The sequence below is a fragment of the Tunicatimonas pelagia genome, from assembly GCF_030506325.1.
In the GTDB taxonomy this organism is placed as follows: Bacteria; Bacteroidota; Bacteroidia; order Cytophagales; family Cyclobacteriaceae; genus Tunicatimonas; species Tunicatimonas pelagia.
Genome location: NZ_CP120683.1, coordinates 3,405,686 through 4,328,431 on the forward strand (window position 1 = coordinate 3,405,686; position 922,746 = coordinate 4,328,431).

General features: G+C 44.2%; 801 protein-coding genes, 1 tRNA gene and 4 pseudogenes (2 of these 806 only partly in view). 402 read left to right on the top strand and 404 right to left on the bottom strand.

The genetic code is table 11. From position 1 onward, the window contains the following. Positions 1-166: the final stretch of a phosphogluconate dehydrogenase C-terminal domain-containing protein gene (locus tag P0M28_RS14580; RefSeq protein ID WP_302210657.1), read on the top strand. The gene continues 665 nt to the left of window position 1, outside the view; 166 of the gene's 831 nt are visible here — the last part of the coding sequence; its start codon lies off the left edge, out of view; the stop codon is at positions 164-166. A 280-nt stretch (positions 167-446) separates the two neighbouring features. Here the strand turns inward: P0M28_RS14580 and P0M28_RS14585 are convergent, their stop codons facing one another. The 10 genes from P0M28_RS14585 to P0M28_RS14630 form a co-directional block, all read right to left on the bottom strand. Continuing rightward, positions 447-3,761 (bottom strand): VPS10 domain-containing protein, encoded by a 3,315-nt coding sequence (locus tag P0M28_RS14585; RefSeq protein WP_302210658.1) that lies wholly within the window; start codon positions 3,759-3,761, stop codon positions 447-449. Positions 3,762-4,145: 384 nt separating this feature from the next. Next, complete coding sequence (locus tag P0M28_RS14590; RefSeq protein ID WP_302210659.1) at positions 4,146-6,152, bottom strand: retaining alpha-galactosidase; 2,007 nt, start codon at positions 6,150-6,152, stop codon at positions 4,146-4,148. A 117-nt stretch (positions 6,153-6,269) separates the two neighbouring features. Next, positions 6,270-7,580 carry an efflux transporter outer membrane subunit gene (locus P0M28_RS14595; protein ID WP_302210660.1) on the bottom strand — a complete coding sequence of 437 codons (1,311 nt, stop codon included), beginning with the start codon at positions 7,578-7,580 and terminating at the stop codon, positions 6,270-6,272. A gap of 111 nt (positions 7,581-7,691) precedes the next feature. Beyond that, the gene (locus P0M28_RS14600) at positions 7,692-10,874 is read right to left on the bottom strand and encodes an efflux RND transporter permease subunit (RefSeq protein WP_302210661.1); all 3,183 of its coding nucleotides are present in this window, start codon (positions 10,872-10,874) and stop codon (positions 7,692-7,694) included. A 128-nt stretch (positions 10,875-11,002) separates the two neighbouring features. Beyond that, entirely contained in the window at positions 11,003-12,154 is a 1,152-nt protein-coding gene (locus P0M28_RS14605; protein WP_302210662.1) for an efflux RND transporter periplasmic adaptor subunit, read from the bottom strand. A 545-nt stretch (positions 12,155-12,699) separates the two neighbouring features. Further along, positions 12,700-13,068 carry a hypothetical protein gene (locus P0M28_RS14610; RefSeq protein WP_302210663.1) on the bottom strand — a complete coding sequence of 123 codons (369 nt, stop codon included), beginning with the start codon at positions 13,066-13,068 and terminating at the stop codon, positions 12,700-12,702. Beyond that, entirely contained in the window at positions 13,065-13,721 is a 657-nt protein-coding gene (locus P0M28_RS14615) for an alpha/beta fold hydrolase (RefSeq protein WP_302210664.1), read from the bottom strand. The genes P0M28_RS14610 and P0M28_RS14615 overlap by 4 nt, the downstream gene beginning before the upstream one ends. Before the next feature lie 30 nt (positions 13,722-13,751). After that, complete coding sequence (locus P0M28_RS14620) at positions 13,752-14,567, bottom strand: DNA alkylation repair protein (RefSeq protein ID WP_302210665.1); 816 nt, start codon at positions 14,565-14,567, stop codon at positions 13,752-13,754. Positions 14,568-14,628: 61 nt separating this feature from the next. Further along, positions 14,629-14,952 carry a type II toxin-antitoxin system PemK/MazF family toxin gene (locus P0M28_RS14625; RefSeq protein WP_302210666.1) on the bottom strand — a complete coding sequence of 108 codons (324 nt, stop codon included), beginning with the start codon at positions 14,950-14,952 and terminating at the stop codon, positions 14,629-14,631. After that, entirely contained in the window at positions 14,952-15,188 is a 237-nt protein-coding gene (locus tag P0M28_RS14630; protein ID WP_302210667.1) for an AbrB/MazE/SpoVT family DNA-binding domain-containing protein, read from the bottom strand. The genes P0M28_RS14625 and P0M28_RS14630 overlap by 1 nt, the downstream gene beginning before the upstream one ends. 599 nt (positions 15,189-15,787) lie before the next feature. Here P0M28_RS14630 and P0M28_RS14635 point away from each other — a divergent pair. From P0M28_RS14635 to P0M28_RS14665, 7 genes are all read left to right on the top strand, one after another. Continuing rightward, complete coding sequence (locus tag P0M28_RS14635; RefSeq protein WP_302210668.1) at positions 15,788-16,156, top strand: single-stranded DNA-binding protein; 369 nt, start codon at positions 15,788-15,790, stop codon at positions 16,154-16,156. 165 nt (positions 16,157-16,321) lie between these two features. Continuing rightward, positions 16,322-17,026, top strand: a complete 705-nt coding sequence (locus P0M28_RS14640) for a hypothetical protein (protein ID WP_302210669.1) — start codon at positions 16,322-16,324, stop codon at positions 17,024-17,026. Positions 17,027-17,113: 87 nt separating this feature from the next. Then, entirely contained in the window at positions 17,114-17,689 is a 576-nt protein-coding gene (locus P0M28_RS14645; RefSeq protein WP_302210670.1) for a Crp/Fnr family transcriptional regulator, read from the top strand. A gap of 162 nt (positions 17,690-17,851) precedes the next feature. After that, positions 17,852-18,673, top strand: a complete 822-nt coding sequence (locus tag P0M28_RS14650; RefSeq protein WP_302210671.1) for an SDR family oxidoreductase — start codon at positions 17,852-17,854, stop codon at positions 18,671-18,673. Between the two features lie 262 nt (positions 18,674-18,935). Next, positions 18,936-21,824: an excinuclease ABC subunit UvrA gene (gene uvrA / locus P0M28_RS14655; RefSeq protein WP_302210673.1), complete on the top strand. Its 2,889-nt coding sequence runs from the start codon at positions 18,936-18,938 to the stop codon at positions 21,822-21,824. Between the two features lie 609 nt (positions 21,825-22,433). Beyond that, positions 22,434-23,264, top strand: coding sequence for a porin family protein (locus tag P0M28_RS14660; RefSeq protein WP_302210675.1), 831 nt, complete (start codon positions 22,434-22,436; stop codon positions 23,262-23,264). Between the two features lie 49 nt (positions 23,265-23,313). Next, the gene (locus tag P0M28_RS14665; protein WP_302210677.1) at positions 23,314-25,197 is read left to right on the top strand and encodes a hypothetical protein; all 1,884 of its coding nucleotides are present in this window, start codon (positions 23,314-23,316) and stop codon (positions 25,195-25,197) included. 173 nt (positions 25,198-25,370) lie between these two features. Here P0M28_RS14665 and P0M28_RS14670 read toward each other — a convergent pair whose 3' ends face one another. After that, positions 25,371-26,291: an Rpn family recombination-promoting nuclease/putative transposase gene (locus P0M28_RS14670; RefSeq protein ID WP_302210679.1), complete on the bottom strand. Its 921-nt coding sequence runs from the start codon at positions 26,289-26,291 to the stop codon at positions 25,371-25,373. A 250-nt stretch (positions 26,292-26,541) separates the two neighbouring features. Here P0M28_RS14670 and P0M28_RS14675 point away from each other — a divergent pair, with 250 nt between their 5' ends. Further along, positions 26,542-27,975 (top strand): NAD(P)/FAD-dependent oxidoreductase, encoded by a 1,434-nt coding sequence (locus P0M28_RS14675; RefSeq protein ID WP_302210680.1) that lies wholly within the window; start codon positions 26,542-26,544, stop codon positions 27,973-27,975. Here P0M28_RS14675 and P0M28_RS14680 read toward each other — a convergent pair whose 3' ends face one another. From P0M28_RS14680 to hemW, 3 genes are all read right to left on the bottom strand, one after another. Next, a complete protein-coding gene (locus tag P0M28_RS14680; RefSeq protein WP_302210682.1) occupies positions 27,976-28,527 on the bottom strand; it encodes an outer membrane beta-barrel protein in 552 nt (183 codons plus the stop codon). Positions 28,528-28,639: 112 nt separating this feature from the next. Further along, entirely contained in the window at positions 28,640-29,209 is a 570-nt protein-coding gene (locus P0M28_RS14685; RefSeq protein ID WP_302210683.1) for an outer membrane beta-barrel protein, read from the bottom strand. A 149-nt stretch (positions 29,210-29,358) separates the two neighbouring features. After that, the gene (hemW, locus tag P0M28_RS14690; RefSeq protein WP_302210684.1) at positions 29,359-30,492 is read right to left on the bottom strand and encodes a radical SAM family heme chaperone HemW; all 1,134 of its coding nucleotides are present in this window, start codon (positions 30,490-30,492) and stop codon (positions 29,359-29,361) included. 116 nt (positions 30,493-30,608) lie between these two features. Between hemW and mog the strand changes: the two genes are divergently transcribed. Next, on the top strand, positions 30,609-31,136 hold the full coding sequence (gene mog / locus P0M28_RS14695; protein ID WP_302210685.1) for a molybdopterin adenylyltransferase: 528 nt from the start codon (positions 30,609-30,611) through the stop codon (positions 31,134-31,136). A gap of 144 nt (positions 31,137-31,280) precedes the next feature. Next, the gene (locus P0M28_RS14700) at positions 31,281-32,546 is read left to right on the top strand and encodes a serine hydrolase domain-containing protein (RefSeq protein WP_302210687.1); all 1,266 of its coding nucleotides are present in this window, start codon (positions 31,281-31,283) and stop codon (positions 32,544-32,546) included. A 79-nt stretch (positions 32,547-32,625) separates the two neighbouring features. On the opposite strand, the gene P0M28_RS14705 is transcribed toward P0M28_RS14700, so the two are convergent. Together P0M28_RS14705 and P0M28_RS14710 are read right to left on the bottom strand one after the other, a co-directional pair. Next, positions 32,626-33,387: a hypothetical protein gene (locus tag P0M28_RS14705; RefSeq protein ID WP_302210689.1), complete on the bottom strand. Its 762-nt coding sequence runs from the start codon at positions 33,385-33,387 to the stop codon at positions 32,626-32,628. Positions 33,388-33,451: 64 nt separating this feature from the next. After that, the gene (locus P0M28_RS14710; protein WP_302210691.1) at positions 33,452-33,778 is read right to left on the bottom strand and encodes a Dabb family protein; all 327 of its coding nucleotides are present in this window, start codon (positions 33,776-33,778) and stop codon (positions 33,452-33,454) included. A gap of 300 nt (positions 33,779-34,078) precedes the next feature. On the opposite strand from P0M28_RS14710, the gene P0M28_RS14715 reads away from it, so the two are divergent. Both P0M28_RS14715 and P0M28_RS14720 read left to right on the top strand, forming a co-directional pair. Then, the gene (locus P0M28_RS14715; RefSeq protein ID WP_436841390.1) at positions 34,079-35,731 is read left to right on the top strand and encodes an amidohydrolase; all 1,653 of its coding nucleotides are present in this window, start codon (positions 34,079-34,081) and stop codon (positions 35,729-35,731) included. Between the two features lie 34 nt (positions 35,732-35,765). Next, complete coding sequence (locus tag P0M28_RS14720; protein ID WP_302210693.1) at positions 35,766-36,236, top strand: hypothetical protein; 471 nt, start codon at positions 35,766-35,768, stop codon at positions 36,234-36,236. A gap of 51 nt (positions 36,237-36,287) precedes the next feature. Here the strand turns inward: P0M28_RS14720 and P0M28_RS14725 are convergent, their stop codons facing one another. Together P0M28_RS14725 and P0M28_RS14730 are read right to left on the bottom strand one after the other, a co-directional pair. Further along, a complete protein-coding gene (locus P0M28_RS14725; RefSeq protein WP_302210694.1) occupies positions 36,288-37,496 on the bottom strand; it encodes a molybdopterin molybdotransferase MoeA in 1,209 nt (402 codons plus the stop codon). Positions 37,497-37,588: 92 nt separating this feature from the next. Next, positions 37,589-38,230 (bottom strand): porin family protein, encoded by a 642-nt coding sequence (locus P0M28_RS14730; RefSeq protein ID WP_302210696.1) that lies wholly within the window; start codon positions 38,228-38,230, stop codon positions 37,589-37,591. Between the two features lie 298 nt (positions 38,231-38,528). Here P0M28_RS14730 and P0M28_RS14735 point away from each other — a divergent pair, with 298 nt between their 5' ends. The 3 genes from P0M28_RS14735 (at position 38,529) to P0M28_RS14745 (ending at position 40,471) form a co-directional block, all read left to right on the top strand. Continuing rightward, positions 38,529-39,236: a YiaD family glycine zipper/OmpA-like lipoprotein gene (locus P0M28_RS14735; RefSeq protein ID WP_302210698.1), complete on the top strand. Its 708-nt coding sequence runs from the start codon at positions 38,529-38,531 to the stop codon at positions 39,234-39,236. 134 nt (positions 39,237-39,370) lie between these two features. After that, the gene (gene moaC, locus P0M28_RS14740; protein ID WP_302210699.1) at positions 39,371-39,868 is read left to right on the top strand and encodes a cyclic pyranopterin monophosphate synthase MoaC; all 498 of its coding nucleotides are present in this window, start codon (positions 39,371-39,373) and stop codon (positions 39,866-39,868) included. Positions 39,869-40,078: 210 nt separating this feature from the next. Further along, positions 40,079-40,471 carry a response regulator gene (locus tag P0M28_RS14745; protein WP_302210700.1) on the top strand — a complete coding sequence of 131 codons (393 nt, stop codon included), beginning with the start codon at positions 40,079-40,081 and terminating at the stop codon, positions 40,469-40,471. Here the strand turns inward: P0M28_RS14745 and P0M28_RS14750 are convergent. The 4 genes from P0M28_RS14750 to moaD all read right to left on the bottom strand — a co-directional run bounded on the left by P0M28_RS14750 (position 40,468) and on the right by moaD (position 42,892). Continuing rightward, the gene (locus tag P0M28_RS14750) at positions 40,468-41,373 is read right to left on the bottom strand and encodes an aminotransferase class IV (RefSeq protein WP_302210701.1); all 906 of its coding nucleotides are present in this window, start codon (positions 41,371-41,373) and stop codon (positions 40,468-40,470) included. The genes P0M28_RS14745 and P0M28_RS14750 overlap by 4 nt on opposite strands. Before the next feature lies 1 nt (position 41,374). After that, entirely contained in the window at positions 41,375-42,094 is a 720-nt protein-coding gene (locus P0M28_RS14755; RefSeq protein ID WP_302210702.1) for a sulfotransferase-like domain-containing protein, read from the bottom strand. A gap of 6 nt (positions 42,095-42,100) precedes the next feature. Further along, positions 42,101-42,532: a molybdenum cofactor biosynthesis protein MoaE gene (locus P0M28_RS14760; RefSeq protein ID WP_302210704.1), complete on the bottom strand. Its 432-nt coding sequence runs from the start codon at positions 42,530-42,532 to the stop codon at positions 42,101-42,103. A gap of 117 nt (positions 42,533-42,649) precedes the next feature. Further along, on the bottom strand, positions 42,650-42,892 hold the full coding sequence (moaD, locus tag P0M28_RS14765; RefSeq protein ID WP_302210706.1) for a molybdopterin converting factor subunit 1: 243 nt from the start codon (positions 42,890-42,892) through the stop codon (positions 42,650-42,652). Between the two features lie 139 nt (positions 42,893-43,031). Between moaD and moaA the strand changes: the two genes are divergently transcribed. The 4 genes from moaA (at position 43,032) to P0M28_RS14785 (ending at position 49,910) form a co-directional block, all read left to right on the top strand. Then, a complete protein-coding gene (gene moaA, locus P0M28_RS14770; protein WP_302210708.1) occupies positions 43,032-44,021 on the top strand; it encodes a GTP 3',8-cyclase MoaA in 990 nt (329 codons plus the stop codon). A 55-nt stretch (positions 44,022-44,076) separates the two neighbouring features. Next, a complete protein-coding gene (locus P0M28_RS14775; RefSeq protein ID WP_302210710.1) occupies positions 44,077-45,450 on the top strand; it encodes a porin in 1,374 nt (457 codons plus the stop codon). A gap of 250 nt (positions 45,451-45,700) precedes the next feature. Then, entirely contained in the window at positions 45,701-48,076 is a 2,376-nt protein-coding gene (locus P0M28_RS14780) for a PKD domain-containing protein (RefSeq protein WP_302210712.1), read from the top strand. 118 nt (positions 48,077-48,194) lie between these two features. Then, entirely contained in the window at positions 48,195-49,910 is a 1,716-nt protein-coding gene (locus tag P0M28_RS14785; protein WP_302210714.1) for a hypothetical protein, read from the top strand. A 2-nt stretch (positions 49,911-49,912) separates the two neighbouring features. Here P0M28_RS14785 and P0M28_RS14790 read toward each other — a convergent pair whose 3' ends face one another. From P0M28_RS14790 to P0M28_RS14800, 3 genes are all read right to left on the bottom strand, one after another. Beyond that, positions 49,913-51,832, bottom strand: a complete 1,920-nt coding sequence (locus P0M28_RS14790) for a sugar-binding protein (RefSeq protein ID WP_302210716.1) — start codon at positions 51,830-51,832, stop codon at positions 49,913-49,915. A gap of 398 nt (positions 51,833-52,230) precedes the next feature. Next, positions 52,231-52,794, bottom strand: coding sequence for a DUF3109 family protein (locus tag P0M28_RS14795; RefSeq protein ID WP_302210717.1), 564 nt, complete (start codon positions 52,792-52,794; stop codon positions 52,231-52,233). Between the two features lie 63 nt (positions 52,795-52,857). Continuing rightward, on the bottom strand, positions 52,858-54,546 hold the full coding sequence (locus P0M28_RS14800; RefSeq protein WP_302210718.1) for an N-acyl-D-amino-acid deacylase family protein: 1,689 nt from the start codon (positions 54,544-54,546) through the stop codon (positions 52,858-52,860). A gap of 166 nt (positions 54,547-54,712) precedes the next feature. Here P0M28_RS14800 and tnpA (P0M28_RS14805) point away from each other — a divergent pair, with 166 nt between their 5' ends. The 4 genes from tnpA (P0M28_RS14805) to tnpC are packed head-to-tail and all read left to right on the top strand — an operon-like array spanning position 54,713 to position 57,148. Continuing rightward, complete coding sequence (gene tnpA / locus P0M28_RS14805) at positions 54,713-54,976, top strand: IS66 family insertion sequence element accessory protein TnpA (protein ID WP_302210720.1); 264 nt, start codon at positions 54,713-54,715, stop codon at positions 54,974-54,976. A 12-nt stretch (positions 54,977-54,988) separates the two neighbouring features. Further along, positions 54,989-55,282 carry an IS66 family insertion sequence element accessory protein TnpA gene (tnpA, locus tag P0M28_RS14810; protein WP_302205096.1) on the top strand — a complete coding sequence of 98 codons (294 nt, stop codon included), beginning with the start codon at positions 54,989-54,991 and terminating at the stop codon, positions 55,280-55,282. Further along, positions 55,283-55,627 carry an IS66 family insertion sequence element accessory protein TnpB gene (gene tnpB, locus P0M28_RS14815; RefSeq protein ID WP_302209318.1) on the top strand — a complete coding sequence of 115 codons (345 nt, stop codon included), beginning with the start codon at positions 55,283-55,285 and terminating at the stop codon, positions 55,625-55,627. A gap of 39 nt (positions 55,628-55,666) precedes the next feature. Beyond that, entirely contained in the window at positions 55,667-57,148 is a 1,482-nt protein-coding gene (gene tnpC, locus P0M28_RS14820) for an IS66 family transposase (RefSeq protein ID WP_302209317.1), read from the top strand. Here tnpC and P0M28_RS14825 read toward each other — a convergent pair. The 4 genes from P0M28_RS14825 to darT are packed head-to-tail and all read right to left on the bottom strand — an operon-like array spanning position 57,128 to position 59,509. Then, on the bottom strand, positions 57,128-57,487 hold the full coding sequence (locus P0M28_RS14825) for a PIN domain-containing protein (RefSeq protein ID WP_367281917.1): 360 nt from the start codon (positions 57,485-57,487) through the stop codon (positions 57,128-57,130). The genes tnpC and P0M28_RS14825 overlap by 21 nt on opposite strands. A 32-nt stretch (positions 57,488-57,519) precedes the next feature. Next, positions 57,520-57,762 (bottom strand): DUF8507 family protein, encoded by a 243-nt coding sequence (locus P0M28_RS14830; RefSeq protein WP_302210721.1) that lies wholly within the window; start codon positions 57,760-57,762, stop codon positions 57,520-57,522. A gap of 59 nt (positions 57,763-57,821) precedes the next feature. Continuing rightward, positions 57,822-58,871, bottom strand: a complete 1,050-nt coding sequence (gene darG, locus P0M28_RS14835) for a type II toxin-antitoxin system antitoxin DNA ADP-ribosyl glycohydrolase DarG (RefSeq protein ID WP_302210723.1) — start codon at positions 58,869-58,871, stop codon at positions 57,822-57,824. After that, on the bottom strand, positions 58,868-59,509 hold the full coding sequence (darT, locus tag P0M28_RS14840; RefSeq protein WP_302210725.1) for a type II toxin-antitoxin system toxin DNA ADP-ribosyl transferase DarT: 642 nt from the start codon (positions 59,507-59,509) through the stop codon (positions 58,868-58,870). Before darT ends, darG begins: the two co-directional genes overlap by 4 nt. 386 nt (positions 59,510-59,895) lie before the next feature. Between darT and P0M28_RS14845 the strand changes: the two genes are divergently transcribed. After that, positions 59,896-60,540, top strand: coding sequence for a PQLLE family protein (locus P0M28_RS14845; protein WP_302210726.1), 645 nt, complete (start codon positions 59,896-59,898; stop codon positions 60,538-60,540). A 222-nt stretch (positions 60,541-60,762) separates the two neighbouring features. Here the strand turns inward: P0M28_RS14845 and P0M28_RS14850 are convergent, their stop codons facing one another. From P0M28_RS14850 to P0M28_RS14865, 4 genes are all read right to left on the bottom strand, one after another. Next, on the bottom strand, positions 60,763-61,722 hold the full coding sequence (locus P0M28_RS14850) for a sugar phosphate isomerase/epimerase family protein (protein WP_302210728.1): 960 nt from the start codon (positions 61,720-61,722) through the stop codon (positions 60,763-60,765). 278 nt (positions 61,723-62,000) lie between these two features. Continuing rightward, on the bottom strand, positions 62,001-62,546 hold the full coding sequence (locus P0M28_RS14855) for a cupin domain-containing protein (protein ID WP_302210729.1): 546 nt from the start codon (positions 62,544-62,546) through the stop codon (positions 62,001-62,003). Positions 62,547-62,593: 47 nt separating this feature from the next. Continuing rightward, positions 62,594-63,862, bottom strand: a complete 1,269-nt coding sequence (locus P0M28_RS14860) for an MFS transporter (RefSeq protein WP_302210730.1) — start codon at positions 63,860-63,862, stop codon at positions 62,594-62,596. A 1-nt stretch (position 63,863) separates the two neighbouring features. Then, positions 63,864-64,499, bottom strand: coding sequence for a GntR family transcriptional regulator (locus tag P0M28_RS14865; RefSeq protein ID WP_302210731.1), 636 nt, complete (start codon positions 64,497-64,499; stop codon positions 63,864-63,866). 173 nt (positions 64,500-64,672) lie between these two features. Between P0M28_RS14865 and P0M28_RS14870 the strand changes: the two genes are divergently transcribed. Both P0M28_RS14870 and P0M28_RS14875 read left to right on the top strand, forming a co-directional pair. Then, positions 64,673-66,154 (top strand): M28 family peptidase, encoded by a 1,482-nt coding sequence (locus tag P0M28_RS14870; RefSeq protein ID WP_302210733.1) that lies wholly within the window; start codon positions 64,673-64,675, stop codon positions 66,152-66,154. A gap of 135 nt (positions 66,155-66,289) precedes the next feature. Continuing rightward, entirely contained in the window at positions 66,290-67,246 is a 957-nt protein-coding gene (locus P0M28_RS14875) for a hypothetical protein (protein WP_302210734.1), read from the top strand. Positions 67,247-67,303: 57 nt separating this feature from the next. Here the strand turns inward: P0M28_RS14875 and P0M28_RS14880 are convergent, their stop codons facing one another. The 6 genes from P0M28_RS14880 to P0M28_RS14905 all read right to left on the bottom strand — a co-directional run bounded on the left by P0M28_RS14880 (position 67,304) and on the right by P0M28_RS14905 (position 76,554). Continuing rightward, complete coding sequence (locus P0M28_RS14880) at positions 67,304-70,624, bottom strand: TonB-dependent receptor (RefSeq protein ID WP_302210735.1); 3,321 nt, start codon at positions 70,622-70,624, stop codon at positions 67,304-67,306. A 193-nt stretch (positions 70,625-70,817) separates the two neighbouring features. Next, positions 70,818-71,897 carry a purine nucleoside permease gene (locus tag P0M28_RS14885; protein WP_302210736.1) on the bottom strand — a complete coding sequence of 360 codons (1,080 nt, stop codon included), beginning with the start codon at positions 71,895-71,897 and terminating at the stop codon, positions 70,818-70,820. 100 nt (positions 71,898-71,997) lie between these two features. Beyond that, the gene (locus P0M28_RS14890; RefSeq protein ID WP_302210737.1) at positions 71,998-72,597 is read right to left on the bottom strand and encodes a DUF6624 domain-containing protein; all 600 of its coding nucleotides are present in this window, start codon (positions 72,595-72,597) and stop codon (positions 71,998-72,000) included. A 1-nt stretch (position 72,598) separates the two neighbouring features. Beyond that, a complete protein-coding gene (locus tag P0M28_RS14895; RefSeq protein ID WP_302210739.1) occupies positions 72,599-74,173 on the bottom strand; it encodes a hypothetical protein in 1,575 nt (524 codons plus the stop codon). Between the two features lie 131 nt (positions 74,174-74,304). Continuing rightward, positions 74,305-75,195: a serine hydrolase gene (locus P0M28_RS14900; RefSeq protein WP_302210741.1), complete on the bottom strand. Its 891-nt coding sequence runs from the start codon at positions 75,193-75,195 to the stop codon at positions 74,305-74,307. Between the two features lie 93 nt (positions 75,196-75,288). After that, positions 75,289-76,554 (bottom strand): serpin family protein, encoded by a 1,266-nt coding sequence (locus tag P0M28_RS14905; RefSeq protein WP_302210743.1) that lies wholly within the window; start codon positions 76,552-76,554, stop codon positions 75,289-75,291. 258 nt (positions 76,555-76,812) lie between these two features. Here P0M28_RS14905 and P0M28_RS14910 point away from each other — a divergent pair, with 258 nt between their 5' ends. From P0M28_RS14910 to P0M28_RS14940, 8 genes are all read left to right on the top strand, one after another. Continuing rightward, the gene (locus P0M28_RS14910) at positions 76,813-78,036 is read left to right on the top strand and encodes an efflux RND transporter periplasmic adaptor subunit (RefSeq protein ID WP_302210745.1); all 1,224 of its coding nucleotides are present in this window, start codon (positions 76,813-76,815) and stop codon (positions 78,034-78,036) included. Beyond that, a complete protein-coding gene (locus tag P0M28_RS14915) occupies positions 78,033-81,245 on the top strand; it encodes an efflux RND transporter permease subunit (RefSeq protein ID WP_302210746.1) in 3,213 nt (1,070 codons plus the stop codon). The genes P0M28_RS14910 and P0M28_RS14915 overlap by 4 nt, the downstream gene beginning before the upstream one ends. 54 nt (positions 81,246-81,299) lie before the next feature. Continuing rightward, a complete protein-coding gene (locus P0M28_RS14920; RefSeq protein WP_302210747.1) occupies positions 81,300-81,512 on the top strand; it encodes a hypothetical protein in 213 nt (70 codons plus the stop codon). 16 nt (positions 81,513-81,528) lie between these two features. Beyond that, positions 81,529-82,875 (top strand): TolC family protein, encoded by a 1,347-nt coding sequence (locus tag P0M28_RS14925; protein ID WP_302210748.1) that lies wholly within the window; start codon positions 81,529-81,531, stop codon positions 82,873-82,875. Between the two features lie 78 nt (positions 82,876-82,953). Continuing rightward, positions 82,954-83,643: a hypothetical protein gene (locus P0M28_RS14930; protein WP_302210749.1), complete on the top strand. Its 690-nt coding sequence runs from the start codon at positions 82,954-82,956 to the stop codon at positions 83,641-83,643. Positions 83,644-83,687: 44 nt separating this feature from the next. Next, positions 83,688-83,831, top strand: coding sequence for a hypothetical protein (locus tag P0M28_RS14935; RefSeq protein ID WP_302210751.1), 144 nt, complete (start codon positions 83,688-83,690; stop codon positions 83,829-83,831). Beyond that, on the top strand, positions 83,832-83,918 hold the full coding sequence (locus tag P0M28_RS31095; protein WP_367281918.1) for a PLDc N-terminal domain-containing protein: 87 nt from the start codon (positions 83,832-83,834) through the stop codon (positions 83,916-83,918). Positions 83,919-83,921: 3 nt separating this feature from the next. Beyond that, complete coding sequence (locus P0M28_RS14940; RefSeq protein ID WP_302210753.1) at positions 83,922-84,335, top strand: DoxX family protein; 414 nt, start codon at positions 83,922-83,924, stop codon at positions 84,333-84,335. A gap of 233 nt (positions 84,336-84,568) precedes the next feature. On the opposite strand, the gene P0M28_RS14945 is transcribed toward P0M28_RS14940, so the two are convergent. Next, positions 84,569-84,784, bottom strand: coding sequence for a DUF6444 domain-containing protein (locus tag P0M28_RS14945; RefSeq protein WP_302210754.1), 216 nt, complete (start codon positions 84,782-84,784; stop codon positions 84,569-84,571). A gap of 97 nt (positions 84,785-84,881) precedes the next feature. Between P0M28_RS14945 and P0M28_RS14950 the strand changes: the two genes are divergently transcribed. After that, a complete protein-coding gene (locus P0M28_RS14950; RefSeq protein WP_302210755.1) occupies positions 84,882-85,394 on the top strand; it encodes an RNA polymerase sigma factor in 513 nt (170 codons plus the stop codon). Beyond that, on the top strand, positions 85,366-85,977 hold the full coding sequence (locus P0M28_RS14955) for a hypothetical protein (RefSeq protein ID WP_302210756.1): 612 nt from the start codon (positions 85,366-85,368) through the stop codon (positions 85,975-85,977). Before P0M28_RS14950 ends, P0M28_RS14955 begins: the two co-directional genes overlap by 29 nt. 31 nt (positions 85,978-86,008) lie before the next feature. Here the strand turns inward: P0M28_RS14955 and P0M28_RS14960 are convergent, their stop codons facing one another. Further along, positions 86,009-87,112 (bottom strand): ISAs1 family transposase, encoded by a 1,104-nt coding sequence (locus P0M28_RS14960; RefSeq protein ID WP_302208162.1) that lies wholly within the window; start codon positions 87,110-87,112, stop codon positions 86,009-86,011. A 128-nt stretch (positions 87,113-87,240) separates the two neighbouring features. Here P0M28_RS14960 and P0M28_RS14965 point away from each other — a divergent pair, with 128 nt between their 5' ends. Both P0M28_RS14965 and thrC read left to right on the top strand, forming a co-directional pair. Then, on the top strand, positions 87,241-88,212 hold the full coding sequence (locus P0M28_RS14965; protein ID WP_302210758.1) for a homoserine kinase: 972 nt from the start codon (positions 87,241-87,243) through the stop codon (positions 88,210-88,212). Positions 88,213-88,328: 116 nt separating this feature from the next. Next, on the top strand, positions 88,329-89,678 hold the full coding sequence (thrC, locus tag P0M28_RS14970; RefSeq protein ID WP_302210759.1) for a threonine synthase: 1,350 nt from the start codon (positions 88,329-88,331) through the stop codon (positions 89,676-89,678). A 14-nt stretch (positions 89,679-89,692) separates the two neighbouring features. Here thrC and P0M28_RS14975 read toward each other — a convergent pair whose 3' ends face one another. Next, the gene (locus P0M28_RS14975) at positions 89,693-90,319 is read right to left on the bottom strand and encodes a carbonic anhydrase (RefSeq protein WP_302210760.1); all 627 of its coding nucleotides are present in this window, start codon (positions 90,317-90,319) and stop codon (positions 89,693-89,695) included. 258 nt (positions 90,320-90,577) lie between these two features. Here P0M28_RS14975 and P0M28_RS14980 point away from each other — a divergent pair, with 258 nt between their 5' ends. After that, positions 90,578-93,319, top strand: coding sequence for a phosphoenolpyruvate carboxylase (locus P0M28_RS14980; RefSeq protein ID WP_302210761.1), 2,742 nt, complete (start codon positions 90,578-90,580; stop codon positions 93,317-93,319). A gap of 47 nt (positions 93,320-93,366) precedes the next feature. Here P0M28_RS14980 and P0M28_RS14985 read toward each other — a convergent pair whose 3' ends face one another. Next, positions 93,367-94,137: a hypothetical protein gene (locus tag P0M28_RS14985; protein WP_302210762.1), complete on the bottom strand. Its 771-nt coding sequence runs from the start codon at positions 94,135-94,137 to the stop codon at positions 93,367-93,369. A 114-nt stretch (positions 94,138-94,251) separates the two neighbouring features. On the opposite strand from P0M28_RS14985, the gene P0M28_RS14990 reads away from it, so the two are divergent. Next, positions 94,252-94,821, top strand: a complete 570-nt coding sequence (locus P0M28_RS14990) for a Uma2 family endonuclease (RefSeq protein WP_302210763.1) — start codon at positions 94,252-94,254, stop codon at positions 94,819-94,821. Between the two features lie 43 nt (positions 94,822-94,864). Here P0M28_RS14990 and fbaA read toward each other — a convergent pair whose 3' ends face one another. Together fbaA and P0M28_RS15000 are read right to left on the bottom strand one after the other, a co-directional pair. Next, the gene (gene fbaA / locus P0M28_RS14995; RefSeq protein ID WP_302210764.1) at positions 94,865-95,932 is read right to left on the bottom strand and encodes a class II fructose-bisphosphate aldolase; all 1,068 of its coding nucleotides are present in this window, start codon (positions 95,930-95,932) and stop codon (positions 94,865-94,867) included. A gap of 46 nt (positions 95,933-95,978) precedes the next feature. Continuing rightward, positions 95,979-96,986, bottom strand: a complete 1,008-nt coding sequence (locus P0M28_RS15000) for a LacI family DNA-binding transcriptional regulator (RefSeq protein WP_302210765.1) — start codon at positions 96,984-96,986, stop codon at positions 95,979-95,981. 355 nt (positions 96,987-97,341) lie between these two features. On the opposite strand from P0M28_RS15000, the gene P0M28_RS15005 reads away from it, so the two are divergent. The 10 genes from P0M28_RS15005 to P0M28_RS15050 all read left to right on the top strand — a co-directional run bounded on the left by P0M28_RS15005 (position 97,342) and on the right by P0M28_RS15050 (position 111,633). Further along, a complete protein-coding gene (locus P0M28_RS15005; RefSeq protein WP_302210766.1) occupies positions 97,342-99,177 on the top strand; it encodes a DUF5060 domain-containing protein in 1,836 nt (611 codons plus the stop codon). 24 nt (positions 99,178-99,201) lie between these two features. Then, complete coding sequence (locus P0M28_RS15010; protein WP_302210768.1) at positions 99,202-99,705, top strand: GNAT family N-acetyltransferase; 504 nt, start codon at positions 99,202-99,204, stop codon at positions 99,703-99,705. A 37-nt stretch (positions 99,706-99,742) separates the two neighbouring features. Next, positions 99,743-100,498 (top strand): hypothetical protein, encoded by a 756-nt coding sequence (locus P0M28_RS15015; protein WP_302210770.1) that lies wholly within the window; start codon positions 99,743-99,745, stop codon positions 100,496-100,498. A gap of 18 nt (positions 100,499-100,516) precedes the next feature. Continuing rightward, positions 100,517-101,569, top strand: coding sequence for a tartrate dehydrogenase (locus P0M28_RS15020; RefSeq protein ID WP_302210772.1), 1,053 nt, complete (start codon positions 100,517-100,519; stop codon positions 101,567-101,569). A gap of 48 nt (positions 101,570-101,617) precedes the next feature. Then, on the top strand, positions 101,618-102,250 hold the full coding sequence (locus tag P0M28_RS15025) for a cyclase family protein (protein ID WP_302210774.1): 633 nt from the start codon (positions 101,618-101,620) through the stop codon (positions 102,248-102,250). Between the two features lie 39 nt (positions 102,251-102,289). Then, complete coding sequence (locus P0M28_RS15030; protein WP_302210776.1) at positions 102,290-103,621, top strand: serine hydrolase domain-containing protein; 1,332 nt, start codon at positions 102,290-102,292, stop codon at positions 103,619-103,621. 2 nt (positions 103,622-103,623) lie between these two features. Continuing rightward, entirely contained in the window at positions 103,624-105,024 is a 1,401-nt protein-coding gene (locus tag P0M28_RS15035; RefSeq protein WP_302210778.1) for a four-carbon acid sugar kinase family protein, read from the top strand. After that, positions 105,024-106,274, top strand: a complete 1,251-nt coding sequence (locus tag P0M28_RS15040; RefSeq protein ID WP_302210779.1) for an MFS transporter — start codon at positions 105,024-105,026, stop codon at positions 106,272-106,274. The genes P0M28_RS15035 and P0M28_RS15040 overlap by 1 nt, the downstream gene beginning before the upstream one ends. A 462-nt stretch (positions 106,275-106,736) precedes the next feature. Then, positions 106,737-109,130, top strand: coding sequence for an ABC transporter permease (locus P0M28_RS15045; protein ID WP_302210780.1), 2,394 nt, complete (start codon positions 106,737-106,739; stop codon positions 109,128-109,130). Between the two features lie 109 nt (positions 109,131-109,239). Further along, the gene (locus tag P0M28_RS15050) at positions 109,240-111,633 is read left to right on the top strand and encodes an ABC transporter permease (protein ID WP_302210782.1); all 2,394 of its coding nucleotides are present in this window, start codon (positions 109,240-109,242) and stop codon (positions 111,631-111,633) included. A 43-nt stretch (positions 111,634-111,676) separates the two neighbouring features. On the opposite strand, the gene P0M28_RS15055 is transcribed toward P0M28_RS15050, so the two are convergent. Beyond that, the gene (locus P0M28_RS15055) at positions 111,677-112,096 is read right to left on the bottom strand and encodes a hypothetical protein (protein WP_302210784.1); all 420 of its coding nucleotides are present in this window, start codon (positions 112,094-112,096) and stop codon (positions 111,677-111,679) included. Between the two features lie 340 nt (positions 112,097-112,436). After that, on the bottom strand, positions 112,437-113,213 hold the full coding sequence (locus P0M28_RS15060; protein WP_302210785.1) for a TspO-related membrane protein: 777 nt from the start codon (positions 113,211-113,213) through the stop codon (positions 112,437-112,439). Between the two features lie 186 nt (positions 113,214-113,399). On the opposite strand from P0M28_RS15060, the gene P0M28_RS15065 reads away from it, so the two are divergent. The 5 genes from P0M28_RS15065 (at position 113,400) to dnaE (ending at position 122,871) form a co-directional block, all read left to right on the top strand. Further along, positions 113,400-115,223 carry a peptidase MATCAP family protein gene (locus P0M28_RS15065; RefSeq protein WP_302210787.1) on the top strand — a complete coding sequence of 608 codons (1,824 nt, stop codon included), beginning with the start codon at positions 113,400-113,402 and terminating at the stop codon, positions 115,221-115,223. A gap of 59 nt (positions 115,224-115,282) precedes the next feature. Next, a complete protein-coding gene (locus P0M28_RS15070) occupies positions 115,283-115,510 on the top strand; it encodes a putative signal transducing protein (RefSeq protein WP_302210789.1) in 228 nt (75 codons plus the stop codon). A gap of 148 nt (positions 115,511-115,658) precedes the next feature. Next, positions 115,659-116,738: a glutathione synthetase gene (locus P0M28_RS15075; RefSeq protein ID WP_302210790.1), complete on the top strand. Its 1,080-nt coding sequence runs from the start codon at positions 115,659-115,661 to the stop codon at positions 116,736-116,738. 13 nt (positions 116,739-116,751) lie between these two features. Beyond that, the gene (locus P0M28_RS15080) at positions 116,752-117,228 is read left to right on the top strand and encodes a GNAT family N-acetyltransferase (protein WP_302210792.1); all 477 of its coding nucleotides are present in this window, start codon (positions 116,752-116,754) and stop codon (positions 117,226-117,228) included. A gap of 183 nt (positions 117,229-117,411) precedes the next feature. Further along, positions 117,412-122,871 carry a DNA polymerase III subunit alpha gene (gene dnaE, locus P0M28_RS15085; RefSeq protein WP_436841391.1) on the top strand — a complete coding sequence of 1,820 codons (5,460 nt, stop codon included), beginning with the start codon at positions 117,412-117,414 and terminating at the stop codon, positions 122,869-122,871. Between the two features lie 617 nt (positions 122,872-123,488). Here dnaE and P0M28_RS15095 read toward each other — a convergent pair. Then, positions 123,489-123,866 (bottom strand): peptidylprolyl isomerase, encoded by a 378-nt coding sequence (locus P0M28_RS15095; RefSeq protein ID WP_302210793.1) that lies wholly within the window; start codon positions 123,864-123,866, stop codon positions 123,489-123,491. Positions 123,867-124,098: 232 nt separating this feature from the next. On the opposite strand from P0M28_RS15095, the gene P0M28_RS15100 reads away from it, so the two are divergent. From P0M28_RS15100 to P0M28_RS15115, 4 genes are all read left to right on the top strand, one after another. Beyond that, the gene (locus tag P0M28_RS15100) at positions 124,099-124,662 is read left to right on the top strand and encodes an RNA polymerase sigma factor (RefSeq protein ID WP_302210794.1); all 564 of its coding nucleotides are present in this window, start codon (positions 124,099-124,101) and stop codon (positions 124,660-124,662) included. Between the two features lie 95 nt (positions 124,663-124,757). Next, positions 124,758-125,690: a FecR family protein gene (locus tag P0M28_RS15105; protein WP_302210796.1), complete on the top strand. Its 933-nt coding sequence runs from the start codon at positions 124,758-124,760 to the stop codon at positions 125,688-125,690. 29 nt (positions 125,691-125,719) lie between these two features. Then, positions 125,720-129,229 (top strand): SusC/RagA family TonB-linked outer membrane protein, encoded by a 3,510-nt coding sequence (locus P0M28_RS15110; RefSeq protein WP_302210798.1) that lies wholly within the window; start codon positions 125,720-125,722, stop codon positions 129,227-129,229. An 11-nt stretch (positions 129,230-129,240) separates the two neighbouring features. After that, the gene (locus tag P0M28_RS15115) at positions 129,241-130,623 is read left to right on the top strand and encodes a RagB/SusD family nutrient uptake outer membrane protein (RefSeq protein ID WP_302210799.1); all 1,383 of its coding nucleotides are present in this window, start codon (positions 129,241-129,243) and stop codon (positions 130,621-130,623) included. 418 nt (positions 130,624-131,041) lie between these two features. Here P0M28_RS15115 and P0M28_RS15120 read toward each other — a convergent pair whose 3' ends face one another. Next, positions 131,042-131,956, bottom strand: coding sequence for an AraC family transcriptional regulator (locus tag P0M28_RS15120; RefSeq protein WP_302210800.1), 915 nt, complete (start codon positions 131,954-131,956; stop codon positions 131,042-131,044). A gap of 231 nt (positions 131,957-132,187) precedes the next feature. Between P0M28_RS15120 and exaC the strand changes: the two genes are divergently transcribed. Then, the gene (exaC, locus tag P0M28_RS15125) at positions 132,188-133,711 is read left to right on the top strand and encodes an acetaldehyde dehydrogenase ExaC (RefSeq protein WP_302210801.1); all 1,524 of its coding nucleotides are present in this window, start codon (positions 132,188-132,190) and stop codon (positions 133,709-133,711) included. Positions 133,712-133,793: 82 nt separating this feature from the next. Further along, the gene (locus P0M28_RS15130) at positions 133,794-134,168 is read left to right on the top strand and encodes a DUF779 domain-containing protein (RefSeq protein ID WP_302210802.1); all 375 of its coding nucleotides are present in this window, start codon (positions 133,794-133,796) and stop codon (positions 134,166-134,168) included. Positions 134,169-134,481: 313 nt separating this feature from the next. On the opposite strand, the gene P0M28_RS15135 is transcribed toward P0M28_RS15130, so the two are convergent. The 5 genes from P0M28_RS15135 to P0M28_RS15155 form a co-directional block, all read right to left on the bottom strand. Further along, on the bottom strand, positions 134,482-135,012 hold the full coding sequence (locus tag P0M28_RS15135; protein ID WP_302210804.1) for a hypothetical protein: 531 nt from the start codon (positions 135,010-135,012) through the stop codon (positions 134,482-134,484). Between the two features lie 15 nt (positions 135,013-135,027). After that, on the bottom strand, positions 135,028-136,941 hold the full coding sequence (locus P0M28_RS15140; protein ID WP_302210805.1) for a T9SS type A sorting domain-containing protein: 1,914 nt from the start codon (positions 136,939-136,941) through the stop codon (positions 135,028-135,030). 568 nt (positions 136,942-137,509) lie between these two features. Continuing rightward, entirely contained in the window at positions 137,510-138,238 is a 729-nt protein-coding gene (locus P0M28_RS15145) for a DUF3891 family protein (RefSeq protein WP_302210807.1), read from the bottom strand. Further along, positions 138,235-139,623, bottom strand: coding sequence for a mercuric reductase (locus P0M28_RS15150; RefSeq protein ID WP_302210808.1), 1,389 nt, complete (start codon positions 139,621-139,623; stop codon positions 138,235-138,237). Before P0M28_RS15150 ends, P0M28_RS15145 begins: the two co-directional genes overlap by 4 nt. Positions 139,624-139,810: 187 nt before the next feature. Further along, positions 139,811-141,013 (bottom strand): tetratricopeptide repeat protein, encoded by a 1,203-nt coding sequence (locus tag P0M28_RS15155; RefSeq protein ID WP_302210810.1) that lies wholly within the window; start codon positions 141,011-141,013, stop codon positions 139,811-139,813. Between the two features lie 210 nt (positions 141,014-141,223). On the opposite strand from P0M28_RS15155, the gene P0M28_RS15160 reads away from it, so the two are divergent. The 9 genes from P0M28_RS15160 (at position 141,224) to accC (ending at position 147,769) form a co-directional block, all read left to right on the top strand. Then, complete coding sequence (locus tag P0M28_RS15160) at positions 141,224-141,763, top strand: YceD family protein (RefSeq protein ID WP_302210812.1); 540 nt, start codon at positions 141,224-141,226, stop codon at positions 141,761-141,763. A gap of 24 nt (positions 141,764-141,787) precedes the next feature. Further along, positions 141,788-141,979 carry a 50S ribosomal protein L32 gene (rpmF, locus tag P0M28_RS15165; protein WP_302210814.1) on the top strand — a complete coding sequence of 64 codons (192 nt, stop codon included), beginning with the start codon at positions 141,788-141,790 and terminating at the stop codon, positions 141,977-141,979. A 3-nt stretch (positions 141,980-141,982) separates the two neighbouring features. After that, on the top strand, positions 141,983-142,942 hold the full coding sequence (gene plsX, locus P0M28_RS15170) for a phosphate acyltransferase PlsX (RefSeq protein WP_302210816.1): 960 nt from the start codon (positions 141,983-141,985) through the stop codon (positions 142,940-142,942). 3 nt (positions 142,943-142,945) lie between these two features. Next, a complete protein-coding gene (locus P0M28_RS15175; protein ID WP_302210818.1) occupies positions 142,946-143,944 on the top strand; it encodes a beta-ketoacyl-ACP synthase III in 999 nt (332 codons plus the stop codon). Positions 143,945-144,006: 62 nt separating this feature from the next. Next, a complete protein-coding gene (gene efp, locus P0M28_RS15180; RefSeq protein WP_302210820.1) occupies positions 144,007-144,570 on the top strand; it encodes an elongation factor P in 564 nt (187 codons plus the stop codon). A gap of 5 nt (positions 144,571-144,575) precedes the next feature. Beyond that, positions 144,576-145,103 (top strand): acetyl-CoA carboxylase biotin carboxyl carrier protein, encoded by a 528-nt coding sequence (gene accB / locus P0M28_RS15185; protein WP_302210822.1) that lies wholly within the window; start codon positions 144,576-144,578, stop codon positions 145,101-145,103. A gap of 180 nt (positions 145,104-145,283) precedes the next feature. Beyond that, positions 145,284-145,688: a helix-turn-helix domain-containing protein gene (locus tag P0M28_RS15190; RefSeq protein WP_302207802.1), complete on the top strand. Its 405-nt coding sequence runs from the start codon at positions 145,284-145,286 to the stop codon at positions 145,686-145,688. Further along, complete coding sequence (locus P0M28_RS15195) at positions 145,685-146,350, top strand: IS630 family transposase (RefSeq protein ID WP_302210902.1); 666 nt, start codon at positions 145,685-145,687, stop codon at positions 146,348-146,350. The genes P0M28_RS15190 and P0M28_RS15195 overlap by 4 nt, the downstream gene beginning before the upstream one ends. Before the next feature lie 57 nt (positions 146,351-146,407). Continuing rightward, on the top strand, positions 146,408-147,769 hold the full coding sequence (gene accC / locus P0M28_RS15200) for an acetyl-CoA carboxylase biotin carboxylase subunit (RefSeq protein ID WP_302210824.1): 1,362 nt from the start codon (positions 146,408-146,410) through the stop codon (positions 147,767-147,769). Between the two features lie 50 nt (positions 147,770-147,819). Here accC and P0M28_RS15205 read toward each other — a convergent pair whose 3' ends face one another. Continuing rightward, complete coding sequence (locus tag P0M28_RS15205) at positions 147,820-148,419, bottom strand: 3'-5' exonuclease (RefSeq protein ID WP_302210826.1); 600 nt, start codon at positions 148,417-148,419, stop codon at positions 147,820-147,822. Continuing rightward, positions 148,416-149,887 (bottom strand): annotated as a pseudogene (gene nhaC, locus P0M28_RS15210) (Na+/H+ antiporter NhaC). Before nhaC ends, P0M28_RS15205 begins: the two are co-directional and overlap by 4 nt. A 276-nt stretch (positions 149,888-150,163) precedes the next feature. Between nhaC and P0M28_RS15215 the strand changes: the two are divergent. The 6 genes from P0M28_RS15215 to P0M28_RS15240 all read left to right on the top strand — a co-directional run bounded on the left by P0M28_RS15215 (position 150,164) and on the right by P0M28_RS15240 (position 154,631). Beyond that, positions 150,164-150,376 carry a hypothetical protein gene (locus P0M28_RS15215; protein ID WP_302210827.1) on the top strand — a complete coding sequence of 71 codons (213 nt, stop codon included), beginning with the start codon at positions 150,164-150,166 and terminating at the stop codon, positions 150,374-150,376. Positions 150,377-150,651: 275 nt separating this feature from the next. Further along, positions 150,652-150,900: a UPF0175 family protein gene (locus tag P0M28_RS15220; RefSeq protein WP_302210828.1), complete on the top strand. Its 249-nt coding sequence runs from the start codon at positions 150,652-150,654 to the stop codon at positions 150,898-150,900. After that, positions 150,897-151,382 carry a PIN domain-containing protein gene (locus P0M28_RS15225; RefSeq protein ID WP_302210829.1) on the top strand — a complete coding sequence of 162 codons (486 nt, stop codon included), beginning with the start codon at positions 150,897-150,899 and terminating at the stop codon, positions 151,380-151,382. The genes P0M28_RS15220 and P0M28_RS15225 overlap by 4 nt, the downstream gene beginning before the upstream one ends. Positions 151,383-151,485: 103 nt before the next feature. Beyond that, positions 151,486-152,598, top strand: a complete 1,113-nt coding sequence (locus P0M28_RS15230; protein ID WP_302210830.1) for a GAF domain-containing protein — start codon at positions 151,486-151,488, stop codon at positions 152,596-152,598. Between the two features lie 193 nt (positions 152,599-152,791). Further along, entirely contained in the window at positions 152,792-153,619 is an 828-nt protein-coding gene (locus P0M28_RS15235) for a hypothetical protein (RefSeq protein WP_302210832.1), read from the top strand. Between the two features lie 370 nt (positions 153,620-153,989). After that, on the top strand, positions 153,990-154,631 hold the full coding sequence (locus P0M28_RS15240) for a putative polyvalent protein kinase domain-containing protein (RefSeq protein ID WP_302210833.1): 642 nt from the start codon (positions 153,990-153,992) through the stop codon (positions 154,629-154,631). Between the two features lie 54 nt (positions 154,632-154,685). Here the strand turns inward: P0M28_RS15240 and P0M28_RS15245 are convergent, their stop codons facing one another. Then, on the bottom strand, positions 154,686-155,957 hold the full coding sequence (locus tag P0M28_RS15245; protein ID WP_302210834.1) for a lamin tail domain-containing protein: 1,272 nt from the start codon (positions 155,955-155,957) through the stop codon (positions 154,686-154,688). A 281-nt stretch (positions 155,958-156,238) separates the two neighbouring features. Between P0M28_RS15245 and P0M28_RS15250 the strand changes: the two genes are divergently transcribed. Then, a complete protein-coding gene (locus P0M28_RS15250; RefSeq protein ID WP_302210835.1) occupies positions 156,239-157,177 on the top strand; it encodes a cupin domain-containing protein in 939 nt (312 codons plus the stop codon). Positions 157,178-157,240: 63 nt separating this feature from the next. After that, the gene (locus tag P0M28_RS15255) at positions 157,241-158,731 is read left to right on the top strand and encodes an aminopeptidase P family protein (RefSeq protein WP_302210837.1); all 1,491 of its coding nucleotides are present in this window, start codon (positions 157,241-157,243) and stop codon (positions 158,729-158,731) included. Between the two features lies 1 nt (position 158,732). Here the strand turns inward: P0M28_RS15255 and P0M28_RS15260 are convergent, their stop codons facing one another. From P0M28_RS15260 to gpmI, 6 genes are all read right to left on the bottom strand, one after another. Next, positions 158,733-159,383: a hypothetical protein gene (locus tag P0M28_RS15260; RefSeq protein ID WP_302210839.1), complete on the bottom strand. Its 651-nt coding sequence runs from the start codon at positions 159,381-159,383 to the stop codon at positions 158,733-158,735. After that, complete coding sequence (locus P0M28_RS15265) at positions 159,346-160,518, bottom strand: DUF4097 family beta strand repeat-containing protein (RefSeq protein WP_302210841.1); 1,173 nt, start codon at positions 160,516-160,518, stop codon at positions 159,346-159,348. The genes P0M28_RS15260 and P0M28_RS15265 overlap by 38 nt, the downstream gene beginning before the upstream one ends. After that, the gene (locus P0M28_RS15270; protein ID WP_302210842.1) at positions 160,518-161,129 is read right to left on the bottom strand and encodes a hypothetical protein; all 612 of its coding nucleotides are present in this window, start codon (positions 161,127-161,129) and stop codon (positions 160,518-160,520) included. Before P0M28_RS15270 ends, P0M28_RS15265 begins: the two co-directional genes overlap by 1 nt. After that, on the bottom strand, positions 161,126-161,641 hold the full coding sequence (locus P0M28_RS15275) for an RNA polymerase sigma factor (RefSeq protein WP_302210843.1): 516 nt from the start codon (positions 161,639-161,641) through the stop codon (positions 161,126-161,128). Before P0M28_RS15275 ends, P0M28_RS15270 begins: the two co-directional genes overlap by 4 nt. 133 nt (positions 161,642-161,774) lie before the next feature. Further along, positions 161,775-162,338 carry a WbuC family cupin fold metalloprotein gene (locus P0M28_RS15280; RefSeq protein WP_302210844.1) on the bottom strand — a complete coding sequence of 188 codons (564 nt, stop codon included), beginning with the start codon at positions 162,336-162,338 and terminating at the stop codon, positions 161,775-161,777. Positions 162,339-162,414: 76 nt separating this feature from the next. Then, entirely contained in the window at positions 162,415-163,938 is a 1,524-nt protein-coding gene (gpmI, locus tag P0M28_RS15285) for a 2,3-bisphosphoglycerate-independent phosphoglycerate mutase (protein ID WP_302210845.1), read from the bottom strand. A gap of 106 nt (positions 163,939-164,044) precedes the next feature. On the opposite strand from gpmI, the gene P0M28_RS15290 reads away from it, so the two are divergent. After that, positions 164,045-164,863, top strand: coding sequence for an MOSC domain-containing protein (locus tag P0M28_RS15290; RefSeq protein WP_302210846.1), 819 nt, complete (start codon positions 164,045-164,047; stop codon positions 164,861-164,863). 464 nt (positions 164,864-165,327) lie between these two features. Here the strand turns inward: P0M28_RS15290 and P0M28_RS15295 are convergent, their stop codons facing one another. Further along, complete coding sequence (locus tag P0M28_RS15295; RefSeq protein ID WP_302210847.1) at positions 165,328-165,471, bottom strand: hypothetical protein; 144 nt, start codon at positions 165,469-165,471, stop codon at positions 165,328-165,330. Between the two features lie 479 nt (positions 165,472-165,950). Between P0M28_RS15295 and P0M28_RS15300 the strand changes: the two genes are divergently transcribed. The 4 genes from P0M28_RS15300 to P0M28_RS15315 all read left to right on the top strand — a co-directional run bounded on the left by P0M28_RS15300 (position 165,951) and on the right by P0M28_RS15315 (position 184,633). Beyond that, positions 165,951-178,841 (top strand): T9SS type A sorting domain-containing protein, encoded by a 12,891-nt coding sequence (locus tag P0M28_RS15300; protein WP_302210848.1) that lies wholly within the window; start codon positions 165,951-165,953, stop codon positions 178,839-178,841. 200 nt (positions 178,842-179,041) lie between these two features. After that, positions 179,042-179,494 (top strand): hypothetical protein, encoded by a 453-nt coding sequence (locus P0M28_RS15305; RefSeq protein ID WP_302210850.1) that lies wholly within the window; start codon positions 179,042-179,044, stop codon positions 179,492-179,494. Positions 179,495-179,689: 195 nt separating this feature from the next. Further along, positions 179,690-182,800 carry a SusC/RagA family TonB-linked outer membrane protein gene (locus P0M28_RS15310; RefSeq protein WP_302210852.1) on the top strand — a complete coding sequence of 1,037 codons (3,111 nt, stop codon included), beginning with the start codon at positions 179,690-179,692 and terminating at the stop codon, positions 182,798-182,800. A gap of 183 nt (positions 182,801-182,983) precedes the next feature. Then, complete coding sequence (locus tag P0M28_RS15315) at positions 182,984-184,633, top strand: RagB/SusD family nutrient uptake outer membrane protein (RefSeq protein ID WP_302203252.1); 1,650 nt, start codon at positions 182,984-182,986, stop codon at positions 184,631-184,633. A 188-nt stretch (positions 184,634-184,821) separates the two neighbouring features. On the opposite strand, the gene P0M28_RS15320 is transcribed toward P0M28_RS15315, so the two are convergent. Next, positions 184,822-185,607 carry an Fpg/Nei family DNA glycosylase gene (locus P0M28_RS15320; RefSeq protein WP_302203254.1) on the bottom strand — a complete coding sequence of 262 codons (786 nt, stop codon included), beginning with the start codon at positions 185,605-185,607 and terminating at the stop codon, positions 184,822-184,824. 126 nt (positions 185,608-185,733) lie between these two features. Continuing rightward, entirely contained in the window at positions 185,734-187,632 is a 1,899-nt protein-coding gene (locus P0M28_RS15325) for a M1 family metallopeptidase (RefSeq protein WP_302203256.1), read from the bottom strand. A gap of 132 nt (positions 187,633-187,764) precedes the next feature. Here P0M28_RS15325 and P0M28_RS15330 point away from each other — a divergent pair, with 132 nt between their 5' ends. From P0M28_RS15330 to P0M28_RS15345, 4 genes are read left to right on the top strand one after another with little or no spacing between them, the layout of a single operon-like run. Next, positions 187,765-188,343, top strand: a complete 579-nt coding sequence (locus P0M28_RS15330) for a biliverdin-producing heme oxygenase (RefSeq protein ID WP_302203258.1) — start codon at positions 187,765-187,767, stop codon at positions 188,341-188,343. 25 nt (positions 188,344-188,368) lie between these two features. Further along, the gene (locus P0M28_RS15335) at positions 188,369-190,717 is read left to right on the top strand and encodes an ATP-binding protein (RefSeq protein ID WP_302203260.1); all 2,349 of its coding nucleotides are present in this window, start codon (positions 188,369-188,371) and stop codon (positions 190,715-190,717) included. A 4-nt stretch (positions 190,718-190,721) separates the two neighbouring features. Further along, complete coding sequence (locus P0M28_RS15340) at positions 190,722-191,153, top strand: response regulator (protein WP_302203262.1); 432 nt, start codon at positions 190,722-190,724, stop codon at positions 191,151-191,153. 12 nt (positions 191,154-191,165) lie between these two features. Further along, positions 191,166-192,281, top strand: a complete 1,116-nt coding sequence (locus P0M28_RS15345; protein WP_302203263.1) for a sensor histidine kinase — start codon at positions 191,166-191,168, stop codon at positions 192,279-192,281. 51 nt (positions 192,282-192,332) lie between these two features. Here P0M28_RS15345 and P0M28_RS15350 read toward each other — a convergent pair whose 3' ends face one another. Continuing rightward, positions 192,333-193,304: a polyprenyl synthetase family protein gene (locus P0M28_RS15350; protein ID WP_302203265.1), complete on the bottom strand. Its 972-nt coding sequence runs from the start codon at positions 193,302-193,304 to the stop codon at positions 192,333-192,335. A 238-nt stretch (positions 193,305-193,542) separates the two neighbouring features. On the opposite strand from P0M28_RS15350, the gene P0M28_RS15355 reads away from it, so the two are divergent. Next, positions 193,543-194,292 carry a DUF6503 family protein gene (locus tag P0M28_RS15355; RefSeq protein ID WP_302203267.1) on the top strand — a complete coding sequence of 250 codons (750 nt, stop codon included), beginning with the start codon at positions 193,543-193,545 and terminating at the stop codon, positions 194,290-194,292. Between the two features lie 55 nt (positions 194,293-194,347). Here the strand turns inward: P0M28_RS15355 and porU2 are convergent, their stop codons facing one another. The 5 genes from porU2 to P0M28_RS15380 all read right to left on the bottom strand — a co-directional run bounded on the left by porU2 (position 194,348) and on the right by P0M28_RS15380 (position 202,951). Beyond that, positions 194,348-199,453, bottom strand: a complete 5,106-nt coding sequence (porU2, locus tag P0M28_RS15360) for a putative type IX secretion system sortase PorU2 (RefSeq protein WP_302203268.1) — start codon at positions 199,451-199,453, stop codon at positions 194,348-194,350. Further along, a complete protein-coding gene (locus tag P0M28_RS15365; protein ID WP_302203270.1) occupies positions 199,446-200,537 on the bottom strand; it encodes a putative type IX sorting system protein PorV2 in 1,092 nt (363 codons plus the stop codon). Before P0M28_RS15365 ends, porU2 begins: the two co-directional genes overlap by 8 nt. Before the next feature lie 417 nt (positions 200,538-200,954). After that, positions 200,955-201,785 (bottom strand): glutamate racemase, encoded by an 831-nt coding sequence (murI, locus tag P0M28_RS15370; RefSeq protein WP_302203271.1) that lies wholly within the window; start codon positions 201,783-201,785, stop codon positions 200,955-200,957. 82 nt (positions 201,786-201,867) lie between these two features. Next, positions 201,868-202,413 carry a hypothetical protein gene (locus tag P0M28_RS15375; RefSeq protein ID WP_302203272.1) on the bottom strand — a complete coding sequence of 182 codons (546 nt, stop codon included), beginning with the start codon at positions 202,411-202,413 and terminating at the stop codon, positions 201,868-201,870. A gap of 10 nt (positions 202,414-202,423) precedes the next feature. Next, positions 202,424-202,951, bottom strand: coding sequence for a hypothetical protein (locus tag P0M28_RS15380; RefSeq protein WP_302203274.1), 528 nt, complete (start codon positions 202,949-202,951; stop codon positions 202,424-202,426). 285 nt (positions 202,952-203,236) lie between these two features. Here P0M28_RS15380 and P0M28_RS15385 point away from each other — a divergent pair, with 285 nt between their 5' ends. Then, entirely contained in the window at positions 203,237-203,833 is a 597-nt protein-coding gene (locus P0M28_RS15385) for a 3-keto-disaccharide hydrolase (protein WP_302203276.1), read from the top strand. 7 nt (positions 203,834-203,840) lie between these two features. Here P0M28_RS15385 and P0M28_RS15390 read toward each other — a convergent pair whose 3' ends face one another. Further along, positions 203,841-204,473: an NAD(P)-dependent oxidoreductase gene (locus P0M28_RS15390; protein ID WP_302203277.1), complete on the bottom strand. Its 633-nt coding sequence runs from the start codon at positions 204,471-204,473 to the stop codon at positions 203,841-203,843. 14 nt (positions 204,474-204,487) lie between these two features. Next, positions 204,488-205,120 carry a DsbA family protein gene (locus P0M28_RS15395; protein ID WP_302203278.1) on the bottom strand — a complete coding sequence of 211 codons (633 nt, stop codon included), beginning with the start codon at positions 205,118-205,120 and terminating at the stop codon, positions 204,488-204,490. Positions 205,121-205,209: 89 nt separating this feature from the next. On the opposite strand from P0M28_RS15395, the gene P0M28_RS15400 reads away from it, so the two are divergent. Beyond that, positions 205,210-205,533, top strand: coding sequence for a winged helix-turn-helix transcriptional regulator (locus P0M28_RS15400; protein ID WP_302203279.1), 324 nt, complete (start codon positions 205,210-205,212; stop codon positions 205,531-205,533). Continuing rightward, entirely contained in the window at positions 205,533-206,381 is an 849-nt protein-coding gene (locus P0M28_RS15405) for a sialate O-acetylesterase (RefSeq protein ID WP_302203281.1), read from the top strand. Before P0M28_RS15400 ends, P0M28_RS15405 begins: the two co-directional genes overlap by 1 nt. On the opposite strand, the gene nhaD is transcribed toward P0M28_RS15405, so the two are convergent. Next, positions 206,371-207,702, bottom strand: coding sequence for a sodium:proton antiporter NhaD (gene nhaD, locus P0M28_RS15410; RefSeq protein ID WP_367281863.1), 1,332 nt, complete (start codon positions 207,700-207,702; stop codon positions 206,371-206,373). The two genes, P0M28_RS15405 and nhaD, sit on opposite strands and share 11 nt — an antisense overlap. A gap of 491 nt (positions 207,703-208,193) precedes the next feature. Between nhaD and P0M28_RS15415 the strand changes: the two genes are divergently transcribed. From P0M28_RS15415 to P0M28_RS15485, 15 genes are all read left to right on the top strand, one after another. Continuing rightward, a complete protein-coding gene (locus P0M28_RS15415; protein ID WP_302203283.1) occupies positions 208,194-208,943 on the top strand; it encodes a polysaccharide biosynthesis/export family protein in 750 nt (249 codons plus the stop codon). Between the two features lie 2 nt (positions 208,944-208,945). Then, positions 208,946-211,321 carry a GumC family protein gene (locus P0M28_RS15420; protein ID WP_302203285.1) on the top strand — a complete coding sequence of 792 codons (2,376 nt, stop codon included), beginning with the start codon at positions 208,946-208,948 and terminating at the stop codon, positions 211,319-211,321. Between the two features lie 48 nt (positions 211,322-211,369). After that, a complete protein-coding gene (locus P0M28_RS15425; RefSeq protein WP_302203287.1) occupies positions 211,370-212,827 on the top strand; it encodes a lipopolysaccharide biosynthesis protein in 1,458 nt (485 codons plus the stop codon). A 106-nt stretch (positions 212,828-212,933) separates the two neighbouring features. Next, entirely contained in the window at positions 212,934-214,025 is a 1,092-nt protein-coding gene (locus P0M28_RS15430) for a nitroreductase family protein (protein ID WP_302203289.1), read from the top strand. A gap of 189 nt (positions 214,026-214,214) precedes the next feature. After that, complete coding sequence (locus tag P0M28_RS15435) at positions 214,215-215,603, top strand: Coenzyme F420 hydrogenase/dehydrogenase, beta subunit C-terminal domain (RefSeq protein ID WP_302203291.1); 1,389 nt, start codon at positions 214,215-214,217, stop codon at positions 215,601-215,603. A gap of 83 nt (positions 215,604-215,686) precedes the next feature. Then, a complete protein-coding gene (locus P0M28_RS15440) occupies positions 215,687-216,874 on the top strand; it encodes a polysaccharide pyruvyl transferase family protein (RefSeq protein ID WP_302203293.1) in 1,188 nt (395 codons plus the stop codon). A gap of 105 nt (positions 216,875-216,979) precedes the next feature. Further along, a complete protein-coding gene (locus tag P0M28_RS15445; RefSeq protein WP_302203295.1) occupies positions 216,980-218,083 on the top strand; it encodes a hypothetical protein in 1,104 nt (367 codons plus the stop codon). Between the two features lie 49 nt (positions 218,084-218,132). Beyond that, a complete protein-coding gene (locus tag P0M28_RS15450) occupies positions 218,133-219,311 on the top strand; it encodes a glycosyltransferase (protein WP_302203296.1) in 1,179 nt (392 codons plus the stop codon). A 45-nt stretch (positions 219,312-219,356) separates the two neighbouring features. After that, the gene (locus P0M28_RS15455) at positions 219,357-220,616 is read left to right on the top strand and encodes an O-antigen ligase family protein (protein WP_302203297.1); all 1,260 of its coding nucleotides are present in this window, start codon (positions 219,357-219,359) and stop codon (positions 220,614-220,616) included. A gap of 4 nt (positions 220,617-220,620) precedes the next feature. Next, positions 220,621-221,520 carry a glycosyltransferase family protein gene (locus P0M28_RS15460; protein ID WP_302203298.1) on the top strand — a complete coding sequence of 300 codons (900 nt, stop codon included), beginning with the start codon at positions 220,621-220,623 and terminating at the stop codon, positions 221,518-221,520. A 296-nt stretch (positions 221,521-221,816) separates the two neighbouring features. Beyond that, positions 221,817-222,746: a glycosyltransferase family 4 protein gene (locus P0M28_RS15465; protein WP_302203299.1), complete on the top strand. Its 930-nt coding sequence runs from the start codon at positions 221,817-221,819 to the stop codon at positions 222,744-222,746. Positions 222,747-222,760: 14 nt separating this feature from the next. Beyond that, the gene (locus tag P0M28_RS15470) at positions 222,761-223,933 is read left to right on the top strand and encodes a glycosyltransferase family 4 protein (RefSeq protein WP_302203301.1); all 1,173 of its coding nucleotides are present in this window, start codon (positions 222,761-222,763) and stop codon (positions 223,931-223,933) included. 14 nt (positions 223,934-223,947) lie between these two features. Beyond that, positions 223,948-225,147, top strand: coding sequence for a glycosyltransferase family 4 protein (locus tag P0M28_RS15475; protein WP_302203303.1), 1,200 nt, complete (start codon positions 223,948-223,950; stop codon positions 225,145-225,147). Between the two features lie 41 nt (positions 225,148-225,188). Next, a complete protein-coding gene (locus P0M28_RS15480; protein WP_302203305.1) occupies positions 225,189-226,304 on the top strand; it encodes a glycosyltransferase family 4 protein in 1,116 nt (371 codons plus the stop codon). Positions 226,305-226,616: 312 nt separating this feature from the next. Beyond that, positions 226,617-227,252, top strand: coding sequence for a class I SAM-dependent methyltransferase (locus tag P0M28_RS15485; protein WP_302203306.1), 636 nt, complete (start codon positions 226,617-226,619; stop codon positions 227,250-227,252). A 286-nt stretch (positions 227,253-227,538) separates the two neighbouring features. On the opposite strand, the gene P0M28_RS15490 is transcribed toward P0M28_RS15485, so the two are convergent. From P0M28_RS15490 to P0M28_RS15520, 7 genes are all read right to left on the bottom strand, one after another. Continuing rightward, a complete protein-coding gene (locus tag P0M28_RS15490) occupies positions 227,539-228,336 on the bottom strand; it encodes a WecB/TagA/CpsF family glycosyltransferase (RefSeq protein WP_302203308.1) in 798 nt (265 codons plus the stop codon). Between the two features lie 44 nt (positions 228,337-228,380). Beyond that, positions 228,381-229,127 carry a hypothetical protein gene (locus P0M28_RS15495; protein ID WP_302203309.1) on the bottom strand — a complete coding sequence of 249 codons (747 nt, stop codon included), beginning with the start codon at positions 229,125-229,127 and terminating at the stop codon, positions 228,381-228,383. Positions 229,128-229,645: 518 nt separating this feature from the next. After that, on the bottom strand, positions 229,646-230,425 hold the full coding sequence (locus tag P0M28_RS15500; RefSeq protein WP_302203310.1) for a hypothetical protein: 780 nt from the start codon (positions 230,423-230,425) through the stop codon (positions 229,646-229,648). Positions 230,426-230,521: 96 nt separating this feature from the next. After that, entirely contained in the window at positions 230,522-231,646 is a 1,125-nt protein-coding gene (locus P0M28_RS15505; RefSeq protein WP_302203312.1) for an AMP-binding protein, read from the bottom strand. Continuing rightward, complete coding sequence (locus P0M28_RS15510) at positions 231,646-233,811, bottom strand: NADH-quinone oxidoreductase subunit 5 family protein (RefSeq protein WP_302203313.1); 2,166 nt, start codon at positions 233,809-233,811, stop codon at positions 231,646-231,648. The genes P0M28_RS15505 and P0M28_RS15510 overlap by 1 nt, the downstream gene beginning before the upstream one ends. Before the next feature lie 118 nt (positions 233,812-233,929). Then, positions 233,930-235,129 (bottom strand): pyridoxal phosphate-dependent aminotransferase, encoded by a 1,200-nt coding sequence (locus P0M28_RS15515; RefSeq protein ID WP_302203315.1) that lies wholly within the window; start codon positions 235,127-235,129, stop codon positions 233,930-233,932. A gap of 119 nt (positions 235,130-235,248) precedes the next feature. Continuing rightward, positions 235,249-235,746, bottom strand: coding sequence for a GNAT family N-acetyltransferase (locus P0M28_RS15520; protein ID WP_302203317.1), 498 nt, complete (start codon positions 235,744-235,746; stop codon positions 235,249-235,251). Positions 235,747-235,824: 78 nt separating this feature from the next. On the opposite strand from P0M28_RS15520, the gene asnB reads away from it, so the two are divergent. Both asnB and P0M28_RS15530 read left to right on the top strand, forming a co-directional pair. After that, complete coding sequence (gene asnB / locus P0M28_RS15525) at positions 235,825-237,702, top strand: asparagine synthase (glutamine-hydrolyzing) (RefSeq protein ID WP_302203320.1); 1,878 nt, start codon at positions 235,825-235,827, stop codon at positions 237,700-237,702. A 170-nt stretch (positions 237,703-237,872) separates the two neighbouring features. Further along, a complete protein-coding gene (locus P0M28_RS15530) occupies positions 237,873-239,093 on the top strand; it encodes a glycosyltransferase family 4 protein (protein ID WP_302203322.1) in 1,221 nt (406 codons plus the stop codon). On the opposite strand, the gene gldB is transcribed toward P0M28_RS15530, so the two are convergent. Continuing rightward, on the bottom strand, positions 239,068-240,060 hold the full coding sequence (gldB, locus tag P0M28_RS15535) for a gliding motility lipoprotein GldB (protein WP_302203324.1): 993 nt from the start codon (positions 240,058-240,060) through the stop codon (positions 239,068-239,070). The two genes, P0M28_RS15530 and gldB, sit on opposite strands and share 26 nt — an antisense overlap. A gap of 50 nt (positions 240,061-240,110) precedes the next feature. Here gldB and P0M28_RS15540 point away from each other — a divergent pair, with 50 nt between their 5' ends. The 3 genes from P0M28_RS15540 (at position 240,111) to P0M28_RS15550 (ending at position 245,828) form a co-directional block, all read left to right on the top strand. After that, positions 240,111-240,734 (top strand): porin family protein, encoded by a 624-nt coding sequence (locus P0M28_RS15540; protein WP_302203325.1) that lies wholly within the window; start codon positions 240,111-240,113, stop codon positions 240,732-240,734. Between the two features lie 154 nt (positions 240,735-240,888). Continuing rightward, complete coding sequence (locus P0M28_RS15545; RefSeq protein WP_302203327.1) at positions 240,889-245,022, top strand: choice-of-anchor I family protein; 4,134 nt, start codon at positions 240,889-240,891, stop codon at positions 245,020-245,022. Between the two features lie 308 nt (positions 245,023-245,330). Then, positions 245,331-245,828 (top strand): DUF4112 domain-containing protein, encoded by a 498-nt coding sequence (locus P0M28_RS15550; protein ID WP_302203329.1) that lies wholly within the window; start codon positions 245,331-245,333, stop codon positions 245,826-245,828. Positions 245,829-245,896: 68 nt separating this feature from the next. On the opposite strand, the gene P0M28_RS15555 is transcribed toward P0M28_RS15550, so the two are convergent. The 3 genes from P0M28_RS15555 to P0M28_RS15565 form a co-directional block, all read right to left on the bottom strand. Beyond that, complete coding sequence (locus tag P0M28_RS15555; RefSeq protein WP_302203331.1) at positions 245,897-246,427, bottom strand: hypothetical protein; 531 nt, start codon at positions 246,425-246,427, stop codon at positions 245,897-245,899. Between the two features lie 2 nt (positions 246,428-246,429). Then, entirely contained in the window at positions 246,430-249,615 is a 3,186-nt protein-coding gene (locus tag P0M28_RS15560) for a cadherin-like domain-containing protein (protein WP_302203333.1), read from the bottom strand. 393 nt (positions 249,616-250,008) lie between these two features. Further along, positions 250,009-251,148 (bottom strand): cystathionine gamma-synthase, encoded by a 1,140-nt coding sequence (locus P0M28_RS15565; protein WP_302203335.1) that lies wholly within the window; start codon positions 251,146-251,148, stop codon positions 250,009-250,011. 117 nt (positions 251,149-251,265) lie between these two features. Here P0M28_RS15565 and P0M28_RS15570 point away from each other — a divergent pair, with 117 nt between their 5' ends. The 5 genes from P0M28_RS15570 (at position 251,266) to P0M28_RS15590 (ending at position 254,093) form a co-directional block, all read left to right on the top strand. Further along, entirely contained in the window at positions 251,266-251,991 is a 726-nt protein-coding gene (locus tag P0M28_RS15570; protein WP_302203337.1) for a TVP38/TMEM64 family protein, read from the top strand. Positions 251,992-252,119: 128 nt separating this feature from the next. After that, entirely contained in the window at positions 252,120-252,659 is a 540-nt protein-coding gene (locus P0M28_RS15575; RefSeq protein WP_302203339.1) for an RNA polymerase sigma factor, read from the top strand. After that, positions 252,640-252,909, top strand: a complete 270-nt coding sequence (locus P0M28_RS15580; protein WP_302203341.1) for a hypothetical protein — start codon at positions 252,640-252,642, stop codon at positions 252,907-252,909. The genes P0M28_RS15575 and P0M28_RS15580 overlap by 20 nt, the downstream gene beginning before the upstream one ends. A gap of 5 nt (positions 252,910-252,914) precedes the next feature. Then, on the top strand, positions 252,915-253,583 hold the full coding sequence (locus tag P0M28_RS15585) for a ClpP family protease (protein WP_302203342.1): 669 nt from the start codon (positions 252,915-252,917) through the stop codon (positions 253,581-253,583). A gap of 129 nt (positions 253,584-253,712) precedes the next feature. After that, positions 253,713-254,093 carry a hypothetical protein gene (locus P0M28_RS15590; protein ID WP_302203344.1) on the top strand — a complete coding sequence of 127 codons (381 nt, stop codon included), beginning with the start codon at positions 253,713-253,715 and terminating at the stop codon, positions 254,091-254,093. On the opposite strand, the gene P0M28_RS15595 is transcribed toward P0M28_RS15590, so the two are convergent. From P0M28_RS15595 to ileS, 3 genes are all read right to left on the bottom strand, one after another. Continuing rightward, positions 254,077-254,724: a lipoprotein signal peptidase gene (locus P0M28_RS15595; protein WP_302203346.1), complete on the bottom strand. Its 648-nt coding sequence runs from the start codon at positions 254,722-254,724 to the stop codon at positions 254,077-254,079. The two genes, P0M28_RS15590 and P0M28_RS15595, sit on opposite strands and share 17 nt — an antisense overlap. A 74-nt stretch (positions 254,725-254,798) precedes the next feature. Beyond that, positions 254,799-255,197, bottom strand: a complete 399-nt coding sequence (locus P0M28_RS15600) for a hypothetical protein (RefSeq protein ID WP_302203348.1) — start codon at positions 255,195-255,197, stop codon at positions 254,799-254,801. Positions 255,198-255,286: 89 nt separating this feature from the next. Beyond that, positions 255,287-258,652, bottom strand: coding sequence for an isoleucine--tRNA ligase (ileS, locus tag P0M28_RS15605; RefSeq protein ID WP_302203350.1), 3,366 nt, complete (start codon positions 258,650-258,652; stop codon positions 255,287-255,289). A 173-nt stretch (positions 258,653-258,825) separates the two neighbouring features. On the opposite strand from ileS, the gene P0M28_RS15610 reads away from it, so the two are divergent. The 3 genes from P0M28_RS15610 (at position 258,826) to P0M28_RS15620 (ending at position 260,024) form a co-directional block, all read left to right on the top strand. Next, positions 258,826-259,035 carry a type II toxin-antitoxin system HicB family antitoxin gene (locus P0M28_RS15610; protein WP_302203352.1) on the top strand — a complete coding sequence of 70 codons (210 nt, stop codon included), beginning with the start codon at positions 258,826-258,828 and terminating at the stop codon, positions 259,033-259,035. Positions 259,036-259,452: 417 nt separating this feature from the next. Beyond that, a complete protein-coding gene (locus P0M28_RS15615) occupies positions 259,453-259,686 on the top strand; it encodes a DUF433 domain-containing protein (protein WP_302203353.1) in 234 nt (77 codons plus the stop codon). Then, positions 259,683-260,024: a DUF5615 family PIN-like protein gene (locus tag P0M28_RS15620; protein WP_302203355.1), complete on the top strand. Its 342-nt coding sequence runs from the start codon at positions 259,683-259,685 to the stop codon at positions 260,022-260,024. The genes P0M28_RS15615 and P0M28_RS15620 overlap by 4 nt, the downstream gene beginning before the upstream one ends. Before the next feature lie 68 nt (positions 260,025-260,092). Here the strand turns inward: P0M28_RS15620 and P0M28_RS15625 are convergent, their stop codons facing one another. The 4 genes from P0M28_RS15625 to lysS all read right to left on the bottom strand — a co-directional run bounded on the left by P0M28_RS15625 (position 260,093) and on the right by lysS (position 262,983). Continuing rightward, a complete protein-coding gene (locus P0M28_RS15625; RefSeq protein ID WP_302203357.1) occupies positions 260,093-260,434 on the bottom strand; it encodes a hypothetical protein in 342 nt (113 codons plus the stop codon). Positions 260,435-260,470: 36 nt separating this feature from the next. Then, positions 260,471-260,617: a hypothetical protein gene (locus P0M28_RS15630; protein ID WP_302203359.1), complete on the bottom strand. Its 147-nt coding sequence runs from the start codon at positions 260,615-260,617 to the stop codon at positions 260,471-260,473. 94 nt (positions 260,618-260,711) lie between these two features. Continuing rightward, positions 260,712-261,206 carry a DUF4240 domain-containing protein gene (locus P0M28_RS15635; protein WP_302203360.1) on the bottom strand — a complete coding sequence of 165 codons (495 nt, stop codon included), beginning with the start codon at positions 261,204-261,206 and terminating at the stop codon, positions 260,712-260,714. A gap of 40 nt (positions 261,207-261,246) precedes the next feature. Beyond that, the gene (gene lysS / locus P0M28_RS15640) at positions 261,247-262,983 is read right to left on the bottom strand and encodes a lysine--tRNA ligase (RefSeq protein WP_302210903.1); all 1,737 of its coding nucleotides are present in this window, start codon (positions 262,981-262,983) and stop codon (positions 261,247-261,249) included. A 584-nt stretch (positions 262,984-263,567) separates the two neighbouring features. On the opposite strand from lysS, the gene P0M28_RS15645 reads away from it, so the two are divergent. Further along, the gene (locus P0M28_RS15645; RefSeq protein ID WP_302203361.1) at positions 263,568-263,753 is read left to right on the top strand and encodes a hypothetical protein; all 186 of its coding nucleotides are present in this window, start codon (positions 263,568-263,570) and stop codon (positions 263,751-263,753) included. A gap of 130 nt (positions 263,754-263,883) precedes the next feature. On the opposite strand, the gene P0M28_RS15650 is transcribed toward P0M28_RS15645, so the two are convergent. The 4 genes from P0M28_RS15650 to P0M28_RS15665 all read right to left on the bottom strand — a co-directional run bounded on the left by P0M28_RS15650 (position 263,884) and on the right by P0M28_RS15665 (position 268,331). After that, complete coding sequence (locus tag P0M28_RS15650) at positions 263,884-264,261, bottom strand: co-chaperone GroES (RefSeq protein ID WP_302203362.1); 378 nt, start codon at positions 264,259-264,261, stop codon at positions 263,884-263,886. Positions 264,262-264,317: 56 nt separating this feature from the next. Further along, positions 264,318-264,497 (bottom strand): hypothetical protein, encoded by a 180-nt coding sequence (locus tag P0M28_RS15655; RefSeq protein WP_302203363.1) that lies wholly within the window; start codon positions 264,495-264,497, stop codon positions 264,318-264,320. 174 nt (positions 264,498-264,671) lie between these two features. After that, positions 264,672-266,741 carry a methionine--tRNA ligase gene (gene metG / locus P0M28_RS15660; protein ID WP_302203365.1) on the bottom strand — a complete coding sequence of 690 codons (2,070 nt, stop codon included), beginning with the start codon at positions 266,739-266,741 and terminating at the stop codon, positions 264,672-264,674. A gap of 114 nt (positions 266,742-266,855) precedes the next feature. Beyond that, positions 266,856-268,331 (bottom strand): BamA/TamA family outer membrane protein, encoded by a 1,476-nt coding sequence (locus tag P0M28_RS15665; RefSeq protein WP_302203367.1) that lies wholly within the window; start codon positions 268,329-268,331, stop codon positions 266,856-266,858. A 253-nt stretch (positions 268,332-268,584) separates the two neighbouring features. Here P0M28_RS15665 and P0M28_RS15670 point away from each other — a divergent pair, with 253 nt between their 5' ends. The 4 genes from P0M28_RS15670 to P0M28_RS15685 all read left to right on the top strand — a co-directional run bounded on the left by P0M28_RS15670 (position 268,585) and on the right by P0M28_RS15685 (position 271,089). Then, positions 268,585-269,481, top strand: coding sequence for a cupin-like domain-containing protein (locus tag P0M28_RS15670; protein WP_302203369.1), 897 nt, complete (start codon positions 268,585-268,587; stop codon positions 269,479-269,481). A gap of 10 nt (positions 269,482-269,491) precedes the next feature. Then, positions 269,492-269,857: a hypothetical protein gene (locus tag P0M28_RS15675; RefSeq protein ID WP_302203371.1), complete on the top strand. Its 366-nt coding sequence runs from the start codon at positions 269,492-269,494 to the stop codon at positions 269,855-269,857. A 162-nt stretch (positions 269,858-270,019) separates the two neighbouring features. Then, positions 270,020-270,235 (top strand): hypothetical protein, encoded by a 216-nt coding sequence (locus P0M28_RS15680; RefSeq protein ID WP_302203372.1) that lies wholly within the window; start codon positions 270,020-270,022, stop codon positions 270,233-270,235. A 116-nt stretch (positions 270,236-270,351) separates the two neighbouring features. Continuing rightward, complete coding sequence (locus tag P0M28_RS15685) at positions 270,352-271,089, top strand: hypothetical protein (protein WP_302203373.1); 738 nt, start codon at positions 270,352-270,354, stop codon at positions 271,087-271,089. Positions 271,090-271,116: 27 nt separating this feature from the next. On the opposite strand, the gene P0M28_RS15690 is transcribed toward P0M28_RS15685, so the two are convergent. Continuing rightward, positions 271,117-272,499, bottom strand: coding sequence for a hypothetical protein (locus P0M28_RS15690; RefSeq protein ID WP_302203374.1), 1,383 nt, complete (start codon positions 272,497-272,499; stop codon positions 271,117-271,119). A gap of 249 nt (positions 272,500-272,748) precedes the next feature. Between P0M28_RS15690 and P0M28_RS15695 the strand changes: the two genes are divergently transcribed. Further along, positions 272,749-273,597, top strand: coding sequence for a DUF350 domain-containing protein (locus tag P0M28_RS15695; protein ID WP_302203376.1), 849 nt, complete (start codon positions 272,749-272,751; stop codon positions 273,595-273,597). A gap of 17 nt (positions 273,598-273,614) precedes the next feature. Here the strand turns inward: P0M28_RS15695 and P0M28_RS15700 are convergent, their stop codons facing one another. Next, complete coding sequence (locus tag P0M28_RS15700; protein WP_302203378.1) at positions 273,615-274,166, bottom strand: hypothetical protein; 552 nt, start codon at positions 274,164-274,166, stop codon at positions 273,615-273,617. Positions 274,167-274,358: 192 nt separating this feature from the next. Between P0M28_RS15700 and P0M28_RS15705 the strand changes: the two genes are divergently transcribed. Next, positions 274,359-275,954, top strand: a complete 1,596-nt coding sequence (locus tag P0M28_RS15705) for a polyamine aminopropyltransferase (RefSeq protein WP_302203380.1) — start codon at positions 274,359-274,361, stop codon at positions 275,952-275,954. 79 nt (positions 275,955-276,033) lie between these two features. Here P0M28_RS15705 and P0M28_RS15710 read toward each other — a convergent pair whose 3' ends face one another. Beyond that, positions 276,034-277,194, bottom strand: coding sequence for a baeRF3 domain-containing protein (locus tag P0M28_RS15710; RefSeq protein ID WP_302203381.1), 1,161 nt, complete (start codon positions 277,192-277,194; stop codon positions 276,034-276,036). A 112-nt stretch (positions 277,195-277,306) separates the two neighbouring features. On the opposite strand from P0M28_RS15710, the gene P0M28_RS15715 reads away from it, so the two are divergent. The 4 genes from P0M28_RS15715 to P0M28_RS15730 all read left to right on the top strand — a co-directional run bounded on the left by P0M28_RS15715 (position 277,307) and on the right by P0M28_RS15730 (position 280,224). Further along, positions 277,307-277,927 carry a low molecular weight phosphatase family protein gene (locus P0M28_RS15715; protein ID WP_302203382.1) on the top strand — a complete coding sequence of 207 codons (621 nt, stop codon included), beginning with the start codon at positions 277,307-277,309 and terminating at the stop codon, positions 277,925-277,927. Positions 277,928-278,072: 145 nt separating this feature from the next. Continuing rightward, positions 278,073-279,167, top strand: a complete 1,095-nt coding sequence (locus P0M28_RS15720; RefSeq protein WP_302210904.1) for a complex I subunit 1/NuoH family protein — start codon at positions 278,073-278,075, stop codon at positions 279,165-279,167. Position 279,168: 1 nt separating this feature from the next. After that, positions 279,169-280,002 carry a DMT family transporter gene (locus tag P0M28_RS15725; RefSeq protein ID WP_302203383.1) on the top strand — a complete coding sequence of 278 codons (834 nt, stop codon included), beginning with the start codon at positions 279,169-279,171 and terminating at the stop codon, positions 280,000-280,002. 78 nt (positions 280,003-280,080) lie between these two features. Beyond that, on the top strand, positions 280,081-280,224 hold the full coding sequence (locus P0M28_RS15730; RefSeq protein ID WP_302203385.1) for a hypothetical protein: 144 nt from the start codon (positions 280,081-280,083) through the stop codon (positions 280,222-280,224). A 198-nt stretch (positions 280,225-280,422) separates the two neighbouring features. Here P0M28_RS15730 and P0M28_RS15735 read toward each other — a convergent pair whose 3' ends face one another. Continuing rightward, complete coding sequence (locus P0M28_RS15735; RefSeq protein ID WP_302203387.1) at positions 280,423-281,436, bottom strand: glutamine synthetase beta-grasp domain-containing protein; 1,014 nt, start codon at positions 281,434-281,436, stop codon at positions 280,423-280,425. Between the two features lie 378 nt (positions 281,437-281,814). Here P0M28_RS15735 and mtaB point away from each other — a divergent pair, with 378 nt between their 5' ends. Further along, the gene (mtaB, locus tag P0M28_RS15740) at positions 281,815-283,140 is read left to right on the top strand and encodes a tRNA (N(6)-L-threonylcarbamoyladenosine(37)-C(2))-methylthiotransferase MtaB (protein WP_302203389.1); all 1,326 of its coding nucleotides are present in this window, start codon (positions 281,815-281,817) and stop codon (positions 283,138-283,140) included. A 19-nt stretch (positions 283,141-283,159) separates the two neighbouring features. On the opposite strand, the gene P0M28_RS15745 is transcribed toward mtaB, so the two are convergent. From P0M28_RS15745 to P0M28_RS15760, 4 genes are all read right to left on the bottom strand, one after another. Continuing rightward, positions 283,160-283,798 carry a Riean_0653 family protein gene (locus P0M28_RS15745; protein ID WP_302203390.1) on the bottom strand — a complete coding sequence of 213 codons (639 nt, stop codon included), beginning with the start codon at positions 283,796-283,798 and terminating at the stop codon, positions 283,160-283,162. 90 nt (positions 283,799-283,888) lie between these two features. Then, positions 283,889-284,485, bottom strand: a complete 597-nt coding sequence (locus P0M28_RS15750) for a Riean_0653 family protein (protein ID WP_302203391.1) — start codon at positions 284,483-284,485, stop codon at positions 283,889-283,891. Beyond that, positions 284,482-285,114, bottom strand: coding sequence for an outer membrane beta-barrel protein (locus tag P0M28_RS15755; protein ID WP_302203392.1), 633 nt, complete (start codon positions 285,112-285,114; stop codon positions 284,482-284,484). Before P0M28_RS15755 ends, P0M28_RS15750 begins: the two co-directional genes overlap by 4 nt. Positions 285,115-285,181: 67 nt before the next feature. Next, positions 285,182-286,891, bottom strand: coding sequence for a DEAD/DEAH box helicase (locus P0M28_RS15760; protein ID WP_302203393.1), 1,710 nt, complete (start codon positions 286,889-286,891; stop codon positions 285,182-285,184). A 274-nt stretch (positions 286,892-287,165) separates the two neighbouring features. Between P0M28_RS15760 and P0M28_RS15765 the strand changes: the two genes are divergently transcribed. Together P0M28_RS15765 and P0M28_RS15770 are read left to right on the top strand one after the other, a co-directional pair. Then, the gene (locus tag P0M28_RS15765) at positions 287,166-288,140 is read left to right on the top strand and encodes an aminodeoxychorismate synthase component I (RefSeq protein WP_302203395.1); all 975 of its coding nucleotides are present in this window, start codon (positions 287,166-287,168) and stop codon (positions 288,138-288,140) included. Beyond that, positions 288,124-288,723 carry an aminotransferase class IV gene (locus tag P0M28_RS15770; protein ID WP_302203396.1) on the top strand — a complete coding sequence of 200 codons (600 nt, stop codon included), beginning with the start codon at positions 288,124-288,126 and terminating at the stop codon, positions 288,721-288,723. Before P0M28_RS15765 ends, P0M28_RS15770 begins: the two co-directional genes overlap by 17 nt. A 128-nt stretch (positions 288,724-288,851) precedes the next feature. Here P0M28_RS15770 and P0M28_RS15775 read toward each other — a convergent pair whose 3' ends face one another. Beyond that, positions 288,852-289,268: an Lrp/AsnC family transcriptional regulator gene (locus P0M28_RS15775; protein ID WP_302203397.1), complete on the bottom strand. Its 417-nt coding sequence runs from the start codon at positions 289,266-289,268 to the stop codon at positions 288,852-288,854. Between the two features lie 285 nt (positions 289,269-289,553). On the opposite strand from P0M28_RS15775, the gene hppD reads away from it, so the two are divergent. The 8 genes from hppD to P0M28_RS15815 all read left to right on the top strand — a co-directional run bounded on the left by hppD (position 289,554) and on the right by P0M28_RS15815 (position 297,240). Next, on the top strand, positions 289,554-290,681 hold the full coding sequence (gene hppD, locus P0M28_RS15780; RefSeq protein WP_302203398.1) for a 4-hydroxyphenylpyruvate dioxygenase: 1,128 nt from the start codon (positions 289,554-289,556) through the stop codon (positions 290,679-290,681). A gap of 41 nt (positions 290,682-290,722) precedes the next feature. After that, a complete protein-coding gene (locus tag P0M28_RS15785) occupies positions 290,723-291,088 on the top strand; it encodes a four helix bundle protein (RefSeq protein WP_302203399.1) in 366 nt (121 codons plus the stop codon). Then, positions 291,081-291,437: a hypothetical protein gene (locus P0M28_RS15790; RefSeq protein WP_302203401.1), complete on the top strand. Its 357-nt coding sequence runs from the start codon at positions 291,081-291,083 to the stop codon at positions 291,435-291,437. Before P0M28_RS15785 ends, P0M28_RS15790 begins: the two co-directional genes overlap by 8 nt. A 164-nt stretch (positions 291,438-291,601) precedes the next feature. Continuing rightward, positions 291,602-292,759, top strand: coding sequence for a homogentisate 1,2-dioxygenase (locus tag P0M28_RS15795; protein WP_302203403.1), 1,158 nt, complete (start codon positions 291,602-291,604; stop codon positions 292,757-292,759). A 93-nt stretch (positions 292,760-292,852) separates the two neighbouring features. After that, positions 292,853-294,148 carry a Glu/Leu/Phe/Val dehydrogenase dimerization domain-containing protein gene (locus P0M28_RS15800; protein ID WP_302203405.1) on the top strand — a complete coding sequence of 432 codons (1,296 nt, stop codon included), beginning with the start codon at positions 292,853-292,855 and terminating at the stop codon, positions 294,146-294,148. Between the two features lie 71 nt (positions 294,149-294,219). Continuing rightward, positions 294,220-295,503: a fumarylacetoacetase gene (gene fahA / locus P0M28_RS15805; protein ID WP_302203406.1), complete on the top strand. Its 1,284-nt coding sequence runs from the start codon at positions 294,220-294,222 to the stop codon at positions 295,501-295,503. Next, positions 295,500-296,429 carry a flavin reductase family protein gene (locus P0M28_RS15810; protein WP_302203407.1) on the top strand — a complete coding sequence of 310 codons (930 nt, stop codon included), beginning with the start codon at positions 295,500-295,502 and terminating at the stop codon, positions 296,427-296,429. Before fahA ends, P0M28_RS15810 begins: the two co-directional genes overlap by 4 nt. Before the next feature lie 13 nt (positions 296,430-296,442). Continuing rightward, positions 296,443-297,240, top strand: a complete 798-nt coding sequence (locus P0M28_RS15815; protein ID WP_302210905.1) for a phenylalanine 4-monooxygenase — start codon at positions 296,443-296,445, stop codon at positions 297,238-297,240. 11 nt (positions 297,241-297,251) lie between these two features. On the opposite strand, the gene P0M28_RS15820 is transcribed toward P0M28_RS15815, so the two are convergent. Beyond that, positions 297,252-298,577: a sulfatase family protein gene (locus P0M28_RS15820; RefSeq protein WP_302203409.1), complete on the bottom strand. Its 1,326-nt coding sequence runs from the start codon at positions 298,575-298,577 to the stop codon at positions 297,252-297,254. A 123-nt stretch (positions 298,578-298,700) separates the two neighbouring features. On the opposite strand from P0M28_RS15820, the gene hisH reads away from it, so the two are divergent. Continuing rightward, positions 298,701-299,282: an imidazole glycerol phosphate synthase subunit HisH gene (hisH, locus tag P0M28_RS15825; protein WP_302203410.1), complete on the top strand. Its 582-nt coding sequence runs from the start codon at positions 298,701-298,703 to the stop codon at positions 299,280-299,282. Here the strand turns inward: hisH and P0M28_RS15830 are convergent, their stop codons facing one another. Next, complete coding sequence (locus tag P0M28_RS15830) at positions 299,283-299,867, bottom strand: Uma2 family endonuclease (protein WP_302203411.1); 585 nt, start codon at positions 299,865-299,867, stop codon at positions 299,283-299,285. A 39-nt stretch (positions 299,868-299,906) separates the two neighbouring features. Next, on the bottom strand, positions 299,907-300,989 hold the full coding sequence (locus P0M28_RS15835) for an ion channel (protein WP_302203413.1): 1,083 nt from the start codon (positions 300,987-300,989) through the stop codon (positions 299,907-299,909). Between the two features lie 184 nt (positions 300,990-301,173). On the opposite strand from P0M28_RS15835, the gene hisA reads away from it, so the two are divergent. The 4 genes from hisA (at position 301,174) to P0M28_RS15855 (ending at position 303,830) form a co-directional block, all read left to right on the top strand. Beyond that, on the top strand, positions 301,174-301,896 hold the full coding sequence (hisA, locus tag P0M28_RS15840; RefSeq protein WP_302203415.1) for a 1-(5-phosphoribosyl)-5-[(5-phosphoribosylamino)methylideneamino]imidazole-4-carboxamide isomerase: 723 nt from the start codon (positions 301,174-301,176) through the stop codon (positions 301,894-301,896). Between the two features lie 41 nt (positions 301,897-301,937). After that, the gene (hisF, locus tag P0M28_RS15845; protein WP_302203417.1) at positions 301,938-302,696 is read left to right on the top strand and encodes an imidazole glycerol phosphate synthase subunit HisF; all 759 of its coding nucleotides are present in this window, start codon (positions 301,938-301,940) and stop codon (positions 302,694-302,696) included. A gap of 94 nt (positions 302,697-302,790) precedes the next feature. Further along, positions 302,791-303,096, top strand: coding sequence for a phosphoribosyl-ATP diphosphatase (gene hisE, locus P0M28_RS15850; protein ID WP_436841320.1), 306 nt, complete (start codon positions 302,791-302,793; stop codon positions 303,094-303,096). Positions 303,097-303,107: 11 nt separating this feature from the next. After that, positions 303,108-303,830 carry a class I SAM-dependent methyltransferase gene (locus tag P0M28_RS15855; protein WP_302203419.1) on the top strand — a complete coding sequence of 241 codons (723 nt, stop codon included), beginning with the start codon at positions 303,108-303,110 and terminating at the stop codon, positions 303,828-303,830. Positions 303,831-303,846: 16 nt separating this feature from the next. Here P0M28_RS15855 and P0M28_RS31100 read toward each other — a convergent pair whose 3' ends face one another. Next, entirely contained in the window at positions 303,847-304,068 is a 222-nt protein-coding gene (locus tag P0M28_RS31100) for a hypothetical protein (protein WP_367281864.1), read from the bottom strand. Positions 304,069-304,468: 400 nt separating this feature from the next. Here P0M28_RS31100 and P0M28_RS15865 point away from each other — a divergent pair, with 400 nt between their 5' ends. Together P0M28_RS15865 and P0M28_RS15870 are read left to right on the top strand one after the other, a co-directional pair. After that, entirely contained in the window at positions 304,469-305,005 is a 537-nt protein-coding gene (locus P0M28_RS15865) for a HEAT-like fold family protein (protein ID WP_302203420.1), read from the top strand. Positions 305,006-305,007: 2 nt separating this feature from the next. Further along, positions 305,008-305,694 (top strand): potassium channel family protein, encoded by a 687-nt coding sequence (locus tag P0M28_RS15870; RefSeq protein ID WP_302203422.1) that lies wholly within the window; start codon positions 305,008-305,010, stop codon positions 305,692-305,694. Between the two features lie 99 nt (positions 305,695-305,793). Here P0M28_RS15870 and P0M28_RS15875 read toward each other — a convergent pair whose 3' ends face one another. The 10 genes from P0M28_RS15875 to P0M28_RS15920 form a co-directional block, all read right to left on the bottom strand. Beyond that, on the bottom strand, positions 305,794-306,141 hold the full coding sequence (locus P0M28_RS15875) for a hypothetical protein (RefSeq protein WP_302203424.1): 348 nt from the start codon (positions 306,139-306,141) through the stop codon (positions 305,794-305,796). Positions 306,142-306,182: 41 nt separating this feature from the next. After that, positions 306,183-307,883: a gliding motility-associated ABC transporter substrate-binding protein GldG gene (gene gldG, locus P0M28_RS15880; RefSeq protein ID WP_302203426.1), complete on the bottom strand. Its 1,701-nt coding sequence runs from the start codon at positions 307,881-307,883 to the stop codon at positions 306,183-306,185. 271 nt (positions 307,884-308,154) lie between these two features. Further along, a complete protein-coding gene (gene gldF, locus P0M28_RS15885) occupies positions 308,155-308,883 on the bottom strand; it encodes a gliding motility-associated ABC transporter permease subunit GldF (RefSeq protein ID WP_302203427.1) in 729 nt (242 codons plus the stop codon). 4 nt (positions 308,884-308,887) lie between these two features. Next, positions 308,888-309,856 carry a gliding motility-associated ABC transporter ATP-binding subunit GldA gene (gldA, locus tag P0M28_RS15890; protein WP_302203428.1) on the bottom strand — a complete coding sequence of 323 codons (969 nt, stop codon included), beginning with the start codon at positions 309,854-309,856 and terminating at the stop codon, positions 308,888-308,890. 52 nt (positions 309,857-309,908) lie between these two features. Further along, entirely contained in the window at positions 309,909-310,262 is a 354-nt protein-coding gene (locus tag P0M28_RS15895; RefSeq protein WP_302203429.1) for a DUF5615 family PIN-like protein, read from the bottom strand. Next, entirely contained in the window at positions 310,259-310,498 is a 240-nt protein-coding gene (locus tag P0M28_RS15900; RefSeq protein ID WP_302203431.1) for a DUF433 domain-containing protein, read from the bottom strand. The genes P0M28_RS15895 and P0M28_RS15900 overlap by 4 nt, the downstream gene beginning before the upstream one ends. Before the next feature lie 166 nt (positions 310,499-310,664). Next, positions 310,665-311,030, bottom strand: coding sequence for a hypothetical protein (locus P0M28_RS15905; RefSeq protein WP_302203433.1), 366 nt, complete (start codon positions 311,028-311,030; stop codon positions 310,665-310,667). 159 nt (positions 311,031-311,189) lie between these two features. Then, positions 311,190-312,065, bottom strand: coding sequence for a hypothetical protein (locus P0M28_RS15910; RefSeq protein ID WP_302203434.1), 876 nt, complete (start codon positions 312,063-312,065; stop codon positions 311,190-311,192). Between the two features lie 251 nt (positions 312,066-312,316). Then, positions 312,317-312,778, bottom strand: a complete 462-nt coding sequence (locus P0M28_RS15915) for a phage holin family protein (protein WP_302203435.1) — start codon at positions 312,776-312,778, stop codon at positions 312,317-312,319. Between the two features lie 75 nt (positions 312,779-312,853). Further along, entirely contained in the window at positions 312,854-314,467 is a 1,614-nt protein-coding gene (locus P0M28_RS15920; protein WP_302203436.1) for a SulP family inorganic anion transporter, read from the bottom strand. Between the two features lie 338 nt (positions 314,468-314,805). Between P0M28_RS15920 and lhgO the strand changes: the two genes are divergently transcribed. Together lhgO and moeB are read left to right on the top strand one after the other, a co-directional pair. Beyond that, positions 314,806-316,029: an L-2-hydroxyglutarate oxidase gene (gene lhgO / locus P0M28_RS15925; protein ID WP_302203437.1), complete on the top strand. Its 1,224-nt coding sequence runs from the start codon at positions 314,806-314,808 to the stop codon at positions 316,027-316,029. 28 nt (positions 316,030-316,057) lie between these two features. After that, positions 316,058-317,221 (top strand): molybdopterin-synthase adenylyltransferase MoeB, encoded by a 1,164-nt coding sequence (gene moeB / locus P0M28_RS15930; RefSeq protein ID WP_367281865.1) that lies wholly within the window; start codon positions 316,058-316,060, stop codon positions 317,219-317,221. Positions 317,222-317,258: 37 nt separating this feature from the next. Here the strand turns inward: moeB and folK are convergent, their stop codons facing one another. After that, entirely contained in the window at positions 317,259-317,795 is a 537-nt protein-coding gene (gene folK, locus P0M28_RS15935; protein ID WP_302203439.1) for a 2-amino-4-hydroxy-6-hydroxymethyldihydropteridine diphosphokinase, read from the bottom strand. A 93-nt stretch (positions 317,796-317,888) separates the two neighbouring features. On the opposite strand from folK, the gene sppA reads away from it, so the two are divergent. The 4 genes from sppA to P0M28_RS15955 all read left to right on the top strand — a co-directional run bounded on the left by sppA (position 317,889) and on the right by P0M28_RS15955 (position 321,460). After that, positions 317,889-319,667 (top strand): signal peptide peptidase SppA, encoded by a 1,779-nt coding sequence (gene sppA, locus P0M28_RS15940; protein WP_302203440.1) that lies wholly within the window; start codon positions 317,889-317,891, stop codon positions 319,665-319,667. Positions 319,668-320,012: 345 nt separating this feature from the next. After that, positions 320,013-320,219, top strand: a complete 207-nt coding sequence (locus tag P0M28_RS15945) for a hypothetical protein (RefSeq protein WP_302203442.1) — start codon at positions 320,013-320,015, stop codon at positions 320,217-320,219. A gap of 23 nt (positions 320,220-320,242) precedes the next feature. Beyond that, on the top strand, positions 320,243-320,632 hold the full coding sequence (locus tag P0M28_RS15950) for a hypothetical protein (protein WP_302203443.1): 390 nt from the start codon (positions 320,243-320,245) through the stop codon (positions 320,630-320,632). Between the two features lie 222 nt (positions 320,633-320,854). Further along, positions 320,855-321,460: a transposase gene (locus P0M28_RS15955; RefSeq protein ID WP_302203444.1), complete on the top strand. Its 606-nt coding sequence runs from the start codon at positions 320,855-320,857 to the stop codon at positions 321,458-321,460. Here the strand turns inward: P0M28_RS15955 and P0M28_RS15960 are convergent. Further along, positions 321,389-323,362, bottom strand: coding sequence for a sialate O-acetylesterase (locus tag P0M28_RS15960; RefSeq protein WP_302203446.1), 1,974 nt, complete (start codon positions 323,360-323,362; stop codon positions 321,389-321,391). The genes P0M28_RS15955 and P0M28_RS15960 overlap by 72 nt on opposite strands. A 99-nt stretch (positions 323,363-323,461) precedes the next feature. Here P0M28_RS15960 and P0M28_RS31105 point away from each other — a divergent pair, with 99 nt between their 5' ends. The 3 genes from P0M28_RS31105 (at position 323,462) to P0M28_RS15975 (ending at position 326,306) form a co-directional block, all read left to right on the top strand. Continuing rightward, a complete protein-coding gene (locus P0M28_RS31105) occupies positions 323,462-324,508 on the top strand; it encodes a LemA family protein (protein ID WP_367281866.1) in 1,047 nt (348 codons plus the stop codon). Between the two features lie 75 nt (positions 324,509-324,583). Beyond that, positions 324,584-325,222, top strand: a complete 639-nt coding sequence (locus tag P0M28_RS15970; RefSeq protein WP_302203448.1) for a TPM domain-containing protein — start codon at positions 324,584-324,586, stop codon at positions 325,220-325,222. Then, positions 325,200-326,306 carry a TPM domain-containing protein gene (locus tag P0M28_RS15975; RefSeq protein ID WP_302203450.1) on the top strand — a complete coding sequence of 369 codons (1,107 nt, stop codon included), beginning with the start codon at positions 325,200-325,202 and terminating at the stop codon, positions 326,304-326,306. Before P0M28_RS15970 ends, P0M28_RS15975 begins: the two co-directional genes overlap by 23 nt. A 737-nt stretch (positions 326,307-327,043) precedes the next feature. On the opposite strand, the gene P0M28_RS15980 is transcribed toward P0M28_RS15975, so the two are convergent. The 5 genes from P0M28_RS15980 to P0M28_RS16000 all read right to left on the bottom strand — a co-directional run bounded on the left by P0M28_RS15980 (position 327,044) and on the right by P0M28_RS16000 (position 330,565). Further along, the gene (locus P0M28_RS15980) at positions 327,044-327,415 is read right to left on the bottom strand and encodes a hypothetical protein (RefSeq protein ID WP_302203451.1); all 372 of its coding nucleotides are present in this window, start codon (positions 327,413-327,415) and stop codon (positions 327,044-327,046) included. 246 nt (positions 327,416-327,661) lie between these two features. Beyond that, positions 327,662-328,309, bottom strand: coding sequence for a response regulator (locus tag P0M28_RS15985; RefSeq protein WP_302203453.1), 648 nt, complete (start codon positions 328,307-328,309; stop codon positions 327,662-327,664). Continuing rightward, entirely contained in the window at positions 328,306-329,820 is a 1,515-nt protein-coding gene (locus tag P0M28_RS15990) for a histidine kinase (protein WP_302203455.1), read from the bottom strand. The genes P0M28_RS15985 and P0M28_RS15990 overlap by 4 nt, the downstream gene beginning before the upstream one ends. A 70-nt stretch (positions 329,821-329,890) precedes the next feature. Further along, the gene (locus tag P0M28_RS15995; RefSeq protein ID WP_302203456.1) at positions 329,891-330,364 is read right to left on the bottom strand and encodes a DUF2452 domain-containing protein; all 474 of its coding nucleotides are present in this window, start codon (positions 330,362-330,364) and stop codon (positions 329,891-329,893) included. 36 nt (positions 330,365-330,400) lie between these two features. Next, on the bottom strand, positions 330,401-330,565 hold the full coding sequence (locus P0M28_RS16000; protein WP_302203457.1) for a hypothetical protein: 165 nt from the start codon (positions 330,563-330,565) through the stop codon (positions 330,401-330,403). A 145-nt stretch (positions 330,566-330,710) separates the two neighbouring features. Here P0M28_RS16000 and dinB point away from each other — a divergent pair, with 145 nt between their 5' ends. From dinB to P0M28_RS16015, 3 genes are all read left to right on the top strand, one after another. After that, positions 330,711-331,790: a DNA polymerase IV gene (dinB, locus tag P0M28_RS16005; protein WP_302203458.1), complete on the top strand. Its 1,080-nt coding sequence runs from the start codon at positions 330,711-330,713 to the stop codon at positions 331,788-331,790. A gap of 351 nt (positions 331,791-332,141) precedes the next feature. Further along, positions 332,142-336,305, top strand: coding sequence for a PKD domain-containing protein (locus P0M28_RS16010; RefSeq protein ID WP_302203459.1), 4,164 nt, complete (start codon positions 332,142-332,144; stop codon positions 336,303-336,305). Positions 336,306-336,318: 13 nt separating this feature from the next. Then, positions 336,319-337,374 carry a PorP/SprF family type IX secretion system membrane protein gene (locus P0M28_RS16015; protein ID WP_302203460.1) on the top strand — a complete coding sequence of 352 codons (1,056 nt, stop codon included), beginning with the start codon at positions 336,319-336,321 and terminating at the stop codon, positions 337,372-337,374. On the opposite strand, the gene P0M28_RS16020 is transcribed toward P0M28_RS16015, so the two are convergent. Genes P0M28_RS16020 through P0M28_RS16030 form a run of 3 tightly spaced genes read right to left on the bottom strand, consistent with a single transcriptional unit; the run spans position 337,371 to position 339,762 of the window. Then, positions 337,371-338,447 (bottom strand): hypothetical protein, encoded by a 1,077-nt coding sequence (locus tag P0M28_RS16020; RefSeq protein ID WP_302203461.1) that lies wholly within the window; start codon positions 338,445-338,447, stop codon positions 337,371-337,373. The genes P0M28_RS16015 and P0M28_RS16020 overlap by 4 nt on opposite strands. Positions 338,448-338,488: 41 nt before the next feature. After that, positions 338,489-339,193: a hypothetical protein gene (locus tag P0M28_RS16025; protein WP_302203462.1), complete on the bottom strand. Its 705-nt coding sequence runs from the start codon at positions 339,191-339,193 to the stop codon at positions 338,489-338,491. A 2-nt stretch (positions 339,194-339,195) separates the two neighbouring features. After that, entirely contained in the window at positions 339,196-339,762 is a 567-nt protein-coding gene (locus P0M28_RS16030) for an RNA polymerase sigma factor (RefSeq protein WP_302203463.1), read from the bottom strand. A gap of 186 nt (positions 339,763-339,948) precedes the next feature. Here P0M28_RS16030 and P0M28_RS16035 point away from each other — a divergent pair, with 186 nt between their 5' ends. Continuing rightward, positions 339,949-340,974: a threonine aldolase family protein gene (locus tag P0M28_RS16035; protein WP_302203464.1), complete on the top strand. Its 1,026-nt coding sequence runs from the start codon at positions 339,949-339,951 to the stop codon at positions 340,972-340,974. Between the two features lie 245 nt (positions 340,975-341,219). Beyond that, positions 341,220-341,747, top strand: coding sequence for a DinB family protein (locus tag P0M28_RS16040; protein WP_302203465.1), 528 nt, complete (start codon positions 341,220-341,222; stop codon positions 341,745-341,747). A gap of 34 nt (positions 341,748-341,781) precedes the next feature. Here the strand turns inward: P0M28_RS16040 and P0M28_RS16045 are convergent, their stop codons facing one another. Continuing rightward, positions 341,782-342,690 carry an SMP-30/gluconolactonase/LRE family protein gene (locus P0M28_RS16045; RefSeq protein WP_302203466.1) on the bottom strand — a complete coding sequence of 303 codons (909 nt, stop codon included), beginning with the start codon at positions 342,688-342,690 and terminating at the stop codon, positions 341,782-341,784. A gap of 227 nt (positions 342,691-342,917) precedes the next feature. On the opposite strand from P0M28_RS16045, the gene P0M28_RS16050 reads away from it, so the two are divergent. The 4 genes from P0M28_RS16050 (at position 342,918) to P0M28_RS16065 (ending at position 349,574) form a co-directional block, all read left to right on the top strand. Further along, positions 342,918-345,248, top strand: a complete 2,331-nt coding sequence (locus tag P0M28_RS16050; protein ID WP_302203467.1) for a TonB-dependent receptor — start codon at positions 342,918-342,920, stop codon at positions 345,246-345,248. Positions 345,249-345,466: 218 nt separating this feature from the next. Next, complete coding sequence (locus P0M28_RS16055) at positions 345,467-347,923, top strand: zinc-dependent metalloprotease (RefSeq protein WP_302203468.1); 2,457 nt, start codon at positions 345,467-345,469, stop codon at positions 347,921-347,923. A 182-nt stretch (positions 347,924-348,105) separates the two neighbouring features. After that, positions 348,106-348,906, top strand: coding sequence for a hypothetical protein (locus P0M28_RS16060; RefSeq protein ID WP_302203469.1), 801 nt, complete (start codon positions 348,106-348,108; stop codon positions 348,904-348,906). Continuing rightward, the gene (locus tag P0M28_RS16065; protein WP_302203470.1) at positions 348,903-349,574 is read left to right on the top strand and encodes a class I SAM-dependent methyltransferase; all 672 of its coding nucleotides are present in this window, start codon (positions 348,903-348,905) and stop codon (positions 349,572-349,574) included. The genes P0M28_RS16060 and P0M28_RS16065 overlap by 4 nt, the downstream gene beginning before the upstream one ends. Here the strand turns inward: P0M28_RS16065 and P0M28_RS16070 are convergent. Continuing rightward, entirely contained in the window at positions 349,550-350,038 is a 489-nt protein-coding gene (locus tag P0M28_RS16070) for a low molecular weight protein-tyrosine-phosphatase (protein WP_302203471.1), read from the bottom strand. The genes P0M28_RS16065 and P0M28_RS16070 overlap by 25 nt on opposite strands. Positions 350,039-350,596: 558 nt before the next feature. Between P0M28_RS16070 and P0M28_RS16075 the strand changes: the two genes are divergently transcribed. Next, complete coding sequence (locus tag P0M28_RS16075) at positions 350,597-351,613, top strand: AraC family transcriptional regulator (protein WP_302203473.1); 1,017 nt, start codon at positions 350,597-350,599, stop codon at positions 351,611-351,613. Between the two features lie 258 nt (positions 351,614-351,871). After that, the gene (locus P0M28_RS16080; RefSeq protein ID WP_302203474.1) at positions 351,872-352,636 is read left to right on the top strand and encodes a cupin domain-containing protein; all 765 of its coding nucleotides are present in this window, start codon (positions 351,872-351,874) and stop codon (positions 352,634-352,636) included. 52 nt (positions 352,637-352,688) lie between these two features. On the opposite strand, the gene P0M28_RS16085 is transcribed toward P0M28_RS16080, so the two are convergent. The 10 genes from P0M28_RS16085 to P0M28_RS16130 form a co-directional block, all read right to left on the bottom strand. After that, positions 352,689-353,654: a serine hydrolase domain-containing protein gene (locus tag P0M28_RS16085; protein WP_302203476.1), complete on the bottom strand. Its 966-nt coding sequence runs from the start codon at positions 353,652-353,654 to the stop codon at positions 352,689-352,691. A 38-nt stretch (positions 353,655-353,692) separates the two neighbouring features. Further along, positions 353,693-354,697 (bottom strand): S41 family peptidase, encoded by a 1,005-nt coding sequence (locus P0M28_RS16090; RefSeq protein ID WP_302203478.1) that lies wholly within the window; start codon positions 354,695-354,697, stop codon positions 353,693-353,695. 1 nt (position 354,698) lies between these two features. Further along, positions 354,699-355,574, bottom strand: a complete 876-nt coding sequence (locus P0M28_RS16095) for a hypothetical protein (RefSeq protein WP_302203480.1) — start codon at positions 355,572-355,574, stop codon at positions 354,699-354,701. A gap of 131 nt (positions 355,575-355,705) precedes the next feature. Then, on the bottom strand, positions 355,706-356,281 hold the full coding sequence (locus P0M28_RS16100; protein ID WP_302203481.1) for a hypothetical protein: 576 nt from the start codon (positions 356,279-356,281) through the stop codon (positions 355,706-355,708). A 170-nt stretch (positions 356,282-356,451) separates the two neighbouring features. Further along, the gene (locus P0M28_RS16105; RefSeq protein ID WP_302203482.1) at positions 356,452-358,035 is read right to left on the bottom strand and encodes a T9SS type A sorting domain-containing protein; all 1,584 of its coding nucleotides are present in this window, start codon (positions 358,033-358,035) and stop codon (positions 356,452-356,454) included. Positions 358,036-358,181: 146 nt separating this feature from the next. Then, positions 358,182-359,096, bottom strand: a complete 915-nt coding sequence (locus P0M28_RS16110) for a helix-turn-helix transcriptional regulator (RefSeq protein ID WP_302203483.1) — start codon at positions 359,094-359,096, stop codon at positions 358,182-358,184. Positions 359,097-359,162: 66 nt separating this feature from the next. Then, positions 359,163-359,381: a hypothetical protein gene (locus P0M28_RS16115; RefSeq protein ID WP_302203484.1), complete on the bottom strand. Its 219-nt coding sequence runs from the start codon at positions 359,379-359,381 to the stop codon at positions 359,163-359,165. A 151-nt stretch (positions 359,382-359,532) separates the two neighbouring features. Next, the gene (locus P0M28_RS16120) at positions 359,533-360,117 is read right to left on the bottom strand and encodes an NAD(P)H-dependent oxidoreductase (RefSeq protein ID WP_302203485.1); all 585 of its coding nucleotides are present in this window, start codon (positions 360,115-360,117) and stop codon (positions 359,533-359,535) included. A 56-nt stretch (positions 360,118-360,173) separates the two neighbouring features. Further along, positions 360,174-360,752, bottom strand: a complete 579-nt coding sequence (locus P0M28_RS16125; protein WP_302203487.1) for a Crp/Fnr family transcriptional regulator — start codon at positions 360,750-360,752, stop codon at positions 360,174-360,176. A 232-nt stretch (positions 360,753-360,984) separates the two neighbouring features. Then, complete coding sequence (locus tag P0M28_RS16130; protein WP_302203489.1) at positions 360,985-362,781, bottom strand: acyl-CoA dehydrogenase FadE; 1,797 nt, start codon at positions 362,779-362,781, stop codon at positions 360,985-360,987. A 370-nt stretch (positions 362,782-363,151) separates the two neighbouring features. Between P0M28_RS16130 and P0M28_RS16135 the strand changes: the two genes are divergently transcribed. The 5 genes from P0M28_RS16135 (at position 363,152) to P0M28_RS16155 (ending at position 371,003) form a co-directional block, all read left to right on the top strand. Further along, the gene (locus P0M28_RS16135) at positions 363,152-367,690 is read left to right on the top strand and encodes a cache domain-containing protein (RefSeq protein WP_302203490.1); all 4,539 of its coding nucleotides are present in this window, start codon (positions 363,152-363,154) and stop codon (positions 367,688-367,690) included. Between the two features lie 579 nt (positions 367,691-368,269). Next, on the top strand, positions 368,270-368,467 hold the full coding sequence (locus tag P0M28_RS16140; protein ID WP_302203491.1) for a hypothetical protein: 198 nt from the start codon (positions 368,270-368,272) through the stop codon (positions 368,465-368,467). A 218-nt stretch (positions 368,468-368,685) separates the two neighbouring features. After that, the gene (locus P0M28_RS16145) at positions 368,686-368,991 is read left to right on the top strand and encodes a helix-turn-helix domain-containing protein (protein ID WP_302203492.1); all 306 of its coding nucleotides are present in this window, start codon (positions 368,686-368,688) and stop codon (positions 368,989-368,991) included. After that, positions 368,984-369,964 carry a DNA cytosine methyltransferase gene (locus P0M28_RS16150; RefSeq protein WP_302203493.1) on the top strand — a complete coding sequence of 327 codons (981 nt, stop codon included), beginning with the start codon at positions 368,984-368,986 and terminating at the stop codon, positions 369,962-369,964. Before P0M28_RS16145 ends, P0M28_RS16150 begins: the two co-directional genes overlap by 8 nt. Continuing rightward, positions 369,945-371,003, top strand: a complete 1,059-nt coding sequence (locus P0M28_RS16155; protein ID WP_302203494.1) for a HaeII family restriction endonuclease — start codon at positions 369,945-369,947, stop codon at positions 371,001-371,003. Before P0M28_RS16150 ends, P0M28_RS16155 begins: the two co-directional genes overlap by 20 nt. Positions 371,004-371,102: 99 nt before the next feature. On the opposite strand, the gene P0M28_RS16160 is transcribed toward P0M28_RS16155, so the two are convergent. Further along, positions 371,103-372,596, bottom strand: a complete 1,494-nt coding sequence (locus P0M28_RS16160) for a cryptochrome/photolyase family protein (protein ID WP_302203496.1) — start codon at positions 372,594-372,596, stop codon at positions 371,103-371,105. Positions 372,597-372,788: 192 nt separating this feature from the next. On the opposite strand from P0M28_RS16160, the gene P0M28_RS16165 reads away from it, so the two are divergent. The 8 genes from P0M28_RS16165 (at position 372,789) to P0M28_RS16200 (ending at position 378,683) form a co-directional block, all read left to right on the top strand. Further along, positions 372,789-373,346, top strand: a complete 558-nt coding sequence (locus P0M28_RS16165) for a Dps family protein (protein ID WP_302203498.1) — start codon at positions 372,789-372,791, stop codon at positions 373,344-373,346. 520 nt (positions 373,347-373,866) lie between these two features. Next, complete coding sequence (locus P0M28_RS16170) at positions 373,867-374,751, top strand: hypothetical protein (protein ID WP_302203500.1); 885 nt, start codon at positions 373,867-373,869, stop codon at positions 374,749-374,751. Positions 374,752-374,924: 173 nt separating this feature from the next. Beyond that, positions 374,925-375,212 (top strand): transposase, encoded by a 288-nt coding sequence (locus P0M28_RS16175; RefSeq protein WP_302203502.1) that lies wholly within the window; start codon positions 374,925-374,927, stop codon positions 375,210-375,212. Positions 375,213-375,601: 389 nt separating this feature from the next. Next, positions 375,602-375,859, top strand: a complete 258-nt coding sequence (locus P0M28_RS16180) for a hypothetical protein (RefSeq protein ID WP_302203504.1) — start codon at positions 375,602-375,604, stop codon at positions 375,857-375,859. Between the two features lie 23 nt (positions 375,860-375,882). Continuing rightward, on the top strand, positions 375,883-376,023 hold the full coding sequence (locus P0M28_RS16185) for an IS3 family transposase (RefSeq protein WP_302210911.1): 141 nt from the start codon (positions 375,883-375,885) through the stop codon (positions 376,021-376,023). Between the two features lie 341 nt (positions 376,024-376,364). Further along, positions 376,365-376,802, top strand: coding sequence for an ATP-dependent zinc protease family protein (locus P0M28_RS16190; protein WP_302203506.1), 438 nt, complete (start codon positions 376,365-376,367; stop codon positions 376,800-376,802). Next, positions 376,799-377,707 (top strand): 30S ribosomal protein S6--L-glutamate ligase, encoded by a 909-nt coding sequence (gene rimK / locus P0M28_RS16195; protein WP_302203508.1) that lies wholly within the window; start codon positions 376,799-376,801, stop codon positions 377,705-377,707. The genes P0M28_RS16190 and rimK overlap by 4 nt, the downstream gene beginning before the upstream one ends. 13 nt (positions 377,708-377,720) lie before the next feature. Then, on the top strand, positions 377,721-378,683 hold the full coding sequence (locus P0M28_RS16200) for a succinylglutamate desuccinylase/aspartoacylase family protein (protein ID WP_302203510.1): 963 nt from the start codon (positions 377,721-377,723) through the stop codon (positions 378,681-378,683). An 814-nt stretch (positions 378,684-379,497) separates the two neighbouring features. On the opposite strand, the gene rimM is transcribed toward P0M28_RS16200, so the two are convergent. Next, positions 379,498-380,031 carry a ribosome maturation factor RimM gene (gene rimM, locus P0M28_RS16205; RefSeq protein WP_302203512.1) on the bottom strand — a complete coding sequence of 178 codons (534 nt, stop codon included), beginning with the start codon at positions 380,029-380,031 and terminating at the stop codon, positions 379,498-379,500. Positions 380,032-380,037: 6 nt separating this feature from the next. Beyond that, complete coding sequence (gene rpsP, locus P0M28_RS31110; protein WP_367281867.1) at positions 380,038-381,099, bottom strand: 30S ribosomal protein S16; 1,062 nt, start codon at positions 381,097-381,099, stop codon at positions 380,038-380,040. A gap of 286 nt (positions 381,100-381,385) precedes the next feature. Between rpsP and P0M28_RS16215 the strand changes: the two genes are divergently transcribed. Next, complete coding sequence (locus tag P0M28_RS16215) at positions 381,386-382,513, top strand: TRAP transporter substrate-binding protein (RefSeq protein ID WP_302203514.1); 1,128 nt, start codon at positions 381,386-381,388, stop codon at positions 382,511-382,513. Here P0M28_RS16215 and P0M28_RS16220 read toward each other — a convergent pair. The 4 genes from P0M28_RS16220 to apaG all read right to left on the bottom strand — a co-directional run bounded on the left by P0M28_RS16220 (position 382,510) and on the right by apaG (position 385,797). Then, a complete protein-coding gene (locus tag P0M28_RS16220; protein WP_302203515.1) occupies positions 382,510-382,980 on the bottom strand; it encodes a DUF2227 family putative metal-binding protein in 471 nt (156 codons plus the stop codon). The two genes, P0M28_RS16215 and P0M28_RS16220, sit on opposite strands and share 4 nt — an antisense overlap. Before the next feature lie 180 nt (positions 382,981-383,160). Then, the gene (locus P0M28_RS16225) at positions 383,161-384,522 is read right to left on the bottom strand and encodes a DUF2254 domain-containing protein (RefSeq protein ID WP_302203517.1); all 1,362 of its coding nucleotides are present in this window, start codon (positions 384,520-384,522) and stop codon (positions 383,161-383,163) included. A gap of 81 nt (positions 384,523-384,603) precedes the next feature. Then, positions 384,604-385,401 (bottom strand): O-methyltransferase, encoded by a 798-nt coding sequence (locus P0M28_RS16230; protein WP_302203519.1) that lies wholly within the window; start codon positions 385,399-385,401, stop codon positions 384,604-384,606. A gap of 9 nt (positions 385,402-385,410) precedes the next feature. Beyond that, the gene (apaG, locus tag P0M28_RS16235) at positions 385,411-385,797 is read right to left on the bottom strand and encodes a Co2+/Mg2+ efflux facilitator ApaG/CorD (RefSeq protein WP_302203520.1); all 387 of its coding nucleotides are present in this window, start codon (positions 385,795-385,797) and stop codon (positions 385,411-385,413) included. Between the two features lie 60 nt (positions 385,798-385,857). Between apaG and ung the strand changes: the two genes are divergently transcribed. Continuing rightward, complete coding sequence (gene ung / locus P0M28_RS16240) at positions 385,858-386,520, top strand: uracil-DNA glycosylase (RefSeq protein ID WP_302203522.1); 663 nt, start codon at positions 385,858-385,860, stop codon at positions 386,518-386,520. Positions 386,521-386,595: 75 nt separating this feature from the next. On the opposite strand, the gene lepB is transcribed toward ung, so the two are convergent. The 5 genes from lepB to P0M28_RS16265 form a co-directional block, all read right to left on the bottom strand. After that, on the bottom strand, positions 386,596-387,711 hold the full coding sequence (gene lepB / locus P0M28_RS16245) for a signal peptidase I (protein ID WP_302203524.1): 1,116 nt from the start codon (positions 387,709-387,711) through the stop codon (positions 386,596-386,598). A gap of 134 nt (positions 387,712-387,845) precedes the next feature. After that, a complete protein-coding gene (gene dapB / locus P0M28_RS16250) occupies positions 387,846-388,571 on the bottom strand; it encodes a 4-hydroxy-tetrahydrodipicolinate reductase (RefSeq protein ID WP_302203526.1) in 726 nt (241 codons plus the stop codon). A gap of 4 nt (positions 388,572-388,575) precedes the next feature. Beyond that, positions 388,576-389,262 carry a DUF5683 domain-containing protein gene (locus tag P0M28_RS16255; protein WP_302203527.1) on the bottom strand — a complete coding sequence of 229 codons (687 nt, stop codon included), beginning with the start codon at positions 389,260-389,262 and terminating at the stop codon, positions 388,576-388,578. Next, positions 389,259-390,170, bottom strand: coding sequence for a ParB/RepB/Spo0J family partition protein (locus P0M28_RS16260; protein WP_302203529.1), 912 nt, complete (start codon positions 390,168-390,170; stop codon positions 389,259-389,261). Before P0M28_RS16260 ends, P0M28_RS16255 begins: the two co-directional genes overlap by 4 nt. A 54-nt stretch (positions 390,171-390,224) precedes the next feature. Next, complete coding sequence (locus P0M28_RS16265) at positions 390,225-391,001, bottom strand: ParA family protein (protein WP_302203530.1); 777 nt, start codon at positions 390,999-391,001, stop codon at positions 390,225-390,227. A gap of 230 nt (positions 391,002-391,231) precedes the next feature. Here P0M28_RS16265 and P0M28_RS16270 point away from each other — a divergent pair, with 230 nt between their 5' ends. From P0M28_RS16270 to P0M28_RS16320, 11 genes are all read left to right on the top strand, one after another. Then, positions 391,232-392,395 (top strand): GNAT family N-acetyltransferase, encoded by a 1,164-nt coding sequence (locus P0M28_RS16270; protein WP_302203531.1) that lies wholly within the window; start codon positions 391,232-391,234, stop codon positions 392,393-392,395. A 75-nt stretch (positions 392,396-392,470) separates the two neighbouring features. Beyond that, positions 392,471-393,397 (top strand): PfkB family carbohydrate kinase, encoded by a 927-nt coding sequence (locus tag P0M28_RS16275; protein WP_302203533.1) that lies wholly within the window; start codon positions 392,471-392,473, stop codon positions 393,395-393,397. Between the two features lie 203 nt (positions 393,398-393,600). Then, complete coding sequence (gene egtB, locus P0M28_RS16280) at positions 393,601-394,905, top strand: ergothioneine biosynthesis protein EgtB (RefSeq protein ID WP_302203534.1); 1,305 nt, start codon at positions 393,601-393,603, stop codon at positions 394,903-394,905. After that, positions 394,906-395,940 (top strand): L-histidine N(alpha)-methyltransferase, encoded by a 1,035-nt coding sequence (locus P0M28_RS16285; RefSeq protein ID WP_302203536.1) that lies wholly within the window; start codon positions 394,906-394,908, stop codon positions 395,938-395,940. A 467-nt stretch (positions 395,941-396,407) separates the two neighbouring features. Then, on the top strand, positions 396,408-398,441 hold the full coding sequence (locus tag P0M28_RS16290) for a peptidylprolyl isomerase (protein WP_302203538.1): 2,034 nt from the start codon (positions 396,408-396,410) through the stop codon (positions 398,439-398,441). Further along, positions 398,404-399,390, top strand: a complete 987-nt coding sequence (locus P0M28_RS16295; protein ID WP_302203539.1) for a peptidyl-prolyl cis-trans isomerase — start codon at positions 398,404-398,406, stop codon at positions 399,388-399,390. The genes P0M28_RS16290 and P0M28_RS16295 overlap by 38 nt, the downstream gene beginning before the upstream one ends. Positions 399,391-399,433: 43 nt before the next feature. Next, positions 399,434-400,720, top strand: a complete 1,287-nt coding sequence (locus tag P0M28_RS16300) for a peptidylprolyl isomerase (RefSeq protein WP_302203540.1) — start codon at positions 399,434-399,436, stop codon at positions 400,718-400,720. A gap of 89 nt (positions 400,721-400,809) precedes the next feature. Next, entirely contained in the window at positions 400,810-401,775 is a 966-nt protein-coding gene (locus tag P0M28_RS16305) for an AAA family ATPase (protein WP_302203541.1), read from the top strand. A 22-nt stretch (positions 401,776-401,797) separates the two neighbouring features. Further along, positions 401,798-402,640, top strand: coding sequence for a hypothetical protein (locus tag P0M28_RS16310; RefSeq protein ID WP_302203542.1), 843 nt, complete (start codon positions 401,798-401,800; stop codon positions 402,638-402,640). Between the two features lie 78 nt (positions 402,641-402,718). Further along, positions 402,719-404,188 (top strand): SLC13 family permease, encoded by a 1,470-nt coding sequence (locus tag P0M28_RS16315; RefSeq protein ID WP_302203543.1) that lies wholly within the window; start codon positions 402,719-402,721, stop codon positions 404,186-404,188. Positions 404,189-404,211: 23 nt separating this feature from the next. Beyond that, positions 404,212-404,877 (top strand): hypothetical protein, encoded by a 666-nt coding sequence (locus P0M28_RS16320; protein WP_302203544.1) that lies wholly within the window; start codon positions 404,212-404,214, stop codon positions 404,875-404,877. A gap of 38 nt (positions 404,878-404,915) precedes the next feature. Here P0M28_RS16320 and P0M28_RS16325 read toward each other — a convergent pair whose 3' ends face one another. The 12 genes from P0M28_RS16325 to P0M28_RS16380 all read right to left on the bottom strand — a co-directional run bounded on the left by P0M28_RS16325 (position 404,916) and on the right by P0M28_RS16380 (position 414,993). Further along, positions 404,916-405,410 (bottom strand): GNAT family N-acetyltransferase, encoded by a 495-nt coding sequence (locus P0M28_RS16325; protein ID WP_302203545.1) that lies wholly within the window; start codon positions 405,408-405,410, stop codon positions 404,916-404,918. After that, entirely contained in the window at positions 405,397-406,008 is a 612-nt protein-coding gene (locus tag P0M28_RS16330; protein ID WP_302203546.1) for a superoxide dismutase, read from the bottom strand. Before P0M28_RS16330 ends, P0M28_RS16325 begins: the two co-directional genes overlap by 14 nt. A gap of 109 nt (positions 406,009-406,117) precedes the next feature. Further along, positions 406,118-407,047, bottom strand: coding sequence for a DUF5996 family protein (locus tag P0M28_RS16335; protein ID WP_302203547.1), 930 nt, complete (start codon positions 407,045-407,047; stop codon positions 406,118-406,120). Positions 407,048-407,105: 58 nt separating this feature from the next. Then, positions 407,106-407,498 carry a lysozyme inhibitor LprI family protein gene (locus P0M28_RS16340; RefSeq protein ID WP_302203548.1) on the bottom strand — a complete coding sequence of 131 codons (393 nt, stop codon included), beginning with the start codon at positions 407,496-407,498 and terminating at the stop codon, positions 407,106-407,108. A 140-nt stretch (positions 407,499-407,638) separates the two neighbouring features. Continuing rightward, entirely contained in the window at positions 407,639-408,406 is a 768-nt protein-coding gene (locus P0M28_RS16345) for a YwqG family protein (RefSeq protein ID WP_302203550.1), read from the bottom strand. Positions 408,407-408,549: 143 nt separating this feature from the next. Continuing rightward, on the bottom strand, positions 408,550-409,263 hold the full coding sequence (locus tag P0M28_RS16350; RefSeq protein ID WP_302203551.1) for a pirin family protein: 714 nt from the start codon (positions 409,261-409,263) through the stop codon (positions 408,550-408,552). Between the two features lie 141 nt (positions 409,264-409,404). Next, positions 409,405-410,340 (bottom strand): hypothetical protein, encoded by a 936-nt coding sequence (locus P0M28_RS16355; RefSeq protein WP_302203552.1) that lies wholly within the window; start codon positions 410,338-410,340, stop codon positions 409,405-409,407. 172 nt (positions 410,341-410,512) lie between these two features. Then, complete coding sequence (locus P0M28_RS16360; protein WP_302203553.1) at positions 410,513-411,385, bottom strand: helix-turn-helix domain-containing protein; 873 nt, start codon at positions 411,383-411,385, stop codon at positions 410,513-410,515. Between the two features lie 2 nt (positions 411,386-411,387). Next, positions 411,388-412,011 carry a DUF4241 domain-containing protein gene (locus P0M28_RS16365; protein ID WP_302203554.1) on the bottom strand — a complete coding sequence of 208 codons (624 nt, stop codon included), beginning with the start codon at positions 412,009-412,011 and terminating at the stop codon, positions 411,388-411,390. A gap of 113 nt (positions 412,012-412,124) precedes the next feature. Further along, positions 412,125-413,051, bottom strand: coding sequence for a nucleoside hydrolase (locus P0M28_RS16370; protein WP_302203555.1), 927 nt, complete (start codon positions 413,049-413,051; stop codon positions 412,125-412,127). A 167-nt stretch (positions 413,052-413,218) separates the two neighbouring features. Beyond that, positions 413,219-413,986: an SDR family NAD(P)-dependent oxidoreductase gene (locus P0M28_RS16375; protein ID WP_302203557.1), complete on the bottom strand. Its 768-nt coding sequence runs from the start codon at positions 413,984-413,986 to the stop codon at positions 413,219-413,221. A 101-nt stretch (positions 413,987-414,087) separates the two neighbouring features. Next, the gene (locus P0M28_RS16380) at positions 414,088-414,993 is read right to left on the bottom strand and encodes a helix-turn-helix domain-containing protein (RefSeq protein ID WP_302203559.1); all 906 of its coding nucleotides are present in this window, start codon (positions 414,991-414,993) and stop codon (positions 414,088-414,090) included. A gap of 366 nt (positions 414,994-415,359) precedes the next feature. Between P0M28_RS16380 and P0M28_RS16385 the strand changes: the two genes are divergently transcribed. Next, positions 415,360-416,280, top strand: a complete 921-nt coding sequence (locus P0M28_RS16385; protein ID WP_302203561.1) for an NAD(P)/FAD-dependent oxidoreductase — start codon at positions 415,360-415,362, stop codon at positions 416,278-416,280. 197 nt (positions 416,281-416,477) lie between these two features. Here P0M28_RS16385 and P0M28_RS16390 read toward each other — a convergent pair whose 3' ends face one another. The 5 genes from P0M28_RS16390 to P0M28_RS16410 all read right to left on the bottom strand — a co-directional run bounded on the left by P0M28_RS16390 (position 416,478) and on the right by P0M28_RS16410 (position 420,358). Beyond that, positions 416,478-416,981 (bottom strand): hypothetical protein, encoded by a 504-nt coding sequence (locus P0M28_RS16390; protein WP_302203562.1) that lies wholly within the window; start codon positions 416,979-416,981, stop codon positions 416,478-416,480. A 48-nt stretch (positions 416,982-417,029) separates the two neighbouring features. Beyond that, positions 417,030-417,677, bottom strand: a complete 648-nt coding sequence (gene nth, locus P0M28_RS16395; RefSeq protein ID WP_302203563.1) for an endonuclease III — start codon at positions 417,675-417,677, stop codon at positions 417,030-417,032. Between the two features lie 12 nt (positions 417,678-417,689). Continuing rightward, on the bottom strand, positions 417,690-417,935 hold the full coding sequence (locus tag P0M28_RS16400; protein ID WP_302203565.1) for a hypothetical protein: 246 nt from the start codon (positions 417,933-417,935) through the stop codon (positions 417,690-417,692). Beyond that, positions 417,910-418,509: an RNA polymerase sigma factor gene (locus P0M28_RS16405; RefSeq protein ID WP_302203567.1), complete on the bottom strand. Its 600-nt coding sequence runs from the start codon at positions 418,507-418,509 to the stop codon at positions 417,910-417,912. Before P0M28_RS16405 ends, P0M28_RS16400 begins: the two co-directional genes overlap by 26 nt. 337 nt (positions 418,510-418,846) lie before the next feature. Beyond that, positions 418,847-420,358 carry a hypothetical protein gene (locus P0M28_RS16410; protein WP_302203568.1) on the bottom strand — a complete coding sequence of 504 codons (1,512 nt, stop codon included), beginning with the start codon at positions 420,356-420,358 and terminating at the stop codon, positions 418,847-418,849. 290 nt (positions 420,359-420,648) lie between these two features. Here P0M28_RS16410 and uvrA (P0M28_RS16415) point away from each other — a divergent pair, with 290 nt between their 5' ends. The 3 genes from uvrA (P0M28_RS16415) to P0M28_RS16425 all read left to right on the top strand — a co-directional run bounded on the left by uvrA (P0M28_RS16415) (position 420,649) and on the right by P0M28_RS16425 (position 425,464). After that, positions 420,649-423,480, top strand: coding sequence for an excinuclease ABC subunit UvrA (gene uvrA, locus P0M28_RS16415; protein ID WP_302203569.1), 2,832 nt, complete (start codon positions 420,649-420,651; stop codon positions 423,478-423,480). 239 nt (positions 423,481-423,719) lie between these two features. Continuing rightward, positions 423,720-424,808 carry an AAA family ATPase gene (locus P0M28_RS16420; protein WP_302203570.1) on the top strand — a complete coding sequence of 363 codons (1,089 nt, stop codon included), beginning with the start codon at positions 423,720-423,722 and terminating at the stop codon, positions 424,806-424,808. Continuing rightward, positions 424,808-425,464, top strand: a complete 657-nt coding sequence (locus tag P0M28_RS16425) for a DUF4276 family protein (RefSeq protein WP_302203571.1) — start codon at positions 424,808-424,810, stop codon at positions 425,462-425,464. Before P0M28_RS16420 ends, P0M28_RS16425 begins: the two co-directional genes overlap by 1 nt. Before the next feature lie 33 nt (positions 425,465-425,497). Here P0M28_RS16425 and P0M28_RS16430 read toward each other — a convergent pair whose 3' ends face one another. Then, complete coding sequence (locus P0M28_RS16430; protein WP_302203573.1) at positions 425,498-426,928, bottom strand: PQQ-dependent sugar dehydrogenase; 1,431 nt, start codon at positions 426,926-426,928, stop codon at positions 425,498-425,500. 253 nt (positions 426,929-427,181) lie between these two features. Continuing rightward, a complete protein-coding gene (locus P0M28_RS16435) occupies positions 427,182-427,874 on the bottom strand; it encodes a hypothetical protein (RefSeq protein WP_302203575.1) in 693 nt (230 codons plus the stop codon). Between the two features lie 177 nt (positions 427,875-428,051). Here P0M28_RS16435 and P0M28_RS16440 point away from each other — a divergent pair, with 177 nt between their 5' ends. From P0M28_RS16440 to P0M28_RS16450, 3 genes are all read left to right on the top strand, one after another. Further along, positions 428,052-428,540, top strand: a complete 489-nt coding sequence (locus P0M28_RS16440; RefSeq protein WP_302203576.1) for an MOSC domain-containing protein — start codon at positions 428,052-428,054, stop codon at positions 428,538-428,540. 177 nt (positions 428,541-428,717) lie between these two features. Continuing rightward, complete coding sequence (gene eat / locus P0M28_RS16445) at positions 428,718-430,055, top strand: ethanolamine permease (protein ID WP_302203577.1); 1,338 nt, start codon at positions 428,718-428,720, stop codon at positions 430,053-430,055. 2 nt (positions 430,056-430,057) lie between these two features. Continuing rightward, on the top strand, positions 430,058-430,858 hold the full coding sequence (locus tag P0M28_RS16450) for a PIG-L deacetylase family protein (RefSeq protein WP_302203578.1): 801 nt from the start codon (positions 430,058-430,060) through the stop codon (positions 430,856-430,858). 1 nt (position 430,859) lies between these two features. Here P0M28_RS16450 and P0M28_RS16455 read toward each other — a convergent pair whose 3' ends face one another. The 4 genes from P0M28_RS16455 to mntA all read right to left on the bottom strand — a co-directional run bounded on the left by P0M28_RS16455 (position 430,860) and on the right by mntA (position 433,311). After that, positions 430,860-431,306 (bottom strand): bifunctional diaminohydroxyphosphoribosylaminopyrimidine deaminase/5-amino-6-(5-phosphoribosylamino)uracil reductase RibD, encoded by a 447-nt coding sequence (locus P0M28_RS16455; RefSeq protein WP_302203580.1) that lies wholly within the window; start codon positions 431,304-431,306, stop codon positions 430,860-430,862. Positions 431,307-431,392: 86 nt separating this feature from the next. Continuing rightward, entirely contained in the window at positions 431,393-432,358 is a 966-nt protein-coding gene (locus tag P0M28_RS16460) for a ThuA domain-containing protein (protein ID WP_302203582.1), read from the bottom strand. A 193-nt stretch (positions 432,359-432,551) separates the two neighbouring features. Then, entirely contained in the window at positions 432,552-432,917 is a 366-nt protein-coding gene (gene hepT, locus P0M28_RS16465) for a type VII toxin-antitoxin system HepT family RNase toxin (RefSeq protein ID WP_302203583.1), read from the bottom strand. Beyond that, a complete protein-coding gene (gene mntA, locus P0M28_RS16470; protein ID WP_302203585.1) occupies positions 432,907-433,311 on the bottom strand; it encodes a type VII toxin-antitoxin system MntA family adenylyltransferase antitoxin in 405 nt (134 codons plus the stop codon). Before mntA ends, hepT begins: the two co-directional genes overlap by 11 nt. Before the next feature lie 63 nt (positions 433,312-433,374). Between mntA and P0M28_RS16475 the strand changes: the two genes are divergently transcribed. From P0M28_RS16475 to P0M28_RS16490, 4 genes are all read left to right on the top strand, one after another. Continuing rightward, a complete protein-coding gene (locus P0M28_RS16475) occupies positions 433,375-433,965 on the top strand; it encodes a penicillin-binding protein activator LpoB (RefSeq protein WP_302203586.1) in 591 nt (196 codons plus the stop codon). A 60-nt stretch (positions 433,966-434,025) separates the two neighbouring features. Then, entirely contained in the window at positions 434,026-435,450 is a 1,425-nt protein-coding gene (locus P0M28_RS16480) for a COG3014 family protein (RefSeq protein WP_302203587.1), read from the top strand. A gap of 168 nt (positions 435,451-435,618) precedes the next feature. Continuing rightward, the gene (locus P0M28_RS16485) at positions 435,619-436,383 is read left to right on the top strand and encodes a hypothetical protein (protein ID WP_302203588.1); all 765 of its coding nucleotides are present in this window, start codon (positions 435,619-435,621) and stop codon (positions 436,381-436,383) included. A 116-nt stretch (positions 436,384-436,499) separates the two neighbouring features. Beyond that, complete coding sequence (locus P0M28_RS16490; RefSeq protein WP_302203590.1) at positions 436,500-437,384, top strand: zinc-dependent peptidase; 885 nt, start codon at positions 436,500-436,502, stop codon at positions 437,382-437,384. 191 nt (positions 437,385-437,575) lie between these two features. On the opposite strand, the gene P0M28_RS16495 is transcribed toward P0M28_RS16490, so the two are convergent. Continuing rightward, positions 437,576-437,764: a hypothetical protein gene (locus tag P0M28_RS16495; RefSeq protein WP_302203592.1), complete on the bottom strand. Its 189-nt coding sequence runs from the start codon at positions 437,762-437,764 to the stop codon at positions 437,576-437,578. Positions 437,765-437,978: 214 nt separating this feature from the next. On the opposite strand from P0M28_RS16495, the gene P0M28_RS16500 reads away from it, so the two are divergent. The 4 genes from P0M28_RS16500 to P0M28_RS16515 all read left to right on the top strand — a co-directional run bounded on the left by P0M28_RS16500 (position 437,979) and on the right by P0M28_RS16515 (position 443,437). Further along, positions 437,979-438,647 (top strand): hypothetical protein, encoded by a 669-nt coding sequence (locus tag P0M28_RS16500; RefSeq protein WP_302203594.1) that lies wholly within the window; start codon positions 437,979-437,981, stop codon positions 438,645-438,647. A gap of 318 nt (positions 438,648-438,965) precedes the next feature. Continuing rightward, positions 438,966-439,736 carry a hypothetical protein gene (locus P0M28_RS16505; protein ID WP_302203595.1) on the top strand — a complete coding sequence of 257 codons (771 nt, stop codon included), beginning with the start codon at positions 438,966-438,968 and terminating at the stop codon, positions 439,734-439,736. 131 nt (positions 439,737-439,867) lie between these two features. Beyond that, a complete protein-coding gene (locus P0M28_RS16510; RefSeq protein WP_302203596.1) occupies positions 439,868-440,323 on the top strand; it encodes a DMT family transporter in 456 nt (151 codons plus the stop codon). Between the two features lie 141 nt (positions 440,324-440,464). Further along, positions 440,465-443,437: an FAD-binding and (Fe-S)-binding domain-containing protein gene (locus P0M28_RS16515; RefSeq protein WP_302203597.1), complete on the top strand. Its 2,973-nt coding sequence runs from the start codon at positions 440,465-440,467 to the stop codon at positions 443,435-443,437. 18 nt (positions 443,438-443,455) lie between these two features. Here P0M28_RS16515 and P0M28_RS16520 read toward each other — a convergent pair whose 3' ends face one another. The 4 genes from P0M28_RS16520 to aspS form a co-directional block, all read right to left on the bottom strand. Next, the gene (locus P0M28_RS16520; protein ID WP_302203599.1) at positions 443,456-443,944 is read right to left on the bottom strand and encodes a DUF427 domain-containing protein; all 489 of its coding nucleotides are present in this window, start codon (positions 443,942-443,944) and stop codon (positions 443,456-443,458) included. Next, positions 443,931-444,602 (bottom strand): DUF3226 domain-containing protein, encoded by a 672-nt coding sequence (locus P0M28_RS16525; protein ID WP_302203601.1) that lies wholly within the window; start codon positions 444,600-444,602, stop codon positions 443,931-443,933. Before P0M28_RS16525 ends, P0M28_RS16520 begins: the two co-directional genes overlap by 14 nt. Further along, a complete protein-coding gene (locus P0M28_RS16530) occupies positions 444,602-445,753 on the bottom strand; it encodes an AAA family ATPase (protein ID WP_302203603.1) in 1,152 nt (383 codons plus the stop codon). The genes P0M28_RS16525 and P0M28_RS16530 overlap by 1 nt, the downstream gene beginning before the upstream one ends. Positions 445,754-445,828: 75 nt before the next feature. Beyond that, a complete protein-coding gene (aspS, locus tag P0M28_RS16535; RefSeq protein ID WP_302203605.1) occupies positions 445,829-447,589 on the bottom strand; it encodes an aspartate--tRNA ligase in 1,761 nt (586 codons plus the stop codon). A 325-nt stretch (positions 447,590-447,914) separates the two neighbouring features. Here aspS and P0M28_RS16540 point away from each other — a divergent pair, with 325 nt between their 5' ends. From P0M28_RS16540 to P0M28_RS16550, 3 genes are all read left to right on the top strand, one after another. Further along, positions 447,915-449,255: an energy transducer TonB gene (locus P0M28_RS16540; RefSeq protein ID WP_302203606.1), complete on the top strand. Its 1,341-nt coding sequence runs from the start codon at positions 447,915-447,917 to the stop codon at positions 449,253-449,255. Beyond that, the gene (locus P0M28_RS16545) at positions 449,252-450,517 is read left to right on the top strand and encodes a lipoprotein N-acyltransferase Lnb domain-containing protein (RefSeq protein ID WP_302203607.1); all 1,266 of its coding nucleotides are present in this window, start codon (positions 449,252-449,254) and stop codon (positions 450,515-450,517) included. Before P0M28_RS16540 ends, P0M28_RS16545 begins: the two co-directional genes overlap by 4 nt. 61 nt (positions 450,518-450,578) lie before the next feature. Beyond that, complete coding sequence (locus P0M28_RS16550; RefSeq protein WP_302203608.1) at positions 450,579-452,174, top strand: serine hydrolase domain-containing protein; 1,596 nt, start codon at positions 450,579-450,581, stop codon at positions 452,172-452,174. Positions 452,175-452,191: 17 nt separating this feature from the next. Here P0M28_RS16550 and P0M28_RS16555 read toward each other — a convergent pair whose 3' ends face one another. The 3 genes from P0M28_RS16555 to P0M28_RS16565 all read right to left on the bottom strand — a co-directional run bounded on the left by P0M28_RS16555 (position 452,192) and on the right by P0M28_RS16565 (position 456,187). Then, a complete protein-coding gene (locus P0M28_RS16555; protein ID WP_302203610.1) occupies positions 452,192-452,872 on the bottom strand; it encodes a response regulator transcription factor in 681 nt (226 codons plus the stop codon). After that, positions 452,853-454,478 (bottom strand): sensor histidine kinase, encoded by a 1,626-nt coding sequence (locus tag P0M28_RS16560; protein ID WP_302203611.1) that lies wholly within the window; start codon positions 454,476-454,478, stop codon positions 452,853-452,855. The genes P0M28_RS16555 and P0M28_RS16560 overlap by 20 nt, the downstream gene beginning before the upstream one ends. 104 nt (positions 454,479-454,582) lie before the next feature. After that, the gene (locus tag P0M28_RS16565; protein ID WP_302203612.1) at positions 454,583-456,187 is read right to left on the bottom strand and encodes a TlpA family protein disulfide reductase; all 1,605 of its coding nucleotides are present in this window, start codon (positions 456,185-456,187) and stop codon (positions 454,583-454,585) included. Positions 456,188-456,456: 269 nt separating this feature from the next. On the opposite strand from P0M28_RS16565, the gene P0M28_RS16570 reads away from it, so the two are divergent. From P0M28_RS16570 to P0M28_RS16605, 8 genes are all read left to right on the top strand, one after another. Then, positions 456,457-457,599: a serine hydrolase domain-containing protein gene (locus P0M28_RS16570; protein ID WP_302203614.1), complete on the top strand. Its 1,143-nt coding sequence runs from the start codon at positions 456,457-456,459 to the stop codon at positions 457,597-457,599. 119 nt (positions 457,600-457,718) lie between these two features. Further along, positions 457,719-458,372, top strand: coding sequence for a DinB family protein (locus P0M28_RS16575; protein WP_302203615.1), 654 nt, complete (start codon positions 457,719-457,721; stop codon positions 458,370-458,372). 123 nt (positions 458,373-458,495) lie between these two features. Further along, the gene (locus tag P0M28_RS16580) at positions 458,496-460,949 is read left to right on the top strand and encodes an FtsX-like permease family protein (protein ID WP_302203616.1); all 2,454 of its coding nucleotides are present in this window, start codon (positions 458,496-458,498) and stop codon (positions 460,947-460,949) included. Positions 460,950-461,110: 161 nt separating this feature from the next. Further along, positions 461,111-461,998, top strand: coding sequence for a DUF808 domain-containing protein (locus P0M28_RS16585; RefSeq protein ID WP_302203618.1), 888 nt, complete (start codon positions 461,111-461,113; stop codon positions 461,996-461,998). A gap of 208 nt (positions 461,999-462,206) precedes the next feature. Next, entirely contained in the window at positions 462,207-463,142 is a 936-nt protein-coding gene (locus P0M28_RS16590; protein WP_302203620.1) for an ADP-ribosylglycohydrolase family protein, read from the top strand. A 131-nt stretch (positions 463,143-463,273) separates the two neighbouring features. After that, the gene (locus P0M28_RS16595; RefSeq protein WP_302203622.1) at positions 463,274-463,723 is read left to right on the top strand and encodes a hypothetical protein; all 450 of its coding nucleotides are present in this window, start codon (positions 463,274-463,276) and stop codon (positions 463,721-463,723) included. Between the two features lie 74 nt (positions 463,724-463,797). Then, positions 463,798-464,046, top strand: a complete 249-nt coding sequence (locus tag P0M28_RS16600) for a carbonic anhydrase (protein WP_302203623.1) — start codon at positions 463,798-463,800, stop codon at positions 464,044-464,046. 9 nt (positions 464,047-464,055) lie between these two features. Further along, complete coding sequence (locus tag P0M28_RS16605) at positions 464,056-464,688, top strand: 3-keto-disaccharide hydrolase (protein ID WP_302203625.1); 633 nt, start codon at positions 464,056-464,058, stop codon at positions 464,686-464,688. A gap of 165 nt (positions 464,689-464,853) precedes the next feature. Here the strand turns inward: P0M28_RS16605 and P0M28_RS16610 are convergent, their stop codons facing one another. From P0M28_RS16610 to P0M28_RS16620, 3 genes are all read right to left on the bottom strand, one after another. Beyond that, complete coding sequence (locus P0M28_RS16610) at positions 464,854-466,929, bottom strand: tetratricopeptide repeat protein (protein WP_302203626.1); 2,076 nt, start codon at positions 466,927-466,929, stop codon at positions 464,854-464,856. A 255-nt stretch (positions 466,930-467,184) separates the two neighbouring features. Further along, entirely contained in the window at positions 467,185-468,087 is a 903-nt protein-coding gene (locus tag P0M28_RS16615; RefSeq protein ID WP_302203627.1) for a succinylglutamate desuccinylase/aspartoacylase family protein, read from the bottom strand. Then, the gene (locus P0M28_RS16620; protein ID WP_302203628.1) at positions 468,077-470,002 is read right to left on the bottom strand and encodes a CBS domain-containing protein; all 1,926 of its coding nucleotides are present in this window, start codon (positions 470,000-470,002) and stop codon (positions 468,077-468,079) included. Before P0M28_RS16620 ends, P0M28_RS16615 begins: the two co-directional genes overlap by 11 nt. A gap of 213 nt (positions 470,003-470,215) precedes the next feature. On the opposite strand from P0M28_RS16620, the gene P0M28_RS16625 reads away from it, so the two are divergent. The 3 genes from P0M28_RS16625 (at position 470,216) to P0M28_RS16635 (ending at position 474,790) form a co-directional block, all read left to right on the top strand. Beyond that, the gene (locus P0M28_RS16625) at positions 470,216-472,258 is read left to right on the top strand and encodes a PAS domain S-box protein (RefSeq protein ID WP_302203630.1); all 2,043 of its coding nucleotides are present in this window, start codon (positions 470,216-470,218) and stop codon (positions 472,256-472,258) included. A 32-nt stretch (positions 472,259-472,290) separates the two neighbouring features. After that, positions 472,291-472,686 (top strand): PAS domain-containing protein, encoded by a 396-nt coding sequence (locus tag P0M28_RS16630; RefSeq protein WP_302203631.1) that lies wholly within the window; start codon positions 472,291-472,293, stop codon positions 472,684-472,686. A gap of 214 nt (positions 472,687-472,900) precedes the next feature. Continuing rightward, entirely contained in the window at positions 472,901-474,790 is a 1,890-nt protein-coding gene (locus tag P0M28_RS16635; protein ID WP_302203632.1) for a transthyretin-like family protein, read from the top strand. A 4-nt stretch (positions 474,791-474,794) separates the two neighbouring features. Here P0M28_RS16635 and P0M28_RS16640 read toward each other — a convergent pair whose 3' ends face one another. The 4 genes from P0M28_RS16640 to P0M28_RS16655 all read right to left on the bottom strand — a co-directional run bounded on the left by P0M28_RS16640 (position 474,795) and on the right by P0M28_RS16655 (position 476,985). Continuing rightward, positions 474,795-475,319, bottom strand: coding sequence for a DinB family protein (locus P0M28_RS16640; RefSeq protein WP_302203633.1), 525 nt, complete (start codon positions 475,317-475,319; stop codon positions 474,795-474,797). A gap of 78 nt (positions 475,320-475,397) precedes the next feature. Further along, a complete protein-coding gene (locus P0M28_RS16645) occupies positions 475,398-475,853 on the bottom strand; it encodes a DinB family protein (protein ID WP_302203634.1) in 456 nt (151 codons plus the stop codon). Then, positions 475,834-476,412 (bottom strand): GNAT family N-acetyltransferase, encoded by a 579-nt coding sequence (locus P0M28_RS16650; protein ID WP_302203635.1) that lies wholly within the window; start codon positions 476,410-476,412, stop codon positions 475,834-475,836. The genes P0M28_RS16645 and P0M28_RS16650 overlap by 20 nt, the downstream gene beginning before the upstream one ends. Positions 476,413-476,649: 237 nt before the next feature. Continuing rightward, positions 476,650-476,985, bottom strand: a complete 336-nt coding sequence (locus tag P0M28_RS16655; RefSeq protein ID WP_302203637.1) for a helix-turn-helix domain-containing protein — start codon at positions 476,983-476,985, stop codon at positions 476,650-476,652. 484 nt (positions 476,986-477,469) lie between these two features. Between P0M28_RS16655 and P0M28_RS16660 the strand changes: the two genes are divergently transcribed. Continuing rightward, entirely contained in the window at positions 477,470-478,423 is a 954-nt protein-coding gene (locus P0M28_RS16660; protein ID WP_302203638.1) for a polysaccharide deacetylase family protein, read from the top strand. A 39-nt stretch (positions 478,424-478,462) separates the two neighbouring features. Here P0M28_RS16660 and P0M28_RS16665 read toward each other — a convergent pair whose 3' ends face one another. Next, entirely contained in the window at positions 478,463-479,506 is a 1,044-nt protein-coding gene (locus P0M28_RS16665; RefSeq protein ID WP_302203639.1) for an SMP-30/gluconolactonase/LRE family protein, read from the bottom strand. A gap of 157 nt (positions 479,507-479,663) precedes the next feature. On the opposite strand from P0M28_RS16665, the gene P0M28_RS16670 reads away from it, so the two are divergent. The 6 genes from P0M28_RS16670 (at position 479,664) to P0M28_RS16695 (ending at position 485,289) form a co-directional block, all read left to right on the top strand. Beyond that, complete coding sequence (locus P0M28_RS16670; protein WP_302203640.1) at positions 479,664-481,151, top strand: SDR family oxidoreductase; 1,488 nt, start codon at positions 479,664-479,666, stop codon at positions 481,149-481,151. A gap of 113 nt (positions 481,152-481,264) precedes the next feature. Beyond that, positions 481,265-482,380, top strand: a complete 1,116-nt coding sequence (locus P0M28_RS16675; RefSeq protein WP_302203642.1) for an NAD(P)/FAD-dependent oxidoreductase — start codon at positions 481,265-481,267, stop codon at positions 482,378-482,380. Positions 482,381-482,510: 130 nt separating this feature from the next. After that, the gene (locus P0M28_RS16680; protein WP_302203644.1) at positions 482,511-483,881 is read left to right on the top strand and encodes a glycoside hydrolase family 140 protein; all 1,371 of its coding nucleotides are present in this window, start codon (positions 482,511-482,513) and stop codon (positions 483,879-483,881) included. Between the two features lie 51 nt (positions 483,882-483,932). Continuing rightward, entirely contained in the window at positions 483,933-484,196 is a 264-nt protein-coding gene (locus P0M28_RS16685; protein ID WP_302203646.1) for a DUF6364 family protein, read from the top strand. 10 nt (positions 484,197-484,206) lie between these two features. Next, entirely contained in the window at positions 484,207-484,557 is a 351-nt protein-coding gene (locus tag P0M28_RS16690; RefSeq protein ID WP_367281919.1) for a PIN domain-containing protein, read from the top strand. A gap of 411 nt (positions 484,558-484,968) precedes the next feature. Next, complete coding sequence (locus P0M28_RS16695) at positions 484,969-485,289, top strand: hypothetical protein (RefSeq protein ID WP_302203650.1); 321 nt, start codon at positions 484,969-484,971, stop codon at positions 485,287-485,289. A 20-nt stretch (positions 485,290-485,309) separates the two neighbouring features. Here the strand turns inward: P0M28_RS16695 and P0M28_RS16700 are convergent, their stop codons facing one another. After that, positions 485,310-486,506, bottom strand: a complete 1,197-nt coding sequence (locus P0M28_RS16700; RefSeq protein ID WP_302203654.1) for a transposase — start codon at positions 486,504-486,506, stop codon at positions 485,310-485,312. A gap of 101 nt (positions 486,507-486,607) precedes the next feature. On the opposite strand from P0M28_RS16700, the gene P0M28_RS16705 reads away from it, so the two are divergent. Next, positions 486,608-487,123 carry a hypothetical protein gene (locus P0M28_RS16705; protein WP_302203656.1) on the top strand — a complete coding sequence of 172 codons (516 nt, stop codon included), beginning with the start codon at positions 486,608-486,610 and terminating at the stop codon, positions 487,121-487,123. A gap of 137 nt (positions 487,124-487,260) precedes the next feature. Here P0M28_RS16705 and P0M28_RS16710 read toward each other — a convergent pair whose 3' ends face one another. Both P0M28_RS16710 and P0M28_RS16715 read right to left on the bottom strand, forming a co-directional pair. Further along, the gene (locus P0M28_RS16710; RefSeq protein ID WP_302203658.1) at positions 487,261-489,456 is read right to left on the bottom strand and encodes a xanthine dehydrogenase family protein molybdopterin-binding subunit; all 2,196 of its coding nucleotides are present in this window, start codon (positions 489,454-489,456) and stop codon (positions 487,261-487,263) included. 82 nt (positions 489,457-489,538) lie between these two features. Then, complete coding sequence (locus tag P0M28_RS16715) at positions 489,539-490,000, bottom strand: (2Fe-2S)-binding protein (protein WP_302203659.1); 462 nt, start codon at positions 489,998-490,000, stop codon at positions 489,539-489,541. 416 nt (positions 490,001-490,416) lie between these two features. Here P0M28_RS16715 and katG point away from each other — a divergent pair, with 416 nt between their 5' ends. Then, positions 490,417-492,690: a catalase/peroxidase HPI gene (gene katG, locus P0M28_RS16720; RefSeq protein ID WP_302203661.1), complete on the top strand. Its 2,274-nt coding sequence runs from the start codon at positions 490,417-490,419 to the stop codon at positions 492,688-492,690. A gap of 113 nt (positions 492,691-492,803) precedes the next feature. Here katG and P0M28_RS16725 read toward each other — a convergent pair. After that, positions 492,804-493,081, bottom strand: a pseudogene (locus tag P0M28_RS16725) (integrase core domain-containing protein); the annotation flags it as partial. A 292-nt stretch (positions 493,082-493,373) separates the two neighbouring features. On the opposite strand from P0M28_RS16725, the gene P0M28_RS16730 reads away from it, so the two are divergent. The 4 genes from P0M28_RS16730 (at position 493,374) to gloA2 (ending at position 499,671) form a co-directional block, all read left to right on the top strand. After that, a complete protein-coding gene (locus P0M28_RS16730) occupies positions 493,374-493,712 on the top strand; it encodes a PadR family transcriptional regulator (protein WP_302203662.1) in 339 nt (112 codons plus the stop codon). A gap of 46 nt (positions 493,713-493,758) precedes the next feature. Beyond that, the gene (locus P0M28_RS16735; RefSeq protein WP_302203663.1) at positions 493,759-496,428 is read left to right on the top strand and encodes an ABC transporter permease; all 2,670 of its coding nucleotides are present in this window, start codon (positions 493,759-493,761) and stop codon (positions 496,426-496,428) included. A gap of 74 nt (positions 496,429-496,502) precedes the next feature. Continuing rightward, complete coding sequence (locus P0M28_RS16740) at positions 496,503-499,175, top strand: ABC transporter permease (RefSeq protein WP_302203665.1); 2,673 nt, start codon at positions 496,503-496,505, stop codon at positions 499,173-499,175. Between the two features lie 106 nt (positions 499,176-499,281). Next, the gene (gloA2, locus tag P0M28_RS16745; protein ID WP_302203667.1) at positions 499,282-499,671 is read left to right on the top strand and encodes an SMU1112c/YaeR family gloxylase I-like metalloprotein; all 390 of its coding nucleotides are present in this window, start codon (positions 499,282-499,284) and stop codon (positions 499,669-499,671) included. A 55-nt stretch (positions 499,672-499,726) separates the two neighbouring features. Here gloA2 and P0M28_RS16750 read toward each other — a convergent pair whose 3' ends face one another. Further along, positions 499,727-500,554: a phosphopeptide-binding protein gene (locus P0M28_RS16750; protein WP_302203669.1), complete on the bottom strand. Its 828-nt coding sequence runs from the start codon at positions 500,552-500,554 to the stop codon at positions 499,727-499,729. A gap of 98 nt (positions 500,555-500,652) precedes the next feature. On the opposite strand from P0M28_RS16750, the gene P0M28_RS16755 reads away from it, so the two are divergent. Then, the gene (locus P0M28_RS16755; RefSeq protein WP_302203670.1) at positions 500,653-501,624 is read left to right on the top strand and encodes an isopenicillin N synthase family dioxygenase; all 972 of its coding nucleotides are present in this window, start codon (positions 500,653-500,655) and stop codon (positions 501,622-501,624) included. Between the two features lie 16 nt (positions 501,625-501,640). After that, the gene (chrA, locus tag P0M28_RS16760; RefSeq protein WP_302203671.1) at positions 501,641-502,864 is read left to right on the top strand and encodes a chromate efflux transporter; all 1,224 of its coding nucleotides are present in this window, start codon (positions 501,641-501,643) and stop codon (positions 502,862-502,864) included. A 287-nt stretch (positions 502,865-503,151) separates the two neighbouring features. Here chrA and P0M28_RS16765 read toward each other — a convergent pair whose 3' ends face one another. The 15 genes from P0M28_RS16765 to P0M28_RS16835 form a co-directional block, all read right to left on the bottom strand. Next, complete coding sequence (locus P0M28_RS16765; protein WP_302203672.1) at positions 503,152-504,498, bottom strand: undecaprenyl-phosphate glucose phosphotransferase; 1,347 nt, start codon at positions 504,496-504,498, stop codon at positions 503,152-503,154. A 308-nt stretch (positions 504,499-504,806) separates the two neighbouring features. Then, entirely contained in the window at positions 504,807-506,366 is a 1,560-nt protein-coding gene (locus P0M28_RS16770) for a capsule assembly Wzi family protein (protein WP_302203673.1), read from the bottom strand. After that, entirely contained in the window at positions 506,344-507,108 is a 765-nt protein-coding gene (locus P0M28_RS16775) for a WecB/TagA/CpsF family glycosyltransferase (protein WP_302203674.1), read from the bottom strand. The genes P0M28_RS16770 and P0M28_RS16775 overlap by 23 nt, the downstream gene beginning before the upstream one ends. Positions 507,109-507,190: 82 nt before the next feature. Then, on the bottom strand, positions 507,191-507,448 hold the full coding sequence (locus P0M28_RS16780) for a hypothetical protein (RefSeq protein ID WP_302203676.1): 258 nt from the start codon (positions 507,446-507,448) through the stop codon (positions 507,191-507,193). Positions 507,449-507,756: 308 nt separating this feature from the next. Beyond that, complete coding sequence (locus P0M28_RS16785; RefSeq protein WP_302203678.1) at positions 507,757-508,449, bottom strand: PKD domain-containing protein; 693 nt, start codon at positions 508,447-508,449, stop codon at positions 507,757-507,759. 65 nt (positions 508,450-508,514) lie between these two features. Next, entirely contained in the window at positions 508,515-510,683 is a 2,169-nt protein-coding gene (locus tag P0M28_RS16790) for a T9SS type A sorting domain-containing protein (RefSeq protein WP_302203680.1), read from the bottom strand. A gap of 2 nt (positions 510,684-510,685) precedes the next feature. Next, positions 510,686-511,165, bottom strand: coding sequence for a hypothetical protein (locus P0M28_RS16795; protein WP_302203681.1), 480 nt, complete (start codon positions 511,163-511,165; stop codon positions 510,686-510,688). 230 nt (positions 511,166-511,395) lie between these two features. After that, positions 511,396-511,803, bottom strand: a complete 408-nt coding sequence (locus tag P0M28_RS16800) for a hypothetical protein (RefSeq protein WP_302203682.1) — start codon at positions 511,801-511,803, stop codon at positions 511,396-511,398. A 138-nt stretch (positions 511,804-511,941) separates the two neighbouring features. Further along, positions 511,942-512,166, bottom strand: a complete 225-nt coding sequence (locus P0M28_RS16805) for a hypothetical protein (RefSeq protein ID WP_302203684.1) — start codon at positions 512,164-512,166, stop codon at positions 511,942-511,944. 170 nt (positions 512,167-512,336) lie between these two features. Continuing rightward, on the bottom strand, positions 512,337-513,119 hold the full coding sequence (locus P0M28_RS16810; RefSeq protein WP_302203686.1) for a hypothetical protein: 783 nt from the start codon (positions 513,117-513,119) through the stop codon (positions 512,337-512,339). Between the two features lie 350 nt (positions 513,120-513,469). Then, the gene (locus P0M28_RS16815) at positions 513,470-515,218 is read right to left on the bottom strand and encodes a right-handed parallel beta-helix repeat-containing protein (RefSeq protein WP_302203688.1); all 1,749 of its coding nucleotides are present in this window, start codon (positions 515,216-515,218) and stop codon (positions 513,470-513,472) included. Positions 515,219-515,388: 170 nt separating this feature from the next. Further along, positions 515,389-516,483: a glycosyltransferase family 4 protein gene (locus P0M28_RS16820; protein ID WP_302203690.1), complete on the bottom strand. Its 1,095-nt coding sequence runs from the start codon at positions 516,481-516,483 to the stop codon at positions 515,389-515,391. Beyond that, positions 516,480-517,406 (bottom strand): glycosyltransferase family 2 protein, encoded by a 927-nt coding sequence (locus P0M28_RS16825; protein ID WP_302203691.1) that lies wholly within the window; start codon positions 517,404-517,406, stop codon positions 516,480-516,482. Before P0M28_RS16825 ends, P0M28_RS16820 begins: the two co-directional genes overlap by 4 nt. Continuing rightward, positions 517,403-518,227: a hypothetical protein gene (locus P0M28_RS16830; protein WP_302203693.1), complete on the bottom strand. Its 825-nt coding sequence runs from the start codon at positions 518,225-518,227 to the stop codon at positions 517,403-517,405. Before P0M28_RS16830 ends, P0M28_RS16825 begins: the two co-directional genes overlap by 4 nt. Positions 518,228-518,861: 634 nt before the next feature. Continuing rightward, positions 518,862-519,947 (bottom strand): YyaL domain-containing protein, encoded by a 1,086-nt coding sequence (locus tag P0M28_RS16835; protein WP_302203695.1) that lies wholly within the window; start codon positions 519,945-519,947, stop codon positions 518,862-518,864. Between the two features lie 272 nt (positions 519,948-520,219). On the opposite strand from P0M28_RS16835, the gene P0M28_RS16840 reads away from it, so the two are divergent. From P0M28_RS16840 to P0M28_RS16850, 3 genes are read left to right on the top strand one after another with little or no spacing between them, the layout of a single operon-like run. Continuing rightward, positions 520,220-522,082 carry a glycosyl hydrolase family 28-related protein gene (locus tag P0M28_RS16840; protein ID WP_302203696.1) on the top strand — a complete coding sequence of 621 codons (1,863 nt, stop codon included), beginning with the start codon at positions 520,220-520,222 and terminating at the stop codon, positions 522,080-522,082. Next, entirely contained in the window at positions 522,079-523,191 is a 1,113-nt protein-coding gene (locus tag P0M28_RS16845; protein WP_302203697.1) for a glycoside hydrolase family 88 protein, read from the top strand. Before P0M28_RS16840 ends, P0M28_RS16845 begins: the two co-directional genes overlap by 4 nt. After that, complete coding sequence (locus P0M28_RS16850; RefSeq protein WP_302203698.1) at positions 523,184-524,101, top strand: glycosyltransferase family 2 protein; 918 nt, start codon at positions 523,184-523,186, stop codon at positions 524,099-524,101. The genes P0M28_RS16845 and P0M28_RS16850 overlap by 8 nt, the downstream gene beginning before the upstream one ends. Position 524,102: 1 nt before the next feature. Here P0M28_RS16850 and P0M28_RS16855 read toward each other — a convergent pair whose 3' ends face one another. The 19 genes from P0M28_RS16855 to P0M28_RS16945 form a co-directional block, all read right to left on the bottom strand. After that, a complete protein-coding gene (locus P0M28_RS16855) occupies positions 524,103-525,125 on the bottom strand; it encodes a glycosyltransferase family protein (RefSeq protein ID WP_302203699.1) in 1,023 nt (340 codons plus the stop codon). An 11-nt stretch (positions 525,126-525,136) separates the two neighbouring features. Beyond that, positions 525,137-526,015 carry a glycosyltransferase family 2 protein gene (locus tag P0M28_RS16860; protein ID WP_302203701.1) on the bottom strand — a complete coding sequence of 293 codons (879 nt, stop codon included), beginning with the start codon at positions 526,013-526,015 and terminating at the stop codon, positions 525,137-525,139. Next, positions 526,012-526,917: a class I SAM-dependent methyltransferase gene (locus tag P0M28_RS16865; protein ID WP_302203703.1), complete on the bottom strand. Its 906-nt coding sequence runs from the start codon at positions 526,915-526,917 to the stop codon at positions 526,012-526,014. The genes P0M28_RS16860 and P0M28_RS16865 overlap by 4 nt, the downstream gene beginning before the upstream one ends. Positions 526,918-526,958: 41 nt before the next feature. After that, positions 526,959-527,897 (bottom strand): hypothetical protein, encoded by a 939-nt coding sequence (locus tag P0M28_RS16870; RefSeq protein WP_302203705.1) that lies wholly within the window; start codon positions 527,895-527,897, stop codon positions 526,959-526,961. Positions 527,898-527,965: 68 nt separating this feature from the next. After that, on the bottom strand, positions 527,966-528,157 hold the full coding sequence (locus P0M28_RS16875; protein ID WP_302203706.1) for a hypothetical protein: 192 nt from the start codon (positions 528,155-528,157) through the stop codon (positions 527,966-527,968). A 45-nt stretch (positions 528,158-528,202) separates the two neighbouring features. Beyond that, positions 528,203-529,417 carry a glycosyltransferase gene (locus P0M28_RS16880; RefSeq protein WP_302203708.1) on the bottom strand — a complete coding sequence of 405 codons (1,215 nt, stop codon included), beginning with the start codon at positions 529,415-529,417 and terminating at the stop codon, positions 528,203-528,205. 112 nt (positions 529,418-529,529) lie between these two features. Further along, positions 529,530-530,576, bottom strand: a complete 1,047-nt coding sequence (locus P0M28_RS16885) for a glycosyltransferase family 61 protein (protein ID WP_302203710.1) — start codon at positions 530,574-530,576, stop codon at positions 529,530-529,532. A 36-nt stretch (positions 530,577-530,612) separates the two neighbouring features. Then, positions 530,613-531,521, bottom strand: coding sequence for a class I SAM-dependent methyltransferase (locus P0M28_RS16890; RefSeq protein WP_302203712.1), 909 nt, complete (start codon positions 531,519-531,521; stop codon positions 530,613-530,615). Next, the gene (locus P0M28_RS16895; RefSeq protein WP_302203714.1) at positions 531,512-532,438 is read right to left on the bottom strand and encodes a glycosyltransferase family 2 protein; all 927 of its coding nucleotides are present in this window, start codon (positions 532,436-532,438) and stop codon (positions 531,512-531,514) included. The genes P0M28_RS16890 and P0M28_RS16895 overlap by 10 nt, the downstream gene beginning before the upstream one ends. 78 nt (positions 532,439-532,516) lie before the next feature. Then, complete coding sequence (locus tag P0M28_RS16900) at positions 532,517-533,434, bottom strand: glycosyltransferase family 2 protein (RefSeq protein ID WP_302203716.1); 918 nt, start codon at positions 533,432-533,434, stop codon at positions 532,517-532,519. A 22-nt stretch (positions 533,435-533,456) separates the two neighbouring features. Next, positions 533,457-534,554, bottom strand: a complete 1,098-nt coding sequence (locus tag P0M28_RS16905) for a glycosyltransferase (protein ID WP_302203717.1) — start codon at positions 534,552-534,554, stop codon at positions 533,457-533,459. After that, positions 534,551-535,441, bottom strand: coding sequence for an alpha-1,2-fucosyltransferase (locus P0M28_RS16910; RefSeq protein ID WP_302203718.1), 891 nt, complete (start codon positions 535,439-535,441; stop codon positions 534,551-534,553). Before P0M28_RS16910 ends, P0M28_RS16905 begins: the two co-directional genes overlap by 4 nt. A gap of 47 nt (positions 535,442-535,488) precedes the next feature. Continuing rightward, positions 535,489-536,934, bottom strand: a complete 1,446-nt coding sequence (locus P0M28_RS16915; protein WP_302203719.1) for an FkbM family methyltransferase — start codon at positions 536,932-536,934, stop codon at positions 535,489-535,491. A 7-nt stretch (positions 536,935-536,941) separates the two neighbouring features. Next, positions 536,942-538,159 (bottom strand): ABC transporter ATP-binding protein, encoded by a 1,218-nt coding sequence (locus P0M28_RS16920; RefSeq protein WP_302203720.1) that lies wholly within the window; start codon positions 538,157-538,159, stop codon positions 536,942-536,944. Positions 538,160-538,161: 2 nt separating this feature from the next. Then, positions 538,162-538,989 (bottom strand): ABC transporter permease, encoded by an 828-nt coding sequence (locus P0M28_RS16925; RefSeq protein WP_302203721.1) that lies wholly within the window; start codon positions 538,987-538,989, stop codon positions 538,162-538,164. A 3-nt stretch (positions 538,990-538,992) separates the two neighbouring features. Continuing rightward, positions 538,993-540,009 (bottom strand): NAD-dependent epimerase, encoded by a 1,017-nt coding sequence (locus P0M28_RS16930; RefSeq protein ID WP_302203722.1) that lies wholly within the window; start codon positions 540,007-540,009, stop codon positions 538,993-538,995. Between the two features lie 2 nt (positions 540,010-540,011). Further along, a complete protein-coding gene (gene tviB, locus P0M28_RS16935) occupies positions 540,012-541,280 on the bottom strand; it encodes a Vi polysaccharide biosynthesis UDP-N-acetylglucosamine C-6 dehydrogenase TviB (protein WP_302203723.1) in 1,269 nt (422 codons plus the stop codon). Positions 541,281-541,286: 6 nt separating this feature from the next. Next, a complete protein-coding gene (locus tag P0M28_RS16940; protein ID WP_302203724.1) occupies positions 541,287-542,546 on the bottom strand; it encodes a Wzz/FepE/Etk N-terminal domain-containing protein in 1,260 nt (419 codons plus the stop codon). Between the two features lie 5 nt (positions 542,547-542,551). Further along, complete coding sequence (locus tag P0M28_RS16945) at positions 542,552-545,221, bottom strand: SLBB domain-containing protein (protein ID WP_302203725.1); 2,670 nt, start codon at positions 545,219-545,221, stop codon at positions 542,552-542,554. A 510-nt stretch (positions 545,222-545,731) separates the two neighbouring features. Between P0M28_RS16945 and polA the strand changes: the two genes are divergently transcribed. After that, positions 545,732-548,512: a DNA polymerase I gene (gene polA, locus P0M28_RS16950; RefSeq protein WP_302203726.1), complete on the top strand. Its 2,781-nt coding sequence runs from the start codon at positions 545,732-545,734 to the stop codon at positions 548,510-548,512. A 165-nt stretch (positions 548,513-548,677) separates the two neighbouring features. Here the strand turns inward: polA and P0M28_RS16955 are convergent, their stop codons facing one another. Then, positions 548,678-551,014, bottom strand: a complete 2,337-nt coding sequence (locus tag P0M28_RS16955) for a S9 family peptidase (RefSeq protein WP_367281868.1) — start codon at positions 551,012-551,014, stop codon at positions 548,678-548,680. A gap of 155 nt (positions 551,015-551,169) precedes the next feature. Here P0M28_RS16955 and trxA point away from each other — a divergent pair, with 155 nt between their 5' ends. Further along, complete coding sequence (trxA, locus tag P0M28_RS16960) at positions 551,170-551,490, top strand: thioredoxin (protein WP_302203727.1); 321 nt, start codon at positions 551,170-551,172, stop codon at positions 551,488-551,490. A gap of 100 nt (positions 551,491-551,590) precedes the next feature. After that, positions 551,591-552,856: a fasciclin domain-containing protein gene (locus P0M28_RS16965; RefSeq protein ID WP_302203728.1), complete on the top strand. Its 1,266-nt coding sequence runs from the start codon at positions 551,591-551,593 to the stop codon at positions 552,854-552,856. 53 nt (positions 552,857-552,909) lie between these two features. Here the strand turns inward: P0M28_RS16965 and P0M28_RS16970 are convergent, their stop codons facing one another. After that, positions 552,910-553,305, bottom strand: coding sequence for a helix-turn-helix domain-containing protein (locus P0M28_RS16970; protein WP_302203729.1), 396 nt, complete (start codon positions 553,303-553,305; stop codon positions 552,910-552,912). A gap of 161 nt (positions 553,306-553,466) precedes the next feature. Here P0M28_RS16970 and P0M28_RS16975 point away from each other — a divergent pair, with 161 nt between their 5' ends. From P0M28_RS16975 to P0M28_RS16995, 5 genes and pseudogenes are all read left to right on the top strand, one after another. Next, the gene (locus tag P0M28_RS16975; protein ID WP_302203730.1) at positions 553,467-554,219 is read left to right on the top strand and encodes a hypothetical protein; all 753 of its coding nucleotides are present in this window, start codon (positions 553,467-553,469) and stop codon (positions 554,217-554,219) included. A 426-nt stretch (positions 554,220-554,645) separates the two neighbouring features. Then, the gene (locus P0M28_RS16980) at positions 554,646-554,867 is read left to right on the top strand and encodes a hypothetical protein (protein WP_302203731.1); all 222 of its coding nucleotides are present in this window, start codon (positions 554,646-554,648) and stop codon (positions 554,865-554,867) included. 83 nt (positions 554,868-554,950) lie between these two features. Next, positions 554,951-555,169, top strand: a complete 219-nt coding sequence (locus P0M28_RS16985; protein ID WP_302203732.1) for a type II toxin-antitoxin system RelE/ParE family toxin — start codon at positions 554,951-554,953, stop codon at positions 555,167-555,169. 268 nt (positions 555,170-555,437) lie between these two features. Beyond that, complete coding sequence (locus P0M28_RS16990) at positions 555,438-555,842, top strand: helix-turn-helix domain-containing protein (RefSeq protein ID WP_302203733.1); 405 nt, start codon at positions 555,438-555,440, stop codon at positions 555,840-555,842. 46 nt (positions 555,843-555,888) lie between these two features. Continuing rightward, positions 555,889-556,479, top strand: a pseudogene (locus P0M28_RS16995) (IS630 family transposase); the annotation flags it as partial. A 14-nt stretch (positions 556,480-556,493) separates the two neighbouring features. Here the strand turns inward: P0M28_RS16995 and P0M28_RS17000 are convergent. Both P0M28_RS17000 and P0M28_RS17005 read right to left on the bottom strand, forming a co-directional pair. Further along, entirely contained in the window at positions 556,494-556,775 is a 282-nt protein-coding gene (locus P0M28_RS17000; protein ID WP_302203734.1) for a PIN domain-containing protein, read from the bottom strand. Positions 556,776-556,785: 10 nt separating this feature from the next. Beyond that, positions 556,786-557,019: a ribbon-helix-helix domain-containing protein gene (locus P0M28_RS17005; RefSeq protein WP_302203735.1), complete on the bottom strand. Its 234-nt coding sequence runs from the start codon at positions 557,017-557,019 to the stop codon at positions 556,786-556,788. Positions 557,020-557,227: 208 nt separating this feature from the next. Here P0M28_RS17005 and P0M28_RS17010 point away from each other — a divergent pair, with 208 nt between their 5' ends. From P0M28_RS17010 to P0M28_RS17035, 6 genes are all read left to right on the top strand, one after another. Beyond that, positions 557,228-557,458 carry a hypothetical protein gene (locus P0M28_RS17010; RefSeq protein WP_302203736.1) on the top strand — a complete coding sequence of 77 codons (231 nt, stop codon included), beginning with the start codon at positions 557,228-557,230 and terminating at the stop codon, positions 557,456-557,458. Continuing rightward, positions 557,430-557,759 carry a type II toxin-antitoxin system RelE/ParE family toxin gene (locus P0M28_RS17015; RefSeq protein WP_302203737.1) on the top strand — a complete coding sequence of 110 codons (330 nt, stop codon included), beginning with the start codon at positions 557,430-557,432 and terminating at the stop codon, positions 557,757-557,759. Before P0M28_RS17010 ends, P0M28_RS17015 begins: the two co-directional genes overlap by 29 nt. A 172-nt stretch (positions 557,760-557,931) precedes the next feature. After that, entirely contained in the window at positions 557,932-558,183 is a 252-nt protein-coding gene (locus tag P0M28_RS17020; RefSeq protein ID WP_302203738.1) for a hypothetical protein, read from the top strand. Next, positions 558,180-558,491, top strand: coding sequence for a type II toxin-antitoxin system RelE/ParE family toxin (locus P0M28_RS17025; RefSeq protein WP_302203739.1), 312 nt, complete (start codon positions 558,180-558,182; stop codon positions 558,489-558,491). Before P0M28_RS17020 ends, P0M28_RS17025 begins: the two co-directional genes overlap by 4 nt. Positions 558,492-558,647: 156 nt before the next feature. Beyond that, positions 558,648-558,878: a hypothetical protein gene (locus P0M28_RS17030; protein WP_302203740.1), complete on the top strand. Its 231-nt coding sequence runs from the start codon at positions 558,648-558,650 to the stop codon at positions 558,876-558,878. Beyond that, positions 558,879-559,247: a type II toxin-antitoxin system VapC family toxin gene (locus tag P0M28_RS17035; RefSeq protein ID WP_302203741.1), complete on the top strand. Its 369-nt coding sequence runs from the start codon at positions 558,879-558,881 to the stop codon at positions 559,245-559,247. Between the two features lie 41 nt (positions 559,248-559,288). On the opposite strand, the gene P0M28_RS17040 is transcribed toward P0M28_RS17035, so the two are convergent. The 8 genes from P0M28_RS17040 to P0M28_RS17070 all read right to left on the bottom strand — a co-directional run bounded on the left by P0M28_RS17040 (position 559,289) and on the right by P0M28_RS17070 (position 564,474). Next, on the bottom strand, positions 559,289-559,696 hold the full coding sequence (locus tag P0M28_RS17040) for a type II toxin-antitoxin system VapC family toxin (protein ID WP_302203742.1): 408 nt from the start codon (positions 559,694-559,696) through the stop codon (positions 559,289-559,291). Then, positions 559,693-559,941, bottom strand: a complete 249-nt coding sequence (locus tag P0M28_RS17045) for a DUF6364 family protein (protein WP_302203743.1) — start codon at positions 559,939-559,941, stop codon at positions 559,693-559,695. The genes P0M28_RS17040 and P0M28_RS17045 overlap by 4 nt, the downstream gene beginning before the upstream one ends. A gap of 291 nt (positions 559,942-560,232) precedes the next feature. Beyond that, on the bottom strand, positions 560,233-561,327 hold the full coding sequence (locus P0M28_RS17050; RefSeq protein ID WP_302203744.1) for a serine hydrolase domain-containing protein: 1,095 nt from the start codon (positions 561,325-561,327) through the stop codon (positions 560,233-560,235). 104 nt (positions 561,328-561,431) lie between these two features. Further along, positions 561,432-562,307, bottom strand: coding sequence for an IS3 family transposase (locus P0M28_RS17055; RefSeq protein ID WP_436841399.1), 876 nt, complete (start codon positions 562,305-562,307; stop codon positions 561,432-561,434). A gap of 7 nt (positions 562,308-562,314) precedes the next feature. After that, positions 562,315-562,620: a transposase gene (locus tag P0M28_RS31260; RefSeq protein ID WP_436841326.1), complete on the bottom strand. Its 306-nt coding sequence runs from the start codon at positions 562,618-562,620 to the stop codon at positions 562,315-562,317. 72 nt (positions 562,621-562,692) lie between these two features. After that, positions 562,693-563,229: a dihydrofolate reductase family protein gene (locus P0M28_RS17060; RefSeq protein ID WP_302203745.1), complete on the bottom strand. Its 537-nt coding sequence runs from the start codon at positions 563,227-563,229 to the stop codon at positions 562,693-562,695. Between the two features lie 74 nt (positions 563,230-563,303). Then, positions 563,304-564,119, bottom strand: coding sequence for a helix-turn-helix domain-containing protein (locus tag P0M28_RS17065; RefSeq protein ID WP_367281869.1), 816 nt, complete (start codon positions 564,117-564,119; stop codon positions 563,304-563,306). A 115-nt stretch (positions 564,120-564,234) separates the two neighbouring features. Beyond that, positions 564,235-564,474, bottom strand: a complete 240-nt coding sequence (locus P0M28_RS17070) for a DUF433 domain-containing protein (protein WP_302203747.1) — start codon at positions 564,472-564,474, stop codon at positions 564,235-564,237. A gap of 181 nt (positions 564,475-564,655) precedes the next feature. On the opposite strand from P0M28_RS17070, the gene P0M28_RS17075 reads away from it, so the two are divergent. Next, entirely contained in the window at positions 564,656-567,133 is a 2,478-nt protein-coding gene (locus tag P0M28_RS17075; RefSeq protein ID WP_302203748.1) for an efflux RND transporter permease subunit, read from the top strand. Here P0M28_RS17075 and P0M28_RS17080 read toward each other — a convergent pair whose 3' ends face one another. Together P0M28_RS17080 and P0M28_RS17085 are read right to left on the bottom strand one after the other, a co-directional pair. Beyond that, a complete protein-coding gene (locus tag P0M28_RS17080) occupies positions 567,134-567,547 on the bottom strand; it encodes a hypothetical protein (RefSeq protein WP_302203750.1) in 414 nt (137 codons plus the stop codon). Between the two features lie 222 nt (positions 567,548-567,769). Beyond that, complete coding sequence (locus P0M28_RS17085) at positions 567,770-569,668, bottom strand: sulfatase-like hydrolase/transferase (RefSeq protein ID WP_302203752.1); 1,899 nt, start codon at positions 569,666-569,668, stop codon at positions 567,770-567,772. Between the two features lie 65 nt (positions 569,669-569,733). Between P0M28_RS17085 and P0M28_RS17090 the strand changes: the two genes are divergently transcribed. From P0M28_RS17090 to P0M28_RS17100, 3 genes are all read left to right on the top strand, one after another. Then, entirely contained in the window at positions 569,734-572,457 is a 2,724-nt protein-coding gene (locus P0M28_RS17090; RefSeq protein ID WP_302203754.1) for an alpha-L-rhamnosidase, read from the top strand. 86 nt (positions 572,458-572,543) lie between these two features. Then, complete coding sequence (locus tag P0M28_RS17095; protein ID WP_302203756.1) at positions 572,544-573,290, top strand: 3-keto-disaccharide hydrolase; 747 nt, start codon at positions 572,544-572,546, stop codon at positions 573,288-573,290. A gap of 47 nt (positions 573,291-573,337) precedes the next feature. Then, entirely contained in the window at positions 573,338-573,898 is a 561-nt protein-coding gene (locus P0M28_RS17100) for a Uma2 family endonuclease (RefSeq protein WP_302203758.1), read from the top strand. On the opposite strand, the gene P0M28_RS17105 is transcribed toward P0M28_RS17100, so the two are convergent. From P0M28_RS17105 to priA, 6 genes are all read right to left on the bottom strand, one after another. Beyond that, positions 573,848-574,540, bottom strand: coding sequence for a hypothetical protein (locus tag P0M28_RS17105; protein WP_302203761.1), 693 nt, complete (start codon positions 574,538-574,540; stop codon positions 573,848-573,850). The two genes, P0M28_RS17100 and P0M28_RS17105, sit on opposite strands and share 51 nt — an antisense overlap. A gap of 19 nt (positions 574,541-574,559) precedes the next feature. Continuing rightward, a complete protein-coding gene (locus tag P0M28_RS17110) occupies positions 574,560-575,894 on the bottom strand; it encodes a serine hydrolase domain-containing protein (protein WP_302203763.1) in 1,335 nt (444 codons plus the stop codon). A gap of 81 nt (positions 575,895-575,975) precedes the next feature. Beyond that, positions 575,976-576,464, bottom strand: a complete 489-nt coding sequence (locus P0M28_RS17115) for a hypothetical protein (RefSeq protein WP_302203764.1) — start codon at positions 576,462-576,464, stop codon at positions 575,976-575,978. 74 nt (positions 576,465-576,538) lie between these two features. Next, positions 576,539-577,453: an Rpn family recombination-promoting nuclease/putative transposase gene (locus P0M28_RS17120; protein ID WP_302203765.1), complete on the bottom strand. Its 915-nt coding sequence runs from the start codon at positions 577,451-577,453 to the stop codon at positions 576,539-576,541. Positions 577,454-577,511: 58 nt separating this feature from the next. Next, positions 577,512-577,754: a UPF0175 family protein gene (locus P0M28_RS17125; RefSeq protein ID WP_302203766.1), complete on the bottom strand. Its 243-nt coding sequence runs from the start codon at positions 577,752-577,754 to the stop codon at positions 577,512-577,514. A 48-nt stretch (positions 577,755-577,802) separates the two neighbouring features. Further along, a complete protein-coding gene (gene priA / locus P0M28_RS17130) occupies positions 577,803-580,340 on the bottom strand; it encodes a replication restart helicase PriA (protein WP_302203767.1) in 2,538 nt (845 codons plus the stop codon). Between the two features lie 294 nt (positions 580,341-580,634). Between priA and P0M28_RS17135 the strand changes: the two genes are divergently transcribed. Genes P0M28_RS17135 through P0M28_RS17145 form a run of 3 tightly spaced genes read left to right on the top strand, consistent with a single transcriptional unit; the run spans position 580,635 to position 588,062 of the window. Beyond that, positions 580,635-583,022: an ABC transporter permease gene (locus P0M28_RS17135; protein WP_302203768.1), complete on the top strand. Its 2,388-nt coding sequence runs from the start codon at positions 580,635-580,637 to the stop codon at positions 583,020-583,022. Positions 583,023-583,034: 12 nt separating this feature from the next. Further along, positions 583,035-585,596, top strand: coding sequence for an ABC transporter permease (locus P0M28_RS17140; RefSeq protein ID WP_302203769.1), 2,562 nt, complete (start codon positions 583,035-583,037; stop codon positions 585,594-585,596). 18 nt (positions 585,597-585,614) lie between these two features. Beyond that, entirely contained in the window at positions 585,615-588,062 is a 2,448-nt protein-coding gene (locus P0M28_RS17145; RefSeq protein ID WP_302203771.1) for an ABC transporter permease, read from the top strand. Between the two features lie 22 nt (positions 588,063-588,084). Here the strand turns inward: P0M28_RS17145 and P0M28_RS17150 are convergent, their stop codons facing one another. From P0M28_RS17150 to P0M28_RS17160, 3 genes are all read right to left on the bottom strand, one after another. Next, entirely contained in the window at positions 588,085-588,513 is a 429-nt protein-coding gene (locus P0M28_RS17150; protein ID WP_302203772.1) for an SRPBCC domain-containing protein, read from the bottom strand. Positions 588,514-588,653: 140 nt separating this feature from the next. Then, complete coding sequence (locus P0M28_RS17155; RefSeq protein ID WP_302203773.1) at positions 588,654-589,229, bottom strand: Crp/Fnr family transcriptional regulator; 576 nt, start codon at positions 589,227-589,229, stop codon at positions 588,654-588,656. Between the two features lies 1 nt (position 589,230). Beyond that, on the bottom strand, positions 589,231-589,614 hold the full coding sequence (locus tag P0M28_RS17160) for a nuclear transport factor 2 family protein (protein WP_302203775.1): 384 nt from the start codon (positions 589,612-589,614) through the stop codon (positions 589,231-589,233). A gap of 315 nt (positions 589,615-589,929) precedes the next feature. On the opposite strand from P0M28_RS17160, the gene P0M28_RS17165 reads away from it, so the two are divergent. From P0M28_RS17165 to P0M28_RS17175, 3 genes are all read left to right on the top strand, one after another. Then, positions 589,930-591,399: a Gfo/Idh/MocA family protein gene (locus P0M28_RS17165; protein WP_302203777.1), complete on the top strand. Its 1,470-nt coding sequence runs from the start codon at positions 589,930-589,932 to the stop codon at positions 591,397-591,399. 71 nt (positions 591,400-591,470) lie between these two features. Then, the gene (locus P0M28_RS17170; protein WP_302203779.1) at positions 591,471-592,433 is read left to right on the top strand and encodes a hypothetical protein; all 963 of its coding nucleotides are present in this window, start codon (positions 591,471-591,473) and stop codon (positions 592,431-592,433) included. Between the two features lie 209 nt (positions 592,434-592,642). Next, on the top strand, positions 592,643-594,985 hold the full coding sequence (locus tag P0M28_RS17175; protein ID WP_302203780.1) for a M1 family metallopeptidase: 2,343 nt from the start codon (positions 592,643-592,645) through the stop codon (positions 594,983-594,985). Positions 594,986-595,051: 66 nt separating this feature from the next. Here the strand turns inward: P0M28_RS17175 and P0M28_RS17180 are convergent, their stop codons facing one another. The 5 genes from P0M28_RS17180 to P0M28_RS17200 form a co-directional block, all read right to left on the bottom strand. Further along, positions 595,052-595,570, bottom strand: coding sequence for a DUF3347 domain-containing protein (locus tag P0M28_RS17180; RefSeq protein ID WP_302203782.1), 519 nt, complete (start codon positions 595,568-595,570; stop codon positions 595,052-595,054). Between the two features lie 112 nt (positions 595,571-595,682). Continuing rightward, positions 595,683-596,738 (bottom strand): exo-alpha-sialidase, encoded by a 1,056-nt coding sequence (locus P0M28_RS17185; protein ID WP_302203783.1) that lies wholly within the window; start codon positions 596,736-596,738, stop codon positions 595,683-595,685. Beyond that, positions 596,735-597,256: a TlpA family protein disulfide reductase gene (locus P0M28_RS17190; protein WP_302203784.1), complete on the bottom strand. Its 522-nt coding sequence runs from the start codon at positions 597,254-597,256 to the stop codon at positions 596,735-596,737. Before P0M28_RS17190 ends, P0M28_RS17185 begins: the two co-directional genes overlap by 4 nt. Positions 597,257-597,525: 269 nt before the next feature. Beyond that, positions 597,526-598,587 (bottom strand): glycoside hydrolase family 113, encoded by a 1,062-nt coding sequence (locus tag P0M28_RS17195; protein WP_302203785.1) that lies wholly within the window; start codon positions 598,585-598,587, stop codon positions 597,526-597,528. A 126-nt stretch (positions 598,588-598,713) separates the two neighbouring features. After that, complete coding sequence (locus tag P0M28_RS17200) at positions 598,714-599,658, bottom strand: mechanosensitive ion channel family protein (protein ID WP_302203786.1); 945 nt, start codon at positions 599,656-599,658, stop codon at positions 598,714-598,716. 261 nt (positions 599,659-599,919) lie between these two features. Between P0M28_RS17200 and P0M28_RS17205 the strand changes: the two genes are divergently transcribed. Then, positions 599,920-601,257, top strand: coding sequence for a sulfatase-like hydrolase/transferase (locus P0M28_RS17205; protein ID WP_302203787.1), 1,338 nt, complete (start codon positions 599,920-599,922; stop codon positions 601,255-601,257). Positions 601,258-601,277: 20 nt separating this feature from the next. Next, positions 601,278-603,782, top strand: coding sequence for a TonB-dependent receptor plug domain-containing protein (locus P0M28_RS17210; protein ID WP_302203788.1), 2,505 nt, complete (start codon positions 601,278-601,280; stop codon positions 603,780-603,782). Positions 603,783-603,925: 143 nt separating this feature from the next. On the opposite strand, the gene P0M28_RS17215 is transcribed toward P0M28_RS17210, so the two are convergent. Further along, the gene (locus P0M28_RS17215; RefSeq protein WP_302203789.1) at positions 603,926-605,230 is read right to left on the bottom strand and encodes a cryptochrome/photolyase family protein; all 1,305 of its coding nucleotides are present in this window, start codon (positions 605,228-605,230) and stop codon (positions 603,926-603,928) included. Between the two features lie 642 nt (positions 605,231-605,872). On the opposite strand from P0M28_RS17215, the gene P0M28_RS17220 reads away from it, so the two are divergent. The 6 genes from P0M28_RS17220 (at position 605,873) to P0M28_RS17245 (ending at position 619,317) form a co-directional block, all read left to right on the top strand. After that, the gene (locus tag P0M28_RS17220) at positions 605,873-607,228 is read left to right on the top strand and encodes a vanadium-dependent haloperoxidase (RefSeq protein ID WP_302203790.1); all 1,356 of its coding nucleotides are present in this window, start codon (positions 605,873-605,875) and stop codon (positions 607,226-607,228) included. A 329-nt stretch (positions 607,229-607,557) separates the two neighbouring features. Then, positions 607,558-610,566 (top strand): SusC/RagA family TonB-linked outer membrane protein, encoded by a 3,009-nt coding sequence (locus P0M28_RS17225; RefSeq protein ID WP_302203791.1) that lies wholly within the window; start codon positions 607,558-607,560, stop codon positions 610,564-610,566. A gap of 18 nt (positions 610,567-610,584) precedes the next feature. Continuing rightward, complete coding sequence (locus P0M28_RS17230; protein ID WP_302203792.1) at positions 610,585-612,177, top strand: RagB/SusD family nutrient uptake outer membrane protein; 1,593 nt, start codon at positions 610,585-610,587, stop codon at positions 612,175-612,177. 73 nt (positions 612,178-612,250) lie between these two features. Then, positions 612,251-615,649 carry a VCBS repeat-containing protein gene (locus tag P0M28_RS17235; RefSeq protein ID WP_302203793.1) on the top strand — a complete coding sequence of 1,133 codons (3,399 nt, stop codon included), beginning with the start codon at positions 612,251-612,253 and terminating at the stop codon, positions 615,647-615,649. Then, positions 615,588-618,944: a VCBS repeat-containing protein gene (locus P0M28_RS17240; RefSeq protein WP_302203795.1), complete on the top strand. Its 3,357-nt coding sequence runs from the start codon at positions 615,588-615,590 to the stop codon at positions 618,942-618,944. The genes P0M28_RS17235 and P0M28_RS17240 overlap by 62 nt, the downstream gene beginning before the upstream one ends. A gap of 4 nt (positions 618,945-618,948) precedes the next feature. Beyond that, entirely contained in the window at positions 618,949-619,317 is a 369-nt protein-coding gene (locus tag P0M28_RS17245; protein WP_302203796.1) for a hypothetical protein, read from the top strand. A gap of 181 nt (positions 619,318-619,498) precedes the next feature. Here P0M28_RS17245 and P0M28_RS17250 read toward each other — a convergent pair whose 3' ends face one another. The 10 genes from P0M28_RS17250 to P0M28_RS17295 form a co-directional block, all read right to left on the bottom strand. Continuing rightward, the gene (locus tag P0M28_RS17250; RefSeq protein ID WP_302203798.1) at positions 619,499-622,084 is read right to left on the bottom strand and encodes a heme lyase CcmF/NrfE family subunit; all 2,586 of its coding nucleotides are present in this window, start codon (positions 622,082-622,084) and stop codon (positions 619,499-619,501) included. A gap of 195 nt (positions 622,085-622,279) precedes the next feature. Beyond that, the gene (locus tag P0M28_RS17255) at positions 622,280-622,534 is read right to left on the bottom strand and encodes a type II toxin-antitoxin system RelE family toxin (RefSeq protein WP_302203800.1); all 255 of its coding nucleotides are present in this window, start codon (positions 622,532-622,534) and stop codon (positions 622,280-622,282) included. Continuing rightward, positions 622,527-622,724, bottom strand: coding sequence for a hypothetical protein (locus P0M28_RS17260; protein ID WP_302203802.1), 198 nt, complete (start codon positions 622,722-622,724; stop codon positions 622,527-622,529). The genes P0M28_RS17255 and P0M28_RS17260 overlap by 8 nt, the downstream gene beginning before the upstream one ends. A gap of 23 nt (positions 622,725-622,747) precedes the next feature. Beyond that, the gene (locus P0M28_RS17265) at positions 622,748-623,149 is read right to left on the bottom strand and encodes a cytochrome c maturation protein CcmE domain-containing protein (RefSeq protein WP_302210913.1); all 402 of its coding nucleotides are present in this window, start codon (positions 623,147-623,149) and stop codon (positions 622,748-622,750) included. A 95-nt stretch (positions 623,150-623,244) separates the two neighbouring features. Then, positions 623,245-623,391 (bottom strand): CcmD family protein, encoded by a 147-nt coding sequence (locus P0M28_RS31115; RefSeq protein ID WP_367281870.1) that lies wholly within the window; start codon positions 623,389-623,391, stop codon positions 623,245-623,247. A gap of 40 nt (positions 623,392-623,431) precedes the next feature. Then, complete coding sequence (ccsA, locus tag P0M28_RS17275) at positions 623,432-624,145, bottom strand: cytochrome c biogenesis protein CcsA (RefSeq protein WP_302203804.1); 714 nt, start codon at positions 624,143-624,145, stop codon at positions 623,432-623,434. 69 nt (positions 624,146-624,214) lie between these two features. Continuing rightward, the gene (locus P0M28_RS17280; RefSeq protein WP_302203806.1) at positions 624,215-624,454 is read right to left on the bottom strand and encodes a hypothetical protein; all 240 of its coding nucleotides are present in this window, start codon (positions 624,452-624,454) and stop codon (positions 624,215-624,217) included. 21 nt (positions 624,455-624,475) lie between these two features. Further along, the gene (locus P0M28_RS17285) at positions 624,476-625,036 is read right to left on the bottom strand and encodes a Uma2 family endonuclease (RefSeq protein WP_302203808.1); all 561 of its coding nucleotides are present in this window, start codon (positions 625,034-625,036) and stop codon (positions 624,476-624,478) included. A gap of 109 nt (positions 625,037-625,145) precedes the next feature. Further along, the gene (locus tag P0M28_RS17290; protein WP_302203809.1) at positions 625,146-626,336 is read right to left on the bottom strand and encodes a glycoside hydrolase family 18 protein; all 1,191 of its coding nucleotides are present in this window, start codon (positions 626,334-626,336) and stop codon (positions 625,146-625,148) included. A 100-nt stretch (positions 626,337-626,436) separates the two neighbouring features. Continuing rightward, positions 626,437-627,105 (bottom strand): heme exporter protein CcmB, encoded by a 669-nt coding sequence (locus P0M28_RS17295; protein ID WP_302203810.1) that lies wholly within the window; start codon positions 627,103-627,105, stop codon positions 626,437-626,439. A gap of 123 nt (positions 627,106-627,228) precedes the next feature. Between P0M28_RS17295 and rfbA the strand changes: the two genes are divergently transcribed. After that, positions 627,229-628,101, top strand: coding sequence for a glucose-1-phosphate thymidylyltransferase RfbA (gene rfbA, locus P0M28_RS17300; protein ID WP_302203811.1), 873 nt, complete (start codon positions 627,229-627,231; stop codon positions 628,099-628,101). A gap of 92 nt (positions 628,102-628,193) precedes the next feature. Here the strand turns inward: rfbA and P0M28_RS17305 are convergent, their stop codons facing one another. Then, positions 628,194-633,527, bottom strand: a complete 5,334-nt coding sequence (locus P0M28_RS17305; RefSeq protein WP_302203812.1) for a CheR family methyltransferase — start codon at positions 633,525-633,527, stop codon at positions 628,194-628,196. Positions 633,528-633,746: 219 nt separating this feature from the next. Between P0M28_RS17305 and P0M28_RS17310 the strand changes: the two genes are divergently transcribed. After that, complete coding sequence (locus P0M28_RS17310; RefSeq protein WP_302203814.1) at positions 633,747-634,193, top strand: hypothetical protein; 447 nt, start codon at positions 633,747-633,749, stop codon at positions 634,191-634,193. Positions 634,194-634,607: 414 nt separating this feature from the next. Here the strand turns inward: P0M28_RS17310 and P0M28_RS17315 are convergent, their stop codons facing one another. The 12 genes from P0M28_RS17315 to P0M28_RS17370 form a co-directional block, all read right to left on the bottom strand. After that, the gene (locus P0M28_RS17315) at positions 634,608-635,228 is read right to left on the bottom strand and encodes a hypothetical protein (protein ID WP_302203815.1); all 621 of its coding nucleotides are present in this window, start codon (positions 635,226-635,228) and stop codon (positions 634,608-634,610) included. Between the two features lie 79 nt (positions 635,229-635,307). Next, complete coding sequence (locus P0M28_RS17320) at positions 635,308-635,883, bottom strand: Crp/Fnr family transcriptional regulator (RefSeq protein ID WP_302203817.1); 576 nt, start codon at positions 635,881-635,883, stop codon at positions 635,308-635,310. A gap of 56 nt (positions 635,884-635,939) precedes the next feature. Beyond that, complete coding sequence (locus P0M28_RS17325) at positions 635,940-636,359, bottom strand: PIN domain-containing protein (RefSeq protein ID WP_302203819.1); 420 nt, start codon at positions 636,357-636,359, stop codon at positions 635,940-635,942. Further along, entirely contained in the window at positions 636,356-636,613 is a 258-nt protein-coding gene (locus P0M28_RS17330; protein WP_302203821.1) for a DUF6364 family protein, read from the bottom strand. Before P0M28_RS17330 ends, P0M28_RS17325 begins: the two co-directional genes overlap by 4 nt. 88 nt (positions 636,614-636,701) lie before the next feature. Continuing rightward, positions 636,702-637,112 (bottom strand): CBS domain-containing protein, encoded by a 411-nt coding sequence (locus P0M28_RS17335; RefSeq protein WP_302203822.1) that lies wholly within the window; start codon positions 637,110-637,112, stop codon positions 636,702-636,704. Between the two features lie 10 nt (positions 637,113-637,122). Then, positions 637,123-637,467, bottom strand: a complete 345-nt coding sequence (locus tag P0M28_RS17340; RefSeq protein WP_302203825.1) for a P-II family nitrogen regulator — start codon at positions 637,465-637,467, stop codon at positions 637,123-637,125. A 4-nt stretch (positions 637,468-637,471) separates the two neighbouring features. Beyond that, complete coding sequence (locus P0M28_RS17345) at positions 637,472-638,242, bottom strand: DUF1538 domain-containing protein (protein WP_302203827.1); 771 nt, start codon at positions 638,240-638,242, stop codon at positions 637,472-637,474. Positions 638,243-638,252: 10 nt separating this feature from the next. Next, complete coding sequence (locus P0M28_RS17350; protein WP_302203829.1) at positions 638,253-638,987, bottom strand: DUF1538 domain-containing protein; 735 nt, start codon at positions 638,985-638,987, stop codon at positions 638,253-638,255. 189 nt (positions 638,988-639,176) lie between these two features. Further along, on the bottom strand, positions 639,177-639,377 hold the full coding sequence (locus P0M28_RS17355) for a DUF8507 family protein (protein ID WP_302203830.1): 201 nt from the start codon (positions 639,375-639,377) through the stop codon (positions 639,177-639,179). Positions 639,378-639,500: 123 nt separating this feature from the next. Beyond that, complete coding sequence (locus P0M28_RS17360; protein ID WP_302203831.1) at positions 639,501-639,809, bottom strand: nucleotidyltransferase family protein; 309 nt, start codon at positions 639,807-639,809, stop codon at positions 639,501-639,503. A gap of 114 nt (positions 639,810-639,923) precedes the next feature. Further along, positions 639,924-640,751, bottom strand: a complete 828-nt coding sequence (locus P0M28_RS17365) for a HigA family addiction module antitoxin (protein WP_302203834.1) — start codon at positions 640,749-640,751, stop codon at positions 639,924-639,926. A gap of 64 nt (positions 640,752-640,815) precedes the next feature. Beyond that, entirely contained in the window at positions 640,816-641,082 is a 267-nt protein-coding gene (locus P0M28_RS17370; protein ID WP_302203835.1) for a UPF0175 family protein, read from the bottom strand. A 226-nt stretch (positions 641,083-641,308) separates the two neighbouring features. Between P0M28_RS17370 and P0M28_RS17375 the strand changes: the two genes are divergently transcribed. The 9 genes from P0M28_RS17375 to P0M28_RS17415 all read left to right on the top strand — a co-directional run bounded on the left by P0M28_RS17375 (position 641,309) and on the right by P0M28_RS17415 (position 650,808). Then, complete coding sequence (locus P0M28_RS17375; RefSeq protein WP_302203836.1) at positions 641,309-643,198, top strand: CocE/NonD family hydrolase; 1,890 nt, start codon at positions 641,309-641,311, stop codon at positions 643,196-643,198. Positions 643,199-643,400: 202 nt separating this feature from the next. Further along, entirely contained in the window at positions 643,401-643,850 is a 450-nt protein-coding gene (locus tag P0M28_RS17380; RefSeq protein WP_302203837.1) for a hypothetical protein, read from the top strand. A gap of 11 nt (positions 643,851-643,861) precedes the next feature. Continuing rightward, positions 643,862-644,821, top strand: coding sequence for a nitrilase family protein (locus P0M28_RS17385; RefSeq protein ID WP_302203839.1), 960 nt, complete (start codon positions 643,862-643,864; stop codon positions 644,819-644,821). Positions 644,822-644,938: 117 nt separating this feature from the next. After that, positions 644,939-646,432, top strand: coding sequence for a xylulokinase (locus P0M28_RS17390; protein ID WP_302203840.1), 1,494 nt, complete (start codon positions 644,939-644,941; stop codon positions 646,430-646,432). Between the two features lie 17 nt (positions 646,433-646,449). After that, a complete protein-coding gene (locus P0M28_RS17395) occupies positions 646,450-647,001 on the top strand; it encodes a hypothetical protein (RefSeq protein ID WP_302203841.1) in 552 nt (183 codons plus the stop codon). A gap of 27 nt (positions 647,002-647,028) precedes the next feature. Further along, positions 647,029-647,802: a hypothetical protein gene (locus P0M28_RS17400; RefSeq protein ID WP_302203842.1), complete on the top strand. Its 774-nt coding sequence runs from the start codon at positions 647,029-647,031 to the stop codon at positions 647,800-647,802. Between the two features lie 52 nt (positions 647,803-647,854). Next, positions 647,855-649,171, top strand: coding sequence for a xylose isomerase (gene xylA, locus P0M28_RS17405; RefSeq protein WP_302203843.1), 1,317 nt, complete (start codon positions 647,855-647,857; stop codon positions 649,169-649,171). Between the two features lie 160 nt (positions 649,172-649,331). Continuing rightward, a complete protein-coding gene (gene mscL, locus P0M28_RS17410) occupies positions 649,332-649,742 on the top strand; it encodes a large-conductance mechanosensitive channel protein MscL (RefSeq protein ID WP_302203844.1) in 411 nt (136 codons plus the stop codon). A gap of 82 nt (positions 649,743-649,824) precedes the next feature. After that, positions 649,825-650,808: an ROK family protein gene (locus P0M28_RS17415; protein ID WP_302203845.1), complete on the top strand. Its 984-nt coding sequence runs from the start codon at positions 649,825-649,827 to the stop codon at positions 650,806-650,808. Positions 650,809-650,996: 188 nt separating this feature from the next. On the opposite strand, the gene P0M28_RS17420 is transcribed toward P0M28_RS17415, so the two are convergent. Then, complete coding sequence (locus P0M28_RS17420) at positions 650,997-652,244, bottom strand: hypothetical protein (protein WP_302203846.1); 1,248 nt, start codon at positions 652,242-652,244, stop codon at positions 650,997-650,999. A gap of 447 nt (positions 652,245-652,691) precedes the next feature. On the opposite strand from P0M28_RS17420, the gene P0M28_RS17425 reads away from it, so the two are divergent. Then, positions 652,692-653,171, top strand: coding sequence for a Cif family virulence factor (locus tag P0M28_RS17425; protein WP_302203847.1), 480 nt, complete (start codon positions 652,692-652,694; stop codon positions 653,169-653,171). 111 nt (positions 653,172-653,282) lie between these two features. Here the strand turns inward: P0M28_RS17425 and P0M28_RS17430 are convergent, their stop codons facing one another. The 4 genes from P0M28_RS17430 to P0M28_RS17445 form a co-directional block, all read right to left on the bottom strand. Further along, positions 653,283-656,246, bottom strand: a complete 2,964-nt coding sequence (locus P0M28_RS17430; RefSeq protein ID WP_302203848.1) for a DEAD/DEAH box helicase — start codon at positions 656,244-656,246, stop codon at positions 653,283-653,285. 71 nt (positions 656,247-656,317) lie between these two features. Next, complete coding sequence (locus P0M28_RS17435; RefSeq protein WP_302203849.1) at positions 656,318-657,556, bottom strand: FtsX-like permease family protein; 1,239 nt, start codon at positions 657,554-657,556, stop codon at positions 656,318-656,320. An 82-nt stretch (positions 657,557-657,638) separates the two neighbouring features. Further along, the gene (gene rbfA, locus P0M28_RS17440; protein WP_367281871.1) at positions 657,639-658,109 is read right to left on the bottom strand and encodes a 30S ribosome-binding factor RbfA; all 471 of its coding nucleotides are present in this window, start codon (positions 658,107-658,109) and stop codon (positions 657,639-657,641) included. After that, a complete protein-coding gene (locus P0M28_RS17445) occupies positions 658,075-658,581 on the bottom strand; it encodes a GNAT family N-acetyltransferase (RefSeq protein WP_302203851.1) in 507 nt (168 codons plus the stop codon). Before P0M28_RS17445 ends, rbfA begins: the two co-directional genes overlap by 35 nt. 151 nt (positions 658,582-658,732) lie before the next feature. On the opposite strand from P0M28_RS17445, the gene P0M28_RS17450 reads away from it, so the two are divergent. Then, the gene (locus tag P0M28_RS17450) at positions 658,733-660,160 is read left to right on the top strand and encodes a hypothetical protein (RefSeq protein WP_302203853.1); all 1,428 of its coding nucleotides are present in this window, start codon (positions 658,733-658,735) and stop codon (positions 660,158-660,160) included. Here P0M28_RS17450 and tatC read toward each other — a convergent pair. Together tatC and glyA are read right to left on the bottom strand one after the other, a co-directional pair. Then, positions 660,157-661,062, bottom strand: coding sequence for a twin-arginine translocase subunit TatC (gene tatC, locus P0M28_RS17455; protein ID WP_367281872.1), 906 nt, complete (start codon positions 661,060-661,062; stop codon positions 660,157-660,159). The two genes, P0M28_RS17450 and tatC, sit on opposite strands and share 4 nt — an antisense overlap. A 6-nt stretch (positions 661,063-661,068) precedes the next feature. Next, positions 661,069-662,370, bottom strand: a complete 1,302-nt coding sequence (glyA, locus tag P0M28_RS17460) for a serine hydroxymethyltransferase (protein ID WP_302203854.1) — start codon at positions 662,368-662,370, stop codon at positions 661,069-661,071. A 320-nt stretch (positions 662,371-662,690) separates the two neighbouring features. Between glyA and P0M28_RS17465 the strand changes: the two genes are divergently transcribed. The 3 genes from P0M28_RS17465 to hemH all read left to right on the top strand — a co-directional run bounded on the left by P0M28_RS17465 (position 662,691) and on the right by hemH (position 665,233). Next, on the top strand, positions 662,691-662,855 hold the full coding sequence (locus tag P0M28_RS17465) for a hypothetical protein (protein WP_302203856.1): 165 nt from the start codon (positions 662,691-662,693) through the stop codon (positions 662,853-662,855). A gap of 120 nt (positions 662,856-662,975) precedes the next feature. Continuing rightward, positions 662,976-664,058, top strand: coding sequence for a prephenate dehydratase (pheA, locus tag P0M28_RS17470; protein ID WP_302203858.1), 1,083 nt, complete (start codon positions 662,976-662,978; stop codon positions 664,056-664,058). 59 nt (positions 664,059-664,117) lie between these two features. After that, positions 664,118-665,233 (top strand): ferrochelatase, encoded by a 1,116-nt coding sequence (hemH, locus tag P0M28_RS17475; RefSeq protein WP_302203860.1) that lies wholly within the window; start codon positions 664,118-664,120, stop codon positions 665,231-665,233. A 13-nt stretch (positions 665,234-665,246) separates the two neighbouring features. Here the strand turns inward: hemH and P0M28_RS17480 are convergent, their stop codons facing one another. Together P0M28_RS17480 and P0M28_RS17485 are read right to left on the bottom strand one after the other, a co-directional pair. After that, a complete protein-coding gene (locus P0M28_RS17480) occupies positions 665,247-666,779 on the bottom strand; it encodes a glycosyltransferase family 39 protein (protein ID WP_302203862.1) in 1,533 nt (510 codons plus the stop codon). Further along, positions 666,776-667,192, bottom strand: coding sequence for a GtrA family protein (locus P0M28_RS17485; protein ID WP_302203863.1), 417 nt, complete (start codon positions 667,190-667,192; stop codon positions 666,776-666,778). The genes P0M28_RS17480 and P0M28_RS17485 overlap by 4 nt, the downstream gene beginning before the upstream one ends. Before the next feature lie 115 nt (positions 667,193-667,307). Between P0M28_RS17485 and P0M28_RS17490 the strand changes: the two genes are divergently transcribed. Further along, complete coding sequence (locus P0M28_RS17490) at positions 667,308-667,613, top strand: DUF4286 family protein (protein WP_302203864.1); 306 nt, start codon at positions 667,308-667,310, stop codon at positions 667,611-667,613. Between the two features lie 326 nt (positions 667,614-667,939). Next, a complete protein-coding gene (locus tag P0M28_RS17495) occupies positions 667,940-668,779 on the top strand; it encodes a metallophosphoesterase (protein ID WP_302203866.1) in 840 nt (279 codons plus the stop codon). Positions 668,780-668,837: 58 nt separating this feature from the next. Here the strand turns inward: P0M28_RS17495 and P0M28_RS17500 are convergent, their stop codons facing one another. The 5 genes from P0M28_RS17500 to P0M28_RS17520 form a co-directional block, all read right to left on the bottom strand. After that, positions 668,838-669,314 carry a GNAT family N-acetyltransferase gene (locus P0M28_RS17500; RefSeq protein ID WP_302203867.1) on the bottom strand — a complete coding sequence of 159 codons (477 nt, stop codon included), beginning with the start codon at positions 669,312-669,314 and terminating at the stop codon, positions 668,838-668,840. A gap of 77 nt (positions 669,315-669,391) precedes the next feature. Beyond that, the gene (locus P0M28_RS17505; RefSeq protein WP_302203868.1) at positions 669,392-669,916 is read right to left on the bottom strand and encodes a hypothetical protein; all 525 of its coding nucleotides are present in this window, start codon (positions 669,914-669,916) and stop codon (positions 669,392-669,394) included. 28 nt (positions 669,917-669,944) lie between these two features. Next, on the bottom strand, positions 669,945-670,265 hold the full coding sequence (locus tag P0M28_RS17510; RefSeq protein WP_302203870.1) for a DUF2442 domain-containing protein: 321 nt from the start codon (positions 670,263-670,265) through the stop codon (positions 669,945-669,947). Further along, complete coding sequence (locus tag P0M28_RS17515; RefSeq protein ID WP_302203872.1) at positions 670,249-670,485, bottom strand: DUF4160 domain-containing protein; 237 nt, start codon at positions 670,483-670,485, stop codon at positions 670,249-670,251. Before P0M28_RS17515 ends, P0M28_RS17510 begins: the two co-directional genes overlap by 17 nt. A gap of 86 nt (positions 670,486-670,571) precedes the next feature. Continuing rightward, entirely contained in the window at positions 670,572-672,710 is a 2,139-nt protein-coding gene (locus P0M28_RS17520; protein WP_302203874.1) for a prolyl oligopeptidase family serine peptidase, read from the bottom strand. A 144-nt stretch (positions 672,711-672,854) separates the two neighbouring features. Between P0M28_RS17520 and P0M28_RS17525 the strand changes: the two genes are divergently transcribed. Then, positions 672,855-673,460, top strand: coding sequence for a hypothetical protein (locus tag P0M28_RS17525; protein ID WP_302203875.1), 606 nt, complete (start codon positions 672,855-672,857; stop codon positions 673,458-673,460). A gap of 20 nt (positions 673,461-673,480) precedes the next feature. Here P0M28_RS17525 and P0M28_RS17530 read toward each other — a convergent pair whose 3' ends face one another. Further along, entirely contained in the window at positions 673,481-674,773 is a 1,293-nt protein-coding gene (locus P0M28_RS17530; RefSeq protein ID WP_302203876.1) for an N-acetylmuramoyl-L-alanine amidase, read from the bottom strand. Between the two features lie 167 nt (positions 674,774-674,940). Here P0M28_RS17530 and P0M28_RS17535 point away from each other — a divergent pair, with 167 nt between their 5' ends. The 7 genes from P0M28_RS17535 (at position 674,941) to P0M28_RS17565 (ending at position 678,789) form a co-directional block, all read left to right on the top strand. Next, positions 674,941-675,327, top strand: coding sequence for a carboxypeptidase regulatory-like domain-containing protein (locus P0M28_RS17535; RefSeq protein WP_302203877.1), 387 nt, complete (start codon positions 674,941-674,943; stop codon positions 675,325-675,327). Continuing rightward, positions 675,327-675,758 carry an acyl-CoA thioesterase gene (locus P0M28_RS17540; RefSeq protein WP_302203878.1) on the top strand — a complete coding sequence of 144 codons (432 nt, stop codon included), beginning with the start codon at positions 675,327-675,329 and terminating at the stop codon, positions 675,756-675,758. Before P0M28_RS17535 ends, P0M28_RS17540 begins: the two co-directional genes overlap by 1 nt. Next, positions 675,739-676,206 carry an LEA type 2 family protein gene (locus P0M28_RS17545; protein WP_302203879.1) on the top strand — a complete coding sequence of 156 codons (468 nt, stop codon included), beginning with the start codon at positions 675,739-675,741 and terminating at the stop codon, positions 676,204-676,206. The genes P0M28_RS17540 and P0M28_RS17545 overlap by 20 nt, the downstream gene beginning before the upstream one ends. 254 nt (positions 676,207-676,460) lie before the next feature. Beyond that, the gene (locus P0M28_RS17550) at positions 676,461-676,901 is read left to right on the top strand and encodes a hypothetical protein (protein WP_302203880.1); all 441 of its coding nucleotides are present in this window, start codon (positions 676,461-676,463) and stop codon (positions 676,899-676,901) included. Between the two features lie 44 nt (positions 676,902-676,945). Then, a complete protein-coding gene (locus P0M28_RS17555; protein WP_302203881.1) occupies positions 676,946-677,539 on the top strand; it encodes a Crp/Fnr family transcriptional regulator in 594 nt (197 codons plus the stop codon). 61 nt (positions 677,540-677,600) lie between these two features. Next, on the top strand, positions 677,601-678,047 hold the full coding sequence (locus P0M28_RS17560; protein WP_302203883.1) for a DMT family transporter: 447 nt from the start codon (positions 677,601-677,603) through the stop codon (positions 678,045-678,047). Positions 678,048-678,060: 13 nt separating this feature from the next. Beyond that, positions 678,061-678,789 (top strand): GNAT family N-acetyltransferase, encoded by a 729-nt coding sequence (locus tag P0M28_RS17565; protein WP_302203885.1) that lies wholly within the window; start codon positions 678,061-678,063, stop codon positions 678,787-678,789. Positions 678,790-678,891: 102 nt separating this feature from the next. Here P0M28_RS17565 and P0M28_RS17570 read toward each other — a convergent pair whose 3' ends face one another. After that, entirely contained in the window at positions 678,892-679,938 is a 1,047-nt protein-coding gene (locus P0M28_RS17570; protein WP_302203886.1) for an IS630 family transposase, read from the bottom strand. A 133-nt stretch (positions 679,939-680,071) separates the two neighbouring features. Between P0M28_RS17570 and P0M28_RS17575 the strand changes: the two genes are divergently transcribed. Further along, the gene (locus P0M28_RS17575; protein WP_302203888.1) at positions 680,072-681,490 is read left to right on the top strand and encodes a Gfo/Idh/MocA family protein; all 1,419 of its coding nucleotides are present in this window, start codon (positions 680,072-680,074) and stop codon (positions 681,488-681,490) included. A gap of 41 nt (positions 681,491-681,531) precedes the next feature. On the opposite strand, the gene P0M28_RS17580 is transcribed toward P0M28_RS17575, so the two are convergent. The 8 genes from P0M28_RS17580 to ruvA all read right to left on the bottom strand — a co-directional run bounded on the left by P0M28_RS17580 (position 681,532) and on the right by ruvA (position 693,561). Further along, a complete protein-coding gene (locus P0M28_RS17580; RefSeq protein ID WP_302203889.1) occupies positions 681,532-682,824 on the bottom strand; it encodes a Gfo/Idh/MocA family protein in 1,293 nt (430 codons plus the stop codon). A gap of 69 nt (positions 682,825-682,893) precedes the next feature. Then, positions 682,894-683,112: a hypothetical protein gene (locus P0M28_RS17585; protein ID WP_302203891.1), complete on the bottom strand. Its 219-nt coding sequence runs from the start codon at positions 683,110-683,112 to the stop codon at positions 682,894-682,896. 268 nt (positions 683,113-683,380) lie between these two features. Then, the gene (locus P0M28_RS17590; protein ID WP_302203893.1) at positions 683,381-683,881 is read right to left on the bottom strand and encodes a hypothetical protein; all 501 of its coding nucleotides are present in this window, start codon (positions 683,879-683,881) and stop codon (positions 683,381-683,383) included. 32 nt (positions 683,882-683,913) lie between these two features. After that, positions 683,914-684,588, bottom strand: a complete 675-nt coding sequence (locus P0M28_RS17595) for an energy transducer TonB (RefSeq protein ID WP_302203895.1) — start codon at positions 684,586-684,588, stop codon at positions 683,914-683,916. A gap of 103 nt (positions 684,589-684,691) precedes the next feature. Further along, on the bottom strand, positions 684,692-685,060 hold the full coding sequence (locus P0M28_RS17600; protein WP_302203897.1) for a VanZ family protein: 369 nt from the start codon (positions 685,058-685,060) through the stop codon (positions 684,692-684,694). Between the two features lie 24 nt (positions 685,061-685,084). Then, positions 685,085-685,465 carry a glycine cleavage system protein GcvH gene (gene gcvH, locus P0M28_RS17605; protein ID WP_302203898.1) on the bottom strand — a complete coding sequence of 127 codons (381 nt, stop codon included), beginning with the start codon at positions 685,463-685,465 and terminating at the stop codon, positions 685,085-685,087. A 212-nt stretch (positions 685,466-685,677) separates the two neighbouring features. Next, the gene (sov, locus tag P0M28_RS17610) at positions 685,678-692,886 is read right to left on the bottom strand and encodes a T9SS outer membrane translocon Sov/SprA (RefSeq protein WP_302203900.1); all 7,209 of its coding nucleotides are present in this window, start codon (positions 692,884-692,886) and stop codon (positions 685,678-685,680) included. 54 nt (positions 692,887-692,940) lie between these two features. Beyond that, entirely contained in the window at positions 692,941-693,561 is a 621-nt protein-coding gene (gene ruvA / locus P0M28_RS17615) for a Holliday junction branch migration protein RuvA (protein ID WP_302203901.1), read from the bottom strand. Between the two features lie 196 nt (positions 693,562-693,757). Between ruvA and P0M28_RS17620 the strand changes: the two genes are divergently transcribed. After that, positions 693,758-694,288, top strand: a complete 531-nt coding sequence (locus P0M28_RS17620) for a hypothetical protein (protein WP_302203903.1) — start codon at positions 693,758-693,760, stop codon at positions 694,286-694,288. Positions 694,289-694,310: 22 nt separating this feature from the next. Further along, a complete protein-coding gene (locus tag P0M28_RS17625; RefSeq protein WP_302203905.1) occupies positions 694,311-696,623 on the top strand; it encodes a SpoIIE family protein phosphatase in 2,313 nt (770 codons plus the stop codon). Positions 696,624-696,686: 63 nt separating this feature from the next. On the opposite strand, the gene clpB is transcribed toward P0M28_RS17625, so the two are convergent. Beyond that, the gene (gene clpB, locus P0M28_RS17630; protein WP_302203906.1) at positions 696,687-699,299 is read right to left on the bottom strand and encodes an ATP-dependent chaperone ClpB; all 2,613 of its coding nucleotides are present in this window, start codon (positions 699,297-699,299) and stop codon (positions 696,687-696,689) included. 398 nt (positions 699,300-699,697) lie between these two features. On the opposite strand from clpB, the gene P0M28_RS17635 reads away from it, so the two are divergent. Both P0M28_RS17635 and P0M28_RS17640 read left to right on the top strand, forming a co-directional pair. Further along, on the top strand, positions 699,698-701,182 hold the full coding sequence (locus tag P0M28_RS17635) for a lipopolysaccharide biosynthesis protein (RefSeq protein ID WP_302203907.1): 1,485 nt from the start codon (positions 699,698-699,700) through the stop codon (positions 701,180-701,182). Between the two features lie 282 nt (positions 701,183-701,464). After that, positions 701,465-701,998 (top strand): fasciclin domain-containing protein, encoded by a 534-nt coding sequence (locus tag P0M28_RS17640; protein WP_302203908.1) that lies wholly within the window; start codon positions 701,465-701,467, stop codon positions 701,996-701,998. A 117-nt stretch (positions 701,999-702,115) separates the two neighbouring features. Here P0M28_RS17640 and P0M28_RS17645 read toward each other — a convergent pair whose 3' ends face one another. The 13 genes from P0M28_RS17645 to P0M28_RS17705 all read right to left on the bottom strand — a co-directional run bounded on the left by P0M28_RS17645 (position 702,116) and on the right by P0M28_RS17705 (position 722,472). Continuing rightward, the gene (locus tag P0M28_RS17645) at positions 702,116-703,009 is read right to left on the bottom strand and encodes a glycosyltransferase family 2 protein (RefSeq protein WP_302203909.1); all 894 of its coding nucleotides are present in this window, start codon (positions 703,007-703,009) and stop codon (positions 702,116-702,118) included. A gap of 10 nt (positions 703,010-703,019) precedes the next feature. Continuing rightward, the gene (locus tag P0M28_RS17650; protein WP_302203911.1) at positions 703,020-704,000 is read right to left on the bottom strand and encodes a glycosyltransferase family 2 protein; all 981 of its coding nucleotides are present in this window, start codon (positions 703,998-704,000) and stop codon (positions 703,020-703,022) included. Further along, positions 703,993-705,237, bottom strand: a complete 1,245-nt coding sequence (locus P0M28_RS17655; RefSeq protein WP_302203913.1) for an O-antigen ligase family protein — start codon at positions 705,235-705,237, stop codon at positions 703,993-703,995. Before P0M28_RS17655 ends, P0M28_RS17650 begins: the two co-directional genes overlap by 8 nt. A gap of 5 nt (positions 705,238-705,242) precedes the next feature. Further along, positions 705,243-706,379 (bottom strand): polysaccharide pyruvyl transferase family protein, encoded by a 1,137-nt coding sequence (locus tag P0M28_RS17660; protein ID WP_302203914.1) that lies wholly within the window; start codon positions 706,377-706,379, stop codon positions 705,243-705,245. Between the two features lie 11 nt (positions 706,380-706,390). Further along, the gene (locus tag P0M28_RS17665) at positions 706,391-708,106 is read right to left on the bottom strand and encodes a glycosyltransferase (protein ID WP_302203915.1); all 1,716 of its coding nucleotides are present in this window, start codon (positions 708,104-708,106) and stop codon (positions 706,391-706,393) included. 354 nt (positions 708,107-708,460) lie between these two features. Further along, positions 708,461-710,908: a GumC family protein gene (locus P0M28_RS17670; protein WP_302203917.1), complete on the bottom strand. Its 2,448-nt coding sequence runs from the start codon at positions 710,906-710,908 to the stop codon at positions 708,461-708,463. A gap of 73 nt (positions 710,909-710,981) precedes the next feature. Beyond that, complete coding sequence (locus P0M28_RS17675) at positions 710,982-711,737, bottom strand: polysaccharide biosynthesis/export family protein (protein ID WP_302203919.1); 756 nt, start codon at positions 711,735-711,737, stop codon at positions 710,982-710,984. 258 nt (positions 711,738-711,995) lie between these two features. Then, positions 711,996-714,215, bottom strand: a complete 2,220-nt coding sequence (purL, locus tag P0M28_RS17680; RefSeq protein WP_302203920.1) for a phosphoribosylformylglycinamidine synthase subunit PurL — start codon at positions 714,213-714,215, stop codon at positions 711,996-711,998. A 92-nt stretch (positions 714,216-714,307) separates the two neighbouring features. After that, entirely contained in the window at positions 714,308-715,279 is a 972-nt protein-coding gene (gene hemB, locus P0M28_RS17685) for a porphobilinogen synthase (protein WP_302203921.1), read from the bottom strand. Positions 715,280-716,117: 838 nt separating this feature from the next. Further along, positions 716,118-716,423 (bottom strand): hypothetical protein, encoded by a 306-nt coding sequence (locus P0M28_RS17690; protein WP_302203922.1) that lies wholly within the window; start codon positions 716,421-716,423, stop codon positions 716,118-716,120. Positions 716,424-716,434: 11 nt separating this feature from the next. After that, positions 716,435-717,505 (bottom strand): IS4 family transposase, encoded by a 1,071-nt coding sequence (locus P0M28_RS17695; protein WP_302203923.1) that lies wholly within the window; start codon positions 717,503-717,505, stop codon positions 716,435-716,437. A 218-nt stretch (positions 717,506-717,723) separates the two neighbouring features. Continuing rightward, entirely contained in the window at positions 717,724-719,190 is a 1,467-nt protein-coding gene (locus P0M28_RS17700; protein ID WP_302203925.1) for a DUF1501 domain-containing protein, read from the bottom strand. A 15-nt stretch (positions 719,191-719,205) separates the two neighbouring features. Then, complete coding sequence (locus P0M28_RS17705; protein WP_302203927.1) at positions 719,206-722,472, bottom strand: DUF1553 domain-containing protein; 3,267 nt, start codon at positions 722,470-722,472, stop codon at positions 719,206-719,208. A gap of 209 nt (positions 722,473-722,681) precedes the next feature. Between P0M28_RS17705 and P0M28_RS17710 the strand changes: the two genes are divergently transcribed. Next, complete coding sequence (locus P0M28_RS17710) at positions 722,682-724,784, top strand: polysaccharide lyase 8 family protein (RefSeq protein ID WP_302203928.1); 2,103 nt, start codon at positions 722,682-722,684, stop codon at positions 724,782-724,784. Between the two features lie 19 nt (positions 724,785-724,803). On the opposite strand, the gene pth is transcribed toward P0M28_RS17710, so the two are convergent. The 4 genes from pth to P0M28_RS17730 all read right to left on the bottom strand — a co-directional run bounded on the left by pth (position 724,804) and on the right by P0M28_RS17730 (position 727,133). Next, the gene (gene pth / locus P0M28_RS17715; RefSeq protein WP_302203929.1) at positions 724,804-725,364 is read right to left on the bottom strand and encodes an aminoacyl-tRNA hydrolase; all 561 of its coding nucleotides are present in this window, start codon (positions 725,362-725,364) and stop codon (positions 724,804-724,806) included. Between the two features lie 60 nt (positions 725,365-725,424). Next, a complete protein-coding gene (locus tag P0M28_RS17720) occupies positions 725,425-726,039 on the bottom strand; it encodes a 50S ribosomal protein L25/general stress protein Ctc (protein WP_302203930.1) in 615 nt (204 codons plus the stop codon). Between the two features lie 11 nt (positions 726,040-726,050). Beyond that, positions 726,051-726,992 carry a ribose-phosphate pyrophosphokinase gene (locus P0M28_RS17725; RefSeq protein ID WP_302203931.1) on the bottom strand — a complete coding sequence of 314 codons (942 nt, stop codon included), beginning with the start codon at positions 726,990-726,992 and terminating at the stop codon, positions 726,051-726,053. A gap of 70 nt (positions 726,993-727,062) precedes the next feature. Further along, a tRNA-Gln gene (locus P0M28_RS17730) sits at positions 727,063-727,133 on the bottom strand. A 341-nt stretch (positions 727,134-727,474) separates the two neighbouring features. Here P0M28_RS17730 and P0M28_RS17735 point away from each other — a divergent pair. The 4 genes from P0M28_RS17735 to P0M28_RS17750 all read left to right on the top strand — a co-directional run bounded on the left by P0M28_RS17735 (position 727,475) and on the right by P0M28_RS17750 (position 732,466). Then, complete coding sequence (locus P0M28_RS17735; RefSeq protein ID WP_302203933.1) at positions 727,475-728,887, top strand: undecaprenyl-phosphate glucose phosphotransferase; 1,413 nt, start codon at positions 727,475-727,477, stop codon at positions 728,885-728,887. 62 nt (positions 728,888-728,949) lie between these two features. Continuing rightward, positions 728,950-730,260, top strand: coding sequence for a nucleotide sugar dehydrogenase (locus P0M28_RS17740; RefSeq protein WP_302203934.1), 1,311 nt, complete (start codon positions 728,950-728,952; stop codon positions 730,258-730,260). Further along, positions 730,241-731,458, top strand: coding sequence for a glycosyltransferase family 4 protein (locus P0M28_RS17745; RefSeq protein ID WP_302203935.1), 1,218 nt, complete (start codon positions 730,241-730,243; stop codon positions 731,456-731,458). The genes P0M28_RS17740 and P0M28_RS17745 overlap by 20 nt, the downstream gene beginning before the upstream one ends. Before the next feature lie 201 nt (positions 731,459-731,659). Next, entirely contained in the window at positions 731,660-732,466 is an 807-nt protein-coding gene (locus P0M28_RS17750; protein WP_302203937.1) for a M48 family metallopeptidase, read from the top strand. A 75-nt stretch (positions 732,467-732,541) separates the two neighbouring features. On the opposite strand, the gene P0M28_RS17755 is transcribed toward P0M28_RS17750, so the two are convergent. After that, entirely contained in the window at positions 732,542-733,138 is a 597-nt protein-coding gene (locus P0M28_RS17755) for a tetratricopeptide repeat protein (RefSeq protein ID WP_302203939.1), read from the bottom strand. A 110-nt stretch (positions 733,139-733,248) separates the two neighbouring features. On the opposite strand from P0M28_RS17755, the gene P0M28_RS17760 reads away from it, so the two are divergent. The 7 genes from P0M28_RS17760 (at position 733,249) to P0M28_RS17790 (ending at position 739,077) form a co-directional block, all read left to right on the top strand. Next, on the top strand, positions 733,249-733,638 hold the full coding sequence (locus P0M28_RS17760) for a phosphoribosyl-AMP cyclohydrolase (protein WP_302203940.1): 390 nt from the start codon (positions 733,249-733,251) through the stop codon (positions 733,636-733,638). A gap of 74 nt (positions 733,639-733,712) precedes the next feature. Further along, positions 733,713-735,227 (top strand): cysteine--tRNA ligase, encoded by a 1,515-nt coding sequence (cysS, locus tag P0M28_RS17765; RefSeq protein ID WP_302203942.1) that lies wholly within the window; start codon positions 733,713-733,715, stop codon positions 735,225-735,227. A 139-nt stretch (positions 735,228-735,366) separates the two neighbouring features. Further along, positions 735,367-735,882, top strand: coding sequence for a dCTP deaminase (gene dcd / locus P0M28_RS17770; protein WP_302203944.1), 516 nt, complete (start codon positions 735,367-735,369; stop codon positions 735,880-735,882). Between the two features lie 7 nt (positions 735,883-735,889). After that, positions 735,890-736,126: a membrane protein insertion efficiency factor YidD gene (gene yidD, locus P0M28_RS17775; protein WP_302203946.1), complete on the top strand. Its 237-nt coding sequence runs from the start codon at positions 735,890-735,892 to the stop codon at positions 736,124-736,126. A 75-nt stretch (positions 736,127-736,201) separates the two neighbouring features. Then, complete coding sequence (gene ribD, locus P0M28_RS17780) at positions 736,202-736,675, top strand: bifunctional diaminohydroxyphosphoribosylaminopyrimidine deaminase/5-amino-6-(5-phosphoribosylamino)uracil reductase RibD (protein ID WP_367281873.1); 474 nt, start codon at positions 736,202-736,204, stop codon at positions 736,673-736,675. A 60-nt stretch (positions 736,676-736,735) separates the two neighbouring features. Continuing rightward, entirely contained in the window at positions 736,736-737,770 is a 1,035-nt protein-coding gene (gene trhO, locus P0M28_RS17785) for an oxygen-dependent tRNA uridine(34) hydroxylase TrhO (RefSeq protein WP_302203947.1), read from the top strand. 335 nt (positions 737,771-738,105) lie between these two features. Further along, positions 738,106-739,077 (top strand): M23 family metallopeptidase, encoded by a 972-nt coding sequence (locus tag P0M28_RS17790; protein ID WP_302203948.1) that lies wholly within the window; start codon positions 738,106-738,108, stop codon positions 739,075-739,077. Positions 739,078-739,271: 194 nt separating this feature from the next. Here the strand turns inward: P0M28_RS17790 and P0M28_RS17795 are convergent, their stop codons facing one another. The 6 genes from P0M28_RS17795 to P0M28_RS17820 all read right to left on the bottom strand — a co-directional run bounded on the left by P0M28_RS17795 (position 739,272) and on the right by P0M28_RS17820 (position 747,006). Continuing rightward, complete coding sequence (locus P0M28_RS17795) at positions 739,272-740,204, bottom strand: DMT family transporter (RefSeq protein ID WP_302203949.1); 933 nt, start codon at positions 740,202-740,204, stop codon at positions 739,272-739,274. After that, positions 740,204-741,280 (bottom strand): LptF/LptG family permease, encoded by a 1,077-nt coding sequence (locus P0M28_RS17800; protein WP_302203950.1) that lies wholly within the window; start codon positions 741,278-741,280, stop codon positions 740,204-740,206. Before P0M28_RS17800 ends, P0M28_RS17795 begins: the two co-directional genes overlap by 1 nt. Before the next feature lie 23 nt (positions 741,281-741,303). Next, positions 741,304-742,434, bottom strand: a complete 1,131-nt coding sequence (gene tgt / locus P0M28_RS17805) for a tRNA guanosine(34) transglycosylase Tgt (RefSeq protein ID WP_302203951.1) — start codon at positions 742,432-742,434, stop codon at positions 741,304-741,306. Positions 742,435-742,540: 106 nt separating this feature from the next. Then, a complete protein-coding gene (locus P0M28_RS17810; protein WP_302203953.1) occupies positions 742,541-743,416 on the bottom strand; it encodes a DMT family transporter in 876 nt (291 codons plus the stop codon). A gap of 70 nt (positions 743,417-743,486) precedes the next feature. Next, a complete protein-coding gene (locus tag P0M28_RS17815; RefSeq protein WP_302203954.1) occupies positions 743,487-745,469 on the bottom strand; it encodes a sensor histidine kinase in 1,983 nt (660 codons plus the stop codon). 115 nt (positions 745,470-745,584) lie between these two features. Further along, positions 745,585-747,006: a sigma-54-dependent transcriptional regulator gene (locus P0M28_RS17820; protein ID WP_302203955.1), complete on the bottom strand. Its 1,422-nt coding sequence runs from the start codon at positions 747,004-747,006 to the stop codon at positions 745,585-745,587. 191 nt (positions 747,007-747,197) lie between these two features. Between P0M28_RS17820 and P0M28_RS17825 the strand changes: the two genes are divergently transcribed. Both P0M28_RS17825 and P0M28_RS17830 read left to right on the top strand, forming a co-directional pair. Next, positions 747,198-747,653: a peroxiredoxin gene (locus P0M28_RS17825; protein WP_302203956.1), complete on the top strand. Its 456-nt coding sequence runs from the start codon at positions 747,198-747,200 to the stop codon at positions 747,651-747,653. Positions 747,654-747,830: 177 nt separating this feature from the next. Further along, the gene (locus P0M28_RS17830) at positions 747,831-750,281 is read left to right on the top strand and encodes an ABC transporter permease (RefSeq protein WP_302203957.1); all 2,451 of its coding nucleotides are present in this window, start codon (positions 747,831-747,833) and stop codon (positions 750,279-750,281) included. Between the two features lie 106 nt (positions 750,282-750,387). Here the strand turns inward: P0M28_RS17830 and P0M28_RS17835 are convergent, their stop codons facing one another. The 7 genes from P0M28_RS17835 to proB form a co-directional block, all read right to left on the bottom strand. Beyond that, the gene (locus tag P0M28_RS17835) at positions 750,388-750,945 is read right to left on the bottom strand and encodes a hypothetical protein (RefSeq protein WP_302203959.1); all 558 of its coding nucleotides are present in this window, start codon (positions 750,943-750,945) and stop codon (positions 750,388-750,390) included. Positions 750,946-750,967: 22 nt separating this feature from the next. Further along, positions 750,968-752,101, bottom strand: a complete 1,134-nt coding sequence (locus P0M28_RS17840) for an outer membrane beta-barrel protein (protein ID WP_302203961.1) — start codon at positions 752,099-752,101, stop codon at positions 750,968-750,970. Between the two features lie 155 nt (positions 752,102-752,256). Then, positions 752,257-753,546 carry an ammonium transporter gene (locus P0M28_RS17845; protein ID WP_302203963.1) on the bottom strand — a complete coding sequence of 430 codons (1,290 nt, stop codon included), beginning with the start codon at positions 753,544-753,546 and terminating at the stop codon, positions 752,257-752,259. A 319-nt stretch (positions 753,547-753,865) separates the two neighbouring features. Then, positions 753,866-754,495, bottom strand: coding sequence for a response regulator (locus P0M28_RS17850; RefSeq protein ID WP_302203965.1), 630 nt, complete (start codon positions 754,493-754,495; stop codon positions 753,866-753,868). Further along, positions 754,473-756,329: a PAS domain-containing sensor histidine kinase gene (locus P0M28_RS17855; RefSeq protein WP_302203967.1), complete on the bottom strand. Its 1,857-nt coding sequence runs from the start codon at positions 756,327-756,329 to the stop codon at positions 754,473-754,475. The genes P0M28_RS17850 and P0M28_RS17855 overlap by 23 nt, the downstream gene beginning before the upstream one ends. A 107-nt stretch (positions 756,330-756,436) precedes the next feature. Next, positions 756,437-756,988, bottom strand: coding sequence for a hypothetical protein (locus P0M28_RS17860; RefSeq protein WP_302203969.1), 552 nt, complete (start codon positions 756,986-756,988; stop codon positions 756,437-756,439). A gap of 154 nt (positions 756,989-757,142) precedes the next feature. Continuing rightward, complete coding sequence (proB, locus tag P0M28_RS17865; protein WP_302203970.1) at positions 757,143-758,216, bottom strand: glutamate 5-kinase; 1,074 nt, start codon at positions 758,214-758,216, stop codon at positions 757,143-757,145. Positions 758,217-758,626: 410 nt separating this feature from the next. Between proB and P0M28_RS17870 the strand changes: the two genes are divergently transcribed. The 5 genes from P0M28_RS17870 to P0M28_RS17890 all read left to right on the top strand — a co-directional run bounded on the left by P0M28_RS17870 (position 758,627) and on the right by P0M28_RS17890 (position 761,811). Next, the gene (locus P0M28_RS17870; protein WP_302203972.1) at positions 758,627-759,178 is read left to right on the top strand and encodes a TetR/AcrR family transcriptional regulator; all 552 of its coding nucleotides are present in this window, start codon (positions 758,627-758,629) and stop codon (positions 759,176-759,178) included. A gap of 50 nt (positions 759,179-759,228) precedes the next feature. Next, positions 759,229-759,660, top strand: coding sequence for a hypothetical protein (locus tag P0M28_RS17875; protein WP_302203973.1), 432 nt, complete (start codon positions 759,229-759,231; stop codon positions 759,658-759,660). Between the two features lie 182 nt (positions 759,661-759,842). Continuing rightward, the gene (locus tag P0M28_RS17880; RefSeq protein WP_302203975.1) at positions 759,843-760,325 is read left to right on the top strand and encodes a GNAT family N-acetyltransferase; all 483 of its coding nucleotides are present in this window, start codon (positions 759,843-759,845) and stop codon (positions 760,323-760,325) included. Positions 760,326-760,438: 113 nt separating this feature from the next. After that, a complete protein-coding gene (accD, locus tag P0M28_RS17885; protein ID WP_302203977.1) occupies positions 760,439-761,278 on the top strand; it encodes an acetyl-CoA carboxylase, carboxyltransferase subunit beta in 840 nt (279 codons plus the stop codon). 92 nt (positions 761,279-761,370) lie between these two features. Beyond that, entirely contained in the window at positions 761,371-761,811 is a 441-nt protein-coding gene (locus tag P0M28_RS17890; RefSeq protein WP_302203979.1) for a tellurite resistance TerB family protein, read from the top strand. Between the two features lie 83 nt (positions 761,812-761,894). Here the strand turns inward: P0M28_RS17890 and P0M28_RS17895 are convergent, their stop codons facing one another. From P0M28_RS17895 to P0M28_RS17920, 6 genes are read right to left on the bottom strand one after another with little or no spacing between them, the layout of a single operon-like run. After that, positions 761,895-762,812 carry a YARHG domain-containing protein gene (locus P0M28_RS17895; protein ID WP_302203980.1) on the bottom strand — a complete coding sequence of 306 codons (918 nt, stop codon included), beginning with the start codon at positions 762,810-762,812 and terminating at the stop codon, positions 761,895-761,897. A 19-nt stretch (positions 762,813-762,831) separates the two neighbouring features. Then, a complete protein-coding gene (locus tag P0M28_RS17900; protein ID WP_302203982.1) occupies positions 762,832-763,971 on the bottom strand; it encodes a vWA domain-containing protein in 1,140 nt (379 codons plus the stop codon). Next, entirely contained in the window at positions 763,964-766,192 is a 2,229-nt protein-coding gene (locus P0M28_RS17905) for a DUF5682 family protein (RefSeq protein WP_302203983.1), read from the bottom strand. Before P0M28_RS17905 ends, P0M28_RS17900 begins: the two co-directional genes overlap by 8 nt. A 10-nt stretch (positions 766,193-766,202) precedes the next feature. Further along, a complete protein-coding gene (locus P0M28_RS17910; RefSeq protein WP_302203985.1) occupies positions 766,203-767,282 on the bottom strand; it encodes an ATP-binding protein in 1,080 nt (359 codons plus the stop codon). Positions 767,283-767,293: 11 nt separating this feature from the next. Continuing rightward, the gene (locus P0M28_RS17915; RefSeq protein WP_302203986.1) at positions 767,294-768,829 is read right to left on the bottom strand and encodes a DUF5691 domain-containing protein; all 1,536 of its coding nucleotides are present in this window, start codon (positions 768,827-768,829) and stop codon (positions 767,294-767,296) included. Between the two features lies 1 nt (position 768,830). Continuing rightward, positions 768,831-770,126 (bottom strand): SWIM zinc finger family protein, encoded by a 1,296-nt coding sequence (locus P0M28_RS17920; protein ID WP_302203988.1) that lies wholly within the window; start codon positions 770,124-770,126, stop codon positions 768,831-768,833. A 232-nt stretch (positions 770,127-770,358) separates the two neighbouring features. On the opposite strand from P0M28_RS17920, the gene P0M28_RS17925 reads away from it, so the two are divergent. Next, positions 770,359-772,662, top strand: a complete 2,304-nt coding sequence (locus P0M28_RS17925; protein WP_302203990.1) for an NADP-dependent malic enzyme — start codon at positions 770,359-770,361, stop codon at positions 772,660-772,662. Positions 772,663-773,004: 342 nt separating this feature from the next. Here P0M28_RS17925 and P0M28_RS17930 read toward each other — a convergent pair whose 3' ends face one another. The 5 genes from P0M28_RS17930 to truA form a co-directional block, all read right to left on the bottom strand. After that, complete coding sequence (locus tag P0M28_RS17930) at positions 773,005-773,370, bottom strand: cupredoxin domain-containing protein (protein ID WP_302203992.1); 366 nt, start codon at positions 773,368-773,370, stop codon at positions 773,005-773,007. A gap of 50 nt (positions 773,371-773,420) precedes the next feature. Further along, positions 773,421-773,975, bottom strand: coding sequence for a carboxymuconolactone decarboxylase family protein (locus P0M28_RS17935; protein ID WP_302203993.1), 555 nt, complete (start codon positions 773,973-773,975; stop codon positions 773,421-773,423). Between the two features lie 138 nt (positions 773,976-774,113). Beyond that, positions 774,114-774,953, bottom strand: a complete 840-nt coding sequence (locus P0M28_RS17940; RefSeq protein ID WP_302203994.1) for a helix-turn-helix domain-containing protein — start codon at positions 774,951-774,953, stop codon at positions 774,114-774,116. 98 nt (positions 774,954-775,051) lie between these two features. Then, a complete protein-coding gene (locus P0M28_RS17945; RefSeq protein ID WP_302203995.1) occupies positions 775,052-776,815 on the bottom strand; it encodes an ABC transporter ATP-binding protein in 1,764 nt (587 codons plus the stop codon). A gap of 8 nt (positions 776,816-776,823) precedes the next feature. Next, a complete protein-coding gene (gene truA, locus P0M28_RS17950; RefSeq protein WP_367281874.1) occupies positions 776,824-777,621 on the bottom strand; it encodes a tRNA pseudouridine(38-40) synthase TruA in 798 nt (265 codons plus the stop codon). Positions 777,622-777,852: 231 nt separating this feature from the next. Here truA and P0M28_RS17955 point away from each other — a divergent pair, with 231 nt between their 5' ends. From P0M28_RS17955 to P0M28_RS17985, 7 genes are all read left to right on the top strand, one after another. Further along, positions 777,853-778,992 (top strand): Na/Pi symporter, encoded by a 1,140-nt coding sequence (locus P0M28_RS17955; protein ID WP_302203997.1) that lies wholly within the window; start codon positions 777,853-777,855, stop codon positions 778,990-778,992. Positions 778,993-779,110: 118 nt separating this feature from the next. Then, entirely contained in the window at positions 779,111-779,437 is a 327-nt protein-coding gene (locus tag P0M28_RS17960; RefSeq protein WP_302203998.1) for a hypothetical protein, read from the top strand. 18 nt (positions 779,438-779,455) lie between these two features. Beyond that, positions 779,456-780,217, top strand: a complete 762-nt coding sequence (locus P0M28_RS17965) for a geranylgeranylglyceryl/heptaprenylglyceryl phosphate synthase (protein ID WP_302203999.1) — start codon at positions 779,456-779,458, stop codon at positions 780,215-780,217. A gap of 179 nt (positions 780,218-780,396) precedes the next feature. Next, positions 780,397-780,948 (top strand): RNA polymerase sigma factor, encoded by a 552-nt coding sequence (locus P0M28_RS17970; protein ID WP_302204000.1) that lies wholly within the window; start codon positions 780,397-780,399, stop codon positions 780,946-780,948. Beyond that, positions 780,945-781,733, top strand: a complete 789-nt coding sequence (locus tag P0M28_RS17975) for a HEAT repeat domain-containing protein (protein ID WP_302204002.1) — start codon at positions 780,945-780,947, stop codon at positions 781,731-781,733. The genes P0M28_RS17970 and P0M28_RS17975 overlap by 4 nt, the downstream gene beginning before the upstream one ends. Positions 781,734-781,762: 29 nt before the next feature. Then, on the top strand, positions 781,763-782,644 hold the full coding sequence (locus P0M28_RS17980) for a DUF4097 family beta strand repeat-containing protein (RefSeq protein WP_302204003.1): 882 nt from the start codon (positions 781,763-781,765) through the stop codon (positions 782,642-782,644). A 101-nt stretch (positions 782,645-782,745) separates the two neighbouring features. Next, complete coding sequence (locus P0M28_RS17985; protein ID WP_302204004.1) at positions 782,746-783,588, top strand: DUF4097 family beta strand repeat-containing protein; 843 nt, start codon at positions 782,746-782,748, stop codon at positions 783,586-783,588. Between the two features lie 22 nt (positions 783,589-783,610). Here P0M28_RS17985 and P0M28_RS17990 read toward each other — a convergent pair whose 3' ends face one another. Next, positions 783,611-784,306, bottom strand: a complete 696-nt coding sequence (locus tag P0M28_RS17990; protein WP_302204005.1) for a hypothetical protein — start codon at positions 784,304-784,306, stop codon at positions 783,611-783,613. A 312-nt stretch (positions 784,307-784,618) separates the two neighbouring features. Then, positions 784,619-785,236: a bifunctional nicotinamidase/pyrazinamidase gene (gene pncA / locus P0M28_RS17995; RefSeq protein WP_302204006.1), complete on the bottom strand. Its 618-nt coding sequence runs from the start codon at positions 785,234-785,236 to the stop codon at positions 784,619-784,621. Between the two features lie 135 nt (positions 785,237-785,371). Here pncA and P0M28_RS18000 point away from each other — a divergent pair, with 135 nt between their 5' ends. The 5 genes from P0M28_RS18000 (at position 785,372) to P0M28_RS18020 (ending at position 791,591) form a co-directional block, all read left to right on the top strand. After that, the gene (locus P0M28_RS18000; protein WP_302204007.1) at positions 785,372-788,590 is read left to right on the top strand and encodes an FG-GAP-like repeat-containing protein; all 3,219 of its coding nucleotides are present in this window, start codon (positions 785,372-785,374) and stop codon (positions 788,588-788,590) included. A 241-nt stretch (positions 788,591-788,831) separates the two neighbouring features. Next, the gene (locus P0M28_RS18005) at positions 788,832-789,350 is read left to right on the top strand and encodes a sigma-70 family RNA polymerase sigma factor (RefSeq protein WP_302204008.1); all 519 of its coding nucleotides are present in this window, start codon (positions 788,832-788,834) and stop codon (positions 789,348-789,350) included. Between the two features lie 297 nt (positions 789,351-789,647). After that, positions 789,648-790,550, top strand: a complete 903-nt coding sequence (locus P0M28_RS18010; protein WP_302204009.1) for a histone deacetylase family protein — start codon at positions 789,648-789,650, stop codon at positions 790,548-790,550. Positions 790,551-790,561: 11 nt separating this feature from the next. Beyond that, positions 790,562-790,804, top strand: coding sequence for a hypothetical protein (locus tag P0M28_RS18015; RefSeq protein WP_436841335.1), 243 nt, complete (start codon positions 790,562-790,564; stop codon positions 790,802-790,804). Continuing rightward, a complete protein-coding gene (locus P0M28_RS18020; RefSeq protein WP_302204011.1) occupies positions 790,791-791,591 on the top strand; it encodes a rhomboid family intramembrane serine protease in 801 nt (266 codons plus the stop codon). Before P0M28_RS18015 ends, P0M28_RS18020 begins: the two co-directional genes overlap by 14 nt. Here P0M28_RS18020 and P0M28_RS18025 read toward each other — a convergent pair. From P0M28_RS18025 to P0M28_RS18055, 7 genes are all read right to left on the bottom strand, one after another. Next, positions 791,572-791,943: a T9SS type A sorting domain-containing protein gene (locus tag P0M28_RS18025; RefSeq protein ID WP_302204013.1), complete on the bottom strand. Its 372-nt coding sequence runs from the start codon at positions 791,941-791,943 to the stop codon at positions 791,572-791,574. The genes P0M28_RS18020 and P0M28_RS18025 overlap by 20 nt on opposite strands. Before the next feature lie 179 nt (positions 791,944-792,122). Further along, the gene (locus P0M28_RS18030) at positions 792,123-792,506 is read right to left on the bottom strand and encodes a sll1863 family stress response protein (protein ID WP_302204014.1); all 384 of its coding nucleotides are present in this window, start codon (positions 792,504-792,506) and stop codon (positions 792,123-792,125) included. A gap of 192 nt (positions 792,507-792,698) precedes the next feature. Next, on the bottom strand, positions 792,699-793,064 hold the full coding sequence (locus tag P0M28_RS18035; RefSeq protein ID WP_302204015.1) for a response regulator: 366 nt from the start codon (positions 793,062-793,064) through the stop codon (positions 792,699-792,701). 321 nt (positions 793,065-793,385) lie between these two features. Then, positions 793,386-794,324: a hypothetical protein gene (locus tag P0M28_RS18040; protein ID WP_302204017.1), complete on the bottom strand. Its 939-nt coding sequence runs from the start codon at positions 794,322-794,324 to the stop codon at positions 793,386-793,388. 17 nt (positions 794,325-794,341) lie between these two features. Continuing rightward, a complete protein-coding gene (locus P0M28_RS18045; RefSeq protein WP_302204019.1) occupies positions 794,342-796,021 on the bottom strand; it encodes an FAD-dependent oxidoreductase in 1,680 nt (559 codons plus the stop codon). 59 nt (positions 796,022-796,080) lie between these two features. After that, positions 796,081-797,088, bottom strand: coding sequence for a hypothetical protein (locus P0M28_RS18050; protein WP_302210972.1), 1,008 nt, complete (start codon positions 797,086-797,088; stop codon positions 796,081-796,083). Beyond that, positions 797,040-798,236, bottom strand: a complete 1,197-nt coding sequence (locus tag P0M28_RS18055; RefSeq protein WP_302204021.1) for an aspartate aminotransferase family protein — start codon at positions 798,234-798,236, stop codon at positions 797,040-797,042. The genes P0M28_RS18050 and P0M28_RS18055 overlap by 49 nt, the downstream gene beginning before the upstream one ends. 284 nt (positions 798,237-798,520) lie before the next feature. Here P0M28_RS18055 and P0M28_RS18060 point away from each other — a divergent pair, with 284 nt between their 5' ends. Then, positions 798,521-799,786 (top strand): sensor histidine kinase, encoded by a 1,266-nt coding sequence (locus tag P0M28_RS18060; RefSeq protein WP_302204023.1) that lies wholly within the window; start codon positions 798,521-798,523, stop codon positions 799,784-799,786. A gap of 4 nt (positions 799,787-799,790) precedes the next feature. Here P0M28_RS18060 and P0M28_RS18065 read toward each other — a convergent pair whose 3' ends face one another. From P0M28_RS18065 to P0M28_RS18100, 8 genes are all read right to left on the bottom strand, one after another. Beyond that, positions 799,791-800,591, bottom strand: coding sequence for a J domain-containing protein (locus P0M28_RS18065; protein WP_302204025.1), 801 nt, complete (start codon positions 800,589-800,591; stop codon positions 799,791-799,793). Positions 800,592-800,644: 53 nt separating this feature from the next. Next, the gene (vapC, locus tag P0M28_RS18070) at positions 800,645-801,046 is read right to left on the bottom strand and encodes a type II toxin-antitoxin system tRNA(fMet)-specific endonuclease VapC (protein ID WP_302204026.1); all 402 of its coding nucleotides are present in this window, start codon (positions 801,044-801,046) and stop codon (positions 800,645-800,647) included. Next, the gene (locus tag P0M28_RS18075; protein ID WP_302204028.1) at positions 801,046-801,282 is read right to left on the bottom strand and encodes an antitoxin; all 237 of its coding nucleotides are present in this window, start codon (positions 801,280-801,282) and stop codon (positions 801,046-801,048) included. The genes vapC and P0M28_RS18075 overlap by 1 nt, the downstream gene beginning before the upstream one ends. A gap of 78 nt (positions 801,283-801,360) precedes the next feature. Beyond that, on the bottom strand, positions 801,361-801,606 hold the full coding sequence (locus P0M28_RS18080; protein WP_302204029.1) for a hypothetical protein: 246 nt from the start codon (positions 801,604-801,606) through the stop codon (positions 801,361-801,363). 90 nt (positions 801,607-801,696) lie between these two features. Then, the gene (locus tag P0M28_RS18085) at positions 801,697-802,551 is read right to left on the bottom strand and encodes a transglutaminase-like domain-containing protein (protein ID WP_302204031.1); all 855 of its coding nucleotides are present in this window, start codon (positions 802,549-802,551) and stop codon (positions 801,697-801,699) included. Positions 802,552-802,553: 2 nt separating this feature from the next. Continuing rightward, positions 802,554-803,504: an alpha-E domain-containing protein gene (locus P0M28_RS18090; protein WP_302204032.1), complete on the bottom strand. Its 951-nt coding sequence runs from the start codon at positions 803,502-803,504 to the stop codon at positions 802,554-802,556. Between the two features lie 92 nt (positions 803,505-803,596). Further along, positions 803,597-805,084: a circularly permuted type 2 ATP-grasp protein gene (locus P0M28_RS18095; protein WP_302204033.1), complete on the bottom strand. Its 1,488-nt coding sequence runs from the start codon at positions 805,082-805,084 to the stop codon at positions 803,597-803,599. Positions 805,085-805,307: 223 nt separating this feature from the next. Further along, positions 805,308-807,737 (bottom strand): ABC transporter permease, encoded by a 2,430-nt coding sequence (locus tag P0M28_RS18100; RefSeq protein ID WP_302204034.1) that lies wholly within the window; start codon positions 807,735-807,737, stop codon positions 805,308-805,310. A gap of 350 nt (positions 807,738-808,087) precedes the next feature. Here P0M28_RS18100 and P0M28_RS18105 point away from each other — a divergent pair, with 350 nt between their 5' ends. Beyond that, a complete protein-coding gene (locus P0M28_RS18105) occupies positions 808,088-808,351 on the top strand; it encodes a hypothetical protein (protein ID WP_302204035.1) in 264 nt (87 codons plus the stop codon). A gap of 79 nt (positions 808,352-808,430) precedes the next feature. Here the strand turns inward: P0M28_RS18105 and P0M28_RS18110 are convergent, their stop codons facing one another. Beyond that, a complete protein-coding gene (locus tag P0M28_RS18110) occupies positions 808,431-808,898 on the bottom strand; it encodes a TonB-dependent receptor plug domain-containing protein (protein ID WP_302204036.1) in 468 nt (155 codons plus the stop codon). A 344-nt stretch (positions 808,899-809,242) separates the two neighbouring features. On the opposite strand from P0M28_RS18110, the gene P0M28_RS18115 reads away from it, so the two are divergent. Both P0M28_RS18115 and P0M28_RS18120 read left to right on the top strand, forming a co-directional pair. Then, entirely contained in the window at positions 809,243-809,926 is a 684-nt protein-coding gene (locus P0M28_RS18115; RefSeq protein WP_367281875.1) for a hypothetical protein, read from the top strand. 56 nt (positions 809,927-809,982) lie between these two features. Beyond that, complete coding sequence (locus P0M28_RS18120) at positions 809,983-810,444, top strand: hypothetical protein (protein ID WP_302204039.1); 462 nt, start codon at positions 809,983-809,985, stop codon at positions 810,442-810,444. Here P0M28_RS18120 and P0M28_RS18125 read toward each other — a convergent pair. Beyond that, positions 810,419-811,624: an ISAs1 family transposase gene (locus tag P0M28_RS18125; RefSeq protein ID WP_302204040.1), complete on the bottom strand. Its 1,206-nt coding sequence runs from the start codon at positions 811,622-811,624 to the stop codon at positions 810,419-810,421. The genes P0M28_RS18120 and P0M28_RS18125 overlap by 26 nt on opposite strands. Positions 811,625-811,698: 74 nt before the next feature. Between P0M28_RS18125 and P0M28_RS31265 the strand changes: the two are divergent. From P0M28_RS31265 to P0M28_RS18175, 9 genes and pseudogenes are all read left to right on the top strand, one after another. Beyond that, positions 811,699-812,554: pseudogene (locus P0M28_RS31265) on the top strand (Rpn family recombination-promoting nuclease/putative transposase). A 120-nt stretch (positions 812,555-812,674) separates the two neighbouring features. Then, entirely contained in the window at positions 812,675-813,196 is a 522-nt protein-coding gene (locus P0M28_RS18140; RefSeq protein WP_302204043.1) for a GFO_1088 family ECF-type sigma factor, read from the top strand. After that, the gene (locus P0M28_RS18145; protein WP_302204044.1) at positions 813,174-813,671 is read left to right on the top strand and encodes a PG0215 family putative anti-sigma factor; all 498 of its coding nucleotides are present in this window, start codon (positions 813,174-813,176) and stop codon (positions 813,669-813,671) included. Before P0M28_RS18140 ends, P0M28_RS18145 begins: the two co-directional genes overlap by 23 nt. Then, positions 813,668-814,204, top strand: coding sequence for a DUF4252 domain-containing protein (locus tag P0M28_RS18150; protein WP_302204045.1), 537 nt, complete (start codon positions 813,668-813,670; stop codon positions 814,202-814,204). Before P0M28_RS18145 ends, P0M28_RS18150 begins: the two co-directional genes overlap by 4 nt. Beyond that, positions 814,191-814,754, top strand: a complete 564-nt coding sequence (locus P0M28_RS18155) for a DUF4252 domain-containing protein (RefSeq protein ID WP_302204047.1) — start codon at positions 814,191-814,193, stop codon at positions 814,752-814,754. The genes P0M28_RS18150 and P0M28_RS18155 overlap by 14 nt, the downstream gene beginning before the upstream one ends. Positions 814,755-815,048: 294 nt before the next feature. Next, on the top strand, positions 815,049-816,425 hold the full coding sequence (locus P0M28_RS18160; protein WP_302204048.1) for a serine hydrolase domain-containing protein: 1,377 nt from the start codon (positions 815,049-815,051) through the stop codon (positions 816,423-816,425). Between the two features lie 121 nt (positions 816,426-816,546). Continuing rightward, a complete protein-coding gene (locus tag P0M28_RS18165; protein WP_302204049.1) occupies positions 816,547-817,494 on the top strand; it encodes an ATP-binding cassette domain-containing protein in 948 nt (315 codons plus the stop codon). Then, positions 817,487-818,305: an ABC transporter permease gene (locus P0M28_RS18170; protein WP_302204050.1), complete on the top strand. Its 819-nt coding sequence runs from the start codon at positions 817,487-817,489 to the stop codon at positions 818,303-818,305. The genes P0M28_RS18165 and P0M28_RS18170 overlap by 8 nt, the downstream gene beginning before the upstream one ends. 13 nt (positions 818,306-818,318) lie before the next feature. Further along, the gene (locus P0M28_RS18175) at positions 818,319-819,341 is read left to right on the top strand and encodes an NAD(P)-dependent alcohol dehydrogenase (RefSeq protein WP_302204051.1); all 1,023 of its coding nucleotides are present in this window, start codon (positions 818,319-818,321) and stop codon (positions 819,339-819,341) included. 36 nt (positions 819,342-819,377) lie between these two features. Here P0M28_RS18175 and P0M28_RS18180 read toward each other — a convergent pair whose 3' ends face one another. Next, entirely contained in the window at positions 819,378-819,968 is a 591-nt protein-coding gene (locus P0M28_RS18180) for a DUF4136 domain-containing protein (RefSeq protein ID WP_302204052.1), read from the bottom strand. Between the two features lie 233 nt (positions 819,969-820,201). Next, a complete protein-coding gene (locus P0M28_RS18185) occupies positions 820,202-820,936 on the bottom strand; it encodes a TIGR04283 family arsenosugar biosynthesis glycosyltransferase (RefSeq protein ID WP_302204053.1) in 735 nt (244 codons plus the stop codon). A 119-nt stretch (positions 820,937-821,055) separates the two neighbouring features. On the opposite strand from P0M28_RS18185, the gene P0M28_RS18190 reads away from it, so the two are divergent. The 18 genes from P0M28_RS18190 (at position 821,056) to P0M28_RS18275 (ending at position 839,616) form a co-directional block, all read left to right on the top strand. After that, on the top strand, positions 821,056-821,874 hold the full coding sequence (locus P0M28_RS18190; RefSeq protein WP_302204054.1) for a DUF547 domain-containing protein: 819 nt from the start codon (positions 821,056-821,058) through the stop codon (positions 821,872-821,874). 305 nt (positions 821,875-822,179) lie between these two features. Further along, positions 822,180-822,986, top strand: coding sequence for an SDR family NAD(P)-dependent oxidoreductase (locus tag P0M28_RS18195; RefSeq protein WP_302204055.1), 807 nt, complete (start codon positions 822,180-822,182; stop codon positions 822,984-822,986). Between the two features lie 87 nt (positions 822,987-823,073). Beyond that, positions 823,074-823,451: a DoxX-related protein gene (locus P0M28_RS18200; protein ID WP_302204057.1), complete on the top strand. Its 378-nt coding sequence runs from the start codon at positions 823,074-823,076 to the stop codon at positions 823,449-823,451. Positions 823,452-823,638: 187 nt separating this feature from the next. Further along, entirely contained in the window at positions 823,639-824,469 is an 831-nt protein-coding gene (locus tag P0M28_RS18205) for an RNA polymerase sigma factor (protein ID WP_302204058.1), read from the top strand. A 62-nt stretch (positions 824,470-824,531) separates the two neighbouring features. After that, on the top strand, positions 824,532-825,938 hold the full coding sequence (locus P0M28_RS18210; protein ID WP_302204059.1) for a sulfatase-like hydrolase/transferase: 1,407 nt from the start codon (positions 824,532-824,534) through the stop codon (positions 825,936-825,938). 276 nt (positions 825,939-826,214) lie between these two features. Next, positions 826,215-826,622 (top strand): STAS/SEC14 domain-containing protein, encoded by a 408-nt coding sequence (locus tag P0M28_RS18215; RefSeq protein ID WP_302204060.1) that lies wholly within the window; start codon positions 826,215-826,217, stop codon positions 826,620-826,622. A gap of 424 nt (positions 826,623-827,046) precedes the next feature. Further along, positions 827,047-828,741, top strand: a complete 1,695-nt coding sequence (locus tag P0M28_RS18220) for a porin family protein (protein ID WP_302204061.1) — start codon at positions 827,047-827,049, stop codon at positions 828,739-828,741. Positions 828,742-828,887: 146 nt separating this feature from the next. Next, positions 828,888-829,541 (top strand): SPOR domain-containing protein, encoded by a 654-nt coding sequence (locus P0M28_RS18225; protein WP_302204063.1) that lies wholly within the window; start codon positions 828,888-828,890, stop codon positions 829,539-829,541. Between the two features lies 1 nt (position 829,542). Next, positions 829,543-830,229 (top strand): MotA/TolQ/ExbB proton channel family protein, encoded by a 687-nt coding sequence (locus P0M28_RS18230; RefSeq protein ID WP_302204065.1) that lies wholly within the window; start codon positions 829,543-829,545, stop codon positions 830,227-830,229. A gap of 92 nt (positions 830,230-830,321) precedes the next feature. Then, on the top strand, positions 830,322-830,720 hold the full coding sequence (locus tag P0M28_RS18235; protein WP_302204067.1) for an ExbD/TolR family protein: 399 nt from the start codon (positions 830,322-830,324) through the stop codon (positions 830,718-830,720). 71 nt (positions 830,721-830,791) lie between these two features. Continuing rightward, entirely contained in the window at positions 830,792-831,607 is an 816-nt protein-coding gene (locus P0M28_RS18240) for a hypothetical protein (protein WP_302204068.1), read from the top strand. 120 nt (positions 831,608-831,727) lie between these two features. Further along, positions 831,728-832,381, top strand: a complete 654-nt coding sequence (locus tag P0M28_RS18245) for a response regulator (RefSeq protein ID WP_302204070.1) — start codon at positions 831,728-831,730, stop codon at positions 832,379-832,381. A 153-nt stretch (positions 832,382-832,534) separates the two neighbouring features. Next, the gene (locus tag P0M28_RS18250; protein ID WP_302204072.1) at positions 832,535-833,761 is read left to right on the top strand and encodes a DUF2851 family protein; all 1,227 of its coding nucleotides are present in this window, start codon (positions 832,535-832,537) and stop codon (positions 833,759-833,761) included. A 105-nt stretch (positions 833,762-833,866) separates the two neighbouring features. Next, positions 833,867-835,021, top strand: a complete 1,155-nt coding sequence (locus P0M28_RS18255; protein WP_302204073.1) for a hypothetical protein — start codon at positions 833,867-833,869, stop codon at positions 835,019-835,021. 260 nt (positions 835,022-835,281) lie between these two features. Continuing rightward, positions 835,282-835,641, top strand: a complete 360-nt coding sequence (locus P0M28_RS18260; protein ID WP_302204074.1) for a hypothetical protein — start codon at positions 835,282-835,284, stop codon at positions 835,639-835,641. 427 nt (positions 835,642-836,068) lie between these two features. After that, a complete protein-coding gene (locus tag P0M28_RS18265; RefSeq protein ID WP_302204075.1) occupies positions 836,069-837,151 on the top strand; it encodes a glycosyltransferase family 4 protein in 1,083 nt (360 codons plus the stop codon). Between the two features lie 83 nt (positions 837,152-837,234). After that, complete coding sequence (locus P0M28_RS18270; RefSeq protein ID WP_302204077.1) at positions 837,235-838,461, top strand: phenylacetate--CoA ligase family protein; 1,227 nt, start codon at positions 837,235-837,237, stop codon at positions 838,459-838,461. Between the two features lie 150 nt (positions 838,462-838,611). Further along, entirely contained in the window at positions 838,612-839,616 is a 1,005-nt protein-coding gene (locus tag P0M28_RS18275; RefSeq protein ID WP_302204078.1) for a glycosyltransferase, read from the top strand. Between the two features lie 288 nt (positions 839,617-839,904). Here the strand turns inward: P0M28_RS18275 and P0M28_RS18280 are convergent, their stop codons facing one another. Next, the gene (locus P0M28_RS18280; RefSeq protein ID WP_302204079.1) at positions 839,905-841,566 is read right to left on the bottom strand and encodes a heparin lyase I family protein; all 1,662 of its coding nucleotides are present in this window, start codon (positions 841,564-841,566) and stop codon (positions 839,905-839,907) included. 446 nt (positions 841,567-842,012) lie between these two features. Between P0M28_RS18280 and P0M28_RS18285 the strand changes: the two genes are divergently transcribed. After that, positions 842,013-843,947 carry an alginate lyase family protein gene (locus P0M28_RS18285; RefSeq protein WP_302204081.1) on the top strand — a complete coding sequence of 645 codons (1,935 nt, stop codon included), beginning with the start codon at positions 842,013-842,015 and terminating at the stop codon, positions 843,945-843,947. Positions 843,948-844,049: 102 nt separating this feature from the next. Here P0M28_RS18285 and P0M28_RS18290 read toward each other — a convergent pair whose 3' ends face one another. Further along, positions 844,050-846,275: a heparinase II/III domain-containing protein gene (locus P0M28_RS18290; RefSeq protein ID WP_302204083.1), complete on the bottom strand. Its 2,226-nt coding sequence runs from the start codon at positions 846,273-846,275 to the stop codon at positions 844,050-844,052. A gap of 640 nt (positions 846,276-846,915) precedes the next feature. Here P0M28_RS18290 and P0M28_RS18295 point away from each other — a divergent pair. Beyond that, positions 846,916-848,220 (top strand): cation:proton antiporter domain-containing protein, encoded by a 1,305-nt coding sequence (locus tag P0M28_RS18295; RefSeq protein ID WP_302204085.1) that lies wholly within the window; start codon positions 846,916-846,918, stop codon positions 848,218-848,220. A 49-nt stretch (positions 848,221-848,269) separates the two neighbouring features. Here the strand turns inward: P0M28_RS18295 and serA are convergent, their stop codons facing one another. Together serA and P0M28_RS18305 are read right to left on the bottom strand one after the other, a co-directional pair. Next, on the bottom strand, positions 848,270-850,177 hold the full coding sequence (gene serA, locus P0M28_RS18300) for a phosphoglycerate dehydrogenase (protein ID WP_302204087.1): 1,908 nt from the start codon (positions 850,175-850,177) through the stop codon (positions 848,270-848,272). After that, on the bottom strand, positions 850,149-851,084 hold the full coding sequence (locus P0M28_RS18305) for a mechanosensitive ion channel family protein (protein ID WP_302204089.1): 936 nt from the start codon (positions 851,082-851,084) through the stop codon (positions 850,149-850,151). The genes serA and P0M28_RS18305 overlap by 29 nt, the downstream gene beginning before the upstream one ends. A gap of 152 nt (positions 851,085-851,236) precedes the next feature. Here P0M28_RS18305 and P0M28_RS18310 point away from each other — a divergent pair, with 152 nt between their 5' ends. Further along, complete coding sequence (locus tag P0M28_RS18310; protein WP_302204090.1) at positions 851,237-852,679, top strand: DASH family cryptochrome; 1,443 nt, start codon at positions 851,237-851,239, stop codon at positions 852,677-852,679. A 75-nt stretch (positions 852,680-852,754) separates the two neighbouring features. Here P0M28_RS18310 and P0M28_RS18315 read toward each other — a convergent pair whose 3' ends face one another. The 4 genes from P0M28_RS18315 to P0M28_RS18330 form a co-directional block, all read right to left on the bottom strand. Next, positions 852,755-853,207 (bottom strand): cytochrome B, encoded by a 453-nt coding sequence (locus P0M28_RS18315; protein WP_302204091.1) that lies wholly within the window; start codon positions 853,205-853,207, stop codon positions 852,755-852,757. An 83-nt stretch (positions 853,208-853,290) separates the two neighbouring features. After that, positions 853,291-853,452, bottom strand: coding sequence for a hypothetical protein (locus tag P0M28_RS18320; RefSeq protein WP_302204092.1), 162 nt, complete (start codon positions 853,450-853,452; stop codon positions 853,291-853,293). A 56-nt stretch (positions 853,453-853,508) separates the two neighbouring features. Continuing rightward, positions 853,509-854,471, bottom strand: a complete 963-nt coding sequence (locus tag P0M28_RS18325; protein WP_302204095.1) for a YihY/virulence factor BrkB family protein — start codon at positions 854,469-854,471, stop codon at positions 853,509-853,511. Positions 854,472-854,611: 140 nt separating this feature from the next. After that, complete coding sequence (locus P0M28_RS18330; RefSeq protein ID WP_302204096.1) at positions 854,612-857,881, bottom strand: PA14 domain-containing protein; 3,270 nt, start codon at positions 857,879-857,881, stop codon at positions 854,612-854,614. 567 nt (positions 857,882-858,448) lie between these two features. Between P0M28_RS18330 and P0M28_RS18335 the strand changes: the two genes are divergently transcribed. Next, positions 858,449-858,841, top strand: a complete 393-nt coding sequence (locus P0M28_RS18335; RefSeq protein WP_302204098.1) for an acyl-CoA thioesterase — start codon at positions 858,449-858,451, stop codon at positions 858,839-858,841. A gap of 240 nt (positions 858,842-859,081) precedes the next feature. Then, positions 859,082-859,606: a 3-hydroxyanthranilate 3,4-dioxygenase gene (locus P0M28_RS18340; RefSeq protein WP_302204099.1), complete on the top strand. Its 525-nt coding sequence runs from the start codon at positions 859,082-859,084 to the stop codon at positions 859,604-859,606. Between the two features lie 60 nt (positions 859,607-859,666). Here the strand turns inward: P0M28_RS18340 and P0M28_RS18345 are convergent, their stop codons facing one another. Both P0M28_RS18345 and P0M28_RS18350 read right to left on the bottom strand, forming a co-directional pair. Then, complete coding sequence (locus P0M28_RS18345) at positions 859,667-860,380, bottom strand: DUF547 domain-containing protein (protein ID WP_302204100.1); 714 nt, start codon at positions 860,378-860,380, stop codon at positions 859,667-859,669. A gap of 174 nt (positions 860,381-860,554) precedes the next feature. Continuing rightward, positions 860,555-861,262: a DUF547 domain-containing protein gene (locus P0M28_RS18350; RefSeq protein WP_302204102.1), complete on the bottom strand. Its 708-nt coding sequence runs from the start codon at positions 861,260-861,262 to the stop codon at positions 860,555-860,557. Positions 861,263-861,521: 259 nt separating this feature from the next. Here P0M28_RS18350 and P0M28_RS18355 point away from each other — a divergent pair, with 259 nt between their 5' ends. From P0M28_RS18355 to P0M28_RS18365, 3 genes are all read left to right on the top strand, one after another. Then, positions 861,522-862,385: a transporter gene (locus tag P0M28_RS18355; RefSeq protein ID WP_302204103.1), complete on the top strand. Its 864-nt coding sequence runs from the start codon at positions 861,522-861,524 to the stop codon at positions 862,383-862,385. Between the two features lie 200 nt (positions 862,386-862,585). After that, complete coding sequence (locus tag P0M28_RS18360; RefSeq protein ID WP_302204104.1) at positions 862,586-863,929, top strand: NAD(P)/FAD-dependent oxidoreductase; 1,344 nt, start codon at positions 862,586-862,588, stop codon at positions 863,927-863,929. An 11-nt stretch (positions 863,930-863,940) separates the two neighbouring features. Further along, positions 863,941-865,836 carry a 4Fe-4S binding protein gene (locus tag P0M28_RS18365; protein WP_302204106.1) on the top strand — a complete coding sequence of 632 codons (1,896 nt, stop codon included), beginning with the start codon at positions 863,941-863,943 and terminating at the stop codon, positions 865,834-865,836. A gap of 48 nt (positions 865,837-865,884) precedes the next feature. On the opposite strand, the gene P0M28_RS18370 is transcribed toward P0M28_RS18365, so the two are convergent. From P0M28_RS18370 to P0M28_RS18405, 8 genes are all read right to left on the bottom strand, one after another. Beyond that, a complete protein-coding gene (locus P0M28_RS18370) occupies positions 865,885-866,271 on the bottom strand; it encodes a YccF domain-containing protein (RefSeq protein WP_302204108.1) in 387 nt (128 codons plus the stop codon). A gap of 117 nt (positions 866,272-866,388) precedes the next feature. Next, on the bottom strand, positions 866,389-867,867 hold the full coding sequence (locus P0M28_RS18375; RefSeq protein WP_302204110.1) for a hypothetical protein: 1,479 nt from the start codon (positions 867,865-867,867) through the stop codon (positions 866,389-866,391). A gap of 20 nt (positions 867,868-867,887) precedes the next feature. Then, entirely contained in the window at positions 867,888-868,295 is a 408-nt protein-coding gene (locus tag P0M28_RS18380) for a hypothetical protein (protein ID WP_302204111.1), read from the bottom strand. Between the two features lie 136 nt (positions 868,296-868,431). Then, positions 868,432-869,553: an alkaline phosphatase gene (locus P0M28_RS18385; protein WP_302204112.1), complete on the bottom strand. Its 1,122-nt coding sequence runs from the start codon at positions 869,551-869,553 to the stop codon at positions 868,432-868,434. Between the two features lie 209 nt (positions 869,554-869,762). Then, positions 869,763-872,186: an ABC transporter permease gene (locus P0M28_RS18390; RefSeq protein WP_302204114.1), complete on the bottom strand. Its 2,424-nt coding sequence runs from the start codon at positions 872,184-872,186 to the stop codon at positions 869,763-869,765. 103 nt (positions 872,187-872,289) lie between these two features. Further along, complete coding sequence (locus P0M28_RS18395; protein WP_302204116.1) at positions 872,290-874,731, bottom strand: ABC transporter permease; 2,442 nt, start codon at positions 874,729-874,731, stop codon at positions 872,290-872,292. Between the two features lie 97 nt (positions 874,732-874,828). Continuing rightward, positions 874,829-877,270, bottom strand: coding sequence for an ABC transporter permease (locus P0M28_RS18400; protein WP_302204117.1), 2,442 nt, complete (start codon positions 877,268-877,270; stop codon positions 874,829-874,831). A gap of 255 nt (positions 877,271-877,525) precedes the next feature. Next, positions 877,526-878,146, bottom strand: a complete 621-nt coding sequence (locus P0M28_RS18405; protein WP_302204118.1) for a T9SS type A sorting domain-containing protein — start codon at positions 878,144-878,146, stop codon at positions 877,526-877,528. A gap of 465 nt (positions 878,147-878,611) precedes the next feature. Between P0M28_RS18405 and P0M28_RS18410 the strand changes: the two genes are divergently transcribed. From P0M28_RS18410 to P0M28_RS18450, 9 genes are all read left to right on the top strand, one after another. Next, complete coding sequence (locus P0M28_RS18410) at positions 878,612-880,996, top strand: alpha-L-rhamnosidase-related protein (RefSeq protein WP_302204120.1); 2,385 nt, start codon at positions 878,612-878,614, stop codon at positions 880,994-880,996. Positions 880,997-881,130: 134 nt separating this feature from the next. Further along, the gene (locus P0M28_RS18415; protein WP_302204121.1) at positions 881,131-882,846 is read left to right on the top strand and encodes an amidohydrolase; all 1,716 of its coding nucleotides are present in this window, start codon (positions 881,131-881,133) and stop codon (positions 882,844-882,846) included. 95 nt (positions 882,847-882,941) lie between these two features. Then, positions 882,942-884,282: an erythromycin esterase family protein gene (locus tag P0M28_RS18420; protein ID WP_302204123.1), complete on the top strand. Its 1,341-nt coding sequence runs from the start codon at positions 882,942-882,944 to the stop codon at positions 884,280-884,282. A 166-nt stretch (positions 884,283-884,448) separates the two neighbouring features. Next, positions 884,449-885,315, top strand: coding sequence for a hypothetical protein (locus P0M28_RS18425; protein WP_302204125.1), 867 nt, complete (start codon positions 884,449-884,451; stop codon positions 885,313-885,315). A 100-nt stretch (positions 885,316-885,415) separates the two neighbouring features. Beyond that, positions 885,416-886,108 carry a hypothetical protein gene (locus P0M28_RS18430; protein ID WP_302204126.1) on the top strand — a complete coding sequence of 231 codons (693 nt, stop codon included), beginning with the start codon at positions 885,416-885,418 and terminating at the stop codon, positions 886,106-886,108. Between the two features lie 11 nt (positions 886,109-886,119). Then, positions 886,120-886,779, top strand: a complete 660-nt coding sequence (locus P0M28_RS18435) for a DUF2306 domain-containing protein (RefSeq protein ID WP_302204127.1) — start codon at positions 886,120-886,122, stop codon at positions 886,777-886,779. A gap of 19 nt (positions 886,780-886,798) precedes the next feature. Continuing rightward, on the top strand, positions 886,799-887,422 hold the full coding sequence (locus P0M28_RS18440; protein WP_302204128.1) for a hypothetical protein: 624 nt from the start codon (positions 886,799-886,801) through the stop codon (positions 887,420-887,422). Between the two features lie 116 nt (positions 887,423-887,538). Beyond that, complete coding sequence (locus P0M28_RS18445; protein ID WP_302204129.1) at positions 887,539-888,564, top strand: sensor histidine kinase; 1,026 nt, start codon at positions 887,539-887,541, stop codon at positions 888,562-888,564. Beyond that, positions 888,561-889,328 (top strand): LytR/AlgR family response regulator transcription factor, encoded by a 768-nt coding sequence (locus P0M28_RS18450; RefSeq protein ID WP_302204130.1) that lies wholly within the window; start codon positions 888,561-888,563, stop codon positions 889,326-889,328. The genes P0M28_RS18445 and P0M28_RS18450 overlap by 4 nt, the downstream gene beginning before the upstream one ends. A gap of 542 nt (positions 889,329-889,870) precedes the next feature. On the opposite strand, the gene P0M28_RS18455 is transcribed toward P0M28_RS18450, so the two are convergent. Beyond that, positions 889,871-890,581, bottom strand: coding sequence for a YebC/PmpR family DNA-binding transcriptional regulator (locus tag P0M28_RS18455; protein ID WP_302204131.1), 711 nt, complete (start codon positions 890,579-890,581; stop codon positions 889,871-889,873). Positions 890,582-890,749: 168 nt separating this feature from the next. On the opposite strand from P0M28_RS18455, the gene P0M28_RS18460 reads away from it, so the two are divergent. Beyond that, entirely contained in the window at positions 890,750-891,997 is a 1,248-nt protein-coding gene (locus P0M28_RS18460) for an outer membrane protein assembly factor BamB family protein (RefSeq protein ID WP_302204133.1), read from the top strand. Positions 891,998-892,067: 70 nt separating this feature from the next. Continuing rightward, positions 892,068-892,625, top strand: coding sequence for a nucleoside hydrolase (locus tag P0M28_RS18465; RefSeq protein WP_302204135.1), 558 nt, complete (start codon positions 892,068-892,070; stop codon positions 892,623-892,625). Positions 892,626-892,674: 49 nt separating this feature from the next. Here the strand turns inward: P0M28_RS18465 and P0M28_RS18470 are convergent, their stop codons facing one another. Continuing rightward, positions 892,675-893,598, bottom strand: a complete 924-nt coding sequence (locus P0M28_RS18470; protein WP_302204136.1) for a class I SAM-dependent methyltransferase — start codon at positions 893,596-893,598, stop codon at positions 892,675-892,677. Between the two features lie 10 nt (positions 893,599-893,608). Then, entirely contained in the window at positions 893,609-893,794 is a 186-nt protein-coding gene (locus tag P0M28_RS18475; RefSeq protein ID WP_302204137.1) for a hypothetical protein, read from the bottom strand. 431 nt (positions 893,795-894,225) lie between these two features. Between P0M28_RS18475 and P0M28_RS18480 the strand changes: the two genes are divergently transcribed. Beyond that, entirely contained in the window at positions 894,226-895,257 is a 1,032-nt protein-coding gene (locus P0M28_RS18480; RefSeq protein WP_302204139.1) for an agmatine deiminase family protein, read from the top strand. 65 nt (positions 895,258-895,322) lie between these two features. Continuing rightward, on the top strand, positions 895,323-896,198 hold the full coding sequence (locus P0M28_RS18485; RefSeq protein ID WP_302204140.1) for a carbon-nitrogen hydrolase: 876 nt from the start codon (positions 895,323-895,325) through the stop codon (positions 896,196-896,198). 1 nt (position 896,199) lies between these two features. Here P0M28_RS18485 and P0M28_RS18490 read toward each other — a convergent pair whose 3' ends face one another. After that, entirely contained in the window at positions 896,200-896,748 is a 549-nt protein-coding gene (locus P0M28_RS18490; protein WP_302204141.1) for a hypothetical protein, read from the bottom strand. Positions 896,749-896,900: 152 nt separating this feature from the next. On the opposite strand from P0M28_RS18490, the gene P0M28_RS18495 reads away from it, so the two are divergent. The 5 genes from P0M28_RS18495 to P0M28_RS18515 are packed head-to-tail and all read left to right on the top strand — an operon-like array spanning position 896,901 to position 899,903. Further along, on the top strand, positions 896,901-897,893 hold the full coding sequence (locus P0M28_RS18495) for an NAD-dependent epimerase/dehydratase family protein (protein ID WP_302204142.1): 993 nt from the start codon (positions 896,901-896,903) through the stop codon (positions 897,891-897,893). Positions 897,894-897,945: 52 nt separating this feature from the next. Beyond that, positions 897,946-898,629, top strand: a complete 684-nt coding sequence (locus tag P0M28_RS18500; protein WP_302204143.1) for a cysteine hydrolase family protein — start codon at positions 897,946-897,948, stop codon at positions 898,627-898,629. 56 nt (positions 898,630-898,685) lie between these two features. Further along, positions 898,686-898,892, top strand: coding sequence for a hypothetical protein (locus tag P0M28_RS18505; RefSeq protein WP_302204144.1), 207 nt, complete (start codon positions 898,686-898,688; stop codon positions 898,890-898,892). 1 nt (position 898,893) lies between these two features. Next, entirely contained in the window at positions 898,894-899,250 is a 357-nt protein-coding gene (locus P0M28_RS18510) for a hypothetical protein (protein WP_302204145.1), read from the top strand. A gap of 14 nt (positions 899,251-899,264) precedes the next feature. Then, the gene (locus P0M28_RS18515) at positions 899,265-899,903 is read left to right on the top strand and encodes a SprT-like domain-containing protein (RefSeq protein WP_302204146.1); all 639 of its coding nucleotides are present in this window, start codon (positions 899,265-899,267) and stop codon (positions 899,901-899,903) included. On the opposite strand, the gene P0M28_RS18520 is transcribed toward P0M28_RS18515, so the two are convergent. From P0M28_RS18520 to P0M28_RS18530, 3 genes are all read right to left on the bottom strand, one after another. After that, positions 899,898-900,473, bottom strand: a complete 576-nt coding sequence (locus P0M28_RS18520) for a hypothetical protein (RefSeq protein WP_302204148.1) — start codon at positions 900,471-900,473, stop codon at positions 899,898-899,900. The two genes, P0M28_RS18515 and P0M28_RS18520, sit on opposite strands and share 6 nt — an antisense overlap. A 3-nt stretch (positions 900,474-900,476) precedes the next feature. After that, a complete protein-coding gene (gene murQ / locus P0M28_RS18525) occupies positions 900,477-901,334 on the bottom strand; it encodes an N-acetylmuramic acid 6-phosphate etherase (RefSeq protein WP_302210919.1) in 858 nt (285 codons plus the stop codon). An 80-nt stretch (positions 901,335-901,414) separates the two neighbouring features. Further along, entirely contained in the window at positions 901,415-902,254 is an 840-nt protein-coding gene (locus P0M28_RS18530) for a BadF/BadG/BcrA/BcrD ATPase family protein (protein WP_302204150.1), read from the bottom strand. Between the two features lie 57 nt (positions 902,255-902,311). On the opposite strand from P0M28_RS18530, the gene P0M28_RS18535 reads away from it, so the two are divergent. Further along, complete coding sequence (locus P0M28_RS18535; RefSeq protein ID WP_302210920.1) at positions 902,312-903,331, top strand: SPASM domain-containing protein; 1,020 nt, start codon at positions 902,312-902,314, stop codon at positions 903,329-903,331. A 292-nt stretch (positions 903,332-903,623) separates the two neighbouring features. On the opposite strand, the gene P0M28_RS18540 is transcribed toward P0M28_RS18535, so the two are convergent. Then, positions 903,624-904,859 carry a 3-phosphoshikimate 1-carboxyvinyltransferase gene (locus tag P0M28_RS18540; RefSeq protein ID WP_302204152.1) on the bottom strand — a complete coding sequence of 412 codons (1,236 nt, stop codon included), beginning with the start codon at positions 904,857-904,859 and terminating at the stop codon, positions 903,624-903,626. 148 nt (positions 904,860-905,007) lie between these two features. On the opposite strand from P0M28_RS18540, the gene P0M28_RS18545 reads away from it, so the two are divergent. Next, positions 905,008-905,253 (top strand): YtxH domain-containing protein, encoded by a 246-nt coding sequence (locus P0M28_RS18545; protein ID WP_302204153.1) that lies wholly within the window; start codon positions 905,008-905,010, stop codon positions 905,251-905,253. A 75-nt stretch (positions 905,254-905,328) separates the two neighbouring features. On the opposite strand, the gene rplS is transcribed toward P0M28_RS18545, so the two are convergent. Beyond that, entirely contained in the window at positions 905,329-905,700 is a 372-nt protein-coding gene (gene rplS, locus P0M28_RS18550) for a 50S ribosomal protein L19 (protein WP_302204154.1), read from the bottom strand. Between the two features lie 281 nt (positions 905,701-905,981). Here rplS and P0M28_RS18555 point away from each other — a divergent pair, with 281 nt between their 5' ends. Both P0M28_RS18555 and P0M28_RS18560 read left to right on the top strand, forming a co-directional pair. Beyond that, positions 905,982-906,443 (top strand): DUF1801 domain-containing protein, encoded by a 462-nt coding sequence (locus tag P0M28_RS18555; protein ID WP_302204155.1) that lies wholly within the window; start codon positions 905,982-905,984, stop codon positions 906,441-906,443. Positions 906,444-907,131: 688 nt separating this feature from the next. Then, a complete protein-coding gene (locus P0M28_RS18560; RefSeq protein WP_302204157.1) occupies positions 907,132-907,596 on the top strand; it encodes a PA2169 family four-helix-bundle protein in 465 nt (154 codons plus the stop codon). 32 nt (positions 907,597-907,628) lie between these two features. Here the strand turns inward: P0M28_RS18560 and P0M28_RS18565 are convergent, their stop codons facing one another. The 4 genes from P0M28_RS18565 to P0M28_RS18580 all read right to left on the bottom strand — a co-directional run bounded on the left by P0M28_RS18565 (position 907,629) and on the right by P0M28_RS18580 (position 912,610). Beyond that, the gene (locus tag P0M28_RS18565) at positions 907,629-908,255 is read right to left on the bottom strand and encodes a hypothetical protein (RefSeq protein WP_302204158.1); all 627 of its coding nucleotides are present in this window, start codon (positions 908,253-908,255) and stop codon (positions 907,629-907,631) included. Between the two features lie 56 nt (positions 908,256-908,311). After that, a complete protein-coding gene (locus tag P0M28_RS18570; RefSeq protein WP_302204159.1) occupies positions 908,312-910,051 on the bottom strand; it encodes a site-specific DNA-methyltransferase in 1,740 nt (579 codons plus the stop codon). A gap of 193 nt (positions 910,052-910,244) precedes the next feature. After that, complete coding sequence (locus tag P0M28_RS18575) at positions 910,245-911,615, bottom strand: hypothetical protein (RefSeq protein ID WP_302204160.1); 1,371 nt, start codon at positions 911,613-911,615, stop codon at positions 910,245-910,247. Between the two features lie 260 nt (positions 911,616-911,875). Then, positions 911,876-912,610, bottom strand: coding sequence for a DUF6261 family protein (locus P0M28_RS18580; protein ID WP_302204161.1), 735 nt, complete (start codon positions 912,608-912,610; stop codon positions 911,876-911,878). Between the two features lie 125 nt (positions 912,611-912,735). On the opposite strand from P0M28_RS18580, the gene P0M28_RS18585 reads away from it, so the two are divergent. The 3 genes from P0M28_RS18585 to P0M28_RS18595 all read left to right on the top strand — a co-directional run bounded on the left by P0M28_RS18585 (position 912,736) and on the right by P0M28_RS18595 (position 919,023). After that, the gene (locus P0M28_RS18585; protein WP_302204162.1) at positions 912,736-912,975 is read left to right on the top strand and encodes a hypothetical protein; all 240 of its coding nucleotides are present in this window, start codon (positions 912,736-912,738) and stop codon (positions 912,973-912,975) included. Positions 912,976-913,277: 302 nt separating this feature from the next. Further along, positions 913,278-916,424 carry a T9SS type A sorting domain-containing protein gene (locus P0M28_RS18590; protein ID WP_302204163.1) on the top strand — a complete coding sequence of 1,049 codons (3,147 nt, stop codon included), beginning with the start codon at positions 913,278-913,280 and terminating at the stop codon, positions 916,422-916,424. Positions 916,425-916,629: 205 nt separating this feature from the next. Further along, positions 916,630-919,023, top strand: a complete 2,394-nt coding sequence (locus P0M28_RS18595; protein WP_302204165.1) for an ABC transporter permease — start codon at positions 916,630-916,632, stop codon at positions 919,021-919,023. Here the strand turns inward: P0M28_RS18595 and P0M28_RS18600 are convergent. Then, positions 919,001-921,256, bottom strand: a complete 2,256-nt coding sequence (locus tag P0M28_RS18600) for a SulP family inorganic anion transporter (RefSeq protein ID WP_302204167.1) — start codon at positions 921,254-921,256, stop codon at positions 919,001-919,003. The two genes, P0M28_RS18595 and P0M28_RS18600, sit on opposite strands and share 23 nt — an antisense overlap. 206 nt (positions 921,257-921,462) lie before the next feature. On the opposite strand from P0M28_RS18600, the gene P0M28_RS18605 reads away from it, so the two are divergent. Further along, positions 921,463-922,746 carry the start of a glycoside hydrolase family 2 protein gene (locus P0M28_RS18605; protein ID WP_302204169.1) on the top strand. The gene runs 1,533 nt beyond the window's last position, so 1,284 of the gene's 2,817 nt are visible here — the first part of the coding sequence; the start codon lies at positions 921,463-921,465; its stop codon lies off the right edge, out of view.

Sequence of the window (922,746 nt, forward strand, 5' to 3'; positions counted from 1 at the left end):
CATCAATATCGAGTTGGCACTGCTATTTGATCAATTACCCGGTGGGGTATTCTCCGATGCTGCTCAGAAAGCTATCATCTACGGAATTCCGCGCATTTTTAAAGATGATTGGAAAGATGTATTTGAGTGGGAAAATGTAATGGATCAGATCAAGGCGATTACCTAGATACTTCGGAAGTTTACCTTCACCAGCCGCCCGATCATCGGTAGACAATTGCCCAGGAGCTATTGCATCTGATTAAATCCAATGCCGAAACTGCTCGTCTGCCTAGTTAATCACCCGCTCAACTTCGGAAAGCTGAGAGGGCTTCTCGTTCTTACGAAGAAGTTGTTCAGAAATACGAAGAGAACCTTGGTTGAACAAAGTGAGTACCGGGGTCTCTTACATATAAGAAAAGAGACCCCGGAATTTGCGCTGCTCATCCGGGGATAATTTAGTTGTTAACTTACCTGTTCGGACCAATAGGTGGAACAGGCTCGCCTTCTACCCAGGGGGCACCCGCTTCCATCAGAGCTTTGGCTATTTCAGACATCTCGTTCTGGGTAGACTCCAGTTCGGTATGAATCTCCTGAACCTGATTTTTCACAATAGCTAGTGTTTTTTGGTGGGTTTCGGTAGGGCCGTAAGTAGAGTGGCCGATGCCAATTTCTAGTGAGAACAGCCGCTGCCCTACGGTTGGTTTGGTCTTCTCACCTACCGCGAGCTTAGCAGGATTGCCACTTAGCGTTTCTTCCATTCCCAATAGGTTCTGCTTTACTTTGTATAATCGCTGATCTAGCGCCCCGGGAACTACCGGAGCTTGGGCTAAAGCGGTTTGCATTCGGTCAGCTTTGGTTAAAGCGTTATTTAACGAAACTTCTAGAGCGGTAGCCGAACGTAAAGCATCCTCATAAGATCGCCAGAACTGAGCCGTCTCCTGAGCCGTAGCTCCTTCCAATGCTCCGTCGCGCAGTGGTACTACTTCAAAGCTGACTGACTCAGAGAGCTTGGTTACCTCACCATCTACCTGCTTGTACAGCGTAGCGGTATAAGTGCCAGGTGTGACCATAAAACCCTGCGGAAGTTCATCCTCAGCAGGTTCTTTGTCTAAATGAATAGGATAGGGTGATGGATAGCGTAAATCCCAGGCAATGCGATGAAAACCACTTTCGGTAGAACCATCTACTCGGCGGATGGCGTTACCCTGATTGTCTTTAACTGCAATCCAGATTTTCGGCTCCGCCTGAGTCATTTCGGTAGCTAATTTATCCCAACCGGGGAAAGGTACATTTTGATTCTGGGCGGTCAAGGTTTCTTCCTGCTTCATGCGCTGCTCTTCCTGAGTCGTCAGCCCGTCTTTCAGGTAGTAAGTAAAAACAGCACCAAAGGGAGGATTGGGTGCTACGAAATGAGAAGCACCCTGCGAACCTTTTTCATCGTCAAAACTTAAATGCGAGCGAGGCACGTACCAATCAGCATCTTGAGGTTCGAATAATGTAGCTTCGGCTAGTAGTTGCTCTTCGGATAAGTTTCGTAATGCACTGTAATCATCCAAAATGAAGATTCCACGACCGAAAGAAGCTACCACCAGGTCATCTTCCCGCTTCTGAATCGCCAAATCGCGGAAAGAAATAGTAGGCAAGCCTCCGGTCAGTTCTGTCCACTGCGCCCCACTATCATTAGTGAAGTAAATTCCGAATTCCGTCGCCAGAAACATGAGGTTTTTATCTACGTGATCTTGCACAATACGCCATAGCAGCGTGCGGTCAGGAAGGTCACTGGCCATCGGCTGCCAGGTACGTCCTCGGTCAGTACTCTTCACCAAATACGGTTGAAAATCGCCGTATTTATGATTATCCAGTACTATGTAAACGGTATTAGCATCGTGTAAGTCAGCTTTAATATCGTTTACAAAAGCAGTGGCCGGAACGCTGGGCATACTGCCTACGTCAATCTTGCGCCAGTTGGCACCTCCATCTTCGGTTACCTGCACAATACCATCGTCGGTTCCGGCGTAGATCAACCCTTCCTGCTGCGGTGATTCCGCTAAAGAAGTGATGGTATTATAGTTAGACATAGCACCCACATCCCAGGCTCCATCGTAGCTTTGCACTCGTTCCATAATCGGTAATGTAAAGCGATCTTGATTTTTGGTTAGATCACCGGAAATAGCCGTCCAGGCATCGCCCCGGTTATCAGACTGCCAGACCCGCTGAGAAGCAAAATAAATTTTAGTTGGGTTGTGCGGGCTTACCAGAATAGGTGAGTCCCAGTTGAAGCGTTCGTAGTCTTCGTCGGCATCGGGCTGAGGTTGAATATCTACTACTTCACCGGTAGTCATATCAATGCGCGATAGTGTTCCTTCTTGCCGTTCCGCGTACACAATGTCAGGGTTACCGGGTTCGGTAGCAGGTTGGTGCCCGTCCCAATTGAGTACCACTCGCCAGTCCGAATTCTGAATGCCGTGTACGTTGTCGGTTTGAGATGGTCCGCCTTGCGTACTGTTGTCCTGCGTACCGCCGTAGATATTGTAAAATGGTTCCGCATCGTCCAACGCAATTTTGTAGTACTGCGTAACTGGTAAATTTTCCATAAATCGCCAGTTGGCTCCCAGATCAAAACTTTCGTATAGTCCACCGTCGGTACCGACTAATAAGTATTCCGGATCATCTTCTCGAAAGGCAACGGCGTGGTTATCACCGTGCTTGTGGGCATTGTTCAGTCGCTTAAAGGTCTTTCCGCCGTCTTCTGAGTATTGCATGTGAGAATCAACCAAGTAGAGTCGTTCAAATTGATGAGGCGAAGCGTACAATTCTTGGTAGTAATGAGGCCCAGTAGCCCCAGCTACGGCATCAGATCGTTTTTCCCAGGTGCCACCTCGATCAGCCGAACGATACACGCCCCCGGTACGACGGTCTAATTCAATTGCCGCATACACAATATCGGGCTGCTGAGGTGAGATTGCTAAACCAATTTTACCCATATTACCTTCAGGTAAGCCGGTAGTTAGTTCTTCCCAAGTTTCCCCACCATCCTGACTGCGGTGAATACCCGAACCCGGACCACCACCCAGGTAATTGGCTACGTTCCGGTGGCGCTGCCAGGTAGCGGCGTACATCCAATCGGGGTTACGCGGATCAACCATAATATCGGTTACACCAATCCACTCATCGTCACCCAGGGTTTTATTCCAGTTTTTACCGCCATCGGTAGATTTGTAGAGCCCTCGCTCGCCACCTTTGTTCCAGAGCGGTCCCTGAGCTGCTACCCAGATTACATCCGAGTTTTCAGGGTGAACAATGATTTTAGAGATGTGCTCTGACGCTTGTAGCCCCATATTCTTCCAGGTCTGACCACCGTCGGCACTACGATAAATTCCATCGCCGTAACCTACGTGACGGCCTCCCACATTCTCGCCAGTCCCTACCCAAACAACGTGCGGGTTCATTGGATCAACGGTTACACAGCCGATGGAGTAAGAGCTCTGATCGTCAAAAATAGGCTTAAAAGTGACCCCAGCGTTAGTCGTTTTCCAGACACCTCCCGAGCCAACAGCCACATACCAGGTGTTCTGATCTTCGGGGTGAATGGCTACATCGGCGATTCGCCCCGACATAAAACCCGGACCAAGACTGCGGAATGCAAGTCCGGCAAAAGTAGAATCAGCCATCGTACTGGATGGGCTGTTTTCGCTACTGCGGTTTCTTCTTTGAGCGTAATTATCGTAGATAATCACCAGCAATAGTCCGATTGCTAGAAGGGAAGGGAAAAATCTTTTCATAACAAGGTTTGTAGTGTTTGTGAAAATTATATCAGGATCAACTGAGTTTTGCGAGCCTGATCAGGATAAGGCTATTTTGATTACGGAAGGTCAGTGTAACAAGAAATGGTAACTATGAATTTGTATTACATTTACTTTTGAGTAGTAATGTAAAGATAAGATATTATTCGGTTCTTAAAAGATATACCCAAACTCGCAATGACATTTAAAATGTATAATTATAGTTTGTTGAGCTAGCAGTTTCCAACCACTTTTTATCTTCTCCTTCTTCGTTAAGAGACTCTCTAATTATCGCTCAGTCGTTAATGTCTATCATTTGAATTTGTTATTTTCTTAAATCCTCCCAACCCCCTTTAAAAAAGAGGGAGACAGAAAACATGAATTTTATTCCTGATAAATTCGGGCTACGTAGCCACCGCCGGGTGCCATTTTTGCAGTAATCTGGTGATTTTTGGGTACTTCTGTAGATACTTTTCGGTAATCCTGAGCGGTTTTGTGGGCGTTGATGCCATCTTGAAAGACTTCTGCCTGATACTTTCCATCAGCTAGAAAAGATAAGTCTAGCGTTATTTCGCGGGCATCCCAGTCGGTTAAAACACCTAAGTACCATTCATCTCCGCTACGACGGGCAATGGCTACGTAGTCACCTACTTTTCCATCCAATACTATGGTTTCGTCCCAGATAGTAGGTACCGTGGCAATAAAATCAGTGCATTCCGATTCTTCTTCGTAGGCAGTAGGGTCGTCGCAGAGCATGTTGAAGGGGGACTCAAAAATTACGTACTGAGCCAACTGCCGGCAGCGGGTACCTTGGCTCATGGGTTCGGTAAACGCCGGATAGTAATTTTCTTTAATGGCATTACGCATGGCTCCCTGAGTGTAGTCCATTGAGCCAGCGACCATGCGAATGAAGGGAATTTCTACATCGTAGGTTACTTGGTCTACATCGGGAGTGTCCCACTTCATTTGCTCCAGTCCGTGTACTCCTTCAAAGTTGAGCACATTGGGATAGGTTCGATTCAAGCCAGTGGGTTTGTACGCTCCGTGAAAATCCAGAAAGAGTTGGTGCTTGGCAGCTAACTCAGCAGCCCGGTAGTAAAAATTCACCGCTTCTTGGTCGTCCCGATCCATAAAGTCTACCTTGAAACCCTTTACTCCCATATTAGAATAGTGTTTACAGACATTTTCCATATCGCGCTCAAAAGCGTGGTAACCAGCCCACAGTACAATATCTACTCCTTTCTGCTGGCCGTAGTTTACCAATTCGGGCAGATCGATTTCGGGAATAACTTGCATTAGGTCGGCCTCGCTATTGACGGACCAGCCTTCATCCAGAATAACGTACTCAATGCCCTGCTCGGCAGCAAAATCAATGTAGTACTTGTAGGTTTCATTATTAATTCCTGCTTCAAAGTCTACTCCGTACAGGTTCCAGGCATTCCACCAGTCCCAGGCCACTTTGCCAGGCTTGATCCAAGAAATATCCTCTACCCGCGAGGGTGAAGCCAATAAATACACCAGATCACTATCGGCCAGTTGCTTATCTTCCTCTGAGATCACCATCACCCGCCAGGGAAAAGCGCGACGACCTGGTACGCGGGCGATATAGTCTTTCCGTTCGGTTACGCGCATCTGCAAGTTATTATGCCCACCCTGTTCTTCTCGTTTAGGATAAGCAGCGAATACGGCATCTAGTGACTTTTCTTCGCCACCGGAGTTGAGGTACATACCCGGATAGTCTTCCAAATCGGACTCGGTGATGCACACCTTTTTTCCATTGCCCACATCTACTAGCGCCGGAAGAATAATCAGTCGCTTATCGTCCAATTGGGAGATGAGGGCTTTGTCGTAGGTATTCTCGAAGGAACTCTCAAACTGCGGTTCGTAGCTGGTATGGTCATCTACGTTGGCATAGGGTGCCCAGACCGGGGCGTCTTGAGCGAAGTTAAAAGCTGCATTTTCATTCATCACCGTCAGGCTGTCTCGGCGGTCGGTCGCAAAGCGGTAGGCCACTCCTTCATTGTACGCCCGGAAGATAAGGTGGTAGTTACCTCGAAAGTTCAATCGTAACTCGTTGTAGTGGTCGCGAATCTCGCTACGCTTATAAAATGGTGATTCAATAGTTTGATCTACCTCGTCAGTCTTTTTGTTTCTCAAGTGGGAATTAGCTCCTAGCGTTTCATCATTTGCCAGCTCCATAGAAATTGGGGAAGGCGCAATTATCGGATCGGACTCATGGTTTACTGCAAAAGTAATCTGATTGTTAAGGGTAATTTCTACCTGAATTTTTCCATCTGGCGAAGTAACGGTATGAGTAGATTGGGCTAGTGCTTGACTTGTAAAAAGCACAGCTACCGCTAACGAGAATAGCCTAGTTAATAGTAGTTTCATAGGGAAAGGTTAAGTACGCTGAGCAAGATACTTCCCTTTCCTAAAGATGTGAAATCAGGGCAGGTAAATATAAATTTGATACTAAAATTATAGCCAACTTAAAGAGTGTAAACGACATTACTGCCAGCCACCACCCAAGGATTGATAGAGAGAGGTAAGGGCAAGGAATATCTCTTTACGAGTGTTAATCATGCCCAGTTCAGCTTCTAACACCCGTTCCTGGGCGGTAATTACTTCTAGGTAGGTAGCGTAACCGGCAGCAAATAAGTCACTAGAGGTGCTTACAGCAGCGAGTAACACATCGGCTTCTTGCTGTCGCAGCTCGTAGGCTTGCCGGAAATTTTCTACTCGTTGCAGGCTGGTTAGCACTTCCTGATAACCGCTAAGAATAGATTGTTGGTAGTCGTAAAACGACTGCCAGTTTTGAGCAACCATTTGCGCGTATTCGGCCTCAAGCCGATTTTGCTGAAAGATTGGTGCAGTGATTCCATTGAGCAAACCTAGTACTAGCGACTCTGGGGTGGTAAATAGTGACGGAAGGTTATCCGATTGAAATCCCATGTAGGGAGTGAAAGTAAGTGAGGGAAGAAAGGCTGCTTTGGCGGCGGCTACATCAGCTTTGGCCGCGATCAAGACCAGCTCAGCCTGTTGTACATCGGGACGGCGACGGAGTAGGTCGGATGGTACTCCCGCATCTATAAATTCCGGTAGTTGTTGAGCAGCTAAGGAATCGCCTCGCTCAATTGGTTGAGGGTAGCGTCCCAATAGTAAATTAAGTTGGTTTTCAACTTCTACCATTCGCTGCCGCCGTTCGTACTCTAAACTACGGGTACGTAACAGTTGCGCTTGAAATTGTTGAACCGCCAACTCTGTAGCCCGTCCCCCAATCTTCTGAATTTGAATTACTTCCTGCCCCACTTCCTGTAATTCAATGTTTCGTCGGATAGCATTTAGTTCGTAATCCAACCCGAGCAATTCGTAGTACAAGCGAGCTACTTCGGCAACTATAGAAGTTGTTACTAGATGCACTCCTCGTTCGGTGGCTAGGAAGCGGGCATAAGATGCCTCTCGCTTACTTCTAAGTTTTCCCCAGAGGTCAGCCTCCCAGGTGCTTTGCAGGCCAACAAACCACTGAGCTGTTTGCGCGTCTACATTATCATCACCATTAATTGTACCCCGAAGGGCATTGTTGCGAATGTTTCCCGAACGTAAGCGATAACGACCGTCTAACGAAGGGAGCAAGGCACCCCGGCGTATGTCGTAGTTGGCCCGAGCAATTTCAATGCGCTGTACTGCTGAGAGTAAATTTAGGTTACGATTAATTCCGGTATCGATGAGTGCTACTAGCTTAGGGTCAGCAAAGAAATCTCGCCAGACTATATCGCCAATACTCACCGAGTCGCCTTCGCCTTCAAAGGCAGTAGGCATGAGAGCCAATGCAGGAATTTGAGGTTCAGTAATTTTACAACTAGCTACTAAAGTTAAAAGGCATATTACACAAACAGAGTGATACAGTAATGATCTAAAAGGCATAAAATTTTAATTGCTGGATAGAGTCATATCCATCTCAGGCTCAGGCTGAGATTTAGACTCCGGTTGGTGAGTTTTCTCTTTCTTCTTGTCAGAAATAAATGAAGCAAACAGTACGTAGAGACCGGGGATAATAAATACGCCAAAAATTGTACCGATCAGCATACCTCCGGCCGCAGCGGTACCAATAGAGCGGTTGCCTAATGCACCGGCACCTGTAGCCAAACAGAGCGGAATCAGACCACAGATAAAGGCAAATGAGGTCATCAGAATGGGGCGTAAACGCGCTACAGAACCTTCTACGGCGGCTCGTAGTACTGAGTATCCGGCATCACGACGCTGGATAGCAAATTCAATAATTAGAATAGCATTTTTGCCCAGCAGGCCGATTAGCATAATAAGGGCTACTTGAGCGTAGATATTGTTTTGCAAGTCAAGCAAATAGAGCGAAATAAATGCTCCGAAAACACCCAGAGGCAATGATAAGATCACGGGTAGCGGTAGCAAAAAGCTCTCGTACTGAGCTGCTAGTAGCAGGTAGACAAAGAGTAAACAAATGGCAAAGATATACAGTGATTGATCGCCAGCTCCTACTTCCTCCCGGGTCATGCCGTACCAGTCGTGCACATAACCCCTGGGTAGTTCTTCAGCGGCTATCCGATTAATAGCGGCAACCACATCGCCGCTACTGTAGCCGGGTGCAGCCCCGCCCTTTACGGTAGCTGAAGTATACATGTTGAAGCGAGTAAGTTGCTCGGGCCCGTACACTCTTTCCATAGAAATGAATGTAGAGTAGGGTACCATCTCCCCCTTATTATTCTTGATGTTGAGCTTCAGTAAGTCCTCCGGCTTAGTTCGGTATTCGGGTGAAGCCTGAATCATCACATCATACATTTGCCCGAAGCGCACAAAGTCCGAAACATAGATTCCACCAATAAGTGTCTGCATGGTTCGCATGGCTCGGTCAATGGTAATTCCTTTCTTGGCAGCCATATCCTGATCTACTCGCACCAGATACTGAGGAAAGTTAGGGTCAAAATCAGTATAGGCATTCGCAATTTCTGGGGCAGCAATTAGTTTATCAATGAAGCTTAGCGTGACCTGCTCCATACGGGGTAAGTTTCCCCCACCCGTGCGGTCCAGTACCTTCATCTGAAATCCGCTGGAGTTACCAAAGCCCGGTACCGTAGGTGGAAGAAAGAAATCAACCTTGGCATCGGTGATGAATTTGGTTTTTTCTTCTAGTTGCGCTACTATTTCCTGAATGGTTTCTTCCCGCTCTTCCCAAGATTTTAGGTTGACCATTCCCATTCCGTAGGAAGCTCCCGATAGGCCGTTGGTGAGACTGTAGCCAGCCAGCGTAGATACAGAACTTATGGCACTGATGCTGTTAGCGGTGTGCTGTACATCTTCCAGCACGGTTTTCGTACGTTCTACGGTAGCTCCGGCTGGGGTGGTTACGTTTACGTAGATCATACTCTGATCTTCAGTCGGAATGAAACCCGTAGGTAGTACTTTACTCACTCCCCAGGTAGCAGCAAAAAAGCCGAGCATCACCACTACAGTAATCATCCGTCGTCCGGCCAGAAAAGTTATACTGTTTCGGTAGCCATTGGCAAAGGAGTTGTAGCCCTTATTAAACTTTCGGAAAAACCACTGTATTGGCCCCTTCTTCACCTTGCCATGATTATTTCTGAGCATAATTGCACAGAGTGCCGGGGTTAGGGTGACTGCATTGATACCGGAAATTACGATAGCAATAGCCAGTGTAAGTGAAAACTGACGATAGAAAATACCTACTGGTCCCGACATAAAAGCAACTGGCACAAACACTGCCGACATTACGAGTGTAATGGAAATGATAGCCCCACTAATTTCTTTCATAGCCGCGAAGGTAGCTTCGCGCGGCCCCATATCTTCCTCCTCCATTTTAGCGTGAACCGCCTCTACCACCACAATAGCATTATCCACCACAATACCGATAGCCAGCACTAGGGCGAACAGTGTTAGCAGATTAATAGAGAAGCCTAGCTGTTCAATAAAGAAAAGTGTTCCGATTAGTGCTACTGGCACAGCCAGAGCTGGAATTAGCGTAGAGCGAAAATCTTGAAGGAAGATAAACACCACTAAGAATACCAGAATAAATGCTTCTACCAGCGTACGAACTACCTCGTTAATGGATGCATCCAGGAAGCGAGATACGTCGTAGGTAATTTTATACTTCATCCCTGGCGGGAATGTGCTACCCTCAAGGCTGGCTAGCTTGTCTTTTACCAATTGAATAACCTCGCGCGCGTTAGAACCCGGCTGCTGAATAATCATAATAGAGGCGGAGGGCTGACCATCGGTACGAGCAATTCTGCCGTAATTTAGATTTCCGAGCTCTACATCGGCTACATCTTTCAGACGCAGAATGGAACCATCGTCTCCCGCGCGGATTACAAGTTGCTCATACTGCTTAGGTTCTGAGAACTTTCCGGTATAGCGCAGTACGTACTGGAGCACTTGCGGAGCTTTATCATTACTAATTCCAGTGAGGCCGGGGGCTGCTTCAATATTTTGGCTCTGAATAGCGGTAACAATTTCTTCGGTAGATACTTCGTAGGCCGTCATCCGGTCAGGTTTCAGCCAGATACGCATGGAGTAATCCTTCGTACTCATAATCTCGGCAAAGCCTACTCCTTCTACCCGCCTTAGCTCTTGCAGTACATTCAGGTCGGCAAAGTTGTAGATAAACTTTTCATCTAGCGTCTCATCATCACTCAAAATATTGATGTACATTAGGAGGCCTTCTACTGACTTCTCGGTAGTAACTCCAGCTTTGATTACATCATCGGGCAAGTCGTTTACCACAGTAGATACCCGATTTTGTACCTCTACGGCGGCCAAGTCAGGATCAATACCTTCCTCAAAGAATATTTTAACGATGTTGGTGCCTCGATTACTGGAAACGGAGGTCATATAGGTCATGCCCGGCACTCCATTAATTACTTTCTCTAGCGGAGTAGCCACGGTGTTGGAAACCACTTCAGCATTGGCTCCCCGAAACTTAGCCCGTACCTTCACTGAAGGTGGCGCAATTTCAGGAAAAAGTTCAACCGGTAGGGTGAAAAATGAGAGAGCTCCCAATAAGGTAATGAACAGAGAGATAACCAGTGAGAGTACCGGCCGACGAATGAAGATGTTGAACATATGATAGAGTACCTAGTGTTTTGGTGTTAGAGTGTTATTGCGCTAGGTGAGTGTTACAGTATGATTTTCTAAACTAGCATATAGGTTACTATAACACCTTAGTATACAAACACTATAACACTTTTGAATTATAATACTTCTGCTTCTTGTCGGGTCATGGCAATAATGCTATCCAGCCCAACGTGCTGGGGTTCAATTTGCATGCCCTCCTGTAAATTTTGAATGCCTTCAAACACAATCCGGTCACCCGGCTTCAACCCTGATTCCACAATGTAGTAGTGAGAAAACCGCGTCTTAGGAACGAAGTTTTTCATTTTTACCTGATTGAGTGAATCTACTAAAAACACGTAATTTTTATCCTGAATCTCGAAGACTGATTTTTGCGGAACGATTACTGCATTTTCAATGGTGCTGGAAAGACTAATACGTCCGGTAGCTCGGTGCTTCAGAATTTTTTCAGGATTAGGGAAGCGCGCCCGGAACGCAATAGAACCTGTGCTGGCTTTAAACTCTCCTTCCATTGTTTCTATTTTTCCCATGTGCGGATAGGGTGATCCGTCGGCCAAAATGAGATGTACTTCGTTAGAGTTAGCTTCAGCATTACCGCGCATTTTCATATACTGGAGGTACTCACTCTCCGATACGTAAAAGTAAGCAAACACATTACTAATATCTGATGCCGTAGTGAGCAGTGTGCCGTGTTCGATTAAGCTCCCCGTTTTGAGTGGTATGCGGTCAATAATGCCGTCGAAGGGTGCCCGAATACTGGTGTAGGATACTCGCATGGTAGCGTTAGTTTCGGCTGAGCGAGCCTCGGCAATACGCGCATTTACGGCTTCTAGCCGAGCCTGAGCCACATCAAGTTCGGTTTTAGAGATTACATTTTTATCAACTAACACACGTAGCCGATCAACTTCTAGCTCTACGGCTTTGGCTTCAGCAATGGTATTTTGCATGTTCGCCTTCGCCTTCGCCAGCTCAGCTTTGTACTCTTCATCATTAATTTTAAAAAGTAATTGCCCTTTCTTCACCTCTTGCCCTTCATCTACGTAGATTCTTTCTAAAAATCCGGGAACTCGCGCTCGTAGCTCAACATTCTGAATAGCTTGGATATCAGCTACGTACTCCCGATGTAGCGTAGTATCTCGCATCAAAATTTGGGTGACAGGCAGATTTTGAATCTCTTCAGTCGTGATGATTTGAGCTTTTTCGGTACAGCTAGTAGAAGCTAGCGCAACTGATACTACCGCAATTAGCAGACCCTGGATGGATTTTCTCATAAAACGGAAAAATAAGATTAAGTGCATGATATTTTTGCGGATAAACTCTACTAAGAATAAAACTTAAAAATATATTAACTATTGTGTGTTTATTTACATTTTTGGTATGTCTTAAATAATGTGCGTTAGTCATGCTATTGAAACAGATAGCACAGAGTAACCTGTAAATTGTACACCAGCATTTACGAAAATCGTCTGCTGAAAATGGAGGGAGGAGTTGAAAAAGCTCATTCCCTTACTTGAATGTGGGTTAGCGACAGTCCCACTTTATTATAACAACGTTGTAGAAGCTGAAATTAATTCCAGTAGATGGTACTATTTCTGTACTTTTTCCAGAAAAGAAGCACGCTCATTCAATAAACATGAATAATCACACCACTAAATTATTTTTCTCCTAATTTAGTACTATTTCTTTAAAAAATAAAATAAAATTGTGCAATTAAAAATACTCTTAAGTCTTACATTTATAAATGTAGCTAAAAAACAGACAATTAGAGTCATTAACAATCAACTAATTTCTGGATAATGGCGTTACTCAAATCCTCTCAATTTATATATTCTTCTTTCTTCACTAGTGTGAAATACTTTTCGTCGGAGATGATGTATCCCTGATCGTAGCAGAAGTAGTAGGTAGTGCCACTTTTAGTTTGGTAGATATTGGTATAGTAATTAAAATTGAATCCTTTTCGAGCTAGCACATCGCGACGAACCCGGGCTTTTCCGTTAGGATTAAGTTCAGCCAGAATCCGACGATTTTTCCGCAACGCATTGTTAATATTTCGCATCAGTTTGTTGGCATCGCTATTTTGGCGATTGTGGTAGCTATTCCGGCACTGGTCGGTGCAAAATTTCTGATCCATTCGGCCTCGTAATAGAGTTTCACACTCTAGGCAGTGTCTTTCTTCGGTACTCATATCAACGCTGGTTTTACGTACTTTTGCAGTAGTTGGCTTATCGGTTTGGCATGGGTAACAATCATAAAATGTCCGCCCCTCTTTACGGGCACATAATTGTGCAAGTGCCTTACTGGGAAAATACGGTCGTGGGTGCCGTGCAAATGAATTACTGGTCGTTCGACCGAACTGCCTTTCCAAAGCATAATCGCTTCAATGGCCCACTCAGCGAAGGTGTCATCAGTTTCATCAATAGTAACTTTAAGCAACGCCCGGTGACGATCCGATAGCGCGCTGAACCAGTAAGGAGCTACTTTACTAAACACTGGCTTTACCCAGCGGAAGGGAAACAAGCGATAGAGACGCGTACTCCGAATAAAGCGTAATACCGGACTTAGCTCCTCAGGTTGCTTCACACTAGAAATCAAAATCAGTCGTTCGCAGTGGATCATACTGGCTAATTCTTGAGCTACAATACCACCAAATGATAAACCAATTAACGTGACGGGCTGAGTGGTATCAATTTGATCTAATAAACGAGTAGTATACTCTTTGAGTGTTTCTCTTTTCTGAGGAGGTATCCAACGGATAAATCGCTTCTCTACATTCGGCAGCTTAATATACCGGAATGCCTGCTCGTCGGCTCCTAGTCCACTAATGAAATATACGATCATATTAGCTTCTTGTGGCTACGTAAAGCGTGCTTACTTCTTGTCAATGGTTCTTCTGGCTCGCTTTATAATTTTCTGCGTTGCCTGAGTAGGCGATTCTGCCTTCCATCGGTCGCAAAGCTGGGCGACAAATGCGGGCCTCGATTTACTGGCATCGTTCAGCCAATTGCCTACGCTATCTTGCACATACTTAGCCGGGTCAGATTTTAATGGTTCCAGAATCGGTAATCCTTGCTTGTGGTTTTCTTTTAAGCTCTCAATATGCTTGCACCAAACTCCCCGAGGACGAGTTGCTTCCGAAGTAAACCTTCTCACATTTTCGTCTCCACTACTCGTCCAACCACTCAGCACTTGGATAGATTTCGCTAACTCCTGGTCTACAAAAGGCCGAGCTGCTATCCACACCACTTCTCTCACCCCAAAGTGCTTATCAGCCACCAGCGGTTTTATTCGCTTGAGTTTTTCTTCTATCGAGTAAGCATTGTTCAGCGTGATTAAGTAGGGAGCGTAACAGCGCACGGTGTCGGATGGGTGCTGCAATAAATTTTGGAAGATCACTTCGGTCTGATTGGTCTTAGCAGATACCTCGTATACCTCTTCCCCAACTAGTTTCACCGAATTCATGGTAGAGGGCTTTTTCTGACGAGCTAATTTTTCTTGTAACGGTTGCACCATTTCTTCCAGTCCTATCGAGGGAAATGTTTCAGTAATAAGCGCAACTTGGTCAATCGCTAGCCATTCCGTCAGGTTCGCGGTTTCTATTTCACCTTTATTCAGTAGCTCTAACACCTCATCAGGAATGTCATCTACCTTTCTAGCTCCTTTTCGGTTTGGGATTTCTGGGTTCATTTAGTATGGAATGGGGCTCGGAAAGGTACTGCTAATCTTTAGTGATTGTATTTTTCCTCTATTAATCAACAAACATCTCTCGAATGACTTCTTTTACTTTGGCGATCTCAGCATCACTCAGCTTACCTACGGCTCGAGTGATGCTGCTTTTGTCTATAGTTCGTATCTGATCAATCACTACCCAGTTTGGCTTATTTCGGATAGTTACCTCCACCCGGGTTGGGTAAGCTTTAGATTGAGGAGTAATAGGAGCAATCGTTATTGTTTTTAAATGCTTATTCATTTCATCGGGTGAAATGATGACACAAGGTCGTGTCTTCTTAATTTCACTGCCAACAGTAGGATCCAGATTGACAATAGCGATACGATATTGCTCAAACTTCATTAATCCCAGATATCGTCTTCAAACATATCGTCAATGAGCAGTTCGTCATCCCCCGCTTCATGCATTTCCTGAAAAGCTGCTTCCCAATTCTGCCGAGGTTTTTGAACAGGCCTAATTACAATGTGATCATCCTTTAACTCTAATTCCACTTTATCCTGAAACTGATACTTTTCCAAAATCAATTTATTGAGCCGCAAGCCCCTCGAGTTGCCTATTTTTATGATAGAAGTTTCCATGATATTTCCCTCTTTTGTAGTTACAACGTAATTACTTTTATCCAGGTTTCTGCATAGTTTTGTAGTAATGTTTATCTTTTCCTTTTTTCAAATCCCTCTAAGACCTAATTTATCCGTCTGCTTCTCAACCCCATATTTTCTAAATTATTAACGAAGTCTACAAATCTCTCCTCAAATTCATGCTGCTATTTTCATCACTAATCCAAATTTCCCAAAGATCGCTAGAACCACCGAATAACTCATTTGTTAAAAGCCTTTAAACTTTTTATCATCTCTGTTAATTGTGACAGAAAGAATATTGGTCAAGGTTTGATTGAAGCTATCAAAACCCGTTTTAAACGGAGTTTCCTTTAGCCTGGACACGCTTTCCTCAAGAATGCGTACTTTCTAATCCAAGAAATCAAATTCAGTATTGTTTGGTCTGTATAAATTTACTTCTCGCGTCGTATAATTGATAAATCTACCCAATTTCTTATCCATTTACAAACGGTTACAAACATTTACATACGAAAGTAAACGGGTAACTCCCGACTGTTGCGCTCACCTCGCCGTTACTTTGCTGACATCAATTCAATGTTCAACGCAAAATATTACGAGTTATGAACGCACTTAAAAATCACGTACAACTTATTGGTAACTTAGGTCAAGATCCTGAAATTAAAGAACTAGAAAGTGGTAAGAAATTAGCTAAATTCTCTATTGCCACTACTGAATCGTACAAAAATAAAAATGGTGAAATTGTAAACGACACCCAGTGGCACTCAATTGTAGCTTGGGATAGTTTAGCCGGAATTGCCGAGAAATACTTGCACAAAGGTAAGCAAGTAGCCCTCGCCGGAAAACTCACTCACCGTAACTACGAAGACAAAGACGGTATTAAACGTTACGTAACCGAGATTGTGGCCAATGATCTACTGATGCTCGGCAAGCGGGAAACCGCCACAGCGGGAGATGAATTACCATTTTAATCTATCTTATTCTCAGACATCCGAAGTTTTTCGAAACTTCGGATGTCTTTCTAAAAAGCAGCTTCTTAACCTCATTCCCACATACGTATTATTTCCACAAGAATAGATCAGCATTCAGCTACATGAGATGGTATCATTGCAGTTTAAACCAAAAATCTGAATGCTATGAAGCGTGCATGGTACTTTATTTCCTTTATTATTATTGCTCTATTTTCGGCTTGCTCAGAAGATGACGCTGCTGAAGAACCATCTCCATCTCCTTTTACATTGACATTGGAAGAAAATGTAGTCGAGGCAGATTATTTCTCCTTTAACTTACAAGTCACAGAGGAAGCTAGTGGTGGAATTATTTATTATAGTTTAGCTGATGAATCTGATTCTGTTCCCACTACTAGTGCTTTAAAGAATGCCCCTGGTACTCAAAGTGTAGCTTCATCTGGTGTTGACCCTGTATCTGAAACATTTCGTGAGTTATCTCCTAACACCACCTACACTGTATACGCTTTTATAGAAGTAGATGGAGCAGAAGGGGAATTAGTTAGCTTACAAGTCACAACAAAAAATTCTTTTTTAACTTTGGAAGAACGAGTAGTTCAACCTACTCTCGTTTCATTAAGCCTTCGCATTAAAGAAGAAGCTGGGGAGGGAATGGTTTACTTTAGCATTTTTGACCCTTCTGACCCAGTTCCCGCTGCTGCTGAGTTAAAGAGTTCTCAAACCTCGCAGAGTGTGGCTATGAAGGGTGGTGGGTTCACATTCGGAAACTTTCAAGGACTAACCCCTAACACTAGCTATATAGTATATGGCTTTATGGAAATAGATGGTGTGGAAAGTGGAGCGATTTCCCTAGCAGTTACTACTGATAATTAATAATCCCGACTGATCCTCTAGAAACAAATAGTAGCGCATTTTGTCAAAATAAATAACTATTTAGGCTGTTAAAAAGATGCGCTACTTATGAACCTCAGCAACTTCAAAATACAAATACGGAAGGTCACTGATTTTAGCGAAGACGAGTGTAATCAGTTCATTCCGCACCTCAATCGCCGTACTATTGCTAAGAACAGTTATTTTCTAGAACCGGGACAGTTGGTAAGCGAAATCGGGTTTGTGCAAACAGGAGTACTACGACTATTTTATCTTCAAGACGGTAAGGAAATCAATAACCACTTTTTTCTGGAAAATGACTATGCCGTATCCTACCTAGATTTTCTTAAACAGCGGGCCAGCCGCTACTACATTCAAGCACTGGAAGATTGTGAGCTATTAACCTTTAGTGCCAGGGCCCTTCAACACGCTTACGATCAGTCTAAAAACTGGGAACGCTTCGGGCGACTGATTTCCGAAAGCGTATACGCCACCGCTACCAACCGATTTGAGTCCTTCCTCTTCCTATCTGCCAAAGAGCGGTACTTGCAGATGCTAGACGATTACCCTCGCTTTATTCAACGCATTCCGCTTTACCACTTGGCCTCTTACCTTGGCATCGAGCGTGAAAGCCTCAGCCGCATCCGCAAAGAATTAGCCCGATAGCCTCGGAGAAGGGAGGATGGAAAAAGAAAAATATATTCCGTTCTCCCTCCTCCGTTTTCCCTTTTCCGGTCTCCGTTTAATGTAACATACATCAATTTTTAGGAGAATTGAGCGCACTACCTTTGAAGTGTTGATTAATTATTCACTTTAAAGCACACTATCATGAAAAGCAAGGTATTAGTTCTCGGCAGCACTGGTCTTATTGGTCGTATCGTCACTCAGCAGTTAGTTACGGATGATTTTTTGGTAAAAGTCTTGGCTCGTAATCCAGCGAAAGCTGAAAAGATGTTTGGCAACCAAGTTGAAATTATTTCGGGTGATGCTATTAACCGTGAGAACCTGAAAGCAGCACTGACAGATTGCGAGCAGGTTCACATCAGTTTGAGCCAACCGGCGGAGCTAGTTGCTGTGCGGCACGTAGTTTCGCTAACAACCGAACTTTCACTGCAAAAAATATCCTACGTATCGGGCTCTACCGTTTCGGAAGAAAATAACTTTTTCCCTATGATAAAGGATAAGCTTGAGGCGGAGCAGTTAATTCAAGGTTCGGGAGTGCCCTATCAGATTTTTAAACCTACTATTTTTCGGGAAGCACTGGCTAATTTTGTGAATAACGGACGGGCTTCCGTTTTGGGAAAACAAACTCGGCCCTATCATTTAGTTTCGGGACAAGAGTTTGCCCGACTAGTTTCGCAGGAGCTTTTGAAAGAAGAGAATTTTTACCAGAAGATTTTTGGTAAGCAATCGGTCACCTTAAATAAGGCTCTAGAAGAATATTGTACTCAGCACCATCCGCAGATTAAAAAGGTAACAAATTTGCCCTACGGCATAGCAAAGTTTATTGCTTGGCTTACCCGAACCCCAACTCTTAAAGAAGCTGCTAATTTTTTTGCTTATTTAGAAAAGGTGGGTGAGGGTTATCCGGAAGAAAAACAGAGTACGATTTCTAAACAGTCAGGGCGGTTAGGATTAGTAGCTGCCTGAGGTATTTTTCCCTCTCTGCATTTGGGCATTTGTATGTTTGAGAAAACTACGCGGGCATAAATGCCTGAATGCAGCCTACCACCCCGCTCAAGCATAGTAAAATTTCATTTCTGCCGCTTGTAATCCTAGCACTGTTTTTTGTACCTTCGGAACCCTTTCTCTTTAATACTTATTCTAAGTAGTAGAAAGAAAATTGCTGTTCGGTTTCCGGTCGTCTTTTTCCGGTTTCCGCCCACAGCTTCGCTTAATTCCGATTGAATTTATGGCTACCGAAAACCTAACCGTAGAAAGAACCGATACTGCCGCAGATTTGGCGATAGTACCCCCTGAGTACGACCAAGAAACCATCGAGATCTTTGGGGCACGCGAGCATAACCTTAAAACTATTGATGTAACGCTACCGCGCAATAAGCTCATTGTAATTACCGGAATTAGCGGTAGCGGAAAATCATCCTTAGCTTTTGATACTATCTACGCCGAAGGGCAGCGCCGCTACATGGAGAGCTTTTCGGCCTACGCCCGTTCCTTTATCGGTAACTTACAACGGCCTGAAGTGGATAAAATTAATGGACTGAGTCCCGTTATCTCCATTGAGCAGAAGACTACTTCTAAAAATCCGCGCTCTACCGTAGGCACCGTTACTGAAATCTACGATTTTATGCGACTGCTCTACGCCCGGGCATCAGAAGCCTACTCTTACGAAACGGGTAAGAAAATGGAGCGACAGAGCGAGGAGCAGATTATTGACCGGATTATGGATGATTTTGCGGGGAGCAAGCTCATTATTCTGGCTCCCATTGTGAAAGGTCGCAAAGGCCACTACCGTGAACTCTTTCAGCAGGTGCGGAAAATGGGTTTCGCTAAGGTGCGGGTTGACGGTGCAATTGTGGATTTGACACCTAAAATGCAGGTAGACCGCTACAAAACTCACGATATTGAGATTGTGGTTGATCGGGTGATCGTGCGCGACGATGATCGCTACCGCATTGCCGAATCAATCAAGACCGCGCTGATGCACGGGAAAGGAATTATTATGATCGACGATACTAAGGGTAATGTACAGCACCTTTCTAAGTATCTGATGGACCCAGAAACCGGGCTAGCTTATGACGAACCTGCCCCCAATACGTTCTCCTTCAACTCGCCCTACGGCATGTGCCCCACCTGTAGTGGAATAGGAGCTATTCAAAAATTTTCGGAAGAGGCTATTTTCCCCAACGAAAAACTTAGCATTCGCCAGGGAGGGATTGCTCCATTAGGAGAGTACCGCGACATCTGGATTTTTAAGAAATTAGAAGCAGTACTGAAGCGACATAAAGTAAAACTAACCACTAAAATTGAAGAATTACCGGAGAAAGTTCGGGAGATCATTATGCACGGCGATACTAAACCGGTTTCGGTTAAATCAGTCAAGTACGCAGGTTCTACGTACGACACTGTGTTTGAAGGTATCACGGGCTATCTGGAAAAGCAGGAGGAAACCGGAACCGATAAAACGCAAAAGTGGGTCAAACAATTTATGACTAGCACCACCTGCCCTGATTGTGAAGGCACCCGATTAAAGAAAGAATCTCGCTACTTTAAAATTGCTGGTAAAAATATCGCTGAGCTAGCCCAGCTAAATATTGACGATCTGCAAGCTTGGTTTGAAAACCTGGAAGAACGCTTAACCGATCGGCAGCGGCTCATTGGGGGCGAAGTACTGAAAGAAATCCGGAAGCGTATTGGCTTTTTGGTTGACGTAGGCTTAACCTATCTTATGCTAGATCGGCCACTGCGAACGCTCTCGGGCGGAGAAGCCCAGCGCATTCGGCTAGCTACGCAAATTGGAACCCAACTCGTAGGCGTACTTTATATTCTGGACGAACCTAGCATTGGCCTGCACCAGCGCGATAATGTGAAACTGATTAAGGCTCTGCAAGATTTGCGCGACTTGGGTAACACGGTCATTGTCGTAGAGCACGACAAAGATATGATGCTGCAAGCTGACTACATCATCGATATTGGCCCCGGGGCCGGGCGGCACGGTGGTCGGGTAATTGCGGCGGGTAGTCCCGAAGAATTCTTGAAGCAAGGCGGTATCACTGCTGATTATTTGAAAGGCAGCCGCGCCATTGAAACTCCTGCCACACGGCGAAAGGGAAGTGGAAAGAAGCTGGTACTAACCGGAGCGAGAGGTCATAATCTAAAAAAGGTAAAGCTTACGTTGCCCCTAGGAAAAATGATCTGCGTAACCGGAGTATCCGGCAGTGGAAAATCCACTCTGATTCACGAAACCTTGTTCCCGTTGCTGAGCAAGCACTTCTACCGCTCTTACGCTGAGCCTTGTCCCTTCAATACCATTAAAGGAGTAGAACATCTGGATAAAGTGATTGAAGTAGACCAAGCTCCTATTGGGCGTACCCCGCGTTCTAACCCGGCTACTTACACCGGAGTATTTACGGATATTCGGGCGTTATTTTCTGAACTACCGGAAGCAAAAATTCGGGGTTATAAACCGGGGCGGTTTTCCTTTAATGTGAAAGGGGGGCGCTGCGAAACCTGCCAGGGCGGAGGGATGCAACTTATTGAGATGGACTTTCTGCCGGATGTACATGTGCCCTGCCCTACCTGTAAAAGCCGTCGCTATAACCGGGAAACCTTAGAAATTCGTTTTAAAGGAAAGTCTATTTCGGATGTGCTGGATATGACGGTAGAGCAAGCGGTAGAGTTTTTTGAAAACCAACCCCGCATTCTGCGGAAAATTCAAACCCTGCAAGATGTTGGCCTAGGGTACATCACGCTGGGGCAGCATGCCACCACTCTTTCGGGCGGGGAAGCACAACGGGTGAAACTAGCCACTGAACTCTCTAAGAAAGACACTGGGCAAACGCTCTACATTCTGGATGAGCCCACCACCGGCTTACATTTTCAGGATATTCAGCATTTGCTAGATGTACTCAATAAGCTAGTGGATAAGGGCAATACTGTACTTATTATTGAGCATAACCTAGATGTGGTGAAAGTAGCCGATCATGTTATCGATCTTGGCCCCGAAGGCGGCAGCAATGGCGGTCAGATTATTTGCGAGGGTACCCCCGAAGTGGTGGCTAAATGTGCAACTGGATATACCGCTCAATTTTTACGAGAAGAATTAGCTCCGTCAAGCTGACCAAAAGCTCTACCAAATAAGCAAAGTACTTATTCGTTCCTGAAAGTATTGTCTATTAGAAAAGTAATACGTTTCTAAAAATAATTTTATTAAATAGTCTGATTATTCTCGATAGTCGTTTTGGTAAAAATTTACCTGAAAAAGTAACTTTGTGCGATTATACCACTAACACAGTAGGTTTTTTCGAAAAATGGCCAAAATAATAAAGAATACTACATCTATTAAATCTTGAATAATCTGAATAATTCGACTAATTGATTGAATAATACCTTTCTTGAATTAACGTAAAAAAATACTAAAATATCAGTTGAATTATAATTATATCTAGATTATAGAGAATAATAATCCGCTATTGTGGTAATCTAGTGATCTCTTCTTCTCGCCAAAATTTCACTTTACTGAGCATTTTTTTTCAAAATTAGTGAAAAAACCGGGCTTTCGCCCCATCTGCTACGCAAGTAGTGAATCAGCATTTTTAGGGGTTTTGATTACGTAATAAAGCTGTTGTTTTGTGACAAGCCGCGAAAGAAAAGGATTTAACTGTCAACGTGCATCTTCACCTTTCCGGATTCAAGTGCTAAAGTAGTAACCCTTTAAACCCAAAAATGTATGACGAAACTTATCAACCAAACACGGCGTAAGGTGCGCCGGATGATGTTAGTACTCCCTCTGGCAGTTTGCTTTATCGCATCTCCTGTTTTCGCACAAGATGAAAGCAGCAGCACCAGTTCTGACGGTAGTTCAGAGTCTGGCTCGAGCTTTAGCCTCCCTCTGGAATATGGGCCTAAGATTGGTCTTACCTCCAGTGGATTTTACCAAGGCTTTATGACCGGACGCGAACATACCGGCAGTGTCACTGGAGTTGCTATTGGTGGTTTTGCCACCTACTCGTTACTAGACTTTTTGGATGTATCCGCTGAGCTGCTGTACATGCAACAGGGAGGTACCCGAGTAGAATTGAAAGAGTCCATTGTAGACGAATCTAGTTCTAATATTGCTATTACGGGCAACGTGAAGTTGCATAATATAGAATTTCCGGTACTGCTGCGTGCTAGTCTGCCTAATCCGGTAATGGGTATTCGCCCACAGTTGATCGTGGGGCCTTCTATTGGATTCAATTTTGCTGCGACCCAGTCGCAAGATATTACCTACTTTATAGAGGATGGAGTAATTAGCGACGACCGTACTGGGCGGGCTCAGTTTTCCGTAACCGATAGTGGCTCGGAGGATGTGCGTTCGGAGTACCGATCAATGCAATACGGACTCAATATTGGATTGGGAGCCGAAATCCCAACTGGATCTAGTACTTTCTTATTTGATGTGCGTTACCGTTATGGTCTCAATCCAATTAACAACGGATTTGACCCGAACGATCTACTGCGCGACGCTACGGACTTACGCTCCAATAGCTTTATATTCTCAGTAGGATTGACCCTTTAATCAAAGTAATAACAAATTCTATTATTTAACTTTAAATCAAACCCAAAAGATGAACACTAAGAATTGGTTCACCACCCTGCTAGGAGCTGGCGTTGTTGTCAGTGGACTAGCCCTCTCATCGTGTGAGGATGAATTTACCGAAGCCGACGCCATTGCCGCTCAGGACTCAACCCTGACTGCCCTAAAGCGTTTGGAAAATGAGCAAGCATTAGCTGAAAATCTGCAACAGGACTCATTAGACCGAGTTGGAGCAATCATCAACTACAATGTAACTGTAATAAATGGCGGTAGTGATAATACCCGAGCCCGAACTGAAGGCGAGAGCTTTGCTAGCGGGGTAACGGTTACTTTAGTGCAAGGTGGAGAACCTATTGAGGTGACCACGAATGAGTCAGGCGTAGCTGCTTTTACTAATCTAAAAGAAGGTGAAGTGGCAGTAACGATTGAAGCTGCCGATCATACTACAGCGACGTATACAACAAGACTTCAAGATTTTACAGGAGATCTAGAGAGTACTGTTGGAACTACTGTCCCTATCTTTCCTACTACTGTAGCGGCTGGGGCTTCTGAAATCAGTGGCAAAGTATGGGCTGAGACTGATTTGACTAATGATACTCGTGAAGCTGCCACTGGAGCTGTAGTGAGAGCAACACTCAACGTACAATCAGTTATGAGCCTGTATGGCAATCTTAATCGGGGTCTAGCCGATGTACAGACCCTCACTTACTCTAATTTCGTTATTACAGATACCGTTGACGCGGAGGGTAATTATACACTAGTAGTTCCCAATGGTAATGCTACGGATGGTAATGGGTTGCTTGGTAGTGCTCTTACTCTAGACTTTTTGCCCTTTACTGCTAATCAAACTCTGGTAGTGGAGCAAGGCGACTCACTAGCCGTAGTAACTCGTGAAGCTATTTTTGGCGATGGAACAGCCTTCGATGTTGATTTTCTTCCTAGTGTATCAGTAGATATTGCTGCCCCAGTGAACAGTGCTAGTGGCTTTGAGTTAGGTACTAAAGCGAATCGTACTTTACTATCAAGTTTCTCAGCGGTAGCTTTGCTTAATGGTGGTCAAGATTATGCTTCAGGTGATATTCTCTACTTTGGAGAGGATGCTGACGGAAATAAAGCTGGCTTTACTGTAGGTAGTGTAGACGCCAATGGAAGTATAATAACTCTTAATGGAATTGATAATGATGTTGATGCAACTGGTACTAACGCTACATATAGTACTGAGCCAGGTTTTGATGGCACAGATGGTAGTGGTACGGGTGCAGTCTTTGATCTTCGCTTTCAAACCACTTACAATATATTTGTGACTAATCGGGGAGAAGGGTACTTCACTACTCCAATTGTGACTGCATCAGCGATGGATTATAACGGCTCCACTCTGGTAAACGTGGCGGACGCGGATATGGCTTCTGGCTCTAATCCAATAGCCTCTTTAGCTGGAAGAACAATTGTAGTTGATAACAGAATTGTGCCGTCTAACAGCAATGCTGATACAATTGCTACTACTGGTGCTTTAGCTAGTGCTCCTACATTAACTGTAATGGCACCCGAAGTACGCAAGGCAGTAATTGATGTAACTGGTATTGGTATCAACAACAATGGTGAGATTACCAGCATTAGCTTTGATGATAATGGTGCTGGATACACCTCGGCTCCTACAGTAACCATTAATGCCTTAGGTGGAATGGGTACTGGTGCAACTGGTATCGCAACTATTGATGCTAGTGGCGAAGTAAGCGGAATCGTAATCACTAACGGTGGTTCTGGTTATGTTGAGAATATCAATGATATAGATGGCCCATCTGGTTCTGCTAGTCAGAATGCTAGTGATTCAGGTGTACCTTCGGTAGCTAACGTTAAGCCAGGCTCAGCCGGCATTAACAAAAACTTCAACTATGGCACTGGTAAGCGTGACTAACTAGTTAATTGACGATTAATCAGTACTTAGAAACAAAAAGCCTTCCTTCGGGAGGGCTTTTTTTATTCGAGTTAACATTTGATAAGTTTCTGCCGAATAAAGATAAAAGCTATCTAATAGTATCAAAACTAACGAAGTCTCCCCAACTTTCTAAACATGGCTGGTTTAGCTCTTTATCTTCTGTTTTCATATTTCTCTTTTAATGCCTGTAACTCAATTTTAGTAAGCCCCGTCGTAGATAATATGATTTCGTCCGAAACGTGCTGGTTTAGCAAGCCTATCGCTACTTTTTCTATTCCTTGCTCTATTCCCTTTTCTATTCCTTGCTCTATTCCCTTCTCTATTCCTTCTTTTTTACCTTCTTCAAATGCAGTATTCAGTGAGTTTTTCAAGTCTCGGTATGATTTTAAACTGTCCTCGTAGGCTTGCACCTCTTGGGGACTGAATTTAGCGATTTCAGCTACTTCAAATAATCTCTCAAAAATACTTTCTCTCAACTCATCGGGGATTCTATCTAATTTGTTCAGATTACGGATTACGTACATCCACTTATCAAACCGGGTTTTCAACTCTGCTGTGGTCTTACTGAACTTAGGCATCTCCAGGTAAACAAACGTAAGTTTATCGTAGAACACTTGGAAAGTGTCTATATCAGTTAACTTTACATCGTACCTAAACTTATCAGGCTCACTCTTATCCTCATCGAAGATAAAATCCAAAATAGCGATAGTATACACGGCATTTAGCTCAAAAGTCCAATCACTCCCGCGTTGGGCTTGTTCCCGGATAGGAAAGGTTGAATAATAAACCGTGCGGTCTTTGAAAAATTTTTGTTTTGTTTTTTGTAACTCCACTATGAATTTTTCACCTCGTTCGTTTTCACAGTACAGATCGAAAACGGCTTTACGGTCATCTTCACTGCTGCCTAATTTATCCGATTTTAAATAAGTAAGCTCTGTAATTCTGCCTTGTTCTTCTTTAAGAAGCTCGTTGAGAAAATCTAGCAGTAAGTCATTATTGGGTTCCTCGCCAAACAGCCGTTTAAAACCATAATCTGTGAAGGGGTTGATATACTTTTCTCTTGGCTCTTCCATAGGTTGTCTTTTGATCAAAGGTACAAATTTGCTAGTTCAATAGGCTCAGATCCAATAACGTTTGTACAACACGAGAAAAACCTTCTTTCAGGAGAAGTTTCTTCGTTTTCATCACTGTAATTTTCAAAAATATAGAGTCAAGTTAAAAACCGATCGGATGAAAAACTTCTGAAGCCTTTTTAACTTTTTAAACATGGTTTGTTAGCTTACGTTACTTCAATAGTAATAGAAAAACTAATTTTTTACGCTTATGGCTATTGTTAAACATCCAACTGATTATACTATTTCTCAACGCAACTTAACTGAGCAATTACCCGATATTGGTAAGCCACGGGTTATCATCATTGGGGGTGGCTTCGCGGGCATTCAAATGGTGAAGCATTTACGCATGAAGGATGTACAAGTAGTGATGCTCGATCGGCACAATTACCATACTTTTCAGCCACTGTTGTATCAGGTAGCTACGGCGGGGTTAGAGCCTGATTCTATTGCTGGTCCTCTACGTAAAGTATTTGACAACGAAAAGAATTTCTTCTTTCGTATGGCGCGGGTAGAACGTATTGATCCAGAACGGCAGCAAGTACATACAAACATCGGCGAAATTCACTACGATTATCTGGTAGTAGCCGCTGGTACGCAAACAAACTACTTTGGTAATGAGAAAATTCAGAAACTAGCCTTTCCATTAAAGCAGGTACCGCAGGCCCTGAACTTACGTAGCCACATCTTACAAAACTTTGAAAAAGCAGTTACTTCCAATTCAGAAGAAGAAATTGATCGGCTCACCAACTTCGTGATTGTGGGCGGTGGCCCTACTGGGGTAGAGCTAGCTGGGGCATTAGGTGAATTAAAAAAATACGTACTGCCCCGCGACTATCCCGAACTCGACTTTAAAATAATGAAGGTGTACTTAGTGGAGGGAGTTGACCGATTATTACCTTCCATGTCGGAGAAAGCGGGTCAGCGAGCCGAACGAGACCTAACGCAGCGCTTTGAAACCATTGTGAAGCTGGAAACGATGGTAAAAGACTACAGTGGTTACGAAGTGACCCTCAGCACTGGCGAAAAACTGATTAGTGAGACACTCATTTGGGCGGCAGGAGTGCAGGGAGTTATTATTCCGGGATTGGATAAAGCTACGGTGGAAAAAGGCCGCTACGAGGTAAATGAAATAAACCGGGTGAAGGGCTACGACAATGTGTTCGCTGTCGGCGATGTATCGGTTATGTATACTGATGAGGATTATCCCAAAGGGCACCCGCAGGTAGCTCCGGTTGCTATGCAACAGGGTGAACAATTGGGCAAAAACCTAAACCGATTGTTAAAGGGAAAAGAAACCAAACCATTTTCGTATTTTGATAAAGGCTCAATGGCAACCATTGGTCGTAACCGAGCCGTAGCCGATTTACCGGGAAATATTAAAATGAGTGGCCTTTTAGCCTGGCTTTCCTGGATGTTCGTTCATTTAATGTTCCTAGTGAGTTTTCGGCAAAAGCTTATTACGCTAGGTAACTGGGTTTGGAACTACTTTACCTACGATCGGGGAACCCGGCTTATTATTCGCCCCTTCAATTATCGTAGAACTGTAAACGAACAAAAAGAAGAATTAGAAGAACACCGAAACGACGAACAAAAGGAAACGCACGCAGTGTCGCAGGAAGACGAAGGTACAGTGACCAGTTAGTTATTGTCCAAAAGTGTAGAATACCCCGAGGTTAAATACTAAGTAAGCAGCATTACGAAATAGCAAACCAGTTAGAGCATCGTTACTATCGGCGAAGGTTAGGTGATAGCGCATGTTCAGATCAAAGCGAATCTGTTCGCTGCTACGATACTGAAGACCAACAATAGGCGAAACACCAAAATAAGAATCAGTGACTCGAAATCCCTGTGGGCCAGACGATACCCGGTTTACCCCTACTCCAAACCCTAAGTAAGGCTGAGCTTCGGCAGTACCTAAGGCGTACAGTAAAGAAAGCGTGATGGGGGTAAAATTAAAGCGAGTGTCGCCACCATTTTGTAACCTGAAAGAGTGGTAGCCAATACTGGCACTAGTCATTAAGGGTTTGTCAACTCCAAACCGCCCTTCTACGTCAAACCCAAACCCGCTCTGCGTTCGGTTGCTGAAATCGCCTATCGGGAAGAGAGCGTTTACATGTCCGCCTAGGGCAAACTGAGCCGAGGCTGACGTACTCACCACTATTACCAGTATTACTAAAAGAAGAATAGATTTCATAACGTACCGTCTTTACTCAAAGATACAGTAAACCCCCAACCTTCAAAACAAAAAGCTGTCCGACTCATACGAACAGCTTTTCTTCCGTTATAACAGCTACCTAACTAAAGTTTTATTGCCCCAGTTTAAACGAGATACCAATGTTGATGGGTACAAAATTGATGTTTTCGCTTAACGAAATTTCAGTGAGAGGGATTGACTCATTGACGAACAGCGTATGGTACTCTACATTAGCGTGTATATCGATGAATTTACTAATTGGAACCAGCACTCCGGCGGTAGGAGCGAAGCCAAAGTAGGTTCGGGAAACATTGATAAGTGAACCGATGCCTACTCGCGTATCGTAAATGCCCCCTTTAATTCCTACGTAAGGCGTAATACCTTCGGTCATGGGAGTAAATGCTACTGAAGCGGTAATTGGATTGATTGTGAAGTCAACTCCGGGAATATTGATGCCTAATGCGTTGGCATCATAAGAGAATCGCTGAAAACCTAATCCGGCCATTACGTTGGGACTAATTTGGTAGCGAGCATCAATGCCTAAGCCAAAACCATTGTCAATGAAGTTAGATGAATTTCCGGTAGAAAGAGCTGGCCCCCCGGTTACTCCCAATGAAAATTGAGCTTGAGAAACCGAGTGCAACGTAACCAGTGCGAGTATAGTGAATAATATCTTTTTCATACGATTGGTTGATATAGTGGTCAATAATAATTACAACCTTACGTAGGCAATTTCTGTGCAGAAAATGAATGGTAAATAAAAAAATGCATGATTTTTGCTATGAGGAAATTATAATAGTCTGAATATTAGAATGTTAAGCTAGATAATTTCTATTCTGAACCTACAAAAAGCGCAGCAGTAATACCATCAGCGAGTAATTTTCCGGCTCGAGTAAGCACTAATTGCTGATTTTCTAACGTGGCTTTCTTCTCATGAATTAGGTGCTCAATATAACTTCCTTGTGTTGCCAGCAGGTCGTAGTCCAGCTTTTGTTTGAGCCAAGCCAGGTCGCATCCCCATTTGGTACGCAGCCCAGTCATCAGATACTCATTAATCCGATCAGCTTTATTTAATTCTTCCTGCTCATAGGGTACTTGATCTTTAGCTAATGCCCGTAGATACTTGCCATTATTAGCTACGTTATACTGCCGCGAATTTCCGTTAAACGAATGAGCGCCTGGTCCCACTCCTAAGTAGCGTACATCCTTCCAGTAGTTGCTGTTATGTTTAGATTCCCAGCTGGGTTGGCAGAAGCTGGAAACCTCGTACTGTTCGTATCCGTTGGCCGTCAACGTATCAACTAGCTGCCCAAATTGCTCAGCTGCAAAAGTTTCATCAATCGGTGGAATTTTCTGATGGCGCAACCACTGGCCAAATACGGTTTTTTCTTCAATGGTCAGACAGTAGGCCGAAATATGCTCGGGGTTCAACGCAACTACGTTAGCTAAATCAGCTTGCCAAACTGAATGATCCGGGTGTGGAACAGCGTAGATCAGATCAATACTTAAATTATTAAAGCCAGCCTCTTGCGCCTGTTGCACACATTGCTCTGCTTCTTTTGCCGAATGTACCCGGTTCAGGTAACGAAGGTGTGGCTCGTGAAACGACTGAATTCCAATGCTGAGACGATTGAAACCTAACTGCTTTAGTATTTTTAATTTTTCCGGTGAGAGGTCGTCCGGATTAGCTTCTAGCGTAATCTCTGGGTCGGAAGAAATTGGATAGAGTTTATAAACCGTGTTTAATAACATTTGTAACTCAGCCTCATCCAACAGAGAAGGTGTACCACCGCCAAAATAAATAGAAGTGATGATTTGTTCGGTAAGATACGGTTGCTGTAACTCCAGTTCCCGAGCAATAGCCCGAACCATATCGGTCTTGCGCTGCTGATTGGTGCTAAAGTGAAAATCACAATAGTGGCACGCTTGCTTACAAAAAGGAATATGAATATAGATACCGGCCAAGTCTTCAGTAGTTAGCTCGTAGATAACAGGGGGGGATAGTGTTATGGTTCGTAGTGTTTGAGTGTTATAGTATTAGTGAATAACTTTAACACCCTAACACCCTAACACCCTAACACATGATAAAAATAGGCATTATCAACGTATCAGATCGAGCCAGCCAAGGAATCTACGAAGATATTCCGGGCAAAGCGATTGTTGAAACGTTAACTGAATATCTAACTTCCTCCTGGGAAAAAGTATACGCCGTCATTCCTGATGAGCAAGACCAACTAGAAGCTACTATGAAAAAGATGGCCGATGAAGATGGTTGTTGCTTAATTGTAACTTCGGGGGGCACTGGTCCGGCTCCGCGTGATGTAACTCCCGAAGCGACGGAAGCCGTTTGCCACAAAATGATGCCGGGTTTTGGTGAACTTATGCGGCAAACGAGTTTACAATACGTACCTACCGCTATTTTATCCCGACAAACGGCCGGTACTCGCCACCAAACGTTAATTGTTAACCTGCCGGGTAAGCCCCGGGCTATTCGACAGTGTTTGGATGCGGTATTTCCGGCAATTCCCTACTGTATTGACTTAATCGGCGGGCCATTTCTGGAGTGTGATGAATCTATCATCAAGCCATTCCGTCCGAAAAGCACTTAACCCGTAGCAATATAAAGCTATCATTACCAGTTAATTATAGTAATGAGCACTGAGGTTGGGTTTGATTTAACCGTAGAAGAAAATGCCGCTCGGATGAATGCAATATTTGACCCCGACGAAGAACTACCGCAGTAAATAGTAGGTATGCAACCTAAAAAATTAATTCTACGCCTAACCAAATTTTTATCACGCTACGGAAGATATTATTTTCTGGGGTCGTTATTGCTAGTTATAGCCTGTTTTCCCGTATGGCAATCGCCAGAACTTACCTCTGAAGAAACTGCCCAACAGTACAATCCTTACGAGCAACAGTTTATTGAAGCGCTGGAAGATACTTTGCAATACTTGATTGATGACAGTCGGGTGCCAGGAGTAGGTATCGCGGTAGTGAAAGACAGTACTCCTATTCTGGTGAAAGGCTATGGACTTCGGAACATCAAGGAGGAAGATTCGGTAGATATTCATACGGTGTTTCGCTTGGCTTCGGTTTCTAAGGGATTTGCTTCGGGCTTGGCCGCTACGCTAGTGAGAGATACGCTGTTGGCGTGGAGCGACCCGGTGATAGATTATCTGCCCTCTTTTGCCCTTATCTCGCCTGAGCAGACTCAGGAAGTAACTGTAAAACATGTTTTATCACATACCACTGGGCTTCCCTACCATGCGTACACCAATTTAGTAGAGGCGGGACAGTTGCGCGATGATATGATTGCATTACTTTCTGGAGTAAACCTGATTGGTAAAGCCGGAGAGTGGTACAGCTATCAGAATGTGGCCTACGGAATTATTGAACCAGTAGTGGAAGCTGCTACCGTAGAATCGTACCAAAGACTGCTACAAGAGCGAATTCTGGAACCTTTACAGATGAGTGATGCTTCGGTCTGGTACCAAGATATGATGGAAACAACTAACAAAGCTCTGCCCCATGTGCCTACCGGACGCGGTTGGGCAACTGTTCCCATTTCTGAGAACTACTACAATGTGCCCTCAGCAGGGGGAGTAAACGCCAGCTCGCTTGATATGGCGCAGTGGCTGATTGCCCTGCTGGGAAATCGCCCTCACGTTCTTCCGTCCGAAGTGCTAGATAGCCTGTTTACCCCTCAAATTAAGACCCCGATTGAGAATCGCTACTTCAGCCGATGGGAGCAGCTCGAGGCAGCTTACTACGGATTGGGTTGGCGAATTGTGCATCAGGCCGGAGATACAGTAGCTTTTCACGGAGGTTACGCTAATGGCTACCGCACGGCAATTGCACTAGACCGGAACAAGAAAGTAGGAATCTGTATTTTGGCCAACGGCTCCTCCAGCCTCGTGAGTCGGGTTGTACCACTATTTTTAGACCTATATCGGCAGCATGAAGCAGATATTCTCACTTGGGAAGAGCAAATGTCTGTAGAAGAAATATCCAATTGATAGTGGGGCAGTATCTAACAACAATCAACCGTCTGATCTGGTGGGACAAACCTCCTTCACACTATTTTCAAAATGAGCTTTATTGGGTACGAAACTCTTGCTCAAGCCAGAGGTTAATCCAATTATCTTCACTAACTCCCATCATCGTAAATCGGTAGTTTTGGTTGGGGGTAAGCGCGGGCATTGCGTTAGGGTCGGTGATGTTTAGCACCACATTTTCAAGATCGTAGAAGGTAAAATTTCGCTCAAACGTGTAGGTGCCTGAGATTAGGTTGTCTTCCAGATCGGAAACGATTTGAAAGTAGATTGCGTTGTCCGGAATTTGCCCATCAGCCCAGGAAAAAGTAGGATTTACTCCTTGTTCCTCAATAGTTAATAAAGCTTCATTAACCTCAGTGGGAGTAGTATTGAATTTCAAGCGAATGGGATTGCAAACGTGTAGCTTCCCCGGCGTTTTGTAAGTGACGATGCCTACTCGATTTCCTTCAAAAATCGGATTCTCAAACTGGCGCAAGTACCCATTAAGTATGGGACTATCGGGAAGCTCTTTGGCTCGGTAATGACTGAAGTTGAGAATATCATCAACCTGCTCCGACTCAAAGTACCGAAAGTCATACGCCCCTTCAATAGGATAGAAAAATACGGAAATGTAAGAAGCAGTATCTCCTAGTAAGCCTTCGGGCCTGCCTCCGGCACAGGCAATAAGGTCAGTACGATCTAACGCTCGGTTGAGTTGAATGTAATCAGCTAAAATGCTTTCGTCTAGCGTCGCTACCTCTTGTTGTTCGCACCCCAGAAAGGTTAAAGCCAGCAGGGACAGAACGAGTATTTTCGTACGCATACTGAAAGGTAAGCGATACGCCGAACATAAATAGTCCGGTTGCCGACTAATTCTCAAACAGAGGCTACGCATTGCTTAGCAAACTGGCATCCGAATCGTACACCTGCACTTTTTCCCACAGATGCGCGCAGTCATCAACAAATTTTAGATGAATTGGGTCGCCTTGGTACGTGGTCTGATCTTCCAGATTATCAAACATCAACATTAGATGATAGGAGTAGGTATTGTCAATTACCGCCCGGTCAGTGGGAGCGGGTTTTCCCAGATGAGCATCGCGAACGGTGGCTATTGAAAAAAGAGTGCGGATGCCCGCTTTCAGTGCCTGAGCTTCGTCAGCATCAGTTGGGTTCTTCAGCCAGAAAAATACATTATGGATAAACCGGGTCGGCATGGTAGTGTTAGTAAGTGGTAGAAAAGCCTAAAGATACTGATTTCGGTACAGCAAATTCCAGAGGGTGAGCTGGATGAAGATTATTATCGTAGCTAGCGTTCCAAATTCCTAATAACGTTAACTTATGGCTCATTGGTAAATGAGTTAATGTAATATTTTGTACTTTGCCGAAAAAGAAGAATTTAATTTTGTTAACGCAACACTGTTGATATTATTCCTCTTTAAGGCAGGAAATAGTCAACAAGCTAGCCCAGCTAGAAAGTCGCTCTCTATACTTCCATTACCTAACTGATCACAATCATGAATCTGTCTCTTCGCTCTTACCCTTTATCTAAAAGTTATTTCAACCTTCTCGTTCTGACTATTTGCTTTTTGTTTTACGTTGAAGCAGTTGCCCAGAAAAAAATGTCGGGTAAGCAAATTGAGAAACTGAAGGAGGAGGCAGCATTGGCAGTAGAAAAAAATAGTAAGCTGACCCAGGTAATGGTCGATAAGATATTTAGCTTTAGTGAGCTAGGCTTTCAGGAAGTTGAAACCTCAAAATACATCACCGGTATTTTGGAAGAAAATGGCTTTACCATAGAACGGGGAATATCAGGAGTGCCTACCGCCTGGACGGCCACCTGGGGTTCAGGTAAACCGGTGATTGCTATCGGTAGCGATCTGGATTGCATTCCCAAAGCTTCCCAAAAGCCGGGTGTGGCCTATCACGATCCTATTATTGAAGGTGCCCCCGGCCACGGTGAAGGACACAATTCTGGGCAGGCCGTGAATGTAACTGCCGTATTGGCGGTAAAAGAAATTATGGAAAGAGAAGGTTTTTCGGGAACATTGATGCTGTGGCCGGGAGTAGCTGAAGAACAAGTGGCCACCAAAGCCTTCTTCGTACGCGATGGTTACTTCGACGATGTGGACGCTTGCATATTCACCCACGTGGGTAATAATTTGGAAACCTCCTACGGTAGTCCCCGTGGGAACGGGATGATTTCAGTAGAATTTACTTTCGATGGCGAAGCCGCCCACGGAGCTGGGTCACCCTGGCGCGGAAGAAGCTCACTAGATGCCGTGGAGCTGATGAACGTAGGCTGGAACTTCCGCCGGGAGCACTTGCAACCTACCCAACGCTCCCACTACGTAATTACCGATGGGGGCGACCAACCCAACGTAGTTCCCGCTAAAGCTTCGGTTTGGTACTACCTGCGCGATAGGACGTACGCCGATATTAAAAAGATGTACGACATTGCCATCAATATCGCGAAAGGGGCGGCACTGATGACCGATACTGAGATGAGCTACCGCTACCTAGGAAGTGCCTGGCCCGGACACTTTAATAAAGTAATTGCTGAAACAGCGCACAGAAATATTGAGAAAGTCGGCTTGCCCGAGTGGTCAGAGAAAGACCAAACCCTGGCCAAAGCTGTGCAAGAAGAAGTAGGCTCTGATCCTGAGGGATTAGCAACTGAACTGGAAGAGCTAGGGCTACCCGTGAAGTTCTCATTAGGCGGTGGTTCTGACGATATTGCGGACATATCGTGGGCGGTACCGACCATCGTTTTGCGCTTTCCTTCTAACATGCCGGGTTTGCAAGGCCACCACTGGTCGAATGCTATTACGATGGCCACTCCCATCGCGCACAAAGGAGCTACTGCCGGAGCCAAAGCTGAGGCTATGACATTGCTCGATTTGTTTCTCAACCCCGAACTTATTGAGCAGGCCTGGGATTACTATAAAAATGAGCAGACCAAAAATGTAGCGTATGAGCCATTGCTCAACCCGGACGATAAACCTGCCATCGAGCTTAATACTGAGATTATGAGTACCTTCCGACCTGAGTTGGAGAAATACTACTTTGACGAAACCAAGTACGATAACTACTTAGAGCAATTAGGCATTACCTACCCTACTCTTAGGTCAGATGCAGCGTCAGTAGGTTCAGAATCAGGGGGGAAATAGAACAATACCATCTTCTGCCTAAAAGAAAAAGCTCATGAGAACTATAGTCACTATTTTCGCATTGATCGTAGCATTAAGCGAGCCTTCTCACGCTCAAGAAGAAAGCCCCAAATATTCCAATGATAATGTTTGGAACACGCTGTCTAAGGTGATTTACAGGAGCACGGAAGATGAATTCGGTATGATTAATCTCCCTATTTTTTCCAGCGAAATTGAAGAGATGGAAGGTACTGAGATTACTGTTCCCGGCTATATTATTCCGGCGGGAGGGTTGGATGCCGTATTTGAGCCTGATCATTTCGTTTTATCTTCACTACCGCTGGCAGCCTGTTTTTTCTGTGGTATGGGTGGTCCTGAAACGGTAGTCGAAGTTTATCTAAAGGAACCTATGAAATACACCGACACACCCATCAAGATAAAAGGTACGCTAACACTAAATACCCACGATACTTACCAGCTCATGTACATATTAGAAGATGCTACGCTGGTTGGAGAGGTGAACTAATACTAGCTGAAAATGGATGTGCAAAAGTTCTGTCTATCAATTATCCGACTATCATGTAAAAGGAATGAATGGAAACACCTCGCCCTGCCGGAAGTGAGAGCGGTCAGCAGGAAGTTCTAAAAATCCGTTGCACCGCAGCAAATTAGCAAAGTCACCGGAGCCATGGCCTTCTATCGGTTCAGCTAAAAATTGCCCATCGTTGTTAGTTTGAGCAAGTACGGTAGGAAAATAAATAAGTTCCGGCTCAAATTTTATGTGATTGCTTAACATGGCCCAACGGATAGGCTTTTCCGGTAATCCTAAGCTTTGTTCCAGCCAGGGTACAAAGTAGCGGTGAAAACACATAAACGTAGAAACCGGATTGCCGGGCAGGGCGAACACTGCATTCTGATTATCTTTCATCCCAAACCAAAACGGCTTGCCTGGTCGCTGCTTTACTCTATGGAATAGCTTTTTGACACCCAATGCTTTCAAAGCGTCTGGCACATAGTCGCGCTTCCCGCGAGAAACCCCACCACTTAAAATAATGACTGAGTGCTTTTCCATTATTTCAGCCATTCCGGCAGTCGTCTTTTCCAGAGAATCGGACAGATGATAGAAGCTAGCTGATACCTGATGATTAGCGAGAGCAGCTCGTAGTGCATAATTATTAGATTGCCGAATCTGATAAGGTTCAAGTTGTTGGTCAACATCTACCAGTTCATCACCCGTAGAAACAATTGCTACGTTTGGCGACTGGGTTACTTGAACCTTCGCTCTTCCCACGGAGGCAGCTACCGCAATTTGGGTTGCACCTAAGTAGGTTCCAGCACTTATTAGCCCATCGTTTTGGGAGCGGTCATAGCCTTGAGGGTGTACATTCTTTCCCTTTTCACTAGGGAGCTTTTTTAGCGTAGCGATTGTCTCTCCCGACTCTTTCTGTATATCGATATCTTCGTAGGGAGTCACTGTGTTAGTGCCTTGGGGCAGCACTGAGCCAGTCATAACTTCAAAACCTTGGTTTGGTTGAGACAGAATCTTTTGAGGCTCTCCGGCCAACTGCATACCTTCTATTACTACTGTAGGATTATCGCCTTGAAGCTGATTGAAATCGTACGCAATTCCGTCCATTGTTACACGATGAAAAGGCGGGAAGTCCCGGTCAGCCTGTATAGTTTCTTGTAATATTTTCCCCTGAGCTTCGGCTAGATTAACGGTTTCGGTAGGAAATGAGCAAAGATGGTTGTTAATAATCTGGGTGGCTTCCTGAGAACTTATCATAGGGTTAGGATAAGTCAGCATGTTACGAAAGACCAGGCAAAAAAAAAAGGTGCCGAAAGCACCCTTTGTTTAATAGTCGATAGTTATATCTTTTAATTAGTAAGATTGAAGGTCATGTAAATTTGAGCCAGTGAATTTCTGGCATCACCCAGAATAGCTTCGGCAGCATCTGAATCAGCTACTTGATTAAGACCATAATTATATCGGGTTCCGACAGATATTGCATTGAAGTTTAGCTGAAATCCAGCACTTAGTCCATAATCAATAGTAGAAAAATTGTCGCGGTCTAAGTTAGCACTTTCATCAATTGACCCTTCAGAGGAGATATTAGCGTTAGTCAGATAACTTACGTAGGGTCCAATATGAATCTCGGCTGATTCGCCTAACCGAAAAGTAGCTAATATGGGTACATCAACGTAGTTAAGATTAAAACTATACTCACCTTCCAAGTCAATAAGGTCATCATTGTAAGTAGCACTTGCTCCTTTGGTAGAGTACATTATCTCAGGTTGAATAGCAAAAAATTCGCTGACCGGCAATTGAGTAAATACGCCAATATGAAAGCCAGGACGAAGATTTTCATCCGAAACATTATCGATGTATAGATTACTCACGTTAAACCCACCCTTAATTCCAGTGCGGGCATCTTGAGCCATTAAACTGATGGGAATAACCAACGCGCAAAGCAGTAGGGCAATAAATCCAATAATAATTTTCTTGTATCTCGGTTTCATAAGTTCAAAAAGTTTGTGAAACATATTCGGATACAAAAAGCGAAAAATCCATGCCACATCATCCGCTATCACCCAATAGTGCCTGTAAACGGCATTTTTCCAGTTTTAGCAGTGATTTAACTCTTCCGGGAGTGTGGAAAAAATTACATAGACTGTAGAATTATAAAGTAAATTATTTGTGTACTTTTCCATTTATTTTACAAGTATAGTAAAGGTAAATATGATTTAAGTCTATTTACTTGAGTGGTATCACTTTTGCCTATTAATCAAATATTTAATCAATCCTAATCTAAAGAACATGAAGAATTTAACGTATAAACGACCATACAAACTTACCCAGTGGGTAATTATTATTGGTGTTTTAACAAACATGCAGCTACTGAGTGGTTGCACCTCCATGAATAATACTACCAAAGGAGGAGCCATTGGGGCTGGGGCTGGAGGAGCAGCCGGGGCAATTATCGGTAATGCTTCGGGCAACACGGCGGTAGGAGCCATTATCGGGGCTACAGTAGGGGGAGCAGCCGGGGCGGTTATTGGCCGACAGATGGACAAGCAAGCTGAAGAACTAGAGAAAGATCTAGAGGGAGCAACTGTAGAGCGAGTAGGCGAAGGAATCAAGATTACGTTCGACTCTGGTTTGCTATTTGATATTGACTCAGATCAGCTACGACCCAATACTAAAGAAGATTTATCGGAAATGGCTGAAACTTTAGAAAAATATAATGATACCAATATCTTGATTGAGGGGCATACTGATGCCACAGGTTCTGATGATTATAATCAAGATTTATCAGAAGAGCGAGCCTCTTCGGTAGCTAGTTATCTGCAAACTATTGGAGTAGATAGTGGGCGTCTGATTACCGAAGGGTACGGTGAAGAACAGCCTATTGCTGAGAACGATACTGAAGCCGGACGTCAGCAAAATCGTCGGGTGGAAGTAGCTATTTATGCTAACGATAAAATGGTAAAAGCTGCCGAACGCGGCGACCTTGAGGCAGGATAGTATTGTGCATCTACACGCAAAAAACGTAAAGCTCGGAATACTCCGGGCTTTTTTGTTTTTAGCAGTTTCAGGCAAGACTCTTTACGCTGAAAAAAGTATCTTGAGTAAATTTACATTGCAACCCCTCCCCTGTTATGAAAGAAAACAAGCTCTCTCACGTAGATGATCAGAATAATCCCACAATGGTAGATGTTAGCCAGAAAACTGTGACCCAGCGAACGGCTACCGCCCAAAGTGTGGTGGGGCTGAATAATGCCCTGTGGAAGCAACTTGGCTTAGAGAACGCAGCTAGTACCGATATCTATACTAAGAAAGGTCCAGTATTTCATACCGCAATTATTGCTGGAACTATGGCGGTTAAAAAGACTAGTGACCTTATTCCCTTCTGTCATCCATTGGCTATTGAGAAGTGTAACTTTCGCATTCAGCCCAAAGAAAATTACGAAATACATATTGAATGTACAGTTACCGTAAGCGGTAAAACCGGCGTGGAGATGGAGGCTCTCACCGGAGCCAGTGTAGCGGCTCTCACGGTATACGATATGTGCAAAGCTCTCTCCCCTACAATTATTATTAAAAACACTTGCCTAAAAAGCAAGACTGGCGGGAAAACTGACTTTAGTGCAGATTAAACATAAATTTACTTGCAAACTATCAGAAAACAATCTATCATTGGAGGTGTAGCTTACAATAGATTAAAATACAGCGTAATCCTTTTTCGCTTTTGCTTTCATCTGTAACTAAACTGAGCTTTAGCTACTAATTAGAAAGGTTTTACGTCTAAAAAATAATTCAGCGGTAAATTATTTTCTGCATATATTAACGTAACCACTTACTACCGTATGATGATATGTTGGCTTATTGATGACAACGAGATTGACTTGCTTATTACCCGTAAACTGATGCAAACTTGGGAGCCCTCTCTATCCATTGAGGAATTTACTGATGGAAGAGAAGTCCTTACCCGACTAAATCAGCCTGGAGTAGAACCGCCTCATTTTATTTTTCTGGATTTGTTTATGCCCAAGTTTAGCGGATGGAAATTCTTGGAAGAGTACCAAACAATTGACAACAAGGGAGCTCTTATTTATGTGCTATCTTCTTCAGTGGATCAATTCGATATTGATCGGGTGCGAGGATACCAAGGAGTACAAGGGTATATTTCCAAACCAGTGACAGAGGAGAGTGTAAGACGAGCAATAGCAGCTTACCAGCAGCAACTAATTGAGAATTAGAACGGCAGTGGCTCAATCAACTCTTTATTAAGTTGTCGAAATCTTTCTGCAATTTTAAGTAGAAGTTGATGCTGAGAGTTATTCGCTATCTCCCGACCATCAATTTCTTTTACCGAGGTTAATTCTCCCATGGTACCCGTGGCAAAGACTTCATCAGCGGTGTAAAATTCGGTGAGCGAGAGGTTTTTCTCCTGAGCGGGAATATTTAATTCGTTAGCAATTTCTAGTACCAAGCCTCGAGTAATACCGGGCAAACAAGCATCGGTATGTGGGGTGAATAATTTTCCTTCTTTCACCATAAATAAATTGGTATCGTTTAGCTCCGCCACAAAACCGTAGGCATCTAGCATTACTGCGGCATCTACTCCTGCCACGTTCGCCTGAATCTTAGCCAGAATGTTGTTGAGTAAATTATTATGATGAATTTTAGAATCCAGGTGTTGAGGAGAGTTGCGGGCGATGCTCGATGTGATAACCCGAATTCCCCGGTCATTATCGTATACCGGAGGTTTCCACTCGGCTAAAACAATTAGGCAGCATCCTGCCTGATTGAGTCGGGGATCCATCCCTGAAGTAATTTTCTCCCCTCGGGTTAGGGTGAGCCGAATGTGGGTATCACTCCGCATTTTGTTGGCTTCTAGCGTTTTAAATATTGCTTGCTTGACAAAATCTTTCGTAGGTATTTTTGCAAAACAAAGAGCTTTTGCTGAGTCTATTAATCGTTGTAAATGCCGATCCAGACAAAATATTCCACCTTCGTATACCCGTAACCCTTCCCACACGGCATCGCCTCCTTGTACCGAACTATCAAAAACCGATACTTTAGCCTCGGCTCGTGGATAGAGACGATCGCCGACATAAACGTGAATGTCTTGATTGTGAGGATTAAATTTCTGTAGCATATCAGGCTTGAATAGTGTTTTCGTATAGTTTATTATAAAAGGGAAGGGCTGCTTCGTACAGTTCTTCCAGATGAGTAGGTAAAGGCCTACTGCTGGTTGGCTGACGGGAAAATCCGGTAGATTGATGAATATTGCGATACCAATATTTTGCCCAGATGCCATCTTCCGGCAAAGGTTTGGCTTCCCATGATAGCATTTGTTCTTCAAAGGGAACGTCCAGCTTTTCACACAACTTTCTTAGCACTCCAGGCGGATCTTTCAATAGCTCACCCGAATCTAACACTACGGCAGGGAGCCTCAAATCTCGCAAGAATTGGTAAAGCTTATACTGCTGATAGCAGCCAATATCGTCCATAGTAGGAGTTGGTATTTGCTGGGCAATAGAGCTGATCAGCTGTTTGGGGTTACGAATGAGAAAAAGGTTCGTGAGTTGAATGATGAATTGGTGATCTAACTCCACAAAATGGTGCGCCATATTCTTGATAAATAACACCGAGCGGTCGTAGTCGCTAAATATTACTTTATCTAAAACTTCCTGAGCGTTAGTATCCATACTAGAAAGTATCTGCTCTTTTCCCGGATGATCTACCTCCGGTCTTTGAGTTAGATAGTGACCGTAGAAAGGTTCATCAACCACGCGGGTATCTAATCGCTGAGCGAAGGAATACATTAGCGCGGTAGACAAATTGCGCGGGTTGGAAATTAGGTGAACTCGTTTCATAGCAAATTAGGGATGAGCCGACACCCATACTTCACCATCATCGAAAATTTCTTTTTTCCAGATGGGAACCGTTTGTTTTAGGGTATCAATTGTAAATTTGCAAGCTTCAAAGGCTGCTTGGCGGTGAGGAGTAGCCACGGCAATAATCACCGCAATATCGCCAATGTATAACGTGCCTTTACGATGATGAATCGCGATTTTCTCCACCGGCCACTGCTCACAAGCCCGTTGAGCTAACTTTTCCATTTCCTTTGCCGCCATCGGGTCATAGGCCTCAAAATCTAATCGCTTAACTGTTCGCTGCTGCGTATTATTACGCACCGTGCCGATAAACACATCTACCGCCCCTGCCCCATCCGACTGTACTAAACTTAGTACCTTATCAACCTGAAGTGGATCATCTGTCAGTGAAATTGAAATTTTTTGGCTCAAGTTCATAGGCTCATTTATCGGGAACCGGAATCAGGAAGCTGGCGTCCGGAGTTTATCTTTATAAAGATCATATCTATTCTGCACTATCCAGTTTCCCTTCTCCTTGTTTCCGGTCTCCGTATATCACCCTCCGCTTACCGGAGGAATAAGGGCAACCTCATCGCTTTCGTGTAATGTTTGATCTTCCTGTCCGTATTCATTATTCACGGCTATCATTACCGAATTTAAATCGTGCAGTTTAGGGTAGCTTTTCTTCAAATGCGCTACTAAATCAGGTACGGTAGCCCCTTCGGGCAGTTCGTAACGAAGCTTCTGTTGCCCCACAATATCTTTCGTGATTCCGAAAAGCAAAATATTCAGTTCCATAGTGGGCAAGATAGGTATTTCAGTGGGTAATGGGCAATTAAAATACGAAAGCTGAAATCAGAAAACATATAAAGTGTGAACTCCGGTTTCCGATAAAACCTTTGTATCTTTGTTATCCCCCAAGGTAAAATTGCAGCCAATGCCTTTGTTTGATAATCATGGTCGGCCTATCAACTATCTGCGTCTGGCGGTGACAGATCGCTGTAATCTGCGCTGTTTTTATTGTATGCCCGCTGAAGGCATATCGTACGTGCCTAAAAAAGAGCTATTGTCCTACGAGGAAATGATCCGATTGGTACGCGTTCTGGCTGAAATGGGTATCAATAAAGTTCGGATCACCGGGGGCGAGCCCTTCGTCCGGCGCGATTTAGTCAGTTTCCTCCGAAAGTTGACTGATATTTCCGGAATAGAAGAAGTCCATATTACAACAAATGGTGTACTCACCACCCCCTATGTTGCCGAACTCAAGGCAATGGGAGTAGCCTCAGTGAACCTGAGTTTAGATACCTTTGACCGCCAGCGTTTTCGAGAAATTACCCGGCGCGATGAATTCGACCGGGTACTAAACTGCTTTCACTCCTTACTGGAACATGACATTTCTACCAAAATCAATGCGGTAGTAATGGAAGGAAAGAATACCCAAGATATTATTCCGTTGACTGAGCTTACTCGGCAGTATCCGGTATCGGTACGGTTTATTGAAGAAATGCCCTTTAACGGGGAAGGTAGTCATTATCCGATACTAGTCTGGACACATCGTAAAATTCTGGAGGTACTCAAGCAGCACTACCCAGCCATAGAAAAAATTCCTGATTCGCCCACGTCCACTTCCTACAACTATCAGGTTCCAGGTCACCAAGGCACAGTAGGGATCATCGCAGCGTTCAGCCGCACCTTCTGCGGTACGTGCAATCGTATTCGTCTCACCGCTCAGGGAACACTAAAAACGTGTTTGTACGATCAAGGTGTGCTGGATATTAAACAAATAATTCGCAAGGGAGCTTCGGATAAAACGGTTCGTCAGACATTTGCTCAGGCCTTTCGTAATCGGGCGAAAGATGGTTTTGAAGCTGAGCAGCAGCATCGACAGCACTCAGTAAGTGAATCAATGTCTACTATCGGCGGATGATTTTTGCTAATTGTTTGGTGCAAAGATATTTATATCTTGCGCTAAATTTTAGCATATGATTAGATTTCTACTTATTTTTCTTTCTCTTTACTTATTCCATTTTTGTGTTTTTTCTCAAGGGTCTGATATTTATCGGGGCGGTATCCGTATTCCGGTCGGGCACGATAGTAGCAAGTACATTCGTATTGCCTTGGTGCAACAGTTTTGGCTACGTTCTATTGAAAATAATCCGGGTACGATAGACGCGAGCGGTGATCTGGCAGAACGTTCGTCAGATATTGGTAGTCGCCGGACGCGAGTGACCATGTATTCGCAGATTTCGCCCCGCTTTTTAGTATTTGCTCAGTTTGGTATCAACAACCAGACATTTATTAACGGTGGTGCTCCCGGACAAGGTGCTAAGAAACCCCAGCTCTTTTTTCATGATGCCTGGACCGAGTTTACGGTAGTGCCCGAACGGAATTATTCAACGAACAAAGCCAACTTGTTTTCTCTATCATTAGGAGCAGGCTTACATTTCTGGAATGGTGTTTCCCGCTTGGGATCACCCAGCATCGGCAGTTTTCTAACGTTAGATTTACCAGTGTTTAATTTCGTTAATGTAGAACGTACCGATCAGTTTGGCCGTCAGTACGGGATTTATGCGAAAGGTATGGCCGGACCCATCCATTATCGCTTGCATTTGAATAAGCCGTTTGTCGACCAGCGTTTGGGGGAAATCACTACCGAGCGAGCCAGTAACGTGGCTACGGAAAACTGGTCAGTAGGTGGATACGCTGCTCACCAATTTCTGGAAAAGGAAGGAATACTATCGCCCTTCCGCATAGGTTCTTATCTGGGTACTAAACGCGTATTTAACATCGGGGCGGGATTTTATCACCACCCCAAAGCCAGTGGCACGTTGGGTAACCCTGGTTCTATCACTGATTTTAATCGCCACAACCAGACAGTTTGGGCCGTTGATGCCTTTCTAGATCATCCGCTCGGTGAGCAAGGGATGGCAGTGACCGCTTACTCGGTACTATTCAATTACGATTATGGGCCTAACTACTTTCGCACCGTAGGCATTATGAACCTGGATAGCCGTCCGGCCGACCCGTCAGTTTCTTTAGCCGGATACGGCAATACTGAACCTCTGCTCGGAACAGGGCAAATTTGGATGAGCCAGCTTGGCTTGCTGTTGCCCGCAAATTGGTTAGCCACCTTAGGAAGATTTCAACCTTTTGTGCAGACCGAGTACAAAAACCTGGACTACCTAGATGATACTTTCACTAACCTAGATGCCGGCTTCAACTGGTTTATTGAGGGGCAAGTCGCTAAACTCACACTGCAATATGGTACTCGCCCCATTTTTATTGAACAAAACGATCAGCGTACTCAAACCGACACCAAGGGCCAGTGGACTCTACAGGTACAGATTGCTATTTGAAATAGTACTCAATCCAGCATTTGTTCCTTCCATAACCAACCTCTCGATACTTATCAGGTTTTTACACTAATTTCGTGTAAAATTTTGACGGTAAGTGTCTTATTTTAAAGTAATTTCTTACTTTAGTCAAAATAATGGTGCTCCCAAAGCAGAAGTATTATAACCATGCGCCATTTCCCTGCCACGTGCTAAGTAGTTAATCATTATTTAGGTGTACTCTCTATGGTACCACCTGCAATTTACCTAACTTATGTCGCTTATCTCAATAAAGGCCCTATTGCGGCTCTTCACTATTATTTTCTGGCTCGGAAATAGCCTTGCGTATGCTCAGGGAGTCTTGACTCCTAAGCCAAGACAGCCCTATGTGAAGGGTGAAACGGCGATATTTGGCTATTATGAATATTTACCGCTCGGATATGCCCAAGATAGCACTGCTAATTTCCCTTTATTGGTTTACTTGTCGGGGTTAGAGTCTAGAGGCGATGGAGTAGACAACCTAAATATTATACTGCAAGAGGGCATAGCTAAACAATTAAACCAAGGGACTGATTTGCCTTTCTTAATAATGAGTCCTCAATCGTGGAGTGGTTGGTGGAGAAGCGTCGATCTGGATGACTACATCAAGTTTATTATAAAGAATTACCGAGTAGATACGAACAAGATTTACATCACAGGATTTAGTTCTGGAGGAATAGGAGCTTACGAATATGCCGTAAATTATCCAGAAAATACTACCGCAATAATTCCTATTTCAAGTAGAGGAGATCATCTTGATTTGTGCAATATGAATGGCGTGCCTGTTTGGGCTTTTGCTAATAAAAACGATCAAGTAGTTAATTCTCAATATTCAATAAGCACCGTTAAAACGCTAAATGCGTGTGGTTCAGAGTATAAGGCAAAAATTACGGTATATCCTGAAGGGGGGCATGATGCCTGGACAAAAACGTACGATAGTAGTGGTATGGGTACCGAAAATCCAGCTTACGATGCTTTTGACAGCAATATTTACGATTGGTTGCTCCAGTTTACAAAAGATAAAATAACCGTTGATGCGGGAAAAGACAGAGTGATTTTCCAACCGCAGGCTTCATTGGAAATCGAAGCCTCCGCCACCTCGGGCTACGAGCACCACACTTACTTTTGGAAGAAGGTAGATGGAGCAGAGGTTGAGCTACAAAATTCTACCTCTGCAACCCTGTTTGTAAAAGATATGCCAGAGGGGCGGTACACCTTTACTGTTACAGCAGAAAACGATATTAAGGAAACGGCTACCGATACTGTAAAAGTTTGGGTGAGACCTCCGAATGAAGCTCCCTTCATAAATGCGGTCAGCGACAGAATAGTAGTTCTACCGGTTGATAGAGTTACATTAGTTGGAGCGATAAATGACCCGGAAGGAGATGCGTTTTCTATAAGTTGGAAACAACAGAAAGGTCCGGAAGGTGCAGTATTGCAATTCAGCAGCGTTCAGTCAGATAGTGCTCGAGTAGTAGTGAAAAATCTAAGTGAAGGAGAATATATCCTCGAACTAAGTGCCACTGATGAGTACGATAGCACAGGCGCTCAATCTATAAATCTTACGGTAATATCGAAGTCTTCAGAGGTTATACAAAATATACCGTACAATGACAGCTTTGAAGAAGCTAATGAAATATTTTGGCAAGGTTACGGTACTGATAACTCTTGGGCACAAGGTCAACCAACTGGTAGTGTAATTGATGAAGCTTCGGACGAAAATCAGGTCTGGGCTACAAACCTAACTGGAGAATATCAAGCTGAGGAGTCTTCGTTCTTACTAAGTCCGGTGTTTGATTTTAGTAAATTAGACAATGACCCAACGGTTCGCTATGATGTGTGGGCAGATATTTCTCCCGACGATAGCATCTATTTAAGTGTTACTACCGATCAAGGCATCACCTGGAAGTCATACGATCTTACTGATGAAAATTCTACCAATGGTTGGGTAAGCGTTTCACAAGTTTTAGAAGGAGCCGCTGGTCAAGAGTCGGTGCTACTTAGAGTAGGTATAGAATCTAGTAGTACCGAAGGTTATGAAGGGATTGCGATTGATAACATAGTAATCTGTAGTGCTGGAAGTGTAATTTCACTTGCCGATACAACAGTAGTAGAAGGCGAGTCGCTAGAAATTCCTATTGAACTAGATAACTCAGATATTAGAAGCGCTACTTATGAAGCAACCTCCAACAACCAAGATGTTATATCAAATGAAAATGTATCTGTCTCAGAGGGTATTTTGAAAATTACATCACTACCACAGACCGAAGGAAGCACAGAAATTACGATATCATCCCCGAATGCTTGTCTCGGTGAGACCTCCTTTAAATTGACTGTGGCTCGAGTTACAGCATTAGATAATCCTAAACAAGAAACACGAGTATTGCTTTATCCGAACCCGAGCACAGGTTACTATCAAGTGAAAAGCAAAGAGACGATAAGAGAAGTGCGAGTATACAATCTGGAAGGGCAATTACTAGAGAAGTATTTAGCGACAGCTTCGCTTAGTAAAGAACTTTCGTTTAATATTTACGGTCGATCCAACGGTATTTATTATCTCCAGGTAGAAACAGCGGAAAGTGTTCTCACTCAAAAGATAATTAAGTATTAGGCTTAATTAGCAAGGTGTTTTTTTGTTTTTGTAGTAATCAATGACTTGCGAAGCGGTCAGGCTTTGTCTATTTTGAAGATTGTTTCCCCACTACATGCTACAATAACCTGCGTCGCTAATGAAAAGAAGATCGTTTCTATGCCATTTAGGAGCCACTGCTAGTTCACTTCCCTTTTTACCATATCCTGCTCTTACGCTCGCTCATCCACCTTATGAAGAGATAGCCTTACTACTAAAAGCATTCTCTAATGGAAATGATGTAAGTATAAAAAGCTTGCTTGAGCGACAGGAAAAAGATACCAAACATCCGGAGTACGGAGGAATCGTTAATGGCTACGGAATTCATAATCCACAGAATACTAGCAGCTTTCTTCAGCGGCTGAGCGGTGGGCTAGTATCCGAATATTCAGAATTTTATCAAGATGAATCCTTACTCGAACCAATGCTTCGGGCCAGCGAATATTTACTGCAAGCGCAGCACCCCGATGGTACTATTGATCTGCACACCACCAACTTTCACTCTACGCCCGATCTGGCATTTTCGGTAGAACCCGCTAGTTTAGCCTACACATTGCTCCATACCTACGTCCCTTCATCTACTCAAGCTATTCAAGATAATTTACAGACGTACCTAGAAAGTGCCGGACAAGCGCTTAGTATCGGGGGTATCCACACTCCTAACCATCGCTGGGTAGTCTGTATGGCATTGGCTCGAGTTCATCATTTATTTCCCGACCCAGCTTATGAAGCCCGGATTAACGAATGGCTCCGGGAGAAAATTGATATTGATGAAGATGGGCAGTATACCGAGCAAAGCACGCTGGTCTACAGTCCCATTGTTAATCGTTCATTGATTACTATAGCTCGTCTTGCGAATAAGCCAGAATTACTTGATCCGGTGCGAAGAAATCTGGAGATGAGCTTATATTACATTCACGCGAATGGCGAGGGCGTAACCGAAGGCTCGGGGCGACAAGATAAATACCAGAAAGGGACATTGCATCGCTACTACTATTCTTACCGTTACCTCGCACTGCACGATCGGAACCCTCGTTTTGCGGCGATGGCTCAGTTTCTAGAAAATCAGGATATTAACCTACTGAATTATAATTTAGCGTATCTGCTGGAAGATACTGATCTAAAAAGTCCACTGCCTTCAGCCTCTTCACTTCCAACTAACTACACCAAAATATTTACCGGATCAGATTTGGTACGGATTCGGCGGGGCGAACGGGATGCGACCATTTTGGCGAAGAACCCCGTATTCTTTACCTTTTTCAATGGCGAAGCTGCTCTGGAAGGAATACGATTGGCCTCAGCCTTCTTCGGAAAAGGGCAATTTGAAGGAGAGTCGCTGGAGCAAGATGGTGATAAATTTGTCGTTCGTCAGTGGCTGGAAGGCCCCTACTATCAGCCGTTCGCTAAAGAAGAACTAAAAACTACTGATGGTGACTGGGAAAAGCTCCCTCGCGACGAACGTCCGCAAAGCGAAATCCAGAAATTACTCACCGAAGTACGCATTCGCGAAACGGAAAAAGGTTTTCAGATAGATGTGAGCGTACTAGGGACTGATCGGGTACCTGTAGCTCTGGAATTAGCCTTTCGCTCCGGTGGAACATTAGAAAAAGCACAGCCAGTAGAAAACATCCCGGAAGCTTACTTACTGACAGAAGGCTTTGGTACGTTTCAAAGCGGAAAGCAAAAAATACGTTTTGGCCCCGGGCGAGCCGAACATCAGTGGACGCAGCTTCGGGGAGCGTTGGATAAATTAGATGCTCAGAGTGTGTATCTCACTGGTTTTACTCCCTTTGAGCATCAGCTTACAATAGAATAAAACTATTGATCCTCTTCTTCGCTCGTAGCGGCTACATCCACTGATTTACGGAAGGTACCGGAACCTACGTAGTTTTCCTTGCCTCGCCAGTCAGGTTTCCAAAATAGCGTGGTTTGATGCTGACCGTCGTTATCAAAATCGCGCACTCCAACATTCACCCGAAGGCTTTCCCAGTTGCCACTTTGTAATTCATTCAGATAAGAAACAGGAACCGTGAACTCTGCTACGTATCCTTCATCAGTTCGCTTAGCAGTAGCTTGAGTACCTTCTGGCAGACGGTCGGCAAGAAATAGCTTACTGCTATCAGCTTCTTCCAACGGACTAATGCCCAGATACAGCACTTCGCGGAATATTTGCTCACCCGTTTCCAGAGCACTAATATTTTCTGAGCGGGCGTCAATCAATAGGCTGATTCCGTCCTGATCAAAAGGGTTTTTGCCCGGAGTCGTCTCTAGCTGATCGTCGGTTACTGCTGCTGCCACGTACAGATACTCATCATCGTAAGTGACGTCAAATTGAAATGAGGCATCACCTTCGCCTTGGTGGGAAAACGGGTCACTATCTACGTAGCCATTTTCACCAACTGAATAGGTAAACTCTGACCATTCATCCAGCGAGCCATCGAGCTGAACTACTGACTCGGTAGGTGAGATTACCGCCACTTTTTCGGGACGAAGACGGTAGGTAGACTCAAAGGACACCTCTGGCATATCTTCACTCTGGTAAGCAATAGTACTGTTCAAGACCAAAGGTGAAATACTATCCAGCGCAACTGGTTCGGTAGCTTGCAAGCCTAGTTTAACTACCTCCACTGAATTAGGGCTAATTTCACGGGAGAGTGCACCGAAGCTAGTAATCAATTTAGGATTTGCTTGTACCGTCAAGTCAATCTGCATTGGCACATCACTATTGTTGGTCAGCTTAAGTTCGGTTTCGTAAGCTTCAAACGTATTATCCTGTACTAGCAACGGCTCTATGCTAATAGCTTGCGATTGCAACAGAGGTTGCATTAGTTGGGCGGTTTCTTCGGTAAATACCTCATCGCTCCAGATGCCATCCAGGGCTAAGTTGGCAATAATTGGCCCTTCGTTGGTCATGGTAATCCAGGCTACGTGGTCAAACTCACCCAATTCAGGGCCTCGCAGCGGGCTACCTCCCCCAGTAGTTGCCAAGATGTAGTAATTGCCATTGTTGCGTTCGTACTTTACGTAGCGGTGCCGGTGACCAACAAATACTGAATGCTCCCGGTCAGCCAGCAGAGTTTCTACATCCGCCCAGCGTTTAGGGTCTTCTTCTTGATCCCACAGCGGCTGGTGCATAAATACCAGTGTCCACTTTACATCGGCATTTTCTTCCAAGGTTTGTTTGATGTATTCGTATTGCTCATCGTCAATGGTTCCTCGCCCCGCCCCTCGGGCATTATCTTCGCTATTCAGGCACAGAAAGAGCACGTCGTTGTACTGAAAGTGATAGTAATCTTTACCAAAGCGTTCTTGCCATTCTTCAGCCAACACTTCGTTGGTATAGTCGTGGTTGCCGGGTACGTAGAAGAAAGGAACAGTCAACTCATCAATAAATCCGTTGAATTCCGTCCACTGTCGATCAATTTCTGCTTTATCGGTAGTATAGCCTTCAATCAGGTCACCTACGCTCATGACAAACTCAGGCTGAAGCAGGTTCAGCTTACGAACCCCATCCAGAAATATACCCGGTCGGTGCCCTCCGGTTCGGTCGCTCACAATAGCAAACTGAAAGTTTTTCGCGCCATTGTTTACCTCCAAACTGGTGAAAGGTTTAGCCCCCTCAATAGATTCTATAACAATCTTGGGCGAGTTATTCTCTTGGGCTTGGGCGATGGATAAAGCTACAACCCAGAAAAGAACAGTCAGGTAGGTAAATGTTCGCATAGTATAGGTTTTCATGAAAGGTAGGGAGATATTATCAGAGCTAGGTTACCTGAGTGTTAAGTTTTTGACCGGGATGAATAGAACGAAATCAGATGGTCAGGATTAACTTAGGAACGATAACACAATAAAGTACCTATTTGTACTTGTTCTTTCGGCGCGGTACTTCGTCACGAAAAGCCTCTCATAGCTCGGCTATGCTCGGTTTCCGTTCCTCGTCCCGCACCAAAATCCCGGCGTTTAACTTAGATACTTTATTATCTCATCGTTCCTTATAGAAAGGCTTAATTAAGAAAATGACGAAAATATTAAATAAGCAGCTCACTTGTTAAAGCGTATTTACTATGTACTAATTTTCATCAATACCGTACCTATTAAAAACTTACACTTTTGTGGAAAATGTAGGGGGAATACTATTATCCCCGCTCAATCTTATCTACCAGTTCATCGTACCAGTCTTCGCCGTATTTGCGGATGAGGGGTTCTTTCAGGAAACGGTAGAGCGGAACGCCTAGTTCTCGGCCTAGATCGCAGGCGGGGTGACAGATGTGCCAGCGGTGGTAATTAACCGCGTCATAATTATCGTAGGTATCAATCCGGAGGGGGTAGAGGTGACAAGAAATAGGCTTGTGGAATGAAGTTTTCCCGGCCTGATAGGCTTGTTCAATCCCGCACTTGAGCGTGCCCTTTTTGTCGCGGATAGCGTACACGCACTCGCGACCGTTGATGATTGGCGTTACGTAGTCGTTATCGCGGTCGGTAGTGTATTTCCCCTGCTTTTCTATTTGGCGAATTCCTTCTTTGGTGAGAAAAGGTTTTACGTCATCGTAGATTTTATCCAGTATCGCCAGTTCCTCTTTCTCTAGGGGTGCGCCCGCATCGCCCTCCACGCAGCAAGCTCCCTGGCATTTCTTTAGATTGCACACGAAGAATTGCTCCTTCACATCATCGCTTAGCACGGCATCTCCAACAATAATCATAATCTCGTATTCTGCTTGACTTTAGAACAGGCTAAATAAATGAATAATTCAGCGTAAACCTGCTTAGATAGCCTCTTTTTCTTGGTACCCCGGCCCCTTCACAAACATACCGGGAGTGGCTCCGGTATGTTCGCTATTCTTGAGTACCGGAGTACCGTTTACGATGGCGTGTACCATCCCTTCGGAGTACTGATGGGGTTCTTCAAAAGTGGCTTTGTCCTGGATGGTAGCTGGATTGAAGATAACAACATCGGCGTAGAAGCCGGGAGCTAGTTTTCCCCGTTCCTGAATGTTAAGTTTCTGAGCAGATAACCCGGTGAGCCGATGGATGGCTTCTTCTAGCGAGATCACCTGTTCTTCGCGAACGTATTTGCCTAGCAGTCGGGCGAAGTTGCCGTAGGTTCGGGGATGAGTGCTGCTTTCCAGATTCTTGCCTTCGGCAGCAATAGAGCGGGCATCGGAACCGAAGGTCATGTAGGGCAGTTTAATCTGCTTTTTCACATTGTCTTCGTTCATCAGGAAGTAGACGGTGCCAATGTCGCCTTCGTTTTGCACCACCAGATCGATGATCGTTTCGGCGGGGGACATGCCACGTTTCTTGGCAATCTCAGCTACGGTTTGCCCAACATACTGCTTGAGTGAATTCTGATCAAACTCTACTAGTAAGATGTTATCAGCATCTCCGGCCAGTTGCAAAAAGTTCTCCCATTCGTTGGTATCCGATTCCATCTCAGCAATTACCTGCTGGCGGATGGTCGGTTCTTGCAGTCGTTCTACCCAGGCCTGGGTGCCGCCTTCCTGCACCCAGGGTGGCATGGTGGCGTCTAGTCCGGTAGAGGCGGCTACGTAGTTGTACATATTAGTGCTGATGCCCATTCCGGCCTGGCGGGCTGAATCAATCTTAGCCAATACCCGATCCAGCTTAGGCCAGTTGCGCTCTCCGGCAGCCTTGAGGTGGTAGATTTCGGCGGCGATGTCAGCTTCCTGAGCGATAGTGAATAATTCGTTTACAGCTTGCTCAAAATTATCGCCCTCGCTACGCAGGTGCGAGATGTATTTGCCGTCGTACTCGGCAGCTACTTTCGCCAGGGCAATCAATTCCTCAGTGCTGGCGTAGAAAGCTGGGGCGTAAATAAGGGATGATCCTAAACCCAGTGCTCCTTCTTCCATTGCCTGACGTACTAACTCCTGCATCCGCGTCAATTCGGTTTCATTTGGTGCCCGGTCTTCGTAGCCTAATTCGTGCACCCGAATGGTGGTCGCCCCTACGAAGGAAGCTACGTTGGTAGCCACTCCCTGATCGACCAGATGTTGTAGCCCTTCGCCGAAGGTAGTCCAGGCGATGGTATCCCCGTCTTCCAAAGCTCGCTCCTTAGCCGCCTCACTGACCGGGCCGAGCGATGAGCCTTCGCCGAATACTTCCAGCGTAACGCCCTGTTTGATGCCGCTCATAGACCGACCGTCTTCCAGCAGCGGATACGCCGCCCAACTGAGCATATTGATGAAGCCGGGGGCTACCGCCAGCCCACTGGCATCAATTACCGTTGCCGCTTCGGCTTGGGATAGGTCACCAACGGTATCAATCCGCCGACCGATGATACCAATATCAGCTACCTGTGGGGCATTGCCCGTTCCGTCATAGACAGTGCCGTTTTGAATGATAATGTCGTACTGGGCAGGTGGATTGGTGCAACTAGCTAGATAAAGACCAATTAGACAAAGTACTATCCAACGAATTGAGTTATAAAGCATAAAAAGGTTAGTTTGCTGCTGAGGAGAGCTAAAGTAATTCTTTTTAGCTTTTTTCTAGGATAGATTTAAATTCATCAGCCGAAACTACGTCCACTTTAGGGTATCCCTACGGTGAAGTAGCCTTGATTTAACGCTAGCTCGTCTGCTACCTTTGGAAAAAAAGGTTATGGCACATTTTCGTACTGAAGAAGACATGTTTCCGCTCGTTGCCCAATGGCAAGAGAGCGGTGAAACGCAGAAGGCCTTCTGTATTCAACGTAGCATTCCGGTTTCTGTTTTTGCTTACTGGCTACGTCGCTATCGCGATCAGCAAGGTGGTTCCGGTGATCAAGTCCCAGGCTTTGTTCCAATCCGTACTGCTGTGTCGGATTCAGTGTATCCCTACGGTGAAACGGACTTGATAAACAGCCGAGTGCGCCATTATCTTTGAAGAAAAAAGGTTATGGCACATTTTCGTACTGAGCAAAAGATGTTTCCTGTAGTGGAAGCTTGGCAGAGCAGTGGACAAACGCAAAAAGCGTTCTGCGCTGCGCATAATATTTCCGTTTCGGTGTTGGCCTACTGGCTACGGCGTTACCGCGATCACCACGTTGATGAGAGCGATGAGTCCGTTGGTTTTGTTCCCGTCCGTATGGATGTATCCGGTCCGGCAGCCCTGGAAGTGAGTTTACCTTCGGGGGCGGTGTTGCGTTTTGCACAAGTAGTACCGGTGGGGTATCTGAAAGCGTTACTGTAGATGTTGATGAGCTTAGCCAAGCGAATATTCTTGTATTCGCACAGCGTGGACATGCGCAAAGGGTTTGATGGGCTATCGGGCATCGTATCTCAACAGATGGGTGCGGATGTACTGTCGGGGGATGCCTACGTGTTTGTGGGTCGCCGGAAAGACCGCTTGAAGCTGTTGATCTGGGAGTCATCGGGTTTTGTGCTGTATTACAAACGATTAGAAGCCGGAACGTTTCGTTTGCCGGCTGGCAAGCAGGCGGCAGTAGCCTTATCTTCAGCCGAACTGTGGGCACTATTAGAAGGCTTGGATGTAGAAGTAAAACAGCGGCGCAAACGTTACAAATTATCGGCTTAAGTGTTTGGATTTTCAGTGCGTGCACTTAAGTTTGTCCCAATGGATGCTGCTTTACGGGCTGAGAACCAAGCTTTGCGTGAACAGAACGAAGTGTTACGCCAAGAGTTGGCCGAACTGAAGCGGCTGGTTTTCGGTAGCGAACGCTTCATAGGGTCATCTGGGGAAGGGCAACTCAGTTTACTAGCCGAGGAACCAGATATAAAAAGAGCAACCCCTGAAAAACAGACCTACTCACAAAAAGTCCCTAAATCAACTACGGTTACGCCCCCATCGCGGAAACTGCTACCGGCTCACCTGCCCCGTGTAGAAGTCGTACTAGAACCCGAAGAAGACACGTCCAATATGAAGAAAATCGGAGAACAAGTGAGCGAGGAACTAGATTATGAACCAGCTAAACTGTTTGTGCGACGTTACGTCCGACCTCGTTACGTGAGTAATGAGGAAACGTTTCATATGACTGCTTTACCCAACCGCCCGATTGATAAGGGCATACCGGGCTCGGGGCTACTGGCGCAAATCCTGATGGATAAGTTCGTGGATCATCTTCCCGTCTATCGGCAGGTACAGCGCTACGAGCGGTTAGGCATCAAGCTCTCAGAAAGCACACTAGGTGGCTGGTTGAGTAGTACCTGCCAGCTACTTACCCCCCTCTATGATGCCTTGCGCCAGTGTGTGCTCAGCCAGACGTACTTACAAGCGGACGAGACGCCAATTCCAGTATTGGACAAGAAAAAGAAAGGGAAAACCCACCGGGGGTATCAATGGGCGTATCATAGTGTGAAAGACCGGCTGGTCTTCTTTGATTATCAGCCCGGACGAGGCAGGGAAGGGCCTAAAGAATGCTTGAAAAACTTTCAAGGCTATTTGCAAACCGATGGTTATGAAGCCTATGAGTGGTTGAATGCCCAGCGCGATGATATTACCCTGCTGCACTGTATGGCCCATGCCCGACGGTATTTTGAAAAAGCCCTGGACAGCGATGCCGAACGGGCGGGACATGCCCTATCCCAAATACAGAAGCTCTATGCCGTAGAACGTCATGCCCGGCAAGCCGACTTGTCCGACCAGCAACGCTATGTACTACGCCAACAGCAGGCTGTACCTGTACTGGAAGAGTTACACGCCTGGCTACTGGAACAAGCAACCAGTGTATTGCCTAAAAGCCTGATCGGTAAAGCCGCCACCTACTCGCTGCGTCGTATCAAAACCTTATCGTTATATACCAGCGATGGGCGGTTGGAGATCGATAATAACCTCATAGAAAACACTATCCGCCCCATTGCTTTGGGCCGGAAAAACTACCTGTTCGCCGGTAGCCATGCGGCCGCTCAACGTATCGCGGTATTCTATAGTCTGTTGGGTAGTTGTAAGCTTCACAACATCGAACCCTATAGCTATCTGAAAGATATTCTGGAACGGTTGCCTGATCATCCTATCAGTCAGATAGACGAACTGCTACCCCACCGATGGAAACCCCGGCTAACCAAGCAAGAAGAGAGGCTAAGCACCATCGCTGTCTAGTTCACCGTAGGGATACACTTTAGGGAAATCTATTCTCTTTAAAATATCAAAATGCTTATCGTGGCTTACGATGAACCTGGCATTAGCTGCAAGAGCACAATCGACGAATTTATTATCGTCGGCATCTTTTATCAGGTTCCATTTGTAGTAAGTTTCTATTCGCAATGTAGTAGGAAGATTGACAATTACCCTCAGCGTGGCATCAGCTAGTTCGGCTCCCATATGCCGCTCAATAATCTCCGTGTATTCGTTGAGAATATCAGTAGTGACACATAGCTGAAAAGTTCTACTTAAAAGGTCCGCAACACCCAGTGAAGGTGCTACTTCCGGGATATACAGGTGAGCAGCAGATTGGTATCAATAACTAACCCTCATTTATTCTGAGAATCATAGGGCGTTCTCACTCGAGTATTGGCTAACTTTTTACTGTCTTTTTCGGTCCAGCCCTTTTCTTCCCATGCTTTATCGGCTACATCCATTGCTTTCTCGGCAAAGTATTGGGCAATAAGATTCTTGATGTTCTCTAAATCTTGGTCAGAAATATCTTGGGTATAGAGGTTTAGCAACTCTAGCTGTATGTTACTTAATGATGGATGTATATCTGCTTTTCCCATAGCTTCAGAAGGGTTAATTTTATACAACAAGTATATTATCGTATATATCTAAGCTTAACCTAATAGATTTGAAGCTGCCTTCCGTAATTCTCGAGCTGCTCATAGGCGAGATCTACATGATATTCATTAATGAGGGCTTTTTTTCTATCATTCCATTCACGTATTTTGTTTAGAACCTCTTCTCTCGTCAACTTTGGAGTATTCTTTTTGAGATAATGGACAGAGGAAAGTATTTCTAACGAAAACGTAGACTCGAATCCATCTATTACTCTGAAAAGATCATCGAGCCTTTGTCTTTGGCTTGCTTCTAGATTTTTATTTACGTACTCTTTGACTTCATCTAATTTACTGTAGTTAAGCTTCAACTGCTCGAACGGGCCAGCCTGCATTTGTTCTAACCCAGTCAAATAATTTCCATTTAATGCATACAAGACTTTCTCAACAGCTTGTGCATATGGCCCATAAGTATATGGTTCAAATTTGAGCCTGAGATTCTCTCCGGATTGTTGTAAAAAGTACATTATTTTGTTAGCTGTAAAAACTGTAGAATACTCTCCGAACTTCTCATATTTGAATAAAGCATACAGCAGCATTGCTCTGGCCGGAGTCAGCTTAACATTTTTTTTTGCGCTCTCTTTTTGCAATAGCTTTTTTATCTCTTTGTTGGGTTCGTAAATGATGATTTCAACACTATCTAAACTAGATAAGTACTGAGTCATGAGCTCTTTTACCTTATTCCATTTTAAGCCGCCATTTCCTGCTCCTAATGGTGGTAAAGCAATAGATTTAATATTTTTAGTTTGAATTACTTTGACTAGGTCTTCTAAACCTTCCTCAATGAATCTGTACTGAGATTTTCTGTACCAATGCTCTTTAGTTGGAAAGTTAACGATCGTCTTTTTTCCTTTCGTTGTTAGCTCATCATAGACAAACATTCTTCCGACCCTAACTTCACCACTCTTACAGGCTTTTGCATAAGCTCTGAAATTCTCAGGAAACCTTTCCTTAAACTGTAAAGCAATACCTTTGCCCATGACGCCCATCGTATTAACCGTATTTACGAGTGCTTCGGCTTCAGACTCAAGTAGATTACCCTTTATAAATTTCATAAGAAATAGAATTTCTTTTTTGGATTAATATAGACATTTAAACTTACTTGACAAGTATCAAGAATAGCTTTTACGCGCTTTTCAGCATTGGAGTTGAGAACAACAACGGCTTTTATTTTACTTGCTGGAACATGATTCAGTATTAAGAATTCTGAGTGTTTTTGTCTTATACGATCCTCATTACCATCAGAATTATCCGTTCTGAAATCTTCGGTATTTATGGACTTCCAGTCTAATTCATCAAGCTGGTCAATAGCATCATAGAACTTTGTAATTATTTTGGCTGCATTTCCGTCTGTAAAACACCACTGAAAATTGCCGTTCGCAAGATCCTGAAGCTTACAGCACAGGTATATTATATCTTCTTGCGGTTTTGTTGGCACACCGTATCCAGTAATTATATTGTAAAGCATTGGCGTGCGAACGGAAAAATAGAAAGGTACATAGTCGTTAACTACAGTTTCAGGGAAGCATCTAACAGTTCTATTATCTCGCTCATTGATGATCTCTGAATTTCCAATTACTACGCGATTTTCATCAATAGGAGCGGAATTTTTAGAAAAAAGCCCATTGGTTATATCTTTTTCTAAGTTATTGATTGGGATGATTCTATACACCCACTGCTTTGAGATATCCATATATACCTTGCAAAAATATGACCTGTACAAGCTAACAATCTTCTATGCAAAGAAACTCCAAAAATACCTATTGTTCACAGTTTTCTTATAACAGAGAATATTTGTAGGGTAGTGAATAACCTTTTCCACCCAAAGAAAACCGTTTTTCCCCAGTCAATGTAATGTTTCTTCCCGGAACAAATTATGGATGTAATGAATATGTAGGGTTTCTGGATGGAGGAAACTGCTTTTGAGGAGATGTGAATCGCTCACTTAACGGAGAAGAAAGTATTTGCCAATTTGCCCACAAAAATTACGGAAGTACAGATGCGTTTTCTCTTGCGTAGTAACATCAGTTAAGTCATGCGTTCTTTGTTATTAGTTTATTCACCCTAAATGGCATAGTTATGAACTTATACAAGAACGACGATTTGGTAGAAGCCACTAATCTGGCTATCAACAATACCTTGAACAATCCGGGTCGGCAGCAGCAGTTAGACACCTTCGGCTGGGGCGAGCCTCAGTTTACTACCGGAAAAAATCTGTTGAAGATTTACGAGCAAAGAGGAACGGCACAAACCCAATTGCAGAACGAGCAGTGGGCACTTTCTCAGCAAATCAACTCTGGTTTGCAGGCATTGGCCGAGCAGTTTAAGGAGCACGTCCGTATTGTACAGGTAGCTCTTCGTAATGATACTACCTTGCTGCATTCGCTAGAGATAGACCGATTGGCTCAGCGCCGTTGGGAGTTTGTTCGGCAGGCGGGAAATTTCTACGGCCAGCTTCAGGATCAAAAAGTATCGCTAGAAGCTTATGGCATTAGTAGTAAAGAGATACAGCAAAACTGTAGTGCGGCGAATGAACTGCTACAACTAAAAGAAGTTCGGGCCGACAAGAAAAGTGCTGCTGAGCAAAGTACCCAGGATAAACGAGAAGCGCAGGCAACGCTACGCATGTGGGTGAAGTATTTTCATACCATTGCCCGTATGGCATTCCGTAGTCAACCGCAGGCACTGGAAGCTTACGGTATTCGGGTACGAGCTACGGTGTAAGAAAGTGCTGGGAGATTTCTTAAATTCGCTAAACGATTATTATTAAGTACTCAAACATTTTTATCTTGACGTCATTACGAACGAGGTACGAGTGAAGTAATCTCCTCATCGTGGGGGAGATAGCTTCGTCGCTTCGCTTCTCGCTATGACGTATTCGATGTTAGTATAATTGTTCCCATTACTTAATATAATCGTATATAACTACTTCCCCCTCTTTAAGCGCTACAGCCGGTAAATCTCGTCTTTTACGAGTTGCATGAGGTCTATGTATTTTTCTTCGGCCATGAGGCGGCGGTACTTACTGCGGTCGAGTTTTTCTACTAGGTTCCAGATGGCCTGGTTCATTTCGGCGTGCTGGGTGAAGAAACCGACCATATCGAAGATACGGGGCGAGGCATCGGCGGTGAAGTATTTGTCGTACTCGTATTCTTTCGCGTAGAACAGAAATTCTACAGTATGTAAGAAGTTACGCGAGCCGCCTACCAAATCCCAGTCGAAGTTCCAGTCGTTATCGTTGGTGTGGAGGTAGAAGTCAATGCCTGATTCGGCGCAGAGACCCAGTACCTGAGCGGGGTTTTCTTTGGCTAGTAGTGAATGTCCGAAGTCAATGGTCACTCCGGTAGCTGCGTTCTGCACTTCCTTAAGTAGCACAATGGTTTTGGCACAAGAATCCACGTGGCAGTTTACCCGCGTCTCATTGATTTTGTACTCAATAAACAGTGGAATCTCCGGTAGGTAATCGGCTGCTTCGGCTACTGACTCAATCATGTTGCGCCAAGCTTTGGGGTAATCTACCTGAAAGAGATTGTCGAAGCCATCGGACAATGGGCAGCAGGTTACCAGTGGGGCACCTACCACCTTTGCGTAATCTTTCGCTTTTTTAATTACTTCCACTGCACCCTTTCGTAGCTCAGCCTGCGGACGGGAAAGTGCCCCCGGCACCCATTGGGTTTCTTTTTTAATATTAGCGTTGATGGCGGCGAAGGATAATCCCAGTTCGTCCATCAGGGCTTTGGTTTCCTGCGGGTCGCCGGTTTCGTAAGGATACACTACTTCTACTCCGGTTACTCCTGGAATTTTCTGTACCATCCGAAGACGTTCTTCCAGGTTGGTAGGTTGCTGGTATTCGGAAAAGCGATCCTGAGTTTTCCCCAAAAAGGCGGTGATAATGCTTTGTTTCATGGTTGACATGGCGATGAGTTTAAATAGTATCTAAGGTGATTTACAAATTAAGATTTAGTGGTTGCAGATTATAAGTGCTTGTTTTTCAGTGTCTCGCCCTTGAGCCGGTCTGGCGAGACCCGGGCAGGCTTTTACCGCGCCGCGTCGGCTTTTTCTATCGATGAAAAAGTAAGCAAAAAATCTAGGAAACCTTGAAATTGCACCGGCAACCCGCCACGTCCACGGTGGATCGCTACGCTCAGACAGCAAGGTTTCCCCTTAATGCTCAATAAATTAGATCAATCAACAATCTTTGTCTCACGCACAATATTGGGGTCAGAGAACTGATCTAGGGTGTCGCGTACTTTGGTAGAGAAGGAGTACATGATGGCTCCCTTCGCTCCGGCTTGAAACCAGTGTTTGGTGCCGGGAGGTAAAATCAACTGATCGCCCGGTTTCATATCTACCTCGTGGCGCATAGTGTAGTACTCGTCTTTTCCCTCTACAATAAATCCTTGCTGCAAAGTGTTATCGCCGGGAATATAGAAGTACAGATCGCCCCACAGAGCGCGGATCACTTCTTCTTTACCTGGATCATCTCCTACCGATGGGTGCCAATGCTCGGGTTCGGTCTGGTTAGGAAACAGTACCAGAATTTTTCCAGCGATGCGGTCGGTTTCAAACATGGTTAGTATTTGTATACCCTCCTGCTCGAGTCGGCTCAATCCAAAGTCAGCCGCGGCAATACTTTGCCCCTCTTCGTCGGTAATGAACAGTCCAGCTTGTTTGATAAGATCGGTGGCTCGCTCTTGTGCGGTGGCTAATTCTTTCTTTGTGATAGACATATTGATTTATATTAGTGGGTGTTGTGGGAACACAATTAATCGTGTTCTTACTTGTCATGTAGTTCTAAGGGTTTGTCAGAGCGGATAGACCACCACAGAGGAATCGCCAGTAGGTTCAAAATCGCGGTTACGTAAAAGAAGGTGACATCCGAACCAGTCAGTGACATCAGGTACGGAAAGGCTAGTGCCGTTACGAACGAGCCTAGATTACCCGCCATATTCATGGTACCGCTCACCGCTCCCGAATGTTCACGTCCTACATCTACGCAAGCCGACCAGGATGGGCTGAGCGTCATATCTGCGCCAAACACCGCCAGTGAAATAAAGATAATCGCGCCCAGCACATCGTCCATATATACACTGGCTAGTACGCCGACTGCCGCCAGTGTGAAGCCAATGATAGCGGGGAGTTTACGTGATAGCGACCACTTTCCCCGGCGGTAGATAGCATCCACCATCCAGCCGGACACCCAATTGCCTAGTGCTCCGAAAATTAACGGGGCCGATGAATAAAATCCGGCCTCAATAGCTTCCAGATTATACTTCACCTTCAGGTGGGGAAATAGCCAGGTTAGGCAGAAAAAGAATGTAAAATTACTGCTGAAGTATTGGCCCATCAGCAGCCACATTCCTTTGGATTTAAATAACTTACTGAAGGAAATAGCGGTCTTCTCCGCATTTTCCGAAGCAGTATGCTCCGCAATAAACTTCTGTTCCTCTTCTGATACTGCGTTATGCTCCGCCGGATCGTCGCGAAACCAAGCGTACCAGATTATCGCCCACAATACACCAATCACCCCTAGAATAACGAAACTCATTCGCCAGCCTACCTGACCAATGAGCCACGCAGCTCCCGGCAGGGCAATGGCTGCTCCAATCCGTCCACCTGAAAAATTGATCCCGTTTACGATGCCCCGCTCTCCTACTGGCACCCAGCGGAACACCGCCCGAGCAATACCCGGAAAAGCTCCGGCTTCGCCTACTCCAAAAAGGAATCGTACAACTAACAGTAAAAAGAAATTCCAAATGGCACCAGTCAAGGCTGTAAATACTGACCACACACTAACAACCAGTGTCAGAATTCGGCGAGCTCCAAAACGATCCGCTAGCAGTCCGGCAGGAGTCTGGAATAGCGCGTAGCCCAAAGCAAAAATAGATAGTACCCAGCCCATCTGTTTGTCGTTGAGGGAAAGGTCGGCACTTACCGGGTCTTTCGCTACCGAAATAAGAATGCGGTCAAACAACACAATCATTGCCAGAATGAACGTTGCCCCGACCATTTGGTATCGTACCGGAAAGGTTGGTTTGCGAGACATGCTAAGGCTGTTCGGCGATAAGTTTCTGGGAATGGATAAGGTGTTTTTTCATATGTAGCTTAGCTTCGTCTGGATTGCGGTTAGTCATGGACTCAATAATCGCTATGTGTTCGGGTAATGTTTCTTCCGGAGGGCGCACCAAGCCAATGCGGTCGATGTAAATAAGCAGATTACTCTGCTGAAAAAGCTTCCGCAAAAAATTATTTCCACACTGGCGGATGATAGTATCGTGAAACTTTATATCAGCAGTACGGTATTCCTGATAGTCAATAGGTTCAGTACAGCCGACAAAAGGGGCGAACAGATCGTATAATTTTTTGACAACAGCCGGACTCGCCCGTTGCGTAAACAGGCGAACTGCCGTGCATTCTAAGGCAATTCGGCAATCGTAAATCTCAATGATTTCTTCGTTGGAAAATTGCCGTACAATTACTCCCCGGCGGGGGATAGACTCAACCAGATGCTCAGCTTCCAGCATTTGTAAAGCACTGCGCAAGGGCGTTCGGCTAATACCTAGTTCATCGGCTAATTTATTTTGTACAATCTTTTGACCCGGGGTAAGCTTGTGCGACAGAATCATTTGCTTTACCTTTTGGTAGGCAGCCCTTTCTAGCCCATCTGAGGTTATTTTTTTCACGGTGTAATTATTCTATTTATAGCCGTTGTAAGAAGTTTTAATATTCTAATTTTTGTATACTGTATACAAAACTAACAATTCTACCCTACATTCAAAGGGTCGGTAACGATAGGTTTTGTATTAAAGCGATTTACTAGATTTTATGTAATTTAGCATCATTAACTCGCACTCTAATGCAGAAATTTACGCTCACTATTATTGGATTCTTTACGGGGCTTCTTGCTTTCTCTCAGGTAACTTCAAAAAATTCAATTCCTAATATAGTCAATCAATCACAAGTAGAGGCGCACGTTCGGTTTCTGGCATCCGATGAGCTGAAGGGGCGAGATACCGGATCGCCCGAACTGGATATTGCGGCTCAATATATCGCTTCCTACTTTCAGGGGTACGGTGTGCAACCTTTAGATAGTGCTAATAGCTATTTTCAACCAGTCTCTTTGTTTAATGAGAGTCCGCCTACGGCAGCTACGCTCTCTTTTCAGGGAGAAGAATTCCAGTTGGTTAAGGATATGCTGTTATTGGCCGGCGATAGCCTTAGTAAAGAGTCACCAACAGTGTTTGTAAACTATGGTATGCCTGAAGATTTGGAAGGGGTAGATTTAGAAGGGAAAATTGCAGTAGCTTTATTAGGCCGTCCTGGTGATACTAATCCCCAAAGCGCATTCTTCGCTAGCCCACAAAAGCAAGCTCAGGTTGCTGAGATGGGCGGAGTAGCACTGGTAGAATTGTACCGATCCGCCCAAGTTCCCTGGTCGCTGCTGGTACGTTATCTTAATAGCGATCAGATGAAGGTAGGGGGTGATGCTGAAGAAGAACTGCCAATCGTTTGGTTGAACGACGGGCAAAGTACGCTCAAGGGGTTGTTTGAAGAAAAGTCTGGCGAAATAGCTTCGCTCAATATTGGAAGTAAAATACGCCAGCCCGTGAACACTAAAAACGTAGTGGGGGTTTTAGAAGGCACTAATCCTGATCTCCGTAATGAATATGTTGTTCTATCAGCACACTACGATCACATTGGTGCAAACCCACAAGCAACTGGCGCAGAAGACTCCATTTACAACGGAGCGCGGGACAATGCTCTGGGCACTACTGCTTTATTAAGTGCTGCTAAGTACTTCTCGGAAAATCCACCTCAGCGTTCGGTAGTATTTTTGGCCTTTACTGCCGAAGAAAAAGGGCTGCTGGGTAGTCAGTACTACACTAAAAACCCACTAGTACCGATGGAACAAATAGTATTCAATTTAAACACCGATGGCGCGGGCTACAACGACACCACAAAAGTAACGGCAATTGGGCTGGAACGAACGTCTGCTCAGGAAGCGATTGCATCGGCGGCTCAGTCGGTAGGGCTAGCAGCTATTGGCGATCCGGTGCCGGAGCAAAATCTGTACGACCGCTCCGACAATGTAAACTTCGCCAAATTGGGGGTGCCATCGGTAACCTTCTCACCGGGAATAACTGCATTTGATGCTGAAATTATGAAGTACTACCATCAGGTGACCGATGAGGTTGGAAGCCTAAACTTTAGCTACGCCGAGCAGTACTGCGAAGCCTTCGTACAAGCTGCTGAGAACATTGCCAATCTAAAGAAAGCACCTACTTGGCAAGAAGGTGATAAGTACGAAGAAGCGGGCAAGCAGTTGTACGGACGGTAGGGAAGTTTCAAGGTTGCAGATTACACGCTAATAAAAAATTTTAGCTCTTCAAACTGTAGCACAATCTACCCTCTAGTAAAAACTGGAGCGTAATTTGAACGTAAGATTAGATACACTTATCAATCTGATTTTACGATGATCTCCTTGAAATACTTCTTCTGGTTTTTGCTCAGCACAGTACTGACAAGCTGCACGGTTGGTTATTTTCCAGATCGTAACAGCCAGAACATGCTGGTAGATTTCCCCCTTCTGCCCCACTCTGAAGAGATAGGCACGTACCTTCCTGGTGATTCGCTGCCTGCGGAAGCCTACATTCGGGTTGGGGTGCTAGAAGTAAGAGGCGGCGAATTTACCACTTACAACGAACTGATTCGACGAATGCAGAGGCGAGCGCAAGAGCAGGGAGTTGATGCCATCCAAATTCTTGACAAACAGCACTATATTGATGAATGCGACGGCTGCTGGGATGAAGTAACTACTATACTATCAGCCGTAGGGCTAAAGTTTACCAAGAACTTAGACTATCTGAGTGAATATCTTAAAGCGAAAGAAATCTATGCGCTTCATGATAACGATAGTAGTAAACAGGCAGGCAACTGGAACACAAAAGTGTGGTTCGATTTTGATAGAACCCCCACTGGTATAGAGGGTCAAAAAGATTACGCAACATTTATTGAAAGGTATTCGCTAGATTATTTACTGTACGAAGAAAATCGACGGTGGCGCTACGCAACAGATGAATACGGGCGGCCTCGGATGCGGGTTCGTACCCACGCTTCGGGAACACCTCATCTGCGAGTGTGGTTTACCTACGATGCAGTACGTCCAAGCCTGGTTCGTATTAAAGACTTGTCGAGCCGAGAGGAATCGTCTATTCAATTTACCTACGATACCTTCGGTTCTCTCATGAAAAAACATATCACCCTTCCGGATGGAGACGTGATTGAGCAAGTACCCACGTATGATGCTGAAGGAAAGCAGGTGAGTAGTGGGTATTATCGTATCCGGGAAGAAGAGCGAGAGCCTTACTTGCGGGTAGTGTATAAGTTTTACTCTCCCGACGATGTGAAGAAACAGCTTGTACTAAAATAAAATAGCGAAGCAGCACTGAGCCGCTTCGCTATCACATATCTCTGAGCTAGAAAATTTCTAGAAAGTGTAACGCACGCCAAACTGAGCAGCCCAGCGCGAGCCTTCTATGGTAGGAGATTGGTTAACATCCCACGGATCGCCCGGATCAGTGAATGAGTATACCGGACGGTTAGTAAACGCTCCATCTTGGTACTCAAAGCCTTCAAATTGCAGTAACTCAAACACGTAGCGGTTATCTCCACTACCCATGAAGTAACGTCGCCCCCAATTTCGGTTAATCAAGTTGCTCACGTTAAATATATCTAACGATAATTGTAGGGTATGCCGTCGTCCGTTAGCGGAGGTGATGTAAAAATCTTGTAGCAGTTTTAAATCAAATACGCTGGAAAACGGAACTCTGGAGCGGTTCTGCTCAGCGTACTGTCCACGGCGCTCGCTCAGGTAATCATCTCCTTCAATATAAGCATTGAGCTGAGAATACATCGCTTGCTCTTCTGCTTCATCAAATGCAACTCCTCCAAAAATCGGAACTTGCTCACCGTCATCATCTAGTACGAATGCCCCGTTTTGATCTCGCTCGAAGTCCACTACCTCTCGCTGCCCCAAAATAATATCTTCAGGTCCGTCCGGAATATAAATCAACGCTCGTTCAAATTCCTGATCGTCTTCGTTAAGTAGTGCATCGCCCCCTCGGTATACATAAGAGAATGGTTCACCCGACTGACCATTATAAAACAGTGAAACGGTAGTGGCCATAAAACCCGCGTACTCCTTGCGGTACGAAAGTGAACCGGTTACCCGTGAACCAACATCAAAGACTGAGCGGCCCACCATTGCATTGTTCCTTCCGGTTAAGCTGTAGGCTTGTCGCCAATTGGTGGCATTAATGAAGCCCCGCCCATCCAGCAGCGACTCCGCCCGAGTGAAGGAGTAAGCGATGCTACCCCCAAAGCCATTCGTTGCGGGCTTTTGAAGTTGTACCGTAGCATTCCAGGTGTAGCCTTCGTTGGTGTTGTCTACCAGCGAGATGAAAGAGTAGGTATCATCAATAAGATTTCCGGTAAATATTTGTCGGTCATCGGGAGTGCCCTCTAAGCGTCCAGAGAAGCTAGGCTCTAGATTAACGTTCTGAACCGAAATATTATTTAGGGTTTTGGTGTACATAAACTCAGCCGAGGCTAGTAAGCCCCAAGGCAGTGCCTGATCTACCGCAATATTGGTTCTAAATACCTGCGGATACTTAAAGTCTTCCACAAACAAATCTACGTCACCAGATGGCCCGGCATCTCGGTTGGCAAGGTTATCCCGCCATTCGTCGGGAGTAGCGTAGAATGGACCGAACGTACCTACAAATGAACTGTTGAGTCCATTACGAATAAACATGCCTCCTGGCCACACCCAAGGTACCCGGCTGGTAAAGATCCCGAGGCCACCCCGAAGTTGGGTACTTTTCGTTCCAGTTACGTCCCAATTAAATCCCAAACGCGGACTCCAGAGCACTTGGGTAGCAGGAGTTTGACTAGCCCGAGCTCCCTGTAAGTCATACCCAGCATCTTCAATCAAATCAACGGTTACTTCATTGAACTGCGTATTGTTTAGTGGAGGATCTTCTAAGAATACCGGAATATCGGCACGTAAGCCTACAGTTAACTTGAAATCGCTATTAAACTGAATTTCATCCTGAACGTAAAACGCCATTTGCAGTGCGTTAAATGTTGGGCCTAAGTTGCTGGCATCATCTCCCAAGCGGATTTCGGATTGACCGGGAGCTAGCTGCTCATGACCAAACAGGGCAAAGCCGGGTGCACCGCTGGTGAAGGCCTCTAGTGAATCATAAAAATAGCGAGGGGTAGAGAAAACTGTGAACAAGTTTTCTATCTGGAAGAACTCATTGTGGGTTCCTAGGGTGAAAGTATGCCGACCTTTGTACCAGTTGAAGTTATTGGTTAAAGTGAAAACATCCTGGAACACTACGTTAGAGTACGAGAAGTTATCGCTTCCCACGTGAATAACGGCAGGATTGTCACGAATTTCAATCTTAGGAAAAGGATCACCTAATAATTCCCGGTCGTCCCGTACTCGGGTGTAACCCAGGATTAAGTTGTTGGAGTAACTGTTGCCAAAATTACTTTTTAGCTCAATAGCGGTAGAGTTCGTCGTAGTCGGGAAGGCGTTTCCGGTATTGAAGAAAAAGATGTCGCGACTAGTTGGGCGGTTAATCCGATCGGTATTTCCAAATACGTAACTGTGGCGAGCACTTAGCTTATGGTTCCGATTGATGTTCCAATCAAGTTTAGCGATTACCTTATCGCTGTTTCGGGTTTGAATATTATTGAGGTAGCCACCCGGATTGTAGCCGTATTCATTACCCAAATAGTTTACTAGCTGATTTATATCCGCAGCGGTAGCACTTCCTTCGTACTCCTGAGGAATGAAGGGAAATGGTTCTTCTTCACGAAGTAACTCTACATTAGTAAAGAAGAATAATTTATCCTTCACAATCGGCCCACCCAAACGGAAACCGTAGGTATTTACTGAGAAAGGTGCCAAACGAGTACGTTGGTCATCAGGAATATCACCAGGGGTTTTACCCGCTAAATTTTCGTTGCGGAAGTAGTAATAGGCTGAACCCTCAAAAAAGTTTTTACCACTGCGGGTTACGGCGTTGATTCCGCCTCCGGCAAATCCACCTAGGGTTACATCGTAAGGGGCGACCACTACCTGAATTTGCTCTAAGGCATCCAAACTAATCGGTGAAATACCGGCTTGTCCACCATTTGTTCCTGAATTCGCTAGGCCGAATACGTCGTTGTTCACGGCTCCGTCAATATAAATCGTATTAAAGCGATTGTTGACCCCCGCGATAGAAATTCCACCATTGGTAATATTAGCCTGAGGAGTCAGGCGGGTAAAGTCATTCAAATTACGGTTTACGGTAGGGAGGTTCATGATTTGCTCCCGACCAATATTCGTTTCTGCCCCAGTGCGATTACCATCAATCAGGCCACCAGCGGATATAACTACATCTTGCAACTGTGTGGTTGATTCGCTCAATACAACGTCAGTGTTGAAGGTTTGCCCTAAGTCCAAGTATATTCCTTCTTGTACTAAATTGTCGTAGCCAACGAAGGAAACGGTAAGAGTGTATGGTCCCCCTACCCGCATATTGGCAATTCGAAAGAAACCGGTTCCGTTGGTAGCATTGATGTATTCGGTGCCGGTAGGTTCGTGTACCACCTGTACACTAGCTCCTGGAATAGGGCCCCCATTTTCGTCGGTCACCTCACCATTCATGCTAGCGGTGGTGCTTCCCTGTGCCCAAGCAAGCTGGAGGCCAAGTCCTAAAATACAGATTAAGGAAAGTAGAATTGTTCTCATCAGAATCAGATTAGGTGTAAACCGCAATATTACGAAAATTATACTCTTTGAGGAAAGAATACTGAAAAGGAACGTCGGGAAAGTTACATTTCACCAATTAGTGAAAACAAAAAATTTACTTATTTGCAAAACATTATTTTGATATAGCTGCTCTTTTTAAAATATTTTGAGAATTCGTGTTGCACCATAACCCTTATTGCAAATCTTCTACGGTTGGTAATTTTTCTTGATACTGCTCCCAGTTTTCTACTAAGTTCCGTACTACCTCACTGCCGACTAGGTAGGCTGATTCTAGTGAGGGGATGAACCCTGAGTAGCCCTGGTTTTCGTTCTGCATACTTTCGGCTGCGGTCATCTCATCGGGCGGCATGGTGAAGTTACTAGCGGTTCGCAGTACTAGTAGTCGGCTGGCATCTACTTTTCCGGCGTTATCCAGCAACTGTAGCGATTGGGCGGTTCCGGTGTCTTCCATTGCTGAAGTAACAAACTCCCCCTCTCCTCGCGTCCAGTAGCGTACCCAACGGTCAGCCCAAGTATCCATCATTTTGCCGTGCCAGAAAGTCATGGCGGCTAAGTGGTCGCCCTTCATCACCGTGGGTGATTGTTGAGCAGCGGGGTAGTTCTCGTAGCTAGTACGCAGCTGCTGCAAATCTTCGGTATCCTCTAATTGAATATCTTTCGTAAGTTGATAAGCCCACTCGGTTAAGCCGGGGTTGAGTTGAAACACCGCTCCACTCTCAGGGCTAGGAGTTTCTTCCGGAAACGGCTCAGTTTCACGTAGGGGAAAAATTCCGGTTTCCCAATCATCGGGAATTTCTCGGGCATCAATCTCGTGCATCAGGTCACCGTCTACTAGCCACTCCGCCCAGGCAGCGGAACCCAACGGCATATCTTCGGGATCAGCCCCCGCAATTCCGGCTACTACCCAATAAGCTTTAGTAAGATCGAAGCGGGAGTCCATACCTAGCGCCATAATGGAAGCAGCGGAGTTGATACTTCCTACTCCGGTAGTAATCGCCAGCACGCCTTGCTCAGCATTATAGTACAAATCCTGATTGCCTTGGGGAAACGCAATGGCAGTAGAAAACGGAAAACGTTCTACCCAATACTGTAACTCACCCGGCTCATCGCCCTGCGCTTCACCCCGCTCAAACATGGTAACGACGACTACTTTAATTGGCATAGGTTCTTCGGAGGGAGCATCAGTCGGAGCAGAACTTTCCGGCTGACAAGAGAAAAAAATTAGTGATAACAGGAAGGTTAGTAGACGCATATTATTTAGTGTTAGAGTGCGGAGTGTTAATGTGTTCGGGTGTTCATGAATCTGATGGCTGTACTAGCTATGTAGTGTGGTATTTCGTAGGGGTCAGTTTTTATTTCGTCCAACCAACTGCTTTTTTCCATTCTTCAACATCCTCTCTCCTTTTGTCGAGATCGGCTGGCGGTGATTGATCTTCACTCTTCGCCCGTCCTCTTATAATCGCTGTTTGTTCTTCGATGGTGTTAAGGCCAAGAGATTTTCTTCTTTGATTCACTTTATTTAGGTCATCAAAAGTTTGTGGGCTTAATTTTCCGTTTTCGTCCCAATCAAACTGAGTTCCGTAGCGTTGTGGTCGGTCTTCAAACACAGCTATTCGGTCGGTTAAGTACGCTAAGTTTCTTGGGCTGGCTTTATCCTCGCTAACGGCATCTGCCAATAGTTTTACACATCTTCTCATAAAGTTGGGTCGGCTGATAGCGTGTTGTATAACCAACCAAGCCGCTTCACTAGCTTCTTTGCCTACTTTATCAATTGTCGGATAACCGATGGTGTCTATTATACTATTTAGTATTTCCGCATTTCTGTTGTGCAGCTTCTCCATTTCTTCGTTGTACCCGTTTCCAAGTTGCTCGCTTTGAATGAGTCTTTCCCGAAGTTCCAAGTCCGCATTTTTCAATCCAATTATTCTTTCGGCAATGCTTTTATAGTCCATTCTAGTACATTAAGCACTCTTCAATAAAACCATTCCAGCGACTCTCCCAAACCTGCATCGCCCTCTTCTTTTCTTCATCATTGAGTAAGCTGTAGGTGATGGAGTTCATCGCCAGTTTTTTTAGGGAGCGAAGGTCCAGCTCCCAGGCGAGAAAGATTGTCCAGTAGTCGTAGGTTATTCCAGTGTAGTCAAATACGGCTGGGTCGTCGGAACTGATGCTGCACTGAATGCCTTCGGCTAAATAACCTACGGCCGGATGCACCCGCAAGTCGCGGACGTAGCCGAGAATCTGATTGCTGAGCGGGTTTACTTCAATGCAGATATTTTGTTGTTTGATGGCTTGCTGCACTGCCGGATAACGGTACAAGTTGAATCCGTGCCCCACCCGAACGCTTCGCAGAGTGACGGCATCGTACAAATTACCTAAGTCCCAGTCGCTTTCGCCATCGTGCAAACAGAGTGGTACATCTACGTCGTACACCTGCCGTAGTGAGTCAAACATAAGCCAGGCATCCAGAAAGTGTAACGTAGAATTTCCGGCATCTTCTTCGGCTACCAGGTCGTAGGCTTTAATAAAATCAGGGTAGCGCCGCCTTAACTGAAACGCCTGAATTACATCTCGCTGAATGGTATCCAGTGGCCAAAACCGAAGATTCGTTTTAATTAATTTAAGGGTAAAATCCGGGTCAGTTTCCTGCACTCGCTGTAACGCATCCCGGTGATACCGAACCATCGTATCGGCGGTGTAGTAACCAATGGGGTGATCTAGGTCGTACAGTCGGTGGGAGGAAATTCCTGCGCGGAATTCTACATGCTGCACCCCGTCGGCAATGAGGGTGTCGAGTACGGCAGTTAGGTAATCGCGGAAGATAGGCTGATAGTAAAAAAATTCGCCTAGCTGGGTAAAATGCCCCTCGAACGCTCCCCAAATATCCACCGAATCCGCACTCATGCTCTGGTCGAACGTTAGCAGGTCGTACAGCGAGTCGGTGAAGCTTGGAATTTCTTGTGCAATCTTATCTACTTCCCGGAACCCATCGGGCACTTCATCTTCTCGAAAGAAAGCCAACTCTCCTTTGAGGTGTTTGTCCGAACTTTCGTCCCAAAACACGTAGCAATTCGGTTCGGTTAACGCCCGATTGACCACCCAGTGCAGATCGCCACTGGCTGATGGGTGCAAGTGCAATAATCCGCCTTTGGGCATTTTCCGCAGTAACTGAAATAGCTCAGTTTGTTCAATATGCTCTTTAGATTGATAGAAGTAGCGGGCCGGAGGAAAGAAATTGGTTTCTTTATAGTGATCCAGCATTTGCCTTTGTATGGCTTTTAGCTTCTGATTGGCTAGCTTTTCTTTTTCGCTCAGGGTAATATCAGCATCGAAGGCTTGGGCAGAATCTTGCTGTACGTATTGCTGACGGGCTGCTAAGTAAGCTTCACGATTGACAAAGGTGGGTACGCTAAGTTTGCTCTGGGTAATTGGTAGATTGGTTTTGCAGGCGAATGTGACCGATAGCAGTGTAGCTAAAAAGGCGAATTGGCGAACTAGGTTAGGGAGGGTTGATATATGATGAATCACCGCTCAAAATTGCTAACTTTTCAATGGATTGGCAATGGTTTTGTGAAATTCTTTGGTGGGAAGGAAGATTGCTGGTGGTGGGGGCATTGGCGGGGATTACCACATAGGCACATAGGGCACAGTAGGGATTTCTACTTGGCTACATAGTCGTAGATTGTTTTGGAAATGTCGGCGAGGGCTTGTACTCCGGCATCTTCGTCGGTGAGGTTTTTAGAAAGTAACACCAATACGTAACTGCGACCGTTAGGTAAATAGACAATGCCGGAATCGTGGTGCAAGCCGGTAATCCAACCCGTTTTGTGGGCTACTCGTACATCGTCGGGTAGTTGGGCGGGAATCATTTCATTGAAACGCTGGTCGAGGAGAATATCGATCATGGCTTGACTGGCTTCGGCACTCACCACTCTGTGCTCGGCGATTGCTTTAAACATAATCATCAGATCGTGAGCGGTAGTTGTGTTGTTTAAGCCTTGTCGGTACGCTTTGCCGTCTTCCACTCCGCGTCGCACCTGAATATCGTTAGCTCCTAAACCGCGCAGCGTTTGGGTTGCGTTCTCCGCTCCGACAGCTTCAATGACAATATTTGTTGCTAAGTTGCTGCTGGAGATAATCATGTGATAGACCAAATCGCGCAGACTTTGCTTAGTACCAATTTGCTCGTAGAGCTTGCTGTATGAATCATCATCGGGCGACAAAGAGTAGGCGCTGCTGTCAACGATACTGAAAAATTCGTTTTTGACTAGAACGGAATCATCGAGACTTAACTCACCCGCTTCGGCTTGTTTATAAACTTCCAGCATCACCGGGGTTTTCATGGTACTGGCCGCGTGAAACTCTTCTCGCGCATTCATCAGCAACTGCTCTTCGGGATTATCTAAGCTCTGGAATGCTACAGCAAAGTCCCCTTCTACTTCATTAAGTCGCCCCTGAATAATTTGTTCTACTTCTACCAGGGTAGATGGACTAGGTTGAGCGCAAGCCAAGCAAATAAGCAGCCCAAGTGGTAGAAAACGAAATAGCATAGCTGATGCGTTAAATTGAAAGAGGTAATTTGTAAATTACCCTAGACTTTTCAAACGATCAGCGTATGTACATTTCCGAAGTTTATTCCACCACTAATTAGCCGGATTCATCATGGTTCCGGCAAACAGCATAGCTCCCGTATGCTTCTCCCGAATAAAGTAGGCAAACGGGCGGTCCACTCGAATGACGGATGGTTGCCCCTCAGCTCCTGAGCTTCTAAAAGAGATAACTACCGCAGTAGCAGCCGCTGCTTCCGAACCTTCTTCGTTTACCTCAATAAAAGCCTGATGAATTACTCGGTCAATGTACAGCCCCTCGCCATTACCCTCATTGAAAAAGCCACCGAAACTAGCTCTATTAGTAAACGGAAGCTCCATTCCCATACCCTTTAGAACATCATTAAGAGTTAATTTGAATTCGGTTTTAAATTTAGGTAGCATTAGGTGTGTGGTGAGCGTGTCGGCTTCTGCTATCCATTTGGTTAGCTCTTCGGTAGTTAAACTATTCGCCAGATCGGCTACGGTGCTTTCTGGGGAAGGTAGCAATATGACCATATTGAACTGCCCATTGCCGTAGGGAATTTCCAGTAATTGCGTACCGTCTTCTTGGTAGTTGAAGCGCAGCTTGGTGCCTTCGTTCGACATCATCGGTACTGAAACCGTGCTGCCATCGGCTAGATAAAACGGCTCGTCTTTGGTAGCACCGGCATTGAACTGATACTGCCAGTTAGCCTTAAAATAAATAGCATTGATTAAAAACATTACATCGGTTGGGCTGACGTTTTCTATCAAGTTTTTGATTTTGCCCTGCGTTTGGTTTTCCACCCAGCCGTTAATGATGTCTTTAGAAGCCGGACTTCCTAAATCTAGTCCTTCAATGCGCCCATCGTAGTACTCTCGAATAAGCTGATCAAACCCCGATTGCAAAGTATACGTATCTTTGAACCAGATAGAATTAGCAATCGCTAATACTACCTGCTGATCCATGCTCATAAGCTGTTCGGTTAGCGTTTTAGCTGCCTCGTTCACTTCTTCATCTGTCAGATCAGTTACGCCCAACGTTTCCTTCATCACCGCTTTGGTTTCGCCGCTGGCACCATTCGCGGTCATGTGCAAGGCAATATCCACGCTCAATGGGGAGATAAAGATATTTTCATCCGGTACCTGCTGTTGAATTGCCTTGAATAGATCAACTGAAAACGCATTGGAGGTTTCTACCAATGTCTCAGCAGAGCCAGATATTGGGCGTAAGTCTGGTAAATTAGGCTCCGTAGCAACCGGGCCTTCACGGCACTGAATGAGTGAGAGTGAGGCTAGAAATAGAAACAGTGTAAACGGGGGGCGGAATGAAGCTATCATATGCTAAAAATTTGTGAAGAAGCTTTTTTAGACAGACCCCATTAGGCTTTTTTTGGTTGTAACTGGTAATGAATTTCGCCATAGCTTGTCAGGAATAGTGCAAATTCTGGTCAGTGATCCTTCCTTTCCAATCCCTGCATTAATAGGTTAGTCTATTAATTACCCAAATTTGTAGAATATCAGCTACCTTAGGGATCAAATCCTCGTTACTTCAGTAAAGTAAGGTGAACACACCGTTTAGTACCAACCTCAATTCTTATGAATAAACGTAAACTACTAGTCTTCGGACTATTTGTAGTACTTATTGCTGCCGGAGTTCTGGCCATGCGGCAGTTTGCCGGAATGAAAGAACTGCCACCTGAGCGTCCTCGTCGGGCTTCTACCAATTTTGTTCGGGTAGATGAAGTAGCCTACGAAGAGGTGGATACAGAAGTAGTAGAATATGGGCGTATTACTTCCTCTCAACCGCTGGACTTAATTGCCGAGGTAGGCGGACGATTATTCTCGGGGCGGGTGCAGCTAAAGCCTGGGATTAACTTCCGTAAGGGGCAATTGCTGTATCGGGTTAACGATGCCGAGGCCAGCCTTAATTTACAGGCGCGCAAAAGCCAGTTTCTCAACCTCATTGCCTCCAGCCTGCCTGATTTCAAAATTGATTTCACCGAAGACTACCCAGCTTGGCAAACTTACTTTGAGAGTATTGAGATTGATGAGCCACTCAAACCATTGCCGGAGATTAGTAGTAACAAAGTGAAGACTTTTCTGGCAACCAAAAATATTCTGGGCGAATACTACAGCATTAAAAGCGGAGAAGAGAATTTACGAAAATATTATCAGTACGCTCCCTACGACGGTAGCATTGTTAACGTTAACTTGGAAACTGGTACTGTCGTAAATCCGGGAGCTAACATTGCCAGCATTATTCGTACCGACCAGTTAGAACTAGAAATTCCGGTTGATCCTAAAGAAATTCGGTGGGTAGAAGAAGGCGCGGCGGTAGAAGTTTCTTCGGAAGACGGAATGCAAAGCTGGCCCGGAAAAGTAGTTCGTATTGCCGATTTCATTGATCCGACTACTCAGTCTATTAACGTTTACGTAGGCCTAACCCCTGAGCCTAACAGTGGGTTGTACGATGGACAGTACCTGCGGGCGACTATTCCCGGTTCACGTTTGGAACAAGCCATGCAAATTCCCCGACGGGTGCTCTTCAACGAAGATCAGGTGTACGTCGTCAAGGATGGAATGCTCCAGTCGCGCCAAGTTAATATTGAAAAGATTACGCAAGATCAAGTGCTGATTAGTCCAATAGTAGGCAGCGGTTTGAGTGTGGGAGATAGTCTGGTGGTAGACCTGCCTGCCAACGCTGTAGAAAACATGCGGGTAACTACCGAAGTAAAGAGTGACCGTCCCGGCGGCAAGCGTCCGCGCAAAGCCGAAAGCCAATCTGATTCAGCGAATAATCAAAATCGCAGCGAAACATGAGAAAGGTCGTAGAGTTTTTTGTCCGTTATCCCATTTGGGCGAATGCCATTTTGGTGACTATCATCATCTTTGGCGTACTGGGGTACCTGAGTATTAACAAGTCCTTTTTCCCCGAATTACCCGCCAACCGTATCGCCGTTCGGGTAACCTATCCGGGAGCTTCCCCGGAGGAAATGGAAGAAGGAATCACCATTAAAGTGGAAGAATCCCTGAAAGGAATTACGGGGATTGAAGAAGTAACCTCTACCTCATCCGAAAACTCGGCAACCGTTAATATTGAAACCCGCGATGGCTACGATATTGACGAAGTACTGGCTGAAGTAAAAAATGCTGTAGATGGAATCCCTTCCTATCCGGTAGGTGCGGAGCCACCCATTGTGGTTAAAGACCGGAGTAGCTTCAGTTCCAGTGCTGCTTTTCTCACCCTGCGAGGTCCCGCTGATCTAAAAGCCCTCAAGCAAAAGGCTGAGCAGATTGAAGATGATATGCTCAATTCCGGAGAAATTTCGCAGGTAGATATTTTTGGGTATCCGCCGTTAGAAATCTCTATTGAGGTGAACGAAGCCACTTTACAACGTTACGATCTTACCTTCGCTCAAGTGGCCAACGCGGTGCGCTTCAATAATCGGGATATTTCGGGCGGTTCAATTAAAACCTCAGAAGAAGAAATTCGCATTCGGGCCAACTCCCGGGAATATGCGCCCGAAGAAATTGGGCGGATTATTCTGCGAGCGAACCCTGACGGTAGCAACCTACTGCTAAAAGACATTGCTAACATTAAATTCCAGTTTGCCGATACGCCTAACAAAACGTTCTCTAACGGGCAAATGGCAATATCCATTAATGTGCGAAAGCTGCCGGAGGAAGATCTTCAGGAGATTTCAGCGTTTATAGGAGACTATATGGAAAAGTTTGATGCTGAAAACGAAAACTTCGAACTTATTGCCAGCTTCGATTTCAATACTTTGCTTCAGCAGCGGATCAGCCTACTTACTAATAATGGTCTGGTAGGACTGAGCTTGGTGCTGGTCGCCTTGGGTTTATTCCTGAGTTTACGACTTTCATTCTGGGTAGCCATTGGTATTCCGATGTCGTTTTTAGGCATGTTCATCGTCGGCGGACTGGTAGGCATAACGGTTAATATGCTGTCGCTCTTCGGTATGATATTGGTGATTGGAATTCTAGTAGATGATGGTATTGTGATTGCCGAAAATATCTACACACACAAGGAGATGGGCAAAGGCCCAGTTCAGGCGGCAGTAGATGGTACGATGGAAGTGCTTCCCGCGGTGTTTACTTCGGTAATGACGACGATCATTGCCTTTATTCCACTGATGTTGCTAGATAACCAAGGCTTTACAACCGAAATGTCTATTGTGGTGATTGCTTGTCTGGCCTTCTCGCTGGTGGAAGCGTTTTTTGTACTACCTTCTCACTTGGCAACTGGTAAAGCTGAAGATGCTGATCACAAACCCAAGAAAGACCGTATCCGGGGTGGGTTAGATAAGGGAATTAAGTATCTGCGAGATAATATTTACGGTGGGGTGCTTCGGTTGCTAATTCAGTGGCGATGGGTTTCATTTGCTGTTCCTCTCTTCATCATCATGGTCGTATGGGGTATGATTAAGGGTGGGTTAATTATGTATACCATTTTTCCTTCTATTCCCTTCGATGACTTTGAAGTATCGCTGGTGCTGAACCCCGGAACCCGGGAGAGTATTACCGAAGATTATCTGCGCCGCTTTGAAAACGCTATCTGGGAAGTAAACGAAGAGATTAAAGAAGATCGGGGCGATGATCAATCTTTGATTGAGATTGTAAGTCTGAATGTGGGCAGTAGTGGCGGACGAGGTGCAGCTGAGCGGGGTAGTCATGCCGGTCATTTACGAGTAGACTTAGCTAATTTAGAGCGGGTAGAAGACATCTCCAGCTTTGAGATTGCTAACCGCGTACGTCAGAAAATTGGTGCCGTACCCGAAGCTCAGAAGTTTAGCGTAGGCGGACAAAACCGCTTCGGAACGCCATTTTCATTGGCACTACTAGGTAACGATTTTGAAAGTTTGATGGCGGCCAAAGAAGAGGCTAAAGCGGAAATTATGGCATTGGCCTCACTAAAGGATATTAAAGACAATACTGCTACTGGACAGCGGGAAATCCAGCTAGAATTACGTCCACAGGCGTACTTCTTAGGGTTTTCTCAGCAAGATATTACCAGCCAAATTCGTCAGGCATTTTTTGGTGAAGAAGCTCAGCGGTTGATTATTGGTACCGACGAAGTGCGGGTATGGGTACGCTACCCGGAAGAAGACCGCCTGACTATATCCCAGATGGAAGCTATGCGGATTAAAGACGGTCAAGGTAATGAATATCCTCTGCGAGAGCTGGCCGACTACAACATTGAGCGAGGTGTAATGAATATTAACCACTTCAACGGCAAGCGAGAAGTTCGTCTCGAGGCAGATTTGGTTGATCCCTACGAGCCGGTTCCACCCATTATTGAGAAGGTGCAGACCGAAATTCTTCCGCCTATTTTGGCGAAATACCCTAGCGTCACCTATTCGTTCGAGGGGCAATCTCGGCGTTCGGCGCGCACATTCGACTCGTTTATTAAGGTATTTCCCACGGCCTTCATTATGATGATTCTAGTGATTACCCTTTCGTTTCGCTCACTTTACCAAGCTATTTTAGTGCTATTACTCATTCCCCTGGGTTTGGTTTGTGCGGCTATTGGCCACGGTATTCACGGGCAGCCTATTTCTACGCTTAGTATGTACGGTATGATTGCCCTGTCGGGAGTAATTATCAACGATGCGGTAGTAATGCTGGATAAGTATAATCAGAACCTTCGGGATGGTATGCGAGTGGAAGAAGCTGCTTTTGGAGCAGGTATTGCTCGTTTTAGGGCGATTTTACTCACATCAATTACCACCGTAGTCGGGTTGTATCCGTTGATTCTGGAGAAGAGTTTTCAGGCGCAATTCCTGGTTCCGATGGCTATCTCGGTAGCCTACGGAGTTATGCTCGGTACACTCATGATTCTACTTTTCTTCCCTGTGATTATTCTGGTTTTTAACGACGTTAAGCTGTACATCAACAAAGGCTTCCGAAAGGTGAAACACTTCATGAGTCCGGATGAGCCTTACGAATCTCCTGACCACGAAGATGTAGAACCCGCCATTCGCGAACAACGCCGCTTGCAACAAGCCTGATGGAAATGTGGAATATGAAATGAGCAATGTGAAATTTGCGCTGAAATAAAAAATGTGGAAAACCAAGATAGGTTACAAGCAGACATTGCCCGTTTATTAGAACTAATACGCGGCACTAACCTGATGCTGTCTCAATTGAAAGAAGCAGGTAACGACGAACGTAGTCTGGTATGTCGTCAGGAGATTCGCCTAAGAGAAAAGTATGCTACCGAATTAGATAAAATTTTAAATCGGTACCAACTTACTGTACAGCCTTTGGAAATATAGTTTTCAACCTTAATATATGAAACACCTAACATTTACTTTTCTAAGTCTTTTTATTGTGCTTTCAGCGCAAGCTCAAGAAGACCTCTCACTTTTTGAGGCCGTTCAAATTGGGCTAGAAAACAACTTCGATATTCAGATTGAAGAACTGAATATAGATGTTGCCCAAAATAATAACAATTGGGGCGCGGCGGGGCGATGGCCAACCATCACTTTTGATATTACCCAAAACAATAATTTTCGAGACGTAGATAATCCTGCGGGCTTTCAACAAGGTTTAACGATCTCTAATGATATTACGCCCGGAGTAAATGTAAACTGGACTCTATTTAACGGATTTAGCGTGCAAATCCAGCGATCGCGACTACAGGAGCTGGAAAACCTAACGCGGGGTAATGCGCTAGTCGTGATCGAAAATGCTGTTCAGGCCATCATCAACCAGTACTATCTGGCTCAGTTAGAACAGGAGCGGTTAGACGTGCAGAAAACGGTATTTTCACTATCTAAAGACCGTTACGAATACGTGCGCCTCAAAGGCGAGCTCGGTAGCGCGGTTACCTTTGATATTTTGCAGGAGCAAAATGCCTTCCTGACAGATTCTTCCAATCTAGTGACCCAAGAAATAAACTATCTGAATACGCGTCGAACCCTTAATCTGTTGATGGGACGAGATGTAACGTTGGAATATAGCCTCACCGACAGTTTAGCTGTATCCCCTACTGACTATGCCTTAGAAGATTTGTATGAGCGCATGATTGCTAGCAACAGCAATCTGCAAAATCAGTATTTGAATCTGGAAATTGCTAAACTGGATACCCGACTAGCCAAAACTGAACTTTACCCTCAACTTCGGCTGAACGCTGGGGCAGCTTATACCTTGCAGAGACAAGATATTTCTAACGCCCGGTTTGCCTTTCCCGACCCCGATCGTCCGGAAGTCGTCCGCCCGAGAACACTTAGCTACGCCGCTGGCTTCACTTTAAGCTACTTATTATTTGATGGAGGGCGGGTGCGTCAAGCCATTGAAAATACTTACACCCAAGAACGCATCAGTCAGGTGCAGATTGAGCAGCAAAAAATAACGCTCCGCAATAATTTGATGGCCACTTACGATCTGTACAATGTTCGTAAAAAGCTTCTATCAATTTCGGAAGAAAATATCCGGGCAGCCCAGTTAAATTTAGATTTATCGGAAGAACGCTTCCGCAATGGCACCATTAACTCCTTTGACTACCGCGATATTCAGGTAAACTACCTCAACACCGCGCTCACCAATATTCAAGCGAAGTATGATCTGATTGAGTCAGAAACTGAGCTACTTCGCTTGACCGGAGGAATTTTGAGTGAATACGAGAATGTGAACTAAGCTTGTGCTGACAGATTTCTGACAAGCTTGCTTGATCTGAAAAACGTATTATTTTTGGCATAAATACGTACCTGCCAAATGATTAAGCAAATTAAAGCCTATCGTCAAAAAATCAAGATTACTATTGATTGGAAGTCTAAGCTCATTGACTTTTTTATTGTCATCTTGGGCATCAGTCTAGCCTTTCAACTAAATAGCTGGAACGAATCCCGGAAAGATAAACAACGGCTAAGCAACTACCTGGAGAGCTTTCGGCTGGAAACCCAGGAAAATGTTGAAAACCTACAGCGCGTACTGAACGCTGTCCGCTCCCAGAGAGAAGTTGCAGACACTATAAAAGTGCTGATTGCTTCAAAGAGGTTCATGGATCCGCGATTGGGCAGTACTTCGCCCGAAATGACCAGTTTTATAGCCTACCAGCCTCTGGCAACCACCATAGAAAATATCAAAGAATCAGGTGACTTTGATTTGATCAAAAACTATACACTACGTAAGCAATTGGTTGATACGTATGAATCTATGGAGGGAACAGAGATTACAGAACGGGCCACCGAAGAATACATCAGAAACTTTATCAGTCCCTATTTTTTCAATAAGGTACGGTACAGTACCAACTATCCGATAGACCCCGAAGACTTCATCACCGATCACCGCTTCGAGAACATTGCCATTGCCTACAGTAACCTAATGACTAATCAGATTATTAGATACGAAGGCGTACTAGAAAAATTACAAGATCTTGAGAAGAGTCTAGACAGTATCGAGTAATGACAAAATTGACGTAAATTTATAACATTACTAACCTAGCAATTATGGATACTCTGCTTTTGTTTCTTGGTGGCCTCGGCGGCTGGGAAATCTTGGTTATTGTAGCTGCCCTCTTATTGGGAGGGATTTTATGGCTCTACGCTCTAATTGATGTGCTACGCAGTCGTTTTCGCAACGACAGTGACTAAATCGTTTGGTTGCTGGTAGTAATCCTTTTGCAATTTCTGGGAGCGATTATCTATCTTGTTGTCGGACGAAATCAGAAGATCGCTTAATTTATGCTCCGTACATCTACCTCATCTACCAACAATGTCCACTTAGGGCTGCTTATTCTGCGACTAGGAATGGGAGTATCATTCATTGCCCACGGTGTACCCAAGCTCATGGATGGCCCCGAACGCTGGGAGCAGTTAGGCGGCACAATGGCAAACTTAGGTATTACGTTTCTTCCCACCATTTGGGGCTTTATGGGTAGCTTTGCCGAGTGTGTGGGTGGTCTTTGTCTGGTACTGGGCATCCTCTGGGTTCCCGCCCTCCTATTGCTTACTTTCACTATGATCGTCGCTACGGCTATGCATATCAGTAACGGTGATAGCTACTCTGGCATATCGCATCCGCTAGAAGCAGGTATTGTATTTATTGGCCTGCTGGTCACCGGTCCGGGAAAGCACCGCGTTAGTAAAAAGTTATGATCTATGCGCTTACTTGCCCTCTTGATCTTTCTAAGAGCATGTTTAAGTTTTGTTTTTGATGGCGAAAATTCAAGATTTGGTTGCTGAACGAGTCAATTTTTGAGGGAATAGCCTGAGCTATGGCCGATAAAATTGGTGAAGTGCAGCGATTAAAGATGAATTTGCAGCCCAAAGGATAAAATTTAAACATGCTCTAATAGTAGTAGGCTGCACCCAAACCACACCTACTGAATTTAAAGATTTTTTAAGCCAACAGCCAGAAGAAAAGTATTCGTTATTGATTCCGGTTTCTTCGTTAGCCCGTCACTAGAAGGCGGACGATTGCTGTTACCACTTTTCTGTGACAGGTGTGCTTTCAAAGCAGCAATCTTGCTCAGAGTAGCCTGCAAACTGGCTTGTAGTTCGGCAATCAGCCCAGCCTGTCGTACTATGATCTCGTACTTGCTCATTGATGCTATTTCCTAAGCTCTTTCCTATTTTGCAAATTCACCTAAATAGTTATCTCTTTTCTGTAATAAAAGAACAAGTTATGTATCTAAAGAGCAAATGAAACCAGAGATACAGCAAATCATCAATCAATACCAGACCAAGGTTTACCGAACTTGTTTGGGGTTTGTTGGGGACGAACAAGAGGTGAAAGATGTAGTCCAGGAAGTATGGATAAATATCTGGAAGGGATTAAAGACGTTTCGGGGCGATGCTCAATTGAGTACTTGGATATATCGGATTACGGTGAACACTTGCCTATTTCATGTCCGTACCCAAAAACGTTCACCCGAAACCACCTTACAAGTGCTACCAGAAGTGGCTCCTGAAACCGTGGACGACCAGGAGGAAACTATGGCTAAACAGCTAGTATTACTCCAAAGATTCCTTCGCGAACTTCCTGAAAAGGATCGGCTAATCATGATTCTTTATCTAGAAAAATCCTCATATCAACAGATTAGCGAAGTACTCGGAGTATCCGTCAATTATATCGGCGTAAAAATTAATCGAATAAAAAAATCACTCGCCCAAAAATTTAACTGTCATGGACAATCTACGGCAAATCTGGACTAAACTGCACGAAGCACAGATGGGTATTGAGGCGCTCATGACACCTCAGTCTACGGAATCCTTAATCCAGCAGGTAAAACAAGAAGAGCAAAAGCGCAAACGCTACACCAAATGGATGATCCCTACTACCGTTCTGATAGTTATTGGGATATCAAGTATTGTACTATTTTCTAAGCAGTTGAGCAATACAAGTATTGATAGCTGGCAGCTTTCCGGATTAATTCTTATAGTATTAGGCGTAGTCTGGATGATTGGGCAATTTGTCTATACACAAATTCCGTTTCAAGAATCTAATTACGAACAGCAGTCAACTACATTTCTTCAGTTGGCTTATCAAAAGCTACAATTACGAAAGCAGCTAACCGTATGGGGTTCTATTATCTATCTACTGCTTTTAATCCCCGGCATATTGATGGTAGCTTGGGTTAATCTCCAGAAGATTCCAGGTTACTTAGGTATTATAGGACTTACCATTGGAATAATGTTTGGCCTAGCAGGATATATCATTTGGGTAGAACAGAAAAAATTTAACCGTACTTACGGAAATATTTTACAGAAAATAAAGCGATTCTTAAGTCACGAGTAGCACCTCATACTCAATATTTAGGTTAAACGCACTAACCAGAGCAGTAGAGGCGTATAATCTGTCTGAGGTAGTTATCATCCCACCCAGCTTTTTTTCTTCTGACCTTAATGCTGTGTTTATCATTCATCTGTTTGAGCAGTTGCAAAGAGAGCTTTCTGAGGATATTTCTGTTTTCCGCCCCGTTTTTGGTATGGGTTCGGCAAGTATCTTCGGAAAAGCTCACATCCAAGTGCCAGTGCAGATGGTTTTCTATGCTCCAATGTTCTCTGACGCGATGGTTGAAGTAGGCAGCAGATTCAGCCTTATCACTGAGATAAAAGCGATACTCTTCTTGTCGTTTGTTGCCCGTTTCTCGTACCGCGTGCACCATGATGATGGCTTGAATGTTCTTCCAGGCTAACGTTGCTTCCATTAAGTCAGTAGCTTCACTTACATAGCAGGTGCGAGTTTCTATACGTCCCGAACCAAAGTCAACGTTTTTGTCACAGGCCAACCCTTGGTGGTGGGCCATCATGTAGTCATGAACCTGCTCAAAGGTGCTTTTTTGGTTCTTTTTCAAAGAGAGTAAATAGTGGCCCTGCTGCTCTACAATCCGCTCAGCAATGGCCGGCCCATTGGCAATAGCATCAATACTTACTAACGCGCCTGTCAAGTCAAGTTCTTCTAAAAGAGCAGGAATCGCAGTTTTTTCATTGCTTTTCCTTTCGGTCTTGGCCTGTCCCAAGACTACCTGCTGCTCACAGGCCCAAGCTGTTACTACACAAATACCACTATTGCGCTGACCCTGCTGGGCGGTGGCCCGTAACACCTTCCCATCTACACTGATGTGGTGTTCTTCTGCAAAGTCACACAGATAGCGCGAGTGCCGGTACAGACAAGCCGAAAACTTACTCGTATCAATAGCATTCAGCACTCGGGTGATGGTATCGTGGGACGGAATGCCGTTAGGCAAGCTGAGAAACTCTCCCAGAAAGGCTCGCTTATTCTTGCCATATTCCTCAATCTCTTCATCCGAATCGCAACCCGACAGCGTAGCAAACAAACTCAACAACAGAATGTCAGACAATAAGTGCCGCTTCAGCAGCGTAGCCCGACGAGGATCTGGCATCTCATCAAATACCGTAGAGAGTTCCATAACTTCTTTTTCCTAAATATAGCCCTATCTTGCCCTATTAGTGCGTTCAACCTACTCAATATTAATCATCCACTCCCTTTTCTAATAGATTCTCGTATTTTTGCGCTTTAGTAGAAAGGACTAACCTCTTGGATAAGACAATTCGGGTATTTGCTCCGGCCACGGTGGCCAACGTTGCCTGCGGCTTCGATATTATGGGATTTGCCATTGGCAATCCCGGTGATGAGGTGGTGATGCAACTGTGTGAGAAACCCGGTCTCGCCAGACCCGGAGTGGTAATTAAGAGAATTATTGGCGACGAAGGCAAACTGCCGCTTAATCCCGATAAGAACACCGTCAGTATTGTGGTGAAACAATTGCTGGAGCAAGTGCAGTCGGACTACGGAGTGGAGATTACGCTCTACAAAAATATGCCGCTCGGTAGTGGATTAGGCTCCAGTGCGGCCAGTGCCGTAGCCGGTCTGTATGCCGTGAATGAGCTACTGTTGCGCTACGAGCCGGAAAAAGCAATTCGTAAGCGAGAAGATTTGCTTCCGTTTGCGATGGAGGGGGAACGATTAGCCTGCGGTTCAGCCCACGCTGATAATGTGGCTCCGGCATTGTTAGGTGGATTTGTACTGGTTCGTAGTTATGACCCACTGGATGTTATCCGGATACCTACACCGGAGGGCTTGTTCGCTACCGTCATCCATCCGCACGTAGAGGTACAAACCCGCGATGCGCGTAGTATTTTGCGGAAGCGTATTTCCTTAGAAGACGCCACCATTCAGTGGGGTAACACTGCCGGGCTGATTGCCGGACTATGGCAGGGTGATTTTGAGTTGATCGGTCGCTCAATGCAGGATGTAATCATTGAACCCATTCGCTCGTTGCTTATCCCCGGTTTCGATAGCGTGAAAGCCAGTGCCATGAACGCCGGAGCGCTAGGCTGTGGTATCTCCGGCTCCGGTCCATCCATCTTTGCTCTGAGTAAAAGCCAAGAAGTAGCCGAAGAAGTTGGTCGGAAAATGCAAAACACCTTTGGTGCTCTCAATATCGATAGCGACCTTTACATTTCCGGTATCAACCAACAGGGGCCAAGGATAGTCAATGAGCAGTGAACAATGCCTCCGTGGCGCGGTACAATTAGCAATGAAAGGTGAATAATGATTGATGACATATGCATCATTTGTTCATTACTGTGGACTATCGACCGTTGACTATTGACTAGAAAATTATGCAACTTTACAGTACTAACGATACATCCCGATCACAGACGGTTTCTTTTCAGGAGGCAGTCTTTCAGAGTTTACCAGCGGATAATGGGTTGTATATGCCTACCGAATTACCGCAGTTAGATGATGCCTTTTTCAACGAGATAGAGAAGTTTACCTTTCCTGAAATTGCGTTTCAGGTAGCTACAGCGCTACTCGATGATGAGATTCCGGCTTTGAAACTTCGTGATCTGATTGAAGATGCGATTGACTTTCCGGCTCCGGTAGTAGCCCTCGACGAGGAAGTTCACGTACTGGAATTGTTTCACGGGCCTACGTTGGCATTTAAAGATTTTGGGGCGCGGTTTATGGCTCGAACCATGTCTTGGTTTTTGCAACAATCGCCCGCCGAACAAGAACGAACGATTCTGGTCGCTACTTCCGGCGATACGGGCAGTGCTGTAGCCCAAGGTTTCCTAAATGTACCGGGTATTAACGTAGTGCTGCTGTACCCCAGCGGAAAGGTGAGTGAGATTCAGGAAAAGCAACTGACGACCGTTGGTAATAATGTGGCAGCATTAGAAGTTTCCGGCACATTCGATGATTGCCAGCGAATGGTGAAGGAGGCTTTTTTAGATCAAGAGTTACGAAAAGAGGTAGCTCTCTCTTCAGCTAATTCCATCAACATCAGCCGACTAATTCCTCAGTCATTTTATTACTTCAACGCCTACGCTCAGCTTAAGCGAGATTTAGCGTACAATCCTGATTGGCGGTTAGTATTTTCGGTACCCAGTGGTAACTTTGGCAATCTCTGTGGCGGACTTATCGCCCAACAAATGGGCTTACCAATTGATCATATTGTTGCGGCTACCAATACCAATGATGTAGTACCCAAATACTTAGAAACTGGTAAATTTACCCCGCGTCCGTCGGTGCAAACCATTTCTAATGCAATGGATGTGGGTAATCCAAGTAACTTCGCCCGCTTACAGGCTTTTTACGGCTACGCTGGTTCAGATGAAGAATTGCTCGATTCCATTCAGGAAGATATTTCAGGTAATCGCTTTTCTGATGATGCCACTAAACAAGCCATCCGGGAAGTGTACGAAAACTATTACGGCTACACTATGTGTCCCCACACTGCGGTTGGCTACTTAGGGCTGAAAGATTATCTGGAGAAACAGCCCGGGCGAATGAACGGAGTAGTACTAGCAACGGCTCACCCCGCCAAGTTTAAAGATACGGTGGAGGAAGCCGTTGGCGAATCTATTTTCCTGCCCGAAACCCTACAAGCCGCCCTCAATCAGCCCAAGCAGGTTACGTCAATCTCTCCCGATTATGAAGCTCTGAAAGCGTATCTGATGGATCGCTAATCTCGCCTGTTTCCTTAGTTCAACGTATAGATTTCCATAATACCGGCTAGGATTTTATCGAAGTCCAGTTCAAGGTCAATGAGTTGCCCGGTGCTAATGTCAAACACCCAGCCGTGTACTTGAAGTGTGTTTTTTCGGTAGGCTACTTGTACTTCGGCGGTTTTTAGCACATTTACGCATTGTTCTCGCACGTTCAGCCTTATCAGTTGGTTGTAACGGGCGTCTTCGTCTTCTATCGCGTTGAGTTCGTCTTTGTGAAGTCGATATACGTCCCGAATGCTTCTGAGCCAGGGATTTAAAATTCCTAGATCCTGGGCTTGCATGGCGGCTTTCACTCCACCACAGTAGTAGTGACCACAAACCACAATATGCTTCACTTTCAGATGATTAACGGCGTAGTTGATGACTGACATTGCGCTCAGATCCAGACCGGAAACCATATTGGCAATGTTCCGGTAAACGAATACTTGACCTAAACTGGCACCCATCATTTCCTCGGCGGTTACCCGACTATCGGAGCAACCAATGTACAGAATCTCAGGTTGTTGTCCTTTGGATAAGTCTTCAAAGTAGGTACTGTCAACATTTAGTTTTTCTTGTACCCACTGCTGATTGTACTTAAAAATAGCTTCTAATTTCATAATTATCCGTTTATAGAGGGTTAAAAAAAATTCTTAATATCCTTGTTCAGTTATCTTGAAAAATCGTACCTTCAAAGTAAGGTATTACAATTAAATATAATAGTAAAACTATTACAAATTGATTTTAAAAATGAGTCTCAAGGCCATTTCAGACTATCCCTTATTATCAGTCTAGAATCATAAACTGTTATTAACTTTTTACCATCAATTTTCAACCTTCAATTTTTCATATTTCTCATCTCATATTTCTTATTTCCTATGCTTGTTACCGATGCCTCCATTGATGTAGAAAAAGTAGAAAATGATGCCCAATTTCTGAGCGAGTGCCTCCGCGAAGTACTAGAGTCGCTGGGTGAGCATCAATTAGCCGATACGCTCCAACAAGAACCCGCGACGATGAACCGCAGCATGGTTCGCTTGTACGCTACTTATTTTCAGTGGCTGAACTTAGTAGAAGAAAATGCTACGGCTCAGTATCGTAGAAAGCTAGAGACTGAAGCTGGACTAGACCGCATTTCAGGATTGTGGGCCAAGGCGTTCCGTCAGTTATCCGAAGAGGGTTTTTCGGAAGAAGAGATTGCTCAATTACTACCCAAAATACGCATTGAACCCGTACTTACGGCTCACCCAACCGAAGCCAAGCGAGCTACGGTACTACGCCACTTACGCGATATGTACTTATTGCTAGTGAAGCGAGAGAACCCGGTGTGGACCCCGCAAGAGCAACAAGGTATCCGCAAGGCAATCAAGAATCAGTTGGAGATATTGTGGCGCACGGGTGAAATCTATTTGGAAAAACCGGCTGTATCCGACGAGCTGCGGAATATGATGTACTATCTTACCCACGTTTTTCCCCAGAGCTTAGCCTGGGCCGACCAACGATTGCGCGATGCTTGGAGCTACTCCGGCTTTGATCCTAAACAGCTTGATGGTTACCAGGCTCTGCCCCGAATTAGCTTTGGCGATTGGGTAGGGGGCGACCGTGATGGGCACCCTTTTGTAACCGCCAAGGTAACCCAGAGAACCCTGCTAGAACTTCGTCGGCAGGCATTACAACTCCATGCGAAAGATTTGGAGGGATTGGCGGCTAAGCTCAGCTTTACCAATATTCGTAATACAATACCCGATCGGCTGAACCAGAAAATTGAAAAGATGCAAGAGCTGATTGGCGAAGCGACTGAACTACCCCTGGCTCGTAATCAGAATGAACCGTGGCGCCAACTAGTTAATTTGATGCGCCTTCGCATACCGCTAGACGTGTATGATAACTTAGACGAAAAACCGTATTCCTACCAACGTAGTACCGAGTTATCCGATGATCTGACTCTACTGCTGGAAACACTGAATGAAATAAATGCCCAGTCGGTAGCCCGTAACGAGGTAGAACCTTTGTTACGAAAAGTACAAACGTTTGGCTTTCACCTTGCTGCGCTGGATATTCGTCAGAATAGTGCTTTTCACGATAAGGCGGTCACCCAGTTACTAGAAGCTGCTGCTCTTTCTTCGAATGATTTGCCTGACACTGATTATGCTAACTGGTCAGAAGAGCAGCGTATTGCTTTCCTCGAGCAGGAATTACAGTCAGCTCGCCCGTTTACTCAGGTTGCCGCTTCACTGCCGCAAGAAGCTCAGGCAGTGCTAGATTGCTATCGGGTGGTGCATCAGTTTATTCAAAACTACGGTGCCAATGGGTTAGGCTCACTGATTATTAGTATGACCCGTAGTGTGTCGGATTTACTGACGGTTTATTTGTTAGGCCGGGAGGTTGGTTTGGTTTTCTGGCGAGAAGATGGGTTAGTCAGTGAACTTCCGGTGGTGCCATTGTTTGAGACGATTGATGATTTGAAGGGAAGCTCGGCAATTTTAGACAAGTTTCTTCAGCATCCCATCACCCAGCGAAGTTTGGCTTATCAACAAAAGCAAAAAGGGGAGGCTAATCCAGTACAGCAAGTGATGGTCGGCTACAGCGACAGTAACAAAGACGGGGGTATTTTAGCCAGTCTCTGGAACGTAAACCGAGGGCAACGCAACCTTACCGAAGTTGGAAAAAGACATGGGGTACGCATTCGCTACTTCCATGGTCGGGGCGGTACGGTCAGTCGGGGTGGTGGGCCCACTCATCGCTTTTTAGAATCGTTACCCCACCAAAGCCTACAGGGTGACTTCCGTCTGACCGAGCAGGGAGAAACCATTGCCCAAAAGTACGCCAACCTGATTACTAGCACCTACCATCTGGAACTGATGTTGGCTGGAACGACCAAGGCTACCATTCGCCAGCAGAGTGCAAACTCTTCCGATCATCCGTTGGAGCCAATTATGGATTATCTGTCAGAAGTGAGCAGCGAATACTACGGAAAACTGCTGAAAGCTGAAGGCTTTATGGATTTTTATGCTCAGGCTACGCCCATTGATGTGATCGAGGCCAGTCGCATTGGCTCTCGTCCTGCCCGCCGTACCGGACAACGAACGCTGAATGATCTACGAGCTATTCCTTGGGTGTTTAGCTGGAGTCAAGCCCGGTTCTCTCTTACGGCCTGGTACGGAGTAGGTGCTGCTCTGGAGCAACTACAAAACGAACGCCCTGACGATTTTACCTTACTCTGCGAGCAAGCCATGAGCTACGCCCCGCTGCGGTACATCCTGACCAACTCAAGCTCGGGCGTACTGATTGCTGATGAATCTATTATGCACGAGTACGCCGCTCTAGTAGAAGACAGTGAACTTCGCGATCGGTTTATGGAGCAGATTCTGGCGGAACTGCACCGAACCCAACGGGTTATTGAAACGATCTACGGCAGTAGCATTGAGGAGCGGCGCCCCCGCATTGCCAAAATGATTGCCATGCGTCAACCCAAGCTAGCTGCCCTACATCGGCATCAGATCTCCCAAATCAAAACCTGGCGTAGCAATAAAGCCGCTGGTAATAGTGACGAAGCCATTCTGCTAGATTTGCTACTAACTGTGAACGCTATTTCGGGGGGGATTCGGGCTACGGGGTAGACTAGTTGAGAGACTTTCTCTGACTTAAGATTTTATGTCAAGCTTGCTTATTGAAGGGTATTGTAATCTATTCTCTCAAATCGCCTCTCCTCATTACTCAACTCTGACCAATTAAAATCGTACTGTTCATCTTCAGTCCAAGTTGTGGGGAAGTTAACAACTAAATAGTCACCTATACCACAATCGTTGCCTTCTAGTGCCATTAAAGCTGGACCAGGCTGAAAACTTATTGTTCTAAATTGTGATGACAGGAGAGCAGCGAGACCGGCAAATGCATCTAATAACGTCGAGAAATTAGCTTCTTGAAATGCATTTAATCGATCATGTTTAGCTCTGTTATATACCTGATACCAATCAATTGATTCGTTGCTATTCCAATTGGCGAAAGGTGCTCTAATTCTTTGCTCTCCTCTCCATATTGGATATTCTATTGAGTAATCACTCAGTCGGTGAGTCTTATTTATTATTTCGTAATCATTCATATTCCAGGTTCGTTCAGATCTTTCTTGTCTATTCCTCGATACTGGATTAAATATGTTCTCTTTTAGAATTGCTTTAAAATTGGCTTCAACCTCGATACATATTCTCATTAAAAGTTCATGAGTTCGAAATGAGTATGTGTTACTATTAATGTCAGCTGGCTCAATTGCTTGAAATAGCTTTAAGAGATCTTGTTGAATTATGATGAAAGCTCTTACGTAATGTTCCGGGTTTTGGCAATAATTCGGATCTGTAATATAAGCCCAGTCGCTATATCCAGAATTCGGGCCTTCTTTTACTGGTCTATAATTTCTATGAAATGGCCTAATGAAACTCACAACTCTTTTATGTTTATATTTAACTGCTCTATATTACATAGGTAGTGGTTTGCTCAAATGGAATATCTTTAACAATCACTTTTACGTATCTCTCAATATACCACTCTATTTGTTATGATTGCTGAAGCCGAAACTAAAATCACTCGCCGCTTATTTACGGTGGAAGAATACCACCAGATGGCTGAAGTGGGTATTTTACACGAAGACGACCGTATTGAATTAATTCACGGAGAAATTATCCAAATGAGTCCAATTGGGAAAAATCACTCAGCCATTGTACGTCGCTTGAATAACCTTTTAAAGAATTACTTAGAGTCAAACATACTTGTTGATGTACAAAATCCGGTACTTATCAATGAGCACTCAGAACCTGAGCCGGATATTGTGATTCTGCCGTTTCGGGAGGATTATTACGCTGAAACCGGAGTTACTCCAAGAGATGTACTGCTATTGATCGAGGTGTCAGATAGTACATTGAAATATGATAGGAATACCAAACTACCGCTTTACGCCACAGCAGGTATTCCTGAAGTGTGGATTATAGACGTTAATAAGAAACAGCTTGAAGCGTACCGTCAACCGAGCGGAGATCGTTACCAATCAGTAACTACCCTCACTCGGGAAGATAATATTTCAGCCACTCAGCTATCACTGAATGCGCTGGTAAAAGAACTTATCGGATGATTAATGAGTAATGACGAATGATTGACATAGTTTCCATTATTCATTAAGCGTTAGACCCTACTGCATTCAAATCTTCAAAAGCGGCAGTTAGGCGTTTTACAAAGCTTTTCTCAGCTTCGCGTAGCCACACGCGGGGATCGTAGGTTTTCTTGTTGGGCTTATCATCGCCTTCGGGGTTACCGATCTGAGCTTGTAGATAATCTTTCTTATTTTCGTAGTAGCCCCGCACTCCATCCCAGAAAGCCCACTGCAAGTCAGTATCAATATTCATTTTAATTACTCCGTAGCCAATTGCTTCCCGGATCTCCTCTTGGGTAGAACCCGAGCCACCGTGAAACACGAAGTAAACTGGCTTAGCGGCGGTACTGTGCTTCTCTTCAATATGCTTTTGCGAATCGCGCAGAATGGTAGGCGTTAACTTCACATTACCTGGCTTATATACCCCGTGTACGTTGCCAAATGCCGCCGCTACGGTAAATCGTTCGCCCACTTGCTTCAACTGTTCGTAGGTGTAAGCCACTTCTTCGGGCTGAGTGTATAGCTTAGAAGCATCAACATCAGTATTATCTACTCCATCTTCCTCCCCACCCGTTACACCAAGCTCTACTTCAATTCCCATCCCTAGTGGGTTCATTCGCTCGAAGTACTTCTTGCTGATCTCTACATTTTCTTCTAACGGCTCTTCCGAAAGATCAAGCATGTGGGAGCTGAACAACGGGCGACTGTGCTGCTCGTAGTATTTTTCTCCGGCATCCAGCATTCCGTCAATCCAGGGTAATAGTTTCTTAGCTGCGTGATCGGTATGAAGAATGACAGGTACGCCGTAGTGCTTGGCCATGATATGCACGTGTTGAGCTCCAGCAACGGCTCCGGCAATAGAAGCCTGCTGACCGTCGTTACTAAATCCTTTGCCAGCATTAAAGGCTGCTCCCGAGTTAGAGAACTGAACAATCACGGCTGATTGCACATCGCGGGCGGTTTCCAGCACTGCATTAATAGAGTTACTACCGATGACATTAGCAGCAGGTAAGGCAAACTGTTTTTTCTGGGCGTATTCAAAAAATTCTATGAGTTGATCGCCGTAGAGTACGCCGGGTTCAAACTTTTTCATAAGAGATTAGGTAAAGTGGTTCAAAAATATTGGGAAGCGCAAACTACTATTTTTTTACGGAATTTCGTTCCAATAGCCGAGTTTTTAGCACTACCTGTTCAATATCAGTTTTAGCATCACGCAACTGCTGAAACAGCAAGTGGGCTGCGGTTTCGCCCATTTGTTCCGGGTTTTGATCGATAGTAGTTAAAGACGGACTCACTACAGCGGTTACTGGATCATTATTGAAACCGACTAGCGCCATATCTTGAGGAATTCGTATACCGTAATCGCGTAAGGCTTGTAAGGCAGCAATGGCAAGTCGGTCACTCACGGCAAAAATAGCATCGGGTGGATTGGATAGTTGAAGCAGACGAACCGTTTGGTCGTAACCATCGGCCTCACTGTAGTCGCAGTGCGCTACCAAGTTGGGGTCAAACGGTAGTTGGTGCTGTGCTAGCGTTTGTTGATAACCCCGAAGACGTTCATTACTGATCTCAACAGAAGATGGGCCAGCCAGTAGTCCAATACGTTGGCATCCGTGCTGAATTAGAAAAGATACAGCCTGCGCTGCCGCTAAAAAATTATCAATAATTACCTGTGATACTGATAGCTCGGGACACACTCGGTTGAAAAAAACTAAAGGAACACCTCGGTTCAGTACTTCTTGAAAGTGGTCGTACTGCTTAGTTTCCCCCGCCAAGGATACGATGATTCCATCAACCCGACTTAGCAGTAACGATTTGATGTTAGCTACTTCTTGTTCATACGATTCATTAGACTGGCAGATGACAATATTGTACCCTTCTCCAATCGCAACTGCTTCAATTCCAGTAATTGCCGAAGCATAAAACGCATAGCTGATTTTAGGGACAATCACTCCGATAGTCTGGGTACGCTGCATCCGCAGATTCATAGCCAGCGGATTGGGCTGAAAGTCTAGTTCCTTGGCTAATGCTTGTACGGCCTGCTTCGTAGTTCGGGAAATACGGGGGTGGTCGCGTAGTGCGCGGGAAACTGTAGAAATGGAAATATTCAGTTGCTCTGCGATTTCTTTTAGCGTAATAGGCTTCATATCTGAAGACTAAAATAGAAAAATAATTATACTGTCTAGCTCCCCCTTGATCTTGCACTTTTCTAATAGCATTTCTCTGTGGTGCTTTCTAAACAAGGGTCATTTTCAAGTTGCAACTTTCCGGAGTAGAAGCAAGCTTTTACGACTGATACCAAAAAAAATAGCCTGTTAGCATTTACTATTTGTAGTGTGCAAACCTTTGCACAAAATAGATTACTGATAATGTAATTAATTCGAATTGTTCCTTTAAGAAAAGATCATAACTTCATCGCTGAGCTTTAAAACGAAAATGGCTTTCGCTTACACAATCAAAGGCTGATAATTAAACTTTTCTAAGAAAATCTTACTACAACCTATGCGTAATTACTCACTTTTGAATTTATTACTGCTAATCAGCTGGATTACTGCCTGCCAACCGGCCGAAGAACCGGAATCGCTCCCTACCTACCAGCAATGGCATAAAGTAACCCTATCATTTGAAGGACTTGAGACCAGCGAAGACGCTGAAGACAACCCCTTTACCAACTATCGGCTGATCGTCACCTTCTCTAATGGAGATCAATCTTATGAAATACCAGGTTTTTATGCTGCCGATGGTAATGCTGCGGAAAGTAGTGCCACCAGTGGAAATATCTGGCAGGTTCGGTTTGCGCCCAATACGGAGGGAGAGTGGACTTATTCCGCATCTTTCCGAAAAGGCGACAACATCGCCATTAGCACCGATGCTAATGCGGGTGAGCCAATAGCTTTTGATGGTGAGCAAGGCTCGTTTCAGGTAGTAGCTTCCGATAAGCAAGGGAAAGACTTTCGAGCAAAAGGTCGATTGCAGTATGCAGGAGAACGCTACCTGAAATTTGCGGGTACAGATGAGTACTACCTAAAAGGCGGAGCGGGCAGCCCTGAGAACTTACTAGGATACGTAGATTTTGATGGTACTGAGTTTGGCGGGGAAGAAGGGCATAAAGATGGCGAAGCCCCGGTAGATAAGCAGTTACACGTTTACGAAGATCATATAAAAGATTGGAATGAAGGCGACCCCAGCTGGCAGGGCGGCAAGGGAAAAGGTATCATTGGCGGACTTAATTATTTGGCCGGAAAGGGTATGAACTCCCTTTATTTTCTGACCATGAATATTAAAGGCGATGGCGAAGATGTGTGGCCCTACACCGGCTACGATGAGCGCTACCGCTTTGATTGTAGTAAACTAGATCAGTGGGAAACAGTGTTTACTCACGCCGACAGTTTGGGCATCTTGCTACACTTCTTCACCCAAGAAACTGAAAATGAACTATTGTTGGATAATGGGGACTTGGGCCCACAGCGTAAGCTTTATTACCGCGAGCTCATCGCCCGTTTCGCTCATCACTTGGGAGTAGCCTGGAACATGGGAGAAGAAAACGGTTATGCTGAGTTTACCCCCGATTCTCAGAATGACGATCAACGCCGGGCGATGATTAGCTACTTTAAAGAAACCGATCCTTATCAAAACTTTGTAGCACTGCACACTCACGCTGCCCAGAAAGAACGCGATGAGGTTCTAGAGCCATTATTAGGTTATGAAGATCTGGACGGGCCTTCCTTGCAAATTGGTAGACCTGCAAAGGTACACGATGAAACTAAGCACTGGATAAGCGAATCGGGAGAAGCAGGAAAACAGTGGGTAGTCAACCTGGATGAAATTGGCCCATACTACCACGGTGTGTTCCCCGACGATATTGATCCTGAGCACGATACTATCCGCTATGAAGTGCTGTGGGGTAACTTGATGGCGGGTGGCGGTGGTGCCGAATGGTACTTTGGCTACCTCTACGGCGACAGCGATTTAGGACTAGAGACCTGGCGTACCCGCAACAATATGTGGGATCAAACCCGCTACGCTGTGTCTTTCTTTCATGATAACTTGCCGTTCTGGGAAATGGAGTCGGCGGATGAACTAGTAGATGCTGAAGAAACGTACTGTTTTGCCAAACCCGGCGAGGTCTATGCTATCTATTTGCATAGTGTTATCACCACCAATCTTAACCTGGAAGAAGGAAATTATTCCGTACAGTGGTTCGATCCTGAGAACGGAGGTGATTTGCAAAGTGGTAGCGTTACCGAAATCAGCGGGGGAAGTAATGTCTCAGTCGGTAACGCTCCATCCGGTGGTGATGAAGATTGGGTGGTGCTGATACGTAACCAGAATGGATAGTTAGCTTAATCATTGGCCAAGCAGATGCCGATTACGTTACGTACGGCTACTATTGACGATTTAGCACTCTTGCAGCATTGGGATAAACAACCCCACGTCAAAGCATCGGACAGTGATGAGGACTGGAATTGGCAATACGAGCTGCAACGCTTTCCCAAGTGGCGGGAGCAGTTGATCGCTGAGTTAGACGGCAGACCTCTTGGCTGTATACAAATTATTGATCCGGCCGAAGAAGAGTCGCACTACTGGGGCAATGTGGAAGCGAACCTACGAGCTATTGATATCTGGATTGGCGAAGCCGAAGACCTGAGTAAAGGCTACGGAACCGTTATGATAAACCTCGCACTAAAACGCTGCTTTGACGATGAAAAGGTCACGTCAGTGCTGATTGATCCGCTGGAGACCAACCACGGGGCTATTCGCTTCTACGAGCGCATTGGATTCCAGTTTGTGGAGCGAAGAACCTTTGAGGATAGTCAATGCATAGTGTATAGACTCGCCCGAACAGACTGGGAAATGAGGAATTAATTCATTTAGGAAATTACAACTTAAACAGCAACTAAACATGATCTCAATCATCAAGAAAACACCTTACTACCCCTTTACCATCTTACTGAGCTTGCTAGTATATGGTGCCTGTCAACCAGCTTCTACCACTGAAGCTGTTCAGCAGGAGGAACCCCAACCTAAAGTAGAAGAGCCATCAATATTTGAAGAAGTAGATGGCGTATTAGCCGTAGAAGCTGAACACTTCGTTGACCAAACCGATACGCTCGTTCGAAAGTGGTACATCGTAGAGAAAGAAACATCCTCTCTGCCTACTCCTGATCCTGACGAAAACCATGCAGCAACTGCCAGCGGTGGGGTGTACCTGGAAGCTTTGCCCGATACTCGAACCACCCATGACGACGGGCTAACCGAGGGGGAAAACTTTTTTCCCGAACCTAATCAGGCTGGCATTCTGAATTACCGGGTCTATTTTAATACTCCGGGTAAATACTACGTATGGGCGCGTACGCACTCTACGGGTACTGAAGACAACGGTATTCACGTAGGACTGGACGGCGAATGGCCCGAAAATGGCAAACGAATGCAGTTCCACGCCCACAACGATAAGTGGACGTGGGAAAGTCGGCAGCGTACCGAAGAGGTTCACTCGGGAGTGCCCGAGCAAATTTATCTTATGATTGAAGAACCCGGGGAGCATACCGTCTCATTTTCTATGCGAGAGGATGGCTTCGAGTTTGATAAGTGGGCCATGACACTAGCTTATGAAGCTCCCGAAGGCATCGGGCCCGAAGCCAATATTTACAATAAATAGAATAAGCGAACACATTTTATGAAGAATTACAAAATTGCGGTGGTTCCTGGCGACGGAATCGGAAACGAGATTGTTCCCGCCGGCTTGAGCGTTCTAGAGGCCGCCGCTAAAAAGCACCAGTTTACCTTAGAAACCGAGCAATTTCCTTTCGGGGCGGGTTACTACAAACAGCACGGAGTTTTTATGCCGGATGATGGGCTGGAAACCCTCAAACAATTTGATGCCGTATATTTTGGTGCGGTGGGTGACCCCGAGGTAGACGATACTTTACCCGCTATGCTATATACCTTTCGGGTTCGCACAGCATTTCAGCAGTACGTAAACTACCGTCCGGTAAAATTGCTACCCGGCATTGATAGCCCCTTGCGCTATAAATCACATCAGGATATTGATTTTGTGGTGGTTCGGGAGAATAACGAAGGTGAGTTTGTGCAAAACGGGAAAATCATCCACCCTGACCAGCCCTACGGATTAGCCACTGACACCAGTGTATTTACCCGGGCAGGCATTGAGCGTATCGCCCACTATTCTTTTAAGCTAGCGCAAAAGCGCCGAAAGAAGGTTACCAATGTTACCAAATCCAACACGCTTATCAATAGCTTAGCTTACTGGGATCGAGTGATTGAAGAAGTATCAGTGCAGTACCCTGATGTAACTTACCACAAAATGTACGTGGATAATGCCTCAGCTAGCTTTGTTCTAAAGCCGGAAGTGTTCGACGTAATCGTCACTACCAATATGATCGGCGATATTTTGAGTGATTTGGGTGGAGCAATTATGGGTAGCTTAGGTCTGGGACCGAGCGGAAATATCAATCCCGAAAAAGAGTTTCCTTCCATGTTCGAGCCCATTCACGGCTCCGCTCCCGATATTGCCGGACAAGGCATTGCCAACCCGGTAGGTTCTATCTGGTCGGGTGCCCTGATGCTAGAGCACTTGGGAGAAACTGAAGCGGCCCAGGACATTGTAAAGGGTATTGAGGCTACCACCCAAAAAGGAATTGTCACCGTAGATTTAGGAGGTACCGCCAAAACTACCGAGATTGCCGATAGTGTAATTGAAAATATGTAGGAACACGACGGTTCGTCGCGCAATTAATCAAGTTCCTACCATAGAATTATGAAAACACCCATTGACCTAACCTTGCCCTACGACTCCGATATGCCGGGAGTCACCATTGAGATTGCCAAGACGCTGGAGAGCGACGGCTGGAACGCCCGCACGCTGCACCTTTACTCTCATGTGGGCACTCATATGGATGCCCCTCTTCATTTTGGGGTCACCGATCAAAGCATTGACCAAATTCCGCTGACTGATTGTATGGGCCCCGCTTGGGTAGTGCACCTGCCTGACTTGCCTGAGCAGTACCTGATCGAAATAAAGGATTTAGGCGATGTAGTCGAAAAAGTAGAAGCGGGTGATAGCCTACTGTTACGTACCGGCTGGAGTCAATACCTGCGTCAATCGAAGTACCGCGATGGGCTGCCCCGCATTAGTGAAGAACTGGCCGAATGGTGCGTAGCGAAGAAAATAAAGATGCTGGGCGTGGAAGCTCCATCGGTGGCGGATGTCAACAACCTGCCGGAGGTAACCAAAATCCATCAAATTCTGCTAGGCGGAGAAATCGTGATTATTGAAGGGCTAACCAATTTGGATAAAATCCAGCAAGAAAAAGTGCAACTCATTGCTCTTCCCCTAAAAATCCAGGGTGGTGACGGTTCTCCCGCTAGGGTTATTGCTTTGGAAGAGTAGTTGAAGCAGAAATCTATGGAAGAAATTCATAAACCATTAATGATACGAATCGTGCGTTGGTCTGAAAGCTTATATAGCTCAGGGGCTGTATACGGACATACAACTACGTATCAATCCCCCCTCCCCCCCTTCGCCAAGGGGGAATACGCTTCTCCCCCTTTTCTAAAGGGGGCTAGGGGGATTTATTCAGTAGTATTACAGTTGCTCTTAATATACCGTCTATCGCTGAGGTACATCAGGTACAAACACCTAACTTACTTTGTTGGCATCATTATTATTCTGAGCAGCTGCTCCCCACCCCAACCTCAAGAAAACGCTACTGAAACTACTCCAGCTACATCCGAAATGATCTTTCCTGACGAGGATTGGCAAACGGCTACTCCCGAAAGTCAGGGAATAGATGCTGAAAAGTTGGAAGAATCGGTACAATATCTAGCAGATCATTGCTTCGATGACAAAGTAGAAGAGTTGATGATTATCCGTAATGGCTACGTCATCTATCAGGGCGATAGCATTGATAAGGTGCATAATATCTGGTCGTGTTCTAAATCATTTACAAGCACCGCGCTAGGTTTAATGATTGAAGACGGCTTATGCCAGCTTGATGATAAAGCCGCTACTCACGAACCCCTGCTTACTGAACTATACCCTGAAGTAACACTCCGACAATTCGCCACCATGACTTCCGGTTACAACGCCGTAGGTGACACTCGCTGGGAAGGCGACAGCAGCGCCGACTGGTCGTGGACACCTTACCAACCGGGTGAGCCGAATTTTGCTCCCGGTACGGCATATGCCTACTGGGATGAAGCCATGATGATGAAGGGACGAACACTAACTCAAATCCTCCAGAGTGATCTACACGAATACCTAACCCAAAACCTAACCGAACCCATTGGGATGGGCAAGTGGTCGTGGGGACAGGAGGGTGAACTAAATGGCATTCCTATCCGGAACGGTTGCACCAACGTACATGTATCGGCTCGTCAACTCGCTCGCGTTGGTCATCTGTTTCTGAATAAAGGTAATTGGAACGGCCAACAAGTCGTGCCAGAAGAGTGGGCTATGGCGGCTATTCAAACCCAAGTACCCGCCAGCATTCCGGTGGCTGATACGGATCGGAAGAGTGCCAACGGCAGTGGTTCCTACGGCTACAACTGGTGGACGAATGGAATGACTGACGAAGGACGATTCATGCCAGATTCTCCCGAAGGCACCGCCTACATGAGCGGCTTAAATCATAATGTTTGCTTTGTTATTCCTGAATGGGATATGGTGTACGTCCGTATGGGTGTCGATGGCAATCCTCCTGAAGGGAAACATGTGATACACAATGAATTTATTAAACGATTAGAGCAAGCCTTCCTTTAGTAATGCCTACCACCTTACAACAGCTACTACAAAATGTTCCTCCTGCACCTAAAGAAAGCTTACTGCCAGAGATTCGGCAGAAACTTTCTTCTATGCAACAAACGATTGTGGTGTTAGATGATGATCCCACTGGCACCCAAACGGTGTACGATGTTCCCGTACTCACCGAGTGGTCTACCGAGGTAATTGAAGCTGAGTTTCGGCAGGCTACGCCACTATTTTTTATTCTGACCAATTCGCGTAGTCTTCCTATCCGAAAGGCCAATCAGTTGGCGGCTACTATTGGTCAAAACTTGAATAAAGCTGCTCAGAAAGCCGGACGAAACTTTTTCGTCATCAGCCGTAGCGATTCCACATTACGAGGACACTACCCTAACGAAGTAAATGCCTTGTTAGTCGGGATGCAGCAAACAGAAGCAATCCGAATTTTAATTCCCGCCTTTCTAGAGGGAGGACGCTATACGATCAATGATACGCACTACGTGCAAGAAGGCAATGATCTGATCCCCGTAGGCAAAACGCCCTTCGCTCAGGATAAATCTTTCGGATTTTCCGCTTCCAACCTGAAAGATTGGATAGAGGAAAAAACCGAAGGAGGGGTAAAAGCTAAAGACGTAGTTTCATTAAGCTTAAGTGATCTTCGCCAAAAAGGGGCGGGCTACGCTACTGAAACCCTAAATGCTGCTGCTTCCAACGCTACCTGCATCGTCAACGCTGTCCATAGGTTCGACTTGGAGATTTTTGCTTTAGGCTTACTGAATGCTGATGTTCCGGTAATTTGTCGTACGGCGGCTTCTATTGTCCCGGTGCTGGCGGGGTTGGCTCCTAAACCATTACTCACGTGCGATCAGCTTTTACCCCAAGGTTCCGCTAACGGTGGGTTAATTGTAGTAGGCTCCTACGTTCCTAAATCTACTGCCCAACTGGAACATTTGCTGGAACACGCTTCAGTTCAACCGATCAAATTAGACGTAAACCAAATTCTAGAACATTCCGACCCAGAAGATTTTGCTCAGCAGGCGGCGCAGCAAATAGACCAGCTTCTTACTGATCAGCAAGATACCGTAGTCTATACTAGCCGCGATTTAGTTTCGGGGCAGGATAAAGAAGAAAATCTAAAAATCGGGCAGCGGGTTTCGTCTTTTTTGACCAATGTTATTAAACAGATTAGTATTAAGCCCCGCTACATTCTCGCCAAGGGTGGAATTACTTCCAGTGATACGGCTACGAAGGGACTAGGAGTAAAAAAAGCCAATGTACTCGGGCAGATTCTCCCGGGAGTTCCGGTCTGGAAATTAGGTGAGGAAAGTAAATTTCCCGAACTCACGTATATCGTATTTCCGGGTAACGTGGGCGAAGCTGATTCTATTACTAAAGTGATTAACCAACTAAAAACGAACTAATGGCCAGACGTTACTGGATGGTGGTCGGCACCTTTTTACTGACCCTGCTGCTGTACATCGACCGAATTTGTATTTCGGTAGCCAAGGAACCTATCGTGCAAGACCTCAACCTGAGCGATGAGCAGATGGGCTGGGTACTATCAGTCTTTGCATTGGGCTACGCGCTATTTCAGACTCCGGCAGGCATCTTAGCTGATCGCCTCGGCCCTCGGCGGGTGCTTACCGCCGTGGTGACCTTCTGGTCGCTGTTCACCGCACTGACCGGAGCCGCCTGGAATTTTACATCCATGCTGGTAGTTCGCTTGTTGTTTGGAGCCGGTGAGGCGGGAGCCTTTCCGGGCATATCTCGTGCCGTGTTCTCCTGGATTCCCTTGCAAGAACGGGGCTTGGTTACGGGTATTAATTTCTCTGGCTCTAGGTTAGGAGCGGCGTTTGCACTGCCATTTGTCGCTTGGCTCATTCTCACGCTGGGCTGGAGAATGAGTTTTGTAGTATTAGGAGCTATTGGAGTAGTATGGGCCGTGGTATGGTACCTGATTTTCCGCGATGATCCCACCGAACATTCCGGCTTATCGGTGACTGAACAGGATTTTATTCGAGCCAATCGGCAGCAGGTTGACCCGGCGGTAGCTAAAGAACCGCTCAGGGCGGGTAGCCTAATTGGCTCTAAGAATATGTGGTTGGCAATGGGACAGTACTTTTGTAGTAACTTCACCTTTTTCTTCTGCCTCACTTGGCTATTCCCCCATCTGAAAGAAAAATACGCCCTAGAAACGCTGGAAGCCGGATTTTATGCCTCAGCCCCTTTAGTACTCGGAGCACTGGGTAACTGGTTCGGGGGTTGGTGGATTGACCGTATTTACCGTCAGGGAAACTGGACACTCTCCCGCCGTCTACCTGCCGTCGTCGGCTTTGGATTGGCCGCTATCGGCTTAGTCGTGAGCGTATACATGCAAACCCCGCTCACGGCAATTATCTTTCTGAGTATCGCCATCTTCGGAGCCGATATGACCCTTAGCCCGTCCTGGTCGTTTGCGGTGGATATTGGGCGGCAGCACGCCGGAGCGGTATCGGGTACCATGAATATGGCCGGGAATATTGGAGCGTTTATTACGGCTCTGGCTTTTCCCTACATGCAATCGTGGACGGGTTCGGAAGTTCCCTTTTTCTTTGTAGGGGCTGGGCTAAATGTTGTGGCTATCTTCTTGTGGCTATTTATGCAACCGGATAAACAACTGGAAGAGTACTGATTAGTGAACACTTTTTCACATTTACGATGAGTTTATTAGAACACATAATCAGTCGGTGAGCAAGCTATTAGAGCATGTTTAAATTTTATCCTTTGGGTTGCAAATTCATCTTTAATCGCTGCACTTCACCAATTTTATCGGCCATAGCTTAGGCTATTCCCTCAAAAATTGACTCGTTCAGCAACCAAATCTTGAATTTTCGCCATCAAAAACAAAACTTAAACATGCTCGTATCTACAGTAGAGGTAGCGCCTACTCTGCCCATGAACCAGCCAACTGGGCAAAACACCCTTTGATGTAGGAGAAAAAGAGGGGCACGCAGACTGTTCACCTACGCACAACTTCTGTACGAAATCGAACATCGGTCGAAATGCATACTATTGTAGCGATCTGATATTCAGCATATTGAGGTTGGGTATATTTTTTGAAATAAAGAAGTGAACCTACTAATCACTACCTGCTATGCTCAAAAATCTGCTCAAAGTTGCTCTTCGTAATATTGGTAAAGACCGCATTTACAGCTTGCTCAACATCCTCGGGCTAACGCTGGGGATTACGTGCAGCCTCTTCCTGTTTTTGTATCTGCTTAATGAACTGAGCTACGATAAGTTCCACACCAAGAAAGATCGGATTTACCGGGTAGTAACCCATTTTACCGAAACCGATAATCAGTTTACCTGGCCTTCGGCTCAGCTACCGCTGGCGCAAGAGTTAGAAGAAAAATATTCGCAGATTGAGCACGCCGTTCGTTTTATTGGCGCGGGACGAGAACTGTTTGAGAACCCCGAGCGGGACATGCGCTTTTACGAAGAAGATTTTCAATACGTGGATTCTACCGTTTTTGAGGTGTTTGATTTTCCGCTACTGTCGGGCGACCCGGCTACTGCGCTATTGAAACCTAACACAGCGGTGCTCACTCAGGAAACAGCCCAGAAGTACTTCGGCAGCGCCGAACCAATTGGACAGACCCTTAAAAACGGAGATGATATTTACGAGATCACTGGACTCGTGGAAGACGTTCCTGAGAACTCAAGTATAGAGTTTGATGCCCTACTTTCGCGGGCTACCCTGCCCGATGAAATAGGTGGCTGGGGAGGTTGGGGTCGTCCCACGTACCTACTGATGAAAGAAGGTAGTAGTATCCAGGATGGTGAGGAAGCTTTGGCGAGTGTCAATAAGGAGCGGGTTGTTCCTATTTTTGAGAATTACGGAGTGACGATTGATTACTGGCTGCAACCACTGGCCGATATCCATCTCAAATCAGATTTTGGCGAAGGAGAAACGGGAGCGGGCGATATTGCCTACATCTACATATTTGGCGCAGTTGCCTTTTTTATCCTCATCATTGCCAGTATCAATTACATGAACCTAGCAACGGCTCGGGCTACCCGCCGAGCCAAAGAAGTAGGCGTTCGCAAAACGATGGGTTCGTTCCGTGGTCAGCTCATTAGTCAATTTCTGACCGAGTCTACTTTGCTGACGTTTATTGCGCTGGCTATTAGTTTACTTTTAGTGGCTGTGTTGCTGTCGCCTTTTAATAATCTAGCGGGTACTGAGATTGCGCTTTCTTTTCTGTTTCAACCTCAAATTATTATAGGCTTTATTCTGATCGCTTTGCTAGTCGGAATTGCCGGAGGCAGCTACCCAGCTTTTTATCTTTCTAAGTTTAATCCGGCTCTAGTGCTTAAAGGAAATGCCACCCGAGGCACAGGCAACGCGATGTTACGAAAAGTGCTGGTAGTAGTGCAGTTTGCTATTTCCATCGCCATGCTCATCTGTACCTGGATTGTTTACGATCAGCTTCAATATTTGCGAGATAAAGACTTAGGCTTCAATCAAGAGCAAGTACTTATTGTTACTATGCCAGATTCAACGATTCGGGCGAACTACGAAGTGCTGCAAAATCGACTCAGGGAAAGTGCCCAAGTGCTTGAAGTATCAACTTCTTCCTCCCGACCTGGAACCGGGTACTCGAAAAATCTGATGTTAGTAGAAGGTAACGATGGTAGTGTAGTGGATGGCGGGGTTGGAGTGAACCAGTACCGGGCGCACTACGATTACGTAGAAACGATGGGAATTGACATTTTGCAAGGACGAAGCTTTTCGCGAGAATATACTACCGATACCGCTGCGGTGCTCGTCAATGAATCAATGGTGGCTCGGATGCAGTGGGATGATCCGATTGGTAAAGAGCTTTCCTTTATGGGCGATGAAGATAATCCTGGTCCGACGTACTCAGTAATCGGAGTCTTTAAAGATTATCATCAGGAATCGCTGTATAATTCAATTGAGCCACTGGCTGTTCTTTTCGGTGATCCTAACTTCTTTCTCAACATCAAAGTAGCCCCCAATAGGGTTAACGAAACCCTCGCCTATATTGAAGATACCTGGACGGAAGTAAACGCAGGTAAGCCTTTCTCCTACGAGTTTCTGGACGAGGAATTTATGTCGCAGTACGAAACTGACCAGAAGCGGGGTAAAATATTTACGTTATTCTCAGCATTCACCGTCATCATTGCTTGCTTAGGCTTACTAGGACTAGCCGCCTACACCACCGAGCAACGAGCGAAAGAAATTGGCATTCGCAAGGTAATCGGGGCTACCATTCCCAACATTGTCGGGCTGATTTACAAGGACTTTTTTATCCTGATTGCCCTGGCTATGCTTGTCGCCTTTCCGCTGGCGTACTGGTTTATGAGTGATTGGCTACAGACATTCGCCTATCAGACCGACATCAAATGGCTCACATTTGTGGCCTCAGCTTTGCTCACGCTGATCGTCACCCTGGGAGCCATCAGCTTTCATACATTACGAGCTGCCACCGCGAACCCGGTGAAGTCTTTGAGGAGCGAATAATTTTTAATGATGAATGAGTAGTGAATAATGATTAATAACTGATCTTATCTACTACTCATTTACGCGACAAGCGCAGTCATTATTCATTAATCACCATTCATCAATCATCATGATAAAGAACTATCTATCCATCGCCCTGCGGAATTTTCGTAAACAGAAAACGTTTACGCTGCTCAACGTGGGTGGCCTAGCCATTGCCTTGACAGCAGCTACGCTAGCGTTAGCATTTATCCAGCATGAGCTTAGCTACGACCAGTGGCTTACTAACAAAGAGAATATCTATCGGGTATACCGAGAGTGGGACCCGGGGCGAGGCACGTTGTATACTCCTCATGTACTATCAGAAACATTACGAGAGGAATTTCCGGAAATCGTTAGTGCGGTTCCGGTTACTGAAGGGAACGACCTACTGGTGAGTACCGAAGAAAAGCCCGAGGACGGAATATACGTTGAGACAATGGCCTTAGCTGATAGCACCTTTCTTAAGGTATTACCTTTCCCTCTGAAGTACGGTAATCCTGAGAATGCTTTAGAGAACAATCATTCTATGTTGATCAGCGAGTCGCTAGCCAAACAATTCTACGGCGATGAGAATCCGGTGGGAAAAGTACTGCGGTTCAATGATCAAGATGATTACCTGATTACGGGTGTTATGGCGAAATTTCCCGGAAATACTCACTTTGATGTAGATTTGGTAGGGCGCGATACTACTTATTTTTATAAATCGTGGACAGGTAATAATCCGGCTACCTATGTCTCGCTACATCCTAAGACCGACGTTGCTCAATTAGAGAAAAAAATAACCGCAGCCATTAATCCCCGACTTAAGAAAGAATTGGAAAATATGGGTTCGGTCTGGGAGAAATTTCCCGAATGGAAACTACAGCCCGTTAGCGATGCTCACCTGAATGCTACTGCTCAACTAAGCGGCCCCTTCGCCATCGAATCCGGCGGTATCCGACGGGTATACATCATTGGGATTGTTGGGCTATTGGTACTGATAGTGGCGAGTATCAATTATATGAATCTAACCACGGCTCAGGCAACTCGTCGGGCTCGCGAAGTGGGGGTTCGTAAAGTGAACGGAGCCTCTCGCCAGCAACTGATTTTTCAATTCTTGTCTGAAGCGGTTCTCCAGTGCTTGGTAGCCCTGCCCATTGCCATCTTCTTGGCCGAGCTGGCCTTACCCGCTTTTGAACAAATCACCAATCGGGATCTTTCCTTAGGTTTGGCGGAATTGAGTTTCATTATTCCGCTGTTACTTGGCTTAGTATTATTGTTAGGAGTACTGTCCGGCAGCTATCCGGCGTTCTTTCTAGCCGCTTATCGTCCTACCGAAGTACTAAAAGGTAAATGGCTGCGCCGTGATAAGGGTAAATTGTTACGCCAGGGAATGGTGGTGGTTCAGTTTACCGGAGCGATTGTGGCGGCGGTAGTTATGACTTTCATTTATCGACAAGTGCAGTATATGCAGAATCAGGAACTGGGTTTTCAGTCCGAGCAGGTGATGGTCATCAAAGCGAATGCTCAAGACACTTACCAAAAGATTCAGGCGCTACGAGGCAGGTTGTTACAGAATCCGCAAGTAAAAGCAATTACAGCTTCGGTGAGTATGCCCGGAAGCGGTCATCCCGATAACGGCCTGCGTATTGGTGGTATAGAAAAAAGCCATTCTGAGAATATTTTCTTCACCGATGCTTACTATACTCAAGCCCTTAATCTGGAAGTGATAGAAGGAAGATTTCTGTCACCAGCAGATACTGCCCCGCAATCCTTCGTAGTGAATGAAGCTTTTGTAAAGGAGTTTGACATAGAGAATCCGGTCGGCCACCCGATGAACTTCAGTTGGATAAAAGAAGCCGGACAGATTGTGGGGGTAGTAAAGGACTTTCACTACAGTGGCTTAGGGCAGCGTATTAAACCACTAGTGTTTTCGGGTGCTATTCATAAAATGCGAAGTGGCTGGGTGAACCATGTGGCGGTTCGCCTATCAACTTCTGATCTGAGAAGTACGATTGCTGATGTGGAAAAATTCTGGAAACAGATTGAACCCGCGCACCCTATCCGTTACTCATTTCTGGATGATGACTTCGCTCAACTGTACGCTGATCAAGAGCGATTAGGTCAAACCATACTGTGGGCTACCTTACTTACATTATTTGTAGCGTTGCTAGGCTTGTTCGGATTAGCGGCCTACATGGCGGAGCAGCGTACCAAAGAGGTGGGCGTTCGCAAAGTGCTGGGGGCGACTGTGACTCAAATTGTTACCTTACTCAGTACGGACTTTCTGAAGGTGGTGCTGATTGCTGGGCTGGTGGCTGTACCAATAGCATTCTGGTTAGCGCAACAGTGGCTCAGTGATTTTGCTTATCGCACTCCCGTATCGGTTCTTCCGTTTGTGCTGGCTATTGTGGGAGCATTAGTCACGGCGATTGTTACCGTCGGTAGCCGGGCTATCCGAGCGGCTCAGGCTAACCCTGCCGAGAGTTTGAGAAGTGAGTAGTAGCCTTTGCTATAATAATCTGAAAGGTCAGTTAGTACCTGTCTCAGTCATGAGGTAGGTTGGTATAGATGAGAGAACCCTCTTCTATACTTTGAAGAAATGCCTCTACCTCGTCAGGGTTATCTTTGCTAAAATTAATTTGGCTACCGTCGCAACGATAAAAATATCCGTACAGTCCTCCGCTTCCCATCGCCATACGAACAAAAATCACGTAATCGTTTTGGTAGGTGCCTTGGTAAATTCTTCCTGTAAAGTTTCCCTGGTGAACTTGGCTCTGTTTGTCTTCTTCAGCTCTTTCAACAATTTCTTGCAACCAGGTTAGTTCAGTGGTATTGCAGATTGTTTCTGCCTTATTAATGGCGACCGAAAGAGCAGACTCTGGTTCAACCAGTTGAGTATCTTTTTCCTGACAACTAGTAAATATTAGTAGCAGAGGCAGTCCAAATGCCGAAAATCTCATCATAGTGTTTTTGTAAAATGCGCTTACTACTGAGACAAGAAAAATTACTTAAAGGTTGAAATCATCAACAAGGAATTTATGATACCAGCAGATTGGCTCGTAGTGATTTTATAGTCAAGTAATGACCCCAATTTTATCTAAGGAACGATAACATAATAAAGGTATCAGTTTGCACTTGCTCTTTTGGGGCGATACGGCGTTACGAAAAGCCTCATATAGCTAGGCTATCACTAGGCGTGCCCGCTCAGTTTTCGTGTCCCGGCGGAGAACCGCTTGTCTTGCCCTAAAATCCCGGCGTTCAATGCGGACGGCTAGTCCTAGATACTTTATTACCTTATCGTTCCTAAGCCAACGCCTGCTTTGATTTTCGCCAAAGAATGAAGCATACCAAATCAGAAATTAAGATAATAGCGGCCCAGCCTAAGGCAGCGGTAAAAATCAGCTGATTATCAGGTTGAGCTACCGCAATAGCTACGTAAGCCCAAACAAATACCAGTGGGTACACCAAGTTGCGGGTGGCAAATAACACCATTATCGCTAAAGCCGCTCCCACCGAAGTCATAATTACTACCCAATTTGATTCGCTTACGCCAGGCACATCCCACCCGGTATATTTAGCCATTAGGCTAAAGTTTACAATTGTAGCTACCGAGATCCAACCCAGATAAATACTAAAGGGAATACGCATCAGTAGTCGTTGCTTTTCGGGTAGGCTATGGTCATTGGTCCAGAGAATAACCACTTGAATAAGGGTAACCAAGATAGTAACCATTAGTATAGAGCTTAAGGCGATTTGCTCTAATTGAAAAATAACCAGCCACCCACTATTAGCAATAAAATTAAGTATCAGGGGAAAGGCTATGCGATCGTAGAAAGGTTCCTCTGGTTCTGCCTGAAAAGTTTGATAATAAATATATGCTCCCACCATCAAGTAGATGAGCCCCCAAATAGCAAAAGCATACCCAGCGGGGGTAATTAGGGTACTGTATTTGTCCGAGACTGTTCCAATGGTTTTTCCTTCAAATAATATGCCCTGAGAGAGATAGTTCATCAGTAAAGTAAATACGAAGAGACCGAATGCCACCCAGCGGATAATTGGTACAGATATTAGTTTATTCATAGTTTTTAGTATTAGCGTGTTCCGGAGTGTAAGTTTTGAACTATCCTGTTGATTGCTTATGCTCAAAAGTATCGCGCAGCAATTGGGCTAAATTTCCCTGATGTAATACGTTAATTTAACCGTCTCGGCTAGTAAAAGTTGTGCGCGATAACAGAACTTCCTTTCACCCCCTGAGTTAATAGCAGTATGCAGCAAGACAATAATAACCTGAAAATAACAAAGAAAATCATCAATAGTGAACCCATTCAGCAGGAACTTCAAAAAGGGTATTGGCTTCAGTTAGATTTACCACTTCCGGTGCTAGTTGTGTTCCATCAACCAGAAGCCCGTTTAGAACTGAACAGTTTGGTGCGGGGGGAATCTTCCTACCTGATTGTACCCGATAAGCCTGATGCTTTAGTACCAGTGCAGGATTTACTGAAGAAGATAATTACGCTGAGAGCCGGGCAATACGGGGCTTTTCTCTTGTTAGATATTCGATTTGATGCCGCTACCCGCTCCGATCTCAAAATCTCGTATCACCACCAAAAAAGTCAGGCTACCGTAGCTACCTTGGTAGAAGAACTAAACGCTCTTAAAGCACTGAATAACGCCCTTACCATTGTTGAAAATCAGCGAGCCCTTCCCGACGGAAGTATTGATGAATTACTTGATATGCACGGTGGTACTCGAATTCAGGTGTCACTTCCCCGAATGTTCGCGCATCCCGGGCAGGACGAGTCATATCCGGTATTGCTACGCAACTTTCGTGACTCCTTTTCTAAGGCATTGCGACAGGCATTGTATACTTTTTTACGGGTGCAAACCAACTACAAAATTACCCACCCTCGCACCTTAGGTCGCACCACCGTAGATGATGCTTTTTGGCAAGCCGACCGTCAACTTTACAAGTTGGAGTCATCGTTCCGCTTTTTAATGCTGGTTTCGGCCATCAATATGGATGCTGCCTGGCAAGATTTTCAAGCCGGAAACTATCAGAAAGAACCTGCGTTTTATTACCCTATTTTACCTATCGATCCTGAAGAACGCAAGCATGTGCTGTACGGTATCGATATTGATGCGGTACATGATCCGGGACTGGCTTTTCTGTTGCGCGATAAGCGAAAAGAACTGGATATTCAACTAGATATGCTCAGTGAGCGCGGTACCGAAAGTTTTCTCTACAGTAGCATCCGATTGTACAAAACAATTGATGAAGAACTACTGCAACTGGCTCAGCTTCTGCTGGAAGAAATACCCGTGCAAAAGGTAGATGCGGGCACTCATTCGGCCGAGCAGTTTGCCCAGCGGGTGAAGGAAGAGTTTGCTTTTTATCGTCAGCAAGACCCTGGGTTTGGCACCAAGGTTCATTTAGGGAGTACTATTCCGGGTTTAATGGTTTCGCACGGCGAGCTGTACATTCCCAACTCCATTATGCTGCGCCAAAGTCGTGTAGAGGCGTTGATTCAGCACGAAGTGGGTACCCACGTACTCACGTACTACAACGGCTCGCAACAACCCATACGGTTAATGCGGCTCGGATTGGCTGATTATGATGAACTACAAGAAGGGTTAGCCGTGCTCACGGAGTATCTTATTGGTGGACTAGACCCACTGCGAATGCGTTTACTTGCTGCCCGGGTAGTGGTCGCTTACGAACGGATGCGGCACACGTCTTTTCAGGATGTGTTCGCATTGCTCACCGAGCAGCATGGCTTTCGGCCCCACACCGCTTTCAGTACCGTAGCGCGTATTTATCAGGCCGGTGGCTTTACTAAAGATCTTATTTACCTACGGGGATTTATCCGGGTTTGGCAACATTTACAGCAGGGGAATAGTTTAGAACCCTTACTGATGGGTAAAATTGCGGTAAAGCATATTGATACTGTTGAAGCACTGCGGGAACGAGGAATTTTACAACCTCCAGCCATCAGACCTCGCTATTGGTTCGACGTCAATGCCCAGCAGCAGCTAAACGAATTCAGGAATACTACAGAAATTACCGACATTGTTAAGAGAATTGTTAACTGAGAAAATACAGCTTCTGACAAGCCTTTATCACGTAGTTGCAAAGTATTGATGAAAAAACGATGAATGAGCACGTAAAAATGTTGATAGGTAGTTCAATTGTTATTAATCGAGCTGCCTCTCTTTTAGATGAAAATAATATTCCGACCTTAATTAAGGACAATGTTGAGTCAGCAAGATTGGCTGGTTTTGGAACATTACAAAATGAAGTAGAATTATATATTTACAAGTCCGACCTCAAACGTGCTCAATTAATCATTGAAGAGTTCAGAAAAGACAATCAAATCTAAAGATAAATAGCATTTTACCACAATGTGTAAAACTAGTAGCGACACATGAATTAGGGAGTTGGGATTTTCAAAGAAAGTTACCTTGTTTTTTACACTTGACCGATAGTTTTTAACCACTACACCAATTACTTTTTAACCTGTTATAATTATGAAAATAGCGTTTATTGTAAACGACATCGCCACCGAAATACATACCTATACCACGATCAACCTGGCCTACCAAGCGATGCAAATGGGGCACGAAGCGTATATTGCCGGCGTAGGCGACCTTATGTACCTAGCCAATGGCCACATGGGTGCCAGCGCCTTTCGGGTAGAAGAAGGCGTAAAGTCTACCGAAGTGATGCTAGGCGAAATGCAAACTGCCTACGAAAACTCTAGTGTCAGCCTGATTGAATCTGACATGAAACCTGTTAAAATTACGTCCGAAGATTTGGATGTCATGTTCATCCGCAATGATCCGTCCGACGACCGGGAAAACCGCCCTTGGGCACAAAGTGCCGGAGTAATTTTTGGAAAAATAGCTGTGCGTAACGGTGTAATTGTTCTCAATGATCCCGAGGCACTACACAATGCGCTCAATAAAATGTACTTCCAGCATTTTCCCGAGTTGGTTCGGCCCCGCACCATTATTACTCGCAACGTAGATGACGTACGGCGATTCTACGACGAGTGCGAGCAGAAAATTGTGTTGAAGCCGCTGCAAGGCTCAGGAGGAAAAGACGTATTTATGGTGAAGGGAAAAGAGGCGGCCAACCTCGACCAAATTGTAGAAGCCATCAGCCGGAATGGATTTGTCATTGTGCAGGAGTACCTACCCGCCGCTAAGGATGGCGATACCCGCATGTTCGTGGTCAACGGTCGTCCGCTAGAGAACGATGGAAAGATTGCCTGCTTTCAGCGTGTAAACGAAGGGGATGACTTCCGAAGTAATTTGCATGCCGGAGGCCGTCCGCAAAAAGCGGAAGTCACCGATGATATGCTTAGGTTAGCTGAAGCCCTTCGCCCTAAGATTATTCAGGATGGATTGTTTATGATCGGATTAGATATTGTGGGCGATAAGCTGATGGAAATCAATGTGTTTAGTCCGGGCGGCATGATGTCGGCCGGAATGCAGCAAGGCACAGAGTTTTTTCCTACGGTAATTGAAGCCATTGAGAAGAAAGTCTACTACCGAAAAATCTACGACGGTCACTTAGACAATGCTACGTTGGCCATCATGGAATGACCATTATGGAGTAATGCCCGACGAGATAAAGATACGGCTCGCCACCACCCACGATCTGCCGGAGATACTGCGCCTGTTCACTGGAACGGTTGAGCACGTTGCCCGGCAAGATTATGCGTCGAAGCAGCTAACAGTTTGGGTTGCATCAGCACATAATCAGAAACGGTGGCATCAGGCAATTGATAATCAGTACTTTATAGTGGCCACAGTAGACGAAACTATTGCTGGCTTTGGTTCGCTAGACCAAAACGGCTACCTAGATTTTCTCTATGTACATAAAGATTATCAGCGCCAAGGTATTGCCTATCTACTTTACGGTGCATTGGAGCAAGAAGCAATTCGGGCTGGATACCCTCAAATTACCACAGATGCTAGTAAAACGATCCAGAACTTTTTTGTCCGCCAAGGATTTAGTTTGGTAAGGGAAAACCAAAAGCAGATAAAAGGAGTAGAACTGATCAATTATCGGATGAGCAAAGATCTGATATAGTCTTCAACTGTTACTTTCACTCTTAAATAATAAGCCTCTTATTTCCAGTCACTCACGAAGGTAGATCAGCCGGATAAGTCAAATGGACTGAAGCATTTATTTAGAAACGGGTGGCATAAATGCACTACTCCGCGTATCTTTCGTGTTACTAGAACTGATAAATAAGCAAACGAACGTCTGCCGATGTACCTAATATTTGACACCGAAACCACCGGTCTGCCCCGCGACTATAATGCTCCCATCTCTGATCTGGACAACTGGCCCCGGTTAGTACAACTTTCTTGGCAATTGCATAATGCCGACGGTAGCTTACAGTCCGCACACGACTACATTGTAAAGCCCGAAGGGTTTACGATTCCCTTCAACTCTGAGAAAGTACACGGTATTTCTACCCAACGGGCGTTGGCGGAGGGGCATCCGTTGGCGGAAGTACTAACTAAATTCAATGAAGACCTTCAGCATACCCGGCAAACCATTGGTCACAATGTCGATTTTGATCTAAATGTGACCGGAGCCGAGTTTTTGCGAGCGCAGATAGAAACTACGCTGCTCAACATCGAAAAAGTAGATACTAAGGATGCTTCCACGGATTACTGTAAAATTCCCGGGGGGCGAGGCGGGAAATACAAGTGGCCTACTCTATCTGAGCTACACGAAAAACTGTTCGGTGTGCCATTCAGCGGAGCACATAATTCAGCCTTTGATGTAGACGCTACTGCCCGTTGCTTTTTCGGATTATTGAAAGAGCAGGTTATTGCTCCGTTTGATAGTACGCCGTTAACGGAAATTACCTACGAGCGACCTGATTTAGAAAAGGCATTGCGGGATATGCCGCAGAATGCTCCTCAGAAGTCTAAAGTAGCTGGGCCACCCCAGCGGAAGAAGGTCGATGTTAACAAAATTGAAACCGCTCCATTCAGCCACTTGCACGTTCATTCGCAGTACTCTATTCTGCAAAGTACGGCCAGTATCAAGCAGCTAGTCAGTGCGGCGAAGGAGCGCAATATGCCCGCCATTGCTGTTACCGACTTGGGTAATCTGTTTGGGGCGTTCAAAGCTGTAGCCGAAGGAAAAAAACAAGGTGTAAAGGTTATCATCGGTTGCGATGTCTATATGACAAAGGATCGGCATCAGAAGAAGTTTACCAAAGATTTTAAAGACCAGCGCTCCGTACAGCTATTATTAGCTAAAAATCAGAACGGTTATCAGAACCTGTCGAAACTTTGTTCGCTGGGCTACATTGAAGGTTACTACGGTGGTTTTCCTCGGGTAGATAAAGATCTGATTCAAGAATATGCCATAGACTTAATTGCTACTACCGGTGGCATCTCGGGTGAAATTCCCGATCTGATTCTCAATACCGGTGAGCACCAGGCGGAAGAAGCGTTTCGCTGGTGGCTAGAAGTATTCGGTAATGATTTTTATGTAGAGTTACAGCGACACGGCCTAGAGGAAGAAGACCGGGTGAACGAAGTGCTGCTCCGTATGGCTGATAAGTACGGCGTAAAAGTCATTGCGACCAATAACGTTTACTACGCTAATCAGAAAGAGGCTAATGCCCACGATACGCTGCTTTGCGTAAAAAATAACGAAGTACTCTCTACTCCCATCGGTCGGGGGCGGAATTTTCGCTTCGGGATGCCTAACCATGAGTTTTATCTCAAGACCGAAGAGGAGATGAAGCAACTCTTTGCCGATCGACCTGATGCCATTACCAACACTTTTGAGATAGCGGAGAAAGCCGAAGAGCTAACTTTACAGCGGGATATTCTACTGCCTAAGTTCGCGCTTCCCGACGGCTTTACCGACCAAAACGATTATTTGCGCCATCTTTCTTACGAAGGTGCAAAGCCTCGCTACGGCGAAATCACCCCCGAAATTCAGGATCGGCTTGACCATGAGTTGAAGATCATCAAAGACATGGGTTTTCCGGGGTACTTCCTGATTGTGCAGGATTTCATCAATGCTGCCCGAGATATGGGAGTATCAGTAGGCCCGGGTCGGGGTTCGGCAGCGGGTTCAGTAGTGGCTTACTGTACCGGAATTACCAATATTGATCCCATTGAGTACGATTTGCTCTTTGAGCGTTTCCTCAATCCTGAGCGGATCAGTATGCCCGATATTGATATTGATTTTGACGACGACGGTCGCCAGGAAGTAATTAATTATGTAATTGACAAATACGGGCGAAACCAAGTAGCCCAGATTGTAACCTTCGGTACAATGGCTCCCCGAATGTCAATTAAAGACGTATCTAGAGTAAGTGAGTTACCGCTGGTAGATGCGAACCGACTGGCGAAACTGGTGCCAGAGAAACCCGGAACCACCTTCGACCAAGCCCTCGCAGAAGTACCCGAATTGCAGCAAATCAAGCGAGGCTCCGACAAGCAAGCTGAAGTAATTAATTTAGCACATACGCTGGTAGGCTCAGTACGGAACACCGGAATTCATGCGGCTGGGGTTATCATCGCTCCTGATGATTTGCTCGAGTACATCCCGGTGAAAACAGATAAGGATTCTGACTTATTTGTTACTCAGTTCGACGGTTCAGTGGTAGAATCAGCCGGAATGCTGAAGATGGATTTCTTGGGTTTGAAAACCCTTACCATCATCAAAACCGCACTGCGAAAGATTAAAAAGAACCATGGTGTGGATATTGATATCGATGCCATTCCGCTGGATGATGAAAAAACATTCCAACTGTACCAGCGGGGTGATACCATCGGCACCTTCCAGTTTGAGTCGGACGGAATGAGACAGTGGCTCCGCAAACTCAAACCCACCGATATTGAAGACCTGATTGCCATGAACGCCTTGTACCGTCCGGGGCCGATGCAGTTCATCCCTAACTTTATTGATCGTAAGCACGGGAAGGAAAATATAGAGTACCCGCATGAGTTGCTTGAGCCTATTTTAAAAAATTCTTATGGCATTTGTTTATCGGGTGACACACGAATTTTTGATGCTGAAACAGGGGCTCCCCACCGATTAGACGAACTAAAGGATAGAGCAGGAAACTTTGTAGTGCAGGGAATTGATGCCCAAGGACAAGCCACTACAGCTCGGGTTACTCACTGGCTAGATAATGGTACTCATCCGGTATTTCGACTCACGCTACGCAACGGAGCCACGATAAAAGCTACAGCAAATCATCTTTTTTATACCGAGCAGGGATGGAAGCCATTAGAAGCACTAAATAGTGGTGATTATGTAGGTACTCCACCTCAATTATTTTCTCCAACCACCCCTTCTTCGTACAATCGCTGCCGCTTGCGAGTGTTGGCTTTCCTGACGGCTGATGGGAGCTTAGCAAGTGGCACTTCGGTAGACTTTGTTAATCATGATCCGCAACTTATTGAGGCGTACATTGAAGCACTACAGGCCTTTGACGATGTACAACCCGTAGTGGTGAAGCAGGTAAGAAACGTAAAGCGAGTTGGTATCAGAAGCAAAGTAAGTGGTCGGGCTACCACTAGCTTGCTGGCCTGGATGCGGGAGCTTGGGTTGAAAAGCTCGGCTGATCACAGAAAGTACCCTTGTGGAGTACGTAGCCACGAAAAAGCAGTGCCATCCTTTATTTATACAATGGCTGATGAAGACATTGCTTATTTCTTAGCTGGGTTGTGGGATTGTGACGGCTACGTAGGTAAGAAGCTTTGTCACTACAAAACTATTTCGTCGCAGTTGGCGCAAGATGTACAGACCCTTTTGCTACGTTTGGGCATTCCTTCAGTCATCTATGAGGCATCCTATAAGAATGATGTTTGTCCTGATCAGACTTCATACCAAGTTACCACCTACGAGCTAAACCGATTTTCTGGTGCTATTCAGCCATTTATGGTTTCTCACAAAGGGCATATATCTATTAAAGGAACTGCGTTTCGACATAACTCTGTTGAGCGGCAACCTTTTCTTCAAGAAATAAAGGAAACTACGGGCAAATCAGCTCGTGGTCTAATGAAAGCGTACGGTATTGATCGGCAACATTTTCAGCGTAAAGATCCTCGCATCAGTACAACTGTTGTAGAAGGGGTAGCTCAGCAAATTTCTCTGCCTGCTACTCAGCGGTTGCTACCGATCAACTGGCAGCAAATTGTATCAATAGAGGCTTGTGGTAGTGAAGCCGTCTACGATCTCACTGTAGACAAGATACATAATTTTGTAGCCAATAATATTATTGTCCACAACTGTGTTTACCAGGAGCAAATTATGCAGACCGCGCAAATTCTGGGCGGTTACTCTCTGGGTGGTGCGGATTTGTTGCGTCGGGCGATGGGTAAAAAGAAGATTGAGGAGATGAATAAACAGCGAGTCATCTTCGTAGAAGGAGCTAAGGAAAAACACGGGATTGATAAGAAAAAAGCGGAAGAGGTCTTTTCTATCATGGAGAAATTCGCTCAGTACGGATTCAACCGTTCGCATTCGGCAGCTTACTCAGTAGTGGCTTACCAAACTGGCTATTTAAAAGCGAATTATCCCGAAGAATACATGGCGGCGGTGCTTACCCACAATATGAGTAATTCCGATAAGGTAACGCTGTTTATGGACGAGTGCAAGCAGATGAAAATTAAGGTGCTCGGCCCGGATGTCAATGAAAGTGATTTTGACTTTGGAGTAAATAAGGAGCGGCAAATTCGCTTTGGGCTGGGAGCTATTAAGGGCGCCGGCGAAAGTGCGGTAGCTTCTATTATTGAAGAGCGAGATGAGCAAGGGACATACTCCGATATTTTTGAGTTTACTAAACGGGCTAACCTACGAGCAGTTAATAAAAAAACGCTGGAGTGCATGGCCATGGCCGGAGCCTTCGACTGTTTCCCTAATATGCACCGTCGGCAGTATCTGCACGCGTCCCCGGGCGATTCATCGTTATTAGAGAAAGCGGCCAAATACGCTCAAAACCTTCAGCAAGAAGAAGAAGCTGCTCAGGTTTCTTTGTTTGGCGGAGTGGGCGGTTTGGAAGTACCTAAACCTCGGGTAACCGACTGTGAACCTTACAGTGATCTGGAAAAGCTTAAACTCGAGAAGGAGGTTACTGGATTCTATATTTCGGGGCATCCGCTCGATCAGTTTAAGTTGGAAATAGAGAGCTTCTGCACCTGCACCTTGGATAAGGTAATGGGCTACCAAAATCGGGAAGTTTCGGTAGCCGGAATTATCACTAAAAGTGCTGAGCGTCAAACGAATAGCGGTAAACCCTTCGCCTTGGTCACCATAGAAGATTACCAAACCTCGGTCGATCTGGCCTTCTTCGGTGAGGATTATCTAAGCAACCGTCACCGCCTATCGCTAGGTGAGTTTGTGTATATGAAGGGGCGGGTAGAGGAGCGTTATAATAAACCCGGGGTATGGGAGCTTCGTCCCCAAACCGTTCAACTACTTACCGAAGTTCGGGAAAAGATGACCGGAGGCATTCAACTCAGTATTTCTGCCGAGCAACTCACCCAAAATCTGATTGAGCGCTTGGAGACACTATCGGCTGAGTACCGAGGAAACTGTCCGGTAAAAGTAACCGTACACGATGAACAGGAAAGCATGAGCGTAGAAATGCTGTCGCGCAAGTACCGCTGGCAACCCGACGGACAACTTTTCGGTGCCCTCGAACAGCTAGACGGAGTTTCGTATCAGCTTACCGGGGTGCGATGATGTGTAAATTAACGTCAGTTATTCAGGTTATCTAACGATAATGCAAAATCATGCTGCGTTTAGGATTCGGTTTCTATCATCAAAAGTAATAATTCTAGAATGTTGATCAGCGAAGGTGTAGGCTGATAGCGCAGCAAAGACATTGCATAAGTAGTTGATTGGTGCAGGTGCGGTTCCCCGCTGGAACGCGTATGTTCTAAATCAATAAGTCTAACACATCGGGTCTAGTACATTCTGACAGTAAAAGTATTTAAGTGTCTTTCTTCCGGAATGATGATAGGCAATCAGGGCAGTCATCATTTCACTGCGGGAAAAGCGTGAATGCCAATGTGGCTCTGCGATTCCTTCGTCGGCTAAACAGAGGCGTAACTCTTGGAGGAAATCGGCGGCTACTGTAGCGCGGTTTCTACGAAAATTTCGGTTAATTTTGTCGCCGTCAAGATTTGCATATTCTTTCTGTTGTACAGCAGAGATTTTATTCTATTGCAGACCTTGACTTTTTTGCGCTTCCAGACAACATAAAACCTTATTTATCAACCACTTCCTGAATAACTGACGTTAAGATACTAATTAATACGAAGATTAATCCGTAAGGCTTCGGGCAGATGCAGGAACTTTCAAGGCTTAATTAAGATGTGGCGAGAAGTAAACGTGGTCTCGTTTCTACCTAGTAGCTCGATCAAGTGGTAGCCAAACTTAGTCCGAAATGGCTCAGAGATTTTGCCAACTTCGAGGGCTAGGACGGTTGAATCGTACTCCGGTACAAATTGACCAAATTGAACGCGCCCCATTTCCCCACCAACAGACCCAGAACCTGGATCATCGGAGTATTTTCTGGCCAATTGATTAAAATCTGCGCCTTTAAGCAATCGTTTCCGTAGCTTTTTTGCTTGCTTTAGAGCTTTCTTCTCACTTTTTGGTAAGCTATTGGTGGTTTGAGCGAATGTGTTTACTGCGGTAAGCAAAAAAATTAATGAAGCGATTATTATTCTCATAGTGCAGGAAGATAATAAAGAGTTAGCCGAAATATCACTAAAGAGCTACAATATTTATTCGGTAGTTCAAAATATCTTTAAGTTACTTCGGTCGGTTTAACATCATCATTAGTCTAGAACATCATAGGCTGTCTATACTATATTTCCTAAAAAGAGATTAAAATATTTAGTGGTATTGCTTGCTTTTTAACAAAGTAGCAGGGAAATTACCATAACCTCAAATACTTTTGTAATGGTGTCCAGTGAGATCATGTTGTATCAGCGACTAGCTAAAGGAGATACCAAAGCTTTTACAAAAATATATCAACAATATTGGGAACAGCTGTACGCTTCGGCTCTTCACTTGACTAGCGACGAAGCAGTAGCGGAAGAAATAACCCAAGACATCTTTACGGAGCTGTGGCAAAAGCGATCTGACTTGCGTATTCGTACCTCGTTACGCTCGTATTTATTCGGAATACTAAAGCACAAAGTGTACAATCACTGGGACGCTCAGGCTGTTCGGTATCGGTACCGAAAGCGAATTTTGCCCGCCGAGCCTTGCTATACGACCGAAGAAGAAGTTGCCTACCATGAAACCTCCGACTTACTCGAGGAGGCGTTAGCGACACTGCCGCAGAAATCCCGCTCAATCTTCTTGCTAAGCCGACGGGAGAACCAGTCGCTAAAGGAAATTGCTTCACACATGAACCTCTCTACCAAAGCGGTAGAATATCACATTACCAAGGCGTTGCGACATTTACGCTTTCACTTGCGGGAAGTGCTCTTTGTAATGCTAGGTTGTTTTTTATCGTAACTGCTGCTATAGTCCGTAAAGTTTTTCAAAAAATTTAGTCAGCCGTTTAGGGAATTACGGGTGCTAGCTTACTCCTTAGTAAAGCACCATACTCTGTGAGCAATTCTTTACTGCGCCAACTAGTTGAGAAATACATAAGCGGACGGGCTACCAGAGCCGAGCAAGAGCAGCTCGAGCAGTATCTGGATAAACAGGCCCAAAACCCTCCGCAGCTAGATTATCTGTCAGAAAAGGAGAAGCGGCTGTTAGAAAAAAGGATACTGCAAAAAGTTCAGCGTAATATTCAGCCCACTCGGCCAGGAGCTTATCATACACAAAAACTAGCCCCTACTCTAGTAGCAGCATCAGTGCTGTTGGTGCTTTTAGTGGGCGGTTATTTTTGGCTAAGCCGCCCCTCTGCTTGGCAACAGTACCAAACCAACTACAACGAGACTTTACCGATTACATTACCCGACCAGTCGGTAGTTACTCTCAATGCCCACTCGCGCCTCTGGTACCGAACCTACTGGTCGGACTCGCTACGGGAAGTATGGGTTGAGGGCGAGGCTTTTTTTGATGTAAAACCCAATACTGAACTTCCGTTTGTGGTACACGCCCGAGAAGCGGACATTCGGGTGCTAGGAACTCAGTTTAATGTACACGACCGGCGAGGGACAACGGAAGTGGTGCTAAGCGAAGGGGCGGTTCAGTTAGAAACCGAAGCTCAGCGGTTGAGTCTGGCTCCCGGTGATTTAGTGGCGGTATCGGAGCAAAAGCCTATTGTACGCAAGCGGGTAGTGCCCGAACGGTATACTGCCTGGCGTAACCGACAGCTTGTCTTCGATGACGTGCCACTGGAAGAAATCGGTAAGCGCCTAGAAGATATTTACGGCTATCAAATCACCATCACTGATTTAACCCTGCATAAACGGCGGTTTACGGGTTCTGCACCTATGGATAGTGTAGAAGTGTTGCTTGAGAAGTTCCAATTCGTCTTTGGAGTTAGCATTCAGCAAGAAGGTCAGCGTATTCGTATCAGCTCAGAATAAACAATCATACAACACAAAAACTTTTTATTATGCCACCCAGATTTACGAAATTAGCGACTCTGTACTTGGGAATAATTCTCCTGGGCAGTCACCTCGCCTTCAGTCAATCGTTAGCTTTTTTTCAAAAAAGCACCGTAGCAAACACTAAAACGCAGCCATTAATTGAGGTGTTAACTGAGGTTGAGCACAAACATTCCGTGCGCTTCGACTACGAAAAATTAGCACTACAGGACAAGTATGTAGATGCAGAAATTTGGCAACAGTCCACTCAGGATGTGGAACAGGCTCTACAAACCCTACTTCCGCCACTGGGCCTCACCTACAAAAAGTACCCAGACAATACTTACGTAATCTACTCCCCTCCGGCCACAAAGAAAACACAGGTTACCCCTCTACCAAATCATCGGCCTGACACGAATGCATCAGTCTCTTTACCTACGCATCAGTCTGCAGTGAGGGCGGTAACGAATACGGTTTTCTCTCGAGCCAAAATTGACAAGGAAATTCGGGGTAAGGTTACCGATTTGGCTACTGACGAACCACTACCCGGAGTAAATGTTGTAGTAAAAGGTACGGTCATTGGCACCGTTACCGATGTTGATGGTAACTACGGCTTAGTTGTTCCCGACGATGCGGAAGTATTAGTATTTACTTATGTAGGGTTTGAGCGTGAAGAAATAGCTATCGGTAATCAGACAGTGATTGATGTGTCATTGGCTCCCGATCTTCAATCGCTGCAAGAGGTAGTCGTCGTAGGTTACGGCACCCAAGAAAAAAGTAGTATTACTGGTTCTATATCGTCTATCAAGGGGGAAAGTTTACGCCAAACGGTGGCGGCCCAACCGGATGCTATGCTACAGGGTAAAGTAGCAGGGGTACAAGTAGTACAGAATACCGGAGCACCGGGAGCGGAAGTGTTTTTACGGGTACGGGGTACCGCTTCGCTTCGGGCGGATACCCGTCCGCTGTATGTTATTGATGGCGTACCCATGAACAATATCAACCAAGCTAATTTCAGTGCCGGACAGCGAGCTTCAGCACTAGCTAACTTAAACCCGAACGATATTGAGTCAATTGAAATTTTGAAGGATGCTGCCGCTACAGCCATTTACGGTTCGCGAGGTTCAAACGGGGTAGTGCTAATTACTACGAAACGCGGTAGCGATGGTAAGGCTACTTTTTCATTTGATGGTTATCATGGCGTGCAGTCGGTCTGGAAAACGTTAGATCTACTCGATGGCCAAGGGTTCTCCAATACCTTACGCGAGGCTGTTGAAAATCGTAATGCTGTGGCGGGCTCTACCATCGCCGACCTGAGCGATGATGAGTATGTACAAGCCCTCACTGTCACTGGCGAGAATACCGACTGGCAAGACGAGGTATTTCGGCTCGCACCCATATCAAATTATAACCTTTCGGTAAGTGGTGGCGAAGGGCGGATACGATCGTTCGCCTCACTAGGAGTATTCAGCCAAGAGGGAATCATCATCGGGCAAGACTTTGATCGGATTACCGGGCGGTTGAACTTAGACTATCAAGCTACCGATAAGCTAAAAATCAATACCAGCATTACCTACAGTAATACCCAAAAGGATGAAGTAGCCAATGACTTTAGTAGTATATCGGTGCTGGGAAATGCCCTACTGAGCAATCCTAACCTTCCAGTTTACAACCCCGATGGTACCTACACTGTGGATCCGTTAGGACGAAATGGAGCGGAAAATCCGGTAATGTTGGCTAACGAGATTACGTTTGATAATCTACAGCGACGATTAATCGCCAACGTGCAGGCCGAGTACGAGATCATGCCCAACCTAACGTTTCGTTCTGTATTGGGTATCGACAATCTGAGCGAACGTATTGAGCGGTTCTTACCCAGTTTCATTCTCAGCACCGGGGGTTCAGCAGATGCTGAGGCTATTAACGCTCAAACCTCAACCTGGCTCAACGATAATACCCTTACGTACCAGAGAGAGATGGGCGAACATAACATTTCAGCCTTGGCTGGATTTGGAGTGCAACGTACCGACGAGTCGTTTCTGCGGGCGGGTGGACGAGTGGCTGGCTCCGATATTATTACCACTGTGGCCATTGCTAACCCTGACTTACCTCAGCATTATCTAACTGCTTGGAGTTTATTGTCGTACTTCGGCCGGGTAAACTATACATTCCGAGACCGCTACGTTTTAGAAGCAAGCTTCCGGGCTGATGGTTCGTCGCGTTTTGGGGAGAACAATCGCTTTGGCTACTTTCCCGCTATCTCAGGAGCTTGGCGAGCTATCGAAGAGCCGTTTTTACAGAATGTAGACTGGCTGAGTAACTTAAAAGTGCGAGCCGCGTACGGCATTACCGGTAACCAAGAAGGGTTAGATAACTTTGGTTCGCTTACCCGTTACGGAACGGGACGTAACTACGATGGTAATCCGGGTATCTCACAAGTAAACGTGCCTAACCCTGATTTAAGCTGGGAGTCTACCGAATCTATCAATCTCGGAGTAGATATTGGCTTGCTACAGGAACGTATTTCGCTGAGCGTAGATGCCTATAATCGTGATACCCGGGATTTGCTCTTTACCCGGCAACTACCTTGGACTTCTGGTTTCAGCTCATTAATCAACGAGAATGTGGGTAATATGCGTAACCAAGGAATAGAGCTAGCGCTCACCACGCGCAATTTTAATGGGGCTTTCCGGTGGACAACTGATTTCAACATCTCATTCAACCGCAACGAAATCACCTCACTGCCAAGTAATGGCGTGGCAGGTTCCGATTTTATATTTCAACTGCCGAGTGCTTACAGCGCGGAAGGGCCCTACAGCATTTACCGTGTGGGGCAGCCAATTGGTAGCTTCTACGGGTTCGAATATCAGGGAATATACCGTACCGACGAAGATGTGCCGGAAAACCTGCGCGACGATGGAGCTAACAACAACTTTGCCGGAGGCTTCCCTATTTTTCGTGATACCGATGGGAATGGAATATACCAGCGGGAGTTTGACCGGGTAATTATTGGTAACGCCTTGCCCTTACACACCGGGGGAATGACCAACACCTTTGGCTACAAGAATTTTGAGCTAAGCGTGGTTTTGAACTGGTCTTACGGTAACGATGTCTATAACATGACCCGGGCGGCGCTTACTAGTATGGCCGATGATTTTAATCAGTTGGCCGAAGTAGAAGGACGATGGCAGCAACCCGGCGACGAGGCAATCCATCCCATTGCCATGTACAGTGCCTCTTCGTTTCAAGGAATTTCTTTTTCAGATGCTTCTAGTCGCTATATTGAAGATGGCTCTTTCTTGCGGGTGCGTAACATAAGTTTAGGCTACTCGTTGGCTAATAGTCTGCTAGAAAATACCCCCATCAGTGCAGCTCGGGTGTACGTGACCGGGCAGAACCTGTTCACATTTACGAATTATTCTGGGCTTGACCCCGAAAGCCAAAATACCGGCGGTGGTCTTATTCCGACTCTAGGGGTAGATTATTTAACTCAACCCCAACCGCGCACGGTATTAGTCGGCGTAAACATTAGCTTCTAAACTCAACCATCATGAAAAATATTATGTATCGTATAAGCCTTATTTTCTTGTTGTTCGGTGGGATCACTGCCTGCGAGTTTCTAGAAATAGAACCCGTCAGTGAGATTACCTCAGCCAACTTCTTTCAAACCGAAGGAGATGCCGAAGCCGCTTTAATTGCCTGCTACGACGCTCTACAAAGTTTTACTTACGCTCGGGATATTATCATCGTTAGCGGGGTAGTATCCGACGAAGCGTTTGCCGCCCGAGGTGGAAACTACACCCGGCACGAGGGATTTGTCCACCACGGGAACCACGGGAATATCCGGCAGTTTTGGCAAGAGTCTTACGAGACCATTCAGCGGACGTTAGATGTAACTGAGCAAGTGCCTACTATAACCGACCCTGCTCTTACTCAAGCGGATAAAGACCGTATTGCGGGTGAAGCACTGTTCATTCGGGCATTATCCTATTTTAATCTAACCCGTTGGTTCGGAAGAATTCCAATAGTACCCCGCACCACCAAAAGTCCTGAGCAAGAGTTGCAGTTGTCTCGGAGTGAGGTGAGCGAGGTGCTGGCACTGGTGATTAGCGAACTTCAGCAAGCCGAAACTTTATTACCTGAAGAGAATGGGGACCGCTCCCGAGCTGAGCGAGGGGCCGCTCAAGCATTGCTGGCGCGGGTATATCTGTGGCGCAACAATCCTGGCGATTATGACCTTGCCCTCGCCGAGTGCGATAAAGTGTTAAATAACGATCGCTACCGCTTGATTGATGGCACTGATTACGCTTCCATGTTTGCGGTGGGTGAGCAAAATGCGGCTGAATCTATTTTTGAAATTTCATATCGTCCCGATCGCACTCAAGAAGGACATGCTTTGGATAGTGAGACCATTCCGGCGCAAGGAACTCGTTACCGGGTGCGCCCTGATACGGTTAGTACCCTGCGATTTACGGAAAATGATATTCGCCGCACGGTTTGCGTAGATAGCTTTGAGAACAATTACTATATCAAGAAGTATGAGTCGGGTCCCCCCGAGCTAAATACCAACCGTAATCTTCAAGATGCTAACATCATTGTGCTTCGTCTAGCCGATATTATCCTCATGAAAGCAGAATGCCTGAATGAGCTGGGGCGAACCGGAGAGGCAATACCACTAATCAACCAAATTCGTGAACGGGCTGGCCTTGCTCCTACCACTGCTGCTTCAGCTGATGCGGTGCGACAAGCCATTCTGGACGAACGCTTTTTGGAGCTATATTTTGAAGGGCAACGTTGGTTTGATTTGGTACGCACTGGTTTGGTAGACGATGTGATTGAAAATCTACCGGATATGGATAGAGTACTATGGCCGGTTCCTACCCGGGAAATTGATATTAACCCTAATTTACTACCGCAAAATTCTGGGTTTTAACCATATAGCTATTTGATGATTAGGGTGTACAACAATTTTGCAAAAAGTGAGGTATCCCCGGATGAGCGAATCGGACTGCCGACACAGCGAATTCCGGTGGACGCTACGCGGGGTCTCCTTCCTATGCTGTGGGAGATGCTGCGCCACGGTGGCCGGAATTCATTGGGCATCGGGCGCAAAGCCTCATCCGGTAAGGCAATACGCAAAATTATAGCACACCCAATAATTACCCTATTATTTAACCATTCGGTTTCTTTGTATTTTACGAAAATCGGATGGTTAAAATCACCCCTTTTTCTAATCGCACTTGCCTGGTTTCCTGTAACAAAGACAACTTTTGATCGAGGGTAAAAAGGTCGGCTAGTACAAAGAAACAGTTTTCGCAGCGGCTAAAACTCTGTACAGTGCGGTTTGCCTATTATCGGTTTGCCTGCGTGGCTCTATGCTGAAATTCGCCGGGAGATAGCTGTTTTTTTCGTTTGAATAAGCGGTTGAAGTAGGAGCGGTTCTCGAAACCACATTCTAGGTAGACTTCCTTAATTTTCCGGTGAGGGTCTCGTAGCATGTTAGCCGCCTGGTTAATACGTTCGTCGTTAACAAAATCAATGGGGGAAGCACCTACCTCATTTTTAAATACCCGGTAAAAGTGCGATTTGCTCATACACGCTTTCTCACTTAGTGTATCAATGCTTAGTGATTCATCCAGGTGATTGCGAATGTACTGAATAACGTAGGCGAGACGATTATTGCCCGACGCCTCATCTGCTGACTCGGTATAGGTCTTTTTAGTATTGGCCTGTAAAATCCGAATAATCAGCTCCTGGAGCATATTGTTGACGAAGAAGTCTTTGGCTGGGTGGTTTTCGGTGAACAAGAAAATCAATCGCTGCAAAATCTGGTAAATGCCTGCATCATTGGTAAAGTAGAAATTGTAATCCATCAAATTCCACTCCTGCTCATCAGCCTTCGGCATGGTTTCGTTCATCAGGGTTATGATTTCTCCTACGCGATCCTCAGCAATCGCGATAGCTAAACAACGGGTAGGGTCATTTTGCTGAGCTTCTGGAAAGTTAATTTGCATTATCTCCTTGGCAGGAAGAATAAGTGATTCACCCGGTAGGAAATCAAAAGGTTGATGGTCGCGCAGATGCATAATTTTTTTCCCCCGCAGCATACTGGCTAGTACCGGCTGGTCAAACTGTAAGTGAACCCGCTCAGCCTGCTGCTGGGTCTCAAACACGTGCAGGGCAGCCTGACCTAGTGTGTAGGTAGTCTGATTTTCTACTAGAGTTTCTAGCTTTCTTTTCTCAAAGAAGTGATTTGGTAACTGCATAATAGATAGGCAAGACTTTACTAACTAACAAATAATAGTACTTTATTTTTAGCAAATATGCAATTTGTTTAGATGAAATGATTTTAAGATTATCAAAATATTAGTTTTAAGAGAATTGTTCACGTGAATGATAGAATCCGTCAGCACTTTTCTCCTTCAATTCTTTAACTTGAGTACCCGATAAAAAATTTGATTTATTATCTGATTTCATAACCTAAAATCCCTACAACTATGAGTGATACGCTCACTACTACCCGCAGTCAGGTAGAAAAACCTAAGTTCAAAGATCAGTACGACAACTACATCGGTGGAAAATGGACACCTCCGATCAAAGGTCAGTACTTCGATAACGTTTCTCCAGTTGACGGTGCCAATTTTACCCGGATTCCCCGATCCACCAAAGAAGACGTAGATGCCGCGATTGACGCTGCTTGGGCGGCAGCTCCTGCCTGGAATAATTCTTCGGCCACTGAACGTAGCAACATGCTACTAAAGATTGCTGATGTGATGGAACAAAACCTGGAAGACTTGGCTCGAGCCGAAACCTGGGACAATGGAAAAGCCCTACGAGAAACCCGCGCGGCTGATTTACCCTTAGCAGTGGATCATTTTCGCTACTTTGCTGGAGTTATTCGGGCGGAAGAAGGTTCCGTAAGCGAACTGGATGCCAATACTGTCTGCATGAACGTTCTTGAGCCACTGGGTGTAGTAGGTCAGATTATTCCCTGGAACTTCCCTATTCTGATGGCTACCTGGAAGCTAGCTCCAGCCTTGGCGGCAGGAAACTGTGTGGTACTAAAGCCCGCTGAGCAAACCCCGGTAGGCATTCTAATTCTAATGGAATTGATTGAGGACATACTACCCGCTGGAGTACTCAATATCGTAAACGGATTTGGTGCCGAAGCCGGTAAGCCACTAGCCTCTAGCCCGCGCATTAACAAAGTAGCCTTTACCGGAGAGACGACTACTGGTCAGCTGATTATGCAATACGCGTCTAAGAATATCACTCCGGTTACCTTAGAACTGGGCGGGAAGTCGCCTAACATTTTCTTTGAGAACGTAATGGACGCTGACGATGAGTTCTTTGACAAGTGCTTGGAAGGTGCAGTAATGTTTGCCCTTAACCAAGGTGAGGTATGTACCTGTCCATCCCGACTACTGGTGCAGGAAAGCATCTACGACAAATTTATAGAGCGCGTGATTGAACGAACTGAAGCTATTCAACTAGGGCATCCACTTGATCCCGATACTATGATGGGTGCCCAAGCTTCTAACGATCAGTACGAGAAAATTCTCAACTACATCAACATTGGTAAAGAAGAAGGCTGCGAAGTATTGACCGGAGGCGAAGCCGCTTACAATGAAGGACTCGAGGGCGGCTACTATATTAAGCCTACCATCTTAAAAGGAAATAACAAAATGCGGGTATTCCAGGAGGAAATCTTCGGGCCAGTAGTTTGTGTAACCACTTTCAAAGATGAAGCCGAAGCGATTGAAATTGCCAACGATACGCTCTACGGCTTAGGCGCGGGAGTTTGGACGCGAGATATGCACCAAGCCTACCAAATTTCCCGAGCGGTAAAAGCCGGTCGGGTTTGGGTGAACAACTATCATAACTACCCAGCACACGCTCCGTTTGGTGGCTACAAAAAGTCAGGTATTGGTCGGGAAAATCATAAGATGATGCTGGCTCACTACCGCCAGACGAAGAATATGCTGATTTCTTACGATAAAAAAGCAATGGGCTTCTTCTAAACTAGGTTTTGGGGATTAGGGGTTAGGAATTAGAATAACCCGAAGCTTCTAATCCCCAATCCCAAAAACCCAATACCCAATAATGACTGAGCGCGTTACCGTTACCGAAAAGGCGAAAGAAACGATTGACCAACTGCGGGCAGAACACGGTGAGCTGATGTTCCACCAGAGTGGTGGCTGCTGCGATGGCTCGTCGCCCATGTGTTTTCCTGATGGTGAGCTTATGCTCAACGAAACTGACGTTTGGTTAGGCAAAATTCACGGCTGTGAATTTTACATGTCGCAAGATCAATTTGAGTACTGGAAACACACCCAGCTCACGGTAGATGTTACCCCAGGACGCGGCGCAAGTTTTTCGCTGGAGATTCCTCTAGGGCTTCGCTTCGTTATCAAATCCCGCCTATTTACCGAAGAAGAGCAAGAGCAGCTTCGGCCAATACAATTAGGGGTTAACTAGGCTTGAAGCACCAGTTCTTTACCGACACATTCGCAGTATTAAAAGCTTTATAAAGCTCCTGATCGTTTTTAAATGACAGCTGATTTAAATGGTAGATCTCTACTGATAAAGTAATTTCCTCATCATCTCACGGCTAATGACTTAGTGTATATACTGCATCTTCAACTGCGTAAATTTCAGCCATCTCACCCGATCCACGGCTGCGATTTTTATATGTCACAAGATCAGTTTGAGTACTATTTAAAAATGAAATCCCACATATCAGGTATAATTTCTACACCTGATATTTATGGTGCGAATTCGCGATTAATTTTCACTCTTCGATTTCTTTCTTAAAAGTGAAAATATAAGTGTTTTCATTAGGTGAATTAGATTGAGAGCCGTTGAATCTAACGAGCTCTAAAAATAAATCTTCATTGTCCTCAAAGTCAAACTCATCTACCAGTGCACCATTATAGTAAAATGTACTTTTGTAGAGTATAGAACAATCTCTCTCTCCTTGCGTAGTACCACACACTCTAATATGCTCCACTGAGTCTACATCACCTTCACGAAAGTCAAGCAAGTTAAACTCATGGAAGTCGAGAGGGCCAAAGATGACAGCTGAATCCGTCTCGATATAAGGAATATTTCCTAATAGAGTGAGTTGTGAATCAATATTCTTTACTAAAAATTGTAAAGAATCAGGGTTGTACATATTGCTACTTAAGAATATATCTTCACCAGTATCAATATTTTCAACAACAAAATAATCGAAGTATACCGCGGGTTCTCCCCCCGAGGAATCTTCATCCTGGCAGGCTGCCAGAAGGAAGATTCCCATCAAAAATGTTAGTACTTTCATAGCCATAACGTTTATCTACTCAATAAAGACTTTTTTCGTTAATACCGCTGATCCTAAACATATTCGCAAATAGTATAAACCTTCACTCAATGCGGACACGTCAATAGATTCTTTGCCATTCATACTCTCTTGTTCAGCTACTACTTGGCCTTGTTTGTCCATCAGTTCTATATGATACGTTCCTTTTTTGTTAAACGACAAGTTGATCTGCTGGTTACTAGGGTTGGGATATACCAACACATCAAGAACTTGATCAGAAGACTCCGTACGCATCGATTTGGTTGGAACATCCTGTTTCTGTTCTTCCTCAATGTATTCAAAAGAAATAGAATCGTCAGTTACTAGTGATGAATAACAGTTAGATCCGGAAGAGACGGAAACCCCCCTACCATTAGTGCCCGAACAGCTACCAAAATTGACATTTACACTTACATACCCCCCGCTGGAGCCATACGGCACGTAAATTTGTACATTTGATGAACCCTGCCCAGAATGTATTTGCAAATTACCCATGACCGACCAGGTGTAGCTACCTCCTGTAGCACTCGTGCTATAAGTCACATACTCACCCTCACATACGGTATAAGGGCCGTTCACTGCAATACTTGACAGTTGGTTACTGATACTCTTACTCACTGGAGGACGTCCACAACTTGGTGCAACGCGGATGGTACCCCTACTATTGCTGGAAGCCGTAATGGTTACGGTATGGTTACCCTGTCCTGAAATCGTCCACCCACTAGGTATTTCCCATTGATAATCAGATGCTCCCGAAGTAGCTGGTACTGAATAGGTTGCTGATTGATTAGGGCATAGTTTGGAAGGGCCACTAATAAAATAACCGGGGGAAGAAGTGGCAAATGATGGCAAAAAAAGCACCATCACGGCTGCTTGCTGGGGGGTAAAAGTAGAGCGACACGTATTACCATTTCCGAAAGAGTAAGACATGATATTTCCTTCATCAGGTTGCCAAGCAGCCCCCCACTTATCATTCCCTAAGGTACCATCATAATTACAACTACTAGGATTAAGTCTAATTACTTTATCATAAAATAAATTTGGATCAGCTGGGGTATCACAGAGGAAGTCTCCATTTACCTCGCACTTCTTCCAACCTGAAGTTTGGAGGCACCCAATACCTTGTTTTCTAGTTCTACTTACTGATTCTTGATAGCATTTACTACAGTCACGGTTTGAACTATTATTTGAACGTCCGCCATCATGCGTATGAAATAGTCCTAAGTTATGCCCTATTTCATGTGTAAGCGTATGATCGGAAGCACCAGACGATATAGCGCAACGATAGGGGTTGGACGAACTGGGTAATCTTGCTCGGCCACTTAGAGCAGTACCATCTATGATCATGCTGTTTACAAAATGTACTCGAAGTGTATTGGCAGGCCCCGGAAAGTCTACCATGTCGTCATAATCGTTGTCTGAACGGACATCATAGTAACTATTATTAGCACCCACTAGAACGCCACACTGTAAATATAAGGTAATAGGGACAGCGTTATCCTCAAAAAATTGGTTAACCTGATCTATCTCATTCTCAACTTGTGGTCCTGTGAAAGGTAGTGTGCCTGAAGAATTAGCCCATATATAAGCTTTGACCGGAATATAGTAATGCGATGACGATGAGAACGCTTTTGCTTGGGATGATTCAGGAAGTGACTTTTTGTAATCAGCATAAGACTGACCTACATTTGAGTTGTTAAGCTTTTGTAAGTAGTCCTTTTCAATTTCAAGGCCTTTCTCGATCGCTTCATCTATAAGATATTGCGCGTTTTTGTAGTAAGGTAATTTTTCAATTTGCTTTAATGTAGGGGACAACGTACCGCATTGAGGTGCTTTCTTCTGGATTTCTTGAGCAAAAGAAGAAAGTTGAAAAGCCATGAAAAGCCAGCAGAAAATACATGAAGTTTTCATAAAAGTTATAGGTTAAATAAGCGAAAAATAGACTTCTAACGAGAGCCGAGCATTCTCGTACCAAGAACGAAGCAGGGATGTTAGCAAAATTATATAGGCAATTCGGTAGCTATATTGCTTCGTAGTACTGGGGCAATAGATCGCTATTGCTGTATCATTTTCATTTTGTCAGATTTGTCAGAAAGTAGACTATTCGTTTGAAATTACGTATAGGACAGCACGCTTCATAGGACTGAAGTATCAAAAAATGACGGTAAGTCTACTAGTTGGTCTGGTAAGAATTATTGCCCGCGGGAAGGGAATTCATCCTATGCCTAATATAGTGATTAATGACAGAAAATGATACTACCAATTCTGGTAACTTGGTAAGTTTTTGAATAGAAGTTTCAATAAATTTTTATGCAACCTTTATCCCAGTTGCATAATAATGGATTAGTTATATGAAAACTTCCTTAAAGTAAATGTAAGGTTTCTCGAGATTTTGCACTTTTTATTTCCTTAATTATTAAGAAGCATTAACCCACTACCAAATCGCCGACTCAGGCTAGATGTCAACACGCCCTAGGGATTAACTAGCCCGAAAGCACCATTTTTTCACCGATACATCAGCGGTTTTAAGGGCTTTATAAAGTTCTTGATCGTTTTTGAATGCCAATTGATTTAGGTGGTAGACTTCTACTGATAAAGTAACTCCTTCATCTTCCCAGGGCCAGGGTTGAAGACCAAATAGATTGTTTTCTACTGCGTAAATCTTCGCCATCTCACCGGAAGGCAACGGGGTTACCTCCAAATGAAGACCATCCGGTGGAATTTGATCTTTGCAGAGCACTAACGATAGGGCATCACTAAAATACATGAGCTGATACGTATCCCGCGCTTGCTGAATAGGTACATCTAAGCCTCGCGCTAATTTTCGCTGGTAATTTTGTTGCTCATCTAAAAATGTATCTAGTTTCTTATCAGTGCCCCGCCACGATTCGTAGAGGGCAGTAGTATGCATTGAGGTAAGTAAAGCTATCCAGCGAGAGCGATACCGGGCATTATCTACCATCTGCTTGGCTTGGGCTATATCGGGTGGTTGCAGCATAAAATTAAGTGGAGCACCCGCATCAGTCAGGTGATTATCCCCTTCCCAATCTCGCTGCCCGTCGTCATGGTCAGCAATAGCGGCTATTAGCTCCGTCCAAGGTTCGGGGCGAGTCTCTACTTTCCAGTACATCGCAATTTGAGCGGCCAAAATAGCGTGCGCTCGCTGAAAAATAATATCCCAACCATATTCTGCCTGATTAACAATCATACTGCTTGACCAAACAAATTGTTCATGGCTTCCATGAGTGTAGGGTGGGCAATAGATGTGCCCGTTATTTGCTCGGCGGTGAGTTTACCCATCATAGCGAATAGCAGGGCTGAAGCCACTTCGCAGCCTTCCATCCCCAAGATAGACGCGCCTAGTAGGGTGCCATCTTGCTTGCTAACTAGCACCTTCATAAAGCCTTTGGTGTTTCCTACCTCCTGGGCCCGGGCCACTTTGCTCATAGGCATTTTTGCTACTTTATAATCTATGCCTTGTTCTTTAGCTTGTGCTTCATTTAATCCTACGCGTCCTAGTTGAGGGTCGGTAAAAACAGCGTAGGTCGGAATACGATCGTCTACGGAGCGAGTTCCGTTTTCAAATAAATTCTTCTTCAAGATTATATGATCGTCGTAGCTCACATTGGTAAATTGGAGGCCACCTTTTACATCGCCAATAGCGTAAATTCCTTCTATGGGCGTTTCTAGCGTATTATTTACCTGGATGTAACCTTTGTCGTCGGTTTTAATATCGGTATTTTCTAATCCCAGTTCTTCAGTATTGGGGGTGCGGCCTACCGCCAGTAGCACATGCGAGCAGCGAATATCTTCGGAAAACCCTTTCCCTTCGCCTACGAGAACAACTTCACTTCCCTCCCGCTTAATGCTTTTGATCTTACAGTTAGTGATAATGCTAAGTCCTTCTTCCTGTAAAATATTCTGCATCTCCTCTGATACATCTTCATCCTCATTCTCTAAAATTCGCCCACCACTATGGAAAACGGTTACTTTACTACCGAACCGATGAAACATTTGTCCAAACTCTAATCCGATGTATCCTCCACCAATTATAAATAGATGCTCGGGTACTTCATCAATTTCCATGATAGTTCGGTTATCGTACCAGTCTACTTGATCTAAACCATCAATAGGAGGCACCAGGGTTTTTGTGCCGGTATCAATAAAAATGCGTTCCGCTTGCAGAAGTTGTTCGCCGCCCTTGTTCAAATCTACTGCTACCGTCTTGTTATCAGTAAATCGGGCTTTGCCTTCAATAAGATCGAGATTTTCGGTACTGGTAAGATTATCGTACTGACTACTTCGGGAAGATTCTACCAGTTTATCTTTTCGGGCGATGACCTCTTTCATGTTTACGGAGACTTCGCCAGCATGAATTCCGTATTCCTTCGCCCGCCGGGCATCGAACGCCGACTTTGCTGAAGCCACCAATGTTTTGGTGGGAGTGCATCCGGTATTGAGACAGGTGCCGCCTACGTAGTTTTTTTCAATCAGAGCGGTATGTATTCCCTTTCCGGCCAAATAAGTAGCCAAGGGGTTACCACCCTGGCCTGAGCCGATAATAATAGCATCGTATTGTTTTGCCTGAGACATGTATGCAGAGTTTAGTTGAAAAAATTGCGCTGGCGTTATAACCCACTGGGTAGGCTTATGTTAATCTAAAAAGATTGAAAGCAGAAAAAAATCTGACAGAAAGGGTGCATTTTATTCATCAGATACTGCTTACTGATAAAAGTGCTGGGCTAAAAAACTGGATAGGTGGTTAGAGCAGAGTACTTACTCAATCGCCTCGTCGCATTGATTTCAAATTGTCGCGAGCTTTCTCGTGAGCCCGGCTACTGCGTTTTGCTTCCTTCTTTACCAGTTTGTAGTATTCTTTAGCTCGGGCGGGATTATCTTGCTTTTCGGCAATCTCACCCAAGTACAGCATAGAATAATGATAATAACCCGACTCGGTAGCATCAATCGACCGAGCGTATTCTATCGTTTTGTTATAGTATTTTTCTGCTTCGGTTAATTCAGTCCGCATCTGGTAGATTTGACCCAAAAAGAAGGCCGCGTATCGACCACTGGTAGCTTCGTAGCCTGTCATGCCACTATCAATTTTAGCAATAATATCTAATGATACCCGCTCAGCGTCGCGGTGCTTACCCCGACTGTAGAGCTGGCGAGCGTAGTAGCGATGAAAATACGCATTGTCGGGAAAGGTTTTGTGCAGATATTCAGCAATGCGAAAAGCTTCTCTTGGATCATTTTGTTCCTCGGATAAGATTCGCATCAAAAAGTACTGAGCCTCCGTGCGGGTATAAAAAGCATTGTTGGCTACTGTTTTTAGTTGCTTAATTCCTAAACTCTTATCGCCGTTCGGGAAAAATATCATCAGTGGGCGTAAGATCGGATAGTTGTCTTTAATCCACTCAGCATAGTAATTATAAAGGGCATCTCCGAAAAGCAGTTCTGGGCTAAAATCTTCCTTCCCCTTACAAATCTCCAAATACTTTAGTGACAACCTTCCGTCGCTCGCTGCTTTTGTAAAATCGCGACGTTCGGAGTGAAGGCGACCTTTAAAAGCATGAGCCGCTGCCAGGAAAAAAGCGGCTTCGGGGTCTTCTTCGTCTTGGTCAAACATTTGTTCGGCTAGTACGGTAGCCGTGTCCATATAGGCTAAGCAGCGATCATCGTATTTGGTTTCGTGCGGGTTAGGCACAATCTTCCACCACTGGCTCAGACCCAGTAGAAAGTACGGGAGCGGATGGTTGGGGTGGTCTTGCTTAATCCAGCGAAACTGCCGTTCAGCCCGGGCAAACTTAAAGTTGTACATGTCGTTTACTGCCTGGGTCGTCTCAATCTGCATGTTCATATCCAGCAGCAGCGGTTGTTTTTGTTGGGCGATTTCTGGGGCCTGCGCCTGCCCATACACAGTTAGTCCACCACCGAATCCCAATACCAACACAAGCAACCAAAGAACTCGTAAGCTATTCATAAGCGCATTTACTCTAAAAGTACTAACAAAAGTTGTCAGTAAATATTTCATTCCAACAGAAAATTATGAGTTTGGAGGTAGTAAATGTAATTTTTTTCAAAAAAATTTGTTTACTACTGCGGTACACCCAAGAAAGTGGAATTCAGTTTAATCGCTTTCTTTTATTAGAATTATATACTTAAATTTGCAGACTTAACAAAAAGGGGGGTAATGATGGAAGATTTTACCCGGTTTGATATTAATATATATTCACTATCAGACAAGGTTTACACGTACGAATATCACTTGCAAGATGCTTTCTTTCATTTGTTTGATAATAAGTTGGTTGAGCGAGGAGACCTTAGAGTAGCAGTAGTTTTAGATAAGCAGCCTACGCTAATTACGGCAAACTTCCGCATTAATGGTACTGTGCAGTTAGAGTGCGACCGTAGTTTAGAACCTTTCGACCATCCGTTGGCGATTGAGAAGATGATTATCTACCAGTATGGCGAGGCAGAAGAAGAAGTTTCTGAAGATATTTATACAATCACTACCGGAACTCAACACATTAATATTGCTCATTTGCTGTACGAGTTTATTGGGTTAGCGTTACCCATGAAGCGACTGCACCCTTCGCTAGCTAAAGAAGAGGACCCTTGGGTAGAGGGTGAAATTATATTTAGCTCGGCAGCTGAAAAAGCTAATCAAGAAAATTCTGAAGAGGAAGTCGATCCTCGCTGGCAGATATTACGTAATTTGAAAAATCAGTAGAAATTTGTAAAAACAAAAAATAGTATGGCACATCCCAAACGGAAGATTTCCAAATCAAGAAGAGATAAACGAAGAACCCACCTAGGTCTTACCCCCCGAAACATTGCAATTGACCCGACTACGGGCGAGCCTCATCTATTTCACCGAGCCCACTGGTACGAAGGTAAGCTTTACTACCGGGGCAAAGTAGTAATGGAGAAGGAAGACGTAGCGTAATTTATGAGGATTGCGCTTGATGCAATGGGTGGCGACTCTGCACCCGAAACCTGTCTGGAAGGAGCTGCTCTCGCTATCCGCGAATTTTCTCAAGACGATTGCTTGGTATTAGTCGGGCAGCAAGAAATCATAAAAGAACATCTGGCTCAGCACGAATTTCCCGAAGCAATGATAGAGGTTGTTCATGCCGATGAGGTAATCGGTATGCACGAGCACCCTACCAAAGCATTTAGCCAGAAAAAGAAATCGAGTATCAGCATTGGTTTTCATCTTTTAAAAGAAGAGAAAATTGATGCTTTTTGCAGTGCGGGCAATACCGGGGCTATGTCAGTGGGGGCTATGTTCTCGGTAAAGCCCTGCGAAGGTGTGATTCGACCGGCACTGGTAGGGTTTGCCCCCCGCGAAGATGGCAGCTTCGGAGTACTGATTGATGTAGGAGCCAATGCCGATGTGAAGCCCGAAATTTTGGTGCAGTTTGGCGAAATTGGTTCGCTCTACGCTCAGTACGTTTTTGGCATCAATCAACCGAAGGTAGGCTTACTCAATTTGGGTGAAGAGGAGCAGAAAGGCACCGTGGTTACCCAAGCTGCGTATCAACTATTCAAAGAGAAAAATCAGATTCATTTCATTGGTAATATCGAGGGGCGAGATATTTTTCGCGATAAGGCCGACGTAATGGTCTGCAATGGCTACGTAGGTAATGTTGTGCTGAAAATGGCCGAATCTATCTACGACTTGTTAAAGCGCCGCAACTACCACGATCCATTTTTTGATAATTTAAATTATGAGGCCATCGGCGGAAGCCCTATTCTAGGCATAAATGGCAACGTAGTAATCGGACACGGCTCTTCTAGCGCACTGGCCATAAAAAATATGATTATGCAAGCCTTCAACATGGCGAAGTCAGACATACATCATAAAATCCGAACTGCTTTTCAGGATCAGCTTTCTGATAAAAAATAACGTATGAGTACACGCAAAGCCGTAATTACGGGAGTCGGCGGATATGTTCCGAAAGACGTTCTATCCAACCATGATATTGAAAAAATGGTGGATACTTCTGATGAATGGATTGTAACCCGCACTGGTATTAAAGAACGCCGTATTTTGCGGGGAAAAGACCAGGGAACATCCGTGATGGGCACAGAAGCAGCAAAAGAGGTGTTGAGAAAAACGGATACTGATCCGGCAGAGGTTGAACTGATTATTTGCGCGACTACTACCCCCGATATGATTTTTCCGGCTACGGCCAATCTCATTGCCGATAAAATAGGAGCAATCAACTCGTTCGGTTACGATTTGCAGGCTGCCTGTTCAGGGTTTTTATACGCGCTAACTACCGCTACGCAATTTATAGAGGCGGGAAAGTATCAAAAAGTATTGGTGGTTGGAGCCGATAAGATGTCGTCGATCATTAACTACGAAGATCGAGCCACCTGCATCATCTTCGGTGACGGAGCTGGAGCGGTGATGCTGGAGGCTACCGAAGAACCTTATGGTGTCATCGATTCTATTCTTCGATCCGACGGGTCGGGTGCCCAGCATTTACACCTGAAAGCCGGAGGAAGTCGCCGCCCCGCTACTATTGAAACGGTTATGGCGAAAGAGCATTTCGTGTACCAAGAGGGAGGGGCAGTGTTTAAATACGCTGTAAAACACATGGCCAATGTAGCAGCAACCATCATGGAACGTAACCAGCTCTCATCAGAGAATGTAGCTTGGCTAGTACCTCATCAAGCTAACAAACGTATTATTGACGCTACTGCTAATCGGATGGGACTAGACCAAGAACGGGTGATGTACACCATCCATAAATACGGTAATACCACCAGTGCTACCATACCGCTCAACCTGTGGGAATATGAGTCGCAACTAAAGCAAGGGGATAACTTAGTGTTGGCTGCCTTTGGCGGCGGATTTACCTGGGGAGCTACTTACCTAAAGTGGGGTTACAATGGAAGCTAAGGTTTATCAAACCTTTTGATTAATTTTTTACTTATTTACTAACACATAACCGATAATCCTATATGGCAACCACCGCAGATTTTCGCAATGGCCTCTGCATTGAGTATAATAATGACCTTTACACCATTGTTGAATTTCAGCACGTGAAGCCCGGAAAAGGTCCCGCTTTTGTGCGGACAAAACTCAAAAGCATCCGTACTGGCAAAGTATTGGAGAATACCTTCAACTCGGGAGTAAAAGTTACTACCGCACGTATTGAACGCCGTCCTCACCAATTTATCTACAAAGATGATATGGGATACCACTTTATGGACAGCAATACCTTTGAGCAGATAGTGATTCAAGAAGAACTAATTGATGCCCCGGAATTTATCTCCGATGGGCAGGAGGTGGATGTAATTGTTCACGACGAGACCGAAACCATACTAGGCTGCGAACTGCCCCCTTTTGTAGAGCTAACCATTACCTACACTGAGCCAGGTGTAAAAGGCGACACCGCTACTAATGCTACTAAGCCTGCCGAATTAGAAACTGGGGCTACTATTCAAGTGCCGCTGTTTATCAACCAAGACGAAAAAATAAAAGTAGATACACGTACTAAATCCTATTCTGAACGGGTAAAATAACCACCATGAAAATCAGTGAAATTCGCAACCTTCTCGACTTTATTGCCAAGGCTGGTTTAGATGAAGTAGAGCTAGAAACCGACGACATTAAGTTAAAAATCAAGAAAAATAGTTCGCCGGAGGTTCACCAAAGTATCATTCATTCTCCGGGCGTTCCTTCCATGCCCAGCGATGCTACCGGATTAGTGGCGATCCCTTCCCAACCAACTTCACCTTCAGCCACTACGCCAAGTTCTACTTCTCCCTCAGAAGAAGAGATAAAAGAATCAACGGGGTCAGAAGACAAGAGCAATTACGTTGCAATTAAGTCTCCCATGATTGGTACTTTCTACAAGTCACCCAATCCTGAGTCGGGTCCTTTTGTGCAGGTAGGAGATAGAATTTCTAAAGGACAGGCGGTCTGTATTATTGAGGCTATGAAGTTATTTAATGAAATTGAAGCCGAACAAGCCGGCACTATCGTAGAGGTGCTAGTAGAAGATTCATCTCCGGTTGAGTTCGATCAGCCACTATTTTTGATTGATCCGGCCTAACAATATTGTGTTTTAGTGTTAGAGTGCGCTAGTGATATTACTGAACTTTGCGCTAAGTAACAAAACATTAGTACACTGTGTAAAAAGTGATTATACATTTATATATTGCCTTCAAAAAGGGAGATGAAAAAGGATCACTTAAGATTATCAGATTCAGACAGAGACTACCTACAAACCCTTTTGTCAAAAGGTAGTCTGAAAGTACGTAAGCAAAAGCGGGCCTTGGCTTTATTGGAACTGGATAAGCATAAGACCTATCAGGAAGTCTCTCAGCTAGTTGAGGTAAGTTACGTAACCCTATCAGGGTGGGCAAAGAAATATAAAGCTGGTGGATTGACTTTTTTAGATGATCAACCGCGTTCAGGTCGTCCGGTAGGGTTGAGTGGTGAGGATCGGGCAAAGATCACCGCTCTTGCCTGTAGTACTCCCCCGGAAGGGTATGCCCGGTGGAGTCTGCGCCTGTTAGCTGATAAGGCGGTCGAGCTAGAGATTGTTGAGGCTATTTCCTTTAAACAGGTGGGCATTCTTTTAAAAAAAATGAGCTACAACCCCACCGGAAAAGACAGTGGTGTATTGGAAGAATAACGGCCGAGTTTATCGCCCGATTGGAAATAATCCTGCGGCTCTATGTACTGCCTTACGATGAGCAATACCCTGTTATCTGTTTTGATGAGCGGCCTTGCTTTTTGATTGGCGATACTGTTGAGGGGTTGGACATGCAAGCAGGACAAGTGGCCAAAGAGAACTATGCTTACAGCAAGCACGGGTCTTGCTGTGTATTGGCCGCTATAGAGCCGTTAACTGGGCAACGATTTGCCCACATTAGAGTCAAGAGAAGGAAACAAGAATTTGCCCTTTTCATGCAAGAACTCGTTCAGCACTATCCAAAAGCAAAGCGCTTACGGATTGTGTTAGATAATTTGAACACCCATGGCTACCATTCATTCTATGAAGTCTTTGATGCAGAAACGGCTGCGTTGCTAACACAAAAAGTTGAATTTATTTTTACGCCTAAAAATGCATCATGGCTGAATATGATAGAAATAGAATTTTCTGTGTTATCCAGGCAATGTTTGAACCGACGCATTCCTTGTATCAAAAAACTGGAAAAACAGGTGTTAACTTTTTTCAAAGAACGTTCTGGAAAGGGTATTAAAATTAATTGGCAATTTACCCAAGAGCAGGCTCGGCAAAAGTTGAATAGAAGATATTCCGAAGTGAATGCTAGTAATACGAAATATAAGTAAATCTTTTACACAGTGTAATTAGTACCCTAACACTAAAACACTTTAACACTCTACTGCATGTTTAAAAAAATTCTTATTGCCAACCGAGGTGAAATTGCACTACGGGTTATTCGCAGTTGTCGCGAAATGGGTATTAGCACGGTAGCAGTATATTCTACTGCTGATAAAGATAGCTTGCACGTACGCTTTGCCGACGAGGCTGTTTGCATTGGTCCCCCTGCTAGTGGTTCTTCTTACCTAAGTATCCCTAATCTTATTGCTGCGGCTGAAATAACCAATGCCGACGCCATTCACCCGGGCTACGGTTTTCTATCGGAGAATGCAGAGTTCTCTCGAGTATGCGAGGAGTACGGCATCAAATTTATTGGTGCTTCTCCCAAAATGATTGGTAAGATGGGAGACAAAGCTACCGCTAAAGCCACCATGCAAGAAGCTGGGGTACCTACCGTCCCTGGTTCAGACGGATTGCTGGACAGTATTGAGCAAGGACTCAAGATTGCCGATGAAATTGGCTATCCGGTTATATTGAAAGCTACCGCGGGTGGTGGAGGAAAAGGAATGCGGATTGTTCAGGGTAAGAGTGGATTTAAAAAGGCGTGGGATGATGCCCGCCGTGAATCGGGCGCCTCGTTCGGTAACGATGCACTCTATCTAGAGAAATTTGTAGAAGAACCTCGCCACATTGAGATTCAGATTGTGGGCGATCAGCGAGGTAGAGCCTGTCACCTTTCGGAGCGAGATTGTTCTATTCAGCGTCGTCATCAGAAGCTACTGGAGGAAACCCCTTCGCCTTTCATGACCGATGAGCTACGACAGAAAATGGGACAAGCGGCCATTAAAGGAGCGGAAGCTATCGGCTACGAAGGGGCCGGAACCATTGAATTTCTGGTAGACAAGCACCGGAACTTCTACTTTATGGAGATGAATACCCGTATTCAAGTAGAGCATCCTATTACGGAAGAGGTAACTAGCTTTGATCTAATTAAGGAGCAAATTAAGGTGGCGGCGGGTATCGAGCTTTCGGGTAAGAATTATTACCCCATGCTACACGCCATTGAATGCCGAATTAATGCTGAAGACCCAGCAAATGGTTTTCGGCCTAGCCCCGGTAGAATTACCAACCTACACATGCCCGGTGGACACGGAGTGCGGATCGATAGCCATATTTACGCCGGCTACAGCATCCCTCCCAATTACGATTCTATGATCGCCAAGGTGATTGTTAGCGGTCAGACCCGCTTAGAGGCCATTACCCGCATGAAGCGAGCGTTGAGTGAATTTGTGATTGAAGGCATTAAAACCACCATTCCGTTCCACATAAAACTGATGGATGACCCTCAGTTTCAGGAAGGCAACTTCACGACTGCCTTTATGAATACTTTTGATTTATCGGACATAAAGGAGTACGAGATAATTTAATGAGTAATGATTAATGGGACGATTCGTCATTACTCATCAATCATTAATCATTAAACATAACCCAGGTAGGCTAGTCGCTGGTAAATTTCCAGGCAAACCCAGGCATCGGTGGCAGCGTAGCGCAGTTGGGGTTCAGTCAGTTGGGGGTTCTCCCAATTAGAGGTCTGTTGCGCTTTAGAAACCCGAAATCCTAAGAAAATGCCCGTTAGTTTTCGCACTCCGGCGTGATTGACATCCAATCGCTTGGCAGCATCATTAAGATCAAGTACGTTATCAGGATTGAATGCAAGATGATGCTTAGCACAGAGTTTCCGCAAATCTTTAAGGTCATCTTTAATACTGATTCCTACTTTTTTGATGAGCGGATCGGCAAAAAAATTGGTGAAGGCCGGACTGATTCCGGTATAGTTTAGGCGAATCAGGTAGGTTGTATCAGGGATGGAGAGCTGCAACAAAGAAGTGTCGTAGTACACGCCTCGCTTAAACGCCGGACGGGCTTCGGTGTCAAAACCCACTACCGAATGTTCTTTCAGCTCCTCAAACACGTCCTCCTGCTTATCCGGGTCAGTGACCAGCACAATCTTTCCTTCGTACTTACGAAGCGGTAGTTCGTTAATCTCTTCTTTGGTAATATGCTTAGGAAACATCATGCCGCAACAGTTTCTTGATCCGCTTCTTCCAACTCACCGGGTTGATAGCGGGCTATTTTGAAGTTTAAAAATCCGAAAAGAATGGTCATTATCGGACTGAGAATGCAGAAAAAAGCAAATGGGGCGTAAGACAGCGTGGCCACCCCCAACACGGCCGCTTGAGTAGCTCCGCAGGTATTCCAGGGGATGAGCACCGAGGTTACCGTACCCGAATCTTCTAGCGTTCGGCTGAGTACTCGGGGTTTTAGCCCGCGCTCGCGGTAGGTTTGAGAGAACATCCGTCCGGGCACGACAATAGCTAGGTACTGATCTGAAGCGGTAACGTTAAAGAAGATAGAGGTAAAGGCGGTAGAAGCAATGAGTGAGCCAGTGGAGTTAGCAAATTGAATGATGGACTGCGTAATTCGCTTCAGCATCCCCGCCGACTCCATTACCCCTCCGAAAATCATAGCACAGATAATCAGCCAAATAGTGTTCAGCATACCGGCCATGCCTCCGGTAGATAGCAGGCCATTCACCATTTCGTTTTCTGTAGTCACGCTGATAGCGGTGTACATTGCCTTCATTACAGCGGTGTAGGTACCTAGTAACCCGCTTTGCCCACTAATTTGAGCAATGGCTTGAGGCTGAAAGATAACGGCGAACAACCCTCCTAACAACGTTCCAGCTAATAAGGCGGGTAGCGCAGGCACCTTCTTAATAATCATACCAATAACGACTACCGGTACAATGAAGAGCAATCCGTTGATGTTAAACGCATTATCCAGAGCCAATAAAACTTCTTGCGTTCCACTATCAGTCATAGTATTGTCTGCCGTGAAGCCCATGACTAAAAATATGATAAGAGCAATAGTGATAGAGGGAATGGTGGTGTAGGTCATGTAGCGGATGTGGGTGAACAAATCCGTGCCAGCCATTGCGGGAGCTAGGTTGGTGGTATCCGATAGGGGTGACATTTTATCGCCAAAGTAGGCTCCTGAAATAATCGCCCCGCCAATTACACCCGGAGATAAACCCAGCGTAGTGCCAATACCCAGCAGGGCGATTCCGACCGTAGCCACAGTTGACCAACTACTGCCCGTCGCTACCGATACTACGGCGCAGACAATGCAGGCGGCAAACAGAAAGATGGTGGGGTTCAGAATCTGTAAGCCGTAATAGATCATAGCTGGGACAATACCACTCAGCATCCAAGTGCCCGCCAGCGAGCCAATCAGTAGCAGAATCAGCATAGCCGACATGGCAGAACTGATGCTTTTCACAATACCATCGCGTAGGCTATGCCAAGCAATACCTGTTCGTAAGGCGATGAGCGCGGCTACTGCTGCCGAAATAATTAGAGCTATTTGGTTGGGTAAGTAGAATCGCTATCGTACACGTACACGTTTACTGCCAACAAAGGAAGCAGAAAAGCAATCGGAATGGCGGATTCGGTTAGGGTAGGTGCGCGTCTTATATCAGAAGGCATCAACTAATTCTTTGGTACAAACGCCTAAAATACTAAAAAGTGGGGAATGAAGAGGGTGGTTTGTTAAATGAGTTAGTATTTTTACGAGTGTCGCTATACTAAACGGTTCTAGGTGATTTCATGTGGTGCTGAACTGAGGTTTGATAGTTCCAAAGACGAATAAGATCATCTTTTTAAAATTATCGGTATAGCGAAAGCCTTTTGCTACCCGTTTTACTGGGCTATAAAGTTCACGAAAAAATTACGTTGAGTCTTGGAGCCAAGTGTAGCTATTTAATGTCGGCCAGGTCCAAATTTGATTCTAAAACATTTAATCTACTCGAGTTTTGGGAAAGATCTGACTTTGGTGTAAGCCGTTTTGATATCGCCCCCGGGGGTAGCGTACAACTGCATTTTACCGACCAGCTATCAGTAGCAGGTAGATATTTTCATGGCTTAGTATCGGTGGTGGGTTACGATGTTCAGATAACTGATGAACAAGGAAACTGACTAAATGATATAGGCTAATTAAAAGTGAAAAACAGAACATTTCAACTGTCGGTCTCCTACACACTGAGATAAATCAACTTGTCTAGGACACGATAACACCGTGTATACTATTTTGTATGAAAGTCATAAAACTGAACATGGAGGCGGTAAGAACACAATACAATTGTGCGCTAGTAGGGTGTAGAGAGGATAGAGGAGGTGATGTTTCGTAGAGAAGGAATAAACCCCGATTGTACAATTATCGTATCTTATGAAGAACATGTGACGATATAAAGATGAGTGTAGTAATCACGGATGATATTCTTAAGATGGCTAATATGCCGGAATCTGAGTTTAAATTAGAGCTGGGGGTTTTCCTGTACAGTCGTGGCATTCTTACGTTAGGCAAAGCGAGTGAATTTGCGGGGGTTCCTCAGTTGATTTTTCAGCAGGTGCTCGCTGAAAGAGAAATCCCCCTCTCCTACGATCAGGAAGAATTTGACAAAGACTTCGCTAGCATCAAAGAAAGGTATAGGAAGCATTGATTATTATAAGTGATACTTCATCTCTCAGCGGACTACTTGTAATTGGTAGGCTAGATATATTAGAGCAAGTCTATCAAAGAGTCATTATTCCTCAAGCAGTTTATGAAGAATTACTTACCTTAGAAAGGTATGGTTACGATCTGCAAGCGATTCAGAAAGCCACTTGGCTAAAAGTTATAGTGCCGTCTGATAAACAGCTAGTAGCTAAACTCAGCGAGACGCTAGACCAGGGAGAATCAGAAGCCATTGCTGCTTCTATTGAACAGAATGCTGACTACTTACTTATAGATGAAAAGAAAGGTAGAGCGGTTGCTGAATCTTTAGGTGTAGAGGTAGTAGGATTAGTTGGGGTGCTGATTGAGGCAAAAGAGCTGGAAGTAATTGACCTGGTAGCGCCTATATTGGATGAATTACGGCAAAAAGCCGGATTCTGGATAAGTGAAAAGTTTTACTCGTATATCCTCCGGAAGCTGAATGAATAAAGCTTCACTAAATAGAAAGTATTAACCCAATACGCGCAGCTTTATCACGTAACCACCTGCCCAAAAGAAAGGGTAGCTGTATATAACGACTGTACAATAAGATATGAATGAAAAAAGCAGGTTGGCGGATGTGATGTCTTATAACCTTTTTGACACCCCACCCGAAGCTGAACTGGATGAGATTACCGAGCTGGCTTCTCTCATTTGTGGAACTCCCATCTCACTGATAACGATCTTAGATGACCGGCGGCAGTGGTTCAAATCAAAAAAAGGGCTTAGTACGAGCGAAACCGATATAAACGATTCTTTTTGCCAGCATACCTTACATAATCCGGATGAAGTTCTGGTTGTTAATGATGCGTTAGACGATCCACGTTTTAAGAACAGTAAATTAGTATTAGGAGACCCGCACATTCGGTTTTACGCCGGAGCCCCACTGGTAACCAAGCAAAGACATGTGTTAGGAACACTATGCATTATTGATCGTAAGCCTAGGGAAATTACCGATGAACAAAAGCAAGCTCTCCAGATTCTGGCAAAAAAGGTGATGGATCATATAGAATTGCAAAAGACGATTCTTAATCAGCACTCGACAATTAAATTGAACACACAAAGACTCATCAAAATTACTGAGAACATTCCGTTGGGGATTTTTGAACTGAGAGTTAACTCCGAGGGAAATATGAACTTTGTGTTTTTGAGCAAAGGGATGAAAAGGCTACACCCTCATTTAGAACTTGATGAATGGCTTAAAGATCCAACCATAGGGTTTTCGTTAATGCACCCCGATGATATTGAACCTCTAAAATTGAGTTTACAGAACTCCATAGTAAACCACGTTGATCTCTACCATGAGTACCGAGTGAAGGACGAATCGGGGTTTCACTGGCACGCAATGAGTGGAAAACCAGAAAGAGCAGAAAATGGAGAAACAGTAATTTATGGTTCATTTACCGATGTCACCCATCATTTCGAGTACGAAGCTGTACTGGAACAAATAGCCTTTGATATTTCTCATGTTCTACGTAGTCCTATTACATCAATGTTGGGTATTACGAACTTACTTGGAACAGAAAAAAAACTATCAGAGAAAAGGATTAGAGAATATTCTAAATATATCCAGATAGTAGCCACCGAAATGGAAGAGTTTACTAGAAGCCTGAATGCTATATATTTAGAAAAAAGCAAAAAAGTAACCAACTACACCCCTCAATAAAATCATAGCGTAGACAGGAGTTTTCCCCGGCAATTTTCAGCTTGTAGAATAGAAGTTCTTTATCTGGCACGTAAATTTAGTTATCTAAACTTGAATGGAAGGTATAGTTATGTTATGCTTTTTTATTGTCTGACTGTGAAAAATGGTGTAGGTTTGCTCAAGCCTCGTTATATAACATTAGAGCTTATTAAATATGACGATAGCAATTAATGCAAAAATACACGAAGGAGTTGTTCTAGCAAGCGATAGTGCTACAACTTTAATTGACCAAAAAGGAGGAGTAATTAATGTTTATGAGCACGCAAATAAAATCTTTAATTTGTACAAAAGGTTACCTATCGGGGCAATCACTTATGGATTAGGAAACATTGGACACGCATCAATTGCTACACTTGCGAAAGATTTTAGAAGTAATTTAAAATCTAAACTAAACCCAGACAATTACGAGCTTGAAAGTATAGCTATTGAATTTGGAGAATTTATCCATAAAAAATACAAAGAAGTATTTAAGGATACACCTATTGAAAATCAACCAATTCTTGGATTCGTAATTGCAGGTTATTCATCAGGAAGTGATTTACCCGAAGAATATCAACTGATTTTTCCAAAGATGACTTCACCAATGTCATTAAGACCACCTGAAGAAGTGGGTTTATCTTGGAATGGAGAAATTGAACCACTAACAAGATTGATTTTAGGACACGGTAGTCACTTACAGGATTCTGTAGAACGTTCAATAGACCTATTTAAGGGTAAAACGGAAGCAGCGGATTTTGTTAGAAAATTGAAAATGGAATCACAAGTTTCTATCATTAGCCCAGGAATGCCAATACAAGATGTAATTCATCTTGCAGAGTATTTAGTGGAAACAGCAATCAATTTCGCAAAATATAGACCTGGTGCGCAAACCGTTGGAGGACCAATAGAAATTGCAGTGATTACAAGGCACGAAGGATTTAAATGGATTAAAAGAAAGCATTATTTTAGTACAGATTTAAATAACCACGAATCGTCTAAATAAAAAAATCATAATAAAATGGAAAATAAAAAAACTAAACCCAAGAAAGAGAGACCAATTGTCCAAGAAAGTACTGCTACTAATTCAACTTTCAGACAATCGGGTATATCACATGGTAATTGGAATTATTCACAGAATATTGAGAATACAATTAAAGACGAAATCAAAATTAAGCACGAAACATTAAATTTTTCTATGTAGAAAGACGTCGCATAACAACATATATGAAACAAGGTAAAGGCCATTATGGATATTGAAAGTTATCCAAAATATCAAAGAAAGTAATCGTTCTGTCCGATCAGGAAAAATTTGATAAAGACCTTGCCAAGATTAAAACACTCAATTAATCTCCTCTGTCTACCTTTCCTTATGCATGAACCTAAAATCTACAAAATATGAACTCCAAACTATCCTTTCGGGAAAGAGCGGCTATAGCTATGATGCACTTATCCAAACAGTTGCCCGTTACCTTAGAACAGGCCAGAGAGCAAGCCCAATGGCTGAGGAAAAACACCAAAGCAAAGGACAAGAAACAGAGAAGCTCATAAATTTTGCTAAAGAAAATAATCTGTTCTACAACGATATAGAAGAAGATCAGTATATCTCGGAAGGCGCCGAACAAAAAGTGTATATTAAAAATGAGCAATATGTTCTTAAGCTCAACGATGCTATTTATTACGCTTCTTGGGAAGATTACTTCTTCAACCTAATCCTTCACAATTATTTTTTTGCCGACACTGCCTATCAACTATTGGGTCTTTATGAGAATAAAAAGGTACTATATGCGGTAGTAAAACAACCCTTCATACGAGCCGACCGCCTTACAGATCTAGCACAGGTAAAAGCATTTTTAGCTAATAACGGTTTTGAGAACACTCGGAGCCATGATTACTATCACCCGCAATTAGGAATAGTCTTGGAAGACTTACACGACGAAAATGTATTGACCCAGCAAGAGACGCTCTATTTCATTGATACCGTTTTCTATATTGATTCAGAAGTATTTTGGAATTAAGAAAAAAGTAGTGTAACGAATAACGCAAAAACCATTTTGAACTACTACCCTACCTTAAAACACCAGCGTTACCCCTTCTGCCTGCCCTTCCTTGCGAGTATAAGAGACTTGATCTACCATTGAACCGTTATTGTCAAAGAGTGTAATCGTATCTCCAGTATTATTAAGTCTTACGCGAGAATCTAGCGTGATCTGCACTACATTCCCAGCAGCAATTACATCAGAATCCAATAGTTCGGTTAGCGGGGCAGACTTGCCTACACTGTCGGCTATCGTCCACTCTTTAATATCTTGATCGTGCGGACTTACGTTGAGTAAAGTTACTCGCTCCTGTCCGGTTTCCTTTCCCAGTGGGTTTACCAATGCTGCCACGATGCGGATACTTTTGCCGATACTGGGTTTTACTGGAGCTGGCGGAGGCAGTACAATTTCACCATCGGGGACAATGACCAAATCTTCAGGTTCGTAGTTCATACGAAGTTGTAATGGCGAGATTACATCAATTACATCGTGCATGTTGCCGAGTTCTCCGTTGGGCAATAGCACCCGGTCATCGCGGTTTACGGGGTCTTCGCGTAGCCAGGCATCAAACTGAGCGAGTGTAGTAAATCCAGAGCCAACGTAAGAAACTAACCGCCGGAATAGCTTAGGCCATATGACTAATTCTTCTATTTCGGCTAAACCCTCGGTAAAACTTGCTGTCTGCTGAGTATTGGCGGTTGCCTCTGGCCATAACCCTACTCCTTCTGGCCGTTTACCCCGAACTAGTTGTGCCAGAATTTTGCGTAAGTCAGTGGGTAGCGAGGTGTAGAATGCTGGGTACGCCAGTCCAGCTTCTAATAATTGATAATTAAGACTGCGGGTTACATGGGCTTCTTCAATAAAAAGTTGGGCGCCGTCTACTTGTTCAGCATCCCCGACGTACACAAAAGCGATAATCCGACCGAAGGTATCCAGATTATTGGCTAAAACGTAGCCTCGCTGCGGATGATTATCAATGGATGCAATTTTATTCGGGTTACGTTCGGCAAACGCAATATTGGTAAATCCAATTCGCGCCAAAAGCTCATCACGAGCCGCTTCCGCCCAATTCAAGTTCTGGTGACTATCGCCAAAGTGGGTTTCCAGCGCATCAATTCCTTCAAATCGCAGATTGATCATACCCCGTCGGTTAAAGGTAGCACTTCGTCCGCTAGCACTAAGGGCATCTACCAAGCTAGGATTATCGGGTAGGAACTTTATGGTATCGCCATCGGGTTCAGGACCTGAAAGGGGAAGATCGGGGTAGTGAACGTGGAATTCACCTTTAATCAGTCGGTAGGGCATGGCTATGTGGTTGATTTATTTGTTGATAATAACGGGTCTGTAGAGACTTAATTAATCAAGGCTCTACGGGAATGTTTCTGTAAAAATGCAATAGAAGGGTATGTTTTGCCTCCGAACTCGTGATCTGCGTTATCAATCCATATCAAAGATAACCCAACGGGATGTTGATAAATGAAAAAAGGCGTTATATAATTGTTAAGAACATCCGGCTACTAGCAACTCCTTAGAATAATTGAATCCGCTAACAGTTTTTTGTAATTTGCTGATAAACACCATTTTTTATGAAAGCTACCTTAATCATCTTAGCTATAATTACCTCTCTGGTCGGTATGAAGACGATATTCAACGAACCACCGGTACTTAAAAAAGCTGACTACCTGCAAGTAGCCCATCTCGCGCAGGGCGATACTGAAGGGTTAGCCGAAGTACGGGAAGCATTTGTTGGGCGAAACCCAGGTTATGACTTGCATTTTTTCGGTCAGACAAAAAAGGTCGCCCCGGCGGAAAGCTATCGACTGGCGTTCGTACAGCAAGGAGGCGGAACGGCTCAATTCGCTGAAGGCCCATCATCTAAGATTTCCGTAGGCGATATTATTTACTTACCGCCCCAACAGACCATGACTACCGACAGCCTGATAGATTATGTAGTCTTCACCGTGCCTGATCCTTTGCCGGAAGAATTCCCGCATTTCATCCGCCCCGATTGGGATGAAAATATTACCGATACTCCCGGCGGTTGCGCGACTGAAACTGGAGCCTATCGTCGAATTCTGCTGACTTGGAAGCCTGAGGTGGGGCCTTACGTCTACCACGCCCTCAATGCCCACCGAGTTCGAATCACCGATTCATTTACTCACTACCATCCGGTAGAAGGGGGCTTTGATGAGTTTTACTTGGTACAGATGGTACAGCCGGGTGCCCGATTAATCACTTCTAACCAAACGGATAAAATTATCGACCCTGCATCAGTGCAACCCGATGAGGTAGATGATTTGTTGCAATCTACTGAGTTGCAGGTCGGTGATTTGGTGTATCTGCCCCGAGGCGTTATTCATCGCGGCGTAGACGGAGTACTGGCGCAAGTAATTACCATTCCGGGTTTTATTCCTGGTTCAGAAATAGGGGTAGATCACCACTTACGAGCAATCAACCAACGGTTTGGCCCAAAAATAGATTTGCCACTGAATCAGGAAGCTTCTGCCTCGGCAGTTATTCGGTAGTCTCATTGACATCTAGCATTCCGTTGTACAAGTTGTATTATTGAAGATCAAGGATTTATTCATATGAAAATCAACTTTCTGTTAGGCTTATCACTAGTATTGAGTATAAGCTTTTCTACCCAGGCTCAGAATAAAAACCTACCGGACGATCTGCTCTCATCGGATTTTCACCAAGGGCGGCGGGAAGCGTTGCGGACGAAGATGCCGGAAAACTCGGTAGCCGTTATTTTTTCCAATCCGGTACGAAACCGAGCTAATGATGTAAATTACGTCTACCACCAAGACCCGAATTTTTACTACCTAACCGGGCACCGCGAGCCCCATTCGGTATTACTTTTATTCAAGGACAAGCAGCGTATTAACGGTCAGCGTACCGACGAGTTGATTATTGTTCGGCAGCGTAATGCGTTACAAGAACTATACGATGGAGCCCGGATGGGTAAAGAAGGGGCTAAGACCGAACTAGGGTTTTCGGTAGCCTACGAAGGAACTGAGTTCGCTGACCTTCCGATTGACTTCTCTACATTTGACCAAGTGCTGTTCTATGATTTTCATAATGATGTGCGGGATATAAAAGAGAAAGGCGACTTACACGACCTGATTTTGGCATTCAGACGAAAAGCGCGTTATCCTAAGAATTACTCTCAAATACTGGGACTAGAGCCTGAGCAAAATAATTTAAATACTAGAATGTTGGATAGCCTGATGCAGGAATTGCGCGGTATCAAAACCGCCGAAGAACTGGATTTACTTCGTAAAGCAGTCAAGATTTCGGCATTAGGGCAAAAAGAAGTAATGAAGGCAATACGCCCGGGCATGTCAGAACTAGAAGTGCAGGGGATGCACGAGTTTATCTACAAAAAGTACCGAGCCGAGTACGAGGGTTACCCTAGCATTGTAGGAGCCGGGCACAACGGCTGCGTACTGCACTACATTGAAAATTATAAACCGGAAATTGAAGACGGCGAATTGATTCTGATGGATTTGGGCGCCGAGTACCACGGCTACACCGCCGATGTTACCCGCACTATTCCCGTGAACGGGAAGTTTACCCAAGAGCAAAAAATCATTTACGATCTGGTATATAAAGCTCAGGAAGCCGGTATGGCAGTTTGCCGAGCGGGAGCTACCTTCAAAGAAATTTACCAGGCAACTGCCGAGGTGGTTAACCAGGGCTTAGTGGACTTGGGAATCTACAAAAGTCTGGAGAAAGAAGATATCATTAATCCGGCTACCGGACGCAACCGTTACTATCCGCACGGCTGCTGCCACCACATTGGTCTGGACGTACATGATAAAGGCAATTACGATACGCTACGCGCCAATATGGTGATCACCATTGAACCCGGCATCTACATTCCCGAAGGCAGCCCCTGCGACCCTAAGTGGTGGGACATTCCCGTGCGGATTGAAGACGATTTTCTGGTGACCGAAGACGGCTACGAGCTGCTTTCCAACGCCGCTCCTCGGCGAAGCGAAGAGGTTGAGGGAGTGATGAAAGAAGAAAGTTTCTTCAACCGTGCTGATTTGCCTGCTTTGGATGGGGAAGAATAGTTTAGAAGGCCACGCCTACGGAGAAATTCAACTCTACGTAATCACGTTTGAGGGAAGGACTATATCTGTACCCTAAATTAGCATCCAGATAGCCGTATTTGCCCAAACGTAGCTGTATTCCTTGTAGCAGTGAGAAGGCAGCGATACGTTGAATTTGTCGTTCTGATAGCATCACCGAATTGTTAGATAAAAAAGCATCCCGATGGCTCGACCAGATATTTTCTGCTTGCAGCGATAAATAAAGAGATGATAGATTATTGGCACTTTTCCCTTTTTTAATCAGACCAGGCATAAGGTAATAGTAGCGCGTGGCTGCTCCAAAACCTAAAGAGTTATTATCCCACCCAGTCACATTGTGTTCATACTGAGCTAAGATCGAGAATGGAACTCCTATCTTGCGTTCGTAGGCAAAATGATAACCCACAAATGGACCACCCCCCCATCCTATACTGGAGAGGCCAATCTTAAACATAGATTTCTCCTCTACATTGGCTCGGGTCCAGTACTTATATTTTTCCTTGAGGGAAAAGTCTGAGGAATCGGCCGCTTCTTCACTGTAAGTAATTGTTACTGTATCCGATTGAGCAAGAACAATTTGAACCGATAGAACCGAATTAAGGACGATGAGCAGAACGAGTAGTGTTTGTTTCATTTTTTTCTAAGGTTTTGATAGTAATCGGACTGTAAGAATTTTTGATCGACACGATTGGCTGATTTTCCTGGCGTTCGTAAGACTGAAAAGTATCTTTGCCCATAAAAAGGTTGTTCTCTGATCTTTTTCCAGGGAATGTGGTATGTACCCGACCTGCAAAGGCTTCTAAGTTGTAGTAATAATGCATGGGATCACTTGTAGCGAAGGAGATGTTGGTTCGAGAAGCATCAATAGTAACCGCAGTTAGCTTATCTCCGGTACTAATATCTACTTCACCGTAACTGCTGCTGATTATCAAATCTCCCACTAAGCCATGCCCAATAATAGTAGTCTTATTGGCATCAATTATGGTAGTCCCGCTTACTTGCTTTATGTTCACCTCTCCGTAAGTGCAGGTAATAGCTAGTGAGCCTACCAGGCTATAGGCAGTAATATTCGTTTTCTTAGTATTTGTGGTTATACTTCCCTCTATTTTCTCCATAAGTATGTCACCGTAGTCTACTTCCAATTCAATATTCGCCCGAACACTGTTTAGCTGAACTTCGCCAAAGCTAGCGGTAACAGTAGCGTCTCCTTGCAAATCGCTTAGCGAAATATTTCCGAAGCGATTGTTAATGAAAAGCTGGCTAGTTTGCGGTACTCTTACCTCGTATACTGTTTGCAGGTTGCTACGAATCTTAGGGATTCCCCCCTGAATACGAAAAAAGTTGGTGAGTTCTATCTGATCTGTCTCAGTGTTGATAGCGTACTGAAGTACACTCAGGTCTTGCTCAGCAATTGACCGCTTCGGGTGTTTGGCAATTAGTTTGATCGTAATGTTTAATTCGTCCCGCGCCCAACCCTTTACATCAATAGTCGCTTTTTCCGTATTGAAGACAATCTTCTGAGCTTCCTTCCAGGGAATTTGCTTCTGAATGGTTTTGGTCACCACTTGTATTTTCTCCTGGGCTTGCACTGGAAGTGTAGCCGAAAGAATAAGCAGGGAATAAAATAAAACTGATGTAGCAATAATTATTTTCGGTAAAGGAGGTGTCCGATAGGGAAAAATCCCCCTATCCCGTTCCACGGCGGCCTCCTTTAAAAAAGGGGGAAATATAGATCGTAGTATTACCGGAAGTATGGTTCGTAATGACATTACAGTACCAGTTGAATGAGTTCTTTGGTGGCGTTGGCTTTCATATTCTGAATCCGCACTTGGTATTTAATCAGAGAAGGATCATGACCTAGCTGGTCTAGCGTTTTTCGTAATTCAGTTTCTTCGGAGTCTAGCTCTTCCCAATGAGCTATCAGGGTTTGAAATTCTTTCGTTTGGCATACCGGCTGGCTCTGGCAGTGCTGTCGGATAAATTCCCAAGCTTCCTGTTCCAAAACCTCTCCCTCCATTCCCAAATCATGGGGTTCTTTCAATACTGTTTCACCACCAGCTACCCACTCTTCGCTGTAGGTAGTGGTCACTTCTTCGCCCCGGTTTTCGTTAAGTAGCAGCCCAGCTACAATCAGCACAGAGACGGCGGCGGCGGTAGCGTAAAGCCACCATAGTTTTCGTACTTTAGGCTCATTGGATAGCGATGTTCCAATAGTATTCCAAACATTAGCTCGTGGTTCGTAATTGGGTAGTTGGTTGATGCTTTGCTGAAATGCTTCTTCAGACACTAACTGTCGCTCTAACTGCTGCCAAGTATCTGGTTTAGCACTACGTTCGGGTAGTTGCTGAATGGCTTTTCGTAAGGGATGTTCCGAATTCATGAGTACCACGATTTTAATTTTGTTCGTAATAGCTGTTTGGCGTAGTGTAGCTGCGACTTAGAGGTTCCTTCCGAGATTGCGAGCATATCGGCTACTTCCCGGTGCGCGTATCCTTCTACTTCAATCAGTAGAAACACAGCTCGGCACTTGGCAGGAATTTCGCGAATGGCCTGATCGAGCACCTCGCCACTCAAATCGTTGGGCCAGACTATTGGATCAGCATCTGAATTAGGTAGCAAAGGCTCATAACGTTTTTCGTACTGAATTTTCCGTAGTGCCTTTCTCACCATAATGGTTTTAATCCAACCACCTAATGACCCGGTTCCTTTAAACTGCCCAATGTCTTTAAATACCTGGATGAATCCCTCCTGTAGCACATCGTGCGCGTTATCTTCATCGTTCGTAATGCGATAAACGGTAGAGTACATCGGGCGTTGGTACTGCTCAAACAGTTGGCGTTGCGCGCATCGGCTACCTTGTCGGCACCCTTCCACCAACTGCTGGTCAGTCATACGGTCGCTAATTAGCAAAGTATTTTTCGGTTACATCTACAGGGGGCAAGCTAAAGCCAGAAGGTTGGAAAGCGAGAGAAAATAATGATTGATGACGAATGATTAATGAATAATGAGTTGCGAGAAGCATCAATTATTCGTCACCAAATAAGCTTGGGAGAAGTTGAAAGTGTTGGCGGAAGTGATCTTCTAAATCGGCTAAGTACTTAGCCGTACCTTCTTCGCCTTCCTGCGGTGCCCAAGGGGCAAATTCTTTATCGGTAGCGGCATTGTAGGGGCCGGGTTTTACTTCCAGCACTACAGTGTCGGGTTCTAGCGCAATGAAGGTGTGCCACACTCCGGCTCGGTAGTCCACTCCTAGCAAGCCTTCGTTCGGATTCATATACACGAAATCTTCTGGCTGATACGTGCCATCATCGGCAAAGCGCACAAATCCTAAACTACCTTGGATGACTAGCACCATTTCGGCTTTGGGTACCGCTACGTGCCGATGCGGGGCTACGTAAGTACCTGGCTGAAACGCATTAAGCATTCGTTGCAAGGTATCTTCATCACCCGTGTGTAGTACGTGAATATTCCGCTTTCGGTCACTCTCGCGGGCATCCTGGGCTTTTTGGTCAATTAGTTCCTGGGTGATTGTAGCTACTTGCTTATGTTGCGAAAGAGTAGCGTTAGGTGAGATTTGGTGGAGTTTCATAGATTATGGCTTGGGGCAGGGAGCTCGGAGCTTGGAGTTCAAGAAGTTGCTCCCAGCTCCTTGCACTCAGCCTATGTTACTTTGTAAGTAAAGATTCACCACTCATTTCTTGGGGTTGTTCCAATCCTATGATTTCCAAAATAGTTGGGGCAATGTCGCCAAGTTTGCCATCGTTCAGCTTCCCTTGGTAATCGTTATCTACCATAAAGCAGGGAACGGGTACCGTAGTATGCTGGGTGTGGGGTGAACCATCGGGATTTTTCATGCAATCGGCGTTGCCGTGGTCGGCTAGTACAATAGCGGCGTAGCCATTTTCCAGAGCGGCGGTGAGTACATCTTTGGCACATTCGTCTACCGTTTCGCAGGCTTTTACGGCGGCATCAAAATCTCCGGTGTGGCCTACCATGTCGGGGTTAGCAAAGTTGAGGCAGATAAAATCTACGTTACCCTCTTTTACCTTTGGGATAATCGCATCCCGAATATCGTAAGCACTCATTTCGGGTTGCAGATCGTAGGTAGCTACTTTGGGCGACTGGCACATAATGCGTTCTTCGCCCTCAAACTCGGCCTCTCTTCCACAATTAAAAAAGAAGGTTACGTGCGGATACTTCTCAGTTTCAGCAATCCGAATTTGCTTTTTGCCGTTTTCCGCTAAAATTTCTCCCAACACCCGGTCAATAGGTTTATTATCGAACAGTATATCCACTTTCTTAAAAGTATCATCATACTCCGTCATAGTGAGATAGTGCAAATCCAGTGGTTTCATTTCCTGCTCGGGAAATTCCTTTTGTGTCAGTGCCACCGTAATCTGCCGAGCCCGGTCGGTACGGAAGTTGAACGATAGCACGACGTCGCCTTCCTCAATTTTCGCTACTGGTTCGCCATTCTCCGTAATCACAATCGGCTTAATGAACTCATCGGTAGTATCGTCATCGTAAGACTGCTGAATGGCTTCGGTAGCACTTTCAGTTTCGCTACCCTTACCGTGAACCAAAGCATCGTAGGCAAGTTTAGTGCGTTCCCAGCGTTTGTCCCGGTCCATGGCGTAGTACCGACCAATTACAGTAGCCACTTTTCCGGTGGTTTCGGCCATATGGTTTTCTACCTCTTCCAAGTAACGTTTGCCCGCTTTGGGGTCAGTATCGCGCCCATCGGTAAATGCGTGAACAAATACTTTCTCTACTCCGGCTTCAGCAGCAGTAGAGCATAATCCTTTTACGTGATTAATATGGGAGTGTACTCCGCCGTCGGAAATCAGGCCGATGAAGTGAACTTGCTTGCCATTTTCTTTAGCGTACTTAAAGGCATCTTGTAATGGTTGTTTCTCTTTCAGTTCACCTTCTTCAATCGCCGTGTTAATTCGCTCCAGCATTTGGTAGACAATCCGACCCGCCCCCAAATTCATATGGCCGACTTCGGAATTACCCATCTGTCCTGCGGGTAGTCCAACTGCTTTACCTGAGGCTTGCAATTGACTGTGGGCGTATTTATCGTAGAGCGAATCTACAAAGGGGGTATTGGCTTGGTCTACCGCTGAGACTTCGGGGTTTTCGGCAATGCCCCAGCCGTCGAGTATCATTAAAATGGCTTTCTTATTCATGGTTAGATTTGTGATTTAAAAAATATTTTGCAGCTCAGTAACGTGATTAAAGGTTATATTCTGCAAATTTATTCCCGAAGCTAAATTAGTCAATTATCCTGTTTTTATGTCTTTACAATTATCAGAAATCTATATTTATCCCATCAAATCATTGAGAGGTATTGCGGTGTCCGAAGCTTTACTAACTGACCGAGGACTGGCTTACGACCGTCGCTGGATGCTGGTGGATGGACAAAATTTTCTGACGCAACGCGACTTTCCACAAATGGCTCAGATGGCGGTTACCCTTCAAAACGATTCACTAAAAGTCTCATCGCCTAACCAACCTCACTCGCTGACTATCCCGTTATTACCCAATGCTGAAGCACCGATTACTACGGTTCAGGTGTGGGGCGATCTGGCTACTGGTCAGCATGTGAGCGAGGAGGCCGACGCTTGGTTTAGCGATGCGCTCGGGCATAGCTGTACGTTGGTGTACATGCCCGATGGCAGTTCGCGATCAGCTACCGGAAGAGTTAGTAGCCGGGAGCAGTTGGTGAGCTTTGCCGATGGCTATCCAGCTTTGCTCATTGGTCAATCTTCGTTGGATGATTTGAATAACCATTTTGATGAACCCGTACCGATGAACCGCTTTCGACCTAACTTGGTGTTTATCGGAGGTGAGGCCTACGAGGAAGATCAGTGGCACGAGTTCACCGTAGGCAATGCTCAATGCTGGGCAGAGAAACCCTGCGCCCGCTGTACGGTCATCACCATTGATCAAAGCACTGCCAAACGGGGTAAAGAACCTCTGGCTACGCTATCTAAATATCGTAAACAAGGTAATAAAGTGCTATTTGGCCAGAATATTATGTTCGAGGTAGGAAAAACCATTAGCATAGGCGATCCTGTCCAGGTGCAAACGTATAAGCCAGATATTTCATAAATTAGAGAGTGAAACCAACTATGATGTTTTATCCTATTTCTGACTATCCAGAATCGGATGTGATGTTGCTAAAGCGTAGGTACTTAAGGCTTGGATAACTGTTCAACAGCCGTTAAAACTCAAATGTCAGATTCACCTTTTCCCTTTAAAATTTCCGAAGGTAGTAACTGTATCTTTGGCTGAGATGCTCAAGCGAACAAACCACTTATTGCTCAACGTAATTTCAGTAAAAAGCAAATGTGCTATATGTAAGTACTTTTGAATACTACAGAGAATTACTTAGCTTATTTATTGAGTATTCTCTCAAATTTTAAATTAATAGTACTCACTAAGATAATTTAGTTGAACACTGATGAGGTTTTGGGACAAAAGCTCTAAGAAATCATCATAATGCATTAGATCCGATAAAGCTTTTTGTCAAACTTGACGGCTTCCATTGGATTTGCGTGCTGCTGCTCACTCCTTTAAAAAAATACTACTACCGAAGTGGCAATCAACCGTCCGATAGTTGCCCCCTTCTTGAATGATGAGAAAGGAAAGATAGCATTTTTACTGTAGCGAAACACGCCGAGATGTTGTATGAAGGCTATCAGAATAGATTTATTCATTGCTTTTGCAATTATTGCTAAGGGCGTCGGGTCAATCAATTAGTTCCTACGCTCAGCACTGGGCTAAATACGTTATAGTTACGCTTCCGCTTTTAGTATCAAAATCGATTTTTATCTCTAGTACTTTCTAGCCTCCGCCGTTTAAGTGGGCTGTAATATGGTGCTATCAACAATGGGCCAGGCAGCCCAAATCACCTTTTCGAGCTTTCAAAAAAGGCAAACCAACAACTTTCTGTTACGAATCATGCTGAACATTACATGTGTAATGTCTTTGAGTAACTGAAACCTGTCTTGAGTAAGAAAAAAGGTAGAATTACTAACATAACAGTCATGTCCTAGCTAGCGCGATAGGCAAATCTTTTTCAAAAAAATGCTTCATACTAGACTAACTACTCATAGTTTTTTTGCGTGTGGCATCGCTGAGTAATAATGATAGCGTGTAGGTTCGAGATAGTTTAAGAAAAATATACTACCAAAAAATGAAGAAAAGTATACTGCTGGGGTATGTTCTGCTAGTACATATGCTCGCTTACGTTTACGCGGAAGGGTCTAAGAACCTAACCCCGAACAATACTGGATCAACTAGTGGGAGTAACCAGTTTATCGGCTACCTTCAGCACGATGATGGGGATAACTCCGGTGACTTCTTTAAGCCAGGAGCCTCAGACACTGAGCGGGTATACATATACATAAGTAATGGCGAAACTCTTTACTACGGATTCCGAAGAAGACAAACTAATGAAAATGATAATCTGGGAACTGCTGATCCAGATATTTTTGGGGATTTAGTCGTCACCATTCGGGATAATGCCGGAAACATTGTTCAACGAGATACTATCTTTGCCGATAGAACTTCTCCCCGAAATCGACTATTCAGAACCGCTCAAGATGGAGTGATCGAGAGTTATGCCCAAGCCGCTGCTGGACCATCGGCGGTGGTAGGAGCCTCGGGCTATCGGGCTATAAGCTACACCAACAATACTGGCTTAAGCGAGGATTTCTACGTAGAAGTTTACCAGATTGACGTAAATGATCCCACTACCGAGATTACTGAGAAAAGTTGGTACGACCTCTGGGATTTTTCGGTCTTCGATGGCAGTGAGGAACGCCCCGGTCGCATTCACGCCAAATCTTGGTCATTCTCCGCTGGCACAGGCAATGCCCGACTCTCTACTGAGTTCCAAATGTTTTCCCTTATTGAAGGGGTAGGTCCTGATGGATACTACGTAAAGGAGATCGACCTACAGCAAATTCAACCGTTCGGTATGCTGGTATACTCAAACTCTACCGGAGCAGACCCTACCCTAGCAGGAACTACTGATTTCTTAGAACTGAGAAGAAGTCAAACTACCAATGTTGCTTCGGCCGAGTACTATCTATTTATCAATAATCCTGATATTAACGTATACCCTACGGCTACGCTACCCACAGTGAGTATTTCTGACTTTAATACGGTTTGCAATGCGGATGGTAGTGCTTCAGCCGTGGTTACCTTCAACTCTAATCGGGCGGGTACTATTGCGCTGTTAATTGATGTGAACGGTACGCCAGGTTTTCAAGACGGAACCACTGATGTGATTTTGGAAGCCAGAACTGCGGCCAACACTTCCCAGTCGCTGCGCTGGAATGGATTAGATGGACTGGGAGCAGTGGTGCCATCCGGTACCAATTTGAGCATTACGGGACGGTACACTGCTGGTCCGGTACACGTACCGCTCTGGGACGTGGAAAACAATAGTGTGGGAATCAACATACTTGATGTACGCCCGGCTACCACCTTTGACCAAATATTTTGGGACGACTCTAATTTAACCAGAACTAGTTTTACCCCAGAAACTGAACTAAATGGTACTAATACTGAACCACACGACTGGTCGAATAATCACGGCGATAGAAGATTAGTCAATACTTGGTCGTATGGCTACCTGGAGCTTAACTCTCAAACGGTAACCTTCACTTACAATTGTGATACTGATGGCGATGGGGTAGCCAATAACACAGATCTCGATTCAGACAACGATGGTATCCCCGACGCTACCGAGGGTGATCCTAAAACCGATAGCGATAGCGACGGTATAGCTGATTATTTAGATGCTGACTTTGCCGATTTTACTGATGCTAACGGCGATGGCGTTAATGATAATTTTGATGCTGATCGAGACGGTATCCCTAATGCCTACGATCTGGATAGTGATAACGATGGTATCCCCGATATTATCGAGGCTGGGGGTACTGACACTAGTGCCGATGGTCGAGTAGATTCCTTCGTCGATACTGATAACAATAATGGCTATGCCGATGCATTAGAGACGACCCCATTACCTATACATAATACCGATCAGGATGGCGTGGCTGACTACCTGGATATTGATAGCGATAACGATGGTATTGTCGATGTAATTGAAGCCGGAGGCAGCGCATCGGCTTCGGGAACCATTGCCAGTTTTACCGATAGTAATGAAAACGGTTGGAACGACGATGAAGAAATATTTCCACTTAGCGTAAATGATACGGATGGTGACGGAACCCTCCCTAATTATCGCGACATAGATAGCGATAACGATGGTATCCCTGACAACCAAGAAGCTCAGAATTCTCAATCCTACGTCGCCCCAGGAGCAGCTACTGATACCGATGGCGATGGACTAATTAACACGTACGATCCCGATCAAGGTGGTACCTTGCTTTCCCCTATCAATACCGATAATATTGGCGATCCTGACTATGTGGATAATGATGCTGACGGCGACGGGGTAGGTGATGTTATCGAGGGCTTTGATACTGATAGCGATGGTTTTGGCGACTGGGATACGGATAGTGATAACGATATTACTGACGAAACGGGCTATAATACTGATGCCGACGGGGATGGCCTTTGGGACGTTTTCGATACTGAAGCCGGAGGTGCTGCTGCGGGTATCGGTAATACTACTGCTTCTAATGCCTCACTCCAGAATACTGATCGGGCCGATAATGCCGACTGGCAAGATACCGATGATGATAATGACGGTATTCTTACCGCCGGCGAAGATGATAACGAAGACGGTAACTGGGCTAACGACCGAACGCAGGGACAAAGTGGTGCGTCTTCCCCTCCCGATTATCTATTCTACGGAGATTATGATGGTGACGGAGTAACCGACGCAAATGACCTCGACAGCGATAACGATGGTATCCTAGACACTGATGAAGACGGCGGAACCGGAGTAGACCCGAGTGCCGATGCCGATAGCGATGGGGTTGCCAATTATGAAGATGCTGATCTGGCTGGCTTCGTAGATGCTAATGGCGATGGAGTGAATGACAACTTCGATGCCGACCAGGACGGTATTCCTAACTTTTTGGATGCCGACTCGGATAACGATGGCCTCTACGATACCTACGAAGCCAACAACGGAAGTGCCATTGCTGGCTTTGATTCTAACACCGGACAATTCACCTTAGACGACCCTGATAATGACGGGCTGATGAACCAGGTGGATAACAACGTGACCAACAGCGGCGGTGTGTCTAGGCTACCTAATGCTGATTTTGATGGAGATGGTTTTGAAGACTTTATTGACTTAGACTCCGATAACGACGGTATCCCCGACAATATTGAAGTGCAGGCCGAAGGAAGCTACGTGGCGGCCACAACTACTGATGTAGACGGCGATGGTTTGTTTGATGTCTACGATCCCGATCAGGGTGGCACCTTACTTTTTCCGGTAAATACCGATGGTGCTGATGAGCCCGATTACCGGGATACTGATTCAGACAATGATAATATTATTGATCGGGTAGAAGGCCATGATGCCAACAACGATGGCTTTGGCGATTGGGATACTGACAGCGATAACGATTTTACTGACGAAACAGGCTTTGGCACCGATAGCGACAATGACGGCATTCTCGATATTTTTGATAACGTAGCTACCGTTAGCGATGTAACCAATATTACAGGATCGAGTGCCAGTCTGCAAAATACCGATGGTCTGGATAATCGGAACTGGCGGGATAATAACGACGACAATGATGCCTTTCTAACTGCCGATGAAGATGCCAACCTCAATGGCGACTATACTGATGACCAAACCCAAGGGCAAAGCGGTGGCTCAGCCGTCCCCGACTACCTTTTCAAGGGCGATACGGATAGCGATGGAGTGATCGATGCCAATGATACTGACTCCGACAATGATGGTATTCCTGACACGGCGGAGGCCGGTACCACCGGAGTAGACCCAAGTGCCGATGCTGATAGCGATGGCATTCCCAATTATCGGGATAGTGATGTGGCTGGCTTCGTAGATAGCAACGGTGATGGAGTGGATGATCGCGGCGATAAAGACCTGGATGGCATTCCCAATTTCCAAGATTTAGATTCCGACAACGATGGAATCCCGGATGCGGTGGAGGCCAACAACGGAGTGCTTCCGAACAACATGAACCAAAACGGTCAGTTTCCGGCTACCTACGTCAATGCGAACGATGCTGATAACGATGGTTTTCCGCTCGATGTTGACCCCGACGAGAGTGGAACCGCATTGGCCAATCCTGACCACGATGGCGATGGCCTGAGCGATGCCTTAGACCTGGATAGCGATAACGATGGCCTGCCCGATCTTGTTGAAGGCGGCGGTACCGATACGAATGGCGACGGACGAATTGATAATTTCGTCGATGCCGATAACGATGGGTTAGCTTCCGTAGTAGACTCGAGTGAGGGTGGTACTGCTTTCCTGTACCCTGATTCCGATGGGGATACCTTCCGGGACTATTTCGATGTTGATTCCGACAATGATGGAATTGCTGATACAACTGAAGAGGGAGGAAGGGATACCGATGCTAATGGTGTGATTGACGGCTTCACCGATACTGATAACGATGGATTAGCCGACGAAGTAGATTCCGATAACGGAGGTACTGCCTTTTCATTCAACGATCAAGACGGAGATGGCCTCAACAACTACCGAGATTTGGATAGCGACAACGATGGCCTGCCCGATATTATCGAAGGCGGCGGTACTGATGCTGATGCCAATGGTCGAGTAGATACTTTTGCCGATGCCAACGACAATGGTTACGCCGATGCTCTAGAGTCAGCCCCCTTACCTGTAACGGATACGGACAATGATGGACTAGCTGACTTCAATGATATTGACAGCGATAACGACGGAATAGTAGACGTAATTGAAATTAGCCAAACGGCTGATGCCAACGGTCGTATCAGTGGGTTTACTGATGCCAATAGCAATGGGCTTAACGATGCTCAGGAAGGTTCGGCAATCTCCCCTGTCAATACTGACTCCGATGGCCTAGCCGATTACTTAGACTTAGATGCTGATAACGATGGTATTACCGACAAAGTTGAGAGCCAGACCAAAGCAACCTTTGTTGCCCTAACCAATCTTGATAGTGATAACGATGGGCTAGACGATGCTTATGATCCCGACCAGGGAGGTATATTAATTTCTCCGGTAAATACTGACGGAACGGGTAACCCTGATTACCAAGATACGGACAGTGACGACGATACAATTCCCGACCTTATAGAAGGACACGATGCTGACAAAGATGGGTTTGGCGATTGGGATTCGGATGAAGACGGAGTATTTACGGATGAAGCTGGTCACAATGCTGATTTAGACGATGATGGTATCTTAGATATTTTTGACACGTTTGGCGGAGTAGGTAATCAAAACGTAATAGCTACCAATACTGCATTACAAGACACCGACAACGATAACATCTACGATTTTCAAGATACCGACGATGATGGGGACGGAGTGAATACCGGAGATGGAACCGGAGGAACCGAAGATGATTCCTTTACCGATGACCCCAACGGAAATACTCCCAACTACCTTTACGACACTAATGACGAAGACGGCGATACTATTGCCAATGAGGCGGATTTAGATAGTGATAATGACGGTATTCTGGATACTGATGAAGACGGGGGAACAGGCATTGACCCCAGTGCGGATGCCGATGGCGACAATCTGCCCAACTTTGAAGATCCTAATATCAGCGGCTACACCGACACCAATGGCGATGGGGTTGATGATCGCTTTGATCATGACTTAGATGGTGTACCGGATTTCTTAGATCTCGATAGCGATAACGATGGTATTCCCGATGCGATAGAAGCCAACATCGGTATTGTACCCCCTACCGGATACACTGCCAATAATGCTCGCTTCGACCCGGCTAACGATGGTGATGGCGACGGTTTGGCCGATGCAGTAGACGGTGGAACTACATCCACCCTAGCCAACCCTGATAGTGATAGCGATGGCCTAAACGATGTCTTAGATATTGACTCCGACAACGACGGGTTGGTGGATAACCGGGAAGCCCAGGTAGCCACCGCTTACATTGCTCCGATTGCCGGTGATACCGATAACGACGGGCTACTAGATGTATACGATGGCAACAACGGAGGCACTGCCCTCACCCCCACCGATAGCGACGCTTCCCTACCGGATTACATTGATCCTGACAGTGATGGCGATGGTTTAGCTGACATCATTGAGGGGCACGATGCCAATAGTAACGGTTTTGCCGATTGGGATACCGATGGCGATAATTCCATCACCGACGAAGTAGGTAACAACGCTGATGCTGATGGCGATGGGTTATGGAATATCTTTGATACCAACTCCGGCTCAGGTATTGCAAATAGTACGGCCACCAATGCCGATTACCAAGATACCGATGGTGACAATGTGCCCGACTATCAGGATAGTGATGATGATGGCGATGGAGTGGCTACTTCTGCCGAGGATACCAACTCCAACAGTCAGTTCAATGACGACTTTAGCCAAGGAGGAGGTACCATACCTAATTACCTATTTGCGCCCGATCGCGATGGGGACAACGTACTGGATAACGTAGATGCCGATAGCGACAATGACGGTGTGCCCAACACCACCGAATATACCGGAGCAGTCTACGCCTCGGGAGGCTCTCCCTTCGATGATGCCGATGGCGATGGTATTTACAATTACTTAGATACCAACGATACCAATAACACATCATTTACCGACGCAAATGGGGACGGGGTAGATGACCAAGTGGATCAAGATCGGGATGGAGTGCCCAACTTCTTTGATTTAGACAGTGATAACGACGGCATCCTAGATGCTATTGAAGCCAACGGAGGCACCGTGCCTACCGGATTCAGCACTACCACCGGACGCTTCACATCTACCACCGATGGTGATGGTGATGGACTGGTAAACACGGTAGACAGCAACGATGGCGATGCCGGAGTTACCAGCAGTACACTGGCTATTCCCAACTTCGATGGTGATGGGTTAGCCGACTATCTGGACTTGGACACTGATGATGATGGCATTCCCGACAACCGCGAAGCTCAATCCGAAAGCTATACTGCCATTTCGGACAATGATACTGATGGCGACGGCTTAGATGATGCTTATGACGGTAACAACGGAGGCACCGCCATTATCCCTGAAAACACGGATACTACCGACGAACCGGATTATCGGGACTTGGACTCAGACAACGATTTGGTAGGCGACCGGGTGGAAGGTTACGATGCCAACCGCAACGGATTTGCCGACTGGGATACCGGACAAGACAACAACATCTTTACCGAAGAAACAGGCCATAATACTGACAGTGATGACGATGGTATTCGGGATCTGTTTGATAACTACGCCGGTTTTAGTCGGAACAATATTATCGGGGTGAGTGCTCCCCTACAAGATACCGACGGCAATGGCACCCGCGACTTCCGCGATACCGACGATGATGGCGACGGAGTAGCTACCGCAGCGGAAGATATTAATGGTAACGGTATTCTGTACGATGACAAGAATCAAGCCGGTGGAGCTAGCCCCGACTATCTGTTTTTCGCCGATCTGGACAACGATGGAGTAGCCGACAATGTGGATTTTGATAGCGATAACGACGGAATACCCACTACGGATGAAGTAGGAGCACTACCCAATCCGTACAACGACTCCGATGCGGACGGCACCCCTAATTTTATGGACACAGATGCCCCAGGCTTTGTTGATACGAACAGCGATGGTATTGACGATCGCTACGATTTTGACCTCGATGGCCGCGCCGACTTTCTGGATCTAGATATGGATAACGATGGCATTCCTGATGCGGTAGAGGCTAATGGTGGTACCCCTCGCCCGGGCGTAGATGCTGACGGACAGTACTCAACCGCGTATATTGCTGCCAATGATAGTAATAATAACGGACTAGTTGATGATCTGGAAACTGGGCAAGGGGGCACCCCACTAGCCCTTAGCGATACCGATAATGATGGTAAAGCCGACTACCGCGATTTAGATAGCGACAACGACGGTATTCCCGACATTATTGAAGGTGGCGGGGTTGATACCAACAACGATGGAACGATAGATGCTTTCAGCGATACCGATGGTGATGGGTTGGCCAACACCGTAGACTCTGACCACGGCGGAACGGCCTACACAATAGCCAACACTGACGGCGATGCACTACCCGACTATCGTGATGCGGATAGTGATAATGACGGACTCTCCGATCTAAATGAAGCAGGTGGCACCGATGCTACCAACAATGGTCGGGCTGACGATATAACCGATATTGATGGCGACGGTTGGGTTAATACTTTTGATAGTGATAACGGTGGGTCGGCACTAGCCTATACTGATACCGATAACGATGGTAATGAAAACTATCGGGATCTGGATAGTGACAACGATGGTATCCCGGATGCCATCGAGCGCAACGGTGGCTCCCGTCCAATCAATATGAACGGGAATGGTCAGTACGCTACGTTCAATGATTCCGACAGCGATGGGCTGGCCAACGATACGGATGGAACGACCCCGACCGTCACCTCCACCGATGGCGATGGTATTCCCGATTATCTGGATCTGGACAGCGATAGCGACGGGATCCCCGATATTTTGGAGGTAAACGGCACTGATAATAATAATGATGGCCGGGTTGATAATTTTGTCGATACGGATAATGATGGTTTGGCCGATGCCCTAGACAGCGATAACAGCGGAACTGCCCTGACTATAGCTAATTCCGACGGCGACGGTAACCTACCGGATTACCGCGACCGGGATAGTGATAACGACGGTATTCCCGACATCATAGAAGTAAATGGTACCGATGCGGATAACGATGGCTTACCCGCTAACTCTACCACTGATAGCGACGGCGATGGCTGGGCGAACAGCTTCGATAGCAACAATGGTGGAACCGCTCTCACCGTCCGGGACATTGATGGCGACGGAAAATTCAATTTCCAGGATTTGGATTCGGACAACGACGGTTTGTCGGATATCATAGAAGCGAACGGCACCGATGCGGATAACGACGGTTTACCTGCCTCAGTTGTGGATACTGACGGAGATGGCTGGCCCGATACATTCGATAGCAACGATGGTGGAATCGCCTATACCTACGTTGATACTGATGGTGACAATCGTTACAACTTCGCCGATCTGGATAGTGATAACGACGGTATTCCCGATGCGGTAGAAGCCAACGGAGGCACGCTTCCCGCCAATATGAATAGCGACGGACAATACTCCACCTTTAACGATACTGATGACGACGGCTACGCCAACGATCGCGATAGCGACAACGGTGGAACCGCTTACTCTCTCCCCAACTCAGATGGTGATGCCGTAGCTGATTACCTAGACTTGGATTCTGACAACGATGGCATTCCCGATGCGGTAGAGGCCAACCAAGGAAGCTTGCCTACCAACATGAACAGCAGCGGCCAGTACAGCACATTCGTTGACTCCGACTTCGATGGGTTAGCCGATGCCCTAGATAGCGACAACGGCGGCACCGCTTTAGCCAATCCCAATACCGATAACGGTTTGAGCGGAGGCGATGGTCTCGCTGATTATATTGACCGGGACGCCGATGCCGATGGTATCGTAGATATTGTTGAGGCAGGAGGCACCGATACCGATCACGACGGAGTAGTGGATAGCTTTGCCGATGCTGATGGCGATGGATTAGCCAATACTGTAGACGGTAGCCCACTAGCCTACACTGATACCGACTTAGATGGTACCCCTAACTACATTGATACTGATTCGGATAACGATACGGTTTCTGACCTGATTGAAGCCTTTGATAGTAACAGCAACGCTACCACCGGAGGCGGAACTGCTGATGGGGTAGCCGGAGTTACTCCGTCTGGAACGGACGCTAACGGCGATGGAATTGACGACAATTTTGCCGGGGCGATTCCTACCTTTCAGAATACTGATGGTTCCGGCCCGGTTGACTGGCTGGATAATGATGACGATGGTGATGGAATTGCCACCGCCGATGAAAACGCTGACATAAACCCTACCAATGGCATTCCAGATTATCTGGAACCAACTGATAACCCCTGTGGCGGACGCTCGGTACAGGCGTATCTGACAACTAGCGATATTACCGATAGTGATGGTGATGTTCCTGATGCTAACAATGCTGCGGGAGAGCCCGATGGGAATATCGCATCCATACGGCAAGATGGCGATGAAATAGAAGTCGATTTAAGGCATTTTCTTACTGCTGGCGATGGTACGTATATAGTTACTTGGAAACGAAGGGGTGGAGCCGGCACGGCCAACCTTATTGTGGAAGAGTCAGTTGATGGAATTACCTTTACCCGCCGAACATCCCTTCCCTCTTCCACTAGCAATACTGTATTTACAACCTCGGTACTTACTGCTGAAGTAAACACCAGGTACCTTCGCTTCTTAAGAATACAAGGCCAAGGAAGAGCCTATGAAATAGATGCAGTTGGTACCTGTAGCCCTGATCGGGATAGTGATCTGGTTGCTGACCGGATTGATGAAGATGATGATGACGATGGTATTCCCGATGCGGTAGAAATCGCTGGGTTCGCCAATGACCCTAGCGGAGATGATGACGTAGACGGAGAACTTAATTACGAAGATGCCGATATTGCGGGTTTTGTTGACACCAATTCGGATGGTATCAATGACAACTTTGACCAAGATTTAGACGGAGTACCCAATCATCTAGATTTGGATGCCGATAACGACGGCATTCCTGATGCAGTAGAAGCCAACAACGGTAGCTTACCGGCAAACATGACCGCTAACGGTCGCTATACCGCCGCGTACCTCGTCAGCAACGACAATGATGACGATGGTTTAGCTGACGATGTAGATACTGACGATGGCGGTACCGTATTAGATAATCCCAATACCGACGGGCAAGGAAATACTGATTTTCTCGACCTAGACTCAGACAACGATGGCATCCCTGATGTGGTAGAAGCCGGAGGGACTGACGCAAATAATGACGGCAGGCTAGATAGCACAACCGACGGCGATGGTGATGGCTTAGCTAATACCGTTGACAGCGACGAAGGAGGAACAGCACTCACCATTGCTGATCTAGATAGCGATGGCCTCGCCAATTATCGGGACGTTGACAGTGATAACGATGGCATCCCTGATTTGGTAGAAGCCGGAGGAACGGATAATGGTGATGGTGTAGCCGATACTGCAACTGATACTGATGGCGATGGATGGGCCGATACATTTGATAGCGACAATGGCGGTACTGCCCTCTCAGTCACCGACACCGATGGTGACGGAAACCTCGATCAGGTAGATTTGGACAGTGATAATGATGGTATCCCCGATGCAGTAGAGGCCAACGGGGGCACGCTTCCGGCGAACATGGATAGCGACGGGCAGTATTCCGCGGCCTACACTACTGCTAATGATATTGATACCGATGGTTTAGTAAATGATGTAGATACCAACAATGGAGGTTCTGCTTTGGCTATTCCTAATACCGATGGTATTGGATCGGCCGATTACCTCGATATCGATAGCGATAATGATGGTATTCCGGATCTAGTTGAGGCTGGGGGCACCGATGCCAATAACGATGGTCGGATAGATACTTCTACGGATACCGACGGTGACGGTATAGTAGATGCACTTGATCCTGATAACGGCGGAGCCGCTCTAACAATCGGTGATCCCGATGGCGACGGGGTAGTAACGTATCGCGATCTTGATTCGGACAATGACGGCATTCCTGATGTGGTAGAAATGGGCGGAACCGATGCTAACGGCGACGGACGCACCGATAACCCTTCGGATAATGATGGTGATGGTTGGTCGAACACCTACGACAGCAATAACGGCGGAACCGCCTTTGCCCAGTACGATACTGATGGTGACGGTCTGAATAATAACGTAGATTTGGATACCGACAGCGACGGTATAGCCGATGCTTACGAAGCCAACGGCGGCGATTTACCAGCCAATATGGAAGCTGATGGGCAGTATCCTTCTGCTTACGCGCTAGCTAATGATGGTGACAACGATGGCCTCGTTAATAATGTAGATACCAACAACGGTGGCACCGCTCTCCCGGTTGCCAACACCGACGGAACAGGTGGGGCTGACTTTGCCGATAATGAGGCCGATGCCGATGGTATTGCCGATTACATTGAAGCCTTCGATGATGATGAAAATGGAGTAGCAGCTAATGATTTTATTAGTCGAGCTGCTGCTTACGAGAGTGCTAACAGCACCCCTGGTCATTACCCAGCTACCGACTCAGATACCAACGGAATTCCTGATTGGTTAGAAGATAGCGATGCCGATGGTACTCCTAACTACTTAGATTTCGGTAACGCTTTTTATCGGGATTCTGATAGTGATGGTCTCGTTGACCTGCACGATCCTGACCAAAATGGGCAGGCCTACGCTGCCGTAAGTGGTCAGCCCGATGCGGATAACGATGGTGCGCCCAATCAGTATGATGCTGACGATGAGGTGGCTCTTCCGGTAGAGTTACTATTCTTCAAAGGGAAGCCTCAAGGTAATTCTGTACTTCTCGAGTGGAGTACTGCTACCGAAACAAACAATGACCGCTTTGAAATAGAGCACTCTACCGACGGAGTAATCTTCAGCCGGGTTGGAATTGTAGCAGGTCAGGGAACAACGGTAGCGCAACAGCAGTACGAGTTTGTGCATACGCACCCAGCTCAAGGAATTAATTACTACCGATTAAAACAGGTAGACTTTGATGGAGCCAGCTCGTATAGCAAGGTGATTTCTGTTTCTTGGGAGATGAGTCAAGTGGGTGTGCAAGTTTATCCTAACCCGGCTGATCGGGAAATGAGCGTCAGATTGAGCGAGCGATCTACTAGCGAGGGTGCGTTGGGAGTAAAAATTCAAATAGTTGATGTACAGGGTAGTACTATCCTCAATTACTACAGTGAAAGTAAGGATCCACACGGAATTATGACGATAGATACCTCACTGATTCCAAATGGATCGTACTATCTACAAGTTTCTCACAACGGAAAGGTGACGTGGTTGAAAATATTTATCAGTCATTAAAAATAGTAGGGACGTGATTAATCGCGCTACCCCGAGGTTCGTGTCATCACGAACCTGAGAAGTTTATCGGAATATCCTCTACTAAAAACGAGCATTCGTCTACGTGGGGCGTTCCACGCGATACAATCACGCGGTAGGTCTTAAAACTTTAAATAGCTTCTTTGTATGTATTGTATGATTTAGTCCGAAACGGTGAATATGTGTCCAAATTTTCAAGTGAGAAAGTGGTTTATTTTCTTCAGAGATTTGGCGCAAAAAAGTATTTTAAGTTGACTTACCAGTCTAATTTCTATGGACCTTATTCTGGTAAAGTGCGATATTTGTTGAATACCCTGAATGATAGCTACATAATGGGTTACAGCGATATGGGCAGCAAACCTTTTGACCCTTTAACTCTGGTTGCCGATGGTTATAATGAAGTTAGAGGGTATATAGAAGCTAAACCCGAGCTGAGAGTCATAGCTGTAAAAACCATTGAATTTTTGAATGGATTTTATTCTGACTTTGCTCTTAAATTACTCTCATTCATTGACTTTGTTTCTCAACAAGAGAAGAGCCTAAATCGAGAAATTATTACTAGCAATCTTGAGTCATGGAGTGATAGAAAACGCTCAATGTTTTCAACCCCAAAGTACTTAGACACTTCTTTGTAGCATCTAGGTAAGGTGCAGTTCCATTTCAGCATAATGTTACCTTTTCTTAATCCAGAGTTAACGATTCCGTAACCCAACTAAGCCTGGCCTTCCCTTACCTTTGCGGGAAATCTACCAGGCTATTTGTTCACTTAGCTAAGGCTCTTCTGTACGTCCTATGTTTTGTCAGCAACGCTTACCAAATACCTTAAACATATGGATGTTTTTTTACTCAAACCTATCTGGCGACTTATCTTAGTTGCCACTTTCTGTTTTCACGTAAACGTACTGCTTGCTCAGGAACGTACCGTCAGTGGTACGGTGACCGATGAAGAAAGCAGTGCTATTCCCGGAGTGAATATTCTGGTGAAAGGCACCACGCAGGGAACAATCACGGATGTTGAAGGGGTTTTTCGCTTGACAGTACCCGAACAGGCTGAAACACTGGTGTTTTCTTTTGTAGGCTACGAAACGCAGGAAATTGCCATTGGTACTCAGTCCACTTTTGATGTGCAAATGGCAACTGATGCCGCGCAACTCACGGAGGTAGTTGTAACCGGCTACACTACTCAGGATAAGAAAGATCTTACGGGTGCCGTGTCGGTCGTAGAAATTGAGGATGTACAAAGCTTTCCGGTAGCAGGAGTGGATGAGATGCTAGAAGGTCAAATAGCCGGGGTAACGGTGATTAGTGATAACTCGCCGGGAGCCAATACCGCAGTGCGAATTCGTGGCTTCGGGACAATCCGTAATAATGACCCGCTCTATATTATCGACGGGGTGCCAACTACTACCGGAATCAACCTAATTAATCCCAATGATATTGAGTCCATGCAGGTGTTGAAGGATGCCTCATCAGCCTCTATTTACGGTTCACGGGCAGCCAATGGAGTAGTGATCGTCACCACGAAGAAAGGTCGTAGCGAGGAACCTGCTATCCAGTTACGTTCTTATATCGGGGTACAGCAGGCATTCAACCTACCTAATCAGCTGGGAGCGCAGGAGTACGGCGATTTACTCTGGCAAGCCACTCGCAACGATGGTAACACTCCCGCCAGCGACATTTACGGCAATGGCGCTAACCCAACCATTCCTGCTTTTCTAGACGATGCTCAAACCATTCCGTCAGCCAACACCGACTGGATAGAAGAAATCTTTGAACCCGCTTTTATCCAATCACACTTTTTGGAGTTTGGTAAAGGTAGCGAGAACGCGCATTCGTTTCTGTCGCTGGGTTTCTTCGACCAGGAAGGGATTCTGCAGTACACCGATTTTCAGCGAGTCACTGCTCGCCTTAACACGGATTTTAAACCGGTTGAGTGGCTGACCATTGGGGAGAATCTTTCGGTAGCACATTCGTGGCAAACGGAAACTACCACTAACTCAGTACTGGGTAGTGTGGTGTACGATGCCTTCCGTTTCCCATCCATTGTACCTGCCCGCGATATTAACGGTGAGTTCGGAGGAAACCCAATTAACGACGTGCAGAACCCACTGGGCAAGCTGTACCGCAACCGCGATAATCAGGATTTGATGTTACGCATCTTCGGTAATGCTTACGCCGATGTTCAGTTAGTGGATGCACTGACATTTCGCACTAACTTTGGGCTAAGTTATACCAACTTCAATGCTCGTAATTTTAACCCTCAGTACAACGATATTCTGAGCCAGCGGCTGGCCAGTGACCTTACTACAACCAATGAACTTCATACGGATTGGGTGTGGTCTAACACCCTCAACTATCTGAATGACTTCGGGCAGCACTCAGTAGATGTTTTAATCGGAATAGAGTCGGTGAACTCCTACCGCGAGGGTTTTCAAGCTTCCCGAGTAGGGTTCCCCTTCGATGAACCGAACTTCCAGTACCTGGACGGAGGAGATGGCGCTGATCAGCGTAATGCGGGAGATGCGCTAGAATGGTCGCTATTTTCGTACTTCGGAAAAGTCAACTACGAGTTTGACCAGCGCTACCTGCTGTCGTTTACGCTGCGGCGTGACGGTTCATCTCGTTTGGGTAGTAATAAGTGGGGTAGTTTCCCAGCAATTTCGGCGGGGTGGCGCATTTCGGAGGAAGACTTCTTTAACGTATCGGCGATTAACCAGCTAAAGTTACGGGTGGGCTACGGTCAGAATGGTAATCAGGATATTCCTCCCTTTTCTACCATTTCCAGCTTCGCGACTAATCTGTTCTATTCCAATTACGCTATTAACGGCGAACAGAACAGTGTGCGGCAAGGCTTTACCGAAACCCGAAATGCTAATCCTGATTTAAAGTGGGAAACCACTAATCAAACCAACATTGGGGTAGACGTTGCCCTCTGGGAGAACCGCTTGATTGCCGGAGCCGATTACTTTCATAAGCGCACCGAAGACTTACTGGTAGAGCGACCATTGCCTCCGGTGGCGGGTGGCACCAACCAGACGATTTGGGATAATGTAGGAGCGATGGAAAATTCCGGTTTTGAATTCTACGCGAGCTATCAGGATGATCGCTTGCAAGATTTTTCCTGGCACATGGATCTCAATTTTGCGGCTATCCGAAACGAACTGGTAGACTTACCGGAAGACATTGACTTCTTATCCGTTCCCCGGTCGGCACTGCATAGCACTAATTTCAATCAGGAAGTGTCTCGTTCGGATGTCGGGCAACCTATTGCCTCGTTCTACGGTCACGATGCCATCGGTATCTTTCAAACGGCTGAGCAAATTAGCAATCACGCTCAGCAGGAAGGTGCCCAACCCGGTGATCTCATCTTCCGCGATGTAAACGAGGATGGCGTAATTGACGATGAAGACCGTACTTTTATCGGCTCACCTCACCCTGATTTTACTTACGGAATCACGTTTGGTGCTAACTATAAAGCCTTTGACATTTCGTTGTTTTTCTTCGGCTCAGAAGGAAATCAGGTGTACGACCTAACCCGCTACTACGGCGACTTCTTCAATCTATCGGCCTACAACCGACACGAGCGTACCTCGGGCGCTTGGACACCCGAGAATACAGGTGCAGAGGTGCCTCGCTTATCGTTAGACGACCCTAACCGTAACGCCCGGCCCTCATCCTACTTTGTGCAGGATGCTTCCTTTCTCAAGCTCAGGAATCTACAAATTGGCTATACGCTACCTAGCCAGATCAGCGAGCGAATTAATTTGCGAGTATACGCACAAGCGCAGAACCTATTCGTAATCACTCCTTACGAAGGCATGGACCCCGAGGTAGGCTTACAAAATCATCAGTCGGACAATCGGAACCTGGACATTGGGGTTGATCGGGGTATTTATCCACCCTCCCGTACTTTCACGCTAGGGGTTAACATTGGGCTATAATTTTTAACCAGGATGACTGGATATAACTGCTTGATAAACAAGAGCTTAAAGATGGCGTATCCATTCCCCCTTTTTTGAAGGGGGTAAGGGGGATTTTCTCCACATACAGTAGATATCCATCAATCCAGTCCCATCTTATTCTTCATACACTCATTTGATACTGATTAATAAAATCATTCAACCATGAAAAAAATATTCATTCTATTCATCGGCGTAGCCTTAGGCGCGTGCTCAGAGGATAATTTTCTGCAAGAAGAAACCGTGGGGGAACTAACCCCCGAACAAGCGTTGGCACCTGAAAATGTAGAAGGGGTTATTATCTCGGCTTACAGTATTCTGAACGGTCAGATTGATGAGGCTACCAATGCCTTTAATTCACCGGCTTCCAACTGGAGCTTTGGCGATGTGCTTTCGGATGATGCCTATAAAGGTGGAGGTGGTACTGGCGATCAGAATCAAATTCATCAGATGGAAATTTACAATACTGATCCGACCATTATTGATGTACAGCGCAAGTGGCTCGCGCTGTACGAAGGAGTAAACCGAGCCAACCAAGCCATTCGTTTACTGAACGCTTCTTCAGCATTTGACACTGAACTAAAGGCTCAGCGAATCGGTGAAATGCGTTTTTTGCGAGGGCACTTCTACTTTGAGCTGAAAAAAATCTATAACCAGATACCTTACATTGATGAAACTGCCGAAAGCTTGGAGGATTACAATGTGTCCAACACCGCTCTGTCGTCGGATCAGCTTTGGCAGAAGATAGAAGAAGATTTTCAAGCCGCCTATACCGCCTTACCCAATGCCCAGGATGAGCCCGGTCGTGCTACCAAGTGGGCTGCCCAAGCCTATCTAACTAAAACCTACGTTTTCCAAGAAAAATGGACAGAGGCTAATGCCGCTGTTGATGAAGTGATTAATAGCGGTCAGTACAGTCTGATGGACAACTTTCGGAATGTGTTTCTACCGGAAAACGATAATGGCTCAGAGATTATCTTCGCCATTCAGCATTCCATCAATGATGGTTCGCCCCGTAACTTCAACGGTGGTATTGGAGATCGACTAGCCCCTCCCGGTGGGCCTTTTTATCCGCAGTATGGCTTTCATCGCCCTACCCAAAACTTGATTAATGCTTATAAAACTAACGCCGAGGGTTTACCAGTGATGGATAATGTAGACGTTACTGAAGGCGACTTTGTCGATCCCCGACTCGATCATACTACCGCCCGTCCTGGTATTCCCTACCTTGACCTAGACAGCCTGTATAGTGAGAGTTGGGCTCGGGATTTAGCTACCTATGGGCCGTATGGTCCTAAGAAGCGCGTAGTATCGGCTAACTCTTCCAGTTACCTGCCCGTTTGGCCTTACGTCAACGCTCTGAATTACTATATTATTCGCTACGCCGACTTATTACTGTGGAAAGCCGAAGCAGCCATTGAACTGGGTGATTTGGAGAGCGGGCGTCAATACATCAACCAAGTGCGAGAGCGAGCCATGAATAGTGAGTACGTAATGATGCTAGACGGAAGTGCAACCGCCGCTAATTATTTAGTGCAGCCTTACGCCTCGTTCGCCAATTATGATGCAGCTATTACCGCGCTGCGTACCGAACGCCGCTTGGAGCTGGCGCACGAAGGGCACCGCTTTTTTGATTTGGTACGTTGGGGTATCGCCGCCAAGGTAATTAATGATTACCTAGAAGTAGAACGAACGCGCCGTACCCACCTCGCTGGAGCTCAATTTGAGGCGGGTAAGCACGAATACATGCCCATTCCTCAAGCTCAAGTTGATCTGGTGGGTACTGATTCAATTAATCAAAATCCTGGTTATTAAACTTGTCTTTAGGGCAAGTGGAGAAAGAAGCTCGAAGGGGAAAAATATGAGTTTGAATTGACTGCTCAGCAACCATCAAAACTCGAGTACCATGCTCGTTCTTTCCCTTTGAGTTTTGGGGATAGTAGCGGGCAGACTACCGACTGCTTAGAACCCAGTTGATCTGAATAAATACCTGTTGTCACCTTCTACAATCGTTTCTGACGCTTGGCATCAATATAGGTGCTTCGTCCCCCTACTTTTAGTATCTCTAGATTAATCTCTTCCTGGCGGTGTTGGTTTTTAGACCAGCGGTAGGTTACCAGAAACTCATCAGGAAAATCCTCATAACGGGACTCTAGTTCTACTGCCGTTTTCAGAATGTACTTCATTTTATTGAAGATTGCTTTCCGCTCGGCTTCGCTTAATTCGTTGGCGCGTCGTTCGGGGTGAATTCCAGCCTGGTACAGAATGTCATCTACAATCCAGTTGCCTAAACCCGCTACGGCACTTTGGTGCATTAGCAAGGGCTTGATTAGTCCGGTTCGCCCGTCTAGTATTTCCTGAAACTCTTCCCAAGAAACGGTGAGTGCATCCGGCCCTAGTTTCTTATCTTTCTGGTAGGCAGATAAACTCTCAGTTAGCCCAACCCGACCTAAAATGCGCGGGCAGCGGAACGCTAGAAAAAAACCATCATCTAACGCAAAGAGTACTTTGGTAAATCTTGGGGCATCTTCCCGATCTTTAAAGGAGCGTAATGAACCGGTCATACCAAAGTGAATAGTCATCCAGCCCCCATCGCTTAGTTTTACCAGCAGATGTTTACCAATGCGCTGGGTTTCTTCCCAGCGTTGGCCTACTACCGATTGCTGCAATTCTTCGGGGGAAACAGTGACCACTCGGGGTTCAGCCACTTCTACATCAGTTACTTTCCGGCCAGTGGCAGCCATATCAAAAAACTTCTGATAGGTGGCTACTTCGGGTAATTCGGGCATAGATTATTCGTGTTATAGTGTTAATGTATTATAGTTCTAAGTTCAGAGTTCATTGTGTAGTTTCAACTAAGCATCAACTCTGAACTTAGAATTTTGAACTCAAAAAAACGATAACAACATAATACATCATTCATTTACCAATCCTTCTTCAGAAAAAGTAGCTGGGTTTACGCTGGGGTACGTATTGTTGGAACGGTCAATATCCGCCATTTTCCCCGAAGGGTCTAGCGTAATCTGGCGAATATCACGCTTGGGGCGATCAATAATTAATTGGTACGTTGGAAAAGTCCAGGGCCAGTCTCGAAGTACGGTTCGTTGCGTATTTCCTTCGGCGTTTTTTTCTCCGCGCATCATTCGCAGCGGAATGTACAGTAATTCTTGGCTCCCATCCTGATAGGCCACTAAAACTTCTTGAGGCATAGGCATCTGCCCAATTCGCTCAATAGTAACTCTCGATTGTCCACCCTCACCTTCTACCGACTGCACTCCGTAGTCAATAGTTCGGGTGCTATTCACAAAGTACTCAAAGTACCAATCCAGCTCCAGTCCCGACTCTTTTTCAACAACCCGCTTAAAATCTGTGACACTAGGGTGCTTAAATTTCCACTCATTAAAGTAACGGCGCATCGCTTTATCTAAAACGTTCTGCCCAACAACGTAGCTCAGTTGATGCAGCAACACTGCCCCTTTGGAGTAGGCGGCAGATCCGTAGGCTCGGTTGGTATCAAAATGATCGGCGTGAGTAGTGAGCGGCTCTTCCAATCCCGACTGTACTAGCGAAAAATAACCTCCGTACGATCGTGCCTGTTCTTGTCCACTAACGCGTCCCGGACCAAAAAGCTGCGCCATGGTTCGGTTGGTAGCGTATGAGGTAAATCCTTCGTCCATCCAGGCGTACAGGCTTTCGTTAGAACCCAGCACCCCTTGGTACCAACTGTGCAGAAACTCGTGTACGGTAACTCCTACTAAACTACGTAGCGAGCGATGCCCGGTAATCAGCGTAGACATGGGGTACTCCATACCACCGTCGCCGCCCTGCACTACCGAAAACTCTTCGTAGGGATATTTTCCAAAAGATTTATTGACGTACTGAAAAGCTTTAACCGTAAACTCCGGTAATACTTCCCAGTTTTCAGCCAACGTATCGGTCTGGTAAAAAAAGCGCAGTAAAGGGCCATTGGGTACTCGGGCGGTTGTGTGTTGATAGTCAGGATCGGCAGCCCACATAAAATCATGGACGTTTTCGGCAGCAAAGTGATAGGTAAGCATTCCACTATTGGGGCGTTTAAGCTTTTCTCCTTCCGGTAGATAGCCGTGGCCAATTTCTTCGGGGTTTTGCAGAATTCCGGTGCCCGCCACTACATAAGAAGAATCAATGGTGATCTTAACATCAAAATCACCCCAAATGCCGTAAAACTCGCGACCAATGTAGGGGTTGGCGTGCCAGCCGTGCTGGTCGTACTCCGCCATCTTCGGATACCACTGAGCCATTGAGTAGCGTATTCCCTCCGCATTATCGCGTCCGGTTCGGCGAATCTGCAAGGGTGCCTGAGCGGTAAATTCCATCTCGAACGTACTCTTCTTACCCGGTAAAATGGGGTTGTTGAGAACCACCTCCAGTATTGTTCCTTCTACTTCATAACTGAGAGATTTTCCGTCTTGCTGAAGAGAGCTAATGCGCTGGTAGCCAATGCCATCTTCGCCTAAGTACAGAATACGATCCATCACCCGACGGTCAGGGTCAGCAATAGTACGGGAGCGTACATCCATCATACTACCGGGTTGAAAAGCATTGAAATACAGGTGATAGAATACCTGAGTTAGCGTATCGGGAGAGTTATTTTGGTATACTAATTTTTGCGTACCCCTGAATTGGTTGGTATTTACATCCAGGGATATTTCCATGGTATACTCGGCCTGCTGCTGCCAATACGTAGATTGACCTTGCACTACAGCGGGAAGTAGCGTGATTAGTAAAATCCATAAAACTGCCAAGGGCATAGTTCGTAATAAATAGTTGTCCATAAAATTAGTGGTAGTTTCCCTCATAAAATTTGGTAAGTTATGCTCAATTTGTATAACCCCCAAACTGGGTTTCAGTTTACTTAGCCATTATTTCCGTATCTTTCCTCAATCATTCTCTGATAAGGTCAACATATGTCACTGCATGCAAAACTTAAAGAAGCCACTCGCCCGCAGCACGAAGCTACGGAGCATCTGCTTTTTCCTCAGCAGGACTGGTTAAGTCTATCACTAGATCAGTATCGGGAGTTTTTGCAGATTCAGTACGTGTTTCATCAGCAAGCTGAGTGGCAGATTGATACGGCTCTTGGCCCAGAGCTACAGCAAACTCTCCGTTGGCCCAATCGGCAAAAGCTCCCCTGGATTGAACGCGACTTGCTGGAAATCAATACTATTACTCCCACCGGGTTTCCTAAAGAAACTATTGTTGCCTCAGAAGAAGAAGCTATGGGTCTGCTATACGTAACCGAAGGAGCTATGTTGGGTGGACGGATGATTAAAAAAGCCCTACAGAAAAATGAGCAGATTGCCCCTCACGTTTCGTTTCGCTTTTTAGCCGGCTACGAAGGCGATACTGCTGCATATTGGAAGTCTTTTCTCAATGTTCTGGCTAATAATTATCGCGAACCTAAAACGGTGATTACCGCTGCTCAACGAGGCTTTGACTTATTTGCCCAAAGTGTGTATCTTATTAGAAAAAAAATGGTTAGCTAAATATTGCTACTACTACTACTAACCTATGCGCTCACAAGAAATCCCCTCTGTACCTGAAGTAACGCTGATTAATTGTGATGAAGAGCCGGTTCATACCCCCGGTAGCATTCAGCCACACGGAGCACTACTGGTATTAGATCAAGAAAGCTTCCGAATCCTTCAAGCAAGCGAAAACACTTTTTCTGTGCTAGGCCGAGAGCCGGAAGATTTGCTCAACCAGCCCCTAAAGGCGCTTCTGAAGGAGGAGCACATGCAGCTACTACGAGCTGAGTTGCCGCTACATGAAAATACCCCCAAGAACGCTTTTCTAAAAAATATAAACCCACTACGCTTAAGCATTGAAGTAGAAGGTGAGAATACTGACTTCAATGGAATTATGCATTTTTCTGATAATTGGCTAATTCTGGAGTTAGAGCCCTTACTGAAAGACAGTGATGTTGCCTTCACTCATTTTTACGACTTATCCCGTAAATCTTTACTAGCACTACAGAGTGCCGACGAGTTAGAAGACCTCTACCAAGTAGCCATACGGGAAGTACAATCACTCACAGGTTTTGATCGGGTATTGCTTTACCAATTTGACGATGAGTGGAACGGCGACGTAGTGGCGGAGACGCGTAACAAAGGAGTTGATAGCTACCTAGGACTGCATTTCCCACACACTGATATTCCCCGTCAGGCTCGGGCACTGTATACCGTTAACTGGTTACGCTACATTCCGGATGCTACTTACCAAGCGGTGCCTATCATTGCTCATAAAGATAATGACTTCACCTTAGATTTAACCCACAGCACCTTACGCAGTGTATCCCCCATTCATTTAGAGTACTTGGCTAACATGGGGGTGAAAGCTACGCTCACAATCTCGCTAATTAAAGACAATAAATTATGGGGGCTGATTGCCTGTCATCATAGCGACACAATTAATCTGTCGTATCAAACCCGCATTGCCAGCGAATACATTGGGCAGATTTTATCGCTTCAGCTTGCCCTAAAGCAGAAGAGTGAGAATCAAATAATGACCCTTACTCTGAGGCGCATTCATACCTTGCTTATTGAAAACATTACCCGTAAGCAGGACTATCAAGATAGTTTTATCCAGCTACCCGAAGAAACCCTCGCCCTAACGAATGCTACCGGAGTGGCCATTTGTCACGAAAAACACATCACCTTATTAGGAATTACTCCTGCTTACCAGGAGGTGACTTTACTGCGTAATTGGGTAGCTAGCCAAACCAACGAGCAAGAGAATATGTATTACACCGCTCGTTTAGCCAGATACTATCCTCCGGCGAATAAATATACTAAAAAAGCAGCAGGGCTACTGGCGATACTCATTGCCAGACCTCAACAAAGCTATATTTTGTGGTTTCGTCGGGAGGTGATTCAGGAAGTGCATTGGGGCGGTAAACCGGATAAATTCTATCAGAAAGAAGAGAATGGTACCATCCGACTACACCCTCGCAAATCGTTCGACCTTTGGAAAGAAACAGTAAAGGGAGCATCAGCCAAATGGAACGAAGAGCACGTAATGATGGCTCAAGAATTGGGAAACGCCATTAAAGATATTTTTGCCTTCAAAGCAGCCGAATACCACCGAAGAAATAAAACCTTATCGAAGCTTAACAATGAGCTAAAATCAGAGATCAAACGCCGACAGGAAGTACAATCGGCTTTAGAACGTTCTAATGCTGAGTTGGAGCGATTTGCCTACGTAGCTTCGCACGACCTTCAGGAGCCGCTGCGGGCGGTAAGTAACTTTAGCATGTTGCTCAAAAAACGCTACGCAGATAAGATAGACGAGCGGGCTGATAAGTACATCCGCTTTATTGTGGATGGTACCAGCCGAATGCAGACGCTGATTGATGATATTTTGGCATACTCACGGCTAGAGAGAAAAGGCAATCATTTTGTAGAGATAGATACTCATAAAATGATTCAAGAAGTAAAGTCTAACCTGAGTACCGCTATTCAGGAAACTGATGCTAAGATCAAACACCAGAACCTACCTACGGTGGTGGGAGATCAATCGCAGTTACGTCAGCTTTTTCAGAACCTCATTGGCAACGCCTTAAAATATCGGCATCACGATGTATCGCCTGAAATCTACGTTGGCTACGAAGAGCAGGAAGAGTGCTGGCTATTTTCGGTGGCTGACAATGGAATAGGTATAGAAAAGGAATTTTTTGACCGGATATTCGTCATTTTTCAGCGCCTTCACTCCGCTCGTGAATACACCGGTACTGGAATAGGACTAGCTATTTGCCAGCGTATTTCAGAAATGCACCAGGGAAAAATATGGGTTGAATCTGAATTTGGCGAAGGTAGTACCTTTTATTTCACCATTAGTAAACATTTAAAACTATCTGAATAAACGTATGGCTATTGAAGTATTACTTGTAGAAGACAGCGAAGCTGATGCTGCCCTGGTAGAAGAATCCTTGGAAGATAGCAAGTTAAAGGTTAACTTACATATTGTGCAAGATGGTGTAGAAGCCGTAAACTTCCTAAATAAGCAGGGCGATTATCAAGATGTAGATACTCCCGACATCATTATACTAGACCTGAACTTACCAAGAAAAGACGGTCGGGAAGTACTGGAAGAAATTAAAGGAGACGAGCATCTCAAACGAATTCCGGTAGTAGTATTAACCACCTCCTCGGCCGAAGAAGACATCTACCGTTCTTATAAGTTGCACGCTAACTGCTACATCACGAAGCCGCTGGATTTTGACCAATTTTCCAGAATTGTGGCTTCTATTGAAGATTTTTGGTTTACTATTGTTAAACTCCCCCCTCGGGGTGAGTAATTTTTTTTACGTATGAAAGAAGTTAATATCCTACTCGTTGAAGACAACCTCACTGACCAAGAAATAGTAAAAGAAATGCTGGAAAGCACCCAGCTCATTCATTATAACTTGGAAATATGTGATCGAATTAGCCAAGCTATTGTGTGTATCGCTCGCGTAAAACCCGACGTTATCTTGCTAGACTTATCATTGCCGGATAGTATCGGACTGCAAACGCTACAAAGAATTCAGGAGCACGACTTATCCATCCCCATTGTTATTCTAACCGGATTGGACGACCCTGATGTGGGTCTAGAAGCTATCAATAAGGGCGCAGAGGATTATCTGTCTAAGCAAGAAATTCATATTGACCACCTACTGGCCAAAACTATCTCGTTTGCCATTGAGCGCCATAAGCTGAAGCGCGAACTCTTTACGGCGATGAACCACCTCCAGCAATACAATGAAAAACTTAAAGACTATTCTTACGTAATTGCCCACGACCTGAAGTCTCCTTTAAACAATCTGCGTTCATTGGTCGATTTTTACCAGCAATCTGCTGATGCTTCTATTCGCAGGAAGGTGATGGGAAAAATAGGGGTTAGTGTAAATCGTTTGGATGATATGATCCGCAGCTTTTCTAATGTGTTTTTAGCTGAAAAAGACTTATCGAAAGAGCCAGAAATAATTAATATTCATCGCGCTATCAGCGAAGTAGAAGAGCAGTTAGCGGAACTGATTCGGGGCACGAATACCCGTATTTTTACCGATTTTAGTAAGGCAGAAACAGTCTCTTTTGTGCCGGTGCTCTTTAATAGTGTTCTGCAAAACTTGGTGACCAATTCTATTAAGTACCGGGACGAACATCGGGAGCCCCGCATTAGCATATCTACCGAAGATACTGATAGCTACGTTATTATGCATTACGAGGACAACGGCATTGGAATTGACCTAGAGCAACATCAGCAGCGGCTCTTTAAGCTATTCAATCGCTTTGATACCGAAAAAGCCAAAGGAACCGGGGTGGGATTGTATATGATAAAAAGCATTCTGGATGCCAGCGAAGGACGTATTGACATTGATAGCACCGTTGGCGAGGGCACCCACTTTAAACTCTTCCTAAAGAAAGAGAAAGAGCTGGTTTTGTAGTCTGTAGAGTGTACTGGAATTTTCGTAACATGTAGTCATGCTACGAAAGTACTACTTCTCCCGTTCAATGGTAAAGCTGACCAATCGGCTCAATGATTGTTTGTACGCTGAGTCAGGAAAGGTACACAGAATCTGGTTGGCTTCTTGGTGAAAGCGGTGCATGGCCTGGGTGGCGTAGTCGATGCCACCAGACTGCTTTACAAACTCAATCACCTCGCGAACCTTGTTCGATTTCTCACTTTGGTTTTTAATAATGTAAATAATCCGCCGCTTATCCCGCCACGTTGCTTGGTTAAGGGCGTAAATAAGCGGTAAGGTCATCTTCTTTTCTTTAATATCGATACCAACTGGTTTGCCAATTTCGGCATCGCCGTAGTCAAATAAATCGTCTTTAATCTGAAAAGCAATACCTACCTTATCGCCAAAGAGGCGCATCTTCTCTACAGTTTCAGCATCAGCTCCGGCTGAAGATGCCCCTACTCCGCAGCAAGAATTAATAAGCGAAGCCGTTTTTTGTCGGATTACTTCGTAGTACACTTCTTCAGTAATATCTAGGCGACGTGCTTTCTCGGCCTGTAGTAATTCTCCCTCAATTATTTCGCGCACTGCCGTAGACACAATTTTTAGTAAGGAAAAGTCTTCGTTATCTACTGACAGCAGCATTCCCTTAGACAGTAAGTAATCGCCTACCAGCACGGCAATCTTATTCTTCCATAGTGCATTGATTGAAAAAAAACCCCGGCGGTAGTTAGAAGCATCCACTACATCGTCGTGGACTAGGGTAGCAGTATGCAGCAGCTCAATAAGGGCTGCCCCTCGGTAAGTAGCTTCGGTGATGGTACCTACTGTGCCCGCCGTCAGAAATACAAACATGGGGCGTACCTGCTTCCCCTTTCGCTTTACGATAAAATTCATGATTTTATCGAGCAGCATCACCTTACTCTTCATTGAGTCGCGAAACTTTATCTCAAAGTCCGCCATTTCCTGCCGGATGGGTGCCTGAATTTCCTGAATACTATTCATAAGGTATGCTGCGTGCAATATTAGAACCTAATCCGACTAATGCCAAGCAACTAAACCAGAAAGGTTTATAAGTGTTACGGTTCTTGGTGATAGAGTGTTGTAGCGCAAAAGTTTTAAGTTCACAGTAGTACAAGCTCAACTCTGAACTACAGTACTATAACACACTAACACCTGAACACCCAAATACCATAACACTTTCATCAACTGGTGCGTAAGCAACAATGCTACTTACACTATTATGCAATATCTCTCTGTTTTTCTGTCCTGTACTTTTATGGTGTTCGGCTTTGCCTGTCAGTCTGATCCTGATCCTAAGAAAATTATTGCTGAAGCCATTGCCGCGCACGGCGGAGACGGTTACGATGGTAAGCATATTTCTTTTTCGTTTCGTGATCGCCACTACGATGTGCGCCTACACGGTGGCCAGTTTACTTACGAACGAGCATGGGAAGATTCGCTGGGTAGTATTCACGATGTTCTAGATAACCAGGGTTTCACCCGGAAAATAGACGGCGAAGAGGTTGTATTGTCGGCAAAAGATGAGCAGCGTTACGCTGACGCACTGAACTCGGTAGTTTATTTTGCCTTGCTGCCCCAGCCCCTTACTGACCCAGCGGTAAATGCCACGTATTTGGGAGCTGATACGGTTAAATCGAAACCTTATCATAAAGTGCAGGTAACGTTCGACCAACAGGGAGGAGGAACAGACTTTGATGATGTATTCGTTTACTGGTTTCACCAAAATGAACGTACGATGGATTACCTAGCCTACTCATTTCATGTGAACGGTGGAGGCACTCGCTTTCGGGAGGCGTATAACGGGCGAGAGATAAACGGCATTCGCTTCGCTGATTACATCAATTACACGGATACCCTGCATCAGTTTTCCTTAGAAGAATACGATACTCAGTTTACTAACGATCAGGTGCAGGAGTTATCGCGCATTGACTTAGAGAACGTAGCAGTAATTGATGAACTGAAGAACTGAATAATAGAGTGAGCGATTTGCTCGATAGTCATCCATTATCTGTCATTCAGTTCTTCTACCGCAAGATATACAGCTTTCCGAATTCTTTGGTAAATGCTCGGTCGGCGGAGGTTTCTCGGTGCTCCATCGCTTGACCATCGTTACGAACAATCACGCGGTACAGGTACACTCCGTTGGCTAATTCGTCGCCGTACTCATCACGTCCATCCCAGGCGTACTGCGTAATGTTGTTACCAATGCGGATAGGGCCGATTTCGTCCTGAGTGATCTCTCGAACAATTTTCCCACTCACCGTCATAATCTGAACCTTTAGCTGATCGGGAACCTCGGCTCCCGTAAGGGTGAACACAAAGCGAGTGCTGGTAGAAAACGGATTAGGGTACGGATAGAAGTGGGTAATGGTGGAAGCATTAATCACTTCAAAGGTAATCTCGTAGGGGTTCGCCCCCGAAGCATTTCCGCTGGCATCGCTGGCTTGTACTTGTAATCGGTAAATACCATCCTCCAGCACTTCCGGCTGGTAAGTGATGGTAAACGGAGTGTCATCGGTAGCTGGGTTCCAACTTACGTTGGGCTGATCTAGGCTAATTCTTCTCAATTCGCTGTTCTGGGTGCGGGCATTTTTGGTAGAAGCCGAGGCATTCAGCTCAATTTCTTCGCGACCCAACAAAATATCAATTCCGGTGGTATCTTGTTTCTGCAAGTACGGGTTCTCATCCCGCACCTGAATAGTGATGAGTGGACTAGGAGCTACAATATCGCCGTCTATGATGTACACTCCGTCAAAAGCCACATCTACAATCGGATTGGTTGCGTCGCCTATCACCTCCAGCCAGTTATCCACCCGTAGCGTATTGTTGGTATAGGTTTGCTCGGGCTGCTGTTGCGGATTTACCTGAATGGTAATATCATTAGTACCCACTCGTTGGCGGGTATCAACAGCAATGGTAAAAGTAGCGGTATCTTCGCTAGCTGGGGCGGGCATGTAGAGGGTATCGGTGCGCGCCTGACGTTGTTCTTGATTAGATAAGGTGTAGACAACGGCCAATGAATCGGCAAAGTCCTGTTCGGACAGATTATAAAACGCCCCCGAAAAAGTGAGGGTCTCACCTTCCTGTTTTTCTACGATGGCTTCTGAAACATCTACCGAAATTAGCGTGCCCTCGGGCAATGTACTATAAAAGACAATCCAGCTTTCGGGCTGAGCCGGGGTTTGCTCTACCGGATCGCTGGTTTCCAGTACTAACCGTAAATACGGATACTGCTGAGCATCAATACTACTTAGATCTACGCTGGGTTGCCCGGTTAAACCAGTTAATAATTCTACTACTTCTCCGGTATTATTTTCACCCAATACGGTAATCGTATAGTCATTTCCAATGATCTGGGTTTGTAACTCTTGCCACGCTCGGGCGGGACCAATACGTCTTCCGCGGATGCTTCCGCTGCGGTACGGCTCCGTAATCTGCTCGTCTAATGAAATAACTTGCTCAGTTACGGGAATGTCTCTAGTGGAATCGGCTCGCACTACGGTGGCCGAACCAATGCTGGCATTTTTACGACCAAAAATAATAAGCGGTTCCCCGGCCTGTAAATCAGCTAATGCTTCGGAAGCTACCCCCAATTCCTGAAACTTGCTTACCGTCTCTTCCGGCCAGGCAGTAAAATCAACATTGCCGAACGAAAACAGTAGTACTGGGTCATTATCGCCTACCGCATCAATAAACTGCTCTAGTATTCGGCCATCACCCGTAATTTGTCCGTTGCTAAAATCATTAATGACTTGCGGGCGACGACCGCAGGTATTGGGATCTTGTACATCAAAGCCTCCTCGGGAGATTACTGCGTAGGGCAGCAGTCCTTCTTGGGTGAGGGCGACTGCACCAATGGCATCGTTCTTACAGAGAAGCCGAGAGTCAGTAGCGGTAGTTAAGATGTACGGAATTCCGTTAAGAGTAACGTCGGTATTCACCGTACCCTCCCCGCCCGAGACGGTCACTGCCAGTGCTACGCTACTCTCTTCAAATTCCCATTGATTATTACGATAGGCCACGTTGGTTAGGGTGTTCTCCTGCCACTGACGAGGATGCACCTGGGCCCAGCCATCGCGGCTTTCGCTTAAATACGTAAATGAATTATTGTTCCAATCATCGACCTCTCCCGCTAACGGAGCAGCGTATTTACTTCGCCAGAAATATACCGTGCTATCTTCGGTAACGGGTAAAGTAACTGACCATTGAGCCAGTGCGGTAGTTTCTAAGGTGGTTTGTTGTTTTGCCGAACTGCTAAAAGTAACCGAAGTATCTAGCTCAACCAAAATTGATCGGGGCGAGCCAGATCGTAATGTCGTCTGAAGGTTGCCGGGCTGTACCTGTAGGGTCGCTTCCGGTGTTGATACTATTCCGAAATTAACTGGGGCGAGATTAACCGTTCCACTAATCGGAACAAAATAATCAATCGCTGCCCGGTTGTTAGCTTCGTTAAGCTCAGCTACGGAGTCGGGGCTATCTAAAATAACTTCCAGGCGATTATTTCCAGCATTGGAGTTACCTTCTTGATTGGGTACGGTAAACTGCAAAGTATCTTGATAAAATACCGGAGGGTACCATACCGGGCCGTAGGTTTCGGTAGTGCCATCGCTAAAAGTGCGTTGCAAAGATATAGCGATAGAATCCGTTTGGGTGCGACCAAAATTGCGGACAATACAGTTTACGGCAAACGAATCGGAAGCAGCAGTAACGGGTGCATCTTGCAGTTGAGTAACGAAAATACTATTGGTGTTGGTCTCATAATCGGGTTGGCTACGCCCAAACAGAGCGAGAGCCGGATCACCCTGATGCACTAGTTGCTGTACCTGAGATATGTGCATTTCCCAAGCTGATGCGCCTACTTGTTCTATAAATCGGCGTTCGCTCTCTTTTTTAACTGCGCCCAGGGGCTGATCTATCCAGGTGCTATCGCCAAATGCTACTTCGTAAAACCGATCGGAATACTGCTTGAGTATACTAGAAATTCCTATGGAGCTATGAGCCATCACGTGCAGTGCCCCTCGGTTGGCGGTGCGAATCCAGTCCTCGCCAAAGGTGGTGGCGGTACTGAAAACATTGCCGGCGTTACAGCCATTGAGTAGAATAGCTGGGTACTTTCCCTGATTACGATAGCCAAATTCGTCGTTGGATACGAACCCAATATCCATATCAGAAATAGTGGTAGAAGAATGGCCAAAAAAGGTGATAAGCGAAACACCCTGATTTACTTCTTCAGCAATATTAATAAGTTCGGTAGCATTGTTGGTTCTTTTCTGCTGGGTAGCTACCTCACCTCCCAAAAAATGATTCTCGGCAATAGCCGCAAAATTATCTACGTAGCGAGCGTAGAGCGTTAGCTCAAAGGAAGATACCCCGCCACTCAGGTGTACTAAATTCTTTTTCCAGAGGGCTTCCCGCGTACTACTTTCCTGGTAATCTTCGGCCAACGTGCGGCTTTCTTCTTCCATCACTTTGTCTAGGTAATTAGCTACCTCTTGAGCCGTATTGGCGTTGACCCTTCCGGTAGGTATCGCCATGCCAATACCATCGCTACCCCTTAGTCCGGTAGTAAATATAATGTCTGATCCCGGCATTCCTCCTGGTGGAATGTAGTCCTGTACTTCAAAAGTAGCTGGATCACGACGGTGGTAATTGAAATTGACGGTGAGGCCCTTGCCAATTAGTAGTAAATTCTCCGGGTTGCCGACCGATAGCATATAATCGGCAAAGCGACGAATAGCCAGAGGACTAATTTCCCCGTAGCTGAACAGATTGTAGAGTTGATTAATATCAACTAAAAGAGGCTGATGACCGGTGCTAATCCGATAGTCGCGGTATGCCCCGATAGGGTCACTGTAGGCGCCGGTGGGCTGCCGAAGGGCCGGATGACCCACCATCAGAAATTTAGCCGATGCTTCTAGCGCAGGCATGGTGACTCGCCGCATATTGCTTACCGATTGTACTTCTGCCAAGATTAGTTGCCGAGATACATTAGTATTAGGAATAATTGCGGAGAGCGCACTTTCAGTAATGTTATAGCCAATCGCTTCGGTATTGTTTGGGTCAGTGATGTCCCAAAGTTGGGCGTTAGCTGGTGGGTTGGCTACTTCTAGAAACGATTTAGCGTTTGTATTTCCTACTAAGTTCAGTACTTGATTCTGATTTTGGGCATCGGGCTGCTGAGCATAGTTAAGCTCCAGTAGGGCTAAAGAAATATTATCGGCTCTGCCCCCTACCCCATTGGGGGTTAAACGAACCACCATTTGGTTACTACCTACGTCCGACCATGCCAGAGTGGTATCTATTCGGTAGCTGTCGTAGTAGCTAAATTCAGCAGTAGTTAATGTCCGCAGGGAACCGGCGTTGCCACCTACCTGAACAGTAACATTATGCAGTTGATTGTTGCGCCCGGTAATTACCAGTTGCAGCCGGGGGTTGGGTCCACTGGTTACAGCATTTCTTACCGTAACAGTATAATCTACGGACTCTCCTTGCCGGATTCGCCTACCTGTCCAACCCTCGCCATAATCAAAGGCACTAAGTCTTGATGTTGCCCGACTCGCTGAGCCAACAGGGTACAGCCGGCCCTGCTCGTACTCATTGGCGAACGTCTGTTGTTCTATTTGTAAATGATAAGGCTCTGCTGGTAGGCCATCCACATTATTCTCCGAAAAAGCTGCTGCTCGTTTACCTACCCCAGCATCTATCCGCCAAGTAAGAAAATATGCTGTGGTATCTGAATACAAATTATAGTGAGGGTGTGGCTGAGCTTCAGGAGATGTGTACAGTTCAGCATCTATGGTACCATCGTTACGCTGACCATAAAAACGGATATAATCTTCTGGGTTGAAGCGAGCATCTTGCTGACCGCGTACTTCAATCGCCTGTTCTACGCCTCGAAAGAAAAGCTGAATCCGGCGAGGGTCTACCGAGGCAACCGGAAACCCAGCTTGCTGTAATGTAGCGTAGTCAACCTGGTAAATACCATCTTCCCCAATCGGAATTTTGTAGTACTGTTGGTTATTAACTACCCACTCGTTGCCGAAGCGCTGCGCTTTCGTGCAATGAGCAATGAGCAATGAGCAGTGAACAATGACTACGAGGAGTGTTGTAGGTAATCTAGATTTACTCATTCTCCTGCGATTTTCCGAAACCTAGTTTGAGGGAAAATACGTGGGAGTAGAGCGATTCGGATTGGTCGCCAATATCCGTGAGGGCGTAATCAATCTGGAGCTTACCCAGTACCACGCCTACGCCAAAATCGGGCTGATACGTTCGGTAGGTGCTACCATCAAAGTTTTTCACCTGCTGCACATTACCTACACCCGCTCGCAGAAAAACAATTGTCTCGTAGTCTAACTCCAAACCAACCGAAGGGTCAATAGAGGTTACGTCTGAACCTACCAGCACATTGCGCTGACCGTCGAAAGTAAAAGTAGCATCTACTGTAGCCAGTACCCCCAGACGATTTTGCCAAAACCGCTGCAACTTTGCTATCCCGAAGGTTGCCCTCGGTAGCGTAAGTTCTACCGAATTATCAGGAATCTGATTACCGGTTTGGGTGTAAACATCAATCACTAGTTCAGAATTATGCGACCAAGCGTTGAACGTGCCGGTAATGTCGTGAAACATTAGTCCAACTTGCCACCCAGCTAGCTTATACTGCGCTCCGGCATCCAAACCAAAGCCCCAGGCATTGGCAAAGTCGCCCACGTTGCGGTGTACCACTTTGAAGTTTACCCCCAACTGCAAGCGGGGAATAGCCCGTAACCGTCGGGCGTAGGAAAACAGAAAGGCATAGTCGGCGGCTGAGAAGAAGCGAATACGATCGTAGTTAATTCGCCCGTTGGCATCGTACAAAAAGCGCGTATCAGGAATATCATCTACCGCAAAACGGATTACTGAAACTCCCAGGCTGCTTAGCGAGTCGATGCGAGTGGCAAAACCCCCGTAATCGAAATTGGCAATACCCGCAAAGTACTCAGCGTGCATCAGCGAAGCCTCGTAAGGATTTTCCAGACTAGCTAAACCCGCGGGGTTCCAATAGCCGGAGGTGACGTCTGCAACTACAGCTGTTTGGGTACCCGCCATCCCCAGCCCCCGACTGCCAATACCGATAGCCAGGAACTCGTTACTGTACTTAGGAGTACGGATTTGGGCTTGCCCAGTGAGTGCAAGGAGACCAAGGAAAAGACAGCTCAGAACCCTGATACGCATAGAGTTAACATATCGAGTGCAGCTAGAATACGCCGAACATCCCCCCCTAACTCCCTTTACAAAGGGGGAAAAGTCCTCATCTCTTTTTATAGGAAACAGGGAAGATTTAAGTGTAAAACGACTCATTGAAGATGAAATATTGTTTGCACCTATTCCGTGACGCACTCAAGTCAAATTAGCTAATTATCAGCAAGCTAACGCCTTCCCCTCAAAAAATTCTCGGGTGGTTGAGGAGGGTTACGTAAGTTTATTTGCGGCCTAAAAATAACTTTTGGGAGGGTAAGCTACCGAACTACGGATGAATAGAATTATGCCAAAAAAGACTTGTTTTTTCCGAAGCAAATTGAGCGAGTTAACTCGCACGGATAGTATTAAGAACTATGTGCTTTTTAGGTTGATTTAACAGAAAGTTACCCACTACAATTGCAGGTGTTCAGCCCGTACATGATGATCTTCCAGAAAGATTTGGGCTTTGGTATCGAAGTCTTCGGTTGATTCGGTAGTGAAGTACTTTCTTATCCCCCGCTGAGTGCAGCGAGCTTTCATTTCAGGGTGCTTATTTAGGTAACTGGCTAAACTACGTGCCACAATTTCGCCCTGAGAAATTAATTGAACGTGTGCGGGTAGAAACTTCGCAATCTGATGGGCTAACAGCGGATAATGAGTACAAGCCAGTAAAATAGTATCAATATCTGGAGAACGGGACAGTAAGCGGTCAGTATGCTGCCGGATAAAGTACTCGGCACCTATAGTGTTATGCTCATTATTTTCTACCAAAGGCACCCACATGGGACACGCCTCCTGATAAATCTTTACTTCGGGAAAAAATTTCTTGATCTCAATCAGATACGACTCCGAATTAACCGTACCCTGCGTAGCGAAAAGGCCTACGTGGCCGCTTTGGGAGTAAGAACCAATAATTTCGGTAGTAGGGCGAATCACTCCTAGTATCCGGCGCGAACCATTGAGTTCGGGTAAATCACGCTGCTGAATGGTTCGCAGGGCTTTAGCGGAAGCAGTATTGCAAGCGAGAATCACTAGATTACAGCCCATGCCAAACAAGTGGCGTACACACTCTAACGTATAGTGATACACTACGTCGTAGGAGCGAATACCGTAGGGATTACGGGCATTATCACCCAGATAAATGTAATCGTACTGAGGCAATTGCTTTACCAACTGCTGAAAAATAGTAAGTCCGCCGTAACCGGAATCAAATACTCCAATAGGCCCCACTGGATAATTCATTGATACATGCTTCTGTCTGGCTAGATCGTTCGCAGCTATCGTGCCAGTCTTAAAAGAAGCAAGGAATACGTTTTTAAGGTCACTACTGTATTGTAAAATTGTATCCTACTACAATCAATACTGGCCAAGCTGTAGATAAATCAGATACTCTCGGATCATTTTTCATTGCTTGTTCAGCATCTCGAAATTCAGACGATCTGATAGGAATAAGTAATCCCAAATCCCAGTAATTGCCCTCTACACCCCAAGAGTTTATTTTGACACCTCCGCCAAATGTAGCTCCAGTGTATACTCGGTTATACTCTGATAGTCCTTTAACTTTAGTTGCTGCATTTGTACCGTACATACCTGTCATATAAAATTGGGTTGCGTTAGAACTGGGAAAATCTTTCCGTAAACCCACGTTATAACCAATGCCAGCGATCTGATAACCTAGTCCACCAAATAAATTCAACCCTTCTATAAGGTTGGTACCAGCCCGTATTCCTATGGCACCATACGGTAAACCAATGCCTACACCCAACGAGCTCTTCCCCTTTCTAGAACTTAAATGACCATCTTGGCAGTACCCAAAATGGGTTATACATGAAAGAGCTACTAAGGGAATAATGTGTTTTAGAGTAGTCATAACTTTTATTCTAGAATGTCCAATTAGGATCAATTACCTCTACTTTACTCTTATCTTGTACTTTTTGATACCGCTTCATACCACTCTCTATCAAGAATGACACATCTTCTTCCTGGCCTTTCGGGTCTTTTAGTCTTTGTTTGGCTATGATCTTTTTGACTCTCTTAACCATTTTTTCATTGTCCGGCGAAACTGGGCGCAGTTGCACGGCTGCTTTAACGGCTCCCATTGTAGGGCGCACTTCTAAGATGTACGTAGCATTAGGCTTTAAATCACCTCTAACAAAATCTCGGTTTTCAGCAGCAACCCAGAAAACGTGCTCTCCTGGATCACACTCATAGGTGAAGTAGTGAACCCCCCTCATTTTCCCTAGATATTGCTCCCCATCAAAGTACTTAAAGTTAATTAATGCCCCTGTACCTGATACTCGGGCAAAATAAACTAAGGACTTTCCTTCAGAAGGCTGTTGAAATTCTTGGCCAAAAACAGTAAAACTGCTAAACAAGGCTAATGCGATAAATAGAAGTGGTTTCTTCATTAATCTCGAATTATAATATATGTATATAAATAAAAACTATTAGCAAAATGCAATATACAGAAGTCTTATCAAATGTTCTTACCTAGCTTATCTTACATTGTAAGGTATGTAGGGTTGAATACGAATTTGTGGCAATGCAACAACTAGTTTAAGAAGTTGATTAGCCGACAAGAAATCAAGAACTGTAGATACTGATGCTTAGAAAGCAGAAGAAATACGGGAATTATTGTAAGTTAGAGATTCAGAAAAAAGTTATTAATAAGCCATTTCAAATACCCCCAACCTATGACTAGAAGACTATTTCCGTTGTTTACACTATTAATTATAGCCGCACTTTTTATTCAGGCGGATGACCCGAAGATGAAGAAGATTTTCAACGGCAAAAACCTAAAAGGCTGGGTAGAGCCGGAGAATAACATTTGGTGGTCAGTAGAAGATGGCATCCTAAAAGTGAAGAGTGGCCCCGACCAGACTGGATCTATCCTGTGGACGAAGAAAGAATACACTGACTTCGTGGTACAAGCCGATTTTAAAATGGGGGAAGGAACCGTAGACTCGGGCATTTTTCTTCGGCACGATAGTCAGCAAATCCAGATTGGTGAATCAGGGTCGCTCAAACGTGATATGACTGGTTCGCCCTACATTCCGGGCAAAGGTTATCCGGTGGAAGCGGAAGGTGTAGCTGACTTGCTTAAGATGGATGATTGGAATACCATGAAAGCTCAAGCAGTTGGTAACAAATACACCGTGTGGCTCAACGGCCAGGAAGTGATGAACTACACCTCTGAGAATGCAGTTGAGCAAGGCCCGATTGGCATTCAACTGCACCCTAATCGCGAGATGAGTATTGAATACCGCAACATTATGGCAGCGGAGTTATAAGTGACGATCAATAGCTGACAAAGGGCATCTGATTATCGTACCCTTTATGTTCTACCAAACGAAGAATAAAGTCGGCCAAGTCAGCCCGACCTAGTTTGGTACCTGCGTTCACGCCTACCCAGCCGATGCGGTATTCACCTCTTTTCGGTTCGTTGGTAAGTTGTGGTCCGCGTACAATTGTCCACGTCACATCGCTGTTCTTCAGTACTTCAGCGTGGCGAATAGCATCGTTTAGCACTCTGGGAACGGCTACTTTCATGATGAAGCGAATCACTTTATCGGGAAACTTAGGTCGATCCTTCTCATAGGGTAGCCCTCCGCCCGAAAGCGAAATAATTCGTGAAACCTGATATTCTTCCATGGCTGCCAGAATATTTTCAGTGCCTGTTGTTTGTAACCACTCCGGCGAGCCTTTCCCGTGTCCGAACAAACTCACTACAATATCAGTACCCGCTATCGTCCGATGGACATCTTCAAGGTTTAATACGTCGCCCGTAATAACCTCCAGATCAGGTGAGATTTTGGTTACCTTAGCAGGGGTGCGTACCAACGCTTTAATTTGATAATTCTTCGCTAACGCCTGTTGTAAAAATTCCTTACCAGTTTGCCCGGTACCGCCAAAAAGTGCGATGGTTTTCATATTTGAAGATATAATTACTGTATATGCTGGGATAGTGCGGTAAATCGGTTTTCTAATTCATTTAAAGGAGTGTAGCCGCGGGTTAGCGGATGATGCGTATTCTTTACTTCCGCAAACACGGTGGGAAAGCCCTGTACGCCCAGTTGCTGAGTGCGCTGAAATTCTTGCTGAGTTTGCGCTAAGAATGCATCTTCTTTCATTTGCTGGGTGAACCTTTCCCCGTCTATTCCGAAAGCCTCAGCAAGTAGTCCGTATGCTTTGGTATCTTCAGGAGCCGTGCCATCGTAGTAGATTGCCTTTTGTAAAGCCGAAGCAAATAAAACCGCCTCATTTGCCCGATACGATTTGAATACACTCAGTGCGATTGCCAGGGGCATAGAATTGAAAACAGTTGTTCCCTCTTCCAGAATATCTTCTAAAAAAGCTTTACCGAATTTCACTTCGGTAGATTTCTCTACATCGCGATAGGCTCGTTGGATGTAAGGAGCTACTTTACCAATGGGACCGATACGTTCGCCAGTAACCATTCCACCCGATAGTACCTCAAAATCCACTCTTTTTTGATGCTTTTGGTAGAATGCTTCCATCACGGAAGAAAAGCCGTAGCACCATCCGCATAATGCATCGTAAGCATAAATAATTTTCATAATTGTATTTCTCTTTTGCAGAGGTATACGCAAAAATATTTATCTTGGTGGTATAATAGTAAAAGAAGGGTACCTACCTTTAAGTAAGTATGAAAAAGAATAAGAACCTTAGCCCAACTTGTCCGATTCGTACTACGCTAGAAATGCTGGGTGGTAAATGGAGATTGCTCATCATTAGTGAGATTGGATCGGGTAGCCTTCGCTACGGCGAAATTAAGCGAGCCATTCCGGAAATCAGTGAGAAAATGCTGACCCAGGAGCTAAAAACACTGGTAGATAATAATTTGGTGGTGCGATACAATTACGGCGAAGTGCCGCCGCGCGTGGATTACTCGCTCACTGAGAACGGTGAGAAAGCATTACAGTTGATTGAACCAATTCGAGATTTTGGACTTCAGTACATCAAAAAGTGATGAGCAACTTTAGAAAATCAAGAAATTTATTGGTGTTTAAGCTGGTGATTGTTATTGCTGGATGTAATCCTAATAATAAGAACTCCTCCGAAGTAGATACCACAGCCGAGGAAGAACAGAAGCATTACGTAATTCTGATGGGTGGTCAGTCCAATATGGTGGGTTCGGGACGAGTAGCTGATTTGGATTCGGTGAATATTCCCGATCATATTACTTATTTCAATCGCGGAATGAAGCCAAATTTCAGCCAGGATTCGCTAAGCTTTGGTCCTGAGATAGGATTAAGCCAAATACTCCATCAACACTTCCCGGATTCTAATTTCATTTTAGTTAAATATGCGATTGGTGGGGCATCGCTACTAGACTGGGCACCGGATTACGATTCAGCTCAAGCAACGATTACCAGAAATGTGCGATTTGGAGTGATGTACGATTCATTGTGGAAGTACGTGAGTCAGGCTACGGCTACCGTCAATGAACCTACCGAAATTGCTGCGCTACTGTGGATGCAGGGCGAACGCGATGCCCGTATTCCTGAGGCCGGAGTAGATTACTATCCGCACTTCCGAACATTTATAGAACGTATTCGCCAGGATGCTGATCGCCCAAACTTGCCCATTATTTTTGGCTTGGTAAATCCAGACCCAGCCCGCTACGCCGCGGTAGATACCGTGCAAGCTGCCCAACGGCGTATTGCCAATGAAATGGATGACGTCTGGATGATTGATACCTCCGATTTGGGCAAGTGGGACGATAACGTACACTACAACTCGGCTGGCCAATTAGAACTAGGCCAACAGTTTGGTCAAGCTTTAGTGAAGTACTGGAAAGCCAGTGCTAAAAATTAGCAAAGAGTGTCTGCAAATCCATAGTTAAATCAGCTAAACGCTCTGCGCTCACTCCGTAGGTAATAATTTCGTGCTGGATAATAAACGTGATTGCCCCCGCTACGTAGCCCATTAGGGCCAGGAAACTTACCTTGCGAACGTACCACATGAAGTTAATCTTCTCAATACCCATCGCCGCTACTCCAGCCGCCGAGCCAATAATCAGAATGCTACCTCCGGTACCCGCACAATACGCTAGAAACTCCCAGAAGGTATGATCGGTCGGATAATCCAGCCCGTACATCCGCATCATGGCGGCTACTAGTGGCACATTATCAAAAATTGAAGAGAAGATACCTACCAACAAATTGATTACGTAAAAATTTCCGACGTTATCGCTCAGGTAATTCGCTACAATGGCTAGTTGCCCGGCTGACTGAAGCGCGCCCACGCACAGCAAAATTCCCAGGAAGAATAACACCGTTGAAGTATCCACCTTACGTAAGGCCATCAGTACCGAAAAGTGGGTTTTTAGGCTTTCATCTTTTCGGTGATGAATAATCTCAATGACTGTCCAGAGAAAGCCTAACCCTAGTAGAATACCCATATAAGGAGGAAGGTGCGTTACTAGTTTAAACACGGGTACAAAGACCAGTACCAGCACTCCCATAATGAGCACCAGCTTACGTTCAAATGAAGTTGATTTTAGTTCGATGTCTTCATCTGATGATAGTTTTTGCTGTATTTTTTTTCCTGAGGTTCGGGAAAGATACAGTAGCGGAAATAACATACATATCAGACTGGGTAGGAATAATTTGGTGATTACGTTTTGAGGAGTAATCTGACCGCCAATCCAGAGCATAGTGGTGGTAACATCACCAATGGGAGTAAAAGCTCCGCCCGCGTTGGCTGAAATAACTACTACACAAGCATACAGCCAGCGCTCATGCTTATCATCCACTAGTTTACGAAGCAACGAAACCAACACAATGGTTGTGGTTAGATTATCCAGAATACCGGATAAAACAAAGGCTAAGATAGCCATAATCCAGAGTAGCTTACGAGAGCTATCAGTTCTGATTCGGCTGACAATCGGCTCAAAACCATCGTGACTGTCGATAATTTCTACGATTGTCATGGCACCCAACAGAAAGAAGAGAATGCTCGCTATCTCACTCATATGGTGGGCAAGCTGCTCAGACACCATCTCTACCTCCGGTACCTGAAATACGTATATTGTCCAGCACAGTACACCAGCCAGTAGTGCCGTAGCTGCTTTATTAATGTGAAGAGAATGCTCGAGAGTAATTACTAAGTAGCCTATCAAAAATATGATAATCATCCAAACCATGACCTATGCACTTTGTCGCTAAAACACAATTTAATATTGCAATAATAGCAAAGGTAGACAGGCTACTCGTAGTATAATTATCCAATAAAAGGGAAATGGTACTTTCTGCTAAAAATCCTCAATCTTAATATTTTACGAAGGCAGGTGGTATTTAGAATACTGGTGATAGAGTATTGCTTTCTGTTGGGGTGATGATGGTTTGTATTTAGCAGCACGTGCCTTTTCGATAATGGCAAAGTTAGCCAGTATTTTATCTTCTAAATACCAAAATAACAATTGCTTATCGAACGATTCATAAAACTATGATCTTTACAAGAATTAAATGAAATTATTATCTTTTTTTTAGCAGTTAGTTCTTTTTTTTGTAATCTACTCTTTGTTTATTTGAAACTTACTTAACCTTCTAGAGAAGCTAGCCAATGTTTGGTAAGCCTCTAAATCTTAGAATAGACGTGCGCCTAACCAACCTAATTTGCATTAGTATGCTACTACTTAGCGTAGTTGCTTGTATCCCCAACGAAAAGTTAATATACTTTCCTAATCCTGAGTTTAATACTCAAGCTCCTACCGCAGTATATAACAACCGCCAGACCTATCAGCTTCAGCCTCGGGACGTTTTGTCGGTTAGAATTAAAACATTGGATGAGGATACTGAAGACTACTTCAACATTCAGCCTAGCAACGGGTTTATGCCACTAGATCCGGCAGGGCTTTTTATTAATGGCTATTCTATTAGTTCGGAAGGCATGGTAACGCTGCCCGAAGTTGGCGAAGTACAAGTTGGTGGTTATACTTTAGAAGAGGCAGAAGCCATTATCCGAGATGCTATAAGTAGCTACATTAGCGACGCCACCATACTAGTAAAGCTGGTGAGCTTCAAAGTGACCGTTTTGGGCGAAGTAAACAGACCTGGTTATTACTATGTGTTTAATGAGCAAGCAAATGTGCTGGAGGTACTGGGGCTAGCGGGTGATCTAACTGACTTTGGAAATCGTGAGAATATTACGCTAATTCGGCAAACAGAAAATGGAAGCGATGCCATACTGCTAAATCTAAAAGATCCCAAGCTGCTAGCTTCTGATTTTTACTTTTTACAGCCCAACGATGTGCTGTACATACAACCGTTGCAAGCCAAGCAAACGCGTGATAACCTGAATACGCTGAGTATACTGGGTATATTATTTGGGGCTGTTTCTTCAACGATATTGGTGCTAAACTTTATAAATAACTAGCGATGAAAGAAACGACTGAAGAAGAATTTATTGATATTCGGAAAGTACTATTAAAGTCCGTAGATAAATGGTACTATTTTCTGATTGGTCTGGCGCTTTGCTTCACTATAGCTATTCTCTACCTAAAAACAGCCCCTAAGCAGTATGAAGTGGAAGCTACCGTATTACTGAAAGACCAAGGACTTAGTGATCGGAGTTCAGGACAAGAGAAATTTATTAATGGTTTAGATCTACTTTCGGGTAATTCCGAATTGGCGGATGAAATTGCAATCCTTTCTTCTTACGCGATGGTGCAGCGAGCCCTAGAGCAGCTAGACTTTACGGTAAGCTATTTTCAGTACCCAGACACTTGGGGTTTTTTAGGCGAACAGATGGAGGAAGAAATTTATCACTCAAAGTTTGAAGCTATCCTGGATTATAAGGAACCCCAATTGATTGGGGTTCCTATCTATATCAGTTTTCCTGATCCTAAGCACTATCGGATTCAGGTAGATGCCGATGAGGCAACGCTGTTTGACGTAGCGAACCAGCAAGTAGTACAACCGGAAGTGGAGGCAAAAATGGATGAAACCCTTCCAATCAATCAACCTTATGAGTCGCCACTACTAAGTTTTCAGCTCGTCTTGGACTCTAGCTACGTAGTAGAGGAAGACCAGCAATTTTATATTATTGTGAATACTCTGCAAGGGCTGACTAAATCTTACTCGGGTAAGCTAGGTATTACGCCTATCTCGGAAGAATCGAGCATTGTTCAGTTGACCACCAAGGGGCGGATTCCCCAAAAAGAGAAGGCTTTTTTGAACACACTAGCTGAAGTATACATTCAGCATGATTTGAATAAGAAAAATGAGCTGGGACTACGCGCCATTGGGTTTATTGATACACAGTTAGCTACGGTATACGATTCATTGCAATCAGTAGAAGGCAATCTAGAATCCTTTCGAGCTTCTAATCAGATTATTGATATTAGTACCACTTCGGAGAGTTTGAACGCTCAATTACAGCAATTGGAGGCAGAGCAAGCTAAGCTGGGGGTTCAGCGCGAATACTATCAGTACACTTCAGAATATCTACGTAATAATGAAGATGTGACTGATGTGGTGGCCCCTTCTGCCGTAGGCATTAACGACCCGCTACTTAATAATCTGCTCCAAGACTTGTCGATAATGAACCAGGAAAAAGTAGAAAAGGCCTATAGTTCTGGTGAAAATAATCCAGTACTACGGGTGTTAGAGAATAAGATTCGTAGCACCAAAGCGGCACTGATCGAAAATATCGATAATTTGATTAGTTCTAACCGAATTGCCTCCCAAGAGAATCAGCGGAGAATTAACAGGCTGGAGGGCCAGGTTAATAACTTACCCCAAAGTGAACGCAACCTTATTAATATACAACGCAAGTTTGCTCTTAATAGTAATATTTACAATTACCTTTTGGAAAAACGGGCCGAAGCAGGGATTGCCTTAGCATCTAATCTGCCCAATAAAAGTATGGTAGATACTCCTCGCCTGATAGGTAGTACTGCCACCGAACCCAACAAAAGCTTAGTCTTCTTTTTGGCCTTTTTAGCTGGCATAGTTTTGCCTCTCGGATTGGTAACTGCCCAGCATCTGCTTAATACAAAAGTGAACGATAGTGCTGACCTGAACATTACCCCAACCATACCAGTCATTGGCTCTATTCCCCGAGCGGCACGAGGGCAAAAACTACCCGTACTGGCCCCATCATCACCGGTAGCCGAAGCATTTCGTTTCTTGCGTATTACGTTAGACCGGCAATGGCTTAGACAAGATACCCAGCCCATTGTTATTGGTGTTACCTCTGCCCAAGCGGGCGATGGCAAAACCTTTTGCGCTGCTAACTTAGCCGCAGCCTACGCGAGAGTAGGGAAAAAAACCTTGTTGATTGGAGCCGACTTACGAAAGCCACGTCTGCAAGAGTATTTTAATGTGAAGGACTTTGGGTTGGCTGAATACCTAGGCCAAGAAGCGGACTTTACCACGGTACTACAAAATACGGACTTACCACATTTGAGCGTACTAAGTGCTGGAAAAGCTACTTCTGACATTGCCTTGCTTATTGAAAGCGATAACTGCACCAAGAAACTGATACAAGAAGCCAAAGCGCAGTTTGATGTTATTATTTTTGACACCCCGCCGATAGGAATAGTGGCTGATGCTTTTGTTCTGTCTCCCTACATGGACATTTTTATTCATCTTATTCGGTACAATCATACGAACAAAGCTCAGATAGCTAAATTAGATAGCCTTTTTGAGTCGAAGGATATGAAGAATTTAGTGGTGGTAGTGAATGATTCCCGCAGGGATGAAAGCTACGGCTATAGTTACGACTATAACCCCGATTTGAATAAGAATTAATGAAAATACAGTACTATTTTTTGAACTGCTGTTAAGAAGAGCTAGCCTATGAGTGAGTTGACACTGAGAAGTAAGATATTAAGCGGAGTATTCTGGAATACGGTTCAGGTAGTTATTTATCGTTCCTTTTCATTTGTCATCAAGCTGGTGTTAGCCCGCCTGTTGTTTCCCGAACAGTTTGGTTTGGTAGGCATGGCCTCGGTATTTATCAGTTTTATTGAGGTATTTAATGATATAGGAATAGCAGCGGCCTTAGTACAGAGAAAAGAAGAAGATTTAAGGGAAGCCCATTTTCATACCTCGTTTTGGTCGGGGGTTGTTTGGTCTATTAGTTTGTACATTTTCATTGCACTGGTGGTTGCTCCGCTAGCAGCAATTTTCTACGAAGAACCGCTGCTTAGGTCTATTATTCCGGTGTTGAGTATTGGAGTTTTATCCAGTCCGGTAAACTTGGTACATAAAGCCCAGCTAACCAAAGCGATGGACTTTAAGAAACAAGCGTTTATTGAGAATGCAGCTCATATTTTTTCGGGGGTGTTATCGCTAATGCTGGCTTTTGCCGGAGCTGGGGTATGGGCCTTGGTATTTAATGCAGTAGCCTCCTTTTTAGTAGCCATGCCACTGTACTTTAGAGCTACCTCCTGGACACCCAAGTTGATATGGGAAAGAGAAGCGTTCAGTGATATTTTTGGTTTTGGCCTGTATACTACTGCCACTAATTTTTTCAATAATTTAATTAATAAGCTCGATTACTTATTAATTGGCAAGTTGGTATCCGCCTCAGCTTTAGGGGCTTACACCTTAGCTTTTATTTTAACTGACATTGTTAAAAATGAGCTAATGAACATTATGAACAAAGTAATGTACCCAGTGTATGGAACCGTACAAGATGATCTAAAGTCGCTTAAAAGCTACTACGTTACTATTGTAAAGTATAACTCCTTGGTGGTGTATCCGATCATGCTGTTGTGGATAATAGAAGGAGAACCAATACTACTTACTGTGTTTGGCGCAAAGTGGACTGAGGCCGTTATTCCTTTAAAACTATTAGCCGGTTCAGTGCTCTTTCATATGATGGTGAATAGTAATACTACGCTGGTTCGGGGCATGGGAAAGGCTCGACTAGAGATGAAACTTCAATTTTGGAAAGCACTGCTGATGTACGCGCCTCTATTGAGTGCAGGAATCTACTTCTACGGAATTAACGGAGCGGCTATGGCCTTTCTAGTAATTAAGTTTCTGAGCGTTTTTATTGTGCAGGTTTATATGAAAATTCTGATTGACTACACATTTGCTGACTTATTTAGAGCCATGAAAGTTCCGGTAGTTGCTTCAGCAATTGCATCTTTAGTTGTATTGGGGCTTCACGCTGTTGCCAATGTACACTTTATTATCTCTTCCGGTATTCTACTAATGATTTACACGCTTATTGTATATAAAATGATGGGGCAAGATATAGCTGTATTTGTCAAATCTTTAAAGAAAGAGAAAAAGCTGAAAACGTAGGTGAGCAGCACAGAAAATAAATGGATCTCGATTTTTAAGGGTGAGATAGGTGATTGACGTAAATGAGGGGGATGGGTTAACCATTATAAAATAGAGAATTTATACAATGAGAAAGGCTATTAAACTTTTGCGTTCGTATGCTCGAGCCACTATATCCAAAATTCAACAGCTAATACTGTATGTTAGTGCTGGTTCAGGGTTACGCTCTTCGCTGTATTATATTGTAAATTCTGAGTTTTATCGAGAACACCGCGCAGTAATTCTGGGGCAATTACAATACAACGAAAACATTCAACGTCCCTCTGGATCGGTGCCACTGTTAAGGCGAAATATACACCGTTTAGAAAAAGGGATGATTATGGTGCCTCGCCGCATTCCTTTTGGGGTTGACTATATTGGTGAAACGCTTGATGCTTACGAAAAGACGGTAAGTAGCCAGAATTTAAGAATAACAAATGAAGTGCTGTGGGCTCGTGATGTATTGATGTCTTATTTCTCAATATGTGGCAATTCAGCGGAGGTTAAACTATTCAAAGCTAAGTTTGATGCCTTGAGTCATCCGCAAGGAGATACTCCCGACGCTTTTTCAAAAATTGTGAAAGACCGTGTTCCTTACACTAAAAAATCACTGAATTCGTCGGGAATTACTCACGAGAAATTTCATGATCTCTGTATACAAAGAAGGTCAACCCGATGGTTTGAAGAGCGCGAAGTAGACATATCTTTGATAGATAAAGCAATATCTTCTGCTAGTTTAGCTCCCTCAGCCTGTAATAGACAGCCCTATAAGTTTTTGGTATTTAATAAGCAAGAAGACGCAACGGCAGTTGCTGAGCTTGCGGGAGGAACAGGCGGGTTTGCTCACCAAATTCCGGCATTAATTGCCTTAATTGGTGATCTGTCAAACTATTTCCACGAACGCGATAGACACTTAATTTATATCGATGCGTCTTTGGCCGCCATGACGTTTATGCACGCAGCCGAAACGCTTGGTCTCAGTACTTGTCCTATTAACTGGAGTGATGTCGCTAAAAGAGAAAAAAGCTTTTATCAGCTTGTGCCTTCTGTTCCTAGGCATATGCGCCCTATCATGCTAATTGCCGTTGGCTATGCAGATCAAGAATCTTTTATACCTTACTCATCGCGGAAAGAAATAGATTTGCTAAGAGTTCTGAACCCAGCGTTAGCAAAAACTTAGAGACGACAGTAATATTTTTTTATTGAATCAAGCATACCAAATTAACAACACATTACAAGATGAACACTTTAATAATCGGCGTAAATCTGAATAGCAAAGGGGCACAACTAATGCTAATTCCAATTAGCTTGATTAACGCTATTAATGAAGTAGTATCATCTTCAGCTACTAAAAACAAACAAGCTTAAAATGAGTAATATATCGTCGCTAGAAGAGCAGGTAATAAAGAATGACTACTGCATTGGGTGTGGAGTATGTAGCCATGTAAACACTGACTATACTGTAGAAATTGACCAGTATGGTATGTATAAAGCCAAATATTCTGGTAATGGCACACCACCGAAAGATGATCCAGCACTTGCTGTTTGCCCATTTTCTAATAAGGCTAAAAACGAGGATGAACTTGCTGATAAGTTATTTCAAAAAGCCAAAAAGAAGAATGAGTACATCGGGAAATATATTGCGAACTACGTAGGTTATGTGAAAGAAGGAGCCTTCCGAGAAAAAGGAAGTTCAGGTGGGTTTGGTAAGTGGATACTGAATGAACTACTTCGAGAAGATAAGGTAGACTATGTTGTTCAAGTAATCAGTAGCCAAAAGGAAGATACGCTATTCACTTTTCAAATCTTTACGAAGGAAGACAATATTTTGTCTGGTTCCAAATCAGCTTATTATCCTATCACATTAACTGACGCTCTTGACTTTATTAGAAAAAACGAGGGAAGATACGTTATCACTGCTGTCCCCTGCTTCAGTAAGGCAATCAGGAATCTATGTTTACAAGACAAAGTTATTAACGAACGGGTAAAATACGTTATTGGCATAATTTGCGGTCACTTAAAGTCTACCGCGTTTGCTGAACTTTTGGGATGGCAGCTAGGAGTTGAGCCTGATGACTTAGGTGGTATAGAGTTTCGAGACAAAATAGCAGGACTGCAAGCTAACGAAAAAGGAGTGTACGCTATTACAAAATCGGGGCAGTTGAGCGGGATTAAGTCCTCGAAAAAAATGTTTGGTGGCGATTGGGGACACGGATTGTTTAAGTATAAAGCGTGCGATTATTGTGATGATATTGTTGGCGAAACAACTGATGTTTCGGTAGGCGATGCCTGGTTAGAAGGATACATGGATGACCACAATGGTAATAATGTATTGGTCATTAGAAATGAAGAAATAGATAGTCTGATAAAAGAAGGTATTGCCCAAGGAAGACTGGCACTAAAAGAAGTTGAAGAAAGTATTGTGGTAGAGTCGCAATGGGGAGGAATAAAGCACCGAAGAGAAGGGCTTTCGTACCGGCTATTTCTAAAAAATAAGGATAACAGTTGGTATCCTAAGAAGAGAGTTGCACCAAGCAACAATATCAGTAATCAGAGAAAAAGGGTCTACGAAAACAGAGAGATAGTAAGAGATGCTTCTCACCAACTTTTTTTAAAAGCAAAAGAAAGAGGAAGCTGGCACTACTTTGTAAACTTAATGATGCCTTATATTAAAAAGTTGAACTATGTTCCTCTCTATCTAAAAGTAGTTAACAAGGCACTTAGAACTAAAGAGAAGCTTTGGAGTAGTTCAAAATGATGGTAGCTACTTCTTGCCATAAGTCTTACTCAATTAATTGAATAGATTTTCCCTTATACGAACAACGGTAATAACTAATAATCATGACGAAAATACTAGTAGTAGGCGGTGAGTTCTACAATAGAGGCGCAGAATTAATGATACACGCCGCTGGCGAGCAGATTGTTAAACACATTCCAGATGCCGAGTTGTATCTAAGCCCACTTCTGGCAAATGCTGAAAAGATTAATGCTGCTGGATATAAAGCAATTAACGCCCCTTTGTTTCACGTAGCATTCTGTCCGCAGCAGCAGTTTAATCTAACACTACTCTTCCCTGGGTTGGCTAAACAGTATCTTTCGTTCAAAAGAGGTATAGCTTTCTCAGGCAATACCACGCTCTCAGACATTGACGTAATCTTAGATATATCTGGGTACGTTTTTGCCGAAAAGTGGGGGATGAATCCAACGAATAATTTGCTCACTCTTCTAAAAAAGGTTAAGAAGAACAACACCAAATACATTTTTCTTCCTCAAGCATTTGGCCCGTTTAGCGAGCAGCAAGTACCACTTATAAAAGAGTGCTTTTCGCTATCAGACCTTGTAATTGCCAGAGAGAGTATGTCTTACCAAAACGTGCTGAAAGTAGCTACCGATAAGAGCAAAGTGAAATTGTATCCGGACATAACGTTATCGTACAAATTTGAGCCAGTTAGGGAAGATGGAGATTATTGCTGTGTTGTGCCCAATGTTAGAATGCTAGATAAAGCCGGAGAGGAATGGCGCAAGCACTACGAAGATGTTCTGTTAAACGCTATAAACTGTCTGCTCGATAATTCATCTTATAATATTAAGTTATTAAATCACTCTGCTCAAGGTGATGTAGAGTTGGTAAATAAGTTGTTTAACATTTACCGAGATAATCCTAGAGTTCTTAAAGTAGATGAAGATGACCCCAAGAAACTGAAGAAGATTATTGCGGGATCTTACCTTAATGTTGCTTCCAGATTCCACGCTATTGCATCATCTTTATCGTCATCGGTGCCCTGTATTATGACATCTTGGTCTCACAAATATCAAGAATTAGCCAAAGAATACGAAGTAAGCCGATATTGTATGGTTACGCCTACCCAACCGGAAGTAGCTACTTTAATTAAAGAACTGCTAGATTCTCAGGAGAATAGTGCAGTAAGAGCAAGAATAGAAACAGTTAATAGCCAGATAAAAGGGAAAAACAACGAAATGTGGGACGTAATTCGTGATACTTTGGCTATAAAGGCTAATTACGCTTAGAAAGAGAGCGGAGAATAGAAACCCTCTATAACTTCAAAATCTAGTTTCGTGATACCAGCAATTGTCGTTGTTACCCATAGCCGAACAAACTCATTAAAGAGAATATTGTCCTCTCTAGCAAAATCAGTGTACCCTGCGGGCATTCGCATACCGCTAATCATCAGTGTTGATGGAGGTTCGGAAAACAATCGCGAGATACTACACATTGCTACCGAATGTATTTGGGAACACGGCGAAAAGAAGATTATCGATCACCAAGAAAACCTAGGGCTAAGAAATCATATCATATCATGTGGCGACCTATCAGAAACGTACGGTGCCGTAATAGTGTTGGAAGACGACTGTTACGTGAGTCGTAATTTTTACAACTACGCCCTACAGTCAGTAGAATTTTTTGATGAAGACGAAAACATCGCCAGTATAGCCCTATACTCTAATCGGATCAATGAAAATGTGCTGCTTCCGTTTGAACCACTGTACGACGGCTACGATAACTACTTTATGCAGGTACCCTGCTCGTGGGGGCAAATATGGACTCAACAGCAGTGGCGTTCGTTCAAATCATTTTACAACAAAGAACCGGTAATCAGCAGTAGTGATAATATTCCGGAGAGGATAAAAAAATGGTCGGAAAGCTCGTGGAAGAAGTATTTCTACAAATATCTGGTGGATGAAGAAAAGTTTGTCGCATACCCTATACTATCGCATTCAACCAACTTTGCCGATGCGGGCGAACATTTACAGCAGGCTAACAGCTATTTTCAGGTGGGTTTAGAAACACTACCAGAGAGTTATACCTACAAACTTGTGGCACTAGATTACAGTGCTAATAAGTTTGATGCTTTCTCGGAGTACCATGCTTCTAACCTGTCTCAACTAGGTATAGCCGATGATGTAGAGCTTGATTTATACGGCTCAAAAAGGCTAGATTTGATTAATAAAACTTATGTGATATCATCTAAAGTCTGTAGAAAGCCGATACGTACTTATGGACTTGAACTAACGTGTTTATCACAAAATATTCGCGATGGTATTGAGGGAAACTTCTTTTCGTACGCACTAAAAACAGAATTTGAGAACAGTACCACTTTACCCAAGAGCAAGTCTAATGCTTTTGTCGAAAAAATGGTGCCCCTACCCTATACGTTAGGCTCTTCTGCCGGAAAGCGGTGGTTTATCAATAAGTTGTTTCCTTTCGTTCGGTTGTAGAAACTAGCGTTGTTTTATCTCCTATTAGGCTATCAATACTATTTAACTAGTGACAGAAAATAACAGCGATCGTACCCTAATTCTTGAGTCTGGTTTTACTGGCCATAGGGGGGAGTATATCTCTCATCTGATGCGGTTCATTAACGATAATGCCAATTTGCACGATAAATATATATTCTTCCTAAATGAAAAAATAGTCCCGCTGTTAGGACAGTTAACTGAGTCGCCGAACTACTTTATTGAATACGTTAACCCCACTGAAGCCCGATCTAACTTTATTAGCCAAAGCTTTTACGAATGGACACTCGTGGCTGAAAAGATAAGCCAAATTCGTAAGAATATTAATGAGATTATTTTCATGAGTGTGGATGAACACTTGATTTTACTTACTACCCGGCGTTTTAAAAAGTTCAACCTATCGGTGAAGGGCGTTTTGTTTCAACCCTACGTACACTATAAGAATTCAACCGATAAAAAAGGCCTTCTAAGAAACTACATTTCCCAAAAGTATGCTACTGCTTTGAATAAAAGCATTAAGAAGCTTTTCATTCTGAATGATGAGAAAACAGTCTGCGAAATGAATAAAAGCATTAAACGCTGTTTTGCTTATTTACCCGACCCTATTGAAGATAAGCCAGTAAGTAGCGATGCCCTGGTGCATGATGAAATAATCGAGAAATTCTCATTACACGCTACAAAGAAGCATTTGCTAGTGTTCGGTATGATTGACGAACGGAAAAATATCACCACCATTATTGATGCTCTGCGGTTGCTACCGAGCGAAATCAAAAAATCGGTACACCTGCTTATTATCGGCAGACTGGATGGAGCGGTTAAAAAGAAATACCAAGATCATATTCACCAGCACCAAGATGAGATAAATATTACCTTCAACGACCAATTTGCAACCAAAGGTGAAATGGAGGTTGTGTTTACGAATTGCCATATTGTGCTTATGCCGTATATTAATTTCTACAGCTCAAGTGGAATTTTAGGGCACGCAATTAAGCACCAAAAGAATGTTGTTGCCTCTAACCAAGGGTTAGTGGGCAGACTAGTAGCTGAGAAAAACCTCGGAATTGCGGTTAATCCTCTAGATCCTAAAGAAATAAAAGATGCTATTTGCCAATTGATATACCAGCCGGAAAAGTACCAGTATCAAAGTGCGGAGTATTTACACGAATATAGCCCGGAGAATTTTTCCAGAGCTATTTTAACCGAAGAATAATTATAAAATTAGATTTATAGTTTATAAATTTATGTGATTCAAAGTATGATAATGGGAATATCGTATAAGACATATAAAGAAAAATATCATTTTTCACTGAATCTATATTCAATATTTTTAATCGTTACCTTTATTCCAGACATCGTAGGGATAAACAACTCTATAATAAAGTATCTTTTCTGGGTAGTACGATTATCGCTCGCCCTGTGGATTATCTACAAAGATTACCGCTCGGCCTTTCGGCTTAGCCTGTTTGAATTTTTGTTTGTTATTCTGGCCCTTATTTACACCACTAACCTGTTCATTGATGTTTTCTTAGATCCTATTCCGGCTCTAAAGAATAGTGGTTTTACTGATTTTATCGGATTTTTTATTGGTATTATTCTCGCGCTTTCTTTTCGATATGACTCCGCTTTTCATTCAGAAACTTCTTTCAAATTTTTTTGGGTAACCCTGACCTTCGGGTTGATAGTCGCTTACTTTTTAGCCATAGAAAATACGCACCTCGATGTCTCCAATGTTCGGTACGATGCCAACTCTACGATTAACACCATCATGTACGGCCAAACCGGTTGCGCGCTTTCTCTAATCTCGTTATTTGGATTTATTCACTATAAAAAAGCAACGCTTAAAATACTATTCGCCCTTACCTTTGTCGTTGGTCTTTTATCTATCGCCAAGGCCGGTTCCCGGTCGCCGGTAGTAGTGTTAGCGTTGGTCAGCATTTTTTATATGATCGCTAGGCTAGGAAAGGTAAAGGGCTTACTGATATTATCTGTTTTTGTCGGGTTAGTCCTCATCAATATCAAAGCCATTATCGGCTTACTAAGTAGTATGGGGAGCAGTTTAGCGGTACGTTTAACCAGCATGATTCAGGATAAAGAAACCAGTGGGCGGGATGTGATATACGCTAACGCGCTGAGTATTATAGAAGAGTCGCCTATTTTTGGTTCTTACTATCTGATACCATCGGGAATAGGAGCTGGAGGGTACCCCCACAACTACTTTTTAGAAGTTTTTATGACTACCGGTGCCTTAGGGGGAGTTATCTTTTTAGCATTAGTAATTTATAGCCTGTTTAAATCCTACAATCTGATAAGAGCGCAGCACTTTTCCAGTTGGATTGTGATTCTGTACTTACAAATACTGGTGTACGGCATGTTTTCTACCGGGCTTTACACCTCTCAAGACTTCTGGATATTACTATTTTACACCGGATCTTTAAAAGTTAGCAGCTCGCTATCTACTAATACACTCCCCCAGAATAATAGATTGCCAGGTAGAATGCGGGTTCTGGCTAAATAATGTTATGAACGCACCTATTGCCCTATTTGCCTATAAGCGACTAGATACACTGAAGCGGACTGTTTCGGCATTGCAGCAGAATGTGCTAGCTAGAGAGAGCGATTTATTCATCTTTTCTGATGCCGCTAAAACGCAGGCTGATGAGTTGGCTGTTAACAACATTCGCGATTTTTTGAAAACAATAGAGGGGTTCCGAAGCATTCGTATTTCTGAGGCTAAAGCCAATCAAGGGTTAGCCAAATCAATTATTAGTGGAGCTACCGAAGTATTAAATAGCTACGACACGGTTATTGTGTTAGAAGATGATTTGGCTGTTTCGTCTAATTTCCTTTCGTTCATGAATCAGTGTCTATCCTTTTACAGCAACTACCCCGAAGTGCTCTCTGTATCTGGTTACACCATGCCAATGGAGGTTCCCGAAGACTACTCCTACGATGTTTATGCTTTTCCTCGGGTAAGCTCCCACGGTTGGGCCACCTGGAAAAGTAAGTGGGTTGGCATTGATTGGGAAATTAAGGATTTTGATAAGTTTAAACAGTCGGCAACCAACCGAAAGGACTTTAGATCGCACGGAAGTGATTTGTACCGAATGTTAAGTCGGCAAATGCAGGGAAAAATAGACTCCTGGGCTATTCGGTGGCAGTACCATTTATATAAGGAGAAGCTCTTTACAATTTATCCTACTATTTCGAAAGTTGAAAATATTGGCTTTGGTGCTGGTGCTACCCACACCACAGGCTTTGATCGCTTCACAACGAAGCTCGATAAAAGTGATAGCACCGCATTTCAATTGTTGCCTAACGTAGCGTCAAATAAAAAAATACATGAGCAGTTTATGGATTTCTACTCAGTAAAATCCCGGGGTATTGCCAAGCTGAAACAACTAATTGGAGTTCTCCGCTAATCTATTTTTAGAACGTATATTGCTATAAGACTTATCACACACTATAAATGATAAAAAATGTTATAATCATTGATTTATTTATTGACAAAACTAGCCCCGCTGGAAGTTGCATACTGCAAGAAATTAAAGGTATTTCTAAAGATTATAATATAACTGTGCTATCAAGCCACTTAGCACTTGAAGATAGAGGTTATCTGGCTTTTCATAAAATAAAGCTACTTAGTCAACTGAATTTTCTAAGGTATTTGACTTTTTATTTTGCGGTAAAAATTAAAATGGTCAGTCTTTTAAAAAAAATGAGGCAGGAAGAAGGTAGTAAGACGATAGTGCAAGCAACCAGCGGGCAATACACTCAGTGTGATATATGCTACGCTCACTTCTGCCATACAGCTTATCTAGCTAAGCACTGGCATAAAGTAAATGTAAGAGGCATTAGAAAATTCTTACGCAGATTAAACCATAAATTCAACGCCCAAAAAGAAAAGAAAGCATTCTCAAGTGCTAAACTTATTGTAGTGCCTTCGCAAGGATTGAAGAGAGAAATTCAGGAGTGTTACCCTAGCACAGCTAAGAAACTAATGGCAATTCCTAACCCGGTTGATACGAAGCGATTTAGTCGTGATGCCGAGGTGGGGCACAACCAGCGAAACGCACTGGGGTTCACCGAAGCAGATACCGTGATTGCCTTTGCTGCTCTGGGCGACTTTGAGCGTAAAGGGTTGGGACTATTGCTGGAAGCCTTGTCTTTGCTAAAGCGGGACGCGCCTCGCTACAAAATACTGGTGATTGGGGGGCGAGGCCCCGAGATTGCACTCTTTCAAAAGAAAGCCAGCCAACTAGGCGTGAGCGGTCAGGTGGTATTTGCTGGCTTTCAAAAAGATATTCGTCCCTACCTGTGGGCCGCCGATATGTTTTCGTTGCCCTCTATCTACGAAACATTTTCTTTGGTGTGTATGCAAGCTGCGGCGGCCCGATTGCCGTTATTGGTCACTAGCTTTAGCGGATCGGATGAGTACGTAGTTGATAGCGAGAATGGGTGGTTTATTGAGCGTTCGGCAACAGCCATTGCTGCTAAGCTACAGGACATTGATGCGAATAAAACAATGCTGGAAGAAATGGGGGCGAATGCCGAAAAGACGGCTCATCGGTACAGTCAGGAAGTCTTCCAAGAACGATGGCGCAATCTATACCATAACTTCACAGCGAGAAAAACCATAGCCAAGTAGACGTAGTAGTAACAATGAACATTATCATCATCGACCTTTTCCTTAATAAAAACAGCCCGGTTGGAAGTTGTATCTTACAAGAGATTAAAGGTCTATCCAAAACGCATCAACTGACGATATTGTCAAGCCATTTGGAGGCCAAGGATCAAAACCACTTGGCCTTTCATAAGGTAAGGATGCCCAGCCAGCCAAATTTTTTGAGGTACTTTATGTTTTATTACCTAGTTAGAACAAAGATGTTTTTCTTACTCAAAAGGGTGAGGCAGTCAGCTAGTGAGAGAATAGTTGTTCAGGCGTCTGGTGGGCAATATACCGAGTGCGACATCTGTTATACCCAGTTCTGCCACGCTGCCTACCTTGAAGAGCACTGGCATAAAGTAGATGTCAAGGGGGTTAGAAAGCTTTTACGCAAACTAAACCATAGTTTTAACGCTCGGAAGGAAAAAAAGGCCTACCAAAATGCTAAAGTTATCGTAGTACCTTCGCAAGGATTGAAGAGAGAGCTTCAAGAGTATTATTCCGGTACCACTGAAAAGATAGTTGTGATTTCCAATCCGGTTGATACGAAGCGGTTCAGTCGTGATGCCGAGGTGGGGCACAACCAGCGAAACGCACTGGGGTTCACCGAAGCAGATACCGTGATTGCCTTTGCTGCTCTGGGCGACTTTGAGCGTAAAGGGTTGGGACTATTGCTGGAAGCCTTGTCTTTGCTAAAGCGGGACGCGCCTCGCTACAAAATACTGGTGATTGGGGGGCGAGGCCCCGAGATTGCACTCTTTCAAAAGAAAGCCAGCCAACTAGGCGTGAGCGGTCAGGTGGTATTTGCTGGCTTTCAAAAAGATATTCGTCCCTACCTGTGGGCCGCCGATATGTTTTCGTTGCCCTCTATCTACGAAACATTTTCTTTGGTGTGTATGCAAGCTGCGGCGGCCCGATTGCCGTTATTGGTCACTAGCTTTAGCGGATCGGATGAGTACGTAGTTGATAGCGAGAATGGGTGGTTTATTGAGCGTTCGGCAACAGCCATTGCTGCTAAGCTACAGGACATTGATGCGAATAAAACAATGCTGGAAGAAATGGGGGCGAATGCCGAAAAGACGGCTCATCGGTACAGTCAGGAAGTCTTCCAAGAACGATGGCGCAATCTATACCATAACTTCACAGCGAGAAAAACCATAGCCAAGTAGACGTAGTAGTAACAATGAATATTATCATCATCGACCTTTTCCTTAATAAAAACAGCCCGGTCGGAAGTTGTATCTTACAAGAGATTAAAGGTCTATCAAACACGCATCAACTAACCGTGCTATCGAGCCACTTAGCACTTGAAGACAAAAGTAGTGTAACTTTTCATAAAGTGAGTATACTCAGCCAGCCAAATTTTTTGAGGTACTTTATGTTCTATTACCTAGTTAAAATGAAAATGTCTTTTCTGCTAAAAAAAATGGCAAGGACAGGTAGCAAAAATGTGGTTATACAAGCAACTAGTGGTCAATACGCCACGTGCGACATCTGTCATACCCAGTTCTGCCACGCTGCCTACCTTGAAAAGCACTGGCATAAAGTAGATGTCAAGGGGGTTAGAAAGCTTTTACGCAAACTAAATCACAGCTTCATTGCCCGAAAAGAGAAAAAAGCATTCTCAAGTGCTAAACTTATTGTAGTGCCTTCGCGGGACTTAAAAAATGAAATTAAAGAATATTATCCTAGCACAGCTAAGAAACTAGTAACTATCCCCAACCCGGTTGACACCAAGCGATTTAGTCGTGATGCCGAGGTGGGGCACAACCAGCGAAACGCACTGGGGTTCACCGAAGCAGATACCGTGATTGCCTTTGCTGCTTTGGGCGACTTTGAGCGTAAAGGATTGGGACTGTTGCTGGAAGCCCTGTCTTTGCTAAAGCGGGACGCGCCTCGCTACAAAATACTGGTGATTGGGGGGCGAGGCCCCGAGATTGCACTCTTTCAAAAGAAAGCCAGCCAACTAGGCGTGAGCGGTCAGGTGGTATTTGCTGGCTTTCAAAAAGATATTCGTCCCTATTTTTGGGCTGCCGATATGTTTTCGTTGCCTTCTGTTTACGAAGCTTTCTCTTTGGTATGTATACAAGCTGCCGCTGCCAAGCTACCGTTGCTGGTTACTGATATTAGTGGGGTAAACGAATACGTAGTTGACAATGAGAATGGGTGGTTTGTGGAGCGTACAACAACGGCCATTGCTGCCAAGCTGAGGAAAATTGGCGCGGATAAGACGGTGATAGCAACCTTGGGGGCGAATGCCGAAAAGACGGCTCATCGGTACAGTCAGGAAGTTTTCCAAGAACGATGGCTGGAACTATACAGTACACTTGCAAAAAAGGAAGTTGTTGTCAACATTAAAGAACTGCAAGAATCACTCATATAGCTACTTTTTAATTATTGGCATAACCGCTCTGAACTTTTAGAATGTTGAAACCGAAAATATTATTTATCCTGCATTATCCCCCTCCGGTGGTAGGAGCAGCTGTTGTGGGTCAATTCATTAAAGAAAGCTCAGCAATCAATACCAGCTTCGAGGCAGATTATATCAACTTAGCTACTGCCAGTGATTTAAGGCAGATTAATAAAGGGGGACTCGCCAAGATTGGGACTTTTTTCAAAATTCAGTGGAAAGTAATCAAAGCATTATTTGCCAAATCGTATGATTTGTGCTACCTGAGTTTTACTGCCAAAGGATTAGGCTTTTATAAGGACTTGGCGATAGTGTTAGTACTAAAGCTTTTCAGAAAAAGTGTGATTTATCATATGCACAACAAGGGTGTGCAACCAAATAGCAAAAATAAATTTAATGATTTCTGCTATCAGCTAGCGTTTAATAGTGCTAAGGTTATTCTATTATCTCCCCATTTGTACCAAGATATTGCCAAGTACGTGCCAGCCGATCGGGTGTTTTATTGCCCTAATGGTATACCGGCTACTCCGCAAGACAGCGACCTCTCAAAGGAAAGGCAGGAGAGCGATACTGGTAAAATTCTCTTCTTATCTAATATGACGGTTGAGAAGGGGGCATACGTATTGTTAGAGGCCTGTAAATTGCTTAAAGAGAAAGGTGCTATTTTCGAGTGTCATTTTGTGGGTGACTGGTTCGATATATCTGAGTCAGATTTTCAGCGCAAAATTGCCCTCTATGGCCTAGACACATGCGTTTTTGCTCACGGCAAAAAATATGGTGAAGAAAAAGAATATTTTCTGAGATCTGCTAATATCTTTGCCCTTCCAACATATTATCATAACGAGTGTTTTCCCCTTGTACTCTTAGAAGCAATGAAGTATGCGTTACCCATTGTTTCTACCTCCGAAGGAGGCATTGCTGACATTGTTGTGGAAAACGAAACCGGATTTATAGTGACTCAACAAGATGCAGCAGCTCTTGAGGAAAAGTTAGAAGCCCTGATTAACGCTCCGAAGCTACGTTCAACATTGGGGGTAGCGGGCAGGGAACGGTATGAGCGCCTATACACGTTAGATTCATTTGAAAAAAATATAACAAGAATACTAAAAACTGCCGTGCAGAAAGATTAAATCATCATATTCACGGCTACTACTTTATAATTATTTACTACCGATCGCTTATTCCTGCTTGTTAAGTTCATGTAAGGCTTATTGTTAAGGTGTACTACTAAAACTATTAGCAAACCCTAATCATTTTCTAGTACAATGAATTTAAGCGCATTAAAGAGATTCTGGCTTTTAAATTTTTTGCGTAGGCTTGCCCAGGCCTCAACGTATTACAATGGCAAATATCTCCAAATCTTATCGTGGGGCATAAAATCTAAAGAAGACACAAATTATACGTATCATATAAGTGATAAGAGCATCAATTATTTAGCGCATATGATTGCGGTTGTTACCCGAGCAGATCATCAGCTGATAATGCGCTATATCGACGAAGCTAAAGGAGATACTGCTCTAAGAAGTTCAATTATTGAAACTACCAAAAACTCTTCGTTCAAAAAATTTGCCGATTTGGAGGTGCGGTTGGGTAAACGCCTTGGCTGGTACGCTTTTGTGAGAGTGCTTAAACCCAAAGTGGTGGTAGAGACTGGGGTAGACAAAGGACTTGGGTCTGTAGTAATATGCGCTGCCCTACTAAAGAATCAGGAGGAGGGATACGGTGGCCAATACTACGGGACCGATATTAACCCAAAAGCTGGTTACTTATTAACGGGCAAGTACCAAGAAGTTGGTAAAATTCTCTACGGTGATTCAATTAATAGCCTGTCTCAGTTTTCTGAGAAGATAGATCTATTTATTAATGATAGCGATCATTCTGCCGACTATGAATATCAGGAGTATCTGGTAATTAAGAAGTTGTTATCGGATAAAGCAGTTATACTGGGCGACAACGCGCATGTAACCGATAAACTCTTAAGGTTCTCTAACGAAACTAGCCGTAAATTCTTATTCTTCAGAGAAGACCCCATTAACCATTGGTACCCGGGCGGCGGTATCGGAGTATCGTTCAAGTAAAAACTGAAAGAACGTAGCTATAAGTACTAAAATAAAGGGTTCTAGATGATCTTATGTGGTTACAGAAAAAGATTACTATACTGGTTGTGGGAGACTTCCGAAGTTTCGATCTCTGCTATCAAAAGGTGCTTTGTTGCTCAAACTTCGGAAGTATTTTCCGATAGTATTGACTACCAACCACATAGATTCACTTAGAACCCACATTGTCCCATTTTAGAAAAGGGTGATTTCTACCGTATAATTTTATTCTACTACTCAGTTCAGTAGCTACTTCGCTTTCGGTTCTCTACACTGGTAAGAGCTCCTTATTTCTAATCTTTCGAAGATACAGTCGGATCACTAAGTAAAGAAACATACCATTGGTGTAGATATACCTTTGGGCTAATCGGGTGGGATTTCTGTATAACCGATAGGCCCACTCCAGACCATTTTTCTGCATCCATAGTGGTGCCCTGTTTTCAACACCAGCGTAAGTATTAAATGCCTGACCAACTCCCAGCATACAAGCCTGCACCCTTCCCTGATGGTTATGCATCCACCGCTCCTGCTTCGGGCAACCAAGAGAAACAAACACGAAATCAGGTTGGGCGTCATTAATCATATCCACCACGGCAGCATCCTCAGCATCCGTAAGCGGGCGAAAGGGTGGGGAGTATGAGCCAGCTATTGTAAGCTGAGGGAAGTCTTGCAACGCTTTAGCCTGTAATTGCCCCAAAACTTCTGTAGTGTTTCCGTAAAAAAATACTGACTTACCCATTCTTTCGGCTTGAGCTAACAGTACTGGAAATAGATCAGGCCCGGCTACCCGTTGCTGGTCAATATCTTCAAACAACCATAAATATTTGGCCAGAGGCAGACCATCGGTGGCTACCACATCGGCTTGGTTGATAGCTTCTTGAAAATAACTATCGTTAAACGCCTCAATAATCATATGAACATTGGCGAAACATACGTACGAAGAGGTCTTTCGCTCAGTAAGCTCAATAACATAATCGAGCACCTTAGCAAAAGTACCGGTAGATACTTCGGTAGTGAGTACCGATACTCTCTCTAAAGGGTTAGTTTCTTGTAATACTTCTTTCATTATTATTACCTTAGTTAAGGTTATAGTTTCTGCGTTTTTTTTGTTTAGGTTAGCTGAATTGTAGAACTACGCCGTTGAGTGTATACCAGATGACTGTCTCGTAGTTCGTATTCTCCGCCTTCAAACGTTTGTATGGGAGTCCAGTGTAGATACACAAAGTGTTGGTCGGCTAACTGTTTTAGCTCCTTAAGGTTTGGTAGAGGAGTTGTACAATAAATATGATTCACATGATGGTCTACACAGAGCTGATTTATTCTCTCAAATGAGTCATCTATCTCTTCTGACGGTATATGCCCTAAATACCTAGCATTGTTAAATGATAGATAATCGGCAATGCGTCGGCAGGTATAGCTCTGACCTATTGTGATAAAGCGGATAGCGTGATTATCTTGGGCTTTCCAGTGACAATAGGCACGATAAAGCAACCCTAGTGTGATGGTTCTCAGAATGTAAAAACCAAGGCTAACATAGAGAACCAAATGAACGTGAATTTGCCAATTGACTAGTAGGCATAATACCACTATCCCAACACTATGTAACAGAGCTACCAGAGCGGTCTGATGAACCTGTTGTGCTCCTTTAACCGACACTGGTCTATAACTTTGGGTTAGCTGATTAACCCCTATCCATAATAAAATGGACACTATCCACAGCACATTGGGCAGCTCTACCAAGTGAAATATCGTTACAACGGCATAACACAGTAGCCATAAAGCGACATCCGATCCTGCAAGTAAATACAGCAGAGTGCGGGAGTAGAGAGATTGCGTTCTTTGTCTTAAAGCATTCATAGTAAAAGACAATTACGAGTTATTCTTACTTACCTCTAATAAGGCTACACTGCTAATAAAAGCAGGTAAAAAGAAATAGGGAAATTGCATAGGCTAGGTTAGTTCAGGTCAATAATGAGAAAGATATGCTAACCTAATTGGCTGTATAGGTTAACTAAAAAAACTACTACTATTTTTTGGTCATCTAGATTTACTTGTTAAAAATGTAATTCAACTACTATACTCTATGATAGCCAGAAATTTGCAGTATAACCACTTACTTTAGCGACAGGTTTAAACGGTTATAAACGATTAAAAAATGCCTTTCCTTTCTGGTAAAGAAGGCTAATTGATTCTTTTCTGCTTAATTAACGACGCTAAATACTTCTATATAGGTGCAGGTACAATATGCCCAAATATACTAAACAAGATTAAAACTCAAAATATGAAACGATAAATTAAAATAAATTGAATAAATCATGATTAATTTTTTAAATATCTATAAAAAAGATCATATATCAGATGAGGTTATGAAATCGTCATTTTTTCGCTCTGAGTATAATATTTTCCCACTGGCTGAGGTAATCCTTCTTCCCCGGATTGGCTATATCTTTTCCCAACTGATACCACAGACCATCCCCCGGATCAAGGTACTTACCCGGGCGGGTAGGCATTTTAGTCTGGGCTTCTGGAGTGTTAAAATCTAACTGATACAGCGTACTCATTAATGGTTTAACCTCTGCCCAAGGTAGGTTACGCTCACGCTGCTGCTGCTCTTGCTGACGAATAATCTTCAGACTACGCTCCCGAAAATGAATAGTAATAACAAGCTGTAGCTCCGCCTTCTGAGAGAACCACTCTACGTAGCGAATACGCAGTGGGTATTCTCGCTGAGCAGCTTCGTACACTGCCTGGGTGAGCTCCTGAAGAAGGTACTCCCAGTCCTCTAGTTCATCCGGTATTCCTGATGTTTGCTGTCCATCAACTAGTGTGGCTGCTATAAATAATCCGTTTTGTAACGGTTCAGCATACTTTTCTTCGGAAACCAAATGAGTACCTTTCCAGGCAGCTAGTAGTGTATTGCGCCATACCGGAGGTAGGTGCCCTTCCCACTTGAAATTATCATTATCGCTAAAGCCCTCTTCCCAAATTTCTTCCTTGCTTAGCTCATCTCGACCGGTGTACTCTAAATTGTACTGTAGGTACAGTTCGTTAGCATCAAATGTTAGAGTAAAGGCATAGGCGTGGCTGTAAGGAGGAGGGATGGAAAGGGTCTCGAAGCTAATCTCGAGCTGATGAATAGAAGAGAGGTTAGACATACCAGCAAAGATACCGCAAACTGATCCTTTTTTCCTACTGTCTGCTTAGATGAAGATAGTCAAGCTGTATTCTATTCCTCGAGGAAATTCCTCTACTTATGGATCGGATGCAGTGAGCCGTTGAATCAGTAGCGTTCGGCTTTCGTTTCGCTGTACTTTTCCGGTAGGGGTTTCGGCGAAATGAGACAGGTAGTAAATAGCTTTAGGCACTTGATAGGGAGAAAGTTGTTCGGCTGCACCCTTCAAGACAGCTCCGTCTAAATCGTCTGAAAGAGCACCCCCTTCTAAGAGTAATACTACCCGCTCGCCTAATTTTTTGTCAGGTAATGAGCTGATTAAGAACCTGCCTGAAAAATTTTTCTGGCGGAGTATCGGTTCCAATACTTTTTCTGCTACTTCCGGCGATACTTTCACCCCACCACTGTTAATAATCGAGTCGTAGCGACCTAGCCAGCGGAACTGGCGATCATTTTTAATCTCAACCAGATCATTGGTGGTGAGCCATTTATCTTGAGTTACTCTTCCCTTCACTTTCAGGCAATCCCGCTCATCGGTCATTATTTGGGTATTTCCTAATACCTCAAAATAAGTGCGATCATTCGGTGGCGTGAGCCTACGCAAGGCAATGTGCGAAACAGTTTCGGTCATGCCGTAAGTACTGTATACCGGAACCGTTAGATTGTCGGCAATCTGCTCTTCCAGCGAGATATTCACCGGAGCTCCACCGATAATAATTGCGTTCATCCGGTTGAGCTGATCGGAGGCTTTTTTCTCGAGCAGCGTTTGCATTTGTAGGGGGACAAAAGCCGCGAACGTTGGCAAAAAAGGCGTATGCGGTAGCGGGTTAGAAGTAGGCCGGACAATAACCAGGTTCATATTCGCTAGTAAGCTCCGCACCACCATCATTTTCCCTCCAATGTATTCTGCCGATAAGCATAACAGAGAAGAATCATTCTGATTTAATTCTAGTGCTTCAACGGTCATTTTAGCACTGACCAGCATTTGATCCCGATGAATACGGACTGCTTTAGGTGAGCCGGTAGAACCGGAGGTAGTTTGCTCAAATTGCGAATTGCCCCGTAGCCACTGCCAAGCAAATTTTAGGGCATTAGCTACGCTAGCATCAACTTCATTGATGTAGGGAATATCTCTATCCCGATCTACTTGGGAGAGCGTTTCAGCAGTAACTTGATACTGATTTTCCAGATAGATAACGCTCATCAGAATTGGGTCAGCCAGTACATCAGCATAATAAATAGCAGTAAACTAGCTACTAAATAAGTCTGAATACGCCCGGTCTGTACCGAACGGGTTAAGGCTCCCAGCCCCTGAATTATTGATGCACCAGCCCGCACCAACCCATCTATCAATACCTGATCTAGCCACGCGATAATGTGAGCCAATATTACCCCTGCCGTAGCCAAGCTGTGTAACAACCCGTCAATAATTCGGCGGTCTATCCACTGTCCGGCTCGCCCCATTAACAAGGTTGAGCGGATAAATAATAACTGATAAAGTCGGTCTAAGTACCAGCTTTGAGCGAAGACAGCAGTTAGCCGGCTTCTGTAATTAGGCTGCTGATGATACAATTGGTGTCGCGCTTGCTGGGGGCGGTACAAACTATACGCTACTACCAAGCCCAACAAGCTAGCTCCTAATGCTACCCAGGTAGTTACCTGATGCCAATCAGGATAAATTGTACGTATTTCAAAATAATCCAGTGTATCACCCGGAACGGCAGGTAGCTTAGTAACTAAGTTTTGAAGTAGCCAACTTTCGTCAGCAGAAAATGGATTGAGCGAGTAAACGAGCCCTAGTGAAAGAATCGCCAATAAAATAAGCGGTACCCGCATCACCCAAGAAGGCTGCCACTTTATCGCTACGGAAGGCTCTTTGGCGCGCAGTTTGCCGAAAAATACTAATAAAACCTGCCGACCCATGTACAGTGCGGTCAATAATGTGGTAGTAAAAGCGAGCGTTGGTATAATCCAGTGCCAGCTAATCCCGCCCGAACTTTGGTAAGCGGCCCAACTTAGTGCTCCGTTTAGTATGGCATCTTTCGATAAAAAACCTGAGAAGAAGGGAATGCCTATCAAAGCGGCCGACGCTACAATGTATACGACAAACACAATCGGTATCCGAGTACGAAGGCCACCCATCCAACGCATATCCTGAGCGTTAAAATTATCTGCTTGCAGCATGTGCTCTTTCAGGTGACTCATGCTGTGGATAATGGCTCCCGCCGACAAAAATAACCCGGCTTTGAAGCTAGCGTGAGCGACTAAATGAAAAAATGCGGCTTGGTAAGCTCCGGTTCCTACGCCTAGCATCATGTAACCCAATTGGGATACCGTAGAGTAGGCTAGCACTTTCTTAATATCATGCTGCATGAGTGCCGAAATTGCGGCAATAAGGGCGGTGCTACTTCCGATAATGGCAATAGTCGTTAGCGTGGTCGTATCCAGTAAGACAAATACCCGCAACAGCAGGTAAACTCCCGCCGCTACCATAGTAGCAGCGTGCAGCAGGGCTGAAACCGGGGTTGGGCCTTCCATCGCATCGGGCAGCCAAGTAAACAACGGAAATTGAGCTGATTTTCCGATAGCACCCAGCATTAAACCTAGCCCGGCTACAGTAAGCCAGCCGACCGGGGCAGCATTCTCTATCAGCAAATTATTTACCCGAAAATAACTGAGCCAGACCCCTTCTTCCGTGAAAACAGATTGTTGCATAAGCTGCTCCAGAATCTGTAAGTCTAACGTTCCGAACTGTGACCATAGCACTAGCAAACTTATAATAAAGCCAACATCGCCCACCCGATTCATTAGAAAGGCTTTGGTGCTGGCTTGAATAGCCGCTGGGCGGCGGTGCCAAAAACCGATAAGTGAGTAAGAAGACACTCCCACCAACTCCCAGAAGAAAAAGATGAGAAGCAAATTATCCATCACCACAATGCCTAGCATAGAAAAAGTAAATAAACCGAGCAAAGCAAAGTAGCGGGCGTACTTTTCGTCGTGCTCCATGTAGCGAATAGAAAAGACGTGGACGAGCCAGGAGATCAGTGTTACGACTACTAGCATTAAAGCGGCTATCCGATCAATGTGAATCCCTACCGTAAATGGATAGGAAAATGCTGCTACCGGAATTTCAAACCAAATGGTACGGCTATGCAGTGGCTCCCCCCCCCAAACCCAGCGAAAAATAAGAGCGGCTGCCAGCATTGATCCTAGCATAAATCCCGAAGCAACCCAGCCGAGTAACTCAACTTTTTTTCCTGACAAAAAAATAAGCCAAATAAAATTGAGCAGAGGAATAGCCAGTACCAATAGGGCTAATAAAGTCCCGTTGCTTAGAGGTATTGGTTGATATAAAGCCGTGTAATCCAAAGGAGGTTAGTTTGCTAACGCCAAAACTACGGGCACAGAACCAAAAAAAAAACCCTAAAGGCAAATGCTTCTAGGGTTTCTAAGTCAGTAGGTAGACTGATATGAAGAAATATATTCTTTAAGCTAGCTCGTTAAAGGCTTCAGCAAAGTATTCCATGTCTTGTATAGTGCCAATGCTAACCCGGCACCACTCTTGGTTATCGAAGCTCCAGGCTCGTACGCTTACACCTCGTTTCAGCATGTCTTGCCGGAATTGCTCACTGTTGGTTCGCAGCGGAAACAACACAAAGTTCGTAGTTGACGGAATATGCTCGTAACCCGCGTCGGCGAGTGTTTTCACTAAGAAATCTCTTGATTTCTGATTCATCTCTTTGGCATAGGCGTGGTACTCGGTATCTTGAAAAGAAGCAATAGCAGCCGCTGCCGATGGACTAGAAATATTTCCGGCACTGTTGCTATAAAGACTCATTGTTGTAATGGCCTCCGGCTGCGCCAGCGTGTAGCCAATACGTAAGCCAGCAAAAGCGTGCAGCTTAGAAAAAGTACGAGCGATGATTACGTTGTATCCTTCGGCCACCAAATCGGCCATAGAGTATTTCTTGGGGTCAGGAGTATAATCAATGTATGCTTCGTCCACGAACACTGGCTTTTTCTTAGATACCTCCTTGCAAAAAGCCCGCAGCTCGTCCGGGTCGCACACTGTGGCGGTGGGATTATTCGGATTGCAGATATACACCAGACTATGGTCATCGGATACTGAGTTTGCCAATCGATCCAGATCGTGTACGTAATCTTTCGTTAGCGGAACTGTCTCCCATTCGGCTCCTAGTGACTGCGCCCGGCGGATGAGTGACATATAAGTCGGGTCAGCCGATAAAATTTTTCCACCTTTTTGCCCGTACGCCAGCGAAGCTGCCAAAAGCAATTCGGTAGAACCCGCTCCTAGCATGATCTGGGTAGGTCGTTTCCCCCAACGGGTTTCTTCTACCTCAGTCAGCTCAAAGTGTTCAGCTAGTAGTTCAGCAAACATAGTCTTGCTCTCCCGCCCGTAACGAAAGCTAGTATCAATCTCGCCCATCAGTGCTTCTTTGGCTTTCTTGCTAGGCCCAAACGGGTTTTCGTTGGATGAAATCCGCGCTTTCAGTTTGGGCATCTTCGCTAATAAAGCGGCTTCGTCATCGTAGGGGGCGTACAAGCGCGCGGCAACTTGATTAGATGCTTGAGCGAAATTGGTGGGCAGGGTGCTACTTATTCCTAACCCTCCGGCCAAAAGAGCACTAGACCTTAGCCAGCTTCGGCGATTCATTGCGGTTTGCATAGTAGTAGTTACGAGTATTTAACTAGAATAATCATCGGATGCTCTCGTAAAGATATGACACTTTTAGTATGCAAAACAAGTTTATAACAAAATAAAATTCTGAATTAGGCTATCTGCGCTTATATTTTATTATCAAAAAGGTCTAACTTTAAGTATATTACTTCCGGTAGCGGGTTAGCGTAATACGCTGATGTTTCCTGAAAACCCAAAGCGTGATATAGCTTTCGGGCCGCCTTCATCTGTTCTAGTGTATCCAGCACCATTTCGGTGTAGCCTAGTTTCTTCGCTTCCTGAATAATTTGTCTTGCCAGGGCCTTGCCAATACCCTTTCCCTGAAACTTCGCCGGAACATAGAGCCGCTTCATCTCCCCCACCGATTCGCCGAATTGCCGTACTCCTACGCAACCAGCCACGGTATTTTCTACCCAAGCTAACAGCAGTTTTCCCTGTTTTTCACCGTACATCTTCGGAAGAGTGGCTAGCTCCTGCTCAAAATTTTGGTAGCATAAATCTATCTGCAACCAGTCGGCATAGGCCCGAAACAACCGAGCTGCTTGCTGAAAATCTTCTTTGGTCTGGGCCGACCGTATTTCGTACACAGGGTCTAATTCTGACATAGATTAAGGCGTTATTATCGATAAAAGTGATGTAACTTAGGAGATAGTTCAATGCATTTTGTATGCTTGTAGTCGACTATGTGTGGTATCCACCTTATCATCGCTAAAAAAAACACCCCTCATGACGTTCGGGCTGCTCTGCATCGGATGATGGACTTGAGTGCTCACCGAGGCCCCGATGCTACTCAAGTATTACACTGGACGGGTCGCCAGCAACAAGTATTTCTAGGCAGTCAGCGGTTGAAGATCACTGACTTGGACGATCGAGCCAACCAACCAATGGTTTCAGCCGACGAGCGTTACGCGCTGCTGTACAACGGGGCACTGTACAATTTTCCCGAACTTCGTAATGAACTCTTAGGGCAGGGCGAAATATTTTCTACCTATTCCGATACTGAAGTAGTACTTAAAATGTTGATCAGGCAGGGTAAGGCCGCTCTGTCTCAGCTCGAGGGCATGTTTGCGCTAGCATTCTATGACCGGAAGGAAGAACGACTGTTGTTGGCTCGCGACCCATTAGGCATCAAACCCTTGTATTATGCGGAGAATGAGCAGTTCTTTGTTGTCTCCTCTTCTTCCCAAAGCATCTTGGCTTCTGGCCTAGTTTCTACTGAGCTAGCTACTTCGCAAATTGACCACTACTTCTGTTTTCGTTATCCGCAAAAAGGTCGTACGCTTTACCGAGAAGTACGTGCTTTGTCCGAAGGGACTTATCTGACTCATCAAGCCTCATCAGCCAGTCAGAATCAGAAGTTTACAAATTTTCCCGAAGAGAAACGGGATACTTTTCCACCAGAAACAGAAACGCAGAAGAAAGTAGAGGAATTATTAAAAGATGCTCTACTTCGCCACCTATCCGCAGATGTACCTTGCGGATTATTCCTAAGTGGCGGAGTGGATTCTACCCTGCTGTTGGCACTGATGAAGGAGGTTGGCGTTTCGCCGATTCCTACTTTCTCCATTGTGAACGGAGCTCAGGAGAAACACTTTGGCACCGAGGACTATCAGTACGCTCAGCAAGCGGCTCAACAGTTTGGCAGCTACCATCGGGAGGTGTCACTTACACAATCGCTATTTGAGGAAAATTTCGAGAAATTCATTCAGCAATCCGATCAGCCCATTGGCGATAGCGGAGCCCTGATGACGTACTTATTATCTCAAGAAGCCCGGCAGCATGTGAAAGTGGTGCTTTCCGGTGCCGGAGCGGATGAGTTGTTTGGGGGGTACAATCGCCACCAAGCGTATTATCGTTACCTCAAACACTACTCTCTCTTCAAGTGGCTCGCCAAACCCAGTAAAGCACTAGCATCAGTATTACCATCAGGGTTTAATCACCCACTTCGTAAACCGTTTCGCTTGTTTAAGAAATTTGCCGGGTCGCTATCGGATGACCCCGAAACTACCTTTCTTCAGTTTGTAACATCTTCTAACCTAAAAGACTGCTCCTCAGTAACTCCGGCGGATGACTCTTCTTCTGAGAAGGATTTCGTAGAAAGGCATCTATCGTTCGCACTTCAGCACGATCAGCAAAATTATTTGGTAGAAGATGTGCTTCAGATGAGCGATGTTAGCAGCATGGCTCATAGTTTGGAGCTTCGGGTTCCTTACCTAGACGCGCCGTTGGTTCGTTACGTAGAGTCGCTTCCCGCCACGTTCCGGTTGAAATACGGGCGAAAATGGATGCTACAAAATTTGTTAAATCAATACGGGGGAAAGCCGTTTACCCGCCGGGCGAAGGAAGGGTTCGGACTTCCGTTTGGTTACTGGCTCAGGGAAGAAAAATCAACCATCATTCGCCAGTATTTGGAAGATGACCAATTGCCAATCTACCAATATATCTCCTTCAACCCAGTAAATCAGTTACTTACATCGCACCGTAAAGGTCATCAAGATTACAGTGCGGAATTGTGGTCCGTCATGCTTTTATCTGCTTGGTTAAGCCACCAAGATTTTTAGAAAATTTTCTTGCAAAATTTATTCAACAAAGAAGATGATCCCGCGTTAATTGAGTGCCTGTGTAATGATACTATAAAAACTTACTTATTTCGATGAGACAGATATAAAACTTCATTAGGCAACTAACAGAAATCCTTGTATTTTACGTTTTTATTTTTTCCTTCCGGCGTATGCATATTCTTTATGTTCACCAGTACTTTAAAACTCCCGAAGAAGGAGGAGCCATACGATCATACTACTTGGCTAAGGGGCTGGTTGATGCCGGACATAAGGTAACGGTGCTCACTTCTCATAATGAGCTAACTTATAAGAAAATGCTGGTAGACGGTATTTTTGTACACTATCTGCCGGTTCCCTACACGCAAAATTTCTCAAAGTGGAAGCGCATTCAAGCCTTTTTGTGGTTTGTCTGGTACGCTTGCCGAAAAGCACCGCTGTTTAAAAACGTAGATCGGGTGTACGCGACTTCTACTCCGCTTACGGTAGGTTTAATTGCTGGGTACTATCGCTGGCGGTACGCTATTCCTTTTCTGTTTGAGGTTCGAGACCTGTGGCCCGAAGCTCCTATTCAGATGGGCGTTTTCCGAAACCGCTGGCTTCAGCGCTATCTTCGCCGCTGGGAAAAGCGCATTTATCAGCAAGCTGAGGCACTAGTGGCTTTATCACCCGATATTGAGCGACACATTCGGCGTATTGTGCCCCATAAACCGATCTACCTGATTCCCAACATGGCGGATTGTCAGTTCTTTCGCAAATCGGAACGTAATATTTACCACGAGGTACAGTTCGAGGTAGAAAATAAGTTTGTGGTCACGTACTTCGGAGCCATTGGCAAGGTAAACCAGCTAGATTATTTGCTAGATGCGGCGGAGGCTTGTCAGCGTAAAGGATTAGCAGAAGTGCAGTTTCTGGTAGTGGGGCAGGGCAGTGAACTACCGCACCTGAAGAAGTCGACCGAAGAACGAGCAATTACCAATATTACTTTTGTTGACCATCAAAATAAATACGGCTTGCTGTCGGTACTCAATATTACCGATGCACTGTATATCTCGTTTGCCAACCACCCGGTTTTGCAGGCAGGTAGTCCTAACAAATTTTTTGATGCGCTGGCTGCCGGAAAAATGTGCATTACCAACACCGCTGGTTGGATTGCCCAGTTAATAGAAGATAACCACTGTGGATTTTACGCTCCGCCCCAATACCCCGAAAAGTTAGTAGCCCAGCTTGCTCCTTTTGTTACGGATCGAACCTTGCTAGAAATCTGCCAGCGTAATGCTCGGGATTTAGCCGAGCGGGAGTTTAGCCGAGAAAAGCAAGTTACAGTTCTGCGTAATATACTAGAACCTTCTCGTCCGCCAGTAGAAGCTACGGCCTGTACTTCGCTTGTATAAAAATCTGGCGAGCATCGCCTTTCTGCATCACTTGAGGTAGGTCTTGGTCAGTTCTCTGGCTGTAATTCTGGATAATTTGCCAACCCAGCCAGCGACCCACTCGTCCCGGAACCTTCGCATTAATTTCTACTACGCTCGGTCGTTCTCCTACGTAACGTGGTATCACAGTATGGCTGGTTTCGTACAGCAGCTCGTTATCAATAAAGTGCGACCATATCATTTTTGTATTCTCGGTAACGATGTTCATTCCTACCCCATCGTAGCCCGCAATAAGAGTATCGGGTAGGCAAGGCATCACCTGCTGCATAAAGTAGTAGCTCTTACCGTAGTAAATCATTTCGGCTAGCAGACTGTTATCTTCCCTATTCGTATTGTTGAATTTATCGGAGAGAATCATCATACTACTGGGAACAATGTATTCCGGCCGATAGCGCGTAAGCATGTAATCGTGTGTCTGAGGGCGAAAGCGTGCTCCATCACCCAAGAAAAAATCTAGGCTAATTACAATCAGGTTATCGCTTACTAACAAATCACTCCCCAAGCTACCCAGTCCGGTAAAGGTGGTGTAAATCTGGGGTGGCTGAAAGTTAGGGTAGTAATACTTTATGTGCCGAAAGGCTTGCTCAAAGTCGGTTTCCAGGCTCTCGATATTAGAAAATACCGATTTAGTCTGTTGATAAAGCGTATCAATATACGGGTCTTGAATGATGCGAAAATATTCTTGGTAAAAAAGCGAATCTTCGGCAGTTCCGCTTAAATTCGCGTATCGTTGCCGATATTGGGTGTGAGGTTGGAATAGTTCACGAAGTTCGGCTGAAGACTGAGCCGAGAATATTTTATCTTCCAGACGAATGATCTCCACATCAACGGAAATATCCGATACGTCTACTTCGTTAGAACAATAATCCGGTTGGCACGAACACATAAGCGCGAGCAACGATAACAGATACATGAAATTCAGGCGCATAAAAAGCTACTTTGTTGGGAAAACGGATTATTCCTCAAAATAATTTATTGATGGTACAATACATTCTGCTACTATTTTTCAGTTTTTCTTACATCAGCTCTCAGGCTCAGGTAAAATTAGGTTTACAGCTATCCCCTACCCTCAGTTTTAATCGGCTCGATGATGATGAAGCCCTCTCGGAGTTTGATAATGATGGCGTAGGCGGGCGGCTGATTGCGGGAGCTTTGGTTGACTACATGTTTCAGGAAAACTACTATGTTTCTAGTGGTCTCTTTTTTGTTCCCAAACGAGTTGGAATCAGGAACCGGACTACCGGCACGGAGGAAGCGTATCGGCTGCATTGCATCCAACTACCGGCTACGGCTAAACTGTTTACGAATGAGATTGCCCTAGATGTCCGCCTTTACTTTCAAGCAGGTTTTGCCTTAGATATTAAAATTTTGGAAGATAATTTGAGCGATGATCCGCAATTTATTTCGGAGTTTCGTCCGGTAGACGCATCCCTTTTACTGGGTACCGGAGCCGAATACCGACTTGGGTACAATACCATTTTGTTCGGAGGCTTTAGTTATCGCCGAGGGTTAGGCAATGTAGTGCGCTCTACCGATGCCAACGTAGGCGACGTTGTTATCAAAAATGATCTCTTTAGCCTGGATATGGGAATCAAGTTTTAACTACTGTCTGGTAGTTTTGTTTATCAATTTTCTGTTATTTTTTGACTAAAGGATTCATGATTTAGTAATAAATCTCGATTGGTAGAATATTGAGTTGTCATTAGTTTAACTCCTTCATTATCAGGAGATCAACTTACATAAACCAATTACACCTATGAATCGAATTTTTCCTCTATCTTTTGCTTTTTTATGCTGCTTACTATTTCAAATTTCTGCTTTCGGGCAAGATTTGCAGCTTTTAGGAACATACCAAACCGGAATTTTTGATAATGGCGGAGCGGAGATCCCATCCTACGATCCCGGTACACAACGGCTCTTTTTAACCAACGGAGCTAACAGGGCAGTCGACGTTCTTGACTTAAGTGATCCGTCTCAACCAACGCTACTTTTTTCTTTCGACGTGGGGGGAGTGTTACCCGGAGCCGGAATTACTAGTATCGCTGCTCAAGAAGGACTAGTTGCTGTTACGGCTGAAGATGAAGACGGTAACGGCAATGTCGTTTTCTTCGATGCCGATCTGAGCGAAAATCCTACTGAAGCCAAAGCTATTGTTCCGGTGGGGAGCCTACCCGATATGCTTATCTTCACCCCCGACGGAACCCAGGTGCTGGTAGCCAACGAGGGCGAACCTGCCGACGATGGCACTGATCCCGAAGGGTCGGTTAGTATCATTCAAGTCAGTGATTTTTCGGTAGCGACCGTAAACTTTAAAAAGTTCAACGATCAGCGAACCGCTTTAGTCAACAAAGGGATCCGCATTTTTGAGTACGCCGAAAGCGTAGCCCAAGATTTGGAACCCGAAGGCATCGCAATCTCACCCGATGGAACCCAAGCCTTAGTCGCTTTGCAGGAAAATAATGCCGTAGCGGTAATTGATATCGCTACTCAAGAAGCCGTGGATATTCTTCCGCTAGGTTACAAAGACCATAATTCAGGACAGCCCCACCTAGATTTGTACGAATTTGATGAACCCGCGCTGGACGAAGACCAAGGAATCTCGTTCGGAGGTTTGTCGGCACTATTCTACGAGGGTGAAAATGGCGACGGACGCTATCAATTTATTACCGTGCCCGACCGTGGCCCTAACGGTAACCCGACTGATGTTACCGATGCGGATGGAAACGAAGTACGGGTGCGCCCCTTCCTCATTCCGGATTACCAAGCTCAAATTATTCGCTTTGAAGTAGACACGCACTCTGGCAAAGTAAAAGTGCTGGAGAAAATTGATCTGACCCGAGCCGATGGCACACCCATTTCCGGCTTACCCAATATTCCCGGAGTAGATGAAGTTCCGGCTCAACCCGTAGATCATCCGGCTGACTTTACCGACGCTGATGGCAATAACTTCAAACTATTGGAATACGACGAGTTTGGAGCAGACTTGGAAGGAATTGTCGTTAACCCGGGTGATGATACCTACTGGATGGTGGATGAGTACCGCCCGGCGATCTACCATTTCGGCATCGACGGAAAACTAATCGACCGCATTGTTCCTGAAGGTACAGCCGCTTTAGCCGGAGAAGCCGAAGGCACTTTTGGTACGGAAACACTACCAGTCGCTTACAACAACCGTCGTCGCAACCGAGGTTTTGAAGCTATGGCGTTGGATACCGACCAAGGAATTTTGTACGCCTTCATCCAAACCCCGCTTTCTAATCCTGACCGGGCTACCGGAGATGCTTCTACGGTTATCCGCATGATTGGAGTGAACCCCGCTACCGGAGAACCCGTAGCTGAGTACGTATACCTTTTGGAGAAACCAGCGTTCCGCACCGGCAATGTAGACAAAATGGGCGATGCGGTTTACGATCCGGCTACCAAACGCTTTTACACTATTGAGCGGGACTCGGGTGCCGAACCTACCAACAAAAAATTTATCTTTGAGATTGATCTGACTGGGGCCACTAATATATTAGGCACCGCTTTATCCGAAGCTACTTCCGGAAAGACACTGGAGTCACTAACCGCAGACGAATTAAAAGCAGAGGGCATTATGCCTATTTTCAAGCGAAAAGTATTGAACTTGCCTTCTATCGGATACCTACCCAGCGACAAGCCCGAAGGATTAGCCTTGCTGCCTGACGGAAAATTAGCTGTATTAAACGATAACGATTTTGGGCTAGAAGGCCCTGATTTAGCCACTGTGGGTTTAGGAATTATTTCGTTTGATGAGAAGCTAAATGCCTTTGATGCTAGCGATAGAGACGATGCTATCAATATCGCATCCTGGCCAACACTGGGCATGTATCAGCCCGATGGCATTGCGTCTTTTATGGTTAATGGACAGACGTACTACGTAACTGCTAACGAAGGCGATGCCCGAGAGTACGATTTCTACGAAGAAGAAGAACGAGTAGGCGATGAAAACTACATGCTTGACCCAATGGCATTCCCCGAGGCCGAAATGCTAAAGATGGAAGAAAATCTGGGACGACTGGATGCCACGCTGGAAAATGGTGATTTGGACGGCGATGGCGATTACGATCGTATCTTTTCCTACGGTGCTCGCTCATTTACTATTTGGGATGCCTTTGGTAATTTAGTTTATGACAGTGGCGACGATTTTGAGCAAATTACTGCTCACGAACTTCCCGATTTTTTTAATAGCACGAACGATGAGGCTAAATTTGATAGCCGCAGCGATGCCAAAGGCCCCGAGCCGGAAGGAGTTGCTGTCGGTATGGTCAACCGTAAGATGTACGCTTTCGTTGGGCTAGAGCGCGTAGGTGGCATTATGATGTACGATATAAGTAACCCTATGAAGCCAGCGTTTGCCACCTACATTAACAACCGCAACTTTGAGGTAGAACAAGAACTACCCGAAGCCGGCGACTTAGCACCTGAGGGACTGTTATTTATCTCAGCGGAAGATAGTCCGACTGGTTCGCCACTACTGGTGGTAGCGAATGAAGTTAGTGGCTCCACTTCGGTGTACAGTGTTCAGGCCCCGCCTGCCGTCACTAAGTTTGTGCTGGTAAATGCCAAAACTGATCAAGACATTAAAGAAATCTCCGAGGGAGAAACGTTGGTACTAGCCGATTTGTCTCCGCATAAATTCAACGTTCGGGCTGAAGTAGCCGGGCACACCCAAAGTGTAGTCTTCGAACTAAACGGCCAGAAAGTTCAGCCTCAGAATGCGGCTCCTTACGCGCTGTTTGGCGACGATGATGGGGACTATCGTAGTGATGGGGATGCTTTTCGGCCCGGAAGCTTTTCTTTAACCGCAACTCCCTACACCGGGCGTACTGGAACGGGCGTGATGGGTACTCCGCTTAGCATCAATTTTGAGATCGTTAAGAGCAACACTATCGTGGATATTGCCACCCGTACCGAAGATTTCAGCATACTGGTGGATGCCGTTCTTAAAGCCGACTTAGCGGGTGCGTTGTCTTCACCCGGGCCGTTTACCGTATTTGCTCCTACCAACGCTGCTTTTGAAAAGTTGCTCACGGCGCTGGGTATTCACGATATTACCGAGTTGGACAAGCAGTTACTAACGGACGTACTGCTCTATCACGTAGTAGCTGGAAAAGTGCTTTCAACCAATTTGTCCGACGGGCTAATGACGGAAACGCTACTGGGTGCCTCGGTAAAATTCTCAGTCAATGGGATGATTGAAGTAAACGAAGCTACCGTAGGCCCTGCTGACATTCTGGCTTCCAATGGAGTAATTCACGTGATTGATGAAGTGCTACTCCCCCCAAGTATGATTACCCAGTTCGTGCTGGTAGATGCGGAAACCAATCAAGATATTATGACACTGGAAGAAGGTGCTGAAATTAAACTGGCCGAGCTGCCTACTACGAAGCTCAATGTGCGGGCTGATGTAGTAGGATTGGTAACCAGTGTAATATTCAAGCTGAATGATCGCACGTTCCAAACCCAGAATGCTGCTCCTTTCGCCCTATTTAGTGACGATGATGGGGATTACCGAGTAGGAGAACTTCCAGTAGGTTCTCATACGCTAACCGCTACTCCTTACACCAGCCGTAGTGCCACCGGACTGCCCGGAACTGTGCTCAGTGTTTCGTTTATGGTAACTGACGATATGGCAATGAGTGCTTCTCCGGTACCTGCCAACCAGCAAGTTCGCTTACAGCTAACGAATGAGAAAGAAAGTATCCGTTCTTTTGTACTGATGAACCAGCAGGGAATGCCGTATCAAATGGAAGATATCACTCCGGCTCAGGGAGTTGATGTAGATTTAAGTGGCTATCAGCCGGGTATTTATCTCATCAAAGTAGTTACCGACCGGGGAAGCTATCTTAAACGAATAGTAAAAGAATAAAGGCGGTAAGAACTTGATGATTCATTAAGTACAGACTTTTATTTCAGGCGATGTAGTTTTTCTGCGTCGCCTTTTTGTTGAGGTTGAGTCTGTTTTAATGCTTGTTATTCCGTTTTCTAATGCTTAGTTACCCATTTGTCCGCTAGCTGAACGGAAGGTAGCTCTGTAACTTTATCTTTTTGTCTGAGTTTATACAAATAGAAAAAACTAAATTTTTTAGAGTGATTTGCTCATAGGTTAGAGATAGCGAGTGAAACTATTTAGATACACTACGAACAAGTTCTCACTAATTATTCAAACAATTTTTTATGGCACGATCAGTAACAAAAACACAAGATAATCACTTTCAGAATATTCCTGATCTTAAGTGGGTAGACCGCATCACCCGAGTGATGGACTCCAACTTCCGAGTACCAGGCACTAATTTTCGCTTCGGGCTAGACCCTATTCTGGGTTTAATTCCTGGTTTGGGGGATGCTACTTCGCTGGCAATCTCCGGTGCCTTGGTGTACTATATGGCTAAACACGGGGCTAGCCGTAAAGTAGTAATTATGATGCTGGGTAATGTAGCCTTAGATGCTCTTTTCGGAAGCATTCCGGTTCTGGGTAATCTCTTTGACTTCTTCTACAAAGCGAATACTCGAAACATTCGTTTGCTTAAACGACACTATGCCGAGAAAAAATACCAGGGGAAAGGCACGGGAATACTGATGGGGGTTGCCGCTACGATTATTGGTGTAATTGGGCTGTTAATCTACGGAACGTATGAACTAGTGTCATACCTGTCTACAGTGCAAATAGCATAAAAAAGCCGAAGGTGTTTCTTCCCTCGGCTTTATAATCTTGGTTCCACGCTCGGAACGTTCGATTGCGATTACTGCTGCTTCGTCATCTGAATAGTATATTCACCAATTCCCGCAAATCGCCCGGTGGAAGCACCCTCAAAATCAAATCGTATTGTCATAGTGCTTCCGTCAAAATTACTAATGCTAAAAGCAGCTACGGGAGATACGGCATTTAAAGTTACATCAGAAACATTGGTAGAGTCATTAGACGTCCAAGCCCAAGTTGCGCCACTGCCATCGCTAAAGTAGGTATCTGCTCCTTCGGATGAAAAACTCCCTGGTGCAAGATCGGTATTATTGTTTACAGCAAAAGTCATCGTAAGAGCCTGTAATTCCTGTTGGGCAGCATCCTCAGTATCGGTTGGAGCAGTGATGTTATCATTGTTGCTAGCCCAAGTGCCTACCAAATCCCGAGCACGCTCTTGTTGGGCAGTTAGATCATTAGGGGTGGGGTTATCACCGCCGTCATCACCTTTACAGCTTGCTAAAACTACTAATGCTGATAGCAAGTAGGCTGGAAAGTATCGGCTTTGGAACAATGTTGAAAATACGGTTCGCATAATTATTCTTTGATTAATTTTTTAACTATCGCTTGGTTGTCTGCTTGAATTCTAACAAAATACGTGCCCGTTGTGAGGTCACTAATATCTACTGGAGTTTCTTGTAGATTTAAGGCACTCAAATGTACTGATTTTAGCAGTTTTCCCATACTATTGCTTACATCTATCCGAACGTCACCTACGGTATTTTTCATTTTGATGTACAATGATTCTTGGGAAGGGTTCGGGTATACCATTACGATCTCTCCATTAATTTGGTCGCCAAGTCCGGTTACTATGTTAACTGAAATACCAAAGGTGGTTTCAGCGATTGTACCGCCAAGCGCATCGGCTACGGTAAATCTAATTGAATCGCTGGCTTCGGAGCTTCCATTGTGGGTGTAACTGAGTGATCCGCCGTTGATATCCTGCTGCGTAAATGTGCCATTCGCAGCTAGGTCGGTACCACTTAGTTGAAGTGTACCATTAGCAGGAGCTAGAGTCAGAGTGAACGTGATTGCTTCCGGCCCGCTTTCCTCATCTGTTGCCTCTAATTCGGCAGTAGTAATTGTTGCGGTGGTGCCCTGCTGTGCCAAGCTTAATCCGGCATTGGTAGCTAAAGTTGGTAATAGGTTGTCCGGGGCATTCACCGTAATTACTACCGTATCGGTAGCAGTCTGGAAATCATTATCAGTAACTACCAAGGTAATAACATGAATACCGGTGTCTAACGTCAAAGTAGGATTAACTCCGCTAACCACATCAGACTCATTCTGACGCCAAACGTAACTAGCAATTGTTCCGTCTGAGTCACTAGATGCCGAACCGTCGAACACTACGTCGGCTTGTCCGTCATTGTTTTCATCGATAACCACCTGATCGGGACCGGCATTGGCCACCGGAGGAGTAAGCGGGTTTATGGTGATACTTACTTGTGTTTCTAAAGTAGTACCCCCTGCCTCATCGGCGGCCTTAAAGGTGAGACTATCCGCCGTGGTTTGGCTGCCATCGTGTACGTAAGTAATCAGCCCATTATTAATGTCAGCTTGAGTGAATTTCTCGTCAGCCGCCAGAGCAATAGCCTCTCTTTGCAAAGAGCCGTTAGCTGGCTCTTGTATTAAAGTATACGTAATGTTCTCGACTGCACTTTCTGTGTCTGTTACCTCTAAGGCAGCTTGATTGATGGTTACCGTATCTCTTTGCAATACGGTAATTCCGGTGTTGGTAGCTATCGTAGGCAGCTCATTAGACTGGTCTATGGTAATGGCAAATGCCGCTTCCGAATTGCTAGAAAAAAGACCGAGAGCATCGGTAGACCGAACTCTTACCGTGTAGCTAGGTTTTATCGCAGCATCCACTCTTTCGTTTACAAATATCTGATTGCCCTGAATACTAAACAGTGCGTTATCATCACTACCTGCCCCGGAAACAAATGCGTAGAAAAACTCATCTCCTGCATCAGCATCGGTAGTAGAGAATGTGCCTAATGGGGTGTTCTCTGGACTACCATTGGTTAGCACCTGATTATCTAAGGCAATTGCAGTAGGAGCGGTGTTAGTAAAGAAACGTTGGGCGTAAATGTCGAAGTCTCCAAGATTATTACCCTCCCAAGCCACTACAAAAGTACCATTGTTGTTTAAAGCAACATCAGGAAAGGTCTGAGCACCACTCCGCAGTTTGTTGGCTTCAAACTCATCGCCATTGGGTGTTCCGTTGGCATTGTAGCGTTGTACTCTAATTTCATCATTATTCGGCGAACCACTATTTACTCCTTTGTAGGCAATAACAAACGCACCGCTAGTATTCATACTCACTGAAGGAGCTCCCTGATTACCAACTGTTTGTGTGCTTACTTGAAACTCAGTTCCGGTAGCAATTCCATTAGCCGCATAACGTTGGGCGTAGATGCCACCTTCATCGCCATCCTGTAGTTTACTCTCCCAAACTACCACGTGGCGACCATTATCAGTCACCGCTATTTTTGGCAGCACTTGGTCATTAGCAGTAGTAGTATTTACTAATATTTCTGTACCCGAAGGATTGTTGCTGGCTGCGTAGCGCTGAATATAGATGTCGCCCGCACTAGCTACACTTGCCTGATTCTCACTACGCCAAACCACCGAAAATGCGCCACCATCTACAACAGCTACATCGACAGCATCTTGGATACCAATGGTAGTAGTATTAACGCGAAATTGACCACCCACCGGATTGCCAGTGGCATCGTACTTACGAGCGTAAACGCCATCTGCATCTGCCCCACCAGCACCGCTCCAGGCCACTACAAATACTCCACTAGTATTCATCGCTACGGCTGGATTAAGCTGATTTCCAGCTCCGGTTGTGTTTACTACGAATTCATCCTCAGGTACTCCCGCACTAGAATATCGGCGACCAATAATTCCACTACCAGCTCCGTCTTGAGATTGTCTGTCGTCTCCTCCTTGCCAGACCACTACAAAGCTTCCATCACCGGCCATCGCTACATCCGGCAGTATTTGAGACCGATTATTTAAGTTATCAACCCTAAATACATCTCCTTCCGGCTCAGCCACGGCATTGTAGCGTTGGCCAAAAACCCCATCGGTTTGGTCTTGCCAAACTACCACAAAGTTTCCATCATCATCTCCGGCCATAGCAACGTATTCTTGGTTAGTCATACTATTACCTCGATCATTCACCAGAAATTCATCGCCTTGGCTACCGAAGTTAGCCGTGCTATTTTCATCAATATCCTGGATGCTAAGCGCAATTGCTTGTTCATACCCAGCATCGGCATTGTCGGTTACTCTAACCCGAATACTTAAGTTGGTTGGGTTAGGGTGGGTCTCGAAGTCAATAAATTGAGCAGCGTATAATGTATCGTTACTAATCGTAAAGCGAGCATTATCCGTATCACCATCACCCGCTACCAAGCTGTAAGTAAATGGGCCAGTTCCTCCGGAGGGAACAATTACCCCAACGAACTGTCCGGGCAAGGTATTATCATCGATAGCATCGTTTGTACTAGACCGTTCGTCAAAATCAATACTGGTTGGCGGTGCCATTACCGATGAGAATGCTTCCGATGTTTCTGCATTTACCAAAAATATGGCTAATAGACTGAATAAAGATCGTATGAAAAACAGCGATATGTCTCGGGTTTCTAACTTAGCTTGTATCTTCCGCTGAGGGAGATGAACTAAGTGTTTTTTATAAAGTCGTCTCATAGATAAAAAGTTAAGATTGTTCAATAATAATTTCAGACTTACTATTATTCTATACAAATGTAAGAAAAATTAAACTAATTATATTTAAAATGTAAATTTTATGTTATGTGGGCATAACGCATTGTCGCTTGCTTATTTGTTTTCCGTGTTCTTTGCGGACTCTAAGCTGTTACCACTGATTGTTTTTCTCACCGTTTCTCCAGAAAAACTTGTTTTTTGCTTACAGAGTGTTGTACCTAACCCAAAAAGTGGTACATAAGCGACAGAGCTGTGAACTAAGACTAAAAAATCACAGCCGTTGGAAAGGTATGTATTTTATCAGAGAATAATGCCAAAAATTGGCAAAAATACTCACGCGAATACCATTGCTTCCGACAAAATACACTGAGCTAACTATCCAATAGCTTGCTCTAAATCCTCAATTAGATCGTTGCTATCTTCAATACCTACACTCAATCGGATAAGAGAATTACTCAACCCGGTTTTCACTCGCTCTTCTTCGGGAATACTGGCGTGGGTCATGCTCGCCGGGTGGCCAGCTAGCGATTCTACTCCGCCTAAAGATTCGGCCAAGGCAAATACTTTAAATTGCTCTAGCGTGCGAAATGCATCTTCCATGCGATCGCCTTTCAAAACAAAGGAAAGCATACCACCAAAGTCGCGCATCTGCTTGCTTGCTACTTCGTAGCCGTCTGAAGTTTCCAAGCCGGGGTAATAAATCCGGTCAACTTTAGCGTGGTTAGCCAGATACTCAGCAACTTTACGGCCATTTTCGCAGTGGCGTTGCATTCGTACGTGTAGAGTTTTTATACCCCGTAGTACTAAAAAGCAATCCTGCGGACCGGGCACAGCTCCACAACTATTTTGAATAAACCCTAATTTTTCGTCTAGCGAAGTTTCTTTTACAATTACTGATCCCATTACGGTATCGGAGTGACCGCCTAAATACTTAGTGATCGAATGTATCACCATATCAGCACCTAAATCCAGAGGGTTTTGCAGATAGGGAGTAGCAAAAGTATTGTCTACCACCGTCCAAGCATCTTGCTCTTTTGCTAAGTCGGCAATTGCCCGGATGTCTACCACGTTCATCATGGGGTTGGTAGGGGTTTCTACCCAAAACATGCGGGTTTTATCGGTGACTTTCTCTTTCACTGCTTCCAAATTATTCATCGGAACAAAATGGAACCTGATGCCATAATTGGCAAAGATTTTGGTAAAGATCCGGTAGGAGCCACCGTAGAGATCGTTAGTAGAAATTACTTCATCGCCGGGCTTGAGTAGCTTGATGATGGCATCAACAGCGGCCATGCCGGAAGCGAAACAGCGAGCGTGGGTACCATTCTCTAAAGAAGCCAGATTCTTTTCTAGTACTGCTCGGGTAGGGTTTTGCGTACGGGCATACTCGTAGCCTTGGTGGTCACCGGGAGAGGCTTGCACGTAGGTAGAAGTTTGGTAGATTGGGGTCATAATCGCCCCCGTAGTGGGGTCGGGTTCTACTCCAGCGTGAATAACTTTAGTTCCGAATTTCATAGACGTGGGTATTAAAAAAGAAAGTTAGCCAATCCTACGAGATTATTACATTTTGGTTGGCAGAATCGACTAACCAACGATAACCTTGGTCACAACCCAATTACCTATACTAAAGTTATGATTTCACGTTCAAGTTATAAACTTAGCAGTCATCGCCGCACACTAGCACTACTTGGCTGGATGAGTATAGTCCCGTTGCTCACTAGCTCTATTGTCTCTTACCAAGTAATTCAGCACGAAGCCACTATTTCAGCCTTCTCCGGCGAGGTTTGGTTAACATTGGGGTTAGTAAGTTGCTTGGCTATGGGAGTAGCTTTATTACCTACCTCACTAATGGCTCTTTTGGCGGGGTACTTCTTAGGTTTTTCAGCTTTGCCCGCAGTAGTAATTGCTTACATGCTCGCCTCACTCGTTGGATTTCATTTAACCCGATGGGTAGACTGTGATAGTCTCACTAATTTATTGGATAAGCTACCCGGACGACAGGCATTGCTAGCCCAGCAAATTCAGGCGGGGGTAGTTAACAACCAATTAGGGTTAACGGCATTAGCCCGAATGTCGCCCGTTATGCCCTTTGCTACAATGAATGTGCTACTTCCCGTAGCCGGGGTCTCGCTACGCAATTATCTGTTGGGAGGCGGGTTAGGAATGTTGCCACGTACTTTCTTCCTTATTTGGCTAGGAAGCCAAGCCCAAGAAATACGATTTCTGATTAAGCACGATGGTGATGTGACGGTACACTTATTTTTAGCTGTGATGGTTATGGTTACAGTTATTGGAACCGGATATTACGCCAAGCGAATTTTCCAGCAACAAATAGAAGGATCAACAACTCAAAAGTGACGGAGAGGAAGCTATCTGAACCAGATTTGACTACTTGAAGATCAGTTTTGTTAGATATTGCAAAAAAGATGAGCTTTTTGGGTGATATATCTCGAAAAATCGGAACTTATAGTTAAACAACAGTAACTATGACATTAGCCGAAGCACCCGTAGTTTCTTCTGTCACCAAAGAAACGCTATTTACCCGCTTGTACCTAGAGGGCTTTCCAGCCGTGGCTCGCTTTATTAGTCGAAAGGGTGGTACACTGGAAGAAGCTCAGGATGTGTTTCAAGAAGCTTTGCTGGTGTACTACGAAAGAGTGGTGATTGACCAATTTGAGCCAGCCCGTAGCGACAAAGCTTATGTTTTAGGCATCAGTAAAAATATCTGGCTGAAGGGGCAAGAAAAAAGTGTAAAGACTGAACTGCTAGATGATACCAATATTAGCGAAGACTCAGTGGCGCAGCCTACATCGGAAAAGTTGTGGCTCTTTTTGCAGGGAGCTGGTAAGAAGTGTATGGATTTGCTCCAATCGTTTTACTACGAACGACTTTCTATGAAAGAACTATCCGGTCGGTTTGGCTTTGGTAGTGAGCGATCGGCTACGGTTCAGAAATATAAGTGCTTAGAAAAAGTGCGGGAACAAGTAAAAGTAAAATCACTGACGTATGAGGACTTCGTTGATTGAGACCGAGCAGATAGAAAAGTATATCCAACAGCGAGGAGACCTCAGCAATCGGTTGCTGATAGAAGCCCGAATGCAGGTTAACCACGAATTAGCGGAGCGTGTTGCTTTTCAAAAGCAGACGTATCGGGCGATTCAAGAATACGGGCGGCAACAGCTTCGAGCAGAAATCTGCCGGGTTCAGAGAAAAGTATTCAGCGATTCAGCCTACAAAAAATTTCAGACCAAAATACGGTCGTACTTTAAAATTTAATCATCATGCTTATTCAATCCAATGTAGTTCCGATGGTCATTGACCAGACGGGAAGAGGAGAACGTGCGTACGATATCTACAGTTTACTGCTAAAGGAACGCATTATCTTTCTCGGTACCGCTATTAATGATCAAATCGCCAACGTGATTGTAGCGCAATTACTTTATCTTAACAGTCAGAACCCCGCCCGGCAAATTGATATGTATATTCAGTCGCCCGGAGGTAGTGTATACGCCGGGATGGCCATTTACGATGCTATGCAAATGATTTCCGCGCCCGTTTCAACCGTAGCTGTTGGTTTTTCAGGAAGCATGGGTACTGCTCTGTTAACCTGCGGGGCTAAAGGAAGACGATACGCCTTGGCGCAGGCTACTATTCACATGCATCCTACGGGTGGCGGAGCCAAGGGCTACACCGAAGATGTGCGGATTGCTACCCGTGAGCAGGAGCGGATACAAGCTCAGCTATTTCATATCATCGGTAAAAATACCAATCATTCTTGGGAAGAGATCGAGGAGTTTTTTAGAAGAGACCGCTTTTTGAATGCACTGGAGGCTCAGGAATATGGTTTGGTAGATGAAGTACTCGGTGATACTTCTAACCTAATCCGGCTGAAAAATAATGATCCAGAGGTAGAATTCTATGGTGGTTCAAAAATCAAAGCAAGCCGATAAAGCAGAATTTTGAATAACTGCTGAAGGATAGTTTTAAGGTAGGTGGATTGGAGAGGCTTTTAAGTTTCTCCTTTTTTGTTCGAGCTTTTCTTCGTAAGATTATATGGTATAAAAACAACCTATAATCCTATGAAAACACTAGTATCTTTCTCCCTAACCTCTGTTTTATTTGTCGCCCTACTTTGGCTGACCAGTTGTGCTTCTTCCAAAACAATGACTTATGACCCCGCCGGAACCTGGAACTACACCGTAACGGGAACACCCAGTGGCACAGTAGACGGGACGATGGTTATTTCTAAAAATGGTGATAGCTACACCGGAGAAATGCAGTCGGCACTGGGCAACGCCGCCTTAGACAATCTAAAGATTGAAGATAACGCGCTAAACGCTAGCTTATATTTTCAAGGTACGGAGCTAAACGTAACTGGTACTTTTGAGGGTAATACCTTTGATGGCGAGGTGGTAGCGGGTTATGATAGCTTTGGTATGACCGCTAGCCGATCGAATTAGACTGCTGATTTTCTAGCTGAGAAGCTGGCACTTCCGAAGCGACAGAGTGAGCTTCTTTTTCCCCAAAAAATCGGTTCTGGAAAAGCAGGATAATGGCAACACCTACAAAAATAGAAGCATCAGCAATATTGAAGATAGGCCAAAGTGCCATGTACTTGCCTCCCCACACAGGTACCCAGTCAGCCACTCGGCCTTCCCAAATATCAATGTAAAACATATCGATCACCTGCCCGTGAAACCAGGGCGTAGATGAATCATAAGGAGCATTATCTAATAGTACGCCATAGAAAGCACTGTCAATTACGTTACCGATGGCTCCGCCCAGGATTAGGGCTACTGACCATAACAGCCCCTGATGCACCTGCTTTTTTGCTAGTATGTAGAGATAATAGGCAATCCCGACCATAGCAAACAGACGGAATACGGTGAGAATAAGTTTACCATATTCTGACCCCAGTTCCATGCCGAAAGCCATGCCGGGGTTGAGGGTGTAGTGCAGTTTGAACCAGTCGCCTAATACTGGAATTTGCCCCACTACTCCCATATCCATATTATTGTGAACGAGCAGTTTTACGGTATGGTCTAGAATAATAATGCCCACACTCAACAAGTAGTATTTCCAGTATTTCACGCTGATTTGTCGTTTATTCTTTCTCTGTTTGATATTAACCCTCTTATAAGGGTCTTTAAGCAATTTTGATAAACTTACTTTATTGGAATTATAAGCAGTTTCTTTTCATCAGGAAGTTCTTCTTCTAAACCATCGATCTCCCTTAATTCAATTACAACTCTATCGCCTGGTTTTGCGGTTACTGAGTAGGCTGACAAGTCAAATCTATTTCCATCTATTGTTTTGACTGGATATTCAACAGGTCTATTTCCGCGAGCTAAGATTATATCAAATTTTTCAACGCTTAGTCCTTTGTCGTCCGCTTCAATGGTTATAGTCGGTAGGTCGGATGATGAGATGCCTTTTTCCAAGTCTACCTTTTCTTTTCCATTGATTTTAATTGAAAAGTTCACTTCATCTTTAGTGACACTTATAAACGAACTTGCTAAGAGTACAGATAAAAACAGAAGACAGTTCGCTCCGAAAGTTTTCATAACACATTAGTTAAAGTAAAAAATTATTTACCCTGACACCTTAAAGATTATCTAATTCCTGCCCTTCCCTGTAAACTGCTGCCCGTGCCCTAGCCATTTGCTTCTGCCTTTTCTTCTACGGTCAGCACGATGCTAACGGACATATCATCTATCTCTAACGATGTTCCGCCAGATAACGTATTCACCAATGATAATTCTACGGCCTGGGTTTCCTGACAGATATATTTCTGATGGTTGAGCACTGCCTCATTCAGAAGCGTATCCCCTTCCGCAATTTTCACTCGGATTTTGTCTTGCACATCCAAGCCCTGATCTTTTCGTAGGTTTTGAATGCGGTTCACCAAGTCACGGGCAACTCCCTCCTGCCGTAGCTCTTCGGTAATGGTAATGTCTAACGCCACCGTGATATTTCCTTCTCTCGCTACCGACCAACCCGGAATATCCTCCGAAGTAATTTCTACATCTTCGGTCGTAAGAGTAATACGCTCCTGGGGTAAAGCAAGTTCGTATTGTTGCTCTTGCTCCAGTCGGTTTATTTCTTCCTGACCCATTTGTGCTACGGCCTTGCTAATATCTTTCATCATCGAGCCGTATTGCTTACCTAGCTTACGGAAGTTGGGCTTGATCTTTTTCACCAGCACCCCCGAAGTATCGTCAATGTACTCAATTCCCTTCACGTTTACTTCTGATAGGATGATATTCTCAACTTCTTCCATCTGCTGCTTGAAATCAGCATCTAACACCGGAATCAGAATACGCGAGAGCGGTTGTCGCACTTTAATGGTATGCTGTTTCCGCAAGGAATGCACTAACGATGAAGCTGACTGCGCCATCTGCATCTTATTTTCCAGATGCGTATCAATCGCGCCTTCATCAGCCTTTGGAAAATCGGTCAAATGCACTGATTCTTTGCTTTGCTTCTGACTTACTTGATTCAAGCTGCGGAATAGATGTTCGGAGTAAAACGGAGCTACGGGGGAGGACAATTGCGCCAGTGTGACTAGGCAAGTGTATAGCGTCTGGTAAGCCGCTTGCTTGTTTTCGTTGTATTCCCCCTGCCAAAACCGCTTACGGTTCAGCCGAACGTACCAGTTACTCAAATCATCTATGGTAAAATCCTGAATCGCCCGGGCGGCTCGAGTCGGTTCATAATCTGCGTAGGCTTCATCTACTTGCTTTACTAAGCTGTGTAGTTTAGAGATAATCCAACGATCGCTTTCAGTTCGTCGTTCCAGCGGAATTTCTGCCTCAGCAAAAGTAAAGTTATCCAAGTTGGCATACAGTGCGAAGAAGGCGTAGGTGTTCTGTAGCGTTCCGAAGAAGCGACGTTGCACTTCTTTTACGCCCTCGATATCAAATTTTAGGTTATCCCACGGATTAGCGTTGGAGATCATGTACCAGCGAGTAGCATCCGGTCCGTGTTCCGCTAAGGTAGAAAATGGGTCAACCGCATTGCCCAAACGTTTAGACATCTTATTGCCGTTTTTGTCCAGCACCAGTCCGGTCGAAACCACATTTTTGAAGGCGACGCTATCGTACAGCAGCCCGGCAATGGCGTGCAAGGTAAAGAACCAGCCCCGGGTTTGATCCACTCCCTCGGAGATAAAATCCGCCGGATAACGCTGCTCAAATACTTCCTGATTTTCAAACGGATAGTGCCACTGGGCGTAGGGCATCGCCCCGGAATCAAACCAAACATCAATCAAATCTGCTTCACGAACCATTTTTTGACCGCTATCACTGACTAGCGTAATCCAATCTACGTAAGGCCGATGTAAATCTTCCCTAGCGAGGGCTTCGTTGTTTTTTCGTATTAGCTCAGCATCACCCGCAAACGCTTGATTTGCTTTCTTAATTTCTTCGGTGAGTTCAGCTACTGAGCCAATGCATTTTTCTTCTTTACCATCTTCGGTACGCCAGATGGGTAACGGAGTGCCCCAGTAACGGGAACGGCTCAGGTTCCAATCGACCAGATTTTCCAGCCAGTTACCGAAGCGACCGGTTCCGGTAGATTCGGGTTTCCAGTGAATAGTTTTGTTCAGCGCAACCAGTTGATCTTTTTTAGCTGTAGTGCGAATGAACCAGGACTCTAACGGATAGTAGAGAATGGGCTTATCGGTACGCCAGCAGTGCGGATAGGAGTGCTCGTACTTTTCTACCTTAAAGGCTTTATTCTCTTGCTTTAGCTTAATGGCGATTTTTACATCGGTGGATTGGTAGCCAGCCGCATTTTCATCCTCATCATCGTAGTTCTTCACCGGCATATCGGCAAAGTCAGTAATCTCGGCTACGAAACGACCTTGTTTGTTGACAATGGGTGCGTCATTCCCATTTTCATCCTTCACCATAATGCCGGGAATACCCTGTTGCTCCAGCACTCGGAAGTCATCCGCTCCAAAGGTTTTGGCTAGATGCACCAATCCGGTACCATCTTCCGTTGTCACAAAATCTCCGGCTAAAACGCTGAATGCCCCCGAATCTTCCGGTAGCGTGATGTAGGGCAACAGTTGCTCATATTTAGTACCGACTAACTCACTTCCCTTTATCGTTTCAATAACTTGATAAGGAATGAGCTTATCGCCTGGAGAGTAATCTTCAAGCGCGACATCTTTCGCTTTCTCGCTGAAGTACGCACCCATCCGGTCTTTCGCCAGTATCACCTGGATTGGCTCGTAGGTATACTGGTTAAAGGTTTTGACCTTTACGTAGTCGATGTTCGCCCCTACCGCAATACCAGAGTTAGCGGGCAGTGTCCAGGGCGTAGTGGTCCAGGCGATGAGATAGTCGTTCTTTGTGCCTTTTACTTTAAATTGAGCTACCGCAGACGTATCCTTCACATCCTGATAAGTACCCGGCATATTCAGCTCGTGCGAACTGAGTCCGGTTCCGGCAGCGGGAGAGTAGGGTTGGATGGTATAGCCTTTGTAGATCAAATCCTTTTCGTACAGTTGCTTGAGCAGGTGCCACAGCGTTTCCATATAGTCCCGCTCAAAGGTGATGTAGGGATTATCTAGGTCAACCCAGTAACCCATCTTTTGAGTGAGGTCGTCCCACTCACTTTTGAACTTCATCACTGCCTCCCGACACCGCTGATTGTATTCCTCAATAGAGATTTTCGTCCCAATATCTTCTTTGGTGATACCTAGCTCCTTCTCTACTTTTAGCTCCACCGGCAAACCGTGAGTATCCCAACCACCTTTGCGCTCTACTCGCTTCCCTTTCAAGGTGTGGTAACGGCAAAAAATATCCTTAATACTGCGAGCCATCACGTGGTGAATACCCGGAGTGCCGTTGGCCGAGGGTGGCCCTTCGTAAAAGGTAAACGACTGATCGGTCGGACGTTGCTCTATCGACTTCTCAAAAATATTCTGTTCCTGCCAAAACTTCAGAACTTCGTCGGCAATGCTAGGATAGTGTACTTGCTTATATTCCGGAAATTTTTCGGACTGAGCCATGCTGAACCTCACTGTTTAGGTATGGAAAGGGCAAAGGTACAATCTGTCAGGGTTTTTGCCCAATCTGACTTTAGATAACGCGGAAGTGCCGGAAAAGATTTATTAGTATCGCTGATTTTGCGACTGCTTAATCTGTTTGAAAAATCAGTATCTTTATAGAAATCAAGATTGCTATGACTGAAATTATCTTTGTAGTTGAAGAAGACCTGGAAGGTGGGTATCACGCTAAAGCATTAAGCGATGCGATCTTTACCGAAGGCGAAACGCTGGAAGAGCTTAAAGATAACATAAAGGAAGCATTACAGTGTCATTTTGAAGAAGAAGCTGACCGACCTAAAATGGTACGACTTCACTTGGTAAAAGAAGAAGTCTTTGCGGCATGAAGTTGCCTAGAGTTGAATGTAGGGAATATCAAAATTAGTGAAAGCTTCAGCGGTCTTATCGATCTTCGTTTTAACGAGTTGTTTATTATTGAATAGCAAAACTTCAAAAGTATATCTACTGATAGAGTATTCCTTCAGGAATGAGAGAGTTGAAATTTACTTAGATGGAGGCAAAATCTATGATCAAATCGCGAATACTGATGCATCAATAAGTTTAGCTAATGAACATATTATAAATACCTCCGTGGGCAAACATACAGTAAAAGTCAAAATTGGGACGGGGCAGGAAAAGACAATTCGCTTTGATGCAGGAAAAAACTCAGAAACTTATTTCGGTATACGATTGAAAGATGCTAATCTGACAATACACAAATATTCAGTAGCCCTGATCTATGACTAAGAATTACGAAAGAAGATATGGAATACATTACTGATAGAATTACAATAGATGCTGATCTCTGTAACGGAAAACCGACAATTCGGGGAAAAAGGATTACCGTACAGACAATCTTAGAATTTCTGAGTGCGGGAGATAGCAAGGAAGAAATTCTTGAAGCATATCCTTCGTTAGAACCGGAAGATATTGATGCGTGCTTAAGGTTTGCTACTAAGCTAATGGAGAATCATTATGAGATACGACCTACGGCATGATAGAATTTCTGGTGGATGTGAACTTGCCTTACAAATTTAAGCTATGGCATGATGAAAGGTTTCAACACGTCAAAGAGATCGATGACGAGTGGAGTGATAGTCAAATTTGGCAATATGCGAAGGAAAAAGGGTTGACTATCATCACTAAAGATGTTGATTTTTCTAATCGTATCGTGACAGCAGAGCCACCACCCAAAGTAATTCACATAAGAGTAGGGAATATGAAATTAGCTACATTTAGGCAGTTTATGCTTAATAACTGGGAGGAGATGAAACGAATGAGTATTGACTACAAATTGGTGTCTGTTTACCAAGACAGAATTGTAGGAATAGATTGAAACGGGAAGTCTTTGTATAACATGACGTACTCGAACCATTCGCTGCAATAGCCACAAGCAAAACCAATTTACCGTGACAAATAATAATTCTTAAAAGCAGCCATTTCTTCTTTCTCCTGTTCAACATACAGCGAAAATAGCTTCTCCCCAACCATACTTTGTGTAGCCGAAATTCCCACATCAATTAATCGAATACCTTGCTCGGTTAGGAAGATATTATCAAATACTTCTCCGGCTTCGCTGGACGGTCGACGCGAATTGCGGTGTACGAATCCAGCTTCGTGCAGTTGCTTCAATTCTTCTTCAAACACATCCATTTGTAACACTCTCGCTTCATATTCGTAAGTGCGAAAGTCTAAAGGATAAAGTCGCTCCATTACCAGCATCGCCCATTTTTTAGCTTCATCCAAATCGAGACGTACAAACTTGACGACCAGCGTATTAATCTAGTTGGCATATTTCATCTTCTCGGCTTCCGAACCAATATCGGAGCGAGTGTCTTCAATGAACAGCTTGGCTACCTCGGTAGACGATAGTGCGATCACCGTATTATTGGCTCCTTGGGACAGGGTTTTCGGGTAGCGTTTTTCCATCGTTCTGATAAGCTAGGCGAATGATAATTTCTAATAGCCTCTAGTTCTCCTTTCTCTTCTTCGGTATAGAGTGAACATGATTATCCTTTTGCCACTAATTATATTTCTGGCTCAACTTTGGTAGAAGTTCATCTAAATTATCTTCATCCCATTCCTCTCCTTTTGGTTCAGAGGGATGATTTTGTCCTCTTTCGGGCACCTCCTTTCCTGTTTTTTCTTCATAAACTGAATGTGCTAAATATGCATAACCCTCCCACTTCACATCTTCCTCTAGTTTTTCAAGCTCTGATAAGCTATCAGGATCAGCTAAAGCTTTAGTGTAAACCTCTTCACCCTGAGCAATCAACCACCCTCGAAAATCCATAAAGCAATCGTCTGAGCAACCGCCATTGATTACGTATGCTGCTGCCCACAATTTCCAGGTATACGCACCAATATATAACTCACCGAAAATACGATCGTATTCAATAATTTGATCTGGTGACAGTTGATATAGCCGTTCTTCAATTAGTTCTTGTTGCTCGGTTGGATCACCATCAGATTCTTCTTTTGTTTCTAGCATAATTTGCCAGAAGGTTTCATTGTTCATGAAGGGGCTAATTTTGGGCGAGAAAAATTTATTTAACTATTTATCCATTAGATATCCACCCTTCCACTTCCTCCTTTGTAGGGTTTTTCACATCCTTAAGCTTCATCTTCTTCCGCATTCCGCATACGTCGTTGTGTAGCTTGTTGGGAATAGCCTCCTGCAACTGAGCCACGGTCACGATACCTAGCTTGTGCAGTACGGGAATTAGCTCCGGTTGCACTCCGCGATCAATAAACTCCTGGTCAGAAGACTCTTGCTGCTTGGCTTCTGGTTTCATTTGAGGGAAGAAGAGCACTTCTTGGATGGAGGGTTGATTGGTCATAATCATCGTTAGGCGATCAATGCCCAAGCCTACTCCGGCGGTGGGAGGCATACCGTATTCTAAAGCCCGCAGAAAGTCTTCATCTAGCATCATGGCTTCTTCGTCGCCCCGGTTCGCTAACGTAAGTTGTTCTTCAAAGCGTTGCCGCTGGTCTACCGGATCATTTAATTCCGAGTAGGCGTTCATAATCTCTTTACCATTACAGATCGCCTCAAAGCGTTCTACCAGCTCGGGATTATCGCGGTGCCGCTTGGTCAGGGGCGACATCTCTACGGGATAATCCGTAATGAATGTCGGCTGAATTAGATGGGGTTCGCAGGTTTCGCCGAAGATTTCGTCAATCAGCTTACCTTTGCCCATTGTATCGTCAATGGGTACATTGAGCTTACGGGCGGTGTCGCGCAGTTGGGCTTCGTCCATCTGGCTGATGTCAATGTTGGTGTAGTGCTGAATGGCTTCAAACATGGTAAACCGCTTCCAGGGACGTTGGAAATTGATGATATGTTCGCCTACCTGCACTTCGGTAGTACCGTGTAAATCCAGGGCTACTTTTTCTACCATAGCTTCCATCAGATCCATCATCCAGAAGTAATCTTTGTAGGCCACGTAAATTTCTATCTGGGTGAATTCGGGATTATGGAAGCGCGACATGCCTTCGTTGCGAAAGTCTTTAGCAAATTCGTACACACCGTCGAAGCCACCCACAATAAGTCGTTTGAGGTACAACTCGTTGGCAATACGTAGGTAGAGTGTCATGTCCAACGTATTATGGTGCGTCTTGAACGGACGAGCCGCCGCACCGCCGTACAATGGCTGGAGAATGGGGGTTTCCACTTCTAGGTAGCCCTTGTCATTCAAAAACTCCCGCATCGACTGCATCAGTTGCGACCGTTTCCGAAAGGTTTCCCGCACTTGCGGGTTTACAATTAAATCGACGTAGCGTTGGCGGTAGCGCTGTTCAGGGTCAGTAAAAGCATCGTAGGTTTTGGTGGTACCGCCTTCGTCCTGCACTTCCTTGGGCAATGGTAGTGGCCGGAGCGATTTGGTGAGTACCTTCAGCTCCTTCACATGTACGGTAGTCTCTCCGGTTTTGGTCGTAAACACGAAGCCAGTGATCCCGATAATATCGCCCAAGTCGAGCAACTGCTTAAACACGGTATTGTACAAACTCTTATCCTCATCGGGGGAAATTTCATCGCGGGCTACGTAGATCTGAATTCGTCCGGTAGCATCCTGAATTTCGGCAAAGGAAGCCTTACCCATAATCCGGCGGCGCATGAGTCGTCCGGCTAGGTTTACTTGCTTAAACCGCTCTGGTTCCTTCTCAAAATTTTGGTGAATATCTTCGGTAGTTGTGGTAACTTCAAAGGTCTCAGGAGGGTACGGATTAATTCCAGCTGCTATCAGTTTTTGCCGTTCTTCGCGGCGGTGTAGTTCTTGTTCGCTCAGTGCCATTGCGTTTCTAAATTTTAAGGCGACAAAGGTAAGCAATAAAAGACGGAAGTCCGAAGACGGGAGGGTGTACGACAGCGGGGCAGCCCCGCAAAAATGCACCATGTCTTGCCGAGCCTGTTTCGCGTCCTGGCGGGAAATCGCTCGGGTAATGCCCAAGATTTCTTAAGATGCAGATGGCTTACTAGCGTAGAAGATAGCTCTTTCTGATTGCAAAAAATAACATAAGGCCAGCGTATAGTGCCTTGTGTGTTCCATACAAAAGAAACTATCATCTGTATCTACCTGCTGTTTCTTTATCCACTTAAGTAGCTGTCTGAACCCAGACGTAGCGTTAGTAAATTGCGGGGAAGCAAACTGATCGGGACTATCTTGATGGCAAAACGCTACGTCTATGGCGGCTGTCGCGCGATAGCTTTTGAGATGTCAATACGGGGTATACCGTACCGATAAACCAATGAAACTTCATAGTTTTGTAGTTAAGGTAATACATCGGAAACCAAAAGTATTGAATCACTAATCCTTTTGTATTTAGCGATCGAGGAATAGACGGGAATAAACAAATCAATGAATGGAAACGCCACCTAGTGGTAGATAAATTAGGACTATCCGTAGCGATTGGTGTAAGTGCCGCACATGGTCATGATGGGATAGAAGGCATGGGGATGTCCCGCATTGAGTTGTTGTGGAAGCTAGAAAGCGTACAGCTTTATTCCAAAAAAAGGTCGCTAGCAGCGAATGTCGCGTGGATAGAGCGTAGCTTTAGCGAATGATGCCCGGCTGGCTGAAGGCTGGCGGAGGATTATGAAAAAACACAGTCGCCACTGCTATCAATTTTATACAATGAGCCTTCGTTACTATCATTCTAGCAAAAATTCAGTATGCTAGTTCCTAAACATATTCTTAAAATAAATCCTCTTCTCGCTCCAGCATTAGTATGGAGGCTTGGGGCACAATCATATACTGCTCGCCTTCGTACATCACTTCAAACGCTCCTTTTTGCAGAAACATCGCCAAGTCACCCTCTTTGGCCTGCAAGGGAATATACTTAATTTGCTCGTCGCGCTCTTTCCAGGGTTCGTCATCGTCGGCCGGAATCGGAATAGGGTAACCGGGGCCAGTTTTCATTACGTAGCCCGTTTGCACCTTTTCCTTTTCTTGCACTCCCGGTGGGAGAAATAAGCCACTTTTAGTTTTATCGGTCGCTTTTTTCGGCTTGATCAGAATACGATCACCAACGATGATTAATTTCTTGAGTTTATTATCTGCTGTCAATTCCATAGTTTGGATTCTTTCTTCCAAGTGGCTCGTTCGCTAAGATAAGCCTACGCGTTTTTCTAGTCGCTCGAAACGCTCCTCACGGTTCGTCGGGGCGGCTCCGCCGCGCGATTTTGTTGCTGAGTTTCATTGTAGACATCAATAAAAGCATCCAAATTGGTACTGACCGCCTTAAAAACTTCATGAAGCCCATTCACTCCTTCTTTTAAGAAAGCGATCTTAGCTTCGGCTAGGTTCATGCTTTTCCTCAGTTTTTTAAGTTTCCACCGTGGGACGCGGTTCGTTCATCTCTATCTCGATTACAACTTCAAAAGTAATGGATATTTTCTAATCAATTTTAGCTACCACTCACAATAATCCTTCACTATGCTATTGTGCTGACAGACAACGGATATTTAGCAGCTAAAGTTTGGCTAGCTAATCCCACTGCCATCATCAATTTTCCCCTCGGGCTGGATGAATAGCAGCTTCCCATCCGTATCCTCCGCCATCAGAATCATACCCTGCGATTCAATTCCCATCATCTTGCGCGGAGCCAAATTTACCAGCACGCAAACTTGCTTGCCAATGATCGCTTCGGGTTCGTAGTGCTGAGCGATACCACTGAGTACGGTGCGTTGGTCAAGACCCGTATCTAAAGTCATCTTTAGTAACTTTTTAGATTTTTTTACTTTCTCGGCGGTCAGAATGGTGGCCACCCGCATATCCAGTTTTACAAAATCGTCGTAAGTAATTTCTTCTTTCATAGGGGCAAATTTTGCGATAGGTTCAAGGTCGTCAATGGTAAGCTCATCATCTTGGTGAAGTTTAGCTACTTGCTGCTCTACCCATTCGTCTTCAACTTTCTGAAATAACAATGCTGGCTTTTCTAAGGTATGTTCCGTCGCTAGCAAATTGTTTTTTCCGGCTTCATTCCAATTGACTGACTGAAAGTTGAGCATTTGCTGTAACCTTTGGGCAGTGAAAGGAAGAAACGGTTGACAGACCACCGATAAGCTAGCAGTGATTTGTAAACTAATATTCAAAATGGTTGCTACTCGTTTTTCATCTTCCTTAATCGCCTTCCAAGGTTCAGTATCGGCTAGGTACTTGTTTCCGGTTCGAGCCAATTCCATCATATAATTTTGGGCTTCGCGGAAATTGAAGCTTTCAATAGCGGTTGCTAGTTTTTGAGGAATATCTTCAAGCTTATGTAAAACTTCTTCATCAATGGATTGTAGTTCGTGGCACGGTGGAACCACCCCATTAAAGTATTTCTGAGTCAGTACTAGCGTACGGTTAACAAAGTTGCCTAGTATTGCTACCAGTTCATTGTTGTTCTTAGCCTGATAATCCTTCCAAGTAAACTCACTATCCTTGTTTTCTGGCATTATGGAACACAAAGTGTAGCGAAGTTCATCCTGTTTGTCTGGTAATTCATCTAAATATTCATGTAGCCATACCGCCCAGTTTCGGCTGGTAGATAGCTTACGACCTTCTAGGTTCAGAAATTCGTTGGCGGGCACGTTTTCGGGCAGAATGTATTCACCGTGGGTGTGCAAAATAGCCGGGAAGATAATGCAGTGGAAGACGATATTATCTTTACCGATGAAGTGAATTAGGCGGGCGTTGTCTGCTTCGTCAGCTTGTTGTTTCCAGTACAGTTCCCAATCTTTTTCGTTGTCTTGCGCCCACTGCTTGGTCGCTGAAATGTAGCCGATGGGAGCATCCAGCCATACGTACAGCTTCTTCCCTTCGGTGTTGGGTAACGGAACATCTACGCCCCAATCTAGGTCGCGGGTCATGGCTCGAGGTTGTAAACCGGCTTTCAGCCAGGAGCTACATTGTCCGTATACATTCGGTTTCCACTTGCCTTGTTTACCCTTAAGTAACCACTCTTCTAGCCAGGGCTGATATTTATCAAGGGGTAAGTACCAATGCTTAGTGGGCTTCAGCACCGGAGTTTTTCCGCTCAGGGTTGATTTGGGATTAATCAAGTCAGTAGGGCTAAGTGATGAGCCACAATTTTCGCACTGGTCGCCGTAAGCCTCAGGATGACCACAAACAGGGCAAGTACCGGTAATGTAGCGGTCAGCCAGAAACTGTTGATATTCTTCGTCGTAGTACTGCTCCGACTCCTGCTCGGTAAATTCACCTTTTTCATATAGGGTGGTAAAAAACTCTTGGGAAGTTTGGTGGTGGATAGGCTCGGAAGTGCGGTGGTACATATCAAACGAAATACCAAAACGCTCGAAGGTCTCCTTATTTTGCTCGTGGTACTTATCAATAATCTCGCGAGGCGATATTCCTTCTTTTTTAGCCCGAAGCATAATGGCCGCCCCGTGCTCATCACTGCCACTCATAAAAATTATGTCGCGTTTCTGCTGACGCTGGTAGCGGACAAAAATATCGGCGGGTAAGTACGCCCCGGCAATATGCCCAATGTGCAACGGGCCATTGGCGTAAGGTAGTGCGGCGGTGACGGTTATTCGTGCGTTGGTCATGATACTGAATTAAAAATTGCAAATTACAAATTGTATGCGTTTGCTTTTAAAATATGCTCAGCCAATTTGTAATTTTTAGTCTTGCAATCGCACGGCGACCGTTTGCAACCAGCACTAAAAGGCCGTCCGAAAACTGTAATACGGCCCATTGGTGCCATCTATCTTCCAGGAGTACTCTACGCGGAATACCGAATCATAAAAAGTAACGAAGTCGATGCCCAGCCCATAACCCATCAGGTAGCGATTGGATAGGCGGTCACTTTGCTCGTACGGAATGGTATTACTCACGTAGCCTTGATCAATGTACCCCTTCAAATAAATACTGAGCGGAATCACGTTGAACTGATCGATAGGAATAATGCGGGAAAAGTCGAACTCCCGGTCGAAGATGCGTTTCCGAATGGTATTCTGATTCATCACAAAAGACTGCCCCTCAATAACATCCAGCTCATAGCCCCGCAACCACAAGCCCCGGTAGCCCAACCCCCGGAAGTTAGCGTAGGGCTGAAAGCGCGGAGTACTAAAGTAGCCGTAGGCCGAGGTAGCAAAGTAAAACCCCTTGCCCAAATCAAGAAAGTGACTGTACGATCCTGAAACTCGAAAAATATCAATGTGGTCAAATATTCCCAGCCCTAGTTTGCTCACCGAGGTTCGCCATTGGTATCCCTTTAGCGGATAGCCAATAAAATCTCGATAGTCGCCACGGGCGGTATAATTAAGCATAAAGTACTGCTGCCGATTATCACCGTGGGTAAAGTAGTCAGGGTTTAGTCCCAGCACCGTATCGGCCACCAGCGCATCGGAGTAGGAGAGAGTAATTCCGTGGGTGTTATAATAGCTAGGGCGATAGCTCCAACCCAGCGAGGCAATCACCTCTCGTAAAGCAGGGTTGAGCGGGGCATCTAGCACATTGTTGCTAAACTGAAATCTATGGTCACGGGTCATATAGTTAGTATTCCGGTTTTCAGAATAGCTAAACCCCACCTCAATTCCGTTCTTTTGAGCAGCATCCACATAAGGGATGGAATATTCTATGGAAAACTCTCGGGTGAAACCGAATTGGGCAATAGCAGCCAACCGTTCGTTCCGGCCCCGAAAATTAAATTGCGTAAACTTTATGCCGTAGGTTAGTAAATTCCAATCGGGATCATCTAAAAACACATTGATATTTCTAACAGCCGCTGGCAATGCCAGATAGGGAGTAGGTACTGTATACCAGCGCTCAGCCACCCGGATAATAACATCAGCCTGACCGGGCTGAATTTCCACCACGTGCAGGTCGACATCTAGAAAGAGCCGAGTATTCATCAGCTTTTTCCGATCTTCCTTGAGTAATTTATTCAGTTCGTAGGCGGGAAATGTTAGCCCTTCGGATATACTCAGCTCCCGCTCAATAATACTTTGTTTAGTAATGCGGTTGCCAAGTACAAAAATTCGATCAATAGTAATAAAATCAGATAGGAATTGAGCACTATCGGTACGAACGGGAGCCCCAATTGCTGAGCTATCGGAGGGTAGCGTTTGAGCCTGAACCGAGAACGTAAGCACTCCCAACCATAACCAACCAATGTACTTACCCCAGTTCCGCACGGTATTTCCCTTTGATATAGAAGATGAGCTTTATTTATTCAAGTAAAACTAACGATATTTATTGTGTACCTAGCTTGAGTAAGTCCGTATATGTACTGATTACGACTTAATTGCGCTAATATAGCCGATTAGAATACTAAATTTTTGATCGGCAGACAACTTTGTGGGCTTAATTGTCGCTTATTCCTATCTATTTTCTAAAAATACCGTAAATTCGCTCTTTTAAAGGGTACACGCATAACTGATTACTTTTATGGCACTTGACTATAATCATCCTATCGACATTATTGAAGATATTGATCTTCGTCATTTTGAAGAAAACTACCTTATTCCGCAGAAGCCGGTTATTCTGCGTGGGTTGCTGAAAGGAACCAAAGCCTACGATGAGTGGAACTTTGAGTACTTTAAGCGCGTGGCGGGCGAGCTAACCATTGGGGTTTTTGAAAACCGGGAATCTGACCTGGACAAAACCATGAAGGTGCCCCACCGCAAAATGAAGTTTGCTGATTACTTAGATCTGATCGCTACCACTCCTACCGACTTGCGGATTCATCTGTGGAATATCTTTAAAGACTGCCCGCAACTGATGGACGACTTTGAGTTTCCACCCATCAACACTACGTTTTTAAAAGGCTTTCCTTATATGTTCTTCGGCGGTCAAGGCTCAATAGCCCGGATGCACCAAGATATTGATATGTCGAACGTTTTTCTAACTCAGTTTGAAGGCAAACGTCGCGTGGTGCTATTTGCCCCGGAATACTCTCACTTGCTGTATCGTTACCCATTAAACGTACATACTGGAGTGAACGTGGCCAAGCCAGACTACGAGCGTTTTCCCGGTCTAAGTTACGTGAAAGGCTTTGAGTGCGAAATCAAACACGGCGACACCCTCTTTATGCCCGGCGAATACTGGCACTACATTGAGTACACCGAAGGTGGTTTTGGCATGAGTCTGCGCTCACTAAATCCACATCTTTCTAAGCGCTTTAAGGGGTTGATGAATATTAGTGTCCGTCAGGCGGTAGACTGGTCTATGCGGAAAGCAATGGGCGATCAGTGGTTTGAGACTAAGCAACAGATAGCTGACCGTCGCGCCAATAACGCTATTCGTAAGGCTACCAAAGAAGAATCAGAATTAATTCCACAGTAACTATTATGTTATGAACCGGATAGCTGCCACAGGATTTGTCTTGCTTATCACAGCAATTTTCTACTACCTCAGGGAAGCAGACATAACAATGTCAAGTAGTTATCCAGTTCTGCTAAGCCAAATAGCACCTGATAACATTTCAAGAGCACCAAGCACTTTCCGAAAGGATTCTGCTAATGAAGTGGCTCATACTATGCTGATAAGCCGTCCAAACTTAGACGAGGTTGAGGATATGCCAATCGATGAGCCTGACTTAACAAAAGTAATTCCGATGCCTAATTTAGTAGGAGAACTCTTCCGGCCAGGTGAAAAGCAAGAATCGCTGAGGTTTCAGATAGAAGGTTTGATTGACAGCTTGAAGCAAGAAAACCCATAGCTATAACAGCTTTATCGCTGAAGTACGCAAATTATCGAGTACTAAGATGTTGAAAGGATTTCTCACGTAGAAAAAACTATTAGGAACATTCCTGCCAGAAAGGTCGTATTTTGAAGTACGACTTTTTTTATTTAAAATAAACGGCATTCGAAAAGTAGTTAGATGAATACCGTCCGAATGTACGAGCTTATCAAAAAAACCAGTCTTCCCCCTGAAGAGGCAGAAGCTCCGGTTAACGAGATTGAAAGCCTCGTTACCCAAAAATTTGACGACCGAAAAGAGCATTTAGCGACTAAAGAAGATGTTGTCAATGCCAGCGCGGATTTACGAAAAGAAATAGCTAGCGTAAGAACAGATTTAACGAAACAGATTAGCTAAAGCAAGCCTTATTAAGTGGATGATTGGAGTGGCACTCACCATTATCGGATTGACCTCAGGTATTGTCGCTACCTTAATTAAGTTTCTGTAAGAAAAATATCAAGCACTAACGAACCATGAAATACATAACTCTCGCCCTTTCTATCCTCACGCTTGTCGCTTGTCGCTCCAACTCCTTCGAGAAAAGTCCGGTAGATAATTTTATTCGGGATATGACGAATGTGCCAGCATATTCCGTCATTCTGTACGATATGGATCAGGAGGGAAATTTTTATCCAGAATACAAGCACAAGTATCGTATCATTAAACAAACGAATGACGGGGATAGCATTCCTGAAGAGGAAATTACCGAATGGTATACTGTAAGCGAAGATTTCTTCAATCGGAACATCGACAATATGGGGATGGAAATTGTTTCTAAGAACCAACAAGGAGAAGTTTCCAAAACCGCTGCCCCTCCGGGCTACGGTAACTACGTGGGCAACCCGCAATACGGACAGTGGCAGCAAGGGGCTGGTGGTGAAACCTTCTGGTCATTCTACGGAAAATACGCGCTACTGAGTAGCTTATTTAACATGGCGGCGTTTCCGGTACGCCGCTCCTACTACGACGATTACCGAGGCTACCGCAGTAGCGGGCGGCCCTACTACGGACCCACGGTAAATAACCGACGAGCCTACGGTACCAATAGTCGCTATACCACCACCACGAAGCCTAACACTACTTGGCGTACCCGCACCTCCAGTCGTGACTTTCGTAGTAGCAGCCAACGTACATCCCGGGCTAGTTCTCGCTACGGGGGTAGCAGTAGTAGCAGTTCCCGCTCGCGCAGCAGTGGTGGGTTCGGAAAGTAGCATTTCAAAAATTGCTACTAGATTACTTTACCAGTTTGCCGGATCATACTTTCCTCCCGGGCCATATAAATCTTCACGGTAGTTTGTCTGAGTAGAGCTAGCAGTATCCCAGCGACCATTCTCAGAATCACTGATATTGATAGAGATGTTTTCGTAAAAGCTATTCCCCAGAGAAAGTTGATCGTAGAGAGTAGCGGTATATTCTTGATAAGAATCTATATTATTGTAGTTGCTCAAGTTTATTCTTTCTAAAGAAAAATTATCAAGGCGGTCAGCTACAGCGGGATACTCTTGGGCAATCTCTTCCGGCAGCGTAATGGCGAAAGCGATGTTTTGATTATTCCCTCCGTTAACGTGTATACTAGCTCGCTCAACCTTATGGTTTCGCTCATGGCTAAAGCTACTCACTAACCAGAAATCTGAAGCTAAATCTGCCGATGCTGAAAAGTTATTCAATTTATTTTCATTGATCTGATAGCTGACTGAAGAAGGAATATCATAATTATCCGGGATATTGTTGTAATCGGACCGATAGTAATTTACGCGTTCGTCTACATTGGCTCTAAAGATATAGTCAAGCTTTTTGAAGTCATGTTCCGGAAGATAGTAGGAAATTTCAGACTTCCCTTCGCTCAACACTGATTGATAAGCTATAATCCAAGTGCCGTCTATAGCTGTACCGTAGACTGCTGTCGATGCGCTAGCTAGCGAAGGTAGCTGTATTGTTTTGACCAGGTTCATCGGTTTAAAGTCCTGAGGGGTAAAGCTATATTCTTTGCCAAATTCCACATCAGTGTATAAGTATTGGGGCTGATCGTCAAAAATATTGATGTATAGGGGGGCTTTCTCTTCTTCTATAAATGCCTTAAAATCCACCTGAAACCCGTCACTGATAGGGGTAGCCTGCCTTTCTACACTTAGGTTGCCTTTCGCATGAATAGCGTATAACAAACTGGAAGATACAAAGCTACCTTCAACTTCATACAATGAAGGAACACTCGGTGCCCCAGGATTATCCGAAGTGATATCTTTCCCCTCGAATACCCAGTTTTGCGAAGAAACATCAGTGTAGCTTAATAGATATAAAAATTGTTTTTGAGTATCTAACCTTTCAAAAACTCTGGCCCGGGAAATAGTAAACGACTCATCGGCAGCCCCCTCAGGACGCTTGATGGTAAGATTTTCCCCGTTCACTACTTCTTGGGTTCGTAATACTTCCCCATCATCGGTAGAAACAAAAAGCCATTCCCGCTCCAATATATTTTCGTCACTAAGAAGGTAGCCTTCTTCCACTTGTACCGTCAGTAGTGGGGTATTATCCTGCACTTCTTCACTAACTTTTTCTTCTTGGCACGAAGTTAATAGTAGTGCGCTCACCAGCACACAGTATCCTAAGTAAGACGTTTTCATGGTCTATTCTTTTGCGATTGATCAAACTTTTCCGTCAAATAAACGGCTTAGTTACACGATAAGCCGTAATTTCCTCATTTAGAAGGCACCTGTGTATTATTTAGCCTATCTTTATAATTAATTACATATTTGTTAAAATAATACTTTTTTAGTGCCTGAAGAGTATTTTAGTTCTATTCGCTAAAAACAGAGCAACAAACCCTACGTATTTTTAACTTAGCCGACGAGTAAAAACTAACCAACTATTCCATGCCAATTTTAGATGCCATTCTATCCGCCATTACGTATTTGGCACTCTGTTTTATTTTATTCCTGCTGGGAAAGTGGATTCATCAACTGTTTCATCGAAACATTAGGGTGCAGGCAGAGCTAGTTGAAAAGGATAACTTTGCTTTTGCCGTATCGCACGTTGGCTACTTTATTGGCTTACTGCTAGCAATTGTGGGAGCCGTGATGGGACCTTCGGCTGGTTTGTTTGATGATATTATCAATATTTCTGCCTATGGTTTGCTAGCCATTCTGCTACTGAATCTATCCATTCTCATCAATGATAAAATCATTCTTCGGCGGTTCAGCGTCTACCAAGAAATTATTGAAGATCGCAACGCCGGAACCGGAGTGATTGAAGGGGCCAACGCTATTGGTACCGGGCTGATTATTATGGGGGCAGTATCTGGTCAGGGCGGTGGATTCTTAACGGCAGTCGTGTTTTGGGTAGTAGGGCAAGTGTTGTTGATCATTACTGCTTACCTTTACTCAGCACTTATTCCGTTTGATGTTCATGACCAGATTGAGCGAGATAATGTAGCAGTAGGCTTGGGTTTTGCCGGAGCATTAATTTCCATTGCCAACCTCATTCGCTACGGCCTGATGACCGATTTTTTTAGCTGGCAAGAATCCCTAACCGACGTAGGCATTGACGTGCTAATTGGACTGGCATTTTTACCCATCGTCCGTTGGCTTACCGATAAAATTCTGCTACCCGGCCGTAGTTTGACCGACGAACTTATCAACCAGGAAAAACCCAACGTAGGTGCCGGATTAATCGAGGCATTTGCCTACGTAGGCGGTTCCGTGCTAATTACTTTGTGTTTATGAATAAAGCTGCTTTCAATTCACTCCCGCAGTGGCAAAACATCTGTCACAAATGTACCATAAGTAATTTGCAGTGTATCGGGATAATTAATATTGGGAATACGACGTTGATTTTGAATAGCTAATGTCATCTGGAAACGACCTTCTAAATGTTGAGCTGCTGAATCATAGCAGGTGATGACGAGTTCATTGATGCCTTTATCTTCTACAATACCGTATGAACCACTCGGCCTCCCCCCGTTACCAAAAAGATAGACATAGTGGCTTACAACAGTTATATCTAACATACATTCGTTCTGTCCGACCTCATTTCTCCGAAGCGTGTATACTCCTTCTTCCGCTGAAAAATTGTTCAGTACTATAGATACACGAGTATTGAGCGTATCATCATAACTCATGGACAAGGAAAGATTGCCAGTACAGCCAGCATCACCCGCAAGCAATTTAACTTCGTATTCCTTCCCGTTAAATAATAAACCACCTTTACCCTGAGGTTTGCTTTGTGGGTCTTCGTCTTCGCTACAAGCCACTACACTGATTAACAGTAAAATAATTATCCGCCAATTTTTCATAAGCAATAAATTTGAGGCACCTTCTTTATCAAGACATATATTACCCTTAAAAGGTGGGGGCGTGATCTTGGTTTTTGAAACTTCTTATTAAGAATGACTGTACAGTCCTAACTAACTACTAATTCATGAGTAATTTTCAAGATAAGAAGAACCGCTAACACAGATAGAAAGTGTTACTTTTGATGATATAATATGCCTTCGACTCAATCTTCTTCTACTAGTAGCAATTTTCCATCCCCCAGTGTTAATCGCTCCAAATCCCGGATACTTAAAATATCGCTGTTTGCTACTGGGCTGGCGGGTATTGTGGCGGAGTATGTGCTCTCGACGTTGGCTACTTACTTCTTGGGTGACTCAGTATTCCAGTGGACGATGATTGTTTCGCTGATGCTATTTTCGATGGGGTTGGGTAGCCGACTAAGCAGTTTCTTTCAGAAAGATTTGCTGCAAAAGTTTATTCTGGTTGAATTTACGCTATCAATACTTTGCGGTTTTTCGGCTTTACTGGCCTACTTGGCTTCGGGCTACACCCTGTATACCGGACTGATTATTTACGGTCTGTGCATGAGCATTGGTCTACTGATTGGGTTAGAAATCCCGTTGGTCATTCGGGTGAACGATACTTTTGAGTCGCTGCGGATTAATGTGGCATCAGTGATGGAGAAAGATTATTTTGGTAGTCTGCTGGGAGGTATTTTTTTTGCTTTCGTGGGTTTGCCCTATCTGGGATTAACCTATACGCCCTTCGTGCTAGCTTTTGTCAATTTTACGGTAGCCATTGTTCTGCTGCTTATGCTGTGGCAATATCTGTCTGCCTTCAACCGCAAATTGCTGGGCAGTATTGGGGGCGCAGTGGGAGCAGTGCTTTTGAGTGGTTTGATCTTTGCTAAACCCATTATCCTGTTCGGTGAGCAACAACGCTATCGCGATAAGGTAGTTTTTGAGCAGCAAAGCCGTTACCAGAAGATTGTGCTCACCCAATGGAAAAACGATTACTGGCTCTACATCAACGGAAATCAGCAACTGAGTACAGTAGACGAAGTACTGTACCACGAGCCACTGGTTCATCCAGCAATGACATTAGCACCGAATCCTAAGCAGGTGTTAGTTTTAGGCGGAGGTGACGGTTGCGCGGTACGCGAAATTCTAAAGTACCCTTCGGTAGAGGATATTACGTTGGTAGATTTAGATCCGGCGATGACTGATTTGGGTAAAGAAAATTCGGTACTACTTAACCTGAACGATAGTGCATTGTATCATCCTAAAGTGAGTATCTACAATCAGGACGCTTACACTTTTCTAGAACAAACTAGCCAGTATTTTGATGTAGTCATTATCGATCTTCCCGACCCCAAATCAGTTGATCTTAATCGGCTGTATACTGAGGAATTTTACCGATTGGCCTATCGGCACTTGCGGGAGCGAGGGGTGTTCATCACCCAAGCGGGTAGCCCCTACTTTGCCACTCGGGCGTTTCGCTGTATTGATAAAACGGTAGCGGCGGCGGGATTTCAAACGGCTAGGCTACACAACCAAATTGTAACGATGGGCGAGTGGGGCTGGATATTGGGCGTAAAATCCAGCACGACTGTAAACGTAAAAAGTCAGCTTCAACAGCTGACTTTTAATCATGTTTCTACCCAGTGGCTCAATCAGGAAGCTATGCAGATGATGACCACCTTCGGCAAAAATATCTACGGCTTACCACTCGACAGCGTAGAAGTCAATCAAATCCACAACCCAGTACTTTACCAATACTACCTAAAAGGCAATTGGGACTGGTATTGATAATGATTAATGAATAATGATTAATGACGAATGGATAGGTATTAATCATTACTCATCAGTCATTCATCATCAAAAAGAGTTACCACCGGAAAATGGCGGCCAGATCGGCATCCACGAATTCTTCGGGTAAATCCTCCTTTTTCACTATGTAGGTGTTGCCACCGTGTAAAATAGTCTGCACCGCTGATTTTGCTACCAGATCGTGACCGTTTTCCTGCTCAGATTCGTGTAACTGCACTGAGTTTTCCTCACGGTCGATGTATCCCCAACGGTGGGTTCCCTCTACTACAAACAGCGCATCAATCCGCCCGTTGATGGCGGCGGGAGCTATTTCTTCAATACTGTATGAAGCTTGCCCGGAACCAGCCAGTGCTGTGTAACGATCCATCTCACTTTGTTTGTCTTGGTTAAAATAGTCTTTCAGGGCTTCGGTGGCTTTTTGGTGCAAATTTTCAGCCGATTCGCGATCAGGGTTCATTGTAATACCGTTGTCAGCCAATTTCAATGTTTTGTTAGCTTCGCGATAGATAGGATGGTGGGATTCTACAGCAGCCAGCACCACCGGACGGTTTCTATCTTCAATGATTTGATCCAAAGCATCGTTCACCCGACGGAAGTATTCTTCTACGTAAACATTATCTTTATCTCCGTCACCACCGTGCCCGTGGTAAATAGGAGAACCCGAGTCACCTTGTCCGGAATGCGATTGTAGGTTTTTTTCAAAATCGTAGTAGCTCAAGGCATCTTCCATGCCTTCGGGTACCATATCCTGAATATCTAATTCTTCTATATTTTGTTGATCGCCTTCCAGCAAGCGAATCTTATTTAGACTGATTGCCAAAATGTAGAACGGATGCTCTTTGTGCAGTAGTGGTACAATCTGATCTAGGTGAAAAGAAGTACTAAGCATGTTAAACTCCCGCACCGAATAGGGTAACTTTAGGTACTTAAAATAATCGGTTCCTAGAAAAACTGCCAACCCATGTTCCTGGTAACGCCAAAAATCATTATCATCTATCAACTGCTTGATAGGTACTAAATATTCGTTAGCCTCGCTTTCCGAAATATCTTTATCCTTCAGTTGCTGGCGAATTTGTTGGTAGTGATTTTTCAGTAAAATTGCATCCTGTCCCTCATTCACCTGATGGCCTTTTTTATGGGTAGGAATATAAATACTAACGCAGTTAATCCCGGAAAAATCAGCGAGTGTCTGCAAGTCTTCTTTGGTCATCGTCTTCATATCAAAAAAAATTATTTCTTAAAAAATTATTCATCTATATTAACTGATACGTTAGCAGGTTGTTTGATCGGGTAAACGAACTCCAACTTTTACCAACTCTAAATCTAACCGCATGTTACACAATGATTTAGCGTACTACATTCAGACTGCAACTGAAGAATATAATCAAATCACTGCCCAGCGGAAAGCTGACTTGCAAGAAGTGAGTAGCTATGTTTCTCAAAAATTGTCGGCTAAAAAAACAACCAACCTGGTAGTAATTTGTACGCATAATTCGCGACGAAGCCACTTCGGTCAATTTTGGTTACAGGCAGCGACTTACTACTATCATTTACCCAATATTCGTACGTTCTCAGGGGGCACTGAGGCTACGGCTTTTCATCCGAACGCGGTAGCCGCGTTAGAACGGGCTGGAGTAAATTTTTCTCAAACCGACAAATCTAGCAGCAACCCGCAATATCTAGCTTCATGGGACAATGATCATCCTGCTATACCGATGTTTTCTAAAAAGTACGATCATTCGGAAAATCCCCGAAGCTTGTTTGCGGCCATTATGGTTTGTTCCGATGCCGATGAAGCTTGCCCGTTTATACCTGGTGCCGATGCCCGCTTCTCCCTTCCCTACCAAGACCCCAAGCAGTACGATAACACCCCACAAGAGCGCGAACAGTACGACGAACGCTGTCGCCAAATAGCCCGCGAAATGCTTTATGCAATGAGCAGCGTGCAATGAACAATTAGCAATGTACGATGAACAATTGCCGAGAGGTAGTTGACAACAGCTAATGACTAATTATGATCTCTCTTGTGCGAATCTATGGACTATTGACGGACTACTGTGGACTGCTGAATCATCTTTTTTCGTAATTTGCCTGCCTATGGGTACGTTTCTGTTTTTCCTTCCGTTTTTGCTGGGCTTTACGGTGGTAGGTGTGTACGCCGAGCGGAAGATTTCAGCCTTCATTCAAGACCGGATGGGACCCATGGAAGTAGGTAAGTACGGACTGCTACAAACGGTGGCTGATCTGTTAAAGCTAATTCAGAAGGAAGATATTGTACCCAAAGCGGCGGATCGTATCCTGTTTCTGGCTGCTCCGGTTATTATTTTTGTGGCGGTTTTCGCCGGATTCTCAGTACTACCACTTACCTCTGGTTTTCGGGGTTCTACCGCTGAGATAGGCCTATTCTTCCTTCTGGCGATTGTCTCGCTGGATGTAGTCGGAGTTCTGATGGCTGGTTGGGGTTCTAATAACAAGTACGCACTTTACGGAGCACTGCGGTCGGTCGCGCAAATTATCAGCTACGAAATTCCGCTGGGACTGTCGGTGCTTTGTGTGGTTATTGTTTCTCAAAGTTTCGATCTTCAGACTATTTCTTACCAACAAGGCATTTTATCTACGGAAGTCACGACTGTTCCGGTGTACCTATTTGGCATTGCCAATTGGCAGATTGATGTAACCCATATCGGCGGAATTTTATCTTGGAACATCGTTCGGGTTCCGATTTTGTTTTTTGCGTTTATCATCTACTTCATCGCCTCACTCGCTGAAAGCAACCGCGCCCCGTTTGATTTGCCCGAAGCGGAATCAGAACTAATTGGCGGCTATCATACCGAGTACTCTGGCTTTCGCTGGGCGTTGTTCATGCTATCCGAATACGCCATGATGCTGCTGGTGAGCTTTTTAGGGACAATCCTCTTTCTGGGAAGTTGGAATACCCCGTTACCCAATCTCGGAGTGGTAACTTTAGCCGATTGGACTACTGGTGAACCCAACACTTGGTTGGCTCATACTTGGGGTATCTTCTGGCTATTTAGTAAAACACTACTGCTGGTAGCTGTGCAAATGTGGGTTCGTTGGACGTATCCCCGGCTGCGGGTGGATCAACTGATGAACCTCTGCTGGAAGTATCTGATTCCAGCTTCGTTACTATTGGTGCTGCTGTCGGCCGTCTGGAGATTGTGGATGCTGTAGCATGAACCCTTATCTGCTGGCGATACTTGCCATTCTAATTCTTGGTTCAGCTGGGGCTTTTATTAAGATAATAGCCTTACCACCTATTGTACTTACTTTTTTCCGCACGTTAATTCCTACGGTATTACTGTTTAGTTACTTCAAGCTCATTCGCCGAAGGCGTTTGTTCCGCTACTCGGCTAAGTGGCTGCTGGTGGGGTCGCTGCTAAATGCAGGACGACTGTTCTTATTTATCGCTAGCTATTCTTATACCAGTATCGTTAATGCGATTGTTATTTTTTACACTTGGCCAGTATTTACGGTGCTCTACAGCCGCATTTGGCTAAAAGAATCTATTCCTCGGCGTAATCAGATTCTTCTATTTCTACCCCTTATTGGCATTGTCATCATATTTTCTGACCAGCAAGTTACCACGGATGAACAAGACCTCATTGGTATGGGAGCGATGTCGCTCTCATCTATGCTGTACGCATTTACGGTGCTTATCTTCAAAAGAACCTCGCAGGAGTACACTGGCTTTGAGACCGTGTTCTTTCAGAATCTACTGGGTGGGTTCATTTTTTTGCCATTTGCCCTACCTTATTTAAATAAGATTGACCTACCAACGTACGGACTAATCACACTCTTTTCAATTTTTATTGGAGTGTTGGCCTTCGGCATGTTTTTTCAGGCACTACAAAAGATGCGAGCATCTACTCTTTCTTATCTGGCCTATCTGGAAGTGGTTATTGCCAGTTTGTACGGCATACTACTCTTTGATGAAACCGTTACTGGTCAGTTTGTGATTGGTGCAGTGCTGATTATCGTGGCTACACTGTTGTTTAAAAAGGGGTAATGTAAATCTTGTACAAAGATTGAACGCATTCAGGCACTTGCCCCTACTAAACAAACCATAGAAAAAGCGCGAGAAAAGATGTTCAATAACTATCAGGCTAATGCCTATCAAATGGATTATCCCGCTTATCGTCAGCAGGGATTACAGCTTGGTTCTGAAGCTATCGAGGCAGCTCATCGTACCATAGCGCAAAGCAGGTTGAAACTCCCTGGACAACGGTGATCTATAAAAGGGAGGCAACATGTACTCAATCTTGGAGTACTCAATGTAAGTAGACGGTGGAGGGAACCACAAAACTTACTTGGAGCTGCTTAACAACAATTTGAAATACGCCCGGAAAACCAGGGTGTGCTCATATCTCACAAAAAAAGGGAGCTAATTACCAGCTCCCTTTCTTTTTGTTATACGTTTAATTTTAGCTTAGCTAGCTCCTTTTACGGTTTTCACAATGCGGGCAGCAATTTTGTAAGGATCACCGTTAGAAGCTGGACGACGATCTTCTAGCCAGCCTTTCCAGCCATTTTCTACCGTAGCAATCGGAATACGAATAGAGGCCCCTCGGTCAGAAACCCCGTAAGAAAACTGATCGATAGATTGGGTTTCGTGCTTACCGGTTAGTCGTTGGTCATTATCAGCCCCGTAAACTTCAATATGCTCTTTTACCACGGGTCGGAAAGCCTCGCAGATTCTTTCGTAAGTTTCTTTGGACCCAGCTTCCCGTAGCGTTGAATTAGAGAAGTTGGCGTGCATACCGGAACCGTTCCAGTCAGTGTCTCCTAGTGGCTTAGGGTGCCAGTTGATAGACAGTCCATACTTTTCAGCGTTGCGCTCAGCGAGGTAGCGAGCTACCCATACATGGTCACCAGCAGCAGCAGCACCTTTAGCAAAAGTTTGGAATTCCCATTGTCCGGCGGCTACTTCGGCATTAATACCTTCTACGTTCACTCCAGCTTCCAAACACTGATCCAGGTGATCTTCAATCACTTCGCGTCCGTAGGCGTTCTGAGCACCTACTGAGCAGTAATAAGGGCCTTGCCCCCTTTTCGGAAACCCTTCTTCTGGAAAACCAAGAGGCTTATTGATTTCAGTATCCCAAAGAAAGTACTCCTGTTCAAACCCAAACCAAAAGTCATCATCGTCATCATCAATTGTAGCTCGTCCGTTAGACTCGTGCGGAGTACCATCGGAGTTTAGTACTTCGGTCATAACTAAATAACCATCTACTCGAGCGGGGTCTGGGAAGAGCGCGACTGGCTTTAGAAGGCAATCAGAAGAGCCACCTTCTGCCTGTTCGGTAGAACTACCGTCGAACGACCACATAGGGCAATCTTCTAGTTTTCCGCCAAAGTCTGGTAAAATTTTAGTTTTGCTTCGTAGGCTTTGGGTAGGTTGGTAGCCATCTAGCCAGATGTACTCTAGTTTTGTCTTAGACATATACAAATTACATTAAACGGTTATAGATTAGATTAAATGGTTCTCACTTAAACTAGCCATGCAAACAGCTAGCATAAGGTATAATCTCAAAATAAAAATTCAGTAAGTGGCTAATATAATATTTTTGTCAATTGATAACAAAAACTTGCTTAAATTTACTTTTTTTAAATAAAGAGATGGTTTTTTTTCAAAATTTGCTAAAAATCAGTGTAATGACCACTTATTATTTTCCTCTTAGTAACAAATTTTATTTGGCTATGATGGTATTTCTAAGTTTGACAGGCTAGGAAGGTTACAAAGTTTGTATAGCATCTCGAATTGTGAGAACTTTGAGCAGTGTAAAGTTGTAATCCTTGTCGGGTATTATCAACAGAGACTATGGAAGAAGCATCGCGCTCAGTCGCATTTTATACTTTGGGTTGCAAGCTGAACTACTCAGAAACCTCCACACTGGGTAGGCTAGTAGAGGAGCGGGGGTACCGTAAAACTAACTTTCAGCAAGGTGCCGATATTTATATCATTAATACTTGCTCGGTAACTGATAACGCCGACAAAAAGTGCCGGAAGGTAGTACGTGAAGCCCTCAAGTATTCGCCTAGTGCTTACGTTTGTATTGTAGGCTGCTACGCCCAGCTCAAACCCAAAGAAATTGCGGAGATTCCGGGAGTAGATGCAGTGTTGGGAGCGGCTGAAAAGTTTCGGTTGCTAGATTTACTGGATGGTTTTCAGAAGAAATCAGAGCCACAGGTGTTTGCTTCTGAGGTTACCGAAGCTCGCCGGTTCAATTCGGCTTACTCATTACACGATCGCACCCGCACTTTTCTGAAGGTGCAAGACGGCTGCAACTATCACTGTACATTTTGTACCATTCCGCTAGCGCGCGGTAAAAGTCGCAGTGACACCGTTGAGTCAGTGGTGAACCAAGCCCGAGAGATTGCTCAAACTGGCGTGAAGGAGATTGTGCTTACTGGAGTAAATATTGGCGACTACGGAATAATTGATGGAAAGCGTACGAACCGTTTTATAGATTTAGTACAGGAGCTAGACCAGGTGGAAGGCATCAATCGCTTCCGAATTTCATCCATTGAGCCAAACTTACTAAGCAACGAAGTAATTGAGTTCGTAGCTCAGTCGCAACGATTTGTACCACACTTTCATATTCCGCTGCAATCGGGGGCTAACAAAATTTTACGCCAGATGCGACGGCGCTACCTGCGCGAACTATACGCTGACCGGGTGCAAAAGATTAAAACCCTGATGCCTCACTGTGCTATTGGGGTAGATGTAATTGTTGGCTTTCCGGGCGAAACCGAAGAAGATTTTTTGGAGACCTACCACTTCCTGAATAGCCTTCCTATTTCCTACCTACACGTTTTTACCTATTCGGAAAGAGCGAATACTCCGGCTGCCGAAATGGATGCAGTGGTACCCATGAAAACCCGGCAGCAGCGATCTAAAATGCTACGAACCCTTTCGGAAAAAAAGCGGCGGAAGTTCTACCAAGAAAATTTGGAACAAACCGCTACGGTACTCTACGAAGAAGACGTAGAAGATGGGCAGATGCATGGTTTTACCGAAAACTACGTACGGGTAAGTACACCCTACGACCCGCTACTCATCAATGAGCTGCAATCGGTTCAGTTAGGCGAAATTAATGAGCTAGGAACCGTTACTGTAGCTCCTGTCTCGGCACTAGTTTTATAAGAAAATAGGTAATATCATATTATTTCCTCGACTCCCGTACCGAATAATCAAAACGTCCGTTGCTCACATCAACTAGACCTAGCGAATCAGATGTAGCAGTGAACGAAAAAGTGCCAGCTACAATATAGCTAGCGTTAAATGTGGTTTCTTGATCTAGTAAAATACGACGCAGTATCAGTTGCCCTGCCCCGAAAGTGGCCACGGTATCGTCAAAATTTCGGATTAGGTATCCGTAGTTATCTTGGCCATCTAATACGAACGCTTTTTGGGGGATTTCACTAATAGATTCAGCCGGGTCATCGCTCAATTGGCGATTATCAAGCGTAAAGCCCACATTAATGGATTCACCTCGCGAATCAGTGTTACTTGGCAACTCACCAGAAATTGTAAGGTGAATAGTGCTATCTTCTGACTGAAAGGTAATCCATAGACCATCATCATTGCTCGAAAAAGTACCACCTCCACCATCTGACCGCCATACATCATCGTTAATGAAGCACCCGGCTGACCTTTTACCTTCTTCTGAATAGACTGGCAATCGCGGATCGATGGGATCGGGGACAAAAGCTCGGCCACAACCTGATAATGTTGCACTCAACAATGCGAAAAATAACCAGTAACCTACTACAGAGTGGCAAAAGAAAAGTGCGTTCGGCATAAATTCGCTATTGTTGCGAGTGGGCATCATTATGATGTATCCTTTCGTAAAGATAAGCAAAGTAAGAACGTGATTAACGCTTAATTGATTTCAGTCTTCAATAGCCCTGATCCGGTAATCAAACCTTCCGTTTCTCACTTCAATGCCTTCGCAAGAGTCGGCAGCAATAGTAAAATAAAATGTTCCGGCTACGGTGTAATAACCTTCAGAATCAGGGTCGGGTTGGGCGTATCGTATCATCAATTTTCCTTCGCCTCGGCAATCAAAAAAACGGTTAGTATCACTTATTCCAGCCTTGCCGTAACTTTGTTTACCATCTAGCATAATGGTTTGTTGGTGAAGCTCACTGGTGGATTGAAACTGCGTCTGACGGTTGTCGATCTCAAACTCGATATTGGTGCCAATATTGAAATTATCTACAAACAACCCATCTATTGAGATGGAGATGGCTGAATCGCTGAGAAATAAACGTAACTTTTGTTCATCATCATTGCTAGGTGGAATAAATGTGAAATCTCCGGCTACCCTTACTGCCCGCCAAACTTTTCCATTAATAAAGCATCCGGCCGCATCTTTTCCTTCCTCTGAGTAGCGAGGCAGACGGGGGTCAATAGGGTCGGGAATAAACTCGCCATCGCAACTGGTTAGCATCATTATTAGAAAAATGGCTATTCCAATAGTTCTCATAAGTACGAAAGCGAAGTGCGGAACCCAAAATAAATGGTGCGGGTGCTCACATCACGAATAGTTCCCACAAAATCTCCGGTATCAGAAATGGATGGATATTTTACCAGCTTGCGTAAGCCATGAGTATATCCTGCGTGCAGCCCCCAACGCTGCTGAGAATGCCAGCGAACCTCAGCGCGTAGGCCGATGTCGCTACCACGGTAGTTCTCAATAACCCCAATATTATCTGAGCCTTGCCGATACCGTGCCCGAAACAATGCGCTTAACTCTACTCCGGCACCTACCGACCACTGTTCGCCAATTGAGTAATTCATGTTCGGATAAACAGTGAGATACGAAAGCCGATAGGCATGGCGAGTACCACCTATTTCTTGGGCGTAGCCCTTTCGGGTGAGATCTACCGATAGGCTGGGATAAAAAGGTGTGAGCTTGGGTGTAATCCAATCATAGTTTAACCCCATCTGATACCCTACCGTTGGTCGAGTATCACCTACAAGGTGCTGACTACGAATAGTGCTTATTGTAAGCCCGCCGTACATTGACATCTGAGCCGATGTGACCAGAGGAAAAAGTAGAAAAGCGAACACCCCAGCTAACAATCGCATAATGAAGTCTTTTAACTCAAACAAAAGACACCAATTAGCAGGCAAAAGTTGGGACAGCTTGCCAAAAATTATAGATGATACACCTTGTTTATTACGCCCAACCTTTTCCTTTACGGTGCTTCTTTTTCCTCTTCTCAAAGTTACCTTCCTGCTTGGTTTTGCGAGGGCCACCAGAGCTGGCCTTTTGCACTAAAGCTAGTTGTCCGGCAAAAGTAGCACCATCAAAGGCGGGCTCAATAACGGCTTCGTGCTGACGATCAATTTCAAACATAGTAAAGTTCTTCTCAATATCAATTTTACCGATGCGGATGGATGAATCGTTGGTGTGCTCGTTAATCAAGCCCATCAGCCGAGCGGGGTTCATTTTATGCTTGCTGCCGACATTGATATAAAATTTAGTAAAATCGGTTCGGCTACGACGCTCGCGTACTCGTTCGGTTTGCCTACTGCCTCGTTCACGATCCCGGCCACTTTTGCGCTCATCGGCTTTCACATTGAGATCAGGGGCGTTTTCGTAGTACGATAAAAATCGATTAAACTCTACCGACACAAAACGTTTGATCAGATCTTCCCGGCTCATCCAGTCGAGCTTTTTGTAAATGACTGGTAAGTAAGAATCAATCTGCTCGTCGTTCACTTCAATGTGTTCTATACGATCTACCAGATGAAAAAGCTGTTTCTCGCAAATTTCTCGCCCGGTTGGCACAGGCTTGCGCTCAAAGGATATCTTCGCTACTCGTTCAATCTGTTTTATCCGCCCAGTTTCTCTTCGGTGAACAATAGCGATTGATGTACCCGTTCTGCCCGCTCGTCCGGTTCGTCCGCTACGGTGGGTATACACTTCAATATCGTCGGGAAGATTATAATTGATGACATGGCTAAGATCGTTCACGTCTAAGCCCCGAGCCGCTACGTCAGTTGCTACGAGCATATTCAATTGCTTCTTCCGAAAGCGCCCCATCACGTAGTCGCGCTGCGCTTGAGATAAATCACCGTGCAGGGCATCAGCGTTGTAGCCATCCGCTCCTAACTTGGCAGCTACATCTTTCGTTTCCTGACGTGTTCGGCAAAATACAATACCGTAAATTTCGGGGTAAAGGTCAGCAATGCGCTTAAGGGCAGCGTAGCGATCGCGTGCATTTACCATATAGTACACATGCTTTACCGTACTGGCTCCGGCGTTGCGAGAACCTACCGAAATCTCCGCCGGGTTATTGGTAAAACGTCCGGCAATAGACTTAGGCATGGTAGCAGAGAATAGTAAGGTTTGCCGCTCTTCGGGGGTTTGATCAACAATTGCCTCCAACTCTTCTTTAAATCCCATAGAAAGCATCTCATCGGCTTCATCGAGCACCAATCGCTCTACCGCGTCCAACTTCAGCACCCTGCGGCGAGTGAGGTCATGTACCCGGCCCGGTGTGCCTACAACAATTTGCACTCCCCGTTTCAACTGGCGTATCTGCTGATCCATACTCGCTCCGCCGTACACAGCTGCTACTCTAACCTCTGGTAAGTGTTTCGCCAAGTCGTCTAGATCGCGGGTGATTTGTAAGCAAAGTTCGCGGGTAGGGCAAAGTACCAATGCCTGCACCTGCGAGGCGTCTTCGCTTACTAAGTGTAACAGTGGCAACCCGAAGGCGGCAGTTTTCCCGGTTCCAGTCTGGGCTAAAGCAACTAAATCGCGGTTTTCCGAGATGAGTACCGGAATGGCTTGTTGCTGGATAGGAGTTGGCTCAGTAAAGCCCAGTTCTTCTGTGGCTTGCAGTAACTCCGGGCGCAGCCCCATTTCTTGAAAAGTCATATTGATGTCAGTAAAGTTGAGCAATCCACTGGGTTGCTCTAAGGAATGAAATGTAAAATAGCTTAGGCGAAGAGCTAGTAATCAGTGGGTTACCATCCGCAAGCCAGATATTATCACAAAGGTACAACCATTGTTGGTAAAATTGCGACCTTTGAAGAATAATACTTAGCTCAATAAAGTTCCTTAGGTGGAGTAAGAGTATAGTAAGAGTATAGTAAGAGCGTAGTAAGAACCTGATTAATTATATTCTTACTTGCTGAGACCGTGCACCGATATGAAGATGATGAGGGCTATTCGTCAGATGAACTCGCTGGGTAAGCAGCGCATTCCGTTTTTGTTTATCATTGATTTTCTGAACGAGCGTACGCAGGTGTTACCTTTGTCAGAAGTCAATCCTCAGCAGTTGCTATTTGATGTACAGGGAGTGACGAATGCGCCACATCAAATCGTCCGGAATACTTCGGTAGAACTAGAGAAGTTTCCGGTAGACTTTGCTACCTACCGGGCTGCATTTGAGCGAGTGCAGTACTACATTCGGCGGGGAGATACCTATTTAGTCAATCTGAGTTTTGAGACCCCTGTTAGGCTAAATCTGTCACTAGAAGAAATATTTTACCGAAGCCGGGCCCGCTACAAACTCCTGTTTAATAACCAGTGGGTCGTATTTTCACCCGAAGCATTCTGCCGGATTGACGAAACCGGGAGGATTCGCACCTTCCCCATGAAGGGAACCATTGATGCTTCTCTACCGGACGCTCAAGACAGACTAGCCAACGATGCTAAAGAACAAGCCGAACATACCACTGTTGTTGATTTGCTACGGAATGACCTCAGCCAGATTGCTACTAACGTTAGTGTACCGCGCTTTCAGTATTTAGAAAAAATTACGACCCACCAGCGGGCACTGTGGCAGATGAGCTCCGAAATTCGGGGACAACTACCGAGTAACTACGCGGAAAATATTGGTGACTTACTTTTTAAGATGCTACCGGCGGGATCGATTAGTGGCGCGCCCAAGCCGAAGACTGTCTCTATTATCCGAGAGGTGGAAAATTATGAGCGGGGCTATTACACTGGAGTTTTTGGTCTGTTTGATGGTAAACAATTAAACTCGGGGGTGATGATCCGATTTATTGAGAATAAGAACGGGCAATACGTATTTAAAAGCGGTGGTGGCATTACTTACTTTAGCGAGGCGGAGCGGGAGTATCAGGAATTAATAGATAAAATCTATGTCCCGATTTATTGAAACCCTCTGTGTAAAGCAAGGTAAGATGCAGCACTTAGCCTATCACCAGCAACGCGTAAACCGCAGCCGGCAGGAAGTATTAGGAATAAATCAACCACTAGCATTAGATCAATTACTTCGAGTACCGAATGAATGGAAAACCGTGGCGCGGGTAAAATGTCGGATTGTGTATTCGGTCAATATTGAAGAAACTACTTTCTCGGAGTACGTCCCTCGAGCAATCCAATCATTGAGATTAGTCACCCATGATGTTATTCAGTACAACTATAAGTTTGAGGATCGTCGCCTCATCAATCACTTATTCGCCCAGCGACAGGGCTGTGATGATATTTTGATGGTGAAAAATGGATTAATTACAGATACATCCTACAGCAATGTAGCGTTTTCTGATGGTACAGCATGGTTCACTCCTTACCGACCACTCTTGCCCGGCACCGCTCGCGCTCGCTTGCTTTATGAAGGTCGCTTACGAGAGATGAAAATAACCCCAAATGATTTGCCTCAATTTGAAAGCTGTAGTTTAATTAATGCGATGCTACCGCTAGGTGAGAGTTTAGTAGCTATGAACAATATCGGTTGGTAAGCAAAGTCATGCTAAATTTTCCTGCCCTGTTCCACAACAGTATACTGGTTTTTATTCCCCCTCTTTCAAAGGAGGCTAGGGGATTTGCTCTGTGATGTTACTTCAAATATGTAGCTTATGCTTTACCACTAAATCACCTTAGAGAGCACAATAGAGGTGTTGGGTTCGCCAAACTCGGTAAGTTTGGCAATGATATGCTCTAACTCCTGTAAACTAGCCGATCGTAGCTCAATATAGTAACCTTCCCGTCCGGTGACAGCGTAGCAAGCCTGTACTTCTTTTTGCTGCTTCAAGAAATGTACGAGCCGTTGGCTTTGGTTGGCGTAAATTCTTACCGTGACGAACGCTTGCAGGGCGTAGCCTAACTTTTCGTAGTCTAACACTACTCCGTAAGACCGGATAATTCCCGCTTCTTCCATTCTGCGAATTCGCTCGGCTATAGCAGGTGCGGTGAGACCTACGTCCTTACTAATTTCGGAGACCGGAATTCGGGCATTTTTCCGCAATCTTTCTAGAATCTTCTGATTAAGCTGATCAACACTCATTAAATAATGAGAAAAATGTATTAAAACTTATTTTATAAAGAGGTATACAAATATAATTTATATTTTAAATATATATTGATTTATTTCTTAACTAAATTTACCATTAAAATACTGCAAAACATTGGCAACTATTTATCCGTCTGAAAATATACTATAGAATAAATCATTAACAATTAAGCATTATGTGCCGATGTAGTTAATAATCTCCAAACTTTTGTCTTAAAAAGCTCTTTATTATTGACACATCAGCATTATTTTTTTTGAGTATTCCTAAATATACCACTTATGCAAACTCAAGAATTTTCTCAGGTAGCTGACCAACAGGATTTTCTACCGATCAATGGTACTTTTTACATTGAGTTCTACGTAGGCAACGCTAAGCAAGCCGCGTTTTACTACCACTATACATTTGGCTACGATATTGTAGGATACCTAGGACCTGAAACCGGTCATCGCGATCGGGCGAGCTATCTGCTTCAGCAAAACAAAGTTCGCTTTATTCTGACTTCGCCTATCAAACCAGAAGGATTTGTTGCCGACCACGTGTATCAGCACGGCGACGGAGTGCGGGATATTGCCCTTTGGGTAGAAGATGCTCGTGAAGCTTTTCAGGCTACTACGCAGCGGGGAGCAAAAGTAGTAGCTGAGCCTCAGGTGCATTCTGATGAGGAGGGAGAGATTGTAACTGCCTCAATCAAAACCTACGGAGATACTATTCACACTTTTGTGGAGAATAAGAATTACCAGGGCTTCTTTATGCCCGGATTTAAGAAAATTGAGAATCCACACTTGCAGAACCGTAGCGTGGGGCTGAAGTACGTAGACCATATCGTAGGCAATGTAGAACTAGGCGATATGAACGCTTTCGTTGATTTCTACGCCGACGTGATGGGTTTCAAGCAACTGGTTTCCTTCGACGATAAAGACATTTCTACCAAGTACACCGCACTGATGTCCAAAGTCATGTCCAACGGTAACGAACGTATCAAGTTCCCGATTAACGAGCCTGCTCCCGGCTTAAAGAAAAGTCAGATTGATGAGTACTTAGAGTTCTACGGCGGAGCAGGAGTGCAGCACATTGCCATTGCCACCGATAATATTATTCAAACGATTACCCAACTACGCGATAATGGCGTAGCGTTTCTGCACGTGCCGGATAACTACTACGATGACCTAAAAGAACGGGTAGGCGATATCGATGAGCCGATAGAAGAACTGCGTAAGTTAGGCATTCTGGTTGATCGCGACGATGAAGGCTATCTGCTACAAATCTTCACCAAACCAGTGCAAGATCGCCCCACCGTTTTCTACGAAATTATTGAACGCAAAGGTGCCCGATCCTTCGGAAAAGGCAACTTTAAAGCCCTGTTTGAGGCTATTGAACGAGAACAGGCTCTCAGAGGAAACCTCTGAGCAATTAGCAATGTGCATTTAGCAATGAACAATTGACTTGTATGAGTGGAGAAAAGGATGGTATTGATAATCCGGTGCGGGAGAAATCGTTTGCGTTTGCGATTAGAGTTGTGGGTTTGTATAAGTATTTGGTGAATGAGAAGAAGGAGTTTGTTTTATCCAAGCAGCTACTTAAGAGTGGGACGAGCATTGGGGCTAATGTGGAAGAAGGTATTGGTGGGATTTCCCGGAAAGATTTTAGAGCTAAACTTTCTATCGCCTACAAAGAAGCTAGGGAAACTAAGTATTGGCTCAAGCTATTGCACGCAACTGATTACATCGATGAAAAAGCCTTTGATTCCATGATAGAAGACTGCGAAGAACTACTAAAAATACTCTATGTAATCGTTAAGAAAGCAGGTGAATGAAGAGCAAGTAGTTATGGGTAAAATAGTGTTAATAGTGATTTTACTTTTGCCTTCACCTCAATTGATTGCTCAAGTTCAAACTAAATGTGATTCTGTAGTAAACAACGAATATTTAGATTCTGAACCGCAATATGGAGAAGGACAACAAGATGTTATGAAGTTTGCTACCAAGAAGCTAACACCGATCTTGAGTGAGTCAATAAAGCAAAGCGGATCAATTCCTACAAGAATGATAGCAAAATTACTGATAAACCAAGATGGTAAAGTTGTGGATGTTGAATTTATCGACTTGAATGTAAAGCCAAAATATAAATCAAGAATAAAAGATGAAATTCAACAGATGAAGTAGATGCCAGCTATGAAAAATAACCAACCGGTATGTGCTTCCTTTTTCTGGAACATTAGGTGCTTCAAATGGGGGTGAAAATAGGTACTGTCAACAAATGGCTTTGACGTAAAACACAAAACAAAATAATTGTTCATTGCTAAATGCACATTGTTAATTGAAAAAATATGGCATATTATATTCAACGCGGAGATATTCCGCCCAAGCGACATACTCAATTTCGGCAGCCGGATGGTTCTTTATACTATGAAGAGGTGATTGGTGCCGAAGGTTTTAGTGGCATTTCATCTATTGCCTATCATATCAATCCACCTACGTCTATTGATAAAGTAGGAGAACCAGTAAGTTTTGGTATTGACTATGCTGATGAAAAAAATATGCAGCATCGCCACTTGTTGGGCAAAAATATCCAGCCGAAGGGCGATTGGCTGAGTGGTCGGCAGTACGTGATGGGTAATAATGATGTGTGTCTGGCGATTTGCCAGCCCACCGAAAACATGCGCTGTTTTTATCGCAATGCTTCAGCCGATGAACTGGTGTACGTACATGACGGTGAGGGCGAACTGCTTAGTCCATTGGGGAGTGTGAAATTTACGCAGGGCGATTACGTACACGTACCCCGCACCATCACTCATCAGTGGAATATCAATCTGGATGAGCCTTGTCGCTTTCTGGTGATTGAAAGCTATTCGGAGATAAAGTTTCCTCGAAAATACCGCAATCAGTTCGGGCAATTGCTAGAGCATAGTCCGTTTTGTGAGCGCGACTTGAAAACCCCGGAATTTATTGAAGCTAAAGACGAAGCGGGCGGGTTTGAAGTCAAGATTGCCAAGCACAATCAGTTACAAAGCTTTACTTACACCCATCACCCATTTGATGTGGTAGGTTGGGATGGCTATATGTATCCTTACGCCATTTCCATCCATGATTTTGAGCCGATTACTGGGCGTATCCATCAGCCACCTCCGGTACATCAGATGTTTGAAGGACACAACTTTGTGGTTTGTTCCTTTGTCCCTCGACTGTTTGACTACCACCCCCGATCTATTCCAGCTCCCTACAGCCACTCTAATATTGATTCGGACGAAGTGCTATTCTACGCCGAAGGCAACTTTATGAGCCGGAAGGGAGTAGAACGCGCGTCGTTCACGCTGCACCCCGGAGGAATGCCCCACGGCCCTCATCCCGGCACCGCCGAAGCATCCATTGGCAAAAAAGGCACCGAAGAGTTGGCGGTGATGGTCGATACCTTTCATCCGCTAAAATTGACTAAACAAGCCCTGGAGATAGAAGACCAAGAGTACATTTATTCGTGGAAAGTTTGATTAGTCCACAGTCCATAGTCGACTGTCCACAGAAAACAAGAACTACGTATGAGAAAACTGTGGTCTGTAGACCGTAGACTAAACGTTAGAAAAATGAATGATCTGTTAAAAGAATTTGAAGAGAAGAAACCGGAAGTGGTTTTTGAGTGGAGTGATCCTGAAACTGAGGCGGAGGGCTGGGTAGTCATCAACTCCTTACGAGGCGGAGCCGCCGGAGGTGGAACCCGGATGCGAAAAGGGTTAGACCGACACGAGGTAGAATCGCTCGCCAAGACCATGGAAATTAAGTTCACCGTGTCGGGGCCAGCCATTGGCGGAGCGAAGTCAGGAATCAACTTTGACCCGAACGACCCTCGTAAACGAGGAGTGCTGGAACGTTGGTACAAAGCAGTTACCCCTTTGTTAAAGAACTACTACGGTACCGGAGGAGATTTGAACGTAGACGAAATTCACGATGTGATTCCGATTACTGAGAGCTACGGGTTGTGGCATCCGCAGGAGGGTATTGTGACTGGCCATTATCAATCCTCTGACCCCCAGAAAATCAAACAACTTGGTCAACTCCGGCAGGGCGTGATTAAAAAGCTGGAAGATCCGCATTATACGCCGTCTATTGAACAAAAGTATACCGTCGCTGATATGGTAACGGGTTATGGCGTCGCCCAGTCGGTACTGCACTACTATGATTTATGGGACGGTAGCGCCGAAGGCAAACGTGCTATCATTCAGGGTTGGGGTAATGTAGGTAGTGCCGCTGGTTACTACCTGGCTAAAAGTGGAGTAAAAATCGTCGGAATTATTGACCGAGCGGGCGGACTCATCAATCCGGACGGTTTTACCTACGATGAAGTGAAGCAGCTTTTTCTGAATCGGGTTCAGAATGCATTGCACGCCGATAATATGCTCTCGTTTGAGGAGATGAATGATCGAGTTTGGAGCACTGGAGCGGAAATTTTCATTCCAGCCGCCGCTTCCCGCTTGGTAACTCAAGAGCAGGTGGAACAAATGACTGAGAATAGTCTGGAAGTAATTGCCAGCGGAGCAAATGTGCCGTTTCAAGACCCGCAAATCTTCTTCGGCTCCATTGCGGCTTATACCGATGAGCGAGTGGCGTTAATTCCGGATTTTATTGCCAATTGCGGTATGGCCCGGGTATTTGCTTACCTGATGGAAACCAAGAACGAGCTTACCGACGAAGCTATTCTTCAGGATGTATCAGATACTATTCGTAAGGCGTTGGATAAGGTGTATGAGAAGAATCCTGACTCGAAGAGTCTGGCAAAAACCGCCTTTGAAATTGCTTTACAAGAATTACTAGGAAAAGAGAAGTCATTAGAATCACCGCTTAGCCATCTCACTTCTGAAGGAGCTAATGTTGGAGCGTATTAAAAAGAGTTGTGTAATTACCAGACTGGTTCCGCAGTGGCGACTGCCGATATCTTCCGCATTTTAAGTAGGAGATGCCGGAATTCGTACCTCCTCTGGCAAATGATAAAAATGAAAAATTGAACACCTGGCTAGACATATCGCCTGAAAGTGACTTTGGTATTCACAATTTACCCTACGGAATATTCTCTACTCCGTCGCGACGCCCCCGAGTGGGAGTAGCCATTGGGGATCAGATTATTGATTTGGCAGCGGTAGCAATGCGAGGTCACTTTCAGAGTTTATCTATTGAGCCGGAAGTACTAGAGCAGCCCTCACTGAATGCTTTTGTCCGGTTAGGAAAACCAACTTGGCAAGCAGTACGAAAACGCCTTACGGATTGGCTTACGCAAACTGATTCACCCCTTCAGCATTTGAGAAATGAATGTTTTGTAGCTCAATCGGAGGCAAAAATGCATCTGCCACTTGAGATTGGTGACTACACTGATTTCTACGCTAGTGAAACGCACGCCACTAACGTAGGCACCATGTTCCGAGGCAAAGAAAATGCCCTGATGCCTAACTGGAAACACATGCCGATTGCCTACCACGGTCGGGCTTCATCCATCGTAGTTTCCGACACCGATATTCGCCGTCCGAAGGGACAGATCATGCTGCAAGGTGCAGATCAGCCGATGTTTGGTGCAACGCAGGCACTCGATTTTGAATTAGAAATGGCTGCCGTGATTGGAAAAAATTCTGAACTGGGAATATCCCTGCGACCAGAAGAAGCGGAAGATTACATTTTTGGCTTCGTACTATTTAACGACTGGTCAGCCCGGGATATTCAACGCTGGGAATATGTGCCATTAGGTCCTTTTTTGGGGAAGAATTTTGCCTCCTCAATTTCGCCGTGGGTAGTACCGCTAGAAGCATTAGAACCCTTCCGAGTTGAAGGGGCGGAGCAGCAACCGAAGCCACTACCGTATCTACAAACTTCTGGCAAACGAAACTTCAATATTAATCTAGAGGTAGCTATTCAACCCGAAGGAGAAAGTGAAACAATCGTTAGTCAAACCAACTTCAAAAACATGTACTGGGGTGTAGGTCAGATGTTGGCTCACCATACAGTCAATGGTTGTAATCTACGGATTGGCGACTTACTGGCATCGGGAACGATTAGTGGAAATGAACCTGGTAGTTATGGAAGTTTGCTCGAACTGAGCTGGAACGGCGAACGTCCGTTAAAAATAAATGCAAACCAAACACGCACCTATCTGGAAGACGGGGATACAGTTACCTTACGGGGTTGTGCCAGAAAAGAAGGCATCCGAGTGGGGTTCGGAGAGGTGCGTACTAAAATTTTACCAAGTCTATGAAAATCATCCGTCCAAGCGAAGTAAGCACCCAGGATTTTTATCGCTACATGATTAGTGCGGTGGTTCCACGCCCTATCGCCTTCGTTAGCTCAATGAGTGCGGAAGGCAAAGTAAACCTAAGCCCCTACAGTTTCTTCAACGCGGTAAGCTCCAAACCACCCGTGCTGATCTTTGCCCCCGTGAACAGTGTACGAAACGGAAATACTAAAAACACGCTGGACAATGTGCGGGAATATCCCGAAGTAACCATCAATATCGTGAACCACGCTTTGGTAGAGCAGATGTCGCTTACTAGTACTGCCTATGAAAAAGGGGTCAACGAATTTACCAAAGCGGGCCTTACCGAAGCACCATCGGAGGCGGTTAGGCCTCCCTACGTAGCCGAATCACCGGTAGCGTTTGAGTGTAAAGTCACGCAGGTTTTACCATTAGGCGAAGGCGGTGGAGCCGGAAATATCGTGATTTGTGAGGTGCTGCTGGTTCACGTTAACGAAGATATTTTGGGCGAAGACGGAGCTATCGACCCGTTTCAGCTGGATGCTGTGGGAAGAATGGGAGGTAGTGCCTACTGCCGGGCGAGTGGCAATGCTATCTTCGAGACGCTCCGTCCGGCGCGGGAAAAAGGCATTGGCGTAGACCAGCTACCCGAAGCCATCCGCACCAGTACGGTACTTTCGGGCAGTGACTTAGCGAAACTGGCTAATGTACCTCAAATTCCCAACGGCGATCTGGTGCAACGATACCGCAACGAAAGCACTATTCAGGCTGCGCTAATGCGTTACGAACAAGATGCCTCATACTCACCGGAAATTATGCATTGGGCCGCCAAGAACTATCTAGCTCGAGGTGAAACTGACAAAGCCTGGGCAGCTTTACTAATGAGCAACGAAAAGGGGGAAACCGAAGACCGGAGTCCGAAGAATTAAATTAATAGCTGAAATACGATTTCCGGTTTCCGGTCTCCGTACAACATTAAACATTATACCCATGATGCAACAAGAATATAATAAGTACACCGAAGAGGATTTTAAAGTGTGGAAGCTGCTGTACGAGCGGCAAATTGTAAACCTGCCCGACGCAGCCTCTCAGGCGTATCTGGACGGCTTGCAGAAAATCAATTTTACAGCTGACAAGATTCCTAATTTTGAGGAGACCAATCGAGAGCTACAGAAAATTACTGGCTGGAGCATCCATGTGGTGCCGGGATTAATTGACGATGATAAGTTTTTTCAGTTGTTATCTAACCGTAAATTCCCATCTTCTACCTGGCTGCGGAAACTGAGTCAGCTTGATTATCTGGAAGAACCCGATATGTTTCACGATGTATTTGGGCATGTGCCGTTGCTGGCCAATCAGCCGTTTGTAGATTACCTTCAGGAGTTGAGTAAAATTGCCCTGCGTTACATTGATAATCCTTGGGCGATCCATCTGATTTCGCGTATCTACTGGTTTACGGTGGAGTTTGGGCTGATTGAAGAAAATGGCAATCTACGCATCTACGGAGCGGGTATTCTTTCCTCTGCCGGAGAAACCAGGTATAGTTTGAGCGAGGAGGCTACCCATTATCCCTACGATGTAGCTCATGTTATGGGAATGGCTTATCGCAAAGATGTCTTCCAGAAGCAGTACTTCATCATCAACTCCTACGAGCAGCTATTTCACTCGACCGATCAGATTGAAGAGTACTTGCAAACTCACGCCGATCAGCCCGAAGCAGACTTTGAAACAAGCGTGTAAATAGTGGGAAACTACTCCGCGGGTTTCCAATCTGGGTGGTTCTTCATTTCTTGCACCAAACGAGTGTGAATTTTTCTCTCGGTTTGGGTGAGCGAGGCTTCATTGAGTGGATTTTTCTCGAGCAAGTCATTAGCAATATTAAAAAATCGTCCATCCTGATAGAGCTTATAATCTACTGTCTGCACAAACTGGTCACGGTACTGATTTACGTTATTGCCCCACCGAGGATCGTAGTGGACAAAAGCGGTTTCCCGAGACTGGTAGTCGGTATTAGTCAGTAGAGAATACAGGCTTTTACCATCTGATTGAATAGGTTTATCTACCAAGTGCGCTAAAGTTGGAAAGAAATCGCTGAATTCTACTAAACCCGGATGTTGCCTTCCTTCGCTAATCATAGCAGGCCAGTAGGCAATCAGCGGGACGTGGGTTCCGGCACTAGTGGTATTACCTTTTGCCCCTTGAACAGTTCCTTGCTTGGTGTGAGAAGTAACCGAGGGATGAGTGCCGTTATCTCCGGTAAATATTAACAGCGTGTTTTCGTCTAAACCTGATTTCTGAAGCTTATCAGCAATTCTACCTACAATTTTATCAGCGTAAGCAACCATATCTTTAAAGTAGGCGGTATCGTTTTCGTATCGCCGGTCTTTATCCGCCCATTCCTCAGAATCAGGAGTGGGCACAAAGGGTTCATGAACCAACACCATCGGATAATACACAAAGAACGGTTGGTCTTTTTTCCGCTCAATAAAATCCAGAATGTAGTCGGCAAAGATGTCTGGACCATAATCGTCTTCGTTTCGTTCTAGCACCTTTCCATTTTGCTCAATCAACGGATTAGCAAAACGTTCACCTTCGCCCCTGCCTTTAGTCAGTTGCCACAGACAGTACTCATCAAAGCCAAACTGCTTAGGGCGAGTATCGTCATTCCAACTAGAAATCTCATCTGTGTACGCTAGGCCATTAAGCTGCCACTTTCCGGCGATACAGGTTTGGTAGCCCGCCTCGCGCATCAAGTTACCAAACGTATATTGATTCTCGTTGAGGTAGCCGAAGTACTCGTAGTTACGATAATTGTACAAGCCCGTCATAATCTTCACCCGTGAGGGCGTGCACAGCGGTTGAGAAATACAATGGGCAAACTGAATTCCGCTCGCTGCTAGTGAGTCCAGCACTGGGGTTTGATAGGAAGTGCTGCCGTAAGTACTTAAGCATTCATAGCCCATATCATCTGCCATAATCAGAACCACATTGGGTTGTTGGCTATAGCCAGTAAGTGCGAAAAGAATAAGCAGCGTTGATAGGATCAGCTTAACAGAGAAAGCAAAAGGGTTAGTCATATGAAGTAGTGGTCGGTTGTCATTTCATCAAGATAATACCTAAACAGCGGAGTAAGCAAAAAACTTTTTTCTTTCTCATTATCGGTAATTCTTTTCTACTTTGCGGTTTGATTTCGTAAAACTATGAGTGTTGCAGTTATTAAATACAATGCTGGAAATATTTATTCGGTCATCTATGCCCTTCAGCGGTTGGGCATTGAACCATTACTGACTGATACGCCTGAAGAAATTCGACAAGCCGATAAAGTGATTTTTCCTGGTCAGGGAGAGGCCAGTTCGGCGATGCGCTATTTACGAGATAAAGGCTTAGACGAAGTAATCAAAAACTTAACTCAACCCGTATTGGGTATCTGCGTGGGCTTACAGCTCATGTGTCGCTATTCAGAAGAAGGTGATGCCGAATGCCTAGGAATTTTCGATGTCGATGTAAAACGATTTCCGCCTAACCAAAAAGTCCCTCATATGGGATGGAACGATGTAAAAGTAGACGGGGGAACACTTTGTCAGGGTTTGCGATCTGATGCCTATTTGTACTACGTCCACAGCTACTACGCCGAACTAAGCGAGTTTACTACGGCTACCAATGAGTATATCTTACCCTACAGTGTAGCGTTGGAAAAAGATAACTTCTATGCCATACAGCCCCACTTAGAGAAAAGTGGTAAGGATGGAGAATTTATTCTGAAGAACTTCTTGGCTTTGTAGCTACCGCTTGAAAACTTCCTTCGCTGAGATTTGAAAACCTTTTACAACTGAACTCGCATCACACTTATCATCTTGCTGATACACTTTCACATCGGTGGGTGAAGTATGCGACCAAACCTGCTCTACGTTAGGGTAGATAAACCATACCATTTGCACTCCGGCGTCTAGGTACTCCTGCATCTTTAGCTTATTCTGTAGATCAGTATTGGAAGGTGAGACCACCTCAATTACTAAAGCGGGGGCATCGGGAGCTTCTTCCGGGTGACGAACCTGCTGTTTTGTAAAGTAGGCAGCATCAGGTCGACGGTAGGCTTTAAGCTCGCTAAAGTAACAATCGGCCTCAGCCATAATGCGATTGCCTTGTTGATAGACAGAAAGCGTATTAAACTTGGTAATAATGTTATCAATAATATATCGCTCGCCGACTTTCATAAATTCATCTTTTTCTACCTTTCCGTCTTTCCATTCATACTTATAGCGGGTTTTTTCTAGGTACTGCTTCTTAAAGGCTTCCAGAGAGATTAATCTGTTGTCAGATTTCTGTAATCTTCCCTGTGTTTTCTTCTTTTTGATAGCTACCGACATACAGTGTTTATTTTACTTAAATGTACTAAGAATTCTTTATTATTTCGGCATATAGCGGTTGATGCGTTGCTGCCAGTTGGGCTGATTAATAATCTTGATTAGGGTGCTATCCAAACAAGTAGTTGTGCGGTTATTGGTAGCGTAAGCGATAGCATACCGTTGCGGTAGGGTTTCAGTATTTTTCACTTGTACCGTAATATTACTAGTTTCATTGACCCAGTAGCGCATAGTGGCGGTACTGTGGGCAAAGATTTTGAGTTCCTGTTGCCCTACCGCTTTCAGCCCTTCCTCAACGGAAGAAAATTCTTCGTATTTGATGTTTTCTTCATCGAGATACCCGCCAAAAGGAGAATCAGCTACGGTTCCTACCTCCTTTTTTCGCAACCCATTGGGTGCTTCAATGGCTTCGGCTGTACCACCACCTACTGCCGAAACCAGGGCAGCCGTTAAACTGGCGGTAACCGCCATCGCAATTAGCATCCAAAGCAGTGCTACTGCCCTACCCCAAAAGGTAACCGGAGCCTTATCACCGTAACCAATGGTGGTCATCGTCACTCCTGCCCACCAAAAACCGGAACCAATTCCCTGCGCGATGCTGCGTTCTCCGCCAAAACTGTCATCGTTAGATTTTCGCTCAATCAGCCAAACAATGGTGCCTACAATTAGCAGCAAAATAGATAGCGTAATGACAATCCGAAGAAACCGCATGGTAAACAACCCTTGGGCAATACTAAATAGACTTTGAGTTTGAACCGTGGCTACTCCCAAGAAGGTTATGTGATAAATGTGCGAAAATGTAACGCTAGGCAAGCCTGCTTGTACTGGAAGCAGCAAAGTGGCATTTAATCGCCCACTTTCTAACTGATCTTTTATCTCACCCTGACTTACTTCTTGAAACTGATACGCAATTCCTACCGAATCAGCTAAATCCTGCCAAAGTTCTACGCTGATCCCTTTCCACTCCCCATCGTCATTCTTCATCATATAGGGTGGAAATTCGTACAAACCCACTTGCCAATTTTCAACAACCGTAGAGTCGGCCGGAGTAGGCTGAGCGGAAAGTTGTAGGCTTAGTAAAATCAATAAATACATAATTTGGCACTGCACCATGCGATATATCATAGACTGAATAGGTTTTGGTTAGCTTACGCTGGTGTAACTATTTTTAGCGAACTTTGATTGGTTTACTTTTTTTGATACAAAGCCATCTATCCCAGCCATATCAAACTCTGGTCGCAAGAAAGATCATTACCCTGATATTTCACCCATTATCAACTTTCAATTAGTATTATCCTATCTTTGTCCCATGGAAATTATTCCCGCTATTGATATTATTGGAGGTAAGTGTGTGCGACTTACGCAGGGCGACTACGATCAGAAAAAGGAGTACGATCAATCTCCGCTGGAAGTCGCGAAGCAGCTAGAAGGCCACGGTATTCGTCGGCTACATTTAGTCGACCTCGATGGGGCTAAGCAGAAGAAAGTCATCAATCTGAATATATTGGAAACCATCGCTTCCCAAACGCAGCTTCGTATTGACTTTGGCGGTGGGGTACAATCCGATGAGGATTTACAACGAGTATTCAGTGCTGGGGCACAGCAAGTAACAGGAGGGAGTATTGCGGTTCGCCAACCCGATACGTTCCTTAACTGGTTGGAGCAGCACGGTAACGAGAAGATTATCCTGGGTGCTGATGCTAAAGACCGAAAAATTGCGGTACACGGCTGGCAGGAGAAAACCGAATGGGCGGTGCTAGATTTTATCGAGCATTATCACGCTAAAGGCATAGAGTACGTTATCTGCACCGACGTGGCGAAAGATGGTCTACTACAAGGCCCATCGCTCAAGCTCTACCAAGATATTCTGCGCGAATTACCCCAACTCAAACTAATTGCCAGTGGTGGAGTAACGACGATAGATGATTTGCATCGATTAAAAAAAGCGGATTTATACGGAGTCATCATCGGCAAGGCCCTGCTAGAAGGGAGGATTAAGTTGAATGAATTGAAAGAGTTTGTATACCGTTGAGACGCAAAATTTTGCGTCTCGACCATAAGATTTGAAAAATAATGTTAACCAAACGAATCATACCCTGCCTCGATGTGAAAGACGGACGCACTGTCAAGGGAATTAACTTTGTCCAGCTACGAGATGCGGGCGACCCAGTAGAGCTGGCTAAAATATACGCTGACGAAGGGGCGGATGAATTAGTCTTTCTGGATATTACGGCTACCGTCGAGAAACGGAAAACCTTGATCGAACTAGTTACGCACGTAGCCCAGCAGGTGAATATTCCATTTACGGTAGGCGGTGGAATCAGTACCAAAGAAGACGTAGAAGCACTGCTCTACGCCGGTGCTGATAAAGTATCTATTAACTCGGCGGCAGTACGGCGACCGGAATTAATCAACGAACTTTCGGCTAACTACGGTAGCCAGTGCATTGTGGTGGCAATTGATACGCGCTACGTAGATGGTAACCACATTGTACACACCCACGGCGGTCGCACCCCTACCGAGTTAGAAACCTTCGCTTGGGCTAAGGAAGTGCAGGATCGAGGTGCGGGTGAGATTCTGCTTACCTCAATGGATCACGATGGCACTAAGCAAGGTTTCGCCAATGAGTTAGTCGCCCGAATGTCAGAAGAATTATCTATTCCGATTATTGCTTCGGGTGGGGCGGGAGCAAAAGAGCATTTCTACGATACGTTTACCGAAGGAAATGCCGACGCTGCCTTAGCCGCCAGCATCTTTCACTTCCGCGAAATTCCCATTCCTGAGCTCAAGCAGTACTTACACGATAAAGATATTCCAATGCGAATGAGTTAGTGTTATAGTACTCAGTGCTATATCTTCATACTACATAGCCAATATTAAACCGCCAACAGAACCATAATACTCTAACACCTCGCACCATAATGATATGATCTCTAACCTAGAATTTCTCCAGCAACTTACCGGAATTATTAAGCAACGTCACCAAATGGCTCAGGGTGACGAGGAAAAGCTAGACTCTTACGTAGCCCGTCTGTTCCGCAAAGGGATGAACAAAGTAGCCCAAAAGGTGGGCGAGGAAGCTGTAGAACTAGTTATTGAGGCAAAAGATAATGACGACGAGCTGTTTAAAAACGAAGCCGCGGATTTACTCTTTCACTTGATGATTCTACTGGAAGCAAAGGGTATGAGTTTAGAAGAGATAATTGAGGTACTGGAAAGGCGACATCAATAACTAAAAAACCGATGAACGCTAAAGAACACTACGAAAATCACTTGGCCAGCTTTTACTCTTGGATGATTGGCAACTTCGATCAGAAGAGAGCAGACCTCGAGAAGTTTATCATAGAGAATGAAATTTATCCGACCAGTACTAAAGTAGCCATTGATTTGGGAGCTGGAACTGGAGTTCAAGCAATTGCCCTTAGTAATTTAGGATTCAACGTAACGGCCGTTGATTTCAATCAGCAGTTATTATCGGAATTAACATCCAACGATGAAAGCAATGCTATTAATACAGTACAAGCTGATGTCCGTGATGTAAAAGATTTCGAGAGCCTTCAGCCTGAGCTTATTGTTTGTTGCGGCGACACTATCACCCATTTACCTGATAAACCAGCCGTAGAAAAATTATTACTCGATTGCGAATCAATATTAACTAAAAATGGAAAATTAATTTTGTCATTTAGAGACTACTCCGCTGAATTAACCGACCAGCAACGATTCATTTCCGTGAAAAGTGACGAAAACCAAATACTCACCTGTATTCTCGAGTATACACCCGATAAAGTCAAAGTTACCGATCTTCTTTACGAAAAAGAGAACGAAACTTGGAATCAGAAAGTCAGCACCTACGAAAAAGTGAGGCTATCCGCGCAGGATATTGTCAATATGATCGAGCAAACCGGAATGAAAGTTATTTTCAACCGTCCCGTAGACAGAATGCAGACCATAATTGCTAACAAATAAATCGGCTAAGCTGAATTTACTGTATCCATTTTTCAGCATCCTCTATACTATCAAAGGTAGCCATTTCTAGCGTACCTATTTGTTGGCTTTCAATGGTTTGATTAACCGCATTTGATCCCATTTGGCCAAATACATCTTTCGGCATCACTGAAGCGATTTTAGTTATCCTACTTTGAATCGCTCCTACAATCCATTTCTCAGTAATATACTTTTGATGCTCTTTAGTAATAGCCTTCATATCACGATTATCTGAGATAATCTTTTCAGTATGATGTTTTTTTATTTCTTCTAAAACATGCTCACTATTCTCTATGAACTTATCAACCGTCGCAACCCCTTTGGTAGATACATAAGCTATGCATTGCCAAATTATATGAAATAGCGAGAAGTTTGTACAAAGTAAACTGCTGTTATGTCTGGTATAAATGTAGTGCGCCAGTCAGAATTATGTACTTTTAATATCATTGTTTGATGAAAATTAATATCCTTACTTCTGCCCTGATTTTAGTAAAGGTTGCCAAGATGTAAGAGCTCTTGATGAAATGAAGATAACATAGTCTACTAAGCATAAAAACCTATGCTATACACTACCCTAATTGAATATTGAAACTTTTACCGCAATAAGCTAATCTATATCTATGGCGGAACAAGATAGTTCATTTGAAAAAAGGCTCAGTGGCGGTCACCCAAATTCCTTGGGAAATACGATAGAAGTAGTTGATGAAGTACTGGCTGATCCCGAGCTATTGGGGAGTTTATACCAATGCTACTTTAGTAATGATGAAGTGGTGCGACTTCGCACTTCCAATGCTATGAAGCGAATTTGCCAGCAGCAACCCGGCTGGCTAGTACCTTACATTGATCGCCTCTTGACCGAGGTAGCCAGCATTAAGCAAGCTTCGGCTCAGTGGACATTAGCACAACTTATGCAGCAACTTCAGCCCAATTTAACTCCCGAACAACAGCGAAAAGCTACCGATGTGCTTAAGCACAATCTAACATATTACAACGACTGGATTGTACTCAATCATACGATGCAAACCCTGGCGGAGTGGGCTGAGGAAAATACTGACCTCAAAGCTTGGCTAAAACCTCATCTAGATCACTTAAGCAAAGACGAACGAAAATCGGTAGCGAATCGGGCTAAAAAACTTAACCAACTTCTCTATTTTTAGCTATGCTACACCGCCCTCAAGTTGAACAAGAAGCTATTGAGCGAGTAAAAGGACGGGTGATCTACGTGCTGTTAGCCATGATGCTACTCCAGCTGACCTACCCCATTTCATTGTACAGTACTACCCACAACGTTGTTTACTTCTCTCTGTACTGTGGGTTGCTAGCTAGTGGAGTATATCTGGCGAGCGTAAGCCGGGGGCGTAGAATTGCGGCGATCACTCTGGCAGTACTCACGTTAGTAGCGGGCATTCCCTGGCAGCTTACCGGCGGGCAGGTAGTGTGGCTCACGCTACTTTCTTACGCTATGCTGTTTCTCTTTCAGGGAATGATTATATTGGTACTTATCGATTTTATTTTCGCTACCGATTCTATGAACCGGGATGTGCTGTACGCTGCCTGTACCATTTACATCATCTTAGGCAACTTGTTTACCGCTTTGTATATGATTATTCATACCCTTGATCCAGAAGCGTTTTTTGTATCAGGTCCACTGGAAAGTCCTCTACCCTGGCAGCGGATCGTATACTTTAGTTATTCTACCTTGACGACACTTGGCTACGGTGATATTGCTCCAGTTTCACCTTGGGCACAGTCCTTAGCAGCCATAGAGTCCATGACTGGGCTGCTTTACATTGCTATTATCCTCGGACGACTGGTCAGTGTTTATAAATCCTCATCGGATAAATAATAGACCGTTTGCACTGATACAGCGATTCCTACCTTCTTTGCAGCCTATAGAACCTAAGCTAATGGTAGTAACTTGAAACGGTATGCTAATACTCGTTTTTCAAATCTCTAGTACTCCGGCTCGAGAGATTTTAAAGATGGTTACAAGATGAAAAGCTGCTATGAGCAAGTTGCTAATAACAATCGGATTTTTAAGGGTTTTAACCGTTATAGGAGTCATTATTTTGTATACGACCTGAAGAGATAATAGTGCGAATACAAATTTAACCTCTTCAATAAATAGCAACGCTAATGAGGCAATCGCAATGGTAAGGTAAATAGATAGTAAGATACCCCGGGCGGGAGTAAAAACTCCTGCTGTCTTTTCCATTCTTTCAGAATTGATACTTAATCCGAAGCAGACTGGTACTAGCACAATAATGTTCAGCAGTAGAGAGGCTGTAATCATATTTTACCTATTCTATTCACAGAGGTCTGATTATTGCCAACTTAAAAACGGGTGTAACGCCGTCGGCGCAGATAAAATTTCACCACGCCGAATACGCTGATGAGTACTAGCGGTAGCACCAAGTTAATAATCTGCCAGCGAACGGCTTCGTCTTTAACTTTCACCGAGTCTAGCGGACGAAGCCTCACTTCATTAGCGCGGGACTGAATCAATCCATTATCATCAACCATATACGCCAGAGCGTTCAGCATAAAATCCTGATTGGCAAAGGTTCGCTCGGTAAACGGATCAAAGCCCAACGGTAGCGGACGGTTATTTTGCGGATCAAGTTCGTTGCGAACCAAATCCCCATCAGAAACTACCAGAAGTTTAGTCGACACACTTTCGTCGCGAAAATCTTGAGTATTTAGTTCACTAGGGAGGACGCGATTGCGGAATACTGAAGTGTACTTCCCTTCCAGCAAATACGCTGTCGCTTGAGAGCCAGCTTGGTAACGCTCTGGTTCGGGAGCCTGCCGTAGCTCATTCAAATCAACCACAATGGGTGTGCTCAGTACCCGCGAATACTGAGATGTATATACTAACGGAGTTTTGGTTATACCCGGCGCGGCAATTGTATCAATAGAGTTGACGAAGCGAAACTGAACGGCATCTAAGTTACGAACTATGGGATGCGCTGCGTAATTGTTAGCTATCGGAAAAAATGGCCAGGGCAGCAGACGAACCTGCGGTTGATCGCCTAGATTACCCACCACAATCGGATACTGTCCCGATTCAATACTCTGAATCAACGTAGGATTCACTCGCAGCCCATAACGAAACAGCAGATCATCTAGCCCGGTATCAATCGGAAATGCAAACGCTCCGTTAGAACTCAGGCTATCCATATCAATTTGCAAAGCATCTAAAAAGAACAGAACGTTGCCCCCGCGCATAATATACTGGTCTAATTTATATTGATCTTCGCGACTAAACGCTTGCTGGGGCTTAGCCACAATCACGGCATCTACCGGGGCGATTTCTTCGGACTGAGGAAGAAAAAGTTCGTACACATCGTAGGTTTTTGATAGTTCGTCAATCAGGCTACCCATCTCCACCGAAGGCAGTTCGTCGTGCCCCCGCATAATAGCTACCTGCTTACGCCGAGCGGTTGTCACCCGCTGAATAGCCGAGGCTAACTCGTACTCTACCCCTTCAATGGATTGGTTAAGTTGCTGCTGAGCCGAAGCCCCCTTATCGCCTTTCAGCAATATTGCTGCTGTCTCACGCCCTCCCGAACGAATAACCGCTCCCGGCACAATCAACCGCTGAATACGATTTCCATTCTCTTCGTCAAATACCCGCGTAATCTCAACTCCCATACTATCCAACCGGAAGAAAAAATCGTTACGCTGCTCGGCACTTACTGCCGTTAGAGGATCGACGAAGCGGTAGCGTAGATTACTTCCGCTGTAGGACTGAAAATTATCCAGCGTTTCTTCAATGCTACGTTGCAATCGCTGAAAATCAGGGGGTAGTTTACCTTCCAGATAGACCGTGACTTCTACACTCTGCTCTAAGTTTTGCAGTAGATTTTTGGTAGGATCAGACAAACTGTAACGCTTCTCCTCAGTAAGATCAAGCTGAAAAAAATAACTTTGCGCCAGCACATTTAGAAAAAATAATGCCGCCACGCCAATACCCAGTCGGGAAATATCCCGCCAAAAAACTTTCCGCTCACGTTGTACTGTTCGATTACTCAATGGTTCAATTGTTCAATTGCTGATTGCTATTGGGTTTTGGAAGTTAGGGATTAGGTGTTGGAGACCGGAGGCCAGCCGCTGTGGAACAGCCCCTGTGGAACAGCCCCTGTGGAACAGCCCCTGAAGACCGAAAAAGTGAATAGAAGCCCTGATTCCTCAGTTTTTGTCTTTCAATTTCTAACCTTCCATTATTTGTTCTCAATTAATCATCAGTCATTACTCATTAATCACTTTTCACTATCAATTATCAACTTTCCATTATCTATTGGTTTTACCATTTCCGGCTGTTTAGTACCAATTGCGTAAGTAGCAACATTAGCGTAGTTATGGTAACGAAGTACAGTAGATTTCGGGAGTCTATCAGCCCTCGGCTCATGGCATCGTAGTGATGCAAAATTCCAAACTTTTCTACTACCAGTGCTGAGTCGCCCCAAAATTCTAAACCTGCCAGTGAACTAAATCCGGTGTATAAAAAGAAGCAGAAAAACACTGCTAGAATAAAGGCAATCACCTGATTCTCAGTAAGCGACGATGCTAGTGTACCAATTGCCGTAAAAACTCCTCCTAGCAAGGTAATGCCAATGTAAGAACCAAAGATTCCGGCCGAATCCAGATTACCTATCGGGTTACCTAGTAGATAAACCGAAAAGTAGTAAATCAACGTAGGTAGCACCGCTAGCACCACCACCGTCCAGGACGCGAAGTACTTACCCAATACCAGTTGCCAATCGGTGACGGGTTGGGTAAGGATCAGCTCCATGGTACCGGCTTTCCGTTCTTCGGCGAAACTACGCATGGTAATGGCCGGGATTAAGAACATAAAGACGTAAGGCCCTAACGAAAACAAGGTAGAAAGATCGGCAAAGCCGTAAGCCAGCACGCTAGTATCTGGAAAGACCCACATAAGCAGTCCCGTTCCGGTCAGGAATACCGCAATTACCACGTAGGCAATCAGTGAGTTAAGGTAGCTGTTGACTTCTTTGCGGTAAATAGCCAGCATAGTGTTACGATGGATTTACTTTGGTGGTGGTTAAGCTACGGAAAATTTCTTCCAAAGAAGCTCCGGCATTTCGCTTATTCTCTTCCATAATTGGCTTCATGCCGATTAGTACGTGCTGGTTTTCGCAGGCAAATCGGAAAATAGCCGGACGAATATCTTCCTGATCCAGCGGAGCGGCTAGTTCATAAGTGGATTGATATTTTTTTTCTACCTTGATAATTCCTGCTAAGTTCTGCAATTGCGCCTCATCTACGGGTTGCAGAAAACTAACTTCTACTCGCTGCAATTCCCCCAAATCATCTTGCCCTTCCGATTGTAATTCATCCAGCGGACGGTCAATTACCAGGTTGCCCCGGTTGATGATGATTACCCGGTCGCAGAGGGCTTGCACTTCTTGCATGATATGGGTAGAAAAAATAACCGTTTTCTCCTGGCTGATTTCTTTTATCAGTGTTCGAATTTCCGAAAGCTGATTGGGGTCTAGCCCGGTGGTGGGCTCATCCAAAATGAGTACCGAAGGATTATGAATCAACGCCTGCGCCAATCCCACTCGCTGACGGTAACCTTTGGAAAGGGCACTAATCTTTTTTCGCTGCTCAGGTTCCAGACCGCACAAACTAACTACTTCTTTTACTCTATCCGAGAGGTTTACGCCTTGCATCCCGTACAGTGAACCAATAAATTGCAAATATTCATGCACGTACATATCCAGATACAGCGGATTGTGTTCGGGTAAGTACCCCAAACACTTTCGCACCGCTACCGAATCTTCTTCTACATCATGATCGCATACACGCACCGAACCTTGGGTAGGCGGCAAGTAGCCCGTCGCAATTTTCATAGTAGTGGACTTACCCGCTCCGTTTGGCCCCAAAAACCCTACGATCTCACCGGGTTGGGCGGAAAACGATATTTGGTTCACTGCTACCTGCTTACCGTACGTTTTTGTCAAATTCTCAACAACGAGCGACATGGGTTTTAGTGTTTAATTGACTCGCTATACAGTATTATCATTAGGCTCTTTTTCATCGGTGAACAATCAGTTCTGAGCGGTTCATTTCTATCAAAACGTATCGCTTAAATAGACTTTCTATGCGCTTAATATTTCCTTCAAAAAGACGAATCAGATCACGATTCTTAATATTGCCTGTCTTAATTACTAACAACCTTTTAGGTTTTCCAGTCAAGATATGATCGTCAAAAAAATCACTGTCTTTTGAGATAACGACTCTATCATCCTGATCGGCAATTGTAATAATCTCTTTATCATCGCTGCGATTTGCTGCAGGCAACTCCAAAGTGTGTATTGCATCAAACTCACGTTCTTTGAGCCAATCAGCTAGCAATTTTGGGAGCTGTGCATCGATAATGAACTTCATGAAGCCAGAGGATAAACTGCCTTGGTTTGCGTTACCTGAACGGCATAGGCTAGACAAGCCAGTAAATCTTCTTTCACCAAATCGGGGTAGTCAGCTAATATCTCTTCATGAGTCATATCGGCAGCTAACAATTCCAGTATATTTTCTACTGGGTAGCGGAGCCCCCTTATAGTTGGCTTACCATGACAAATATTAGCGTTAATGGTAATGCGGCTTAGCAAATTTTCTCCTTCCATAGTATGTAATCTTTATTCGTCGCATATTAAGCATTGAATACACTTGTTATTCGTTGCACGACTGGTTATTTTGCCTGTTAGTAACAGTCTGGCTAGCATGTGGGGCTTAGGTTTGCGTGATGATCTAAAGCGGCCCTGCGTGCTCGCTATTGCTGGCTGCTGGGCTTTATATTTTTTTACTATCTTTATGATTTTCCTCTTTTGATCCCTTTTTTGTTGTAATCACCAGTACCCCTCGTTTTCCAGAATTTCCAAATATTCTAAGAGCGGCATCTTCTTTAAGTAATTCGATTTCCTTTATTTCTTTCTTAGTAAGTTTTAATCCTACCAAATCTATATTCCTTGGTTTTATGTACTCGATGCCGTCAATTACAAGTATTGGCTTTTTTGAGATTTTACCATCTTTTGAAAGATCTGAAATTGTTTCGGTTAAAAAAGTTTTATTAGTCCCTTCATCGTATAGATAGTACCTATTAAGTGAACTACATGACCAAAGGAATACAAATAAAAGCGGTAGAAAAGTATATTTCATTCTCGTTAAGGTTTTTGCCTTGCGTACAACGATAAATGCAGCAGATGCCCCGGTAATGTTTGCTCCTTATCTTTCGTTAATCCATGATGCTCATTGGAGCAACTAGTTTTCTAATACTGTACAAACAGGGGTAGTTGCTGTATGGTGTTGTATACTGTATTATATCATTTCTCCATAATTTATTGCAACTCGAGTCTGAGATTCAATTGCGTAAAATTTATTATTGAAGACTTGCATCTTGAAATCTAGTTCGTCTAGATCCTTAAACTGTGTCAAATTGTTTTTTTCAATTATTGAATCAATATTTTCTTTTAAGTGACTTTCTATTTTATTTATAAGCTTTTGATATCTACGGGTTATCCCAACCGCTTCATTGCTAAATCCGGATGAAGCAAGTCCACCACCTAAAGGAATATAAACAATACCTTGATCAAGCTCAACTAAAGAATTTATATGTGCATTTCGTAATTCTTTAATGTCGTGGTCTGTTGGCGGATATTCTAAACCTATGACATCAGTTAATCTATATGGCTCTATTGAATCTGGCCAATTATTATGGATTATTCGAATTATATCTAGCTTAGTCCAACTTTGATGGTTAAAAACATTTATTAAATATGCATTATCATTATCAAACCGAACATATAATAATGGGCCCGTTCTTTTTATAAACTCCGATTGATCTTCTAACTCTGTCCCAAGATGTAGATGGTATATTCCCCAGTCATTCAAAAGGTCATCATCATAAATTAAATTTCTTATCGATTTACTTAGGTGAGGTGTTAAATCGATTCCACTCTCAATCTTACAGACAATCAAATTTAATCCATTTTGATGCTCTGTTGGGCAGGTGAAAACATTTGACCTTAGAACATTCCGTTTTTTTGGTTCAATTAATCTCCTCACTAAATTGAAATAGTAATTGCTTACTTTATGATTATCCCAATCATCATTAATCGTATATCCGCGATTTAATAAATCGTTTTTCAATATTTCGATCCAGTCGTTAAAAAAATTTGCTTCTATTTTTTTCATATAGCATACAACTAATGTATATACGCTACTTATAGCGCATATACCTGCTATGCCAAAGAGGTTTATCCCCTTTAGACATGCCATTCTCAGATAATTTCTTGTACCAATCATAGCACTATCTATGATTATCATTATCCCCTGTCAATTATCAACTAGCAAGACATGCTTCTCCCTCTATCTCAATTTTCCGCTCAAATTGAGTACTCCCTTACGGAATTACAAACGAAAATGCGGGTATTTATTACCTCTGGTTAGTGTTCGGCGGTAGCGTGACCGTTGCTCTTAATCTCTTGGTGTGATTCGGGTGATGTTTGATCAGGTGAAGGTTGCTTATTTTCGCCCTGGATAATCTGCTGAGGATTTTTCACTGGAACCACTACTGATTTTTTAGCCATTTGCAGCAGTTGCTTCTCGAGACTATCTTTCACCAACAGCAAAATAGTCAATACTAGCGCATAAAATCCGGTAACAATCAGGAATCCCAAATAAGCACTATTCAGAGCATCATTAATCAACAGTCCGGCAGTAATGCTAAGAAAAACTAATACGAACAAAGCTAGTAGTGCGATAGCTGCCAGGATAATCAGCTTGGAGATGACTTCGGTCATTTTCTCCTGGGCATTGGCTTTCATACGCTCTACTTCAACGCGAATATAGTAGCCCGGATGATTGACCACATCAATGTATTTGGCAATTGCCTTCGGAATTTTCATAATCAAGATGGGTTAAGTAAAAAAATAGTGCAATCAGATGATTTGTCGCGTATTACCCTTCAGCGAAAAAGACCCTTAGTAAGAATGACCAGCTGCAACTGCTTCAGACAGCGGTTGTACTTCCTTATTCACCAGCATTCCGTGTACCCCCTCCAACGGCATATTGATTAACGATACAGTCACGTTTCGTTCTTCTGCAATATGCTGGTATTCGTAAATAGCTTCAATCACGTCGTAGTCAACATACTTCGTATTATCACCGTAGATTTCTACTACCGATCCGGGGGGCAGTTGATCCAGTGCCTTAGCTAGGCTGGCCTTGTTCAAAAAAGATACGTGCTCGCTCAGATGAATTTCGTAGTGGTTGTGCGTATCTTTGTCCTGAGTAATAAACGAAAAAGGCGTGCTATAGTTAGCCCGAAGAATGTAGTAAAAACCAACCGCCATACCGATGGCAATTCCAACTAGCAAATCGGTGAATAGAATAGCCAATATGGTAACAATGAATGGGATAAACTGATCGTAGCCCAAATTCCACTGCTTTTTGTACAGAATAGGCTTGGTTAATTTATAGCCCACATTTAATAGTACTGCCGCTAAGGCAGCTAACGGAATCATGTTCAGGATATTGGGAATAAGCAGTGTACAAGAGATCAGTAATATTCCGTGAAAGAAGGCGGCCATCTTGGTTTTGCCCCCCGCACTAATATTTGCCGTACTCCGAACGATAACTGCCGTCATTGGAATTCCTCCAATCAAACCTGCAATCATATTTCCAATTCCCTGCGCGCGTAACTCCCGGTTAAGGGGAGTGCGATGCTTCTCGGGATCAAGTTTGTCGGTAGCTTCAATGCTCAGCAAGGTCTCAACACTAGCAATAATCGCAATGGTAATGGCCGTGCGAACCGTAGTTAGTTGAAACATCTGAGAAAAATCAGGAAAGTCTAGTTCCTGCTGAATATCATTTATGCCTCTAATGACAGGCAACTGCACTAAGTGCTCCGCTTGAATAGCCAAGTTAGGGGCAAAGGTAACCAGTAGCTGATTAACCAATACCCCCAGGAGTACGGCCACCAGTGCGCCAGGAGCAATAGCAAGAGGGGATTTTTTGATAAACGGTTGCTTCCAGAGAATAATTGCTCCTAACGATACGCTGCCAACCAGCAGTGCCCCCCATCGGAGGTGACTGAACGCATAACCGATTTCTGAAAACGTATTCCTCCCATCTGCTTGAAAGAAAGCAATGTCGCCGAAAAAATCTTGATCAATTCCCAGGAAATGTGGAATTTGCTTGAGAATAAGAATAAGCCCAATAGCGGCCAGCATTCCCCGAATTACGGCCGAAGGGAAGTAGTGACCAATTACCCCCGCCTTTACCATTCCTAATGCTACCTGAATAGCCCCCGCCAATATTACTGCACATAAAAAACCTTCAAATGAGCCGATAGCCTCAATACCATCCAGTACGATCACCGTGAGTCCAGCAGCCGGCCCACTCACTGCCAAATTAGAACCACTCAGCAAGCCCACCACCAAACCACCAATGATACCGGTTACCAAGCCTGAGAGCAGAGGTGCTCCCGAAGCAAGGGCAATTCCCAAACAAAGAGGAAGGGCAACCAAGAAAACGACTAATGAAGCGGGTATGTCTTCCCTCAGGTGCTGAGCGAAATTATAGTTAGGTTTCATGTGTATAAGGTCTTGTGCTTACTAGATAATATTACCAACTGAAACTTGCCAGCCACGATCGGCTAAGATATTTTAGCCTAGCTCATTCGCTTTAACCATTCGTATGCACGAACTGGTAGTTATCTATAAAGTGAAGAGTAGAGCTTATGAAAATAACGATCAACTCTTTGCTAAAATACAAAAAGTAACACAGTAATTAGAAGTGAGAAATCAATTAATTCAATAGAGTGCTATTGCTACTTGGCAAAGTAGTACTTCTACGGTAAGTGCTGCTCTTCCTTTGGTTTTGCGCTTGCCTACTGTATCTTAGCTCAGCAAAACATATAATAAAAACAGGTGTGGAGTACGATATTGTTATTATTGGAGGCGGAATCGTAGGATTAGCGACTGCCCTCAAGCTAAAGGAGAAGCGTCCTCAGCTAAAACTGGCGGTGCTCGATAAGGAAACCAAAGTAGCCGCTCACCAAACTGGTCATAATAGCGGAGTCATTCACTCGGGAGTTTATTACAAGCCCGGTAGTTTGAAGGCTACCAATTGTATTCGGGGTTATCAAATGCTACTCGACTTCTGCCAGCAGCATGAAGTCCCTCATGAATGCTGTGGTAAAGTGATTGTAGCCACCCGACCGTCGGAGTTGCCTCAGCTAGACAAAATTCAGGAACGCGGTGCTGCTAATGGACTAACGGGATTAAAGCGTTTAGCAAAAGAAGAAATAGCTGAGTACGAACCTCACATAAATGGGTTAGAAGCCATTTTTGTACCCCAAACTGGCATTATTGACTACACAGCTGTCTGCCAGAAATATGCTGAACTGATGCAAAAGCAGGACGGATTGCTATTTCTGGATCGTAAGGTGCTAGACATCAGAACCCATATTAGTGGTAGTACAATTATTACCAATCACGGAACGTTTACTGCCCGAGTCATCGTAAACTGCGCGGGACTTTACTCCGATAAAGTCGCGCAAATGATGCGTCCTGATGTCAACGTGAAAATTGTTCCGTTCCGAGGAGAATACTACGAGCTGAAAGAAGAGAAGCAGTACTTGGTTAAAAACCTGATCTATCCAGTGCCTGATCCGGCGTTTCCATTCTTGGGAGTACATTTCACGCGTATGATTGGCGGAGGAATAGAAGCGGGGCCCAACGCAGTATTAGCCTTCCGGCGCGAAGGGTACACCAAATCTGACGTTCATGTAGGTGAGCTAAGCGAAACAATTACCTGGCCTGGTTTTCAGAAAGTGGCTCGTAAATACTGGCGTACCGGTTTGGGTGAAATGTACCGCTCGTTTTCCAAATCAGCGTTTACTAAAGCATTACAGCATCTGATTCCTGATGTACAAGAAGATGATCTGGTTCCAGGTGGAGCTGGGGTACGGGCACAGGCATGTGACCGGAATGGTGGACTGCTCGATGACTTTAAGATTATGGAAGATGAGTACGCCGTACACGTGCTCAATGCTCCGTCGCCCGCTGCTACTTCTTCTCTTTCTATTGGTCAAACCGTTTCCGAATTAGTTTTACCAAGGTTCAATCAGAAGAGAGCCGCCTTCTCAGCATAAGCAGTGTAACGCCAAATTCTCGAGCTTTATGAGTGACAATATCATATTCACCAAAGAAGAGCTAGAGCGATATAGCCGTCACCTTATTATTCCCGATTTTAATATTGAGGGGCAACGTAAGCTAAAAGCAGCAAAAGTACTGGTAGTAGGCAGCGGAGGATTGGGAGCACCACTACTATCCTACTTAGTAGCCGCCGGGGTTGGCAACATCGGTATTGTAGATTTTGACACCGTAGACGAAAGCAACTTACAGCGTCAGATATTATTCACGGTAGATGACGTGGAGCGACCCAAGGTGGAAGCCGCCGCCGAACGACTTCGTAAGCAAAATCCATTTGTCAATATCAAAACCTACAATACGGTGCTCACTTCCCAAAATGCGCTAGATATTATTAAAGATTACGATGTAGTAGCCGATGGTACCGATAATTTCCCTACTCGCTATCTGGTGAATGATGCTTGTGTACTGCTAAACAAAGTCAACGTATACGCCTCAATTTTCCGGTTTGAGGGGCAAGCCTCAGTGTTCAACTATACTGACAAGGATGGCAGTGTTGGCCCCAATTACCGCGACTTATTTCCTTCTCCACCTCCGCCAGGCTTAGTGCCTAGTTGTGCTGAGGGCGGAGTACTCGGTGTGCTGCCCGGTATCTTGGGAAGTTTGCAAGCCAACGAAGTCATCAAAGTAATTACCGGAATAGGCGAAACACTTTCGGGGCGACTTTTCCTATTTGATGCATTGAGCTTTGAAACCCGTACCCTGAAAATTCACCGCAATCCGGACAATCCACTCAATGGCGAAAACCCCACCCAAGCTGAGCTGATTGATTACGAGCAGTTCTGCGGCATTCCCACTCAGGAAGAAAAATCAAAGGTCAAGGAAATCAGCGCACGAGAATTATACGAGCTAATTGAAGGTAAAAAAGATTTCCAACTACTCGATGTACGCGAACCCTACGAGTACGATATTGCCAACCTAGGGGGAGAGCTTATTCCACTAAACCAAATAGAAGAGCAAGCAGAAAGGGTTGCCTCCAATAAGCAAGTGATCGTACACTGCCGCAGTGGCAAACGCAGCCAGCAAGCCATTAAACAACTAGAGAAAAAACACGGCTTCACCAACCTCTACAACCTCCGAGGCGGTCTCCTTGCTTGGGCTGAAGAGATTGATGATCGTGTAGCCAAATATTAAACGGAAACCGGATACTGGAATCTGGAGACCGGAATAACTATTTTCGGTCGCCGGCTTCCGGTCGGCCGCCGACGCGGTTCCGGCTTCCCACTAACCACACCTCCAACGTATCTGGCGTAGCTGCTAGCAACTTCTGATGCGACTGAAGAAGCACTGGATGCACTTCATTGGGAATTAGCTCAACCAGTGGAGCTAGCGTAAACCGACGGTTCTGTATTTCGGGGTGCGGTACGGTAAGCGTAGCAGTGCGGACGAGGCGGTTGCCGTAGTAAAGCAGGTCAATGTCAATCAAGCGCTCCCGCCATTTGCCGACCTTCACCTTACCTATTTTTTGCTCAATATTTTGCAAAGCGCGTAGCAAGTCTTCGTGCCCCAGGTCAGTATCTATCTGAATTACCTGATTATAAAATAGGGGCTGATCCAATACTCCCCAGGCTTCGGTTTCGTAAATGCCGGAGGTACGTATGATACTGCCTACCTGCTGAACAATATGTTCCCGTGCCTGTTGAAGATTTTTACCCCGATCTTCCAGATTGCTACCTAATAACACATAAATTCCCTTAATTACCTTCACCTGAAGTATTGAAAAATGTTAAATTTCGGATTCTTGTGTAAGAAAATAAGATAATCTGATACTAAGAAAGAAAACTATTTAATATCCTTTACTATGATATTTTTACGAAACGTGTTAGCCACCCTAGTAGGGTTGATCCTCTTCTTCGGATTAATCTTTGCCATTTTTGGCGGAATTATCGCCGCTGCCTCTCAAGAACCTGAAGTAGAGGTAAAAGAAAACTCAGTACTACATCTGAAATTAAACAAGCCCATTGTGGAGCGAAAAATGGACGACCCGTTCAGTGAACTACCTCTTCCAGGCTTTGATGACGGTACTATCGGATTACTACAAATACGCAGTGCCATTCAAGCCGCCAAGGAGGATGAAAGCATCAAAGGCATTTACCTTGATGCCGGTCTTTCGCTCGGTGGCTTTGCTAGTTTAGAAGAAATCCGCAATGATCTGATTGACTTTAAAGAGTCGGGAAAATTTATTCTTTCGTACAGTGATTTTCTCAGCGAACAGGCTTACTACATTGCTTCCGTAGCCGATGAACTATACATTCACCCCGATTGGGGCGGAGTAGAATTTAATGGTTTTATGATGGAAACGGTGTTCATCAAAGAAACCTTAGATAAACTTGGTCTTAAGCCCGAAATCTTCCGGGTGGGGGATTTCAAGAGTGCTATTGAGCCGCTAACTCGCACCAGCATGAGTGATTCTAGCCGGGCACAAACGGTATCTTTTCTCAATTCGCTTTACGACACCTACCTCAACCGTATAGAAACTTCTACCGATATATCCGAAAGTCAGCTTCGTAGCTTGGCTGATTCTATGAAGATACGGGAGCCACAAGATGCCGTAGATGCTAACATGGTAACTGGGCTGCGCTACCCCGACGAAGTGCGCGACCTACTGCGGGAGAAACTTGGTTTGGAAGAAGGAGAAAGTGAAGAGGACGATGATGATATCAACTTTATCTCGGTAGAAAAGTACAGCAAAGCGGTAGAAGCCCGTGCTCCCGATTACTCCCGCAATCGCGTAGCCGTGATTGTCGCTTCGGGCAGCATTGTTAATGGCGAAGGAGACATGGATAACATTGGTGGCGATCGGTTTGCCAAAGAAATTCGCAAAGCCCGCGAAGACGATAATGTGAAAGCCATGGTTATCCGAATTAACTCGGGCGGGGGAAGTGCCCTAGCCTCAGATAAGATGTGGCGGGAGATTCAACTAGCCAAGCAGGAGAAACCTGTGATCGCCTCTATGTCTGACGTAGCGGCTTCGGGTGGGTACTACATGGCAATGGGTTGCGATACTATTGTAGCTCACCCTAATACCATCACCGGATCTATTGGTATTTTTGGTGCGTTTTTCAACGTAGAAGGTATGCTGGATAAGATAGGCGTAGATACCGAGATTGTCCAGACAGGCGAGTTTGCCGACATCTTCTCGCCCTCCAAACCTATGTCAGAGGCCGAACGGCGAATTATTCAAAATGGTGTTGAGCAGGGCTACGAGACCTTTACCAGCAAAGCAGCCGAGGGAAGAAACATGACAGTAGAGCAACTGAAAAAAGTGGCTTCGGGGCGAGTCTGGAGCGGAACAGAGGCTCTGGAACGTGATTTAGTAGACGTACTAGGCGGACTAGATGACGCCGTAGCCATTGCGGTAGCAAAGGCGGGCCTAGAAGAGGATGATTACCGCATAAAGTACTATCCCGAAAACAAAGACATCTTCCAGCAAATTATGGAAGAGTTGGGGCAAGAAGTGAGCACTCAGCTGCTCAAGCGTGAGCTTGGCGATGCCTTCCCCTATGTGCAGCAATTTCAACAAGTACGCGACTGGCAAGGTATCCAAGCCCGCATGCCTTTCATGATGGAGATTAAATAGCTAGAAGTATAATTACAGTGAGATAAATCCCCCTATATCCCCCTTTTTTAGGGGGAAGGCTTCATTTGTTTTTAACATTTCTATGTTCGTTTTATCAGTGCTCAGAGAATAGTTCTTAACTAAGTGAGGACAATTATTTATGTATTGATATTACAACAAGTTCTCCTCCCCTTCATAAAGGGCCACGGTGGCGCGGAGATAGGGGGATTCAACCACTCCGCAGTCTAAAGAACGGGTAGCCAACCCAACTTCAGTATACCTAACTTGAAAAAGCCAGAGCTTCACTAAACAGCTAATAACTTCTGGTTTCCTCAACATTATGCAGTCCTATCATCCGTTATTTCCATGAACCAATCCTTTGCGACAGAATTACAGAAATATATCACTAAACAGTTCACTCAGCTACGGCAGTGGCTTCGGCCTGACCCTGCTGACTCAGTGGCTGTGAAAATTTTCAAGGGAATATACAAATCGTTAGCCGTACTGGTATTAACTGCCTTCTCCCCCGTAATTATCGTTATCTTAGCTATCGCTTTCCTAGCAGCTTTTTAGTACCAAAGACTGTTTACTATCCAATGAAAGTTCTTACCTCTCCGGTGTTTATTATTTGTGCGCTGCTGTTTATCATACATCAAGTTCTGCAAAAAGGACTGGATATTACTTTTCCGATGGTTGATCGCTACTTAGACAACCTGCTGACGATGCCAATTATACTAAGCCTACTGCTGGTAGAGCGACAGTATCTCTTTAAACGGGGAAAAGCGTACCGCCTATTGGCTTTAGATGTAGTAGTCGCTACTGTTTTTATCACTCTAGTATCGGAAATTCTTTTTCCACTCTTTTCTGATGATTTTACCACCGATTGGTGGGATGTAGCTTTCTTAGCATTAGGCAGCCTGATTTTCTATATTACCATCAATACAATTCCTACCAAAGAAAAAGATCGCGATACCCGCTCCCGATAGTAAGTCAAAGCTTATTAATACTACGCATAAAGAGTTTATGGTTCTCAAACAAATTCCGTGAAGCATTAACTTGTTGCGTGCAAGAGATTATATTTCATTAGGAGGTACTTGAACTTTCAGATTTGAAGATCACCTTAATAGACGGAACACCAACCATATAGATTCACCTAGGACCGTCCGCCAGGGATCATTAATCAGCGGGAACAGCGAAAATTTCGGGACTTGAAAATACCGGAGCGTGAAGTTTGGTTCTATATCCACCCCACCCAATTTTGCTGCCTTAGTTGTAAGCGGTGCTTTTTCGGGCATCTCAATTGGGTGGTAAAGGGCAAGTCCTATACCCAACGACAAGCCAAACGGATAGTTGAGATATGTGAAAAACAATCTTCCTCCCAAGTAGCCGGCACTCCGGTGGGTGCTTTAGTAGGTATGTGCCCTAACACCGTAGAACACTTGTTCTACCAGTGGGCCGAACAGGTTATCGTCCTTCCCGAACGGTATGCCGCAGTCAAGAAACTGGGCATCGACGAGATCGCCCACAGGAAAGGAAGAAAGGACTATGTTTGTGTACTAACCGATCTGGAACGGGGCATCCAACTTGCTATGCTACCCAACAGGAAAAAAGAGATTTTGATGGCTCATTTCAAGGGACTCGGTGAGAAGTTTTGCCATCAGATCAAAGTAGTCAGTTGCGATATTTGGAAGACCTATGTCCAGGTGTCGCAGGTATTTTTTTTAGCAAGGTACTGCTTTGATCTACCGCAGCGTAAACGCATTCTCCTCAGTAATCCCACCCCAATCATCCGATCGGAACGGCACAGCAGGTAAGCCTTCTTCATTGTACAAATTAGCCTGATCGGGATTATTAGCCCAGGCGTAGCGTACCGCCACCGGATCATCAACAGCATCGCTATAAACCGTTACTTCATTTTCTCCGGTAACTTCAGCTTTCGCCCAGTGAAATTCTTGATCGCTTCCTGCCAAAGTAAAACCTTTTAGGTAACCATACTTATCTTTTACTACCAAGCCACTACCAATATCATCTAGCTTCACAATCATCTTGCTTCCTTCCACTTGAGCCGATTGGAAAGTAGGGCCAGACGCCACTACGTCTTCCCCGTAAGCAATTTCTCGCATAGCCAAGGCTAATCGCTTACCCACATCACGCTTATTGGCTGGATGAATATCGTCGGCTTCGCCAATATCAATAATGGTAGCCATGCCTACTTTGGGTAGCTTCAAAGCTTTAGTTTGTGCTTCTCGCAACTCAGCCCAGTTGCTAGGCTGAGGGGTTTCCACCGGAGCCATAAAATTAGCCAACTGCACAAAAGCAAACGGCATCTCACTACCCCAATCGTTTCGCCACTGCTGAATCATAGCCGGAAAGATTTTGCTGTATTCCTTCGCCCGAGAGGCATTAGTTTCCCCCTGATACCAGATTGCCCCCTTCAAACCGTAGGGGACTAGAGGATGAATCATGGCGTTGTAAAGCAAGCTGGGGTAATGATGGAGCTGGGTTGGATAGTTTTCACGTCCGGCTCCACGTTGGTAATGCCAATTTCCGGCTAACGGAAAACGCACCGACTGCTGCTGGGTTGGGGTTAGATAGAAATCTTTACCAGCGATAGCAAACCCACCTTGCCCACCTTTATCAATCACTCGGATCGTAATAGTATTTTCACCTTCTTTAATGGCGGAAGCCGGAACTTTGTACCGACGGTACTGCTCTTTACCCTGAGTTCCTCCAACTTTGGTATCGTTGATCCAAACCTGATCGTTATCGTCAATAGTGCCTAGGTTAAGCAGCAAATCCTTCCCTTGAAATTCAGTAGGTAGTATCACTGACCTCTTAAACCAAACGGTGCCGTCATGACGACGAAGAGCGGGTTGGTTGAACGGGCTGGGGAGCAGTAGTGTCTCCCAATTCTGAAAATCAACACTAGCCGAAGACCAATTCTCCTGAACGCCTGGATCTTTACTGTCCACATCATCAAAGAAGCTGCTGGTTTTCGTCTGATGACTCTCCCTAACTTTCTCCATCGTATTTCCTTCAGCTTGCAGCTGCTGTACTGCTTCGTGCAAACGTGGATATTCGCTAAGAGCCTCAGCACTCATCCAAGCCTCAGCGGGGGTACCACCCCAATTTGAACTAATCAATCCGATGGGTACATTCAAATGCTCACGAAGCTGCTGGGCAAAGAAGTAGGCTACGGCTGAAAACTCCCGCACATTTTCCTCATTATTCACTTTCCATTCAGTCGGCAGAATATCACCTTTCGGCTGTAAGGCTTGGTCGTGCTTCACTTTAATTAGGCGGATTTGAGTATCATTAGCTGTATAAGCCACTTCGTTAGCATAAGGTAACTGACGTACCCGCCATTCCATGTTTGACTGACCGCCACAGAGAAACACATCTCCTACTAGCACATCGTTAAAAGAAACCGATTCACTATCACCCTTTATCTCAATAGTGTAAGGCCCACCCGCGTCGGTAGCGGGAAGCATTACCTGCCATTTGCCATTTTGGTCAGCTTTAGCGTTCAGTGTCTCACCATTAAAGGTTAGTGTAATCTTTTCCTTCGGACTAGCCTTGCCCCAAACGGGTACTGGCTGCTCGCGCTGAATTACCATATGGTTAGAAAAAACATGGGGAAGAGAAAGTTGCGCTGAAGCCTGAGTGATAAATAGATACGCTAAGCCAATGGAAAGAAGTAGACGAAACATAAGCATGATAGATTGGTTGTTGTAGGTGGAAAAATTAACCCACTTTTTTATCTTTTCAAAAGATTAAACGAATAGTACTACTAGACTTCCCTAAACTTTTCAAATATGGCTCAATCTGATCAAGCTCTGGAGAGCTATCTAAAAAAGCTGATGGATATTCAGTACGGCAACCGAGAGGAGCAACAGTTTACCCAAGAAGACCTTAAAAATATTGCCCTGGAAGCTGGACTTACTGAGTCGGCTTGGCAAAAATCACAACAAAAAGCCCAGCAGCATTTGCAACGGGGTACTGCTTACCTGAACGCTCAAAACTACGATGATGCTGCGAATGAGCTGGAGAATGCTGCATCGCTAATGCCCCACGATACCGAAGCTAACTACCTAGCAGCTAAAGCTTTTCTGTTTCGGGGTAACCACTACAACCGTACGACCGATTACGACCGATCCGAATACTACATTAACCGAACGCTCGGTATTGCCCCCGCCCACCCCGGAGCAATGCAGCTAAAGACCGAGCTTAACAACAAACGGCGGGTACTGAGCAACGAAACTGAGCGAAAAAGCCGAAGTAATAAATTTACTAAGTGGGGTATTATTGGTGGTTTAGCGATTGTGTTCATTGCCGGATACTTCAATATCTACAACAGCATGGTGGGGTTAGAAGAAAAAGTAAATAGTGCCTGGGCGCAGGTAGAAAACCAGTACCAACGCCGGGCCGACCTAATTCCCAATTTGGTGAAGACAGTAGAAGGAGCCGCAAATTATGAGCGGGAAACGCTAAACGAAGTAGTAAATGCCCGGGCAGCAGCTACTTCTATCCAGGTTGATGTAGATGACCTGGGCGATGCCGCAAAACTAGCTGAATACGCCCAGGCTCAGGAACAACTAGGCGGTTCACTCAATCGCCTGATTGCCGTTGCTGAACAGTATCCTGACTTGCGGGCCACTGAAAACTTTCGTGACCTGCAAAACCAATTAGAAGGCACTGAGAACCGTATTTCTACCGAGCGCCGCCGCTTCAATGAGTCTGTACAAAACTACAATGCCAAAGCCCGAAGGTTTCCTAATAACTTGTTGGGGTTTGATACTAAAGAGTACTTTTCTACCGACCCTGCCAATGCCCTACCACCCAGCGTAAACTTTAATGAATGATGATTAGTGCTTGAATTTATTACTCATCAATCATCATTCGTTATTCATTAGTCATCCATCATTACTTCATTAACTATGTTAACTAGTGAAGATTTACAGAAGATAGAAGCTGCCGTACAGCAGGTTGAGGCGCAAACGGGTGGGGAGATTGTGCCGGTATTAGCCAAGCAGTCGTCGTTTTATGAGATTACGCTGTGGCGAGTTAGCGCATTGTTTGCCGGAGTTGCTGGAATCATACTGACTATCTTGTTTGTTACTACCAGTTTGCTACTTTTTATGCCACCCTATCTATGGCTACTTATCGTACTCGTAGCAGGGTTGTTGGGTATGACGATAGCCGTTTCTTCCTGGCCATTTAAACGCTGGTTTCTGAGCAAAGAATTGATGCGGAGTCGAGCGTTAGATCAAGCCAAGAATATGTTTTACGATCATAATGTACATCTCACTGAACCCCGCACCGGAATCTTAATCTACGTTAGTTTCTTTGAGCACCAAGCGGTGATACTGGCCGATGTAGGCATTAGTGAGTTAGTCGCTGATGATCGCTGGGCGGAAATTGTACAGCAGCTTACGCTAGGTTTAAAGCAAAATCAAACTACCGAAAGTATCTGTGAAGCGATAACAGCCTGCGGAAAGCTACTGGACGAGAGCGGAGTACATCAGCCCACCGACGATGATAATTTACTATCCGATGAAGTACGTATTAATGAATAATTTAACCAAATACTTCGTAGGGGTTTGCTTCTTGCTGGTGAGTCACTCCAGTTTCGCCCAGCCGGTACCACCGTTGTCAGCGCGGGTAAATGATTATGCCAACGTATTATCATACTCAGCCGAGGAAAAATTAGAAGCCCGCTTGCGCGACCATGAAGAACGCACTACCAATCAGGTAGCAGTGCTGACTGTCAATAGTTTGGAAGGAAACGCCATCGAGGACTTCTCAATACAAACCGTAGAAAGTTGGAAACTAGGGCAGAAAGGCAGGGAAAATGGGATACTGTTTCTGGTGGTAACCGACGACCGTAAATTACGGATTGAGGTGGGCTACGGGCTGGAGCCTTACCTAACCGATGCTACTTCCGGCAGAATTATCCGGGAGGTGATTGTGCCCCACTTTCGGGCGGATGATTACGAGCAAGGAATTGTGGCGGGAACGAACGCCATTTTGGCTCAGATAGAAGGTATTAAAGACTTCAGCGAGCCACTTAGTGCTAAAGAAGATGGTAGTGGCTTTGGTATTCTTACCTTTCTGCTAAGTATTGTATCAGCCATTATCGGATGGTTTGTGTGGCGCAAACGCCGACGTAACGCCCCTCGTAAGAGCAAAAAAACGGGACTAGAAATGCGAAAGCTTAGTGAGAAGAAAGAAGACGTGCACCTTGACCGGGGGCAACAAGTTGAAGAGCAGATTGGCTCGGTAGATTACGACGTATGGACTTCCGATCAGCCCAACGATGTTTCAATCATTGCTTACAAAAATACCTTTAACCGCCGATATAGTAAATGCCCCAACTGTGGTTACATTACGTACCATTTAGCGAAAAGCCAGGTAGTACGTTCCGCGACCTACTCTCGAGCTGGGCAAGGAGTGCGCGACTACGCTTGCAAAAACTGTAATCATACCGAATCGCGCCGTTACAGTATTCCTCGCCTACGCCGTAGTCGCACCGTAGTGATTCCGGGCGGAGGAAGTTACAGTGGCGGTGGCTGGAGCAGTGGCGGTGGTTTCTCCGGGGGCGGCGGCTTTTCCGGGGGGGGTGGATCCTTTGGCGGGGGTGGAGCTTCGGGTAGCTGGTAAGGAAAGCGATTGATAGCTTTCCCTGATGCCAATACTCGTTAAAAATAAGTATCAGTTTGTTTCATAATCACATTAGAACCGTACCTGGTATCCCAGTGGTATGGTTATGCAGCTATTTCAATTCCAGCCTTTTTTATCTATATTTTCTGTACAAGCACTAGGGCGCGTTGACATTTAAGATAATGAATGATTTTGAGGGCTATTTTTGCCCAATTAAGGCCATCGTGGCGCGACACTTGAGAAGGCCAATGCCGCGCCACGATGGCCTAAGCATCGGCTGCCGAAAGCCGCCGGGGTCCGGTAACGCAAAGTGGGTGAAAATAACGCCAAAATCACCGTTCAGATTAAATGTTAACGCGCCCTAGTCTGATTCATTTCTTACCCTCTTTCTTTGTACAGTCTATCACTCAAGCTGTAGGTTAGTTCATTTCCAATCTCGCTAGCCATTTCCGAAAGCCGGAATACAGGCATCATATTTTTTGACCAGACGAAACTCTTTTTGAGAGCCGCAGTGGAAATGAGACAGCCTAAGCTATCGCCAGAAAAAAAGCCACCGCGACGCGACTAAAGTATGAATGGATAGTTCCGCTTTCACTGCGAACGCATCGCTCCCTGACAGTTGTTCGGATCACTTTTACAGAACGTAATAATTAATCCATTGAGTGAACAGTTTGCTTTTTTCAGCAAAAAAAACTCTGAGCCTTCACCCCACTACCGTTCCCTTTTCCCGCTCTTCGTTAGCGGTTCATCCACGGCTTGTGGTTTTTAGCTCGGGGTCCCTTTAAATTCTTCTTTTCTTTCTTTACTATTGGGGTTGTGCGCGCAGTATCTTGCCAAACCTTTTGGTTTTTAGCCTCAGGGCCTACCTGACGCTCGACGGAGGCTGGATGGGTAACCACAACTTTTGTTGGCTGAAACTTCCAATCAGGATGATTTTTAGCTTTTGGCCCTTTCAAGCTACCGCGTTGCACACGCTGTTCTTCCTTCACACTGTTATCAGATAGTTCATCAGAGGATATATCGTGAGTGGTGTCATATATGCTGGCCATCTGGGCAGAGCTGATATTAAATACGAATAGTGTAGCTATAAATATAATAAGTGTTTTCATCGTAAATAGACTTTTTTATTTCTACTTATTATAACGCTTTGTATATCAAGGTGTTAATACCAACATCTCGGTAAAACCGAATGCGGGAACCCGACGGCAGTAATGTGGAAAATACGTAATCACTTTAGTGATACTAAGTATTGTGGCTCCAGATATTATCACGTTGAGTGACTACTAACATTCAAACAAAGCCGAATAGTTTGACCTACTGACCATAACATCTAAAATGAAATGTTGCAACACTGCCTAAATCAGCTTCTTTTCGTATGCTAAGCGGATCATCTCGGCGGTGTTAGCCACCTCGAGCTTTTTCATAATGCGGGAGCGATGCGTTTCAATAGTGCGAACGCTTACGTAAAGTTGGTCGGCAATCTCTTTGGTAATTTTACCCTCAGCTACTAAGCGAACAATCTGAATTTCGCGTTCGCTTAGCAAGGTTTCGGGCTTTGTTTCTCCCGATAGGTTGGCTACAATTAAATCAGAAATCTTATTTTTGAAGTACTTTTTACCTTCGTATACTTCCTGAATTGCGGTTGTAAGTTCAGTTTCATCAGTGTCTTTTAATAGGTAGCCGTCGGCTCCCTGCTTTAAGCTACGCAAAACGTACTGAACGTCTTCGTGCATAGTCAGCATAATGCACTTCACCCGCGGAAATCGGTTCTTAATTACGGGCAGCAAGTCAATCCCCGAGGTCAGATCACCCGACTGTTGAGGCATAGAGATATCTAGTAATACAATATCCGTAGGCTGAGAAGCCAGCACCGTTAGCAGTACCGATCCATGCGATGCTTCGCCAACAATGCGGATAAACCCTGAAGCCTCCAGCATAGCCCGTAAGCCATTACGAAATAACTGATGATCATCAGCCAACACAATATTGATTTTTTCTTTCATGTTATCGGAATTTCTACCTCAATAACTGCCCCGTTATCGTTGAACATTTCTACTGTGCCATCTAAAATACGTACTCTCTCCCGTATATTTCTAAGTCCCTTTCCTACTCCTTCACCCGACTTGGTGACATCAATTCCTTGGCCATTGTCTTTGTAAAAAAGTACCACCTGATTATCGAATTCGGTTAGGGACATAACTACTTCTGTGGCTTGAGCGTGTTTCAGGGTATTGTTAATCGCCTCTTGAGCAATTCGGTACAGTGCAATGCCGCCTTCTTTACTAATGCGAGACTGGGGAAGCAGATCGTTGGCATAATGAATACTAATTGATGAGTTTTTCTCTATTTCCCGAACAAGCTGTTGGAGAGCTGCACCGGGGCCAAAATCGCGAAGTACGGCGGGCATGAGATTGCTAGAGATTCGTCGTATCTCAGTAATAACTTCATCGAGCAGCTTGGCAACTTCTTGCTTAACAGGTTTGGATAATTCTGTAGTGGATATTTTCAGTTTTGCCGTAGTAAGTAGTGGTCCCACTCCGTCGTGAATGTCTCGGGCAAACCGTTCTCGTTCGGTTTCTTGGGCACTTATCAGTACCTTTTTCGTCTCTCGCTCTAACTGCTCCTTTTGGGCATTTAGCTGTACCAACTGTTCGCGCATAGTGAGCAAAGAGTTACCCAGTCTATCTTGATCACTCAGCGGACAATAATCTACCGAGAAGTTGCCTTGACCAATATTTTGAGCAAACTGTATCGTATGATTTAATCTTCGGATAAACTCGTTTAAAGATTCTGAAATGCTATTAATTTCTTGAATTTGAGAGCCTTTAATTGGTTTCTCAGGCAGTTTTCCCTGCACTAAGCTATTAATATTTTTCTTGATGGAAAGAATAGGGCGCGACAGTACTTTAGCTAACCAAGTTGAGATAAACCACGATAGTAATAGCAGACTTAATGACAGTACGATGAACCGGTTGCGTAGGGAGGTGATGGGTTGCATTGCCTCGGCTATATCAATCTCGGTGAGAAGAACAATAGCGTTTTCGGTATTTTGAATTTTTTGGTAGGCTCCAATAATCGGATTGCCTCGGTAGTCAACGTAGGTGTCTACACCCCTTTGACCCGCTAACGCCCGCTGAAATCCCTGGGTATCCACATTGATACTTTCCGGAAGCGAGTCCGGAAAAAAACGGGAGACGGTTAGCATTTGCCCCTGAGGGTTGACTAAGTATGACTCGCCAGTGGCTCCCATGCCAGTTCGCTCGGTTACAATCGCTTCTAAGCCAGGCCGAAGTGCGCTAAGATTTTCCGTAGAAGGTGGTAAATCGGTTAGGTACTGCTCTACCAGCCGTTTTTTAAGGATATTAATAGATAGAAGTTGGTTCTGCGTTCTTTCTAATACTGCGTTTCTAAGCTGGGTGTAAAAACCTATTGAAACAGCTCCCACAAAAAATACGGTCAGGCTAAAGAGCGCTAGCGCAAGCCAGCGCTCCAGCTTTAATTGGTAAACTTTCACGTACCCAGAACGGTTGATTGGAACAAATATAGCCAATCAATTGAGTGGCTTCTGGCTAATCTAGCTGTTTTCAGTCGGCTGAAGCCGCTTCTACTTCCCAAGTATGATCGGAAAGTAGGGTTACTTTGGCTACGTAAGCTTCGTACGGATGGCTCTTTCCCCACTCCTGGGGCGAAACCAGTGATAGCACATCTGTGCCACTCTTCTTTTGGTACAGAAAATAAGTATGGGCAATAATTGGCTCAAAGTTCATTTCAGCCTCGTAAATTCGCTCCGAAATATCTACTCGTTCTTTAATAGCTTGCGCCTGCCGGGCTAGCGTTTGGGCTTGCTCGTAAAGTTGTTGCATCTGCTTGTCAGTTTGCTGGCGCATAGCAGATACTGCCCTTCCTTTAATCTTTCCTTGGTCTTCTGGCTTTATTACCGCTCCACCCACTGTATGCGGAAAAGCAATTAACCCTGGCTGATCGGTGGTTTTTTCTCGCTCTTTATCTAGATCAATCCGATCGATATCTATTTTTTGCTTTTGCGTATCTTGACTCATTATTATAAACTTATTAGATAGACAGTCTGGGCTTCACTACTTTAAGGTATCTGAAGAAGGAGCAATACGTTCTTTTAGGTTGGGTTTAGAACCAGGAAATGTGGTTCTTCGGGCAATATCGAAGCTAAAGTATAGCATAATTAGAAGAAACAAAGCAGCAACCAACAGAAAAACCTTCTTTTGCAGTGTCATGTGACGCATAACCAACCTTTTAATGACTAATGAGGGATGATTAATGACAAATGGCTGTAGTTTACCAACATCAACTATCATTCATCATCAATCATTATTCATTCGTCTTAATCATCACCTTTAACCAAAAATGTGTAAAATAGTTCTTTAGCCAATGCCCTCGTTACCCATTCGTAAAATTATCCATATCGATATGGATGCTTTTTTTGCTTCGGTAGAGCAGCGGGATAATCCGGCCTACCGGGGTAAGCCTATTGCCGTAGGCGGTAGCAGTTACCGGGGAGTGGTAGCCGCAGCTAGTTACGAAGCCCGGGTTTTTGGAGTGCGCTCGGCCATGTCTTCGGTACAGGCCGCTCGTCGGTGTCCTGAACTGATTTTCGTAAAATCACGATTTGATGAATACCGCAAGGTTTCTCAGCAGATTCGCGAGATATTTTTTCAGTATACCGATTTGGTAGAACCCCTTTCGCTGGATGAGGCCTACCTGGATGTAACCGAGAATAAGAAAGACCTAAAATCAGCCATCCGAGTGGCTCAATTAATTAAAGCCCAGATTCTAACCGAAACTCAACTAACTGCCTCAGCGGGAGTATCGTACAATAAATTTCTGGCTAAAATTGCTTCCGATTATGATAAACCCAACGGCTTAAAGGTTATTCTACCCCAGGAGGCTCTCGCTTTTCTGGAAACCTTACCCATTGAGAAATTTCACGGTATTGGTCGGGTAACTGCTCAGAAAATGCACGCCTTGCAAATCACCACCGGAAAAGATTTGAAAAAACGCTCTTTGTCCGAGCTGGTTCGCTACTTCGGTAAGGCCGGGCGGCACTACTATCAAATTGTGCGCGGGGAAGATCATCGGGAGGTAAAGCCCCACCGCATCCGTAAATCAGTAGGAATAGAAACTACCTTTTCTCGCGATATTAGCGATCAGGCGACACTCTTACAAGAACTAGCAGTTTTATCAACTTCGCTAGAGGAGCGGGTGCGGCGTAACCAAGCCCGAGGGCGTACCATCACCCTAAAAGTAAAGTTTACCGATTTTCAGGTAATTACCCGCAGCTACACGGCTTCTCAATTACTAGCTACCTCAGCCGACTGGTATCCATTAGCCACTCGCTTACTAGACGATAGCGAAGTCAACCAACGGGCGGTACAGCTGCTCGGGTTAAGCCTTTCTAATTTGATAGCCCACTCTAGTAATCAGCTTCATTTTGACTTTTTCCTAGATTGATTTAGCAATACATACCACAATGTCGCTTCATTTATTACGCTGGCATATTAGATTTGTACTATTTAATTAGAGCTTTATTAAGGAATAGTTACATAAAATTTCTGTCAAATTGCCAGAATAGCCAGAATAACCCGATTTTTGCTTACATTCTATCCACTTTCCTATCCTTCTACCTTCTTACAAATACCATATTTCGCTCTGGCAACCCAGGGCTTAATTTTTGTATTATAGTAACAAAAGAATTTCCATGATCTACTCTTTGAATAGTAGATAGTAACAGGAAATACAGTTTTTATGATTAAGAAGCTCTACATAGTATATATATCCACTAGCATTTTTTTCGCCATACTTATGGTAAGTCAGCAAGGGTGGGCGCAATGCGCTACGTATTCCAATCCGGGAAACAACGTAGAAAGCCCGCCCCGTTTATGTGCTCCTCATAATTTTGAGTGGCGGGTATGGTATACGGTACTGGGAAGTCCTACTACAGTAGAATTAGTGTATGATTGGGGAGATGGTTCACCTCTTGTTACTGTTCCGGCTGTAGATGTTGGTAGCGGGCGGTACGAAGCAGTACAGACTCATCTTTATCCTGAAGGGGGGATAGAGTGTAATTATGAGCCTTCAGTTCATATTCAAATCGATGGCTCATTATGCACCAACTCAACACAAAGCCAAAGTGTTACCGTGTGGGATACAGACGAAGATAATGGGGGAATTCCTCGTATTGACCCTGTTTTATATCGAGTATGTGTAGGTGAGACAGCAATAGTGCAATTTGATGATAATAGTATCTGGAACTGTGTTCCTAACTCAGGTGAAAATGATCGGGTGAACAATGCAGTACGCTGGGTACAGTGGATTTACGGTACGGGTAACCCCGCTAGTCGTATTCCTAACGCACAGGTAGACGGTGTAATACGCACGTACGACTTTGCGGGTAATGTAGAAGTCTTACCCGGACCTATTGAAACATCTACTTCTCAGAGTGATCCAATTACTGTTTTCGGAAGTGCTGTTGGCGATCAGTTTGAAGTGACTCTACGCAACTGGAATGTTTGTAATCCTTACGATGCTGATACGACTGATGGTGACTATCTGAACCCAACATTGGGTGATTTAATAAATGGCGATAGTGCCTTTATTGAGACTCAAGCTCAGATAGTTGTAGTAGAAAAGTCAAATCCTGACTTCAACACAAGATTGTCTAATAATTCAGGGCCAATACAAACCGAATTTTGTGCAGGAGACACCGTTTATTTCCAAGATTTGACTCCGGCTATCACCGATGCTGATTTTAGCTACCTGTGGGAATACTACGATGATGCTACCGGAACTTCACTACTTAGAACATCAACCAATCGTAATTCCAGACAAGTTTTTAACAACCCTGGCGATAAATTAATCCGATTAACCGTAACCGATAATAATTCGGTAGGTAATTGCGGAGGTAGCTTTGAGAAGGTTATCACTGTTGTAGAAACCGCCAACGCGGCTATCGCCGTGTCTGATCTTAACGGTGCCCCGCTTCCTCCACTCTGCTACGATCCGGTATCTCCGGTGGCTGTAGATGTTAAATTTAAGGATATTTCAACCAACTTTGATCCGGCTACTTCGGAGTGGACGTGGAATTTCTTTGACGAAACCGGAGTCGTAGCTCAAACTACAAATGGTGATACAGCTCCTGATAGCTTGGAAGTTTCTATCACTAATCCGGGTACCTACATGGCTGAATTGATCGCTTCGGCTACTGGGGTAGATTGTGAAACCCGCGATACCGCTTATGTCCACATCTACGCTCCACCTACGGCTAATTTTACGTTTACCGCCGGTTGTCAGTCCGATAGCGTGCTATTAGAAAGCACCGCTACCCTTCCTACCGTAGTTAATGGTGACGAAATTGATTTGTACGAGTGGGATTTGGACGACGATGGTACGTTTGAAACCAGCGGCGAAGGGCCGTTTAAGCATTTATTCCCAGTGGCGGGCACTTATCAGGTTCACCACCGGGTAACTACCCGAGAGGGATTGTGCTCCGATGTAGTTACGTTGCCTATCACTGTGAATCCATCGCCTTACGCTTCTTTCACCCCCAGCGTTACCGAAGGCTGTGGGCCACTGACGGTTGCTTTCGCAGTAGATACATTGCTAGTCAACCAGCCAGGCGGGGTAGATGATTATAGGTGGTATATCAAGGATATTACTTCGCCACCCTTTGCGGAGACAGTCACTTCGCTCCCCCTAGCTGATACTACCGAGCTACTTTTTGAGAATACCTTGACTAGCTTTGCTAACCAGCAGTATGAAGTATGGTTGGAAGTAGATGCAACCAATGGCTGCGATGCGGTAAGTCAGCGAGATACCATTACCGTATTTGCTAGCCCACCTTCCGAATACATTATTACTAATGCTTCGGGCGTTAGCACGAACTGTTCGCCGCATACCTTCGAGTTTGAGGTAACTGCGGCTACCCAATCATTAGGAGCTGATAATTATGTATGGACAGTTTTGAATGAATCTGACTCATCAGTACTGGATACTTATACAATTCCGGCTGCGACTGCCCAATTCAGCTACACCATTACAAACGATGCTACTACAATCAAGCAGTACCGAGTACGCTTGCAGCCTACGTCGGCTACCAAGTGCTTTGCGCCTTACGAAGAACTGGTTCAGGTGTTTCCCGCCCCCTCTTCTGCTTTTGATACTACGTTTGTAGAGGCCGATTGCGACGTTGTTACCTACGAGCTAGACGCCCAGCAAAAAGGACTGTTCTACCAGTGGACGGTTAGTCCGCCCCCACTCAAAAACCCCAGTTATACCGCTGACCGATTACTGGTTACTTTTGAGAAGAAGAATTTGAGCTACCCGGTCAATATTACCCTGAAAACCATCAACGGCGGAAATGGCTGCGAGAGTGATACTACTGAAGCAATTATTAATATTGACCCTCGGGAAGATATTAATGCTTCATTTACGGTAGATCCAACTTTGCTGGAGATTCCGAATACTACGGTTTCTATCACCAATACCACCAATCCCGGTAGTTGGGCATATGCGTGGGATTTTGGCGACAGCACTGTTTCTAATGAAGCTAACCCCGGAACGCATACCTACACCGCTCCCGGTGAGTATATGATTAAGCTGAGAGCCACTGGTCAATACTGCTTTGAAGAAGATTCGGCCCTGGTGATTGTCAACCAAACATTACCTCGAGTAGATTTTAGTTATACCACTATCGAAGGTTGTCTTCCGCTGGAAGTTACGTTTACCAACACTACCATGTACGCCGATAGCAGTACGATCCTCTGGGATTTTGGCGATGGTACTATTTCTACCGAATGGAATCCGGTTCATACGTACGAGCTATCGGGCGTCTACGCAATTTCCCTGCAAGCTAGTAATGAGCTGGGAGTAGTAGTTCGGGAAGAAAAAACAATCATCGTTGACCTATCGCAAGGACCAAAGGCTGATTTCAGGCCTCGTTTAGCTCAACGCTACATTCGTAATGAAGATATTTTCTTTACCAACCTAAGTCAGCGATCCGATACTTACTTCTGGGATTTTGGCGACGGAACTACTTCTACGCTAGAAGAGCCTACTCACCAGTACGCCGATACCGGACGGTACGACATTACCCTGATTGCCCAGAATGCTTTAGGCTGTGTGGATACATTGGTGAAGGAAATTATTATTGAGCCACTAGTGCCCGAAGTAGATTTCTCTTACGAACCACCCAAAGGTTGCCGACCGCTTACGGTACAGTTCCGTAATCTGAGTCGCTACGCCGAAGCCGATAGTTACCGATGGAGCTTTGGAGAGGGAGAAGGCCGCTCTACCGAAGCCAATCCGGTGTACACCTACTACGAACCTGGCTTCTACACCGTTACCCTGGAGGCCAGCAACAGTGCCGGTGTTACGGTGGTGGAGAGAAAGGAATTTAGCGTAGAAGTTTACGAAACTCCCCGGGCGTTCTTTAATCTGCGCCCCGACAAAGCTTTCTTAGGTGAACCGATCTATTTCATTAATCTAAGCCTGGGAGCTGAGAATTATTACTGGGACTTCGGCGATGGGGTTACCTCTACCGAGACTAATCCGAATCATACCTACGAAACAACCGGTAGTTATGACATCACATTGGTTGCTGAGTCTAACCAGGGCTGCTTGGATACCATAGTAGTAGAATCAGCGGTGCTGATTGAAGAGGGTGGTACTGTGCAGGTGCCCAATGCGTTTACTCCCAGCCCCTTTGGTCCGAGCAACTCCGAAGTGGTAGGTCCTAATGGGCAGAATGATATTTTTCTCCCGGTATTTGAGGGAGTAACGGAGTTTCATATGATGATTTATAATCGTTGGGGAGAATTGATGTTTGAGAGCTTTGACAAAACGCAGGGCTGGAATGGCTACTACAAGGGGAGGTTGTGTCCGAAAGATGCCTACGTCTACAAGGTAAAACTTAAGTTTAGTGATGGTGGCACACGAACGGTAGTAGGTGATGTAACACTACTTAGATAAGATGGTGGTGGGTATGAATAAGAAAGTTATGTTGAGATTTTTTACGTTTTTGCTATTACTGATACTAAGTTTGGGAGAACTACGGGCGCAAGACCCTCAGTTTACCCAATACTACTCGGCTCCTATTTACCTGAATCCGGCATTTACCGGAGCTACCCGTCAGCATCGGGCGGCCATTAACTATCGTAATCACTGGTCGAGCTTACCTAGAGCTTTTGTGACCTACGCATTTTCTTACGATTACAACATTAAAGATTCACCCAGCAGTGTTGGATTGATTGCAGTAAATGATCGGGCCGGAACGGCTAGCTTGCAGTCGACCAGCATTGGAGCAACGTATTCCTACCGCATTCCAATTACGAATGGCTTACAGGCCGTGCCCTCGTTGCAGGTTGGTTACACTATGCAGAGCTTAGATTATTCTAAGCTGGTTTTTGCTGACCAATTACAGTTTGGTAATCCTAACGCTCCCAGCACCGATCCGGCTTTGCGAAACCTGGAAAATGTCAATCACTTCGATTTCGCTACGGGAGTGCTGGTTTACAACAAGCGATTCTGGGGTGGAGTTGCAGTTCATCATCTCAACCGGCCTAACCAGTCTGTGTTAGAAGAGGAAAGTATGCTACCCATGCGGTTTTCCGTTCACGCTGGTTACAAAATTCCGATTGATCTGGGGCCGTTTCGTAACCGTATGGCTTCCAGTATTAACCCTTCGTTTCAGTACCGTCAGCAAGGAAGGTTTAATCAGCTAGACGTGGGGTTGAGTTATTTCTACCGGATGCTTATGCTGGGCGTTTGGTACCGAGGCTTACCTATTCAGCAGGATATGCCTCGAACCATTAATCACGATGCATTAGCGGTGGCTTTCGGGGTATCTATCAATGGTTTTTCGTTTGGGTACAGCTACGATCTTACAGTTTCTAAGCTGGGTCCGGCTTCTTCAGGTGGCTCTCACGAAATATCGTTGGCTCTTCAGTTTTCAACCAAGGCCAAGCCCGGTAAAGTAAGCCGAAAGGTAAAACAAAACCCTTGTCCGGCCTTTATGCCCAATTATTTATGGAAGCCCTAGAACATAATTCCAAAGCTAAAGGCGTTCAGTTCTGGCCCCTTGCCTTCTACGAAAAGTTCGTTCAGGTCGTAATTTGCGTAAAAGTCAAAGCTACGAAACCCTAGCTGGAACCGTACTCCGTAACGCCAGTTGTTTACGAAGTAGTTAACCCGGTTCTTTACCCGCTCCCGATCATTGTCTTCTACGAACACGTTTTTATGGCGACTGCCAATTCGGTATCCGGCATAACCACCCATACCGATCCGAAAACCAGAATCTTCATCACGATCTAACGGGAACCAACCATCTCGCCTCGCTCGACCAAATTGAAACATGGGTACAAACTGGGCATTCAGGTAGGGTACGACGAACTTACTCTTGCGAGGGTCAACAACATCAAGGTCTTCAACAAAATCTACTCCATCGTCAGTCTTAATCATGCGAGTGCGGTCGTTTTGGAACTTAAAGTTGTACCAGTTTACGTTACCGCCCCACTCCAAATACAGTGGCCCGGCCAGATGCGTGGTGTTGGTAATCCCTAGCGCAATGTTCCAAGCAACCAGTGGCTTTACCGCGTATAGTTCATCCGTATCGTCAGGGAAATTTCCGTTATTCAAATAATTGTTCAGACCAAAATCGAACATCATAGTAGTAGAAGTACCGGAGCGACGTCTACGAGAGCGGTCAGAAGAAGAATTACTATTCGAGTTGGAAGAAGAAGTCATTGCATCGCTAGACGACGACCGACCTATCCGCCTCATTCTGTCCTCGAGCCGTTCTAATTTTTCTTCTAATGATAAGCTTCGTTCATCTTCTTCAAAGTCATACTTCTCTCCGGTTTGGTCTTGTATCTCAATATAAACTTTTCCGTCTGATGCCGTATCTTCCGTATGCTCTAAGTCACGCAGTATAGCGTTCATATCGAACTGCTGAAGTAGTTCAACTTCATTACCACCTTCGGAGATAATCATCACCTCTTCCCCGCTGCCTAAGCGAATGATAATAGTGTCTTGAGCAGTAGGATTGGCCAAAAGAATGGTGGTTCCTAGGGCATAGCTGGTTAGGGTCAGCAAAATGCTGAATATCGCTTTCATAAGAATTAAAGTTTAAGTTGGTTAATGAATACTGGCTTCGGCTACTCACCAGCCATTGGTTCTCGTTTGTTGGTAAAGGCTTTGGAAATAATCTCAGATTTAGCCGAGCGTAGCTCCGAAAAGCCTACTCCGCCATATTTTATATCAGCTAAAAAAGCAATAGCTTTTCTAAGTGGTTTCTTAGGTTCTTCTTCTACACTTTCATCGGCCTTGCCTGATTTGTAAATAATAGTTACGGCTGTTTTCGCTCGAGCCGAAGCGTCAGCAATCAGATCAGTCTCGGGTAATTGGTTTACCGTATACTGAGGTTCCTGGGGAGAAGTAGTTTTAACCTTGTCTATACTCGCTAGTCGCTGAACTATTTCTGCTGTACTTTCTTCGGGGTCTGTTTTTTGAGTAATTACGGTAGTCGCTAATCGTGTTTCAGCTACCGGGGTAGGTTCAATTACTTTTGGTAAATTTTTGGGCAACGGTTTGGGCATCTTAGCCGTAACTGTCTCCAGTGTTTCTGAGCCTACTTTAGGCAGTTCTATCGCGACAGTATCATTCGTAGTGGTAGGCTGCTGAGTAAATACAAAGGTCACTCCGGCTAACAGTAAAAAAACTACTGATGCCGCCATCCACCACCAAGCCCCTTTCTTCTTTTTCTGCACTTGGGTTCGCTCGAGCTTTTCCCAAACTCCCGGTGGTGGGGCTACCGGATGCTGGGACAGCTTTTCTTTAAATAATTTTTCTATATCGTTCATAATTATCCGATTTGATCTTGATAAGACGGGTCAATGCGATCAAGCATTTGCCGTAGTAACTGCTTGGCCCGGCTTAGTTGCGACTTAGAAGTGCCCTCGCTGATGTTTAGTTTTTCGGCAATTTCGGCGTGAGTGTAGCCTTCAATAGCGTAAAGGTTAAAAACGGTGCGGTAGCCTACGGGCAACTGCTGCACCAAACTTAGCAATTCTTCTGCCTCCAGGTGGTCGTACGTAGTGGCTGCCGTATCCTTCGCCTCTTCAATATCTACTTCTACCGACATATTTTTGTGCTTGCGTAAGTACATAAGCGCTTCGTTCACCACAATGCGGCGCACCCAGCCTTCAAAACTACCTTGCCCAGTATACTGCCGAATGTTGTCAAACACTTTCATAAAACTTTTGAGCAAAACATCCTGAGCACTATCGTAATCTTTCACGTAGCGCAAGCTTACCGAAAACATAACGGGCGAAAATCGCTCGTACACCGCTTTCTGCGAACGGTTATCGTTCTTACGTAATCCGTCAACGAGTGTGTCCAAGGTTCGGCTTTGGTAGATGTTTAATCCCATAAGTAATCGGGCATTTCACCGGTAAGATGCAGCAAGTTGAAAGTTGGTTGCGTAGCAATTTACATTTTTTCGCATCTGTAGTTAAATTAGCAGTTCTGAGTCTACCCACTTTGTCAAGACAACTCCAAACTCAGAACTCAAAACCCGTTAACACTCTAACCCTTCGTACTATAACACCTAAGAAATATGATTGATCTACGCAGCGATACCGTAACCCGCCCAACTCCGGCTATGCTGGAAGTCATGATGCAGGCCGAAGTAGGCGACGATGTTTTTGGGGAAGACCCCACGGTGCAGAGGTTAGAAAAGAAGACCGCCCGTATTTTTGGCATGGAAGCAGGCTTGTTTTGCCCCTCGGGTACCATGACCAACCAGATTGCAATTCGGGTGCAGACTCAACCCCAGCAGGAAGTAATCTGCGACCGTAACGCCCACGTTTATCTGTACGAAGGCGGTGGTCTTGCCTACAACTCTATGGTATCGGTACGGCTGTTATCAGGTGAGCGAGGTATCCTTAGTGCTGAAATGGTTGAAGCTAATATTAACCCAGACGATATTCACTTTCCACCTACCAGTTTGGTTGCACTGGAAAATACGATGAACAAGGGGGGGGGAGCTTGTTACCCTCTAAATCAAATTGAATTGATTGCGAACGTTTGCCAGAAGCACTCGCTGGCTCTGCACCTGGATGGGGCGCGGGTGTTTAATGCGTTGGTGGCTACCGGTGATAATCCGGCCGAATACGGTAAGCACTTTACTTCTATTTCAGTTTGCCTATCTAAAGGATTGGGTGCTCCGGTGGGGTCAGTGTTGGTTGGTAGCCGGGAGCTGATTAAGCAAGCCCGGCGGGTTCGAAAAGTATTGGGTGGGGGAATGCGACAAGCGGGTTACTTAGCGGCAGCGGGCATCTACGCCCTAGACCATCATATAGGGCGGTTGGCAGAAGATCATCGGCGAGCAAAACTATTGGCTGAAGCCTTGCAAGCGCATAGTTACGTAGATTCGGTGCTTCCGGTAGAGACCAACATCGTGATTGCTACTTTACGAGATGTTGACCCTGCACAGTTTCTCGCTCAGTTAGAAGCGCAGGGAGTCCGGGCGGTTCCGTTTGGAAAGAAGGATGTTCGCTTTGTTACGCATCTGGATTTTTCGGATGAGCAACTGGGCGCAGTAGCTGACGTACTAAAAAAAGTAAACCGACAATCCGCATAGCCAACTGCCGGTCTGGTACAGGTTCTCCGGCAGAAAGTATTTTCTGCCAAAAGAACACTTACACGATCTTATTGTATTGACTCTGGTTTGCCAAAAATGGTTGTAAACGACTTACCATTTTTTAAAAGTAGCAGAATACGGAGATTCATACTTCGAGAAAGTGATGAATCAGCTACTCGATCACGAGTAGCTAGAATACAAATCGCGAGTTAGAAGGTGGATTTGACATTAACTAAACCTACACCATGAAATCGATTGCCGTTATTTACTGCTGTCTCTTACTAATAAGTTGTACCAATCAATCAGAGACCAGCCTGACTAAAACAATTTTGCTGGAAGAAGTTAAAAACAATCATACCACTGCTGACTGGTACGTACCTCTGCGTACGGCGGTTACTGGACTGACTGCGGAGCAAGCCGACTGGAAAGATAGTGTTGGTACGCACTCCATTCGGGAATTGCTCTCACACGTGCTTTTTTGGAATGAGAAGATACTAAGGGCTTATCGGGGCGAGCCTGCCCTGAGCTTTAACGGTGACAATGAATCTACCTTTACTAAGCTAGATAATGTGGACTGGAAAGAAGCGATAAATAGACTAGATAGCGTTCAAATACAGTGGGAACAAGCAGTGGCGCAGGCTACGGAGCAGCAATTAAAAGACGGAGGCTCCGAGATTGCCAGTATGCTCTCGCACATGGCCTACCATACCGGCCAAATTGTATACATCAGAAAGAGGAATGGTTGGTGGAAGTCGGCTCAGGGAGTAGAATGATTTTGAGCAACTGTGATGTTCCATCCATTTTAGTTTATTTCATCCCTCGCACCTTCATATCTAATATATACAAGGATTTCATGGCGGTGATGAAAAGTTTTTTACGGTCTTTCCCGCCGAAGCAAACATTGGCCGTCCAACCTTCGGGCACCGGAATCTGCTCAATCTGCTCACCCTGAGGATTGAATACGGTCACGCCTTCTTTTCCGGTTAAGTAAAGGTTTCCCCGCTCATCCAGCGTCATTCCATCCGATCCCATTTCCACAAATAGCTGGCGATTGCCAATGTTGCCGTCAGCTTTAATCTGGTAGCGGTAGGTTTTGCTATCATTAATATCCGCTACGTACAGTAGATTACCATCAGCCGTACCTACAATTCCGTTGGGACGCACTAAGTCAGTAGCCGCAACCGTCAGTTCCGACTGATTGGGTGGTAAGTAGTACACGTTTTCTTGCTCAATTTCTTTTTCATTCCGCTCCCAGTAATCTCGCTTGTAGAAGGGATCGGTAAAGTAAATTCCTCCGTTGGGGTGCGCCCATACATCGTTGGGTCCGTTGAGTTTCTTACCTCGGTAGTTATCAACCAGTATGGTTACTTCCTTATTTTCATCTATTCGCCACAGTTCATTCTGTTCATCGGCACAAGCCAATAGGCGGCCTTCTGGGTCAAAGTACAGGCCATTGGCCCGTCCGGCACCCTTCATAAATACGGAAAGCGTGCCATCCGTAGACCACTTCATAATCTGATCGTTGGGCTGATCGGTGAAGTATACGTTTCCCTGCTGGTCGGCAGTGGGACCTTCGGTAAATGTAAACTTGGAAGATACTTGCTGCAACGTAGCACCGTCAGCGATTAATTCGCTTATCGGCTTTGGGTTAGATTGGGTAAAAGACTTATAAAAAATCAGAAAAGTAAAAGAGGCAAGTAGCAGCAGGCTTCGCACAGTGAAATGGTTTTTGGTAGTAGTGCGATAAATATAAGGTAAGTTAATTACAATTTCTTACCTAGCCTCCGACTGATCTTGACTGATAGATTAGTAACCCCACCGTTCGTCGAGGGAAAGTGGCGATAGGTCTAATAATTTCATTACCCAAAACATTTGAACTTGGTAGACTATTGTAATTATAATCGTTTAAGAAAAGTAAGGTAATAGTTAAACATAAACCAAAAATGTCTTTATATAAATATTTTTTAATCTTTAGTTTATTAGGTCTACTAGTTACGCAAGCCCAAGCGCAACATCAGATCAGTGGTAGCATTGTTGATGGTGAATCGGGAGAACCAGTCTCATTTGCCAATGTTGCCCTGTACCCGGAAGACGAAGAAAGCGTACTGCAAGGAGCAATCTCCAATGTGAAGGGTAAGTTTTTTCTACAGAATGTTCCTGCCGGAAAGTACAATCTGGAGATAAAGTTTGTTGGGTACCAAGCTTATGAAATATCGGGACTAGAGGCTACTCAGCCCATAGAATTGGGTACTATTGAGATGAGCCGATCAGTACAAGAATTAGACGAAGTAGTGGTGAAAGGCAAAGCAGTTTCCAAACCAGTAGAAACTACGCTAGAGGGAATGGTAGTACGACCGGAGCAAAATCTGTCTAACTTGGGTGGAAGTGCCTTGGACGTTTTACGGAATACTCCCTCAATTATTGTGGGGCAAGACGGGGGAATAACCATTCGGGGTAGTAACTCACCTAATATTTTAATCAATGGGCGCAACTCCGCAATCGCTAGCGATTTAGCGCAACTGCCCGCCAGTGCCATCAAGAACATCAATATTATTACCAACCCCAATGCCAAGTACGATGCCGAAGGTACCGGTGGGGTTATCAACATTCAGTTGAAAAAAGGCAGCCAACCGGGTACGCACGGTAAAATGGAGCTTACCCTGGGCAACCGTTACCGGGTGAATGCTTCGGCCCGCATTAATCGGCAGGGGGAAAAGACCAACGCTTTTGGCGGTTATAATTATCGCCGTTCGCCCGGTATTGCCCGTAGTTCAGTCATCCGCGAAACCTTCGGCAACGATCCCCAAACGCTGCGTCAGGAGCGGGACATCGATCGTTTTGAAGAGAGTCATACCATCAACTATGGCCTCGATTACTACTTCCCAAACAGTACGCTTAGTTACGAAGGAGTGCTAGAGATAGAAGGCGAAAACGATAGCGAGGTAACTACCAGCCGCCTGACCAATGCCCGGGGCGAACAATTACTGTACAATGTGCGAGATAATACGGAAACCGGGGAGGATTTTGCCATAGACAACGCCTTAACCTACCAACGACAGTACCAGCGCAAAGGGCAAGACTTAAGAATATCTGTCAGTCACTCCTACCGCAACGGTTACGAAACCCAGGATGCGACTACTACTTCCCTAGATGACTCGGAGATACTACCTAGCCGACAGCGGGCAACTGACGATGGTCGTAGCCACGTTTCGGTCGGACAGTTAGACTACACTCGTCCGTTTGATAACAACAATAAGTTGGAAGTCGGGGCCAAAACCATTTTGCGTTCGTCTGATTCGGACTTTATCTTTGAGAACGTAGACCCGGCTACTGAAGAGTGGGTGAATGATTTGGAGGTGAGCAACCGCTTTTTGTACGGCGAACAAGTGTACGCTGCCTACGGAATCTACGGTCAAACGTTAGGCAACTGGGAGCTGTCCGCCGGAAGTCGCCTGGAATATACCCGTATTGATACCGAGTTGGAAACCACCGGAGAGGAAAACGATCAACGGTACTTAGATATTTTTCCCAGTGCTAAGGCACTGTACAAGCTGAACGATCAGCATACCTTCAAGTTTACCTACAGCCGCCGTATTGACCGGCCCAGCTCTTGGCGTCTCAACCCATTCCCCGATATTGCCGATACGTTGAACGTTCGCTTGGGTAACCCAGCTCTGCAGCCGGAGTATATTCAGTCGCTGGAACTGGGGCATAAGATGACTTTACCTAGAACCGATTTAACTTCTAACCTATTTTACCGTCGTACCAACGGCTTGGTAGATTGGCTGGTCAACGTAGACGAAAATGGAGTATCCACCCGCCGACCAGAGAACCTAGCTAGTGGCACAGTCTACGGACTGGAACTTATTACCACCAGTCAGATTAACGATTGGTGGGACATCAACGGAAGCATATCTTTCTTTCGCGCTCTCATCGACGGAACCAATCTGGATAGTGATTTTACCAACGATGCCTTTGCCTGGAATGCTAAGTTTACCAGTAGTTTTGCGCTTCCGGCTGACATCAACATGCAACTGGTTGGTAACTACGAAGCTCCCGAAGCCGAAGCCCAAGGCTTTGATGATGCCCGCTACTATGCCGACCTGAGTTTTCAGCGAAAATTCAACGATAAAAGCCAGGTGAGTCTGAGCATCCGCGATATTTTCAATACGTATCAATTTGGCAGCGAAGCTTTAACCGACGAGTTTCGCCAATACTTCGTCTACAAGCGTGACTCTCGCCAAGTGTACGTTACCTACAGCTATACATTCTAACAGTTGAATTGGATAGCAATCAACCCAAGCGACTGTGTTGAACCTGACAGTCCTGCCACCGATTTTAGGAGTTTGTCTTGTTCATCACTGATTATCAAACCCGACTTAGTATATTGCCGGAAAATGTAGGTTTTAGGAATTTATAACTGCCGGAGTTCTTGTCATAATTAGAACATTAAGTACCAATCCCTAGAGCCCGATACCAATTTTCAGATACTATGCACAACTTGACCAAATTACTAGCGGGGATGCTGTTAGCTTTGACCCTCATTTATTCCCCCGACCTTCAGGCTCAGCGCAAAAAGAAGAAGAAAAATCAGGAAGAGGAAACTTCCAAAAAATCTAAAGATTCCCCTATCAAGCCGTATTCCGAAATAATTACGGATGAAGCGGAAACCGACACCGGATTGTTTTCAGTACATAAGGTAGAAGGAAAATACTATTTCGAGCTAGCTGATTCGCTACTAGACCAAGAAATGCTGGTTGTCAGTCGGATTTCCGGACACGTGAAAGGATTGAACTTTGGTGGAGCCGGAATGAAGAGCCGTCCGCAGCAGGTGCTTCGCTGGCAAAAGATGGACGATAAAATCTTGCTTCGATCAGTTTCCTACAATAGTGTAGCCAGCTTTGAAGACCCCATCTACCAGTCGGTTCGCAATAACAACTTTGAGCCAGTCATCATGGCATTTGATATTAAGGCTTATAATGATGATACTACGGCTTACGTAATTGATGTTAATTCTCTATTTACGAAAGATATTGCTATGATTGGCGCACTGACTGATCAGCAGCGGGAAGACTTTGAGATTAAAGGGCTAGATCAGGAACGTAGTTTGATTACTTCAGCCCGGAGTTTCCCTCAGAATGTAGAAATACGGCACGTACTTACCTACAACGGTAACAAACTACCCGCCAACATTCTAACCAATACCCTCTCGGTAGAAATGAACCAGTCGTTTGTCTTGCTTCCGGCTGACCCGATGGAACCTCGGCTGTACGATGGTCGGGTCGGGTATTTTTCAATTCAGCAAACCAACTACAGCTTGGACGAACAACGGGCTGCTCAGCGACGCTACATTACCCGCTGGCGGTTAGAACCCAACGATACGGCTGCTTTTCGCCGGGGCGAATTGGTAGAACCGATTAAACCCATTGTTTACTACATAGACCCGGCTACCCCGCGTAAGTGGCGGGATTATCTTAAGCAGGGCATTGAAGACTGGCAGCCCGCTTTTGAAGCGGCCGGATTTAAGAATGCCATTATCGCCAAAGAACCACCCACCCCCGAGGAAGATCCCGAATGGAGTCCCGAAGATGTTCGTTACTCGGTGATCCGCTATATCACTACCGATATTCAGAATGCCCAGGGACCACACGTACACGACCCTCGCACCGGGGAGATTCTGGAGAGCGATATACTCTGGTACCACAATATTATGAGGCTGCTACGCAACTGGTATCTGGTACAAACGGCTGCTATTAATCCCGAAGCTCGCAGGGTGAAATTTAAAGATGAGGTAATGGGCGAGCTTATTCGCTTCGTAGCAGCGCATGAAGTGGGGCATACGTTAGGGCTTCCCCACAATATGGGTTCCAGCGTGGCGTATCCGGTAGATTCTTTACGTTCTCCTACCTTCACTAAAAAAATGGGAACAGCTCCCTCTATTATGGATTATGCCCGCTTCAACTACATTGCCCAACCCGGAGATGGCGACGTGGGGCTAAACCCTCAGGTGGGCCCTTACGATCTCTGGTCAATTAAGTACGGTTACACACCTCTGCTAGATGCTGATTCGCCCGAAGAAGAACATAAAATCTTAAATGAATGGATTAAAGAACGGGCTGATGATCCAATTTATCGCTATGGACCGCAGCGTTACAACCCTGATGATCCCACTTCTCAGACAGAAGATTTGGGCGATGATGCCGTAAAGGCTAGCGAGTACGGGATTGCCAATCTCAAGCGGATTCTACCGAAAATTTTGGAATGGTCTAACCAAGAAGGAGAAGATTACGATCAGTTGGAGGAACTCTATGGCCAAGTACTGGCTCAGCTCGGCCGTTATATGCGCCACGTAGGAACCAACGTAGGAGGAGTATATGAATACCGGAAAACCTACGATGAGGAGGGCACGGTATTCAGTCCGGTTGAGAGAGAGAAGCAAGCGGCCGCAGTAGCATTTCTAAATGAACAACTTTTCCAAACGCCGAGTTGGCTGATTAACCCAGAAATTACCCAGCAGTTTGAGGGAGTTGGTACCTTAGAGCGACTTCGCTCTTTTCAGGTAAGCACGCTCAACCGACTGTTTGAGGCAGATCGCCTCAACCGGTTGATTGAAACACAAGCAACTTCCCCGCAGGAAACCTACACGGTACTCGATTTATTTGAAGATACCCGCGAAGGCATCTGGGCGGAACTTGCTACCGGCGAAGCGATTGACCCTTACCGTCGTAATTTACAGCGAGCATATCTGGATAAGATGAAGCAGCTTATGAAATTAAAAGATCAGCAGTACGACCAGACTGACATTAAAGCCGTGACCCGGGCTACGCTGAACAATCTGCAACAAAGTGTGCGGCCGGGGCTAAGCAGACAACGTGATAATTTATCGCGTTATCATCTACAGGATGTGCAACAGCGGATTGAGCAAATTCTGAATCCTGAGAATTCATAGTCGGAAGTTTGACGAATAACGACTAATCAATGATGATTAATAAATAATTCTCAAGCCTTGCAATCTTCTAACCTCTAACCTAATCACAGATGGCTGTGGATAATGGACTGTCGACTGTGGACTAAAAACAACAATCAGCAACCAACCAATAATCTTCCTTTCCACTAACTCAAATACTCGCATTGATTCGTATTCTTAGCTTGGATGTGGTGCTGGGTGCTTGCGTATCAGCCTGGTTTATTGCTCAACTGTGTGGGGTAGAAGTTAGACTAGTTACTATTGTAGCATTGGGTATGGCCGTTTGGCTAATTTATACCGCCGATCATCTTTGGGATGCGTATCGGCTCCAGCATCCGGCGCATACGGTTCGGCACGGCTTTCACCAGCGTTATTTTCGGAGCTTGATCGTAACTTGGTTGATTGTGGCTAGCTTGGGGATAGTTCTGCTTTTTCGTATTCCACCTTCTGTTTTTCGGGGTGGACTGCTGTTATCAGCTGGGGTAATTGGTTATTTTGTCATCAACCAGCTCTTCAACCTCAGTCGAACGGTGCCTAAGGAATTATTAGCTGCTTTACTTTACACTCTGGGCATTTTTCTTCCGGTAATTGTCCAGGCCGACGGAATGAATTTAGTGGGCTACCTACTTTTCGGGCAATTCTTTCTGTTAGCACTAGCTAATCTCACCCTTATCTCCTGGTACGAACTAGAAAGCGACCAGCTTGATGGAGCCTCTTCGCTAGCTACCCAATACGGTACAGCCAGTGTCCAGCTCATCTCCCGAGCTTGTATTTTCCTCTCGGTAGCTCTGGCGGTTTGGGCAATGTTTAGTATCTCTTTCGCAGGTTATTTAGTTTTATTAGTGATGAGCGTTGTTTTGGGTAGTATCTGGGTATTTCCGGTTTGGTACGCAAAAAATGAGCGTTACCGCTGGGTAGCCGACGGTATTTTTCTTCTTCCTGCCTTTTACCCACTTGTGGTATGAGCCAGGATTTTTCTTTTGATCGTATTGCTCCGGCGTATGATACATTAAGCTATCTGGCTTTTGGTAGAAGCCTTCAGCGGGCGCAGCAATATTTTCTTAATATGATTCCCTCTCAGGCAAAAGTACTAATCGTTGGTGGTGGCAGCGGCAATATTTTGATTGATCTACTGAAAAACGCTTCCCCCGGGCACATCACTTACGTAGAGGCTTCAGCCACAATGATACGCCAAACCGAAAAAAGAATAGCTGATTATTGTCAGAGCAACCCTGAATGTGCAGTTCCAACTATTACGTTCATCCGAGGTACGGAACGTGACATTGAATCAACAGAAAAGTATCAGGTAGTGATTACTAATTTTGTGCTGGATATGTATTCGGGTTCATCGTTGGATGAAGTGATGGCGCGCATTGACAACGTACTCTCGGCAGATGCTATCTGGATTTTCACCGATTTTCGCTACAGTTCGCATCCACTAAAAAGGCTGTGGCAAAAACCACTCGCCCTACTCATGTACATTTTCTTTCGCTTCACCGCTAATATCAATATACAATCGTTACCGAACTACGATACTTATTTTCGGAAACTAGCTTGGAAAGCGAAACAACAGCGAAGCTTTTTCGGGGATTTTATCAGTAGTAAGGTTTACGTTCGGGCTAAGTCAGTGTGATTCTTCTTTAGATAATCAATAAAATTCTGACAAGACCGCAGTAATATTTGATAAACCTCTTCAAATCCATCGGCTTCGCTCCAGTAGGGGTCAGGCACATTTTTCGCACCAGCTTTATCGTCAAAATCCCGCATCAAGAAGATAGTATCATCAGATGCTTGGCTGGGCAGTAAACGTTTGATATTGCTGAGGTTGCTCTGATCCATCGCCATGATGTAGTTGAACTTATGGAAGTCATGCGTAGTAAACTGCCGACCTTGATGATCTAAATTCAGATGGTATTTTTGGACAACATCCATTGTGCGGGAATCCGGAGGTTCACCAATATGGTAGTCAGAAGTTCCGGCCGAATCAGAGTCAATCAATCCGGCTAGTCCATTTTTCTCAACTAAACTGTTAAAAACTGCCTCGGCCATTGGCGAGCGACAGATATTTCCCAGACAGACAAACAGCACACGAATCATAATAATGGAGTAGTTGAAAAAATTATTAAATAAATTTTTGCGAAAAAATAGGTCAAAAATGGCAGTAAAAGCACTTTTTGAAAAAAAATAATTTTTTTTCAATACAGGGGGTTACCTTTTCCCGCTTCGGAGTATATATAGGTACATAACACAAATTGTTTATTCATACACCTGTTTTAGCCAAGAAAACCTTCTTCATTTAAGAAGGTTTTTCTTTTTTCTGTCATCTATCTGCAATACTCAAACAAACCCTTCCAATAGCTCAACTATTGGTTCTCAACAATCACTACCCGAAAGTCTTCTTTTCTAACGACCAGCACAAAATCAATAATCAACTGTCCGATCCTGACTCCGGGCTTAGCATATGCTGCTCAGCAAAGTCAGAAAGCCAGGGATACCTGCTCCGGCGATGTTGATGACACACACCCGCTGAGAAATACCTGTTTTAATACGGTAGACTAGAAAACTTTCTTTTGACAGATAGAGCAGACTATTGACATCTTACCCAATTAAAACGATCATTGTGTGTTGCTTTTCCATGATTAGACATACGAAGTTTTGGCAGAAAAAATACTTTTTTTCTTCGGTGCTTTAGGTGTTTTTAATGCATTGTTATTGGCTATCTATCTACTTATAGTTAAGCCAAACCGCCGCTTAGATGACTATTTTCTTGGGATATTACTCTTTTATCTGGTAATACGAGTAGGTGTATCTTGCTTTCATTTTTTTGGACAGGCACCCCATGAGCTTATCAAGCTAGGGCTTATGGCTAACTTGTTTATAGGGCCGGTAGTGTTATTACTGATGAGGGCTTTGATTAATCCAGACAAGGTAATAATCAATCGTAGTTTGTGGCAGTTTGGTTTATTGTCTTTCGGCTTGGTCTTATCTTGGGTTTTGTTTGACCTTCCCACTTGGAACTGGAAAATTAGGTACATCATCCACTTTGTATTGACAGTTTATCTGATACAGGTGGCGTTTATCTGGAGAAGAGAGTTTGGGTATTTCTTTTCATCAAAGGGGCTCACTTTCAATGTGAGAAAAGCCATCATTATCTATTTAGCGATTGTGCTGATATGTTTCGGGTTCGCAGTGTCATTATTCTCCAGCTACATTGTGGGACCGTTGAGCTTCTCTATCATATTTTATCTGGCAATGGGCTATCTTTTATCGAACAGCCCGAAAGAATTAGACACCCCGAAAAAGAAGAGGTATTTCTCCCGTAAGCAGGTTGCCCCGCAGGAGTTTAATGACATAAACCAAAAGCTGACTCAGCTAATGGAAATCGATAATATATATCGAGACCCCGATTTAAAGCTTGAGGCACTCGCTACCCAGCTTGCTATCAGTAGACATTTATTGTCCAAAATATTAAACGATAACCTCGATGTGAATTTTCATCAATACATTAACAACTACCGGATACGCGAAGCCTGCCGAATATTGAGGGAAAATAAGCACTACAGTATAGAGGCTATCGCTTATGAGGTGGGGTTTCACAGTCGTTCTTCTTTCTTTACTGCCTTCAAGAAGCTGAAGGGGACGACACCTTCAAAGTATAGGCAAGAGGGTTAGTGCTCTGTCAAGCCTAACACTTCGGGTAATCTCATGCAATTTTTGACCCAGATCTTTGTTACAAAAAACTCTCGTAGCTACGGCTATGATCATTTTTTGTGTCGCGATCTGAGCCAAAAATTGTGGTGGCCTGAACCCGAATTTTAAACATTAACGGAGCATTAGTCCGTATTTATCATTTCGTACTCCCAACTTATCAATACAGACTGTTTTGGTAGGGTAAAAGGGCATCTTTACGCAAAAGAAAATAAAGTAAAGATGAAAAAAGCACTGGCTCTTTGGGCATTATGCCTTTCTATTGCTAACCATACTTTGGCTCAGCTAGAGTCACCGGAAGAGCGATCAATTTATAAAATTCCTACCAAACTACTGGCTGGAGAAGGTTTGAAGGCGACTAAGCCAGCGGATTCAAGCCGAGTTGCTCACCAGAAGCGAGTTTACGATGGAAAAGATATAGCTATTTATATGGTAGCCATCGGCACAGGAATCACCAACGAGTTTGAGAGCTTCCCGATGGAAGAATTTATCTTTTGGATGAACGGAAAAGCCGTTGTGGAACCCGCAAATGAAGCTTCTTTCGAAGTTCACTCAGGGGACTTTTTTGTGCAAGCTAAAGGGTTTCGGGGAAAATGGAATTTTGTTGATAATGGAGGCTTACACCTGGAGTTGGCACTAATTGCCAAGAATAGGCCCGACTCTACCGTTAAATCGCCTATTAGTAAAGCATTGGTTATTGATCGGGACATCCTCTCCGGAGTTTTCCGGCCAACAAATGGCACTATTTACCAGGGAGCGGAACTCACTGTAAATGTGCTCACTGAGCTTGAGCAATTTGAAAAAGTATCCCAAGAGCGTATGATACACGTACTAAGTGGGGTACTAACTGTAACCACCGAAGATCGGTCTGAATATGAGTTTTTTCCAGGCGACTTTTTCATCGTTTCTGAAAATATTGAAGGCTCTTGGGGCTCTAGTAGTTTGCAAGACCTTCGTGTACTGGAAGTTTACAAGACTAAGAATTGATAGTAGTAAAGAATTCCTGATTGCCCAATTAGCTCTTATTTGCTCCTATTATTCATTTCTTAAGTCGAGGTATAATATGATTCTCAATAAGTTCAATCCGGTCTTTGGCTCTGGGCTTAAAGCAAGAAGTAATGGCGACTACTATGCCTCTTTCTGAATCTACGTAAATCATGTTGCCCCCATCACCTATGGCGGCAAAGCAATTCGTACCGATAATCCACCATAAATAGCCATAAGATAATTCTCCCCATTGGCTATGGACTTTAGTGCTCTCATTCACCCATCTTGAAGATATTGTTTGCGGATTACCCCATTTGCCACGGTTTAAGTACAGCCGGCCTACTTTGGCTATATCTCTCGTCGTCAAAGTCAACCCCCAACCTGATGTGTTTGTGCCAGTGGGATCGACTACCCAACCATTCATATATTTATTCTTCAAGAAAGCAAAATGCTCCTCCTTACCCTGTATCCTAAAGCTTTTGGGAGCCTGTATATGCAGAGGTTTGAAAAGGTGTTCGTTGGCAAACTCTAGAAGAGATTTTCCGGTGGCTTCTTTAAGAATCCCAGATAAAACTTGCAGGCCAACCGTGGTATATTTGAAATCTTCACTTAATGATTTACCTCCCAATAAATCCAGGGTGGCCTTTGTCCAATCTTCGCTCGAGTACACCTTGGTATACGGTTCATACTTGAACTTGAAAGGAGCGGTCATGGTTAGTAAGTGCTCAATCGTCACTTTCTGAATTGTCTTTTCTCTTTTTTTGACCTCGTACCCAGGAAAGAAATCTAATACCTTTTGCCCTACATCCTGAATTAATCCTTGGTCTATGGCAATTCCCACCAAGACCGATACGATACTTTTGGTGACCGATGCTACATGAATCGTATCAGTTTGATTGTACCCATGAAAGTGATGCTCATATGTTGTTTCCCTACTGTCTTGAATGACAATTCCTGCGATGTTATCATAATCGCTTTGTATCAGTTCAACTAATTCATTGGGTAGCGTCTTAATCATCTCCACTATCGAGTGTTTTAGATGTTAATTCTGCTTTCTTATTGCAACTCTAAAATAGCCCGCTCCAATACTTCATCGGTCGTCAAATCATCCCAGTCAAAAAGAGCGGGTACATCGGGTGGGACACCGTTTTCAAATTCGGGGTTCAAATTCAAATCAAGGGCCTGGGTAATAGAGAAGCGATAGGTCCAACCGTTGGGTAATTGACCACCATTGGGTAATCCTAGTCCGCCACCAGTAGTGTCGCCCACCAATATAACGTTGGACAGTGCCTTGGTAGCTAGTGAAGTAAATGAACCGGCACTGTACGTGGCTCGGTCTACCAGAACTGCTACTTTTTTTGCATAACGAATGCCGTCGTAAGGTTTTACGCGAGCCGCTTCGGGTTCGGAAAAATCATCTCGGCCAGGACCGTTTTTGATACGAGAATAATATACAATCGTTTCTTCTTCTACCAGTCGCTCTAAAAGATTAAATATATCGGTGACACTTCCACCTCCATTCTCTCTCAAATCCAAAATCAACCCTTTAGTATCGGCATAACGTTCCAAGATAAAATCTAGGTTATCATTATCCACCGTTCCCGCAAAGGCAGGAAGCCGAACGTATCCGATTGCTTCATTATTTAAGAAATCATGAATAAAAGGACCGGAGACGTAGAAATCTTGCCCGATGTAATGATCAACCACAATTCGTTCGTCAAAATTATCTTGCCCTAGATAGCGTGTACCAAACCGGGAGATATTAAAGGGAGACACCAATCCGGTGTGGTCGTCGCGTAATTCAGCAAGCATGTCCCCCAGTACACTGAACAAGCTATCCTCCGACATGCCCTCAGAGATCTTGGCCGAATATTCTTTCCGAACGGCATCCCAATCAATATCTTTCAGCGCAAAGTAGGCGTATTTTTCTTTGCATTCCGTCCAAAGGTAATCGAAGTTTTCCATTGGACTGGTACTGGCTACGTCATCTTCAAAAAACGCCTCTTCACAAGCGGTGAAAACCAGCATTACTGGGACAAAGAATAAGATTATATTTTTCATTTTACTGGTTATTAGTGTTGAACAAAAGAGCAAATTTCAAGGTATGATTAGCCATTTCAAACCGATCTAAGTCACCACCGGTATGGTAGGTATCCCAGATATACGAAATTTGAAGAGCGTTTTTATTGCGTAGATAGCGAGTGTAATCCAGCCCAGTACTTGCCCGAAAACCCGAGACATTCAATTCATAATTTTCAAAAGTATTAGGTTCATTTACTTCGGTACCTTGCCCGGGATAATAAATATACCCATTCCGGTAAGCGGCATTAATGATTCCCGTATTTACCCGAAGTGATAGATTTTGTCGCCTTGCATTTTTCGCTGATCCGCTCATTTCCTTGGTTAGTTTGAAAGAAAAGAACAGTGTAGGAAATGCCTCTAAACCCAAGGCATTATTTCCCAGCTTGGGATTAGCTCTAAGGTTGCCAGTAGTATTAAACATCCCCCCTACTTTAGTGGTGAAGTTACTATTACTCCAAGCACCTACTTGGTATAATTGGGAATAAAAAAGCTCGAACCGATTGAAATTACTGCTCGTCGCGTTTTCATTAAAGTCGGTCTTAGGATTACCGAAGCTGTAGGTCAATGCTGCTTCGGATTCTCGGTAGCGATCGGCTTTTAGCCACGATGCCCCTACGTAGGTAGTCCAACCCTCATAGAATAAAGGCGAAGTGGCAAAATCCCTAAATTTTATCCGGTTGGTACCAACATTGACCCCAATGTACGCGGGCCGTAGTTTGCGGCGTTCCTTCTTAGATAAACCGGACCTTTCACTTGGTCTGCCGGGTACGGTGGTTTGCGCGCTACTAGTAAGCACCCATCCTCCGCTTAATACCAGCACCAACAAAAGGTGCCGAATCGTTTTTACGTAATACATGAATATAATTAGTTAATTGATGAATGAATCAACCAAGAAAATCCCAATGAAAGAGCAGGACTAATCAAGGCATTATCCCCCATAGGTGGCTCCGTATTGATTATATTGGTTGTTATAGTTAAGAGATTATGCTACTCTTTCGGTGGCTCAATATTCGCAACAAATGTACTCTGAGTAACCCTCAAGGTATCGGGGTGCTCGAGGTTACCGATAGGAAACAGTTTTTCTCCTACTGCTAAAGTTATTTGTAAGTGACCTTCTAGTTGTTGTGCTACCGGATCGTAGCGAGTGATGACAAGTTCATTAGGTGCTTCATCTTCCAAAATTTCATAAAATACTACTAAGGTTTCACCCCCATACGCTAAGGCTGAGCCGAAAGACGTATCTAACTTACAGTCGTTATCATTATCACTACTAATGTCAACACCTCTTCTTCGCAGCGTATATCGCCCTTCTTTAGCCGGAATATTTCCTATGAAAAATGATACTCCTTTTGTAAGGTCTGTACTGAGGTTGCTCAAAGATAGTGTGAGGTTGGTGGGGTTACACCTCCAACTACCAGCTAGTGCCGTAAATTCTGAAGACTTATTGTTAAGTACAAGCGTGGCTTTGCCAAACTCCGGGGTTGATGCCGACGGTTCTTCGTCGTCTTTACAGGCCAGCAAGCCTGCTACCAGCATAATCATTAAAATTGTGTTCTTCTTCATTATCATATTCGTAAAATTAAAGAGACTAAAAATCTTTGGTCTTGAAAACCTCGGGCACCTGGCTATGAACAGGTAGGAGCCCACAGTAGTAATTATTTTTTTCATACTCTTTTTGGCAAATACGCTTAATTTCTAGGGAGAAAGGTTTAAAGGAATAAATGGCGACTAGGCTATTGTTTTAGAAAACGAATACGAACTATTTCGCCGAGATGCCGGGATGAACGTAGTGCTAACAAGTAACTACCCGTGGCAAGCTGAGCTACCGACACTCCGTCAACCGCCACCGGGCCTTTAGCCACGACGCGACCTAGTACATCTACAATAGAGTAGGTGCCCTCGTTAAAACGATCAGTGCCCCGCCAGTATAGTACATCTTTAGTCGGATTAGGGTACACTACCACCGTGGTTTGAGTTACTTCTGAGGGGACATCAGTAATCAGTTTCTGTTTCAGCGTTACTAGAGCCGAAGTATCACTACTGTAGACTTCGTTATTCGTGTTCAGTGCATCCACCCGAAGCTTTCCTCGGAGTGGAGATACAGTCGATAGGCTGGTAAACTGATAGTTTTCTTTACTTCCGGTAGCTTGGCCTAGCAATATCCACTCTTCGCTATTTACAGGTTGAAAGTAGATAGCTACCGAATTTTCTTGATTTTCTATCGCCCATGACACGCTACTGACCGACGAAACAGTATCAATATTAGTAATCTGGATAACCTTAGCTGGAGGGCGACCTCGCCGTTGCTGAAAAAGCCACTCAATAAAAATGGGGTCTTTTATGACAACATCACAAACGCGGTGACATTCTACTCCTGAGCAAGGTAGTGTTTCTGATGTGTACTCCGTATAAAGATGAGTGCTATTTAGAATATTGTTATCAAGGTGAGGCTGAGCATTTACAACAAAGGGTAAGTCATCTTTTTCTAGTACAGTTACGATAGCTCGAGTATTTGTACTCGATCTGGGATCAATCTCACTAGCGTGCTGAAATGCCCAAACCGAAATTTCTGATAGGACATCTCTTGCCTCTTTCACTGAGGGGTTTCCCTCCTCCCCACTAAACCAAAATCCGCTCATGGGCGCAATAGCTGCGACGGGTATCTTCGAAACTACCGGAAACGCCCAAGCCCCAAACCCGCCTACCGAGTGACCCAGTACGTATATCCGATCAGGGTCTACCGTGCCTTCGTCAATCAACGTTTGAATAATGGCATCCAAGGCAGTATTAATATCTTCCTCACCCCACGAAAGGTCAAGAGATAATTGCGGAGCCAGCACGTAGGGCGCATACTTGTCTTGTACGTCAGGGGTAATCCACCCTTTGATCACCTCTCGGCGAGTAAGATGGCTACCCGGCCCGGCAAGATCTATCATCTCGCCGGTTCCGTGTAGCCCTACAATAAGCGGATAACCATTCTTAGGTTTTGGGGCGGTAGAGGTAAACGTATAGTAGGGTAGTTCAAAACCGTTGTCTAGCTCCAATTGCTTTCGGTCAAACTGATTGATAATTTCTTCATCCGTCTGGCACCAGCCTTGATCAAAAGCAGTAATGATAAAAGTGGTTATAAATAAGAATTTAGTAATGATGTGTTCAAAAGAACATTGCCTTAGCGTAGTGCTGCTGTACTTATCTTCAGGTATTGGCTGACTCATTTTTTCGCGAAGCTTCTCAAACAGCACTTCCTCTTCCAGCTTTTGGTAGCCTAAATAAGAAATCCGTTGTTCTAAATTATAGGTCAGGTTTTTTGTTTTCATAGCGATTTAGACATCTTCTGTAGGTCTATCGAATTGCTTAGGTAAGTGAACAAAAGAAATCAGGTACACAGCCTGAACTCAAAGTTACCGCCTAGCCTTAGAAAGCCTTTGTCAAAAAATCAAGATTTTGAAATTGATCCGAACGGCTAGTTTTGGTAATGCGAAGGTGGATTTCCGTAAATTTTCTTAAAGAGTTTACTAAATACTGATATATCGTTAAATCCCAGTAAATCTGCTACTTCTCCGATAGAATCTCCCTTCTGCTGAAGATATTCTTTGGCCTTTGCTACTTTAATCCGATTAATGTATTGATGAGGAGTTTGGCCGTAGACATTCTTGAAAGAATCGTATAGGTGGAATTTGGAAAGAGAAGACACTCTCGATAGCTCGTTTAGGGAAATAGGGTTATTAATGTTGTCATGGATATATTCGTAAGCTACCAGTAGTCTTTTAAAAGTCTCTAGTTGCGTTGATGGTTTCTTCGCTTGAACGCGCGCAGCAAGAGTGTATCCGTGATGCTGATCCTGATAAATAGACCCCAGTACAGTCATAGTAAGCTCCTCCGGATGGGTCAGGTGAAACATCGGCTTGCCACTGAGCTGGTGAATGCGCTGTAGGAGCTGACCTGATTTGTAGTGAGCCGCCCCCAACGGTTCTTCTAAAAAGAATGAATCTGCGCCTGCTTGACCAAACGGATTATCTAACTGCTGCGTCGGTGAAGCTGACTTAAAATAACTAAACTGCTCTCTAAGTACTCCGCAAATAACAATGCAGAGAGCATCAACGGGTTTCAATTTTGGGTTGATGTACTCCCAGCCCAGGCTAGGGTTAGTTACCACAAATTTGTCCCCGTTGATTCTTATCCGCTTATCTTTCCACTGCAACTCTCCCGCTCCGTTCTTGAAGTAAATGATCGTAAGATTATTATTCTCAAAAGCATAGTGAGACAAAGGGGCATCAAGGCGCATCAAGTAATTTTGCTCCTTGTCAAACTGATAAGGAGCTCTAGATACGCGCTTAGAGAAATGATCATAGAAAACATTGGTGTAATCGGTAATCATGGGAGGTGTGTAAACTACTCGTGGAAATAATAAGGTTGGTTGTTGTATTAGAATGTAGCAAAGCAATTACAGCTCTTCGCAGACATATCCTTGAGTCTGTAGTGCTGATGAAATAATTTCTGGCTCGGGTTCTTCAGCCTCTACCCGAAGGATATGATCACAGTCCTCCAAGTCAAAATTCCAACGGTCTTTCCGGTCAACCAGTGCGTTGAGTAGTGGGCGTAGATACTTCACTTCTTGTTGGCAATTCACCGATGTTTTAAATACTAATACAGTTTTTGTCATGGTAGTACTTCAATTTAGGTAAGGTTGTTATTTGTGGCTCCAAAATTTTTCATTCACTACTATGACAATGCTCAAGGCATCTACACGTATACGTACTTAGAAAAATTTGAAAAATCGTTCTACTATTTCCCTAGACACCACCATTGTCGGTTTAGTTTAAACGCTCCCCCAACAAAGACACTTTTTTTAGCCATTTATTACGGAAGGCCAGGCTTGAACGCTTGATGGGGGCGATGTACGTCACCTTTACTGGGTTGATTCCGCAAAACTGTAATGTTCCCTTCTTGAACTGATTAATCGTCGGGCTTTTCATAAATAAGTAGTCGTACCATCGGGGTGTATCAGCCGTTACAATTATTCTAGAGGTTTTCCCTTTCAGTAATTTATTGGGAAACGCTTTGCCCTCCACTGGTTGAAAGGTGATTCCGGGAAGAAAAGTCCGGTCAATGAAGCCTTTCATCAAGGCCGGGTAACCGTACCACCACATCGGAAATACCCAAACAATATGATCTGCTTTTTTGATTTTATCTATCGCATCTAAAAGGTCTGGCTCCAATTCAGTTTTTTGCCGATAACCGAACGATAGATTAGGATTGAACTTTAGGTCAGAAATGTTTAACTGCCAAATGGTTGAACTCGTTTTTTGAGCACCATCTGTGTACGCTTGTGCCAAAGCCCAATTAAAACTTTGCTTATCCGGATGTCCGTTTACTACTAATACTTGTTTCTGTTTCATTATTCCTTTTTTTGATAAAGGAAGTATGAGCCGTAATGAATTGAAAGGACATTTGTCTAATTCAACATCGATCTTCTGATCCTACTAAGGTGTCTTTGGCTGATGCCCAAATAAGAAGCAAGATAATTCAGCGGTATGTCGTGTAAGTAGTTGGGTCGGTTCTTAAGAAGATCTTCGTACCGTTTCTCGGCAGATTCTTGTTGCAAAAGGAATATTCTCTTTTCCATTTTTATGTACTCCTGCTCAGCCAAATGCTTAAATAGCCGTAGCCAGTTGGCACTTGATTTTTCCAGTGCTACAATCTTTTCTTTAGGTACAGAAATCATCCCTGTATCCGTTATGGCCTGGATGTTTTCTTGGGTAGGAGTCTGCGCGATGAAAGAAGAATAAGCGGTTAGAAAAGAGTTTTGAAAGGTAAAACAATAGGTTACCTCCTTACCGTCAGAGGAGTAATAGAACGATCGTAGTACACCCGAAACGATGAATACAATTTCTTTACATACTCGCCCCTCTTTTATAAAATGCTCATCTTTACTAAGGCTTTTGTTAGTAGCAACCTTTAGGAAAGACTCAATTTCCTCATCAGTAAGAATACCAAATGACTTTAAGTAGTTTACTATCGGTGTTCGATTCATTTCTTTGTTATGCTGATGATGCATTTTTTGACTTTTCCATCTCTTGAAAGGTTAGTGAAGAGTTTAAAAATGGACTTTTTGACAAATGGATATCTCGCCAGATAGTTATTTTACGCGTTGATTACAAAACGGATATATTCAGAGCACCGACTGTAACCTGAGATGGGACACACTCTTCACAAAAAAAGCCAACCCGAAGCGGATTGGCCTTTTCTTTCATTTACCCTAAAATCTAAAAAGCATACTCGTTTTTCTCAATAAGATGATCGGCAATTTCGCGACGTAGATCCTTCACATTGAACAGATCCATTTTGGTAAACCGCTTCAAGCCCATGAGCATCACTTTTTGCTCGTCACCTTTGGCAAAGGAGATGATCGCTTCTTTTCCACTGGTATTGATCTTCTCTACTGCTTCGTACAAGTACAGCTTCGCCATATTGATTTGCTGGCGAGCTGCTTCTTCCCCCCAAATACCAATTAGTTTCTCGGCACGAAGAATGGTGGACTCTGCTGCGTAGATTTCAATCATCATATCAGCAATGCTCATTAGTATTTCTTGCTCATGGTCGAGCTTCATACCGAAATCCTGGGCAGCTTTTCCAGCAACCATCAACACTGATTTCTTCAAATTCTTTAATAGTTCTTTTTCCTTAGCAAAAGGACCATCAAAGCTCTTCGTACCAAAATCAGGTACTGAGGTCAGTTCTTTAGCGACTGCCATTGCGGGACCCATTAAATTCAATTCGCCTTTCATTGCTCGCTTAATAGTCATACCCACTAAAAGCATACGATTGATCTCGTTAGTACCTTCGTAGATACGGGAAATTCGGGCATCACGGTAGGCACGTTCCATTGGGGCATCGGCTGAGAAGCCCATTCCACCGTACACCTGTACTCCTTCGTCTACACAGTAATCTAGCACTTCCGAGCCGTGAACTTTCATAATCGCACACTCAATGGCAAATTGCTCAACGCCTTTGAGTTTGGCTTCATTTTCCGGCATTCCGTCAGCAATCAGCGACTCTATCCGCTCATCAATATTCTGACCGGCTCGGTAGCAAGCGGCTTCGGTGGCGAAAGTCTTAGTAGCCATATTGGCAATTTTAGCCTTAATTGCTCCAAAGTTAGAGATGGATTGGCCAAACTGCTTACGTTCGTTGGAGTAGCGAATAGAATCGCTTATAACTTGCTTACAGCCACCAATAACTCCGGCACCGAGTTTAATCCGACCAATGTTCAGGATGTTCACGGCAATCTTAAAACCATTACCTCGCTCCGACAGCATATTTTCTACCGGAACCTCAGTATCGTTGAAGAAAACCTGACGGGTTGATGAACCTTTGATACCCAGTTTCTTCTCCTCTTCGTTCATCGTAATTCCGTTGAATGACTTTTCTACGATGAAAGCCGTTAAGTTTTTATCGTCTTCGATGCGGGCAAAAACGATGAATAAATCAGCAAACCCCGCGTTAGAGATCCACATTTTTTGTCCGGTGATTTTGTAGTGCGAACCATCTTCGGAAAGTACCGCTTTGGTTTTTCCCGAGTTAGCATCTGAACCAGCATCAGGTTCTGTCAAGCAATAGCAAGCTTTCCACTCGCCAGAAGCGAGTAGAGGCAAGTATTTTTCTTTCTGGTTTTCATTACCGTAGTACAAAATAGGTAATGTGCCGATTCCGGTATGCGCTCCGTAAGCAGTAGAGAATGAACCCGCCGAGCCGATCACATCGGCAATTAGCATAGAAGTGTTAAAGTCCATGCCCAACCCTCCGTATTGTTCAGGAATGGCAACTCCCAGTAGCCCTAGTTCTCCGGCTTTATCTAGCAACGAAGGCATAAAGCCCTCTTCCATGCTATCCATTCGCTCTACGTTGGGCGAGATTTCTTTTTCAATAAAATCCTGCGTGGCCTCCGCCATCATTCGTTGCTCTTCGCTGAATTCTTCAGGAATAAAAATGTCTTGGGCTTCGGTCTCTTTTACCAGAAACTCGCCACCGTTAATTGCCTGTTTTTGCTCTAGGGTTTCCATGTTCGATTATTGTTTTTGGCCTGAATGACACGATTGAACCGAGCACTTAATAAAAAGTACTCGGTATGCATAACAAATATACGGATATTCCACAAAAAAGGTATGCATGCATACCTTTTTTTCATAATTTTTTTTAGCGCAAACCTTACCTCTTGATTTTCTCACCCAGGTCAATCGGCCTCAGACTGACTCAAGACAGGTTATTTGCAAACTTTCACCTATTCCATTTGGGTGTGTTTCGGTAGGATAATTTTATGTGCTGATAATTAGAAGTTCTTAAGTTAAGACTGCTGAGCCTGTATTTTTAATCAAAATAGGTTACCTAAAGGCCGATAACTATACTAATGTATACCATTCAACCTTTCGTACCATGAAACTACGTCGCTCGGTATCTCGCCGTACCTACATCATCAGTGTAACCATGTTTGTATTGGTTGCCATGTTTGGGTACTATTTTCTGGCATTCCTACCCAAAAAAGAAAATCAGCTAATTGCTCAGCGAGTGAGGGCACTAGATCGGGTTGGGCAGAATTTTCAGGAGAAATTTAACGTCTATCGTAAAAATGTACTTCAGAATATTGAGGATAAAGATTTTGCGGTACTAGATCAGGCTCTGCGACAAGCTGACTATTTGGAAAAGCAGCAGTTGAGCGGTGATTCCTCTTTATTGGAAGGGATAGCGGAACGTCTCAAGACTGCTAGAGATACTATACAAGCTGCCAAAAAACGTCTTTGGGAAAAATACTCGCTAAGTGCAACCAATCAGCAAATCAGCCTTATTGAAGAGTTTGATGGAATAAGCCAGCTTATTCGGTTTGAAAACACGTTTGCTACGCTCTTTTCCACTTTCTTTGCGCCAATTCGGCTTCAGGATAGCTTCGATGGCTACATTATTTATCAGGATTCTTCGCTGGTGTACCAAGATTTACCGGGCGAAATTCTACGAGTTCCGGCTCAACTATACACCGAACTAAGCCAAGACTCTCCCGAAGGCAGGTTTGTGAGGCATAATCTGGAATCTCGGAAACCTGAGCACTACGAAACCCCACGGGTATACGAAGCGGGTACAAATGTACAACTGGCGTCGGTAGATTATCGGCTATTCTGTACCGATTTCACCACTAACGATAAGCGAAGCACCACCCGCTGGACTATCTATGGGCTGGTGACCAAAGATGCATTTGATGCTGAAAAGAAGCGAATTCCGTTTTTAAGCCTGATTCTGCTTTCGCTGGGTTTGTTACTGTTGTTGTTTTCTATGCCCCTAATGAAGCTGTTCTTTATGAGTTCTATCGAGCGGCTACATCGTCAGGATGCCTTACTCACTCCACCAACTTTCATTGTTTGTTCGGCTATTTGCTTACTGATTATGTTGACTGTGAGCAAATTTTATCTGAGTGATATCCCGAGAATAGATACTTGTCTGAAAAAACTAGCCAACGAGATTAGTTACAATTTTCAAGAAGAAGTGCAAAGTATTTATCAATTAGCTCAGAAGATGCCAACCGATGCTTCCCTTCTAGCTTCTAACAAATCAATCAGTATTCCCAATGCCGTAGCGAATAACATAACCGATGTTCCTGACTTTAGCCCGTATCCTTTTTTTCGTTCGGTGTACTGGCTCAATAGAGAGGGAAAGCAGAAGTTTGAGTACTCTATGCTGGATAGTGAAGATCGGGATTATGCTGAAAACAAAGTGCCCAATTTTGCCAACCGCTCTTACTTCCGGGTGATGCAACAGGGCGAAGGCTATTCACTGATAGATAAAGACACACTCGCTTATTTACAATCGATTATGTCTTGGACGACCGGGGAACCTGTCAGCGTATTCTCCGTGGCTTTATCCCCCGATAACACAGTCGCACCGCGCGGAAGTAAGAACTCATCAGTACTGGCTATTTCTACCGTTCTTCAATCTGTAACCGATCCGGTACTTCCGCCGGGTTATAGTTTCCATATTATGGATGAAAATGGATTGGTGCTTTACCACACCGATCGGCAAAAAAACCTTCAAGAAAATTTCCTGGAAGAAATTGCCGATAAGCAACCACTTATGGCAGCAATGGTGAGTCGCTCAACAACTACGGCGGATATTTCTTATTATAACCGAAACTATCGGGCCCGCTTACAACCGTTGCCGGGCACTCCCTGGTGCTTGGTTACTACCTACGACACTCAGTATCTGGAAAGTCCCTATCAGTTTATACTTACTTTTTGCACACTAGGGATTATTCTGATCTCCCTGGTTTCAGCCTTGCAGTTTATTTCAATTTCCCTTTTGTACCATCGTACTTCCAAACTTAAACGGACATCCGTAGCTTTTAAATGGCTTTGGCCCTATCGGGATACGTTAGCTATTACCAACCGGGACACTGAACCCAAGAAACCTCGCACCGTTCGGTACGGAATAATATTCACACTGAATCTGGTATACAGTCTGTTACTGATTTTTTACAATCAATCAGCAGATATTTCGCTGCCAGCCACCATAGCCAGTTTTCTGATAGCCATTGTGCTTTCGTATACTGCTACTTTTGCTTTATTACAAGAACATCGTGACCGTCGGTACAAAATGGTGCTGGTTGGTTCGGTCTTGCTTTCGCTTCTGGTGCTGCTAGTGAGTATTATACTGACAATGGGTGAAAAGTTCGTCGAGTGGCTGCACTTACTCGTGTGGATAGGAGTAGTTGGTTTAGTGCTAGGTTACGTGAGCTGGAAGGCTCTCCAGTCTTCGGATGGCGAAAATGACGTTGAGGAAAATCAGTGGATTAGAACGGTTTTGCAAGTCGGAGTGGTTATGCTCGGATTGCTACTTTTGGGTGGGTTGGTTGAAATCAGCCGAAACATGCATATCCTTCAACAGGGTTTTGTTTGGGCAATACTTTATTTGCTAGCTTTAATGGCGTTTATCGTCGGAAGCACCCGAATTAAGACTCAGAAGAAGGTCTCAAGACAAGAGCAACCCTCAGCCCAGGTGAGTGGGTTTACTTTTTCAGTGAACCAGTTATTTGGCGGAAAAACCAAACAGATTGCCTCAAATGTGCTTTCCCAGCACGGCTACTGCCTGATGGTTTTTTCTTATTTGGTATTGAGTAGTATTTTATCAGTCTGGTTTCTGTTCAGCAAAACCTACGATTATGAGAAGCGCATTTGGAGTAAGTATAGTCTGTACCAGATCAATCAAGAATTGGATAAGCGAGAAAGCCGATTGAGTGCATTATACCAGCGTAATGATTCAGCTTATTACAAAGTGAATGAGAAGTACGGTCGGTATCAGAGAGCGAAAGACCAAGCACTTTATTATCAAGCACTAAATACCAATAGCCAGCATCAAGCTGAACGTTCGGCACTGTTACCAGAAATCAATTTTGATAACATCATCTACCAACTTCGTCCGGCAGTTACCGCACTGTCAGGTCTTACCAATGGTTTTGTAGGGCAGGGCGGAGACGATTGGGAAAGTCAGTCTTTTCCAGGACAGGTTGTGGTTACTTTTCCGGATAACCGATATTTTGATGAAGCCGGACAGCTTACGTTAGCTACTAGTCCGTCGGTATTTCTCAATGTGTCTTGGGCTAATCTCAAAATGCGCTATTTGATATTACTAGCAGTGTTGGTTTTGTTGTTGCTGGCTATTTACTACCTACTCAAGTTCAGTATTTTTCGGCTATTTGGAGTGGAAGCCTTTCATTTTCAGAAGGTCATTCAGGTAGATGATCAGTTGATGATTGAGGAGCGGGAAAATCCAAAGTTGAGTAGATCAATACAATCCCCTCACAAGTTTATCATTTCTATGCCTTTTGCCGGAACGAGAGAACTATACGAAAAACCTGGGATTAAGCATAAGCAGAGTTACGACGAAAAATTTGATTTTTCTCAAGTGCTAGAGAATATCGTATTTCCTCTGAAGAAGGAAAAGATTCTGCGATTGAAAGACAAAAATGTGATGCTAGAGCACTTTAGCTACGGTATTGAAGACCTGAAGACGAACGAGCATCGGTTGTTTCTACTAGAAAATCTCTTGGCTAATGGCAACCGAGTAACCATTATTTCCAAGCTCGCCCCAATGCAGCTTACCGCTAAGTTTGAGGGGGTTATTGAGAACGCGGCTGATTCTAAGGAAGTAGGGAGTTTAGAAACCCGCGTCTCGCGCTGGAAAGATATTTTGTCCAGCTTTGTGAAACTATACTACTCGGAGTTGGTGTGCAGCCGAAACCGCCGTCGGTTGGGAGCGGAGGCCACGGTAGAAGAATTGATCTATCATGAGATGAGTGTCAACAAGCCCTATTTCAGGCGAATGGATGGCACGCTGGTAAGCAAATGGTACGAAGATGATAAGCAGAATAAAACGGACGAACAAAGGCCGGGTAAAAAAATAGAGCTTAGCCCGCTGGTAAAGCAGCATATAGCCCAACATGGCGACAACGAAGATGCCAAAGAAGAAATCTTGCTAAAAATTCAGAGTATGGCGCAGCCGTTCTACTTTTCGCTATGGAGTACTTGCTCTAAGGAAGAAAAATATGTGCTCTACGATCTGGCTGACGATGGGTTTGTGAATACTAAAGACAAGTCAGTGATGCTGGCACTGATGGAGAAGGGGTTGATTTTTTACGATGAGTCGTTTCACATTATGAACGAGAGCTTCCGCAACTTCATTCTTTCCAATATAAAGCCTGCTGAAGCCTTGGAAATGGAGCAGACTGCTCGGAAGAATGGGCGCTGGAGCGTGTACAGTACTGTTATCTTACTCCTGATTATCAGCCTGATTTTCTTCGTAGTATTTGCTCACGAGAGCATTGTGAATCAGTTTGTTGCCCTACTGGCTGGCGTAACCGCGGCTGTGCCCTATTTACTTCGTCTGGTAGGGCTCATCGGTCTTTCTGGCGGGAATCGTGAAAGTGCCGCTTGATATAAATGATAGTTGTAATGATATTGTATCTTAAAATTCCTCTCCCCAAATGAGTGAATCGGACTGCCGACGCAGTGAATTCCAGGATCTATTGCATGAGATACCGGAATTCGCAGAGCCTTATCCGGCAAGAGTATTTAGTTTTCGTCTTTGAGCTATTTGACCATTTCATGTAGTAGTTACTTTCTTGGTTCGGGTGGACTTATTATTCAATGACGACACGGTATTTTTAGAAAAACCGGTGCGTCTGCTTGGAAATTCAGTGGGGTGTGCGCTGGATATGTGCGAGAAAGCTTTGAATTTCCTTGAATTTTTTGGCGGTAGCCGCGCTGTTCGTTTTTGTTTCAAGACGGGGTCTCCTAGACAAAAATGAACAAGCAAACATGCACACTTTTAGCATCATGAATCTTTCATGAAAAAGTCCTGATTAATCAAGTCTCTACATTGTTTGGTTTAGAAAGAATGTTTTACATCTGAAACCATTGTTCGCATCAATAATCATCAATTATACCTCACCCGCTACCCATTTCATCGAAACCTTTTTATATTCGTCTCGTTGAACTTGAAAAATCAAACATTATGGAAACACCTACGCCCACCACTCAGGATTTAGAAAAAGAAACGGTTCGCCGTGCGATCGCCGCTCTTGAAGCCCAATTGACCGGAGATATGTTTAAGGATATGGACATCCGCGACAAAATTCATAACCTGAAAATGAAGCTCACCGGCACCAAGCCGATGGACTCGCAGATTGACTGCGTAGGCTGCGGAAGCTAATTTACCCACTCAGCAAAGCCGGACTCATTCCGGCTTTTGTTTTTGCTAAACTTATATATCCCACATTTGGTATTATCCTGTTACTAAGAATGCTACACTCTTGCTGTATCATCTGGTCGGGATAGTCATGACTTGCTCAAAGCCAAGCTAAAAATTCCTCCTATACTGATTGTATTTAGAAATATTTTGACGTTTTTTGTCAAAACTATTATTGTCTTATGATGTCGTTTGGAGAAATAATTAGACGGGCAAGAGAAGAGAAAAAAATCATCTTGCGTAAAGTAGCTGCCGAATTAGATATAGATCAAGCAATAATTAGCAAATTTGAAAGAGGTGAACGCAAACCTACAAAAGAACAAGTATTAAAATTCGCTTCATTCTACGATTTGAATGAAAATGAACTTGTTATAGCTTGGTTAAGCGATAAAGTGGTTTATGACTTAGCAGAAGAAGATTATGCTCAAGAAGCATTAAAAGCTGCTGAAGAAAAAATCCAATATATAAAGTCAAAGAAGAATGAATAAAAGAATGAAAATAATAGACCTCTTTGCTGGTATTGGAGGAATAAGATTAGGTTTTGAAAAAATTGGGGTTGATTGTGTTTTCTCTTCAGAATGGGATAAGCATGCTCAAGATATGTATGAAGCCAACTTCGGTGAAAGACCTTTCGGAGACATTAATAGAATTGCACCTAAAAATATACCTGATCATGACTTCCTTTTAGCAGGGTTTCCATGTCAACCGTTTAGTATTGCAGGCAAACAATTAGGTTTTGCAGATACCAGAGGAACCCTATTTTTTAACATTGAAAAAATACTTGAAGAAAAAAGACCATATGGTTTCCTGTTAGAGAATGTGAGCAGACTTAAAACACATGATAAAGGTCGAACACTTCAGGTGATTCTTCAAAAACTAAAAAACCTTGGATACTCAATACATTATGAAGTGTTAAACTCTCTTGATTATGGAATTCCTCAGTTAAGAAAAAGAATTTACATCGTTGGATTCAAAGACAATATTCATTTCAATTTCCCGAAACCAGATGGCATAAAAATTACTTTGAAGGATATTTTAGAACCTAACGATAGTGTTCCTGAAAGCTATTTTGTAAGTGAACAGATACGAGAGAAACGCCTTGTAAGAGTAAAACCGAATGCGCCCTACCCATCAATATGGCACGAAAATATAGGCGGAAATATTTCTGCCCTACCTCACTCTTGTGCTTTAAGAGCTGGAGGAAGCTATAATTATTTACTTGTAAATGGAGAAAGAAGGTTAACAGGGAGAGAAATGCTTCGTCTACAAGGTTTCCCTGATGATTTTATAATTAACGTGGCTTATACACAAATCCGAAAAATTGCTGGAAACAGCGTTACGGTAAAAGTAATTGAAATGATTGCAGAACAAATAAAGAAAGCAATGGAAGATCGAAAACCTCGACAAACTTACAAACAACTTCAATTAGAAGCCTTTTCAAATGGAACTTACGCAGGCTAAAATTGCGCTTGACAATATAATCAGAAAAGCGAGGGTTCATCTTTATAAACCTATTCAAATTGCAGAAATTCTTTACAGAGATCGAGTAAATAAGGATATTGATTTATCTGATTTAGAAACATACAGAACAAAATCTAAAAAATGGCGAGATGTAATTTGCATTCCATTTTTAGGTCGGACTAGTACTTCTTCTGCCAGATACCAAGGTGATATTTTTAATAAAAGTGCAGTTCCACCCGAGGCTATTACTGTACTTGGTGTTGAAAACAGGGCTAAAAATGGTATAGTAGAGGCATACGTTTATGACCGCTTCAAACAAAGATATGGTCAGATGTCAACTGCATTAAATTATTCAAGAGAAGCAAATAAAGAATCATTTGACTTAGAAGAGTTCATAGAATTATTTTGGAATGAACCTGGTCTAAGAAGAAGCCTAGATAAAATTTATGAAATAGTTGTTTATTCTTTGTTTAGCGTAATTGTAGAAGAACTTGATGTTCAAATTGAAGTAAGCTTAAATCTAGAGAAAATAGAGGTTCTTAAGGAATTTGAAACATTTGCAGAAAAAGTAATTTGCATCAATTCAGAAAAAACAAGTTTTAAATCTCCTGCTAACATAAATCGTGTAGGTGTAACGAATGCAGCAGACAGAGGATTAGATATGTGGGCAAACTTTGGGCCTGCTATTCAGATAAAGCATTTATCCTTAAATGAACAACTTGCGGGAGACATAGTAGCAACTGTTACATCAGATAGAATAGTTATCGTTTGTAAAGACTCTGAAGAATCTGTTGTCAAATCACTTTTGAATCAACTCGGATGGAAATCCCGAATTCAAAGTATAATAACAGAAAGTGAACTTATCGAGTGGTATGAAAAAGCACTAAGAGGCTCTTTTTCAGACGGAATTGGAGATAAGCTTCTAAGATCAATTAGTGATGAAATTGTTTTAGAATTCCCTTCCGCTGATAATTCTGAGTTCATGGATTTTTATAAAGGGAGAGGTTACCACGAACTTTCTGATAGTTTATGGAAATAGCTTACCACACAGCCGTACACTTTACCAAGTCGTTCAAGGCAACCATACAAACCAAAAATCCTACGTTTCTTAGCCGATATATTTCATACCCAGGAACCATTAAAGTGTAGTCCGTTCTCTGAAATCCTCCGCCTCTTGGAAGATATGTTCTTTGCGTTTATGATTCATTTTGTCTAGGGTGGCAATCATCATAGACATGCGCTGGTTTTCGGCAAATACGTTGCGGTGGCGGTCAATAAAGCTCCAGTAGAGTCCGTCTACTGTATCGGCCCACTCCTTACTCTTTCGGTAGTCGCTCATTTTGCTGATGTAGTTCGATCCACCAATGTAGGGCTTAGTAGCAAACGTGCCGCCGTCGGCAAATTGGCTCATGCCGTACACATTGGGTTCCATCACCCAGTCCGATGAATCAACGAACATCTCCATAAACCACTTGTACACTTCATCGGGATGTACTTCGGTAAGCAGCATAATATTGCCCAGCACCATCAGCCGTTCAATGTGGTGGGTGTAGCCATGTTCTGCCACTCGCTTGATGCTGTCGTCTAGCGGTGGAATTCCGGTGGTGCCATCGTACCAGCAGTCTTTTAGCTTGCGCTGATTGTCAAAGAAATTACCGCGTAAATTGTGGGTGTGGTACATACCGCGCATAAACTCCCGCCAACCAACAATCTGCCGAACAAAGCCTTCTACACTTGGGTAGTGAACATCGTGTTGCTCGGCGTACTCTAAAGCCGAATCAATCACTTCTTTGGCTGTAATCAGTCCCAGATTAATGTAGGGCGAAAGCACGGAGTGAAACAGAAAATTTCGTTCCGAATCAATAGCATCTTCGTAGGGGCCAAAGTCAGCAAAACGGTTTTCCATAAAGTCTCTCAGTCGATAAAGTGCCTGACGGCGGGTCGTTGCCAGCCAGAAGTTTTGGGAATCACCCGGGTGGTCGGGAAAGAGTTTGTCAACCAGTTTGGCTACATCTTGCGTATGTTCAGTCCACTCACTTTCGGGCTGGGTTGGGATGGCGATATCTTTAGGTAATTTCTTGCGATTTTCTTCGTCAAACGACCATTTTCCGTGCAGTGGCTCATTTTGTTCATTCACCAGCAAGTTATACTTCTTCCGCTGCCCGGTGTAGAAATACTGCATAAACGGTCGCTTGGAGTTATCCAGGTACTTCTGGAAGTCATCGACTGTACTGTAAAATCCGGGAGAATCTACGATCGTTAGTTGCAGACCTTGCTTCTCACAAAAACCTTCTATTCGCTGGGCAAAGAAATTATCTTCAATGGTAAACATCACGATTTCTTCAATCCGGGCGTAATTACTCAGCGTTTTCTTGAGTTTGTCTTCGTAAGTAAGTGACTGATTTTCCTCGGAAAGTTTCCAGTAGTTGGTGGGGTATTTTTCTTGTAGAGAATCGTGGTAAGAACGCATTGCCGACAGAAAGAGCATCAGCTTATGTTTGTGGTATTTGAAATGCGTACACAGTCCGGTATCTTCCGCCATAAAAAATAGGGTATGCTTATCGGGCTTTAATGCTTCTAAGTTCGGAAACAAGCAATTACCCAGAATAACGGCAAGTCGGTGGTAGGCCATAAGAGAGTGTTAATGTGTTATGGTGTTAGAGTACTTGATATATAATGTGATTTTTTCATAAATGTTGAAAACTATAACGCTACGCACTCTAACACCTTCAGAAAACCCGGTTTTGACCAAACAATTTAAGATGAGGTGGGTTATAATTATGATAATAATTTTAATTTTTTGAACTAAAATCAGTAAATTTTTATGAATAAGTTGAGAGATCAGAAAGAGTACGAAGGAAACCCAGTTGGATTGGATAAAGAAGTTGCATTGGAGATGGCCGAGCATCTGGATCGCCATTTAGCTTCTATGATTACCTTGTATCATCAGTATCATAAGCACCACTGGATGGTGGAAGGGCCGCAGTTCCGTGATTTGCATTTGTTCTTTGAAGAGAATTACGATGAGCTACACGAAGGATACGATGCGGTGGCCGAGCGTTTAACAGTAATGGGCGTAGCCCCTACTTGCCACCCAGCTAATATTGCGGAATTGTCGTATGTAAGTCACGAAGAAGAAGGAGTATTTCGTATTCGCGAGAGCTTGGAGCACGATATGGAAGCGGAAAAGACCATTGCTATTGAGTTACGCTCTTCCATCAAAAAGGCATTTGAGCTAGGTGACTATGCCTCCAAAAATCTATTAGAAGCCCAATTGTTTAAGGCAGAAGATCGAGCGCACCATTTGGAGCATTTTTTGGGAGAAGACTCATTAGCTGTAGGGTATTTGCACAGCGAAGAGGAAGCAGAGCCTGCTGAATAAGCTATCCGAGTTCTCTATAAGATGTGAACGCCAAAGTTATTCAATAACTCTGGCGTTTTTTTATTCTCATTCGTATAGCCGGTCAACCTTTTGATACTTAGTCTATATCAGTAATCATAAGCCACCCTGCATCTAAGCAATATCAATAAAATTTTTTGGTATTAATTATAATCGCATTATTTGTTATGTAAATTTTGATTATCAATACAATAATCAATGCTTACAACACAAAAATTAGTATAATATTTTATTAAATAGTTTTAGTAAAACCCTTAATATATAGGTAAAAAAGCTCTTATATCACTTTCATAATGACATTTTGGAATTATGTATGAGTAAAATATACAATTGTTTTACTGTTTTGTAGCTGAGTTATAATAGATAATTTTTTCAAAAAAAGTTTATAATAACTCATATATTAACATATATTTTTTATCATATTTGTAAATATGCATAGTGGGATACACCAACTGCAACCCAATTGAGATAACCTATTTTTAATTTTTCAAATCTTAATCCCATGAAAACGAAACTATTTTATTCATCACTCCTAATCATTGCTCTTATTGTATCTTTAGTATCCTGTCAGGAGGAGGAAGTAAGTACAACAGATCAGGATACTGATGCCCAACCTGTACAGGAGGCGCATGAGGTAGCTTTAGCTTTAGTCGAGTTAGGCGATGCGCCAGCTACTGATGAGGGCGCGAAAGCCTATCAAGAAGGTTTTGACAACCTAAATTTTGAAGAGCTAAACGCTTTCTATAAAGTGCTTTATGAAAGGTCACTAGCTGGTGCTCTAGCTGAAAATGACCTTTCTGAACAAGCAACTATTGAAAGGTGGTACACTCGGCGTTTGGAAGAGAATCAGCAGGCTATGGATCTGTTCGAGTTGTCGGCTAACCACCTTAATGAAAAGCAGTGGGATGATTTAATTAGCAAGCAGAAAAAAGATGCGACTAATGGAAAGAATGCCACTATTGACGCTCCTGATGATTGTCCTTTTGTTAGGTTTGACTTAAACGCGCGATCTACCAATCGTAGTGGCACTTTTTTTATTCGTTCTACTAATAATATGTTTGTCCAGAACGATCGGCCAGCGCCAGGAGAGGAACCTGATTGTGACTGCCAGATAGCTTTCCCCACTGTTGATCGTAATTATCAGTTTGTTCATGGAACTAGTAACCGTATGAAAAATTTACTTGATCGGACTGATTTTCGAGGTTTTGGTGGCAGTGTACTCCGGCGTATAGTTCCTAGCGGTCCTAGTAGGGGTACCTATATACTAATTGGCGCAGGCCGAGCTGGTCTTGGAATCGCGCTTGGCAATGATCAAACTGGTGCCAACTATACAAGCTGCCAACAAGTTGCTGACGACCTCGTCTTAAGTCGACTCCGTAGCCAATAATTAATAGACTAATTCAAGCCCAAAGTTGCAGTCTATCCTACTCGTGAAATAAAATTGCAGAAGGCTTGGCGAGTTTCGTCAAGCTTTCTGCGTTTTCATTACCGTACACTTTCTGTACTTGCTACCTTTGAGTGGACAGTAAGTTAAGCCTTATAATCCTTAACTTAGCTAACATGAAACAAGAAAAAAGACACTTCGACCGAGCCTTCAAAGTGATGGCGGTTGAACTCTGCTTATTAGGAAAACCAACTAACCAGGTAGCAGAAGAATTAGACATCCGGGCCGATTTATTGAGCCGATGGAAGCGGGAATACAAACAGAAGAGAGAAGGGAGCTTCTCGGGGTATGGCAAGCCCTCTTTGACCCCAGAACAGGCAGAGGTGGCTAAGTTGAAAAAGCAGTTACGAGAAGTAGAAATAGAACGTGACATCCTAAAAAAGGCGGCCGCCGTGGCACGGTAAGCATCTTTTCCAAGAGCGACCGCGCCACGGAGGCAACAGATATTCCGGTTCATAAAAGATCATCAAGGTATGTTTAGTGCGCCCGGCGCCCGGTTGCTAGGCTTATGAAGGCTGCTAATATCAGAAGTATCGTTCACAAGAGATTTAGATCGGTCCGCCGAAGCGGTCAGAACTACCGATTCTAACCACAGTTATCCGGTAGCCAAGAACCTGCTAGACAGAAATCGGCCGCCGACGCGGTTTAGCCCTGGCGATATAGCAAGGGCATGGGTGTCCGATCTGACGTACATCAAAACTACCCAGGGGTGGCTATATCTAACAATTATCGTGGATTTAGCCGACCGCAAGGTGATAGGCGGCCGCCGCGCGGATGGTCGTTGAGTGAAACGATGAAAACGACTGATACAGTGACCCCCGCCTGGAAAATGGCTGTAAAGAATAGACCGATCACGGCTGACCTGCTCTTCCATTCGGATCAGGGAGTACAATATGCCTGTCACGAGTTTAGAAATCTGCTTAAAACTCATCCCTTGGTTACACAAAGTATGACGGGGCCGCCCGGCGGTCGGAAGGGCAACTGCTGGGACAACGCCGTAGCGGAAAGTTTCCGCGCCGCGTCGGCTTCAAAACCCTTAAAACTGAACTGATATACGTTGCTGAACCTACCAGTATAACGGAGACGAAAATTGGTGTGTTTGAATTTATCGAGATTTGGTACAATCGGAAGCGGATGCACGCTTCGCTAGGGTACTTAACCCCGGTAGAATACGAAGCCAAACTCAATCAGAATCATTACCAGAACGCGGCTTAACTTTTTGTCCACTTTTCTATTGCAAGTTCAAAGTGTTTTGTTATCATACCTTTACGATAGATGCGTATCATTGCGATGTTGTTAGTTGGTGGTAAGAGACTTACTTATAACTAGCGGTACGCATCTTATCCTAATTCTTAGGAGAAAAGTTTAGATCACTTCATTTTGTAAAAAATTGGAGATGAACCAAGTAATAAGGAATAGGGGGGTAGTTTGCCCATAGCTCTATAAAGGCAGCCACCGCATATGCTGACCGACCAAGTTGCTATTTTTCAAACTAAATACTTGTATCATGCTCGAAAGTAGCTTTATTACCGTATGAGTTTAGCTGTTTGTAACATATGACTACCGTTGGGAGAAAAGATAAGATAGATTTGCCTGAGCTAGGTTTTTTTGACATTGATGCCAAAGTAGATACTGGAGCTTACGGTTGTGCGCTGCACTGCCATCATGTAGAAATTATTGAGCAGGGTGGACAATCAGTTTTGTCATTCAAAGTACTTGATCCTTCACACCCTGAGTATGATGATAAGCCACTGTTGGTAAGGAATTTTAGTGATAAAGTAGTGAAAAGCTCCACTGGACAAGCCGAACACCGTTATGCGATTACGACCGAGGTAGTTATTTTTGATACAAAAAGAACAGTAGAGTTTTCACTTACCGATCGGCAGGAAATGAAGTATCCAGTACTGCTTGGCAGGAAGTTCTTAGCCAAGCATTTTTTAGTTGACGTTCGCAAAGTAAATTTATCGTATAAACTTAAAACCAGCAACCTATGAACATTGCAGTACTATCCCGCAACTCTAAACTCTACTCAACCAAACGATTGGTAGAAGCCATCCAGCAACGAGGGCATGAAGCCCAAGTAATAGACCACATGAAATGCGATATTATTATGGACGATACTGGGCCCTCTATTTTTTACGAAGGTAAAGTTCTGGATAATATTAATGCAATAATTCCCCGCATTGGTGCATCAGTAACTTTTTACGGTACGGCTGTAGTTCGGCAATTTGAAATGATGAAAGTATTCAGTGCAGTAGATTCTTTGGCAATTACTCGTTCTCGAGATAAACTTCGAGGCTTACAAATCCTCTCGCGGTCAGGAGTGGGTATTCCCAAAACTGCTTTTACTAACTATAGCAAAGGAGAAAATAAGGTGTTGCGGCATATTGGGCAAGCTCCGGTGGTTATCAAACTTTTGGAAGGCACACAGGGCTTGGGAGTAGTACTAGCCGAAACCGATAAAGCAGCTAAATCGGTAGTGGAAGCTTTTGAGAGCCTTAATACTCGAGTCATTCTACAAGAGTTTATTGAAGAAGCCGGAGGGGCTGACGTTCGGGCTTTCATTGTGAATGGGAAGGTGGTAGGAGCGATGAAACGCCAGGGGAAAGAAGGAGAGTTTCGCTCAAACCTTCATCGGGGCGGTCAGGCTAGCATAATTAAATTGAGTAAGGTCGAGCGGGAGACCGCCTTGAAAGCGGCTAAATGTATGGGCCTAGCCATTGCCGGAGTAGACATGCTGCAATCCAAACGCGGGCCTATGGTGTTGGAAGTAAACTCATCGCCCGGACTGGAAGGTATCGAGAATGCCACTGGAGTAGACGTAGCCGGAAAGATTATCGAGTACATTGAGCAATCGACCTCCAAAAAGAGATTGCCGAAAGATAGGGTGAAAGCCTAACTTATCTACTAGTATGATCTTCAACGGTGTAGACATTCCCCGTGGCGAAACTCGTAAAGTGGAAGTAAATATCTCTCGGCTTCCGTCTCGTTCTCCCATTGATATCTATATAACCATTGCTCGGGCGAAGGAAACTGGGCCAGTATTACTGCTAATGGGTGGATTACACGGCGATGAAATCAATGGAGTTGAGATTGTCCGACGGATCGTTGAACAGGATTTGCACCAACCCACTCGAGGAACCGTCATCTGTATTCCGATTATTAATATCTATGGTTTTATCAACTTTTCCCGCTATGTACCGGATGGTAAGGATGTAAACCGTTCGTTTCCAGGGAACAAAAACGGCTCGCTGGCCTCAAGAGTGGCGTATTATCTGACAAAAGATATTATTCCCAAGATTGATGTAGGGATAGACTTCCATACGGGTGGGGCTGATCGTAGTAACTTTCCGCAAATTCGCTGTATGATGAACGATGCGCAGAACCAAGGACTAGCTCAAGCCTTCAGTGCGCCTTTTACACTGTATTCCAAGTATCGGCCCAAATCCTTACGACAAACTGCAGCTCGCCAAGGCAAAAGGATTCTAGTTTATGAAGGAGGGGAGTCGTCCCGATTTGATGAATTTGCGATTCAGCAAGGAATTGACGGCACCATCCGACTGATGAGATACTTAGGAATCACTAATGCCGAAGCCCCGGAGCCGACATATACTAATCGCCTAGTCAACCGCTCTTCCTGGGTGCGGGCACGAACATCAGGCATATTTCAATGCGCGGTGACTAACGGGGCTGCAGTGAACAAGAATCAACTCATAGGCTACATGACTGATCCTTTCGGGGATTTTAAGCAACCCATCAAGTCACCCGCCACTGGTTATATCATCGGCTTAAACAATAATCCTATTCTTCACCAAGGAGATGCTATTGCTCATATAGGGGTTGTTGGTGTTCCGTTAGCAAATGGACAGAAATAGGCCATTGCAACAAGCTTCCATTGGCAAGGCAAACGGTAATCAATTCGTTGCACCGATAGGTTTTATGTAGGTGTTCCGGTAGCAAATGGACAGAAATGGGCGCTAAGGATTTGACACCTCTTTTCTACCCGGTAAGTGGACACCCGGGCATAGCCAGCAATCATAATACAGTTCCATAAAAGAGTATTGGGTATCTGTACACAAACGGGTGAAATTCTTGGTAGCACGTATTTCAATGAAGAGCACTCTAGACCTTTATAGGGTTCGTTGACATAAAGGGACGGAATTCTCAATAGGATTTTCAAGTTTCCTGTCACTTTGAGATGTTTATCCTAGAACCTTAGAGGCACAATAGGTAAGCTATTTTTGGGCTTCCCGATAATACAATAGCGGGGCTACCCTAGCAATAATTGCCCCTCAGAGTTTGATAATTGACACTTAAGTTAATCGTATTTTTCTTAGAATTGGCTTTGTTCAGAGAGAAAAGGTTTGTATCACTGGGTCGCATGGCATAAAAGGACGAATTTTACGGCAGGAACTACTGCTGTCAGGTTCTTATTTTACAGCGCGGCTGCCGCCTTTTTGTCGCTATAAGCAAACTAGGCCTATTAGAAACTTAATCTTAATAAGATTATATTTAGCCTGTGACTGAACTGACGCGTGATATGACGTTAGATTTTAGCTACTCAACTCGATAAGAATAGCTATGCCACTTTGATCTACCGTAAATTTCTTCAATTTCACAGAAATATCGGTCTATCTAAGTTGCTGTAAGTCAAGTAAGTAACCTATTCCTACCGTAAAAAACGCCCTTTTATGCTGAGGTACCCAACTCTAACAACCCCTCCGGTAAATCTACGTGAACCGTTTGCTCTTTTTTATCTACCCGAGGCACTAGTTGGTCATTAATCGGGATGAGTACTTCTTTACCTTGGTAGATAAGCGCAATCAAATCTTGGCTACCGCCAGTGTACACATCTTTTACCACTCCTAGTTCACCTTGCTGCTGATCGATTACATTAAAACCAACAATTTCGTGGAAGTAATATTTTCCTTCTTCTAGCTCAGGGAGGGAGGTTAAGGGAAGGTAAAGACTGGCTTTGACTAATTCCTGGGCTTGTTCAATAGTATCCACATCGTCAAACTTCACCAAGGCTCGGCTGGCTTTGACATCAATGGTATCCACAAAAAAAGGAATCAGTGCTTCCGACTTAGATAAGTCCACAAACACTGATTCCAAATTCTGATAATCGGAAGGGTTGTCTACGTCTAAAACAACGCTGACCTCTCCCTGTAACCCGTGCGTTTTGCTGATGTATCCTAGCTGATAGCAATCATCAATCCGCATGGCTGCTTACTTTTCTTTATCGTCACTCTCCGCTGCTGCTTCGGCTTTAGGCTCATTTTCGGTCTCCTCCGCGCTAGCCTGTTCGGCTGGTACAGAGGCTTCATCCGTTTTAGCGTCCTCCGAAACAGTAGTTTCTTCAGTAGCTGTTTCAGCCGTAGCTTCTTCACTAGCTGCTGCTTGGGTAGCTGCCTCCGATGCCGCCACTACTTCTTCGGGAGTAGCGGTAGCTTCTTCTTTTGGAGCTTCTTCCTCTTTGGCTTCTGTCTCGGGAATGGCTGCTTCAGCCGTAGGTTCTTCGGTCGGTGCTTCCTCAGTAGAAGGTTCTTCCGCAGGAACTTCAGCGTTAGGCGTTTCTTCGGCTACCACTGCTGGTTCTGGGGCTGCTTCCTTTGCATTAGTTTCATCTGTCGGAGCCGATTCTTCAGTAGCTGTTGCCTCCTCAGTTTTAGCTTCTTCAGTTGTAGGTGCTTCCTCCGCCGGTGCTTCAGCCACTTGTTCCTCAGTAGGTGCTTCCGCTGCCTCAGCGGTTGCTTCTGGCTCTTCGGTAGTAGTTTCAGCTTCGACTTCCGTGTTCGCCTCAGCTTCCGTTGCTTCCAGCTCAGCTACTGCGGCGGCATTCGCTTCGTCTAGCTCTTTCTGGCGAGCTTCCTTCACTTCCCGCTCCCGCTTCAATCGCTCGGCACGTTCTTGCTCTTTCTTCTGAGCTAATGAATCTTTTTTGCCTTCAATTTTGGCATCTTTCGATTCTTTCCATTCGTTAAAGCGTTTATCCGCTTCTTCCTGGGTAATCGCTCCTTTATTCACACCAATTTGTAAGTGCTTACGAAGCATAATTCCTCGGTACGATAATACAGCGCGCACCGTATCGGTCGGTTGCGCTCCTTTCATTACCCAATCAAGCGCCTTATCATCGTTTAAAACGATAGCGGCGGGGTTGACATTAGGATTGTAGGTTCCTAACTTTTCAATGAAACGACCATCTCGTGGTGCTCTGGCATCGGCTACGACCACGTCGTACATTGCCAGCTTTTTGCGTCCTCGACGCGTTAATCTGATTTTTACTGCCATAGTTTTGTTTTGTTAAACATGCAATGGATCACGTCCATCTTTCGTAAAAAGACTGCAAAGATACTGTTTTTCGGGTAAATCGCATCTCTGAATCCAACTTTTAACTATATTTTATAGCGCAACCGTTCCCAAGGAAGAATGATTAATGACGAATGACTGATGATTAATAATTGATTGATGTGGTGTAACTTCACTTACCTTTCTCCTATCATCGTAAATTATTCATTCATCACTACTCATCAATCATCATTCATCATAATCAAGCATTTTCTACTAAATTACCAGCATGAATACGACCAACCGAAGAAATTTCCTGTTGAAAGGCGGGGCGGCTATTGCCGGAAATAGCCTGATGGCTGCTTGCACTTCTGGTGCTTCATCTGAGAAAATCCAAACTCCCTACATTAATTTCAACGATACTTTCCGATGGAAAATGGTAACTACCTGGCCTCCCAACTTTCCAATTTTAGGTGAGGGTTGTAATCGGTTTGCCCAATGGGTAAACGAGATGTCGGGAGGACGAATGGAAATTACGGTATACGGCGGAGGCGAATTAGTGCCTGCCCTGGAGGTTTTCGATGCGGTGAGTAGCGGAGCCGTAGAAGTTGGGCACGGAGCCGGATACTACTGGGCAGGTAAGTTGCCCGCTGCCCAATTTTTCGCTACGGTTCCCTTTGGCATGAACGCCCAGCAGATGAATGCGTGGTTCATTGGTGGAAATGGTACGGCATTGTGGCAGGAGACCTACCGCGATTTTAATATCATTCCGTACCCCGGAGGCAATACCGGAATGCAAATGGGCGGATGGTTTAACGAGGAAATAAATAGTATTGAAGATATTCAGGGGCTGAAGATGCGGATTCCAGGCATTGGTGGTAAAGTATTTAATCGAGCTGGAGGTACATCAGTGCTGGTGGCTGGCGGGGAAATTTATACCAACCTGGAGCGGGGCGTGATTGATGCTACCGAATGGATTGGCCCGTACCATGACTATCAAATGGGGTTTCATCAGGTAGCTAAGTACTACTACTATCCCGGGTGGCACGAACCCGGTACGGCGCTGGAGCTATCCGTTAATCGAGAAAAATACGAAGCACTACCTACCGACCTACAATCAATAATTAAAGTAGCTGCTGAGCGGTTAAACCACTGGTCGTTATGCCAATCGGAAGCGATGAATAGCCAATACGCTGTAAAGATGGCAGAGGAAGAAGAAGTGCAGTTTCGTCGCTTTCCGGATGATGTGTTGAATACCTTCCGGAAATACGGTGAGGAAGTAGTAGCCGATGTGATTCAGCAAGATCCAATAGCCAAGCGCGCTTACGAATCATATGCGGCATTTCAGCAACAGATGAATCGGTATACTCCCTACAATGAACAGCTTTATCATACCAACTATGGTCTGTTGGCCTAAACGTGATCTAGCACCCAGTGACCTATATCAGAAATGCCTAGTCCGGCGATAAAAATAGCAATGCTGTACTGGTGCTGATCCACCCACGGCCAGATGTTCCACTGGGCATCGGCAAAATTGTGAGCCAAGTATTGTAACATCAGCGCGATGCCAAGCAGATACAACACTCGGGTTATTGTGCCAAAAACAGGAGTATGACTAATTCCCCGGTGTCGGAATAGCATAGCGTAGGGATACCACAGAAATATCCAGATATAACCAATGCCCAGCGACCAGCGAAGTAGCGTAGTTTCCGAAACGGTGCGCTGCTTCATATCCAGATCGGGACTAATGAAAATACCGCAGAAGCAGCCTACTCCCGCCAGCGAAGTGGTGAACATATCGTGATGGCTAAGTTCCCAGGCAATCCAGGTTACTACGGGTACGAGTACCAGTGTTCCAACGTTATGTGTCCTTCCGGCGGCCATTTATTTTAAAAGCTGTAGCCCTACAACGCTACCAAGAGCAAAATGATTGTATTACTTCCTTTATTACAAAATCAATTCCGGTGCCAGATTCTAAAAAAACGGCTGTTAGGTACTATTAAGAAGGTTAATCCAAAAAAAATAGCACCGTTCTGGTAATACGAGCAAGCAAAGTGAAAACAACTATGTTTCTGACATGTCTGCGGTGGCTATCTTTTCACGAACTGCTTCGTTCAAAGCCTGTTTTGGTGAGTTAAGTATCAGTTCACGAATACGCCGATCTAAGTTTTGCCGATCTAAAGTACTTTTTACGTGCCTATCCATATGGTCAATCAGCTCCGATAAGGCTACCGAAAATAGCGACTGATGCCGATTTGATGAATCGCTGTGTACCATAATCTCCAACCATTCTATCAGTTTGTAAATCACTACCGTGTCTTGCGCGGTATAGTTTTTAATGGCTGTCCAGCACCAGGTGAATAAATCTTCAAAAAGAATGGGTTGGCCAATCCATCGCAATTGCTCTTTTTTATTGGTGACCACCGGAACCCGATGAGTTTCCATCTGGCGAACAAACAGGCTGGTAAGACGATTGATGGCTTCTACGGCAGTGCCCGGATCATTAATTCCCGGACTCATTGCTTTTAACGCTATTTCGGTTAATTGCTTAAACCCGAATGCGTAGTTCTGCGAAATAATTTCTTCGGTTTTAAATATAAAAGCGTGGAGGAGCTTTTGTTTCTCATCATCAGTTAGTTTCCTATTCACTCGAAAAAATGCTTTATTCTGGTGGACATACACCCCCCAAGGAACTGACATCCAAACGATAATATCCATTTTCTCGCAGATTTCCAGCAGTGTACTACGATCCATGTTGTGCAAATAACCCGAAACCGAGCTATCCACTGGAATCCACGGTTGGGCACTCGGGATTTTATCCCGCTCTATCATTTTAGTGTGCTTTAGGTAATGGTTCAGTGAGGCCAGCGTATCCTTATAGAGATTACGGACAATATTGCCCGCCTGAATGTGCTGAGAGATAGAGTGTACAAAAGCAACGAACATTGCCAGACTAACTAAGCTAAATAGAATGGTAAGTAGAATAGATAAATGGGGAACCTGAAATGTGTATAAGCTAGACTGAATACTGGATAACACAAAGATAGTATACAAAATTGTGCCCAAGTAGGTACCCATTACTACCTGATGAAATCGGCGACTGATGAGACCAGGAAGTACCCGGGGTGAATAGTTAGCAGCCGCCTGGTTGAGCACAATCATCACCATACTGAAGCTGAATACCATCAAAGAGAGCATTCCGCCTACGATAGAACCTAACAATGTTCGGGCACTATCGGGGTGAATAAGATTATCTACTGCCAGTTTGTAGCTTATAAGACGCTCTGGCGATGATTCATCCAGGTACAGGGTGACGAACGACAGCAATAAAAAACCACCAGCCAGTAAAGAGGGAATGAAAGCAATACTAGAAAGCACATCGAGTGACCGTGTTTTTAACCAGCGATGCAAAGAGCGAAAAACCATAGACAGTTGTTCAGATACACCTTTCTAACTGTTGGATCGCTTAGCTGTTTGATCGGTACTTAGAGCTGGGTTCTCCTCAAGTTAAAACATAAGAAAGTAGTGCTGTCGGGTAGCCAGAGGACGAAAGAAGACTAGGCCAGCGTCGAATAAATCTACCGACAGCGTTACTTGCGGATGTTGTATAATCGCCTTCCAGGCTTTTCGCATTCCAAATGACCAATGAATATCATCAAAAATTAGAATGCTTTGCTCATGGGTTTTTGCCAGCAACTGCGAAAAATAGTTCAGCGTAGGCTCAAAACGATGGTTAGCATCTATGTAGGCCAAATCTACCTGAGGAATTTCTTGTAGCAGTTGAGGCAGGGTATGGTCAATATTGCCTTCTCGTAGTTCAATGTTTGGGCGTTGTACATTTAGAAAAGCTTGCTGGGCAATGGTAGCAACATCGTGGCAACCTTCTAGTGTGTAAACGGCGCAGTCGTCGCCGGCCAACGATAAATATAAGGTAGTAACTCCCAGTGAGGTGCCCAGCTCTACAATATACCGGGGCTGCTGAAATTGAGTAAGGTGGTAGAGGAAGCGGCCAAACCGAGGCTTGCTCAAAGAGTGACGGGCAATCCTTTTTACTGAAATGTCGCTCGACCGATCTACCTGGGAAGCTGCCCCCATTGAGTGAAACGTTACGTTTTCTTGGGATGCCAGTAAGCTACGTCGGTACTGTTCAATTGCCTCAAAAGCTGAATGGGTGCTACGGTTGCGAATAACATCCTGATAAAACTGATAAATGAATGGGGCATGCAGAGCGTGCTGGTTGACTGCGTGAAGCCAGTATTGCCAGTAGCCTATAGCTAGCGAGCGCTTTTGCCAGAGCGAAAGCATGAAAAAAATTTAATTGACCCGGTACGGGGCGATTAGGGTGAATTCAGGAATCACAGCTCGAAATTGCTTTCCGTCGGTAATTCGCTCCATAAGAAAAGTACCCTTCATTTTGCCAATTCCCGATTTAAGATTGCAGCCCGATACGTACTGATGCTGTTGCTGAGGCTCTAAAGTGGGCTGCTTGCCAATTACCCCTTCGCCCTCTACATCTCGCTGAGGGTATCCGGCATCAATTACTTCCCAGTGGCGACGTAATAACTTTACAGTGAAATTACTGTTATTCTCAATAGCAACTTGGTAAGTAAACACATAGTGGCTTTGGCTGGGATCAGAATATTCTGGTTGATATTCTGTCTCAACAGTGACCCTTACGCCTTCTGTGATTTCTGTTACCATAGTTATTTTTATTTACGCGGAAAGTTAACGATAAGTTTAGAATAAACTACACAAATCACTATGGATGTACGCATTGCTCCTTCCTGGAAGGAAAAGCTAACCGACGAATTTAATAAACCGTATTTTGAAGCACTGGCTGAGTTTCTTCGTTCCGAATATAAAAATCAGGTGGTGTACCCTCCGGGGAAGGAAATTTTCCGGGCCTTTGATCTTACTCCCTTCAACCAGGTGAAAGTAGTCATTTTAGGGCAAGACCCCTACCACGGCCCTAAGCAGGCTAACGGACTAGCGTTCTCGGTGCGGGACGGCATTACGAAACCACCCTCGCTCATAAATATTTTCAAGGAAATCAAAAATGAATACGATACACCTATTCCGGATAGTGGAAATCTGGAACGTTGGGCGCAGCAGGGAGTTTTACTAATTAACTCTACCCTTACGGTGCGGGCGCGGCAGGCTGGTTCTCACCAAAAGAAAGGCTGGGAAGAGTTTACCGATGCGGTGATTCAGAAGGTTTCAGATGAGCGGGAAAATATTGTCTTTCTGCTGTGGGGAGCGTACGCTCAAAAAAAGGGAGCCATTATTGACGAAAGCAAACACCACGTACTGAAGTCGGCCCACCCATCGCCCTTCGCTGCCGACCGAGGCTTCTTCGGCAACGAACACTTCAAGAAAGCCAATGAATACCTGAAGCAACAGGGCAAAGAAGAGATTGAGTGGTGAAACTAGGTGTTGGGTTTTAGGATTTGGGGATTAGAAAAGACCTAATCCCTAAAATCTAACCCCCAATACCCAAAATCATTCAATCAAATTAAGCAAACGGCTCCAGCGAATTTTGCTAAAGAAGCTCTCGTTGGGATCGATAGATAGCCAGATGAAGAAGGCTTTGCCCACAATATGATCGGCGGGTACAAAGCCCCAGAAGCGAGAATCTAGGGAGTTATGGCGGTTATCCCCCATCATAAAGTAGTAGTTCTGCTTAAACGTATAGGTCTCCACTGCCTCTCCGTCAATGTACAGTTTTCCGTCCCGCTTCTCTACTTCGTCGTGTCCTTCGTAGTACTTAATGATGTACTCGTACTTGGTGATATTTTCATTGGTTAGCTCAATCTGCTGCCCTTCGGAGGGTACTTCCAAGGGGCCGAAAAAGTTTTCGTTCCAGAGGAAAACGCTGGGGTCAGGAAATATCTGAGGGTTTACTTGGTTTTCGGGCACATACGTAGGACTTACTGATTTTACGAAGGGTAGTTTCTCAAACTCCTGAGCTACCTCAGGGGTAATGTGAACGTAGTAACCATCCGAAGCACGATCAAATTCTGATATTTTATATCGATCAAAAATCCGATCATTGATAGTTTCATCCGTTTTGATGTTGTAATAATACTGTACGCCAGGAGGGTCGGGCAAAATATCGTTATTTATGTACACCTGCCGATCTTTTATTTCAATCACATCGCCCGGAACGGCCACGCAACGTTTAATGTAGTTAGTTTTCAAATCAGTAGGGTACTGATGCTCGGTGGGGTAATTAAATACCACTACATCGCCTCGTTTTACGTGGGAAAAACCCGGCAAGCGGTACTGGGGTAGCTGAATCCAATCAACGTACGAAGGAATATCCGTGCCCCAAATTTTTTGATGCGTCAAAGGCATTTGCAGCGGAGTTTTCGGAGTGCGGGCTCCGTAGTGCATCTTGCTCACAAACAGAAAATCACCCACTAGCAACGAGTTCTCCATTGAGGGAGTAGGAATAGTGAAAGCCTCCAGGAATAGCCATCGAATAAAAGTAGCGGCGATTACCGCAAACACAATCGCATCAACCCATTCGCGGGTTTTAGACTTAGGAGCTTTCGGGGAAGTACGGGTATCGGAAGTCTGATCTTCTGCTTTCTTCTTCTTAAGAAATGTTGCCATACGTGCTTATTTCAAATATCGTTACCTGCTATGAGAGCATATTTGAATCTTATATTTTTACTTATAAAAACAAAATTCAAACATGCTGTTAACAGCAATCTTGCGAAAATAGTGTGCCTCAAAGGAAATACCTATCATTTTAGAAAATCGTTCATGGTGAGCACTCCGCTTTTCTGCTGCTGCACAATCCATTCGGCCACCACTACGGCTCCCAGGGCAAAGCCTTTCCGGCTATGGGCAGTATGCTTTATCTCAATGGTATCTTCTGCTGATTGATAGCGAACTAGGTGGGTGCCCGGTACATCTGGTTCACGTTTAGCCTGAATGGGCAGTTGAGCTGCTGACCTATCCTGTTCTGTCTCTTGCAGCACCCAGTTGGTAAGCGGTAGGTGTTCCAGCATTCCTTCGGCAATGGTAATGGCCGTGCCACTGGGAGCATCTAGCTTTTCCGTATGATGCGTTTCTTCTACGCTGGCCTGGTACTGCGGGTAATCCCCGATAAGCTTCGCTAACTGAGCGTTCAGTCGGAAAAATAAGTTGACTCCGATGCTGAAATTAGACGCGTAGAAAAAGGTGCCACCCTGTTCGCGGCAGAAAGTTTCTATTTCCTCCCGATGTGCTAACCAACCGGTAGTTCCTGATACAATCGGAATACCTCTTCTCAAACAGTGGCGAATGTTAGCAACCGCTGCATCGGGTTGGCTAAACTCAATAGCTACATCTACTGAATCACCGTTAAGTGTTTCCCAAACGTCAGCATTATCCTGATCGATGCGGGCTACCATGGAGTGGTTGCGCTGCAACGCAATTTGCTCAATGGTTTTACCCATCTTTCCGTAGCCGATCAGTAAAATACGCATGTTCTTAATATAAACTTATAGTAAAAGAAAGTCCGCAAGCTGGCACTGTGGGGGTTAGATGATCGTGGTACGCTAGGGCCGATCCGGCCATTGGCTTCAAATCCATGCTTAGGTCCGGGTTAACGTCAAACTCAATGAGATGAGCATCCGCAATAGCATCCATTATATTGAGCCCGTACAGTACGGCAGTTAGAATCACCATGAACTCCCGCTCTCTCCCAAAATTATCTATAGCACTTTGAAAGTCATCGTTATTGGCATAGCGACTGCGCGGGAAAACTGAGAATGGATTCTCTCCTCCATTATTAACCGTATTTCTTGCCCTCAAAAACAACTGATACTGATCATTGCGTAGAATAATGAAGTACCCCATCGTAATAAAACCGCCGTAGATGATTGGGATTTTCCAAGGTTTTCCGTTGTAGGCTTGCCCTAAACCGGGTAGTACGGCTGAGTACAGTGCCGCCCGACGGGGTGAGTGCTGATCGGCTATGGTTTCAATAACGATGGTGTCAGGAGCTGCAGTACCGGGTTTGTTTACTCCCACCGCTCCCCGTTGAAGCTGAAGGGTATCCTCTACTACCGTGACCGTATCGGGCGAACTTTCTTCTTTCTCCTCCTGGGCGAACGCTACCGAAATGCTCAGCAGAGTCATAATAAGCAGAATGAGTCCCACTAAGGCGTACTTCATGTTTGCAGCAGGTCAAGAATACGGTTCAGATCTTCGGTAGATAGGTACGGTATTTTAATCTCACCTTTCTCCTTTCCCGTAGTTTTGATATGCACCCGGGTGCCAAAGTGGGAAGAAAGCTGATTCTGTACCGCTTGTAATTCGGAAGACATTCCGGCGGAAGTAGCCGTAGGTTTTGGCTTTTTGGGAGCAGCTAGTTCCCGCACCAATGCTTCTACCTGCCGCACCGATAAATCTTCCTGCACAATTTGGTGGAATAGATGCAGTTGTTGTTCAATGGTATCAACATTAATCAGAGCTCGGGCGTGACCCATAGTTAGCCGGGCATCGCGCAAAGCGGCCTGAATATCGGGCGGGAGCTTCAGCAGGCGTAAATAATTATTAACCGTAGAGCGGTTCTTACCCACTCGGTCACCTAGTTGCTCCTGCCGCAGGTCACATTCTGAGATCAGCCGTTGGTAACTCAGGGCTATTTCAATGGCATTGAGGTTTTCCCGCTGGATATTCTCAATCAGAGCCATTTCCAGCATCTGCTGGTCGTTAGCCTTGCGAACGTAGGCCGGAATGAGGGTTAGACCGGCCAGCTTAGACGCCTGTACCCGTCGCTCTCCTGAAATAATCTGGTAGCGGTCAGTACCAATAAGGCGTACCGTAATGGGCTGAATAATGCCCTGCATCATAATAGAGTCAGCTAACTCTTGCAGTGCTTCTTTATCAAAATGAGTACGGGGCTGGAACGGGTTTACTTCTATACTGTCCAGCGGTATTTCGTTGATTGAGCTAAATTCCCGAGTGGGATTATCCCGCACTTGAGGTTCTTGGGAGGAATCTTCCAGCAGTGCTCCTAAGCCGCGCCCTAAAGCATTCTTACGGCGGGTGGGTCTTCCTGATGTTTTATTGATACTCATTTGGGCGTTCAATTTTATTGTTATGCCGATAGATAACAATGCGTATTTTACCTATCAACGCGCAAGTTGGCGATTTCTTTCCAATAATTCTTTGGCTAGGTTCAGATAACTAATGGCGCCCTTGCTATCGGCATCGTGAATAATAGCCGGCAGCCCGAAACTAGGTGATTCGCTCAATTTGATGTTGCGGGGAATGAGCGTACTAAATACCATTTGCTGGAAATGAGCATTTACTTCTTCTACCACCTGATTAGATAAACGTAGCCGTGAATCATACATTGTTAGCAGTATGCCTTCAATTTCTAATCCAGTATTTAAGCGCGACTGAATAATTTGGATGGTATTCAGCAATTTGCCTAAACCCTCTAGCGCGTAGTACTCACATTGCACCGGAATAATTACTGAGTTGGCAGCGGTTAGGGCATTAATGGTAATCAGGCCCAACGAAGGCGAGCAATCTAGAATCACGAATTCATAATCATCCTGCACCGGAACCAAAGCTTTACGCATTTTCTTTTCCCGGTTTTCCAGGCTTACCATTTCCACCTCAGCTCCTACTAGGTCTATGTGAGAAGGTAATAGGTACAGATATTCCAGTTCGGTAGGAACAATGGCCGAGCGAATATCAGCTTCATCCACCATACACTCGTAAATGCTGTCTTCTACTTCTTTAGGGTTAAACCCCAACCCGGAAGTAGAGTTGGCCTGCGGATCAGCATCTACCACCAACGTTTTGTGCTCCAGTGCGGCTAAGCTAGCGGCCAGATTAATAGCACTGGTTGTTTTTCCTACTCCTCCTTTTTGATTGGCGATGGCAATAATCTTACCCATGCGTTAAGCGTTAATAGTTCAGGCCGTGTGGATACTATATTCGATGAAAAATTGTAAATTCGCACAATTGCTCAGTAAGAAACCCTAAACTCTCCTGGAGGGTTCTACGGTCAGAATAGCACTGCACAAATATAAAAAGTTTAAGCGCACATTTACATCACTGCCCGCCAAGCGGGTAAAAAAAATCTAACCTGCTGAAAATTAGAATAAACCTACAGTAGTTAGCGTCCATGCACATTCTTAAAGTAGATGAGAAGTATTCGGAGAGCGAGTTTTATGAGTTTCCTGCCCGCTTATATCAAAATGACGATCATTGGGTGCCTACCAAGCTTGAAGAAGTAGAACGTATCTTTAATACTGACAGCAGCACTTTCTTTGAACGTGATGACGTTTGTCGGTGGATTTTACAGAACTATCGGGGAGCCACGATTGGCCGTATTGCCGCTTTCGTTAATAAAAAAGAAACCTCTGAAACTGGCTTTCTGGGCTTTTTTGAGTGCATTGACCACGAAACGGCGGCCTTCAAGCTGTTGGAAGAAGGAGCACTATGGCTGAAAGAGCGAGGTATGACCACGGTGAATGCGCCGGTAAATCCAACCAGCCTATTTCTTAAGTCGGGGCTTTTAACCGAGGGCTTTGATGAGCTTCCGGCCTATGGTTCTAATTATCACCCGGCCTATTACCAGCAATTTTTTGAAACATTCGGGTTTCAGCAGTACCTACGACAACGCATCTATCATTTAGATTTTCAAACCCTTCCCTTTCCGAGAGCCATCAAGGAAAAGGCTAAATTGGTGATGGAAAATAAAGACTTCAGGATTGATCGTTTTAATAAAGAAAAACTAGAGCCATTAGCAAAGGATATTGCAGTAGTGTATAATCGGACTTGGAGCAAAACTCCTTTTTATCACGAGCTGTCAGCCCAGCAAATTCAGACCGAGCTTCAGGAGCTACTGCCCTGGATCGATGAAGATATATTTTTACTGGCGTATTACCGCGATCAGCCCATTGGCTTCTTTTTTAACTTGCCCGATATTAACCAGGCGCGTAAGCGAGCGGGTAATGGCTTGTTTAGTAAAGTTCGCGAAGCCTACTACCGAAAGCGAAAACATAAGCACTTGCTCAGTGTTTCACTGGGAGTGTTACCGGAGTTTCAGCAGCGAGGGGTAGCCTCGGCACTAATTAAGTCATTATTAGACTTTTTAAGCAAGCATGAAGTTCGGTACGATAAAATTGAAACCAACCGAGTAGGTGAAGGGCAGGTTGCCGTAGAATATTTGCTACAACAGTTTAAAGGCAAGCCCCGGCAGTATTATTGGATATACCAAAAATCCCTATTAGCCATGAAAAGAGGGGAATCAATATCCCAAAATTCAACCTTACTAAAGCGATAACAACGCTCGTTTTGCAAAATTTTAATATCCAAACACTTATCTTTTCTTACATTTCTAACGATCAACCAATAACATATGAGTTTATTAGTAATAGGCACCGTGGCCTTCGATGCCATTGAAACCCCTTTTGGTAAAACTGACAAAATTATCGGTGGCTCGGGCACCTATATTGCTCTGGCATCATCGTACTTCACTAAATCGGCAAATTTGGTCGGAGTAGTGGGAGAAGATTTCTTGCAATCAGATATTGAGAATTTTCAGCAGCACGGCATTAATACCGAAGGACTCCAAGTCAAAGAAGGCGAGAAGTCGTTCTTTTGGGCGGGTCGCTACCATAACGATCTTAATTCGCGCGATACGCTGGCTACCGAACTGAACGTATTAGCTGATTTTGACCCCATTATTCCAGATACCTACCAAGATTGTAAATACCTTATGCTAGGCAATCTGACCCCGGAGGTGCAGCAAACGGTGCTCAATCGCCTAGAAAATCGCCCTGAATTGGTGATGTTGGACACAATGAACTTCTGGATGACCGAGCCGTTTCTGCCGAGTCTTAAAGAAGTTATCAAACAAATTGATGTACTTTCTATTAATGATGAAGAAGCCCGAATGCTATCGGGGGAATATTCGCTAGTGAAGGCGGCTCGGGCTATTCTAAAGATGGGACCGAAATATATCATTATCAAGAAGGGTGAGCACGGTGCTTTGTTATTTAGCGATGAGCAGATTTTCTTCGCTCCGGCTTTGCCGTTAGAAGAAGTGTTTGATCCAACCGGAGCAGGAGATACGTTCGCGGGCGGATTTATCGGTTACTTAGCTCAAACCCAAGATACCTCCTTTAGCAATATGAAGCGAGCCGTGATTTTTGGTTCAGCTATGGCTTCGTTTTGTGTAGAAAAATTTGGCCCTCAGCGCCTTATCAATCTATCGCAAGAGGCGGTACAAGAACGGGTTCAGGAATTTGTTAATTTGGTTCAATTTGAAATTGATTATGCTTAGATAAAGCATAAGTACCCGTTTTAATGAGTGATAAACACTTTTTAATATACTTTTTTTGAGTTTCTCTAATTTATGTTTAGCTTGGCGGTACAGCTTTGCTAAGCGCAACTGCCAACTAATTAGTCATTAAATTTCACACTATTTTTAGTCAACGTTTTTTAAGTTAGGTCGTAAACCCACCTGACGCACTACCATCGTAACTTATGAACTCGGACTTACTCGCATTAACAGAAATCGATATTTTTTCTCGGTACAAAGAAGTGCGCCAACAAAGCATTCGGCTCTGTCAGCCACTGCAACCCGAAGATTATGTGGTGCAGCCTATCGTAGACGTAAGCCCGCCTAAGTGGCACTTAGCGCACACTACTTGGTTTTTTGAGCAATTCATCCTGACCCCTTATTTTCCGGGCTATCGGGTGTTCAATGACCAATTCAACTTTCTATTCAACAGTTACTACGAAAGCAAGGGCAACCGGATGGTGCGAACCAATCGGGGTAATATGACCCGGCCTACCACTGAGGAGGTAATAACGTATCGTAACTACGTAGATGAACATCTACTCAAGTTGCCACACCTGTTGGATGAATCAGCGAGACAGCAGATTAATTACCTGATAGAGCTGGGATTGCACCATGAGCAGCAGCACCAAGAGTTATTAGTAACCGATCTTAAGTACATTTTGGGGCATAATCCCCTGTTTCCAGCTTACAATGATCGTGCGCCTCTGGCGAAAGGAAATCTGATGGGGACCGAAGAATACGTTTCCGTACCGGGTGGCAACTATTCTATCGGTTTTCAGGGCAGTGGTTTTCACTTCGACAATGAAGAAGGTTATCATCAAGTTTATCTGGCCGATTACCGATTGCTAGATCGATTAGTGACCGCCGGTGAGTTTTTAGCTTTTATACAAGAAGGGGGCTATCAAAATGCTGATTTATGGCTTTCTGACGGCTGGGCTTGGGTGCAAGAAAACAAAATTATCTCGCCGCACTACTGGCATCAGCAAGAAGAGCAGTGGTACGAATACACGTTGTCTGGCTTGCAGCCACTAGACCTATCCCGACCAGTGACCCACGTAAGTTACTACGAAGCTGATGCTTACGCTCGCTGGCGAGGCAAACGCTTACCCACTGAGGCTGAGTGGGAAGTGGCTTGCCGTTTAGCGGGTTACGAAGAAAACTTTCATATTTTGTCTCCCGCTAACTTCGTAGAGGCCGAAAACTTTCATCCGCAAGCCTTGCAAACACTAAGCACTTCTTCTGTGCCGGCTCAGATGGTTGGCGATGTTTGGGAGTGGACTCAAAGTGCCTACTTACCGTACCCTTTCTACCAACGACCCGAAGGAGCGCTGGGTGAGTACAATGGGAAGTTTATGATTAACCAGATGGTGCTACGGGGTGGTTCTTGTGCTACTCCCGAAAGTCACCTACGAATTACCTACCGAAATTTTTTCCAACCTGATAAACGCTGGCAATTCACGGGTTTCCGTCTTGCCGAACACTGTTAAATGTCCAATACCACTGACTATTCCGAAAAAACCACTGCCATTCTAGAAGGCGTTGGATTAAATGGCTATTCTCAAAAAATTAATCGGCAGTTTGCGGCTGATGTATACGCCGGACTACATGCTGAAGAAAAGTATCTTCCTTCCAAATACTTATACAACAAGCGGGGCGATGAAATCTTTCAGCAGATTATGGAAATGGAAGAGTATTATCCTACGCGCGCCGAATACGAGATATTTGAGATGCATCGCAGCGAGATGCTGGAGCACTTTTCTAAAAATAATGTTCCGTTCCGGCTAATTGAATTTGGAGCAGGCGATGGCACCAAAACGAAAGTGCTATTACGGCATTTCTTAGAACAGCAGGCCAATTTTTCTTACGTTCCTATCGATATTTCCGCCAATATTATTGAAGAACTTACCACCGACTTGGCTGATAATATGCCCAACTTGGTGGTACAAGGCATTCAGGACGATTACTTTCGGGCAATTGACCAACTTAAATCATCCTTTAATGGGCAGCAGGTTCGGAACGTAGTACTATTCTTAGGAGCAAACATTGGTAACTTTGCTCACCAAGAAAGTATTTTGTTCTTAAAAGAAATTGCCGCGCATCTTTCGTCCGGCGATTTGCTGATGACGGGCTTCGACTTAAAAAAGGAACCTGAAAAAATCTTAAATGCTTACTTTGATAAGCCGGGAGTTACCCGAGCGTTTAAGCATAATCTGCTATTGCGAATCAATGAGGAGCTTGACGCTAATTTCAATATTGATGACTTTCAGTACTTCCCGATCTACGACCCCATGGAAGGTAGCATTCGTAGCTACTTGGTTAGCAAAAAGGAGCAACGAGTAACTATTTCGGCCATTGATGAAGTAATTGAGTTTGATGCTTGGGAGGCAATTTACATGGAGCGCTCTCAGAAATATAGCGTAGGCGATATTGAAAGCTTAGCCCGAGATTCTGGTTTTTCAGTTGTGCATCATTTCTACGATTCGCATCGGCTATTTACCGATTCGCTGTGGCAGCTATCCTAAAAATAGCGCGATAATTTCGGGTAGTGAGAAAAGTAAACCGCTCGAGAAACTCGTAATAACAAGCCAAAGTAACAGTGAGCGATACACCCTGCCTACCTTAGATTCCACTACTCCTACAATCCTTGTTTCGGTATTAGCTAAGCTTAATGTGCGGCACATAAGGCCGGCTAGCAAGCAAAAAATTATAGGCTAAACAAGAAGCAACCAACAGTTTGGCTACCCGCCTGATAAGTACTTCTCGCCCAGTATGGATTGCAAACTTTTTTGGGCCTTAGTTATCAAATTCAGGGATACACACTCCACTCCTTCGGACTTCGGACTCCGGTTTCTTGCTTCCGTACCTATAAATTAAATTTTACCTTTTTTATGATATTCCCTTTAGGGAAATGAGAAGTCCGGTAGCTCGAGGGTAAAACCTACGCGGAAAATTCGTAACATTGCAGTTTAAAAATATAGCATAAAAATAAATGACCGGAAACCAGAGAGTACCTGGAATTACACGGATAGCCTGTTTGCTGCTTTTGTTAGGAATAGGAGGGTGTGCTGCTACCAAAAAATCGGCTCGTAGTAAGGATGCCGATTATTCGCTCAGCGAGGCGGTATTGTTTACGTCGGCTGCCGATACGGTATTTGCTGATGAGTTTTTGTACGTCTATCAGAAAAATCGGATAGAAGATACTACCGTTGAGCGCAGCCCGGAGAGCAATCAGCAGGCGATGGAAGAATATCTGGATTTATACGTCAATTTCCGGCTTAAGGTGAAGGCAGCCGAAGAGGCTGGTTTACAACGCCGAGAAAGTTTCAAGCAAGAGCTAGCGCAGTACAAAGAACAGTTGGCCAAACCGTACCTCACCGAAAACCGGGTAACGGAGCAACTGATTCGGGAAACGTACGAGCGGATGAAGCAAGAAGTGCGTGCTTCGCATATTTTGATTGAAGTACCTGAAAACGCCTCTGCCCAAGATACGCTGAAAGCATACCAAATGGCCGATAGCTTACGAGCCCTGGCGCAAAACGGTGCCTCGTTTTCAATGCTGGCCGAGCAATATTCATCAGACCCCTCAGCTGCTTCTAACGGTGGTGACTTAGGGTACTTTTCAGCTCTACAGATGGTGTATCCGTTTGAGAAGGTAGCCTACAGTACCTCGGTTGGCAATGTCTCTAACCCAGTTCGCACCCGCTTTGGCTACCACATTATCAAAGTAAATGATAAGCGTCCTTCCCAGGGAAAAGTAAAGGTTGCCCATATTATGATTCGCCCAGATAGCGAAAGCGATTCAGCCACTTACCAAAAAGCCCGGCAGGTACATCAGCAGTTGCTAACTGGGGCTGACTGGAACGAGATGGTAGAGCGTTTTTCGGAAGATGTATCCACCAAATCGCGGGGGGGCGAACTGCCGTATTTTGGTACGGGCAACATGATTGAAAGCTTTGAGGACGCAGCTTTTGCCCTTAGCGCACCCGGCGACATTTCTTCTCCGGTGAAGACCCGCTTTGGTTGGCATATCATTAAGCTAATTGATCGCCAAGGATTAGATTCTTTAGAAAAAATGCGCCCTTCTCTGGAACGGCAAGTAGAGCGTAACATCCAAGCCGAAGTGCGGCAGGAAGAAATGGTATCTAGCCTAAAGCAGGAAAGCGACTATCAAGCCAATAAAGCTAACATTGCTCAGGCAATTTATTATCTCCATGCCGGAGCGCAGGCCGAAAGTGCCGAGCCTGATCGGGGTGGAGTTCTCTTTTCAATAGCTGATACCACGTTGGAGGTGGGCAATTTTTATGATTTTGTGCAGGAGAAGCAAGGAGCCTTAGCGGCTGACAGCGTACTGGCTCACCAGCTTTACCAAGATTTTGAGGCTACTACTCTTCTGGAGCACGAAAAGACTCACTTAGCTGATAATAACGAAGAATATCGGCGAATACTTCAGGAATATCGGAATGGAATATTACTGTTTGATATTATGGAGCAGAAAGTATGGTCGAAGGCAGTAGAAGACAGCACTGGGTTGCAGCAGTACTTTGAGAATCATCGGGAAACGTATCGTTGGAAAGAGCGGGCGGAGGCTACCATATTGGATGCCCAAAGCCAAGATATACTAGAGACAGCTAAGCAAGAATTAGGAGAGATAAACGAGCCACTAAGCGACGAAGTAATTGCAAAAATAGAAAGCACCTTTAACGAAGATACTCCGCTAGCCCTTCAAATTCACCAGAGCAAGTACGAGCGAGGGGAAGAACGATCGTCGGTTGAGGCAGTTATCGACCAAGTTACTTGGGAAAAAGGGGCGTATTCACGGACGGAAAACGATAGATTTTACCATATTCTTATCCATGACGTATTACCGCCCAAATTGAAGGAGTTAGATGAGATAAGAGGCATTGTAATTGCAGACTACCAAAATGAGCTCGACCAGCAGTGGATTGCCACGCTACGAGAAAAATACCCGGTAGAAATTAATGAAGATGTTTTACAATTTTTGGGGCAGCAAACGGAACCTTAGCCAGTTTCTGGCATTATTTGCTACCATTGTGCTAACAGCCGGTTGCCAGCAGCCTGGCTTACCCGATTTTCTGCAGTTTAAAAATCAGGAAACTGACGAAGGAGCTACGCTTGAACCAATTGCTCGGGTATACGATAATTACCTGTACGTGCAAGATTTAGAAGGAATTGTAGATGAAAATACGAATCCTTCAGACAGTGCCGATATTGTAAATCGCTACATTGATAGCTGGATTAAAAAGCAACTACTCATTGCTGAGGCGGCGGCTCAAATGGAGATTGACGAAGCCAAGTTGGAGCGTAAGATTTTGGATTATCGCTACGCCCTAATTGTGTACGAATTTGAGAAGAACTACGTAAACCAACGGGTAGACGATGAAGTGTCAGAGGCAGCCATTGAAAAATATTATCAGAGTAACCAGCAGAACTTTGAGTTAAAGAACAATATCATCAAGGGTATTTTTGCGAAGGTGCCACAAGAAGCACCGCGCACCGGACGCTTACGGGCATTATTTCAGGGAAAACTGACTGAGGAAGTTCGGGAAGAAATTAAATCGTACTGCCTCAGTTTTGCTACCTCTTATTCACTCGATGATTCTACTTGGTACAATTTCGAAGATGTAATCGCCAATACTCCCTTAGTGAGTATCCCCAATAAAGTACAGTTTCTGCAAAAAAATGAGTTTATTGAAACCTCCGACGACTTGTACGTGTACTTTGTAAAAGTTGTAGACTATAAAATAACCGATCAGATTTCGCCGTTGGAGTTTGTGCGGGATGATATCACTAAAATTATTACCAACCAGCGTAAGGTAGCCCTAACTCAAGATTTAGAGGAAGAAATCTACCAAGATGCAAAAGATAAAAAACACTTTGAAGTATTTCAGCCAAATACCAACGCAGCTTCGGTGCAGCAACCATCTACCGTTCGGGCCGAAACTCCGCAGTAAACTATCCCCTCTGCTTTTATTATTCTTAATTCCCCTCTCGGGTGTGGCTCAGTACAGTGGCGAAACCACGATTGATAAGATTGTGGCGAAGGTAGATAACTACATTGTGCTAAAGTCAGATTTAGAAGCCTCGTACCGAGAGGCGCAAGCAAATCCTAACTTCGGAGATGTTACCAAATGCCAGGTATTGGAGCAGTTGGTAGTAGAAAAGTTATTGCTGGCTAAAGCCGAGATTGACTCAGTAGTGGTAGAAGATGCTCGGGTTGAACTGGATTTAGATCGGCGGATGCAGATGATGACGAGCCGCTACGGCGAGGAAACCATTGAGGAGCAATTCGGCAAATCAATCGCAGAGCTAAAAGAAGAAATGCGTGACGACATTCGTAACCAGTTGGTAGTGCAGGAAATGCAGGGGACTATCTCGCAAGATATTGAAGTAACCCCGGCTGAAGTTAGAAAGTTCTTCAACGCCATTCCGCGTGATAGCTTACCATTCTACTCTTCTGAAGTGGCCGTAGCTCAAATTGTGAAGGAACCCACCGTAAGCCGAGCGCAAAAAGAGATTGCCCGCCAACAGTTACAAGATATTCGGGAACGTATTCTGAATGGGGAAGATTTTGCTAAGCTGGCTAAAGAGTTTTCTAATGATCCGGGTTCGGCTCAGTACGGCGGAGAATTGGGCTTTGTAGAGCGAGGCCAATTTGTACCCGAGTTTGAGGCTGCTGCCCTTAAAATGGAAGCAGGCGATCTCTCTCAACCCATCGAGTCAGATTTTGGCTTCCACCTCATTGAGTTGATTGAGCGCCGAGGTAACCGCTACAGCAGTCGCCACATTCTGATTAAACCCAACTCTTCGGAGCTAGATGTGAAGGCAGCGGAAGAGTTTCTGGATAGCTTGCGTACCCAGATTATGACTGATACCATTACTTTTGAGAAGGCTGCGAAAGAATATTCCGATGAAAAAGGAGAATCGGGTGGACCAGGCAGTGGCGGGTTTTTTCTCGGTGCCGACGGCTCTAACCGCATCTCTACCGAAAATCTTGATCCGGTAATTTTCTTCACCATTGATACGATGGATATTGGTACCATTACCCAACCACTGGTGTACCGTACGCCCTCGGGTGAACCGGCCGTGCGAATTCTGTATCTTAAATCGAAGTCTAGACCGCACGTAGCTAATCTGAAAGACGATTATCAGAAAATTTACAATGCAGCTTTACAAGAAAAACGTGCGCGCTTGATGCAAGAGTGGTTTGGAGATGCCCGCAAGCAGGTTTATATTGAGGTTGATCCCGAATACGATCACTGCGATGTGGGTAATAGCATTTAAACCATTTCCGCATCGGAGCGTTTACACAGTCTAGTGTGTCCAGCGTATCGGCACAATCAGCTATAAACCCTTAAACTCTACGTACTTTTATGGATTCCACCTCATCGGAAGTGGCCCTCGCCGACCGTTTACACGAAGATTATCGCCGCCTAAGTGAAGAAATTGGAAAGGTTGTTATTGGGCAAGATGAAGTAGTAAGGCTACTGATTACATCGCTTTTTTGTCGCGGTCATAGTTTGCTGATTGGGGTTCCGGGCTTGGCTAAAACATTGTTAATTCATACCATCGCTTCGGCTGTAAATTTAGACTTTAGCCGAATTCAGTTCACCCCTGATTTAATGCCTTCGGATATTCTGGGGGCCGAAACCATTGATAAAGATCGCAACTTTAAATTTATTAAGGGGCCCATCTTTGCCAATATCATTCTGGCCGATGAGATTAACCGAACTCCGCCTAAAACCCAAGCTGCGCTACTAGAAGCTATGCAGGAGTACAAAGTAACGGTAGCCGGGGCTGATTATCCGCTGGACAAGCCGTTTTTTGTACTAGCTACTCAAAATCCGATTGAGCAAGAAGGAACCTATCCCCTACCCGAAGCTCAGCTCGACCGCTTTATGTTCGATATTCAGCTAACCTACCCTAGCTACGAATCGGAAGTAGATATTGTAAAAGCCACCACTACCGACTCAGATTACGAAGTGCAGAAGGTCATTACGGGCGAACAAATCGTGGAGTACCAGCATCTGGTGCGCCGGGTTCCGATTGCTGATAATGTGGTAGAATACGCCGTAGGCTTAGTCAATAAAACCCGCCCACATTCAGCGAAAGCCAGTGAAGTAGCCAATAACTTTTTAGAGTGGGGAGCGGGTCCGCGGGCTTCTCAGTACTTAGTACTAGCCGCCAAGTGCAATGCCCTGCTCAACCAAAAATACTCCCCGGATATTGAAGATGTGCAAGCCGTAGCCAAACCTATCTTGCGCCACCGCATCGTCCGCAACTTCAAAGCCGAAGCCGAAGGCATGACGGTAGACAAGATTGTGGAAGAGATGCTTTAGGAATCTGCTGATACTGTATTCCATGGCAATTCAGGATACGATTACCCAAACTTGGGTTAAGATAACAGGGCGGAAAATAGCTCCAGATGACTATGAGTGGTTGATTGGGCCAACGGGTCACACTGATATTATTAAGGACAAGTTTATCTTTGAGCTTGCGAGGAAAGAAGACCTGTCAATCCAAAAAAACGCGCTGAATTCTGGCCTACTCGAACGTATTGAGCAAATTGGAATAACTGGTCAGGAGAAAGAAAGGCTGAATAAGAAAGTAGTCGACTTCTACGAGAATACGTCGAACTATAACCTTGAGGTATGGTCAGAATGGAAAGGTTTGTTTAAACCATTTGGAAGGCTGCTATCAATAATATTTAGCAAACGGCTACAGCAATTGAACCTACCGCTGAACTCCATTGATACGGCGAAGGGTATCAAGAGTGAGATTATTAAACTCAGATCCAAAAACGAGCGTGAAACTCGTTGGACGATTTGGTACCGAATACTAAAAAGCACCAATGATGTGGTTTATTCGGGAATTTATACTACCTGTAAAAATCCGAACTACAAAGCTCCCCTACTCAAAGTGGTTTTTCCACTACCCAATGGAAATGCATCCGTAATTATGACTAAAAAAGTTCAAGCAGACGGCTCACTGCTGCTCTGCTCAGACGGTAAAAAGTTTGGAGATAATGGGTTTTACTTTACTCTGACAAATAAAAGAGGTGAATATTGGGCTCGCTTTGTAAAACCCATGCATGAATGGATTCGCGTTTATGAGGATGACGAAAAAGTGTTAAGAGCCGATCATAATCTAAATTTCTATGGTGTTAGGTTTTTGGACTTACACTATAAGATGAATAAAAAGTAGTAGTACCCAGCGCGCACTTTCCCCTTCATCAAAAATCCGCTAATTTAGGTTTTTCAAAAACTGTAAAACGCGGATCTATTGGTAGCTAAGCAACAAACATCACGGGTTAGTACTAAAATCGTAGGGCTGCTGTTAGGTCCATTGCTGTTTCTACTCATCTATTTTCTGGTTTCTATTGACGGCTTAGATGCCAACGCCACCAAAGTACTGGCTGTAGCCGGGTGGATGGTGCTGTGGTGGGTTACTGAGGCGGTTGCTTTACCCGTTACCGCTTTGTTGCCACTTATTCTCTTTCCGGTGTTTGGTATTTTGCCTACCGCCGAGGCGGCGGCTCCCTACGCTAGTCCTATTGTTTTTTTGTTTATGGGTGGGTTCTTAATTGCCCTGGCTATGGAAAAGCGGAACCTGCACCGCCGTATTGCGCTAAACTTAATTCGCCTCACCGGAACCCATGCTAACGGAATTATTCTGGGGTTTATGTTGGCTACAGCCTTTCTAAGCATGTGGATTTCTAATACGGCTACCACTGTAATGATGCTACCCATTGCGGTATCGGTCATTGATTTATTAAAAGATCAGCAGTCAGAAAAAGCGCAGGCGGGCTACCGAAAGTTTGCTTTGGGGCTGATGCTCTGTATTGCCTACTCGGCCAACATTGGTGGAACCACTACCATTATTGGCACCCCACCCAACGTAGTGATGGTGGGCTATATGCAAGAATTCTACGGACGAGATGTGGCTTTTGGAAAGTGGTTGCTAGTAGGTATTCCAGTTTGTGTAACCCTACTAACCATCACTTACCTAATGATTACTCAGGTATTGTTTCGTCATCGGTTGAAAGGATTAGCGGGGTCAGGAAATATTATTACCGATAAACTGCGGGAGCTGGGAGCTATGTCTAAAGCCGAGAAGCTAGTGGCAACTATCTTTACCCTCACCGCCTGCTGCTGGATTTTTCAGACCACCATTAACGGCTGGCTGGGCGATAAGTACTTAAACAACACCATTGTAGCGATGGGCGGAGGGTTACTCATGTTTGTGGTACCCATTAGCTTACGAACCCAAGAGTATGTGTTGGACTGGAAAAGCACTGAGCGACTTCCCTGGGGAATTTTGCTGCTATTTGGCGGAGGGCTTTGTTTGGCTAAAGGAATGGAGATGACCGGAATTGTGCAACTAGTCGGTGAACGCTTAGCAGGCGAAGGTACCCTGGCATTGCCTATTCTGATTTTGGCTCTTACCGGATTTTCTCTCTTCATTACCGAAATTATGAGTAACGTAGCGCTGATCGTTATTTTTGCTCCGGTGGCACTGGGCATTGCGGATAGCTTAGGAATAGAACCGATGCTGTTGGTAGCTCCCGTTACCATTGCTTCTAGTTGCGCTTTTATGATGCCAGTTTCTACCCCGCCCAATGCCATTGTATTTTCCAGTGGCCATATTCGTATTGCCGACATGGTGAAAGCCGGATTTTTCCTCAATATTCTCTCCATTATGGTACTACTTTTGATTACTCTGGGTATTATACAGTGGGTGTACGGGGGATAGATAAGAAATATGAGATGTGAAATATGAAAAAAAATTACTGGTTAGCTTTTGGGTTACTTGGATTTGCTTTGGTGGCAAAAGCTCAGACGACTGATACGCTCGGTAATGCTAAAATTGCCATCGGAATTAGTACCAACGCCTACCGGGGCGACTTAGGTCAAGCCTATGATAAATGGACACTGGCGTTTCAGGGAAGTTTGTTGTTTAATCACCAACGAAGGCTGCACGGTGGCGTTCACGCGAGTTACGGCACCCTGACGGGGCAGGCGCAAGGAGCACGGTTGTTTGAGCTAGAAGTTAATACTGCTAACCGCTTCTTTAAAACTACTTTCTTCTCAATGCATTATGCGCTAGAGTATGATCTGCTACGGCGCGAGAATATAATAGTATATCTAAGCCAGGGATTAGGATTTATTCGTTTTTCTCCTGAGAATCAATTCGGTGAGAGTTTGCAGAACGATCTGAGTACTCGTGCGCCTAACGAAACCTACGGTAATGTGGCAGCAATACTCCCTACGCAACTTGGTATCAACTACTTCTTTGCCAACCGCTTCGGCATTGGTAGTAAAGTCGGTTTTGCTAACTATCTTACTGATTATATAGATAATGTTTCTCAGCTGGGTAGCAACAGTGGTAACGATAACGCCCTGCACATTCAGTTTCTATTCCTTATTCCGGCTGCCTTCTGACAGACTACGTAGCGTATAGAAATCGGTGATACAGAGAGCTATAAATCCAGAAAGTATAAACGACTATCTTTCTGCATAAATCCTAGCTGTTCGTACAGATGAATGGCAGTCTGCTTTTCATCTTCAGTATACAAAAACAGTTTTTGAAGCCGTAACGATTTTGCCTTTTCTAGTATAGCGTGCGTTAGTTGCTTACCAATGCCCTTTCCCCGGTGGGCTCGATCCACGACCACATCTTCAATCCAGCCTTTATAGCCGGAAATAACCCGGTAACAGGTTAGCGTAGCCATACCTACAATTTGCTGTTGCTGACGATATACAAAGACGTAGGTAGTGTCGTTAGCTAAAACTTCGGTTAGGGCGAGTGGCGTCCGATTAGGATTTAACTGATGATCCAGTTCGGCAGCGGTCTGGGCATCGTCGGGCTGAAGGTTTTGTTGAGTAAGAATGGTTACCATAACCACAAAAAAAGCTTTCCCTACGAATAAGGAAAGCTTTTCATCAAATAAGTTTAGTTTATTAGCCTTTAGCATCGGCGTAGCGTTTGCCTACTTCGTCCCAGTTCACCACGTTCCAGAACGCGCTGATGTAATCTGGTCGTTTATTTTGGTAGTTCAGATAGTACGCGTGCTCCCAAACATCCAGTCCTAAAATTGGTGTGCCTTGCTCATCGGCAATATCCATCGCTGGATTATCTTGATTGGGGGTAGAGGTTACTTTCAGCGATCCGCTACCGTCTACAATCAGCCACGCCCAGCCCGAACCAAATCGAGTGGCGGCGGCTTGAGCAAATTTCTCTTTGAACGAATCGTAAGAACCAAAGGCTGAGTCAATGGCCGAAGCTAAATCGCCACTGGGTGAACCACCTCCGTCGGGAGAGAGTACTGACCAAAACAGTGAGTGATTATAGTGACCGCCACCGTTGTTACGAACGGCAGTTGAATAGCCACCGACTCCTTTCATCAGATCTTCTAAAGACATATCTGCTTGAGGCGTTCCGTCAATTGCATTGTTAAGTTTAGTTACGTATCCACCGTGGTGTTTATCATGATGGATTTGCATGGTTTTAGCGTCTATACTAGGTTCCAAAGCGTCAAATCCGTACGGTAGATCAGGAAGTTCAAAAGCCATGTGTGTGGTTGTTTTTAAAGTTTAAAAATTAAATTACTAGTTAGTTATACTTAACGAGCAAGTCTGGTTCTTGTTTGTCAATTTACGCGAAGCTCGCCATTTTCTTTCTTTACAAGTCATTTAAAGGCGGAACGGTGAGCTTCTCTACATTCCAATCCGCCAGCTTGGCTCCGGCCTGATAAGCACTTTCCATAAAATCCAAAAGGGCTTGTCGGGGATTTTCTTCCTTACGCAAATTTTCGTAGGTAAGAAACGCCTGCGGACTACCGTTGCTATCTACCCACTGAGCACTAGCGGGCTGAAGAGGTTGCTGATCAATTCCGTCGGGCGAGGGATGAGTGTAGGAGTAGAAAGCTGGTTCCCGCACCGTATCATCTCCCGCCCAAAAGCCGAAGCTGATTGCCTCGTGGGAATAAGCATCTTTATCTGACAAGCGCATGTCAGGATCTAAATCTGGCCCTTCCTTACCTGAGAAACGGGTCACCGCCAAATCCATGTGGTGCCAGTAGAGGTGTACTGGGCAGGATTTACCGTAAAACCTTCCACTGAACTCTTTAAAAACATCGTCTACCCAGATCAGTAGTCGCCAAAACCGCTCAATATACTCCGCATTATACGCCTTTTGTTCTTCAAGTTGCTCGAAGGGTTTATCTACATCGGGAATATAGAAGGGGCGATCTACGATAGCTACCTGAATTCCCAATTGCGTCAACCCATCCTGAATTTGCTGGTAAAACTCAGCTACACTTAAGCCATCGTGCAGCGGAATAGCAACTTCTTTCCCCTCACTGCTGCTCATCTCTAGCTGATGCTTCAGAAAGTTGAAAGTAATTTCAAAAACCCCACGCTCGTAAGGGATACTTCCGGTAGTTAACCCCTTAGAACTCACGTAGAACGTAATGTACCACCAGTGATTTTTCCGGGGAGTCAGCTTCAACCGAATCTTCCCAATAATCTGTAAGTACAGATGCAACGTCATTTTGCTCTCCTCCCAAGCTTCTAGCGGCAGGTCAGGTAGGTTTTGGTGATTGATAGTCATGGTAAAATAATGGTTGATGGTGTGTATTAAGGAAACGAATGAAGTAATAGTTTGCTCGTTATTTTTTTATCACTGATCCGGCGCAAATATCTACTTCTTCAGAACCTTCAATCCAAATCTGTAGTCTATTGATCCTTTCTTCCGTCAACTCTTTAAGATAAAACGCCCGACAAGTCGGATGAATACTACCATAGACTCCAGATTCTCTTTCAGGAAATTTTGCCTTTAATTCCGCATCCCTAAATTGAATCCAAATTCTTTGTGATACTTTCAAATTTTGGGTGAATGCAGTATCTAATTTGTATTTGACTAAAATTTGCTGGTAAACATCATTGAGTTTCTTATCAATTTCTTGATAAGCACTATATGCTTGCCGATTCATCTCTGCCTGAGTCTGCGCCCAAACTGTTGGACTTACTATTAAAAAAAGCAGTAGTAAACTTATTCTCATAACATGATGCGGTAAAGTTGGTGCTAATTGTTACTCTATAACAACCGATCATCCCAGAAATAGTCTTCAGTTCTTACGAGCTGAACGTTGGCATTGAAATCTTGGTGCTCGGTGTTGATGATATAGTTATGTTCATACTTCTAACAGCAGTCCCAATAGAAATAAGCCTTTGAAAAATTTCTTTCGATTAAATTTTCTTTGGCGATAAAAATGTGTCCAAGCCCGCTATCACCAAACATAATATGATCGTCGACATCAATTTGCAAAACCTGTATATCTTCTTTCCTTTCCGAACTATAATCTCTTGGATCAGATTGAGTGAAATCTGCATATCCACCAATTTTGTGTCCAGAAGCATCAAAATATTTACCTAACTTTACTTGCTGTTCTTCTGTCAAACTTTCGGAGAAGTCCCAATAGTCGTCTTGCCCAAAAAGATAATCGAACTGTGAGTCTTCAGAGCCGCCTTTATCTACCCCCTTTTTAAAAGTCAGTTGATGAAGCTTGATTATGGGCATATCATCATAATCATCATTTGACAAAAACGAAAAGTCACTCAAGGTCGGTTTCCGTAGTTCTTCTTCACTGTGGTAAATAACTTTCGCATCATCATCATACCAATCAGTTTTTGATATAAAAAGCTGAAGAATTCCGCTCTTTGGAAAGTCTTGCAAGAATGGTATTTGCTCAAAATTTAATTGAGCTGTCATTACCATTGGTTGCCCAGTTCTGTCTTTCGGATACTCCTTATCCCTTGGGAAAAATGGGATTCCCAGAAACTTACTCTCTTTCACATCTAGCTTATCTTCAAGAGGTAATTCCTTCCTCGATTTTGCTTTTATCCGAACGAACTTGCGTTCGTACTTTTTTAGATCTGCTTCATATTCTTTCAAAAAATCTGGAATCATCAAGTATCTGTTTTACGGTACGCTATTTTATACGCAAAATTAATATACTCATAGCACAGATAGAATCACTAAAAATTATTCTGCGAACAAACCAGAGCACGCCCAAAACGTGCTCTAGCAATAGGGTTTAATAACGCTATAAGTTAGTTAACCGACATCGGAATATCCATTAGCAGTACTTCTGCGTCGCTATCAGCTTGGAAAGTGATTTTGTCAGTACTCCACACTCCTAAGCCGTCGCGTTGGTGCAGTGCTTGATCGCCTACGGTCACGCTACCTTTTAGTACAAAGACGTACACCCCGTTGCCGGGCTGAGCTACTTCGTAATCCAGCGCAGTGCCTTCGGTTAAATTACCTAATGAAAAGTAGGCATCCTGATTAATCCAAACCGCACCTTCTTCAGTAGGTGATACGACCCGCTGCCAACGGTTTACTCGATCTTCGGGATTAAAAGTAATCTGATCATAGCGAGGCTCAATATTTTTCTCCTTGGGGAATACCCAAATCTGAAGAAAGTTGACGGGTTCCTCTTTACTGTGATTATACTCTGAGTGCGAAACCCCGGTGCCAGCACTCATAATCTGTACATCGTTCTGATGAATTACCGTTTTGCTACCCATGCTGTCTTTGTGCTCCAAGGCTCCTTCTAATGGGATAGAAATAATCTCCATATTGTCGTGTGGGTGCGTTCCGAAGCCCATGCCGCCCTGCACTACGTCATCATTCAGTACCCGTAGTACACCAAAATGTACTCGCTCAGGATTGTGGTAACGAGCAAAACTAAAGGTATGATGACTGTTCAACCAACCATGGTTGGCGTGTCCACGAGTTTCGGCTTTATGCAATACTGTTTTCATGATTCTGTCTGGTTTATTGTTTTCAGCTACTCATTCTAACGCAGCTAAACAATGTTTGATAGCGACAAAATCAGGGAAAAGATGGTAAAAATTATGGAATACAAGCGGGGTGCTAAAGACGATAAGTGTAATACTAATTTCTTACTTAGCCTCTTTATTCAGTTTGTAGAGATGATAAATATTAATTGCCCCATTTTCTCCACCTGACATTCCAGTCATAGATAAAATACGACCATCCGCAGAATCTACGAAGAAATAGTTATACAGTTCTTTTCCGTGATTCTCGGCTCCTGCAGGAACAATGATTGGGTAAGCATATCCGTCACGATGATTTACTACTATATTTTCCAATTTCAATGAATCAACAACTTCTAATGGATATTGATAAAATTTCTCGAGTTTACCTTTTTCTATCTGTTTTTTTAGTGGCTTACCTATAATATAATCATAAAGCAAAACAGTTTTCTGACCAATACTTTCGCCCCTCACTTCTACTGACTTTTTAAGGGCTTTAACCTTTGCAATTTCATGATCGACACAATCCACAATCTGGTTCTCTAAGTGTTGAACCATAAACCTGATGCCAACTCGGGGTATACCCACTTCCGGCACATAAGATAAGGCAATCTCTTGCTTAGGGTTACCTGCCCAAGATAACTTCAGCATGGAAGATTTCCCTACAAATGAGCGATGATAACTCCAGTCAGACAGGCTATTAAATCCATATCTTGGATTGGAGGAATAGAAGTCATTCATTTTGTAATTCTTCTGTTTGGTAACCTCTAGAATACAATAGTCAGGATCTTTTGAACTCCGTAAATGCTCTACTTGAGAAGAAGTAACGAACTCAATTTTTTTGCTGATATTCCATTCTTCCTCGATGGCTTCTTTTAAGAATGTGTTGAACTCTGAAACTACAGTTTGATATTTTTCTAACCCTTCAGGCTCTTTCTTGGTAAAGTATTGAACCATCTTTTCATCTTCTTCTAAGAAAACAACCGCTAGTTTGCATTCTTTTACTTTATGAGCTAGTTCTTTATCAGCAGGTACAAACTGTGCCTGTAAACCTACGGGCATGATAAAGATAATTACGATCCAGATTCTTAATTTAACGAACATGTCTATCATCAGTATAGTGGGGACATATGCAAATTAATAAGTGCACGAACCAGAAAAGGCTAAAACTTAGATGATCCCTTACTATGTAATGATGAGCGTATTTTAGCAAGAGCAGTTATGCTATCTGCTCTTAACTTTTCCAGCTTTTTGTTTTGAATTCAGTAAGAGATTGCCCCGTTTGGGCACGGAAGAATTTGGTGAAGTGAGAAGGGTTGCGGAAGCCGAGATTATGGGCGAGTTCTTTAGTAGTAGCGGCCTCGAAGGCGGCACGTCGCTTGGCTTCCAGCGTGAGTCGCCGTTGGATATATTCTTTGGCAGTTTGTCCGAGCAGTGAGCGCACTACATCGTTTAGGTGATTGGGCGTGATAAATAATTTTTCGGCATAGTCACCTACTTTGTGACACTGGGTTACATGAGATTCTACTAACTGTTTGAAACTACGAAGAATGGTTTGTCCCGCTTGCAATTGTTGCGGATTTACCGGGTCTAAATCGCAAACATTATTACAGGCAATCAGAAAGAGTTTAAGCCAAGCACCTAGAGCTTCGTAGCGATAATCGGTCAACTGTTCGGCTTGCTGCATCTGTTTTACATAAAGGTGTAGAGTGGCTTTTTGTGGTTCAGAAATTACTAAAGGAGGATTTTCTTCGCAACTGCGAAAAATCTTAAGTTGCTCGATAAATTCTTCCCGAATGCCATTCATCTGCAAAAATTCGGATGTAAACAAAAGCACTACTCCCGTGGGGTCAGGCTTAGTACGTACCTGATGCACTTGCCCCGAACTCACGAAAAAAAGGTGGTCGGGCTTAATTTCATAATCGACAAAATCAATCATGTGGGTGCCTGTAGCGGTAAACGACCACAGAATAGTGTAGTAAAAGTGCCGATGCGGCTGATCGGGTTTTCCTTGATTAACTTGGTCAATGGCCTCCATGGTACGCAGCGAGAAGGGAACGGCTTGCTGATCGTGTTGAAGCTCGTAGTTGGGCAGTCTGTTAGCCATTACTATTCATCTTCTTCAAACAAGGCGAAGTCTACCAAAAGTCGGCAGATCTTGCCCGAGGCATCACGGCCAATGTAGGTTGTGTACGTTCCGGCACCGTCGCCCGACGAACAAGCCACCAGATTACCACTCTCTAGATCTAACTCAGCCCAAGCCCGATCATCTTCGTAGGTTTCATCCAGAGCATTGTTCAGTTTATTCATCACGGCCTCACGTTCTTCACCGTCAATAGCTGGTAAATCAGACAGGACATTGGCATCAGCTAACACGAAAATACCGGATTCTACCAGTGTGCTTGCATGAGCATTCTCACCGGAATAAGTCGCCGATTCCCAGTGTTGGGGCGCATTATTACTAAATTTAATGCGGAAGTAGCCAGCAATCTCTTCCCCGTCCTCAAATTCAGCGATAGCTACTTCGGTCAGAAATTCTCCGTTGGGAAAAGTCTCTGAGAGTTGCAGCGTGTCTGAGGCGCGAGCTGGATCACCCGCTATTATCTGACCAGAACTAATTCGCAGATAACCTATGGGCTGGTTAGTAAACAGCAGTTCTTCATCCGCCAGTTCTACCACAATATCTTCGTCATCGAAGGCTAATTCAAAAAGTTCGGCAATAGATTGATCCATAGATTTAGCAATAGTGTAAAAAAATTCTCTGTAATATAGTTTATCTGCCTGGATGAACAACTTTTATACTGTCTACCAGCCAATCTGCTACGAAATAACAGCCATACCAATCTTCACTGCTCAAAATAACCGAGCAACGTAGTATAAAAATTCTTCTTCATCTGTTCAGCGTCAATAGAGCGATAATAGTTAATCTTTCGGTTGCCACTATCGCGAGAGGTGGTTACTTCTACGGTTTCCGCCCACTCGGGATGAATAATAGCTTCAATCAGGGCTAAGTCCCAGATGGTGCGCTCTTTTCGGCTGCCATCTAAATGTTGGTACCAACGGTCTACTAAAAAACTACCCAATTGATGCGTGCCCGATAACTTCTCTTCTACCTCCGCAAAGGTAAACTTCATGGCCGAAGCCACATTTACCGGAATAACATTCATATCTATTTCTGAAGTAAGTAAAATCTCCAGTGCCTGGGCATCCATCATAGCATTAAAATCTACTCGCTTCAGGATATTATTTTCAAAATCGTAGCTACTACCTAGCCAGTAAAGTTTGATACGTGGTTCTATGGAAGGATCGATGTAAATGGCCGAAGCCACATTGGTGAGCGCACCTAATGCTACTACAGTTAGCTTCTCGCCGGTAGGGGTAGCCTTTGCCTGCTTAATAATCTCGTAGGCAGCGGCTGAGTGCTGAGCTAGATCACCCCAGTCGTACATCCGTGCCACTCCGCCCCGACGAGTAGGTACAGAAACGTCAAAATATCCTAGTAACAATTGGTTGAGCCGATGGCTATTTTCCATTGTATTAGGTTCGGCCCAGTGGCTAGTTTGCCAATGAGTGGCATTCAGTGCAACAATATTCCACGAGGGTTCTACCAAAGCCCGGGCAATAGCGTACAGATCATCTACTTCGTTACCCGTATCAGCATCTAGCACAATGCGGGTGGGAGACTGACCTATTGCGGTTAGGCAGTTAAAGTAGGTGAGGCAAAAAAGGACTACCCAGAAAAAAGTATTCTTAGAGCGTAATCGGTATTTCATAAAAGCAGAGAAGTTGCGTATCGGTGCAGTTTACACATTTCTACGAGCGGGCACAAACTATTCTTCCTAAGAGAGCGAGCATATCAATGTTTAACCGATTGGTTGTAACAAAAAAAGCTGACTGAGTACGAAACCCAGCCAGCTTAATTACTTTTGACTAAAAAGATTTATAAAAACATTCCACCGGAAGCTTCAATGCGTTGGGCATTTACCCAGCGGGCATCCTCAGTACATAGGAAGGCAACTACTCCCCCAATATCTTCGGCTTCGCCTACTCGCCCGAGGGCAGTTTGCGACGCAATGATTTCTTTCATTTGAGGCATCGCTTCAAAGTCGCCTCGGTTAAAATCAGTCGCAATGGCTCCGGGGGCTACAACGTTGGCCGTGATTTGTCGGCTGCCTAACTCTTTTGCTAAGTAGCGAGTGAAGGTTTCCATGGCTCCCTTCATGGCAGCGTAAGCACTGTACCCGGGAAGAGAGAAGCGGGCTAATCCGGTAGAGATATTGATGATTCGTCCGCCGTCGGCGAGCAGAGGCAACGCTTTCTGGGTAAGAAAGTACGCTCCTTTGAAATGCGTATTGTTCAGGGTATCAAAGGTCTCTTCATCTACCTGACCAATCATTCCGTGAGCGTTTACCCCAGCATTGTTTACCAAAAAGTCGAAATTATCCCGGTTCCAGCGTTCGTTTAGCTGTTCTTTTACCTGAGCGAAGAAAGCGTCAAATGATTTGATATTTGCCACGTCCAGTGGTAAGGCTACCGCCTTTTGCCCTTGCCGCTCAATAGCGTTTATTACTTCCTTCGCCGCATCTTCATTGCTACGGTAGGTGATGATTACGTCGCTGCCGTACTCGGCTAAACGCAGTGCTTGATCTTTTCCTAAACCTCGGCTTCCGCCGGTTACTAGTGCGATTTTGTTTGCTAACTTTGTCATGGTTTTGTTGATTTAAGTTTGTTTTCAATTAACTACACGACAAAGGTAAGGTAGCGGATAGGGCTACTAAAGACACATTTCTCAGCATCGATGGCGCAAAGCTAAGATGCTAGCGATTGACGATAAGTATTGGGAGTTTTCTTGGTGTGTTTCTTAAAAAATTTGCTGAAATGCGTAGGTTCCGAAAACTTTAGTTGGTAAGCGACTTCTTTCACCGACATCGATTTATTATTCAACAAAGCCTGGGCTTCCACCAGCGTTTTTTCATTAATCCAGGTATTCACCGACTTTCCAGTTTTGTTTTTGATGACGGTACTAAAGTAATTAGGGTGCAACTGCTGATGCTCAGCGTAGTCCTGCACATTGGGCAGTGCCTTGAGGTTCGCCAGGTTGCGGTACGATTTCTCCAGATCCTGCTTAAAGGTCTGTACAATCATCGATCCCCGATCTGATTCTTGCAACGGATTATAGTCTTTCCAAAACCGATCTTTGATTTTCAGTAGCAGCACTACGAACAAGTTACCAATGATGCGGTACCGATAGCGGGTGTTTCCTTCGTACTCATCAGCAATTTGCCTAACCATTTTTTGGTACTCACCAAAGGTATCTGCGTCCAGATAGCCCGGTGGAACGGTTTCGGCTAGTAGAAACGGAAAATCTTCAAAAACATCAGTATGAACGTTTTGCTTGAGAAACTTCTCCGATAGTGTGACCAGGTATCCGGTGCACTTTTCTTGAAGATAGAATGATTTTAGGTGGCCGGGGTTGGTAAAATACACCGTGCGTGGCTTGGCCTGAAACTGCTGACCATCCAATGTATACTGACTGTGACCGCTCTCTAAAAAAACAAAGGAATAATAATTAGCCCTAAACGTCGGTGACTGCCGTACCTCGCCATGCACATTTTCTAACCGATGCACGGTAAACTCGGCGTCCTGCTCAATTGGGATGCCCAGATTATTGAATAAATCCTGAAGTCGGTCGTGAACAATAATTGGAGTGCTCATTTCTTAGCATGTTTTTCTGGGTAACCACCAAGCACAAGTTATAGTTAGATACGATCCGATGAAGTAACGAACATCATATCCGTCAGGCAGAGAAACTTTTACTTCACTCCTGATGCACTACATCTTTTCACACTTAGTACAGCAAAATTAAAAGTAGTTGTGTTAGTACTGCTTTTCTTGGCAGTTGGTACAGAAGGAAAAATACTGCTTTCCGTCATCTCATCTATTAATGCAACTCTGTTGCAAAAAAGAAAAATACCACTACCTTTACTAACGATATATTCACTAAAACAACATCAAGACAAATATTACTTAAGTTCCACTACGCTTCCAATCTCTTCTCAAGAACTCATAAAATTTCATGCTATGTATGACAATAATCAATTTGAAGTCATCATTATCGGCGGTAGCTACGCCGGACTTTCCGCTGCAATGACACTAGGGCGCTCACTAAGAAAAACATTGGTTATTGACAGTGAAAAGCCTTGTAATCGGTTCACTCCTTACGCTCATAATTTTATAACCCAAGACGGAAAGAAGCCAGGCGAGATTTCTACACTAGCGCGTCAGCAGGTAGAAAAATATGATACGGTAACTTTCCTTAGCGACTTGGCTACCCAGGGAGCTAAAACTGAGCACGGCTTCGAGATTCAAACAAACTCGGGACAAACCTTTGGTGCCCAGAAATTACTCTTCGCTACCGGAGTTAGAGATGTTTTGCCTGATATTGATGGCTTTACCGAGTGTTGGGGCAAAACCGTTATTCATTGTCCCTACTGTCACGGATATGAAGTGAAAGGTAAGAAAACCGGGATTTTTGTAAACGATGAGTCGGTCTTTGATTTTTACAAGATTATTTCCAATTGGACAGATAGTATCACAGTCTTCACCAACGGAGAGGCTACTTTTGAGCAGGCTGAACTCCGAGAACATAAAATTTCAATTATTGAGACCCCAATTGAGCATCTTGAGCATGAAGGAGGCCTTTTAAAGAAAGTAGTTTTAAAAAATGGACAAACCTACGTGCTAGACGCGCTTTACTTTCGCCCACCATTCGTTCAGCACTGCGAAATACCGCAACAGCTAGGATGTGCCATAAATGAGAGCGGGCACATAGAAGTTGACGGTTTTCAAAAGACAAGTCTTCCTGGAGTATTTGCCGCTGGCGACTGTACTACTCCGTTCCGTAGTCTTGCTACTGCTTCGGCTCAAGGGAGTGTAGCAGGAGCGATGCTGAATCACGAGTTGATCAGAGGTGGTGTAGACAAAACCAACGGCCACGAATAAGGCGGGCGCTCTCACTTTGTGGACAGCACTAAAATAGTGAAGCCCGCCAGTATACACTGCTTTCTAGGCAACGATACGCCCTGTAATCTAAAAACTCCGAGAACTCTTATTCGGCGGAAGACTCACGGTCAAGGTCAATATCATTTCTAGAATACACGTTAGCATATGCCATCATATGTATTGTGAGCATTTCATTTTTAGTTCATCTGTTCTGCCGTTAGCTTACTTGAGCAGAGTCCTAAAGTTGTCATGAATGTTGAGAAGAGAAGCAAATAGATCGTGTCTTGTCTATCAATTAATTGAAGAACTTCTTTGCCAATTGGAAGTGAAATGGCGACCAAAACAAATGTTACGGTTCCAGTTAGGTAGTTCACTTGAATTGAGGAAATGAAAGCTGAGTTAAACAGGAGAAACCCTATTCCAGATAATCCAACAGCTGCAAAAGAAATGATCAAGTGAACGTTCCCAAGTCCAACAGCTAGTATGGCTGAACCAAAAAACAATGCCGTCGAGATTAAGCCTAAAGTTAGGGTAGAGCGCCACTTTTTATAATTAACAGAGTTCCAGTTTGCAAGAGGTACAGAAATTCCAAATAAGAATGGGAAAATATAGGGCGCGTTAAGATTCTCGCCCAAAAATATTCCTAACCAACTAAATAGTTGGCCTAGCAGAAGGGTTAAGAATATCTGTTTATTGCTCACGTTCTAGGTGCAGGATGTATGCTAATTGTAAGATAAAGCCACTAGGGATTACTCTACTTCTCTCTTCTCGAAGTAACGACAAAAATGAGTTAATTCACACTGTTCACACTTGGGTTTTCGGGCGAGGCAGACGTAGCGCCCGTGTAAGATGAGCCAGTGGTGAGCATTAGCCACGTGTTCTTCGGGAATGTGACGGATGAGCTGCTTTTCTACTTCCAAAGGGGTTTTGGCCGTCTGGGTTACCAACCCCAACCGCTTAGAGACTCGAAATACATGGGTATCTACCGCCATAGCCGGTTGATTGAAAATAACCGAAGAGATCACATTAGCCGTCTTCCGGCCTACTCCTGGCAGTTTTTGTAGTTCTTTGATATCACTAGGCACTTCTGAGTCAAAATCCTCAATTAGCATCTTAGCCATTCCGAGCAAATGCTTGGTTTTGTTATTGGGGTAGGAGATACTTTTAATGTAGGGAAAAAGCTCGTCGAAATGACTAGCTGCTAAATGTTCGGGAGTAGGAAATTGCTCAAATAACGCGGGAGTAACCATATTCACCCGCTTATCAGTACACTGAGCACTCAGAATAACCGCTACCAGTAATTCGTAAGGATTATTGTAGGTTAGCTCAGTCTCTGCTTCAGGCTGATGGGTTGCGAAATAAGAGATAAATTCCTGAAACCGCTCTTTCTTATTCATAAAAAAAGGTAGCTATTCTTCAGCCACCCGAATATCAAAAGTCTTAGAATACGCCAGAATGCGGTTAACAGTCTGGTTAGAAGGGTTCTTTTCAATAGATACGTTTTCTAATCGGCTTTTTACCGAATGTAATTTTTGAAACATATCCATTAGCTCGCTGTCTAAGCAGAGTGCTTCTTCAAATCGGTGAGCTTCCTCAGCCGACATTTCTTCATACGTATAACGTACTGCATCATCTAGGGTAAATGTTTGGATCATAGGCGATATTATGTTTTTGCATCTTCTTTCTCAAATTAATGAGAGCGTAGCGCATACGGCCCAGTGCCGTGTTAATACTAACCCCAGTGGCATCGGCAATTTCTTTGAAACTCATGTCCATATAGTGGCGCATGGTCAAAACTTGTCGCTGTGCCTCGGGCAATTCTTTAATCAATTGCCTTAATAACGTATGTGTATCCTTTTTTATTTGAATCGATTCGGCAGAATCTTCAGAAAAATCTAACGTGTTGAAAACATTACTGCCATCTTCTACCACAATCGTCGGATAACGCCGGGTTTTGCGGAAATGATCAATAGAAAGATTATGAGCAATTCGCATTACCCAAGGCAGAAATTTACCCTCTTCGTTGTACCGTCCCGATTTAATGGTGTTTACAACCTTAATGAACGTTTCTTGCAAAATATCTTCTGCAATGCATTCATCTTTCACGATCATGTAAATCGCGGTGAAAATTTTGGCTTTGTGCCGATTGACCAATTGCTCAAATGCTGCCTCGTGCCCTTGCTTGTACAGAGACACTAGTTTACTGTCGCTTACTGCGTACTTCTTCATTAATCCAAGTGTTTAGTGAGCGTAGAGGTTTATGGCATAGAAACTGGTTTAAGCGTAAATAAATGAGGGTATTAACAATGCACAGCTTTCAAAAATAAATAAGTAACAAATAATATGCAAACTTCTTATTTAGGGAGTAGAAAAACTATACTTTATTTCAAATAAACTAAAATTCTTCAGTAATGTACATTTTTTTCTAAAAACAAGATAGCAAATAGCCGACATTTTATCGAACCAGAGGATGGTTGATTTGCGTAAGTTTCTGTGGTAAATAAAAAATGGGCTTGGGTTACGCACCCAAACCCACCTCAATAAATTTACTATTTTTCTACTGAATTTAGTATTGAATAGAGGTAAGAGCCTGTTTCCCCTGCTTTTGCACTGGAACTACCATGTGGCCAGCATGTACCGTTTTGGCAAAAGAAGGTACTAATCGTAACCGGTAGCTCTTGCGGTCAAGAATCGTTTCTAATTTAATATCTCCTGAAGAAGTTATTTTTACTAGGGAGACATCCGTTGAGTTTTTAATCGCATTATTGAAAATGAGATGATACGTATCATTGTGATGCGCCAGCGCAAAAGAAGTGTACAGATCTCGTTCTTCCGTCGATTTCTGGCTTTTATCAATAATCCGCAACCAGGAGTCGCTCTGCGGATTTATTTTTACGGCTAAAATTTTCTTGTAAATATCACCCAACTCTAGGTCAGCGTCAATTGGACTAAGCCCGCCTAAACCCAATTTTGGTTTAATAACCGGGCCTCGCTTGTACGATTCGGCGAAGAAGACTACGCTACCGTCATCTTCTTGATGCATATGCTTCACAGTGTATTCTTCAGCGTATTTTTTATCATCTTTCTGGTTAATTTCTTTGGCATCTCCTTTGGGAAAGGGATGCTCGGTTACTTTTCCGTCCTGAATGAGTAGGCCTCCTTCCAGATCATTGTTGCTAGGGTTGGCGTAAATACCAGCGAACACCGGTTGCTGCTGTTCATTCAACTGCATTCCTAAGTTAATAATGAACCGATTATTGGTCGGAATGTCTATCGTTTCAACTTCACCTTGATCAGGGTGGTATTTATACATGAAATATTCAAAATCACCCGCTGACTTTTTGAAGCCATCGTCACCAAAAGAAGCAATTAGCATGTAGAGAGTGCCGTCGTTAGCCAGTGCGTAGCTTTCTACCATTTGGTAGTTACCAGAAGCACCTGGCAGATCAATAAAACCTGACCAGGCTTCTTCCATATTTTCATTGAATACGATGCACTGCAAGTCGTTGGTTACGTCATTAAAAAAGTTGTAGTTAAACAGTAGCATCATTTTGTTACCATCGGCACTTTCGGCGTGGTTAAAAAAGTAGCTACGTCGCATTTTGCTAAACTGGGTAGAAAAGTAACTACGGAACATGTTGCCTACGTTAGCAGTAAAAATTTGCGGGTACAAATTGCTTACCTGCTTAGTTTCGCCCACCTGGTTAAGATCGGTACCGTAAGTTTCCAGATAAATTGGATACAGCAGTTCTTCATTAGGTTCATCTTCGTACAACAGCGCGTGTAGCTGATTCTGAAAGTAGAACGTGTAAAAATAATCGCGCGATTTTTCTTCCGGCTTTAGTACTCGGCTTTCCTGTAGCCCATCGGTTAGGCTGTAGTAGCTAACTATTTGCTTGTTGTTGATACCGTGATAGTAGTAATCTTCTCCAATGCCGGTAAAAACTCCCTGTTCATTTCCACCAATAATGAACAGATCGTCATTATCACCAGTTTTCACATAGTCGAAAATGCGGACATCTTGCGCGATGGTGAGGTAGGTGCAGGCAGTTAGTAGTAACGTTAAAATTGCTTTCATGATAAATATATGATTGAATGCGAAAATTGATAATGCGTTATTTACCGGTTTATGTATATCTGAATGAATAAGTAAACACAAAAAGAAGAAAAAATTTAGATAAATGACAAGTGGTCTTCTCGGATTAAATAAATTCGGAATAAGAGAATAAAATTCTCTTTATAAGTAGAATGGATGCCAATGAAAGTTCGTACTTTTACCAGTCTCAGCATTTTGAAATTACGATCATGAGATTTTTCTAGCTAAAATACTTTTGATAAGTGTTTTAGTTCTTAAACTAGCCAGTGCTTATGAATACTGCCCAACCAGCCTCCATTGATAGTTTAGATCCCAAGCAGTTTATCATTATTAAGGGAGCGAAAGTCAATAACCTGAAAGGGGTTGATGTAGCTATTCCTCGCAACAAGTTGGTAGTGGTTACCGGGTTGTCGGGTTCCGGGAAATCTTCTTTAGCGTTTGATACGCTATTTGCTGAAGGGCAGCGCATGTACGTAGAAAGTCTGAGCTCGTACGCTCGCCAGTTTTTGGGCCGGATGGAAAAGCCAGAAGTGGAGTACATTAAAGGCGTCTCTCCCGCCATTGCCATTGAGCAAAAAGTAAATACCCGTAATCCGCGCTCTACCGTAGGCACTACTACCGAAATCTACGACTACTTGAAACTGCTCTACGCCCGCGTAGGCAAAACCTACTCTCCGACCAGCGGGGAGCTAGTTAGTCGCGATACCGTGACCAGTGTGGTAGATTTTATCTTTCGGCAGGATGAAGGCACTCGTCTGATGGTGCTCTGCCCGCTAATACTGCATCAGGAGCGATTATTAGCCGAAGAGCTGAATGTGTTATTGCAAAAAGGGTTTACTCGAATAAAAGTAAACGATGATGTTCTTTTCATCGAAGAGATTTTGGAAGGCGAACCCGATGCCTCGGCTGAGTACCGTATTCTAATTGATCGGGCTTCGGTGCAGCCGGATGATGAAGACTTGCAGTTCCGGTTGGCTGACTCGGTACAAACGGCTTTCTTTGAAGGCGAGGGAATTTGTGAGGTTGAAGTGGTTACACCGGAAAGTAACGAACTGCACCGCTTTTCGGATAAGTTTGAGCGAGACGGAATTGTTTTTGAAGAGCCGAGCGTTAATTTGTTTACCTTTAACAATCCATACGGAGCCTGCCGCACCTGCGAAGGTTTCGGAAAAGTGCTGGGTATTGACGAAGATTTGGTAATTCCGGATAAAAGCCTGTCGGTTTACGAAGGAGCGATTGCGCCCTGGCGAAGTCATTCCATGAAAAAATGGGCTGATCCCCTATTAAAAAATGGCATTCGCTTCGACTTTCCCATTCACCGTCCTTATATCGATTTGACTGACGAGCAGAAGAAAGTGCTCTGGACGGGTAATAAATACTTTAAGGGGTTAGACAAATTTTTTCAGTACCTGCAATCCAAAACCCACAAGATACAGTATCGGGTGATGCTGTCGCGCTACCGAGGCCGAACCGTTTGTCCCGAATGCAAGGGCACTCGCTTGCGGGAGGATGCTTCCTACGTTAAAATTAGTGGCACCTCAATTAATGAATTGGTGCTCATGCCAATTAGGAAGCTCATTACTTTCTTTCAAGAAATTTCACTAGATAAGCACGAAGAGAAAATAGCTAACCGCATTACCAAAGAAATTCGTAGTCGCTTAGAGTATCTGGACAAAGTGGGGCTAGGGTATCTAACGCTGAATCGGTTAACGAGCACACTATCGGGTGGAGAATACCAGCGGATTAAACTGGCAACTTCGTTGGGTAGCGCATTGGTGGGTTCCATGTACATTCTGGATGAGCCTAGTATCGGATTACACCCCCGCGATACCAGCCGCTTGGTAGAAGTACTGAAAACACTGCGTAATCTGGGTAATACCGTTATTGTAGTGGAACACGAAGAAGAAGTAATGCGGGCCGCTGATCAGATTATTGACATTGGCCCTGATGCCGGACGGCACGGCGGCGAGTTAGTATTTCAGGGAAGCCTGACCGAATTGCAAAAAATGAACGGCAGTGCCAATACCCACACCGCCCGCTACCTGAGCGGAGTAGAAGCTATTCCGGTACCTAAAAAACGCCGAACCTTCAAGCATCAAATTGAGATAAAGGGAGCTCGGGAAAATAACCTGAAACACATCGATGTAGCAATTCCGTTGGGTGTATTAACAGTAGTAACCGGAGTAAGCGGCTCAGGAAAATCTACGCTGATTAAAAGCATTCTTTACCCAGCCCTGGGCAAAATATTTGGCACAGTAAACGAGACTACGGGAAAGTTTGATCGACTGGAGGGTGACCTTAAAAAAGTCACTCAGCTAGAGTTCGTCGATCAAAATCCTATTGGTAAATCTTCTCGCTCTAATCCGGTTACTTATGTAAAAGCCTACGATCAAATTCGGCAGCTCTACGCCGACCAACCACTGGCTAAGCAGCGAGGTTATAAACCAGCCTACTTTTCTTTCAATGTAGACGGCGGACGCTGCGAGAATTGTCAGGGCGAAGGAGAAGTGACGGTAGAAATGCAGTTTATGGCCGATATTCACCTGACCTGTGAGGTATGCAAGGGGAAGCGCTTCAAAAAAGAAATTCTGGAAGTTACCTACCAAGGAAAAGATATTGCTGAGGTGCTGGAGCTAACGGTAGATGAAAGCGTTAATTTCTTCGCCGGTCAGAATGGTCTAATCAACAAGTTGCAGCCGCTGCAAGATGTTGGGTTAGGTTATATCCGACTGGGTCAATCGTCTAACTCCCTCAGTGGTGGAGAAGCCCAGCGAGTTAAGTTAGCTTCGTTTCTAGGTAAAGGAAATAATTCTCGTAACGGCCAAAGTGAGCATCTACTGTTCATCTTCGATGAACCTACTACCGGACTACACTTTCACGATATTCGAAAACTGATGGATGCCATCAACGCCCTTATTGAGCAGGGTAATTCAGTAGTAATTATTGAGCACAACATGGAAGTGATTAAGTGCGCCGATTGGATTATTGACTTAGGGCCGGAGGGCGGCGAACAAGGTGGGAATGTAACCTTTGCCGGACGCCCCGAAGAAATGATTACACTAAAGGATAATCATACCGCTCGGTACTTGCAGGAGAAGTTTTAGCAATGCAAAAAGTACGGTAGTTTCTATTTTTAAGAATTCTAGCGAAACACTGCTTTGTCAAGCTTGAAATCGATAGTGAAAGAAGTACTTGGGTTTGATTTGCTACGCTAGTAGTCCCAATCCGTCATCGCGATTATTTTATGACGGCGACAGAAAGCGATTTGATGTACCAGATACAAAAGAAACGAAATGAATACTGATATTTGTTTTCTAGGAAGAAATTCCGATATAGTTGCGGTATGATCACACGAATAGAAATTGCTGGCTATAAAAGTATTAAGTCGTTGGAGCTTAACCTTCAACCCATCAATATTCTGTTGGGTGGCAATGGTGCGGGAAAAAGCAATTTCGTCTCACTCTTTTCGCTGATACGCAATATTTATAATAAGAACCTTCAGAACTACATACAAAAGAAGGGCGGTGCCGATAGCTTACTCCATTTCGGAAAGCAGCATACCTCATCCATTGATATAGCCATATACTTTAGAAGTTCTAGCGATCACGAAAATAAATTCATGATTCGATTGGAGACCTTGCAAGATCGTCTATTGATTAGATCAACTAAAACAGCATTTAAATGGCAGGGAAAATGGAAAGAGCGTGAGTATGAGACTAATATACTAGAATCAGAATTTCAAGATATTAATACCAATCAAGCTTTTTGGGTAAATGATCGTTTAAAGGGGTTTGATGTATATCATTTTCATGATACTAGCGATACTTCACCGATGAAGGCGATGGGTGACCTTCACGACAATGCCCGGTTGAAAAGAGATGGTTCTAATTTAGCGGCATTTCTATATTATTTAAAAGAAAAAGAGCCTAAGCATTTCAAGCGTATAGAACTAACGATCAAATCTATTGCGCCGTTTTTTGATCATTTTGTTTTAGAGCCTAATCGCCTAAATGAGCAAAAAATACAATTAGAGTGGCGTGAGAACGGGTTCCCGGAGACGTATTTCAACGCCTATCATTTGTCAGACGGAACTTTGCGATTTATTTGCCTAGCTACCTTACTAATGCAACCCAACCCTCCGGCTACTATCATTATTGACGAACCAGAATTGGGTCTGCATCCGGTAGCTGTCAATAAACTGGCAGCATTAGTACGGAAAGCTTCGAAAAAAGCTCAGATCATTCTCTCTACGCAATCCATCAACCTGATAGATAATTTTGAGCCTGAAGACATTATAGTGGCTAATAGAGAAAATCACGCTTCTGTATTTAAAAGGCTAAGTAGTAAAGATTTACAAATTTGGTTAGAGGATTATACTCTCGGAGACTTATGGGGGCAAAATAAGTTAGGAGCCCAACCCTACAGCGTTTAATGAAACGATTAGTATTTATTGTAGAAGGAGATACCGAAATTAAGCTGGTAGATAGGCTTCTTGTTCCCCACTTGGTAGGTCTAGGCTTCCAAAATTCAATGTACGCTCAAACCATTATCACCAACCGAAAACAGCATAAAAAGGGCGGGGTTACCAGTTATGGTCTGTTTAGAAATGAAGTCGGAAGGACATTAGCACAAGGGAATGTAATTGTAACTACGATGATAGATTTTTTTAGACTACCCACTGATTTTCCCAGCTTCACTACAGACTCTACCAAAATTGATCAAATTGAACAGGCAGTTCACGGCGACTTAGACAACCACCCCGACTTTATTCCGTATATCCAACGTCACGAATTGGAAGCTCTAATGTTTTCAGACCGATCCGGTTTTGAATTGGTGATCGATGATGATGGCAAAATGCAACAGATCGATGACATCTTAAAGCAGTATCCAAACCCAGAGGATATTAATAATAATCCTGAGACTGCTCCTTCCAAACGGCTCCAGCAGATATTCAACTACGACAAAACTGGCGATGGTGAGCTTATTTTTGAGATGATTGGTATTGGTAACATTATGGATAAATGCCCCCGGTTTGCAACCTGGATAGCTAGAATTGTATCGAAACTAAAAGAAACAACACCAAAATGAAGCAATTACTATTTCACAATCTTATTGCGTTGATCAATCTTCTTCCCCTACATCCACGGCGGCTTGTTTTTCGCTGGCAGTAAGTTTGAGCACTACGTCAGGTTCGTTCATAATGACGTAAACGGCACCATTGGGGCCGGGGGCTACATCGCGTACGCGGCCTACGTTTTTCATAATTACTTCGTCGTGCATAATGCGATCATCCACAATGTTGAGCAAGCGAACTTCTTCGTAGGCGAGTGCCCCTACTAGCAGTTTATTCTTCCACTTGGGGAATTCATCGCCCTGATAGAACTCAATGCCGCAGACGGCAATGGAGGGTTTCCAATAGATAATGGGTTGCTCCATACCTTCCTTGCGGGTAATATCGGTGATAGAAGTGCCATTGTAGTTGCGTCCGTAGGTGATTACCGGCCATCCGTAGTTATTCCCCTTTTGAATGATGTTCACCTCGTCTCCCCCCATTGGACCGTGCTCGGTTTCCCATATGGTTCCGGTTTCGGGGTGTACGGCTAGTCCTTGCGGGTTGCGGTTGCCGTAGGTAAAAATAGACGAAATAGCATCGGTCTCGTTCACAAACGGATTATCTTCGGGAATGCTACCATCACGGTTTATGCGGTGTACTTTGCCATTGGGTCGGGTAATATCTTGGGCTTGATCTTGGGCACCCCGGTCGCCAATACTGAAGTATAGATACCCTTCGGGATCAAATACAATACGGTTGCCGTAGTGATGGCGGGTGGTGCTATATAAATCATGCGGAGACTCAAAAACTGTTTCCTCGCTTGTCCACTGATTGTTTTCAATTTTTCCCCGGACAATTTTGGTCATTGCTCCTAGTTTTGCACCATCGTCTTCCAAAGCATGGCTGAACGATAAATATACCCAACCATTCTGGTCGTAATCAGGGTCAACGGCAACATCAAGTAAACCGCCTTGCCCCTCGTGTAGTACTTCGGGAGTGCTTTGCACTGGAGCTTGCAGTTCGCCATTGTCAATCACACGCAGCCGCCCAGGTCGCTCAGTAACTAACACCTTATCATCTCCGGCAAAGGCTACCGCCCAAGGAATTTCTAGCCCATCGGCAAAAACTTCAACATCTACGTTATAATCTAACGTTTGCAGTTGAGAAGGAATATTACCGTTGCTGATCATTGCACTTTTTTCGGCTTCTAGCACGTAATCCACAATGCTACTTAGCTGGTCGTTGTCTAGCACCTTCTCATAGGCCGGCATACCTACCTGGGCTATCCCGAATTTAATGTTGCGGGTAATCTGTCCGCGACCTGAGCCGTGTTTCCACTCACCGTCTAAGAAGCTAGGGCCATTACCACCCTTCAGGTCTTCGCCGTGGCAAGAAGCACAGTACTGCACGTAAAGTGACTGCCCCTCTTGAGCAAACGTAATCGTAGTAAACAGGGTAAAGATGAAGCTAAATAATGAAATTGGGTAGTTATTTGACATAGCTAGGTGGGTTACGTTATCTAGGGTAAATCTACAAAAAGATTGTCAAACGGCTCAACTGTTCGATTGCTCAATTGTTGAATGGTTATTAGTCCATGGTTGATAGTCGACCGTCCACAGGTTTAGAAGCTTAAGGTATTCGGGTATTGGGTATTATTCATCATTCATTAATCATTATTCACTAGTTCGTTGGTTCTATCAACGATCGATTTCAAATTCCGGTCTCCGGTCTCCGGTCTCCGGTCTCCATAGTTTATCGTTCTTCACTTTTGAAAATATTCCAAACTTTCCAATCTCGGAAAGTCTTTTTGTCCTTCTCTTTTTGCTTCTTACGCTTCGCTTTATTTTTCTCCTTGAGGCGTTTGGTTTTTTCTTTGTACTTGGCTCGCTTGGTTTTTTCTTTCTCCTTTAGCTTAAAGCGTTTCTGCTTTTCCCGCTCCTTTATCTTGGAGGATTTTGTTCGTTCTTTTTCCCGTTTGTTTTGCCGTCGGACGCGGGCTTTCTTACGCTGGCTTTTGCCTTCTTTACCCATTACGTAGCGTACCGATATGGCCGTAGAATACTCCAACCGCTGCTGTTCCGACACAAAATTGTACGCTGGTTTTACATCGGCTGAAATTAGCAGTCGAAGCAGCGGAACCTTTAGTTCAGCCCCCATAATTGCGTCTACTCCCGCTACGGCACCAAAGTCATCAACACCACCCACGTGGCCACCGCCGCCTACGTAGAAGTTCAGCCCTTTGCCCACTAGCGGAAAGTGGTTTTCTATCAGCAGTGTGCTTCGCACTTCATTATCATTACCAGTTAGTAGTCCTTCCAGAGCAATGGTACGGAACACCCGCTGCTTTACCGTAATACCTAACTGGTCACCGTCTACCCGCAAACCAGCCGCCGTGCTGTATTTTTGGGCGTACCCGTTTAAACCAATCAGGCAACTGATTACCAAAATTATAATCCCTAGCTTACGCATGTTCCTACAACGAACCTGCCCCACGTATAGTCTATTCCCGCCAGAATGTGTAAGTTTGATCAAAAGTTCACGGTTTTTTGATGAGATACTCACTTGCCGACATCTAAACTCAAATCTGCTTCAGATAATTCCGTCAAACTTTCAGCTACTGCTATGGACAAAGAATCACTAATGAAGTTGTTGCTAGATACCTTGCCCCAGGTAGGTACCGTCACCTGGATCGGTATTCGTTCCGAACGCCGGGCACCGTTACAAACGGTTGACCAGGTAGTGGCAAAAGAAGGCTCCGGACTAGAAGGAGATCATTTTGCGGGAAAATCTCAGAGCAAGCGACAAGTTACATTGATTAATGCAGAGCACATTCAGGCTGCTGCCACTATGCTGCACTGCAATGCGATTGACCCGGGTCTGCTGCGTCGTAATATTGTGGTGCAGGGCATCAATCTGTTAGCCCTAAAAGATAAGCAATTTCGGATAGGGGAAGCTGTGCTAGAAATGAGTGGTTTGTGCCATCCTTGCTCTCGTATGGAAGAAAACTTGGGTGCTGGAGGCTACAATGCCATGCGCGGACACGGCGGCATTACCGCGAGGATTGTTAAAGGAGGAGTGATTCGGGTGGGAGACGATATAAATGTATTATAGTGTTCAAGTATTATAGTACGAAGTGTTATGGTGTTACGGTTCTTGGTAGTAATATGATTAAGTTGCGGAACTTGAATTCTGTGCTTCGTACTACGCCATAAACTTAGAACTATAACACCACAACACGCTGATCTGAACACATTAACACTTGAATACCTAAACACAATTATAGAAATTATGGCAGATACCCCGGAAGAAGGTTTAAAAATGACGTTGGGTCCTTGGCTACTGTGGGGGATGGGAGTGGGATTAGTTATTTCGGGGATGTACTTCGGCTGGAACCTGGGTTTGGCAGAAGGCGGCACCTTGGGATTAGCCATTGCCACCGGCTTCATCATGCTGATGTACGTCACTTTCACCTTCAGCTATACCGAACTGGCCTGTGCTATTCCGAAGGCGGGCGGCGCATTTGATTATGCTGACCGGGCACTGGGTAAGCGGATGGGCTTTGTGGGAGGCATGGCTCAGATTGTAGAGTTTGTGTTTGCCCCTCCGGCCATTGCCGCCGCCATAGGAGCGTATTTCAATTTGTACTTTCCCGGCGTACCTACATTGGGCATTGCCATTGGAGCGTATTTTCTGTTTACTCTGTTGAATGTGTTAGGGGTACGGCTGGCCACTACCTTTGAACTGGTGATAACCATACTAGCGGTCATCGAGTTGCTCATTTTTGCGGGAGTCACCTTGCCGCACTTTGAAGCGAAGAATTTAGCCATCAATGCCTTGCCTAACGGAGTTTCAGGCGCGTTTGCCGCAATTCCGTTTGCTATCTGGTTCTTTTTAGCTATTGAAGGCGTTGCCAATTTGGCGGAGGAAACGGTGAATCCGCAGCGAAACGTACTACTCGGTTTTGGCTCAGCCATCTTCACGCTGGTTATGCTTTGTATTCTTACTTTTCTATCGTCAGTAGGTGTAAACGGTTGGGAGGCGGTAGTGTACCCACCCGATAGTGCCGAGCCTTCTGATTCTCCTTTGCCTCTAGCGTTATCGTACGTGGTGGGGGATAATAGCTTTCTGTATCATCTGCTAATTACGGTAGGTTTACTAGGGCTAATTGCCTCTTTTCACGGCATTATTCTGGCAGCAGGGCGCGCGACTTTTGAGTTCGGACGGATGCGCTACGTTTCATCACTTATGGGCAAAGTTCACTCCAAGTTTAAAACGCCTGCTTACGCGCTGGTTGTGAATATGCTGGTAGGCATTGTAGCCTTGCTGACCGGAAAAACCGGGGAGATCATCACAATTGCTTGCTTCGGAGCTATTTCGCTCTACATGATTTCTATGGTGAGCCTATTCGTACTGCGGAAAAATGAACCCAAATTAGAACGACCGTTCCGGGTGCCAATGTACCCCGTTTTTCCTGCGATTGCTTTAGCAATTGCTACCGTAGCACTGGTTGCGATGACGATCTACAATCCGATAATTGCGCTTATTTACTTCGGAATTATACTGGTGGCCTACGCCTATTTTCATTTCTTTGTTAATAAATCGCAGGTTGCTAAAACCAAAGCTTAGTGATGAACATACTTTTTATTGGAGCGCACCCCGACGACTGTGAAGTATACGGGGGAGGAACCGCTGCACTATTTGCTCAAATGGGACATCAGGTGAAATTTATCTCTACGACCAACGGCAATGCCGGACACCACCAACTGATGGGTAACGATTTGGTTGATCGGCGCAGTGCCGAAACGGTGGTAGCCGCTCAAACGCTGGGCGTTGCCTACGAAGTGTTAAATAATGATGACGGTCAGCTAGCACCCTCGGTCGCCAACCGCAATGAGATTATCCGCAAGATTAGGGAGTGGCAAGCAGATGTAGTTGTTACGCATCGCCCTAATGATTATCATACCGATCATCGCTACACCAGCGTAATGGTACAAGATGCCGCTTACTTGGTGATGGTGCCTAATGTAGTAATGGAAGTACCTCCGCTCCGAAGTAACCCGACATTTTTTTACTTTGCCGATCACTTTCAAAAACCCTATCCTTTCTCGCCCGATGTAGCCGTAGATATTGGTAAAACCTACGAAGCTAAAATACAGTCGCTGCACGCCCATACCTCTCAATTTTACGAGTGGCTACCCTGGATTGACGGAAAATCTGACGAGGTACCAGAGACTAAGGATGATCGACTTGATTGGCTAAAGCAGCAGTGGCCTAATTCTCCTGATGAGAAAATGGTAGCGTCGTTAGAAAAATGGTACGGTAAAGAGAAAGCTGCTCAGATAAAGCACGCCGAAGCCTTTGAACTCTGTGAGTACGGGCATCAGCCTGATGAAAGTGAAATTAGGCAGTTATTTCCGATGATAAAATAAATCAATTCTTTACAAGGTAAGGGCGTAAGAACTTGGATACTTTTTCAGAGGCGACATTGAGTACCACCTTTTTTCCTTTCGATTTCAGAATAGCAATGCCCTTACCATTGTTTCTAGGATCAGGATCAATCATCGCTACAACTACTTTACCAATTCTCGTATCGGTAGCGATGGTTGTCGCGCAAGAGGGAGTTTTTCCGTAGAAGGAACAGGGTTCTAAAGTGATGTATACTGTTAGCTCGTTTAGGCGTTCAGGTATTTGAGACAATGCATGTACTTCAGCGTGCGGCTCACCCGGAGGCTGAGTGAAACCTTTGGCTATAATTTTACCCTCTGACACAACTACGCAACCGACCGGCGGATTGGGTAGACAATCAGGAAGTGCTTGTTTACTTATTTGTAAAGCAGCTTCCATGTAGCGATCTTCTTGACCATTGTGCTCCTTCATATGCCCACGTAAAATCTAGCCGCACAGCAATAACTATACACGTTGAACTGATAAACCAAGCAGTGAAGTTTAGTCCATCAATACGTTTACTCCTTTACTAGTGCCTCTCTTGAGCTACTTACATCGGCGGTAGGAAAGTCGGCAGGAATTGATTGGGTTACTTTTCCGGTAGCAGCCCATTCGGTGCCCCGCAACATGGTGGTGAGGAAACCTACGCAGGCTACTGAATAATCAGCGTGCCCCATAATATTGTGAAAGACGCGTCCTTTGCCGTAAGTCAATGTCATCAGGGCGGGCTCGTGTCGTCCGGTTCCTTTCAGGTCTTCAGCCGAATAAGCGGTAGCCAGTATTTCCATATTTTCAGCAGGGCCGCGTAGGCTGTTGTACAATTCATCTTGGGTATGCATCCATACTTCGGGCATTCCCTGCGTGATTGGATGGTCGGGTTTTCTGATCTGAATCTGATATTCGCTTTCGGGGCCATGCGCTCCGGCCTTGCCTGGGCTGGTGTCGCGTACCAGCTCGCCCTCGTCGGTGTAATAAACCAGCGGGCCATCTTTCTCAGTGCGGTCGCCCCAGCCCCCCAACCCAATCATCTGGTTATAGGCTTCCCACTCAGGAAAAGAGTTATCTGCCGCGTGGAAAACGACTAACCCACCCCCCTTTTTCATGTATTTTTCAAATGACTTCTTCGTTTTCTCTGGCCAAGGGGCGGCGTTCCAACCGAAGTTGCAGATCACTGCATCGTAAGCCGAAAAATTGGGGCTGAAGTTAGAGTCAGGTTTAGGCTCTTCTAATGCAGTGGTTTCCCCCACGCTTTCTATTGTAAATTCCGAAAGAAATTCTTCACCCTTCCAGGTATAAGCTGAACGCGCTACATCTACGGAGAACATATCGGTATCTTCCAGGTGCTTCTTCAGCATGTAGGTGATTTTAGGCCAGTGTCCGTGGTTATTCTGTCCGTCGACAATTAGTACTTTAACAACTTCCTGACTGAAGGCAACAACTGTGCTCAGTAAGAAAAGGGTAGTAAGGATAAGCGCTTTTTTCATAGTCGTTAGATTGTGAATAGGTAAAGATAATACTTTCAACCTGTTAAAAAACGCTTGGTGATTCTTTCAGATAGGTCGTGGTTAAAAGTAAGCCACGCAATAATCAATGAAGCACTTACTGGTGCCGAAGGAGTTTACCTTGGTTGATTAGCAATTGAACAATAACTACTCTATTAGAAGAGTGGCGGTGAAGTCAGTAAAATCGGTTAAATGTTTTTCCACTGATCACAATATCCAGATTAAGCACCGCATAGTCGTGCACCGCAATGTTACGAAAACTCACCATTCCTTGTAAGTTTTCAGCTAGCGAAACCGGAATTATCTGGCGCTCTGCCAACAAAGTAAATAACTCTCGGCTGATTTGAGGTACTCCTAATTTGCGACTCTTCACTACGTGAGAGGCTATATCAATACACGCCTGGCAAGCTCGCTCTAAGTTAAGAATCACAGCATCTTGCTTAGTGAAATTAGTACGAAACTCCGTATCATAATCTTCTTGAATATGCCGAATGCAGCGTTCAACGGTGGCTGCTTTGTTAACTATAACATCATCTGCCATAAATAGTCCTCGTTCTTTTAATTTCCTCTAAAATGGGTTTGCGGTCATCATTTAGGGTAAGATAGAGCTGATAAACCTTCAGCTTCCACCAAGCCATCTCGTTTTCATTATGGCAGTAAATACGTTCTCCTGTGCTTACTACCTGAAACTGTACTACGGTAGAAGCCTGCTGCAAATCAACCAAATCGACTTCGCGCCCCAACAATTTGGCAAGTTGCTGAATGATCTCCCGGCGATGGACTGGTTTTAGCTGCTGGGAGCCAAGTACCGCTATATCAATATCACTTTCAGCGGTTACCTGCTGCTGCGCGTAGCTTCCGAATAAGTAGATTGCCCAAGTGTTGGGTAGCAAGGGTAGTAAGTACGATGTGATTTGCTGGTTCAGAGACATCATTTATTGCTAGAATTCGGTACTAAATTTGCACAATTCAAGATAGCCAATATAAACTATTATATCATGAATACTCTTCAATACCAAACCCTCTTCTTCTCGTTAGCTTTGTTAGTACTGCTGGGTTGCGCTCAGAAAACGGTAACTCGCGTAGATACTAACTCAGATATTGACCTTTCCGGTCGTTGGAATGATGCCGACTCTCGTCGGGTGGCCGAAGCTTTATCCGAAAGTGTATTGTCCAGTGCTTGGCGGGGTGACTTTGCCCAGCGAGAAGGCCGTAAGCCGGTGGTCATCGTCGGGCTGATTACCAACAAAAGCCACGAGCATATCGAACCGAGCACATTCATCAAAGATATTGAAAAGGAAATGGTTCGCACCGGTTTAGTACGGGTAGTGCAGCACAATGAGTTCCGGGAAAAGCTGCGGGAAGAACGAGCCGACCAGCAGGAGTTTGCCTCTCCCGAAACCCAAAAGCGTTGGGGACAAGAGTTGGGTGCGGACTACATGATGTTCGGCACCATCAACTCTATAGTGGATAGTGAAGGCCGACGGCAAGTAACTTTTTACCAGATCGATTTGGAACTAGCTCATCTGGAAACCAATGAACTGGTTTGGGTAGATGGCAAAAAAATCAAAAAGTATATTGTCGGTTGATATAATAATGATGGATGATTAATGAGTAATGATAAAAAATCTGATTAATCATTATTCATAATGAGAACCCGAATTTCCATAGCGTTCCTAGCTTTATTGCTGAGTGCTTGTGCTTCGTACTACCGTATGAACGAGCGGTTCAATCGGTCGTTTGAGGATGGCGATTTGGAGCGGGCAGAGAAGGTGCTGGCAGGAAACAAAAAGGCACCCAAAGGAAAGGCCCAACTACTGTACTACCTCAACCGGGGAGTGGTGGCTTCTATGCAGGGAAATTTTGAGGATAGCAATGATTTCCTGGAAAGAGCCTACGAAGTGGGGGAAGATTTGCGGAATAACTACTGGAATGTTGCTACTTCATTACTGATTAATCCGATGGTGGCTTACTACACGGGTGAAGATCATGAGCTACTGCTGCTACATTACTACAAAGCCCTGAACTATCTCCAGCTAGGTAATACCCAGGCTGCTTTGGTTGAGTGTAAGCGCATGAATATTAAGCTTACTAAGTTTAGTAGTCAATATAAATCTGGGGCGAGCAAAGGGAAGGTGAAATACCATAGGGATGCGTTCATTCATACGCTAATGGGAATTATTTACGAAGCTGATCGGGATTACAACAATGCCTTTATTGCTTACCGCAACGCCGTAGATATTTACCAGGAAGATTACCTACCCATGTTCGGATTGGATGCTCCCGAGCAGCTACAGCGAGATTTATTACGAACAGCCCACCGGATGGGCTTTACCAATGAGCTGCAACGCTACGAGAAGTTATTGGGTAGAAAGTACAAGGCTCAGGCCACTAGCGGAGGAGAATTGGTATTTTTCTGGAACAATGGATTAGGGCCAGTAAAATCAGAGTGGAACATAAACTTTGCCTTGATTCGGGGAAGGGGTGGAGCGATGGTATTTCAGAATGATGAGTTGGGTTGGAATTTTCCGTTTGCTGTAGATAGCGACGAGGAGTACGAAGAAAAAGGGCTAGACGATATAGAATTGGTACGGGTTGCGTTCCCAAAGTACGTTGAGCGTTCTCCGTACTTTACCAAAGCGCAACTGCAATCATCATCGGGAACCTCCCGAAAGCTGGAACTAGCCCAAGACATTAATAGCATTGCGTTTCATAGTTTGCGACAGCGTATGTTTAAAGAGTTTGGTATATCTTTACTAAGAGTAGCCCTGAAGAAGGCTGCCGAGTACGGGGTTAGATCCGAAAATGAAGATTTGGGAGCCATTATTGGTCTAGTTAACGCCCTGACTGAGCGGGCTGATACCCGCAACTGGCAAACCATTCCCCACAGTATTAGCTACACCCGTTTATCTTTACCCACCGGTGAACAAAGTGTGAAACTACAATTAAGTCAGTCTAATGCGAATGCCCACCAGCACGATTTCACCTACACTATTCGTAGAAATCGAACTACTTTTGGAACCTTTCACTCCTTAGAGTCAACTTCAGCTCTCTTCCCGTATCTCTCGTACTGATTGTCTGGCGCAGACTATACTCACTGTTGCGCTGCTTCCCCACTGGCGTAAAGCTGCGTCCTCACTCCGAAGGTAAAATTTCGGTAATTACCCAAACAGGCTGTCTGGCATGGTTCTTTTACTGTAGTAGAAAACATAACTTTCTAACTATCAACATATTGTATATCCATGAAACTGATTATATCCTTAATAACCACATTATCATTTATCGCACTGTTGGGCTGCAACACCAATAATAACCAAAGCGAACGGGCTACAACGACAGATTCTTACTCGGCAGTAGATATTACTGAGCAGAAAATCTTTGATGATATTAACACGCGTACTGATCTGAACCAAACCAGTGCCAGCGAAGAAGCAAACGTAACTGAAGATAGCGAATCAGCCAGCAGTACGTATACCGAAGCCGAGATGGTAGAAGAAGTAGTGATGGTGGATACCGTAGCGACCAACATTGCTTACGACGTAAACCGCCGAACCATTGAGCAGGTAGATACGGTAGGAGCCACCAAAACCTACGAAGTAAAGCGAAAAATCATCAAAAAGAAGATTCTGGTTGATACGGTAACCGAGACTGTAAGTAAAGAGCAGCAAGTAGAATTTGAAAAAGGCAACTATAAAGTGCTGAATGAAAAAGTAGTACGGGATACAGTGAACGAGCGTATTGAGCATACAACTAGCTCTTCTCCTGCAAAATCAAATCCGGCGGAAGATCAAAACGTGCAGCTCCAACTTGTTAAGAGCACTAATCCGAATAATCCGGCTCAGCTAGATGAGATGGAAAGTCCTGAACAAAAAGTAGAGGTTGAACAGCTATCTGAGAAAGAGATTGAGGCTTCTTCTACCGAAGCAAATATGGAAAATGAGCGCAAAGCTCCGTCGTATGAGCCAGTGCAGTCAGATACCACTGAAACAAGTGAGGGTAATTCATAATAAGTAATTCATAGGCTAGCTAAATATGAGCAACCTGCTGAGGCGGGTTGCTTTCCTTGTGTTCAAAGTGTGTAAGCCGAATTGTTGATACCACACTGATCTTTTCCATCATCGATATGAATACCTTTTTTACCATCGTAGGTTTTGGCTTATTCGCTTTTCTAGGTTACTGGGCCTGGCAACAGAACCGTCCGGCGTACCGAGTTCCTCGCAAATTTCCTCCCGAGTGGCGCGAACTGCTACAAAAACACATTCATTTTTACCAGAACTTGGATGCCAAAGGGCGACGGCGTTTCGAGAGGAAAGTCCGTAACTTTCTGCGGCAAGTGCGTATTACCGGGGTGCGTACCAAAGTTACCGACCTAGATCGACTACTCACAGCCAGTAGTGCCGTTATTCCCCTCTTTAGCTTTCCTCGTTGGAACTACACCTATCTCCACGAGGTGCTATTATATCCATCCGCCTTTGACCGAAATTTCTCTACCGAAAATCCCGAACAGGTAATTACCGGAATGGTGGGTAACGGTCGTAATATGGAGGGGGTGATGATTTTGAGTAAGCATAGTTTGAAACAGGGCTTTGCAAATACTACCGATAAGCACAATGTGGGTATTCACGAATTTGTGCATATTCTGGATAAGCAAGACGGTGCTATCGACGGTGTTCCGGGAGAACTTAACGATCGGGAATACGCCAAGCCTTGGCTACAACTCATGCACCGCGAGATGGAACGTATTAGAAAGGGCAAGAGCGATATTGATGAATATGCCGGAACCAAAGAGGAAGAATTTCTGGCGGTAACCAGCGAATACTTCTTCGAGCGCCCTAAACTATTCAAGAGTAAACACCCTGAGTTGTATAAAATGCTGCGTAAAGTGTACCATCAGGATATGGCTAAACGTTTACGAAATCCTTTTCGCAAGCCCAAACGTATTGGCCGAAATGACCCTTGCCCTTGCGGATCAGGTGAGAGGTTTAAAAAATGCTGTATGAATAATTGATTTGGCTAGGTTTTTATAACTCGGCTACTCAGCATTTCCAACCTTTAATTCAGTACGCCACGTCTTCACTGAGGTAATTAATCAAAGTATTCTTTGTGTGCAGTATTGGCTTCGCTTGTTTTCAAAATAAAAGCCACTCAATGAGCAGCTTTATTTGCGAGTCGAATTTGGGTTACTGTTGTTTTATATTTTTATCGGCGGTAGGCCGTTGCGTGTCGATTGAATAGTTTACGAAATCTACCATGACCAATCTTTGAGAACGGAACAGTGTCTCGAGCTATACGTTCGTTTAAGCGAACAGTCTCTGCACTGTAAGGAATAGTTACGTTTTCCTGATCTACTAATAAAGAAGCGGGGATAATGTTGTTTATTGTCGTCATGATTTTTAAATTTTTGGGTAAATGTTGTTTTAATGAATAACACTAATACTAAGTCAAGGGCTGTGCCAAACCTAAAAACTGCTTAAATTTGCTAAAATTGGCACTTTTAGGTTTATGGATTGTCCGGTATCGAACACTTCTTGTACAGTGGTGAACGCTTTCTTGGACTACTATTTTCTTTTGTATCTTTATCAACACTAACCGACACAAACCTATGTTGAAACGTACTGATATTGTAGACGGCCCTGGCAGTGTGTTTAAAGACTATGGTCTTATTTACACCTGCTTATGTGGCTGGATTGATCTGGCTCAAGCCCGTCCAACCAATATCAGAAACTTATGGTCTAAGCTTGTGGGCGAAGCAGGGGTACGTAGCCTTAAGCATCCGGGGTTTAAAGTGCAGTACAGCCAACCCCCTAGCCGTTATTCCAAAGGTGTTACTAAAAACTACTACGTTCGTTCGGGCTTATCATCAGTAGAGCGAGAGTCGGTTACGCTGGCCATCTATATGGAAGTTGCCTACGGATTTCAGACGGTACAATCAGATTTCCCCTACGGATGGACGGCCGACGGTGGCTTTAGTGCTGAAAATCTGGTTTCTAACATTATTGGTTTTTATCGGGCGGTGCGCCCCGGTCGCGATTATATTTCTATGTGCCAGCCAGTTTCTAAAGAAGCTGCTTTAGAAGTATGGGATGCACAAAGTAATGTAGGTAAAAAAAGAAGCCGGTTCTTCGGTACGTATATTTACCCAAGTATTGCCTGTGGCATTAGCAGTGGCCCAATGTCGGCTCCGCTCCCTAACTTCTTGACTGGTATCAGTCCTGCGAATAAGGGGCCGTACTTCCACGACTGGGATAAAAACGAAGAAGGGGTGTCATAACTAAAGCTGTACTCTTCCTGGTATTTGATCTCTCACCTCAGCGTAGTCTTTATTCAGATCTCGAGCAAGAACTGAATAGTATACGTCTTTTGTTAATGTACCTTTTTTACAAAAAACGCTGATTTTAGCCCGGCGATAACCCTCTCATAATCTAGTTGTAGTACTTGATTTAGTTCTCCTCTGTAGAAACAGGAGAATCTCAGTTGAAAACGAACCACTTCTTAACATGTAAAATTTCTGATAAAAGAAAGATTTTATATGTTAATTAATTGTTAACTTTATGTTAACTTTTATTAATACTCAAAAGGAGGGTTTGCTATGGTGCGATTATACATTTGGGGAATCACTTTATTTTTTACAGTTTCAGTTTCTGCCCAACCCCTGGCGGTACCAACGTATTCAAATCTGCCTGCTGTACCTACACCTAAGGCAAAAGTATCGTCGGAGTTGTTTACTCAGTTCGTAACTATCCAAACTGCTACTAATTCGGCCAATGTCCAACAGCAGTATCTTACTCTTCAGCGTACTACGCAACATCTGAACCGAAAACTGAAGAAGTCGAAATCTACTGAGCAGTTTCTCAAGTACTTTTTCTACTATATTCATCGCAAGCATTTAAAAAAATACGAGAACTACGCCACCTTAGGTGATTTGCTAGGCTCAGGTAAATACGACTGTGTTTCGGGTACCGCGCTGTATGCCCTGTTGCTAGATGCGCTTCACATCCAATTCTCAGTGCGGGAAATGACCTATCATATGTATTTGGAGATTCCACTTAACAACGGTATTGCTATCATTGAGAGCACCGATCCACTGGGCGGGTTCGTTGTGGGTGAAGCTGCTGTGGCCAAACGCTTGGCTCAATATCAAACCGAAGAGGCTGATTCCACTATTTACCCTCAACCCATCCAAGCTAAGGTTGGCATGGAAGAGTTATTGGGTTTATCATATTTCAATGCGGCAGTAGATTGCTACAATCGTTATCAATTCACTCCGGCTCGCCAGTATCTGCGCCACGCCATTCGCTGGTACCCCGCCGACCGTATGTACGCTTTCCAGGCAATTGTGGAAGCAGTAGCTGCCCGGTAAGGCGTTACCCGGTAAGGCGTTCCGATAATATAGAGTCTAACCCCGTAAGTCGCTACTCGGAAGTCTTGCTGGATTAAGGTTTTTCTGGTGATTCTGCTATATTTACTTTTTTTGCTTCATATCACCAATTCATGCCATATTTACTGTTGTTGGTTCCACTACTAATTGGAATGGGAGTTGTAGTGCAAGCCGGTGCTAACACCCAACTAAGCCAAATGCTGGCGAACCCCTTCATTGCTGGGTTAATTTCTTTCGTGATCGGTACGCTCTGTCTCCTCATTATTAATATTGTAATGCGATCCGACTTCTCGGTGTTAACCGTGCATAACATCGCTCAGACTCACTGGTGGATGTGGCTGGGTGGATTAATGGGAGCCTTCTTTATTACCTCAGTCATTGTAATAGCGCCTAAAATTGGTCCCACGCAACTGTTTGGCCTTATCATTGCCAGTCAGCTTACTTTTTCTGCCGTGGTGGATCATTACGGTTGGTTAGGCTTTCAGGCACAACCTATTAATATCAAAAAGATTGTAGGAGTGCTCTTCCTAATGGCTGGTACGTTTCTCATTCAATGGGGAAAACGTTGAACGGAATCCGGAAACCGGATAGAGATGAAGAAAGAGTCATCGCATAATTTTTCCGGTCTCCAGATTTCGGTCTCCGGTCTCCGTTTAAACTTATCCATTCATTAGATTGTAGTACATTTACGGAACTGTATCTGTACCATTATGAATCTGGAAAAACTGGCTGAGCAACTTCAAGGAGAGTTATTTACCGACCATGCTATGCGTACGCTGTACGCTACGGATGCGTCGGCTTACCAAGAAATGCCTCTGGCCGTAGCAGTTCCAGAAACCGAAGCCGATATTGCTACGCTTGTCCGGTTTGCGAATCGCTACCGTACTTCATTAATTCCGCGGGCAGCCGGTACTTCCCTGGCCGGGCAGGTGGTTGGCAATGGTATTGTTGTGGACATTTCTCAGAAGTTTACCGATATACTGGAAGTAGACCTGCACGAACACTGGGTGCGGGTGCAACCTGGGGTTATCCGCGATGATCTAAATAAATATCTAGAAAAATACGAATTGTTCTTCGGTCCTGAGACCTCCACCGCCAACCGCGCCATGATTGGAGGCATGATGGGTAATAATTCTTGTGGTTTGCATTCACCCATCTACGGAACTACCCGAGAGCACGTGTTAGAAGTTCGTGCCATTCTGAGCGATGGTAGCTTCACCGAGTTTAAGCCCCTCACTCCCGAAGAATTTGAGAAAAAATGCACGGGTGAAACGGCAGTTAGCGAACTGGAAGCCAGTATTTACCGTCAGCTACGCGATCAGCTTTCCAAAGCGGAAGTACAGCAAGAGATTCGCCAGCAATTTCCTCGCCCCGAGATTAAACGCCGCCGGAATACGGGCTACGCCGTTGATGTGCTGCTAGATAGTGAAGTATTTGGTGGAACCGATGTATTCAATCTCTGTAAGTTGCTCAGTGGTTCCGAAGGTTCACTGGCATTTATCACTGAGATCAAGCTAAACTGCTTGCCACTGCCTCCCAAAGAAATAGGGTTGGCCTGTCCGCACTTTCATTCTATTGACGCAAGTTTACGGGCTAATATTATCGCGATGAAGCACGGTGCCGGAGCTTCGGAGCTGATGGATCACCATATTATTGAGCGCACCCGCGCTCACCAAGAGTATCGCAAAAATGCCTACTTCATTGAGGGTGAACCCAAAGCGGTGCTGATGATTGAGTTTGCCCGCGACACCCGCGAAGAAGTTGATGCTGCTATTGAGGCCATGTACGCTGAAATGAAAGCGGAGGGCTACGGTTATCACTTTCCGGTGCTCTACGACGAAGATACCAAGACTGCCTGGAATGTACGTAAAGCTGGTTTAGGTTTGTTAGGAAATGTAGTCGGTGATTTTAAGGCGCAACCAGTAATTGAAGATACTGCTGTAGCCGTAGAAGACTTACCCGACTATATTGCGGAGTTTAATGAAACACTGGAAAAATACGGACTATCCTGCGTTCACTATGCCCACGCGGGCGATGGGGAACTACATTTACGCCCAATTCTGAATTTAAAGTTGGAAGAAGGAAATGCAATGTTCCGAACCATTGCTCAGGACATTGCCAATTTGGTAAAAAAATACCGGGGCTCGCTAAGCGGTGAGCACGGCGACGGGCGACTGCGAGCCGAATTCATCCAGCAGATGATTGGCGATAAGAACTACGAACTAATCCGGGAGATTAAACACACCTGGGATCCCAATACTATTTTCAATCCTGGTAAAATTGTGGATGCTCCGCCCATGAACCGCCAACTTCGGTACATGCCCGATCACCCTACTCCCGAGATTGAAACCGTACTGGACTTTAGTCAGAACCAAGGTGTTTTGCGGGCTACGGAACAGTGTAACGGCTCCGGCGATTGTCGCAAAACCCACTTAAGCGGGGGAACGATGTGCCCCAGCTACATGGCTACCCGTCGGGAGAAAGATACTACCCGCGCCCGCGCCAATATTCTTCGTCATTTTCTAACCAATTCCAACCAATCGAATCGTTTTGCTCACGATGAAATCAAGGAAGTGATGGATTTGTGTCTGTCGTGCAAGGGCTGTAAAGCCGAATGTCCTTCTAACGTAGATGTAGGCAAAATGAAAGCAGAGTTCTTGCAGCATTATTACGACGAAAAAGGAATTCCGCTACAAACGCGAATCATTGCGAATTTCACTAAACTTACGGCGCTAGCTGCTTATACGCCTCGTCTCTACAACTGGGCCGTCACGAATCCGCTTATCGGCGGGGTAATTAAACAGGTAAATGGCTTTGCCCAAAGACGCTCGCTACCGTTACTTCATAAAACGACCTTACGCAAATGGTACGATGCCCAGCAACCTATGGTAAGCAGCAGTGGCTTATCGGTGAGTTCACCCGAAATACCCACCGTTGTTTCCGAAGCTACCAAAGGTAAAGTGTACTTCTTTTGCGATGAGTTCACCAACTACAACGACACTGAAATTGGCATCAAAGCAATTCAGTTGCTAGAGAAGTTGGGTTACGAAGTAGAAATTCCGAAGCATGAGGAAAGCGGACGGACGTTCCTTTCTAAAGGGTTAATTCGGCAGGCACAGGGCATTGCCCGAAAAAATATTGCTTTACTAAAAGATGTAGTAAGTGAAGAAACTCCCATTGTTGGAGTAGAACCGTCGGCTATTTTAACCTTGCGTGATGAATACGTAGACCTAACTCGGGGCGAGGAACAACAAACTGCCCAGCGTATTGCAGCGCATACCTATACCTTCGACGAGTTTATTGCCCGGGAAATTGACCGAGGAAATATCACCAAAGATGACTTTACCACCGAACCGCGGTTGATTAAGCTACATGGTCACTGCCACCAAAAGGCGTTGTCATCAATGGTGCCTACCAAGAAAATGCTGACGCTACCTGAGAACTACCAAATGCACATGATCCCTTCGGGATGCTGTGGTATGGCGGGTTCGTTTGGTTACGAGAAAGATAAGTACGAAGTATCTATGCAGATTGGAGAACTAGTGCTATTTCCTATTGTGCGCGAGCAACCAGAAGAGGTAATTATTGCGGCTCCCGGAACCAGTTGCCGCCATCAGATTAAAGACGGTACCGGTCGGGTTGCGCTCCATCCGGCGGAGGTTTTGTACGATGCATTGAAGTAGGAAATGCGCCCTCAGTCTTTACCAACCCCAGGTTCCTGCTCCGCCCTTGAATGGGCCGACGATTTCGGAGGTAATCCAGCCACCGTAGAAGTCCCCTTCTTGGGATTGCACTTGCTCATCGCCTACGTAACAAGCTTCCATTCTGCTGGGGTAAAACGCTACGTGATCTTTTAACCCTTCGTAGCCTTTCACGGGGTTGGGGTAAAACCAGGCTGCGGCCGGAGCTTCTTTTTCATCTACTCGCACGGTGTAGTAAGCCGCTCTTCCCTTGAACTCGCAGTAGGTCGTCTGAGGAAGCTGATGCAAAAATTCCATCGTAATATCTTCCGGTGGAATGTAGTATACCGGAGGGTGACTGGTTTCCAGTACTCGCTTAGCCCGATTGGTGTCGGCAATCACGGTTCCGTTAAAAACCACCCGCACATGCTTACTTACATCTTCCACCCGAGGCGGACGCGGATAATCCCACACAGATTCCTGTCCGGGTTTTGGTTTAATTCGTTTCATCTTGAGTTTCGTTGAATAGCTCGTTTAGCCAACTTGCAAACTGCTGACAGAGTTTAGTATCAATATCTAAATAGCGAGTAGTAGACTGACCGAGAGGAATGCCAGGTTTATCTTGCCAAGCAATCCAGGTATGAATAAGCGCTTTAGATCGATGCACTTCCTTGTAACGCTGAATTTCTTTCTCCTCTAATGCTTGTAAAGTTTTTTCGGCAAAAACAAGGCATTCGTCATTCTCAGGCACTAGAAGCCGCATAAAATCCTCGAGCATACCAGGGGTTTGATTGTCAGGCATGAGCCATATACCAATCTTAGAAAGCCCCAGTTCAGGGGAAGGGAGAATGGCTCCATCCGCAGGAGCAAATTCGGGCATAGCGTAGCCTAAAGGTGATAGTCTATTTTTAATTTGCTGCCAGCGATCTTTGTTCTTGTTAGGATCAGCGGTATCTCTATCTATTACAACTCCTAATGACTCTTGCCCTGATTTTTTTGCTTCTACCAGAATAGATGTTAGTAGCGTATCAACATTCTCACTCTCTTCTTTATTTCCCCTCGGCGAAATTTCGTAAATGTCTTCCATACCGAACTTTTGACGCAAAGCCAGCATGACGTGATAATCATCTTTTCCTTCAACGATTAGTAGCTTACGATGAACTGCCATCAGCGAGTCTCAATATTTTGGTCAGTAGCAACTTCCAGTTCTTCAGGGCTATAAAAAATTGGCTTGATGACTTCGCCGAGTGCTGGATCGCTGAATTTTTCTAGCCGAAAATACTGTCCTTCTGACTGATTGCCATCGTTCAGCACATTTTCAAACGCTCGGATACAATCATTACTGTGCGTAGTAGCAAACACCTGTACGTTAAGCTCTTTTGCCAGTTTGAAAATCATCCGCCACAAATCTTCCTGGACGGTGTAATGTAAGCCATTTTCAAATTCATCGATGAGCAGGTAACGCCCAATTGCATTTATCTGAGCTAAGACAATTGAGAGAATTCGGTTCATACCGTCTCCCATACTTTTTAGAGGTAATACCTCTTTTCTATTTTTGAGCTTTACTACAGCTTTTCTAGTCCTATCATTATCACCTACAAAGCCAAGTTTCTCCACATTTGGCTCAATTATTTTGAGAGCTTTGATTACGTGATCCTCTCTATCAGTCAATGCTATATTATCCCAAAGCTTAGCATTTTCACTCTCAAAATCACTAGTTGACCTCACAAATTGAGAATCAAACTTATCTACAAATAGCTTATTTAGCTTGGCTCTGTAATTTGCTATTGGTTTTGATAAAGGATACAAAAGATATGGTAGATCTTTCCATACTATTTTTAAGGCTGGTTTGAGTTTATTCTGATGTTTAATACGCTCCTCCTCATTTTCAACGATATGTAGATACTTTGGCAGAGATTCATTGTTATATACCCTATTTTTCTCGCCGCCGGTTTCTTCCCAAAATTCTACTATTTCTATATTTACCTTATTGCTATGATTTTTGTCCTGAGAAAATTCGCCAATTTGAATACTAGCTGGTAAATCAAGGATTCTGTTGTGAAACAATGAAGTAAGATGTTCGAGATTAACTTCATACTCATCGTTGGACTTACCACTATTATCCTGAATTTCTCCCCGGTCTTTTATGATTTGGTATATTTCCTCTACACCTCCTTTCGAAGAATACAGCCAAACCGCTTCTAACAAAGAAGTTTTTCCAGTATTGTTTTTACCAGCGATCAAATTTACTCGAGCGAGTTTCTCAATCTCCAGACTTTTAAGATTACGGTAGTTTTTAATGCCCAATGAGTTTAGCATAACTAAAATTAGTGGCTTATTCTGCTTTGTAAACGTTTTAGAACGCTAAGTCGTTTAATCTGCCGCTGTACGCTGCTATTTATCCCTCTCCTTCACTTCAATCCCCAGTTCATCCAACTGCTCATCGGCAATATTTGACGGAGTGTCAATCATCACATCGCGACCGGCGTTGTTTTTGGGGAATGCAATGTAGTCGCGGATAGAGTCGGCTCCGTCGAAGAGGGCACACATGCGGTCGAAACCGAAGGCAATACCGCCGTGGGGAGGAGCACCGTACTCAAAGGCATCCATCAGAAAGCCGAATTGCTTCTGGGCTTCTTCATCGGTAAAGCCTAGCACTTGGAACATTTTCTTTTGCAGATCCCGGTTGTAGATTCGGATAGAGCCACCGCCAATTTCTACTCCATTAATTACCAAATCGTAAGCATTGGCCCGTACTTCGCCTGGGGCAGTATCTAGTTTCTCAACATCTTCTGGTTTAGGGGATGTGAACGGATGGTGCATGGCGTAGTAACGCTGCGATTCCTCATCCCATTCTAGCAACGGAAAATCTACCACCCACAGTGGTTTGTACACGGACTTATCACGAAGATTTAGTTCGGAACCCAGGTGCAGCCGTAGTTCGGATAATGCTTTTCGGGTAGGGTTTTTGTCGCCGGAAAGAACCAGTAGTAAATCTCCTTCTTTCGCCTGCATAGTTTGCATCCACTGTTTTAGGTCATCCTGACTATAAAATTTGTCTACCGACGATTTAAACGTACCATTGGCGTTACACTTTACGTAGACCAAGCCTTTGGCACCAACTTGCGGGCGTTTTACAAAATTGGTTAAAGCATCTAGCTGTTTGCGAGAGTATTCAGCACAGCCGGACGCAACAATTCCGACGACTAGTTCGGCACTGTCAAATACATTAAACCCTTTGCCTTGAGCCACTTCATTTAGCTCCACAAAGCGCATTTCGAAGCGGGTGTCGGGTTTGTCATTACCATAGTATTTCATGACATCGGCGTAGCTCATTCGGGGAAATGCATCCGTGATCTCCAGACCTTTTACTTCCTTGAATAGATGCTTGGTCAAGCCTTCAAACGTACTCAGAATATCTTCCTGAGTAACGAATGACATCTCACAGTCAATCTGAGTAAACTCAGGTTGGCGGTCGGCTCGTAGGTCTTCGTCGCGGAAACACTTCACAATCTGGAAGTAGCGGTCGAAGCCAGAAACCATCAGTAGTTGCTTGAACGTTTGCGGCGATTGGGGAAGGGCATAAAACTCGCCGGGGTGCATCCGGGAAGGCACTACAAAATCGCGAGCCCCTTCGGGAGTGGATTTGATCAGCACGGGAGTTTCTACCTCAATAAACTCTTGAGCGTCCAAATAGCGACGAGTTTGCTGCATCATGCGATGACGAAGCTGAAGCTTCTGGCGCACTTCGTTACGGCGCAAATCCAGGTAGCGGTACTTCATCCGCAGGTCTTCGCCCCCATCGGTATTATCTTCAATGGTGAACGGAGGCACTTTAGAAGGATTCAGTACCTTTAAGTCGGTAACTTCAATTTCAATATCTCCGGTAGGCAAGTCAGGGTTTTTAGAGTAGCGTTCAATTACTTTTCCGCTGGCTTTTAGCACATATTCTCGGCCTACATCCTGCGCTTGCTTAATTAGTTCGTCGGCAGTTTCTCCGTCTTTAAAAATTAGTTGGGTCAGGCCGTAGCGGTCGCGTAGGTCAATCCAGAGCACCCCACCTTTGTCGCGTTTGCGCTGCACCCATCCGGTGAGGGTAACTTCTTCATTAGCGTTTTCTAGTCGTAATTCTCCGCAGGTGTGCGTTCGTAGCATAGTTTCTTAGTTTAAGCAGTGAAGAGTCATCATTCACTTGTTTTGTCACTCGTCAATTCACTATTGGTATTCGTTTATGGTAGTTTCGCTCAACGTAGGCAGTCTAAGCGAAAACTGAAATTCAAAGTTATGCTAATTTTTTTTGGTCGTCACGGCTTTTTTTGAATTTTAATATGGCTTATCTTTCCCTCATAAAAGCCAGTCTGCTTCAGCTCCAGAGTTATGCTTAACCAGTATTCAATTCGCCGGGCTGAAATCACCGTCTATTATCACCTGTCGCATTCATTGGTTGTCTTGCTAGATTACTACAACTAACTAGACCACTATGCTACCTACTACCACCATGTTTCGGATTCCGAAGCAAACCGTTTTTCTATTCGCTTGGGCATATATGCTGCTCGGAGGGTCAACCGATGGCTACGCTCAAACGCAATTACGATCATACCAGCAAATTAAGGCGGTGCTTAAGGAAATTTCAACTCAGAAAAACCAGATCGTTCGGAAGTATTACTCCAGCACCCGCGATTTGCAACTGGCTTATAAAAAACAAATATCGTCTAGAAACGCATCAGCAAGTGCAAATGATACTTTAGCGCTGGAGGTAAAACTACTGCGTGGGGTAGCTACTGACCAAGAATTGACTACGCTGGATAGCCTGGATGACTTACAACAACAATTGGCAACACAGCTGAAACGAGTGCCCGATCAAGGCGGAGTGTACGATACGGTAGATGAACTGCCACAGCCCAAAAAGGGGATGGAAGACTTTTATCGTTATATTACGCAAAGTTTACGCTACCCCACCCGTGCCCGACAGAAGCAAATTGAAGGTAAAGTTTACGTACAGTTTGTTGTCAACGAATTTGGTAGTGTAGCCGATGCCAAAGTATTAAGGGGGCTAGGCGAAGGCTGCGATCGGGAAGCTCTACGGGTCGTTCATAAGTCACCCGCCTGGAAACCCGGAAAGATTGATGGCAATGCGGTGCGCTCGCGGGTTATTCTGCCAATCACTTTTCAATTACGGCAAGAAGGGAATGGTGACCCATTAGAAAACTTTGTAGTAACCACCAACAATCGGGCGCAATCATACGAAGAAATTAGACGCACCCTGCTCAAGATTAATCGGCTTAAGGCCGAGATCATGCAAAGACACTACACTAGTTCCCGCGACCTACAGTTGGCCTATCAGGCTCAGGTAGAACAAGCCTCGGCTGAGGGAGAAGAAGTTGCTGCGGATATTAGCTTGCTGGAAGGAGTGCTAACGGCGGAGGATGTAGTCCGATTGACCCGACTTGATGAAATTAGTAGTAATCTGCGGGAAAAGCTGAAGTACTACCCCAATGCCGACGGAGTATACGAAGTAGTAGATACCCCTCCGCAACCAGCCGATGGCTACACTGCGTTTTATCAGTACTTGGGCAAGCACCTACGTTACCCAGAATCAGCAGTGGAAAACAACGTACAGGGAAAAGTATACGTACAACTGATTATTGATAAAAACGGTGAAGTGTTGTCGCGCACTATCCTGAAAGGCATTGGTTCGGGCTGTGACCGAGAAGCCCAGCGGGTGCTAAAAAGAATGCCCAATTGGAAACCAGCACTTACCGATGGTCAACCTGTGCGGGCAAAAGCGATTGTCCCCATCAGTTTTAAATTAGGCGAATGATCCATAAACTGAACGTTTGGATATTACTTTTTCAACTAATAAGTTACCCACTGTCGGCTCAAACCCTATCTCATCAGGCAGAGATCAGCCTTCTTACCTATTCACCTAGCAAACAGCTCTACACCGCTTTTGGGCATAATGCCATCCGAGTAAAAGACCCTGCAAATTCGATGGGCGGCATTCCGCTGGACATGGTGTACAATTATGGTACATTTGATTTTAACGAGCCAGGTTTTTACCTCAAATTTATGCGGGGTAAGCTCAATTATAGGCTGAGTGCTTACAACTTTCGCTACGTAGAGTTGGAACAGCAACAACGGCAGATGGACGTACGGGAGCAAGTTTTTGATCTAACGCTGGAGCAGAAGCAAGCACTGTTTGACTTTTTGAACGAGAATTTGCTACCTAAAAACCGCTTTTATCTGTATGATTTTTTCTACGATAACTGCGCTACCCGCATTCGGGATGCTTTTGAGGTAGTGTTGGACGAATCCTTCCAGCTAGACACCAATTTTATTGCAGCCGAAAATCGTAAAACTTTCCGGCAGCTAGTTGACGAGTACATGGCTCCTCAGCCCTGGGGCGACTTCGGTATAGATTTGGCATTAGGGTCACAAATTGACCAACCCGTTTCGCCCTACCATTACATGTTTCTACCTGATTATCTGGCAAAAAGCTTTGACGGTAGCACATTGACCCGGAACGGGCAGCAAATTCCTTTGGTGAAGCAGAATGCGATCATTATGACTGGGAGGCAAACTGCGGATACTTCTCTTCCAACAACAAAGCCCCAAACGGACGTTCCTCGCTGGGCGACACCTCGCTGGGCGACACCTCGCTGGGCGACACCTCGCTGGGCGACACCCCGCTGGACTTTCATCGGCTTATTTGCCCTATTTCTTGGTTGGACAATTCTGACTCGTAATCAAAAAACCGTTCATTGGCCGGATATTTTACTGTTCGGTGCAATTGGATTACTAGGCTCTCTTTTATTGGTTCTATGGTTAGCTACCGACCATCAGACTACTAAAGAGAATTGGAACCTGCTATGGGCACATCCGCTGCATTTGCTTACGGCTATACTTTTTACTCGTAAACAGTTAGGTATTGGCGTAAAGCTTTATTTTCTGATTAGTGGTTTCTTTTATCTAGGGCTGATTGCGGGATCAGAGGTAATTCCACAAGAATACCATCCGGCAGTAATTCCACTAATTGCTTTAATTGCGTTTCGCTACTTTTATAAGTATCATCAGGGAGAGTAGGAATTTCCCGCTTAGTATCGTAATTAGTGTTAACAATGTTTAGCTCCTTACCTATTCAACCATGCGTGCCCGTATCCGATCTCTATTTCTGCTGATTTGTATTTTATTGACGGTGGCCTGCCAGTCATCGGAGTCACCCTCCGTTGAGACCACTCTGGTGGATTCGGTGTCGGCGGTCAGTAGCTCGTACATTCCGCCTGCCTTTCAGGATGATAAGCGTAAGGAACAGTTGCAGTCTATTGCCCCGAGGTTAAAGGAACTTATGCAGCAACACGCCGACGACCGACATATTTCAGGCGTTGCCTGGGGCATTGTGGTGGATGATGAACTAGTGGTAGCCGATGCCTACGGACTGGCTAACCGGGAAGAAAATATTCCGGCTACAACCTCCTCTGTATTTCGGATTGCCTCTATGACTAAAAGCTTTACAGCGATGGCGATACTAAAATTGCGGGATGAAGGGAAATTATCACTACACGATCCGGTTACCGAACATATCCCCGAAGCAAAAAATCTGGAGTACCTCACCTCCGACGCTCCGGTAATGGCTATTGAAAACCTGCTGACTATGACTGCCGGCTTTCCCGAGGATAATCCTTGGGGTGATCGCCAACTAGATGAACCCGAACAAATGCTGCTGAATTTATTGCAGCAAACTCCCGCTTTCAGCAATGTACCCGCTTACGAATACGAGTACAGCAATACCGGATACGCCATGCTGGGCCTGATCGTGCAGCGGGTATCTGGGCAACCCTTTGGCGAGTACATCCGCGACAATATTTTCCAGCCGCTGGGCATGAATGATACCTACTGGGAAGTTGATCGGGTACCCGACGATAAGCTGGTGATTGGCTACCGTTGGGCGGATAATGAACACAAACTAGAGCCGATGTTGCACCACGGTATTTACGGAGCTATGGGCGGCTTACTCACGACCATTGAAGACTTTCGCAAGTACGTCAGTTTTCATTTATCAGCCTGGCCTCCTCGCAGCGAGGAAGATGATGGTCCGGTGAAGCGAAGTACGTTACGAGAAATGCATACCCCCCAATACGCGCGATTGATAGCCGAAGCCATCGACTGGAACGGCGAAACTTGTCCGGCGATGGTAGGCTACGGTTACGGACTCGGTATCTTGGAAAATTGTAAGGGTACCGTGCAAGTGTCGCATGGCGGAGCCCTTCCGGGCTTTGGCAGCAATTATAAATTCTATCCCGAGCTGGGTATTGGCTTTATGGCCTTTGGTAACCGAACCTACACTGCACCCTGGCCGTGGGAGGAAATCTTAAAACTGGTATTTAATGAGTTTGATCTTCAGCCCCGCGTGCTTCCGGTTTCCGAAACCCTAGTCGAGCGGAAAGAAGACGTGGTGAATTTGATTCAAGACTGGGATGAGCAGACGGAAGAAGGATTAATAGCTGAAAATTTCTACTTGGATCGATCCAAAGAAAAAAGAAAAGCGGAGGCGGTGAACTTGCTAGACAGTGCGGGAACCATTCAATCCGTGACCGAACTCACGCCACAGAATCAGTTACGGGGAAGTTTTAAGATACAGGGAGAAAAGGGCGACATTCAGGTGTTTTTCACGCTAAGTCCCGAATCTGATGCCCGCTTACAGGCATTATGGCTAGATTTTGAAAGAAATAGTGAGAACTAATTCTGAGCTGGATGGTACTAAGAAAGATCAACTAGCTTGAACCCTTGGCCGTGTACGGTTAGGATTTGTACATCTTCGTCGGGCTTGAGGTACTTGCGTAGTTTGGCAATATACACATCCATACTGCGAGCGTTGAAATAACTATCGTCGCCCCACACTACTTTCAGGGCTTTAGTACGATCTACGGTCTGATTGACATTTTGGGCAAATAGCTTCAGTAGCTCCGATTCTTTAGAGGTAAGTTTGACTTCATGTTCGTCATGCTGTAGAATTCGCTTTTGGTAATCATAAGCGAATTTCCCGAAGGCATACTGGCTTTGCTCTGCATCTTCCGGTTGGGTGCGTCTCAGTATTGCCTGTATTCGCAGTAGTAGCTCTTCCATGCTGAAGGGTTTGGTAATATAGTCATCTGCTCCCAGTTTCAGTCCGGCAATAGTATCTTCTTTCATGGATTTAGCCGTCAGGAAAATCATCGGAATCTTACTATCCAATTGGCGAATTTCTTCGGCCAACTCAAACCCATCCATTTTGGGCATCATTACATCTAGTATGCAGATAGATAAGCTATCTTCTTTCTTGAAAGTGGCTAATGCTTCTTCGCCATCGCGGCAGAGAATGGTTTCGTACCCTTTTGCCGTGAGGTAATCATTTAAAATCATGCCTAAGTTCTGATCGTCTTCAGCCAGTAATACCTTCATATTCGTAGGGTAAATAAACGTTGAAGGTGCTGCCTTCACCTAATTTAGATTGTAGGGAAACCTGCCCGCCGTGAGCCTCCACAATAGACTGTACGTAAGATAAGCCCAGCCCAAATCCTTTTACATCGTGACGATTACCAGTGGGGGCTCGGTAAAATTTATCAAATACCCGGTTTTGTACTTCCCGGTTCATACCCATTCCCTGATCCTGTACTTCAATTACTAGTCCGTTGCGAGTGCTTTTGGTGCGAAGCGTTACCTGCGGAGCCTCGGGAGAGTACTTGTTGGCATTGTCAATGAGATTGGTCAGTACGTTGGACAAATGGTGCGGATCGGCAGAAACCGTAGGTCGATCAGCTTGCAAATCAGTACAAAGCGAGCCTTCTCGTTTTTTGATAGACGGAGTAGCGTTTTTCTCTACTTTACGGATAAGCTCATGCACGTCTATATCTTCTCTTTTCAGCGTGTAATCTTTCTTATCCAGCGACGCAATTTGTAGTACCCGCTCTACCTGCGAACCTAGTCGGGTGTTTTCTTCCTTAATAATCCCTAGATAGCGCTGCAAGATATTAGGGTTTTGCACCATCTGCTCATCCTGGAGGGCTTCTACTGCTAGCGAAACGGTAGAGATCGGAGTCTTCAACTCATGGGTCATGTTATTTATGAAGTCATTCTTCATATCGGACAGCTTCTTCTGGCGGAAGATAGTACTGATGGCGTAGTAAAAACAGTAGACAACAATACCAGAGAATAGTAGCGAAGAGAGTAGCGTCAGCCAAATTTGCTTGAGTAAGTACCAACTTTGCTGAGGGAACTCAATGTTTAGAAAGGCTCGTGAGGGCACAAAGTCATTAGGAAAAAGGGCTATTTGGGCATCACCCGGAAGAAACTCGGCAAACATAGGAGTGCTTGCCATCAGCACACTATCGGCTTCAGCATCTACCACGGCGTACTGGTAGGGTGTATGAATACCTCGGTCACCTAGAGCAATTCGTAGTAGCGTGTCTAATTGTTGATTAGAAACTCGGCTATGTACGGGGCGGCTGCCAGAAATCAGTTGCTGAATGGCTTCTTCAAACATGTTGGTTCGCTGCTCTAGCTTCCGCATCTGCTCCTGATATACCAGTACTGGGTGCTGGCTAAGATCAGGCGGACGCACTGTAAGTACGGCAGGCGAATCAGTCGGGGCTACCCCTACCGATACATCGGCTTCCATTCGCCCGTTAGTCTGGTTGTACGAATAAACAAACGACTGACTTTGCCTTCGCTGAATGACCTGAAACTGCGAAGAGAACCGGGAGACGGAACGGTTTCCTGATGGGCGGTTCCTCGCCGGGCGACGTCCCGCGGACTGGTAACCGGCAGGATATGCCCCGTTGGTATCTAGCTGTAGTACCTGCTGCCCAAAGGTCTGATAAGCCAGTTGGTAAGCTTCCTGCTGCTCTAACTGATTTACTACAGTATTCAGTGCTTCGTGTACATTCTGAGTGAAGCGTTGCTGATTGGCTTGCACAGTTTCGTTAATCCAGTATCCCTGGAAGCTCACCAGTCCGGTCAGTGCCACGCTCATCAACACTACAATTACGTATATCTTCCGTCGATTCATTTCTTAATTATAACGTACGAACCGGAAAATTGTCCCGATTTAACGTTTTTTAACAAGACGGATAGTAAGACAGCGTTTCTAAGACGAGACTAATCTAGAGGTTCTCACAACTGCGTATTCTTCGGCAGGAGTATTTCGGTAGTATTCCCATCCACTGAGAAACTGCCCTCGTAAGATTCTGAATTACCACCAAGAGCTTTCAACGTATACGAATAGTCTCCTGGCAATATATCTAAACCCCGCTGCCAGTATTTGTCAACCAGGTAAAGAGGAAGGGGTTGGTTATCGCTAAAATCACCACTAATCATCCATCTTTGTCGGTCGTCTCCTGCAACTTGGATGGCTACGCTACCAGCAGTCACTTTAGCAGCAAACTCGTCTTCTGAAATATTCAGCTTAGTAAGCAAGGTTTTTGCAAGCTGATGTCCCCGAAGTTTTTGTTCTTTCGCTACGATCTTGCCCTGCTCATCTATTAAAAAAGTAGAAGGGTAACTATCTATCCGGTAGCGTTCTATAATTTCTTGGTTACGTCTTCCTTGGTGAATCTGCGTCCAATCCAGTTGATTTTCATCTACAAATTTCACTAAGGTCTTTCGTCTATCGCTAGCAATTCCGACAATCTCAAACTGATCTCCGGCGAAGAACGTGTGGGCATCCTTAAGAAAAGGGAACTCGCTCCGGCAAGGACCGCACCAAGTTCCCCAGAAATCGAGTAGGGTTACCTTACCGTTGGATAACTGGTACCTTTCTCCCGAAAGGGAAGTGGTATCAATTTCGTAGGCAGTAGCTCCGAGCTGGGTACCTTGCCAAGCCTCGCCTTTAGGATGCTTTTCTAGCGTGAGTGTGTCACCAAATAGACTTACGTCCGTTATTTGGTACAGTTCCCCTCCCAGTTGAGCCATTTCCTGAAAGGCCAGTACCGAGTCGGGCGAGTACTTATGATGATAACGTTCTACCAAAGAATCTTCCACCACTACTAAAATATCATCTGTTTCGTAGGTTGGCCGATAAAACCCGTTACTTAGCGATACGTAGTAATCTCGATTATCTACTGCTACTTCCCCCCTACGGTACCCCAGCGTACCCACCCAAAAGCGATTGTGCGTGAGAGGATCAATCTGTAGTATTTGGTTGACCTCTCTTGCTTGGTTGCCATCGTATACATCAACAACTACTGGAAATACCGCGATCTGATCTCGATCAGAGTTAGGGGTGGCTGTCAGGGTTGCGGAGTCTTGCTCACTAAAAATATACACTTCCTCATCAGCAAAGTCTTCATCGTTGTTAGTGTCCACAATCACAATTTTCTGACCAGATAGATTATGGCCAAACGCAATGGCTATTTGTCCGTCAACCATCTCCGGAGTATACTTCGCCATTTCTTTAGGCGTTAAATCTTCTAACCACCGATAAGCCAGCGTAGAATCGATAAGCTGGTTATGGTAGCCCTGGTAAATCCACTGAACAAAGTCAGCTTCCCACTGCCCAATTTGAACCAGTGAATCCAGCTCTTTCGGCAGACCTATCACGTTTTCGCGTAAGGGAGCTAGTTCATCTTCGGGAGATATAGCGGATAAAGCTCCTTTTCCAGGGTAAAAAGGGCCGCTTCCCGCAACTTCATCTAGCACGACTACAATTTCATTAGGGGCTTCTTTGTTCTGGCAAGCCACCAGGATAATAAGGGCATACCATATGAGCGCGTTTTTCATAGCATCGGCGTAACAACTACCACTGGAATTATCCTAAAGTAGCAAGGAAAGAGGCGGTGGGCAACTTATCTTCTCACTTTCTTTTAACATCTTTTAACCAGCTTTAACATTTCTTCAACCCACTTTATCCTCAGAAGACACTACTTTTATAGAAGTAAAAAACCAATTGGAATTAATTGATATCTACACCAGATATGGGCAGAATAGCACTTACTTTATCGTGTTGTCTTTTAGTGCTGCAAGGGTGGTCTCAATCAGTGGAGAGCGCCATGGATAGCGTTATGCAGAAGTACGTTAATCAGGAAGAACTTCATGGCTGCGTTACCTATGTACAACAAAGTGGAAAAGTTTTACTTCGCCGATCTTACGGATTCAAGGACGTTGAACAAAACGAGGAAATGACTAATGATGCTATTTTCAACATAGCATCAATGGCGAAGATTGTCACGGCGGTAGGTGCTTTGAAGCTGTACGAAGAGGGGAAGTTTATGCTCGATGACCCGGTGAAAGACTATCTTCCGGAGCTAGGCAACTTACAAGTACTCGAGAATATGGGTACGGATTCGGCTGTACTGGTTCCTCTTCAACGGGATATTACCATCAGGGACCTTTTCCGCCATACTGCCGGATTCGGTTACGTACAGAACAAAGAGGAGGTCAAGGACGAAGTAGATAGCCTCTATATCGCTTATGAAGTTGATCTTAGTAACACCTCTGAAGAGTTTCTCAATCGCATTTCCCAAGCGCCTTTAAAGTATCAGCCCGGTAGCCAGTGGGAATACAGTTACTCAAATGATATTTTAGGTTTTCTGGTTGAAAGAATTAGCCAAAAGTCACTGCATGATTATCTAAAGGAAACCATCTTTATTCCGCTGGGGATGGAATCTACCGGCTTCTACATAAGTGAGGAGAACGCTAGTAGACTTACCAATATATACACTCATTCTGATAATCAGCTTCAGACAGTTGAGGGTCGTTCATCAGATCACTTTCTAACGAAGCCAACAATTTACTCAGGAGGTGGGGGTATGCCCAATGATGCCGGAGCACTGGTATCAACCGTAGATGATTTTGCTACCTTCTGCACCATGTTACTTCAGCACGGAAGCTATGAAAGGAAAAAAGTATTGCAGCCACCGACGGTAGAACTGCTGATTTCGGATCAAATTGCCGGTATTGAAGATCGTTCGTTTCCCTTGGCAGGATATGGTTTTGGAGTAGGTGTGAATAACCAACCCTATCACGGAAAAACTAAGGCAATAAGTTGGACTGGGGCGTACAACACCTTCTTCCTGATTAATTACGAAAGTAATTTAGTTGCTATATTTCTTACCCAGCATCACCCCTGGGGGTATTTAAATATCATGGGTGAGTTCGCTTCAGTCTTAGAGAAAACCATCCCTCAACATTAGCCATGAAAAAGTTACTGCTCATTTTTATTATTGTTATCCTGATGGCTTGTTTGTTGACAACATGATAATACGAAAGCATCTACACGCATGATCTTAGTAGTCATAAACTTAAAGTAGATATGAGAACTATTCCTTACTCAACCCTGCTGTTTGTAATTTCTATTGCTAATCTTGTCCAGACGCAAAATAATGAGGAGCTACAAAAAACGGCCGATAAAGATCAAGAAGCAGGAACACCAGTCTGGACTGAGGAGGATCGAGAATATCTATTGAATAACCTTATTCAATCTAAGGAAGAACTAATCAAAGAAACTCAAAACCTAACTGAGGAACAATGGAACTTTAAGGAGAACCCAGATCGCTGGAGTATCAACCAGATTGTTGAGCACTTAGCCATCTATGAACTTATCTTTATGAATCAAATCTCTGTTGCGCTGCAAATGGGTGAACTCCCTCAAATAAAAGAGTATCCAGCCGATAGCCTGTTCCTAGGTAACGATCCTAGCCAGAACAAAACAACTGATTTTACTAAGCCATTTTCTTATACAGTACCACTTGGGAACAACCAAGGAAGTAATAACTTGATTTGGCTAACTACAATGAGAGACGAATCAATAGAGTTCGTAAAAAACGAGAATAGAAATCTAAGATTATACTACATCAACTTCGGACCGAATATTCACCATAAGTGCATGCAGATATTTGCTCATACTTTTAGACACCTAAATCAGATTAGAAAAGTTAAGAAGCATCCTAATTTCCCAAAACTGTAGATACCAAACGACCCACTACGTTTGCCAAAACCTATACGTTGTATGAAATTCTATCTCGTATACTTTCCGTACCAAACTCCCATCTTTTCTATCATCTAATCTCTAACTCTCAAAACCCACGCCATGCTAAAAAACTATCTCAAAATCAGCCTTCGGAATTTTAGAAAAAATGCACTGTACGCCACGCTGAATATTGTTGGCTTAGCCATTGGGTTTGCAGCCTGTATCTTCATTGCTATTTATCTGCACTACGAAACCAGCTTTGAGAACTTTCATACACAGGCTGAACGAATTTACCGGGCCTCGTACCGATTTGATTCGGGAGGAGATTATAAGGTACACTGGGCTCGGGTTCCGGCCGACTTTGTCAATGAGCTACCGAATGATATACCGGAGATAGAAACGCTGATCCGCTTCCAGAACCACGAGCGCAAGTACATTCGGATTGACGATAAGAAGTTCCGACCCAAGCACGCTTACGTAACCGATCCGGAGGTATTTCAGGTATTTGATTTTCCCCTAATCGCTGGAAACTCCGAAACAGCCTTGGTGCAACCCCGTTCGGTAGTGCTGACCGAAACGGTAGCGCGTCGCTACTTTGGTAGTGCCGATGTGCTAGGCGAAGATTTGTACGTATCCGGTGGATTGGGTACCGAAGATTTACTGTACAAAGTGACCGGAGTGATGGCTGATATACCTTCCAATACGCACTTGCCAGTTGAAATGCTACTTTCGTACCGCGATCAGGATGAACGGGCGGGTTGGGCCTACATTTATACGCTCTTGAATGCAGAAGCTGACGTTGCTGCTGTTCATGCACAAATGCATGATTTTTTGCTCAAGTACACCAATGAGCAAGCCGCTGAGCAGCTCACCTTCGTTTTCCAACCCTTGCCCGATATTCATTTAAATTCTGACCTAGCCCGGGAGATTGTTCCTAACGGAAACCAATTGTATGTTACGATCTTCTTCTTCGTAGGGCTATTTATTTTGCTGGTGGCACTGATTAACTACGTCAACCTAAGCAGTGCGTTGGCGATGGGGCGTTCGCAGGAAGTAGGCATTCGCACCGTGATGGGAGCCAATCAACGGCATATCATGAGCCACGCCTGGCTAGAATCGGTAGGCTATACGTTGGTGGCGATGGTGCTGGCAAGCTTACTGGCCTACGGGCTATTTCCCTACTTCTGCCAACTGACGGGGGTAGAATTTCTAATGCCAATCGGTTGGTTTGTGTTAGGACTCATTGCTCTTGCCGTAGTGAGCGGTTTGCTAGCCGGCTTGTATCCAGCGGTAATTCTCCGTTCGTTTAGAGTGCTAGAAGCTATTAAACACAGTAAAACGTTTGCCTTGGCTGGTCGGCGGGGTAAATTTAGTGTGAAGCGGGTGATGGTAGCCGTACAATTCGGGGTATCGGTATTGCTAGTTGCCAGTGCATTGGTCGCCTACGATCAGTTTCAGTACATCCAGAAGAAGAACTTAGGGATGCAAACCGAACAAGTTCTGGCAATTCCTGAAGTACCTGATCCCGTGAAAGAACGCTACCCTTCCTTCCGGGACGAAGTAGCTTCGCTGGCCGGAGTTCAGCAGGTAACCGCTTGTAGTCAGGTTCCTTCTAGCGAAATTCGTGATGCTGGTCCGGTACTAGTGGAGGGAGTAAATGACGACCCCGAGCAGGCACCTATCATGGACATTCAGGTAGTTGCTCCTGGTTTTACCGAAATGATGGGGCTAGAGTTTTTAGCTGGAGAAGATCGCTACGATGAACAACTTTCCCGAAGGCATCCGACTGAGTTTGACGAGGAGAATACAATTGAAGAATACTTAATTAACCAACCTATTCGCTATCTAATCAACGAAACCGCTATGCGCCAACTAGGTTGGTCATCGCCGGAAGAAGCGATTGGTCAAAACATACGCTGGTCAATTGGTACTTTGGCGTATGCCTACGGCCCCATCGATGGGGTAGTGAAAGACTTCCACCAAGAAACGCTGAAGAATGAGGTTGATCCCACGGTAATGGTCTATGAGCCACTCTGGACTTACACCTTCCTAATTAAGGTAGGAACGGCGGGAGTATCCCAAACCCTAGCGAATATTCAAACTATCTGGAATGATCTGTTTCCGGTTTACCCCATGGAGTACCATTTTCTGGATGATATGTTTCAGCGGCTGTATACGCAAGAGCGGGTACAACTACAATTGCTATCTGTCTTCAGCGGATTGGCTATTATCATCGCTTTTCTAGGGCTGTTCAGTCTGGTGGCTTATTCACTACGCACCCGCACTCGGGAGCTGGCTATCCGTCGGGTGCTCGGGGCTAGTTTAGGTTCACTCATTCAACTGATTAGCCGAGAGTACGCTTGGGTACTATTGATTGGTGGAATTGTAGCGATACCGCTTAGTTACCTTTCCATCTCCCGATGGCTAGAGAGTTTCGCTTATCGAGTCAATATTTCAGTACTCTGGTATCTGCTGACTATTGCCTTTATCGGACTACTTCTGATTATCACTATCGGTTGGCAAACCCGGCGTAGTGCTTCGGCCAATCCGGCCACGGTTCTAAAGGACGAATGATAGCTCATTTAGATGAAAACAATTATAATTAATTTTTCTAACCACCCATATTGACCGAACAATAGAGCCATTGCCCCTCTTATTTAGTTACTGTTCAGTAAAAAAACTACTGAACTGTTGTAAACTAGTTCCGCATACACCCAAACCAATACTACAGTAAGATGGCGTCAGGATTTTTTGCCTTATTTGATGATATTGCCGTGCTCATGGATGATGTAGCGACGATGAGTAAACTTGCTACCAAAAAAACAGCGGGTATTCTGGCCGATGATTTAGCTGTTAACGCCGAAAAAGCGTCGGGCTTTGTTTCATCTCGAGAGCTACCAGTTTTATGGAAAATAACGAAAGGTTCGTTTCTCAATAAACTCATTATCCTGCCCATTGCTTTTCTCCTGAGTGCCTACTTGCCCGTAGCTATTGCCCCTATTTTGTTGATAGGTGGTGCGTATTTAGCCTACGAAGGTGCGGAGAAAATATACGAATATCTCTTTCATCGCAAGCACACTAAAGGTAGTGTCAATGTTACCAACATGACCGAGGCGGAAGCCGTAGCCTACGAAAAGAAGAAAATAAAATCAGCCATACTGGTAGATTTTATCCTATCGGTAGAAATCATCATGATAGCGCTGGGCACGGTGGTAGATGAACCACTAAATATACAGATTGCGGTGGTAAGTGTGGTTGCCCTACTAGCCACTGTCGGAGTCTACGGACTGGTAGCCCTTCTAGTGAGAATGGATGACTTGGGCTATAAATTGATCGCTGCGAATGAGGGAAAAGCTAGCATTGCAAAAAGTATCGGAACCGGTTTGGTAAAGACGCTACCCTGGATCATTAAAAGTTTATCGGTGATCGGTACGCTAGCTATGATCTTGGTTGGTGGAGGAATATTTGTGCATAACATTCACTTCATCCACGATCTTGTACATAGTCTACCAACAATCTTAGGTGAATTTATTGCGGGATTAGCTGTAGGAGTAATATCTCTGCCCATTGTCAACCTCTTTAAGAACGCGTTGGGCAAGAAAAAAATAGCGGAAAAAGCCTAAACCGGAGAGACCAAAGTGAGAAGACGAAGGATGATTGATGAGTAATGAATGATGATTAGTGGATAGTGGACAATACGCAATGGGTAATGGCAAATTTCCACAACCCTGTAACCTTTTAACTTTCTAAAACTTCAACCTTGAAACTAAGTACTACTGACTCTGGGCAACAAACCCTTATCTTGAGGCTGATAACAGCCAACACTAAATCATGAAGTACTACCTCACACTACCAGCACTTCCACTAATCATTTTTTCCTGTAGCACCCAACATGAGGAAGAAAACTATCTGTGGGTGTCGAACCAGCGAGTGCTAGATTTAATGCTAGAAGGAGTACTACCCCCTGCAACCAGTGATCCCGCTCAGAACGAGCACTTTGATATGATTGATGCTCAGCTAATCACCGAGATATTTGGGTTGTTCGCCCCCGCCCGGCCCGATATTGCCCTGGAAATGGCTCACTTGCCAATCCGTACCTCCGCCCGAGAGGAAGCAGCCAGTATTTCAGAATTCTACGTGGTGATGCACTCGCTGGCTTCTGGAGTAGACACTACGGTTACTACCAATGAGCAACTACGCAAGCTGGCTAGTCAGGCTCGCAAGATCTTGCCAGACAGCTCTTACACTGCCCACATGTACGACTATGTGCAAGAAAAGTACGAATCAAGAATTTCTTGGGAGCAAACTCGAGACTCCGTGTACTACCGCTATCAAGTAAACCAACAAGATGGGTACGATATCACTGCCCGTAACATTACCTGCAACGGTTGCTTTGCTGCCGGAATCAACTTTGCGGCCAGTCTGATTAGTTTATTTTACGGTGAAGGCGACATTGTGGAAACAATCAAGATTGGTGCACTGGCCGGTTGGGACTCAGATAACCCTACCGCTACTTGGGGCGGGCTACTTGGTTTTCTGATTGGGAAAGATGGGATAGAAAAAGCCTTTGGTCGTGAATTTTCCAATAGATTTAACATTCATCGTACCCGGCAGAAATTTCCTAACGAGGGCGTTGATACCTTTGAGAACATGGCTTCTAACGGAATAACGATTATTGATAGGGTAGTACAAGAAGAAATGGGCGGAACAGTAGATACAGCACAAAACGTCTGGATTATTTCTGCTAAAGAGTTTACTTTCCATTAGTTACCCCTAACTTAAGCTTATAAAAGTGTAGATAATTTTGTACTTTACTACTAAAACTACCGCACATCGAGTCTACTGTACCTCATATCCGCCCCCGATTTAAGTTAGCAACTCCACATACCAAGGAAGAGGTGCTGAACCGAATTGCGGTGCTGCTAAAAAACTCGCCAAGTAACATCCGAGGGCAAATCACAAATAACCATATCACACTGGATATTTCCGGGGAAGATGTACACTACTGGTCGCCTCAACTGAATTTCAGGGTGGAAGCTGATGAAGAAAATCAACACCATTCGGTAGTCTCCGGGCTGGTTGGCCCTCGCCCCGCTGTTTGGTCTTTGTTTCTGTTTGTTTACGCGACTATCGGGATAATAGCCCTGTTTATTTCATTCTTCGCCGTCTCAGAACTACTACTGGGAAAATCATCCAACTTATTATTTGCCTTTCCAGTTGCGCTATTATTCATGCTAACTGCTTATTTGGTTGGAAAATACGGTGAGAAATTAGCTAAAGATCAGGTTGATCTATTCAAACAGTTTGTAAGAGATGCGGTCTACTTTGAAGGGGAGAAACAGCATTAGCAGTAAATGCTATAAAAAAATATTTTGTAGCTTACCGAAGAAATAATTATCAACATACCCAACCCTATAAACGTATGTCTACTACCACTGTAACCGCCCAAAGTGCTCTGGAACAACTGATGGAAGATAACCGCCGGTTTATTGAAGAGTATCAAAGACATCCTCATGAAGGCCAGCAGTGGCACTATTCTCTGGCCGATGGTCAGCACTCCTTCAAAGAGGCGCAGCCAACGCTAACCCGAGGACTGAAAGTAGGAAGCGTAAGGATCGTTTCGGCCTACTACAAAAGTAGCACGGGTGAGGTAGAATTGTTACAAGAATAGTCTTATTTAATGAAGATCGTTGGTTTTCTTGTTGCGGTAGTCCTTTTAACTGGTTCGGGAAGTCAGCCACCTCAACAGGTCGTTGCACTATTCGATGGGAAGACTTTCCAGGGCTGGGAAGGTGATACAACCAATACCTGGCAGATTGAAGAGGAAGCACTGATAGGTGGATCGCTCGCTGAAACCGTACCGCACAATGATTTTCTAGTAACCACCCAGCCTTACGAAAACTTTGTGCTGCGATTGAAATTTAAGCTATTGGGTGACGAAGGTTTTATCAATGCGGGCATCCAGTTTCATAGCCAGCGGCTGGATGACCCTCCCTACGAAATGATTGGCTACCAAGCCGACTTAGGCCAAGATTACTGGGCCAGTCTCTACGATGAATCGCGCCGCCGTAAAACTCTAGCTGCCCCAGACTCTGCCTTAGTAGAAACGTTACTAAAGCCCAATGAGTGGAACGACTACGAAATTCGCACCCAAGATGGCCGTATTCAACTGTTCTTGAACGGGCGAAGAACCGTAGATTATACCGAGCCTGATAAATCTATTCCTCAGTCTGGCTATATTGGTTTGCAAATTCACGGGGGCGGTAAAGCGAAGGTGTTTTATAAGAATATTATGCTAGAAAAACTTCCCTGAAGCAGTCAAGAACCTATACTAGCAACAATAGGGTAACAGATTCCAATAGAAAAATTTAGCCTTTGCTGTACTAACGTGCTAACATACAAACTTGAACAATGATCGTTCGGCGGCCCGGTTTAATCCATTTTCGCCCTGAATGTAACGTTTCCCAATTCTTTATCGCTAATCGCCATTGAACAAGCAGGTCTCCTCTATCTTTTCTTCCGCTTCTTGTAGCCCTAGATCCATAGCTTTCTGAAAGTCCCGACAAGCATCATACTGATTATTCATCAACATTTTAACCATGCCTCTCTCATAAAAAGTAACCGGATCTTTGGAGTAGAGGTCAATTGATGCCGTAAAATCTTCAACAGCCCCCTCAAAATCCATAGCCTCTCGTTTGGCTCTTGCCCGATAGTCAAAGTAATAGGCATTCTGATCCATAATCTTTATTGCCTCAGTAAAATAGTGAATAGCCTGATTGTAGTCTTCTTGCTGATAATAAACCAGTCCTAGATAGCTGATGGCATCGTCATTATCTGAACTTACAGATAGGGCTTTATTTATAAATATTTCAGCCGAGTCGTATCGTTCAAGCTCATAATAAGCTTTTCCCAAATTTAGTGTTTTGGTAGCGTCTAGCGTATCAAGCCGACTGGCTTCCTTAAATGCAACAAGTGCCTTCTGGTAATCTTCTACTGCGTAGTAGGATACGCCGAGATAGTTATGTGTATTGGCAGTTTCGTACCCCAATGTTTTCCCTTGCTCGTAATAACGAATCGCCTCAGTATGCTCTCCGGTTTGTGCCAAGGTGAATCCTACGTGAAAGAAATAGTCGCCATTGGTAGAGTCAATTGTCGTGAGATATTGGTAATCACGCATTGCATCTTCGTACTCATTTAGAGTAAGGTAAGTATACCCACGATTATAGTAGGCTTTTTCAAAGGTACTGTCCAATCCTATTGCTTTATCAAAATCAGTAATAGCCGAAGTATAGTCACCCAATTTAAATTTAGCTACGCCCAATCGGTTGTAGGTTGCTGAGTAATTTGGCTTTAGAGAGATACTCTGATTAAAGTCGCTAATGGCTCCGTAATAGTCTTCAGTTTCTAGTTTGACTACCCCTCGGTTGTAGTAGTAAATTCCGTTATTAGGATTCTGAGCAATAGCTTTTGAATAATGTTGAAGAGCCAAATCAAACTCACTATTCTTGAATTCTTCGTTTCCTAATTCATTGTAATAATCTCCGTCTTTTACTTCTGCTTCTACCTTACTTTTCAGGTGAGCAGGAATAAAGAAAAGACTATCATCAAGAGGTATATTGATAGAGACTTCTTGAATAGAAAACTCGTTTCTACTCTTTAAGTCAACTTGAATTACCGTCGAGGGAAAATCAAATCCACTATAATTTCGATAAGATAAATAGTATTCTATTTCAGTGTTTTTATCCTTTCGCACCGAATGTCCTGTCTTCTTATCGATAAATATTATCTGTTTTTCATCTCTATTGGTTAATAGTATTCTGTAACATTCTTCCCCGTTCAGTAGTGAGTTTCTTATTTCAGAGACTATAAACTCCGAAGAATCTATTAGGTGATTGATGTCAGCCCCCGCAAAACTACTAAACTGACCAAAATCGACTTCCTCTTCGTTCTTTTGAATTGTCACCTTATCCTTCATTGGATCATAGCTCCAGGTGATTGAATCGTAGCTTGATCGTATAAGTTTAAGATTCTGAAAAGATGTCTCGAGGTAAATATAGTTAGGCTGTTTAATAGCAATATACATCGGCAATTGCATCTGACCAACCTTGGCATCTGCGGTAATCTCTACGGTAGAAAAGGATGGCTGATTTGCTTCTGGTGCTCGCTTTTGGATAATTTCACTTATTTCGATCTGAAGGTTTTCTTCCAAGATTTTGGCTGTACCAAACTTCTCTACTTGCTGTTGTTGCTTATCTTGCCAGCTTTGTAGCGTTTCTTTGTCCATTTTATCAATACCGGTAAGCGTAAAACTGGCAATCCACACGTTGCTTGAGTCGTATACTTTCCCTTGAATTTCCCCTTCTTCAATCAAAACTGCTTGATAAGTGGATTGTAAATCCATCTCTATGCCCTGCACTAATGCTTCTTCACGAATAAGTAAGGTGTCATTGTTGATAGCCCCTTGAAGATACGTTTTGCTATTAAAATAATCTGGCCAACTGATGTGTCCGTCTACCTGACATTTCTTCGCCTGTTCTAAAGAAAGAGCCATCATGAACTGATTTCCCGTTATATTAAATTCATAATAGCCTAACCACTCACCCTGCCATTCATCAGTATGGCAAATAGGCTTGGCGATTAGTTGATGAAACGAAAGGAAGAGTAAAGAGCAAAAGGTGATTCTATGTATTACTAAACTTATATTTTTACAACAAAAATAATATTATTTATCGTAAAAATATAATATACGCGAGAAATATGAACTTCTCTCAAAGAGGGCTGTTTTAGCTACTCTTTCAATATGTGTTTCTTACTCCTCTAAATCAACGATGAAGAAACCGTCGCTACCTTCTTTTTGGTAGAGGGGCATAAAGATAAGTCCGTCTTGGGGCGACACAATTGGGCCGTCTTTATCTTGGGCTAGTACTTCCCCTTTTTGTACCGGTTTAAAATTGAAGTAACCGGCTTTCATGCTAAAGTTAGCCCCTTCGTGTACTACGTGCATCGATTTTGCCGTGACTCGGTTCGGTAAACCATCCGCTAACTGCTGTAGGTAACTGGTCAGATCTTCCTTGAAATTTTTGGGAGTATCTTCTACAGCACCCGCTTCTAGCAGCATTGACCAAATACCGGCTTCGTGCAGATCAATAGCTTCGGAAGAGCCAATTTGTCCACCCTCGAAGGCAAAGGAGATAAAGCCTCGTTCACAACTGTAGTTTAGTAAAGTGCCCCGGAGAAAGTATTCCATGTTCACCACAATCGGAATATGCAAAGCTTCAACTACCGGGTGGTTGGCGTAATACTCCGGCACAATAACAAAATTGCCCTTTTGTGCCGATGTGGTATGTAAGTCGGCTATAACTTTAGTAGAAACTGATTGTTCGGCGTAGTGGTCGATGATCTCCAGCAGCGCAATGGCTTCTTGGTCTTCTGGTTTAGCGTGTTCAATAGTTCCTGAGCGTAAGAACCGCAAGTGCGCCTCTGTCCAGCAACGATTTAAATCATACGCTACATACCGGCGCTGTTGGGCAATAGCGGTCAGGTTACCCCGCAAGCCAATAATCTCTCCGTTGATGGTGTATTTTTTCAGTTGTTCAAATACTCGCTCCGTAGCTCGAACTCCCTCTATCTCATTTCCGTGTAATCCCCCAATTAGTATGACCAACGGTCCGGGTCGTCCCTGGGTAAGGTGACCAATTATTCTATCCTTCATGCTGTTCTTCCAGTACATTCAATAAGCTTGCGGTTACATTTAAAAAATTACCCTCCGAAATGATGCCAACTAGTGCGCTGTTTTTTACCACCGGTAAACAAGGCGCATTATGTTGTTGCATTAGTTTCATGGCTTCCATTACGGTTTTATCGGGAGCAATGGTAATGGGGTTGCTAATCATCAAGTCTTTTACGGGTTTTTCTTCACATTTATCATTTCCCGCTCTATCTACTAAATAGCGAATCAGGCGGCGAGCGGTTACCAATCCACACAGATGTCCCTTTTTATCTTCTACCGGAACGAAGCGCACCCGTTGCCAGTCCATAATATTCGCCACCAGTTCAGGAATATCGTTTTCTTCTACGCTAAACACATCGCGGGTCATGAACTCTTCAATCAGTAAGGAAGTAGCCGACCACTCCCGGGAATCTTGCCGAGCAGCTAGCTCCCACTCGTGAATAGGTTTACCCGACTTTTGGTTCTTAATCATTGCCGAAGTTAGTGTGGACGACCGCTCGTCGCTCAGTACCTCCTTACTCAGCTTGCTAAATGATTGCAGAATCCAGTAAGACCCAGTGCGACGCAATTGGTTTCTAGACTCAATAATACCCAGATAGTAATTTATATCTTCGGAGTTCACCTGGCGTTTCTCTAGACCCTGCCGAGCCAGCGGTAGCAATTCCTTCGCAATTAGTTCGCTGGTACTAATTTTCTGCCCATTGAGCCAAGTCAAGTCAGTATCATGCCCGGCAAAGGCAGAGGAAATAAAATTAGACCGAACATCGTCAAATTCCATCTTTTGGGTGATGTCGCCGTATTCTTGGTGAGCTCCTTCCATCAACCCCAACCAGAAGGCGGAGTTGGCTACTTCATCAACAATACTGGGACCAGAGGGTAGTAAGCGGTTCTCAATCCGCAAGTGAGGTTTCCCGTTGGGACTAATCCCGTAGCAGGGGCGGTTCCAGCGGTACACGGTAGAGTTGTGGGTCATCAGACTACTAAGGTCAGGAGTTTTTCCTTCTTTTATCATCTGGGTCACATCATCATCAGGATCGGTCATCAGCATCGGTCGGAAACGAACGATATCCTCTCGGTACAGTTCAATGATCGAATCCTGCATCCAATGATTGCCAAACGTTACCCGCGGACTACGATCGCGCAAATGTTCGGATACTACTCGGGTATCAATTGACTGCTGGAAGAGCGCAATGCGAGTTTCACTCCAAAGCCGTTTCCCGAACAGAAACGGGGAATTAGTCGCAATGGCGAGTGTCGGAGCCGCAATGGCTAACGCAATATTATACTTCTGGACAAAATCCTTTGGGGCAACTTGCAAGTGTACCTGAAAACTGGTATTACAGGCCTCCAGCATGGCTGAATCGTGCTTAATGTTCAGTTCATCAATTCCTCGGATACTTAGTTCGTACTCGCGTCCTCGTAATTTGCTAAGAGCTTCCATCAGGGCGTGGTAGCGTGGTAAAGGAGTGCAATTATGATCCTCCATATCGGTCTTCCGCAGCGTAGGGAGAATCCCTGTCATCACTGGGTCAAAGCCCATTTCGGAACCCAATGCGTAAAGCTCATCCATATTCTGGGCAATACTTTGCGCCAGATCAGAAAAGCAACTGCCCGTAAATTCTAGTGGATCAAGATTAATTTCAATGTTGAACTTCGCTAGCTCAGTAGTAAATCCTGGGGACTGAATGCGGTCGAGTACTTCTAGCGAAATGGGTTTAGGCTTACAGTGAGAATCTACCAGGCATAACTCCTGCTCCGCCCCAATGTGGATGGGAGCCTCGTTAAACCAGGATTCCTCTAGCATCGTTTCCAATGCTTTTAGGTCTTGTAAGATATTTCTAGTATTGCGGTTAAGATCATCCCGACTTGAAACCAGCTTGACGTTTAGTGTGCCCATATGCTAAATTAGGTTGCTTGCTCAATATAATAAATGATTTTTGCTTCGCAGGGTTTAGGAAACCTAATCTAACTGATACAACTGTACCTGCCTCAAAAAAAGGTGTACCGAAATCTTACAATGTAAGATCAAGTGCCAGATTATTCATTTGTGGAATGAACTAAGAGCGATCTTAGCTGAATAGCTTTCAGCGCAGAAATACCAACCAATTAGATGGCTAAAAAAGGAAATTTCTTAAGAAGAAATAGTATTTCACTATTTATCGGCTTCATCATATTGCTGATTTTGGCCAGTTCAACGACTGCTTTCTACAGCCGATTGGGAGCAGCCCAGCACCAAGAGAAAAAAGACGCTCTACTAAAGGTTCGCGAAACTCTTGATAGAATATGGTCTCATATCACCCGGGCCGACATGGGTTTTCGAGGCTATGCCCTAATACAGGAAGAAAGGTACTTAGGGCCTTATAAAGGTGCCTTGGAAAAGCACGAGCAGGATTTGGATTCGCTATCTTACTATCTGTTACAGCAAGACTACCCAGAAGAAAGATTGATGGCTGATAATGAGAAAGCCATTAAGGACTATATTAGCCTAGTTGGTGAAATGATTGATCTAACTAGACAAGGGAGGAAGGAGGAAGCACTCAGCATTCTTGCAGGTAATCCTAGATATAATATTTGGCTTATCTACAATGCGTTTAATACAGATGCGATAGACTATATTAGTCAGTTACAGATAGATGCTCAGCAGCAGTACGACACTGTTCAACGCTATACTACAATAGTGCAAGCTGCACTACTTATTATAGGAATCCCCATTTTAGTCTTAGTCATTCTCCGGCTTACGCGAGAGGGTAGAGTACGTCGACAGCTATTGGGGCAATTAGACAATAGCAATCGAGAATTTGTCTATAACGACGGACATGCCCGTAGTGGTGAAGAAGCAGAACAAATTATTGGTTACCTAACTCAGAACCTGGAAAAGGTTACCAGTTTTATTAGAAACTTAGGCTCAGGGCAATCAGAGTGGACGGAGCTAAGCAATACCCAAAGAGAACTGAATGAGAATACACTGGTGGGGGAGTTGCTTAAAATGCAGGAAAAGCTCGACCAGATAAAGCAAGAGGATGAACTTCGTTTATGGGCCACTGAGGGAGAAGGCAAGGTAGCCGAAATTGCTCGCACTCACCAAACTGATCTAAGCACCTTGGGTGACGAATTACTGGCTTATATTGTCAGGTACGCCAGTGCTAATCAAGGGGGGCTTTTCATTGCTAGCGAAGAGACCTCTAACCCTCATTTAGAAATGGTGGCCTGCTACGCCTACGACACAAAGAAGTACGAAGAAAAGATCATTAAACCTGGTCAGGGCTTACTTGGTCAGGCCTTTGTGGAGCAGAAAACTATTCGGCTTACGCAAATTCCAGAAAATTACGTGCGGATTACTTCAGGACTGGGGGAGGCTACTCCATCATATCTGGTTATTATACCCTTAAAATTTAACGAAGAAGTACTAGGAGTATTGGAAATTGCTTCCTTCCAGGAGCTAAGTACCTTTAAGGTCGATTTCCTGGAAAAAATTAGTGAGATTGTAGCTTCTTCTATCTCAGTAGTACGTACCACTCAGCGTACCCACGGTTTGCTAGAAGAATCAAAGCAACAGGCCGAAGAGTTGCAAGCGCAGGAAGAGGAGATGCGCCAGAATATGGAAGAACTGCAAGCTACGCAAGAAGCAGCGCATCGCGACCAAGAGAAAGTACAAGCCATTTTTGACAGTGCTTCGGATGGCATTATTGTGCTTACGGATCAGGAACACGTAGAAATGTTTAATCCGGCAGCCGAAGAAATGTTCGGTTACTCTGCCGATGAAGTACAAAACCAATCCTTCGATAAGCTATTAGCATCACCGGCAGACAAGAACGTTGGCACCCAATCGGATACAGCACTCATCGTGGGTGAACTACAAACAGTAGAAGCTAGGCGCAAAAATGGAGACGTATTTCTAGCCGAACTAAAAATGCAAGAGAGTGAGGTAGGTAAACAGCGGATGTTCATCGGCGTAATCCGCGATCTTACCCAAGATGAGCGGCAAAGAACCAATGAAGAGTTGATGCGATCGCGCATTAAGGAAGTTGAGCAAAAGGCTTATGACCGACTGGTGAAACTTCGGGAAAAGTTTAAAGGTGAAATTGCGGAGCGTGACCGGCAGATTGAAGTACTGCAGACAAACTTAACTGAATCTAGATCAAAGAGTAAGTAGCCCCTTTTATTTAACCATAAAGCAAAAATGCCATGATTGATTTACAAGAAACCGCTCGCCTGAAAAAAGCCCTAGATGAAAGACCCGAAGATTTTGAGAAAATCATTGAGGACACCGATTTAGCCATCTGTATCACTAACGAAGAGGCAAAATTTGTGGCAGTAAATGAAAATTACACTAAATGGTACGAGTACGACCGCAGCGAACTGGTTGGAGAAAGCTTTCTGAAAGTAGTCCCCCAAGAAACCCAAACCGAACTATCCGATCTGCACGAAGAATTTATGGATATTCAGATTGAGATGATGCGCGAGTGGGAAGTGCTAAGTAAAAGTGGTAAACGACTTAAAATAAGTGTAGACGCTGGTTACTCCGATAAGATTAACAACGCTCCGCATAAGATCACCTTTGTAAAAGTAGAAAATGCCTAATACGTACTAAACTTCTTAAATGAGCCTACTCGGTCTGCGGGTAGGCTTTTTTATTTGCCCAGCAAAATATTTGGATAAAAAGTACCGTACTTTTTGGTCAATCAGGTTACATATTTAGTCTTGTCGCTACTAAACCATACTAGCGTTTATTAGCTCACCCTCCTACTCACCCGAGACGTCTTTACATTTCTTGGCAACCAAACCGTTTTAACATATGAATTACATGATTCAGGGGCACCTTTGTGCCCACCTCTGCGATGACTATCGGGAAGATTTATTTCCAGCTACCGTACGTCTGTATCGGGTCAACATTGATAACAACACGAATCGCCGCATGGCAAGCGATTCTAAAGATACCCTTCAAATGCTGGACGAAAAAGCTGTGAAGGCAAAAGAAAAGCAATTGTTGACCGAAGCCTCTACCGACCAGCAAGGCAACTTTACACTAAAGTTAAATAGCGACCAGCAGGATTACAACGGAGAAGCTATCGAGATAGATGTACTGGTAAAGGCGGTTCCCAATCAGAAAGAGCAAAAAAAGAAGGACGATCCGGTGCAGTTCACCATTACTGTTTGGCAGCCTAAGTGGCGCGAACGGGATAAAGACTTGGTAGCCGTTTGGGATGAGTGCTTGCCCGCTCGTTTCTGGTGCGGCATCCGCAGTCTTTTTGATGCCTGGGTTATTTGTGGTAAAATTCGCGACTGCCAAAACAATAATCGCCCCATCGAGAATGTGAAAGTAACTGCCTTCGACGCCGATTGGCTCAAAGATGATGTCTTGGGTTCGGCGGTTACCGATAGCGATGGTCACTTTAGAATTGATTATACCAGTAGCGATTTCAAACAAACATTCTTATCGCCCACGGTAAACATTGAAACCCCGTTTCCGCCCTTTAATAGCGGTCCCGATGTGTACTTCAAGGTAGAAACTACCGGATCACCCTCTACTGTATTCTTAGAAGAGAAGCGACCCGATGGACAGATAGCTGGCCGAAAGGATATTGGCAACTGTTTTTGTATCAACCTCTGCGTAGACCCTAAATTAATACCGCCACCACCGCCCATTGAATACGAACCCGCTCTATTTACACACGTAGGAGCTTACGAAATACTGACCCAAATTGACACTAATGGGTTCACCAACGATAGCCAGAAGAATGCTTTTACTAAAGATATTCCACTGAACGGAGATTTACCTAGTGGCTATGCCAGCAATGAGATGGAGTACCGCTTTCGGATTATCAACGTGAATACATCAGTTGAGCTAAGTGCGGCTCAAGTTATTAATCTGATACAAACAACAACTATTGGCTCGGTACAGCGCGTGTTTCCTCACGATCCTTCTATATCGGATTCCATTCCCGGTATTGGCTACTTCCGCACATTTCCGTACTATCTAAAAAACCCAGGGGCTACCTATAATGTAGATCCCGACGCAGATGGATGGATTAAAGTGCCCCGGTTAAATAATCCTGAAACCACCGGATTATTTAAAGCATCATTCGGTAGTGGAGTATCACTGGCGATTATTGATACAGATCAACTGTTTACCCAGTCGTTTAATTTGAACAATCCTACGGTACACGTAGCTGGCAATACCATGAACGCGTCTGACCGCTTTTCTGGGCCTCACCCTACTTTCAGAATTATTTTTGAAGCTCGGGAGGTGGGTTCGTCTATCTTATCATCAACCAACATCCTTGATAAGATTGTAGTTTGGAATGGCGAATTCGCCCAAACCCGCCATCCTAATTGGGTCGGCGGATCAGTTACCCTAAAAGGTGTTTGTATGGTTGATCTCAATGAGCTTATAGGGGCAGATTCAGGTTGTAAGAAACTTAGCAGCACGGTAAACGCTCGCTACACTTGCTACCATCCGTACCTAGAGTCTGCTACCCTCCGGTTAGTAAGTAACACGGCTCCCCCTTCGGTTAATCTGACTATTGACAGTAACCGAGAGGCTTCGGGCGCTCAGACCTACAGTGGTCTTTCACCCTGTGCTTATATTCTAAAGCTCACCTCTACGTATCGGTTAACTTCTGGCTACGGTCGAAGAGGTGATGCTTTTGATCGCGATGAGTTGGCATTTTGTGTAGGAGAATAGCTGTTTAATCAGAAGCAGTCTTATCCAAATCCATCCCGCTGTAGTACTGTGTGTCTACGTTGAGGGTGGATTTGGTGTAATAGGTAATCTGCCCGGTATGGTAGGAGAAGTGTTCGGTTACGTGAATTAGGATGGACAGTACACTTTCTTCAAAGCCTTGCACATCGCGCTTTTCAGTCAGAGCTTCGGGTGTAACCCGGTTGAGGGCTTGATTTATTTCGGTTATCAGGCTATCCAAATCACGAATGAGCTTTTCGGTAGAAACTGGTCCAGTTTCGGTAAACTCCTGCGAACGCTGACGATCATCGGGCTGACCGTCAATACCGCTCAGTACCCACTGCCGTAAGTTACCCATCAAGTGCAACACTAAATTTCCTACGCTAACGGTTTGCTCATTAGGGCGATGCCATATCTGAGAATCGCTCAGCAAACGCAAACATTTCTTGATGCGTGGTACCGATTCTTGAATGATACGCCGTTGTACCTCATCAAGTAGTGTTTGGGTAATATGATTGGATAGAGTGTTCATAAGATTATGGTGCGTAATGTTCAGGTGTTCAAAGTTATTCACCTTTCCATAAGCACACAAATACTCGAATACTGCAAACTAGAAATCATAATCTATAATCTGCTGAAGGTGATGTTCCAGATGGGCTACATAATCTTGGTAGAGCCACTGCATGGTTTTTAGTTCGCCATTGCCAATATCACAAAGTTTATAGAGAGATTCTTCTGGGGCTACTTCCATCAATACAATGATCTGGTGCTGGTGCGATTGCCAACAACGAACCAGCACTTCGGTAGTCCACTCTTGGTACTGATGTAATCGTACCCAATCATCCTGAGCATATTTCTTAATGACCAGTGGTTGGGGCTCAATCTGTAGGCGAATGAACCGAGTGTGATTATTAATAGCCGAATCAATCAAATGACCTAAAACCTCTTTTTTAGACCATTTGTCAGGAGCTGGTTTGGCAGCCCAATCAGATTCAGGCAATGTTAGTACTTTAGGCGGAATGCGCTCGTAAAGTAACTGAAGCCGGCTAGTGAGAGAGTCGCTCATTAATAGTAGAGGTGCTAGGGGTAGCTAGCCACCGATTACGTAGCAGTCCGTAGGTTTTTACGTCTTTAAACTCCCCCCATTTTTTAATGAGTTGAGGGTGATACCCTTCTTCCTGCATCCCCAGCTTAAGTAGCACTCGCGAAGAACCGGCATTCTCTACCATAGCGTGCGCCTCAATGCGGTTTAGTTCCAGTACGTTGAAACCATACTCTACCACTAAACGTGTGGCCTTTGAGGCGTAGCCTTTGCCCCAGTAGGGTCTGCCAATCCAGTAGCCTAACTCGGCTGACTCGTACTCAGGATGCGTGGCGAGTTTTACCGCTCCAACCAGCTCCTTATTTTTGGTAAGGCATACCGCCCAACGCAATCCTTTTCCTTCCTCTAGCTCCCACTGCTGTAATTGAAACCAGTCGTTGATCTCAGCTTCGGTACAAGGGTAAGGGATATTGAGCGTCGTAGCCGCTACATCTTTATCCTGTACTAGCTTCAGTACCTGAGGCATATCTTCCCAAACAAACGGGCGAAGGGTTAAGGAATGGCTATGGAGGGCGGATAACATAGTTTATTTCCTAATAATAGTTGTTATGCATACGTAACAATGGCAAAGTAAGTTTTAAAGTGAATTAATACAATTTAATAAAGATGAAAATGCTTACCAATGCTTATTCTGCTGTACTAATTGCTACAGATTACCTAAAGCCAAGGTTAGAATCGCAAACCCTGGCCTTAATGCATTTCTTTCATAAGAAACTGATTATCAAAATACTACCTCTAGTAATTTTAGAAAATATACAATCTATACTAGGTCAAAAGCTTGAGCAATACAAACCAATTGGTAGGGCGATTCTATGGCGAGTTTCCGATTCACATTTTTCCGATGCGTATCTACTGTACTACGGGTGATGCGTAATTTTTCGGCAATTTGAGTGCTAGTAAGCCCACGTACTACCAAAGGAATAACCTCCTTTTCCCGATTAGTAAGCTGGTCAAAAATAGTCTGATACTCGTTTACCAATTTTTTCGCTTCCAGAATTCGTGCAACAGTGCGTTCACTTACTTCTAGGCGATTTTCGGTAGCGGGGATAAAAAGTGTGCCCTTAGCATAGGGTTGGTCTGGTTGAGTCATGGTCATTTTAGCGACGGTTTTATAGGTTAAAAAAAATTAGTGATAGCATATGGAGAGTAAATAGCCTTCTCTTTGGATAGCTCTTGCTTTTCCTAAAGCAGACACTCAAGTAAATTTATCTGCCAAATTGTCTTTTACAGTGATTTTTTGAATTTTATAATGAACGTTAGGGCTCAACTTGCGATTTTATATTTTCTTCAGCTGTCATTATTATTTATCAGACAATAAAATGAATAATTTATCTTTTTCAAATATTATTATCTATTAATATTAAATATTTCATTTTTTACAGCAAATTTGTATTGCTAAAATAGTAACGTTTTCTCATAGAGACATCGTTTCTTCTCATAAGCTGACCTATGTTTTCTACAAAAGTAAATCATGCTCTGTGCAACCCCTTCAACGCTTGTAACCTAAGTCAGTACAACTTACATTCGCTCACGAAACCTGAGCGCACTCAAAAATAGTTGCTGCTTTTTTAGATCACCCTATGAAATACTTTTGTCTCTTTATTTTACTTCAGTTCGTTGGATTCCTTAGCTTTTCCCAGTCCGTAGAAACTAGTCAGCGGAAAGTAGCCATTACAATTGACGACTTGCCGGTAGTAACCCGTCGGTCAGGCTCAGCCGTAAAATTGGATATTACGCAACGGTTAATAGGTAGCTTAGTAAAAAACAACGTGCCCGCCATTGGCTTTGTGAATGAGAGAAAGCTGTACCGCAGAGGCAAACTAGACCCAACGCGGGTAAATCTGCTGCGACGGTGGCTAGAGAGCGGGCTAGAACTCGGCAACCACACGTACTCTCATCCGAGCCTACACAAAATTAGTCTGGCTGATTATAAGCAGGAAATTTTAAAGGGCGAAACGGTTACTAAGGAAATCACTCAAGCCTACGGGCAGGCGCTAGCCTACTTTCGCCACCCATTTTTGCATACCGGACGCAGTGTTGCTGTACGCGATTCGTTACTCCAATTTCTCGATGAACACGGTTATGAGGTTGCTCCCATTAGTATTGACAATGCAGACTACTTGTTTGCCGCCGCGTACGAACGAACTATTCTGGATGCAGATACTACAATGCAGCAGCGGGTTCGGGAAACCTACCTTAAGTACATGGAAGACTACTTTGCCTACTACGAGCAGCAGTCACAGGCTTTGCTAGGAAGAGAGATCGCCCAGACGCTACTCTTACACGCCAATGCGCTTAACGCCGATACATTCGATGAAATGGCAGAAATGATTCGGGAACGTGGCTACTCTTTTGTGTCACTAGCCGAGGCTCTAGAAGATGATGCTTATCACTCACAACCGGACACGTTTACCGGGGCTGCTGGGATTTCCTGGATTCACCGCTGGGCAATTACCCAGGGAAAGAAAGGAGACTTTTTTCAGGGAGAGCCGCAGGTGCCTCCTTTTATCGATAAACTGGCCGATAGCTTCTAACCTGGAACCAAATTTGTGCTGACCAGTAGCTTGTTCTAATTAGAGTTCTAACCGTATCAAGTACATATCTGCGGTGATGTAAAGGGCCGATTCATCATTGTTCAATGTGCAGTTAGCGGTAGCTTGCCCGGTTTTTAATGTTCCCAGGTGTTGGCCTTCGGCACTGAATATCCAAACCCCACCCGGGCCGGTAGCGAAGATGTAGCCATTGCTGTGAACCACCATACCATCGGGCAAGCCTTTTTCTTCGCCCACTCGGTCAGTAGCATCATAGAAAATCCGTCCGTTATCAATGGTTCCGTTGTCCAGTACGTCAAACGCCATCCAGATAGCTTGCTTCGGATCAGAATTGGCTACGTACAAGGTTTTCTCATCGGGAGATAAAGCAATGCCGTTGGGGCGAGTCATTTCTTGGGTGAGTAGCGTTAGACTGCTATCAGCAAAAGAGAAGCGATACACTCCCTGAAAGTCTAATTCCTTCGCTTTGCTATCGGCTCCCCCGGGCAGGCCGTAGGGCGGATCGGTAAAGTACAGATCGCCGTTGCTGTGAAAGACTGCATCGTTGGGGCTGTTGAGCCGCTTCCCTTCGTACTCGCCTACAATTGTAACAAAATCTGATTCTGGGTTATCCAGTGGGGCATTCATGCGAGCCATTTGCCGGTTGCCGTGCTGACAAAGCACTAAATTACCTTCACCATCAATCAGTAAACCATTAGAACCAGGCTCTTTTCCGCTAAAGTCGTCTCCCGAAAAACCCGCGGGTTCCAGATACAGCGAAATGCTATCCCCTTCTTGCCATTTATACACTCGGTTGGGCGGAATATCGGAGAAAAGCAGATAGCCACCGTCTTCCGAAACCCAAACGGGGCCTTCCGACCAATCAAAACCTTCAGCCAGTAATTCTAACTGAGCATCAGGCGGAACCACTTGATCTAGCTCCGCCTCTAAGCGGTCAATAGAGCCAATTGTTGGGAAAGAAGGCGGTTTTTCTTCCGTGGTTTCAGCAGAAGTATCATTCGCGGTAGGTGAGCACGCCAGCAGAGTTAGTAAGCTCAGGATTAGGCAGCTTAGTTGTCGTAGCATAAGAGATTACATTTGAGGTTTATATTACGCATTTTTTTAGAAAAAGCGGTTTTGAGTAGTCGATAGTACGCCAGGGTAATCGGGTTTATGCTGTGGCGACTAACACATCTTTACTTTTTCAGTTACTTAAGGTGTAGAAAACTCAACGCACAAAGTTATGAAAATACTGCTTACAGGAGCTAATGGCTACATTGGAGTGAGATTGCTGCCGGTATTGGTACGAGCCGGGCACGACGTGCTTTGTTTGGTACGCGACAAGCGCCGGATGAACGTGGAAAAAGCACTGGTCGATTCGGGCTGCGTTGAATTCTACGAAGCTGACTTACTGAAACCGGAAACGCTGACCAACCTCCCTGGCGATATTGAGGCAGCTTACTATTTAGTACATTCAATGGGAGGAGCGGGTGGCTCAAAAGATTTTGAAGCAATGGAGGAGCAGGCTGCGAATAACTTCATCGCGCAGGTTACCAAAACCCAGTGCCAGCAAATAATTTATCTCAGCGGAATTGTCAATGATAACAACCTTTCTAAACACCTGCGCTCGCGGAGAAATGTAGAACATATTCTGCTCAACAGCGGCGTACCAACCACGGTGCTGCGGGCAGCCATTATTATCGGCTCGGGTGGAGCTTCCTTTGAGATTATTCGCGACTTGGTGGAGAAACTTCCGGTGATGGTCGCTCCCAAATGGGTAAGTACTCGGTGTCAGCCCATCGCTCTGCGTAATGTGTTGCAGTACTTGGAGGGAGTGCTCGAGAAAGAAAAAGCGTACAACAAAATTTTTGACATCGGAGGGCCGGATATTCTAACTTACAAGCAAATGCTGCTGCAATTTGCCAAGGTGCGAGGTCTAATCCGAAGCATTATTTCGGTGCCGGTGCTATCGCCTCGTCTTTCATCACTTTGGTTGTACTTTGTTACCAGCACATCGTTCAACCTAGCGCGTAGCTTGGTAGATAGCATGAAGAATGAAGTAGTTGTGAAGAAAAAAGGTATTGACGAAATTGTGCAACTCGGTCGCCTAATTCCTTACAAAGAAGCGGTAGGACGGGCTTTTCAGCGTATTGCCCAGAATGAAGTTGTTTCTAGTTGGAAAGACTCGCTGAATAGCAGTAAAATGGATATCAATCTATTCGATTACGTAAAAGTGCCCAAGCACGGAGTCTATCGCGATGTACGTAAAGTGGCGTTTAATAAGCCAAAGGAGCAAGTGATTGAAAATATTTGGAGCATTGGGGGCGAACGGGGTTGGTATTACCTTGGGTTTCTGTGGGAAATCCGAGGAATTCTCGATCAGATGATTGGTGGAGTAGGCTTACGACGCGGACGACGAAGCAATACCGAACTAGTTCCGGGCGATGCTCTGGACTTTTGGCGGGTACTGGTAGCTGACAAAGAAAAGGGAAGGCTATTACTTTACGCCGAAATGAAACTTCCGGGCGATGCTTGGCTGGAGTTTAAAGTAATTGATGAGGACGGACAGTGCTTTCTACTACAAACCGCCACCTATCGGCCCCAGGGGTTAGCCGGGCGATTATACTGGTGGTCAGTGTGGCCTTTTCACGGCTTTGTTTTTCCTGGAATGGCCAAACGGGTGATTCGTTTCGAGGAAAAAAATCCAGAAGTAAAAGAAGTAATTGCCTAAAGGGAGGCCGGAAAAAGAAGACCGGAGACCGGATAGATAGGTACGGACAATACTTGCTACTATAAACTTAAATTCGGTCTCCGGTTTCCAGACTCCGGTTTCTGTGTAAAATTTTGAAAGACATAATTATTATCGGAGGCGGATTGGCCGGACTAATTAACGCTATTCGCTTGGGCGAAGCCGGACTGGATGTTTTATTATTGGAAAAGAAAAGCTACCCCTTTCATCGGGTTTGTGGTGAGTATATTTCCAATGAAGTAGTTCCCTTTTTAGAATCAATTAATGCTTTTCCCTACGAATTGGAGCCTTCGTCGATTCGGGAGTTCACCTTGACTGCTTGCTCGGGAGCTTCGGCCAGTATGCCCCTTGATTTAGGGGGTTTTGGAGTGAGTCGTTATGCGCTGGATCATTTTTTGTGCCAGCGGGCTGAGCGAGCCGGAGCAGAAATCCGGCAGCAAGTCGCCGTTCAATCGGTAAAATTTGAGGAAGATCATTTTCAGGTGACCCTCCCGCAGAACGAAACTCTAGAAGCCAGAGTAGTGATTGGAGCTTACGGCAAGCGCGCTCGTCTGGATAAGCAGCTAAGTCGCCCATTCATGCAGCAGCGTTCGCCCTACATCGGAGTGAAGTATCACGTAAAAGTTGATTTTCCTGATGATGTTATTGCGCTGCACAACTTTCCGGGTGGCTACTGCGGAATTTCCCGGGTAGAAGACGGTCGGTACAATGTGTGTTACTTGGGCACTCGAGCACAATTACGAAAATATGGTTCTATCGAAGCGATGGAAGCGAAGGTGCTGCACCAAAATCCATTTCTGCGAAACCTGTGGCACAACGCTGAGTTTCTGCTCGACCAGCCGGAAGTGATCAACGAGATTTCCTTCGCCCCTAAGCAACCGGTGGTTAATCACATGCTCATGTCGGGCGATACTGCCGGACTGATTACTCCGCTTTGTGGCAACGGAATGGCGATGGCAATTCACTCGGCTAAGATGCTTTCCGATTTACTTCTTCAGTACTATTCTCCATCTGGTTTGGATCGAACTGCTTTAGAAACGGAGTACGCTGCTGCTTGGAAAAAACAGTTTGCCGCCCGACTTTGGGTAGGCCGCAACACCCAGCGATTATTCGGAGCGAAGATCAGTTCAGAAATTGGCGTGCAACTGGTAAAACGCTGGCGATCTGCCGCTCGAAGCATTATGCAATACACCCACGGTGAGCCATTTTAGAGCCTATCTTTTTGCTTGATATAGCCTGCTGAAATTTATTCAGACAAAATAATACGAAGCGATAGCCAGATCGTTACTAAGAAGACTATAACAACCGTTTATTGCTTTAAAACCCACCTAGCTACTAACGATGCCCAGCCAGAAATTTATTTTGTTTAGATACGCTATTGCTTTACTTCTTCTATTAGTTTTTTCTGCCTCTGTAGCGCAGATGCAAAAGTTGAGGGTTGGAGACAACCATCGGTTTTTAGTGAAAGAAGATGGTAGCCCGTTCGTCTGGATTGGAGAAACCAACTGGTTTTTTGCTAAGCTACCTCCGGCCACAATTGATAGTATTCTGGATAAGCGCAGTGCCCAAGGTTTTACGATGATGATGGTAAGCTGCCGAGAAGAGTTATACAACGGCGAGGGCACCGGTGGTATTAATACCCCTAATGAAGCTTGGTGGAGGTATCTGGATGCATACATTGCCAAGTGCGCCCAACGAAATATGTACGTAGGAATTACGCTGGGCTGGTGGGGCAAAACTAGAAACAACAGTGCTGACGATTTGTACGAGTACGGCCGTTGGGTAGGTGACCGATACAAGAACAACAACAATATTGTGTGGCTCACGCTGGGAGAAGCCGGAGGACACCTCCGAAAAAATTCTATTCCTGATGAAAAACTGAACGCACTGGTGAGAGGCATCCGCGAGGGCGATACTGGCGATAAGCTACTAACGGTACACGCCGACTTTAAGCGTAGCACCAGCATCTCTAACGATGCCCAATTATGTGATTTTAATAACTGGCAAACCAGCCAATGGTGCTGCCTAAACGATCTGCCTCGCAAAGATGAGCGAACCTGGACGGTGTGGGAGGCCATTGCCTTCGACTACGGTCAGCGGTACGACGGCCAACCCAAACCCACGTTAGACTCTGAGGCCTGGTACGAGAACAACAAAGACTTTTGTGGGACTACTCCATTTAATATACGTCGTCGGGCGTACTTTACCATTTTTGCCGGAGCCTTTGGGCACTCCTACGGAGCCGGAGGCATTTGGGACGGCCTTACTGCTGCGGATAGCTGTAGCAGCTCAGCACTGAAAGCTATTCATTATCCGGGAGCCCGAGACATCGGTTATGTCAGTAATTTTCTGCACAAATTAGGTGATGATTTTTTGAAGTTACGTCCTGACCAGAGCATCATCCCGGAAGGCAATTCCGATAATTACGATACCCACATTCAGGCTACTAAAGCGAGCGATAATAGCTTCGCTCTGGTATATTCGGCCAGCGATGCGGCCTATTCGGTAGATGTATCAGCGTTGCTAAAATCTTCGCTAACCGCCGTTTGGTACAATCCGCGTAGCAACCAATACCAAACCCAAAGCGACTTCAAACTAGCTGAGAACAAAAGCACGTATACATTTGACCCACCCGGTAATTCAGGAGCTGGAAATGACTGGGTATTAGTTCTGGGAGAGCAGAAATTCACTAGTCGCTTTACTGCCAACTAACGAAAGGAAAAATCACCGAGAAAAGTAGGCGTTAAACTTAGCAATTTTAAAATGCGTACAATAATCCCTACCAAGTTAACTCTTACTCTAGAGAAATTAGTAATAGAGCGAGCGAAAAAGTACGCTAAATCGCAAGGAAGAAGTTTGTCTAATCTGATTGAAGAGTATTTAAAATCTGTATCCGGCGAACTTCAAGAACAAGACGAAATAGTATTGAGCCCCGAAGTTAAATTGCTGTACGGCTCAGTGAAGGACAAAAACATTGACTATAAAGAAGTTATTACCGACGAGATTTTGAAAAAGCATCTACAATGAAGCATTTTTTCTGGACACCAATGTGGTTTTAGATTTTTTGTTGAAGAGACAACCCTCGCTCGGCGATCCGATCGCAAAAGATACAGCTACTATTTTTGAATTCAGCAAAGGGAAGAAACTCAAGCTGTCAGTATCCTCACTATCGCTTAATAATATTGATTACGTTGTCGCCAAGCTAAAATCCAGAGTAAAATCCAGAAAGGTTATCAGCCAACTTATTCGCCTGATTGACATTCAGTCGGTAGGTAAATCAACTATTGAAAAAGCCGCTCAATCTGACTTTAAAGATTTTGAAGACGCCCTACAAAAACTACTGTGCCGAAGAAGCCAAAGTGTCTACCATAGTCACCCGAAACATTAAAGACTACACCAAAAGCGGTTTATCTATTTTGACACCAACTGAGTTGCTTGCGTTGGTTTCCTAATTGCGTAAGCTATTCTATCTCTCTTTGGTGAATAGGAAACTTATTTAAGTATATTCAATATCCTCGAGTAAGTAAGGGCAGACAAAGCTGAAAGGTTCTACAGCAGAACCTTAATTTGGGGTTAGCTAAACCGAGAAATTTATGTTCTTTGTTAAGAAGCGACAGACTCTTTGATAAGAGTTTGTATATTGAACACCAAAATCATTATGGTCATTACATTTGAATGATATCGGGTAGGAAAAAGAGTATTACCTATAGAAAAAATAACAGCAATATCTCCGTTATCCGCTAATATCAGCTGTGTATCGGAGATATTGCAATTATCAACTTGTTAGCAGCAATTTATCATGAAAAGATTAATCCTAACACAAATAGAGAATTATAAGAACCAAATTGTTCTTATGAATTTTATATTCTCATTACTTAATGTTTTAAGTCTTCTGTTTTTAGCAATGGTCTTTGAAAAAATCATGACAGAAAACCCTACCGATGATGATGTTTTTATAAAATACATTCAAGCACTGGCTGCCCTATTAGCACCTTACTTAGCTTTCGTTGCAAAAGGATATTTTTTTCCATTGTGGAGAAAATTAGATACTCTTTTTCATTTATATTTCAATAAATCATATTCTGAAGAAGAATTAAAAATCATTTACGATAAAGATTAATATCAATAGTATGGACAGTTTTATGCAGCCAATTTTCCCCGTTGCAATAGCTTTGGGTAGTTGGGGTGCATTTTTATTGACTCAGCGTCCAGATTTAAGTTTGAAATAATGATTTGTAGCCAACGGGTATTAAAATGCTCTGTTTTGACGTCTTGCAGTGAGAAGCTGGTTCTACCCTGCAAGTGATTCTCTACCAAACACAGATTCAAAGTCATCATGACGGCCTGAAAATGGAAGGCCAAACGTTTTTCTTGAGTGCTTTGGCAGTGGCTGAGTCCTAAATGCTGCTTAGCATCTCTAAAGAGAAACTCAATATTGAAGCGCAAGCGATAGTATGCTAGAATACGACTTGCTGAGAGTTCCAGATCCGAACATCCTAACAAGAACAAACCGGTTCGGCCGCTTTTACTTTGTGTAGTAACCATCACTACTTTTATCTTTCGCTTCCACTTTACCGACCAAACCACTTGGCAATAGACTTGCCAACCTTCAGGGGTGGTACCCTGTTGTTCAAAACGAGTTAACACCTCATCGCCTTTCCAGTGAACTTTACCCCCATTCTTGCGTTTTCTCCCTCGGGGCTTTTGGGGGCCTTCATATAAGTAGTTCATATTGGCATCACCGCGCAACTTAGTGATCATGAACATACCTAACGCAGCTACCTGATCCCAAGCGGCTTGTTTGGCGTAAAAGCCGTCTACCACCCAGTACTTCGTCTTTTTGAGCAGGTAGGCACTACAACGGACTAGCTGCTGTAAGTAGAAAAGTAAGCGGTTGGTCTCGTCTTTGAGTCCACCAGGGGTTTGGTGTACCGATAGGGTTAAGGCCAATCCGCTTTTCACTGATACCAAAGCCAGCGCACTAATCTCTAATCCTTTAATTGCTTTTTGGGAGCATCCGCTCCAGTACCTATCCAAACCGTACGTCTTTTTACCGCTCTTAGCAACGTAGCTACAGTCACTCACCGCAATCCAGGAGTGGTTAGCAAAAAACAGATCAATGAGCACCTCACTAAAGTGTCTGAAATCAAAAGCTTTGTCGTAATTACGCCGAAACGTACGCTCACATAGGTCGCCCCAGCGCGACAAGTTGGTAAAGTTATAACGCCCCTTAGCCGATAAGAACACCTGTACAAGATGCACTAAAAACTTATGCATGGGTTGGGATATGTCCGGCATTTTTGCCATTATCGTCTGGAGAATCTCTATGGTTTTCATGGTACCCTAAAGTTGTTCGCAAAACTAACTTAATGGGGTGCCTTCTCTTTTCCTAAATTCTGTCCGAAGTATTGAATATGTTAAGCGAATTAATTTACAGATTGAGAAAAGTCATTTCTCGACTTAGAGATTTATATCTTCGTGAAAGGTTTTATGACGATAATATAGTTAGTGAACTAGATTTAATTCAAGATGAATTAAATGAAATTCAACAAGCAGATTCTAGCATTCAACCAGCAATTAACAAATTAGAAAATTTTAAAAGAGTTAATATGATGATTTCAGTCTTTCCTACTGTGATCGCTATGGGGTTAGTTGTGTTTGTTTTTATACTGAATCAAAGGGCTTCACAAAAAATTTTGTCATTAGAAAAAAATGAAGAAGTGAGAACGTCCATCATTAGTAAAATGAAATTAATTAATGATTCACTTGCTAACGATTCATTATTGATGGGTTCATTATCGATGGACTCAATTTATCAATGGTTAAGGTATCGTGATTTACCCTATGAGATTTCTGATGCTTGGTTGAGATATATGTATATCAGAGAAGAGGCTAAACTCATAAATAGTGAAATTGATAGCTTAGAAAAGTTACTAGTTAGAGACGACGAATAATTCGCTGCTAACATTATATATGAAATCATAGTCGCCTATCGGCAGACTACGCTTCATATACTCAACGTTAGCAGCAGAAAAAAGGACAAGCTCCAATAATCCTGACCTTTGATTCATAAATCATTTCGTTATTTACATCAACCCATTTGAATATCCTTCTGAGCGAAGGGCTGGTCATAAAGGCGCTTTCCGGTAGCTTGGTACAAAGCGTTGGCTAAGGCTCCCATGATTGGTGGTAGTGATGGTTCGCCCAGTCCGGTAGGATCAATGCCGTTCTCTACGAAGAAGGTCTCAATCTCTACGGGAGCTTCTTTACTGCGAATGAGGCGGTACTTATCATAGTTGCTCTGGTCAGGCTTGCCGTCGGTAAAGGTAATTGCTCCGTAGAGGGCATGACCAATACCGTCAATAATTCCACCTTCCACCTGGTTAATGGCTCCTTCGGGATTTACCACAATACCGCAGTCTACCGCGCACCATACTTTTTGTATCTTTGGCTGGCCGCTATCCATTACTACATCTACTACTTGGGCCACATAGGAGTTATGGCAGTAGTAAGCGGATACTCCACGGTGTACTCCCGACATATCGTTACCCCAACCCGCTTTTTCTTTTACTTCTCTGAGAACCCCGGCGTAACGCTCAGCGTCGTAGTCATTGTCCTCACCTACCGGGTTTTCAATGGCTCGGTCAAACAATTCCAGCCGAAAATCAATTGGGTCTTTTCCGGCCTCTTCAGCTACTTCATCCAAAAACGACTGCTCGGCTCCGGCCACAAAGTTAGAGCGGGGTGCCCGCCAGGCTCCGGTAGAAATGTTAGAATCTACGTTATGGTTTTCCGCCAGATAGTGATCTACCGTGCCCGCTGGATAGCGATTGGCAAACACTGGTCCCCCGTGAATACCGGCACCTCGCACGTGAAAGGCTGTCATGTTATTATCGCCATCCAGTGCTGCTCGGTAGGTAATTTTGTAGGCCGGACGGTAAGTACCCTGCGTCATATCATCTTCCCGGCTGTACACTAATTTGATGGGTGCGTTAGCCTTCTGAGAGATAGCAGCCGCCTCTAATCCAAAATTTCCGTAGAGCCGACGGCCAAAGCCTCCGCCCATGCGGGTCATATCAATACTAATTTTTTCTTCGGGCATTCCAAGCAGATCGGATACGCTCTTCCGCATATTCTCGGGAGTCTGAATTGGTCCGACTAAATCAGCTTTTTCGGGAGTAACGTGGGCGAAGAAGTTCATCGGCTCCATGGTATTGTGCGGTAGGAAGGGTGCACTATAGGTTCGCTCTACTACTTTTGCAGCGTCATGAAAGGCCGCATCAGGGTCGCCATCTTTACGAGAGGGCTCTTTGGCTGAACTGCCAATCGCTTCGGTTAGGGCTACTTCAATATCCTGAGAATTTTCAGCAGGGGTTTCTTGCTCCCAATTTACCTTTACGGTTTTCTTGGCCTTCATTACCGGCCAAGTGCCTTCTCCAATCACGGCAATTAGTTCAGGAAAAGCATTTACATCTGACCAGGTTTTACCCTCTTCCGACGGGGCGGTTTGTACTTTAAACACGTCTTTGATGCCTGACATTGCCAAAGCTTCGTTAGCATCAAAGTCTTTAACCTTCATACCGAAGGCCGGAGGATGAATAATCATCGCGGTAAGCATTCCGTCCCGCTTTAGGTCTATGCCGAACAGGGGTTTTCCCGTAACAATCGCTGATCCGTCTACATTTTTGGTGGGCTGACCAATAATTTTAAAATCTTTTGGGGCTTTCAACTCAACTTCTTCGGGTACTTCCAAACCTGCCGCCGCTGTAGCAACCTCACCGTAACCGATGGATTTATCCGATCCGGTATGCGAAATGGTGCTGTTGGCCGTAGATAATTCACTTACGGGTACCCCCCACTGCTGAGCCGCCGCTTCCATCAGCACCCGGCGAGCGGAAGCACCCGCCATGCGTAAACTTTGCCATCCCTGCCGGATCGACTGACTACCTCCAGCTAACTGCCGGGTGAATTTTTCGGTGTTCAATCCGGCTTGCTTTACGGTTACACCTTTCCAATCTACGTCTAGCTCTTCGGCTACAATCATCGGCATAGCCGTTTTTACGTTCTGCCCAATCTCGGGGTTGGGCGACATAATGGTCACATCGCCGTTGTCACCAATCTGGATAAAGGCATTTACATCGAACCACTCCTTCGGTACATCGGCTACTTCTTCGGTCGCAGGTTGGCAAGAAGCTAGCCAATTGAATCCGATCATTAAGCCACCCCCCGTAGCAGAAGATACCTTCAGAAATGAGCGTCGGTTGAATTGCGTTTTTATAAGTGTCATGGTAGTTTTTGTTAATTGGAAGATTGAAAATTCTTAAAATAAAGCCGAGGGCTAATTTGCAATCTGTAATTTTCCAATTGTGTCAGTTTAGTTTTTCAGAAGCAGTACGAATAGCAGCCTTGATACGCACGTAGGTACCGCAACGGCAGATGTTACCGTTCATGGCATCGTCAATCTCTTTGTCTGATGGATTAGGGGTTTTAGATAACAGAGAAGCAGCGTTCATCATTTGCCCGGCTTGGCAGTAACCGCATTGCGCCACATCATGCTCTAACCAAGCCTGCTGCACCGCATGGCTGGCATCTTCCGACAAGCCCTCAACGGTAGTAATAGTAGAATCACCGACACTGCTAACCGGAACGGAACAGGAGCGAACCGCAGTGCCGTTAAGATGAACCGTGCAGGCTCCGCACTGGGCAATGCCACAGCCAAATTTGGTACCTACTAAATTTAAATTATCGCGAAGAACCCAGAGAACGGGAGTATCCGGGTCAACATCTACCTGACGTTGTTCTCCGTTTACGTTGATAGTGAAAGCTGCCATAAGAAGTTTATTTAGGTATGGTTACGCAACGTTAATTTACTAAAGTTCACGTAAGAATACGAACTCAGCGTAGACGAAATCCTCTTGCCAGGGTAATTAGCATAAACCATTTAATACGTAATATGAATATTTGAAATTTCGTGTAGCTGCACGTCTTTCTCTGATATGAAAAATAGTCATTACCGATTTTCTTATCCATATTATTCTGGTGCTGATAAGAACAAAATATCACTTTGTGTAAGCACTTTCAATAGCCGTCAGTATGAATATGTAAAGTGGGTTTTAGAGTATTTTGAGCTAAAATAAATCCATAGGCTCTACTTATAATAAGATAGATTTTATCAATAAGATTTATAGCATTTATCAATAATGATTATAGTAAGTTTGTTACGTTAAATAATCAAAAACCTTTCAACATGGAAAATAACCCACATCGTAACACTCCCGAAGATGCTAATCATAAAGTTTGGGATGTGAACGAATCGAGCAAATGCCCATTTATGGGCGGGCCCACTAAATTTACCGCGGGTAGCGGCACCTCTAACCGAGATTGGTGGCCTAACCAACTTAACTTAACTATTCTTCGTCAGCACTCTTCGCTATCTAACCCTATGGGCGAAGATTTTGACTACGCTGAGGAATTCAAAAAACTTGATCTGAAGGCGGTTAAGCAGGACCTTTACGATTTGATGACCGATTCTAAGGAATGGTGGCCCGCTGACTACGGTCACTATGGCCCATTCTTCATTCGGATGGCGTGGCACGCAGCGGGAACGTACCGCATTGGCGACGGACGAGGTGGGGCTGGCGCGGGTACCTTGCGTTTTGCCCCCCTAAACAGCTGGCCCGATAATACGAACCTTGATAAAGCACGTATGTTGCTCTGGCCTATTAAGCAGAAGTACGGCAAAAGTCTTTCTTGGGCCGATCTGTTGGTTTTAACTGGAAACTGTGCGTTAGAGTCAATGGGCCTCGAAACCTTTGGCTTCGGCGGCGGACGAGAAGATGTTTGGGAGCCAGAAGAAGATATCTACTGGGGGGCTGAAGGCGAATGGCTAGGCAACAAGCAACGCTACAACGGAGGCACAGCTGAAGAGAATCAACTGGAAAACCCACTAGGCGCCTCGCACATGGGATTGATCTACGTGAATCCTGAGGGCCCGAATGGGAATCCTGATCCGATTGGCGCGGCGCGGGATATTCGTGAAACCTTTGGTCGGATGGCGATGAATGATGAAGAAACGGTAGCACTAATTGCGGGTGGACATACTTTCGGCAAGACCCACGGCGCGGCCGATCCGGTAGAATACGTAGGAGCCGAACCGGAAGGAGCTAGTATCGAAGAAATGGGACTCGGCTGGAAAAATACCTTCGGTAGTGGTCACTCCGGCGATACCATCACCAGTGGTCTGGAAGGGGCTTGGACGCAGAAACCTACCCAGTGGAGCAATCTATACTTCGATAATTTGTTTAAGTACGATTGGGAATTAACCAAAAGCCCGGCGGGTGCCCACCAGTGGCGCCCTAAAGGTGGAGAAGGAGCCGGTACCGTTCCCGATGCCCACGATTCATCTAAGAGTCACGCTCCGTTTATGCTGACTACCGATATTGCCTTGCGAGAAGACCCAGATTACGAAAAAATCTCCCGACGCTTCTACGAAAACCCCGACCAATTGGCCGACGCTTTTGCCCGAGCGTGGTTCAAACTGACCCACCGCGATATGGGTCCGAAGGCTCGCTATCTGGGCCCGGAAGTGCCCGCAGAAGATTTAATCTGGCAAGACCCTATTCCAGCGGTTTCGCACGAGTTAGTCAACGACCAGGACGTTACCGAGCTAAAGAGTAAAATACTTGATTCTGGCCTGTCAGTGTCGCAATTGGTTTCAACCGCTTGGGCATCAGCTTCCTCTTTCCGCAATTCTGATAAGCGCGGTGGAGCCAACGGGGCACGTATCCGTCTTGCCCCCCAGAAAAATTGGGAAGTGAATAATCCGAGTCAGTTGGCTACGGTGCTAGAAAAATTAGAAAGCATTCAGCAGGAATTTAACAGTGCTCAATCGGGTAAGGAAGTTTCGCTGGCTGATCTGATTGTTTTAGCGGGAGGTGCAGCTATTGAGAAGGCCGCGAAGGATGCTGGTCATAACGTAACTGTACCGTTCGCGCCCGGGCGTACGGATGCTTCCCAAGAACAAACCGATGCTGAAGCTTTTGCTCCCCTTGAGCCTAATGCCGATGGTTTCCGTAATTACTTTAGAAACCGAGACAACGTTTCAGCCTCTGCCGAGGAAATGCTGATTGATCGGGCTCAGTTACTAACCTTGACCGCTCCGGAAATGGCGGTGCTAGTGGCTGGAATGCGAGTGCTCAAAGCAAATTACAACCACTCTCAGCACGGGGTGTTCACCAACAATCCCGAAACGCTTACCAACGACTTCTTCGTGAATGTGCTTGACCTACGCACCACCTGGAAAGCAAACTCCGATGCTCAGGATGTGTTTGAGGGCAGCGATCGAGCTAGCGGCGATTTTAAGTGGGTAGGCACTCGGGCCGATCTTATTTTCGGATCTAACTCCGAGCTTCGGTCTATCGCTGAGGTTTACGCCTGCGAAGATTCTAAAGAAAAGTTTGTGAAGGACTTCGTAACTGCTTGGACGAAGGTGATGAACCTAGATCGTTTTGACTTAAACTAATCCGTATTTACGTGATTGACTAGTCCTAAAATAGGTTAGCATTTTTGTTTGAGTAAAAACTAAAACCACTGAGGAAAATCTTCAGTGGTTTTTTAGTGTACAAAATTAAGGGTTTAATACCCTAGACTCAAATGTGGTCGTTCATGATTATAGGTTTCTATAGATTCATTTATAAGCTCACCGAGCGCCTGGAAGGTGTTACACCGACAGATTAATCGCTCTCTTTTCAATACTCCGTTCACTCTTTCAGCTAATGCGTTCTGATAACAATCATAGCCTTCCGTTCGCTCATTCTATTCTTGATCCCCCTTTGAAGGGTTTTTACTACGCTTTCACTGCTCATGTATTTACTGAGATGGTGTCTCATAATCTTTCTTGAATAATTCTGGGTGGAGAAGTGTTTTACTTTTGTCATTAACCGATTAGTTAACTACTTGAGTAAGCTACCTATCAAAAAGTAGTTCTCCCAATCATAAACAGGTTTGTTCACTCCCGTACAACTTTGTCCGGTCGCGAACACTTCATTTCTACCAAAACTGCCCTCAAATACTATTCTGAGTATTGGCAAGAGGTTTGTTCTACAAAATTTGAAATAATGATTGATGACGAATGATTAATGAATAATGCACGGCCCGAGTAGTATTGTCATTAATCATCAGTCATTACTCAATAATCATTGAACTATGAGAAAAACCTATATCGGCGAACTGGAAGAAGTGGCACTACTTACGGTGGCTCTGCTCTACGACCAAGCCTACGGAGTGGCCATCACTCACGAGATTAAAGCCCAAACCGAACGAAGTATCAGCATTAGTGCGGTACACGCCACGCTGCATCGGCTTTCAGAAAAAGGCTTTGTAAACTCCCAGATGGGAGGAGCTACCGCCGAACGGGGTGGACGACGCAAACGCTTCTTTACTGTAACCCCCGCTGGCAGCCGAATTCTCCACGACATTCAGCAGACCCGTGAGCAACTGTGGCAGCAAATACCCGCGCAAGCCCTACAGTGGAAAACGATATAATAATTAATGATTGATGACTAATGTAGCTCACTAATCATCGCCAATTATGCCACAGAACAAATATCCTCCTCGCTGGATTAACCGCTTCCTGGAAAGCTTCTGTTCCCCACATCTACTAGAAGAAGTGCAGGGGGACTTGCAGGAGCTGTACGGAGAATGGAGGAGGAAGTACGGAGAACGAAAGGCCAATTGGCTTTACTTTTTTCACGCAATAAAATTTTTCCGGCCTTTCGCGATTAAACGAAAATACGATACACCAACTAACTATTCTTTGGCTATGCTTCACAATTATTTTTTGACCGCTTGGCGACAGGTACAAAAAAGTAAGTTACACACCGCCATCAATATATTTGGCTTGGCCGTAGGAATCGCCGCTTGCTTAGTGATTGCTCTCACGGTGCAACACGAATTCAGCTACGACCGCCATCATCCTGAAGGTGATCGAATTTATCGGGTGACTACGAACGCTAAGTTTGTCGACCAATGGTTCCCAAATGGAGGTGTACCTGCTCCCGCTCCCCACGCTATGCGAGATGAATTTACGGGGCTGGATGTAGTAGCCGCTCTTCACATTGTTTTTAGCTCAGAAGTAATTTCACCCACTGGAGCCAGTTTGGGTAAACAGAAACAAATAGTCATTACCGAACCGAAGTATTTTGAAGTGTTTTCTAGCATTCAGTGGAGCGTAGGTAGTCCAGAGCGGTCATTATCTCAACCTTATCAGGTAGTACTTACCGACAGCCAGGCAAAAAAATACTTCGGAGACCAGGAAGCGATGGGTAAAACCCTCACCTACTTTGATTCGCTGGATTTTGTAGTATCAGGTATCGTTCAGGACGAAGCTCATCTTACCGATTTATCGTTTACCGAATACCTTTCCTTTGCTACCTTATGGTCTAACCAATCGCTAGCAGAAGACTATGGGCTAGAGAAATGGCAGAACACTAATAGCAATTCGCTGGCCTTTGTCAAACTCTCGGTAAGCACTACAGCTGAAGAAATCGAGCAGCAGTTTCCGGCTTTGCTTACTAAACATATTGATCAAACGGAGGATAATCCGGAGCGAACATTTGCTTTGCAACCGCTATCAGATATCCACTTCGAGGCCGAATACTCAATGCATAATCAGCGGCTAGCCCATAAACCTACTCTTTATGGTCTGATGATAGTAGCTTTATTTTTGCTGTTGATTGCCTCCGTTAACTTTATCAATCTGGAAACAGCCCGGGCTATACTACGCTCTCGGGAGGTAGGAGTCCGTAAGGTACTGGGAAGTAGCCGGAGACAGCTTATCCAACAGTTTCTGGGTGAAACTTTCTTCATTACACTGTTAGCGGGTGGACTGGCTATTTTGGTCGCGAATTTCGGTATGGAGTATTTTGCTGAAAGTTTACCTCCTAATTTATCGCTAACTGAATTATGGCTAGGCAACGGGTGGCTTTTGTTCGGGATAATCATTGGGGCTGTAAGTCTACTGGCCGGTACCTATCCGGCTTGGGTACTATCAGCTTATTCCCCAGTCTTTGCTCTAAAAATTCAGATTGCTAAAACATCAGGCATCACCCAGAAGGCTTACCTACGAAAGGCCCTCATTGTGTTCCAGTTTGCAATAGCGCAAGCTTTTATTTTGGGGACATTAATTGTAGGTAGTCAACTACATTATCTGCTCAATAAAGATCTGGGCTTCAGCGAAGATGCGGTAGTACATTTTTCGATTCCCCCCGGTTGGCAAGATACTACCCAGCGTCGTTTCCTACTAACGAACGAACTTCGCGAACTCAGTAGCATCTCGGCGGTAAGCGTTAGCGGACTTTTACCAACTAGTGCCTATAGAAGCACGCGAACCATTACTTATCAGACTGATACTTCAGAAATTGAAGTTCAACTCTCTATTAAAGAAGCTGACACTAGCTTTCTTAGTGTTTACGGAATCGAGTTGTTAGCTGGACGCAACTACCGTTTCAGCGATACCCTTAACGAACTACTGATCAACGAAACTGCTGTAAAGGCTTTTGGACTCAATTCACCGAGCGAAGCGATTGGAACATTTATTCACTTTAACGAAAGCAAAAAGCTTCCCATCGTAGGAGTGGTAAGTGATTTTCACGATGGCACGTTGCACGATAAGATAAGCCCGATTATGATCGGTTCGGGAATTCTAAACATGGGAAATGTTAATATTTTATTAGCTAGTTCTGGCGAGCAAATTTCGGGAGTCCAGCGGTCTTTGACCCAAGTGGAGCAAGTGTTAAAAAAATTCTATCCCGCCCAACCATTTGACTACCAATTTTTTGATGAAACTATTGCCAGCTTCTACGAAACTGAACGGCAGACGGCTAAACTGATTAATGTAGCCACTGGACTAGCTATTTTCATAAGTTGTTTGGGGCTACTAGGATTGGTTTCTTTTACAACACATCAGCGAGTAAAGGAGATTGGCATTCGTAAGGTGCTGGGAGCTACGGTAACCCAACTAATTGCTCTATTTTCTCGCGAGTTCGCGAGCTTAATTATCATCAGTTTTGTAATTGCCGCTCCGCTGGCTTGGTACTTTGCTCATCGCTGGCTGGCCGACTTTGCTTATCGGGTAGATGTTGGCCTGTTTGTTTTCGTAGCTACGTTGGCGTCAGCTTCAGTACTAGCCCTTCTCACGGTAGGCATTCGGTCTTGGCAAGCGGCTTTAGCAAACCCAGTAGATTCGCTACGAAATGAATAATTCTAATGATGAATAATGACCAATGATTAGCGATATATATCAGTCATTCGTCATTATTCAATTACCAATCTATTATGCACGAAAATCAACATCCACCCCAATGGATTGATCGTTTGCTAGAGAGCTTCTGTTCCCCACATCTACTAGAAGAAGTGCAGGGGGACTTGCAGGAGCTGTACGGAGAATGGAGGAGGAAGTACGGAGAACGAAAGGCCAATTGGCTTTATTTGTGGCACGCGCTTAAGTTTTTTAGACCCTTTGCGCTGCGAAAGAATCAATATTCAAATACTTACCGTACTATGATGCTTAAACACTACTTCACCACAGCTTACCGGAATTTGATGAAGCATAAGAGCTTCTCAATCATTAACGTTGCCGGACTGGTGCTAGGAATCACCTGCTTTACGCTAATTGCGCTCTACGTGCGTTACGAACTGAGCTTCGATCGCTTTCACCCGGATGCTGATCGTATTTATCGAGTTATTCAGCAGCAAGCTGGTAGTGGTGATGCTTTTTCTCGCACCGGAGGGGCACACATTACTCCTTTGCAAGATATTGCTGAACTGGAAGAGATTGTCCGGCTATATCGGACTTCCATTGAAGTGCAACGACTGGATGATGCTCGGGCAGAACGATTGAGCGAAGAACAGTTCTATTTCGCCGATAGCAACTTCTTCGATGTATTCAATTTCCAGCTGCTGATGGGAGATAAAGACGTACTGGCTTCGCCCAGTGCCGTTATTCTCACTGAGTCTACCGCCCAACGGTATTTTGGTGACCAAGACCCACTGGGTCAAGCCATTCGCATCGGTGATAGCTTATCCCTGGAAGTGCAAGGGGTAATGGAAGATACTCCCGAGAACGCTCACTTCTCGGTGGATTTTCTCACCTCCATTGCCGCTCTTAAACAGTACTACAATAACCCGGGCCCATTCGAGAGCTACTGGTGGCCTTGGTTATGGACCTTTGTCAAACTTCAACCCGGTGCTGAGGCCGCTGCCATAAACTCTCAAATAGTAGAAGCAGTGAAAAAGTACCGAGGAGAGAATGTAGCCAAACAGATTGTTCCGCAGTTGCAGCCAATCACCAGTATTCATCTTTATTCTACGAATACTACTGGCGACCCTAGTGCCAATAGTGATATCACCTACGTGGCTATTTTCTCAGCCATCTCGCTACTCATTCTACTTATTGCCTGTATCAACTTTACCAACCTGTCGCTAGCCCGTTCGGTAAAGCGAGCCAAAGAGGTGGGCATCCGCAAGGCAGCCGGAGCCGGTCGGGGAATGCTGATGCGCCAGTTTTTGGGCGAGTCTTTCCTGCTAAGTATTCTGGCGTTAACTGTTGGTTTGTTGTTAGCTGAGTTGCTGCTACCTTACTTTAACGATCTGGCGCATCGGAGCTTAGAAATAGCGATACTAAACCAGCTTTCGTTCTGGCTACCGCTGTTGGGTATCGTTATACTGACCGGATTATTAGCCGGAAGCTATCCGGCCTGGATACTCTCTGGATTGCAAGCCGCCCGAGTGCTTAAAGGAAGCGTCGGACAAAAGCTGGGCAGCCGTCAGTGGTTGCAACAAAGCTTAGTGGTACTTCAATTTGTAGCTTCTATTGCGCTGATTGCCGGGACACTCATTACCTACCAGCAACTTACCTTTCTACAAGAAACATCGTTAGGGTTTGAGCAAGAACAGGTGCTGACCGTACCAGTACCGGAGATAAGCAGTACCGATCAAGTAGAGAAGTTAACTGCCCTGGAGCAAAAATTTTCTCAACTAGCCGGAGTATCGGCGGTCAGCCGGGCTTATGAGCGACCGGGGTTTGGAAACGGGATAGATAATCGGGTTTATGAAGTGGAAGGATTAGCAGAAGAAGCTACATCCAACGACCGGATATCCCGCCAGCACGTTGGATATGAGTACTTTAATTTACTGGATATTCCGTTGGTAAGTGGACGAACCTTTTCGCTCGAAAGTGGAACGGATGCTACCGATGCGGTAGTCCTGAATGAAGCTGCTGTCAAGAAATTTGGATTTACTCCCGAAACCGCTCTGGGCAAGAAGGTACGAACTTACGTGTACGAAAATGGTCAAACCTACGGTGATCTTACGGGCACGGTGATCGGCGTAGTAAAAGATTACCATAGTACTTCACTTAGGGAACGTATTGCCCCTACCGTATTTATGAGCAACGAAGAAGCCTATAGTTATTACACTCGCCACTTATTGGTAAAAGCCGATGGTTCGCCTCAACAACTCATGAGTAGTCTGGAAGGTGCTTGGAAAAATGTATTTCCCGACCGCCCGCTGGTCGCTTCGTACCTGGATACTGAATTGGAGATGCGTTATCAAGCCGAACAACGATTGGGCGATATTATGGTTACGTTTAGCGTGCTAGCCATCCTGATTGCCTGTTTAGGACTGTACGGACTAGCTTCCTATCTGGCGGAACGCCGTACTAAGGAAATGGGTATTCGTAAGACTTTAGGTGCCAGTGTACAGCAGTTGCTATTACTCTTCAATCAAGATTTTCTCCGGCTGATTGGTATTGCCTTCATCATTGCCATCCCGATTGCTTGGTACGCGATGGATCGATGGTTACAAGACTTTGCTTACCATATTTCCATTGGCCCATTAATATTTGTCGTAGCCGGATTGCTATGTTTAGGCATTGCGTTGCTTACTGTAAGTCATCAAGCTCTGCGTACCGCTCGCACAAATCCGGTAGATTCTCTACGAAATGAATAGATATGGCCTGGAGCTGGGTGCGAGGAGCTTGGGGTATACGTCGCGTCGGGTTCTAGGCATATAAAATTGTCTTGCGGTTCTCCCTAAAGAACCTTTACTTTTAAGTATGCTAAACCTACAAAGGATCCATCACGTAGCCATTATTGTCTCCAATTACGAGCGATCCAAATATTTTTATACTGAGATACTGGGGTTGGAAATTATTCTAGAAACGTATCGGGAAAAACGAGATTCATATAAGTTGGACTTGAGAGTAAGTGGAGGGGGGCAGATTGAATTGTTTTCCTTTCCTGAACCACCACCCCGTTCGTCGTATCCCGAATCTGCTGGACTACGGCATCTCGCCTTTGAAGTAGATGACGTAGAAAAGGCAAAATCACGGCTAGAAGATCAACAAATTGCCGTAGAAGAAATTCGCACTGATGAAATTACCGGAAAACGGTTCACCTTCTTAGCAGACCCCGACGGTTTACCAATTGAACTGTACGGGCGATAAAACGAAAAAGCCCAGTCTTCCGACTAGGCTTTCAAAAATACTTTTCGGAAGAAATTTACATGGCAGGTTCGCCTCCTTCTAGGGTAAAGGTACGCGATACACTGTTCATCGGGCTATCGACTAAGTTTCCTTCGCTATCTACCAGTTCAATAGAAATAGTATTTTCTCCCATTGGCATTCCCTGAATCACGTAGGGTTGCCACTGGTCTACCATAAAAGTAGTATCACTGTTGATGCTTACTTTCACCTGATTGCCACCGGGGCCGATTTCCGTATTGACTGGGTAGAAATCAAAAAGTACACTTTCAGCATCAGCTCCGCTGTAGGTCCCTTTAGGCCGACTGTAAAACAGCATCGGTTGCGATAAATCTACCTCTTCTGCCTCGCCTTCACCTACCGTAAACTGAGAAACTTTATACGCTTCGGGATTTTTTACACTCTCGTGATAGGAGCGAGACAGAAATGATAGGGCTACATAGTGACCGTCGTCCAATGCTAGTTTAAAACCTTCGGTCTGGTAAATAGCGTAGTAAGGTTCATTATTTAAGATTAAATGGACGTGCTGCCCTTTGGGCGAAGCCGCTAATGGTTTCTGATCAGCATCAGGAGTTGGCGCACCTAGTTCGTAATTCGTTACCCCGTAGGTAAATTCTACCGAGTCGCCACTAGTGAGGGTTGCCCCGTCGGTTGGGCCAGTAGCTTCCAACATAGCATCTGCGTATTCGGGCGAGGCCGGGGCGGGAGAGATGCTCAATGCAGGGGCTACTTCTTCCATCGTTTCGGTTTCGGTAGCAGCTTCTTGAGCAGATTCTCCCGAAGGGCCACAGGCGTAAAATAAGCAAGCAGAGAGAAAGGCTACGATCGTAAGAAATTGTCTTCTCATGGTCAAGTAGGTTTGTGTTAAGTTTGATATAACGCGAAGTTATCGCAAAATTTGTGTTAATTAATTTTTTAACTCGATTTACCTAAAATAAGTTATTTATGGCTGATTTGTTTGACGCTATTCCTAGCCTAGATTTACACCAATTCACCCAAGGGAATACAGCACAGAAGGCGCAATTTGTAGATCAACTCGGTGATGCTTTTCACCGGATTGGCTTTGTAGCGATTAAAAATCACGGTTTAACCGATGAGCTGACGGAGAAGCTGTACACCACCGTAAAGGAATTTTTTGCCTTACCCGAAGAAGTGAAAAAGCAGTGCGATCGTCCTGAGCTGCACGGGCAACGGGGTTATACCAGTAAAGGAAAGGAACATGCCAAGGGACGTACCACTGCCGACCTAAAAGAATTTTACCAAATTGGTCAATTTGTAGATGACGGCGATCCCATCAAAGAAAACTACCCAGACAATATCTGGCCAGAAGCAGAGGTTCCAAATATGCACTCCACTGCTAAAGAAACGTACCAAACCTTGGAAGCTGCCGGAAAGCAACTGCTACGAGCCATTGCGCTGTACTTGAACCTGGAAGAAAATTATTTTGATCAGCACGTACACAATGGCAATAGCATTTTACGAGCAATTCACTACTACCCCATCAAAAATCCGGAAGCAGTACCGGATGATGCCGTGCGGGCGGCTGAACACGGTGACATTAACTTGATTACTTTACTGATGGGAGCCAGTGCCGATGGATTACAAGTGCTTCGCCGTGATGGTGCTTGGATACCCATTACTGCTTTGCCTGATCAGATTATTGTTAATGTTGGTGATATGTTAGCCCGCTTAACCAATGATACATTAAAATCTACTATTCATCGGGTAGTGAATCCACCTCGTGAACTATTGGGTATGCCTCGCTACTCTATTCCCTTCTTTATGCACCCTCGAGCCGATATGGATTTGACCTGTCTGGACTCCTGCGTAAGTGAAGACCAGCCGAAACAATACGAGGATATGACCGCCGGAGCGTTTCTAGAAGAGCGCCTTCGGGAAATTGGATTAAAGCAATAGCCTGTTATTAACCGTCTTGGAGCAGCATCGCCATCGGCCCTGGTACTCCCAAGGAGTAATTACATCCATTCGTCGGGTGCGATACTTTATATTTCTACGCGATGTTTTCATTTTAACAATCAGCGCCTTTGGCGGCCCTCAAGCTCATTTGACTTTGCTCCTCAAAATGATGGTAGAAAAACGCCGTTATCTGAGCGAGAAAGATTTGATGGAGTTGTACGCACTCTGTCAGATCTTACCGGGGCCATCTTCTACTCAGACTATTACGGGTATTGGGTATCGGATTGGTGGCCCTAAGCTAGCTTTTCTCACGCTGCTAGTTTGGATGCTCCCGGCTGTTTCACTAATGACGGTAGCGGCTATCGTTCTCTCTAATATTCAGGAGAAGGAGCTTTCGCTAGAATTCACCCGCTTTATTCAGCCTATGGCAGTAGGTTTTGTATTTTACGCTGCTTACACCCTTAGTGTAAAAGTGGTCAATACCCGTTCGGGTATTATCATTATGATAGCTGCCACCATTATCTCCTTTCTCATTCGGAAACCCTTCATTTACCCTTTGTTATTGCTACTAGCCGGAGTAGTCACTGCCCTAAAGTACCGAAAGCATCCTCGGGAGGAGAAGGGAAAGTTATCAGTAAGATGGGGAAATTTAACTCTTTGGATTTCCATTTTGGTAGTAGCCGCAATTACAGCAGGAATTACGCAAGCTGTTCCGATTCGGATCTTTGAAAACTTTTATCGAAATGGCAGTCTGATTTTCGGCGGCGGACAAGTCCTAATTCCACTGCTGTATACTGAGTTTGTTAATTTCAAACAGTACCTAACATCTGAAGAGTTTCTAACTGGGTACGCCTTAGTACAGGCTATCCCTGGCCCAGTATTTTCATTCAGTGCATTTATTGGCTCCCTAGCTATGCGGGATTATGGCGTAGGTGGCGAAGTTCTCGGGGCTTTTGTCGCCTCTTTGGGGATTTTCCTCCCCGGAACGTTTCTTATCTTTTTTATGCTCCGTTTTTGGGATAATCTTAAGAAGTATCGGGTCATTAAAGCTTCGCTAGAGGGAATTGTGGCTGCCAGTGCGGGGATGGTAATTGCAGCGGCACTCTTACTATTAGAACCACTTGAGCTATCTTATCTGAATATTGGAATTGTGGTAGGAACCGCTTTACTCCTTCAATTCACTAGGATCCCTGCACCGATTATTATTTTGGCAGGTTTACTTGCTGGCATACTATTTTAGTAAGAAGCTGTTTTAAAATGTCTTATGAGTCGGAAATGCTTCCGTTTTGATCATAGACGAGACTCATTTTTTCAAGCATAGCTGGGCTATGGTTGAAAAAATAGCCGAAGTATAGGGTCAAAAGAGAAGTGTTTACGTTCAGCAAAGGGGTTTTAAAACAGCTTCTAAGATTCTAAACAGATTATCTACCGACAGAATTACAAAGTTCAGAAGCAACTAACACCATTGACCATCGGCTAAAACTGCGGAATGTTCCTTCCGTAACCGGAAGGAACTGTACAGAACCGTTAGTAAGCATTCTCTTGATCGCGCATTAAAGACCAGATGGTCAGAAAAATAATCTTAATATCTAGTATGAATAGCCAGCGTTCTACGTACAGGCGATCTAAACGAACCCGATTGTTCATTTTATCAAATGTAGCCGTTTCACCACGGTACCCCTTAGCTTGCGCGAGACCAGTAATGCCTGGCTTTACCGAGTGGCGGTGATTAAATTTGTGGATTTGCGAGGAATATTGCTCGTTCAGTTGAACCGGATGAGGACGGGGTCCTACCACTGACATATTTCCTATCAGTACGTTGAAGAATTGCGGTATTTCATCTAGGCTTGTCTTTCGTAAAAACGAACCAATGGGCGTAACTCTTGGGTCACGCTTAGTAGCCTGCTTTACTTCTGAGTCATTATTAACATGCATAGTCCTAAACTTCCAGCACATAAAATCTTGCCCGTTTAAGCCAGTTCGTTTTTGGCGAAAGAATACAGGTCCTTTTGAAGTAATTTTTATGGCCAGTGCTATCACTGGTAAAAGCCAGGTAAATACGCATACGATTACTAAGAGTGCGAATACCATATCAAATAGCCGCTTTATAAATCGGTTCCGCCAGTTATCGAGCGGAATGGAGGTAACATTAATAACTGGAGTTAAACCGTACCATTCGGGCCTAGATGTTTCTAGTAAGCTATCTGGCAATAGGCTTTGAAAGTTTCCAATCAGCTTTACCTTCACCCGATGTTCATGCCCAAAGTCAACTAGCTGCTTAAGGTAATCAGAGGCAACGCTGGATAGGCAGCAATAAAGTTCATCAATCTCATTCTGTAAAATATAGTTCTGTAAGTCTCCATCTACCGAGCTACTATCAGTACTATCGAATGCCTGATTAACGTGGTAGCCATATTCAGGGTGCGACCGAAAATGGCTGATTAGCCGCTTAGATGAGCGGTCATTACCAATAATGACTACTTTTCTTAGATTGTACCCTTTAGCTCGAAGTATCCCTAAGGTATAAACAAATACCAAACGCCAAACAGAAACTAGAACTAAAAACAAGGCGAAAGTAAGCAACAACTGTATACGCGAATAGTAGTAAGCTTTGCTAAACACCCAAAAGGCTGTGATTAGCAATAAGTGAATGATAACAATTGCGTACTGCCGCTTTAGCACTTTACCTAGGCGGGTTGTTCTATCTATGTTGTACGGTTTAAAAATGATGGTGAGTAGTAGCAAAAAACCATTAGTAGTAAGCCATAGCCACAAGTAGGGTGGTATCCCCAAACCCTCCAGCGTATCAAATTTTAGTAGATACGCGAGAACGAATGATACATTGAGAATGAAGAAATCCCCAATGGAAAACATAAGTTTTAGGTATTTAGATCTACTATGTGACATGCAGTTGAGGCGATTGTTTAGTTCTAAGCTGTATACTCAAATAGTACAACAATAATTATTTTACTCTTTTATTTCTTCTATCAGCAAGAATAGTGCAAGTATTTATATTTTGTGTAAAATATTATGCAAAGGTAGGTGTTTAGTTCGGTAAAAAAATAGTAATACGCACATTATTGTTACACATATTATTCTTTAATAACGACACTTGTAGACGTTTCTTACCCTACTAGTACATACCTTTTAGAAGTATTTAGCTTACATGGCAGGATAGCCTACTACTGCTTTCTTGAGGTTGAATTATCAAAGGGGTGTAAATTCCATCGAAGTTTCAACATTAGCCCAAATGTCTGGTATAGATTGCCAAAATCGAAAGCAATGGCGGTAGTACTTTGTAGTTGTCGGTTTGGCAAAAACGAACGCTCCAACTCTAGAAGCAGACTTGCTTGATGTCTGGGCTCAAAGAAAAAATAATTTTCATGATCGAAATTTGGCTCACGGCTCCCCCAGTTGAAGCGACCATCATTCAGGCCGGCGTAGGTGCCAGAATGACGAGTATAGGTAGTTAGAAGCCTATAATTTACTCTTTGATAGTTGCCGGCTAGGGCTATATGATGAGCAAGTATTCGGTTACTGATGAACGCTTCCCCATAATTGGTGACATTTACCCCTATTTGCCTACTTCTTTGGTCAGTAAGAAAGAGAGGTGTTCCAATACTTCGCTGGTGAAACGTCCAGCCAGATTGATACAAAAAATTATTGTAATAATCATCTCTTCCACCGTATCGGTAACCAAAGTTAGGTTCAAGGTCAAGGGGATCGGTACCTGGTGGTGGATCAGGAATACCCGGCCCGCCCTGATGTTCGGAGTACGTAAATTCGTATAAAATTTCTTGTATAAGTTTCCCTTTTTCTCGTTGCCAAGATAGCCCTGATATTTGATCGTAGAAGTAGTAGCGGGTAATGCCTAGTCTATCTTCGAATGGGTCTTGGTGGTAGAAAGAAAGCGTACCAGTAGCTAAGGGTAGTTCAAAACCAAAATCAATAGTACCGATATGGCTGCCTAATGCATTTACAAAGTCGCCACCCCCAGCAGCCGTTCGGCTATTTTGCCCTGTAATTACGCGCCAGTAATCAACTAGTTCACTATCTAGCTCACGCCCATTGGGGCGGGTACCCCCCCACTTAGCAAAGTGGACTAACCCCAAATACACCTTTATTGGATAAGACTTCCCTTTTCCCTGAAGATAAAAGGATTTTTCGTGTAGTAAAGGGTTGGCAATGTATCGGTCTTCCTCCAGCCAACTATGGCCTATATGCCCTTTAAACTCTAAGTACCCTTTAGTAAGCGGAACGGGAGTATACTCAGGAACAGCAAGAATAATAGAGGGTAAAGGACGCGCGTTACGGCTAATTCCCCACGAACCAGTAGAAAGATCAGGTCGATGAACGCCCACTGTACGCTCCATCCATCCGGCACTCAGCTCTATAAATTTGTACTTTATTTTAGCGTACCCCTGATGAATACGGCTTTCTGATAGTTCAGAATTACCTAAGAGGTCAAGCCCCCAAGCAAAGTCCCAGTTTCTTTTATTCAGGTAAGGGGAATGAATGCCCGCCATCAGATAGCCGTTGGAAGATTGATCTTCAAACTTGCCGAAGCGGTTCGCTACAATCCACTGGGGTAAGTAATTTTGATTAGAGATAGTAAAGGCTGATTCCAGATTAATTTTTACAGAATCTAGTCGTTGAGTGTAGGCAGTAGAATTTGCCCCGACGACTAAAATTATCAGAACTACTCCAAAAAAAAATATTTTACTGATTGACAGTTTTCTCACGGCGGTTAGGTGTAATAATTTCCTTTAAAAAAAGATAGATGAAGTATCCATTAGTTAGTAGGTACCGCTTCCAGAGCCGTTGTGGTTCCATAAGTAGGCGGAACAACCACTCTAACCCAGCAGCTTGCATCCATGCGGGAGCCTGTTTTACCGTACCCGCATGAAAGCTGAAGGCGGCTCCTACCGCCATCATGACGGCATTTACTTTATCTAGTTGATTAGCTACCCATATCTCCTGACGAGGACACCCCCGCCCTACCAAAACGATATGTGCCCCCGAATTATTGATAGTATCAGCCGAAAGAGTATTGCCATCAGCCTTTTCCTCTCGGTACTGACCACAGATAGTCACATTAGGATAGGTATTGCGAATAAAATTGGCAAACTTATCAAGTGTTTCTTCAGTATTGCCACCGTACAAAAAAATACCCAGCTCCTTCGCATTTGCTTTTTTTAGCACGTGCAAAGTTAGCGTTGGGCCATATACCCGATCTTTTAACCCAACTCTATGGAAGAAATTCATCGCCCAGCGAATAGGTTGCCCATCGGGCACAATCATCTGCGCCTTCCGAGTTGCCTCACGCATAGCTGGATTCTGAACCGCTTCTACCAAACCATGCACTGGCAAGGCAAACACCCCGTAGCTATTCCTTTGCTCAGCTTGCTGAATAATGGTGTCACTAGCCGACTCGTAGTCGGTTATGGCGTAGTTAATAGCATTAAATACGTTTGCGTTCCTCACTACCTTTTGCATTCTTGTAATGAGATGCAATTTGCATAATTATCCAGATGAGAAAAACATCTGTTATAATAAAAATAGCGTGCTACTTCCTGGAATATGGTTTGGTGGGTTTGTCTAAAAACTTGACCAAAAACTTTCCCTCTCGCTGGTAGTAATAACCCCGGCGGGAATGGCAGTACGCGATAGGGGCACCCAGATCGCGCATACTCCGTAGATAATATTTAAGTTGGCTAACGCTTATGTCTAGTTTATTGGCAAACTCGGTAGCCGAACCGGTGGTACCGAGGCGAATGAGTTGGTCCATGTACTGTAGCCGGGAGGCATATTTATAGATAGGCATAGTAAGGTTGTGGTTATCGTTATTTACAATCACATCAAATTATACCTCACAATTTTGTTATCCAAATAAATTAAAGAAAATTAGCAAAAAAATAATATACCACTTGTTAGGCATTTTCTCACCAGAAATTCTGATTTCTCTGTAAAGTACAAAAAGCAGCACCGAAGGATACCGCTTTCTCTTAAGACGGGGAAGATTAAATGTTTTATTCTTTCAGTAACTTTTCTCGCCATCGGTTGCCCAGCACTTCTATTACGTACAAGTCTGCCTATGACAAATTCATTATTTCCTTTACATAGATAAATGAGCTACTCTTCCATAAACACCCAAAGCCACCTACTGGTATGAATGGAGCCATCTCCGAATACCAAGTTCCCGTCTTGTACATCTACAACATAAGAAGTACTATAAAGCTTGGTCACTACATCAAGGGAGGTATACTGAGGTTTCTGATGATAATATTCCCATTTTCGAAAATTATCATCTATACCGCGGTACCAGTTCTGGTCGTTTGCCGAACCGTCAGCGCAAAATGTGATATGAGTATTTTGATCCAAACTATCTAATGGAATATTCTGAAAGGGGGCATCAGCGTTTTTGCGCTCGTAACGCTTCATGAGCTTCCAGACTTTGCAGGTTTCCCCGGCTAATATCTGGGGAAAAGGTGGTAAAACTACTATTGTCTTGATGGTATCATCCCGGGCATCCCGTCTTACCACGGTAAGGGTTACTTCGTATTTCCCTGCCTGAGTATAAGTGTGCGTCGGAGCCCACCCATGGGTAGTGTCCTGGGTGCCATCGCCAAAGTTCCAGTAGTACGTCGCTTCTTCGCTCAGTTCGTGGGGAAATAGAACGGGATTACCCGCAAAGCTGGTGGTAACTCCCGGTTTAAAATCAGCCACCGGATCGGGATAGCCTATCGCCGGATCATCATCTTGACAAGCCCATACGATCATACTCGCTAGTCCGATCATACATTGCATAACATATTGGTTCTTCATAAGCATTGGGTTATACGCCATCAAGTAAGGGGCCATGCTGCTGAAGCAAATATGCCCCGCCTCTTTTAGCGATTTAGTACTACTTTTTGGGTCACTATTTTATTATCAGTAGATACTTTGACAAAATAAATGCCACTTTTGGTAGTGCCTTCCGGGTACCAAACGGTTTCAAACCCGTTGTTCGTAACCTTATCCGATACGGTTGTATGTACTAACATTCCCTGGCTGTCGTAAATCTCTACTTTTACAGTGGCTGGAAAACGTAGTTGAGTACGCACAGTTAGGCTTTCAGAAAAAGCATTCGGAAAACAGGTGACGTTAAACGCATCATTTACCTCTTTGCCAGGTTTATCTTCGGTAACCCAATTGCTATTGGCCATGTATTCGTTGGTTACATTACGAGAGGTGAGCACCTGTTTATTTTCCTTTTCGGAAAGAGGGGCTAGATACTGAGAAAAGGTAACATCTGCTAGTAGATTCCTGTTGGTTCTGGCAACCTCATTATCTCTGAAGTCAGGTACGACAGCTATGAACTCAACATCCTGATTGTATTCGTCCAGAATTACCTCAAAACCGGAAGTAAATACGATTTCCTGTCCGGCTATCATTTCCAAATCATCGTAGGGATACCTCACTTGAAAACTTTGACCAGCCACAATACGATTATTTGCAACTATCGTTTGAGGACTGATATGCCCGTTGGCACTGAAAGGATAATAATTATTTCTAAAATCAAAGTCTATGCCTACCATTGTTTTCATATTCCGGGGCACCCGAGGCTCCTTTTGAATAGGGTAGACACGATATACTGTAATATCCCTATTAGTATTTCTGGTAGAGTTTTTTATCCTCAACTTAAGCTCTAAGGCTAATCCATTGGGGTTCCGGTACCCACTGAAGAAACCCGCATTTTCTATCATAGCAATATTGTAAAAACCTGTAGGCTCTCTGTCTTCAAAGGTGAAGGCGGCCTTCATAGAAACTAACGACAATCCAGTGTTATCATTAAAAGTATATTTAAGTTCATTCATCAATGAAAATCCGCACTTGCCTCGCGAGTCTGAGGGGCCTTCTATAAAACAAGCTTCCGTTCCTATGACTGGCTTTTCTACCAAACTAAACACTCCCCACGGAATATACTGTACGGGCCGGTAATACTCGCTTGAAGTAGGTGCGTTATGATTAAGTTTGAGTCCTAACCTGAATAATTCTTTACGGTTCTCAATGGTACCCTCGATTGCCAGATCGCCTTTAAAGTTTAAAGGCTTGGGAGAAGCTGCATCGTCTTGGAATATCAGCGAACTTACCAACCCTAAAACCTGCCCTGCTCCGGGTAAGAAACCAGCCGCCCCGCTAATCTGCTTGATAGCAGGTACCCACCAAGCATCATCATCGTTTTTATCCTTCACGAGCTCCTTCAGCTTTTTCACCCCATCTCCTGCTCTCTTCACATATTTTGTTCCGGTATTGAACGCTTTGGCAAAATCACTTCCTTGGGTGGTTCCCACATTCTCATCCATCACCTGATTGAGCGATAGATCGCCATTCACTTTAATAGTTGAGAGATCAACACCATTTACAGCTAAACGTAATTCAATATTACGGTCTAATCCCGGATCATAGTTGAAAAGGTTGAAGTCGGCGTATCCCCAGCCGTCGTAAACGGCTACCTTGCTAATGTAGGTTTGTATTATTGCCGGATCGTACCCGTTCAAGCAGGGGGCATTGTCATCATTGAATGCTAACAGAGCCGACGTTCTGGTAGTTGCTAGAAATTGTAAGCTTGCTTCCATAGAAGAATAACTTAATTGGTCTATGTTTCTAAACAGCAGACGCAATACTCCCCGATAGCGGTTATACAAGATGAAGAAAGGGACATTAGGGGCTGAAGTGGAAGTACCAAAGTCACGATAGGCTAACATCCACCCGTCTTCCGGGTACATATCTTTTTCGTTGTCGTACGTTCTAAGAGGGTGACCAGAAGTAAAGAAAGGTGTTTCTACACCATTACCCACTTTTCCTATAGATTGCCCTTGACAGTCAGTCGCTTTCTCACAGCGATACCACATATCCAGTCCGCCCTGGGAAGCGTAGGATTTGTACCACTGCCAGTTGGGGTCTAAATTCGGATCGCTGGAGGGCATATAGCGGGCGTTGGACTGGGCGAATGCTACTTCAACCATGCACGAGAGTAGCGTAAGTAAAACAATAGTATACTTCATTGTGGTAACCATAATTAATTTTTCAATTTATCATCCTCCTCCAACGCCTTAATACGCCTTTCCTGCTCAATGACATACATCGTCAATTCCTCGATCTTTTGGAGTAGTTGAATCTGAAACTTCCCGGTGTTCACACCTACTTCTACCATTTCGGCCGCTGGGGCAATCTCCGGCAGATGCTTGTTTTTAGTAACAAACTCTTCCACTTCAGAAAGTGGCCGTAACTGATAACCATCCTCAAACACGAAATCAGCCCCTGCATTGGTTGTTACTCGCACCTCTCGGGCGTGAATGTCACCAGCGACTGTAAGTCTTGCTGAAGGGTTACTCGTGTTTATTCCTACATAGCCGTTACTCTTGATATACATGCGTGTATGTAATGTGCTGTTGGAGAACGTTTGAAACATTAAACCTCCCCCTGTAAAATTCCAATCCTTATCGCCCTTGGCAGCTATTCGTGCCAACTGAGTATTTCTGTTGCCTAGAAATGTCATATACACAGGAGTAGCTGGATAACCGTGGGTAGTGAATAGTTTGAGAGCCTCATAATTGTATCCATATCCGCCAAACTCCCCTTTACTGCTTCGGGTTTGAGCCCAACAATTCTGGAAAAGAATGAGTGCGAGAGATAGAACAAGTGTTGTAATAGATACACTGCTTTTCATGCGTCATTTTGTTTAAGTTTTAAAAGTATTATTCGTGTTCAAAACGAGGATGATGCTTTTCACTGTTGTTTTTTTAGCCTCAAAATACGATGCTTCTTACTAGCTTCAGCTTTTTCAAGCACTTCAATTTGTTGCTGCTGCTGAGATATTTGCTTCTCCTGTTCTATCGTATAAAGGGTTAATTCTTCTATTTTTTCTAGTAATTTGTTTTGGAACTCGGCCACATCCATGCCGTTTTCTTTTACTTCGGCAGCGGAAGGAATGCCCGGTAAATGCTTGTGTTGCTGCACGTAAGACGCTACTTCGGCTAATGGTTTCAGTGAATAATCTTCATCAAACACATAATCGGCTAATTGAATATTAGTCATCACTCGTATTTCCTTTGCCCGTATATCCCCATTTACCGAAAGCGTCGCTTTAGGATCAGTAGTGCCAATGCCTACGTTTCCATTGCTTTGGACAGTCATTTTAGTGCTGTTTCTTACTTTGAAAAGTAGTTTGGTTGATGAGCTAAAATTATGATTGATATAAGCTTCTCTAAACTGGTTTTGATGGCCAAATTCCAGTCCAGTAGTACCGTTCGATTGCAATCTAATCTTGGTACTTTATGCGCCACTACCACTTTTATTAAATACTGCCACAACTTGGTTGGAACCTTGTTCAACTACATGAAGTCGATAACCGGGATTATTTATACCGATACCTACTCTACCCCAACGATAGATGTTATCGTGAATAGAGCCGCTAGACCATTGGGCCTGACTGGCGGTAAATGAGAATAGAATTAATGCAAAAGCGAAGATTGAACCAGTTAATAATTGTGTTCTCATGTTGAAAATAATTTAGGTTTTACCAATTTATTTATATGGTTAGATGATCTGAAGATTAATGCATACAAAGAAATGGTTGTATTCTAATTATTTTTTCAGTACGGGTTAGAACCATTATTTTGGTCTGAATAGCCATGAATCCAAAATATTTCTTTCCAAAAAAAGGCTAGCTACTGTTTATCAGCTTGCATAGAGTCAAATTGTTGTTTCAGTAATGAGTTCTCCTTTTTAATAGATTCAAGCTCTTTGTTTTGCTCAATGATATAGAGGGTTAACTCTTCTACTTTTTCCAGCAATTTGTTTTGGAACTCAGCCACATCCATACCATTTTCTTTTACCTCAGCAGCCGAAGGAACGCCCGGTAGGTGCTTATGCTCTTGTACGTAAGATGCTACTTCGGCTAACGGTCTCAGTGAATAATCTTCATCAAACACATAATCAGCCAATTGAATATTAGTCATCACTCGTATTTCCTTTGCCCGAATATCCCCATTTACTGCAAGTGTTGCTTTAGGGTCAGTAGTGCCAATGCCTACTCTACCATTGCGGCGAATAGTCAATGCGTTTCGCTCTACTCTAACTCTACTAGACCTACTCCAATCTCTAGTAATGAATTGGAAGCCACCACCGCCAGCACCGTCGTTGTCCATCCATCCTTTGCTTTTAATAATTAGGGCTCTTTCGTGCTGCTCTGGCCAGCCAACTCCAGAATAAGGGTAACCAAAATCTAGCTCTACTGCATCATCTGTGCCATTGCCTCGGGTAACATAGAGTTTCTGCCTAACTACGGTACTACCGTTAATGTCCAACAGCTCGGAAGGACTTGATAGACCGAGCCCCACTTTTCCTGTTCTGTATGTTGTACCAGTAGTTGACCCTCCGATCCATTGAGCATGAGTCAGCAAGGGGAAAAACAACGCGGAGAGTAGTAAAAACGTAATAGTGGTCCTCATTGTAAAGAAAAATTTGGTGAATAATGAGGGTAAAGCTACGGGACAGGTGGTCGGTAATACTGGCTATTCGAGAAAACATTGATAATATTCTCGGATTTTCTCGAACCACTGTATTTGCTCTCAGTTACCTCTTCATCCTAGCCTATCGCTTCGTAAGATTGCTTTAGGCTTTCCTTCCCATCGCCATTCCCCAAAGCCTTCGCAATGACGGTACAATTAGCGTTTTACTGTTCTTACGAGGGACGAAGCCATCTCCCGTTTTAGTGTGCTCGCGTGGGCGTGGTCTTCTATCTTCATGTAGCGGTTACTAAGGCATATCCGCTACAGAGGTATTCGAATATAAACCTGGCCTACTTAGTGTTGAGAATTCTGGCACTACGTATGATCTTCTTTGCGATAGGGCTATCCAATTCACCCGGTTTGGTAACATTACCACCAAGGGTGATTTGCGATTTGTTGACCCGATTAAACCGGAAAGTAGATGGAGCTTGAATATGCTCCAGAACATTGTTAGTAACAGTTATATGTCGACTTCCTTCATCAAAAAATATTCCATTGTTGGGGGCGCCAATTGCCCGTTTGTGCTTACCTATATGGTGAATGTAGTTTTCCTTAATAACCGTATTTCTCTGGCGACCCAGGGTGTAAATACCGCCCCCATCGGCAAGTTCCTGTAGTACGTGGTGGATGTTGTTATTGGCAATTAGGTTGTCAGATGTCAGGCTTTTTCCTGAACCCCAGGTCCATCCCAGACTTATTCCCGAATAACCTCCGTACCGAATTTCGTTGTGGATAATTTGGTTTTGTTGCGCGTTAGCCAGCCAGATTCCTACCCCAGCCGGATGGATAGTACCATATTGCTCTATCAAGTTATTTTTGATGATAGTATTGCGGCTAACGGAGGTGCCTTTCAAATGAGCATTTTGGCTACCTAGCAGAATAGCTCCAGCACCTAAACGTCGAAAATGATTATTAGTGATACTAATCTCCTCGCAACCTGTAGCGATGTTTAGTGCATAACTGCCCATATCTTGAAAGGTGCATTTCTGAAATGTGATATTTTTTGCATTCTTCACTAAGATAGCTTGGCCTGAGTTAGGAGCTGCTTGTGCATCTGAATATCCCCAAGTATCGTGATTTTGATACCAATCCCGGGATTTCCGATTAAACTGCATTGTATAGTCATTGTGCTGAAAAGTAATTCCTTCAAAACGAATGTTAGTGGCTCGGCTACTAACACTACTACCCTCTATTCTTACCAGTTCGGTTAAGCGGGGAATTATTATCTCAGCTTCGTTTGGCTCTAAGCTTTCAGGAGCTAAAAAGTAAACTTGTTTCTCATCTCGGTTGTAATACCATTCACCCGGTTGATCTAACCCATTTGATACGTTCTCTATCCGGTACCGCATATGGTTGCTGAAAAAACCCACCGGGTAGCGACTTGGGCTGGTCAGATGCACATTACGGTAGTCGTAGTCCAATTTATCAATTAGCTGCCAAGTACAATCCCAACTGTGGTAAGTAATAATTTCAGCATTTTCAGTATCCAAACCGCTCCAATACAATCGATCTTTCGTCTGGTACTGGAATCCGCAGAATGCCTGTAGAGCAGTATCTCTCAGGACTTTCACTGCACCAAATTGATAGGGCTTCCAAGACCGTATAAAACTGTATTGAGAAAGTGGGCCATCGGTTAGTAGGTAACCTTTTTGCGGAAGACTAGCCCGAGGCATTTTTTTTCCGTTGCAAAAGAGCTGTTTAGGATACCAATCTGCCGAGGAAGGAACTTCAGCCACGTACAGGTTGGCACCCTGATGCGTCCATTCATTAACTATTAGCCCTCCGCTTAGTACAGTAAGTTTTGCCCTGCTACTGGTAATAACTAGCGGCACATCAGTAGTGTCAGAGTATTCTTCGTTAAGCACCAAGGCTTCTTGCAAAAAATAGTGCCCCGACTCAATTTGAATACGAATTCCCTGTTTGCTAATCTGACTCTGCTGCCTTAGTGTTTTTACCTGCTCTAAAGCTTGCCCAATGGTATTGAACGGATGGTCGTAGCTACCATTACCATTTGATGAACCTTTGGTTGAGACGTACATTGTTTGAGGATATACTTCTTGTTGTGCAGTGCGACAGCCCGCGAAGATGAACAGTAAAACCAAGCAGTACTGAAATTTTGTAATAGCCCATTGACAAACGAGCCAACTTTTTTTACTCCCGATGTAATACGATTTTACAGCCAATTCACCCATAAAGACATCAATCAGTTTTATAGTTCTTGCGACAAAACCTGCTCCATATTTTGCCAGTAGTGCTTTACAGTAAAATTTTGCAAAAAATATGCCCTACCTTTGTCGCCCATAGTTGTTCTCAATTGGTTATCTACCAGTAATTTTTCTACCTTCTTAGTGAAAGCTTCGATATTCTGAAGAGGAACCAAGTAGCCAGTTTCTTCGTTTCTCACCACTGATTGTATACCTCCTATGCGGGTAGTGACCACTGGGAGCTTAAATTGCATAGCCTCTATCAATACAAGACCAAATGTCTCGAAATGGGATGGAAAACAAAATACATCGGCATTAATATACTCTTGCCATTTATCTTCACCGGTTTTTATTCCTATCAGCTTTACTCGATGCTGGAGTCGATGTTGTTGAATATATGCTCTGATTTTTTGATCGGTACTAACTGAATCGGTCTTACCTACCAATCTCAGCTCAAATACAATTCCTCGAGTATGCAGACGTTGGGCAATTTCCAACAATTCGTATATTCCTTTAGACCCTTGAATAATTCCTACAAAAAGGATTGTGGGAACTATACTATTTTTTTTCAGATGCCGATGTATCGAGTAGTAATCCTCTACACCATTATACACAACTACTGTTTGTTTGCTTTTCAAAGCAATATCGTCTGTTGGATTGTGCTTGGATAGTTTAATGCTGAGATCAGGATAATAGTAAGCTCGGCGGTAGAAAGGCTTTAACATAGATGGCAATCTAGAGAATAGACTATTAACCCCAGCCATATGAAAATGAAACACTGTTTTTCTAAATAACCAGCGAGTAGCCAGAAGGATTGCTACATCACGAATCAGAGGCATCCACTTAGCTCCTGTTGGCATGTAGTACAGTACGTCAATACGATAACGAAAGCGATAGTAGTATATTCTTGCAATAACTTTCAGCAGATGAACTACTTTACTTGCCTTAAATTTTCCTACTTCGTCAATTTCTTTAGAAAAATACAGCCGCACCAAATACAGTTGAATATGCTCATAGTCACCGTCTAATAGTCTTTGGGTAGAGATTGCCTGCCCATGATAAGGTGGGGGAGTCTGTCCAACCACCAATATTTTTTTCATACTTTGTGAATGGTTTTATACTCTTGGTAGCCTAGATTAAATAATCCTATAAGGTTGCCTACTCCTCGCAAGATACTCTGAAGTGCCCGGACAATATATATTTTGCCCAGTGGAAATGTGATTACCAGTTTCACAGTCCCTAGAGCAATGTACCCTATTCCTTTCAATATTCGTCTACCTAGAGTAACAGTCGACCTTCCTGCTTTTAAATCTTGTAAAGCTAAGGAACTACCAAAGCGATACGCCCGCTTTAGCAACCATATTGAATTAGCTCGGGATTGAGGAATCTGCTCATATACCACTGCTTGGTCGGCCCACACAATCCTCCCACCTTTTCGGTTGAGCAGATGGAAAAACAGGGCATCGGTACCTCCGGTCATGGCCATGCTTTCTTCAAAGCGGAGATTGTATTGGTTTATGGCAGCAGTGCGGATTAGTGCGTTACTAGTAGCGCCGCTGGATAATACGAGTCCTTCAGTAAACGGTCGCTGTTCAAAAAACTTCCCCCGTTCAATCCAAGCGGGAGTGTCTGATACGAACAAGGGAAAGACTGGCCCCATAATAGCATCAGCCCGGTATTTTGATTGGGCCTGAAGCAGTTCGGCTAACCAGTCTTCCCGGGGAATTTCATCATCATCAATGAACGCAATGTACTCAAATTGATTTAGGGTTAGCTCTAGTGCTTTATTTCGGGCAAAGGGAATGCCCGGTGTGCCTTCAATCGCATAATGAAGCGTAAACCGGAAATTCTCTTGATATTTTACCACAACCTTTTGAGCACCGCCTCGCCGATCATTGTCCACCACTATTATCTGTAGGCAGACTCCTGTGGGCACCTTTAGCTCATCAATTCCCGTCAGCAGATCAGACAATCCCTTATGTCGTTGGTAAGTAATAATGCAAATAGCGACCTGCGTAGTCATGAGTTAGTAGCTTTAGCTGGTCGAACAGTTTTTGGAATTAATGGAGAAATCGATAGAATATAGCTTTTGCAAAGAATTACGTATATAAAAATAATCGTACAGTGAATAAATACATCGGTAGTTAGGGTAAGCAACAAGACTGAGACAAAGAGTATATTAGCGTATTGCTTACCGGCTCTTCTTATCTTTGAGCTCATGAAGTACATAGCCAGATAGCTACTTAGCAATCCGAGTAAGCCAGTTTCGGCGTAGAAGGTAAAGAAATGTCCCATCGTTTGAAAAATACCGTAGAACGTTCCGGGTCCCTCACCGAAGAGCATTAGGCCTTTCACTACGAATAGATAGTAGAGTGCCGCTTCGCGCGAATACCCCCCCGAAAGAAATATCTTCATTTGTAGATCGCTTACTTCTCCTGATAGCAACAGTCGCCCCCCTCCCTTATACAGCGCTACTAAAAGGTGGGGAATTGTAATATCAACTGGGGCAAACAGTAGTACTAAAGCTAAAATGATAATAATCGGTATCATACCGACTATGCTAAGATAAAAGTACAAGGGCTTTTTTAGGGTTTGAAGAAGGTATACCCCGTACACTAGGAGTAAGATAGCTTGACATACCACTGCATTCGCAAAAAATACCGATGCCGTAAACCAAAGTATTACTATTTTTCGGTACTTCATGACCTGATAAGCATTCTTATCCCACAAAAGAAAGATAATCAAGAAGATTAAAAATATTGCCATAGCGGGGTCACCATAGACAAAGAACGTCCCAAAAGAAGCATCAGTTAAGCTCACTTCGGTTTTAAAGGTAGTGGACATGTAAGGGTATGCTACTCTTTGGAAGACAAGTACTGGCATCTGTAGTACACCTATTGCATAACAGGTCCTTAGTAAGGCTAAGTAGTTCTGCTCACTAATAAGATGGTTTCCAACAAAATAGACGGCATAAGCAAAAAACACCCATAACTGATACTTAGTTAAACCAATAACACTTCCCCTATTCACTAAAAACGAGATTATAGCTACCAAAAAAATAATGGCAAATGTAATGTCAACCCTACCTATCTTTACGTTTCTGATACATAACAATAATGTAGCTCCAAAAGCGACAAATATTAGAAGTGCTCGCTTATAAGGAATAATACCACCAATAGAAAGGTTTATAGTATAAATTGGGCCTTCTAACAAAAAAAGAAACAGTACTAAGATAAATAGTACAAATTCCTGAGATTTAATTATAACCCTTCCCTCTCGTAATACAATAGGGCGTTTGAGAAAGTCAACAACCAAAAGTTATGTCTTTGAAGATTTATTTAACTATACTGTAAACTAAGCTATTCAATATTCTATTGTTATTATCTCAAAAGAGATTTGTTACTTAACCTATGTACGATAGTCACTTTTCTTTGTCACTACGTTCTTAATGGAGTAAGTGTGGACTATAAAGTGCCTTTCACGGTGTGAAACCAGCAAGCTTAACATCCGGCAAACGAGCCAATTCATACACCCGAGCTGTGGCTGTAATAGGGTCTTTTGTATTTCTATTTAGTGATTTAGCTTCTTCATCCCACCCTGCTGCGAGTTGTTTGCTTATCCACTCCGCAGTATCTATCTTCTTTTCAAAATGCTGCTCAAAAGTTAGGCCAGTAAAGGCTACTTCAAAACCGGGTGGGTTGTAAGGAAACCCGTGAATAGAGTCAGCAATATTGTCTATGTACTCAGCACTATTGAGATACCGTAATGTTCTTTTGAACTTCTTAGAGGTGAAGAAGGGAAGGTTAGGCATTTCTTTGTAGGCTAAGGCAAACGCATAAGTATTGAAGGCGTGATAACCAATTTCCTTTAACTTCTTCTTTGCATAGTAACCGTGTTTTACCTTGTTCTTTACCAACTCTTTGAGGTGTCTTGACTGATAGTTCATGGCATGAACAATCCTATCGCTTCTGTACAGACGTAGGTGTTGGTCTATAGCATCGGCAAATCGCTTGAGCCGTTGCCGCACTCTTGTATTTCCGGTTGCCTTTAGCAGCGGCGTGGCCGTAGCAAAAAACCAGAATTGATGATTAAAGGTAATGTCAACGGAGAGGACTTCCCCAGTAGGCTCTACCCGGTGCCAGGCTTTCTTTTGCGAGCTAAACGGATGAACTAAGAACAATTCCAGTGCTAAATCTAGGTAGCGAACATCATCTAGCTTTTGGTACCCTTCCAGTAATGCTTCCATATTCCAAGCGGGTCCGATCAGCCCATTGCACTCATCGTTCCCCGGCTTATCGCGGTTACGATGTTTAAACGTATAGAGCGTACGGTGGGGACCAGCCAATAAGTAATCGAGGCATTTTACTGCAGCAGTCTTAAATTTTTCTTTTCCAGTAATTTCCCAAGCTTTTAGAAAAGTGATCGCCCAATGTGAAGTGTTTCGCACGGGTGTTTCGGGATCGAGATAGGGGCCATTGTGGCCCGCTGGCATGAATCCTTCTTCGCTTTGGTACGATAGTGCTTGGGTAGCGAGTATTTCAATAACCTGATAGGTAGAGTTCATTAATTATCAATACGTTGGAGAGGCAAAGTATTTTAGCATCATAGTGACCAGCTTCTTTTTCTATGTACCCCACAAATGTAATGCTTCCCTGATTTTACGAGTACATTTTTCAAAAATATCATTTTATAAGTAACCCAAACCGTTACGAAATATGCTGTTTTATCGTATTCTTATGTAAGAAAAGAGGTGTAGTTGCCGATGATCTTCAATAAATATTTCTATTTTTAGCATTGAGTTTTACTTCACTCACAGTTCAGTAAGTTGGTTAAGGTATGGTTTTTAACAAGGTGCAATGGGTAAAGACAGCTATTTGCCCGTTGATTATAAATTGCTTGGTTAGCTATAAGGGTGTAGCCCAAGAACTAGATAGCACCCGAATAACCGACTGGAATATAGTAGACAGTAGCCCGGTGGTAGACAATGTCGGTAGCTCCAACAGTCCTCAGCTTCTATCATTCTCTGAAAATATCTACAATATTGTTGAGTGGTTTGGTGCCGATAATACAGGAGAAACCGATGTTTCGCCTATCTTACAACATGCCCTGAATTCCACCCCCGAAGATGCGGTTATTTACTTTCCTGCTGGAGCTTATTTCTTTCGTAAAGGTATTATTGTACCTAGTCATAAGACAATCAGAGGAGCTTCCCCTTTATTGACGACCTTTAAATTTGATCTAATTTCTTCTGAGAGCACGCCTTTTTTACTCAGAGGTGAAGCAAGCCGGGAGTATTACCCGGTAAGCAAGACTTTTCCGCTAGGCTCTAATAAAATTGTTATAGAAGGAGCAAGCCAGTATTTCAACGTGGGTGACGATATTGAACTAGAACGGGAAAATATTCCGAGAGAGATGTATACCATGCCTTTGTGGGAAGAGTTTGCTTCTGAGTGGATTGTAGGTCAGATGTTATCTATTCGCCGTATAGCAAACGATACTATTCATTTGGACAGAAGCCTCACACTAGATTATGACGACCGATATGAAGTTCGTATTCAGAAAGTAAATATGATCGAAGATGTGGGACTAGAAGGTTTCTCTTTAGAAAGGCTAGATAGAAACCTTCCGGGAAACAACTTCAGTTTTGGATATGCTAAAGACTCCTGGATAAGCTGTGTGAGGAGCCACTACACAAGCAATACTCACGTATCGCTATCAGCTTCAAGGGATTGTGAAATAAAAGGAAGCTACTTCGATGATGCTCATTTTCACTGTGCCGGAGGCATGGGCTACGGCGTAGCAGTAAGAAATCATTCCAGTGAAAACCATATCTATAACAACGTCTTTACCAATCTACGGCATTCTATGCTCGTTAGTCAGGGAGCCAACCGAAACGTATTCTCCTACAACTATTCTGCTCATACGAAGATAAGTCGGGGAAATGCGATGCAAAATGGCTACTGTGAGGAGTATATGGATCATCCGGCAGTGGATATATCCATTCACGGCTATTACTCATTTATGAATTTATTTGAGCACAATGCAGTTCAACGGATTATAAGTGCTGATTACTGGGGGCCATCCGGACCAGGCACTACTTTCTTTAGAAATACCATTGAAACCGATATGGAGTTTGTAATTAAAGATTCCTCAGTTGACCATAATGTAATAGGTAATGTAATTCCTGGGGAATTTAGGGCCACCTCCTCCGTAAAAGGCACAATAAAAATCAAAAATAATATCGCAAGCGAAATAGATACGCTCCCTTGGGTTGCCCTGCCACCTTCACTTTACCTAAATGCTAAACCTGACTTCTATGGTGAACTGCCTTGGCCGTCCATTGCTCCTGACCCTCACTTTAACTACAACACCAACCCGGCTAAAGAACGCTGGCAAAACCGAAAACTGTTTGATGAACTTTGCTGTGGCTCTACCATTACTATCCCTGACTCCCGAGTATTTGTAAACGATTCATTCTACGCCTTTCTTAAAGATAATACGCTATATATTCATGGTAATTATTCCGACTCGTTCGACGTGGCGATATATACGACTAACGGTCGATTTTTGCAGAAAAATAAGAACGTCAGGGTACAGCAAGGCATTCCCATCGGTAATAGCCAAACGGCTAGCACGTTAATAGTACATCTTTCTAATAACGAATTTGCCACCCCTATTTTAGTTATGGCTACCATATGAAGCTTTTCTTCTTTCGCTACTACTGGCTCATCGGCTTCATCCTGATTGCTTGTCAAGAAGAAGATAATAAAGTCCTTACCCCTTTGCCCTCTTTTGAGCCGTATTCAATGCCAGCATCAGGCGATGTATTTGACCTATCTTATATTCAGGCTCTTACCAAATCGGTTGCCAATTGGCAAATCAACCATCCCATAGATATGCCCGAGGATACTGACTGGGCACGGTCAACTTTTATGCTAGGAGTAGTCTCCGCCTACCGGGTTACCCAAAATAAAGATTACCTAACTTATGTTCATAACTGGGCTGAACAAAATCAATGGGGACTGAGCAATCATTCACATCCTGCTAACAATTTGCTATGTGCAAAAGCCTACTTAGAACTAACAGAATTAAGAAAAAATGCTATCAATACACAGTTCATAGAAAAGGAGATACAAAGAATACGTAAGGCAAATATCCCTGGCCGGGAAGAATGGCATTGGTGTGATGCTTTCTTTATGGCTCCGCCTACGATTGTTCATTTTCATAAACTACTGGATACTGATAATAATTATAGTCAGTTCTACACCATGTGGTGGGATGCTCACGATCATTTGTACAGCCCACAAGATTCGCTATACTACCGGGATGAGCGCTTTATTGGCTCGCGGACTTTCTGGTTGAGAGGGAATGGTTGGGTATTAGCTGGTATCGCAAAAATTCTGGAGCAGCTTTCGCCCGAAGAGCAGGAGTATACAAGACTATCCAAAGTATTTACTGAGATGGCTGTAAAGTTTAGAAATATGCAGAATGAAGAGGGTTTATGGCATCCTAGCGTATTAAATTCGCATAAGCACCTACTTTCTGAAGCCAGTGGTTCGGCACTCATTACTTACGCATTGGCTTGGGGGGTAAACAATAGCGTCTTGAATAAACAAGCGTTTGACGAGTGTATTAGACATGCTTGGTTGGGAATAACTAGTAAGATCTACGACAGTGGAAAGGTTGGCTGGGTACAACCTCGGGGTGAAAAACCAATGAACATCCGTGCCGATGATTTCCAGGAGTATGGGGCGGGATCAGTATTATTAGCCGCTGACGAAATATATCAATATATTGATAATGAATGACGACCGTAGCCAATATCCCAAAGTCTCCGTAATTGTACCTACGCTAAATGCCCCAGAAGCTACTCGTCAATGTCTAACAGCGTTAGTACAGCAGACCTATCCTCACAATCAATACGAAATCATTGTAGTAGATAACGGTTCTAGCGAAGCTACTATTAAAGTAATCGAGCAGTTTAAAGTTACGCTCCTGTCACAAACTGAGACTAAAAGCCCGTATCCCTCTCGAAATTTGGGTATCCGACAGTCCACTGGGGAAATTATTGCTCTGATTGATGCGAACTGCATACCCGAGCAAAATTGGCTTGAACGGGGGGTTCAGTCACTGATTGCTCAACAGGCTGATTTGGTAGGGGGAAAGGTAGTTTTTACTTTTTCGCCTCAGAAAACTGGGGCTGAAATTTATGATTCCCTGCACAACGTCCAGATGGAGGATAATATTAAAAACGATGGAATGGCAAAAACGGCTAACCTCTTTATCTATCGATATGTGTTTGATAAGGCCGGATTTTTTTCCAAAAATATCAGGTCCGGTGGAGATGTAATCTGGACAAGCCTGGCAGTAGCGGTTGGCTATAAGCTAAAATATAGCGAGGAAGCTATAATCTATAAAAGTGCCAGAAAACTGAACCCCCTTTTAAGAAAGCAGGTTCGCGTAGGGAAAGGGCAACCCAATATCTGGCAGCAAGATGGGGAGGGGTATGGTAAAATTTTCTTCCGAATTCTAGTTACCTACGGCAAGTCTTTGTTCTTCCTCGCACCTAATATTGCTAAGCTAAGCCGCCGGTTCCAAAAAAGAAATATACCGCAGCGATTTCTCCTAAAAACATTTTTTGCGGGTTGGTTAGCTGTTTTAGCCACCAATACTGGCCGGGTAATTGGGCTGGTAAACTCACAGTCTGTAAGGAAATAGATTACGAAAAGAGTATATTCTTTAGTTCAGATAGTGTATCAAAGTGGATGATATTCTCCCCTACCAGATCGGTTAAACAACCCTTACGGGGGGCAATAATTTTCTTCCGATAGTTGAGAGCTTCAATAGCCCCTCCTGATGTTAATATGCTAGTGTAATTGAAAATTACGTACTCACTGATTCCGTAGAACAATGGGGTGTCTTCATCAGCAATGAACTGAGGAATTAGTATTACATTAGCTGCGTCACTGACCTTATCCCGGACTTTATCGACATAAGCCTCGTCTTTAATTCTACCCACAACTAACAGCCGCTTATTACTTTCGGAGTGGGCTAGAAATAGGTCTACGACCTCTGCAATACCTTTATAAGGTTTAATTTGCCCAAACATGAGATAAGTTGTTCCTGGTTGGTGCCACACCTCATTATCAAAGTGGTCGGCGTATCTCTGTCTAATCTTCGTCCAGGATTCTTCCTGCGATTGGGTAGTAACCGGATAATTGGGGTGTTTTACTACGAAAAATTTATTTTGAGATACCTTCAGAAACTGACTCATCTCTTCCCGCGCTTGGGTGCAATGCACGTGTAAGTGGGTAGAAATTTTAGCAAACCACTTTCTAACTCGGGTATTAGTCTGGGGGTATGGATTATCGTGGGGAAGTTTATTATGCAGTGTCCACACAATAGTACCTCCTAGCATCCTGAAAATAAATAAACCCAAGAAAACCTTTGCCAAAGGTTTGAGGCTGTAATTATTATCAAACTGGAGCCAATGATGGTGAACAATGCTTTTTTCCCCTTTCATTCTTCGCCATATCACCTCGTGGAAATTATCGCGAATAAGAAATTCTACTGGCAACTGGTACGCCGAAAAATCCTGATAGAGCAGACGAATGTACCGATTGTTCTGCATAACGATGGCGTTTTTCAAAGTTGCCCCGACATACACTTTATTAAGCCGAGGCTCTAGTTTTTTGAAAACCTCAATCAGTTCTTCGGATTCAGTTTGGTTGTCTTTAGCCATGCGAATGTTTTTTATCGCAGCTTTCTTAGTGCTTTAGCAAAGAGATTATCAAATAGCAGGGTATATGCTTTCTTGTATTGCAGGTGCTTTTCAGTAAAACAATAGAGTAGTTTACGCCCTTCTTCAAACCCCTCTGGCCCGTATTTAGCAATAAGTAGTGCGGTCTCCATTTTCATCTTTTCTTTTTCAGCCGTAGTTTTGGCATCCGGATGAATGTAAGCGTGGGCCAATTCTTGATCGATTCCCTCAAATTTAAACTTCTGCGAAATTTTCAACCATAGATCTACATCCAGGCAAAAATGAAGGTTCTCATTAAGTGGACCACACTCCCTCCATGCTTTAGCTGAAAAGAAGCAAGCAGGTTGCATAAAGTTTCCGTAACCTACCCATCGTAAGAATGCCTGAAAAGATAATTCTGGTACTTCAGGAGTGTATTGAATGCGATCATGAGTATCTACCTTATGACCAATACCTACTACTGCACCAGTTTCAGGTTGCCAGTCAAACGAGCCTATGTGAAAGAGGGCATTTGGTAGTAGATAGTCATCGCTATTGATCCAATACAGAATATCTCCAGTAGCACTTTGCAATCCCTTATTAATAGCATGCGCCTGTCCATTGTCTTTTTCACTGACCCAAAAATCCAGATGATCTTCGTATTGCCGAATAACATCTACCGTATTATCAGTGCTTCCACCGTCTACAATAATAAATTCTAAGTTAGGATAGTTTTGCAGCTGTACCGAACGGATAGTTTTTTCAATAAACTTACCTTGGTTATAACTAGGAACTACTATCGATATTTTTGGCCATTGATCTCTATTTTGATATATTTTGTTAGGTATTCCCTCCTGCCAAGGCCAGTTCTCTATTTTTTTTGCTCTGCTCATGACTTGTGTACCTGTAACCAAATGCTACCCCCGGGATTTTTCATAAAAAGAGGCATGTGCTGATTCATCCACTGAGACTCATACTTTCCTTGATAGGCATTAAAAAGTAAGATATGAAATGCATCATTGTACTGTAGAAAAGCCCGTAACAGATAGGATTCATTCCAAGCTCGCCCTTGCTTAATCCATTCTAAAGGATACTCAAAATTATGGAATATATCGTGAAAATGAACGATTACTCCATCTTGGAGAATAGGTAAAACTTGAAATAGAAAATAGTTTAAATCACTTCCTGCCTTGGAAACATGAGAGGAATCTATAAATAGAATATCACCCCTTTCAAGATTACGAAAGAAGTCAACCTCTACATCCTGAACAAACCCCTTTTTTATACAGCTTTGAGAAGTATCTTCTGGCTTCAAAAGAGTGTTTAGTCTTTCTGGATATGGTTCAATGAATGTTAATTTCATGCTTCGGCTCAAATAATGTTGGTTTACATCCAGCATAATCGACGAAGAAAAACCAGAGCCTACTTCGATGATTTGGTTAGGCTGGACGTGTCTTAACATGCAATAGAGTAAAATAGCATCGCCGTAACAAAAAAAGCTGTTATTGAAGTAATACCTGTAATCAGGTTGCTTTTCTTCTTGATAAGGTATATCCGAGTAGAATCTGCTCATAGAGATAAGTAAATCCTTTTGTGACTCATTTCTTAACTCTAATCCTGCGTAATTTTCTAATCTTTTGGTAATTCTGCTATAGTTCTTATCGACGTAATCTATGTCGGGAATAGGGCTGTAATAGTGACCGGGGGGCTTCCATGTTTTATACGTTTGTAGATCTTGATATAATTTTTTTATGTAGGGAAACCGTAAAAAACTTTTCTTAATTATTTTTTTCATTTGCTGTAGAGTTCACAAGAAGAGGGTGTAGGACACGGATGTTAAGCGGCTATCTTTTGTTGCACTAAGTCGATGACTTTTTGCCATCGCTGACTTTTCTCGGTAGCTCGCAAGTTAGCGACTGCTTGGAAACCGGTAACGGTCCACCGCTGCCCAGATAGTTTTAAACGTTGCTGTAGCACATGTCGGTGTGCTGCTTCAATAGGGCCGGAACCAATTAGTAATCCTTCTTCTTGGAAAGTGCCGTACATCATGCGTTTCTGGTTTTTCTGATAGTACTTTATCAAGGCTACTCTGGCTTGCTCTGTGGGAATGGTCCGACTAGGGGGCAACCCCTCGATGACTTTTATGACCTGCTCTACCTGATCGGACAACAAGCAGGTTTTCTGCTGCTCAATCCAGGCTTTGGCTTGAGGCGGTTTTTTAAAGTAGTCGGTGGCAAAGTGGCCTAAATGTTCCATCGCATGGTAGAAATCTAGTATCTGTCGCTGCCCAGGATACATAGCCTCGGCCCAGTTCCATATCCAAGAGGCACCATCAGCGACAATCACCACATCGCTCAACTCATCCATATAGTACTGCATTTTCTCTTCAAACCCCCGATGCCCCCCGTAGTGGGCCACATAAAGTGATTCTTTGATCCAGTTTCGTTGAGGGCTCTCTTCCAATAAAGAGCATGCTGGAAATACCCGGCCTAGTTTGGCTTCTTTCCAGCCCTGTTCCCGAAACAAGAATTGCGCTCCGTCCACCATGACATAGTGCATGGCTGTCTGCTGTTTTGCATCAACACGGTGTGTTTCCCCCTGCTCCAGGGCCTGGATTTGTTGCTCCTCCAGCATTTGTCCGTAGTGGTGGCAGAGCCGTTCTACTTGTTTGTCACTCACTGAGATATGTAGTAACTTACCTATCGCTTCACTACTTTTATCAAAGACCTGCTGCTGGCCTATCCAGCAACTTACTTCCTGCAAATACGCACTCATTTTAAAGTGGGGGGTATGTTGAGCTAACACATGGTGTTTGGGAACGGATATTTTTCCAAAACTGGTGGCTACTTCTTTTTTTTTCTGGCATTTGCCTCCTCCCCCGTACTAGCTTGCAGAATGTCCTGCCCTAGATGGCGCATCATCTCCGAAAAACTGTGCTCATACTCGTATCCACTAGTTTGCCCTTCTTGGCTCTGCTGCCAAACTTTTATGCGTTCCATCAGTCTTGCTTGTAATACTTGATCTTTTTTCTCCATAACGGGTAGCTTTTTTCCAAATTTAAACATCTTTACAATCGTGTCCTACACCCCAAGAAGACTGTGGTACAATTCTATATAGCTTTCTGCCTGTTTATCTAATCGGTAGTTTGCATCTGCTGCTTTATGAATTTCTTCTCTCTCAAAGTAATAGCGATTAGATAAAAATTTAGTAATCGCCTTCCGTAGAGACACATCAGACACCTCTTCGGCAAGAATACCATTTTTGCCTTCCTTTATCACATCGGGAACACCTCCTATTGGAAAGGCAATTACTGGTACACCACAAGCAATAGACTCCAGCATTACATTAGGCAAGTTATCCTCCCGCGAGGGTAAGACAAATGCATCGCAGGCGTTGTAGAGTAGAGCAATTAAGCGTTCGTCGTTCACTCTGCCTAGGTAACTAACGTTTCTTAATTCGCTGATTTCAGCACTGGCTTTTCCTACTGCACATAGCCAAAGTGAGTCGTCTTCAATAGCAGAAACCGCCTTCAGCAGAAGATCAAAGCCTTTGCGCTTGTTATCTAACGCATCACTTATAAATAGCAATATCTTTTTGTCTTGAGGTAGATTAAATACCCGACGGGCAAAAGCCTGATCGTATAGTTTAAAAAGTGAAGTATCTAGTCCGTAAGGGATTTGCTTGACGGGGAATCTACGAAATAACTCACTGTTTTTAGCCTCTTGGTACATCCAGCGCGAAGGAGTTATTACAGTAAATGATTGACTGCGGGAATATACCTCATTTTTTACGCTCCGTACTTGCTGATCCAGCTCTAAGATTTTTCCACTATTACGGATTAAATCGCTTTGATAATGAAAGCCACCACTGAAAGGGTTCATATCATGTAAGGTCCACACTAATGGCTTCTTGCATTTTTTGAAAAAAGAAGAATAGTCAAGAAAACGAGGTACCCAGTGCAAATTAATCACATCAGCTTCGTAGTAGAGTGGATGATGGGTGATATCTACATCGCTGTTTGGGAAGCTAAACATATCATAGTTTCGAGGTAGACCATGCAGCTTTCTTCCGTTCTTTTGCTGTACACTATGGCGAAAGATAAGTTTGTCAACAAGTTGCTGTTTAAGCGTATTTTTTTTTCGCTTCCAGTAGTAGCTTTGTTCTATTTCATTTGTTTTTTCCTCATAGAATAGAAATTTTGAGTCTACTCCTTGTTGTAGAAGCCCTTTATGAAGTCTAATTCCTGCAATGGCAGCCCCGCCGGTGTCTTTAGTACTAATATGTAATATTTTCATATTCATGCTTATTACCCGGTAAAGTACCATAAGTATTTGATAGCAAGGCCATTCTACACGTTATGTATACAAATATTAGCAAAGCTTAGTCTCCGATTGTAGGCTCAGGAAATTATTCATCTGCTAACATTATACTTAAGTTTTTTTCAAACTCACTGATGTTTACATATATATCAGAATGGGCATTAACGATTTTGCTTTTATCAGGAGGACACGTTTGATAGTAATAGTTTAAAGAGTTCGCTGAAGCCAGACTGAAATAGCAATTATTGTGAGTGTCATTTTCTTGTCTTAACTCAAATACGTAGCTACCCGGCTGCATAAACAGCATGTTAGACAAGCCCGCACCATGATTAGAGACAAGATATTTAGCATCCTTAATAATGTTGATCTGATCTCGGAACGATAGTTCCTCGAAGTACACAGTAGAGAACTGGTGTCTATCTAAAACTTTTATTAGTTCTTCTTCATTGAGGATTTTACGACGTGGCGCCTTACCTCTACTTGCATAGATTTTACTTTCTTTAGAAAAGCTTTGGTCTTCTAGTTTGGCTAACAGTCTTTTCCGAACTTCCTGAACAATATCGGGGCGATAATTGCCAGTGGGTGCAGTGTGTTCAATAATCAGAAGAGAATCTACTCTGTAAGTAGCTTTATCTGATAGATAAGTTATGTCGGATATGCCGAAAGCTGTTAACGCCTCCTGTACAAAGGATAGGTTTTGATAGTTTTCTGGCAGTAATAGGGTATAATTCTGGTGGTCAACAATGTTTTTCTGAAAAACCCATAACCTTGGGAGCACATCAAATAACCAATGAAAATAATTATGAGATACTTTATCTATAATCCATAGCGCCTGTTTGGAAATAGTGATACTACTCCGATCCCAATAATTTTTCTTTATAAATTTAAGATAATCTTTACTAAGAAAATGGGAGGGATGTTTGGCTTTACTGTATTGAGTCAGACGTTTGTTCACTTTACCTCGCCTGACAAAAACCCCTTCAGGCGTCATGATAGCATCCTGCACTTCTTCTAAATAAACGCTCGGAAACGTTTTATTGAATTCTTTGGAAAAAAGCCTATAATCCTCCTGGCTAATGTTAGCGGGGGGTGTTCGCTGAAGAGTTGCTTCGTCAAGAATACAGGTTTTATTCATTTAGAATGATCAACGATATACATGAAACAGAAAATTTCAAATGGAAAAAATTGCTAAAATAGAATGCCCTTTAATATTATTGCTATTATGGCGAATCACGCTCTTTAATGGCCTTTTTAATCGCGAATGATAATACATTTTTTTTAGCAGAGAATTAGTCAAATATCTTTTTTCAAGAATGGACATATACCAATCTAAGTGGTATGATTGTAAAGGTTCAAATATTAGGGATATTAATTGGATGTTGAAAACATCAGCGATGCCCTCAAAAGTGGCTCTATTCCATAAACCCATGTGATGAGGCGGCATATTGAGCAGATCATTTTTCCAATCGTATTTAGCGAAAGAATCGTTGTTTGGAACGCCAAATATGAGCTTTCCTCCTTTTTTCAAGCATTGAACATTAGCTTCAATAAACGAGCGAACTTGTGCAATATGCTCTAGCACTTGAAAAGAGCAAACCACGTCGTAGTAACCCACAAAATCTTCAGCATGATCCTGAACTGCCTGACAGAGTATATTTCTTCCTTTTTTCCTTCCTGCTGCTACGGCAACTTCATTTAGCTCTAAGCCAGTAGTCTCTACGTTTCTTTTTTGCTGCAGCACATCCATAAATTCTCCATTAGCACAACCTATTTCCAACACCCTTTCGCCATCTTGGATCAACTCAACACATTTCTCATGCTCCCACTTCCAAGGCATATAATACCATTCAAACCGCTGTAGTTCTTCATAAAATTTGCTATCACCAGAAACGTTGAATGGATAGTAGAAACGGTAGCCAGTATCGTTATCCCGATAGATTGATATCTTTTTTATTTTTCTAAATAAAAAAGATACATCTATATTGAATTTTTTACTGTACTGCTCCTCTATGTATGAAGTCTCTATATCTCTTAACCAGCTTATATTATCACATCCCGTTATCGGACTTTTCAATTCCATAAAAGGCGCTTTATTTTCTTCTTAAAGTTTTTTCTCAAACTTATCTTTGGAGCTAGGTATTTTTTAACTTTTTTTCTAGCTAAAGCAGATTCTACGAGTGGCTGCTTATGAACCTGTATGTAGTTAGCTACGCTCTGTTGCCGATAAGCAGGTGAATCACCACAATGTACCCCAGTTCCGTCGAACCCGATATTTCTAACTAGAGATTGGTTAGGGTGTAGACATAGACCATCTTGTAGAAAGACACTAGCATGCCACTTAACTGCCCACGTTTTTAACTCTCCTTTTATGTTAGCTTCTAACTGGTACGTAAACTGATAAGCATTATCAATATTAAACTGGTACTCAAGATTGTTGTCTAATACTTGATGCAGAAGCGCCTTCGCATTATTATTAAAGAACTTCCAACTTTTATCCCACGTTCCCCAACCCCAACATGAAGTTTGATTATAGAAAAATGTCTCAGGAAGTTCGTGAAAGCTGGAAACAGGGGGAAAATAGCCTGATATATGCATAACTTCCTCGTAGCTTTCGTAAATATTCAAGCCGTCATTCATATACTTAAGAAATCCGGGTGACGTTACAATGTCATCCTCCAGCACAATTACTTTACCGTACTTATTTATTACTTCAGTTACTCCTCCTACGATAGAATCAGCTAGTCCTTTATTTTCTTTAGCCTCTCTGATATGTACTTCTTTACACCATTTCTTCTGGTATAGCACTTCTCGGGTTTCGGCAATTCTTGCTAATATCTTTTCGTCGGAATTAGTTTTTGGGCCATCAGCATATATATAGAGTACTGAATCTTTAGCCAACTCATTTAGAGATAGAGCTTCTAGCGTTCTTAGGGTATGATCCGGACGGTTATAAACGAACAGAACAACAGGGGCTAAGGTATTATCTCTTGGTTTCATCTATATCGACGACTCTTTTGTTTATGTTAAACTATTTTGCTTTCAAGGTAAGTATAAACAGATAGTGATAACCTATTTCTAATGCTTCCTTTTCAGTTTGTATGCTCCCCATAGTCGTCCCAAATCCTTGGCAAAGGGATTGACGACATCCATTATCCAATGTTGCCAATTATAGTTGGGACGTAGTAGCTGAGAAGTGTGAAGTTTTATACCATCCCGCAGTGTAAAAAAAGCTTTTTTTGCCATATGGGTTAGCTTTTTATTTTCTAAGGAATAGTCAAATGTTTCCCAACTGATTACACCCTGGCGAAACTGCGATTGTATATGCCACCATAGTTTTAACTTATACTTAGCTACCAAATGGTCGATTTTTAGTTCTGGGTCAAAACCTATCGTATACCCTTGTTTTCTCATTTGAACCTGAAGGTAAGTTTCCTCGCCGTAAGAAATTTTATTACCTTTCATTCCAAGATGCGTTGGAAATCCCCCTAGGGTTTCTAATACTGATTTTTTGAATATGATTACTCCGCCTGAAGCATAGCCATCTTTCGTGATACCCACCGTTCTCCGGTCTAGAGCTTTAGTACCATAGTTTTTGGGTAACCACGCAGGTTTACCGTATTTATACCAAGCATAGTAAGTACCTCCAAAACAGTCAAAATCAAAGTTTCGTGTAGTCCATAGTGCTCTTTCTACATAATTAGAATGAGCTTTAGCATCGTCATCTACATAGCTAACCCAAGGCGTAGTAGCTTCATTATAACCCCGGTTGCGAGCATGGCTCAATCCCTGTAGTTCTTCTCTCACCCACCGGAAGTGAGGGTATTGGTTAGTGTAGTGTTCGGCAACTTGAGAAGTTCCATCAGTAGAATTGTTATCCACAATCAGCACTTCAAAATGCGATGGTTCACAGGTTTGTTCCACTAACGATTGTAAACAGTCACCTAAAATATCGGCTCGGTTATACGTACAGATGATAACGGTAATATCTTTCATCTGGCAAAGATGCACTTTATACCTATTTAGTTCCAAATTTAAGTACGCTACCCAATAAACATTTGGCGACTATCCTTATGCTTCTTCGCATTCCTATATATCGATATAATTTGTGTGGAGACCTACAAAAAGGCACTAGATTACATAAACACCTTTTATAGCTTTTCGTAAAAACCTCATCTATATATATTTTTATTATATCCACCTTTTTACTTTCTATAATATCATCACAAGCGTGCAAATCATAAACCTTTCGGTGATTATTAGCTTTTTTAACCTTTTCTAATACTCTGATTTGTTGATTTAGTAGCTGAATATCTTCTTTGAACGCTTTTCTGAGAACCGTAAGATTGGAATCATAACTGTTTGTGGACATGAGCTTCATGAGTTCTAATTCCTCTTCAGATAAGTTCATCTGTAAATAAGATAGTTGATTCTTGATTATTTTAACTATTGATTTTGTGGAACTCTGTTTGTCGTGTCTACGAGTAATACTGCTCTGATGAACTCTATACTTAAGAACGGGTGATGGAATATTCCATACTTTTACTTTCCGAGCAATCCTCGTCCATAACTCGTAGTCTCCCGCTGTAATGAATGTTGGATCATACAAAGAGGCTGGTAATGAGTTTACGCGTAGCATGACTGCCGCTTGAGCGAAATAGTTTCTAAATAATAATAAAACAGGAATTTCTTCTGGTCTTGCTGGATACTTCCATGTCGGTCCAATAACGTTACCACAACTATCGATAGGTAGTACCTCGCCCCCGACCAGTCCGAAATCATCATGTTTCTCTAAATATTCAACTTGCTTTTCTAAACGAGTAGAAAAGGCAATGTCATCACTATCGAAAACTGCAATATATTTACCTTTTGCTTGTTGCATACCCAAATTACGAGTTTTACTGATTCCCTGATTCACCTCATTGCTGATCAAATAAATACGTGTATCTCGGTAAGAGCGAATAATATCTAGTGAATCATCAGTTGAAGCATCGTCCACGATGATAAACTCAAAATTAATATAAGTTTGCCGAAGGATACTGTCAATGGCTTGTCTGAGAAAAGGAGCTGTATTATAAACTGGCATCACTACACTGACTAAAGGAAAAGTATTCATATTCTAAGCCAGTCTTTCGGAAACAAATCGTTAGTATTCACTGATCTATCCGTAAACCATTGATTAGGTGCTATCACAATTTTGTGTAAACTATCGTTTAGCCAGGCACCCCACCAGCTAAAGGTACTGTTTGCAATAATGTGATGATTGCACTGACTCATAAGTTGCATATCCTGATAAGCATCTTTACCCTGATTGTGCGATATGACTTCGCTATGCTCATCAATAGTGAAATTCTGAACTACCCATTGCGGATCATCCGAAAAGAAAAAAAAATAAGGATTTTCTACTCGCCTCTTTATTAACTCAATTCCTTTCAAGTAATAATCTTTGCTACAAATACCATGGTGTTGATTAGCTATCAGATTGCTTACATAATCACCCCGCCGGATATGTATTGATACAGCACAACAACCTTCAATACGTTGAGCAATTTCCTGACTTCTATTATTCATCGGTTGAGTAAAAGAATAGTCTTGCCTGATTTGGGGGGCGATGTCTTGAAAGTACTTATAGCTTTGCCAGTAACCATCTACATAGCTACGTGATGGTATATGTAACACCTCTGGATCAAAGTGAAAAAATCTCTGTTGATAAATACAATAAGGAAAAAATTTTTGCCTGATTGTATTGATTCTACATTCTAACCAACTTCTACCACGACCAAATGCGCGATTGATGTCAGCACGAGAAGCCCATTGGATAGTAGGAATATTGAATACATTGAGCTCGTAATTTCGTATTGTGAAGTCATGCCTTAGAGTTTTATCGTCTAGATAAGACTTATCTAATCTGAAAGCTCTGTTCATACTGAATGAAAGAGATCTAGCTAAAGCATATTGAAACATTTGATTTCCAAGCCCACCCTTTAATTTTACGACAATCATATCAGCTAACCAATATAAGATTAAAGCGATTTGCTAAAAACAAAAGCTCAATGCCATTTATCTTTATCAATAAAAATAGAGTTTATATACGTATCGGCATAGATAAAATACCCTTGCGTAGTTAGGAAGTCTATAATACTTGTGATTTTATTTTGCTTCTCCTTTGGAGCAAAGGTGATGGTTTCGACACAAATTACAGTAGGTTTGCTTTGAGTAAAGTCTATAGATTGTAAGATAACTTCATCTAACCCTTCTACATCCAAAGACAAGAAATCTGGAAAGATATTATTGCAGTACTTCCGGACGATATTTTTAACAGTGTTTACTTCTAAAGTAAGCTTATCCACTATCTTGTAGTTTGTCTCTCTATCTAAACGATAGGCTTCTTCTTTTGAAAACGTATTTAACGTATTTACCGACATTACGTAAAAGTCCGCTTTCTCCTCTATAGCTCCGATACCTATATTAAGATTGACATCTTGCGAACGATACTTCTCGAATAGCTTAAATTTTGCTGGGTCAGGCTCTATGTTGATTCCGCGGCATCCATTATCATAAAATAGGGCTGTATTACTGATATGAAATGGATGATGAGCACCAATGTCTATATAGGACGGATAATCGATGCCTAAGGATTTAAATAGATGATGAACGATTACATCTTCCCCAGATTGGGCATAAGTCTTTTTTACATATTTACCTTCTTTATTACTCTCTGGTGATGAGTAAAGCCGATTCTTTATTTTTTGTAATAATCCACTTTTCCTTTTCCGATTAATAAAAATATTTGCAACACGCTTATGCACATACAATTGATCTCCAGAAATAGAGTTAGATGTATCAAGTACTTTTATAAAGTTGTGATTAGCCATGAATTGCTCTACATCGTTTCTCAAAGGCTGATCTTTATACAGCTTAATATCTTCAACTTCTAACCAAATCATTTTTATGGACTCTAAAAAGATATAGGCACCCCTCAGAACAGAAAGTTCTGCTCCCTGCACATCTAAGTGAATAAAATCTATCTGATTAATATTGTGCTCTTTCGCAAATTCGTTAATAGTCAGGGTCTCTACCTGGATATTTTCCTCGAACTTTAACCACTTATGCACGCTTTTACCGCATTCTTCAGGTGGAAGAAGTGAACTAGATTTATTACCGTAATCCCAATCAGAGTCCTCCCTACATTCTGGAGATCCAGAAGATAAGTAGAATGTCGCGGTGCCTGATTGTTCACTTAACGCCTTAGGTACGGTATGAATGTTGGATGCTTCAAATTTTATAAAGTTCTCCTTTATTTTCGAGATATTGTGAGGAATAGGTTCAAAAGCATATACTTGAGCTTGTGGAAATAGATTTGCATATCTAATACTATCCAGTCCTTCACAGGCACCGATATCAAATATTATAATATTATCTTCTCTATTGAAGACTTTCAAAAGCTGATCTTTTATGGGTATTGGCTGGTTGACATAATCTTCTACTTTAGACATAGTATTATTAGGCTTCTGAGATTTGAAATATTGATATACCCATTGGATTTAATAGGATTCCCGATTTCGTATTGAGAGCTACCTGTTTGTCAATCTGTTCTTCAAATTCCACATAAGCACACTCATTTAGGTATTGTAGGTTTCTTTCTCTACTCGATAAACCAAGATTCAATTTGAAAACGCCACTTGAAAAATATAACATATCTTCTCTAAATATCGCTTCGTATTCTCCTGGAGAAATGTCTTGTGGGTTCGACCATGTAGTTCTTACTGAAACGTTGTCTATTGTTACAATACCGATACCGATGATAAATGCGGGTATTTTTTCAACAATTGTAAATTTAACTCTTATATTCCATGGGTAACCTGTAAATACCACAGGGGTTACTGTTTCATTTTCATCTTCAATTGTTAATTCTGTGGCATATGCCAAAGTCATATCATTAATTTTCGGTATCTTAAATGAGAAAACCCCTTTTAACTCAACTGCATTCTCTAAATAGTAATCAACTGTTCGGATTGCATCCTCATGTAACTCAATACGACCATTTTTCAAAAATACTCCAGTCTGACAAAGACTCTTCACGGCTCCCATATTGTGACTCACAAATAGCACAGTTCTTCCTTGCCCTGCTACGTCTTTCATTTTACCCAAGCATTTGCTCTGAAATTCAGCATCACCCACGGCAAGTACTTCATCAATAATTAAGATCTCGGGTTCTAAATGAGCTGCTACTGCAAAAGCTAACCGAACCGTCATTCCAGATGAGTAGCGCTTCACCGGGGTATCTAAGAATTTCTCAACTCCGCTAAAGTCTACAATTTCGTCAAATTTAGCTTTAATCTCATCACGCGACATACCTAGGATCGTACCGTTTAAAAAGACGTTTTCCCGCCCAGTAAGCTCAGGATGAAAACCAGTACCCACCTCCAAAAGGGAAGATACTCTTCCGTCTATCTCAATTCGCCCGGTAGTAGGCTCAGTGATACGGGAAAGCACTTTTAGTAGGGTACTCTTTCCAGCTCCGTTTTTGCCAATGATACCAATAGCTTCTCCCCTCTTTACCTCAAAAGATATATCTTTCAACGCCCAGAACTCTTCAGTCTTTTGAGAGCCTTGATTGGAGAAAAAATCGGCTATAGTTTCCCGTAAGCTTCCACTGGAGGTATCCCCAATAAGATAACGTTTGGAGATGTTATCTACTGATATAGCAACGTCACTCATACTTATACAATATCGGCAATAATCCGCTCTACTTTCTTAAAATAAAAAAGTGAGGTAGTAAACAGTAATATTATTACTCCAAATGAAATATACGCCAACATCCCAGGTGGCTCTGAACCTAGAATACTCCAGCGGAAACCGTCAATGATTCCAGCAACAGGGTTTAGGTAATATATTATTGCTGCCCAGTCTGGCATTCGCTTAATTAATAAGTTAGCGGGGTATGCTACCGGAGTAAAAAACATACCAAACCGTAGAAGAAAGGGAATAACGTGCTGAAAGTCTCGGTACCGAATAGTAAGAGCACTTAGCCATATACCAACTCCTAATGAAGCTATCATAGCCATGATAATAAAAAATGGCAGAAACACTAAATTAGCCGATGGAGGAAACTGATAAAATAGCATAAGTATAACAATGACTAGTAGAGCAATACCAAAGTCTATCAGTCCAACAACTGCCTTTGATAAGGGAATCACTAATCGAGGAAAATAAATTTTTTGTACCATTCCTTGGGCACCAATGATGGAGGCACCAGCTTGACCCATCACTGATGAAAAATAGGTCCAAGATGCCAAACCACAGGATGCAAATAAGGTGTACGGTATACCTCCCGTATTTATTTGCAACCCTCGACTAAACACTAGTGCAAATACTACCAGCGTCATAAACGGCTGGATAAACGCCCAGGCAAATCCCAAAAAAGTTTGGGCGTATTTTACCTTGAAATCCCGATACGAAAGCGTGTAGAAGAGATCTTTGTACTTGAGTAGTTCACCTAGATCAAGTGATAGTATGCTTCTATTGGCATCTATAATGGTTTTAGGCATTTGTCACACTTTATAATACTCCCGATACCAATCTACAAAATTTTTAATTCCCTCCCGAATACTGGTCTTTGGTTTGAACCCAACATCTTGCATCAGGTCTTCCACATCAGCGTAAGTAGCAGGGACATCTCCATCCTGAATGGGCATCAAGTTTTTCTCAGCTTTCTTTCCAAGATTTTTCTCAATTTCCTCTATAAAATCTAACAGCTTTACTGGATGATTATTCCCTATGTTGTACACTTTGTAAGGAGCAAAGCTAGTAGCCGAATCAGGTTCATCGCCATTCCAGCCGGGATCAGGCTGGGCTGCATTCGGTAGCAGTCTAGTAATGCCTTCTACAATATCGTCCACGTAAGTAAAATCCCGTTTCATATTGCCATGATTGTACACATCAATCGGTCGGTCTTCTAGAATAGCCTTGGTAAATAAGAACAAAGCCATATCTGGGCGACCGTAGGGTCCGTAAACGGTAAAGAACCGCAATCCGGTAGTAGGAGTTCCGTACAGATGAGAGTAGGTATGCGCCATTAGTTCATTGGCCTTCTTGGTAGCAGCGTATAGCGATACCGGATGGTCTACGTTGTGGTGTACCGAGAAGGGCATCTTCGTATTGGCCCCGTACACTGAACTAGATGATGCATAAAGTAGATGCTTGACCGGAAAATGTCGGCACGCCTCTAAAATGTTCAAAAAGCCCGTCACATTAGAAGCAGTGTAGGCGTAAGGGTTTTGCAGTGAATATCGTACTCCCGCCTGGGCTGCTAAGTTTATCACGTAATCAAACCGATGTTCTTCAAACAGGCTGTCAATCACAGATTTGTCCTCCAGTTCAGCTTTCTGAAAAGTAAAATCGGGCTGATTTTCCTGCAAGATTATCAGACGATCTTTCTTCAACTTAACGTCATAGTAGTCATTGAGATTATCGATGCCTACCACTTGGTAACCCTCTTTTCCTAACCTATTCGCTAGGTGAAAACCAATAAAACCCGCTGCCCCGGTAATTAAAACCTTCTCTCCCATATCTATAATCGGTTGTCAACCAACTCTTTATTTAAAAAACTCTTAACGTCGTAAATAACCGCACCACTCTCTCTATATTTTGCCCAGTCTATCTCCTGGAAAGCTTCATGACCTACAGCAATCACAATGCCATCGTAGGTATCTTGCAAATTTTCTACAAGCGATAAGCCATATTCGTGGAGAACTTCCTCATTATCAGCCAACAGGTCATACACTTCTACATTAATTCCGAAACTCTGCAACTCCCGAATGATATCAATCACCCGGCTATTCCGAATATCAGGACAGTTCTCCTTAAAGGTAATTCCTAGCATCAGCACGTTAGCATCGCGGATGGCACTTCCTTTTTGTGATAGTAGCTTCACTAGTTTATTCGCCACAAAAATACCCATATTATCATTGATGCGCCGCCCTGCCAAAATCACTTGGGGATGGTAGCCCACACTTTCGGCTTTATGGGTTAAGTAAAATGGGTCAACCCCAATGCAATGCCCACCGACCAAACCCGGACGAAATGGTAAAAAATTCCACTTAGTTCCGGCTGCCTCCAATACCTCCTTGGTATCTATGTTTAAACGATCAAAAATCAGGGCTAACTCATTAACAAATGCAATATTAATATCGCGTTGAGCATTTTCAATAACCTTAGCGGCTTCCGCCACCCGGATAGAAGATGCTTTGTGCGTACCCGCCGTAATTATAGAGGCGTACAATTGGTCTATCTGCTCAGCTACTTCAGGCGTACTGCCACTGGTTACCTTTTTTATGGTATTGACTCTATGTTCTTTATCCCCCGGATTAATCCGCTCGGGCGAATAACCACAGAAGAAATCCTGATTATACGTTAACCCACTCACTTTCTCTAGAATAGGAACACAGTCATCTTCAGTGCAGCCAGGATATACCGTAGATTCATAGATAACCCAATCATCTGCTTTCAACACTTCTCCTACGCTTTCGCTTGCTTTGTAAAGTGGGATCAGATTTGGTTTCTTATATTCGTCAATGGGGGTAGGAACGGTAATAATATATACGTTACAATCGCGAATATCCTCCAGGTTATCTGTACACCATAGCCCTTCAGCTGCATCCATCTCCTCAGAAGTTACCTCCCGAGTGGTATCTACACCTTCTTTCAACTCCCGTATACGGAACTGATTAATATCGTAGCCGACTACTGAAAATTTCTTTCCAAACTCCACTGCCAATGGAAGCCCAACGTAACCGAGACCAATAATTGCTATTGAGGAAACCTGCGAGACATTTTCCATAAACTGCTAGTATGTTTTAGTAGCTTTAAGCTTCGGCGCAATGTATCGGTAAATAATACTCAGTACGGCGATAGCAAAGCCAACAAATATTCCCAGAAAAATAAAGATGAAGATGATTAATTCACGATTAGGAGCACTGGTGTCTAAAGGAACTTGCACAGGTTCTAGAACTTTGAATACGGGGGTTTGCTCCTGTACCGTAATTCTAGCTTGCTCTAGCTGTTGAGCCAATCCCTGATACACCTGAAAAGCTAACTGGTTTTCGTCCTCTAAACGCTCCTGCTCGGTTTGAGCGGTTGCCGAGATGATATTGCTATTTCTGTCCCGAAATTGAGCTAACCTTTGTTGAGCGCGAAAGTATTTATTCTGGGCTTGACTGTACTGCCTCTCCAGAAATCCAAGATTACTTTTGGCCTTCTCGGTTTTATACTCAATGAGGTAATCGGTGAGAAAATCAACCGATAAGCTAGTAACCCTGGCGGCAGCATACGAATCAGGCATAGTCACACTTACCCGTAACATACCGTTCTCTTCAATAGAGGTTTCTATACGCTGACGCAGTTCACCTATCGCCCCCACTTCCTTTCCCTCTAACTGTATTGCCTTTTGAGTACCCTGTGGTATTTGGCTTGCTTGACCAAGTGTATCTTCTACGGCAGCTGTATTTGGAGAAGGTTCTACGGGAGAAGGCTCTTCCTTAAAACTCTGAACTATCCGAATAGGCAGGCCAATCAGTAGTTTAGGCAAACCAATTGTGTATCGTTTAACATAGTCGGTAATGGGGGGCTCTATCAGTTCAGTAACATAATCTTTCAAAATAGCAGTAGTATCCATATTGGCTATGAATATAGGTTGATCCATCATATTTAGAAAGAAGGGTGTACTTTGAGTAATATCCGGATACAGGTCAATACCAATATCGCCAGAAGAGCTACCTCCTAAACTGATACCGGCTAACCCCCCGAACTGACGAAGCAAACCGGATGTTCCACCTGAAGAGGAGCCGCTTTGTGGCATGAGTACTACTTCCGAAGTATATTCCTCCGGGCTAACTAGCGCTATAAAAATCCCAAACAGCAAAAATACTACCGTCGATACAATAATAACATTTCGCTTACCCCAAATCTGACCAATAAGATTTAAAAGATCAATCTCACCATCTTGTAGAAGTGGTTCTTGGCTCTCATTACTGTTAGAAACTCGCTTGTTTTCATCTGATATTTCGACCTTAGGCCTAGTTTCGGTATATTCTTTAGGTGTATTCAATCCTATTAATCGTTACGGTCTTCTATAGCATTTAAAATACTAATGATGGCAAATGTGAGGCCACTTATACCCGACCCTATTCCTAGCCAAGCTTGCGGACTTAAACCGTTACGAGCTTGTTTCTCAGGTACCACAATTTCCGCTCCTGGCTCAACTTTCGGATAGTTCTTGATAAACAAGAAGCTACGCGTACGATCTACCGAACCATTGGCGTAAATAATATACGATCGCTTCTTATCAGCTTGCCGGGTAAAACCACCTGATTCAGCAATGTAATTTTTAAACCCTTTGGTGCGGTCATAACGGGATGAGACGGGGTACAACACTTCCCCCCCCATACGTACTGTCTGCAACTGCTTGGGTACTTCCAGGGTATCTCCCGCTAACAGCCTAATATCGTACTTAGATCGGGGCTGGTCTAGTATTCTATCTAATCTAATCCCTATACTGTGCGTTTCTGTCTCAATCAACTCGTAACGGGGTACTTCTATATCCTCTAGTTCCTGTTCATTAATAACCATTGGCGATAACTGAGTAGCTTGGTTCATCGTAGTATTTTGACGGGAACGGGAAGCAGGGGGCGTTGATTGAGATTCGTTCAGGAAATATTGCTGATAGCGTAAAAAACGTAGCGAGTCCTGCAAAGCCTCATCTTTTAGTGCCTTCTCTTCGTAATAGGCAGGATTTACCCGAATGAGTCGGGCACCTTCCTGATAAGCGTAAGGAGTTACTCCCCCCGCTCTTCGTACCAAGTCAGAGATGCTTTCGTTTTTGCTGGTAATGGCGTACTCTCCAGGATAAGCCACTTCGCCGGTGACAAAAACGGTTTGCTCCGGTTCATAATTGAGCGACTTGCGGATAAATACTTGATCGGAAGGAAGTAGTTCAAAACTAGCTCCGTCGCTGGAGATAATTAAAGATGAGTTAATATCGAATTGAAAAGTTCTAGCAGTAACGGTACCACTTCCGTTAGTTCCATTAGTTCCATTAGTTCCATTAGTTCCATTAGTTCCATTAGTTCCATTAGTTCCATTAGTTCCATTAGTTCCATTAGTTCCATTAGTTCCATTAGTTCCTTCTTGGGCATTTCTCACCGGACGAGCTACATCTACTTTAGCCTCGTAGGCTGACTCTTTCACTCCTCCAGCCATGGCTACCAAGTCGCTCAAACTCATTCCCTTCATAAATGGATACTGACCGGGAGCCTGTACTTCTCCGTCAATACGAACGGTGTATTCTTCTTCCAGATCGGTAATAGCGTATATCCGCAGTATGTCTTCTCGCTGCAACACGGTAGGTGTGCCGCGCCCGTTGAGTACTTCGCGCAAATCTAGGGATAGTACCTGAGGGGAAAGGTCTTCGCCCCGACGATAGAGCAGTGCCCGCCCTACGTAAGCATCTTCGCGCAACCCTTCGGCTTTGGTAATCAGCTCTCGGGCGGTAAGCCCTTCGGTAAGCGCGTACTCGCCCGGATGAAAGACCGCCCCTAGAATCTCTACCCGGTTTTCGTAGCGATCTAAGATGGAATCCACCGAGACCACATCACCGTTTTCGTGATGAAAACTATTTATGGTTTCTTGAGACACGTCCAAAATCTTCTTTGCTCGAGGGGTGTTGCGGGTTACCTTTAAGCGGTGAGTATACGCTCTATCGGTGAAGCCACCGCCAAATTCAATTGCTTCGGCTAACGTTTCTTCGGAATTCATTTCGTAGTAGCCCGGACGTTTTACTTGCCCCTTTAGTTCAATCCGGGTTTCGTAAGGCACTACCCGAATAATATCCTGATCTTGCAGTTGAGTAGTACCTGATGGTTCTTCGGCTCCTACTAACAAATCGTACATATCCAGCACATCGGCCACTTCTCCGCCCCGCACAATTTCTACATTGCGGAATGATCCAATAAACGAAGGACCACCGGACAAATACAACGCAGTAAAGGCCGAAGCTAAAGAAGAAAGGGTGTACGTGCCTGGCTTACGCACTTCACCTACAATAGTAACTTTGATACTCCGAGCACTACCCAGAGTTACTTCAGCGTAGGTATTGGCTGGTCGCTCTCGGTTGCCCCGCAGCCCGGCGTAAATTTCGGCTAATCGGTTGATGGTTCTTCGCTCGGCCTCTTCAATGGTGAGGCCGTTTACGTACACTGGCCCCAAATTATCAATTCGGATAGCCCCGCTTCGGTCTACCTCCAACAGGTAATCTTGCTGAGAGGCCCCCCAAATATTGATGGACAGTTCATCGCCCGGGCCTAACTGGTAATTTTTAGGAGTCGCAATGTTTAGATTAGGTTCAAAAGTTAAGTCTTGACTATTGAACAGATCAAATCCAAATACTTTTTGCTCTTCCTCGCTAACCGTATCTAGCATAGGGTCGCGTTGGGAGAGGCTATCTGCTCCAGCTTCATTATCAGAAAATGGGGATTGTTGCCGGGAAGAGGAGGATCTACTACCACCGCGCTGAAGCTGCTGCATCCGCCGGACTAGTTTAGTTACCTCAGTACGAGGCATTCCCCGAATCAGGGCCTGCTCCTGAATGTTTTGAATACTAATGTTTCGCTCTTCAGCCGCTTGCACTAGGCGCTGAATCTGTTCATCTGAATAGTTATCTACCTTCACTCGGCTCCAATCTTGTTGCTGGAGCAAACCAGGATCCTGACCGTAAACTGAAGTCAAGGCAAATAACAGTAGAGAAGAAAAAAGGAAAAAAAGATGCTGCTTTAACATACGGTACTTTGCGGCGTGAACTTGCTCGGGAGTCGGCTTCCGTTTTTGTGGAGGCTGATAAAACCCAGCGCAAAACTACATATACTCTAACTATCTGACAAACACTTAGATTAATTTGGCAAGTTTGAGAACGAAACCCCCGGATAGGGTTATTGTATTGACTGACAATATTTTGACAAAAACTGCGCCATATACAGAAAAACGTACTCGCTTTTGTTTGGGAGTAAGAACGATAAAAAAGAACATTATAGTATTATCTGGACAATTAATAAAATATAAGCGGGGTAATACTGCTTTTTCTCAGATACAGACATAGCGTAGATTAGCGAATAGAAAGATTTTGCACATCGTACTAAAAAGGTATATTTACCAGCATTCGTACTGTTTCTTGCGAATGTTGCGCTTTTTTCTTGCCGGAATACACTTGCAAATCCGCCCCCTTGTCCTCACCTTCGCAGTATGAGTCAACCTACGAAAAAACTATTTTTACTGGATGCAATGGCACTTATTTATCGTGCCCATTTTGCTTTTAGCAAGAATCCCCGCATCAATTCTAAAGGGATGAATACGGGAGCTGCTTTAGGCTTTACCAATGCGCTGGTAGAAGTGCTGAATAAGGAAAAACCCTCGCACATTGCGGTAGCATTTGATACCTCAGCTCCTACTTTCCGGCATAAACAGTACGAAGCGTACAAAGCTCATCGGGAGGCCCAACCGGAAGACATTCAGGTGGCGATTCCAATTGTGAAAGATATCATCCGCGCGTTTAATATTCCGGTGCTGGAGCTAGATGGGTTCGAGGCCGATGATATTATCGGCACGTTTGCCAAGCAAGCCGCTCGGCGGGAATTTACCGTTTATATGATGACCCCCGACAAAGATTTTGCCCAACTTGTGGAAGATTGCATCTTCTTGTATAAACCTGCCTACATGGGCAATAGCGTAGATATACTGGGTATTCCCGAGGTGCTTAAAAAATTTGATATTCAGCAGGTAGATCAGGTACGCGATATGCTGGGCCTGCAAGGCGATGCTTCAGATAACATTCCGGGCATACCGGGAGTAGGGCCAAAAACAGCGTCTAAGCTACTGAAAGAATATGGTTCGGTAGAAGGAGTTATTGCCAATGCCGAACAGCTCAAGGGAAAGCAACGGGAACGAGTAATTGAGTTCAGCGAGCAAGGATTACTTTCTAAAGAGTTGGCAACCATCAAAATTGATGTGCCCCTGCCGTTTGAAGAAGAAAATTTGAAACTGGATAATCCAAATGAACCAGCTTTACGGAAATTATTTGAGGAGCTGGAGTTTCGTACCCTCGCTCGGCGGGTACTGGATAAGCACCCCAACTTACAGCCTACGCAGGGCGGCTTGTTTGATACCGAAGAGTTGGCTCCCGATCATAATCAGCTTCCCTTTGTCTTTGAAGATTCTATTAAAAGTACTGAGCACAACTACCAATTGGTAGATACTGCTGAGAAGCGAGCCGGCCTAATTACGAAGCTTGCTAAACAGTCAGCCATCTGCTTTGATACCGAGACTGATAGTTTAGACGCGATGGAAACGCAGTTAGTAGGGTTAGCGTTCGCGTGCAAAACCGGGGAAGCTTACTACGTTCCGGTTTCCGAAAAAAAGGATGAAGCCCAACAAGTGGTAGACGAGTTCAAACCCTTATTGAGCAATGAGCAAATTCTTAAAATTGGGCAAAACCTAAAATTTGATATTCTGGTGCTTAAAAAGTACGGGGTAGAAGTGGCTGGAGCAATGTTCGATACCATGATTGCCCACTACCTGATTGATCCGGAAACCAGCCACTCAATGGACGTGATGGCGGAGAATTACCTAAATTATAAGCCAGTTTCTATTGAGAGCCTCATTGGTAAGAAGGGTAAAAACCAGGGAAGTATGCGGGATATTCCGGTGGAGGAAGTAACGGAGTACGCCGGAGAGGATGCCGATATTACCCTACAGCTGAAAGAAGTTTTTGAAAAAAAACTGGGCGAAGACGAAAAGCTACTGAAGCTATTTAACCGGATGGAAATGCCTTTGGTACCTGTACTAGCTTCTATGGAATACGAAGGAGTAAAAGTAGAACCTGCTGTGTTAGAAGAACTTTCAGGCGAATTGGCGCGAGATATTGGGCGGATTGAACAGGAAATTTACGAAGTAGCTGGGGCAGAATTTAATATCGGATCGCCTAAGCAGTTAGGAGAAGTACTCTTCGATCGCCTAAAACTGCTGGAAAAACCCAAACGTACCAAATCGGGACAGTACGCTACCGGAGAAGCGATTCTTTCGGATTTGGCTACCGAGCATGATATTGCCCGACGCATTCTGGATTACCGCGAGCTTGTCAAACTCAAAAACACCTACATTGATGCCCTGCCCAAGCTTATTAGCCCGCGGGATAATCGCATTCACACCTCCTACAATCAGGCAGTTACGGCTACCGGGCGGCTGAGTTCTACCAATCCTAATCTTCAAAACATCCCCATTCGTACCGAAAAAGGGCAACTTATCCGCAAAGCGTTTGTACCGCGTGGCGATGATTTTATATTACTTGCTGCCGATTACTCGCAGGTGGAGTTGCGGATTATGGCTTCCTTCGCGCAGGATGAAACGATGATTAGTGCTTTCCAAAACGGGCAGGATATTCACGCGGCTACCGCCAGTAAAATATTTGAAGTTCCGCTGGATGAAGTAACTCCTGATATGCGCCGTAAAGCGAAAACCGCCAACTTTGGCATTATCTACGGCGTCTCTGCCTTTGGTTTGGCTCAACGACTAAGCATTCCTCGCTCCGAAGCATCCGACATTATCAAAGCCTACTTTGAACAATTTCCCAGTGTGCGGGGCTACATGGATCGGGTGATTCAGCAGGCCCGGGAGGCAGAATACGTAGAAACAATATTGGGCCGTAAGCGCTATCTGAACGATATAAATTCTCGCAATCCTACCCTACGAGGCTACAGCGAACGCAACGCTATTAATGCCCCCATTCAAGGAACAGCGGCCGATATGATAAAAATTGCGATGGTGGATATTGCCGCGTGGATGCGACAAGAAAAACTAAAATCCCGCATGATTCTGCAAGTACACGATGAACTAGTGTTTGACGCCCACCGCGACGAACAGGAAAAGCTAAAAGAGAAAGTCTGCGAATTAATGATTAACGCCTTACCTCTCGATGTTCCGATGGAAGTAGGCACTGGTCTCGGTGAAAATTGGTTGCAAGCACATTAAAAACGGAGGAATGACAATGAGTAATTAGCAGTGTGCAATTTGCAATGAAATAGGAGATCAAGAACCAGAAACCACTACGCAGAATGCCGGAACGGTAGAAGGTGAAAAAGAGAAGTAAATTGCTCATTGTTCACTGTACACTGTTCATTGTTGTTCGGTCTCCGTCTAAAGGTTTTCAGTAATAAACGCAGTAATCATTGTGAACAGGTGCAGGCGAGTGTTTCCGCCGTAGATGCCGTGGTTGCGATTGGGGTAGTAAAATGAATCAAAAGATTTTCCGGCTGCAATTAGCGCATTCTGCATTTCTACCGCATTCTGAAAGTGAACGTTATCATCGCCTGTACCGTGAATCAGTAGTAGATCAGCTTCCAGCTTCTCGGCGTGCGTAAGCGGCGAGTACTCATCGTAGCCTTTCGGGTTAAGCTGCGGCGTTTGTAAATAGCGTTCGGTATAAATAGTATCGTACAGCCGCCAGTTGGTAACCGGAGCCACCGATACGCCCAACGAAAACACATCACTACCCAGTAGCGTGCTTAGCAACGTCATGTAGCCCCCGTAGCTCCAACCCCAAATACCAATCCGTTCGGCATCTATGTAAGGCAATTTACCGAAATAGCGGGCACTGGCAATCTGATCCGCTACTTCGTACTTTCCCAGATTATTGTAGGTAACTGTCCGAAAATCTCTTCCTCTCGCTCCGGTGCCCCGATTATCGACACAGGCTACCAAATATCCTTTTTGAGCTAAATAATGAAACCAAGGCTCGTGCCCTGCCAGCCAGCTATCGCGTACTAACTGAGAGCCTGGCCCTCCGTATACGAACATCAGCAGCGGATAGGTTTTTGTAGAGTCAAAATCCGCGGGCTTAATAACGTAAGCGTTTAACTTTAGCGTATCGTCTACCGGAACCTGGATGTATTCTTTGGCACCCATTCGGTAAGAGGCCACCGCCTTTTTCAACTTAGCATTATCTTCTAGCACTTTTACCAACTTACCGCTGGGAGCTTGGTGTAAACCGACTACTAGGGGCTGATCTGACGAAGAGTAGCGATCAATGTAATAGGTAAAATCAGGGTTCAGTGTAATGCTGTGCGTACCTGGCAGTTCGGTCAACCGCTTTTTTCGCTTACCATCCATCCGAACGGTGTACAAGTGCCGCTCCAGGGGTGAGACTTCGGTAGAGGTGTAGTAAATAAGCTTCTTATCTTCGTCTACCCCTAAAAACTCACTCACCTCCCAATTTCCCTGTGTAATCTGACGAACCAGTGAGCCATCTACGGTGTGCAGATAAATATGCTTGAAACCGTCTTGTTCGCTGGTCCGTACAAACTGCTCCCCATTTTTTAGATAGATAAGCTGATCGTTAAAGTCTAAGTCTACGTAAGTGTTACTTTCCTCGGTAAGCACTACCGTTGCTTTTCCGGTTGTGGCATTGGCGTGAATAATTTCCAACTGGTTTTGCAATCGGTTCATCCGAATGATTGACAGCTGATTGTTATCGGTTGTCCACTGCATACGCGGTACGTAAATATCCGTCTCTTCTCCCAAATCTACCGAAACAGTTTGCTGATCCTCTAATTGATAAATAGAAACGTTAACCTTAGAATTGGTTTCTCCCGCCTTTGGGTATTTGAAACGATAATCCTCCGGGTACAAGCCATTCCATACTTGCATGTTATATTCTGGCACAGTAGCCTCATTGAACGATGCGTAGGCAATTTTATCTCCGGTAGGCGACCAAAAGAAGGCTTTAGTCACCGAAAACTCTTCTTCGTACACCCAATCAGTGCTACCGTGAATTAACTTGTTCTTTTCTCCGTCAGAGGTTACTTGCGTTATGGAGCCGTCGCTGAGCGTTACATAAAATAGATTATTGTTCCGCACAAAAGCTACCTTACTGCCGTCGGGCGAGAAAGTGGCGTACGACTGTTTCCCACCATCGACCAGCGGACGAAATGAGCCATCGGTGCGATCGTAAACGTAGTAGTAGGCCTGGGAAGAGCGGCGATAGATTGGTGCTAGCTCAGTCGCTATCAGCACCTTGTTGCCGTTGGGGCTAAAGGAGTACTGCTGATACGATAATGCGTACGGCTCATCTTCGGGTATTAGATTACGCCCGTTCACGAGTGTATCTACGGCTTCGCCGGTAGTGATGTCGTACTGAATAATATGCTGGTAGTACTCACTCTCTTCCTGTACCTGCGAAGTATAGTACTGGCCATTATCCATCCAGTTAATTCCCTTCACATCAGCTTGAGAAAATAAGCTTTGACCGTATATAGCTTCCAGCGTAAGCGAATCGGTTTGCCCCCAACTACTGCTAGTATAAAGTAACAGAAGTGGAGATAAAATGGCTATAAAATTGGTTTTTTTACTGATTTCTCGTATTTCAATCATTTTCTTACACATCGGTAGTTTTGCTTTTAGCACTAACGGTCGTTCCGTTACTAGTGGTTCAAAGTTAAACAGTTTACTGGCATTGTAGTTATATAGAGTAAGCAATAGCAAATATCATTTTTTTACTAATGGATATTTATTTTTTAGCTGTTTTTTGCTGCGCCCTAAAATAACTTCTTGCCAAACCTCTTATTTCTTACAAATAGGGTAAGCAACTTTATCAATACGGTATAGTTTATGTACAGGTAATCGTAAATCTGATGGCATCTAAAAAGAAAACTTTTTCCGAACTGATTACCCAATCGGAGGTTCCGATACTGGTTGATTTTTACGCCGACTGGTGTGGTCCTTGCCAGGCACTGGCGCCCGTAGTTAGCGATACGGCCCGCGATTTTAAAGAAACACTGAAAGTGGTAAAAGTTGATGTAGACAAAAATCAGTCGGCTGCCATGAAGTACAACATTCAGGGAGTGCCCACCCTCATTTTGTTCCAGCGGGGAAAAATAGTGTGGCGCCAATCCGGCTTGATGACCAGAAGGGATCTGAAGACTTCCCTGCAAAAAGCAATAACTAATGATTGATGAATAATGATTAATGAACAATGAATATGTTATTAGTCATCATTCATTAATCATCCATCATTAAATATCAATTATTTCACTTAAACAAACTCAGACAATTATGAAGAAGGTTTTGTATTCATTTTTATGGCTATTCACCGTGGGTGGATTCTTATTTTTAACCAGTTGCGGTGACGATACGGAAGATCCTGCTGACAGCATATCTATTGCTCTTAATCCTAGTGACACATCAGCAGTCGTACCGGGAGATACAGTTACAATTGGAGTAACCGTTACTGGTTCTGATGAAGATGCAACTGTTGTATCTGATATGGGTGGCGATTTTTTGCCTGATAACATAGTTGCTTCAGGAGAAGATGTTCAGTTCGTAGTACCTGAATCTGCTGGAGGTGACATGATTACCCTTACTTTTAGTGTGACTGATGGTAATGCTCAGCAGAGCGAACAACTGTCTTTTAGCGTTGGCTTTGAAACTGTGGTAGGAGTTGCTTCTAGTAGCACCGATTTTAGTATTCTGGTACAAGCACTTACTCAGGCTAATCTAGTGACAACTTTACAAGGTGATGGTCCATTCACGGTCTTTGCCCCTACTAATGCAGCGTTTGAGGCTCTAACAGCTGATTTGGGAATTACGACTAACGACCTGCTTGCACGCGATGATCTTGCTGATATTCTTCAATATCATGTTGTATCTGGAAGAGTACTGAGCACTGATTTACAACCTGGGCCAGTAGTTACCCTAGAAGGAAGCAATGCATTCATTACTACTGATGGTGGTGCCCAAGTGAATGGAGCTACTATCGACCCTGCCGATTTGGTTGCTGGCAATGGAGTAGTTCATGTAGTTGACCAAGTGCTATTACCTCAAAGTTCTATTATTACTTCTACTGCTGTGCTTTTAGGTGGCCAGCTCAACTCAACATTGGGTAGTTTCTACAATGTATTAGATGATACCGTATATACTTCCGCAGCAGCACAAATGAACGGAAACGATGTAGATCTACTATATTGGTTTACTGAGGCTAGTGGCTCTATCATCGGAGCACCTGATAACCAATTTGCGAATGATGCCTTTGAAAACACAGACTTCACGACCATTCAGAACTCTACTCGTTTTAGAACAACTACTGTGACAGCCGCTCAATTTGATGGTGCTATGAGCCAAAGTGCATTGGAAGACCTTATCGGCGGTGACTTTGATGGTAGTGAAGAAAGTCGCCTAACTAGTCTTACTGAAGGAGATGTATTTTCTTTTATGCTAGATGCAGAGCGAGGTGGTAATGAAGGATTAGCGAAAGTAGTCGAGATTAGCGGACAGGTTGGTAACGAGCGTCAAATTACACTAGACATAAAAACTATTCGCTAAAATTCAAATAGCATTAGAATAATCAGGCGCAAAGGCTTCGGCTTTTGCGCTTTTTATTTTTTGCCTTTACACATTTCCCGTAAAAAAGCGACTTCCTCTTTTAGCTCTTTAATCCGGGCTTCGTATTGCGCTTTCATCTGCTCAAAAGAATCTTTCATAATCATAATGTTTCCTCCATGGTTATTGAAAGTGCTATTAAATACCTGATTTTCGTCAAAATTAAGAATATCGCCGGGGGCTACTTCTAGTACTTTAGCAATTTTCTCTAGCCGATCTACCGTCATTTCTTTGGTATCTCCCCGCTCTATTTTGCTGTAGTTGGTCTGGGTCATGTTCAATTGCGACGCCATATAATCCTGAGAGAAACCCTTCACCTCCCGGATTTTTCTAATTTTCTCACTTACATGCATTAGCAGTGTTTTTTCCATAAAGAAATCAGGCTGAGTCATATTTTAAAACTTTCGAAAGTGGTAAAGTACGACTTTTTGCCATTTTTAAGAAAACAGGCACTTCCTAATTGGTAATAAGTTACCAAAGCATATTTTCTGATTTGCCACCGTAACTGCATAGGTTTAATAAAAATTATCATACCACTTAAACCTATTCAATTATGAAAAAGAATTGGACAATTTTAGTTTTTAAGGCTTTTAGCGTGTTGGCTATGGTATCACTGCTTTTTGCTTGTCAGGAAGATGAGGAAGTCGCTACACTACCCGAAAAGGGTTCTCTAGAGAAACCAAAGAACTATACCTTCATATATGATGGTGTTGAGTACAGTGCTCCAACTTTAGGTGATATGCTTCTCATGAGTGATCGTGAGTATGTCTTGAAGCCAAACTTTGTGATTTACGCAAGCCAAGAAAGTGGGGATACCTATCATGTGTATAATTCTTTAGAAGAGTGCAAGAAAAATCATAAAAGTAAAGCAATACCTCAGGTGAACAGTAAGGCTCAGGGTACTCGTGTAGGTAGTATATCCATGATTTTATATTTAAACAAGAATACTCAAAACGGAAATCCTGACCGTCATACTCAAAGATATCATATATACCGTGATTGTGATCAGGGAGAAGAACCTTGTATAAGTACAATCAACAATTTAGGTAGATTTGATAATGCTGTATCAAGTTTAACATACTGTAACTTTAATTCGCCCGATAAATTAGGCGCTAGTATAGTCTTGCGGGATATTCCTAGTTTACCTAGGACTGCTCCTAGCCTTTGGCTTTACGTTCCCGCGGGTGATTGCGGCGGTTATGATGATTTAAGTATATTCACTATTCATCCCAGCATTTGGGCAGGATACTCAGGAAATTTTGATAATAGAATAAGTGGAGTATGGATATCATTCCCGGATTTATAAGAACCCGATCAATAATAAGTATAATAAATACGTCATCGCGAACGAATGTGAAGCAATCTCACGCTATGAAAGACCGCTTCGCAGAGCCTCGCGGTGACGTTTTAGGAGTGATACTTTATATATTTGTAAGCGCAGGGGTTTCAGCTCTTGCGCTTCTTTTATTTTTTGCCTTCTGGGTGTTGCTTGTGCCCCCTCTGTCATCCCGAAGGAATCTTGCCGGTTATATCTGATTGAGACCGCTTCGCAGAGCCTCGCGGTGACGTCTTAGGAGTTATACTTTATAATTTGCAAGCGCAGGGGTTTTGGCTCTTGCGCTTCTTTCTTGATGTAAACTTATCTTTTGGGACTGCTTTTCGTTAGAAAGAAGTATATTTATAACTTTATCGTTCTAGCGATAACACTCTTTATTTTTAGAAGGAAAATAGCATGGAGAAGACCACTTTACGAGAAGAATTGCATCAGTATATTGATCAAGCCGATGAGCGTATCCTAAAGCTTATTTACGGCATGATGCAGGCCGATCAGCCGATTGAAGTACCCAAATTTCACCAGGATATTATCCAAGAACGACTAACTAAGCATCAGGCTAATCCGAAAGATGTGCTTAGCTGGCAACAGGTACGTGACCATGTTCAGCAGCGTGGATGAGTAGGTACACACTTGTCTTCCACCCTGAGGCATTGCAGGATATTTCGGCAGCAATGGATTGGTACGATGAACAATAAATAGGATTGGCTGATCGGTTTTATGCTCAATTAGATGATAAACTACAGCAAATACTTACCCATCCGTACCTATACGCAGTTCGCTATTCCGAAGTACGCTGCGTTCAATTAGAGAGGTTTCCCTATTTAGTACATTATTACGTAGAAGTAGAAGAGCAGCAGATTACGGTTCTGGGTGTTATTCACACTAGCCGTGACCCTCTCGAAGGAACTGAAAGGCTATAAATTCTTCATGCTGGGTTATTCTTTCTTACAAAATCAATAGATGACTAGGTCTGGGTTCTAGTGCTTTTTTTGTTTGCCAAGGATATATTGTAGTTACTTCGGTAATCTCCAGTTTTCCATAGTAAGACCAGGGATGCGGGAGAATTCTTTCTCGTTGGAAGTAATTAATATCAGTTTGTTCACCAACGCAGTAGTGGCAATCAGCAGATCATAAGTGCCGAGACACAATTAGTTTAAAATGGTTAGCTTTGCTATCAAAAGTCAATAGATGGGTAAGATACGCAAAATAGAGTTAAGTGAACAAGAACGAACAGTCTTGTTAGCGGGCTACCACCAGGGGAGGTCGTCGGCTTTTCGTCAACGTTGCCATATGATCTTGCTGAAAAGTGAAGGACGCACGTCTCAGGATGTAGCCGCCATTTTAGGCAGTAATTTGGTATCGGTCAATAACTGGTTGACCCGGTATGAACAAGAAGGTATTGCCGGACTGAGCACCCGCCCTGGCCGAGGTCGTAAGCCTATTTTAGACCTACTCAATGATAAAGCGAAGGTGCGCGAGATAGTACAACAAGAACGCCAGCGACTCAAGCGGGCTAAGCTGATCCTGGAAGAAGAACTTGACAAACAGCCACCGTGGCGCGGTTCAGTGAAAAAACGCTCAAACGTTTTTTAAAAGAGTTGGCGCAAGCTGGAATCGGGTTCGCAAAAGACCAAAAGAAAAGCCGGATGCGGCCTTGTATGAAGTAAGAAGACAAGCCGTAGCGATGATAGATGCGCAGTACCGTGCCGGGCATATTGACTTATACTACGGGGACGAAACCCGCATTTCTACCGAAGGGTATGTGCCTTATGCTTGGCAATTCGCTGACGAAGAAGTAGCCATTGAAGTGAGGCGCGGGGCGGCCATTAATGTGCTTGGCCTGCTCAGTAGAGGCAATCAACTAATCTATCGGACTACCCCCGACAACATCAATGCTGATTTTGTGATTGAACAGTTGGAAAGCTTGTCTTGGCATATCATCAGGCCTACCGTAGTGGTACTGGACAATGCCAGTGTACATAAGGCACGAAAGTTAGCCCAATGTATTGACCGTTGGCAACAACGCGGGCTATTCTTATGCTACTTGCCCCCGTATAGCCCTCATTTAAACATCATTGAACGCTTTTGGAAAGAACTCAAAGAAGGTTGTATCCGACCAGAAGACTACCAATCAGCTGATACAATCTTCTATGCCGTAGACCGGGCACTGGCCGCTACCGGCCAGCAGGTCAAAATTAACTTCGCAGATTATCAATATAGTTATAACTAATTTAGGTCAGGTACTTAAGCACCAATGGGTTGCCCCTTCTTTTGTAGGTTAGCCCGGATACGGGCAGCTACCATAGCTTCATTTTCCGTAAAAGGTAGTATTTCGACATCATTCAAGAACCCCAGAACTGCCTCTCGGGTAGTTTTTTTCATTTGAGGATTTCTGAACAAGCCGTATCGGAGTTCATGAGCGGTAATGCATGATATTTTCACCTCAGATGGCGATAATGCTTTTATGTGATCCAGGGTATTGGCATCCCTCTTGGCCAAATCACCTACTGCGCAGGCGTCTAACAAATAAAGCATTTTAAAAAATATCGTCCCGAGGACTCTTCAGCTCAGAACGGTAGGATTCAAAACGATCTAGCGTAGGTTCATCAACTAATTTATCTATCCAAGTGCCCCAGGAGGATTTCTGTTCTCGTTGCAAAAGCTGCTCAATTGCCCGACGAATAGCTGCATTTTTACTGATTCCTTTATTCTTAGCATAAGAATCAATTTGAATCTTTAATGCTTCCGGTAAATAAATTGATATATTCATGATATAACATGTTATAATAACTACGATAGGATAAAAGAAATGTTGTAGAAGTTATGCAAGCATTGTTTAAGCTCAGAGGGTTTCGGCTCTTGCACTTTTTTATTTACTGAATATGCAGGCAATCCTTTTGGTGCTGCTTTTCGTTACTATGGTATAGTCAAGGCCAAAAAAATCAGTATATTCATCAGCAATCATTATAATTACCATCATGGATGTTGCCACTAAATACCGAATCGTTGAGAAAATTATCAATACGGAAGATGAAGGTTTACTGAAAGAAATTGATGCATTACTAAATCTATCTGATGCTGATTTTTGGGATGATCTTTCTGCCTCAACAAAAGCCTCTATTCAGCGAGGGTTAGAGGATGCCCAACAGGGCAGAACCCGACCCCACCAAGAAGTGATGAATGAGATTAAGACTCGCTTCTCAAAATAAGATCGAGATGGCCTATACCGTTATTTGGTCAGTAGAAGCTGAAACTACCTACGCTAACTTGCTAAATTTTTTGGAGGAACGTTGGTCAGACAGACAAATCAACCGCTTCATAGAAAGGAGTGAGGAAGTTATCCGTTTCATTGGAAATAATCCTCTTATGTACCCTTGCTCTAAAACACGGGAAATACATCGCGCCGTGATTAGCAAGCAAACTAGTTTATACTACTACATTACGGGAGAGGTAGTCGTACTACTAAGTTTTGAAGACAATCGGCAGAATCCCAAAAGGTCAAAATACTAGTGTTGCCAGTTGCTTTGCTTTACCCTTCAACTTACAAAAGCGCAAGGGTTTCGGCTCTTGTGCTCTTTTGTTGATGGAAACTAATCTTTTTGGGACTGCTTTTCGTTAGAAAAAGGTATATCGAATAAATTATAAGCTCAGAAGAGCTACTTTTTGTCAAAAGTATATAATTATGGGAAATGCTGAGCTAAAACTAAATATATTCAGGATAGTAGATCAGCTCTCGGAGCGGGAGCTACAAAAGCTCTATGGTATGGTTAGCGACTTAGTGAGCAATGATACCACTCCTTCAAGCCTCCCATGGGATCATTTGTCAGGAGGTGAGCGCACCGCGATAGAAAAGGGATTATCACAACTTGAACAGGGGCAAGGTATACCTCATCAGGAAGTGATGAATAACTTTAGAAAAAAGTATAGTGGATGAACCGGGAAATTGTCTGGTCACCGCTGGCGCAGCAAGACGTTGAGCAACAGCTTGACTACTTGACCCGAGAGTGGAGGATGCAGGTGGGAATTGACTTGCTAGAACGGATAGATGAAGTGTTAGCTGCCATCACCAGTGATCCTACTACCTACTATCAGGTAGATGCCTCTCGTCAGATTCATAAGTTTATGGTCAATAAGTATACGGTGCTTTACTATCAAGTAACCACTGAGGCTATTCGCCTGATTACCTTTTGGGATGGCCGCCAAGATGAAAAGAAGCTTACCGAGCGATTGAAAAATAGCTAGCAGATCGTCAACTCGTATAGCAATCTGATTTCTTTAATTATAGGAGCGCAGTAGTTTCGGCTCTTGCGCTTTTTTTGTTTGTAGGCGTAGGGCCACATCCTTTTGGTGCTGCTTTTCGTTGGAAAAAGGTATATTCGTTCGCAAATGAATTATCCTATGACCAGAATTACGATAGATATATCGCGAATAGAAGATCAGCGATTAATAGAAGAACTATTGGCGCGCTTGGGTATACCCAGTCGGGTAGAGCAAGTGCCTGCCAACGGTCAGCAAGTAGTAGCTATCATGCAAGAAATTGCTGAGAGCCGAAGCGCAAATAAAGTAGAAGCCCCCATAGACTGGCAACGGGAAATACGCCAAGACCGCCCCCTACCTTTCCGAAATTAGATGGTGCTAGTTGATAGTAATATCATTATCTACGGTATCCACCCTGACTATCAATCGGTGCGGGATTATCTAGCTCAGCAGGAAATTGCTGTATCCGATATTACCTTCATCGAGGTTTTAGGGTTTCACGCCTTAACGGAAAAAGACGAAAAAAAGCTAAAACAACTATTTTCAGTATGCCACCGATACGGCTTGGATGCTAAAGTTATTGAACAAGCTATCAACCTGCGCCAACAGAAGAAAATATCACTGGGCGATACTATTATTGCTGCCACTGCCCTAGAGCATGAACTGCTGTTGGTCACCGCCAACGAAGAAGATTTTGATTGGATTGCTGACCTCAAAATTCATAACCCTGTGACTTCATAAAATACACAAGCGCAGGAGTTTCGGCTCTTGCGCGTGCTGTTTCACAGAATTACTTCTTCTGATCCTAGTATTGGAATTTGGCTGGCTTTGAAATCTTTTTTGTTTCGGGTGATAATGGCATCTACTTCTCCCTGTCGTAGTGCACAAAAATATTGAGCACCATCTTCAAAGTCCTTAAATTTGGAAGTGATCGCTGCTAATAAATCTTCCTTATAAATAGGTTGGATATTGATGTATTGAAGTAACCTTCCGATTTTTTCCTTGGCATCATCCCTACCGACCTCCTTTTCTAAAATATAATAAGCCGTTATTATCGAGTTGTCAGATGTCCATAGCTGCCATTGCTTTGTTCTCCCTTGGTTAAAAATTTGTAAGGCAAACTTTCCAAACGGCTTTCGGTTACCTAAAAAGTCTAGGATAATGTTGATATCTAGAAAATAGACCTTCATCGCCAGTGCTTTTCGGCTAGGATAGTACGAACAGTCTGTTTATCATCCGTGTCGGTAGGAAGATCAACCGAACCAAATAGCCCTTCAAACTCTTTAGGTACTTCTTCAATAGCCTCTTCTGAAGAGGTAATTCTTTCTAGATACGATTCCACCAGATCAGATAAACTTCGGTTGGTATGTTTTGCATACTGCTTTGCTTTTTCAATAATTGTCTTATCTAAAGTCAATGTTAACTTAGTAGGCATAACACGTGTATTTTTTTCAATAATACGTATTTGCTTCAACTTTGTTTTCTATTTACCTTTAGAACTAAAGGTGGGTTGGAGGTTCAAATACAGTTAATCTATTCTGTGCCTGCTTACATAAGGAACGATAACACAGTAAAGTATCTATCCTAAAACAGTTTGTCTGCTAGTAATTAAGTGAATAACTCAAGAGCATTCAGTAGTCAAGCTTTTTATATCCCCGAGTGAAATTCGGCGGTAGCTTAACACATTTTTTAAAGCAGGTAGAAAGATGAACTGACTATACTTCTACTATTCACGTGCAAACGTAGGCAGAAAAATATCCCTCAGTATGGCAAAAGGCAATTTATCCTCTTCAGAATTGTAAGCGCCACCGGTAAATACCGCTACCATGTCCATTTCAGGAATTACCATAATATACTGTCCGCCGTTTCCGGTAGCAACTTTAGCGATGGTAATATTGCCGTTTACCTTGAACGGAATATTCCACCACAGATAACCATAATCAATGCCGGTGATTTTGGTTTTAGGGGTGGTAGCTTCTTCAATCCACTGTGCAGATACTACTTGCTTGCCGTTCCACTGCCCTCGGTTAAGGATTAATTGCCCAATTTTGGCCATGTCGCGAGAAGTTAGGTACAAGCGTTTACCCGATGGGATTACATTTTTGTCAGATGTATGTCCCCACTGTACATTGTGAATGCCCAATGGCTCAAACAAGCATTTTTCCGCAAACTGGTCAATCGCTGTTCCTGAAGCCTGACTGATGATTTCGGCTGCCAGTACCACTCCCATTGAACAGTAATTAGAAACCGTTCCGGGATCATTCACCATTGGCAAGTTGAGGGTATACTGTAGCCAATCCTTCTTTTTATACACCCGGTCTTCCTGCCCCTTTGATTTCTTGTCCCAATCGTTACACTCCAGCCCCGTCGACATAGTTAAGAGGTGTTTGATGGTAATATCTTCCTTACGATCATCCAAGTTTTTAGTCGGGACGGGAGTTTTCAGGTACTTGAATATAGGATCGTTAACACTCTCAATAACCCCTTTATCAATGGCGATACCCATTAAAATTGCCCGAATACTTTTGGTGGTAGAGCGTAAGTCGTGCGGCTGATCTACTGAATTCCCACCAAAGTATTCCTCAAGAATAAGTCGCCCATCTTTCACTAACAGCACACTATGAATTTTATGCTCTTCGCGCTGCAACTGGCTGAATAGTTGGTATATCCGGGTGGTATCAATCTTTTGAGATTGTAGATCGCTGGTCATCCACCCATCTTCCAGTTTTTCAGGTTGCTGGTAAGTGTACGTATTTTGTCCGTAGCTGGCAGTATTGGCGAATACCGAAAAGAGTATAAAGGTTGCTATGTTTTTTATCATCAAACGATAACGCAGAGACCATCAAATCCATATGTCTTTTAAGGAAAACATATAGTCTTTCGTTTTCCCTGATCTGGTATTGCAACAAAAAAGTGGACAAATAATTAAGTCGCTTTCGTAATCCAATTTTTTTGGTAAAACTCGTCAGGCGAAAGGTGTCCTAGATACGCGTGTTGTCGCTCTCTGTTATACCATCCCTCGATAAACTCAAATATTTTTTGCCGGGCAATTTTTACAAAAGGGAAAGAAAAGTGATTGACCATTTCTGATTTGAGAATCTTAAAAAAAGCCTCGGCCACTGCATTATCCCAACAATCACCCTTCCGGCTCATACTTTGCGCTACAAAAGGGTGAGCTTCGAGTATTTTTCTAAAATCCTGACAAGCATATTGTACGCCCCGATCAGAATGCAAGATCAGTTTTTTGGTAGTGGGGCGATTTCTGATGGCCATCTTCCAGGCCGGAATAACAGTATGTACTGCTTGTAATGATTCACTCATCGCCCAGCCGACTACTTTTCGGTCGTACAAGTCTAGCATTACAGTCAAGTACATCCATCCCCGAGCAACTTTAATATACGTGATATCTGATACCCAAACTTCAGCGGGCCGATCTACCGAAAACTGTCGGTTCAACAAATTCTCAGAAGCTGGAAAATTGTGTTTGCTGTCGGTAGTGACCACGTATTTTTTCTTAACTATGCTCTTCAAACCCATCTTTTTCATCATGCGGGCCACTCGGGGTCGCGATACATGCATTCCTTCTTTTTTCAATTCATGCGTAATTTTTGGGCTGCCGTATCGCTGGTGGCTTTTATCAAAAATTGTTTTGATCTTTTTTTGGAGCTGATCATTCTCTTCTGAACGCTTGCTCGGTTTGCGCTGCAACCACTTGTAGTAGCCACTGCGACTCACCCTGAGTACTTTACACATCTTCTCGATAGCAAATTGGTGAGTATGTTGCTTCATGAATGCGAAAATTTGCTGCCTACGCGGCGCGGTCGTTCCTGGAAAAGATGCTCACGGCCTTTTTTAAGATGTCCCGTTCGATCTGTGCTTCCTTCAACTCTTTTTTCAAGCGGGTAATCTCAGCTTGTTCTTCAGTCATGCGGTGATTTCCGTTTCCCGAAAAGCTGGCTTCTTGGTACCGAGCCAGTTCTCGTTTCCAACGGGAAACGAACTCTACCCGGATGCCAAATTCTTCACTGATGGATCGGGCGGTTTTTCCGCTCTTGTAGAGCTCCACGATCATTCGCTTAAACTCCTGGTCATAACGTTTTCTTGGTGTTTTCATGCTAGTAAGTTAATGAGTATTGACTTAACTTACTGTCCACTCAAATGTAGCAAGTCCAATCTAATAGACTTCCTATTTGATCACATCATAGCTCAGGATGGTCATGCCTTCGTCAAAGGATTCTTGGTTGGTTAAGTGAAGCTTCCAAGTACGATCCAGATTACTGAATAACTTGACTCCGGTACCAAGTATAATTGGATTGATCTTAATCCGCACCTCATCAACTTGACCATGTTGCAGAAGCCATGCTGCCAACATTCCACCTCCGCATAAGTAAATATCCTTAGTGGAAGTTTTTCGTATCTCTTTTATCAAATTCGCATCCATACTACATACATGAACGCCTTCTTCACAATTTTCTAAATAGAGGTGTTCCGAAAAAATATAATTCCTCATTCCTGGATATGCCTTGCTTCCAGGTTTTAGGCCAAATTTGAAGCCGACTTCATACGTTTTTCTTCCCATTAGCACAGTATCAAACCCCGACAAGTCTGACTTATACTTCTCTACGCCCTCTCCTTCATAAAAGAAGGAGGAAATATCATTGTGCGATCCGGCAATAAATCCGTCTATTGAAGTGGCTACGTAATAAACTATTTTGCTTTGCATCTATTAAGTGTTTTAAATGTGTTTGGCAAAGCTCGAGGGATTTTCACCCAAAGTATAGTAAAAAGTTTACCTACTCAGTCGAGGTTGATGACGTGGGGATAGGCTTTGTTTCTTTTCACGTAGGCACCGGGAGTCATTAGTGTTACTTCCTTGAACTTTTTGATGAAATGGGTTTGATCGTAGAACCCACAAGAATAGGCTATCTGGGCGAAAGATATACTTTGAGGCTCATTCAGCAGCTTGATTGCCCGATTTATTCTATTCAGGGTTTGGAGCTTCTTAGGAGTAGTCCCTATTGATTTCTTGAATTCGCTCAGTATATGCTTCTGCGAGTATTTGTGCTCCACACTTAGTGATTTGAGCGTGGCATGATCGTAAGTGCCAAAGTTCATAATGACCTCTTTGATACCCGATCTAAATTCGGTGTTGGATAGCTTCTTGAGAAAGAACGTTTCTAATAAAGCAATCCTGTCTTTGAATGCTTTCTTGAGTATTAGTTTTTCTCTAAGCTCCGCTAAGCCCGTACTCGAGATCAACTCCGGATCTAATAGTTGATTGTTAATTTCATTTGCCGGAACCTTCAATAGGTGAGCAAGTCCGTAGGCTTCAAATTGAACTGAAATAGTGGAGGCATTTTTCTCGGACAAATAAATTATAGGTCTCGATAAAAAGCCAGTAATCCATGAGCTGGATAATCGAGTTGGTTTGTTAGTGTTTTCTGCGTTTGTGATACTATATCTTGGATTATCATCCAGCGTAATAATTAAGCGAGGGCTTCCATCAGGAAGCAGCATCTCAAAGTTTGACGATCCTGTATACCCTTCATAGCAAATGATAGAGCTGATAAAATTCCTTATCGGATAGTCGGAAATATGAAAGTTGAGTATCAAAATATGCGTTTCGGATGGTTCAGCCTAATGTGCCTAAACAAAGCTACTTCATTTTCTTGCTGCCGTAATAGTTTAATGCTTGGTTCTGCGAAGTTCTCATTGGCTAAAAACTTCATTACGCTGATTTTCTTCTTATCTCAGTAATTAGACCATCTCTTACGCAGTCGTTCAGGTAGGCAAATACTGCCTGTAAGTCTTCCTTTTTTAGATGAGGGTAGGAAGAAAGTAAAGTATCTTCAGTCCACTCGCTAGCTAACCGCTCTAAAATAAACTCTACCGACAAGCGAGTACCCTTAATTACGGGTTTGCCTAAAAGTACGTTCTTGTCTGACGCTATTCGCTGAGTCCAGTCCATAGAATTGTTTACGTAGATGACTATAAAATGATTCTCTTTTGAGTACAGCCATGTAAACGCTTGGTTCACGGCCTGAATTCATATAATTTTGCCCGAAGCTAAACCAGTTGGCAAGCAATTGGTTATATTATTTTTCCAACGAAGTACATTCACCGCCCTGGTGAAGAATTGGTAGACGTTCATGTGGATTAGGCTGGCGCATTTTATTATTCGGTTTCGGTTAGGGTTAATGCTACTGCTAGCGGTAATTACTGCCGTGATGGCTTACAAAATTCCCGACTTAGAGTTAAGCTACGACTACGTAGAGGCGGTACCCGACGATGATCCCGCCATGATCTACTACCAACAGTTTAAAGAACAGTTTGGGGAAGATGCTAACCTGCTGGTGATTGGTGTTCAGGATTCTGCTTTATACCAAGCTGAGAACTTTCGCCGGTTTAAGTACTTCTGCGATGAAGTAGAAAAACTGTCGGGCGTAAAGTACACGGTATCGTTACCCCAGCTTCAGGTACTCAGCAAAAATACTGAAGATAAACGCTTTGAGCTCAAACCATTGTTTACTTCGGTTCCCGATGAACAAGCTGCGTTAGATAGCCTTCTACAGATTGCTCGAGACTTCCAATTGTACTCCGATCAGCTTATTAATCCGGAAAATGGGGCTACGCTCATGCTGGTATCGGTAGAAAGTAACACACTAAATTCGGATAAGCGCGAATTGCTGGTACCCGACATTCAGCAGTTGGGTAGTAGCTTTTCGGAAGTTACCGGCATTGAACTACACTACGCGGGCATTCCTTTTGTACGCACCGTAATGAACGGTAAAATTCGAGCAGAACTACGCCTATTCCTAATTCTATCGGTACTCGTTACTGCCTTAATTCTCTGGATATTTTTCCGCTCCTGGGATGCCGTGGTATTTCCGTTGGTAGTGATTGGGGTGATGGTAGTTTGGTCGGTAGGTACCCTGGCGTGGATGGGCTACCAAATTACTGTTCTATCAGGACTGCTGCCACCCATTATTGTGATTATTGGAATTCCTAATAGCGTTTACCTCATCAATAAGTACCATCAGGAGTACCGCACCCACGGCGATAAGGTGAAAGCCCTAAATCGGATCATTCAGAAAATTGGGATGGCTACCTTGATTACGAACGTTACTACGGCTATCGGGTTTTTGGTGCTCTGGTTTGCCGATATTTCCATTTTGGAAGAGTTCGGTATTGTGGCCGGGGTGAATATTCTCGCCACTTTTCTGGTCAGCATCATCGTCATTCCTTCGGTGTTTTCCTATCTCCCTCCACCCAGCGACCGACAGCTAAAGCATCTTCGCTTTTCGCTCATTGATTGGATACTTACCAAGCTAGACTTACTTGTTCACCGCCACCGTTATCGGGTGCTGGGAGCATCAGTGTTGGTAGCAGTTATCTTCTCGGTTGGTTTGCTACGCATTGAATCCGTTTCGTATTTGGTAGATGGGGTTCCGGCCGATAGTCAGATCAAACGCGATATGCAGTTCTTTGAGGGTAATTTTTCGGGCATTATGCCGATGGAGATTGTGGTAGATACGCACAAGAAACGATCGGCTACCCGCGTGGCTACCCTACAGAAAGTAGAAGAATTTGAGGACTATTTGAATCAAAACCCAGCAATTGCTCCCCCCGTTTCTTTGGCCAGCTTTGTGAAGGCTGCCCGCCAAGCGTTCTACAACGGAGACTCGGCGTTTTACACGCTGCCCAATAAACGAGACCAAGCGTTTGTACTTCGTTACTTAAAAAATACCCAAGATAGCTGGAGTAAAAGTAACTCAGCTTCGTCACCCGATTTACTCAACGGCTTGGCCGATAGTACCGGGCAGCAGATTCGCATTTCGCTGCGAGTAGCTGATGTTGGTTCTAACGAAATCAAGAAATTGGTGGAAGAAAAAATCCGTCCGAAAGCAGATGAAATTTTCGGCGATTCTGAAACCGATGTCTTCATTACCGGAGCCAGTCTGTTATTTACAAAAGGGAATGAATTTCTGATCGATAACTTGCTGGTGAGCCTGATGATTGCCTTCGGCATTATTGCGGTTATCATGGCACTGTTGTTCGGTAGTGTGCGGATGATTTTTATTTCGCTGGCTCCCAACGTGATTCCGCTTATTGTCACCGCCGGAATTATGGGCTTTGTCGGGATACCGCTCAAACCTAGCACCGCCATCATTTTCAGTATTGTGTTTGGTATTTCAGTTGACGATTCCATTCACTTTCTGGCCAAGTACCGCCAAGAATTGAAGAGCAATCACTTCTTTGTACCCATTGCCATTAGCAAGAGCTTGCGAGAAACTGGTACTAGTATGATCTACACCTCCATTATTCTATTCTGTGGCTTTATTATCTTCGCAGCCTCCAGCTTAAGTGGCACTCAGTATCTGGGCATTCTTACTTCGCTCACGCTAGTGATTGCCATGTTTACTAACCTCACTGTACTACCGGCCTTACTGATGATTTTTGACAACGGCAAAGGCATTGCGGGAAAAAGTAATCAACCCTTGTTTCATCTCATTGAGCACTACGATGACTTTTATCAGGAAGATGAAGACGAAGAAATTGACCTTAGTCGCTTACAAGTTAATCAACCTACTAAACGAGACTACTCAGAAGCTAAGAAAGAGGACTGACTAATTGATGCTTAATTCTGGCAAAGTAAATTCTAATGTATCTGTTGGGGAGTGCAGCTTCATAGCGGTTCCGGTGAGTTCGTAAGACTTAGCACTTGTGAGTATACGTTCAAATAACCTTTCTAAACCACTGCCAGCACTACTAGGGTTTGTGTCTTCCATACCTCTTATCATTAAAATCTCAATAGCACCCTGCTCATCAAAAGTATATTCTCCCCAAAACCCTTGCGTTATCTTTCCCCCGAAGGCGTATCTACCTTTACTCACCCGAGTTGATCTGAAATAGATGAAAAAGTTATGATCTACCAAATTTACGTTCAGCGGAGCATAATCCCCGTTAATACTGACCAACCGCCACCGCTGTTGAATAGCCGCCGGATACGAATAGTAGCTACTACTACTTGGTTTATCCATATATTCGCTCAAGCTTTTTCCGTGTAAAGTGATAAATATAGGAGAGCCGCAGCCCAGTAGTAGCCCGCAAAATGTAACCAGTAGCAGCATTTCTCTCATTTCTACTAATTTAATTTTTAGAGAGTGCCATTAGTGTATCAAACGCGAAGATTAGCCAAGAAGTTGAAAGGTTACAAGTTCAAGGTTACCCAAACTTGTAACTTGCAAACTTTCAACCAAAAATTAAGGCACTTCCGCTCCACAATTCACTAGAGCCTCCTCCAACGCCCAACCGGTAAATGAGGCGTAGTTAAAATCAATATACTTACGCTGCTCACCCGTTGGATTCATCATACTTTTAATTTTCTGTTGCATCTGAGTCGCTAGCGGACAGGACTTATTGCCGATGAGTTGCAGACTTCGGGCTGCTTGTAGGGCTAGCCAGTTACGTTCGTCACCCAGCCACTTTTCGTACACCGGGTAGGCAGGTTCGCAGTTGCCTAGTAGGCAGAGCGTTTCGGCAGCCATGAGTTGCACTGCCGGGGATTCGTCTTGCAGAGCATTTTCTATTTGCGATTGGTGCGCACTGGCTTCTTTCTCCAAATTTCTAAGTCCTACCATTGCCCAAAATCGAACTCCGGCATCGGGGCTTTCTAGGGTGGTAACAAGTTTTTGCGGATCAGCCATACCCACCATTTCGGCAGCTTCTAGCACTTGCTCCACATCAAAACCTTCTGCACTATTAGCCACTTCATAAGGTGAAGAGTTTTCGGCTCGTAGCAACATTTCGGTTTCGTACAGTAAGCCAATGTCTTTCTTTTCAATCATCCGTTGGTTTAGTTGATGGTGCAAATCTTGTTTGATACTCTGATAATCGGCAGCATCAGCCAGATTACTCAATTCCTGTGGGTCTTGTTGCAAATCGTATAGCTCCTCAGTAGGCTTGGCTTGCCACATCTCCATTGACTCTTCCGAAAGGGTTCCGGCTTCTTTGTACTGTCGCAGCAGACGATAGCTTTCTTTCTGATCGCCGGAAATACGTCCCGGCTGAATGTAGGGCAGATACGGCATGTAGTGACGAATGTAGATGTAGCGATCATTCAGGACTGCTCGTGACATTTCGTACATATCATCGGCTCGGCTGCGAGCACCGTACACGTAATCACGCGATTTGGCCATCTCTTCACCCAAAAACGCTTGCCCCTGCATATGGTTAGGAATAGTTACTCCTGCCAGATTGAGGGTAGTAGGAGCAAAATCTACGAAACTAACCAACTGCTCAGTTTCCGTTCCCATCGCTTGCGGAGCCAGGTGCTGATACTTTTCGGGAATCCGTACCAGCAACGGCACATGCAATCCGGTTTTATACAACCATCGCTTATAGCGCGGTAAGCCATAACCGTGGTCGGCAAAGACAAAAATGATGGTATTTTCGGTTAATCCGTCCGCATCCAAACTGTCCAGAATTTCACCCACTTGCCGATCAAACTCCGTAATCAGATCGTAATAACGCGCCCAAAGTTCCCTCGTCTCTTGGGTGTCAGGGTAATACGGCGGTACAGGAGCCTTAGCCGGATCGTGCAGCATAGCTTCGGGCAACTGCGCCGTAGCTTCCTGATGGCGTTCAATAGAATTTCCTCGCCCTTCATGAGTTGCCCCAATGGTGAACATGCTAAAGAAGGGCTGATCTTCCGGACGATTGCGCCAGGGAGCTACTCCTTGTTTCCAGTAGTCCCACACTCCTTCCGGACTGAAGTTATAATCCGTTTTGCCGTTATTAGTCGTAAAATAATTCGCGCTGTCGCGCAAATACTCGGGAAAGGTCTCAATAAAGTCGGGCTTGGTAGTTTCCATTCTCAGATGCTGGGTGCCCAGCGAAGTAGCGTAGATTCCCGTAATTAGGCAGGAACGCGACGGCGCACAAATGGGAGCGGAAGCGTAGGCATGACGATACAGGATGCTGCTTTCGGCCATCTTATCGATATTGGGAGTAGTTGCGTAATCATCGTCGTAGCAGCCGAAACCCGGGCCAATGTCCTCGGCATTGATCCAGATGATATTGGGAGGTGGCAATGTTTCTTCTGGTGAAGGAGCGCAGCTAAAAACGATGGGTAAGATTACGAGAAAAATCAGTCGGTACATATTTCTGGTACATTTACAACCGACAAAATACTAAATTGAAAAACACTTCTTATCTAAATCGCTAAATGCTCCCTATAAATCGCTCGTTCTGGGCTTTCCCGCTACTTTTCTTTCCCATTTGGTTGTATTGTTCCTCGACCCGTGCCCAAACTTTAGCAGTAGAAGATTTGCGCTGCGAGTACTTGGCAAACCCATTAGGAATTGATCTCAAAGAACCTCGCCTGGCCTGGAAACTACAGTCAAGTGTGCCAGACACTCGACAAACAGCTTATCGTATTCTGGTAGCTTCTTCGCCTGAAACCCTAGCCAAGAACCAAGGCAACTTGTGGGACAGTAATCGCGTACCCTCGGAAGAATCGCGCCATATAACCTACGCAGGATCACCGCTCAGCTCTCGTCAGCGATGTTACTGGAAAGTAAAAGTGTGGGACAACCACGGCAACGAATCAGCCTGGAGCACTCCGGCGTACTGGGAAATGGCGTTGCTGGATTCAACCGACTGGCAAGCCCGGTGGATTCGCCATCCTGATTTTATGGATACACTGCACGAAAGCAAACCAGCTCCCTATTTCCGTAAGACTTTCCGCATTGAAAACCTTCCGACCAAAGCCCGCGCTTACGTTACCGGACTGGGTTATTTTGAACTATACATAAACGGACAAAAAGTAGGCGATCATTTGCTTGATCCGGTCAAGACCCGCTACGATAAGTCGGTGCGTTATTTGACCCACGATATTACCAATTTGCTGCGAGCCGGAGAGAACACGGTTGGTATGGTGCTTGGTACCGGTTGGTATAATCATTTTGCTGATGCGGTTTGGGGGTTTAACCAAGCACCTTGGCGCAGCTACCCCGAAGCACTCTGCCAATTGGAGATCACGGATGATTCGGGAAGTATTCAGCGCATAGCCTCAGACGAAAGCTGGAAAACCACAACCCAAGGTCCGGTTCGCTTTGATGGTATTCGGAACGGTGAAACCTACGATGCCCAACTGGAAATGTTCGGTTGGAGTGACCCTTGGCTCGATGATAGCTCCTGGGAAAACGTGGTGATTGGCTCGGGGCCAAAGGGACAACTACGAGCCCAGATGATTCCTCCCATTAAAGCCCAGCAGGAGATTCGCCCGGTTTCGGTAGAGGAAGTGCAACCGGGAGTGTGGGTGTTTGACCTGGGGCAAAATATTGCTGGATTCTCCCGGCTGAAGGTAGCGGGACCGAAGGGCACTGAAGTCAGTATGAAAATGGGCGAGAAACGATTTTCCGATGGAACGGTAGAGCAAAAGCAGATTCTACGTTTCCTGAAAAGCGGCGATGCTCAGACTGACCGCTATATTTTGAAGGGCGAAGGAGTAGAAGTGTGGGGACCTCGCTTCGTGTATCACGGCTTTCAGTACGTAGAAGTGCGCGGGTTGCCCACCCCACCGACCAACGAAACCATTACCGGAGTGGTACTGTATACTGACTTTGATCAGACTGGAAGTTTTACCTGCTCCGATCCTCAACTGAACCAAACCCAACAAAATATGCACTGGGCATTCGTCGGCAATTATCACGGACTACCCACCGATTGCCCCCACCGGGAAAAGATTGGCTGGACGGGCGACGCCCAACTGGTAGCCGAAACCGGACTATTCAACTACGATATGGTGCGCTCGTACCTAAAGTGGCTGGATGATTTTGTGGATGAACAACAAGAAAATGGCGACTTACCCGGGGTTATTCCCAGCAGTGGCTGGGGTTACGAACACGGAAAAGATCCTGAGTTACGCTCGCTCGGCTACGGCCCACAGTGGGAAGGGGCTTTAGTACAAATCACCTGGGATTTATACCGCTTTACTGGCGATCCCACTATTCTGGAACGTTACTACCCTACCATTAAAAAGTATCTAGATCATCTGATTCGCAACGCGGACAATTACACTTTAAACTTTGGTATTGATGACCATAAGCCGGTAGAAACCAAAACTGAGGGTGACATACTCGCCTCGGGCTATCTGGTAGGATTCACCCAAATATTTTCTCAGATGGCGAACGTCTTAAATCAGCCTGAAGACGAACAATATTATCAACAGTATTCTGAAAAGGCGAAGAAGGCATTCAACAAACATTATTTCAACGCAAAAACCGGAAGTTACGGCAACAGTGGGCAGACTTCGCTGGCACTGGCACTTTACCACAAGATTGTCCCCGAAGAGAAGGAAGAACTAGTTCTTGATAATCTTCTCGCCAATATTCAGCAGCGCAACTACCACTTTGATGTGGGCGTGGTTGGGCTGAAATATTTGTTTAACGTACTGCGGGAATACGGTCATTCTGAAGCGTTGCATCGCATGGTAACTCAAACCGATATACCCGGTTTTGGCTATTGGTTAGCGCAGGGAGCCAATACGCTTTGGCAAGACTGGGATGGCTCCATGTCACTCAACCATATTATGTTTGGTACGGTAAGCGAATGGTTTTACGAGTCGCTGGCGGGCATTCAGATTGATGAAGAGCAACCCGGATTTCGTCACTTCATTATCCGCCCAGATATGCTACCTCAGTTAGACTGGGCGAATGGCAGTGTAGAAAGTCCGTTCGGTATGATTAGTTCTTCCTGGGAAAAAGCAGGTGAGATGACAACTATGCGAGTTACGGTTCCGCCCAATGCAAAGGCTACAGTATACGTTCCCTATCAAGAAGGTCAAACCGTAAAGCTTAACGGTGAGGAGAGCGCAGAAGGAAAAACTGAGGAAGGGCGCCGTATTTTTGAAGTAGCTTCCGGCAACTACGTGTGGGAAGTAGAATAGATCGATCTTCCTTGGTAGTTGCTTTTCCGGCAAATAAATCAGAATTTCACATCTAAAGTTTTAACCATTCCACAACATATTATTCTATGAAAATCAGTAATTATTGGCTCAACGGTTTATTTAGCTTAACTCTATTTGGTCTAGTTGCTTGCGGCGGTGCATCCGAACAAACGGCTGAATCCGAAGAAACTCCCACTGAAACCACTTCGGCTGATGAGGGTTGGGTAACCATGTTTACCACCGATACTAAAGACGGTTGGACGCAACTCAATGGTCAGGCTAACTACGAAATTAAAGACGGAGTAGTGATTGGAACGACTAAAGCCGGTGAGCCTAACAGTTTTTTAGCTACCGAAAAAATGTACGACGATTTTATTCTGGAATACGAAGTGATGGTAGATACCGCTCTCAATTCCGGAGTACAAATCCGCAGTGGTCAGTACGAGAAAGACAGCACGTATATGGCTAAAAATGGTGAAGGGGAAATGGTAGAGCGTAAGCGCGAGAAAGGTCGGGTGCGCGGTTATCAGATAGAAATTGACCCTTCGCCCCGCGCTTACAGTGGCGGAGTATACGACGAAGCCCGTCGTGGTTGGTTACAAGATTTATCCGAGAACGAGGCTGCCCAGAATGCTTTTAAGCGCGACGACTGGAACAAATTTCGGGTAGAAGCCATGGGCGATACCATCCGCACCTATGTCAACGGTGTGTCAGCCGCAGAAGTAGTAGACGATATGGACGCTAGTGGCTTTATTGCCCTACAAGTGCATTCTATCCGAACAGATGACACTCTGAAAGTGATGTGGCGCAACATCCGTATTAAAGAAATGTAGAATAATGGGGGCACATCTTTCGCCCCCTTTTTTTCGTTATCACAGGTATGATTCCAGTTCCTGTCCGTCACCGATTTAGCGTAGATGACCTGCTTCTTATGGAAGAAAGTGGCGTGCTGTCTCCCGATCAACGCATTGAACTTATTGACGGAGAAATTATCGATATATCGCCTATTAACCAACCTCACGCGGCTTGTGTCCGCAAACTGATTCGCTTTTTCCAGCAGCATTTACCGCTCGATCAGTATATTCTGGATGCCCAAAACCCACTACAACTAACCGAGCATACGCTACCTCAACCAGATTTGATTATAGCTCATTATCGTTCTGAACTACTAACCGAAGAGCATATTCAACCCACCGATGTGACTTTGTTGATTGAAGTATCGGATGCTACCTACTCCTACGACCGAAACAAGAAATACGCTCAGTACGCTTCGGCAGGTATTCCAATTTATTGGATTGTTAACTTAAATAAGCAACGAGTAGAAGTTTACTCTCAGCCAGAAGGCAATCAATATCTTAGAGAGGAGATTCATCAGAAAGCATTCAATGTTTTAGAAGGCATAACTATTTCGCCCAGCGATATTTTTCCGAAGAAGGGCTAAACTTACTTTGCTTATAGGATCTTGCTTAATCCGCTGTAGGTAACTTTTGATACCAAATTCCGGGCTTGCATAAACTTCTTTGGTAAAATTGCTCAGATGCTTCTTGGCATTTTCCATAGAAGCTTGCGCTAGGAAAATTACGTCTACTCCCCGCTCGTAGGTTTTTATCTTTTCAGCCGTAACCTGGACATATTTACCGAAATCCTCGTTTTCGTAATGTGCCCAAGCTGAAGAGTAGTCGCAGTCTACAATATCTACTTTTTTACCTTGCTTCTGGGCAACTCTAATAATCAAATCCTGGCTAACTCGCTTGGTCGATTTGGCAGTGTAAGCCAATCCAATTTTGTTGTAATTAGCTACTAGATGTTCAACAATAGGTTGGTCTATTCGCTCAATATTATCGTTCTGATCGCACTCTGCGCCGTAAGTAGAGCAAGTGCAGATAATCAGTTTGGGTTGTTCATTTTGGATTGACTGCACTTCTTGATTAAAGCCTTTGGTATTGGTTGTGCCCTCGCTCATAGCGTAGTCTAGCAAGTCTTCGTTCACAAAGTGCTTCACTTCTACTTCTTGGTCAAACTTCCTGACTAAATTTTCAAATCGCTCAATATGAATGCTAGATGTATGCAAAAAGGCTATCATGTTGTTTTTCTTAAAGTTGCTATTCTCTAGAAAATTCAAACTCACCACCGCCTTGCTGGAGAACCATTTTGTCTTCGTCGGGCATGAACTCCAGCTTTAGCTGAGCCGGGTCAAACTTGAACTTATGGGTATCGTAGGCTTTCAGGGCGAAGGTTGGCTGACCGGTGGCTTGCCCCATTAGCGTACTTCCTTCCTTCGTAATGGTTACTTTCAGCGGAAACGTTGGGCTGCTATACACGCCTAAATAGGCCTTCAATTGCTTGTTACTCAGCTTTAACGCAGGCTTAAAATCTGGGAGGTCGTAATCTCTACCGTAGTAGATACTAAGTACTCCAATCAAAATATCGTTCATGACCATACCTACTCCGTTGGTGGTGTAGGCTACCGCCACGCTATCATTAGGAAAGTAGCCCACATTGGCCTGAAAACCGTCAATTCCTCCATTATGACCAAATGCCCGTTGGTCATAAAATGGTATCTGAAATAGGCCCAACCCAAAATTATCAATTAGCTTCGTCATCTCCTTTAGCGATTTTTCGGAAACCACTTTGCCTGTAAATAGCGCATTGAAGAAGGTCGTTAGATCAGTTGGGTTAGAAACAATAGCTCCGGCTCCGGCAGGAAGACTCATATCAGTTTCAGTGGCTATTTCCCAATCATCCCGTAAGGTATACGAGCGCGCTTCGTTTTCTTCGGGATTGATTTTACCGCCGTAGTAGGTGTGCTCCAGCTTTAAAGGTTTGGTAATACGGTCTTGCAGAATATCAGCAAAGTCTTTGTCATCTATTTTCTCGGCTACGTAGGAAAGTAAAACGTAGTTGGTATTGGAGTACTCGGCTTTTTCGCCGGGTTCAAACACGGTTCCGTTATCAATCATTTCCTGAATAAGCTCATCCCTACTTTTAGGCTCTTCCATCCACTTGGTATAATCTTTGGCCGAGGTAAAATTAAACAGGCCACTGCGGTGCCGAAGCATCTGCTCAATGGTAATCTTATCTGCATTTGGAACCTCAGGAAAGTATTCGCTCAACTTGGTATCTAACGCAAGTTTTCCCTCCTCTATCAACTGCATAATAATGGATGAAGTGAAAGTCTTGGAGATTGACCCAATTCGGTAGATGGTAGTAGCATTAGCTGGAATGCGCTCGGCTACATCGGCGTAACCAAAAGCACGCTGGTACACCTGCTCACCATTTTTACTGATAGAGACGCTTCCCATCCCCTGCTTTTCTGTATCAATTTTGGCAAACAGGCTATCCATTTTTACCCGATTGAACTTTGCATTGGGCTGATTTTGCGAACAGGCACTGTAGACTACTAAAAAAGTGGCTAATATGATGTTGATTACTCTCATAGGTTAGGTTGATGTGGTTTCTAGATAAAGATTACTACTTCGTTAGTGACAGCTCACTGCAAATTATTACAAGCCACTGAATTATTTTTTAGCAGTTGGTATATCTCCCTTCTTACCGCCAATATATTCAATTGCTGGGTTCCACTTTCGTAATTCCGTCAGAAGGGCAGCCTCTTTTATTGGAGAAACGAAGAGGGTTCCATTAGTTTCGGTGTGTATCAAAAGGCCACTAATATTATTATTGGTATTATACAAGCCAGGCTGAGTTGGCGTTTTTGGTTTCTTGTCTATTATTTTAATCGTAATAATCTGGTCAATGGCAATACTCTTGTTTATTATACCAAAGTCTCTTAGGTACAATATGCCGGACTCGATCTTGTAATAGGTATTCTTCCAGACTAGAAATACTAATGGAAAGTAAATTACTGAGCCTATTCCGATAAATTTTAATGAAGAAATCTGAAAATTGCTTCTGTACAGAATTGAAAAAACGCTTAATAGAATTACGAAAGCGGGTAAGGCTATCAACAATGCTAGTATGAGTTCAGTATTAAATGACTTGTATTTCATGTTCTCAGTAGAGACTAACGACCTCGCTTAGCTGTCGTGGCGAACTTTTGCCTTGTATGGATAGCTATGCATTATTAACCTTTCGCCTTCATTTCTTCTTTTGCTTTTTTTACAAACTCGATAGAAACACTTGCGGCATCTGCTATCTGCTGTTCAGTCAGATTGGGAAGGTTTAAGAAATTTTCTACAATCGTTTTAATTGCTGCTTCTTTGGTATTTCTCTCTTTCTCAACTGCTTTTTCAACCGCCATTTCAATCTCTATTTTGATGCTTAAAGCCTGACTTGCTCTATCCGATAGTACCTCGCCAAACCGCTGATACTCTCTCCGTTCTTCATCTTCCATATTCGCGACTTTCAAGACCTCGTTGGCCTCTTTTAAACCTTTAGCCGTAAACCCCTTTTTTATTTCACTATTTTTCAAAAAATAAATCCATTCGTCAAGTGTATCCTTTGCCGTATCGTCAAAGTTGTTCACCTTAATCAAATAAATTTCTGGATATAAGTCCTTAATCTTTTCTTTTTTAAACAGCTTCTTTTGGGCATCAGATAGTTGTAACTCATCATTTTGGTGCAGTCCTGAAAAGGTAGTTGTTCCTTTATAAATGTAATCTTCTCCTCGCCCTAAATCAAAATAAACGATATTTATTGAAATCACTTTCCTTACAGAAGTCCATTTATCACCTGTTTTTATGTGTTCTGTAATTGCTTTGGAGATACCGTACAAAATCCTCAAAAAGTAATCAATAGCATATGAATTCTGAATCTCGATAATAATCAATTCGCCCTTCTGGTCTTTGACTAAAATATCAACTCGATTAAATTTATCGGTTTCTGTCTCTTGATTACTTTCGGTATCGATGATCTCCACAATAGAAATGTCGTCTTTGAGCAGCTCACTCAAAAACCCCTCTAAGATATTAAAATTAGCTTTTTGTCTTAATAAACGTTTTATCGCCCAATCAAATCTTACATGTTTTTGCTGTTTCATCTTCTGTTAATCTTCAACGCTAAATTATTTATTAATAACCAGATAATCTGCATTTTGCTCACCACAGTGCTATTCCTAAATTCTGCAAATCCTTATCCAGATCTTCTTGAGTATAGTGAATGTCAATCTCTCGCTTGGCAAGTTCTTTCTGGAAATCAAGTAAGTTGAGGTCAGCCAGTTCTCGAGTTTTTCCCATGCTTAACCTTTTCTTATCGTACAGGTAGCAAGCAAGATCAATTAAAAAATCCTGCTCAGTTAATTGCGCTTTTGCCAACGTCTCGTCTGAAATAATAAGTGCCATAAACTACTTTTTACTTATGAAAACGAAGCCCTTCACTAAGAGTTACTTCTAATACGGATCAACGTCAATCACTACATTAGTCTTTTTAAAGGCTTTTTCTTTGGTAAGTTTTACCGATTCATCGCGTAGAGCGGTTTTGATCGCTCGGATGTTGAGGTTCTTTTCCAGTTTGATGACTAACTGCATCAAGTACTGGTTGCGGAGGCGGCTAATCAGTGGTTCTTCGGGGCCTAGTACGCGGGAGCTGCCGATGCGATCTTTCAGAATATGTGCCAAGTGTACGGCGGCTAAATCTACTATCTTCTTATCCGGGTTTTTCACCGTGAGGCGGATGATGCGGACGAAGGGCGGGTAGTTGTACACTTCCCGCTCGTGAATCTCTTCTTCAAATAGACCAAGGTAATCGTTGGCAATAATTCGGTGCAGAATAGGTTGCTTGAGGTTGGTGGTCTGGATAATCACGCGGCCTACCTTATCACGCCGGCCGGAACGACCGCTTACCTGGGTAATAAGTTGGAAAGTGCGCTCGTGCGAACGGAAATCGGGGAAGTGAATCATGCGGTCGGCATCCAGGATGCCAACCAGGCTCACTCCATCAAAATCCAGCCCTTTACTTACCATCTGGGTACCAACCAAAAAATCCATTTCGTGGTTGGCAAAGCTTTCAATAATTAGCTCGTAGCTATTTTTTTTACGGGTAGTGTCTAAGTCCATACGCTGCACCCGGGATGTCGGCAATAAGGACTGAATTTCCTCCTCCAGCTTTTCGGTACCAAAACCTACTGATTTTACTTTGGTAGAGCCGCAAGCTTCGCAATCCTGAGGAACTATTTCGTGATGACCACAGTAGTGGCAACGCAGTTCGCGGGCGTACTGATGGTAGGTTAAACTCACGTCGCAGTTTTGGCACTTGGGAATATGAGCGCAGTCTTCACAGTGTAAAAAGGGCGCGTACCCCCGTCTGTTCTGAAAGATGATCGCTTGCTCTTTGTTATCTAGCACCGTTTGCATAGCATCCAGCAGCACTGACGAGAAATCTTCCCGCATGGTCTTTTGTTTCCGCTCCAGCTTAATGTCGACCAGCTCTATCTTAGGCAGTTGGGCGTTACCATAACGTTGGTTCAACGTGACCAAGCCGTATTTGGCATGACTAGCGTGGTAGTACGATTCAATAGAAGGAGTGGCCGAACCTAGCAGGGTTTTGGAATGATGCAAGCGAGCCAGCAGTAAGGCAACGTCACGGGCGTGGTAGCGAGGTGCCGGGTCAAACTGCTTGTAGGAAGTTTCGTGCTCCTCATCCACAATAATCAGACTCAGATTATCAAACGGTAGCAGCACGGCGGAGCGAACCCCGACCACTAGCGGATACTCACCCGCCAGAATGCCTTGCCAGACTTCCACTCGCTCGTTATCCGAAAAGCGGGAGTGGTAAATACCCATGCGGTCACCAAAGATTTTCTTCAACCGAAGCACAATTTGGGTCGTCAGGGCAATTTCAGGCAATAAGTAGAGTACTTGTCCGCCCGAATTGAGCACCTCCTGAATCAGGTCAATATAAATTTCGGTTTTCCCACTTCCGGTAATTCCGTGCAGTAGCACCGTATCTTTGGTTTGAAACTGCTCCAGTATTTGTTGCTTCGCTTGCGACTGATAATCAGTAAGAAAAACCTGATCCTGGGTAGGAGCTGTCGTTTCAAAGCGAGATACAATTTCTTCAAACTCTTCCAGTACCCCATTTTTCACTAGCGTGTTCACTGATGAAGCCGATAGGTTCCGGTCCATCAGCTGGCTTTTGGTGATTCCTACTTGGTTGGCTGAAGCACTTTGGTACTGCGGAACCGCGTGCAGATAAGCCAGGAGTACATCTAGTTGCTTAGGTCGCTTTTCCAGTGAACCGAACAGAATTTCTAGCTGATCGGGATTACGGGCGTAAGACGCCGCGAGACGAAGTTTCTTAACAATCTTTGGCTTATACTTTTCCTTTACCTCTTCGTAGATTAAAATTGCCTCTTTGGCAATCAGGGACTTAATTGTATTGTAAAAGCTCTTCTCCTGAAGCAGTTCACCAATTTCATTGTAGGTCAGGCTAGACTTTTCATTCAGTGCCTCCAGCACAACTTTCTCTTTCTCCGAGAACTCTATTCTAGCTAGATCCGCCTGATTCTCTTCTGAGAAAAAGTCAGGATTCAACTGCGCTTTAGATTCGCTGCTAAGTTTTAGCCCGGAAGGCAACGCAATATTCAGCACCTCGCCTACCGTACAAACGTAGTAGTCCGCAATCCACTCAAACAGTTTGATTTGCACGGGTTCTACAATCGGATTGTTATCCAGCACCTCCAGAATGTAGCGGGCATTGTACTTCTTAGGCGGATCATTATGCAACTTTCCCACTACCCCGGTCAGCACTCGCTTGCTGCCAAATTGCACAATCACCCGACTACCAATTTGCACCATTTCTTCCATCACCCGCGGAATACGGTAAGTGAACATCCGCGGGATAGGCACAGGTAAAATAATATCAGCAAACCAGGTCAGGCGTTCATCGGGAGCTTCTACATTCAGTACAACAGATTGCGATTTGGGCATAGTTCTGGGCAGCAATTTGTAAAGGTAAAAATTAATGGATAATTGAAAATGGACAATTGAAATTTGATGATGAATATTGATATAGGATGAATGACCAGAAAAAGATGTACTGTTTTAGGACAGTTGGTTGTATCAGAATGAAACACCCGAGCTAGGCAAAATGCCTTTAATTGCTCTCAGGCCACTTGGCACAGTATTATCAATATAATGACTAGTGAATAATGATTAATGAGTGATAGAAGTCGTTACTCTACGCTAGTAGCATTATTCATTCATCACCAATCATCATTCATCATGCTAAGAAGCTACCTCAAAATCGCCTACCGGAACCTGTTGAAGAATGAGGTTTTTAGTCTGATTAATATTCTAGGGTTTTTATTGGGCTTCGTTGCGGCTATTTTCATTGCACTTTATGTGGCTGATGAACTTAGCTTCGATGCCTTCCACACCAATGCTGACCGCATTTATCGAATAACTGAAACGGTATCAGATGAAAATGGCGAGCGGGAAGTAGTAGGTGCTGTTACCCAGATTGCCTCAGCAGCCGTAGAAAACTTTTCGGAAGTGGAAAATGCGGCTCGAGTTACGATCTTCGGAAGGATTACTTTAGGGTATAAAGAGTTTCGTGATTATGAACCAGTATGGTTTGCTGAACCTGCCTTCTTTGAGATTTTTGACTTCAAATTCATTGAAGGAGATCCCAAAACTGCTCTAGAAGAGCCTTTCACTATTGTGCTAACGGAAAGACTGGCCAAGAAATACTTTGGAAACGAATCGCCTTTGGGGGAAAGCATGTATGCAAACTGGTTTGGAACCGAAGTTACAGTAACGGGTGTCATAGAGGATTTTCCTTCTAATTCGCATTTGAACCCTCCTTTACTATTTTCTGCTGACTTTAAGGATTCATTTTGGGCAGAAAACGATTGGAGCTCGAGTGGACTTGACACATATCTTTTACTCGCTCCGGATGCCCAACCAGAGGAATTAGCGGATCAACTTACTGCCTTAGCTAATGAGCATCGTCCGGCCGATCAGCAGCAAAACCAGTATCATCTGCAAGCCCTTACCGATATACATTTTCACTCCCAGCACCTGGAAAACGATACTAATGCCCATAAGGGAGATATTGCTTACGTCTACGTTTTCACCGCTATTGGTCTACTGATTTTATTTATCGCGTTTGTGAACTACGTAAACCTCTCTACCGCTCGGGCGATGAAGCGCAGTAAGGAGGTAGGCTTACGCAAAACCGTAGGGGCCAACCGCCGACAACTGATCTTCCAGTTCATGGGCGAATCCCTACTAATTGTGATGCTAACCCTGGTAGTAGCAGTAACATTAGTACAATTACTGCTGCCCGCTTTCAACCAGCTATCAGATAAGACCTTAGAGTTAAGGCTTTTTGACAGCCCCTTACTGTTGGTGCTTGTATTCGCGGGTCTAATCTCAAGCTTACTAGCCGGCATCTATCCTGCCTTTTACTTATCCGGTATCAAACCTTCCCTCATTCTTAAACAGCCGTCGGGTAATCAGAGAAACTATACCTTCCGACAGTTGCTGGTAGTAGGGCAGTTTGCCATGGCAATTGTAATGATTACCGCGACAGTGGTAATTTATCGGCAGATGAACTTTATACGAAACACTGATCTCGGTTATGAGCGAGCGCAGCGACTTACTGTGGATATTAACAGCCAGCCGATGTGGGAAAAGTACGAAAGCATTAAAGCTGCTTTTCAGAAAATACCCACCGTAGAAAATGTGACCGTCACCAATCGGGTGCCGGGAGAGTGGAAAGGAATACCCGTAGCTGGAGTCAAAACTGAGAAGGCCTCTTTAGATTTTCTGTACTTTGCAGCCGACAAAGATTTTTTACCCACCTACGATATTCAACTACTACAAGGGCGCAATTTCCGCCACACCAAAGCTGACTCTGCCAAAGTGCTACTGAATGAAACTGCCGTAAGTGCTATGGGCTTAGTAGACCCCGTGGGGCAACTAGTAGAAGTGACCCATTTCCGCCAGGAGAAACTAGAGCAGCCTTTCGTCGCCGAAGTAATCGGGGTAATACAGGACGTACATTTTGAATCGGTAAGAGAGAAAGTTGCTCCGACCATGATTACCTACTACCAGAACCCTCTGCACCGGATTGACTACTACACGTTGCAGATCCATTCAAAAGATGTTCAACAAACCTTAGCTGACATAAAAGCGGTAACCAGTCAGTTTGACCCCGGCAGCCCACTGGAGTACCACTTTCTGGATGACCAGTTTGAGGAGCTTTACCTAGCCGATACCAAAACGGCTGAAATCATCGGTATTGCCGCCGCTCTAGCCATCTTTATTGCCTGTATGGGCCTATTTGGCCTGACTAATCTTTCGGTAGCCCAAAGAACGAAGGAAGTTGGCATTCGCAAAGTGCTCGGAGCCGAAGTATTGCATCTTACCTGGCTGATTGCTAAAAACTTTTTCAATTTAGTAGGCATTGCTTTTTTGATTGCCGCACCCTTTGCTTGGTGGCTTACCCGAACGTGGCTAAGTGAGTTTGCTTACCACATTAATATGTCAGTAACCTTGCTACTCCTGGCAGGGAGTATAGTACTACTGATCGCAGCCTTTACGGTCAGCTTTCAAACGATCCGAGCCGCACTAGCCAACCCGGTTGATTCACTTCGCTACGAATAAGTAATTTAAACTATGCTTAAAAACTACCTCAAAATTGCCTACCGTAACCTGTTGAAGAATAAAGTCTTCAGCCTGATTAATATTGTGGGTCTAGCTATCGGCATGGCAGCCTTTATACTCATTCTTCTTTATCTAAATTTTGAATTGAGTTACGACAGTTTTCATCAAAATGCCGAGAATATTTATCGTATTCCCAGAGAGGTTTATCAGGAGGGGGAACTCATAGACCATCGAGCAGCCAATGTACCAGCCGTAGGTCCTACATTGAAAGCTACATTTCCAGAAGTAAAAGACTTTGTGCGACTTACAGAAGCTAGAGAAAGTATGTCACCCTATGTAAGCTACCGAGATGAGCATATGGACGTTACTAGCTTTCTTATTGAAGATATTTATTTTGCTGGCCCCTCATTTTTGGATGTTTTTTCTTTCAATCTTATCAAAGGTGATAGCAACCAAGTTTTTAAGGCTCTCAACCAAGCCGTAATTTCTGCTACCACTGCTACTAAATTTTTTGGTAAGAACTGGCAGCAAGCTGAACTAGGAAGTGATAATGATCCACTAGGTAAGATGTTAATCTTACACCCGCATTGGCAAGATGAATATCCTGTTCAGATTGTAGGAATTTTGGAAGATATTCCTGACAACACTCATTTTAAATTTGAGATACTGCTTTCTCATCCTCAGCTTATTCGCGGGAGTAATGATAACCAATGGAGCTACCAGCATTTTTATACCTATATTCTTACTCACCCTCAAACTGAACGAGCTACTTTACAATCTAAAATAGAACAATGGAAACAGGAGAAACTCGCCCTGAATTGGGAAAAATATACCGACCAGGGTGACTGGATGGAGTTTCCGTTACAACCTCTAAAAAGTATTCACCTGGACTCAAATCTTCTATTTGAGTATAAAGAAAATGGGCAACGAGGAAACATCTATTTTCTCACGATCATTGCCATTCTGATACTCATCATTGCTTGGTTTAACTACATTAACCTGTCTACCACAAAATCTTTTGAACGGGCTAAAGAAGTTGGTCTCCGTAAGACAGTTGGAGCACAACGTAAGCAACTAATCTGGCAATTTCTGTTAGATACGGCCATTCTGAATGTGTTGGCTATGCTACTGGTTTTCACTATCCTACAACTATCACTCCCTTATTTTAATAACCTAACTGGGGCTGATTTGACTTTTGCCCTTTGGTGGAAAGGTACTTCTCACGCAGATCTGTTTTGGGGTCTACTCATCACGCTGTTTGTCATGAGTACACTATTGGCAGGCGTGTATCCGGCACTTATGCTTTCTTCTTTCTCTCCGGTGAAAGCATTGAAAGGTAAAACTATCAATTTCAATCCTGCTACTCGCTATAGTTTACGAAAGTCACTAGTCGTGTTTCAATTTATGATTACTATCATATTAATTGCGGGAGCCTTGGTAGTACAGAAACAGCTAGTATACTTACATAATAAAAATCTGGGATTTGACGCTTCTCAGAAGTTCGTTATCAACACTACTTTTTTCAAGGATAGTATCTATCAGGGAAAATTAGAGGCTTTTAAAGAGGGAATATCCCAGTATGCAGCCATTGATGGGGTAACTTCCTCTTCAACGATCCCCGGTACTATTAACTGGGATTGGTACTATGGAAGAGTAGATAAGGAGGAATGGAATTCTTATACGATTATCAGCACCGACTACAACTTCTTTGACTTCTACGAAATAGATGTGATTGCTGGAAGAACGTTTTCAAGAGATTACCCATCAGATCAGAAAGCGGTAGTTATTAATGAAGCCGCCATGCAAGCATTGGGCTATGAAAATGTAGAAGCAGCTTTAAATGAGAAAATAAGGGATAATATTCACCCAAATAATTCTTATGAGATTGTAGGGATTGTTAAAAACCATCACCAAACGTCAACTCAACACGACTACAATCCCATCTTATTTATTCTGGATGGTGGTTACTTTGAAGCAGGGAAAGAAAATATTAGTAGAATAAGTTTTGCCTATCGAGATAACCAATTCGTCTCGATAAATATTCAACCTACCTCAGATGCATCTGTAGAACCTATCGGAAATGCAGTAGACCACATCACCTCCACTTGGCAAGATTTCTTTCCTGATAAACCACTGGATTACTTTTTTCTGGACAACCAGTTTGATCGGCAGTATCAATCTGACCGTCGCTTTGGAAAAATATTTAGTTTGTTCACCACTTTAGCTATTTGCATTGCTACTCTTGGGTTATTTGGACTTTCTTCCTACACAACGCTAGCTCGTACTAAGGAAGTTGGCATTCGGAAAGCCTTGGGATCTTCAGTGGCTCAAATTCTCTATTTGTTATCTAAAGAAGTAATCAGAATGGTAGTCATCGCCAGTATTGTCGCCATCCCGTTTGCCTATTTTGCTATTCGTTGGTGGCTGTCTAATTATGCTTTTCAGACCAATATTCCTTGGTGGTTGCTAGCAATGCCACTTGGTATTATCCTAATCATTGTGATCTTAACCATTAGTTACCATACTATCAAAGCGGCATTTGTCAATCCTGTGAATTCCTTACGCTACGAATAACTATTTTAGTAAATAGCCATGCTAAGAAACTACCTCAAAATTGCCTATCGCAACCTACTGAAGAATAAAGTCTTCAGCCTGATTAATATTGTGGGTCTAGCTATCGGCATGGCCGCTTGCTTACTGATTTTACAGTATGTTTCTTTTGAGTTGAGTTATGACGACTTTCATGAGAAGGGGGATCAGATTTACCGAGTAGTTAATGATCGCTATCAAAATGGCGAGCTTATCCAACATGGTACCATCACCTATTCTCCGGTAGGAGCTGCCATGAACGAAGACTTTGAGGAGGTAGTACGTAGTACTGAGGTATTTCCCACGGGAGAGATAGTAATTGATTACCGGAATAAAAAGATCGTTGCTGAGAATACCCTGGCCACTGATTCTTCTTTCCTAAACCTGTTCTCTTTTCCCGTAAAAGCCGGGAATATCACCACTGCCTTACAGGATATACAAGCAGTGGTACTGACCACTTCCTTAGCTCGCCGACTCTTTGATGAGAAGAATGAAAACTGGGAAGAATACATCGGGAAAACGATTATGCTAGATGATATATCCGACCCATTTGTAGTAACCGCTGTAGTAGATGTTCCGAAAAATTCCCATCTACGCTTCAGTCTGCTGATTTCTATCCCAGCCGTCATCGACTGGACTGAAAACGAAGACTCAAAATGGAACTGGTCTGATTTCTACCATTATGTTCAACTTAAGCCGGATGTGAATCAGCAAGATTTTGAGGGAAGGCTAGTCGATTTCAGTGAACGATATTTTAAAGGAGACCAAGTATCGGGTAGTGTTGAGAAGTTCAGCTTACAACCGCTAGAAAAAGCCCATTTGTATTCTGATTTTGAGTATGAGATAGGCGTTACCGGAAGCAGTACAGTTGTATGGGAACTACTAATTATTGCCATCGCAATCTTGACTATCGCCTGGATTAATTATATCAACTTAGCTACTGCCAAGTCGCTGGAACGGGCCAAAGAAGTGGGTATTCGTAAAGTAGTGGGGACTAAGCGACGGCAACTTATCAGACAGTACATGATGGAGTCTTTGCTAATCAACGTACTGGGGATTTTAATTGCTTTCACTGTTACCCAAGTTGTTCAAATTAGCTTCAACCGTTTGCTTCAACAAGACCTATCGCTGACTTACCTGCTAAGTACCGGAGGAAATGCTCGTTTCATCGTAGCATTGTTAGGTACAATGACGTTACTGGGCATCTTGGCATCTGGCTTTTACCCCGCCTTTGTTCTTTCTTCTTACCAGCCTACTAAAGTGCTGAGTGGTAAGTTTTCTCAGAATAAAAGTAGTAGTTTTCTCAGAAGGAGCCTTACCGTAACCCAGTTCGCCGCTTCGGTAACCCTGATGGTTGGCTCATTAGTTGTCTACCAACAAATTTTATTCATCCAGCAGCAGAAATTAGGAGTTACCATCGACCAGATATTAGTGATTCGCTCACCGAACCAGGCTCAGTGGGATTCTACCTACATTGATCGGGTGAATAGTTTTAAAGATGCTATTGAAAGGGAAGCATCTATCAGCCAAGCGGCTAGTTCTAACCGGGTGCCTGGTCAACGGATGGGGCGAGTCTTCAACGTGCGGAGTGACCGTACCCAAGAAGGTACCCGCCTTGCCAGCAGCTTTATGGGTGTAGATGCCGATTTTGTAAAACTATATGATGTTCAGCTACTGGCCGGAAGAAACTTTAGGTTGGGTGATTATCATGCTGAGTGGGATCGGTTGCACACCATTCTACTGAATGAGTCTGCGGTTAAACTATTAGGTTTTACGACTAACGAAGAGGCACTAGGCGAAACCGTATGGACCAATGACAAGCCTTGGGAAGTAGTTGGTGTAGTAGCCGATTTTCACCAACAGTCGCTGCGCCATCCGATTGAGCCGATACTATTTCAGCCTACCTATTCTACGTACAACCCAATTTCCGTGAAGCTACTGACGCAGCAATTGCCCACTACCCTCGAGCTACTGGAAGAAAAGTATACCGCATTTTTTCCAAATAACCCCTTTGACTACTACTTTCTGGATGAACGCTTTCAGCAGCAGTATCAGCAAGACTTTTTATTCGGAAGGGTCTTTGGGCTTTTTACCGCACTGGCGCTTCTGGTGTCCTGCATAGGATTATTTGGTTTATCATCGTATACCATCTTCCGGCGCACCAAAGAGATCGGAGTTCGTAAAGTATTGGGAGCCTCCATAGGCAGTATTGTTACCTTGCTTTCCAGAGAATTCGTTAAGCTTATCCTGATAGCTAGTTTACTGGCTTTACCATTGGCTTATTTTATTATGCAACAGTGGTTAGAAAGCTATGCCTTCCGAATCGATATTAGTTGGTGGCTATTTCTACTACCGCTAGCAGTCGTGCTGCTTATCGCGCTGCTGACTATCAGTTTTCAAACCATTAAAGCTGCTTTGGCTAATCCAGTGAATTCACTACGGTATGAATAAATGTAAATTCTCTAAAGACGGTTCACTGTTCAGCTCGTTCTTTCAATGCCCGGTTCATGGCAATAAATCCGGCTTGCGTGGTTTCTCCTGCTTGCTTCATAATTAATCCGCGTAGTAGGCCACTAAATTTCTCCTGCTGAATAAGTTTCACCTGCTGAGGGGCTATTTCTTCAATAACAAAAATGTGGTGCCCATCAAATATTCCCGGAATCCATAAATGTCCTAACCATTCTAAACGCCGATTTTCTTCTACGCTAATCAGCTTAGGGGAAAAAGTCATTGTCTTATCGCCTTGTTTCATTTGATTAGTAAGACGGCTGCCTTTCAGTGCTTTGCCTGAAGAACTTACAATAAATGGGTTCCATTCTTGGTAAGCCGAAAAATTCGTAAGCACTTGCCACACTCGTTTAGCCGAGGCGTTAATAATAATTTCTGTCGTCAGTTCTTTCATAATCATAATAAGGTGAAGGGTAGAACGGCAAAGGGTAAAAGGGCATACGGTGCTGAACCTTCAATCTTTTACCCTCCACCATCTTCTCAAAGGTAAGCCAGCGGAGTGGTAGGTAACATTATCTTTTGTAAAGAAATAAACTACTTTTCCGACATGCGTTTGCGGATACGACTCAGCGAAACTGGGGTGATACCCAGAAAAGAGGCAATGTAATGCTGAGGCACCCGCTGAAACCACGCAGGTTGCGTAGCCAGCAGCTTTTGGTAGCGTTCCTCGGGCGAGTCCAAAATATGAGAGGAGAGAATACGCTGAGCATTAATAAACCGCTGCTCGGTAATCCGACGAGCCATAATCTGAAAATTGACGGAGTAGTTGTACACCTTCATCAGATTCTCATAGCTGATCACCAGTAACTCACTATCCTCTAAGGTTTCTAGGCACTGTTGGCTGGGGGTTTGCTGTAACAGGCTTTCCAATGAAGTGGCGAACAGATTTTCCAGAAAGATAAAAGCCGTAATCTCTTCTCCTTCTCTAGGATAAAACAGCCGGAGACAACCTTGATTGATGAAGTACACCTCTTGCGCTACTGTCCCTTCCTCGATCAGCAAAAACCTTTTGGGCACTTCGCGGTACACACATTGATTTTCCAGATAGGTTAGTTCTGAAGCAGATAAAGGTGCTAGCTGAGTTACGTAGCTCCGAAGCTGGGAACACATATTAAGCAGAAGGTAAACCGAACGCCGAAATGTTGGCGTAGACCCGCCAATCATTGATCTTACTTCCTTCAAAGCGGTATATGTCGGTGCAGGGTACTACGATGTTAGCCTGATCCTTTAGCCGGAAAAAAAACGAATCAACCTCTACCACTAACGCGTTATCCTGACTTACGACCAGCTTCATATCATGACCCTTCCACTGCACCAAGCTATTTTGCCAGACCATATAGTGCTCAATATCCTCAATCCCATAGACGGGCTCCCGATCAGCTACTTTGTACAATGCTTGGGGAGTAAAGTAGTTAGCTGCAGCGACCCAATCACTCTGACCTACCAGTCGCTCCATCGTCTGGACAATATCTAACAAATCGGCAGTTTGGTTCATTATTGGTTGTTTAAAATCTCATATTAGGAAAGAAACACTTCTATTACGCCCTACGAGGCACGGGGGTTACGATCATTTCCACGTACGATTTACTTACATAATCATGATACATCATTATTGACAAATGTACAGTATGTGCTTTCAGGAAAGCCAAAGTAGTTGAGCAAAATACTTAGCTACGTCGCTTTGGGGTTAAAACACATGCTATCTTCCAGGATTTTGTAGGACGGGAACTTCGCAAAACGAGGGTTTTGTGCTAAATTGACCATTCGCAAACTGCATCGTTTTATTTTTTATCAAAGAATACGCAACATAATGAAAAAAAGACCTAACAAGCAAAATGTTCTACCTCGTCGCAATTTCCTAAAGGGAGCCGCTACTTCCGCTGCTTCGTTCATGATTGTGCCCCGCTACGTACTAGGTGGCACCGGTTATCAGGCTCCTAGCGATACAGTAAACGTGGCCGCCATTGGCGCGGGCGGTATGGGGGCTAATAACATGAAAGCCCTTACCAGTCAGAATATCGTGGCCTTGGCTGACGTAGACTACGGCCGGGTAAGAGACTCCGTAAGTCGGGATGATCGCGCTGAGCTAAAAGCCGCTTATGAGAAAGCTACTTGGTACAAAGACTTCCGCAAGATGATGGAGGAGCAGAAAGATGATATTGATGCGGTAGTAATTGCCACGCCCGATCACTTTCACGCAGTAGCCGCTAGTGCCGCCATGCAAATGGGCAAGCATGTGTATGTACAAAAACCCTTGACTTACTCAGTAAAAGAAGCCCGCGAGCTAAAGCGAATTGCTAAGGAAACCGGCGTAGTTACCCAAATGGGAAACCAGGGGCACTCTAGTGACGATGCCCGCCAAGTGAATGAGTGGGTGCAAGCCGGAGCCATCGGTCCGGTACGCGAGGTACATGTTTGGACGAATCGCCCGATCTGGCCTCAAGGAGTTCCTCGTCCTACTGCCGAAGTAGGTAGCGATATGAAATGGAACCGAGGTGGCTTGGAAGACCGTATGATCAAAGCCATGAACGGCAAATACAAAGTACCGAAGGACCTGGATTGGGATGTATTCTTGGGGCCCGCCCCGCAACGGGAGTACCATCCAATTTATCACCCCTTTAACTGGCGAGGCTGGGTCGATTGGGGCGTAGGAGCTTTAGGAGATATGGGAGCTCACCTGATAGATCACCCGTACTGGGCACTTGGGTTAGAGTACCCTGATACGGTGCAGGGAACTTCTACTCCTTGGGGAGGTAACGAAGAAGATCGGGCAACCTATCCACTATCTACTACTGTTCACTATACTTTCCCCGCACGAGGGATGCTACCCGAAGTAACCATGCACTGGTATGATGGCGGGTTGATGCCTGCTCGTCCGGCAGAATTGCCCGACGATGTAGAACTAGACCGAGGGGGTGGGGTAATCTTTCAGGGAGAGAAAGGTATTCTGTATCATAAAACTTACGGCTCTGATCCGAAAATGTACCCGCAGTCGCTAATGGAGCAGTATGCGGACACGCCCCAAACCTACAAGCGCATTGAAGGAGGGCGAGGTGCCCACGAAATGAACTGGATTCGCGCTATTAAGGGTGAAGAGAAAATCTCTTGTCCGTTTGAGTACGCCGCTCCGCTCAACGAAACTATGCTACTCGGAGTAGTTGCTCTGCATGCTCCCGGTGAGATACTACGCTACGACGGTGAAAAAATGGAATTTACCAATAATAAAGATGTGAACCGTCACCTCCACCGCGAGTACCGCGATGGCTGGAGTATAGCGTAACTTTATTTCCAGACAAACTTAAGCCTGGTTGTTTTGACTAGGCTTTTTTGCTAGCAAATCAATTTTTCTCTATGAGCACCATCAACCTACTTACTTTTACTGTATTTTCGGTAGTCTCCGTACTTTGTGGATCGATTTGGGCGCAATCACTAGAGATAAACTACTCGGGAGTAGTGTTCGATAATGATGATCATCGGGATACTTACACTGAAGAAATGCTGATACTCGCCGAGCATTTAGGGGTTCTTGACCTAAAAGCGATTATTACCACCTACCAACATAGTGAATATCCCGAATTTGTAAGAGGCAGGGAGGAGATACGGAAAAAAGCAAAACAGGCCGAATTAAAAGTCGACTATGAGTTATTTTCTGGGGCTAATGAAACCCTCACGGTTCCATCATCAGGAAAAATAAAAGATACTAAGCCATTAGATATTGACGGTAGTCTGTTTATTGTATCTGAGGCAAAAAAGGCATCTCCCACTCAACCTCTAGCTATCCTAACTGGTGGACAACTAACGTCAGTTGCCAATGCTTATCTTTTGGATAGCACAATTGCCGACCAAATTATCGTGCTAGGATTATTCGGAGCACCCAAGATCGATTACAATGCTAATCTAGACTCTTGGGCTTGGACGATTATTCTTGCTAAAATGAAGGTGATCTCATTTAAATTTAGAGAAGATAACGGTGATTTTGGCAAGGCCTTTCTTCAAATGCCTTCAGTGCCTAAAGATCGCTTACAGGAAGTACTTCCTGGCAATGCATTTACTCAGTGGATGATTGACAAGCGGCATCCTAGCCAGGAAATTCTGCAACAGGATGCTGATGGCAACGCCTTAGCTACTTTATTAAGCGACAAATATATAACTGACTACCAAAGGTGGTCTTTCCAAAAGGTTGACCCTGACAATCATCATCCTATTATGATATTAGATCAAAAAGGAAAAGTACATGAGATTCTGAGTGCTAATAAAGAAATCGGTACTAAAACATATTGGCAAATTCTCACCTCTTATGCCCAAATTAATTGAGTTATGTTCTTGTTGGAGTCGTTTTTCAGTTCATATCTTTACCAGTAACATCAATCTGTAGCTTTATGACTTATGCAGTTGTCTACTCAACACATTCTTCTGGCGAAAAATAGAATTACCATTCATCATATTAATTTTTTGTAATCCTCCAACAGTATCTTCTAATGGATTTGAGTATATTGCCTACTTATTCCTAACCTGTATTTACCATGCGTCACCACTTTTTACTTCTCATTCTATCGACAGCTTTTTTGCCCACCGGGCTACTGGCTCAACAAAAGCAGCATACCGATAAGTTTGAACAACTGGGACCCGCTATGTTGCCAACTCCCAATGTGTACCGGGCGGGCTCTGGGGCACCGGGGCATCAGTATTGGCAGCAACGGGCTGATTACAAAATCACCTGCGAGATTAACGATGATAACCAGCGATTAACTGGCTCGGAGACGATTACCTACTATAATAATTCCCCCGATGTGCTGGATTACTTGTGGCTGCAACTCGACCAGAACATGCGAGCCGAAGACTCAGATACCTACAAGACCCGCACCAATAGCCTATCGAATAAAATGAATATTGACAACCTGGAGGCGATTATCGGTTACGGCTTCGACGGCGGACATAAAATTCAGGCAGTAAAGGATGCGGATGGAAACGATATTTCCTATACTATTAACCGTACCATGATGCGGGTAGATATTCCTGAGCCACTGAAACCGGGGGAGAACGTGACCTTTTCGGTAGACTGGTACTACAATATTAACGATCGTAATCTGATGGGAGGCCGGGGTGGCTATGAGTACTTCCCAGAGGATGGAAACTACTTGTACACGATTACGCAGTGGTTTCCCCGTATGGCGGTATACGACGACCACAACGGTTGGCAACATAAGCAGTTTTTAGGAAGGGGCGAGTTCGCTCTTACTTTCGGTGATTACGAAGTAGAAATCACGGTTCCTTCCGATCATATTGTAGCTTCTACCGGAACCCTGCAAAATCCAGAAGAGGTACTAACTACTGAGCAGCGTGACCTGCTGGCGCAATCCAAAACCGCGGATAAACCCGTAATTATCGTTAGTCAGGATGAAGTAGAGAAAAAAGAGAAGCGGCAAGCCAAAGACACCAAAACCTGGATTTACCACGCCGATAGTGTGCGCGATTTTGCCTTCGGTAGCTCGCGTAAGTATATCTGGGATGCTATGGGCGTAGATATTGATGGACGCACCGTGATGGCGATGTCCTACTATCCCAAGGAAGGCAATCCTCTGTGGGAGCAGTACTCTACCGAAGTAGTAGCGCATACCCTCAAGACTTATTCTAAGTTTACTATTCCATATCCGTACCCCAAAGCTATTTCGGTGGAAGCTTCTAACGGTATGGAGTACCCAATGATCTGCTTCAACTACGGTCGCCCGGCTGCGGATGGTACGTACTCCGAACGAATCAAATACGGTATGATTGGAGTGATTATTCACGAGGTAGGTCATAACTTCTTCCCCATGATTGTCAATTCTGATGAGCGGCAGTGGACGTGGATGGATGAAGGTTTAAATACTTTTGTGCAGTACTTAACCGAACAGGAGTGGGATCGCAACTATCCTTCTCGCCGTGGCCCAGCATTCAAAATTGTGCCTTACATGAGTGGCGATAAATCGCAGATCAGTCCAATTATGACCAATTCTGACCAAGTACAGAACTTAGGCCCCAACGCTTACGCTAAGCCCGCTACTGCGTTGAATGTTCTGCGGGAGACTGTAATGGGACGAGATCTATTTGACTATGCTTTCAAAACCTATGCTGAACGCTGGGCTTTTAAGCACCCTGAGCCGGGTGACTTCTTCCGTACTATGGAAGATGCTTCTGGTACCGACCTGGATTGGTTCTGGCGAGGCTGGTTCTATACTGTAGACCACGTAGATGTTGGTATTGATAATGTGAAGTACTATCAGATCAATACCAAGAACCCCGAAGTAGAAAAGCCCATTGCCAAGCAACGCTACCAAGAGCGGGAAAAACATATTAGCCAGACGTACAATGAGGAAGATGTAGCCACTACTGCTATTGAGGCTGATCCAGCTCTTCGGGATTTCTATAATCGCTACGATCCATTCTCAATATCTCCCGCCGACCAGCGAGCCTACGACTCATTTATCGCCAGCCTAAACGATAAGGAGCGTAAACTGGTAGAGTCAGGCAAGCATTTCTACGAAATTAACTTTAGCAATATTGGTGGATTGATTACGCCCGTAATTCTTGGCTGGACCTACGAAGACGGCAGTACCGAGATTGAACGTATTCCGGCGGAGGTATGGCGATATAACTCTAATAAGGTGACCAAAGTATTTGGTAAAGACAAGAAGGTGACCCAGATCGTGGTTGACCCTTACCGCGAAACGGCCGATACCGATGAGACCAATAACTATTTCCCGAAGCAGAACATCCCTACCCGCTTTGAAGTATTCAAACAGAAGCAGAACGCCCGGGGGACTTCCGGCCCTAACCCCATGCAACAACAACGCAAGCGAGGCAATAGCGATGTAGGCAACGAATAGTGAATGATGATTGATGAGTAATGATTAATGGTAAGCAGTTAGTCATTATTCACCAATCATTATTCATCAGAACTTTATGGTTTCTTCTACCCTACCGCATTTAAGCATATCGTCGCCAAAGTAGGGGTTGCGAATTTCTTCGGCATTACTCAGCCAGTAGGCTCCTCGGTCGTTAAAGGCCATAGGGCAATACTGCTTATACAATGTTTTATTTCCCCCATCTTGCGTTTCTAATAGCTCGTACAGATGTACAGACAAACTATCGAAGTACATTCGTTGAGTGTCTAAATCGGTTACAGTAGCAATTTGTTTGGCACTCTGTTGTACCCCCATCATATTAGTAGCATCAATAACCTCTAACATACTCATTGCCTTCGCTTGGGATTCTTCCGGACTGGAAGTAACCAGTGCATCTTTTAGTAATAAGTACTGATCTACTACCGAGGCTAAGTTCTTCTCTTCTGATGATTGGTTATCATTGGCGGGAGAAGTGTTAGCCGATTGCTCTGAGGCAGAATTGGTACAAGCTGCTAGGAAGACCAATGAGATGGTAAAGATGAATAAGTTTTGAATAGGTCGCATCATTATAGTATTCGGGTTTAGAAGTCCTGATTTTATGTTTCACCGCGTAGGTACTTAACCATGTTATTGACAAACAGTTTGCTGTGCTTTAGTATCGATAATACTGTAAGGCTTTTTACAAATCTGAAGATACGAGCAATTCTTCTGTCAAAATCCAAGCGGTTTGAACGTTAGTAATCGAGTCGGTTGGTCGCGTATAGGCACAAAACAGCCGATTATTGGCCTGAGCAATGATTGGGAAACCACTACTGCGGGCAACTCCTACTTCCGTTAGCGTAACGGACTGCCCTAGAGCACCGGAGGAATTTACCGCTATTAATTTTATACCTGCTTTATCACTGCTGCTTTCCATCCAACTGACTACAGCGGTAGTTTCATTAATCATTTCAATATCCACTCTGCCCAGTGGCGGTTGCTGATCAATCTGAATGGGCTTGCCAAATGTTTTTCCGCCATCGCCGGAGAAGATAACCTGCACCTTGGGAATATCATTCGCAGCGGTGAACCATACTACGGCGACGTAATTCTTATAGACACTGATCGCCGGGCCATTCACCGGGCAACCGGCAATCTGCCAACCGTCGTCGTGCAACGGGTACGGGGCCGACCAGCCTTTAGCTGTTTGACGCACCACGTAGATATCGCGAATTTCATCATCAGTACGATTGCGGTACACCATAATGGCACTGTCAGAAGTTAAGGCTGCATCGGTTTGACAACAACCGCAAATCCGGTTGTCCAGATAATAGCCTGCCTGAGCGGTGCCATCGGGTGTGATAATATTCGTATACAGATTCATAGCTCCGTTCTCCTGTTTCGTCTGACGACCATCTAACCACACCGATAGTATTTGAGTAGAAGATAGGGGCAGTAGCGTGACAAAGCCATGTTCAGCTGCCACGCCGTCTTGGTGCAGCACCGCCGGAGTGCTCCAGTCGGTTTGCTGAGAGTCAGCTAAGGAAATTTTTATATCATAATCGTAGGTTCCCTCCGCGCTCTTTTGAAGATAGTGAGCCACCGCAAAAGAATCAGTCACGGCCATAGAAGGAAAGTCAGCCCAATTGACGAACCAATCTTCACCCTGAGCAATGGTTTTCAGCGAAAAACTGCGTTGGCAACTGCTAAGAAATACTACAATTAGAAAAAGAACGTAGAAACTGCACCGAATCATGGGAGGGCCTTAAGCTGATTCATGGCTTCGGCATCATTCCATTCCTTACTGCCGATAACCGTTTCTACCAGCTCACCCGCAGAGTTAATTAGAAAGGTAGTGGGCAAGGAGTAGATATTTAGATTCTCAATGGGGGTTTTGGTATGCACAAACTGGAAAGTAAAATCTCGTTTCTCAGTAAACTTCTGGATTTTAGCTAAATCTTCGTAGGAAGCCACCAGAAAAACGTACTCTTCGCCCAATTGCTCCGCCGCCTCACTTATGGAGGGCATTTCTATGATACAAGGTTTGCACCAAGTAGCCCAAAAATTTAGAAATACTTTTTTACCCTTCAGGGCTTCCCAACTAATCGGGTTCCCATCCAAATCGAGTAATTCAATAGCGGTAATATCCACTTCCGTATCGGCCACAGTTTGGGTGCTGTTTTCTTCGCTTACCTCAATTTGGTATGAAGCATTTTCCGGCGACGAACATCCCGCGAGAAATAGCCAAGAAAGTAGGGTGATGGTGTAGTACATTGTTGATTGTTTTAAATGGTTCAATTGTTCAGCGGCTAAATTGGTGATTAGTTATTAGTTCATGGTTGATAGTCGGCAGTCCACAGGTCTAGAAGCTTAAAGTGTTCGGGTGTTGGGAATTAGTCATTACTCATTCTCTACTACCCATTGCCCCACGCCAATTAATCATTATTCATTAACTAGTGGGCTCTATCAACAATCAATTTTAAATTCCGTTCTCCGTTGCTAACTGCTAACTGCTAACTGCTAACTGCTAACTGCTAACTGCTTCACTGCCCTTTGTTCCAACGATAGATAACTTCTTGGGCTGGTTTATTCTGAGGCGTAAAGCGGCTGTTGTTAACCCCGCCCGAACGGTGGTGGGGTACACTCCACTTCCACAAGAAGCCGCCCCCGTACCAGGGTTCGGTATTGAACGTCTCGTAAAGAGCATCGTAAGCGGTGCGTTGCGCCCACATATCGGTGGTTAGTTCGCTTTCGCTCATATTCCAATGCTCGCCCGCACTGTGAATCATACTGCGGTAGCCGTATTCAGTGAAGATTAACGGACGGTTTAACGACTGACTAAACGAAGCCAATTTTTTCTTAATGGGCTTCCACCCTTGCATTAGCTCTTCTTTAGACGGTTTAGGCTGATCCGAAAGCGGAAAATATCCGTCAATGCCGATATAGTCCAGGTCTTGCCAGAACGTAACATTGTGGTAGTTATCCCAGTTGGCAGCGTAGGTAAGTGGCCCATCGTATACTTGGCGCACGTCGCGAATAAGCGATCGCCAAAACTCCGGTCGTTGCTTTACTGAGTGCCGCACTTCCGTGCCAATACAGAATAATTCTACCGAAAGTGAATCGGCCAACTTAGCAAACGCTAATACATAGTCGCGGTAATCTTTTTCCCAAGTAGCCCAGGCTTCCGGATTTCCCAGATCAAAATCACCGGGCCAACCCTGGTTCTTTACCCACAGGTGAGGCTTTACCATCACCTTCATTCCTCGGTCGTGGGCCATTTCTACGCAGTGGGCAATTCCGGTCAAGCTTTCGCCCCAGTAGTAGTACTTCTTTTGGCCTTGCCACCGCACAAAGGTTTCTCCGGGAATGCTAAAAGCGTAAGGAACTAATGCTACCCAGTTGAACCCTAACGAGTCTACAGGACCTAACTCATGCGATTCAAACGGGTCGCGCGGCCCTTCCAAATTAATTCCTTTGATAAGATCAGCACGGTACGGAGGATGGACTTGTTCAGAATGGGCTGAGTCGCAACGGGTGAGCAAGCCAAGAACGATAGTACCTGCGAGTAGATAAACTGTAGCGTAGAAGGCAGTATGTTGCGACATAATCCTTACTTAGTTTATTGAATTTAACAGTAACAACCCGTAATGCAGTTCATAGTTTTCTTAGGCTTTAATTCTCTTGACTAACGGCGGATGCATAATAACTTCGTAAAATGGTATACTGGCAAGCTATAACTCTGGGTTTTGCTTCAGTGTATCTGAATTGCGACGGGTTTGCGCCTTGCCTTCTTGCGCGTTATAGTAAATCCGTTGAGTAGGATACGCAAAATCAATATCTTCCTGCTCCGCAAAAGCAGTAAGCACTTCTTCCCAGATTTTATGCTCAGTCGTACGTCGTTTGCGGGGGTTACAGAGATAACGGATGGTGAGCGATACTCCGTTTTCAATCACCCGGGTGTACACTATGGGAGTAAGATTAGTGTAAAAAATCAGGTACTGCTTAGAAGCTTCCATTAGTCGTTTGGCGGCTGTACGAGATAGCTGATCGACGTGGGTATGAACTACATCTTCTAGGATAGTTTTGGCTTTTTTCCAGTTACTCTCGAAGGTTACCCGAACTTCAATCTCATTCCAAATATGATTGAACCCCTGGGTGAAGTTAGCCTGGGGCTCCCTAAATACTTTACCGTTAGGAATATGAATGATTCGCCCGGTACTCTGGTCGGCATCCACCCAGTTTCTGATCTCATTGATGGTAAATTGGTAGAACCGAATATCAATTACATCACCCGCAAATTCGCCGATCTGAACCCGATCGCCAATTTCAAACGGGCGACGTAGTAAAATAAATACCCAGCCTGCTATGTTAGCAATAGGTTCTTGCAAGGCAATGGCCAGCCCTGCCCCAACCAAACCAAAGAACGTAGCTAGCGACCCTACCCGATCTATCCAAATAGAGCCAATAATAATAACCAGCAGTAGGTTAGTCAGGTTTTTTATACCGTTTCGCCAGTAATAACGATCCTTTGGATTCTTTACTCCCCGAAAGATAAGTTTCAACCCAAAGAACCGAAATAGCCACAATCCTAAGATTACCAGCAGCGAGTAGGCAATTTTTAGTTGGATGGCTTGGCTAATCATCCAGTTTTCGGCAATCCATTCAGAAATATTCATGTAGGCTCCGGTTGCAAAAAGTAATACTAGGCTAACGCTTACAAAAATCAAGGGGAAAACGATAGAAAGCAACTACCCCACTTGGTTTATTCAAATAATAGCAATTATTCTTCGTACCAGTGTTGCTGCCGTAAGTCGGAAAAATTGATTTTTCAATTACCCACTAGCTATTCTCAGGAAGAAGTATATTGCATCAGTGAACCAGATTAAGAACTACGTATGCCTCAATTATTATTTTTTTGTTGGATTTTCTCACTAGCCTTGGCTACCACTGCAAGTGCCCAAAACCAACCCCGCCCCAACATTTTACTAATTTTTACTGATGACCAGGGGGCGCTGGATATGAACTGCTACGGCTCCGCCGATTTGCAAACTCCCAATATGGATACGCTAGCCGCCTCGGGGGTTCGGTTTACCCAGTTCTATGCCGCCGCTCCGGTTTGCTCGCCCTCCCGAGCTGGATTACTTACCGGGCGCACTCCATTGCGGGCGGGGCTACCGGGCAACGTTCCTATTCCCTATCGTCGGGAAGGAGCGGGCTTGCCCACCGAAGAAGTTACTATTGCCGAAATGCTGAAAGAGGGTGGCTACAAAACTGGCCATATTGGAAAGTGGCACCTAGGGCACATTCCCGACAAGCAACCCACCGGGCAGGGCTTTGATTATAGCTTCGGCCATATGGTGGGCTGCATTGATAACTACAGTCATTTCTTCTATTGGAATGGACCTAATGTTCATGATTTGTGGCGTAACGGCCAGGAGGTTCATTATCCCGGTCGGTTCTTCCCGGATTTAATGGTAGAGGAGGCGAATCAGTTTCTGGAGCAAAATCAAGACACCACTTTCTTTCTCTATTGGGCCATTAACGTGCCTCATTATCCGTACCAAGGCTCGCCGGAGTGGCTGGAAACTTACGCCGATCTACCCTCGCCCCGGCGAGAATACGCGGCTTTTGTCTCCACAATGGACGAAAAAATTGGGGCAGTGCTAAATAAGTTGGATGAGCTGGGGCTGCGGGAGAAGACGTTGGTAATTTTTCAGTCGGATCATGGGCATTCGGTAGAAGAACGGGCGATGTTTGGCGGAGGCAATGCCGGAGATTATCGAGGGGCTAAGTTCAGCTTGTTTGAAGGCGGCATTCGGGTTCCGGCTATTGCCAGTTGGCCGGGCACACTGCCCGAAGGGGAAATACGCAATCAGTTGTCAGTAAGTACCGATTGGCTCCCCACCATCGCGGATTTTTGTGAAGTAAGTGTTCCGCAGACGGTGCTGGACGGAAAAAGTCTGGTTCCGCTACTTCGCGATGCTACGGTAGACTCACCGCACGAAACAGTGTACTGGCAAACCGGACGCGGCGAAAGTAGCCAGTGGGCCGTACGCCAAGGCGACTGGAAACTGATTGGCTACCCGCGTGACCCCGTACAACCCGATCGTTTGGTAGTAGCTGATAGCTTGTTTCTGTCGAACTTATCGCAAGATATTTCGGAGTCGACGAACCTTGCTGGGCAGCATCCGCAAAAAACGGAAGAACTTCATCAGTTGTACCAGCAGTGGTTAGATGAAATCACCCAAGAAAATCAACTCAGAAATTATGAGTAGCACATTAAACCAACCAACCTATGAACCTATCACGTATACTAGGGGCATTTTTACTAGCCCTGGTGATTGTCTTAGGAATGCAGTCACCTCCCGACAAGTCGTTAAGCCAGCAGATTAACGAGCAGCTTACTACCTACGTTAATACTTTTCGACAAGAAAAAATATACATCCATTTCGATAAACCCTACTACAGTGCCGGAGAGTCTATTTGGTTTAAAACGTATCTGGTAGATGCCGCCCTGCACTCCCCCCAATCTCTCAGCGGCTTGGCCTACGTAGAGTTAATTGACCCTAGCGGAAATATTATCAGTCACCGTAACCTAGAGGTATCTGAAAGCGGGGCTGCCGGAGATTTCTTTCTTAGCGATACCCTACCCGTAGGAAGCTACACCGTGCGGGCTTACACCAACTGGATGCGGAATTTTGATGAGGCGTACTTTTTTCAAAAATCAATACCTGTTGGTAGTATAGACAGCACCGCATTGGCAGAAACTGTTCGTCAGGAAGAACAAGTGGAGCAAGAGAGTTTTGTCTTTCAACAGGATCAGCCACCCATCGATCTTCAGTTCTTCCCGGAGGGAGGTCAACTTGTAAATGAGCTCACCAGCATAGTAGCATTTAAGGCAACTGGGCCCGATGGCCGTGGTTTAGCTGTGCAGGGGCGTATTGTAGATCAACATCAACAGCCAGTAACCACGTTTAAGAGCCAACAATTTGGCATGGGGCGTTTCATCCTTAAACCCTCAGCCAGCTGCACGTATCAGGCAGAAATAGAGATAGCCGGGGTGCCACTTACCTTTCCGCTTCCTGAGGCGCAAGAGTACGGATACATCATGCGATCTTCTCCCCGGCACTTCTCAGAAAATATAAAAATTGCTATCGAGAGCCACGGCAACGAAGGGGTAAAAGATGGTGTGCTAATTGGCCATCAGCGAGGCATACCTTTTATCTCTATTATTGTAGAAGCCAACAAACCCTATTTTATTGCGGAGATACCTAAGTCCACGTTTCCTAACGGTATTTGCCACCTTACTTTCTTCGATAAAATTGGTGCGCCTCAGTGCGAACGTCTGATTTTTGTTAACTACCCCACAAATCTGCCCAAGCTGTCTATTAAAAGCAGTCAGCCCCGTTACGCCACCCGTCAGAAGGCGACGCTCCGCCTATCACTAGCTGATGAAAATCAGCAACCACTACCGGCATTTGCTTCGCTCACCGTTACTAACCCTAATCAGGTTAGCTATTCTGATGGCGAGGAGACTATCGTAAGTAACTTATTACTTACCTCTGATCTGAGGGGAACCATTGAGCAACCGCAGCACTATTTTACCAACCGTACGCAAGAGTCTTATCAAGCGTTAAATAATCTAATGCTCACCCAAGGTTGGCGGAGGTTTGTCTGGAACGATGTTCTTCGTGACACTTTAGCCCCAGCAGAATACATGGTAGAGCGCGGCTTCCAAATAAAGGGGCAGATGGTTCGCTACTACAGCCGGGATCAGCCCGTGAGTGGCCCAATTACAATGATGACGGTGGATAGTTCATTTTTTGTAGCGGAGGGAAAAACGAATGAAAGTGGGCAATTTACTTTCGTTGATAATCAGTTTCAAGACACCACGGAGCTAGTTATTCAGGCACGGCGGGTGAAAGGCAGAAAAGAAAAATTAAAAAAGGATGTTTTTATCAAATTAGAGTTACCCACTAAACCCCCAGTTGAGCAAGCAAGAAGCCCCGATCAATCAGCTTGGCTATCTATGATGGGCAATTATCTGGAGCAGCAGCAGAAAATTAACCAGATTGATGAAGCCTATAATTTTGACGAGAAAGTTATCATACTAGACGAGGTTGAAATAGAAGGGCGTAAAGACGATTTCAATGATCCGTTTCGTGATGCGAATCGGCTGTATAGCGAGCCGGATAATAGGATCATTCTGGACTCAATACCGGGAGGAGCTAGCGCATTATCGATATTTGATCTGTTACGGCGTGTGCCGGGAGTACAGGTGTTTGGTGCATTTCCTAACGAAACCGCCGTTATTCGCGGAATTACTAGTTTTCGTGGGTCAAATGAGGCATTTTATTTACTGGATGGTATTCCGACGGATGCTGAGCTAATCAATACGATTAATGTCAATGATGTATACTACATTGATGTGCTGAAAGGACCTGCGGCAGCCATCTTCGGCAGCAGGGGGGCAGGCGGAGCCATTGCGGTGTATACCCGGCGAGGAGCCGGTGTGCCGGTGGTTACGGAGCGGTTAGGCATTACCAATATAACACATCCCGGCTATTACCAAGCCCGTGAATTCTACACTCCTCGCTACAATACAAAGAAGTCCGAGCACGTAAAACCCGATTTTCGCTCTACTTTACACTGGGAACCAACGCTCGTTTTTGACGAAGAGGGAACCGCTCAGGTAGAATTTTATACTTCCGATGAAAAGGCTGAATTTGATGTGCGCGTAGAGGGGATTACCACTTCTGGTAAGCCGTTTGCCCAGCAACATTCTTTAGTAGTGGATTAATAAAGTGTTACCGTGCTCTGTGTTGGGGTGTTATAGTATATGCTCAGCTTTCATAGATACTACAATCTATACCTAAGACTGCTTAACAGTCATAAACACTATTCATTACCCGAACACATTAACACCATAACACTAGAACACATTTAGTTCAAAGCTTCTTTATACGTTTCAATAGCTCGTTCGCGGGCTTCTTTATGGTTTACCATGGGTTCAGGATAATCATCGGTGCCGTACTCAGGTATCCACTCTTTGATGTATTCTTCGTTTTTATCAAACTTCTCGGTCTGCGAGTAGGGATTAAATACTCGGAAGTAGGGTTGGGCATCGGTACCACTGCCAGCCGCCCATTGCCAACCACCATTATTATTAGCTAATTCGTAGTCAAGTAGTTTTTTAGCAAAGTAAGCTTCGCCCCAGCGCCAGTCGATCAGTAAATGCTTAGTGAGAAAGCTGGCTACAATCATCCGTACCCGGTTGTGCATATAGCCAATCTTGTTAAGCTGGCGCATACCAGCATCTACAATGGGGTATCCGGTTTTTCCTTCGCACCAGCGCTGGAAATCGTCCTCACTATTTCGCCAGGGAATATTATCGTACTTAGGCTTAAAGGCCGTATCTACTACCTGCGGATTATGAAACAGCACCTGCATGTAGAACTCTCGCCAAATGAGCTCATTCAAAAATGTTTCGTTTAATTCTCTGGCTTCCCAAACCAATTTACGAATGCTTAGTGTGCCGTGTCGGAGGTGAATACCGAGGCGAGAGGTAGCATCTTTGGCAGGGTAATCCCGGTTTTCACCATAGTCTTCAATTAAGGATTCGTTAATACGATTGGCAGGAATCTCAATATCTGACCGCTCAAAACCCATATCCTCCAGCGAGGGCATTGGTAGCGACTTGGTTTGGCACCAACTATTGAAAGAGAGACCGGAGGTATACGATTCCAGCATACCATCTTCCAGTTTATCTAACCAAGATCGTTTGTAGGGAGTAAATACCTTGTAAAAATCCCCTCCGCCGGTTAGTATCTCATCCTTCTCAAAAATTACCTGATCTTTAAAGGTGCGGAACGGAATATCCTGCTTGGTAAGTAATTGATTAATTGCTTCGTCCCGTTCTTTGGCGTAAGGCTCATAATCGTGGTTGGTGTAAACCGCTCGTACCGAATAGTTGCGAAGCACTTCTTCCCACACCTCTTCGGGTTTGCCGTACTTCACCAGCAGTGATGTGTCTTTATCCTCCAGGCGTTGGTGCATGGCTGTGAGTGTATCGTGTAGAAACATCACTCGGGCATCGTTTTTATCTTCCAGTTTATCTAAAATGTTCCGGTCAAATATGAAGAGCGGCAGTACCGGTAAGTCCCCTTGTAAAGCATGAAATAAGCCGGCGTTATCATCAAAGCGAAGGTCGCGACGGAACCAAAAAACAGCAATATTCTGATTAGACATAGATATTTTTTACGAAAGTTTGTTGACAGAACTAGAAAATCTAGCCAGTGTTTCATATTTCCTACTATGGTTTTCTCATAAAGATACGTGGGTAAGACAACGTTGTACACTTGGTTTTCCACCACTAAATCCAGCAGTATGTCCACGTACGGTTTACAGCAAGAAACAACTGCATTTTATGAGCAACTGGAAATAGTAATCACGCCTTCTCTTGACTTTTGATGCCTTCCTCATTAGAGTAATGACTGAAATTTGCCAACCCTTAAAAATGCAGTTGAGCCGATGTAGTCTATAAAATCGCTGAAGATCGAGTAAATTATACTTTTCTAGGAAGGCAATAAGTGGAAAGATAATTTTTCGGATAAACCCTAAATGGGAAACTTCTAGACAGTCAGGCAATGTTACACCCATTAAAATAAGGTGCTCTAAGAGCGTGTTTGGATTTTATTTTTAGAATTTATTATGAGGTGTTTTTCGGACAGACGAGACTCTTTTTCGGAGGATAGCCTAAGCTATCGTCCGAAAAAAAGGCGAAGTATGGGCGGAAAACAGCCATCAGAAAACTAAAGGATAAAGTTCAAACACGCTCTAAGTAAATGAAAAGAATACTTGTCGCTAGTAAGAATAAAACTTCGTAGAAATATGCTGCCAATATGCTCTGCTACCAACCGTTTTTTGGTAGTACTACTGGGGTTCGTAACGTTAGCCTGCCAGAAAAAAGTAGATGAAAGTTTTGTGGCTGATGACCCTGAGTACGTTCACCAGTCGATGCAAAAACTCACCGATGTAATTGTTTATGACATTTTCTCGCCCCCGGTCGCCAGCCGGATTTATGTATACCCCAGCATTGCTGCTTACGAAGCTCTTTTGCCCGACTATCCCGAATACCGATCATTGGCTGGGCAGCTCAATGGTTTGAAGCCGATTCCCGCTCCCGACACCACGCAGCCTATCTCGTTACCACTGGCCAGTATTCACGCCTTTCTTACTGCCGGAAAGCATTTTATATTTTCTGAAGAGCGGATTGATGAATATCAGCAGGAGTTGTACCAGCCGTTCGAAACCGCCTTTCCGGAAGATATGTACAACAACTCACTCGCTTACGGTGAGCAGGTAGCTCAGCATATTTTAGACTGGTCTAGCCAGGATAATTACAAACAATCTCGCTCTTTCCCTAAGTTTACGGTGAATGATGCCCCCGGTCGGTGGCAACCCACTCCACCCGATTATATGGACGGTATTGAGCCTCACTGGAGCAGTATTCGACCGTTGGTGATCGACTCAGCTAACCAGTTTGTCCCTGCCCCGCCCTCTCCTTTTTCAATAGAAGAAGGTAGCCAGTTTCTTGCGGAAGTGATGGAAGTGTACGAGACGGTTAACAACCTAGATGAAGAGCAGGCCGAAATTGCCAGTTTCTGGGATTGCAACCCCTACGTCTCTCATCATCAGGGACATGTAATGTTTGCTACCAAAAAGATTACTCCGGGCGGGCACTGGATGGGTATTGCTAAAATAGCTGCTCAGCAATCTGGGGCTGATTTGATGCGGTCATTAGAAACCTATGCTTTTACCGCTATTGCACTGTTCGACGGTTTCATTAGTTGCTGGGACGAAAAATACCGTAGTAGTCTGATCCGCCCCGAAACGGTAATCAATCAGCACTTTGATGAAGACTGGATGCCACTGTTGCAGACCCCTCCCTTCCCTGAATATACTAGTGGGCATAGTGTCATTTCCGCTTCAGCTGCGGTAGCCCTCACCGAGCTATACGGCGAACCCTTTGCTTACGTAGACTCTACCGAAGTTGCGTACGGTCTGCCCCCCCGGGAGTTCAACTCTTTTCGAGAAGCTTCGGAAGAAGCGGCAATCAGTCGGTTGTACGGTGGCATTCACTATATGCCAGCCATCGACAATGGAGTAGAACAAGGCCGACAAGTAGGTAACTTTATTTTGAGCAAAGTTAATACTCGAGAAGAAGCTTCGCTGGCAGAGAAATAATGGCGTTAAAAAACTACTCTCTGGCGCAGTAATAGTTTCCTTATTTGGCTGTTGATAATGGTCTTAATTTTGTGCAACCGATTTAAGTAATCTCGCCCCTATTTTTGTTTAAAGCAAATGATTTTTTCCTCCACGTGGCTGAACCCTTGCCTATTGGTCTTAAAAGGGGCTTTTATTCCAAAAGGTTAGTAAATGCAGCATTTAGTACATGCCAGAAGTACACTCACTAATATTGTTTTTAAATATATTTGTTAGATATTTGCGAAAATCTTAAACCAACTACTAAGTTGATGGTTGGTTTTTTACTATTTATTATTACTGCAAAGCTTATGAGAATTTTTACACAACTTACCTACGTCATAACTGTGGCGTTGGCAGTGCTATGGAGTAGTACTGCGTGGGCGCAAGAGAAGACCGTTTCAGGGACGGTGACATCCGATGCGGAAGGCCCTCTTCCGGGAGTAAATGTACTAGTGAAAGGCACCAGTACGGGTACCGTCACTGACCTAGATGGTAACTATCGTTTGAACGTACCAGATGGTCAGGACACCATCATGTTTTCTTCTATTGGATACGCCAACCAAGAAATTCGAGTGGGTAACCAGACCACTATTAATGTAGTTATGACTGAAGATGTGCAATCTCTCAGTGAAGTAGTGGTGATCGGGTACGGCACCCAAGAGAAGAAAGATGTGACAGGGGCTCTATCTACTATTAAGGCGGAAGATTTCAATAGTGGGGTGATTAATACCCCCGAACAGTTATTTCAAGGGAAATTATCCGGTGTGCAGGTTACTCAGAACGGTGGGGCACCTGGTGGGGCAGTTTCGATTAATATTCGGGGGGCTAACTCAATACGGTCAGGAAATGGACCACTCTTCGTAGTAGATGGGGTACCACTAACTTCAGATAATCCCAATGCCCAGGGGCAAAGCATTTCGGGAGGACAGGGCGTGGCTCCCCAAAACCCACTAAACTTCATTAACCCTAACGATATTGCCTCTATTGACATATTGAAGGATGCATCAGCAGCAGCGATCTACGGTTCCCGAGCGGCTAATGGGGTAGTAATTATTACGACTAAATCAGGGGAAGCCGGTGTCTCCTCTGTAGAATATAGTAGTTATGCTAGCGTAGATTATCTCAGAGAGAGATTAGATTTACTTTCGGCTGATGAGTTTTTGGCCGCAGGTGAAGAGTTTAATTTGAATTTACTAGATGGCAATTCAGATACCGATTGGCAAGATGAATTATTCCGTACTGCTTTCTCCCACAATCATAGCTTGTCCTTTAGCGGAGGGGCTGATCAGTCTAGTTACCGTATTTCCTTGAGCGCACTGGATCAACAAGGAATTATTAAACGAAATGATTTTACTCGGTATACCGCCCGAATTAACGCCAATACGAAAGCAATAAATGATCGGCTAAGCTTATCAATGCGATTGACAGCTTCACGAGTAGAGGATAATCATGCTCCTGGTTTAGAAGAGACAGCTAATGCTACCGGAGATATTGTCTCCAACTCTGTTCGGGCAAACCCTACCTTTCCGGTATTTAACGAAGATGGAACTTATTTCCAAGATGGTTTCAATAACCCTATAGCAGCTCTTAACCTAATCAACGATGCATCTGCTACAAACCGAATTCTCGGAAATATGTCGGCTAGCTTTGAACTTTTTGAAGGGCTAACGTATACTGCCAACTTAGGAGCTGACGTAGCTAATTCTGAAAGAAGGACTGATATTTCCCAACAACTGATTGTAGAAAGTAATCGTGGTACCGGAACCATTAATAGTCGCTCTACTAACAGCTTTGTTATAGACCATACGCTTAATTATACTAAAGAATTTGAACGAAGTCGATTCGAAGCTCTATTAGGATATTCATACCAGAGCTTTAGGGTGCAAGGCTCTACTATATCCAGAACGGCTCCCTTGCTAGACAACATCTTGATAACTCCCCAACTGTTGTTTGGATCAGAACAAAATAACGCACCATCTTCTTTTGTAGATAACCGCGAACTACAGTCGTACTTTGGTCGCTTAAATTACTCACTACTTGATAAGTACATTCTAACCGCTACCGTACGAGCAGACGAATCTTCTGTCTTTGGCCCAGGGAATGAGTTAGGGGTATTCCCTTCCTTTGCTTTTGGATGGCGCCTATCTGAGGAAGCTTTCTTAGAAGGTGCTGGGTTCGATGATCTCAAGTTCCGACTAGGTTACGGTATTTTGGGTAATCAGGAGCTTCCTACCACTCAACAGGCCTTCGTATTTGGGTCTAACAACACAACTCGGTTTGTATCAGGAGGTCAGGTTTTACCAGGACTAGCACTAATCAGGTCCCCTAACCCCAATCTGAAGTGGGAAGAGCAACGACAATTTAACGTTGGTTTTGACTTCTCATTCTTACAAGGTCGAGTGGGAGGTACTATTGACTACTTCTTCAAAGATCAGGATGACTTAGTGGTGTTCGTTCCTACCATTCAACCAGCTCCTTCAGCTAATGCGTTTATTAACTTACCAGCAGGTTCCATTCAAAACCAAGGAATTGAGCTTACCCTAAACACGGTTAATGTAGACCAGGGTGATTTCCGATGGAATACGGATCTCAACTTCACGTATCTCGATAGCCAAGTAGATGGTCTGGATGTGACTCGTATTCAGGGGGCTAGTGCTAGCGGACAAGGATTGTCTGGTACACCCGTTCAGTTCTTTGTTAATGGTGAAGCTCCTAATGTATTCTTAGGACGAGAATTTGTGGAAATCGGTCCGGATGGTGAAAATGTGTTTGCTACTGGTGATGGTGGCGAAGTTGATCAGTTCCGAATTTTAGGGGATCCTATACCAAATGTGATAGCAGGTCTTACCAATAGCTTTTATTACGGAAATTGGGATTTTAATTTCTTATTGAGCGGTACATTTGGAAACGATATTTATAATAACACCGCTAACGCCCTGCTTACCTACCCTGCATTTGCTTCAGGGGGCAACGTAACTCAAGAGGTTATAGACGAAGCCCGCGCAACAGAAGAAGATGTACAAAATGCTAACTCATACTCGAGTCGATTTATTGAAAACGGAAGCTTTATACGACTAACAAATGTGTCACTTGGCTATAATTTTGACGTTGCCAACATAGATTGGCTGGGCGGGTTACGACTTTATGTTACTGGCCAAAACTTGTTTGTAATAACCAATTATAGTGGCTATGATCCTGAGGTAAATGTGCAGCCTGGTGTAGGAGACAATACTCAACCTGCTGCCATTGGTATTGATAATACGGGATACCCTCGTTCATCTACTGTGCTATTTGGACTAAATGTATCTTTTAAATAACACATTAAAATAATTGCTATGAATACTATATATAAAGGATTTCTTCTAGCAGCGGGTTTATGGATGTTTACTGCTTGCGAAATAGAAGAAGTAATTGAGGATGAACTTACAGCGGAGGAGGTATTTGCCACTCCGGGCGGAGCGCAACAGTTAGTAGCTCCGATATATGCTAGTGTGCGCGATCTGATGAAACAAGATGGAGTGTATGGGGTCAATGAGCATACCAGTGACGAAATGCTCGGGCCCACTCGTGGTACTGACTGGGATGATAATGGAGTCTGGAGGGTACTACATACGCACACTTGGGATGCTAATAATCTTTATATCAGAAATAGCTGGAATGATCTTAACAGGGGAGTATCCCGAGCGAATTCAGCATTGAGTGTGCTTCTACAAGCCGAAAACACTCCTGAAAACCGTCGGCTTATTGCCGAGGCCCGTACCTTACATGCTATGTTTTCGCTGTTTGTGATCGATATGTTTGGCCAGCTTCCTTTCCGGGAATTTGACGATACCGATTTCACTTCACCAGGCCAGGTATTAAATCGCCAAGAAGGTTTTGATTTTATAGAAGAACAACTAGAATTGGCTCTTCCAGACTTGGGTGCAAAATCAGATGTTCCCTACGGACGCATGACTACATCATCAGCCCAAACGTTACTTATGGTACTAAACCTCAATCATGAGGTACTCTTAGGACAACGTGATGACGACCGGTTCCGCCGAGTAGCCACTCTAGCTGATGAGATTATCAATAGCGGTGAGTACTCATTAGCCACTGACTACTTTGCCATATTCAATAATGATAACACTGAAACCCAAGGACAAAACGAGGCAATTATTATTTCTGAATTTAACGATTCTGAGGATTTAGCAGTAAATAATCAGTTATTTGTCAATATGACACTCCACTATAACCAGCGGTGGGGGCAAAACAATGAGTTCTCTGCCTGGAATGGTTTTACTACAATTGCAGATTTTTACAATCGCTTTGATCAAAATGATCCCCGATTTTCTGATAGCACGTATGCTGTGAGTGGAATTCCTCGTGGTTTCCTAGAAGGGCAACAGTTTACCGAAACTGGCGAATTTATTCTTGAAAGAGGAGCTAACTCGATTACAGTAGAGAGTCCTGATAACCCTCCGGCTCCATTGCTAAGCTACACGCTTGATGTGTCACTTACCGGAAATAGCGAGTCTAATGGTGTTCGAGTGATAAAATACCAGCCTGACAATGATTCACCTCAGCAAGGTCGAGCTGATTATGATTATATCCTTTGGCGGTTAGGAGATGTGTACCTTATGAAGGCAGAAGCATTGTGGAGGGTTGGTGATATTGCTCCGGCCACCGCAGCTATTGACGAGCTAAGAGCCGCGCGAGGTCTTGCTCCAGTAGGCGTAATAGATGAAGATGTTATCTTGAACGAGCGAGGTTATGAGTTGTACTGGGAAGGGCACCGACGACGCGATCTAATTCGGTTTGATCGTTACAATAGTGCCTATACTCTTAAAGATCAGTCCCCTGAATTCAGACAGCTATTTCCAATCCCTCAGACCGCCATTGATTCTGATCCTAACTTAGAGCAAAACGACGGATACACTGGCGGATAATCGCCTCATCTTTTAAAAATCATTTTTAGAAAGCAAGTATGAACGATCATGCTTGCTTTTTTGATATACTAGTATGCGGTTCAGAATAGTAGTCTACATTCTATTAGCCATTACATTTGGCTGTAAAAATGCCGAAGATAACCAGCTTTTTAGCTTGCTTTCGGAGGGAGAGACCAACATTGCTTTCACCAACGAGCTTACGCTTAGCGAAGATTTTGACGTGTTCCGTTACCGTAATTACTACAACGGTGGTGGAGTAGCCATTGGTGATATCAATAACGATGGGCTATCCGATGTCTACCTCACTGCCAACATGGGTGAGAACAAGCTATATCTTAATCAGGGAAACTTTTCGTTTAAAGATATTACTCAGTCGGCCGGAGTGAGTGGTAGTAAAGTCTGGGCTACTGGAGTTAGTATGGCCGACATAAATGGCGATGGGCTTCTAGATATCTATGTCTGCAACTCCGGCGATGTAATGGGTGGTAAACGGGAGAATGAATTATTTATCAACAATGGTGACCTAACATTCTCCGAACAGGCCGCCAAATACGGATTGGATGACAAAGGCTTCAGCACCCATGCGGCTTTCTTTGACTACGACCAAGATGGTGACCTTGATGCTTACGTACTTAACAATTCATTTCGTCCAGTATCTACCCTAGGTTATGAAAATATTCGCCACATCCGGGATAGTACCGGAGGCGATAAGCTCTATCGTAATGATAAAAATCATTTTGTTGACGTAAGCGACTCAGCCGGGATTTATGGTAGTGTAATTGGTTTTGGTTTGGGCGTAACGGTTACCGACGTAAATCAAGATAGCTGGCTCGATATTTACGTGTCCAACGATTTTTTTGAGCGGGATTATCTGTATATCAATCAGCAGGATGGTATTGGCCGCACCGCGTCCACGCCGGGCCGCCGGACGGGACATTCCGGGTTTCGCGATGAGTTAATCCAGCGAATGGGTCATATCAGTCATTTTTCTATGGGAGCCGATGCCGCCGACCTGAACAATGATGGTTACCCTGAGATCTTCGTTACCGATATGCTGCCCAATACCGATAAGCGGCTCAAAACGATGACCAATTTTGAGTCCTACGATGTGCATCAGCGCAAACTCGCTAACGGATATTACGAGCAGTACATGCGTAATACGTTGCAACTCAATAATCAGTATGGGAACTTTAGAGAAATTGGTCAATTGGCCGGGGTTCAAGCTACCGACTGGAGCTGGGGGGCCTTGATCGCTGACTTTGATAATGATCTGAACAAAGAATTATTCGTCAGCAACGGGGTGTACAAAGATGTAACCGATCAAGATTTTATCGCGTACATTGGCAGCGACGAAGCCATTCTAGAGGCCATGCGGAAAGAGTCGGTCAATTTTCAGGAACTGGTTGACCAAATGCCTTCCAACAAACTGAGCAATTACTTATTTAAAGCCGATAGCAACCTAACGTACCAGAATGTAGCTACTGATTGGGGGTTAGCTACTCCTTCCTTTTCCAACGGAGCTGCCTACGGTGATTTAGACAATGATGGCGACCTAGACTTAATTGTCAACAATGTAAATCAAGAATTATTTGTTTACCGCAATAACAGTGACCAGCTTCAGTCTAACCATTATCTGAAGCTATCGTTTGTAGGCCCGCAGCAGAACACATTCGGAATTGGTGCCCGGGTACATGCTTACGCTAACGGTCAGCAAGTGATGCAAGAGAATATACCAACCAAAGGGTTTCAGTCGTCGGTGGACTATACTATGGTTTTAGGGTTTGATACATTATCCGTTGTTGATAGCTTGCTCGTTCATTGGGGATATAATAACCGGGTACAAAAGAAATATAATGTCACGGTCAATCAGCATGATACGCTCTACTTTACTGATGCCGTACCGAGTATACCATTGGCTCAACCAGATTCTAATACTGTCTTTCAGCGGGTAGAACATTCGCTTAACCCTGCCTTTCGTCACCAAGAAAATCGCTTCGTAGATTTTGATTACGAGCGACTTACCTACCATATGCTATCGCGAGAAGGCCCGGCTTTAGCAGTGGCGGATGTAAACCAAGATGGTTTAGATGATTTTTACTTGGGAGGGGCTAGCGGTCAGGCCGGGCGATTGTACCTTCAGCGTAATGAACAAGAATTTGAAGCCATTGGCACGATAGCATTCGCCCAAGACAGTGTTTCGGAAGATGTAGATGCTACGTTCTTCGATGCCGATAATGATGGTGATCTGGATTTGTACGTCGTAAGCGGAGGAAATAGCTTTCGGGCGAACGCTGCTCAGTATCAAGACCGATTATACCTGCTGGAATCTTTTACTCCAGATGGTAAACCAATTTACCAAAAGAGTACTGAAGCACTTCCCACTCTTCGTGATATGGGGTCTTGTGTGAAGCACGCTGATTTTGACCAGGACGGCGATGAGGATTTATTTGTAGGTGGACGCGCTATTCCACTTCAGTACGGATTGCCCGCTAGCAGCACCATTTTAAGAAATGATGGTACCGGGAAATTTACGGATGCTACCGCCCAGGTTTCTCCTCGCCTTCGCCAAATCGGAATGGTTACCGATGCTGAATGGGTTGATTTTGATCGTGATCAAGATTTAGACTTGGTAATAGTCGGCGATTGGATGCCTGTTATGCTGCTCAAAAATAATGGGGCCAATCTCGAGAGGCTAAACAATGTACCGGGTTTAGAAAATACCAAAGGTTGGTGGCGAGAGATTGAAACGACTGATTTGAATGAAGATGGTGAAATGGATTTTGTACTGGGCAACTGGGGTCTTAACACCAAATTCAACGCTAGCCCGGAACAGCCTCTCACGCTCTACATTAGCGATTTTGACGAAAATCAGGCTATCGACCAAGTGTATGCCTACTATCAGGGTGATAGTTTATACCCGATGGCTCTTCGGCACGATTTAGTCATGCAACTGAACTATCTCAAAAAAGAATTTACGTACCACGCCGATTATGCGGGAAAAACTATGGAGCAAGTATTCGGCAAGCCCGCATTAACGAATGCGCTGGTTAACCAGGTACACCGCTTACAGTCATCGTTTGTTATCAACAACGGAGATGGCTCTTATCAAGTAAACGATTTGCCAATTGAAGCCCAACTTTCTCCCGTTTTTTCGATTGTATCGGGAGATTTTGTTGGGAATGCCAATCCCGAACTAGTACTGGCCGGAAATTTTTCAGGTGTGAGACCAGAAGAAGGTCGCTACGATGCCAACCCAGGATTGATGATGAGTTTTGGTAACGGGCAGTTTCACAATAAACCAGCTAATGGGTTATCAATAAGCGGGGAAGTGCGAGACATGGCGGTGGCCCGTTCAGTGGGAACCAAGCGACTGCTGATTATTGCCAAGAATAATGAAGAACCTGAGATTTATGTTTACGATACTGCTGGGCCTTCGGGGAAGGATACTGTCACTATGCTTTCTAATCGTTAGCGTTGCTTGTCAGTCAAATACCGAATCACTGTTTGAGCTGCTGCCCGCTAGTCGAACTGGAGTTGATTTTGAAAACCGACTAGCGGAAACCCCGCAGATGAACATCTTCAGTTACCTCTACTTCTACAATGGGGGCGGAGTGGCTGCTGGAGATCTTAATGGCGATAGCCTACCCGATCTGTATTTCACTTCCAACTTGGAAAGCAACAAACTCTACCTGAATCAGGCTGATTTTACCTTCCAAGATATTACTGAAGCGACCAACGTCGGGGGTAATTCGGGATGGACTACCGGGGTGACGATGGCCGACGTAAACGGCGACGGACGGTTGGATATCTACGTAAGCCAACTCGGCGATTACCAGAACATTCGGGGAAGAAACCAGCTATACATCAATCAGGGTAATGATGCAGAAGGTATTCCAACGTTTGTTGATCAGGCTGCTGATTATGGCCTTGATCTGATTGGATTTAGCACCCAAGCGGCTTTTTTTGATTATGACTTAGATGGCGACCTGGACATGTACATGCTCAACCATTCCACCCACGCCAACGGAACCTTCGGGCGCGCTACTCTGCGGAAAGAAAAGCACCCATTGGCTGGAGATAAATTAATGCGAAACGATGGTAACACATTTACGGATGTAACTGACAGTAGCGGGATTTACAGCAGCGTGCTAGGCTACGGCTTGGGCATTACCGTAGGTGACGTAAACTGGGATGGCTACCCCGATGTGTACGTAGGCAACGATTTCCATGAGAACGATTATCTCTATATTAATAATGGCGACGGCACCTTCTCGGAGAAGTTGGAGGAGATGATCCAGCATACCGGCCGTTTCTCAATGGGCAACGATATTGCCGATATCAATAATGACGGTCTGCCCGATATTCTTTCCCTAGATATGCTTCCGTCTGATCCGGTGATGTTGAAGATGTCGGCGGGAGAAGATGCGTACGATGTATACAATTACAAGCTCCAATACGGCTATAATCATCAGTTTGCCCGCAACACCCTTCAGCTCAACCGGGGTAATAACCGCTTTAGTGAGATTGGGCTACTAGCTGAGGTATACGCTACCGACTGGAGCTGGTCGGGGCTTATCGCCGACCTGGATTTAGATGGTTATAAAGACTTGTATATTGCCAACGGTATCAAACGCCGATCGAATGATTTAGACTACATTAAATACGTTTCTAACGATGCGGTTCAGCAGCAATTGGAAGGTGATCTAACCTCCGAAGATTTGGCACTGATAGAGCAGTTACCCATCATTAAAATTCCTAATGTAGCGTTTAAAAATCAGCGTAACCTTCACTTCAACAATGCCTCCGAAGACTGGGGGTTAAGCCAAGCTTCTTTCTCCAACGGAGCCGCTTACGCTGATTTAGATAACGATGGTGACTTAGATTTGGTGGTGAACAACATCGATCAGCCCGCCTTTATCTATCGCAACCGGGCGGGTGAAAATGAACAACGAACCAATAACTATCTTAAAATAAAGCTTGAGGGCGAAGGAGCTAACCCATTCGGAATAGGTACCAAAGTGATTATTCCTACCGATTCTCAAACAATCATTCACGAAGTTTATACCACCCGGGGCTATCAGTCGGCAGTGCCAGCTGAACTAATTATTGGGCTTGGCGAACGGCAACAAGTAGACTCATTGATAATTGTCTGGCCCGACCATCGCTTCGAGCTACTTCAAAACGTAAAGGTCAATCAAACCGTTACTGCCCAACAGAAAAACGCTAGCGGCACGTACAACTTTTCCTCACCTCACTCTCCTCTGTTTAGTGAGGTAGATAGCCTGGTAGACTACGTGCATCAAGAAAATCTATTTATTGAGTTCAATCGAGAAGCCCTTATTCCGCATATGTCATCTACCGAAGGGCCCAAACTTGCCGTAGGCGACGTGAACGGAGACAGGAAAGAAGATTTCTTTGTGGGTGGGGCCAAGCGTCAAGCGGGTGCCGTATTCGTACAAACTAGCTCAGGGTTTTCACAATTAGACCAACCTGCTTTTCGGGCAGATTCGGTAGCAGAAGATATTGGTGCTGAACTAGTAGATACTGACAATGATGGCGATCTGGATTTGGTGGTAGCCAGTGGTGGAAATGAATTTCAGGGCGAAGCGGAACCACTGATGGTACGACTGTACCAGAACGATGGGCGAGGAAATTTTACCCGGAACCTCGCCGCCATACCCAATGTATCGGTCAATGCTTCTTGCGTTCGGGCAGCTGATTTTGATAGTGATGGCGACCAGGATTTGTTTATCGGCGGACGGGTAGTGGCCTGGAACTACGGAAAAGTACCAACCAGTTATCTGTTACAAAACGATGGGCAGGGAAATTTCTCTATTCAGACCGATGAAATAGCTGAGGGGTTGTCGTCGGTAGGCATGGTGAAAGATGCCCGGTGGGCTGACGTTAATACGGATGGTGCACTAGATTTAATCGTTGTGGGAGAATGGATGCCGATTACGGTATTTCTCAATCAAGAAAACAAACAATTGGTAAAAGCCGATATTTCTTCCCTCGGGAATACAAATGGCTGGTGGAATACCGTAGAAGCCACCGATATTGACGGGGATGGTGATTTGGATATTCTGGCCGGAAACCTGGGGCTTAACTCTAAGCTAAAAGCATCACCAGAAAAACCTGTGAGCTTGGCAGTGAAAGATATTGACGATAATGGTACTATAGAACAGTTACTTTTCCACTATGTTGGTGACGAAAAGCGGTTGTTTGCTACCAAAGATGAGATTACTTCTCAGTTGGTTGATGTAAAAAATCGCTTTACCAGTTACATTGATTTTGCTCAGGCCAATGTTAACGAAATCTTTCCATCGGATGTGCTGTCGGACGCTGAACAATACAGTGCTTACGAGCTTCGCTCCGGTGCTTTCATTAACGATGGAAATCAAAACTTTCAGTTTCAACCTTTTCCGGTTCCGGCCCAATTCGCCCCCATCAATGCTATTTACCTGACCGACGTAAATAACGATAGTAAATTAGACATTCTCACCGCGGGGAATTTTTACGAAGTCACTATTGAGCGGGGGCGTTACGATGCAAGCTATAGTACACTACTCAAGAATGGTGGTGAGGGTAACTTTACCTTTATTCCCAATACGGAATCGGGCTTGTACCTGAATGGGCAGGTACGCAATATAGCTGAAATCATGTATCAGGGAGATAAGACAATTATTGTTGCTCGGAACAAGCAAACTTTACTTTTTCTTAAGAAAAATGAAAACACCCATCATACTCTGTCTTCTGCTGCTAACTAGTCTGTTGATTAGCTGTTCATCTGATGCAGAATCTGGCTTTGCTATCAACTTTTGTGAGTCATACGAAGTCGATGACAACTGTAGGAATAGTGAGAATACTTTCAAGCTAGGCAGTCCGGTGTACGTGCATTTTACATCAGATGAGCCGCTGGAAGGTAACGTAGTCATCGGGCGTATTCTTCGTATTGCAGCGGATGGATCGGAATACGAATTAGGATTGAAGCAATTTGATCTTGAACCCGAAACAACCTATCTCATTCAAAGCATTCCTTTCCAAAATTTTGGCACCAACGCACTAGGAACTTTCTTAATCGAGTTCTCAAATGAGACTGGCCAGGTATTAGCAGATCGGGAATTGATAATTACTGAGTAATTTGTTTTAGCAGCTTTAAAAAGTATGCGAAATTTTTTAGTCTCCTTCAAAGTACCATCCGGCAGGTCGAATCTCAAAATCCCACACGTCTTTGAATTGAGCAACTGATTTCAATGCTTGGTCTGGCTGTAAAGGCTCTTGCTGTCCTTTTTTCATACCTTTTCTCTGAAAAGAGCGTTTTTTACACCGAAACTGGTTTTCTGGATTTGGGAGGTTTGGTAGATGAAGCGGCTTTTTTCGCTGGTTTCCGATAATCTTGGTAGCGCCGGTACGTAGCTACACTGAAACCAAACATCAGTAGTAATGTGCCAATCCATAGTACATTAATTAGCGGTTTCTCTATCGCTTTCAGCACAATGTATTCCTTTTGGGTAGTTTCCATCCCCAGCACAAACTTGTTCTCTTCTGGCACAATGTTCATCAGCGTAAACCGTAATCCTAACTCGTGCGAGGTATCAGGAATACGGCCTACCATGCGGTCGCGAATTAGGTAGATTGGTTTTAGCATGTACTCTTCTACCCCACCCATTACCTGAATGTGCGCTTGCACCGCCAAATCGCCCTCCTTCAAATCAACGCCGTCTATCTGATCTACTCGCTCAATCCGATCCAGCGTAGCTACATAATCGTTGGCGAAGAATTGCTCACCCATTTTTATTTCTAGTTCCTCCATGTCCGCCCATTCTTTTTCTTCAGTGGTAGGTGGAATGGCTGATACGTGAGTGTACAAATCTTTGCCCAATGAGCGTACAATATCGGGTGAGGCGATTAAACCCATATTAGGATTTACCTGAGAGCGAGGATACAGTGTAAACTGCTTACCCGTTTCCCGATCAGTATACTGCACTTCGTGGTAGGTGTTTTCAGGATGAATTTGCACCGTATCACCTTTAGCGAAATACGTTGTTCCTTCGTGAGCGAACGCATCTACCGCCACTGTTAGAAATGGTTTCTCAGTAGGGCGCAGTAAATCTTTTTCTACATAAACCGGAACACCCTGGGCATCTACTCGCTGGCCTTTGTATACCAGTTCGTACTTATCCATATTACGAGGTTCATTGATCCAGAGTAGGGTATTTTCTAGATTTTCGTTACCGGGATTATCTTTAAATATGAGTAAACCAGATTCATTGATAGAAACCACCTCAGAGTAACCTGATGAGAACAGAATGCCGATAAAGATCATGGCTACCCCGATATGCGAAATTGACCCACCCGATAGCCGGAATTGTTCCTTACCAAAGCGTAGTAGAATTTTTCCGTTGGCAACAATAGAATAAACCGAAACCGTAAGCAGTAGAATATACACCGGATTCGTTACTCCGCCGATCAGCATAACCGCTGTACTAACCAACAGTGTAATAATCAGTGGAACCGAGAGTTCACTTTTCAGCTTTTCAGGATCCATTTTACGCCAGAAGAAAAACTGCCCCGTACCCGATAACAGCGCAATTGCGATAGCAAACCAGAGCTGGAATTTGGTATAAAACTCAATTTGGTCGGCCGGAGGGGCCACATTGGACACGCCACCGAAGGCCTCTACGATAGAATTATAAACCGGAATGGATGTAGGTACCAACACCTGAAAAGACATTAGACAGAGCGTAGTGGCACCAATAAAAATCCAAAACTCCCGGCTATAGGCAGAAGCTTCTTTCTCTGAGGTAGGAATTTCCTTCCAACGGATAGCTGCTAATATAATAGCGACAACGGTGAAGAAGAGCATGTAGATTAACAACTGACCGGATAACCCTAAATCGGTGAATGAATGCACGGAAGCATTCCCCAGAATACCACTACGAGTCAAAAATGTGCTGTACAGAATTAGCACAAAGGTAGCAATGACTAGTACCACTGAGGTTTTGAGTGCCGTTCCGTTATTTTTAAAGATAATTAATGTATGAATACTCGCTACTAAAATCAGCCAAGGAATATAGACGGCGTTTTCTACCGGATCCCAGTTCCAGTAACCGCCAAAGTTCAGCGTTTCGTAGGCCCAGTAGGCGCCCATCATAATTCCAAGACCCAGAACCGCCGCCGAGAAAATAGCCCAAGGCAAGGCTGGTTTCACCCAGTTCTCGTATTGCTTACGCCAAATGCCCGCCATACAAAACGCAAAGGGAACTAGCGTAGTGGCAAAGCCTAAAAATAGGGTAGGTGGATGAATGACCATCCAGTAATTTTGCAGTAGTGGATTCAGTCCCGTTCCATCTGCGGGGCGAAAATCGGGGTTCATAGCAAACACTGGGGCGTCGGTCATTACATCGCGCAGCAGTAGAAACGGCGAGCTACCAATCTTCAGCTCAATACCCGGAATAACCGTACCCATAATCATGGAAGCCAGAAAAGCTTGCACCAGCGCAAACACCGCCATTACCGGTGCCTCCCAACCCGTTTGCTGATTGGTACGAATAAGGACAAAGCCCAGAATTACGTGCCAGAAAATCCACAGCAGAAAACTTCCTTCCTGCCCTTCCCAGAAGCAGGAAATCATGTAGTACACTGGAAGGCTCAGTGAAGAATGACTCCAAGCATAGTGATACTCGAACAGATGGTTGTAAATGATATAGAATAAACTACCGATCACCCCGATAACCAACCCACCGTGAATGTAGAAGGCCAAACGGGCGAAGCGTTTCCAGGTTTGAGACTTAATAATGTCTTTTTCTACTGTGGCGGTAATGTACGCGTAAGCCGCTACCAACGAGGCCACAAAAGAAGAGATAACGAAGAAGTGGCCGAGATTACCAATAAGTGTATTAATCATTAGGAAGCGATTTCTTATTGAAGTGTACTATGTTGCAAATTACGAAGCTTGGCCATGACTACCAACTGGCGAACGTACCGCTGTAACTTAGCCTTATCCGGGCTAGTCTTGACCAAACGATTAAGTATATCAGAAACAACCTTCTCCGGCGATTCGTTCTTGAAATTTACTGTGCTTCATTAAGTTATTTGTTCTTTAATCGTATACATCTCTACGATGTCGTACCCTTCTGATCTCAATAATCTCTATATCGTCGCTGATAGAGTAGATTACCCAGTAATCACCTATACGAATGCGCCACAAGTCAGTATGTCCTCGTAGTTTGCGACAACCTGCTGGACGAGGGTTTTCTGTAAGCTGATCAATTTTTCGAGCTACCCGTTGAATAACTTGATTAGGGAGAGAGCGAATTTCGCGAATGGCGGTTCGGGCAAATTTTATTTCATACATCTTCAGGGAGTTTCCCTTCTGCTTTCAGTTCTTTCTTCACTGATTCCCAGTCTACTGTTTCCTCTTCTTTACGGGATTCGGCCACAATAATATCATAAAAGTCTTCCCATAGTTCACCGTACTTTTTCAAGTCAATCTGTACCGCTACTTTTTCCTGCCTTTCATCAACCAAATATCTAATCCCTTTCATAATTATTGTTTGTTGTCTATGAACTAGCTAATCTCTTCTTCCTGGTATTTAGATGGGCATTTTAGCAGTACCTGATCGGCTACGAAGTAATCACTGCGGTAAGAACCGATCACCACCACCTGTTCGGAACGTAGTAAATCGGCGGGCATAGGCTCATTATAAAATACTTGCTGCTCTCGCCCGTTTTCGTCTACCATCATAAACGATACGGAGAGTTTGTCTTCGGATGGCTCAACTCCTACTACTTCGCCCTGGGCGTCTTTCTTTAGTGTGCCCACTACGTGAATGTTTTTATCGTCTCCTGACTGAGCTAATTCGCTGGCCTCATTGAAGGTAACGTAGGAGCTGGCATCTCCGGCAGTAGACATAATGATGGTTACCGATACAGCGATCACAATGAGGGCGATTATGTACTTTAGTTTCATGGGTTGGTGATTAATGATTAGTGAATAATGACGAATGAGTAATAATTGCAGCCGCACCACGGTGGCCGTCATGCGGTAGCGTTAGTCATTACTCGTCAATCATTCTTCATTAAAATTTCTTTCTCTAATTTACTCACTTTCTGATCAATACGAATGGCGTAGACAACCAAGCCGGAGAATATCAATAGCATAACCGCTACTACTACGTAGATTTTCCCCTCCTGCCGGAAGGTGTCAGCCATCGCTACTTCATTGGTTGATTGGGCTATTAATGAGCCAGTATTAAGAACGCTCAGCCATAGAACGGCTGCTATTACGAAGCAAGTTTTCTTCCAAGCTTTCATTGTGTTTCTGTTTTATAATGTGCAAACGAATACGTAAACTGGTAAACCATAACCCCATCAATGTCCAGCCAATGACTGCCGGATAAAACACTATGCGAAGGTTGCTGTCCAAATCATAGGCATTAAAGCCCGGGTTTCCTCCGTTACCAGGGTGCAATGAATCGGTCATACGGGGTAAGACAAACAATAAGGGAATTAAAGTAGAGTAAGCAAAAATATTATAAATAGCACTTACGCGCGATCGTTGCTGTTCGTCACTGAAAGAGCCTCGCAAAATAAAATAGGCCGAGTAAATTAGCATGGCAATAGCTGCTCCGTTTAGCTTGGCATCGTTGGTCCAGAATGCTCCCCAAGTAAACTTAGCCCACAACGACCCACTCAGGATGCCCAAAATGCCAAATAGCATACCCGTATTAGCAAACTCAATAGCATAGACATCGTGCTTGAGCGATGGATTCTGTAAATGTCTAACGGAGTAGATCACTGAAACCGTAAAAAGGGCAATCATTCCGAACCACATGGGCACATGAAAATGAAGAACCCGAATTGCTTCATTTAAAATTGGTAAGCGAGGTACATCGGCCAGCAGGCCCGCCGTAATGGTGTATCCGACTAGTAAAATGGCAAGTACTTTCCACCATTGTTTTCTCATAGTGAGGTTATTTGTTTACACTAATATTTTCTGATAAGTATATCAAGAACAATTACTCATGGGTAATAATTACTGACGTTCTTCTAATGCGCTAATACGTTTATCAAGCTTTTGATAGTCTGTTCGGTGCTGTTCTAGTAGTTCACCCATTATATCATATACGTTATCTACTGCGACGTGCAGTTCTTTAAAGTCGCTACGAATACTCTGTAAGGTATCATTTACTACTGAAAACTTCGCATCAATAGAATTCAGTCGCTGATTAGTTTCTTGCTTATACTTAGCGAATCGCTGCTCTAATGATTCCATAGTATTACTACTTAATAGCCTTTATATTTTAGGAAATATATCATCAAAAGTGATTGGGAAGTCAAACGGTAAAGCCTGAAACGGTCCTTTCTTATACGATACAGCAGTTCCATAATCGCCTTTATACAAATCACTGAATATATGCACCTGCTGTTGAGGAATATTAATCACCCAATAGACTGGAATGTCCGCTCGGGCATATAATTCTTTCTTACTTTCCAAATCGCGCGATAACGTAGCATCCGATACTTCCACCAACAAAACAACGTCTGGCACCTGTACATATTCATCTCTTTGCAAACCCTCTCGTTGATAGGCAATAATCAAATCAGGCTCAGGCATAGAGTTTCTAGAAATATCTATTGGAATTTCTCGATCAACGAGATAGTCTTTTTCAGCTAGATGCTTAAAAAAGAAGTTGAAAAGATTTCGTTGAGTAATGAAGTGAGGTGGGTTTTTGGGACTCATAACGTACAGCTCACCATCAATAAGCTCTATCCGCTCATCGTGCGATAGAATTTCATGTTGGTACATTTTCTCTACTTCAGTTATCGTAAATTGGTGCTTATCGGCAGTACTCATCGGATCAACTTTTCAGTTAGCAGATTTGAGTCAACCCCAAAATAATTATCCTCCATTCACTAACACATTCTTGAGCAATAGTATTCCTATCTTGGTAAAAAAACTGCCATTATTCATTAGTAGCGGTTTGGTAGATAGCATCCAGTAGGCTATTCTCTTCTTTAGTATCATTGCCCAGCTCCCAGAACATGACACCGCCTAAATCTGCTTCTATGGCATACTGCGTTTTCAGCTTTACCGAAGCAGTATCATCGTAAGAGAAGAATACGCTGTCAGTTGGGCTGTACAAGTAAGGAGCTTCGGCCACTTCGTCCCAGTAGCGGGTGTAGCCATTTTTATTTTCGTATTCATCGCGAATCAGATGATAAGCCGCCCAGCCGATGTGGGTACCCTGGTTGGGCTGGTACAGTCCGTTTTTTTCGGGGGGCACTCCCTTCCAAGCTCTTCCGTAAAATGCGCTACCAATTACAATCTGGCTGGGGGCAACTCCCTGATTCACACAATAATTTACGATACTTTTTACCGAACGAGGCTTGAGAGCCGGACGGCTCTGTGCCTGAGCGATGCTATCTCCTTTTTGGTAATAGTTGTAAATAGGATACTCTCGCCAATCTTCGCTTTTAATCAGGCCAAGCGGAGTATGATGACCGGTATACGGGAAAGTGCCCGTTACTTGGTCGTAGGTCATTACGTTCATGTAGTCGGCGTACTTCATTACCTCATTTAGCTCGATTTTTTCGTAGTAGTACTCCCATCCGGCAGAAGCAAAGGTTAAGGTCATGGGGCGATCTAGCTTATCCATTTCTTCCCGCAGCTCCTTCATCAGCAGGGTGAAGGTTTGGGTATCTTCTTCGCGGGCATCTATTCCGGCGTAATCCAGTGCCGGATACTCCCAGTCCATATCAATACCGTCTAGCTGGTATTCTTCAATCATTCGGACGGTGCTCTGTACAAACTTCGTCCGACCTTCGGCAGTTACTGCCATATCGGAGAAGCCTCCGGCTCCCCAACCTCCGCAGGCCAGCATGACTTTAAGCTGAGGGTGATTCTTCTTTTGATCTACTAGCCTCCGAAGTTTCTCACCGGCTTCTTCATGCCTGAATTTCATTTCCCCATCAATCACGTTAGAAAAAGAGAAAATGATGTGGGTGAGCTGATCTAATGGCAGATTTTCCGGTTGATAATCTTTTTCCGGTACGTAATACGCCATAATATTGAAGGCTTTTTCCTCTGACTGGGCATCACCCGGTTGACAAGCACTAAAGAGCAATCCGACAAACAGGAAAAAAATAAGCGTCATAAGGTTAGTTTTTAGCATAGTAACAAATACAAAGAGGTCTATAAACGGGCAAGAAGGGACAGGATCATCAGTCATTATTCGTTAATCACTATTCATCATTTTACGTTCGCCACAAAAATGGAAATAATATATACGAAAGTACTACCACAATAGCGTTCATTGCAACTAAGGTGAGTATCTCGTTGTAACTTACGCTGAGTGCCAGACCATCGATGGCATTCTTAGAAACTTTTATCACCATTAGCAGCATCGGGATGATCACCGGAAAGCCTAAAATTGCCATCAAGCTGCTGTTATTATTCGCTTTAGAAGCAATACTAGATACCATCGTTAAGGTGACTGAAAAACCGGAAGCACCCAGCAGTAAGTTTACCGCAAACAAGCCCAAGTTCTGGATAGGGTTACCCATCACCAGCATGTATACTAGCAAACAAGTAGTGGCTAGCAGCAGCAGCAGCAGGGTGTTGTAGATAATCTTAGAAATAATAATTCCTTGAGGGCTAGCTACCGTGTAGTAGTAGATTGCCCGACCGGCTCGCTCTTGTACAAAGCTCTTCGCCACTGCATTTACCGCCGCAAATAGCATAATAATCCAAAATAACGCATTCCAGGTGACTACTTTGAGCGTACCTTGCTGCAAGTTAAAACTCAGGTAGCAGATAAAAACCGCGCCTACTACGTAGAGCAAAATACCGTTGAGGGCGTAGCGTTGCCGCCACTCCAGCACCACCTCTTTTCGCAACAGTAACCGAACTTCTTTCCAGAGCATAATGAGCGCAAAGGTACAAAGGGAAACTCGTAAAGACCACCGAAAACTTACACTACCGCCCAACCACACTCGGGTTCATCCATTTTTTAGTATACTTGCAGCCTAACTAATGCACCACGAATTATGAAGGGAATTATTCTGGCCGGTGGCTCCGGTACCCGCTTGCATCCACTTACCCTAGCGGTGAGTAAACAGCTTATGCCCGTGTACGACAAGCCCATGATCTACTACCCGTTGTCTATTCTGATGATGTCGGGTATTCGGGAAATTCTAATTATCTCTACTCCCCACGATATGCCTCTTTTTGAAAAACTGCTGGGCAACGGTGAGCAATTAGGGTGCAATTTTCAATACGCTGTGCAGCCTAAACCCGAAGGACTGGCTCAGGCATTCACCATTGGGGCCGATTTTGTTGGACGGGATAAGGTAGCTTTAATTTTGGGGGATAATATTTTTTACGGTAGCGGGCTGTACAAGCAACTACAAAGTAATAATGACCCTGACGGGGGTATTGTGTACGCCTACCACGTGCATGACCCGCATCGCTACGGGGTAGTAGAATTTGATGATAATCAGCGAGTTATTTCCATTGAAGAAAAACCCACGCATCCTAAATCAAATTATGCTATTCCTGGACTGTATTTTTACGATAATCAGGTAGTTGAAATTGCTCAAAACCTAAAGCCCAGTGCCCGGGGCGAACTCGAGATTACCGACATAAACAAAGTCTATCTTGAACAGGGCAACTTACAGGTGAGTATTTTGAGCCGGGGTACCGCTTGGTTGGATACGGGTACTTTTGATTCATTAACGCAAGCCGGACAATTTGTGCAAGTAATTGAGCAACGGCAGGGGTTGAAAATCGGTTGCATCGAGGAAATCGCCTACCGAATGGATTTTATCGAGAAAGACCAAGTGCGACAACTTGCCGCTAAGCAAATGAAAAGTGGCTACGGCGAATACCTACTCAACATAGTAGACCCAACTATTTACTGATAAACTAAGCTTCTGGTGTAATCTTAGGCGATCAAGCGGGTTACCGAATTTGTTTCAAAAGAACCAAGGGTTAAGCCGCTTACAGCTTGTATCTAATTTTTCGGATAGTTATTTCTTCGCTCCTGTAGCTGCTGAATCAGTTTGTTTAGTTCTTCCTCTACCTGATGAATAAACGCATCGGAAACGCCGTTAGAAACTTCGTTAGAAACTTCAGTAGAGCGTATTTTTTCTTTTGCCTCTCTCAAAAAACCGAGTACATGTTCGGCTGACAGCATAATAAGCGTAGGCTGCATAGTGTGGATGGTAGCTTGTAGCAATTCAGCATCTTTTGTTTCTAATGCTTTAATAATGGTAGCTTTATGATCGGTAAAGCTACTTAGCGCGAGTTCATAGAACGTATCTAGCCGTTGAGGGTCCTTGATAAATATATCCTCTACCTCAGGTACATTTACCGCTTCATCGGTAGATTGGCTAAACTGTTGTGTGTGCTTTATAATTTTGTTCTGTAGCTCCGATGGATCAAAGGGTTTAGCCACGTAATCATCAAAATAATCGTTCGCTGACTGGCGATTTATCTCAGTAATATCGGCCGTAAGAGCAATAATTGGAGTTTTCTCGTTTCCGTTGCTTAGTGCCCTAATTTGTTTAGCGGCCTTCACTCCATCCATTACCGGCATCCGAATATCCATAAGAATTATATCATAAATTGTTTGCTTCGCTTTGTTCACGGCTTCTTCACCATTGCTAGCCTCATCAATAGCTATGTTCCACCATTCTTGTAAATACTGCACAACTACCATACGGTTAACCGGGGCATCTTCAACCAGTAATAACTGCTTAATCTTGGCTAAACCAACATTAGGGTTTTGGGTATTATGAATGGTAGCTTCTTCTAGCTCGCCAATAGCGAATGAAAGGGTAAAAAAGAACGTAGACCCTTTACCTGGCTCGCTTTTCACATGAATTTGACTACCTTTTAGCTGCAATAGCATTCGAGTAATGGTAAGCCCTAGCCCAGTACCCCCGAAGTTGCGGGAAGTAGAGCTGTCTTCCTGTGTAAAGGAGTTGAAAACATTATCTAAGCGATCGGGAGCAATTCCCACTCCAGTATCAATAACCGCAAAGTAGAGCGTAACCATTGTGCTGCTGCTTTCTACCACGTTTATACGCAAGGTCACTGTACCCTGATGGGTGAATTTAATGGCGTTACTGAGTAGGTTGTTTAGTATCTGGTTCAGCTTATTATGGTCGCAGACAATTACTTCTGGAACATCCTCATCCTGTTCCAGAATTAGTTGGTTTTGGTTCTTTTGGGCTTGAGCTTCGTGAGCACGAATTAGGCTATGGATAAAACGGTGGAAATTAAACGGTGCTCGGGTAACTTCAACTTTCCCCGCTTCAATTTTGCTGAAATCGAGAATATCATTGATAAGCGCCATCAGCGATTGCGACGAAAATTTCAGCGTTTGAAGATTATCTTGCTGAGCCGACTGAGGATTTTGTATCAACAATAAATCAGCAATTCCGATGATGGCATTTAGTGGCGTACGAATTTCGTGGCTCATCGTAGCCAGAAACTCTTCCTTCACTTTCACCGCCTGCTCAGCATCTTCTTTCGCCTTCCTCAGTTGTTTTTCAATACTTTTATAGTGGGTAATGTCATCGACTACCCCGGTCCACACAATATTGCCATTGTTCTTTTTTTCCGGCACGCTCGTAATTTTCACCCATTTTATTAGGTTAGTTTTTGCACTGATGATCCGTCCTTCCCAAGCGTTTACCTCAAGATTTTCAGCGGCTCGCTGAGAACTAGCAGCAAAGCTATTTATATCGTCAGGATGAATCGCCTGATACGCTAAATCTGCATTCTTAGTGATTGCTTCTGGTTTTAGTTCGTAAATTTGCTCGCTAGCGGCACTCACGTAAGTAAATGTATCGCTTCCATCGGGGTAAATAACATACTCATAAATCATCTCCGGAATAGATTCGGTAATTCGCTTGATCTGCCGATCCCGTTTCCGAATGCGCCGTTCGTTGGCTTGCCGATCAAGCTCGGCTCCGGCTCGTAGGCTCAGTACATTGAGCAAATAGTCGGTATCTGGGGTTTCTTGCCAAGGTTGGTCATTAATCATTACTAAAATACCTAAAGTCTCTCCGGTACTTGGCGAGGTAATGGGTACTCCTAAGTAGCTCTCGGCATTCCAGCGTTGCAGCTTTGGGTCTTCTGGAAACTGCTGAGATACATTTTCAAAGTAGCGTACATCCTCGTTTCGGGCTACTGCAGCGCAGGGCACTCCTTGCAAGCCGTACGCGAAATCCTTAGCGAGTTTACCGTCAACTCTGAGAGCTTTGGTTTCTACCTCCGTTTCGTTTGAAGACAGAATACCAATATACACATATTTAATGCGAAACAGTTCGGCAATTTGCTGGGTAAGGTCTTTGAAAAATTCCTCTCCGGTAAGGTTAGCACTCTGCCGAACAATACCTTGTAGCTGTTGCTCTCGCTTACGCTTCTGGGTAATTTCTTGGCTACTCATTACCGCTCCTACTACGGTTCCATCCTCCCCGTGAATGGGCATTACGGTAATATCGTGAAATCTCGGATCGCCAAGCTCAGTAATACGGGTGCTTTCATAACCCGTTACTGTTGTTCGTTTTCCTTCAAAGGCAGTGTCAAACATATTACGAGTTTTAGCCTGAGCATCGGGAAAGTCCTCCAGCAACTTAAGTACGTTGTCTCCTTCTTTCACATCCTTCTGAAATATATTCTGAAAAGCCTCCCACTGGGTTCTATTCAACGCCAATACTTCAAAGTTAGGGTCAACTACCAGTACTAATATGTCTAGCTCATAAATGGTATTATTGATAATACTCTGACGGTATGCTGCTTGGCGTTGAGCCTTTTTCTTCTCCGTTATATCAATTGCCACTCCCTTAATACCCACAACCTTATCGTGCGTAAATATTGGCTGAATAAACACGTCGTAATCGTAGCTACCTAGCCTCATCTCAGCACGTACACTCTGCTTATCGATGAGTACCTGCCGCTTCAGATCAATAAATTTCTGATAATCTTTACCCAGCAGTTCGTCGTCGGTCTTTCCTAACACATTATCAATGGGGTAATCCGGATGACTGTTACACTGCCATATGTACTGCAGGTCGGTATTTTGGTAGAAGATAATAATGGGCGAGTTCTCTAGTGCGAGCTTAAAGCGGTCGTTGCTTTCTTCCAACTCTCCTTTAATTTGGCTGATCTCAGCTTCCTTCTCTACTAAGTTTTCGTTAGAGATCGCTAGTTCAGCGTTAGCTGTTTGCAACTCCTCATTGGCCGACTGTAATTCTTCATTGCTGGTTTCCAGCTCTTCATTAGCTGATTTTAACTCTTCATTCGATGATTGCAGCTCCTCGTTCATGGTCTGCAACTCTTCGTTAGTTGTTTCTAGCTCTTCGGTAAATGTTTGAAGGTGCTCTCGAGTAGCAGCTAGTTCCTGCTCCAGTTCCATTACCCGCACTGCGTTTTTATACTCATCTTGCGCCTTAACCTCATCTAATGAAAGGGGGTAGCCTACGTCAGGATCAATCTTCTCAAAAATTACCAAATAATAACTCTGATCGTTTTTGCGGTACAGTAGTGATTTTACGGTAAGGCGCACTGTTTCTTCCTGTTGGTACGTTGTAAAACGAATAATGCTACTCTTCTGCGGGGTTCCCTCGCGTTTGGCACGCGTAATGGTAGTTCGCAAGCCCAAGTGCAGTCCTCGGTGCACTATTTTGAGAATGCTAGCATTGAGTGATCCTTCGCTCAAATCAACGTAAGGAGCCATTCTGCCTTTAATCAATAACACCTCCAGCGTATCATCAATCACCACATAAGGGTGCTCATACGTTTGTATTAAAGTCTCTCGGGCAATTTCTTCTAGCGATAGTTCGGTCTTTGAAGGTGGAGCCGATTCTGACTTATCCCGGCTCTTTTTAAAGTTGGTATATTTGAGTGTGTTGAGATGCGTCCCTGATTTACGACGGAATATTTTCTGTTTGTTATCTTCTTTAAGAAATAAATCAGTTAGTTGAAGAATATTCTCCGACTTACCCAACATTAGGTAGGCGTTTTCATTCAGGGCGTAGTGAAATACCGGCAATACTTCTTTTTGTAACTCATTGCGAAAGTAGATAAGCACATTACGGCAAGTCACTAAATCTAAGCGAACAAAAGGAGGATCTACGGTAATATCATGTTTAGAGAAGAGTACTAACTGCCGGATTTTTTTCTTAATCTCGTAGCCGTCTACCCCCTGGTTAAAGTATTCTTCCAATAAATCAGGGCTTAGGTTGGCCACTTGCTCTTCAGAATACGCTCCTCTCCGTCCAACTACTAAAGCGTTTTCGTCGATATCAGTAGCAAAAATCTGAACCGTGTTGTTATGAATATCTTTACCCAGAATTTCGAATAAAAGGATAGCAATAGAGTAGGGCTCCTCGCCGGTGGCACAGCCCACCGACCATATCCGAATAGGTTCCCCTCTTTTCTTCTTAGTCACGATCTCTTTTAAATACTTTTCAAGGGTGTTGAAGGCTACCTGATCGCGAAAAAACTCGGTTACCCCAATCAGCACCGTTTGAAATAAGTTGTCCAGTTCCGTCGGGTTTTCCTGGATGTAGCGGTAATAATCGTCAATATTGAGTAGGTCTAAAGCATCCAGCCGTTTGGTGATCCGTCGCTGAATGGTAGAGGATTTGTACTTAGAAAAGTCTGTTCCGGTCTTGCTGGTCATTAGCCGGAAAATACTTTCGGTGCTGCTTTCTTTCTCCTCTACTCCGTTTACCACCTGATGATTTTGGATGAAGCGACCCAACTCATAGCCAATCTGAACCGGAGGTAGCACCACATCTACGTAGCCGGTTTTAATGGCGGTTTCGGGCATACTGCGGTGCTGAGAAGTAGAAGGTTCCTGAGCAATGGTATAGCCTTTGTTCTTTTTAATTTCTCTGATGCCCAAGGTGCCGTCCTCTCCGGTGCCAGATAAAATAACCCCGATGGCATAATTCTTAAATTCAGCAGCGATAGATTGTAAGAGGTTATCTATTGAAGGTACTGCATGTACTTTTTGCTGAATTTTCTTTAAAATAATAGAACGGTCTTCCACCGAAATTTCGTAGTCAGGAGGGGTTATGTAAACCGTACCAGTTTCAATAGGAAGCTGGTCTTGCGCTTCGGCAATAGGCCAACGAGAGTTACGGTTTAGTAACTCTACCATGCGGCTTTTGTAGTCGGGACTGAGGTGCTGGGCTACAATAATGGCAAAATTGGTAGGTTTAGCAGGTAAATTATCAACCAACTTAGAAAGCGCATCTAATCCTCCCGCCGAAGCCCCCACTCCTACTACATATAGTTTATCGCTATCTTTTAGATGATCGTCGCCCATTATATAGGTTTAGTTGAAAATGCATCGAGCAGTGTGTAGTAAATGTACTTCAATTATGAGCAACTCCCAACTAAAGTATTGTCCCAAAAATCCTATGCATTGCTCGCTAGTAGGTTTTTTATACTACATATGCCAGGTAATGTTTTATCAAAATTTGAACGGTTAGTTACTTACTAACAAACTACTTTGTCGTTTTATCTCAATCAAATTGATGTACTAGTGAAAACATTAGAAAACATTGTATCTATCCAGATTCCGGCTAAAGATTTTGAATTAGCCCGGAAGAAGCTACAGGAAGTACAAAAGATTTTGCATCCTTACTTAATTACCCTAACCCCCGAAGAGCGTAAAGTGATACCTAAAATGAGTAATCGCAGTGTACCTTTTGTAGAGAAAGTGAGTGACTATGCCAAGACGAACCCTGAGCTTGGTCCCGCTTATTTAGACGTAGAAGAATTAGAGATTGACTTACAGTCGGTACGTTGCTTGAGCCAGCTGACCCAGCAAGTACAGACTATCCGAAGCAGCTTAGGCGATACGGCCATGCTGGCCGGAAGCGAAGCCTACGTAGCTTCGTTAGCCTACTACAATTCAGTAAAAGGAGCCTCTAAACTAAATATAGCGGGAGCCAAGTCCATTTACGATGATCTTAAAACAACGCTTTGAGAGCCAGAGGCACTGTAGTGAAGCGCGACCTGCAATGAAACAGTTGGCAGTTAGCAAGGTGTAGTTAACAATAGAGAACGGAGAACGAGACCCCGGAACTTGTCGGGGAGAGAACGGAATTTGGAAACAGCAAGCTAAAAATCAAAATCAAGGTAGAAGTATTTTTGGGCTATATTCCCCACCGTGGCCTTCAATCTTACCATGGACTATAATTCTACACGGGTATAGAGAGGGTTTGCGTTCATGGGCTGTGCTCTTATCAGATTAATTTTCAACCTCAATGTGTAGAAGGGAGGTTGAAAATTAATCCGACTTATGTCAAATGTTACAAATGTGTCTGAAGTAGATGTCTTTAACCATTCAAGAATCAGAAGGCTAAAGTTGAGCTAAGTTCTTCAGCACGGATAACCTTTGTCAAAAATTAAAGCCGAAGTGTAGTCCTGGTTCGGCGTTGAATTTAGACCATTTGTTGTCCAGTTGTTTAAAGGATTCAGGCATCTCGGTATGGAAAGGTCGATGCGTAATCGCAATAGAAGGTTCTATAAACCAGCGATCGTTAAACAGTTTGATGTGGTACCCTAGCCGGTAGGTATTGAAAATCTGAAAACCGTTATCAATCTTATTGCCATTATTGTCTACAAAAGACTGCCAGGCATTCATCATGTGAACCGCGGTGTACAAACCTTTCCACCAAAAGCGTTGGTAGACCAGCGCAAACCCACGTTCGCGGATGTAGCCCGGAAACTCTTCTTCAGGAGCTTCAAAAGAACTACTGAGGGGTGGTATTCCTAGTGGCCACGCGTATTTCCAGGTTTTAAATTCTAGCGACACTACGTCTTTTCCCGTCAGACGGTAACCCAAATTAAGCTGCACAAATTCAGGGTTATTCGATTCTAAGAAATTACCCAACATAAAAAAGGTACTTCCGATAAAACACTTTCGGTACGTAGTGTCCTGAGGAGCATATTGGGCTTTGAGCGGCATTAAACTGGCTAGTAATAAAAGTACGCTAAGTATGGTGAATTTTCTTCGCATAATATTTTTGTTTTATGCAAAGATCGTTGGGCAGTAACCCAAAAAACGTTCACTTAAGGTAATTAATGAGCTACCGCTACTATTTTTTATCAGTGAGTCGGGCTCGTAACCGACTTAGCGATTGGGGAGTGATACCGATGAAGCTGGCCAATTGGTGCTGCGGTACTCTCTGTAACAGATCAGGTCTTTTTTCTACTAAATCTAAATAGCGTTCTTCGGGAGAGAACGTCTTGAACTGGTCGAGCGAAAGTTGGGCTTTCGCTAAAAGTTCTTCGGAGAGTATTCGGCAGAGCGTTTCAAATTTGGGAAATTTTTCAAAGATCGCGTCTTCCATATCAGGGTTAGCCACGGTCAGAATAGAGTCCTCTACACAAGCGATAAAATATTCAGAGGGCTGTTTGTTAAGAACACAATGAGGTGTGAGGCCTTCCATTTCGGTATAAAAAGCGGTGGTTTTTTCGTTGCCGTCTACTATATAATATGTGCGTAAGCACCCTTTTAACACAAAATAGCCATCGCTAGAGCGTTGCCCTTCTTCAAGTAAAACCATTCCCTTCTTAAAGGCACGAAATATATCTAAGGCCACCAGTGCCTTCTTCTCTTCTTCCGAAAGAGAAATATATTTGGCAAGAAAGTCAAATAACATGTGTTCCATGGTTGGAATGGTCGTTCGGTCTACTGTTGATTATACTGTGCTTACTGCTACCCGTTTTATTCATTTTTAGTTTTAGCTAAGTATTCTTTAGGGGTCAGAATTGATAATACACTTTCCTTATAATCTTTGGTGTTTCTAGTAATTATAATTTGGTGTCCGGCATCTTCGGCACAATAATTTTGAACAGCATCTTCAAAGTCTTTGAACTTAGAATGAGCTGCTTTAGTAATAATACCCTGCTCCACGTTCTCTACTTTCACGATTTCCAATATCTTCTTCGTTTGGCTATCCGCTTTCTTTTGATTTTCAAGTTTGCCAATGATGTAGTTTACATTCGTGATAGAAATAGGAGAAACACAAAGGCTAACGTTGTCCGCTGTAGCGTCTTCGATGATTTCAACGATGTCATCCGCGAATGGCTCTCTATCCAACAATAAGTCTAATAGCACATCTGAGTCTAGAAAAATCTTATTCACTTCTTGAGATATTTTTCAATAAGTGCATCTTCCAATAATTCTTTATATGAACTAAAATCTTTGGGCATTCTGACTGATCCCTTTAATTCATTCACTATGCTACTGGGATGTTTTTGGCTACTGTCCCCCTTGTCTTTAGATAAAGATTTCAAGTATTCCTCAACGATGCTAGATAAGCTTTTTCCCGAAGCTTTGGCATACGCTTTTGCTTCCTCGATAACCGATTGATTTATTGATAACGTCAATTTGCTCATACGTATTAATTTTTACGTACAATATAGTATAAAAAGATTGAATCTACTGATAACTCAGTATCTGAGTTTGGCCTTCAATGTTTTTTAATTACTTGTTTAGTTGGTTTACACTATCGAGGTTGGTAAACAGAAACTGAGTATAGTCAATCATCCCAATATACTCACCGTTTTCTTCAACGGGGGCAATTCTCACGTCGTAGTTGTACATTAACCTCGGTACGTACTTAATATTCAGGTGGGCTGGAATCGAAAACACTGGTTTAGTCATTATCTCGTACACGCTTACTTCGTCGAGGGTCTTCTTGGGAATGATTACTCCCTTTATGATGTCATAAACTGTAATAATTCCGTTAGCATCAGCATTATTTCTTTTCTGGATGATAAGCGCCTGAACATTTTTCTCCTTCATCAACTCAGCCGCATGTCTTGCACTGGCCAAACCATCAATAAAAAACAGTTTATCGGAAGCAATGTCTTTTGCTTTTTGAAAAGTTTCCATAGCCTTCTGTTTATAATTGTTCAGTATTGAGACTCTCTCTGATTTTCTTGATTTGGTTAGATAGGCCCGCCACTTTATCTATATTCAGCGCAATCAACATTCCGTTGCCTGGCTCTTCAATGTTACATTCATCCGAAACAGACTTTATGATTTTGTTGGTATGGTGTTCTTCCACCACAAAAAGAACAATATCGGTTTTATCTTGTATGGATAATCCCAAAAAACTAGATGGTTCCATGCCACTACCTTTGCCCTGAATAACTACATCGCCAGTCGCCCCGGATTCTTTGGCCGTAGCGACAACTTTTTCAGTGATGTTCGGGTTGACAAACCCTACGATTAAATCAAATCTCATAACTTTAATTTTTACTGGATTTTTTAAAATATACTACTAAATCATTTATTTGGGCGTATCCTAATACCGTGATCATCGGGAAAACGCTGGCAAAAGCAATTAGGCCAAACCCATCTATTGCAGGGTTTCGGCCAGGAACAACCGATGATAGCCCCAACCCTAACGCAGCCACAATAGGTACGGTAACAGTAGAAGTAGTAACCCCTCCCGAATCGTACGCTAAGGCTACTAGGTCTTTTTTTACAAATATGGTTTGGATTACCACGACTATATAACCTACCATAATGTAGGTAGCCAGAGAATCACCAACCACAATACGATAGGTGCCAACCACTAAGGCAATGGCCACACCAATAGCCACTACAAAGCGAAGGTACAGGGTGCCAATTGTACCTCCCGACACTTCATTGGCTTTTACCGCTACCGCATACAGTGAGGGTTCGGCAATGGTAGTGGAGAACCCTAGAAATGCCGCAAAAATGTATACCCAATAATAGGCCTTCCAGTCGGTTGACGAGCCCGAATACGTTTTGGTAATAAACTCCGGGTTGGATAACTGTTTGGCCATTAACTCTCCTACCGGAAATAAAGCTTGTTCCAATCCCATCAGGAAGAACGTTAATCCGAAAATAACCAGTACCACCCCGAAAATTACATTTCTTAGATGGGGTATGGATTTTTTGATAATAAAAATTTGGAATACAGCGATTAAGAGCACGATAGGCGCCACATCTCTAAGGGTGTTTAAAAAAGTAATTCCTAATTCTATGAACATTCCTGCGAACTTAGAAGATTAACATACCATATCCCATTACAAAAATCATCGGTAACAGTGACGCAAATGCGATCAGCCCAAAGCCATCGGTTAAGGGACTTCTACCCTCGATGACCGTTGCCAAACCAACTCCAAGTGCCGTAACCAAGGGTACCGTTATTGTTGATGTGGTGACTCCACCAGCGTCATAAGCAATCCCAATGATTTCTTCGGGTGCAAATAACGTCATGACAATGACCATTACATACCCCCCAATAATTAAGTAATAAATAGGCCAGCCTTGGATAATTCGCCAGATCCCGATGAGTATCGCCAGTCCGACGGAAACTGCCACTGAAATGCGTAAGCCAAGGATGTAACTTGATTCAATTTCAGGTTTTATTAAATCTGACTTTACGGCTATTTCTCCGGCTTCCTTGGCAACGGCAATTAAGGCCGGTTCGGCAATCGTTGTGGAGAACCCTAGTAGAAAAGAAAAAGACAGTAGCCAAAATAAGCTTCCTTTTTTAACCAATGCATAGGATAAATTCTCCCCAATAGGAAATAGGCCCATCTCAAGTCCTTCCACAAAAAGCATAAGGCCTATCACAACAAATACCAACCCGACGAGGGTTTCGAGCATATTCGGGAAAGGTTGCTGTAGTACAATAGTTTGAAAGAACACCACTACCACTATAATGGGTAACAAATCAAAAAATGAGGTCTTTAATTTGCCTGCTATATTGCCTATTAATTTTAAGATCATTAATTCAAGCCTGGTTATCTCTAAAAACCCTATCTCGCGTCAATTCACCGGGGTAGGCGGGGTCAAACATAGCCATATTTTTACTCCTTTTAGATTTTACTATTTCCTTCAAAAAATCCGCCGTCTGAATAATTTGAACTGGTGGGAATCCTATTTTCTTAAGAACATTAAAATGCTTATCGTCAGTCACTAAAAAATCTGCTCGTCCATGGTCTTATTTGTCCAGCCTTTTTCATCCCACAGTTTGTCCATTTCATCCGAGGCTCGGTCGGCAAAATACTTGGCTAGTAATCTTTTTATAGCAACCAAATCTTCTTCGCTTACATCCTGACTGTAAAGCTGAAGTAGTTCAATCTGTAAGTTGCTCAGAGGCTTATCTAAAATTGCCATGATTTCTCTCTTTTCTATTAGTTCGCGAACCTTTACTTTTATCCTTTAACGTGACTATCAATATTTGTTTTAGCTTCGTATTGTAGACAATTATCCTGGTTCAGAATATATTTGAGAACTTCTTTAGGCGGCATACAGCGTTACTTTAGCTTTATCTAGCTCCTCTTTGAAAATTGGGTTTTTAACTACGCGATAGGACAATAGATCAACTTCTCGACCGAATAATTCCTCTAGGTCTTCTTTCAATGAAAAAAATGCATCTCCGTGTTCTAGTGGAGATAATGATTCGGAAAATAATACGGCAAAGTCTAAATCGCTGCTATCCGCAAATTTTCCTGATGCTGCCGAACCAAATAAATAAAGCTCGACTACATGGTTTAATTGGCAGATAGCCGTAAGCCTTTCAATATTTTCTTTGATAAGTTTGATCATCGTTAAGTTTGTGAGTAAAGTGGACAACGAAGCAGCTTTATTTACCTGTTTGTCTTGAGTTATACTACTTAGCACTTACTTAATAGTTGTAATGTTAACTCTATTTTATGTGCTTTATTTTTTAGTCCATTGACCAGTTTTCCTGTTATAGTAATATCTATCCTTCGTTAACTTTCTTTTTTCAAGTACAAACTCTTTTGAGAACTCTATTAATCTGTCCAAAGCTTTGTCAAATTGCTTCTCCGTAATATCCGTCAACTCTATTTCTACATACTCGTCTTTAGATTTTGCATATTTAAATTTTAGTCCGGGCGGGACTTCTGTTTTCTGCTTCGTGGAAAGCCGAGTTATTTTCTTATTCTTCCAATGGTTCCATAATCTGATCACGTGAGCCTTAAATATATCATATATACCTCCTAGTATGATCTGTTTAAGAATCGTAAATTGAATTAAATAAACAATCGTACCTAACTCATCAGAATTAAACGCGTATGCCTTTCCTGTAAAAGAATACTTATAAAGACCTATTCCATTTTTGTTTAGCTCGCTCTCAAACATCTTTAGTTCATACTCAGTAAACTCATCCGAAGGGTACTGAATCAGCATACTGTTACTTTTCTCTATGGTTGTATAAACCGTTGGCTGCCAAAACTGACGAATACCTTTTGGCTCGAAAGCCTGCCGGGCTTGAGCAAGGTCGTAGTTCTCCTGAGCGCGTAGCCAGAACATAGCATCAGTATTGGGAAATGCCTTTTCTAAACGTAATGCCATGATGGGAGTGACCGATTGCCGGCCGTTTAAGATAGCATCTAGGGTTTTTTGGGAAACACCTAAACCTTCCGCTACTTCGCGGATGGGCAATTTTTCGCCAGTCTCCTCACGGATGCCTTCTATCGTCTCTCGTATCAATTCGCCGGGATGGGCGGGGTTAAACATAGCCATTTTCTCTTCCTTTAGCGATGATTAGCCAACGATACTAACGCCCCAGTATCGGCTACGATTATCTTCACGAATTCTTTAGTTTAGTAGCATCAGCGAAAACTTCCTCGATAGAGGTATCTACTACCGGAACGTTATTTTTTGCTAATGCTTTCTCGAATTCATAACAATCTACTCCCGATAGCTGTACGGCTTTTCCAATCGTCAGCTTTTCTTGCTGAAAAAGCATCATAGCAATGGTAATCTGAAACTGCTCCCGCAACTCTTCTTCTTTCTGATTGAGTGTGATCAAAATATCCTGAGGAATAGTAAGTGGTATAGTTATATTTTTCATTGGCTATTTAGTCAAATTTGGCTCTGATGCACTACTAACAGTGAAACGACTGCTGCTATTCCACTGTAGCAGATTAAATCTAACGAAAATCCTAATTTATTGGTAATGCAATCGCCACCATCTTTGTATAGAAACACTTTCAGCTACCGCTAAATACTGCTGACCAATTCCACTGACTCTTTAATCTTTACCCCAAAGAACGTATCTTACCGAAAATACCTAACCTATGATTAAGTACCTTTCTTTTATACTGCTCTTTTCGGTCACCCTAGCTGGGTACGCGCAGAATGCCGACTCCATTTACGTGCGGGAGAATTACGAAAAGCGCGAAGTGACTATTCCCATGCGCGACGGGGTGAAGCTGTTTGCCAACGTGTATCTGCCCAAAGATCAAAGTAAGCAATATCCCATTCTGCTGAAACGTACTCCGTACAGCGTGCGTCCCTACGGAGCCGATCAGTACCCGAACAGTTTGGGGCCATCGCCCTACCTGATGCGCGATGGGTATATTTTTGTGTACGAAGATGTGCGCGGTCGCTACCGCTCGGAGGGGCAATACGACAATATGCGGCCTAACCGCGACAGTGAAGATGAGATTGACGAAAGCTCCGACACCTTTGATACCATTGAGTGGCTGCTGAAAGAACTGGGTGACCGTACCAATGGCAAAGTCGGGCAATGGGGTATCAGTTATCCGGGCTTCTATACCATTGCCGGGGCGGTAGATGCTCACCCCGCTCTGAAAGCTTCTTCGCCCCAAGCACCCATCTCCGATTTTTTCTTCGACGATTTTCACCACCACGGAGCGTTTTTGCAGAGTTATTGGATGACGTTTCCGGTGTTTGGGGTGCAACACAAAGGCCCTACCGATACTACCTGGTACCAGATGGCGGCTCCGGGTACGACTGATGCTTACCAGTTTCATAAGGAGTTGGGGCCACTGAAGAATTCGCAGCAGTACTACGCCGATAACTTCTTCTGGCAGCAGGTGACTGAGCACCCCAACTACGATGCGTTCTGGCAGGAACGTAGCATTCTTCCCCACCTGAACGACATTGACCACGCCATTATGACCGTCGGTGGCTGGTTTGACGCTGAAGACCTGTACGGCCCGTTGAACATCTACAAAACGGTAGAGCGTAACAATCCGGGAACATTCAATATGCTAGTGATGGGTCCCTGGAGCCACGGTGATTGGGCTCGAGAGCGAGGCTTTCAGGCGGTAGGCAATATCTATTTTGGCGATAGCATTTCTACTTTCTACCAAAAGGAGATTGAGTATCCGTTCTTTACCCACTTTTTGAAAGATGGGTTCGCTCCTCAACTGCCCGATGCCTATCTCTACGATACTGGTTTAAAAGAATGGAAGAAATTTGATACTTGGCCTCCGGCCGATGCCCCTCGCTACACTTTTACTTTTAAAGCAGGGGAAGCTTTGCAAGCGGATGCTTTGGTTGTTGACGGTGAACCTGACGACAGCCAAGTGTTTGAGTACACCAGCGATCCTAATCATCCGGTGCCCTTCACCGAAGATATTAAAGTGACTTTCACCCCGCGCAAGTTTATGACCGACGATCAGCGTTTTGCTTCCCGTCGCCCCGATGTGCTTACTTTTGAAACCGAACCATTGGAGGAAGATTTGACGCTAATGGGAGAGATTATGGCGAAGTTAAAAGTTTCTACCTCTGGCACCGATGCCGATTGGGTGGTAAAGTTAATTGATGTACTGCCCGCCGATGCCGAACAAAGCCCTACTATGCAAGACCACCTCCGCATGGCTGGTTACCAAATGATGGTACGCAGCGAGGTATTCCGGGGGCGCTTCCGCAACAGCTACGAGACCCCCGAACCGTTCGAGGCTGACCGGATCACCGAAGTAGAGTTTCCGCTACAAGATGTGCTACATACTTTCAAGAAGGGTCACAAAATTATGATTCAAATTCATAGTACTTGGTTTCCCTACATTGACCGTAATCCGCAGAAATACGTGGATAATATCTTTGAAGCCGAAGCGGAAGACTTCCAAACTGCTACCATGCGCGTCCACGGCGGTTCAGTCATTGAAGTTGGTAAGTTAGACATGCAGCCGGCTTCGGTACAACTGCCGAGTAAATGACATACGGAAAACGGAAGCTGAAAGCCGAAAATTGATCGGAAGCTTTTTTGGAATTTATAGTCTCCTGACTCCAGTTTTCGGCTTCCCCGTATCACTCTCTCTAAATTAATCCCGACAGAAAACAACATTTGTTTTCATTGGCGTACCAACAAATTATCAATAACTTTAGCTGCGTCGCATACATGATTGATCTCTACTACCAATGACCATCGTTAAAATACTAATTATCGTAGGTGGATTACTACTGCAACTTCCTGGTTTGGCTCAAAGCAATTACGAAGCACTTAACGAGGATGCTTTAAAGTCTGCGCCACTTGAAGCAGCTCAATCTTTAGCTAACACGCTACTGACATCTCAGAAACTGGGGCAACCCCATATCCTTAGCGAGTCGGAAGCCATTGTAGCCTTACAGGAAGAGTTCAGTGCCGAAAAACAGACCCAAACCTACGGTGCCATTCGGGATTTATTCGGGGATTATCAGTCTATTACCTTCAAGGAAGCTTATCGTACCACCAACGCACCCGCGTATTATATCTTTCGGTTCCAAGGGAAATTTGAACGGGATAATGCCCAACCGGAGGTACGAGTGGTTATGAACGAGAAGGAACAACTAGCGGGATTTTCTATTGTTCCCTGGCAAGATAGTCTCTAATATTGTCAGCCATGAAGCCACTACGAATTGCCACTGCTCAGTTTGAGCACTACAATAATGATAAACTACGTAACCGAGAGAGTCTTCGGCAACTGGCTGAACAAGCCAAGCAGCAGAATGCTCAGGTAGTTGCTTTTCACGAGTGCTGCCTGTCGGGTTACGCCTTTGTCCGAAGCCTTTCTTTTACCGAGCTGCAAGCAGTAGCCGAACCAGTGCCTGACGGCGAAAGCACGCAGTGGCTGATCCAATTGGCCCGGGAGCTTGACCTGACTTTACTAGCGGGATTATTTGAGCGGGACGAAGCGGGGAAAGTTTACAATACCTACGTTTGCGTAGATGCTAGTGGTTTGGTGGCCCGGTACCGTAAACTACATCCCTTTATTCATCCTGAACTTACTCCCGGCGACGAGTATACTACCTTTACCATACACGGCTGGAAGTGCGGAATGCTTATCTGCTACGATAATAATATTCTGGAGAATGCCCGGGCCACCCGGCTGTTAGGAGCCGATGTACTATTTATGCCGCACGTAACAATGGGCACTCCTTCTACTCGTCCCGGTGCCGGATTCTTTGCTGCCAATTGGAATGATCGCGAGACTGATCCTACCAGTCTACGCCACGAATTTGACGGATTGAAAGGCCGGGCATGGCTCATGAAGTGGCTTCCCGCTCGGGCGTATGATAATGCCCTTTACGCTGTCTTTAGCAATGCAATTGGTATGGATGACGATCAGCTAAAGAATGGCTGTTCTATGATTTTAGACCCCTTCGGAGATATAATTGCTGAATGCCGCCATTTAGGTAATGAGGTGATTACCACTACTTGCGTACCCGAAAAACTCACCCAAGCCGGAGGCTACCGCTACCAACAAGCCCGTCGGCCCGAGCTTTACCGCGATATTTTCAATCAACCCCACACACCGGAGCAAAAAGTTGTTTGGCTTCCCTCTGATTCGTCCAAAAAGTAGCGACATATTTCAGCGTAGGCTGTACGTTAGCCTTGACGTTTTCTTCCCATCTCAGGAAAATTTTTCAAAATCTGGTAAAGCTTGTATCTTGCTTCCCCTTAAATACAACTACCTATTATGCCTGCCACCTACTTACTTGGATACGACATTGGAAGCTCGTCCATCAAAGCCAGTTTAGTACAATCTGATTCGGGTAAAATAATTGCATCAGCCACTTCGCCTGACAAGGAACTCCCGATGGATGCACCGCAGGAAGGCTGGGCCGAGCAACATCCCGATTTGTGGTGGGAACATCTGGTGAAGGCTACGCATCAACTACGGCAAGCGAACGCTGAAGCCCTGAAGCAAGTAGCCGCCATCGGTATTTCTTATCAAATGCACGGCTTGGTAGTAGTAGATAAAAACCAGCAGGTGCTGCGCCCGTCCATCATCTGGTGCGATAGCCGGGCGGTACAGACGGGTGAGCAAGCCTTTAATGAGTTGGGGCAAGATTGGTGTTTATCGCATTTGCTCAACTCCCCCGGAAATTTTACCGCTTCTAAGCTGCGCTGGGTGCAGGCGAATGAGCCTCAAATTTACGAGCAGATTCATAAAATTATGCTCCCCGGCGATTATATCGCTATGAAGCTCACTGGGGAGATTAATACTACTGTTTCGGGACTTTCCGAAGGTATTTTCTGGGATTTTAAGTCGGACTCACCTTCGGACAAATTGCTAGATTACTATCAGATAGACCAGAGCTTAATTCCGGAGCAGGTTCCTACTTTCGGGGAACAAGGCAAGGTTCAATATGGCGTAGCCGAAGAGTTGGGCCTTTCGGCTAATATTCCGGTAGCGTACCGGGCAGGAGATCAGCCGAACAACGCACTTTCGCTCAATGTGCTAAAACCGGGTGAAGTGGCGACCACTGCCGGAACATCCGGGGTGATTTACGGAGTGAGCGACCAACTAGAATACGATTCTCAGTCCAGAGTAAACAGTTTTGCCCACGTTAACTACAGTCAGGACGAGCCTCGCTACGGCATTTTAGCTTGTGTAAACGGCACCGGAATTCTCAACAGTTGGCTAAAGCACCAGCTACTGCTCGACCGGCTTTCTTACGAAGAAATGAATCAACGGGCGCAGCAAGCCCCGATTGGGTCAGCCGGAGTGGTCGTTTTACCCTTTGGCAACGGAGCCGAGCGTCCGTTAGCCAATGCTGAAATTGGGGCACAAATTGGTGGGGTAGAATTCAATACGCACAATACGTCACACATTCTTCGGGCAGCCCAGGAGGGAATTGTGTTTGCGCTGAAATATAGTCTGGATATTATGGAAGCAATGGGAATGGAGGTGAACTGCGTAAAAGCTGGGAAAGCTAATATGTTCCTCAGCCCTATCTTCCGCGAAGCTTTTGCCAATACGACGGGTGCCACCATAGAATTGTACGATACCGATGGAGCTGCCGGGGCCGCCCGAGGCGCAGGAATTGGCTCTGGCGAGTACGCTAACCCCGAAGAAGCCTTCGCCCACTTACAACAAATTGATCAGATTGAACCGGATAGTGATAAGCAATCGGCTTACGCTGAAGCATACGAGCATTGGTTAGAAGCATTAAATCAACATCTGTAAAATACAAGATGTGAGATATGAAATATGAAAAGGTAGGAAGACGTAGACCGAGAACTGAGATTATTATTGCCGTTGCGGCTACGATAATCAGCGTTTGCGCTATGGCTACTACTGTCTACCAAACCTATATTCTTCGCCAACAACAGCATGCTGCCGTTTGGCCCCGCTTGCAATTATCTCATGGCTACTGGATACAGCCTGACACTGCACACTATAATCTGTTTCTACAAAATAATGGAGTAGGCCCTGCTATTATTCAAAAGGTTTACATGATTCATAATGAGGACAGTTCATTTTCGAGCACCGCTGAAATAGCCCGAGCGATAGCCCGTCAGCGAAACCTACCGGATACACTCGTATATTCTGACTACGGTGATGTTGTAGAAGATATGGTTATCCCTCAACAGACTCAACAGGGGCTACTAACCTTAGAGGATCGTAGGTACGTAGCTCCTTGGGTAGAAGAGGTGAGAGAAGGAGGAGTTCAGATTGTCATACAGTATCAATCACTCTACGGTGAAACTTGGGAAGTGGCTTACCCTGGCTCTCATCACCGAAAAATTAATTAGTTTTACCCAATATTACTGGCTTCTATCATGAAGAAAGCTCTAAAAAAAATTACCGCTTCGCTTATAGTAATACTTCTCACTATACTTTCCGGGTTGATAACAGTTACGTTTTCTCCCCAAATGCTATTTGCTAAGAAGATAGAACATCAAGCGTTTACTATTTATTCTAATACCGATTTTGATGAAACTCATCTTGTAAGCCGGTTGGATGATGCCTATGCGCTAATAAAACACAGCGAGCTTCACGACGAGGACTACCATTTTGATGTGCTACTAGCCCATAATCACTTCTTTAATAAGATAGAGGATTTACAAGGAAAAGGAGTCATTGCTCGGGCTACTGCTGGATATATCACCTTAAAAGTACCCATTGATCCGAAAAACAACCATGTGCAAGGAAGCGTAGGAAAGATAAATCTAACCTATTTATTAGCTCATGAAATGATTCATAATCTTCAAGCCAATAAATACGGTCTTCTAAATTTTAGTCCACTAAAACATCCTCCTTTTTGGAAGCTGGAAGGTTATCCGGAGTATATCGCTCGGCGAAACCAGTTGCATGCTAATGACTATAGCCTAAGATCTGAAATTCAGAGATACGTAGAGTTGATGAAGGCATCTAATAATATGTTTGTTGAGGTTACGGAAGGTCATTTTGTACCGTTTTACTATTACAAAGGAAGGTTAATGGTCGAGTATTTGATGGATATTAAAGGAATGACGTATGATGAGATATTAAAGGATGATACCTCCGAAGAAGTAGTATTTCAAGAAGTACTTCAGTGGACGAAGATCTCTTAACCCGCGCAAGCAATTAACAATTAGCAATCGAACCATTTAACAATCCAATAACATGAGCACAACTTTTTTTCCTAACATCAACCCCATTCAGTACGAAGGTACCGATACCGACAATATTTTTGCTTTTCGCTACTACGATGAGAATCGGCAGATCGGTGATAAAACCATGAAGGAGCACCTACGCTTCGCCATTGCCTACTGGCACAGCTTCTGTAATGAAAATGCCGATCCATTTGGGGCAGGAACCCGCGATTTTCCCTGGCACAAGCATAGCAACCCAATGGATAACGCTAAATCCCGGTTGGAAGCTGCGTTTGAGTTCTTCACTAAAATAAATGCTCCCTACTACTGCTTTCACGACCGCGACATTGCCCCCGAAGGCAGTTCGGTGAGTGAGTCAGAGAAAAATTTACAGGAGATTGTATCGCTGGCGAAAGAACACCAGCAATCCACTGGAGTAAAGCTACTGTGGGGAACGGCTAACTTATTTTCGCACCCCCGCTATATGAACGGTGCTTCCACCAACCCTGATTTTGCCGTGCTTTGTCACGGTGGGGCCCAGGTAAAGGCGGCGTTGGATGCTACCGTAGAATTGGGGGGTGAGAATTATGTGTTCTGGGGGGGGCGGGAAGGCTACGCCGCCCTTATCAATACCAACATGAAGCGGGAGTTAGATCACCTCGGGCAGTTCCTTCGTATGGCGCGGGACTACGGGAGGAAGATTGGTTTTAAGGGAAACTACCTAATTGAACCCAAACCCGCCGAGCCTAGTAAGCATCAGTACGACTTTGATTCAGCTACGGTGGTTGGCTTTCTCCACCAGCAGGGACTGGCTGATGATTTTAAAATTAATGTGGAGCAAAACCACGCGATTTTAGCGGGGCACACCTTTGCCCACGATCTTCAAACGGCCTCGGACGCGGGGATGCTCGGCAGTGTAGACGCTAACCTGGGTGACAACCAAAATGGCTGGGATACCGATTATTTTCCGACTGATCTGTACGATTGTATACACGCCATGATGGTAATTCTTCAGCAAGGTGGCATTGCTCCGGGTGGGCTGAATTTTGATGCCAAGGTACGCCGCACCTCCAGCGACTTGGAAGATTTGTTCATTGCTCACATCGTCGGGATGGATACGTTTGCCCGAGGTTTACTCATTGCTCACGATATTCTGGAAAACTCTAACTTCCTGACAATGAAGCAAGAGCGTTACGCCTCTTACGACAGCGGCAAAGGGTCAGAATTTGAGCAAGGAAGCCTCGGCTTGGAAGACTTGCGTGATTTAGCGGCTGAAGCAGGCGAACCCCAGCGACGCAGTGGAAAGATTGAATTATTCGAGATGCTCATTAATAATTATATTAAATAATGAATAGTGAATAATGATTGATGAAAGAATGAGCACCTTTACGGTCAGCTGGGCATTGTTCACTACTCATCAATCATTATTCATCTATATAATTTGCTAAATTACCGTTAAAACACGGTCAGCCATATAATAAACTACTATCTAACTTAACTTATCTATTATGGGACTAGCAAAAGAATTTAAAGCGTTCATCATGAAGGGCAACATCATTGATTTGGCCGTAGCCGTAATCATTGGAGCTGCCTTCGGTAAAATTGTCTCATCCTTTGTGGCTGATGTTTTAATGCCACCTATCGGATTACTGCTGGGTGGGGTTGATTTCACCGATATTATGGTTGTCCTGAAGGAAGGGGCAACTGAAGAAGAAACCGTCGCAATTCGTATCGGGGTTTTCATTCAGAATGTCATTGATTTTATTATTATTGCTTTTAGTGTGTTTATGGTAATTAAAGCTTACCAAAGCACGCAGAAGAAGGAAGAGGTGGAACCAGCCAAACCTCCGGTACCTTCTAATGAAGAAAAATTACTAACTGAAATTCGGGATTTATTGAAAGACCGCCCGACAGTATAATTAACATAATTTTTAAAGTAGGCTGACCTGTTTTTTTATCATATACCTGGAGTTGATTCCAGGATAAGCTTCAAACTAACCTATGAAAGACGTAGCCCTAGGCATTGATATTGGTGGCACTAACACTAAATTTGGTTTTGTAGACCGCGAAGGAAACATGTACGCGGAAACCTCAGTATCGACCGTTAAAACCGCCCCCGGCGATGTAGAAGCCTACCTGAGATACGTATACAAAGAAGTGGAGAAGCTCCGCGAGACGGTAGATGAAGAACTCAATATTGTTGGCTGTGGCATTGGTGCGCCCAATGGTAATTACTTTACCGGAACTATTGAGTACGCTCCCAATTTGACTTTCCAAGGGGTTGTCCCAATCATTGAGCTGTTTCAGCAATACTACGATGTACCGATGGTACTTACTAATGACGCTAATGCTGCTGCCATTGGCGAAATGATTTACGGCGGAGCCAAGGGAATGAAAAATTTCGTGATGATTACCCTGGGTACCGGCCTGGGCAGTGGTTTTGTGGTAAACGGTGGCTTAATCTACGGTCACGATGGATTTGCCGGCGAGATGGGGCATATTATGAATAATCCAAAAGGGCGCACCTGCGGTCTGGGACGTAAGGGCTGCCTGGAAGCTTACGTATCAGCTACGGGTATCAAACGGACGGTGTTTAAGCTACTCGCTGATATGACCGATGATACCCCACTGCGCGACATTACCTTTAACAATTTATCGGCCGCTAAGATTACGGAGCTAGCCATGCAAGGCGACCCAGTGGCTAAGGCAGCTTTCGATTACACCGCCGAATTGTTAGGTCGCAAACTATCCGATATGGTGGCAATTTTTAGTCCACAAGCTATTTTCCTGTTGGGTGGACTGGCCAAGGCGGGAGACTTTCTCTTCAAACCCACCAAAAAGTATATGGAAGAGTACATGTTTGAAATTTTTAAAAACAAAGTGCCAATTCTACCTTCAGCACTGGAAGGCCGTAATGCCGCTGTGCTAGGCTCTAGTGCCTTGGCCTGGAAAGAAATTAGTGAAGGGAAAAGTAATTTGATGTAGGCAGTTGCTATTTCTTTAGTGCCGTTGTTCGTTTTGCAAAGCAAAAGTCATCCCAGCACGATATTGTCTGAGATGGCTTTGAAAGAGCAACTAATACTAAGCCTTATTCTGATAAACTTCTAAGGTTTGTGTCGTCACGAACCTTAGAAGTTTATCAGAATATCCTCTACTAAGAATAGAAAGAATGATTATTGGCGCTCAAAGCGGAACTCATCTAGGGTGTTATTACCACTTTCTCGCAAGTGAAAGACAGCATTAGTGCGCTCAAGTACTATCCAGTTATCATCATCTAGGTCAGATAGCTCGCCCCGATCGCTAAAGGCTTGTAGGTTACCAGCACTCAAATTGATGCGAACCTGATCACCGGCTTCATTGATCGACCATTCAGCAACAGTACTTTTTTGATCGTCGGCGATAACTAACTTGCCATTCTCTTGAAACGTGAAGACCAAACCGTTAAAGCTGTTAGTATCTTCTTTGCCATCGTCGCGAAAGAGTGTCACTTGCCAACCGTTGGTAGCTCCTTGATTTGCTTCTGGCTGAGGTGTAGTATTAAGATTTCTTGAAGAACCGGTTGCCCTTACAAAACGTACCTCGTCGCGGGTACCGTCATCGTCTTCTTCTAATAAGTGAATGAGTGAGTCACTCTTCTCAATCACCATCCAATCATCGTCATCCAAATCCTCCAGTTCTTCCCGATTGCTAAACGTCTGTAGATTTTCGGAACTTAGGTCAATCGCAACCCGATTGCCTGCGGCATTGATAGACCACGCCGCCGTGGTGCTTTGCTGACTGTCTGCGATCAGTAGCTCGCCATTGTCCCGGAAAGTAAAGGTCAAGCCATCAAAATCAGTGGTTTCGTCTTCGTTATCATCCTTAAACAAACCTACTTGCCAATCGCCAGTTAAATCTTCAGTAACTACTGGCTGAGGCTCGGGGTTAGGATTACCCGTATCAGAACCATCTGAAGCACTGGTTGACTTTACAAAACGAACTTCATCCAGCGTATTATCATCATCTACTTCTAGTAGATGAATGAGCGTATCATTCTTCTCAATCACCATCCAGTCATCGTCATCTAAGTCTTCCAGCTCGCTGCGGTTACTAAATGCTTGCAGATTTTCCGTACTAAGGTCAATCTCAACCCGGTTACCCGCGCCATTAATAGACCAGGCCGCTGTGGTATTCTGCTGCTCTTCGGCAATTACTAGATCGCCATTTTCCTGAAAGGTGAAGGTTAAACCAGCAAAATCACTGGTTTCATCTTCATTGTCATCCTTGAATAAATCCACCTGCCACTCACCAGTTAAGTCATTGCTAACAACAGGTTGTGGTTCAGGATTATTCCCCTGATTATTATCATCAGGTAAAACAGGGTCATTTTCTTCGCAAGCAAATAACAGAAAGCTTGCGGTAAATAAGATCAGATACTTCATACTATGTAGCATAACATTTAAATTTTGTAGTAATACTATTTTTGTATGAAGTCGTTATCCCATTCAAATTGTAACCGGCTTGATAGATTTTTTTTCAATTGATTGATCTAAGCTTTTACTATTTTGAAGTTCATCGCCCGACAACCAGCGTTATCCAGCTTCTTGTCCATGTTACTGAGGCAATTTCTTCTAGTATAAATCCTACCTGCTCAGCATCATATTTCGCTAGCATTCGTCAGAAAAATTGTATATATTGATAAAAATTGCTAGTTATTTTGGTCGGAATTACCAATTTGTTAAAGGTGCTCAGCTCAATTATCTACTTCCTACTAGTCGCTACTAACTAGATAATTTAGCATTCTATATTTCCGGCCAAAGAATAGGTTGTACATACGTTTGAAATAAAAGTTTTCCATTTTCCAATAGATAACTTAAACTTTCACTGCTATGAAGACAACTGCATTTTTACTTACCCTGCTACTATTCGTTAGCACCGTTAGCTTCGCCCAAGAAGCAGAAGAACAGTCTATAAAAAAGGTAATTGAAGGGGAAACCAATGCTTGGCTAGAGCGAAATTACGACCAATGGGCTGAGCATTGGGGGCATACTCCCTACGCGTACTTCAGTGTGACCATGAACGAATACATTGAGTTTGCGGATGGCTGGGATGAAATAAGCAACCACATGAAGCAGTCTATGGAGCAAAACCCACCCGTACAGGGCGAAATGAACGTAGACCGAAGCGATTGGCATTTTAAAATAACCGATAACCTAGCCTGGGCTCGTTTTAATCAAAGTACCAACAATGGCGTTATGCTGAAAGAACAACGCGTGCTAGAAAAGATGGATGGTCAGTGGAAGATTATTAACATGACTACGGTAAACCCATCTTCCTACCCAGTGGAAGCTCGTAACCCCGAGCCTTAATCAATAATTCTGCACCAAAAAACATCGGTCGGTAGTCATTTTTTAAACTAATTTTAGCCACTGACAAATTATAGGCTACCAACCGTTTTTCTGCTAGAAGTTTTTTGTTCTTTAGCTCAATATAGCGGTAATATCTTCCCGAGTTAATCGCTTCACAAAGCTTTCTTCAGTAGAAATCAAGTCAGTAGCTAGTTTGATTTTGCTCTGCTGCAACCGAAGAATTTTTTCTTCTACCGTATCTCGAGTAATAAACTTGTAGGTAAACACTCGGTTTTCCTGCCCAATACGGTGGGCACGGTCAATGGCTTGGGCTTCTACCGCGGGGTTCCACCAGGGGTCAAGAATAAATACATAGTCAGCTTTGGTAAGGTTGAGACCAACCCCGCCTGCCCGCAGAGAGATAAGAAATAAATTGATAGAGGAGTCATGCTGAAAACGCTCTACCTGCTCTTTACGGTTTTTAGTGCTTCCGTCCAGATACGCAAATGGGTAATTTAAATCCTTCAGATGCTGACTCAGCAACGCTAGGTGTTTTACAAACTGACTAAATATGAGAATCTTATGCCCCTCACTCAATGTGCTAACAATCATGTGAAGCATATCCTCCATCTTACCCGAATCGTGAGCATAATTTTCATCCACCATTTTTGGATGATTGGCAATCTGCCGAAGCTTGGTGAGTCCCTGCAACAATAGTAACTGCGATTTTTTGATGCCTTCGTTCTCAATCAGGTTGAGAATTTCATTGCGATAAAACGACTTGGCTTCCTCGTAGCAGGCTTCCTGCTCGTCGGTCATGGTGCAGTACTTTACGTTCTCTACTTTCTCGGGCAACTCCGTAGCCACTTGCCACTTTTGTCGCCGAAGAATAAATGGTTTGATAATACTGTACAGCTTAGAGGTTTTAGAGAGATCACCTTTCTTTTCAATAGGAACCACAAACTCATTGCGGAAGAAGGATTGACTTCCCAACAAACCCGGGTTGATAAATGTCATCTGCGACCAAAGGTCCATCGTGCTATTTTCCAGTGGCGTACCGGTTAGAATAAGGCGATACTTGGAATTGAATTCGCGCACTGCTTGAGCAATATTAGAGTCCGGGTTTTTTATCGCCTGCGATTCGTCCAAAATCACGTAGTGAAAATAGTATTCTTTTAAAATATCTATATCCAAACGAGCAATACCGTAGGAGGTCAACACTAAGTCATAATCGGTAAACTGCGCTACGTTTTTGTCGCGGTGGGTGCCGGTATACGTAAACACTTTTAGGTTAGGAGTGAATTTAGCAGCTTCCATCTCCCAGTTATAAATCAGCGAAGTGGGCATAATTAGCAGGGAGGTATTCATGGTTTGCTGCTGCTCCTCATGCAGTTCTTTCTGCCGTTGCAGTAACGCCAATGTTTGCACAGTTTTTCCTAGCCCCATATCATCAGCCAAGCAACCACCAAAGTGATATTGGTTCAGAAAGTGCATCCAATTGTACCCCGCCTTTTGGTAGGGGCGCAATGTGCCCTCAAACTGTTCCGGTAACTCGTGGTCTTCAATTTTCTCGAACTGCCGCAAGCGATCCAGCTTACGATCCATCGTCACCTTAGCCAGGTTTCCGCTGTGTAAATCTTGCACCAGTGCTAAGTGATACTTTTTTAGGCGTACATCGCCATCGGCTGTCTCGGGCGATTCGGTAAAAGCAAACAGTTCGGAGTATTCGGTAAACCATACTTCAGGAATGATGGCTACTTCACCGTTAGGTAACATTACTTCCCGCTTCTTCGCCAGTATGAGTGAGCGAATTTCGGTAAAAGGAACTTCGTATTCGCCAAACTTGACGATGGCGTGAATATCAAACCAGTCGATATTTTCGCGTACTTCTACCTTAATAGTTGATTCGCCCAGAAAATATTTTTTCTCGCCTATCATCTGCTGATTCAGCGTAATGCCTGCTTCTTGCAGTTCTTTTTTATGCTGGTTAATCCAATCAATAGCGGTGTTGCGATCAAGCACTTTTTTACGACCTTTTAACGGAAGAGAGTGTTCCTGCAAAAACGCAAGTACTTGTTTCTCGGCGTAGTGGTTGCGGACAATACGACGAAACGTATACTGCTCGCTCTCTTTGTTTTTATCTACCACCACGCTCACTTTTTCGGCATCAGCCTGAAATTGGTGCGCTCCGTACTGAAACGCTAACTCAAACCCGATGTAGCTGGTTGAAACGCCTTTGGCGAGTGTAACCGTACTACTATGCCCGTTACCTCGGTCTTCGGTAGCAGGAGGCTGAGTTTCATAAAACGATAGTAGTGGCTTGGGGCGATGCTGTTCTGTGATAATATCAAAGCCTTTGGCGTAAACATCAAACGATGAGACTAGCGGAGCCACAAACTTACGGTAGTACGAATCTTCTACCTTCCTTGGAATAACAATAAATTTCTTGTTGAGAAAAGGCTGAAGTTTGTTGCCATCTACCTCTTTTTCAAAAGTATAGAGGCGGTTTTCCAGCACCATCCAGGCTGGCTGGTTACAAACGATGTAGGCCTTTTTATACTGAAAATCAACTTTCAGGTTATCGTATTTAATCGTGGGAAAGTAGTGAGTATTGTCTTCGTTACGCCGAAAGTGAAAAAGCACCGTAGCCTTTTCGGGTAGTACCTCAATCCGCCGGCCTACCGGTTCGCCGTCGTTACTCATTTCGAATAGGCGTTTCCCGCGAAGCAATGGAAGTATTTGAGCCCGAATACCTTCCAGATAAGCTGCAATCTCTTCTTTTAGCAGCTGATTTCTTTCACTATCACCCAGATACACTTTAAAAAAAAACTCGTGGGGCTTTACTCGCTTTTTATGAAATTTTTTGATGATGACTTCTTGCTGCATAGAATCCATCAGGCGAATTAGCTCATAGTCTTGCTCATCAAGATCTTTAGAAAATTCGCGGGCATTTTTATGCGAAATATTTTGATGTTCAAACGTAAATTCCTGCTTCTCATTTAGTTGCACAGCAAATGACTCAAACAAGTATCCTAGGTATTCGTGGTTAAAAAGTGAATAAATCACTTTAAAGGGCCGGTCGGGCGAGACTTTCATAAGGAAGTTGACAGTTGATCGTTGAGGTTGTTCGCAACAAGCTAACCCACAATTTAGGCAAAAAAATTACTTTACAAAAAATCTTTCACATCGGTGCGCGAGGCAATGATGGCCGGGCGATAAGAAGCCAGAAATGTAATGAGCGAGATACTAAGCGCAGTGAATAAAAAGTCAGCAAGCTCCATTTTTACCGGGTAAGCATCTACAATGGCGGTCTGCATTCCCATCGATACAATTCCGAAGGTTTGCTGAACCCAGCAAATAATTACTGCTGCTAGTAGGCCACTACCAGCTCCGAGTAGCGCAATAATCACTCCTTCAAACAAAAATATAGACTTCACTGTGCGCTGTTGGGCACCCATAGCGAAGAGCATGGCAATATCTTTTCGCTTATCAATAGCGAGCATCGACAGTGAAAAAAAGATGTTAAAGGAGGCAATGGCCAAAATAAATGAAAATGTAACGTACACAAACAGCTTTTCCCACTTCACTGCCCGTAGCAAACTAGCGTGCTGCTCGTCGCTGTTCAGCACTTGGTATTCTTCTGCCGGAAGTAGTTTTTCGAGCTGGCTTTCAACTCTGCTTACAGAAACATTATCGTCAGTTTTAATTTCCAGTGCGGTGCGCTCTTCACCGTAGTCAAACAACTGTTGAGCAAATCGCATAGGAACGATAACGTAGCTGGCATCGTACTCTTTTTCATTTGCGAAAACTCCGCCCGGCATAATATTTTTCCGCTTAAAGTAGCGGTTCATGGGGTCAGGGTTAAAGCCACTGCTGCTAGCTGTTTGCCGAGGCGTAAGTAGCTGCATGGTATAAAACTCGTTAGAGGGGGCAATAGATAAAGTATACTGCACTCCTTGCCCCATAATGGCGTAGTTTATATCGTCTTTTGCTAGTGTTAAGTCGCCGTGAATCATGGCCTGACTGAGCCGCTGCTGCTGCACAAAATTATCGCTCACGCCTTTGAGTGTAACAATCATTTGAGCATCCTGATAACGAGCGATAGCATTATCTTCAATCACCTGTGTAACCACATCTACCCCTTTCACCTGCTGTACTACGTTTAGTAATGAGTCAGTGGCTAAAAGCGTCTTTCCGAACACAGGCACTATCTTGATCTCAGGATCGAAGGTGCTCTTAGATTCTTTAATTAAATCTTCCAGCCCATTAAATACCGACAACACTACTACAAGTGCCATAGTACCTACCGCTACTCCGATCATTGAAATATTAGAGATAATCTGAATGAAGTTTTTTTTCTTCTTAGATCGGAAATATCGGCGAGCCACCAGAAAGGGAAAGTTCATACCTTAATGATTAATGAGAGAATGAATAATGATTAGTAGTTTAATAGGCAGACATTTTTTGATAGCATTCATTAATCACTATTCATTGTTCATCATTTTCTTCAGCCGGAGGAATGTCCAGTTCAGAAATAATTTTATCCATGCGGGCGGCGTAATCGGCACTATCGTCTAAGAAAAAATGTAACTCAGGCACTACTCGGGCTACTTTGCCAATGCGGTTGCCGAGTAAACGGCGTATTTCACCCTTTCGGTACTGAATGGTATCCATTAGCTGCTCCTTGCGCTTGCTCAGCATAAAGCTGAGATAGATTTTAGCCACTCCTAAGTCGGGGCTTATCAGCACCCGTGATACCGTTACAAAATCAGTTGTACCTAAAATGGATGAGCCATTGCGCTGAAAAATTTCGCTTAGCTCTTTTTGTAATAGCGACGAAAACTGTCGCTGTCGTTTGCTTTCTTTCATATCGTTTCCCTCAATCTTGGTAGCACCGAAATTCGGCACTCGTTGTACATAATTTTCACTGGTCTGAATACAGTAAAAACTCTGTTTCACTATTATTTGGTTTCACCGTTCCAGTTTCCCGCAGACCAATCTTGGTTAGCAACGCTCTCGACCGACTATTGGTATCGGTAGTAATTGCTAAAATTGGGCGTAGCTTCAGTACCGTTCTCCCGTAGTGCATCAAAGCCTTCGCTGCTTCTAATGTGTAGCCTTGCCCTTCACACTCCGGAAGAATAGCGAATCCAATATCAGCACTTTCTAGATAGTCGCGCTTTACAAATCCGCAAACGCCGATAGGTACGTTACTGCTTTTAAGCATCATCTTAAATAGGCCGTAACCATGTTCCCGATAAGAATCAATGAAGTTATCTTCAATGTAACTTTGGGCATCTTCTTCAGATCGTATCCCTCTATCGCCAATGTGCTTCAGCCAGTTGGCACTGTTTAGCAATCGGTAAAAAAAGTTGGTGTCATCTACCGTAGCTTGCTTAATTACCAGCCGATTGGTTTCCAATATTCTCATAACTTGCTGGTACTACTAGGCAAACATACCATCGTTGTAACTTAATTCACATAAATCTAGGTAAAAAAGTACACAACGTTGCGGATGCAAGAGCGGATTGTTTCTTTTGCACTGGCATCGTACTTACTTTTCATCGCTTAAACAAACCATATTGCTTACCTTTTTCCGAGTTAACGATCCGTATCGGATTCCCCTATTACTGGTACTTCTATTACTCGTACGGTTGCCTCTTTTTTTCAGTGGCGACTACCTTACGCTACCCGAGCTTAACTGGATGTTGGTAGGAGAGAACTTGGCGGATGGTGACCAATTGTACACCCAGCTTTGGGAGAATGTTGGCCCCCTCTCGGCATTAATCTACCGGTTGGTTGACTTGGTTTTTTCCCGTAGTCAGGTGGCTTACGTAATTTTGGCCGCCTTACTCATTACGTATCAGTGCCTGATTTTTAACGATTTTCTGCTCAACAAAAAAGCGTTTCATGAGAACACCTATATTCCGGCACTGATCTACGCCCTCATTACTTGCTTATCGTTTGATTTCTACACCCTCTCTCCGGTACTGCTTTCGCTCACGTGGGTGCTATTGGCCTTACGTAATATATTCTACCGCATTGAAAGTCAATCTCGCGATGTACGCATTCTGAGCACCGGTATATTTATTGGGTTAGCGGTACTTTGTTATCTACCTAGCGTTATTTACCTAGCTTCCTCGTTACTGGCTTATTTATTTTTTGCGAACCTTTCGTTGCGTCGCTTTTTTATGTTGCTCTACGGCTTCGCTCTGCCTTTGCTTATTGCATTCACCTATTTCTTTTTATTTGAGGCTTCTAATGGTTTTACTCAGCAGTACTTACTTTCTTTCCGCACCATTGCACGCGACACTTATATCGGAGATTGGCGACTGCTTATTATTGGTATCACCCCTTTAATTTTTCTTCTTATCTCGGTATACCGATTAGGCCAGTACAAGCGATATACCAACCAGCAAAACAAGCTACAAGGAATTATGGGCATAAAAATAGTGGCTGCGCTAGCAACGTTACTACTGGTGCGGCAGTTGGCTCCGTATCACCTTTTGTACTTTGTGCCTCCGGTAGCGTTTTTTATTACTCACTTTTTGCTCATCATTCGCCGAATACTTATTGCTGAGTTAGTCACCGCCGGATTGGCGTTTCTTCTGGTTTTTAATGGTTACGCTTTACTGTTCAATTTCTTCTCTCTTCAGCAGGTAACCCATAGCAATCGGCTGATGGTGCAACCTACGGCTTACGATGAGTTGGTAGCGGGAAAAAAAATCTTGATGTTAGGGCATCAGATGGATGTGTACCAAAAAGCGCGTTTAGCTACCCCATACCTCAATTGGTCGCTAGCCTCCCAGCAGTTAGCCAGTTTAGATGATTTTAAGAATGTATCATTTGTGTACGATGCGTTCCGAAATGATATGCCCGAACTTATTATCGATGAATCGGGATTGATGCCCCGCGTCTTTGAACGAATTCCGGCAATAGCCAATGCTTACCAAAAATTACCTGGTCAGCCAGTCTATCGAAAAATTAGTGGAGATCAACCTTCGCCTTAGTTGTTTAAGGCTTCTTCTGCCTCTTTTTTGCGTAGCACCCACTTAGAAATCAAAATACTGGCCTGATATAGTAAGATAAGCGGAAAAGTAACTAGCAACTGCGTTACCGGATCAGGCGGAGTTACCAACGCTGAAATAATTAGAATAACCACGATGGCATGACGACGGTAGGTAATCAGCGCTGAGGGAGTGATGATACCGGCCTTACTCAGAAAATATACCACAATTGGCAACTGAAACAGTAGGCCACAAGCTAATACCAGCGTAATTAGAATACCAACGTAAGAGGTAATATCAAATTCATTTAAAATGCTGGGGTCTACCTGATAGTTACCTAAAAAGTTGACTGAAATGGGGGTTACTACAAAATAGCCAAACAGCACTCCTATTAGAAAAAGCGTACTTACAAAGAATACAGCTCCCCGACTCAACTTTCGTTCTTGTTCGTACAATCCGGGACTGATGAACCGCCATATTTCAAAAAATACGTAAGGGAAAGAAGCAATTAGCCCAATAACCGCTGAGGAGTAGATGTGCATCGTAAACTGTCCGGTCATTTTCCGGCTCTGAATGATAAACGGCATTTCTTCTAGGCAAAAAGCATCAGAGCCTACCAGATTACCAATCTTACAAAACTGACGGAACGTCCAGAAATCTGGTTCCGTTGGTCCTAAAATCAAAAAGCCCCACACAAACTCTTTAGCCGCAAAGGCCGCCACGGCAAAAACCATAATTGCGGCCATAGAGCGGATAATGTGCCAACGGAGTTCCTCCAAATGATCCAAAAAAGACATTTGCTTCTCCTCGGTGGGAGGAGCTGAGTATTTCTCGACAATCTGATCTTTAGGAGTACTCAGCCCGTTCTCTCTTGGCTCTAACTGATTTCCGGTTTGCTCTTCCACTATCGTTTATAACTTCTCCAAACTACTGTATAAAGGATACTCGGCCATCATTTGGTTCACTGACTGCCGTACTTGATGCAGCCTACCTTCGTCATCTTGATGTGTTATCGCTTCATCAATCAGTTCCACGATACGCTTCATTTCTTCTTCGCCCATACCCCGGGTAGTTACTGCCGCACTCCCTACCCGAATACCGGAAGTCACAAATGGTGACTTATCATCGAAAGGAACCATGTTCTTATTTACTGTGATGTCAGCTTCGCCTAGAACTTTTTCAGCTACTTTTCCGGTAATCTCTTTAGAACGTAGATCGATAAGCATTTCGTGGTTATCAGTTCCTCCGGAAATAATGTAATAGCCCCGTTCCATAAATTCCTGAGCCATCACTTGAGCATTAGCAATTACTTGCTGAGTATACGTTAAAAATTCGTCTGACAATGCCTCTTTAAAAGCGATTGCTTTAGCGGCGATTACGTGCTCTAATGGCCCACCCTGCGTACCCGGAAACACTCCCATATCTACCAATGCCGACATTGGGCGTACCGAGCCTTTCGCCGTAGTTACACCAAAGGGGTTATCAAAGTCCTGCCCCATCATAATTAAACCACCCCGTGGGCCACGCAAGGTTTTATGCGTAGTAGTAGTCACAAAGTGACAATGGGGCAGCGGGTCGTTTAGCAGCCCTTTGGCAATAAGGGCGGAAGGATGAGAAATATCAGCCAGTAGCAAAGCGTCTACGCTATCAGCAATGGCTCGCAATCGCTGGTAATCCCAATCACGACTGTAAGCTGAAGCTCCGCAGATAAGCAGTTTGGGTCGCTCTTGCTGGGCGGTGGCCTCTACTTTATCGTAGTCAATATATCCGGCGGGTACGTTGCCATCTTCCTTTTCCACTCCGTAGAATGAGGGCTGGTACAGTTTACCCGAAAAATTAACCGGTGAGCCGTGGGTTAAATGACCACCGTGCGACAGGTCAAAGCCCAGAATTTTGTCGCCGGGTTGCAATACAGCCAGCATAACTGCTGCATTGGCTTGTGCTCCCGAGTGGGGTTGCACGTTAGCCCAAGTAGCACCAAACAGTTCTTTAGCCCGATCAATAGCCAATTGCTCAACTTTATCTACTACTTCACAACCACCGTAGTAACGTTTTCCCGGTAAGCCTTCGGCGTATTTATTGGTGAGTACGCTACCCATCGCTTCCATTACTTGAGGGGAAGTAAAGTTTTCGGAAGCAATTAATTCAATGCCGCGTTCCTGACGCTCTAGCTCTTGCTGAATAAGTGTAAATATCTCGTAATCCCGTTGCATATCGAATAGTAATAAATGGCACCAAAAGTACTCGAAGTCCTCCACAATCACAATGAAGCAGACATATTCCTATGTCACTTAAATTCCCATTTTAGGAATCATTCTCTCTTCGGGACAAAATTCGCGATGCACACTTCAAAGAGGGTCAGAGAAAAATGGTTTTTTGCAATCGGATGATTTTTTCATAGTATGTTGATTATCATAGATTTAACTATTATGACGGCAGAAATTAATATCCATAATAAATAATTAATATGAATATTTTTATTTAAAGAATAGAGTTTGCTACTTAGAACAGTGTAATCAAAACTTACATTGAGATGAAAAAAAATAGTGATCTTTTTGACCAAATACGAGTCTTGTCTAAGAACTTACTTAAAGTAAGCGAGTTATCTGACCAAAATGTTAGAACAGCTAAACAACTACTAGCTAGTTACGACCTACAGTCAATGGATAGCCCTTTGGTTTCCTCCAACTTTCAATAATCTTACTTTTTCTACCGTATCAAAAGTTGCTAGTCTATTCTCTTGCCTATTCTCTCTAACTGATTAAAGACTTTTCCGCAAAAAATTTTCTAATTTGCTGGTTCCAACCCACCCAAACCTATGGAATCAGATAAACTTAGCGAATACCGCCAACGTATTGACCAACTTGATAGTCAACTTCTAGCCCTACTTAACGAACGGATGGAGGTAGTTAAGCAAGTTGGTGAGCTTAAGCGATCTAACAATAGTATTATCTACCGCCCCGAACGGGAAAAAGCCATTCTAGACCGTCTGAAAGGCCGGAATACTGGACTGTTACCCGAAACGGCCATTGATGCGATCTTTCTCGAGATATTTGCCGTAAGCCGTAATATTGAACTGCCAGAGCGGATTGCCTACCTGGGGCCTAACGGTAGTTTTACCCATCAGGCTGCCGAAAGCAGGTTTGGAGCCATGAGCGAGTATATGCCCGTGAGCAGCATTCGGGCAGTGTTTAAATCGGTGGCTGCCGAAATCACTCGCTTTGGAGTAGTACCTGTAGAAAATAACCAACAAGGTTTAGTACCCGAAACCGCCGATTGTTTAGCAGAGTATAATGTGCAAATTGTGGCTGAGCTGCCAATGGATGTACACTTTGCTTTTGTCAGTCGGGCTAATAAGTTGTCTGAGGTTCGCAAAATTTATTCCAAGGATATTGCCTTTCGTCAGTGTAGCAAGTTTATTGATGAGGTAGTAAACGACAGTACAGTAGAGTTGATTCCGGTAGAGTCTACCTCTAAAGCAGCCCGGTTAGCCGAGCAGGAGGCTGATAGTGCCGCAATTTGCTCTCGTATTGCCGCACAAGAGTATCAGGTACCTATTTTGTTTGAGAATGTAGAAACCTCAGGTGACAATCAAACCCGCTTTTTTATCATCAGTAAGTTATTTGCCAATCAGCCCAGCGGATCGGATAAAACATCGGTACTGGTGAAGTTACCGCACTCGGATGAACCCGGTATTTTAGCTGATTTTTTGCAGGCGTTCAACCAAGCCAATATTAACCTAACCAAAATTGAAAGCCGCCCCGCCAAACGAGGCAAAACGTTTACGTACTGGTTTTTTATTGATTTTGAAGGCCACTGGCTAGATGAAAATATCCAGCATATTGTAAACCAGTACAAAGAAGAAATAAAGTGGCTCGGTAGCTACGTACGGTTAATATAAGCTGAACAATCTAAACGCTCTTGGCGTTTGAAGGTAGACCCTATTGAACCTTCATATTTATGAATAAGAGTAACAGCAAAATCGGAGTATTACTAGTCAACCTAGGTACGCCGGATAGCCCAAAAACGGGCGATGTGCGTCGCTACCTGCGCGAATTTTTAATGGACAAGCGAGTAGTAGATTATCCGCTGATTCCTCGGTGGATGCTGGTTAATCTGATTATTGCTCCGTTCCGTGCTCCCAAATCTGCCAAAGAATATCGTAAGCTGTGGGAAGACCGCGGGTCGCCGCTCAAATTTTATGGGGAAGATGTGCGTGATCTGCTGCAAGAATCTCTAAGTGATGAGTACATTGTAAAACTGGCCATGCGCTATCAAAGCCCCAGTATTCAGCAAGGGTTAGACGAGTTACAGAAAGCAAATGTTCGCCACATCATTTGTATTCCACTATTTCCGCAGTACGCTTCAGCTACTTCTGGCTCGGTCATCGACAAAGTGATGGAGGTCGTCAAAACCTGGCAGATTATTCCATCAGTTAATTTTGTTAGTCACTTTCCCGATCATCCGTTATTTATTGAGGCTCACCTAGAGCGTGCCCGCGAACAGTTGGATAAGCAAGAGTTTGAGCACGTTCTCTTCAGCTACCACGGAATACCCGTTAGCCAAATTAAGAAAGGATCGCAAGATAATTACTGTAAGGTGGGTGACTGCTGCAATAGCTTTCACAAGAAAAATCAGTTTTGCTACCGAGCGCAGTGCTTCCAAACCTCTCGGGTACTCGCTGAGAAGTTGAATATTCCGCCCGAGAAATATACCGTTTCTTTCCAATCACGTTTAGGGCCGGTACCCTGGATTCGTCCGTACACGGATGAGGTTTTAGAAGAGTTAGCCGAAAAAGGTATTAAGAAGGTATTGGCATTCTCCCCCGCCTTTGTGGCTGATTGCCTGGAAACTACTTTAGAAGTAGGCGAAGAATATAAAGACGATTTTCTGGAAGCGGGAGGCGAAGTATGGCAATTGGTAGAAAGTCTTAATGACCACCCTAAATGGATTGCCTGCTTGAAAGATTTAGTACTGCAAAATACTGCCGATGGGCGTAATGCTCAGGCTACCGCAAGTCAGATGGAAACAAATTTTGAGAATGAAGTAGCTCCTTCAGTTAACCAGGTATCCTAGCTGCTTTCTTTTGTTATTCTGAGGAAGAAGTTGATTCTACCCGGTAAATTACCCAATCGTCTAGTTTAATAGATTTATTAAAATAGTTACGTACCCGGTCTACTAAGCTCATTGATGCGGTGGTTTGGTAGCTGAGTTCAGGAAACAAAGGGGAGAGTTGCTCGGGAGTATCCGAAATATCACGCCCTCGCTTGTGCATAATTACTACGTAGTTGGGAAATTGCTCGGGTGGTAAGTTACGCAAGCTATCTTGCATTAGATTGATATCATCACCTTTATTGAAATCATACACCGGAACCTCTTTTTCTAAATAGAACAGCGGGGCGGGTTTGAGAACTTCTCGGTGCAGGTCTACCAACATAATAGCCTGAACATCCCCTTGTTCAGCCAAATAACGCATCCCTTCAATTCTGGCCTGTTTGTTATAATAACTAGAGTATATTACTACCATAATTAAGTTAACAATCCAGAAGAAAACCCAGCTTCCCCGCCGAAAAGCCTGGTACTGTTGCCACTTTGGACTGTTAGCTAGAAACTGTTTCCAGCCTAAATACCCGAAAACGAGAAGGTGGGGTATGATGGTAAATATAAATCGCTCTTGCTTATTAGGAAAAATGGAGTGAAATAGCAGAAAGATGAAAACTCCTAACCAAACCGGAAAATGTATTTTATAGCTACTGAAAAAGCCGAACAGGAGAAAAAAGCTAACAGGCGGAATAAACACACCAAGCAAGATTAGTAAATATGTATACCACGGCTCAGAAAAATAGGAAGTGGAATTGATTATGTTGTAGTCTATGTAATACCATACCTTACCGAAAGGAACACCAGTAGCTAACCAATCGCCTACTCCGTGTAGCAAAATGATAGGCACGAGCGTACTAAGTGCTAGAATAACGGTGATTCGCCATTGCCTAGTAAATAGATAACCTAACCCTACCCCTCCTGCAAAAAATAAGGTCTGATAGCGGAAGGAAAAACATATTCCAAATAAAATACCTACCCAAAATAGTATAGAAGACAACTTTTCTTTCCGCTCATACTGTATTAACCAGTACGAGGCTATCATCAATAGAGGAATAGGCACTGCCTCCACTAAATTTCTGACTGAAATTTGAGGAAGCATCCAAAAAGTGGCGAGTAGTAACCCCACAAAGTTAGCATGATTTTGAGTAGCGAGCAGCTTTGTCAGACGGTAACCATACACAACAACTAGTAAAGAAAAGATCGCGTGTAATAGTCTGCTTACCAGCATTTTAACCATAGGGTTATCAATCCCGATAGTTTCTAGGCTTAGAAATAATACATAGTGCAATCCAGGATACAATAAACTCCGCCCACTGGTATTTTCTTCGTAATTATCAACAATCCAGTTATTAGAATCTTGTCCTTGTACCCAACCTTGAGCGGGCTTTATTACTAAAAAGTGATCGTCTTCGTAGCCATAGCCACCAGCAAAGATTACAGCAATCAGCCGAACGATTATAGCTGAGCATATAATCACCAACCAAGGTTTCTCTTCCCAGAGCAGTAATAAATGATTCATGCGGAATACGTAAAAGTGTAGTAGTAGTTTGCTAAGAAATTCCAAATTACCACTATGGCGATGGATATTCCTTTAGAGAAGTAGAAGTTGAGTTGCCCTCGGCCAGCTAGGTAATAAACTATGATGTGATTAAAGGCTAGGCCCACGGTTGATATAACTAAAAACTTACTGTACTGCTGAAAAATGGCTGGATCAGTGCTGGCAAAAGTCCAGTACCGATTGAGCGCAAAATTGCTCGAAGCAGCTAGGGCAAACCCTATCCCGTTGGCTAGGTATTTATTTATTTCTACTCGTTCCTTGAGTAGATAAGTCGCCGCAAAGTCCACGATCAATCCACTTGCGCCAACCAGGCCAAATTTAATAAACTTGAAAAATAAAGCCTCACTAATTAGCTCAGAGGGAATCTCTACCATTAGGGTGTAAAGTAAATTTTTATGCAGCAAAGAAAAATATTATCAACTCATATTCAAAAGCTTATTGTAATATAAATAAGCAGGGTTTGACCATATTCTTTTGTAATTTCACTGTATGATTCTATACAATGTAACCGTTAATGTTGAGCAAGCGATTGAGAAAGAATGGCTCCAGTGGATGCAAAATGAGCATATGCTGGATGTTATCAACACCGGATTATTCCAGACAGCTAAGGTTTTTCGTCTCCTAAACGTAGAGCAATCCGAAGGTACTAGCACCTACGCGGTTCAGTACTTCGCCAAGAGCAGAGAAGACTACCAAACCTACGAACGCGACCATGCCGATGCCCTGCGCCAAGAGTCAACTCTTCGTTTCGGTAACCGCACTGTGGCTTTCCGCACCTTGATGGAGGAAGTTTGAATCAATTAACAATGTACAATGTACAGTGAACAATTGATAATGGATAGTTGAAAGTTGATAAGGATTGATGAGTGAGCACTAAGACAACAACATATTATATCTTCCCCCCCGCGTCGCGTAGGCTTTTTCAAAGGGGGATAGGGGGATTTCCAGTATTTATATTCCCTATTCATCTAAGTAGCTATCGTCAATTTTGTTTTGTCCTACTGTTTTATGGTTCTAGTAGCTAATCGTTCAACTACTCTTTCATACTTTCATTCAATAATTCACTCGCTCTGGCGTTCAAGTATTCGTTCGATCACTAGTTAAAGGGCGAATAGTAAACCATGAAAAGACGTCAGTTTATTCAAGGAGTATCCGGGCTTGCCGGGTTGAGTGCATTAGCGGGGCTTTATACCTGGCAAATTGAGCCATTTTGGCTAGAATTTGTGAAAAAGAAAATGCCTATCCGAAATCTTCCTAATGATTTGGTAGGTAAAACGTTAATGCAAGTCAGCGATATTCACGTTGGTAATCGGTTTGACTGGCAATTTCTCATAGATTCTTTCCAAAAAGCGCAGAAGCTAAATCCTGATTTTGTCGTGTACACTGGCGACTACGTTAGCTACGAAAATGAGCAGCAAGTAGATCAATTACAAAAAGTGCTCAAACACGCCCTCACCGGAACCATCGGAACGTTTGGCGTACTAGGCAACCACGACTACGGTGATTTTTGGGCTGAAGATAATGTGGCAGATGCTATTACTGATGTTTTACAGCAAGCAGGTATCACAGTACTCAGAAATGAACAACGTATTGTCGATGGTTTGAATTTTATCGGCCTGGATGATTTTTGGGGCACGAATTTTCAACCCGACCGAGTGATGGCAAAGCACGACCAGCAACAAGCCAGTGTAGTACTTTGTCATAACCCGGATGTCTGCGATTTAGATATCTGGAACGGCTACCAGGGCTGGATCCTATCGGGACATACCCACGGCGGGCAGTGCAAACCACCCTTTTTACCTCCACCCATGTTGCCCGTAAAGAACCGAGAATATACGGCGGGTGAAATTGACTTGAACGACGGTAGAACGCTCTACATCAATCGGGCGTTAGGTCACCTTTGGCAAGTTCGGTTCAACGTAAGACCGGAGATTACGGTTTTTGAGCTGAGTAAAACCTGACCGAAATACTGGCAGGATTTACATTAGGAATCAATTATACATTACTAACTGTTCACTGTTAATTGTATTTCTGAATTTGATCTTTTACCAGTCGACAAGTTAACCATTCCGATAGCACCGAGGCTCCTAAGGATTTGTAGAACTCGATAGCGGGAGTGTTCCAGTCCAATACCTGCCAAACCACTCGTCGGGCATCCTCATCTTTGGCTTTCTGAATAATCCGGTCAAGCAGTTGCTTACCGATACCCTGCCCTCGGTAGGCTTCGGTAACGATGAGGTCTTCCAAATAAATACATTTTCCTTTCCAGGTAGAGTAGCTGTAGAAATACAGAGCTAGCCCGACTATCTTGTCTTGCTCAGTATCTTCTGCAACAAAGAAGTCAAAGACAGGCTTTTCGCCGAAGCCGTCTTGCTCTAGTTCTTCTAGGGTGATTTCTACCTCCTGTGGCTCCCGCTCAAATTCAGCTAGTTCTTTAATAAGTTGGAGGACGTGGGGTAAATCTTCTTTCATTCCGTCGCGTAGGTGAATAGGCATAGGTTTCTTAGTTGAAAATTAAGAATGGATAGTTGATAGCTGATTCCGGGGTTGACAATAATAGCTTAAAAGAATTTCTATTCGCTTTCGGCTTTAGTGTAATCGTCAATTTCGCTATTGATCTGGATACTAGTACTGCTGACAATATTTCCTTGTAGTACCTGCTGAATTTTCTTCATTTTCCCCATCACCTTGCTTTTGCTATCGTCACTTAACAGATGAACATCTTCGTCATTAAAGCGAATGTAGCCGTTGTACTCGATGCCGTATTTAGTCATAGTTGATACTCTTGAGTTTACCGCCTGCGTATAGGGATTCTCATTAATGTACATTCCAGTGATCGCATCAAAATGTTTTTTCTCTCCTTGCTTAAACCCGCTAATCCAAAGATAGTCGTGGTATGTCTGCTTCACTAAATTGATCGTTAGCCGATAGCGAGCCGTAAATGTAGTGAAACCTGCCCAGATAAGCAGTAACCCTAGCCACCCCCACGGCCTAAAGTCTAGAATCAAAACTAGACCTAGAAAGAGTAACCCACCACCAAAGATCATCGCACCAAATGGAAAGTAGTAAGCAGTGGTGATATTGATTCGGGATTTCATCTCACGGTAGAGGACATATAAAGATAGTTCAAGCAACTAGAGGTTTGTCCATATGAGCTAGTTCATATTTCAGAAACCCGCGCAGACTCAAATCTTCGTCAATTTCTGACCAGAAAATACCAATACCATCGTTTTCAAAATTGAGCAATTGTTCTTCAGTAGCATTTGATAACCTCTCGAAATCTGATAATGGCCGTTTTAAGATTTTCTTATTATTCAATAACACTACGATCAAATCTAAGCTCTGATCAAACCATACCTGCTTTATCCGCAGACCTTCTTCAAATATCAGCTGATCTAGAGGATCATTGGCTCGTTTATTAGCAATTTTATTATCTGAAGTACTCATACCATGCTTCTGTTAATTGTTGCTGATGTTCGGCTATTGTTCGTTTAATCTGCTTCCGCTCCTGTTGGGTAAAGCCATAGGCATATTCTTCCTTTAGTTCTGGTTCTAACCACCACTTGCCACGCTCTCCTCCCTTTTTTATATGAATATGACATGGTTCATTACCTTCATCAGAATAAAAGAAGAATCTGAAACCATTTATTAATAATACGGTTGGCACAGTTATAAAGATAAAAATAATGTCTGCTCAAAGCAGGTTGCTATTATCGACTTTCCTCTGCATTCTAAAAAAGTCATAAAGCAGGCTCACCGCACATGCTCTGGCATTACGTTCATATTGTAGTAGGTGAAGGCATATTTATCGGCCCACTCCTCAATTTGTTTGGAAGTGGGTTTGCCCGCTCCGTGACCGGCTTTGGTTTCAATGCGGATGAGTACGGGTTTTTCTCCGGCGTGCTTTTCTTGCAGGGTAGCCGCAAACTTGAAGGAGTGGGCGGGTACTACGCGGTCGTCGTGGTCGGCGGTAGTTACCAGCGTGGCAGGGTAGGTGGTGCCTTCTTCAATATTGTGCAGAGGTGAGTAAGCGTGTAAGTACTCAAACATCGCTTGGCTGCTGTCGGCAATGCCGTAGTCGGGAGCCCAACCGGCTCCGGCGGTAAACTGGTGGTAACGGAGCATGTCCATTACGCCTACCGCGGGCAATGCCACCTGGCATAAATCAGGGCGTTGAGTCATAGTAGCTCCCACGAGCAGACCACCGTTCGAGCCTCCGGCAATCGCTAGTTTTTCGGTAGAGGTATAGTTATTCGCTTTCAGGTATTCGGCAGCGGCGATGAAATCATCAAATACGTTTTGCTTGTTCATCTGCATTCCCGCTTCGTGCCAGGCTTCACCGTATTCGCCCCCACCGCGCAGGTTGGGCATGGCAAACACTCCGCCATTATCTAACCAGTACTGGCGCACTACGCTAAAGCTGGGTGTTAGGCTGATATTGAATCCGCCGTAGGCGTAAAGATACGTAGGATTCTGTCCGTCCATTTCCATTCCTTTACGGTGGACGATAAACATCGGCACTTTGGTACCATCTTTACTCTCGTAAAATACCTGCTTGGTCTCAAAGTCTTCCGGATTAATATCTAGCTCAGGTTGCTTAAACACCGTAGAAGTACCGGAAGCCACGTCGTAAGAGAATATTGTGGTGGGGTACGTAAAGGAGGTGAAGGCGTAAAATAGCGTCTCCTGATCGGCTTCCCCATCGAAACCACCGGCGGTACCAATGGTGGGTAACTCAACCACTCGCTCAAATGCTCCCTGCAAGTCGTACTGTTCAATGCGGGTAGCGGCATCTTTCAAATAATTAGCAAACAGCTTACCGCCCGCAAAGGAAACTCCTCGCAAAACGTAATCTTTCTCCGGCAACACATCCTCCCAGTTTTCGGGTGTAGGCTGAGTCGCGTCTACCTTCACCAATCGTTGGTTGGGTGCATCCAGGTTGGTGAGAATGTATAACGTACTGCCTTCGCTGTATACCACTGAATGATTATTTTCAAAATTCTGAACAACTGGAATAATTTCACTGTCAGGTTGGCGTAAATCTTTAATGTATAATTCCCGCCCGGTGGTACCCATCGCAGCGGTAATTGCGAGAAAATTCTGATCTTTAGTTACTGTACTACCTACGTAGCGACGGGGAGTTTGCTCGCCACCAAAAACCAGCTCATCTTCACTTTGGGGACTGCCTAGTTTATGATAAAATAGCTTATGGTTCATATTGATCCCTGAAAGATCGCTACCCTCTTTGGGTTTATCGTAGCTGCTGTAGTAGAATCCTTCGTTGTCTTTCCAGGCAATACGGCTGAACTTCACATCCTGCAACGTATCCTCCACAATTTCCTGCGAAGCAGCATCCATTACTAATACCTTCCGCCAGTCGGAACCCGACTCGGAAATGGCGTAGGCGATCATTGAGCCATCTTTCGTAAAACTAGCCGTCGCTAGCGAGACCGTTCCGTCTGACGAAAACTGATTGGGGTCAAGGAATACGTCCGGCTCAGCTTCCAGGTCATCTTGTACGTACATCACGCTCTGGTTCTGTAACCCATCGTTTTTAAAGTAGTAATAGCGGTCACCTCGCTTAAAGGGCGTACCGTACTTTTCGTAGTTCCACAACTCAGTCAGTCGCTCTTCAATCGCCGTGCGATACGGAATATTTTCTAAGTATCCCTGGGTTACCACATTTTGGGCGTTTACCCACTGGGCAGTTTCTTCCGAACGGTCATCCTCTAGCCATCGATAAGGGTCAGCTACTTCTACCCCAAAGTATTCATCGGTATGGTCTATGGTTTGGGTAGGAGGGTAGTCTATATTCATAGTGTTAGAAGACTCTTCGGCAGTAGTGCAGGCTACGACCGCGATTGTTAGTGCTGAGAAAAATAATTGTTTCATAGTAAATGAATAACTGCCGGTTGATAAGTTAGTTGTATCTTTGAAAATAGTGTTACAGCGCAGTGCGTTTTAACTTTGTATCGTGCTAATAGCCTCAAAGTTAAGAACGATAATACTGTAATACTTAGTACTAACTGATTTCTTATGTCTTTTTTTGATAGAATTACTGAAAAACTATTTCCTACGAAGGGTGGCTTAGCTACCCAGGTACGGGAAGTAATGCACCGTAGCGAAAAAGACCGGAAGGCTTATAAGCAATGGAAAGAAAGTGAGGATAAAAATAAGCTTCTTCAGGAGGTTGCTCAAGCGTACTATTATAAAAAGACCAACATCCGCTCAGAAATTGATGTGCATATTCTCAATATGCCTACCGCTAATGGCTTTGCTATTACCTACCATCCTCAGATTAAAGAAAAGCACTTTCAGTATTTACTTGAGTATCTGAAAGATCGTGTGATGTTACTTGGATACCGATTAGTGAATAAAGATCGACGTATTATTGAAAAACCTAACTACGTAGAAACCACCGAACATTACTACTTAAAGCCACCAATAACGGCAGAAAGTATGGAAAAGATGCCAATTGACCAGCAATTTGGCAATGTCTCTCTCTCGCAAGTGTTTATTGATAACCGACCTAGTTTTCTGAAGGTACTCGTTAGTTTCTACTCCGACCGTTTGTATCAGGATGCCCTACATTTTGATGACTTCGTAAGTCACCTATTTGCTGCCGAAGATCACGACAACTAACACCTGCTGAATCCTATCATCTACTCTATTAGAATCTTCCGAGTCAAAACTTCCTGCGAAGTAGTAACGCGCAGAATATAACTTCCTGTTGGAATAATCTGTGTTTGGATGGTAAACTGGCTAGCATCTTCACTAACCACCGGAAGTGATAGAGTTCTTCCCTGTAGATCGATAATGTCTAAATATGCCGTCGAGTCCGGTTGAGGAAGCGACACCGTTAAGGTACCGTCGTTGGGAACCGGATAAATATTAAACACCTGCGGCTCTTCCTGGCAGTCTTTAGCAATTTGCTCTTCGGTGTTTAGTCGGATGGATTCCAGGCGGGCGTATAAATTTTCGCCAGGACATTCGGTAGCACAACCATTGCGGTGACCAGCAATTACCCCCAAATTGTTATTGGCAGGATGGGAATTTGTAGCCATAGGGTCTAGCCCCTCTTTGTCTAACTTCCAACTAGTTACTCGCTCAATAGTAGCTAATGCTGTATCCGTTGGAATAGCTGTGTTATAGTTACCTAGCAGGCAAACTCCCATGGTGCCCGAATTACGACCACAAAAATGGGCTCCCCGAATGTTATCACTTTCTACGTTCTGCTCTCCGGCACTGCGCCCTTCAAATAAAGTACCGTCAGGAGCTACCAAGAAGTTGTACCCAATATCTGACCAGCCTCGGTCTTGGGTGTGGAATAAGTAGATATTCCGCACTACGTTTTCATAATCCGTTAGTGAGTTGAAAGTAGCCGAATGGTGGATAATCACGTGGTTGACTTGGGTGATAGCTCGCTGGTAGCTGGGCGCAGGTAGTCCCGTTCGCCACTCCTCTTGGGTAATTAGTGCTGGCTTTTCGCACCGTACATCATCTTCAGCAGTTTGTTCCCGACGCAAGGCGGGCTGAGGTACTTGACTAGCTTGAGCATTAAAAAGTGAGATTACAATACTATCTTGCAGTTGTCCGGTATACAGCAAAAACTCCCGAATGGGCTGATCCCAGACCAACAAAGTGCTCAGGCTGTGAGGCAGATTTGCAGTTTCGTGCTCTTCAACTGATACCCGAAAAGTGTCCTGATTAACTATCACATAGGTATCAGCCCAGTCAGTTCCGGGCGTAGCCCGAAAGGCTAAACTAGTAAACGAAGCAGCAGCTTGAACTTGATACGTGGCTTCTTGCTCAACCGAAGCAGCGTACTGGCGATAGTATTTTGTTGCAGCCTTTGTCTCGGTTATGGAAAGTTTTGGGTAGCTTTGCGCCCACAGTAACGATGGAAGTAACCATAACCCAATGAGGCATGTTAATATGTAAGGTTGTCTATTCATCTGACGAATGTTCAGAGTTTGAAGGTTTTGAGTTATCACGATAACGGTACTTAAGGCAAAAACTCAGAACTCAAAACTCTTGAATCGTAACACTATTTACACTACGAACCATTTTACGTACCAAACGATTATTTATGTTGAACTGTTTCCTACTAAATTTTCAAGCCATGCTAAAGAAAACGTTAGTTTTGACTGTTATTGTTATTATGAGTTGTCAGAGTATTCCTTCAGCCAGTGTTCCTGATGCCGATAGCTCGCCTATTCAACTACTCAAAACATCCCTACAAGTAACGGTTCGTAATAATATTGGTAACGTTGTAGAAGGTGCTGAAGTACAATTGTTTACTAGCAAGGAGGACTATCAGAAGGAGACTAATCCGGTAGGAGAGGTTGCTTACACCGACGATAAAGGACGGGTAAAGTTTATTGGGATTGAGCCTCGTACTTACTTTCTCAATGTAGAGAAGGGTGAATTAAATAATTACGGAGCCGGTATTAAAACCGATTCGTTGGTAGCCAAGCGAATGAACAAAGTAACTATCATTGTCGAGTAATGATTTCGCTAGACGACATCAATAAATACCGCTTTCGCTACGTTATTCAGGTACGTTACTCGGATATGGATATGCTTGGTCACGCTAACAATGCAGTGTATCTCACGTATCTGGAAGCAGCTCGAATTGCTTATTTTCGAGAAGTAAATAGGACAGGTTCGGAAGAAATTGCCCTAGTGTTGGCTCATGCTGATATGAACTTTAAAATTCCGCTAACACCGGACATACATCCAGTAGTGCGGATGCGGACTACGCGCTTGGGTAACAGCAGTATGACTATTGACAATATCATTACTGATGAAGAAGAGGAGCGATTGTTCTTCACTGCTTCAACAGTAATGGTTGCAATTGACCCAAAAACAGGACGTCCGGTACCCATTCCGGTAGATGAGAAGCAAAAAGTAATTGACTATGAACCAGCTTTGGATTAGGTGGTTAGTAATTGCCGGATTAAGCCTATTGTTGGCATCCTGCACCAAACCTGAAGCCCCCGATTTTAAAGGAATAAAAAACCTAAAGGTAAACGTACAAGGTTTGAATAATGCCCAAATTAACGGGGATGCTATATTCTTTAATCCTAACGACCGTCAGATTACTCTTAAGCAAGTAGATGTAGAGGTTTCCGTGGAAGGGCAAAAGGTGAAAGACATCTCTCGCGAGTATGATATTACGGCGGAGCCCAATAGTGACGTATCTGTCCCCATTGACGTTACGCTGTCGTTGGAAGATCTGAATATGAACCTACTCAGCACCGCGATGAGTATGCTCAATGGTGCCGAGAAAAAGATTCGCTACAAGGGAAAAGCCCGGGTAAAAATGTACGGCGTCTCTTTCAATGTACCCTTCGACTACGAGGACGACGTGAATATCGCTCTCTAAGAGAATTTCCTCAGAATATTATCAGCCAGGCCAAACGATATCTCAACTAAATGGCTCGCAGGTAAAGAGTTACTTTTAGAAATACACGAAACGCTGGAGAAGAAATACAACTTCTACTTGGTAATTTTTATAACTAATCTGACCGAGCTACCTCACAGTGGCAAAAATTCCTTTTTCTATCAGAATATAATAATTTGGGAACGTGAATTTACGGAAGAGCTTATTTTCAGTCAGCAAGTAGCTAAAATATAAATATGACCAGCAATCTATCACTCACTTGGTTTATAAAATACGGGTTACCTGTCGCAGTTTTCTTACTAATAGCGTTGAGTATTCAAGCTGGCCCAGTGACGCATCGCCCAGAATACGATTTATTGATCTTAGTTGGTATCGGTTGCAGCATTATTCTATTCTGGATGACCTATCAGGATCATGTAGCAAAAATTAGATTAGGCTCTCAGACCATTACTATCATTCACCAAGGTGGGGAAGAGTCAATAGCTTGGTCAGAGATAGAAAGTTTACATCAACTACTATTTCTCGATATTCCTGTTTATGAACTAAAGGTCAAAAATAGAGCAGGATATTATCTATTTACTACTCAGCCTCACTATATACACTTTGGGTTTGGCGCGCGGGATTTATCAGGCATGGGTGCTCTCATCAGAAATAAGAAAAAAGAATGGAATTTTTAAAACTTAGTTTGTGTGTAAGTACCTGCTCTTGATAATTCTTGTTAATGCCCCGTTCCTCCAAAAACTACCATCGTCAGTTTTATACCTACCTTAATTCATACGCTCCAGTCAGCCCGCCTTCCTTTGATAAAATACGTCCCTTGCTAAGAGTTAGAAGAGTAGAAGAAAAAGAATATTTGCTACAGATTGGCGAAATTGCGAAGACCCGCTATTTTATCTGCGAAGGCATTATAGTATCAGAATACATTAATGCTAAAGGGAATGTGCATATCAAAAATTTTTTTACCGAGGGTAATCTAGCAGCTTCCACAGTCTCCTTGTTGCAGACCTCTCCTTCCGCTTTTGCCCTCCAGTCGTTAACAGAGGGGGTGGTACTTGCCTTTAATCATGAAGAATATATGCGACTCGTGTACGAAAACAATGATCTGAAAGATTTCTACTTAGCTTATCTGGAGCAGAGCTGGGTCATCAAAAATGAGCAACGGCAAATTGCTTTTGCTACTCAGACAGCAACTGAACGTTACCAAACCTTTCTGAAAGAATATCCTACTCTGGATACCAACGTGCCTCAGTTATACATTGCCTCTTACTTAGGCATCACGCCTACCCAACTGAGCCGTATTCGAAAAAATCTATAAAAATAGAGTGCTATCAACATATGTAAATGCAAAAGCACATTAGCATGGCTAGCTTTGTCCCATGAATACGATTTTTTTATTTGCTTTGGCGTTTGTGGGTGGCGTATTCTTAGCAGTACAAGGTGGATTAAACGCCCAACTAGGAGTACTTCTCAAAAACCCACTGCTGGCGTCGTTGGTCGTCTTTTTTACTAGTGCTTGCTATGCGCTATTAGTCGTAGCGGTTAGTGTTAAAGATGTACCGACTTTACCCCAACTAAGGCAGATTCCCTATCACCTATGGTTTACGGGAGGGTTGTGCAGTGTTTTGGGTATTGGACTATACTATTACACCATTCCCAAGTTGGGTATCTCCACCATGATCTCCCTTGGTTTATGTGGCCAACTTATTTTCTCAGTCATTGCGGGGCATTTCGGATGGTTTAACCTTCCTGTACAGCCGGTAGATTACCAGAAAACTATCGGTGTCATTGCTATGATTGTAGGTATTATATTAATCAATCGGTAACTCAGAAAGAAATATGGATATTATAAGGGAAAATATAGACAACCTGACATCTTTATGGATGACAGTGGGAAAAGAGATGGGGGCTTACCGCTCAGAATCTCATTTTAACTATAGCTATCTTCATTACTCAGAATGGCCTAATAAGTTATGGTTTCACACTGATGTTACTGAAGAAAATGTACTGGCTGCAAGAGAACAAATACAGTCTCTATCAAATCTACTCGGAATCTCCTATTGGGATATTTATGGTAGTAACTCTTATGAATTATTAGAGATCGGTGGGTTCAAAAAAGCATCAGAGCAAATAGGAATGTACTTAGCATTGAGTGATCTGCTGAAAGTGGACACTTTCCTGCATTTGGAAGAAGTAAAGAGTAAAGATAGTGCATTGCTATGGGAAGATGTATTTTTAAGAGGGTTTGACTATAAAATCAGCCATCGGCTTCTGCTACCTGATTATGAAAGCACTCACTTCTTCATAGCTTACCAAGAGCAAGTTCCAGTAGGCACCGCTGTACTACACGCAAAGAATAATCAAGTGATGGGCGTACATAGTATGAGTATCCTTCCTGAGATGCGAAGGCAAGGGTACGCCGAACAAATAATGCGAATTTTACTAAATAAATCGATTTCTCAAGGCTACACTTGGGTAACCCTTCAGGCTTCTGCTATGGGAAAGGGGCTATACGAAAAGCTAGGGTTTAAAGAGCAGTTTATTATGAAGAATTACATCTTGAAATAGAAAGAGAAACTTAAAAGGAATGCAACCTATAGAAAACGTACAATGGCGAACTGAAAGTGGTTATTAGAAAGGTCATAAGTTGAAATATAGATAATCTATACTTCATGGCGCATAGATTCGTGAGTTATCAAAGGTTTGAAACTTAAGGGTGAGTAGCGATTTGAGTTGTTCTTGATGGTTGCTTAGTTGCGCAAAGAAGTTGGTAACAGCCTGATGAAACTGGTCGGGTCGCTCGTAGTATTTTCCGTACAAGACCTTTTTTTTAGCAAACTTCCAGAGCCGCTCAATGATGTTAAGATTAGGGCAGTAAGGGGGCAAGAACAACAGCTTGATATGCAGACTTTCAGCAAAAGCGATGACTGCTTTGCAGTGTTGATAACGGGCATTGTCCAAGACGATGGTAATGGGCAGAAGTGGATATTCTTTTCTAAGCACTAAGAGAAAGTCTTGGATGACCTCAGCATTGATATAAGTAGTGTTGATCAGGGGGGTGACTTGCTGGGTAATGGCATTCAAGGCACCTAGCACGTTGATGCGATGGCGACCTGCCCCTGAGCGCAAAAAGAGTCGCCTCACGCACCACATCATACAGCAAAACTGAGACAAGACAAAGTGAGCGGCATCTACAAAGAGTAACACTTTCTCCCCTTTCTGGGCGTCCTCCAGTTCAGCTTGAAAGGATTTCTCTAGCCATTGCTGCTGTTTTTCCGGCTCTGCTTTGCCCGGTACATAGCCACACTTACGATACATAAAGCCATGTCTTTTGAGAAAAGCTTCTATCCGACTGACATCTCTTTCTATGCCAGTTAATTCTATGATGCGATGGCGCGCCTGGGCCAAACTCAGTGGGGGGTGTTTAATGAAGTCGTTGACTAACCGATCAGCATGATCTTCCAAGGCACTGCGGTTCGTCCCATAGTTTGTAGCGCATAAGGCTGCAATACCTGCTTGCTCGTAGAGACGAATATATTGCCCTACCTGATTGGCATGAACGCCCATGCATTGACCAATAAGTTCATTGCTCAGCTTCACTTTGACTTTCAGGTACACACAGTGCAAGCGGCGATTTACCAGCACTTGATTGTGTGAAAATCTTTGGCTATCTAGCTCTTGCATTTCAGCTGCGCTGATTTGTAATTGAGTAGGCATGAATTGTTAGCTTGGTCGCTTCAAATCTGCCTACTTTTTTTCGCTTTAACAACTCACGGTTTTAGCCGCCTTGAAGTATAATAGGGTAAAATTTTCTATATTGAGGGACAATAGTTTATTGACTCTTCTCTCTATGGATACTACATCTTTACTACCTCAGAATTCGTCTCGCCGAAATTTTATTAAAGGTGCAGCTTGTACCGCTGCCAGTTTTATGATTGTGCCTCGCCACGTATTAGGTGGTACAGGCTTTGTTGCCCCTAGTGATACCGTTACCTTAGGTATGGTGGGCGTAGGTGGTAAAGGGCGAAAAAATACGGAGGCTTTTCTGGCTTTGGACAATGTTCGTATCACGGCGATAGCTGACCCAGCGTACTACTGGAATTTAGCGGATTTCTACTATCGTTCTGAGGCTGGACGTGGTCCAGTGAAAGATATTATTGAGGAAAAGCATCAGGTAGATAACTCTTCGTTTCAGGTAGCTGAGTACGATGATTTCCGGGAGATGCTGGAGAAAGAAGAGTTGGATGGCATTGTTTGTTCTACTCCCGATCATACCCACGCTTATATTTCTCTGTTAGCCATGCGAGCGGGTAAGCACGTGTACTGCGAGAAACCGCTCACGCATAATATTTGGGAAGCCCGTGAGGTACAGAAAGTGGCTAAAGAAACGGGGTTAGCTACCCAGATGGGTAACAGTGGGCATAGTGCCGATGGCATTCGACAAACAGTGGAGTACTTACGTGCTGGTGCCATCGGTAAAGTAGATGAAATTCACGCCTGGGTTCCCGCTACCCGTTGGGTGCCGAGCTTACGTGGACTACCCGAAGGAAAATCGACGATGCCTGTGAATTTTGATTGGGACTTGTGGCTAGGTCCTCGTGAACCTCGTCCGTTTCACGAACATTATGTACCCGTTACTTGGCGAGACTTCTGGGATTTCGGCTGCGGGGCTTTAGGCGACTTTGGCTGTCACGATATGGATGCTTCGGTGTGGGCGTTTAATCTATCCGCTCCTGAGCGAGTAGCCATTCGCCCGGCAGGCTTTAGCAATGCGGATATTGCCCCCTACGGTGAAATTGGTTACTACGATTTTCCGGCGCAAGGTGACCAAGCAGCCGTTAAACTCACTTGGTACTCGGGTGGGTTACAACCCAAACGGCCCGAGATATTACCGCTGGGAGTAGACTTGCCTCGTCGGGGTACTATGTTCGTGGGTGACAAAGGAATTATTGTCAATGACGGAAACCAGCGAATTCCGCAGATGTATCCTAAGTCACAAGCTGAATCATTCAAGCCACCTAAGCCAAGCATACCGCGCTCTAACGGTCACTTCCGCGATTGGATCGATGCTATTCAAGGCGGCCCGGCAGCCAGTGCTAATTTTGAGTACGGTGCTCGTCTGACTGAAATAACCCTTCTGGGTGTTCTTTCTCTCCGAATGGGCGGACAACCTATCCACTGGGATGCTGAACAAATGAAAGCTAAAGGTCTACCTGAAGCCGATAAGTTTATTAAAGAACCTGTACGTCAGGATTGGGAAATGAGCTAACTTAATCCAACATACGGACATTTAACGAATGTTAGTTATGACTAGAAATCGCGTTGCTTTCGAGATAGCATTTGGTTTGCCTCCCGATCTCCCTTAAACTTTTCTTTCTTTGGGTTCCAACGCAACGGACGATTAAGTTCATAAGCGATATTTCCGATATTACAGACGGTAGCAGTGCGGTGCCCTACTTCTACGTCACAAATAGGCTTACTACGTTGCCGAATAGCATCTAACCAATCGCGGTAGTGATCCCGGCTTTTGTAAAGATGAATATCGCTATCGCTAATTTTTTGATCTTTGAGGTTTTCGGGAACGTTAAGAAACTGACGGCTCACTTCAATCACTCCTTCACTACCTTCAAATCGTATAGCATTACCTTTACCAAAGTCTTCCCGCACCATAGGCGTTCCATCCTCGTACAGATAAGTCAGCACTTTATATTCCTTTCCATCAGGTATTACTTCTACTGGCCCACTGTCGTCTTTGCCCAGTGCCCACTGAGCGATGTCAAACATATGGGCTCCCCAGTCAGTCATTAATCCACCGCCGTAGTATTTGCAATAGCGCCAACGAGGCCAGCCATCCCAACTCATGGATGGGGCGAAGAAGGAGCTGTACTCACGTTTTGGAGCTGGCCCTTGCCACATGTTCCAATCCAGGTGGCTAGGTACAGGCTCAGCCGGTTGTTCACAAGCATCGGGTGGTCCGCCTACACTGACTACGACTCTTTCTATATCGCCAATATATCCATTGATTACCAACTCCGCAGCCCGGTGAAAATCTTCCCAAGAACGCTGCATACTTCCTGTCTGAAATACCCGCTGGTGTTTGCGAGTCGCTTTTACCATATCTCGACCTTCTTTAACTGTAAGAGAAAGTGGCTTCTCACAATACACATCTTTTCCAGCTTCACAAGCCAATATAGATGCAGTAGCATGCCAATGATCTGGGGTCACTATTATTACAGCATCAACGTCTTTGCGCTCCAGTAGCTCTCTAAAGTCGCTATGCACATTTATCTGATTGGCCTTTTGACTTCTGTTCTCAGCATAATAAGCCGAAGCCATTTGAGTAAAGTCGCTAAGCTTTTGAGTATCTACATCGCAGGCTGCTACAATTTGCACCTCCGGTATTTTGATGAATTTTTTAAAGAGTGTACCTCGCCCTTGTTTTCCGGTTCCGATGTATCCAACGGTGATTTGGTCACTAGGTGAGGTATAATTAGCACCTCCTAATACTCTGCGAGGTACAATACTAATTCCGGCTAGAGCTGAAAGGCTCGCTTCAATAAATTTGCGACGGGAAGATGAGAGGGGAGATTTCTTTTGATCCATAGCTTTCATTGGTGTTGTGTTAAGCTACGGAAGATAGGGAAAGTAGGTAGATTTTAAAAAATAATGTACTTAAGCATCCTCAGATTTATTCTTAGCTTGCTTGTCCATCAATGTATTAACTGACCTATCAAGGTCTTCTAGTGCAGAAGCGATCTGCCGAAGGTCGTTCATGCGCTGGATTTTTGTAAAACGTTCTCCGTTTTTCAGGTTTTTTGTTTCAGAAGCAATTTCGTCAATATTTGACTTAATTTGCTGTACTGTGGTCTGGACGTTAGATTGAGTTTTCACTGGCAGCAATTTGGGTTTACTCTAATAGAGTTTTGTGGTACTTTAATTCGGCAAAAATAAAACCTTTTCTTATTATAAACATAAGAAATATCTGTATTTATTGCAAAATCCTCAGAGTTCGCTTTCTAAGTTTAAATATTTTGCGGTTCCTCTAGATATTTTTTGAAAAAAAATCTGATTATTAATACTACTACTTATTAGCTTTGGTGGCGTTTTATTCCACAGATCAAATTTATTGCCAATAATTTTACTCACCGGGAATTTTTTTCTACAACCTGAGACTAATAATTACCAATATCCCAGCCCGTGCTGACCATGCAAACGTACGAATCCAGTTAGTACTTACCAGTTTGTTTATTAGTTGCCGATCATATCCATCTGTAGCTAACTTGCCATGAATGGGCGCAGATATGGAGAAGGTAACTACCCATACTACCATTAATAGTACACTGGCAATAGTTGCCAGATACACCTCACTCTTATTCCAAAATTCTATTTGCAGCCACACAGTAAAGGCTACCTCAGCAAGCATTAGCGGAGCCACGATGTAAGAAATACTTTGCATATGGTGCCGCTGGAAATCGTTAAACTGAGTATGGTCGATATAGCGAAACCCGGGATAGTGGACCAATTGCACCACCCAAATTAGGCCGGTAAGGGCGGCAGTTACTAAAAGATGTAATATTACCAATTGCTTTATCTCTATCACGATGGGCTGGAGCATAAAAAAAGCCGGAGACGCAAAGCGTAACCGGCTTCCAATAATCAAAATATTAACAAATCTAAATTAAATCCTTTAGCTTAGCCAAGCTTGAAGGTAATAGGAATTACCATTCGTACTCGCACTGGCTTACCGCGCTGCTTGCCAGGTTGCCATTTAGGGTGACTCTTCACTACCCGAATTGCTTCCGCATCACAACCAGCACCAATTCCCTTAATCGCCTGTACGTCAGTTAATGAACCGTCAGTATTCACAACAAACTGCACAAACACTTTCCCCTCAATACCCATACGACGGGCTTGAGAAGGGTATTTCATATTTTTACTTACATAGTCATAGAAAGCAGACAAACCACCTTTTGGCTCTGGCTGATCTTCTACTACCATGAAAATCTCATCCGTAGTTTCTTCTTCAGGAGCTTCTTCAAAAACCATCTCCTCAATTTCAGTATCTTCGGTAATCTCTACATCGAGGTCAATCTCAATTTCTTCTTCAATTTCTTCTTCATCGGGAACCTCAATAATCTCCGGCTGCTGAATTTTTGGTGGCGGTGGCGGCGGCTGCTCAGTAGGAGGAATCTCCATCACATCCTCAAAACTATCCTCTACTTGCCCCAGATCAACTAGCGAATTGCCATCGTAGTCTTTCCACTCGAACGCTAGCGTTACTAAGGCAAGGCTAACAACAAGACCAATGGCTAAGTGTAATCCGGTTTTCTGGTTTAAATCCGCTTTTGGTGTTTTCTTTGGTTCCATACAATTTGTGTATAATTATTACACTGTACTATTAATGACACAATTTACAAAAAAGAAACGAGTCGCTCAAGATAAAATATGTATTTTCTCTAGACTAGGTTGATCATCGCCGATAGATTACGAAAAACATTCCATATCCGGCTACGCAACCCACCGTATTTGCAATTGCATCATACATATCAATGGTTCTACCTTCCGAAAATATTTGCGTACTTTCTAAGATAGAAGCGTACCCTACTGATACTATTAACGCATAAGTGGCTGCCTTGTTGCGTAACCCATAATACGTACGCTGTTTAGCAAACCCAATAGCCATTAGCAAAGCCAATCCAGCAAATATTCCAGTATGAACTATTTTATCAATACTGAATAGACTAGTACCCGTTTGAGGCAGATGTTGCCCGGGTAAAATAATGAGAACCAGGATGAGGATCATCCATAAAAGAGTATACAAGTTGAAGCGCCAGAACATAATGGCAGATCACACCTCTATTGGCTATTGCCCAATAACTTCTTGGTAATCGGCTTGGCTAAGCAGTTCATCCAGACTAGTAGAATCGCTAAGCTTAATCTTAATCATCCAGCCTTTCTCATAGGGGTCTTCATTAACCAACTCTGGCGAACCTTCTAATTCGGGATTAATTTCTAACACTGTACCTGCCACCGGCATAAACAGATCAGATACCGTTTTTACGGCTTCCACCGTACCAAAAACCTCACCGTGTGCTAACTCTTCGCCTTCTGTTTCAATTTCTACGTAGACAATGTCGCCTAGCTCTTGTTGAGCAAAATCAGTAATGCCCACGTAAGCCTCATCGCCATCTATTCGTAGCCATTCGTGGTCTTTGGTGTACTTTAGTGAATCAGGAATGTTCATGCGCTAATAGAGATAATACAAATTGTGTAATATTAATTTCAAATGGGACATGCCAGATTAAGTATTGTTTAATCTTACAAGCAGTTATGCAGAATTTAATTGTAGCTTTTACACTAAGTGGAACTTCTTAATAGCTATCCTCAGAAGTGTTAGCAGCAATTCGTTCAAAAGTAGCTTTTTTCTGAATTCTAGGAAAAGTTTAGTTCTAGTTTTTATTGAGCAAGGTTAAAACGTACTTGAGTGCCAAATTCGGTGGTAGTACGGCGAAAAGAACTAGTGACTAGTGGATTGTTGATGGTACGGTTGAAATAAAGCTGAATATTTAATCGCTCATTTACTCGATAATCTAGCGTAGGGCGAGCCTGAAAGTTAACGTTACCATTGGTAATGGTATTGTCATTATCAATTTTTCGTTGCACCGTTTTGGTGTCTCTGAATGACATGGCCAGATTAAAGGTAATATCATTTTCCAACGTAACCGTGCGCCCCTGCACCCGGAAAGGAAGCTTAAATTTATCTTTAGTGAAGCCAAACGTAAAAGTAATTGCCTGACTTCTCATCTCAGTCACCTGGGCATTAGAAAGATTGAGTGAAAGACTCCGCTCTCGGTCGTATGAAATCCGGCTGGTCAGTCGGCTTTTGGTACGAATATTCACTCCAACAAGTGGGGCAAAACGTTCGGTAATGGTTACTTGCTGCACAACGTATAGTGGCACAAAAACATCAATAGATTCTCCGTTTTCATCTTGAATAGATTTAACCTCGGTCAGTTGCGTAGGATCGTAGTTTTCTACTCGGGTATTTAGTTCTACCGGAGCTTCTGTGAGGTCGTACTCAGCCGAAGTAGTAAAATTATTTACGCTGTAAGTAGATTGGTAGGCGTGGTTAATTGTGAACTGAGCAAACGTATTGCCAAAGCCCGAAAATAAGCGAGGCAGCCCGGCATAGTCTACCCGCCAATTGGGTAGCGGAATACGAGGAAAGGGCGAAAGCCGAACCTGATCAGCATCCTGACCGGAATAGGCGGCTAAAAAAGCTGGTATCAGCACATCTTGGGAGTTAAGGTTATACTCTCCGTTTTCATTAGGATTTTCTTCTGTTAGGCGTCGCTGAATGGCTTCTCTGTTTTCAACAAACTGAGTAAATATTTCGGAGTTATTCTCAGCATCATCTCCAGAAAATGCGGTTTGTATGGTTAAATAAGAAAGGTTATAGTTACCGGAGCGAACGGGAGGCAATGAACTAAAGCCGCCTAGCGAATCTTGCCGGAAAATTTCTTGGTACGTATTGGTAACCGCTTTAGTAAAATCTACCTGAACCCGAAAATCCCGGAAGGGTTCAATGTCTGCCCGCACATTGATATTTTCTACCTGCGATTGCTGGAAAGGCATGGTGAGTAGCTGAGAGGGACTGAGCCACCCGCGTCGCGCAGCTTCAAAGCGAATGTTCGGATCCTGACTACCTAGTAAAAACGGAATACCGGGTGCATTAAATGCATCATCGAGGCCAAATAGGTAAGGAGTTAAAATAAACCCCGGCAGCATGGTGCCTTCGTTTAAATTGTAGGTTACATTAATAGACCGAAGAGCCATAACGAGACGAAACAATCCTTTAAGGGCTTTCAGGTCGGGTTTGGGTTTTTCTTGCTGGGTAGTATCCTGAGGATTGCGAGGTGGCTGCGGTCGGGTAGGGCGTCCTCGGCCTCCGTCGTTAACTCCTTTTAAAAACTTGATTTTGTTGTACAGCCCCACCATATCAATCTTACCGGTAGCACTCCGGTCGCGATTATTCTGGATGTTGTTACCAATATCTTCAAACGTGTTAGTAGCGGTGGTAGGATCATAAGCACCTGCCTGCCAAGTGTAACCAGATTGGTAGCGGGCATCGGCACTTAGCCAATCAGTAATTGGAATTTTATCTAGTGGAACGGCGTAGGTAGCCGTAATGGCCTGAGTGTAGTTTTTCATCCGGCCAAAGTTTCGTAGGTTCTGAATAACCTCATCGCGCTTGGCCTCGGTATCTAGTTCGCCATCGGGTTCGTCAATAATAGCAAATGCCCGAGCACTGTAGTCTACTGATAAATTCTGGGTCAGATTCCACTGAAGGTCATAAATACGGTTAAACGTAAATGCTTTCTCGTAGAGTGGCTCCAAGCTTAACAGATTCTCATCGCGGTACTGGGTCTTTACAAAATTACGCTGCAAATCGCCCCGAAAGCTCACGTTGCTGGGTACTGGCGAAAAGTTAAAATCTCGAATGAGGGCAAACCAAGGCGATTGCAGAAAGCTGACATTAGCAAACGGCTGAATGTTCAGGTCGGGAAAACTGTAGTTATAGCCTACCCCGCCTCGCACTAGTCGTTGCTCATAGGTAGCGGTGTTGAAATTGCTTCGCACTTGATCGCTGTACGAATACGAGAACGTAAAATTAGAAATATCAAAAAAGTGATTACGAGTGTTCTCCCCCACTTTGTTCTTGCGAACATTGGTAAAGTTCAGGCTGCGCCGGGTCGTCTGGTCGGTGACAATATCCAGGTAGTTGGCACGCTCTCGAGGATCAGTTCTCGCACTGAGAGCGGCATCTAGCGGAATATCTGGGTCTTGCGGGTCAAACTGAGGAACGATGGTGCCTCGCTCGTAGCTGGCAAATACGGGAATTTGCAACCCAAACCGCTGAGGGAAAAACTTGTCGAGGTTGGCATTCACCGACACATCGTACTCCGTTGCCTCCTCGCGGGTTCGTTCCGAAATGCGCGACTGAATACCCCCAAAGCCAAAGGTAGAATGCCGTACGGAAGCCGTTACATTGGCAAAATCGGCCAACTTGGTGTTGAGTCGGGCATTGGCCGCCCAACCACTGGTGCGGTCAAAATCTCCTACTCTGAGTTCATTCGCCCACACGCAGAGCGATTGAGGGGCGCGATCTTCCGAGACCGGATTTCGCACCCCAACCATCAACGTTTGTACCGTGCTCAGTTCGGGTCGACCGACTACCGTTATTTTGTATTTTCCCCGTTGCCGAGTAAAGGGCAGCGTAATAGGAACATTGCTTTGGTTTCGGGCTGATTTTACGGAAGATAACTCGTCGAGGGCAATATCAATCTCATTTTGCTCAGGCCACACCAGTCGTTCTTCGCCCTCGCCCCCCGAGCCATCCGGCGACATTACCAAATCAAGTTCAATTTCGTAGTAGTTCTGGTCAAAGTCAGTACCTAACCGAAGAAAGCCCGTTACAGAACTGTCCTGAGCTGTTTGGCTTTCGGCGTGAAAGAACATCCGAATGCTGCCGTAGTTGATCAGATCCAAGGTCATGTTCTTGTAAGCCGCCCGGGCGTCGCCATCGCGTAGCTCTTCAATACAAAGTTGCAACGATTGCTCATTCACCCGCCGTTCTACTGGCGAGGTATTATCTCGGTCGCGACGGAAACCCGGCGGTAGTGTATACGCCGAGCCTTCGGTGGTTGGCGCACCGTTTTCCTCAATATTCACCGCTGATATGAAAAATTCAGGATCGTAGTCTTCGGGATACTCGCCGAGCTGCTTTTCGCTTAAATCTTCAAGGTACCGTCGCCACTGGCTACCCACCAATTGAAACCGGGCAAACCGCATTACTACAGGTTGGCGGAATTCAGTAAGAATGGTTCGGATGTAACGGATCGATTTAAACCCCTGGATAGCTCCCTGCCGTCGGTCGGGCTGGCGAATTGGGATACGAAACTGATACCAAGTTATTTCATCACCAGTATTGGGTTCAGTAAGAGAAACAGCGTCTACAATATTATTTTGCCCTACGCGTAGCTGCCCCGGTTGCAGATCCACTTCGTACTCGTAGTACTCTTCCAGATCACTGAGCGTGTTATCGCGGTTCAAATCTTCGTTATCCGGTGCCTGGCTTCCCGAAGGCACAAAGCGGTCATTATTATCTTCACTGACAACTGGAGTGTTGCCCTCATGATTGTTAAAATTTTTGTAGCGTTCCACGATCTGTGTACCACTATTATCCAGTTCTTCGCCTAGATAATACTGGAAGTTATCCGCCGATGGGTCGTCGGCTACGGCTTGCTGGGCTGCGGGAGACAAACGGTTAAAGAAATCATTGGCAAAAAAGTTGGCCTCGTCATCGTTACGTACTCCTTCAAAGCCCACATCCTGGTTGCTGCGGATTTCTTGGGAGCCGATAGTGAAGTTGTCTACCAAAAATTGGTCGTTAGGCGTTCGCCCCACAGGAGTTACGTTTACATCTTCGGAAGTATAATCTTCGGGCAAGCCGTTTTCAAAGAAGTGGCGATCATCGGGAATTATATCTTCGGAGATACTACCTAGGTGAAAAATTAGTTTCCCCCCGCTAGTATTAGGTTCATTCACCCGACCGTCAATAACAGTTCCGTTTTCGGTGTTGATGAAGGGGTCTAGCATCCAGAATTCCAGGTACTCGATATTCGTTTTATCAAAATCTACATCCGACGTGATTGCCCGAGTGATACCTCCCCAATTTTCTTCTGGGTTCGGCAGCAGCCCTTCTTCGGTTAGATTAATGTTATAGTTGTAGGGGCCACGCTCTTCGGGAAAGTAGGCTACATCGAAAATAGGTAGCCCAAAATTGATTACCTGCTCATCCTGAAAGGGAAAAACTTCTTGCGGCGGAATAAGGCGTTCGTAGTGGTTCATGATATCATCCGCAACGGGAATGCCACTTACCAAATTGCCCCGAGTAGTGTAAAAAGCGGTATTGTCTATAATGTACCACGCCAGCTTGGCTCGACGGTAGTTTCGCCCGATGGGTCCGGCGTTAGGATCTACAAATGCTTGATCATCGGTAACCGGAGCCGAGGATAGCACCCAGCCTTGCCAACCACTCAGACTAAACGGAGTGACTGTGTTCTCAAAATCATCTATATACGAAGTACCGTCACCATCTACTATGTTAGAAGTACCTGGAATGAGTTGAGCAAACTCCGCATTAAACGTAACGGTAGATGGCTCTTTGGTTTGAATGAGGGGCAGCGCATCTACCAGCTTGGTGATGAAGCGGGAATCTTTACGGTAGTTAATGTCAAATCCATACTTAGTATTTCGGGTAGGCTCGTCGCCAATGCTCACCCGGCTGATGATGGGGCGTTCGTTGAGGTGCAAAATAGTGCCTCCGATATTAATATCATCGTTCACCCGGTACTCCAGGCGGGTGCCAAACAGTGAGCGCTGCTGAAAGTTGAATAGATCAGCTTTTTCGTACTGAATTTGGATGCGTTTGCCTGAGTTAAGCACCCCTTCGTTCAATATCGTTACCCGGCCTAGGTTATAGTCTACCGTAAAATCCAGACCTTCTGAAAGTGGGGTGTTGCCTGCAATTACCTGCACCGACCCTTCGGCAATGTTAATACCAGGTAGCATAATCTCATTGGCCGAACCGGATACAAAACTTCCGACAATAAAGAACTTGTTCTTGTTGGTATTTAGCTCAGCATCAGCCTTAGTGGTATTGTATAATTCATTGTACACGTAGCGATCCACTAAGTTATCTTCACCGGGGGCAAACTGCTGCTCCAAGTGGCTGCCAAAGGGTTCCAACACCGGAAAAACCACAAAGCCTTGGTCGGAATTTATCGTAATTCCTTCAATAAAATCGAAGTTGCCGTCACCGCCCTCCTGCGGATCATTATTTTGATTGAGGTTATCTAAGTTGAATAAATTTACTAGCTGTACATCCTGGGTATTTTGTCCCTCGTGTAAGCTGGGGTTATCAATACCGGTACGGTCGTCGCGGTAGACCACTCGCAGTTGAAACCCTTCCTGGCTAATTTGGCTAGCGTTTAGGGTGTAGATGTTTTTCATCATCAAATCCCAGGTAGGCACTTCCGTGTTGATCTTGGTGGGCCGTAGCATCTTCAGAAAAATAACTTGATCTTCGGGAAGGTTTTGATAATCTTCGGTTAGCTCACCCACTTGGTAGCGTTGCCCATCTAGAGTGTACTCGTAGGCTACGGCCAGCACTTCATCGTTCTGTAAGCGGCGGTTGAGGCTAATGTAGCCCAACTGGCTATCAAAGGTGAACTCTCCCTCAGTGAGCTTACGGGCCGAAGTGATTACCTCAAAATCAGTAGCTTTCACCAGATTGAAATCGCTCTCTAGAATATTAGATGTCTGATTAACGTCGCGCAGTTGGTTACGATCTAATAGGTTGGCGTAAAGTTGGTTAGCATCATTGCGGGCGGTTCCTCCCTGTCCTTCTCCTATCTGAGGATTATCGTCTCGAAATATTACGCTCCCCTCGCCTAAATCCATAAAGGCTGCCATGCCCCGTAGGGTTTCGGTATCGTTGTTGCGATTAAGCACATAAACTTCTACTCGGGTTATGTTGAGCCCAGAATAGATCTGGGGTAGCGAACGCAGCCAGTTCTCGTAGTTAGCCCGAAAATAATGGTTCAAGAAGAAATGTCGGTTCTCATCGTATTCAGAAGCGATAATTTCAAAATCGCGGGTTTGGGTACCGCTCTCAATAGTAATGGCATCGCTGCTACCCCGCTGCACTGAAGCTACACTGGTGACAAACAGTCGGCCAAACTGCAACTGGGTTTTAATTCCAAACAGGCTTTGTGAACCCGTAATCAAGCTATTGCTAACCGGCATACTCACCACCCCGAGTTCAATCTTCTTAATAATCTCGTGGTCGTAGCCAGTGTACTCTACTTTCACATTATTCTGAAAGTCAAAGGAATTGTTATTATCAAAATTGGCGGTAATCTGAAGTTTATCGCCAATGGTTCCCACTACGTTTAGGCTAATCTGTTGGTCAAATTCAAAATTACCGTTTCGTTGCTGCCGAATCGGAATATTAGGATTGAATATTCGCTGAAACCGTCCGCCAAAATCGAGGGTAACAAATCCGTTAGGCCGAATATCTACGTAGGAGCCCCCAAACAGCCGGTCAAAAGCGGGAGTTGTGTAAATTGGGGGAATAAGCCGACGGCCACTTACTGCACTTTCGCCGTCTAGTGCCGCCGAACGATTTCGCCAGTAGTCGCGTAAAATTTGTTGGTCTTGAATTTCCTGATACTGATCAAAGTTTAGGTACGATGGTGCCCGATAATCCAATCCGTTTACTCGCTCGTAAATAGAATAATTAATAGAAGTATCAATCTCAATCCCAAAGTCTAACTGAGTAGGGGGCTGCAAATAAAGCGGGGAACGCGGTACCCGGTTGGAGAGCGGATCGCCGTAGCGGTCGGGTAATCCGTATTGGGGGCGATTAGACGGTTGGTAGGGACCCGCGGGAACCGTATCAGCCAGAGCGGCTAATGTTTCTTCCGGAATGGTATCGGCCTGCGTAGTATCTATTGGAGCCACATTGGGCGGAGTATCTTGGGCTATTATGGACAGTGCGCTGAACATAAGCCCCAGAAATATTCCGCATGTGCGCTTCATCCAGTAGTTTTCCGTTGTATACCGTAGAACCGTCAGTAGCAAGTCGGCAATAATTTACGTGGTTTTGAGTGCAAGCTTAATTACCTCTTCCAGGCGAGGCTCTTCGTTTTGCTTGCTTTTTTGCCAGTCGGCCATTACTTTGTTAATACTTTTTTCAGCCGTTGCCCGGGTGAAGCCGAGCGTTGTCAAAGCAGATAACGCCTCGGTGCGTAAGGTATTGTACGAGCCTGCCGGAAGACCATGTACCTTTTCGGTTGAGCCTACAGCAACTCCTTCCTTACGAATTTTATCAGCCAGTTCAAGCACAATTCGCTGAGCCGTTTTCGCTCCAATTCCTTTTATGCGCTGTACTGTTTTGGCATCTTCGTTGGCAATTGCACCCTTTAGTTCATTCACCTGCATAGAAGATAGCATTGTTAATGCTAGGCTAGGTCCTACTCCTGAGATGGACAATAAATCTAGAAATAGCTTTTTTTCAGCAGGCTGAGCGAAACCAAATAGGGCCTGAATATCTTCCTTTACATGAAGGTAGGTATGCAGCTTGTAGGTTGACTCTCTCTCCAGTGCCTCGTAGGTATTGAGTGAGATTCTGATTTCATACCCTACGCCCTGCACATCAATAACAACGTAGGTTGGATCTTTGTGGGCAAGAGTTCCTTGAATGTAAGCATACATACAATTAGGCAGTAATTAGATCGTGATTTTACATTTATACCCAAAACTGCAACCGATGCATGAGGCAAAAATGAATACACCTGGAAATGGGCACTGCCGCAAATGTAAAAAAATCTACCAGCAATTAGCAAGGGCGTGATCTAGCATTTGAAAAAAAATATTATATACTTAACATATCAATCATTTTAGTTGTGGTATGAAAAAGATAGTAATAGGCGGAGCCATTTTAGTAACACTTCTGTCGGTGGCGGGCTACGCTTGGTTAGGTGGGTTTCAGACAGAAAAGATAAGCGAAGTATCTCACCCACGTCAGATAGTTTACGGAACTACGTACCAAGGTAAGTACGGCGACCTGAAGCTGCGGGAAATTGTAGTAAAGACGAAACAACTACTAGAAGACCCTACCCTTAGTGGCCGATTGGTTGTGGTGAACTATGATTCTACCGCTGCCTCGGAAGAAATTAATCAGCTTATCGGAATTATCACCTCAGATGCATCATCAGAAGCTTTACAGAATCTGACTCAAGACTCCTTAGCAGAAGGTAGTTATCTTCGGGTGCAATTATACGGCCATCCGGTGGTGCGTTCTACTCCTGAGCAGGTTGATCAGAAAGTAAAGAAATACGCCGAACAGCGACAACTCACCCTTGGGGAAGAGGTAATTGAGCATTACTTTGAATCCGATTCTATGTGGATTGAATATTCTGTTGAAGGTAAACAGCAATAGGTTCCGCTATTCGCTTGAATATATGACAGCCAAGTCCTACATTCGAGTAGAATTAACGAGCGATATACAGGTGATGCGGACAAAACTCATACAGTGGGGCTTTCTTTTGGTTAGTACGGGTTGGATGAGCCTTTCTTTTGCCCAAGTGCCCACCGCTGATAGTCTTAACATTATACTGGAACGAGCTAATTCTCTAGAAGAAGAGAGTGAGGTCTGGTTGAAATTGGCGGCATTTTACGAACAGTATGATTTAGATACTACGTATTACTTACTTCAACGAGCCAGAGGTGCAGCGCAGAAAGCAAACTACAATGACGGGCTGGCCGACACTTACGTTCGCTTAGCATCTTATTTTGCTCATTACCTTCGCCACAATAGTGATAGCTTACAGCATTATCTGAACCGGGGCATTGCTATTTATTGGGAGGAAGCCGACTCAGCCCAAGTGGCCAGTGCCTACCAACTAATGGCTCAAGCTACTTTTTCTAGCGATTACTATTCCATGGCAGTTCAGTACGCCGATAGTGCCCGGCTAATTTATGAGCAGCAAGGCAATCGATTGGCGTTGGCTGAGGTACTTTTACTCCTATGCGAAATTAGGAACCGAACGGGTAGTAATGTGCTGGCTCTCGATTATTGCATAAAAGCATCTACCCTGTTTACCAACTTACAGGTCGAAAAACACAAAGCCCGACTCAACCAAACAATTGGTATTATCAACCATGATGTTCAGAACTATGCCAAGGCTCGGGAATATTTATTGCAGGCTACGGAGTTTGCTCAACGTGATCAGGATACTAGCGCTCTCTCGTCGGCCTACATCGGTATGGGACGAGTTCACGTTGAAACCGAGAACTACGACTTGGCCCTTGAATCGTTCCGCAGGGTAATTAGTCTCAACCAAGATCGAGAGAATGTAAAGCTGGCTCGGGCTTACTATCATATTGGTCGCACCTATTTATTACAAAACCAATCTAAAGAAGCTATCCCGCTGCTGGAAGAAGCGTTGGTTCTGGCCGAACGGTTTGAGCATCGGTCGTTGCAAGCCCGCTGTATGCTAGAGCTAAGCAATGCGTACTACGCCCTAGATGATATGGAGCAATGCTTTAACTATCTCAATTTAGGCTTGGCTCAGACACCCCGCAATGCTATTGGGAGTAATGAAATACTGCGCGAGTACTATAAGCAATTGGCAAAATACTACGCGAAAATAGGTGATTTTGAAAATGCGCTCGTCAACTACGGTTTGTATGACCTAGAACGAAACTTGGCTTTTCAAGAGGAAATTGCGGAGCGATTTGCTGAGATGGAGACTTTTTACGAGACGGCGAGGAAAGATAATCAAATTGAACTACTTCAGCAGGAAAATCAAATCCAAAGTGAGCTGGCGAGTGTCCGCGAGCTAACCAACGTACTACTAATTGTTGGGCTATTACTTATGGGCGGGGTGGGAGCTTTGCTTTACAGTAAGTACGTTCTTAAAACCCGAGCCAATCAGAAGTTAGAGGAGAAAAAGCAGGAGATTGAACAGCAACGCGATGAAATTACGGTTAAAAATAAATTACTCGAAGAGAATAGTCGAGATATACGCGATAGTATTGAGTACGCGCGCCGTATACAATTATCGCTTCTCTCTGAAAAAGATGAATTAAAGCATCTCTTTCCCGACTCGTTTGTGTTCCATCGCCCCAAAGATATTGTGAGTGGTGACTTCTACTGGATTTACGAAACCGTTGATACAGTACTAATAGCTGTGCTAGATTGTACCGGACACGGTGTTCCGGGAGCCTTTATGACGGTCTTGGCTAATTCAGTACTTAACCAGATTGTACACGAAAGCAAGGTGCTGGCTCCGAACACTATTTTATCGATGATGGATACCCGAATTCAGGAAGCTCTGCGGCAAACTGACGTTGAAGGGACCAATGCCGATGGGTTGGATATTGCCATCTGCATGATTAACCGCCGTACCCAAGAAGTCTGTTACAGCGGAGCCCAGATGCCGTTATATTTCACGCATAATGGCAAGCTAAGCAAACTAGAACCCAGTCGTTACTTCATCGGTGGTGGATGGGTCACTGACAAATACTTTACAAATCAGTGCCAGCAATTGCAGCGAGGCGATATGTTATATATGGCTTCGGATGGTTATCAAGACCAGTTTGGTGGCCCCAACGATAAAAAGTTTATGCGAGGTCGTTTTTGTGACTTATTAACTAGCATACAACCACTGCCTACGCCGGAGCAGTACCAGCAAGTAGAAGGAACCTTCAACCGTTGGCAGGGCGAGCAAATACAGACCGACGATGTATTGCTAATGGGTATTCGGCTGTAGAAGAAAAAAAGCAGAGACTCTCACTGCCTCCGCCTTTTGCACCATTCTCAAACTATTTGGTTGTTATATCTTCACCTCGTCTAAATTGATGAATTTAACTTGCTGATCTTCGCCCAGCTCTATACCAACTACTGAGTCGCGACTGATATTATCGGCTAAAATTTCCTTCGATAATTTGTTCAATACCTCCCTTTGGAGTACTCGCTTTAGTGGGCGAGCCCCGAACTGTGGATCAAAGCCAATATCAGCCAAGTGGCTCAACACATCGTCAGTTGCTTCAACCTTGATACCATTTTCCTCCAGACGACGCTTAATCAAGTTGAACTGAATTTCTACAATCTTCCGCATATCTTTGCGAGAAAGCGGTCGGAACATAATCGTTTCATCAACCCGATTAAGAAACTCAGGCCGTACTGATTTTTTCAACAGTTCAAATACGTCCTTCTTGGTTTCTTCCAGCACTTCATCTTCATTGAACGGATTAATATCCTGAAACCGATCCTGGATTAGTCCAGAACCAATGTTGGTCGTCATGATGATGATGGTATTCTTGAAATTGGCTACCCGACCTTTATTATCGGTAAGCCTGCCGTCATCCAGCACCTGTAGTAAGATATTAAATACATCAGGATGTGCTTTTTCAATCTCGTCTAACAAGATTACTGAATATGGCTTGCGGCGCACGGCTTCGGTCAACTGCCCTCCTTCATCGTAGCCTACGTAGCCGGGAGGTGCTCCAATTAATCGGCTCACAGCGTGGCGTTCCTGGTACTCCGACATATCAATCCGTACCATGTTGTTCTCGTCATCAAACAAGAACTCGGCTAGGGCTTTTGCTAGCTCAGTTTTACCCACCCCGGTAGTGCCTAAGAAAATGAAAGAACCAATCGGGCGTTTGGGGTCTTGCAATCCTGCTCGGCTGCGGCGTACTGCGTCTGACAAAGCCTCAATTGCTTCTTGCTGTCCGGCTACCCGCTGGCTTAGTTTATCTTCCAGGTTTAATAGCTTTTCCCGCTCACCCTGTAGCATTTTAGCAACCGGAACGCCCGTCCACTTAGCCACTACTTCTGCAATATCTTCGGCGCTTACTTCTTCCTTTAGCAGTGAGCTTCCTTGTTGCATATCGGCTAGCTTTTGCTGTAACTCAGCCAGTTTTTGCTCACTTTCACCCACTTTCCCGTAACGAATTTCGGCCACTTGTCCGTAGTCGCCCGCTCGTTCGGCTTGCTCAGCTTCTACTTTGTAGCGATCTAGTTTTTCTTTCTCCTCTTGAATACCCTTAATTACAGCCTTCTCGTTCTCCCATTTAGCTTTCAGCCCTTTTCGTTGGTCTTCCAATTCAGAAATATCCTTATTAAGCTGGGCTTCTTTCTCTTTATCCTTCTCTCGCCGGATGGCTTCTCGTTCAATTTCTAACTGCATGATCTTCCGGTTTAGCTCATCCAACTCTTCGGGCAACGAATCAATCTCCATTCGTAACCGAGCGGCAGCCTCATCCATCAGGTCAATTGCTTTATCTGGTAGGAATCGGTCGCTAATATATCGGTTAGAAAGCTCTACGGCAGCGATTACGGCATCGTCTTTCACCTGCACTCCGTGGTGCAATTCGTAGCGATCTTTAATACCCCGCAGAATAGAAATAGCATCGGCGGTATCTGGTTCATTTACCATCACCGTTTGGAAGCGTCGCTCCAGTGCTTTATCCTTTTCAATGTATTTTTGATACTCTTTCAGCGTTGTGGCTCCGATGGCGTGTAACTCACCCCGAGCCAAAGCTGGTTTTAATAAATTAGCCGCATCCATGGCTCCTTCTCCACCACCACCGGCACCAATCAGCGTATGTATCTCGTCAATGAATAAAATAATCTGTCCATCAGAATCGGTTACTTCTTTAATTACTGATTTAAGACGCTCTTCAAACTCTCCTTTGTACTTAGCTCCCGCTACTAGTAGGCCCATATCCAAGGCCACAATGGTTTTGGTCTTTAGATTTTCGGGCACATCACCATCAACAATCCGCTGAGCTAGTCCTTCTACGATTGCGGTTTTACCCACACCTGGCTCTCCAAGCAGAATAGGATTGTTTTTAGTACGACGTGCCAAAATCTGCAAAACCCGGCGTATTTCTTCATCCCGCCCAATTACCGGATCAATTTTGCCCGCCTTTGCCAACTGATTCAGGTTTTTGGAATAACGCTCCAGCGACTTATACTTGGCCTCAGCGTTCTGATCAGTCACCCGATCACCCCCCCGCAATTCCTGAATAGCAGCCTTCAACTCCTTTTCTGCAAACCCCACCTGCTTCATTAACGAAGCTACTTTTTCTCTTCCTGCTAATAATCCGAGCAATATATGCTCCACAGCAATATACTCATCTTGAAAATCCTTCAAGTAACTTTCGGCTTTACGTAATGCAGCAGCACTATCATTAGATAGGTAAGGCTGCTGACCACTTACCTTGGGGTAGGAATGGATAGCGGTAGCTGTGCCATCATCTAGCTGCGTACGATTAATGCTTAATTTATTGAGCACAAATGAAATCATATTTTCATCGGCCTGAAGCACTGCTTTCAGTATGTGTCCGGGCTCAATAGCTTGCTGCTCATTGGTATTAGCAATAGTAGCAGCCTTTTGTATCACCTCCTGTGATTTTATTGTATAGTTTTCCAAGTTCATATACTAACCTCCTTTTTATGTCGTGTTTATTACCAATATATCAAAACTATCGCCAAAGCTACTTATCAGGCTTTTTATGCCATTTTGACATTAAAAAAGCAATTATTTTCATAAAATCAGCCAATATGACACTCGCTTATATCGTAGAGCATACTGATTCTCTATACTTAAATAGTGATTTTATGTTTTCTGCGTTTTGTTCAACATTTATATCTACTTTTGAGTAATATCTTAGTTGGGTGACATAATTCACTATCTTCTCGCTTTTTACTCTCCAACGGGTGTAATTTTTTCTTTGCTATCATTAGTCTACTTACTGTTACAAGTGCAGGTTGAGATGTGAGACCACGAAAAAGCCAGGATCATTATGTTCTGAGCATTTTCTCTTACTTTTTTTTATGAGATTACAAAACAGGATAGTATCAGGCTTAGGATGGACATCTCTAGCCTCATTTGGCTCTCAAGGATTGCGGCTACTTTTCAAATTAGTGCTGGCTAAGCTATTACTCCCCGAAGATTACGGTATTATTGGCATGGCGGCAGTCTTCATCGGATTTATAGAGGTAGTAAGCGAGATGGGGATGGTTTCGGCACTTATTCAACGGCCTAAAGAAAAGTTATACCCTCAGCATTATGCTACTGCCTTTTGGCTAAATGTAGCCATTGCTTTACTTGGTTATGTTCTGATTGTATTGGTGGTATCACCCCTAGCGGTATGGTTTTATGAGGAGCCCATTTTGGGAGAAGTTATGCCACTTTTAGCTCTGCCCTTTATATTTAATACCTTCTACGCCATACCGAAGGCTAAACTCAGTAAAAGCTTAAAATTTAAACCTCAGGCTATTGCAGAAGTAATGTCCGTGCTGGTTGGAGGAATAGTAGCTACTATTTTAGCTTTCCGAGGTTGGGGAGTTTGGGCGTTAGCATGGAATGGAGTCATGGTTTCTTTAGTAGCTGCCTCGATCTATTGGTTGTACGTGCGGTGGTTACCACAACTTGCCTTTAGCCGACAAGCTTTCCACGAACTATTTGGGTTTGGTAGTAAAGTAATGATTGAGCGAATCTTCCACTTTTTTACCCTAAACGTAGATTATTTACTGATTGGGAAGCTGATTGGTGGAGCCGCCTTGGGTGCATATACTTTAGGATTTGTGCTGACGAACACCTTAGTAAAGCAGCTAACTAACGTACTAAATAAAGTAATGTTTCCGGCTTACTCATCTATTCAGAAAAGTAAGGATGCCATTGCCAAATATTTTTTGCATACCAGCAAAATGAGCCAGCTAATCGTATTTCCGATGATGCTGGGGTTAGTGGTTTTGGCCAAACCGATCATCCAGGTGGGATTCGGTACTCAATGGATGATAGCCGTTACTCCCCTACAAATTTTAGCATTAGCTACTATTCTAAATGGTCTATCAGCCAATGCTACCGTTATTATGCGTAGCGTAGGGCGATCTGACCTATCCATGAAATTGAGTATTAGCTCAACTTTGCTATCTACTATTCCGGGAGTAACCGTAGGTGCTTTACTTTTTGGTATTAATGGTGCCGCAGCCGGCATTCTAATTGATCGGGTATTCAGATTCTTCTGGTACCAGAGAACTGTACATCGCCTCATTGGTGTACATTATTTAGCTCTTCTCAAAATGGCCTTTAGGCCATTCTTAGCTTGTTTGCTCATTGGTGGGCTAGCCAAACTACTGTATCACTTACATCCAGTTTCTGCTTGGCCTCATTTACTCATTGGTGGAACATTTATTAGTACTGGCTATTTGTGGTATCTGCTAAGTTTTGAGCGAGAGCTCCTTGATAAGGTTTTGGTAGTTACTAAAATTCAAGATAAAGTAGTTGCGCCAGTTATCAAGTACATCAACTCTTAGCGCAGGAGTATTACTAATAGGGTTACGGACTTGGTTCAATTGACCAACTTATAGCTTTTTCCTTTCTTTTCAATTGCTTTGTGTTAATATGAGTAAAAATTGTATAACAAAATATATTTTATGTTCAAATTAATTTTTATAAAAATTTGATAATCAGGTGATTACAATATAATTGTATATCTATATTAATTTTTTGTTAAAATTTCAATCAAATAAAGTTACACAAAACAATTGCAGACTCATCCTGTTAGAGAGATATTATTTTAACACAAAATTACGACTATGAAAACGAATGCATTTATTTTCTTCCTAGCTGGTTTGTTCATGACCACCTTGACTTTTGCCCAAGATGCCGGAGAGAAAGACATCGTGGCACTGGCTATGGAGCAAGACAACCTATCTACCTTAGTAGAGGCAGTAAAGGCAGCTGAACTAGTAGAAACACTACAAAGCGCAGGACCATTTACCGTATTTGCTCCTACCAACGAAGCATTTGCTGCTCTTCCTGCAGGAACTTTAGAAACTTTGCTAAAGCCAGAAAATAAGGACAAGTTGGTATCTGTTCTAACTTACCATGTAGTATCTGGTGAAGTAGCGTCTACTGATCTGTCGGATGGTATGGTTGCTACTACTGTAGAAGGTAGCGATGCTGAAGTAATGTTACAGGGCGGTGAGGCTATGATTGAAGGGGCTAAAGTAGTAGCTGCTGATGTGAAGGCTTCTAACGGTATTGTTCACATTATTGATGCAGTAATCTTACCTCCTAGTATGATGGAAACTGCTCAAGGTGAAGATGAGAATGAAGATAATGACTAATCTTTAAATCCTCAGATAACAAGAAGGGCTATTTGCGCTAAGCATGTAGCCTTTTTTGTTGTAAAAATCCACATCATAAATCGCAGAATTAGTGTTTCTGCCGAGTAGTTTGCTCAGTTAGTGCTGTACAGCAAACTTTGTATTTTTAAGCACCCAAGCTCTTAGGAAAGATACCGTAACTCTCAAGGTTTTAATGATAACGTAGCCAAATCTCAGAGGGCTATGAATCATACCGTAGTGATATCTAGTCACAAGCCGATTGGGCGATTTTATTGATTTTAAAGACGTTAGAAAAGTCTTCCAGGTTGGATTCATAATGTAACTAACTCCGGTGTTTTCTACAACGCTCATTACGATAGCTTTTGTTGCTACTTGCAACTTATATCCAGCATAAATTGCCCTTCTGCTAAAATCATAATCAGCCAGATACTGAGGAAATCGGTCAAAATCAAATAGGCCTATTTTATTGAATACTTCTACTGGAATGAGCATACCTCTTCCAGGCAAGGCATCAGAAGGTAAGTAGGTATACTTTTGCACTACTTTGTTATATCGATTCTCCGAAATGGTAGGCCGCCCCTTTGCGGTATATGGATTCCATTTTTCGCCCAAAAAGGCTACATGCTCTGGGTTGTTCAGGTGTACGGATATTGAACCTATTAAGCAGGGCTTATTCTGGTCATAAGCCTGTACCAATTCTGTTAGATAGTCTTCCTTAACTTCTAGGTCGTTGTTCAGAGCAAGAACAAAGTCAGATTCTGTTGCCTGTTTCAAAGCATGCTCGATGCCCATATTGGTAGCACCTGTCCACCATAAATTCCCATCGCCTTCCAATACAACAACATTGGGATATTCAGCGTTAACCTTCTCAGTTGTATTATCTGAAGACCCATCATTTACTACGATCGTCTGATAATTTGCATACTCCTGTTTCTCTAAGGTAGCCAGACATCGCAGTGTGTACTCGATATTATTATAGACGGGGATAACAATAAATATTTTTCGTTCCATACTCAATAATTTAAACTGCCACTGTGGCTAAATTTATTGCTAGACTAGTACCTCGAGTAACGTACTTCTCTCGCTTAATAGGAATCCCGAAACGATACAAAAGGGCTATCGCTAGCGACTTCACTACTTCTTTGGCGGAAACATCTACTTCTCGGTAGATCGATGCCGCTTTTACAAAATTAAGTTTAAGCATATATAGCCGGAAGAACTTTTTTTTCTCCCGCAGTAGGTAGGCATCATAAAACTTTCGGTAGTAGCCCTCTCCAAAGTGAGCCACAAGTTGAGGCTTCCACAGAGACAAAGAATTAGTAATACCGTTTATTCGCTTTTGATAAGAATTGGTCATCTTTACTCGAGAAATATCTATAGCCTCTGATGGTAAAGACAGGTATTCATCACTCGATTTTATATTAATACCCTGGAATGCCAGTGTCAACCACAGATCATGATCCACGCCGTTTTTTACCTGTTCATTATACCCGCCGTATCGCTGTAAAGTTGATGTAAAGTAAAATTGAGAAGCAACGGGAGGAGTATAGCCTTGCTGCACGTAATCAATCAGTGGCCCTTCTAATGACTGGTAATTTGCGTAGACTGTCTGCCCCAACGAATCAATGGTAATAGAGCCACAGCAGAAGCACCAATTTTCATCGTAGTGCCCGGCTAATTTGACAAATTCTTCCAGATAATTGGGTTTCCAAGAGTCGTCGTCATCTACAAATGTAAAGTATGTGCCCTGGCTATTGAATATTGCGGTATTACGGGCAGCCGCTAAGCCTTGGTTTTTCTCATGACGTATGTAGCGAATCCTTCTATCTTGATCTAACAGGTGGTGGACGTAATCTTCGGTTCCATCACTAGAGCAGTCATCAACAATAATGAGCTCAAGGTTAGCATACGTTTGGTTCAATACTGATTCAACCGCTCGATTCAGCATCTCTTTCCGGTTAAATGTAGTAATACAAACGGTTACCATCTTATCTTTAAGCATACGATACTGTCTTTTTGTCGTCTATCAATTCTTCTTCACTTCGCATGTTGGCAACGTATTGGCTTAGAAACACCAATCCCCAAAAAAAAGGTTTATCAAAATACCCTTCGGCAACCCCCATTCCTAAAATTAGAATGAAAAATACCACGCTAATAAAAGGGTGCAAATCAGAGTAATGCACTACCTGCCTAAAACTAAAAAACATAGCTCCAAAATAGATAAGCGAACCAACGATGCCCCACTGGGCTATCTGTTTGGTTAGTCCGTTATGCCTGGTTTTAACATCTAACGGATTATAGAATGTTTGCTCAAAGATACCCCGCCCTAAAATAGGGTATTTTACAAAGTCATCGTAATCCCATATGGCACTACTTAAGCGGGTATGCCCAACCTGATCGCTTTCAGTCATCATATCTTTCATATCCCCTCGGGATATTTCTTCATCTATTTTCTCACCGATAAATGGTAGCGCAACGTAGGCGTAAGCAAAAGCACCAAGTAAAATGGGTACGGTAACTATTTTTACCAGAAGCGTTTGATTCAAGAAGAAGTAAAAGAAAATTAATACTGCTAATAACAAGAAAACCGTGGTCGATAGGGTAGATAGCAACGTGATTATTAATATCACACTTTTTCGGTCTTTTAAGCTATTTGTGCGAGCCAAGTTAAACATTAGAGCAATCAGTAAATAGCCACCAAAAGCCGCAGGCTCCCAAAATGGCCCGCAATTGCGGTACATGCCACCAGGACGATCTAAATTAAGCTGATAAACAATCAGTGATTTAACCGAACCCCCTGGTTCAAAGGGCGGAGAAACCCCTACTGCACTAAATATACCATCAAAGGCACCAGTGATGAATAAAGGTATGAAGAAGAAAAAACTAGCAAGTGAGAAAAAAACAATAATGTCTACGAAATATGTGGCAAATTTCTGTTTGACAATTGCTAGAACAAAAAAGCCTACCGAAATTTTAACTACCAATCCGATGTACGTATTTCGGGGAAAATAGCTAAACCGTAAGCTGTGAAGGCAGGCTAGAATTAAGAAAGAAAACAGGATAAAGAAGAAATACCCACTAAAGCCTTCTCTTCTAAGCAGAAATATTAAAAAGGCGAATCCGAGAACACCAATCATCGGAATATCGCCATTAAAGAAGGGCATACCAGAGATAGCTGCTAGTAAATACACTAGCAGATAATCAATTGCTTTATTTTGCTCTGGTAACTGAATGGTCATGCTTCTTATTTCTTATTTGATAAACCTAATATCTCTTCTACCTCAGTCCACATTGCATTATTTAAACGTTGGTGTTCTGCAACTGTCGATGCAATATTATCTATCGCTTTTTGGCGAGATTCTCCTGCATCTAACTGCACTATTTTAGCTCGCACCTTTTGAGGATCATCTAGAGGAGAAACTAAGAAGTCTTGGCATTTGTATTCCTCCATCACCCGCTCAAATTTATGACTCCACCGGGTTCCTAAGCAGGGTACCGTTTGTGATAAAGTACTAATCAAACCGTGAAATCTAGAACTTATCACAATATGGCATTGAGAAATAACTCCCCTTAACACTAACGGATCATTATCGTAAACAATATCAATGGGTTTACCTACTAGCTTTTGTAACTCCTCGGCTACCGGATAATCTACCCGTTCGTGTACTAACACAAAGGGATTCATCCCCAACTCAGTAAAGCTGTCAAAGCATTCTTTGAGAAACGGAAGGTAACGTGGACCTATCTGATCATCAGTACTATCAATCATTCGGTGATTAGGAATGATACAAGCCTGACGAGGTTGTGGTCGATATAAATCGGTGACCTTACCCTTCAGGGCACCAGTAAAGTCAGGGGCTTGTTTGATTTTGTTTACGTGATGGTTGAGCGATGTAGCAAATTCGTAAGACGACTTATCGCGGGCGAATACCAGTTCTACATTATCCAAAAGCTTCCGAAAGGCCTCGGCTACTTTCTCATCTTTAAAAGTGCCTAACGATTGGGGCAACAAAACGATTTTTTTACCTTGTTTCTTCCAACGAGCGCAGTCATTTGCCATATGCTCTATCTTGCGGGGTCCCCATTGGTCACCGTAAGCAAACCCTGAAGCATCTATCACCGCATCAATTTCATCTTCCACTATTAATCCGTACTTCTTACGCAACTTCGCCGGAAATGTGGTGGTTAGCAACTGGTTAGTTGGATTAGCTAAACTCTCAAACCAAAAGCTCTGATACAGCCCTAATGACGCTCTTTTCTTGTACTCTGCTACCTTGGGCAGTAGTGTTATATCGTCTTTACCCTGCAAGCGATCAATAATTGCGTGTAGCATAAGACCGTCTCCCTTGTTTGTATAGTTTCCGATTTTAAGATGGATCATTATCGTTTTTTTTAGTTAGCAACTATTTTTTTGAACCGACTTCCTATTCGGTACAACAAGGCTTCAGGGTGTAGTAGAAAGCTTCCTAAGTGTTTTTGAATTACGTGTACATTTGCTTTCCAGGTTTTAGCAGCAGCATTTGTTTTATTGGTAGTCATACGAATTTCTCCGTGTTCATGGTAGGCCACAGTAATATCTGGCATAAAGTGCACCTTATAGCCGTGTTTTACAACTACCGTGCGAAAAAACTCACTGTCAATTCCGCGAGGCATCTTAGTATCGAAGCCCCCTACTTTAATCATAGTCTCTCGCTTGGTCATTACGGTAGAGTTATGGATTACACCGTTTCCCTTCAGTAATGTTGAAGTAAGGTTTAGCGGCATTTCCGCCCGTTTAACTTCTTCGTTATTACTAGCATCAATTACCTTCACCCCACTGCACACAATGCCAAGCTTAGGGTCCAAACTACTTTCAAAGATTTCAATCTGTTTGGTAAGCTTATCGGTATCTATCCACTCATCATCGTCATCCATAAATGCCACAAACGTACCTTGGCATTGCTTCAGTGCTGTATTTCGCGCATAGGCATTTCCTTGGTTCTCTTCGTGCCGGAAATACTTCACTCTTGTATCTTTTTTAGAGTAGCTCTTTGCAACTTCAGCAGTATTGTCAGATGATGCATCATCTACCACGATAACTTCTATGTTTGGGTAGCTCTGAGTCAGTACAGAATCTAAGCACCGACCCAAGAACCCCGCTCGATTATACGTGGTAATGTTCACGCTTACTAGCGGCTCTGCATCAGTATGCAATGCCGAATTAGACGGCTCAATTTGTTGCTGTAAATGATTCATAAATCGTTTAGCTTCTTGGGAAGAAGAAATTGTTAAGGGAATATGAAATACGGATAGCATTAACGCCTCCCAAAAATTCAGAGGTACATTTATTGATCGTGCTCTTTTTATGATAGCGAACGGGCTTCTGGGGTAATGACGACTCAGGGTCGAGTATTTGAGATAGCGTGACCTAAACCTATCGGGGTAATAGAAGGCTAGCTGACAGATACCCCGGGCTACCCGCTTTGATTTATTCATCAACGAACGATATTTCCACCGAGCCGGATGTTTTAATGTCACTGAATCGGTATAAACTTGTTTTAAACCCGCTTGGTGTACTCGGTTCCCAAATTCATAATCTCCTCCAGATTCTAAGCGGGCATCGAAGTTGCCTACTACATTAATTGTTTCCTTTTTGATACTAAGGCAACAAGTAGGCACAAAATGATTGTGCTCTAAATCAACATCTACCTTAAATCCACCTAGCCGGTTGTACTTGGCAGCAAGTGTTTTTTTATCCGTAACAATTTCAACTTTACAGCCTACATAATCGGCATCTTGTTCCTGAAAAACATCGGCTACTTTCTGGAGATAATTTGAGGGTGCTACCATATCGGCATCTACAAAAAATAATAAGTTACCTTTCGCTTTTTTGATGGCTTTGTTGCGAGCTGCATATGAACCTTGTTGCTCATCTTCTACCACTAAACGTACTAAACTAGGAAAGCGAGTCGTGAAACTTTGAGCCAATTGCTGGGTATCATCCGTTGATCCGTTATCAGCAACAATGATTTCAAACGAGTCTGATATCTCTTGGGCTACCAAAGAGGCTAAGGTAGCTTCAAGTCCAACAGAATCATTGTATACTGGTATAATTACGGAAATCATCATGTATTAGGGTTACTATTACAAATGTACTAATTTTTTGCGTTATAATTATAAATAATCAATTAATAATTATAACTTTTTCTATTATTCTCTCTTTGATGTATCCATTCCATAAGAACCCGAAGAAAAATTATTTTTTGTCACTAACTATTTATAATTCGTATTGCATACTTTTATTTAAAAAAATACACAAATAGTTCAAATTTAATTTGCTAAGAAGCTTTCTTAAGGGCAATAGCTGGAATAAATGCGCTGGCAATTGCCAGTTATGAGATTGCCCTTCTTTGACTACTTCTAGGTAAGCTAAATAATGAGCTATTTTTAAATCTATGCTTTCACTAAGTGTGTGACAGTTACCTACGAAAAAGGATTCTTGATAGTGACGGTCGGCTTATTACCAGACAAGCGTTTCCGAGACTGTTGGGTGTAGTAACCATCGCTATTAGACAGATAACCATATCCGTACTCTGCGGAGAACTTCACATCGTTGAAGAGCAAATAGAGATTCTTGATCTTATTCTTAGCGTACAGATCGTTAATACCACCCAATATATTCTTATTGGTGTAGTTATAGCGAACTACGAATAGACTAATATCAAAGTGTTTGAGCATTACGAAGTAGTCGGCCACATATCCAATGGGCGGAGTTTCAATAATAACATAATCGTAGCGATCACGTAGCAGACGCATAAGCTCATCCATCCTAGCCGATTCAAATAGTGTGATAGGATCTTCTTGGGGAATCCCGGGAGCTATCACATCAAGCTTTCTAAATTCAGTTGGTTGGATAATATCATCTACTGCTACTGAGCCACTCAGATAATCAGAAATACCCGGCCCAGACAGATCAAAGAAATCCTGAATTCGGGGCTTGCGTAGATCACCACCGATAAGCAGGGTTCGCTTACCTGATTCAGCAAAAGCAGTACTCAAATTAGCTGAACAGAACGTTTTGCCTTCGCCACTGATAGAAGAAGTAACTCCAATTACTTTTTCATTACCTCCTTGGTGAAAGTACTGCAAGTTAATGCGGGCAAACTTAAACGATTCGGCAATGGCTGAGTTGGGTAAGGTACGGGCTACTAGTTTAGCATCCTTCGGTCCGTTGGCAATCATTCCTAGCAAAGGTACCTTCACTTGTTTCTCTAGTTCTTCCTTGTCGGTAATGTTATTATTCGATAAATCTTTTATTAAGACCACTGAGAACGGGATGATAAACCCGATAACAAAAGCGATAGAGAATATCAGCATATTGTTGGGTTCAACTGGCTTGTAACCGGTCTTTTTAGCAGAATCTATGACCTGCACGTTTTCAGAATTGGTAGCCAATGCTAATTCAGCATTCGACTGCTTTTGCAGCAAGAAGTTATACTCTTGATAAAGCTTATCGTATTTCTGTTGTAAAAACTGTAGTTTACTTTGCTCTTGAGGCAACTGATTAATGCTGTACTGAATACCGCCAATTCTTTGATTTAGCCGACTAAGATTCCGCTTCTCCGCAGCCAATGCACTCCGGAGCTGCTCCTGGATAGCTGCCCGGGTACTTTCAACTTCACGTTTAACCGTCTTGTATATCGGGTTATCCGGAAGAGCATTAACTTTAAGATCATTTAGGCGGGTGACCAAGGTAATGTAGTTCTCAATTAGACGATTGAATAGCTGATCCTGATTGATGCCCGCTGAAGAAGGCGCAACAATCTTACTATAGTCATTATTACTATCCAAGTAGGTAAGTGTGTTTTGATAATAATCTATTCTCCGTTCTGATTCTGCTTTATTATTTTGTAACGCGCCTAGGTTCTCCATGGCCTGACCCGAAGCAAAATCAGAATTTAATAGCCCGGTTTGGGAGCGAAAGTTCTCTAAGGCCGCCCGGGCGTTATCCAGTGAATCGTTTTTTTCTGCTATCTCGCGTTTCAGAAAATCAAGCGAAGTTTCACCCAAACTATTCTTTTGTAGTAACCCCTCTTGGGTATACGTTTCAACGAGGGTATTTATAAATAATCCACCCTTTCGATCTACAGCACTGTTAATTAGCAACTGTAGCATACGGTTGCTATCGTCCATGTCTACCGCAGGTTGTACCGTCAACCTTCCTTGGTACTGCATCGCCAAATCTTCAATACGCATCATTTTAAAGCAGTACGAAAAATCACCGTCTTCTTTTTTCTTCTTATCAACTGTGATATTGAGGATGTCGCTGGTAAAGGGTTTTCCAAACTCCCCGACAGCCTCCAATTCATAGTCAAACACTTTTCGCCCTTCTTTGGTAGCAAAGGCTACGGCATTTGCCTCATCGTTACTAGCGGTAATTCGGTATTGCGTTTCAGAAATAGCTTCAATAAAAATTGGGGTATTTACCGCCTGAAATTGGCTAGAATCTAGCCGTATCTCGTAGGGAAAGGAAGTGTAAATCTCGTTTAGCCAATCTTCTCGCATAAAATCGGGCCAGAAACTTTCTACATTGTAGTAAGTGATTCCGAAATCAAGTCGCTCTAAAGCCGACTTGATAAGCGAGTAAGACTTTAGCTTTCCTATCTCATTAGTGAGAGCAATTCCCTTTCCTTCGTTAGGAGCGTCGTTCAGTAGCACTCCGGTTTCAGTTGAGCCTACTTCTCGGTCTTTTACCAAGATCGTTGCCCCTACTTCAAATTTTTTCTCGCCAAATATGACGAAAACTGAAGCAATTGCTAAACAAAGTCCCAGGCTGATTACAAAGTAATACCAGTGTTTCAGCATCTTCCCGAGTAGGGCAAACAGGTCTATTGTTTGGGTTTGATTATTTGTACTTTTTGCCTTTTCCATTGTTTGTCATAAGTTATAGATGACAATGATTTTATTATGAATATGCCTCCTGCTTAGTAGCAACCAAGATCGGTTAGTTGGCATTGTTGAGTGTCACAATTAGGTTGATGATAGCAACCAGTGATCCTATACTGCTGAATATCAAGCCAACAGGCTGAAAATTTGCCCTACGTACCTGCTGTATGGAGGGTTCTACATAAATCTGGTCGTTAGGTAACAGATAGTAATACTTCGATTTCATTAAATCAGCATCGGTCAGATCTATCAGAATAACCTCAGCACCATCATCCGTTTGGCGAATGAGCTTCACATTTTGCCGATTAGCGATCTGCGTTAAATCCCCAGCTAAGCTGAGCCCTTCTAGTATAGTTGCCTGCCCATTATAAATATAATAATATCCCGGATTATTTACTTCCCCTAGTACTGATACTTTAAAGCTAACTAGCTTAACATCAACCGATGAATTAAGAATGTAGCGATTGGCCTCCTGCTGAATAATCTGCTGGCACTCTTCAATAGTTAGGTTTTGAACCTGTACCTTTCCAATGAGCGGAATACTGATAAAACCATCTTTGTCTACATTAAAACCCATTAAGTACAAGATAGACTCACTACCAAAACCACGAGCACCTTCTTGGTTGCCATAGTTGAAAAAAGCAGAGGTTTCATTATCAGGGTTTTGGATTGTTACGTGCAGTATATCATTAGGCTGAATGCGATACTCAGGCCGCCTGTTTTTTATCTGAGTAGGATAGTCGGTAGAAAAACTACTATCCTGTAAATAAACTAGCTGGTTCTTTGATACACACGAAACAACAGAAGCTATCATTACAAGATAAATAACAGATAAACTGAAATATTTTCTGGCTTTTATCAGTTTTTGATACATTAAAGATATTTTATATAATTTTTCTAATTTTATTTTGAACAAAAGTATAAATTTATTCGGTGTTTTAAAAAGAATATGAATAAAAAATTAACTATTATGATTAATTTTTGCATTTTTCTTATAAAACAAAGTATTTATACTCACTCTTTCGCTTTCATTTCTTGAAAAATAATCGCTTTGGCACATGTACTGTTTTTCTCATTTTGTCAAAAAATGCGCCAGACTCGTGTCATATAATTCCTTTCCTGCTAGAGATGATACCAATTGTTGGTCATCTACCACAAAGTCAGCAGACTGCACTGAACCAATTTGTAAAAAGGTAGTATCTCTTTTTATCAGAAAGTCTTCAAAAATCTCTTTTTGAGAAAAATCCACACTGACTACTACTCGCCCTTGCCCTTCTCCAAACAGAAAAGCATCTTTTCTTATACCGGAAATAGTCTGCACCGAAAAGCCTAAATTATTTACCATTGCCGACTCAGCCAAAGCAATAAATAGCCCACCATCTGACACGTCGTGGGCGGATATTGCTAATTTTTGCTTAATTAATTCACGTACAGTTTGATGAAGCTGATATTCTTGCTCAAGATCAAAATACGGAGCCGGAGACTGTTTTATCTCGTGAAAACTGTACAAATACTCCGAGCACGCAATATCATTGGTCGGCTTTCCCAATAGGTAAATCAGATCGCCTTCTTGCCGGAAAGCCAGTGTCATCTGCTGCCGATAATCCTCTAAAATTCCTAGCATCCCTATGGTTGGGGTGGGAAATACAGCTCCCCCATCGCTAGACTGATTGTAAAAGCTTACGTTTCCGCCAGTTACCGGAGTACCTAACTTTTCACAAGCTCGCTTCATGCCTTTAATTGACTCTACAAACTGCCAGTATACTTCCGGATCATAAGGATTGCCAAAGTTCAAACAGTTGGTTACGGCTACCGCTTCACTACCAGCGCAAACAATATTTCGTGCTGCTTCAGCCACAGCAATCGCGCACCCCACTTCGGGGTTAGCGTGAACATAACGGGCATTGCAATCTACAGTTACAGCAATGGCCTTATCGGTACCTTTAATTCGCACCACCCCCGCATCAGACGGTGAATTAGTTGTAGTAGTACCAGTACCAATCATAGAATCATACTGCTCTGACACCCATTGTTTGGAAGCAATATTCGGGTGGCTTAGTAGAAACTTAGCTACCTCAGCATAATCATCCGGTTGAGGTACATTATCTATATTAAACTTTTGATGTTCTTGGTAGTAAGCCGGTTCTCGGTATTCGCGTTGGTAAACTGGAGCACCTCCGCCTAACACTAAATCATCAGCCGGCACATCAGCTACCACCTCACCCTGCTGGTGAAACACCAATCGCTTTGTATCAGTGACTACTCCAATTTGCTCACATTGTAGATCCCATTTATCAAAAATGGCTTTTACTGCTTCTTCGCTACCTTGTTCCACCACAATCAGCATTCGCTCCTGCGATTCAGACAACAAAATCTCCCAGGCTAGCATATCGCTTTGCCGGAGTGGAACTTTATCCAGCCAAATATCCATTCCGTGTTCTCCCTTAGCACTCATTTCGGAAGTAGAGCAGATAATACCCGCCGCACCCATATCTTGAATGCCAATTACGTGCCCGGAAGCAATCACTTCTAGCGAGGCCTCCAGCAATAACTTTTCCTGAAACGGATCTCCCACCTGCACTGCCGGAAGGTCTTCAATCGAGTCTTCCGTAATATCTTTAGAAGCAAAGGCTGCCCCGTGGATCCCATCTTTGCCAGTGGCTGATCCTACAATAAATACCGGATTACCTACTCCATGCGAGGTGGCACTAGCCACTTTATCTGTTTCGACGATACCGGCTGAAAAAGCATTTACCAGTGGATTGACCTGATAGCAGGGGTCAAAAAATAACTCGCCTCCTACGGTAGGAATACCAAACGCATTACCATAGTCGCCAATTCCTTTTACTACCCCTCGGAGCAACCACTGCGTGCGTTCATTCTTAATATCACCAAAGCGCAGGGAATTTAACTGAGCGATAGGCCGGGCACCCATCGTAAAAATATCCCGGTTAATACCGCCCACTCCGGTAGCAGCTCCCTGATAAGGCTCAATAGCCGATGGATGATTATGAGATTCTATCTTGAAGCTACAGGCCAATCCATCACCAATGTCTACCAAGCCCGCGTTTTCTTCGCCAGCCTTCGCCAGCATTCGCTCTGAATCTTTAGGTAACTTCTTGAGCCAAGTGATAGAATTTTTATACGAGCAGTGCTCTGACCACATCACTGAAAATATACACAGTTCAGTAAAGTTAGGATCGCGCCCTAAAATCTCTCGAACCTTCTCAAATTCTTCTTCAAGCAGGCCTAGGTCTTTGGCTGTTTGTACAGTAGGTAATATTTGTTCCACGTTGCGAAATAATACGTTTTTAACGGTGTAATCTATAGAATATTGAATGATCTATTAGGGATGTTTCAATAAACTAACCTATTTTTCATGATTCATAATTTCAGCCACTGAGCGTATTCTTTGGCAAAATACGTTAAAATAATATCAGCCCCCGCCCGACGAATGCTTAGCAGACTCTCCTCCATTGTTTTCTTCCCGTCTAACCACCCATTGGCTGCGGCCGCTTTAATCATAGCGTATTCACCACTCACTTGGTAGGCTGCAATGGGAATTGGAAACTGCGCTTTTAGCGATTGAACAATATCCAGATAAGGTAATGCTGGTTTTACCATCAGCATATCCGCTCCTTCTTCATAATCTAACTGGGCTTCCATCAATGCTTCCCGGGCGTTGGCGGGATTCATTTGGTAGGTCTTTTTATCCCCTGACTTAGGAGCAGAGTCTAGCGCATCGCGAAATGGCCCATAGAAAGCAGACGCATATTTGGCGGTATACGCCATAATAGATACATTGGTAAAACCGTGTTCGTCTAATAGCTTCCGCAAGTACCCTATTCGACCGTCCATCATATCGGAAGGCCCCAGCATATCGGTACCGGCTTCAGCTTGCGCTAGTGCCATTTTTCCCAGTATCTCTAATGTTTCGTCGTTTAGTATTTCGCCATCACGTACCAGCCCATCGTGCCCATCCGAACTGTAGGGATCCATCGCAATATCAGTCATCAAACAAACATCCGGGAAAACTTCTTTAATACGGCGGATGGCGGTAGGGAAAAGACCATCGGGGTTATGCCCCTCTTGTGCCAGGGGATCTTTCTTATCGTCAGTGAGAGCAGGAAAGGGGGCAAATGTACGAATGCCCAGTTCTTGACAAGCAGCCACTTCTTCTAACAGCAGATCAATGCTGTAGCGATAAATGCCCGACATAGAGGCTACTTCTTTCCGCTGATTATCACCTTCAATAATGAATATCGGAAATATAAGGTGTTGCACCGAAAGCTGGGTCTCTTCTACCAGATTACGAATAACGAGTGATTTTCGGTTGCGGCGAGGTCGGCGTAGCATACAAACTGTTTGTAGCAAATATAACGGGGATATAGCCAGATACCGAAAGGATGCTGGTTTTTTTGTAGATTTGAGTATACTACGGTGCATTCCAGATTAAGCAATGATTTTCTCTGTTCTTCACTGCTGTAAAACTGTTCAAAACAAGTGATGAGGCATTCTAAAAATACTGCAAAATTCTGTAAATGGTTTTGCCAATAGTCCAATCTATACCGAAACCACAAGCTCGGGCAAATTCAATAGCTCTTCGTACAACTCATTCGTGTTAGCCAAATTAGTATTTTTATCTCCTACCACTACTTTCGTAAATGAGCCAATTTGTACAATGAAGAAGTCTTACCTGCTGTACCGTTCCGGTCGGATGGTTGGAGTGGGATTACTGAGGAGAATGCGTTTACGCTGCGGTAGGCCATTAGATTTTTGTGCCTGTTATCACAAATCTGATGCAGCAATAAATATCTTCAAATAAGACTATTGGAAAGGGTAACAAACATTAGGTGATTGCTAATAAATAGTCTGATGTATCCTGCGCCACAGTAACCCGGATTTATTCCGGTTGGTGACCCGACGGATTTTCGAGTGGGAGACGTCGATATTTGTCAGGTGTTCCACATTAGACACCAAGCGCAGAGCCTTGCAAGCTAGGCCTCATCTGTCTAGTGTCCATCAGCAAGAATGTACCGCGCTACGGAGGCCAAGATAGTTTCTTATAAGTACTTAGCAGCCTAAATAGGAAAAAGATGTAAATGTGAGATGAAGCTTGTTTCATAGTGTTATTAGAGTTAGTCTTAAACTCGATCGATATTCACTTCATTTTTGCCTTGCTTACACATCTTACTCAACGATAGCTGAGTAGATTATTCCACTTATCTAACATTCTTGCATAGAATGTAGCAGCAGTAGTTGGTTCATAATTCAATAACCCTAGTGATCCCGCTTCTAAGTCACCGAACATGGATACAATTTCAAAAATTGCATCGGTATCAAGATTAATTCTATAATGATTAGTCTCTTTGTCATCCGGCCGATTATGATTAGTAGGCTTTTCCACTAAATTTTCAGACAATATTCTACCAATTTCAGAAGCTAATTCTTTTCTGCCAGATTTCGTTAATTCTTGAAATGTAACGTTTAAGGTCTTCACTACCGTACACTTTATTCATGATGTTGTTCGGCGAACGTTTGCAAAGACAAATCAAGCCATTCTCTCAGGTCAGGGAATAACTCTAGAAAGCGTCTACCGAGGAAGAATAAGCTCAAATCACATCGGTCAGTTCGGTGCACCATCGGATAGTACTGCGATTGTTGGCATTGCACCCCGGCCAGGATACAAAAGATGTAAGCCAGACAAGTGGCGATAAGTAATTTGGCTAAACGCTCAGGATCATTCAGATGGCTACGCTGTAGATTGAACCCCCGACTTTTCTGATCGGAGAAGAAGGTCTCTATCGCCCGGCGACCCGGTTTAAACCGCTTTTTATATAGTTGTGTGATGAGTGGGGGGTAATCCAAATTGCTCAGCAGATAGATTGCTTCTTTGTACTTGCCTTCATGCCAGACCGTAATGTTGAGCGGTCCATAGTGCTGGTGGGTGAAGTAGGCATCGGTGAGCGTGAAGGTAGTTTGCCCTACGGCGGGGGCCAACCACTTGAGGGCCAGCATATCTTGCGGGCATTGTCCAGCTAGTTTAGCGCAACCCGTGCGCAATACATAGTTCCAACCGTAGCCAATAATATCGGCCTGCCAGTTACACCCATCGTATTCTCCATCTCCTACAATGCTGATCTGACAATCAGAGGGCACTATTTCAGCAAGACGCTCTAGGAGTTGCCGGTGCATCTTCTCAGGCAGGTGGCCCTTCTTAGCCCACACGACCGTCCAGACTACTGGGGTAGCCCGCTGGCGGTAGATCACGCTGATCATTAATACCATGCACCCACGTCCAGCGGCGCTACCGTCAATACTGAACACCAGACAGCCCTGAGCACTCAGGGTTTTCAGCAAAGCCTTCAGGTAGGGCAGATAGTGAACTGAATAAGAAGTATGCTCATTGATAATCCAGCGTTTGTATTGCTTTTCCTTGCTGGCCTGTTGCTTTAAGTCAGGATTGGCGCGTCCCAAATCAGTCAGACGAGAGGAACCCTGTTGCAAAACCCCGCTGACCATCGCGGCCAGTACACTCAACCGGCGGAAAGCATTGCCCGATAGATGAGCGTCTCCTAGCATATTCTGCAAACTTTTACGTACTTTACTAATCAAATTTTTTTATCGTTCATAAACGGTTAGTTTTAGTGAGTATGGCTACTTCTAAACTAACCGTTTTTGCCTCCCCATTCAACTAGCTGTCAAAAGTGTACGGTAGTGAATTAAGGTCCCCCGATCAAGAACGTCCTCATTTTCTATAATTCGTTTGTATTCCTCTGTTGTCACTTATCTTTCCCTAACTAAGCAAGAATATCATTCACCACGTGACCGTGAACATCCGTTAGACGGTAGCGGCGACCCTGATGCTTAAACGTCAGTTGTTCATGATCTATGCCGAGCAGGTGCAGTAATGTTGCCTGAAAATCGTGGACGTGTACTCCGTTTTCGGCAATGTTGTAGCTAAAATCATCGGTTTTACCGTAGACCGTTCCGGGTTTGATGCCGCCCCCGGCCATCCACATGCTAAAGCAACGGGGATGATGATCACGCCCGTAGTTCGTTTTCGTCAATTTGCCCTGAGAGAAACTGGTACGTCCAAATTCACCACCCCAGACGACTAGCGTATCGTCTAGCAAACCGCGTTGCTTCAGATCGGTCACCAGAGCGGCAGAGGCTTGGTCGCTGGATTTTGCCAGTTTTTGAATGTCTTTGGGTAGGTTCCCATGCTGATCCCAGCCCATATGGTAGAGCTGAACAAACGGAACATTTCGCTCCGCCAGACGACGGGCTAAAAGGCAGTTAGCCGCGTAGGTGCCCGGAATTTTTGCGTCCGGGCCGTATAGATCGAAGATATAATCTGGCTCATCAGATAAGTCGGTCACGTCTGGTACCGAGGTTTGCATACGGTAAGCCATTTCGTACTGGCTGATCTTAGAATCAATCTCGGGGTCACCCCAGACGGCTTGCTGCTCGCGTTCTAACCGTTCCAAATAATCCAGCTCCCGGCGACGACTCGCCCGGTCTATGCCGTCAGGGTTAGAGAGATAAAGCACTGGGTCAGCTCCCGAGCGGAATTGTACTCCCTGATGATGGGACGGAAGAAAACCGTTACCCCAGGACTGCATGTTGAGGTTTTGCGTATCAGATTTACCCCGAGAAAGCAACACAATGAACGAAGGCAGATTCTGGTTCGGGCTTCCCAACCCGTAACTCATCCAGGAGCCAATGCAGGGTCTGCCTACCTGTTGGGAACCCGTTTGCAAAAAAATGACGGCTGGTTCGTGATTGATCGCCTCAGTGTACATAGAATTTACCACGCAAATGTCTTCGGCGATCTGAGCGGTGTAGGGAACCAAGTTGCTAAAATATCCTCCGGTTTTTGGGTTCTGAGTAAACTCGAATTTGGAACCCACCAGTGGGAAGCTGGATTGAGCCGCTAGCATTCCGGTAACGCGTTGACCACCCCGCACACTGTCGGGAATTTCTTCCCCGTGCCGCTTCATCAGCTCTGGTTTGTAGTCAAACAGTTCAATCTGGCTAGGGCCCCCACTTTGAAAGAGATAGATAATTCGCTTAGCTTTTGGCGCATGGTGCAACGCTTTAAGCACTCCACCTGAACCAGGGATGGTGTTTGGTTGTGCTGAAAGTAGGTTGGGGGCTATCAGTGAACCAATGGCAGCAGCTCCTAATCCTTTGGTAGTGGTGCGAAGAAAATCGCGGCGGGTTTGATTGTATTGCGCCTTCTGTATATCGTTATTCCAATTCATGTCTTATCGAGAAAATTAATTTTTGTAATACGCTTCGGTGGTGTTAAGAATAGTATTGGCAACTCGGGCTAGAGCGGCTACCTCCGTAGTAGGCAACTCCTGGGAAGGAGCCCGGTGCCCGACGGTTAGGTAAGCTGATGCCCGTCCTTGGTCTTCTTTAAAGTAGGCTAACTCTTCTTGATATTGCCCGATCAGCAGTTGAAACTCTCGCTCGGTGGGTTCTCGGCTGGTCAGTAGCTGAAATGCTTGTCGGGTCGCCTCCCGGACATCACCCTGAGCTTCATTCAGCATACTTTCTGCCAATGCCCGACAGCCCTCAATCATTTGCTCATCATTTAGTAACACCAAGGCTTGTAGTGGCGTACTACTGCGTTGTCGACGCACCTGACACTCGCCCCGGCTAGAGGCATCGAAAACCAACATGCTGGGCGGGGGCATATTGCGTTTCCAGAAGGTATAAATGCTGCGTCGATAGAGTCCATCTTCGTAGTCAACCTTATAACCGGGGAAGAAGGGGTGGGAAGTAGTTTCCTTCCATAATCCGGGTGGCTGATACGGAAAGGTGGAAGGGCCACCAACGGTAGGATCAAGCAGACCGCTGGCGGCCAAAACATTATCTCGTACCATTTCGGCGGAGCGACGGTAACGCGGGGCGCGAGCGAGTAATACGTTATCTGGGTCAGTTTCCTGTAACTCAGGGCGGATTTTAGATGATTGGCGGTAGGTAGCTGATAGCACCATCTGCCGGATAAGCCGTTTCACATCCCAGCCATTTTGCTGGAAGTCAACCGCTAGCCAGTCCAGCAGTTTCGGATGAGAGGGTAAAGCTCCCTGATTGCCAAAATCTTCTACTGTTTCTACCAAGCCTCGTCCGAACATCAGATACCACATCTGGTTCACGGCTACCCGGGCGGTTAGCGGATGGTCGGAGTGAATCAGCCACTGGCCTAACCCCAAACGATTGCGTGGAAACTCTTCTGGCCAAGATAGTAGCGAAGTAGGAACATCGCGGCTAACCACTTCGCCGTGGGCATCGTATACGCCTCGTTCCAGAATGTAGGTTTGACGTTCGTTTTCCCCATCACCCATCACCATAATCTCCTGAACGGTATCAATAGTAGCAACTTCTTTTAGGCGCAAATCTCGCAGTTCCGCCCGTTCGCTTTTTAGCTGAGAATCTACAAACAAATCGTAGAAACGATCCAACGTGGAAGGTTGCCGGCTCAGCGCTTCTTCAAAAGCAGTCGTACCTTGGTTGGGGTTGTATAAATATTTAGCTACCAGACTACCTGCTTCCCGATTCAGAATACGAACTTCGTCGAGTAACCCTCCGGTAAAATCCTGATCGTAGTGACGGTTACCGATAATCAGTCCCCGGTAGTGGGCGTAAACAGTGGCTCGGGTATCCAGGTAAGGCTTGGTAGACCGATACAAATAATCGCGCTTGATTTCCGGTTTAATTTCTTCACCATTTCGGTGTAGCCGCATTCCCTTCGCCTGGCTGGAGCCATCGTAGGTCCAGACATAGTGTACCCATTCGTTGATGGGTAATGGTTCTGAATCGCGAATGTCTAATGCTTGGTAGGGGTGAGCGTGATTTAAACGAAAGTGGGTGCGGGAACTATCCAGCATAATATCCCAGCCCCGGTAGCCTTGTATCCGGTTATTACCGTTGTACATGACGTGGGCTTCCGCAAATTCTTCGGGAATATTGATCCAGAAACTCACGGTAAACGGATCGGTGCGTTCAAAGAGCGAGGGTTTGCCGTCGGCTACGTATTGTCCCGAGGCATTGCTACGAATGGCTTTCCCTTTGATTCCCTCAGCAGTAGCAATGTCGCCACCGTAAATAGGCGAATCATTTCCTCTAACTGCATCTCGATCTTTTCCATCGGCCATTTGGTCGAAAGTCAGATGGGTGACAGTAGTTTGGCGGACGGCTTGCTCTAGGGCAGTTGCGCTCATTTGCTGGGCTTGCCATTGCTGCACTGCGTCGGTATTTTGCTCGGCTAGTTTATTTAGATCGTTTTGCTTTTGATCAATTTGATCCAGCAGATATTCCCGAATTTTCCTGGTTTCAGCATCGGGTAAAGCCAGTACCGGACCGGCATTCATAGCCAGTTTGTTAGGAACTTTCTGACCATTTTCTATGGCATTGAAGCCAAAAATGCCATCGCCCCGCTCAACAGTAGAGTTGAAAAAACTAAAGAACTGAAAGTAGTCTTTCTGAGAAATAGGGTCGTACTTATGATCGTGGCAACGGGCACAGGCCAGGGTCAACCCCATAAAAGCAGCTCCTAGAGTATTGGTACGATCCGCTACGTATTCTACCCGGAACTCTTCGGGAATAATTCCCCCTTCCGAGTTTTGTTTATGATTACGGTTAAAGGCGGTAGCCATAATTTGTTCTTCCGTGGCGTTTGGTAATTGATCGCCACCGATCTGCCAGAGAATAAATTTATTGTAAGGAAGATTACGGTTGTAGGCATCAATCACCCAGTCACGGTAGGGCCAGAAAGTGTGGTGAAAATCATCCAGATAACCTTCCGAATCAGCAAAGCGAGCTACATCCAACCAGTGTGCTGCCATGCGCTCTCCGTAAGCTGGTAGAGCCATCAAGCTGTCTACTAGTTGTTCGTAGTAATCAGGACGTTGATCCTGCATCAGCCGCTCTAAGTCATCAAGAGAAGGTGGTAATCCAGTCAGATCGAAGTACAGTCTTCGGATGAGTTGTTCGCGGTCGGCTTCCGGGGAAGGTTTAATATTGTTTTGCGCCAGTTTTTCCGCTACAAAGTGGTCAATTTCGCTCACGGTCCAGTCGCCTTCCGTTTCGGGCACTTTGGGTTGTTCTGGTTTAGTAAACGCCCAGTGGGGTTTGTATTCGGCTCCTTGCTCAATCCACTTTACCAATATCGCTTTTTCGCGAGGGGTAAGTTTCAGGTTAGATTCCGGTGGGGGCATCACCGTCTCAGGATCATTGGAAAAAAGACGCTTCACCAGTTCACTACGGTGGGCTTTACCAGGGACAATCGCCTGCTCACCACTTTCCAATATGGCGTAGGCTAAAGTGTCATCACTTAAACTCAGACCGGCTTCTACTGCGGCTTTATCAGGGCCATGGCAGGCAAAGCATCGATCTGATAGGATTGGCTTGACGTGAAAATTGTAATCTATCTTTCCTGGTAGTGTTTCGTAAACTTCCGCCACTTCATTGGGCATATCTGGTTGGCAACCAAATACATAAAAGGTGAGAATTAAGAAAACGAAAGGCTGAAATCGCATAGACTGATGTTTTAATTTTCTTAGGTAGAAGACAAAAAAATTAGCTATTCATAATTGACTTAACAGAATAGAGAAACTATTTATTCCCTGGCTGAATTACAGGGTTCTAGGTACGAAATATAATAAATTTCGCTTAGAATAGCAGCCAGGCGACTGTTATACTTTCGGCTTATCTGTCTAATTTTATAGTCACAACCTTACCATCAATCATGAAAACATTCGTTGTCTGCCCGATTCGCTTAGGGTTTTTTATCCTTTTTCTATCTTCTCAAGTCATTGCCCAATCTGACTCGGCGGAGATAGAACTTTTAAGACAGAGACTTATTGATGATGCGCTGGTAGAGAAAGGTTTTTTGAACCGTACTAATCAGTACTCGGTATCTGATTTTGAAAATGCTGTTGATCATCTGCGTAGTCTTCAGTCTGATGGAAGTTGGTCAGATATTGATTATCAAGACCGTGATAATAGCTGGGATCCACTTCAGGCACTCAATCGAATTTTAATATTGACCTACGCCTATAGCCAGTCATCTAATGAATTGTACCATAATGCAGAGGCTCTTGCTGGAATAGAAAGTGCTTTAGAGTATTGGTACCAAGTAAATCCAACTTGTAAAAACTGGTACAAAAATGAAATAGCTAAACAGTTTTATTTCAATGTAATCGCTCTGCTACTTCAGGATGAAATTTCGGAAGAGTTGTTGCAGAACATCATTCGTGACCTAACGCCTGCTCCCCGAATGACCGGTTCTAATCGCACATTACTTTCTATTTCGGTGCTGTATCGGGGTGTGCTAGAAAAGAATCCAAAGCGAATTGCTGATGGAGTTGCCGGAGTAATGCAGCCGATACAGATTACGGATAACGAAGGAATACAGCCAGATTACAGTTTTCATCAACACGGAGCATTTCTGTACAACGGTGGCTATGGTAGCAGGTTCTTACGAGAGACCATCTGGTTAGCATCGATTGTGGAGGGAACTCAATTTACTTTCACTGATGCTCATCTGGAGATTCTGAGAAATTATTATCTAAAAGGAACCCGGTGGATGCTTTTTCGTAATGTTTTTGACTACAATGTACGCGGACGACAGGTGGGACGATCCGAGGGCTTCAATCCCCAAGCAAAGCGGGTTATTCCTCAGTTAGACAATTTTATAAAAGCTGATCCTGCTAACGCGGAGTTGTACCAGGAATCCAAGCAGCGAATTTTAAACAAGCAACCACAGGCAGTACAAGGTAATAAGCACTTTTGGCGTTCTGACTACACAGTTCATCATCGTGATAACTACTTCATTTCGCTGAAAATGTGCTCTAAGCGAACGGTGGGGATGGAAATGGATATTAATACCGAAAATCTTTACGGCTACTATCTACCGTTTGGTCTTACTTACATCTATCGGCGAGGCGATGAATACGAGGATGTTTTTCCGGTTTGGGATTGGGCCTGTCTGCCCGGGGTTACCAGTCCGCATCATGAGTTCAGCAGCAAAGGGCGATCCTCTCAGGATGTAGCCTTTGTAGGCGGAGTAAGTGACAGCACTTACGGAGTCTCATCGATGCAGTTAGACATGAAGAACACACAAGCGAAGAAATCCTGGTTTTGGTTTGATAGTGAGTGGGTAGCTTTGGGAGTAGGTATTAAGTCTAAAAATGAGCACCCAATTGTCACCGGAGTCAATCAAGTCCGATTGGTTGGGGATGTTTTCGTCGATGGAAACCATTTTTCCAGTAGAAATAAGACGTTAGAAAATCCGGGTTGGGTATGGCACGACAGTATCGGTTACGTATTTCCGAGGCAGGAAACAATGAAGTTGCGTACCGGAGAGCGAGAAGGTCAGTTACAAAAAATCTTTAAACTAGGGGCTGACTCAATTTACCGTTCCAACTTGTTTTCGCTGTGGTTTGAGCACGGGCTACAGCCCGAAAATGAAACTTACGAATACGCAGTAGTGCCTAACTGTAATCCCGAAGAATTGGCAGGTTATGCGGATGACTTACCCTATCAGGTTGTTTCCAACACTTCCCAAGTACAAGCAATCAGCCATTCTGATTTGAGAATCACCGGTATTGTTTTCCATGAACAAGGAAGAGTTTCACTAGCTGATGGGTTAACCATATTAGTAAACAAACCTTGTTTGTTGCTAATCAATCAGGTTAAAAATACAATTACCGTTAGCGACCCTACTGCTCGTTTGAAGCAGTTAGAAATAAAAGTCAACACTGCTTCTAGCCGGAGGGTTACCCAAAAAATAAAGCTTCCTCAGGATCAATTCGCAGGCAGTAGCGTCACGGTTAGGATAGGCGGATAGATGATTTTCCAGAAAATAGTCAGCCGTTATATTGACTCATAGTACGATCAACACCAATAGTACAAAAGGAAAGAATCATTTCACCAGCTCGATCCATTACTTCGGGCAACTGATCCAATTCTTCCCGAGGAAACTGACTTAGCACATAGTCTACCTGCTGTCCTTTATGAAAATCATCGCCTACTCCCATTCGCAAGCGAGCGTAATTTTGCCCTCCGGTAAGCTGCTCAATATTTTTCAAGCCATTATGACCTGCACTCGATCCCTTGGCTCGCATCCGAAGCGTTCCAAACGGTAAAGCAATATCATCAGTAAGTACCAGCAATCGTTCTTTCGGAATTTTTAATTCCTGCAGCCAATAATTCACAGCTTTGCCACTCAGGTTCATAAAGGTAGTGGGCTTTATTAGGTGCAAAGCTCGACCTTTGTGCTTTACCTCAGCAACTTCAGCGAGTCGCCCCACTTCAAAAGCTGACTGATGTTGTTCTGCTAGGCGATCTAGCGTTAGAAAGCCAATATTATGGCGAGTGAGTTCGTACTTCGGACCAGGGTTGCCTAGTCCTACAATCAGGTATTTCATAAGCAAAAAAAATCCTGTTCTGATGAAAGAACAGGATTATAGCCAAAAGTTGACAAGAATTTAAGCTTCAGCGGCTTCTTCAGTTTCAACCTCACCTTCTTCTCCTTCTTCATCGTCTGATTTGCCACGCAGCGCGCGAGGAATTTCAATCACCGCTACCGAGATAGCATCGTTATCTATGACCTCATAATTACCTTTGGGTACATCCTTCACTTTAATTGATTTGCCAAAGTCAAGATCGCTGACATCTACCTCAATGTAGTCGGGCATATCCTTAGGGAGCGCTCTAACGCGCAGAAAGTGTCGCTTATGCATTAACTTTCCACCTTTAGCAACTCCCTTGGCGGTTCCGTTCAGTTGTACTGGAATATCCATTTTGACCAATTTCCCTTCGTGTAGCTCCAGAAAATCAGCGTGTAATATCATTTCGTTCACGGGGTGGAACTGAATATCCTGCAAAATACAGCGTTTCTCTGCTCCCTCAATATTCAGCGTCACGAAATGTGCTTGGTCGGTATAAACCAATGGGCGAAAAAGAATCATGGGAGCGTAGAAATGAACCTGCTCATCGCCACCGTACAGCACGCAAGGAACGTTTCCTTCTTCGCGCAGGCGCTTAGACTCTTTTTTGCCGAGATTTGCTCTTTGATACCCTATAATCTCTAACGTTTTCATAAGTAAGTAATTTAAAATCTGGATTGAGAAATAAATAAAGGACTAATTGATTCGTATTTATGAATTTTCTTAATGGCGCTGGCAAACATTTCGGCCACAGTCAGTACTCTGATTTTTGAACAGTGCTGTTTCAGCGGAATGGTATCGGTTACTACTAGTTCTTCCAGTGCCGAATTCTCTATATTTTTGTAGGCCGAGCCGGAAAGTACCGCGTGGGTGGCAATAGCGCGTACCGATTGGGCTCCATTTTCTTTAAGTACCGCCGCTGCTTTACACAGCGTACCTGCCGTATCTACCAAGTCATCTACAATCACCACATCCTTACCTTCCACATCACCAATTACCTGCATCTCGGCCACCTCATTGGCTCGTTTGCGATGCTTATCACAAATAACCATATCGGTATGGAAATACTGAGCAAAATTGCGGGTGCGCTTTACCCCACCAACATCGGGCGAAGCAAAAATCAGGTTTTCTTGAGAAATCTGCTGTAGGTAGGGGACAAAGATGATACTACCACTAAAATGATCTACCGGAAAATCAAAGAAGCCCTGAATCTGCCCAGCGTGCAGGTCGCAGGTCATAAGCCGATTAGGAGCGGCCGCCGAAAAAAGATTAGCTACTAATTTGGCTCCAATGGCCACTCGTGGTTTATCTTTACGATCTTGGCGGGCGTACCCAAAATAGGGCACTACTGCTGTAACGTACTTAGCACTCGCTCTTTTAGCAGCATCGATCATAAGCAAAAGCTCCATTAGATTATCGGTAGGAGCAAAAGTAGACTGTACCAAAAAAACGTCGCAACCCCGCACCGACTCATTAAAGTAAGTAGAAAGCTCTCCGTCGCTAAAGCGATCAATGGTTACTTCTCCGAGTGTTTTGCCGTAGGTATGGGCAATTTCCGTAGCAAGTTTTTGGGTAACAGACCCAGAGAAGATTTTAACGGTGGCCATGAGTACGATTCTCTGATAGACAGCTATAAACACCAATCCCGACTCGCTAGAATCGGGATTGGATGGTGAGTTGTCCGGCAAGGACTCGAACCCTGAATAAAGGCACCAAAAACCTCTGTGTTACCATTACACCACCGGACAAGTAATTGGGAGTGCAAACTTAGAACATTATGTCTACAAAGGCAAAAAATGATTTGTTCATTTTTTGAGATTTTTCACTCTATGAATATTGGTTTTAAACTGCATAATAATAGAATATTGAAGTAAAATCTTACAGCATTCGGACAGTACTTTGGTATATAAGTTGCACTAATTTTTCAGAATATCTCAAATATTGCCCCTTTTTTCTATAAACAATAGCATTGAAAATCAATATTATGTAATATTTCTAATTTTCTAATTTACTTTTCTGATAAAATTGTGCTATATTTACACAAAAATATTACATCATAATAAACTACAACGAACTTACTGTTCTCTCTATGGATTTCTTACATAAGCTTAAAAGAAGTCATTATTCAAAGTCACTACTCACTGCCCTCTTGCTGATTGATATTTTGATAATTATCGTCTCATTTAGATTATCATTTAATCAATTATCAGTAGATACTTCTGAGTATTTACCCGTATATCAGCCATTCTTAGTCATTACCGTTTTACTATGGGTGGTTACATCACTTTTTTGTGATGTATATCAAACTAGTAATCTGAGGAAAATATCCACAATTTTAATCAGTACCCTCTTAAGCTCGTTACTGAGTGGCGGCGGTGTAGCCATCTATGTCTTATTTTTACAACAGTATCAGTTTCCTAGCCATTTTCTACTGTCGTTTTCAATAATTTCAGTGGCCTCGCTAATATTAATCAAAGTACTATTGTTTATTGGTTACAAACGGTACCGCTCACTCGACAAAAACAGGAAGAAGGTTATTATCATTGGATATACGGATACTGGAAAAAACCTTTATAGTTACTTTGTACAAGAACAGCCGCTAGGATACAAATTCATGGGCTTTTTCGATGATGGTCTAAAATTCGTCAATAATGAGAATGATTATCGGGGCAATTTGAGCCGGGTAAAGCAATTCTGCTTATCCGAGAATATTGATGAGATATATTATGCACTACCTAATAAGGTTTCTTACGTGAAAGATATTGCCAAATTTGCTGATGATAATTATATCTATTTTGGCATAGTGCAAGATGCTGGTGGACTAGATCAAATGAGTATTGATACGCAGCTCTACGACAACGGGCGAATTCCAATATTATCGCCTCGCCGCGATCCGCTCAAGATCTTTTACAACCGACAAATTAAAAGAGCTTTTGATATTGCGTTTTCTTTTGCAGTAATTTTGCTTCTTTTCCCTTTTATTCTGCCTCCTATTGCTATTCTTATTAGACTAGATTCGCCAGGACCAACGTTTTTTAAGCAACTGCGAAGCGGTAGAAATGGTAAGCCCTTTTGGTGTTACAAGTTTCGTACTATGAAAGTGAACAACGAAGCTAATTCCAAACAGGCCGAAAAGAACGACTCGCGAATTACCAAGATAGGGCAGTTTCTTAGGAAGACTAGCTTAGATGAACTCCCTCAGTTTTTTAATGTATTTTTAGGCGATATGTCAGTAGTAGGTCCTCGCCCTCATATGCTGAAACACACTGAAGAGTATTCTGAAATTATCGAGAATTTTAAGGTGCGACATTTTATTAATTCTGGAATTACAGGATATGCTCAAGTGAACGGTTTTAGAGGAGAAACTAAAGATGACGAGTTGATGAAGAAGCGAGTGGAGTATGATACGTGGTACTTAGAGAATTGGAGTCTTTCATTAGACATTAGAATTATATTCCAAACAGTATGGAATGCAGTAAAAGGAGAAGAAAATGCATATTAATAATACATTATTGAACTTATATAACTATATTTGTAATTATTTGCACTTTAAAGATAATTAATATGAAAATTAGCGTATTCGGATTGGGTTATGTGGGTGCTGTTTCATGTGCCTGTTTTGCTAAGAGCGGACACCATGTTATAGGAGTAGATGTCAACCAAAAGAAAGTTGATTTAATTAATGGTGGAAACTCTCCGATCGTAGAGAAAGATTTAGATGAATACATTGCTGAAGGAGTTGAAAAAGGTACCATCAAAGCAACTACCGATATTCATAGTGCTGTTCAAAACTCAGATATATCTATTGTTTGCGTAGGAACGCCCAGCCAGATCAACGGAAATATTGATTTATCTTATATTTACCGAGTATGTGAAGATATTGCTGAATCAATAAAGACCAAAGACTCTTATCATACTGTTGTTATTCGTAGCACGGTAGTGCCAGGTACTATTCAGGAGTGTGCTCAGATAATAGAAGGAGTTTCAGGAAAGAAGCATATTGAAGACTTTGGAGTGGCTTCTAACCCTGAATTTTTACGAGAGAGTACCGCAATCTATGACTTCTGGAACCCTCCCTACACTATAATAGGAACCAACAGCCCGAAAAGCGAGGAACAACTTGAAGAGTTATACCGACCTATTGATGCTCCTGTCTTCAAACTGAAGCCGGAAGAATCAGAAATGATTAAGTATACTAATAATAACTTTCATGCATTGAAAATTACCTTCGCCAACGAGATAGGGAATATATGCAAAGAGTTAGGAGTTGATGGGCATAAAGTAATGGAAGTGGTAGCTCGGGATACAAAGCTAAATTTATCTCCCTACTATATGAAACCAGGGTTTGCCTTTGGTGGGTCATGCTTACCAAAAGATGTAAGAGGGTTAAATTACCGGGCACAATTATTAGATGTATCTACGCCACTGCTCAACAGTTTGCTACCAAGTAACACCTATCAGGTACAGCGAGGGCTACAAATGGTATATAATACCGGTAAAAAGAAGGTGGCTTTCTTAGGTTTTGCCTTTAAAGCGGGTACTGATGACTTGCGAGAAAGCCCAATGGTAGATATGATAGAAACGCTGCTGGGCAAGGGATACAGCTTGAGTTTATACGATAATAACATATCTTTATCCAAGCTGATGGGTAAAAATAAAGACTACCTGACTGGGCATATTCCGCATATTACCCGCCTGTTGAAAGACAATATCCAAGAGGTTATTAGTGATGCAGAAGTGATTATTATCGGAAATAAGTCTCCTGAGTTTAGAGAGGTTTTATCGGAAATCCGCCCTGATCAGATAGTTATTGATTTAGTTCGGATTGATAAGGAGAAAGTAACTAACGAAAATTATGTCGGAATTTGCTGGTAAGCATGTATTAATCGTTATTGAAAACCTTCCTGCTCCCTTTGATCGAAGGGTTTGGCAGGAAGCAACCACACTGAAGGAGGAAGGGGCAGATGTATCAATTATCTGCCCCAAAATGAAAGGATACACTAAGTCTTTTGAGCGAATAGACGGTGTTGATATTCACCGCCATCCTTTGCCGGCTGAAGGTCATGGGGCATTGGGCTACCTTTTAGAGTATTCTTCGGCGCTTTTTTGGGAGCTGATTCTGTGTATCAAGATTTTTCTCAAAAAGCGATTTCATGTTATTCACGGGTGCAACCCACCTGACTTGATATTTTTAGTAGCTCTTCCGTTTAAACTTTTTGGGGTTAAGTATGTCTTTGATCACCACGATATTAATCCTGAGCTTTATATCGCAAAATTTAATAAGCGGGGTTTTTTTTATCGTAGTATGCTTCTCTTTGAAAGGCTTACTTTCAAAGCGGCCGACTATAGTATCGCTACTAACGAATCGTATCGGGAAATTGCGATTAGGCGAGGTGGTATGAATCCAAATAATGTTACGGTAGTGCGTAGTGGCCCGAGTCTAAAGCGGTTAAAGCTTACCGAAGGCAACCTTGCATATAAAAAAGGAAGAAATTTTCTGATTGGTTACGTAGGGGTTATTGGTGTTCAGGAAGGACTTGATCTACTAATGGACTCTATTCAATATATAGTAAAAAAGCGTCAAGATGTACAGGTTGCTATTGTAGGAGGGGGCACGGCACTAGATGAAATCCAGTTGCTGGCCGACGAGATGGGATTATCAGAATACGTAGATTTTTACGGTAGGGTGAGTGACGAAAAGTTAGTCGATATACTGAATACGTGTGATGTTTGCGTTAACCCAGATAAGCCTACCGAAATGAATAACTTGTCTACTATGAATAAAATCATGGAGTACATGGCTCTAAAAAAGCCAATTGTACAGTACGACTTGAAAGAAGGGCGGGCTTCGGCATTGGAGGCTTCACTGTACGCTAAGAATCATGATACCATTGATTTTGCCAAGAAAATTATGTGGTTGTTCGATAACCCGAGAGAAAGAGAGCAGATGGCTGAATACGGATACGACCGGGTGCTCAATGAACTATCTTGGGACTACGAGCGGGAAAATCTGATTAACTTCTATCGTACAGCATTTGATGTTTCGTGCACTCCTTCCGCTCAACCAGTGTAAACATTACATCATTCTATTTTCTGTTCACCAGCATCGGCCAACAACCGATGCTTTTTTGTGTTTATTGAATTGATAAGCAGTATTAGCTCAGCGAGAAATGGCAAGAAGATTGGGATAAGCTTATATAAGTACTGCTATTTACCAAAGTTTTCATTTCCTTTTTTAGCTAATGCAGATTATCAATACCTAATTTACAGCATAATGAAACGAACACTATTTTCAGGTGCGCTCGCTATATTTTTTCTAATATCTTGTTCTACCGTTCCACTTACCGGACGCAGACAACTTAGCTTAATCCCTGATTCACAAATTAATTCACTTAGTTTTCAGAACTATCAACAGGTATTAAATGAAAGTCGGGTAGTTACTGGTACTGAAGATGCCCGTCTGGTGAAAAGTGTAGGGGAAAAGATTGCCTATGCTGTGGAAAAATACATGGCTGAAAAAGGGCTTTCTGATGAAATTAAAGGGTTCCGGTGGGAATTTACTCTCATACAAGAAGATGTGGTAAATGCTTGGTGTATGCCTGGCGGTAAAGTAGCCTTCTACACGGGTATTATGCCGATTTGCCAAAATGAGGAGGGAGTAGCTGTGGTAATGTCGCACGAAATTGCTCATGCTATTGCCGAGCATGGTAGCGAACGAATGTCCCAACAGCTAGCAGCTCAAATGGGAGGAACCGCATTGTCAGTTGCCTTGCAAAGTAAGCCAGAGGCCACTCGTCGGCTAGCGAATACCGCATTTGGCTTAGGAGCGCAGTATGGTGTGTTACTACCTTTTGGGCGCACTCAAGAGTCTGAAGCTGATGAGCTAGGGCTGTATTTTATGGCAATGGCGGGTTACAATCCTGAAGCAGCAGTACCTTTCTGGCAGCGTATGGCTCAGCAAGGTGGTGGGCAACGCCCGCCTGAGTTTTTGTCAACGCACCCCGCCCCCGAAACTCGCATACGCGATATCAAGCAGATAATTCCGAAGACTAGAAAATATCAGGGAAGGTACGTGAGATAGTTTGTAATCCACAGACTACAGTCGATAGTCTACAGTCCACAGGAAAGTAAAAACATAATTGCTGTGGACTGTCCTCTATGGACTAATAACCAAATTGCCATTAGCGTACTTTTGGTAGTCTTCGCAAGTCATGCGACCACTTCCATCACTGTAGGGACAAGTACGGTAAATAGCACTTCCCAGTGCCCCTTGTTCAATAAGAACCCCACTTCCTTTACAAACCGGACAAAGCACAAAAGGGGTTGCATTACAATCAATACGTTGGAGTTTCGTTTGAGCTTCTCTCCTGGGCTGCCTAGTTGGTTCTACCTTTTCTGCTAAATAGTCGGTTTCTGAAAGTGCTAAATACTCTCTTGCTTGATCAAAAAACTGCCCAGTAGTACCCTTAATCTCAATGTATTTATTAAGCCAATCAATGCTTTGTTTGTACTTCTTGAGGTGGTAAGAATTTTTACCAAAATAGAAGCATAGCTCCGCCGGAACCACTTCAATAGCTGTTAGTACCTGTTGAAAGTAAGAATCTGCGCTGGCGTAATTGCCTTGGTTCATTAAAGCTACCCCCTCATCCATTTTCATCATAAGATCGCGCTGTTTAGCGTTAACGTAATCCTGACCAAAGCCCTGAACCGCAATACCTAACAAAATAATCAGCGTTCCTAATTTCTGCACCATATAAATCAAACTGTCTGATGAGTACAACAAAAGTACTATAATTACGCGGAAAATGAGAGAATGGTGCGATAGCTTGGTAAAAAGCGAGGAAGAAGCGTAATTTTATGTTTATGAATCAATTAGAAGAAGGAACCGAACTGTTACTTCAGTTTGAAAAACGCGGCGGACTGCTTCCGGTAGTAGTGCAAGAAAAGTACAGTGGAGAAGTGCTCATGATTGGTTACGCTAATCAGGAGGCCCTTCAACACTCTATTAAAACCCGCTATGCTACCTTTTGGAGTACTTCGCGGCAAGAACTCTGGACGAAGGGGCAAACGTCGGGTGATCGATTACGAATTAGTGATATTCGGGTTGATTGTGACCAAGATGCGTTATTGTATCAGGTTGTATTAGAAGGAGAAGGAGTTTGCCATACTAAAACTAATGAGGGTCAAACTCGTAAAGCTTGTTTTTACCGTAAAATAGATTTCGACCATCAATCGCTGCTCTTTGATCAGTAGCGAATAAAATGGCCATTCCAAAAGGACGCTTCTGGCATTATTCTACTAACTTTATCTGCGAATACCTAACCGTTATGGATCAAGCATTATATATTAAATATCCACTATCTGTAGTCAATAGTCTGACTCGTAAAAAAGAGCTATTTAAGCCAATTAATCCCCCGCTAGTAGGTATGTACCTCTGCGGCCCTACCGTATACAGTGATCCGCATTTAGGCAATATTCGCTCGGCGGTAAACTTTGACATTATTTTTCGCTACATGTCCCACTTAGGCTACAAGGTTCGCTACGTTCGTAATATTACCGATGTGGGCCATTTAGAAGATGATGTAGAAGGAACAGGAGAAGACAAAATTTCTAAAAAAGCGCGTTTAGAAAAGGTGGAGCCAATGGAAATTGTCCAGCTCTACACGTATCGGTACCACGATGCCCTGAGTTCCCTTAATGTGTTGCCCCCAAGCATTGAGCCTAGTGCTACCGGACATATTGTTGAGCAGATAGAAATCATCCAGTCTATTTTGGAGCATGGCTACGCTTATGAGGAAAACGGTTCTATCTACTTTGATCTGGGAAAATATACCCAAGAACAGGAATACGGAAAACTATCTGGAAAGGTGTTGGAAGACTTACAATCGGGCAGCCGCCAAACCGAAGGCCTGGACGAAAAGCGCAACCCTCATGATTTTGCCCTATGGAAAAAGGCTAACCCTGAACACATTATGCGCTGGAACTCGCCCTGGGGCGAGGGTTTTCCGGGCTGGCATTTGGAATGTACTGCCATGAGCACCAAATACCTAGGTGAAACATTTGATATTCATGGTGGTGGGCTAGATTTACAGTTTCCTCACCACGAAGCAGAAGTAGCTCAGTGTTACGGGGCTTTCCATAGTCATCCGGCTAACTACTGGATTCATCATAACCTAATTACCATTGATGGGCAGAAGATGAGCAAATCGAAGGGTAATTTTATTACGCTGGAGCAATTATTTACGGGAGGCCATTCGCTATTGGCACAGGCTTACTCCCCCACTACCATTCGCTTCTTCATTCTACAAGCACACTACCGTAGCCCGATAGATTTCTCTAACGATGCTCTGCAAGCCGCTGAGAAAGGTCTGACTCGTCTGTTAAATGCTCAAGAAACGCTAGGTAAACTTAATCACCAGCCTGGGAGTGTAGATGAAAAACTGGATAAGGAAATAAACCAATTATGCGAGCAGTGCTACCAAGAGATGAGCGATGACTTCAACACGGCTAAGCTCATTGCGGTGCTATTCGACTTGGGTTCCAAAATCAATGGTTTCTACCACCAGCAGCTTGATTTAACAACGATTTCAGCCGAAACTTTCCAGCGCCTGAAGCAGACTTTCCAAACCTTTATTTCGGAAATACTCGGCATTCAGGCTGAGGTTTCAGATGATACTCAACAGAAGGAAGGCTTGATTGAATTACTAATTAGTATCCGTAATCAAGCTCGGGCTAATAAAGATTTTGCTACTTCGGATCAGATTCGCGATCAGCTAAAGGAACTGGGAGTGCAGTTAAAAGACGAAAAATCCGGTAACACTACCTACTCTCTAACAAACTAATCTGACTTTTGTACGTTATACTGTCCACCTTGCGTTATTCTAATACTACGCATTTATCGTTTACCTTACATAGCTGATGTTATAGCTAAGTCTTCATGGTAAAGTAGTAGAGGATGTGCTAGGTTTTGAAGAAAAACATATGATACTGTCAGGAAAAGAAATTGAGCGGTTACAGGGCGGCGAAATCAGTATTGACCCATTTTCACGGGAGCAGCTTAATCCGAACAGCTATAATCTGAAATTGCACAATGAGCTTTTGGTTTACCAGAACCGAGTGTTGGACATGAAAGAGGATAATCCGGTTGAGAAAGTTATCATTCCGGATGATGGCTTAATTCTGGAGCCAGGGCGACTTTACTTAGGACGAACAGTAGAGCGTATTCGGGCGAACTTCCATGTTCCACTCTTAGAAGGCCGGTCTTCTGTGGGTAGGTTGGGAATACTGGTACATTTCACCGCGGGCTTAGGAAATATCGGTTCCGATGGGTGCTGGACATTGGAAATTGCGTGTGTGCAGCCGGTTCGGGTCTACCCCGATGTAGAAATTTGTCAGATTTACTTTCAGGAACTACGGGGCGATCATATAAAATACCAAAGTAAGAAATACCACCATTCGGATATTCAACCTAGTTTACTTTTTCAGGAGTTACGTTAGTCAATACATGCTTATCTACCTAGCCAAAGGACTTATTCGCTTCTACCAGTACGCTATTTCTCCGCTATTGGGTAATAACTGCCGTCACGCACCTAGCTGTTCTCAGTATACATTAGAGGCCATTCAAGAATGGGGCTTTTTAAAAGGAAGCTGGCTCGGTATCAAGCGAATTGCGCGTTGTCATCCCTGGGGCACCCACGGTTACGATCCGGTGCCTAAACGAAACGAGCCTAGCCAAAAGTAGCCCAAAAAACTGGTTTCATGTCTTAAAAACTTTTGCCTGCACGCTGCGTGTTAGTACTGTAACATTTGTTATTTCATGAATTCTTCTGATGAGTTGTATATGCGTCGGGTGCTGGAATTGGCCGAGTTAGGTAGGGGAAAAGTAGAACCGAACCCCATGGTTGGCTGTGTAATTGTGAAAGAAGAGCGAATTATTGGGGAGGGTTGGCACCAAAATTACGGCGAGGCTCACGCCGAACGCAATGCGGTAGATAGCGTATCTAATCAAGAGGATATTATTGGAAGTACTGTATACGTTAACCTGGAACCCTGCTCACACTACGGAAAAACCCCACCCTGTTCCAATTTGCTCATTCGCCACCAAGTAAAGAGAGTGGTAGTTTCTAATATTGATCCTAACCCGCTGGTCGATGGTGGTGGTATTCGACGAATGAAGGAAGCTGGTATTAAAGTAGATGTAGGCATTCTTCAGGGAGAAGGTGAGCGGCTCAACTGCTTGTTTTTTCAGCAAATTATTGCTAAAACTCACCCTGGTTCAGTACCTCACTAAGCAGAAGTAGTAGAATTCATTGGTAATTGCTAATTTTGCGAAGATTTCTATTTTTCAGCTATGCATTTACACAATCGCGTTGATCGAGAGATACTAAAGCAGCAAATTCAGGAAAGCACTGAGGAACGTATTACACTATCTTTTTACCAGTATGCCCGTATTGGTAACCCAATGTTTTTTCGTGATCATTTGTATTTACAGTGGTCGGAGTTGGGCGTATTAGGTCGTGTATACGTAGCGAATGAAGGCATTAATGCTCAGATTAATATACCCAAAGATCGTTTTAGCCAATTTCAAGAACAGCTTACCACTATTACCTTCCTAGAAGATGTACGGTTGAACGTTGCGGTAGATGACGATAGCAAATCCTTCTATAAGCTAAAAATTCAGGTAAAAAAGAAGATTGTAGCCGATGGGCTAAATGATGCTGCATTTGACGTAACCAACAGAGGGATTCATCTAAAAGCAGAAGCTTTTAACGCCCTGACGGATCGTCCTGATACCGTGGTAGTGGATATGCGGAACCACTACGAAAGCGAAGTAGGTCACTTTGAAAACGCTATCTTGCCAGATGTAGACTCTTTTCGAGAATCACTACCTAAGATAGAAAATATACTACAGGAGCACCGCGAGAAGAATATTGTTATGTATTGCACTGGAGGAATCCGATGTGAGAAAGCGAGTGCGTACTTCAAGCACAGAGGTTTTGAGCATGTGTATCAGCTAGAAGGGGGCATCATCAATTATGCCCGAGAAGTTCAAGAAAAAGGGCTCTCTAATAAATTTAAAGGGAAAAATTTTGTGTTCGATGAACGCTTGGGCGAGCGTATCTCCGACGAAATTATCAGCCACTGTCACCAATGTGGTGCGCCCTGCGATACCCATACCAATTGCCAAAACGAAGCCTGTCACCTCCTGTTCATTCAGTGCGAACGCTGTGCGGAAAAGTACAACGGTTGCTGCACTCCCGAGTGCCAAGAGGTTATTCAACTTCCGGCAGAAGAGCAGAAAGTACGGCGGAAATCACGACCGCAAAAACGGAATATCTTCCGTAAAGGACGTTCCGAGCATTTGAAACACCGACTAAAACAGTAGTATTAACGTTTCAATAGCTTTTTCTTTTCTTTTCTACTGTACGAATACTCTAGCCTGAGTACTTTGTATTTTTTCGTGCATTGGCCTACTATTCAGTACACCTTTTTTTATACTTTCCTTCTCGATACTCTCACTCTCCTATCGCTAGGATACATCAAATTGGGGAAATTCAGGGCTGAAAATCGTAAAAGCCAGAAAACTAATCAATGTACTATTTAGCGCAAGCTGTAGTTTAATTTCTGGAGAGTAAATAGTATTTTTACAATATAAATTATAGAATTTTTTTAACCTTATCGCAAAAAGATAAACTATCAGTCTCAAACCAGTCTTAACAGATGTCAAAAGTAAAATACCGTTACGATACAGAGACTTGCAAATACGAACCGATAAAACGGACATCAGCTAGTATTGTGTTAGATATTCTGTTATACAGCTCACTAGTAATGATTGGCGCGGTCTGTATTCTGGTAATTTACCTCTCCTACTACGACTCACCTAACGAAAAACTGCTCCGTAAAGGAAATGAAAAGTTAGTTTTTCGATTAGAGATGTTGAATAAGGAGATGAACCAAACGGGTCAGGCACTAGCAACATTGCAAAACCGCGATGATAAAGTGTACCGCACTATTTTTGAACAAGAGCCTATTGCGGCTTCCATCCGCAATGCTGGAATAGGTGGCACTCGTCGCTACCAAGATTTGATAGAGCAGGGTTTAGAGAACGGAGACTTTCTGCTTAAAACGCTCACCCAATTCGATCAGCTAAAGCGCCAGATGTATATTCAAACCAAGTCGTACGACGAGATACTAAGTCTGGCTAAAAGGCAGCACCTAATGCTGGCATCTATTCCAGCGATCACCCCTATTTCATTAAAGCAATCGTACTTATCTTCTGGGTTTGGTATGCGTTTTCATCCGATACATAGAATAAAGAGAATGCACTACGGGATAGACTTTGGAGCTCGGGTAGGAACGCCGATTTACGCCACCGGAGCAGGTCAGGTAACTAAAGTATCTACCCGCTTTACTGGTGCCGGAAAAAATATTGAGATTGACCACGGTTTTGGTTTCAAGACCAAATACTTTCATTTATCGGAGTTTAACGTAAAAGTAGGGCAGAAAGTAAAGCGGGGTGAGCTTATTGCTTACAGCGGCAATACCGGAACATCATCGGGACCTCACCTGCACTATGAGGTAATTAAAAACCGTAAGAAGGTAAATCCGATTCACTATTTCTACCAAGATATTACCGACAAAGAGTTTGAAAAACTGGTAGAGCTGGCTTCTATCGAGAACTCGTCTATGTAGTGCTAGGTTGCAAAATGGCTAGATTGTCACTTGGTCATTGAGTTACAGGCGACCGTCGCACGGGTTAGAAAGTTGCAGTGTTCAGGTGTTGGGAGTTAATCATTATTCATCAGTCATTACTCATTATTCATTAGCTGGTTGGTTCCATCAACGATCAATTTTAAATTCCGGTCTCCGGTCATATCTCTCTTCTTTTACGAAGCTTCCTCTAAATCTCTACGGCTGCTAATTCGGTAATACCTTCTCACTTTTTGGTAACGGCGAATGAGCGGATAGGCAAATACTGAAGTTAAAATAATTAGTGTACCCACGTAAAACTGCGGGGTCATTTGCTCTTTCTCGCCAAACACCAGTACGGCCAACACAATTCCGTACACCGGTTCCAGATTATTCGTCAGATTCATGGCAAAAGCCGTTACGTATTTCATTAATTCTACAGATACCGAATAGGCGTATACCGTACAAGCCAGAGCCAGCACCAACAACCACAGCCAGTCGCTTACCGAAGGGCTGAGGAACAACTCACCTGTATCGCTAATCCATTGTTGATAAATTGGAAAGAACAAAGCAATGCTTAGGGTTGCGCCCACCATTTCGTAAAATGTTATCAGGTATGGGTCGTAATGCTTACTGAACTGGGCATTGAGTACGGTAAACACAGAGGCAATCAATGCAGAAACTATGGCCATGCCAAGGCCTAATGCGTAAGTAAATTCAAAGCGAAAAATAACGTATAACCCTACAATCACCAGTACGCCCAGTAGTACTTCGTAGAGTTGAATCTTGCGGCGAGTCATCCATGGTTCAATTAAAGATGTCCACAACGAGCAGGTAGCCATTCCGGCCAAAGTAACTGAAGCAGTAGAAACCCGAGCCGCTCCAAAGAACAAAATCCAATGAAGGGCAATTAAACTTCCGGTGCCCAGCAGGGCTAACATTCGCCCTGGTACCCGAAAATCAACTCCCCGAAACCACAGCAGTAACGCAATGGCACCTGAGGCAATGAGGGTACGAAAAAAAACGATTTCTACCGCAGGGATGCTGATAAGTAGACCAAGCACTGCCGTAAACCCCCAAATCAGGACAATGAAGTGCAGTAGTACATAATGTTTGGTTCGGGCAGCCATTAACGGCGAACGATGTAGTAGAGAAAAATACCGACAATAGTAAATATAATGTTCGGCAGCCAGACCGCCAGCATGGGATCCATAGAATTTACTTCGGCAATACTACGAGCGAAAATAAAGAAGATAATGAAGACGAACGCAATCAGGAAGCCCAGTGCGATCTGGAATCCTGAACCACCCCGACTTTTTTTAGCCGACATAACTACGCCAATAAACGTGAGAATAATAGCCGTGAAGGGCGACATATAGCGAATGTATTTTTCTACCAAATACACCGGAATATCGTTAGCTCCCCGCTCCTGTTGCTGAGCAATGTACTGATCTAGTTCAGGCAACGTGAGGGTTTCAAATAATCCGTAGGTACTACCAAAATCTTTGGGCGAAATATTCAAAGTAGTATCCAAGCTTACTCCGTTCGAAATGGTTTCATCCTCGCCGTCAAACTGATGCAGCGTCCAGTTTTTGAGCGTCCACTTCGACTGGGTAGAATCCCACTCAATACGGCGAGCCGAAAGCTTTTGCAGCATCTGGTTACCCTGAATTTGCTCTAGGGTAAACCGATAACCCACATTATTACTGTTATTGTAGCTTTCCATGTAGGCGTACAGCTCCGGAGCTACTTTCATGTGAATGTTCCGTTCGTCGTAGTAAAACGGACTTTTAATGTACGTTTGCTCAAAAGCAATCCGGTCTTTATTAGCATTGGGAATTACCCATCCGTTCAGAAAGAAGCTTACTACCGCAATAAGGGAGGAACCGATGAAGTACGGCACCAACAGGCGAGGAAAGCTTACTCCGCTACTCAGCATCGCCACAATTTCAGTATTGTTCGCCAACTTAGATGTGACGAATACTACCGCAATAAAAACAGTAATGGGGGTTATCAGACTGGCTAGGTACGGAATGTAGTCCAGGTAGTAGGCGAGAATTTCTACACCACCTAGCTGATGTTCCAGAAAATCATCGTTTTTTTCGGTAAAATCGATGACGCAAACAATAGACACCAGTATCAGCACCACAAAACCGAAGGTGCCAAGAAATTTCTTAAGTAAGTAGCGATCTAATATTTTAAGCATCGGATGGTTTACTTCAACTACGGTTACAAGCGTTGCATAATTGTGGGGAGTATTTGATTTTTCCAGTTAGCAAAACTTCCCCGCTCTATTTGCTCTCGGGCCTGCCGGGTTAGCCAAAGATAAAACGTTAAATTATGCACACTTGCAATTTGCGGTCCCAACATCTCTTTAGCGTGTATTAAATGTCGCAAATACGCCTTGCTGTAGAACGTGCTCACGTAACCGCCTAGTGTCTCATCAATAGGAGAAAGGTCATTCTTCCATTTTTCGTTCCGAATGTTGATAATTCCCTGAGTAGTAAATAGCATTCCGTTGCGGGCATTGCGGGTAGGCATTACGCAATCGAACATATCTACTCCCAAGGCAATGGACTCCAGAATATTGGCAGGGGTGCCCACGCCCATTAAATAACGAGGCTGATGGGCTGGCAAAATATTGCAAACCAAATCAGTCATTTCGTACATCATTTCCGCTGGTTCACCTACGGCCAATCCGCCAATAGCGTTACCCAACCGATTTTGCTTCGCTACAAACTCTGCTGATTGCTGACGTAAATCACGGTAAGTGCTGCCCTGTACAATGGGAAACAAGGCTTGTTCGTAACCGTAGTGCCCCTCGGTTGAATCAAAGCGTTCAATACAACGCTCCAGCCAGCGATGGGTTAGGTGCATGGATTGCTTGGCATATTCGTAATCGCAAGGGTAGGGAGTACATTCATCAAAGGCCATAATAATATCGGCTCCAATAGCTCGCTGAATATCCATTACCGACTCCGGACTAAATGTATGCCGAGAGCCATCGATATGCGATTGAAAAGTAACGCCCTTTTCCTTAATCTTACGCATATTGGTAAGTGAGTATACCTGATAACCACCACTATCAGTTAGGATTGGACGATCCCATCCATTGAAACGATGCAGCCCGCCCGCTTGCTTTAGTAATTCTATGCCAGGTCTCAAGTAGAGGTGATACGTGTTGCCAAGGATAATATCGGCATTAATATCTTCTTTGAGTTCCCGCTGATGAACGGCCTTCACGGTACCGGCCGTGCCTACTGGCATAAAAATGGGCGTGCGAATTGTTCCGTGGTCAGTAACCAGTTCGCCGGTTCGGGCATTACTTTTAGTATCAGTTTTTTGTAAGGTGAATTTCAACTTAGATGTTATGGTGTTAGCGTGCTGAAGTGTTATGGCGTTAAGTTACTGAACTCTGAACTTTAAAACTCAGAACAATAACACTTTAACACCTGGTACTACATTGTTAAACTACCGATTCTCGCTTTGGCTGATTTTCTTTTTGCTTTTTCTGTTTGTACCATACATTCAGAATAACTCCGGCGATTACTAGTACCATACCTACGTAGGTAAGTATATTGAACGTCTCGCCAAAGAAGAAAAACCCAAACAGTAGGGCATAAATAATGCTAAGGTAATTAAGGTTAGCCACTTTAGAAACTTCTTCCGCTTGGTAGGATTTGGTCATAAAATACTGAGCAAACTGCGTAAGCACCCCAATTCCTAGCAGCACTAGCCAATCCCAGCCCTGAGGTTGCACCCATTCAAAAGCAGAGAGAATACCAGTAACCGGAAGAGTAACCAGCGGAAAGTAAAGCACAATCACCAACGGATGTTCTGAATGGTTGAGCTTGCGAATAATGGTGTAGGCCATGCCGGACCCACCTGCGGCAATGATGCCCATTAGTAGATGAACTGGTTCCATCCGAGCTTCAAAGCCGCTGATAACCAGCATCCCTATAAAAGTAATCAAGAAGAAAAACCACTGTAGAGTCCAGACTTTCTCACGGAGTAATAACATGCCTAAAATAGCAGTGGCAATGGGAGATAAGAATTGTAAGGTAATAGCCGTAGCCAGCGGAATATTTTGTAGCAGTGTGAAGTATAGAACTAGAGCTACCGCCCCAAAAGCACCCCGAGCCACTAGCCACTTACGGTTATTTCCCCACATATTCACCTTCTGAACCCGCAGAACAGAATAGCTCATCACCAGAGAAATTAAGCTTCGAAAAAACACGGCTTCTACCGCCGGAATATGCGATATTAGTTTTACCAGCACATTCATACAGGCAAATAGAAAAGTAGCCAGTAGCATGTAGCGAACACCGGGAGAGAGAGTCATGCAATCTGAAAGGAAAAACGATAGAAATACTTAGTAACGCAGAAAAGAAAGCAAGGTTATTCCTGGTTTCTTAAGCTTGTTGAGCTTCTACTTCTACTGTTTGAGGTAGCGTATCGTAGATAATTTCCGGCTCTTCATTAATAGAGTCAGCGAGTGGGATGCGGAAGTAGAAGCGACTGCCTAAGCCTTCTTCGCTTTCTACGTAGATTTGCCCACCGTGAGCTTGCACAATCTCTTTAGAAATAGCCAAGCCTAATCCTAAGCCTCCTTTGTTCTTCTTGCCGTTATCGGATAGCTGCACAAACTTGTTAAACACTCTTCGGGCATTTTTAGGAGATACACCCGGGCCAAAATCTTGAACAGAGCACTCTACGTAATCGCCTACTTGCCTGGTAGCAACAATTACCTCACTTCCCTCGGGAGCGTAGCGAATGGCATTAGTAAGCAGGTTAATGAGCACCCACGATATTTTTTCAGGATCAATGTTGATCTCCAGTAGGTTTTCAGCAGTTTCATTTTTCAGCGTAAGGTTCTTTTCCAGAAGCTTAACCTGTACGGGAGCTGTGGCGTACTCAATGAGTACTTGAGGGGAGACGAGTTTCTTATCCATCTGAATGGTTCCGTTCTCAGCTCGAGCTAAATCCAGTAGTTCGGTAACCATTTTAACCAACCGATGCACCTCCTGCTTCATTGAGCCTACAATTTCAGACTGATCTTCCGACAACTCCCCAATACGAGGGTTTTGCAGTAACATCAGACTCATATTGAGGGCAGAAAGCGGAGTCTTTAGCTCGTGAGAAACTACCGCAACAAATTTAGATTTGGCTTCGTCAGATTCTTTAAAAGCAGTAATGTCCTTGAGAATGACAATATAGCCGATAAACCTCCGAAATGAGTCTTCTCGTCCGTATACTCGCATAATTTCTTTAGTGAAGAAAGCCTTCTTGCCGTGGTAGTTATCTACCTTTAAGAAATTATGGGTATCCTGACCGTTTGGTTTATCCGACTGGCGAGCAGTTTCCCTAATAACCTGATTAAGCTCGGCGGTTACTTCATTATCAGCAAAATCGCTGAGTTTTTTCCCTAAGAACTGCTCATCTTCCAAATTGGTAATCTGCTTACCTGATTCGTTCACTAGTATGATTCGCTTGTCTTCGTCCAGCATAATTAGCCCATCGCTCATGCTTTTGATGATCGATTCCATCCGACTCTTCTGCGCCTGCACTTCCTCAATGTTGAGCTTCTCGAATTCCTGGAGTTTGATAGACATTACGTTAAAAGCTTGGGCAAGCTCTCCCAACTCACTACGCGAGTCTACCGTAATTTTCTGCTGGTACTCCCCTTGCGAAATCCGCCGTATTTTTTCGGTGATATCCGTAAGCGGCCTTACAATAGCGTGGGGCACCTGGTACACCGCCCACCCGACAATAATAAGTACCAGCACCAGAATCAGAAATACCGATACTTTAGAGCGGAAATACAATCGCTGAGCAATGGCATCTTTCTTACTAAGCTGGGCGTGGTTAATGCTAGCTAGTTGAATACAGTTTTCCCGAATTAATTCGTTTCGTCGCTGAAGCACAGTAAAATACAGTCCAATGCGGTCTACCGTATACTCAAATTGCCCTATATCCTCTTTGTAAGCAAGATACTCATCCTGAATCTGGCTAAACAGTGCATCTTCTCGTTCTCCGGCAACATTGTTCTGGCAGAGGATCAGTTGATTCTCAAACACCACTTGCTCAGCCACCATTATATCCATCAGGGTAGAGTCATCGTAGTTTGTGCCCAGGCATATTTTAGAAAGGATTTGATCAATTTTGGAAAGGGATGCGGTCATTCCCTCAGTAGCTTTAATAGCTCGGTAGTTATCTTCCAGAATTTTGTTGGAGGCATCCCCCAGGTTTCCGAGGTAGTAAATAGTAGTTCCTACCAGCAATAAGGTAAGAACTGTTACTAAAAGAAATCCGGAAAATATCTGCGCCCTAATCTTCATCCTCTGATAATGCCAATGCGGATTGAACCACTGTAAAACGTTTGTCTTCTTCGACATATCAGTTACAAAAATTAATCAGAAGGTTGGAAGTGGGGATAAAATACCCAAAAAAAGGTAAGTTGTTCATCATTATGATAATAGTTCTATCAGTCTGAAAGCTTGTAGATTCTAATTATGAGCTAATGTTATACTCTTTTAGCTTGCGGTAAAGGGTGGCTAACCCAATATCTAATCGCTTAGCCGCTTCTGATTTATTACCATTCGTTGACTCTAGCGTTTTAAGAATATGAGCCTGCTCTACCGATTTTAAATCTACCAGTCCAGAGTCGGGCGCATAGCTCACTGTAGCGGGTGAACCACCCGAACTGACTGGGGTATGATTGCTCGCCGGACTACTAACTGTTACTGGAGCTGTTTGGTGTAAAATCTCATTGGGTAAAGCATCGGGGGTTAGACGGTCGGTATCGGCTAAAATAACGGCACGCTCTACCACATTGCGGAGTTCGCGAATATTCCCCGGCCAGTTGTAGCGCTTAAGGTAATCCAGAAATTCGGGATCAATACTAGAAATTGATTTGTTGGCTCGTTCGGCGTGCTCTTTCAGTAAATGCATTACCAGCACATCAATATCTTCTTTGCGGTCGCGCAAAGCGGGTAAGTCAATAGTGAAAGCACTCAGGCGATAATACAGGTCGCGGCGAAACGCTTCATTATCATCGTTGACCAACTCTCGGTTGGTAGCTGCAATAATGCGAATATCTACTGGAATAGGTTCGGTTTCGCCCACCCGATTAAGCATACGTGTTTCTAACACACGCAGTAGTTTAGCTTGTAGCTCAGGAGACATTTCACCTAGTTCGTCCAGAAAAATAGTGCCTCGGTCGGCCGCTTCAAAGTACCCTTTTTTATCGGAGCTGGCTCCGGTGAATGAGCCTTTCTTATGGCCGAATAGTTCAGATTCTTGCAGATCTTTAGGGATGGCCGCGCAGTTGATCGCTACAAAGTTTCCCTTGCGGCGCCGACTAGCCAAATGAATTGCTTCGGCTAGCAGCTCCTTACCCGTTCCGGTTTCGCCCAGTAGAAGTACGGTAGTATCGGTTACGGCTACCTTTTTTGCTAGCTCCAGCATTCGCTGTACCGACTGTGAGCTCCCTACAATCTTAGCGAAGCTAGACTTGGAGTCTAACCGAAATTCCATTTCTTGTAGCTTTCGGTTGAGCACGGCCTTTTCCATGGCTTTCTGCACAACCAATGGTAAGCGCTCATCGCCATCACCTTTTGCCAGATAGTCAAATGCACCCAACTTCATCGCTTGCACGCCATCCTTCACGTTGCTAAAAGCGGTTAATACCACTACCTCAATGAGGGGGTACTCTTTCTTCACGTATTTAGTGAAATCGATGCCATTAGCATCGGGTAGGTTTACATCAGTAAGCAGAAGGTGAATGGTTTCATTGCGGAGGATTTCCCGCCCAGAGGCCACATCGCTAGCCTCAAAAATCTTGTATCCCTCTAGCCCCAGTATTTTGGCTAACAAACTGCGAATGCTCGCTTCGTCTTCTACAATTAAAATTGAATTGCCTTGAATATCCATACGTACAATTACTTACTGACTGTTACAAAAATATCCTTTTTTTATTTCTTGAAAAATTACAAACATCAATCTTATCTATTCTGTTGGTTTTTAGGCTAATGTACTGTATTACACAAATTTATTGCTCCGGTACAGCTCAACATAAGATTAGTAATTGTACTCAATAACGGAAATATTACATTTTATAAATAATGCCTTTAAAAGTTAATCAACCCGCTCCCGATATCTATCTTCCTTCTACCAGTGGTAGTCACTTTAAGCTGAGTCGCGATTTAGCGAATCAGCCCGGGATCATTTACTTTTACCCCAAAGATTTTACGCCCGGTTGCACCCAAGAGGCTTGCAGTTTTCGGGATTCTTTTTCGGTCTTTCGCGACTTAAATATTACAGTGGTAGGAATTAGCCGGGATTCCATAGAAAGTCACCAAAAATTTAAACAACAGCATAAGCTTCCGTTTGAATTACTCTCTGATAAAAGTGGTGAAGTTGCCAAAAAATACCAAGCACTGGTGCCTTTCTTAAAAGTAGTACGCCGGGTTACTTACCTGCTAGATGCCAATCATAAAATTGCGGCAGTGTACGAAGATATGTTCGGCGCAGAGAAACATATCAAGCAGATGATTGAAGCAGTGAAGAAAAATGCCTAGCGTGGGTTTATGGTTCTGAGAATACAAACGTTATTTTATCACTTGCGCCAATTTTAGAGCGCGTGTTTACAAGGCATCTATCACCCAAAACAGGGGATATGTAGAGCGAGGAAAAGGAAATTAGCAATAATTATTGTAGCTTAAGCTTAGATAATTTCCATCCTCTCAACCACTACAATGCTGCGTATCTATTTCAAGTTTGCTGTTCGTACTTTTTGGAAAGATAAGTTTTACACGCTGCTCAATATTATTGGTCTGGCAATTGGTATTGCGGTGAGTATTATCATTTTGCTGTACCTGCAAAATGATCTCACTTACGATCAGCACCACGCAAAGCATGAGCAAATTTATCGCTTGGTCACCAACGTGAAGGGGCCGGGAGTAGAATTTCATACTGCCAGTGCCGCACGGGAAATGGGGCCGATGCTATCGGAAGACTACCCAGAGATACTTTCTTTTGTGCGTTTGGAAGGAATGGGACGTATTTTAGTGACGGTGCCCAATGCCGGAGAAGAAAGTCTGTACAACGAAGAAGAGTGGGGGCGGGCAGATTCTACTATCTTCAAAATTTTTACGCATTCCTTTCTTGCGGGAGATCCTACTACCGCGCTGCGGGAGAAGAATAGTGTAGTGCTCACCGAAGCACTAGCTCAGAAATACTTTGGTGAAGAAGAAGCCCTAGGTAAAACCTTGTTGCTGTATGAGAGCAAAGAGAATTTCACGGTTACGGGAGTGATAGAAAATTTACCCGATAACTCTCACGTAAAATTTGATGCGCTCGTATCGTTCATCGAGCCCCGGGAGTGGGCCATGCAAGACGGTGAATTTAATTCGGAGGCCATTTGGAACCCCGATGTGTTTACGTACCTCCTGTTTCCGACAGGGTACAACACCGCTGATTTCTTTGAGAAGCTTCCGCCTTTTCACGAAAAATACATCAAACCCTTCGGTGATAAAGTAAGCAGTGAACTCTGGTTTTATCTGGAGCCGCTAGCTGACGTACACTTTTACTCGGAGCAGGGAGGCGACCAGCCGCAGGGGAACATTGCGTACGTGTATGCTTTCGGGGGGATTGGTCTGTTCATTCTGCTGCTGGCCTGTATTAACTATATGAACTTGGCAACAGCGCGCTCGGGTAACCGCATGAAAGAAATTGGGATGCGAAAAGTGCTGGGTTCCAGCCGTCGGGCGTTAGTTCTTTCCTTCTTAGGTGAATCAGTGCTCTTATCAGTATTGGCACTACTTATTGCCCTCGGTTTGGTCTTTATCGTATTGTACGCCACACCTTTTAACGACTTGATTGAGAAAAGCCTGTCGCTCAACTTGCTACAGAATCTTACGCTACTGGTTGGGGCAGTCAGTATTACATTGTTTATCGGGATAGTTTCCGGCTTGTATCCGGCCTTTTATTTACCCGCCATTTCTAGTGTGCAATCACTGAAAGGGGCGTTTAAGTCATCATCTTCGGGTATTCTGCTCCGGAGAACGCTGGTCACCCTTCAGTTTACTATTTCTATTGCGGTAGTTATTTGTACGCTACTGATGCAAGATCAGATTAGCTACGTACGAAATCAGGAACTAGGCTTTAACCGAGAGCATTTGTTACTGGTGCCAATCCAGGACACGCTGGTGCGAAATCAGCTTCCTTACATTAAAAACGATCTGGAACAGTACGATGGTGTACTAAGCACCACCGTTTCGTACAACGTGCCCGGATTGAGTGTTGGTAATAGTGTTTTTCAAGTAGAGGTTGATTCTAACTTAACCACCCAGGCATTCCGAACCTTTTTTGTAGGGGAAGATTACTTATCGACCATGAATATTTCTTTGTTGGCCGGACGCGATTTTCGCCCGGATATGGCGGGCGATACCGATGGTAAATCATTCATCATTAACGAAGCTGCTGCCAAAGAACTAGGTTGGTACAATCCTAACCGAACAGGGGCTAAGTTGGAAGATGCCCTCAGTGGACGACTGAAATTCTTTCACGGGGAAGAGTTAGGTAACGTAGTGGGTATTGTGCAAGATTTTAATACAAGCTCGTTGCATAATGCGATTGAACCGACAATTATTATTCCTGCTAACCAAGCCGGTGGAGTGTTCTACGCCCGATTGAAGGGAGAAAATATACCGGAAACGATGGACTTTATCGAGGAGAAATGGGCAGCTTACGATCCTAACCATCCGTTTGAGTACGAGTTTCTGGACGAAAGCTTCGATGAATTGTATCGGACTGATGAGCGGCAAAGCTCGCTTATTTCCGTGCTTTCCGGCATCTGCTTGTTTATTTCGTTGTTGGGAGTTTTAGGTTTATCAGCCTTTACTGCCGAGCAGCGCACCAAAGAAGTTGGAGTGCGGAAAGTATTGGGAGCTACCGTTCCACAGATTGTGTACTTACTCTTTAAAGATGTGATGGTGCTGGTTGGGCTAGCTTCACTATTGGCTGCCCCCTTAGCGTACTGGCTAATTGACCGCTGGCTACAGGACTTCGCCTACCGAACTGAGATTAATATCTTACTATTTGTACTCGCCAGTGTGGCTGCCCTCCTTATTGCCTTCACTACTATGAGTTTCCACTCGGTAAAAGCAGCTCGTCGTAATCCGGTAGTAAGTTTGCGGTACGAGTGAGTAGCTCAAAGTGGGCGTACTCAGTTTTTGCAGCAAAGCGTAGGTATAAAAATTTCTGTAGCCCCCTTTTCCGAAGGAAGAGAAAGTGACTTTTGCAATTACTTGATTACCAGTCTTCCAAATTGGCAGCATTTATTTGCTCCGTTTTCTGCCGATGTAGGGCATCAACTAATTGCTGGAGCTGATCTTCTAAAGATGCTTGAATTTGCTCCTCTAGTTGATCTTGCTGCTTATCGCGCCACTTCGGCAGCCACTCGCTTAGCAGCTGAGGAGAATTTTTGTCGGCTACGTAGCGACTGTAGCGATTACGGGTGTAATTCTGAACGTAGATACTATCGGCAGCGTAGCGTAGTTTGCCTTCTTTCAGATCAACCGTAGCCCGATAGGTAAGTAACCCGACCGGGTGCTTTAGTGCCGAACGGTTATACAGCATAAACTGCTGCGGAAACCGAAATGAGGTAGAATCAACACTGATGACTAAGGCAGAATCTTCAGACTGAGTATAGTCTTCTGATTGGAAATACTGTTGGGTGTAACTTTTAAGTTGCGTAAGAGAAAACGCGGTCATTGGCACCACTTGCTGAAAGTATACCTGATTTAGCTGGGCACTTCCTAGAGAAATAGCCCACACTACCAGTAAACAAGACAACCACCGCGTTTTCATAAATTACTCCTATATTAATGGTTTAGAAAGAATATACCGCAGCAAAAATGAATGACGCCAAGGAAGATTGAGTCTCTCCATCTCGGCTAGCAAAGCCAAGGCTATCTTCGTCGGATACTACATCTATTCTAACTTCAGGAATCAATGTTAGATTACCTAATGCAATATTGCTGGATACTGTAAAGTCTATAATATTTTCGCTGTTATCTCCTTCAAACAGTGAGTAATACTCACCTCTCGCCCCAAAAGAAACCGTCTCTGAGGTTGCATATTGGGCGTAAAGGGCGGCACCGTAAAAGCCAAAGTTATCGCCGTCAACATCTTGGATGTCTCCACCTGCAACTTCTTCGCCTGTACCGGTAGTATTAATAGTGGTGTTTAAACCTAGGTAAAAATCATCGCTAAGGTCAATACCCGCTGTAAGGTCAGCTTGGAATGTGGCACCAAGCGACTCATTGTCCAGTAAAATAGGTAGTAAGTCTTCATTAAGCGTACCATCTTGGTCGCCGTAGAGAAAATTCAGATAGGCACTCACTCCGTTATTATCATAGCCCAATTGCGCTCCTAAGGTGTAAGTATCAAACAGATTAAAATCGGTGTAGTCGGTTGGGTTCATAACCGCTAACATCGCTGAAAAACCATCAGCTAGTGCGAAATCAGCTTTCAGCCCGGTATGGGAGAACGGGCCCGTTGAGAACATATACGAAGTTGAGTAATTGAAATTGCCAGTAGGAGAAATTACTTCGTAGCCCAAGAAAGTATTGAAGTTACCTAGTGTTAGCGTAACGGCATCACTTGCATTGTAATAGACATACAATTGGTTGATGATATTAGATGATCCGGTAGAATTGAAAACAGCTTCTTGCCCCCGTGGCCCGAATACCAAGTCGGCTACAAACCCAACCTTCTCGCCTTCGTAGGAAGAAATCAGATTTACCATACCTAACCCAAAACCAGGGCGGTTGGCAAATGAAGTAGCCGGAGCTGAGAAACCTAAGCCATCGTCACCGTCTATAGCCCGGTTGAAGGAATTGGCGTTATAGCGGAAGTAAGTGTCTACCGAACCGGAGAACGAGAATGAACCTTCATCTTGCGCTAAAAGGGGCAGACTAAAGAAGGTTGCTAATGCGAATGTGAGTAGATTAATTTTTTTCATGTTTTTTGAAGTCCGTGTGTTACGTATGAATATGATAGGCTGAGGCAATAGGTGCCCTGACCACTAATTAGTGATGAACCTATTGAGAATAAGAAATGGATCAGTGATAAAGTGAAGCCGGAGCGGTATTCGCTCCGGTCAATAGCAGAGAATTATTATTCGTATACGATGGTGTAGCCCCGCATACCGTGTTCGTGGCTGTCTAAGCCTTCCTTTTCGTGCTGAGCCGAAACCCGAAGCCCCATCGCTTTATCAATAACGAAGAAGATAAGCATGGCCGAAGCAAACGCAGCCGCTCCGCAAGCCAAAATGCTTACCAACTGAATTACAAATTGGCTCCAGCCAGCCATGGTGCCGAATATACCAACAGCTAGTGTACCAAAAACCCCGCAGGTAAGGTGAACCGACACGGCTCCAACGCAATCATCGAGCTTCAGTTTATCCATAGCAATAGCTGATAATACGACCAAGCCTCCCGAAATTAATCCGATAATCATGGCTTCGTAAGGGCTCATTAAGTCGGCACCAGCGGTAATCCCGACCAATCCGGCCAAAACACCATTAAGTACCATGCCCAAGTCCAGGCGTTTGAACGTGAAGTACGCCATTATGTAGCCGCCAACCGCTCCGCAGGCTGCTGCTAGTGAGGTAGTGACTAGTACTTTAGAAACTGTTTCGGGTTCGGCCGAAAGCACTGAGCCACCGTTGAACCCAAACCAACCGAACCAAAGCAAGAATACGCCCATGGTTGCCAGGGGTACACTAGAACCCGGAAAGTCGTTTACTTTGCCATTGGCATATTTACCCAAGCGTGGGCCCAAGATCATGATTCCGGCCAGAGCACCCCAACCGCCTACGGAGTGTACTAACGTAGAACCGGCAAAATCGTAGAAACCATAGGTGCTTAAGAAGCCACCGCCCCACTGCCAGCTACCAATAATTGGGTATACTAAACCAACGAAGAGTACTGTAAAAATCAGATAGCCGTTAATTTTAATTCGTTCGGCTACTGCCCCCGATACAATGGTGGCCGCAGTAGCAGCGAACATTCCTTGAAATAAGAAGTCTGTCCAATAGGTATAGCCCCCATCAGCATAGCCTAATGAGTCGTAATCGGCTCCGGGTCCCAGATTGAATCCGGCGAAATTAACAATGAAACCCTCACCTCCTGGGTACATTAGATTAAACCCGATAAGAGCGTAAGAAATTAGTCCAATAGCTGGGGTCAGCGTATTTTTGAAGAGAATATTAACTGTATTTTTTGATTGAGTAAATCCAGCTTCAACGCCCGCAAAGCCTAGGTGCATGATGAATACCAAGAAGGTAGCCACCATCATCCAAACATTGTTGGTGGTTAGCAGCGTTTGAGAAACCTGACTTCCCAGATCAGCCACTGCGGTAGCGGTTTGTGCCAATGAAGTGAGGTGTAAAATTTCGTTTTCCATAAGATTAGATAAATTGATTAGTAATAGGACAGAATTTTATTTTGAGAAATGGAAAGTAAGGGCTATTATATTTAATACGCAAAAAAATACGTACAAAAAGTACGTAAAACTACGCGATGTAATAGCAGATATTGATTGATAATGACTAAATTATTATGCTATTCTTAATAAAAAGGCCTACATGTAAACAATTTTTAAATAGCGCAAACGTAAACTACGTATTTTTTAGATGAGTAATAAATTTCATGGCCTATTTGCCAATTTGATACGTAGATAAAAAAAGTTTATTTATTTAGTTAAATAACCATATAATTCAATCCTAGACCAACCCTTCTTGTTGAGCCAACTGCACCATCATCTTCCAGTTGTTTACTCCCAATTTTTTCATAATCCGAAACCGATGGGTTTCAATAGTACGGACGCTATTATTCAGTGCCTGAGCAATCTCTTCGTTAGACTGCCGGTCGGTAATTCGCTTTAGTATTTCTCGCTCCCGTTTCGTGAGATGGTACGCATCAGTAGCTGAGTCTTTTTTAAGAAAAGAGTCAATCAGCACCTGCGATATGCTACCGCTAAAGTACTTATGCCCTCGGTGAACCGAGCGGATAGCTCGCATCAATTCTTCTTTGGTAGCATCTTTTAGTAGGTAGCCGTCGGCCCCATTGCGAGCGGAGCGCAGCACGTATTCGTCGTGGGCGTACATAGAAATAATCAGAGAGCGGGTTTGCTGAGAATATTCGGGTAGTCGGCAAACCGTTTCTATTCCGTCCATGTGCGGCATCCGAATGTCTAGCAATACAATATCTGGCTGTAATCTTCCTACTTTACTGAGAGCTTCAGTACCGGTTGCGGCTTCTCCCACTACCGAAAAATCGCCCTCGCTTTCCAGCAACATTCTTAGACCGTCTCTCACCACCGTGTGGTCGTCAGCTAATACGATAGTTATCATATACTACTTCTTTTTGGTAAGACAGGGGCACCTGAACCAAAACGTTAGTACCTTTTCCTGGTTTAGAGGTCACGGTAAACTTACCGTGTAGGTATTTAGCGCGCTCTTCCATATTCCCTAAGCCGCGGCCAGTTACCTTTGCTTCGGGTACGCTGTTCGCTAGCGTCTCAAAGCCAATGCCATCGTCTACTATTGATACCCACAGCGTAGTACGATTGTGGCGCAAGCTGATTTGAATCTGAGTGGCTTGGGCGTATTTGAGGGCGTTGGTTAAACTTTCCTGAACAATTCGGTAGAGATTTGTTTCTACGTGCTCTTCCATCCGTTGGTCAAACTGAGTATGATTGACAAAAAGTATTCTCTTTCGGGTGATGCGACTCATCTCCTGGGCAAAGTCCTTTAGCACGGGTGCAAGTCCGTAGTCGGACAGTACGCTGGGCATTAGGTGAAAGGAAGTCTGACGCACTTTGATAATGCTTTCGCGTAATAGTTGCCCAATGCCATTAAGTTGCTGACGCATGTTGCCATCGTGGGCTTGCGATGATAAAGCCTCTACATTGTACTTAAGAGCCGTGAGCGACTGCCCAATATTATCGTGCAAGTCCATCGCAATCCGTTGTCGCTCCTCCTCTTGCGCCTGAAGCACCAGCACCGAGCGCATTCGCTGCTCCTGTACCTTCTGTTTAATCTTAGCCCGACTGGCTAAATTCAACTGTTCTATTGCTTCCTTTTTTTCGGTAATATCTACTCCGAGCAACAAGTACTGGTAAAGCTCACCTTGGTCATTTTTGACCGGTACCAGTGTTGCGGTGAGCCAAAACAGCTGTTGACAGTAGTTTGTACAAGCCCAATCCTGACAGCAGTACCCTTGCTGTTGCACTTCATCAAGAGCTGTTTTTAGATCAGCATCTGGTATTTGAAGTAAGTCAGGAATGGTCGTTGGATTATAGTCGTTAGGTAAGCCCAATTGCTGGCGGAACTGCGGACTGATGTACAGTAGCTGTCCGTAACAATCTATCTTAGCAAAAAGAGTAGCTTGCTCAACGGCAAAATGAATGTTACTCAGGTATTTGTGCGACTTCTCCAGTGAAGAGAACAATAGCTGACGCTCTTGAGCCAAGGTTTTGGCCTGCGTTCGGGACTGACTCAAAATCACTAAAAATTTACGGACAAAGCGGGCTACCGGGCGGAATATGAACAAGATAACCAGCACAATAATGCTTAACGATAAGTACGTAAGAAACTGCTGCATTAGAATGAGCCGATCAATCCGGGCTTGAGCTTCTTGCTTGTACTGACCAACTACCGATTGCATTCCGGCGAGATAGTCTGCCTCAGCAAGCAGCAAAGCATGAATATGCGGATGGTATTTTGCCGAAGTAACCTTGTTGGGTTGGCGAAAGAGCACGACCAAAGCTTGCCCGTGAGTAACTAATTCTTGATAAACGGGCTGAACTGACTGAAGGAGAGTATCTACATTTTGCACCAATGCTAGGTGACTATGCTGCTGCGCTAACAAACTTTGAGTATGAATTAATTGACTGACAGTATAAGCCAATTCAGTGTAGTAGGGCATTCGCAGCACACTATCTAGAGAAGTTAGCAACAAAGCCGATTTTAGTAATTGCTGCCCTAGTAAAGCTTGTTGCCCCGCCAAATTGAGTAAGTGAGCATCTGACATTTGCTCTTGCATTTTTTGCTTTACAAACCAATTGCTCGCTAATATCGTGAGAGCGATTAGGCCAGAGGCTAACAGGTAACGAATACTAAGGGTTTGGAATATTCGTTGGTGTAGCGAGGAAGAAGCTGAATTTATTGAGCGTTTAAAAAGCATTGATTGAAACAAAGTAACGCACTTTTGTCAATCTACGCAATTAATTAGAAGTTTATAAAAAAGCGAACTCCGAAGAGCCCGCTTCACTAAACACTATTTGAAATCATTTACATATCAGATTCTTCTGAAGCATTCTTCAGTTCACCTTCTTCAGAATAGGTTAGGGTGATGTTTGTATTCTCGTCTTTCACTTCAATTTCATATTGAGTTGTAGAGACTATCTTTTCTATGCTTTCCCCGCCAACACTGTTGCCAGATTCTACCCGTGATCGCTCGTTCAAATCATTATGATACGTAGGGTCGACAACTTCGTCAGAAAATGATTGTATGGCTGAAGCATCATCTTTTACTTCGTAGACTGCCACAATTTCCTGATTACTGTATTCACTATTTTCAAAACTGCTGAGCACACTTTCGGGCAAATCAGCTGGGCTGATTTCCGTTTTAGTCTGAGGGATAATTTCCAAATCTGCGTCGCCCTGCGGATAAGTTCCGTACTGGTTATGCTGATAATCAGCCGAAGGTTGAGCGCGATCGTTCAGTATATCTTGTTCCACTCTGGGGTCAGGCTGTTCCTCAGCTGTCTTAGTATTCTGCGCGTTTAGTTGTAAACTACTTAAAGCTGCTCCTACAGCGAGTATTGCGATAAATTTATTCATCTCTGAAAAATATTTTATAGTAAAAAAAGTAAAATGCTCACTTCATACCCTGAAAATACTATGCCAGCAGCTTATTAGTTATGTACCATTACTTTTTCCCGCTAAGGTGGGAAAGTATTTCAACAGACTGGGGAGTAGGTAGGTATATAACCCACTATAAGCCAGAAAGATATAAATGATCGTAATGGATGATGGGCTTTTTATCAGATTGGCCTACTAAGGTTTGCGCCTGAGAAGAAGCATAATATGATTTCCCCAGCCCGATTACATTTCCCTGGTACTTTAGTTGCACAACTTCACCCTTAGAGAATTCACCCTCTATTTTAATAACACCTACCAGTAGCAGGCTATTTGCTTGCTCCTGTTGGGTAAGAGCGCGATACGCCCCATCGTTTACGTGAACACTGCCTTGCTGGGCGTTCTCTGCTTGCCCGATCCAGCGTTTTACCGGAGAAACTTTTCGATTGGGCAGAAAATGTGTTCCCACCTTTTGCCCTTCGATTACTTTTTCTAGCGCATTCTCGGCTTGTCCGTTCACAATATACACCCCAATGCCCAGATCAGCCAGTTTGCGGGCAATCCTACTCTTAGTACGCATTCCACCCCGCCCAAAATCTGACTTTTCAGCTGAGATCAGTGCATTGAGTGGTTGTTGCGGGGCTACTTCAGTAATGAGCCTAGCACCCACTTGGTTGGGCGGGCGATCATAGATGCCGTCAACATTCGTTAAAATAATGAGTCGCTGAGCACCCATCATAGAAGCCAGTAGCCCCGCTAGCTCATCATTATCGGTAAACATTAGCTCAGTGACCGACACCACGTCGTTCTCGTTGACAATCGGCAGTACTTGATGACGAAGAATGCCATCCAGACAATTGCGAATATTCAGATAATGCCGTCGGCTGCGAAAATCTTCTTTGGTGACCAAAATCTGAGCACAGGTAGTGTTGTGCTCTCCGAACAGATCTCGGTAAAGCTGCATTAGTTGCGCCTGCCCCACTGCGGCTAATACCTGACGTTGCGTAACCGGGTCAGTCTTTTGTCCATCAGTAACCTGCTGCCGTCCGGCAGTAACTGCCCCTGATGAGACTAGTAATACATCGTATCCACTTTGGCGTAGGTCGGCCATCTGCTTCACCAGGGTACGTAGCAAAAATGTGTTTAACGAACCGTTAGGCCGGGCAATTACATTAGAGCCAATTTTTACAATTAAGACAGGGCGGTCCACTCTTTAACAATAAAAGCTGTGATAATAATTTTCTTGCAAGCTACTGGCTATTGGTAAGATCCGCAAAAAAAATAACCAACCTCCAAAAGAGATTGGTTATCTGCGTATGAGACGTAATTCTACCTTCCTACTGTACCTATGAATCTATTTACCTATGAGATATTCTATTGCTTACTTTGGTGGTGATAACGAATATTTCCTTACTGATTTGCAATGTTTATTAGTTAGTAGGGCTACTTCACCAAATGTCATCACTGCGTTGAATTTTTTTTGAGATTTTTTTAAAAGTCCTAGCTAGTGCACTCAGTAACAGCTTATTTCGTAGAATAAAAAAGACTCCAGAACGAAGTGTGCCCCGCCTAGTCCGAAGTATTACTTATTAGCCAAAAGGAATGGAGAAAGGTTGAATAATGAAAAAACAGAACTTATGGATCACTACTGGCTACGAAATCTGTTCTATTCATGGCTTAGATGGACTAAAAGTTGAACAGCTTGCTAGGGTTGTTGGAGTTAGTAAATCTTCTTTTTACCATCACTTTGCTGACCTTGAGTGTTTTACTAAAATTCTTTTCGACTATCATTTTGAATGTTGTGGTATTTTGGCCAGTAAGGAAAAAAGCTGCATTCAAATCTATCCAGATTTAATCAATATCCTTCTAGAGCATAAAACTGATTTATTATTCCATCGTCAGCTTAGGATTGATCGTAAGAACAGCCAAGTAGAGAAAGCATTAGTGAAGGCAAACAGTATACTCGGAAATTACTCAATGATGCTATGGGCCAAAGACATCAATCATAATTTATCTCAAAATCAGTTGGACGGATTATTTAAGATTGCTACCGACGATTTTTATATGAGGATTAATGAAAATAACCTGAACTACGAATACCTTTCCAGCTATTTTAAAGAGTTGGGGAAAGCAACAAAACAACTTGTGAGCCAATTGTACGCAACCGACTAAAAACCTAATCATCTCATTGATAGCTTTGCTTAAAATAAAATATCAATGTTATGACAATAAAAACCCATAAGTTGTGGCTAAAAATCTCTTCCGTAGCTATTATCGCCTACGCCTTACTTTTTTTTCTTGGTTCGCTTGACGCTCTGCATAGACCGATTGAAGTGGTGTTAGACCTGTCTGCATGGCCGTTTGATGGACTTCAGAATTATGATGCTCAAACAACCGTATTTCTGTCAGCTATTTTAGGCGGAGTACTGTTCGGATGGGCCATGTTAATTTGGCTGTTATCGGATATTTACGAGAAAGAACCTGAAACAATACGAAAAGCAGTACTCTTTAGTTTATTCGCTTGGTTTGTGGTTGACAGTGTAGGGTGCATCCTTTCAGGAGATAGTAGCAACGCAATAACTAATATAGCCCTCCTTCTTATACTGGTTGGGCCACTGTGGACAAAACCCAAAGAAAAAATTAAAATACGATAACACCGTGTGTAATCAATGGCGGGCTTACTATTAAATTTGGGATGAGTATACGCACTAAAATTGGTAGTAACAGGCAAGTAATCATTCTAAAACCTGTTACTGCTCGTACCGAATACTAGTAACTGCAAGCTAAAAACAATACCAGAAGATTGATGCAAATAAACAAAGTACGTGTAAATGAGATGGACAAATTACAGGAAATCGGAAAACGAACCTTTGCTGAGACTTATTCTTCAGGTAACAGTGAAGAGAATATGACCGAATATTTGAAAAGTCAATTCTCCACAAAGAAGCTAGAGACAGAACTAACTGACAAAAATACTGCATTCTACTTTGCAAAACTGGGCGGAAAAGTAATTGGCTATTTGAAGATCAATCTTGGACAATCGCAGACCGAAATAAAAGACGGAAATGCCCTTGAAATAGAGCGAATTTACGTACTAAAAGAGTTTCAAGGAAAAAAAGTTGGGCAGCTTCTCTGTAAAAAAGCAGTTGAATTAGCCAGAAAACAAAATGTGGATTACGTTTGGTTGGGAGTTTGGGAGCACAACCCAAGAGCCATCCGGTTTTATGAGAAAAATGGATTTGTAGCATTCGACAGCCATATTTTTAAACTTGGGAACGAGGAGCAGACCGACATAATGATGAAACTAGAATTGAATTAAAAAAGCAGCAGTAAAACTTTCCTGTTCAACGGTTTTTTTCAGAAATGTAAAATTCTCTCTAACTTCGCGTGTTTTCTTTAAGTTTACCAACTAGCACAACTTATCCCACTAATATGGCGTGGTTCCGACGGAAAGATAAAGGGATTCAAACACCTACTGAAGCAAAGAAAGAAGCCCCCGATGGGCTGTGGTTCAAAACTCCCAGTGGAAAGATCATTCATACCCGCGAGCTGAAAAATAATGCTTACGTAGTGCCCGAAGACGGCTATCACGTGCGGATTGGCTCTAAAGAGTACTTCGAGCTGCTGTTTGATGATAACCAGTTTACTGAACTGGACAATGGGCTAGAGTCAGGTGACCCGCTGATGTTTGTAGATAGCAAGCCTTACCCGGATCGGATAAAAGCGGCTCAGAAAAAAACTGAACTCAAAGATGCAGTTCGTACCGCGCATGGCAAACTACATGGTATTCCTTTAGTAATTGCTTGCATGGATTTTTCATTCGTAGGCGGTTCTATGGGTTCAGTAGTAGGTGAAAAAATTGCCCGGGCTATTGACTACTCCTTAGAGAATAAGGTTCCGTTTCTAATGATTTCTAAGTCGGGCGGTGCCCGAATGATGGAAGCAGGCTTCTCGCTTATGCAAATGGCTAAAACCTCGGCTAAACTAGCCCTGCTTGACCAAGCAAAAGTGCCCTATATTTCGCTGATGACTGATCCCACTACCGGAGGAGTTACGGCTTCTTACGCAATGCTGGGCGATTTTAATATTGCCGAACCCGGTGCGCTGATCGGCTTTGCCGGGCCACGGGTTATTGAGCAGACCATTGGTAAAACTCTGCCTAAAGGCTTTCAGAGCTCGGAATTTCTGTTGGAACACGGTTTTCTGGATTTTATCGTTGATCGCCGAAATCTGAAAAGCCGCTTATCTACGCTACTACGCATGTTGGAGTAAGTAGCAAATCGTACCTTAATGTGTAGTTCGATGGCTTGATTATTGAGCATACTCACCCATTCTGTCATTCAAAAAAAATAACTTAGGTACACATGGGAATATGGGATGCTTTTTTTAATCGTCAGGGACGGAACCGGGAGCGAGAGTATATTAACCAATTATTTCGGATAGCTTGGGCCGACGGAAGCTTAGACAAGATAGAAGTAGAGTATATTTATTCGGTGGGAAAAAAGTTGGGTATGACCAAGGAAGAACTTGAAGATACCCGCGATAATTTCAACCCGGACACCCTTGCGTACAAACCGCCCCGCAAGCGCGAAGAGCGATTTTTCATGCTCTTCTATTTAATTAATATGATCCGGGCTGATGGTGTAATTCATCCTGAAGAAATGCGGATTACCGAGAACATTGTGATGAAACTCGGCTACTCACCCGATACGGTAGACACTATTTTAAAGACCATCAAAATCAATCAAGATCAAGGAATGTCCCCCGAAGAAACCTACGCCAGCTTGACTGAGAAGCTAAGTTAAAAAGAGAGCATTCATATTTCCTTTTGCTAATAGAATTAGGACTAGTATGAAAAATCGTCGTTTCATCTATCGTTGAAATAAAGCTAAGGTGCATAATATGTCACGAACTGTTTATTGGGTTCGTACCAAATTATGAGTCCATGACGAGCCTCAGGATCACCATGTTCCAATATGTCTCCCTCAAAACTATCAAGATAGCTAGCATATTCAGCTTCGCTAATATTCATTCCTTCATCCTTGAAGGATATCATTCCCATGCTGATAGCGGTTTTTCTGTCGATTCCTGGGTAATCATCCCGAGAACTTAATTGGGGTAGTGCGTGAAAAATAGCAATTGTCAGTACCACCCAGGGACTCATCTTTTCGTAGCCAAATAATTCTTCATCATCTCTGAGTGATAAAAAAGGATTCTTCAACTCTTCTTTCCATAATACTTCTCCTTCTCTTGACCATGTAGAGCTTACAAATACATCATTATCAAGAACATGCACTCGTGAACAGATAGTATCTGACTCACTAATACCATCAATATCTCCGATGACTAGTATAGTTGTATCAATAGGTTCTCCTTCAAATTTGCTAATGGTTCGAAGGAGCTCCTCAATAAATTGTTTGCTTCTTGTATCGGCACCTTCAAGTAAGTCTTCGTACCTATTAATAGTGAGTGGATCGATTCTGAGAGACTTTCGTTTAAGATTATTCTCTAGATCAACAATTAGTTTAATATTCTTCTGCTCGACAGCAGTTAATAAGGAATCTACATTTTGATATTTTGGCTTATACCAATCGTACTTGCTAAAGTATTCGGCTAGATCTTCAGACTTGAATACATAACCATGCTTGGCGAATATCTCATTTCTAAGAATCTTTAGTTCATCAAGTGATTTGCTTTTCAGATCAGATCTGGTGTACGCTACTTCTTCTATAATCTCTTCTTTTTCTTGTTGAGGAGTAGCACAAGAGACAAAGAGGATGGCTATAGCTATTATTATATTTCTCACTCTACAACTATTTAATTGCTTATTTACCAGCAACTACCACGTCGTGGGTCGCCGCCCACTGAAAGAGGTTTTGCTTTTGCAGGGCGTTCGCCATCAGGTCGGGGAAGAGATCGGGGGTGCAGGCGAAAGCCGGAATGTTGTTTGCAGCTAAGAAAGCTGCGTTACCATGATCGAAGTAGGGTTTACCTTCATCGTTTAGCGCTAGCAACACGACTAGTTGTACTCCACTACCTACCAGCGAAAGAATTCGCTTCTTCATTTCGGCTACGTTGCCACCTTCGCACAGGTCGGTGATGAGTACCAGCACGGTATCGTTGGGACGGGTGACGGACTGTTGGCAGTAGCGAAGGGCTCGCTCAATATCGGTTCCTCCGCCCAGCTGCACTCCAAATAACAAATCAACCGGGTCTTGTAAGTCTTCGGTCAAATCGGCTACCGAGGTGTCAAATACCACCATGCGAGTGTTTACCGCCGGAATGGAAGCCATCACCGCCCCAAAAATGCCGGAATACACTACTGATGTACCCATCGATCCGCTCTGATCTACGCACAGAATAATGTCCTTCAGCGCACTGCGTTTGCGCCCGTAACCAATCCGGGTCTCGGGAATAATGGTTTTGTATTCGGCCTGGTAGTGCTTGAGGTTACGCAGAATAGTCGCATGCCAGTTGATTTCGTTATGTCTCGGGCGTTTGTTTCTCACCGAGCGGTTCAAGCTTCCGGTAACGGCCTGCTGCATAGGCTGGGTGAGTTTCTTCATCAGTGCATCGACTACCTTTTGTACCACTTCGCGGGCAGTATCTTTGGTCTTATCAGGAATCACCCGTGATAAGGTCATCAGGTTGGCGACGAGTTGCACATCGGGTTCCACTGCTTGCAGCATTTCCGGCTCGGTGAGCATGGAAGTGAGGTTAAGCCGTTTGAAGGCGTCTTGCTGCATCACTTGCACCACCGAACTGGGAAAGTAGGTCCGAATATCCCCCAGCCAGCGGGCTACGTTAGGCGAACTAGGTCCTAATCCACTGCCTCGTTCACCATCATAAAGTGCCGTCAGCGATTGATCTATAATCTGGTCGGATCCGCTCAAGCTCACTCCGGTGCCGTCCGCTTCGCCTTCCCCCAGAATTAATCGCCATCGTCTTAACTGTTCACTATTCATTCGTTGCAGTTTTTAGACCTAACAATTGCTTCACTAGCGGTAAAGCCGTGGCGGCTCGCTCGTGATTGAATCCGGTATCCGGAGATACGCCCGCGGCTACCGAAACCGACTGTTTGCCATTTTTGGCTTTCTCTCCCAGTTTTCGTCGTTCGGGTTTGGAGAAAGTAGCAAAGCTGCGGCGCAGTACCGGAAGTATCTGCACCAATATTTCTTCGTCTAACTGAGCTACCCACTGATCAAGTAATCCCCACAGGGTTTCATCCAGAATTAGCACCATGCCGCTTCCCTGAAGAAAACCTTCCAGCCAGGCAGCAGAGTAACTTGTTGATTGAGCCGACGAAAGGGCTAAGGAAAATTTCTGGGTAATGATGTCATCGTTCCAGATACTGCTTTCCGATAAAATCCGGCAGGCTTTACCCGCTATAATTCCGTTGATCTGCGAGTGGTCAGCCAGGCTTACCAACGCCTGATGCCAGAGCTGGGTATAATCATCCCGTTGAAGAATTCGTAATGCACTGTCCATTTCCTGAATTCTGTCAAAGGCTTCCGCAGCACTATCCTCGTTCAATGAAGTACAAGCATTGGGCAAACCAATACTGATTCGAGAAACTAAGCTATCTAGCACATGATTAATCATGGCGGTGTCGGTCTGACGGACATCGCCGTAGCGACTGATATTGGCCAACGGCGGTAGAGCCTGCATAAGTTGGAAAATATCGCCTGAAAGAGCCGCCAATTCATCCAGCTTCTGTAGCAAGTCAGTCAGAGCCGTCGGTAAGTTGGCAGGTAGGGTCTGCTCCAGTAATTGGGCTACCTCGCGTAAGGCCGAGACTTGAGTCAATTGCTGCCTGATGTAAGCCGAAGCCGCAGTTGCCACGGTATTACCCCAAATGCCTTTTTCTATAATCCGAATGGCAATCTCCGGCTCCCAGTATAAATTCCACTGTTCCTTAAAGGTTCCCTTGCCCGATACGTGGGCTGGGGTGCCCCAGTTAATGCCTAATACGTACAAGCGATGGAGAAACTGGCTTCTTTCCCGATCCAAATCTTTCCGTAAATCCAACGTTAAGGCTTTGCGCTCGTCGCTGGGTTTTAGGCGGAGCTTTTTCTGATGCTGTAGCACATCCGACTGAAGCGGAACGGCGGGTACTTCGCTGGGCACTTCGCCCATTCGCTGCCCTACGATCAGAGCTTCCTGTACCAAATCTAGCAGGCTATCATCACCAAAAGATAGTACGGTATTGGTTGCTTCGTTGTACTCGGCCAAACCAGGTCGAGCCAAGTCTCTGAGGGCGGCTAGGGTGTCAGCCAGTCGGATGGCTTCAATCACGTGGGCGGTGGAAGTATCCATTTGGTGATGACGAAATACGCAAGCTACCTGGGTCATCCAGCCGTAGCCTCGCTCGTCGGGCTTAGCCTGCCAGATATGGTGGTACCAACCGGGTGACATCACTCCAGCTCCGTAGCCACTGGCAAACGTCAAGCGACGATACGTCCAGGGAATCCAGGTAGTTTCTATTTTGCATTTGGGTAGTCCTTTCAGAAGAAAGTTATCCTCTTTTTTAGGAGGACGATTTACTAAAGCCGGGGCATGCCAGGCACCGCAAACCACGGCTATGGTTTCATGATTTTTCTCTGCTTCGTGCAGAATTTTACGCATGTAGGCTTCCCGCAAGTCGTTCTCCCGATCTTCGGGTAAATCCAGCGTATCTCGTAGAGCAGTCATACCTTCCAGAATGGCGGCGAAGCTATCTTCATGGTTTAGGCGTAATTCAAACTGATGCTCCCACCACAGTTCGGTATCCGCAAATCCGGCAGCTCGTGCCAGATGGGTAAGCGGGTATTCCGCCACATTGGTTTTTGCCTTTTCTGGCTTACTATCTTTTTCTTCCGATTCTTCGGGAGTAGCGAAGCGGTGTGCCAGTGGTAAGTCCATAAACTGCACCGGAATACTGTTTTTCAGACCGTACTGAATTGCCTGCCATTCGGGAGAAAAATCCGCAAACGGATAAAAGGAAGCCTGCTGAGGTTGATCGGTGCGATAGGCTAATATGGCTACGGGTGGCTTAATATCGGGATTTTGTACGTAGGAGAGAATACCATCGGCCTCCGGTGGCCCTTCTACCAGCAGCACATCGGGCTTGAGTTGCTCCAGAGCCGCTTGTAGGCTACGGGCTGAACCCGGTCCGTGATGCCGAATACCTAAAACGTGTACGGACATAGTGAATTGGTTAAACTAGTTCCCGGCAAGCTCGGTACATATCTTTCCAGCCGTCGCGGGTCTTCACTACCGTTTCCAGATACTCTTGCCAGACGACTTTATCCTGAACCGGATCTTTCACCACAGCTCCCACTAAACCAGAGGCAATATCTTCGGCACTCAACTGCCCGTCACCAAAGTGACCAGAAAGCGCCATGCCACTGTTCACTACCGAAATGGCCTCGGCTGTGCTGAGGGTTCCAGTAGGGCTTTTTAGCTTAGTTTTTCCGTCTTCGGTCATACCCGAGCGCAGCTCCCGGAAGATGGTCACAATTCGTTTGATTTCTTCCAGAGCTGGTACCTCAGCGGGTAACTGTAGTGCTTTACTGACACTTTCTACCCGGCGACGTACAATATCAATTTCTTCGTCCATGCTGCTCGGAGTAGGTAGAATCACGGTATTGAATCGCCTTTTCAACGCTCCCGAAAGCTCATTCACTCCCTTATCGCGATTGTTGGCCGTAGCAATTACATTGAATCCGCTCACTGCTTGCACTTCGGTATTCAATTCCGGAACTGGCATGGTTTTCTCCGAAAGAATGGTAATTAGCGTGTCCTGTACATCGGCAGTAATACGGGTAAGCTCCTCTACTCGGGCGATTTTTCCGTCCTGCATCGCCCGCATCATGGGAGTTTCTACTAGTGCATCGGCCGAGGGACCTTCCGCTAGTAGCTTGGCGTAGTTCCAGCCGTAGCGAATCGCTTCTTCGCTAGTACCCGCCGTGCCCTGAATCAGTAAAGTTGAATCGCCACTAACGGCGGCGGCCAGATGCTCAGCTACCCAAGACTTAGCGGTACCCGGCAAACCGTACAGTAGCAACGCCCGGTCGGTAGTGAGGGTAGCAACGGCAATTTCCATCAGTCGCTTATTACCGATGTATTTGGGAGTTACTTCAAAGCCATTTTTTAGTTTTCCACCTACCAAGTAGGTTACCACTGCCCAGGGCGACATGTTCCACCGGGGAGGTGCCGAATGAGAATCAGCTTTCTTTAGCGCCTCTAGTTCTTCTGCAAATAGTTGCTCGGCATGTTGCCGTAATAATTCTGCCATATCCGTATTGGTTATTCGTCAAATGATGATGGTATCTTGGTTTTTAGTTCAATCGTTCTAAATAAATCTCGCAGTATGGTTCGCCAGGTATCGCGTTTTTCATTTTTGGGAGGAAGAAATTCTTCCTGCTGCGCTAAGATTTCAGTGGGCATACATTCAGCTAGCCGCATAAATGCTTCTGTTTCGTAGTGGTACACACCGCGCTGGGCAAAGTTGCGGTACAGCAGTTTCATGGCTGCTTTAGAAAACTCTAATGACCACGGAAAACGCAGCTTATCCAACAGCGGGATAATGTTATTTGCGCTCAGGATGGCATCGGCTCGTTTATGATTGAACAAGCGAGTGAGTGTCTCCGGCAAAGCTCCGGGCAATACTGAAGCGGTGTTCTCGAGCAACACTCTAGTTGCGTTCGAGGCAAGAACGAAGTCTAGCCAGGCGTCAGTCCAGCCACTATTTTGGTGAAAGTCAATCGCGGTGGCCCAAGTGGGTAGGTATTTTTGCAGGGATTTATCGGTAATGAACGGCTTTAGTATTTTTTCAGGTGACAAGCTTAGTTGCTCTTCCCAAACTGTTGGATTGATGAGTGAAAGTACTTGGAAGGTTTGATATTCCTGATCGGAAAAGTTTTTGTCCAAACTTTCGGGCTCTAAGCTGAGTTTTTTTATCCAAACGCCGAGGTCTACATTAGTATTGATTTCAATTTTAGTTGAACCCATTCCCAGCATACCTCCTTTCTTTAACGTTAGCAACTGACTGCATTGCTGATGAAATTGCTGGGTCAGTGTACTCTCGGGTTGCCTTAGTAAAAGCTGCTGAGCCAACGCGGCTACTTTCTTGCTTTTATCCTGCAACATCGTTTCTAGGAATACCAGTTCTTCGGCTGACTGCGGGTTACTCCAGGCACTGAGAAAGTTAAATCGATCAGCGGCATTCTCTTCCTTCCAGGTACTTTGCATCAGCTCCGTAGCCTTAGAGCGATTATGTCGTAGCAGATACTGAAATAGCTGTTTTCGTTGGCGACTGGTACCCGTTTCCCAAATCTCCCGAGTGGATTGACGAAGTATCTGCCAGTCATCGTTCAGGTTGGCTAGCCAGTGGCCTCGCTCGCCCATTACCTTTACTAGTTGCTGTTGTAAGGCTACGTCTTCCTCACCTAGTTTTAGTAACTGAGGCAAGTACTGAGGGGCAATTTTGTATGATTTCTCTGCACAGTGGGTCAACCAAACGAGTAGTAAAGAATAACGGTTTTCACTAATCAGTACTCCTAACAAACGGTTCGCTGCGGTAGGAGGAAAGTTTTCATTCTCAGATTCATCTGAACTATTTTTGTTTGCTGTATCAACATCCAGAACAGGAAACTCCTGACCAGCCCGATAGTAGGAAAGCATGAATGCTGAAAGCTGGAGAAAGCTCGTTTCATCATCCTCACTTGATAGCTGGGCTAACTCCTGCTGAACCGCTTGCGGTAAATTAGCGGTTACGGATTGTGGCGGTGTTTTATCCGTGCCGAGCAGAGCTGCTTTTAGTATCTCGTCAATAGCATTCATATTACAGCAAATGGTATTCTGAGAAAGTCCATACCCCAAGCGGATGCAACACTCGGTTTTCTACGATTCCTGTTACGGTGACAGGCTGACCACCGCTAAGGGCTAGCATTTTCCATCGCCCCTCTTCCGCTACCCGAACTGTCACGGCTTTGCCTGTTGAGTCGGTTAGTAACAACTTTTCTGAAATCCAGTGAGGTGTAACCGCACTCAATATTACCGGAAGTTGATTGGTCTGAAGGTCAAATGAGACTACCTGAGCGTAGCCTGCTTCAAATTCGGCTAAGGTAGCATAACCCGCAGGTTGGCTCATGGGCTGTGTTTGGCGAATCTCCTTTACAATAGCCCGCAAAGGATAGTTACCGGGATAAAAAGTCAACGTAGCTTCTAACTGCGTAGCGGGGAGCAAACTAGTATCACGAGGCTGTCCGGGCGCGATAAACTGAAGAATAAGCGCGTAGCGGTGACTGATTTTTCCCTTGAGCCAGTACCGAATGGTAGTTAGTCGCTCTTCCTGAAATTCCTGTTTACCCAGCACCTGCCAGATGTCTTCTATGCCAACCTGCCGATTCAGCTCATCTTTGGTATACGACCAGCCCAAAGCGGTCTTCACATCTTCCTGTACTCCTGTATCCAACGAATCCCAATACTTAAAGCCTTCGGTGACCAAGTACATTTGGGTTAGGGTTTCCCAAGCCGTGTACTCCCAACCCGCTGCGTGATAGTTAATCTCACCCATTCTTCGGACGAAGTTAGCCAACCCCGGAGCTTGAGCGTCTACCATGCGGGCGGAGGTATTTTTCCAAAACGCCCGATCGCGGGTAGGAAGTGTAGCCAATCCATCGCGTACTAAGTCTTTTAACCAAAGCTGTAGTTCCTCAACTCCGCCCTCAATCTTCTTCATCCGGCTGACGACCCGTTTTTGCCGGGCTTTTTCATCCACCGGTTTCGGATTGGCTTTTCTTTCTTCCCGCTTCTCTCGCTGATTTAGCCAGTCATCTACCCAGTCGGGCGGAGTGGTTTCGGTAAAAGCGTCAGCACTACGGGCCCGAAGCAATAGCAATCCAATAGCGTGTTTGCAGGGAAACTTACGGCTAGGGCAAGAACACTTATAACCAATCTGACGAAGATCAATTCGTACCTGATAGGGTGTACTGCCGCTTCCTTGCACTTCACCCCAAAGACTGGTTTCAGAAGCACCCAACCGGGGCCACTTACTAGGGTTGGCCTGCTTCTTTCCGGCTTTAACCGAAGCGGCATCGGGAGCGAGTTCCAGAATTTGTTCTTCAGTCCATTGCATAAAGTTGCTTGTCGGGATGACAGTTGTTGCTTTCTAGAGATGATAATTAACCATAAAGCAAGATTCGTAATTTCCTGATGAACAGCTAGCTAAAATTGAAAGAGTTCTTACATCGATACTATTTCAAACTTTACGCTGAATCTACCCCGCAAAACCTGATCTTCCCCCGATATAACTAAGGCTTGGCATCTGGGGCGATTTTACTACTTTTGCTGAAACAACATAACTCAGCATGGAAGAACATAAGGTGCAGCAGTTTCGCACCATCAAAATCCGGCGTGAAGATGCCCTAAATTACCATACCCAAGACCAGCCCGGTAAAATTGAAGTCGTTCCCACTAAATTACTAAGTTCTCAAATTGATCTGGCATTGGCCTATTCACCCGGAGTAGCCGAGCCTTGCCGAGAGATTGCTGAACGCCCGGACGATGTTTATAAATATACTGCTAAAGGCAATCTGGTAGGGGTAATCTCTAATGGAACTGCCGTACTAGGTTTAGGTGATATTGGGCCCGAGGCCTCTAAACCCGTGATGGAGGGAAAAGGGGTGCTCTTCAAAAAATTTGCGGGTATCGATGTATTTGATCTGGAAGTGGATGTTAAAGACCCCGATGCCTTTGTTCAGATCGTGAAATCACTAGAACCTACTTTTGGCGGAATCAACTTAGAAGATATTAAAGCCCCGGAGTGCTTTGAGATTGAGCAGCGGCTACGGGAAACGATGAACATCCCGGTGATGCACGACGACCAGCACGGTACGGCGATCATCTCTAGTGCTGCCTTGCTCAATGCGTTGGAATTGGTCGGGAAGAATATCGAGGATATTCAGATTGTGGTGAGTGGAGCGGGAGCCTCAGCGATGGCCTGCATCAAGCTCTACGAGGAACTGGGAGCCCGCCGGGAGAATATTGTGATGTGTGATATTGACGGAGTGCTGTATCAAGGGCGGGAAGACTTGGATGAAATTCGATCATATTTTGCTACCAATCGAAGTGTACGGACGTTAGCCGAAGCTATGCAAGGGGCAGATATGTTTTTAGGGCTTTCTGCCGGAAATATTGTTTCGCCCGAGATGATTAAATCAATGGCAGAACGACCGATTGTCTTCGCTCTGGCAAATCCTGACCCGGAGATTAGCTACGATCTGGCTACCCAAAGCCGAGATGATATTATTATGGCGACCGGACGGTCGGATCATCCTAACCAAGTGAACAACGTTTTGGGTTTTCCTTACATTTTTCGGGGAGCGTTGGATGTGCGGGCGACAGCTATTAACGAAGAAATGAAAATGGCGGCGGTGAAAGCTCTGGCGAAACTAGCGAAAGAACCTACGCCCGAAATTGTCAACAAGGCTTACAGCAGCGATAAAATTATTTTTGGAAAGGAATATCTCATTCCTAAACCGCTTGACCCCCGCCTAATCACCAGTATCTCACCCGCCGTAGCTAAGGCAGCGATGGAAACCGGGGTAGCCCGCACTACCATTGATAACTGGGAGCAATACGATATAGAGCTACAGCAACGTCTGGGGATTGACCAGAAATTGATGTCACAGATTATTTCTAAAGCGAAGAAAGAACCCAAGCGGGTAGTGTTTGCGGAGACTGAGAACGTAAAAATTCTAAAAGCCGCTCAGATTCTTTACGATGAACAGATTGCTATTCCTATTTTGCTCGGAAATCGTCAAAAAATAGAAGCACTGGTTGAAGAGCATCAACTGGAGCTTTCTGCTTGCAAAATTATTGATCCCTACGTAGAGCAAGAACATCGGGAAACATATGGCGATAAGCTGTACGAAAAGCGGAAACGCAAAGGAGTTACCCGGCAAGAAGCCCGTAATGTGATGCGCTCGCGTAATTATTACGGTACCGCAATGGTGGAAAGTGGCGATGCCGATGCCTTCCTCTCCGGTCTTACCAGCGACTACCCGAAAACCGTTCGTCCGGCTTTGCAAGTAATCGGCATGAGTAGCGAAGTGAAACGGGTGGCCGGGATGTACATTGTTCTAAATAAAAAAGGCCCCTTCTTTTTCGCTGATACTACCGTAAACGTAAATCCTACTGTTGAGGAATTAGTGGATATTATTGGGCTGACCGCTTCTTCGGTAAGATCATTTGGTATCACTCCCCGGGTGGCAGTGCTTTCGTATTCTAACTTTGGTTCTAGCAAAGGAGAAGTGCCAGAAAAGACTGCTCGGGCGGTAGCTTTAGCTCAAAAACGCTGGCCTGACCTAATTATTGATGGAGATATTCAAGCAAACACGGCACTCAACGTAGAGTTACAGCAGCAAAGCTACCCGTTTAGCCGACTCGCTGAGCAAGGAGCTAATACCCTGATCTTCCCAGATTTAACTTCCGGAAATATTGCCTACAAACTACTGATGGAAATTGGCAGTGCCGAAGCTATCGGCCCCATTCTACTAGGGATGAATAAACCAGTACATGTACTACAACAAGGTAGTACTGTGCGCGAGATTATCAACATGGTAGCGATTGCCGTAGTAGATGCCCAAGCTCAGCAGACGATTAAGTTGTAAATCGTAGAGTCAACTCACTGTAATGACAGGACTTCTTCATAAAGGACTCGTGCCGATAAAATGTGTATCTTTGCCTGTTCATTTTTGTCTGGGAGACCCCGTCTTGACACAAAAACGAATCGCGCGGCGACCGCCAAAAAAGTCAAGAAAGTTCCAAGCTTCCTCGCACAAAGCTAACGCACACCCCGCTGAACTTTCCAGCCAACGCACTATAGTGACGAGAAATTTTGCACAAATTATTTTCGCAAAAGGTCATGGTGAAAATAGAATAAATAAGCCCTGAACGCTAAGCGTAAGCTCAACACCCAGGGCTTACTTATTAAGCCTTATCTCAAAGAGTTCTTACTCCACAGTCAGAGTGTACTGAGGAGTTGGGTTTAGAGGGCAGAAATATACATATTCCCCTTCTTCTAGAGTCACTTCTTGAGAAGCTGCTGTTTCACCGTTAGTAATGGTTTTGGACAAATAAGCTTCCGGAATGTGATGCTTTTGGTCGGTTTTTCCTTTGGGGGCAATTACGAATCCTACTTCGTGGTCTACTCCACTATTGGTTACTTCAAAAACGTAAGTTTCTCCTGCTTTCAAATTAAGCTCTTGCTGAGTGAACTCACCCGTAGTTTGATCTAGTTTAACTACTTCTTGGGCTTGAAGGCTTTGGCTAAATAATCCTCCAGCTACTAAGGCGAATATGAATAGTACTTTCTTCATTTTTTTATCTTTTGTATAGTTCGAGAATGGGATAAGAATAGGTTAAAATATTAGATGGCGGCAACTGCTTCTAAAACAGGGGCAGCCGGAAAATCTACTGGAACTTGCGTGGCTCCGTGAATGAAGTTACTGATGATTTTATCACCAATTACTACGATCACATCAATTAGGTTGGCTTTGGTATAACCAGCGGCGAAGAAATTATCTAGAGCTTCGGTACTAGGTATGCTTCGGTTAATGGTAATGTCTTTCACAAATTTTGCTAAGGCATCTATTTTCTCGTCAAACGAGGCTTCTCCGCTTCTGATTTCCAAGATTTGCTCATCAGTAAAACCGTTCATTTTTCCTAAAGCAGTGTGGGCAGCTAAGCAGTACCGGCATTCGTTCACTTGAGAAACAACTAGGTTAATTACTTCTCGCTCTTTTGCTTTCAGGGTACTTTTACGGTTTTGAAAAGCTAGATAATCGCCTAGGGCAGTGTCATTGTATGCGTAAGCAGCGTATAAGTTGGGAACAAAGCCTAGGCCTTTTTCTAGTTGATCAAAGATGGCTTGGTTATTTTCTGATACTTGTTCGCGAGTAGGAACTTCAAATGTAACTGACATAATTTTATTTGTTTTAAAAGTGTAAAATCGTTTTGTAAAAATTTTAAATACAATAGGTTTTACGGACGGGTTACCCGTAAGTAATTGACAATTCTTCCCGTTGTATTGGCGATTTTACCTTTATTGAGCAGTGAATCTCTAATTTTGGGTGCTTTTAAACTGCTGCGGGGTTTGACCTACCACTCGTTTGAAGAGGCGATGCAGCGAACCTACATCGTTGAAACCTAGCTCGTGGGCAATTTCTTTAGTGCTCTTACTGGTGTAGAGTAGTTGCCTTTTTGCCTCCAGCACAATTCGCTCGTGGATAATTTGCAGAGGTGATTTTTGCTGGTATTTGGCAAAAAGGTTGGACAGGGTTTTGGGAGATCTAAAGAGCAGATCGGCGTAATCTTGCACCGACCGCTTCTCTTTATAATGTATATCCACCAGCACGTTGAATTTACGGATGGTGTCTCGTTGTCCTTCCGGTAGGTCGGGGTAGGGCGACTGATCTTTGGTTAAGCGAGTGATTTTGATAATCAGTCTTTTCAGCAGTATGCGTAGCATTTCTCCCTGAATGGTGTCTTGGGTTCGGCACTCTTCCAGAAACACGTCGTACAGCATATCAAACTTTTTCTGTTCCTCTTGGCTAATGGTAGTAATAGGAGGTTGCTGATTACCGAAGAAGATAACGCCATTGCAGGACGTTTCGTGGTCGTGGTCATTAATACAGTAAAATTCCCGATTGAAAGTAAACGTGGCCAAGTGGGACGATGAATGAGGAAAATCTAGATGCTGCAAAAAGGTAGTAGTCGTAATCTCGTGGGGCTGAAGCTGGAAATCTATTCCATCGACGTTAAGCGAAACGGGTTGGGCACCTTTGTTCCAATGAATACTGATTAAGCTTGGCTGGTGCTGAAACTGTTCACGCTCATTGGTGTAATCAGTACTTAAGGCAAAAAAAGCCCCAACATCTTTCTCTTGATAAGAATAAACCATGCATCAAAAAAATGATAACCGCCACTGCAACCCTCACTAACTGCTAACAATTAACCTACTTTGTAAACTGGAAGACGCAATCCGTTAGAAATTCGCAACTACAAAACTTCTTTATACTGCATTTTATGAAGCTGAGTATAGTAGCCATTGAGCGTTAGTAACTCATCGTGCGTACCTCGCTCCTTAATTTCTCCGTGATCTAACACCAAAATTTGATCGGCATTCTGAATGGTAGATAAGCGGTGAGCAATAACAATAGCGGTTCGTCCCTTCATTAGTCGGGTAATGGCTTCCTGAATAAGCTCTTCGGTTTCGGTATCTACCGAGGAGGTGGCTTCGTCCAGAATAATAATTTCCGGGTTATACACCATTGCTCGTACAAAGGAAATTAGTTGCCGCTGCCCTACTGATAGGGTTGCTCCGCGCTCTTGTACATTATAGTCAAATCCACCCGGCAAACGCTCGATGAACTTGCGCGCTCCCACCAGTTCAGCCGCTTCAAGTACTTTTTCGTAGCTAATATCGGCATTGCCAAGCGTGATATTCTTCTCAATGGTATCGGAAAACAGAAACACATCCTGAAGCACTACGCCGATGTGGCGACGTAATACACTTAGGTCGTAGTCTTTCACTTCGGTACCATCAATTAGAATTGCACCTCGCTTAATGTCGTAGAACCGGCTTAGCAAGTTGATAATAGAGGATTTGCCCGCTCCGGTAGCTCCCACTAACGCCAGGGTTTCTCCGGGTTTCACCTCAAAATTAATATCCTTTAGCACGTAGTCGCGCTCATTGTAAGCGAACCATACATTTTTGAAGAGTACGTGCCCTTCCAGATGATTTTTAGTCTGATGCCCATTATCATCGATATGTTCGGTATTATCCAGCAAATTGAGAATACGCGACGAACTCACAATGCCTAATTGCAACGTATTAAATCGGTCGGCAATTTGCCGGATAGGCCGGAAAAACATGTTAATGTACATGATAAAAGCAATCAGTACGCCAATGGTTACCTCTTCGTGCAGCACACCGCGTGCGCCGTACCACACCAACAAACCGATACCCGTTGCCTGAATAATTTCGGCCACCGGAAAGTAAATGGAGTAATACATTACCGACCGAAGGTGAGCCTGCTTATGTTCATCATTAATTTCGCGAAAGCGTTCGTATTCCCGTTGTTCGCTACTGAAAATCTGGACGATGCTCATCCCGGTGATGTGCTCTTGCACAAAAGAGTTTAGGTTGGAAACCGCGTTGCGTACTTCATTGAAAGCGACTTTCACCTTTTCTTTAAAAACGTAAGTGCTTAGTATCAATAAAGGTAAGGTGGATAAACTCACTAGGGTTAGTTTCCAGTCGATGTAGAACATCACTCCTAGAATAACCACAATCTGAAGAATATCACCAATAATGGCGGCTACGCCTTGGCTAAAAATATCGGAGAGCGTTTCAATATCGGAGATATTACGGGTAACCAGCCTCCCGATAGGAGTACGATCAAAAAACCGCAGACGCAAACTGAGCAAGTGACGATACAGTTTCACTCGGATGTCTCGTACCACACTTTGCCCAATCCAGCCCGAAAGGTAGGTATGAAGATACTGCACAATTCCCTGCACTACGATTAGCCCAATCAACAAGGTTACCATATTCACCAGTCCCTGATAATCGTCTACCAAAATATAATCGTCAATTGCTTTTTGTACAAAGAAAGGCACCGCCGGAGATAGGAACGCGATCAGTATGGTAAGAAATACCAGTCCGTAAAATCGTCCGATGTAGGGCTGCACGTATCGGAAGATTCGTTTAAGTACTTGGGCGTCGATAATGTCGCCGCTGTTAATCCGCTCTTTGTCCATAGTGTACGTTAATCATTTTGCTGGTAAATCTCAGCCGGATACGTTACTTCGGTCAGAAACAAACCGCAGGCATCTACCGAACGGCCCGCTCGCCGACGGTCGTGACTGGCAATAATATCGGCGAAGTTGGTCAAACTGGTGGTTTGGGTTCCAATATCCAGCATAGTACCAACTATGGCTCGAACCATGCCTCGTAAAAAGCGATTGGCTGAAATGGAGAACACCAATCGATCTTCTTCTAATACGTGCCAATTGGCCCGAAAGATGTGGCAATCGTAAGAAGTATTTTGCGTTTTGCTTTTGCTAAAGCAGGCGTAATTTTGTTTCTTGCGCTCAACCAGCTGTTGGGCAGCTTTGTTCATCAAATCCACATCTATTTTTGTAGGGAATAAATAGCTTAATCCGTTCAGAAACGGATTTTTTTTCTGATGAATAAAGTATTGATAACTACGGCGGGTAGCACTAAAGCGGGCGTGAGTATCATCGGTTACGGCCACTAATTCGGTAATACTAATGTCGTGAGGCAGCACCGCATTAAATTTGCGAAGGTATTCTTCTTCAGCCAACAGTCGGTTGCTGTTAAAATGAGCCACTTGCCCCTGAGCATGTACGCCGGCGTCGGTTCGACCACTCCCTACTGTAGTAATAGGTTCTCGTAAAATCTGCGATAACGCTTGGTTGAGTACCTCCTGCACCGAAAGGGCGTTTTGCTGAATTTGCCACCCGTGATACGCTGCGCCACGGTACTTGATGGTTAAAAAGTAGCGCATCAGGTCAGTTTCAATGTAGGGATCATACAGAGACAAAGATAGTAGATTACGGATTTGTTAAGAACAATCGCCTATCTTGCGAACCATCTAATTTACAAATACTTGTAAATTAGATGGTTATGTATTTTATATTAAATTATAAGATTAACAGTGAATACGGAAATTTAACAATAGTTTCATACTTAACTGACAACATCTTGTTTTTTATATCGCTATTTTTAGGAATTCTGTTGGTTAGGAGAAAGTTACTCGGAAAAAGATATTTTTTTGTCTAAAGAAGTAAGCTCAGTGAGTGTTTTAGAAAAGACACATACAGTTGGTCAGTGGCAGTCGGTAGGAAGATACCTATCGGTGTTAGGGGCAATTATTGTGTTTATGCTTTCTATCAATCTGCTTAGTTATTCATTTCAGGGGTTGCAAGAAGATATTGCTTCCTTGATTCTTTCGGTGACCATGAACCCGTTCATTGGGCTGTTCATCGGGCTACTGCTTACGGCTGTTATCCAGAGTAGCTCCATCACTACCTCAATGGTGGTGGCACTAGTGGGTTCTGGAACGATTAGTCTGTCGGCAGCAGTGCCACTAATTATGGGAGCCAACGTAGGAACTACGCTCACTAGTACCGTAATATCGCTGAGTTTTATTACCAGTAAGCGGGCTTTTCGGAAAGCCATCAGTGCGGGAGTGGTTCACGATATTTACAACATAATACTGGTGATTCTACTTTTTCCGCTGGAGTATTACTACCAAACTCTTTCTCGTACCAGCCTATGGCTAGTCAATACTTTAGGAATAGCCGATCCGGAAGCTACCAGCGAGCTTGTGTATCTTGGTTCTTTTTCTGCTGATAGCGTTGATAATCCTTTTATGAGTGCTCTCGGCAACCATTGGATGGTACTGCTATTGGCGTTCAGTATGCTTTTCTTCTCTATTAAGTATATTTCTAATGTAATTTCGCATTCACTCATCGGCGAGTCTAAAGGTAAGGTGAAGAAGTATATTTTCATTAGTCCTTATAAGTCTTTCCTCTGGGGTGGAACTCTTACGGCTGCGGTGCAGTCTAGCTCCATAACTACCTCACTTATTATCCCTCTGGTAGCAACCAATAAAGTTTCTCTGGGAAAATCATTTCCGTTTATTATTGGTGCTAACATAGGTACTACCATTACTGCTCTGATTGCTTCTTTCTTTGCTACTGAGGTGGCGGTAAGCATTGCGATTGTCCATTTGCTATTCAATTTGTTGGGGGTGCTTCTATTTCTTCCCATTGCCTCGGTTCGCCGTGTTCCAATAGGAGTTGCTGCTCTTTTTGGTCGCCTTACCCTTCGCAATCGCCTGTATGGCTTTTTATATATTATACTGATGTTTTTTATTATTCCGTTTCTCCTGATTTACTTCAACCAGTAGTAATCTGTTCTTTTCTAGTCTGTATCAGATGCAATGGCGAGTCTAGCGAGAAACTCATTGCGAATATGCTCTGGGCTGACTATCTTGAAATTTTTAATCACTTTTTACTTAACCACACATGGCCAAGCATTCTGCCTACGACACTTTTGAAGCTCAAAAAGAAAAAATCCAAGAAATTGTTGAGAAGTTAGCTGCCCAGTTTGACCTGGATGAAGAAGACCTCACCACGGTTAAGGAGTGGGGCGTGGCCTTACTTGTTACTGGCGTATCAATCTACATCATCTACCAGCTAATACAGCGATTACTGGGATCGGATGAAGAGTACGAAGAAGAAGAGGAGGATGTAGCTGACCGTACCTCAGCATTTACCGAGATGCTGAAGAAGCAGGCCACTTTAATTCTTATAGCAGTAGCCCGTAGCCAGATTAAGCGTCTTTTCCGATAACCCTTTCTTTTTACCGGAATGTCGGGTTTGTATCAGGCACTGCTTCACCAGCAACAGCAGAAGAAAAAGTCATTAGCGATTTTTATCGATCCTGACCAACTAAATGAGGTAGCCGATACGCTTCGCCTGATTAGTTTAGGAGCAAAGCATCAGATCGATTATTTTCTGGTAGGTGGTAGCTTAATTACGACGAACAATCTGGGCGAAGCTGTTCGCACCATTAAAGATGAATGTGATATTCCGGTTATTCTCTTTCCCGGTAGCAATCTGTACATAGATTCTAGTGCCGATGCTATTCTACTGCTCTCTATTATCTCGGGGCGCAACCCAGATCTACTCATCGGGCAACACGTAGTAGCCGCCCCAATACTGAAGCGAAGCCCGCTCGAGATTATGGCTACCGGCTACATTCTGGTGAATACCGGGAGCACGGCCTCGGCCACCTATCTTAGCCACACTACGCCAATTCCACACGACAAAGCTTCGGTGGCTGCTTGCACGGCAATGGCCGGCGAGATGCTCGGGCTAAAACTTATCTACTTAGATGCTGGAACCGAAGCCGAACGGGCCATCGACCCCAAAATGATTAGTGCCGTTCGGAAGTCAGTAGGCGTTCCCCTGATTGTTGGTGGTGGCATCAATAATCGCTACCAAGCAAGCCGGGCTTACGAGGCTGGTGCTGATATGCTAGTAGTTGGCGGGGTAGAACGTACTGCCGAAACAGTATTACCCGAAATAGCTGAGGTAGTTCAGCAGTTGAATAAGGGAAAATCGAAATAACTCGATGGTTCAATAGTTCAATTGCTGAATGTCAAATAGCGGGGAGTGGGGTGACTGCGATTACTACTCCCTGCCCCAAGCTCCCAGCTCCTCGCCAACTATTTATATTTCAAAAAAAATCCTCCTTTCTGTAACCTTTCTATTTTTCCGAGGTTTCCCCGTCCAAAAAGCTACCAAACTTGGATTCTTACTCTGACAATGCCCTGATGCTGAAAGTAAAAGCAGGACAGCGTGATGCGATGGGACTACTCTTCGAGCGTTACCACCGCCGCCTTTTCGGCTACTACTGCCAACTTTCGCAGGAGGCTGAATTGAGTGAGGATTTGGTACAAAACACCTTTTACCGCATGTTAAAGTACGCTCATACCTACCAAGGAGAAGGAGAAGGAGAAGGAGAATTTATTACCTGGATGTTTCATCTAGCGCGTAATGTGTGGGCCGATCATTATAAAAAACAGCAGCGTTTGCCGACCGAAGAGATAAATCAAGCAGTGCCACTTTCAATAGCCGAAGAAACTGAAACGGAAGGCCAACTCACGCAACTTCGGCGAGCAATTCAGTACCTCAAACCCGAACGTAAGGAGGTACTATTGTTGAGTCGTTATCAGGGTTTACGCTACCAAGAAATTGCCCAACTACTTAACTGCTCAGAAGCCAATGTGAAGGTACGGGTGTTCCGAGCCATTCAGGATTTACGCCAGATTTTTCGCCAACTGGAACAGCAACTATGAAAGAAGAACACACACTATTAATTATGGATTATCTGGAAGGCCATTGGAATGACCAGAAAGAGGCCAAGCTCCAGCAGTTACTGGCCAGTGGGGAAATCAGCCAGGAAGAATTGTCCGATTGGCAAATGCTCTACGAAGAAAGTCCGCAGCTACCTACTCCGGCTCCATCTAGTCAGCTACGAGAAAACTTTTACAGTATGCTTGGTAGTTGGGAGCAAGCCCAAACGCCCAGTTGGTGGCAACGCTTGCTTCAATCATTTAACACTTCCATTCGGGTATCTCAGTTAGTTACGGCGATTTTGCTACTGTTGGTTGGCGTAGCGGTGGGTTTTTGGCTGAGCCCCGTTCAACGTTATGAATCGCAGATTGGGCAATTATCTTCCGAAGTACAGCAAATGCGCGAAGCGATGGTACTTACTTTACTAGAGCAACCTTCAGCCATGCAACGCCTCAAGGCAGTAAGCATTAGCACCGACCTATCTTCTTCTACCGAAAAAATTCATCATGCCTTGCTCCGCACCCTGAACGAAGATGCACAAGTCAACGTCCGGTTGGCGGCATTGGAAGCACTGTTACCCTATGCGCACAATTCACTGGTCAGGCAAGGATTAGTGCAATCTATTGCTCAGCAAAATGACCCGCTGATACAAATTGCCTTAGCCCAAGCAATGGTTCAGCTACAGGAAAAACAAGCGGTAGCTCCCCTGAAAGACCTATTGGAAAAAGAAAGTTTAAACCAGGATGTTCAGCAAACCATTGAGCAGAGCCTAGAAATACTAATCTAATTATTCATTCTAACATTCACTCTCCACCCATGAAACTCATAACCTTTCTTGCTATTATCATCAGTTCATTAGTCGGAAAAACTGCTCCGCCCTCTCACCAAGAGACAATTACTCGCAGTTTGCAATTCTCAGAGACTTCTGCTGATAATGAACTGTGGCTAAGAAATATTCAGGGGGATGTTACCGTGATTGGCTACCAGGGCGAAACCGTGGAAATCAGCGCGGAAAAAACGATTGAAGCCCGCACCCAAGAACGGGTACAACTGGGGGTTGAAGAAATTCAACTTACTGCGAAGCTGGATAGTAACATTATGCTGGTGTATATGGATGCCCCTTTCATAGATGCCCAACGTAAAGGCAATCATTTTCATTACCGTACTGACCATCATCACGGTGATTGGAATCAGCCTAAATACAACTACCGCATGGATTTTACGGTACGAATTCCCAAAACGCTTATCCTTAAGGTTTCTACCATTAACGAAGGGACGGTAACTATCGAAAACGTACAGTCCCCGCGCATTGAGGCTCGTAACGTGAATGGGCCTATTCAGGCGACCGATATTAGCGGACAGACTTCGGCAGTTACGGTAAATGGCGACGTAGACATTTCTTTCGCAAAAGCTCCGGCCGAAGACAGCCACTTTAAAACCATTAATGGAGACATTACCCTGCTAATGCCGGAGAGTTTATCGGCTGACATATCCTTCAAAAGTATGAACGGAGAATTTTACACCAACTTCGAGCAGATTGATTATCTGCCGGCTGAAGTTTCTTCTGACAGGAGGAAAGGAAGCAAACGCACTACGTATCGGATTGACCGCTCTACCAAAATACGCATCGGCCAGGGTGGCCCTACCGTAGAAACCGAAACTCTCAACGGCGAAGTATACCTAAAGAGTAATGAATAGTGATTAATGACTGATGAATAATGAGCAACATAAAATTGACAAAGGACAGGTTAGCAATCGACAATCAGCAATTGAACCATCAACAATTCAACAATAAAATCATGAACGTTTTGCCCCAACTATCTAATGATATAATGAAACTTATTCGCATCATTTTAATTACGCTCATCGTCTACCTGATTGCCTTCGGAATGGCGAAAGCCCAGGATGAACTGCTCGCTATTCCCCTAAGTAATCCTGGGCAACCTGGTGAGCTTCGGGTAGAGCTAGTGCGAGGTTCTATCACTATTCGCGGATACGATGGTGAGGAGGTTGTGGTGCAAACCGCTCCCACTGAAAGCAACTACGTAGATGATAACCAAGGTCGAGATGGTTTGCGTAAAATCAGTAGCGGAGGCAATATTTCAATGGAAGCCATTGAAGAAGATAACCGGGTTACGGTACGCTCTCGGGCTCCGGAAAGTTCTTTTGATTTTGATATTCAAGTACCGCGCAACTTCTCAATTAAAGCGAAGGCAGTGAATGAAGGTATGATATTTATTGAAAATATTGACGGGGAGGTAGAAGCAACCAATATCAACGATGATGTAGAGCTTCAGAATATTGCTGGTTCAGCCGTAGTAAATACGGTGAATGGAGAGATAACCGTCGTTTTTGACGAAGTAACACCCGATACGCCCATGTCATTTACCACGCTGAACGGTGATATTGAAGTGACTTTTCCTACTTCTACGGCCATGTTGGCCAAAATGAAAACACTGAATGGAGAAATCTTTACCGATTTTGATATGGATGTAAAAGCCAATAACAAGCGAGAAGCATCTAACGATGGTGGTATCTACCGGGTGAAAGTTGATAAGGAGATTATGGGAACCGTAAACGGTGGTGGCCCCGAAATTTACTTCAAGAGCCACAACGGCGATATTATCATTCGGAAAAAGTAAAAAAGAACATACTGTAACGAGATCATTCCGAGCAAAGTCGTTCGGTTAGGTCTTCGTACTTTTTCACCACAGCAATATAGTCTTCCAGTGTTTCAAACTGAAGATTGTTAGCCCGAATAAACTTTCTGAGTTCTTTCCGTTGATCTTCTAAGGCATCCAAGTCAAAATCATGAGCCTGGCGATTCTCTATATCAACCAAAAACCAGCGATAATCCATAATAAACTTAGTGGCTGAGGCTGCATTGGTTCGGTAAGCGTGGGCGTAGCTCATGTTAACGTACTCAAAACTTCGGGAAACTGTTCCTCCTGGCCCTGGTACATAATTTGTGACTTCGGCTACCATTGATCGGCTGCCCAGTATGGCGTAAAAGCAATCTTCGTACAACAACTCAGCAAACATAGGCCGATTATTGATAAGTGGAAGCGTGTAGTACGTGTGGTCAGTGTAGGTATCATGATTGTAAAAAGAAAAACTTTCTATATCGTGAACAGTAAGAATGCGGGTCAAGTCGCCATCCGCAATTTTTACTAACCCTTCGGGAACCAACGGACTGTAGGATAGTCGGCACAAAATGGTTTTTCCGTTCCAGAAGGTTACTTCCCCATCGTACCACTCATCTACCACTTCGTTAAGATGTTCTATGTCTTTAACCCGGAACCGTTTAGCAACAGCAAGTTTATCTTGACTGTAGAGAGGAACGATAGTGATTACCGTCAAAACTAATGTTAAATGTGCTTTGAGAAGCTTCTTTAAAACGTATAATCTAGCAATCCTCTCTTCCATACCGAATACAAACTATTTCTGCTCGGTAAAGGTAGGTTAATATAGTTTTATTAAATATTTAAAAAGTGCAAATAAATTACGAATTATATAATTCATTGCTTTCTTGATAAATTGCTGTAATGAGGTTCTGCGGAAGGAAGAAGTTCGAGGAGGACAGGTAGTAGTAGAAAAACAAAAATTAAGGAAGGAACTCGAGGACAGACTCGTACCAATTTCATTCCAAACTTTAGCCTTCGCCTCTTCAGTTCAACTCAGTTTTTCTTCAGCCGAAACAATTTTTATTCCAGCCGCTGTCATTTCTTCCAGTGCCTTGTCAAAGTCCTGCGGTTGAAGGTTAACTGCCCGAGTTCCGTCCCGCACTACGGTCGTATCAAAACCTAATTCTTTCGCATCCAAGGCGGTAAACTTTACGCAGTAATCGGTCGCTAGCCCCACAATCACTACTCTATTTACTCCTTTTTCCTTCAAATAATCTCCCAAACCCGTTGCTTTTCGGTGACCATTATCATAGAAGCCGCTGTAGCTATCAATCTCTGGATCAGTTCCTTTGGGAAAAATCTTTGCTACTCGTTCCATCTGCAGGCTATCCGCAAATTCAGCTCCCGCCGTCCCTTGCACACAGTGGTTGGGCCACAGCACCTGATTTAAACCATTCAACTGAATAACATCACCAATCTGCTTCCCCGAGTGATTAGCAGCAAAACTCAGATGATTGGCCGGATGAAAATCTTGAGTAGCTACTACCAAGTCAAGGTGTAATTGTAGCTGGTTAGCCACCGAAATTACCGCATCGCCGTCGGCTACTGCCAAAGCCCCACCGGGTAAAAAATCGTGCTGAATATCAACTAAAATTAATGCTTCCATTAGGAATTAAAAGTCAAATAACCGAAAAATGAATATTGCAGAAGATATTACACCTGTGGGCAAAAGCCAACTATTGCCTTAAAAAAATAAAGCTTTCCGGCTACCTTGCTTCGTCTTAATGATGGTGCGCCACTTATGAGAAAGTTTCTATTTACATTTATTTTTTCACTGTGTACGGCGGTATTGCTGGCGCAAGCCCCGGTTATTACCCAACTGGATAAAACCCGAGGAACAGTATTCGAGGTGGTAACTATTCAGGGAAGTGGGTTTGGTACTGATACAGCGAACGTAGACGTGTTTTTCGGTGGGGTTTTAGCCGATTCTATCGCTCCGATCAGTTCGGGAGTACCCATGTTGGATACTGAAATTCAGGTACTGGTTCCACCGGGAGCTACCACCAGCAGTGTATCCGTTACCCGCACTGATACCCGACTGACGGCTTATTCGCCCGAAGTATTTTATATCAGCTACGACGGCGGAACCTTCGATAGAAATTTTATGGATGGCCCTTACAAATACGCTACTTCCGGTAACAATCTGTACAATTTGTGCTTCTGCGATTTTAACCAGGACGGCCTTAACGATATTGCTACTAGCGATCTTGATAGTGAGGAAATTACGGTTCTTCAGAATACGACCCCCAATATTGATACAGTGACTTTCACCCCAGTAGAGTTAGATATAGAAGCCAGAACTCGCTGGCTGCGCTGCGGTGACCTAAACGGTGATGGCCTGCCCGAACTAGTATTTGCGGCTTCTAATGATAATGCTGAGGGAGGTAACTTAGCGTACGTCTACCAAAATACTAGTACTGGCGGAGTAATATCGTTTGATCTGGCTGATCCAATTAGACTTCCCATTGAGGGAAACCTAGCGGCTCGTATGGTGATTCGCGATATTGACATGGATGGAAAACCAGATATTACAGTAGCTGATATTTCGGCCGATGGGGGTGTCTCGGTTTTTCTAAATAACAGCACTGGTTCAACAATTAGCTTTGTATCTACCCCGAGCCTTCCGTTTGCTGTGTTTGGCATTAGCAGTACCGAACTAAGCGGTATTGCAGTAGAAGACTTTAGTGGTGATGGTATTCCTGATATTGCGGTGAGCGAAGATGAGAATAGTGGCATCTACGTTATTACCAATATTAGTACACCAAGTTCGCTCGGGTTTGGCGCACTTACCGAATTAACGGCTTCGGGACGAACGACTAACCTGAAAGCTGGTGACCTGGACAACGATGGATTGATTGATCTGGTAGTCGTTAATGACTCGTACGTAGGAGCATTGCGGAATACTTCGCAAAATGGGGTAGTTAGCTTTGCCAGTCCAGTACGTTTTGACCAAACTAATTTGGGAAGAGAAGGATTAGAACTAGTAGATATAGATGGAAACGGTTTGCTCGATATAGCCGTAGCTGCTCAAAACCGAAATTGGATCGTTCTTTTACTGAACAAGAGTACGCTAGGCTCACTTGATTTTAACACTAAGCAGGTATTGCTAGCCGACGAAAACTCACTCAGTGTGCGGGGTGGCGACCTGAACGGCGACGGGAAGCCGGATTTGGCCTACACCGAAACGGCAACGGATCAGATCGCTATTCAGCTTAACCGTAATTGTATCACTCCGGTGCTAGAACCGCAGGGTGGCTTAGGAGTTTGCGATCAATTACCTTATCAGCTTTCGGTAACCAAAGCTATCGGAGCTGAGTACGTTTGGGAAAGCTCAGGTGATGGAACCAGTTTTACTCCGATGGCGGAAGCGACTGATTCTACTTTTACCTTTACTACCAGCAACGAGATATTCTACCGGGTGAGAGTATCTTCTACTAATAAAACCTTCGTTTGCTCGCCTACCGCATCTAATCAGGTGGAGGTTGTCCGTCCCGATGGTTTCGTGCCTTCTAAGCCAACCATTGTTAATAAAAATCCGGCTGAGCCGGTATGCTTTGGTGAAAGTATATCGTTGCAAGCCGAAACTGTCAATGCCGAGTATTTCTGGACTGGGCCTAATGATTTCAGCTCTAATGATCCAAACCCCGTTATTCCTGATGCTGATAAAACCAAAGAAGGTGTTTACGTGCTTTATGTACAGGCTAGTGAAGAAAATGGCGGATGCGTTAGCGATACGGCTACCACTTTTGTAAAGGTTAGTGAACCTGAAGCAATTACCGCCACTGCCGGGCAAGTTCCGGTTTTCTTTGAAGGAAGCAATGTACAGCTTACCGTAAACCCAGTAGATGGTCAGACCTTTGGATGGAGGCGTAACGACGAAACCATTGCGGATGCCAACGAGCTATCTTTCACTACCAACAGCGAAGGCACTTACGTAGCCGTAACGCAAAATGCTGAAGGATGCTTACGGGAAAGTAATCCAATAGAAGTGGCCTTCGCCCGGCCTGAGATTTCGGCTGAACTCTGCCTCAATGAAGCCGGGCAGTTTGTTATTAGTCCTGATAGTCTGAATGGCCAAGAAATTTGGTATCGCTGGATTTTCGAAGGAAATACTGAAGAGGGAGATACGGTTTCGTATCAGTTTACTAATGCCGGAACCCAGACAGTAGCCATAGAAATTTTGAGCGGTGACGGCGCAGTCCGGGATCGCTACGAACAAACGATGGAAGTATTAGAGATTCCTAATTTAGCAGTGCAGGCGGCCAGTAACCCAAACCTGTGCCCCAATGCCAATGTAGTACTAGAAGCCAACGAAGGTTTTGCTACCTATCTGTGGAACACCCAATCAACCGAGCGCAGTATTACGGTAAGCCAGCCCGGAACCTACATCCTGACGGTTACTGCCGAAAACGGATGTAATGATTTTGAAGAATTCACGGTAGAAGAGGCTGATAATCCGGTGGGTGAAATCACGGCCTCAACGGATCGGATTGCCCTGGGAGATACTTTACAGTTACAAGCGTTGGGTGGAGATACTTATCAATGGGAAAGTGATATTTCTCTGAGCGATAGCACCATTGCTAATCCGTTAGTACGCCCGTTGGTTACCACTACTTACATCTGCGTGATTATTAACGAAGCAGGCTGTGCCGATTCGGTAGAATTTACCGTAATGGTTGATCGCCAGCTAGATGTTGTTCCCGAACGAGCCTTCACTCCCAACAACGATGGCAACAATGATACTTGGTACATCGAGAAGATGGAGCTCTATCCCGATTGTCGTTTAACCCTGTTTAATCGGCAGGGCATCAAATTGTACGAACAAGAAAACTACAGTAACCTTCAGCCTTGGGATGGAACTGCCAACGGAACCCTTGTGCCCCCTGGTGTCTATTTTTATTTGATTAATTGCGGTGAAGAAGCAGGTACCCAAACCGGTAGCGTCACGATTATTCGTTAGTTAGCAATCGAATAAAAAATCAAAAAAAATGTATCTTTTACAGCGTTTACTGGTCTACTTATTGAACCATTAAACTTTAGATTATGAATAATTGTGAATGTACCAACTGTGAATGTACTAAATGCAATTGTCAAAATTGCGCGAAAGGTAATTGCTCTTGCTCTAAATGTGAATGCAACAAGTGCAAATGCTGTTAATTTAGATAAAGGCTAGTTTAAGTACTAGCCTTTAATTTTTGACTATGGAAACGCAAGACGTATGGAACAGTTTTAATGACGAACTTTACTTTTTTCTTCTTAAGAAAGTTAAAGATACAGATGTAGCCAACGATATCTTTCAAAGTACCTTCTTGAAAATCCATAAAAATCTGCCCAAGCTTAAAGAAGAGGAAAAAGTAAAAGCGTGGATTTTTCAAATTGCCCGCAACGAGATAGCAAATTACTTTAATGCCGAGGCTATTTACGTAGATAATTCGGCTACGAACGAAGAAACTCCTTTACAAGAATATCAATTTGTATGTTGTTTTGATAAACTGATCAATGACCTACCCGAAATTTACCAAGAGGTTATTAACATGGTTTACATCAAGGGGCATAAACAAAAAGATGTGGCAAACGAATTGGGAATAAGTCTTGAAAACACAAAAGCAAGAATTAGAAGAGCAAAGGATATACTAAAGGAAAAATTCCAAGAATGCTGTAAATATGAGCTTGATAAGAAAGGTAAGTTAACCGGAGAATCTAATTGCTCAATCTGTTGAAGAGAGAAACACACACCCGCCAATAAAGCAAAAACGGACTATCTGTTTATACGAACCGTTAGAAGTATCAATACTGTGCGCGTTCAACGTGTAGTAGGTTCTGTTGCTTACCCCTTGAGCGCACGGCAGATTTGCTGTACATTACTTTTTTCTATTTTTGCATCGTTTGCGTGGCATCTATCCACTGTGGATGGACGCGGCCATTGTGGCAATGGCGACAACCCAGCTCATATTTCAACTTTACAACCAACCCTTTTCACGTAAGGTAGTTGATAGCATCGGATACTTGCGAATGCTATGTTGAAAATTGCTTGGTCGGAAATTTACGCCCATCCCTTGCCCGAAAATCATCGCTTCCCGATGGAAAAGTATAACCTGCTTCCCGAGCAGCTACTGTACGAAGGCACCATCACTCCAGAAAACTTCTTTGCCCCAGTGCTCTTGGAGGAGAAATACATTACGAATACGCACGCATCCGAATACTGGCATCGGCTAAAGAATCAAGAGTTAACCAAATCGGAGGTGCGGAAGACGGGATTTCCTATGTCAGACCAACTTGTGCAACGCGAAATAACCATTATGCAGGGTACGGTTCAGGCTGCTCTGTTTGCACTGGAGTTTGGCGTAGCATTCAATATTGCGGGTGGCACTCACCACGCATTTACCGACCGAGGGGAAGGTTTTTGCTTGCTCAACGACATTGCGATCGCCGCTAATTACCTGCGCGAAAGAAATTTGGCGGAACAAATACTGGTGGTTGATTTGGACGTACACCAAGGCAATGGAACAGCACAAATCTTCCAGTACACCTCAGATGTTTTCACCTTCAGTATGCATGGAGCTAAGAACTACCCCATGCACAAGGAAAAGTCAGATATGGATATTGCTTTGCCCGACGGAGCGGACGACGCTATCTATCTGCGAAAACTTCGGGAAGTGTTACCGCGTTTACTGGATGAGGTTATGCCTGACTTTATCTTCTTTCAGTCGGGAGTAGATGTGTTGGCATCGGACAAGCTAGGACGGTTAGGTTTAACCATTAACGGTTGTCGGGAGCGCGATCAGGTTGTTTTAGAACTTTGCCATCGGAACCAGCTTCCGGTGGCACTGAGCATGGGAGGAGGGTACTCCGAGAAAATTGCCCATATTGTAGAAGCCCACGCCAACACGTATCGGTTAGCTCAGAAGATATTTTTTTAAACTGGTGTACTTTGAAAATGCAAGCAACTGATCGGAAAAAACGCTATCTTACTTACTGGTTACTTTCGGCTGTAGGCGGACTAGTTCTTATTGGCTTGGGGCTTAGTTTATTTGGCGAAGCTGTAATTGCTAAGTACGAGCAGCGAGCGTGGTTTTGGTTTGGCACTTTAAGTTTGATTGTTGTGAACAGTGGCGTATCCTTGGTAGGGCAATCGGTTGTTTATCGGATAAAATATCTGCGTGAAGGAGAGTGATAATCCCACCGATTTGCTATCTGAAGATAGGAGAGTGCTTCAGCAAAGTATTTTGTTTGCCGTTGGGTTCGCTGCCTTGCTGTGGCTAATACGGGCAATAGAGTGGAGTGCTTCGCTTGATTTAGGAGTCTTCGGAATTCTCCCTCGCACCCTATCGGGTATGGTAGGTATCATCACGGCTCCCTTGGTACACGGCACATTCCTACACCTTCTTTCCAATACCTTCCCACTGATTCTACTACTGGTAGCCACGTTCTACTTCTATAATAAAATTGCGCTGGAGGTATTTCTCTGGATATATTTAATTACCGGATTCTGGGTGTGGGTAGCCGCTCGGCAAGCGTACCACATTGGGTCAAGTGGTATCGTTTACGGATTAGCTGCCTTTCTTCTATTTAGTGGCATCTTTCGTAAAGATATACGTTCAGTAATTGTGGCCGTGGCAATTGCCTTTTTGTACAACGGTATGTTACAGGGGCTTCTTCCTAATGCCACGCAGCAAAATGTATCGTGGGAATCGCATTTGTTGGGTTCAGTGGCGGGAGTATTTTGCTCATTCTATTTTCGCGCATCAGGTGATACGCCAGTATTATCTAAAAATGATGATGCGAAGAATATGGAAACGGCTCCTAATCGTCAGAATCATACTTTTCGTACCAGTGGTTATTTCACGAGTGCTCAGTATAGCTATACGTATTCTTCTGAAGGTAAAGAAAGGCAGTCTAAGTACGTTATTTCACTAGATGAAGAAGAGGGGGGTGAGTCAACTATTGTTTCAGAAATCTAAAAACCTTCTTTTTCGTTTCGGTGTCGGTTTTGCACTGGGCAACCAGCATGTAGTATCCGGCAGCACACTGACTTACGTTAATTCGGTAAGTATTGTATCCTACCTTCTCCGGCTGTACTTTCACCGGATTTCCCAAAATATCTACTACTTTTAGAGAAATGTCGCCAGTGAAGTTGTACACTTTATCGGCTCTGAAGAAGATAAAATCGCGAGCAGGGTTCGGGTACACCGGAGCATCTTGCTTCACTGGGTCAGTGCGCTCGTGCTCAGCCATAGACGAAACAGGTAGTACCGATAGTACTACAATGAGCAATAAAGCTCCTACACCTGTTATGAATCGTTCGGGCAGCATCTGAAATTATTCCTTATCTACTTATATACTGTCTAATTAAGAAATAAGTTATATAAAATTACTCACAGTACAGTTAACATGTACTATTATTCACCTTTTAGCTAATAAAAGAAGCGAGATGTTTCCTCGCTTCTTTTTCTTTTCGATATCAATTTTCTCACTACTTATTGAGCCGATCATTAGTTCTCACTAATACTTTCCGCCACTCGGTCAATCTCGGCTTCAATGCGAGTAATTGCTTCGTTGACCTCTTCATAAGAAACACTCCAGTCATCTTTGGTCATAGACTGAATTTCCCGTAGCCGGTTATTAATGTCTTTTTGCTCTTGCTTAAGTTCAGAAATAGCTGATTCGATATCGCTCTTAGCATCATCATTCACATCTTTTGCTGTTTTTTTCAGATCACGAATACGCTTATCAATATCTTTGCTCTTATCCTTAAGCTCATCAGTTTTAGCTTCACGGTAGTCTTCGTAATACTCTTCGCGCATTTCAAGTGCTTCCCGCGTTTCTTCTTTGGCCTCTTGCGTTTCTTCTCTCGCTTCCTGAATCTGCTCTTGCATATCTTGCTTGGTAATTTCTCGATTACAGCTAGCAAGCGTGAAGATCAAGAGAGCCAATAATAAAAGGTGGCATTGCTTTAGTATTGTAAAAATCATGGCAATTATCTATTAGGTAAAAAAAATTATTACAATAAGATAACTGTTTTTTGCAAGAAAAGTTTAGCCTAACGTTAGTTTAGCCCAATAGAAGGATTATTGCAAAATGCCCTGAATCACAGTATCGTTGAGTGGTTTGGTTAAATAGCCCTCTACTACCTGGTAGTTTTGAGCCCGGGTTCGATCCCGGTCGTCTAAAGAAGAAGTAAGTACGTAAACTTTAAAACCAGATTGCACCCCAGCTTTCTTTAACCCGTCTAAAAATCCCCAACCATCCATAGTTGGCATATTTAGATCGAGCAGAATAATGTTAGGTACATCCTCCGGATTGGCCGTTATATCACTCAAGGCCGCTTGAGCCTGGGAATACTCCTTTACATCAGTATCTGCGCTGTTTTTTAAAAGTAACTTACGGCTTATTAGCAGGTCAATCTGGTTATCATCTATAATAAAAACACGCATAACTAATTCGGATGTAGTTTTACATTGGAGAAACAAGGTACAAAACCTTATAGTACAAGGATAAGTAATTGATTATCAATTATTACATGTAGCTAATGAGCCGTTCGGTAGTAGTGAGACAAGAAAAGAATAGCTATAATTGCACTTTGTATAACTTATAAAAGAATAAGTTTACTTTATAGAGTTATTCGTGTTACGAATAACTCTTTTCCCTCCAAGCTATACCGTAAAACATAGACTAAATAGCGAAAAACTTGCAAGCTAAGTTTAGAGAAAATACTGAAGGTAGTAGAAAATTCCTTACCCTCTGAAAGCTTATTTTTACTTACGTTTATAAAAGTATAGTTGAGGGGTAGCAGAGCCTTGTTTTTCGCTGAGGGTAAAGTAACCGTCGCTATCAGCCGACCAGCCAATAGCCTCACCCTGAGGCTCTACGGTGTAGGGGAGCACCTTTGGTTCGCGCTGCATTAGCTCAAAGATTGAGGTTTGCTCATCTTCACGCTGCCAATACAGTACTTCTACGTACGACTTTATCAATAATTCTCTGCCATTGGGCGATATATCTCCGCCTACAGGCTGATTAAAGATTCCCCCAATTTCACGGGGCCATTCGCCTACTTTCTCGGCAGTGATAGTAGATGAAGTAGACTGAGGAAAGGGCAAACGGTACAGGCGAGCTAAGCGGTCGCGCTTAGATAGTATCAATAAATCTTTATTTAGAGGATCAACGAGTAGCGTTTCAGCGTCTCTGGCACCATCGGGGTACCTTATGTTGATTTTTTCTACGCCCTGAATAGTGCCACTGGCCGGATTATCATCATTGATGATGGGTTCGGGAAAGCGGTAGATGTTCAAACTAGGGTGAACTGCTTGGTTATCACCAATATCGCCTACGTACAAATAATGGACTCCCTCTTCTGGCCCCGGACCAATGGCTATATCTTCCCAATCTCGGTTGGTGGCTCCCGCAACAACCCACTCACCTATGGTTTCTCCTGAGCTACTAATTGCGAAAATTTTAGAATCGTTACCGCTATCGTTATGGGTCCACAACACATCGGGATTACTACGACTAGCTACAATACCCGAAGCTTCGCTAATAGTAGGGTTGTTTACCGCACCCTGAGCAACGGGGTCAGAAAAAGTATCAGAGAGTGGTGAGGCTACAGGTATTTCCGAATCATCCTGCCCGCAGGCAATCCCGGGTAGTAATAGCCAAATACAAAAGAGTAGTGAAAGTAAATTGATGTGTATTTTCATTTGCTTAGTTCTAATTATCAGTGATTTTCGGATTCAACGTAGTCCAACCAGTTTTCTGGAATTGTCAATATTTGCTTATCCTGTAGTAACTGATTCCGGAGTGTAGTGTAATTAATCTTCTGAACGGAGCTTTGCTGACTTACAGCTATTGCTGCCATACAACCGGTGCTTTGCCCTAAGATCATAAACGTAGGCAAAATGCGAATGGCTCCGTAGGCCACGTAGCTGCTAGAGGGGCAAGTAGGGGTAATCAGGTTAGTGCATTCCTTGGCTTTGGGAACCAATGCTTTCCAGGAAACATCGAAAGGATGCCAATCGTCACCGCCAAATACAAAGCCTTCATTGTAGGCGTAACCATCTTGAACAATACGACGAGCGTGGTGCGTATCGGGTGGCCACCAAGCAATGGCTACTGGCTGATCCTCCAACGGATCGTTCGCTCGGATTGGATTAGCCCGACGGGTATGGTGTTCGGTAATTACGTAGTCAGAAACTAAACGGCGAGCCGAGCGGATGTACAGTCGGCGGGGCCACCCTCCGTTGTCGGTAAACTCATCTTGGCAAAGTCCCCAGCCCGCCCAGTTTTTTCGGGTCGATTCATCTACGGCTGAGTCGTTCTGTAAAAACCAGATAAGCCCCTGGGTAAAATCTTTATGATACTGCACAATACTATCCTGCGTAGCGTAGTCGCCAGTCGGATACCTCCAGTTTTCGCCGTAGAGATTGGCCGATAAATCGTGCCAACTGCCCAAATCAGTTTTACCGTTGGGTCGGTTTGCCCGGGGGTAAAACAGTGTTCCACCTTTACGAAGGTATCTGCGGTAAATTTCGTAGGTGAAAGGATCATAATTAGCTGGCTTAGTAATTGGAATACGATTGTCTTGCTGCCGGGTTAGCACCAGCCGGAAGCAGAAACCTTGAATATATTTGCTGGGTTCGCCGTATTCGCCTAGCGCGTCTGCTTGAATAGTTGGTAGTAGACCACTGGACGAGTCGCCTGGCACTACGTAAGGATCTATATCTATCTCGAACTGGCGATACGTGTTTTCTACCTGAATACCATTCTTAGTTTCATCGTATACTTGATTGCCCTCACGGATTGTTTCGGTGGTTATTCCGGCTAAATGGAGTAAGTGCCCTTCTACGGAAGCGTCTATAAATATTTTAGCCGCCACCTCCTGACCGTTTTCTAAGGTGATACTCTGAATTACAGAACCTTGCTTGCGTACTCCATTTTCTTCTTTGATACGAGTATTGCGGATAATGCGAATATTTTTTTCCTGCGCTAAAAACTGCTCAATAATTTGCCCGGCAACTGAGGGTTCGTAGCGAGAGTGCCAGCCGTACTGGTCAAAAGCCGGCTCACGACCGTAGTAATCTTCAATAGCAGTATACAGCTCCCGAGTAATCCCGCCGATAACTACCGAACTGCCGAAGCGAATATCTTTCGCAATGCCCTCTACCATCATTCCTCCGGGATGCCCGGTTGGCTCAATCAGAGCGACTGTTTTACCCATGCGAGCGGCCTGAATGGCAGCAGTGAATCCGGCTTCACTACCACTGAGAATACAAATATCAGTCTGTATATCCTGAGCGAGAAGTTTCGTAACTTGTAAGAGCAAAAAGGCGATCAGCAATAGCATGTGCCACAGTTTAGCCAGACGGGTAGTACTGATAAAAGCAGTAATCTTATCCATCGAGAATGTTCTCAATTTTCAGAAATAGGTTGGTCGAATCTTCCGGCAATAATACGAAATCATTGCTCGCTTCTCGACTGGCGAGGGTAAAAGTATAGATATAAATCACGGCCAATTTGGCTTTCGCTTAGGGTGTAGTAGCCTGAACCATCGGCAGCAAAGCCAATAGCCTCCCCCTGAGGCTCGGCAATGTAGGGCAATGTGTCAGTAGGCGAGATTATCCAATCGGTAAACGAAAGAGTAGGTTCTGCTTTAACCCGGTAGAATACGTGCTGATAGGTTTTTAGCAGCAGCTCCTGACCATCGGCTGAAATGTCTCCCGCCACTAGACGGTCTAGCAGGTTCTCACCTTCGAAGGGAATAGTAAGTAAGTGTTGGGCTACTATTACCGTATCCGTACGTTGAGGATAAGGCAAGCAATAAACCTGCGTGAAAGACATCTCCTTCGTAAGCAGATACAGGTTTTTGGTTAGGGGATCAAGCAATAAGGTTTCAGCATCCCACTGTTCGTCAGGATACACAAAGGTGATAGTGTCTATTCGATGAACAGTATCAGTATAAATACGCTGACTCGAGGGAAGGGTAGGTTCCGGCAAGCGAAGGATACGATCTTCTGAGTATAGCGTAAAGTTATCACCAATATCACCTACGTACAGGTAAGTTACACCGTCTACGGGTCCGGGGCCAATGGCCATATCTTCCCAGTCGCGCTGTTTTTCCCCCAGCGTATAAATTGCCCGTAGTTCGGCCTGATTGTCTAAAAGATAAATTTCGGCGGGATTACCACTATCATTATGTACCCATACCATGCCTGGGTTATTTCGGCTGGCTACCAATCCCGAGACTTCTTCCAAGCGATCATCGTCAATTAACCCGAGTGGAACACCGACTTCAAACTCACTTGACTCAGTTGCTGCTTTTTCGGAGATAGAACGACAGCTACTCAGTAAACTTAGTAGGAGAATTAATTCGGCTGCTATGGTTAATAAATACTTGATAGATCGATAATCAAGTACTGCTAGGCATGAATCATTACATCTTCTATTGCCTGAAGAATAATAGCGCAAGCTTTGTCTATCTCACTCTCCCGGATGGTTAGCGGAGGAGCTACTCGCATGGCGTTATCACAGTACAGAAACCAGTCGGTTAGCACTCCCAATTCAATGGCTCGGTCAATAATAGGCTTGAGCAAGTTAAAAGACTCAAATTCTACGGCCATCATTAAGCCTCGCTGGCGAATGCTGCGAATAGCCGGATGCTGAAGGTGCTCCGTAATTTGCTGAGCTTTAACCGGAACCTGTTCCAGTAATTTTTCTTCTTGAATAACTTTTAGGGTAGCCAGCGAAGCGGCAGCACTTACCGGATGCCCCCCAAAGGTAGTGATATGCCCTAAAATAGGATTGGCTTTAAGTACCTGCATAATTTTCTGCGAAGCGATGAACGCTCCAATCGGCATACCGCCGCCCATGCCTTTGGCTGCTACCAAAATATCGGGTACCACATCGTAAGGTTCAAACGCCCAGAAGGTGCCGGTTCGTCCGAATCCAGCCTGAATTTCATCAAGAATAAGTAAAGCCCCCACCGCATTGCAGTGATCTCTCAATGCCTGAAAATAGTTGCCATCTGCTACTCGCACTCCGGCCTCACCTTGTACCGTTTCTACCACCACTGCTGCCGTTTGCTCATCAATCTGCGAGAAATCTTCAGGATGGTTGAAGCGGATATGCGATACACCGGGTAGCAACGGGCGATAGCCTTGTTTAAATTGCTCACTACCACTAACCGATAATGCTCCGTGGGAAGAACCGTGGTAAGCGTTGAGACAAGAAACCAGATTGGGTCGTCCGGTGTAGCGTTTGGCTAGTTTCAAAGCTCCTTCAATGGCCTCACTTCCCGAATTTACTAAGTAGCAAGCATCTAGCGGGTCGGGTAGTGTTTGGGTTAGGGCCTCAGCCAATTGTACCTGAGGAGCCTGCACAAACTCACCGTACACCATCAGGTGCAGGTAGCGATCTAGCTGCTCCTGGATAGCATGTAGCACCTTCGGGTGACGGTGACCGACGTTGCTTACCCCAATACCGGAAATTAAATCAAGATAACGTTTACCTTCGGTAGAGTGCATATACACGCCTTCGGCTCGCTCAACTTCCAGCATTAGCGGAAAATCTGAAGTCTGTCCCAAATGATTTAGAAATAGTTGCCGTTGTGAGAGCATATTATGTGTATTACAGTGTTAGTGTTTTCTGGTGTTGATGTGCTCAGGTAATATGAGATTTATTGAGTTTGATCCAATATCCATTATTCACGCTTAAAATGCACCTAAGTATAAATTTGAACTTTTCAAGTACAATAACACTTGAACACGCTACCACTTAAACACTAATTTTTTTACCTTTTGTGAAAAATTGTGCGTAAAGCGACTAAAGTTAAGTCGTAATCGTTGCTTGAAGTATGTTATCAAGGTTATTTAAAGGAAATCGGTTCCGTGCTCAAGAGCCAATGTTTTCTAATAAATCGTTGGGGGGAGTAAAAAACCTGTACCAAAAAAAGAAAACCATTCGGGTGGTAGTATTAGTGATGTCAGCACTTATTGCCGCGCTTTCTATCTGGTACACCAATCGTTTGGTAGAGGGACTGAAAGAGCGGGAGAGAAGCTACATCAACCTCTATGCCTCTACTATCGAGATGGCCGCTAACCCAGAAGGGGAAGATGTTACCTATCTATTTACTAAGGTAGTTGCCCCCAATAAATCTATTCCGGTGATTCTGACAGATGCTTACGGTAACTACGTTAACTCCCGCAACTTAGGTTTGGAAGACATTGAGGATAGAGAAAAGCGGCAGCGCGTTATTGATCGGGAATTAAAGAAGATGCAAAATGCCTACAAACCGATTGAGATTGAAATGCGCCACCCGAAAACACAAATGTACATTGGATCACAATTCGTATACTACCGCAACTCCTTTCTGCTAACGCAGCTTCAGTATTATCCCTACGTGCAACTGGGCGTAATTTCCATATTTGCGCTAATTGCCTACTTAGTTTTTAGCTACTCGCGTACTGCCGAGCAAAACCGGGTGTGGGTAGGTATGGCCAAGGAAACAGCACATCAACTAGGTACTCCACTTTCTTCCCTAATGGCCTGGGTAGAATACTTTCGGGCCGATCCGGAAACCTACGATGTTAGTATCGTTCAGGAAATAGACAAGGACATCAACCGGCTCAACATGGTTACCTCTCGCTTTTCCAACATTGGTTCGATGCCAACATTATCCGAAGAGAATCTTTATCAAATACTACGTAGTTCGATTGGCTATCTGCAAAGCCGGGTTTCTACTAAGGTAAATCTTACTTTACAATCGGAAAATCGGCACATTCCGGTACGAATTAATGCTTCACTGTTTGAGTGGGTGATTGAGAATATTTGTAAGAATGCCGTAGATGCCATGAGCGGGGTGGGTAATCTGACAATTCAGGTAACTCAAACGCATTCTGAACAGGTAATGATTGATATTACCGATACGGGTAAGGGCATCCACAAATCTAAAATCAAGCAGGTGTTCACTCCCGGCTATACTACTAAGAAACGAGGTTGGGGCTTAGGCCTTTCGCTGGCTCAGCGGATTGTAGAGAATTACCACAAGGGGAAAATATACGTAAAACAGTCGGAAGTAAATGTAGGAACTACCTTTCGAATTGTGCTGCCTACCCACCTAGCCTCGCCTGCTCAGCCCAAGAAGCTTCGCGCTAACGCTACGGCCTAGTTCGCTACACAATGATGAAAAGCAAGGCTTGAATGATGGATATAACGAGCATTAAAATAGCTAATGAAAGCCGTTGGTCAGACGATTTTATCACCAACCAATACAGCCCCAACAGTAGAAGCATAGCGGGAATAATAAAGCCAAAAAAAGTATAAACACTGTAGATAGGCTCATAACGAGTGGTTTGTCCATCGGCAGTAAGTAAAGCAGCTTGGGGCTTACCAAAAATACTGGTAGCCAGTACTACCGCTTCGTCAAAAAAATCGTCAGATTTAATTTGTCCTTTATCAATACGCAGTGTAAAATCCTCAAAGTGCAAATCATCGTACTGGTACGATTGGGTTCTGCCTTGGTATCTCGACGATTCAAAGACTTTTTCTACCCTTAGCGACTGCTGCGGGTGTGCTTTTCGGGGCAGTAGGTAGTCAATTGCCAGTAATCCGTTAAAAATTAGTAAGGCTATTGCCGCGAAGTTAAAGTACGACAGCAACTTGCGAATAAGGGTTTCCCGAGCGATGGCTTCTTCTTGTCGTTGCTGCCGAACCCGAGCCTGAGCTTCTTGCCGCCATTGCTCCCGCCCCGAATCTTCAGATTTTTGGTAAGTAGTTGCTCTGGCGTAAGTATATTTCTTAGTGTCAGTTAGGTAATTATAAGCCTGGGTGATTTCAATAAATCTTTCTGAGGTATCTTCCCCAGGATTTCGGTCGGGATGGTACTGTTTGGAAAGGCGACGGTAGGCGGACTTAATGTCTTTCTCAGTAGCTTCTGGGGAAAGTTCTAGAATTTCTAAGTAGTAGTTACGCATGACCTCGTAGCCTAGAGAGAGTATTCATTTTATTGACGACCTACGCACGGCTATTATCTTGTCCAATTCTCTACCTTGAGTCCAGCTACTCTTTTAAACTCTTTCTCATTATTGGTTACGATAGTCAAGTCCAGGCTCTTTACATGAGACGCAATTAACATATCTAAAGGACCAATCGGGGTTCCTGCTTTTTCTAATTCTGCTCTGATCTTTCCATATTCTATGGCTACATTTGTATCAAACTCAAGAATATCGAGCGGAATTAAAAACTGATTTAATGCAATTTGATTCTTCTTGGATTGAACGCTCTTGTTTACTCCATAGGCCAATTCAGCTAAAGTTATAGATGAAATCCCGACACTACCCAAAGGTAAGTCCTTAAACTTCTCGAAAACCTGTGTTGGCTTTTTCTTAATAATGTAGATGCAGATATTTGTATCAAGGATGTATTTCATCAGTCAAATGATTCTCTGACCTGATCGGTGGGTTGTTCTCGGTCACTCATAAAATCCTGACTAAACTCATCAACACTATCAATTAAATTTTGCCACGGATCATGAAATGGAATGATGTATAAAGCATTCCCTACTTTCTTAAGATAAACTTTATCGTCGTTAATCTTGAAATTATCGGGAATTTTAATGGATTGAAATCCTGAAATATCTTGTATATCTATTGCCTCGAATGCCATGATTAATTCTTTATATGAAATTACGATTTTTTCTCGTAAGTTAAATGTAAGATGTATCTCTAGTAGTGCTAACCGTTTTTATTCCATTACATCAGGAAATCGCTCAGCTTCTTCTTCAAGAAATGCACTAATCCCCTTAATATTGTATTCTGTCCCCTCTTGGTACCCCTCTCTTTCAGCCAAATAAGCTATCGTCTTTTGATCTGAAGGAATCTCTCCATTTTCTATTCTGCACTGGATGAATTTAGGCACTTCGTCTTTATCTCTTTCCTTTACAATCACTCGAATAACCCAGTCCCCCTCAGGCAATGTAAATCTACTCATCGTGTTTTATTGTAATACTATGTAAGAAAATTCTAACAATCAAACAATCGTATCAGTGCCTATTCATCGTATATGTAACCCTAGTATAAGCTATTGCTCTACCACGTGTACGATGTGGTTAGTCTGGTTTTCTACTCCAGGGCGGATATGGCCTTTGAGGGGGCTACAGTCGCGGTAATCGAGGCCATCGGCAATTTTGATATGGTGCTCGTCAGTCATGCGATTGTTGGTGGGGTCAAAACCTACCCAGCCTATGTTTGGAACGAATGCCTCTAGCCAGGCATGGGTTTGCGCCGAACCCATCATAGCTTGTCCTTTGTCTTGGTTGAGGTAGCCCGAAACGTAACGACAAGGGAATTTCTGCTGGCGCAGAATGCCTAGCATCAGATGGGTATAATCCTGGCAAACACCGCGTGGGTTCGCCAAGACCTTGGTGGCCGGAGTAGTGAAAGTTGTTACTCCGGACTGGTACTCCATCATTCCGTAAATAGATTGATTGAGATAATTAACGTAGCTAAATAATGGCTGGTCTTTTTGGTAAAGCAGCGTTTCGGGAATCTGCCCTTCCGGCAATCGGGTGAGATCCGTGGGCATAATGTGCAGGTAGTGGTCTACCAGAAAGTCTTCTGATCGTAGCACTTGCTGCTCTTCTTCCTGAGACAAACTCTCTTCTACTGAAGGCAGAATATTTTCCTGTTTTTCTACCAAACAGGCAGCCGTAAAACCTAAGTAAATGAAAGGCTCATCAACCCGGAAACAGAGGATGTCGTACCCAAAGGAGTTTTTCGCCCGAAATACCGGGCGGTTCAAAGAGTTAGTAATCTCAACTTCTTTGATAGCTTGGGTATTATTTTCGCAGGGCAGTACCAAAAACTCAAATAAAGCTTCTTGCACCACGTGTTGGTAAGAGTTTCCCGCTTCGTAGCGGATACGGTACGTGACCATTTTTAAAAAGTAAAATACTGACGTTCCAATTCTGATCCTACGGCATAAAGTTCGTGGTGTAGCGTGGGTAGAAAAGTATCATCCTGCTCCATAATTTCGGGTACAGTTAGATACTGAGTGTGGGCGGTGAGTTTGCCAATCTTAAATTCTACGGAATCTGGGCTGGCGGGTTTCCCATTGCTAATGATTTTTACGTGATTGCGTAACTTTTCTAAGTTATACAAAATTGATTTGGGAAATTTTCGGTTCAGGACAAGAAAATCAGTTACTAGCTCGCGGGTGGGGCGGGTGCCGTAGTAATAATTCCGGCTCATGTCCAGTCCACCCGCGCTCCGTAGCAGTGTAGACCAGTGATAATTATTGATGGCGGGGTTACGCTTCTCATTGGGTACGTTCTTAATATCCTCTAACTTTACCAGCAGTATTTGTATCATCTGCATAGCCCGCTCCAGGTGCATCCCGGTGTAGATCAACGACCATTCGTAGTTTCGTAATAAGGTATTATCTATCACTCCCTTCAAAATACTGGTATTATCGAGGCAATGCTTACAGAAATCGTAAGGCCCTTTTTTGGATAGTTCATCGGTTGAGAATGATCGGGTAGTATGGTAAAATCGATTGGTGGCCTCCCATACATCCAGCGAAATACTGCTACGAACCGCTTTGGTATTATCCCGAAGTTGTTCCACGTAATTTCGGATGGAGTAAGGGTATTGTTCGTCAATCGTTAAAAAGGTAATGACTTCGTGGTCAGTGAGTGGCAACTGGCGTTCTTGAAAGTTATCAGATGCTTGTGCCATCCGCAGTAACGACTCTAGTACCATTCGCTTATTGAGCGAGGGTGGAATATCGGAAGATGATAGGTACTGAGCCGAAACGTATTGAGCCAGTTGCCCAATACGCTCAGCGTAGCGCCCCATCCAATAGAGATTATTTGCCGTTCGGGAAAGCATTATGTATAGTATTTAGGGTTTTGGGTTCAGAGTTTTGAGTTTGAAAAGGTGATATCTTTATACCCGAACCCAGAACCCAAACTTTTGAACGTTTAATTAATATTCTCTTCTTCTTGCAATACCCAGGTATCTTTTGACCCTCCTCCTTGCGATGAGTTTACTACCAGGTTACCCCGGCGAAGAGCCACCCGAGTAAGTCCACCTTGGCAGACGTATTCTATCTCGTGCCCCGTGAGAGCAAAGGTACGTAAGTCGATATGGCGAGGCTCAAACTGCTGCTCGTCTTCAATGTAGGTGGTGTGTACCGACAGTGCCATTGTAGGTTGCCCAATATATTTGCGGCGATTGCTCTTCAGCACTTCTTTGAAATCAGCTAGCTCCTGACGTGAGGCACGGTTGCCAATAAATACTCCGTAGCCGCCCGACTCATCTACCGGTTTTACCACTAATTCCTGTAAATGCTCTAACACGTACTGAAAGTCGTCATCTTTCTCGCAGCGGTAGGTATGTACATTTTTAAGCAAAGGCTCCTCACTGAGGTAGTAGCGAATAATATCGGGTACGTAAGTGTAGACGGCCTTATCGTCGGCTACGCCAGTGCCCGGTGCATTAGCCAGCGTCACGTTTCCTTCTCGGAAGGCATGAACGATACCAGGTACACCTAACACTGAGTCAGACCGGAAGACTAGTGGATCGATAAAGTCATCGTCAATTCGGCGGTACACTACGTCTACTTTCTTGGGGCCGTGCATGGTTTTCATGTAGACGAAGTTGTTGTCTACGTACAAATCCTGGGGTTCCACTAACTGTACCCCCATTTGTAAGGCTAAGAATGAATGCTCATAATATGCTGAGTTGAATACCCCTGGTGTAAGTAATACACAAACCGGTTGGTCAGCTCCTGGAGGCGACACGCTCTTCAGCACATCCAGTAATGCCTCGGGATAGTTGACTACGGGCTGTACCTGGCTATTGAAGAAAAGCTTGGGAAGAATGCGTTTGGTTGCCATACGATTGGAGAGTACGTAGCTGACTCCTGAAGGACAGCGGAGGTTATCCTCCAGTACATAAAAATCCCCGTCTTTGTGCCGAATCACATCTGTACCTGAGATATGCACATAAATTCCGCCGTAGGGCTTGAAGCCCATCATGGCCTTGCAGTAGTTCTTGCAAGAGAATATTAGCTCCTTGGGCACTACTTGGTCTTTTAGTATCTTCTTTTCGTTGTAAATATCCGTCAGGAACATATTGAGTGCCCGATTGCGCTGGATTAAACCATTCTCCAGTGCTTTCCATTCCTGAGCAGAGATGATACGAGGTAGTAGATCAAAAGGGAAGATTCGCTCTACACCCTGAGAAGAATCCGAATATACGTTAAACGTAATGCCCTGATCAAAGGAAGATTTTTTGGCATAGTCGTATAGATCGCGAAAGTCGGAAAGAGGTAAGCGGGAAAAGTGCTCATAAATGCCTTGGTAGTGGCGGCGGACGTTACCATCTTGGTCAAATACTTCATCAAGAAAACCCCGATTTTGCGGGTAATTATCAAACAAGGTGGTCAGGTTAGGTACATTATTCATCAGGAACCTAAATTACGAACAATTCAGTAAAGTAAGAAAAAGCCGACACTCACGAAATACTGTACGGCTATTTTCTTAATAAGCCATAAGATTTAGTGTTAGAACTGACTTGGTTAGCTGTTTGTTAGGAATTACAGTATTTAACTCAGAGTGTTTTGCCTAGTGTGCAACGACCAATATGGTTGGATTGGATATGGATGAGGTAGCTTGAGAAGTTATAATACTACTCACTCTGCAAGCTCTTCACCGGATTAAGATTAGCCACTCGCAGGGTTTGGGCGACTACGGTGATGCCCGATAGTAGTAAGACCACGCTTCCAGCGAGCAAGTAGACCCAAACGCTGATTTCTATTTGATAGGCAAAGTTCTGCAGCCACCGGTGCATTACCCATCCGGCCAAAGGAAGTGCTAGCAACAGCGCGACCAGTACTAGCCGGGCGAAGTCGCGGGACAATAGTTTTACCACTTCGATGACCGAGGCACCTAGCACTTTACGGATGCCTACTTCCTTGGTACGTTGCACGGTGATATGTTGAACCAGGCCAAACAGACCAATGCAGGCAATAACAATGGTAATCAACGAAAAGATGCCGAATATACGGCTCATCTGAAGCTCGGCTTGGTAGTTGGCTTGCAATGAATCATCTAAAAAATAAAAACTGAAGTCAAACTGCTGGTCAAACGTTTCCCAAACTTGCTGAATGCTGGCAAGCGTAGCCGGTACATTCTCTGAGGGCTGAAGTTTAATCAATACATGGTTAGCCCCCTGCGGGGCCAATTGAAAAATCATAGGTCGGATAGGCTCGTGTAGGGTACGATAATGAAAATCTTCCACCACTCCAATCACTGTACCGTGCAGAACGCCCTCATTTTGTCGCCATACCAATTCTTGACCAATTGGGTCAGTGAGGTTTAGTGCCTGAGCCGCCGAGGCATTAATGACAAAGCTTTGCAAAGAGTCAGTGGTATACTGTCGGGAGAAGCTCCGTCCGGTTTGAAACGGAATATTTAGTACAGAGAAAAAATCCATTGCTACGTAGCACTCTGAAGCATCCGCCCATTGCTGGTCATCGTCGGCTCGCCAAATAGAATGCTGATTAAAATTTTGCCCCGGCAGATTGGATGCAGCCGTAACAGCAGCGACTGATTCTACCTGCGCTAACTCTGAAGTTAGGGTTTCCACTTTGTCCCGTAGCTCTTCATTATTCAACGGCACTACTAGCACTTGTTCTTGGTCAAACCCCAAATTCTTTTGGCTCAGGTAGGTTAGCTGATTGAAAATGATGACACTACCGAGAATGAGTGCCGTAGCAATACCAAACTGAAATACTACTAAGCCTTTGTGAGTCCAGTTCCCTGCTGGTTTACTTCGGAACCGACCTCGCAGCATAGTAATGGGCTTGAAGGCCGAAAGGTATAGCGCTGGGTATAATCCTGATAGGATACCCCCTACAATTACTGCCAAGGTAAGCCCGATGAGTGATTGATAAGAAAAAATATCGGATAAAGTGAATTGTTGCCCAGCAACTTGATTGAAGTAAGGCAACACCCACTGAAGCGTAAACAGTGCTACTAGCATACCCATGAAGCTGATGAACAAAGCCTCGCAGAGAAACTGCCCGGATAGATGATGGCGCAGCGCGCCCAGTGTTTTACGAATACCCATCTCCTTAGCCCGCTGTAGCGAACGAGCGGTAGAAAGATTAATGAAATTAACGTAGGCGATTAATAGAATGAACAGTGCGGCGGTAGCTAGCAGATAGATATACGAAATGTGACCGTTAGGCTCTAGCTCCCAACGTAAGTGCGAGTGCAGATGAATGTCGGTAATAGGCTGCAAGCGAAAGCCAATCTGCCCGCTTTGCAAGAGCTGAACTACTTCATCAGAAGCCTCAATAAACTTATTACGAATCATCCAGGGGGCGATTTTTGCCTCTAGTGCATCAGCATCAGCTTGCTCGCTAAGCTTCAGATAGTTGTAATGCCCAAAATCTTCCCACAAAAAGAAAGTATCATCAGGATCGAGCGCCTTGAGGGTGACGTAGGATAATAGGAAATCAAAGTGAAAATGGGCGTTGTCGGGTACATCTTCCATCATGCCTACTACTTCTACTAGAGAGCCTTCTTCATTCACCTGCAAAAATTGCCCCATCGCACTTTCGTTGCCAAAGTAGCGTTGGGCAGCCGACTGGGTAAGTATAATGCCCCCGGGCTGAGCCAAAGAAGTCTGTGGATTTCCTTGCAGTAACTGAAAATCAAATACGTCGAAGAATGTACTATCCACCGCTAGCACACTCTTCTCGGTATAGCGAATATCCTTATCCGGGTGTTTGAACGAAAAAGTGCGCCGGGTCAGCCCCTCTTTCCAGAGAGGGGTAAGGCTAACCGCATTTTCTACTTCGGGAAAATCACTCACCATAGCCTGCGCCATAGGGTGCGGGGTGCGTGTTTGCGGGTTATCCGAAAACCAGGTGATGCGGTACAACTGATCTGCACTGGGGTGAAAGCGGTCGTAGCTCAGTTCAAATTGCAAATAGTGCCCAATGAGCAAGCAAGCTCCAATCCCTAACGATAAGCCGGTAATATTAATAAACGAAATGAGTCGGTTCTTACGGAAGTTACGAAGGGCAATCAGAAAGTAATTGTGGAACATAAGCAGTTGAGGTCAGCTATTCGCCTAGCTTGACTCAATTTATATGCCGTTTTGCAAATCCGGCTATCATCTAGATGTAATGACATATTAACTTGAGGGCAAATATAAAACGCTCTTGCCGGATAAGGCCTTGCGAATTCCGGCATCTCGTGCAACAGACCTCAGAATTCGTTATCACTCATCCGAGCCACCGTGGCGCGGGAAAATGACCCTATGATAGAATATCGTTACATCTAAAATTTAGATTGTTTGCGAGCGAAGACCTGTCCGAATTCGGGCATAATTGTTCGGAAGCGCACAGTGGTATTCTCTGAGGCAAACAAAAGTTGCGTCTCACCACTTGTTGAAATATGAACACTAAAGGAAAACTACAACAACTAACAGACGAAGAGTTGCGCCAGCAGTTTCGCCAACATTCTATTCGGGGGATGATTGTTTCGTTACTACTATTGGTGGGCTTTCTGCTACTGTATTTTTTTGCTGATAGTGAAAACACCGTAATTTTTGTGGTGACCATCGTAATTGCTACCGCTTCAATATTGCTGGCCATTTGGTACCACGCCCGTAAACGGCAGATTTTTAATGAGCTGAAACGGCGGAGCAATAAAGTGTAAAAATTGGGACTCAGGTAGGGCAGGGAGAGTTAACGAACTAAGCATAACGAGCCCCTAATTCACATCAACTTCACCTAACCTATCCTCGCTTCGTGTTAACAATGATAGCTCCGTTGCCTCCTCGTCCTCCGTACATTATCGGAGCTATTCCTTTATGCACCTCAATGGTAGATACGTCATTCGGGTTCATCATATTTACTGCGATGGCATCTACAGGCATACCATCAATTACGTAGAGTGGACTGCGCCAGCTACCCCGAATAGAAACGCGGGTATTCCATCCGTAATTCGTCACCCATACCCCCGGTACCCGACCTTGCAGCGTTTCCAGCACGTTAAGCATTGCCGTTTGCGGTAGTTCGTCCATTACCAAAATATAGTCGGCAAAAGCAGCTGAACGAGAAATGTCACTCAAATCAACTTGGTAGTAATCGCGCAATTGCACCGGATTATATACTCCGGATGCGCTCTTGGTAGCTGCTACACTGGCAGTAGCAGTGAGTAATAACAACCATAAACCTGATGTATATTTTTTGTATGTTTTCATGATTCTTAAGAGTTGGTTATCTGATTTTTCGCTTTGCTACTCTTTCTCCTCATTCACTTGCTTAACAGAGATGCTGCATTCGAGGATTCCGAGATTTTGTTAAATAATGTTAAGTGATTTTAGTCTAGAACGGCAAGGGAAATATTATAAAAGCGTTTATCTAAATACTGTGATGAGGAGGTACAAATATTTGAAATGACAACTTAAAGAATTATTGGATTGTACATTTTTAATATTTTAGTAGCACAGTAGAATCTGGCTGAAGATTTGTACGCTAACTAGCAATCGACCTTATCTTTAGTATGAGAAACTTTTTGCTACTAGTAGCCAGTGTTGCTTTTATTATGCCTGTAGCTTATGCGCAGGAAAATCCCTATTTAGTGGCTGAGCGGCCGTTTGTGGGTGGCGGACTAACTGTAAGAATTACAGACTTAGAGGATGCAAACAATAGCTTAACCAATCAAATAACTGACGAGTCTAGCTCTTTTGGTATCTCGCCTACTTACGGAAAGTTCATTAGCAACCGCTGGGCGGTTGGGGTATCACTCAGCATCACCTCTACTGATGAAAAACGGATTAGTATTCAAAATGGCTCTACCCGAACATCAATAAACAACAGGACTACCATAGGGATAACCCCGTTCTTCCGCCGCTTTATTCCTATAACTGAACGTTTCGGAGCCTTCCTTCAGCCTCAGTTATCGTATGCCTATCAGATAGGTTCTATTGAGGATAAATTTAGTGATCCAAGTGATCCGGCTAACAATACTGGCAGCAGTTTCATTAATCAGGGGCATCGTATAGGTTTAGGGATGATCGGGGGGTTATACTACTTTATAAATCGACATTTTTCACTAGAGACTAACTTGCTGGACCTTAATTTTGCGTATAACATTGAGAATCGGGAGAATACTAATTCGAGTGCTCCACCTGATAACGATCGAGAATCCAGCTGGAGCAATCTTCAGATAAATTTGATCAATCAGCTTCGCTTGAATCAAATCATTGTTTTTAATTACTACTTCTAAAAAGTTTTTCCAACCAAAAACCCATGCTTGAGGGTCATTAGATAAACACTTAGATAATGATGAATCGACTAATAGCTTGCGGCTTGCTAGTACTACTCTTTGGCTGCCAAGACGATGATCTTGATAGCATCAACGTGTCAGACGATCCTTCAATCACCTCACTCAATGGTACCTGGAAAGTCATTGCTTACGAAGATTTAGAGCAGGGTAAACTGATTACAAAGACCGAGGAAAACTCTTGGGGTATGGACGTCATCGTTACTTTTGACGATACTACTGATCCACCGAATGTTAGTGGCAGAAATACGACAAATAGCATAGGAGGTACGTTTGAGTGCACGGGGCAGCGTTTAATCCAAACTTCCAATATATTTAGTACCTATGTCGGTCAACCTAAGTGGGCTGATAAGTTCGGCGAAGTTATTTCTAAGAGTGAACTACAGTTTACCATTAATTCATCTCAACTCAAACTCTCCAATACCACCGAGCAGCTCAATGTAGTACTGGAGAAAGAATAAGAAAAAGATGGTAAACAAAACCAGGAAAAATGGAAATTCGTACCTTTACTAGGTTGAACGCACTAACCAGCGCAGTATTGGCGTATAATCTGGGTAAGGTAGTTGTTGTCCCATCCGGCTTTTTTTCGTCTGATCTTGATACTATGTTTATCATCCATCTGTTTAAGCGGCCGCCGCGCGGTAGTTGCAGGGATAGCTTTCTGAGCGTGTTACGGTTCTCAGCCCCGTTCTTGGTGTTGGTGCGACAGCGGTCTTCGTCAAAGCTAACGTCTAGCTGCCAATGCAGTTGGTTCTCTATGCTCCAGTGCTCCCGCACTTTTTGATTGAAGTAAGCTGGGCTTTCCGCTACATCGCTCAGGTAGAAGCGATACTCTTGCTGGCGGTTAGTATCCGTTTCTCGCAGCGCGTGTACCATAATAACAGATTGAATGTTCTTCCAGGCTAGCGTTTCTTCTAATAGATCAGTACAGGTAGTTACATAGCAAGTGCGTGTCTCTATACGTCCGGAACCAAAGTCTACGCTTTTATCACACCGCATACCTGCATGGTGGCTCATCATATAGTCGTGCATTTGCTCAAACGTGTTCTTCTGATTGTTTTTCAAAGACAATAAATAGTGCCCCTGTTTATCTACAATCTGCTTAGCAATGGCGGGTCCATTGGCAATCGCGTCAATACTTACAATCGCCCCTTTGACATCTAAATCATCTAATAGTGCCGGTATAGCAGTCTTTTCATTGCTCTTTTGCTCGGTTTTGCACTGTCCCAAGACCAACTGCTGCTCGCAAGCCCAGGCACTCACTACGCACACCCCGCTGTTGCGTTTGCCTGCTTGCGCGGTAGCGCGCAATACCTTGCCGTCTATACTGATATGATGAGCTTCCAGAAACTCGCATAGATAGCGCGAATGACGATACAAACAGGCGGCAAACTGCCCAGTATCTACAGCATTCAGCACCCGCGTGATCGTATCGTGAGAGGGTATGCCGTTAAGTAGCCATAGAAACTGGTGTAGAAACGCTTCCTTGTTCTTACCGTACTCTTCGATCTCTTCGTCAGTATCGCAGCCTGATAAGGTAGCAAACAGGCTTAACAGCAATATATCTGACAGCGTGTGTCGCTTCAATAGCGTATTGCGGCGTGGGTCGTCTACCTCTGAAAATATACTATGTAATTCCATCTGATACTTTCTGGCAAATATAGCCTATCTTCGTCTATTAGTGCGTTTAACCTATACCTTTACTTAAAAAAGTAATGGCAGAGTTTGCTGAAAAATTCATTAATCCATTCACTGATTATGGGTTCAAGAAGTTATTTGGAGAGGAGCCTAATAAAGATTTGCTATTAGATTTTCTGAACGAGCTACTAAAAGAGGAACAAGGTGAGATAAAAGATTTGACCTATCTGAAAAATGAGCACCTCGGTAGTGGCGATGTAGATCGGAAAGCTATCTTTGATCTTTATTGTGAAAATGAGCGAGGTGAAAAATTTATCGTTGAGTTACAGAAAACAAAACAGAATTTTTTCAAAGATAGAACTATCTACTACTCTACGTTCCCCATTAGAGAGCAAGCCAAGCGAGCCGACTGGAATTATGAATTAAAGGCAGTTTATACGGTAGCCATTTTGGACTTCGTATTTGACGAAGATAAAAATGAGAAGGCAAAGTATCGCTACGACGTGAAGCTAACTGATACTGAGACTTGCCAGGGTTTTCTACGATAAGTTGACGTTCATCTATCTAGAGATGCCGAAATTTGTTAAGACAATAGATGAACTGGAAACTCGATTTGATAATTGGTTGTATGTTCTACGCAACCTAAACCGTTTAGATAGGGTACCTGATAAGTTGCGGGAAAGAGTCTTTGAGAAACTATTTAAAGTCGCTGAAATTGCCCGATTTACTCCTGATCAAATCCGCTCCTACGAAGGTAGCTTGAAATATTACCGCGATATGAAAAACTCGCTTGACACCGCTAAGGAAGAAGGAAGAGAGGAACGAGAGACTGAAATTGCTCAAGTTATGATCAAAGCGGGTGAGCCAATAAAAAAAATCATCCAATTTACTGAACTATCTCGAGAACAAGTAAAGTGTTTGTCTAGCAAGTAAAATATAGAGCTTTCCCTTTAGCCCAACCATTTTACCTCCAGCCCCTTGCTCATGATAGCCCCAAAATTTTTTTCATCTTCCCTGTAACTTTTATTTCAATCAGTTGTCTTCGGGATAACTATGGTACTGGAAGAGTTTAAAACCCGCGTACTCCCCGTCAAGAATAAGCTGTATCGCTTCGCGTTGCGCTTCTTAAATAATGAAGATGAAGCCCAAGATGTGGTGCAGGAAGTATTTATTAAAGCGTGGAACCAGCGGGAAGATCTTCACCTGTACCGCAGCGTAGAGGCTTGGTGCATGCAAGTGACCCGTAACCTCTCGCTAAACCGACTAAAATCAGGACATTACCGCAATACGCAGGAACTTACTGACGGCCAGCAGGTGCACCACGCTCCGTCACCGTACGATCGTGCCGAAACGCGGGATGTACTACAAACGATCGATCAATTGCTGCAACGCTTACCGCGAGCTCAGCAACAGGTACTACAGTTACGCGACATGGAAGGCTACGCTTATCAGGAGATTAGCGATGTGCTGGAAATGCCCCTCGCGCAAGTAAAAGTAAACCTGTTTCGAGCACGGAAGGCGCTGCGCGAACAACTCACAAAAATGAATGCTTATGGAATTGACCACCATCCGTGAACTCGTAGAAAAGTACTGGAACGGCGAAACCTCGCTGGAAGAAGAAGCGCAGTTGCAACGCTACTTTCAGGAGGAGGAAGCTCCGGCTGATTTGAAAAAAGAAGCGGCTCTATTTAGGTACTACCAAGCAAATACTCAGTCGCATACGCTAAATGAGCAGTTCGACGAACAGCTTACCCAACGTATTGAACGAGAGCAGACCAAGCAGCGCTGGCTGACGTATCAGCCACTGCTACGAATTGCCGCCGCTGTTGTTCTAGTAATAATGGCCGCCATATTATTCCGCACTGAGTGGATGGATGAAGCCAATCCGGTAGCCACGGAAGATACCTACGAGGATCCTCGGTTGGCCTATGAGCAAACTCGAGAAGCCCTACTGCTGGTATCCAGCTTAATGAACGAAGGAACCCAGCACATTCAAGAATTAGAAACTTTTAGCGAAGCCCAAGAAACGATAAAAACGCAAATCCCATGAAACGATTACTCATTATTATTGCTGCGATACAACTAATCGCCATCGGCGTAAACGCCCAAGATAATATTCTAGCTCCCTTGTTTGACAAGTACGCTGATGATGAAGACTTCACCAAAGTGACCATCACCAGCAAAATGTTCAGCCTTTTCACTGAGTTTGAACCCGAAGACCCCGAGACCAAAGAGCTGACCGAAGCGGTTAGCAAATTGCAAGGACTTAAAATACTCGCATCAGATAGTGTTAATAACGCCCGAAGCTACTTCAAAGATGCTAAATCGCAAGTGCGGAAAGGAAACATGGAAGAGTTGATGTCAATCCGCGACGGTAAAGACGATATGCTCTTTATGATTCAGGAAGAAGCCGGTAAGATTAGTGAGCTGGTGATGCTGGTGGGAGGCGAACACAAATTCATTGCCCTCAGCCTCTACGGCGAGATTGACCTTAAACAGATTTCAAAGATCTCGAAAGGAATGAAGATCGATGGCATGAATTATCTGGAGAACCTAGATAACGAAGGAGATGATGACCAGTAGTAAGTTATTAACCCGAAAGATAGTCAGCGTATTTGCGCTGGCTTTCATATGCTCCCTATCCAGTTTAGCCCAGAGCCGTACGGTAGATCAATTTCTAAAGGAGTATCAGCCCAGCCAAAAGCTCTTTCTCTACCCTAGCACGCTGCGAATGGTTAATCTGGAGAAAAATCCTGACTTCTACGCACTGGTACACGATATTGATAAGCTACGGGTGCTACTGTACAACAAAAATGAAAATGGTTTTTCTGGTCAGACTATCCGTACGTTAAGCCGGGAAGTAGCGGAGGAAGACTACCAGGAACTAATGACTTTCCAAGCCGACGGACAAAACGTACATTTGTATTCTTTGGGAGACGACGACACGCCCGAAGGAGTAGTTGGTTTGGTAGAAACCGACGATACGCTTATTTTAACCGACTTGGAAGGCTTCATCGATCTGCCCGCCTTGCTTAAACTATTTCAAGGTGATTTTAACTTTGAAGATATAGCAGGTGTCGTTAATCTTGCCGTTCAAGTAAGTGAGGAAATTCAGGAAGAGATTGAGGAGTAATTTTAAGTGTTATGGTGTTTGAGTGTTGATGTGTTAGAGCATGTTTAAATTTTATCCTTTGGGCTGCAAATTCATCTTTAATCGCTGCACTTCACCAATTTTATCGGCCATAGCTTAGGCTATTCCCTCAAAAATTGACTCGTTCAGCAACCAAATCTTGAATTTTCGCCATCAAAAACAAAACTTAAACATTCTCTTATGGATAACGCACGTTATTCGATACGTAGAGTTAAAATACTATAACATCCTAACAACTCGTACTTTAACCCCCAAACTCAATAGCAATCGAGTAAAATGAATTACCGCCTTCTTCTATACACCCTGTCATTGATTGCCTGCTTTCACGTAAGTTTGGCGCAAGACTATGAAGAGGAAAAGCTGATAATAGATACTTTTTTACACGAAGAATATTCTGAAAATAAGCCCGGAGCAGCTGTGCTGATTGCTAAAGGAGACAAAATTATCTACAAAAAAGCCTTTGGACTGGCCAATGTAAAGAAGAAAAAACCGCTAGAGACAGATATGATTTTCCAGCTTGGGTCTATGAGCAAGCAGTTTACCTCAGCAGCGGTTCTTCAACTAGTAGAGCAAAATAAAGTCTCCCTCAACGATAAAATTCAGCAGTACGTCGACTACTATCCGCCGAAAGAATACGAGATTACCATTGAACATCTGCTGTCGCAAACTTCAGGAATCCCTAATTTTTTTGATGTGGATGAAGATGAGCTTCGTCTACTCTCCCAAGAACATACTCCTCAGCAACTGATCGAGTACTACGCTGATCAACCTTTGCTATTTGAGCCGGGCACGCAGTTTCAGTACAGCAATTCTAATTATCCTCTGCTGGGAGTAGCCGTCGAAAAAGTATCAGGGTTGACATTGGAAGAATACCTAGCAAAAAATATTTTTCAACCACTGGGGATGAAGTCAACCAACCTTTGGTACCGCGAAGATTTTAAGAAAAAGCGAATTGCTCAGGGCTATCGGTTTGAAGACGGTAAGTTCGTTCGTTCGCCTAAAGTAGTAGGCTCGGTAGTTTACGCGGCGGGCGGCATTGTTTCTACCGTAGACGACTTACTGACCTGGAACCGAGCGTTGCAAAACCGAACCCATTTATCCGATACTATTGTTAAGCAACTCACTACCGAAAAGACTACGACCGACGGAACCGGAACCGGTTACGGCTACGGATTTTTCATAGGAGAACTACATAGCTACAAAACCGTAGAACATGGTGGGTTACTGTACGGCTTTACCTGCGATGCCCTGTACATACCTGAAGAGGATATTTTTGTCTGCGTTCTCACCAACAAGTCGCGGGAGAGACCCGAAGAAGTAGCTGATTATCTTGCCAGTATTATTCTTGGAGAGCCGATTAATATTCTGAGCAAGTCAGCATTAAACTACGAAGAAAAAAAGGAGTATCTGGGAACGTATCAGATGGTAGATGGGGCGAAAAAAATTATTGAGATTAAATTCGTGGATGACTTGGTAATGGTATATTTTCCAAAAGCCCCCGGAACCGAAGTAGAAATAAAGGCAACCGATGACGATACGTTCGAATCAGTAACGGCGAATATTGAGATGATATTTTCTCGAGACGATACCGGAAAAATTGTAGGCTTTACCGCCGAGCAAGGCGGCACTTCTGAATGGACAAAAATTGAATAAAACCACTTGAACAACATTCGAGAACTGGTTACATTAATAAACTAAACTTTACTCCATATACCAGCATCAGACCCCGGAATAAATCCGGGGATAACACCCGAACACATTAACACCTTGAAACTTGAACACACCCACCCTTCAAATACAAAACCTGCATAAGCACTACGGCAAAGTTCACGCGGTGAATGACTTGTCGCTGGAGGTGCTACCGGGTCAAGTTTTTGGCATTTTAGGACCGAACGGCAGTGGAAAGACCACCACGCTCGGAATTATTCTGGACGTAATTAAAAAGAAAAGTGGGGAATACCGTTGGTTTGGCGAGTTGCCCTCGGCCGAAAGCCGGAAGAAGATCGGAGCCATTCTGGAAACCCCAGTTTTTTATCCCTACCTCTCGGCAGTAGACAACCTCAAGATTATTGCGCTAATTAAAGGAGTGAATGAAAGTCGGATTGACGCCGTGCTTCAAACCGTAGGTTTATACGAACGTAAGCACGATGCATTCAAGGGTTATTCGCTCGGAATGAAACAACGGCTGGCGATTGCCTCCGCTCTACTCGCCGACCCCGAAGTGATGATTCTGGATGAACCCACCAACGGCCTCGATCCGCAAGGAATTGCCGAAATTCGCCAACTCATTGTGCAGATTGCGGGGCAGGGAAAAACCATTATTCTGGCCAGCCACTTGCTGGATGAGGTGCAGAAAGTTTGCTCCCACTTTGCCGTGCTGAAAAAAGGAAAGCTCATTTACTCCGGCAGTGTAGACGAAGCCCTCACCGGAACCGATACCGTAGAAGTAGCTGCCGATGATATGAGCTTACTGGAAGAAACTATTCAGCAATTTGCCCATACCGAATCTGTCCGAGCTGAAAAACAGTTTTTACGGGTGCGACTAAACAACAACCAAAATAGTGTTGACCTCAACCGCTTTCTGATTGAACGAGGAGTAATCGTTTCTCATCTGTCGCAGCGTACCAATAGCCTGGAGCAACAGTTCTTGCAAATCTTAGCCACTGATCCAAGTTCAGTCGGTCGTTCTGCTGTCAATCAAATCACAACCAACCATGCCTAGATTACTCGCCATTGAATGGATAAAACTTAAAAGTTACCGCCCGTTTTGGGTGCTGATGCTGCTGTATTTCGTGGTGTTGGGCTTGGTGATGAGCGGGGTAGGATTCTTCCTGGAATATCTGGCTGGTATCAACGGAGCGGAGATCAATGGGCTTGACCCATCGATGGTTCCTTTCTACGATTTTGCCGACATCTGGCAGAACCTCACCTATTTGGCTACTTTTCTAAAAATCTTCCTAGGCTTTATTGTAGTCATTTCCATTACCAACGAATACAGCTACAAAACTATCCGCCAACACATTATCGACGGCCTCACCCGTTGGGAATTCTTAGCCAGTAAATTGCTGATAATCCTGGCGATTACCTTAGTGAACACCCTTTTTGTATTGGTACTTGGAATAATTCTGGGCAGCATCTATTCGCCGGTAAAGGGGCTGGATGTTGTGTTCACTAATGCTGATTTTCTGTTGGCCTATTTTCTGGATGTAGGAGTGTTTTTAACCTTTGCGCTATTGGTCGGAATGCTCATCAAGCGTACCGGATTTGCTATTGTGCTGCTGGCATTGTACACCTTCTTTCTGGAGCCCATCGGCGCGCTTATTCTTTCGGAAGTATACGACCAGTATACGTTTCATCAGTACTTTCCCATTCGGGCGATTAATAATCTCATTCCGGTTCCCTTCGGAAAGTACGCATTTCAGGAGGTGCAAGATTACGTAGCTCTGGGCGATGTGGCTTTGGTAGTGGCTTACGCTGGGTTGTTTATCTTCCTAAGTTACCGTCTGCTAAAGACCCGCGACATTAGCGGATAAAACGTTTACTTCTATGAAAGCAGTTATCTATCAACAATACGGCAACCCCGCAGTGCTTCAACTAGTAGATAGAGAGAGGCCGGTGCCGAAGGACAATGAAGTGCTGATAAAAATATACGCGACCACCGTTACTACTACTGAATGTTACTTCCGGGCAGGCAAGCCCTTCATTACCCGCTTGTTCACTGGGCTGATGAAGCCGAAGAATAAGATACTGGGAGAAGAGTTAGCCGGAGAAATAGCGGAAGTAGGCAAAGACGTAACTTTATTTAAGCTGGGCGATCACGTGTTCGGAACGGCGGGGCCTACCTTCGGAGCCAATGCGGAGTACATTTGTGTATCGGAAGATGGAGTACTGGCTCAGAAACCCTACACTCTGTCTTACCACGAAGCGGCTGCTTGTGTAGATGGCTTTTTAACCGCTATGCCTTTCCTTCGAGATACCGGACAGATAAAAAGTGGTCAACGGGTACTGATAAACGGCGCAGCAGGTATGGTTGGCTCTGCCGCCGTGCAGATTGCTAAGTACTTTGGTGCGGAAGTAACCGGGGTAGGTAGTAGTGCCAGCCAAGCAATTATGAAAAAGCTCGGGGCCGACTGTGCGATTGACTACTCTCAGGAAGACTTTACAAGAAATGGTCAGACCTACGACATCATATTTGATGCAGTAGGGAAAACGACATTTAATCTCTGTAAACACTCTCTTAACAAAAACGGAGTATTTCTAGAAGCAGCAGTTACTCTTTCGTCCTTACCTTCCCTCATTGGCTCATCCAACGGCAAAAAGTCAAAGATTGCGACCACTGGGTTACGGTCGCCTGCTGAACGAGCTAAAGACTTACAGATACTAAAAAAGTTATTAGAGGAAGGTAAGTATCAGGCGCTAATTGATCGTACTTATCCTCTGGAAGAAATTGCCAAAGCTCACGCCTACGTAGATCAAGGACACAAGAAAGGCAGTGTAGTGATAGCAGTAAACCAGTCGAAAAACATAGATGCATCTAGTGAGACAGCAAAAAAAGCCGCGCCCTATTAGAGAAGCACGGCTTTAACTTTATTCTCAAACCACAAATCATTTGCTCACCTGTGCCGTCCGATCTTCACCAGCTCGGCGTCCGTATTCCGAGAAGATTAATGTTACGGCGTTTTTTAGGGTTTCTTCCCGATTTTTCATTTCAACCTCCAGCACTCCGGGGGCGTAACCTTGCCACACTAACTGCTTCTTCTCCCGGTCAATTAAATCGATAACTACATCGCCTTCTTTGGCCTGATCGATATTACTGTTAAACGAAGAGCCCCCCATCCACCACCAGCTACCGTAAAAACCCGGATTATAATTCTGGGAACCACTAATTCGGTTTTCAACCATCACTTGCGAGTTCACCAGCAGGTCAGGGTTCTCGCTAGAAAGCGTATAACCACGTCCTTCCATCTCGCGCTGTACTGCTTCCTTCAAACGCTTCTTCATTAGCGTATTGTAAAATAGCGGTTCCTCTCCGTCTACTTTACTATGTTCCCGCTGAAACTCATCCGCCCAGTAGAAGGTCGTGTAGTCGGCAAACTCGGCATCACGATCGTAATCCGTCAGCACTGAATACGAAGTAGTACAGCGTACTAGCAGAAAGCCAACTGCCAAAATTCCTATTATCTTAATTGTTCTCATAACTATCAGTTAAGTTGATAAAATAGATACTATGCGCGCAAAACGCAGAGCATTACAGCTTTTAACCACACACAAAATGCTCAAATACACTTAAGAAGAAGGTTGTTGAGGTAAGTAGCTCTCTTGCAGTAGTCGGGCACACTTGGCGTTAAAAAGCTGATACTTACATTATTACAACGAAAAAATTGCCGAAAAGTGTTTGGCACCGTGTTAAAAATTGCAAAAGAAAACGCCTAAAGCTTGCGCTCAACAACTGCTTTCGGGTTTGCTGAATAGCGTGGGTAGTGTACCATTTTCTTATAAGTATTCAGCAATGTGCCAGGCGAAAAGCCTAAGCGGTACATTAGAAAGACGATTCCATTGGCTACGTTCACTCTGAGATAGTGATTATCGCGGTACTTGCGGGCTGAAATTAGAGTTGCATCAGGCATTACCACAAATTTTCCGGTTTTGCGTGATCGGCGAATAAAGTCAAAATCTTCCATTACTGTGTAGTATTCATCGTAACCACCAAGTTGCTCAAAGTGGCAGCGGGTAACAAATAAAGTTTGGTCGCCACCTCGGCAGGTAATCCAGTTGAAGCGGGTGAAAAACTCATTTATTTTCAGGAGAGGATGCTCATCTTCGAAATGGCTACGGTAGCTACCGCTGGTGTAGCCCTGCTGTACATAGTTGCTAATATTCCTCAAATAATTTTGAGGGGGTAGCGTATCAGCGTGAACAAAATATAAAACGTCGCCCCGGGCTTGGCTAGCAGCATGATTCATCTGAGTGGCTCGTCCCTTTTGGGGAGAATGTAATACGTTGGCTCCAGCAGCTTCTGCTTTAGCTACCGTGTCATCGGGGCTTCCTCCGTCACAGACAATTACTTCGGCTAAGAATCGATTACGATTGTTCAACAAGTGGTGCACTAATCCGCCTATATTCTCAGCCTCGTTGTATGTCGGTATAATGACACTTATCTTCATAATCGATCAACTTCCCAGCCTTTGCCCATACTTGAAACTACTGTTGTACACCTGTTCTTCTTTAAAGTACGTAATAATAACTACCGGCCGGTTTTCTAGTTACCACAAATACCAAATTTATGAAAATGCTCACCAATATCGTTCTCTTGTTTTTGGCTTCCCTGCTAGCAATGTGCTCCTCGGCTGAAAAGAGCCAACAAGCATCACATAATAAGTCGTATCCTCATGTAGAGCTTTCTAAAGAATTGGTGCGTACGGCGAAAGAGCAGCAAGACGCTTCTGAAATTATGGATAAACTAGCTGCCGTATCAGCAGAGGAACTATCGGCTGAACTGGATACAGATGAAGCCAAGAAAGCCTTTTGGATTAATGTGTACAATGGCTCAGTGCAACATATTTTGATGAAGCAGCCCGAGTTGTTCGAAGATCGAGGAGCTTTTTTTAAGAAAGATCAGGTTCGGATCGCGGGAGAAATTATTAGTTTAGATAAAATTGAACACGGTATTATCCGAGGCTCTAAAATCAAGTGGTTGCTTGGCTTAGTATCCGATCCGTTTGCTGATAAATACGAACGTACTTTTCGAACAGATAGTGCCGATGGGCGAATTCATTTTGCGTTGAACTGCGGAGCCAAAAGCTGCCCCTACATTGCTATCTACAATGCCCCCTACATGAATGAGCAATTGGATGAGATTGCCCGCCAGTTTTTGAACCGAACTAGCACTTACGAGCCTGACGAGGAAAAAGTATTCGTTACTTCCCTATTTAGCTGGTTTCGGGGCGATTTTGGGGGTAAAAGCGGCATTCGTGATTTCCTTCGAAAGTACGATGTAATTCCGGAAGAAGCTGATCCATCCCTATCTTTTCAAGATTACGACTGGACATTGGAACTGGGCAACTATACTGATCTGAGTGCGGGAAAGACAGCAGCGAAGTAGTAGAGCTAGCCTACAAGTATCCGAGTTCATTCGGATGATTGCCAGTAGAGTAACTTCATTTGCCTGCTCAGAAATACTGTAGCAAATCGCAGATGGGTACTTCCTCATTAGTGCTTGCCTGATGTGTTTTATACACCTCCTAATCCAAATATGGATTGTCTTCTAGATTGGAAGTAGTTTATACTATGTTGACCCTAGTGCGGTGGGGAAGGTTAGAAGGAAGAAAAATATTTTTCAAGTAATCTTGACTTTTCCCGACCGTTTCGCTGGGCTGGTGCGTCCAAAGACCGAACATAAATATTACCATGATGGAATTACTAGAAAACAAAGTAGCTGCAGTCTTTGCCGCCAACGGAGCTATCGCTCGTGAAGTATCTTTCGCCCTCGCTCAAAACGGAGCAACTGTACATCTTTCCGGTAGAAATCTGGCAGCTGTTAAACAGTTAGCCACTGAAATTAACCAAGTCGGGGGAACCGCCATAGCGCATCAGGTTGATGCTACCAATGAAAGTGAAATTGATGCTTTTCTAACGAAAGTAGTAGCCGAAACCGGACAGTTAGATATTGCTTTTAACGGTATTGGACTGCGGGCGCACGAATTGCAATTAGGAACCCCCAGCACTGAACTTCCTTTTGAGAAGTTTAAGGAAGCCTTAGAGGTATCGTTAGGTTCACAGTTTTTGACCTCCCGAGCTGCCGCCAAGCATATGATAGCGGCTAAGTCAGCCGGAACAATCATCACGCTCTCCGCTAGTTTGTCCCGTATCAAAATGCCTTTCATGGCGGGAATCACCGCAGCTTGTGCCGGAATAGAGGGAATGACGAGAGTGTTAGCCGCTGAATTTGGTCGAGCAGGTATCAAAGTAACCTGTTTGAATGCGACAGCTCTAGTTGATACTCGAACCATTCAGGAAACCCAACAGCTAAACGCTAAAACCATCGGCATATCAGCCCAGGCACTAGGCGAACAGATGAAGCAAGGTTACTTGCTTGGTAAAAGCCCTTCGGCTAAAGATATTGGCAAGTTAGCTGTGTTCTTAGCGACCGATACTGGAGCTCTGCTAAATAGCCACGTAATAGATGCCGACTTTGGGGTTCACAGTGTCATTTAAATTAAGAACCAAGAAGTCAATTTTTTCCGCCGGGTAAGCAGCGTTAAGTCTTCTTTCCGGCTCCTTTACTTTTCAAAAAATATAATCATGAAAAAGATAACAAAAGCAGGCAAATGGGTTTTCGTATCAATGTTTGCCGTATTCGGCTTACTCCACTTTGGCACATTAGAATTTAGTTTACCCTACATTCCCAGTTTTCTTCCGTTTCCGGCATTCTGGGTATATTTTTCAGGTATAGCACTCGTAGCCTTCTCGATGAGTGCCTGGATTGGAAAGTTAGATAAGTTAGCCGCCCTACTGCTCGCCCTGATGATGTTCTCGTTTGTAGTACTTATCCATATTCCGGGAGCCATTGCAGGAGATTTTGTGCAAACCATTGGTATCTTTCGAGACACCACTGTGATGGGTGCTGCCCTCATGTACGCGGATAAATTTGCTAGAGACGGTAAGTATATCACTACCTAATGTATTTTTAAATTCTCCTACGCCTCGCGTCACGGTGACTCTTTACGAAAAGGGGGGATGATCTTAATGAGAGAAACAGCTTCTATGTCTATGTCACCCACTCAATTAGATAGAGTCCTTCCCCCTTAGAAAAAGGGGGACTAAGGGGGATTTCTTTCAAACACAAAGCACAAAACACAAAAAACCAATGAAAGAAGATACCTTAAAGAAAGCCATCAATGGCGATATTACCGCCTTTCAGAAATTGTTTCTGGAATTTCAAGCGCCGCTAAAATCGTATCTTTATCGTCTACTGACCGATCGTAATGATGTGGATGATCTGGCTCAAGATACCTTTGTGAAAGCCTTCGATAAGATTAGTACATTCTCCGGGGCATCGTCTCTCAAAACCTGGGTGTTTCGGATTGCCACGCATCTGGCCTACGACCACTTGCGAAGACAAAAACGCTGGCTACCCGATGCCCAGGATAAATCAAAAGCACTTGCCATGTCTACTCCCGAAATTGGCGAAGCCTTTGCTCAAGTACACCAACATTCACCCTACGGAGCTTACGATGTCCGAGAACACATCGACTTTTGTTTTACCTGCATCTCCAAAACACTGACCATTGAACAGCAGGTAGCGCTAATTTTAAAAGATGTTTACCATTTTTCTCGCAAAGAGATTAGCGGGATTATGGGCAAAACCGAAGGCGTAGTGAAGCACTTGCTGTTTGACAGTCGTAAGTTGATGATTGATATTTTTGACCAGCGTTGCGCGCTCATCAACAAAAATGGAGTGTGCCACCAATGTACCGAGCTAGCCGGAGTTTTTAACCCCAAGCAAATAAAGCGGGAAGAGTTACTAAAAATTAAAATGGTGGCTGAAGCCGAAAGTAGTGGCAAGCGTCAACTCTACGAACTGCGCGCCCAATTAGCTGCCGAAATTGATCCGCTACGTTCCGCAGGAGCCGATATGCAAGACATTATTATGCAATGCACGCGGCAAGCGGTAGGAGAAATAGAATCGCTGAACTGATTTTTTTCCGAATTCTCGAATACCTATTTTGGCAATTTAGAAAAGCGTCAATCAACAACCTAATGCCTATTTCTCGTAAAAAGCTGTTCTCACGTAGTCTACTGAGTATATTATCATTGCTGGTTTTAGCTTCCTTAAAATTAGCTGAAGCAGATAATCCCGAAGCTGAGAGACCTAATGTAGTACTAATCTTTCTGGATGATGGCGCGTTCGATGATTTTGCGCCATTTGGAAACCCCCGCTACCCTACCCCTCATGTAGAGACCTTGGCAAAAGAAGGACGAAGCTTCTACAGTTTTTACGTTCCTCAAGCCATTTGTTCCGCTTCCCGAGCGGCTTTACTGACGGGTTGCTATCCGGGACGCACTAAAGTGTTTGGGGCACATGGCCCGAAAGCTAGAGGGCTTGATCCTAAATTTGCTACGCTAGGCGAAGTGCTACAACAGAATGGCTACCGAACGGCTGCTTTCGGCAAGTGGCACATTGGCGATCAGGAAGATACCCGACCGCACAACCGGGGTTTTGATGAAACTTGCGGATTAATGTACTCTAACGATATGTGGCTACACCACCCCGAAAATCCGGAATACTGGGGGCAGTGGCCTCTGCAATACTGGGAGAACGGTGAAGTTACCATTGATACGGTACAGATTGAAGACCAGAAAATGCTGACGACTTGGTATACTGAACAGGCAGTTGATTTCATTGAGCGAAGTAAGGATGAGCCTTTCTTCGTGTACGTACCTCACTCTATGCCTCACGCCCCCATTTTTTGCAGCGATAAGTTTGCCGGAAAATCCGAAACCGGACTGTACGGCAATGTGATGATGGAGGTTGACTGGTCCATCGGGCAAATTCACCAAGCAATTAAAGATCAAGGATTAGAAGCCAATACGCTCTTCATTTTTATCGCTTCCGATAACGGTCCTTGGCTAAGCTACGGCGACCACGCCGGAATTACTCGTTTTCGGGAGGGCAAAGGCACTAGCTTTGATGGCGGGCTGCGTAATCCCTGTATTATCAAATACCCTGACGAGATCAATCCGAATACCATCTCCCATCACGCCTTCAGCTCTATTGATATACTACCTACGGTCTGCCACTTAACGAGTACCGATCTACCAGAAAATACGGTCGATGGCAAAAACGTCTGGGATCTGATAACTCATCAGGACGAAGCTAAGAATCCGCATGACTACTATGCCTTCACCAACGGTAAAGAGTTTCAGGGAGTTATTTCCGGCGACGGAAAGTGGAAGCTTCATCTGCCCCACCAGTACCGCACCGTAGCCAAAGGAGGGAAAGGGGGTATGCCCGGCAAATACGTACAAGCAAAAATTGATACCGCTCTGTTCAATCTAGTTCACGACCCCTACGAGAAAAGCAATGCTCTAGAAATCTATCCTGAGGTAGCTCAACAGATGATTGAATATGCCGAAAAGCACAAGAAGATGTTTTTTGACGAGTAGATTATAAGTAAGTTAGTTATCTGTAGGAGCGAGGTGAAGAGAAAGCGCCAATGAGTGGGGAGCTATTGTGGGCTTTAGACAGATACCTAACATCTTTTGAGCATTGTTAGAGTCTGGATTTTTTTTGCGCACAATAAATTGATAATCAATTAATTGCGAATTAATTGCTCTTGTTGATAATGCTGTTGGGTCTTCTAATAAAAAAACAAGTTAAACTAGCTAGCTGTTTACAAATAAGCTACTTTAATATATCTACTCCTCACACTTTCAATGCTGATGGAACCGTACGCCATAGTAAACCGAGATCGATTCCCACTGGTAGTAGTCACTTTTACCGGAGCAAAAGCCACTCCTACTAACTTTCAGTACTATCTGGATGAGCTACGCGCTAACTACGATCGGGAGCAGCCACTAGCCCTGGTGTTTGATGCCGCCTTAGCTAAAGTACCCGGCATCGCTTATCAGAAAAAGCAAGGGGAGTGGATGCGCGATCATCAAGGCTTTATTGAGATGTACTGTCAGGGCATTGCTTACGTTATTCCGAGTACGGTTATTCGAAATGTGTTGAAGCTGATATTCAAAATTCAGCGTGACCCAGTGCCCAACCAGGTATTTTCTAATCGAGAAGAAGGCACAGCCTGGGCTCAGGCGCAACTAGACGCGGATCGTCATCAGGTTGGCTAATGTTACTTTCTTTGTGCTAGGTGCCAAGACAAAAATACGTTATATATTTCCCCTTAAAAAAGGGGACAGAGGGATTTAGTACTTTTAAGTACTTCATACTGCATGGGTTTTGCTAGCGCCTATAATATAGCATTATTGCAACCTTAATTTCTCCATTTGTATCGCCATTCAAATGAAGTTGAACCAATTTTCAGCTGTGGTTGCTTTTACGCCTAAATAATTTGGGTGTTCTGAGGCTGTGTTGTTGCTTGTTTCTAGAGCATTAAGAATGTCTTTCACATAGAATCCTAAAAGTGCTGTCACCTACATCACTGTATCTGGATGCAACCGTTAGGCTTGTATCCTTTTTTTATTTTCGCTAGGTTCGCTGCTATACGTTTTTTATTGTTGTATCGTTAGCAACCTATAGTGCTATTTCAGGTTTATGAAGATTTTTTTGGCTATCGTTTTTTCGTGGTGGAGCGTTCTGGCTGTTGCTCAGGAGGTTGAGCCGGATTGGGAACAAGAGGGCGAGATTGACGATGCTGAAGTAGTGATTGAGAAGGAACGAGAGATCAGTTTGCCTACTGCCAGCCGTCGCTTTGAGCCTATTCCGCCAATCGCTACTACGCGCCCTACTACCAATATCACGTATCAGTTTCAGGAGGTTACCCCTACCTTGCCCGGACTCAACCCGCAGGTACGTCCGCTTAAAATTAAAAATCCACCGCTGGATAAACTATACGGGAATTACCTCAAGCTTGGTTTGGGTACCTTTATTACTCCATACGCCGAGCTGTTTGCCAACAGCACCCGAGACAATGAATACAGCTACGGACTTCGTTTGCAGCATGAATCATCGCGGCTTGGCCCGGTAGATGGCGCAAACTCCGGTAACAGCGATTCCCGAATAGGGATAAGTGGTAAGTACTTTGCCAGTGGTCATACGTTCCGAGCCCGCGCCGAGTACCAACGAGAACGCTACCATTTTTACGGATATAGTCCGTTGGTAGAACCAGAGCCAGAGCGTGATTCTATCCGACAAATATTTAATGCCATTGCTGTATCGGGCGGAATTGCTCGGGCGGAGGTAGACGCGCCGCTCAATTATGATGTGGAGGCTAAATTCATTCATCTGAGCGATGATTACCAAGCCTCGGAAAATCAAATTGAGCTTCACCTTAAAACGAACTACATTATTGCCCCCCGCCTGGAAATAGGCCTGGAAAGCGACCTGTACCTGATGCAGCGTCGCGACCAGAACCCAGAAACCCGGGCCGAAAATACGCTCAGTCGGAATTTGGTTCGGGTTCGTCCCTATCTTACCTACCGCACCTCCATTGGTGCGGGCGAAGGACTTACGGTTAAGGGAGGGTTTACGGTTGCTCATGAGAACGATACTGCCAGCAATGCCGACCGACTGCACGTTTACCCTTACGCACTGGCCACCCTACATTTTTCCGATGCCTTTCAAGTATACGCAGGTATTGATGGTAACATAGAAGCAACCTCATTATACTCCTTCACCCGTGAGAATCCGTACTTAGAAGCAGATGTGCCGCTGCTGCATACCAACCGCAACTTTACCTTTCGGGGAGGAGCCAAAGGCAGAATCAATAGCCTCTTTGGTTTTCACGCGGGCTTCTCAGCTAATAATTATAAGAATTTGTACTTCTACGCCAACAGTGCCCGAGATTCTACGCGCTTTACTGTTTTGTACGATCCAGATAATGTGTTTGAATTAAATCTGTTTGGCGAGATTTCGTTGAACAGTACTGAACAGTTTCGCTCTAGCCTTCGGGCCGACGTTTACACCTACAGCGTAGAAAACCTGGATGAACCTTGGCACCGCCCTGGTTTCACACTTAGCTGGCTCAATAGCCTCAACTTGTACGAAAAAATACTACTAAACGCTGAGCTACAGTATATGTCGGGCGTGCAGGGATTAAATTTGGCAAGTGGCACCACCCGTCAACTTGACCCAATTGCCGACCTGCATTTTCAGGCCGATTACTTATTTTCTAACCGTTTTTCCGCATTTGTCAAAGTAAGAAATATATTTGCACAGAACTACGAGCGTTTCATGAACTATCCGTCCCGAGGAATCATGTTTTTGGGCGGTATTACCTATAGTTTTTAAAATATTGATTTACAGACTATTTGGTACGCATGTGCTTTTATATTTAATATTCTTAGGGTAATTACGGTAGGATCAGTTATTTCGCAGTAGTAAGCGTAAATAGCTGATAATTATTGTTTTACCAGACCGTGCATAAACAATCCGTTATGGAAAATCAGGAAGATACCAAGTACCACTTAGAAGACAATGATGATTTCGGGTTACCCGAAGCCGACTTTCATCCTATTGACCGGGAAGAGGAGGAACCCCCTCAGTTTGAAGAGCCTCGCTACTACGTAGAAGAGGAAGAAGAAGAGTCCAACCGTGGATGGATTGTAGCGGCCATTATTGGGGTAGTAGTGCTACTAGGCTTGGCTATCTATCTTTTCCTGTTTGACGGTGTGAGTCAGGTATCCTCTTGGTTTGGAGAAGAAGAGCCGGTTGTACAAGAGTATGTAGAGCCAGCTCCAGAGCCGATAATTGAAGAAGAACCAATCTACGAAGAAGAACCCATTATTGAGGAAGAATCGGTCTACGAAGAGCCTGCTTTGGCTCAGTACCAAGGTATTGAGCGAATTTCGGCTCCTACCGGCCGCACTTTTGTGGTGGTAGCCAGCTTCGTTGATTACGACTTAGCGATGGACTATGCCCAGAAGCTAGAAGCCGATGGCATTGGCTCCAAAATATTAGACCCTTCTCCGCGTGCTCCACTTATTCACCGAGTAGCCATTGCCGATTTTGGTACGTTCTCGGAAGGAGCTGAAAATATTGATGCCTTCCGTATGGAATACGGCGACTCTGTTTGGGTACTAAAATACTAGTATGATCCTACTGCAAATCACAACCGAAACCCCTATTGATACCACCACTCTTGATTCTGCCGCCGCCGAATCAGTTACCATCCTCGACTTACTGCTAAAAGGTGGTTGGGTGATGATCCCGCTCATCATCTTATTTGCACTCTCCATCTATATTTTTGTTGAACGAATACGGGTTGTTAAACGGGCTGCGAAGGTGCCTGAACAATTCATGGAAAAAATTCGGGGGTTGGTCTCCCGAGGGGAAATTAGCTCGGCGCGGATGTTGTGCTCCCAAACTGATTCTCCCATCTCCCGAATGATTGAGAAAGGAGTTTCCCGCATTGGCAGCCCTCTCAAATCAATTGAAGCAGCTATTGAAAACGTGGGAAAGCTAGAACTCTATCGGCTGGAAAAAAATCTTACCTTACTAGCCACCATCTCCGGAGCCGCTCCGATGATTGGCTTTTTAGGTACCGTTACTGGTATGATTCAGGCATTTATTGCTATTGCCCAAGAAGAAGGCAATGTGAGTCCGCAACTTCTTTCTACCGGAATTTACGAAGCCATGATTACTACCGCCACCGGACTGGCTGTAGGTATTCTGGCCTATCTGGGGTATAACTATCTGGTTTCTAGAGTAAATAAGGTAGTTCACCAGATGGAGTATATCTCCATTGATTTTATTGACCTGCTTCAGGAGCCAACATAAAAATACGAAATACGAGATGTGAAATATGAAAAGTGAAATTTGATTGCGAACTTTCTATTTTCAATTATCCCTTATCAATTATCAACTAGATTATGGATCTGAAAGCCCGAAATAAAATAGAAACTAGCTTCAATTTTTCGTCTATCGCTGATATTATTTTTCTGCTGCTGATCTTCTTTATGCTTACTTCTTCGTTCGTTACCCCTTCAGGGTTACCCATTAATCTTCCTTCTAGTAAAACTTCGGCTATTGTATTGCAGCGAGTAAGTGTTACGATTACTCCTGACTTAGAGTATTACGTGAATGACCAGCTAGTACCAGTGGAGCAATTAGAGAGTGCCTTACGAGCGGCACTTTCTGAGCAAGAAGGTGTGGTGGTAATGAATGTAGATAAATCAGTTCCGGTAGAGCATTTGGTTCGGGTAGCCGGTATTGCTACTTTGCTGGAGGCTAAAGTGTCTATCGCCACTCGGCCAGAAACTAATCGGTAGCGTAAAAGTACCCCCGTTCTTCAATCTTAACGCATATTTCTCCGTTAACAATAAGAAACAGGTGACTGTATATGATTTCTCCTGAAGAAAAGAAAGATCGTCGGATTGCTACTATCGTCTCATTCGGAGTGAATGCTGGCCTGTTTTTACTATTCTTTTTCCTGTTGGCTTGGCAAGCTCCTGATCCGCCATTACCCGAATACGGTATTGAACTAAATTTTGGGTTAGATAATACCGGATCAGGGGAAACTACCCGCCCAGAACCTACTCCGGTAGTAGAGGAAGAACCAGTGGAAGAGGTAGTTGAAGAAGAAATAGTAGAAGAGGTTGAGGCGATAGAAGAAACTCCGCCGGAGGAAGTACAGGAGTCGGTAGAGCAGGTAGAACAAGTGGCTCCTATTGAAGATAGTCCCGATGTGGTGGAAGAAGTACCAAAAACTACCGAAGAAGTAATAGAAGAACCTGAAGAGCCAGTGCAAGAACCAGTCCCCGGTAGCTTATATCCATCTAAAAATACCAACCAAGGTAATGCTGAAGAGCCCGTAGGCAACCAAGGAAAAGAAGACGGTAAAATTGATGATCGGGCATTATATGGTGCCCAAGGGCCCAAAGATGGGGCATCTTTGCAAATGGCGGGTTGGAATTGGGACTATATTCCGCGCCCTCAGGACAATTCCAGCGAGAGCGGACGCATCACCTTTCAGATCGTAATTGACAACCGAGGTGAAATTATTAGTATTCGGACATTGGAGAAAACAGTCAGCCCGGCGGTAGAGCGTATCTACCGTGAAGCCGTTGAAGAGCTAACCTTTAGTCGCACCGGTAGTAACGCCCGTTCTGCCGCTACTTCTACCGGCAAAATATCCTTCATTATTCGTTCCAAATAGTATAATCGGCCTTCCGATTGTGTTACATATCTCATCTAATTCTTAGTAATTTAGAAGGAACTTTGCATTTGTGTTTTACGTAATTCTTTTCTAAGTTAAACTATAAACTACTGCTTTTTTATGAATAAAATCACCGTGGTTTTGGTGGATGATCACGCAATACTAACGGAAGGAACAGCAAGCATACTCAAAGAATACGATTTTATAGACTTAGTAGGGGCGGTAAATGACGGCCAACAGGCATTTAAACTAGTAGTTGAGCATAAGCCAGACGTACTAGTGGCTGACATTTCTATGCCAGGTATATCTATTTTTGATATTATTCAAGAGATAGAGAAAAAACAACTACCTACTAAGGTGCTTATCCTTTCCATGCATGATTCTCCTAATTATGTGTTTAAAGCACTCAATAATGGGGTGAACGGCTATATTACCAAGTACGCCGACCGAGAAGAAATGGTAAAGGCCATTCAGACGGTAGCTCAAGGCGATGAGTATTATAGCCAGACGATTACTCAGGTTATTGTAAAAGGCTTTAAAGAAAAGAAAAGCCAAGAAAGCAATGATCAGAACCCTATTAACGTACTATCTAAGCGAGAAAAAGAGGTGTTAACCCTGCTGGTAGAGGGCTTAAACTCTAAGCAGATTGCTGAGCGCCTATTTCTTAGCGAACGTACCGTTTCTAATCATCGGGCTAATATGCTTCAGAAATGCCAGGTGAATAATACGGTTGAGCTAGTAAGACTGTATTTAGATAATGTTAATAAATGGTAACCTGCTAACTAGGCAGTAACATTCAAATCATAGAATGCTACTGCCTTGCATCGTCAATAAATGATCATAATTGGCTACTTCTTTCTCTTGTAGCTTTTCTACTGAAACTAGTTATTATTCTTTCGCCTTTCTTTTTACTATGTAAGCAAAAAGGTGAAAGAAGTTATCCTTTACTATCTTTGGCAGCAACAGGCTTTTGATCGCGAAGGGCTCACAACTACTGATGGTCAGCCCATTATTATCCACTCTGTTGGCATTTTAAATACCAACGCTGGTCCTGATTTTTCGGTTGCCCGATTACACATCGGCGATTTGGAATGGCATGGCTCAGTAGAAATTCACGTAAAAGCCTCGGAATGGCGACACCATCGGCACCATCAGGATTCGGCCTATGAGCGAGTGGTGCTACACGTAGTTTGGGAGTACGACCAAGATGTGTACCGCTCCGATGGTACAGTGGTGCCTACTTTAGAGCTGCGATCCCGAGTAGATTCTTCGGTTTTATTCAGAATTCAATCACTGTTAGAGAATGAGCAACCATTTATACCCTGTGCTCATTTAGTTAACCAAGTACCAGCTATTACTAAAATTACGCAAGTAGAGCGAGCAGCCATTCAGCGAATGGAGAGAAAAGCTGTCGAGATACTTGAGTTGCATAAACGTCAGCAGGGCGATTGGCAAGAAACAGCTTACCACGGCTTACTGGGTAGCTTTGGGTTCAAAACCAACAAGGAAGGTATGCAGCAGCTTGCCCAAGCACTACCACTACGTTGGGTAAGAAAACGGTACCATGATTCAAATCAGCTAGCGAATCTTCTTCTCCATCAGGCGGGCTTATCAAAATACGCTGATGGTGAAGAGGTGCTGTCGCTCCCTCCTGATCTAGCCAATCGGCAATTAAACCTATCGGTGTGGCGGTACAGCCGAACTCGACCTGCCAACTTTCCGCACATCAGAATTAAACAATTAGCCGTACTGCTCAAAAAGTGGCAAGCTGATGTATCGTGGCTACTACAGATTCACCCGCCAACATATTACGCGCAGCAGTTTCGCACAGAAGCCACTTCAGATAGCGCCCCATTGGGCAATCGCAGTATTGATACGCTGATTGTTAATACTGTAGTGCCGTTGCTAACTGCTTACGGGCTGTTTTATCGTAACGATGCTTATCAGCAACATGCTTGGTCATGTTTACGAGAGGTAGAAGCGGAAGATAATAAGATTACCCGCAGATACGCCGAACTGGCTTTTCCTCGCTCATCGGCCTTAGATACGCAAGGAATACTGGAACTGTACCAGAATTATTGCACCAAAAAGCAGTGCCTCTCCTGTAGTATCGGGGCAACAGTTTTGAAAAAACAATCATTGTTTGTTTCTTAATTACTTCACCTTGGATCGGCCTGCATATTGTGGATTATTGCTCTTCATAGCTGCATAATTGTAAGTATTATTCTCCTGTGGTACTACCGCCTCCGCGGTAGCCAATTGGCTCACTGGTTTTTACCCGCTATCAGCATAAAAGTGATATGCGGTTGGCTGGTAGGTGGCTTATACCTTTATTACTACTCAGGAGGTGATACCTGGAACTACCATACCGACGGGATGGTGTTGGCTGAACTTGCCCGTACTAATTGGAGCGATTACCTCTTAAGCTGGACGAATACTGATTATTTGCCGAGCGGACTAATATACGCTGACCAACCTCGCGCCTTGCTGATGAGCCGGATGGTGAGTGTTGGTTGCCTGTTTACTCAAAACAACTATTGGCTTACCTCGTCTTACCTCTCAATAATATCTTTTGGAGGGATCTGGTATCTAGTACAAACACTTGATAGGTTTTTCCCTCGTACTCAGTTGGCGGTGGGTATTGCTTGGCTAACGTATCCTTCATTTGTTTTCTGGAGTTCGGGCATTCTGAAGGAAACCATTGCCGTAGGGCTAATGAGTCTGCTGGTTGCCCTAACAATACAATTTTACTACCGTAGTAGAAGGCAAAGAATAGTGCCCATAATTAGCTGGCTAACGGCAGCTATCTTACTGTGGCTAATTAAGTATTACTACGCTGCTCTGCTTATTCCGTTGTTATTGGCAATTACGCTCACCCGATTCATTCCTTTAAGCTGGCCTAACATAGTGGTTAGAATGGGGCTCTTATTTATTTCGCTCATTGCTTTGGCAACACTTATGCATCCCAATTTGGAGGCAGGTCGTATTTTAAGTGTAATTGTTCAGAACCACGATACCTTTATTCGCATCTCTCATGCTGAGGCAGTTATCCACTTTTACCAATTGCAACCTACGTTTAGCAGCTTTTTACTTAATACTCCTTTAGCCGTATTCTCTGCTTGGTACCGTCCGTTTCCCTTTGAGATGAATGCTACTTTGGCACAGGTAGCTGGCTTGGAGAATTTTCTGTTAGTTGTGATAAGTGTATTATCTCTACGCAAGATTGGAATAGTAAAAGTTGTAGAAAGTAATAAGCAACTATGGATACTTGCCACTCTATTGTTTTCTGTTCTATTGGGAGTACTACTTGCTATTTCTACTCCTAACTTTGGCACTTTACTACGTTATAAAGTGGCTTTTTCTCCCTTCTTGCTTTACCTCTTATTATGCCTACTGCTTCAGCGGGACAACTAATCTCTTTTGAGCCAATTCTTTTCATACATTATCTGAAAAAGGTACACTGGTAGTTTTTGAGGATAAACCCAACTTCATAACTACCCCTATCGGTGTATTTTAGCAATAATTCTGACCAGCAATAACTTAGCAAATTTTTCCAGCGAAAGAGTAGGGCGTTATTTTCAGGGTGTACGACATCGCGGCTGCCGCGCTACTGTATACCCTAGCTTCACTGGTTAGACTTTACTTTTACTTGAAGATATTAAAGTCATATGTACATGGTGCGAACGTTTAGTCAATCATCAACAGAGCTATCTGATTTAGTGTACGACGCTGAAATACATTGGCAACAGGATTTTCAGTCAGCTCAGCGCGCCTATCGAGAATATGTTACTTTAGTACGGTCTGCTTACCAAAGTAACCATCATGTGCTTGGCGAACTACGCATTAATGAGGTAGCTCCCACCGATCAGCAACGATGGTTAGATCATGCTCGCTTTTTCTACACCAAAATACCTGCTTATAGTGCTCAATTAGACCAGCAATTTGGTTTGAAGCCAGAAATATGGGCTCAGGCCCTAATAGAAGTCCACGCATTGATTTCGGCTAAAAATCAGAAGAGAAGAACAATCAGCTAGTTGGCAATATAGTGTGCTTCTGAATTGTGAGGCACTCAGAAGTGAATAGGCTCGTTTGGATGTTTCGCTTAACTAGCTATTAAGTAAGTATCAAAGTTATAATGTACGCCAAGGCCATAATTTAGGTGCCTGCGAGTAAAACGTACAATGAGAGATAGGGGAGAATGTCTACATTTTATTATCAAATGCAAGAGTAAGATACGCGCTTAGGACAAAGGCAGGTACAAACTGCTAACTATACTAAAACTAACGTCTAAAGTGCTGAGTTTGTAGCACTATAGATATGTACCCTACTCTTCTTGACTTTCTTCCCTACCTAATAAATAAGATATTGGTATTATCTTTGACCAGAGAAATAGTATAGAGGGTAATAATACACGGCTCGTATAGCCACTGCGAACAAGAGTTCTAAGTAAAAAGAAAATACATGAATAATATCGTTCTGCTATCCAATCGATTGTTTCACTATCGTGTACCCATCTATAATTACTTTCATCAGGAATTTCTTAAAGAAGGCTACAATTTTTCGGTGCTGGCTACAGAGCAGCAGCCCAACTTTGATCCTCACTTTGAGTTTGAGTGCCAAATAGAATCCCCTAGCTTTTCTAAATACAAGGCAATTATTCAAGAAAAGCAACCTGCGGCTGTTATTGTATTTATGCACTTGAAAGATCGGATTATGTGGCCAATGATTCATTGGCTGAAGATTCAGGATATTCCGGTAATCTACTGGAACCACGGCGTAAACTTACAAGACCCGGATAATTGGTATAAGAATATACTGTATCGCTATCTGCACAATTTGGCAGATGCTATCGTACTTTATTCACCCGCCGAAAAGCAGTATATCAAATCTAAGAACCACCCGAAGGTTCATATTGGCTACAATACTCTTAACTTACGTAGCTTTCCTACTATTACTCAGTCCAAAGAAGAGCTTAAGAAGGAGTGGGAGCTACCCTACAAGAAAGTGGTTTTGTTCGCAGCTAGTACTACGCTGCGCCGCCGCCTCGATCTTTTATTAGATATTTTTGACGGACGTACCGATCAAGAAATAGGGCTTGTGTTGGCCGGTTTGCGAGACTTGCCCTCTTGGGTAAAAGAAGTGGTCGACCGTAGTCCGGCTATTACGTACGTGGGGGAGATTTCTGACCAAGTAGCTTTTAATAAGCTGGTAAAATTATCTGACGTATTCACCATTCCTGGCCGTAGCGGACTTGCCATCAACCAAGCCTTTCACTGGGGGGTGCCCTACGTAACAACCAATGTGCGACAATCTCCTGAGGTTTGGTATTTAAAAGATGGTCAAAATGGCTATATTGCTGACATATCGAAAGAGGGAGATTACCGGGATAAGGTGCTACACATTCTACAGGATGATGCTTTACGTGCTCAAATGTCCGCGAAGGCTCAGGAAGTAATTCAAACTGAGGGTGATATCCACAATATGTATCAGGGCTTCTGGAATGCCTTTCAGTTTGCTACCGAAAGAAAGAAGGTAAAGCGATGATAAAGTACTTCAAATCCAAGGTAGATTTCTTTTTAAGATATAATTGGTTGTTTCAGAAAATGCTTTCTGAGGCTTCCCAAAACTTGGAAGAGGACTATAGCGTGCTAGCTCGGCGCCAAAATGATCGCTTTGTCCAGTTGGTACATTACGCAGCAAAACGCTCCCACTTCTACCGTACACTTTACGCTAAACACGGTGTCGATATACAAACAATAAAATCTATCGATGATCTGCATAAGCTTCCGGTCATTAGAAAAGAAGATATAAGAGATCAGGTTGATGAATTGAAAATTGGCAATCGCCTGCTCATGGCTAAAGGATATACTAGTGGCACCTCAGGCAGTCCGCTGGTGGTGTACCGCAACTACCGCTGTGTATTAGAAGAAGGGGCATACATTTGGGCCCAGCGAACTCGGTGTGGCTATTGGCCGGGAATGAAGACCGTATCTATGCGAGGGGATTTAGGTAGAGACGAGTTATATCGCTACGATACTCCTTCTAACACATTGTATTTATCGAGCTATAACCTGAGCGAAAAAAATGCCCGGCTTTTCTTGGACAAAATCGCCGAATTTTCTCCCTATGCCCTATTAGCTTATCCAAGTTCTGTTGATATTCTGGCTACTCTGGCTAATAACTTAAATAAGGAGGTGCATATTCCTTATATTTTTACGTCATCGGAGACACTATACGACTTCCAGCGGGAAAAGTTTGAACAGGTATTTGGCAGTAATGTGCAAGATTGGTACGGAAACGCGGAAAGAACAATTGCCCTCATGCAAAGTAAGCATAGTGGGTACGACGAACTGCCGCTGTATTCAATCAATGAGTATCGGAAAGATAGTACCATTACCACCGGGCTAATTAATACATCATTTCCGCTAATTCGCTATCAGATCGGGGATATTATTGTACCTGAAACCCCTCGGGTTTCTTATCAAGAAAGAGTTAACATAAAAAAGATCAATGGCCGGGACGATGATGTGCTACACCTTCCCGATGGTACCCAAGTAGGGCGGTTAGATGTGATTTTTAAGGGTGTTCGTAACATTGATTTTGCCCAGTTTGAGCAGAGCAAAAAAGACTCATTCATATTAAATATTGTACCTAGCGCAGATTTTAGTGAAAAAAATGAGAAAAGCCTCACCAACAATCTTATTGCTAGAGTTGGTAATGATGTATCTTACATAATCAATAAGGTTGACAAAGATGATATTAAGCTCAGTAAATCGGGAAAATATAAGTTAGTGATAAACAATATCTCTAACGAACAGATTCTGTATAAGGAAAAAATATCCTCATCTTATTGAAATACTTTCGCCATAGGTGCACACCAGGGTTAGGTTGCCATACCAATAAAAATTTCACGCCAGATATTCATCAGGCTACGGTTTGGGGCTGATTTCTACATCATCCTAGTGCACAGAAAATTTTTTATAAAGCATAACGCCTAGTTGAAAATGTACTCGAAGAGAATTATAGCTCGAATTGACCAAAACTCCTATCCACCTCATTGTAACTACTTAATTAATCAGCACAATTTTCAGGATGTATTTTTGTACGCTCATCGGTCTAAAAGAATCAAGAGTAAGCTCAAGATACTGACTGATAATGTTTCGTACGCTTGGTATGTTTTGAAGCATAGAAAGAAGTTTTCTCGTGCTGATATTATCATTTCTACTGGTTGGATTCCTCTATCGTTACGGCTGCTCATTAAACTGGGTATCGTATCTTGTAATAAGTTTTATTGGCTTGGCTTTCAGATACACGAACCCAAGCTGTACCGATACTTTGCCCTACTGCTACGCCTTACCTCTTTGAAGCGGGAAACGTACATTGTAAATGCGTTTTACGAGAAAGATATTTACGCGAAACGCATGGGTATTTCCCCCGAGAAAATACAAGTTTTACCGTATAGCGACTGGGGAAAAGATGTTGAAAAAAACACTGTACCACTTAAAAACTATTACTTCGCGGGCGGATATACCAATCGTGACTATGCCTCGCTTATTGATGTGTTTAGCAGAAGCAACCAAGAGTTAGTGATTATTGGGTCTAAACACAACCACGATTTGGACGTAGCGGTACCTGATAATATTAAAATACTGAAGGACGTAAATAAAAAAGACTTTATTAGCTACTTGGTACAGGCAAAGGCGTGTATTGTACCACTCAAGAAGGCCGATGCAGGTGCTTCGGGGCAGATGGTGTTGCTGAGCTATATGAGGAATACCAAAACAATCATTGCATCAGATTACCCTTCAGTGCGGGAGTATGTTACCCATAACACATCTGCACTACTATACGATAAACAAGAGCAAAACTTGGCAAGTATGGTAGCTTACCTGGAAGAGAACCCTGATACTATGAATCACTTAAAAGAGAAGGCTTTTCGCGCGTATCAAGAAAATTTTAGTCACGATGCTATTGCGAAGCGGTTAGATGATATACTATCGTTGCAGTAAAAAAAACGTTAGTTGTTAGCAGATGTACTCTCTATAAATACTCTAGATAAGAAGTTTTGCAACTCTAGCAAAATAGTGGGCTGCATTAGCTATCAATTACCACCGCTACTTTCTTTTTGTAGTTCACAGATTCCGTAACATACAAGCTCTACTCTACTGCAATTTCGAGTAAGCTCCGTAATGCAAAAAACCTCCTGTTTAGTAGATCAGACTATCTAAACAAGGAGGTTTTATTTCTGGTACCTAATGTCTGCGTAAGCTAGTGCTTAGCTACTTCTAGCGTATTTTTTATTTGGGCACGTATACTCTTAGGTAATCAACGTACATCTCTTGTAGGTTTGCCCCCGTTTTGTTTCCGTTTTTCCACCACGAGTTATAAAGGCCAAACTTAAAGTATGGAGCATCTCCGTCTTTGTAGCTATTAGGCCCTCGGTACGAATGGAATAGCTTACCATTTTTGTACACTCTGAAAAAGCCGTTTGATCCGTAGCTCCACTTTACGTGAAAAGTCCAAGTTACCCACTTCCCGAAATCATCCTGAAGTTTATCATATCCAGAACCCGTTCGGCGGGTAGGGTGGTAGTCTCTACCTGAGTAAATTCTTTCACCGGTGGCACTATAACGAAAAGGTTTTGCTGTGGCTCCTTGGCTACCCACCCCAGATCGAGTGGCGTACATATGGCGTAAGAAAAAGTGATCTCCTTCAAAGTGCATCGTATACGAGCCTTCTCTTCTAACATTATAGTCATTTTTCATACTCACAAAGCTGATGTAACCATCGCCAATCTCGTAATTCTTGCTAAGCTTCGTTCGCATCTGAAAAACATACTCCTGACCCCATCTTGCTCTAAACCCTTGCCGGAAATAAGGACTTGGTAAATCTCTGGGTACAAGTTCCTGGCGAAAATTCTTACTGCTTCGGCTGCCGGGAGTAATTCTGAAGTGATAGGCACCTTCTCCTCCTTCTCTCACAACTTTCCCTTTGGTATGCCCAAGGTGGTGAATTCTCAACCCATCTCTTGACTGGTTTACATTTTTACCAAAGTTGCTATTAAACTCATATCGCTTTAGTAACTTCAAACTAGGTAAACCACTGGGTAGTCCAGAGTTATCACCGGTGTTGTCATCTTTCTTATCGTCGCTGTCATCCTTATCATCACTTGGTGGAGATGAACCCCCTCCTGAGGAGCTGCCACCTTCTTCGCAGACTTTAGCAGAGCCTTTGTAACCGCTATCCCAACGACCATAAATTTGGTAACACCGATCATCAGGGTTGGAAATAGAGAACACCATTTTCAGGTTTTTGTCTCTAGAGTATAAGCGAGGAACAATGCTAGTACCCGTTCGCTTACCATCGATCATTAGCTCAAAACCACCTTCTGGCTGTCGGGGTGATGCAAAATTCACAAACTCAAGTGTTACTCTTGACCCATTGAATGAAACCTTGCTGACTACTGGTCTGGTAACATCAGATGGGCGTTTAACATCGCCAGCATCACTATCATCATCTTTCTTATCATCGCTTGGAGGAGGAGAGCTAGACGTATTATCTGCTCCAGGCTTCATGCCATTAGAACGCCGGTAGCCGCTGTTCCAACGGGCATAGATATGATACGTCTTGTTAGGCGAGCTTGAATTGAAGGTCATCTTCACATTCTTATCAGAAGAATACAAGCGTGGGGTCACTTTAGTATACGTTCTCTTCCCATCAATCATTAGCTCAAAGCCACCTTCTGGGCCTCTGGGTGCGCCAAAATTAGTAAACTCAATAGTTACTTTAGAGCCATTTACACTAACCTTGGTAATCTCAGGAACAGTTGTGCTTTGCGTTCGCGCTGAGCTAAGCTGAATATCTGTGGTTAAACTGTTTTCCGTAAATAACTCTTCTTCCGCGCACTGAGTGAAGCAGAGCGATGCAGCTATCAGGAATAATAAATAAAATTTTTTCATGGGTTCGGATTAGAATTTTATTGAAATTTTTACGAACCCTCTACTCTAAACACATACTGTACAAAAGAACACTACGGTGTGCTAAAATTTGCAATCGCAGATAATATTCTTAGGCTGTATTAAATTTTTTTCACTGATTTATTTAAATAAAATTATATTAAATATAACTCATTAAAACCTCCATACAACAAGACCGATAGTTACTCTTGATAGAGTATAAGTTACGGATTAAGCTATATTTCATAAAAAATAGTAAAGCAATCTCTAATAGTAGCTTTACTATCTAAAACGTTTTAATTGATTTGAGAATTTTTTTTCAATATGATAATCTATAATCAAATGAAACAGATTTTGCTGCCTTTTCAAATTTACCTTTATTCGCACCGAGAGAGGAGGCATTGCGCTAGAAAATTCAGAAGCATTCCATATTTAAATTAGTTGTATTTATGCCGTTGTCTTGGTATTACCATCGCTTACGTACCATGTCTATTCCGGAGATTGGTTATCGGGCAGCCCAATATTGGCAGAAAAGACAGGAGCGGCAATCTCAGCAGGGCTACTTCCCTAGAGAAAAGCAGTTACTACACCTACCTAAAGCGATTTTACCGATAGAGGACATTGATTTTGAAAGCAAAGAACCGTTTATACCTATTTTCGGTCAAGACTTTTACTATAACCAACCCATCGACTGGCACCTAGATATTTCATCGCAAAGCCGATTTCCTAAGACATTTGCTAAAGATATTAACATTAGAACCAGCGAATATGGTAGCGCTAAGCATGTATGGGAAGTTAATCGGCTGCAATTTTTACCATTGCTGGGGCTTCAGTACCGCGCTACTCACAATGAAGAAGTTCTACAGCAGTTCCAGACCATCGTTCAGTCGTGGATTGATGATAACCCTTATTTGGTGGGGGTAAACTGGTACAGTAACATAGAAGTAAATATTCGGCTCATTGTATGGTTCTTTTGCTGGGAGCTATTTGACGTAAGTTTGCTCATCCAGCGTAATGACCAGTTTAAGAAATTTGTAGAAGAACAGTGGGTGCCTACTATCTATCTTCACTGTTTGTACAGTCACCAGAACCCTTCCTATTACTCTTCGGCCAATAATCATTTGATTAGCGAATATGCCGGTTTGTTTGTGGCAGCTTCGTATTGGAAATTTGCTGAGTCTGAGAAATGGTTACGTGATGCCAAGGCTGGTTTGGAAAAAGAAATCGTTCTCCAGCACTCAGCCAACGGCATAAACAAGGAAGAAGCCGCGGAGTACATTCAGTTTATCACTGACTTTTTTCTGATTCCGTTTGTGGTAGCAGGTGCTACGGACAATCCTTTTTCTGGGGGTTACCAAAATAAGTTAGAACAGATACTGGATTACATCTTTCAGATGATGGATGTACGGGGCAACATCCCTTATTACGGTGATGAGGATGATGGGAAAGTAATACTACTAGAAGGTGGGCATCCTGACAACTTTAAATCATTGCTCACCTCGGGGATTGTGTTGTTTGGCAACAGTCACTGGAAAAATAAATCAGCGGGTTGGGATACCAAAAATGCGGTGTTGTTCGGAGATCAAGGAAAACAAGCTTTTGACCGAGTAGAAGCTAGTTCAACAAATCAGCCATCGAGGTTATATACTGAGGAGGGGCACTTCTTTCTGCGTAAGCAGCAGGGAAAAGAAGAAATATACATCCATATGGATGCAGCCCCACTGGGCTTTTTATCAATTGCTGCTCACGGCCACGCCGATGCACTAGCCTTTGATGTACATATAGATGGGTACCCCATTATTACGGATGCGGGTACGTATACGTACCATACTGATGCCGAGTGGCGCAATTATTTTATCGGGACATTGGCTCATAATACCATCCGAGTTAATCATACCGATCAGGCTAAAAGTACTGGTCCCACTATGTGGATTGAGCACTACCACCCCAAAGTTATTAAAAGTGAAACTACCCACCAGCAAGATACCGTAGTAGCCGAACACAATGGCTATAAAAAATTAGGGTTAACCCACCGTCGTAGTTTGGTTCTTGATAAACAGACTAATACAATAACAATCACCGACAATCTTTCGGGTCGCTCTTCTCAAGCGTACTCACTGGAATTTCCGCTGCACTTGCACCCTGAGGTGCAGGTAGAAAAAACCAACGATCATCAATTTTGCCTTCAACATACTCAGGCTCGAACATTAGAGGTACAATTTGATTCAGCTATAAATGCTCAGGAAGTGCGCGGGCAAACCGACCCCATTTTAGGTTGGTACTCGCCTTCGTTCAGGGTTAAAGAACCCACCTCGGTACTTTATGGAAAGGCCACTTTCTCTGGAACAATAACATTGGTTACCAAACTAGTGGTGAGAGCATAGCTGCGCTATTTTACTAAACACATACTCTTCTGGCTGATGGAAAATAAAAAAGCGGAATAGTATGCACTACTCCGCTCGCTGTTAAGCTTGTTTGCTCGAGCACTACTTTTCCATAGCACTAGGGGCTGATGAAATTAGTCTGATATGAATCTCGCCCGGCTGGGTTTCAAAGTAGATACTTTTTCCTTGCTCAGTAGCAATTGCGCTCGACACAAAGGTACCATCACGCTCAACAATCCACTCGCCTGGCATTACATCAGCCATTAATACTTTAAATGTTTTTTCAGCTTCGCCATCTAAGTGAAATGAAGCATCACTTAACAAAGTAGTTTCCTTATTGAACATAGTAACGTGGTCTAGCGTCTTAACTCCAACTAGCTGGTCTGCCCTAATTTGCGTAGCTAGCGGAGGTTCTACACCTTTGTCCATCACTATCATAGAATGTAAAAAGAAGTCTTCTTTACTCGCTTGAGAGGGCGACACTTCTATTCGGAACTGCATATCTTCGTAAGCGCGGTCGCTTTTTGTTCCCGGATCGTAGGTAGTCCTTCCGATTGAGTGACCTGGGGCGATGTTGATCCGAGGTTTTTCTGGTAAAATAGTGTAAGAAACCAGTTTACCCGCATAGCCATTCTTGGCATTCAGGGTAGCCTGATTACCTGAGATGGATGGTTTACCCATACTGTGGAGTAGAAATGCTTTCTTAAATGAGGCGTTAGTAGATACTACTCGATCAAATACTACAAATACTGCTGGATGATCCTCGTCACTAGTGTTGTAGGTGACCATAGAGCGAGTAACCTTACTTACCTTATCGGGATTGGCCTTGTTAGAATAGTTATACCCCTTGGTTAAGTCGCCTGAAATATAGCTGTATTCAGGAGTTTGGGTATCACTACCAAATTCATGTGCAATGATATTGGCATATTCGTACCCGTTTCTGGGGTTGAGCAGCGCATTCATATCATCCGGCTGAACATCATTGTTTAGTGGCCATCGCATACCTCCGTCTACCCGAGTATTGGTCCAACCCCCTCCACTGTATTTTTCGTTCGGGTTCATAATAATCAGACCGTTGTGTGCGGTGGTTGACCGATAATAATCTTTCCAGTAGGTTGAACTGAACCTACTTCTGGAGCCACCATACATACCGCTGTCGCCGGTTAAGTTTCCTTTGTAATAAATTTGGAAGGTACCGAAATCCTTATGCTGATGCCCGCCAAAGTAGTATTGTCCAATTCTCATATTTACAATCGCTTCATCGGCATTGCGGTTAGTTACTGACCAACCGGTTCGAGCTACCATTTCGCCTCCTACTGGCTCAGGAAAGTATTTGGTTTTTGGTAAAGACTCTAGCGATTTTCTTCCCAGATCAACGGGCCGCAGTAAAAACTTTCCAAAAAGATCATCGCGCAGCGAATTATATGATTTAAAGAGCGGGTGATCAGACAAGGAAGCTATGTAAGGGTTGTTATAATAATTTGCTAATCCGTCTAAAAAAATGTTATGAAATTCATAGGCCCAAGAATCATTTTTAGTGTCACCTAATCTCATAATTTGCCCGTCTGAGCGCATAAAGTAGGCTAGCATGTACCCCATTTGCTCAAAATCATCCACCCAAACATCTTTGCCACCGCTCATCTTATTAAATAAGAAGCCCGCCAGCACCATATGACTAGTACGGGTGCTTACGTACCACCCTTGGTGAGATAAGTGCGATTTAAAGGCAAAATTTCTAACTTCCTGAAATTCGTCAAAGAATAATTTCGAGGCTCGATTCCATACTTTAGGGTCTTCATCATAAATGGCTAGACCTGCCGGTAACTGATTAAAGAACCAGCCCGAAGTATTATGGCTTACGATGGTGCCATGCCCACCAGTAGCTGGCCAATAAGGAGGGTGTAAGTTATGGATTCGAGAAAACTCCCTAATGAAATTTTGCTTTTGGGTATTGGACATTAAAGGGTAACACCAATCGTATACGCAGGCTCCCAAAAAAACTTCATTCATTAGGCGTAAGCCATTGCTAGTTGTTTTTCTAAGTGCGTTGTAGGCTCCATCAATAGCCGCTCGCCCCTTTCGTTCATCTCCTTCAAGTAAGTAGGTTAACGCTTGAGCAATGGGTTGGCCATTGTTTCTGATTTGGGACCAGATGCCCCGAAAATCTGGGTGGTTACGCTTATCACGTAACTCTGGTAAGTCTTGTGGGGTGATAAATACTCGAGGGTGCCCCGAAGGTACTGGGGGCGGACTGGTAAGCAACTGAGCTTTAAGGTCGTTGCCCAAAAAGACAAGTAAGAGTACTAAAATATAATGCTTTAATTTCATACCAACTTCTGTTTATATTCCTAACATAAGGCCAACATCAATTACCTATTCAAATGTTGTTCCCCTTACTGATTTTACCAATCTAGCTGTCTGAGCGGGTAGTAAGGAATTAGGCGAGCTTTCAATGTTCAGTGCTAAATAATGCTAAAGTCACACTGAGCTTCCCATCTACACACTTTAGTATCAGGATGTTATGAATTGTATATTGCCAAATTTCTGTCTATCAAAAGATAAAGTACTTCCGTAAGAATAGCTAGGAACAACCGTAAATTAACAATTACTTTGCCGTTTTTCGCTTTTGTAAAAGTAGGGTGCTACTGCATCACAATGATAAAACTTTTGTAAAGAGAGCGATTCTCACCTTGCTATAACCTACCACCATATTTTTCTTAAACCCGCAAAAAAGCAACGTTAGTATTTTACGCTAATCTACACTGTTGCCTCTTAAGAATGTTTTTATACTTCAAAAAAATCTGAAAATCCTTTTAGGAACATGGGTGACAAGCTACATCAATAAAAGATAGTTTTATGGAAAGGCTGCTCATAACCTACGGTAGGCTCGGCTGGTAACTAAATGTATTTCATAACTTTACTGCTGATTCATGCGTTTTGCAGGTAATATTCAGAAGAAGTATCCTGTATGACTGAGTTTAACGCCTACGTAGCGGTAATTGCTACCTCACTTATCATCATTTTTTCGTATTTATTTAACCTAATTGCTCATAAAACCAATATTCCCAGTGTACTGCTGCTGATTGTTTTGGGGTTAGGCATGAAGTACGGTGCAGAAGTACTGGGCATTCCGGTGGGCGACAATCTGATTCCGGTACTCGAGATCTTAGGCATTGTAGGATTGACCATGATTGTGCTGGAAGCCGCCCTTGACCTGGAACTAGAAGCTGACCGTTGGCCAATTATTTGGAAATCTTTTCTTGTAGCTCTTATTGCGTTGGTAGGAGCGGCTCTGGCAGGGGCTTATATTATTCAGTATGCTTACGGGGGTTCGTTTTTCCTCTCACTGGTGTATGCCGTTCCCCTCGCAATTATTAGCAGTGCTATTGTTATTCCGAGTGTAGGCGGGCTGAAGGATGAACATACCCGGGAATTTATGGTGTACGAAGCCACTTTCTCCGATATTCTGGGCATTATGTTTTTCTACTTTCTACTGGGTAATGCCGAAACTGAATCTACCACAGCCATTGTCTGGTCAGTAGTTAGTAACATTTTCCTGACTATTGGACTGTCGGTAGTACTTAGCTACGGACTAGTGCTACTATTTCAGAAATTAGATACCAACGTGAAGCTGTTTCTGCTAATTGCCGTACTACTGTTGCTTTACTCAGTGGGCAAGCTCTTTCACCTCTCTTCTCTCATCATCATTCTGATTTTTGGCTTAGTACTCAACAACTTTAAGCTGTTTTTCTTTGGCAAATTAAAACGGTTGGTGAATGGTCGCGCGGTTAGCAGCATCCTGAATAATTTCCGGCTGATTACCATGGAATCGGCCTTTGTAGTACGAACTTTCTTTTTTGTTATCTTCGGTATGACTATTACCATTGCTACCATTTTAGATATGAAAGTAGCGATGGTAAGCGGTAGTTTACTGGTTCTTATTTTTGGTCTACGCTTTATTCTGCTGAAAATTTTTATTCGGAAAGACATTCTACCGCAGCTATTCATCGCCCCTCGGGGGCTAATCACCATTCTCCTATTTTTTGCTATTCCGGCTGAAATGGAGCTGGAGGGTTTTAATACGGGCGTATTGCTGTTCGTGATTATTCTTTCTAGCATCGCTATGACGTTAGCACTAGTACTAAGCGGTACTAAAATTACTCCCTACGATGATTTTGCTTCTAATTACTGGCAAGAAGTGGACAAAGAAATTGAGAAGATTGAGACCAGCGAACCCGAAGCCCAGCAGGAGCAGCAAGCAATTGAAAATTGACAATGGAAAGGTGATAGTGATTTATCCATTATCCACTGTCAGCTATTCATTAGTAAAGTACTCGGAAGCGAATGGTGTTTTCAATGGCCCGAAGTTCTTTAATCACCTCATCACTGTAGGCTTTGTCAATATCGATGATGACGTAGCCAATATCTTCGTTGGTCTTGAGATACTGCCCCACCACGTTGATGTGATACTTTAGGAGCACTTGGCTGATGTTTGCTAGCACACCCGGTTTGTTGTGGTGGATGTGCATGAGCCGATGGGCGTTTTGCAGTAACGGAAGTTGCACGTTAGGAAAGTTCACGCTGAGGAAGGAACTTCCAGTGTTGATATATTCCATAATTTTCCCTGGTACAAACTCACCGATATTTTCTTGAGCTTCTTCGGTGCTTCCGCCAATGTGGGGGGTGAGAATAACGTTAGGCAATTCTCGCAGCTCCGATACAAATTCTTCTTCATTACTTTTAGGTTCGGCAGGAAATACATCTACCGCAGCTCCCCGGATGCGCCCAGTAAGAATATGTTCTTTCAGAACCGCTACATCTACCACAAATCCTCTACTTAAGTTTAAGAAAAGTGCTCCGGGCTTCATAGCAGCAAAATCATTAGCTCCAAAGAATTGCTTATTGTCAGCTCGGCCATCTACGTGCAGGGTTACCACATCTACTTGGCCGAGCAACTCTTCTAGCGAATTACACTTAGTGGCATTACCTAGGGCTAGTTTGTCCACAATATCGTAGTAGTACACATCCATCCCCATATTTTCGGCCAGAACCGATAGCTGCGAACCGATATTTCCGTAGCCTACAATACCAAGTTTCTTCCCCCGGATTTCATTACTGTTTTTGGCCGACTTCCCCCACATACCCTGGTGCATTCCCGCTGATTTATCAGTGATGCCACGCATCAGCATAATGATTTCACCAATAGCCAACTCTACCACCGAGCGAGTGTTGCTGTAGGGGGCGTTAAATACGGCAATCCCTTTTTTAGAGCAGGCCGTCAGGTCAATTTGGTTAGTACCAATGCAAAAGGCACCAATTGCGAGCAATCGGTTTGCATTTTCTAGCACCTTGGCGGTTACTTGCGTTTTAGAGCGAATACCCAGCACCGATACCGACTTTATTTTCTCAGCCAGTTCTTCTTCATCCAGGGCTGCATCGTGAGTTTCTACTTGGTAGCCTTCCTCCTTCAACCGTCGGGCCGCATCAGGATGAATATTTTCCAGCAGTAGTACTTTTATTCGATTTTTAGGATACGATATGGCAGTGTTCATTTTGTTTAGATAAAGAAATTCGTCGAGAGAAGGAGTAACATGGTCAGCTTTATCAATTACCACATCTCGTTCAATATTTTCGGTAAAGGCGTAAAATTTATTGGCAAAACCAGCTGCTTTAATTTTATAGTCATTGTAGCCATCGCCAATCACGTATACATCTCCGTTTAAGTCTAAGTCGCGAATTACAGCTACTTTGCCCTCATCGGTGGAGAGGAGATTGGAGGCATCAAAACCGGTGATGTTGCCTTCGTCATCAAAGGTAAACTCATTAGCAAACACATGACTGTCGGCAATACCGTACTCACGAATCACCGGAAGAATAAAGTCTTTAAACCCGTTGGAGATTACGTAAATTCGGTCTGAAAAATTCTTGAAGAATTCTCGGTTGCGTTCAAACGAGGGTGATACGCTTTTTTGCAGCTTTTCTACTAGCTCCGGTAAATGATCTTGGTGAGCCGGAAGTAATGCCAGTCGACTTTCCAGCGATTCCCGAAAAGAAATTTCGCCGTTCATGCAGGAGTTGGTGATGCGTTTTACTTCGGCTAAAACCTCTTCGCGTTTTGGGTTGTCCTTCAGCGCTATCTCGCACAGCACATCCAATGCTTCCACTTGGGTAAACGTACTGTCGAAGTCGAAAACAAAGTACTTAATCGGTTTGCTGCGTACTGATTCCATTATGATTTTTTAGTTCTACGGGCAGTTCACCGCTACGGATGTGCAAATCGCGTTGCGGAAACGGAATTTCAACATTATGTTCGCCAAATTTTTTGAAAACCGAGTAGTATAGTTGGCTCTTCAGGGCTTGGGGGCGTTGTACGTACATGGAGGTCCAGACCATCATATCAAAGTTGAGCGAGCTATCGCCAAATTCGGTGAACCAAACGTCGGGCGGAGGATTCTTCAGTATTCCCGGATGCTCACCCATTACCTCCATCAGCAAATCTTTAACCTTCTGCGGATTTTCGCTGTAAGAAACTCCTATCGGAAAGTGGAAGCGCACCCGTCGGTCGTTATGGCTCCAGTTAATCACCTGCGAAGAGATAAATTCGGAATTAGGCACGATGATAGAGATATTATCATTAGTGATAACGGTAGTGGCTCGAGCCGAAATATTCACTACATCGCCATTAACATCACCCACCTCAATGCGGTCGCCTACCTTAATGGGCCGTTCGAACAAAATAATTAATCCCGAGATAAAATTATTAGCGATGTTCTGTAGGCCAAAACCCAGCCCAACCCCAAGTGCACCAGCTAATACCGTTAATGAGCTAAGATCAATACCCGCCGACTGGATGATAATAGAAATCCCCAATACCAACACCAGATAGCGAACAATGGTACCAATAGACTGACGAACCCCAATATCTAAGTTATACCGGGCTAAAATCTTATCGGAAAGAATATTCCGAAACCTTCCGGAAAGAATTACCAGAAAGACAAGGCTAGCCACGTAGAAAATGATATCGAGAAGGTCGAACGAACGCCCCGATAGTTCAAATAAATCGTAGGTGAACCACCCATAGACCATGAGCACCCACTCTTTTATCTGCTCCCATACGGTTTGCACTGGCTCTTCCATCAAGGCAAAGTTAGGGAAAAAGCAAAGTTAGTATAGCAGAGCGAAATATTTTTCCCGCAAAAGGCAGTTTGAGAGCATGTTAACGTGCAGTAAGTCAAAACTACTGCGCGGGAAAACTTTACTCAGCAATAATTGTTTAACTATTATTATTAATGACTAAACAGAAAGATATGACTGATGCTGCGATAGTTTGGTTCAGGAATGACTTACGCTTACACGATAATGTTACTTTAACCGAAGCAATCCGTAAATCTGATAAAGTTTATCCGGTGTACTGCTTTGATCCTCGGCATTTTGCCGAAACCGAGTTGGAATTTCCTAAAACAGATTCATACCGGGCTCAATTCTTAGTAGAATCACTGCAAAATCTCCGCGATAATCTTCAGGCTATTGGTTCTGATCTTATCGTCCGACAAGGTGTGCCCGAGTCCGTTATTCCTCAGTTAGCCAAAGAAGTGGGTGCTTCTAAAGTGCTTGCCAGCAAGGAAGTAACTTCCGAAGAACGCTCAGTAGAAAAGCAAATGGGAGACCGGCTGTCGCCTCTGGGCATTGAACTAGAACTTATTTGGCAGTCTACCCTACTGCACGTGGACGATATTCCCTGGCCTATCAATAATGTGCCTGACATTTTCTCTCAGTTCAGGCGAGAAGCAGAGAAAACTACTCAGGTGAGAAATACGGTGCCTGCTCCCGATGCGTTGAACAATGTTGCCTCAATTACCGCGGGCGATATTCCTACTTTAGATCAACTAGGCCTACTCCCGGTTGAGGCTGATAAACGGGCTGTTTTAGCTTTTAAGGGAGGGGAAACCACCGGGTTGGCGCGACTAGATGAATACTTCTGGGAGAGAGACTGCCTGAAAAATTATAAGGAGACCCGAAATGGGATGTTGGGAGCCGATTATTCATCTAAATTCTCAGCTTGGCTAGCCAACGGATCGCTTTCACCCCGAACAATTTACGAAGAAGTAAAACGCTACGAGCAGCAGCGGGTGAAGAACAAATCAACCTACTGGCTAGTTTTTGAGCTGCTTTGGCGCGATTACTTCCGGTTTATAGCCAAAAAATACGGCAACAGCATCTTTCAGTTTGGTGGGATTCAGGATAAAAGCCCGGACCTTCGCAACGATATTGGCTTGTTTCATAAGTGGAAAAACGGCAAAACGGGGGTGCCTTTTATTGATGCGAACATGCGCGAGATCAACGCCACGGGGTTTATGTCGAACCGTGGTCGGCAGAATGTAGCGAGTTTTTTAGTAAAAGACCTGAAAGTAAACTGGACCTGGGGAGCGTTGTTCTTTGAGTCAATTTTGATTGACTACGATGTTTGTAGCAACTGGTGCAACTGGAACTACATGGCCGGAGTGGGCAATGATCCGCGGGAGAATCGTTACTTCAATATTATGAGTCAAGCTCAGCGCTACGACGGCCAGGGCGAGTACGTTCGCCACTGGATTCCTGAATTATCTGATGTGCGCGGAAAGAAAATACACTACCCTACCGAGATTCCTCAACCAGAGCTGGCTAGCATGGGCGTTCGGTTGGGAGAAGATTACCCAAGGCCATTAGTAGCATTCAGTAAATGGCTTTATTGATAATGAATAATGACGAATGATTAGTGGTCAATAAAACGGTAATTATTCATTACTCATCATTTCATCAATCATTACTTAGAACCAGCCTCGGGCTACTCGGCTCCAGGGCCAGGGAATAGCGGACATAATCAGCACAAAACCAATCAGATAAAACAAAGCAGTACGCATAAACTTCGCTTTATCGGTAGCAGCCCGTTTGGCGGTAGAGTAACCAATGGTAATTAAAATAATACCGATGATATTGGTAGCAATGTGTTCTACAGCCCAAAAGCGCAGCTCCGTATTCTTCATAGCTGCTCCCATATCAGCCAATGCACTTTGCACTACCGGGCTGATGAAGTACAAAATGAGGCCGATTACCAACTGAAGGTGTACCGAAATCATGGTGAATAAGCCTAGTTTTCGGTCGGTTTCTGTAAAAGTTTTGTTACCCGACCAGCCTAAAAAAGCTTTAATAATGACAGCAATAAGCAATATGACTACTACGTAGCGCAGGGTAGAGTGAAGGTGAAGAAGGCCAATATACATGCGGAAAAGTTTAGTAAGTGTAAAGCTAGTTAAAACTCATTAATCACAAAAAAAGCGGCCTGAAAAGACCGCTTCGGTTTTATCTATGCTGCTTTGCGAATAAATTTATTAAGTCGCCGATGCTTAGTAGGTAGGTTTGGTACCCTTGCCTGCTGGTTCAGCATCAAATAGAAAAACATTCCCAACGTATAAAGCACTCCCGCCAAATACAGGGCTAAGAAAATATAAGAAAGAATTGTTATCATATCAGTAAAATTATACAAGCATACTAATCGTAAAGCCGGAAGAAAAGTTGCGTATTTTAGGTCAATTCCGTAGAAATTTTTTCTGGCTCCGGTTCCCGCTCTATTTCTTGCTTAATTACCTGTACTGCGTTCTTTTTAGGAATAATGGTATCGCCCACATGATGAGAATAGGCTTTGGTAAATTCAGCTCCAACCAGAAAAATGACCGCCGAATAATAGATCCAGATCAACAGAATGACCAGCGAGCCAGCGGCACCGTAGGAAGTAGATAAATTGCTGGTAGTTAGATATAAGCCAATCAATTCTTTTCCTAGCACAAACAAAACCGTAGTAACCAATGAACCTACCCATACATCACGCCAGCGAATTACCGCGTCGGGCAGTAATTTGAATACCAGGGCAAATACCAAAGTCACAATAGCAATGCTGATGGTTAAGCTGGCCAGTTGCATGAGATACACTGTATAATCTGACAAAAACTGAGGAATGAACTCTTCAAAGACCTTCAATGCTAGATCAATAATTTGAATAGCAATGAGAATTAGCCCCAGGCTTACTACAATTACAAAAGAAAACAGGCGATCTACAATCAGTTTAAGCCAGCCTCGGCGGGGTTTGGCCCGAACGCCCCAGATTTCGTTTAGGGCTAACTGAATATTAACAAATACGGTAGTAGCACTAAAAATTAGCGTAGCGAAACCAATAGTTTTGGCTACTGCACCTGACTCATTGAGATTAACATTACGAAGAATATTCTGAATTTGCTTAGCAATGCCTTCGCCTACGTGGGTGGATATCTGCTCATACAATGTTCCCTTTACTGCCTCTTCGCCGTAGATTATACCAGCAATATATACTGCAAAAATCAGTAGAGCCGGTAGAGAAAAGATCATGTAGAAAGCAATAGATGCTCCGTAGAGCATAGGGTTATCGTGCTGAAACCCCTTGTAGGTATCAATGAGCAACCGCATTCCTACGGTTTTCTTAATCCTTCCCCAGTATTCTTGCCAACGCTTCATTTCAGCATTTGTCTACATTTGACTGTACAGCGAATACCCGGACTATCGTAACTGTGCGAGTATCTGTTTACAACTGCAATAAAGCAAAAAGTGCCGAATAAACATTCAGCACTTTTTACCACAACACAAACGTACGTTATTTATTGTATAACAATCTTCTGAGTATTCCAGTGATTATTGGTTTGCGTTCGCACCAAATAAACTCCTTTGGGCAAGTCGGTAAGGTTTAGCGACTGAGCCTTTTGCTTATTCAGCGTGCCCGTTTTGAAGGTATTGCCTTGTATATCACTAATCCAGTAATTTCCTGGATACTCAGTTTTAATATGGATGATACCAATAGACGGATTTGGATAAATATTAATCTCCGGCTGGGCAACCAGCAATTGGGGTTCCTCTATTTGAGAAGTTAGGCTAGCCCCCTTCTTCGGAGTACTTTCCTGCCGTGCTACTGGGGTTGGAGCTCCCGTACTTTCAATAACTAGTGCGCCTATAAAGCCGTAGGTTGCACCCGCCACTCGGCTAACGTCAATTTGTATTTGACCGTTGGCTGCTGGTCGTACATTACTAATCGTCACAGTTTCTTCCTCATTGTACGAAGCATTGAGGGTAACCTCTTGATTGCCAATGCGGTAAGTTGCATTTCTATTGCCACCAAACATAGAGCTAGCAAAGAACGTGAAGCTATAAACTTTATCTGGTGACGCTCCATTTAGCGTTATTACTTCTTGTCCTTGTGTCCAGAAATATGAGCGGGTTACGGCATCAGGGTACTTTCCGCTATTATTCTCGGTGGCATAACCTTTTCGGTTGTCACCATCCCAAGCGGTTTCTAATTTTAGGGTGATCGCCGAAGATGTACCATCAATATTTTTTAATAGGGCAGCATTGGTAGACCGATGAATGTTATTCCAGTTGTCTGCTACATCACGACCTGCCCGATGAAAGTTCACGTGAATTTTCTCCCCTTTTTTTACAGATTCTGTTTTGGGTGCTTGAAGGAAGAGCTTATCATCAGGAATAGCTTGTAATGATACTCCTGGCCCCTGATACCGGACTTCCAGTACTTGTGGCCCCCATCGCTCAAAGAAGGTCAACCGAATGGGGTGGTAGCCAGCCGATAGTTGAACGCTGCCCGACTTCTCTTGGGCTTCGGCTCGGCGGCCATCGTTGTTGATAATCTCGCGGCCATCCAGGTAGAAGTTGCTACCATCGTTGGCATTCACATAAAAGGTGTACTCACCCGCTTGCTCAATTAGTAGGTACGCTTCATAGACAAAGCCCATAGTGTAAAGCTTTCCAATAGCGGGGTCAAAGGTAAAGTTTGATAGGGTCCCTTGACTGGTGGGGGTAAGTTGGTCAAAATTGGGAAGAGCAGGCCACTCGCCCACGTAGTAGCTGTAGTATACACCCGGCTCGCCTATATCAGCTACCGGAGGTTGAGGATTTTCAACTACCGGATCACCCTCTAGCGAAAGTACTTCATCCGGAATAAGCATTTTGTTAATACTGGGACCAGCGTAACTTACCTCCAAGATTGCTCGTCCCCGATGCTCGAAGAACTCCACACGAATGGGGTGCTTCCCTTTCGTCAGGTCTACTGATCCTGACCGTTCTTGCTTCGCATGACGCCCATCATTATCTACAATTTTCTGTCCGTCAATGTACAGCACGCTACCGTCATCAGATGCAGTATAGAATTGATACGTTCCGGCAGTTTGAATATCAATGTAACCAGTAAAGGCAAACCCAAAGAATTCATCCTTCTTTCGCTCACTAAGGCTAAAGTTAGAGGTAGTTCCTACCTCCACTGCCGAAAGCTGACTAAAATCAGGGAGCGTTCTCCATTGCCCTTCGTAGTATGCATAGTTTAACCTAGGTTCTTTATCCTCTACTATTGGATCATCAACTATAGGAGCAGCGTTCACAACCACGCTTACCGTATCCGTAGAAATGGCTTCCGCGTCGTCTTGTACCGCTATCACAAACTGATAAACACCTTCCTGTAAGCCTGTAACACTAGTGGTAGCAGCATTGGGCTGTACAATCACTGCTTCTCCTCCAATCTTACTCCATTGATAACTAGCAATTGTACCGTCTTCGTCGGTAGCTGTTGCTTCCAGCGATATTTCTGCTTGAGGCAGTGTTATCTCAATGTCGTTACCAGCGTCTACTACCGGAGGTAGGTTAGGAATGGGAGCTTCAGTGGGTGCTTGGAGGAAGAGCTTATCATCAGGAATAGCTTGTAATGATACTCCTGGCCCCTGATACCGGACTTCCAGTACTTGTGGCCCCCATCGCTCAAAGAAGGTCAACCGAATGGGGTGGTAGCCAGCCGATAGTTGAACGCTGCCCGACTTCTCTTGGGCTTCGGCTCGGCGGCCATCGTTGTTGATAATCTCGCGGCCATCCAGGTAGAAGTTGCTACCATCGTTGGCATTCACATAAAAGGTGTACTCACCCGCTTGCTCAATTAGTAGGTACGCTTCATAGACAAAGCCCATAGTGTAAAGTTTTCCAATAGCGGGGTCAAAGGTAAAGTTTGATAGGGTCCCTTGACTGGTGGGGGTAAGTTGGTCAAAATTGGGAAGAGCAGGCCACTCGCCCACGTAGTAGCTATAGTATACACCTGGTTCGCCTATATCGGCAGTAGGTGGAGTGGGTGATCCAGGTGCCCCGGGCGATGGGGAAGCATTATCTTCCGTTGTTACTTCATAAGATATTGCTGATGAGGTAGTTATTTCCCCTTCGTCATCCTGCGCTCTCGCTTGAATCTGATACGTCCCGGCTGGAACTGATGGCCAAGTGTAGGTAACGAATCCTTGTTCAATTGAAACAGACTGCTCATCAACTTGCTTTCCGTCCACCCAAAAAGAAGTTTTTGTGATTCTGCCATCGCTATCACTAACTTCGGCTACTAAAGTAATATCATCTCCTGCTACGTAAGCAGCATCTGATGGTTGAATAAGTTGTACAACTGGTGGGTCGTTATACGTAGGGCTAGCCGATGCTTCTGTTTTCTTTAGGAAGAAAGCAAGTTTGGCCACAGGTGAGCTGTACTCAATATTTAGTACGCCATCGTTAACGGTTACGGTACGCTCTACAGAAAAGGAGTGTTCCCCTCCTGAAAACGCGTGACCATCCAGACTATTAATAATTTGATTATTTTCGACCTCTACGGAGATACCGCCGCTTCTCATTTCAGATGTTTTGCTGAAAATGAAGGTAATTTGGTATCCGCCATTGTCTACTGGAATTGCGTACGACTGGTTATTATCAGTAGTACGAAACGGAGTAGTAGAGAAGGCGTTGTATGAGAATAGTAGATAAACTACTAATAAAGTAAATAGGCGCACTGCCGACGTACGCGATAGTGGGGTTTTTGTGGTATTTCTCCAAACATTCGTCTTCATCAATTGAAAAATTTAGTGTTGATCTTGTTTCCTTAGCGTCAGTAGGTCTGTCGCTTTCGGACACTAGCATCACAAAAACCGTAGCCTAGTAGGCCAGATTTATTCCCAATTGATTCAGAATGCTGTTATTGTAATAATTTAATAAATTGCAGTTATTACTGCTATTTGTATTTCGTGTGAATTAAAATATATACAGTTTGAATTGACTCATTCCGATAAAAAATCGTGTCAATTTATATTTTTTATGTATCAATATGATTATATATAGATAAATTGTACTAATCTAAGTAATAAAAATAATTGCACTTAAAAAATATGCTACGGTGTTATATTTTATGAGAAACGTTCACTAAAAAGTAATATCTACTGGTTTTCGTCTGAATACTCTCAAGATTGAATAAATTTTTTAACAAAAATTTATTCTAAAAAGGTATGTGATTTTATCGAAAACCTGAAAAACGAATAATTGTACTTATTAAAGATTTTGCCAAATCCTATTATTTTGAATATTTACCAAGCGACTTTCTCATTTGGATAAGCGTTTTATATAAAATTGAATCAGTTATTATGTTTGAGCAACACATTACTCCTCGGTTCTCAGAAACTGACGCACTTGGGCATATCAATAATACGGTGGTTCCCGTATGGTTTGAGCAAGCCCGGCGACCTGTTTTTAAGCTGTTTACTCCTGATTTAGATCCCGGTAAATGGCGTTTAATTATCGCTCGGATAGAAGTGGATTTTGTAGGCGAACTGCACTACGGCACTGACGTGGTAATTCGTACTTCGGTAGACAATGTTGGAAATACCTCTTTTCGGGTAGCGCAAGAAGTTTGGCAGCAGGGTAAGGTACGAGTAAAAGGTCTTGCTACCTTAGTGCATTACGACTACCAAACCCAACGATCAAAGCCAATTCCAGACTATATACGAGAGCAATTAGCCCAGCACAGAAGTGAGTAGGCTCAGTACTAGTTGTCGGAGACATCCAAAGTTTTCGTAAAAATACGCTTCTGTACTATTGGAATCTGGAAACTTCGCGAGTCTTTTTAGGTGCCCCGGAACACCGACCACATAGATTCGTCTAGAACCAGTAGCTTCGTATCCGGTTATGTTTTGAGCCACATTCTTTTATGAGCTAAACAATCGGTAGGTTAGCTATATTACTTTTGAAAGCGCAAACCCTGCCTAACCTTATTTACCATGTCTGTGAAAATTCCTGAAGTACATCATCTAAAATCCTGGGTAGACGAACATCGCCACCTACTAAAACCGCCAGTTGGTAATGCCCAAGTCTACCAACAAACGAAAGATTTTATCATTATGATTGTGGGTGGGCCAAATTCTCGCAAAGACTTTCATTATAACGAAACCGAAGAATTCTTTTATCAGCTAGAAGGTGATATTACGCTAAAAGTACGAGAAGAGGGTAGAACCCGGGACATTACCATTCACGAAGGGGAAATATTCTTGCTACCCGCCAAAGTACCGCATAGTCCACGCCGCCCGGCTAATACTATTGGGATGGTTATTGAAAAAATTCGCACTTCTGATCACACCGATGGTTTATTATGGTTTTGTGAGAATTGCGGAAATAAGTTGTATGAAGAGTATTTTCCACTAGAAGATATTGTAAAGCAACTACCGCCTATCATCAACAAATTTCATAATTCGCTAGAACTGCGAACTTGCGATAACTGCGGTACCGTGATGGATGTCCCTGAGTAATGAATAATGACTGATGAGTAATGATTAATAAGTTCTGCATCAATCATCGCTCATTAATCATTACATATCGTTTAGACTCCAATCGTATTCGTAGTAGGTTACGCGATAGGAGGTAGGGATTGTAGTGCTGCGATATTTGTTTAAGAACTCAATGATCGTTTGACCACCCTTCGTAAAGTCCTTCTCGTACCAATCAAATATTTTAGATACCGCTACTTGGTTAGCACTTGATTTCACTTGAACAAATTCGTTATTATTCACTGATTTTTTAGTACGCTCAGCTAGTTGTTTATCGAGCTGATCAGGAACGTAAGCGAAGCTAGCGAGGGGTGGACAACTTTTGGCAGCACAGGCCACTGCAAAGTGAATACGAGGATCGCCGTAAGGCAACACAATCTTCTTAATTTCTAGAAAGTTTAGTGTCATTTTCTCACCCGCAATTTTATGATCTACTTGGTCGAAGAAGCCACTTTTGTTCAAAGGAGACTTAAGGGGATAATATTTAGCTACTTGGTAAATCACCGCTAGGTTGTAAGCATTAATATAAAAAGCCTTTTTTTCTGTATTCGTTGCCTGAGACAGGTTCATTTCGCCAATTTGCTGGTAGAGTGATTCTATTTGGGCGAAGTTCTTTTTTACCCCTGTGTAATTTACGTTACCCTTCATCACCCATTGGTTTAAGAATTTATCGGCATCAGCAAAAAAAGTAGCAAGCGTTTTAGCGGGCACGTCAAGAGTAGTCGCTAGAAGTAAGATAGTAAGCACATATTTCATAATAACCTTCTTAGTATTTGTACTTTTTAAATATTGGATTTAATTACAGGCGTTTATAATTTATTATTGCCTTGCTCACACTCCGTTTGTTACTGGCTATTGTGCACAAAAAAGCCCAAACCTTTAGGTTGGGCTACATAAGAGCTTCAGGGTGTAGTTTATCAGTATAGCAGTTTATTGCTCGTTGAGTGCCCAACTGTACTCGTAGTACCCAACTTTGTATGACTCAGGTATTTTCTCAGTACGATACTGATTGATATATTGCAAAACTGATGCCTGATTCTTTGTGAAATCGCCTTTGTACCAATCAAATATTTTGGAGATGCGTACCTTTTTTTTGCTTTTATCTACTTGGATGAATTTCGGGTCATTTAATGCCTCTCGGGTTCTTTCTTCCAGTTGCTGATCCAGTTGGTCGGCCTGATAAGCAAAACTAGCCAAAGGCGGACAACTCATTGCCGCACAAACCAGCACAAAGTGAGCGCGAGCATCAAAGTGATCTTTAAGCAAATGCTCCTTCTCTAACTCATTTAAGGTAAGTGATTTGCCTGCTACTTTATGCTCGTTTTTATCAAAAAAGCCATTAATATTCATGGGCGACTTCACCGGATAGTGCTGAATAATCTGATAAATTGTGACAATATTATAGGCGTTGATGTAGAATGCCTTTTTTTCTTCATCCGAAATTCCCTCAAGCGAAGCACTTCCTACTTCTTCATAAAGAAGGTTAATCTTGGTCGGATTATTGGCAATGGCTTCGTAGTTCACTAATCCGTTATTCACCTGATTTTCCAGTAAATCATCCGCATTCTTGGTAAAATCAGCGACACCGAATGGGATAAAGACATAAGCTAGTATAGTGGCTATTATTGCTTTCATCATTAATCATGTTTAGTTGGTTTTGTGCTATTAACGTGCCACACTGAGTTTGGATAACCTAGAAGTGTCATCTCGGTGACATACGGGCTTTCACCTCTGCTAATTCTTCCAAAGAATAATTACTGATATTAATTTTTCACAACACCTTTTCAATTGTCAACCCGAAGACATAACAGTTGTTCTACAATAACATAATTGCGCCTACTTCATATATACCCAAAGAAAGTTTCAACTATTATTCAACCTTCTAACACACTTTCGTATGAGCAACAAAACGATCATCCTATCTAGTAGTATTATTTTTATTTCCAATTTACTGCTAATCCACTCCGCAAAATCCCAATCGCTGACCGATGGATTCATGAAAGGTAAAGGACACGGCAGCGTGGTTGTGTCTTATTCTTGGGAGCGCTATGACGAATTTTACTTCGGAACAGAGCAAATGGACGCACCGGGCGATTTTGGCGGACAGATTACAACCCAAAGCGTAAGCCTATACGGTATCTATGGATTAACCGATAATCTGGATATTATTGTGAACTTGCCCTTTATAGCAGCTCAAGGGGACAACGGAGAACCGGAAGCCCCCAACCAAGATGTGAGTGGCTTGCAAGATGCAGCTCTATTCTTGAAGTGGCGTCCTCTTTATATTGAGACCGAATCTGGCAATCTTTCGTTTTTAGGAGCAGTCGGCTTGGCTACTCCTCTAAGCGATTATGCCGATAACGCGGTTTTGTCCATTGGCAATCAGTCTACCCGAGCAGATGTCCGGTTGATGACTCAGTATTTTACGAACAGCGGATTCTTTGTAGACCTACAGGCTGGTTATTCTGCTCGAAGTAATGATGTCCCTAATGCCACGCTACTGGCGGGAAAAATTGGCTATGCGGGCAAGAGTTTTTACGTAGATCTGTGGTCTGAATCGCAAATATCCGATAGTAATGCCCCCGACATTGGTGGAGTACCGTTCAATGAAACCCGGGTAAATTACACTCAGATTGGCATTAGCGGTTATGTTCCCATAACAAGTGCGTTAGGCGTTTCAGCGGGATTGGGTCAATTTGTAGGCGGACGAAACGTAGGTTTGGCAACTCGCGTTTCAGGGGGCGTAGTGTACAGTTTTTAGCTTGTTAGTCAATAGTCCACATATGATGAATGATGACTAATGATCGATGATGAGTTATTGGCATTTTCATTATTCATTAATCCGCGTCACGGTGGTATCATTCACTACTCATTGAAGCAAACTGTGGACTATATTGTAATCTTCCTGACTTTTTCTACATTGCTACTAGCTTACATTTGCCTGACGAACCCTCTAACTATATGACTCACGTTTGCATTATCGGAAACGGTATTGCGGGTATCACTGCCGCTCGTAATATTCGCAAGCTGAAACCCGCCAGCGACTTTAAGATCACGGTTATCTCCGCTGAGACCGATCATTTCTTCTCTCGCACGGCACTCATGTACATTTACATGGGACACATGACCTACGAACACACTAAGCCGTATGAAGACTGGTTCTGGGAGAAAAATAATATAGAGCTAGTGCGGGATTATGCGCAAAAGGTAGATGCTTCAGCAAAAACACTTAGCCTTCAAAGTGGAGGAAATATTAGCTACGATGTGTTGGTTCTTGCCTCCGGCTCCAGCGGGAATCGAGCTGGGTGGCCGGGTGAAGAGTTAAAAGGCATTCAGGGAATGATTACCTACCAGGATATTGAAGCGATGGAAGGTAATACCGAAAATGTAAAGCAAGCAGTGATTGTGGGTGGTGGACTGATCGGAGTAGAAATGGCCGAATGTCTGCATGCCCGTCATATTCCGGTTACTTTCTTTATCCGCGAAAAAGAGTACTGGAGCAATATATTACCTCCTGAAGAATCTAAAATGATTAGTCGCCATGTGCGCGAAAATGGCATCAATCTGCTGACCGAACGGAGTGTAAAGGAATTTAGGGGTGATTCGCAAGGGCGGGTATCTTCGGTAGTACTAGAAGATGGTGAGGAGCATCCTTGCCAGTTTGTAGGAATCACAATTGGCGTTCATCCTAACATAAAATTTCTGGAAGGCTCGGGAATTGAAACTAACCGGGGCATTATGGTTGATGAGCAATTGCGAACCAATGTTCCCGATGTGTATGCGGTAGGCGATTGTGCCCAGCACCACAACCCACCTTCGGGAAGGCGACCGCTAGAACAAATCTGGTACAGTGGGCGGATGCAGGGCGAAACGGTCGCTAAAACCATCTGCGGTAACCCTATGAAGTACGTGCCGGGCATTTTCTTCAACTCGGCTAAGTTTTTCGATATTGAGTATCAGGTCTACGGGCAGATGAATGCCCATCAGCAGGATTTTGAGGAGCAATTCTACTGGGAGCATCCGGATGGTGAGAAGGCCGTGAGAATTGCTTTTGACCGGGAAAGTGGATTAGTCATAGGGTTCAACTTAATGGGAATTCGTTTCCGCCACGAAGTCTGCGAACGATGGCTACGGGAAAAGCGAAGTATTGAATATGTAGTGGAGCATCTGGAAGAAGCCAACTTCGATCCCGAATTCTATCAGAAGCACGAAGACGATATTGCTCGGAAATTTATTCAAGATTATCCTAACCACCCCATAAAACGCAAGCGCAAAGGAGCTATCGCTGCCTTCTTCGGACTGTAAAAAACGAACTTATGCACGGAAAAAGTATTATTCAACTTATTGGTCTGACCTTGTTCATCGCTGGCTTTGGCTTTTTTGTTTCTATTTTCTTTTTATCCAACTACCAACTGACCCCAGAAGTATTACTGGAACAGCTAGGGACAGAAGACGAAAAGAATATGAATGCGGCGGCTCAGCAAACTTCTACTACTGAAAGTCAAGCCTCACCTTCTACCTATCAGTTGTCGCTAGAGGGAGCCACCGAAATGCTCGGTCAACCCTACGGAAGTAACTTTGCCTTCATCAGCGATTTAGAAGGGGCTATTCAAAAAGTGAATGAACAAGCAAAAAGTATCTACGGTATTTCTGACGAAGAAGCTAACCAAATAGTAGAGAAAATTATTGCTGAAAATGGAGGGACCTATCAATTAGATGCTGCTACTTCGGTTTTTAGCAGTGGCGAGACTGGGGAAGCAAAAGCACAAAAACTACGCGACTACACCAATTGGTTGGAAGGGAAGGAGTTTGGGAGTGCCGAAGAATTGCAAAACCAACTAAGTGGTCAAATCAGTAGTATTAACAACGATCTTGCCCGCCAGCGAGGCATTGATAAGTACCGGGCTAAAGGGTTGAAAACTTCCGTTGTGAAAGCTTCCACGGTAGGGCTTATTGCCGAAAATAAGCTCGCCATACTGCTAGTCACGTTTCTCACGACTATCATTGGCTCACTAATGTACTTGCTACCACGAGTACAGGAGCACCCCGGAATTAAAAACAATCATATCTTCCATTCCGCCCTAAAGCACCGGGGTTGGTTGGGCATTATGGTCGGTACGTTCCTGATTCTATTTTACATCGTACTCTACTTCTACCCGTACTACATGACCAATTGGATTCTGTTGGCTGATCCGGTAAGTATGGCACTAAGTGGCAATCCGGCGGGTGAATTCTTTTTGTACGGCTTCTTGTACACCATCTGCATTATCGTAATGGGTATTCGGATGATTATCAACTACCGTCACAATCGCTACCAGATTATCCGCACCATTTCGGTGATGTTCTTCCAAACTGCCTTTGCTTTCTTGATTCCCGAAATCTTAATCCGACTGAATAACCCATACTTTGACTTTAAAAATATCTGGCCACTGGACTACGATTTCTTCTTTCCCAGCAGTCTGAACCAGTTGATTGACAACGGAACGTTAGGACTGTTTATGCTCGTCTGGGGTATTGCCTTGATTATTGTGGCGGTTCCAGTCTTCGTCTACTTCTTCGGAAAACGCTGGTATTGTTCCTGGGTATGCGGTTGCGGTGGTCTAGCCGAAACTCTGGGCGACCCGTACCGCCAACTTTCTGATAAATCGCTCGGAGCTTGGAAGGTAGAGCGTTACTTAATTCACGGAGTGCTAGTCTTCGCTGTACTGATGACCATCGGAATGATCTATACTTTCTTTACCGGAAGCGGTAGCCTGCTTGGAATTCCTACCTACACTATGGCGGAAACTTACGGTTTCTTTATCGGAGCCGGATTTGCCGGAGTAATTGGAACCGGTTTTTATCCATTGATGGGTAACCGGGTGTGGTGCCGCTTCGGTTGTCCACTGGCTGCGTACTTAGGCTTAGTACAGCGATTCAAATCCCGCTTCCGCATTACTACTAACGGGGGGCAGTGTATCTCCTGCGGTAACTGCTCTACTTACTGCGAAATGGGCATCGACGTTCGCTGGTATGCTCAACGTGGACAGAATATCATCCGTTCTTCCTGTGTCGGCTGCGGTATCTGCTCGGCGGTTTGTCCTAGAGGTGTACTAAAACTAGAAAATGGTCCTGAAGAAGGCCGCTTCGGAATGCCGATCATCATCGGCAACGACAGCGTTCAGATTGACAGTGCGGCTAAGAAGCCGGAGGAATCTGCTATATTGGGTTAAGAACTATGCTACTTGCTATCCACCAAATCTTGTGTGGGTAGTGCATTACTAGCGGGGCGGGGTCACATCCCCAAACGAATAGCCAAAGGGGGTAAAGCTTAGCTTCATCAGCTTGAAGTGCTGTAGTCCGAAAGGAATACCAATGATAGTGATACAAAGTACTATGCCTAAGACTAAATGAGTGAGGGTAATCCAAATACCGCCGAGAAGAATCCAGATAACGTTCAGAATGGTAGAGATGCCCGAGCCTCGGTTGGGCGAGTCCTTCACATCATTGCCAAAAGGAAATAAACTTGCTCCAGCTAGTTTAAACGATTGTATGCCGAAAGGGATGCCGATGATAGTTAGGCACATCAGTAGGCCCGATAGTATATATTCAAGGGCAATAATGAATCCGCCTAAAATTATCCAAAGTAAGTTTCCAATAAAGCTCATTAGGTTAGTAGTTTAAAGTAATAGTCTACACTGTTTACGACTAAAATTACCGAATGGTTTGAGTATTAACCGACCGCTGGTAATATTTGCCTAACCTACTTTTCTACCTTTATACAGCTAGTTGGTTGGTGCAGTTTTTATAGTGAGGTAGTAGGGGCTATCCAGGTTGGGTTTTTGAGCTTCAATCCTAATGAAGTATTTTCCTGCTACTAGCGGTTGCGGAAAGTTGATAGCACCACCACTATAGCCTACTTGTTGTTTGCCAATTCGGTTGTGGTCCTTGTCAAAGACGTCTAAATATGTCCAGCTATACAGACCATTTTCCAATGATGTTAGGTTGAACGTTACTGTTTTTGCTTCCTTTAGTTCTACAGAATAGAAGTCTACATCATTATTAAAATCTTTGGAGTAGCTTCTGCTCAAAATATAAGACTCCAAAATATCACCATCAACGTAGCTGGTGATGTCTATGGCTTCCTGAAAGCGGTTATTACGCTCGTATTGATCCCGATGGTCTAGAGTTACTTTTAATTTGTAGGGAGCTACGCTGGCTTTTCCCTCATTGAACCCGGAATTAGGGTCATCGGAATTAATTCTCAAATAATACGTTCCAGTAGGTAATGGACCAGCTTGTACAATAATTTTGCTACCCTGTTTGTCCCTCTTCCCAGTGCTGACCAAGGAATCTCTATGTGCTCCCGTAAATATGTTCAGGTGTAATTGCCCCTCTAGCTCCGTCGGATACCTCTCTATCTCCGCCCGAACCATTCCGGGCGTATCCATTACGAAGCTGTAGAAATCTAGGTCTTCACTATCGCGGATGTAGGCTTCGTAGTCTTGGTTAGCAACAATACGAGTGGCACTAGAGAAGCTATTGTTGCACTCAAGCGTGTCGCTAGTGTCTACATGGTAGCTGATTTCAATACGTTCTCGGCTTGCTTTTTTATAACGTTCTTTTAGCTCTAAGGTGTACTTTTTACCGGAAAGTACTGACCCGTGTAGCAGTACGGAAGTTTCTCCACCCTCAATCGATGCTGAGGCTTTCACCTCGGAGGCACCATCGCTTAGCCTCGATAGTGAAGCTGATACATGTATGCCTTCAGGAACTTTGATAGTAATACCTATAACACCACAATCGGGAGTATTGATATTGAAGTAACGACTTTCATTCTTGGTTACCAACACAGTATTCACCGTTTCGCCATCGTTTAGTGGGGTAGCCTCATTGGGACTAGTGCCTCCAGCTATATTTTCTGCTCGCTCAGTATTTGCCTTTACCGTAAATGTATACGCCTTGCTACTGCTCTTAGTGCAGGTAAATTGGGCATAGTATTTTCCTGGAGGTAATATTGCTTGCTCCGGCGTATATATGCCGTCGGTGTGGTTAGTAGCAACCCCTTGCTCTGGTGCAAGGCTGTCGTAAAGCTGTAATTTGGCGTAGCTTTGAATTTCTTCAGGAAAGTCTACCTCAATATCGACAAATGCAGCCTCGGTCAGCTCAAACGCATACCAATCCTGATCATTTTTACTGCGGAGATAAGCCGTATTTCTCTGTCCAACCTCAATAGAGGTAGGCGTACTGTGGCTCTGATTCATCTCATGTTTATCACTAGTGTCTAAACGTACATAAGTTCTATGTCGCTAGCATCAGTATTGAGTAACAGCCTGTTCAAGCTAATCTGATACTTACCGGCTGGCACGGGGCCACACTCCATCACCTCGTCCGGGTCAGTATAGGTATTCTCTATCACCGTAGCACCATCAGATAGACTTTTTAAGCTAACTCCCAAATTAGAAAAACTACCCTTTGCGACTACTTCAATCACTCCGGCATCATTCGTTGCAAACTGGTAGAGGATAGTGTCCTGAGCTGCGGTGAAGTTTACATCTCTGAACTCATTTTCGGTAAGTACGATGTCATCTTTGTTAGTTCTACTATCAGTGTCAGGGTTTTCATCTTCTTTACAGGCACCTATCGAGAAAATGAACAAGGCTAGCAGCAGCCGAAAAAGTAAAGGTTTCATGGCGCAGGTTGTTTAGGTCGTAGTATATGTGAAATATAAATGGGTATACGGTAGAATTCAACGTTCCTAGAATAATATTTTACGACTATAGAAACGCTAAGTCATCTACCTTCGCAACTATCAGTCACTGCGTGGTCTAACGGGATGCTACCGGGCTATCTAATGATTTCCACCCGGTTGCTTCCACCATTTTATCGTAAATACCCGTGTTCTCGTAGATACCAGCGAAGGATTCAGCACCAGGTCCGTAGGCAAACACCGGAATCAGATCGGGAGTATGCCCTCCGGTAGAGAAAGTTCCTATGATGTCGTTGTAGCTCCCGTCGGATGATAGGGCAAAGCCACCGGTTTCGTGGTCGGCGGTTACCACTACGAGGGTGTTACCATCGCGCTCGGCAAAGTCCAAGGCTACTCCGAGGGTTTTATCAAAGTCTTTTACTTCTTCAATAATGTACTCAGCATCGTTGGCGTGCCCGCCCCAGTCAATCTGTGAGCCTTCTACCATCAGGAAAAAGCCATCGTCGTCTTGTGAAAGGTAATCCAAAGCCATTTGGGTAGCCTGAGGAAGAAAATTGCCCCGGCCTTCTTGCATCTTAGGCATACCGTCGGGGGCTAGCAGAAAGCCATATTTCTGTTCCATAGAGAAGCTGGCTGGTTTTTGCAACTGAGCGGTGTCTATCATGAAACCATTGACAGTTAAGCTATCTAAGTAATTAGTGTCATCTTCCCGGTCAATAAAGAACTGGATGCCGCCTCCCGCGAAAAAATCTACGGAAGAAGTAGTTAATTGAGCAGCAATCTCTTCGTACTGACTTCGGGCAGGAACATGGGCGTAAAAGGAAGCCGGAGTAGCGTGTACGATAGATGAGGTGGCTATCAGTCCGGTGCTTAAGTCATCGGCTACTAGTTCGGCAATAGTCGGTACTGAAGTAGTGTCATCGGCAACGGCAATGGCACCATTATAAGTTTTTACTCCAGCCGAAAACGCGGTAGCTCCCGCTGCCGAGTCGGTAATTTTTTGGCGGGAAGAGGAAGTTTTGATCAGTCCGATGTAGGGAAAGCGTTGGAAGTTTGGCTCGCCCTCGCCGTAGTAGAAGCGACTGGTTACCTGGGTTACGCCCATGCCGTCGCCAATAAGTAGAATGATATTTTTGGGTGGGGTAGGTTCTTCTTCGCTGGTAGCAGCTACTTTAGCTTCTTGAGACTGGCATTGCGCCAGTAATAATAAGGAAAAACTAAAGATGATAGCACGAATCATAGGATAGCAGTATAGTTTGATCGGCAAAGATAATTTCTTTGAGCAAACTTACTGTAGAAGCGATGTTTCTTTTGTGTTAACGTTTGCCTCAAATTCTACAGCATTCATAGTAGCTAATTTTCTTCAATATAATCATCTTTAGTGCAGGGCGCAAGGAGCCAGGAGTGTGGAGTTATCTACTTTACTCCCTGGATCCGGCCCCCCGCCCGTCATTCATCCCGCAGAGAATCTACCGGGTTACGGGTAGCGGTGCTAATGGTCTGAGAACCGACGGTGATTCCGGCTACTAATAGAGCGGCTACTCCAGCTAAAATAAAGCTCCAGATGCTCAGCGTATCTTGGTAAGCGAAGGTATCTAGCCAGTGGTTCATCACGAAGTAGGCCAGTGGGCAGGCAATGAGAAATGCTACCAAAATAAGTTTAGAAAAGCCTTTAGTAAGCAACAGCAGTAACTGACTCACCGATGCCCCTAATACCTTACGAATGCCAATTTCTTTGGTGCGTTGCTCAGCGGTATAAGAAGCCAAGCCTACTAAACCCAACGCCGCGATGAAGATTGCCAATAGGGAAAAAAACTGCACAATTTGTCCTAACCGATCTTCCGCATCGTACTGTCCCTGAAAGCGGTCACCTATGGTGTAGTAATCAAACGGGAAGCCCGGACGAAGGTAGCTCCATTGTTCTTTCAGGTAGCTGATGGTCTCATCCATCGCGCTGGCTTGTACTCGGACCACTACCCTACGCACTCGATCGGCACTGAAAGGAATATGAAATATAATAGGCGCAATGGGTTGGTGTAACGATTCAAAGTGAAAGTCTTCCGCCACTCCAATGATATAACCCTGTCGGCCACCGTAGCTAATCTTTTTACCAACGGCTTCTTCGGGCGAATTGTAGCCAATAGTGTGGGCTGCAACCTCATTGATGATAAAGGCTTCGGTAGAATCACTAACGCGGTTAATGTCAAAGTTGCGGCCAGCTACCAAGTTAATATCCAGAGAGTTGATGTAATCATGACCTACGTCAATATTAGCTAAGCGGAAATCAATATCTTTCATACCATCGTTCACTTCTACTTGCCCGCCTTGCGAGTCCAGTAGCCGCCCGGAAGGTACCCGGCTCGCCAGGGCCACATCCACGATACCCGGCTGGGCTAGAAACTGCGCCTTTAACTCTTCGTATTGGTCGTAGATTGATCGGCTAATTGGTAGTACCAGCAAGTTCTCTTGATTGAAGCCTAACGGTTTGCTTTTGACATAATCTAATTGTCGCTCTACGGTAATGACCCCAATCACTAACGCAATGGAGATAACAAACTGAAGTACGACTAGCCCCGAGCGCAGAAGAACATTACCTCGTTGGCTACCCCGGCTACTTCGTAAAATGCGGGCGGGCTGAAAGGCCGATAAATAGAACGCTGGATAGCTACCGGATACGATACCGACTACTAGCACAATCGCTGCCAATAACGCTAACAGAAAGGGGTTGCCCAGTATATCAAATGATAGCTGTTTATCAACGAAATCGGTAAAGTAGGGTAAAGCTAACGTCACCAGCAGTATAGCGAGCGTCAATCCAAATAAAGAAACCAATACCGATTCGGATAAGAACTGGCCTACTAGCGAGGCTTTCTCAGCACCCATCACTTTACGCACTCCTACTTCCTTCGCCCGACGGGTAGCCCGGGCAGTGGTTAGGTTGATAAAATTGATGCAAGCGATAACTAGAATGAATAGCGCGATAACGGTATAAATGTATACGTAAGCGATATCACCGTTGGCTTCAATTTCAGAATCTAAATTGGAGTACAGGTGAATGTCAGTAATGGGCCACAGGTGAAGAAAGTTAGTCTGAGAAGCAGGCACATCCGGGTCGCCAGGTAGGTGCTTATCTAAAAAAGCCGGAAACTGTGCTTCTAAATCGGTGGGGTTGTAGCCTTCTGCCAGCAGCACGTAGGTAGAAAAGTTGTTACTAGCCCAGTTAGTGTTCATATAATCCTGGCCGTAGAACCCTTCTACCAAAACAAAAGAAACTAGCATAGTGGGGTGGAAGTGAGAATTACCAGGTACATCTTCTATCACGCCTGTTACTTTCAGGTCAATCTCTTGCTCTAGTCTTAGAGCTTTGCCTAGGGGATCTTCATCACCAAAATACTTACGAGCCGTACTTTCCGTGAGTACTACTGCATTGGGTAAGCTTAAAGCAGTTTCCGGGGCACCCGCTACAAAAGAAAAAGAAAAGATGTCGAGCGCCTCTGGTTCGGCAAAAAAAAGACCATCTTCTATCATTTGTTTATCCCCCTCTTCGTAGGTGATTAGCATACCGTTGTTTGCCAAGCGAGTGGATTTCTCTATGATACCGGCAAAATCTTCCGCTAACCGAGGCTCAAACGGCGGAGCTAAGTGCCCCAAATGAAGGTTGGTTTCCCCGTCAGCATTGCGCCACTCCCGAGAGATGCGATAAGTGCGGTCGGCATTTTCGTGATGGCGGTCGTAGCTCAATTCGTACTGCACAAACAGTAGAATCAGGATACAGGCAGCCATTCCGACAGCTAAGCCAAGAACATTAATTAAGGTCATCTGCTTATGACGAGCCAGATTCCGTAGAGCGATTTTGAGATAATTATTTATCATAATGAATGATGATTAATGAGTAATGACTAATGATTGATGAGTAATAGATCAATGATTGGTGAGTAATGAATAATATCTTTCACTAATTATTATTCATTAATCATCATTCATTGCGTAAGCTGTCTACCGGGTTAGCGACGGCGGCTCGGATTGATCGGAAGCCGACCGTTAGCCAGGCGATGGCGATGGCCGCTAAAAAGGTGACCATAAAATATCCAAGGTGTAAATCAATTCGGTAAGCGAAGGTATTGAGCCAAGCTCGCATAGCCAGATAACCTAACGGAGCGGCTACGCCAAACGCCAGCAGCACCAGCGTAGTAAACTCCCGCACAAAGCGATATAAAATTTGCTGCACCGTAGCTCCCAACGTTTTCCGAATACTAATCTCTTTCTGTCGGTGCAATGCCAGGAAGGAAACTAAGCCGTACAATCCCAAGCAACCGATAATTAATGCTAAACCCGCCATAATGCGGAAGAAGCGATACAGGGTATCCTCTAGCGTGTATAAAATGGCGAGGTAATCGTCCATAAATTCGTAGTGGAAGAATGCTTCGGTATACAAGCTTTCCCACATTTTCTGTATGGTTTGTAGCGTCGGGGCTACGCTGGTACCCGCTATTTTCACCGTAGCTTCTCGCAGTCCATCACCGTAGTAGAAATACGTAGGGTGTATTTCTTCTTTTAGGGTGTTGTTCACAAAGTCACGCAATACGCCTACTACGGTAGCTTGCTTGTTGTTGTACTTGATAAGCTGACCAATTGCTTCCTCCGGGTTAGTAAAGCCGAGCGTCTTAACTGCCGTTTCGTTCAGCAGAACTTTCTGATGAGTCACGCTATCCGGTACGTAGTCATTTTCCTGCAAATTCCGCCCGGTAACTACGCTAAGTTCAAAGAGAGAAACATAATTAGGGTCAATAATTTTCTGCTCCATCTGGTACTTCTCGGCACTGCCGAAAGCAGTAGCGTATACTTCGTTGAAGTTTTTGTTACGCGAAGTAGGAGTGGACGAGCAAAAAGCGACCTGCTCGACAGAAGCGATATTCTGCAGCTCTTGCCGGAACTGTTCGCGAGGGGTACGGTCGCGATTAGGTAAGTTCACCACCATAATTCCTTCTTGGGCAAAACCCATATCTTGCTCGCGAAAGAAATCCATTTGGGTTGCTACCACAATGGTTCCCAGCAACAAAAACTGCGCGATGGTAAACTGTACCACTACTAACGCCTTCCGCAGTGAGAATTTAGATTTAAATCCAACATTCACCGCCCGAACCGATTGTTTGAGGGCCTGCACCGGCTGATAGCTAGCTAGTACTCGGGAGGGATAGTATCCGGCAACGACCGTAATGATGGTGCCCAACGCTATCAGAAAATAAACAATGGTAGTATCCAACTCAAAAGTCATGGGTACGTAGCGAGAGAGCGGAGCCATATACTGATTCGCTGCGACCAAAAACCAATCGGCCAAACCAACGGCAAGTAAGGCGGCAAACGTACACAGCAGAGCGGTCTCGCCCAAGAACTGAAAGACAAGCTGTCGCTTGCGGCTACCCAGGGTTTTCCGAATGCCAATTTCCTTAGCTCGGCGGATAGCTTGAGCCGTAGAAAGATTAATAAAATTAATTCCTCCCGCCACTAGCACAATCAACCCCATGCTAATAAGTGCCAACAGTAGTGGCTTAGGAGTAGCGAAGAAGGTACCATTGTACTGAGCTTCAGTATGAATATCCGACAGGGCTTGCAAGTAGTAGGTTCGGCGTTCAGCCAGGTCTTCGTCTAGGTAGTTGTGTTTGATTTGATTCAGTGCTGTTTCTAACTGCTTGGAATTGTACCCTTCGGGCAACGTGAGAAAAGCATTGCTAGCGTAAGGTACACTCTTCCAGTTGCTCGTCCATCCGGGGTTCTCGGCCATAAAAACTTCCATCGGTAATAGCAGATGAAAATACACATTGGTATTATCCGGTACATCTTCCAGAATACCACTCACCCGGTAGCTCCGCTGGTTGATTTCCAGGGTTTGTCCAATCAATTCATCGTAACGATCTTGGTATTCATTACCAAATACCCGATCAGCCAGAACACGAGTCAGTACCACCTCGTCCGGAGTCTTTAATAGTGAAGGACGATGACCGGCCAGCAGTGGATAGCTAAAGGTTTCCAAAAAGTGGGCATCGGCGTATGCCAAATGATACGCTTGATGCCGATTTTCTTCACCTTCGTCATTCCAGCGTTTAATCACTCCAGTGCTGCGAGCGTATACCTGCGTAGCATTTTCTACGGTTGGAAAATTCTCTCGCAAAGCTTCCGCCATCGGAAAGCAAACGGATCCGTCGTAATCAATACCGCTGGGTTCTTGAGTTTGGGTTACCACGCGGTAAATCCGATCCGCATTGGTATGGAAGTTATCGTAGGTATACTCGTGCTTCACCATCACGTACACCACCACGCAGCAGGCCATTCCCACCGATAATCCAACCAGATTAATCACGGTAGTCACCCGGTTACGAGTAAGGGTACGAAGAGCAATGGTCAGGTAGTTTCTTAGCATAGTTCATTCAATTAGCAAAGAACAATGTGCAGTGAACAGTGAAAAGCAACGTTATATTAATTGTTCATTGCTAACTGCTCATTGTACATTGTTTGTGTTATTCATTCCTAAGTGAGTCTACCGGATTAGCTACTGCCGCTCTAATAGATTGGAAGCTGATGGTAAGCCAGGCGATTAATAGGGCAATGCCTCCGGCAATAATAAAGGTGCTGGCTCCTAATGAGATACGGTACGCAAAATCAGCGAGCCACTGGTTCATCAGAAAGTAGGCGGTTGGGATGGCTACCAACAGGGCAACGAGTACGAGCTTGGTGAAATCTTTGGAGAAACTGACCACCAGGCTACTCACCGATGCGCCCATCACTTTCCGAATGCCAATTTCCTTGGTACGCTGCTCGGCGGTGTAGGCGGCTAAACCGAATAAGCCGAGGCAAGCAATGAAAATGGCTAAGGAGCAGAAGATTGTAAAGATCGTTCCTAACCGTTGCTCAGCCTGATAGATGTTATCGAATCGCTCATCCAAAAAAGAGTACTCAAACGGCAAGTCGGGCTGAAAGCGATTCCACTGATCTTCCAACGCCGCAATCGTTGCAGTAACCTGCTCTGGCTGTACTCGCAGTGAGAGCGCGGAGATACTGTTCCCCATTATCATCACCATTGGCATAATCTTCTGCCGTAGCGTACTGTAATGGAAGTCCTCCACTACCCCTACCACGGTATACGAAGTAAAACTACCGGGTTCTTCGCCAAAATTACTTAGCTTATGCCCCAGCGGATCATCCTCCCCAAAAAAGTATTTTGCGGCGGCTTCGTTGATAATCATGGCGGTAGAGTCAGTGGCAAAGTCGCGGGAGAAGTTGCGTCCCGTAGCAATGTTCATGCCCATTGTCGGTATATAGTCATAGTCTACGGAAAACCAAGGTGCGGTCGTCGTTTGGTCACTTTCGGGGTTATTATCGGGGAAGATGGCGTTGTTGTTATTATTAAACGGATCAGCCGGAAGATGGCCGGTGAGCGTAGCCGCAGTTACTCCGGGTTGGCGCAGGGCTTCGTTTTTGAATGTCTCAGCCTGTTTGTTCAAGTAGAAGGTGTTGTGCAATACTAGCACATGCTCTTTATCGTACCCCAGCTTTTTATTACGAATATGGTTAAGCTGCTGATAGACCACCACGGTGCTGGTAATCAGCGTAATGGAAATGCCAAACTGAAGCACCACTAAACCGTTGCGAAGCCATCGCCCACCACTTTTGGTCGCTAACTTTCCCTTAAGTACACTAGCCGGACGGAAAGCCGATAGGAAGAAAGCCGGATAGCTGCCCGCCAACAGGCCAATGGCAGTTACTGCCAATAGTAGCAATGGGATGAAATACCATGTTTGGAGGTAGTTAATAGTTAGTTGCTTTCCAGCCAGATCGTTAAAGAAAGGGATGGCTACTTCGGCGAAAAGTATAGCCAGCAGTAGAGCCAGGAAGCTAACCAATAGTGCTTCCGCTAAAAATTGAGTGATGAGTTGCTGACGGATTGAGCCTAACGTTTTGCGAATACCTACCTCCTTGGCCCGTCCGGCGGAGCGGGCGGTAGAAAGGTTCATAAAGTTAAAGCAGGCAATGAGTAGCACAAACAAAGCAATGGCTGAGAAAATGTAGACGTAGCGAATATCGCCGTTGGCTTCAATTTCGTGCTCTAGATCTGAGTGCAGGTGAATATCGGTAAGTGGTTGTAGTAAATAGTTGAAGTAGTTGCCCGAGGCTATGAAATCTTCGTAGCTGGCGTTGGCGTATTGCTCGAGTTGCGGAGCTCCGTAGGTCTCAAAAGTCTCATTGAGTTTTTCTTCTACGTCGGTCACGTTAGCATCTTCCCGCAACAACAGGTAAGTGTAGTAATTATTGCTCAACCATATCTCAGACTGGCTATCCTTCAGCGAAACCATCGATAGAAATACATCGAAGTGAAAGTGGGAATTGGTAGGAATTTCCTCAAAGATGCCGGTGATCTTGTAGGGTGTTTTATCCCTGCCCAACAGCAGCGTTTCCCCCAGCGGTGGGTTCTGCTCCCAATCGGCCCCAAAGTACTTTTCCACCGAAGTCTCACAAAGCACCAGCGAGTTCATTTCAGTCAGAGCCGTCTCGGGATTTCCGTGCAGCAGCGGAATATCAAAAACCGTAAATAACGTAGAATCCGCATACGTCACATCTTCTTCTTGGTACGCCCGATCATCGCGATAAACCGTATAATTACCCTGTGCTCGGAAGCGCACCGCATTTTCTACTTCGGGATAGGTTTCAGCCATCGTGCGCGCCAGAGGGGCGGACGCTATCGGGAAATCACCACTTTGTCCACCCAGACTGTACGATAAGCGCACCCGGTAAATTTGGTCGGCATTGGTGTGGTAACGATCGTAGCTCATCTCATCCAGCACAAACAGCGCGATAAGTAAACATACCGCCAGGCCGATGGCTAAGCCCAGCACATTGATGACCGAATAAAAGCGCTGCTTGAGCAGATTTCGAAAGGCGATTTTGAGATAGTTCTTTATCATGATGATGATTGGTTGATGAGTAATGATTGATGATGAATGAATAATAAACTTCATCAATCATTACTCATCATATTGAAATATTGTGCCAGACCGAAATAGGGGTGATTTGGGCTGAAATGACCATTGAGAAAGCAGACGGTTGTCCGTAATCGGACATATTTGTTCGGAGTTGAACATCAACTGTCAAACAGTAGGCATAAAAAAAGCCCAATCAGCGGGCTGATCAGGCTTTCTTAAAAGGAGTTACTATGGAAACTAGTAGTTATTTACATTCTTGTAGTAAGAATAATCGGCGTTGTACAGAGCAAGGGTGTAGCTACCAGGTCGTAAATTTTTTAGGTTCACCTTTTTATTATACTCCTGCTGCCCAAGTACTTCTTCGGAGTAAAGTATTTCACCTTTGTTGCTTAAAACAGCTAGCTTCAGTGGCGCATTGGCAATATTCTTAAAGGCAATGTGTACCGAAGTACGATCTGATTTAGGTTTTACTACAATTGGTGCGAACGACTGGTAGATTTCGCTTTTATCTTCCCGAACGCTACCGTCTAATCCTACAATAAAGGGTTTACGTACTTTACCCTTTTTGCTTTCCAGTACCAACGTATATTTGCCTGGTTCCATCTGCGAGAAATTGTAGCGCTTGGCGTGCTGCTCTCCGCTGTTAACCGCTTCTTGGTACACCGTTTTGCTTGCGTTATCTAGTACTTTAATGCTGGCGGGAGTATTGGTGGTAACATTCCAATCCCGAACTACAACAACCGCGTGTTGCCCACTCAGTGAAATAGAAACGTCGGCCTCACTGCTCTCTAAGTTATTGTTAGCTACTGCCCCCAGACTCAAGCATCCCACTACTAGGGTAAAGGCTAACTTCTTCATTGTCATCATGTTTTTCTTCATTGCTATTAGAAACAAACTGTTCAAAATTTAATGACGCAAAATTATAATTATTTTAATTTTTAATGTAATGTATATTATTCAATTTCATACTCATTATTACGTGCTATAAGATACTTAATCTCTTGATTTTGTGCATCAGTTGCCTATGAGTTTACATCTCGCTACAGATCAAATTTTATGTGGATCTGACTATTGTAGTGCGTACAACCAATATTCATCGTAAGCAATTGCTGGAAAAGTGAGAGCGAGCAGGAAACCTTTCGTGCTACTATTACTCGGAATAGTACATTTTATCGAAAAACTTTTAGGAGTAATTATTCCATAGGTAATTCATATACCCATCAAAAGACGCTGCTCGGTATCGCAAATTTTCTCGGATAGGTTGGTTATCTATCGTCATATTTTTCTATTTTATCCTCTCACTAACCCTATTTTCAATAACCTATGCACCGAAGCCTACTTGTTTCTCTATTTCTTTTCCTTACTACTCACGCTGTTCTAGCGCAGTATCCCCACCAGAACATTAATCAAGAATTACTTTCACGGGCTTGGGACGCCCAGTGGATTGCCCACCCTAAGGTCGGCTTACAAGAATACAGCGTGCAGCACTTCCGCAATACTTTTTTGCTGGATTCAGTAGCGAACGAGTTCGTAGTACACGTATCGGCGGATAACCGCTACCAATTCTTGGTAAACGGTCAACTGATTGGCCGGGGCCCCGCTCGGAGCGATTTACTTCACTACCGATTTGAGTCGTACAATATTGCGGAACATCTACAATCGGGAGAGAATGTGCTAGCCGCGGTCGTCTGGAATTTTGCCGAAGATGCCCCGGTTGCTCAACATACCTTTCGCACCGCTCTGATTGTACAAGGCGATACCGAAACTGAGTCGGTAGTAAATACTAATACTGAAAACTGGCAAGTGTACCACAACCAAGCATATTCGCCCCTTACCCAAACTGATTTTACTGTTTACGGCTACTACGCCTCTGGCGCCTGCGACCGCGTGGATGGAAGCCAGCACCCCTGGGGCTGGGAAACGCTAAACTACTCCGTTAATAGTAACTGGAAGAAACCTCGGGCTCGGGTGGTAGGTCGCCCCTACGGTTTCCGCTACGGCTACGGCGATGGGGCAGTGAATCTTTACCCCCGTAATATTCCCATGCTGGAAGAAAAGACCGAACGTTTGGCTGAAGTAGAACAGGCTACAATCGCAGTAGATGACGCTTTCTTGCGGGGCAATCAGTCGCTAACAATTCCGGCTAATCAGCAGGTGAGCATTCTGCTGGATCATACCTACCTAACTATGGGCTACCCTGAAATCACGGTTAGTGGCGGAGTAGGGAGCGAGATCAAAATTACTTACGCCGAGGCTTTGTACGATGCAAATCGGCAGAAAGGCAACCGTAATAAAACCGAAGGTAAAGAGATTGTAGGGTTTTACGATATTTTCCTGCCCGATGGTGGTGAAAACCGAGCCTTTCAACCGCTGTGGGTACGCACTTTTCGGTATCTACAATTAGATATCCAAACCGGAGACGGGCCGTTGACGCTGAATGATCTTTCTCACCAGTTCACGGCCTACCCTTTTAAACAGACCGCCTTCGTTCAAGCTGATGAGCCGATGATGGATAGTATTTGGGATGTGAGCTGGCGTACCGCTCGCTTGTGCGCCTTAGAGACTTACATGGACTGCCCCTATTACGAACAGTTGCAATACATTGGCGATACCCGTATTCAAGCACTGATTTCACTCTACGTGGATGGCGATGACCGACTGATGCGTAATGCGTTGTTTCAATTTGCTAACTCTATTACTGATGAAGGCATTACCATGAGCCGCTACCCTTCCGGCTTTCCGCAGTATATTCCGCCCTACGCGCTGTTTTGGATTAGTATGCTGCACGACTACCATATGCACCGCAGCGACGATGCCTTTCTTCAGCAGTTTATTCCGGGGATGACCCGAGTATTGCAATGGTACGAAACCTACGTGGACACGAATAATCTGCTACGAGGAATGCCTTGGTGGAATTACGTAGATGCCATTCCTGAATTTGATCGAGGCACCCCGCCTGGAGCGCAAGACGGACATTCTACCTTCATCACCTTACAGTACCTCTACACTCTTCAGCAAGCTATTGAACTATATCGCTACTTTGAGATGCCAGACTTTGCCAATCATTATCAGAAAATAGTAGATCGTATTCAGCCCGCAGTGCAGAAAAGCAGCTACGATACCTCCCGCCAGTTGTACGCCGATACTCCTGATAAAGACCGATTTAGCCAGCATACCAACATTTTTGCGGTGCTTACCCATACGGCTCCCGAAGCGGAATGGCAGTCACTAATGGAGCGGGTTGTTGCTGACACGTCTATTGCCCACTGTTATATTTACTTTCGGTTTTATCTGCACCGAGCCATGCAGCAAGCGGGTTTGGGCGATTACTTCTTCGATCATCAGGATATTTGGAAGAATATGCTAGCCGAAGGACTTACTACCTTTGCCGAACATGACGAAGACACCCGCTCCGACTGCCATGCTTGGAGTGCCAGCCCACTCTACGAGTACTTAGCTACGGTATGTGGTATTATGCCTACTGCCCCTCATTTTACCAAAGTAAAGATTGCTCCTAACTTAGGTAATCTGAATGAGATAGAAGGAGAGATGCCTCATCCACGGGGCACAATTCGTGTTAAGCTAAACCGAGAAGGAACAAAGGGGATTCGGGCGGAGGTTGAGTTGCCCGAAGGGGTATCCGGTACATTCTACTGGCAAGATCAAGAAGTTAGCTTGCAAGGGGGAAAGCAAAACATCGCACTGTAGTACGAACGGAGACTGAAGATTGAGGTACGGTTTCCGGTTTTCCAAATCCGGCCTCCAGCTTCTTACTTATTACCTAAATTGTTTGTGCGTTAGTCTACGAATCATAATTTTGTCAGTCCAACCTACTTCTACCTATGCTACGAACCTTACCTTGCCTTCTCTTATCAGTTCTATTATTTAATTTAAGTTGCCAGCAGCAAAATCCGGCTGATCTGGTCATCCACAACGGAGTGATTTACACCGTGAACGATGCCCAACCCCAGGCTGAGGCTGTTGCCGTAGTGGGCAGCAAAATTGCTTTTGTTGGTAGCGCAGCCGAAGTGAAAAATTGGATCGGTGAGGAAACCAAAGTATTAGATCTTGAGGGAAAGACAATGACTCCCGGCTTTATTGAAGGGCACGCCCACTTTCTGGGCGTAGGTGAAAATAAGATGAGCCTAGACTTATTAGCTGTCCGTAGTTTTGAAGAAGTAGCCGCTATGGTAGCCGAAGCCGCCGAGAAGGCGCGTCCAGGAGTGTGGATTACCGGACGGGGGTGGCATCAGGATAAATGGGACTCGTTGCCCGGCGAAATGATTCAGGGTTTCCCCACCCATGATTTGTTAAGTGAGGCCGCCCCGGATAATCCGGTGTACCTACGCCACGCCAGCGGTCACGCCGCTATTGCTAACCAGAAAGCAATGGATTTGGCCGGAATAGCGAATATTAAACAAGAGGGAGCCCAGATTGGTCAAGTAGCCGGAGGCGAAGTATTCCGCGATGAGCTGGGAAATCCTACCGGCGTATTCAACGAAAACGCGATGGGATTGGTCACCCAACACATTCCGACCCGTACCCTGGAAGGTTATATACGAGCGGCTGAGCTGGCGATGGAGGAATGCTTGATGCACGGTATCACCAGTTTTCACGATGCCGGTATTACCCAAGATGTGGTTCAGTTATACAAACAATTAGCGGAAGAAGGTAAGCTAAAAGTCCGCCTTTACGCAATGCTCAGTGGGCGCGATAGCACGCTGTTGAAACAGTATTATGAGTCGGGGCCGGAGATCGGGTTAGGTAATAACTTTCTGACCATTCGTAGTATTAAACTGTACACTGACGGTGCCCTTGGTTCGCGGGGGGCATGGCTATTAGAAGAATACGCCGATATGCCCGGGCAGTTTGGCCACGAAACTACTCCAGTTCCTGTAATTGGCAAAATTGCCAATCAGGGATTACAATACGGCTTTCAGGTATGCTCCCATGCTATTGGCGACCGGGCCAACCGCGAGGTGCTTGACCAGTACGAAGCTGCCATCGAACAGTTTCCCGAAAAAGCGAAAGATCATCGTTACCGTATTGAGCACGCCCAACACATCAGTGCTGTCGATATTCCCCGCTTTGGTGAATTAGGAGTAATTCCCGCCATGCAAGCCGTGCATATGGCTTCGGACCGCCCGTGGGCGATTGAACGGCTGGGAAAAGAGCGGATTGAAGAAGGTGCTTATGTCTGGCGCAAACTAACTGACTCGGGAGCTATTATCGTGAATGGTACCGATGCGCCGGTAGAACCGATTGCTCCGTTGGCAAGCTTCTACGCTTCGGTAGCCCGTAAAACGCTAAAATGCGAACCCGAAGGCGGCTACGAACCCGGCCAACGTATGAGTCGGGAGGAAGCCCTTAAAACTTATACTTGGAATGCTGCCTACGGGGCGTTTGAAGAAGACATAAAAGGTTCGATTGAAGTGGGCAAATTGGCCGATTTTGCGGTTTTCTCTCAAGACATTATGCAAGTACCCGAAGATGAGATTCTAACTACGGAAGTAGATTATACGATTGTGGATGGAAAGGTGGCTTACGCAAGGGAATAAATCTAAACCTCTTATTCTATAGGAAATTGCTATATTGTAGTAGTCGCCTATCGTAAGTCCGTGTACGGCAACCATACTTTTTACCCCGAAACGCTATGACACGCCACCTATCATTTCACCCTTGCTATTGTCTTTATCTACTTATTGTTGTCCTTTTCTCCTGCCGAGCCGATGACGAAGTTAAGCTTGACCCGGAAGTAGTTTCTTTATTATCCTCGCTCGAGCAAGAAATAGTATCTTTAGACAATAATCCACTGGTTTGGGGCGATGATGATCTTACTTTTCTTGATGCGGTTGCCGATAAGCCTATCATCGGTTTAGGGGAATCCACCCACGGAACCGCGGAGTTCTTCAATGCCAAGCGTCGTATATTCCGATACTTGGTGGAGAATCACGATTACAAAGTATTTGCCTTTGAAGCCGATTTTGGCGAATCATTATTTTTGGAGGAAGCGGTTCAACAGGGACTAAAGAGTCAGATTCGGTCGCTCATGTCCGAGAAAATGCACTTTTGGACATGGCGCACCCGGGAAGTTCGCAACCTGTTGGAATGGATGAGTGAATATAATGTCGGAAAATCAGAAGAAGATAAAGTACACTATATGGGGGTAGACTGTCAGTTTAACACCTACCACCCTCAACTGCTCAATCAGTATTTACAGGCTGCTGACGCTTCCTTTTTGGAGCTTTCGGGTGAAGTACTTTCAAAAGTAAAAGCTGATTCTGAAGACAGATTTGAAGGGTATTCTTCCGAAGATTTTACTATCTACCTTGGCCAGATTGATGCGCTGCAAGATTCAATGATTACTCATCAGGATGCTCTTATTGCAGCAACCTCCGAAAAAGAATTTGAGCTTAATTTGAGGCTACTAAGATTAACCCGACAAGTCTCAGAGGTAAGGTACTACCGAAGTATTGAAGACTATTCAGTGAATTACCGAGATAAGTACATGGCCGAAAATACCGCCTGGATGCTAGATTATTTCGAGGGTGATAAAGTGGTTCTGTGGGCACACAATGCTCATATTGCCAATGATCCAAACTACGGATCGGGATCAATTGGGCACTACTTATTACAAGAGCTTCCTAATGATTACTCGACGGTTGGGTTTATGTTTGCCCAAGGTAGTTTCACTGCAGTAGGTTTTGAGGGTAATCAATCTACCGGTTTGAAAGAACATACTATTAGTGAACAGCCTCAAGAGGAATCACTAATTGAAGTATTCCACAACACCAATAGTTCAGCATTTGCTGTACGTATGAGTGACTTGCAGAAATATACTGAATGGAATGATTTCTTTAACGAGGGTACGCGGTACTTATCAATAGGGTCAGGATTCAACGATCAACCAGAAGATTATTACCGTAGCTTTCATCCTAGTTTATACGATCAGATTATTTACTTTGATAATACTACTGCTTCTCAGCTATTTTAGTAGTAATTGCCATAGACTATTTATCAACCCTACTTACAATTAGCTTCATTCCTAACAGGTAGTCCATTCACCCCAGCTTTCCGACGGTTCACCTGATCTTCTCGGCGTAGCAGTACTCAATCTAGCATCTTTGTAGCGTACCCAGTTATCCAAATCTCTTTACGCTATGAAAAGACTATTCTGTATTCTCATACTGATCTTTGCTTGGGTCAGCCTATTTTTTTCATCGTTATATGCTCAAAGTTCCGCTACTCAAACCGTTCGCGGGCAGATTGTGGATGCTCAGTCAGACTTTCCCTTAACCGGGGTCAATGTGATTGTGCTAGACATTTCGCTGGAAGAAAATGTGCTGATGGGCGAAGAGGTTATTATCACCGCTGAGTCAGACAAAACAGCTACCAATAATGAGCTAGCAACGGTGAGTTCGCGCTCATTCAACCTGGAAGAAACCGGACGCTACGCTGGTTCTCGCAATGATCCGGCTCGGATGGCAGCTAACTTCGCCGAAGTGGTCGTGAATAGTGACGATCGTAACGATATTATTCGCGGGAACTCACTATCAGGGCTACTCTGGGGGCTAGAAGGCATCAACCCTAACCCCAGTCACTACGGTTCGCTAAGCTCTACTGGAGGCCCAGTCAGTATGCTTAACTACAACGTATTGGATAAATCGGATTTCTTGATTGGAGCTTTCCTAGCGGAATACGGCAATGCCTTAGCCGGAGTATTTGATTTACAGTTACGCGGGGGCAATACCGAGAAGCGGGAGTTTTTAGGTCAAGTTGGTTTCAACGGTTTTGAACTCGGTATGGAGGAACCGTTTAGCAAAAAGTCTAAAGCCTCCTACATTGCTAATTATCGCTACTCAACGCTGGGGGCATTTCAAGCTTTGGGGGTAAACTTCGGCACCGGAGCCGCTACCCCGGAGTACCAGGATTTGACCTTCAAAGTAGACATACCCACTAAAAAGGCAGGGTATTTTACCATGTTCGGCATTGGTGGGGTAAATAGTATTGACTTACTGAGTAGCTAGGTGGCGGTTCATAGAGCATTGCTACACCTATTTTTCGTAACTGTGGATTGGGCACTGCGCGCTGCTATCTATTAACTATAACATTTAAACTTTATCTATCATGAAATATATTATCTTTTTCTTAACTATTGTATCAATAATGGGCTACCAAAACAGTGTAGCCCAGAACCCTCTTTCACAGAATACGCAAGTGGAGGTGAACGTAGGTTGGGTAACCCCCTTCTTACAGAGCGGTAGCGAACTCATGCGAGCCGAGAACTTACGAGATAACGGCCAAAGTTACTTTGCCGGAGAAGACGGCAACCGCCGGGAGGTAGGTGACTACTCCTCGCTAAGTGGCATCAGTTTTGGCATCGGCTTCTACAAACCTACGAAAGTGAAGGGGCTTATGCTGGGTGCCGTAGTACGCAACGCCCAAACTGGTTCAACTCCGGAACAGGGTGAAGAGGCAGAAGCCTACTATTTCAACTTTCTGACCGCCGGTGCTGCTGCCAAATATTACCCTTTTACTGAGAACAATCTCTTCTTGCGGGGCGAAGTAGGCCTGGGTGCCGTGTGGACCAAGAACCGTTTTTTAGCCGAAGGTCGCGATCAGCAGTTTTTTCACCAGTTCGGTATTGGTAGTGCCGGAAGTATCGGGCTCGGCTACACATTTACCCCCTTCAAGAACAGTACCGCTATAGAGTTACAAACCGTCTACCAGCAGCTAAGCACTCGGGTAGAAGTTAACGGTATTGGTGATGACACGTGGCGGTTCGGCGCCCTCAATATAGGCGCAACCATCATATTCTAATACAAGAAACTATGCCCCGTAACCTAAAAACTACTGCCTGGCGACTGATTTGTATCTCCAGTCTCACTGTTTCGCTCTACCCGTTGTATTATCTGTTGGCTAATCAGCCGGTAGGTCTACTAATGCATAAGTCGGGTGAGCTGCTGGTGAGCACAACGTGGAACATTGCATTTTACAGCCATATTTGCCTGGGTGGGGTAGCTTTGGCGGTAGGCTGGATGCAATTTGTTAAAAGCCTGCGTCAGTTGCATCCGTCAGCACATGGCACTGTAGGTATCGTATACGCGGTAGCTGTCTTGATTAGCGGACTGAGCGGCATATACATTGCCCAATCGGCTAACGGTGGCCTAATCAGTGGATTGGGGTTTGCTACGCTGGGCATTGCCTGGCTAGCTACTACCGGAGCGGGCTGCTACTACATTATTCGGGGTAAAGTGGTTCAGCATCGGGCAATGATGACCTACAGCTACGCACTCTGTCTGGCTGCGGTTACGCTTAGAATCTTACTACCACTACTTATAATACTTTTTGGCGAGTTTGTTACTGCCTACCGGGTGGTGGCGTGGTTGTGTTGGCTACCCAATCTGGGGATTGCGTACTTGATACAAGATCGATCGCACCCCAAAGAATCATATCCAATAATTATTTACCAGACGAAAAATTCAATTTAACCCTTTAAACATTAGACTTATGAAATCGAACATTGTAGTATGGGTACTGTTACTCCCTTTTATTTTTACAGCCTGCTCTGAAGATGATGATGGCCTCGGGCAGCCTAAGATTAATTCTACCAGCGATGTAGTTACTGAGCTACAAGGTACCTGGAGTAGCGACGGTATATTAGAGTTCCCGATTGACGCACCAGGATCGCCCTTTGCGGTTGTGTATCAGACTGAGACTTTTACGTTCACGGATACGCTTAATACTATAAACGTAAGCATATTTGCCGACGAAGGCCTGACGACTCCCGTATTGAATTATCGATCAACCGGGCCGTTTACGATACTGGGAACAAGCTCGAGTTTTGAGAAAACCTGGGAGGCTGACTTTGCCAATACCGAACAATCGCTCGAGATCTTACTTGACAACCGGCAACTACTCGATGCCCTGGGTTTTTCGGCTTGTGGTATCACTGAAGCCAACGTCGTTTACGACATCACCGACGGGTGTAGCATTTTTCCCGGGATTGATGAATGTATAGAACAAGACATTATTCAACTGAAAAATAATACGCTGCGCTTTGGGTCGCGCGAGGGAGACATCTGCGCTAACCGCGCCAGTAGTCTTCAAGATATTATCTATACCAAAGATTAAGTAAAACAAAAGAGAAGCTGCTTTACAATACGGTAGCTTCTCTTTTGTTTAAAAAACGAACCACAAGTGTACTAAAGATGGCTTCGTATCCCGTAAATTATCCGTATCTTTTGCATATGAAATATTTCTTTTCCAGTGAGCGTAACGTACGTCTGGTTGGAGTACCTCTCGTCGCACTCATCTCTATGGCCGTGTACTATGATGGTCAAGCCAATGACTTGACTAATATTAGCATACGTTTTTTGGTTTCTCTCGCTTTCACGTTTTCGCTTTGGGAGGGTAACCGAGCCATTATTATGGGACTGCGCCGGGTATATCCGCACAGTGAGCAAACAGCCCGACGACTGTTCATTGAAGTAATTGGTTGTGTGGTATTTACCGTAGTGGCTACTTTTGCCATAGATGCATTGTTTGGTTTGGTAGGCCATACCGTTTGCGAAACGGGTGAACACTGGTTTATGGTGTTTTCCAATCTCATTCCTACGGCTATTGTGGTTTCTATTTATGAGGGTGCCTACTTCTTCAGCGAGTGGGTCAAAAACCTTAAGCAAGCTGAGACACTAGCCAAAGAAAACATCCGCTCCCAATTTGAAGTATTAAAGAGTCAACTCGACCCTCACTTTCTGTTCAACAGCATGAACACCCTGGCCGCGCTGATTGAGCCAGATAATACGGATGCCCAAAAGTACCTGGAGCAGCTTTCGGATGTGTACCGCTATGTACTGTTGAGCCGTCAGAAAGAAACGGTTTCGCTCGCGGAAGAACTGGAGTTTGTGCAGTCCTATATTTTTCTGAATAAAACCCGTTACCGCAATAACCTGATCGTAGAAAATGATATTCCAGAAGAAAGCCTGAAACGACAAGTAGCCCCCCTGAGCTTGCAGATTCTGGTAGAAAATGCGCTTAAGCACAACGTAATCTCTAAAGACAAACCGCTAACGCTGCGAATTACAGTAGATCGATATGGCTACGTAGTGGTAGAGAATAACGTACAGAAGAAGAACATCCTGGAGATGGAGAAATCTACTAAGACGGGCTTGCAAAACATTATTAACCGTTACGCGCTGCTCACTCCCAGTCCGGTAGAAATCAATCAATCGGCTGAGTTATTTTCGGTACGCATTCCGTTGATTGCCTCATGAATTTATTAATCGTCGAAGACGAATATCCGGCAGTCGAGCGCTTGCAGCAATTGCTAGGTCGTCTCGACGAACCTGTTGAAGTTGTAGATGTGCTGGATAGTGTAGAAACGGCTATCCGCTGGTTTACCGAACATCCCGCCCCGGATTTAATTCTATCCGATATTCAATTATCCGATGGGCTGAGTTTTGAAATTTATGAGAAACTAGTGGTTAAAAGCCCCATTATCTTCACGACTTCTTACGATGAATATGCCATTCAGGCATTTAAAGTAAAAAGTATCGACTATCTGCTGAAGCCTATTAAGTTTGAGGAATTAGAAAAAGCTATCGCTAAGTATAAACAATTTAAAAGTGAATTTTCAGAAGAAGAAAACGCTAGTAAGATTGAGCGATTGCTAGATAATTTGCAGCATACCGGTCGTCGCCACAAAAAACGTTTTCTAGTAAAAAAAGGCGAGCAGTTAGTTCCCATTTCTGATGATGAAATTGCTTACTTCTACACCGAAAACGAGCTAGTCTTTCTGTTTACCCCCGAAGGAAAAAAGTATGTAGTAGACTACACCCTCGAGCAATTGGATGAATTGGTAGACACCGAAAAATTCTTCCGCATTAATCGGCAGTACCTGGTGCATCTGGAAGCCATTCAACAAATTCATACCTACTTCAACAGCCGTCTCAAACTAAACCTCCAACCCGATCCTACTGATGAAGTGATTGTCAGCAAGGGAAAAACCAAGGCTTTTAAGCAGTGGTTAGAGGGGTGATAGTATTAATGATTTATTAATTGTTCTTGTGAACATATATTAAATCCCCCTGCGCCCCCTTGGAAAAAGAGGGCGCAGGGAGATTTAGATTCTTGGGTGTACAATAATAAATTTTGCCGCGAAAGTACACTAACCAAATGATAAAGGATAGTACTTGAAAACCGTTTCTACCCTAACCAAATAATCAATACGCTGATTTTCCTAATTGAGAATAGGGCTGGCTACCGGAATAGCTATATAGAAATCGGCATGATCCCAAAAGTGCGTACCGCCTATAATAATTCTCAGTTTACCAAGACCAGTAAGATCAAGCGAATTGAGATTACCCTCGGAGTCTAGATAATTAGTAGTACCTCCCAAAGTCGTCTAATAATCCAGCCCTGCGTTAAGCTGGGCAAACCGATGGCAGGCCTGCTATTATTCCTTTGTTTTGCAAGTTGGTAAAAGTGAAGGTGTCTAGTCCACCGGCAAATTCTAAATTACCTCCTTCCGGGTAATCGGGTTTTGGCTGGCCATCATTTAAAAGATAGAAGTATAACGCTTTATTCAATATTGGTATACACCGCCTGCACGTCGTCGTCGTCTTCCAGTTTATCGAGCATTTTTTCAATCTCTTCGAGTTGTTCCTCACTAAATTCTACTGGGGTGGTAGGAAAACGCTGAAGGGTAGACTTTTCTACCTCAATCTGTTTTTCTTCCAGTGCCTGGGAGAGTGAACCGAAGTTGGTGTAGTCGCCGTAGATGTAGACCTTATCTTCATTTTCCTCAATTTCTTCCAGTCCGGCATCAATTAGTTCCAGCTCCAATTCTTCTTGGTCAAAATTATCGGGGGAAACCAGTTCGAACACGGCTTTACGGTTAAACATATAGTCTAGCGAGCCCGTCGGTACCAGCGAGCCTCCGGCTTTGTTGAAGTAGGATTTTACGTTAGCAACCGTGCGGGTAGAATTATCAGTCGCACATTCTACGACAACTAATACTCCGTGGGGGCCTTTGCCTTCGTACAGTACTTCCACGTAGTCATCCCCATCTTTGCCCTCTGCCCGTTTAATAGCCGCCTCAATATTATCTTTAGGCATATTCTGTGCCTTGGCATTCTGGATAGCCGTACGCAATTTAGCATTCATGTCGGGGTCGGTTCCGCCCTCTTTAGCGGCAATGGTGATAGATCGGGCAAGTTTGGGAAAGATTTTAGACATCTTATCCCAACGTTTTTCTTTCGCCGCCCGGCGGTATTCAAAGGCTCTTCCCATAATTTTATCTATTTAAACCAAGCGAAATTACGAAGCCCAGAGTGGAAACCCATATTTGCCAACAGAAAATTAGTGTCCTTCTAATCTTGAGACACTACGCAATTCATTTCATTAACCTTTACGGTTACACTAGGATATACGGTTAACTTCAACTATAATTTGAGACGTATGCGTACCAATTTACTTTTCCTAACACTGGCGATCATCAGTTTTCTACTAGCCTGCTCTGAGGCTGACGAAAGCGTAAACCCTACCCTCGTAACTTCTTTACTGGGCGAGGCTGACCCTTCGCTCAATGAGTTTCTACTGGTGGCTGTAGGTGAAGAGGTTTATACCCTAGATCCTAATACTGGAATTAGTCGTCGGATATTGTTTTTTGATGACTTCAATGATATTGAAAGCCTGCCGGAGTACCACAACGGAGTGCTGTACTGTGTGACTCAAGACAATGGGTTGACTGCGTTCAATGTGGAAACTAATGAAGTGCTGTGGCAAACGGGTATTCCCGATTATTACTTCAGTAGTATCAGTAAAATGTCGCCAATTTACGCTAACAACACTATTTACGTGGCTGGCTTGCGGGGCATTATGACCGCTACCGACGCTACTACCGGACGTATCCGCTGGGAGTATACTTTTCAGATTGAACCTGATGATCCGTTTGATAATATGTACGGAAGAGTGTCTTTGCACGATAACGCCTTGGTACACGGTACTTCCGGATCTATAGATGATAATTACCTGCACAAAATTGATGCTACTAATGGAAGCCGAATTTGGCGGGTGCCTCTCGCCGAAGAGGGTTTAACTGGCAGCACCGCTATTGCTGATGATATTATTTATGTGCCTACTGAGAACTTTGAAGCCCGTAATTTTGCCACGGGTGAATTGCTTTGGCAACAGCTACTCAATGATTTTGATGGAGCTAGTACTCCGGTAGTTGCGGGCGATAAGGTATTATTTCAGGGTGGCTCGGGTTCAGTAGAATCAAGCTTATATTGTTTAGACCGTCGTAGTGGAGAAGTATTGTGGACAGTAGATACCGGACTAGGTGATGCTGCTCAAATCAGCCCGGCGGTAGCGGGTAATGTAGTGTTTGGAGTGTATGAGCGGGGTACCATTGTAGCGGTTGGTGGTATTAACGGTCGCCCGTTTGCAGTATCATTGGAAACGGGGGAGTTACTTTGGGAAAATGACCGTATAAGCGTTGACACTTCTCCGGTGTACGCCAACGGGAGGTTATATTTTGATGGGCAAAATTTCGATATTGATGACTTTGATAGCTCGGTGGGGATCATTTGCTTAGATGCTGCTACTGGGGAGTTTTTGTGGGTAAATACTGATTCTCAGTTTAACAGACCATTTCCTCCCATTGTCGTAGCTCAAAATGGTGTATTTAAGCGGGGTGGATGGTAGAAAGTTAAGAAGGTGAAATTGGGGATAATCGATGAGATAGGTATATTGATGCTGTCAATACTTAAACCCTATGACTCTCTTAAACCTCTTGGCTGTACTAACCAGATTATCTCTCTACATTTCACCTGCGTTAGGGCAAGCAGTAAAAATCATTTACGATACCGATATGGATTCGGATGTAGATGATGTGGCTGCCACTGCGATACTGCACGCACTCGCTGATCGGGGTGAGGCCGAAATTTTGGCTACAGTAATTTCTTCCGCTAACCCCTGGAGTGCCCCTTGCCTGAATGCAATTAATACGTTCTACGGACGCTCCGACTTACCCATTGGAGTGCCGAAAGGCGAGGCCGTTAGTCGTTCTAGTGCGTATGCCCAATCAATAGCCGAAACCTACCCTAACACTGTTACTTCTTCTGACTCTCTACCGGATGCAGTACAACTTTATCGCCAGATATTAGCTACTCAACCCGATAGTAGTGTAGTAAATGAAGTTTTTGAAAACGGAACGCACGAGTGGCGATCTTCGCCCAATAAAGATCAATGTTATGTATTACCGCGGGCAGAATTTATTCCTGAGGTCACCGCTGAGCTAAACCGACTGATGACGGAACCAACCACTGGATAAATAGAGAATAAAGGAATAAGAACAGCTGAGATTGTAAACGGAATGGTAATTATACTTTCCCAGCTACAATGTACATGACTTGCCCCCCAGATGAGAAGTAGGTTTGGGATTTTAGTTGAGTAAGCAGTTTGGTTTTATACGCTAACACGCGTTGCCAGTAGCGCTCAAACACGTGTTTCTTACCCCCTCCGGCACGGAAGTAGTGCAACGTTTCTTGGTAGCCCAATCCACCTTCTTCATTTTCCAACCAATCTACTAACTGGGCAGCGCGAACCCGTTCTTCCCGGCTATTGTAAGGGGGAATTAGCGGCAGGGTTTTATCCGACATCCATACTTGGATATCACGAAGGCCAGCTTGTTTGAAAAGGTCAGGAATAGCACCTCCCAGCGAATTGAAGCCTTCCTCTAACCTACGTTTACCTTGCTCGCAGCGTAGGCGTACTTCCATCATTTCCAGCATTTGAGGCACATCGTACTCAGTGTCAGCGTAGCAGTCGAACATGAGGTGTGAGGCTAGATTGTTAGGCTCAAAGGCCACTACCCACCCGCCGGGGCGCGTGATTCGCCTCATCTCCTTAATTACATTAACTGGCTCAGGAACATGAATGAGCAGTGTCTGACAAAAGGTGAAATCCATCTGTCCATCTTCCAACGGGATTTCGTCAGCATTGCCTACTTGAAAAGTAAAACGACTACGGAGAGATTTCTGAATGCGCTTGGCTTTCTGACGAGCCTTTTTGACGTAAGCCTCTTCAAAATCAATTCCAATGAGGTGGGCAGATTTAGCAAAGTAGGGAGCTAGGCGGAAGGTCATACTTCCGTAGCCGCAGCCAATATCGGCTACGTTTTGATAAGATTGGGTGTTTAACCGTTGGGCAATTAAAGCTAAGTAGTCGTCATTCCACCAGTACTCCCGAGCTTCCCCTAAATGATCTTCCGAATGGTGCCGATTGGACTGACGACTACTGCTCAATCAAGAAATGTTAAGCGGATGCCTTTACTTCGCCAATATATTTAACTTCATACAGATGCTCGTAACGGCGAATAGCAGCTTGAATCTGAGGGTACGTGTCTCGGCGAATCTTAATACCTTTTGGTTCTCCTTTCTGTCGAACTTCAATGTAATAACCGGACTTGAGCGTGATACTGCGAGTTGTGGGTCGTGCCAAAAGCTAAGGGATTAAAGGTGAAAAACGAAACAATTTCCACAAGACTTGATAAAAAACATCAACGAACTTGCAGGTAAAATTCACTAATGGTAAGGAAAGGAATAAAAGCCTTTCGCTTAACATAACTAACAGTGAAGTTCACAATATAAGCAATTTTTTTGAATTATCTGTATTTTAGAGCAAACCTTTTTCAAAATTCGGCAACGAATAGCCCTAATTGGGCCTGGGAACTCATTTTGCTATTTGCAGAAGATATCCGTGATAATATTCAAATTTTGCTATATTTTAGTTAGGGCAAGAACATTTATCTATCAGATTTGGTTCTACTTTGCTTAATTGCTAAAGTACTATTTGCTTATCCGGTTAGGCCGGGGCAGTTATCCATTTTAGACTTCTATTTGGCAAGGGTTTTTCACATTGTTATTCACGGTATGAGTAGTAAGCGATCTTTTCCGGCTGAATGGTATCCTCAGAGTGGAGTACAACTGACCTGGCCTCATGTCCAAACGGACTGGCAAAGCACACTAGACCAAGTGATTCCCTGCTACCAACGCATTGCTTACGAAATTTCACTCCGGCAAAAACTGCTGGTTGCCTGTCCTAATATTAATGTGGTAAAAGAGCATCTGATTCACTGCGATCCAGCGAACGTTATCTACTGTGAAGTGCCTACCAATGATACCTGGGCTCGCGACCATAGTGGGGTCACGGTACTAGATAACGGTCAGCCTGTATTATTAGACTTTCAGTTCAATGGTTGGGGGCTGAAGTTTCCCGCCAACCTGGATAACCAGATTACTCATCAACTTTACGAACAGCAAGTTTTCTCCCCAACGGTTAAATATGAACCAAGAAAGAATTTTGTGTTGGAAGGCGGTAGTCTGGAGTCAGACGGAGAAGGAGCATTGCTAACAACCGAAGCTTGTTTATTGTCGCGAAACCGGAATGATCATCTGACTAAAGAACAAATTGAGGAATATCTGAAAGAAACCTTAGGAGTTCAGCGTATTCTCTGGCTCAAGAATGGATATTTAGTGGGTGATGATACTGATAGCCACGTTGACACTCTAGCTCGTTTCTGTAATTCACAAACCATTGCTTACGTACAGTGTACTGATTCTGACGATGAGCATTACGAAGCCCTGGCTAGAATGGAGTTAGAGCTACAACAGTTGAGAATGCAAGCCGATGAACCCTACCATCTAATCCCTTTACCAATGGCTGCTGCTATGTACGATGAAGATGATAATAGATTGCCAGCAACCTACGCCAACTTTTTAATCATGAATGATGTGGTTCTGCTGCCATTCTACAGTCTACCCCAAGATGAACCCGCTCGAGAAGTGTTACAGCAAGCTTTTCCAGATCGGGGGATCATTGGTATTCCCTGTGAAGCATTGGTGCAACAACATGGCTCACTGCACTGTGTCACCATGCAGTATCCGGCAGAGGTAATTACTTAAAAAGTAAACTTTTTACAGGCTATCCGTAGTTTTGCAAAACCTGGATACACGTAATTAATATAGTCATGACCGTAGGATTAGTACAGCAACAAAACAGCGCAGATACCAGTGACAATCTGAAAAAGCTAGAGCACAACATTCGCCAGTGCGCCCAGCAAGGAGCTGAACTGGTGGTACTACAAGAGTTGCACAACAGCCTATACTTTTGCCAAACCGAAGATACTAGTCAGTTTGATCTAGCCGAACCCATTCCCGGACCGTCTACCGAGTATTTTGGAAATATCGCTCGTGAGCTAAGTATTGTGCTAGTAACATCACTTTTTGAAAGACGCGCTGCTGGAATTTATCATAACACCGCCGTAGTGCTGGAAAAAGACGGCAGCATTGCTGGCAAGTATCGCAAAATGCATATTCCTGATGATCCGGCCTACTACGAGAAATTCTACTTTACCCCCGGCGATTTGGGTTTCAACCCCATCGAGACTTCCGCTGGTAAACTAGGGGTGCTAATTTGCTGGGATCAGTGGTACCCCGAAGCAGCCCGATTGATGGCTTTAGCCGGGGCTGATTTACTCATTTATCCTACTGCCATTGGCTGGGAGTCTACCGATCTGGCAGATGAACAGCAACGGCAGCAGGATGCCTGGGTAATTTCCCAGCGAGGACATGCAGTGGCTAACGGGCTTCCGGTAGTCTCCGTAAACCGAGTGGGTCATGAGACTGACCCTTCGGAACAGACCAATGGAATACGATTCTGGGGTCATAGCTTCGTGACGGGTCCACAGGGAGAAATATTAGTCACAGCTTCCTCAGATAAAGAAGAAAATCTAATAGCAGAAATTGACCTAGCCCACTCCGAAAATGTACGGCGCATTTGGCCCTTCTTCCGCGATCGCCGTATTGATGCCTTTGGTGACCTTACGAAGCGGTTTCGGGACTAGCTCAGAAGTAGTAGCTAAAACCCAACCCCGGCGATACGGTACTTGCTCCTAGAAGCAGAGCAACTGAAGGGTTTTCATCAAGACTGATAAAGTTTAAACTGAGACCAGATAGGGTGAAATCCAAACTCCATCGCTCACTCGGAAAATAGATAAAGCCAGGGGCAGCATTTAAGCTGATAGAAAAAGTATCTTCTCCCGTCATCTCAAGTCCACCAATGGAGTAATTACCGTAAGCGAAAACGATGCTCCCATTCAGAAAGAAGAAAAATTTATCATCTACAATGGGAAAATACCGTCGGATAAAGGGAGCTAACGTGACCGAAACATTACCGCCATCACCAACCGACGAGTAGGCTAGCCCAACTGACCCACCCACGGCGATCTGATTATTAATAAAGTAGCCTAATTGCGGAGCGATAACTACTTGAGAAAGGTTTTCGCCTAAAAATAAATTGACCGTACCGTTGGCAAACTTATTACCTTCAGCCACTTGAGCTAGTACGCAATGAGAAAGTAAGACAAAGCTAGATGCTAGGAAAAAAAATTTCATAAAGAGGTTGCGTTAAAAAGTGAAACTATTGAAGGAAAAGGCACAAAGAGTGCCAATTCGCGGGGCGAAATCAACTTCTAATAAACTTTATAATAATTCCTTCCAGACTACCGATAAAACGCTAATTTTGCCCGTTGTTTACAACCCTTACTATGACTATATTTTTAACGGGCACCAGTGGACTGCTGGGTAGCAATGTGCTGATTGAACTGCTAAAGCGAAACTACGCAGTAAAAGCCCTCTTTCGGGATGAACACGATGCCCGACGCCATCAGCACCGAAAAGATATTGAGATATTCTTAGGGGATATTACTGATGCCAACACCATGAAAAAAGGCGTTCAGGGTTGCGATGTGATTATTCACGCTGCCGCCGATACCGGACTCTGGCCCGCTCGTTCACCCGAGTACGTTGCCACCAATGTGCAGGGTACGATCAACCTGATTGAAGCGGGAAAGAAAGCGAATATTAAGCGCATGATTGCAGTAAGTACCGCCAATGCGTTAGGTTTTGGTACTAAAGAACAGCCCGGTGATGAGACTACCCCACCCAAGTTTAAACAGTACGGTTTGGGCTATATGGAAACCAAGTATTTGGCACAGGAAGTAATGTTGAAAGAGGCTCGTAACGGTTTTCCCGGATTAGTGGTAAACCCGACTTTTATGATTGGCCCTAATGACCATAAGCCCAGTTCGGGGCAGATGGTGCTGGCGGTGTACCAAGGAAAGGTACCGGGCTACCCCACCGGAGGGAAGAACTACGTGTACGTAGGCGATGCCGCTACCGCCATTGTTAATGCCATCGAGATGGGAAGTCCCGGCGAGTGCTACATTCTGGGTAACGAAAATCTTAGCTACCAAGAAGCATTTACCAAGATTGCGGGAATTGTTGGGGTAGAGCCACCCAAGTTTGCCATTCCCCCCTCACTCACCAAAGCCTTCGGTGGATTGGGAACTATCTACGGTAACCTGACTGGAGCCATGCCCAAAGTAAGCTACAAAATGGCTCGGGTTTCCTGCGACGGTCACTACTTTACCGCTGCCAAAGCCGTCCGCGAACTCAACATGCCCCAAACCCCCATTGATACTGCGATCCAAGAGTGCTTCGCGTGGTTTAAAGAAAATGGGTACTTGGATCGGAGGTAATGTTATTTAGGCTTTTGTTGTATATTTCAGATAGCAAAGAATCACATGACTGATGAAAAGAGGCACCATAAAGAAGGTTACTTTTAGCATTGTTGGCTTGTTGCTTCTCTTTGTAATAATAGTATTTGTCAACTTCAAAATCTTTGAGAAGCATTGGTCTGATGTATCATTAGGGCAGCCTATTGCGCATTATGGAGAACGTAGAGCCGCCCTTTTAGTAATCGATGTTCAGGAGGGCACCACTGGTTATGTTTCAAGAAATGCCTTCTATAAGGAAAACGCTGATAGCTTAATCAGTATAATCAATCGTATAGCTGATATTTTTAAGGCGAGCAATGCTTTGGTCGTTTACGCCAGAAGCGAAATTTCTAACCCACTGATTAATTTGCTAGACAACTCTTATGCGAAAGGCAGTATAGGAGCCAATTTTGATAGACGATTGAAGCTAAAATCAGACCTAGAAGTGGTTAAAGTTGGCAATGATACATTCGCTGATACTAATCTTGACAGCATTTTGATTAGTAACAAAATCAGTGATTTGTATATGGTTGGGTTAGACGCAGCCTACTGTATCGACGTAACTTCTGAAGCAGCTCAGAATAGAAATTACCGCATCAACTTAATTGAGGAAGCTATTTTATCAGAATCTGAGGCTACAAAGGATGGTATGATGGCTGATTTTAGAAATAGAGGCATTGAAGTTGTAAATTTTAATAATATCAAGATAGCGGAGTAAGCGTAGGTAGTGAGTACTCTATTTAAAACTACGCGAAAAGTTCGTAAATTTCACACATGAAAATAACGATAGAAGTTAACAATGATGCCGAGCTTAAAAAGGTATTAGCTGCACTAGAAGCTATAAATACTGACTATGTAGATACCCCTGTTATTCTTCATAGATCAATTACAAAAGGCAACAAAAATATAGATACTGAAGGTTTGTTCGGCATTTGGAAAAGACAGCCTCGGACATTGGAGGAAATCCGAAAGAAGCACTAAAATGGCAATTCCCAAAAAAGGCACAAGGATCATTAAGGTGGATAACGAATCTTATCGGTGGCTAATCCGAAAGAAAGCGACTTATGGGCAATGGGCGTATGGTAGTGGGCAAATACGATTAGCGGTAGAGCATATTGAGTACTGTGGCTCAGTATTGGTAGTCTATACAGATAGAAAGCACCCTAAAGATTGGGCTACTACTGGAGTCGTACCGGTCACTCCCTCAGACGTAGCTAATTGGATAAGGCAGTCGATAAAAATGGGCTGGAATCCTAAAATAAATGGTAAACAGTATTTGATCAAAATTGAGGATGGCAGGGTCAGAAGTTTGATAAGTGAAGGTAAGAACACGCTTTAAATACTAGACGATTTATGCCCCAAACTAGCCTAACCACTCCATTCCACAATTACGTACCGAAGGCAGCGGAGAGCTACTGCGTTGAGCTATGGCAGCAGTACGGGTTTCGGCTGAAGCTGGCGAATCATCGGCAGAGTAAATGGGGCGACTATCGCTACCGCAAGTTAGCCAGTGGTCAGGAACAGTATCAAATTTCGGTAAACCGTACTTTGCCCGCCGAAGCTTTTCTGCTGACCTATTTGCACGAAGTGGCTCATTTAATCGCGTTTCAAAAACACGGATTTAGAATTCGTCCGCATGGGGCAGAGTGGAAAAGCTGCTTTCGGAAATTATTACAACCTGTGTTAACGCAGCCGATGGTTTCCGAAGAGGTACTACTGCCTTTGCAGCACTACGCTTGTAATCCCAAAGCTACGGTTCACGCTGATGCACATTTGCTACAGGCACTGCTGCGAGAAAAATCGTTGGACAGTAACGTGACTCTTGCTTCAGTAGCCGAGCGGGAAGAATTTGTATTTCAGGGAAGAAAGTTTTTAAAAGAGAAAGTCAGGCGTACCCGGGCTTTGTGCCGAGAAGTAGCCAGTGGCAAACGCTACACCATTGCGCTCAGTGCTTACGTTGAGGAAGCGAACAGTACTATTGCTGCTTCATGAAGGCCAAGCTAAGCGACGCATAATCAGACCGTCAACTACTTTATGGAACGCTTGGGGCTTCATGGTGCGCCAGTTATCAATCTGTAAATTTCCGCCGTAGTTCAAGTACGAGTCAATGTTGTACTCCGTCATTTCGTTCAGTACAAAATCCCGGAAGCCGACTAGGGCAATCCAGCCGTCTTCTACATCTTCAAACCATTCTTCGTAGTAGCAGTCATCGGAACCGTGGAAGTTCATCACATTTTCCCCAATCAGAATAAACTGGTTGATCCCAATTTTTTGTAACTGATCTACAATATTGCGTTTGAGGTGCATAATATCATTGTGCAATGCGTCATTCCACTCCCCAATCATTTCCATAATCACAAAACCCCGCTCGTAGTCGGCGTACAGAATTTTGATGTAGAGTGTTTCAGAACCAATAAAATCCCAGCCTGGATCAATGTAGTAACCGTAGATGGTATTGGTGTACAGGTCGTAATTATATTCCTTACCAAAGAAGGGGGATCGGGTATCTGAAGATACATCGTACTCGCTCAGCCAGCGATGGAAAGGTTCAATGTTGTGCATTCTTCACTGTTTTCGGTATTCCTCTACTGCTTTCCGTACTGAACCATGTTCTTCCAGCAGTTGTTTAGCTTGTTCTCTATCTATTTCCAACTCACTCATAATCATCCGTTCGCCCCGGTCAACCAGCTTATTGTTACTTAACTGCATATCTACCATACGGTTTCCCTTTACTCGACCAAGACCGATCATGGTTGAGGTCGAGATCATATTTAGTACTAATTTCTGAGCCGTCCCAGCTTTCATACGGGTACTTCCGGTGACGAATTCCGGTCCCACTACTACCTCAATTGGAACTTCGGCGGCGGCGGCCAGAGGGGTTTCCAGATTACAGGTAATGCATCCGGTCAGAATGCCATTCTCACGAGCAATCTTTACTCCGCCAATTACGTAAGGGGTTGTTCCTGAAGCGGCAATGCCTATTAAGGTATCTTTCTCATCAATATTATATTCCTGTAAATCTTGCCAGGCTTGCTCAGGATCATCCTCAGCAAATTCTTTCGATTTGCGGATAGCCGCATCGCCTCCCGCCATAATACCAATAACCCACTCGGGTGGTACTCCGTAAGTAGGTGGGCACTCCGATGCATCTACAACGCCTAACCGACCGCTGGTTCCTGCGCCAATGTAAAATAAACGTCCTCCCTGCTTCATTCGGGCTACAATGCCTTCTACCAGTTTTTCAATCTGTGGAACAGCTTCTTCTACGGCGTAAGCGACCTTTTTGTCTTCGTTATTGATTCCCGCCAGCAGCTCGCTCAGCGGCATTTTTTCCAGATCATTGTACAGTGAAGATGATTCGGTAGTTGACATAGTTTTTAGTTGACAATGGAAAGTGGATAATTGATAGTGACTACTATTAATATCAGTAACGAGTTAAGTAATTTGGTAGACCAAAAGATAACTTCAGTTAGAGAGAAAACGATCGGATAAAACTAAAATTTTCATTCGCCTTGATGAAATAGCGTGAGTCCCGCAATGGGACTTTCTAAAATATTTTGCACTCGTACGCCTCGGTCGTTGGCTACCTGACGAAGCAGGTTAGCATAGTAGAACGCCACCCCTCCGGTAAAGTGTATTGGCTGCTGCTGATAATCAGTGTACTGAACGATATTTTTATCAAAGAACGCATTGAATCCATCGTAGACTAGCTTAGCAACCCACGGGTGCTTCAGATAATGAAAAGCAAAGCGGGAAAACTGCGCCAGATAGCGATTGGCTTGGGGCTGACGGTAAACGTTTTCTAGCGCATCACCCACCGATGGCGAGAAACGTTTCTCAAACTTCGGTCGTAGCTCCTTGGGCATCCATCGTTTAAAGTAGCTATTGAGTAGTTGTTTACCCAACCAAGTAGCACTCCCTTCGTCGCCCATAATGTAGCCCAATGGTGGGATATTATCCATAATTTTGTTTCCATCGTACAAGCAAGAGTTAGCTCCGGTACCAATAATACAGGCAATACCCGGCTGATGACCGCAGAGTGCCCGGGCCGCCGCTAGTAAATCGTTGTGTACTTCGGCTTTACTTTTCGGAAAGATGTTTTTCAGAGCATCTTTTACCGTTTGGCAGGCCAGATCGGTAAAACAACCGGCACCATAAAAGTGGATGGTTTCAATCTCAGCGGTTATTTGTGGCAACAATTCTTTCTGCAACCGCTCAGTAATATCTTCGGATGATTGATGATAAGGATTAAAGCCTACGGTTTTTACTTGAGAGATTTTTCCTTTGCTATCAATTAACCTCCAATCGGTTTTGGTAGAGCCGCTATCGGCAATGAGCTGCATATTTGGAAAACTGCGTTGGATTACGGAACATTGAATTCCACAAAGGTAGATAAGGCAATGGGCAAATGGCAAGATCAGCGTAATTTTTTATCCAAGCTCTCGGTGCGTCGGGTAGCCAATGCATCTAAGGTTTTAGGAAGCTACTACCGATCGCGGTTCAACCAACGACCGATAATTTCCGGTTTGCCCATCAGTTTGTCCGTAGAACCCACTACCGCTTGTAATTTGCGCTGCCCCGAGTGTCCCAGCGGATTACGCTCTTTTACCCGCCCCACCGGAAAGCTCTCGTTAGATTTATTTCGGCAAACGATTGACGAACTGCACCCAACACTCTTGTATCTATTACTTTATTTTCAGGGTGAGCCGTATCTGCATCCGCAGTTTTTAGAGTTGGTGGAATACGCTGCTCAAAGAAATATTTACACGGCAACTTCTACCAATGCGCACTTTCTAAAGGACGAAGCCGCCCGGAAAACAGTGGCGTCCGGCTTAGATCGACTAATCGTTTCTATCGATGGCACTACCCAAGAAACCTATGAGTCGTATCGAATTGGAGGAAAGCTGGATAAGGTGCTGGAAGGAACCGAGAACATTATTCGCTGGAAGAAGAAACTGCGTTCGCTTACTCCCAATGTTATTTTTCAGTTTCTGGTAGTGCAACCCAATGAGCATCAGATTGACGAAGTACAGCAAATTGCTAAAAAAATCGGGGTAGACGAAGTACGCTTCAAAACTGCCCAAATCTACGACTACGAACAAGGTTCACCTCTTATTCCAACAAAAGAAAAATACGCCCGCTACCGAAAGCAAGCTGATGGAAGCTACGCGATTAAGAATAAACTATTAGACCATTGCTGGAAGATGTGGCACTCCTGCGTCATGACCTGGGATGGGCGCATCGTCCCCTGCTGCTTTGATAAGGATGCCCACCATGTGCTGGGTTCAGTACAGCAAAAATCGTTTCGGGAGATTTGGTACGGCGAGGCTTATCAGCAGTTCCGAAGTCAGTTACTACAGTCGCGCCAGCAGATCGATATCTGCCAAAACTGTACTGAAGGCACCAAGGTGTGGGCTTAATTTTTCGTAAGATGAAAATATGCGAGTAAGTTCTTAGCAAGAATTAAACGAAGTCAGAATTTTCTACGTTGTATGAAAAATGCTGAAAATATCGTAACTTTTTCGGCTGATAAAATTATTTATTGAAACTACGCTTATCCACAAACAAAAGGTCGTATGAAAGTGCTTAAGTTTACCGTTGCTATTCTTTTCTTAGCTGCTGCTAGCAGTTGCTCGTATAAAACATGCCCTACCTATTCTAAAATAGATGCACCGACTAACCTAACGGTCAGCACACAATCCGTAGGCGAGGTTACGCCGACTGAATAGTTTCTACTCCAGCTCTTTGCAAATCCTCCCAGAACCTCGGGTACGACTTGTTCACTACGTCTGGGTTTTCAATGGTCAGTGCCGATTTCATGACTAAGGGAGCAAATGCCATGGCCATGCGATGGTCGTCGTAGGTATCAATCACTAACTCATTAGGCCATACCACTTCTTGGGAGGGGATTAGTTTCCAAGAGCTGCCTCTCTCGTCAAGCTTTGCCCCAATTTTAGCTAGTTCGGTTTGCAAAGCAGCAATCCGATCCGTCTCTTTAATACGAAGACTTTCTAATCCAGTCATAGTGCAGTGTACGCCTTTAGCCGCGCAAACAACCGCTACGGTTTGCGCTAAGTCGGGGCAATCGCTAAAGTCGTAAGAAAAATCTCGAGCATTATTCTGCTTCACCAGCCGAACGCCCTCTGACTCGAAGGCCGATTGTACTCCCAGATTTTCCATAATTTCCACAATGGCTTGGTCGCCCTGGAAAGAGTTTTTTCGTAATCCTTTTAGTAATACTTCACCGTGCTCAGCCAATGCTATAAAACTGTACCAGTAGCTAGCTCCCGACCAGTCAGACTCGATAATATAGCTACCCGATAGATAAGAAGCAGGCTCTATTCTGATTGCCTGCTTATTCTCCCAAATAGAAGATACACCAAAGTGCTGCATCAGCGAAAGGGTCATGCTGATATACGGACGGCTACCAACTTTCCCGATTAGCTCTAGCAGTAGCCCATGATTAAACGTAGGGGCAATCATTAGTAAGGCCGAAATGTACTGGCTGCTAACATCGCCTCGCATTCGTACATGCTTCATGGACTGGTCAAGTGTCATACCCCGTACGTGTACTGGCGGATAGCCTTCTTCTTGTAAGTACTGAATATCCGCCCCAATTTCTCGTAAGGCATCTACCAAAATACGTACCGGACGTTGGTGCATTCGGGGGGTACCCTTAATGATTTTACCTAGCTTCTTTACAGTACAGTAAGCAATCAGAAAGCGCATGGTCGTCCCAGCGTCGAGCACGTCTAATTCAGGCTCATTCGATTGAAGGAGACGTTGCATCGTTTGGGTATCGCGGGCTTCTGACAGATTATGCAGAGTAATTTCTTTTTCCGAAAGTGCCTGAATAATGAGTGCCCGATTACTTTCACTTTTAGAAGCCGGCAGTTGCACTGTGGTGCGAACTGATGAGTTGGGCTTATGAATGTGTAGATATTGCAAAAGAGATGCGATTAAGAATGTAATGCTTTCTAGCGTATTTCGGCAGCAAAAATATTCAAAATTTGGGGTTTGCTCGGTAGATGGTTCTCTTATTTTTTTCGTACTTTGATAAGAGCAATTTTTTTTATTCTATCTAACCCCTTTTTCTATGGATAATGACGAAAAGACTTTAGTAGCCTTTGTGCTTGGCTTAGCAGCCGGTGCTTTAATTGGGCTTGCAGTGGCACCTGAAAGTGGTAAAAAAAATCGACAAAAAATAAACGACTCAGCGAATGATGCTCTTTATGATCTGGAAGATGTATGGGAGGAAGGAGTTGACCGTATCAGAGACGTAGCCGAGGCGGCTGCTGAAGAGCTAGAAAGATATAGCAAAAAGCTTACTAAGAACTTATAGTAACTCTTTTTACATAGCTAAAGAATTAATCTGATGCAAAATAAAAAGCGATGGTTAATCATCGCTTTTCTTATGCTATTTGGAGGAATGCCGCTGCCGCTCTTTAATACGAGCTGCTTTACCTTGTCGTCCTCGTAAGTAGTACAAGCGAGCGCGCCGCACTTTACCTTGGCGAATTAGCTCAATTTTATCAATACTAGGTGAAAGTAACGGAAGGATACGCTCTACTCCTACGCCATTGGATATTTTTCGTACGGTGAAGGTTTCCCCACTAGTATTCCTGTTTTTCCGCTGGATCACCGTTCCTTGGAATTGCTGAACCCGCTCTTTGTTACCTTCCTTAATTTTTACGTGTACGTTGATGGTATCACCCGCCCCAAAGTCTGGAAATTTAGACCGAGTGTCTTGGGCTATTTCCTGTTCTACAAATGTAAGTAGATCGCTCATGGTATTATCGTTAGCTATGGTCTTCTCAAAAAAGGATTGCAAATATAGGAAACACTAAAAAATAATCAAAGCTCAGAAGTACAATATAATTGATGAAAAAGATATCCATACCGGGATACAAGAATATCCATAATCTTATGTGGTTCAGCCGCGCTTGGGTTCACGCAATTTTTCTATATTTCGTAGAGCATAGCCGTAGCCTACCGAATAAGCCTTGTCGTACTACCTAAGGAACGATAACACAATCGCGCGGCGACCGTAATCCATTTGAACTCGTTCTTTTGGGGCGGGACAAGGCGCGAAAACCGAGCATAGCCGGGCTATATGAGGCTTTTCGTAACGCAGTACTGCCCCAAAAATCCAGCGTTCAATTTGAATACTTTATTATCTCACCGTTCCTAAGTAAAAAAGAGCCTAATAAAAGTTGTCTGCTAGCATTACGGGATATTATTCTCGAGCAGGATGAAGACATTACCGAAACCCGGAAGTGGGGAATGCCCTGCTTCTGCTACAAGAAAAAAATGTTCTGCTATCTCTGGACAGGTAAAAAGAATCATGAACTCTACATTTTATTAGTAGAAGGAAAGCACCTGAACCATCCCCAACTGGAAAAGGGAAACCGAACCCGTATGAAAATATTACGCGTGAACCCTTGTGAGGACATAGACATAGCAACCATCGCCAATATTTTACAACAAGCCTTAGATTTGTATCGGAACGGAATAGTGAAATTGAAAAAATAGATTAGCTAAATTTACTACTGATACCGTAAAATGAAGTAGGAAAACGTAGTATGATTCCACTCCGTACATCTCAATACGTAAGAATATACCGTTCGGGCTACTTATAACTAGCTGTATCAATAGCTTATTGAATAGGTGGCAAATAAAACCTCCAGCCCGAATTAGGTATTAGCTAACCGTCTTGTGTTAAAATACCTCCCTGAGTTGACATATCCGCATTACAGGTTGACTAATGATGAAATCATAGCAGCTAGTGTAAAATATTACCCACTGTGGTTGAAAATTCCTCAAATCTTAAATAGCCTAATAAAGAGAATATATTTTTCTAAAATTCAGTATAAAAATTTATTTATATTATATTTTACAATATTTTTAATTGATAATTATGTTTAATTAAAAAAAATATTTTATAATTGAAACAAAATACCACAGATTCAGTAAGTAAATATTAATTGAGCATATAATATTGCACAAAAATTGCTGACTCTACAATAACCTACTGCAAGAATAATGTACGCCATTTAACGTTTTATTCAATTACTACTTTGAATAATATTATGTTAAAAACGTATTAAAAACAACTAGACTTTTACTAAAAAAATTTACATTTTTATAATCCTTATTCCAGTTTTCACGTTAAATATCAAAACTGATTAGGTAGAGTACCAGAAATAGCATTAATAATCACATGGAAACACAAAAAAGCGTAGTAGACTCCCTGAACGACCTGTTAAAGGAAAACTGCGATGCTAAGCGCGGTTACAGAAAAGCAGCTGAACAGTTAGATGATCCTTCATTGAAAGGGTTATTTATGAATTTATCTGAGCAGCGCGACAATTTCAAGAAGATCATCCGGGAGGAAGTTTTAAGCCTAGGCGGACAGCCTCAGGTATTCCGACAAGTAGAGGGGCCTATTCAAGATGCATTTAGTCAGCCCCACCTTTTATTATCCCTCAACACTATTGAAAAGACGTTGGATGGTTGCCTCCGACTTGAGGTGGTAAGCCTTCAGAAATTAAAGCAGCGATTGGCTCAGTACGAAGTTAAAGAGTCAACCCATCAAGTGCTACTGGGGCAGCTAGAAAGTATTAAGGTTACATTGTCTGATATTAAAAAATTGCCTACTGAGCGTGAGCCAGTACTTGATTTTTAGATTGGTAATTAAATCGGCTACTGCCGGTTTTTTTATGACTTGAACCCTGCTGATACAAAACCTCGTTGCCAAACAATTATGTGGGACCAATGCTTTGCAATAAGCGGAATGTCCCAAGCAATAAAACTAGAGGAGCCATCGCGGTTGTGATTGACCGGAATAATTAACTTGCCCTTCTCCCAGCGGCAATGTCCGGTCTGGGTTTCGTCAATAACAGCTTCCCCTCTATCTAACTTTTCCCACAGTAACGGCAGCTGCAACAAAACTACTTTCTGAAATGTAGCCTGCCTAAGTTGCCGAATATCTTTTTCTTTGCAGTCTAATATGCCGTATAATAAATAATCAGCCTGAATTTTGTAGAACTCCGAATAACGCCGGGCTTTGTCTTGATGCTGATCGCGCCGGTAGCGAAAGGTTACGTCCTGGTAGTTAGCGTAGTAGCCGGTTCGAAACCGCTCCTGAACAGTCACCAGTTTGCCATCAGGCTGACTGAATACCCGATCAATGCCATGTTGAATGTCTAACCGCTCCTGCTCTGACTGGCCTAACCGAAACGGCTCCCAACCCAACGGACGGTACACTTGAGGAAGCGCAACTCGCTGGTGCACAAACTCGGTAAATACCCGATCTTGACGGTACGATGTTCCCTGAGATTTCATAGCCCCTCAAGAAACCACTTCGTGGGCTTATTTGCTGATGAATTGCCGCGGGAAGCTTACGATGTAAATAATCGCTTTATTTTGTCGGGGACATACTGCACTGTAGCTTCGGGAAAGTGATCTTTTGTTAATGCGTAATCTTCTTCCCGAAATACGTAAATGACTAGGGAAGCATCTTTCGGCAACACCGCCTCCAGTGACTTCCAAGCCGAGGGAGGTTCAAAGCAAATAACTGTTACTTGCTGCTGATTTCGATAAGCCTGATAGTGTAGGGTAATGTTGATGGGCTCGAAGGTTTGCTCCCGAAGACAAAGCAAGTGAGCGCAAGCTTGCCGGATGCGCGTGTCCTGCGGAGGAATAAACTGCGTTTGAAAATATTTGAACGAAGCCTGCATTCCAGCAACAGTAACCGGCTTTTTCCTGACTCCTTCCAAGCGTAGTACATTATCTTTTAATGACTGCTTCACTTCGTCGTAAGAATTACGGTACTGCTCACTAAGCGCCGTAATTTCTTGTAGGTAAGCACTTACTTTCTTAAGCGTATTGACCGTGAGCTTACGCTCGTACAGCGTTTCCTTACGTGGCGCTTCTACCGAATACCCTTCACTAATCTTTTGTAGCCGAGGGTGTAGCACATTGCGGCATAAATCGCTTTCGTTGTTATTGCAGAGAATACACTGCCGAGTGCCACCATCTTCTTGATTCAGCTCCAAAATAGCCTGTCCGGTTGTGCCTGATCCGGCAAAAAAGTCTAGGAAAATGCCATTTTGCTTATCAAGTAAGCCTAAAATGTACTTGAGCAATACGCTGGGTTTAGGATACTTAATTGGGCTGCCCGAGCCAAAGAGTTGCTTTAGCTCTTTGGTACCGTGGCTAGTCAATGCGTTATTAACGATTGATGACGCTGGGTTACGCGCACTTTTCAGTTCTGATAAGTACTTCTTCAGCACGAATCGCTTGCCCTTTTCCTGAGGGAATACCAGTTTACCTGACTTCTCCCACTCCTTTACCCGCCGTTTAGCAAAGGCCCAGTAGCGTCCATCGGGCGGATAGTAAACTTCCCCCGTGTGGGGGTTCTTAATGGGAAAGCGATCTTTCTCCGTTCCCGATGCCGCCGAAGGGTTATCCGGCATCCAGGGGCCATTCGAATCATTATCTCGGTTAACGTACTTACTAAAATTCTTAGGGACCCCTTTCAACTGGAAGTTTTTCCGATCTCGGGCGTAGACCAAAATATATTCGTGATCGGTAGCAAACTTGTTGGCCGCATCGTTGGGAGTAGTGCGGTTGATCCATACAAAGTTGCCGATAAAATTATCTGAGCCGAACAGTCCATCGCAAAGTAGCTTTAAATGTGCCATTTCTCGATCGTCAATCGAGATAAGTAGCACCCCATCATCAGTAAGTAGCTCCTGTGCCAACCGTAAACGATGGTACATGAAGTTTAGCCACTTGCTGTGCCGACTGGCCGATGATTTATCTTTGCGATTATCATGGTAGGTTAAGTGCGGGTTTCCCGTATTGTAGGGCGGATCAATGTAGATAACATCTACTCGCTGAGCGTGTGTAATTGTTAAGGCCGAAAGTGTATGGTAATTATCCCCTTCTATAATGTAATGAACCGGTGAATCCTCCAGCCCTTCAATATCTAACGAAGGCACCGGTTTTAAGGCTGGAAACATTTGCTCGGCCATCTCAACTACCGTTTCTGGCTGAGCACTTTCCTCCCATACCAAACCACACCGCTCGTTGGGCGGAACAATTAAGGCATCAAATAATATTTTGAGTTGATCCAAAAGAAATCAGGCTACGTTCAGTCGGCTTAAATTACGCTTTCTTAGTCAGAATGAAAAAGGAGCCGGAAAGAGTGTTACCGTACCCGAGTGTTTGAGTGTAAAGTCTTACATTTGACTTCATAAAGTTCAAAACCCTGGACTCCAAAACCGAAGCTGTATACTAAAACTCACAACGCAAAAAACAAACACATACTCACTTCTCTTTTACAAAGGGAATATGATAGGTCTGATAAGCTCCAGAGGCTTCCGCGCTGTAATCTCTTTTTCTTATGGTAAGGTGGTGCACACCTGTAGGGAGAGCTGAAAGCGGCAGGTAAGTGACTATTCCCGGCTGACGATTTTCCTTTCGTCGGTGAAAATAAAGGGGCTCTAGTGGGTACAGAGAGTCGTTAATAGTCACTTGATACAAGTCAGCTAAACAACGTAAGGCAGTCTGAGCACCTTTCTCCGTTTCTGAAGAGCGGTTTTGGCGGGTAGTATCTACCGATGCATCAAAATCAAACGTAATTTTAGCTTTAGAGACAAACCCATCTTCTTGCAATGCCGCTGACTCAGGGCACACTTGCTGAAGCGAATCATTATCCGATACCAAATATGGCAAAAACAAACGAAGGTGGTCGTGCTCTATGTATTCCGAAGGAATTAGTGGAATAAGGGTAGCTTGCGGCTCATCGTACCGATCTTCGTAGTGCTGATTAAATATGTGGTTGGTCGTTTGTTCAGCCGGATAAAATATCTCTTCGCTGTAGCCGTAATTATTAAGTAAGAAGAAGATGAGTACGTAGCCAACTAAGATCAATGCCAGTACCCACTTGCGAACACTACTAATAAGCGTGTAATAAATAGGAGCATACAAGCGAGCTAATGTAACCCATCGGAAGAAACGATAAATAGGAAAGTAGAAGTGAACAAATGGCTTCCACCGGATACGCTTTACCAAACCAAACGAAAGAAAGTCAAGTAAAAACAAGGCTGCCAAGCTAAAGTAAACTAAAAGCAAGGCTGATATGAAAATACCCAATACTTGGCTCAACCAATGAGTATCTGGGTAGTCGACAAACTGATTATTAGCGGTAACTATTACTAGTATAGGCGGTAATAACGATAAACAAAAGGCTACCACCAAAAACACCAGTAGAAAGGAAAAGGAAAATACTGAGCTACTAATTTTATTTATAATCGCTACGTACGATTCGGTGTCTGGCGTTCTTCGCTCTAAATATTTCTGGTACGGCTCGCGGTAGGTAATACGCGACCAATAGCTCCTCCGGGGAAAGGCACTAATCAGGCCCACTATACCGATCCAAAAGCCCCGTAAGAATAAGTAGATAATTAAGTTGACAATGAGGATACGCGAACCGAAGAAGCAGATAACAAACCCAATGACAAATATTTGTTGAACCGGCCCTTGGTTTAAAGTAGCTAGCCAAACATTACCCCACTGCGCTACTAAGTCAGGAACTGGAAGCAGCAGTACTAGCACAAAGCCCGAGAGCAAAAGTTCCATCTCCCAGCTACGGTTTCGTAGCTTCGCTAAACTTTCGGGTAGGTTTGGTTGCTCCATGCGCGGCATCTATTAATTGACACCAAAAAATACTAAATTTTAGATTTCTACCACTAGCGTACCCTAATAAGTTTAGGCTTTCTTGCGCTATTCTACCCGTAGAGAAAAGTTATCTACCGATATCTCCATCAAATATACCTTTGAGTTACCATAGGATGAGAAAATATCGTCAAGATGCAGTATTACGACACCCAAAATTTAGAAAAATTACAATTAGTCCGTAGGATGGTAACCTTATCCGATAGTATCAGGGCAAAAACCTATAATACTACAGGTTCATCGGTAGTGTCGAGCCTTCTTCGCTCTATAATTTGATTGAAGTGCTCAATATTTTCATTGAAATGATTAATAAACAAAGTGTACTTGGCAGACGGGGATAGGGTAGCACGGGCTTCAATATGCTTTACTAAGGTACGATATGCTTCTGAGGTACTTTGTACCAGTTGGCGAGTGTTGGGGGTTTCCTCCTTACTCTTACTAGTTTCCTCCAATCGCTGAATAAATACTTTTTCAAATGCTTGGTTGGCCTTTTTCATCTCACTTACCACATCTTCCAAATGCATATCTTTAATTGCCTGAGCGTAGGCCGGAATGGTTTGAAGGTCGCGCCCAATATTCTTTAGAGCCGCTGTTTCGGCACTGTAGTTTAAGTTGTATAATCGGGTACCATACTTATTAATGCATTCCACTACCTGCTCGCCCGCCGCTCGCAACGTTGCTTTAGGGTGCCGAATATAGCCTTCGCTAATCATCCGCAGACAAATAATGGCCTGGTCTCGCTGATCATCCAAAGCAGATAGTTTTACCCCGGTTTCGCTGGTACTTTCTTGCTTGTAGGCCTGCTCCAACTGCAAATATTCTTTATTCAATCCATTATACTGCGCTTTTACCTGGAGCTTATCTGCGTTGTGTTGATTAACAATAATCAACGAGTTGCGGACGAATTGAATAAACTCTTTAATGCGGTATTTGCTGAGGTTTGCCGATGCAATCATGTCTTTATGGTTTAGCGTTTCAACTTCTGTATCTTAAATTTGGCAAAGCCCCGCTCAGAATAAAAATAAGCCCTTCCGCATACAGTACACGCGTAAGGAATCCTTACTCATCAGGCAGGGAACCTTTGGCTACCTATCACCAGCATCCGTCGAAAATAAAACTCATCCGACGGGTTGCCGACGTGGGAATTAAGCTATCGGAGGGTTCCGACAGGCTGCCAACGCCGGAAGTGGGCTATCGGCGGACTCCGGCGGGTTGCCAACGCCAGAAGTGGGCTGTCGGAAGATTCCGACCAACTAATTCCCGTGTCGGTAGCATATTAACCTCCTCCGATGGGTTACCAATGATGTTGGCGGTGGGGTAGGTCTAATTGGTGGGGTAAACATCGAGGAAATCACGCATTCTTACGTGCGAATCATGGTTCAAACGTTGGCTTACACTTAGGAGATAGCCTGATCAAGTATTTAGCTTCGCTACAATCCATAAAAAAACAGGTACCATACTGGCAAAATTAGTTGAAAATAAGTTGCTGTAAATAGTCACTATGAAAGTTAACAATAAATTAATCTGTTTAGTAGATATTATAATTATTTATTTCTTTATTTGTACATAACAATTTTTTATAATTGTAATAATTAACTTTTTTCCAATCTAATTTTTATTACTATGAGACAACTATTAAATCTTTTTTTGCTCTGCTGCATGGTATTTACTCAGTACAGTTATGCCCAGCAGTACAAACTCACCCAAGAGCTTGCTCTTGAGGGAGGGGGAAATGCCCAACTAGGCGACTCACAAGCCTTTGTACCAAGGGGCGGGGTATTCTATGTACTAGAACAGCAAAACCACGAATGGGTATTGGTGGATACGCTACGTTCGCCAATAGCCAATAAGCCCCTTGGACAAGATATCGCAATCAGTAATGATCAAGCTATTGTCCCAACCAGCCAAACCGTTTATATCTACGAAAAGACAAGCAGTGGGAAGTGGGATGTAGTTCAAGTATTTGATAGCGTTGCCTCAGGGGAAGGGATTATCTCCTCAGTAGCTATTACGAAAGATTACGCTTTTGCGGGTCTGAGTCAGGATGATGGCCCCAACGGAGAACAGTGGGCCGGATCGGTACAGGTCTTTCAGCGTAGCGGTAGCACTTGGCAGCGGGCACAACGGTTGCGCGCCTCCGATACGGGTGCCTTGGACTTTTTTGGAAAGCACATAGAAGCGGAGGGCAATCAACTGATGGTAGGAAACGAAGTTTTTCTTTCAGAAACTAAATCTAACAATACCGCTTATATATTTACCTTGGATGCGTCAGGCGAATGGGTAGAGACCAATCAGCTTCTAGGATTTGTAGAAACGGAAGATGCTGAACAACCTACCTACGGATTTAGTGGTAGCGTTGTAGCCATAGGAAGCCCTGGCGAAACCACAGGAAGTGGAACACCTCCAGGTAGAGTTATTATCTACGAGCAAAAAAATGGTGCCTGGCAACAGACTACCAGCATCCGGGCTTCGGATGCAGAAGAGCAAGACAGATTTGGAAGCGAAGTAGTGCTCTACGGCGATAGTTTGCTAGCCGTACATACTACAAATAAAGGTAGCTACATATATAAAAGGAGTAGTTTTGGGCAGTGGAGCGAGATTCAAATACTCCGGGACTATTATATCGATGACCTGTCGGGAGATATAGCTATAGCGAATGGCTCTGTCCCAGGGAGCGTAGCTTTCTTTAAGGCATCTGGTAACATGGCTCCTCCAATAGTGACTGAGCCCGTTGTGTACGAACTCACCCAAGAGCTTCCGCCAGGAGTAGGATTCACTCAGTTAGATGGTTCTCAGGCTATCGCAAGAAGTACAGGAGTCGCTTACGTGCTGGAACAGCAAAACCACGAATGGGTATTGGTGGATACGCTACGTTCGCCAATAGCCAATAAGCCCCTTGGACAAGATATCGCAATCAGTAATGATCAAGCTATTGTCTCAACCAGCCAAACCGTTTATATCTACGAAAAGACAAGCAGTGGGAAGTGGGATATAGTTCAGGTATTTGATAGCGTTGCCTCAGGGGAAGGGATTATCTCCTCAGTAGCTATTACGAAAGATTATGCTTTTGCGGGTCTGAGTCAGGATGATGGCTCCAACGGAGAACAGTGGGCCGGCTCGGTACAGGTCTTTCAGCGTAGCGGTAGCACTTGGCAGCGGGCACAACGGTTGCGCGCCTCCGATACGGGAGCCTTGGACTTTTTCGGAAAGCACATAGAAGCGGAGGGCAATCAACTGATGGTAGGAAACGAAGTGTTTCTTTCAGAAACTAAATCTAACAATACCGCTTATATATTTACCTTGGATGCGTCAGGCGAATGGGTAGAGACCAATCAGCTTCTAGGATTTGTAGAAACGGAAGATGTTGAACAACCTACCTACGGATTTAGTGGTAGCGTTGTAGCCATAGGAAGCCCTGGCGAAACCACAGGAAGTGGAACACCTCCAGGTAGAGTTATTATCTACGAGCAAAAAAATGGTGCCTGGCAACAGACTACCAGCATCCGGGCTTCGGATGCAGAAGAGCAAGACGAATTTGGAAGTGAAGTAGTGCTCTATAGCAACGGTTTATTGGCCGTACAAACTAGAAGTAAGGGCAGTTATGTTTACAGAAGAACTGGTTTTGGGCAATGGGAAGAAACCCAGATACTGCGAGACTACTACATCATTGATTTGTCGGATGATGTAGCGGTAGCCCGCAACCCTGCTTCAGGTACTATAGCTTTCTTTAAGGCCATTACCCCGTCGCCCGTCGCAGTAGCCGGATTCAATCTTATTGACCCTACCACCGACGAAATAGTTCAGCCAATTCAAGATGGAGACGTTATCAACCTTGATGTTATTTTTAGTCATGGGGACGATCAGTTCTTAAATATTCAGGCGGTTACTACCCCCACGTCGGTTGGTAGTGTGCTACTAGAACTTTCGGGCGATTTGGAACGTACTTCCCGGCAAAATGCGGCCCCCTACGCGCTATTTGGTGACGATGACGGCGACTACCGCACCGGAGAGTTGCACCCGGGAGAATATACCCTTACGGCCACACCGTATCCTGAACGTAACTTTACTGGCGCACCCGGAGTAGTGCAGTCTGTATCATTTACCATTGCGGAGTTTGGTCAAATTACGGGCTTGACTCTTATTAACGCCAACCAAGATCAAGCTATACTGGAAATAGAGGAGGGAACAGTGATTGACTACGCTGAGTACCCAGGGGTTAGTTTCAACTTGCGAGTAGATGTAAGCCCAGAAGCAGTGGGTAGTGTGGGTATTAAAGTAAGCGAAGAACAGCGAGAGGTACTGCGTAACCGCATTCAGAACGCCGCTCCCTACGCCGCTTTTGGCGATAATAATGGTGACTACCGGAATTGGCTTCCTGAACGGGGACGCTACACAGTAGAAGCAACGTCATATGAGCTACGGAACCGGGGTGGGCACGTACTCGACCATCAGTCGTTTACTTTTGAGGTAGTCAATACTAGCGATGAACCCTTTGCTCGTACAGAAGACCTGCCATCTAAGTCAGGCCTTGCAACTGAGATACAACTGTACCCCAATCCGGTTAATGATCGGCTGTGGGCTGAAGTAGCGCACAGCGAGTACTTCACATTATCTATTTATAACCCAATGGGTCAGTTGGTTTACCAAAAAGAGGCCAACGAGTCTTTAGCTGAAGAGATTAATTTTAGTAATCAACAGCCGGGTATTTATATGGCGGTCTTCAATTCTCCTACCGAGCGGATTGTCCGTAAGCTAATGGTGAGGAAGTAGGCATAGCTACTATTATTGGTTAAATAGGGAATAGTTTCTGATGCTATTCCCTATTTTTTTTGCATTACGACAACTATACAAGAAAAGTAAACCTCAAAAAAATTATACCAAAGCCTGGCTATCATACATACTTTTAAAAATAGTTGTGACTCAACTGAAAAAATTAGATACCTTTAGGTAGGGTATTATGAGTTAATACTGTGCTATGCTACGAAACTATCTATTGGTAGCCACTCGCAATCTACGTAACCAAGGCTGGTACGCATTTCTGAATGTGTTTGGCCTTAGCATTGGTATTGCTAGTTGTCTGATGATTGCGCTCTATGTATTTGATGAGCTGCGCTACGATACCTTTCATACTCATGCTGATCACCTATATCGGATAACCCATCACGAAAAAATAAGCAATAGTGAGATAGAAACTCCGTTGACTGTTCCTGCTTTGGCTCCGGCTTCCTCAGAGAGCATCGCCGGAGTAAAGTCTACCGTTCGGGTGTATCCGGGAGGTAGAAAGGTGATGCAAATAGGAGATGAGACTTTAGCTCAAACAGGGTTCATGTACGTAGATGACTCTTTTCTTCAGGTTTTTAGTTACGAAGTACTTGCTGGTGACCCAGCTACTGCTCTACAAAAGCCTAATTCTCTAGTGCTTACCGAAAAGGTGGCGAAAAAATACTTTGGTAGTAGAGAAGCATTGGGCAAATTTGTTCAATTGAGTGATAGTACCTCCTGTAAAGTGACAGCAGTAGTAGCTAATCCACCTCCGTACACTCATCTACCGTTTGATGTACTAGCTTCTTATTCTAGTTTACCCCCTTCGTCAGATAACAATTGGGAAAGGCTAGAATTATACACCTACTTTTTACTGGAAGAAGGGGTAAAAGCAGCTTCAGTAGAAGAAGATTTGCAAACCTTACAGGACAGGTATATATCAACTCAAGTAGCTGAATACAGCACTTACGAAGCTTTTCAACAAGCAGGAAATGAGTATTACCTCTCTTTGCAGCCTATCACTCAGATTCATCTCTACTCGGATCTGTTTGCTGAGTTTAATCCGGGTGGGGATGTAAAGACTTTATACGTACTGATCGCCGTCGCCGCGTTTTTGCTACTAATCGCCTGCGTTAATTTTATGAACTTGGCTACGGCTCGCTATATGCGCCGGGCGCGAGAAGTAGGGGTGCGTAAGGCACTAGGGTCAACCCGAGTGGCGCTAATTGTGCAGTTTTTAAATGAGTCGTTACTGATGAGCTTATTCGCTGCTGTGCTAGGGGTTATATGGGCTCTGTTATTTTTACCAGCTTTCAATAGTCTAACCGGAAAAGAGATCACCTACGCAGTATTTACCGAAGGGTGGCTGATTGGAGGGCTAATCTTACTAATGTTAGTAGTAGGAATGTTGGCTGGCAGTTATCCGGCTTTCTTCCTGTCGGGCTTTCGCCCTACCGAAGTATTGAAGGGAGGTTGGTTTGTTCGCAAGGGAAGTATTGTACTCCGCAACCTGTTGGTTGTCTTTCAGTTTAGTGTATCTATTGGCCTAATAATCTGTACTGTAGTGGCTTACCAACAAATAGCTTATACCCAAAGCAAAGATTTAGGTTTTGATAAAGAGCAAGTGATGGCACTATCCTACTTTGATTTACTAGGTGATCAGGGGACTACTATAAAGGAAGCCATTGCTCAGCAAGCGATGGTAGTAGAAACTTCCGTAGTGAGCGATGTTATCCCTCAAACATACCAAATGACCATGTTTTGGCAACGAGGTAGCGATCAAGAATACCTGATGAATTGGTACACTAGTGATTACGACCATCTGGAAACAATGGGAATAGAGCTGCTCGAGGGGCGAAACTTCTCACGTGAGTACGGTACTGATACTGCCGGAGTATTACTTAATGAAACCGCCGTACGAACGCTGGAAATAGAGAACCCCATTGGGGCGGAGATCAGCTACGAAGATACTGAGATTGGCACATATGAGGTGTTGGGGGTGGTGAAGGATTTCCACTTTCGGTCGTTGCACCACGATATTGAGCCGATGGCTATTTTCCTATCCGAGACTGGCCCTAACATACTGGTTCGCCTTGCCCCAGGTAATGTTTCTAATGCACTGGAGCAGGTAGACTTGGTATGGCAACAGTATGCTCCCGATGTTCCTTTTGATTATACTTTTCTGGATGAAGAATTTGATAGAGCTTTTCGAGCCGAACAGCGGTTAAGTCGAGTCTTCACAGTTTTTTCAGTACTTACCATTATTGTGGCTAGTTTGGGCTTACTCGGTTTAGGAGCTTACTCTGCTCAGCAGCGTACTAAGGAAATAGGGGTGCGAAAAACAATGGGAGCCTCTACCGGAAATCTAATACTATTGCTTTCAAAAGATTTTACCAAGCTAGTATTGCTTGCCTTTGGGATAGCCACTCCAATTGTGTACTTTCTGATGCAATCGTGGCTTAAGCAATTTGCTTTTCGGATAGAAGTAGGAATGCTTCCTTTTGTCTTGGCCGGATTGGGAGCCATGCTACTTGCCTGGGTTACCGTAGGCTGGTTGGCGTACCGGGCTACCCAGGCTAACTTGGCTAATGTACTTCGTCTGGAGTAGGTTCAATAGTGGGGGGCATGGTTGTTTTGTGAAGTTTAGTTACGAGATTCTTACTGTAGGCCACCATTTTCAACATCTCTCGAGGGCTAGCCAACCGTAAGTGTCTGAAGATAAGCAACTCTTTTCCATTGCTCTCTAGGTGATAAATATCGCTCTTCTCTAAGAAGTGAATAAGGTTGGCAGTAAACAACTCCCGAATACCGGCTTCGTCAGTGCCCTGTAGTAAAAACTTTCGGGAGAAGTTACGGTACTCGTTAAAGTCAATATCCTGTTGAGCGGCAATTACCGAAATACGGTCAAGAAATGATTCTTCCTCCAGAGAAAACACCGGCAGCATAAACGGTAGTGAAAGCACCTCTACGGTAAGCCGATAGGTTTCAAATGAAATGAAGGCATCTTTGAGGGAGACATCGCATATTTTCCACTGCACCCCTAGTTTCGGGTACGTACCGCTAATCTGGTTGCTCATATACTCTACTGGGCGCGGCTTAAAGAACTGAAAACGACTAAGGTCAGCAATATCCCAGACAACTTCCGGATTGTAGCCCCATTCATTAGAAGCAGCCGTTTGCTTAAGCTCCACTTGCCGACGAGTAAGCCGGATAAGCTTCGGCTTGGGCTTCTCCAGCACATGCAATGCATACGGATGATGGGAGGAAGTCTTGTGCACGTCTAACCCCGTAAAATGAAATTCTCCGCCATTCTGATTGTACTTTTCGGCATACTCATGCAAGTACTCTAATACGGTATAGTCTACCACCCGAGCGTGGGAAAAATCTATTACTACATTATCCTCTGGAGTTAGCTTTTTGATTTTATTCTGTATCTGAAGGATATTGGTAAAGTTGATAATCCCTTTGATTTTCACTAAGTACGACTGCTCATTCTCCTGAACAATTTTGATGTAGGGGCGACGCATATAGCGAAGGAATAAAGGCAGGGGCATACCACTGCGGGCAAAGTGCAGCAGTAATGTAAAACCAATGCCGACTAATAGTCCTGACATAAGATCGGTAAGAAGAATAGCGACTAACGTAACCACGAGTATAGCTAACTGCTCCCACCCTTGTTGGTAAGCCCGCTGGTACACTCGGGGAGAAGTAAGCATATATCCGGTAAAAAGCAGAATGGCCGCCAATGCTGCTAGCGGAACTTTCTGAATAAAGCTCGTGAATACCACCACAAACAGTAGCACAATTAGCCCGTGCATGAAATTTGACCAGCGAGTAGTTGCTCCGTTGGTAATATTGACTGAACTGCGAGCGATTACTGCCGTAACAGGCAACCCACCCAAAAAACCGGAAATTACGGTGGCTACACCAATTCCAAATAAATCCTTGTTAAGGTTTGTTTTTCGCTTGTAGGGATCAAGCTTGTCTACGGCTTTGGAGATGACTAATGACTCTAGCGATAACACTACCGTTACCACAAAAACCGTTAGCCAAAACACAGGTTCGCCAATGCGCGAGAAGTCAGGGAAAGCCAAACCTTGCGTAATATCGGTTGGTATCTGAATTAAAAAATCATTCGTTAATTGTTCGGTATTGGGGTAGTAAGTTTGAGAAATCCAGCGAAAACCAAAGTATAGCGGAATAGCAGCAATCAGCACCCACATAGGGGCGGGTAGTAGCTTGATAGTTCGGTTCTCAATATCCTTGTAAAAAACTAAGATTGCCAGACAAACGATCGTGATGGTTATAATGAACGGGTTAGCCTGAAGGAGTATTTCCGGGTGAGCCAGCAGTTCCGAAAAACTAGCATCGGAAATACCTAAAGCATGATGAACCTGAGTGCCAATAATAAGAAAGCCAATGGCCGCCAACATGCCGTGAATGGTGGAGGTAGGCACCAGGTTACCTAGTTTCCCCAATCGCAGCAGTCCCATAACGGTCTGTATACTCCCGGCTACTACAAAAACTGCCATAGTGTAGGGCAAGCCCGGCTGGCCAGGTAAACTCATACTTTCTGAAGCCGATAGGGCTACAATAATCAGGGCGTTGGCGGGTCCGTTGATTCCTACGTGGCTTCCCCGGATAAATGTGGTTACCAAACCGCCTACAATTACCGAAATCAACCCCGACATAGGCGGGAAACCTGCTGCAACCGCAATTCCTAGCCCCAGCGGTAAAGCCACCAAAGCCACACTCAGAGCGGCTACCAGATCAGTGCGCCAGTAACGCTTAAATCCTAGCCACCCACTGGGGGGATTTTGATCTGGATTGATAGGAATCATAATAACTAGCTAGGTGATGTTGACCGAATAATATACTGAAAAATTATTAATTTGGGTGGCTAAGCATTTAAAGCAATTCGCTTACAAATAATTATATTAAAATAGTCCGAAAAGTTTCTGAATTTTTACCATTGCACTTTGCAGGTGTAAGCACAAAATCTGCTTCTCTGTTTTTGATCAACATATATTTCCTTACATAATCGCCAATGCTTTCTAAAATAGTATACTTATTTGCCTATTTCTCAATACAGTTGCTCTCAGTAAGTGCCCTATCACAAGACATTCCACTTCCCGAACATCCGCGACCGGACTTTGAGCGTCCGCAGTGGCAGAACCTGAACGGCACCTGGCAGTTTGCCTTTGACTCACTTAACCAAGGGTTGTCCGAACAATGGTTTGCTGAGAATAAGGCGTTTGACGAAAAGATCACAGTGCCCTTTCCCTGGGGCTCACCGCTTTCGGGTGTGGAAGATCAAGCCGATATTGCTTGGTACCAGCGGGAGATGACCGTTGATCCTGCCTGGCAGGGGCAGCGCACCTTTATCGTAATAGGGGCTTCGGACTGGCAAACCGATGTGTGGCTCGATGGGCAGCATGTTGGCAAACACCAGGGTGGGTACGTGCCTTTTTCCTTTGAGCTGACCGAACATCTTACCTACGGTCAGCCCCAGCAGCTGGTGATCCGGGTAGATGATGCCCCCCGGGCCTTTGCCCTGCGGGGGAAGCAATTGTACGGCAATGCCAAAGGCATCTGGCAAACAGTGTACTTAGAAGCCAGAGGAAGTGATTATCTTGATCAGGTGCAGTTCACACCGGGTATTGACCGCCAGAAAGTCATCGTTACGGCCTACTTGCCTGATTACGCTCAACGAGACATTCCCCTCTCGCTGCGGATTGCTACTGAAAGTGAACCGATTCGGATCGATACGCTAATTAGCGCAGGGCAAGAACAGATAGAATTTTCAGTGCCCATTCCCCAGCCCCGTCTATGGTCGCTGAATGATCCGTACTTGTATACCGCCGAGGTGACGCTGGGAACCGATACAGTACGAACCTACTTTGGAATGCGAACGATTTCTATTGAAAATCTGCCCGGTACCGACTATCCGTACGTGGCTCTCAACGGCCAACCGGTTTATCTGCAAATGGCCCTGGATCAAGCCTACCATCCCGAAGGCTTCTACACCTTTCCTAGTGATACATTTATCCGCCGGGAAGTAGAGCGATCCAAGGCGATTGGTCTCAACGGTATTCGTCCCCACATCAAAGTACCCATTCCCCGCAAGCTGTACTGGGCCGATAAGCTGGGAGTGCTCATTATGGCTGACCTGCCCAATTACCAAGACCCACGTAACGAGCGTTCGGAAGTAGAGTCAGAGTACACGCTGCGAGAAATGATTAAGCGAGACTACAACCATCCATCGATCTTTTCTTGGGTGGTGTTTAACGAGAGCTGGGGCTTACGAACCGACATACCTACCGCCAGTGGG

What these genes read in the sequence shown, in the direction of transcription:
- P0M28_RS14585 (WP_302210658.1), bottom strand. Translation starts at nt 3,761, where the DNA reads ATGAAAAGATTTTTCCCTTCCCTTCTAGCAATCGGACTATTGCTGGTG.
- P0M28_RS14590 (WP_302210659.1), bottom strand. Translation starts at nt 6,152, where the DNA reads ATGAAACTACTATTAACTAGGCTATTCTCGTTAGCGGTAGCTGTGCTT.
- P0M28_RS14595 (WP_302210660.1), bottom strand. Translation starts at nt 7,580, where the DNA reads ATGCCTACTGCCTTTGAAGGCGAAGGCGACTCGGTGAGTATTGGCGAT.
- P0M28_RS14600 (WP_302210661.1), bottom strand. Translation starts at nt 10,874, where the DNA reads ATGTTCAACATCTTCATTCGTCGGCCGGTACTCTCACTGGTTATCTCT.
- P0M28_RS14605 (WP_302210662.1), bottom strand. Translation starts at nt 12,154, where the DNA reads ATGAGAAAATCCATCCAGGGTCTGCTAATTGCGGTAGTATCAGTTGCG.
- P0M28_RS14610 (WP_302210663.1), bottom strand. Translation starts at nt 13,068, where the DNA reads ATGAGTACCGAAGAAAGACACTGCCTAGAGTGTGAAACTCTATTACGA.
- P0M28_RS14615 (WP_302210664.1), bottom strand. Translation starts at nt 13,721, where the DNA reads ATGATCGTATATTTCATTAGTGGACTAGGAGCCGACGAGCAGGCATTC.
- P0M28_RS14620 (WP_302210665.1), bottom strand. Translation starts at nt 14,567, where the DNA reads ATGAACCCAGAAATCCCAAACCGAAAAGGAGCTAGAAAGGTAGATGAC.
- P0M28_RS14625 (WP_302210666.1), bottom strand. Translation starts at nt 14,952, where the DNA reads ATGAAGTTTGAGCAATATCGTATCGCTATTGTCAATCTGGATCCTACT.
- P0M28_RS14630 (WP_302210667.1), bottom strand. Translation starts at nt 15,188, where the DNA reads ATGGAAACTTCTATCATAAAAATAGGCAACTCGAGGGGCTTGCGGCTC.
- P0M28_RS14635 (WP_302210668.1), top strand. Translation starts at nt 15,788, where the DNA reads ATGAACGCACTTAAAAATCACGTACAACTTATTGGTAACTTAGGTCAA.
- P0M28_RS14640 (WP_302210669.1), top strand. Translation starts at nt 16,322, where the DNA reads ATGAAGCGTGCATGGTACTTTATTTCCTTTATTATTATTGCTCTATTT.
- P0M28_RS14645 (WP_302210670.1), top strand. Translation starts at nt 17,114, where the DNA reads ATGAACCTCAGCAACTTCAAAATACAAATACGGAAGGTCACTGATTTT.
- P0M28_RS14650 (WP_302210671.1), top strand. Translation starts at nt 17,852, where the DNA reads ATGAAAAGCAAGGTATTAGTTCTCGGCAGCACTGGTCTTATTGGTCGT.
- uvrA (WP_302210673.1), top strand. Translation starts at nt 18,936, where the DNA reads ATGGCTACCGAAAACCTAACCGTAGAAAGAACCGATACTGCCGCAGAT.
- P0M28_RS14660 (WP_302210675.1), top strand. Translation starts at nt 22,434, where the DNA reads ATGACGAAACTTATCAACCAAACACGGCGTAAGGTGCGCCGGATGATG.
- P0M28_RS14665 (WP_302210677.1), top strand. Translation starts at nt 23,314, where the DNA reads ATGAACACTAAGAATTGGTTCACCACCCTGCTAGGAGCTGGCGTTGTT.
- P0M28_RS14670 (WP_302210679.1), bottom strand. Translation starts at nt 26,291, where the DNA reads ATGGAAGAGCCAAGAGAAAAGTATATCAACCCCTTCACAGATTATGGT.
- P0M28_RS14675 (WP_302210680.1), top strand. Translation starts at nt 26,542, where the DNA reads ATGGCTATTGTTAAACATCCAACTGATTATACTATTTCTCAACGCAAC.
- P0M28_RS14680 (WP_302210682.1), bottom strand. Translation starts at nt 28,527, where the DNA reads ATGAAATCTATTCTTCTTTTAGTAATACTGGTAATAGTGGTGAGTACG.
- P0M28_RS14685 (WP_302210683.1), bottom strand. Translation starts at nt 29,209, where the DNA reads ATGAAAAAGATATTATTCACTATACTCGCACTGGTTACGTTGCACTCG.
- mog (WP_302210685.1), top strand. Translation starts at nt 30,609, where the DNA reads ATGATAAAAATAGGCATTATCAACGTATCAGATCGAGCCAGCCAAGGA.
- P0M28_RS14700 (WP_302210687.1), top strand. Translation starts at nt 31,281, where the DNA reads ATGCAACCTAAAAAATTAATTCTACGCCTAACCAAATTTTTATCACGC.
- P0M28_RS14705 (WP_302210689.1), bottom strand. Translation starts at nt 33,387, where the DNA reads ATGCGTACGAAAATACTCGTTCTGTCCCTGCTGGCTTTAACCTTTCTG.
- P0M28_RS14710 (WP_302210691.1), bottom strand. Translation starts at nt 33,778, where the DNA reads ATGCCGACCCGGTTTATCCATAATGTATTTTTCTGGCTGAAGAACCCA.
- P0M28_RS14715 (WP_436841390.1), top strand. Translation starts at nt 34,079, where the DNA reads ATGAATCTGTCTCTTCGCTCTTACCCTTTATCTAAAAGTTATTTCAAC.
- P0M28_RS14720 (WP_302210693.1), top strand. Translation starts at nt 35,766, where the DNA reads ATGAGAACTATAGTCACTATTTTCGCATTGATCGTAGCATTAAGCGAG.
- P0M28_RS14725 (WP_302210694.1), bottom strand. Translation starts at nt 37,496, where the DNA reads ATGATAAGTTCTCAGGAAGCCACCCAGATTATTAACAACCATCTTTGC.
- P0M28_RS14730 (WP_302210696.1), bottom strand. Translation starts at nt 38,230, where the DNA reads ATGAAACCGAGATACAAGAAAATTATTATTGGATTTATTGCCCTACTG.
- P0M28_RS14735 (WP_302210698.1), top strand. Translation starts at nt 38,529, where the DNA reads ATGAAGAATTTAACGTATAAACGACCATACAAACTTACCCAGTGGGTA.
- moaC (WP_302210699.1), top strand. Translation starts at nt 39,371, where the DNA reads ATGAAAGAAAACAAGCTCTCTCACGTAGATGATCAGAATAATCCCACA.
- P0M28_RS14745 (WP_302210700.1), top strand. Translation starts at nt 40,079, where the DNA reads ATGATGATATGTTGGCTTATTGATGACAACGAGATTGACTTGCTTATT.
- P0M28_RS14750 (WP_302210701.1), bottom strand. Translation starts at nt 41,373, where the DNA reads ATGCTACAGAAATTTAATCCTCACAATCAAGACATTCACGTTTATGTC.
- P0M28_RS14755 (WP_302210702.1), bottom strand. Translation starts at nt 42,094, where the DNA reads ATGAAACGAGTTCACCTAATTTCCAACCCGCGCAATTTGTCTACCGCG.
- P0M28_RS14760 (WP_302210704.1), bottom strand. Translation starts at nt 42,532, where the DNA reads ATGAACTTGAGCCAAAAAATTTCAATTTCACTGACAGATGATCCACTT.
- moaD (WP_302210706.1), bottom strand. Translation starts at nt 42,892, where the DNA reads ATGGAACTGAATATTTTGCTTTTCGGAATCACGAAAGATATTGTGGGG.
- moaA (WP_302210708.1), top strand. Translation starts at nt 43,032, where the DNA reads ATGCCTTTGTTTGATAATCATGGTCGGCCTATCAACTATCTGCGTCTG.
- P0M28_RS14775 (WP_302210710.1), top strand. Translation starts at nt 44,077, where the DNA reads ATGATTAGATTTCTACTTATTTTTCTTTCTCTTTACTTATTCCATTTT.
- P0M28_RS14780 (WP_302210712.1), top strand. Translation starts at nt 45,701, where the DNA reads ATGTCGCTTATCTCAATAAAGGCCCTATTGCGGCTCTTCACTATTATT.
- P0M28_RS14785 (WP_302210714.1), top strand. Translation starts at nt 48,195, where the DNA reads ATGAAAAGAAGATCGTTTCTATGCCATTTAGGAGCCACTGCTAGTTCA.
- P0M28_RS14790 (WP_302210716.1), bottom strand. Translation starts at nt 51,832, where the DNA reads ATGAAAACCTATACTATGCGAACATTTACCTACCTGACTGTTCTTTTC.
- P0M28_RS14795 (WP_302210717.1), bottom strand. Translation starts at nt 52,794, where the DNA reads ATGATTATTGTTGGAGATGCCGTGCTAAGCGATGATGTGAAGGAGCAA.
- P0M28_RS14800 (WP_302210718.1), bottom strand. Translation starts at nt 54,546, where the DNA reads ATGCTTTATAACTCAATTCGTTGGATAGTACTTTGTCTAATTGGTCTT.
- tnpA (WP_302210720.1), top strand. Translation starts at nt 54,713, where the DNA reads ATGGCACATTTTCGTACTGAAGAAGACATGTTTCCGCTCGTTGCCCAA.
- tnpA (WP_302205096.1), top strand. Translation starts at nt 54,989, where the DNA reads ATGGCACATTTTCGTACTGAGCAAAAGATGTTTCCTGTAGTGGAAGCT.
- tnpB (WP_302209318.1), top strand. Translation starts at nt 55,283, where the DNA reads ATGTTGATGAGCTTAGCCAAGCGAATATTCTTGTATTCGCACAGCGTG.
- tnpC (WP_302209317.1), top strand. Translation starts at nt 55,667, where the DNA reads ATGGATGCTGCTTTACGGGCTGAGAACCAAGCTTTGCGTGAACAGAAC.
- P0M28_RS14830 (WP_302210721.1), bottom strand. Translation starts at nt 57,762, where the DNA reads ATGGGAAAAGCAGATATACATCCATCATTAAGTAACATACAGCTAGAG.
- darG (WP_302210723.1), bottom strand. Translation starts at nt 58,871, where the DNA reads ATGAAATTTATAAAGGGTAATCTACTTGAGTCTGAAGCCGAAGCACTC.
- darT (WP_302210725.1), bottom strand. Translation starts at nt 59,509, where the DNA reads ATGGATATCTCAAAGCAGTGGGTGTATAGAATCATCCCAATCAATAAC.
- P0M28_RS14845 (WP_302210726.1), top strand. Translation starts at nt 59,896, where the DNA reads ATGAACTTATACAAGAACGACGATTTGGTAGAAGCCACTAATCTGGCT.
- P0M28_RS14850 (WP_302210728.1), bottom strand. Translation starts at nt 61,722, where the DNA reads ATGAAACAAAGCATTATCACCGCCTTTTTGGGGAAAACTCAGGATCGC.
- P0M28_RS14855 (WP_302210729.1), bottom strand. Translation starts at nt 62,546, where the DNA reads ATGTCTATCACAAAGAAAGAATTAGCCACCGCACAAGAGCGAGCCACC.
- P0M28_RS14860 (WP_302210730.1), bottom strand. Translation starts at nt 63,862, where the DNA reads ATGTCTCGCAAACCAACCTTTCCGGTACGATACCAAATGGTCGGGGCA.
- P0M28_RS14870 (WP_302210733.1), top strand. Translation starts at nt 64,673, where the DNA reads ATGCAGAAATTTACGCTCACTATTATTGGATTCTTTACGGGGCTTCTT.
- P0M28_RS14875 (WP_302210734.1), top strand. Translation starts at nt 66,290, where the DNA reads ATGATCTCCTTGAAATACTTCTTCTGGTTTTTGCTCAGCACAGTACTG.
- P0M28_RS14880 (WP_302210735.1), bottom strand. Translation starts at nt 70,624, where the DNA reads ATGAGAACAATTCTACTTTCCTTAATCTGTATTTTAGGACTTGGCCTC.
- P0M28_RS14885 (WP_302210736.1), bottom strand. Translation starts at nt 71,897, where the DNA reads ATGCGTCTACTAACCTTCCTGTTATCACTAATTTTTTTCTCTTGTCAG.
- P0M28_RS14890 (WP_302210737.1), bottom strand. Translation starts at nt 72,597, where the DNA reads ATGGACTATAAAAGCATTGCCGAAAGAATAATTGGATTGAAAAATGCG.
- P0M28_RS14900 (WP_302210741.1), bottom strand. Translation starts at nt 75,195, where the DNA reads ATGCTATTTCGTTTTCTACCACTTGGGCTGCTTATTTGCTTGGCTTGC.
- P0M28_RS14905 (WP_302210743.1), bottom strand. Translation starts at nt 76,554, where the DNA reads ATGATAGCTTCATTCCGCCCCCCGTTTACACTGTTTCTATTTCTAGCC.
- P0M28_RS14910 (WP_302210745.1), top strand. Translation starts at nt 76,813, where the DNA reads ATGAATAAACGTAAACTACTAGTCTTCGGACTATTTGTAGTACTTATT.
- P0M28_RS14915 (WP_302210746.1), top strand. Translation starts at nt 78,033, where the DNA reads ATGAGAAAGGTCGTAGAGTTTTTTGTCCGTTATCCCATTTGGGCGAAT.
- P0M28_RS14925 (WP_302210748.1), top strand. Translation starts at nt 81,529, where the DNA reads ATGAAACACCTAACATTTACTTTTCTAAGTCTTTTTATTGTGCTTTCA.
- P0M28_RS14930 (WP_302210749.1), top strand. Translation starts at nt 82,954, where the DNA reads ATGATTAAGCAAATTAAAGCCTATCGTCAAAAAATCAAGATTACTATT.
- P0M28_RS14935 (WP_302210751.1), top strand. Translation starts at nt 83,688, where the DNA reads ATGGATACTCTGCTTTTGTTTCTTGGTGGCCTCGGCGGCTGGGAAATC.
- P0M28_RS14940 (WP_302210753.1), top strand. Translation starts at nt 83,922, where the DNA reads ATGCTCCGTACATCTACCTCATCTACCAACAATGTCCACTTAGGGCTG.
- P0M28_RS14945 (WP_302210754.1), bottom strand. Translation starts at nt 84,784, where the DNA reads ATGAGCAAGTACGAGATCATAGTACGACAGGCTGGGCTGATTGCCGAA.
- P0M28_RS14950 (WP_302210755.1), top strand. Translation starts at nt 84,882, where the DNA reads ATGAAACCAGAGATACAGCAAATCATCAATCAATACCAGACCAAGGTT.
- P0M28_RS14955 (WP_302210756.1), top strand. Translation starts at nt 85,366, where the DNA reads ATGGACAATCTACGGCAAATCTGGACTAAACTGCACGAAGCACAGATG.
- P0M28_RS14960 (WP_302208162.1), bottom strand. Translation starts at nt 87,112, where the DNA reads ATGGAACTCTCTACGGTATTTGATGAGATGCCAGATCCTCGTCGGGCT.
- thrC (WP_302210759.1), top strand. Translation starts at nt 88,329, where the DNA reads ATGCAACTTTACAGTACTAACGATACATCCCGATCACAGACGGTTTCT.
- P0M28_RS14975 (WP_302210760.1), bottom strand. Translation starts at nt 90,319, where the DNA reads ATGAAATTAGAAGCTATTTTTAAGTACAATCAGCAGTGGGTACAAGAA.
- P0M28_RS14980 (WP_302210761.1), top strand. Translation starts at nt 90,578, where the DNA reads ATGCTTGTTACCGATGCCTCCATTGATGTAGAAAAAGTAGAAAATGAT.
- P0M28_RS14990 (WP_302210763.1), top strand. Translation starts at nt 94,252, where the DNA reads ATGATTGCTGAAGCCGAAACTAAAATCACTCGCCGCTTATTTACGGTG.
- fbaA (WP_302210764.1), bottom strand. Translation starts at nt 95,932, where the DNA reads ATGAAAAAGTTTGAACCCGGCGTACTCTACGGCGATCAACTCATAGAA.
- P0M28_RS15000 (WP_302210765.1), bottom strand. Translation starts at nt 96,986, where the DNA reads ATGAAGCCTATTACGCTAAAAGAAATCGCAGAGCAACTGAATATTTCC.
- P0M28_RS15005 (WP_302210766.1), top strand. Translation starts at nt 97,342, where the DNA reads ATGCGTAATTACTCACTTTTGAATTTATTACTGCTAATCAGCTGGATT.
- P0M28_RS15010 (WP_302210768.1), top strand. Translation starts at nt 99,202, where the DNA reads ATGCCGATTACGTTACGTACGGCTACTATTGACGATTTAGCACTCTTG.
- P0M28_RS15015 (WP_302210770.1), top strand. Translation starts at nt 99,743, where the DNA reads ATGATCTCAATCATCAAGAAAACACCTTACTACCCCTTTACCATCTTA.
- P0M28_RS15020 (WP_302210772.1), top strand. Translation starts at nt 100,517, where the DNA reads ATGAAGAATTACAAAATTGCGGTGGTTCCTGGCGACGGAATCGGAAAC.
- P0M28_RS15025 (WP_302210774.1), top strand. Translation starts at nt 101,618, where the DNA reads ATGAAAACACCCATTGACCTAACCTTGCCCTACGACTCCGATATGCCG.
- P0M28_RS15030 (WP_302210776.1), top strand. Translation starts at nt 102,290, where the DNA reads ATGATACGAATCGTGCGTTGGTCTGAAAGCTTATATAGCTCAGGGGCT.
- P0M28_RS15035 (WP_302210778.1), top strand. Translation starts at nt 103,624, where the DNA reads ATGCCTACCACCTTACAACAGCTACTACAAAATGTTCCTCCTGCACCT.
- P0M28_RS15040 (WP_302210779.1), top strand. Translation starts at nt 105,024, where the DNA reads ATGGCCAGACGTTACTGGATGGTGGTCGGCACCTTTTTACTGACCCTG.
- P0M28_RS15045 (WP_302210780.1), top strand. Translation starts at nt 106,737, where the DNA reads ATGCTCAAAAATCTGCTCAAAGTTGCTCTTCGTAATATTGGTAAAGAC.
- P0M28_RS15050 (WP_302210782.1), top strand. Translation starts at nt 109,240, where the DNA reads ATGATAAAGAACTATCTATCCATCGCCCTGCGGAATTTTCGTAAACAG.
- P0M28_RS15055 (WP_302210784.1), bottom strand. Translation starts at nt 112,096, where the DNA reads ATGATGAGATTTTCGGCATTTGGACTGCCTCTGCTACTAATATTTACT.
- P0M28_RS15060 (WP_302210785.1), bottom strand. Translation starts at nt 113,213, where the DNA reads ATGAATAAACTAATATCTGTACCAATTATCCGCTGGGTGGCATTCGGT.
- P0M28_RS15065 (WP_302210787.1), top strand. Translation starts at nt 113,400, where the DNA reads ATGCAGCAAGACAATAATAACCTGAAAATAACAAAGAAAATCATCAAT.
- P0M28_RS15070 (WP_302210789.1), top strand. Translation starts at nt 115,283, where the DNA reads ATGAATGAGCACGTAAAAATGTTGATAGGTAGTTCAATTGTTATTAAT.
- P0M28_RS15075 (WP_302210790.1), top strand. Translation starts at nt 115,659, where the DNA reads ATGAAAATAGCGTTTATTGTAAACGACATCGCCACCGAAATACATACC.
- P0M28_RS15080 (WP_302210792.1), top strand. Translation starts at nt 116,752, where the DNA reads ATGCCCGACGAGATAAAGATACGGCTCGCCACCACCCACGATCTGCCG.
- dnaE (WP_436841391.1), top strand. Translation starts at nt 117,412, where the DNA reads ATGTACCTAATATTTGACACCGAAACCACCGGTCTGCCCCGCGACTAT.
- P0M28_RS15095 (WP_302210793.1), bottom strand. Translation starts at nt 123,866, where the DNA reads ATGAGAATAATAATCGCTTCATTAATTTTTTTGCTTACCGCAGTAAAC.
- P0M28_RS15100 (WP_302210794.1), top strand. Translation starts at nt 124,099, where the DNA reads ATGGTGTCCAGTGAGATCATGTTGTATCAGCGACTAGCTAAAGGAGAT.
- P0M28_RS15110 (WP_302210798.1), top strand. Translation starts at nt 125,720, where the DNA reads ATGCCACCCAGATTTACGAAATTAGCGACTCTGTACTTGGGAATAATT.
- P0M28_RS15115 (WP_302210799.1), top strand. Translation starts at nt 129,241, where the DNA reads ATGAAAAATATTATGTATCGTATAAGCCTTATTTTCTTGTTGTTCGGT.
- P0M28_RS15120 (WP_302210800.1), bottom strand. Translation starts at nt 131,956, where the DNA reads ATGCAGTTACCAAATCACTTCTTTGAGAAAAGAAAGCTAGAAACTCTA.
- exaC (WP_302210801.1), top strand. Translation starts at nt 132,188, where the DNA reads ATGAGTGATACGCTCACTACTACCCGCAGTCAGGTAGAAAAACCTAAG.
- P0M28_RS15130 (WP_302210802.1), top strand. Translation starts at nt 133,794, where the DNA reads ATGACTGAGCGCGTTACCGTTACCGAAAAGGCGAAAGAAACGATTGAC.
- P0M28_RS15135 (WP_302210804.1), bottom strand. Translation starts at nt 135,012, where the DNA reads ATGAAAGTACTAACATTTTTGATGGGAATCTTCCTTCTGGCAGCCTGC.
- P0M28_RS15140 (WP_302210805.1), bottom strand. Translation starts at nt 136,941, where the DNA reads ATGAAAACTTCATGTATTTTCTGCTGGCTTTTCATGGCTTTTCAACTT.
- P0M28_RS15145 (WP_302210807.1), bottom strand. Translation starts at nt 138,238, where the DNA reads ATGATTGTTAATCAGGCAGAATATGGTTGGGATATTATTTTTCAGCGA.
- P0M28_RS15150 (WP_302210808.1), bottom strand. Translation starts at nt 139,623, where the DNA reads ATGTCTCAGGCAAAACAATACGATGCTATTATTATCGGCTCAGGCCAG.
- P0M28_RS15155 (WP_302210810.1), bottom strand. Translation starts at nt 141,013, where the DNA reads ATGAATAGCTTACGAGTTCTTTGGTTGCTTGTGTTGGTATTGGGATTC.
- P0M28_RS15160 (WP_302210812.1), top strand. Translation starts at nt 141,224, where the DNA reads ATGATGGAAGATTTTACCCGGTTTGATATTAATATATATTCACTATCA.
- rpmF (WP_302210814.1), top strand. Translation starts at nt 141,788, where the DNA reads ATGGCACATCCCAAACGGAAGATTTCCAAATCAAGAAGAGATAAACGA.
- plsX (WP_302210816.1), top strand. Translation starts at nt 141,983, where the DNA reads ATGAGGATTGCGCTTGATGCAATGGGTGGCGACTCTGCACCCGAAACC.
- P0M28_RS15175 (WP_302210818.1), top strand. Translation starts at nt 142,946, where the DNA reads ATGAGTACACGCAAAGCCGTAATTACGGGAGTCGGCGGATATGTTCCG.
- efp (WP_302210820.1), top strand. Translation starts at nt 144,007, where the DNA reads ATGGCAACCACCGCAGATTTTCGCAATGGCCTCTGCATTGAGTATAAT.
- accB (WP_302210822.1), top strand. Translation starts at nt 144,576, where the DNA reads ATGAAAATCAGTGAAATTCGCAACCTTCTCGACTTTATTGCCAAGGCT.
- accC (WP_302210824.1), top strand. Translation starts at nt 146,408, where the DNA reads ATGTTTAAAAAAATTCTTATTGCCAACCGAGGTGAAATTGCACTACGG.
- P0M28_RS15205 (WP_302210826.1), bottom strand. Translation starts at nt 148,419, where the DNA reads ATGATGTTTCCTAAGCATATTACCAAAGAAGAGATTAACGAACTACCG.
- P0M28_RS15215 (WP_302210827.1), top strand. Translation starts at nt 150,164, where the DNA reads ATGTCGGCCAGGTCCAAATTTGATTCTAAAACATTTAATCTACTCGAG.
- P0M28_RS15220 (WP_302210828.1), top strand. Translation starts at nt 150,652, where the DNA reads ATGAGTGTAGTAATCACGGATGATATTCTTAAGATGGCTAATATGCCG.
- P0M28_RS15230 (WP_302210830.1), top strand. Translation starts at nt 151,486, where the DNA reads ATGAATGAAAAAAGCAGGTTGGCGGATGTGATGTCTTATAACCTTTTT.
- P0M28_RS15235 (WP_302210832.1), top strand. Translation starts at nt 152,792, where the DNA reads ATGACGATAGCAATTAATGCAAAAATACACGAAGGAGTTGTTCTAGCA.
- P0M28_RS15240 (WP_302210833.1), top strand. Translation starts at nt 153,990, where the DNA reads ATGAACCTAAAATCTACAAAATATGAACTCCAAACTATCCTTTCGGGA.
- P0M28_RS15245 (WP_302210834.1), bottom strand. Translation starts at nt 155,957, where the DNA reads ATGCCCTACCGACTGATTAAAGGTGAATTCCACGTTCACTACCCCGAT.
- P0M28_RS15250 (WP_302210835.1), top strand. Translation starts at nt 156,239, where the DNA reads ATGAAAGCTACCTTAATCATCTTAGCTATAATTACCTCTCTGGTCGGT.
- P0M28_RS15255 (WP_302210837.1), top strand. Translation starts at nt 157,241, where the DNA reads ATGAAAATCAACTTTCTGTTAGGCTTATCACTAGTATTGAGTATAAGC.
- P0M28_RS15260 (WP_302210839.1), bottom strand. Translation starts at nt 159,383, where the DNA reads ATGAAACAAACACTACTCGTTCTGCTCATCGTCCTTAATTCGGTTCTA.
- P0M28_RS15265 (WP_302210841.1), bottom strand. Translation starts at nt 160,518, where the DNA reads ATGTCATTACGAACCATACTTCCGGTAATACTACGATCTATATTTCCC.
- P0M28_RS15270 (WP_302210842.1), bottom strand. Translation starts at nt 161,129, where the DNA reads ATGAATTCGGAACATCCCTTACGAAAAGCCATTCAGCAACTACCCGAA.
- P0M28_RS15275 (WP_302210843.1), bottom strand. Translation starts at nt 161,641, where the DNA reads ATGACTGACCAGCAGTTGGTGGAAGGGTGCCGACAAGGTAGCCGATGC.
- P0M28_RS15280 (WP_302210844.1), bottom strand. Translation starts at nt 162,338, where the DNA reads ATGAAACTCCACCAAATCTCACCTAACGCTACTCTTTCGCAACATAAG.
- gpmI (WP_302210845.1), bottom strand. Translation starts at nt 163,938, where the DNA reads ATGAATAAGAAAGCCATTTTAATGATACTCGACGGCTGGGGCATTGCC.
- P0M28_RS15290 (WP_302210846.1), top strand. Translation starts at nt 164,045, where the DNA reads ATGTCTTTACAATTATCAGAAATCTATATTTATCCCATCAAATCATTG.
- P0M28_RS15295 (WP_302210847.1), bottom strand. Translation starts at nt 165,471, where the DNA reads ATGAATAAATCTATTCTGATAGCCTTCATACAACATCTCGGCGTGTTT.
- P0M28_RS15300 (WP_302210848.1), top strand. Translation starts at nt 165,951, where the DNA reads ATGAAGAAAAGTATACTGCTGGGGTATGTTCTGCTAGTACATATGCTC.
- P0M28_RS15310 (WP_302210852.1), top strand. Translation starts at nt 179,690, where the DNA reads ATGGATGTTTTTTTACTCAAACCTATCTGGCGACTTATCTTAGTTGCC.
- P0M28_RS15315 (WP_302203252.1), top strand. Translation starts at nt 182,984, where the DNA reads ATGAAAAAAATATTCATTCTATTCATCGGCGTAGCCTTAGGCGCGTGC.
- P0M28_RS15320 (WP_302203254.1), bottom strand. Translation starts at nt 185,607, where the DNA reads ATGCCCGAATTACCCGAAGTAGCCACCTATCAGAAGTTTTTTGATATG.
- P0M28_RS15325 (WP_302203256.1), bottom strand. Translation starts at nt 187,632, where the DNA reads ATGGACAACTATTTATTACGAACTATGCCCTTGGCAGTTTTATGGATT.
- P0M28_RS15330 (WP_302203258.1), top strand. Translation starts at nt 187,765, where the DNA reads ATGTCACTGCATGCAAAACTTAAAGAAGCCACTCGCCCGCAGCACGAA.
- P0M28_RS15335 (WP_302203260.1), top strand. Translation starts at nt 188,369, where the DNA reads ATGCGCTCACAAGAAATCCCCTCTGTACCTGAAGTAACGCTGATTAAT.
- P0M28_RS15340 (WP_302203262.1), top strand. Translation starts at nt 190,722, where the DNA reads ATGGCTATTGAAGTATTACTTGTAGAAGACAGCGAAGCTGATGCTGCC.
- P0M28_RS15345 (WP_302203263.1), top strand. Translation starts at nt 191,166, where the DNA reads ATGAAAGAAGTTAATATCCTACTCGTTGAAGACAACCTCACTGACCAA.
- P0M28_RS15350 (WP_302203265.1), bottom strand. Translation starts at nt 193,304, where the DNA reads ATGAATAGTATTCAGGAAATTCAGGCACCCATCCGGCAGGAAATGGCG.
- P0M28_RS15355 (WP_302203267.1), top strand. Translation starts at nt 193,543, where the DNA reads ATGCAATATCTCTCTGTTTTTCTGTCCTGTACTTTTATGGTGTTCGGC.
- porU2 (WP_302203268.1), bottom strand. Translation starts at nt 199,453, where the DNA reads ATGAGTAAATCTAGATTACCTACAACACTCCTCGTAGTCATTGTTCAC.
- P0M28_RS15365 (WP_302203270.1), bottom strand. Translation starts at nt 200,537, where the DNA reads ATGCGTATCAGGGTTCTGAGCTGTCTTTTCCTTGGTCTCCTTGCACTC.
- murI (WP_302203271.1), bottom strand. Translation starts at nt 201,785, where the DNA reads ATGAATTATCCAGTGGGGCCTATTGGAGTATTTGATTCCGGTTACGGC.
- P0M28_RS15375 (WP_302203272.1), bottom strand. Translation starts at nt 202,413, where the DNA reads ATGACTACTCTAAAACACATTATTCCCTTAGTAGCTCTTTCATGTATA.
- P0M28_RS15380 (WP_302203274.1), bottom strand. Translation starts at nt 202,951, where the DNA reads ATGAAGAAACCACTTCTATTTATCGCATTAGCCTTGTTTAGCAGTTTT.
- P0M28_RS15385 (WP_302203276.1), top strand. Translation starts at nt 203,237, where the DNA reads ATGACTAGAAGACTATTTCCGTTGTTTACACTATTAATTATAGCCGCA.
- P0M28_RS15390 (WP_302203277.1), bottom strand. Translation starts at nt 204,473, where the DNA reads ATGAAAACCATCGCACTTTTTGGCGGTACCGGGCAAACTGGTAAGGAA.
- P0M28_RS15395 (WP_302203278.1), bottom strand. Translation starts at nt 205,120, where the DNA reads ATGAAAATTATTTATGCTTACGATGCATTATGCGGATGGTGCTACGGC.
- P0M28_RS15400 (WP_302203279.1), top strand. Translation starts at nt 205,210, where the DNA reads ATGAAAAAGAATAAGAACCTTAGCCCAACTTGTCCGATTCGTACTACG.
- P0M28_RS15405 (WP_302203281.1), top strand. Translation starts at nt 205,533, where the DNA reads ATGAGCAACTTTAGAAAATCAAGAAATTTATTGGTGTTTAAGCTGGTG.
- nhaD (WP_367281863.1), bottom strand. Translation starts at nt 207,702, where the DNA reads ATGATTATCATATTTTTGATAGGCTACTTAGTAATTACTCTCGAGCAT.
- P0M28_RS15415 (WP_302203283.1), top strand. Translation starts at nt 208,194, where the DNA reads ATGCTACTACTTAGCGTAGTTGCTTGTATCCCCAACGAAAAGTTAATA.
- P0M28_RS15420 (WP_302203285.1), top strand. Translation starts at nt 208,946, where the DNA reads ATGAAAGAAACGACTGAAGAAGAATTTATTGATATTCGGAAAGTACTA.
- P0M28_RS15425 (WP_302203287.1), top strand. Translation starts at nt 211,370, where the DNA reads ATGAGTGAGTTGACACTGAGAAGTAAGATATTAAGCGGAGTATTCTGG.
- P0M28_RS15430 (WP_302203289.1), top strand. Translation starts at nt 212,934, where the DNA reads ATGAGAAAGGCTATTAAACTTTTGCGTTCGTATGCTCGAGCCACTATA.
- P0M28_RS15435 (WP_302203291.1), top strand. Translation starts at nt 214,215, where the DNA reads ATGAGTAATATATCGTCGCTAGAAGAGCAGGTAATAAAGAATGACTAC.
- P0M28_RS15440 (WP_302203293.1), top strand. Translation starts at nt 215,687, where the DNA reads ATGACGAAAATACTAGTAGTAGGCGGTGAGTTCTACAATAGAGGCGCA.
- P0M28_RS15455 (WP_302203297.1), top strand. Translation starts at nt 219,357, where the DNA reads ATGATAATGGGAATATCGTATAAGACATATAAAGAAAAATATCATTTT.
- P0M28_RS15460 (WP_302203298.1), top strand. Translation starts at nt 220,621, where the DNA reads ATGAACGCACCTATTGCCCTATTTGCCTATAAGCGACTAGATACACTG.
- P0M28_RS15465 (WP_302203299.1), top strand. Translation starts at nt 221,817, where the DNA reads ATGAGGCAGGAAGAAGGTAGTAAGACGATAGTGCAAGCAACCAGCGGG.
- P0M28_RS15470 (WP_302203301.1), top strand. Translation starts at nt 222,761, where the DNA reads ATGAACATTATCATCATCGACCTTTTCCTTAATAAAAACAGCCCGGTT.
- P0M28_RS15475 (WP_302203303.1), top strand. Translation starts at nt 223,948, where the DNA reads ATGAATATTATCATCATCGACCTTTTCCTTAATAAAAACAGCCCGGTC.
- P0M28_RS15480 (WP_302203305.1), top strand. Translation starts at nt 225,189, where the DNA reads ATGTTGAAACCGAAAATATTATTTATCCTGCATTATCCCCCTCCGGTG.
- P0M28_RS15485 (WP_302203306.1), top strand. Translation starts at nt 226,617, where the DNA reads ATGATTGCGGTTGTTACCCGAGCAGATCATCAGCTGATAATGCGCTAT.
- P0M28_RS15490 (WP_302203308.1), bottom strand. Translation starts at nt 228,336, where the DNA reads ATGAAAGAAGTATTACAAGAAACTAACCCTTTAGAGAGAGTATCGGTA.
- P0M28_RS15495 (WP_302203309.1), bottom strand. Translation starts at nt 229,127, where the DNA reads ATGAATGCTTTAAGACAAAGAACGCAATCTCTCTACTCCCGCACTCTG.
- P0M28_RS15500 (WP_302203310.1), bottom strand. Translation starts at nt 230,425, where the DNA reads ATGTCTAACCTCTCTTCTATTCATCAGCTCGAGATTAGCTTCGAGACC.
- P0M28_RS15505 (WP_302203312.1), bottom strand. Translation starts at nt 231,646, where the DNA reads ATGAGCGTTATCTATCTGGAAAATCAGTATCAAGTTACTGCTGAAACG.
- P0M28_RS15515 (WP_302203315.1), bottom strand. Translation starts at nt 235,129, where the DNA reads ATGCAAACCGCAATGAATCGCCGAAGCTGGCTAAGGTCTAGTGCTCTT.
- P0M28_RS15520 (WP_302203317.1), bottom strand. Translation starts at nt 235,746, where the DNA reads ATGTCAGAATTAGACCCTGTGTACGAAATACGGTCGGCCCAGACCAAA.
- asnB (WP_302203320.1), top strand. Translation starts at nt 235,825, where the DNA reads ATGTGTGGTATCCACCTTATCATCGCTAAAAAAAACACCCCTCATGAC.
- P0M28_RS15530 (WP_302203322.1), top strand. Translation starts at nt 237,873, where the DNA reads ATGCATATTCTTTATGTTCACCAGTACTTTAAAACTCCCGAAGAAGGA.
- gldB (WP_302203324.1), bottom strand. Translation starts at nt 240,060, where the DNA reads ATGCGCCTGAATTTCATGTATCTGTTATCGTTGCTCGCGCTTATGTGT.
- P0M28_RS15540 (WP_302203325.1), top strand. Translation starts at nt 240,111, where the DNA reads ATGGTACAATACATTCTGCTACTATTTTTCAGTTTTTCTTACATCAGC.
- P0M28_RS15545 (WP_302203327.1), top strand. Translation starts at nt 240,889, where the DNA reads ATGAATCGAATTTTTCCTCTATCTTTTGCTTTTTTATGCTGCTTACTA.
- P0M28_RS15550 (WP_302203329.1), top strand. Translation starts at nt 245,331, where the DNA reads ATGGCACGATCAGTAACAAAAACACAAGATAATCACTTTCAGAATATT.
- P0M28_RS15555 (WP_302203331.1), bottom strand. Translation starts at nt 246,427, where the DNA reads ATGCGAACCGTATTTTCAACATTGTTCCAAAGCCGATACTTTCCAGCC.
- P0M28_RS15560 (WP_302203333.1), bottom strand. Translation starts at nt 249,615, where the DNA reads ATGAGACGACTTTATAAAAAACACTTAGTTCATCTCCCTCAGCGGAAG.
- P0M28_RS15565 (WP_302203335.1), bottom strand. Translation starts at nt 251,148, where the DNA reads ATGAAATTCGGAACTAAAGTTATTCACGCTGGAGTAGAACCCGACCCC.
- P0M28_RS15570 (WP_302203337.1), top strand. Translation starts at nt 251,266, where the DNA reads ATGATTTCACGTTCAAGTTATAAACTTAGCAGTCATCGCCGCACACTA.
- P0M28_RS15575 (WP_302203339.1), top strand. Translation starts at nt 252,120, where the DNA reads ATGACATTAGCCGAAGCACCCGTAGTTTCTTCTGTCACCAAAGAAACG.
- P0M28_RS15580 (WP_302203341.1), top strand. Translation starts at nt 252,640, where the DNA reads ATGAGGACTTCGTTGATTGAGACCGAGCAGATAGAAAAGTATATCCAA.
- P0M28_RS15585 (WP_302203342.1), top strand. Translation starts at nt 252,915, where the DNA reads ATGCTTATTCAATCCAATGTAGTTCCGATGGTCATTGACCAGACGGGA.
- P0M28_RS15590 (WP_302203344.1), top strand. Translation starts at nt 253,713, where the DNA reads ATGAAAACACTAGTATCTTTCTCCCTAACCTCTGTTTTATTTGTCGCC.
- P0M28_RS15600 (WP_302203348.1), bottom strand. Translation starts at nt 255,197, where the DNA reads ATGAAAACTTTCGGAGCGAACTGTCTTCTGTTTTTATCTGTACTCTTA.
- ileS (WP_302203350.1), bottom strand. Translation starts at nt 258,652, where the DNA reads ATGGCTCAGTCCGAAAAATTTCCGGAATATAAGCAAGTACACTATCCT.
- P0M28_RS15610 (WP_302203352.1), top strand. Translation starts at nt 258,826, where the DNA reads ATGACTGAAATTATCTTTGTAGTTGAAGAAGACCTGGAAGGTGGGTAT.
- P0M28_RS15615 (WP_302203353.1), top strand. Translation starts at nt 259,453, where the DNA reads ATGGAATACATTACTGATAGAATTACAATAGATGCTGATCTCTGTAAC.
- P0M28_RS15620 (WP_302203355.1), top strand. Translation starts at nt 259,683, where the DNA reads ATGATAGAATTTCTGGTGGATGTGAACTTGCCTTACAAATTTAAGCTA.
- P0M28_RS15630 (WP_302203359.1), bottom strand. Translation starts at nt 260,617, where the DNA reads ATGGAAAAACGCTACCCGAAAACCCTGTCCCAAGGAGCCAATAATACG.
- P0M28_RS15635 (WP_302203360.1), bottom strand. Translation starts at nt 261,206, where the DNA reads ATGAACAATGAAACCTTCTGGCAAATTATGCTAGAAACAAAAGAAGAA.
- lysS (WP_302210903.1), bottom strand. Translation starts at nt 262,983, where the DNA reads ATGGCACTGAGCGAACAAGAACTACACCGCCGCGAAGAACGGCAAAAA.
- P0M28_RS15650 (WP_302203362.1), bottom strand. Translation starts at nt 264,261, where the DNA reads ATGGAATTGACAGCAGATAATAAACTCAAGAAATTAATCATCGTTGGT.
- P0M28_RS15655 (WP_302203363.1), bottom strand. Translation starts at nt 264,497, where the DNA reads ATGAACCTAGCCGAAGCTAAGATCGCTTTCTTAAAAGAAGGAGTGAAT.
- metG (WP_302203365.1), bottom strand. Translation starts at nt 266,741, where the DNA reads ATGACCAACGCACGAATAACCGTCACCGCCGCACTACCTTACGCCAAT.
- P0M28_RS15670 (WP_302203369.1), top strand. Translation starts at nt 268,585, where the DNA reads ATGGCACTTGACTATAATCATCCTATCGACATTATTGAAGATATTGAT.
- P0M28_RS15675 (WP_302203371.1), top strand. Translation starts at nt 269,492, where the DNA reads ATGAACCGGATAGCTGCCACAGGATTTGTCTTGCTTATCACAGCAATT.
- P0M28_RS15680 (WP_302203372.1), top strand. Translation starts at nt 270,020, where the DNA reads ATGAATACCGTCCGAATGTACGAGCTTATCAAAAAAACCAGTCTTCCC.
- P0M28_RS15685 (WP_302203373.1), top strand. Translation starts at nt 270,352, where the DNA reads ATGAAATACATAACTCTCGCCCTTTCTATCCTCACGCTTGTCGCTTGT.
- P0M28_RS15690 (WP_302203374.1), bottom strand. Translation starts at nt 272,499, where the DNA reads ATGAAAACGTCTTACTTAGGATACTGTGTGCTGGTGAGCGCACTACTA.
- P0M28_RS15695 (WP_302203376.1), top strand. Translation starts at nt 272,749, where the DNA reads ATGCCAATTTTAGATGCCATTCTATCCGCCATTACGTATTTGGCACTC.
- P0M28_RS15700 (WP_302203378.1), bottom strand. Translation starts at nt 274,166, where the DNA reads ATGAAAAATTGGCGGATAATTATTTTACTGTTAATCAGTGTAGTGGCT.
- P0M28_RS15705 (WP_302203380.1), top strand. Translation starts at nt 274,359, where the DNA reads ATGCCTTCGACTCAATCTTCTTCTACTAGTAGCAATTTTCCATCCCCC.
- P0M28_RS15710 (WP_302203381.1), bottom strand. Translation starts at nt 277,194, where the DNA reads ATGAAGACGATGACCAAAGAAGACTTGCAGACACTCGCTGATTTTTCC.
- P0M28_RS15715 (WP_302203382.1), top strand. Translation starts at nt 277,307, where the DNA reads ATGTTACACAATGATTTAGCGTACTACATTCAGACTGCAACTGAAGAA.
- P0M28_RS15720 (WP_302210904.1), top strand. Translation starts at nt 278,073, where the DNA reads ATGGGTACGTTTCTGTTTTTCCTTCCGTTTTTGCTGGGCTTTACGGTG.
- P0M28_RS15725 (WP_302203383.1), top strand. Translation starts at nt 279,169, where the DNA reads ATGAACCCTTATCTGCTGGCGATACTTGCCATTCTAATTCTTGGTTCA.
- P0M28_RS15730 (WP_302203385.1), top strand. Translation starts at nt 280,081, where the DNA reads ATGTTCAATAACTATCAGGCTAATGCCTATCAAATGGATTATCCCGCT.
- P0M28_RS15735 (WP_302203387.1), bottom strand. Translation starts at nt 281,436, where the DNA reads ATGTCTAAGACAAAACTAGAGTACATCTGGCTAGATGGCTACCAACCT.
- mtaB (WP_302203389.1), top strand. Translation starts at nt 281,815, where the DNA reads ATGGAAGAAGCATCGCGCTCAGTCGCATTTTATACTTTGGGTTGCAAG.
- P0M28_RS15745 (WP_302203390.1), bottom strand. Translation starts at nt 283,798, where the DNA reads ATGCCGAACGCACTTTTCTTTTGCCACTCTGTAGTAGGTTACTGGTTA.
- P0M28_RS15750 (WP_302203391.1), bottom strand. Translation starts at nt 284,485, where the DNA reads ATGAGAACTATTGGAATAGCCATTTTTCTAATAATGATGCTAACCAGT.
- P0M28_RS15760 (WP_302203393.1), bottom strand. Translation starts at nt 286,891, where the DNA reads ATGACTTTTCAAGAAATGGGGCTGCGCCCGGAGTTACTGCAAGCCACA.
- P0M28_RS15765 (WP_302203395.1), top strand. Translation starts at nt 287,166, where the DNA reads ATGAAGATGATGAGGGCTATTCGTCAGATGAACTCGCTGGGTAAGCAG.
- P0M28_RS15770 (WP_302203396.1), top strand. Translation starts at nt 288,124, where the DNA reads ATGTCCCGATTTATTGAAACCCTCTGTGTAAAGCAAGGTAAGATGCAG.
- P0M28_RS15775 (WP_302203397.1), bottom strand. Translation starts at nt 289,268, where the DNA reads ATGAGTGTTGATCAGCTTAATCAGAAGATTCTAGAAAGATTGCGGAAA.
- hppD (WP_302203398.1), top strand. Translation starts at nt 289,554, where the DNA reads ATGCAAACTCAAGAATTTTCTCAGGTAGCTGACCAACAGGATTTTCTA.
- P0M28_RS15785 (WP_302203399.1), top strand. Translation starts at nt 290,723, where the DNA reads ATGAGTGGAGAAAAGGATGGTATTGATAATCCGGTGCGGGAGAAATCG.
- P0M28_RS15795 (WP_302203403.1), top strand. Translation starts at nt 291,602, where the DNA reads ATGGCATATTATATTCAACGCGGAGATATTCCGCCCAAGCGACATACT.
- P0M28_RS15800 (WP_302203405.1), top strand. Translation starts at nt 292,853, where the DNA reads ATGAATGATCTGTTAAAAGAATTTGAAGAGAAGAAACCGGAAGTGGTT.
- fahA (WP_302203406.1), top strand. Translation starts at nt 294,220, where the DNA reads ATGCCGGAATTCGTACCTCCTCTGGCAAATGATAAAAATGAAAAATTG.
- P0M28_RS15810 (WP_302203407.1), top strand. Translation starts at nt 295,500, where the DNA reads ATGAAAATCATCCGTCCAAGCGAAGTAAGCACCCAGGATTTTTATCGC.
- P0M28_RS15820 (WP_302203409.1), bottom strand. Translation starts at nt 298,577, where the DNA reads ATGACTAACCCTTTTGCTTTCTCTGTTAAGCTGATCCTATCAACGCTG.
- hisH (WP_302203410.1), top strand. Translation starts at nt 298,701, where the DNA reads ATGAGTGTTGCAGTTATTAAATACAATGCTGGAAATATTTATTCGGTC.
- P0M28_RS15830 (WP_302203411.1), bottom strand. Translation starts at nt 299,867, where the DNA reads ATGTCGGTAGCTATCAAAAAGAAGAAAACACAGGGAAGATTACAGAAA.
- P0M28_RS15835 (WP_302203413.1), bottom strand. Translation starts at nt 300,989, where the DNA reads ATGATATATCGCATGGTGCAGTGCCAAATTATGTATTTATTGATTTTA.
- hisA (WP_302203415.1), top strand. Translation starts at nt 301,174, where the DNA reads ATGGAAATTATTCCCGCTATTGATATTATTGGAGGTAAGTGTGTGCGA.
- hisF (WP_302203417.1), top strand. Translation starts at nt 301,938, where the DNA reads ATGTTAACCAAACGAATCATACCCTGCCTCGATGTGAAAGACGGACGC.
- hisE (WP_436841320.1), top strand. Translation starts at nt 302,791, where the DNA reads ATGATCTCTAACCTAGAATTTCTCCAGCAACTTACCGGAATTATTAAG.
- P0M28_RS15855 (WP_302203419.1), top strand. Translation starts at nt 303,108, where the DNA reads ATGAACGCTAAAGAACACTACGAAAATCACTTGGCCAGCTTTTACTCT.
- P0M28_RS31100 (WP_367281864.1), bottom strand. Translation starts at nt 304,068, where the DNA reads ATGAAGGCTATTACTAAAGAGCATCAAAAGTATATTACTGAGAAATGG.
- P0M28_RS15865 (WP_302203420.1), top strand. Translation starts at nt 304,469, where the DNA reads ATGGCGGAACAAGATAGTTCATTTGAAAAAAGGCTCAGTGGCGGTCAC.
- P0M28_RS15870 (WP_302203422.1), top strand. Translation starts at nt 305,008, where the DNA reads ATGCTACACCGCCCTCAAGTTGAACAAGAAGCTATTGAGCGAGTAAAA.
- P0M28_RS15875 (WP_302203424.1), bottom strand. Translation starts at nt 306,141, where the DNA reads ATGATTACAGCCTCTCTACTGCTGAACATTATTGTGCTAGTACCAGTC.
- gldF (WP_302203427.1), bottom strand. Translation starts at nt 308,883, where the DNA reads ATGCTGGCTATTTACCGCAAAGAAGTCAACAGCTACCTTAACTCACTG.
- gldA (WP_302203428.1), bottom strand. Translation starts at nt 309,856, where the DNA reads ATGTCGCTCGTTGTTGAGAATTTGACAAAAACGTACGGTAAGCAGGTA.
- P0M28_RS15895 (WP_302203429.1), bottom strand. Translation starts at nt 310,262, where the DNA reads ATGAAGTTCATTATCGATGCACAGCTCCCAAAATTGCTAGCTGATTGG.
- P0M28_RS15900 (WP_302203431.1), bottom strand. Translation starts at nt 310,498, where the DNA reads ATGGAAGGAGAAAATTTGCTAAGCCGCATTACCATTAACGCTAATATT.
- P0M28_RS15905 (WP_302203433.1), bottom strand. Translation starts at nt 311,030, where the DNA reads ATGAAATATACTTTTCTACCGCTTTTATTTGTATTCCTTTGGTCATGT.
- P0M28_RS15910 (WP_302203434.1), bottom strand. Translation starts at nt 312,065, where the DNA reads ATGAAAAAAATAGAAGCAAATTTTTTTAACGACTGGATCGAAATATTG.
- P0M28_RS15915 (WP_302203435.1), bottom strand. Translation starts at nt 312,778, where the DNA reads ATGAAAATTCCGAAGGCAATTGCCAAATACATTGATGTGGTCAATCAT.
- P0M28_RS15920 (WP_302203436.1), bottom strand. Translation starts at nt 314,467, where the DNA reads ATGAAACCTAACTATAATTTCGCTCAGCACCTGAGGGAAGACATACCC.
- moeB (WP_367281865.1), top strand. Translation starts at nt 316,058, where the DNA reads ATGAGTGACAATATCATATTCACCAAAGAAGAGCTAGAGCGATATAGC.
- sppA (WP_302203440.1), top strand. Translation starts at nt 317,889, where the DNA reads ATGATATTTTTACGAAACGTGTTAGCCACCCTAGTAGGGTTGATCCTC.
- P0M28_RS15945 (WP_302203442.1), top strand. Translation starts at nt 320,013, where the DNA reads ATGAACCAATCCTTTGCGACAGAATTACAGAAATATATCACTAAACAG.
- P0M28_RS15950 (WP_302203443.1), top strand. Translation starts at nt 320,243, where the DNA reads ATGAAAGTTCTTACCTCTCCGGTGTTTATTATTTGTGCGCTGCTGTTT.
- P0M28_RS15960 (WP_302203446.1), bottom strand. Translation starts at nt 323,362, where the DNA reads ATGCTTATGTTTCGTCTACTTCTTTCCATTGGCTTAGCGTATCTATTT.
- P0M28_RS31105 (WP_367281866.1), top strand. Translation starts at nt 323,462, where the DNA reads ATGGCTCAATCTGATCAAGCTCTGGAGAGCTATCTAAAAAAGCTGATG.
- P0M28_RS15970 (WP_302203448.1), top strand. Translation starts at nt 324,584, where the DNA reads ATGTTAACTAGTGAAGATTTACAGAAGATAGAAGCTGCCGTACAGCAG.
- P0M28_RS15975 (WP_302203450.1), top strand. Translation starts at nt 325,200, where the DNA reads ATGAAGTACGTATTAATGAATAATTTAACCAAATACTTCGTAGGGGTT.
- P0M28_RS15980 (WP_302203451.1), bottom strand. Translation starts at nt 327,415, where the DNA reads ATGAAAACACTTATTATATTTATAGCTACACTATTCGTATTTAATATC.
- P0M28_RS15985 (WP_302203453.1), bottom strand. Translation starts at nt 328,309, where the DNA reads ATGAAAGAAAAAATCAATATTGTGTTGGCTGATGATCATCAGTTATTT.
- P0M28_RS15995 (WP_302203456.1), bottom strand. Translation starts at nt 330,364, where the DNA reads ATGAGTCAAGATACGCAAAAGCAAAAAATAGATATCGATCGGATTGAT.
- P0M28_RS16000 (WP_302203457.1), bottom strand. Translation starts at nt 330,565, where the DNA reads ATGCGTCACATGACACTGCAAAAGAAGGTTTTTCTGTTGGTTGCTGCT.
- dinB (WP_302203458.1), top strand. Translation starts at nt 330,711, where the DNA reads ATGCCCTCGTTACCCATTCGTAAAATTATCCATATCGATATGGATGCT.
- P0M28_RS16010 (WP_302203459.1), top strand. Translation starts at nt 332,142, where the DNA reads ATGGTAAGTCAGCAAGGGTGGGCGCAATGCGCTACGTATTCCAATCCG.
- P0M28_RS16015 (WP_302203460.1), top strand. Translation starts at nt 336,319, where the DNA reads ATGAATAAGAAAGTTATGTTGAGATTTTTTACGTTTTTGCTATTACTG.
- P0M28_RS16020 (WP_302203461.1), bottom strand. Translation starts at nt 338,447, where the DNA reads ATGAAAGCGATATTCAGCATTTTGCTGACCCTAACCAGCTATGCCCTA.
- P0M28_RS16025 (WP_302203462.1), bottom strand. Translation starts at nt 339,193, where the DNA reads ATGAACGATATAGAAAAATTATTTAAAGAAAAGCTGTCCCAGCATCCG.
- P0M28_RS16030 (WP_302203463.1), bottom strand. Translation starts at nt 339,762, where the DNA reads ATGGGATTAAACATCTACCAAAGCCGAACCTTGGACACACTCGTTGAC.
- P0M28_RS16035 (WP_302203464.1), top strand. Translation starts at nt 339,949, where the DNA reads ATGATTGATCTACGCAGCGATACCGTAACCCGCCCAACTCCGGCTATG.
- P0M28_RS16040 (WP_302203465.1), top strand. Translation starts at nt 341,220, where the DNA reads ATGAAATCGATTGCCGTTATTTACTGCTGTCTCTTACTAATAAGTTGT.
- P0M28_RS16050 (WP_302203467.1), top strand. Translation starts at nt 342,918, where the DNA reads ATGTCTTTATATAAATATTTTTTAATCTTTAGTTTATTAGGTCTACTA.
- P0M28_RS16055 (WP_302203468.1), top strand. Translation starts at nt 345,467, where the DNA reads ATGCACAACTTGACCAAATTACTAGCGGGGATGCTGTTAGCTTTGACC.
- P0M28_RS16065 (WP_302203470.1), top strand. Translation starts at nt 348,903, where the DNA reads ATGAGCCAGGATTTTTCTTTTGATCGTATTGCTCCGGCGTATGATACA.
- P0M28_RS16070 (WP_302203471.1), bottom strand. Translation starts at nt 350,038, where the DNA reads ATGATTCGTGTGCTGTTTGTCTGTCTGGGAAATATCTGTCGCTCGCCA.
- P0M28_RS16080 (WP_302203474.1), top strand. Translation starts at nt 351,872, where the DNA reads ATGAAAAAAGCACTGGCTCTTTGGGCATTATGCCTTTCTATTGCTAAC.
- P0M28_RS16085 (WP_302203476.1), bottom strand. Translation starts at nt 353,654, where the DNA reads ATGATTAAGACGCTACCCAATGAATTAGTTGAACTGATACAAAGCGAT.
- P0M28_RS16090 (WP_302203478.1), bottom strand. Translation starts at nt 354,697, where the DNA reads ATGAAAAATATAATCTTATTCTTTGTCCCAGTAATGCTGGTTTTCACC.
- P0M28_RS16095 (WP_302203480.1), bottom strand. Translation starts at nt 355,574, where the DNA reads ATGTATTACGTAAAAACGATTCGGCACCTTTTGTTGGTGCTGGTATTA.
- P0M28_RS16100 (WP_302203481.1), bottom strand. Translation starts at nt 356,281, where the DNA reads ATGAAGAAGAACACAATTTTAATGATTATGCTGGTAGCAGGCTTGCTG.
- P0M28_RS16105 (WP_302203482.1), bottom strand. Translation starts at nt 358,035, where the DNA reads ATGAAAACAAAAAACCTGACCTATAATTTAGAACAACGGATTTCTTAT.
- P0M28_RS16110 (WP_302203483.1), bottom strand. Translation starts at nt 359,096, where the DNA reads ATGATTACCGATTACACCAATGTTTTCTATGATCATTTCTCTAAGCGC.
- P0M28_RS16115 (WP_302203484.1), bottom strand. Translation starts at nt 359,381, where the DNA reads ATGACAAAAACTGTATTAGTATTTAAAACATCGGTGAATTGCCAACAA.
- P0M28_RS16120 (WP_302203485.1), bottom strand. Translation starts at nt 360,117, where the DNA reads ATGAAACAGAAACAAGTATTAGTAGTAAACGGACATCCGGATAAGCAA.
- P0M28_RS16125 (WP_302203487.1), bottom strand. Translation starts at nt 360,752, where the DNA reads ATGAATCGAACACCGATAGTAAACTACTTAAAGTCATTTGGTATTCTT.
- P0M28_RS16130 (WP_302203489.1), bottom strand. Translation starts at nt 362,781, where the DNA reads ATGGAAACCCTAGAGCAAAAACAGGCAATTAACGGTGGCGAGTTTCTG.
- P0M28_RS16135 (WP_302203490.1), top strand. Translation starts at nt 363,152, where the DNA reads ATGAAACTACGTCGCTCGGTATCTCGCCGTACCTACATCATCAGTGTA.
- P0M28_RS16140 (WP_302203491.1), top strand. Translation starts at nt 368,270, where the DNA reads ATGGAAACACCTACGCCCACCACTCAGGATTTAGAAAAAGAAACGGTT.
- P0M28_RS16145 (WP_302203492.1), top strand. Translation starts at nt 368,686, where the DNA reads ATGATGTCGTTTGGAGAAATAATTAGACGGGCAAGAGAAGAGAAAAAA.
- P0M28_RS16150 (WP_302203493.1), top strand. Translation starts at nt 368,984, where the DNA reads ATGAATAAAAGAATGAAAATAATAGACCTCTTTGCTGGTATTGGAGGA.
- P0M28_RS16155 (WP_302203494.1), top strand. Translation starts at nt 369,945, where the DNA reads ATGGAACTTACGCAGGCTAAAATTGCGCTTGACAATATAATCAGAAAA.
- P0M28_RS16160 (WP_302203496.1), bottom strand. Translation starts at nt 372,596, where the DNA reads ATGGCCTACCACCGACTTGCCGTTATTCTGGGTAATTGCTTGTTTCCG.
- P0M28_RS16165 (WP_302203498.1), top strand. Translation starts at nt 372,789, where the DNA reads ATGAATAAGTTGAGAGATCAGAAAGAGTACGAAGGAAACCCAGTTGGA.
- P0M28_RS16170 (WP_302203500.1), top strand. Translation starts at nt 373,867, where the DNA reads ATGAAAACGAAACTATTTTATTCATCACTCCTAATCATTGCTCTTATT.
- P0M28_RS16175 (WP_302203502.1), top strand. Translation starts at nt 374,925, where the DNA reads ATGAAACAAGAAAAAAGACACTTCGACCGAGCCTTCAAAGTGATGGCG.
- P0M28_RS16180 (WP_302203504.1), top strand. Translation starts at nt 375,602, where the DNA reads ATGAAAACGACTGATACAGTGACCCCCGCCTGGAAAATGGCTGTAAAG.
- P0M28_RS16190 (WP_302203506.1), top strand. Translation starts at nt 376,365, where the DNA reads ATGACTACCGTTGGGAGAAAAGATAAGATAGATTTGCCTGAGCTAGGT.
- rimK (WP_302203508.1), top strand. Translation starts at nt 376,799, where the DNA reads ATGAACATTGCAGTACTATCCCGCAACTCTAAACTCTACTCAACCAAA.
- P0M28_RS16200 (WP_302203510.1), top strand. Translation starts at nt 377,721, where the DNA reads ATGATCTTCAACGGTGTAGACATTCCCCGTGGCGAAACTCGTAAAGTG.
- rimM (WP_302203512.1), bottom strand. Translation starts at nt 380,031, where the DNA reads ATGCGGATTGATGATTGCTATCAGCTAGGATACATCAGCAAAACGCAC.
- rpsP (WP_367281867.1), bottom strand. Translation starts at nt 381,099, where the DNA reads ATGGCAGTAAAAATCAGATTAACGCGTCGAGGACGCAAAAAGCTGGCA.
- P0M28_RS16215 (WP_302203514.1), top strand. Translation starts at nt 381,386, where the DNA reads ATGAATACGACCAACCGAAGAAATTTCCTGTTGAAAGGCGGGGCGGCT.
- P0M28_RS16220 (WP_302203515.1), bottom strand. Translation starts at nt 382,980, where the DNA reads ATGGCCGCCGGAAGGACACATAACGTTGGAACACTGGTACTCGTACCC.
- P0M28_RS16225 (WP_302203517.1), bottom strand. Translation starts at nt 384,522, where the DNA reads ATGGTTTTTCGCTCTTTGCATCGCTGGTTAAAAACACGGTCACTCGAT.
- P0M28_RS16230 (WP_302203519.1), bottom strand. Translation starts at nt 385,401, where the DNA reads ATGCTTTCGCTCTGGCAAAAGCGCTCGCTAGCTATAGGCTACTGGCAA.
- apaG (WP_302203520.1), bottom strand. Translation starts at nt 385,797, where the DNA reads ATGGTAACAGAAATCACAGAAGGCGTAAGGGTCACTGTTGAGACAGAA.
- ung (WP_302203522.1), top strand. Translation starts at nt 385,858, where the DNA reads ATGGATGTACGCATTGCTCCTTCCTGGAAGGAAAAGCTAACCGACGAA.
- lepB (WP_302203524.1), bottom strand. Translation starts at nt 387,711, where the DNA reads ATGGCAACATTTCTTAAGAAGAAGAAAGCAGAAGATCAGACTTCCGAT.
- dapB (WP_302203526.1), bottom strand. Translation starts at nt 388,571, where the DNA reads ATGCGTATTTTACTGATCGGCTACGGAAAGATGGGTAAAACCATTGAG.
- P0M28_RS16255 (WP_302203527.1), bottom strand. Translation starts at nt 389,262, where the DNA reads ATGAAGTACGCCTTAGTGGGACTCATTCTGCTTATTATGACTCTGCTG.
- P0M28_RS16260 (WP_302203529.1), bottom strand. Translation starts at nt 390,170, where the DNA reads ATGAGTATCAATAAAACATCAGGAAGACCCACCCGCCGTAAGAATGCT.
- P0M28_RS16265 (WP_302203530.1), bottom strand. Translation starts at nt 391,001, where the DNA reads ATGGGTAAGATTATTGCCATCGCCAATCAAAAAGGAGGAGTAGGAAAA.
- P0M28_RS16270 (WP_302203531.1), top strand. Translation starts at nt 391,232, where the DNA reads ATGCACATTCTTAAAGTAGATGAGAAGTATTCGGAGAGCGAGTTTTAT.
- P0M28_RS16275 (WP_302203533.1), top strand. Translation starts at nt 392,471, where the DNA reads ATGAGTTTATTAGTAATAGGCACCGTGGCCTTCGATGCCATTGAAACC.
- egtB (WP_302203534.1), top strand. Translation starts at nt 393,601, where the DNA reads ATGAACTCGGACTTACTCGCATTAACAGAAATCGATATTTTTTCTCGG.
- P0M28_RS16285 (WP_302203536.1), top strand. Translation starts at nt 394,906, where the DNA reads ATGTCCAATACCACTGACTATTCCGAAAAAACCACTGCCATTCTAGAA.
- P0M28_RS16290 (WP_302203538.1), top strand. Translation starts at nt 396,408, where the DNA reads ATGACCGGAAACCAGAGAGTACCTGGAATTACACGGATAGCCTGTTTG.
- P0M28_RS16295 (WP_302203539.1), top strand. Translation starts at nt 398,404, where the DNA reads ATGTTTTACAATTTTTGGGGCAGCAAACGGAACCTTAGCCAGTTTCTG.
- P0M28_RS16305 (WP_302203541.1), top strand. Translation starts at nt 400,810, where the DNA reads ATGGATTCCACCTCATCGGAAGTGGCCCTCGCCGACCGTTTACACGAA.
- P0M28_RS16310 (WP_302203542.1), top strand. Translation starts at nt 401,798, where the DNA reads ATGGCAATTCAGGATACGATTACCCAAACTTGGGTTAAGATAACAGGG.
- P0M28_RS16320 (WP_302203544.1), top strand. Translation starts at nt 404,212, where the DNA reads ATGAAAAAAAATTACTGGTTAGCTTTTGGGTTACTTGGATTTGCTTTG.
- P0M28_RS16325 (WP_302203545.1), bottom strand. Translation starts at nt 405,410, where the DNA reads ATGCTAAAGGCTAATAAACTAAACTTATTTGATGAAAAGCTTTCCTTA.
- P0M28_RS16330 (WP_302203546.1), bottom strand. Translation starts at nt 406,008, where the DNA reads ATGGCTTTTGAACTTCCTGATCTACCGTACGGATTTGACGCTTTGGAA.
- P0M28_RS16335 (WP_302203547.1), bottom strand. Translation starts at nt 407,047, where the DNA reads ATGACTATCAATCACCAAAACCTACCTGACCTGCCGCTAGAAGCTTGG.
- P0M28_RS16340 (WP_302203548.1), bottom strand. Translation starts at nt 407,498, where the DNA reads ATGAGAATAAGTTTACTACTGCTTTTTTTAATAGTAAGTCCAACAGTT.
- P0M28_RS16345 (WP_302203550.1), bottom strand. Translation starts at nt 408,406, where the DNA reads ATGATTCCAGATTTTTTGAAAGAATATGAAGCAGATCTAAAAAAGTAC.
- P0M28_RS16350 (WP_302203551.1), bottom strand. Translation starts at nt 409,263, where the DNA reads ATGAAAACAGTATTGCATAAAGCCGAAACTCGTGGACACGCCAACCAT.
- P0M28_RS16355 (WP_302203552.1), bottom strand. Translation starts at nt 410,340, where the DNA reads ATGCCCGTAGGTTTACAGGCACAGTTTGTACCTGCTGATAAAGAACTA.
- P0M28_RS16360 (WP_302203553.1), bottom strand. Translation starts at nt 411,385, where the DNA reads ATGGCTAACAGACTGCCCAACTACGAGCTTCAACACGATCAGCAAGCC.
- P0M28_RS16365 (WP_302203554.1), bottom strand. Translation starts at nt 412,011, where the DNA reads ATGGATCAATCTATTGCCGAACTTTTTGAATTAGCCTTCGATGACGAA.
- P0M28_RS16370 (WP_302203555.1), bottom strand. Translation starts at nt 413,051, where the DNA reads ATGAAATACCGATTACGCTCTAAGAATACTTTTTTCTGGGTAGTCCTT.
- P0M28_RS16375 (WP_302203557.1), bottom strand. Translation starts at nt 413,986, where the DNA reads ATGACAAAGTTAGCAAACAAAATCGCACTAGTAACCGGCGGAAGCCGA.
- P0M28_RS16380 (WP_302203559.1), bottom strand. Translation starts at nt 414,993, where the DNA reads ATGAGCACTCCAATTATTGTTCACGACCGACTTCAGGATTTATTCAAT.
- P0M28_RS16385 (WP_302203561.1), top strand. Translation starts at nt 415,360, where the DNA reads ATGTATGACAATAATCAATTTGAAGTCATCATTATCGGCGGTAGCTAC.
- nth (WP_302203563.1), bottom strand. Translation starts at nt 417,677, where the DNA reads ATGAATAAGAAAGAGCGGTTTCAGGAATTTATCTCTTATTTCGCAACC.
- P0M28_RS16400 (WP_302203565.1), bottom strand. Translation starts at nt 417,935, where the DNA reads ATGATCCAAACATTTACCCTAGATGATGCAGTACGTTATACGTATGAA.
- P0M28_RS16405 (WP_302203567.1), bottom strand. Translation starts at nt 418,509, where the DNA reads ATGAAGAAGTACGCAGTAAGCGACAGTAAACTAGTGTCTCTGTACAAG.
- P0M28_RS16410 (WP_302203568.1), bottom strand. Translation starts at nt 420,358, where the DNA reads ATGAAAGCAATTTTAACGTTACTACTAACTGCCTGCACCTACCTCACC.
- uvrA (WP_302203569.1), top strand. Translation starts at nt 420,649, where the DNA reads ATGAATACTGCCCAACCAGCCTCCATTGATAGTTTAGATCCCAAGCAG.
- P0M28_RS16420 (WP_302203570.1), top strand. Translation starts at nt 423,720, where the DNA reads ATGATCACACGAATAGAAATTGCTGGCTATAAAAGTATTAAGTCGTTG.
- P0M28_RS16425 (WP_302203571.1), top strand. Translation starts at nt 424,808, where the DNA reads ATGAAACGATTAGTATTTATTGTAGAAGGAGATACCGAAATTAAGCTG.
- P0M28_RS16430 (WP_302203573.1), bottom strand. Translation starts at nt 426,928, where the DNA reads ATGTCAAATAACTACCCAATTTCATTATTTAGCTTCATCTTTACCCTG.
- P0M28_RS16440 (WP_302203576.1), top strand. Translation starts at nt 428,052, where the DNA reads ATGGACAAAGAATCACTAATGAAGTTGTTGCTAGATACCTTGCCCCAG.
- eat (WP_302203577.1), top strand. Translation starts at nt 428,718, where the DNA reads ATGGCAGATACCCCGGAAGAAGGTTTAAAAATGACGTTGGGTCCTTGG.
- P0M28_RS16450 (WP_302203578.1), top strand. Translation starts at nt 430,058, where the DNA reads ATGAACATACTTTTTATTGGAGCGCACCCCGACGACTGTGAAGTATAC.
- P0M28_RS16455 (WP_302203580.1), bottom strand. Translation starts at nt 431,306, where the DNA reads ATGAAGGAGCACAATGGTCAAGAAGATCGCTACATGGAAGCTGCTTTA.
- P0M28_RS16460 (WP_302203582.1), bottom strand. Translation starts at nt 432,358, where the DNA reads ATGAAAAAAGCGCTTATCCTTACTACCCTTTTCTTACTGAGCACAGTT.
- hepT (WP_302203583.1), bottom strand. Translation starts at nt 432,917, where the DNA reads ATGGCAGATGATGTTATAGTTAACAAAGCAGCCACCGTTGAACGCTGC.
- mntA (WP_302203585.1), bottom strand. Translation starts at nt 433,311, where the DNA reads ATGATGTCTCTGAACCAGCAAATCACATCGTACTTACTACCCTTGCTA.
- P0M28_RS16475 (WP_302203586.1), top strand. Translation starts at nt 433,375, where the DNA reads ATGAATACTCTTCAATACCAAACCCTCTTCTTCTCGTTAGCTTTGTTA.
- P0M28_RS16480 (WP_302203587.1), top strand. Translation starts at nt 434,026, where the DNA reads ATGAGAACCCGAATTTCCATAGCGTTCCTAGCTTTATTGCTGAGTGCT.
- P0M28_RS16485 (WP_302203588.1), top strand. Translation starts at nt 435,619, where the DNA reads ATGAAACTGATTATATCCTTAATAACCACATTATCATTTATCGCACTG.
- P0M28_RS16490 (WP_302203590.1), top strand. Translation starts at nt 436,500, where the DNA reads ATGAATACCTTTTTTACCATCGTAGGTTTTGGCTTATTCGCTTTTCTA.
- P0M28_RS16495 (WP_302203592.1), bottom strand. Translation starts at nt 437,764, where the DNA reads ATGACGACAATAAACAACATTATCCCCGCTTCTTTATTAGTAGATCAG.
- P0M28_RS16500 (WP_302203594.1), top strand. Translation starts at nt 437,979, where the DNA reads ATGTTGAAACGTACTGATATTGTAGACGGCCCTGGCAGTGTGTTTAAA.
- P0M28_RS16505 (WP_302203595.1), top strand. Translation starts at nt 438,966, where the DNA reads ATGGTGCGATTATACATTTGGGGAATCACTTTATTTTTTACAGTTTCA.
- P0M28_RS16510 (WP_302203596.1), top strand. Translation starts at nt 439,868, where the DNA reads ATGCCATATTTACTGTTGTTGGTTCCACTACTAATTGGAATGGGAGTT.
- P0M28_RS16515 (WP_302203597.1), top strand. Translation starts at nt 440,465, where the DNA reads ATGAATCTGGAAAAACTGGCTGAGCAACTTCAAGGAGAGTTATTTACC.
- P0M28_RS16520 (WP_302203599.1), bottom strand. Translation starts at nt 443,944, where the DNA reads ATGAAACGAATTAAACCAAAACCCGGACAGGAATCTGTGTGGGATTAT.
- P0M28_RS16525 (WP_302203601.1), bottom strand. Translation starts at nt 444,602, where the DNA reads ATGGCAGTTCATCGTAAGCTACTAATCGTTGAAGGAAAAGATGATTAT.
- P0M28_RS16530 (WP_302203603.1), bottom strand. Translation starts at nt 445,753, where the DNA reads ATGCTAAACTCATTGGGCATTAAAAACTACCGTAATCTTAAAAGTCTG.
- aspS (WP_302203605.1), bottom strand. Translation starts at nt 447,589, where the DNA reads ATGCTACGAACGCACACCTGCGGAGAATTACGACTAGAAAACGCTAAT.
- P0M28_RS16540 (WP_302203606.1), top strand. Translation starts at nt 447,915, where the DNA reads ATGCTACCTACTACCACCATGTTTCGGATTCCGAAGCAAACCGTTTTT.
- P0M28_RS16545 (WP_302203607.1), top strand. Translation starts at nt 449,252, where the DNA reads ATGATCCATAAACTGAACGTTTGGATATTACTTTTTCAACTAATAAGT.
- P0M28_RS16550 (WP_302203608.1), top strand. Translation starts at nt 450,579, where the DNA reads ATGCGTGCCCGTATCCGATCTCTATTTCTGCTGATTTGTATTTTATTG.
- P0M28_RS16555 (WP_302203610.1), bottom strand. Translation starts at nt 452,872, where the DNA reads ATGAAGGTATTACTGGCTGAAGACGATCAGAACTTAGGCATGATTTTA.
- P0M28_RS16560 (WP_302203611.1), bottom strand. Translation starts at nt 454,478, where the DNA reads ATGAATCGACGGAAGATATACGTAATTGTAGTGTTGATGAGCGTGGCA.
- P0M28_RS16565 (WP_302203612.1), bottom strand. Translation starts at nt 456,187, where the DNA reads ATGAAAAACGCGCTCATATGGTATGCCCTTATTATCCTGGTGGCTTGC.
- P0M28_RS16570 (WP_302203614.1), top strand. Translation starts at nt 456,457, where the DNA reads ATGGATAGCGTTATGCAGAAGTACGTTAATCAGGAAGAACTTCATGGC.
- P0M28_RS16575 (WP_302203615.1), top strand. Translation starts at nt 457,719, where the DNA reads ATGAGAACTATTCCTTACTCAACCCTGCTGTTTGTAATTTCTATTGCT.
- P0M28_RS16580 (WP_302203616.1), top strand. Translation starts at nt 458,496, where the DNA reads ATGCTAAAAAACTATCTCAAAATCAGCCTTCGGAATTTTAGAAAAAAT.
- P0M28_RS16585 (WP_302203618.1), top strand. Translation starts at nt 461,111, where the DNA reads ATGGCGTCAGGATTTTTTGCCTTATTTGATGATATTGCCGTGCTCATG.
- P0M28_RS16590 (WP_302203620.1), top strand. Translation starts at nt 462,207, where the DNA reads ATGAAGTACTACCTCACACTACCAGCACTTCCACTAATCATTTTTTCC.
- P0M28_RS16600 (WP_302203623.1), top strand. Translation starts at nt 463,798, where the DNA reads ATGTCTACTACCACTGTAACCGCCCAAAGTGCTCTGGAACAACTGATG.
- P0M28_RS16605 (WP_302203625.1), top strand. Translation starts at nt 464,056, where the DNA reads ATGAAGATCGTTGGTTTTCTTGTTGCGGTAGTCCTTTTAACTGGTTCG.
- P0M28_RS16610 (WP_302203626.1), bottom strand. Translation starts at nt 466,929, where the DNA reads ATGATGGCTCTTTCTTTAGAACAGGCGAAGAAATGTCAGGTAGACGGA.
- P0M28_RS16615 (WP_302203627.1), bottom strand. Translation starts at nt 468,087, where the DNA reads ATGAAGGATAGAATAATTGGTCACCTTACCCAGGGACGACCCGGACCG.
- P0M28_RS16620 (WP_302203628.1), bottom strand. Translation starts at nt 470,002, where the DNA reads ATGGGCACACTAAACGTCAAGCTGGTTTCAAGTCGGGATGATCTTAAC.
- P0M28_RS16625 (WP_302203630.1), top strand. Translation starts at nt 470,216, where the DNA reads ATGGCTAAAAAAGGAAATTTCTTAAGAAGAAATAGTATTTCACTATTT.
- P0M28_RS16630 (WP_302203631.1), top strand. Translation starts at nt 472,291, where the DNA reads ATGATTGATTTACAAGAAACCGCTCGCCTGAAAAAAGCCCTAGATGAA.
- P0M28_RS16635 (WP_302203632.1), top strand. Translation starts at nt 472,901, where the DNA reads ATGAATTACATGATTCAGGGGCACCTTTGTGCCCACCTCTGCGATGAC.
- P0M28_RS16640 (WP_302203633.1), bottom strand. Translation starts at nt 475,319, where the DNA reads ATGAACACTCTATCCAATCATATTACCCAAACACTACTTGATGAGGTA.
- P0M28_RS16645 (WP_302203634.1), bottom strand. Translation starts at nt 475,853, where the DNA reads ATGAGCGACTCTCTCACTAGCCGGCTTCAGTTACTTTACGAGCGCATT.
- P0M28_RS16650 (WP_302203635.1), bottom strand. Translation starts at nt 476,412, where the DNA reads ATGTTATCCGCCCTCCATAGCCATTCCTTAACCCTTCGCCCGTTTGTT.
- P0M28_RS16655 (WP_302203637.1), bottom strand. Translation starts at nt 476,985, where the DNA reads ATGACCATGACTCAACCAGACCAACCCTATGCTAAGGGCACACTTTTT.
- P0M28_RS16660 (WP_302203638.1), top strand. Translation starts at nt 477,470, where the DNA reads ATGAAATACTTTTGTCTCTTTATTTTACTTCAGTTCGTTGGATTCCTT.
- P0M28_RS16665 (WP_302203639.1), bottom strand. Translation starts at nt 479,506, where the DNA reads ATGCTACGACAACTAAGCTGCCTAATCCTGAGCTTACTAACTCTGCTG.
- P0M28_RS16670 (WP_302203640.1), top strand. Translation starts at nt 479,664, where the DNA reads ATGAAAATACTGCTTACAGGAGCTAATGGCTACATTGGAGTGAGATTG.
- P0M28_RS16680 (WP_302203644.1), top strand. Translation starts at nt 482,511, where the DNA reads ATGCCCAGCCAGAAATTTATTTTGTTTAGATACGCTATTGCTTTACTT.
- P0M28_RS16685 (WP_302203646.1), top strand. Translation starts at nt 483,933, where the DNA reads ATGCGTACAATAATCCCTACCAAGTTAACTCTTACTCTAGAGAAATTA.
- P0M28_RS16695 (WP_302203650.1), top strand. Translation starts at nt 484,969, where the DNA reads ATGAAAAGATTAATCCTAACACAAATAGAGAATTATAAGAACCAAATT.
- P0M28_RS16700 (WP_302203654.1), bottom strand. Translation starts at nt 486,506, where the DNA reads ATGAAAACCATAGAGATTCTCCAGACGATAATGGCAAAAATGCCGGAC.
- P0M28_RS16710 (WP_302203658.1), bottom strand. Translation starts at nt 489,456, where the DNA reads ATGACACTTATAAAAACGCAATTCAACCGACGCTCATTTCTGAAGGTA.
- P0M28_RS16715 (WP_302203659.1), bottom strand. Translation starts at nt 490,000, where the DNA reads ATGGCAGCTTTCACTATCAACGTAAACGGAGAACAACGTCAGGTAGAT.
- katG (WP_302203661.1), top strand. Translation starts at nt 490,417, where the DNA reads ATGGAAAATAACCCACATCGTAACACTCCCGAAGATGCTAATCATAAA.
- P0M28_RS16730 (WP_302203662.1), top strand. Translation starts at nt 493,374, where the DNA reads ATGAGAAAAACCTATATCGGCGAACTGGAAGAAGTGGCACTACTTACG.
- P0M28_RS16735 (WP_302203663.1), top strand. Translation starts at nt 493,759, where the DNA reads ATGCCACAGAACAAATATCCTCCTCGCTGGATTAACCGCTTCCTGGAA.
- P0M28_RS16740 (WP_302203665.1), top strand. Translation starts at nt 496,503, where the DNA reads ATGCACGAAAATCAACATCCACCCCAATGGATTGATCGTTTGCTAGAG.
- gloA2 (WP_302203667.1), top strand. Translation starts at nt 499,282, where the DNA reads ATGCTAAACCTACAAAGGATCCATCACGTAGCCATTATTGTCTCCAAT.
- P0M28_RS16750 (WP_302203669.1), bottom strand. Translation starts at nt 500,554, where the DNA reads ATGAGAAGACAATTTCTTACGATCGTAGCCTTTCTCTCTGCTTGCTTA.
- P0M28_RS16755 (WP_302203670.1), top strand. Translation starts at nt 500,653, where the DNA reads ATGGCTGATTTGTTTGACGCTATTCCTAGCCTAGATTTACACCAATTC.
- P0M28_RS16765 (WP_302203672.1), bottom strand. Translation starts at nt 504,498, where the DNA reads ATGTTTTCCATTGGGGATTTCTTCATTCTCAATGTATCATTCGTTCTC.
- P0M28_RS16780 (WP_302203676.1), bottom strand. Translation starts at nt 507,448, where the DNA reads ATGCCTATCTATAAATATGCCTCCCGGCTACAGTACATGGACCAACTC.
- P0M28_RS16785 (WP_302203678.1), bottom strand. Translation starts at nt 508,449, where the DNA reads ATGAAGAACCAATATGTTATGCAATGTATGATCGGACTAGCGAGTATG.
- P0M28_RS16790 (WP_302203680.1), bottom strand. Translation starts at nt 510,683, where the DNA reads ATGGTTACCACAATGAAGTATACTATTGTTTTACTTACGCTACTCTCG.
- P0M28_RS16795 (WP_302203681.1), bottom strand. Translation starts at nt 511,165, where the DNA reads ATGACATTTCTAGGCAACAGAAATACTCAGTTGGCACGAATAGCTGCC.
- P0M28_RS16800 (WP_302203682.1), bottom strand. Translation starts at nt 511,803, where the DNA reads ATGACTGTCCAAAGCAATGGAAACGTAGGCATTGGCACTACTGATCCT.
- P0M28_RS16805 (WP_302203684.1), bottom strand. Translation starts at nt 512,166, where the DNA reads ATGAGAACACAATTATTAACTGGTTCAATCTTCGCTTTTGCATTAATT.
- P0M28_RS16810 (WP_302203686.1), bottom strand. Translation starts at nt 513,119, where the DNA reads ATGAGGACCACTATTACGTTTTTACTACTCTCCGCGTTGTTTTTCCCC.
- P0M28_RS16815 (WP_302203688.1), bottom strand. Translation starts at nt 515,218, where the DNA reads ATGTACGTCTCAACCAAAGGTTCATCAAATGGTAATGGTAGCTACGAC.
- P0M28_RS16820 (WP_302203690.1), bottom strand. Translation starts at nt 516,483, where the DNA reads ATGAAAAAAATATTGGTGGTTGGACAGACTCCCCCACCTTATCATGGG.
- P0M28_RS16825 (WP_302203691.1), bottom strand. Translation starts at nt 517,406, where the DNA reads ATGACTACGCAGGTCGCTATTTGCATTATTACTTACCAACGACATAAG.
- P0M28_RS16830 (WP_302203693.1), bottom strand. Translation starts at nt 518,227, where the DNA reads ATGTCCACTACCTTTAAAACCGAAGTGAGCTTAACTGATGCTTCTTTT.
- P0M28_RS16835 (WP_302203695.1), bottom strand. Translation starts at nt 519,947, where the DNA reads ATGAACTCTACCTATCAGGTTATTGAAATACTCGCTACCCAAGCACTA.
- P0M28_RS16840 (WP_302203696.1), top strand. Translation starts at nt 520,220, where the DNA reads ATGGTTTTTAACAAGGTGCAATGGGTAAAGACAGCTATTTGCCCGTTG.
- P0M28_RS16845 (WP_302203697.1), top strand. Translation starts at nt 522,079, where the DNA reads ATGAAGCTTTTCTTCTTTCGCTACTACTGGCTCATCGGCTTCATCCTG.
- P0M28_RS16850 (WP_302203698.1), top strand. Translation starts at nt 523,184, where the DNA reads ATGAATGACGACCGTAGCCAATATCCCAAAGTCTCCGTAATTGTACCT.
- P0M28_RS16855 (WP_302203699.1), bottom strand. Translation starts at nt 525,125, where the DNA reads ATGGCTAAAGACAACCAAACTGAATCCGAAGAACTGATTGAGGTTTTC.
- P0M28_RS16860 (WP_302203701.1), bottom strand. Translation starts at nt 526,015, where the DNA reads ATGAGCAGAGCAAAAAAAATAGAGAACTGGCCTTGGCAGGAGGGAATA.
- P0M28_RS16865 (WP_302203703.1), bottom strand. Translation starts at nt 526,917, where the DNA reads ATGAAAAAAATAATTAAGAAAAGTTTTTTACGGTTTCCCTACATAAAA.
- P0M28_RS16870 (WP_302203705.1), bottom strand. Translation starts at nt 527,897, where the DNA reads ATGAGTGCGTATTTGCAGGAAGTAAGTTGCTGGATAGGCCAGCAGCAG.
- P0M28_RS16875 (WP_302203706.1), bottom strand. Translation starts at nt 528,157, where the DNA reads ATGGAGAAAAAAGATCAAGTATTACAAGCAAGACTGATGGAACGCATA.
- P0M28_RS16880 (WP_302203708.1), bottom strand. Translation starts at nt 529,417, where the DNA reads ATGAAAATATTACATATTAGTACTAAAGACACCGGCGGGGCTGCCATT.
- P0M28_RS16885 (WP_302203710.1), bottom strand. Translation starts at nt 530,576, where the DNA reads ATGAATAAAACCTGTATTCTTGACGAAGCAACTCTTCAGCGAACACCC.
- P0M28_RS16890 (WP_302203712.1), bottom strand. Translation starts at nt 531,521, where the DNA reads ATGGAATTGAAAAGTCCGATAACGGGATGTGATAATATAAGCTGGTTA.
- P0M28_RS16895 (WP_302203714.1), bottom strand. Translation starts at nt 532,438, where the DNA reads ATGAAACCAAGAGATAATACCTTAGCCCCTGTTGTTCTGTTCGTTTAT.
- P0M28_RS16900 (WP_302203716.1), bottom strand. Translation starts at nt 533,434, where the DNA reads ATGAAAGATATTACCGTTATCATCTGTACGTATAACCGAGCCGATATT.
- P0M28_RS16905 (WP_302203717.1), bottom strand. Translation starts at nt 534,554, where the DNA reads ATGAATACTTTTCCTTTAGTCAGTGTAGTGATGCCAGTTTATAATACA.
- P0M28_RS16910 (WP_302203718.1), bottom strand. Translation starts at nt 535,441, where the DNA reads ATGATTGTCGTAAAATTAAAGGGTGGGCTTGGAAATCAAATGTTTCAA.
- P0M28_RS16915 (WP_302203719.1), bottom strand. Translation starts at nt 536,934, where the DNA reads ATGTCTAAAGTAGAAGATTATGTCAACCAGCCAATACCCATAAAAGAT.
- P0M28_RS16920 (WP_302203720.1), bottom strand. Translation starts at nt 538,159, where the DNA reads ATGAGTGACGTTGCTATATCAGTAGATAACATCTCCAAACGTTATCTT.
- P0M28_RS16925 (WP_302203721.1), bottom strand. Translation starts at nt 538,989, where the DNA reads ATGCCTAAAACCATTATAGATGCCAATAGAAGCATACTATCACTTGAT.
- P0M28_RS16930 (WP_302203722.1), bottom strand. Translation starts at nt 540,009, where the DNA reads ATGGGAGAGAAGGTTTTAATTACCGGGGCAGCGGGTTTTATTGGTTTT.
- tviB (WP_302203723.1), bottom strand. Translation starts at nt 541,280, where the DNA reads ATGGAAAATGTCTCGCAGGTTTCCTCAATAGCAATTATTGGTCTCGGT.
- polA (WP_302203726.1), top strand. Translation starts at nt 545,732, where the DNA reads ATGAGTCAACCTACGAAAAAACTATTTTTACTGGATGCAATGGCACTT.
- trxA (WP_302203727.1), top strand. Translation starts at nt 551,170, where the DNA reads ATGGCATCTAAAAAGAAAACTTTTTCCGAACTGATTACCCAATCGGAG.
- P0M28_RS16965 (WP_302203728.1), top strand. Translation starts at nt 551,591, where the DNA reads ATGAAGAAGGTTTTGTATTCATTTTTATGGCTATTCACCGTGGGTGGA.
- P0M28_RS16970 (WP_302203729.1), bottom strand. Translation starts at nt 553,305, where the DNA reads ATGACTCAGCCTGATTTCTTTATGGAAAAAACACTGCTAATGCATGTA.
- P0M28_RS16975 (WP_302203730.1), top strand. Translation starts at nt 553,467, where the DNA reads ATGAAAAAGAATTGGACAATTTTAGTTTTTAAGGCTTTTAGCGTGTTG.
- P0M28_RS16980 (WP_302203731.1), top strand. Translation starts at nt 554,646, where the DNA reads ATGGAGAAGACCACTTTACGAGAAGAATTGCATCAGTATATTGATCAA.
- P0M28_RS16990 (WP_302203733.1), top strand. Translation starts at nt 555,438, where the DNA reads ATGGGTAAGATACGCAAAATAGAGTTAAGTGAACAAGAACGAACAGTC.
- P0M28_RS17005 (WP_302203735.1), bottom strand. Translation starts at nt 557,019, where the DNA reads ATGAATATATCAATTTATTTACCGGAAGCATTAAAGATTCAAATTGAT.
- P0M28_RS17010 (WP_302203736.1), top strand. Translation starts at nt 557,228, where the DNA reads ATGGATGTTGCCACTAAATACCGAATCGTTGAGAAAATTATCAATACG.
- P0M28_RS17015 (WP_302203737.1), top strand. Translation starts at nt 557,430, where the DNA reads ATGAGATTAAGACTCGCTTCTCAAAATAAGATCGAGATGGCCTATACC.
- P0M28_RS17020 (WP_302203738.1), top strand. Translation starts at nt 557,932, where the DNA reads ATGGGAAATGCTGAGCTAAAACTAAATATATTCAGGATAGTAGATCAG.
- P0M28_RS17025 (WP_302203739.1), top strand. Translation starts at nt 558,180, where the DNA reads ATGAACCGGGAAATTGTCTGGTCACCGCTGGCGCAGCAAGACGTTGAG.
- P0M28_RS17030 (WP_302203740.1), top strand. Translation starts at nt 558,648, where the DNA reads ATGACCAGAATTACGATAGATATATCGCGAATAGAAGATCAGCGATTA.
- P0M28_RS17035 (WP_302203741.1), top strand. Translation starts at nt 558,879, where the DNA reads ATGGTGCTAGTTGATAGTAATATCATTATCTACGGTATCCACCCTGAC.
- P0M28_RS17040 (WP_302203742.1), bottom strand. Translation starts at nt 559,696, where the DNA reads ATGAAGGTCTATTTTCTAGATATCAACATTATCCTAGACTTTTTAGGT.
- P0M28_RS17045 (WP_302203743.1), bottom strand. Translation starts at nt 559,941, where the DNA reads ATGCCTACTAAGTTAACATTGACTTTAGATAAGACAATTATTGAAAAA.
- P0M28_RS17050 (WP_302203744.1), bottom strand. Translation starts at nt 561,327, where the DNA reads ATGATAAAAAACATAGCAACCTTTATACTCTTTTCGGTATTCGCCAAT.
- P0M28_RS31260 (WP_436841326.1), bottom strand. Translation starts at nt 562,620, where the DNA reads ATGAAAACACCAAGAAAACGTTATGACCAGGAGTTTAAGCGAATGATC.
- P0M28_RS17060 (WP_302203745.1), bottom strand. Translation starts at nt 563,229, where the DNA reads ATGCAAAGCAAAATAGTTTATTACGTAGCCACTTCAATAGACGGATTT.
- P0M28_RS17070 (WP_302203747.1), bottom strand. Translation starts at nt 564,474, where the DNA reads ATGGACTGGACTCAGCGAATAGCGTCAGACAAGAACGTACTTTTAGGC.
- P0M28_RS17075 (WP_302203748.1), top strand. Translation starts at nt 564,656, where the DNA reads ATGTGGATTAGGCTGGCGCATTTTATTATTCGGTTTCGGTTAGGGTTA.
- P0M28_RS17080 (WP_302203750.1), bottom strand. Translation starts at nt 567,547, where the DNA reads ATGGATAAACCAAGTAGTAGTAGCTACTATTCGTATCCGGCGGCTATT.
- P0M28_RS17085 (WP_302203752.1), bottom strand. Translation starts at nt 569,668, where the DNA reads ATGTACCGACTGATTTTTCTCGTAATCTTACCCATCGTTTTTAGCTGC.
- P0M28_RS17090 (WP_302203754.1), top strand. Translation starts at nt 569,734, where the DNA reads ATGCTCCCTATAAATCGCTCGTTCTGGGCTTTCCCGCTACTTTTCTTT.
- P0M28_RS17095 (WP_302203756.1), top strand. Translation starts at nt 572,544, where the DNA reads ATGAAAATCAGTAATTATTGGCTCAACGGTTTATTTAGCTTAACTCTA.
- P0M28_RS17100 (WP_302203758.1), top strand. Translation starts at nt 573,338, where the DNA reads ATGATTCCAGTTCCTGTCCGTCACCGATTTAGCGTAGATGACCTGCTT.
- P0M28_RS17105 (WP_302203761.1), bottom strand. Translation starts at nt 574,540, where the DNA reads ATGATAGCCTTTTTGCATACATCTAGCATTCATATTGAGCGATTTGAA.
- P0M28_RS17110 (WP_302203763.1), bottom strand. Translation starts at nt 575,894, where the DNA reads ATGAGAGTAATCAACATCATATTAGCCACTTTTTTAGTAGTCTACAGT.
- P0M28_RS17115 (WP_302203764.1), bottom strand. Translation starts at nt 576,464, where the DNA reads ATGAAATACAAGTCATTTAATACTGAACTCATACTAGCATTGTTGATA.
- P0M28_RS17120 (WP_302203765.1), bottom strand. Translation starts at nt 577,453, where the DNA reads ATGAAACAGCAAAAACATGTAAGATTTGATTGGGCGATAAAACGTTTA.
- P0M28_RS17125 (WP_302203766.1), bottom strand. Translation starts at nt 577,754, where the DNA reads ATGGCACTTATTATTTCAGACGAGACGTTGGCAAAAGCGCAATTAACT.
- priA (WP_302203767.1), bottom strand. Translation starts at nt 580,340, where the DNA reads ATGCCCAAATCGCAATCTGTTGTACTGAATGTAGAAGCTCCCGATGAA.
- P0M28_RS17135 (WP_302203768.1), top strand. Translation starts at nt 580,635, where the DNA reads ATGCTAAGAAGCTACCTCAAAATCGCCTACCGGAACCTGTTGAAGAAT.
- P0M28_RS17140 (WP_302203769.1), top strand. Translation starts at nt 583,035, where the DNA reads ATGCTTAAAAACTACCTCAAAATTGCCTACCGTAACCTGTTGAAGAAT.
- P0M28_RS17145 (WP_302203771.1), top strand. Translation starts at nt 585,615, where the DNA reads ATGCTAAGAAACTACCTCAAAATTGCCTATCGCAACCTACTGAAGAAT.
- P0M28_RS17150 (WP_302203772.1), bottom strand. Translation starts at nt 588,513, where the DNA reads ATGAAAGAACTGACGACAGAAATTATTATTAACGCCTCGGCTAAACGA.
- P0M28_RS17155 (WP_302203773.1), bottom strand. Translation starts at nt 589,229, where the DNA reads ATGTGTTCCCAGCTTCGGAGCTACGTAACTCAGCTAGCACCTTTATCT.
- P0M28_RS17160 (WP_302203775.1), bottom strand. Translation starts at nt 589,614, where the DNA reads ATGAACCAAACTGCCGATTTGTTAGATATTGTCCAGACGATGGAGCGA.
- P0M28_RS17165 (WP_302203777.1), top strand. Translation starts at nt 589,930, where the DNA reads ATGAAAAAAAGACCTAACAAGCAAAATGTTCTACCTCGTCGCAATTTC.
- P0M28_RS17170 (WP_302203779.1), top strand. Translation starts at nt 591,471, where the DNA reads ATGAGCACCATCAACCTACTTACTTTTACTGTATTTTCGGTAGTCTCC.
- P0M28_RS17175 (WP_302203780.1), top strand. Translation starts at nt 592,643, where the DNA reads ATGCGTCACCACTTTTTACTTCTCATTCTATCGACAGCTTTTTTGCCC.
- P0M28_RS17180 (WP_302203782.1), bottom strand. Translation starts at nt 595,570, where the DNA reads ATGATGCGACCTATTCAAAACTTATTCATCTTTACCATCTCATTGGTC.
- P0M28_RS17185 (WP_302203783.1), bottom strand. Translation starts at nt 596,738, where the DNA reads ATGATTCGGTGCAGTTTCTACGTTCTTTTTCTAATTGTAGTATTTCTT.
- P0M28_RS17190 (WP_302203784.1), bottom strand. Translation starts at nt 597,256, where the DNA reads ATGTACTACACCATCACCCTACTTTCTTGGCTATTTCTCGCGGGATGT.
- P0M28_RS17195 (WP_302203785.1), bottom strand. Translation starts at nt 598,587, where the DNA reads ATGTCGCAACATACTGCCTTCTACGCTACAGTTTATCTACTCGCAGGT.
- P0M28_RS17200 (WP_302203786.1), bottom strand. Translation starts at nt 599,658, where the DNA reads ATGAATATTTCTGAATGGATTGCCGAAAACTGGATGATTAGCCAAGCC.
- P0M28_RS17210 (WP_302203788.1), top strand. Translation starts at nt 601,278, where the DNA reads ATGAACCTATCACGTATACTAGGGGCATTTTTACTAGCCCTGGTGATT.
- P0M28_RS17215 (WP_302203789.1), bottom strand. Translation starts at nt 605,230, where the DNA reads ATGTCTAATCAGAATATTGCTGTTTTTTGGTTCCGTCGCGACCTTCGC.
- P0M28_RS17220 (WP_302203790.1), top strand. Translation starts at nt 605,873, where the DNA reads ATGCTGCCAATATGCTCTGCTACCAACCGTTTTTTGGTAGTACTACTG.
- P0M28_RS17225 (WP_302203791.1), top strand. Translation starts at nt 607,558, where the DNA reads ATGAGAATTTTTACACAACTTACCTACGTCATAACTGTGGCGTTGGCA.
- P0M28_RS17230 (WP_302203792.1), top strand. Translation starts at nt 610,585, where the DNA reads ATGAATACTATATATAAAGGATTTCTTCTAGCAGCGGGTTTATGGATG.
- P0M28_RS17235 (WP_302203793.1), top strand. Translation starts at nt 612,251, where the DNA reads ATGCGGTTCAGAATAGTAGTCTACATTCTATTAGCCATTACATTTGGC.
- P0M28_RS17240 (WP_302203795.1), top strand. Translation starts at nt 615,588, where the DNA reads ATGTTTACGATACTGCTGGGCCTTCGGGGAAGGATACTGTCACTATGC.
- P0M28_RS17250 (WP_302203798.1), bottom strand. Translation starts at nt 622,084, where the DNA reads ATGATTAATACACTTATTGGTAATCTCGGCCACTTCTTCGTTATCTCT.
- P0M28_RS17255 (WP_302203800.1), bottom strand. Translation starts at nt 622,534, where the DNA reads ATGTATGAAATAAAATTTGCCCGAACCGCCATTCGCGAAATTCGCTCT.
- P0M28_RS17260 (WP_302203802.1), bottom strand. Translation starts at nt 622,724, where the DNA reads ATGAAAGGGATTAGATATTTGGTTGATGAAAGGCAGGAAAAAGTAGCG.
- P0M28_RS17265 (WP_302210913.1), bottom strand. Translation starts at nt 623,149, where the DNA reads ATGAAACTAAAGTACATAATCGCCCTCATTGTGATCGCTGTATCGGTA.
- P0M28_RS31115 (WP_367281870.1), bottom strand. Translation starts at nt 623,391, where the DNA reads ATGGCTGACACCTTCCGGCAGGAGGGGAAAATCTACGTAGTAGTAGCG.
- ccsA (WP_302203804.1), bottom strand. Translation starts at nt 624,145, where the DNA reads ATGAGAAAACAATGGTGGAAAGTACTTGCCATTTTACTAGTCGGATAC.
- P0M28_RS17280 (WP_302203806.1), bottom strand. Translation starts at nt 624,454, where the DNA reads ATGGAATCATTAGAGCAGCGATTCGCTAAGTATAAGCAAGAAACTAAT.
- P0M28_RS17285 (WP_302203808.1), bottom strand. Translation starts at nt 625,036, where the DNA reads ATGAGTACTGCCGATAAGCACCAATTTACGATAACTGAAGTAGAGAAA.
- P0M28_RS17290 (WP_302203809.1), bottom strand. Translation starts at nt 626,336, where the DNA reads ATGACGCTTATTTTTTTCCTGTTTGTCGGATTGCTCTTTAGTGCTTGT.
- P0M28_RS17295 (WP_302203810.1), bottom strand. Translation starts at nt 627,105, where the DNA reads ATGCTCTGGAAAGAAGTTCGGTTACTGTTGCGAAAAGAGGTGGTGCTG.
- rfbA (WP_302203811.1), top strand. Translation starts at nt 627,229, where the DNA reads ATGAAGGGAATTATTCTGGCCGGTGGCTCCGGTACCCGCTTGCATCCA.
- P0M28_RS17305 (WP_302203812.1), bottom strand. Translation starts at nt 633,527, where the DNA reads ATGGGCGACGATCATCTAAAAGATAGCGATAAACTATATGTAGTAGGA.
- P0M28_RS17315 (WP_302203815.1), bottom strand. Translation starts at nt 635,228, where the DNA reads ATGCGAAGAAAATTCACCATACTTAGCGTACTTTTATTACTAGCCAGT.
- P0M28_RS17320 (WP_302203817.1), bottom strand. Translation starts at nt 635,883, where the DNA reads ATGGAACACATGTTATTTGACTTTCTTGCCAAATATATTTCTCTTTCG.
- P0M28_RS17330 (WP_302203821.1), bottom strand. Translation starts at nt 636,613, where the DNA reads ATGAGCAAATTGACGTTATCAATAAATCAATCGGTTATCGAGGAAGCA.
- P0M28_RS17335 (WP_302203822.1), bottom strand. Translation starts at nt 637,112, where the DNA reads ATGGAAACTTTTCAAAAAGCAAAAGACATTGCTTCCGATAAACTGTTT.
- P0M28_RS17340 (WP_302203825.1), bottom strand. Translation starts at nt 637,467, where the DNA reads ATGAGATTTGATTTAATCGTAGGGTTTGTCAACCCGAACATCACTGAA.
- P0M28_RS17345 (WP_302203827.1), bottom strand. Translation starts at nt 638,242, where the DNA reads ATGTTCATAGAATTAGGAATTACTTTTTTAAACACCCTTAGAGATGTG.
- P0M28_RS17350 (WP_302203829.1), bottom strand. Translation starts at nt 638,987, where the DNA reads ATGATCTTAAAATTAATAGGCAATATAGCAGGCAAATTAAAGACCTCA.
- P0M28_RS17355 (WP_302203830.1), bottom strand. Translation starts at nt 639,377, where the DNA reads ATGGCAATTTTAGATAAGCCTCTGAGCAACTTACAGATTGAACTACTT.
- P0M28_RS17360 (WP_302203831.1), bottom strand. Translation starts at nt 639,809, where the DNA reads ATGATCAAACTTATCAAAGAAAATATTGAAAGGCTTACGGCTATCTGC.
- P0M28_RS17365 (WP_302203834.1), bottom strand. Translation starts at nt 640,751, where the DNA reads ATGGCTATGTTTAACCCCGCCCATCCCGGCGAATTGATACGAGAGACG.
- P0M28_RS17370 (WP_302203835.1), bottom strand. Translation starts at nt 641,082, where the DNA reads ATGAAAAATATAACTATACCACTTACTATTCCTCAGGATATTTTGATC.
- P0M28_RS17375 (WP_302203836.1), top strand. Translation starts at nt 641,309, where the DNA reads ATGATTAAGTACCTTTCTTTTATACTGCTCTTTTCGGTCACCCTAGCT.
- P0M28_RS17380 (WP_302203837.1), top strand. Translation starts at nt 643,401, where the DNA reads ATGACCATCGTTAAAATACTAATTATCGTAGGTGGATTACTACTGCAA.
- P0M28_RS17385 (WP_302203839.1), top strand. Translation starts at nt 643,862, where the DNA reads ATGAAGCCACTACGAATTGCCACTGCTCAGTTTGAGCACTACAATAAT.
- P0M28_RS17390 (WP_302203840.1), top strand. Translation starts at nt 644,939, where the DNA reads ATGCCTGCCACCTACTTACTTGGATACGACATTGGAAGCTCGTCCATC.
- P0M28_RS17395 (WP_302203841.1), top strand. Translation starts at nt 646,450, where the DNA reads ATGAAATATGAAAAGGTAGGAAGACGTAGACCGAGAACTGAGATTATT.
- P0M28_RS17400 (WP_302203842.1), top strand. Translation starts at nt 647,029, where the DNA reads ATGAAGAAAGCTCTAAAAAAAATTACCGCTTCGCTTATAGTAATACTT.
- xylA (WP_302203843.1), top strand. Translation starts at nt 647,855, where the DNA reads ATGAGCACAACTTTTTTTCCTAACATCAACCCCATTCAGTACGAAGGT.
- mscL (WP_302203844.1), top strand. Translation starts at nt 649,332, where the DNA reads ATGGGACTAGCAAAAGAATTTAAAGCGTTCATCATGAAGGGCAACATC.
- P0M28_RS17415 (WP_302203845.1), top strand. Translation starts at nt 649,825, where the DNA reads ATGAAAGACGTAGCCCTAGGCATTGATATTGGTGGCACTAACACTAAA.
- P0M28_RS17420 (WP_302203846.1), bottom strand. Translation starts at nt 652,244, where the DNA reads ATGAAGTATCTGATCTTATTTACCGCAAGCTTTCTGTTATTTGCTTGC.
- P0M28_RS17425 (WP_302203847.1), top strand. Translation starts at nt 652,692, where the DNA reads ATGAAGACAACTGCATTTTTACTTACCCTGCTACTATTCGTTAGCACC.
- P0M28_RS17430 (WP_302203848.1), bottom strand. Translation starts at nt 656,246, where the DNA reads ATGAAAGTCTCGCCCGACCGGCCCTTTAAAGTGATTTATTCACTTTTT.
- P0M28_RS17435 (WP_302203849.1), bottom strand. Translation starts at nt 657,556, where the DNA reads ATGAACTTTCCCTTTCTGGTGGCTCGCCGATATTTCCGATCTAAGAAG.
- P0M28_RS17445 (WP_302203851.1), bottom strand. Translation starts at nt 658,581, where the DNA reads ATGAGAATATTGGAAACCAATCGGCTGGTAATTAAGCAAGCTACGGTA.
- glyA (WP_302203854.1), bottom strand. Translation starts at nt 662,370, where the DNA reads ATGCAACGGGATTACGAGATATTTACACTTATTCAGCAAGAGCTAGAG.
- P0M28_RS17465 (WP_302203856.1), top strand. Translation starts at nt 662,691, where the DNA reads ATGAAAAAAAATAGTGATCTTTTTGACCAAATACGAGTCTTGTCTAAG.
- pheA (WP_302203858.1), top strand. Translation starts at nt 662,976, where the DNA reads ATGGAATCAGATAAACTTAGCGAATACCGCCAACGTATTGACCAACTT.
- hemH (WP_302203860.1), top strand. Translation starts at nt 664,118, where the DNA reads ATGAATAAGAGTAACAGCAAAATCGGAGTATTACTAGTCAACCTAGGT.
- P0M28_RS17480 (WP_302203862.1), bottom strand. Translation starts at nt 666,779, where the DNA reads ATGAATCATTTATTACTGCTCTGGGAAGAGAAACCTTGGTTGGTGATT.
- P0M28_RS17485 (WP_302203863.1), bottom strand. Translation starts at nt 667,192, where the DNA reads ATGGTAGAGATTCCCTCTGAGCTAATTAGTGAGGCTTTATTTTTCAAG.
- P0M28_RS17490 (WP_302203864.1), top strand. Translation starts at nt 667,308, where the DNA reads ATGATTCTATACAATGTAACCGTTAATGTTGAGCAAGCGATTGAGAAA.
- P0M28_RS17495 (WP_302203866.1), top strand. Translation starts at nt 667,940, where the DNA reads ATGAAAAGACGTCAGTTTATTCAAGGAGTATCCGGGCTTGCCGGGTTG.
- P0M28_RS17500 (WP_302203867.1), bottom strand. Translation starts at nt 669,314, where the DNA reads ATGCCTATTCACCTACGCGACGGAATGAAAGAAGATTTACCCCACGTC.
- P0M28_RS17505 (WP_302203868.1), bottom strand. Translation starts at nt 669,916, where the DNA reads ATGAAATCCCGAATCAATATCACCACTGCTTACTACTTTCCATTTGGT.
- P0M28_RS17510 (WP_302203870.1), bottom strand. Translation starts at nt 670,265, where the DNA reads ATGAGTACTTCAGATAATAAAATTGCTAATAAACGAGCCAATGATCCT.
- P0M28_RS17520 (WP_302203874.1), bottom strand. Translation starts at nt 672,710, where the DNA reads ATGAAACAATTATTTTTCTCAGCACTAACAATCGCGGTCGTAGCCTGC.
- P0M28_RS17525 (WP_302203875.1), top strand. Translation starts at nt 672,855, where the DNA reads ATGTCTTTTTTTGATAGAATTACTGAAAAACTATTTCCTACGAAGGGT.
- P0M28_RS17530 (WP_302203876.1), bottom strand. Translation starts at nt 674,773, where the DNA reads ATGAATAGACAACCTTACATATTAACATGCCTCATTGGGTTATGGTTA.
- P0M28_RS17535 (WP_302203877.1), top strand. Translation starts at nt 674,941, where the DNA reads ATGCTAAAGAAAACGTTAGTTTTGACTGTTATTGTTATTATGAGTTGT.
- P0M28_RS17540 (WP_302203878.1), top strand. Translation starts at nt 675,327, where the DNA reads ATGATTTCGCTAGACGACATCAATAAATACCGCTTTCGCTACGTTATT.
- P0M28_RS17545 (WP_302203879.1), top strand. Translation starts at nt 675,739, where the DNA reads ATGAACCAGCTTTGGATTAGGTGGTTAGTAATTGCCGGATTAAGCCTA.
- P0M28_RS17550 (WP_302203880.1), top strand. Translation starts at nt 676,461, where the DNA reads ATGACCAGCAATCTATCACTCACTTGGTTTATAAAATACGGGTTACCT.
- P0M28_RS17555 (WP_302203881.1), top strand. Translation starts at nt 676,946, where the DNA reads ATGCCCCGTTCCTCCAAAAACTACCATCGTCAGTTTTATACCTACCTT.
- P0M28_RS17560 (WP_302203883.1), top strand. Translation starts at nt 677,601, where the DNA reads ATGAATACGATTTTTTTATTTGCTTTGGCGTTTGTGGGTGGCGTATTC.
- P0M28_RS17565 (WP_302203885.1), top strand. Translation starts at nt 678,061, where the DNA reads ATGGATATTATAAGGGAAAATATAGACAACCTGACATCTTTATGGATG.
- P0M28_RS17570 (WP_302203886.1), bottom strand. Translation starts at nt 679,938, where the DNA reads ATGCCTACTCAATTACAAATCAGCGCAGCTGAAATGCAAGAGCTAGAT.
- P0M28_RS17575 (WP_302203888.1), top strand. Translation starts at nt 680,072, where the DNA reads ATGGATACTACATCTTTACTACCTCAGAATTCGTCTCGCCGAAATTTT.
- P0M28_RS17580 (WP_302203889.1), bottom strand. Translation starts at nt 682,824, where the DNA reads ATGGATCAAAAGAAATCTCCCCTCTCATCTTCCCGTCGCAAATTTATT.
- P0M28_RS17595 (WP_302203895.1), bottom strand. Translation starts at nt 684,588, where the DNA reads ATGGAACCAAAGAAAACACCAAAAGCGGATTTAAACCAGAAAACCGGA.
- P0M28_RS17600 (WP_302203897.1), bottom strand. Translation starts at nt 685,060, where the DNA reads ATGTTCTGGCGCTTCAACTTGTATACTCTTTTATGGATGATCCTCATC.
- gcvH (WP_302203898.1), bottom strand. Translation starts at nt 685,465, where the DNA reads ATGAACATTCCTGATTCACTAAAGTACACCAAAGACCACGAATGGCTA.
- sov (WP_302203900.1), bottom strand. Translation starts at nt 692,886, where the DNA reads ATGAAGCGCACATGCGGAATATTTCTGGGGCTTATGTTCAGCGCACTG.
- ruvA (WP_302203901.1), bottom strand. Translation starts at nt 693,561, where the DNA reads ATGTATGCTTACATTCAAGGAACTCTTGCCCACAAAGATCCAACCTAC.
- P0M28_RS17620 (WP_302203903.1), top strand. Translation starts at nt 693,758, where the DNA reads ATGAAAAAGATAGTAATAGGCGGAGCCATTTTAGTAACACTTCTGTCG.
- P0M28_RS17625 (WP_302203905.1), top strand. Translation starts at nt 694,311, where the DNA reads ATGACAGCCAAGTCCTACATTCGAGTAGAATTAACGAGCGATATACAG.
- clpB (WP_302203906.1), bottom strand. Translation starts at nt 699,299, where the DNA reads ATGAACTTGGAAAACTATACAATAAAATCACAGGAGGTGATACAAAAG.
- P0M28_RS17635 (WP_302203907.1), top strand. Translation starts at nt 699,698, where the DNA reads ATGAGATTACAAAACAGGATAGTATCAGGCTTAGGATGGACATCTCTA.
- P0M28_RS17640 (WP_302203908.1), top strand. Translation starts at nt 701,465, where the DNA reads ATGAAAACGAATGCATTTATTTTCTTCCTAGCTGGTTTGTTCATGACC.
- P0M28_RS17645 (WP_302203909.1), bottom strand. Translation starts at nt 703,009, where the DNA reads ATGGAACGAAAAATATTTATTGTTATCCCCGTCTATAATAATATCGAG.
- P0M28_RS17650 (WP_302203911.1), bottom strand. Translation starts at nt 704,000, where the DNA reads ATGCTTAAAGATAAGATGGTAACCGTTTGTATTACTACATTTAACCGG.
- P0M28_RS17655 (WP_302203913.1), bottom strand. Translation starts at nt 705,237, where the DNA reads ATGACCATTCAGTTACCAGAGCAAAATAAAGCAATTGATTATCTGCTA.
- P0M28_RS17660 (WP_302203914.1), bottom strand. Translation starts at nt 706,379, where the DNA reads ATGATCCATCTTAAAATCGGAAACTATACAAACAAGGGAGACGGTCTT.
- P0M28_RS17665 (WP_302203915.1), bottom strand. Translation starts at nt 708,106, where the DNA reads ATGATGATTTCCGTAATTATACCAGTATACAATGATTCTGTTGGACTT.
- P0M28_RS17670 (WP_302203917.1), bottom strand. Translation starts at nt 710,908, where the DNA reads ATGGAAAAGGCAAAAAGTACAAATAATCAAACCCAAACAATAGACCTG.
- P0M28_RS17675 (WP_302203919.1), bottom strand. Translation starts at nt 711,737, where the DNA reads ATGATAGCTTCTGTTGTTTCGTGTGTATCAAAGAACCAGCTAGTTTAT.
- hemB (WP_302203921.1), bottom strand. Translation starts at nt 715,279, where the DNA reads ATGCTACGCCGACCTCGCCGCAACCGAAAATCACTCGTTATTCGTAAT.
- P0M28_RS17695 (WP_302203923.1), bottom strand. Translation starts at nt 717,505, where the DNA reads ATGCTAGGAGACGCTCATCTATCGGGCAATGCTTTCCGCCGGTTGAGT.
- P0M28_RS17700 (WP_302203925.1), bottom strand. Translation starts at nt 719,190, where the DNA reads ATGAATTGGAATAACGATATACAGAAGGCGCAATACAATCAAACCCGC.
- P0M28_RS17705 (WP_302203927.1), bottom strand. Translation starts at nt 722,472, where the DNA reads ATGCGATTTCAGCCTTTCGTTTTCTTAATTCTCACCTTTTATGTATTT.
- P0M28_RS17710 (WP_302203928.1), top strand. Translation starts at nt 722,682, where the DNA reads ATGAAAACATTCGTTGTCTGCCCGATTCGCTTAGGGTTTTTTATCCTT.
- pth (WP_302203929.1), bottom strand. Translation starts at nt 725,364, where the DNA reads ATGAAATACCTGATTGTAGGACTAGGCAACCCTGGTCCGAAGTACGAA.
- P0M28_RS17720 (WP_302203930.1), bottom strand. Translation starts at nt 726,039, where the DNA reads ATGAAAACGTTAGAGATTATAGGGTATCAAAGAGCAAATCTCGGCAAA.
- P0M28_RS17725 (WP_302203931.1), bottom strand. Translation starts at nt 726,992, where the DNA reads ATGGCCACCGTTAAAATCTTCTCTGGGTCTGTTACCCAAAAACTTGCT.
- P0M28_RS17735 (WP_302203933.1), top strand. Translation starts at nt 727,475, where the DNA reads ATGGATTTCTTACATAAGCTTAAAAGAAGTCATTATTCAAAGTCACTA.
- P0M28_RS17740 (WP_302203934.1), top strand. Translation starts at nt 728,950, where the DNA reads ATGAAAATTAGCGTATTCGGATTGGGTTATGTGGGTGCTGTTTCATGT.
- P0M28_RS17745 (WP_302203935.1), top strand. Translation starts at nt 730,241, where the DNA reads ATGTCGGAATTTGCTGGTAAGCATGTATTAATCGTTATTGAAAACCTT.
- P0M28_RS17750 (WP_302203937.1), top strand. Translation starts at nt 731,660, where the DNA reads ATGAAACGAACACTATTTTCAGGTGCGCTCGCTATATTTTTTCTAATA.
- P0M28_RS17755 (WP_302203939.1), bottom strand. Translation starts at nt 733,138, where the DNA reads ATGGTGCAGAAATTAGGAACGCTGATTATTTTGTTAGGTATTGCGGTT.
- P0M28_RS17760 (WP_302203940.1), top strand. Translation starts at nt 733,249, where the DNA reads ATGAATCAATTAGAAGAAGGAACCGAACTGTTACTTCAGTTTGAAAAA.
- cysS (WP_302203942.1), top strand. Translation starts at nt 733,713, where the DNA reads ATGGATCAAGCATTATATATTAAATATCCACTATCTGTAGTCAATAGT.
- dcd (WP_302203944.1), top strand. Translation starts at nt 735,367, where the DNA reads ATGATACTGTCAGGAAAAGAAATTGAGCGGTTACAGGGCGGCGAAATC.
- yidD (WP_302203946.1), top strand. Translation starts at nt 735,890, where the DNA reads ATGCTTATCTACCTAGCCAAAGGACTTATTCGCTTCTACCAGTACGCT.
- ribD (WP_367281873.1), top strand. Translation starts at nt 736,202, where the DNA reads ATGAATTCTTCTGATGAGTTGTATATGCGTCGGGTGCTGGAATTGGCC.
- trhO (WP_302203947.1), top strand. Translation starts at nt 736,736, where the DNA reads ATGCATTTACACAATCGCGTTGATCGAGAGATACTAAAGCAGCAAATT.
- P0M28_RS17790 (WP_302203948.1), top strand. Translation starts at nt 738,106, where the DNA reads ATGTCAAAAGTAAAATACCGTTACGATACAGAGACTTGCAAATACGAA.
- P0M28_RS17795 (WP_302203949.1), bottom strand. Translation starts at nt 740,204, where the DNA reads ATGGCTGCCCGAACCAAACATTATGTACTACTGCACTTCATTGTCCTG.
- P0M28_RS17800 (WP_302203950.1), bottom strand. Translation starts at nt 741,280, where the DNA reads ATGCTTAAAATATTAGATCGCTACTTACTTAAGAAATTTCTTGGCACC.
- P0M28_RS17810 (WP_302203953.1), bottom strand. Translation starts at nt 743,416, where the DNA reads ATGACTCTCTCTCCCGGTGTTCGCTACATGCTACTGGCTACTTTTCTA.
- P0M28_RS17815 (WP_302203954.1), bottom strand. Translation starts at nt 745,469, where the DNA reads ATGTCGAAGAAGACAAACGTTTTACAGTGGTTCAATCCGCATTGGCAT.
- P0M28_RS17820 (WP_302203955.1), bottom strand. Translation starts at nt 747,006, where the DNA reads ATGGATATTCAAGGCAATTCAATTTTAATTGTAGAAGACGAAGCGAGC.
- P0M28_RS17825 (WP_302203956.1), top strand. Translation starts at nt 747,198, where the DNA reads ATGCCTTTAAAAGTTAATCAACCCGCTCCCGATATCTATCTTCCTTCT.
- P0M28_RS17830 (WP_302203957.1), top strand. Translation starts at nt 747,831, where the DNA reads ATGCTGCGTATCTATTTCAAGTTTGCTGTTCGTACTTTTTGGAAAGAT.
- P0M28_RS17835 (WP_302203959.1), bottom strand. Translation starts at nt 750,945, where the DNA reads ATGAAAACGCGGTGGTTGTCTTGTTTACTGGTAGTGTGGGCTATTTCT.
- P0M28_RS17840 (WP_302203961.1), bottom strand. Translation starts at nt 752,101, where the DNA reads ATGAAAAAAATTAATCTACTCACATTCGCATTAGCAACCTTCTTTAGT.
- P0M28_RS17845 (WP_302203963.1), bottom strand. Translation starts at nt 753,546, where the DNA reads ATGGAAAACGAAATTTTACACCTCACTTCATTGGCACAAACCGCTACC.
- P0M28_RS17850 (WP_302203965.1), bottom strand. Translation starts at nt 754,495, where the DNA reads ATGATAACTATCGTATTAGCTGACGACCACACGGTGGTGAGAGACGGT.
- P0M28_RS17855 (WP_302203967.1), bottom strand. Translation starts at nt 756,329, where the DNA reads ATGCTTTTTAAACGCTCAATAAATTCAGCTTCTTCCTCGCTACACCAA.
- P0M28_RS17860 (WP_302203969.1), bottom strand. Translation starts at nt 756,988, where the DNA reads ATGAATAAATTTATCGCAATACTCGCTGTAGGAGCAGCTTTAAGTAGT.
- P0M28_RS17870 (WP_302203972.1), top strand. Translation starts at nt 758,627, where the DNA reads ATGAAAAAACAGAACTTATGGATCACTACTGGCTACGAAATCTGTTCT.
- P0M28_RS17875 (WP_302203973.1), top strand. Translation starts at nt 759,229, where the DNA reads ATGACAATAAAAACCCATAAGTTGTGGCTAAAAATCTCTTCCGTAGCT.
- P0M28_RS17880 (WP_302203975.1), top strand. Translation starts at nt 759,843, where the DNA reads ATGGACAAATTACAGGAAATCGGAAAACGAACCTTTGCTGAGACTTAT.
- accD (WP_302203977.1), top strand. Translation starts at nt 760,439, where the DNA reads ATGGCGTGGTTCCGACGGAAAGATAAAGGGATTCAAACACCTACTGAA.
- P0M28_RS17890 (WP_302203979.1), top strand. Translation starts at nt 761,371, where the DNA reads ATGGGAATATGGGATGCTTTTTTTAATCGTCAGGGACGGAACCGGGAG.
- P0M28_RS17900 (WP_302203982.1), bottom strand. Translation starts at nt 763,971, where the DNA reads ATGAATAGTGAACAGTTAAGACGATGGCGATTAATTCTGGGGGAAGGC.
- P0M28_RS17905 (WP_302203983.1), bottom strand. Translation starts at nt 766,192, where the DNA reads ATGTCCGTACACGTTTTAGGTATTCGGCATCACGGACCGGGTTCAGCC.
- P0M28_RS17910 (WP_302203985.1), bottom strand. Translation starts at nt 767,282, where the DNA reads ATGGCAGAATTATTACGGCAACATGCCGAGCAACTATTTGCAGAAGAA.
- P0M28_RS17915 (WP_302203986.1), bottom strand. Translation starts at nt 768,829, where the DNA reads ATGAATGCTATTGACGAGATACTAAAAGCAGCTCTGCTCGGCACGGAT.
- P0M28_RS17920 (WP_302203988.1), bottom strand. Translation starts at nt 770,126, where the DNA reads ATGCAATGGACTGAAGAACAAATTCTGGAACTCGCTCCCGATGCCGCT.
- P0M28_RS17925 (WP_302203990.1), top strand. Translation starts at nt 770,359, where the DNA reads ATGGAAGAACATAAGGTGCAGCAGTTTCGCACCATCAAAATCCGGCGT.
- P0M28_RS17930 (WP_302203992.1), bottom strand. Translation starts at nt 773,370, where the DNA reads ATGAAGAAAGTACTATTCATATTCGCCTTAGTAGCTGGAGGATTATTT.
- P0M28_RS17935 (WP_302203993.1), bottom strand. Translation starts at nt 773,975, where the DNA reads ATGTCAGTTACATTTGAAGTTCCTACTCGCGAACAAGTATCAGAAAAT.
- P0M28_RS17940 (WP_302203994.1), bottom strand. Translation starts at nt 774,953, where the DNA reads ATGGTTTATTCTTATCAAGAGAAAGATGTTGGGGCTTTTTTTGCCTTA.
- P0M28_RS17945 (WP_302203995.1), bottom strand. Translation starts at nt 776,815, where the DNA reads ATGGACAAAGAGCGGATTAACAGCGGCGACATTATCGACGCCCAAGTA.
- P0M28_RS17960 (WP_302203998.1), top strand. Translation starts at nt 779,111, where the DNA reads ATGGCCAAGCATTCTGCCTACGACACTTTTGAAGCTCAAAAAGAAAAA.
- P0M28_RS17965 (WP_302203999.1), top strand. Translation starts at nt 779,456, where the DNA reads ATGTCGGGTTTGTATCAGGCACTGCTTCACCAGCAACAGCAGAAGAAA.
- P0M28_RS17975 (WP_302204002.1), top strand. Translation starts at nt 780,945, where the DNA reads ATGAAAGAAGAACACACACTATTAATTATGGATTATCTGGAAGGCCAT.
- P0M28_RS17980 (WP_302204003.1), top strand. Translation starts at nt 781,763, where the DNA reads ATGAAACTCATAACCTTTCTTGCTATTATCATCAGTTCATTAGTCGGA.
- P0M28_RS17985 (WP_302204004.1), top strand. Translation starts at nt 782,746, where the DNA reads ATGAACGTTTTGCCCCAACTATCTAATGATATAATGAAACTTATTCGC.
- pncA (WP_302204006.1), bottom strand. Translation starts at nt 785,236, where the DNA reads ATGGAAGCATTAATTTTAGTTGATATTCAGCACGATTTTTTACCCGGT.
- P0M28_RS18000 (WP_302204007.1), top strand. Translation starts at nt 785,372, where the DNA reads ATGAGAAAGTTTCTATTTACATTTATTTTTTCACTGTGTACGGCGGTA.
- P0M28_RS18005 (WP_302204008.1), top strand. Translation starts at nt 788,832, where the DNA reads ATGGAAACGCAAGACGTATGGAACAGTTTTAATGACGAACTTTACTTT.
- P0M28_RS18010 (WP_302204009.1), top strand. Translation starts at nt 789,648, where the DNA reads ATGTTGAAAATTGCTTGGTCGGAAATTTACGCCCATCCCTTGCCCGAA.
- P0M28_RS18025 (WP_302204013.1), bottom strand. Translation starts at nt 791,943, where the DNA reads ATGCTGCCCGAACGATTCATAACAGGTGTAGGAGCTTTATTGCTCATT.
- P0M28_RS18030 (WP_302204014.1), bottom strand. Translation starts at nt 792,506, where the DNA reads ATGCAAGAGCAGATTCAGGAAGCGAGAGAAGAAACGCAAGAGGCCAAA.
- P0M28_RS18035 (WP_302204015.1), bottom strand. Translation starts at nt 793,064, where the DNA reads ATGCGTGTTTTTATTATAGATGATAACCAGATTGACCTGCTAATAAGC.
- P0M28_RS18040 (WP_302204017.1), bottom strand. Translation starts at nt 794,324, where the DNA reads ATGAAAATACACATCAATTTACTTTCACTACTCTTTTGTATTTGGCTA.
- P0M28_RS18045 (WP_302204019.1), bottom strand. Translation starts at nt 796,021, where the DNA reads ATGGATAAGATTACTGCTTTTATCAGTACTACCCGTCTGGCTAAACTG.
- P0M28_RS18055 (WP_302204021.1), bottom strand. Translation starts at nt 798,236, where the DNA reads ATGCTCTCACAACGGCAACTATTTCTAAATCATTTGGGACAGACTTCA.
- P0M28_RS18060 (WP_302204023.1), top strand. Translation starts at nt 798,521, where the DNA reads ATGTTTTCTAATAAATCGTTGGGGGGAGTAAAAAACCTGTACCAAAAA.
- P0M28_RS18065 (WP_302204025.1), bottom strand. Translation starts at nt 800,591, where the DNA reads ATGCGTAACTACTACTTAGAAATTCTAGAACTTTCCCCAGAAGCTACT.
- vapC (WP_302204026.1), bottom strand. Translation starts at nt 801,046, where the DNA reads ATGAAATACATCCTTGATACAAATATCTGCATCTACATTATTAAGAAA.
- P0M28_RS18075 (WP_302204028.1), bottom strand. Translation starts at nt 801,282, where the DNA reads ATGGCATTCGAGGCAATAGATATACAAGATATTTCAGGATTTCAATCC.
- P0M28_RS18080 (WP_302204029.1), bottom strand. Translation starts at nt 801,606, where the DNA reads ATGAGTAGATTTACATTGCCTGAGGGGGACTGGGTTATTCGAGTGATT.
- P0M28_RS18085 (WP_302204031.1), bottom strand. Translation starts at nt 802,551, where the DNA reads ATGGTCACGTACCGTATCCGCTACGAAGCGGGAAACTCTTACCAACAC.
- P0M28_RS18090 (WP_302204032.1), bottom strand. Translation starts at nt 803,504, where the DNA reads ATGCTTTCCCGAACGGCAAATAATCTCTATTGGATGGGGCGCTACGCT.
- P0M28_RS18095 (WP_302204033.1), bottom strand. Translation starts at nt 805,084, where the DNA reads ATGAATAATGTACCTAACCTGACCACCTTGTTTGATAATTACCCGCAA.
- P0M28_RS18100 (WP_302204034.1), bottom strand. Translation starts at nt 807,737, where the DNA reads ATGTTCCACAATTACTTTCTGATTGCCCTTCGTAACTTCCGTAAGAAC.
- P0M28_RS18105 (WP_302204035.1), top strand. Translation starts at nt 808,088, where the DNA reads ATGAACACTAAAGGAAAACTACAACAACTAACAGACGAAGAGTTGCGC.
- P0M28_RS18110 (WP_302204036.1), bottom strand. Translation starts at nt 808,898, where the DNA reads ATGAAAACATACAAAAAATATACATCAGGTTTATGGTTGTTATTACTC.
- P0M28_RS18115 (WP_367281875.1), top strand. Translation starts at nt 809,243, where the DNA reads ATGCCTGTAGCTTATGCGCAGGAAAATCCCTATTTAGTGGCTGAGCGG.
- P0M28_RS18120 (WP_302204039.1), top strand. Translation starts at nt 809,983, where the DNA reads ATGATGAATCGACTAATAGCTTGCGGCTTGCTAGTACTACTCTTTGGC.
- P0M28_RS18125 (WP_302204040.1), bottom strand. Translation starts at nt 811,624, where the DNA reads ATGGAATTACATAGTATATTTTCAGAGGTAGACGACCCACGCCGCAAT.
- P0M28_RS18140 (WP_302204043.1), top strand. Translation starts at nt 812,675, where the DNA reads ATGGTACTGGAAGAGTTTAAAACCCGCGTACTCCCCGTCAAGAATAAG.
- P0M28_RS18145 (WP_302204044.1), top strand. Translation starts at nt 813,174, where the DNA reads ATGGAATTGACCACCATCCGTGAACTCGTAGAAAAGTACTGGAACGGC.
- P0M28_RS18150 (WP_302204045.1), top strand. Translation starts at nt 813,668, where the DNA reads ATGAAACGATTACTCATTATTATTGCTGCGATACAACTAATCGCCATC.
- P0M28_RS18155 (WP_302204047.1), top strand. Translation starts at nt 814,191, where the DNA reads ATGATGACCAGTAGTAAGTTATTAACCCGAAAGATAGTCAGCGTATTT.
- P0M28_RS18160 (WP_302204048.1), top strand. Translation starts at nt 815,049, where the DNA reads ATGAATTACCGCCTTCTTCTATACACCCTGTCATTGATTGCCTGCTTT.
- P0M28_RS18170 (WP_302204050.1), top strand. Translation starts at nt 817,487, where the DNA reads ATGCCTAGATTACTCGCCATTGAATGGATAAAACTTAAAAGTTACCGC.
- P0M28_RS18175 (WP_302204051.1), top strand. Translation starts at nt 818,319, where the DNA reads ATGAAAGCAGTTATCTATCAACAATACGGCAACCCCGCAGTGCTTCAA.
- P0M28_RS18180 (WP_302204052.1), bottom strand. Translation starts at nt 819,968, where the DNA reads ATGAGAACAATTAAGATAATAGGAATTTTGGCAGTTGGCTTTCTGCTA.
- P0M28_RS18185 (WP_302204053.1), bottom strand. Translation starts at nt 820,936, where the DNA reads ATGAAGATAAGTGTCATTATACCGACATACAACGAGGCTGAGAATATA.
- P0M28_RS18190 (WP_302204054.1), top strand. Translation starts at nt 821,056, where the DNA reads ATGAAAATGCTCACCAATATCGTTCTCTTGTTTTTGGCTTCCCTGCTA.
- P0M28_RS18195 (WP_302204055.1), top strand. Translation starts at nt 822,180, where the DNA reads ATGATGGAATTACTAGAAAACAAAGTAGCTGCAGTCTTTGCCGCCAAC.
- P0M28_RS18200 (WP_302204057.1), top strand. Translation starts at nt 823,074, where the DNA reads ATGAAAAAGATAACAAAAGCAGGCAAATGGGTTTTCGTATCAATGTTT.
- P0M28_RS18205 (WP_302204058.1), top strand. Translation starts at nt 823,639, where the DNA reads ATGAAAGAAGATACCTTAAAGAAAGCCATCAATGGCGATATTACCGCC.
- P0M28_RS18210 (WP_302204059.1), top strand. Translation starts at nt 824,532, where the DNA reads ATGCCTATTTCTCGTAAAAAGCTGTTCTCACGTAGTCTACTGAGTATA.
- P0M28_RS18215 (WP_302204060.1), top strand. Translation starts at nt 826,215, where the DNA reads ATGGAACCGTACGCCATAGTAAACCGAGATCGATTCCCACTGGTAGTA.
- P0M28_RS18220 (WP_302204061.1), top strand. Translation starts at nt 827,047, where the DNA reads ATGAAGATTTTTTTGGCTATCGTTTTTTCGTGGTGGAGCGTTCTGGCT.
- P0M28_RS18225 (WP_302204063.1), top strand. Translation starts at nt 828,888, where the DNA reads ATGGAAAATCAGGAAGATACCAAGTACCACTTAGAAGACAATGATGAT.
- P0M28_RS18230 (WP_302204065.1), top strand. Translation starts at nt 829,543, where the DNA reads ATGATCCTACTGCAAATCACAACCGAAACCCCTATTGATACCACCACT.
- P0M28_RS18235 (WP_302204067.1), top strand. Translation starts at nt 830,322, where the DNA reads ATGGATCTGAAAGCCCGAAATAAAATAGAAACTAGCTTCAATTTTTCG.
- P0M28_RS18240 (WP_302204068.1), top strand. Translation starts at nt 830,792, where the DNA reads ATGATTTCTCCTGAAGAAAAGAAAGATCGTCGGATTGCTACTATCGTC.
- P0M28_RS18245 (WP_302204070.1), top strand. Translation starts at nt 831,728, where the DNA reads ATGAATAAAATCACCGTGGTTTTGGTGGATGATCACGCAATACTAACG.
- P0M28_RS18260 (WP_302204074.1), top strand. Translation starts at nt 835,282, where the DNA reads ATGGTGCGAACGTTTAGTCAATCATCAACAGAGCTATCTGATTTAGTG.
- P0M28_RS18265 (WP_302204075.1), top strand. Translation starts at nt 836,069, where the DNA reads ATGAATAATATCGTTCTGCTATCCAATCGATTGTTTCACTATCGTGTA.
- P0M28_RS18275 (WP_302204078.1), top strand. Translation starts at nt 838,612, where the DNA reads ATGTACTCGAAGAGAATTATAGCTCGAATTGACCAAAACTCCTATCCA.
- P0M28_RS18280 (WP_302204079.1), bottom strand. Translation starts at nt 841,566, where the DNA reads ATGAAAAAATTTTATTTATTATTCCTGATAGCTGCATCGCTCTGCTTC.
- P0M28_RS18285 (WP_302204081.1), top strand. Translation starts at nt 842,013, where the DNA reads ATGCCGTTGTCTTGGTATTACCATCGCTTACGTACCATGTCTATTCCG.
- P0M28_RS18290 (WP_302204083.1), bottom strand. Translation starts at nt 846,275, where the DNA reads ATGAAATTAAAGCATTATATTTTAGTACTCTTACTTGTCTTTTTGGGC.
- P0M28_RS18295 (WP_302204085.1), top strand. Translation starts at nt 846,916, where the DNA reads ATGACTGAGTTTAACGCCTACGTAGCGGTAATTGCTACCTCACTTATC.
- serA (WP_302204087.1), bottom strand. Translation starts at nt 850,177, where the DNA reads ATGGAATCAGTACGCAGCAAACCGATTAAGTACTTTGTTTTCGACTTC.
- P0M28_RS18305 (WP_302204089.1), bottom strand. Translation starts at nt 851,084, where the DNA reads ATGGAAGAGCCAGTGCAAACCGTATGGGAGCAGATAAAAGAGTGGGTG.
- P0M28_RS18310 (WP_302204090.1), top strand. Translation starts at nt 851,237, where the DNA reads ATGACTAAACAGAAAGATATGACTGATGCTGCGATAGTTTGGTTCAGG.
- P0M28_RS18315 (WP_302204091.1), bottom strand. Translation starts at nt 853,207, where the DNA reads ATGTATATTGGCCTTCTTCACCTTCACTCTACCCTGCGCTACGTAGTA.
- P0M28_RS18320 (WP_302204092.1), bottom strand. Translation starts at nt 853,452, where the DNA reads ATGATAACAATTCTTTCTTATATTTTCTTAGCCCTGTATTTGGCGGGA.
- P0M28_RS18325 (WP_302204095.1), bottom strand. Translation starts at nt 854,471, where the DNA reads ATGAAGCGTTGGCAAGAATACTGGGGAAGGATTAAGAAAACCGTAGGA.
- P0M28_RS18330 (WP_302204096.1), bottom strand. Translation starts at nt 857,881, where the DNA reads ATGAAGACGAATGTTTGGAGAAATACCACAAAAACCCCACTATCGCGT.
- P0M28_RS18335 (WP_302204098.1), top strand. Translation starts at nt 858,449, where the DNA reads ATGTTTGAGCAACACATTACTCCTCGGTTCTCAGAAACTGACGCACTT.
- P0M28_RS18340 (WP_302204099.1), top strand. Translation starts at nt 859,082, where the DNA reads ATGTCTGTGAAAATTCCTGAAGTACATCATCTAAAATCCTGGGTAGAC.
- P0M28_RS18345 (WP_302204100.1), bottom strand. Translation starts at nt 860,380, where the DNA reads ATGAAATATGTGCTTACTATCTTACTTCTAGCGACTACTCTTGACGTG.
- P0M28_RS18350 (WP_302204102.1), bottom strand. Translation starts at nt 861,262, where the DNA reads ATGATGAAAGCAATAATAGCCACTATACTAGCTTATGTCTTTATCCCA.
- P0M28_RS18355 (WP_302204103.1), top strand. Translation starts at nt 861,522, where the DNA reads ATGAGCAACAAAACGATCATCCTATCTAGTAGTATTATTTTTATTTCC.
- P0M28_RS18360 (WP_302204104.1), top strand. Translation starts at nt 862,586, where the DNA reads ATGACTCACGTTTGCATTATCGGAAACGGTATTGCGGGTATCACTGCC.
- P0M28_RS18365 (WP_302204106.1), top strand. Translation starts at nt 863,941, where the DNA reads ATGCACGGAAAAAGTATTATTCAACTTATTGGTCTGACCTTGTTCATC.
- P0M28_RS18370 (WP_302204108.1), bottom strand. Translation starts at nt 866,271, where the DNA reads ATGAGCTTTATTGGAAACTTACTTTGGATAATTTTAGGCGGATTCATT.
- P0M28_RS18375 (WP_302204110.1), bottom strand. Translation starts at nt 867,867, where the DNA reads ATGAATCAGAGCCACAGTACGCCTACCTCTATTGAGGTTGGACAGAGA.
- P0M28_RS18380 (WP_302204111.1), bottom strand. Translation starts at nt 868,295, where the DNA reads ATGAAACCTTTACTTTTTCGGCTGCTGCTAGCCTTGTTCATTTTCTCG.
- P0M28_RS18385 (WP_302204112.1), bottom strand. Translation starts at nt 869,553, where the DNA reads ATGATTCGTGCTATCATCTTTAGTTTTTCCTTATTATTACTGGCGCAA.
- P0M28_RS18390 (WP_302204114.1), bottom strand. Translation starts at nt 872,186, where the DNA reads ATGATAAATAATTATCTCAAAATCGCTCTACGGAATCTGGCTCGTCAT.
- P0M28_RS18395 (WP_302204116.1), bottom strand. Translation starts at nt 874,731, where the DNA reads ATGCTAAGAAACTACCTGACCATTGCTCTTCGTACCCTTACTCGTAAC.
- P0M28_RS18400 (WP_302204117.1), bottom strand. Translation starts at nt 877,270, where the DNA reads ATGATAAAGAACTATCTCAAAATCGCCTTTCGAAATCTGCTCAAGCAG.
- P0M28_RS18405 (WP_302204118.1), bottom strand. Translation starts at nt 878,146, where the DNA reads ATGAAGAAGTTAGCCTTTACCCTAGTAGTGGGATGCTTGAGTCTGGGG.
- P0M28_RS18410 (WP_302204120.1), top strand. Translation starts at nt 878,612, where the DNA reads ATGCACCGAAGCCTACTTGTTTCTCTATTTCTTTTCCTTACTACTCAC.
- P0M28_RS18415 (WP_302204121.1), top strand. Translation starts at nt 881,131, where the DNA reads ATGCTACGAACCTTACCTTGCCTTCTCTTATCAGTTCTATTATTTAAT.
- P0M28_RS18420 (WP_302204123.1), top strand. Translation starts at nt 882,942, where the DNA reads ATGACACGCCACCTATCATTTCACCCTTGCTATTGTCTTTATCTACTT.
- P0M28_RS18425 (WP_302204125.1), top strand. Translation starts at nt 884,449, where the DNA reads ATGAAAAGACTATTCTGTATTCTCATACTGATCTTTGCTTGGGTCAGC.
- P0M28_RS18430 (WP_302204126.1), top strand. Translation starts at nt 885,416, where the DNA reads ATGAAATATATTATCTTTTTCTTAACTATTGTATCAATAATGGGCTAC.
- P0M28_RS18435 (WP_302204127.1), top strand. Translation starts at nt 886,120, where the DNA reads ATGCCCCGTAACCTAAAAACTACTGCCTGGCGACTGATTTGTATCTCC.
- P0M28_RS18440 (WP_302204128.1), top strand. Translation starts at nt 886,799, where the DNA reads ATGAAATCGAACATTGTAGTATGGGTACTGTTACTCCCTTTTATTTTT.
- P0M28_RS18445 (WP_302204129.1), top strand. Translation starts at nt 887,539, where the DNA reads ATGAAATATTTCTTTTCCAGTGAGCGTAACGTACGTCTGGTTGGAGTA.
- P0M28_RS18450 (WP_302204130.1), top strand. Translation starts at nt 888,561, where the DNA reads ATGAATTTATTAATCGTCGAAGACGAATATCCGGCAGTCGAGCGCTTG.
- P0M28_RS18455 (WP_302204131.1), bottom strand. Translation starts at nt 890,581, where the DNA reads ATGGGAAGAGCCTTTGAATACCGCCGGGCGGCGAAAGAAAAACGTTGG.
- P0M28_RS18460 (WP_302204133.1), top strand. Translation starts at nt 890,750, where the DNA reads ATGCGTACCAATTTACTTTTCCTAACACTGGCGATCATCAGTTTTCTA.
- P0M28_RS18465 (WP_302204135.1), top strand. Translation starts at nt 892,068, where the DNA reads ATGACTCTCTTAAACCTCTTGGCTGTACTAACCAGATTATCTCTCTAC.
- P0M28_RS18480 (WP_302204139.1), top strand. Translation starts at nt 894,226, where the DNA reads ATGAGTAGTAAGCGATCTTTTCCGGCTGAATGGTATCCTCAGAGTGGA.
- P0M28_RS18485 (WP_302204140.1), top strand. Translation starts at nt 895,323, where the DNA reads ATGACCGTAGGATTAGTACAGCAACAAAACAGCGCAGATACCAGTGAC.
- P0M28_RS18490 (WP_302204141.1), bottom strand. Translation starts at nt 896,748, where the DNA reads ATGAAATTTTTTTTCCTAGCATCTAGCTTTGTCTTACTTTCTCATTGC.
- P0M28_RS18495 (WP_302204142.1), top strand. Translation starts at nt 896,901, where the DNA reads ATGACTATATTTTTAACGGGCACCAGTGGACTGCTGGGTAGCAATGTG.
- P0M28_RS18500 (WP_302204143.1), top strand. Translation starts at nt 897,946, where the DNA reads ATGAAAAGAGGCACCATAAAGAAGGTTACTTTTAGCATTGTTGGCTTG.
- P0M28_RS18505 (WP_302204144.1), top strand. Translation starts at nt 898,686, where the DNA reads ATGAAAATAACGATAGAAGTTAACAATGATGCCGAGCTTAAAAAGGTA.
- P0M28_RS18510 (WP_302204145.1), top strand. Translation starts at nt 898,894, where the DNA reads ATGGCAATTCCCAAAAAAGGCACAAGGATCATTAAGGTGGATAACGAA.
- P0M28_RS18515 (WP_302204146.1), top strand. Translation starts at nt 899,265, where the DNA reads ATGCCCCAAACTAGCCTAACCACTCCATTCCACAATTACGTACCGAAG.
- P0M28_RS18520 (WP_302204148.1), bottom strand. Translation starts at nt 900,473, where the DNA reads ATGCACAACATTGAACCTTTCCATCGCTGGCTGAGCGAGTACGATGTA.
- P0M28_RS18530 (WP_302204150.1), bottom strand. Translation starts at nt 902,254, where the DNA reads ATGCAGCTCATTGCCGATAGCGGCTCTACCAAAACCGATTGGAGGTTA.
- P0M28_RS18535 (WP_302210920.1), top strand. Translation starts at nt 902,312, where the DNA reads ATGGGCAAATGGCAAGATCAGCGTAATTTTTTATCCAAGCTCTCGGTG.
- P0M28_RS18545 (WP_302204153.1), top strand. Translation starts at nt 905,008, where the DNA reads ATGGATAATGACGAAAAGACTTTAGTAGCCTTTGTGCTTGGCTTAGCA.
- rplS (WP_302204154.1), bottom strand. Translation starts at nt 905,700, where the DNA reads ATGAGCGATCTACTTACATTTGTAGAACAGGAAATAGCCCAAGACACT.
- P0M28_RS18560 (WP_302204157.1), top strand. Translation starts at nt 907,132, where the DNA reads ATGGAAACACAAAAAAGCGTAGTAGACTCCCTGAACGACCTGTTAAAG.
- P0M28_RS18565 (WP_302204158.1), bottom strand. Translation starts at nt 908,255, where the DNA reads ATGAAATCTCAGGGAACATCGTACCGTCAAGATCGGGTATTTACCGAG.
- P0M28_RS18575 (WP_302204160.1), bottom strand. Translation starts at nt 911,615, where the DNA reads ATGGAGCAACCAAACCTACCCGAAAGTTTAGCGAAGCTACGAAACCGT.
- P0M28_RS18580 (WP_302204161.1), bottom strand. Translation starts at nt 912,610, where the DNA reads ATGATTGCATCGGCAAACCTCAGCAAATACCGCATTAAAGAGTTTATT.
- P0M28_RS18590 (WP_302204163.1), top strand. Translation starts at nt 913,278, where the DNA reads ATGAGACAACTATTAAATCTTTTTTTGCTCTGCTGCATGGTATTTACT.
- P0M28_RS18595 (WP_302204165.1), top strand. Translation starts at nt 916,630, where the DNA reads ATGCTACGAAACTATCTATTGGTAGCCACTCGCAATCTACGTAACCAA.
- P0M28_RS18600 (WP_302204167.1), bottom strand. Translation starts at nt 921,256, where the DNA reads ATGATTCCTATCAATCCAGATCAAAATCCCCCCAGTGGGTGGCTAGGA.